The organism is Pseudomonas migulae (assembly GCF_043225285.1).
Classification (GTDB): Bacteria; Pseudomonadota; Gammaproteobacteria; order Pseudomonadales; family Pseudomonadaceae; genus Aquipseudomonas; species Aquipseudomonas migulae_C.
Genome location: NZ_CP171224.1, coordinates 3,361,499 through 4,275,887 on the forward strand (window position 1 = coordinate 3,361,499; position 914,389 = coordinate 4,275,887).

Below are 914,389 nucleotides of genomic sequence, written 5' to 3' on the forward strand. Positions count from 1 at the left end.
GTGAATAACGTGGGAGTAGCTGGCTGGAGGCCTTTAACGGCGCGGCTTGCAGAGAAGTGATTGTTTTTTGATCAGGGCTTTTTGCCGAACCGCTGCCGGTCAATGTCAACCTTTTTCTCGGCGGTAAAATGGCCTGAAACCGGAGAAGGACAGCCTGTGGATAAGTCTGTGGTTAAACTCTGGAAAGACTCGGCTGAGGGCCGTAGTTACTGGCTTGGCGCCATCGTTGGTTAACCCGGTCCATCGTGCAAAATGCCCTGGGCTACACGGCCGACACTTCAGGGTCAAGCGAAAAACTTTGTAATCTCCCCGCAAAGCCTTGTGCACAGCGGCTTGCAGCTTTTTGACTTGCCCCCGGAAACTGTGGACCGGCCTGTGGATAACGTGCGCGTACATGGCTGCAACCCACGGGAGGCGCGGCCTGGCGGGGGTTGGTCGTTTTTCGTACAGTTTCTGGTGGTTGCCGCTGCCGACAAGGCCGGGCATGCTGCCAGCTGATTTTCTATTCCAATGGCTGTTCCTCAGCCGAAGCAAGGAGAACACGATGTCCAACACCCTGTTTATTACCGGCGCGACGTCCGGTTTTGGCGAAGCCTGTGCCCGCCGTTTTGCCGAGGCTGGCTGGAAACTGGTGCTGACGGGCCGTCGTGAAGAGCGCCTCAATGCCCTGTGCGCCGAATTGTCGAAGCAGACCGAGGTCCATGGGCTGGTGCTCGACGTGCGTGATCGCAAGGCCATGGAGGACGCGATTGCCAACTTGCCGCCGTCCTTTGCCAAACTGCGCGGCCTGATCAACAACGCCGGCCTGGCGCTCGGCGTGGACCCTGCACCGAAGTGCGATCTTGATGATTGGGACACCATGGTCGACACCAACATCAAGGGCCTGATGTACAGCACTCGCCTGCTGCTGCCGCGCCTGATCGCTCACGGCCGTGGCGCCGGCATCATCAACCTCGGTTCCATCGCCGGTAACTACCCGTACCCGGGCAGCCATGTGTATGGCGCGAGCAAGGCGTTCGTCAAACAGTTCTCCCTGAACCTGCGCTGCGACCTGCAGGGCACGGGCGTGCGTGTCAGCAACATTGAGCCGGGCCTGTGCGAAAGCGAGTTTTCGCTGGTGCGTTTCGCCGGGGATCAGGAGCGCTACAACGCGACCTACGCCGGTGCCGAGCCGATCCAGCCGCAGGACATCGCCGACACCATTTTCTGGGTGCTCAACGCCCCGGCGCACATCAACATCAACAGTCTTGAGTTGATGCCGGTGAGCCAGACGTGGGCTGGTTTTTCCATTGAGCGTAACAAGGCGTAAGACCGCGTAACGGCCTTTCGCGAGCAGGCTCGCTCCCACAGTGGATCTCGGTTGTTCAAAAATCTTGTGACCAAAGAAAATCTACTGTGGGAGCGAGCCTGCTCGCGATAGCGATCTGTCAGTCAGCGAGATAATCGGCCAGCCCGCGATAGCAGGTCGCCAGGTGATACGGCGTGGTCGACGGCATGTCCCGCCGGCTCACTTCGCCATGCTCATCCCGACATTCATACCAGCCACCCGCATGCAGAGCGTGCTGTTGCAAAGCCTGCAATTGGCGCAACAACGTGGCATCGCTGTCCGGACGCAAAGTCAGTGCGCGCAAGTATTCGGCCTGAGCCCAGATGCGCTGAGTGCCGTCCTTCGAATGCCCATCCAGCGTGAGCATCGCCTTCACAGCCCCCGTCGATTGATCAACACCGGACTGCTCGGTGAACGCAAACGCGCGCTCCAGCGAAGCGTGCAAAGGCGTGCGGCGCAACAGCGGCGAGGATTCCAGCAGGAAATACCATTCGAACTGATGGCCCGGTTCAAACCAGTTATCCACAGCACCCAGCGGTTTCTCCATCAGCACGCCGTGCTGTAGATCGATAAAGCGTTTCTGCATGCCTGTGCATAACTCGGCCAGTAAATCCTGCACGGCCACGTCTTCACGCACCGACAGCGTGGCGAGGAACGCTTCCGCCAGGTGCATCAGCGGGTTTTGCAGTGGCCCGCTGTTGCGCGACGACCAGTCACGTTCGAGGGTGGCTTCGTACAGGCCGTCGCCCGTAGCGAAACGCTGCGTGACCACTTCCAGCACGGCATTGAGCACCGAGGCCACCAGCGGCTCGCGAACCTTGTCCCAATAATGGGCGCAGGCGAAGAGGATGAAGGCGTGGGTGTAGAGATCTTTGCTCTGGTCCAGCGGAGCGCCCTGCGGATCGATGCTGTAGAACCAGCCACCGTGCTCGGCGTCATGGAAATGTTGCTGCAGCGAGCGGAACAAAGCAGCCGCGCGGGTTTCGGCGCCGGGCACCTGGCCGATCAGGCTGGAAAACAGATACAGCTGACGCGCGCAGGCCATGGCCCGATAACGCTGGGCAGGCAACGGTTGATGGCCGGCGTCCAGTGCCTCGTAAGGCAAGGCCAGTTCGGCATTCCAGCCGGGTCCCTGCCAGAGCGGCACGATCACGTCCTGGAAATGCTGCTGCACCGAGGCAAACAGAGCGGTCAATTCAGGCTGGGAAGTGGAGCGGGGAGCATGCGGCATTGGCTGGCGTCGTCACGGCAGGGTTGATTGCGCGACATGTTATCAGGCCTTGGAGATGTGGTGTCCTTCAGGCCGTCATCGCGAGCAGGCTCGCTCCCACATTGGTACGGCGTGCACAGATCCATTGTGGGAGCGAGCCTGCTCGCGAAGAGGTCATCAAAAGCTCTGCAAAATCAACCCGCCAACAACCAGACCCCAGTCGCCGCCGATGCGGCACCCGCCAGACGCACCAACGGCGCCGCCGCCTGCGGCAACACTCTCACCACCGCATAACCCGCCGCATGCAACGCTGCCGTCGCCGCCACAAACCCGGCGGCATACGCCCAAGGGCTCGACATGTCCGGCAACTCCAGTCCGTGCGCCACGCCGTGGAACAGTGCAAACAAGGCGGTCGCGCCCACTGCCATGCTCAACGGTGGACGCACGGCCAGGGCCACCGCCAGGCCCAGCGCCAGCACCGATGCCGCAATGCCGCTTTCCAGCGCCGGCAGGTTCAGCCCTTCAAAACCGAGCAGGCCACCGATCAGCATGGTGCCCACGAAGGTGCACGGCAGTGCCCAGCGCGCGGCACCTTTTTGCTGAGCGGCCCACAAACCGACGGCAACCATTGCCAGCAAATGATCGAGTCCGCCAATGGGGTGGCTGACGCCGGCAAGCAGGCCGTTATCGCCGTGGCCGGGGTGGGCGAAGGCGATGGCCGGGGTCAGCAGCAGGGCCAGGGCGCCCAGGATGCGTTTCAATGTCATGGATAAGCTTCCTTGTTGATAAAGGTTGTTCAGTTTCAGGCCGCGGTCAGCAGGCCCTGGCGTTCGATGAACGCGATAATGTCTTCCAGCCCCAACCCGGTTTTCTGGTTGCTGAAAACGAATGGCTTGCCGTTGCGCATGCGCTGGGTGTCGCTGTCCATCATCGACAGCGATGCGCCCACCAGCGGCGCGAGATCGACCTTGTTGATCACCAGCAGATCGGATTTGCAGATTCCCGGCCCGCCCTTGCGCGGCAGCTTGTCGCCGGCCGACACATCGATCACGTAGATCGTCAGGTCCGACAGTTCCGGGCTGAATGTGGCCGAGAGGTTATCGCCACCGGATTCCACCAGGATCAGGTCCAGCCCCGGAAAGCGTCGATTCAGCTGGTCGACGGCCTCGAGGTTGATCGACGCGTCTTCGCGGATCGCCGTGTGCGGGCAGCCGCCGGTTTCCACGCCGATGATCCGCTCCGGGGCTAGGGCTTCGTTGCGCACCAGGAAATCGGCGTCTTCGCGGGTGTAGATGTCGTTGGTGACCACGGCCAGGTTGTAGCGGTCGCGCAGGGCCAGGCACAAAGCCAGGGTCAAGGCGGTTTTGCCGGAACCGACCGGGCCGCCGATGCCGACGCGCAGAGGTTGTGTGTTCATATGATTCTCCAAAATAAGCTGTCCTAGGAACGGAACAGGCGGCTGTACTGGCGCTCATGGGCCATGCACGCCAGGGACAGGCCGAACGCGGCGCTGCCGTAGTGTTCGGGGTTGATTCGGGTGGCGTTCTGCTGGGCTTCTTGCAGCAGCGGCAGCAGTTCACTGGTCAGGCGCTGCGCAGCCTGTTGGCCGAGCGGCAGGGTTTTCATCAGCACGGCCAGTTGGTTTTCCAGCCAGCTCCACAACCACGCGGCCAGGGCGTCCTGCGGGCTGATGCGCCAGGCGCGCGCGGCCAGCGACCAGCCGAGGGCCAGGTGCGGTTCGGGGCGTTGTTCGAGAAAGGCGCGGGCCGCGGCATCGAGTTCCGGCAAACCGTTGAGCAGTTGCTGCAAGGAGTAACCCATTTGCCGGCTCTCCTGATGCAACTCGCGGGTCTCGCGGCTGGCGCGGTGTTCTTCGCAGCGCTGCAACAGCTCATCCCAGCGTTCGTCGGCGGCGGCCACGCAGTGGGCCAGTAGCAGCGGCGCTTCGAAGCGCGCGAGGTTCAGCAGCAGTTGATCGCTGATCCAGCGGCGCGCGCTATCGGCGTCATTCACCCGGCCGTTATCCACCGCCATCTCCAGCCCTTGGGAATAGCTGTAGCCGCCAATCGGCAACTGCGGACTGGCCAGGCGCAGCAGCGCCCAGGCCGGGTTCACAGGCGCACGCCGAACTGGTGCAGTTTCGGCGGGTAGTTGAAGTCCTCGTCGCCGTGGCGTGAATGGTGATGGCCGCCACCGTACGCGCCGTGTTCCGGCTGGAACGGCGCTTCGATATGTTCGACCTTCGCCTCCAGCTGTTCGAGCATCGCCTTGAGCACGTAGTCGTCGAGCAGGCGCAGCCAGCCATCACCCACTTGCAGGGCGACGTGGCGGTTGCCCAGGTGATAAGCCGCGCGGGTCAGCTCGAAAGCGTTGGCGCAGGTGACGTGCAGCAATTGTTCGGGGCGGGCGCAGACGCGCACGACACGACCGTCTTCGGCTTGCAGGCACTCGCCGTCATACAGCGGCGGCTGGCCGCGCTCCAAAAACAACCCGACGTCTTCACCCTCGGCACTGAAACAGCGCAAACGGCTTTTGCTCCGGGCTTCGAAGGTCAGGAGCAACTCGGCGGCCCAGACGGGTTGAGGGTCGATTCTGCGATGAATCACCAGCATCGGAAAGCTTCCAGCAATGGACATTGCTGAGGCTAGAGCAAGGGGCTTGCCAATCGGGGGAAGTGTAGGAAATGCCTGTCAGAACAGGGATGGTGTTTCAGAATGCTGCGGCAATTTGGTGCGAGTCCGGGAAGGGCGCACCAAATGACGGCGCGAGGTGTGCTCCAGATTGTTAGCGATCCCGCATTCACCGCAGATCCGTGTAGGAGCCGGCTTGCCGGCGATCGCGGTGGGTCAGACGACATCTTTGTTGGCTGACGGGCGCCATCGCCGGCAAGCCGGCTCCTACAGGGCGGTGGTGGGTCAGCTGCACCGTGTCGTTTGAATCGCCAGCAAGCCGGCTCCTACACAGGAGATCGGCGTTTACGGGGGATCGGTGTTGCGTGCGCAGCTGAGGTTATTCCGTACTGCCCAGGCCTTGCCAGTGTTTGAGGCCGATAAAAATAAACCGCAGCTGCTGGGTGATTTTCGCCTGTGGCGTCAGATGCTCGGGCAGCGCCTCGGCCGGTGGGTCGATGATGTCGGGCAAGGTCGCAAATACGCTTTTGACGATCAGGTCGGCCATGACGCTCAGGCCGGCGATGTCCAGGTGTTGCAGCTTTGGCATCAGCGACAGGTCGGCCGCGAGGTCCGAGCTGATGTCTTCGCGCAAGCGGCCGATGGCCAGGCGCACCGGCAATGAACCGCCGTACTGCTCACGGGCGAGGAACAGGAACTGCGAGCGATTGGCCGACACCACGTCAAGAAAGATCCGCACCGAGGCGTCGATGATGCCGCCCATGACGAATTCGTTATGGCGCACCAGGCGGATGGTTTCGCGGAAGGTCTGGCCGACTTCGCTCACCAGCACCAGGCCGAGTTCATCCATATCGGCGAAATGCCGGTAGAAACCGGTGGGGACGATGCCGGCGGTTTTCGCCACTTCGCGCAGGCTCAGGCTGCCGAATCCTCGGCCGCATTCCATCAGGTGACGGGCAGCGTCCATCAGGGCGTTGCGGGTTTGTTGTTTCTGTTCGGCGCGGGGCAGCATCGCAAGGGTGTTTTTCTGGACAGGACAGCGGCGCACTCTAGCAAATCGGCTTTGCCGGCGTCGAACGTGTATCGGGAGATCGAGCGGGGAAATGCTGCTTCTATAAAGTCAAAAGCCCAATCCGTGGATTGGGCTTTTTTTCAGGGCCGCCATGGGCTTAGCTCAGAGCGCTGTTGCGTTCGATCACGCGGTCACCACCACCTTCAGCCAGGGTTTGGCCTTGTGGGGTGCGATCGGAACCGTCAGCAGCCAGGGTTTGGCCTTGTGGAGTGCGATCGGAACCGTCGGCAGCCAGGGTTTGGCCTTGTGGAGTGCGATCGGAACCGTCGGCAGCCAGGGTTTGGCCTTGTGGAGTGCGATCGGAACCGTCAGCTGCCAGGGTTTGGCCTTGTGGGGTGCGGTCGGAACCGTCAGCAGCCAGGGTTTGGCCTTGTGGAGTGCGATCGGAACCGTCGGCAGCCAGGGTTTGACCTTGTGGAGTGCGATCGGAACCGTCAGCAGCCAGGGTCTGACCTTGTGGAGTGCGATCCGAACCATCCTGAGTGATCAGGCCTTTTTCTTTCAGGCGATCGTTACCGCCTTCAGCCAGGGTCTGGCCTTGTGGAGTACGGTCGGAACCATCGGCAGCAACGGTCTGGCTGAACACCGAGTGGCTGGTTTTGACTTGTGGGGTTGCCTGGTCAGCGGCTGGCAGAGCGAAAGCGGTGCTGGCCAGCAGTGAGAGGGAAAGGCTAAGCAGTAATTGGCGTTTCATGATCGGGTGCTCCATGGGAGGGCTTTAAAGTGGGTACGAGTGCAATGCTACTCTCGATAAGTCGATATAAAAGTTCATAAACGCAATGGTAATAATCAACGGAATTGATTGTTCCGCTGGAGGGCTCTAGACCGGGCGTTTCCGGGGAGCTGTTTTGCACCGCGGTGGGTATTTTCGACTCACTCGCGCCGCACAAAAGTGCGGGGTCGGTAACGTTGGGTCTGGGGGTAGAGTGATCGCGGCCGATTATTTGAGCGTTAAGCCGCATTTCGGTTAAACCTGCGCGCCGTTTCCCAGTCCCACGTTTAGTAGCAGGCCGGTTCTGGCCTAACGTTTCACACAGGCGTCGCTGTCAGGGCGCTCAGTCGTATTCAGGAGCCCTGTGCAATGACGCGCACCCCGAAAATTTTTGCATGGACCTTCGCCAGCCTGGTTGTGCTGCTGGCGATACTGGTTCTGATCATCGTGTTCTTCGATTGGAACCGGATCAAACCGACGATCAACACCAAAGTCTCCGAAGAGCTGCACCGGACCTTCGCTATTAATGGCGACCTGTCCGTGGTCTGGCGGCGCGAGCTCGACGAAGGTGGCTGGCGCGCCTGGGTCCCGTGGCCGCATGTGGTGGCGCAGGATTTGAGCCTCGGTAACCCGGACTGGTCGAAGCAGCCGCAGATGGTCACGCTCAAGCGTGTCGAGCTGCGCATTTCACCGCTGGCCCTGCTGGCGCAACGTGTGACGATCCCGCGCATCGATTTGACCGAACCGAATGCCGACCTCCAGCGCCTGGCCGATGGCCGCGCTAACTGGACGTTCAAATTCGACCCCAAAGACCCGAACGCTGAACCCTCCAGCTGGGTGGTCGACATCGGCGCTATCGGCTTCGACAAGGGCCATGTCACCCTCGACGACCAGAACCTGAAAACCCAGCTCGACCTGATTATCGACCCGCTGGGCAAACCGATCCCGTTCAGCGATATCGTCGGCGACAAAGCCGCGAAAAGCGCGCAGGAGAAGGGCGCTGCACCTCAGGACTACGCATTTGCGTTGAAGGTCAAAGGCCAGTACCACGGCCAGAAACTCACGGGCGACGGCAAGATCGGCGGCCTGCTGGCCCTGCAGGATTCGGCCCGGCCGTTCCCGCTGCAGGCCCAGGTCAAGATCGCCGACACCAGTGTCGAGCTCGCAGGCACACTGACCGATCCGCTCAACCTCGGAGCGCTGGACCTGCGCCTGAAACTGGCCGGCAGCAGCCTCGGCAACCTCTATCCTCTCACCGGCGTGACCCTGCCGGACACGCCGCCTTACGCCACCGACGGTCACTTGATCGCCAAGCTGCATGAGCCGGGCGGCGCGGTGTTCCGCTATGAAGAGTTCAACGGCAAGATCGGCCAGAGCGACATCCATGGCAGCCTGGCCTACGTCGCCAGTCAGCCACGGCCGAAGCTCAGTGGTTCGCTGCTGTCCAATCAACTGTTGTTCGCCGACCTGGCGCCGCTGATCGGTGCCGACTCCAACGCCAAGCAAAAGGCCCGCGGCGGTGAAAGCAAACAACCCGCGGACAAGGTGTTGCCGGTCGAGGAGTTCAAGACTGAGCGCTGGCGCGACATGGACGCCGATGTCGAATTCACCGGCAAGCGCATCGTCCACAGTGAAAAACTGCCGTTCAACGACCTCTATACCCACCTGGTGTTGACCGATGGCGTGCTCAGCCTCGAACCCCTGCGTTTCGGCGTCGCCGGCGGCAAGCTGGATGCGCAGATTCGCCTCAACGGCCGCACCGAGCCGCTGGAAGGCAACGCCAAGCTCACGGCGCGTGGCTTCAAGCTCAAGCAACTGTTCCCGACCTTCGAACCGATGAAGACCAGTTTCGGCGAGCTCAATGGCGATGCCGACATCACTGGCCGGGGCAACTCGGTGGCGAAACTGCTGGGCTCGGCCAATGGCAACCTGAAGATGCTGATCAACGATGGCGCCATCAGCCGTGAGTTGATGGAGCTGGCCGGGCTTAACGTCGGCAACTATGTAGTGGGCAAGATCTTTGGCGACAAGGAAGTGAAGATCAACTGCGCGGCGGCCGACTTCGATATCAAGACCGGCCTGACGACCACACGACTGTTCGTCTTCGATACCGAGAACGCGATTATCTACATCGATGGCACGGCGAACATGGCGACTGAACAGCTGGACTTGACCATCACGCCGGAATCCAAGGGCTGGCGCCTGATTTCGTTGCGTTCGCCGCTCTATGTGCGGGGCAAGTTCATCAAGCCCGATGCCGGTGTGAAGGCCGTACCGCTCTTACTGCGCGGGGCCGGCATGGTCGCGCTGGGTGTGATTGCTGCGCCGGCGGCAGGGTTGCTGGCACTGGTTGCGCCGAGCGGTGGCGAGCCGAACCAGTGCGCGCCATTGCTGGAGCAGATGAAGGCGGGCAAGGCGCCGAAGACCGTTAAAGGCTGATTGACGTGACGCTTGAGCACGCTATCGGCGGATGGTGACCCGATAGCGCGCAGTCAAATGGTCAGGCATCGAGGAGGGCTGTCTTCTCGTAAGGCGGGATGTGATGCAGGTGGGTAGTGATCTTGCTTCCCAGTTTCTCGATGATTTTATTGCGGACCGACACGTATTTTTCCTCTGCCAGATACGTTACCCATAGGGTGATCTGCGGCCCGCTGAGTACTTCTTTTTGAGAGAGCTCTTCGTCAAGAATGGCGATGTTCACCGGGTGGATTGTGTCGAAGACCGGGCGAAGTGAAATGATGGTCTTGTTGGCAGCGATCACCGTCAGTAACGGACAGACCGTGTTGGCGTTGTCGCTGCCATGTTGAATTTTGTTCAACAGCGCAATTAGCGCGTCAGAGTCTTCTGGCAAATTCTTTATGGTGCCAAAGGCGTCGGACAGTTGCTTGAGTTCGGTCGCTGATAAAAGACTGGATAAGGTGGGCGTGGCAAATTTTATGATGCTTGCCGGCTGTTTTTTAAGCAGTTGATTGCCAGAACTTTTAGTTATCCAGAATAAATTGCCCAAGGCTTTTTTATAGGCGCTCAGCCAGTTCTCGGAAGCAATGCTTTGGGAGTTGGAAACCAAATTCGCGAGCAGGCTTGAATGCAGAATGTCCTGTTTGAATGTCTCCGAATGCGAACCAAGAAAGAGGGTGATGTTTCCATCGACAATATAAATATCCGCTGTGCTGTAAGGCATCGTTGTTCTCGTTTGTTTTTGTTTTGTCGTTAAAAGAGCTCGCGAAGTATCACGAGCTCTCCCTGTTACAATGGTTTTTGATTACTGAAAACCTGGAATACCTTCAAGGTAGTCTTCGGCAGCCTGGCCGAGTTTGTCCAGAACCGAGTAACGAATTCGGTCGTAGACTGCCAGATTCAAGTAAGAAGCCTGTGCAGCTGTTCTGATAGCCGTCGACTGGGTGGTCGACTTCCAGAAAAGAATCCCGCGAGTGCTCTCGCGGACATTCAACGTATTGCAATTGAGGACCATCATCGGAGAGCCCTGCGGTGTCTGCCATACCGGCGACATGTCAAACTTGGCGTCGGACCCGACGTTGGCCTTGTGGTTGTAGATATTGATCAGGCCTTGATCGCTTTTGACGCCCTCTACTGCCTTGGCGGCCAACTGGGACAGTTTGGGAGCGTTGGACCCCACTAACCCTTGCAACACGTAAGCGGCCAGTATGTCCATGGTCAGCCCACTGTTCCTGATGGTCTGGCTTTTAACCTGGAAGGCTTGAGTCACCCACCCGAGCTTGGCCAGGCTGTTGATGTAATAGGTGTACCACTGATGAAGCTCTTTGATCGGGTCGTAAAGTTGGCTGGCGGCGTTCTGTACCAATAACTTGCAATTGTCGACATCTTCCCGGTTCTGCTCCGAAACACCCGGCATGTAAATGTTCACCATTTCCGGGCCGACAGTGCCACTTTCTTTGTTTGGGTCAATAGGTGTGATTACATTGTTTGCGGAAAATGCCCGGGGTTTTAATGCTGCCGGAAGGGCGGGGAGCGAGTCTACGAATTCAAGGCGTTCTTCAATGTGCATACTATAGTCCTTTATTTGTGTGGTCAGACTTGTTGTCTGGCTTTTAAATATTAAAGAACTTATGTTTTGAGTCCAGTTGGCGATTGTAACTATATGCGCAGAAGTTGACTTGTTTTGGGGTGGATAGTTGTCGTTGTTAGTTGCCGTGGTTCATGGCGGCGTCCTCGATATATCATTGGGTATGCACTTCTCCCAGCGTCAGGATGCTTACGCGCGCAGGCTGAGATCTTGGCAGTAACCCCGACAACGCGGCCTCTTCCTGCAACCAGGCAAAAAACGCCCGGACCGGCGGATGGCGTTCCCGGCCCGGAACGCACAGCGCGCTGTAACCCGCACCGTTTACCTGGACTTCACCTCGGTAAGCCACCAGCAAACCGCTCGCCACGCTCTCTGACACCAGAATATTGCTCGCCAGCACCAGGCCTTGTCCGGCAATGGCGGCTTGCAATGCGTAGTGCTCCTCGTCGTATTCCCGGACCGCCGGTTGCCCTGTCAGCCAGGTTTCAGCGGATTGCGCGCACCAGGCTTCCCAGCCATGGGCGTACAGCTTCGAGTTATGCCAACGCACGCTGATCAACGTCGGCGCCCGTCGGGCTGCCAGCGCCACTTGCTCGGGTGAGCCGTACACGCCGAACGACTCATCGAACAGGCACAGGCCGTACAGGTTTGGATAGTCATCGAGGCTGTAGCGCACTGCCAGATCGACGCTGGCGTCCTGATGCAGGTCGATCACTTCGCAATGAGTGTCGAGCCGCAGACTGATGTTCGGATGCCGCGCATAAAAGCGTCCGAGACGCGGCACCAGCCACAGGGCGGCAAACGCGGCGGTAGTGGAGATCGTCAGGCTGCTGCCGCTGCGTTGCGGGCGCAGGGTGTCGACGCTCTGCGCCACTTCCAGCAACGCGCCATGCACGCTGTGGAACAGTCGCTCGCCGCACTCGGTCAGGCGCACTTGCCGTGGCAGCCGCTCGAACAACGGCACGCCGAGCCAGCTCTCCAGCAAGCGAATCTGGTGCGACACCGCGGTCGGTGTCACCGCCAGTTCTTCGGCGGCCGCCTTGAAGCTCAACAGCCTGGAGGCAGATTCAAACGCGCGCAGGGCGGTCAGCGGCAGCGAGGCAAACATGAGGTTCTCCATGGGTGAAATGAATTCACCCTGACTGATTTTTGCTCATTTGAGATGCGGCGTTCGCAAGCTCAATCTCCACGCCACACGCCGTTCGAGTGTAGTCCTCAGGAGATTCAGATGAACAGAGTTCTTGCCATTCATGCCAGCCCACGGGGAGAGCGTTCCCATTCCCGGCGCCTGGCTGAAGTGTTTCTGGGCGCCTGGCAGGCGCGTCATCCCCAATCCCAATTGACCCGTCGCGAAGTCGGACGGGCGCTGATTCCGCCGGTCAACGAAGCGTTTGTCGCGGCCGCCTTCTATCCCGAACCCGAGGCACGGCCGCTGACGATGCAGGCCGATCTCGCGTTCAGTGATGAGCTGGTGGGCGAATTGCTTGGCCACGATTTGCTGGTGATTTCCACGCCCATGCACAACTTCAGCGTGCCCAGCGGACTCAAGGCCTGGATCGATCAGATCGTGCGGCTCGGGCTGACCTTCAATCACACGCTGGACAATGGCGTCGCGCAGTACGAACCGCTGGTGCAGGGCAAGAAAGCCCTGATCGTCACCAGTCGCGGCGGGTTCGGTTTCGGTCCCGGCGGTGAGCTGGAAGCGTTGAACCATGCCGACACGCTGTTGCGCACGGCGCTGGGGTTCATCGGCGTCACTGACGTCACCGTGGTCGCCGCCGAAGGCGAAGAGTCCGCCGCACGCACCTTCGAGGTCTCCGCCGCCGAGGCCGAACAGCGGCTGCTGGCGCTGGCCAGGGAGCTCTAGATGGCCTGGGTGTTTTTGCTGATTGCCGCCGGGTTCGAAGTCACCTTCGCCATGGGCATGAAATACGCCGAAGGCTTCACCCGGCCCTGGCCGTCGCTGATTACGGTCGTGGCCGCGGTGGGCGGGATTTACTTCCTGACCCTGGCCATGCGCGAGCTGCCCGTCAGCATCGCCTACCCGATCTGGACCGCCATCGGTTCACTGGGCACGGTGTTCCTCGGCTTTGCCCTGCTCGGCGAAAGCCTGACGGCGGTCAAGCTGGTGTCGGTCGGCTTGATCGTGGCGGGGGTGGCGGGGTTGAAATAGGGTGGTTGTCATAGACTGGTCGTCGAGTTGTCATTTTTGATGCCGATGCTTGGCTGATGTCTTGCATCCAGCCTTGCGTCACCTCACCGATCACAAGGATGTCCACCCATGTCGCAAGGTTCCGCCACGCGTTATCCGTTGGTGCTGGTCCCGGGAATGCTCGGGTTTATCCGTCTGGTGCTCTATCCGTACTGGTATGGGATTGTGGAGGCGTTGCGCCAGGGAGGGGCGACGGTGATTGCGGTGCAGGTTTCGCCGCTGCACTCGACTGAAGTGCGCGGTGAACAACTGCTGGCGCGGATCGACGAGATCCTGCGCGAGACCGGTGCCGAGAAGGTCAACCTGATCGGCCACAGCCAGGGTTCGTTGACGGCGCGTTACGCTGCGGCGAAACGCCCGGATCGGGTGGCGTCGGTGACCTCGGTGGCGGGTCCCAATCATGGTTCGGAACTGGCCGATTACCTGCACAAGCACTACCCGGCGGACAGCGTGAAAGGGCGGTTGCTGGCGTTTCTTCTGCGCATCGTCGGTGCGTTGATGAGCCTGCTGGAAACCGGCTATCGCGGGCCGAAGCTTCCGGTGGATATCCACGCGTCCCATGAATCGCTGACGACGGCGGGCGTGGCGCTGTTCAATCAGCGTTATCCACAGGGACTGCCGGAAACTTGGGGCGGGCACGGGCCGGAAGAGGTCAATGGCGTGCGCTATTACTCGTGGTCCGGCACGTTGCAGCCTGGCAAGACCGATCGCGGGCGCAATCTGTTCGACGGGACGAATCGAAGTTGTCGGTTGTTTGCCCGCCTCTTCGTGCGCGAAGCCGGGCATTGCGACGGGATGGTCGGACGCTATAGCTCGCATCTGGGGACGGTGATCGGCGATGAGTATCCGCTGGATCATTTCGACATCGTCAACCAGTCGCTGGGGCTGGTGGGGAAGGGCGCGGAGCCGATCCGTCTGTTTGTCGAGCATGCGGCGCGGTTGAAGGCTGCCGGGGTTTAGACAGCGTTATCGTTCATCGCGAGCAGGCTCGCTCCCACAGGTTTTGCGTCGAACGCAGCTAATGAGTTCGACGCAAAACCTGTGGGAGCGAGCCTGCTCGCGATGGCGTCAGGTCAGGCGACGCGAACCTTACGGCCTAAAACCATGGTCCAGCGTTCGGAAACAATTACCCCACCCAACGTCAACATCCCGCCCACCAAGTGATACATCGCCAGCTGCTCACGCAGGACCACCGCTGCAATCAGCGCGGTGATCACCGGCAGCAAATTGAAAAACAGCGTCGTCCGGCTCGGCCCCAGGCGCACCACGGCCTGCATCCACGCCAGTGGCGCAATCATCGAAGCCAGCAGGCAGGCGTACAGCACCAGCGGGATGTTCTGCGCGGTCAGCCCGGTTTTCGCCGACACGGCAAACAGTGGAAACAACACCACCACCGCCACCCACACCTGCAAATACAGCAACACCAGCGGCGGCAAACGCAGCTGCCACTTTTTCAGCAACGTGCTGTAGATCGCATAGGCCAGGGTGGCGATCAGCATCATTGCGTCGCCCAGGTTCACCCCATGTTCGATCAGTGTGCCGAGGCTGCCGGACGACACCACCACCAACACCCCGGCGAACGACAACACCGCACCGGCCAATGCCCCCGCCGTCAGGCGCTGACCGAGACTGACAATCGCCATGGCCAGCGACATCAACGGCATCAGCGACAGGATGATGCCCATGTTGGTGGCCGACGTCAGGGTCGCGGCGAAATACGCCAGGCTTTGATAAACCGCCATGCCCAGCACGCCGAGGACGAAAATCTTGCCCAGGTTCGGACGAATGGCCGACCAATGGGCGATCACCGGTTTGAGCATGAACGGCGTGAACAGCAAGCCGGCCAGCAGCCAGCGGTAAAAACCGATCTCGGCCGGGAAGATCGCGCCGGCCGACATCTTGGTGATTACGGTGTTGCCGGCCCAAATGAAGATGGCCAGCAGGGGATAAGCGTATTGCATCGGAAAAAACCAGAACGTTAATGAGGGCTGATTATCGCCTGTCTGGATGAAAGCCTATACTTCGAACCAGACAACCCGCCCCTGATGACGGACAGCATGAACAGCAAACACATCGATCTGCTGGACTTCACCGAACTGCCTTCGCCGGTGTACTTCCGCTACGCCGATTTCAACAGCCACGAATACGCCTCGGCTCACCGTCACCCGTGGGGCACGCTGGAGTATTCGGCCAACGGTGTCCTGCACATGGAAATCGGCGCCAGCCGCTTCATGTCGCCGCCGCAATACGCCGTGTGGGTGCCGCCGCAGATCGAGCACAGTTTCTACAGCAACCAGCCGATCAACTACCGCGCGGTCTGCCTTTCGCCAGCGCTGTGCCAGGCCTTGCCGCAACAGGCCTGTACGCTGGCGATCAGCGACATTCTCAAGGCGATCCTCAAGGATTTCGCCGCCCGCGACGTGAAGATTCCCGAGCACGAGGCCGACCAGCGCCTGGCGCAAGTGCTGGTGGATCAGCTGCAGCAGGCGCCCGTCCACGAATGCTATTTGCCCTACGCCAGCAGTCCCGGCCTGCTCGGCATTCTGGAAGCCTTGCAGGCGGAGCCCGGAGATAACCGGCCGCTGTCGGCGTGGGCTGATCAGATCCATGTCAGCGAGCGCACGCTGGCGCGGCAGTTCGTGCGTGAGCTGGGGATGAGTTTCGGCGAGTGGCGACAGCGCTTGCGTTTTCTGGCGGCGATCGAGGCGCTGGACAGCCGGCGCAGCATTCAGGAGATCGCGTTCGACATGGGGTACAGCACCGGCTCGGCGTTTATCGCGATGTTCCAGCGTCAGGCCGGTTGCACGCCGGAACAGTATCGCCGCAGCCACCTTGAGAGCAGGAATGTGTAACAGGCGTTGTCTACACTCCAGAACGAGGCCGCGCCCCTCGGTGCGGCAACAAGGAGAAAACTCCATGAAGATGTTGCGTGTCCCTTTGTTGATGATCGGTTTGCTGCTCTGCTCCCAGGGTTTCGCCGCCACGGCCCAACAGAACAAGATGACCACCTGCAATGCTGACGCTACCGCCAAAAGCCTCAAGGGCGATGAGCGCAAGGCCTTCATGAGTACCTGCCTCAAAGCCGCGCCGGCGGCCAACGACGCGAAAGCGATGACCCCGCAGCAGGAGAAGATGAAGAACTGCAACGCCGATGCCGCGACCAAGGCGCTCAAGGGTGACGAGCGCAAGGCGTTCATGAGTGATTGCCTGAAGAAAAAATAAGCACTGAGCCCTGGATTTGTGGGGGGCTATGAGTGCCTCATCGCGAGCAGGCTCGCTCCCACATGGAACTGTGTACGCCAGACAAATGTGGGAGCGAGCCTGCTCGCGATAGGGCCGGTGAGGTCGCTGCAAAAAGACGGACTGCCCCCGACCAAGGTCACCCCACACAATCCCTAGTGCTGACACCCGAACGCTGGCAGACTGCCAATCCTTTTACGCCGTTCGTTTTGAGGCTGTATGCCAACGTTTTCTCAACGCCAAGTCCTGCTGGTCATCAGCTGGGTCATCATCTTTGGTGGTTTGTTGCTGGTGCTTCCGCTGCGCTTGCTGCCAAGCCTGCTGGCCGGGTTGCTGGTGTTCGAACTGGTCAACATGCTCACCCCGCAATTGCAGCGCTTGATCGAAGGCCGGCGCGCGCGCTGGCTGGCGGTGGCGTTGCTGGGCACGCTGGTGGTGAGCGTGCTGGCGCTGATCTTTGCCGGCGCCATCAGCTTCCTGCTGCACGAAGCGGAAAACCCCGGCGCCTCCCTCGATAAATTCATGCACGTGGTCGATCGCGCACGCGGGCAATTGCCGCCGTTCATCGATGCTTATCTGCCGGCCAGTGCCGCGGAGTTCCGCGTCGCCATCGGCGAGTGGATGAGCAAGCACCTCAGCGACCTGCAGCTCGTCGGCAAGGACGCGGCGCACATGTTCGTGACGCTGCTGATCGGCATGGTGCTCGGTGCGATCATCGCCTTGCAGCGCATACCCGACCTGACCAAGCGCAAACCCTTGGCCGCCGCGCTGTTCGATCGTTTGCACCTGCTGGTCCAGGCGTTCCGCAACATCGTGTTTGCGCAGATCAAGATTTCCCTGCTCAACACCTTCTTCACCGGGATTTTCCTCGCGGTGGTCCTGCCGATGTTCGGGATCAAGCTGCCGCTGACCAAAACCCTGATTGTGCTGACCTTCCTGCTCGGGCTGTTGCCGGTGATCGGCAACCTGATGTCGAACACCCTGATCACCATCGTCGGCCTGTCGCTATCGATCTGGGTCGCGGTGGCGGCGCTGGGTTACCTGATTGTTATCCACAAGCTCGAATACTTCCTCAACGCGCGCATTGTCGGCGGGCAGATCAGTGCCAAGTCGTGGGAGTTGCTGTTGGCGATGCTGGTGTTCGAGGCCGCGTTCGGCCTGCCGGGGGTGGTGGCGGGGCCGATTTATTACGCGTATCTGAAGAGTGAGTTGAAGCAGGTGGGGATGGTTTGATCCCGGGGATGTGTTGCCTGTGCTGACGCTATCGCGAGCAGGCTCGCTCCCACATTGGAATGTGATCTCCTGTGGGAGCGAGCCTGCTCGCGATGGACGCGACTCGGTGCTGGATCAGTCCATCGGCCCGTAACGCTTGGCCGCTTCAATCGCCAGACCGCTGCCGATACTGCCAAAGATGTTCCCTTCCACATGCCGCGCCTTCGGCAGCATCGCCGACACACTGTTGCGCAGCGCCGGAATGCCGCTCGAACCACCGGTGAAGAACACGGTATCGACCTGATCAACCGCCACGTTGGCGTCATTCAGCAGCTGGGTCACGCTGTTGCGCACACGCTCCAGCAGGTTGTCGATGGCCGATTCGAACAACGCACGGCTCAACTCCACGCTCAGCCCCGGCTCGATACGGTCCAGCGGCACATGGCGGCTGTCGGCGTGGGTCAGCTGGATCTTGGTTTCTTCCACTTCCATCGCCAGCCAGTGGCCGGCACGTTGCTCGATCAGCTTGAACAGACGGTCGATGCCGCCGGTGTCCTCGATGTCGTAGCGCATGCTGCCCAGGGCCAGGGTCGACTTTTGCGAGTACACCGAGTTGATGGTGTGCCAGGTCGCCAGGTTCATGTGGTGGCTGGTCGGCATGTAGGCACCGCTCTTCATGCGGCTGCCGTAACCGAACAGCGGCATCAGGCCTTGCAGGCTCAACTGCTTGTCGAAATCGGTCCCGCCGATGTGCACGCCGCCGGTGGCGAGGATGTCATCGTGGCGGTTGTCGTGGGTGCGACGCTCTGGGGACAGGCGCACCAGCGAGAAGTCGGAAGTACCACCGCCGATGTCGACGATCAGGACCAGCTCTTCCTTTTCGATGGTCGACTCGTAGTCGAACGCCGCCGCAATCGGTTCGTACTGGAACGATACGTCCTTGAAGCCGATGGCGCGGGCCACGTCCACCAGGGTGTTTTCCGCTTCCTGGTCGGCCATTTCATCGTCGTCGACGAAGAACACCGGGCGCCCCAGCACCACTTCATCAAACTCGCGACCGGCAGCGGTTTCGGCGCGCTTCTTCAACTGGCCGATGAACAGCCCGAGCAGGTCCTTGAACGGCATCGCCGTGCCGAGCACGCTGGTGTCGTGCTTGATCAGCTTGGAACCCAGCAGACTCTTGAGCGAGCGCATCAGGCGGCCTTCGTAGCCTTCCAGGTACTCGTGCAGCGCCAGACGGCCGTAGACCGGGCGGCGTTCTTCCATGTTGAAGAACACCACCGACGGCAGGGTGATCTTGTCGTCCTCCAGCGCGATCAGCGTTTCCATGCCGGGGCGCAGCCAGCCGACGGTGGAGTTGGACGTGCCGAAGTCGATACCACAGGCACGGGCTGGAGATGCGTTTTTCATGTCTTTCAGGTTCCGGTCAAAAAACGGCCGCGCAGTGTATGTCACTGCGGCGCAGATTCGAAGGCCGACTATCCGCTAAATCTCGGCCAATAGCGCCTTGATAAGCTGGCCGGATGCCCCAAACTTGTCTGCATCGAGCCTGGTAGCCATCGGACGGTCACAAGAACCGCCCACCGCTGCCGATAAACTTCTGATGCGCGCCCCGGTCACAAACTTGAGATCGGTCAACCCTGTAGCTGCCAATGAGCGCATGCTGCCGGTAGTGGCGCGATTTTGATAACGGATGGTGATCCTCAGATGGACTTCAAAGACTATTACAAGATTCTCGGTGTGGAACCGACCGCGGACGATAAGACGATCAAGGCCGCTTATCGCAAACTCGCGCGCAAATACCACCCCGACGTCAGCAAGGAAAAGGACGCCGAGGCCAAGTTCAAGGATGCCTCGGAAGCCTATGAAGCGCTGAAAAGTGCGGACAAGCGCGCCGAATACGACGACTTGCGCAAATACGGCCAGCACGGCCAACCGTTCCAGGGTCCGCCGGGCTGGCAGGGTCGTAGCGGCGGTGGCTTCGGTGGCGGTCAGGACGCGGGCGATTTTTCGGACTTCTTCAGTTCGATCTTCGGCAACCGTGGCGGTGGTTTTGGTGGTGGACAGTCGGGCCGCAGCGCCGGACGCCGAGGGCAAGACGTGGAAATGGAATTAGCGATTTTTCTGGAAGAAACCCTCTCGAACGAGTCGAAGAAGGTCACCTTCCAGGTGCCGCAGTACAACGCTGCCGGCCAGCACGTCAGCAACACCAGCAAAAGCCTGAACGTGAAGATCCCTGCCGGCGTGACCGACGGCGAGCGCATCCGCCTCAAGGGCCAGGGCGCACCGGGGATCGGCGGCGGGGCCAATGGCGACCTGTTCCTGATCATCCGCTTCGCACCGCACCCCAAGTTCGATGTCGAAGGCGAAAACCTGATCATCACGCTGCCATTGGCGCCGTGGGAATTGGCGCTGGGCACCGAAGTGGCCGTGCCGACCCTCACCGGCAAGATCAACCTCAAGGTCCCGGCCGGCAGCCAGAATGGCCAGCGCATGCGCGCCAAGGGCCACGGTCTGTTGAACAAGGCGGGTGAGCGTGGCTATCTGTTCGTGCAGTTGAAGGCGGTCATGCCCAAGACATCGAGCGACGAGGTCAAGGCGCTGTGGCAGGAACTGGCGAAAAAAGCCGCGTTCGACCCAAGAGAAAACTTCTGATCCAAGAGACGGAGTAGCCCATCATGAGCAAGCCCCTGATCGTTCAACTGGACCTGGCCGAATTCTGTGAGGCGACCGACTTGTCGGACGTCTACGTGATCGAAATCGTCGAGCACGGCATCCTCGAACCTCAGGGCCGGCAGCCCAAGGATTGGCGTTTCAACGATTACGAACTGGCCCTGGCCAAGCGTGCCGCCAAGTTGCGGCACGACCTGGAGCTGGAATGGGAAGGCGTCGCCCTGGCGCTGGACCTGCTGGAAGAGGTGCAGCAACTGCGGGCCGAGAACCGGATGCTCAAGCAGCGGTTGGGGCGGCTGGTTGTCGAATAGCTGAAGCGAACCCGATTCCTGTAGGAGCCAGCTTGCTGGCGATGGCGTCCGAAAGATCGCCATCGCCAGCAAGCTGGCTCCTACAGATGTTGGTCTATCTGGGCAACATAACGGTAAACAGCGTCCCGTCAGCCTCGTTCGAGCTGACCTCGATCGTCCCGCCATGGGCGTCGACCACTTCCTTCACGATAAACAACCCCAGGCCCAGGCTGGTGGACGGCTGGCCGAGTTCTTCGTCGGCGCTGCGTACCAGCGGGTCGAAGATGGTGCCGATCGCTTCCTCGGGAATCGGCGCGCCGAAGTTATGCACCGTCAGACGAACGGCGTCGGCCTCGCCCGTGAGAGTCACCGTCACATCGCGTTTGTTAGAGCCATGCTGCAGCGCATTGCCGATCAGGTTTTGCAGCAACTGACCCAGCCGTCCGGCATCCCAGACACCGCGCGTATCGCCCTGCACCTGCACCGTTGGATCGCACTCGGGATTGCCCGCGCACGCTTCGGCAATCGCCGCGTGTGCGGCATCGGCGAGGTCCATCGGCGCCGGTTCGATTGGCAGGCTCTTGCCCAGGCGGCTGCGCACCAGTTCCAGCAGATCGCCGACCATCACCGCCATGTGCCGCGCACCGCGCTTGATGTTGTTCGCGCACGCCAGGGCATCGCCTTCGAGCGTGGTTTTGCGCATCAGCATTTCGGTGGACAGGCTCACGGCCTGCAACGGTGCACGCAGGTCATGGCCGAGAATCGCCAGGAAGATATCCCGTGAGCGATTGACCTGTTCGGCATAGGCCGCCGTCGATTCGGCGAGGGCTTCGTCGATGGCTTCGTTGAAACGGATCATGTCCTGGAAGTAGGCGAGGTCCGGCGAATCCAGGCTGTTGACCCACAACCGGATCACACACGCCCGCAGGTGGCGGAATTCGCTGGTCATCTGCACCAGGTCGAAACCCACGGTATGACGCAGCTCACCGTGGCTGGCGCCGGCTTCATCCAGGCTTGGGGTTTTTTCCGGGCCTTCGCCCTTGGCCTTGGCGCGTTGCTCGCTGGCGGTTTGCGCCGTGGTCATGTCCCGGGCCGTGGCCAGGAGGATTTCCTTGGCGTGATCACGCAGGGCCACGCGATCCATAGTCTCCGCCGCAGGGGTGATCGTTTTGGCGAACTGCTCCCATTCATCGACGATTCGGTCTACCTGTTGCCTGATGAATTCGGGGAGGCGCATGACCGGGTTCCTGAGGATTTCGGAGGCTGAACGTGACGCATAGTAGCGCCTTTAGGCTGGAAAAAAACCTCCGGCGGCACGGCGGCATACTGCGCATTTTTCAGGGTGGTACATAGATGTACTCGAGACGCTGTTTTTCGAACGATGAACGCATTCCTCCCCTGATAACCAACAGTTATTCAGGCTTTTGTTTTGTCGGCGGCTCAATAGTCTAGGGGCTCGACTCATCATTTGAAGGTTTGACCCCATGTCTGATTTGCAAGGACGCAATCCGACGGCAACCCAGGTTGCCAAAAGCGTTCACGAACAACGCGTGACCAAGGCTATTCCCGCCGCGATAAAAAATGCTTCGCCGGCCACGCTGCAATCCCTGTTGAAACTCAACGGGAAAATGCCGGACTGGTACATGAAGGTCTCGCGGTCTGACCGACAGCATCTGAAAGCGCTGATGGATGAGCGCTGGCGTTTGCAAGGCGAACTGGATGAATTGCTGGTTGATCTTCAGAGCGATATCGAAGCGTTCGGCAAACAGCTGCTCACGACATCGCTGCAAGCCAATTTCAACACCACCGAAGACCCCGAAACCCTGTCACTGCACCTGTACGTGCCGGACAACCTCATTTTCGGCATTGATACCGAAGTCAGCCGCCTGCGCCGCAGCTCATTGCTCGCCGCGGCGCTGCACAACTTCGAAGAGGCGGAAACCCGGGAGCATGCGTTCAGAAGCGGGTCCGGTGTGTACCGCACCAGTCCTCAGGGAACCCCGCATCGAATCAATGCCATGACCCCGGCGAGGTTCGCCAGCCTGTGCCGCCGGCTGGACATCGGCGGGCAGTATCAAACCCATATCAAGGCGCGGCTGGAGCCGGCGGCGCCCGATGCAAAACAGCGGTTGCAGGACCGTTCTACGGCCAGTGAAAAAGCCGCTTTCAGGTTGTCGGCGTTTATCGCGCGCCTGAAAGGCGACATCAGTGCGCAAGCCTTTGACCGGCTGCAAGAGGTCGTCGAAGGAAAGGCAGACATCCGGTTTCATGGTTCGCCCCTGCACAGCCATCGGTTGTCTTTGATGGGTTTTCGCATGACGTCGGTGGTGTTGTTCAGTGCGGAGAGTGAAGCATCGGCGGTGAAAAAGGCTGTGAATGCCTTGACGCCCGACAGCGTGAAATTCTGGACTGGCTGGTCTCGCCTCATTCCGTTTTTACCCGGCCAGGAGTACGAGAAATTCAAGCTGGTCCAGGCCTTCTTCGCCAACGGCCCGAGCGGTGTCCGGGATGAAATGCTGCGCAATGACGATATTTACCAACAGAGCCGGCTGGCCGGACCGCTGATCGCCTATGTGCCGGATGATCCCGACCATCCGCTCAAGGAGTACGCCTCGCTCACCGAGTTCATGAAGGCCTTGATCAGCCAGTTGCGTGAGCCGGCTTACCAGGCGTTTTTCAGCCGGTTCGTCGCGCAGAAGGACAAGGGGCATTTTTTTGCCCGGGTCAACGAGCGCCTCAAGACCTTCAAGTGGCAGCAGCGTGAGCCGCTCGACATGGGGCCCTGGTGGCGAGAAACCGCAATCGAAAACCCGGAGGCCGAGCCGATCACCAACCGAATGGCCGATGACCTGTGGGTCACCCTGTTCCGCGAACGGCGTGACAAGGCGATCAGCGATGCACGCTGCATTGCCGTGCCGACCGACGATGAAGATGCGACCAGTCGCTGGAAGCGTGTGACCAGCTACCTCGACATCGGCTGGAACGTGTTCAGCTTCGCCGCCCTGTTGGTGCCCGGACTGGGTGAGGCGGTGCTGGGTATCATGGTGGCGCAAATGCTCGCGGAGCTTGCCGAAGGCATCGAGGACTGGAGCAAGGGTGACAAGGAAGAAGCGGCGACCTACATCAATGGTGTGCTGATCAACTTTGCGCAATTTACGCTGATGGGCGCCGGACATGTGTTGCCCCGAACGCCCGTCACTCTTTCGCCCTTCGTCGAAAACCTCAAGCCGATAGAGTTCGGAGGCGAAGAGCGGCTCTGGAATCCCGACCTGACGGCCTATGAACATCCGTTTGTCCTGCCACCAGCGGCGAAGCCAGGCGAGCTCGGCCTTTATCGGCATCAGAACAAGGACGTGCTGCGGCTCGACGACAAGCACTACGCGGTGGCGACCGACCCGCAGACCGGGCTGCATCGCCTCATCCACCCGGAACGGCCAGACGCGTATCAACCCGTGGTCGAGCACAACGGTGCGGGTAGCTGGAAAACTGAAATCGATCGTCCGCTTGAGTGGGACAAGACGCGCTTGCTCAGGCGATTGGGCAGCGTGACGGAGGAAGTGTCCGATGAATCCCTCGAACAGATCCTGACCGTCAGTGGCGTCGAGGAAAACGCGCTGCGCCGAATGCACGCCGAGCACGAAACACCGCCGGCGATGCTGGTCGATACTCTGGATCGTTTCAAGGCGTATGCGCAGGCCGGAGAGCTTGGCGAACACATCCTCGCGGACAGGGTTCCCGAAACGCTGGAAAACCTGATCCCTGCCTTCATGACCGAACTCCCGCGCTGGCCGGAGTCGCGAGGCATTGCGCTGTTCGATGGGCCCGCGCTGGAAGGTGTTTCTGTCGACTTTGGCTCGGCCGAACGTCAGATCAAACTGTCTCGCGCCGACCTTCGGGCAGGCCGATTACCGACGCGGGTCATCGAGCATTTCAGCGAGAAGGAAATCCACGAGTTACTCGGCCAGGGCATTTCCAGCGACAGGCAATTGCGCATCAACGAACTGCGCAAACGTCTGGCCGGACACGCCGGCCAACAGCGCCAGCGCACGTTCGAGACTCTCTACAAACAATGGAAAGTCTCTGACAGTGCCGACGTGATGTTGTTGTGCGACGCGTATCCGACATTGCCGGTGATCGTCGCTGAGGAATTACTGCGCGACGCCGCGCCGGAGGAACTGTTCCACCTGAAACAAAAGCGCCGGATTCCCCTGAGCCTTCGCGAAAAGGCGCGGGCTGCGCAGGACCAGGTACGCATCAGTCGTGCGTACGAAGGCCTCTATCTGGAAGCACTGGAAGACGCTGATACTCGTCGCCTGGCGCTGGCTTCGCTGGCCGTCATGCCCGGTTGGTCGGCCGACGTTCGCATTGAGATTCGTGCGTTCTCGTACACCGGCGAATTGCAGGCCAGCGTCGGCCCCATAACGGCGCCGATCCGCAAAGTCCTGTTTGTCGATGAGCAAGGCCTGTACCACGCACGCGACGAGCTTGCGCAGCATCTGCACGGTGCCGATGACTTCTATGCGGCGGTGTTACATGCGCTGCCGGATAGGCAGCGCGAAGCGCTCGGATTCGAGATTTTCCAGGGGGGCCAACTCAAGCAGGCCATCCAGCGCTCGCCGCTCAGCCAGGAACATTTCGCCTCGGTTGTGGAGCAGCACCCGATTCGCAAACCGGCCTACGATCCGAACGTCATGCGTCTGCGGGGCGGAATGCCGTTGTTCTCGCGGAAAATGAGCGTAAAGACGATTCGCCAACGCATGGGCTGGTTGTACCCGGGTTTTTCCGAAGCGCAAGTCGAGGAAATGCTGAGCGGGTTCGGCGACGCCACACAAACGCGTTTGCAAGCCCTGGAGGATGAGTTCGTCGAGTTGCAGATGGCGCTCAATCGCTGGTTCAGGTCGCCAATGACGACGACGGACACCGCAGCGGAAATGGCCTCCAGGAAGCAGGTTTACACCGCCATCAAACAATGCTGGCAGCGGACCGGCCCGGCGGGTGAGGAGGTACCGGGCATCGTCCGTGCGCAGATGCTCAATCTGGACGGGCAACTCATGGGGCAGCACCTGGCGACGATGCCGAGGCTGACCGCCAACTTCGATCACGTCACCGAGTTGAACATGCGCCGGGCCGGCCTGCTCAGCAGCCAGGCGTCATTTCTGGAACCCTTTCACCAAGTTCGTTATCTGGACCTCGGCGGGAATCTGTTGAACCGTTTGCCCCCGGCAATCGGCGAGATGCCTCACCTCGCTCACCTGGTTCTGAGTGACAACCAGATCGAACTGACCAGCCTCGCCGTTACCCGTTTGCGAGGCCTGACTCGTCTCAGGTACATCGGGCTCAGAGGCAACCCCTTGCGGCTGCTGCCCGATGTCAGTCAGATGCCGGAGTTGCATACGATGATCCTGGAGAATACCGGCATCGACAGCTGGCCGACGGGGCTGCTGATGCAGTCTCGACCGCGCAACCTCTACCTTAATCTGCGGCGCAACCCGATCAGCAGCATCCCCGACGTTGCCCCGGGCTCATTTCGTGCGGAGATCCTGGCCCGCACGCTGCTCAGCCGTGAACCGCGATGGATCTCCCCGGAGAACCTGGACATCCTGCGCAGGTATACCGAGTCGGTCGGCCTCGACCCCGACCGCCCGTACCCACCCCGAGGAACGCTGGACAGTGCCCAGTGGGGCGCGGGGTTGTCCGATGAAAAATGGCAGGACAGGCAGGCCATCTGGGATGCGGTCGAGGATGAGTTCAACTCCGAGGCTTTTTTCAACGAGATCCGGCGGCTGACCCAGTCCGCCGATTTCACTGACAGGAATGGTATCTATCGGCGAGAGCTGACAGCCAAGGTCTGGCGCATGCTGCAGGCAATGTCTGAAGACAGCGAGTTGCGCACCGCCCTTTTTGCCGAGGCGGTGGCGCGCACACAGTGTGTCGACGGGGCGACGCAACTGTTCAATGTTCTGGGCCTGAAGGTGCTCGTTCACGAAGCCTATGCACTGGCGAACCGGGGGTTGGTCGAAGCCGAACTGGTCAGCCTGGCTAAAGGCGCATCGCGTCTGGACGAGATCGAGCGCATTGCCGAACGCCTCATCGCCCAACGCCTGGCCAGCGGGGAGCAGATTCGAAGGGTAGGCGCCGACGGCAACGTGACGGGAAGCGTCGATGTCGTCGAAGTTCACTTGGCGTTGACCACCGAACTGGCGAAGCCAGAGGCGGACGGCGGCCTCGACTTGCCCTGGCAGGCTCGCACCATGCAGTTTCGCAGTATGGCGGGCGTAACCCGGGAGATGATTGAAGACGCTCGACTACGAGTGCTGGGGCTGGAGGAGGGCAATGGATTGCGTGATTCGATTGCCGAACTGCCGTTCTGGAAATCCTGGATCGAGCGAAGCAACCGGGCGCGCTTCAGACTGTTGGATCGACGAATGAACGCACTGTATGAGTTCAAGACCGTCTTGCAGGAAAGAGCAGACGGAGGGGATCTGTTGCCAGCGCAAAAAGACCGGTTGAAAACTCGTATCAGAGTCCTGGCCTTCGAGCTTGGCAAGCCGGAAAGCGAGTTTGCACCTGGCAAGGTGATGGCGGATGAAGAGTTCGCGGAGCAATACAGCGCGATCAAAGACGACAGGGACTCCTTGCTTAAACAGTTGACGCAACAAGCCATGGACCGCGCGAAACTGCAGCGGGTCGAGGTGCCGTTGAACGCGTAACTCACCCGATGGAACGTGATTTTTCGACGCGATGGCTACCCCGTCATCGCGTCGCTTTCGCTGCGGTTTTCGTGCTGCGTGCGGTACATATTTGAGCTTTTTTCCGTAAGCCACTCGTTAGGCTCTGACGACTTTCAATCAGTCATGGATGACCTGACATGTCCGAATCAACTAAACCCTCTGCTGCTCTCGAAGGCACTTTCAATGTAGACCTTAGGGGTGTCCATTACGACTTCCTCAAGGACCGCATACCTGCCTGGTTCAGCGAGTCCTCTGTGCAGCGCAAAGTGGAAGCCGGCAGCCACGAACTGCAACTTCCCGCCTGGTACAAGACCGCCACGTCCACGCAGAAAAAAGCCCTGGCGGACAGCCACACACGCTTTCGCGAGACCTTGAATCAGGTCGATACAACACTCGGGCGCATCAAGGATGTCTACGCGTTCGCCGAGCAACCGCTCAAGGATGCGATCAAGGCGAGGTTCAATCTCGACCTCGACGTCAGAAACGTTTTTTTCGCCCGTAAATACGCCTTCAAAGGACGGGATGATTTGTTCGGGGCTTTCGTTTTTGATCAGCAGATCGATTCGAGCCTGAACCACGAATATCGAGGCGTCTCTTTGCTGGATGCCGCCCTGGCCAACTTCGAGCCCAATGAAGCCAGGCCTTCTCGCTGCCGCGATTGCCAGCTCATCACCGACTGGAGCAACTACGACGGCGAGATCATTCCGAGCTTCGAAGCGGTCAACTCTCAGGCCCGCTCCATCGCGCCCCATGAGTTTGCCAGTCTCTGTCGCACACTCGATCTTGGCACGCTTTACCAACAACATATCAAGGACATTCTGGAACCGGAGGGGCAGCGCGAAACGCTGGCGTCGCACCTGGAGGAGCACTTGCGGCAACAGCTGGCCGTGACCACCGAAATCGCCCGGCATCAATATGCAATTCGGGCGGGCAGTCGGCAGGTCCAGTCGGGTATCAGCGACGACGTTTACCGGATGCTCCAGCAAGCCCTCGCCAACGACGGCAGCGCTACTCTCGACGACAGGCCTGTGTCCTTTGCGACGTTGAAAGTGTTCGGTATCGAACTGGCGGGACCTTTGTTGATCGGCCCGAATCGCAAGGACTCTGATCGGGTCGAGCGCCTGGCCGTTTACCTGCCCAACGACCCGCACCACCCGCTGAAGGAATATGCCTCCAACGCCGACTTCATGGTCGACCTGAGGACTCGCCTGCACAACGGCGCCTATCGACGCTTTTTCAGTCAGTTCATCCCCGTGCGCCAACAGGGTGTGTTCTTCCGCGAGTTCAACAAGCTGTACAAGCCCGCCGGTGTGGGTGTTCAGGCTGACTACCCGGTGCAGTCCAGGCCGGCGAAGCTGCCCATGGATGAGGCTTCTATTGCCGGGAGTATGTGGCCACGGCTGCGACAGAACCTGCTCAGCAAAATCTACGACGACGCGCGCGCGGTCGCGGTAAGCACTGGCGCCGAAGACCGTAAGGCCCGGGCGAACCGGCTGGAAAGTTACTTCGATGCGGTGGTGAACGTGTTCAACCTCGCCGCGTTTGTGGTGCCGGGGCTGGGGCCGATCATGCTGACGGTGGGCGCCGTGCAGATGTGCAATGAGGTTTTCGAGGGCATTGAAGCTTACGAGCAAGGCGAGCCCAAAGAAATGTGGGCGCACTTTGCCAGCGTGGCGCTGAATGTGGCGTTTGTCGGCACCGGGGCGGCCGTTCTGCCCAAGGTCCAACTGTCTGGCGCGGTGGATTCTCTAAAGCCAGTCACGCTTGCCAGTGGCGAGAAAAAATTGTGGAACCCGGATCTTTCGCCGTACAAGTCCGACATCACGCTACCTCCTGAGTCCAGCCCCGATGCGCAGGGGCTGTACACGCACAATGGACAAAAGATCCTGGCTCTGGAAGGCGACCACTACCAGGTACGGCAAGATCCGGAGAGCGAACAATTCTGCATCCAGCATCCGTCTCGCCCCGAGGCCTACAGTCCCGAACTTCTGCACAACGGCGAAGGGGCCTGGCATCACGAACTGGAACGCCCTCAGACCTGGGACGCGACGCTCATGCGGCGGCTCGGACCTGTGGCACAAGGTTTCAATGATGTCGAGCTGGAGCAGATCCGCCAGATCAGTGGTGTCGACAAAGATGTCCTTCGCCGGTTGCATGTAGAAGGCGAACCGGTGCCGGCCATTCTGCTTGAGACCTTCAAAAAGTTTCACGCTTATGGTGATGCCGCGAAAGTTGCTGAGGGTATTCGCGAGGGGGCGCTATCCAGTGAGTTGTGCGGTTACGCCGCCTCGCTGGCGGTCGAGTTGCCGGGGTGGCCGGCGAGCAAAGCGATCGAGGCTGTTTCCGATACCGTTTCGAGCGAACCGTCGGTCAAGTACGGCAAGCTCGATGCCCTGCCGCAAGACATCCTTCAAGTCAGCCGCGCGGACCTGATGAACGGTCAGTTGCCGGCTCGCATCATCACCTTCCTGGGCGAGGGGGAAATAAAATCACTTTTGCCAAACTACACCCCCAGAACGCCAGAAGAGCGGATCAGTGCCCTGCAACAAAAACTGCAGGCACAGGCGATCAGTGCCAGGGCACGCCTGACACGCAGCCTCTATGCCGAGCCAGAAACGTCGGCCGATGCAGCGGTCGCGGTGGTGCAACGGGATTTCACCCGCTTGCCGACGAAGATGATCCAGGAGCTGCTGGCCGACGCCACGCCCGTCGAGCTAACAACTCTGGAGACCGACGGCCGCGTTCCCCTGCGCCTGGCTGAAGGCGCTCGCCGGTTACAGCAGCAGATGCGCATCACCCACGCTTTCGAGGGGTTGTACCTGGATGCGCTGATCGACAAGGACACCGAGACGCTGGTGTTCAACACGTTGCCGAAATTGCCGGGCTGGGTGAACGGTATTCGTCTCGAAGTGCGCGAGGGTTGGCTTGAGGGTGAACTGCGTGCCAGTGTCGGGCCGCAGGACGCCAGTGAGCGCAAGGTGCTCCTGCGAATGGAGGACGGCCGCTATGAAGCGCGCAATGATCGTGATGAGCATTTGCACGGAGCCGATGATCTCTACGCCTCGCTTCAACACGCCTTGCCCGACCGCCAGCGCCAGGCCATCGGTGTGCCGGGTGTCGAGCAGGGGGCGCAGTTGAAGGCGAAAATCCTTGAGCATCAACTGAGCCCCGATCTACTTCGCCCGCTGCTGAAAATGTCGCCGCGTCGACAACCGTTCTTCAACCCGCCGATGCGCTTGTCCGGTGAACGTATCGGTTACCCGCTCAGTGATCATCCCATCGTCAGTCGCTGGATTCGGGTCACCCGGGCACGTGTTCTCGCGCTGTATCCCACGATGACAGAGGAGCAAGTCATTTCATTTGTGGAGGATATGGACGAGACGCTGGAAATGGACTTGTTGAACCGGGAAAACGAGTACGAAGAGTTTAAAAACACGTTGGAAGACTGGCACCGGACATGGGTGAGGAGCGTGCCGGAGGAAGAGCGTTCGGCCACTGATTATCGCGAGCGTCGTGACGCACGGCTGGCGATCATGAAAGCCCTCAAGCAGGCCTGGCAGCGCACGGGCGAGGTGGACGTGGACAACACCGGTTATCCGCAGGGCCAACGCATTGATTTATCTGACCAGGACATCTGGGAGGAGCTCGCTGAATTCCCGTCGCTCACGGCCAACTTCGACCATGTCACTTACCTGGATTTATCGGGTACGGGTATTGAAAACACCGCCGACCGGTTTCTAGGCAATTTCAGGCGATTGCACACACTGGTGCTGGGTAATAACGAGTTGGCTGCACTGCCCGACAATCTGGGAAGTATGACCCACCTGTCATCACTGGATCTGTCCGACAACCTGATCGAACTTGACGCAGCGGCCGTCGCGCAACTGCGCAACCTCACTCGCCTGCGGTACCTGGGGCTTGAAGGCAACCCGTTGGGTGCGCCGCCGGACATCGGACAGATGCCGGCCCTGCAGATTCTGTCGCTGGCGGATACCGGTCTCAATACCTGGCCGGTGGGCCTGTTCGATCATGTGCGGCCGCGCACCTTCTATCTGGATATGAAGGCCAACGTACTTGAGATCGTTCCTGACGTGATACCCGGGTCGGTGCAGGCCGAGCTTGTCGCGCGCACGCTCATCAATTACGAACCTGCCAATATTTCCGCGGAGAATCTGCAACGGATCAGGAACTATGGGCACTCAGTGGGGTTTGAGCCGAATCGACCGACGCCTGCCCTTGGTGTGGCCGACAGTGGACTGTGGTCTGCGGGAATGACCGAGGAACAATGGAAGAGTAAACAGGATGTGTGGGCCGACCTCGAAAACGAGCCGGGGTCCGAGCCGTTTTTCAATGAGCTGAGAAAGCTGTCCGAGTCTGCGGACGCGGTGACCGCCGAGCCGGCGGCCAAGGTCGATCTGTGTCGTAAGGTCTGGTCAATGGTTGAGGCCATGGTCGACAACACGGCCCTGCGGGAGAAACTGTTTCACATGGCCACGGCCCCGACTACCTGCGTGGATGCGGGCGCGCAATTGTTCAATGCCATGGGTCTGGAAGTGCTGATTGTCCAGGCGTATGGATTGGGTGCACGGGACCTGGTCGAGACTGCATTGGTCAAGCTGGCGCGGGGTAAGTCGCGGCTGGACCGGTTGGGCAAGATTGCACGGGAACGGATAGATGAGCTGATCCACGAGGGGCGCCAGTTCATCGAGTTCGACGAAGACGAGAACCTGGTTCCACACTTTGATGCCCAGGGACAGCGGCTCGCGGATATCGACGAAGTGGAAATCCATATGGTCTACCCCACTCAATTGGCGGCGGAGGAGTATCTGGACTTACCTTGGCAATCCCGGGAGATGAGATTCGCGGCGCCCGATGTGTCGGTCGAACTGATCCAGAATGCGTATGAACGAATTTTGGCTGAAGAGGAGGGACCCAAGCTGCAAGCCTTGCTGCTCGAACAGGAATTCTGGGTGGATTTCCTCAAGCGATCCCATGCAGAGCGGATCTCCACACTGCGAGCCAGGGACGAACGCCTGCTGGACTTGCAAGCCGCGCAACGAGCCTGGCTCGGCAGCGATTCGTCGGTGCAACGGATTCACTGGCGTGCGCAAGTGCGTCGTCTGGCAAAGCTGCTGGGCAAGCCGGAAAGTGAAATCAGGCCTGGCATGGTGTTGAGCAATGACGAGTATTACGCCGAGATGGCCGCGATCGCGACGCAGGAAAAAGCGCTGATCAGCCAGTTGACCGAAGCAGCCTTGCAGCGCGGGTAAGCTAACGCTCCCCCCTGTAGGAGCGAGCTTGCTCGCGATGGCCTTGGGAACAACGCGTTTGCCTGGGAAGTACGCGTTATCGTTAACGTCCATCGCGAGCAGGCTCGCTCCTACAGGGTACGGGGTTGTCAGAACAGGAAATAACGCTGCGCCATCGGTAGCGTTTCCGCCGGTTCGCACCACAGCAACACGCCGTCGGCCTTGACCTGGTAGGTCTGCGGGTCGACGTCGATGTTCGGCAGGTAATCGTTGTGGATCAGGTCGGTTTTCTGCACGTCGCGACAGCCTTTGACCACCGCGATTTTCTTCTTCAGCCCCAGCGATTCCGGCAACCCTGCTGCCTGCGCCGCCTGGCTGATAAAGGTGAGGCTGGTGGCATGCAGCGAGCCGCCGTAGCTGGCGAACATCGGGCGGTAGTGCACCGGTTGGGGCGTCGGGATCGAGGCGTTGGCATCCCCCATCAGGCTGGCCGCAATGGCACCGCCCTTGAGAATCAACGTCGGCTTGACCCCGAAAAACGCCGGGCGCCACAGCACCAGATCAGCCCATTTCCCCACTTCCACCGAACCCACTTCATGGCTGATGCCATGGGTGATCGCCGGGTTGATCGTGTACTTGGCGATGTAGCGTTTGGCGCGGAAGTTGTCGTTGCCCTCGCCATCGCCGGGCAGTGGGCCGCGCTGTTTCTTCATTTTGTCGGCGGTTTGCCAGGTGCGCGTGATGACTTCGCCGACCCGGCCCATGGCCTGGCTGTCGGAGCTGATCATCGAGAACGCGCCGAGGTCGTGCAGGATGTCTTCGGCGGCAATCGTCTCGCGGCGGATGCGGCTTTCGGCGAAGGCCACGTCTTCGGCAATGCTCGGGTCCAGGTGGTGGCAGACCATCAGCATGTCGAGGTGTTCGTCGATGGTGTTGCGGGTGAACGGCCGGGTCGGGTTGGTCGAGCTCGGCAGCACGTTGGCGAAACCGCAGGCCTTGATGATGTCCGGCGCATGCCCGCCACCCGCACCCTCGGTGTGATAGGTGTGGATGGTGCGACCCTTGAACGCAGCGAGGGTGGTTTCGACGAAACCGGACTCGTTGAGGGTGTCGGTGTGGATCGCCACCTGCACGTCGTACTGGTCAGCGACGCTCAGGCAGTTGTCGATGCTCGCCGGGGTGGTGCCCCAGTCTTCGTGCAACTTCAGGCCGATGGCGCCGGCCTTGACCTGCTCGATCAACGGCTCTGGCAGGCTGGCGTTGCCTTTACCGGTGAGGCCGATGTTCATCGGGAAGGCGTCCGCCGCCTGGAGCATCCGCGCCAGGTGCCATGGCCCCGAGGTGCACGTGGTGGCGTTGGTGCCGGTAGCCGGGCCGGTGCCGCCGCCGATCATGGTGGTGACGCCGCTCATCAGCGCTTCTTCGATCTGCTGCGGGCAGATGAAGTGGATGTGGGTGTCGATGCCGCCAGCGGTGAGGATCATGCCTTCACCGGCGATGACTTCAGTGCCGGCGCCGATGGCGATGGTTACGTTCGGTTGCACGTCCGGGTTGCCCGCCTTGCCGATGCCGGCGACACGCCCGTCCTTGAGGCCCACGTCGGCTTTGACGATGCCCCAGTGGTCGATGATCAGGGCGTTGGTGATCACCGTGTCGACCACTTCAGCGGCCAACAGCTGGCTCTGGCCCTGGCCGTCGCGAATGACTTTGCCGCCGCCGAACTTCACTTCTTCGCCGTAGGTGGTGAAGTCCTTTTCCACTTCGATCCACAGCTCGGTATCGGCCAGACGGACCTTGTCACCTACCGTGGGACCGAACATGTCGGCGTAGGCTTGTCTTGAGATTTTCATGGGCATGCCTTGAGATTCAATTGGATTCGAGATCGCTCGCGGTGCTCGCTATCGCCGGCAAGCCGGCTCCTACAGTGGATTGCATTCCAACGCCGATATGGTTTTGAAATGCGATTCCTTGTAGGAGCCGGCTTGCCGGCGATAGGGCCGGTACTGACGCTGAATGACTTACAGATCACCCATGATCCGCCCGGCAAACCCGAACACCCGGCGATGCCCGGCCAGGTCCACCAGCTCGACCTCGCGGCTCTGCCCCGGCTCGAAGCGCACGGCGGTGCCGGCGGGGATGTTCAGGCGCATGCCGCGACTGGCGGCGCGGTCGAAGGTGAGGGCGTCATTGGTTTCGAAAAAATGGTAATGCGAGCCGACCTGGATCGGCCGGTCGCCGCTGTTGGCCACGGTCAGGCTGACGGTACGGCGGCCGACGTTGAGTTCGATGTCGCCGGGCTGGATCTGGTACTCACCGGGAATCATCAATGGGCTCCTTGGAGGACTTTGTAATAGAGGGCGGTCGGTTTGTAGCGACCGCTCGGGTCGCAGGCGTAGTCGGGGATTTCGCCAGCGCGGGTGTAACCCAGGGCCTTGTAGAAATCCTCGGCCGGGGAACCGGCTTCGGTGTCGAGGTAAAGCATGCCGCGTTTGTGCTGGAGCGCAGCCTGTTCCAGCGCGCTCATCAACTGTTGGCCCAACCCACGGCGACGCGCCTGCTCCCGCACCAGCAGTTTCTGCACTTCGGCACGGTTCAGGCCGTTGGCTTTCTGGCACAGCGTCAGTTGCACGCTGGCCTGCACCTGTTCGTCCTTGACCACCACCCACAGCAGCACATTGCCTTTGTTCAGATTGTCCTGCACTTCATCGAAATAGGCCCGTGCCTGGGTAGCATCCAGGTCCGCCATGAAGCCGACGCTGGCGCCGTAACCGACGGCGTCGAGCAGCAGATCAATCAAACCCTGGCGATAGTGCGCAAAGCTTTCAACGTTGACGCGGCGCAGTTGGGCGGCGTTCATCGGGCGTTACTCCTTGCTGGCGGGCGGCGGTTCGGCGCCAGGATTGAGGGTCAGTTGCATGAACGTCAGGTCCAGCCAGCGGCCGAACTTGGTGCCCACCTGCGGCATCTGCCCGGTGGTCACGAAGCCGGCCCGTTCATGCAGGCGGATGGAGGCGGCGTTGCCGCTTTCGATGGCGGCGACCATCACATGTTTGTCGCAGCCTTTGGCGCGTTCGATCAGCACGTCCATCAATTTCGGACCCAGGCCATTGCCACGCTGATCGCTGCGCACGTAAACCGAATGCTCGACGGTGTGGCGGAACCCGTCGAACGGGCGCCAGTCACCGAATGAAGCGTAGCCGAGTACGCTGTTATCACCGTCGACGATCACCAGGATCGGATAGCCCTGGGATTGCCGGGCGCTGAACCAGGCCTGGCGGTTGCCGAGGTCTACCGCCTGTTCGTTCCAGATCGCCGTGGTGTTGAGTACGGCGTCGTTGTAGATGTCGCGGATCGCCGGCAGGTCGGCATGCACCGCATCGCGGATGTGGTAAGTCATGGCGCGGCCTCAGACGATGGGTTGGTGGACGGTGACCAGTTTGGTGCCGTCGGGGAAGGTGGCTTCGACCTGGATTTCCGGGATCATTTCCGGAATGCCTTCCATCACTTGTTCACGGCTGAGCAGGGTGGTGCCGAAATGCATCAGCTCGGCCACGGTCTGGCCGTCACGGGCACCTTCGAGCAGCGCGGCGGAGATGTACGCCATCGCTTCCGGGTAATTGAGTTTCACGCCGCGCGCCAAACGCCGCTCGGCGACGAGGCCGGCGGTGAAGATCAGCAGCTTGTCTTTTTCGCGTGGAGTCAGGTCCATCGTTTGCAATCCATCTGGGCAGATAAAATTTCGGAACTGTAAACACATAACCCTGTAGGAGCCGGCTTGCCGGCGATGGCGTCCTTTGAGCCGACAAATGTGTCGACTGATCCACCGCTATCGCCGGCAAGCCGGCTCCTACAGGTTGTGGTGTTCAGGTGCTCCATATTCTGGGTGACAGGGCTTCCCGGCCAAGCAACGCCGGCCTGAGCAATCGCCATAATTCGATCAGCCAGCCTCGCGCCAACAGCGCCTCGCTGGCCAGGCACCGAGCCACCAAGAGACCCGGCAACTGTGTCAAATCCCCGCGCACGTCATTGGGCAGCGAGCGACAGGTTTCCAGCAGTTCACTGTCAATCTCCCCCGTCACCAACAACGTCGCAAACACCGGTTGCCCGTCCAGCCCGATCGGCGAATCAAGCAAACCGTCATCCCCGACAATGCGCTGGCGTTCATGCCAGAGCAACTGGCCGTCGCGGCGGATGTCCAGCTGCGCCTGAAAATGCCCGAGGTCAAAACGCTCGCCGCTGGCCGGACGGCCCAGGGCGACGACGTCCCAGTAAAACAACCGTGCATCGCCTTCAAGGTCAATGCAGGTGCTGATCTCCGCCTGGGCGGCGCTGAAAATGATCGTCTCTTGCGGCAGCCATTCCAGTGTCGCACCGGCCGCCACCTTCAAATTCAACTGCTGATAGGCGGGGCCGGCCGCGCGATACCACTTGGCCGCGCCGGGGCTGGTGATTTGCGCCCATGCCTCGGAGCCAACGCTGGCACTGATGTCCAGCCGGTCACCCCCGGCAATCCCGCCCGGCGGGTGGACGATGATGTGCTGGCAAACTTCGGGCCCTTCGGCGTACAGATGCTTTTGCACCCGCAACGGCCCTTTGTGCCGGCGCAGCACAGGGCGCGTGCTGTCGCCGAAACGGGCGTAGCCCAGCTCCAGCTCGGCGTGCCAGCTCGGGGTAAACAGGACAGTGGGAAGCGGTACATTCATGATTTTTAATTATCGTTAGGACGCTACAGATTAGATCGTAACCTTAAATAGTAACCAAGCCGCGTACACCCTCGGCTTCCATATTTTCTCCGCGACCCTGCTGCACGATCTCGCCGCGAGACATCACCAGGTACTGATCGGCCAGTTCGGCGGCGAAATCGTAGAACTGCTCCACCAGCAGAATCGCCATGTCACCGCGGGCCGCAAGCTTCTTGATCACGGCGCCGATCTCCTTGATCACCGACGGTTGAATGCCCTCGGTGGGCTCGTCGAGGATCAGCAGTCGTGGACGACTGGCCAGGGCACGGCCGATCGCCAACTGCTGTTGCTGACCGCCGGACAGGTCACCGCCACGGCGCTGTTTCATTTGCAGCAACACCGGGAACAGCTCGTAGATGAACGCCGGGACTTCTTTCGCTTCGCTGCCGGGAAACCGCGACAGGCCCATCAGCAGGTTTTCTTCCACGGTCAGCCGGCCGAAAATCTCCCGGCCCTGAGGCACGTAGGCGATCCCGGCGTGCACCCGCTGGTGCGGCTTGAACGTAGTGATCGGCTTGCCTTCCCAATTCACCGCGCCTTCTTTGGCGGGGAGCAAACCCATCAGGCATTTGAGCAGGGTGGTCTTGCCCACACCGTTGCGCCCGAGCAGGCAGGTGACTTCACCGACCTTCACGTCGAACGTCAGGCCGCGTAGGATGTGGCTACCGCCGTAGTACTGGTGCAGCTTGTCGACTTGCAGCATGTCTGAAATCTCCTCAATCCCTTGTAGGAGCCGGCTTGCCGGCGATGGCGTCCTTGCAGTCGATAGATATGTCGACTGATCCACCGCTATCGCCGGCAAGCCGGCTCCTACAGGGTTTGTGTTTGCAGGTTTAGCGACCGAGGTACACCTCGATCACCCGCTCATTGTCCTGCACCTGTTCCAGCGACCCTTCGGCCAGCACGCTGCCCTGGTGCAGCACGGTGACGTGGTCGGCAATCGAGCCGACGAAGCCCATGTCGTGCTCCACCACCATCAGCGAATGCTTGCCCGCCAGACTCTTGAACAGCTCGGCGGTGAATTCGGTTTCGGCGTCGGTCATGCCCGCCACCGGCTCGTCGAGCAGCAGCAATTGCGGGTCTTGCATCAACAGCATGCCGATCTCCAGAAACTGCTTCTGACCGTGGGACAACAAGCCGGCCGGGCGATTGACCGAGGTGGTCAGGCGGATGGTTTCCAGCACCTCGCTGATGCGGTCCTTTTGTTCACCGCTCAGGCGCGCACGCAAACTGGCCCACACCGATTTGTCGGTTTTCTGCGCCAGCTCCAGGTTTTCAAAAACGCTCAGGGCTTCGAATACCGTCGGCTTCTGGAACTTGCGGCCAATACCGGCCTGGGCGATCTGCACTTCGCTCATCTGCGTCAGGTCCAGGGTTTCGCCAAACCAGGCCTTGCCGTGACTCGGCCGGGTCTTGCCGGTGATCACGTCCATCAAGGTGGTTTTGCCCGCGCCGTTGGGGCCGATGATGCAGCGCAGTTCGCCGACGCCGATGTACAGGTTCAGCGCGTTCAACGCCTTGAAGCCATCGAAGCTGACGCTGATGTCTTCCAGGGTCAGGATGGTGCCATGGCGCGTGTTCAGGCCGGGGCCGACGCGCTGGCCGAGGCCGATGGCGTCGCGACTGGTGCCGGCGTCCTTGTTCGGCTGCGGTGGATAGAACGCCGGTTCGAGCATGAATTCAGCCGTCGCAGTCACTCTCATTGGTCACCCCTTTTCTTCAACAGGCCGATCACGCCTTTGGGCAGGTACAAGGTCACGACGATGAACAGCGCGCCGAGGAAGAACAGCCAGTATTCCGGGAAGGCCACGGTGAACCAGCTCTTCATGCCGTTGACCACGCCAGCGCCCAGCAATGGGCCGATCAGCGTGCCGCGCCCACCGAGCGCGACCCAGACGGCGGCTTCGATCGAGTTGGTCGGCGACATTTCGCTCGGGTTGATGATGCCGACTTGCGGCACGTACAGCGCGCCGGCGAGGCCGCACAACACCGCGCTCAAGACCCAGACAAACAGCTTGAAGCCTCGCGGGTCGTAGCCGCAGAACATCAGGCGGTTTTCCGCGTCGCGCAGGGCGGTCAGCACCCGGCCGAATTTGCTTTGCGCCAGCCGCCAGCCGATGAACAGGCTCGCCACCAGCAACACCACCGTGGCGAAAAACAGCACCGCACGCGTCCCCGGTTCCGTGATGCCAAACCCGAGGATGCTGCGGAAGTTGGTGAAGCCATTATTGCCCCCGAACCCGGTTTCGTTGCGGAAGAACAGCAGCATTCCGGCGAAGGTCAGGGCCTGGGTCATGATCGAGAAATACACACCCTTGATTCGCGAGCGGAAGGCGAAGAAACCGAACACCAGCGCCAGCAATCCCGGCGCCAGTACCACCAGGCACATCGACCAGAGGAAGCTGCTGGTGCCGGTCCAGTACCACGGCAATTCGGTCCACGACAGGAACGTCATGAACGCCGGCAAGCCATCGCCCGAGGCCTGGCGCATCAGGTACATGCCCATTGCATAACCACCGAGGGCGAAGAACAGGCCGTGGCCGAGGGACAGCAAACCGGCGTAGCCCCAGACCAGGTCCAGCGCCAGGGCGACGATGGCGTAGCAAAGAATCTTGCCCACCAATGTCAGGGTGTAGGCCGAGACGTGCAACGTGCTGTCCGGCGACAACAGCGACAGCAACGGCAGCGCCAGCAACAGAACGAGGATCACCGCACCGACGGCAATCGTGACTTTGGGACCGGCCTTTTGCGTGGCCGTGAGCATCAGGGGCTGGTTCATCAGTCGATCACCCGTCCTTTCAGTGCGAAGAGGCCTTGCGGACGTTTCTGGATGAACAGAATGATCAGCGCGAGGATCAGGATCTTGCCGAGCACCGCACCGATCTGCGGTTCGAGAATCTTGTTGGCGATGCCCAGGCCGAACGCGGCCAGCACGCTACCGGCCAACTGACCGACACCGCCGAGCACCACCACCAGGAACGAGTCGATGATGTAGCTCTGACCGAGGTCCGGGCCGACGTTGCCGATCTGGCTCAGCGCCACGCCGCCGAGGCCGGCAATGCCCGAGCCGAGGCCGAAGGCGAGCATGTCGACACGCCCGGTGGGCACGCCGCAGCAGGCCGCCATGTTGCGATTCTGTGTGACGGCGCGGACGTTCAGACCCAGGCGCGTCTTGTTCAACAGCAGCCAGGTCAGCACCACCACGAACAGCGCAAACGCGATGATCACGATGCGGTTGTACGGCAGCACCAGGTTCGGCAGCACCTGAATCCCGCCCGACAGCCAGGTCGGGTTGGCCACTTCAACGTTCTGCGCACCGAACACCAGGCGCACCAGTTGAATCAGCATCAGGCTGATGCCCCACGTCGCGAGCAAAGTTTCCAGCGGCCGGCCGTAGAGGTGGCGAATCACCGTACGTTCCAGCGCCATGCCGATCGCGGCGGTGACGAAGAACGCCACCGGCAAGGCGATCAGTGGATAAAACTCGATGGCTTGCGGGGCGAAGCGCTGGAACATCAGCTGCACCACGTACGTCGAGTACGCGCCGAGCATCAGCATCTCGCCGTGGGCCATGTTGATCACCCCGAGCAGGCCGAAGGTGATCGCCAGACCGAGCGCCGCGAGCAGCAGGATCGAGCCCAGCGACATGCCGCTGAAAGCCTGGCCGAGCATCTCGCCGACCAGCAGTTTGCGTTTGACTTGGGCGAGGCTGGTTTCGGCGGCGGTACGCACGTTGGCGTCAGCTTCGACACCCGGTTGCAGCAGGCTTTCGAGGCGGGTGCGGGCCAGTGGGTCGCCGGTTTCGCCGAGCAGGCGCACGGCGGCGAGACGTACGGCCGGGTCGGCGTCCACCAGTTGCAGATTGGCCAGTGCCAGGCTCAGCGCGGCGTGTACGCTTTCGTCCTGTTCGCCGGCGAGTTGCTGGTCGAGGAATTTCAGCTGCGCCGGCTTGGCGCTTTTCTGCAGTTGCTGCGCGGCGGCCAGACGGATTTTGGCGTCGGCGGCGAGCAATTGATGGCTGGCCAGTGCGGTGTCGATCAGACCCCGCAGGCGGTTGTTCAGGCGCAGGGTTTTCGGTTGGCCGTCGACGGTCAATTCGCCTTGTTGCAGGGCGTTGATCAGTTCGATACGGGCCGGGTCGGGCTGCGCGGCCCAGGATTCCAGGAGCTTGGCTTGCTGCACGGGATTGGCGGCGACGAAGTCATCGGCGTCGCTGGCATGGGCGGCCATTGGCAACAGCAGCAGACAGGCGAGGATCAAACGGTAGAGGGCGGTGGGCATATCAAATGTCCTGGTCGTACGCGGACCCTGTAGGAGCCGGCTTGCCGGCGATGGCGGTGCATCAGACAAACCGTGTGATGCTGATCGCCGGCAAGCCGGCTCCTACAGGGGATTTTGTCGGGCACGAACGATGTATTCGGCCCGACATCCAGGTGGCTTAGTTGCTCTTCACCGCGTAATCCGGCTTCTTGTCGTTGCCCGAGATGAACGGGCTCCACGGCTGGGCACGGATCGGGCCTTCGGTCTGCCAGACCACGTTGAACTGACCGTCCGCCTGGATCTCGCCGATCATGACCGGCTTGTGCAGGTGGTGGTTGGTCTTGTCCATGGTCAGGGTGTAGCCGGACGGCGCGGCGAAGGTCTGGCCGGCGAGGGCTTCGCGGACTTTGTCGACGTCGGTGGACTTGGCTTTCTCGGCCGCTTGCGCCCACATGTGGATGCCGACATAGGTGGCTTCCATCGGGTCGTTGGTCACCGCTTTGTCGGCGCCCGGCAGGTTGTGTTTCTTCGCGTAGGCTTTCCAGTCGGCGACGAATTTCTTGTTCGCCGGGTTCTCAACCGACTCGAAGTAGTTCCAGGCCGCGAGGTTGCCCACCAGCGGTTTGGTGTCGATGCCGCGCAGTTCTTCTTCGCCGACCGAGAACGCCACGACCGGAACGTCGGTGGCTTTCAGGCCCTGGTTGGCCAGCTCTTTATAGAACGGCACGTTGGAGTCGCCGTTGACCGTGGAGATCACAGCTGTCTTGCCGCCGGCCGAGAACTTCTTGATGTTGGCGACGATGGTTTGATAGTCGCTGTGACCGAACGGGGTGTAGACCTCTTCGATGTCCTTGTCCGCCACACCCTTGGAGTGCAGGAACGAGCGCAGGATCTTGTTGGTGGTGCGCGGGTAGACGTAGTCGGTGCCGAGCAGGAAGTAACGCTTGGCGCTGCCGCCTTCTTCGCTCATCAGGTATTCCACCGCTGGGATCGCCTGCTGGTTTGGCGCGGCGCCGGTGTAGAACACGTTCGGCGACATCTCTTCGCCTTCGTATTGCACCGGGTAGAACAGCAGGCCATTGAGTTCTTCGAACACCGGCAATACCGATTTACGCGACACCGATGTCCAGCAACCGAACACCACGGCGACCTTGTCCTGGGTCAGCAACTGACGACCCTTTTCCGCGAACAGTGGCCAGTTCGACGCCGGGTCGACCACCACCGGTTCCAGCATCTTGCCGTTCACGCCGCCCTTGGCGTTGATCTCGTCGATGGTCATCAACGCCATGTCTTTGAGTGACGTTTCGGAGATCGCCATGGTTCCGGACAACGAATGCAGAATCCCGACCTTGATGGTCTCGGCGGCCTGGACAGTCCAGGTCATGCCCATCGCGGCAATGCTTGCCGTGAGTGTAAAAGCCTTGATCAAGCTGCGACGCTTCATTGTGCGATCTCCATGAACTTATGAATTTTCTTGGTTGGCAGATGCGGACTACTGAAGGCTGTTTTGCAAGGGCTGTGCCCAGTCGGAAAAAGGCAGGGAAATGTCGTATTAGAGCGGTTGCGCGTTTGGCGTGGCGCACCATGAAGGACCGCGGCTGGCGTGTTGGTGCGAAGAGGTGCGCCACATTGGGGCGGCCGACGTTGATCACCTGTGGGAGCGAGCCTGCTCGCGATAGCGGTGTATCAAGCACATGAGTTGCGACTGACACACCGCAATCGTGAGCAGGCTCGCTCCCACAGTTTTTTGATCTATGTGTCAGCGGCGGCGCATGAGGCCGATGAAGAACAGACCGCCGATGGCCGCCGTGGCCACGCCGATGGGCAGGTCTTCGGGAGCGATCAGGGTTCGCGCGGCGACATCGACCCACACCAGGAAAATGCTCCCCAGCAACACGCAAACCGGCAGCAAACGACGATGCTCGGCCCCGACCAACCGCCGGGCAATGTGCGGCACCATCAGCCCGACAAAACCGATGGAGCCACTGATCGACACCAGCACCCCGGTCATCAGCGATGCAATCAGAAACACCCGCAACCGCACGGTGCGGGCATTGAGCCCGAGGGTCACCGCCGTCTGTTCACCGGCCATCAACGCGTTCAACGGACGCGCCATGCCCAATAGCAAAACCAGCCCGAGCAACACGCTGACGGCCGGCACCGCCAGCAACTCCCAGCGCGCCAGCCCGAGCCCGCCGAGCATCCAGAACATCACCGCCGAACTTGCGCGGTGATCGCCGAGAAACAACAGCAGGTTGGCAATCGCCATCATCACGAAGGACACCGCCACGCCGCACAGCAACAGCCGATCACTGTCGAGCCGGCCATGACGGTTGGCGATCATCAGCACGATCAGCATGCTCAGCAACGCACCAAGAAAAGCGGCGATGGGCAGGGTCAGCAGGCCGACGATCTCACCGACATGCAGCACCACGATCACGGCGCCGAGGGTGGCGCCGGAGGTCACGCCGAGCAAGTGCGGATCGGCGAGGGGGTTGCGCGTCACCGCTTGCAACACCGCACCGATCAGCGCCAGGCCGGCACCGACCAATGCGCCGAGCAACATGCGCGGTACGCGGATCAACCAGACGATGTGTTCCTGGCCGGCCGTCCAGTTCACCTCGCCGAGGCCGAACGTCTTGTGCAGCAAAATCCGCCACACCACGTCCACCGGCACCCGCGCCGGACCAAAGCCCAGCGACACCACGCACGACACCAGCAACAACGCGCCGAGGGCAATCAGCAGCAAGGCGTAGCGACGATTGATCATTCGCCGTGGAAACCCTTGGCCAGGGTTTCGACGGCCAGCACGTTATCGATACCCGGCGTGGCCTGGACGTACGGGATCACAAGGAAACGCTGGTTCTTGATCGCGTCCACCGATTGCAGCGCCTTGTTGTTCAGCAGGAATTGTTCTTTCTGCTCGGCGGTGACTTCGCCGTAGTCGACGATCACGATCACCTGCGGGTTGCGCTCGACCACGTTTTCCCAGTTCACCCGGGTCCAGCTCGTTTCGACGTCATCCAGCACGTTGCGTCCACCGGCGGCCTCGATCAGCGCCTGCGGCATGCCGAGACGGCCCGAGGTCATGGCGCGGTCTTCGCCACTGTCATAGAGGAATACCCGCGGTTTGTCGGCGGGCAGGTCCTTGCGCACCTCGGCGACTTGCGCCTGCATGTCGGCGATCAGGGCATTGGCGCGATCCTGCACGTCGAAGATTTTGCCGAGGTTGCGCAGGTCGTTGTAGGTGTCTTCCAGCGTGGCCGCCGGGCGCTTCATCACAAAGGCGCAGGACTCGGTCAGCTCGTAGACGTTGATGCCCAGGGGCTGCAACGTCTGTGGCGTGAGATCGCCGCCGACGCGCATGCCGTAGTCCCAACCGGCGAAGAAGAAATCGACGTTGGCATTGAGCAGGGTTTCCACCGACGGGTATTTGGCTGCCAGCTCCGGCAGGCCGTCGAGGATGGTCTGCATGTCGGGCGTCACGGATTTCCAACCGCTGACACCGCTGTAGCCGGCCATGTTCGGCTTGAGGCCGAGGGCGAGCATCATCTGGGTCATGTTGATGTCGTGGCTGACCGCGTGTTGCGGCGCTTGCGCGAAGGTCACTTCGCGGTTGCAGCTCTGGATCGTCAACGGGTAACGGGTGGCTTCGGCCAGTGCCTGGGCACTGCCCAGCAACAGCGTGACGCACAGCAGGGAACGCAAAGTCATGGTTGGGTTATCCAGGTGATTCGTGGGTAGCCGTGCAAGGGGTGTTCATCGATCAGCGCTTCGACGCCGAACACCTCGCGCAGCAGCGGAGCGGTCAGGACGTCCTTGGGAGTGCCGCTGGTGACGATGCGGCCGTGGTTGATCACGTACAACCGGTCGCAGAACGCGGCGGCGAGGTTGAGGTCGTGAATGCTCGCCAGGGTGCCGATGTTCAGGCGTTTGACCAGCTGCAACAGCTCAAGCTGATAGCGTGGGTCGAGGTGATTGGTCGGTTCGTCGAGGACCAGCAGTTGCGGCTGCTGGGCCAGGGCGCGGGCGAGGATCACCCGCTGCTTCTCGCCGCCGGACAGGGTGGCGAAAGCGTGGTCTTCGAAGCCCTTGAGGCCGACGGATTCCAGGGCTTGAGTCGCCAGGTTGCGGTCTTCAAGGGTGTCGCCATCGAACAGGCCTTTGTGCGGTGTGCGGCCCATGGCGACCACTTCGTCGACGGTCAGGCCGAAGGCGTCGGGGAATTCCTGCAGCACCACGGCGATGCGTTGTGCACACCAGCGCGAGGATTGTTGCCAGACGTTGTGCCGATCGAGCCGGACCTCGCCGCTCTCGGGTTTGCTGAAGCGGTAGGCGCAGCGCAACAGGCTGGTCTTGCCGCTGCCGTTGGGGCCGATCAACCCGACGAACTCACCGGCGGCCACGTGCAGCGAAGCATCACGCAGCTGGAACTGGTGATGACAGTGGCCGTGGCCCAGGGGTGTCCAGGCGAGGTGGGTGAGGTTCAGCGAGGTCATGCATTTACTCTGAGATGTCGGGTGTTGCTGATGGCCTCATCGCGAGCAGGCTCGCTCCCACATTTGATCGCATTCCAATGTGGGAGCGAGCCTGCTCGCGAAGGCCGTGACACGGTCTAAAACTGATAATCAGCGGTAACGAAGAACGAACGCGGCTCGCCCAGAATCCACTGCTGCCCCTCATTGTATTGGCTTTGCGCATACTGCCGGTCAAACAGATTGTTCAACTGCAATCCCAGCGTCGTGTTGCGCAGTGCCTGCCAGGACAACGTGGCATCGACCACGGTGTAGCTCGGCAGCTCATTGCGGTTGGCCATGTCGGCATAACGCGCATCGACATAGCGCACGCCGGCCCCGGCTTTCAGGTCGTCGCCGAGCGCTTTGTTCAGCCACAGATTCGCCGTACGTCGTGGCACGTCGACCGGGCGATTGCCGTTGCGCGACACCGGCACACCGCCGACCACTTCGGCAAAATCGTCGTACTTCGCTTTGACGATGGCGGCGTTGGCCTGCAGTTGCCAGGCGTGCGGCAGTTGCAGGTCGAGGCTGGCTTCGAGCCCGTTCGACGATTGCTGGCCGACCTGTTGCTTGAGCGTCGGATTGCCCGGGTCGTCGGTCAGCAGTTTCTTTTTGACGATGCGATAGGCCGCCAGCGTCCACTCGCCGCGCTGATCCCAGAACACCTGCTTCACGCCGATTTCCGTCTGCTTCGCGGTCGCCAGGTCGTATTGCTGTTGGCTCGGGCTCAGGGAAATCAGGCCGCCGACGCCATCGGTGCTGGTGGCGTACTGGCCGTAGAACGAAGTGTCCGGCGAGAGCGCAAACACCAGCCCGGCCTTCCAGTTGTTGCCGGTCAGGGTCTTGTCGCTTTGGCTGCCGTCCACCAGGTTGTCGCGGTCGACGTGCACGTAATCGCGGCGCACGCCGGTCACCAGCGACCATCGCTCGCTGAGCTGCGTGCGGTTTTCGGCGAAGGCGGACATTTGTCTGGTGGTGCTCTGAAACTGATCGCGATACGAATCGGCGCTTTCGAATCGGGCCGATTGCGGGTGATACCGATCAATCGGCTGGCCGTCGGGCAATACATCATTGAACGGTGCGTTGCTGTCGAGCTGGAAGCGGATGCGGTTGTAATCGACGCCGGTCACGGTCTGGCTGTCGAGGCCGAACAGCGAGTGCTTGAAGGTGAAGGTCTGACGGTCGCCGACCTGTTCCTGACGGTGGCCGATGCCGAAATAACCGCTGCGGCTGAGCTGTTGGCTGTCGCGGTTGAAGTTGTAGTTCTCGGCGTTCTGCCAGCGGCGCTGGGCCTTGAGGTAATACAGTTCGTTGCTGGCGCTGACGCTGTCGGACACCTGCCAATCGCTGGTCAGGCGCGTCCATTGATCGTTGTAGTGCTGCTTGTCGTTGCTGATGTTGTAGTTCTTGTCCCGCAGGCTCTCGTGGAAGCGGCCGTTGATCAGCGGTGTGCCGAAGTAGTTCATCGGCTTCTGGTCGCCGTAATCGTGGGCGAGGGTGAACGCCAGATCGTCCGTGGCCTGCCAGCGCAGGGCGGCGCTGACGAAATCGCTGGATGCATCGCCGCGATCGACCCAGCCGTTGCTGCGCAGGCGATTGAGGTTCAGACGATAGCTCAGGGTGTCGCTCAACGAACCGCCGCTGTCGAACGCCTGTTGCTGGCTGTCGTAGGAGCCGTAGCCAACGCGCAGGTGATTTTCGATCTCGCCTTCGAAGGGTTTTTTCGGGATCACGTTGACCACGGCGCCGGTCGCGCCTTCGCCGTACAACACCGACGCCGGGCCGCGCAGCACATCGACGCGCTCCACCGACCAGGTGTCCACCGGGAACGTCACCGTGCCCATGCCGGTGTACATCCGGTTGCCGTCATACAGCTGCATCACCGAACTCTGCCCGGTAAATCCCCGGGCCGACAGCGACGTGCCGCCATCGCCCGGCGTGCCGGTGCGGCTGATCCCGGTGCTGCGCGACACCGCGTCCTGTACGCTGCGATCACCCCGCGCGCGGATCTGCTTGCCGGTCAGGCTTTCCACGCTGGCAGGGGTTTCCAGTGCCGTGAGGTTCAGGCGTGAGCCGGCGGTGGTCGGAGTGTTCAGGCTGACGGTTTGGTCGTCGCTGGCTTCGGCGGTGATCGTGCCGGTGGGCAGCGTCAACGGCTGCGCGTAGGCGCTGGCGTTCAGGGCGAGCAGGCAGAGGCCGGACAAAAGGGGCGTGTTCATCGGGGCGGCGAATCACTTCTTCAAAAGAAAACCCGCAACCAATGGCGGCGGGTCAGGCGGTGCATTTGCGTTATACAGTAACACTAAAAATGACCGTGCGATAAGCGCCCGAAGTCTACAGATCCCTCTAAATGGCGCATCTCGCCTGTTTCATGATGAAGGTGAGGTCGATTCAGTTTGTCGGTTGAATCGCGACAGCAGTACACGATCCAGCAGCCAGACCACCACCAGCGACGCCCCCACCAGCGGGAACAGCACCGCCAATGCCAGCATGATCGCCACACCGGTTTTCCAGGTCGGCAGGTCGTGGCGCAGCGGCGGCACGCCGAACTTGCCTTGTGGCCGACGCTTCCACCAGATCACTACGCCGCTGACGGCGCTGAGCAGGATCATCAGGCAGATCAGCAACACGATGATCTGGTTCAACGGGCCGAACATCTTGCCTTCGTGGAGCATCACGCCGATTTCCGTGGCGCGGGCGACGGTGCCGTACTGCTCGAAGCGCACATCGGCGAGGACGTTACCGGTGTACTGATCGACATGCAGGGTGGCGTCGTTGCGCGGGTCGTCGGCGAATATGGCAATGGTGAATACGCCGGTCGCAGTGGTCGGAAGGGTGATGCTGTAACCCGGCTCGACCTGGCGCTGTTGGGCGATGTTCTGCACGTCCTGCAGGCTGATGGTCGGGGCGGCGGGGCCGGCCTGGGCGCTGCCGTGGGCCATGTGTTCGGCGTGGTCGCCGGACATCGGCATCGGCGTGTTCTCCATCGCCCATGGCACTGTCTGGCGCGTGGCGCTGTTGAGGCTGCGGGCCTCGACGTCGGAGGTCGGTACGTTGTCCCACATCGCGGCCGGGAACACGTTCCAGACCTGGGCGTATTGCTTGCCCCAGAAACCGGTCCAGGTCATGCCGCTGAGCAGCATCACCAGCAACAGTGCAGCGCCCCAGAAACCGGTGACTGCATGCAGGTCACGCCACAACGCGCGCCCTCGATAGCTCAGGCGCGGCCAGAGAATCCCCGCCGCCTGACCCCGTGGCCACCAGAGGAAAACGCCGGAGACCACCAGCACCACCCCCCAACCCGCGGCCAGTTCGACCAGGCGGTCGCCGACTGTGCCGATCATCAGCTCGCCATGAATCGCGCGGGCAACGGCTTGCAGGTTCTTCTTGGCGTCTTGCTCGCCGAGGATGTCGCCGTGGTAAGGGTCGACGAAAACGTTCAGCTCATGGCCGCCGTCGAGCACGACGAATTGCGCGCTGCGCTCGGTGTTTATCGGCGGCAGGTACTGCTTGATCGTGCCGTGGGGGTATGCGTCCTTGACCCGCTTGAGCAGGTCGTCGGCCGGGACGTTGTGATGGCCGGCCGGGACGTTCATCAGGCTGCCGTACATCAACGGATCGAGTTGCGGCTTGAACAGGTAAATGACGCCGGTCAGGGCCAGCATCACCATGAATGGCGCGACGAACAGACCGGCATAGAAATGCCAGCGCCAGGCCAGGTTGTAGAAATTCGGTTTGGGCTGTTTCATCGGTTGTGCTCCGCTTGGCTTGTACTTTTGTTGTTGTCCGGTGACTGCTGCGCAGTCATTCGCGAGCAGGCTCGCTCCCACAGGTTCAACGCTGTCCATGTGGGAGCGAGCCTGCTCGCGAAGTGTTTAAAAGCTCATGTCCACCTTGGTCCAGAGCGTTCGCCCCGGTTCTTTGATGGCCTGCGGGTCATTGGCCGGATAGCCAAAACCGGCGTTCCCGGCCAGGTTCAAATGCTCGGCGTAGGCCTTGCCGAACAGGTTGTCGACGCCACTGCTGACCTTCCAGTGCTTGTCGATCCGATAGGCGCCGTTGAGCGAGAACACACCAAACCCGGAGGTCTTGTCGAAGTCCTTGCCCACCACGTTGCCTTTGTTCCGGTCGATACGGTTCTGCGCGGCGACCACTCTCCACAGTGCGCCGGCGCTCCAGTTGTCTTCGCTATAGGTCAGGCCGAAACGTGCATCCAGCGGCGGCATTTGCGGTAACGCCTTGCCGTCGCTGCTGTTCTTGCCCCAGGCGTAGGCGAGTGTCGTGTCGGCTTTCCAGTTCGACGTCAGCTTGTAGGCCGCCCCGAGTTCACCGCCCATGATTCGCGCGTCGATGTTCTCGGCTTGCGAAGTCATGCCCATCATTCCGGGTGTGTAGTTGAACAGGATGTAATCGCGCACCTGGCCGACGTAACCCGAGGCCCAGGCTTCGAGGTCTTCGGTCTTGTATTGCAGGCCGACGTCGAGCTGGGTGGTCTTCTCGGGTTTGATCGAGTCGAATGCATTCACCGAACCGCTCGGGCCCGAGTTGGGTGAAAACAGCTCCCAGTAATCCGGGAAACGCTGGGTGTGACCGAGGCCGGCGTACAGCGTGGCCGGGCTGTCGGCCAGATCGTGCTCGTAACGGATGAAGCCGCTCGGCAGGGTGTCGGCGCGGGTGTCGTCGGCGGTCGGGTTGGTGCGGGTCATCATCCCGGAGCCCGTGGTCTGGCGAAAATCTTTTGCCGAAGCGCGGTCCAGGCGTGCACCGCTGATCAGTCGGTCACGGTCGGCGGCGTACCAGGTCAGTTCGCTGAACACGCCGTAGTTATGGAAGTCGGCATCCTTGGTGTACGGCAGCGTCTTGTAGGTGTCGATGCCCATGCTGCTGCGCTGGCGATGCTCATTGGTCTGCGCATCGATGCCGCTGATCAACTGCACATCGGCCCAGCGCCAGGTGCCCTTGATCCGCGCGCCGAGGGTCCGGCGGTCCACGTTGGAGGCCATCGGACCGGCCATCATCCCGGTGCCGGACGGGGTGCGCAGGGTGTAGTTGTCCATCACGTGGTCGGCGTAGTTGTAGTAGATCTGCGCTTCGACCTTGTCCAGGATTTCGCCGATGCCGGACTTTTCGAAGCGCAGGCCGAGGCTCTCGCGCTGGAACTGCGAACCGTCCATGCCGCGTCCGGCGTAACGCGCCTCGCCATCGCCCTTGCCGGCGGTGAGTTCGAGCAGCGTGTCGGCGTCCGGGGTCCAACCGACGGCGACATCACCGTTCCACTTGTCGTAGCGCGATGCCACGGTGTCGTTGTTGCCGTCGCGATAATCGTCGGAGTGCGCGGTGTTGCCGATCACTCGAACGTAACCCAATGGCCCGCCGGCAGCGGCGTCCACGACTTTGTCGAAGCGACCGTTGGAGCCGGCCAGTACGCTGGCATTCACGCGTGTACCGAGCTCACCGAAACGTTCCGGCTCACGATCGAACAGGATGGTGCCGGCCGATGCGCCCGGTCCCCAGAGTACGGTTTGCGGACCCTTGATCACGGTGAGTGTGTCGTAGGTTTCCGGGGAAATGTAGGAGGTCGGTGCATCCATCCGGCCCGGGCAGGCGCCGAGCATCTGGCCACCGTTGGTGAGGATGTTCAACCGCGAGCCGAACATGCCGCGCAGTACTGGATCACCGTTGGTGCCGCCATTGCGCACGAGGGCGAAGCCCGGAATGGTCTTCAGGTAATCGCCGCCGTCACTGGCCGGTACCGGCTGGCGCGGGTCCTTGGGGTTGGTGACGATGGTCAGCGGCGAACTCGGCGCGATGGCGGTGATCACCGTCGGGCTCAGTTCCTCATTGTGGCCGGCGTGCTCGTCGGCATGCGCCATCGGGGTCAGCAGTGCGCCGCAGATAACGGCGGTCGCGTGCCTGAAACGAACGCGTGTTTCGCTAAGGGCAAAAGTAGCCTGGGCAGCACCCAAGCATGTGTCAGCAGAAAGCCTGGACATGACAATTTCCATCGAACAGTCGTAAACGACACGGCCGGCAGCCTGCGCATTCCCTGTGGGAACGGGCTTGTTCGCGAATGCGGGTTGCCATTCAACATTGAAGTCGACTGACACTCCCCTTCGCGAGCAGGCTCGCTCCCACAAGGTGCTTTGGTTGTCTGGCAGACCGTGTGAGATCGGGTGGTGTTTACGCGACGATGGGTGGCGCGCGGGTGCGAGCGCCGGGGAAGTAGGTTGGCCGGGCGTGGCCCAGGCGAATGGCGGGTGTGGCGAAGGTGCCGGTGATCGGTGTATCGAATGCTATGAATGACTGGCCGCCGGTCAGCGCCGGGCAATTGAACAGCAGGCTGCAATAACCGCACTTTTCCCACATCGCGTGGTGGGATGTTTGAGGTGGGCAGTGTTCGGCGGCGGGTTGCGCGTCATGGGCGCCGTGAACCATGCCTGGCATGTCCATGCTCATGTCCATCGACATGCTCATGGATTCTTGCATCAGGGCGGAGGCGCGCTGATCCATCGGCATCGACTGGGAAATCAGCGGGCCGATAAAAATCATCAACATGGCGAACAGGCTGATCCAGCTACCGCGGGTCAGGCTCAAGGGCTGACGACGGTGGGTGGATGACCTGGCGCTAAGCGGGCGCATGGGCGAGTTCAGCTTTGTCGATTACGGATTGTGCGCGTGCGCTTGCAGACCGTCCGGTGCCTTTTTCTGCACCGCGACTTCGACGGTGACGTCACCGGACTTCTCGAAGTGCATCGTCAGCGGGAAACGCTTGCCGTCGCTCAGCAGGCTGCGGTCTTTCAGTTCCAGCAGCATCACGTGGTAGGCCATCGGGGCAAATGTAACGACGCCATCTACCGGGATGTCGACGGTCGGCACCTGTTGCATTTTCATCAGGTCGCCCTGCATCACGTGCTCGTGCAGTTGAGCGATGCCCGCGATCGGCGAGTCGACGCTGAGCAGTTTGTCAGCCGTTTTGCCGTTGTTTTGAATCACGAAGTAAGCCGCAACGGTCGGTGCATTCGGTGGCAATTCCTGCGACCACGGATGAGCGATTTCCAGCTCGCCCGCCTTGTATTCATGGGCATTGGCAAAGCAGGCAGGCAGCAGCAGCGCAGCCACAACGATAAGTTTGTTCAACATGGCAGTTCTCCGGAACGATTCAATACGCAGGTCAATTGCGAGAGGGAATCACACCAGAGGGGATGCGCGGGGGTTGAGGCTCGGCCATTGCTGGCGCGGCGTGGGTGTGTCGAGAGAGGCGGCAGGCAGGCTTCGATTGCTCTCGAAACGTGCGAAGTACAGCTGTGGCACATGCCCGGGTAACGCTACCAGAGGCGCCGAGCCGGAGCAGCACCAGCAATGCTGCATGTTGGAATGATCGTCGTTTTGCGGCGCTTTCTGTTCAAGCGTACCCAGAGAAATCGCCACCATCTTCGTGCCGCTGGAAGAGCAGAAACTGCCCCACAAAATCTGTTCGGCCGGCGATTTCGCCGCCTGCGCCATCGCTCCGGTCATCGGCATGGCGAGCATGTTGAACAGCACTGCGAAGCAGGCGATCCAGGCAATTGCGAGCCGTTGTCGGGACATGGGACAGATCCGTTAGGGTGGGCGATCAGGCGCGGCTATTTAGCCTGATCAGTGCCGATAAGTAAAAACGCGGTGTGCGGTTTGGTGTCGCAGCACATTTCAAATGAGTGTAGCGGCTCCGATTTGAAATGCCGGGCGCTGAACCAGGAAAAATTTACTGACCGGCCTGCGTTTGTTGAGTCAATGCCGCCAACACTTGCACCACCGACCCAAACTCCCGATCCACCCCCACCAACACCGGCCTCTTCAACACCAACACCGGCACCCCACGCTCCCGCGCCACTTCCAGTTTCGGCTCGGTGGCGGTGCTGCCGCTGTTCTTGCTGATCAGCACATCGATCTGCCGGCGTTCGAACAGCTCGCGCTCATCGTCGATCAGAAACGGCCCGCGTGCGCCGATCACTTCGCAGCGTTCGTTGCCCGGATAAACATCCAGTGCGCGCAACGTCCAGAACTGCTCCGGCGGAATTTCATTCAGGTGTTGCAAGGGTTCGCGGCCGAGTGTGAACAGCGGTCGGTGGAACGGTTTCAGGGTTTCGGTCAATTCGGCCCAGTCGCTGACTTCGCGCCAGTCATCCCCGGCTTGCGGTTGCCAGGCCGGCCGGCGCAGGGCCCAGCAGGGAATGCCGGTCAGCTGCGCGGCGGTGGCGGCGTTCTGGCTGATTTGCGCGGCGTAGGGGTGAGTGGCGTCCAGCAGCAGGTCGATGGATTCATCGCGGATGAACTGCGCGAGCCCCTCGGCGCCGCCGTAGCCGCCGACGCGAATTTGGCAGTTCAGGTCGGTCGGCACGCGACCGACGCCGGCCAGGCTGTAGATGTGCTGCGGCCCGAGCGTACGGGCGATCGCCAGGGCTTCGGTCACGCCGCCGAGCAGCAAGATGCGCTTCATTGAAAAGCTCCCGCATGGCCAACGATCCCGCCCTGGCGATCGATGGCAAACACTTCGACCTGAACCTGCGCCGGCACCACGCTTTGTGCGAACGCCAGCGCGTGCTGGCACACCGCATCGCCGAGTGCGATGCCGGCCGCGCTGGCCATCGCCAGGGCTTGCTGGCTGGTGTTGGCTTCGCGAATCGCCTGCTGCAACGCGTGGTCAGCGCCGACCGCTGCGGCCCATTCGGCCAGTTGCGGCAGGTCGATGCTCGAATGCCGACTGTGCAGGTCCATGTGCCCGGCCGCCAGTTTGCTGATCTTGCCGAAGCCGCCGCACAGGCTGAGTTTAGCCACCGGCACTTTGCGCACGTGCTTGAGGACCGCGCCGACGAAGTCGCCCATTTCGATCAGGGCGATTTCCGGCAGGTTGTAGACGCGGCGCATGGTGTCTTCGCTGGCGTTGCCGGTGCACGCGGCGATGTGCAGGTAACCGTTGGTTTTCGCCACATCGATGCCCTGATGGATCGACGCGATGTAGGCCGCGCAGGAAAACGGCCGGACGATGCCGCTGGTGCCCAGTATCGACAAACCGCCGAGAATGCCCAGCCGTGGATTCATTGTTTTCAAGGCGAGCGCCTCGCCGCCCTCGACGTTGACCGTGACCTCGAAACCGCCGTGATAGCCCAGCTCCTGCGCGAGCAACGTCAAGTGGTCGGTGATCATCTTGCGCGGCACCGGGTTGATCGCCGGTTCGCCGACCGCCAGCACCAGTCCTGGCCGGGTCACCGTGCCGACGCCATGGCCGGCGTGGAAACGGATGCCCGGTTCAGCGTTCAAGCGCACCTGGGAAAAGAGCAGCGCGCCGTGGGTCACGTCCGGGTCGTCGCCAGCATCCTTGATCGTGCCGGCCTCGGCGCCGTCATCGACAAGCCGGCAGAACTCCAGGCGCATCTGCACCTGTTTGCCTTTGGGCAATACGATCTCCACGGCGTCCGCGCTCTGGCCACCGAGCAACAGGCGAGCGGCCGCCAGGCTGGTGGCCGTGGCGCAACTGCCTGTTGTCAGGCCGCTGCGCAGGGGGGCGGGTTGTTCGGCGGTTTCGTCACGCATCGACTGGTTTGACCACGTCCAGCAGGGTTATCGGCAGCGCCTGGCGCCAGGTGTCGAAATCACCCAGCGGTTGCGCCTGGGCGATATGGATGCGGGTCAGCTCACCGCCGTGTTGTTCGCGCCAGGCCATCAGGGTCATTTCACTTTGCAGCGTGACGGCGTTGGCGATCAGTCGACCGCCGGGTTTCAGCTGCGCCCAGCAGGTGTCCAGCACGCCCTCGCGCGTGACGCCGCCGCCAATGAAAATCGCGTCCGGGGGCTCAAGTCCCGCGAGGGCCTGCGGCGCCTTGCCGCGAATCAGTTGCAGGCCAGGTACGCCGAGCGCATCGCGGTTGTGTTCGATCAACAACTGCCGTCCTTCATCAGCCTCGATGGCCAGTGCCCGGCAACTCGGGTGGGCGCGCATCCATTCGATGCCGATCGAGCCGCAACCCGCGCCGACGTCCCACAACAATTCGCCGGGAACCGGGGCCAGTCGGGCGAGGGTGATTGCGCGCACATCGCGCTTGGTCAGTTGACCGTCGTGCTTGAACGCCGAGTCCGGCAGGCCGGCCAGTCGCGACAGGCGCGGGGCATCGGGTTCGGCGATGCATTCGATGGCGACCAGGTTCAGATCGGCGATCAGCGGATCGGCCCAGTCCCTGGCAACACCGTCGATGCGTCGCTCGGCCGCGCCGCCGAGATGTTCCAGGACGGTCAGACGGCTCGGCCCGAACCCGCGCTCGCGCAACAGCGCAGCAATCGCCGCCGGGCTTTGGCCATCGTTGCTGAGCACCAACAGACGAACACCGCTGAACAGCTGCGCGTTGAGCGCCGCAAGCGGGCGAGCGACGACCGACAGCATGACCACCTCCTGCAACGGCCAACCCATGCGCGCGGCGGCCAACGAGCAGGAGGAGGGCGCCGGCAGGATCAGCATCTCTTCACCGGGCAGTTGACGGGCGAGGCTGGCGCCGACGCCGAAGAACATCGGATCGCCGCTGGCCAGCACGCAGACCGGCTCACCGCGCAAGGCCAACAGGGCATCCAGGGAAAACGGCGACGGCCACAGCTGTCGCTCGCCACGGATGCACGCCGGCAACAGGTCCAGTTGCCGCTGGCTGCCGAAAATCTTCGACGCGGCCAGGAGCGCGTGCCGGGCATTCTTGCCCAGCCCCTTGAAACCGTCCTCACCAATGCCTGTCACGGTCAGCCAGCGTGCCATGTGCGATCTCTGTTCAGTTGCATAAAGCGACGCATGATAACGCGCCGGCAACCAGGACGAGTAACAGATTGTTTTAAGTTGGCGGTGCTGATCAATGGTCGGTGTTTTCGAAGTTATGTAGTCTGGTTTTTCTTATTTGAACTTAAAAGGATTTTAATCATGCTTACTTCGCAAGTAAGGGCTGTGGATTTATCCGCTTTTTCTGCAGCCTTTGAAAAGGACTTCATACCCGGCAAGACAACGACCGCCCGAAGCAGTGTTTTGCAGGACCTCCCAAGGGCGACCGGTTCGTTGTTGGGCGGCAACCTGATCAGCACGGCCAGGGGCGTGTCACGTCAGGACAAACGCGACGTCAACGCCAGCGTGCGCTATGCGCAGTGGTTCGCGAGCCAGGAGCGTGACCGTGAAACCGATCCTCAAGGCTGGTTTTCATTGTTCGCCGTTACGCTGTGGAGCATGGGCTGGGAGTATGAAGACGAAAAAGTTATTGAAGAAAACTACAGCCATTTCTCCGGTCAGTTAAGTCAGGCTTATTTGAACAGGATTGGCGATGTTAATAGTCAGATGGCGAAAGTTACAAAGGATATGTTTGATGCGCTTCTGGCTAATCAATCAGCCCTTTGGTCGTTGTCGGCAGAAAGTCGGCGTGGCAGGGAGTTTGCGATTGCCCCCGCTGAATATGACCGGCAGGGGCGGTTGTCGGTGGATTTGAATGATTACTCGTTAAGGGCGCGAGCGCAGCGCGAGGAGTTTCTGTTCTGGGACTGGAAGGAGGGCAATGTAACGCTTGCCCATCGTGCCGTGCCGCTCACCCTGAACAGAGCCAGGTTTGCAGAGGTCCGGACGGAATTGAATGACCGGCTCGAGCTGATCGCAGACGCCATCTTCGAGTTCTACACAGAGCGTCCGTAAGGGCGAGCGCATGATTGATCGGCGGAGGAAGCGTTTACGACACGCGGTCTTAGGATGCCGCACGGCAAAGCAGGCATAATACCGCTCGCTTCCATCCGGAGGCGCTTCCACTTTTGATCCGGTCGTCCCTTTGAGCAAACTCTCTGCATCCAGTACGTTGCGCCCCTCGGCTTGCCCGGGGTTGCTGCGTATCGTGCAGGCGAGGGACGGCGGTATCTGCCGGATAAAGCTCGCCGGCGGCGCCATTAGTGCGGCGCAGGCGAACGCCATTGCCGATGGCGCGCAACGTTACGCCGGTTCGGTCATCGAAGCGACCAACCGGGCGAACCTGCAGATTCGCGGCATCGCCAATGAACAGAATGCGTTGATCGAAAGCCTGCTCGCCGCAGGCCTCGGGCCTTCGAATTCCGCGGGCGACGATGTGCGCAACCTGATGCTGAGCCCGAGCGCAGGCATCGATCGGCAGATGCTGTTCGATACCCGCGACCTGGCGCGGCAGATCCTCACCACCCTGCAAGAGCAGGAACGTTTTCACGACCTCAGCGCCAAGTTCGCCGTGCAACTGGACGGCGGCGAAGGCCTGGCCATGCTCGAACACCCCCATGACCTGTGGCTGTCTGCGGTCGAACACGCGGGTGAGCAGCGGTTGGCGTTTGGTCTGTCCGGATGCCCCACTGACCTGCCGGCGGGTTCCGTTCCTCTGGAGCAGGGTCACGCGTTGGTGGTCGCGGTGCTTGAGCTGTTTCTGGAATTGGCGGGCCCCGAGCAAACGCGCATGCGCCATTTGCTGGCCGAGGTTTCGACCGACGAGCTTCTCGGTCGCCTGGCCGGGCGCGTGCCCTTCCAGCCAGTCGCAGGCTGGCAGCGTTCATCGGGTTCCGGCCTTCTGCACATCGGCGCGCATCCGCAGGCGAATGCCGGTCATGTCTATGTGGGCGCGGTTCCGCCTCTGGGACGACTCGACAGCACCATGCTCCGGGGCGTCGCCGCGTTGGCGCAGCAATACGGCGACGCAACATTGCGCTTCACACCCTGGCAAAGCCTGCTGTTGCCGAACGTGCGTGAGGCAGACGCCGATGAAGTCCTTGGTCGTCTGCGTGCGTTGGGCCTGGTGTGCGACGCCGATCAGGCCTTGTCACGCTTGATTGCCTGCACCGGTTCGGTCGGTTGCGGCAAGGGCCTGGCCGACACAAAGGGCGATGCGCTGCAACTGGCCGCGCTGTTGCAGCGCCATGGCCAAGTGCTGAACGTGCATCTGTCCGGGTGCTTGCGTTCCTGCGCCGCTGCGCACATTGCGCCGGTGACTTTGCTGGCCGTCACCCCCGGCCATTACGACCTCTATTTTCGCGAAGCGGGGCAGCCGGGTTTCGGCGCCCTGCACGCACGCAACCTTACTATTGACGCGGTCGGCGCCTTGCTCGACGCCCGCTCACGGAGCCCTTTTTGATGCTTGATTACATCCGCGACGGTCAGGAGATCTATCGCAATTCCTTCGCGATCATTCGCGCCGAGGCCAACCTCGAGCGAATCCCGGCTGATCTGGAAAAACTCGCGGTGCGGGTAATTCACGCCTGCGGCATGGTCGATGCGATTGAGGGGCTGCAATTCTCCGAGGGTGCGGGCAAGGCCGGGCGCGATGCGCTGGCCGCCGGTGCGCCGATCCTGTGCGATGCGCGGATGGTCTCCGAAGGCGTGACCCGCACACGACTGCCCGCGAACAACGAAGTCATCTGCACCCTGCGCGATGAAAGCGTTCCCGACCTCGCCCGCGAACTGGGCAACACCCGTTCCGCCGCCGCGCTGGAACTGTGGCGCCCGCACCTGGAAGGCAGCGTGGTGGTGATCGGCAATGCGCCGACCGCGTTGTTTTATCTGCTGGAAATGCTCGACGCCGGCGCGCCGAAACCGGCACTGATCCTCGGTTTCCCGGTGGGGTTTGTCGGGGCCGCCGAATCCAAGGCAGCGCTCGCGGCGGACAGCCGTGGCGTGCCGTTTGTCATCATGCAAGGCCGGCTGGGCGGTAGCGCCATGGCCGCCGCCGCCGTCAATGCCCTCGCCACGGAGATCGAATGATGCAGCAACCTGGACGCTTGATCGGTCTTGGCGTGGGCCCCGGTGATCCGGAGCTGATTACGGTCAAGGCGCTACGCTTGTTACGCGAGTCGCCGGTGGTGGCTTACTTCGTTGCCAAAGGCAAAAAGGGCAATGCCTTCGGCATCATCGAGGCGCATTTGCAGGATGCCCAGACCTTGTTGCCGCTGGTGTACCCGGTGACCACCGAAGCATTGCCGGCGCCGCTGTCCTATGAGCAGGTGATCAGCGATTTCTACGATGCGGCCGGCGAAGAACTCGCCGCGCACCTCGATGCCGGTCGTGACGTGGCAGTGATCTGCGAAGGTGATCCGTTCTTCTACGGTTCCTATATGTACCTGCACGATCGCCTCGCTGAGCGTTATGAGGCTGAAGTCGTACCGGGTGTCTGCTCGATGCTCGGTGGCGCTTCGGTCCTCGGCGCGCCCTTGGTCTATCGCAATCAGAGCCTGTCGGTGCTGTCCGGCGTGCTGCCGCACGACGACCTCAAGCGTCGCCTCGCGGACGCCGATGCGGCGGTGATCATGAAGTTGGGACGCAATTTCCCCAAGGTTCGCCAGGTACTGGAAGAACTCGGGCTCGCCGAGCGCGCGCTGTACGTTGAGCGCGCAACCATGGCCAATCAGAAGATCGTGCCGCTGGATCAGGTCGAGCCGATGTCGTCGCCGTACTTCTCGCTGATCATCGTTCCGGGTGAAAGGTGGCAAGGCTGATGACTCGACCAGCTCCGGCGATTGTCATTCTCGGCAATGGTAGCCTCGCCACTGCGCGCAAGATTCAGCAGCTGTACCCCGCCGCCCTGATCCACGGCCTGGCCGAACGGGTTGAAGGCGCGGATCGTGTCTATCACGAATTCGGCGCCACTCTGCGTGAGCTCTATCAGCAGGACACGCCGATCATCGCGTTGTGCGCGGCCGGTATCGTGATCCGCACTTTGGCGCCCCTGCTGCTGGAAAAAGGTGCCGAGCCGCCGGTGCTGGCCGTTGCCGAAGACGGCAGCGCGGTGGTGCCGCTGTTGGGCGGACTGGGTGGCGTGAACGTGCTCGCGCGTGAGATTGCTGCTGCGCTGGATGTGGCGGCGGCGATCACCACCAGTGGTGAGCTGCGCTTCGGCACCTGTCTGCTCAATCCGCCAAGTGGCTATGCGCTCGGCGACCTGGAATTGGGCAAGCGCTTCGTCTCCGATTTGCTGGCCGGTGAAACCGTGCGCATCGAGGGTTCGGCGCCGTGGCTGGCACAGGCGCAGTTGCCGGAAAACCCCCAGGCGCACCTGGCCGTTCACGTAGGGCATGCGGAACGTGCGCCCGCGCCCAATGAGCTGCTGATCTACCCGCGCAACGTATTGGTCGCGGTGAGTACCGGCGTGACCAACGTGTCGGCGTCGATTCGCGACGCGTTGCACCAGGCAAAAATCGCTGTGCAATCCGTAGCGGTTCTGCTGGCTGCCGACAGCGACATGGCTGATTTGACCTTGCGTGAAGCCGCCGTCGAACTGGGCGTGCCATTGCGTTTTGTCAGCCATGTCGGCGCGGTCGGCGAGCTCGCGCGCAACGCTGTCGGCCAGCCGGTTTCGATCTTCGGCAATGACGCCATCGCCATCGCGGTTGCCGAGCAACCGTTGGACCCACTGTCCATCGGCCGTCCTCGCGGGCGTCTGGCAGTCATCGGCCTGGGGCCAGGTGCCACAGAGTTGATGGTGCCTGCGGTCAAGGCTGAACTGGCGCGCGCCAACGATGTGCTGGGTTACGAAACCTATGTGCGCATGGCCGGGCCTTTCCGTGCAGATCAAGTCATGCATTGCACCGACAACCGCGAAGAAATGCAGCGCGCGCGTCATGCGTTCGAACTGGCGGCGCAGGGGCGTTCGGTGGTGGTTGTGTCTTCCGGCGACCCAGGCGTTTTCGCCATGGCCGCCGCGGTGCTGGAAGCACTCCACGAATCCAGCGATGCCGCGTGGCACAACGTCGACCTGGAAATCCTGCCGGGTGTCTCGGCATCGCTGGCGACGGCTGCGCAAGCGGGCGCACCGCTGGGTCATGACTTCTGCGTGCTGTCGCTGTCCGACAACCTCAAGCCGTGGGACATCATCGAAAAACGCCTCGACCTGGCGTCGCAGGCCGATCTGGCGCTGGCGTTCTACAACCCGATCTCTCGTTCGCGCCCCTGGCAGCTTGGTCGCGCGCTGGAAATCGTCGCTCGGCATCGTACGCCGCAGACCCCCGTCGTCCTGGGGCGTGACATCGGCCGTCCAGGGCAGACGTTGCGCGTGACCACCCTCGGCCAATTGACGCCTGAGCAGGTGGATATGCGCACCATGGTTCTGGTGGGATCCTCTACGACGTGCGTGTTCGAACGTGCAGGGGGTGGCGATTGGGTTTATACCCCGCGCTGGTACGGCGAGAAACCCGCCTCTTAAGTTTTGCCCTTCGATAAAAAAGCCACAGCAGCCGAGTGTTTACTCAAGTTGCCGTGGCTTTTTTGTTTTGGAGTTGTGAAACAATTCGCTAGTAGACGTAAGTTTGGTCGTTTATAAATTGAGAAATCGTACTTTGCAAAGTTTTTGGTGAGTCGGACTTTTTACCTTTTTGTATAGGTTTTGTCTTGTGTTTGAAAGACGTGGGTGGAAAAAGTGCGTGTCCATTAAGTTGTATGGCTTCTGTTTTGGATTGTGTCGTTTTTAAGTTTTGTTGTTGATGGTGTTTGCATGTTACAGCGGGTGTAGGTGTGTTTGTTTATGTGTTTTTGGTGATGTTGAATGTGCCTGTAGGGTGCGGTAGGTTTTAAAGGGAGCTAATTCAGGCTCTCTATCTATCAAGTTCAAGGTGTTTAAATGAGTAATGTTAATAAAGAAGAGTTGAGCGCTTATTTTGATCAGTGTCTTGGCGAGTGCCGTAACAAACTGAAATTGGCAGCTGCGCAGATTCAACCGCGTTCAGCAAAAGCGCTGCCGATCGATAGGGATGAATTGAATGCCGCAATCATGGCCAGTGCGGTGGTGGGGTTTCTGGACGGGATGTCGAGGCGCAACAAACGCATTGTGAAAAACACTTATGCCTACTGCGACATTGCTTCCAGGGTCCTGTTCCCAGCGAAAGCACAAAAAGTCTCTCGCTATGAGTGTTTCAAAAAATTGATGTTTGCCACTGGCTGGACCGAGTATCACGGTGCGTTTACACGATACAAATCCACCACGGCCAAGTTGACGATGGATAATGTAGCGCTGGATATTGTTCATTCGGTGGCGGGGGGGATCGCTGGCTCGGCTGCAAATGCGTTGAAAATCGTCGCCGACAAAACTATTGAAGCCCTAAAAAAACAACCGGAAGCCATCAAGTTACTTGAGCATCACGCCGCTGAAGCTTATGGCGCAAACTTCGGTGTGTCAGTTTGCAAACAAGATGAGGAGGGAGAAGTTACGATGGCTGTGGGAGCAGTGCATTACGACGCCTCGGTCAATAATACAAAAGTCCTCTTTGTGGAATGGGACAGTTCCAGCGTTGATATTTATCAAGGCAAAGCGCATTTTGCTTTGCACGAGGAAGATTTGCGTAAAGAGGCTGAGTGCATCAAGTACCTCGACGATCTCAGAGAGACAATTTTCATGGAGTATTCGCCGGTTTAAATGGACCGGATTGCCAGAGGCATCAAGCCTCTGGCGTTCCGTTGTGCTACGGCACCAGATACCCTTTAACACCCGTGAAAATAATCTGCGCTGCCAGTGCGCACACAAACAGCCCCATCAACCGGCTGACAATCTGCAGACCTTGATCGCCGAGAATGCGTTCGATGCGGTTTGACAGATAAAGCACCACACCCACCGTGAAGCTGGCCAGAGCGATGCTGAGGATGGCCGTGAGTTTGTCATCCCAGTGTGGCTGGCTCACGCCCATCACCAGCAAGGCGCCGATAGTGCCCGGGCCGACCGTCAGCGGGATGGTCAGCGGGACGATGGTGACGTCCTGCTGCACGTTGTCGGTCTGAACCGCTGACTTGCCTTGGGCCATGCCTAGCGCCGAGATGAACAATACGCTGCCGGCACCGATGCGGAAGGCATCCACGGTAATGCCGAAGACGCTGAAAATGACGCGCCCGAACAAATACAACAAGACACTGGACACCAGCGTGGCCGTCGCCACTTTCCACGCCAGCCGGCGCTGTTCCTTGCGCGAATAGCCGCGGGTCAGGCTGATGAAGCAGGACAACACGAAGAACGGGCTGTAGAGCACCAGCATCTTCAGGTAAACGCTGAACAACACGTGGAGCATGGTGCAAGCTCACTGGCGAGGGAAGTCGTGGGGAGTCTATCAGGCGTTGCCGGGTCTGTCGGCTCAGGACGTTTGAGCCGTCGCCCGATTCTGCTGGTCGCGCTGAGCGACCCAGTGCTCGATCAGTTCGCGCAACTGCGACAACTCGACCGGTTTGGCCATGTGCCCGTCCATGCCGGCCTGGCGCGCACGTTCTTTATGCTCGGCGAGGATGTGTGCGGTCAACGCGACCACCGGGGTGCGAACCCGTTGATTGCTGACTTCCCAGGCGCGCAGTTGCTGGGTCGCCGAGAAGCCGTCGAGGATCGGCATTTCACAATCCATCAGCACCAGGTCGTAACGCTGGGCCTTCATCGCCTGCAAGGCTTCCTCGCCATTGCTGGCGGTGTCCGGTTGCAGGTTGAGTTTGCCCAGCATGCCGCGAATCACTTTGGTCGAGATGCTGTTGTCCTCGGCCACCAGAATGCGGAAGTCGCTGGGGACCTTGACCGGCAGGGTAGGGCCGGCAGGCTGTTGCGGTGAAACGGCAAGGCCCTTGTTGCGCTGGTTCAGTTCGTCCGCCAGCGTGGTCTTGAGGGTGTAGCCGGCCACCGGTTTGGCGAGGATGCGCTTGATCCCGGAGTTGCGCGCAATGATCTTGCTCGGCGCGTTGCTGATGCCGGTGAGCATGATCAGCAGGATGTCGTGGTTGAGGCTCGGGTCTTCCTTGATCTTGGCGGCCAGTTGCATGCCGGTCATGCCGGGCATGTTTTGGTCCAGCAGGACCACGTCGAAGTAGTCACGCAAATGCGCCTTGGTGCGCAACAGGGCCAGCGCTTCCTTGCCGGACGGAACGGCACTGACATTCAGGCCCCAGGCGCTGCACTGTTGCACCAGCACCTTGCGGCAAGTGTCGTTGTCGTCCACCACCAGCACCCGGGCACCCTGCAGCGGGCCGTCGAGATCGGAGGTCGGGTGTTCGAGGCGGTCAGGGTCCAGGGGCAGGGTCAGCCACAAGGTGCTGCCCTGATTGGCGCCGCTCTTGACGCCGAACTCGCCGTGCATCAAACGAATCAACTGGCGGGCAATGACCAGGCCCAGATTGCCTCCCAGGCGGGTGGCGGAGAGGAAGTTCTTGCTGTGCAATTCGGCGTGCATCAGCGCGTCGCGTTCTTCGGCGTCCATTGGCTCGCCGCTGTCCTGCACGGCAATGCGCAGGCGCGGTTTGGCGCTGCGCTCGTCGAGGGCGACGACGATCAGGATCTCGCCTTCATCGGTTTTCTTCAGGGCGTTTTCCAGCAGGCTCAGCAGCGTCTGACGCAGGCGTGTCGGGTCGCCGCTGATGACGCGTGGCACTTGTGGCTGGATGAAGCTGATCAGTTCGACGTTCTGCTGTTCGGCCTTGGCGCGGAAGATACTCAGGCAATCTTCGATCAATGCATTGAGATCGAACTGCACATCGTCCAGTTCGATCTGCCCGGATTCGAGCTTGGAGATGTCAAGAATCTCGTTGATCAGGGTCAGCAGTTCGTTGCCGGCACTGTGAATGGTCTGCACGTAGTCGCGCTGTTTGACCGAGAGCGGTGTGCCCAGCAACAGTTCGGTCATGCCGAGCACGCCATTCATCGGGGTGCGGATTTCGTGGCTGATTTTCGCCAGGAATTCGGCCTTGGCATTGATTTCGGCGTTGCTGGCGGCGAGATCGCGACTGATGCTGAAACGGTCTTCCGTGATACTGCGCTGGCGTTCACTCAGGGCAATGCTCATCAGCAGGCCGCTGATGCAGATGAAGATCAGCAGGGCGATGATCAGGCCTTGCGGTTCGATCAACGTCAACCCGAGCAGGGCCGGGAGGATGATCAGGGTGCCGACGTTGAACACCACCATGGCCGCCACGAACAGCCGTGCCGGGCGATAGCCCTTTTGCCAGTGCCAGGCGCTGACGAACAACATCGTCAGGCCCGCGAGGGCGACCAGCGTGTAGGTGATGATGTTCAGCGGCAGGGTATTGACGAACAACAGCAATAACGCGCAAACGGTGATGAGCACGATTTCGCCGAGCAGCAGTCTGTTCAGCGGGTGCGGCCCGAGTGGCGCGAAGAAGCGGTAGGCAAGCATCAATCCGCATGGCGCGGTCAGCAGCAAGGCGAGGTAGGCGCCCGGCGTTTGCACCGCATGCCAGTCCGGCAGCCACGGGCCGGCGAGGTTCAGCAGCAGCGCCAGGCTGAGCATCAGCAACGCTTCGCAGCCGGACAGCCACAGGCTGCTGCGCGACCGGGTGTAGGCGTATCGAATCAGGTTGTGCAGGATCAACATGCCGAGGCAGCCGAAGAGCAGGCCGTAGATCAGCGTCTGGCTCTGATTGGCCGCGGTCATGATCGCGGATTGCAGGGTGATGTAAGGCCGCATCTGGTGTTCGGAAACCAGGCGCAGGTAAACGTCGAGGGGTTTGTCGCTTTGCGGCAACGGCAACATGAAGTCGCTGTTGGGTAACGGCCGTTCAATCTGGGGTTGTTCAGTGCCGGTGTTCGACTGGTCGATCAGCTTGTCGCCGTCCAGCACATAAAGATTGAGATGGGAAAGGTCGGGAGCGAACACCCGCAGCAACTGTTCGTGCTTGCCGGGTGCCAGCCTGAAGCGCAGCCAAAGCGCACCGCCGGGCTCGGCCGCCGTCAGGCGTTCGAGTTCGATGGGGCTGAATTGATTGGTGTAGCGCGCGGAGCGGATGTCGCTCAGTTGCAGGTCGCCCTGTTCGTCGAGCAATACCGCCCAACCACTGCCTTGCGCGGCCTGGGCCGGGAGCATGCAGAGCAAAGTCAGCAACGTGACAGTGAGACCTATGGCAATCCTGAGCCAGCGCACGGCGAAATCCCTTCGTAGGTTAATGCCAGAATATAACTATGCGCGGCGCCGGAATAGTCCGGCAAGGGCTTGAAACCCTTGCCTGACCGAATGAATCGCTTATTCCTGATTTTCGCCACGCTCGCGGGCAATGGCACGATAGCCAATGTCCTTGCGATAGAACGAACCTTCCCAGTCAATCTTCGCCGCCAGCTGGTAAGCCTGCTGCTGGGCTGCATCGACGCTGGCGCCCATGGCGGTGGCGCAAAGCACACGACCGCCGGCCGTCACCACTTGACCGTCCTTCAGCGCAGTACCGGCGTGGAAGACTTTGCCTTCCAGCGCGGCCGCTGCATCCAGGCCGTTGATGGCGACGCCTTTAGCGTAGTCGCCAGGATAGCCGCCTGCCGCCAAAACAATACCGACGCTCGGACGTGGATCCCATTGGGCTTCGACCTTGTCCAGCGCTTGCGCCAGGGCTGCTTCGACCAGCAACACCAGGCTCGACTGCAGGCGCAGCATAACCGGTTGGGTCTCAGGGTCGCCGAAACGGCAGTTGAATTCGATGACTTTTGGGTTACCAGCCTTGTCAATCATCAGGCCGGCATACAGGAAACCAGTGTAGACATTGCCTTCGTCGGCCATGCCGCGCACGGTCGGCCAGATCACCAAGTCCATCACGCGCTGGTGCACTTCGCTGGTAACCACAGGGGCCGGGGAGTAAGCACCCATGCCGCCGGTGTTCGGGCCGGTGTCGCCGTCGCCGACGCGTTTGTGGTCCTGGCTGGTGGCCATCGGCAGTACGTTCTTGCCGTCGACCATGACGATGAAGCTGGCTTCTTCGCCGTCGAGGAATTCTTCGATGACCACTCGCGAACCGGCGTCGCCGAAGGCATTGCCGGCGAGCATGTCGCGCACCGCGTCTTCGGCTTCGGCCAGGGTCATGGCCACGATCACGCCTTTACCGGCGGCCAGGCCGTCGGCCTTGATCACGATCGGAGCGCCTTTTTCACGCAGATAAGCCAGGGCCGGCTCGATCTCGGTGAAGTTCTGGTAGTCGGCAGTCGGGATCTTGTGGCGTGCCAGGAAGTCCTTAGTGAACGCTTTCGAACCTTCCAGCTGCGCCGCGCCGGCGGTCGGGCCGAAGCAGTCGAGGCCACGGGCGCGGAACAGGTCGACGACGCCGGCCACCAGCGGCACTTCCGGGCCGACGATGGTCAGGGAGACGTTCTTCTCGGCGAAGTCGGCGAGTTGCTCGAGGGCGAGCACATCGATGGCGACGTTTTCACACTTGGCTTCAATGGCGGTACCGGCATTGCCCGGGGCCACGAACACCTTCTGCACGCGCGGATCCTGAGCCACTTTCCAGGCCAGGGCGTGTTCACGGCCACCGCTGCCAATGATCAAAACATTCATTTCAAAAACCTCGGATGACGCTAATTCTGGATAGCATCGCTGGGATGCTTTTTTGTGGGAGCGAGCCTGCTCGCGATGGCGGCGGCACATCCAACATCAATGTGTCCGTTAGAACGCTATCGCGAGCAGGCTCGCTCCCACAGGAGTTCGCCCACACAGAGAGCAATAATCAGTGACGGAAGTGGCGCATGCCGGTGAATACCATCGCGATGCCGGCTTCGTCGGCAGCAGCAATCACTTCAGCATCACGCATCGAGCCACCCGGCTGGATCACCGCGGTGATGCCGACCTTGGCCGCATTGTCCAGGCCGTCGCGGAACGGGAAGAACGCATCGGATGCCATGACCGAACCGGCCACCTGCAAACCGGCATGTTCAGCCTTGATTGCAGCGATGCGCGCAGAGTTCACACGGCTCATCTGGCCGGCGCCGACACCGATGGTCTGACGGTTCTTGGCGTAGACGATGGCGTTGGATTTAACGTACTTGGCCACTTTCCAGGCGAAGATCAGGTCGTGGATTTCCTGTTCGGTCGGTGCGCGCTTGGTCACGACTTTCAGGTCATCGGCGCTGATCATGCCGATGTCGCGGCTCTGCACCAGCAGGCCACCGTTGACGCGTTTGTAGTCCCATGCAGCGGCGCGGTCGGCCGACCACTCGCCGCAGGCCAGCAGACGCACGTTGGCTTTTGCCGCCACGATGGCGCGGGCTTCTTCGCTGACGCTCGGGGCGATGATCACTTCGACGAACTGACGCTCGACGATCGCCTTGGCGGTCTCGGCATCCAGTTCGCGGTTGAACGCGATGATGCCGCCGAACGCGGATTCGGTGTCGGTGGCGTAGGCCAGTTCATAGGCCTGGCGGATACCGCCTTCAGCGTCCGGGCTCACGGCCACGCCGCATGGGTTGGCGTGCTTGACGATCACGCAGGCTGGCTTGACGAAGCTCTTCACGCACTCCAGCGCGGCGTCGGTGTCGGCCACGTTGTTGTACGACAGTTCCTTGCCTTGCAGTTGGGTCGCGGTGGCGATGCCGACTTCGGCAGGCTTGGCTTCCACGTAAAACGCCGCGCTCTGGTGCGGGTTCTCGCCGTAGCGCATTTCCTGAGCCTTGATGAACTGGCTGTTGAAGGTGCGCGGGAATTCGCTGCGACCTTCGGTGCTGAGGGTGTCAGCGGCCTGGTTCACAGTGCCCATGTAGTTGGCGATCATGCCGTCGTAGGCAGCGGTGTGTTCGAACGCCTTGAGCATCAGGTCGAAACGCTGAGCGTAGGTCAGGCCGCCGGCCTTCAGGCCTTCGAGCACGCTGGCGTAGTCGCTGGCATTCACCACGATGGCCACGTCTTTGTGGTTCTTGGCCGCCGAGCGGACCATGGTCGGGCCGCCGATGTCGATGTTCTCGATCGCGGTCGGCAGGTCGCAGCCTGGCTTGTTGATGGTGGCTTCGAACGGGTACAGGTTGACCGCTACCAGGTCGATCGGCTTGATGCCGTGCTCGTTCATGATGGCGTCGTCGATACCGCGACGACCGAGGATCCCGCCGTGGATTTTCGGGTGCAGGGTTTTCACCCGACCGTCCATCATTTCTGCGAAACCGGTGTAATCCGCGACTTCCACTGCGGCGACACCGTTGTCGCGCAGTAGCTTGAACGTTCCGCCGGTGGAGAGGATCTCGACGCCCAGGGCTTCAAGCTCTTTGGCGAATTCGAGGATCCCGGTCTTGTCGGATACGCTGATCAAGGCGCGGCGGATCGGCAGGCGGGTAGTCTGGTCGGTCATTTCAATTTCCATCAAAAGCAAAGGAGTCAGCAAAAAAGGCGACCGTTTTTACGCGGGCGCCTTTCTGGTTTGATTGAATGCTTACAGCAAATCGTACTGCTTGAGTTTCTTGCGCAGGGTGCCTCGGTTCAGTCCGAGCAGCTCGCTGGCCTTGGTCTGGTTGCCCTTGACGTAGTTCATCACGCACTCGAGCAGGGGCGCCTCGACTTCGGAGAGCACCAGGTTGTACACATCCGTGACGGCAGCGCCCTCAAGGTGGGCGAAATAATTGTGCAGCGCTTTCTCGACACTGCCGCGAAGGGTCTGACCTTCTTCGCTCGGCGTGTTGAGGTGCTGTTTCAAATTTACGTTGTCGCTCACGGGTGTTGTTCCACTCACTAAAGTCTCGGTCATCATCGTCATGCGGCCACCCCCTCTCCGTCCCCTGTCAGGCTCTTGTAACGTTCGGCGAAGAAGCCCTGAACGTTGGCGCATTGTGCTTCCGTATCTTCCAAACGATTGAAGTGGGCGCGAAACTCCCTGGCGCCCGGCAAGGTTGCGAGATACCAGCCCACATGCTTCCGAGCGATCCGGACACCCATGACGTCTCCATAGAAGACGTGCAGTGCAGCCAGATGCTCTAGCAGAATGCGTTCCACCTCGATCAATTCCAGCGCCGGGAGTTTTTCGCCGGTACGCAGGAAATGGTCGATCTCACGAAAAATCCACGGACGCCCCTGGGCGGCCCGTCCTATCAGCAGTCCATCGGCACCGGTCGCGTCGAGCACGTAGCGGGCCTTCTCTGGTGAATCGATGTCGCCATTGGCGAAGACCGGCATCGACACTGCCTGCTTGATCGCGGCAATCGTGTCGTACTCGGCTTCGCCGGTGTACAGGTCGGCACGGGTGCGGCCATGCACCGCCAGCGCCGTAATGCCTGCCTGCTCGGCGATCTTTGCCACCGTCAGGCCGTTCTTGTTGTCCCGGTCCCAGCCGGTACGGATCTTCAACGTGACCGGCACATCGACTGCTGCCACCACGGCCTGCAGGATCTCGGTCACCAATGCTTCATCCTTCAACAGCGCGGACCCGGCGGCCTTGTTGCAGACCTTTTTCGCCGGACAGCCCATGTTGATGTCAATAATCTGTGCGCCCAGTTCGACGTTGGCCCGGGCCGCATCCGCCAGCATCTGTGCATCGCCACCGGCGATCTGTACCGAGCGTGGCTCGGGATCACCTTCGTGGATCATGCGCATGCGCGATTTGCGGGTGTTCCACAAACTCATGTCGCTGGTGACCATTTCCGAGACTACAAGTCCTGCGCCCAGTCGCTTGCACAGCTGACGAAAGGGTTGGTCGGTGACACCCGCCATGGGGGCGAGAATCAAGCCGTTGTGCAATGTGTATGGACCGATGCGTACCGCCGACATAGGACTTCCCTGTTGTGGGGCCGGATCATGAGAGTTCGAAAAAGGGTTGGCATGATACCCGCTCTCGATGACTGGATAAAGGCTGAATTGAACAAAATCTGAACAGTTATTCTGTTATCGCCAGCAGTTTGGTATGAGCGGTCTCTGCCAGAAATGTGCCGTCAAACCCGTAACACTGAACCGTTTCACTCGGGAGAGTGGAAGCTCAGGCTGTAGTTCACGGCTTTGGCGCCCGGGTCGAGGATGTCCAGGGCAATGTGGATCGGCGTTTGCGGCGGCATTTCCGCCATGCCTTCGAGATCGCCGCTGAGGTACTCACCGGGCTTGAAGCGACGGCTGGCGATCAGGTGACCGTTGAGGTCGGCGAAACGCAGTTCCAGCAGCGGGAACGGTTGGGAGAACGGCGCGCGGTTGTAGATGATGGCATCGACCACCAGCGCGCCATTGAAGTCCGGATGGCTGCGCACCACCAGGTTGCTGCTTTTGATTTTCGCGATATCGACCTTGGAGGGCACCGTGCAACCGATTTGCGGGCACAGTTGCTGAAACCAAGGGCGGTACTGGTCCTGGCGCGCCAGTTCATCGAAGTGATAAGCGACGTACTGGCCAACGAGCGCGCCGGCACCGAGCAGGATTAACAGCAGCCAGAGAAACCGGCGACCCCAGGGCGAGCGGCGTCGCTGCCAGTCGAGTTGCAGCGGGTCGTCGGTCAGGTCTTGCAGGGCCTCGACTCGTTCGGTCGATTCGCTGCGCTCATGACGCTTGCGCAGGGGCGCGATTGAAGGCAGGTCGCCGTCGAAATCGTCGGTGGCTGCGGACGCCGACAAGCGTTCGTGATGAAGCGGGGCATCGAGCGGATCATTGAGGCGCAGCTGCGGCGGATGAGGCTCGTCGTCCAGGTCCACGGGTTCAAGCGACAGCGACAGGGACGGTTCGGTGCGCGAGGGTTTGCTCAGATCGAGGGTCGGCTCTGGCGTGACCACCTGTTCGGCGGCTTCGGCGCGATCGGCGGCCGATTCGCTGAACAGGCTGTCGGACCACGGCTCTTCGTCGTGTTCGGTGGTGTCGCGACGGGCGCTCAGGCTGTCTTCGCGGTGACGACCGAACTCGGTGGTCGGCTGGATTTCCCGTTGTTCGAGCCGGGCGAGTTCTTCGTCCAGGTCCAGGCTGTCCAGATCCAGTTCGGCGGCGCTCCATTGCTTCTGGCTGATGGCCCGCGGTTCCGGCTCCGATACTTCGACTATCGCGGGAGCCACCGGCGTAACTGCGTCCTTGCCCGCCTGCTCAAGCAGCTGCTTCGCGGCGTTGAACACCTGCAGGCATGAGCCGCAACGAACCACTCCGCGGGCCACGCTCAATTGAGCATGGCTGACGCGAAAGCTGGTTTGGCAATGCGGGCACTGGGTGACGAAGCTGTCGGTCATGCGGCGATCCGGATTATGCAGGCGTTCATTCTAGCGCCGACGGCCAGTGATGCGCACCCAGCCATCGCGATTGGCGATCGGGTCCAGATCGAAGTCCTGGGCATAGGCCTTGGCAACCTCTTCGCCCTGTTCGGCCAGAATGCCCGACAGCGCCAGACGACCACCCGGCTTGACCAGACTGGACAGTTGCGGAGCCAGCGACACCAGCGGGCCGGCGAGGATGTTGGCCACCAGCACATCGGCCTGAACCTGCGGCAGATCTTCCGGCAGGTACAGCGGGAAGAGCGCTTCGGCGATGTTGTTGCGCCCGGCGTTGTCGCGGGACGCTTCCAGTGCCTGCACATCGATGTCAGTACCGACCGCTTCCTTGGCGCCCAGCAGCAGGGCGGCAATGGCCAGGATCCCAGAGCCGCAGCCGAAGTCCAGCACGTTGCAGTCTTTCAGGTCCTGACCGTCGAGCCATTCCAGGCACAGCGCGGTGGTCGGGTGGGTGCCGGTGCCGAACGCGAGGCCCGGGTCCAGCAGAATGTTCACGGCGTCTGGTTCAGGGGCCGCGTGCCAGCTCGGTACGATCCACAGGCGCTGACCGAAGCGCATTGGCTGGAAATCGTCCATCCAGGTGCGTTCCCAGTCCTGGTCTTCGATGACTTCGCTGTGGTGCTCGGGCAACGGGCTGCCGGTCAGAAGCTCCAGATGTGCCAGGACAGAAGCGGCTTCGGTGCCGCCTTCGAACAGCGCCAGCAGGTGCGTGTGCGACCACAGCGGGGTGGTGTTGAGTTCCGGTTCGAAGATCGGCTGGTCTTCGGCGTCCATGAAGGTCACCGACACGGCGCCCACTTCGAGGAAAGCGTCTTCGTAGGTTTCGGCTTGTTCTGGGCTGATGGCGAGACGGACTTGCAGCCAAGGCATGGCGGGTACCTTTGAAAAATATTGATTGCAGCCTAGCGGGCTGCGAGAAGCGCGCAAGTTTACGCGAGCGCGAGGGGTTTGTGGGAGCCGCTTGAAGTGCATTCACCACGCAGTTCCTGAATGACACCGGACCCTGTGGGAGCGAGCCTGCTCGCGTAGAGGGCGGGACATTCAGTATCGATGTTGGCTTATCCACCGCCTTCGCGAGCAGGCTCGCTCCGACAAAGAGGCCGGGACCAGACTTGATGAAGCCTCCAGAAACAACAAAGCCGCTCGAAAGCGGCTTTGTTGGTGCGGATCACAGACTAGTGCTTGTCGCCAGCCAGTTTGTGTTCCAGGTAGTGGATGTTGATTCCACCTTTGCAGAAGCCTTCATCGCGGACCAGGTCGCGGTGCAGCGGGATGTTGGTCTTGATCCCGTCGACAACGATTTCGTCCAGCGCATTGCGCATGCGCGCCAGGGCTTCGTCACGGGTTGCGCCGTAGGTGATCAGCTTGCCGATCAACGAATCGTAGTTCGGCGGAACGGCATAACCGCTGTACAGGTGCGAATCGACGCGAACGCCGTTGCCGCCTGGAGCGTGGAAATGCTTGACCGTGCCAGGGCTTGGCATGAAGGTTTTCGGGTCTTCGGCGTTGATCCGGCATTCCAGCGCGTGACCGCGGATGACCACGTCATCCTGGGTGTACGACAGCTTGTTGCCGGCGGCGATGCTGAGCATCTCCTTGACGATGTCGATGCCGGTGACCATTTCCGAAACCGGGTGCTCAACCTGAACGCGGGTGTTCATTTCGATGAAATAGAACGCGCCGTTCTCGTACAGGAACTCGAAAGTGCCCGCGCCACGGTAGTTGATGTCGATGCAGGCCTTGACGCAGCGAGCGAGGACTTCAGCCCGTGCCTTCTCGTCGATGCCCGGTGCCGGCGCTTCTTCGAGAACCTTCTGGTGACGACGTTGCAGCGAGCAGTCGCGGTCGCCCAGATGGATGGCGTTGCCCTGGCCGTCGGAAAGTACCTGGACTTCCACGTGGCGTGGGTTGGTCAGGAATTTCTCCAGGTAGACCATCGGGTTACCGAACGCCGCGCCTGCTTCGGTGCGGGTCAGTTTGGCGAAGGAGATCAGGTCTTCTTCTTTATGCACAACGCGCATGCCGCGACCACCACCGCCGCCAGCGGCCTTGATGATCACCGGGTAACCGACTTCGCGACCGATGCGCAATGCGGTTTCTTCGTCTTCCGGCAGCGGGCCGTCAGAGCCCGGAACGGTTGGAACACCGGCCGCGATCATCGCGTGCTTGGCCGAAACCTTGTCGCCCATCAGGCGAATGGTGTCGGCTTTCGGACCGATGAAGGCGAAGCCGGAGTTCTCGACCTGCTCAGCGAAATCAGCGTTTTCCGCAAGGAAACCGTAGCCTGGGTGAATGGCGGTAGCGCCGGTCACTTCAGCCGCGGCGATGATGGCCGGGATGTGCAGGTAAGAGTGGGCGGCCGAGGCCGGACCGATGCAGACGGATTCGTCTGCCAGGCCCAGGTGCATCAGCTCTTTGTCAGCCTTGGAGTAAACGGCGACGGTCTTGATGCCCATCTCTTTGCAGGCACGCAGGATCCGCAGTGCGATCTCACCGCGGTTGGCGATCAGAACTTTTTCCAACTTCGCAGTCATCAAAGTTTCTCCGCGGTTCAAACGATGGTGAACAGCGGTTGGTCGTACTCAACCGGCTGGCCGTCTTCGACGAGGATGGATTCGATCACACCGCTGGTTTCAGCTTCGATGTGGTTCATCATCTTCATCGCTTCGACGATGCACAGGGTGTCGCCTTTCTTCACGGTCTGGCCGACTTCAACGAAGGACGGCGAGCTTGGCGAAGATTTGCGATAGAAGGTGCCGACCATTGGCGAACGGGCAACGGTGCCGTTCAGAACAGGGGCGGCCGGAGCAGCAGGGGCGGCGGCGGCAGCAACCGGGGCAGCAGCGGCTGGCGCTGGAGCCGGAGCGTGCATTGGTGCCGGAGCGTAATACTGCTGAGCCGGGGTCTTGCTGTGGCGGCTGATACGTACGGACTCTTCGCCTTCCTTGATCTCGAGCTCGTCGATGCCGGACTCTTCCAGCAATTCGATCAGTTTCTTAACTTTACGGATATCCATGAATCATCAACTCCCAAGGGTCGGTCAGGGGCGTATAGCTTGTTGTTCAAGCTGCTCTAGTGCAGCCTCCAGGGCCAGTCGATAACCGCTGGCGCCAAGGCCGCAGATCACTCCCACCGCTACGTCGGAGAAGTAAGAGTGATGGCGGAAAGGTTCGCGTTTGTGCACGTTAGACAAATGCACTTCGATGAATGGGATGCTCACCGCCAGCAGCGCGTCACGTAATGCGACACTTGTGTGCGTAAAAGCTGCTGGGTTGATCAGAATGAAGTCCACACCTTCGCTGCGGGCAGCGTGGATGCGGTCGATCAATTCGTACTCGGCGTTGCTTTGCAGGTGCAGCAAATGGTGGCCGGCTTCACGGGCACGACGTTCCAGGTCCTGGTTGATCTGCGCCAGCGTCGTAGCGCCATAGGTGCCCGGTTCGCGGGTGCCGAGCATGTTCAGGTTGGGGCCGTGCAGAATCAATAGGGTCGCCATCTGCTGTTCCTTGTTATCCGTGTGCAATTGTCAGAACCCGGCGACTATGCCGCAAAGCCTTTGTGACTGTCCAGTTCTATGCAATAGCCAGCACGATGGCCGATGTTTGCGCGAAATTTGTGACCGGGTGATTAAATCCGGTCATTTGCTTTTGTCTCGCGCTTGCGCAACACGTTCGGCGAAGTCCGCCGCATTGATCTCGCCAATCACCCGGACATCGGAGCGTTCGACGCCGTCCTTGCCGAAAAACATCAGTGCGGGAGGGCCAAACAATTTGTAGCGGTCGAGCAGGGCTCGTTGCTCGGCATTGCTGGCGGTGATGTCGAAGCGGATCAGTCGATAGCCTTTGAGGCGTTCGACGACGTTGCTGTCGTTCAGCACTTCGTGTTCGATGACTTTGCAGCTGATGCACCAGTCGGCGTACCAGTCGAGCAGCAGCGGGGTGCCGGAAGATTTGGCTTCGGCGAGGACGCGATCCAGTTCAGCGGGCGTGGTGACGGTTTGCCAGTTGTCGCTGCTCTGCGGCTGCTCGCTGCTGCTGACGATTCGCGGTTGGCCAATCGGGTTGAGCGGATCAGTCTGGCCACTGAACGCGCCGAACCAGCACGCCAGCGCATAAAACAGCAGGAACATGCCGAGCAACTGGCCGACGCGCTTGCGCGGTGGCTTGTAGACGAACTCCAGCGCACCCATGAACAAACCGACACCACCGGCCAGCAGGCCGATCAGCAGCAGCGTGATCTGTCCCGGCAGCACGCGACTGAGCAAACCGATCGCCAGGCCCAGCAACAGCACGCCAATCGCGTTTTTCACGTAGACCAGCCATGGCCCGCTTTTCGGCAGCCAGGCAGCGCCACCGGTAGCGACCAGCAACAGCGGGGCGCCCATGCCGAGGCCGAGCATGAACAGCTTCAACCCGCCGCCGAGCGCGTCGCCGCTGGCGCTGATGTACAGCAGCGCACCAGCCAGCGGCGCCGAGACACAAGGCGAAACCAGCAGGCTGGACACCACGCCCAGTACCGCCGCGCCCCACAACGAGCCGCCTTCGGTGCGACCGGCGATGCGGTCCAGCCGACTGCTGATCGCCTGGGGCAACTTGAGCTCGAAGACACCGAACATCGCCAAGGCAAACAGCGCAAAAAACATCGCGAACGGCACAAGCACCCAGGCCGATTGCAGGCGTGCCTGAAGGTTGAGCTGAGCGCCGAACATTCCCATCAACGCCCCCAGCAGGGCAAAGCAGGCGGCCATCGGCAGCACGTAAGCGAGCGACAGATTGAAACCGCGCAGCCCGCCGACCTGCCCGCGCAACACCACGCCGGACAGGATCGGCAGCATCGGCAGTACGCAAGGGGTGAAGGTCAGGCCCAGGCCCGCGAGGAAGAACAGGGCGAGCTCGCGCCATCCCCAACTGGTGGACGCAGTGCCAGTGCCCTCGATACTCAGGCGTTCGGTCTCGGGCGGGTAGCACAGGCCTTTGTCGGCGCAGCCCTGATAGGTCACGGCCAGCGTGAAGGCGCGTTGATCGCTGCGTGGCAGTTCTACATCGAGAATCCCGTGGTAGACCTCGACGTCGCCAAAGTACTCATCGTGCTTTTGTTCGCCCTTGGGCAGTTGCGCGGTGCCGAGCGCGACATTGGCCGGGTCGGCACGAAACTGGAAGCGATGGCGGTAGAGGTAGTAGCCCTCGGTGGCGACGAAACGCAGTTTGATCGACAGTGGCGTGGTTTCTACCAGGCTGAGCTGAAAGGCTTCGCGCACCGGCAGGAAGTCGGCGCTGTTGTTGATCGAACCCAGGGTGGCGCTGGGTCGGCTCTCCAGCAAGCCGGTGGCGGAGGCCGGCAGGGCGAGTACTAAAAGCAGCAGGCAGAGCAAACGGCGCATGACGATCTCGCGTATCGGAATTGGGGGCATGATAGCGGACAGTGGCGGGGTGTGCTGGGCGGGATTTTGGGGTGATTGTGCTGACGCCATCGCGAGCAGGCTCGCTCCTACATTGGGTCGGTGTACGCCATCCAAATGTGGGAGCGAGACCGGCTTGCCGGCGATGGCGATCTGTCAGACGCGGAAAGCCTGAACGGCGGTATGCAACCGCCCACCCAACACCAGCAAATGCTCCCCTTGCTCGCGCCCTTCACCAATGCGCAGCAGGTTATCCCCGCCCAATTGGTGAATCCGCTCGCTGTGATCCCGGATCTCGCTGACCGCGCCACTCTGCTGGGCCGTGACATCGGCGATGCGCACCGCGGTGTCGGAAATGGTCTGGATCGCCCCGACGATTTTATCCAGCGCGCCATCCGCCGCCTGCGCCTGATTGGCCGTGGCTTCGGCGTGTTCGACCTGCGCGCGCATGCCTTCCACCGATTGTCGCGCCGCCGTCTGCAACCCGGCGATCAAGGTCTGGATCTCGGCGGTAGCGCCTGCCGTGCGTTGTGCCAGTGAGCGAACTTCTTCGGCCACGACGGCAAAACCACGGCCCATTTCCCCGGCGCGGGCGGCTTCGATGGCGGCGTTCAGGGCCAGGAGGTTGGTCTGGTCGGCAATCGAACGGATCACCGTCAGCACGCCGCCGATGGTCGCGGACTCTTCGGCCAGGTGTTCGATCATTTGCGCGTTGCCTTGCACTTCATCGACCAGTGCGTGCAGCCCGGTGAGGCTCAGGCCGATGACTTTCTGCCCATGTTCTACCGCCAGTCCGGCATGGCGGCTGGCATCGGCGGCCTGGCTGGCATCACCCGCCACTTGTTGAATGGTCGCTTCCAGTTCGCCAAGAGAATCGCGGATCAGCGCGGTGTCGCCAGCCTGATGCTCGGCGCCGCTGTGCAGGTCGTTGCTCAATTCGGCGAGCGTGCGGCTGCTGCCAGCGACCTGTTCGGCGTTGAGGCGGATGGTCCCGACCAGATCGACGAGGTAGGCGCGCAAGCGGTTGAGCGAGGCCTGAATATCGTGGAGCTCGCGATTGGTCTTGCCCAGTTCGATGTCCCGGCTGAAGTCGCCCTCGGCCCAGGTCGACAGGGCCGGCGCGAGGTTGGTCAGTGTTCGGGCGAGGCGGCGTTGCAGGGTATCGATGAGCAGTGCGATCAGCAGGATCAGGCCGATCATTACGCCCTGCATCAGCCGCACTTCGCCCTGGATCTGACCGTGCTGGGCGCGGACCACCGGCTCCAACCCGGCGATGGCCTGTTGTACTGCAGTGATCTTCAGGTGCGTCGCGGCGCTGAGGTCGGCGCGTTTCTGGATCTGCTCGCGGGTGCGTGCAAGCTCGGCGGGGTAGCGAGTCAGCAGGCTGTTGAGTTCGCGTTTGAGCCCGACTCCGGCATCTTCGGCCACGGTTTTTTCGGTGTTCTCCAGGCCCATCATGGCGGCGAAGTCGTCGGTGCTCGATTCAGCCTTGCTGGTGACACCCAGTAGCGGTAGGGCATTCAACAGTTCAGCTTGAGCGCGGATATTGGTGACTTCACGCTCAACATCGGCAGCCAGTTCGCTGCGGCCGCTGCTGACCAGTTTGTCCCGGGCCAATGACAGTTTTCCCAAGTGCTGGGAAGCCGTCAGCAAAGGCGCGAGATACGTTGCATTGCTACTGGCGTACTGGCTGAGCTGATCAAGGCTGGCGCCGAGTTCGCGTTCAGCTTGTAACAGCAGCGCTTGCGGATCACCGGCGAGTTTGCCGGCGGCGAGCAGATCGGTTTTGCTGAATTCGTCGAGGTTCGACAGGCTGGGGCGCAAGGTGTCGGCCAAGGCGGGCGGCAACTCCCCGAGCTCCTTTTGCAGCGTGTCGATGGCCTGGCTGGCGCTACTCAGGCGCAAGGCGTCACCGCTGGCAAGGTAGTCCTCGACGTTGCGTGCCACTTCATTCTGAAATTGCTGCGACAGCCCGAGGTAGCGCTCCATCAATAAATACGGGCGTTCCAGGGCTTTTTGCGACCACCAGAGCGTGGCGCCGAGGGCCACGCACACGGCGACTAAAAGGAGGGTGTTGAGATTGGTCAGCAGCTTCAGGCGCATCGCGGTACTACCAACGGCAGAATGGTAAGTGCCTGAAGTTATTGCGTTTCTGTTACAGGGTTATGACTGAATGGGGTGATTCCGATGAAAAGGTGGCACTTTGCTGTGATGTCCGTGCCGCTTGTACGCGGTTACGCCCGGCGTGCTTGGCGCGATACAGCGCTTCATCCGCCTGGCTGGCCATCATCAGGCCGTCAGACGTTTCGCACAGCTCAACCACCCCGGCGCTGAAGGTGCACCAGAGATCCTGCGGCTGGGCGGGGTAATGAATTTCCGCAAAGCGTTGACGGATCTCGTCGAGGACGTTGTAGGCCGCTTCGATATCGGTATCCGGCATGACGATGGCGAATTCTTCGCCGCCGTAACGGCCGATGAAATCGGTCTTGCGCAGGCGCTGCTTGAGAAACAGCGCCAGGCTCTTGATCACGCGGTCGCCCATCGGGTGGCCGTGGCTGTCGTTGACCCGTTTGAAGTGGTCGATGTCGAGCATCGCAAAGCTCAGCGGCTTGTTCTCGCGGCGGGCGCGGAAGCTGCAGTCTTCGAGCAATTGCAGGATGTGCGTGTGGTTGTACAGCCCGGTGAGGCTGTCGCGGACCATCCGCGCCTTGAGATTGCGCGCCCGCGCCGCGCGATTGCGCACAGTGGTGATCAGGTGCCGCGGCTTGATCGGTTTGGTCAGGAAGTCATCGCCGCCTTCGCTCATGGCGTCGAGCTGCTTGTCCAGGTCGTCTTCGGCGGACAGGTAAATGATCGGCACGCTGACATAACGGTCGTTGTGGCGAATCACCTTGGCCAGTTCGGTGCCGGTGCAGGTCGGCATGTACATGTCGAGGATGATCAGGTCGGGCTGGAAGTCCGCCAGCTCGGCCATCGCCTGGATCGGTTCGATCAAGGTGCGCGTGACGATCCCGGCGCTGTTGAGCAGGCGCTCGGTGTGCAAGGCCTGGGCGCGGGAGTCGTCGATGATCAACACTTTATAAGGTTCGTACTGCGCGACGCAGGTCAGGACTTCGATCTTCTCCAGCAGGCTCGACGCTTCGAGGGTGCCTGTGAGGAATTCCTGGCCACCGGCACGCACGGCGGCGAGGCGGGTCGGGGTGTCGGTTTCGAGCAGGCTGAAAAACAGCAGCGGCAGCGGCTCGTCCAGGCCGACCTGGGCTTCGGCGGCCAGTTGCAGGCCGATGCCGGGGCCGCTGAAGTCCACGTCCATGACGATCGCGGCAGGCAGGCGTTCAACCATCGACGAGCGGAACGCGGCCACGCTGTCGAGGGATTGGGCGCTGAGGCCGAAGAATTCAAGCTGCTTGGCCAGGCGCTCGGCACGTTCGTGATCCTGGAGCATCACGTAGATCGGCTTGCGCAACGGCGGCAGGAAAGTTTGTTCGAGTTGGTCGCCATGGCGCAGGCCGGTGCGCGACAGGCGCTGCATCAAGCGATTGAGGTCGGTGATCAGCCCGCTGCTCAGGCGTCCGCGATTGGCGTCGACAGCCTCCAGCGACTGGCCGATGTGACGGGCCAACTGGGTGTGTTCGGGTTGTTCGAAGCGCTCGGCGAAACGCAGCAGGCGCAGGTTGGCTTCGCTCAGTTCCGATAAATCGGTGAGCGACCACTCACTGCGTTGCAGGCGCTGCCAGATCTCAAGAATTTGACGTGCCTGATGAATTACCCGCTGGGCAAAGTGGTGCTTGAGGCGCTCACGGCTGGGGTCTTCTGGCTCGGTCATATCCTGACTACTAGTTAGGGTGCATGCTGAGATCGACTGGTGGCTCTATGCTAGCACCTCTTTTCGATTGGATGAGTGTCGTACGTCAATAATCTGCAAAGCGGCATCATTCAGTTTCTGACCGGCCGGTCTTGATTGGTGAGTATTTGATCGCTGGAAGCCTCTAGACAGGGTGTTTCAGAATTGCCCTGATGCTTTTTCAGGAAGCTTCCCAGGGGCTGGCGAGCCTTGCCTGTCAGGGATTTCTGATTTTTCCAGCGCCGGATCCGGAGCGGATTTTTGCCTGATAGGGTTCAGGGATTCCCCTATACGCCAACGGCCCCTCATGACCCAGTGCTTCAAAGAACAGCCCAGCGATCAGCAGCGCCTCAACCAGAACACCACGCCCGTTGCTGACTGTGAATGCAAAGAAGAGCGGCTGTACGGCAGCAAGACGCTGGTTACCGATGTGCCGATTCTCACGTGCGCCTGCCTGTGGCGGATTTACCAGCGCGAGGCGGAAGAAATCGTCGCCCCCGGCGGGGTACTGATCGCTGATCCGGTTGAGCGCAATCGCGCGATCAATGCGGCTTACGCCCGTTTGTGGCTGCACGACTCAAGATTTCAGTGGGCCGGATTGGCGGCATTCGCGTCGAAGCAGGTCGGTTGCGGGTTGTTGCATGCGGCGGACAGTGTCGAGCTCATTCGTGCGGAGCATGAGGCGCGGGAGCGTGTGCGTGATGGCCGCCGCAAGTTCGGTTTGTTGACGCCGGACAGGATGGTCTGGCAGGCGCAAGCGTTGCGTGACTATAAGGAAGCGGATGCGCGCAATCCGGTGCCCTCTGTGGATTTGCGTTTTGCGGGTGAGGAGTTGTCGTTGGTTCAGCAGCAGTTCCGGCATGTGCACGAGATGATGGCGTTGGGGAATACCACGCTGTTTCTGGATGTTTTTCCGTTGCATGAGTTTTTTGCGAAGCGTGGGTTCAGAGAGTTGAAAAAGTGTTTGGAAGCCCGGGCGGGAATAGTTGGGCATCCGAAGTTTCCAGTGCTGTGGCCAGTGGGGAAGGAGACGCTGGAATTCGGGCAGGTTTATAACGAAATTTTGCTGGGTTTTGAGGCGATAGAGGATGGAGACATCGCCGGAAGTGTTGAGCATCTGGCGCGGCATGAGCAGAACAATATCCTCCAGCCGACGATTTACCAGGACCGTCAATTGGTGGCTTTGCTGCGTGCCAACCACGCCTCCTACGTCACGGGGTTTCCTTCCGGCGTTGCCCAGGCGATTGAGTTGACGCTTACCAGCCAATGTCAACGCGTTGAGGATGGCCGCACCATCGATTTTGGCGACAACCCACTGGCGGACTTGTCTGACATCAAGCAGCGAATGGCATTCGTGCTTCAGGCCGCAGCGCGGTTTGATCAGATGCTCGGTGACCACAACCGTAATGCATTAGAACAGTCGATCAGTGAGATCGCATCGAGCGGTAGCAGCCTATGACTCTGCGATCACGTTTGTTCGGCTGGCGCTGCGGTGCCTATCTTCTCGTCCTGGCTTTGCTGACGTGGGTCGCCTTTCACCAGCTGACACAGCCTCTCTGGGATGAACCTGAAATCGTCCTTGAAATGGGCGGGACGTATGAATATCTGCACAGAAATTCTTCCGCCCCCTTTAGTCCGCAGATACGCGGACATATCTGGTCCGGTATCCCTATGACCGATGCGAGATTGCGATTCGTCGACCCGCAATTTGGATTCACCACTCCCGCCGCGCGCTTCTTCAGTGTCGGATTTGACGACAACGTCATTTACAGCATCCGCATGTCCCCGCAGATAGAGCCACTATTGATCGATGATGCTCTCAAGGTAGTTCTCGACCTGCAAAACCAATGGCGTGAAAAAGGCTGGGTGGCAAAGGGGTTACGAAACAATCCCACGATCGCCGATACCCCTGAGTGGCGAGCCTACTTGAGAAAAGGAATTCTCTCCGGGCGATCCTTTTGGCAGGCAAGCGATAAGTATCAAGCCATGCTGATATTGGGGCGCTTCAAGGATTACCGAAACCCCACCGAAGAACGCTACCTCATCACCCTGGCGCTCGCCAAACCCTGGGTCCCCTTCGACGAAATCGAAGACATGTACGACGAACCCTCGCACTTCCCCGCCCCACAACCCAAATAAAAAGGAGCCTCACCATGCCAACCCCCGCCTTCATGACCCTCCACGGCGAACGGCAAGGCCTGATCAGCGCGGGTGCGTTCACCGAGGCATCCGTGGGTAACGTCTACCAGCTGGGTCGCGAGGACCAGATCATGATCCAGGCCCTGAGCCACGGCATCTTCGTGCCAAAAGGCTCAGGCGCGGGCCGTCGGATGCACAAGCCCTTGATCATCACCAAGGCCATCGACAAGGCATCACCGCTGATCAACAACGCTCTGTGTTCGGGCGAGTTGCTCACCCAGTGCCGCGTCGAGTGGTACCGCACATCGGCTCAGGGGATCCAGGAGCACTTCTACACGATGGAGCTGGAAGATGCGGTGATCGTCGGTTCGGAAGTGCTGATGCCCCATTGCCAGGATCCCGACACGGCCCACGTCACTCAACTGGAGAAGGTTCACTTCAGTTACCGGCGAATCAATTGGCGGCACGAAATCAGCCGAACCATGGGTTGCGATGAGTGGAGCACCGGGGAACACGCATGAGGCTGGTCAATGAGCGTGAGCTGTCCGAATCGGAGCGGCACAATGCCTGGCCCAGTGAGCAAGCGTTGGCGCTCGTGCGCGAGGCGCTGCTGGATGGGCGACCCATCGAAGGCCTCGCCGAGTTGCGTGCCGGCCTGTCGATCAATCTCGACAGCGAGGTGCTTGAGCAGGTTGAGCGAGGAGAGTGGTGGCTGGTCAAGGCCGAAGCCGACTACGTTGACTGGGCGATGCCGGAGCGGGCCTTTGATCCAAAGGTGATCGAGCTGATGCAAAATCCGCCCGTCCAGCCTTCAAGAACGCCAAGCGTCTTTCGGCTGAGAGAAAGCGTAACGGGTGAGCCGCTGGCACAGCGTCACTACCTCGCGACGGTGGATGGGGACACTTCTCCACGCAGAACCGACCCCGAGGGAATTGCGCATCTTTTTGTTTCGAACGAGGTTCAGCACATCTCGATGAAGGTCGTTGGCGTTTAAGTCGGGCAGGGCGGCTAGCGTTCATTGGCACGCGGTTGTCACATCACCTGACGGAAATTTATCCGGATCACCCGACGACGGGTGCCGGGCAAAGGCACGTTGTTGTATGGTTGTGGTCGAACCGATGAACTCAAGTGATTGAAAGGATATCGCCATGCTGGACTGGAAGAACCGCGCGGGCAGCGCGCCTGAACGTGCCGCTGAACCGAAGTCGGCTACCCGCAGTTACATCGGTGGCCTGCTGTTCAGCCGGGCGCTGGCCACGTTGATCGCCATCTACCTGATCGTGACCATTGCGCTTGGCTGGTACTGGAGCCAGGAACCGGCACTGTTTCCGGTTCAACAGAATGCCCAGGTGGCGGCCGAGAAAGAAGGCAAGCAGATGGTCATCGGCTACACCACGGTGGAAACCCTCAAGACCGTCGCCGATACCTTGCTGACCAAACCGGGCGGCTACATTTCCAATGACCGTTTCCCGCCGGGCCTGTGGATGGATAACACGCCGAGCTGGGAATATGGCGTGCTGGTCCAGGTCCGCGACCTGACGCGTGCGCTGCGTAAAGACTTTGCCCGTTCGCAATCGCAGTCGGCCGAAGACTCCGATCTGGCGAAAGCCGAGCCGCGTTTCAACTTCGACAATAAAAGCTGGGTGCTGCCGTCCAGTGAGTCCGAGTATCAGGAAGGCATCAATTCCCTGAGCCGTTACCAGGCTCGCCTGTCCGACCCTTCGCAGAAAAACGCGCTGTTCTATGCCCGCGCCGACAACCTGAACAACTGGCTGGGCGATGTCGGCACCCGTTTGGGCTCGCTGTCGCAACGCCTGTCGGCCAGCGTGGGCCGGGTCAAGCTGAACACCGCGCTGAAAACCGAAGTGGTCGCGCCGGGTCAGGTGCCACAGGTTGACGAAGAAATCGTCGAAACCCCGTGGATGCAGATCGACAACGTGTTCTACGAGGCTCGCGGCCAGGCCTGGGCGCTGTCCCACTTGCTGCGCGCCATTGAAGTCGACTTCGCCGATGTCTTGGCGAAGAAGAACGCGACCGTCAGCGTGCGCCAGATCATTCGTGAGCTGGAAGCTTCGCAAGAGCCGGTCTGGAGCCCGATGATCCTCAATGGCAGCGGCTTCGGCGTGCTGGCCAACCACTCGCTGGTCATGGCCAACTACATCTCCCGGGCCAACGCGGCGGTGATCGATTTGCGTCAACTGCTCAATCAGGGCTGAGTCATGGTCGATAACGCCAGAGAAGCCGCGCACCGCGTGGCCTCGGATGCCGAACAGATCGCCTGGGTCGACGAGCAGGACAACCTGCTCGGCGCCCTGGTCCGTTCCGACCTGCGCGAGCGCGGGCTGATCGGGCGCGGCACCTACATCATGCTGTTCAATTCCGCCGGTGAACTCTGTGTACACCGGCGTACCTTGAGCAAGGCGATCTATCCCGGTTACTGGGACGTGGCGGCGGGAGGCATGGTGCTCGCGACCGAAACCTACGCCGAATCGGCTGCCCGTGAGCTGGAAGAAGAGTTGGGCGTGAGCGGCGTGGAACTGACCGCCCATGACCATTTTTTCTTCGAAGACACCGGCAATCGCCTCTGGTGCTCGGCGTTTTCGGCGGTGTGGGACGGCCCGTTGATCCTGCAACCGGAAGAAGTGCTCGAAGCGCGCTTTATTCCCATCGATCAGGTCATGCTGGAAATCGAGCAGAAGCCTTACTGCCCGGACTCTTTGGCCGCGTTGAAGCGCTATCTCAAGGCTCGTGGCGAAGACGTCGCAAAAGAGGCATAAATTGGCGCCGATTGGCTCTTAGCAATCGGCGTTTTTGCCGTTACACTGCGCGACCTTTTCAAACTGAACCGGATTGCTGTTTCTGTAGGAGCGAGCTTGCTCGCGAAAAACGATAGGACGACACGTATTGCCAGATGCCGCGCGTTATCGTTGACGTCCATCGCGAGCAGGCTCGCTCCTACAAGGGTTTTTCCGTTTCAGTAGCGCTGCCCCTGCCTGAGTGGGGCTTCGCGGTCGATGGCACTTGCCCCAAGTGCCGCGACCAGTCTTTGTCCTCCCAAGAGGATTGCCGGTGGCCAAAAAAGCCGCATCCTTCGCCGCCCTTGGTGGCCTGGTATTTTCCACCGACGCAGGTCGTCATTGCCCGGATTGCAGTAAGCCGGTGGACGCCTGTATCTGCAAACAGACCGTTATCCCGGCCGGCGACGGCATCGCTCGCGTGCGTCGCGAAAGCAAGGGCCGTGGCGGCAAGACGGTGACGACCATCACCGGCGTGCCGCTGGCCGAAGACGCGCTCAAGGAACTGGCGACCACGTTGAAGAAGCGTTGTGGCACCGGTGGGGCGTTGAAAGACGGAATCATTGAAATCCAGGGCGATCATGTCGAGCTGTTGTTGGGCGAACTGATCAAGCTCGGTTTCAAGGCAAAGAAGTCCGGCGGCTAGCAGCCTCTGTGAAAACCACCCCGGCTTGATCCGGTCCTGATTGACCCGGGACCTGGCGTCGTCTACATGGTTTTCACAGAGCCTGTTCTGACCGGTTTCTAAACTCACTGCGGTCAGCGAGGTCTATCCCCTCGTTGACGAACCGTCATTTTCATCCTTTAGACTGCGCCGGCCTGAACCCAGGCGACGCTCTATGACTTCTTTATAGGGGACTTCAATGTCCGTACGACGCACACGCAAAGACGATGGCAGCCAATGGACAGTTGCGGACAGCCGCAGTGTTTACGGGATTCGCCATTGGGGGGCCGGATATTTCGCGATCAATGACGCCGGTCGCGTCGAGGTTCGTCCGAACGGTCCGGCCAGTTCGCCTATCGACCTGTTCGAGCAAGTCGACCAGCTGCGCAAAAGCGGCCTGTCCTTGCCGTTGCTGGTGCGTTTCCCCGACATTCTGCAAGACCGCGTGCGTCAGCTGACCGGTGCCTTCGATGCCAACATCGAGCGCCTGGAATACCAGAGCAAATACACCGCGCTGTACCCGATCAAGGTCAACCAGCAGGAAGCGGTGATCGAAAACATCATCGCCACGCAGAACGTGTCGATCGGTCTGGAAGCCGGCTCCAAGCCTGAGCTGCTGGCGGTACTGGCGCTGGCGCCGAAAGGCGGCACCATCGTCTGCAACGGTTACAAGGACCGCGAGTTCATCCGTCTGGCGCTGATGGGCCAGAAACTCGGTCACAACGTATTCATCGTGATCGAGAAAGAATCCGAAGTCGGTCTGGTGATCGAAGAAGCCGCTTCGCTGAAGGTCAAGCCGCAGGTTGGCCTGCGCGTGCGTCTGTCGTCCCTGGCCTCGAGCAAGTGGGCGGACACCGGTGGCGAGAAATCCAAGTTCGGTCTGTCGGCGGCGCAACTGTTGTCGGTGGTCGAGCGTTTCCGCGCGGCGGGCCTGGATCAAGGCATTCGTCTGCTGCACTTCCACATGGGTTCGCAGATCGCCAACCTGGCGGACTACCAGCACGGCTTCAAGGAAGCGATTCGTTACTACGGCGAACTGCGTAACCTCGGTTTGCCGGTGGATCACATCGACGTCGGTGGCGGTCTGGGCGTCGACTACGACGGTACGCACTCGCGCAACGCCAGTTCGATCAACTACGACATGGACGATTACGCCGGTGTTGTGGTCGGGATGCTCAAGGAGTTCTGCGACGCGCAGAGCCTGCCGCACCCGAACATCTTCTCCGAAAGCGGCCGTTCCCTGACCGCGCACCACGCCATGCTGGTGGTGCAAGTCACCGACGTCGAGAAACACAACGACGACGTGCCGCAGATCGACAACAAGGAAGCGCTGCCGGAAACCGTGCAGTGGCTGGTTGACCTGCTCGGCCCGACCGACATCGAGATGGTCACCGAAACCTACTGGCGCGCCACGCACTACATGAGCGATGTCGCCACCCAGTACGCCGACGGCAAGCTGACCCTGGCCGAGAAAGCCCTGGCCGAGCAATGCTATTTCGCCGTGTGCCGTCGCCTGCACAACTCGCTGAAGGCGCGTCAGCGTTCCCACCGTCAGGTGCTCGACGAACTCAACGACAAGCTGGCCGACAAGTACATCTGCAACTTCTCGGTGTTCCAGAGCCTGCCGGACACCTGGGCCATCGGCCAGGTCCTGCCGATTCTGCCGCTGCACCGTCTCGACGAAGAGCCGCTGCGTCGCGCCGTGCTGCAAGACCTGACCTGCGACTCCGACGGCAAGATCAAGCAATACGTCGACGAGCAGAGCATCGAGACCAGCCTGCCGGTACACGCGCTGAACGAAGGTGAAGACTACCTGCTGGGTATCTTCCTGGTCGGTGCCTACCAGGAAATTCTCGGCGACATGCACAACCTGTTCGGTGACACCGACTCGGTGAACATTTACCAGAATGCCGACGGCAGCGTGTACCACGCGGGTATCGAAACCCACGACACCATCGAAGACATGTTGCGTTACGTGCACCTGTCGCCGGAAGAGCTGATGACCCACTACCGTGACAAGTGCGCCAGCGCACGCATCACGGCCGCCGAACGCACCCAGTTCCTCGACGCCTTGCGCCTGGGTCTGACCCGTTCGTCTTACCTGTCGTCTTGAGGTAACTCGCCGCTCCCATCAGGTTGTCCGAAAATGTTCCGCGCGCTGCGGAAATTTCGGATGACTTGGTGCGGCGGTTCTCTATTTTTCCGCGAAACCCTCCTCACTCCCGGCTATCAAAGCGATTTGGTCCTCTTTTCGCGTAGGCCATTTCCTAAGTTGTACTTCGGCACTCTACTCGGCCATGTCTCTCGGCGAGAATCCCCGGCCGCCCCTCCTGTAGAGAATCGCCGATGTTCGATCCAGTCAACGAACCGTCATTTCGTCTGGATGTAGCCGGTCTGCCCGAGCCTTTCGAAGTCCTGGCCTTTACCGGTAGAGAAGCGATCAGCGAGCCCTTTGTGTTCGACGTGGATCTGCTGATCGATGACCCGACGCTCGACCTTGCCAGCTTGCTCTACCGTCCGGCCGTGTTGCATTTCGGGCCCGAGGGCAACGCTTTGCAGGGTCAATTGCATGAACTCGTCCAGCGTGACCATGGCCCGGCCGTGAGGCTTTGCCAGGTACGACTGGGGCCCAGGCTGGCGTGCCTTTCCCAGCGTGTCAGCCAGCGGATTTTCAATGCGCTGTCGGTGCCCGAGATCCTCAGCCAGGTGCTCCGGGAGCATGGCATTGCCGGCAAGGATCTGCGCTTCGAGTTGAGCGGCGATTACCCGCCCCGTGATTTCTGTACGCAGTATCGGGAATCCGACTTGCAATTTCTCCAGCGCCTTTGCGCCCAGGAGCGATTGCATTACCACTTCGAGCACCACGCCGACGGGCACTGCATGGTGTTTGGTGACGGCCGCGGGCATTTCAATCTCGTTGCGAACGCGCCGTTCCAGACCGATGGCCGGCAACCGGCGGTGCGTCAGTTCCAGCTTCAGGCCGGGCAACGCAACGCGCCCAGTGTCGAAGCTCGCAGCGACCTGCCGATGTTGCGCAGCGGGTGCCTGATGCCGTTGTCCGGGCATCCGGTCGCCGACTGGAATCATCTGTGGTTGCTGACCCATGTCGAACATCAGGGCAGCCAGGACCCACAGGTGCCTTACAGCAATCAGATCCGCGCGATCCATTGGGAAGCCTCCTTCGAACCGCCTCATCGTGCGGTGAAACCCCGGATGCACAGCCTGCAACGCGCCTGGGTGGTCGATGTCGACGAGCCCCGGCCGGATCCGTCGAGGCCGGTGGCGGTGCAGTTTGACTGGCTTTATCAGGGGGAGGGCGCGAGCCCCAGCTATTGTTGGTTGCCGCTGGCGGCCGGGCTGGACGATCCGGGTGTCTCGCCGCTGAGCGTAGGCACCGAGGTGGTGGTGAGCTTCATCGAGGGCGATCCCGATCAGCCGTTGATTTGCGGGTTTCTTCCCCCATCGTCGACGGTCGAGGAGGCGGAGCTTGCCACCCCGCCAGAAGCAGTACCCAAGGATGGAATGCTGGAACTGCTGCGCTCGGGCGAGCCGTTGGTGCTGTTGTGTCTGATGCCCGGCGGCGGCAGTTTCAGCCATTGCGCACAGGGGCTGTGTGCCTGTCGGGCGGTGACCGGGTTTGGTCAGAGCGGTGCGGCATGATCGGCGCCACTCCGCAATGGCTGTTGCTGGATGTGCCGAGTGCTCCTCAGGCGGGAGCGCTGCTGCAACAGACGTTCGCCCGGGCTCGCCGATTCTGGTTGTTCGAGGGCACGGAATGGCATGCATTGCGCGCACAGGGACCGGCCCTGATCGACCTTCGAACCTGCCCGGCGCTGGCCGAATCCTGCTACGACCAAATGCAGGTCTGGCGCGGTTTGCTGGTGGTCAGCGAGGCTTCGTCATCGCAGTTGCTGGCGCACTTGCGGCGCATGCTCACCGTCACGCTGGGCCTGCATCACCGGGCCTTGTTGAGCTATTACAACCCCAACACCGCCAGTTATTTTTTCGATGCCTGCGATGCCCGGGATTTGAGTCGCTGGCTCGGCCCCATCAGCCGCTTGCACTGGTTCGGCGGGACCTGGGCCGACCGGGCAATCGGCAGCCAGGGCTGGCAGCAATTGCTCAATCCGCAGCTCGCCGTCAGCCCCTTGGCAGTCGAAGAAAGCCTCAGCCCGCGTCAACGGGAAAAACTGCAGACCTGCCTGCTGGAGCAACATGCCTGGCACTGGAGCCAATCCACCGGAACCGATTACCAGCGTTTGTGGGCGCACGTGCAGGAAGGGCTGGCGCTGGGTTTCAGCGAACGACCGGTGCTCGATGGCTGGTTATGGCTACGCTTGCAGTACCCCCGCGCGCTGCTGGTACCGCCGCTGTCGGGGCTGACGCAGCAGGAACGTCTCGACGGTTTACGTCAACGCTGGCAAAACGATCAACCCTGAACACGAGGTTCGACCTACATGGCGGGCACTTTCCAGCGACTGTTCAACCTGGCAATCGGCGGATTGTTGCTCCTTGCGATAACGGCATGCTCACCGTTGAAAATGCTCAATGCACTGACACCCGGCGGCAGTTTCGACAAGACCGAAGGCATTGCCTACGGCGATGATCCACGGCAGAAACTGGACGTGTACGTGCCACGCCATTCTGTGGAAAACGCTCCGGTGGTGGTGTTTTTCTATGGCGGAAGCTGGAACAGCGGCTCACGTGAAGATTATGCTTTTGTCGGCGAGGCGCTGGCTTCGCGGGGGATCGTGGCGGTGCTGGCGGACTATCGGTTGTATCCACAGGTGCGTTATCCACTGTTCCTCGAGGACGGGGCGAAAGCCGTGGCCTGGACCCACGCGCACATTCGGCAGTTTTCCGGAAACCCGCAACGTTTGTTCCTGATGGGCCACAGCTCGGGGGCGTACAACGCGGCGATGCTGGCGCTGGACCCTGGCTTGCTGGGCGCCGTGGGCCTGTCGCCGCACAACATCAGTGGCTGGATCGGCCTGGCGGGACCTTACGATTTTTTGCCGATCAAGAATCCGGACGTGCGCCCGGTGTTTTTCTGGCCGGATTCGCCGCCGCAGTCGCAGCCGATCAATCATGTCAGTCGTGGTGCACCGCCCGCCTTGTTGATGGCCGCGACGGACGATGATCTGGTGAACCCGACGCGCAACACGGGCGGCCTGGCGCGCAAGTTACGGGAGGCGGGCGTGCCGGTGCAGGACCTTTATTTCTCGCGTCCCGGTCACGCCACGCTGGTGGCGACGCTGTCACGCCCGATGCGCGGCCTGGCGCCCGTGCTGGACCAGGTCGCGGCGTTTGTGAAGGCCACGCCCGGTCAGTGAGCCTTGCCGCTGAACCAGCCGTCGTTGTTGCGCAACGACCAGGCGATCGCGCCGAGTGTCAGGCTACGCACCACCATGAACAGCAAGAAAGTTATCCACAGCCCGTGGTTGCCCAGGCCTTGCAGCGCCCATCCGAATGGCAACGTCAGGAGCACCGTCAGCAGCATGCCGTTGCGCATTTCCCGGGCGCGGGTCGCGCCGATGAACAGGCCGTCGAGCAGGTAGCTCCCGACCGCGATCAACGGCAGGGCGGCGAGGTAGGGCAGGTAAATGAACGCGGTGTCGCGGACACTCTGGATGTCGGTCTGCATCTCGATGAACAAGTGCCCGGCGAACAGAAACAGCACTGCAAACCCCAGGCTCGCCAGCAACGACCAGCCGCAGGCGACCACTAACGAACGGCGCAGGGCGTCACGGTCTCGCGCTCCAATCGCATGCCCGCACAAAGCCTCCACGGCGTGGGCCAGTCCGTCGAGAGCGTGAGCGGTCAGCAGCAGACCGTTGAGCAACAAAGCGTTGGCCGCGACGGTCGCATCACCCAACCGCGCGCCTTGCACGGTGATCAGAAAAAATACCGATTGCAGCAGCAGGCTGCGGATGAAGATGTCGCGGTTGACCGCCAGCAGTGGTCGCCAGCTCTGCCACAACGCCAGCGCGGTCCAGGCGATGTGGCCGGGGTAGGCGCGCAAGGCCTTGCGGGTCATCAACAGGCCGATCAGCGCGCCGGTCCATTCGGCGATCACCGAGGCCCGGGCGGCACCGACCACCCCCCATTCCAGGCCGAGGACGAACCACAGGTTCAGCGCAATGTTGACCAGGTTGGTGCTCAGCAGAATCGCCAGCGGTGCCCGGGCGTTCTGGGTCCCGAGAAACCAGCCGACCAGTGCGTAACTGGCCAGCGCGGCGGGCAGGCCGAACAGGCGGGTGTGGAAAAATTCGCGGGTCAGTTGATCCAGTTCTGCCGAGGGTTGCATGAAGTGCAAGGCAACGCCGCTCAGCGGGATACCCACGGCGCCCAGAACAATGGCGAGCCCCATGGCCAGCAACAGGCCCTGTAAAAGAATCTGCCGCAGCGCCGCGCCATCTCCACGGCCGGCGGCCTGGGCGGCAAACCCGGTGGAGCCCATGCGCAGAAAGCCCATGGCCCAGGCCAGAAAGGTATACAGGCTGGCCCCGACCGCGACGGCGCCCAGTTGATGGGCGTGGGGCAAGTGGCCGATCACCGTGCTGTCGACCAGTGCCACCAGCGGTACGGAAATGTTCGAGAGGATCATGGGGGCGGCGAGCGCCCAGACCCGGTGATGGGTTGGGCGGTCGCGCCAGTCGGCGATCAGGTTGGACATGCGGGCTCCTTGGAGAGCCGGCATTGTAGCGACACATTTGAATCCGCCGCGATTCATTGTAGGAGCGAGCCCGCTCGCGATGGTGTGTCAGCTACGTAGGTGTCGGCTGACACACCATCGCGAGCGGGCTCGCTCCTACAGGGGGGTGGTGTTAATGAATAATCCAGCTCAGCAACCACAACCCCAGCACCAGCCAGATGATTCCCATGATGATCGACGCATTCATGAACGCGCGGATCGCCGACCACAACAGCATCAGCCCGAGGATCAAAGCGATGATGCTGATGATCGACGTGTCCATGCCCAGCGCACGGGACAACCCTTCGACGAAATTCCCGCCGGCGTGGCTCAGCAGGTTGAACAGGCCGCTGAGGGCGTCAACGATAAAGCGGATGACTGAACCCAGCGCCTGGCCGAGCCATTCAAAAAAACCTTCTACCTGCATGTTGTTGACGTCCTGATGTATGGGGTTGAGCCTTGGGCCATTGATTACAAAGGGGAGTTCCCTGCAAGCATAGAAGGTTGCGCTCCTGTGGGAGCGAGCCTGCTCGCGAAGCGGCCTGCCAGTCAACGCCGATCTTGACGTTAATGACGCATTCGCCGGCAAGCCGGTCTCGCTCCCACAAAAACAAGACCCACTTGCCATCCCCGAGCATCCCCCCGAAGCTATACGCCTTCAGGAGAGCCCGATGAACCTTGTTGAACTGACCGAACGCCTGCACGCCATCCGTGACCGCAATGACTGGCGGCAATTTCACAGCCCGAAAAACCTGGCCATGGCCGCGAGCGTGGAAATGTCCGAGCTGGTAGAGATCTTCCAGTGGCTGAGCGAAGACCAGTCGCGCCAGCTGCCAGCAGACAAACTGGCCCACGCCGGGCAGGAAGTCGGCGACATTGTGCTCTACCTACTGTTGCTGTGCAGCGAACTGGGACTGGACATGAATGAAGTGGTGCGCAGCAAACTCGCGGACAGTGAACGGAGGTTCAGCTGATGAGCGACCGTCATTTCGATCAACTGGCGACCCGTTTTGCCGAAAAGATCTACGGCGGAGCCAAGGGCGCCATCCGCCTGGCGGTGCTTCAGGCTGACCTCGCCGAAACCCTGCCGGACCGTCCGTTGCGGGTCCTCGACATCGGCGCGGGTCTGGGGCACATGTCGTTGTGGCTGGCCCAGCGCGGTCATGAGGTGACACTGGCCGAACCTGCCGAGCCGATGCTTGAAGGCGCTCGTCAGCGGTTCGCCGAGGCGGGGCAGACCGCAACGTTCATTCAGGCTCCGTGGCAAGACCTGCTCGGTCAGCTCACCGAACCCTACGATCTGGTGCTGTGCCACGCGGTGCTGGAGTGGCTGGCCGAACCCCACGCGATCCTGCCGGTTTTGCATCAGCTGACCAAAAAAGACGGCTGGTTGTCCCTGGCCTTCTACAACCGCGATGCGTTGATCTACCGCAACCTGCTCAAGGGTCATTTTCGCAAGATGCGCAAGAATGACATGGCCGGCGAAAAGCAAAGCCTGACCCCGCAACAGCCGCTTGATCCGCGGGAACTGGCGGCGCAACTTGAAGGCTTGTGGCAGGTCGAAACACAGAGCGGGGTGCGTGTTTTTCACGACTACATGCCGGTGGAATTCCAGGCCCGCGCGGAGCTGGTGGACTTGCTGGAAATGGAACTGGCCCACCGGCGTCACCCAAGTTTTGCCGGACTTGGGCGCTACCTGCACTGGATCTGTCGGCCGGTCTGATCGGAGCACGAAATGAAAAGTCGTTCAGGGTTACTGGTGATCTGCCTGGGGCTGGCGGCCTGTCAGGGCAGCAATCCCTACGTGGCCAGTTCCAAGCCTTTGCCACCGGCGCCGCCCGAGGCGGCCACCACCTTCGATCGCAGCGCCTACCCGGCCGCGCCACGGGACTACGGCCGCTACCGCAGCTGGGCCTGGCTCAACGGGAACCTGCCTGCTGGTTCGGCGTGGGCGGATTCGGCGCAAGTCGCCGAGGCCGTGAGCAATGCCCTTGACCAGCGCGGCTTGCGGCCGCTGCACGACAATCGCCCGGCGGACCTGTTCGTCAGCGCCAATCTGCATCTGGAAACCCGCCTGCGTCAGGTGCAGGATGACTACGGTTATTACGGCGGCGGCTATGGCGGCTACAATCGCTACGGCAGTGGTTATGGCGTATACAACACGGTGCCGATCGTGCGGACCTATTCGGAACAAGTCGTGGTGGTGCAGGTGGACCTGTTCGATGCCCAGAGCGGTCAGCCAGTCTGGAGTTCGAGCGCCGAAACCAGCAACAAAGGCAGCCAGAGTGCACGCGCCGATGCCATTCGGGAGGCTGTGGAAAAGGCGATGTCGGCGTATCCTCCCAGTTAGCTTCTTGTAGATAAGAAGCGTTCCGCAGGTTCATGTCTTCAACCGGAGAATCATCATGTTCCGCCGTCTCGCTTTACTGGCAGTGGCCGCGCTCCTCAATGCCTGCGCCGGCAACCAGGTCAATCATGACTTCGACGCCAGCCGTGATTTCGCCGCCTATCGCAGCTGGAGCTGGAAAGAACCCGCTCTGCAATATCGCCCCGATGACCCGCGGATCAAGAGCGACCTGACTGAACAGCGCGTCCGCCAATCGGTGGCCGATCAGCTGGATCAGCGCGGACTGCGCCCGGCCGCTGCGGGCAGCAAGGGGGATGTGAGTGTGCAGACTTACCTGATCGTCGAGGACCGTCAGCAACAAGTGACCACCAACTATGGCGGCGGTTGGGGTGGCCCGTGGAATGGTTACTGGGGCGGGCCGATGTATAACGAAACCCGCAACGTCAGCTACAAGGTGGCGATCATCCAGATCGACCTGCTCGACGGCAAGGACGGCAAACTGGTGTGGCGTGGCAGTGATGAGCAGATCCTCAGCCGCACGCCGAATCCGTCGGACCGTAGTACGGCGATACGTGAGACGGTGGGACGGATTCTGGCTAATTATCCACCTAGGTAAGGCGCTGTACCTGTAGGAGCCGGCTTGCTGGCGATGGCGTCCGCATCGTGGGAGCGTACATATCCATTCCTGCGGTAACGGCGGCTATTGGTTTCGCCCTTACGGCGAGTCACTTGGAGAAGCGCCAAGTAACAAAGCGCTCTTGCCCCTTTCGTTCGGTGCCTCGCTAATGCTCGGCATGCCCTCGTTCCGGTCCTGCTCCGTGGGCCCGCCGCCATCGGCCATCCATGGCCGGGGGCGGCTACCGCGGCATCCTTGCCGCGGTGCCCACTGCGCAGAACCTCCACTCGGCCTCACGAGGGGGCGTACACCGCAAGATCAAAAGCGAAAGGCGAGCTAACGCTCGGCCTGATGAGTGGTGAAGATCAAAAGCACACGAGATTCCCTGTAGGAGCCAGCTTGCTGGCGAAAAACGCCCAGACACCGCGTTCATCCAGACAACCCGCGTCATCGTTAACGTCCATCGCCAGCAAGCCGGCTCCTACAATTTTGACCGTGTGAACCCGATCCCCTGTGGGAGCGAGCCTGCTCGCGAAAAACGTCCAGACACCGCGCTCATCCAGATCGCCCGCGTCATCGTTAACGTCCATCGCCAGCAAGCTGGCTCCTACAATTTTGACCGTGTGAACTCGATCCCCTGTAGGAGCGAGCCTGCTCGCGAAAAACGTCCAGACACCGCGCTCATCCAGATAGCCCGCGTCATCGTTAACGTCCATCGCCAGCAAGCCGGCTCCTACAATTTTGACCGTGTGAACCCGATCCCTGTAGGAGCCGGCTTGCTGGCGAAAAACGCCCAGACACCGCGCTCATCCAGACCGCCCGCGCCATCGTTGACGTCCATCGCCAGCAAGCTGGCTCCTACAATTTCGACCGTGTGAACCCTATCCCCTGTAGGAGCGAGCCTGCTCGCGAAAAACGCCCAGACACCGCGCTCATCCAGACCGCCCGCGCCATCGTTGACGTCCATCGCCAGCAAGCCGGCTCCTACAATTTTGACCGTGTGAACCCGATCCCCTGTAGGAGCGAGCCTGCTCGCGAAAAACGCCCGGGCACCGCGTTCATCCAGACAGCCCGCGTCATCGTTAACGTCCATCGCTGGCAAGCCAGCTCCCACAGTGGAATGCGCTCGATCAGAAAACCCGATGCCCTGTAGGAGCGAGCTTGCTCGCGAAAAACGTCCAGACACCGCTCTCATTCAGACAACTCGCGTCATCGTTGACGACCATCGCGAGCAGGCTCGCTCCCACAGGGGGAATGCGGTCGAACCGAGAGCCAGGTCGGCTACCAGGCCGCCTCGGCGGCTGTGGCGGTGGTCGCCCCCTCGAGAGGCCGAGTGGAGGTTCTGCGCAGTGGGCAACCCGGCATGGATGCCGGGTTAGCAGCCCCCGGCCATGGATGGCCGATGGCGGCGGGCCCACGGAGCAGGACCGGAAGGAGGGAATGCCGAGCCTGGGCGAGGCACCGAACGAAAGGGGCAAAGGCGCTTGGTTACTTGCCGCTTTTGCAAGTGACTCGCCGTAAGGGCGAAACCAATAGCCGCCGTTACCTAAATAACGGATATGTCCCCAATCCCAATCCCAACCCCAACCCCAACCCCAATCCCAGTTTTTTACGATTTGGGATGGCGCGTTGCCAGCAGCCTTCCCAACCTTGTCTACACTCACCCACACCAATGGAGGTAGCGCTCGGCAACGCGCCGGCAAAGGAGTGCGCGATGTTTCCCCGCTGGCAATTCCACGGCCCGGCCCGGCAACAAGGGGCGATCGGCCTGATGGCCGCACTGACCCTCGCCCTGGCCCTGGGCTTCACAGTGCTGGTCGTCGACAGCGGCCGGCTCTATCTGGAACAACGCAAACTGCAGAGGGTGGCCGATACCGCCGCCCTCGAAGCCGTGACCCGCAACGGCAATTGCCTGGCCGGAATGAGCGCCGCCAGCTACGCCACGCAAAGTGCAACGCGCAACGGCTTCACCGTCAACGCCACCGGCACACTGACCGTCAATTGCGGCACCCTGCAGACCGGCGCCGACAACCTCCGCGCGTTCACCGTCGACGCCACCAAATCCACTGCCGTGCGCGTCATCGCCACCCACACCGTACCCACCAGCGTGGCCGCCGGCATTGGCGCCTTGCTGTCCGGCGGCCCCGCCAGCCTGACCACCCGACTCAGCGCCACCGCCGTCGCGGCAAGCCCCTTGCCGCCAGTGGCGCAGCTCGGTATTCGCAGCACCGTGGCCGACGTCAACTTGCTGAGCCCGCTGTTCAGCTCGCTACTGGGCGGCCCGGTCAATGTGAGCGTGGCGAGCTGGAATGCGCTGCTCGGGGCGAACATCAACCTGCTGAACTACATGGATCAACTGGCGATCGACCTGCACGTTACGGCGGGTGACTACGATCGTTTGTTGCAGACGGATGCGACGGTAGGACAGCTGATCAAAGCCGCTGCCACCGTTGCCCGGGCCAATGGTGCGACGGCCCAGGCGGTGGCCGGTCTCGACGCATTGATCACCGCCGCCGTCAGCCCGGTGAAGCTGCACCTGGGCGACCTGTTGAAGCTACAGACCGGGGGACCGGCATCCGGCCTCGATGCCGATCTGAACGCGTTGCAGCTGATTCAGGCGTTCGTCCAGTTGGGCAACAGCAAGAATGCCCTGGCGGCGACGTTGCCGCTCAATCTCCTGGGCTTGGGCCTAGGGGCGACGGCCTCGATCAAAGTCATCGAGCCGCCACAGTTTTCGGTGGTGGGCAATCCGGCATTGGCAAAACTGGCGCCTCTGGGCGCGAACCAGATCTATGTACGCACGGCGCAGGTCCGGGTTTTGGTCACCTTGGACCTTTCGTTAGCCACCAACATCATTGGCCTCACAACCAGTATTTTGTCGGTGGTCACGGGGTTACTGGGCCTTGATCTCCAGGTCTTGCCCAGCCCCAATCTGGACGTGAGCCTCGAAGCGGGTGGTGGCAACAGCTACGTCACCGACTACACCTGCGTCAGCGACACCAACAAGAGCCTGGTGGTGAATGCGACCACGGCGGTCGCCACCTTGCGGGTCGGCAAGGTGAATTCCAACTGGGCGTCTTCGGCCGCACCGCTGACGGTCACACCGATTACCCTGCTCGACATCGGGCATAAACCCTGCGGCAGCTGCGCACGTATTCCTTACGCCGGCGGCGGCGCCGACCTGATGATCAACAGCCCTGCCTTGCAGACCTCGGCCAGCCACACCTTCATCAACCCATCGAATGTCGGGGTGCCGCCTGTTTCGCCTTACACCCTGACCGCCACCAACGCGATTGCCGGGCTTTCCCAGGCGGTCAACGGAGTCCAGCTGACGGTCCATGCGCCGACGTTCAATCCGGGCGCATTGCTGCAGCTCGTTTTCAACACACTGGTGAGTTTGGTGAATGGCGTGCTGTCGACATTGGTCACCACGTTGAGCGGCATCCTCAGTCCGCTGCTGGACGATCTGCTCAACAATATTTTGCAGACCCTCGGCATCGAGGTCGGGAAAATCCAGGTCGACGCCAACCTCACCTGCGGACAAAAAGGCAAAGCCTACCTGGTGATCTAGACCACCCCGACAATCGGCAGCTCGATACAGAACCGCGCACCCTCAGCCGAGTTGCTCACGCTGAGTTTTCCGCCCATGTTCTCGACGATGCCATAGCTCACCGACAACCCCAGCCCGGTGCCTACGCCGACCGGTTTGGTGGTGAAGAACGGTTCGAAGATCCGCTCCAGCAATCGCGGATCGATACCGCCGCCGTTGTCCTCGACCCACAGGCGAACCGAGTGTTCATCCCGCTCGGCCTGCACTGAAATCCACGGGTTGAAATCGCGATCGGCCTCGCGCTTGCTCAGCAACGCGTCACGGGCATTGACCATCAGGTTGATCAGCACCTGTTCCAGCTGATCGACATAACCGCGCACCTGCACCTCGAAACCGCTTTCCCCGACCCGCAGCTCGACGCCTTTGCCGCGCATGCCTTCGGCCAGCAACGACAGCGTGCCTTCGATGGCGTCAATCGGGTTGAACGGATGCTGCTCGATCTCCGAGCGGCGGCCGAACACGCGCATGTGATCCACCACCCGCGCCGCGCGTTGGACCTGGGCGTCGATGCGGTTGAGCTTGTCGGTGAGGTAATCGATCTGCACATCGCCGTTGCTCAGGCGTTTGAGCACGTTGACGATGGCCATGCGCATCACGTTCAGCGGTTGATTGATTTCATGGGCCAGGCCGGTAGCCATTTCGCCGAGGGTGGCCATTTTCGCGCTCTGGGCCAGTTGCTGCTGGGAGCGTCGGACCTCGGTGTTGTCGCGGCCGACGGCCTGGATTTCCAGCAAGCGGCCCTGCTCGTCGAACACCCCGCGATCCGACCACACCCACCACGCATGCTCCCGCCCCGGCAATTGCAAGTTGATCTCCGCGGTGCTGACCGGAAATTCCGGGCTCAACTGGCTGAGGCGCTGGAAGAAAGCCTCGCGCTGTTCCTGGGACATCCAGCTGCCCAGATCGACCCCCGGCAGTTGCTCGGGCTGACATTCCAGATAGGTCGCCAGCGGGCGATTGCCAAACGTCAGGATCAGGTCGGGGCGGTAGCGGCAGATCATCGCCGGGGAATCCTCGACCAGGATCCGATAGCGTTCTTCGCTCTGTTTGACCTGTTCGGCGGCCAGGGTCGCTTCGGTCACGTCCAGCCACAGGCCGACGGCTTCGACCGGCAGGCCCAGGTCATCGCGCAACAGCTTGGCTTCGTCGAGCAGCCAGTGGTAATCACCGCGATTGTCGCGCATTCGATAGCGCGCACGCACCGCGCCTTCGCGAAGCAGTTGCCGGGTGCGTTCGAAATAGCGGTCGCGGTCTTCGGGGTGAACCCGTTCCGCCAGTGCCCCGGCGTTGCAGTCGGCCGGGGTCAGGCCCAGCAGTGGCAACAGGCTGTCGCTGAAAAAAGTCGGCAGCAGCGCACCTTCGACGTAACGCTGTACGTAGATCACCGCCGGTGAACTGGCGATCAGATTGTCCAGCCGGGCATGGGCCGCCGCGGCATTTTGTTCCTGGTTCTTGATGTCGCTGATGTCGAGCATGAAGCCCACCAGCCTTCGGTGTTTGCCAAGCCCCAGCGTCTGGCCTTGCAAGCGATACCAGGTCGGCGCGTCGGGGCTGTGCAGGCGCACGCATGACAATAACGGTGCGCCTTCATCCCGCAAGGCTCGCAGGCGACTGCGCAGTTCTTCGCGGTCGGCCGGGTGGATCTGCTCAAGCCAGTCGTTCACCGGCATGCGTGTGTTGGTCAGGTTCAGGGTGTTGGCCAGCGAGGGGGCCAATTGCACTTCGGCACTGTCGCTGAAGACTTCCCACCAACCGGTGCCGAGCAAGGCTTGCAACGATTCCAGCCGCTCCAGTTGCAGGTGATGCCGGTGCTCTCGCAAGCGTTCGAGCAGAGGCCCCGCGAGCGCGGCGGCGAGTTGCAGCCAGTCACGCTCGCCCACGTCAGGCGCACGTTGCTGCACCGGATAAAAACCACAGAGCACCCACGCGGCCACGCCTTGCGCATCGTGATAAGGCACCGCGAGCCCTTCGGCATTCCCGAACAGGCTGTGCAGGCGCGGGTGTTCACCGAGGGGCAAATGTTGCGGCGCGGAGCCGTTCAGACTGTCCAGGCCGGTGCCCAGGCGCTGGCCGTTTTGCCACAACTTCGGCGCATCGAAAGCCGCGTAATGCTGATGGATCTGCCAACCGTCTTCCTGTTCATCCAGCAGCGCCACGGCAAGGCACGGGATCTGGAAACGCTGGGCCACACTCTGCAATTGCTCCAGCAGCACTTCAGGCAATCGCGTCAGGCTGCACAGGCGCAACTGATCGCTGATCTGCGTCGCGAGCAGCTGGCAGTGTTCGCGGTTACGGGATTGCCGGCGTTCGTGCAGCAGGTCGCCGATGTCCAGCAACTGCAACAGCCAGGTGTCGGCCAGCGGTTGCACCCAGCCGCGCACGTGCAGGGGCTGGCCACTGAGGTTGTAGAAATCCAGGTCCAGGGTTTGTCCCTGCCAGTCGGCCGGCCGGCCTTCGACGGCGAGGCTGCTGTGGGGCATGAGGAAATCGAGCAGGAGCGGCGCCCGCGCGTTGGACGGTTGCTGGGCCAGGCCATGGCGCAGCGGACCGGTCATATGCAGCACTCGACCTTCGGCATCGAGGTGAATCTGCAAACCGGCACGGGCCACGTTCAGGTGGCTGCTGTCCTCGGCCTGGGGCGGCTGGCGATTGAGCAGGCGCCCGAAGAGCGAATCCCCGGAACTCAAAATTGCAGGCTCGAACTGGCGGTGAGTGTCGTTGGCAGATTGGGCACCGTGCCGATTCCCGGCAAATTCAGAAACGGGATGACTTGTCGGAGTTTGCTGCTGGGGTAGTTGATGGAGACCTTCAACACCCCGCCTGTGTAAGTGGCGCTGGCGTCGGTGGCGACGTTGAAATTCAGCGCGGCGGGAATCCAGCGCAGTTGCCGGGTCAGTTCGGCCGTGGCAAGGGCTTTTAGCGCGCTGTCATACCCCGGAGTATTGGTGTCCAGCGCCACGCTGCGGCGTACGGCTTCCGCAGTGGACTGGTTGAACGATTGCAGGAGCAACAGCGGAACGCTGTACGCGACAATCCCATAGAACACGGCGAAAAAGATGACGAACACCAACGTGAATTCAATGGCGGCGGCGCCTTTTTGCTTGCGGGGGAGGTTGGTTTTCATGAGTGCGTCTACCCTGACAGTCACTGCGTAATGTCAGCATAGAATCATTCAGCCAAAACGGACGTTTTTTACCGCATGCAGAGTTTTTTCCTACTGATCTGGCTGACGCTTTGCGCAGCACAGGATGTTCGAGAGCGACACATTGCCAATGGACTGACCCTCGGCGCGGGCGTTTTGGCGCTGGGGTATCTGTGGTGGGCCGGCGCCACCTGGCTGGGCGCCGACGCCGTGCAGGGCGGCTGGGCGTGCTTGCTCGCGTTGGGTTTTACCCTTCCCGCCTATGCCATGCGACGCTTGGGCGCGGGCGATGTGAAACTAATGACAGCCTTGGGTCTCGCGACGGACGGTATGCACGTACTCGGGACGTTTATCGGTGCCGGATTCGCCAGCATTCTTTGGCTGCTGCTCGCGCCAAAACTCTGGCTTCATATGAGTCAAGGACTTAGAGATCGTCTTCGATATCTAGGGCCCGGAACGTCAAACAAGCAGCCATTTGCGCCCTTCGTGCTGGTGGGTTTTTCGCTGGCGCTGCTCTGGATCCAATGATCGGTTGTGCATGTACAGAGTCAGAAAGTCGGTCTATTTTCAGTTCAGTAGTTATACAGCCCGTGGCTGTCGGTACAGGAACAGTCAGCCTTTGGCTATGCAGGGAGTTGCATGTGAACAAGCCTACCTCCGCAGTAAAAGTTCTGGTGGTCGATGATCAGCCGCTGATCGTTGAAGAACTGTGCGAATTTCTCGAAAGCAGCGGTTATCGCTGTGTGCCTTGTGAGTCCAGCCGGCAGGCGGTGGAGCGTTTCAGCGGAGACCCGGAAATCGGCCTGGTGCTGTGTGATCTGCACATGCCTGGCCTCGACGGAATTCAGCTGGTGCAGGAGCTGCAACGGTTGTCCGGCAAGCATCGGGCGTTCGAAGCGATCATGCTCACCGGGCGCGCGGACAAGCAGGATGTGATCAAGGCCTTGCGTGCCGGGATTGCCGACTACTATCAGAAGCCGATCGATCTGGAAGAGATGCTCGAAGGCGTTCAGCGTCAGGAAGTGGCGTTGCAGGAGCGGCAGAAGAACTTGCAACTGGGCCACTTGAACCAGAAGCTGCAATTTCTTTCCGAGTCGATTGATGACCTGTATCAGGACCTGGACAAAGTTCGCCGTAACCCGCGGGTGCCGGATGCGTTTGATGGCGAGGTCAGTGATCTGGACCGGCTGGAGATCCCGGCGATTTTCAATCAGTTGTCACCCCGGCAGCTGGATGTGGCGCGGTTGGTGGGCAAGGGGCAGACCAATTACCAGATTGCCTGTGAGCTGGGGATTACCGAGAACACGGTGAAGTTGTATGTGTCGCAGGTGTTGCGCTTGACGCACATGCATAACCGCACGCAGTTGGCGTTGGCGTTGTCGCCCAGCAATTCCGGGTTGCGTCAGCGGGTGACTGCCCACTGACTTCATTCGGATTTACAGGGATAAACTTTCGGATATACACGGACAAACTGTAGGAGCCGGCTTGCCGGCGATGGCGGCCTTTTGGCCGACCATTTTCTATCGGGTGTACATATCCATTTCTGCAGTAACGGCCGCTTGCGGTTTCGCCCTTACGGCGAGTCCCTTTTGTCAAACGCCACAAAAGGAACCAAAAAGTCTTGCCCCAGCGTCCGGCCCCTCGCTTGGGCTCGGCGTTCCCTCGCTCCGGTCCTGCTCCGTGGGCCCGCCGCCATCGGCCATCCATGGCCGGGGGCGGCTAACCCGGCATCCATGCCGGGTTGCCCACTGCGCAGAACCTCCACTCGGCCTCCCGAAGGGGCAGGCAGATCAAAATCAAAATCAAGATCAAAAGCGCAAGGCGAGCTAACGCTCGGCCTCGTGGTTTGGTGGGTGTACGCCGATCCATTGTAGGAGCCGGCTTGCCGGCGATGACGGCCTTACAGCCAACTTGCCTTCGCGGATGTACCACGCCTTTGTAGGAGCCGGCTTGCCGGCGATGACGGCCTGACAGCCAACTTGCCTTCGTGGATGTACCACCACTTTGTAGGAGTCGGCTTGCTGGCGATGACGGCCTGACAGCCAACTTGCCTTCGTGGATGTACCACCACTTTGTAGGAGTCGGCTTGCTGGCGATGACGGCCTGACAGCCAACTTGCCTTCGCGGATGTACCACGCCTTTGTAGGAGCCGGCTTGCTGGCGATGGCTGCCTGACCGCCAAACTGTTTTCGCGGATGTACCCCGCACCTTGTAGGAGTCGGCTTGCCGGCGATGGCGGCCTGACAGCCACCAAAAAAACCTCCGCTACCCACCCGACCCACTGTCCACCTTCCCCCCCTCATCCTGATCGAAGAACCGCGGGATCTCATGCTCATAACTCTTCAGCCACCGCTGCATGCTCAACTCGCGTTCCGTCGCTGTTGAGGTCTGGGGTGTGGTCGAGGCTGCTTTGTTGCGGCTTTGCAGTTGCAGCCAGCCTTCGGTTTCCTGTTGCTGCGGCGAGGCAGGCCCTGCGTCGATGGCGTGGGCGAAAAGCGGTGTGGCCAACAGGGTGAAACAACACAGAACTGTGGTTTTCATCAACGCCATCTCCCTACTGAATGCTCGGTGCCACGACGGCTGCGACCTGGTTCGCTGCGGTCGGGACAGGCTTGGCCGGTGCCTTGAGTTTTTCTGCGCGGGCCTGGGCTTCAGTGACCTGGGCGGGGCTCAGGCCAAGGCGGCTGACCAGTTCGGCGGCGCGGCTCCAGTCGTCCTGGTAGATCAATAAGGTCACCAGGTTCAGTGCGGCCAGCGGGTCGCTTTGCTTGAGTTCCATGGCGGTCAGAAACTCGAACCGCGCATCCTCGACGCGCAATTGATTGAGGTACACCACGCCCAGGTCATTGCGGATTTTTTCGTCTGTCGGCGACAGTCGGGCCGCCCGTTGCAAATGCGCCTGGGCCTGGCCGTTGTCGCCCTTGGCGGCGGCGAGCTGGCCCAGGCCATGTTCGGCTTCGGCGGCCATGCAACCGCCGAGCAGGCTGCGGTACAACGGCTCGGCCTCGCTGCGGCCCAGCAGTCGATACACCTTGGCCTTGCGCAGGCGTACCTCCGCCAGGTTATCCGGCAGGCTTTGCAGGTTGGCCAGGCTGGCGTGGAGTTTGCCGTCGTTGGCCATGTCGTCCGCCAGGTTCAGCGACAGCTGTTCATCAGAGCTCAACTTGCCGCAACTGGCGGTGTTGGTCAGGGCGTTCCAGGGCGTCTGGCCGTTGCTTGCGCAACCACTCAACAGCAGCAGGCTCAAACCGGCGATCATTGCTTTCATCAGGTTCCCTCTAAGAAACAAAGGCGCGGGCCAGGGCTGTGAAACCGGGGCCGGCCAGCACGATCAACAACGCCGGGAAGAGAAACAACATCATCACGACGGACATTTTGGCGGACATTTTCGAGATGTATTCCTGCAGGCGCGTCAGGCGGCGGTCGTCCAGCAACTGCTTGAGCGCCAGCAAGGATTTCATCGCGCCGCCGCCCTGATGGAGCAACTGCTGGAGGATCACGCAGGTGTCGGTGAACTCTTCCACGGCGAGCAATCGGGAGGCCTTGTTCAACTCCTCGCCCAGCTCCAGGCCAGAGTCGACGCGGGCCAGCACCAGGCGCAATTCATGGGTCAGGGCCGGGAGGATCTGTTTGCCCTCGTGGCTCAATACGCGCAGCGATTGCTCCACGGCCATGCCCGATTCGAAGAGGATGCGCAGCAACGGGATGAAGGTGGAGATCTCGATGGCCAATTGTTTTTGCCGACGCTGGGCGGCGGCGGCCAGCAGGCGTTTGGGCAGCAGGTAGCCGATGGCGGTGGCGAAGGCCGGGCCGATCCAGGGGTTTTCCACGTTCGGGAAAAACAGGCTCTGGATCAACAGGCTCAGGGCCAGCGCGAGCACTGGCACGCCCACCTGGAAGGCCGCGAACAACGAGCGACGCCGGGCGCTGCGCCACCCCAGGCGGTTGAGCAGGATCTGCGTTTCGTTGTCCAGGTTGACCGAGCGCTGGCCGATCCGGCTGCTGCCCAGTGCTTGCAGCCAATGGCCCATGCGGTTGTCATTCAGCGGTTTGCCATCCAGCCGCTGCGCCACTTGCCGAACCCGGCGCCGCCGTTCCAGCAAGCTGCTGAGCAACAGCAGCCCGGCCCCTAGAAACAACAGGGCGCTGATCAACAGTGGGATTTTCATACGCTGCGCAACATGCGCCAAAGCGCCAGGCTGCCCACCACTTGCAGGCTGAAAGCGGTGGCAAGCATGATTTGCCCCGAGTGATCGTTCCACATGGCGAGCAGGTAGTGCGGGTTGGTCAGCAGAAAGTACCCGGCCAGGCCCACCGGCAAACTGCCCAGCACCCACGCCGTAACTCGGGTTTCACCGGTCATGGCGCTGAGCTGGCGTGAGGCCTGCTCGCGCTCGCGGATCATCTTGATCAGGTTGTCCAGCAGCTCGCTGGCGTTGCCGCCGTAGCGATGATTGACCTTCAAGCCGAGGGCGAACAAACGCAGTTCGTCTTTCTCGTACAGCTCGGCGAGGTCCGACGCGGCGTCCGGCAGGCTGACGCCCAGTTGCACGTTGCGCTGCACCCGACCCATGGCGTCTTTCAGCGGCTGTTCGGCGGTGTCGATCGCGCCCATGACCGCGTCGGCCAGGGTTCGACCGGACTTCAGGCTGCGCACGGCGTGATCGAGCAGCTGCGGCAGTTGTTCGATCATCCGCTTGAGCCGGCGTTGATAACACCAACTGACATACAGCCGCACGGCCAAGGGCGGCAGTAGCAACAGCGCCAACGCGCCGATCCAGCTGCCGAGGGCAAAACCGAACACGATGCCAAACGCCCAGAGTGCCAGCCATAAGCCGATGCGTTCGGTGGGGCGGCCGAGACCGGCGCGCAAAAATGCCCGTTCGAGACCAGCCCAGGACGATTTCTCGACCACCAGTTCCGGCTGACCTTCAGTCAGTCGCCCGAGCACACGATCAGTGCCGGACTGGCGCAAGCCGCGATAGAACAAACGCACCGACAACCCGAGCAACGCCAGGCAAACGAGGATGAGCAGCAGCGGTTTGAGCATGCTGTGGCCTTCAATAGGCAGTGGGAGAAAGCGCCGAGCCTCGGCGCAGTTTGTCGCCCGCGGGGTTGACCGCTTCGCGCATGAAACCGAAACCTGTGCGCCGGTCGAGCCGGAATAGCGTGTTGGTGACGTAGACGTCATCACGGATGCCGACGACTTCCACCACCTCGCTGACGCAACGGCGGCCATCGGGCATGCGCGTCAACTGGATCACCACGTCCAGCGCCGCGCAGATCATTTGCCGCAGGGTGCGTTCGGCGATGGTGCGGCCCGTCAGGCCCACCAGCGTCTCCAGGCGCAGCAGCGCATCCTGGGCGTTGTTGGCGTGCACCGTGCTCATCGAGCCGTCGTGACCGGTGTTCATCGCGGTGAGCACGTCGACCACTTCGACGCCACGAATCTCGCCGAGGATGATCCGGTCCGGACGCATCCGCAGGGCATTGCGGATCAGGTCGCTGGATTTCACCTCACCGTGGCCTTCGGCGTTGGGCGGGCGGGTTTCCAGGCGCACGACATGTGGATGGCCGAGTTGCAGTTCGGCAATGTCTTCGATGGTGACGAGCCGTTCGTGGGGGTTGATCAACTGGCTGAGGATGTTCAACAGGGTGGTCTTGCCGGTGCCGGTACCGCCGCTGATCAGGATATTGCAGCGCTTGCCCACAGCCTCCTCAAAGAAGTCGAAGATCGGCTGGTCGAGGGTTTGCATCGCCACCAGGTCCGCGCTTTTGAGCATGTCCTTGCGAAATTTCCGAATCGACAGGCACGGCCCATCGAGGGCGATCGGCGGAATGATCGCGTTGACCCGGCTGCCATCCGGCAGTCGCGCATCGACCATCGGCGACGACTCGTCGAGCCGCCGCCCCAGTGGCGCAAGAATGCGCTGCATGACCCGCTCGACGTGGTGCGCATCGATAAACCGCAGGTCACTCTGATGCAGCACGCCGTCCCGTTCGATGAACACCCGATGCGGCCCGTTGACCAGAATCTCGGTCACCGCCGCGTCGCGCAGCAGCACTTCCAGCGGCCCGAAACCGGTGAGCTCATCGACGATCTCTTCGGCCAGGCGCTCCATCTCGTAACGGGAAATCGCCAGGTGCAGGCGGGCGATGTATTCCGCAACTTTGTCGATGACGAACTGCGACAGCACTTGCCGCGAACCTTCCAGCAGGTTTTTCCCGGACTCTTCGATGGCGTCGATGATGTAGCGGTGCAGCACCAGCTTCAGGCCTTCGTGGTCCGAGTTGCCGGACGTGGTGCGCACCGGTGCGCCAAACAGTTTCTCGCTGTTCATTGCGTGCCTCGCAAGCGGTCGAACCAGCCGGCCTTGGGCTTGGCCAGGCCTTCGGAGCGTTTGGCCAGGCGTTCGCCGAGGGAGCGCAGACTTTGGGTGACGCCTTCGCGCGGGGCCAGTTCGAACAGGGTGACGCCCTGGTTTTTGGCGTTTAGGCGCACTTCCGGGCTGTAGACGAGGGTGGCGATGACTTCCATGCCGAAGGTTTTGCCGAGGGTGTCAGCGTCCGGGGCGACGTTGCGCAGGTAGCGGTCCACCAGCAGTTTGGCGTGATCGAGCTTCATGCCTTTTTCGCGCCAGGCATTGAGCACGGCCAGGTTGCGCCGACAATCGAGCACGTTCTGATCGGTGTACCACAGCAGCTTGTCGCAATGGCTGACGAAGGTGCGCAAGGCTTCGCTGTCGGGCTGGCCGGTGAGGTTCACGACGATGTGCTGGAAGTGCTGGCGCAGGGCGCTGAGCAGCATGTACAGCTCGGCGGCGCTGGTGTGCTCCAGCGGTTCATCGTTGTAGGCGTAGGCGAGAATCCGCAGCCCGGCGGCGCAATGGGTGAACGCACTGTCGATGAGTGTGGTGTCGAGGCGTCGCAAGTGGCGCAGGGCATCGCCGAAGTGGAACGAGCTTTCAAGCCCAAGCAACGCCAGGCTGTCGCCGCGGGGCAGGCCGAGATCGAGCAGCAGCGTTTGCTGCCCGCTCTTCTGCACCACCTGCGCCATGTGCGTGGACAGCAGCGCGCCGTCGGCATTGCTCTGTACGCCGTAGAGCACGGTCAAACCACCCAGTTGCGTATTCGGCGCCACCGGCGGCAGGCGTTTGCTCAGTCGGCGCACCAGGCCGGAGACCTCGCTGGAGCGCGAGCCGTAGGCGACGAAATCCCGGGCTCCGGCGCGCATGGCGTTGAGCACCAGCTGGTTGTCCATGCCGTCGCCCAGCGCGACGATCGCCAGCATCGGCTTGGCCTCCAGCGCGCCTTCGATCAACGCGCTTTGCGCCACCACGTGTTCACGGTCGAGGCCGACGAACACCAGGTTGGCGAAGGTCACGTCCACCAGTGCCAGCAGCTCGTCGAGGCTGCCGCCCCCGGCGCTGACCACTTGGCCCAACGGCGCGAGGGCGCCTTGCAGCCATTCGAGGTCGGTGCTGTTGCGCGTTATCGCGAGGAAGGTCTGGCTCAAACTTTGGCTCTGGCTCATTGCGATAATCCGCTGCGTTTATCGAAGTTGCCGTTTTCAAGGAAATACAGGCGATACCAGTTCGGGTCGTAGTTGCGCAGTTTTTCCCCGGGCAACGAAGGCAATTGCGCATTGGCCGCCAATGGCTGGACCAGGTGCGGCGTGACGATCATCAGCAGCTCGCGCTCTTCGCGGTTGACCTGAGAGTTGCGAAAGAACGCGCCGAGAATCGGGATATCGCCCAGCCCCGGAAACTTGCTGACTTGCGAAGCGTTGTGTGTGCTGATCAAGCCGCTGATGACGAAACTCTCGCCGTCGGCCAGGGAGATGCTGGTGTCGGTGCGGCGAATGGTGAACGCCGGCACGGTGGTGCCGCCGATGGTCACGCCGTTGTTGTAATCCAGTTCGCTGACTTCCGGCGCCACTTTCAGGGCGATGCGGTCGTGGCTGACCACGGTCGGCGTGAGGGTCAGGCGGATGCCGAATTCCTTGTACTCGATGGAGTAGCTGTTGCTGTTGGCGCTTGGTACCGGGATCGGGATTTCACCGCCGGCGAGGAAACTCGCGCTCTGCCCGCTGAGGGCCACCAGGCTCGGGCGCGCCAGGGTGTAGGCGAAACCGCTGCCCTCCAGCGCATTGATGATGCCGAGGAAATTGCCGCCGCCGAACACAATGTTGAAGCTGTCGTTGAGCAAGGGGATGCTCGGCACCGCAATGCGCGGGTCGATGTTGAACAGGGGCAGCACGCCGGGTGTGACGAAGGTGTTGGGCACCGTGCCGGGGGAGCCGAACAGGAAGTTGTTCGAGCTCTTGCCGAAAATCGAGGTGCCGGCCTGTTTCAGTTTGGTCCGGCTGACTTCGACGAAGCGAATGTCGGTCTGCACTTGCGACGGCAGCAGCGGGTCATCGGCCGACAGTGGCTTGGCCGTCATGGCTGCCGTCGCCCGCCCCTGAACGAACACCATGCTCTGACGCGGCGCACTGGCGCAGGCGGTCCAGACCATCAGGCTGGTGGCGCCGGGCGCCATGCCCGTGAGCAGGAAAGCCTGATTGCCATTGACCCGCACGTCGGCGATTTTCGGGTCGCCGACGGCAACACGGGTGATCGCCACGGGAGATTGCAGTTCCTGTTGCAGCCCTTCGCCGACCTCCAGCGCTGCCGGCAACGGACCCAGTGCGGCACAATTGCCGACGGCGGCGACGGTCGCCGTGAGTGGCGACCCGCTCAACAACGAGACCCAGAGCAGGCCTTGGAACATGGGCATGGAACGTCTGCGCATTTAGATGCGTCCTTGCTCGACTCAGGGAGTTTGTTGCGTGATTTCGTTGCCGCGGATGACTTCCACACTCGACTTGCGGGGGGCCGCAATGCCGGTGGCGACAGGTTTGGGCGGGGACGTCATGGCCAGCTGGTTGAACTGGATCAACTCGCGATTGGCACTGGCAAGGTTGGCAGGTGCCGCAGCCTCGCCAGCCCAGTAACGGGACAGGCGTTTCTCGTCGGCGCTGCGGACGGCCAGACGCAAAACCCCGGCCTGTGTCGCCAGCATCAGACGGCTCAACAGGGCTTCGGGTACGGCGAGCAATACGGTCCGGGCGCTGGTCCGCGATTGTTCCTGCTTGATCGGGTCTTCAGCGCTGCGCGCCGGGCTGGCGGGCTGACCGTCGTTGGTCAGGCCCAGTTGATCGCCCACCCCGAGAACCCGCAAGGCCGGGATCACCAACTGTGCCGAAGGCTGAGGGTTGTTGGCGTCCATGCGCAGGAACAGCAGCACATCGACGTAGTCCCCCGGCGTCAATTGGCCACCGGCATTGATCACTTCGTCGACGGCCACGGCAAGGGCACGTTCATCGGGACGAATCATTCGTGCGAGCTTGCTGCCGGCCTCGAAGCTTTCTTCGTTGAGCCAGCTGCCGGCGGTCAAGGCACGCCAGGTGGTGCGCCCCACCGCCTGATCGAGACGGGTCAGGCTGCCGGCGGGAACGATGGCGAGTTTTTCCAGGGCAACGTCGGCGGCGGTAATGTGTTCGAACGGCGCGACGTCACGCAGCAGCACCACCACCGGATGACGGGTGGGGTCTTCGACCGCGATGGTTTGTTGGGGGGCCGCAGAGGTGGCGCTTTCAGCTGGCGCGAGCGGGGCGGCAGTTGGCTGGCGGCTCAGCGTCAGCCCCCAATAGCCGGCAAAAATGGCGCCCACCAGAAACAACCCGGCGAGGCCCAGCGTGACACGACTGTTCATGACGGCTCTCCCTTTCCTGCTGCTTAAACAACCCCGTCATTTCCAACGAGACAACTTATCCATCAGGCAGCTATGAACACTGAAATCATTTCGCTATTTGACGGTAGCGCAGCTAGAGCGAAACGCCATTACTGCCCTGAAAATTAACTGAATAATTGAGAATTCGACCTGAATCAGGCGCTTTTTTGGCGTCAACGAAAGGGCTAATACTTTAGTGATAATTCGTTCTTACAGTTGTTGGCGGAACAAATGCCGACAATGCTGATGCTGGCATAGGGGAATCATGTTGCGGCCGTGCAACACCCGATGCGCCCTTCAAGGAGAAGTCGTCATGTCCTTTAGCAGCGTTGTTGAGCGGATCAAAACCGAAGTCGTTTTCTACATCAATCTGGCGAAAGACACCGAAGGTGCTTCGGGTATCGAGTATGCGATTATCGCGGGGATGGCGGCGGTTGCGCTGGCGGCTTTCATGACGCCGATCTCGGGTGCGATCACCACGATGTTCACCACCATCAAGGCTGCGCTGGTACCGACGCCTTGATCTGCAATTTGCCAACTTGCCTGAGTGGTCCTAACGTCATCGCTTAGTCCATTGCAGGAAAATCCCATGAATGCTCCCGCACTCCCTCGCCAACAGCTGCTTCTGGTCGATGATGAAGAGGACGCACTGCTTGAGCTGGCGGAGTTGCTGGAGGGCGAGGGCTTTCATTGCCTGACGGCCGTTTCGGTGAAGGCCGCGTTGCAGCACCTGACCCGTCATCCTGATATCGCCCTGGTGATCACTGATCTGCGCATGCCGGAGGAGAGTGGCATGTCGTTGATCAAACGGTTGCGCGAGCACACTTCACGTCAGCACCTGCCGGTAATCGTGACGTCGGGGCATGCGGACATGGAGGATGTCAGCGACATGTTGCGCTTGCAGGTGCTCGACCTGTTTCGCAAGCCGATCTATCACGTGCGGTTGCTGGAGACGCTGAACAATCTGTTTCCGCAGCCGAGAGTGACCCTGGTCAGTGGCTGATTGGTTGGCGGCTTAAGCCCAACCCCAGCGCCCTTCTGTAGGAGCGAGCCTGCTCGCGATGACGCCCTTCCAGACAACCATTTCCCCAAATGTACCCAATCCCCTGTAGGAGCCGGCTTGCCGGCGATGGCGGCCGCGGGATCACCGCACATTTCAAAACCGATCGCCAGCAAGCCGGCTCCTACAGTAGATCCATGTACGACGCCGACCTTGTGGGAGCTGGCTTGCCAGCGATGGCGGCCGCGGGATCACCGCACATTTCAAAACCGATCGCCAGCAAGCTGGCTCCTACAGTTGATCGACGTACACCGGCCTACAGCTGATAACTGAAACTGATGCTGTACCGCGGCTTGCGGTTGAACGTGTCGAGCGCTTCATCCGACATGGGCTTGGCCGCTTCCAGCGCGATGTTGTAGTACTTCGCATCGCCGAATCGCAATCCCACTGCAGCCGAGGACAGGTTGTTGCCCTTGACCGGCAATTCGTTGAACCAGGTCTTGGCCCGATCCAGCACCACATAGGGTTGCAGAATCCGCACCCAGTTGCCGTCGCGGTTGAAACTGTAGTTCAGCTCATACGCCACGCCCCAACCCTTGTCGCCCGACGCCTGGTCGTCGGGGTAGCCGCGACCGAAGTTCTGCCCGCCGAACACCGCGCGCTCGCTCTCGGGCAAGGTGTCGTCACTCCAGTACAGCGCGGCGGAGATCACGCCCTGCCAGTTGTCGAAAAACTTGTCGCTCTGCACGCCGGACAAACGCATCCGGAAGAAGTCCAGGTCGAGGTCGGTGTTGTTGGTTTTCGCCCCCATGCCGTCGATGCCCTGGTACAGCCCGCCGCTGAGAATCCGCAATTGTTTTTCATCAGCCTTGCGCCAGTCGCTTTCGAAGGCGAGGGCGCGGATGTCGGAGCGTTGCTCGAAGCTCAACGGGAAACCGACGACCTTGTAGCGCGTCTTGTCGTTGACCGCATACAACCGCGCGCCGGCGCTGAGCAGTTCGTTGGGAGCCGCGATTAGCGGGTGGCTGAAGCCGATGGAATAGCGATCGTTTTCACGGTGCGGCTTGAGTTCGATGCCGTTATCCAGTTGCACGTTGGTGCCCGGATCCGCGCGGTAACGCGAGGCGGACAGCGCCAGTTGCGTGCCCTCGGCATTGAGGAACTGGTTGTAGTCGAGACGGTAGTAATGCTCATCGTCGTCCCCAGGTGGAAACAGGCCGCTGAGGCTCAGTTGTTCGCCCATGGACGTTTGCGAGTTGCTGCTGACACCGAGTAGGGCCTGGGTGCCGTTGCGGTTGTCCTCGGTGGCGCTGAGGCTGCTGGTGAACGGTTTGCGGCTGGCCTGGGCGACAAGGTAAGCCGCGCCGTCGGTGGTGCCGGGTGGCGGCACTTGCGCCTGCAAGGTCACGCCCGGGATGCGGCTCATCAGCGTGGTGTAGCGTTCGAAGGTTTTGCGCGTCAGGGGCCGTTCGGTCTGAAGTTTGGCCACCAGCTTGTCGAGCAGGCCTTTGACCCGTCCGACGTCGCCCTGCAACTGATAATCCTTGATGTAACCCTCAACCAGCACCACGCGCACCGTGCCGCTGTCGAAACTTTGTTGAGGCAGGAACGCGTACGACAGCAGATAGCCGTCCTGTTGGTAGCGTCGCGTGATGCTGCGAGTGGCTTCGATCAGGTCGGCGAGGCTGCTTTCGTGGCCGAGCAGTGGCTGATAGAGCGCGGCCAGTTCGCTGAGCGGGTAGATTGTTCCGCCTTCAATCTGCACGGTGCTGATGGTGACTTTGGTGCCCATCATCAGCGGTTGGCCCTGCGTCGCACCGGGCTCCGGCACCTGCAACGGCGTGGCACTCGGGCGGTAGGCGTCGGCGGGGAGGTTGGGTACAGGGAGGTTGCGGATGGTGTCGTTGCTGTTGAGGAAACTCGGGAGGGTGTCTGCGAGGGTGCAGGTACTGACAGTGAGAAACAACAACGAAGCCACTACGCGCATATGACACTCCCTGTTCATCGCCTGGACCTTCATGTCCAAAGAAAAAGCGGAAGACTCATGTGAATCTTCCGCCTCCAACCAAGCGTAGGCGCTGTAGGTAAGGCCGTCGAATCGGCCAGGTGCAAATTAGCGTCTGTTGCCAGTCAGGCCACCGAGGAGACCGCCGAGACCACCGCTCGTGCCGGTGCCGCCGTTGACCAGCCCGCCAGCGGCGGTGACGGTGTTGCCCAGCGAGGTCACGGTGTTGCCGAGTGCGGCGGTGACCGGGTTGGCATTGCTGGCGGCAATCGCACCGCCGAGGTTGGCTACCGCGCCGCCGGCCTGACCGGTGAGGCCGGCGACCGGGCTGCCGAGGCCGGTGGCGGCGCCGAGGTTTTGGGTGAGTCCGGTCACCGCGTTCGTCACAGGATTGATCGCCGTGCCGATGTTTGCGCCGACGGTAGCCAGAGGCGCAGTCGGACTGAGATTGGCGACGCCGCTGCCGCCCAGGCCACCACCAACGGTGGCCACGAGATTACCGCCAGCGACGCCGTTTTTACCTGCTGCACCGACCACGCCATTGCTGCCGCTCAGGCCTTGGCTGAGGTTGACCACGGCGCCACCAACGGTTTCCAGCAAACCGTTGCCACCCAGGCCGTCGCCGGTGCCTGAATTCGTGCCATTGGACACCAGGCCGCCCGCCTTGCCGACTGCCGTGCCGGTGTTGCTCAAGGCGTTGCCGAGGGTGTCGGTCACCGCATTGCCATTACCGGAATCGGCCACTTGGTCACCGACGCCTTCGACGGTGTCGCCGACTTTCTTGATGATGCCTTTTAGTGGATCGCCCAAGCCTGTGGTGTCGCCCACTTTGTCGGTGGTGTTCTCCACCAGGGCAATCACCGGTACCAGTCGGCTGCCGACTTCCTTGGTCACCGAGCCCAATGGGCCGCTGGTGGTGGCGGTGCTCAGGGTGTCGCCGAGCATGGTGACTCGTTCGCCGACGCCATCCACGACCGGTGCGACTCTGGTCACCACGCCGCCCACCAGCGGAATGCTGTTGGTGGCGGTGGCGAGTTTGCCGCTGACATCGGAAACGCCGTTGCCGACATCCTGTACCACTCCGCCCACCGCCGAAGCCGTGACGCCGAGGCCATTCGGATCCGTAGCCAGTTTGCCTATGCCATTGCCCAGGCCGTCACCCAAAGTAGTGACGACATTGCCGGCGGTGTTGGCGACGCTTTGCACCACGCCACCGACCACTGGAACCGAACTCAGGGAGTCGCCGATCTGGCCCACGCCATCGCCGAGACCGCTGACGGTGGTGCCGACGTCCTGAACCAGCGTGGTGGTCACCAGCGGTGCAACGGTCGGTGGAGTGGTGCCGCCACCGCCTGTTCCGCCACCGGTGCCGCCACCGGTGCCGCCACCCGTTCCACCGCCTGTGCCGCCACCGGCACCCGCCGCGGTCGAGCTGTCAGGTGACGAACTGTCGGAGCTGCTGTGATGACCGCCACCACCGCTACTGCAACCGGCCAGGCTGAGGGAGAGGATGAGCGCCAATGCGGTTGCCGACTTGTAGATAACTTGAGTGTTCATGAGTGAGAGTCCTTGCACCTGTAACAACGTCGTTGTTTTCGATAGCTCGCCGTTTCTGTCGTCGGCGATGCCTTCGTCCGTTGTCCACATAACAATCGCAAGGGCTCTGCGGCGCCATTCTCCAGTTGGTATTAACCCCTTGTATACGGACACGCCGGTGCCGCCTAAGGACTAATACCTTGGAACAGGCGTCAAAAAATAATCTGTTGTAAATCAACGAAGCGGTTTTTGCGGGGGGAGGTGAAGGTCGCGGGAAAACTTAAGTGATATACACACAATTGACCATGTACATCCCGACTTCCCACACACGCCACATAACCCTGTAGGAGCCGGCTTGCCGGCGATGGCGTCCAGAAGACCATCGCACTGTCCGGCTTTTTTCGCCAGCAAGCTGGCTCCTACAGTTGATCGGTGTATGACGCGGATTTTGTAGGAGCTGGCTTGCCGGCGATGGCGTCCTCGAGAACACTGCACTGTCCGGCTTTTTTCGCCAGCAAGCTGGCTCCTACAGTTGATCGGTGTACGACGCGGATTTTGTAGGAGCTGGCTTGCCGGCGATGGCGTCCTGGAGGGCACCGCACTGTCTGAAATTTTTCGCCAGCAAGCCGGCTCCTACAGGTGGTGTGGTTTTCAGCGGGGAGGTCAGGCCACCGGTCGCCAATGCCCGACCATGTGCTCCAGATCCCCCGCGCCGACCAGTTGAAAATCACCACTCGAACCTGCGGCGCTGGCAAGTAACGTCACCTCGCCAGGCAACCTCACCGGCTTGCGAAACTGCACGGCGATCTCGACGTTGGCGGTCGGCAGGTGATCGCTCAGCGCCGCCAGTGTCCGTGCCTTGTTCCATAAACCATGGGCGATGGCGGTCGGGAAGCCGAACAGTTTGGCGCTCACGGCGCTGAGGTGAATCGGGTTGTAATCGCCGGACACTTTGGCGTATCGCCGACCGATATCCGCCGGCGCTTTCCAGCGGGTCACCTCAATCAGCGACATCGGCGAAGCAAGCACTTCCGCCACTGGTTCTCCTTCGAGTTTCACCCCGCGGCACAACATCCGGCTTTCCGCTTCCCACAGCGGCCCCAACTGATCGTCGAGCGTCGTCACCAGGTCGAACGTCGACCCTTTGGCGTGGGGTTGCAGGTTCTGCACGTGCACACTGATCCGCGCGCGATTCACCCCACCCATGGGCCTGAACACGCGAATGCAGTTGCTCAGGTGAATCAGCCCTAGCAGCGGGAATGGAAAGTCCTTCGCCGTGAGCAATTGCATCTGCAAGGCGAACGCGAGGATGTGCGGATACGTCGGCGGCAACAATCCGTTGTCGGCGAACCCGCAGACTTCGCGATAAGCCGCCAAGCGTTTCGGATCGACGTCGACCCAGCAGCGCAACCCCGTATCGGGCAGCGTGGTACCGGTGATCTTGCGGCGCGTCGCGGCTTGCACATACAACCCGGGCAGGCTCGGTTCGTGATTGAGTGGGTGCCAGTCAGTCGTCATCGCTAAGCCCCCAGAACACTTTGTCCGCAGACCCGCAGCGCCTGCCCGGTGAACGCGCCGGTGCCCGGTTGCGCCAGCCACGCCACCGCTTCGGCAACGTCTTGCGGCAGACCGCCCTGGCCCAGCGAACTCATGCGCCGGCCGGCTTCACGCAAGCCGAACGGAATGTGCGCGGTCATTTGCGTCTCGATGAATCCCGGTGCCACTGCGTTGATGCTGATCCCGCGCTCATTCAGCAACGGCGCCCAGGCTTCGGCCAGGCCAATCAAGCCGGCCTTGCTCGCCGCGTAATTGGTCTGCCCTCGATTGCCGGCGATGCCGCTGATGGAGGCCAACAGAATTACCCGGCCGTGGTCGCGCAACGTGCCGCTGTCGAGCAACGCCTTGGTCAGCACCTGAGGGGCGTTGAGGTTGACCGCGAGCACCGCATCCCAGAATTCCGGGGTCATGTTGGCCAGGGTTTTGTCCCGGGTGATGCCGGCGTTGTGCACCACGATATCCACTCCGTCGGGCAACTGTTCGATCAGTTGCGCGGCGGCGTCCTCGGCACAAATATCCAGGGTGATGCTGCGCCCGCCGAGGCGTGCGGCGAGGGCTTCCAGCTCGGTCTTGGCCGGTGGCACGTCGAGCAGAATCACCTCGGCGCCATCACGGGCCAGGGTTTCGGCAATCGATGCGCCGATGCCGCGCGCCGCGCCGGTGACCAGCGCCTTGCGGCCCGACAATGGACGTGTCCAGTCCGCCACCGGCGTGTCGCAGGCGTCCAGGCGAATCACCTGCCCGGACACGAAGGCGCTTTTGGGCGACAGAAAAAACCGCAGCGGGCCTTCCAGTTGATCCTCGGCGCCTTCACCGACATGGATCAGCTGCAAGACGCCGCCGCTGCGCAACTCCTTGGCCAGCGACCGACTGAACCCTTCAATCGCCCGTTGCACGCTGGCTGCAAACGGATCGCTCAATGTCTTCGGCGCCCGCCCGAGAATGACCAGGTGCGCCGAGCTGTCGAGGTTTTTCATCAGCGGCTGAAAGAACTCGCGCAGCTGCTTGAGCTGGTCGGTGTGCACCAGGTCACTGGCGTCGAACACCACGGCTTTCAACTTGGGGCCATGACCGGGAATCCATGCCGTGGCCAGCGAAGGTTCGGCGCCGTAGCTGTAGATCGCATCGGTCAGGCGATTGGCGAAGGCGCGGACTTTTTCCGTCAGCGGGCCACCGCCGATCAGCAGCGCGCCTTCGACCGGACGCAGGCGGCCGGCCTGCCAGCGCTCCAGCCGTACCGGCGACGGCAGACCCAGGGCCCCGACCAGACGATGGCCGATGGACGAATTGGCGAAGTCGATATAGCGGTCAGACATGGAACGCGCTCCAGCAGCTGGGGTTCAAAGTGTGGACCACGAATGGCAATCAGTCGTTCGATCCGCGAGATAAGGCCTACGCTTGGACAGTGCAGTTAGGCTTTATCCCGGATTTTGTGGCGATGCAATCCTTGTAGGAGCGAGCTTGCTCGCGAAGAACTTCAAAGCACCGCGTTAATCCTGGATTCACGCGTTATCGTTGACGTCCATCGCGAGCAAGCTCGCTCCTACAGGGATCGGTGTTGATATTTGGATTTTCATCAGGAGCTTTTCATGACTCAGCTGCGCCGCGTCGCGATCATCGGCGGTAACCGGATTCCCTTCGCCCGCTCCAACGGGCCGTACGCCACCGCGAGTAACCAGGCGATGCTCACCGCAGCGCTCGAAGGCCTGATCGAACGTTTCAACCTGCACGGTCTGCGCATGGGCGAAGTGGCGGCCGGCGCGGTACTCAAGCATTCCCGGGACTTCAACCTGACCCGCGAATGCGTGCTCGGCTCGCGCCTGTCGCCGACCACCCCGGCGTATGACATTCAGCAGGCGTGCGGCACCGGTCTCGAAGCGGCGTTGCTGGTGGCGAACAAAATCGCCCTGGGCCAGATCGAGTGCGGCATTGCCGGTGGCGTCGACACCACGTCCGACGCGCCGATCGGCATCAACGAAGGCCTGCGCAAAATCCTCCTGCAAGCCAACCGCGCCAAGACCACCGCCGACAAACTGAAAACCTTCCTGCAACTTCGGCCGGGTCATCTCGTCCCGGAATTTCCGCGCAACGGCGAGCCGCGCACCGGCCTGTCGATGGGCCAGCACTGCGAGCTGATGGCGCAGACCTGGAACATCCCGCGCGCCGAGCAGGATCAATTGGCGCTGGAGAGCCATCAGAAACTGGCCGCGTCTTACAGCGAAGGCTGGCACAACGACCTGATGACGCCTTTCTTTGGCCTGACCCGCGACAACAACCTGCGCCCGGACCTGACCCTGGAAAAACTCGCCTCGCTCAAACCGGCCTTCGAAAAAAGCGCCAAGGGCACACTGACCGCCGGCAACTCCACACCGCTCACCGACGGCGCCTCGCTGGTATTGCTGGGCAGTGAAGAATGGGCGAAGGAACGCGGCTTGCCGATCCTCGCCTATCTGCGCGATGGCGAAGCGGCGGCGGTGGATTTCGTCAACGGTGCCGAAGGGCTGTTGATGGCGCCGGTGTACGCCGTGCCGCGTTTGCTGGCGCGCAATGGCCTGACCTTGCAGGACTTCGATTACTACGAAATCCATGAAGCCTTTGCCGCGCAAGTGCTGTGCACCTTGAAGGCCTGGGAAGACCCGGAGTACTGCAAGACCCGACTGGGTCTCGACGCGCCACTGGGCTCCATCGACCGCAGCCGGCTCAACGTCAAAGGCAGTTCATTGGCGGCGGGGCACCCGTTTGCGGCCACCGGCGGGCGTATTGTCGCCAACCTCGCCAAGCTGCTCGATGCCGCCGGAAAGGGACGAGGGCTGATCTCGATTTGCGCGGCGGGCGGGCAGGGCGTCACCGCCATCATCGAACGCTGAACATTTTTACGGGCTGACATCTGAACCTGTGGGAGCGAGCCTGCTCGCGATAGCGGTGTGTTAGTTAACAAATTTATCGACTGATACACCGCTATCGCGAGCAGGCTCGCTCCCACAGGGTTCAGTGGTGTTGATCGGGGAGGTGACATGGCCTAACGTCGCCTCATCAGTCATCTCGCGATACAAGGCCCGCCAATGGCGACTAACGGACAACAATCTCTCGAACGGACCATCCCGGCCCTGACCGTGCTGCCGCGTCCTTTGTACGCGCGGGCAGAAAGCCTCAACGCCGGTTCATGGACGCCGTCTCATCGCCATGACTGGGTGCAGTTTTCCTACGCGATCAGTGGCGTTCTCGGGGTGCACACCGCCGAAGGCAGTTTCTTTGCGCCGCCGCAATGGGGGATCTGGATTCCGGCGGATTTCGAGCATCAGGTCGTGACCTCGATGCGCGCCGAGATGCGCAGCCTGTATGTGCGCCGCGAAGATTGCCCGTGGGCGGACGAGCGTTGCCGGGTGCTGGAAGTGACGCCGCTGGCTCGTGAGCTGATCAAGAGTTTTTGTTTGCTGCCCGTTGAATATCCACAGGGCGACAGTCCGCAGGCACGGCTGGTGAGTGTGCTGCTGGACCAATTGGCGACGCTGCCCGAGGTCGGCTTCTCCTTGCCGTTGCCACGTCATGAGCGGTTGTTGGGGTTGTGCAACGAGTTGATCGAGAGCCCGGAGCAAAACGTGACGCTACAGGAATGGGCGCAGCGATTGGGCACGTCGGAGAAGACCCTGATGCGCCTGTTCCAGCGTGAAACCGGGCTGAGTTTTCGCGGCTGGCGGCAGCGGATGCGGTTGCTGTCGTCGCTGAGCTTGCTGGAGGAGGGTGACAGCGTGACCAATACCGCGCTGGCGTGCGGGTATGACTCGACGTCGGCGTTTATTGCGGCGTTCAGAGGGTTGTTCGGGTTTACGCCGGGAGAGTTGTTTCGGCAGTGAGACCGCCATCGCTGGCAAGCCAGCTCCCACAGGGTTTTCGCGATTCCCTGTAGGAGCTGGCTTGCCAGCGATCGACCGCGAAGCGGTCGCCGTCAGGTACGGAACCGACGAACCAAGCCATCCAGCTCGTTCGACAAACCTGCCAGGCTCTGCGAGTCCAGCCGCGCCGAGTTGGCCAGTTCCGCCACCAGCTGCGCATCGCCATGGATCTGGCTGATGTGCCGGTTGATGTCTTCCGCCACCTGATGCTGCTGTTCCGCCGCCGTAGCGATCTGGGTGTTCATGTCACGGATCACGTCCACCGATTCGCGGATCTGCCCGAAGCTGCTGCGCGCTTCGCCGATACGGGTCACCGACTGCTGCGACACTTCCAGGCTCGCGTGCATTTGCTGGGTCACCTGGCTGGTGCGCTTGGCGAGGTTGCCGAGCAGGCCGTCGATTTCCGCCGTGGAGTCGGCCGTGCGTTTGGCCAGCGCCCGCACTTCGTCCGCCACCACCGCAAAACCGCGACCTTGCTCACCGGCCCGCGCTGCTTCGATCGCTGCGTTCAGTGCCAGCAGGTTGGTCTGTTCGGCAATCGAACGGATGGTCCCGAGAATCGATTGAATGTCGTTGCTGTCGCGTTCCAGTTGCTGCATCGACTGCGCCGACTGCTCGATTTCCTGGCTCAGCCGATCAACGCTGGTCACTGCCGCGTCAATCTGCTGCTGACCTTCACGTGCCTGACGCTGGCCGCTGTCGGCCGATTCGGCGGCCTGGCTGCAGGAGCGCGCGACTTCGTTGGCGGTGGCGACCATTTCGTGGAACGCGGTGGAGACCATGTCCACCGCTTCGCGCTGACGTCCGGCCGCTTCGGCCATGTCATCGGACACCTGGGTCGAGCTTTTGGAGGTGGCGAGAATCTTCGTCGCGGCACCGCCGATGCTCTGGATCAGGTTGCGAATCGCCGCCAGGAACTGGTTGAACCAGCTGGCCAGTTGTGCGGTTTCATCGCTGCCACGGATTTGCAGGTTATGGGTCAGGTCGCCTTCGCCCTGGGCGATGCCTTCCAGGCCATCGGCCACGCTGCGGATCGGCCGCACGATAAGGCTGGCGAAACTGGCGCCGACGATGGCGAAGACCACGGCCAGTACGGCGGCGATGATCGCGATCAGCCAGGTCAGCTGCGTCGCCGAACTCATCACGTCGCTCTGCTTGATCAGGCCGATAAAGGTCCAGCCCAGTTGCTCCGACGGCCAGACGTTGGCCATGTAGCGCTCACCGTTGAGCTCAACTTCGACCAGGCCTTTGCCGGCCTTGGCCAGTTGCGCATAGCCATCGCCGAGGCTGCTCAGGTTCTTGAAGTTGTGTTCCGGTTGCTTCGGATCGACCAGCACGGTGCCGGAGTTCTCCAGCAGCATCAGGTAGCCGGTTTCGCCGAGCTTGATCTGTTTCACCAGTTCGGTGAGCTGTTTGAGCGACACGTCGATACTGACTACGCCGCCGTTGGTGCCCAGCTTGTTGTCGATGGTGCGTACGGTACTGACGTAGGACGTATCATTTTCGGCCCAGTAATAGGCCTCGGTACGGAACGGCTTGCCCGGCTTGGCCTGGGCCGCCTTGTACCACGGGCGCTGGCGCGGGTCGTAGTTGGCCAGCTTGGCATCGTCCGGCCACGACACGTATCCGCCGGCTGCGGTGCCGAGGATGGCGTAGGCGTAGGAAGGATGGGCGTTGCCCAGTTCCTGCAGGAAGTTGAAGAGTTTCTTGTCCGACTCGCCTTGTGGAACGCTGGCGGCGTCGGCCTTCATGTAGGTCTTGAGGCTGTCGTCGGAGTTGGTGATCAGCGGTTGCTTGGCCAGGTACTCGACGTTTTGGCTGATGCCGTCGAAGAACAGCTGCATGGCATTGCTGACCTGCCGGATCTCGCGGCCGCTGCCGTCGACGAAATCGTCCTTGGCGTCACTGCGCAGGTTCAGCACAACGAGGGTGGCGACCAGCACCACCGGCAAGCAGGCGATGATTGCAAACGCCCACGTCAACTTCTGTTTAATGTTCATCCGCGCTCCAGATTTTCTTGTAGGCCCACGCAGTGCAGATGACTCGCGGAATTATTGGCAGCCGTAAATGGTTATTTGTTGAACCCGATCCCTTGGGTGCGCCATCGTCTTCTTTCGGAGCGATCGTCGGACAATTCACTTTGTTACAGATGACTTCGGCTGTTGGAGGCGGAAATTGAGGGCAATCGAAAAAAATCCTACGAAGGGTATGCAGCGGTATGTCGGATTCTGTCGCAAATCCCCTCGAATCCCTTCTCCAACAAGCGCTGCCGGCTCGGCTATGATCCTTGTCGGTTGATGAACCCCGGCGGGATTGCCGGGTTTTTTTCGGCACATTGTGTGCATCCGCAACGTTCATAGGTCGGCAACCCCTCCCCCGAAGGAGTGGATTGCCGTATAACGAATGACTTTCGCGTGTTTGGTAATAAAGGACCCACAATAAAAGCTGATGAAGACTCCAAAACGCATTGAACCCCTGATCGAGGACGGTCTGGTCGACGAGGTGCTGCGCCCACTCATGAGTGGTAAAGAAGCAGCTGTTTATGTGGTGCGCTGCGGCAACGAGTTACGTTGCGCGAAGGTCTACAAGGAGGCGAATAAACGCAGTTTCCGCCAGGCGTCCGAGTATCAGGAAGGTCGCAAGGTGCGCAACAGTCGGCAGGCCCGGGCCATGGCCAAGGGCTCCAAGTTCGGCAAGAAAGAAACCGAGGACGCCTGGCAGAACGCCGAAGTGGCGGCGCTGTTTCGTCTGGCCGGCGCCGGTGTCCGGGTGCCGCAGCCTTTCGACTTCCTGGAAGGCGTGCTGTTGATGGAGCTGGTGGCCGACGAGTACGGCGATGCCGCGCCACGCCTGAATGACGTGGTGCTGGAGCCGGACCAGGCGCGCGAATATCACGCGTTCCTGATTTCGCAGATCGTGCTGATGTTGTGTACCGGTCTGGTGCACGGTGACCTGTCCGAGTTCAACGTGCTGTTGACGCCGACCGGTCCGGTCATCATCGACCTGCCCCAGGCAGTCGACGCAGCGGGCAACAACCACGCGTTCAGCATGCTGGAGCGGGACGTGGGCAACATGGCGTCCTACTTCGGGCGGTTTGCCCCGGAGTTGAAAAAGACCCGTTACGCCAAGGAAATGTGGGCGCTGTACGAAGCCGGCACCTTGCACCCGGCCAGTGTCTTGACCGGCGAGTTCGACGAGCCGGAAGAGTTGGCGGATGTCGGCGGGATCATGCGTGAAATCGAGGCCGCCCGCCTCGATGAAGAGCGCAAGCAAGCGATCCGCACGGCAGATGACGCGCCACCGAGTAAAACCGAAGAACCGCCTCCACCGTGGATGCAGTGATCGGATAAAAAAACCCGGCTTCGGCCGGGTTTTTCATGAGCGCCAATCCACCTGTAGGAGCCAGCTTGCTGGCGATAAACCCCTAGAACGCCGCGGGGTGTCAGGCTGCCAGCGTTATCGTTGACGACCATCGCCAGCAAGCTGGCTCCTACATTGGATTACTAGCCACCGGTACTGCGCAGCAGCCCGACTCAAGGTTCTTGAGGATCGGACAATCAGGACGGTGATCACCGTGGCAGTGCTCGACCAGATCCTGCAACGTATCGCGCAACTGGCCCAGCTCGAGAATTTTCTGGTTCAGCTCTTCAATGTGCTGACGCGCCAGCGCCTTCACATCGGCGCTGGCCCGCTGGCGGTCTTGCCAGAGGGTCAGCAGCTTGCCGACCTCCTCCAGTGAAAACCCCAGGTCCCGCGAACGCTTGATGAACGCCAGCGTGTGCAAGTCATCGTCGCCATACACCCGGTAACCGCTGTCGGTGCGATGGGCCGCCTTGAGCAGGCCGATGGATTCGTAATAACGGATCATCTTCGCGCTCAGGCCACTGACGCGGGCCGCTTGGCCAATGTTCATCGGTTGTCCTCCAGGTCCTTGGGTTTCCAGGTTTTCAACAGTAGCGCATTGCTCACCACGCTGACGCTCGACAGCGCCATCGCCGCGCCGGCCAGCACCGGGTTGAGGAAACCGAACGCCGCCAGCGGAATGCCAATCAGGTTGTAGACGAACGCCCAGAACAGGTTCTGACGAATCTTCGCGTAGGTCTTGCGGCTGATCTCCAGCGCGGCGGGGACCAGTCGCGGATCACCGCGCATCAGGGTAATCCCTGCGGCGTGCATGGCCACATCAGTGCCGCCGCCCATGGCGATGCCGATGTCGGCGGCAGCCAGCGCCGGAGCGTCGTTGATGCCGTCGCCGACCATCGCCACCACCCCGGTTTTCTTCAGTGCGGCGACGGTGGCGGCTTTATCGGCCGGCAGCACTTCGGCGTGGACATCCTTGATGCCGAGCGCTTCGGCGACCACTCTGGCGCTGCCGCGATTGTCGCCGGTCAGCAAGTGGCTGCTGATGTGGCGCTCGCTGAGTTGCTGCACCGCGAGCAGCGCGCCGGGTTTGAGCGTGTCACCAAAGGCGAACAGGCCGAGCACTTTCGGTTGCGGACTCTGTTCGATCAGCCAGGACAGGGTCCGGCCTTCGGTTTCCCATGCGCTGGCGGAATCCGCCAAGGGGCCGAGGCCAAGACCACTTTCTTCCAGCAAGCGCCGATTACCCAGTGCCAGCCGCCGACCGTCGAGTGTGCCGGCGATGCCGCGGCCCGTCAGCGATTGACTGTCGCTGACGTCCGCCACGGCCAGGTCACGCTCGGTGCATGCATCGAGAACCGCCTTGGCCAATGGGTGTTCACTGCCGCGTTGCAGGGCGCCGGCCCATTGCAGCAGGGCGGATTCGTCGCCGTCGATGGCGCTCAGATGGGCGATGCGCGGCGCTCCGGAAGTCAGCGTGCCGGTCTTGTCGAAGACCACGGCGCTGACTTCATGGGCACGTTCCAAAGCCTCGGCGTCCTTGATCAGAATGCCGTAGCGCGCTGCCACGCCGGTGCCGGCCATGATCGCGGTGGGCGTTGCGAGCCCGAGGGCGCAAGGGCAGGCGATCACCAACACCGCGACGGCGTTGATCAGCGCCGTTTCCATCGGCGCGCCGTACAGCCACCAGCCGACCAGGGTGGCCAGTGCGATCAGCAGAACCGCTGGCACAAACACCTGGCTGACTTTATCCACCAGTTTCTGGATGGGCGCTTTGGCGGCCTGAGCGTCTTCCACCAGACGGATGATCCGCGCCAATACGGTTTCCGCGCCCAAGGCCTGGGTGCGCACCAGCAATCGGCCTTCACCGTTGATGGCGCCGCCGGTGACTTTGTCGCCAGGCTGTTTCGGCACGGGCAGGCTTTCACCGCTGATCAGCGCTTCGTCGGCGTGGCTCTGGCCTTCGAGAACCTCGCCGTCCACCGGGAAACGTTCGCCGGGTTTGACCAGCACCAGATCATTCACGCGCAAGGCACTGATGGCGACGTCCTGCTCTCGACCGTCGATCACCTGGATCGCCCGCTCGGGACGCAGCGCTTCGAGGGCGCGGATGGCGCTGGCGGTCTGGCGTTTGGCGCGGCTTTCGAGGTATTTGCCCAGCAGCACCAAGGCAATCACCACCGCCGAAGCTTCGAAGTACAGGTGCGGCATGCGCCCGGCGGCGGTGGCCCATTCGTAGAGACTCAAGCCATAACCGGCGCTGGTGCCGAGGGCGACCAGCAGGTCCATGTTGCCGGCCCTGGCGCGTACCGCTTTCCACGCCGCCACATAAAAGCGTGCGCCGAAGATGAATTGCACCGGTGTGGCCAGCGCGAATTGCACCCACGCCGGGAGCATCCAGTGCACGCCGAACGGTTGCAGCAACATCGGCAGCACCAGCGGCAAGGCGAGGGTGATCGCCAGGATCAGCGCCCAGCGTTCACGCTGCAGGCGCTGTTGTTGAAGGTCGGTGTGCGGTTGCTCGGCTTCCCAAAGGCTGGCGCTGTAGCCCGCTTTGGTCACGGCGCCGATCAGGGTTTGTGGATCAATCTGCCCGAGCAGTTCGAGGTGCGCCCGTTCGTTGGCCAGGTTGACGCTGACGCTTTTGACTCCCGGCACTTTCGCCAGTGCGCGCTCGACGCGACCAATGCAGGAGGCGCAGGTCATGCCGTCGATGCTCAATTCCAGGCTGTGCTGCGGCACGCTGTAACCGGCTTGCTGCACCGCTTCCATCAATGCGGGCAGGCTGTCGCTGGGCGCCTGGACCCGCGCCTGCTCGGTGGCCAGGTTGACGCTGACGGCAGAGGCGCCGATGACTTTGCTTAACGCTCGCTCGACACGCCCGGCGCAACTGGCGCAGGTCATGCCGGCAATCGGCAGATCGAACGTGGTGGATTCGGACATCGGTCGCGCTCCCTGTAGAAGATGCCTACAGGATCAACCTTGCCATGCTGGCAAGGTCAAGCGCCATTCAAAACGCTCCGCCGTAATCTGTGGGAGCGAGCCTGCTCGCGAATGCGGTGTGTCATTCATCGCTGATTTAACTGATAACCCGCATTCGCGAGCAGGCTCGCTCCCACAGGGGTTCAGGGTCAGTAATCGAGGGCTGTCGGCTTCAGGTACATCCCTTCCTGCGTCATCGCAATCCGGAACTTCAACACATCCCCGGCCTTGAGCGAGATGTTCTGCGAGCCCGGTGCCAGCATCCCCGGATTGCAACCCGGCGCCTGGCCCGGCAGCAATTTCAGGCGCAGTGACACGTTGCCTGGCGGCAGGTTGAACGACGTGCTTTGCTCCTGAAACAGCCGCGCCGACAGTTGATCCTGGATGTATACGCCGATTTCGCAGTTGGTCGACACTTCCAGCCGCTCGCGGGAAATGATCAGTACCCCGTAATCCTCCCCGGCAGCGTTGACCGAGGGCACGGCGGCGAAAAGGCTGAGGAAGCCAAACAGGCTGAGAGCTGACCAGCGCATGGCTGAATCTCCTGAGATCGAGTCATAGATGCACGCAGCTTGGCCGAGCGCGGCGCCGATTGCCAGCCCGGCAGTTTGTTTCAGAACTTGACCTTGCCATGGTGGCAAGCTCGAGACTGCTGGCAACCTCACGAAAAGGAGTCATTCCATGCAAGTGTTCAACGTTCAGGGCATGTCCTGCGGCCACTGCGTCAAGGCCATCACCCAGGCGCTGCAAGCCAGGGATCCCGCGGCCAGCGTGCGGGTCGATCTGGCGGCGAAGGAAGTCGGGGTCGAGAGTGCGTTGACCACCGATCAAGTGATCGCCGCGATCAGCGAAGAAGGCTATGAAGTGAAAGTCGCCTGAGACCTCTACAAAAATCCCTGTAGGAGCGAGCCTGCTCGCGATGGCGGTGTGTCATTCAGCAATGCTGTCGACTGACACCCTGTCATCGCGAGCAGGCTCGCTCCCACATTTGAATTGTTGTGCTCAGCCAGGGGTTTTTAATAGTTAGCGAGCTATCGGAATGTTCAAGGCGTCCCCGCACGGCTAGACTGTGTGGCTGCCGACCTCAGTCCCACTGGATGCCTGATGAACTTCCGTACCATTTTGATTCTTGGCGCCCTGAGCGCTTTTGGACCGCTTGCGATCGATTTCTACCTGCCGGCGTTCCCGGCCATGGCGCTGGCGTTCGGCACCGATGAACAACATGTCCAGCTGACACTCGCGGCCTACTTCCTCGGTCTGTCGATTGGCCAGCTGATGTACGGCCCGATGGCGGATCGTTTTGGTCGGCGTATCCCGCTGCTGACCGGCGTCGGCCTGTTCACCGCTGCTTCCCTGGCGTGCGCCTATGCGCCGAATCTTGAATGGCTGCTCGCTGCGCGTTTTGTCCAGGCGCTGGGCGGTTGCGCGGGGATGGTGATTTCCCGGGCGATCGTCAGTGACAAATGCGATGCGGTGGGCTCAGCGAAAGTCTTTTCACAGCTGATGCTGGTCATGGGCCTGGCGCCGATTCTCGCGCCGATGCTCGGCGGCTTGCTGGTCAACACCACGGGCTGGCAGTCGATCTTCCTCGTGCTGACCGGTTTCAGTGCCCTGGCGGGACTGGCCGTTGCGCTGGGGTTGCCGGAAAGCATGCCGGCGCATGTCCCGCGCCAACCGCTGTCGGGCGCGTTGCGCCAGTACGGTCGCCTGTTGTCGGACCCGATTTACCTCGGCCACGCCCTGACCGGCGGCATCGCCATCGCCGGGATGTTTGCCTACATCGCCGGTTCACCGTTCGTCTTCATCAAACTCTATGGCGTGCCGGCCGAGCACTTTGGCTGGCTGTTCGGCACCAACGCGGCGGGTTTCATTCTGGTCGCGCAGGTCAACGCGCGGTTGCTGGCCAAGCGTGGCCCCGCGTTCCTGCTGGCGCGTACCGTGTGGATTTACCTGGCTGCGGGCCTGACGCTGCTGGGAGTCAGTTCGCTGCACACCGAGCAACTGTGGCCGTTGTTGATTCCGCTGTTTATCTGCATCGCCAGCCTCGGTTGCATCCTGCCCAACGCCTCGGCCTGCGCCATGAACGGGCAGGGCGCCCGCGCGGGCAGTGCGTCGGCGATGCTCGGTTGCCTGCAATTCAGCGTCGCCGCCGGGGCCGCTTCGCTAGTGGGTGTCTTGTACGACGGCAGCGCCATGCCGATGGCCATGGTCATCAGCCTGTGCGGGATTCTGGTGGTGAGCGTAGCGATGCTCACCCGACGTTTGCAAAATGCCCGGGCACTGGCGCAAGCCCAGGTGTGAGGAAGGCCTCAGCCAACAGCGCGTTGTTGCTGCTGGACGGGAATCTGATGGGGAGCTTGCAATCGCGCTTCGAGGGTGCGGGTGAAGGCCCGCGCTTCGGCTTCGCTGCGGAAGGTGACGGCGTGTTGGTCCAGGCGAACTTGCCATTGGGACGTTGCCACTTCTTTTATCAGGATCTTCATTGCTGACCTCCTTAAGTAAAAGATTTGCATCACTGAGGTCACGATTGTAGACCCGAATACGATCGCAATTATGACAACGGTCAACCTTCGGACTGACGGTGTCGTCCTACAGGGACGACACTTGTATCAATGTGTTTCAGAAACCTTCGAGCACGATCTTGCCCTTGGATTTGCCGCTTTCCAGCAGCTCATGGGCGCGCCGCAGATTGGCGGCATTGATCGTTCCGAAGTGTTCGCCCACCGTGGTTTTCAGCGTTCCGGCGTCGATCAGCCCGGCCACGCGATTGAGCAGGTTGTGTTGCTCGATCATGTCCGCCGTTTCGAACAGCGAGCGGGTGTACATGAACTCCCAGTGCAGTGACAGGCTCTTGCGCTTGAGCTTGGTCACGTCCAGCGCCTTCGGATCGTCGATCAGCGCGAGTTTGCCTTGGGGCGCCAACGCCTCGACCAACTGGTCCAGGTGCTGATCGGTCTGGGTCAGGCTGGCGACGTGAGTGACCTGCGCGACGCCCGCGCGTTTCAGTTCTTCGCTCAATGGCTGGCTGTGGTCTATCACCAGGTCGGCGCCCAGTTCACGCACCCAGCTCTGGGTTTGCTCGCGTGAAGCAGTGCCGATGACTTTCAGCCCGGTGAGCTGGTGCGCCAGTTGGGTGAGGATCGAGCCGACACCACCGGCCGCCCCGACGATCAGCAGGCTCTGACCTTCATCGGTTTTGTCTTCACGCACTTGCAGGCGCTCAAAGAGCAATTCCCACGCTGTGATCGCCGTCAGCGGCAACGCGGCCGCTTCGGCGAACCCGAGGGTTTTCGGCATATGGCCGACGATCCGCTCATCCACCACGTGCAGCTCGCTGTTGCCGCCGGCACGGGCGATGGAACCGGCATAAAACACCTTGTCGCCGGCCTTGAACAACGTCACTTCGCTGCCGACCGACTTGACCACGCCGGCCACATCCCAGCCCAGCACTTTGGCTGCACCGTTTTCTGGCTGGACGTTCTGGCGGACCTTGGTGTCCACCGGGTTGACCGAGATGGCTTTGACTTCCACCAGCAGGTCGCGCGGGCCGGCGACCGGTTCCGGCAGTTCGATGTCTTGCAGGGATTGCTCGTCGCTGATCGGCAGCGAGGCGTAGTAGGCAATGGCTTTCATAAGGGATTCCTGAACGGTAATAGAAGAAGGGTCAGGCCACGGAACGCAGGCGTTTGAGGTCGAAGTGGTCGATCAGGTCGCCGGCGCGGGCGCGAAAGTTCTGGATGTGCGCGCTGGCGTCATGGGCTTGCAGGGCTTCGTCGCTGCTCCATTGTTCAATCATGTAGAAGGCCAGCGGATTGGCGAGGTCCTGATGCAGATCGTATTGACCGCAACCAGCCTCGGCGCGAGTCGGCTCCAGCAGCGCACGCAGATGCTGTTCGAGTGCGTCTTGCTGGCCAGGTTTGGCGATCAGGGTGGCAATGGCGGTGAAAGGCTGTGACATGTTCGACTCCGGGAACGGTTGATTTCGATGAGGCAGATGATTGGCTATTTCTCTGCAAGATAAAACCCGCTAAAAGAGCAGTCTCTTTCAATATTATTTTGATAATCGAGGCTGAAATGCTGCGTTTTGATGACTTGCAGTTGTTCGTCCGGGCGGCGGACCTCGGCAGCCTGTCCGCCGCCGCGCGGGGCATGGACATGTCGGCGGCGGTGGCCAGCGCCGCGTTGAAACGCATCGAGCAACAACTCGGCGCCCGCTTGCTCGCCCGGTCCACACGCAGCCTGCGCCTGACCGCCGAGGGCGAAGGATTTCTCGAGTACGCCCGGGCGGCATTGAGCAACCTCGATGAAGGCCGCCGTTTGCTGGCCAGCGGTCAGGACCAGGTCAGTGGCGTGTTGCAGTTGTCGGCGCCCTCGGATTTCGGCCGAAACCTGCTGTTGCCGTGGCTGGACGAGTTCCAGCGTGAACACCCGAAACTGACCGTGCGCCTGCTGTTGGGCGATCGCATCGCCGACCTGTTCCGCCAGCCGGTGGACATTGCCCTGCGCTATGGCGAGCCGGAAGACTCCAGCCTGGTGGCGCTGCCTATCGCCCCGCACAACCGCCGCGTGCTGTGCGCCGCGCCGAGTTACCTGGCCCGGCATGGCGAGCCTCGGCAACTGGAGCAACTGGCGCAGCACAATTGCCTGCTGTTCATGCTCGGCAGCCGGGTTCACGACCATTGGAGTTTTCACGACGGCAAGCGCGACGTCAGCCTGACCGTCAGCGGCGACCGCTTCAGCGACGATGCCGATGTGGTGCGCTTGTGGGCCGTGGCAGGTGCCGGGATCGCCTACAAGTCCTGGCTCGATGTCGCCGCCGATGTGTTGGCCGGTCGCTTGAAAGTACTGATGCCGGAGTTGATTTGTGAGCGCGCACCGCTGAATTTGCTGTGCGCCCATCGCGCACAATTGAGTAAGCCGGTGAACCTTCTGCGGGAAATGCTTGCCAGCCGATGTACTCGACTGGGCAGTCAATTTCCCGTGTTGGCGGGGGGCGATCATTAGTCGCAGGCAAATAGCGAAATTTCCCTCAGGATCAATCACCACCAATGGTTTCCGAAGGGCAGGAACCGACCGTCAACGCGCTTATACTAGCGCCCGCCTCATGTACGCACCGTCGATCTCGCCATGGCGAGTCCGCGTTCGAACCGATCTGGGTCCACGGCCAATCCCGACCTTTGAAGGGTCTTCAAAGCAGTGGCTTGTGTGGGTGGATGGCATTAGCCGGTTCAGGCGGTTTCCACGTCTTGGCCGACGACACATTACTGGTCAAGATGTCTCCGAGCAGTAGACGAAACGATTCAACAGGGAGTGAATACATGGAACATGCACCTTGCATCAGCCAGATCGCCACGTTGCTGGCTGACCCAAAGCGCAGCGCAATGATGTGGGCCTTGATGGACGGCGCTGCGCGACAGGCCGAAGAGCTGGCATTGCTGGCCAGGCTGTCACCGTCTTCGGCCAGTGCACACCTGGGGCGTCTGTCCGCCGGAGGTCTGTTGAAAGTCGAAACCCGCGGCCGCAAGCGGTTCTTCCGGCTGGCCGCGCCCGAAGTCGGGGCCGCGATCGAAGCGCTGGCCAGTGCGACGATCGCCAGTACGCCTCGGGACATTCCCGATATTTTCAAACGCACCCCTCCCATCCCCAAACGTCAGGCCGCGCCTTCATCCTTGTTGCGCGCGCGGCTCTGCGACGATCATTTGGGCGGCACGCTGGCGGCTGATCTTTATCAACGCTTGCTGGATGCGGGCTGGATCGAGCAGTTCGATCATCGGGTGTCGATCACGCACAAGGGCGCCACGCAACTGGCAACCCGCGGGGTGTTCGTCCAGGCGCTGGCGCACAGCACCAGCCGTGCGGCCTGCGCTTGTCCCGACTGGAGCGAAAGACGTCCGCACATGGGCGGCTCACTGGGGGCGGCGCTGCTGCAATTGTTCATGCAAACCGGCTGGCTGACACTGCCGAATGATTCGCGAGCCTTGCACATCACGGCGACGGGGCAGCGTGAAATCCAGCGGTTCGCCCAGGAAACCGAGCTGGAGATGGCGCTTTAGAAAACACACCGACCTGTAGGAGCCGGCTTGCCGGCGAAGAGGCCTTCACATTTAACGCTGAATGTGAGTCCGCTATCGCCGGCAAGCCGGCTCCTACTAGGGTGGGTGTTTTGGCTCAGGGTTTGACCAACCGCGCATCCAGGCTGTTTTGCGCCAGGCGCTTCGCCTGGTCCTGGGTCATGCCCAGATCGGTGTACAGCGCGTGGAAGTTCTCGGTCACGTAACCGCCGAAGTACGCCGGGTCATCCGAGTTGACGGTGACTTTCACGCCACGCTCCAGCATGTCGAGAATGTTGTGCTGGGACATGTGATCGAACACGCAGAGCTTGGTGTTCGACAGCGGGCACACGGTCAACGGGATCTGCTCGTCGATGATCCGCTGCATCAGGCGTTCGTCTTCGATGGCACGGACGCCATGGTCGATCCGCTGGATTTTCAGCAGGTCGAGGGCTTCCCAGATGTACTCCGGCGGACCTTCCTCACCGGCGTGGGCGACGGTCAGGAAGCCTTCGTGACGGGCACGGTCAAACACGCGCTGGAACTTGCTCGGCGGGTGACCCATCTCCGAACTGTCGAGGCCGACGGCCACAAACGCATCGCGGAACGGCAGCGCCTGGTCGAGGGTTTTCTCGGCTTCTTCTTCGCTCAAGTGGCGCAGGAAGCTCAGGATCAAACCGCTGGTGATGCCCAGTTGCTGCTCGCCATCCTTCAGTGCGGCGGCGATGCCGTTGAGCACCACTTCGAACGGGATGCCACGGTCGGTGTGGGTCTGCGGGTCGAAGAACGGTTCGGTGTGAATCACGTTCTGCGCCTTGCAACGCAACAGGTACGCCCAGGTCAGGTCGTAGAAATCCTGGGAGGTGCGCAGCACGTCGGCGCCCTGGTAGTACAGGTCGAGAAACTCTTGCAGGTTGTTGAAGGCGTACGCCTTGCGCAGGGTGTCGACATCGCTCCATGGCAGGGCGATCTTGTTGCGTTCGGCCAGGGCGAACAGCAGCTCGGGCTCCAGCGAACCCTCCAGGTGCAAGTGCAGTTCTGCCTTGGGCAGGGCGTTCAGCCAATCGTACATTGTGGAAATCTCATCAGGTGCAATGGCGGCATTCTACAGATGCTCGCCGCAACAATTGGTAAAACCTGACCAAGAGGTTCATTAGCCGGCCTCTTGCTCTCGCCGATAAGCATAGGTGTCGGCGAAGCGCGAGAGCAGGAATTCGGCGCAAGTGGTGACCGGATACTTCGCCGGGTGCGATTCATCCTGACAACCGGGCAGGCATTCGATACGCGTGTCGGGATGCGGCTCGGCGAAGAACGGCATCGAGTAACGATCGACCCCCAGCGGGCTGATCACCCGGTGCGGCGTCGACAGGTAACGGTCGTTGCTCCAGCGCGCCATCATGTCGCCGAGGTTGACCACGAACGTGCCTTCGATCGGCGGCGCATCGATCCATTCGCCTTTGACGTTGCGCACTTGCAGGCCACCGGCGTTGTCCTGGTAGAGCAGGGTTATGCAGCCGTAATCGGTGTGGGCACCGGCGCCTTGCTGCTCGGCGGAGCTGGCGGTATGGCGTGGCGGGTAATGGATCATCCGCAGCACGCTGACCGGCTCATGGAACCGTGTGTCGAAGAAGTCGCGCTCGATGCCGAGAGCCATCGTCATCGCGCGCAGCAGGGTTTGGGCGAGGGCCTGCATGTCGACGTAGTGCTGTTCCATCAACGCTTCCCAACCGGGTATCGATGGATGACGGTTGGGACCGCGCAGCGGTTTTTCCGCGAGCACTTCCGGGTGATCGGCCGGCAGGTGCAGGCCCATGTCGAAGGTTTCCTTCAGGTCGCTGGGAGTGTTCGGGTCGAGCTGCTCGGTGGCGATGGCGCCGTAGCCGCGATGGTGTCGGGTCTGGGTGATGTCGATGCTGAGCTTTTCGGCATCGGGCCGGGCGAAGAAACGCCGGGTGTGATCGAGCACGGCCTCGATGCGCTCGGCCGAAACCGGATGGCCCTTGATGTAGAAAAAGCCCCACTCGCGGCAGGCGCGGTCGATGTGCGTGGCGACGGCTTGCCAGGCGGATTGGTCGTCGCTGTAGAGCGGGCTGATGTCGATGATGGGCAGGCTGTTCATGCTGCTTTCCTGAGATGGAATGAGCTTTTGTAGGAGCTGGCTTGCCAGCGATGGCGGCCTCCTGTTCACCATTGATGTTGAACCTGATGGCCTCATCGCCGGCAAGCCGGCTCCTACAGGGGTGTGTGTTGGGCTGAGGGTTACTTCGGTATCTCGGCCTTCATGCCTTCAACGTAGTAATTCATCGAGGCCAATTCCGCGTTGGTGGCGGTCGCACCCACCGGGATTTTCTCGGAGCCCGCCTGATCCTTGATCGGCCCGGTGAACGGATGCAGCGCACCGCTCTTGATGTCCGCGATGATCTGTTCGGCTTCGGCTTTCACCGGCGCGGGCACCAGGTCGCTGATCGGCAGTTCAACCGTGCCTTCCTTCAATCCGCCCCAGTAGTCCTGGGATTTCCACGCGTGGTCAATCACGCTTTGGGTCGCCTGGATGTAGTGCGGCGCCCAGTCGTTGACGATCGATGTCAGCACCGCTTTCGGCCCGAAGTGCGCCATGTCCGAAGCGTAGCCCACGGCATACACGCCGCGACGTTCGGCAGCCTGGATCGGCGCCGGGCTGTCGGTGTGCTGGAACACTACGTCCACGCCCTGATCGATCAGGGCGTTGGCGGCGTCGGCTTCCTTGCCCGGGTCGAACCAGGAATTGACCCACACCACCTTGATCTCGGTGCCGGGGTTGTATTTGTTCAGGGCCAGTTGAATGGCGTTGATGTCGCGGATCACTTCCGGAATCGGGAACGAGGCGACATAGCCGATCTTCTTGGTCTTGGTCATTTTCGCCGCGAGGAAACCACCGACGTAGCGACCTTCATAGGTGCGTGCCAGGTAGGTGCCGAGGTTCTTGTCCTGCTTGTAGCCGGTGGCGTGTTCGAAAGTCACCTTGGGAAATTGCTTGGCCACCTTCAGGGTCGGGTTCATGTAGCCGAAGGACGTGGTGAAGATCAGGTCGTAATTGTCCTTGGCCATGTTGCGGATCACCCGCTCGGCGTCGGCGCCTTCGGCGACGTTCTCCACGTAGTTGGTGGTGATCTGGCTGCCGAATTTCTCGGCCAGCGCCTTGCGTCCCTGTTCATGCTGATACGTCCAGCCGTGATCGCCGATCGGGCCGATGTAGACGAAGCCGACTTTCAACGGGTCGGCGGCATTGGCGCCGAGGGTGGCGCTCAGACCGACAGCCGCGGCAACGGCGCACAGCAGCTTCTTCAACGGACGTTTCTGCATGAATTCCCACTCCATTTTGTTTTGAGGTTGGAGGGGGCAATGCAAATTACTGACCAACAGGACAACAAAGTTTGAGGTTTCAGGTTTTGTGGTGATTGGGAGGGCGCCATCGCCGGCAAGCCGGCTCCTACAAGTGCTTGACCACCGCGGTCATGTAGGAGCCGGCTTGCCGGCGATGGCGCACGCCGGTGCGCCGCCGAATCTTCTTGCCTGCCTGTGGTGCGCTAAGGTGTAACGAAACGTTAGCGCCGCCCCGCAGTCAGTAGCTCATCGCACCGATTCCGCTTCACTCGGCATATAGGCCCGCAATGCTCACATTCCTCAAGCAAGAAAAATTTCTGCTGCTGGCCCTGATCGCCGCATTCATCGCATACCCGCTGGAACACTGGATGCTGCACAACGGCCAGCCGACCGCGCTGATCGCCGGCCTGGTGCTGATCGCCTTCATCGTCGCCGCGTCCATGCGCGTCGCGCATCACGCCGAACTGCTGGCGGAAAAAGTCGGCGACCCCTACGGCACGATGATCCTGACGCTGGCGGCGGTGCTGGTGGAAGTGGTGATCCTGGCGATCATGATGAGCAACGAAGCATCGCCCACGCTGGTGCGCGACACGATCTATTCGGCGGTGATGCTCGACATCAACGGCATCCTTGGTCTTGCCGCGTTGATGGGCGGTATCAAGCACGGTGAGCAGTCCTACAACGATGATTCTGCGCGCAGCTACAGCGTGATGATCCTCACGGCCATGGGCGTTTCCATGGTGGTGCCGGAGTTTATTCCGGAGGCGGACTGGAAGATTTATTCCGCGTTCACCATTGGTGCGATGGTCGTGCTCTACACCCTGTTCCTGCGCATGCAGGTCGGGCCCCACAGTTATTTCTTCAGCTACAGCTACCCGGAGAAACGGCGCAAGAAAATCCCGGAAGACGCGCCCGAGTCGATCAACCTGGGGTTGAGTATCGGCACGCTGGTGTTTGGTGTGGTGGTGATCGGCGCGCTGGCGGAGGTGATGTCCAAGACCCTCGACCTGGGCCTGGAAGGAACGGGTGCGCCGCCGGTGATCACGGCGATTCTGGTGGCGGCGATTTCCGCGGCGCCGGAGATTCTGACCGCGTTGCGCGCGGCGTTGGCCAACCGCATGCAGTCGGTGGTCAACATCGCCATGGGCGCTTCATTGTCGACGGTGATCCTGACGGTGCCGGTGATGGAAGCGATGGCGCTCTACACCGGCCAGCCGTTTCAGATGGCGATGACGCCGGTGCAGACGGTGATGGTCTTCCTCACGCTGATCGTCAGTGCGATCAACCTCAACGACGGGGAAACCAATGCCATCGAAGGCATGACCCACTTTGTGCTGTTTGCGACGTTCATCATGTTGTCGGTGCTCGGCCTTTAAAAAGCATCGCCGGCAAGCCTGCTCCTACAGGAACTGCACATAACCTGTAGGAGCCGGCTTGCCGGCGATAGCGTCGGGTCAGACGCCGCTGATCAACTGCCGGGCCGCCTGGCTGTGATCGGCGATCAGTCCCTTGAGATCCAACCCCTCAACCTGCCCGTCAATCACTCGCCACTTCCCACCGACCATCACCCGGTCCGCCCGGTCCGCGCCGCACAGCAGCAACGCCGACACCGGGTCATGGCTACCGGAGAAGCGAAGCTCATCCAGCTTGAACAACGCCAGGTCCGCCTGTTTGCCCACGGCCAGTTCACCAATGTCAGTCCGCCCGAGCAAACTTGCCGAGCCCTTGGTCGCCCAGCCCAGCACCAGTTCCGGGGTGATCTTCGCGGCGCCGTAACGCAGGCGTTGGATGTACAGCGCCTGACGGGTTTCGAGCATCATGTTCGACGCATCGTTGGACGCCGAGCCGTCCACGCCCAGGCCCAGCAGGGCGCCCGCGTCGGTCAGGTCCAGCGTCGGGCAGATGCCGGAGGCCAGGCGCATGTTCGAGCTTGGGCAATGGCAAATCCCGGTGCCCGCCGCGCCGAGGCGGGCGATTTCATCCGGGTTGAAATGGATGCCGTGGGCCAGCCAGGTGCGCGGGCCGAGCCAGCCGACGCTGTCCAAGTAATCCACGGTACGCAGGCCGAAGCGCTGCAGGCAGAAGTCTTCTTCGTCGAGGGTTTCCGCCAGGTGAGTGTGCAGGCGCACGTCGAGTTTGTTGGCCAGTTCGGCGCTGGCGGACATGATTTCCGGGGTCACCGAAAATGGCGAGCACGGCGCCAGGGCGATCTGGATTTGCGCACCCTCGCCGCGCTCGTGGTAGGCGGCGATCAGGCGCTGGCTGTCGTCGAGAATCACCTCGCCTTCCTGCACGGTCTGCTGCGGCGGCAGGCCGCCATCCTTCTCGCCGAGGCTCATGGAGCCGCGGGTCAGCATGGCGCGCATGCCCAGTTCGCGGACGCTTTCGACTTGCACGTCGATCGCGTTTTCCAGACCTTCGGGAAATAGGTAATGGTGATCGGCCGCCGTGGTGCAGCCCGACAACAGCAGTTCGGCCAGCGCGACTTTGGTGGCGAGGGCGAGTTTTTCAGGGGTGAGTCGCGCCCAGACCGGGTACAGGGTTTTCAGCCACGGAAACAGCGGCTGATTGACCACCGGCGCCCAGGCGCGGGTCAGGGTTTGGTAGAAATGGTGATGGGTGTTGATCAGCCCCGGCAGGATCACATGCTCGCGGGCATCGAACACCTCGCAAGGTGCGGACGGTTGCTGGCCGGCGGCGAGCACTTCGACGATCAGGCCGTCTTGCACAACCAGGCCGCCACGGGCATCGAGGCCATTGGCAGTGAAGATCGCGAGGGGATTTTTTAACCAGGTACGGGTCGCAGGCATGTTGGCCGGCTCCTCTGAAAGTGGGTTCAGGTTAGCCAGCTCAGTGATTACCCTGTCTGCTGATCCAGGGTCGCCGCGGGGACGAGGTGCGCAGTGTCGAACAAAACCCCGTTGCGGGCAACCCCGGCCCGACCAGACGACCGAGCCTCACGTGGAACGCGTACCTGTGGGAGCGAGCCTGCTCGCGATGGTGGGTCAGCTGCATTGGTGTCGACTGACACTCCATCGCGAGCAGGCTCGCTCCCACATTGGATTTTCGGCGTTTACCAGGGAATGGTTTCACCCTTGTAGTTGACGAAGTGATGTCCGCCTTTGCCGATGTACGCATTCACCTGATCCACCAACCCCCGCACGCTGGTGTCCACATCGATATCGGCGCCTTCACCGCCCATGTCGGTTTTCACCCAGCCCGGATGCAGTGATAACACGGTCAATTTCTGATCGCCCAATTGCGTCACGAAGCTGTTGGTCATCGAGTTCAACGCTGCCTTGCTCGCCTTGTACAACGCCAGTTCCGGCGCGTCCGGCATGGTCACGCTGCCGAGCACCGAACTCATGAAGGCGAGCACGCCAGTCTCTGGGCGAATCTGCCCGACAAACCGCTGGGCCAGGTTGATCGGCGCCACCGCATTGGTGAAAAACAGCTGGCCGACTTCTGCCAGCGTCGCACCGCCCGGTGTTTGCACGTCAGGGCCTTTGACCCCGGCGTTCACGAACAGCAGGTCAAACACTTCGCCCTTGAGCTGTTGGCTCAACGCGATGACGGCCTGCTGATCATCCATGTCGAGTTTTTCGATCCGCACCTTGCCCAACGCCTGTAAGGCGTCGGCATTCTGCGGGTTGCGCACGGTGGCGGTGACTTGCCAGCCGTCGGCCAGCAGGGTTTTCACCAGGCCGAGGCCCAGGCCCCGGGAGGCGCCGATGATGAGTGCGGTTTTTGCCGTGGACATGAGTGGCTTCCTTGAAAAAAGAGAATCAGGGATTTAAAGGACAACGCTGACCGAGCCGTTGTTGCAACTCGTTGCGCAACGCGCCGAGTTCATCCATTCGGGTCTCGATCAGTTTGAGTTTGTCTTGCAGCAATTGCGTGACGGCGCTGTCCGGGTCGGGCGACTGCCACAACGCGGCGACGCTGTTGCCGATCTCGCCGAGGGTAAAGCCCAGGCGTTGAGCGGTCTTGATGTACAGCACCAGTTGCACCATGTCGGCCGGGTAGTCGCGATAACCGTTGGCGGTGCGTTGCGCGGCGATCAGGCCGCGCTGCTCGTAGAAGCGCAGCGTGTCGCGGCTGACGGCGCTGGCCTGGGCTAATTCACCAATGCGCATCCTGACATCTCGAGAGGGGCTTGACCCTGGAGCATACTCCAGGCTTTAGGCTTGTTGCTCCCTGAATTTATGGAGCAGTGCCGATGTGGACTTCAACGCAATATCGCCGCGTGGTGCGGGGCAGCGCCTGGTATGACTTGCTGGTGACGGCGGCGTTTGTCACGCCGTGGAGTTTTGCCGCGTTGCATGGGCTATTGATCAGTGTGAGCCAGGCATTCGACCTGCCTGGCGAGCTGCCGGCGTTTGAACCGATGCACATGTTGATGGCGAATCTGTTGGGGTCGATCGTGTGCGTGTGGGCGGTGCTGCGGATTCGTGACCCGCAGCAGGTTTATGGCCGATATGACGCGGTGGGCAGGTTTCTGTTTTCTGCCTGGCAGCTCTATGCCTTGCTGCATGGCGCCAGTTCGCTGCTGGTGATTTTCCTGTTCTTTGAATTGGCGTGGGGCGTTGCTCAGGTGTTGCCCGTTAGGCCGTCATCGCGAGCAGGCTCGCTCCCACAGGGGAACGCGGTCTGAATGTGGGACCGAGCCTGCTCGGGAAGGGGCCGCCCTAATGCCCGCTCTGCCAAGGCTGCCCCAGCGACACCGGCGCATACAATCGCGTGCGCAACGCATCCCGCGACAACAGCACCAACACCACAATCGTCGCGACATACGGCAGCATCGCCAGCAGGCTCGACGGAATCGCCAGCCCCAACCCCTGCGCCACCAGATGCAGGATGCTGGCGAGTCCGAACAGGTACGCCCCCAGCAGCAGCCGCCATACCCGCCAACTGGCGAACACCACCAGCGCCAGGGCAATCCAGCCACGCCCGGCGCTCATGTTCTCGGCCCACATCGGCGTGTAGGCCAGGGACAAATAAGCCCCGGCCAACCCGGCCATTGCCCCGCCGAACAACACCGCCAGCGTGCGCACGCCCAACACCGGCAACCCCATCGCACTGGCCGCGTCCGGGTTTTCCCCGACCGCCTGAATGATCAGGCCGACACGGCTTTTGACGATCACCCACGCCACCAGCGCAAACAACGCGAACGACAGGTACACCAGCAGATCCTGGGCAAACAGCATCCGCCCGATCAGCGGAATCTCGCTCAAGTAAGGAATCGCCACCGGCTCGAATCCCGCCAGCGGCTTGCCGACCCATGCCGCGCCGACAAACGTCGACAGCCCGACCCCGAAGATCGTCAGCGCCAAACCGGTCGCCACCTGATTGGCGTTGAACACCAGGGCCACCAGCGCAAACAGCGACGACAACAGCATCCCGGCGAGCATCGCCAGCAACACGCCGAGCCACAGGTTGCCGCTGTTCAGCGCGACGATAAAACCGATCACCGCGCCAAACAGCATCATCCCTTCCTGACCGAGGTTGAGGACGCCGCTCTTCTCGCAGATCAGTTCACCCAGCGCCACCAACAGCAGCGGTGTGCCGCAACGAACCATGGCGTAGAAAATATTGCTCAGCAGATCGATATCCATCACAGCGCTCCTGCGTGTACGACGGTGGCTGGTGCGCGGCGGGCCCAGCGCAGGTTCAACCGCGGCCGGTAGAGAATCAGCACGTCACTGGCGAGCAGGAAAAACAGCATCATCCCCTGGAACAGTTGCGTGATCGCCTGTGGCAGATTCAGGCTCATCTGCGCGCTCTCGCCGCCGATGTACAACAGCGCCATCAACAGGCTGGAAAACAGAATGCCGACAGGATTGAGCCGCCCGAGAAATGCCACGGTGATCGCGGCATAGCCGTAGCCGGGCGAGACTTGCGGCACCAGTTGGCCGATCGGCCCGGTGACTTCGCAGACGCCGGCCAGCCCGGCCAATCCGCCGCTGATCAGCAGCGCCAGCCAGATCAGACGCTTCTCGCGAAAGCCGACGAAACCCGCCGCACGTTTGTCCAGCCCGAGCACTTTGATCTGAAAACCGATGAAGCTTTTTTGCAGCAACACCCACACCGCCACCAAGGCCAGCAGCGCGAAATACACGCCGGCGTGAACCCGACCGTCTTCCATCAACAGCGGCAAGCGGCTGGCATCGCCGAACATCGCCGACTCCGGAAAGTTGAACCCGGCCGGGTCTTTCAACGGCCCATGCACACAGAACAACAACAGGTTCAGGGCGATGTAGTTGAGCATGATGCTGGTGAGGATTTCGTTGGCGTTGAAGCGCGTGCGCAACCACGCCGTCAGCCCGGCCCACGCCGCGCCGGCCAGGGTGCCGACGAGCAGGATCATCACCAGCGCCCATCGGCTTTGCAGGTCGATGATGTTCACCGCCAGCGCACTGCCGGCCAAGGCACCGAGCAGCAACTGGCCTTCGGCGCCAATGTTCCAGATGCGCGCCTGATACGCCACGGCCAGGCCGAGCGCGCAGAGCAGAATCGGCAACGCCTTGACCAGCAATTCGGAGACGCCATACCAATCGCTGACCGGGGCGATCAGCAACGTATGCAACGTCAACAATGGGTCATGACCCAACGCGATGAACAGCAGCGAGCCGCAGCCCAGCGTGAGGACCGCCGCCAGCAACGGCGAGCACCACAACATCAGGCGCGATTGCTGGCCACGGGGTTCGAGAGAAAGCAGCATGTGAAGCTCCGTTAAACCGTTGCGGGTGCGAGTGAGAGGGGGGCGTCGAACTGGCCGGCCATCCAGCCGCCGACATCGCTCAGGCGTGTATCGACTGTGGCCCGCAGCGGCGACAATCGACCGCTGCACAAGGCGCCGAGCCGGTCGCTGATCTGGAACAGTTCATCGAGGTCTTCGGAGATCACCAGGATCGCCGCGCCGGCATCGCGCAACGCAATCAACGCACTGTGAATGGTCGCGGCGGCGCCGACGTCGACGCCCCAGGTCGGGTGTGCGGCGACCAGCAGTTTCGGTTGCTGGAGGATTTCCCGGCCGAGGATGAATTTCTGCAGGTTGCCACCGGACAGGCTGCGGGCCGGGGTTTGCGCGTCGGGTGTCTTGACGCCGAAGCGGCGGATGATTTCATCGGCCAGCGCGGCGACCTTGCCGCGCTGGATCAGCCCGTTGCTGACCAGCCCTTGCTGAAAGGCCGTGAGCAGAGCGTTGTCCGCCAGACTCAATTCCGGCACCGCGCCGTGACCCAGGCGTTCGGCGGGGACAAATGCCAGGCCGAGGCTGCGGCGGGCATCGGGGCGTAAATGGGCGATGGGGTGTTCGCCAAATCGGATGGTCGTGGAGTCATTGCGATGCAGGCGTTCTTCGCCGCTGAGCAACGCCAGCAACTCGTCCTGCCCATTGCCCGCCACGCCGGCGATGCCAACGATTTCACCGCGGCGCACCTCGAGATCGATGCCCTCCAGTGAGCACCCGAACGGGTCCGGGTTGTGCCACGACAATCGGCTCACACTCAGGAAGGCATCCGCGCCGGTGACCTTCGGGTAATCAGTGATCAACCCGGCCGCTTCCCCGACCATCAACTTCGCCAATTGTTGATACGAACACTCGGCCGGCACGCAATGCCCGGCGACTCGCCCGCCGCGCAGCACCGTGGCGCTGTGGCACAAGGCGCGAACCTCGCCGAGCTTGTGGCTGATAAACAAAATGCTGCAGCCCTCGGCTGCGAGTCGGCGCAAGGTCACGAACAATTCGTCAGCCTCCTGCGGCGTGAGCACCGAGGTGGGTTCGTCGAGAATCAGCAGACGGATGTCCTGCATCAGGCAACGAATGATTTCCACCCGTTGCCGCTCGCCAATCGACAGGCTGTGGACAAGTCGCTCCGGTTCCAGCGCCATGCCGTAGCGCCGTGACACTTCGCGGATTTTCGGCTCAAGCTGCTTTGGCGTCCCGGCTGCCGCGCCCATCGCCAGTGCGATGTTTTGCGCCACGCTGAGGGTTTCGAACAGCGAGAAATGCTGGAACACCATGCCGATCCCGAGACTGCGGGCCTGGGCCGGATTGCGCAGTGCGATGCGCTGGCCTTGCCAGATGATCTCGCCGGAGTCGGCATGGGTCACGCCGTAGATGATCTTCATCAGGGTGCTTTTGCCCGCGCCGTTTTCGCCGAGCAGCGCGTGGATTTCCCCGGGCGCAATGCTCAGGTCGATGGCATCGTTGGCCAGGCAACCTGGGTAACGTTTGCTGATCTGGCGCAGCTGCAAGCGAGGAGATGAATCGTGGATCGGCACGGGGTTGGGCATGACAGGCTCGGGTCGATTGACGTTATGCCTGTGGATAAAGCAATTTCCTGGCCATTGAGTCAGGAAAACTCAAAAGCCCTGTTGGCCAAGGCGTTAAGGACGCTGGTTGGCGATGTGTCGATGCCGATTTCGGCACCACTGGAGGGCAAAGCCGTTGATCTGGCTCTGTTTTTGCGCATCCAGTGTTGGTCAAAAAACGATCAGTTCGGTGCGAGCCATGCCGGGCATGGGGTCGCGACAGCCATGAACGGGTTATCCACAGGTTGCTCCACAGTATTTGTGCGCAAGCGCAAAGCTCGGGCATAAGCACTGGGCGGCTTTCTTCTAAAGGTGATAAACCGCGCTAACTAATTGTTTTTACGTGGATTTAGCAGGAATGGTAGCCGGTTGGACGAAAAATGAGCAATGCCCGCAAAGCCGCATGACAGAAGGGTTACAGGGGTATGTGCTCAGGTTATCCACAGCCGGGTGCACAGTAGATGTGGGCAACTGCGCGAGTGCTTCAGCGCTGCAACAAAATGCGCCCACGGCTTAAATCTGCCAGCTGGGTTTGCAGCGTATCGAGCTGTGCTTCGCCCATCGCCAATTGCAGCTCTACACCGTTGGCCGTGAAGGTTTCTTCGACAACCAGTCCGCCAAGCTCCGCGACCCGGAGCTTCACCAGCGTCAGCTCCGCAAACCCGCAGGCGCAACTCACCGGCACGCGGCTGATCAGTTCGATCTTCGGCGCCGCTTGCAGGCACTTGTTGGCGCCACCGCCATAGGCCCGGGCGAGGCCGCCGGTGCCGAGCTGGATGCCGCCATACCAACGGATCACCAGCACCACGACCTGATCGCAATCCTGCGCGTCGATCGCCGCGAGGATGGGGCGTCCGGCCGTGCCGCCCGGTTCTCCGTCATCGGTGCTGCGATATTGGGCGCCGAGTTTCCAGGCCCAGCAGTTGTGCGTGGCGTTCAGATCGCTGTGCTGTTCGATGAACGCCTGGGCTTCGGCAGGGCTGCTGATCGGTGCGGCGAACGTAATGAAACGGCTTTTGCGAATTTCTTCGCGGAATTCGCAAAAGCCGCTGAGGGTAAAAGGCATAAGTGTCTTATAGGGTTGGAGTGAGGCCGCAGCCTTTGAGAATGATGCGGATCAGGTTGTTGCCGGCGTCTTCCATGTCTTGCTTGGTCAATTTGGTACGGCCGCTGACCCGGCAGATTTGCGTCGCAAAATCCGCGTAGTGCTGGGTGCTGCCCCACAACAGGAAGATCAGGTTCACCGGATCGACCTGATCCATTTTGCCGGCGTCGATCCACGCCTGGAAGACCGCCGCACGCCCCTGGAACCAGGCGCGGTAGTCCTGGTTGAAATACTCGGTCAGGCACTCGCCGCCGCTGATGACTTCCATCGCGAAGATCCGCGAGGCCTGCGGCTGGCGCCGGGAGAACTCCATCTTGGCGCGGATGTAGCGGGTCAGCGCTTCGGCCGGATCGTCCTCGGCGGTGAGGGTATTGAAGGTGCTGTCCCACAACTGCAGGATGTTGCTCAGCACCGCCACGTACAACCCCAGTTTATTGGTGAAGTAGTAATGCAGGTTGGCCTTGGGCAACCCGGCATTCAGGGCGATGGTGTTCATGCTCGTGCCTTTGAACCCGTGACGGGCGAACTCGTCTTCGGCGGCTTTGATGATGGTCTCTTCGTTCTTCTGACGAATGCGGCTGGCAGGTTTGCCGCCGTGAGCAGGGACTTCAAAGGTCATAGGCACTTCCGGACAGGTGGGTGGGTGCAACCAGTGCGTTGATAGCGCACCCACCGGCTCCAGACAAGTCCCGATACGATAAAACCTGGTCACCACACGGTTTCAGCGAGTTGCGGCCAGGCTCTCAAGGAAGCTTTCCAGCACCAGATGCGGACGACGTCCCTTGCGAGTTACCGATGCAAGACTCAAATCATAAAACCGCGCTTTCGGTTTCAGCGCACGCAACCGACCTTGTTGTACCCATAGGCTCGCGTAGTGGTCCGGCAAATAGCCGATGTAACGACCGGTCAGAATGAGGAACGCCATGCCTTCACGGTCCGACGCGCTGGCGGTGCAATTGAGTGCCTGGTAGTGCGCCTGGATTTCCGCCGGCAAGCGGAAGGTCGGGGCGATAGCGTCCTGACTGTTGAGACGCCCTTCGTCCAGTTGCTTGTCATCGACATAAAACAAGGGATGCCCAACCGCGCAATACAGCAGTGAGCGCTCGCTATACAGCGGCTGATATTCCAGCCCCGACAGCGCACTGGCCTGGGGCACCACGCCGACATGCAGGCGACCGTCGAGCACGCCTTGTTCGACTTCGTTGGGCGCGATCATGCGGATCTGGATCTGCACGTCCGGCCCGCGTTCCTTCAATTGCGCGAGGGCGTGGGTGATGCGCATGTGGGGCAGGGTGACGAGGTTGTCGGTCAGGCCGATGGTCAACTCGCCCCGCAAATGCTGATGCAGGCCATTGACCTCGGTGCGGAAACTTTCCAGCGCACTTAATAGCTGCAATGCCGACTGGTACACCTCGCGGCCTTCCTCGGTCAGGGAAAATCCGGCGCGACCGCGTTGGCACAGGCGTAGACCGAGGCGTTGTTCCAGGTCGCTCATCTGCTGGCTGATCGCCGAGCGCCCGATGCCAAGCACCGATTCGGCAGCGGAGAAGCCACCGCACTCCACCACGCTGCGAAAAATCCGCAACAGGCGGATATCAAAGTCACTGACTTGTGCCAGCGGATCGGGGCGGCGGCTGCTCATGCTCTAATTACTCAAAGTTTAGTAACGGCCTGACTGAACGTTACAAAAGTTGGATTTCACCGACTTTATCCCCGTGGCAATTTAGCTGCAAGAACGCTTTTCATCTCCACGCCGCTTATTGCCCTGCGAGGTTTTGCCCATGAACTTGCCTGAAAACGCCCCGACTTCCCTGGCCAGCCAGCTCAAGCTCGATGCTCACTGGATGCCCTACACCGCCAACCGGAATTTCCAGCGCGATCCGCGCTTGATCGTGGCGGCTGAAGGCAGCTGGCTGACGGACGACAAGGGCCGCAAGGTTTATGACTCGCTGTCCGGTCTGTGGACCTGCGGCGCCGGGCACACCCGCAAGGAAATCCAGGACGCGGTCGCCAAGCAGTTGGGCACTCTCGATTACTCGCCGGGCTTCCAGTACGGTCACCCGCTGTCGTTCCAGCTGGCGGAGAAAATCACTGACCTGACGCCGGGCAACCTGAATCACGTGTTCTTCACTGACTCGGGTTCCGAGTGCGCCGATACCGCGGTGAAGATGGTCCGCGCTTACTGGCGTCTGAAAGGCCAGGCGACCAAGACCAAGATGATCGGTCGTGCCCGTGGCTACCACGGTGTGAACATCGCCGGCACCAGCCTGGGTGGCGTGAACGGGAACCGCAAAATTTTCGGTCAGGCGATGATGGACGTCGATCACCTGCCGCACACCCTGCTGGCGAGCAATGCCTACTCCCGTGGTATGCCGAAAGAGGGCGGCATCGCCCTGGCAGACGAGCTGCTCAAGCTGATCGAACTGCATGACGCGTCGAACATCGCCGCCGTGTTCGTCGAACCAATGGCCGGTTCCGCTGGCGTGCTGGTTCCGCCTGAGGGTTACCTCAAGCGTCTGCGCGAAATCTGCGATCAGCACAACATCCTGCTGGTGTTCGACGAAGTGATCACCGGTTTTGGCCGCACCGGTTCGATGTTCGGCGCTGACAGCTTCGGCGTGACCCCGGACCTGATGTGCATCGCCAAGCAAGTCACCAACGGCGCGATCCCGATGGGCGCGGTGATTGCCAGCTCCGAGATCTACCAGACCTTCATGAACCAGGCGACGCCGGAATACGCGGTGGAATTCCCGCACGGCTACACCTACTCCGCGCACCCGGTGGCGTGCGCCGCTGGCCTGGCCGCACTCGACCTGCTGCAAAAGGAAAACCTGGTGCAGAGCGTGGCCGACGTCGCGCCGCATTTCGAAAATGCGCTGCACGGCCTGAAGGGCTCGAAGAACATCATCGACATTCGTAACTACGGCCTGGCCGGTGCGATCCAGATCGCGCCTCGCGACGGCGATGCCATCGTGCGTCCGTTCGAAGCGGGCATGGCGCTGTGGAAAGCCGGGTTCTACGTTCGCTTCGGCGGCGATACCCTGCAGTTCGGGCCTACCTTCAACAGCAAGCCGCAAGACCTTGATCGCCTGTTCGACGCGGTCGGCGAAGTGCTGAACAAAATCGACTGATTTTCCCTTCTATATAGAGGCGCCCTTCGACGGGGCGCCTGTGGACAACTTTTCAGGAGCCCCGCATGAGCCTTATCCCGCATTTGATCAATGGCGAACTGGTGACCGAAGACGGTCGCACGGCCGACGTGTTCAACCCGTCTACCGGCCAGGTGATCCACAAGCTGCCATTGGCCAGCCGCGAAACCATCCAGAAAGCCATCGATTCGGCCAAGGCTGCGTTCCCGGCCTGGCGTAACACCCCGCCGGCCAAGCGTGCGCAGGTGATGTTCCGCTTCAAGCAACTGCTGGAGCAGAACGAAGGGCGTATCGCCCAACTGATCAGCGAAGAACACGGCAAGACCCTGGAAGACGCGGCGGGTGAACTGAAGCGCGGCATCGAGAACGTCGAGTTCGCGTGCGCGGCACCGGAAATCCTCAAAGGCGAATACAGCCGCAACGTCGGCCCGAACATCGACGCCTGGTCGGACTTCCAGCCACTGGGTGTGGTCGCCGGCATTACGCCGTTCAACTTCCCGGCGATGGTGCCGCTGTGGATGTACCCGCTGGCCATCGTCTGCGGCAACTGCTTCATCCTCAAGCCATCCGAGCGTGATCCAAGCTCGACGCTGCTGATCGCTCAACTGTTGCTGGAAGCCGGTCTGCCGAAAGGCGTGCTGAGCGTTGTCCATGGTGACAAGGCTGCAGTGGACGCGCTGATCGAAGCGCCGGAAGTCAAAGCCCTGAGTTTTGTTGGCTCGACCCCGATTGCCGAATACATCTATTCCGAAGGCACCAAGCGCGGCAAACGCGTTCAGGCACTGGGCGGCGCGAAGAACCATGCGGTGCTGATGCCGGATGCGGATCTGGATAACGCCGTCAGCGCACTGATGGGCGCGGCTTACGGTTCTTGCGGCGAGCGTTGCATGGCGATCTCGGTGGCCGTGTGTGTGGGTGACCAGGTGGCCGATGCGTTGGTGGCCAAACTGACGCCGCAGATCAAGGCTCTGAAAATTGGTGCCGGTACCACCTGCGGTCTGGACATGGGGCCGTTGGTCACCGGTCAGGCTCGTGACAAAGTCAGTGGCTATGTTGAAGACGGCGTTGCATCCGGTGCCACCCTGGTGGTCGACGGTCGTGGTCTGAGCGTGGCCGGTCATGAGGAAGGGTTCTTCCTGGGTGGCTGCCTGTTCGATAACGTCACCCCGGAAATGCGCATCTATAAAGAAGAGATCTTCGGGCCGGTGCTGTGCGTCGTTCGGGTGAACAGCCTGGAAGAGGCGATGCAGCTGATCAACGATCACGAGTACGGCAACGGCACGTGCATCTTCACCCGTGACGGTGAAGCGGCGCGGTTGTTCTGCGACGAGATCGAAGTCGGCATGGTTGGTGTCAACGTGCCGCTGCCGGTGCCGGTCGCTTATCACAGCTTTGGTGGCTGGAAGCGTTCGCTGTTCGGCGATCTGCATGCCTATGGTCCGGATGGCGTGCGTTTCTACACCCGTCGCAAGGCAATTACCCAGCGCTGGCCGCAGCGTGCCAGCCATGAAGCGTCGCAATTCGCATTCCCTAGCTTGTAAGTAGAAAGGAAGAAGGCCGAGCCCCTTGGGGCTCGGCCTTCTTGTTTCTGGGCGTTTTTGACCTATGTGACAGAAATATGAAAATAGGTGTTGACGGCAGATTCTGGAAGTCTATAATTCGCCCCACTTCCGGCGCAGTCGAAACGGAAAACTCCTTGGTAAACAACGAGTTACGCAGTTTTCGGCGGCGAGTTGCTTCAGGTCATCGAAGCCCAGAAGGAGTCGGTCAAGCGGTGTTGTAAGGCTTGATGGACGGTTCGATCTTCTCGGTCGAAAGCGGAGAAAAAGAGGTGTTGACAGCAGCGAGTAACGCTGTAGAATTCGCCTCCCGCTAACGAGAGATCGGAAGCGCAAGTGGTTGAAGTTGCAAAGGAAACTTTGAAAACTTCTGAAAATAACCGCTTGACAGCAACAGAGGCTGCTGTAGAATGCGCGCCTCGGTTGAGACGAAAGATCTTAACCAACCGCTCTTTAACAACTGAATCAAGCAATTCGTGTGGGTGCTTGTGGAGTCAGACTGATAGTCAACAAGATTATCAGCATCACAAGTTACTCCGCGAGAAATCAAAGATGTAACCAACGATTGCTGAGCCAAGTTTAGGGTTTCTTAAAAACCCAAAGATGTTTGAACTGAAGAGTTTGATCATGGCTCAGATTGAACGCTGGCGGCAGGCCTAACACATGCAAGTCGAGCGGTAGAGAGAAGCTTGCTTCTCTTGAGAGCGGCGGACGGGTGAGTAATGCCTAGGAATCTGCCTGGTAGTGGGGGATAACGTTCGGAAACGGACGCTAATACCGCATACGTCCTACGGGAGAAAGCAGGGGACCTTCGGGCCTTGCGCTATCAGATGAGCCTAGGTCGGATTAGCTAGTTGGTGAGGTAATGGCTCACCAAGGCGACGATCCGTAACTGGTCTGAGAGGATGATCAGTCACACTGGAACTGAGACACGGTCCAGACTCCTACGGGAGGCAGCAGTGGGGAATATTGGACAATGGGCGAAAGCCTGATCCAGCCATGCCGCGTGTGTGAAGAAGGTCTTCGGATTGTAAAGCACTTTAAGTTGGGAGGAAGGGCAGTAAATTAATACTTTGCTGTTTTGACGTTACCGACAGAATAAGCACCGGCTAACTCTGTGCCAGCAGCCGCGGTAATACAGAGGGTGCAAGCGTTAATCGGAATTACTGGGCGTAAAGCGCGCGTAGGTGGTTTGTTAAGTTGGATGTGAAAGCCCCGGGCTCAACCTGGGAACTGCATTCAAAACTGACAAGCTAGAGTATGGTAGAGGGTGGTGGAATTTCCTGTGTAGCGGTGAAATGCGTAGATATAGGAAGGAACACCAGTGGCGAAGGCGACCACCTGGACTGATACTGACACTGAGGTGCGAAAGCGTGGGGAGCAAACAGGATTAGATACCCTGGTAGTCCACGCCGTAAACGATGTCAACTAGCCGTTGGGAGCCTTGAGCTCTTAGTGGCGCAGCTAACGCATTAAGTTGACCGCCTGGGGAGTACGGCCGCAAGGTTAAAACTCAAATGAATTGACGGGGGCCCGCACAAGCGGTGGAGCATGTGGTTTAATTCGAAGCAACGCGAAGAACCTTACCAGGCCTTGACATCCAATGAACTTTCCAGAGATGGATTGGTGCCTTCGGGAACATTGAGACAGGTGCTGCATGGCTGTCGTCAGCTCGTGTCGTGAGATGTTGGGTTAAGTCCCGTAACGAGCGCAACCCTTGTCCTTAGTTACCAGCACGTAATGGTGGGCACTCTAAGGAGACTGCCGGTGACAAACCGGAGGAAGGTGGGGATGACGTCAAGTCATCATGGCCCTTACGGCCTGGGCTACACACGTGCTACAATGGTCGGTACAGAGGGTTGCCAAGCCGCGAGGTGGAGCTAATCCCATAAAACCGATCGTAGTCCGGATCGCAGTCTGCAACTCGACTGCGTGAAGTCGGAATCGCTAGTAATCGCGAATCAGAATGTCGCGGTGAATACGTTCCCGGGCCTTGTACACACCGCCCGTCACACCATGGGAGTGGGTTGCACCAGAAGTAGCTAGTCTAACCTTCGGGAGGACGGTTACCACGGTGTGATTCATGACTGGGGTGAAGTCGTAACAAGGTAGCCGTAGGGGAACCTGCGGCTGGATCACCTCCTTAATCGACGACATCAGCTGCTCCATAAGTTCCCACACGAATTGCTTGATTCATTGAAGAAGACGATAAGAAGCAGCCCGAAATTGGGTCTGTAGCTCAGTTGGTTAGAGCGCACCCCTGATAAGGGTGAGGTCGGCAGTTCGAATCTGCCCAGACCCACCAATTTTTGTGTGGGATCCTGTAGCAATACGGGGCCATAGCTCAGCTGGGAGAGCGCCTGCCTTGCACGCAGGAGGTCAACGGTTCGATCCCGTTTGGCTCCACCACTACTGCTTCTGTTTGTTGAAAGCTTAGAAATGAGCATTCCATGGTGACATGGTGAATGTTGATTTCTAGTCTTTGGCTAGATCGTTCTTTAAAAATTTGGGTATGTGATAGAAAGATAGACTGAACGTTACTTTCACTGGTAACGGATCAGGCTAAGGTAAAATTTGTGAGTTTAATCGCGAATTTTCGGCGAATGTCGTCTTCACAGTATAACCAGATTGCTTGGGGTTATATGGTCAAGTGAAGAAGCGCATACGGTGGATGCCTTGGCAGTCAGAGGCGATGAAAGACGTGGTAGCCTGCGAAAAGCTTCGGGGAGTCGGCAAACAGACTTTGATCCGGAGATGTCTGAATGGGGGAACCCACCTAACATAAGTTAGGTATCTTAAGCTGAATACATAGGCTTAAGAAGCGAACCAGGGGAACTGAAACATCTAAGTACCCTGAGGAAAAGAAATCAACCGAGATTCCCTTAGTAGTGGCGAGCGAACGGGGACTAGCCCTTAAGTGGCTTTGAGATTAGCGGAACGCTCTGGAAAGTGCGGCCATAGTGGGTGATAGCCCTGTACGCGAAAATCTCTTAGTCATGAAATCGAGTAGGACGGAGCACGAGAAACTTTGTCTGAATATGGGGGGACCATCCTCCAAGGCTAAATACTACTGACTGACCGATAGTGAACTAGTACCGTGAGGGAAAGGCGAAAAGAACCCCGGAGAGGGGAGTGAAATAGATCCTGAAACCGTATGCGTACAAGCAGTGGGAGCCCACTTTGTTGGGTGACTGCGTACCTTTTGTATAATGGGTCAGCGACTTATTTTCAGTGGCGAGCTTAACCGAATAGGGGAGGCGTAGCGAAAGCGAGTCTTAATAGGGCGTCTAGTCGCTGGGAATAGACCCGAAACCGGGCGATCTATCCATGGGCAGGTTGAAGGTTGGGTAACACTAACTGGAGGACCGAACCGACTACCGTTGAAAAGTTAGCGGATGACCTGTGGATCGGAGTGAAAGGCTAATCAAGCTCGGAGATAGCTGGTTCTCCTCGAAAGCTATTTAGGTAGCGCCTCATGTATCACTGTAGGGGGTAGAGCACTGTTTCGGCTAGGGGGTCATCCCGACTTACCAAACCGATGCAAACTCCGAATACCTACAAGTGCCGAGCATGGGAGACACACGGCGGGTGCTAACGTCCGTCGTGAAAAGGGAAACAACCCAGACCGTCAGCTAAGGTCCCAAAGTTATGGTTAAGTGGGAAACGATGTGGGAAGGCTTAGACAGCTAGGAGGTTGGCTTAGAAGCAGCCACCCTTTAAAGAAAGCGTAATAGCTCACTAGTCGAGTCGGCCTGCGCGGAAGATGTAACGGGGCTCAAACCATACACCGAAGCTACGGGTATCACTTAGGTGATGCGGTAGAGGAGCGTTCTGTAAGCCTGTGAAGGTGAGTTGAGAAGCTTGCTGGAGGTATCAGAAGTGCGAATGCTGACATGAGTAACGACAATGGGTGTGAAAAACACCCACGCCGAAAGACCAAGGTTTCCTGCGCAACGTTAATCGACGCAGGGTTAGTCGGTCCCTAAGGCGAGGCTGAAAAGCGTAGTCGATGGAAAACAGGTTAATATTCCTGTACTTCTGGTTATTGCGATGGAGGGACGGAGAAGGCTAGGCCAGCTTGGCGTTGGTTGTCCAAGTTTAAGGTGGTAGGCTGGAATCTTAGGTAAATCCGGGATTCTAAGGCCGAGAGCTGATGACGAGTGTTCTTTTAGAACACGAAGTGGTTGATGCCATGCTTCCAAGAAAAGCTTCTAAGCTTCAGGTAACCAGGAACCGTACCCCAAACCGACACAGGTGGTTGGGTAGAGAATACCAAGGCGCTTGAGAGAACTCGGGTGAAGGAACTAGGCAAAATGGCACCGTAACTTCGGGAGAAGGTGCGCCGGTGAGGGTGAAGGACTTGCTCCGTAAGCTCATGCCGGTCGAAGATACCAGGCCGCTGCGACTGTTTATTAAAAACACAGCACTCTGCAAACACGAAAGTGGACGTATAGGGTGTGACGCCTGCCCGGTGCCGGAAGGTTAATTGATGGGGTTAGCTAACGCGAAGCTCTTGATCGAAGCCCCGGTAAACGGCGGCCGTAACTATAACGGTCCTAAGGTAGCGAAATTCCTTGTCGGGTAAGTTCCGACCTGCACGAATGGCGTAACGATGGCGGCGCTGTCTCCACCCGAGACTCAGTGAAATTGAAATCGCTGTGAAGATGCAGTGTATCCGCGGCTAGACGGAAAGACCCCGTGAACCTTTACTATAGCTTTGCACTGGACTTTGAATTTGCTTGTGTAGGATAGGTGGGAGGCTTTGAAGCGTGGACGCCAGTTCGCGTGGAGCCATCCTTGAAATACCACCCTGGCAACTTTGAGGTTCTAACTCAGGTCCGTTATCCGGATCGAGGACAGTGTATGGTGGGTAGTTTGACTGGGGCGGTCTCCTCCTAAAGAGTAACGGAGGAGTACGAAGGTGCGCTCAGACCGGTCGGAAATCGGTCGTAGAGTATAAAGGCAAAAGCGCGCTTGACTGCGAGACAGACACGTCGAGCAGGTACGAAAGTAGGTCTTAGTGATCCGGTGGTTCTGTATGGAAGGGCCATCGCTCAACGGATAAAAGGTACTCCGGGGATAACAGGCTGATACCGCCCAAGAGTTCATATCGACGGCGGTGTTTGGCACCTCGATGTCGGCTCATCACATCCTGGGGCTGAAGCCGGTCCCAAGGGTATGGCTGTTCGCCATTTAAAGTGGTACGCGAGCTGGGTTTAGAACGTCGTGAGACAGTTCGGTCCCTATCTGCCGTGGACGTTTGAGATTTGAGAGGGGCTGCTCCTAGTACGAGAGGACCGGAGTGGACGAACCTCTGGTGTTCCGGTTGTCACGCCAGTGGCATTGCCGGGTAGCTATGTTCGGAATAGATAACCGCTGAAAGCATCTAAGCGGGAAACTAGCCTCAAGATGAGATCTCACTGGGACCTTGAGTCCCCTGAAGGGCCGTCGAAGACTACGACGTTGATAGGTTGGGTGTGTAAGCGCTGTGAGGCGTTGAGCTAACCAATACTAATTGCCCGTGAGGCTTGACCATATAACACCCAAGCAATTTGCAAGCTTTGAGCTGAAAAGCGAAAGAGCACCAGATTGCGGTGTGTGAAGACGAAACGAACCGAAAGTTCGAGAAACAAACACACAAACTATCGCATACCCAATTCGCTGGAACGTCGCAAGACGCGTCAGCTCAAGAATTTCTTGACGACCATAGAGCATTGGAACCACCTGATCCCATCCCGAACTCAGCAGTGAAACGATGCATCGCCGATGGTAGTGTGGGGTTTCCCCATGTGAGAGTAGGTCATCGTCAAGATTAAATTTCGAAACCCCAATTGCGAAAGCAGTTGGGGTTTTGTTTTGCCCGCAGGAAAGTTCGTACAGCAAACCCGGACGGCTCCCGGCTGTCACAGTCTCCCGACAATGCTAAGGTTCGGCCCTAGCTTTTGTATTTTTCCAAGGAAGCCTTTATGCCGGACGCGACGTCCCTCAGTGCTGGTTTTATGGTGGTTCACGGCAACCGCCTGGACGAGTTGCGCAGCCTGGTGGTCAGCTGGATGCGGCGGTACCCGCTGGCTCCCCTGGAAAATGAAATCGCACTGGTACAAAGCAACGGCATCGCCCAGTGGCTGAAGCTCGCGTTGGCTGAAGACCCGGAAGAGGATGACATGGGCGGCTGCGGCATCGCCGCAGCGATCGACGTGCAGTTGCCGGGCAGCTTCATGTGGCAGCTCTATCGCATGGTCCTTGGACGAGATGAAATCCCGGCGAAATCCCTGCTCGATAAAGCCCCGTTGACCTGGCGCCTCATGCGCCTGCTTCCGCAGCTGATCGACCAGCGGCACTTCGAGCCTCTGCAACGTTTCCTGAGCCATGACTCTGACTTACGCAAACGCTATCAACTGGCCGAGCGTCTGGCTGACCTGTTTGACCAATATCAGGTGTACCGCGCCGACTGGCTCGAAGACTGGGCAGAGGGTCGTCATCAATTACGCAGCGGTCGGGGCGAAGCAAAACCGCTGACTCCTGCCAACTGCTGGCAAGCGGAACTATGGCGCGCACTGTTACTGGATGTCGGTGAACAAGGCATGGCGCAAAGCCGTGCCGGCGTTCATCAACGGTTTATCGAGCGTATCAACAGCCTCGACGTTGCGCCTGCCGGACTCCCTTCACGAGTCATCGTTTTCGGGATTTCCTCACTTCCCGCCCAGGCGCTGGAAGCCCTTGCCGGGCTGGCTCGCTTCAGTCAGGTCCTGCTTTGTGTACATAACCCATGTCGCCACCATTGGGCGGACATCGTCGCCGATAAAGACCTGCTGCGGCATCAGTACAAACGCCAGGCTCGCAAGAGTGGCATGCCGGTCGTGCTGGATCCGCAAACCCTGCACCAGCACGCCCATCCACTGTTGGCCGCGTGGGGCAAACAGGGCCGGGACTACATAAATCTGCTCGACAGTTATGACGATCCCAATAGCTATCGATCGGCATTCCGTGACGGCAGAATCGACCTGTTCAGTGACAGCCAACCACTGAACATGCTCAATCAATTACAGGACGACATTCTCGAACTGCGTCCGTTGAATGAAACCCGAGAGCGCTGGCCAGCAGTCGATATAAAAGCCGATCAGTCCATCCGCTTTCACATTGCCCACAGCGCCCAGCGCGAAGTGGAAATCCTTCACGATCAATTGCTCTCCCGCTTTAGCGCTGACCCTGATCTGAGACCTCGCGACATCATCGTGATGGTCCCGGACATCGACAGTTACGCGCCGCATATTCGTGCTGTTTTTGGTCAGCTTGAACGCCATGACCCGCGCTTCATCCCCTTTACCCTTGCTGACCAGGGGCAACGTGGCCGTGATCCACTGCTGATCGCCGTCGAACACTTGCTCAAGCTGCCTGACAGCCGTTTCCCCGTCAGCGAAATCCTCGATTTGCTGGACGTTCCCGCCCTGCGCGCGCGCTTCGGTGTGGAAGAGCGTGACTTGCCGACTCTGCATCGCTGGATCGAAGGCGCCGGCATTCGTTGGGGCATGAATGCCGAGCAACGGGCGGGCCTGGGGTTGCCGCAGGAGCTGGAGCAAAACAGCTGGCGATTCGGCCTGCGAAGGATGCTGCTCGGCTACGCCGTAGGAAGCGGCATCGCCTGCGAAGGCATCGAGCCTTATGACGAAATCGGCGGTCTGGACGCTGCGCTCATCGGCCCGCTGGTTGCACTGCTGGATGCGCTGGAAATTGCCCATCAGGAACTCTCTGAACCGGCACCGCCCAAGCAATGGGGCGCGCGCTTGCAAGCGCTGGTGCAGCTGTTTTTCCAGGCCAGTAACGAACATGACGACTACCTGTTGGCCCAATTGGAAGAGCTACGCGAAACCTGGCTGGAGACCTGTGAGTCTGTCGGTTTGCATGACGAGTTGCCGCTGACGGTCGTCCGTGAAGCCTGGCTCGCCGGTCTTGATCAGGGGCGCCTGTCCCAACGCTTTCTCGCTGGTGCGGTTAACTTCTGCACCTTGATGCCCATGCGTGCGATCCCGTTCAAACTGGTCTGCCTGCTTGGCATGAATGACGGGGATTACCCGCGCGCGCAACCGCCGCTGGATTTCGACCTCATGGGCAGCGACTACCGACCGGGTGATCGTTCGCGTCGTGAAGATGATCGCTATCTGTTATTGGAAGCGTTGCTGTCCGCACGTGACCAGCTCTATATCAGCTGGGTTGGACGCAGCATTCGCGACAACAGCGAGCGACCCGCCTCGGTATTGATTGGCCAGTTGCGTGACCATCTGGCCAGTGGCTGGCGATTGCACAATGCCGATGAGGATCTGCTCGAGGCCATGACTCAGGAGCATCCACTGCAACCCTTCAGCGCCCGTTACTTCCATGAAGGCGATGAGCTGTTCAGCTTCGCCAACGAATGGCAGGTGCTTCATCATCCTGTTGAGTCAGCACCCGATCACAACATCCTCGCCCCTTACGTTCAGGAAGAGCCGTTAAGCCTCGGCCAGTTGCAGGATTTCCTGCGCAACCCTGTGCGACATTTTTTCAGCCAGCGGCTGAAGGTATTCTTCGAAGCCGCTGAAGTACCACTGGCCGATGAAGAACCCTTTGTCCTCGACGCATTGCAACGCTATAGCCTCAGCGACAGTTTGCTCGGCGCGGCGCTGGGGCAACTTGAGCACGCGGAAGAGGTACTGGAGGCGCAGGCCAAACGCCTGCAAAACAGTGGACTGCTGCCCATGGCCGGTTTCGGCGAATGTCTGCAACGCGAGTTGATCGAGCCGTTGCCGGATCTGTTGCAACGCTATCAACAGCTTCTGGCGTTATGGCCGACGCCACTGGCGAGCGCGCTGCCGGTCAATCTTGAGCTTCAAGGTCTGCGCCTGGAAGGTTGGCTCAGTGGCCTGCACCAACGCGCGGACGGTAGCTTGCTGTCGGTCACCACGATCCCGAACAGCATCGGTTCGATCAAGTCTCGCAAATGGCATCGCCTGACACGCCCGTGGGTCAATCACCTGGTTGCCTGCGCCAGCGACATGGCGATGACCACTGCGCTTGTGGCCAGTGACGACAGCTTGTTACTGGGCCCCATTGAAAAAGAGAGCGCATCCCGGATGCTGAGCGACCTGTTGGTGGCCTGGCAAGCGGGCATGCGTCAGCCGCTGCCCATTGCGGTGAAAACCGCGTTTGCCTGGCTCGCCCAGACCGATCCCGCCAAGGCCGATGCCGCTGCTCGCAAAGCCTACGAAGGCGATGGCCAGACCACGGACGGCGAACGCCGGGAAAGTCCCGCGCTCGCCCGGCAGTTTGCAGACTATGACGAACTGGTCGCCGACGAGACCTTCGCCGATTGGTGCAATGCCTTGTACAAACCGATGCTCGAAGCCCCCTGGCGTTCATTGACCAGCGAGGAGGCGCGCTCATGACCGCGAAGACACCGCTGGCCCTGGCATTCCCGTTGCGCGGCAGCCAGTTGATCGAAGCCAGTGCCGGGACCGGGAAGACCTTTACCATCTCCGCGCTGTACCTGCGCCTCGTCCTCGGTCACGGCGGGGAGTCGAGCGGCTTTGGCCGTGAGTTGTTGCCGCCACAGATCCTCGTCGTGACCTTCACGGACGCCGCGACCAAGGAGTTGCGCGAACGGATCCGGACCCGCCTTGCAGAAGCCGCGCGGTTTTTCCGCGATGAAACTCCGCCACCGGATGCTCTCATCGCCGAGCTGCGTGAACAGTACCTACCCGAACAGTGGCCTGGCTGCGCGAACCGTCTGGACATCGCGGCACAGTGGATGGACGAAGCGGCCGTCTCGACCATCCACAGTTGGTGTCAGCGCATGTTGCGCGAGCACGCCTTCGACAGCGGCAGCCTGTTTACCCAGACGCTGGAAACCGATCACAGTGATCTGCTTGGTGAGGTTCTTCGCGACTACTGGCGTCTGTTCTGCTACCCCATGCAAGGCGATGCGCTGAATTGGGTGCGCAGCAATTGGGGCGGCCCGGCAGCCCTGTTGCCACGAGTGCGAGGCTTGTTCGCCAGCGAACGCAACAACGTCGAAGGCAAAGAGCCTGCGGAGCTGATCACCGAGTGCCTGCAGGAGCGGAGGGCAGCCTTGATCGAACTCAAGATGCCGTGGCGTCAGTGGGCGGACGAGTTGCTTGCGATCTGTCACGAGGGTGTTGCGAGCAAGAATGTCGATGGGCGCAAGATGCAACCACGCTACTTCGAACCCTGGTTTGAAAAGCTGAAAGCCTGGGCCGAGGACGAAACACTCGAGCAGCTGGATATCGGTACCGGCTTCACTCGCCTGACTCCCGATGGCATGGCTGAAGCCTGGAAAAAAGGCGAAGTCCCCCGTCATCCGGGACTGGATGCCATGCCCGGCCTCAAGGTTCGTCTCGATGGATTGCCGACCCCCGATGCCGCGGTTCTGCAACACGCCGCCCAATGGGTGGGCGCACGGTTCGAGGAAGAAAAGCGCCGTCGTGCAGAAATGGGTTTCGACGACATGCTGCTGCGCCTCGACGCGGCGTTGCAATCCGAGGGCGGTGAACGCCTGGCGACCTTGATCCGCGAACAGTTCCCGGTGGCGTTGATCGACGAATTCCAGGACACCGACCCGGTGCAGTACCGGATCTTCGAAAGCATTTATCGCATTGAAGACAACAACCCTGAATGCGGGCTGTTCCTGATCGGCGATCCCAAGCAGGCGATCTATGCCTTCCGCGGTGCCGACATCTACACCTACCTTCGCGCACGCCAGGCCACCGCTGGCCGACTGCATACGCTGGGCACCAACTTCCGTTCCAGCCACGGCATGGTCGGTGCGGTCAACCATGTGTTCGAGCGCGCCGAATTGCGCGAGAGCGGTCGGGGCGCGTTTCTGTTTCGGGAAAAGAATGGCGAGAACCCGGTGCCGTTCCTGCCGGTCGCCTCCCAAGGTCGCAAAGAAGTTCTGAATATCGAAGGGCAGGTCGTCCCCGCGCTGAACATCTGGCATCTGTCCGCCGAGCAACCGCTGTCCGGTGCGGTATACCGACAGCAACTGGCCGCCGCGTGTGCCAGTGAAATCACGGCGTTGCTTAACGGCGGGCAACAAGGTCGGGCGGGTTTCATTCAGGATGGCAAGGACTTCAGGGGCCTGTTGCCGGCGGATATCGCGATCCTGGTGCGCGACGGCAAGGAAGCGCAGGCGGTTCGCGCCGAACTTTCCAGCCGAGGGGTGCGCAGTGTTTATCTGTCGGACAAGGACTCGGTGTTCGCCGCCCAGGAAGCGCACGACCTGCTGACCTGGCTCAAGGCCTGCGCCGAGCCGGACGTCGAACGTCCGTTGCGGGCCGCCTTGGCGAGCATCACGTTGAACCTGTCGCTGGCCGAGCTAGAGCAGTTGAATCAGGACGAACTGGCCTGGGAATCCCGGGTCATGCAGTTCCGTGGTTACCGTGAGCTTTGGCGCAAACAAGGCGTGCTGCCGATGCTGCGACGCTTGCTGCATGACTTCGAATTGCCCCAGGCATTGATTTCGCGCAACGACGGCGAGCGGGTGCTGACCAACCTGCTGCACCTGTCCGAGTTGCTGCAACAGGCAGCCGCCGAACTCGATGGCGAGCAAGCGCTGATCCGGCATTTGTCCGAGCACCTGGCGTTGTCCGGCCAGGCGGGTGAAGAGCAGATTTTGCGCCTGGAAAGTGATGAGCAACTGGTCAAGGTAGTGACCATTCACAAGTCCAAGGGGCTTGAGTACCCGCTGGTATTTTTGCCGTTTATTTGCTCGGCTAAACCAGTGGACGGCAGCCGTTTGCCGCTGCATTACCACGACGAAAGCGGCAACGCTCAGGTGACCCTGAAACCCACACCTGAGTTGATCGCGCTGGCCGATGACGAGCGGCTGGCCGAGGATCTGCGTCTGCTGTATGTGGCGCTGACCCGGGCGCAACATGCTTGCTGGCTCGGCGTCACCGACCTCAAACGCGGCAATAACAACAGCTCGGTGCTGCACCTCTCGGCGCTGGGTTATCTGTTGGGCGGCGGGGCACCATTGGCCGAGTCGCAGGGCTTGAAGCGTTGGCTGGAAGATTTGCAGCAAGACTGTCCGGCGCTGCACTACAGCGAAATGCCGGAAAAGACCGACGAGCATTACCATCCGCCGCAAAACGACGCGACCTTGCTCGCCCCGCTGATTCCGAAGCGCAAGGCCAGTGAAAACTGGTGGATTGCCTCCTACAGTGCCCTGCGCATTGGTGACATTCTCAGCGTGGGCAGTGATGAAGCGCCGGAAAATCCGCAAGCGCAAAAGCTGTTCGACGATGAGCGCCTCGATCCCGAAGCACCACGGGAAATGGTCGCGGGCGGCGCGGATATCCATCGATTCCCGCGCGGCCCGAATCCGGGCACCTTTCTCCATGGCTTGCTTGAGTGGGCCGGTGACGAAGGGTTCGCTGCTACCCCGCAAACCGTGGAAGACGCGATCGCCCGTCGCTGCAATCGGCGAGGCTGGGAAGGCTGGATCACCACGCTGAGCGACTGGTTGCAGCACCTGCTGAAATCCCCGCTGCACATCGGTGCCGGTCAGTCGCCGGTGATTTTTGAGCAGTTGAAACAGTACCGGGTCGAGATGGAGTTCTGGTTCGCCAGCCACAAGGTCGATGTGCTCAAGCTTGATGAACTGGTCCGCCAGCACACCCACAACGGTGTGGCCCGGGTCGCGGCTGAGCCGGTCCTGCTCAACGGCATGTTCAAAGGCTTCATCGACCTGACGTTCGAGCACGATGGTCGCTACTACGTCGCCGATTACAAATCCAATTGGCTGGGTGTCGATGACATGGCCTATACCGAGCAGGCCATGGAGCAGTCGATCCTGGACAATCGCTACGATCTGCAATACGTGCTGTACCTGTTGGCCCTGCATCGTCAGCTCAAGGCGCGGCTTGCCGATTACGATTACGACCGGCATGTCGGTGGCGCGTTGTACCTGTTCCTGCGCGGTACCCGTGCGGCCAGCCAGGGCGTGTATTTCGCCCGTCCGCCGAGGGAACTGATCGAGCGTCTTGACCGGCTGTTCCAGGGCAAGGCGGAACCCAAGGCTGAACCGGCCTGGGAACAGGGAGTACTGCTATGAGCCGCACCTTCGCCGAGTTGTTGCCTACTCCGTTGGCAGCGGAAAGCCTGGCCAGGCTGATGCCGTTGAGTCGTGCCGACGATTTGTTGGTTTTGCTCACGCGCTGGGTCGAGCGCGGCTGGTTGCGAGCGCTGGACAAGGCCTTCGTGGCCTTCCTGCACGAACTGGCGCCCGACGATGATCCATTGGTGCTGCTGGCAGCGGCATTGACCAGCCATCAATTGGGTCACGGTCACGTCTGTCTGGATCTGTTCGAGACCCTCAAGGAACCGGACTTCGCCTTGTCGCTGCCGCCGGAAGGCGATCTGCAAAGTGGCGCGATGCTGCTGCCTTCACAGCTGCTGGAATCACTGGACGGCCCTCATTGGTGCAAGGTCCTGGCCGCCAGCAGGCTGGTGGCATTGGCGGCCGATGGCAGCGAATCGGCGCAACAAAGGCCGCTGGTGTTGTCGGGGAAGCGTCTGTACCTGCGCCGCTATTGGGCTTACGAGCGCCGTATCGATGATGCGTTGCGCCTGCGTCTGGCGGAACACGAATCCACGCCGAATGATTTGCTCCAGCGTCTCACGGGCCTGTTCGGCCCGGCCCGACCAGGCGAAGTGATCGACTGGCAGAAACTCGCCTGTGCCCTGGCCACCCGTAGCGCGTTCAGCATCGTCACCGGCGGTCCCGGGACCGGCAAGACCACCACGGTCGTGCGCTTGCTGGCATTGCTCCAGGCGCCAGCGGTGGAAGCTGGCAAACCGTTGCGCATCCGTCTTGCGGCGCCCACCGGTAAAGCCGCAGCGCGGCTGACGGAGTCCATCAGCCAGCAGGTCCGGACGCTGGAAGTCGCCGAGATCGTGCGAGAAAAAATTCCGTCTGACGTCACCACGGTGCACCGTCTGCTTGGTAGTCGTCCCGGTACCCGCCACTTCCGCCATCACGCCGACAATCGCTTGCCGCTGGATGTGCTGATCGTGGACGAAGCGTCGATGATCGACCTGGAGATGATGGCCAATCTTCTCGATGCGATGCCGGCTCATGCTCGCCTGGTGCTGCTGGGTGACAAGGATCAACTGGCGTCGGTGGAAGCCGGCGCCGTGCTGGGCGATTTGTGCCGTGACGCCGAAGCGGGTTGGTACAGCCCACAGACGCGTGAGTGGCTGGAAGCGGTCAGCGGTGAAAACCTCGGCACCAGCGGCCTGCACGAAGACACTCACGGAACTCATCCCCTGGCTCAGCAGGTCGTGATGCTGCGTCATTCGCGGCGGTTCGGCGAGGGCAGCGGGATTGGCCTGCTGGCGCGCTGGGTCAACCAGCAACAGCCTGAAGAAGCGCGCAAATTGTTGGCGGCTCGAAGCCACGACGATGTGTTTGGCCTGTCCCTCAAGGGCGAACAGGACCGGGCACTGGAACGCCTATTACTCGAAGGCCATGGCGATGGGCCGCAAGGTTATCGGCATTATCTGAGCCTGCTGAAAAACCGGCGGCCGCCCCTCGGCAGCGCTCTCGATGATGCGTGTTGGAGCGATTGGGCGCGTGAAGTGTTGCAAGCCTTCGACGCCTTTCAGCTGCTGTGCGCCGTACGCAAGGGACCATGGGGCGTGGAAGGGCTCAATCAGCGCGTGACCGAGGCGTTGCTCAAGGCCCGGCTGATCGACAGCAACCAGCAATGGTACGAAGGTCGGCCGGTGTTGATGACTCGCAACGACTATGGCCTGGGCTTGATGAACGGTGACATCGGCATCGCGCTCAAACTGCCGGAGCGCGAGGGGCCCGAGGCAGGGCGTCAGGTGCTGCGTGTGGCGTTCCCGCGCAACGACGGTCAGGGCGGCGTGCGTTTTGTCCTGCCGAGCCGACTCAATGATGTCGAAACCGTGTACGCCATGACCGTGCACAAATCCCAGGGCTCCGAGTTCGCCCACACGGCGTTGATTTTGCCGGATGCGCTGAATCCGGTGCTGACCAAGGAACTGATCTACACCGGCATTACCCGCGCCAAGCATTGGTTCACCTTGATCGAGCCTCGCAGCGGCGTGTTTGAAGAGGCCGTGCGACGCAAGGTCAAGCGCTTGAGCGGGTTGATGCTGGAACTGGACGAGGTGGCGCCCTCCGTGGATTGAGGGTCGCCGTTCCGGCGCCAGAAAAATGGCTGCAAGGCCCGGCTGGTGCGGCCTCGCGGGTGTTTCGGTGCTGTGCTATCGTTGCGGCATTATTCCGTTGCGATCGAAGAGAATCCCTGCATGAAGGTGGCTGTCAGGACGGCAGGGCGCATTGTTGGCTACAAGCAAATCGTGCTGGCAGGCTTTCTCTGTTTGCTCAGTGGATACGTTTCAGCGCAAGTGCAGATCTCGCCAAGCATGGCCGATCAGCGTGCCCAATCGGTTACGCAGGTGGTTCTCGGAATCCTCAGTTATGCCCGTTGGCCGGTTGAGCCAGAACAACTGCGGTTGTGCATCGTCGGTCCCACCGAATACACCGACGATCTGGTCAAGGGCACGACCCAGGCCACTGGCCGCCCCGTCACCGTGCGCCGCTTGCTGGCCGACAACCCATCGATCGTCAGCGAGTGCGACGCGGTCTACATCGGTAAGTTGACCAGCGAGGAACGCAGCCAGCTGTTCACATCGCTGGTGGGGCGCCCCGTGCTGAGCATCAGCGAAAGCGATGACCAATGCACCGTCGGCAGCCTCTTCTGCCTGCGGGTCGGCGATGAGCAAGTGTCCTTTGAGGTCAACCTCGATTCTGTAGCACGCAGCGGCGTACGGATTCACCCCAGCGTACTTCAGCTGTCTCGCCGCAAGCCGGCGGCACCATGAAGTTATTCAAACCGGACAGTCGCCCGACCTTGCGCTCGGTCATCGGTCGCGGTCATTTGATCGTGGCATTGGTGGGCGTGGCCATGGCCAGTGTCTCACTGACATTGCTGGGCGTGCTGGCCTTGCGGGTCTATGCCGACCACAACCTGCACTTGATCGCACGCTCCATCAACTACACCGTCGAAGCCGCGGTGGTGTTCAACGACAAGGCAGCCGCCACCGAAGCGCTGGCGTTGATCGCTTCCACCGAAGAAGTGGCCGATGCCCAAGTGCTGGATCAGCATGGCAAGCTCTTGGCCCGCTGGCAGCGGCCGGAAACCGGATTGTTCTCGGACCTTGAAATGCAGTTGGCCAAGGCCTTTCTGGAAAAACCGATCAACATGCCGATCGTCCACCAGAACCGCGAAGTCGGCAGCATCCAGCTCACCGGCCATGGTGGCAGCCTGATGCGCTTCCTGCTCAGCGGTCTGGTGGGGATCATTTTGTGTACGGCCATCAGCGCCTGGGTGGCGCTGTATCTGGCACGCCGCCAGTTGCGCGGGATTACCGGCCCGTTGCGCAGCCTGGCTTCCGTGGCTCACGCCGCGCGCAGCGAAAGGGCCTTCGACCGCCGCGTTCCCCCCGCCGAGATCGCCGAACTCGATAACCTCGGCAACGACTTCAATGCCCTGCTCGATGAGCTCGAATCCTGGCAGACCCACCTGCAAAGCGAAAACGAAACCCTGGCTCACCAGGCCAGCCATGACAGCCTCACCGGCCTGCCGAACCGGGCGTTTTTCGAAGGCCGGTTGATGCGTTCACTGCGCAACGCCAGCAAGCTCAACGAACGAGTGGCGGTGCTGTTCCTCGACAGCGACCGGTTCAAGGAGATCAACGACAATTTCGGTCACGCCGCCGGCGATGCGGTGCTGGTGGCGGTGGCCGATCGCGTTCGTTCGCAGTTGCGTGAGGAAGATCTGGTGGCGCGCCTCGGCGGTGACGAATTCGCCGTACTGCTGACCCCGTTGCACAAGACCGAAGACGCCGAGCGGATTGCCGACAAAATCCTCGCGAGCATGGAAGTGCCTATCCCGCTGCCAGGGACCAGCCAGGTGTTGACCTCTCTCAGTATCGGCATCGCCGTTTACCCCGATCATGGCGCGACACCGGGCGCGCTGCTCAATGCCGCCGATGCCGCCATGTACCAAGCCAAACGCCTCGCCAGAGGGGCGCAACACACTTCAGGGTCGGAGCACCCTGTCGCCGATGTTCAAACCAGGAGCTAATGCCCGTGTTCTCACTTCCCCTGCGATTTTTCACCATCACCCTGTTCATGGCGGTGCTGGCATTGACCGGTTGCCAGACGGCGCCGCAAAAAGGCCTGACCCCGGCCCAGGTCGCCGTGCTCAAGCAGCAAGGTTTCGAATTGACCGACGAAGGCTGGGCCTTCGGCCTGTCCGGCAAAGTGTTGTTTGGCAGCGACGTCGAAAGCCTCAATCCGCAGAGCACCGAGATCGTCGAGCGCATTGGCAAGGCATTGCTGGGTGTCGGGATCGAGCGGGTACGGGTCGACGGTCATACCGACGCGTCGGGCAAAGAGTCTTACAACGAAACGCTGTCCCTGCGCCGCGCGAAAAGCGTCGGCAAAGTATTGGCCGCAGTGGGTATGAAAGAAGAGAACATCCAGCTTCGCGGCCTCGGCAGCAGTCAGCCTGTTGCGTCCAACGACAGCGCGGCCGGTCGGACCGAAAACCGCCGCGTGTCGATTGTGGTGAGTGCGGATTAGTTGGCGAACAGCGTGTCCTGGCGTTCGCTATCCCCGACCCACACGATTTACGATTGCGGCATCGTGGAACAGTGCCCTACCCTGAGCGTCTCCTCACGCAGGGAATCGTCATGTCCATCCGCCCATTCCAGCTGGCTGTTTCCACCGAGCAGCTAGACGACCTCCATCGACGCCTGCGCGCTTTACGCCTGCCAGACACGTTGGCCGCCGATAGCTGGGATGACGGCACCGATGCCGTTTTTCTTCAGCGTCTACTGGAACATTGGAGTAACCGCTTTGATTGGCGAAGCCAGGAGCGGCGAATCAATCGAATGCCACAATTCCTGGCGGAAATTGACGGCCAGACAATTCACTTCGTGCATCAGCGGGGTGTCGGGCCCAAGCCTTTGCCGCTGATCATCACTCACGGCTGGCCGGGCTCCTTTCTAGAGATGGAACGGTTGCTTCCCCTTCTCACGGATCCGGCGAAATACGGCGGGGACGCCGCCGATGCCTTTGATGTAGTGGTGCCCTCTCTACCCGGCTACGGATGCTCTCCCGCTCCGACCAGAGCCGGCATCAGTTCGAAGCAGGTCGCAGGCCTGTGGGCATCGCTGATGGGTGAACTGGGCTACGACCGATTTGGGGCTCAGGGAGGCGATATTGGCGCCGGCGTCTCGATGTGGCTCGCACGCAACCACGGTCCCCATTTGATCGGCGCCCATCTCAACTACATTCCGGGAAGCTTCAGGCCATCTCTGGAGGGAGAACAAAGTGCCTTGAGCGAGGACGAGCAGGGTTTCCTGGCTCGCAGCGCTCAGTTCGCAGCAATCGAAGGTGCCTATGCGACATTGCACAGTACGAAACCCCAAACCCTGGCTTTCGCATTGGCGGATTCGCCAGCGGGGCTCGCGGCATGGATCGTCGAGAAATTCCACGCGTGGGTGGATCATTCCGGGGATCTTGAACACGTGGTGCCGTTTGACACCCTGCTTAGCGACATAGCCCTGTACTGGTTCAGCGGAAGCATTCAAGCAACCTTGAGGCTATACAAAGAAAACCGACAAAATCCGCTCATTTTCGAAGCCGGCGAGCGTGTGGAAACGCCGTTGGGCGTGGCGGTCTTTCCGAAAGAAATTCCCATGCCTCCACGCAGCTGGGTTGAGCGTGTCTTCAACGTCCAACGTTGGGAGCACATGCCGCGGGGCGGCCATTTCGCAGCATTGGAGCAGCCCGACATTCTGGCTGAGGAGATCCGTGAATTCTTCAGGCCTTTAAGGCGCTAGGTGCATGGGGATGTCCGCAATCAATTTGTTCAAACAGTTTCGTCAGTCGAGTGACCAAAGATTCATGCAGCACTGGCGGCATTAGATCAGGTCGAAGCTCCATATGATCTCTCACAGTCCAGTGATTATTCTTTGAATCCCGGTAAGCCTTGAGCGGCACGCCATTCTTTTACAATCTGCGTCACGCCTTCAGGGGAGCTATCTGCTCCCGGCTCTGGGTAGTAGATCAAGTCTGACCCTGCCGGGTGCTCGCTTACCTTCTCGAAGTGCAACAAAAGCAAGTCTGCACGGTCATCGTTTTCGGCTTGTTCGTCTTCCTTGGCGAGCTCTTGCAGCAGCTTGATGAACTCCGCTTCTGTGTACTCAGAGAAGCAGTTTTTCATTAGTGTGTCCGTCATGTTGGGCCTATTCGTTCCGGTGAAGATCGATGTGGTTTTTCGGTGTGTTAACTCGCAGGTTATCCACGTCGTACACACCACCGCCCTCTGATACTTTTTCGAGGTGGTGCAGCTCGTAAGACAATCTGCCTCCGACTCTATCGGCTTTTCGAACACGCGGAGCCCGACCTGTAAGCATACGGCCAACACTTTGTTTGACGAACTGATCCGCTGTTGCTGATCCTGAGACAGCTTTCCAAAGTGCGGCTCTGAATGTGTCGAAGCTTTTGAATTCACGTCCCCTCAATGCGTCCGCCACGTCCGCAGGTATCGGAACTCCTACTCCCGAACTCGCCCCAACAAGCCAGATACCAACCACATCCTCGCCTTGACCGGTTACGGTTCCGGAGCTCCTGCGAACATTCATCACGATGTACAACGGCGGCACACCAGAATCAGCCGGGAATACCAGAATGGCGTCTTTGTACGCGTCAGGGTAAATCGGACTGACGATGATGTTATCAGCCTGTTCGGTGGGCGGATAAATCCAGATCTGCGGCGCCTGTGGTGCGCCTTCTAACGCTGGAATTCCTAAAGTGCTGGACGGGTCAGCGGCTGGTGTCCAAATCAAGGTTACACCGTCACCAAAGTCAGCCACTTGCTGGGAGCCTTGAGCAACGAACTGGACTACCGGAATCATTTCCCAGTCACGGCGCTTCTGGGTGTTGTACCCGTAACCCTTCAGGGTGCCATCGGCTTGCGGCTCAACGTGCAGGCGAACACGTGTTCGGGCGTGCTTGAGTGACTGGAGCTGTTCTTCTGTATATAAGCTGCTGTCGCCCAAGCTGGATGGCCACAGCAATGCAACCACTCCCGTTAGTGCTCCAGCAGCAACACCGGTAGTAACCCCGGAAGCCACAGCACCAGCTGTGCAAAGACCGCCACAAGACATACCGCTAAAGGTAGCAGCGGCGCCGCCCAATAAAAGTGTTCCCAGTGATGCGGATAGTGCACCACTGATTTTTTTGAGAGGTGTGTTTCCTTGTGCATCCGTTTCACGGCCACCCAGCAAGGCAAACTCGCCATATTGGCTAATCGGATCGGTGGGGATGGCTCCGCTGGGGCTGGTGTAGTTAATGGTCCCATCTGGCAACGTGCAACTCTTGGCGAAAACGCATTCGCGTGGGGCCATTTCATTCCGCTTCTTGATCGTATTCCTGCGTGCGTCAGCTTCCCGCTCGTTCCTTTCGTTCGCCGCCACTGTTCTGGCCCACGCGGCCTTTGCTTCCTCTGCTGCCTCGGCATGTAGCCTGTTGCCGTCTATTCCAGAGCATCCCAGATAATTCGGGAAGAGGTTTTCAACCGCCATGACACCTCCCTTCAGGAACCGGCTCGATCCCTGTTTCGCCATTTGGTAAGTGCGACGGGACGCTATCCCATGCTAGTTCGGCGTGTCTGTAGGACGGTCTGAGGGACAGTTCTCAAATGCCATGCTGAATGTTCATTTGTTGGGGGCTAGCATTGGCCATTCAGTGGCGGCGAGGGTCTGAAAGCAGTTGTTACGAATTGGGTGTCAAGCGCTGGTACAAACTATCGGTAAAGGGTCTGCTGACCTCCTCAGGATTCCTCTATCTGATTCCTTGAAGAACTGTCAGTCAGCGAACAGCATGTCCCGGCGTTCGCCCATCAATAATCCCTGATTCTGCTCTGTCACTTCCCTGATGTAATCCCACAACAGGGTAATCCGCTTGAGCTTCCTCAGGTCCTCCCGGCAGTACATCCAGAACTGCCGGGTGATGTTGATCTCTTCCGGCAACACCGGCAGCAAGCGCGGATCCTGCGCCGCGAGGAAGCACGGCAGAATCGCCAGTGACCTGCCTTGCTGCGCCGCCACGAACTGTGCGATCACGCTGGTGCTGCGCAGGTTGGCGCTGGCGCCGGGCAGTACGTTGGCGAGGTACAGCAGCTCCGAGCTGAAGGCCAGGTCGTCGACATAACTGATGAATGAATGCTTGCCCAAGTCTGCCGGGCGGCGGATCGGTGGGTGCTTGTCCAGATAGTCCTGGGTCGCGTACAGCTGCAACTTGTAGTCGCAGAGTTTGCAGCAGACGTACGGGCCATGCTCCGGGCGCTCCAGGGCGATGACGATGTCCGCCTCGCGCTTGGACAGGCTGATGAAGTGCGGCAGCGGCAGGATGTCCACCGAGATCGCCGGGTAGGCATCGACGAAATGGCTCAATTGCGGGGTGATGAAAAAGCTGCCGAAACCTTCGGTGCAGCCCATCCGTACGTGCCCGGAGAGCGCCACGCCGGAACCGGAAACCTGTTCACAAGCCATGTGCAGCGTGCTTTCGATCGACTCGGCGTAACCGAGCAAACGCTGGCCTTCGGCGGTCAGGACGAAACCGCTGGTCCGGGATTTCTCGAACAGCAAAGTCCCCAGCGCCGCCTCCAGCGAGCTGATGCGCCGCGACACGGTGGTGTAGTCGACTGCCAGGCGCTTGGCCGCGGTGCTGGCCTTGCGGGTGCGGGCGACTTCGAGGAAAAACTTGAGGTCATCCCAGTTCAGCGAGCCTAAGGACGTGATGTTTTTTTGCATGATGGACCGGCTTTTATGTGCGTTCTTATTAGAAGTTTGCACATCTATACTCCAAAAACAGTCCGACAACCAAATCGCGACGCCCGTCTCATCCCCAGGCGAGTTTCTCCCCTGAAAGCTCTCTGAATAAGAACAATGTCCAGGAGACCAGCATGAACGCATCGCTCACGCCCAATGAAACCACTGTGCAAAAGGTCAAGCTGTTGATCGACGGCGAGTGGGTCGAATCCCAGACCACCGAGTGGCACGACATCGTCAACCCGGCCACCCAGCAAGTGCTGGCCAAGGTTCCGTTTGCCACCGCGCAGGAAGTCGACGCCGCGATCAGTGCCGCCCACCGCGCTTTCCAGACCTGGAAACTGACGCCGATCGGCGCGCGCATGCGCATCATGCTCAAGCTCCAGGCGTTGATTCGCGAGCACTCCAAACGCATTGCCGTGGTGCTCAGCAGCGAACAGGGCAAGACCATCGCCGATGCTGAAGGCGATATTTTCCGCGGCCTGGAAGTGGTCGAACATGCTTGCTCCATCGGCTCGCTGCAGATGGGCGAGTTCGCCGAAAACGTCGCCGGCGGTGTCGATACCTACACCCTGCGCCAGCCAATCGGCGTGTGCGCCGGCATCACCCCATTCAACTTCCCGGCGATGATTCCGCTGTGGATGTTCCCGATGGCCATCGCCTGCGGCAACACCTTCGTGCTCAAGCCGTCGGAACAGGACCCTCTGTCGACCATGCTGCTGGTGGAGCTGGCGCTTGAAGCCGGCGTTCCGGCCGGCGTGCTCAACGTGGTTCATGGCGGCAAGGATGTGGTGGATGCGCTGTGCACCCACAAGGACATCAAGGCGGTTTCCTTCGTCGGTTCGACCGCGGTCGGTACCCACGTCTACGACCTGGCCGGCAAACACGGCAAGCGCGTGCAGTCGATGATGGGCGCGAAGAACCACGCCGTGGTGCTGCCGGATGCCAACCGCGAACAAGCGCTGAATGCGCTGGTCGGCGCCGGTTTCGGCGCGGCCGGTCAACGCTGCATGGCCACATCCGTGGTGGTGTTGGTGGGCGCGGCCAAACAATGGCTGCCCGACCTGAAAGCGCTGGCGCAGAAACTGAAAGTGAATGCCGGCAGTGAGCCGGGCACCGACGTAGGCCCGGTGATTTCCAAGCGCGCCAAGGCGCGGATTCTCGACCTGATCGAAAGCGGCATCAAGGAAGGCGCCAAGCTGGAACTGGACGGACGCGACATCAGCGTTCCCGGCTACGAGCAGGGCAACTTCGTTGGCCCGACCCTGTTCTCCGGTGTGACCACCGAGATGCAGATCTACACCCAGGAAATCTTCGGCCCGGTGCTGGTGGTGCTCGAAGTGAATACCCTCGACGAGGCCATCGCACTGGTCAACGCCAACCCGTTCGGCAACGGCACGGGCCTGTTCACCCAGAGTGGTGCGGCGGCGCGCAAATTCCAGACCGAAATCGACGTCGGCCAGGTCGGCATCAACATCCCGATTCCGGTGCCGGTGCCGTTCTTCAGCTTCACCGGTTCGCGCGGTTCGAAGCTCGGCGACCTCGGTCCGTATGGCAAGCAAGTGGTGCAGTTCTACACTCAGACCAAGACCGTCACCAGCCGCTGGTTCGATGACGACAGCGTCAACGACGGTGTGAACACCACCATCAACTTGCGTTAAGGAGCCGGACATGAAAATCGCTTTTATCGGTCTCGGCAACATGGGCGCGCCGATGGCGCGCAACCTGATCAAGGCCGGTCACGCGTTGCGGTTGGTCGATCTGAACAAAACCGTTCTGGCCGAGCTGGAGCAACTGGGAGGCACCATCAGCGCCACCGCCCGTGAAGCGGCGCAAGGCGCAGAACTGGTGATCACCATGCTGCCCGCCGCGGTGCATGTACGCAGCGTGTGGCTGGGTGAAGACGGCGTGCTGGCGGGGATTGCCAAAGGCGTGCCGGCGGTGGATTGCAGCACCATCGATCCGCAAACGGCGCGTGATGTCGCGGCAGCCGCGGCCAAGCAGGGCGTGGCCATGGCCGATGCGCCGGTCTCTGGCGGTACTGGTGGTGCGGCGGCGGGGACGCTGACCTTCATGGTCGGCGCCACGCCGGAGCTGTTCGCTACCCTGCAACCGGTGCTGGCACAGATGGGCCGCAACATCGTCCACTGTGGCGAAGTCGGCACCGGGCAAATCGCCAAGATCTGCAACAACCTGCTGCTGGCGATCTCCATGGTTGGCGTCAGTGAAGCCATGGCACTGGGTGATGCGCTGGGGATCGACACCTCGGTGCTGGCCGGGATCATCAACAGTTCGACGGGGCGTTGCTGGAGTTCGGAGATGTACAACCCGTGGCCGGGCATCGTCGAAACGGCGCCGGCCTCGCGCGGTTATACCGGTGGGTTCGGTGCTGAATTGATGCTCAAGGATCTGGGGCTGGCCACGGAAGCGGCACGTCAGGCGCACCAACCGGTGGTGCTCGGCGCAGTGGCCCAGCAGTTGTATCAGGCGATGAGCCAGCGCGGGGAGGGTGGCAAGGACTTCTCGGCGATCATCAACAGCTACCGCAAACCGCAATAAAACCTGTAGGAGCGAGCTTGCTCGCGAAAAACTCGTGAGCAACGCGGGGTGTCAGACTCCCCGCATCATCGTTAACGACCATCGCGAGCAGGCTCGCTCCTACAGGGGACAGTGTTCGCATCGACATTTACCGGGAAATCACGTCGGGTGATTCCCCGGTTTTTTTGCATCAGGCAAACACGAAATACTTGCGCACGGTTTCAACCACTTCCCAGGTGCCTTTCATCCCCGGCTCGATGACGAAGATATCGCCCGCGCGCAGGTGGATCGGCTCTTTGCCTTCCGGGGTGATGATGCAATAGCCCTCGCGGAAGTCGCAGTATTCCCACTTCACGTATTCCACGTACCACTTGCCCGGCGTGCAGATCCAGGTGCCCATGATCTTGCTGCCGTCTTCGCTGGTGTAGGCGTTGAGGTTGACGGTGTGCGGGTCGCCTTCGAGCTTTTCCCATTTGCAGGCGTCGAGCACTGGCAGTGGATGGGTATCGCGAAGAACGGTAATCGGTGAGGACATGATGACTCCGGGCGTGAGGGAGAACTGAAGTCGCACCCTATAGGGCTTGGTGCGGCGTCAGTTGTCTGTGCTCGACATCGGGGTGTCCAGAAGCGCGCGGTCACTGACACAAACCATAAAAAAAGCCCCGGAATTCATTGAATGCCGGGGCGTTTTTTTATGCAGTGTTTATTGAGTTACTGGCAGGTTTCGCTTTCTGGCAATGCGCAGCCGGTAGCAAACGTAGATCAGCAACACCCACACCGGCATGGCGTAAACCGACGCACGCACCGGCGGAATCATCCAGATGACGACGATGATCACGGCCATGAACGCCAGGCACAGGTAGTTGGTGTACGGCGACCAGAACGCCTTGAAGCCCGGCACGACGCCGCGCTGGGTCATGGCCTTGCGGAACTTCAAATGCGTCAGGCTGATCAGCGCCCAGTTGATCATCAGGGACGCGACCACCAGGGCAAACAGCAACTCCAACGCTTCATGGGGCGCAACGTAGTTGACCAGCACGGCGAGCATCGTGATCAGCGCCGACACGCCCAGCGCGAGCAGCGGCACGCCTTGCTTGTTCAGCTTCATCAACGCCTTCGGCGCATCGCCTTGTTCGGCCAGGCCGTAGAGCATGCGGCTGTTGCAGTAGACGCCGCTGTTGTAGACCGAGAGCGCGGCGGTGAGCACCACGAAGTTGAGGATCTGCGCGGCGGTGTCGCTGCCGATCAAGGCGAAAATCTGCACGAACGGGCTGCCGCTGTACGCATCGCCCGAGGCGCCCAGGGTTTGCAGCAATTGGTCCCACGGGTACAGCGACAGCAGCACGGTGAGTGCGCCGACGTAGAAGATCAGCACCCGATAAACCACCTGGTTGATGGCCTTGGGAATGACCTTTCTCGGTTCGCTGGCTTCGGCGGCGGTGATGCCGACCAGTTCCAGGCCGCCGAAGGAGAACATGATGAACGCCATCGCCATCAGCAAACCGTTGGTGCCGTTGGGGAAGAAACCGCCGTGGCTCCACAGGTTGCTCACCGACGCTTGCGGGCCGCCGGTGCCGCTGAACAGCATGTAGCAGCCCAGCAGGATCATGCCGATGATCGCCACGACCTTGATGATCGCGAACCAGAATTCCATTTCGCCGAAGACTTTGACGTTCAACGTATTGATCAGGTTGACCAGCACGAAGAACACCGCCGCGCTGACCCAGGTGGGCACTTCCGGCCACCAGAACTGCACGTACTTGCCGACGGCCGTCAGCTCGGCCATGCCCACCAGCACATACAGCACCCAGTAGTTCCAGCCGGACAGGAAACCGGCAAAACCGCCCCAGTAATTGTGGGCGAAGTGGCTGAACGAGCCGGCCACCGGCTCCTCGACAATCATTTCGCCCAGTTGGCGCATGATCAGGAACGCGATGAACCCGGCAATCGCGTAGCCGAGGATCATCGACGGTCCGGCGGACTTGAGCACCCCGGCGGAGCCCAGGAACAGCCCCGTACCAATGGCTCCGCCCAGCGCGATCAGTTGAATGTGTCGATTCTTCAACCCCCGCTTGAGCGTTGCCTGTTGCAAGATTTCATCCGCCATCGGATTCCCTTTTGGTTGTTATGGCCAAGCCTGATTTCAAAGCGCAGATATTACTCTGCGCGGCCTTCGCCATACAGGTGCCTGTTGGGCCAAACACTGGTTTTCAAAGGCTCTCGGTCCGGTTTTGCGCGCGCAACGTGTCAAGCAAGGCCTTGGCGTAACCGGGCAGGCCGCTGAACGAGCGCGCGCACAACAGCAGTTTTCGCTGCGCCCAGTCTTCTTTCAGGGCGAAGCTTTTGAACGCTTGATCGCCGGTTCGGCGCTGGATCGCCACCCGCGGCACAATCGCCAGTCCGGCACCGCGCGCGACCATGCGCATCACCCCGTCGAAACCTTCCGCACGGATGCGGATTTGCAGGCGTGCGCCCGCGTGCAATGCCTGTTCCTCGAGGTACACCGCCAGCGCGCTGTTGGCGTTCAGGCCGACGTAATCGTGAGGCAGGGTGTCGTTGAAGGTGAGTGTCGCCTTGTTCGCCAGGGGATGGTCGGGCGGCATGATCAGCACCAGCGGATCGTCGCGAAAGGGCAGGGTGTCGAGGGCGTGGGTGTCCACGGCATCGGAGACGATGCCAAGGTCCGCCGCACCCTGGCGCAACGCATGGACGATGCGCAGGCTCGGCATCTCCTGCAGGTCGATGTCGAGGTTGGGGTGACGGCACAGGAAATCCGCCAGCACTTCCGGCAGGTGCTCGGTGATTGCCGTGGTGTTGCACAACAGGCGCACCTGGCCTTTGACGCCGTTGGCGTATTCGGCCAGGTCCTGTTGCATGCGTTCGGCATGTTGCAGCAACAGCCGGGCGTGTTGCGCCAGGGCTTTGCCCGCCGGCGTGGGCGTGACGCCGCGCCGCCCGCGCTCGAGAAAGTCGATGCCGAGCGAAGACTCCATGGCGCGGATCCGCGCGCTCGCCGCCGCCAGGGACAAATGGCTGCGCGCGGCACCGGCGGTGATGTTGCCGGTGTCGAGGATGTTCAGGTAGAGGCGCAGGTCGGTCAGGTCGAAGTGCATCGGTACAGCCTCGGGAGGTGTGGTGTCTGGGCGGGCGTCTTCGCGAGCAGGCTCGCTCCCACAAGGTTTGTGTTGTTCACAAAATGGGCGAACGACTCAAAAACCTGTAGGAGCTGGCTTGCCGGCGATGGCGTCAGTCAGCCAAACAAATTCATAAGCCTCTGCCAAAACAAGAGGCACCCTCAGTATATGGCAGATTTTCACCCGACCATTCCGGGCTCAGGATAAGCCCATGAATACACTCGCCGCGTTCTACCAAAACCTCGGCCTGACCCTTTCCCTGATGGTCATCGCCACCTTTCTGCTCGCGGGCATGATCAAAGGCGTGATTGGCCTCGGCCTGCCCACCATCGCCATGGGCCTGCTTGGTCTGGCTATGGCGCCGTCGCAGGCTGCGGCGCTGCTGATCATTCCCGCGACCCTGACCAACGTCTGGCAACTGGCATTCGGCGGGCATCTGCGCGGGCTGGTCAAACGGTTGTGGCCGATGCTGCTGGCGATCTTCATCGGCACCGGCGCCGGAACATTGTGGATCGGCATGGCCGGCGGTCACTGGGTGGTGCGGGGCTTGGGCGCGGCACTGTTGCTCTATGCGCTGAGCGGCTTGTTCCTGCCGGCCCTGCGCGTTGGCAGTCACAGCGAACGCTGGCTCGCTCCGCTGTGCGGCGTGCTGACCGGCGTGATCACCTCGGCCACCGGCGTGTTCGTGATTCCGGCGGTGCCGTACCTGCAAGCGTTGGGCTTGAGCAAGGATGAGCTGGTGCAGGCGCTGGGCCTGTCGTTCACCGTCTCGACCCTCGCCCTCGCCGGCGGCCTGTTGTGGCGTGGAGCGCTGGGCGGGGGCGAGTTGAGCGCGTCATTGCTGGCGCTGATCCCGGCGGTGCTCGGCATGTTGCTCGGCCAGTGGCTGCGTCAGCGCATCAGCGCCGTGCTGTTCAAGCGCGTGTTCTTCATCGGCCTCGGTGTGCTCGGCGGCCATCTGTTGATCAGCGGGTAGCGGACGACGGGCTGAGCATGTCGATGGCGCGGATGTCGAAGTCCCGCTCCAGGTAGTCGTCGCGCTGTGCGAGGAACTGCTTCATGTGCGGCAGGTTCGAGTGCACGTCGAGGTGCGCCTGGGATTGCCAGATCTCGAAGAAGATAAACAGGCTTGGGTCCTGTTTGTCGCGCAGCATGTGGTACTCGATGCAGCCGGGCTCGGCGCGACTCGCTTCTACATAGCCACGGAAGAACGCTTCGAAGGCGTCGGATTTTTCCGGGCGGGTCTTGGCTTGCAGGATGAAGCCTTGGATTTCACTCATTCAGAAACCTCCTCACGTTAAGAATCGGCGCCAGTTTAGGGCAACAATCGCCTGTCGATTCGTGCGTATGGGTCAAATGAATTTTGCGGATTCGGGGCTTATTCCACGCGAGGGTGGTGGTTAACCTGCCGCCATCCACTTTCTGACCCTTCCGAGATTTCCCATGAAAAAAGTCCTGCTGCTCAATGGCGGCAAAAAATTCGCGCATTCCGATGGCCGCTACAACACCACCCTGCATGAAGCCGCGTTGAGCGTGCTGGATCGTGGCGGTGTCGACGTGAAAACCACCTTTATCGACGAGGGGTACGACGTCGCTGAAGAAGTCGCCAAATTCCTCTGGGCCGACGTGATCATTTATCAGATGCCCGGCTGGTGGATGGGCGCGCCGTGGACCGTGAAGAAGTACATCGACGAAGTCTTCACCGAAGGCCACGGCAGCCTCTACGCCAGCGACGGTCGCACCCGTTCCGACGCCTCGCAAAAGTACGGCAGCGGTGGCCTGGTGCACGGCAAGCAATACATGTTGTCGCTGACCTGGAACGCACCGCAGCAAGCGTTTGACGACCCGACCGATTTCTTCGAAGGCAAGGGCGTGGACGCGGTGTACTTCCCGTTCCACAAGGCCAACGAGTTCCTCGGCATGACCGGCCTGCCGACGTTCCTGGCGGTTGACGTGATGAAGCGTCCGAACATCGAAGGTGATGTGGCGCGCTATGAGCAGCACCTGAATGAGGTGTTCGGCCTGAAGGCGTAAGGTTCGGCTACTATCGACATCTGTAGGAGCCGGCTTGCCGGCGATGGCGTCTTCAAATGCGCCATCGCCGGCAAGCCGGCTCCTACAAAAACAATCGGCGGTGACTATCGATAAGGAATACGCGTGAAAGCCAGATCCGATGAGTTGCAGATTTTCGTCTGCGTGATTGAGTGCGGATCGATCTCCGCTGCCGCCGAACAGGTCGGGCAAACGCCTTCGGCGGTCAGCCGCACGTTGTCGCGGCTGGAAGCCAAGCTCGATACCACGCTGATCAACCGCACCACGCGCCGCATGGACCTGACCGAGGAGGGCAAGTACTTCTTCGAACATGCCAAGCTGATTCTCGACCAGATGGACGAGCTCGAAGAGCGCCTGTCCTCGCGTCAGCAAACCCCGTCCGGGCGTTTGCGGATCAACGCCGCTTCGCCGTTCATGCTGCACGCCATCGTGCCGTACATCGACGAGTTCCGCCGGCTCTATCCGGACATTCAACTGGAGCTCAACAGCAACGACCTGATCATCGACCTGCTGGAACAGAGCACCGACATCGCCATCCGTATCGGCACACTGGCCGACTCGACCCTGCACGCCCGTTCGCTGGGTTGCAGCCCGCTGCACATCGTCGCCAGCCCGGCGTACCTTGAGCAGCACGGCACGCCGGTGGTGGTCGAGGATCTGAACGCGCACGCGTTGCTCGGCTTTACCCATAACGAAGGCCTCAACCAATGGCCGTTGCGCTATGTGCATGGCGATCGCTGGCCGATCCAGGCGGCAATCAGCGCGTCCAGCGGCGAAACCATCAGGCACCTGGCGCTCGAAGGCCAGGGCATTGCCAGCCTCTCGCATTTCATGACCATCGACGACATCCGCGCCGGGCGCCTGAAAGTGCTGCTGGCGGACTTCAACAGTGGCTATCGCCAGCCGATCAACGCGGTGTACTACCGTAACTCGCAACTGGCCTTGCGGATTCAATGCTTCCTGGACTTTATCCAGGGCAAGTTGGCGGTCTACGCAAACTCGGATTTCAAGGGCTGATTCGTGATCCCTGCGCAAGAGTGAATTGGGTCAACGGGGATTTTTCGTCAGTAAAGACTCCTTGATACTCGTTGCATCACTTATTAACGCAGGGAGTTTCTCCATGAACGTATTCGTTACCGGCGCCGCCGGTTTTATCGGCGGCTCCATCGCTACCGGCCTGGTCCGCGCTGGCCACACGGTCACCGGCCTGGTGCGCAGCCCGGAACAAGCCAACGAATTGAGTGCGCTGGGCATCACCCCGGTCATCGGCACTCTTGACGACAGCGCACTATTGGCCAAACAAGCCCGCGCGGCCGATGCCGTGATCAACGCGGCCAGCAGCGACCATCGCGGCGCGGTGGAGGCTTTGCTCGATGCCTTGCGCGGTTCCAGTAAAGTGTTCCTGCACACCAGTGGCTCGAGCATCGTCGGCGATGCCTCAGGCGGTAAATCCAGCGACGTCATCTACCACGAAGACAGCCTGCCGGAACCGACCGTCGACAAGGCCGCCCGCGTGGCCATCGACAACCTGATCCTCGCCGCGGCGAAGGACGGCGTGAACTCGGCCGTGATCTGCAACACTCTGATCTACGGCCACAGCCTGGGCGTCAAACGCGACAGCGTGCAGTTGCCGCGCCTGCTGAAACAGGCGCGCAAAAGCGGCGTTGTGCGCCATGTCGGCAGCGGCCAGAACATCTGGTCCAACGTGCACATCGAAGACGTGGTGTCCCTGTACCTGCTGGCCCTGACGAAAAATGTACCGGGCACGTTCTACTTTGTTGAAAGCAGTGAAGCGTCGTTCATCGAGATGACCACGGCGATTGCCCAGGCGCTGAATCTGGGCGAGCCGCAGGACTGGCCGTTGAAAGACGCCGAGGCCGAGTGGGGCTATGAAATGGCCAACTACGGTTTGGGCTCCAACAGCCGGGTGCGCGGCAAGCATGCGTGGGAATTGCTGGGCTGGGCGCCGAAGCGCACGTCGGTGGTGGAGTGGATTCTTAACGAGATGGTGTGAGTTCGCTCCAGACCGCGTCGCTTCCATCGCGAGCAGGCTCGCTCCCACAGGGAACCTTCGTCGTACGGAGATCCATTGTGGGAGCGAGACCGGCTTACCGGCGATGACTTTTTTTGCCTCCCTGCAACTGGCCGGGTCGCCCTCAATTCCGTACCATCCGCCCCCTCTTTCCCAGTTGTGTCCAGTCCTCACCATGAAAGCCAACCGTCTGCGCGCCGATGTCCTGGCCGGGCTCACCACGTCGTTCGCCTTGCTGCCCGAATGCATCGCCTTCGCGCTCGTAGCCCACCTCAATCCGTTGATGGGGCTTTACGGCGCTTTCATCATTTGTACCCTTACCGCGCTGTTCGGCGGGCGACCGGGGATGGTCTCCGGCGCGGCCGGTTCCATGGCGGTGGTGATCGTCGCGCTGGTGGTGCAACACGGTGTGCAGTATTTGCTCGCGACGGTGTTGCTGGGCGGGTTGATCATGCTGGCGTTCGGCTTGCTGAAGCTGGGCAAGCTGGTGCGAATGGTGCCGCACCCGGTGATGCTGGGTTTCGTCAACGGCCTGGCGATCATCATCGCGTTGGCGCAACTCGAACATTTCAAGAGCGGTGAGGCCTGGCTCAGCGGCACGCCGTTGTACCTGATGACGGGGCTGGTGGCGCTGACGATGGCGATCGTCTATCTGCTGCCGCGCCTGACCCGCGCTGTGCCGCCGGCGCTGGTGGCTATTCTCGGCGTCGGCGTGGCGGTGTATCTGCTCGGCCTGCCGACCCGCACCCTGGGCGACATGGCACACATTGCCGGTGGCTTGCCGACATTTGCCCTGCCGGACATTCCGTGGACGCTGGACACCCTGCGCATCATCGCGCCCTACGCGATTCTGATGGCGCTGGTCGGCCTGCTGGAAACCCTGCTGACCCTCAACCTGACCGACGAAATCACCGAGAGCCGCGGCTTCCCGGATCGCGAGTGCGTGGCGCTGGGGGCGGCCAACATGGTCTCCGGTGTGTTTGGCGGCATGGGCGGTTGCGCAATGATCGGCCAGACCGTGATCAACCTCAGCTCCGGTGGCCGTGGCCGGCTGTCCGGCGTGGTGGCGGGCGTGCTGATTCTGTTGTTCATCCTGTTCCTGTCACCGCTAATCGAGCGCATCCCGCTGGCCGCCCTGGTCGGGGTGATGTTCGTGGTCTCGCAACAGACGTTTGCCTGGGCATCGTTGCGCGTGGTCAACAAGGTGCCGCTGAACGACGTGCTGGTGATCGTCGCCGTGACGGTCATCACCGTGTTCACCGACCTGGCCACCGCCGTGCTCTGCGGGATCATCATCGCCGCGCTCAATTTCGCCTGGCAGCAGGCCCGCGAGCTGTATGCCGACAGCCACCTCGAAGCCGACGGCAGCAAGCTGTACCTGCTGCACGGCACGCTGTTCTTCGCCTCGACCACGCCGTTTCTCAATCAGTTCGATCCGGCCAACGACCCGTCGGTGGTGACGATCGATTGCCGCCACCTGAACTTCGTCGACTACTCGGCCATCGCCGCGCTGAAAACCCTGCGCGAGCGCTACGCCAAGGCGGGGAAACATCTGCGGGTGCTGCATTTGTCCGAGCGCTGCAAGAAGCTGCTCAAGCGGGCGCGGGTCAGTCACGACTGATCTATCAATCCTCTGGGCTGCGACCATTCCCTGTAGGAGCGAGCCTGCTCGCGAAAAACGTTCAGACAACGCGTTCATTCAGACAGCGCGCGTTATCGTTGACGTCCATCGCGAGCAGGCTCGCTCCTACAAGGGAGCGGATGTAAATCCGCCTGCCTGATTTTCATATTCATCGACCTCGCATACCTCTGCGCGACATCCCTTACCCTTGCACGAAAATTACTTTCACCTCGTTTGAATATCACGCCTCGAAATGTTTTAAGAGTTTCACAACCCATTCGACGTGACCCTTTCGAGGAGTACCGCATGACCCTGTCCTTCGGCTATTGGCTGCTGGTGTATGCCGCCATCGCCATCATTGCGCTGATCGTGCTGATCGCCCGTTACCGGCTCAATCCCTTCATCGTCATCACCCTGGTGTCCATCGGCCTGGCGCTGCTGGCCGGAATGCCGCCGTCCGGTGTGGTCGGCGCCTATGAGGCGGGGGTTGGCAAGACCCTGGGGCACATTGCGCTGGTGGTGGCGCTGGGCACCATGCTCGGCAAGATGATGGCCGAGTCCGGCGGTGCCGAGCAGGTGGCGCGGACCTTGATCGACCGTTTTGGCGAGAAGAACGCGCACTGGGCGATGGTCTGTATCGCGTTCCTGGTCGGGCTGCCGCTGTTCTTCGAGGTCGGTTTTGTCTTGCTGGTGCCGATCGCGTTTACCGTGGCGCGCCGCGTCGGCGTGTCGATCCTGATGGTCGGCCTGCCGATGGTCGCCGGGCTGTCGGTGGTGCATGCGCTGGTGCCGCCGCACCCGGCGGCGATGCTGGCGGTGCAGGTGTATGGGGCGTCGGTGGGGCAGACGCTGATGTACGCGATTTTGATCGGCATTCCGACGGCGATCATCGCCGGGCCGCTGTACGCCAAGTTCATCGTGCCGCGCATTCAACTGCCGGCGGAAAACCCGCTGGAACGCCAGTTCCTCGACCGTGAACCACGCGACAGCCTGCCGGGCTTTGGCATCACCATGGCGACCATCCTGTTGCCGGTGGTGCTGATGCTGATCGGCGGCTGGGCCAACCTGATTTCCACACCGGGCAGCGGCTTCAACCAGTTTTTGCTGTTCATCGGCAACTCGGTGATCGCGCTGTTGCTGGCAACCTTGCTGAGCTTCTGGACCCTCGGCATCGCCCAGGGCTTCAACCGTGAATCGATCCTCAAGTTCACCAACGAATGCCTGGCGCCGACCGCCAGCATCACCTTGCTGGTGGGCGCCGGCGGCGGTTTGAACCGGATCCTGGTGGACGCCGGCGTGACCGACCAGATCGTCAGCCTGGCCCACGAATTCCACCTGTCGCCGCTGATCATGGGCTGGCTGTTCGCGGCACTGATGCGCATCGCCACGGGTTCGGCCACGGTGGCCATGACCACGGCGTCGGGCATCGTCGCGCCGGTGGCGATTGGCCTGGGCTACCCGCATCCGGAATTGCTGGTGCTGGCCACCGGCGCCGGCTCGGTGATTTTTTCCCACGTCAACGACGGCGGCTTCTGGTTGATCAAGGAATACTTCAACATGAGCGTCGCCCAGACCTTCAAGACCTGGACCGTGCTGGAGACCATTATTTCGGTGGTGGCTTTTGCGCTGACTGTGGGTCTTTCTTACCTGATTTAACCGGAGTCGCCTGCCATGGACATCCTCTACCAGATTCGCGCCCGTCAGGATTCCTTCAGCGCCGGCGAAGGACGCATCGCGCGGCTGATGCTCGACGACGTCGGATTCGCCTCTGCCGCCAGCCTCGATGAGCTGGCCCTGCGGGCGGAAGTCAGCACCGCCACGCTGTCGCGTTTCGCCCGCACGGTGGGGTGTCGTGACCTGCGTGATCTGCGCCTGCAACTGGCGCAGGCCAGCGGCGTCGGCAGCCGCTTTCTCGACCCGGCGGGCACGCCCGATCAGTCGGCGTTCTATGGGCAGATCGTCGGCGATATCGAGTCGACCTTGCGCCAGCATCTGTCAGCCTTCGACGAGTCGCGCTTCGCCGATGCGGTGAAATTGCTGGGCAAGGCGCGGATGATTCATGCGTTCGGCATGGGCGGTTGCTCGACCTTGTGCAGCGACGAACTGCAGGTGCGCCTGGTGCGGCTCGGTTACCCGATTGCGGTCTGCCACGACGCGGTGATGATGCGTATTACCGCCGCCAGCCTCAGCGCCGAGCACGTGGTGATTGTCTGCTCGCTGACCGGCATCACTCCCGAGTTGTTAGAAACCGTGGAACTGGCGCGCAACTACGGCGCACCGATTCTCGCCATCACCCGCGCCGACTCGCCGCTGGCGCAACTGGCCGACATCGTGCTGCCGCTGCAAAGCGCCGAAACCTCGTTCATCTACAAACCCACGGCGGCGCGCTACGGCATGCTGCTGGCCATCGATGTGCTTGCCACCGAGCTGGCGCTGGCCAATCCTGAAGACAATCAAGAACGTCTGCGGCGGATCAAGCTCGCCCTCGACGATTACCGCGGCGGCGACGATCACTTGCCGCTGGGAGACTGACATGATGTACGACACGCTGATTCGCAACGCCCTGATCATCGACGGCAGCAACGCCCCCGGTTATCCCGCCGACGTGGCGATCCGCAACGGCCGCATCGAGCGCATCGGCGACTTGCACGACGCAACGGCGACCGAAGAAATCGACGCCGCTGGCCGGGTCCTGGCGCCGGGTTTCATCGATGTGCACACCCATGACGACACGGTGGTGATCCGCCAGCCGCAGATGCTGCCCAAGCTCAGCCAAGGCGTGACCACGGTGATCGTCGGCAACTGCGGTATCAGCGCGTCGCCGGTGAGCCTGAAAGGCGATCCACCGGACCCGATGAACCTGCTCGGCACTTCGGCGGCCTTCGTTTATCCGACCTTCAGCGATTACCGCGCGGCGGTCGAAGCGGCGAACACCACGCTGAACGTCGCCGCCCTGGTCGGTCACACCGCGTTGCGCAGCAATCACCTCGACGACCTGTTTCGTACCGCCACGCCGGATGAAATCAGTGCCATGCGTGAACAACTGCGTGAAAGCCTCGAAGCCGGTGCCTTGGGTTTATCCACAGGCCTGGCGTATGCCAGCGCGTTCTCGGCGTCGACCGATGAAGTGATGCAACTGACCGAAGAACTGACCGCGTTCGGCGCGGTGTACACCACCCATTTGCGCAGCGAATTCGAGCCGGTGCTGGAGGCCATGGACGAGGCGTTCCAGATCGGCCGTCATGCCCGATCCCCGGTGATCATTTCCCACCTCAAATGCGCCGGCGCCGGTAACTGGGGGCGCAGTCCACAGCTGCTGGCCTCGCTCGAAGAAGCGGCGAAAACCCACCCGGTCGGTTGCGATTGTTATCCCTACGCGGCCAGCTCTTCGACCCTGGACCTCAAGCAGGTCACCGACGCGCACCGCATCACCATCACCTGGTCGACGCCGCACCCGGAACTGGGTGGCCGCGACCTGATGGACATCGCCGCCGAATGGGACGTATCGCTGCTGGACGCCGCCCGCCGTCTGCAACCGGCGGGCGCGGTGTACTACGGAATGGACGAGGCGGACGTACGCAGCATCCTCGCGCATCCGCTGTCGATGGTCGGTTCCGACGGCTTGCCGGAAGACCCGTTTCCGCACCCGCGTTTGTGGGGCGCTTTCCCACGGGTGCTTGGGCATTTCAGTCGCGACATCGGGCTGTTTCCGTTGCACACGGCGGTGCACAAGATGACCGGTCTGTCGGCGGCGCGATTTGGCTTGAAGGAACGAGGCGAAATCCGTGAAGGGCATTGGGCGGACCTGGTGTTGTTCAACCCGGCCACCATCCGCGATGTCGCCGATTTCAATGACCCGCAACGGGCGGCCGAAGGCATCGACGGTGTGTGGGTCAACGGTGTGTTGAGTTACAGCGACGGCCAGGCGAACGGCAAAAGGGAAGGGCGGTTTCTGGCGCGGGAAGGGGATTTGCGGGACGGTTTTCAATGACCGTTTCGAGTGCTGCGTCACAGTGATGGCACATTGCAATTAAAGAAAGCCCCGGCCAAGCCGAAGCGTTAAGACTGGCCTTGATACACTCCGGGCCTCAATAGTCTGGGAGCAACGAGATGAGCTTCGGCAAAACCACCCCGATCCTGCGGATTTTCGATGAGACCAAGGCCGTGGAATTCTACGTCGACTTCCTGGGTTTCAAGATCGACTGGCAGCATCGTTTCGAGCCGAATTTCCCGCTGTACCTGCAAGTCTCCCGGGGCGAATGCGTGCTGCACCTGTCCGAACATCACGGCGACAGCACGCCGGGCTCGGCATTGCGCATCGAGACCGATGAGCTGGAAGCCTTCCAGCAGCAACTGTTGGCCAAGGAATACAAGTTCTCGCACCCGCAGATCCAGGCCATGCCCTGGGGTAGCCAGGACATGACCATCAGCGATCCGTTTGGTAATCGCTTGGTGTTTACCAATGCGATCAGTGTTTGATTGACAGAGGCTACCCAGGCGCTTCAGTCATGCCCGGCAGTCATTGCCGCGTGCCATTTATTTGCTGTATGTGAGCATTGTACCCGGCGTAATCTTTGCGATTACGCCGGGTCCAGATCTGGGTCGTTTCGGGAATGATTCCGCTGCAATTGAAGCAGGCAATAAATGGTTTAACGGCGTCGTCACCAAATAGTTTGCTAGTGGATACAGTTGCTTCCGATAGCATTCTCTCCGCTTTGTCCGGGTAAAGAGCAACGATGGTGTTCAGTAGCCGGACCTCACCATGAGCCCCCGGTCCCCCGGCTCGTTTGGGAATGATCCCGTTACTTTCTTCGATATGCTTTTCAATTGAGTCTCGGGTCCACTGCTGAAGCTCATGCACGTTGGCGGCTGTTCTGTTTATCGTTGGGGATTGCTCCCGCAAACTCAGACTTACATTGATCCTGTGGACCGGATCGTCTTTTGCGGCGCTGTATCGGTTGGCTAAATCTGTCATGTACTCAGCTGTATTGCCGATTTTGTAGCTTCCGAAGTTCAAGTAGAAGTCAGGGCTTTGGGCGGTGCCTGCATAGTCGTGATCTACTCCTTGATAGCCTGTTGGGCCAGACCTGGGGCCGTTGAGGTTGTAGAACCCGGAGGCCCTCCCGATGACCTTGTCCTCTTCCCAAAAGTTGGCGTAAGAGTGAACAACCAGTTCCTTTAGCCTGTTTTTGCTGAGCCCATTTGCGGGATTGTCTCCATAGGCCCCTGCGGCGAGTCTGTTCCGGTTCCTTGATATGCTGGCCGCGGCCGAGGTTTGTACGATTTCCAGCGCCCATGGATCCGGTTCCAACACATGATCGAAAGTGACCGCCTCAACTTTCCCCAACCCTTGGTGATCGAAAAAACTCACCGGGTTGTTCCCCACCATGGCATACAGATTCAATCCATCCACCGGCCCCGCCGGATCCGGGCTGACCCAGCGTTGCAACCACGGCGCGTAATACCGTTGCCCGTAGCAATACAGCCCGCTGGTATCACGCTCCTTGCCGGAGTACCGGACAGTTCGATAGTCGGCTTCTACCTCCGAGCGTGAGGCCGACCAGGCCGTTCCTCCGTAGGGCAGATAACTTTCCTGACTGATCAGCCACGCCTGATCGTCCAGTTCCAGTGAGCTGGAACCCAGGTGGTCGTCCAGGCTGTAGCGCAATTGATTACCCGCGATACCGGCGGGCCGACCTTCGGTCCAGTGCAGGTAACGCACGCTGCAGCGACCGGCCTGCAGGGTAATGACTTCCAGGCGTTCGTTATGGCGGGTGCGGATTTCGAGTCCGGGCAAGTAGCGCGTTTCCCGGGTATGGGTCACGGAGGCGGCATAGGTCGTTTGCACCTTGCGCACACGTTGGCCGCTGCTGTCGTAGCTGTAGCGCTCGACGTCATTACGCCCGTCGTCACGGGGGATCAACAGGACACTGGCCAGTTGATTGCGGGCATTCCATTCCAGCGTCTGCCCGGGGTTCAAGGCTTGTTGGTTACCGTTGGCATCGAACGTTGCAGTTGAAGGGCGCGAGGAATCTCCCTTGTTCCACGACTGCAGACGATTGCTGGCGTTGGCCACGCTGAAGGTCCGGGTATAGTTGTTGCGGTCGCGAACATGGCGCAGTTCGGTCAGGTTGCCGCCGAGGTCGTACGCGTAGTGCTCGGTAAAGTTGAAGAGTTGACGGGCGTCAATCGGTGTCCTGCTGGAGAGTGGCTGGCTAATCCGTGTCTGCGCCTCTCGCCCGGTCGCGCGGGTCAGTTGGTAGAGGCTGTCGTAGGTAAACGTGCTGACCGCGTCGACCCGCTGGTTACTCCCGAATTGCACGGGCTGGGCCTTGTCCTCGATGCGCGTCACATTGCCCACGGCGTCATAGGTGTAGAGCAAATCCTGCAGGGCGCTGCCCGACACGGACGCCTGGAGTGAGGTCAATCGACCACGGGCGGGATCGTACCCGGCACGGCTGACCACACCGTTGCCGGCCGTCTGAGATTCGATCTGGCCAAACGCGTTGTAGTGAAGGTCCTTGAGGATCACCTGTTCAGTGGCCGAGCCCTTGACGAGCAGGCCGATGGTCTTGAGTTGGCCGGCACGATCAAACGAGAAACGCCGTTGGTGCTGACCGGCATCGACTTGTCGGATTGTTGCGCCCAGTGCGTCGTAGTCCCAGTTCGTTTCGTGGCCATCCCCCGTTTCAAGCAGCGCATCGCGATCCTTTTTATCGTCCGGCCAGTCTGGCTGTTGCGTATCGTTGAGGTAGTGCCGGGTCTGGCGAGCGGGCTTGCCGCAGAGTGCGTATTCAGGGGTGAGCAAAGTGCCGGCGGCGTCATCGTGGCGGGTCAACGCGCCGCACAGGTTGTGTCTGGCAGACTCGCTGGAACTGTCGCCATAGCCGAGGCGTTCAATCACCCGCAGCGTTTCATCGCCCGTTTGTTCCCGGATGACGGTCGGCCGCAGTTGGTCGTCGTAGGTGGTTTGCCAGTGGCTGCCACGCTGATCCCAACTGCGCAGTCTCTGTCCGGCGTCGCCATGCAGGTCCAGGCGCCAGCCGGCGTCGACACTGTCGACCCGCAGCGCTTTGCCGGACAGGCTATGGATCGTCCTCAGGTTGGCATCCTGCACGCTGGCAAACAGACGAGGATCCCACTGCGCCACCTGGCGTCCGGCAACGTCATGCTGCTGACGGGTGATTCGCAACTGTGGATTGTCCTCGGCGTTGTCGCGCCAGTATGCGATCTGCCGCACGGGCAGACCGCGGCTGTCGAAGGCCTGGATGGCCGGGGTCTTGCGGTGAAGACGGGCGCTCATGCCTCACCTCCCGTCGTCGAGGACGATTCGGACATCACTTCTTCGAGCGTATCGTTCTCGTCCTCCTCCACCGTGTACCAGGGGTGACGGGTTTGCCGGCGCAGATAGGAATGCCCATCGTGTTTGGCGAGGCGGGTGCGCACAGGACGACCCAGCGCATCGTAGAACTGCAGGTCGCAATGGCCGTGCGTGCGCAAGGACGCGTCGTTGATGTAGCGATGCTGATCGGCGAAGTAAGGGCGGTACAGGCGTATCGCCAGACCCTTGTTGTTGTATTCAACCCGTTCGCTGATACGCCAGCGAATGGCTGCGATCTGCTCCCGTGGTTTTGCGTCCTTGAGCTCCAGTTCTCCCTGGGTGTTGACGATGCAGGCGGTCCCTGGCTCAACCCGTTGCTTGCTTTGCAGGGTCCTTCCAAAGCCATCGAAACAGGTTATGGCGATGTGGATCTGTTGCTGGTCATCTTCGGGGTAACGATCGGCGACGAGGATGGCGGTGTGCACTGGCTCACGCCGTGACGTGTCGATTTCGGTTTTCAATCTGGCTTCGTCGGCGGGCAGCGACTCAAGATCCGCCAGCCGCTTTCGGCCCTGGGCGCGAATGAATCCTCCGGGCAACAAGTCCCCCTTGGTGACACACCTTGCCAGCCATTCAGTGTCCTTCAACGCCGTTTGCGAAAGGCTCCCCATCCAGCTGAACGGCGCACTGAATGTAGCGCTGGCGGCGCTCTGGAGTGCTTTTTTAGTGTCGTCAATGGCGTCGCCCGGGCTGGTGAGCAGTGAGCGTTTGTACTCGTCTATCGGCTTGAAACCCTGGGGCTTATCACCTTCACGGCCATGAAAACTGCTGGCGATCAACTGGCCGAAAGGGTCGTAGAGGCCTTCTTCGATGTTCCCGTTCGGATCGGTAATGCGCAGGGGGACAAGTGAGTGATAGTCGTGGGTGGCGTGTGTGGTGCAGCCATCGGGAAGTTTGAAGCCGGTGATGTGGCAGTGGTATTTGTCGTGGCTGATTTCGATCACACCCTGGCTTTTGCTCGGCTGCAGGGTTTGTGTTCTGTAGAAGCCGCTCAAGTTCGCGTAGGTCGCGAAGCCGCTTTTGATCGACCAGAGCCTGCGCGCAGGCATGGGCTCGGGCAGAAACCCGGTCATGCGGTGATAGCCGATTCGCTCCAGCAGTTTTCCTTTGGGACGGGCTTCTTGTCCCAACACGTCGAAGGCTTTCAATGCGGTGTCGTCCAGCTCGGCGGTTTCCAGATGGTCGGCCAGGGCTTCAAAGTGAGCGACGCCGTCCGCCAGAGTCTCAGTGGTTGATGTGTGCTTGTAGCGTTGCACGGACATAGCGGTCAGGACGCTCCCGGTTGCCCATTGCGGCTCCTTGACGAGCGCGATGAGCTTTTCGAACGAGAGTTCCTTGCTCTTCAGTCCTCCGATTTCGGGTGCCTTGGGCCTTTTGAACGCATTGCTGCGCAGCCGATAGGGCAGCCCCAGTCGCCAGGCCTGAGGCGTGTCCAGGTGAATGAATTCGGCGCGGGTTTCGTTGAGGTAATGGAACTGTTGCGCGGGATCATGCGCATCGCGCCACCATTGTTGCTCGTCGGGATCGCTGAACGGTGGGATGTCGCTGGTGGTTGTGCGGCGGGCGTAATGGGCCGTGACGCTGTGGGTCAATGCGCCGAACCTGTCGTGCTGCAGGTTGAAGGTGTGCAGGCATTGCGGATCATCGGCGATGCCTTCGTATTGATAATCGAGAGTCTCCAGGCGCATCGGCAACAACCGGGCGTAACCCCGCTTGCCCTCAGGCGTCCGGAGTAAACGGACCTGGTAACGGTGTTCCTGAACCGAATACAGCGTTCTTTTTTTCAGACGCCTGTCGATGCCGAAAACTTCGCTGCGCAACAGATGACCGCTCAAGGCGCGGGCCATTTCGAGGAGGGTCGCGGCATTCGCAGAGGTGACGGGAATGTCGTCAGCAGTCTCGGGTTGATAGCGAGCCAGCAGCGCTTTGCCCAGCGGCACGGCGGCTGTATCTGCGCGACTGTAACCGGTGCGGGGCAGGTCCACGTATTGACCGGTGTGGAACCAGCTTTTTTTCAGGCACGGTGTCGTAAAACCCTGCGAGTCGGCACTGTCGGGATGGGCTTCGCTGTCGGTCTGCTGCAACAGGCCGAAGCCGCGAAACTCCCGCTCGATGCCGTCGTAGAAGCCTTGGCGCCAGGAAAATCCCTGGGTCAGGCGATTGCCGGTAATTTCGTCCTGCTGCGTTAGTTTCGAGACCAGATGCAGGGCGAGTGGCACATGGCAAGTCACGGGCCTGCCGGACTTGATCCGTTCCGCTTTTTCATCCAGCCATTCCTGCGCCGAACTGCGGTAATGCAGGCTGCTGGCGGCGCCCAAGTTGTTGTTGGTTGCGGTGAGCAAATACGGTTTTGCGCTGACAAAGTCGTAGCGCCAATGTCGGGCAGTCATGTGAGGCACGCTCAGCACCAGGCTGGAACATCCGAGGCCTTGCAGGTCGGCGATAGTCACCTGACATAACCGGTCGTAGCGAACGCCTTTCGGCCACGGCAGGGAAACGGCAGAAGCGAATCCGCTGCCGCTGAGGTTCATGAAAATCAGCGCCTGATCCGCTTGCAAATAGATCAAATCGGCAGCGCCGGAGCCGTCCAGATCCGCCAGGCGAATACGCGCGGCATCGAACGTTCCATACGCAAGCCCCGGTGATCCCAGCACGATCCCTTTGCCAAAACGTCCACGACCGAGGTTTGGCCAGCACTTCACTTCATCGTGACGAATGCGCACCAAGTGCTGTTGACCGGTGCCGAGGATGTCGCTGAAAGCCACCAGCTCGCTGGAAGATGAGGTGAGTTGAGGCAGGGCGTCTTCATCCTCTTTGCGAGCCACTTCACGGGCGGCCGAGAAACCCTGCTCCCGTTGATTGGCGTACAGACGAACACTGCGCGGACCGATCAAGGCGAGGTCGCCGAGGCCTTCGCCCATCAAGTCCGCCAGCGTCCCATGAGGGTGAAAAAACTCCGAAGGGGCGGCGCTGAAGGTGGCGAAGGTCGACCAGTCGCGGTTCGGTCCCAACGAGAAAAAGCCACTCAACCCCGGCTGCGCGATGACCCAGTCCAGGCGGCCATCGCCCGTGAGGTCGCTCAGGGTTTGACGCATGGGTTTTGCCTCATCGGCAATGGGGATTTCCGGCAGTGCTTGCCACGGGCCGTAAGTCACTTCATCGCTGTTGCTTCTGGCGCGCAGGGGTTCACGGTAATGCCAGCCGGCGTCGTCCTGATAAAGCACCCCCGGCAGGCCTTCTCCATACAGGTCTACCAGTTGATAACCGCGGCCATCGTTGAGACCGGGCATGTCCTGAAGGGGTTGCCAGGAACCGGCATCAGGCGAGAGCTTGAATTCGCTGTAACTGAACTCGACGGGAGGACGATTTTCGGCGGCGCCTGCCCTGCCGAAGGCCTGCTCATGGGCCGCATTCAAATGCTGATAGCCCAGAGAAGTCTGACGGTATTCGAGCAGCAGGCGACGGACCAGAACGGGGTCGGCACCCAACTCGTCGGGAAAACGGTGGAACATCAGTACCTGATGGCACAGGCGTTCGGTGCGTAATTCGAAACCGTAGGCCAAGCTGGAAAACCCGTCGCTCCGTGTCTGCCACTGTTGCCCGTCGTAGGCTGGTTTCTGGTCGTACCCGGTACTGCGTTCGCCGTAGTCGAACACCAGTTCGAAATGCCATTGCACCGTCTTCAGTCGGTCGGCTGACCATGAATAAAGCAGGGCATCGGCCTTGAAGTTGCCGTAACTCACACGGCTCGGATAACGCTGGGCTGCGTCTGCCTTGTACTGGTAAAGAATGTGTTCGCCGTGGGCATTCAGACTCTCCTCCAGCAGCCATTCACCGACATGATTCGCCTCAAGCGAATCGGCACGGCGCGACGCCGGACTCTTTCCATACAGGTGCAGGCTGCCGTCGGCCCCGTGCACCAGCCAGAAGCCCGGTTTGTCACTTTCGCAAGACCAGTGTTCAATTCGGTCGAAGCTGCGTTCCACTCGCGGGAAGTAACGGACGACGGTGAAAGTCGTTTCAAGCGCCAGGTCGTTGTAGTGCGTGATAGTGGTCGCGGCGAAAGCCCCTTTCGCGTCGCGCTCGGGCAGCCACACAACGCCCCCGGGTCCGACAATTTCGTCATCCTCGTCATAGGCCGGGACACCTTTGCTGGTACGTCTCGCAACGACGGGCAACGACAGTCCCCAGCCAATCCCGAACACACTGTTGCCGACCGAGCTGCCATAACCCAGCGACAGCGAGGGTGCAAAGCCGCGCCCCGGTGAAATCGGCAACGCCAGCTCATAGGACGCCACACCGTGGGCGCCGATGGCTCCCCAGCCTTTGCCAATGCTTTGAATGGCCCCGCCCCCTTTGGGCAATGACGGCGCGTTGACGGGCAATGCGTTTTGTTCACTCATTGCGCACCTCCCACCCTGGCCGTGTAGCTCACGTGCACGATAATGTCGGTCAGTGATTCGAGCATCACTTTCTGCGCTTCGGGGTTCGGGAAGGTCAGGCGCCATGCGGAGACGGCGCCGGTATATTCGAAAGGCAGGTAACGCTCATCGTTGAAGTTGAGGGTGAACAGGCCGTTGTCATCGATACCTGTGGAAAGGGCAACCTGCTGGCTGGCGCGTTTGCTCTCCATGGTTGGCGCCTTGTCGCCGGGAGCCATGAACACTCTGCTGGCGGTCTGGGTCAGTGTTGCGCGAATGTTTTCGTAGGGGCCGAGCAAGGCCGGCAAGGACACACTGATGGTCTTGATGCGCCGCAGGTAATGGTTCTGGTCCTTGTAATCGTCCTCGAACATGGCGTGGGTCAGTTCGAAATCGCAGGTGCCTTTTGTCAGGCCCGCTTGAATATCCGTCCATGTCTTGTTGACCGAGCTGTCCTTTTCCTTGAGCTGACGCAGCGACACTGTCTTGCGAATTTCCAGCTCTCGCTCGTTGCGCTGCAGATACTCGGACTGCATTTTCAGCAGGCTCAATTTCAACTGTTCTCCAGCACCCAGGCCCCGATACGTTGTGCTCCAGGCGCCGGGTCGAATAAAGCGCGTGGTGAAATCGGCGCGCTCGTATTGCCAGCAGGCTTCGGCGGCCAGGCACAGGGCCAATACAGCGTCATAAGCCTGGTAGTAGAGGGTGGAAAACTGGCTGTTGAGCCATTGGTACAACTGCGCTTTGGTAAACCTTTTACTGAGGAAATCGTAGGTGGCCCGGGTCTGGCTCAGGGTTGTTTCGGCCAGGCGTAACTGCAGGCGAGTGGCGGTTTCCTGCTCGGTGAAATGGGCGAGTTGCGCCTCGATCTGTGCCAGTTCCAGTTGTGCCTGATCACGACTCAGGGTCCATTCCTCCCGACGCCGGGCGAATAGCGCCGTACGGTCAATGTTGGCCGCCGCGGTGCGATCCGAAATGGCGCTGCATTGCGCGAGTGCCGTGGCCGAATGCATGGCGCCTTCCCAGCGACTGCCGCCATTGCTGAAACCGAAGATGCTCGGAATCATCATCATGCCGCCCGCCACTACCTGAGCGGCCGATGCCTTGAGTTCCGCGGAGCCGCTGCTCAAATACAGCTGGCTGGCCTGCGCCTCGGCTTCGCTGACGTCTTTTTCCAGCAATTGCCGGTAGTGATTGCCCCGTCCTTGGGCGATGGCCTTGCTGGCCAGCAGCGCCTGACGATTTTGATGGTCAATCCGCAGTGCCTGGGTTTGCAGGTCGACGGACATTTTCGCCAGTTGCCAAACCTGCTGTTGTTGCAGTTCCTGCAGTTGCGCCTGCTCTTTGCGCTCAATCAGCGACAGCAGCGTGGCGCCAAACTGGCAGAGACTTTCCACGGCATTCAGGGCCTGGCTGTAGATGGCCGTAAAGCGGTAAGGCGGGATTTGTGCGCTCGGCAAGCCTGACGCCACATCTCCCGGGTCGCTCTGTGAATGGGTACCGAGCAACGCGCGGGGATCCAGCGGCGCCGCGAACTGCGGCATGTGCAATGGCTTGCCGGTGATGTCGAGGTTTTGCCGCAAGTTGTACAACCGGCCCTCGGCAATGTCCCAGCGTTTGAGCAGCGCCGGGTTGAACGGCAGATGCAGGTGCGGAGTATCGATGGCCGGCACATATTGGCGTGATCCGCCTTTTCGGCCCTGCAATGTGAGGGAGGAACCGGCCAGTGATTTCTCGAATGTGCGCAAGCCTTCACTGGTGGTTTCGCTCAGCGTCTGCAGGCTGACGTCTGACCATTGATCGACCCGTTGAACGACCGGACGTGGCCCTAACAGGTCCAGCGCCCGCGCATACCAGAGCTTGGCCTCGCCTAGGCTGTCGGGCGTCAGCTCGCGGTAAGCGGCATCGCCGCGGTTGATCAGGATGTCGAGGTACAGAAAGTACAGCGCCTTGCGAAAGTGCACCGGATGGCTGAGCGCGATCTGGTGGGGATCCTGAGGCGCCTGTTCGGAGTAGGAGGGAACGTCGGGGCCGGTCAAGGGCTCGGCGCCCCAGTATTCGGACTGGTTGCCGGGGTCGAATACGTACCGGATCCAGCGTTCGGCCTCGTCGTATTGATGCTCCGTGTTCAATCGATGGGCGATCAGCCATGGCAGATAGAGAAACAGCTCGGTGAAGTAACGCCCGTAGGGTCCGTGGAAATCCATCTTGCTGGAGACTTCGCCTGAGAGGGCAGGCTCAGGCAGATGCTGTGTTTCCCGGCTGAATAATTCATCCAGGCTGTTCTCGGTGCGCCGGATCAACTCGGCGGTGAAGGCTGTGTTCAAGCGAATTGACTGGCGAGGCTGTTGGCTGCCGTCGCTGCGCCGGATTTCAGAAGATGAGAAATCAATTGTTTGAACCGTGCCCAGAGGGGTGGTCACGTTGCTAGTGATTTCTGGTGGTTGGCGGGATGTCGCGGAGAGAGGTGATTTCAGCGTTATAGCTTTGAGGGCAGAGAAAACCACGTTCTGTCCTTCGTCAGGACGACTCCACGCCACTCCGTAATAAAAGGTCTCACCCTCTTTACTGATCTCGTCGTTCTGCCAGGTATGCGAAAAATTGTCTTTCAAATGTATTGCACCAAGAGACTGTGCAACAACGGTCAAATTTGAATAGTCAGCGTTGATTTTTTCGTGAGTGTTGCTTTTGCGATAAATGATATGTCGGGCATAGAGGTGGGTACTGTAGAAAACTTTAACTTGGTCGAATGTCCAGCTGTCAAGCCTGTTTCTTATTGAAATGCTGAACGGTTGAGATTTGTCGAGATTGATCAGGTGTCGCAAGGCGGCAGTGGAAATGAACTTGCCGCTTATATCTGCTCCTCTGTTTAGTGTGAAACTCGCAGAAGTGCTTTCGTCTCTGAGCACGTTGATGATGTTCAAATTGCCGCCGAGAGACAGGGCGTTGTTCTGGTCGTAGTTGACACCGGCAGTCAAGGTCAACGTTGAGCCTGGACCAATCTCCACATAGGCCGTTGTTGAGAAATCCAGATCGGGAAGTATTAGAAACAACTCCAGTGCAGGGTTTGATTCTGGAGGCGTATTGAGTATTAAAAGTACGGTGCCTTTGTGTTGGGTCGTCAATTCAAGCGTGAATGATGAGTTGACTTTGTCGTAATTTGATTCGGAACTTATCTGGCTCTGGTGTCCATTGAAATTCCATAGGGTTGTGTCTGTGGAATAAGGTGTGGCGTGTGCCCAATGTATAGATTGGACATGGGTTTTGAATTGAAGCCGGCTTTTTAGTTGGGCGGAGTCTTGGCGTCCGCGGTGAAGGACCTGGATGAGGTTTTTGTGGAACGCGCTTTGGTCGTTTGCAGCTGCATCCTTTGCAGGTTCTGAAATGCCCGGTTTGATGTCGAGGTTTTTATCGATGACTGCCGTTTTTAAAAAGGTGTAGTCGTTTTCGGTAGCGCCTGTCGATCCAGTATTGTCCTTGTGAACACGCAGGGCCACGAACAGTAGGTCGTTTGACTCTTTCTGGTGATGTATGGCGAGGGAATCAATCAATGGCCTGATCGAATTCAGGTCTTTGTCACGAAGTGCTTTATCGTCGCTATAACCTTGCAGGCATGTACGTGGCGTGCTCCAGCTACCGTCCGGTTTTTTGTAACTGAGGTTCAAACGCAGCAAAGGATTGCGCTGGTGCGCTGTGCTATCGCCATGCAGGGAGGACGTGGAGTTGACCGCAGCTGGGTCCTGGCCAATGCACTCTGCCCAGATAATGAATAGACGATTGTTGAACCACACCGGGCGAATCGAGTGCTCGACTGCATCGTTCGGAATGGGGATGTCGGCTTTTTCCCAGTCTGACCAGGCGTACGGTTCGGGTTGATCCCTTTTGGGCGAGGTGGCTTGCGTAGCAGTGTCGTTGAACGGTCGTTGCGCCATGTTCAGCGAACGCCAGAAGTAAGTGTGCTCACTGCGAGATTTGGCGATGAAGTAATAGGTACTGTTGGCAAAGTCATCGCCGTCGATATAGCCATTGAGGATGTTCAGGTTGGCGATTTCTTCGAAGCGGGTCAGGTAGGCCAGCACGGCTGCCTGAACGGCGTCGGGTTGAATCCGGTTCTGGTTGAGGTCGTTTTCCAGTTGCTGGAAGTTGTCGCTTTTGTTCTCTTTCAGGCTGGGGTCCAGATACATCGAGGGAAAGTACATGAGTTTTTGATGGGCGGCCCAGAGGCGGTACTGGTGCATCTCGTTGCGCCATAGCTGCACCTGATCGGGCGTTATGCTTTCGGGGCCATAACCGGGCTCCATGCGCAACAGGATGCGATTGATGTATTGCTGCAGGCTGGCAATGGCACACGCCACTGGTGTGGTGGGCACATCCTGGCTGACCAGCACATCGAGCAGCCAGTATTCATAGAGATCCTCGGCACTCTTGAACTTCGGGTTTTTTGTGGGCGCGACCTTGGCAAGGTAATACGCCAACAGGGCATCGCGCAGGCTTTCATCTAGCTGCTTTTTTATGGCAACGGTCATATTCGATCCTTGAATAATGGAGTGGAGTTGGGGTCAATGACGGACAGTGATCAGGGCTTCTCCAACGGCTTTCCAGTCGGCTGTAGGACTTTTGGTGGTCAGGCTGGTGGCCTTGAGCAGCAGGCTTGCCGACAGCCCCGTGCTTTTGCAGCAGGCTTGGCAGCGCATGATCCAATCCACTTCTTCCATGGTCGCGGCGCTTTTTTGCCCTAGTACCGCGGTCAGGCTGCTGACCTCTTCGGTGTTCCATTTCAGGAGGCTGGCCAGCAGGCCGTTGACCTCTGAAAATGCCGTTGAGTCCTGATTGGCAAGACGCAAGTAATGCAGAAGGTTGTCTTCCGATTGCGTGTGATGGCGCACGCAGTGACTGAAGCGCTCAAGCAAGTAAAGCGTTTGAGGCGTCAGGGTTTCCGGGCTGTTCGAGGCCAGCCATGCCGGATGAGTGATCAGTTGCTCAAGCGTGTTGCTGCTCAACTGCAGTCCGCTGCACGCTTCGATCGCGCGCAGGACTGACGCCAGCGAATGCGGCATTTGTCCGGGAGTGCTGCGCTCGATATCCGAGAACACGGCTGCCGAGGAGGTGCCCCCCATCGCCATCACGGCGGGAACGTAGTCGGCGGACACGTCGGCGATGTCATGCAGAAGTACTTCCACCCGACGCTGTTGCTGTTCGGCAGAAGGGCCGGTCTCACCCTGTAGCGCTTCCAGATGACTCTGCAGCTTCGGGGTGAGCGGTAAGGCGTCCTTGGTCGAATTGAACAAACGACACCATTGCAGCACATCGCGATTGTTTTGCCTGAGCCACTCAACGGCCCATTCCATGGCCATCAAGACGTCGAGTATGTCGGTTGTCGGTGCGTTCGGATCGCTGACTTTGCCTGTCACCAGCAGCTTGCCGAACGCTTCTCCGCCCAGTGTCCGGGCCAGTTCGTTGCATTCGACCGGTGATAAACCGAACATCCGTGCGACGCGGGCCTGGCGATAAAGTGAGGACGTCGTAGGCAAGTCGTGTTTAAGCGAAGAAAGATGTTTCCTGGTCTGTGCCGCGAGCAGCAACAATGAATCCTGGGTGACGGTCAGCCCCAACCCGGCGGCGAGATAGTTGAGGCTGGGCTGCGAGTCGGAGGCTTCGATATCAATGTCTTTTCCTGCGTTTTGCACAAAGGGGCTCGTGAGCAATCCGGTTCGATTGAATACTTGATCGAACAAAGGAGCACGATCACCGCAGGCGGAAGTCGGCATATCGTGCAGTAACGTGGCGAACTCTTCCGGTGTGATGGCGTGACGTTGGTTCAAGTATCGGAACACCCCCAGGACGCGAACAGTATTGCCGTTAAGCAAAAGGGATTCGGTGCCGTCCGAGCGCATGGCGTTGACGATCAGCGTGTCGAGTTCGGCAACGGGAATGCCGGTCCAGCGCTGTAATCGGACCATCCGCAACAGAGCGTCGAAACATTTCACCGGGAAGAATTTGAAGGTCGCGGGGTTGGCCGGTTCCACGATGGTCTTGTTGTAAGCCGGCGCTGCATTGACGTATTCGCAGCCATAAAAACGACGATGAGAACCCGGGCTGTGGATTGAGTTCTTCGGGCGGTGTTTGCCTTGAGCCAGCACCTGATCAATCTGCTCCATTGTCAGCCCGGTGCATTCCTTGAAGCGCTCAACGCTCATTCTTGGATCGTCGGTTTTTGTACCGTAGACCTTTTCCTCTACATCCGGATCAAGCGGCTCTATCAGTATTTTCTGCTGCTCCGGGCTCAGGCCGGATAACAGTTTCTGTGCCTCGATAGCGGTTTGCGAAAGGCTTCCGTATTTCGTCTGTCCGGGCGAGAACGGCATTGTCTGACTGGTCCGGTAATTCAACTCACCCAGCGCAGGTTTGCCTGCTCCCAGTCCAAGCACACATTGCTGGTGATGAAGGTCGTAGGGCAACGAGAGTGGGAAACGCTCGCTGGCCAGTGTTTCATGAACGCTTCCGGTCATTTTCAGGTGCTCCTGAATGTGACTGCTCAAGGTGTCATTGACGATGCTCAACATCGGGCGCGCGGCAAAGATGCTCTGATGATCCAGCATCAGTGTCTTGAGGTCTGGTCGCCGTTTGTCCAGGGTGATTCTGCCCGTTTGCGTGGACGACTTTTCCAGTTGACCGGCAAACATATACAGCGCCCGCAAGTACGCCACCGGGGAGTCGATGGCAGCGATATCACCCTCTGCGCAAAACTGGTCCCAGTTCTCGTTGAACAAGGTTTGGTAGGTAGCGGGTTTTGACGTTGAGTCAGAGTCGGCGCTACGCCGAACGCGTCGATGGGCGTTGTCGGACGATAGCTGATGCTCCTGATACAGACGGCTGATCTGGCGGGCGAAACTCAATGCGTTGTCATGGGCCTGTCCAGCGTCTGCGTCGGTATGTTCAGCGAGTGCGAGGGTGAACTGTGCCTTGGTCATGCGCACGATATCGAGCACGGATTCGACACCCATATGTTGCAGGGCGGCCTTGAAGTCGGTCGCTGCCCCGTGTTCGTTGTCTTGAGAGTTAACGAGCCTGTGCAACAGTGATTCGTTGCTTACGTCCATGTGTGGTCATTCTCCTGTCCGAACGGAATGTTCCTGGTCAGGAAAAACGTACAGGAGTCGGGCAGGGATGGCGGTAGGGCGATGGGGGATCGGGTTGTATGAAAAAGCAATCCGTTACCCGGATTTGTGGTCGTGTGAAGGGAGCGGATGGCTAGAGGCGCTATCGCCAGCAAGCTGGCTCCTACAGGTGTTACGTAATCCTGTAGGAGCGAGACCGGCTTACCGGCGAACGGCTCTGTGACTTGCTTCAGACTCGGAAGTGGCTGACCATTTCCTGCAACTGATTACCCAGTCGCGCCAGCTCAACGCTGGACTTGGCGGTTTCATCGCTGGCGGCAGCGGTCTGTTCGGACACGTCGCGCACGTTGATGATGCTGCGGCTGATCTCTTCGGCCACGGCGCTTTGCTGCTCGGCCGCGGCGGCGATCTGCTGGTTCATCGACTGGATGTTGGACACCGTGCGGGTGATGTTCTCCAGCGATTCGCCGGCCTTGCGGGTCAGGGCCACGCTGCTGTCGGTGAGGACGCGGCTGTTGTTCATCACCGTCGACACTTGTTGCGTGCCGTTCTGCAGACCGGCCACCAGGCCTTCGATTTCCTCGGTGGATTTCTGCGTGCGCTGGGCCAGGCCACGGACTTCGTCGGCTACGACGGCAAAACCACGACCGGCTTCACCGGCACGGGCCGCTTCGATGGCCGCGTTGAGCGCCAGCAGGTTGGTCTGTTCGGCCACGGCCTTGATCACGTCCATGACGCTGCCGATCTTGTCGCTTTCCTGTTGCAGCACGCTCATGGCTTCGGTGGAACGCACCACTTCGCTGGCCAGGCGTTCGATCTGGGCGATGGCTTCGTTGACCACCTTGTCGCCTTCACGGGCTTCACCGTCAGCCGCGGCGGCAGCTTGCGAGGCTTGTTCGGCGTTGCGCGCGACTTCCTGCACGGTAGCGGTCATCTCGTGCATGGCGGTGGCCACCTGATCGGTCTCGATCTTCTGGTTGTTGACACCGGCGCTGGTCTGCTCGGTGACGGCCGACAACTCTTCGGCAGCGCTGGCGATCTGGGTGACGCCGTCGCGAATGCCGCTGATCAAGTCACGCAGGGTCACGCCCATGCGCGCGATGCCTTGTTGCAACACGCCGAGTTCATCGCGGCGGGTCACCTTGACGTCCTGGGACAGGTCGCCGCTGGCAATGCGCTCGACCACGGCCAGGGTATCGCGCAGCGGGCCGGTGATCTGGCGGGTGATAACCACGGCGGCAATCACACCGACGAGCAGCGCCAGCAAGGTGCTGATCAGTTGCAGGGTGCGGGCCTGGGCGCTTTCGGCGTCACGGCGGTCTAGCTGGATCTGATATAGCTGATCGCTGAGGGTCACGATGGCCGCGCCCTGATCAGTCATTTCCTTGCGCGCCTGCACCGCGTCGTTGCTCGCGACCTTGTAGGCCTGCAAGGCGCTGCGGTAGTTGCTCAGCGCTGTTTCCAGCTGACGCAGGGCGTCGAGCTCAGTGTCGGCGAAATGCGCATTGAGTTGCTTCAGGCTGGCGATGGCCGCATCGAGTTGGCCGACAGCTTTCTGTTCGGTCTCGGCGTTAGTAGTCGCGGTGTAGCCGCGCACTTCGTAGCGCGCCAGCAGGAACGCTTCCCGGGCGGCGGTGATGGCCTGGAACTGCTCGAAACGCTGGTCGCTCAATGGCATTTCTTGAACGTGGGTTTTGATGGAATTGATCAGCGTATTGGCGGTTTCCGCGTTGGCGCCCATGGCATCACGCGCGCCATTACCGGTGCGGTAGGCGCCGCGCATTTTGTTCAGGGACGTCTTGTAAGCGTCGATGTACGAGCCTTGCTCCTTGAGCAGCGCGAGGTTTTCCGGGCTCTTGAATTTCACCAGCAGCGCTTGCTGCTGAGCGGCAAACGCATCCAGGGTGGTCTGTACGTTCTGCGCGGCCGTTTCATCGCCGTTGGTCAGCATGTATTGCAGGCGCACCACGCGCAGCTTGGTCAGGCCGGCATTGAGCTGGGTGATGTCGCTCATCCAGTTGCTGCGGTCGATCAGGCTGCCAAGACTGGTCCAGCCGGTCAGGGCGAGGACGCAGGTCAGTGCCAGGACCAGGCCAAATCCCAGGCCCAGTTTCATGTTCACGCTGATGTTGCCAAACCAGCTATTCATCAAATTCCTCCAGGAACGTTGCGCTTTTTGGTCGTCGGTTGGCTGGAAGATTGTTGTTTTTGGTAGCCAAGGGTGTGTAGCAGGACTGTATCGGCAGCAATCGCGAGAGCTGAAAGGTTTTTGTCGGACGACTTTTCCTGTAGGAGCGAGCTTGCTCACGATGGGCGTCAACGATGACGCGTGTTTTCTGAATGAACGCGGTGTTCTTGAGTCCATCGCGAGCAGGCTCGCTCCTCAGGGGCCTTCGTGCGGCTTAAGCTTTTTTTCACATGCGTTTCACCGACCACCAACGCAAGCCTCTCTACCCTCGCGGCATCGAATGTAAGTGATGCATGCCGGTGAGGCGGCCTGATGTGGAATTGAGACTGAGTCTGTTCGGGGTAAAGCGCTCGATTGATCTGAGCCGTTTTGCCCGCTACCGAAATGCCGGGGTGGTCCTCGCGTCGGTACTGTTGGTGATCCCGTTGACCGTGTGGCTGTTGCGGCCTGGCGCCGTGCCGGACCTGGCCCACGGTAACGTCGCTGGCGCCCGGGCCTTGTTATCCGGCTGGGCCAGGGGCGACATGATTGTGCTGGTGCGGCACGTCGAGCGCTGCGATCACTCCAAAGCCGCGTGCCTGAGTGGCAACGACGGCATCACCGATCGCTCCCGCAGCGTTGCCGTGAGTATCGGCGCGCAGTTCGAGCGACTGGGCCTGGAAAAGGCCGATATTTACAACAGCCCGATGATTCGCACAGCGCAGACCGCCAGCTACATGTTCAACAAGGTGGGCGTCGATGAAAACTGGCTGATCAGCTGCAAAGGCACGATGCTGCGCGATGCGTTGGCGCACAAAGTCGCGGGGCGCAATCTGATTCTCGTCACCCACAGCGAATGCATGTCGCAAATCGAGAAAGACCTCAAGGTACCGACTTCAAATCTCGGTTATGGCGCCTCGTTGTTTGTGTCCGCCGAGCCCGCGCAACCCCCGCGCATGCTCGGTTTTATCGAAGCCTCCGACTGGCGCACGGTGACCTCCCATGAATAGATCCATGCGCTTCTACGGCATCAATTTCGGCATTCCGCTTGTCTGCGCGGCCGTGGTCTTTCTGATGTTCGACATGACCAGCATCGACATCGCATTCAGCAATCTTTTTTTTGATCCCGTCACCCAGACCTTTCCGCTCGACCAGGTGCACTTCTTTGAAAAGCTCACCCACAAATGGGCCCGGATCATTCCGAACTGGACGGCCGAAATCGCCTTGATCGGCGCGATGCTGTCGTTTGTCTGGCCGCTGGTCAACTCGCAGAAACGGCCTCGCCTTGGTCGGTTTCTGGAACGAAGCAAAGCCGCTCCGCTGCTGCGATTTGCTCACGGGCATCGTCGAGACTTTCTGTTCGTGGTGTTCGCGTTTGCGATTTGCACCGGGGTGATTCATTTCCTCAAGGCGCACACCAGCGTGTATTGCCCGATTGAAACGACGCTCTACGGCGGAAAAATTGCCCACATCGAATGGTATGAAAACTTCCAGCTGTTCAAGGAGGCCGGCGATGGTCGCTGCTGGCCGGGCGGACATGCGTCGGGCGGTTTCACCATGCTGGCGTTGTACTTCGTGGCCCGTCGTTATCGCTGGCGCTTTTCGAAAGCGCTGATGTACGGCTCGCTGCTGCTGGGTTTCGTCTACGGCACAACTCGGGTCCTGCAGGGCTGGCACTACATGTCCCACACCTTCTGGGCCGGGATCTTTGTATGGCTGACGTGCTTGCTGACAGCGCTGGCGTTTTACGGACGTGCGCGGCTGGACTTGCCGGTGCATCGAGTGGCGTCTTCGCGAACAGGGTCACTCCCACAGGAGATAACCGTCGCACGCGTAATTCCTGAATAGCGCGGAACCCTGTAGGAGCCGGCTTGCTGGCGATTGCGGTGTGTCAGGCGACATCCTTGCCGAGGGTGCGGCCGTCATCGCGAGCAAGCTTGCTCCTACAGTTTGGTGTGGACACGTAATTCGCGAGCAACCCTGAACCCTGTAGGAGTCGGCTTGCCGACGATGAACGATGACGGGGTCTCACTGCCCGACAAAGTAGTAATTCTGGCGCCCGACCCGCATCACCTTCAGAACTTTCAAGGGCGGAGCCGGTTCATCCGCGACAGCCATGACCGCGATATTCGACGGTGATGCGGCGAGGTAAGCATGAAGCTGCGTCTCGTCATCGAGTCCCTTGAGCAGGCGTTGGGTGTAGAACACGCTGGCACCGCCCACCCGCTCATTGGCCTGGAACAGCGCAACGTCATGCCCGCTGTCCTGCATCGCCTGAATCTGCTTCGTCAGTGGCACGAAGGACAACGAGCGATCCGCGTGGGGCAGTGCCCATTGCGCGGCGGCGAGGTAGCCGGCGATCACCATGACCAGCACGCCAACGGCCAGCCCCTGACGATGGCGAGCCATGCGTCCCACCAGATTCGATGCGCCTTCGTACCGCTTCAATCGCTCGAACAGAACCCCCGCATACTCCGCCGCAATCACTGCCGCCGCGGGAGTCATCGACATCAGGTAAACGGTGCGCTTGCTCGACGCCAGCGTCAGCATGACGAACTGCGCCAACACCCACAGCGTAAAGAACAACAGGTAACGATTGGCCGCCAGGCTTTTGCGAAAGTGCCACAGCCCCAGGTACACCAGAATGTTCCAGGGCAAAAAAGCCTGCGGCAGTTTGGCGAGGTAGTAATAGAACGGTTCGTAATGTCCCGCTTCGACAAAGGAGCCGCTGAAGCGCCCGACACTGTTGGTCAACAGCACTTCCGTCACGGCCTGCATACCGCCGCGCTGATACAGCACCGCGAGCCAGACAATCAGCGGCACCAGCCCCAGCAATGTCAGCAGTCCGGGGCGCAACCAGTGTGAAACCTTCAGGCGTTGGTCGAGCAATGATTCGGCCAGCAGGTAGGCGAAGATCACCACGCCTGGCATCGCAAGCCCCAATACGCCTTTGCTCAGCGTCGCGATGGCGATGCCCACAGCAAACAAAGCGCAGTTGCCGACGCTCGCCTGCCGGTGCCCTTGAAAAAACGCCAGCAATGCCATGCTCGCACCGAGGGCGAGCAGCGCATCTTCGCCGACGCCTCGCACGTTGCTCCAGTAACTGGCCATGGTTGCCAGCAGCAGGCCTGCCATCCAGGCAATCGCGGTGGGCCGGCCAAACCGGCGCAGCATTGTGAACAGCAGCATCACGCTGAACAACCCGGCAAACGCCGAGGCCAGCCGCACTGCCCACGGCGTCGCGCCGAACACGCGGATCGCCCCGGCATCCAGCCACAGGCTCAGGGGCGGTTTCTCCAGAAACGCTTCGCCAAACAAACGCGGTGTTACCCAGTCGTTATCCAGGTGCATTTCCATCGCGATCCCGGCAACTCGCGTCTCGGCAGAACCTTGCAACTGGTGATTGCCGAGGGCGAAGAAAAACAGCAACGCTGTCAGCAGAAACAATGAGCAAGCGGGACGCGACATGGCGGCTGTCTATGGAGAGTGGTGTCTCCCAGCATACGGCGTGAATACTTAACGAATCGTGAACGCGGTGGGGATTCGGCAAACACAGAACCTGTAGGAGCCGGCTTGCTGCGGGCGGCGTTCCGTCGATGGATTCAAGTGAACCGCGGTGAACCAGTCCGCACGCGTTACCGTTAAAGACCATCGCCAGCAGGCTGGCTCCTACAGTTGAACTGTGCACACGTTGAAAACGAAGTGCTCTTCACATCAAAAAAAATCCAAAAAAAAGCCCGCGGGAGGGCGGGCAAACCGTAGTTTCTTGAATGAGCGAGCGCACTGTAGCGAGTGTCGGGCCAGGGCGGGGTGAAGAAAAATTCATCTACGTCGACCGCCAGTCGGGTGCATGGAGTGGAAGGAGTTCTAGCTCATTTTTTATGAAACAGGTGTGCTAGCCTCAATCAATGATCTCATTGATTGCAAAGGGGGCGTCATGGCCAGCATCACGATCAGAAACCTGGATGATCAGATCAAAGAACAGTTACGCATTGCGGCTGCCCACAATGGGCATTCCATGGAAGAAGAGGCACGCCTCATACTGGGCAGGGCCTTGGCTACAGTTGACCGTGCTGGCGGGCTCGGAAGCCGTATCCGGAACAGGTTCAGCGTTGATGGGGGGGTTGAGCTCGAACTTCCGTCGCGGCGCGAGAAAGCGACTGCGGTGGATTTCTCTGAATGATCGTGCTCGATACCAACGTTCTCTCGGAGTTCATGCGCGTGGAGCCCGATCCCCGAGTCCTGGCCTGGGTCGATGCGCAACCGGCGATGGAGCTGGCGATCAGCGCGGTCACCGTGGCGGAAATCCTCCACGGCATTGCCCGGCTGTCTTTCGGCAAACGCCAACAGAAACTTGAAGCTCATGCGATGGCAATGTTTGAAGAGGATTTTGCGGGGCGTATCTTGCCTTTTGATGCCCATGCGGCGGTGGAATACGCGACGTTGGTGGCTGGCGCTGAAGCCCATGGTCGCTCGGCATCGATGGCTGATGCGCAAATCGCCGCCATCTGCCGAAGCCATGGTGCTTCGGTCGCCACGCGCAATGTGCGTGATTTCGAGTTTCCCGGGGTTGAGGTGATCAACCCTTGGGATGAGTGAGTAACTGACCGTGGCAGGCGTAGCGCACCTTGCGCCAGGTGCGCGCGCTCATCGTTTCTGCATCAGAAATCGTACTTGAAACTGGTCATGATATTGCGCGGCGCACCGTAGTTGCCCGACAGCGCAGGCGAGCTGTAGTACTCACGATCGAAGACGTTGTTCAGGTTCACCGAAGCCGTCAGGTTGTGGCTGATGTCGTAGCGGGCCAGCAGGTTGGTAATGGCGTAGCTGCTCTGGCTGAAGGTGTGCAGATCGCCGCCGGTTTTGCTTTGCCAGTTGACGCCGCCGCCAACGGTCAGTTTGTCCAGCGGGCCATGCAGGCGATAGCTGGTGAAGGTCTTGACGCTGTGGCGCGGCAGGATGGTGTTAATGCGGGCGTCATCGGCGTCGGTGGTGACCGAGTATGCGTAACCGGCAGACGCCTGCCAGCCTTCGGCCAATTCGCCGTTGAGTTCCAGTTCGACGCCTTTGGACGTCGTGTCCTGTTCGGCGCTGTAGACGTTGTCGTGTTGCCAGATCGCCAGGTTGTCCTGCTGCAGTTTGAACAGTGCCAGGCTGGAATTCAGCTTGCCGTCGAGGTGCGTGCCCTTGAGGCCGATTTCGTAGCCCTTGCCTTCCATCGGGTCGAGCGGCTTGTTGTTTTCGTCGGTGACCCATGACGCTTGCGGGTTGAAGATGCTCGTAAAGCTGGCGTACGCGGACCAGGTTTCATTGAGGTCGTAGACCACGCCGGCGTACGGAATGAACACGCCGTTCTCTTCCCGATTGACCTCGGTTTCCGGGCCGCTGTACGGGCGGTCCGAGGTGTCGCGTTTCCAGTCGATGAGACGGCTGCCGAGGATCAGGCTCAGGTCATCCGTCACGCTGAAACGCGAGGTCAGGTACGCCGCGTATTGGGTTTCGTCGATCGACGATTTGCCGCTCTGGGTGAAGTCGGGTTTGGCGGAGTTGCCGTCCCAGGTGAACAGGTTCTCGATGCTGCCCGCTGCGGAACCGGCATAGTCGTATTGCCAGCCGCCCCAGGTCGGTACGCTCTCTTTGTACTTGGACAGGGTCATGCCGCCGATCAATTCATGCTCGCGCCCGAACAGGCTGAACGGCCCGGTGACGTACAGGTCGAGGTTGTCCTGACGCGGTGTGCCGGAGAAGCGAACCGGCAACTGCGACGTGCCGGTGCCGTCCTTGTTGAGGTCACCCATGACGTAGTTGAAGACTTCGTCGAACTTGTTTTCGGCGTGGGTGAACTCGATCTTTCCGCTCCAGCCGTTGGCGAATTGCTGCTCGATGGAGGTGAAGAAACTGGTTTGCTCATGGTCGTTGTAGGACCAATCGGGGGCACCGTTGATCGAGCGTTTGAGGTCGGTGCGTTCGCCAGTGCTGAAACGCGTTGGCAAGCCGGTGCGCAGCGGCGAATCGACGTCGGTGCGCTGGTAGCTGAAGCCCATCGTCAGCAGGGTGTCTTCGCTCAGGTCGAACTCGGTAATGCCGTAGAGCAATTGCGATTGCTGATTGAAGCGGTCGATCCAGGCGTTCTGGGTCTTGTAGTCGGCGACCAGCCGCCCACGCACATTGCCACTGTCGGTCAGCGGCCCGGACACGTCGAAACCGCTGCCATAACGGTCCCAGTTGCCTGCCTCACCGGTGATGCTGGCTTGGCCTTCGGCAGTGGGGCGTTTGCGGATCAGGTTGATCGTCGCAGAGGGGTTGCCCAGGCCACTGATCAGGCCGGTGGCGCCTCGGACGATTTCGATGCGGTCGTACATCGCCATGCTTTGGGAGTAGTTGTCCAGGCGCGGATTGGTCGGAACGCCGTCGATCTCGTAGTTCTGGATGGTGAAGCCGCGAGAGTAGTAACTGTCGGTCTCTGCACCAACGCCGTCGCGAACGACCGTGATGCCGGGCGTGGCTTCCAGTGCGTCGGTCAGCGTGGTCAGGCGCTGGTCGTCGAGACGCTGGCGGGTCATGACCGTCAGCGATTGCGGGGTTTCTCGCGGGGTGAGGTTCAGGCGAGTCGAGCTGCTGGACGAGTAGGTGGTGTAGAGCCCGGTGCCTTCCGTAGTCGATCCCGGCGCCTTGCCGGAAATCGACACGGCGCCCAATTGCAACGCCTCGCCTGAACTCGCGACCAGCGAATAATTACCGTTGGCGCCGCGATTGGCTTCAAGGCCGGTGCCCGCGAGCAGCATCGCCAAGCCTTGATCCACGTCGTAACGGCCTTTGAGCCCAGACGTTGTCTGGCCTTCGGTCAGCGGGGTGGCGTACGACAGCAGAATATGTGCGCTCTCACCGAAGCGGGTCAGGGCGGGCGCCAATGGTCCCGCGGGAATGTCGAATTCCTGCTGAGCCTGCTCGGCGGCCTGAGCCCAGTTGGGCAACAACATCAGCGGCGCGCTCGCCGTCATGCAGGCGATGCCCTGAACCACGGCGACCGCCAGGTTTTGCTTGAGAGAGAAATGCCAGGCCCGGCCGTTGCGTGCGGTGAAATCCACGAGTTGTTCCCCATTGAATTGAATGTCTGGGGGTTAAGTCTCGTGAGATTCGAAAACGGACCACCCTGTGGCAAAAAAACTTTCGTGCTAGGCGAGGCGTGGTTTCAGCGTGACCCAGTAACGGGTGAATTGCCGGACATCGAGCTGCAGCGTGTCGGCGACGGCGAAGATGATTCGCTCGGTGTTGGCCAGGGGAAATGTGCCCGAAACGCGCAGGTCTGCCAGCGCCGGATCGCACGCCAGATGACCACGGCGATAGCGACCCAGCTCTACGAGGAACTCGTCGAGCGGCTGACCTTGGGCCACCAGCATGCCTTGCGTCCAGGCGGGGGCCGTGAGTGCGATGCCTTGCCGGGACGTTACGCCATGAGCGTCAAACAGAACCTGGTCGCCAGCCCTCAAGGGAATCGAGGTACGGGGCTGCGCCAATGGATTAATCGTCAGGGCGCCGTCATAGACATTGACCTGCGTGATGCCCGCACGCTGGCGGACACTGAATCGCGCCAAGGCTGCGTCGAGAGTGCCTTCGGCGGTTTCCACTGACAGAGAGCGGCCATCGGCGAGCGGGTCGCGGGTGATCAGGATTTCGCCGCGCAACAGTTTGATGCGGCGTGCCTCTCGCTCGAACACCACGTTGACGGCGCTGTCGGTGTTGAGTTGCACCTGTGTGGTGTCGGCGAGCACGAAACGTCGTTGTTCTCCGACCTGGCTGTGGTAGTCGGCGCTGAGGTCTTGCAGGAGTGCCGCATCTTTCAGGCTCCAGGCACCGGCGCCTGCGGCCAGTAGCACACTCAATTGTTTGAGTGCCGCGCGTCGCGACAGCGTCGGCCTGAGTGCGGCATTTGCCAGGGGGCGCTGATTGGGCGAGCGGATGTCGCTCATGCGCCGGGCAAACGTTTCGGCCCGTTGCCATGCGCGTTCATGCAGCGGGTGTGCCTGGCGCCAGTTCATCCACGCCGTCAGTGTTTCCGGGCTGACATCGCGCTCTTGAAGTTCAAGGTGCCAGTGCATGGCCTGCTCGGCGATGTCGGCGGAAATCGGCGGGTTCACAGCGCGTCCAGACTGTCATCGAGCATGATGCACATCGCGCCGGCCTTGACGATGTAGCGCTTGACCGTGGTGATCGAAATGCCGAGCCGCTCAGCGATTTCAGCATGGCTCAGCCCATCCACCTGGGACCACAGAAACGCCTCGCGCACCGGACGTTCCAGGCATTCAAGCGCAGCATCGAGGGCAATCAGGGTTTCCAGCAGAATCGCCTGGGTTTCCAGGCTCGGTGCGGTCAGGTCAGGCATCGCCGCCAATGCTTCAAGGTAGGCGCGCTCAAGTTTCTGCCGACGGTAATGATTGGACAGGACGCTTTGTGCCACTTTCGCCAAAAAAGTACGCGGGGCATGCAGCTCCGGTAGCTGCTCCTTGGCCAGCAGGCGCATGAACGTGTCCTGCGCCAGATCGGCAGCACTCTGCGAACAATTCAGCCGGCGCCGTAGCCAGTTCTGTAGCCAGCCGTGCTGTTGGCGATACAACACGGCCACATCGCAGTAGCTGGTTTCGGTGGATGGAAGCATGAGGGGAGGGCGCCGAATGAGTAAGTGTCACAAATGATAATACTTATCATATAGATCGGCTGGGTGACGCTGCAAGAACAGAGTTCGCGCTCAAGGCAAATGATCGGCCGCGAAGTCCGCCTCCGACCGTGCCCGCAGACGCCCTTTGCGACAGGCTTGCTGGAACCGTTCGAAGTCGCGGTCATTCTGTTCGGCATAAGTTTTTGCGTACTTGAACAGGGCATCGGCCAAGGCGTCGCTCTTGCCGATGTAACCGCTGATGTGCGCGGCAAGCCCTGACGATTTGGCATGCGCACGGGCGAGGGCGCGGCCACAGATGCGGCCGTAGGCGGCAAAGGCTTCGGCGTCGAAGGTTTCCAGTTCGGCCGAGACCTTCATGTCGCGCAACTGACGCACATAAAAGTGACGACCGCTGGGGCCGGTGGTCCAGCCGAGGAACAGGTCGCTGGCGGACTGCATCAGGCGCTGGCCATCGACGACACGCTGGCCCTCATGCCGTACGCGCGATTTGGCCTTCACGTAGTCGGCGAGCACTGACCGCCGGGCTTCCTTGAATTGCAGGAACAGCGGAAATCCCTGATCGTCAGTCAACAGCGCCACCAGGCAACGGGTCCCGACACTGCCCACGCCCACCACTTTGAACGCCAGGTCCTGAACATTGAAGCGCGCCAACAACCCGCGTCGGTCGGCTTGCAGGGTCGCGCGATAGTCGGTCATGAACGTTTCGAAGAGCGGCCGCCAGTCTGCGAGGCGCAGCCAGTCATCGTCCGCATCCAGCAGCGTGGTGTTTTTGTGCAGGTGGAAAATTTCCGGCAGGTCATCGCGAATGATCAGACGACCTTGTGCGTCCCGCTCGCTGATTTTCGGCAGCAGCTCGGCATGCGTCCGGCGTTCGGCCTTGGCGATCGCGCGCTCCACATGTTCCAGCGTGGCTTTACTCGCCTGCTGACGCAGATCGTCATAGGTGATGGATTCATACCAGGTCTCCAGCGCGCTTTGCTCGGCACATTCGAGCATCGTCTGCTGATACGCGGCGACCACTTCCCGGCAGACGTTTTCTTCCACGGTCTCGCCATGGCGCAGGTCGCGGGCGGCCACCATGAAGCTCGCCACCAGACGTTTGACATCCCACTCCCAGGGGCCGGGGTGGACCTCGTCGAAGTCATTGACGCTGAACAGCAGGTTGCGTTCCGGCGTAGCGAAGCCGCCGAAATTCATCAAGTGACAGTCGCCACAAATGGTCGACACCAGACCCATGTTCGAGGTACCGGCCAGGTCGTGGGCCTGCAGCAACGCATTGCCGCGATAAAAGGTGAACGGCGACACCAGCATGCGCCCGTAGCGCAACTCCACCAGCGAATTGACCCGCCCCTCGCTGGAGCGCTTGATCAGCGGCAGTGGATCGCGATTGATCTTCCCGGCGGCGGCCTGAGAACTGCGGGGGCAGTTCTTGCGCGCGTCCTTGCCTTGCTTCAAGCGGTCTTTGAGAGTGGTCATTGGGGCTCGGCGTTTGAGGGCTATGCGGGTTGAGTGTAGAAGGCAGGCCTGACTTTATTGGGTGGGAAACGGTATTTTTGCAATCGCACAAATGTTATGTATGCGTTACATTGAAATACAAATGTTACGGTAAGCGAACATGGACCACTCTTTTCTGATATCGCGCCTTGGTAAACAAATACGTGAAAAGCGTTTGAACCGAGGTTTTACACAAGCAAAGCTTGCTGAGCTCGCGGGGCTAACACGGCAGAAAGTCATTGGTGTGGAAAAGGGCGACCTGTCTGTAAGCATGATGGCTTATGCGCGAGTGGCGGGTGCTCTGGATTGCGAGTTTGCGATAATTCCGGCGGCCATGCCGACCCTTGAGGAACTTGAGGATCTCTTCTGAATGAAAATGATCTCGCTCATCGTCAGCACCCCTGAGGGACATAGCGGCCGGGTCCTCACAACCGCGGAGGACTTCATCTTCCGCTACGAGGAAGATGCGCTGCCGAATAAGGCGATCAGCCTGTCGATGCCGGTCCGACTTGATGAATTCCGTCGGCGAGACCTGCACCCGATCTTTCAAATGAATCTGCCGGAAGGGTATGTGCTGGAGCAGCTGCGCAACCGCTTGGCCAAGACCGTGAACGTCGATCCCATGTTATTACTCGCGCTTTCCGGTAGCAGTTCTCCCATTGGCAGGGTTCAGGTGCGTTCGGAAGCGGTTGATGCGTTGCTTGGAGAGCGAACGTTTCCAGGAGAAAAGCTTGAAGAGATTTTGACGTGGGACGGCGCAGAAGACATCTTTTCAGACCTACTGGATCGTTACATTCTGCGTGCGGGCATATCAGGCGTTCAGCCCAAGGTGCTGGTACCTGAGCGACGGGGAAATAACTTGCCCCGAGTCACATCAAAAACCTCGGATTTGATCATCAAAAGTGGCCGCGATGAGTTTCCCGGTCTGGCGATTAACGAATTTCTTTGTATGTCGGTGGCCAAGGAAGCGGGGATTCCTGTGCCGGAGTTTTATCTTTCCGATAATGCCAAGCTGTTTGTCATGCGCCGTTTTGATCGAGACGCTCAACTCAATCCTGTCGGCTTCGAGGATATGGCAGCGCTCATGGGGTTATCGGCCGATCAGAAGTACAGTAAAAGCTACGCGGCCATCGCTAAGGCCATTCGTCTGTTTTGCCCCGCACAGCATGTGCAATCGTCCCTTGATCAACTCTTCGACAGTGTTGCGTTGAGTTGCATCGTTGGGAATGGTGATGCCCACTTGAAAAACTACGGTTTGCTCTACTCGGAGCCAACACAGCGGGATGCGCGTTTGGCTCCGGCGTATGACATTGTCAATACGACCGCGTATATCCCGGAGGATGTTCTGGCGCTGGATTTGGCGGGCAACAAGTCAATGTTCGCTTCACGCCAAGGCTTGCTGGAGTTTGCGCAGACATGTGAGATTGAAAAGTCGGAGCTTCGTATCCAGAAAATTCTCGCAGCGCTTGAAGCAGTGCTTGAGCGTTATCCCCAGCATCGGGAGAGTGCGCCTCATGTAGTGAGTGCGATTCAAAAAGCCGCGTTACCTTTTATGCTTACTTTTGGATAGCGTTGATCAAGCGGCGCTCGCTGTACCCTAACCCCGCCCCAACTCCCCCACGGTCACCGTCTGCCCGAAATGATGCTCCCACAACCGCACCCCCAATCCCCCCGACCGATCCAGCGATGAACCCACCGTCAGGTCCGTGATCAGCGTCGGCTGCAACCCCGCATCAAACAACGCAAACCCCGCCGCGAGGCAGCAGGTCTCGGTTTGCAGGCCGCACACCAGCACGCGCTCCACTTGCAAACTGGCCAGGTAATCTATGGTTTCAGCCGTTGGCGCGTAGCCATGCTTGATGAAAATGCGATCGGCGTGGATCAGGCTTTCGTCATCCGCCGCGGGGTGCCAGCCGAGTTGTTTCTGGAAGGGCGTCCTGGATTCGTCGTGGCGTTCCACGGTAGCAGCGCTGGGCATGGAGCCAATGAGTGACTGGATACCGTCGATCAGCCACTGCGGCGGTGCGAAGCTGGGTTGAACATCAACGATAAGGAGGGCTTGTTTCATGGTGCGGAGGCTCCTGAGCGGCGGCTGCGTATGAACCATAGTATGTCGACGTGTAGCTATTAAATGTCGTCAATTAAATGGCGAAATTTCAATGTCGAAGGCCATTTTGCGATGGAATAGACAAACTATTGACAGTGCGCCGTTGATCTCACATTATCTGCGCCGCTCTAATGGCCCTGCGCCATAAATTCGGCGTTGATCCGACAGATTTCCCAATGATTTTGAACCTTCGAGATTTGGGTGATGTCGCAGTTTCAGGCGTGATTGGCTAAAGGCCATCAGTCTGAATTATTGATTTAGAGCGTCACCGTTTACGGACTTTACATACGAGTGTCCGTTTGAATCTTCAGGAAGAAACTTCATGCTTGATGGGCGAATACTGGTTACCGGCGGTGCAGGATTTATTGGTTCACACCTTGTAGAGGCTTTGCTTGGCAAGGGCTACAAAGTTCGCGTACTGGATAACTTGTCGACCGGCAAGGTCGGTAACCTGCCAGTCGGTAATGCCAATCTCAACCTCGTCGTCGGCGATGTTGCGGACAGTGCCGCCGTCGAGCAAGCCATGCGAGATTGCACCGCCGTCGTGCACCTGGCAGCAGTGGCTTCGGTGCAAGCGTCGGTCGATGATCCGGTCAGCACCCATCAAAGCAACTTCGTCGGCACATTGAACGTGTGCGAACACATGTTGAAGGCCGGCATCAAGCGTGTGGTTTTCGCGTCTAGCGCGGCCATCTACGGCAACAACGGCGAAGGCTCGGCGATTGATGAGGACACCCCCAAGTCCCCGCTGACGCCTTATGCCAGCGACAAACTGGCCAGCGAGTACTACCTGGACTTCTATCGCCGCGAACATGGCCTGGAGCCGGTGATCCTGCGCTTCTTCAATATCTTCGGGCCGCGACAGGACCCGTCTTCGCCGTACTCCGGCGTGATCAGCATCTTCACCGAACGGGCCATGGCCCAGAAGCCGGTGGCGATTTTTGGCGACGGTGAACAGACCCGCGACTTCGTTTACGTCCAGGACCTGGTGAGCATCCTCGTCCAGGCCGTGGAAGCGCACGAGCCGGCGCCCGGTGCCGTCAATGTGGGGCTCAGTCGTTCCACCAGCCTCAACGACCTGATCACTGAACTGGGAAACGCCACCGGCCATCCTCTGACGGTGACGTATCAGGCTCCGCGTCAAGGCGACATACGCCATTCGCGAGCCAACAACGCGCGTCTGCTCGAGCGTTTTACGCTCCCGGCCCCGACGTCCATCGGCAACGGCCTGGCGCAGCTTCTGCGCAGCTTATAATCCGCCCGGCATTTGTGTCCGACGTTCGAGCAGTCTCGGATCAGTCATTTCAAGAGTGATTTATGGAAATCGTTTTTAGCAGGCCGCGTGTCCGCGTGGTTGCCAAGCGGCTGTTCGCTGCCTTGGCACTCTTCGTCAGCGGACCGTCCGTCCAGGCTTCAGCATTGCCGCAACCTTCCAGCGTGGCGTTCTGGTACGCCGACCAACCGCCGCTGTCCGAGTTGGCTCAGTTCGACTGGGCGGTGGTCGAGCCCGGTCACTTGACCGCTGGTGACGTCAAAACCTTGCGCAAGCTAGGCAGCCATCCGTTCGCATACGTGTCGGTGGGCGAGTTCGATGGCAACAAGGCGGCCATCGACAAGGCGGGCCTGCGTAACGCGGTCAGCCCGGTGCGAAACGACTCCTGGAACAGTCAGGTCATGGACCTCACCGCGCCGGCCTGGCGCGAGCATTTGCTCGGCCGCGCCAAGGCATTGCAGGCGGAAGGTTATGACGGTCTGTTTCTCGACACCCTCGACAGTTTCCAGCTGTTGCCGGAAGGTTCGCGAGAGGCGCAACGTACGGCCCTCGCCAGTCTGCTGCGGGAAATGCACAAGCGTCAGCCGACGCTGAAACTGTTTTTCAACCGTGGGTTTGAAGTGTTGCCGGAGCTGGACGGCGTCGCCGCAGCGGTTGCGTTCGAGTCCATGTACGCCGGCTGGGATGCCGCCGCCAAGCGTTATCGCCCCGTGCCGGAGGCTGACCGCGAGTGGCTGCAGACACAGCTGCAACCGTTGCGTGCCAAAGGCATTCCGCTGGTGGCGATCGACTACTTGCCGCCGGAGCGTCGCGAGGAAGCACGCAAGCTGGCCAAGCGTCTGCGTGACGAAGGCTTCATCCCCTTCATCAGCACGCCTGAACTGGACTCGATGGGCATCAGCAGCGTCGAAGTTCAACCGCGTCGAATCGCGATGGTGTATGACCCGCGTGAAGGTGACCTGATCCGCAACGCCGGGCACACGCTGCTCGGCGGTTTGCTTGAGTACCTCGGTTACCGGGTCGACTACCTCGCCGCCGACGCGCTGCCGGATCATCGTTTCAGTGGCTTGTACGCCGGCATCATTACCTGGATGACCAGCGGCCCGCCGCAGGACAGCCCGGCCTTCAACCGATGGCTCGGTAAACGTCTGGACGAGAAGGTCCCGCTGGTGTTTTTCGCCGGCCTGCCTGTTGAAGACAAAGTCCTGCTCAAACGTCTGGGCTTGAACCGCGGGGCCCCTCCGGGCACTCAATCGTTGACCGTCACCTATCAGGACAAGTCGCTGCTCGGAGCGTTCGAAGCACCGGTGCAGCCCCGATCCCGTGACCTGACGGCTGTTTCAGTGTTGCCAAAAGGCCCGAAAGCGGCGTTGCTGCTGACCGGTGAAGGTGGCCAGACATTCACGCCCGTGGCCGTGGCGGAGTGGGGCGGTCTGGCCCTTGCGCCCTATATCCTTGAAGTGAACAACGAGCGCAGTCGCTGGATCCTCGACCCGTTCGCGTTCCTTCAGGCCAGCCTGCGTTTGCCGGTACAACCGCGCCCCGACACCACCACTGAAAATGGCCGGCGCATCGCTACCGTGCACATCGATGGCGACGGTTTCCCGTCCCGTGCCGAGGTTCGTGGAACGCCCTACGCCGGCAAGCAGGTGCTTGATGACTTCATCAAGCCCAACCCGTTCCTGACCTCGGTGTCGATCATCGAGGGTGAAATTTCACCGCGCGGAATGTTTCCGTTCCTGGCTCGGGAGCTGGAGCCGATCGCCCGTGAGCTGTTTGCCAACCCGAAAGTCGAGGTGGCGACCCACACCTTCAGCCACCCCTTTTTCATGCAGCCGGAACAGGCAAAGAAGCGTGAGAATTTCAACCCGGAATACGGCCTGAAGATGGCGATACCGGGGTACGACAAAATCGATTTCCGTCGTGAAATATTTGGCTCGCGCGACTACATCAATCAGCAGCTCACCACCCCGGAAAAACCGGTGAAGATGGTCTTCTGGCCAGGCGATGCCTTGCCGTCGGCGGCCACCATCAAGCTGGCTTACGACGCGGGTCTGAAAAACGTCAACGGCGCCGAGACCAAACTGACCAAGTCCAACCCGTCGCTGACCGGTTTGAATCCGTTGCTGCGTCCCACCGAAGGTGGCTTGCAGTATTACGCGCCGATCATCAACGAGAACCTCTACACCAATCTGTGGAAAGGTCCGTATTACGGTTTCCGCGATGTGATCGACACCTTTGAGTTGACTGACGGCCCGCGCCGCTTGCGCGGTCTGCACCTGTATTACCACTTCTATTCGAGCACCAAGCAGGCCTCGATCAAGGCGATGAACGAGATCTACGGGTACATGCGCGAGCAGCACCCTATATCGCTGTGGATGAGTGACTACCTTGATCGTTTGCACGGACTGTACCAGGCCAGTCTGGCGCAAACAGTCGACGGTGCCTGGCAGATTCGCGGGATGGACGGGTTGCGTACCTTGCGCCTGGACCCGCAAATGGGCTGGCCGGATCTGCTGCGCTCGCAAGGCATTGCCGGTGTCCGGGATTTGCCGCAAGGGCGATATGTCGCTCTGAGCAGCGACCACGCGTTGCTGGTGTTGCGCCCTGATCGAGACAACAGACCGGCGCTGGAGGAGGCCAATCTGCCGTTGGTGGACTGGAGATACCTGGATGATCGTCGGGTGAGTTTTGCGTTTGCCGGGCAAGTCGATCTGACCTTCTCGGTACGTTCGACAAGTGCCTGTCGGGTTGAAGTGGATGGACAGCGTTTCACGGGCAAGGCATCGGCCGGTCTGTGGACTTTTCAATTACCAATGAAGCAGGTGAGTAATGGTCAGCTCCTCTGCGACTAAAACCAAAAGCAGTCGATTGCTCAATCCTTGGGCATTGGCGGTGGTGGCGACTGCTGTCGGCGGTCTGCTGTGGGCGACCTTCCAGCGGGAAGAAGTGTTCCAGCCTGATGGCCGCGAGCCGGATGCCGTTTCGGCCAACTACGCCGAATTGTTGCTGACTGCGCACCCGGATGACGATCACCTGCGCCTGCAGTTGGTCGATCTTTTGATTCGCCTCGGCGACTACGTGAAGGCGCGTCAGCACCTGGAGGCCTGGCCTAAACCGATTCCGGATGTGCAGGCGTATTACCGGCTTGAACTGGATGCGCTGGAGGCTGCGCAAGGCAGTGATCCTGCGGTGCAAAAAGCGTTGGTGGAGCGGCTGCAAAGCTTTGATCACCGCCAATTGCCGGTGCCGCAATTGCAGAACCTGGCCAAACTGGCGCTGGCACTGCAAGCCCCGGCTTTTGCCGCCAGCGTTTATGACGAAATCGCCAGCCGTGATCCCGGGCAACGTACCGAGTCGCTCAAATCGGCTGCCCAGTGGTATCTGGCAGGCGAACAACCGGGGCGTGCTGCAGAAATTTATCTGGAGCTGAAAAAAGACAGCCAGCAACCCGCCGAGCGTCTGGCGTACTCGCGACTGGCGTTTAACAGTTTGCTGGCCTCCGGGCAGGGTGATCAGGCGGTGCAAGTGCTCGCCGATGAACTTGATCAGCTCAAGGATCCGCAGACGGATGCGGCCTGGCTGGAGCAGGGCGTTGATGTTGCCGTTGCCAGCAAGCGCTTCGATCTGGCACAGCAGTTCCTCCAGCAGTGGCGCGTATTACAACCGGATAACCCGAAAATCCTGCAGAAGGATTTCAACATGCGCCTGGCCCTCGGCGATCTGCCGGGTGCCTGGGAAAGCGGTCAGCAACTGTTGCTGGAGCATCCGGATGATCCGGCACTGCTGGAGCAAATGGCCCATCTTGGCGAATGGCGCGGTGACAGTGAAGCCGCCCTGGATTATTGGATTCGTCTGCTGGAACTGCGCGAAGACCCGCAAATCCGTGAGCACGCCTGGCGCCTGGCGAGTCAGCAATTCGATTTTGATCGCTCGATCCCGTTGCTGGCCGACATCATGAAGCAGCGCGCGCTGACCGACGTTGAACTCGATGCGCTGATCTATGGCCACGAATCACGAGGCACCCCGGATCAGGCCGAAGCCTGGCTGCACGCTTACTTGCGCAAGTACCCGAAGCATCGACTGGCGTGGACGCGATTGCTGCAAAACCTTGAAAACACCGGGCAGTACGCGGTCAAGGCCAAGGTCTACAAGGACTACTCGAAACGCTTTGCGCTGACCACTACGGAGCGGGTCGATTGGGTCGACACCTACCTCAAGCTGTTTGATAACCAGGCCGCGTGGCAGGTGTTGCAGGTCGATAACCGCACGATCACCGATCAGAATTACTGGCGTTCCCGGGCCGCGCTGGCCTGGGACCTGGAGCTCGACGATGAGCTGCGGATGTCCCTGGAGAAAATGCTGGCACTCAAAGGCTCGCTGAATAGCGGCGACGAGAGCCAGTTGATCACGCTTTATCGCACCAGTGATCCACAGCGTGCCTTGGCATTGATGGTCGACAGCTGGAAGCGTACGAAGGATCCGCAGCGTCTGGTCGAGGCCTTGCAGCAAGCCCAGGAATTGCAGGATTGGCCGCAAGTGACCGCGCTGCTCAAGGATGCCGAGCAATACCCCGACGCTTATGAACAGGCGCAGGTTCTGGCGGTTCGCGGTGCATTGGCGGTGCAACAGGGGCAAGTCGAGGAGGCGCAGCGTTTGTACTTGCTGGGCTTGTCGCGCTACCCCGACGACAATCTGTTTCGTGAGCGCCTGATGTGGCTTTACGTCGATCAGGGCAACACCGCTGCGTTGAAACCACTGCTGACTGAGTGGAAGGCGCAGGCCCGGGAAGACCGGATCCTGTGGCTGCCGTTCGCCAGTGCCAGCCAAATGCTCGGCCGCGACAGCGAGGCGTTGGCCTGGTACCGCATGTACCTCAAGAGCAGTCCGAATGACTGGCTGGTGCGGGCGGCCTATGCCGATGCGCTCGACAGCGCGGGATATCAGGACGCGGCTCAGCGTCTGCGCTTGAAGTTGTTGCGCAGCCCCGAAGCTGAAGACATTCGACCGACGTCCCAGCGCTATGCGATCTGGTTGCGTCTGATGTCCAGCAGCTATTCGCCAGCCAAGGCGCAGCAGGAAGTGTTGAAGTGGAAAGACGGCTCACCGGCGATGCTGCAACTGTGGTTCGAGCGTTTGCTGGCGCGTCTTGACGCAACCAACCAGGAGTCGCAGAAAGACCAGTGGCTGGATTGGGCTCGCAGCCAGGGCCTGAAGGTCGAGCGTTACGAGCAAATTCAGCAAGCGCTGCGCAGCCGCAACAAAGAGCAGGTTGAAACGCTGTTGGCCAGTAGCGATCTGAATCCGGCACAGCGTGCTCAGGCACTCAGCCGTCTGGGACGCCTGGGCGAGGCGCTCGACACCAACCTGTCTGCGCTCGGTGACGAGCAGCCGATGGCAGTGCGCGAACAGCTGCGCCGTCAGGCTGTGGAGATCCACGAAGCGACGCCGCAAGGCGCGCAGCTGTCCTGGCATGAGCAGGATTTCGGCGGCCTGGAGTTCAATGCGCCTCGCCTGGAAATCGCCCACAACCTGGGTGACAACTGGTATGCCGATCTTGAGCTGGAGCAGGGCAAATACCACGGCGACGACATCATTTCATCGAGAATTGGCGAGGAGCGCAACGCCGCTCTGACCTTGCAGCGTGCGGTGGAAGACGGCAGCTACAAATTGTTCGTCGACACCAGCCAGCGCAGTGACGATGACCGTAATGGCCTGGGCCTTTCGCGGACCTGGCAGTTGAGCGTCAGCGATGAGCTCGAGACCGGTCTGGGCTGGCATCGCAAAAGCGAAGACAGCGGCTTGATGCGTGCCTTCGGTCAGCAAGACAGCGTGTGGGTCGGCGGTCGTCATGGGCTTTCCGCTCGCGATCAGATCAGTTGGGAAGTGGCGCAAAAGTCGTTCTCCACCCGTGCCGGCGACAACCTGGGAAATGGTCAGGCGCTGAAAATGGAATACAACCACACCCTGGAGTTCGCCGGGCCTAACTGGACCGTGCGCAGTGGTGTCGATTATCAGCACAACAATGTGAATGATCGCCGGTTGGATTACCTTTCGAGCCGCAACAAAGACGGCCCGGTCATCGTGCCGCCACAGGGACTTAACGACGAAGGTGGGCTCGACGAAAACGATACGGAAACCGTCATGGGCAGCGATCTTCTACAAAGCCGCTACGGCCAACTGTACGTCGGCACGTCCTGGCGTCGCGGCATTCCGGGCGCACTGGTGCGCACCAAGCCGCAATACACCTGGCTGGTGGACGTGACCGCGGGCTGGCAATGGCTGGATCAAACTTTCAACTACGGCATCAACACCGGGATCGGTTTTGAAGTGCTGGGTAATGACGAACTGGCCCTGACTTTCGGCTACCAATCCGCGCCACAAGGCGGGGATGGTCAGTCCGGCGGAACACTGGGTGTGAGCTACGGCGTGCGGTTTGGACGCTGATCATGGAATGTCTACGGAGTAAAATCATGCAAGCAATTCGTAATCTGGGCCTGGCCCTCGCCGTTCTGTTCGTCGCCGGTTGCGCCAGCTTCACCGATGAAACCAGCCCGAACCTGCCGCGCAATGCGCAGTGGGGCATCGTGCCGATGATCAACTACTCGCAGACCCCACAGGCCGGTGAACGCAGCGAGCAGATCCTGCTCAGCGTACTCAGCAGCCACGGTTTGCAACCACGGGTTTACCCGGTCAGCACCCAGGGCGAACAAGCGCTGATGGATGACAACGAACGTCTGGCCGGTGCCCTGGATTGGGCCCGTGAGCAGAAGCTCGACTACGTGATCGCCGGCAGCGTTGAAGAGTGGCAATACAAGAACGGCCTGGACGGCGAGCCTGCGGTCGGCATCAGCCTGCGCGTTCTCGAAGCCAGCAGCGGTCGGGTGCTCTGGAGCAAGAGCGGCGCCCGTGCCGGCTGGTCCCGTGAAAGCCTCGCCGGTACCGCTCAAACGGTGCTAGACAAACTTGTTGGCGCCCTTCGGTTCGAGTGATCGCAATGAATTCTCCCCACATGGATTACAGCCTCGCGCCTCAAGCCAGCGGCCCGGTGTCTTGGCTGGAAACGCTTCTGGTGACCGGCCTGGCCATCGGCCTGGGCTTGTGGCTGACCCCGGAAGACCCGTTGCAGATACACGGCGGCTTCCCCTGGCCGATTCTCGCGCCATTGCTGTTGGGCGTGCGCTACGGTTTTGTGCGCGGCCTGTTCAGCGCCAGCCTGCTGGTGCTGGCGATGTTTGCCCTGCGCTACCGCGGTCTTGAAGGTTACGCACAGATCGATCCGTCATTCATTGTCGGCGTGCTGGTGTCCGGGATGCTGGTGGGTGAGGTTCGCGATTTGTGGATGCGCCGCCTGGAGCGGCTGCAAATGGCTAACGAATACCGTCAGTATCGTCTCGACGAATTCACCCGGGCGCATCAGATCCTGCGGGTCTCCCACGACCTGCTGGAACAGCGTGTCGCCGGTAGCGACCAGAGTTTGCGCAGCTCACTGCTGGGCCTGCGTGAAAAACTGCGGGTGATGCCGGACGCCGGTGATGCCTTGAAGGCGCTGGCGGAACCGATCGTGTCGATGCTCGGACAGTACGGTGCGCTGCGCGTGGCCGGTCTGTATCGCGTTGACGAGCGTGAAGAAAATGTCCTGCCGGAAGCGCTGGCAACCATCGGCGTCATGGGGCCGTTGGGCACCGAGGACGGTCTGGTCAAGCTGTGCCTGGAGCGCGGCGAACTGGTGAGCGTGCGCCAGGAGCTGATCGATTCCGGCCACTCCACGCAGTTCTCATCCTTGCAGGCCTGCATTCCGTTGATCGATGCCGAGGGTCGTCTGCTGGCGATCCTGGCGGTGCGGCAGATGCCGTTCTTCGCGTTCCAGGATCGCACCCTGAGCCTGTTGGCGCTGCTTGCCGGGCACATCGCCGACCTGTTGCGCCGAGACCCGCAAGTGCTGCAACTGCCCGACGCCGATGCACAGCAATTCACTCTGCAGCTCAAGCGCTCGCTGGTGGATGTGGAGAAACACAAATTGCCGGCCGGCCTGTTTGCCTTCGAAATGACGCGTCCCAACGAAGAGCTGACACGGTTGATGGAGCGCAGCCAGCGCGGTCTCGATTTGCATTTGCCGGTGCGCAACAATCGCGATCACAAGCTGTTGCTGGTGCTGTTGCCGTTGACCAGCCCGCAGGGCACCGAAGGTTATCTGGCGCGGATCAGCCTGCTGTTGCATGAGCACTTTGGGATTGAAAGTGACATGGACAGCCTGGGCGTGCGGGTCATGCCTTTCAACCTGGAGCCTGGCGTCGACCGCAACGGGCTGCGTAATTTCCTGTTCAACGAGTGTGGCCTGAATGATCAGCAAGTGGCTGTTTAGCGGAGCCTTGTTGTTAGAGGCGGGCAGTTGGGCCAGTCTTTGGCTCGCGGTGCCCGAGTTGCAACAATTGCTGGTGTTCACCCTCAGCCATGGCCTGGCCTGCGCGATGCTTTGCGCGGCGGTGTGGCTGCTGCTGCCGGCCCGCTATCGCGCACCGTTGCCGTGGAGTCCGCTGTTCATTTTCAGCCTGGCGTTCTTCGTGCCGGTGATCGGCGCGATCGGCGTGGTCGCGGCGATCTTCCCGGCGCTGTACCTGCCACGCAAGCGTCACCAGCAAGCCTGGCAAGCCGTCGGCATTCCGAGCCTGCCGTTTCGTGCGCAAACGCAACATCATTCGCCGATCTTCGCCGATGGAGGTTTGCAGGATGTATTGCGCCATGCGCCGGATCCGGACCAGCGTCTGGCCGCGTTGCTGGCCACACGGCGCATGCCGGGAAAGGAAGCGGTGCCGATCCTCAAGCTGGCGCTGGGCGATCCAAGCGACGACGTGCGCCTGCTGGCGTATTCGATGCTCGACAAGCAGGAAAGCGACATCAACCTGCGCATCCAGATTGCGCTCGGGCAACTGAACGGCGCCAACGCGAAAACCGCCGGCGCACTGCACGGCACGCTGGCGCGCTGGTATTGGGAGCTGGCGTACCTCGGCCTGGCGCAAGGCAGCGTGCTCGAGCACGTACTCAACCAGGCCAGCGAACATGCCGAACAAGGGCTTGAGGCGGGCGAGGGCGGTGAGCTGTTCTTGCTGGCCGGACGCATTGCGCTGGAGCGCGGTGATGTCGATCGCGCCGAAGTGCTTTTGCATCAAGCTCAGGACAACGGCATGGGCGCCGCTCAGGTGCTGCCGTTCCACGCCGAGCTGGCGTTCGAAGCCGGGCGTTATCACGAAATCCCCGGGTTGCTGCAGAAGCTTCCCGAGAAAACCCGTCAGCGACCCCCGTTCGCTGAGCTGGTGAGGAGCTGGACATGAATCACAAGGAAGAGGCGCCGATGGCGGACATCTGTCTGCTGCTCGAAGGCACCTGGCCTTACGTGCGCGGCGGCGTGTCGAGCTGGATTCACCAGATGATCCTCGGCCTGCCGGAACTGACCTTCTCGGTGATGTTCATCGGCGGCCAGCGCTCGGCCTATCCGACCCGGCGCTATGAAATCCCGTCGAACGTGCTGCACATCGAAGAAGTGTTTCTCGAAGACGCAACGCATCCGACCAACGTCCATGGCACGCCGCGCGAGGCCGATCATCAGCAGTTGGCGGATTTGTATCGCTTCCTGCATCACCCGGACGCGCCGGAGCCGGAACTGGGCGAACGTTTGCTCGACTGCATCGCCCAGGGCCGCATGACCCTCGACGACGTGTTGCGCAGCCGCGCCAGTTGGGAAGCGTTGAGCGAGGGCTATCGCCTGCACTGCGCCGATCCGTCCTTCGTCAACTATTTCTGGACCCTGCGCTCGATGCAGTCGCCGTTGCTGATGCTCGCCGAAGCGTCGCGCAAGATGCCGCGCGCGCGGGTGCTGCATTCGATTTCCACCGGTTACGCCGGGCTGTTGGGGTGCATCCTCAAGCAGCGCTGGAACTGCACGTATCTGCTTAGCGAACACGGGATCTACACCAAGGAACGCAAGATCGACCTAGCCCAGGCCAGCTGGATCGCCGAAAGCTCCGGCCAGGCACTGAACCGCAGCCTCGACGCTGGCTCCGGTTACATCCGTACGTTGTGGGTCCGCTTTTTCGAACGCATTGGTCAGCTGACCTATAACAGCGCCGACAACATCATCGCGTTGTATGACGGCAACCGTCAGCGGCAGATCAAGGACGGCGCCGACCCGGCGCGCACCCAGGTGATTCCGAACGGCATCGACCTGCCGCAATGGACCTCCGCCCTGCAATCCCGTGCGCCGGGCATTGCGCCGGTGGTGGGCCTGATCGGGCGTGTGGTGCCGATCAAGGACGTGAAGACGTTCCTGCGGGCCATGCGCGGCGTGATCAGCGCCATGCCTGAGGCCGAAGGCTGGATCGTCGGACCGGAAGAGGAAGATCCGGAGTACGTCAGTGAATGCCGCAGCCTCATGGCCAGCCTCGGGCTGGAGGGCAAGGTGCATTTCCTTGGTTTCCAGCGTATCCAGGACCTGCTGCCGAAACTCGGCCTGATGGTGCTGACCTCGATCAGCGAAGCGCAACCGCTGGTGATTCTCGAAGCCTGGGCTGCCGGCACGCCGGTGGTCAGCAGCGATGTGGGCTCGTGTCGCGAGTTGATCGAAGGCGGCACCGCCGAAGACCGTGACCTCGGCCTGGCCGGCAAAGTGGTGGCGATTGCCGATCCACAGGCCACCTGCGCCGCGATCCTCGAACTGCTGCGCAACCCGCAACGCTGGCAGGCCGCCCAGGCCAGCGGCTTGTTGCGGGTCAATCGTTACTACACCGAAGCCTTGATGCTGCAGCGTTATCGCGACTTGTATCAAGCAGCCATGGAGAACAGTTAAATGGCCGGCATTGGCTTCGAACTGCGCAAGATCCTTTCGCGCGATTCCTACACCGCAACGTTGCACGCCTACGTGTACGCCGGCCTGATCAGCTCCGGGCCCTGGGTGTTGTCGATCATCAGCGTGATGCTGGTGGGCATCATCAGCCTTGGGCTGGTGATCCCGAACACGCTGGTGGGGCAGTTCCTGGTGACGGTGACCTACCTGATGGCCACCTCGCTGATTCTCACGGGGGGCCTGCAGCTGTTCTTCACCCGGTTCGTGTCCGACCGGTTGTTCGAGCACAAGTACGAACAGATCCTGCCCAACTTGCTCGGCATCCTGCTGCTGGTCACGCTCGGCGCCGGCGTGCTGGGCATCATCGTGCTGACCGTACTGTTCGATCAGCCGCTGATCTACCGGGTGCTGGTGCTGTCGAATTTCGTGGTGCTGTGCAACCTGTGGCTGGTGATCATCTTCCTGTCGGGGATGAAGGCCTATAACCGCATCCTGCTGGTGATGCTGGTGGGTTACACGTTGATGGTGGGCAGCGCGTATTTGCTGGCCTTCCTGCAGATTCCCGGTTTGCTGCTGGCGCTGTTGATCGGGCACAGCACGCTGCTGTTCCTGTTCCTCTACGACATCCTGCGCGAGTACCGGGCGGAAAAGCTGATCGCCTTCGACTTCCTCGATCGGCGCCAGGTATTCCTCAGCCTGCTCGCCACCGGTTTCTTCTACAACTTCGGCATCTGGATCGACAAGTTCCTGTTCTGGTTCAACCCCGGCACCTCGAACAACGTCATCGGCCCGCTGCGCGCCTCCATTCTGTATGACCTGCCGATCTTCATCGCCTACCTGGCGATCATCCCGGGGATGGCGGTGTTTCTGGTGCGCATCGAAACCGATTTCGCCGAATGGTATGACCGTCTGTTCCGGGCGATCCGCGAGGGCGAAACGCTGCAGCACATCGGTTCGCTGAAAACCGAGATGACCCTGTCGATCCGTCAGGGGTTGCTGGAAATCTGCAAGGTCCAGGGGCTGACGGTGGTGCTGTTGTTCCTGTTCGCACCGCGTTTGCTGGACTGGCTGGGCATCTCCAGTTACTACCTGCCGCTGTTCTACATCGACCTGATCGGCGTGAGCATCCAGGTGGTGTTCATGGCGTTGCTCAACGTGTTTTTCTACCTGGACAAGCGCACCGTGGTGCTGGAACTGTGCGTGCTGTTCGCGGTGTTGAACGGGGCGCTGACGCTGTTCAGCATGATGCTCGGCCCAAGCTTCTTCGGTTACGGGTTTACGCTGTCGCTGCTGGTGTGTGTATTGCTCGGTCTGCACCGACTGTCCACGGCGCTGGAAGACCTGGAGTACGACACCTTCATGTTGTCGACGCGATAACGGTTATCGGGTACGAAAAAAGGCACTGGCGATCATCGTCCAGTGCCTTTTTTTTCGCCTGATGGCTTCCGACTGGCGTCACTTGTCAGGCCGCGATGTGCTGCTAACCTTGATCACTCGGAGCTGCCGACGAAAGACGATTCGTTCCGGGCCACCACTTGACTCGAGTGCCTCTCGATCGCTCAAGCCGTCTCCCGCCCCCACAGCCAGTCGACTCCTGGCGATATCTCCGACACCTGTCTTTCGATATCGCTCTGGAGATTCTCATGAAACTACAGTTGCTGAGTGCTGCCCTGATGATCGCCGGGATGGCGACCGCCAGTCTAGCATCCGCCGGTGAGGCCTCGTCCACCACCGCCAAACCCACCAGCCAAACGACCAAGCAGGAGATCAAAATCACCCGCGTCACGCCCGAATACTGGCGTGTCACCTTCCACAACCCGCCGTACAACATCTACGGCCCGGAAACCATGCCGCAACTGAATGAAGTCGTCACCGCGCTCGAAACCGATCCGAAGGTGAAGGTCGTGGTGTTCGACAGCGACGTTCCGGATTTTTTCTTGACCCACTATGACTTCGTGCCGCCGTTGACGGACACGACAAGCCTGCCCAACGGCCCCACCGGGCTGCCGCCGCTGCCCGACATGCTGGTGCGACTGAGCAAGGCGCCGGTGGTTTCGATCGTGTCGATCCGCGGTCGCGCCACCGGTGTCGGCAGCGAGCTTTCACTGGCCAGCGACATGCGCTTCGCCAGTCGTGAAAAAGCCATTCTCTCGCAATGGGAAATCGGTGCCGCACTCGTACCGGGTGGCGGCCCCATGGCCCGACTGCCGCGGCTGATGGGGCGTGGGCGCGCGCTGGAAGTGCTGCTGACCGGCAACGACATCGATGGCGAACTCGCCGAGCGGTATGGCTACGTCAACCGTGCGTTGCCGGACGCTGAACTCGATGCCTTTGTCGACACCATGGCCCGCCGCATTGCCCGGTTCGACAAACAATCAATCGCTGAAATCAAGCGCCTGGTAGATGCCTCCAGCCTGCCGCCCAATGAAGCTATCGCCGCCGAATGGGACGGGTTCATCGGCTCGGTAAAACGTCCGGCCGCGCAGCAACGGATCAAGCAGTTGATGGAGCTTGGCTTGCAGAAGAATGCGGATGTGGAAAAGCGCCTGGCGCATTACACCGGCACCCTCGGCGACTGATCAACAACCCACCGTCAATCAGGAGTTACCCTCATGAGCACTGCATTGGAAACCGTTCTGTACACCGCAAAAACCCACACCGTCGGCGGCCGCACGGGCACCGGCAAGTCCAGCGATGGCGAGCTGGATGTGAAATTCAGCTCCCCGGGTTCAGGCAAGCCGGGCACCAATCCGGAACAGTTGTTCGCGCTTGGCTATTCGGCCTGTTTTATCGGTGCGATCCAGGTGGCTGCCGGGCAACTGAAAATCAAGTTGCCAGAGGACACGTCGGTGGATGCCGAGGTGGATCTGGGCAAAACCAAGGCTGGGGAGTTTCAATTGGCGGTTCGTTTGAACGTTAACATTCCTGGTCTGGAGGACCGGGTGAAACGAGAGTTGGCCGATGCTGCGCATGAAATCTGCCCGTATTCGCGGATGACGCGGGGGCATGTGGCGGTGGAGTTGAAGGTCGTTTGATCGCCGGGTAAAAATCCAGGCAACAAAAAAGCCGTGAAGCTTCGATGGCTCGATGCTTTACGGCTTGGTTGCGATCCTCCTGCGAGGACGGATTGGTGCTGGATTACTGCGGCTTTGCGTTCTTGATGTCGCTGATGATTTGCTGCGCGATGGCCTGAACCTGTTTTTTGGTCATGGCCGACATGGCGCCTTCCCACGCCGATGAAGACGTGTCATAGGTGCGGGTTCCTATCAGGCTCCCCGATTTCAAGTCTGAAAAGTCTGCGCTTGAATTGACCCAGGCGTTGCCCACCATGATGCCGGCGCCATAGCGTGCGCCTGGCGTGAGGTATCGAAAGTTGCTTACATTGATGGTGATGCCGACACCCTCCTTGTTACCCGAACTCAAGGACTGAACCTCTGTAAGGCCGTAGCCTGCACGGGTGGCCTCTGCTTGCAGGGCCTCATTCCAGTCCCGCTGTAAAAGGGGCCAGTCCTCATTCTGCTGAACCTTGCTGTTCCCTTTGAAATTGACCACCAGGTTTTGCTTTGCCGATTCCTGGATGGCCAGTGTTCCATTGCCGCCGCTTTTGACGGACGCTGCGCAACCGCTCAGAAGCGATACGGCCGCGAAGCATGAAAGGGAGATCAACAGTTTTGTGATTTTCATTGAATGTCCATATCCGGAAAGAATGGGGTGTCTTGGCCCGCTCAAGCCTTTCACGCTGTGCCTGATCGGGATTCGAGGGTGAGTGAGCTGCGAGCGAGCAATGCTAATGGGAAAATGACGCGGCACCAAACTTATCGGTTGGCTCGCAGGGCGTCAGGCTTGACGCGGAATTGCATTTCGACACGACCCCAAAACGTTGCGGCCTTGATCGGTTTTGAGCAGCTTGAACACGGTTTCCTGGCGTCAATATATAAAACCCGACCTGGCGTTTTACACACTCAGCCGATGGATCATTTTTTTCCTGATGACGTGCTTTATCCGGACACCTGGCGCGCTTTCTTCGGCTAAGATCAAGAGAATTTAGAGTGTAACCAAATCTAACAGAGTACTATGCTACGTTTGGTTTCGCTTTTTTACTGAAAAAAACGGTCGCCTGGCAAAAGTTAGAAAATCAAAAAGAGAGGGGCGGTATGATAGTTGAGCCATATATCCTGTTTATCAGGATACCTATCATCAAACATGATAATGGTCAGGTGTTTACTGACCCTCTGTGGGCAAAAGATTTAAAGTTGCATTTAAACTATATCGAGAATTTCGGAATCTGCTGCCCGGTTGAAAAAAACAACGACTCAGAAGGCTTGGTCAATATTACCGACATCGGGATAAAGTGGATTTTTGAATTAAAAGTGGATCATGGGCTTGGTTCCATTTTAAAAAATCTGATACCCAATTTCAGCGTGGTTAGAAAAGCCTGTCAGAAAGCAAAAGTTGTTCATTCTGACGGGGGCGGATGGGCCTTTCCCTTGTCTTTCTATTTGTTGGCACTTAAGCCGTTCATGTCTTTTCGCTGGGTTATCGTTATTGAGTCATCTTTCTGGATGCTGGGGCAAGGTGAAAAGCGGACATTTAGAAAAGTTATTGAGCATTACGTTAACAAGGTACTGTTGACGCGCTGTGTAAAACTGGCGGATGTAAGAATATTTACTCAGTCCTTTTACCGAAAGTATTTTTTGGGGGATGAAAGGAGTCGAACCTTCATAAACCCTGCAACTTGGGTCGATAAAGGTAATGCGGCAACCCGTGAAATGGTCGAACGCAGATTTGAAAGCAAGACTGATCGCGTGGTCAAAATACTGTTCCCGTCGCGGCTCATAGCGGATAAGGGCGTATTGGTCGTGCTTGCCGCCATCAAAGAACTGCAAGCCGCCGATATAAACGTGAGCATTACCATCATGGGCTCCGGTGAGTTGAAAGAGGAGTGCGAGCAGTTCGCAAAGCATAGTTACGGAGGCGTCCGTGTCGAATTTCAACAGCCTGTTGATTATGGCGACAAGTTCTTTGAGATGGTTGCTCAATATGACTGGCTGTTAATTCCGACGTTAAAGCAGGAGCAGCCCAGGGTTATTTTTGATGCTTTTAGCCAAGGGGTTCCTGTTATTGGTTCAGACACGTCCGGTATCAAGGACATCACGAACAAAGACAATGCGTTTACCTTTGAAACAGGCAATTCATCCAGCCTGGCAGAGGTCATTAGTCATGTGGCGCGGAATCCGCGGCTTTCCCTTGAGATGGGGCTGGCTGGCCTTGAGTATGCGGCTGGAAAAACTCATTTGCAGATGCATCAGGACAGGGAACTGTTCCTTAAAGAAGGGCTGAAGTACGTCAACACTCCATGAACTTGACTCTGGGGTGTTTGCTGGCGGTTCCAAAGTTTTGCACGTAGCCCACAAAAGACATCTACCTAGCAGGGAGCTGGTGAGTCAGGGGGCGAAAGTCCAGATCGTTACCTGAACCGTGATAGGTGGATAACTTTCCAACTAACAGTGCTCATTCGCTTATAAACGAAAATCCCGCTTCAAATAAAGCCCTTGCGCGGTCGAGGTAGACGTACAGGAAGTACGGTCATGCCTTTCCTCATTCCGCCAGATTTCACTCCACGCCAAGCCTCGGGCGGCGGGTTCATGCTCACCCCCCCCCCATCCTCGATCATTTCCATGGTTTTTGTCATCAGATGGCGCCGCAGTTGCCGGCTTCGCTTTTCACTGCTTTGGGGAGGCATCCGCAGGACAGAATGCTGTGCGGTTTCATTTATGGATGCCCAGACACAAGAAAGCCCGCGCGGGGCGGGCTTCTTGGGTATTTGGTGGAGCCGGGGGGATTTGAACCCCCGTCCGCCAGTACTCCGCTGTCGGTACTACATGCGTAGCCGTGTCTATTAAGTTAACCCTCAGCGACCCGACGGGCAGGGTGCTTTGGGCGAGTTGTGTAAGTTTTAGCCGCTTCGTCCACAACGTACTGCACGGCGATTCTGTTCTATATGACAATCACTTTGGGTTTACAGACATCCCCTGATGATTGCTGGACCCGAAGGTACCAGAAGGGAAGGGCTAAGGCTGCTTACGCAGCGAGAGCGTATTCCCCGTAGGTTTCGTCATTGGCAACTATAAGAAGTTGCAACAGTGGATTTACGAGTTCTGTTACCAACTCGGCATGCACCTAAAGTTTCGCAACCGGCGTCGAATCCTAAACGGCCCCGAGCTTGTTGCTCTGTGAATCCAAGTGAGCAACAAGCCTGCGCAGTGTACGCCAACGCGCGTCAGAAGGCCAACCCGAAGCTTGGCCGGGGGAGATCTTCGCTCAATGCGCCAGTGACAATCCTTGGGTGGCCTCGGTGACGCATTTTTTGTCATCCCCGGCGGCTTTTGATGCTTCGGCGCTGGCCAGCAGTCTCTTGATCTCCATCGTCGTGTTGTCGGGAGTTGCCGGCAGTGCATTCACTTTGGCCTTGAGCTCTTGCAGCTTGCTCGTACACAGGTCGTTGTCCGCTGCAAATACAGGAGAGGCCAACATTGCAGCAGACATGAACAAACCAGCGATCGCGGTACGTTTCATGGATATTTCCTTGTAAGGGGGCTCGGTATTTCCATAGGGTCGGGCGGCTCGGCCAAGGTCGAAAAAGCGCCGATTGATCGGCCCTACTTAAAAGACCGCAGGAATTCGCTTTTTACCCAAAGGAGATGGAAAAAAGGTTCATGCAGGAGCAAACCTCAGAGGCAACAAAACCCGCACTTGGCGGGTTTTGTTTGCTTTGTATCGGGGCGAGTAATCCTGAGCGCCTCCGAAGGCTGGCTTACTTCCCGCCTTTATTCGCGTCCTTGATTTGCTTGATGGTTTGTTCTGTTTCGGCGATGCAGTCGTCAGTCCCTTCCTTGGTGCCTTTTGCCTGATCGGCTTTGGCTTTCTGGACGCTGTCCATTACCTGATCAGACATCTCCGGAGGAGTCTGTGCCTTGGCATTTTCGATGGTTTTAATGTTGACCGCACAGAGGTCTTCAGCGGCAAACGAGGTGGACGCCATCAGTGAGACAGTAACGAACAGACCTAACAGTACAGAACGTTTCATGTGTATCTCCTTGAACTGAGGGTCCAGGCATTCGCTGGCCATCAGGACGGGCTGCCGAGGTTGGGTAAGGCCCGGCAATGTCCGGGCTTAATCTGTGGACTACGTCGGCGCGTCAGGGTTCTATTTTTCTTCAGATCGCCCTCGACCGTGTCACCCGGTCCACCAGATAGACCAGCCCGTGGTAGTCAATTCCGCCGTGTTGCGTCAGACCGATCTCACAGGTGCGACTGGTAGAAATCCCCTCGCTGCACTGTTGCACCGCATCCTTGAGCGTGCGCAGCGAATGGGCGTTCAACTCCGGTGTGGTAAAGCCTTTGTCGCCGGCAAAGCCGCAGCAATGAATGCCTTCGGGAATGACCACGTTCTTGCTGCATTTTCGGGCCAGATCGATCAGCGCCTGACTTTCCCCGAGGTGCTGGGTGCTGCACGTGACATGCACGGCAATGGGGGCTTCCTGCTGCGTGAATTCAAGCCGATCCATCAAGTGCGTACGAATGAAACGCACCGGGTCGTACAGGTCCAGGCGAACATCACCCAGGTCCTGAACCAGGCGCAAGGTGCAGGGACTGGTGTCGCAATAAATCGGATCGAGCCCGCCACGACTGGCATGCAGCAACGCGCCGATCAGTTCCTGGCGCTTGTGTTCAGCCTGCTCGGCGTAGCCTTTGGATGCGAAGGGCTGACCGCAGCAGAGGCTGTCCTGATTGTCCGGAAAGACCACTTGGTAACCGGCTTTTTCCAGCAGCCCACGGGTTTTGTCATAGAGCGACATCTGCTCTTTATCACCGGCCGCCGGCCCCATCACCCGCGAGACGCAGGCCGCCAGATAGACCACGCGCGGACGCGCGTCCGTCACGGTCGGGCTGAAGCGTATCGCTTTTTCCGGCTGCGGCATGGCGTTGGTCCATTGCGGGACCTGGCCTTTGGATAGCTTGGTCAGCGTCGCCGACAGTTTCGCCAGGCGTGGCGCGCCGAGCAGCATCCGCGCACCGTTGGCCACGTGCAGGGTGAAGCGTGCACCTTGCAGTGCGGTGGCGAAATTTCCTTCAAGCCAGTTGGCTGTTTTCGTGTGCGTCGCCTTACGGCCGCGGAGCTTTTTCACCAGCTCGCCGGTGTTGATTCCTACAGGACAACGCTGGGCGCACAATCCTGTGGCTGCGCAGGTGTCGATGCCCTGGTAATCGTAAGCGGCTTCCAGTTCGGCGGTGTCCACGCCTGCGCGTTTCTTCGCCTGAATGTCACGCCAGATCACGATGCGCTGGCGCGGGCTCAAGGTCAGGCCTTTCGACGGGCAGACCGGCTCGCAGAAGCCGCACTCGATGCACTTGTCCACAATCTCGTCGGCGGCCGGCAAGGGCTTCAGATGCTTGAGATGGATCTGTGGATCGTCGCTGAGCACCACGTCCGGATTGAGAATGCCATTGGGGTCGAGCAGGCGCTTGAGCTGCCACATCAACTGATAGGCGTCGCTGCCCCATTCCAGTTCGACGAAGGGCGCCATGTTGCGCCCCGTGCCGTGTTCAGCCTTCAGCGAGCCACCGAACTCCACCGCGACCAACTGCGCCACGTCGTCCATGAACGCCTGGTAGCGTGCGACTTCTTCCGGGTTGTTGAAGCCTTGGGTGAAGACGAAGTGCAGATTGCCTTCCAGGGCGTGTCCGAAAAGTATCGCTTCGTCGTAGTGATGTTTGTCGAACAGCTCGATCAGGCGGTTCACGCCAATCGCCAGTTGTTCCACCGGGAACGTCACGTCCTCGATGATCACCGTGGTGCCGGTTTTGCGCACCGCGCCGACGGCGGGGAAGGTGTCCTTGCGGATGGCCCAGAGGCGCGCGTTTTCCAACGGGTCCTCGGTGAAGTCGACTTGCTTCTCCACAGGGAAACCGCTGAGCGAAGCCATGATTTGCGCCAGTTGTTCGTGCAGCAAAGTGGACGTTGCGGCGCGGGATTCGATCAACAGTGCACAGGCATTGTTCGACAGATGTTGTACGAAACCCGGCATGCCCGGTTTGTCCTGCACCGAGCGCAGACTGCGCCGGTCCAGCAGTTCCACGGCTGACACCGGCTGGCTTTTCAGCACGGTGACGGCGTTGCAGCAGGTCTCCACGTCCGGGAACACGATCAGCGCCGACGCCTTGTTCGGGTGGTCGATCACGGTGTCGTAAGTCACGGCACTGATGAACCCGAGCGTGCCTTCGGAGCCCACCAGCAAGTGGCTCAAGATATCCACAGGCTCGTCGAAATCCACCAGCGCATTGAGCGACAGGCCAGTGGTATTTTTCAGACGATATTTGTGGCGGATTCTTGCAGCCAGTTCGGCATTAGCGCGGGTCTCGCGGCCCAATGTCGCCAGGCGTTCAAGCAGTGCTGCGTGGCTTTCGCGAAACGCCGCGACACTGGCGGCATCTTCAGTGTCCAGACGACTGCCGTCGGCCAGTACCAGGCGAATGCCGGCCAGTGTGTGATAGGTGTTCTGGGCCGTACCGCAGCACATGCCGCTGGCATTGTTGGCGACGATACCGCCGATTTTGCAGGCGTTGATCGACGCCGGGTCCGGACCGATCTTGCGCCCGAACGGTGCCAGCCAGGCGTTCGCCTGGGCGCCGATCACCCCTGGTTGCAAGCGGATCTGCGTGCCTTGGCCGCGGATCTCGCGCCCGTTCCAGTTATCCCCCAGCACGATCAGCACCGAATCACTGATCGCCTGGCCGGACAGGCTGGTGCCGGCGGCGCGGAAGGTCACCGGGACTCGGTCCCGTTGCGCCAGGCCGAGTAGCGCCACCACTTCATCTTCGGACTCAACGCGGATCACCAGTTTCGGAATCAGCCGGTAGAAACTGGCATCGGTGCCGAAGGCCAGGGTCGACAGCGGATCGTCGAAGCGCCGCTCTTGAGGGATCAGTTGTTGCGCATCTCGCAGGAAAGCCGCCGGTAGACTCATTGGTCCTCCAGGATCAAAACCACCAGGTCTTTCGGACCGTGAGCGCCGTAGGCCAGAACTTGCTCGATGTCCGCGGTTTTCGACGGACCGGACACCAATAGCGCGTTGGTCGGCATGCCCTGTGCCCAATTGAATTCCTGCTGCACCTGATAGAAGTTGTCGCGGATTTCACTGGCCTTGAGCAAGGCGAAATGCACCGGCGGCACCAGGCTCATCAAGCGCGGTTCTTCCCGCGTTGGCCAGAGAATCAGACTTCCTGTCGCGGCGATTGCGCCGAGGGTGGTGGTCAGGCTGGCGGGGGTGTCGTTGAACAACTCGGCTTTCCACTCCTCAACCGGACGGTCGTAGGATTTGAGCGCTGGCAGCCCTGGATTTTTCTCCCAGTGCTGAGTGACGCGTTGACCGTGAGGTGTTGAAGGAGCGATCAGCAGGCTCGGCAGTTGGCGATCCCGCAGCAACTGGGCAAGTAAGGAAGGCCAGCCTTCGCCGGATGTCAGATGAATTTCGGTGTGCACCGCTTCCATCAGTTTGCGCAGTTGCTGAATGCGTTGCTCGGGGGCGTAGGTGTAAGGCGCTGTCACCAGTTCGACGTCGAACTCGTCGGGCACCGGCGTGGTGCCGGTCAGACTTTTCCGTAACTTGGCGAGGATGTTTTGCTTGGCGCTCATCAACGGTCTCCCTGTTTGGCCAGATGCTCGCGGGCCATGTCGTGCAGTGAGCGGGCGGCGGGTTTCGGGGCGCTGTGGTTTTGCGTCCATGGGCCGACGTTGCTCGGTGCGAGGGCGCGCAACCGCGTTGCGAAGAAGCCAAACAGACGATACAGCGTCGGTGAGCTGTTGAGCCGGGCCCAGGCATTCCAGATAAATCGCTCCTTGCGCGAATACTTGCTGCCCTGGCCGCGCATCACCTGATGTGGACTATCTGGTGCTTTGACGTTCTCTTCCCGTAGGCGACGCAGCAATGCCGGGATAGGAATTTTTACCGGGCAGACTTCACCGCACGCGCCGCACAACGACGATGCGCTCGGGTGATCCGGAACATTTGCCAGACCGACCATATGCGGGGTGATGATTTTTCCGATAGGCCCTGGGTAAACCTCCCCATAGGCGTGGCCGCCGATTCGAGTGTAGACCGGGCAATGATTCATACAGGCGCCGCAGCGAATGCAGTTCAGGGTCTGGCGCAATTCGCTGTCGGCAAAAGCCTGGCTGCGACCATTGTCCAGCAGCACCAGGTGCACTTCCTGAGGGCCGTCGAGTTCGTGATCCTTGCGTGGGCCGGAGATCATGTTGACGTAGGTGGTGATCGGCTGGCCCAGGGCAGAGCGGGTCAGCAGCGACAACAGCGGCACCACGTCACGCAGGTTTTCCACGACTTTTTCGATGCCGGTGACGGCGATGTGCACTGGCGGGACCGTGGTGGTCATGCGCCCGTTGCCTTCGTTTTCCACCAGCAGCAGGGTGCCGGTTTCGGCCACGGCGAAGTTGACGCCGGAGACGCCGATGTCCGCTTCGAAGAATTTCTGCCGCAAGACCTTGCGACCGATCTGAATGAGTTGGTCAACGTCCTTGGTGTATTCCACGCCAAGTTTGTCGTGGAACAAGGACGCGACCTGACCGGCATTCTTGTGGATCGCCGGCATAATAATGTGTGAAGGCTTCTCGTGGTCGAGCTGGACGATGTACTCGCCCATGTCCGATTCCAGGCATTCAATGCCCCGATCAGCGAGGAAATGATTCATCTCCATTTCTTCGCTGACCATCGATTTGCCCTTGATCACTTGCCGCCCCTCGTGAGCGCGGATGATCGAGAGGACGATGCCATTGGCCTCGTCCACCGTTTCCGCCCAGTGCACTGTCACACCGTTGCGGGTCAGGTTCTGTTCAAGTTGCTCGAGCAGGTCGGGCAACTTCGATAAAGCACGGGCGCGGACGGCATTGCCCAGCGCGCGCAGATGTTCTCTTTCATGGGCATCGCTAAAGGACGTTGCCCGTTTTGTCATCAGTGAATCCATCGCAGTGCGAAAGTTGTTTCGCAGTTGCTTGTCATCCAGCGCCTTGTGAGCGCGGCTGCGGAAATCTTCGTCTACGGCAACCGTAGGAATAATCGCGGAAGCGTTCATTGAACACCTCCGGTTCGCTGCCAGAGGAAACTCGCGAGGTGTTGGCCACGCAGCGCTTCCTTCTGTTTTTCCAGCGAGCCGTTGATGTTCATCAGGCAACCGCAGTCGGCACTGAGTACCTGATGCGCACCGGATTCCTTCAACGAGCGGGTCTTGTCAGCCACCATCGCGCCGGAAATGTCTGGCATACGGACGCTGAAAGTCCCACCGAAGCCACAGCACTCGCTTTCGTGGCTGTGATCGACTCGTTCCACGTTGCCCAGCTGCGCCAACAACTCACGGCCGTGCAGGTGGGTGTTCATTTCACGACGTGCCGAACACGACGTGTGCAACGCCACTTTGACCGGTTCGCCACTGTCCTTGAGCTGCACTTTGCAGACGAACAGCAGGAACTCGGCCAACTCGTAGGTCCGGGCCGCCAGGGCCTGAACCTGTTTCAACGTTTCTGGCTCGTCCTTGAACAAGTCGGCGTAGTGTTCGCGCAACATGCCGGCACAGGATCCCGATGGCACCACCACCGGATAGTCTCCGGCGAATAGCGCCAACTGCGAGCGCGCTACGGTCCGGGCCTGATCGGTGTAGCCGGAGGTGTAGGCCGGTTGTCCGCAGCAGCTTTGCCCTTGCGGATACTCGACACGGATACCTTCTCGTTCCAGCAAGTGAATCGCGTCCATCCCCGCTTCCGGGTAGAACAAATCCACCACACAGGTCCCGAACAGATACACCCGGGCCGGTTTTTCGCTGGGGTATTGCCGAGGCTTGGGCAGTGGCGGGGCAACGCGGGTCGCGTTCGGCACGGCGTTGTAAAAAAGCTCGCTCATCAGGCGTGTCTCCGGGTGGGCCCGGTTATCCGTCCGCTGAGGCCGCTGAATATAGAGAGGGAATCTTTCAGCAGCCTTACAGACCGGGTTGTGAATAGCTGACGCCGGAATCGTGGTCCGGCGTCGGTTTTTGCGATCAGTCCTGTAGTACTCAGTGCACCAACATGCCGGTGAACCAGTAGGCCTGGGCCAGCGTGATCAAGCCGACAATCGTTGCGAAGAACAGGCTGTGCTTGAGGGTGAAGCGGAACAGGTCCGATTCCTTGCCCACCAGGCCTGTCGCGGCGCAGGCCACGGCGATCGATTGCGGCGAGATCATCTTGCCGGTCACGCCACCGCTGGTATTCGCCGCCACCAGCAAGGTGTCGTTTACGCCGATCTGGTGTGCGGTTGTCGCCTGCAGCGAACTGAACAGCGCGTTGGACGAAGTGTCGGAACCGGTCAGGAACACGCCCAGCCAGCCGAGGAACGGCGAGAAGAACGGGAAGGCCGCGCCGGTGCCGGCCAGTACCAACGCCATGGTCGACGACATGCCCGAGTAGTTGGTGACGAAGGCAAACGCCAGCACCATGCCGATGGACAGAATCGGCCAGCGCAGCTCGTAGAAGGTCTCTTTCAAAGTGGTCAGACCAGTTTTGACATTGATCTTCAGTACCAGCATCGAGATCAGCGCCGAGAAGAAAATCGCCGTACCGGTCGCGGAAATCGGGTCGAGCTTGAACACCGCCGGAATGGCGGTCGGAGCGGTCACGATCGGCGCGACCTTGATCACCATTTGATCCAGGTGCGGGATCGCGAAGTTGAATACCCAGCTGTACATCGAACCGCCGGCGGCGAACATCGCCTTGAACGGTTTCAGGGTCCAGATGGTGACCAGGACGGTCAGGATCAGGAACGGGGACCAGGCTTTGAAAATTTCACCGAGGCTGTAAGGCGACGCCACCGTGGTGCGCGGCTGACCGAAGCCACCGGCGCTGGCGGTCACCACGGATGCCGAGACAGCACCGGCGATGTGTTGGCCTGCGGCACGTTTCGGCTGCCAGACTTTCAGGAACAGCGTCAGGGAAATCAGGCTGGCCAAGGCCGAGGTGATGTCCGGCAGTTCCGGGCCGATGAAGTTCGACGTGAAGTATTGGGTAACGGCAAAGCTCAAGCCGGCCACCAGTGCTGCCGGCCAGGTTTCCCGAACGCCGCGCAGGCCGTCCATCATGAACACCAGCCAGAACGGCACGAACAGCGACAGCAGCGGCAGTTGGCGGCCGGTCATTGCGCCAATCTTGAAGGCGTCGATGCCGGTCACTTGCCCGGCGACGATGATCGGAATGCCCAAGGCGCCGAACGCCACCGGTGCGGTGTTGGCGATCAGGCACAGGCCTGCGGCGTACAGCGGGTTGAAGCCCAGTCCTACAAGCAGTGCGGCGGTGATCGCAACCGGTGCGCCGAAACCGGCGGCACCTTCAAGGAATGCGCCGAAGCAGAAACCGATCAACAGCACCTGCAAACGCTGGTCGTCGGTGATCGACAGGACGGAGCTGCGGATGACCTCGAACTGACCACTCTTGACCGTCAGTTTGTAGAGGAAAACCGCGGCCACGATGATCCACGCGATCGGCCACAGGCCGTAGGCGAAGCCATACCCGGCGGCGGCGAAGGCCATGTCGACCGGCATCTGGAAAGCGAAAATTGCGACCGCAATCGACAAGGCCAGCGTGATGCTGCCGGCTACGTGCCCCTTGAGTCGGAACACGGCCAACGCGAGAAAGAAAAACACGATGGGAATGACGGCGGCGAGCGCAGATAGGCCGAGGCTGCCGAGCGGGGTATAGAGCTGTTGCCAGGTTTGCATATGGGGTGGCCCCTAATTGTTGTTGGTCAGGCACTGATCAGCGTTCTTGGATAATTGGTAATACCAATTTACAATCGCTGTTCGCTAGGGTAAAAGCCTTGTAGGCGGTGTGTCAATTTGCCGCCCTAAAACTTTTGTCGAATAAGCGTTCTGGCGAGCGCTTGATCCGCTCGAACAAATGCCGCCCGGTAGGTGCTGGCACTGCACCGATAGGCCAGAATAGAGAGCCCGGCGAGCCGTCGGGATCGTGGAGAATTGAGTTATGGGGTTTGATCAAATTCGTCAGCGCCGTTTGTCTGACGATATTGTCGAGCAGCTTGAGGGGATGATCCTTGAGGGCACGCTGAAGGCGGGTGAGCGTTTGCCGGCCGAGCGCGCATTGGCCGAGCAGTTCGGTGTGTCACGCCCTTCGTTGCGCGAAGCGATTCAGAAACTGGCGGCCAAGGGCTTGCTGGTCAGTCGCCAGGGGGGTGGCAACTATGTGGTGGAATCACTGGGCACGACCTTCAGTGATCCGCTGCTTCATCTGCTGGAAAGCAACCCCGAAGCCCAGCGCGACCTGCTGGAGTTTCGTCATACCCTGGAAGCGTCCTGTGCCTATTACGCGGCGTTGCGCGCCACGGACGTCGATCGCGAGCGGCTGACGATAGCTTTCAACGAGTTGCAGGACTGCTACACGCGGCACGATGAAGTGAGCCGCGCGGAAGAGGGCGCGGCGGACGCGAAATTCCACCTGGCCATCGCTGAAGCCAGTCACAATGCGGTGTTGCTGCACACCATTCGCGGACTGTTCGATTTGCTCAAGCGTAACGTGGTGACCAACATCGGTGGCATGTACAAGCAGCGTACCGAAACCCGCGACATGCTGATCACGCAGCATCGGGAGTTATACATGGCGATTATTGAAGGAAGGGCGGAACAGGCGCGGGAAATATCCAGCAGACATATTCTGTATGTGCAGGAGGTTCTGGAAGAGGTGCGTCAGGAAGTGCAGCGCATGGCTCGGGCGGAGCGGCGCAAGGGGATGTAGTCAGTTGGTTTTGGGTGATTTTGCGATCGCCATCGCGAGCAGGCTCGCTCCTACACTGGATTTGTGAACGACACAAAACAAATGTAGGAGCGAGCCTGCTCGCGAAAGCGGTCTGAAGCAGAAAGAGAATTACTCTTCCTTGCCCTTGTTGCGCACCGCACGCTGCAATTCGCGACCGGCGTCGCGCTCGCGTTCGGTATCACGCTTGTCGTATTCCTTCTTGCCCTTGCCCAGCGCGATTTCACACTTGACCATGTGCTTGCTCCAGTACCAGGACAGGCACACGCAGGCGTAACCCTTTTGCTGCACGGCGGCGGCCAGCTTTTCCAGCTCGCGGCGGTTGAGCAGCAATTTGCGGGTCCGGGTCGGATCGGCAATCACGTGAGTGCTGGCGGTCGTCAGGGGCGTGATGTGGCTGCCCAGCAGCCAGGCCTCGCCATCCTTGAGCAGCACGTAACTGTCGACCAGTTGCAGCTTGCTTGCCCGCAGACTTTTTACTTCCCAGCCGGCCAGGACCAGACCAGCCTCGAACCGATGTTCGATGAAGTAATCGTGTCGCGCCTTTTTATTCTGCGCGATGGTCCCTGTTGGGTGTTTCTTCTGTTTAGCCATAGGGGCGGCATTATAGGGAGTTGCAAGCAAGTCGGCTACGGTGATGCTGCGTGCTTGAGCAGGTTGATTGAATCCCGGACAATGCGCGCTCTTTTTGCAATGCTTGGACGTGGTAACGATGTCGACAGACAAGGTTTCTGTCCACGGCAGTTGGGCCAGCCGCTGGGTCTTCATCCTCGCCGCGACCGGTTCGGCCGTGGGCCTGGGAAGCATCTGGAAGTTTCCGTACATGGTTGGCGTCTATGGTGGCGGCGCCTTCGTGTTGATGTTCCTGGCCTGTATCGCGCTGATCGGTGTGCCGGTCATGCTGGCTGAGACCCTGATCGGCCGGCGCGCCCGGCAAAGTCCGGCGAACGCCTTGAAGGTGCTGGCGCTGGAGGCGGGGCATTCGGGCAAGTGGTCCTGGGGCGCCTTCGCCGGGATGATCACGGCGCTGTTGATTCTGTCTTTCTATAGCGTTGTCGGTGGCTGGTCGCTGGACTACATCATTGATATGGGGCGTGGCGACTTCCAGGGGGTAACACCCGATCAGGTCGGTGCGTACTTCGGCAAGGTGATCGCAGATCCATGGCGCCTGACACTTTGGCATACGATTTTCATGCTGCTGTCCGCCCTTGTGATCGCCAAGGGCGTCGTCGCCGGGCTTGAACGCAGCTTACGCATCATGATGCCGTTGCTGTTTGTCATGATTCTGGTGCTGCTGGGCTACAGCATGACCACCGGGCATTTCATGGCGGGCGTCCATTTCATGTTCGACTTCCATCCGGAAAAGGTCCTCGACGGCCTGCTGCCGGCCATGGGGCACGCGTTCTTTTCGTTGAGCGTGGGTGTGGGCTCGATCATGATCTACGGCGCTTACATGCCGAAGGAGTCGTCGATTTCAGGCACCGTGGTCGGTGTCGCGTTGCTCGACACCTTTGTTTCCCTCGTGGCCGGCCTGGCGTTGTTCCCCATCGTTTTCGCTGCTGGCTTGAACCCGAGCGAAGGCCCCGGCTTGATGTTCGTCAGCCTGCCATTTGCCTTTGGTAACGTGGCGTTCGGTCAGTTGATGGGCGTAGTGTTCTTCGTGCTGGTGGCCATTGCGGCGTGGAGTTCGGCGATTTCGTTGCTGGAGCCGATGGTGGCTTATCTGGTTGAGCGCACTAAAGTCAGTCGCGCCTGGGTGACGTTCTGGTTGGCGTTCATTTGCTGGTTTGTCGGGCTGGGTACGGTGTTTTCCTTCAATATCTGGAAGGACGCCAGATTTTTCGTGAACGAAGGCGGCATGTTCCACCTCTATCAATGGGGTGCGAGCGGCGGCCTGGATTTCTTTGGTGTAATCGATTTCTTCACCTCGCGGATCATGTTGCCACTCGGTGGTTTGTGTTTCGTGGTGTTTGCGGGCTGGGTGATGGGGCGTGAAGCGGTGCGCGACGAATTGTCGATCCGCAGCCCTGTGCTGTTCACTCTGACCCTGTTTTTGATGCGCTATGTGGCGCCCATCGGCATTCTTGTAGTGTTTGCCGCCCAGCTGTGGAAGTGACGCTGACATGACGACACACATTCAACGTTCGGCTCTGTTGCCGTATCCGGCGCAAGCGCTGTATGACCTGGTCAATGACGTAGCGCGTTACCCGGAGTTTTTACCGTGGTGCTCGTCGGCCGAGGTTCTGGAAAGCTCTCCCGAGCACATGCGCGCCAGCGTTGGCGTGGCGAAGGGCGGCCTCAGTCAGCATTTCGTGACGCGCAACACATTGGTGCCCGGGCAATCAATCGAGATGAACCTCGAGGAAGGACCATTCACTCAGTTGCACGGCATCTGGGTGTTCAAGGCGCTGACCGATAAAGCCTGCAAGATCAGCCTGGACCTTTCGTTCGATTACGCCGGGCCGATCGTTCGCGCGACCCTGGGGCCTTTGTTCAATCAGGCGGCCAATACGCTGGTCGATGCGTTCTGCCAGCGCGCCAAGCAGATGCATGGTTGAGTCAGTGATTGAAATCGAAGTGGTGTATGCCGCTGTTGATCGGCAGATTCTTCGTCGTGCAACGGTGCCCGTCGGTACGACCGTGCGCGCAGCATTGTTGAAATCGGGGATTGCTGGGGAATTTCCCGAGCTGGATCTCGATCACTGTCCGGTAGGGATCTTCGGCAAGGTGGTCGCCGATGCGGATACTCGCCAGATTCTGGCGGGGGATCGCCTCGAGATTTACCGGCCCTTGTTGGCGGATCCGAAGGAAGTTCGCCGGCTGCGCGCGGCCAAGGCGGCGGAGGCGAAAGCCCGAAATCAGTGATCTGATCAAACGCCAGACAATAAAAAACCCGGACATGCCGGGTTTTTTATTGCGTCGCAAATTATTGCGGCGAGGTTTCCAGCGGTTCTGGAGTCGGGACCGGCACGGTTTCTACACCGTCCACATCCTTCTGGATCTGATCCAGCAACGAACCCGGCTTGACCGGTTTTTCCGGTTTCGGCTTCTCTGCATTTTCAGCAGGTGCGGTCACGTTAGTGCCACTGTCCTTGCCGAGAATGGCTTCGTCACGACTGACGCCCGGCATAAAATCACCGGAAAGGCTGACAAGTTGGTCATTCGGGTTGAAGATAACGCTAATGCGTTCCTGTTGGCGTTCACCGCCACCCGGCTGCAGGCTGTACAGATAATCCCAGCGATCGGCATGGAACGTGTCGGTCAGCAGAGGGTTGCCCATGATAAACCGTACTTGCTTACGGGTCATTCCCGGGCGTAACTGGTTTATCATGTCCTGCGTGACGACATTGCCCTGCTGGATGTCGATTTTGTAAACCCCGGGGAATGAACAACCGGCGAGTGCGAGCAGTCCCACAAAGGTGAAACTGGTTAGCAAGAGCTTGGTGTTTTGCATCGGTGGGCGACTTCCACTATCTTGGCTGGGACAACGTAAACGCCGATCATACCCGCATTAAGAGAAGCTGCGAAGCAGCATCGCGAGAAAGCTGACCATGGTTGAAAATAGCGAACTACGCAAAGCCGGTCTCAAAGTGACCCTTCCACGGGTCAAAATTCTGCAAATGCTCGATTCCGCCGAGCAGCGCCACATGAGTGCCGAAGATGTTTACAAGGCACTGATGGAGGCTGGTGAGGACGTCGGTCTGGCCACGGTTTACCGTGTACTGACCCAGTTCGAAGCAGCTGGCCTTGTTGTGCGGCACAACTTCGACGGAGGCCATGCGGTCTTCGAGCTGGATGACGGCAAGCATCACGACCATATGGTCAACGTCGAAACCAGCGAAGTGATCGAATTCTTCGACGAAGAAATCGAGCGCCTGCAGAAAGCCATCGTCGATAAGTACGGCTTCGAGATGGTCGATCACAATCTGGTGCTGTACGTACGCAAGAAAAAGTAAGCATTTCGCGCGAATTTCACATTCGCGAAACGAGCGAAGGCGACCCCAGGGTCGCCTTCGTGCTGTCTGCCGTTCCTAGATTTTTGCGGTAACGACCATTTTTTTCGCGTGAGCCAGGGATTCCTTGGTCAGGTCGATGCCTCCCAGCATCCGCGCGACTTCTTCGACGCGATCATTCTTGCTCAGCTTGGAAACGGCTGTGTGGGTTGCATCCTCGCCACGAACCTTGTGCACAAATAGATGTTGATGACCCTGTGCAGCCACTTGCGGCAAGTGAGTCACCGTCAGCACCTGTCCGCGTTCGCCGAGGCGACGCAGCAGTTGGCCGACAATCTCGGCGGTCGGTCCGCCGATGCCCACGTCCACTTCGTCGAATACCAGGGTAGGTACGCGCGACGTCTGTGCGGTGATCACCTGAATCGCGAGGCTGATCCGCGACAACTCACCGCCCGAGGCCACTTTCGCCAGGGCTTTCAAGGGTTGGCCGGGGTTGGCGCTAACAAGCAGTTCGACCTGTTCCAGCCCGTTGGGCAACAGTTCATCGCTGCTGTTGGGGCGTAACTCGATGGTGAAACGACCGCCGGGCATGCCCAGGCGCTGGATTTCCTGTTCCACGGCGCTCGCCAGGCTGCTGGAGGCTTGATGGCGCAAGTCGCTCAACTCGCGGGCCTTCTCCTGATAGTGACGGGCATAGGACGCCAGTTCATCGCTCAGGCGCTCGATCGATTCATCGTTGGCATTGAGGGTTTCGATTTCATCCAGCAGTCGCTGCTGCATCTCGGCCACCTCGGTGGGCTGGATGCGGTGTTTGCGCGCCATGGTGTAGATCGCGTCGAGGCGTTCTTCCAGGTATTGCAGGCGTGCCGGATCGGCATCGAAGTTGTCGAGGAAGCGGTTCAGCTCGCCCACGGCCTCTTCAACCTGGATCTGCGCGCTGGTCAGCAAGCTGCTGGCTTCGCCTAGCGCGCCAATCGAATTGTTCACGCTCGACAGGCGGTTGAGGCTGGCGGTCAGGGCATTCAGGACATTTCCGGAATCACTCTCGCTGCATTGCTCGACCACTTGTCGGCAGATGCCCAGCAAGGTTTCGGCGTTGGTCAGGTTCTTGTGTTCCTGCTCCAGCTGCTCCAGTTCGTTTTCCCCGAGTCCGAGATTTTCCAGCTCTTCGAGTTGATAGCTGAGCAATTGGTGGCGGGCGCGCTGCTCGTCGCCGGAGTTGGACAGGCGTTCCAGCTCCTGGCGTGTCTGGCGCCAACGTTGGGCGGCCAGTTGCACCTGGCGGGCAAGGTCGGTGGCACCGGCGTATTCGTCGAGCAGGCGACGGTGAGTGTCGGTCTTGAGCAGGGATTGATGCTCGTGCTGGCTGTGGATATCAATCAGCAATTCGCCCAGGGACTTGAGATCACCCAGCGGGCAGGGCGTGCCGTTGATATAGCCACGCGAGCGCCCTTCGGACGTAATCACCCGGCGCAGGATGCAGGGGCCGTCGGTTTCGAGATCGCGCTCGGCCAGCCAGGCGCTGGCTTCGGGAATGTCGACTAGGTCGAAGGTGGCCAGAATGTCGGCCTTGTCGGCGCCGGGGCGGACCACGCCGCTGTCGGCGCGATCACCGAGGGTCAGGCCCAGGGCGTCGAGCATGATCGACTTGCCGGCGCCGGTTTCCCCTGTGATCACGCTCATCCCGCGATCGAGTTCGAGATCGAGATGTTCAACGATGGCGTAGTTGTGTACGGACAGGTGCACCAGCATAAAGGCCGCTCCCAGGCTTTAGGTCTGGTTATTTATACAGTGTTTTATTTGCAGCTGACAATGCCCTCCCTTAGCTCGATTTGCTTGATCCGACGAAATCGTTAGCGCGTCAGGGAATGACAATGCAGCTGTTTTTTGTAGGGTTAATCACAACAAGGCCCTTGAAGCTGATTTTTGCGGCCCCATATACCGGGACAGAAGCGCGAGTTGAGCTCGCGGACGATATTGAAAGGAGAAATCTATGGCTGACGAACAGACAGTGGATACGCAAAATCAAGAAGCCAACCAGGGCTCCGCGGCTTCGGGTGAAGACCTGGCGGCTCGTGTACAAGTGCTCGAAGAGCAACTGGCAGGTGCGCAGGATCAGGCTTTGCGTGTTGCCGCCGATCTGCAGAACGTCCGCCGTCGCGCCGAGCAGGATGTAGAAAAAGCGCACAAATTCGCCCTGGAGAAATTTGCAGGCGATTTGCTGCCGATCATCGACAGCCTGGAGCGTGGTCTGGAGTTGTCCAACCCGGACGACGAAAGCATCCGTCCAATGCGCGAAGGCATCGAGCTGACCCTGAAAATGTTCCAGGACACCCTGAAGCGTTATCAGCTGGAAGCGATCGATCCGCATGGCGAACCGTTCAACGCCGTTCTTCATCAGGCAATGGCCATGCAGGAAAGCGCTGACGTAGAACCGAACAGCGTGCTCAAGGTGTTCCAGAAGGGCTATCAGCTCAATGGTCGCCTGCTGCGCCCGGCCATGGTCGTGGTCAGCAAGGCCCCTGCGCCAGTTTCGCCTTCGATTGACGAGCAGGCTTGAAATTGGCCGCAAGGCCCCCATTTATAAGTCAAGCGTTTAAGTGCTACCGCAGTTAGCCACCACTGCTGCGGCAACCAAATCCAAAGTTTCGGGAGAGTGAACATGGGCAAAATTATCGGTATCGACCTGGGGACTACCAACTCCTGCGTCTCCGTACTTGAAAACGGCGTAGCCAAAGTTATCGAAAACGCCGAAGGCGCGCGTACCACGCCGTCGATCATCGCTTACGCCAACGACGGTGAAATCCTCGTTGGTCAGTCGGCCAAGCGTCAGGCTGTGACCAATCCGCACAACACTCTGTATGCAGTGAAGCGTTTGATCGGTCGTAAGTTCGACGAAGAAGTCGTACAGAAAGACATCAAGATGGTCCCTTACAAAATCGCCAAGGCTGACAACGGCGACGCATGGGTTGAAGTGAACGGCCAGAAAATGTCGCCGCCACAGATCTCGGCTGAAATTCTGAAGAAAATGAAGAAGACCGCCGAAGACTACCTCGGCGAGCCAGTGACCGAAGCGGTGATCACCGTTCCGGCCTACTTCAACGACAGCCAGCGTCAGGCGACCAAAGACGCTGGCCGCATCGCGGGCCTGGACGTTAAACGTATCATCAACGAACCAACCGCGGCCGCTCTGGCTTACGGTATGGACAAGGCGAAAGGCGATCACACCGTGATCGTTTACGACCTGGGCGGCGGTACTTTCGACGTTTCCGTGATCGAAATCGCTGAAGTCGATGGCGAGCACCAGTTCGAAGTACTGGCCACCAACGGTGACACGTTCCTGGGCGGTGAAGACTTTGACATTCGTCTGATCGACTACCTCGTTGACGAATTCAAGAAAGAAAGCGGCATGAACCTCAAAGGTGACCCGCTGGCCATGCAGCGCCTGAAAGAAGCCGCTGAGAAAGCCAAGATCGAACTGTCTTCGAGCATGTCGACCGACGTGAACCTGCCGTACATCACTGCAGACGCGACCGGTCCTAAGCACTTGAACGTGAAAATTTCCCGCGCCAAGCTGGAAGCACTGGTTGAAGACCTGGTTCAGCGCACCATCGAACCTTGCCGCATCGCTCTGAAAGACTCCGGTATCGACGTTGGCGCTATCAACGACGTGATCCTGGTCGGCGGTCAGACCCGTATGCCACTGGTTCAGAAGCTGGTGACCGAGTTCTTCGGCAAAGAAGCTCGTAAAGACGTGAACCCGGACGAAGCCGTTGCCATGGGTGCTGCTATTCAGGGCGCCGTACTGGCTGGTGACGTTAAAGACGTTCTGCTGCTCGACGTCAGCCCGCTGACCCTGGGTATCGAAACCATGGGTGGCGTGATGACCGCGCTGATCGAGAAAAACACCACGATTCCTACCAAGAAATCGCAAGTGTTCTCGACCGCCGACGACAACCAGGGCGCCGTGACTATCCACGTGCTGCAGGGCGAGCGTAAGCAAGCTGCCCAGAACAAGTCCCTGGGCAAGTTCGACCTGGCCGAGATTCCACCAGCACCGCGTGGCGTGCCACAAATCGAAGTGACCTTCGACATCGACGCCAACGGCATTCTGCACGTCGGCGCGAAAGACAAGGCTACCGGCAAGGCTCAGTCGATCGTGATCAAGGCAAACTCCGGTTTGTCCGATGAAGAGATCGAAAAAATGATTCGCGATGCCGAAGCGAATTCCGAGGAAGACCGCAAGTTCGAAGAGCTGGCCACTGCCCGTAACCAGGGTGATGCACTGGTTCACTCGACTCGCAAAATGGTCACCGAAGCCGGCGATAAAGTGACTGCTGAAGAGAAGACTGCAATCGAAGCTGCAGTGGTTGCCCTGGAAGCCGCCGTCAAAGGCGACGACAAGGCTGCCATCGAAGCCAAGGTTGAAGAGCTGTCGAAAGTCTCCGCTCCAGTAGCGCAGAAGATGTACGCCGAACAGGCTCAGCCTGCTGAAGGCGCGGCGCCGCACGACGAAAAAGCCGAGAAGGCTGACGACGTTGTCGACGCCGAGTTCGAAGAAGTCAAAGACCACAAGTAAGTTGTTGGTCGCCCGGTTGACTGCCTTTAGGCGGTGACTGGTAGGATGTCGCCGCGCGGGAGCCTGCTCCCGCGTTGGCGTGTCTGGAGTACACGAATTTTTACAGCATGCGACAACGCTCGCGTGTTGCTGGTATGGCCGAAGATGCTCCTGCTTTTCGCGCCGCAAGTACCGCGATGAATCAAAGACCAGGATCGTTGAATTGACGTGAGTTGGGTCCGGGCCTGTATTGGGGCTCAACGAGTTTGGCGAGGCTCAGGAGAGGTTTGTCGAACGTCCTTAAGAGTGCAAAGACTTATGGCAAAGCGTGACTATTACGAAGTATTGGGTGTTGAGCGCGGCTCAAGCGAAGCAGACCTGAAAAAGGCCTACCGTCGCCTGGCGATGAAGCACCACCCGGACCGTAATCCCGATGACAAAGCGTCGGAAGAGATGTTCAAGGAGGCCAACGAGGCCTACGAAGTACTGTCCGATTCCAGCAAGCGCGCGGCGTACGACCAATACGGTCACGCCGGTGTCGACCCAAGCATGGGTGGCGGCGGTGCCGGCTTCGGCGGTCAGAACTTCTCCGATATCTTCGGCGATGTCTTCAGTGACTTCTTCGGTGGTGGTCGCGGCGGTTCCCGTGGCGGCGCGCAGCGCGGCAGCGACCTGCGTTATACGCTGGAGCTGAATCTGGAAGAAGCGGTGCGCGGCACCACCGTGAATATCCGCGTTCCGACACTGGTCAACTGCAAGCCGTGCGATGGTTCGGGCGCCAAGAAAGGTTCCTCGCCGATCACTTGCCCAACCTGCGGCGGCATCGGTCAGGTCCGCATGCAGCAAGGCTTCTTCTCGGTGCAGCAGACCTGCCCGCGTTGCCATGGCCAAGGCAAGATCATTTCCGACCCGTGCAGCTCCTGCAATGGCGACGGTCGCGTCGAAGAGTACAAAACCCTTTCCGTCAAAGTACCGGCCGGTGTCGACACCGGTGACCGCATTCGCCTGTCCGGCGAAGGCGAGGCGGGCGCCCAGGGTGGGCCGACTGGCGACCTCTACGTGGTGATCAATGTGCGCGAGCACGCGATCTTCCAGCGCGACGGCAAGCATCTGTTCTGCGAAGTGCCGATCAGCTTTGTCGATGCGGCGCTGGGTGGTGAGTTGGAGATTCCGACCCTTGATGGTCGAGTCAAACTGAAGATCCCTGAAGGTACGCAGACCGGCAAGCAGTTCCGTGTTCGCGGCAAGGGCGTTGCGCCCGTGCGCGGCGGCGGTGCCGGCGACCTGATGTGCCGCGTGGCGGTGGAAACCCCGGTCAACCTGGGTCGTCGTCAGCGCGAATTGCTGGAAGAGTTCCGCAGCTCCCTGGCGGATGACAACAGTCATTCACCGAAAACCACCGGTTGGTTCGAAGGCGTGAAGCGCTTCTTCGGCGATCTGTAAGGAGTGAGCATGCGACGTATAGCTGTGATGGGTGCCGCTGGCCGCATGGGCAAGATTCTGGTCGAAGCGGTGCAGCAACGCGCGCCGCTGACCGGTTTGACCGCCGCTATCGTACGTCCCGGCAGTACGCTGATTGGCGTGGATGCCGGTGAGCTGGCCTCGCTGGGGCGAATCGGCGTGCCGCTGTCCGGTAATCTGGATGCGGTCGCGGACGAGTTCGATGTGTTGATCGACTTCACGTTGCCGGAAGTCATGCTGAAAAACCTGGCCTTCTGCCGCAAGGCGGGCAAGGCCATGGTCATCGGTACGACCGGGCTGGATGCTGCGCAGAAGCAGTTGCTGGTCGAGGCGGGCAAGGACATTCCAATCGTGTTCGCGGCGAATTTCAGTGTCGGTGTGAACCTGTCGCTGAAGCTGCTCGACATGGCTGCGCGTGTGCTGGGCGATGACGCCGATATCGAGATCATCGAGGCGCATCATCGGAACAAGATCGATGCGCCATCGGGCACGGCCCTGCGCATGGGTGAGGTGATTGCCAGTGCGCTGGATCGTGATCTGCAGAAGGTCGCGGTGTACGGTCGTGAAGGTCATACCGGTGTGCGCGAGCGTGAAACGATCGGTTTTGCCACTGTGCGCGGTGGTGATGTGGTCGGTGATCACACGGTGCTGTTCGCCTGTGAGGGCGAGCGTCTCGAAATCACGCACAAGGCGTCGAGTCGCATGACTTTCGCCAAGGGTGCGGTGCGTGCGGCCTTGTGGCTGGACAGTCGCGAACCCGGCCTCTACGACATGCAAGACGTGCTCGACCTGCGTTAAGATGCAGCCGAAACCGGGTTCCAATACCGTATTGGGCCCCGGTTTTATTACGCCAAGCGACGTCCTGTCGCATTCTCCGGCCTTTAAGGCTCATTGGCGGTAGACCAAAAATGCCTTTTTCTGTAAGCTACAGCTTTAGTGTGTCCACTAAAAGCGCGCAGAATAATTCAGTGAAGAAGCGGGGTGACGTGTCCATACGTCACTCCGCTTTTTTACAACCTGCGATCGCCCTTTCAGGCTTTATTTACGGGAGGTCTTCTTGACTAAGCCAGCCATACTCGCCCTTGCTGATGGCAGCATTTTTCGCGGCGAAGCCATTGGAGCCGACGGTCAAACCGTTGGAGAGGTGGTGTTCAACACCGCCATGACCGGCTATCAGGAAATCCTTACCGATCCTTCCTACGCCCAACAGATCGTTACCCTGACTTACCCGCACATCGGCAACACCGGTACTACACCGGAAGACGCCGAGTCCGACCGCGTATGGTCCGCTGGCCTGGTTATCCGTGACCTGCCACTGGTTGCGAGCAACTGGCGTAACACGATGTCCCTGTCCGACTACCTGAAAGCCAACAACGTTGTGGCAATCGCCGGTATCGACACCCGCCGCCTGACGCGCATCCTGCGTGAGAAAGGCGCTCAAAACGGCTGCATCATGGCCGGTGACAACATTTCCGAAGAAGCCGCCATCGCGGCCGCCCAGGGTTTCCCTGGCCTCAAGGGTATGGACCTGGCGAAAGTCGTCAGCACCAAGGAAACCTACGAGTGGCGCTCGACTGTCTGGGACTTGAAGACCGACAGCCACGCGACTATCGAAGCCTCCGACCTGCCGTACCACGTGGTGGCCTACGACTACGGCGTCAAGCTGAACATCCTGCGCATGCTCGTCGAGCGCGGCTGCCGCGTCACGGTGGTGCCGGCGCAAACGCCTGCCGCCGACGTGCTGGCGTTGAAGCCGGACGGCGTGTTCCTGTCCAACGGTCCTGGTGATCCTGAGCCTTGCGACTACGCGATCCAGGCGATCAAGGACGTGCTGGAAACCGAGATCCCGGTGTTCGGCATCTGCCTCGGTCACCAGCTGCTGGCCCTGGCCTCCGGCGCCAAGACCCTGAAAATGGGTCACGGCCACCACGGTGCCAACCACCCGGTCCAGGATCTGGACAGCGGTGTGGTGATGATCACCAGCCAGAACCACGGTTTTGCCGTAGACGAAGCGACCCTGCCGGCCAACGTTCGCGCGATTCACAAATCGCTGTTCGACGGCACCCTGCAAGGCATCGAGCGTACCGACAAGAGCGCCTTCAGCTTCCAGGGTCACCCGGAAGCCAGCCCTGGCCCGAACGACGTAGCGCCATTGTTCGATCGCTTCATCAATGAGATGGCCAAGCGACGCTGATCGCTCGCCTTGATGTAGCACGGCTTGAGGGCGGTCCCGACACCGGCGGCCCCCTCAAGGCTTCATAGATTGAACAAGACGGCTTGCCGACTGACCTGCGGATTTGAGTGACAAACCCATGCCAAAACGTACAGACATTAAAAGCATCCTGATTCTCGGCGCTGGCCCGATCGTTATCGGCCAGGCCTGCGAATTCGACTACTCCGGCGCCCAGGCCTGCAAAGCCCTGCGCGAAGAGGGTTACCGCGTCATCCTGGTGAACTCCAACCCAGCGACCATCATGACCGATCCGGACATGGCCGACGCCACCTACATCGAGCCGATCAAGTGGCAGACCGTTGCCAAGATCATCGAGAAAGAGCGTCCGGACGCGCTGCTGCCAACCATGGGCGGCCAGACCGCTCTGAACTGCGCCCTGGACCTGGAGCGCGAAGGCGTTCTGGAGAAGTTCGGCGTAGAAATGATCGGTGCCAACGCCGACACCATCGACAAGGCTGAAGACCGTTCGCGCTTCGACAAGGCAATGAAGTCCATCGGTCTGGATTGCCCGCGTTCGGGCATCGCCCACAGCATGGAAGAAGCCAACGCGGTGCTCGAGAAGCTGGGCTTCCCGTGCATCATCCGTCCGTCCTTCACCATGGGCGGCACCGGTGGCGGCATCGCTTACAACCGTGAAGAGTTCGAAGAAATCTGCGCCCGTGGTCTGGATCTTTCGCCGACCAAAGAGCTGCTGATCGACGAATCCCTGATCGGCTGGAAAGAGTACGAGATGGAGGTTGTCCGCGATAAAAAGGACAACTGCATCATCGTCTGCTCCATTGAAAACTTTGACCCGATGGGCGTGCACACCGGTGACTCGATCACTGTTGCGCCGGCACAGACCCTGACGGACAAGGAATACCAGATCATGCGTAACGCCTCTCTGGCGGTACTGCGCGAGATCGGCGTGGAAACCGGTGGTTCCAACGTCCAGTTCGGCATCTGCCCGGACACTGGTCGCATGGTCGTCATCGAGATGAACCCACGGGTATCCCGTTCCTCGGCCCTGGCCTCGAAAGCCACCGGTTTCCCGATTGCGCGTATCGCTGCAAAGTTGGCGATCGGCTATACCCTGGACGAGCTGCAGAACGAAATCACCGGGGGCGCTACTCCGGCGTCGTTCGAACCGTCGATCGACTACGTCGTCACCAAGCTGCCACGTTTCGCCTTCGAGAAATTCCCGAAAGCCGACGCACGCCTGACCACTCAAATGAAGTCGGTCGGTGAAGTCATGGCCATCGGCCGGACTTTCCAGGAATCCCTGCAGAAAGCCCTGCGCGGCCTGGAAGTGGGCGTTTGCGGTCTGGACGAGAAGCTCGACCTGGGCAATCCGGAAAGCATGAGCATCCTCAAGCGCGAACTGACCGTGCCGGGCGCCGAGCGCATCTGGTACGTGGCTGATGCGTTCCGCGCCGGCCTGTCGGTCGAAGACATCTTCGGCATGAACATGATCGACCCGTGGTTCCTGGTGCAGATCGAAGATCTGATCAAGGAAGAAGAGAAGGTCAAGACCCTGGGTCTGGCCAGCATCGACCGCGACCTGATGTTCAAGCTCAAGCGCAAAGGCTTCTCGGACATGCGTCTGGCCAAGCTGCTGGGCGTGACCGAAAAAGCTTTGCGTCGCCACCGTCACAAGCTGGAGATCTTCCCGGTCTACAAGCGCGTTGACACTTGCGCGGCTGAGTTCGCCACCGACACCGCCTACATGTACTCGACTTACGAGGAAGAGTGCGAAGCAGCGCCGTCGGGCCGCGACAAGATCATTATCCTCGGCGGCGGTCCGAACCGTATCGGCCAAGGCATCGAGTTCGACTACTGCTGCGTACACGCGGCACTGGCCCTGCGCGAAGACGGTTACGAGACCATCATGGTCAACTGCAACCCGGAAACCGTTTCCACCGACTACGACACCTCCGATCGCCTGTACTTCGAGCCAGTGACCCTGGAAGACGTGCTGGAAATCTGCCGGGTCGAGAAGCCGAAAGGCGTGATCGTCCAGTACGGCGGCCAGACCCCGCTGAAACTGGCTCGCGCCCTGGAAGAAGCCGGCGTGCCGATCATCGGCACCAGCCCTGACGCCATCGACCGTGCCGAAGACCGTGAGCGCTTCCAGCAAATGGTTGAGCGCCTGAACCTGCGTCAGCCGCCAAACGCCACCGTGCGCAGCGAAGACGAAGCGATTCGTGCCGCGGCCAAGATCGGTTACCCGCTGGTGGTTCGTCCGTCCTACGTACTGGGCGGTCGTGCGATGGAAATCGTCTACGAAGAAGAAGAACTCAAGCGCTACCTGCGTGACGCGGTGAAAGTGTCGAACGACAGCCCGGTGCTGCTCGACCACTTCCTCAACTGCGCCATCGAGATGGACGTGGATGCAGTTTGCGACGGCACCGACGTGGTGATCGGCGCGATCATGCAGCACATCGAGCAGGCCGGTGTTCACTCCGGTGACTCCGCATGCTCCCTGCCGCCTTACTCGCTGCCTGCGCACATCCAGGACGAGATGCGCGAACAGGTCAAGAAAATGGCCCTGGAACTGGGCGTTGTCGGCTTGATGAACGTTCAGTTGGCGCTGCAAGGCGAAGACATCTACGTCATCGAAGTCAACCCGCGCGCTTCCCGTACCGTACCGTTCGTGTCGAAGTGCATCGGTGTTTCCCTGGCAATGATCGCAGCACGCGTCATGGCGGGTAAAACCCTGAAGGAAATCGGCTTCACCAAAGAAATCATCCCGAACTTTTACAGCGTGAAAGAGGCGGTCTTCCCGTTCGCCAAATTCCCTGGCGTGGACCCGATCCTGGGCCCAGAGATGAAGTCCACCGGTGAAGTGATGGGCGTGGGCGACACCTTCGGCGAAGCGTTTGCCAAGGCTCAGATGGGCGCCAGCGAAGTGCTGCCGACCGGCGGCACCGCGTTCATCAGCGTGCGTGACGACGACAAGCCACTGGTTGCAGGCGTGGCCCGTGATCTGATCAACTTGGGCTTCGAAGTGGTTGCCACTGCCGGTACTGCCAAGCTGATCGAAGCCGCAGGCCTGAAAGTGCGTCGTGTGAACAAGGTGACCGAGGGTCGTCCGCACGTGGTCGACATGATCAAGAATGACGAAGTCACCCTGATCATCAACACCACCGAAGGTCGTCAGTCGATCGCTGACTCGTACTCCATTCGTCGTAATGCCTTGCAGCACAAGATCTACTGCACCACCACCATTGCTGCTGGCGAAGCTATCTGCGAAGCGCTGAAGTTCGGTCCCGAGAAGACCGTGCGCCGCTTGCAGGATCTACACGCAGGATTGAAGGCATGATCAAGTACCCAATGACCGTCCAGGGCGCAAAAGCCCTGGAAGAAGAACACGCTCACCTGACCAAGGTCGTCCGTCCGAAGCTCAGCCAGGACATCGGTACGGCCCGCGAGCTGGGTGACCTGAAGGAAAACGCCGAATACCACGCTGCTCGTGAGCAGCAGGGTATGGTCGAGGCGCGGATCCGTGACATCGAAGGCCGGATTCAGAATCAGGTCATCATCGACGTCACGACCATTCCTCATACTGGCAAAGTGATTTTCGGCACCACCGTTGAAATCGCCAACGTCGAGACGGATGAGCGCGTCACTTACCACATCGTGGGTGAGGATGAGGCTGACTTCAAACTCGGCAAGATTTCGGTAGGTTCGCCATTGGCCCGCGCCTTGATTGCCAAGGAAGAGGGTGATGTGGTTGCCGTGAAAACGCCGGGTGGCGTTATCGAGTACGAGATTGTCGAAGTCCGCCACATCTGAACGCAGGCGCCCGCTTCGTGCGGGCGCGATGCTTTGGCAGCTGACCCAGATGTTGTGGGTCGGTGGCCTGTGGCTGTTACATATCGGTCTGCTACCGGTGTTGGGCCAAATTGGCCTGGCACCGCTGCTGATTGAAGAAATTGCAGGCATGCTGAATGCGCTGATGGTGGGATTCGCCACTGCGTGTGTGGTTTTTCAGGCTTTGGTGCTGGTTCAGGCCGAGGGCCTTGCCAGTCTATGGCGCGATATTCGCGGGCAACTGCTGCTGATGGCGCTGTATGCGTGCGGGATGTTTTTCGTAGCGCGCGTCGGTTGGCCGGATGCCGCGCGTTGGCAGGTGTTCAGTTATCTTGTTCTGGGTTTTTCCGGGTTGGTGCTGGTTTTGCAACCGGTGCCGGGATGGAGTGGCAGGGTGCGCGAAGCACACCCTTGACCCTTGCCATCACTTGAAGCGATGAACGTTCGACAGCTGCTTGTTGACGCTGAAGTTCTTGCGGTAAATCAGTGCCATCTTGCCGATGACCTGAACCAGATCCGCTTTGCCGACCTTGCAGAGCTCTGCAATGGACGCCAGGCGCGATTCGCGATCGAGGATGTTGAGCTTGATTTTGATCAGCTCGTGATCCGCCAAGGCGCGTTCAAGTTCGGCTAGCACACCTTCAGTCAAACCGTTATCAGCCACAATCAGTACTGGTTTCAGATGGTGGCCAATGGATTTGTACTGTTTCTTCTGCTCTTGAGTGAGCGGCATAATCTGACCCTTTCGTCTGGATTCTGTAAAATGGCGGCCATTTTACCCGAGGGTTCGTGGATCCGCCCAACTAATCACGACCCTTATCATCGAGGTGCCCAATGGCGCGTTCCAAGACAAGCCTTGGTTGGCTGAAAAGACATGTCAACGATCCCTATGTGAAGCAGGCGCAGAAGGATGGCTATCGCTCGCGTGCGAGTTACAAGCTTCTGGAGGTCCAGGAGAAATACAAGCTGATCCGTCCCGGTATGAGCGTTGTCGACCTGGGCGCGGCGCCCGGCGGCTGGTCGCAGGTCACCAGTCGGTTGATCGGTGGTCAGGGGCGTCTGATCGCCTCGGATATTCTGGAAATGGACAGCATTCCGGACGTGACTTTCATCCAGGGTGACTTTACCGAGGACGAAGTGCTCGCCCGGATCCTTGAAGCCGTGGGTAATTCGCAGGTGGACCTTGTGATTTCCGATATGGCCCCCAATATGAGTGGTACGCCTGAAGTAGACATGCCAAAAGCCATGTTTCTATGTGAACTGGCGCTTGATCTGGCGGGCCGGATACTCAAGCCGGGTGGTAATTTCGTGATCAAGGTGTTTCAGGGTGAAGGGTTTGATGCTTACGTGAAGGATGCTCGTCAGAAATTCGACAAGGTCCAGATGATCAAGCCGGACTCTTCTCGGGGCAGCTCCCGCGAGCAGTACATGCTGGCTTGGGGTTACCGCGGGCGTAGTGAGTAAAACGAGGTTTTTTGGCGGGGCGATAGGTTTTTCGTATTTCGCCTCGTGAGCATTAGCGAATATTGTGTAGAAAGTGTTTCACAAAGGGTTACAGACGGCGCCTGCCAGAGCCGTAGGTAATGTAGTAAGTTAGGCCGGTGAATATCATGCGAAGCGCGCGCCATTAGCGGAGCTTGCTTCAGAGGGTAGTTAATTGAACGATATGGCAAAGAATCTGATCCTGTGGTTGATCATCGCGGCTGTCCTGGTGACGGTGATGAACAACTTCTCCAGTCCTAACGAGCCGCAGACCCTCAACTATTCCGACTTCATCCAGCAGGTCAAGGATGGCAAGGTCGAGCGCGTAGCCGTTGATGGCTATGTGATTACCGGTAAGCGCAACGATGGCGACAGCTTCAAGACCATCCGTCCTGCGATCCAGGACAATGGTCTGATCGGCGACCTCGTGGACAACCACGTCGTGGTCGAAGGCAAGCAGCCTGAGCAGCAAAGCATCTGGACTCAGCTCCTGGTGGCAAGCTTCCCGATCCTGGTGATCATCGCCGTGTTCATGTTCTTCATGCGCCAGATGCAGGGTGGTGCCGGAGGCAAGGGCGGGCCAATGAGCTTCGGCAAGAGCAAGGCACGCCTGCTTTCCGAAGATCAGGTGAAAACCACCCTGGCTGACGTTGCCGGTTGCGACGAAGCCAAGGAAGAAGTGGGCGAACTGGTCGAATTCCTCCGTGATCCTGGCAAGTTCCAGCGCCTGGGTGGCCGCATTCCTCGCGGCGTTCTGATGGTCGGTCCTCCGGGTACTGGTAAAACCTTGCTGGCCAAGGCGATTGCCGGTGAAGCGAAAGTGCCGTTCTTCACTATTTCCGGTTCCGACTTCGTCGAGATGTTCGTCGGCGTGGGTGCCAGCCGTGTTCGTGACATGTTCGAGCAGGCCAAGAAGCACGCGCCTTGCATCATCTTCATCGATGAAATCGACGCCGTCGGTCGCCATCGTGGCGCCGGCATGGGTGGTGGTCACGACGAGCGCGAGCAGACTCTCAACCAACTGCTGGTAGAGATGGACGGCTTCGAAATGAATGACGGCATCATCGTCATTGCGGCAACCAACCGTCCAGACGTACTGGACCCTGCGCTGCTGCGTCCGGGCCGTTTCGACCGTCAGGTGGTGGTTGGCCTGCCGGATATTCGTGGTCGTGAACAGATTCTCAAGGTCCACATGCGCAAAGTGCCGATGGGTGACGACGTTGCTCCGGCCGTAATCGCTCGTGGTACACCTGGTTTCTCCGGTGCCGATCTGGCCAACCTGGTGAACGAGGCGTCTTTGTTTGCCGCTCGTACCGGCAAGCGCATCGTCGAAATGAAAGAGTTCGAGTTGGCAAAAGACAAGATCATGATGGGCGCCGAGCGCAAATCCATGGTCATGTCCGAGAAAGAGAAGCAGAACACCGCTTATCACGAAGCAGGCCATGCCATTGTCGGTCGCGTCGTGCCTGAGCATGATCCGGTCTACAAAGTGTCGATCATCCCGCGTGGTCGTGCGCTGGGTGTGACCATGTTCTTGCCGGAAGAAGATCGCTACAGCCTGTCCAAGCGTGCCTTGATCAGCCAGATCTGCTCGCTGTACGGTGGCCGTATCGCTGAAGAAATGACCCTGGGCTTCGACGGTGTAACGACCGGCGCGTCCAACGACATCATGCGTGCGAGCCAGATTGCGCGGAACATGGTGACCAAGTGGGGCCTGTCGGAAAAACTCGGTCCGTTGATGTACGCCGAAGAAGAGGGTGAAGTGTTCCTCGGTCGCGGTGGTGGTGGTCAGAGCGCAAGCTTCTCCGGAGAGACCGCCAAGCTGATCGACTCGGAAGTTCGCAGCATCATTGACCAGTGCTACGGCACGGCCAAGCAGATCCTTACGGATAACCGTGACAAGCTCGACGCCATGGCTGATGCCCTGATGAAATACGAGACGATCGATGCCGATCAGATCGATGACATCATGGCAGGTCGTACGCCTCGCGAACCTCGCGACTGGTCGGGCGGCACCGGCACCTCCGGAACACCTCCGGTTGTGCAGGATCCGCGTCCGGAAACACCGATTGGCGGCCCTGCTGCTGACGTCTAAGGTTTGAAATGACTTCTGTTCAGTCCTCAACCCGGTTGCCTTGCGGCAACCGGGTTCTTGATTTGGCCCAGACGCATGTCATGGGCATTCTCAATGTCACTCCCGATTCTTTTTCCGACGGTGGCCAATACAACCAGCTCGATGCGGCCTTGCGCCATGCCGAAGCCATGGTGCTGGCCGGCGCGACACTGATTGATGTCGGCGGCGAATCGACCCGGCCTGGCGCCAGGGCGATTTCACCGCTCGAAGAGATGGAGCGCGTTGCGCCGATCGTCGAGCTCATCAATCGCGAGCTGGATGTGATTATCTCGGTCGACACATCAACGCCGGCCGTCATGCGTGAAACCGCGCGGCTGGGAGCTGGCCTGATCAATGATGTCCGCTCATTGCGCCGAGAAGGTGCCCTGGATGCGGCGGCGGATACCGGTTTGCCGGTCTGCCTGATGCATATGCTCGGGGAGCCGGGCGACATGCAGGACAATCCGCATTATCAGGACGTGACCAGAGAGGTCGGCGAGTTTCTCGCCGAGCGCATGGCTCAGTGTGCGTTGGCCGGAATTCCCGCCGAGCGGATCATCCTGGATCCGGGTTTTGGCTTCGCAAAAAACTTGCAGCACAATCTAAGCTTGTTCAAACATATGGAAGCCCTGCACATCTTCGGGCGGCCCCTGCTGGTTGGGGTTTCGCGCAAGAGCATGATTGGCCAGGCGTTGAATCGACCGGTCGGAGAACGACTGTTTGGTGGTCTGGCGCTCGCGGCACTGGCTTCATCGAAGGGCGCGCGTATATTGCGCGTCCACGATGTGGCCGAAACCGTCGATGTGGTGCGAATGATCGCAGCAGTGGAATCTGCCGAATAAGAATGATGGAGTACTTATGACTAAGAAATACTTTGGCACCGACGGTATCCGTGGTCGGGTCGGCGAATATCCGATTACTCCTGAGTTCATGCTCAAGCTCGGTTGGGCTGCGGGCATGGCGTTCCGCAAAATGGGTGCCTGCAAGGTTTTGGTAGGCAAGGACACCCGGATTTCCGGGTACATGTTCGAATCGGCGCTCGAGGCCGGGCTGACTTCGGCGGGTGCCGACGTAATGCTCCTGGGGCCGATGCCGACGCCTGCCATTGCCTACCTGACGCGTACGTTTCACGCCGAAGCCGGCATCGTGATCAGTGCCTCGCACAATCCTCACGATGACAATGGCATCAAGTTTTTCTCCGGGAAGGGCACCAAGCTGCCGGATGAAGTCGAGCACATGATCGAAGAGTTGCTCGATACCCCGATGACCGTGGTTGAATCGAGCAAGATCGGCAAGGTCTCGCGAATCAACGACGCCTCCGGACGCTATATCGAATTCTGCAAGAGCAGTGTGCCGACCGGTACCAGCTTCTCGGGCCTGAAGATCGTGATCGATTGCGCTCACGGTGCAACCTACAAGGTTGCGCCGAGCGTGTTCCGCGAACTGGGTGCTGACGTTGTCGTGCTTTCTGCGTCGCCGAACGGCCTGAACATCAACGAAAACTGTGGTTCGACCCATATGGGTCCGCTGCAGGCCGCTGTGCTGGCTGAGCACGCTGATCTTGGCATCGCGTTCGACGGCGACGGCGACCGGGTTCTGATGGTTGATCACACTGGTGCCGTCGTTGATGGTGACGAACTGCTGTTCATCATTGCTCGCGACCTGCATGAGCGTAATCAGCTGAAAGGTGGTGTGGTCGGAACGTTGATGAGTAACCTGGGCCTGGAGCTGGCGCTTGCGGATCTGTCGATTCCGTTTGTGCGTGCCAACGTCGGTGACCGTTATGTGATTGCCGATCTGCTGGAACGTAACTGGCTGGTAGGTGGTGAAAACTCGGGCCATATCGTTTGCTTCAATCACACGACTACCGGTGACGCCATCATTGCTGCGTTGCAGGTGCTGATGGCGCTGAAGACTCGCTCCGAGAGCCTGGCTCAATCCCGCCAGTCGCTGCGCAAGTGCCCTCAGGTGCTAATCAACGTGCGTTTCGGTGGTGGTGCAAGCCCACTTGATCATCCGTCGGTCAAGGAGGCCAGCGAGCGCGTTACCAAGGCTATGGCGGGTCGCGGTCGTGTGCTGTTGCGCAAGTCCGGCACCGAGCCGCTGGTGCGTGTCATGGTCGAAGGCGAGGACGAAACACAGGTTCGCGGCTATGCCGAAGAGCTGGCAAAACTGGTTACTGAAGTTTCTGCCTGAATTCGGCTTGCCAGCCATGATTGTGTTGGGTAACATCTGCGCCCACTTTGACCGACGAGGTACAGCATGCGTCGCCCTATGGTAGCTGGTAACTGGAAGATGCACGGTACCCGCGCCAGCGTCGCTGAGCTGATCAACGGCCTGAGTCATTTGGTCTTGCCGAGCGGTGTTGATGTCGCAGTATTCCCGCCTTGCTTGCATATCAATCAAGTGATTGATGGCCTGGAAGGCAAGTCGATTTCGGTCGGCGCGCAGAACTCTGCGGTGGAATCCATGCAAGGTGCCATGACCGGCGAAGTTGCACCGAGTCAGTTGGTGGATGCAGGTTGTACCTTTGTACTTGTCGGGCATTCCGAGCGCCGCCAGATTATGGGTGAGCAGGACGGAATGCTGATTCGCAAGTTCGCAGCGGCGCAGGCATGTGGCTTGATTCCAGTGTTGTGCATAGGGGAAACCCTGGAGCAGCGCGAAGCTGGAAAAACTCTTGAGGTTGTCGGGCGTCAGCTTGGCAGTATCATTGAGGAGCTGGGTGTAGGTGCTTTTGCAAATGCAGTCATTGCTTACGAGCCGGTCTGGGCCATTGGTACCGGGCTGACTGCAACGCCGCAACAGGCGCAGGATGTGCACGCAGCCATCCGCGCTCAGTTGGCGGCAGAGAATTCTGAGGTCGCACAAGGTGTGCGGCTTCTATACGGCGGCAGCGTGAAGGCGGCCAATGCGGTCGAACTGTTCGGCATGCCGGATATCGATGGGGGGCTCATTGGTGGGGCTTCCCTGAATGCAGATGAGTTCGGTGCGATTATTCGCGCCGCGGGAAACTGAAAAAATGCTGGAAACAGTCGTAGTCGTTTTTCATCTGCTGGGTGCATTGGGCGTAGTTGCTCTGGTATTGCTGCAGCAGGGTAAAGGTGCGGATGCTGGCGCGTCTTTCGGTGCAGGTGCTTCAAATACTGTGTTCGGAAGCCAAGGTTCCTCTACCTTTCTTAGTAAGTTTACTGCTATACTTGCCGCCGGTTTCTTCATAACCAGCTTGGGGTTAGGTTACTTTGCTAAAGAGAAGGCTCACCAGCTGACTCAAGTAGGTTTGCCAAACCCGGCAGTGTTGGAAGTTCCAAAGCAACAACCGGCTTCTGATGATGTCCCGGTGCTTCAAGAGCAAAAGTCGGCTACTCCAGCGACTGACGTGCCTCCAGCTCAAGAGCAGAAGTAAGAAGGGTTTCAAACGTAGTATTGCCGAGGTGGTGGAATTGGTAGACACGCAACCTTGAGGTGGTTGTGCCCATAGGGTGTAGGGGTTCGAGTCCCCTTCTCGGTACCAATTAGTCAGGAGAGCCCGCTGTTGCGGGCTTTCTTGCAGGTGGAAGGTTACATTGACCCTGTCAGGGATCGGTCGTATACTTCCGCCCCAGCTTTGTCGCGGGGTGGAGCAGTCTGGTAGCTCGTCGGGCTCATAACCCGAAGGTCGTCGGTTCAAATCCGGCCCCCGCAACCAGTTTAAGGAGCCCCTTTTAAGGGGCTTTTTGTTAGCTGGACACTTTCTACGCCGCTGTTCGACGGCGTTTCAAGGATGGGCGTTTCGCCCATTTTTTTATTTTGCATAGCATGCACATACATGCACGAGGGGGTTCAGGTGTCGAGCAAGCTAGAAGAGTTGCAGGCCTTGCTGGCCCCGGTGGTCGTGGCCCTAGGCTATGAATGCTGGGGTATTGAGTTTTCGGCTCAAGGTCGCCACTCAATGTTGCGCGTTTATATTGATAAGGAAGGCGGCGTGCTGGTGGACGATTGTGCCATCGTCAGCCGTCAGATCAGCGGTGTCCTGGATGTTGAAGATCCAATCGCCGTTGAGTACACCCTTGAAGTTTCCTCGCCAGGCATGGAACGCCCGCTGTTCACTATTGAGCAGTTTGCAAAATTTGCCGGTGAACAAGTGAAGATCAGGCTGCGCTCGCCTTTTGAAGGACGACGCAACTTTCAGGGCCTTCTGCGCGGTGTAGAAGAGCAGGACGTCGTGGTGCAGGTAGAAGATCACGAGTTCCTGTTGCCGATCGATATGATCGACAAGGCCAACATTATTCCCAGTTTTGACTGAGACGCGGATCCCGCGGATCCAATGGCTTGCGAAAGGCGAGGCGTACGATGAGCAAAGAAGTACTGCTGGTTGTTGAGTCGGTATCCAATGAAAAGGGCGTACCGGCAAACGTAATTTTTGAAGCGCTGGAGCTGGCTCTGGCCACCGCTACCAAAAAGCGGTTTGAGGACGAAGTCGATCTGCGTGTGGAAATCAATCGCCACACCGGTGCTTACGAGACATTCCGTCGCTGGACGGTTGTCGAGGAAGAAAACCTGGACGATCCGGCCATCGAAACCTGGCCGAGCAAGGTTGCCGAAACGCATCCTGGCGCCAAGGTTGGCGATGTAGTCGAAGAAAAAATCGAATCCATCGAGTTCGGTCGTATCGCGGCACAGACTGCCAAGCAAGTCATTGTGCAGAAAGTTCGCGAAGCCGAGCGTGCTCAAGTCGTAGACGCCTACCGCGAGCGCCTGGGGGAAATCATCTCCGGCACCGTGAAGAAAGTGACCCGCGACAACGTGATCGTCGATCTGGGCAACAACGCTGAAGCGTTGCTGGCTCGTGAAGACATCATCTCTCGCGAAACCTTCCGGGTTGGCGTGCGTCTGCGTGCGCTGCTCAAGGAAATCCGCACCGAGAACCGCGGCCCGCAGCTGATCCTGTCGCGTACTGCGCCGGAAATGCTGATCGAGTTGTTCCGCATCGAAGTGCCGGAAATCGCTGAAGGCCTGATCGAAGTAATGGCTGCCTCCCGTGACCCGGGTTCGCGCGCCAAGATCGCGGTCCGCTCCAAGGACAAACGCATCGACCCGCAGGGCGCTTGCATCGGTATGCGCGGTTCGCGCGTCCAGGCAGTGTCGGGTGAGTTGGGCGGTGAGCGTGTGGACATCGTCCTGTGGGACGACAACCCGGCTCAGTTCGTGATCAACGCCATGTCCCCGGCTGAGGTTGCGGCAATTATCGTTGACGAAGATGCCCATGCAATGGACATCGCCGTTGGCGCAGACAATCTGGCTCAGGCCATCGGTCGCGGTGGTCAGAACGTGCGTCTGGCGAGCCAGTTGACTGGCTGGACCCTGAACGTGATGACCGAATCGGACATCCAGGCTAAGCAGCAAGCAGAAACCGGCGACATCCTGCGCAACTTCATCGACGAGCTGGAAGTCGACGAAGACCTGGCACAGGTGCTGGTAGATGAAGGCTTCACCAGCCTGGAAGAGATTGCCTACGTACCGTTGGAAGAAATGCTCAACATCGACGGCTTTGACGAGGAAACCGTCAACGAGCTTCGCGCTCGTGCCAAGGATCGTTTGTTGACCAAAGCCATCGCTACTGAGGAAAAGCTGGCAGACGCCCATCCGGCCGAAGACCTGCTCTCGCTTGAGGGTATGGACAAGGATTTGGCGATGGAACTGGCGGTGCGCGGCGTAATTACCCGCGAAGACCTGGCCGAGCAGTCTATTGACGACCTGCTCGACATCGACGGCATTGACGATGATCGTGCCGGCAAGTTGATCATGGCCGCCCGAGCCCACTGGTTCGAGTAATTAGGCGCGGCCTGAGGAGAGAAGTGCATGACGCAAGTCACGGTGAAACAACTGGCCGATGAGGTCAAAACACCGGTAGAGCGCCTGTTGCAGCAGATGCGTGAGGCAGGTCTGCCGCACACCGCCGCCGAAGAACATGTGACTGACAGTGAGAAGCAATCTTTGCTGACTCACTTGAAAAGCAGCCACAAGGCGAAAGTGGAAGAACCACGCAAGATCACACTGCAGCGTAAAACCACCAGCACCCTGCGTGTTGCTGGCAGCAAAAGCATCAGTGTTGAAGTCCGTAAAAAGAAAGTTTTCGTACAGCGCAGCCCGGAAGAAATCGAAGCCGAGCGCAAACGCGAACTGGAAGAACGTCGCGCAGTAGAAAATGCTGCCCGTCAGAAGGCTGAAGAAGAAGCCAAGCGCCGCGCCGAAGAAGAAGCGCGTCGCCAGCCTGCTGCTGCGCAAACCGCTTCCAACGACGCTGTCGCAGCGCCGGTTGCAGTTGCCGAGCCAGTGCGTGAAAGCGCTCCGGTCGTTGCCGCTGCACCTGCTCCGTCTGCTGAAGTTCGTAACAAGCAGAACGAACAGCGCCGTCCGGACAAACCACGTGCCGACGATAACAATCGTCGCGGCAGTGGCGATGGCGAGCGCAAAAACGCTCCGCATCGTGCTTCGGTCAAAGAAAAAGCGTCTGCTCCACGTGTTGCGCCTCGTACTACCGACGAAGAAAGCGATGGCTTCCGTCGTGGTGGTCGTGGCAAGGCCAAGCTGAAGAAACGCAACGCCCACGGTTTCCAGAGCCCAACCGGCCCTGTCGTGCGCGAAGTGAAGATCGGCGAGACCATCACTGTTGGCGATCTCGCCCAGCAGATGTCGGTCAAGGCTGCTGAAATCATCAAGTTCATGTTCAAACTGGGTACTCCAGCGACCATCAACCAGGTACTGGATCAGGAAACTGCCCAGCTGGTTGCTGAGGAACTGGGCCACAAAGTGACCCTGGTCAGCGACACCGCCCTGGAAGATTCCCTGGCCGAGTCCCTGAAGTTTGAAGGTGAAGCGTTCTCCCGTGCTCCGGTCGTGACCGTAATGGGCCACGTTGACCACGGTAAGACCTCGCTGCTCGACTACATCCGTCGTGCCAAGGTTGCTGCTGGCGAAGCCGGCGGTATCACTCAGCACATCGGCGCATACCACGTTGAAACCGAACGCGGCATGGTGACCTTCCTCGACACCCCTGGTCACGCCGCGTTTACCGCCATGCGTGCTCGTGGTGCCAAGGCGACCGACATCGTGATCCTGGTGGTTGCAGCGGACGACGGCGTGATGCCGCAGACCGTTGAAGCTGTTCAGCACGCCAAGGCTGCCGGCGTTCCGCTGGTTGTTGCAGTGAACAAAATTGACAAGCCGGGCGCCGATCTCGATCGCATCCGTAGCGAACTGTCGGTTCACGGCGTGACTTCGGAAGAGTGGGGCGGCGACACCCCGTTCGTATCGGTTTCGGCGAAAGTCGGTACTGGTGTGGACGAGTTGCTCGAAGCAGTTCTGCTGCAAGCCGAAGTTCTGGAACTGAAGGCAACTCCATCGGCTCCAGGCCGTGGCGTTGTAGTTGAATCGCGTCTCGACAAAGGTCGCGGCCCGGTTGCAACCGTTCTGGTTCAAGACGGTACCCTGCGCCAAGGCGACATGGTCTTGGTCGGTTCGAACTATGGCCGTGTACGTGCCATGCTCGACGAGAACGGCAAGCCAATCAAGGAAGCCGGTCCTTCCATCCCTGTCGAGATCCTCGGCCTGGACGGTACCCCGGACGCTGGCGACGAGATGAGCGTGGTTGCCGACGAGAAGAAAGCCCGTGAAGTGGCTCTGTTCCGTCAAGGCAAGTTCCGCGAAGTCAAACTGGCCCGTGCTCACGCCGGCAAGCTTGAAAACATCTTCGAGAACATGGGTCAGGAAGAGAAGAAGACGCTCAACATCGTCCTCAAATCCGACGTCCGTGGTTCGCTGGAAGCGTTGAACGGTGCCTTGAATGGCCTGGGTAACGACGAAGTGCAAGTGCGTGTTGTCGGTGGCGGTGTCGGTGGTATCACCGAGTCCGACGCCAACCTGGCACTGGCCTCCAACGCTGTACTGTTCGGCTTCAACGTGCGTGCCGATGCCGGCGCTCGCAAGATCGTCGAGCAGGAAGGTCTGGATATGCGTTACTACAACGTAATCTACGACATCATCGAAGACGTCAAGAAAGCCCTGACCGGTATGCTCGGCAGCGATGTTCGCGAGAACATCCTGGGTGTGGCCGAAGTGCGCGACGTGTTCCGTTCGCCGAAGTTTGGCGCGATCGCCGGTTGCATGGTTATCGAAGGTACTGTTCACCGTAACCGTCCAATCCGTGTACTGCGTGAAGACATCGTTATCTTCGAAGGCGAGCTGGAATCCCTGCGTCGCTTCAAGGATGACGCTTCCGAAGTACGTGCCGGCATGGAATGCGGTATCGGCGTTAAGAGCTACAACGACGTCAAAGTCGGTGACAAGATCGAAGTCTTCGAGAAGGTTCAGGTTGCTCGCAGCCTCTAACTCGCGCACTTCAAGGGCCACGCCAAGCCGCCGCATGCAAATGCGCGGCACCGCGTCAGGACTCTAAACGCAACGCCCGGTCTGGCTTTTGTCAGGCCGGGCGTTTGCCGCTTTCAGACCCTTCGGGTTTCACCGTGGGGCAGTAACAGGTAACAAGACATGGCAAAAGAATACAGCCGTACCCAACGTATCGGCGATCAGATGCAGCGTGAGCTGGCACAGCTGATCCGTCGTGAAGTCAAAGACCCGCGCGTCGGCCTGGTCACCATTACCGCTGTTGAAGTCAGCCGTGACGTCGGTCACGCCAAGATTTTCATCACCGTGATGGGCCAGGACAACGCCGAAGACATCGCGCAAAGCATCAAGGTGCTCAACTCCGCCGCCGGTTTCCTGCGCATGCAGCTGGCTCGCGAAATGAAGTTGCGCAGCGTTCCGCAGTTGCATTTCCACTACGACGAAAGCGTCGTACGTGGCGCGCACCTGTCGGCCCTGATCGAGCGTGCGGTGGCTGAAGACAATCTGCACCCGGTTGCGGCAGAAGCCGAAGACACCAAGGAGTAATCGGTGGCTCAGGTCAAACGTATCCGTCGTAACGTCAGCGGCATCATCCTGCTCGACAAGCCGCTGGGGTTCACCTCAAACGCAGCGCTGCAGAAGGTTCGCTGGTTGCTGAACGCCGAGAAGGCCGGGCACACCGGCAGTCTCGATCCGCTGGCCACCGGCGTGTTGCCGTTGTGCTTCGGTGAGGCCACCAAGTTTTCGCAATACCTGCTCGATTCCGACAAGGGTTACGAAACCCTGGCGCAACTGGGCAAAACCACCACCACGGCGGATGCCGAAGGTGAAGTTTTGCAGGAGCGTCCGGTGACCGTTGGTCGCGCCGATGTCGAAGCGGCACTGCCGAAATTTCGTGGGCAAATCAGTCAGATACCGCCGATGTACTCGGCGCTCAAGCGTGATGGCCAACCGCTGTACAAGCTGGCCCGTGCAGGCGAAGTAGTGGAGCGCGAACCGCGTTCTGTTACTATTGCGCGCTTGGAATTGCTGGCCTTCGAAGGTGATACTGCGCGGCTGGCGGTGGATTGCAGCAAAGGCACCTATATCCGCACTCTGGTGGAAGATATCGGTGAGCAACTCGGTTGTGGCGCTTACGTTGCAGAATTGCGACGTACCCAGGCCGGGCCTTTCACCCTGGCGCAGACTGTAACGCTTGAAGAGCTGGAAGCCGTACACGCCGAAGGCGGCAACGAAGCGGTTGATCGCTTCCTGATGCCATCGGACAGCGGTTTGCTGGATTGGCCATTGCTGCACTTCTCGGAAGCGAGCGCGTTCTACTGGCTCAACGGCCAGCCGGTACGTGCCCCGGATGCTCCGAAGTTCGGCATGGTGCGAGTACAGGATCATAACGGTCGCTTCATCGGTATCGGTGAAGTGAGCGAAGACGGGCGCATCGCGCCGCGTCGACTGATTCGGTCAGAATGACCGGACGAGGGTGGCTGTCAACAGGCACGGTCACTTCTCATTTTTAGATACAGGGATTTGTCCCTGGCCTGTTGAAGCTGTTTCTTTGAAACAGTTTCCTGATAAAAGGATTGCCTCATGGCTCTCGACGTTCAAGAAAAAGCTCAAATCGTAGCTGACTACCAGCAAGCTGTTGGTGACACTGGTTCGCCAGAAGTGCAAGTTGCACTGCTGACCCACAACATCAACAAGCTGCAAGGTCACTTCAAGGCCAACGGTAAAGATCACCACTCCCGTCGTGGTCTGATCCGCATGGTAAACCAGCGTCGTAAGCTGCTGGACTACCTGAAAGGCAAGGATCTGGGTCGTTATCAGACTCTGATCGGTCGCCTGGGTCTGCGTCGCTAATAAGCGATTGCGCTAGAGGTTGGTTGTCTGCCGTGCATCAGTGGGTTTCCCGCGGATGCATGGCAGGCTCCCAGCCTCAAGTTTTATCTGGATACACCGTTTTACCCTGGACAGGCGTTGGGCCGATTCCCGACATTGCCCAAGAATTTCGCAAGAAGACAAGTTCCCCAAGAGCCACAAAAGAAGGTAGGACACCGTGAACCCGGTAATCAAAAAATTCCAGTTCGGTCAGTCGACCGTTACCCTCGAGACTGGCCGTATCGCCCGTCAGGCCTCCGGCGCAGTACTGGTCACCGTTGACGACGACGTCAGCGTATTGGTGACCGTAGTCGGTGCCAAGCAAGCCGATCCAGGCAAGGGCTTCTTCCCTCTGTCCGTTCACTACCAGGAAAAGACTTACGCTGCCGGTAAGATCCCTGGCGGTTTCTTCAAGCGTGAAGGCCGTCCTTCCGAGAAAGAAACCCTGACTTCCCGACTGATCGACCGTCCGATCCGCCCGCTGTTCCCTGAAGGTTTCATGAACGAAGTGCAGGTTGTCTGCACCGTCGTTTCCACCAGCAAGAAGACCGATCCGGACATCGCTGCGATGATCGGTACCTCGGCTGCGCTGGCCATCTCCGGCATTCCTTTCGATGGCCCGATCGGCGCTGCCCGCGTTGCCTTCCACGAAAGCACCGGCTACCTGCTGAACCCGACTTACGAACAACAGAAAGCCTCGAGCCTGGACATGGTCGTTGCCGGTACTTCGGAAGCCGTTCTGATGGTTGAATCGGAAGCCAAAGAGCTGACCGAAGACCAGATGCTGGGCGCGGTACTGTTTGCTCACGACGAGTTCCAGGTTGTGATCAACGCTGTAAAGGAACTGGCTGCCGAAGCTGCCAAGCCAACCTGGACCTGGGCTCCACAGCCAGAAGCCACTGCTCTGCTGGGCGCTATCCGTGCCGAGTTCGGCGACGCGATCTCCCAGGCTTACACCATCACCATCAAGGCCGACCGTTACGCTCGCCTGGGTGAGTTGAAGGATCAGGTTGTTGCCAAGCTGTCCGGCGAAGAAGGCCAGCCTTCTTCCAGCGAAGTCAAAGCGGCTTTCGGCGAAATCGAATACCGCACCGTTCGCGAAAACATCGTAAACGGCAAGCCACGTATCGACGGTCGCGACACCAAGACCGTACGTCCTCTGAACATCGAAGTCGGTGTTCTGCCAAAGACCCACGGTTCGGCTCTGTTCACCCGTGGCGAAACCCAGGCGCTGGTCGTTGCAACACTGGGCACCGCCCGTGACGCACAACTGCTGGACACCCTGGAAGGCGAGAAAAAAGACCCGTTCATGCTGCACTACAACTTCCCTCCGTTCTCGGTAGGCGAGTGTGGCCGCATGGGTGGCGCTGGTCGTCGCGAAATCGGTCACGGCCGTCTGGCCCGTCGTTCGATCTCCGCCATGCTGCCTGCTGCCGACGTGTTCCCGTACACCATCCGCGTTGTATCGGAAATCACCGAATCCAACGGTTCGAGCTCCATGGCTTCGGTCTGCGGCGCTTCCCTGGCCCTGATGGACGCCGGTGTTCCGATGAAGGCACCAGTTGCCGGTATCGCGATGGGTCTGGTTAAAGAAGGCGAGAAGTTCGCCATCCTGACCGACATCCTGGGTGACGAAGACCACCTGGGCGACATGGACTTCAAAGTAGCCGGTACCGCCAAAGGTGTGACCGCGCTGCAGATGGACATCAAGATCAAAGGCATCACCGAAGAGATCATGGAAATCGCTCTGGGCCAAGCCCTGGAAGCGCGCCTGAACATCCTCGGCCAGATGAACCAGATCATTGGCCAGTCGCGTACCGAGCTGTCGGAAAATGCTCCGACCATGATCGCGATGAAAATCGACACCGACAAAATCCGTGATGTCATCGGTAAAGGCGGCGCCACCATTCGTGCGATCTGTGAAGAGACCAAGGCTTCGATCGACATCGAAGACGACGGCTCGATCAAGATCTTCGGCGAAACCAAGGAAGCGGCTGAAGCAGCACGTCAGCGCGTTCTGGGCATCACCGCAGAAGCTGAAATCGGCAAGATCTACGTTGGTAAGGTTGAGCGCATCGTCGACTTCGGCGCATTCGTTAACATCCTGCCAGGCAAGGACGGTCTGGTTCACATCTCGATGCTGAGCGACGCTCGCGTTGAGAAAGTGACTGACATCCTGAAAGAAGGCCAGGAAGTGGAAGTACTGGTACTGGACGTGGACAACCGCGGCCGTATCAAGCTGTCCATCAAGGACGTCGCAGCAGCCAAGGCTTCGGGCGTTTAATCACTCCCCACGCCTAACCGCTTCAACGTTATGAAAAATGCCCCGCAGTGAAAACTGCGGGGCATTTTTTTGTCTGCAGAACCGGGCTTGAAGTTGCCGCCTTTCAAGCCCGATGCTAGGTTTAGCCCACCGCCCGTGTAGCTCAGTCGGTAGAGCAGCGCACTCGTAACGCGAAGGTCGCAGGTTCGATTCCTGTCTCGGGCACCATCCCCTGTTATTTCACCTTGCTTCTCAGATCATCCACGGCGCGTTTCAGCTGATCCAGTTCGCTGTCCTGACTGCTGACATCCCGCTTCAGGCTGGACAGGTCGCTGGCGCTCGCACTGGAGTTCGACCCGGCGCTGCGCTTCAAGTCTTCCACCTGGCTGGCAAGCCTTTTCAAGTCGCTGTCCTGTGCGCTGACGGTGCGCTTGAGGTCGCTGACTTCACTGGAGCTGGAACTCGAGCTGGAATTCGAGGCGCTGCTGCGCTTGAGATCGTCCATCTGACTGGTGAGCTTTTTAAGGCCGTTATCCTGCTCGGCGACGGTACGCTTGAGATCGCTCACTTCACTGGAACTGGCGCTTGAGCCCGAGTTCGAGCTGCTGCTGCGTTTGAGATCGTCCACGGCTTTGGCGAGGTTCTTCAGGCCGGTTTCCTGTTCACCGACGGTGCGCTTGAGGCTGGCCACTTCGCTGGAGCTGGAACTGGAGCTCGAACCACTGTTGCGCTTGAGCTCTTCCAATTGCTTGGTGAGTTCTTTCAGGTCCTTTTCCTGTTCGGTGGTGGTCCGTTTAAGGTTGGCTATTTCACTGGCGCTGGATGTGGAGCTCGTTCCGCTGTTGCGCTTGAGTTCTTCAATGAGGCGCGCCTGCGCTTGAAGGTTTTCCTTCAGTTCCTTGATGTCATTCGTGTTGGTTTTTGCGGAGCTCTCCAGTGTTTCCGCGCTTAGAACACTGAAATTGCTCCTGACCATGACGTCCTTGCCGTACAGGCTGTGGATGACGAGGAATTTGTCGGAGGAAGACGGGTTGTCGGAAGTGAACTCCGGACTGGCTTGGGCCGTAGTGGCCAATGCCATGTTGCCAAGAAAAAGGGCGGCCATGCCGGTTGCCAACAGGGTAGACGGAAGCTTCTTGAAAATGCGCATCACCTGAATTCCTTGTGAAGTGCCTAGATGGCACATCGCTATGACTTTGCCTTTTGAAGGTTGTTCCTGAGGCGCGAGGGAATATTTTCAGAAAAGCCGATCAACATTTTTTTTGTGGAATTGATGTAAAAGTCCATATAAATCGTCTTCCAAACATCCTATATTCGGACATTGCACGAGCACCACCCTGCAGTTTTCAAATGATCCACGAATGGTTCTGAAGGCCAGACAAACCGGGCTTTACGCGGTTTTTTGCGTCAGAGAGATCCTTGATGATCCAGATCCATCTTCCATTCCCCCGATCAGTGAGAACGACATGACCGTTAAAGAATTGACCCAGGAAGCCAGGCACGAAGAAGCCCTGAAGAAGTACTTGCTCGATTCGCCCCAGCTTGCCGAAGAGATCAAGGACCTGCCCGCCGACGATCAGAAAGACCAGATCCAGTGGGCGTTCGAGGATGAGGCCGAGTCTCAGGGCTTGCAGCCGTGGGAATTGACGCTCAAGTACACGTCGAGCCCGGAAGAGTTCGAGGCCGCGCGACTGGTGCTGCACAAGGAGGCGGCCGAGGTACTGGGCGTCGAGTGGGAAGAGTACTGCGAGATGAACAATCTGGTGGTTTGACCAAACATGTAGGAGCGAGCTTGTTCGCGATGGACTCAAGAGCGCCGCGTTTAGCCAGTAAAAACGCGTTATCGTTAACGACCATCGCGAGCAAGCTCGCTCCTACAGTTTTTCATTTCGTGTGATCAGAGGCTGAGGCGCATCGAAAGGTCGACAGCCTTCACGTCTTTGGTCATCGCCCCGATCGAGATGTAATCCACCCCGGTTTCCGCAATTGGCAGCAACGTGCTTTCGTTGATGCCGCCGCTGGCCTCCAGTTTTGCCTTGCCGCCGTTCAGGCGCACGGCTTCGCGCATGTCATCCAGGCTCAACTCGTCGAGCATGATGATGTCGGCGCCGGCCGCCAGGGCTTCTTTCAGCTCTTCCAGGCTTTCCACTTCAATCTCCACCGGTTTGCCCGGGGCGATCTTGTGCGCGGCATTGATCGCCTCGGGGATGCCACCGCTGGCGGCGATGTGGTTTTCCTTGATCAGGAAGGCGTCGTACAGGCCGATGCGGTGGTTGTGGCAGCCGCCGCAGGTCACGGCGTATTTTTGCGCCAGACGCAGGCCCGGCAGGGTTTTGCGGGTGTCGAGCAACTTCACCTGGGTTTGGGCCACGAAGTCCGCCAGGTATTGAGCGCGAGTGGCCACACCGGACAGCATTTGCAGAAAATTCAGGGCGCTGCGTTCACCGGTCAGCAGCGACCGCGCAGGGCCTTCGAGGTGGAACAGGGCTTGATTGGGTTTCACCCGCTCGCCGTCGCGCACTTGCCAATGCACCGCCACACGCGGGTCCAGTTGCCGGAACACCGCATCCACCCAGGCCGTGCCGGCGATGACCGCGGCGTCGCGCGTGATGATGGTGGCTTTGGCCAGGCGCTCGGCCGGGATCAGCTGTGCGGTGATGTCGCCGCTGCCGATGTCTTCACGCAACGCACGGCGCACGTTGGCTTCGATTTCGGCGGTCAGATCGGCGAGACGTAGATTCGGCATAACGGACTCCACAAACAAAGTGGACCGATTATAGGGCCATGGCACAGGGCAACCCAAGGCGTGAAAAACCTCTCGGTCGCTCTGAAACCTGCATTTGGTCGATTTGCCTGAGTAATTGCCGTTAAGCAACGGTCGATCAGGAACGTCTATTTCAATGAGAGGCGCAGAGTCCGCTGGTATGCGGGACATCTTTTGCAAGATAATGCGCCTTGCATTTGACGTCATGACTTTGACGAGGCTTGAGTTCCCGATTATTGAATGACAGCGGTTGAGCAGTGTTCACCGTTGAGTGTGGGTGTGGGAATGACGCCCCCTCTATCGAACCGACGAATTACCCTTTCAGGAGGCCAGGATGCACAACGACGGGAATGTAGTGCCTTTGCACAAGGCGGCTACCGAGCAGGCGACGCGTTCGCCGCTCGCCCGTGTGCCTGTGATTCTGCTTCAGGTTCGGGACAAGGCGGCTCTGCACCTCAGGCATGGTTTGCAGGAGTTGTTCGATAACGCCGACGACACGCTGTTCGAAATGGCCGACCGCGCCAGGGACAATGTCGAGCAGAACATCTTCTTCGAAGCGATGCGCGACTTGCGCCTCAAGCGCAAAAGCATCGAGCGGGTATTTCTCGAACAATTCCTCGAGGCGTTCGTCGGCCTGAACCGATATGGCACCACGCCGACTGCCTTGCCTCTCGATCGGCCGGTAGCGCAGTCCGGCGATGACCTGGAACGCAGTGTGGCGGTGGACGCCATGGTCAATAAAGCGCTGAACCGCGACGGTTTCGCACTCGACCAACTGACCGCCCGACTCAGCACCCTGATGGGCAAGAAACTGGTGACCCAACACAATCCGCTGGGCCCGGCGATGCTCTGTGAATACTTCATGCAGGCCGGGCGTAATCTCGGGGTGGAGATCAAGGTCAAGCTGATCATCCTCAAGCTCTTCGAACGTTATGTGCTCAGCAGTGCTGACCAACTCTACGCCGAAGCCAATCAACTGCTGATCGCCACCGGCATCTTGCCCGACCTCAAGCCCGCCCCGGCCCGGCGCGCCACCGATCTTGCGCAGGCCAGCGTCCATGCCGAACCTGCCGAAGACGCCAGCCGCGCCGGCACACAGGTCGACGAGGGTGTGCAGGAAGTGTTCGTCGCGCTGCAGAAACTCTTGTTCCACGTGCGCGGCAGTGTCGCGCCGACGCTGGAAGTCAGCGCCCCCGCGCAGCCGATTTCTACCCGCGACCTGCTTCGCCTGCTCTCGCACTTGCAGCAATACGTCCCTCCGTCCGCCGCTCCGGACGACTTCGACCTGCGCAACCAGCTTGAACAGCTGCTGACCCGGGTCAGCGTCAAAAGCGGCAAGTCGCGCGTAGTCGACGTGGCCGATGAAGACGTGATCAACCTGATCGCCATGCTGTTCGAATGCATCCTCGATGACCGCAACCTTCCGGATTCTCTCAAGGCGCTGATCGGGCGCCTGCAGATCCCGATGCTCAAAGTGGCCGTGCTCGACAAAAGCTTCTTCAGTCGCGGCAATCATCCGGCCCGGCGTCTGCTCAACGAAATTGCCGCTGCCGCAATGGGCTGGGGCGATTGCGATGACCATCAGCGCGACACGCTGTACCTGCGTATCGAGCAGGTGGTGCAGCGGTTGTTGAACGACTTTGTCGACGACCCGGCGATCTTCTCCGAACTGCTGGCGGACTTTCTCGCGTTCACCAGCGATGAACGCCGACGCAGCGAGCTGCTGGAGCAACGCACCCGTGATGCCGAAGAAGGCCGCGCAAAAACCGAACTGGCCCGCCAACGCGTCGAGCAGGCATTGAATCAGGCACTTTTGGGCAAAGTCTTGCCGCAACGGGTAGTCGCCTTTATTCAGGAGGCCTGGAGCCAGGTCCTGCTGCTGACGTGCCTTAAACACGGCGATCAATCGGCGGAATGGCATGCCGATGTGCAGACCATGGAGCAACTGGTCTGGAGTGTGCAGCGCCATGACGAGCCGGATGCGAGCTTGCGTCTGTTGGCGCTGGTGCCGGGCTTGCTCAAGGCATTGCGCGACGGGTTGAGCAGCTCGGTGTTCGACCCGTTCGCCACGGGCGAATTTTTCAGTGAGCTGGAGAGCCTGCACGTCCAGCTGTTCGAGCGCCCGCAGCCACAGATCGTCGCTCACGAAACGGAGGCGCCGATGATGGTGCAAGTGCAGGCGGCAATCGTTCTGCGCACCGCCGATGAAGGGCCGGTCGATACCACATCGATGCGTTTACCTGCGGATGATGCAGGCTTGCTTCTGGTCGATCAGTTGCACGTGGGTGGCTGGGTTGAGTTCAAGGAAGACGAAGACAACACCCTGCGCTGCAAACTGGCCGCGATCATCGACGCCACGGGCAAATACATTTTTGTCGACCGCACCGGGATGAAAGTGCTGGAGCGTGACCGCACCGGCCTGGCGCTGGATTTCCGCCGAGGCGCGGTGCGAATCCTGGACGACACCTTGCTGTTCGACCGGGCTCTGGAATCGGTGATTGGCAACTTGCAGCGTCTCAATCGCGGCAAGTGATCGCGCGCCGGTGCTCTATCGCGGCATACTGGGCACTCACACAGTCGACGTTGAAGGAACCTGTATGCAGTTGGACCCCGCGAGCGGTTGGTGTCAGGGCGTGAATATCTGCCCGTCGCCCAACTTCAATGCGCGCCCCACGGGCGAAATCTCCCTGCTGGTGATCCACAACATCAGTCTGCCGCCGGCGCAGTTCGCCACCGGCAAGGTGCAGGAGTTTTTCCAGAACCGGCTGGATGTCACAGAGCATCCCTACTTTGAAGGGATCGCTGACCTACGGGTGTCCGCGCATTTTCTGATCGAGCGTGACGGCACCGTCACTCAGTTTGTCTCCTGTCTTGAACGCGCCTGGCATGCCGGTGTGTCGTGCTTCGACGGTCGGGAAACCTGTAATGATTTTTCCCTGGGCATCGAGCTCGAAGGCACCGACGACCTGCCGTTCACCGATGCCCAGTACGACGCGCTGACAGCCCTGACCTTGCAGCTGCAAAGCGCGTTCACAGCCATTACCCCGCAGCGTATCTGCGGACACAGCGACATCGCGCCGGGGCGCAAGACCGATCCGGGCCCCGCATTCGACTGGGCTCGTTATCGTGCCGCCGTGGTTAATGAGGAACAACGATGAGTTTTCTGGTGTTGCTGTTGGCGGTGTGGATCGAGAAGTTCTCGGGCCTGCGCCATCGGATTCAACGAGATGGCGGCTGGGTGCGCGAACTGCACAAGCTTGAAGCCAGCTCGCGACTGGTCGGTCGCCCGTGGTTGATCCTGGTGATTCTGGTGCTGCTGCCGTTAGCGCTGCTGGGTTTGCTGCTGGTGGTGCTGGAGCCGGTGGCCTACGGGCTGATCGCGTTGCCCGTGCATTTGCTGGTGGTGATTTACAGCCTGGGGCGCGGTGATCTGCTGGCCGGGCTCGGGCCGTTTCGCGACGCCTGGCGCCGGGAAGACCTGCAAGCCGCCGCGCACGTGGCAAAACGCGACCTGGACATCTGCGCCGACAGTGGTGAGCAATTGTTGGAACGGGTCGAGGGGCATCTGCTCTGGGAGGCTTACCAGAGCTTTTTTGCGGTGATTTTCTGGTACTTCCTGTTGGGCCCGGTGGTGGCGCTGGGTTATCGACTGCTCGCACTCACCGAAGAACATTCGCAGAACCCTGCCGTCGTTGAGCGCGCGGCACAGCTGCGGCATGCGCTCGACTGGGTGCCGGTGCGCTTGCTGGCGGCGAGCTTCGCGCTGGTCGGCAACTTTGTCGCGGTCAGTCGGGTGATGTTGCATGAACTGCTGAACTGGAACATCAGTGCCGCCCAACTGATCGAGAAGGTCGGGCTGGTGGCGGGTGAGATTCCCGCGCCGGTCGTCGGGCCGGACGGCATCAACAGCCTCGACCGGATCTGGGAATTGCTGTTGCGCGCCGCAGTCCTCTGGTACGCCGGTTTCGCGCTGTGGACCGTGCTCCCCTAAACCCCGCACCTTGTAGGAGCCGGCTTGCCGGCGATGGCCGCGCCTCGGTGTCTCAGAAACACCGCGTCGATGCCATCGTCGGAACGCCGCCCGCAGCAAGCCGGCTCCTACACGCAAGACTTTTCGTCGTTAACCTTAAGTTACAAAACCTCCCGCCGATTTGAGCTATACAGAGTCAGCACTCAATAGTGGCTATCTGCTGCTTGTCTGTGCCTGCCAATAAAAATAAGAAATCCAAGGGAGACTTCCAGTGAAGAGCTTGCTCTATCCCGCCGTCGCGTTGATGAATCGCATGAGCTTCGGCATGAAGTTCAGCCTGATCAGCGTTCTGTTCCTGGTGCCCATGCTGGTGACCAACTTCTATCTGGTGCGCGATTCCTATCGTGAATTCCAGGGCACTCAAGTGGAACTGCAAAGCCTCGACCTGCTAGGCAACAGCCTGACGCTGCGACGGGATCTGGAAACCCTGAACAACCTGGTGCAGATCAACGTCTTCCTTGGCCAGGCCGGCAAGGCCGGCAATCTCGAATCCCAGATCACCGCCCTGGAACAAAGCGTTCTGTCCCGCCTGCAAGGGCTGACGGCGATGAGCACCGATCCGGAACACATCGCGGTGTTTGATGGCAAACGCGACGAAATGATCAGCGCGTTCAAGGCCCAGCAAACGGAAAACTCCCTGCAAAGCAAGAGCGCGCTGATCGGCAAACTGCTCGGCAGCGCGCAGATTTTCAACCAGATCATCGCCAGCCAGGCCGGTTTGAGCCGCGACAGCCAGAGCGACATGCGTCAGCTCACGGAACTCATCAGCACCGTCACTCCGTCCGTCACCCAGATCCTGGGCGATGGCCGCGCCATGGGTTCCTACTCGCTGGGGCAGGGCTTCCTCAATTCGTCGTCGAGCACCCGTTTCGATGAGCTGTTGGCGCAGATCGAAAAACTGCAAGCCGAGTACGGCCTGAAGCTGCAGGATGCGCTGGGCTCGAGCAAGGCTGCACGTGAAACCCTGGCGGCCCAGGCCGAAAGCAGCAAGGCGTCGCTGAAAAAGGCCAGTGAACTGTTCGAAGAACAGGTGGTGATGGCCGACACCCTCGATGCGCCGTGGCAGGTTTTTTACGATCAGGTCACCGGCCTGATGGACCAGACGTACCAGCTCAACGAAGCCACCCTGAAATTCCTCGACACCCAGTTGCAACAGCGCCTGACGCAGAACCGCACGCACATGGTCTTGCAGGCCGTCGCGTTGTCGGTGGTGTTCGTGCTGATTTTTTATCTTTACGGCGGCTTCTACGCCTCGACCCGCACCACCCTCAAGCGCCTTGGCGCGATGATGGACAAGGTGGCGGCCGGCGACATGACCGTGACCTTCAACGCCAATAGTCGCGATGAACTGGGCGAGTTGGGCGAGGTGTTCAACGGCACGGTGAAGAAGATCCATGACCTGATCGAGCGTGTCGGCCACACCGTCGAGGAAGTCGAGCGTCAGGCCGGTCAGGTCGAGGACGTGTCGGCCCAGAGCAACCAGGCGGTTGCGGGGCAGCGCACGCAGATCGAACAGGTTGCGACGGCGATGAACCAGATGTCGGCCACGTCACTGGAGGTGGCCCGCAGTGCCGCCGCAGCGGTCAGCAGTGCCCACAGCGTCAATGACGAGACCATCAGCGGTCGGGGGCTGGTGGAGTCGCAACAGGGCAGCATTGCCGCACTGGCCAGCGAGATCGATCAATCGGTGTTGGTGATCAACCAGTTGGCCAGCGACAGCCAGTCCATCAGCCGCGTGCTGGAAGTGATCAAAAGCATCGCCGAGCAGACCAACCTGCTGGCGCTCAACGCGGCCATCGAGGCGGCGAGGGCGGGGGAGCAGGGGCGTGGTTTTGCGGTGGTGGCGGACGAGGTCCGGACCTTGGCCAAGCGCACCCAGCAATCGACCGAAGAAATCGAGCAGATGATCGCCAAACTGCACAGCGGTGTGGGTGCCGCAGTGAAAGCCATGGGCACCAGCCATGAAATGGCCAACGGCACGGTCGGGCAGTCGGAAAAGGTCCAGCAGGCGCTGGAAAACATCCTCGGCGCGGTGGGCATGATCGTCGACCAGAACCAGCAGATCGCCGCCGCCGTGGAGCAGCAGACCGCCGTGGCGCACGACATCGACCAGAATATTGTCGAGATCAACCGCGCCGGCGAACGCACCGCCGAAGGCGCGCACCAGACCGAGGACGCCAGTCGGGCGTTGTCGGCGCAGGTGGTGGAGCTCAAACAACTGATCAGCGCGTTTCGGGTCTAGCTGAAGAAACCGGATCACTTGTAGGAGCGAGCTTGCTCGCGATGGACGTGAACGATAACGCTTGCTGTCTGGAGGAGCGCGTTGCCCTGACGTTCATCGCGAGCAGGCTCGCTCCTACAGGTTTGTGAGTTGTTTGTAGTATTTGTTACCTGCTCATGTCGGCAATTTCCGGTTTTCCCACAGGCTCTGGCTTTTGGTCTTCAATGAAGGAAGATCCACAACCCTGACCATAGGAGGCTCGGTTATGTCCGTCGTTACTACTGGAATCCAGGGCCATTGTGCCCATTGCGGATGCACGCTCCTGCTCGAACCCTGGCAACTCAACGCCATTGCCATCCATGAAGCCTTCGCCTGTTCCCACTGCCACAAGGCCTTGCAACTGAGCGACCCGAAACAGCTCAAGCGCATCAAGTCTCTCGACTCGCTCGCCATGTTGCGTGCGAGCACGTTGGTGATGGTCTGCACCGCAGTGTTGGTGGCGTTGGTGATGGAATGGGTCGGGATGCTCAGCGTGGTGGAACAGGTGAATTTCTCGATGGTTGCGATTCTGGTCTACTTCATCGTTGTCCAGTACGCGAGACAACGGCAACACATCACGCTGATTCTGGATGCCGCCAAGGCGCACGCCGACTGACTACCAGTTGAACAACTCATAGCAATTGGCCGTGCTCGCGGCGGCCAACTGCTCAGGGCTGATCGCCATGATGTCAGCCAGTGCCGCGCAGATCGCCGGCAGGTGCGCCGGGCTGTTGCGTTGGCCGGGAAACATGGCGGGCGCCATGTCCGGCGAATCGGTTTCCAGCACCACCGATTCCAGCGGCAACTGAGCGAGAACGCGGTGCATGCGCAAGGCCTGCGGCCAGGTCGCCGCGCCGCCCAGGCCCAGTTTGAAACCGAGCCTGATGTACTCGCGAGCTTCTTCCTGGCTGCCGGCGAACGCGTGAATGATCCCCGCGCGTTTCAACTTGAAGCGCTTGAGCGTGGCAATCACCGCCGCGTGGCTGCGCCGAACGTGAATCAGCGCCGGCAGATCGAAGTCCACGGCCAATTGCAGTTGTGCCTCGAACAACGCCTGCTGGCGTTCGCGGTCGAGGGTTTCGATGAAGTAATCCAGGCCGATCTCGCCCACGGCGCACAGCTGGCGATGACCGGCCAGGCGGGTCAGCCAGTCGCCGAGTTCGCGCAGATCTACAGGCTGGTGCTGATCCAGATACACCGGGTGCAGACCGAACGCCGCGTGCAGATCGGGATCGCTCTGCACCAGATCCCACACCCGCTGCCAATTGGCCTGATAAACCCCCAGCACGACCATCCGCCGCACCCCGAGGGCGCGGCTCTCGGCGAGCAGCGCCTGACGATCCGCGTCGAAGTCCGGAAAATCCAGATGGGTGTGGCTGTCGATCAGCTCCACGGTTCAGTCCTGGTGAATACGCTGCTTGAAGGTCCGCGCAATGGCTTGCACGCCGGGCTGGTAATCGGACTGCTCGATGGCGGCGAGGGCCAGTTGCAGGGCTTTGTCGGCGATCAGCTGATGCTGCTGGGCCATGGCGTTGACCGGCAGCGGCAGGAAGTCCAGCAGCTGCGTGTCACCGAAAGTGCCGAGGCGCAGCGGGCGGGTTTTCAACGGGAAGTCGTGCAAGGCGTCGAACACGCCCTGGAGCAGCACATAGGAGGTGGTCACCAGCGCATCGGGCAAATGCCCCAGGCGCTGAAGCATCTCTTCCATCAACTGCTTGCCACACTCACGGCTGAACGATTCGCCGTGTTCGATCAGGATCTCGCCGGTGAACCCGGCCAGCGCATCTTTGAAACCGCCGGCCCGTTCCTGGCTGATGCTCAGTTCCGGCCGCGCGCCGATCAGGGCGATCTGCTTGGGCAGCGGATCGAGCAGGCTGCGGGTCAGGTGCAGGCTGGCTTCGCGATCATCGCTGATCACCGAGCAGAAATGCTCGGGTTCCATGACCCGGTCGATGGCGATGATCGGGATGCCCTTGGCTTGCAGCTGACGATAACTGTCGTCACCCGCCGGCAGGCAGCTGGCGACGATCAGTGCGTCGCAACGACGGGCGCGGAACAGCTGCAGCAATTGCCGCTCGCTGTCCGGCGCATCGTCCGAGCTGGCGATCAGCAACTGATAGCCGCGAGCCCGGGCGCCTTGCTCGAGCAATTTGGCGATACGCGCGTAACTGGGGTTTTCCAGATCCGGCAGAATGAAACCCAGGGTGCGGGTGTGCCGACTGCGCAGCCCGGCCGCTTGCGGGTTTGGGGTAAAGCCATGTTGTTCAACGACTGCGCGCACGCGCTCGACGGTGGCGCTACTGATGCGTTGCTGTTCGGCCTTGCCATTGATGACATAACTGGCGGTGGTCACGGACACACCGGCCAGTTGGGCGATATCACTGAGTTTCAACGCGGGTTTTCCTTGTTTGTCGGCCGACGTTTTCGCCAATCCTACCCGATTCAGACGGGCGACTATTGTCGCAACCAATCCGACAAGTTGGACTTCAAGGATGGGACATTATCGAGTAACGTGCCAATCATTCTAGATTAAACGTTTCAGCAGGCGTATTTTCTACGTTTCAGGCGTTTTTGGCCGGTTCTGCCGTGAAACCGCCAAAAGTGATGATCAAGCGCCTAAGCTGACTCATTCAAAACAATACCTGGCACCTCAAGGCGCCAAAAAGGAGAAAGCATGCTCGAGCTCACTCTAGAGCAGATATCCATGGGCCAGTCGGCTGTGGATAAATCCGCAGCGTTGCAACTGCTGGCACAGCATCTGGTCGCCGATGGCCTGGTGGCCGACGGGTATCTTGCCGGCCTGCAAGCACGCGAAGCCCAGGGCTCGACCTTTCTCGGTCAAGGTATTGCCATCCCCCACGGTACGCCGGAAACCCGCGAACTGGTGTTTTCCACCGGCGTGCGGCTGATGCAATTCCCCGACGGCGTGGATTGGGGCGACGGTCAGATCGTCTACCTGGCGATTGGCATCGCGGCCAAATCCGACGAACACCTGCGACTCCTGCAACTGCTGACTCGCGCCCTCGGCGAGACCGATCTGGGCCAGGCCCTGCGTCGCGCCGGTTCCGCCGAAGCCTTGTTGAAACTGCTGCAAGGCGCACCGCAGGAGCTGGCGCTGGATGCCCAGATGATCGGCCTCGGTGTGTCGGCCGATGACTTTGAAGAACTAGTCTGGCGCGGCGCGCGGTTGCTGCGCCAGGCCGATTGCGTGAGCAACGGTTTTTCCGCGGTCTTGCAGCAGGTCGAAGCGCTGCCGCTGGGTGATGGTTTGTGGTGGTTGCACAGCGAGCAGACGGTCAAGCGTCCAGGCCTGGCCTTCGTCACACCGGATAAACCGATGCGTTACCTCGGCCAGCCGCTCAGCGGTCTGTTCTGCCTGGCCAGCCTCGGCGAAGCGCATCAGGCGTTGCTCGAACGCCTTTGCGCGTTGCTGATCGAAGGTCGCGGTCATGAACTGGGGCGCGCCACCAGCAGCCGCAAAGTCCTTGAAGTGCTCGGCGGTGAACTGCCGGCGGACTGGCCGAGCGCACGTATTGCACTGGCCAACGCCCACGGCTTGCACGCGCGTCCGGCGAAGATCCTTGCGCAACTGGCGAAAAGTTTTGAAGGCGAGATTCGTGTGCGCATCGTCGATGGCCAGGACAGCGCGGTGTCGGTGAAGAGCCTGAGCAAGCTGCTCAGCCTCGGTGCCCGTCGGGGTCAGGTGATGGAGTTCATCGCCGAACCGAGTATCGCCGCCGATGCCTTGCCAGCCTTGTTGGCCGCCATCGAAGAGGGGCTCGGTGAAGAGGTCGAGCCATTGCCGGTGGTGAGCCAACAGCGTGAAGTGATCACGGAAGTGGCCGAAGTGCTGCTCGCCCCGGCGTCCGGCAGTCTGGTCCAGGCCATCCCCGCCGCGCCGGGGATTGCCATCGGCCCGGCGCATATTCAGGTGCTGCAAGCCATCGACTATCCGCTGCGTGGCGAGTCCGCTGCCATTGAGCGCGAACGTCTCCAGCAAGCGCTGGCGCAGGTGCGTCGCGACATCGAAGGCTTGATCGAACGCAGCAAATCCAAAGCCATTCGCGAAATCTTCATCACCCACCAGGAAATGCTCGACGACCCGGAATTGACCGATGAAGTCGAGACCCGCCTCAAGCAAGGCGAAAGCGCCGAAGCGGCGTGGATGGCGGTGATCGAAGCGGCGGCGAAACAACAGGAATCGTTGCAGGACGCTTTGCTCGCCGAACGTGCCGCCGACTTGCGCGATATCGGTCGGCGAGTGCTGGCGCAACTCTGCGGCATCGAGACCCCAAGCGAACCCGATCAGCCGTACATTCTGGTGATGGATGAAGTCGGTCCGTCCGATGTGGCGCGCCTCGATCCAGCGCGTGTCGCCGGCATTCTCACCGCCCGTGGTGGTGCCACCGCGCACAGCGCCATCGTCGCCCGTGCCCTCGGGATTCCGGCTTTGGTTGGCGCGGGTGCGGCGGTGTTGCTGCTGGCGCCGGGCACGCCGTTGCTGCTCGATGGCCAGCGCGGCCGCCTGCATGTGGATGCCGATGCGGCGACCTTGCAGCGCGCCACCGAAGAACGCGACACCCGCGAGCAACGCTTGAAGGCGGCGGCCGAACAACGTCATCAGCCGGCGCTGACCACCGATGGCCATGCGGTCGAAGTGTTCGCCAACATCGGCGAAAGTGCCGGTGTCACCAGCGCGGTCGAGCAGGGCGCCGAAGGCATCGGCCTGCTGCGCACCGAACTGATTTTCATGGCGCATTCGCAAGCGCCGGACGAGGCGACCCAGGAAGTCGAATACCGCCGCGTGCTCGATGGCCTCGCCGGTCGGCCGCTGGTGGTGCGGACCCTCGACGTCGGCGGCGACAAACCGTTGCCTTATTGGCCGATCGCCAAAGAGGAAAACCCGTTCCTCGGCGTGCGCGGCATTCGCCTGACCTTGCAGCGTCCGCAGATCATGGAAGCGCAATTACGCGCGTTGCTGCGTGCCGCTGACAACCGTCCGCTGCGCATCATGTTCCCGATGGTCGGCAGCGTGGATGAGTGGCGCCAGGCACGGGACATGACCGAACGCTTGCGCCTGGAAATCCCGGTCGCGGACCTGCAGCTGGGGATCATGATCGAAGTGCCGTCGGCGGCCTTGCTCGCACCGGTGCTGGCCAAGGAAGTGGATTTCTTCAGCGTCGGCACCAATGACCTCACGCAATACACCCTGGCGATCGACCGTGGCCACCCGACCCTGTCGGCCCAGGCTGACGGCTTGCACCCGGCGGTGCTGCAACTGATCGACATCACCGTGCGCGCGGCCCATGCCCATGGCAAATGGGTTGGCGTGTGCGGCGAACTGGCGGCGGATCCGCTGGCGGTGCCGGTGCTGGTCGGGCTCGGCGTGGATGAGTTGAGCGTGTCCGGTCGCAGCATCGCCGAGGTCAAGGCGCGCATCCGTGAACTCAGCCTGACCCAGACTCAAACCCTTGCCCGACAGGCGCTGGCCGTGGGCAGCGCGAATGAAGTGCGCGCTTTAGTGGAGGCCCTGTAATGGCCCGGATTCTCACCCTGACCCTCAACCCGGCGCTGGACCTGACGGTGCAGTTGCCGCGCCTGGAACCGGGGCAGGTCAATCGCAGCGACGAAATGCACACCCATGCCGCCGGTAAAGGCGTGAACGTGGCGCAGGTACTGGCGGACCTCGGGCATCAGCTCACGGTCAGCGGTTTCCTCGGCGAGGACAACCTGCAAGCGTTCGAAACCCTGTTCGCCAAGCGCGGTTTTGTCGACGCATTCATCCGCGTTCCCGGCGAAACCCGCAGCAACCTGAAACTCGCGGAAAGCGACGGACGCATCACCGACATCAACGGCCCGGGGCCGAAGGTCAGCGAGGCGGCGCAGCAGGCGTTGCTCGATCGGCTGGACCGGATTGCGCCGGGGCATGACGCGGTGGTCGTGGCCGGCAGCCTGCCCCAGGGCGTCAGTCCTGAATGGTTGCAGGCATTGATCTTGCGGTTGAAAAACCTGGGCCTGAATGTCGCGCTGGACAGCAGTGGCGAGGCCTTGCGCGCGGCGCTCAAGGCCGGTCCGTGGTTGATCAAACCCAACACCGAAGAACTGGCTGAAGTGCTCGGTTGCGAAGTGGTTTCTATCGCGGCTCAAGCTGAAGCGGCGAGCCGTTTGCACGCACAAGGCATTGAGCACGTGGTGATTTCCCACGGCGCCGATGGCGTGAACTGGTTCAGTGTCGGCTCGGCACTGCATGCCACGCCGCCGAAGGTCAGCGTCGCCAGTACGGTGGGCGCGGGCGACTCGTTGCTGGCCGGCATGCTCCACGGTTTGCTGAAGCCCGACACCCCGGAACAGACCCTGCGCACCGCCACCGCCATTGCAGCGATGGCGGTGACCCAGATCGGTTTCGGGATGGGCGATGCGGCTCAATTGGCGCGGCTTGAACAGGGTGTGCGCGTGCGTCCCCTGACAGAACAATAAGAGGGTTTGTCATGAAATTAGCCATCGTTACGGCCTGTCCGAACGGCATGGTCACCAGTGTCCTGTGCGCCCGCTTGCTCGATGCGGCGGCGCAGCGCCAGGGCTGGAGCACCAGCGTCGAAGTGGTGGATGCGGCGCACCCGGAACGCCAGTTGTCCGCGGCCACGATCGAGGCTGCCGAGTGGGTGTTGCTGGTGACCAGCGCGCCGGTGGAGATGTCGCGGTTTGTCGGCAAACGCGTGTTCCAGAGCACCCCGGCGCAGGCCCTGCAAGATGTCGAAGCAGTGCTGCGGCGTGGCGCTGAAGAGGCGCAGGTTTATGTCGCATCCCAAGCCGCTGTCGAGCCTGTCGCCGTGGCTGAAAATGCCCCGCGCCTGGTCGCGATCACGGCGTGCCCGACGGGTGTTGCCCATACCTTCATGGCCGCCGAAGCCTTGCAGCAGGCGGCCAAGCGCTTGGGTTATGAGCTGCAGATCGAAACCCAAGGTTCGGTCGGCGCGCGCAACCCGTTGAGTGCCTCCGCCATTGCCGATGCCGACGTGGTGTTGCTGGCCTGCGATATCGAAGTCGCCACCGAGCGCTTTGCCGGCAAGAAAATCTACCGGTGCGGCACCGGCATTGCGTTGAAGCAAGCCGAAGCGACCCTTAAAAAAGCACTGGCCGAAGGCAAGCAGGAAAGCGCGGCGACGGGCGCGAAAACTCCGGCCAAGCAAGAGAAGACCGGGGTCTACAAACACCTGCTGACCGGCGTGTCGTTCATGCTGCCGATGGTTGTGGCGGGCGGTCTGATGATCGCGCTGTCGTTCGTCTTCGGCATCACTGCGTTCAAGGAGGAGGGCACGCTGGCCGCCGCGCTGATGCAGATCGGCGGCGAGACCGCCTTCAAGCTGATGGTGCCGCTGCTGGCGGGCTATATCGCCTACTCGATCGCCGACCGCCCGGGCCTCGCGCCGGGGATGATCGGCGGCTTGCTGGCGAGCACCCTGGGCGCCGGTTTCATCGGCGGGATCATTGCCGGTTTCATCGCCGGCTACGCGGCCCAGGCGATCAATCGCTACGCGCGTTTGCCGCAGAGCCTCGAAGCGCTGAAACCGATCCTGATCATCCCGCTGCTGGCGAGCCTGTTCACCGGTCTGGTGATGATTTACGTGGTTGGCAAACCGGTGGCCGGGATGCTCACCGGGCTGACGCACTTCCTCGACAGCATGGGCACCACCAACGCAATTCTGCTCGGTGTGTTGCTGGGCAGCATGATGTGCGTCGACCTCGGCGGGCCGATCAACAAAGCGGCGTATGCGTTCTCGGTGGGGCTGCTGGCGTCCCAGAGTTATGCGCCGATGGCCGCGACCATGGCGGCGGGGATGGTGCCGCCGATTGGCCTGGGCATCGCCACGTTCATTGCCCGGCGCAAGTTCGCCCAGACCGAACGCGAGGCCGGGAAAGCGGCGTTGGTGCTGGGGTTGTGCTTCATCTCCGAAGGCGCGATTCCGTTTGCCGCCAAGGACCCGTTGCGGGTGATCCCGGCGAGCATCGCCGGTGGCGCGCTGACCGGTGCGATGTCGATGTATTTTGGCTGCAAGCTGATGGCGCCGCACGGTGGTTTGTTTGTTTTGGCGATCCCGAATGCGATCAACCATGCGTTGCTGTATTTGCTGGCGATTGTGGCCGGGAGTTTGTTGACGGCGGTGGTGTATGCGGTGGTCAAGCGGCCTGAGGTGGTTGAGTTGGCGGTGGAGCCGGTCAGCGCATAATCGGCCTTTTTGGTGATGGCGGTTTTGAGATCGCCATCGCCGGCAAGCCGGCTCCTACAAGGTTGTGGTGATCACAAAAGGTGTGAACGACACAGATCTTGTGGGAGCGAGCCTGCTCGCGATTGCGTCAGTCGCCATGCTGCTAAATCGGAGTTTTGTACTCATGCTCCCGCTGCAATGCTCGTGCTTGAACCACATCCATCACGGCACAGCCTTCACGCATCAGCAGATGCACCGCACGGGTGATGCACATCAGGTCACGGCCGGATGTGTTCTTCAGATTCACGCTGGAGAATGTGTCGGCAAGATCGCGAACCACGGTGAAGCGGTGCAGGGCGCAGGCGGTGAGTTCGCTGAGTTCTTTGTGGGTGTTGACGAAGAGCACCGGTGTTTCGGCGTCGTAGGTGTCGATGGGGAGGTAACGCGGCATGACTTGGGACATGGGATCAACTCCAAGCGTTGCCACCCTTCGCGGCCAAGCGAAAAAGGTGGCAGCTGTGTGCGGGTTGGCCGACCGGCACCCATCAATCCGGCACACCCGAAGGTGTCCCGCGCACAGCCGCCATAACACGATGTTCAGACGTGGAAATGCCTGAACGATGACGCTGATGCGTTTCGGGTGACCGACCGGCCAAGGTCGTTCGCGATGTTTTTCGCGAGTCCGAACTATGGAGTCGATACCGAAACGCGGCAACAAGATACGTTGTAGGAAACGTCTTGAAAAGTTGTGCGGCTCGCGGTGATGGGGTTGGTGTACATATCCGTTTCTGCGGTAACGACTGCTAATGGTTTCGCCCTTACGGCGAGTCACTTGGAAAAGCCCCAAGTAACCAAGGGCTCTTGCCCCTTTCGTTCGGTGCCTCGCTAAGGCTCGGCATTCCCTCGCTCCGGTCCTGCTCCGTGGGCCCGCCGCCATCGGCCATCCATGGCCGGGGGCGGCTAACCCGGCATCCATGCCGGGTTGCCCACTGCGCAGAACCTGCGCTCGGCCTCTCGAGGTGGCAAGAAAATCAAAAACCAAAGCCAGATCAAAAGCCTGCGAGGCGGCCTGGTGGCCGACCTGTTTCATTTGTCGTACGCGATTTTTCTGTAGGAGCCGGCTTGCTGGCGATAGCGGTGGGTCAGGCACATATTTATTGGCTGGACGGACGCTATCGCCAGCAAGCCGGCTCCTACAGGGGGAATGTGCACATGTTTGGAAGGTGGGACGCGACACCGGTGCCATGCCCAACAACAATCCTCTGTAGGAGCCAGCTTGCTGGCGAAAAACACCCAGGCAACGCGTTTATCCAGATACCCCGCGTTATCGTTGACGACCATCGCCAGCAAGCTGGCTCCTACAGGGAATTGCGGTGCGTGATCAAATGCGCGAAGCGCGCCGGCTTGAAACCCAGGTCGGCCCGGAGGCCGCCTCGATTTTGATTTTGATCGCAGGCGCCCCGTTAAACCACGCTGGCCGAACGCAGGCATTGCGCAGCGGGGAAACCGGCAAGGATGCCGGTTTAGCCGCGCTGGGCCAGGGATGGCCCATCGCGGCGACCCGCGGAGCAATGCCGGAGTGAGGGCACACCGAGCCCAAGCGAGGTGCCGAGTGGTGGGGCAAGAGCCCTTTGGTTACTTTGGGGCTTTTCCAAAGTGACTCGCCGTAAGGGCGAAATCGTTAGCCGCCGTTACCGCAGCAACGGATATACACCCAGCCCCAAAAAATCGTCAGTAAACATCCCGCCGATAACGCCCCTGCTCAATCAACCGATCAACCTCAGAAATCCCGAGCACTTCATTGAGCACGTGATCCACCCCCGAAGCCATCCCCTGCAAACTCCCGCAGATGTAAATGACGGCCCCCTCAGCCAGCCACTGCTTCAGCAAATCCGCCGACTCCCGCAGCCGATCCTGTACGTAAATCTTTTCCACCTGGTCCCGAGAAAACGCCAGGTCCAGTCGCTCGATATCACCTGAAATCAGCCACTCTTCCAGCTCGGCACGACACAGGAAGTCCTGCTCACGATTACGCTCGCCAAACAACAGCCAGTGACGCGTCTGCCCATCGGCAATCCGCGCCTTGAGCAAACTGCGCAACCCGGCCAGCCCGGTACCGTTGCCCAGAAGAATCATCGGCACAGGCTCCACCGGCAAGTGGAAACCGCTATTACGCCGCACCCGCAAACTGATGGTGCTGCCCACCGGCGCATGTTCGGTCAACCAACCGGAACCGATGCCCAGGCTGCCATCGGGATGCATCTCTTGGCGCACGATCAATTCCAGCACGCCGTCGGCAGCAATCGAAGCGATGGAGTATTCGCGCATGGCCAATGGCACCAGCGCGTCCACCAGCGCTTGCGCATGCAAGCCCACCAGATGAGCGCGGTTCTCGGGCAATTGTCGACTGGCGAGCGCTTGTTCCAGCGATTGCGCAAGCCCGTCGTGGCTCACCGAAGCGCGACCGTCAATGCCCAGGCCATCGAGGAAATGCTCGATCGCCCACGGGCAATTGCGCGGCAAGACTTCCACCAGGTCGCCGGCCAGCCAGCTGCTGGTGGTCGGCGCGTTCAGGCCCAGCAGGTACACCGGCGAACCACTGCTGTCCGGGTTCATCAGCTCGCGACGGGTGAGTGTCCAGTTGTCGTAGCTCGGCGCTTGCCACGCATCCACGGGCGCCTGTCCGGTCAGCAGGCCAAGTTGCTGTTGCCAGTGGCGCAAGGCGTACGGATCGCCGCTGTCGACTTCCACCGGGGCGAACAGGGTCTTGCCACCGTGCTCGCCCAACCAGCTATGCAAGCGACGGGCGAAACCGCAGAAGTGCTGATACTGACGATCGCCGAGACCGAGTACCGCGTAATTCAGGCTCTCCAGGCTCAACGCCCGGCCCAGCACTTTGCGTTCGAAACCGCGGGCGCTGTCCGGCGCTTCGCCGTCGCCGAAGGTACTGACCACGAACAGCGCGTTGCTCGAATCACGCAAGTCCTGTTCGCTGACACTGGCCAACGGCTGAACCTTCACCGGCAGCCCGGCCGCCTGCAATTGTCCGGCGGTCTGCCAGGCCAGTTGCTCGGCAAACCCGCTCTGGCTGGCGAAACCGATCAGCCACGCCGGAGCGTCACTGCCCGGTTGCGCAAGCCCTTTGCGCGCATCCTTGATCTGCTTTTTCTTGCGGCGACGGTCGAGGTACAGCAACCAGCCCGTGACGAAAAACAGCGGCATGGTCAGGGCGCTGAGGGTCAGGATGATGCGGCCGACAATCCCGAAATAACTGCCGACGTGCAGCGCGTAGAGACTCGTCAGCAACTGCGCCTTGAAGCTCTTGTCTCTGTAGCGGTCATGGCGCTTGACGATGCCGGTGGCCGGATCGAGGGTGACCTGGTTCAGCGCGCGATCGTGTGGCGAGGTATTCAACAGGTAAAACACGGTCGCCGGTTGACCAGCCACGGGCGGCATACGAATGTTGTAGGCGCTGAGCGCAGGGCCGGCCGCGCTGTAGATGCTGCTCCACATCGCGGCGTAATCGGCGGTCGGTGCCGGGCCATCCGGCGCCGGGCCACGATTGCGGACGCGCTCGTTTTGCGGCGCATCGGAAAGCAGTTGGGTCAGGCCCTTGTTGTACCACTCGTAGGACCAGGACAAACCGGTCAACGCGGCCAGGAGGTAAAACACCAGGCACCAGGTGCCGGCTACGGAGTGCAAATCCCAGTTGAAGCTGCGGCCCTTTTTCTTCCAGTCGAGGGTCAGCCAGGCGCGCCAGCTTTTCCACTGGCGCGGCCAGCGCAGATAAAGGCCGGACAGGCAGAAGAACACCAGGATCAGCGTGCAGGCGCCGGTGATCTGCCGACCGGTTTCGCCCATGGCGAGGAAGCGGTGCAGCTTCAGCATCAGGTCGAAGAAATCCTGGCCGGTGGCGTCGCCCATGAACTCGGCGGTGTACGGATCGAAGTAGCGCATCTCGCCGCGACGCTCGCCCGGTGGCGGGGTGAAGCTCACCCGCGCGGCGTTGCCGCTGTCGGTCTCGACCCAGATCATCGCGACCTTCTTGCCTGACGCACCTTCGATTTTTTCCACCAGTTCGGCGGGCGGAAGCACGCCGGCGACCTGCTTCTCGACCTGCAACACCGACGGGTTCAGTGCGCGCAGGATTTCATCCTCAAACGACACCGTCGCCCCGGTGATGCCCATCAGGGCCAGGACCAGCCCGGCACTGATACCGAAAAACCAGTGCAACTGGAACAGGGTTTTCTTCAACACGTCACTCGCCTTGTTCGTTCGAAATTTGTCATCACGGCGCGCATTATGCCGTGGGTTGTCGAGAAGCATTCTTTTTTACGCACAAAAGCCCCGTTCATGGAGATGAACGGGGCCTGCACCGCCCTTGTGGGAGCGAGCCTGCTCGCGAAGGCGATGTCAGCCGCAAGCGATACAGTGCGGCTGAAACCCTAATCGCGAGCAGGCTCGCTCCCACAGGAGTCGAGTTTCACACCTCTATCAGAAGTGGAAGTTGGTGCTCAGCAACGCGGTACGACCGGCCGCCTGGTTGGCGAAGTGGGTCGAGAACGCTTTGTCGTAGTAGGTTTCGTCGGTCAGGTTCTGCACGTTCAGCTGCAGGTCGACGTTCTTGGTCAGCTTGTAGGCCGCCATCGCGTCGTAACGAACGTAGGAATCAACCATGGTGGTGTTGGCCGCACTGCCGAACACATCGTCCACGTAGAATGCACCGCCACCGATGGTCAGCTTCGGCGTGACCTGGTAAGTGGTCCACAGGCTGGCGCTGTTTTTCGGGGTGTTGGGCAGTTGGTTGCCGTTGTTGGCCTTGTTGGCGGGCAGATCACCACCGTCGACTTGTTCGCTGTCCATGTAGGCGTAACCGGCGAAGACTTGCCATTTCTCGGTGATTTTACCGGAGGCCGACAGTTCGAAACCTTGAACGCGCGTTTTGCCGACGTTTTCGTAGGTCGTGGTGTTGGACTGTACGCGGGCGTTTTCTTTCTCGGTGCGGAAGATATCGGCAGTCAGGGACAGGCGATCGTTAAGCAGATCCCATTTGGTGCCGATTTCGTAGTTCTTGGTGGTTTCCGGCTCCATGTCGCTGCTCAACAAGTTGCCGCTGCGATCTGGCGTGCCGCTCAACGGGTTACCGTCCTGGCCTTCGCCGAGGGTGGCGCCCGGTGGCGTCGCGGAGGTGGCGTAAGACGCGTAGATGCTGCCGTTTTCCGCCGGTTTGTAGACCACGCCGAACTGACCGGTGACGAACTCACTGGTGTCGTCGCCTTTGAAGGTGGTCGCGCCGGCTGCGGTGTAGGACTTGTATTCGGTATCGAAATGGTCGTAGCGCAGGCCCATGTTCACCAGCCACTGCTCGGACAATTCCAGGGTGTCGAACACATACAGCGCGTAGGTGTTGGCCTTGGTGTCTGTGCCGGCGTAGTTGCGGGAGATCGCGCCGTTCCAAGGATCGTTGGGGTTCGGGTTCGACAGCGAGGTGCAGTTGTAACCGCTCGGCAAGCCGATGTTTGCCGGTGAACAGGTGGTGCTTGAATTGCCCGGGGACAGTGGTGTGCTATCGACGTTGACGTTGTACGAAGACTTCTGACTTTCTTCACGGCTCAGTTCGATGCCGGTGGAGAAGCTGTTCTTGAACCCGGCGATGTACACATCACCAAACAGGTCGGTCTGGTTGGTGGTGGTTTCGGTGTTGCTGACGCGGGTGTTGGCCCGACGCCAGACGCTGCCATTGTTGACGTTGCCTTTGCTGTCGTCCGGCTGGGTCAGGATGTAGTCCTGCATGCTAGTGCCGTGGCGCAGGGTGTTCTTGACGGTCAGCGCGTCGCTCAGGTCGTGCTCGATGGCGAAGGTCGCCGTATCGACGCGCGTCTTGCGGAAATCGCGGTCGTTCAGGCCATAGAAATTGCTGCTGTCGCCACCGTCGTTTGGCTTGTCGGGATTGGCTTTTGTGCGAGGCGAAGACAGCGAATACGGAATGCCCGAATCCGGCGTGTCGTTACTTTCCAGATGGTAGTAATCGAGATTCACGCGGGTGTCGGTGCCCAGGCCGAAGGCCAGGGACGGTGCAATGCCCCAGCGATCGTAGTCGACGCTGTCACGGCCGGCGACGTTGCTCTCGTGGCTCATCAAATTCAAACGGCCAGCGGCGGTGTCGCTGAACTGGTAGTTGCCGTCCAGGGTGTAGCGCTGGGTCTGGTCGGAACCCCAGGTGAAACCACCGTCGAACGAGTTGCCCAGGTGCGCCTTTTTGCTCACCAGGTTGATGGTGCCGCCGGCAGCGCCACGCCCGCCGATGGCGGAGTTCGGGCCTTTGCTGACTTCGATCGATTCAACGGCGAAGATCTCGCGGCTCTGCGAACCGGTGTCGCGCACGCCATCGAGGTAGGTGTCGCCCTGGGCATCGAAACCACGAATGAATGGACGGTCACCCTGCGGGTTGCCGCCTTCACCGGCGCCGAAGGTAATGCCCGGAACGGTGCGCAGCGCGTCCTGCATGTTCAGGGCGCCGGTGTCCTTGAGAACTTGTTGCGGGATCACGGTCACCGAGCGTGGCGTGTCGACCAGCGGCGCGGTGTACTTGGGCGAGGAGGCTTTTTCGACGTTGTAGCTCGTCTGGTCCTGGGCTTCACCGGTGATGGCCGTGGCATCGAGGGAAATCGCCCCGTTCGGCGCTTTGTCTTCAGTCTTCTCGGCGGCGAACACCATGTGGCCCGCAGAGCCGGCGGTGATGGCCACGCCAATCGCAGAAGCGAGCAAACGCGGTGAACTGACAGGTAATTGTGGTTGTTGGCGTGACATGTGAATTCCCCTCCCCAAGGATTTGAGGTCGCGGAATATAGGGTAGACGCGTCTATGTATCAATTGCGAAACGTTACTATTCGCACTGAATTTACAATCTTTACAATTTATCCTTACGGTTTTTGCTGTTTGGTTCGTCTTGGGGGTTTTACAGTGCCAATAAGAATCAATACCATTGCCACCCCTTTGCCTTCAGGTGTTCGTCATGCTGCTGCACATTCCCGGCTTGTTCGCTAAAGAAGAAGTGCAGCGCATCCGCGAGGCTCTGGAACAGGCAGATTGGGCCGACGGCAAAATCACCGCCGGCTACCAGTCGGCCAAGGCCAAACACAACCTGCAACTACCGGAAGGTCATCCGCTGGCCAAGGAGGTCGGCGCGGCGATGCTTGAGCGTTTGTGGAAAAATCCGCTGTTCATGTCGGCGGCGTTACCGCACAAGGTCTTTCCTCCGTTACTGAACTGTTACACGGCGGGCGGCAGTTTCGATTTTCATATCGACAACGCCGTGCGCCAGCCAAAAGGCAGCATCGAACGTGTGCGCACGGATTTGTCGGCGACTCTGTTCTTCAGTGAACCGGAGGACTACGACGGTGGCGAACTGGAAATCCAGGACACCTTCGGCACCCAGCGCGTGAAGTTGCCCGCCGGCGACATGGTCCTGTACCCCGGCACCAGCCTGCACAAGGTCAATGCCGTCACCCGCGGCACCCGGTTCGCCTCATTCTTCTGGACTCAAAGCCTGGTCCGCGAGGACAGCCAGCGAGCCTTGCTGTTCGAGATGGACGGGGCGATCCAGCAACTGACCCAGGACATGCCGGATCATCCGTCGCTGATCCGCCTGACCGGCACTTATCACAACCTGCTGCGCCGCTGGGTCGAGGTATGAGTTTTCAATTACGCCGCGAGGAAGTGCTCGACGGTGATCAACTCAAGGCCATGCTCGACGAAAGCCCCGCCCGTGCCGCTCAGGCGATTCTGCTGGCTGCTCGCGAAGGTGTTCTTGATGCCCAGGCCCTGCTCGGACAGATCCTGCTGGACGGGCAGGGTATCGAACTGGATCAGGCACTGGCGCTGCGCTGGTTCGAGATCGCGGCACGCCGCGGCCACCTGATGGCGCGCAACATGCTCGGTCGTTGCCATGAGCATGGCTGGGGTTGTGCTGCCAATGCTTCGGTCGCTGCGCAGCATTACCGGATCGCGGCAGACGCCGGCCTGGACTGGGCGATGTACAACTACGCCAACCTGCTGGCAACCGGGCGGGGTGTGATCGAAGATCAAATTCAAGCACTGCACCTTTACCGTCGAGCGGCTGAAATGGGCCACGCGAAGTCGATGAATCTGCTCGGGCGTTATCTGGAAGAAGGCAGGGCCTGTCCGGAGGATACGGCTGCCGCTCGCGACTGGTATCGACGGTCTGCGGTGGGCGGGGATTTCCGCGGGCAGTTCAGTTATGCCGCTGTCCTTGCCGGTGACGGAAAAACAGAGGACGCGCTGGACTGGCTGCGCAAGGCACTGGCCGGCGGCAACCTGAATTTCCTGCGAGTAGCGAGCAAGGCGCTACTGAACGCTACCGATCCGCAGATTCGAGCCTTGGCCCCCGAGTATGCCAATCGATACGCCGAACTCGAACAAGCACTCGCCCCTCTGTAGGAGCCAGCTTGCTGGCGATGGACCAGAGAGCGCCGCGTTAATCCAGGCGCCCCGCGTCATCGTTGACGACCATCGCCAGCAAGCTGGCTCCTACAAGGGATCGGTGTTTTTTGGATGTAAAAAAGCCCATGACGCGTCATGGGCTTTTTTGATTCTGCGTGCAGCGCTTACACGTAGAACGATTTCAGCGGCGGGAAGCCATTGAATTCAACGGCGCTGTAGCTGGTGGTGTAGGCACCGGTCGACAACCAGTACAAACGATCACCAATCGCCAGGTTCAGCGGCAAGCCGTACTTGTAGTTCTCGTACATGATGTCGGCGCTGTCGCAGGTCGGGCCGGCGATGACCACTTCTTCCACTTCGCCTTTCTTCTCGGTCCAGATCGGGAACTTGATGGCTTCGTCCATGGTTTCGATCAGGCCGGAGAACTTGCCCACATCCGTGTACACCCAACGCTCGACGGCGGTACGGGATTTACGCGCAACCAACACCACTTCGCTGACCAGGATGCCGGCGTTGGCGATCAGCGAACGGCCCGGCTCCAGGATGATTTCCGGCAGGTCGTCACCGAAGTCTTCCTTGAGGAAACGGATGATTTCTTCAGCGTAGGTTTCCAGGCTGTTGGTGCGGGTGATGTAGTTGGCCGGGAAGCCGCCGCCCATGTTGATCAGCTTCAGGTGGATGCCGTCTTCTTCTTTCAGGCGCTCGAAGATCACTTTGACCTTGGCGATCGCCGCGTCCCAGACACTGATGTCACGCTGTTGCGAGCCGACGTGGAACGAGATGCCGTAAGGCACCAGGCCCAGGTCGCGGGCGAGGATCAGCAGGTCCATGGCCATGTCGGTCTGGCAGCCGAATTTGCGCGACAAAGGCCAGTCGGCAGTGGTCGAGCCTTCGGTCAGGATACGCACATAGACTTTCGAGCCCGGTGCAGCCTTGGCGATGTTGCGCAGGTCGGCTTCGGAGTCGGTGGCATACAGACGCACGCCCTTCTCGTAGAAGTAGCGGATGTCCTTGGATTTCTTGATGGTGTTGCCGTAGCTGATGCGATCCGGGCCGACGCCCTGGTTCATCACTTTGTCCAGCTCGTAGATCGAGGCGATGTCGAAGTTCGAGCCTTTCTCTTTGAGCAGGTCGATGATTTCGACGGCCGGGTTGGCCTTGACCGCGTAGTAGACCTTGGCGAATTCGAAACCGGCGCGCAGGTCGTCATAGGCCTGGCTGATCATCGCGGTGTCGATCACCACGAACGGGGTTTCTTGTTTGTCGGCGAACGCCTTCATTTTCTGAAAGGTATCGCGCGCAAAATAGTCTTCGACATTGATCGACATGCTGGGAACTCCTACTGGCAAACTGAAATTATCAATGGGTGCAAATGAACGTCCTCCGTATCCCCACTTTGGTTCGCCTACTTCCCAAGGCATGTCGCCGAAAGCAAAAAGGCCATGGGATGTGCAGCTTTCCCTTGGCCTTGCTGTCTCGTCGTCAGTACTTGAGCCGGATGGATCGTTTCCAGCATGGACGTTCGGCGCGAACTTTAGGGCGTGAGGGGCTCGAGATCAACAAAAAATGTCGCGTTTTTGCACTTGTCTGACGCACGTTGCGACCTGTTCACTTTGTACTCGACACAGATGACAGGCCGATGTTCCCGAAGAATTCTGTAGTGTTAAAAATACCTGCACGTTCGACGCTTATGCCGGCCAACTCAAAGAAAACTGCGTTGGCGTCAACATCGGCGACGATAGCCGCGAAAAGGTCCGCTGAGGGCAATTTTGACTGTTTCGGCGGACCTTTTTGGAGGCCGCTTGCCGAGGCAGGTGTTGATATTTTTTTCCGGCCACCAGGCTGCTGGTTTTTGTAGGAGTGAGCCTGCTCGCGATGGCTATTTCAGCTTCAACTTTGTCGTTGGCTGACAATGCGCTATCGCGAGCAGGCTCGCTCCTACAGGTTTTGCGTTTTTACCCGGCTATATAGGTGTCAGGCGACAGCCTCGGCTGGCGAAACAATGCTGGTCTTGCCGCCACGGGACTTACCGGAGCTCAAGTACTCGGCAATCGATTCCTGCGTGACTTCACCCAGGAACACCCGCTCCGCATCCATCACCGGCAGCCACGAACGGTTGAACTCGTACATCCGCGACAGCAGGATGCGCAGATGTTCGTCGTACGCCGCGGTGGCGTTGAACTCCCGCAGGTACTGCGCGCACGCGCCGGTCTGACGGTGCAGGTCGCGACGTCGTACATAACCGAGCGCCTTGTTCTCACCGTCCGTGACCACGACATAACGGCGGTCATGCTCATCCATCAATTCCAGCGCCTCGGTGACCGGGGTTTCCGGGCTGACGGACGGTGCGTTGTCCGCCGCGTCTTCGGCCTTCACCAGCAACAGACGCTTGAGGGTGCTGTCCTGGCCGACGAAGTTGCTGACGAAGTCATCCGCCGGGTGCGCCAGCAGGGTGTCCGGGTGATCGATCTGCAACAGTTTGCCGGCGCGGAAGATCGCGATCTTGTCGCCAAGCTTGATCGCTTCGTCGATGTCGTGGCTGACCATGATCACGGTCTTGTTCAGCGCGCGCTGCATCTCGAAGAATTCGTTCTGGATCATCTCGCGATTGATCGGGTCGACCGCGCCGAACGGTTCGTCCATCAGCAACAGCGGTGCATCCGCCGCCAGTGCGCGAATCACGCCGATCCGTTGCTGCTGACCACCGGACAATTCCCGGGGATAACGATTCAGGTACTGCTTGGGTTCCAGCTTGATCATGCTCATCAACTCGCGGGCGCGGTCGTGGCATTTCTGTTTGTCCCAGCCGAGCAGGCGCGGAACGATGGTGATGTTTTCCTCGATGGTCATGTTCGGGAACAGGCCGATCTGCTGGATCACGTAGCCGATGTTGCGGCGCAGGGTCACTTCGTCGAGGTCGGTGGTGTCTTCGCCGTTGATCAGGATCTTGCCCGAGGTCGGCTTGATCAGGCGGTTGATCATTTTCAGCGTGGTGCTTTTGCCGCAGCCCGATGGCCCGAGGAACACGCAGATTTCGCCTTCGTTGACGGTCAGGCTGACCGAGTCCACGGCTTTCACGTCTTTGCCGTTGCTTTGGAAGGTCTTGCTGAGGTTTTGAAGTTCGATCATTTCAGGAGTCCTTTTGGAGTCAGCGTGCGTTGCAGCCATTGCAGAAGCAGGTCGGCGAAGATGGCCAGGAGACTGACCAGCACGGCGCCGACGATCAGCATCGACATGTCGCTGCGGCTGATGGAAGCGAGAATGAGTACACCGAGGCCACCGGCGCCGATGGTCGCGGCGATGGTCATGACTCCGATGTTCATGACCACGGCGGTGCGGACACCGGCGAGGATCACCGGTACCGCGATGGGCAACTCGACCATGCGCAGGCGCTGGCCGAAGGTCATGCCGATGCCGCGCGCGGCTTCGCGGATGCCCGGTTCGACGCCGGTCAGGGCGAGGTAGGTGTTGCGCATGATCGGCAGCAGTGAATAAAGGAACACCGCCGTGATCGCCGGCATCGGACCGAGGCCCTGGCCGAATTTCGAGTAGAACGGCAGCAGCAGGCCGAACAGTGCAATCGACGGCACGGTCAGCAGCACCGTGGCGCTGGCTTGCAGCGGACCGGCGAGCGTCGGGAAACGCGTCATCAGCACGCCCAGCGGTACGCCGGCCACGATCGCCAGGGTCACGGCGATGCCGACCAGGGTGATGTGTTGCCAGGTCAGGTGAATGACCTGCTGCCAGTCGAGATGGGAAAAGGCGTTGAGAAATTCCATGGCTTTTCCTCGTTAGTTCAGCGGGTGTTGGCGCAGGAAATCGGCGGCAACGGCGGAAGGGCTTTCGTGATCGACATCGACCCTTGCGTTCAACGCGCGCATGGTTTCGTCATCGAACAGCTCGGCCAGCGGTTTGATCTCTTCCGCGAGTTTCGGGTGGGCATCGAGGTAAACCTGACGCACCACCGGCGCGGCGGTGTAGTCCGGGAAGTAGTGCTTGTCGTCTTCGAGCAGTTTCAGCTTGAAGGCGTTCAGGCGACCGTCGGTGGTGTAGACCAGGCCGGCGAACACCTGGCCATTACGCAGGGCGGTGTAGACCAGGCCCGCGTCCATCTGGCGGATGTTCTTGCGGGTCAGGTTCATGCCGTAAAGGTCGACCATGCCGTCCAGACCGTCGGAACGGTTGGCGAACTCGGTGTCAAGCGCCACCAGGTGAGTGTCCTTCTGCTCAGCCTGCAGCACTGTGTTCAGCTCGCTGATGGTGTTGATCTGCGGGTAGGCCTTCGCGGTTTTTTCCGGCAGGGCCAGGGCGTAGGTGTTGCTGAATTTCGACGGAGTCAGCCAGACCAGGCCTTTTTTCGCGTCGAGTTCTTTCACCTTGGCGTAGGACTGGGCGCTGTTGAGTTTTTCGGTGACATGGTTATAAGCCACCAGCGACACGCCGGTGTATTCCCACATCAGGTCCAGTTGGCCACTTTCGTGGGCGCTGCGAGCGAGGTTGCTGCCCAGGCCACCGGTCACCTGGGTGTCGTAACCCTTGGTGCGCAGGTACTGGGAGGTGATTTCCGCGAGCAGGGTCTGTTCGGTGAACACCCGGGCGCCGATGCGGATCACCGGTTTTTCAGCGGCTTGGGCCCATCCTGCGAACAGCAGGGCGCAGCCTAAGAATAAGCATGTTCTTTTCATGAGATTTCCTTTGCCGAGGCTTAAGACGGGCGCAAACCGCGTTCGAGCCAGAGGCGGCTGGCGAGTGTCACCAGACCGTCGAGCAGCAACGCCAGCAGGGCGGTGCACGCCGCGCCGAGCAGCAATTGCGGCTGATTGTTCAGGGCGATGCCGGGGAATATCAGGCTGCCCAGGCTGTTGGCGCCGATCAGGAACGCCAGCGGTGCGGTACCGACGTTGATCGCCAGGGCGACGCGCACGCCACCGATGATGATCGGCACCGCGTTCGGCAGTTCGACCCGCCACAGCACTTGCGCCGGTGTCATGCCGATGCCGACGGCTGCTTCCTTGAGGGGCCCCTGGACGTTTTTCAGGCCTTCATAGGTGTTGCGCACGATCGGCAACAGCGAGGCGAGGAACAGGGCGAAGATCGCCGGACCGCTGCCGATGCCCAGAATCCCCAGGGCGATGGCCAGTACGGCGAGTGGCGGCACGGTGTTGCCGATGTTGAAGATCTGCATGAAGCGTTCAGCACGGCCGACCATGCCCGGACGGCTGAGGAAGATACCGGCGGGTATGCCCACGACGAGGGCGGCCAGCATGGAGACAAGGACGAGAATCAAATGAGCTTGCAGGTAAAACAACAAATCGTCGCGGTACTGTTCGATCGTGTTGATGCCGATCCAGTGGACCAGCAGGGCCAGAAGGGCGACGACAACCGCACCTCCTATCAGCCCTTTGCCATAGCGAATAGCCACAGGCGGACTCCTTTTTTCTTTGTCGGCGAACGCAGTCCCGAGTGGCAAGGCCATTCCTGGCTGCCGGGCAATCAACGTTCGCGAGAAGCAGCTCATGCCGAGCGCGTCTCCCTGTAGGAGCGAGCCCGCTCGCGAAAAATGTCCAGACAACGCGTTGATTCAGACAGCCAGCGTTATCGTTGACGTTCATCGCGAGCAAGCTCGCTCCTACAGGGGAAATGCGTACGGCTTTCGAGCCATAAGCGCAGCCTCGTCAGGCTAACTTGCTGATTTTTCAGCCCCTGGGACGAGTGCCGTAACAGGGGAGTGGACGTCTGCACCTTTTAAAAGGTTCCATAATTAGCAGCAGATAGCCACCCTTGATGACCGAGCACACCCCCGTTCGATGCCATAACGCAACCCTGTAGGAGCGGCCGGGCGGCGTTCCGTTTGCCGGCGATGAGGGCCGAGAGATCGCCGCAAGGCGTCAGCCTCCATCGCCGGCAAGCCGGCTCCTACAAAAGTCCGTGTGTCCGGGCGGGCGGTGGTCCGCGGCGGTCGCTTTGCGCTATACTCGCCGCCCTTTTTTGAATCACCGCCAGGCGATTTCCCATGACCAAACAGGCCGCCGAAGTCGCGAAACGCCGCACTTTCGCCATTATTTCCCACCCCGATGCCGGTAAAACCACCATCACCGAGAAGCTCCTGCTGATGGGCAAGGCGATTGCGGTGGCCGGCACGGTGAAGTCTCGCAAGTCCGACCGCCATGCCACCTCCGACTGGATGGAAATGGAAAAGCAGCGGGGTATCTCGATTACCACGTCGGTCATGCAGTTCCCGTATCGCGATCACATGATCAACCTGCTCGACACCCCGGGCCACGAAGACTTCTCCGAAGATACCTACCGCACCCTGACGGCAGTGGACTCGGCCTTGATGGTCCTCGACGGCGGTAAGGGCGTAGAGCCACGGACCATCGCGCTGATGGACGTTTGCCGTCTGCGTGACACGCCGATTGTCAGCTTCATCAACAAACTCGACCGTGACATCCGCGACCCGATCGAATTGCTCGACGAAATCGAAGCGGTCCTGAAGATCAAGGCTGCGCCGATCACCTGGCCGATCGGTTGCTACCGCGACTTCAAAGGCGTTTACCACCTCGCCGACGACTACATCATCGTGTACACCGCCGGTCACGGCCACGAGCGCACCGATGTGAAAATCATCGAGAAACTCGACTCCGATGAAGCCCGCGCGCACTTGGGCGACGAGTACGATCGCTTCGTTGACCAACTGGAACTGGTGCAAGGCGCCTGCCACGAATTCAACCAGCAGGAGTTCCTCGACGGCCAACTGACCCCGGTGTTCTTCGGTACCGCACTGGGCAACTTCGGTGTCGATCACGTGCTCGACGCCGTGGTCAACTGGGCGCCGAAACCACTGGCCCGGGTTGCCAACGAGCGCACCGTGGAACCGGTCGAAGAGAAATTCAGCGGCTTCGTGTTCAAGATCCAGGCGAACATGGACCCGAAACACCGCGACCGTATCGCCTTCATGCGTATCTGCTCCGGCAAGTACGAGAAGGGCATGAAGATGCGCCACGTGCGCACCGGCAAGGACGTGCGCATCGGCGACGCCCTGACGTTCTTCTCCTCCGAGCGTGAGCAACTGGAAGAAGCGTTCGCCGGCGACATCATCGGTCTGCACAACCACGGCACGATCCAGATCGGCGACACCTTCACCGAAGGCGAAGTCCTGGGCTTCACCGGCATCCCGCACTTCGCCCCGGAACTGTTCCGTCGCGTGCGCCTGCGCGATCCGCTGAAATCCAAGCAGCTGCGTCAGGGCTTGCAGCAATTGGCGGAAGAGGGCGCGACCCAGGTGTTCTTCCCCGAGCGCAGCAACGACATCATCCTCGGCGCTGTCGGTGTGCTGCAGTTCGATGTGGTCGCCAGCCGCTTGAAAGAGGAATACAAGGTCGAGTGCTCCTACGAGCCGATCACCGTGTACTCCGCGCGCTGGATCGATTGCGACGATAAGAAGAAGTTCGAGGAGTTCCGGGTCAAGGCCGTGGAAAACCTCGCGGTCGACGGCGGCGGTCACCTGACCTACCTGGCCCCGACCCGCGTCAACCTGGCGCTGATGGAAGAGCGCTGGCCGGACGTGAAATTCCGTGCGACGCGCGAGCATCACTAAGCGCTGAGTTGCAACACCAAGACCCCGGTCGCGAAAGCGCCGGGGTTTTTTAATGCCCGACACAAATCCCCTGTAGGAGCCAGCTTGCTGGCGATGGACGTTAACGATGACGCGTGCATTCTGGATAAACGCGGCGCATCTGAAAACATCGCGAGCAAGCTCGCTCCTACAGTGAGCGATGACGATTCGAAATAGTGTTTATTCCAAAGCAATCTCCCCGTTCGCGGCATTTCCCGTCCTTCGTTAGGGTCCTATTCAGGTGAACCCGGCCAATCGGAACTAAATTTCAATGAGGGCCGTCAGGCTCCCACGGATTACCCGCGAAGGATGGAATCGGCTATGAGCATTTTTCAACGTGTTGTGTTGTTGCTGAAGGTTTTGGTGATGCTGTCGGTGGGCATGTCGGCGGCGTGGGCGGAGTGCCCCGAGCATGGTGAGCACGCGTCGAGCGGGCAGGTGACGCACACCGGCATGATGGTCGCCAAGTCCGAGTCCGAGCCCGGTGATCAAGGCCAGGGCGGCAGTGCGGGCGATGATGACTCGACCACTGATGAGCCGGACAGCGATGAAGATGACGACACTTCGTCGACGTAAACGGCAGACAAAATAAAACCCCTTCGATCCGATTGACGCGCAATCGAAGCCGAAGAGGTTCTTGAACAACTCGCAGATCCGTGTAGGAGCGAGCCTGCTCGCGATGGAGTATCAGTAACAGCCGTGTTGGCTGACACTCCATCGCGAGCAGGCTCGCTCCTACAGGTTTTTCAGGGCGCCTTTATGCCGCGCCGTCGAGGAACTGCTCGGCGTAGTGGCAAGCCACCTGGCGGCTGTCGAGCAGGCGCAGGGCCGGCTCTTCCGTGCTGCAACGCTCGGTCGCGTACGGGCAGCGCTTGTGGAAAGCACAGCCAGGCGGCGGGTTCAACGGGTTGGGCAACTCGCCGACGATCTTGATTTTCGGCTTGTTCGGGTCCGGGTGAATGGTCGGGGTCGCCGACAGCAGCGCCTGGGTGTACGGGTGCAGCGGACGCTCGTAGATGTCGTTCTTCGGGCCCATTTCCACCGGGCGACCGAGGTACATCACCATCACGTCATCGGCAACGTGTTGCACCACCGCGAGGTTGTGCGAGATGAACACGTAGGCGGTGTTGAACTCTTGCTGCAGGTCCATGAACAGGTTCAGTACCTGCGCCTGGATCGACACGTCCAGCGCCGAGGTCGGTTCGTCCGCGACCAGCACTTTCGGTTGCAGCATCATCGCGCGAGCCAGGGCGATCCGCTGGCGCTGACCGCCGGAGAACATGTGCGGATAGCGCTGATAATGCTCGGGACGCAAGCCCACCTGCTTCATCATCGCCTGCACTTTCTCGCGACGTTCCGAGGCGCTCAGGCTGGTGTTGATCAGCAGTGGTTCGGCGAGCTGATCACCGACTTTCTGCCGAGGGTTCAGCGAGGCGTACGGGCTCTGGAACACCATCTGCACGTCTTTGCGCAGTTGCTTGCGCTGGGCCTTGTCGGCACCGGCGACTTCCTGGCCGGCGATTTTCAACGAACCGGAAGACGGTTCTTCAATCAGCGTCAGGGCGCGGGCCAGGGTGGATTTGCCGCAACCGGATTCGCCCACGACCGCGAGGGTCTTGCCGGCTTCCAGTTCGAACGACACGCCGTTCAGGGCGCGTACGGTCGCATGGCCCTTGAACAGGCCGCGGGACACTTCGTAGTGACGGGTGAGGTCGCGGGCGGTAAGTACGACGGCCATTACGCCACCTCCTGGTTCAGCGGGTAGAAGCAGCGGGCGAGGCTGTTGCTTTTCGGGTCAAGGGCCGGACGCTGCGCGCGGCAGCTGTCTTGCACATACGGGCAGCGCGGCGACAGCAGGCAGCCTTGCGGACGGTCATAACGACCGGGAACGATGCCCGGCAGCGTCGACAGGCGTGAGGCGCCGAGGCTGTGTTCAGGAATCGCCTTGAGCAGCGCTTCGCTGTACGGGTGCGCCGGAATGTCGAACAGCTGTGGAACGTGACCGACTTCGACCGCCTGGCCGGCGTACATCACGCACACGCGCTGGGCGGTTTCGGCCACGACCGCGAGGTCGTGGGTGATCAGCACCAGGCCCATGTTCTGCTCTTTCTGCAATGCCAGCAGCAGGTCCATGATCTGTGCCTGAATCGTCACGTCGAGGGCGGTGGTCGGTTCGTCGGCGATCAGCAGTTTTGGCTCGCCGGCAATCGCCATGGCGATCGCAACACGCTGGCTCATGCCGCCGGAGAGTTGATGCGGGTAGGCGTCCATACGGCTGGCCGCGCCCGGGATTTCAACTTTTTCCAGCAGTTCGATGGCCCGCTTGCGCGCTTGCTTGCCGGACATTTTCAGGTGCAGGCGCAGCACTTCTTCGATCTGGAAACCGACGGTGTAGCTCGGGTTCAGCGCGGTCATCGGGTCCTGGAAGACCATGGCCAGGTCTTTGCCGACGATCTGCCGACGCTGACGGTTGCTGAGCTTGAGCATGTCCTTGCCGTCGAAATTCAGGGCGTCGGCGGTGACGATCCCCGGATGCTCGATCAGGCCCATCAGCGCCATCATGGTCACGGATTTACCGGAACCCGACTCGCCAACGATGGCCAGGACTTCGCCCTTGTCCACGGAAATGTCGAGCCCGTCGACCACCGGAACGGCGTTCTTGTCGCCGAAGCGAACGTTGAGATTCTTGATTTCTAACAGTGACATTTGAATCTCCTCAGGCGGCGTTCTTGAGTTTCGGGTCCAGCGCATCGCGCAGGCCGTCGCCCATCAAGTTGATTGCCAGCACGCTGAGCAAAATGGTCAAACCAGGCAGACTGACTACCCACCAGGCGCGTTCGATGTAGTCGCGGGCCGAGGCCAGCATGGTGCCCCACTCAGGGGTTGGCGGTTGAACGCCAAGGCCGAGGAAGCCAAGGGCTGCGGCATCGAGAATCGCCGAGGAGAAACTCAGGGTGGCCTGAACGATCAGCGGCGCCATGCAGTTGGGCAGCACGGTGATGAACATCAGGCGCGGCAGCGTTGCACCGGCCAGGCGCGCGGCAGTCACGTAGTCGCGGTTCAGCTCGCCCATCACCGCGGCGCGGGTCAGACGAACATAGGACGGCAGGGACACCACGGCGATGGCGATCACGGTGTTGATCAGGCCAGGGCCGAGGATGGCGACGATCGCCACGGCCAGCAGCAGCGACGGCAGGGCCAGCATGATGTCCATCAGACGCATGATGGTCGGGCCAAGGATGCGCGGGAAGAAGCCGGCGAACAGACCGAGCAGGATGCCCGGGATCAGCGACATCACCACCGACGACAAGCCGATCAGCAACGACAGGCGCGAACCCTGGATCAGGCGCGACAGCAGGTCGCGACCCAGTTCATCGGTGCCGAGCAGGAACTGGATCTGCCCACCTTCCAGCCAGGCTGGCGGGGTCAGCAGGAAGTCACGGTATTGCTCGCTCGGATTATGCGGGGCAACCCACGGCGCGAAGATCGCGCAGAAAATCACCAGCAACATGAACATCAGGCCGGCGACGGCGCCCTTGTTCTTGGAGAACGCTTGCCAGAATTCTTTGTACGGGGACGGGTACAGCAAGCTTTGATCGACTGCTGCCGTTGGAATTGGAGTGGTCATGGTCATGATCTCAGCGCTGGTGACGGATGCGTGGGTTGGCGAAGCCGTAGAGGATGTCCACGATGAAGTTCACCAGAATCACCAGGCAGGCGATTAACAGGATGCCGTTTTGCACCACGGGATAGTCCCGCGCGCCAATGGCTTCGATCAGCCATTTGCCGATACCGGGCCAGGAGAAGATGGTTTCGGTCAGGACCGCACCGGCCAGCAACGTGCCGACTTGCAGGCCGACCACGGTCAGTACCGGGATCAGCGCGTTGCGCAGGCCGTGCACGAACACCACGCGGGACGGCGACAGGCCTTTGGCGCGGGCGGTACGGATGTAGTCTTCACGCAGCACTTCGAGCATCGAAGAACGGGTCATCCGCGCGATCACCGCCAGCGGGATGGTGCCGAGCACGATGGCCGGCAGGATCAGGTGATGCAGGGCATCGAGGAACGCGCCGACGTCATCGGCCAGCAGCGTGTCGATCAGCATGAAGCCGGTGCGCGGCTCGATGTCATAGAGCAGGTCGATCCGCCCGGACACCGGAGTCCAGCCCAGGGACACCGAGAAGAACATGATCAGGATCAGGCCCCACCAGAAGATCGGCATCGAATATCCCGCCAGGGAGATGCCCATCACCCCATGGTCGAACAGGGATCCTCGCTTGAGTGCCGCGATCACCCCGGCCAGGAGGCCCAGGATACCGGCGAACAATAGGGCGGCCATGGACAGTTCCAGGGTCGCGGGGAACAGAGAAGTGAATTCGCTCCAGACGCTTTCCCGCGTACGCAGGGATTCGCCGAGATCGCCGTGGGCCAGTTTGCCAATGTAATCCACGTATTGGGCATACAGCGGTTTGTTGAGACCTAGGCGTTCCATTGCCTGAGCATGCATTTCGGGGTCGACTCGTCGTTCGCCCATCATTACTTCCACGGGGTCGCCAGGAATCATGCGAATCAACGCGAAAGTCAGCAAGGTGATGCCGAAGAACGTGGGGATCAATAACCCCAATCGGCGGGCAATAAAACTAAACATCGTGTGGTGTACCTCATCAGCCGGTTAGGCGTGCCTGGTGTCCCTGGAGTCAGGGACACCGGGAGTTTTCTTATCTACTTCACCTGGGTGGTGGCGAAGTTATTAGTGGTGAGAGGGCTAATGTGATAACCCTCTACATTGTTGCGCATTGCGGTGAACATTCTAGTGTGTGCGATGCTGATCCACGGTTGATCCTGGTTAAAAATCACCTGGGCCTGCTCATACAGCGCCGCGCGTTCTGCCGGATCGACCTTTTCGCGAGCCTGGTCGAGCAGGGTCTGGAACTTGTCATTGCACCAGCGTGCGTAGTTTTCGCCGTTCTTCGCGGCTTCGCAACTGAGCATAGGCGTCAGGAAGTTATCCGGGTCGCCGTTATCGCCCGCCCATCCGGCAGACACCATATCGTGCTCGCCGTTCTTCGCACGTTTGAGCATTTCACCCCATTCCATGACGCGAATGTCGATTTTGATCCCGACTTTGGCGAGATCGGCCTGCATCATCTGTGCGCCGAGCATCGGGTTCGGGTTGGTCGCGCCGCCGCCGTTGCGGGTGAACAGGGTGAACACGGTGCCTTCCGGAACACCTGCTTCCTTCAACAGGGCGCGGGCCTTGTCGAGGTCGCGAGCCGGGTTTTTCAGGCTGTGGTTGTAGCCCAGCAGCGTGTCAGGGTACGGGTTGACCGCCACGGTTGCATTGCCTTTGCCAAACAGCGCGTTGACGGCCGCTTCCTTGTCGAAGGCGATGTCGATGGCTTTGCGCACGCGCACATCGCTCAAATATTTGTGCGTCGTGTTGATGGCGATGTACGCAACGGTCATGGCGTTCATTTCATCGACTTTCAGCTTGTCGTCTTTCTTGATGCTCGGAATGTCATCCGGTTTCGGGTACAGCGCGACCTGACACTCGTTGGCCTTGAGTTTCTGCAGGCGCACGTTGTTGTCGGTGGCGATCGCCAGGATCAGCGCCTCGGCCGGTGGCTTGCCACGGAAGTACTCCGGGTTGGCCTTGAAGCGAACCTGGGCATCCTTGTTGTAGCGCTGGAAGATGAACGGGCCGGTGCCGACTGGTTTGTTGTTCAGGTCGGCGGTCTTGTTGGCCTTGAGCAGCTGGTCGGCGTACTCGGCGGAGTAGATCGACGAGAAGGCCATGGCGATGTCGGCCAGGAACGGCGCTTCGCGGCGGGTCAGGGTGAACTTGACCGTGTTGTCGTCGACTTTCTCGACGCTTTTCAGCAGCTCCTTGAAGCCCATGCTTTCAAAGTACGGGAAGCCCACGCTCGACAGTTTGTGCCACGGGTGATTCGGGTCCAGCTGACGCTGGAAGCTCCAGACCACGTCGTCGGCGTTCATGTCGCGGGTCGGCTTGAAGTAATCGGTGGTGTGAAACTTGACGCCTTTGCGCAGGTGGAACGTGTAGGTCAGGCCGTCCTCGCTGATGTCCCAGGAATCGGCCAGCGCCGGAATCACTTCCGTGGTGCCGGGCTTGAAGTCCGCCAGACGATTGAAGATGGTTTCGGCCACCGCATCGGCTGTGACTGCAGTCGTGTACTGAACCATGTCGAAGCCTTCCGGACTGGCTTCGGTGCAAACCACCAGGGGTTTGGCCGAGACGCCAACGGCAACACTCAGCAACGCAGCCGCGATGGCTGCACGTAGGGGAAGCATTTTCATCAAGAACCCTCTGCAATCGGTTAAAGGACTAAAGCCGAACGGCCGATTCGTCACTGAATCAGCCGTTCGGCAGGTGCATTACAGAATGTTGAACGGGATGGTGGTCACGAGACGGAACTCGTTCAGGCTGCCATCCGCCTGGTTTTCACTGGCGCGGTGAGTGGTGTAGGTCGCGCGAACCGTGGTGGCCTTGAGCGGGCCGGTCTGCACGGCGTACGAAGTGCCGATGCCGTATTCGTAATGGTGCTCGCCGTCCATCGACTTCACGTCGTAACCGGTGCTGTTGTAGTGAGTACCGTCGATGCCCCAGCCACGGGCCTGGTAGATGTTGAACTTCAGGCCTGGGATGCCGTATTCAGCCATGTTCAGGCCGTAGGCGATCTGGAAGGATTTCTCGTTCGGGCCGTTGAAGTCCGACAGCAGGGAGTTGGCCAGGTAGATGCCGTTGGTTTCGTGCAGGTAGTCGAAGTACTCGTTGCCGTTCACTTCCTGATACGAGAACGTCAGGGTGTGCGCGGTGTGAGTCAGGCCGAACGACAGGGAATAAGTGTCGTTGTCGATCTGACCCAGCTTGGCTTTGCCTTCATCGACGGTTTTGTAGTAGTTCAGGCCGGTGGTCAGGCTCAGGATCGAGCTGTCGCCCAACACGTGGCTGGCGCCGAAGTAGTACTGGTTCCACAGGTCTTCAGCCTGGGTGCCCCACAGGCTGGTGGTCAGGCTGGCGAACGGCTGGTAGGTGATACCGGCGGTGTTGACGTGATCGGCTTCGGCGCTGCTGTCGCCGTATTCGGAGCGGAACTTGCGCTGGCTCTGTTCGGTACGCGGCGAGTTGCGATCGAAGGTGCCGAGGTCGAAGGACAGGTTTTCCAGCTCTTCGCTGTGCAGGGTCACGCCTTCGAAGCTCGACGGCAGAGGACGGTTACCGATCACGTCCACTTGCGGGCTGCTGAAGTTCTGGCGGCCGGCAGTCAATGTAGTGTTGGAGAAGCGAGCCTTGACGTTGGCCAGGCCCAGTTTGCTCCACTGATCAACCGCGTCGCCGCCGTCTTCGGTCAGGGTACGGTTGTTGCCGGGGCGCACGCGACCAGGCTCAGGTGCGCCGCCATTGCCGGATGCCAGATCCTTGCGGTCACGATCCAGGGCGATAGCGTTGTAGGCTGCAATTTCAGTGCTGAAGCCTACGGTGCCTTCGGTGAAGCCCGAGTTGTACTTGATGATGGTGCCTTGCACCCAGTTGATACGACGATCCGTTTCTTTCAATACGCCGTTGTCCTTGTAGCGCAAGGTTGCGCCACGACGGAACGATTCATTGGCATACCAGTTACGCGTGGAGCCTGTCACCGATTGGCCTTCGACGAAGCCGGTGGCCTCGCTTTGGGCGCTCTTTTCTTTCACGGTTACCGGGGTGAAAGCCTGGCTCTGGGATTCTGCGTAAGCCGTGGCGGTAACGCTGCTGATGGCCAAAGCCAGTAACGCAGTGCTGCTCAGTTTCATGGGTGAAGCTCCTTACTTTCTTTTTTTTTAATGCCGATCTTTTTTGGTGATACGGCTATCGGTTTACAACTCACTCAGGCATCGCAAACGTTTGCTGTAATCCTTTTTGGCGAATTACGGCAATACGTCTGCATGAGGGCGGAATTCCGCCCCCAGACGTTTCTTTAGCTTTTCGGTTATTTTTCCAGGCTGACACCCGAGAACACGTTGCGGCCGAACGGACTCACCTTGAATCCTTCGACTTTGGCGCTCAACGGCTGGTTGACCGTTGAATGGGCGACAGGCGTGATCGGCACTTGCTGCTTGAGCAACTGCTGGGCCTGTTTGTAAAGCACGGTGCGCTGGTCACGGTCGGTGACGACCTTGGCCTGTTTGATCAGCTTGTCGTAAGCCGGATCACACCATTGGGAGTAGTTGTTGCCGCCAATGGCGTCGCAGCTGTACAGGGTGCCGAGCCAGTTGTCCGGGTCCCCGTTGTCACCGGTCCAGCCAATCAGGCTGATGTCGTGCTCGCCATTCTTGGTGCGCTTGATGTACTCGCCCCATTCGTAGCTGACGATCTTCACTTTGAGGCCGATCTTCGCCCAGTCAGCCTGGAGCATTTCGGCCATCAATTTGGCGTTCGGGTTGTAGGGACGCTGAACCGGCATCGCCCACAAGGTGATTTCGGTGCCTTCCTTCACGCCGGCAGCCTTGAGCAGTTCCTTGGCTTTTTCCGGGTTGTAGGCGGCGTCCTTGATAGTTTCGTCGTAGGACCACTGGGTCGGCGGCATTGCGTTCTGCGCCAGTTGACCGGCGCCCTGGTAGACGGCGTTGAGAATGCCCTGCTTGTTCACCGCCATGTCCAGCGCCTGGCGCACTTCGAGCTGGTCGAACGGTTTGTGGCGCACGTTGTAGGCGATGTAGCCGAGGTTGAAACCGGGCTTCTCGATGAGTTTGAGCTTGGTGTCGTTCTTCAGGGCGTCAACATCGGCAGGGCGAGGGTGCAGGGTGATCTGGCACTCGTTGGCCTTGAGCTTCTGCACGCGCACCGACGCATCGGTGTTGATGGCGAAGATCAGGTTGTCGAGCTTGACCCGGCTCGGGTCCCAGTACTGCTTGTTGCCGGTGTAACGGATGTTGGAGTCTTTCTGGTAGCTCTTGAAGGCGAACGGCCCGGTGCCGATCGGCTTCTGGTTGATGTCGCTTGGTTTGCCTTCGGCGAGCAGCTTGTCGGCGTATTCGGCGGACAGGATGGCGGCGAAGCTCATGGCGATGTTCTGGATGAACGCGGCGTCCACGCTGTTGAGCGTCATGACCACGGTCAGCGGCCCGGTCTTTTCGACCTTGGCGATGTTCTTGTTCAGGCTCATCCCGTTGAAATACGGGAATTCGGTCGGGTAAGCCTTACGGAAAGGTTGCTGCGGATCGAGCATGCGATTGAAGGTGAACAGCACGTCGTCGGCGTTGAAATCGCGGGTCGGCGTGAAGTACTTCGTTGTGTGAAATTTCACCCCTTCGCGTAGGTGAAAGGTGTACTTGAGGCCATCTTCGGAAATATCCCAGCTGGTTGCGAGGCCAGGGACGACGTTGGTGGCGCCTTTTTCGAACTCTGCCAGGCGGTTGTACAGCGGCTCGGCGGCGTCGTTATCGGTCGCGGTCGTGTACTGCGCGGTGTCGAAGCCAGCGGGGCTGCCCTCGGAGCAGAACACCAGGCTGTTATTGGCGGCCTGGCTGATGGAAGTGGCGGCCAGCAGGCCGGTGCCCAGCAATGCGGATAAAACCAAGGTATGGCGCATGACGCTCCCTTTTCTCTTTCTCGATGTGTTTTTCAATGCGCCGCCGCCCCGTCCGGAGACGTGGAGGCCTCATTGATCGCAAGCCATGACATGCAGCAATAACCGATAGCCCACACATGAACTGGTCAGATCCCGACGGTAAGAGCCGTGGGTCCGGCAGTAAATGCGTAGAGTCCTAAAGACTCGTAGGAAAGTTCAACGCGCCCGACACCGCTGTTGTAGTACTCAGCGGCAATGGATGTAGGTTGTTTCCCACTTTATCGGTAGATAAAACAACGGCGACGTCAAAAACGTCGCCGTTGCCAGATCTTATTTGCTGACGCTAACGCCGTAGAAGGAGTTCAAGCCGAATGGGCTGATCTTGAAATCCTGTACTTCGTTGCGCATAGGCTGGAACACCGTCGAGTGAGCGATAGGTGTCATTGGAACAGCGTCCTTGAGGACGTGTTGTGCCTGCTTGTAGAGTTCGGTGCGCTTGCCCTGATCGGTCGTGCGCTTGGCTTCTTTTACGATGCCGTCGAACTTCTTGTCGCACCATTTGGAGAAGTTGTTGCCTTCCAGCGAGTCGCAGCCGAACAGCACGTTCAGCCAGTTGTCCGGATCACCATTGTCGCCGCTCCAGCCAATCAGCATCGCCTGGTTCTCGCCGCCTTTGGAGCGCTTGATGTACTCGCCCCATTCGTAGCTGGTGATCTTGACGTTCAGACCGATCTGCTTCCAGTCAGACTGCAGCATTTCAGCCATCAGTTTGGCGTTCGGGTTGTACGGACGCTGAACCGGCATCGCCCACAGAACGATTTCGGTGCCTTCCTTGACGCCGGCTTCCTTCAGCAGCTCTTTGGCTTTTGCAGGATCGTACTTGGCATCTTTGATGGTGGTGTCGTAAGACCACTGGGTCGGCGGCATGGCGTTGACGGCCAGTTGACCTGCGCCCTGGTAAACAGAGTCGATGATCTGCTGCTTGTTGACGGCCATGTCCAGTGCCTGACGCACTTTCAGTTGGGCCAACGGGTTAGGCTCATTGCTGCCCTTGATCTTGTCCATCACGTTGTAGGCGATGTAACCCAGGTTGAAACCAGCCTGGTCAGGCACTTTCAGGGTCTTGTCTTCTTTCAGTGCCTTCAGGTCGGCTGGACGCGGGAACAGAGTGATCTGGCACTCGCCCTTTTTCAGCTTCTGGATACGCACCGACGGGTCGGTGGTGATGGCGAAGATCAGGTTGTCGATCTTGACGTCTTCAGGCTTCCAGTAGTCCTTGTTCCCGGTATAGCGGATGTTGGAGTCTTTCTGGTAGCTCTTGAACACGAACGGACCAGTGCCGACCGGCTTCTGGTTGATGTCGGCGGCTTTGCCGTCCTTGAGCAGCTGGGCAGCGTACTCGGCAGACTGCACCGACGCGAAGCTCATCGCCATGTTCTGGATGAACGCGGCATCGACTTCTTTCAGGGTGAACTTGACGGTGTGATCGTCGACTTTATCGATCTTGGTGATGTTGGTATCCATCCCCATGTCGGTGAAGTACGGGAATTCGGTCGGGTACGCCTTACGGAACGGATCATCCTTGTTAATCATGCGATTAAAGGTGAACAGCACGTCGTCGGCGTTGAAGTTACGCGTCGGCTTGAAATACGAAGTGGTGTGGAACTTGACACCATCACGCAGGTGGAAGGTGTAAGTCAGGCCGTCCGGGGAAATGTCCCAGCTGGTTGCCAGGCCAGGAATCACGGCGGTGCCGCCGCGCTCGAACTGGGTCAGGCGGTTGAACATGGTTTCTGCAGAGGCGTCGAAGTCGGTTCCGGTGGTGTACTGGCCCGGATCAAAACCGGCCGGGCTCCCTTCGGAGCAGAACACCAGGTTACTCGCAGCTTGAGCGAACGGCGCGGCAGCCAACAAGCTGGCGCCGACTAAAAACGGAATGACCGCGTGTTTAAGCATGGTGGCCTCATGATTTGTTGTCATTTTTGAATTTGAGGACGACCTCGTGAGTCGTGCCTGCGGATACTTATGCAGGGGCCATACCCAATGCAAGATGTTGAATGGCCACAAGCCTTAAACAGTGGCACGAACGTACCTTAATGTCGCATATGTATAAATTGACGCGCATTTGACCGTTTGCGTGTAATTTTTTCGGTGCAAACCACGCACCGGCGGAGGGCAACCGGGGTGTCGGTTGCCCCCGGTTGGAGCGCGGTGTTACTTATTTATACCCACACCGTAGAAGGGTGTGAGGCCGAACGGGCTGATCTTGAAGTCGGTGACTTCCTTGCGCAAGGGCTGGAACACGGTCGAGTTGGCGATCGGCGTGATAGGTACTTGTTGCTTAAGGATTTGTTGGGCCTGCTGGTACAGCTTCACCCGCTGCTGCTTGTCCGTGGAGACCTTGGCTTCCTGCACCAGCTTGTCGTACGCCGGGTCGCACCATTTGGCGTAGTTGCTGCCCTTCACGGCGGCGCAGCTGTAGAGCACGCCGAGCCAGTTATCGGGGTCACCGTTGTCGCCGGTCCAGCCATAGATCATCGCGTCGTGCTCGCCGTTCTTGGCGCGCTTGATGTACTCGCCCCACTCGTAGCTGACGATGTTGGCCTTGATGCCGACCTTCTCCCAATCCTGCTGGATCATCTGCGCCGACATCCGCGCATTGGGGTTCGACGCACGCTGCACGGTCATGGCCCACAAATTAATGGTGGTACCGGGTGCAACCCCTGCTTCTTTCAGTAGCGCCTTGGCTTTTACCGGGTCGTGGGGCGCGTCTTTTATGTTCGGGTCGTAAGACCATTGCGCTGGCGGAAGGGCGTTTTGCGCCAATTGCCCGGCACTTTGGTAAACCGCCTTGATGATTGCGGGCTTGTCGATGGCCATGTCCAGCGCCTGACGCACCTTGAGCTGGTCCAGCGGCGGATGGGTCACGTTGTAGGCCAGGAAACCGAGGTTGAAACCGGCTTGCTTGAGCACGCGCAGGTTCGGGTCCTTTTCCATCACTTCGATGTCGGCCGGGCGCGGGTAGCCGCTGACCTGGCATTCGCCGGCCTTGAGTTTCTGCAAGCGTACGGCGGCGTCCGGGGTGATCGAAAACACCAGGTTGTCGATTTTCACGTCCTCGGGTTTCCAGTAGGCCTTGTTGGCGGCGTAGCGGATCTGCGAGTCCTTCTGGTAGCGCTTGAACACGAACGGGCCGGTGCCGACGGGTTTCTGGTTGATGTCGGCCGCCTTGCCTTCCTTCAACAACTTCGCGCCGTATTCGGCGGATTGCACCGAAGCGAAACTCATCGCCAGATTCTGGATGAAGGCGGCATCGATGTTGTTCAGGCTGAAACGCACGGTGTGTTCGTCGACCTTGTCGACGCTCTTGATCGTTTTGTTCAGGTCCATGTCGGTGAAGTACGGCGACTCGGCGGGGTAGGCCTTGCGGAACGCATTTTCCGGGTCGAGCAGGCGCTGGAAGGTGAACAGCACGTCGTCGGCGTTGAAGTCGCGGGTCGGGGTGAAGTAGTCGGTGGTGTGGAATTTCACGCCGTCGCGCAGGTGGAAGGTGTAGGTGAGGCCGTCGTTTGAGACGTCCCAGTTTGTCGCCAGGCCGGCTTCGACTTCGGTGCCGCCGCGTTTGAATTGGGTGAGGCGGTTGAAGACGGTTTCGGCCGAGGCGTCGAAGTCGGTGCCGCTGGTGTATTGGCTGGGGTCGAACCCGGCGGGGCTGGCTTCGGAGCAGTAGACCAGGGTGGTGGCGGCTTGGGCCAGTGGGGCTGTGGTGGCTAGCGCTAGGGCGAGTAACAGTGGTTTGACGGTGGTTCGTTGCATGGAGTCCCCGGGGGATTTGGGCGTCGATATTTTCCTCAGAGTAGCGGTGTAGACGTGTTGGGCGGAAATATCCGTTTGTGAGGGGGACCCCTCTATCTCGGTATATTCGGGCTGTTTTCCGGGTATGTACATTCCGGAGTGTAGGAGCCGGCTTGCTGGCGATGGCGGCCTGTTAGCCGACCATTTTCATTCAGGTATACATATCCATTCCTGCGGTAACGGCCGCCTATGGTTTCGCCCTTACGGCGAGTCCCTTTTGGCAAACGCCCCAAAAGGAACCAAAAGGTCTCGCCCCGGCGTCCGGCCCCTCGCCAAGGCTCGGCGTTCCCTCGCTCCGGTCCTGCTCCGTGGGCCCGCCGCCATCGGCCATCCATGGCCGGGGGCGGCTAACCCGGCATCCATGCCGGGTTGCCCACTGCGCAGAACCTCCACTCGGCCTCCCGAAGGGGCGGGCAGATCAAAATCAAAAGCTGCAGGCGAGCTAACGCTCGACCTGATGAGTGGTGAAAAGCGGGTGTACGCCGACCTGCTTTTGTAGGAGCCGGCTTGCCGGCGATGGCGGCCTGTCAGCCGACCTGATTTCGCGTATGTACCCGAACCTTTGTAGGAGCCGGCTTGCCGGCGATGGCGGCCTGCCAGACGACCTGATTTCGCGGATGTACCCGAACCTTTGTAGGAGCCGGCTTGCCGGCGATGGCGGCCTGCCAGACGACCTGATTTCGCGGATGTACCCGAACTTTTGTAGGAGCCGGCTTGCTGGCGATGGTGGCCTGCCAGACGACCTGATTTCGCGGATGTAATACGCCCTTTGTAGGAGCCGGCTTGCTGGCGAAAGATTCCGGATTTTACGGTGCTGCTACGGCCGCCATCGTCGGAACGCCGCCCGCAGCAAGCCGGCTCCTACAGGATCGGGATGCGTCGATTTTCCGGGGGCATAAAAAAAACGGCGATCACTTCGGTGGTCGCCGTTTTTGTGTACGGGCTATCGAATCAAGGCATCAACACTTCAATCGACCCATCTGCCGTCATGCTGACCTGGCTGGTGCCGGCTTCAACTTCTGGCGTCACTGGCGCGGAGTCCATGCCTGCGGCTTTCATCATCATCGGCCCGCGCATGTACGGTTGTGGATAACCGTTGCTGTTCAGGTTCAGGTTGACGATTTTGTAGCCTTTGCCGCCCAGTGCGTCGGTCGCCAGTTGGGCGCGGGCCTTGAAGGCGGTCACGGCGTCTTTGAGCAGGGCGTCTTCGCTGGCCTTGCGGGTTGGGGTGGCGATGGCGAAGTCCATGCCGCCCATTTTCAGGTCGGTCAGCAGTTCACCGGTCAGTTTCGACAGGGCGGCGAAGTCGGAACTTTCCAGGCGCAGTTCAGCGCGTTCACGCCAGCCGGTGATTTTCTGGCCCTTGGTGTCGTAGATCGGGTAGCTGTTGCGGCTACCCTGGCGCAGGGTGATGTCTTTGACTTGTTTGGCCTGGGCCAGTGCCTTGTTCATGGTGGTGCTGACGTCGGCGGCGAGTTTGGCCGGGTCGGTGTTTTGTTCTTCGGTGTAGAGGGTCACGATCATCAGGTCGCGGGCGACTTCCTGACTGACTTCGGCGCGCAGGGCGATCTGGTTGTAATGCAGCTCGTCGGCGGCCAGGGCCGGGAGGCTGGCGACGGTGCCAGCGCTGAGGGCGAGGAAGGCGGCGCTGCGGCGGAAAGTGTGCATGAAAACTCCTTGGACGATGCGCAGGGGTTGGGTCCGAGCCTGCGTGAAACCATCAGACTCTAGCTTTTATGATCCGGTTCGCACAGTTACAACTTCTATACAGATGCGCATGTCCTGCATGTGGCCGTTTGCCGCACTTTTGCCTGTCGGCCCCGCTGCTTGGTTATACTCCGTGCGATCCGCCTGGAGCGCTCATCAGGAGAGCTCATGCTCGCCGCCGTTCAAATCACTTCCGCGACTCGCCAGAACCTCTGGCGGCTGACGTTCATCCGCACTTTGGTGCTGGCCGCCCAGGCCGGTTCCGTGGGCCTGGCCTACTGGCTCGACTTGCTGCCGCTGCCCTGGTTCCAGCTGGCTGCGACCCTTGGTTGTTCAATGCTGCTGTGTGCGTTCACGGCGATTCGCCTGCGCACCTCATGGCCGGTCACCGAACTTGAATATGCCGTGCAACTGGCCTGCGACCTGTTTATCCACAGCGCCTTGCTGTATTTCTCCGGTGGCTCGACCAACCCCTTCGTCTCTTATTACCTGGTGCCGCTGACCATCGCCGCCGTGACGCTGCCATGGCGCTACTCGGTGATCCTGTCGGGCATCGCGTTGGCGATGTACACCTTGCTGCTGGCGGGTTTCTATCCGCTGCAAACGTTCCCGATCGCCCGGGAAAACCTGCAGGTCTACGGAATGTGGCTGAGCTTCGCGCTGGCCGCCGCCGTGATCACTTTCTTCGCCGCGCGCATGGCCGAAGAGCTGCGCCGCCAGGAAGAGTTGCGCGCCATCCGTCGCGAAGAAGGTTTGCGCGATCAGCAGTTGCTGGCCGTCGCGACCGAGGCCGCCGGTGCCGCCCATGAGCTGGGCACGCCGCTGGCGACCATGAGCGTGCTGCTCAAGGAAATGCGTCAGGACCATCACGACCCGATGTTGCAGGACGACCTGAGCGTGCTGCAGGATCAGGTCAAACTCTGCAAGGAAACCCTGCAGCAGCTGGTGCGGGCGGCGGAAGCCAATCGCCGTCTGGCGGTGGAGATGCAGGACGTCACCGACTGGCTCGACGAAGCGCTGAACCGCTGGCACCTGATGCGTCCGGAAGCCAGCTACCGCTTCCAGCGTCTGGGCCAGGGCACCGTGCCGCGCATGGCGCCGCCGCCGGACCTGACCCAGGCGCTGCTGAATTTGCTGAACAACGCCGCCGATGCCTGCCCCGAAGGGCTGCAAGTGACGCTGGACTGGAATGCCGAGGACTTGACCATCAGCATTCGCGACCACGGCGCCGGTGTGCCGCTGGCCATTGCCGAACAGATCGGCAAGCCGTTTTTTACCACCAAGGGCAAAGGTTTCGGCCTGGGCCTGTTTTTGAGCAAGGCCAGCGTGACACGCGCCGGCGGCTCAGTGAAACTCTACAGTCATGAGGAAGGCGGCACGCTCACCGAGCTGCGCCTGCCCCGTGTCGCCCGAGGAGACGAACATGAGTGACGAGATCCAAGTCGAAGGCGAAGAACTGCCGCATTTGCTGCTGGTAGATGACGACGCCACGTTCACCCGCGTGATGGCCCGAGCCATGGCCCGCCGTGGTTTTCGCGTCAGCACCGCCGGTTCTGCCGAAGAGGGCCTGACCATCGCCCAGGCCGACATCCCGGATTACGCCGCGCTGGACCTGAAAATGGACGGCGATTCCGGCCTGGTGTTGCTGCCGAAACTGCTGGAACTCGACCCGGACATGCGCGTGGTGATCCTCACCGGTTATTCGAGCATTGCCACCGCGGTCGAAGCGATCAAGCGCGGCGCCTGCAACTACCTGTGCAAACCGGCGGATGCCGACGACGTATTGGCCGCGCTGCTTTCCGAGCACGCCGACCTCGACACCCTGGTGCCGGAAAACCCGATGTCGGTGGACCGCCTGCAGTGGGAACACATCCAGCGCGTGTTGACCGAGCACGAAGGCAACATCTCCGCCACAGCCCGCGCCCTGGGCATGCACCGCCGCACGCTGCAGCGCAAACTGCAGAAGCGCCCCGTCCGTCGCTGAACCTGCGCTGAACGAATGCCGGCCGCGCCTCGCGACAAACCGAGCCGATCATCTATGATCGGTTCGTGCCTGTACTTTTCTTTATCGAGCCTTATCCATGAATCAGAACGCTGAATATTCCGCGGTCAACGATGCTGTGCGCGGGCAGTTTTTCCGCAAAGTCTGGGCAATGACCACGCCTTACTGGCGCAGTGAGGAAAAGGGCAGGGCCTGGATTTTGCTGATCGCGGTGATTGCGCTGTCGCTGGTCAGCGTAGGGCTCTCGGTGTGGTTCAACACCTGGTACAAGGATTTTTACAACGCCCTGCAACAAAAGGATGAAGCGGCATTCTGGCGGCTGATCATCTATTTCTGCGGGATCGCAGCCGTCGCCATTGTCGGCGCGGTATACCGGCTCTACTTGACGCAGATGCTGACGATCCGCTGGCGTGCGTGGCTCACCGAGAAGTATTTTGCCCGCTGGCTCGCCGACAAGAATTACTACCAGCTGGAGCAGGGCGGTTACACCGATAACCCGGACCAGCGGATTTCCGAAGACCTCAACAACTTCACCTCGAACACCCTGGAACTCGGCATCGGCTTGCTGCGCAACATCGTCAGCCTGGTGTCGTTCTCGATCATTCTGTGGGGCGTATCGGGCAGCATCGAAGTGTGGGGCTTTACCATCCCCGGCTACATGTTCTGGTGCGTACTGGTTTATGCCGTGGTGGGCAGTTGGCTGACGCATTTGATTGGCCGTCGCCTGATCGGCCTGAACAATCAACAACAACGCTTCGAAGCCGACCTGCGTTTCTCCATGGTGCGGATTCGCGAGAATGCCGAAAGCATTGCCCTGTACAACGGCGAACCGAACGAACATCGTCGGTTGAGCACGCGCTTCGGCATGGTCTGGCATAACTTCTGGGACATCATGAAAGTGTCCAAGCGCCTGACCTTCTTCACGGCCGGTTACAGTCAGGCCGCGGTTATCTTCCCGTTCATTGTCGCTTCGCCGCGTTACTTGTCCGGCAAGATCGAACTCGGTGAGTTGATGCAAATCAGCTCGGCGTTCGGCAACGTGCAGGAAAGTTTCAGCTGGTTCATCAATGCTTACCAGAGCCTTGCTTCATGGCGCGCGACTTGTGATCGTCTGCTGAGTTTCCGCGAGGCCATGAGCGATAACGAAGATCGTGCGCCAGCCATCGACGTGCAGAACTCCGGTTCAACCTTGAAAGTGCACAACCTCGGCCTGGATCTGGCGGATGGTCGTCACCTGTTGACCAGTGCCGACATGACCGTGGAGGAGGGCGAGCGCGTGATGCTCAGTGGCCGTTCCGGCAGCGGCAAGTCGACGTTGCTGCGGGCAATGGGGCATCTGTGGCCGGCGGGCCATGGCAGCATTCGTCTGCCGGCGGCGCGTTATCTGTTCCTGCCGCAAAAGCCTTACCTGCCGATTGGCACCCTTCGCGATGCGCTGAGTTATCCACAGCCGGGCGAAACCTATCCGCAGGAGCGCTACGTTCACGTGCTGGAAACCTGTCGTTTGCCGCACCTGGTGTCGCGACTGGATGAAGCCAATCACTGGCAGCGCATGCTCTCTCCGGGTGAACAACAACGCCTGGCCTTCGCCCGCGCGCTGCTTTATGCGCCGCAATGGCTGTACATGGATGAAGCGACCTCGGCGATGGATGAAGAGGACGAAGCGTCGCTGTATCAGGCGTTGATCGATGAAATTCCGGGGTTGAGCATTGTCAGCGTCGGGCATCGCAGCAGCCTGAAACGCTTCCACCCTCGCCACGTTCGAATCGACAACGGCCATTTGGTGGACCAGACCGTGACCGCCTGACCACCACAGCCCCTGTAGGAGCGAGCCTGCTCGCGATGGACCTGAGAACGCCGCGGAGTGTCAGACTTTCAGCGTTTTCGTTGAAGACCATCGCGAGCAGGCTCGCTCCTACAGAGGGCGGGGTGATCGTACAACCGCGTTGCGTTATGATGCGGTTTCAGCCGAATTTTTCGAGACAGACGTCCACCATGGAAAACCCGATCGACGTACCACGCCTCCCTCGCAAGCGCCGCAGCCTCGCACAGGAACTGGTGACGGTGCTGTCCGAGCAGATCCGCGACGGTCACCTCAAGCGGGGCGACAAGTTGCCCACCGAGTCGGCGATCATGGATGCCCATGGCGTCAGCCGCACCGTGGTGCGCGAGGCGATTTCCCGGTTGCAGGCCGCCGGCCAGGTGGAAACCCGCCACGGCATCGGCACCTTCGTGCTCGACACCCCGAGCCCGAGCGGTTTCCGTATCGACCCGGCTACCGTGGTGACGCTGCGTGATGTACTGGCGATCCTGGAACTGCGCATCAGCCTCGAAGTGGAATCCGCCGGCCTCGCCGCGCAACGTCGCAGTACCGAGCAGCTGGCCCTGATGCGCGCCGCGCTGGATGCCTTGAACGAAAGCGCGGCCCACGCCAGTGATGCCGTGGCTTCGGACTTCCAGTTCCACCTGCAGATCGCTTTGTCGACCGGCAACCGCTACTTCACCGACATCATGACCCACCTCGGCACCAGCATCATTCCGCGCACCCGCCTCAACTCGGCACGCCTGGCCCACGATGACCAGCAGCACTACATGGGCCGGCTGAGCCGCGAGCACGAAGAAATCTACGACGCGATTGCGCGCCAGGACTCCGATGCCGCGCGGGCAGCAATGCGCTTGCACCTGACCAACAGCCGTGAACGCTTGCGTCATGCCCATGAAGAAGCCGAAGCGCAGCGCGGTTAAGCACCTGTCCGGATCGTTCCCATGCGGTGGGAACGATCGCATGGCCGGCATCAAGGCTCGATAAGGATCAACAACGGTTCCGAGCAGGGCTCCAGGCTCGACTCATCCGCAAACTTGTAACGCAATTCGACCGTCGTCCCTCCGTACTTTTCCAGCTCTGCTTTCGGGATCTTCAGTTCGATCCCTGTCCGGTTCACCACGTCCTCCAAGGCGTCGTCCCAAAAACCGGTCGGTTCTTCGATACCTCGCCAGTCCGGCTCTTCCGGATCACGTCCCAGAATCGGATACACGTCCCAGTTCGGCGGGAAATCCTCAGGCTCCGGCAATTTGACGATCAAACAATCCCTCAGCTGCGAAAGCGTAACGACGGCTGTTTGATGGGATTCCGAGCGTGGAAACTGGGGAAGAATCGGTAAGGGGAAATTCATTTTTGGGCGCTCCGTGCCAGGTCCGCCACGATCCATTCGCGGCAGTCACAGAACTCTAGGTGATGAGCTCAGGTCATGCCGGTGGCGATTTTTTCCGGGTATTTCCGCACGTGTTCAGACAGGTTGAAAAGGTCTGCGATGCGCGGGATTGCTTGATTGGACGTCGTTTGACTCGATGCCTGAAAGACAATTTTTGGCACCCAATTCAAGCCATGGCGATGAAATGCAGTTGACGGTTGTTTTTTAAGTTGTACGATGACCTACAACTTCAGCGCAGGCTGAACGATTTCCTCACACACAAACGTGCTACCCAGGGTGTTCGAATAATGAATCCACAAGAACTGAAGTCCATCCTTTCTTCCGGTCTGCTGTCTTTCCCGGTTACCGATTTCAATGCTCAGGGCGATTTCCATCGCGCGGGCTACATCAAGCGTCTCGAATGGCTGGCCCCATACGGCGCCACGGCGTTGTTCGCCGCGGGCGGCACCGGTGAGTTCTTCTCTCTGGCGGCCAGCGAATATTCGGAAATCATCAAGACCGCCGTCGACACCTGCGAAACCAGCGTGCCGATTCTGGCCGGCGTTGGCGGTTCGACCCGTCAAGCCATCGAATACGCACAAGAAGCCGAGCGTCTGGGCGCCAAAGGCCTGTTGCTGCTGCCGCACTACCTGACCGAAGCCAGCCAGGACGGCGTTGCTGCCCACGTTGAAGCCGTGTGCAAATCGGTGAAGATCGGCGTAGTGGTTTACAACCGTAACGTCTGCCGCCTGACCGCACCGCTGCTGGAACGTCTGGCCGAGCGTTGCCCGAACCTGATCGGCTACAAGGATGGCCTGGGCGATATCGAGTTGATGGTGTCGATCCGTCGCCGCCTCGGCGATCGCTTCAGCTACCTGGGTGGTTTGCCGACCGCTGAAGTGTACGCCGCTGCTTACAAGGCGCTGGGCGTACCGGTCTACTCCTCGGCGGTGTTCAACTTCATCCCGAAAACCGCGATGGATTTCTACCACGCCATTGCCCGCGAAGATCACGCCACTGTCGGCAAGATCATCGACGACTTCTTCCTGCCGTACCTGGACATCCGTAACCGCAAAGCCGGCTACGCAGTCAGCATCGTCAAGGCCGGGGCAAAAATTGCCGGCTATGACGCAGGTCCGGTGCGTGCACCGCTGACCGATCTGACCCGCGAAGAGTATGAACTGCTCGCCGCGCTGATCGACAAGCAAGGTGCGCAGTAACACACCCGATTAAACAAGGCCGCTGAGTGATCAGCGGCCTTTTGCGTGAGGAGTTCTCCCAGTGGCAAATGCAAAGCGTTTTGATAACTACATCAACGGTGAATGGGTTACCGGCAGCGAATACTGCGCCAACATCAACCCGTCCGAGCTGACCGACACCATCGGCGAATACGCCAAGGCTGACCTGGCTCAAGTCCACGCTGCCATCGACGCTGCTCGCGCGGCGTTCCCGGCCTGGTCCACTTCGGGCATCCAGGCGCGTCACGATTCGCTGGATAAAGTCGGTACCGAAATCCTGGCCCGCCGCGAAGAGCTCGGCACCTTGCTCGCCCGTGAAGAAGGCAAGACCTTGCCTGAAGCCATCGGTGAAGTGACCCGCGCCGGTAACATCTTCAAGTTCTTCGCCGGTGAAACCCTGCGTCTGTCCGGCGACTACCTGCCGTCGGTACGCCCGGGCGTCAACGTCGAAGTCACTCGCGAAGCCCTGGGCGTGGTCGGTCTGATCACCCCGTGGAACTTCCCGATCGCCATCCCTGCGTGGAAAATCGCCCCGGCCCTGGCCTACGGCAACTGCGTCGTGCTGAAACCGGCGGATCTGGTACCGGGCTGCGCCTGGGCCCTGGCGGAAATCATCTCCCGCGCAGGTTTCCCGGCTGGCGTGTTCAACCTGGTGATGGGCAGCGGTCGCGTGGTTGGCGATGCGCTGGTACAAAGCCGCAAAGTCGATGGCATCAGCTTCACCGGCTCCGTCGGTGTCGGTCGTCAGATCGCGGTCAGCTGCGTTTCGCGCCAGGCCAAGGTTCAGCTGGAAATGGGTGGCAAGAACCCGCAGATCATTCTCGACGACGCCGACCTCAAGCAAGCGGTCGAGCTGTCGGTACAGAGCGCGTTCTACTCCACCGGTCAGCGTTGCACTGCGTCGAGCCGCTTCATCGTCACCGCCGGCATCCACGACAAGTTCGTTGAAGCCATGGCCGAGCGCATGAAGTCGATCAAGGTTGGCCACGCCCTGAAAACCGGTACCGACATTGGTCCGGTCGTTTCCCAGGCGCAGCTTGAACAGGATATGAAGTACATCGACATCGGTCAGTCCGAAGGTGCGCGCCTGGTCAGTGGCGGCGGTCTGGTGACGTGCGACACCGAAGGCTACTACCTCGCGCCAACGCTGTTTGCCGACAGCGAAGCCGAGATGCGCATCAGCCGCGAAGAGATCTTCGGCCCGGTGGCCAACATCGTTCGCGTCGCGGATTACGACGCCGCGCTGGCCATGGCCAACGACACCGAATTCGGTCTGTCGGCGGGTATCGCCACCACGTCGCTGAAGTACGCCAACCACTTCAAACGCCACTCCCAGGCCGGGATGGTGATGGTCAACCTGCCGACGGCGGGCGTGGATTACCACGTGCCGTTCGGTGGGCGTAAAGGCTCTTCCTATGGATCGCGCGAGCAGGGTCGCTATGCGCAAGAGTTCTACACGGTCGTGAAGACCAGCTACATCGGTTCGTAAACGCAATACCCCTGTAGGAGCGAGCTTGCTCGCGATGGTCTTGAGGACGCGGCGTTCAGCCTGATACCCCGCGTCATCGTTGACGACCATCGCGAGCAGGCTCGCTCCCACAGAAAATCAACATCGTTATTACCCGCATAAAAATAATCAGTGGGAGTACATCTACATGCAATCGACCCAAAAGCCGACTCACGTCCGCTATTTGATCCTGCTCATGCTGTTTCTGGTGACCACGATCAACTACGCCGACCGGGCTACCATCGCCATCGCCGGCTCCAGCCTGCAAAAAGACCTCGGCATCGACGCGGTCACCCTCGGCTACATCTTCTCTGCATTCGGTTGGGCCTACGTGGCCGGGCAAATTCCCGGTGGCTGGTTGCTGGACCGTTTCGGTTCGAAAAAAATCTATGCGTTGAGCATCTTCACCTGGTCGCTGTTCACCGTGCTGCAGGGTTATGTCGGCGAGTTCGGCATGTCCACGGCGGTGGTTGCGCTGTTCATGCTGCGCTTCCTGGTGGGCCTGGCCGAAGCGCCATCCTTCCCCGGTAACGCACGCATTGTCGCGGCCTGGTTCCCGACCGCTGAACGCGGCACTGCCTCGGCGATCTTCAACTCGGCGCAATACTTTGCCACCGTGTTGTTTGCCCCGCTGATGGGCTGGATCGTCTACAGCTTCGGCTGGCAACACGTGTTCATCGTCATGGGCGTGATCGGCATCATCTTCTCGGGCATCTGGCTGAAGGTTATCTACAGCCCGCGCCAGCACCCGATGATCAACGACGCCGAGTTCAAACACATCGCCGACAACGGCGGCATGGTCGACATGGACCAGGACAAAGGCAAAGGCAAGAAAGTCGATGGTCCGAAGTGGGACTACATCCGCCAGTTGCTGACCAACCGCATGATGCTCGGCGTGTACCTCGGCCAATACTGCATCAACGGCATCACTTACTTCTTCCTGACCTGGTTCCCGGTGTACCTGGTGCAGGAGCGCGGCATGACCATCCTCAAGGCCGGTTTCATCGCGTCCTTGCCGGCGATCTGCGGCTTTATCGGTGGTGTGCTTGGTGGCGTGATTTCCGACTACCTGCTGCGCAAGGGCCACTCGCTGACCTTCGCCCGCAAGGCGCCGATCATTGCCGGTCTGTTGGTCTCCAGCAGCATCGTGGCTTGCAACTATGTCGATGTTGAATGGATGGTCGTCGGCTTCATGGCCCTGGCGTTCTTCGGCAAAGGCGTGGGTGCGCTGGGTTGGGCCGTGGTGTCCGACACCTCGCCGAAACAGATCGCCGGTCTCAGCGGTGGCCTGTTCAATACCTTCGGCAACATCGCGTCGATCACCACCCCGATCGTCATCGGCTACATCATCAGCTCCACCGGTTCGTTCAAATGGGCCCTGGTGTTTGTCGGTTGCAACGCACTGGTCGCAGTGTTCAGCTACCTGGTGATCGTGGGTCCGATCAAGCGTGTGGTACTCAAAGAGCCGCCTGTGAGCGGCCCTGAAACCAACAACAAATTGTCACAAGCGCATTCCTGAGGAGCGGCGTCATGCAGTTGATTGAACATTCCGACTCGCCGCGCTACATCCGCCTGCACGAGCGGGACAACGTCGTGATCGTGGTCAATGACCAGGGCGTGCCGGCCGGCACCGAATTTGCGGATGGCCTGGTGACCGTGGACTTCGTGCCACAGAGCCACAAAGTCACCCTCGAAGACATTCCCGAGGGTGGCCAGGTGATTCGTTACGGCCAGACCATCGGCTACGCGTTGCAGCCGATTCCGCGCGGCAGCTGGGTCAAGGAAGATCAACTGCGCATGCCCACCGCGCCACCGCTGGACAGCCTGCCGCTGTCCACCGAAGTGCCGGCGGCGCAGGCACCGCTGGAAGGCTTCACGTTCGAGGGTTACCGCAACGCCGACGGCACCGTCGGCACGCGCAACATTCTCGGGATCACCACCACGGTGCAGTGCGTCACGGGCGTTCTGGATCATGCGGTCAAGCGCATCAAGGACGAGTTGCTGCCCAAGTACCCGCACGTCGATGACGTGGTCGCGCTGACCCACAGCTACGGCTGTGGCGTGGCGATTACCGCCACCGACGCGTACATCCCGATCCGCACCGTGCGCAACCTGGCGCGCAACCCGAACCTGGGTGGCGAAGCCTTGGTGATCAGCCTGGGCTGCGAGAAATTGCAGGCCGGGCAGGTGATGCACGAGAACGACAGCTCGGTGGACCTGAGCGATCCGTGGCTGTATCGCCTGCAGGATTCGAGTCACGGTTTTACCGAGATGATCGAACAGATCATGGAGCTGGCCGAGACCCGCTTGAAGAAGCTCGATCAGCGTCGCCGGGAAACCGTGCCGGCGTCCGAGCTGATCCTCGGCATGCAGTGCGGCGGCAGCGATGCGTTCTCCGGCATCACCGCCAACCCGGCTCTGGGTTACGCCTCTGACCTGTTGTTGCGGGCGGGCGCGACGGTGATGTTTTCCGAAGTCACCGAAGTGCGTGACGCGATTTACCTGCTGACGTCCCGTGCGGAAACCGAGGAAGTCGCCCAGGAACTGGTGCGGGAAATGGACTGGTACGACCGTTACCTGGCCAAGGGCGAAGCGGACCGCAGCGCCAATACCACGCCGGGCAACAAGAAGGGCGGGTTGTCGAACATTGTCGAGAAGTCCCTCGGGTCGATCGTCAAGTCCGGCAGCAGCGCAATCAATGGCGTGCTGGGCCCTGGCGAACGCTTCAAGCGCAAAGGCCTGATTTTCTGCGCGACCCCGGCCAGTGACTTTGTCTGCGGGACGTTGCAGTTGGCGGCGGGGATGAACCTGCATGTGTTCACCACCGGGCGCGGGACGCCGTATGGTCTGGCGATGGCGCCGGTGGTGAAGGTGTCGACCCGGACCGAACTGGCGCAACGCTGGCCGGACCTGATCGACATCGATGCCGGGCGGATCGCCACCGGGCGGGCGTCGATCGAGGACCTCGGCTGGGAGTTGTTCCATTACTACCTGGACGTGGCGAGCGGGAAGCAGCAGACGTGGTCGGAGCGGCACAAGCTGCATAACGACATTACCCTGTTCAACCCGGCGCCGATTACCTGATACCGAGGCGGCTGCATCGCGAGCAGGCTCGCTCCCACAGTGGGTTTTGGTCGTACACAGATTTTGTGTTCGACACCGGACAAATGTGGGAGCGAGACCGGCTTGCCGGCGATAGCGGTCTACCAGACGCCAACGCCCTGGGTGGCTTATCATTAGCCCCCTAACGACGCCCACCCAAGGTGACCCCCGGCATGCTGGCTATCTTCCTCGAAACCCTGAACATCACCGCGCCGGTGTTTGCCATGCTGTTTCTGGGTGTGCTGCTCAAGCGCATCAACTGGATCAACGACAACTTCATCCACACCGCGTCGGCCCTGGTGTTCAACGTCACTATGCCGGCGTTGCTGTTTCTGGGCATCCTGCATGCCGACCTGCACGCGGCGCTGCAACCGTCGCTGCTGATCTATTTCTCGATTGCCACGCTGGTCAGCTTTGCCATCGCCTGGGGCTGGGCGATCTTCAAGTGTCCGCGTGAAGACCGCGGGATCTACACCCAGGGCGCCTTTCGCGGCAACAACGGCGTGATCGGCCTCGCACTGGCGGCGAGTATGTACGGCGATTACGGGATTTCCCTCGGGGCGATTCTCGCGGCGCTGGTGATCCTGTTCTACAACACGCTGTCGACCATCGTGCTGGCGGTCTACAGTCCGGTGATCAAGTCCGATCCGTGGAGCATCTGCAAGAGCGTGATGATCAACCCGCTGATCATCAGCGTGTTCGCGGCGGCGCCGTTCGCGTATTTCAAGATCGGTTTGCCGGGGTGGCTGGAGACGTCCGGGCAGTACCTGGCGCAAACCACGCTGCCGCTGGCGTTGATCTGTATCGGCGGCACGCTGTCGCTGGCGGCGATGCGCAAAAGCGGCTCGATGGCGTTGAGTTCAAGCCTGGTGAAGATGATCGGCCTGCCGGTCCTGGCGACGCTGGGCGCGTGGCTCTGGGGCTTTCGCGGGGCGGAGCTGGGGATTCTGTTCCTGTACTTCGGCAGCCCGACCGCCGCGGCCAGTTTTGTCATGGCCCGGGCGGCCAATGGCAATCATGAACTGGCGGCAGCGATCATTGTGATCACCACGCTGATGGCGGCGGTGACCACCAATGTCGGGATCTTCCTGTTGCAGTGGGGTGGGTGGATCTAGTTCGGAATTTGCAGTGTTTTGCAGGGCCTCATCGCGAGCAGGCTCGCTCCCACAGGGGAATGCATTCCAAATGTGGGAGCGAGCCTGCTCGCGATAGCTATGTTACTGACGCTAAAAAATCCGGGTATTTACTCGGGCTTCTGATAGGTATCGATCACTTCCTGCGCCGCCCGAAACGCATCGATCGCCGCCGGCACACCGGCATACACCGCGCAGTGCAGCAGCGCCTCGCGAATCTCTTCCACGGTGCAACCGTTGTTCAGCGCACCGCGCACGTGACCTTTCAGTTCTTGCGGGCACTTCAGCGCGGTCAGTGCGGCCAGGGTGATCAGGCTGCGGGTTTTCAGCGGCAGGCCTTCACGATTCCACACGCTGCCCCACGCATGTTCATTGACGAAATCCTGCAGCGGCTGGGTGAATTCGGTGGCGTTGCCCAAGGCGCGGTCGACGAATGCGTCGCCCATCACTTGGCGGCGCACTTCAACGCCGGGTTTCTTATGCTCGGTCATGGCAATTCCCTCTTGTGGTGTTGGCGACGCCAGGCGCGCAACGACGTGAACAGCAGAAACGCCATCAGCGCCGGCAGGACAAAAAACAGCATCAGGTGTTCGAGCTTGCCGGCCAGGGGCATGCCGGTGGTGAACGACACCACGTGCAGCCCATAGGCCAGGTACAAACCCAGAAACAGCAAACCTTCGGCACGGGTCACCCGGTAGCCGGAATAAAACATCGGCAGGCACAGCACCGCGACGCCGAGCATCACCGGCAAATCGAAATCCAGCGCATTGGGCGAGACCGACAACGGCGACGGCGCCACCAGCGCGGTAACGCCCAGCACGCCCAGCAGGTTGAACAGGTTGCTGCCGATCACGTTGCCCACGGCAATGTCCCGTTGCCCGCGCAACGCTGCGATCAACGAGGTGGCGAGTTCCGGCAGGGAAGTGCTGACCGCGACGATGGTCAGGCCGATGATCCGTTCCGACAGCCCAAGGTCGGTGGCCACCGACACCGCGGCGCCCAACAGCAAGTGCCCGGCATACACCAGCATTGCGAGGCCGGCGACGATCATCAGCAGGCTGCTGAGCCACGGCACTTCAGGGCCTTGGTGAGGGATCGATTGCGGGCGGGCCGAGTGCCGCGACTGTCGCAGCAACAGCCCCAAATAGAGTGCCAGCGCGGTCAGCAACATCACGCCATCGACGCGGGTCAGTTCTTCATTCCAGGCGAGGACGAACACCAGCAGGCTGGCGCCGATCATCAATGGAATGTCCAGGCGCACCAGCTGCCGCGAAACCCGCAACGGGACGATCAGCGCCGAGAGACCGAGGGTGACGAGGATGTTGAAGATGCTGCTGCCGATCACGCTGCCGACGGCGATGTCGGCGTTCTGCGCGAGCGTCGCCTGTAGGCTGACTGCCATTTGCGGGGCGCTGCTGCCGAGGGCGACGATGGTCAGGCCGATGATCAGTGGCCGCACATGCAGTCGCGCGGCGACGCGCACGGCGGCGCGCACCATCAACTCGGCGCCGGCGATCAGTAGCACCAGCCCGCTGAGCAATTCAATCACGCTGAGCAGGGGTAAGTCGGCAAGTCCGAAAATGGTCGGGGCTCCGTGAGTCAGTCGAGGGCTTGCACGCGAACCCGTGCGGTGCCGCTTTTGATCATGCCCAGTTGCTCGGCGGCTTCGTGAGACAAGTCGATCAGACGCCCGCGAGTATGCGGCCCGCGATCGTTGATACGGACCACACAGGATTTGTCGTTTTTCAGGTTGGTGACCTTCACCCGCGTACCGAAAGGTAACTGGCGGTGGGCGGCGGTCATGGAATTCTTGTCGAAACGTTCACCGCTGGCGGTGCGTTTGCCTTGGTGTTTGGCGCCGTAGTAGGACGCCACGCCCGTCTGGTCGTAGCCGTGAGGGTCGACAACATCGGTGCTGGCGCAACCGGCCAGCAGCGAGAGCAGGGCGCAGGCCCCCAGTAGACGCTTCATTCAATGGTTTCCAGAAACAAATGTGGGAGCGAGCCTGCTCGCGATGGTGTGTCAGCCGGCATCAATGCAGCTGACACACCATCGCGAGCAGGCTCGCTCCCACAGGGGGTAGAGCCAGGCTTGAATACTGGCTCCATGCTCATCAGCCTTCGAGCTTGCTTTTCAGCAGTTCGTTGACCTGTTGCGGGTTGGCCTTGCCTTTGGAGGCTTTCATGGCCTGGCCGACGAAGAAGCCGAACATCTTGCCGCGTTTGGCTTCGTCTGCCGCGCGGTATTGCTCGACCTGCTCGGCGTTGGCCGCGAGCATTTCGTCCAGCACCGCCGAGATCGCGCCGCTGTCGGTCACTTGCTTGAGGCCGCGTTTGTCGATGATCTCGTCAGCGCTGCCTTCGCCATTGGCCATGGCTTCAAACACCACTTTGGCGATCTTGCCGGAGATAGTGTTGTCCTTGATGCGCAGCAGCATGCCGCCCAGTTGCTCGGCCGAGACCGGCGACTGTTCGATGTCCAGGCCCTGCTTGTTCAACAGGCTGCCCAGTTCAACCATCACCCAGTTGGCCGCCAGCTTCGCGTCGCCGCTGATGCTCACGACTTTCTCGAAGTAATCGGCTTGCTCGCGGCTGGTGGCCAGGACGCTGGCGTCGTAGACCGACAGACCGAACTGCTCCTGGAAGCGCTCGCGTTTCTGCGGTGGCAGTTCCGGCAAGGTCGCCCGCACGTCGTCGAGGAACGAGTTCTCGATGACCACCGGCAACAGGTCCGGGTCCGGGAAGTAACGGTAATCGTTGGCTTCCTCTTTGCTGCGCATCGGACGGGTTTCGTCCTTGTTCGGGTCGTACAGGCGAGTCTGCTGGATCACCTTGCCACCGTCTTCGATCAGTTCGATCTGACGTTGCACTTCGGTGTTGATCGCCTTCTCGATGAAGCGGAACGAGTTGACGTTCTTGATCTCGCAGCGCGTGCCGAACTCGGCCTGGCCTTTCGGACGGATCGACACGTTGCAGTCGCAGCGCAGCGAGCCTTCGGCCATGTTGCCGTCGCAGATGCCGAGGTAACGCACCAGCGCGTGGATCGCCTTGACGTAAGCCACCGCTTCCTTGGCGCTGCGCATATCCGGCTCGGAGACGATTTCCAGCAGCGGCGTGCCGGCACGGTTCAGGTCGATGCCGGTGGCGCCGTTGAACTCTTCGTGCAGGCTTTTACCGGCGTCTTCTTCCAGGTGCGCACGGGTGATGCCGACGCGCTTGACCGTGCCGTCTTCAAGAGCGATGTCCAGGTGGCCCTTGCCGACGATCGGCAATTCCATCTGGCTGATCTGGTAGCCCTTGGGCAGGTCCGGGTAGAAATAGTTTTTACGGGCGAACACGTTGTGCTGGCCGATTTCGGCGTCAATCGCCAGGCCGAACATCACCGCCATGCGCACCGCTTCCTGGTTCAGCACCGGCAGAACGCCAGGCATGCCGAGGTCAACCAGGCTGGCCTGGGTGTTCGGCTCGGAACCGAAAGTGGTGGAGCTACCGGAAAAGATTTTCGACCGGGTGGTGAGCTGGGTGTGAATCTCCAGCCCGATCACGACTTCCCATTGCATGTGTTTCTCCTCAGAAGCCGGTTGGGGTGCGGGTGTGCCAGTCAGTGTTTTGCTGATACTGATGGGCAACGTTCAACAGGCGACCTTCCTGGAAATACGGGGCGAGCAGCTGCACGCCGACCGGCAGACCGTCGACAAAACCGGCGGGCATGGACAAGCCCGGCAGGCCGGCGAGGTTGGCGGTGATGGTGTAGACGTCTTCCAGGTACGCAGCAACCGGATCGCTGTTCTTGGCACCGAGCTTCCAGGCCGGGTTCGGCGTGGTCGGGCCGAGGATGATGTCGACCTCGTTGAAGGCAGTCATGAAGTCGTTCTTGATCAAGCGACGAATCTTCTGCGCCTTCAGGTAGTAGGCGTCGTAGTAACCGGCCGACAGGGCGTAGGCACCGACCATGATCCGGCGCTGCACTTCCGGGCCGAACCCTTCGCCACGGGAACGCTTGTACAGGTCGATCAGGTTTTTCGGGTCTTCGCAGCGATAGCCGAAACGCACGCCGTCGAAACGCGACAGGTTGGAAGACGCTTCCGCCGGGGCGATAACGTAGTACGCAGGGATTGCGTGCTGCATGTTCGGCAGGCTGATTTCCTTGATCACGGCGCCGAGCTTTTTCAGCTCTTCCACGCTGGCCATGATCAGGTCAGCGATGCGCGGGTCGAGACCAGCGCTGAAATATTCCTTCGGCACGCCGATGCGCAGGCCTTGCAGCGAGCCGTTGAGGCTGGCGCTGTAGTCCGGAACAGATTCGTCGATGCTGGTGGAGTCCTGCGGGTCGAAACCGGCCATGCCTTGCAGCAGGATCGCGCAGTCTTCGGCGGTGCGCGCCAGAGGGCCGCCCTGATCGAGGCTGGAGGCGTAGGCGATCATGCCCCAGCGCGAAACGCGACCGTACGTCGGTTTCAGGCCGGTGAGGTTGGTCAGTGCGGCAGGCTGGCGGATCGAGCCGCCGGTGTCGGTACCGGTCGCGGCCGGTAGCAGGCGTGCGGCAACTGCGGCGGCGGAACCACCGGACGAACCGCCCGGAACGTGTTCCAGGTTCCACGGGTTTTTCACCGCGCCGTAGTAGCTCGACTCGTTGGCCGAACCCATGGCGAATTCGTCCATGTTGGTCTTGCCCAGCGTCACTGCGCCGGCAGCCGCCAGCTTGGCGACGACGGTGGCGTCGTACGGTGCTTTAAAGTTGTCGAGCATCTTCGAACCGCAGCTGGTGCGGATGCCCTGGGTGCAGAACAGGTCTTTGTGGGCGATCGGCGCGCCGAGCAGGGCACCGCTCTCACCATTGGCCCGGCGTGCGTCAGCGGCTTTGGCCTGCTGGAGCGCGAGGTCTTCGGTGAGGCTGATGAAGCTGTTGAGCTGAGGATCGAGCTGGGCGATACGCGCCAGCAGGGTTTTGGTCAGCTCTTCGGAAGAAAACTTTTTATCGGCGAGTCCGCGGGCGATCTCGGCCAGAGTCAATTGATGCATTGCAGGCTCTTTCCCTTTAGTCGATGACTTTCGGAACCAGGTACAGGCCGTTTTCGACCGCTGGTGCGATGGACTGATAGGCCTCGCGATGATTGGTCTCGGTCACGACGTCTGCGCGCAGGCGCTGGCTGGCTTCCAGTGGGTGGGCGAGCGGCTCGATACCGTCGGTATTGACCGCCTGCATTTCGTCGACCAGTCCCAGAATGCTGTTCAGGGCCGAAGTGATGTGTGGAAGATCGCCATCATTGAGGCCCAGACAGGCCAGATGAGCGATTTTTTCCACGTCGGAGCGTTCAAGCGTCATGGGATTCTCCAGTGGAAGGAATACAGAACGGATGCTATCCGTGTGTTAGATTGTCGGAACACTACCGCATTTCTACGGTCATAAGGCCGCGATTGTGGGGGTTGGTGCACAGAAAAGCGGCCAATTTAACATATTGGCGCCTTGCCCAAAATCCCTGTCGTTGTTAGAGTTTGCCGCACTTTTTTACCCACGCGTTGCCTAGGGTCCCTTTCCCATGTTCAAGAAACTGCGTGGCATGTTTTCCAGCGATCTTTCCATTGACCTGGGCACTGCCAACACCCTTATTTACGTGCGCGAGCGCGGAATCGTCCTGAATGAGCCATCGGTTGTGGCTATTCGGACACACGGTAACCAGAAAAGTGTCGTTGCTGTCGGCACCGAGGCCAAGCGCATGCTCGGCCGTACGCCGGGCAATATCGCGGCCATTCGTCCGATGAAGGATGGCGTTATCGCCGACTTCAGCGTCTGCGAAAAGATGCTGCAGTACTTTATCAACAAGGTTCACGAAAACAGCTTCCTGCAGCCTAGCCCTCGTGTGCTGATCTGCGTTCCGTGCAAATCCACCCAGGTTGAGCGTCGAGCCATCCGTGAATCGGCCCTTGGCGCCGGCGCACGTGAAGTGTTCCTGATCGAAGAGCCAATGGCCGCTGCGATCGGTGCCGGCCTGCCGGTTGAAGAAGCTCGCGGTTCGATGGTCGTCGATATCGGTGGTGGTACCACTGAAATCGCGCTGATCTCCCTGAACGGTGTGGTTTACGCCGAATCCGTACGGGTTGGCGGCGACCGCTTCGACGAAGCGATCATCACCTACGTGCGTCGCAATTACGGCAGCCTGATCGGCGAATCCACCGCCGAGCGCATCAAGCAGGAAATCGGTACGGCCTACCCGGGCGGCGAAGTCCGTGAAGTCGACGTTCGTGGCCGTAACCTGGCCGAAGGCGTTCCGCGCGCATTCACCCTGAACTCCAACGAAGTGCTGGAAGCTCTGCAAGAGTCCCTGGCCACCATCGTTCAGGCTGTGAAAAGTGCACTGGAACAATCGCCTCCGGAGCTGGCTTCCGACATCGCCGAGCGTGGCCTGGTACTGACCGGTGGTGGCGCCTTGCTGCGCGACCTCGACAAGTTGCTGGCCCAGGAAACCGGTCTGCCGGTGATCGTTGCCGAAGATCCGCTGACCTGCGTTGCTCGCGGCGGTGGCCGTGCATTGGAAATGATGGATAAACACACCATGGACCTGCTCTCCAGCGAATAAGTCGTTGGGTTGCTTCTATGCTGTTGAGCGCGCAGGCGGCACTTTGCAGTGCTGCCTGTTTGCGTTTACCTTCTGTCAGTCTGTATCCAGGCCGGTCTGCCTTATGAATAAACAAAACATTTGCCTGGGAGGAGCGGCTTATTAAACCGCTTTTCACCAAAGGGCCTTCACTGGGCGTGCGCTTGTTGGTGCTGGTCGTGCTATCGGTCGCGCTGATGGTGGTCGATGCCCGCTTCACACTGCTCAAGCCAGTGCGTAGCCAGATGTCGCTGGTGCTGATGCAGTCTTACTGGATCACCGACCTGCCGCAGCGGCTATGGCAAGGTGTGGCCAGCCAGTTTGGCAGCCGTACCGAGCTGGTGGCCGAAAACGAAAAACTCAAGACCGAAAACCTGCTGCTGCAGGGTCGCATGCAAAAGCTTGCCGCCCTCACCGAGCAGAACGTTCGGCTGCGCGAGTTGCTCAATTCTTCCGCGCTGGTCAACGAAAAGGTCGAAGTGGCCGAGTTGATCGGCATGGACCCCAACCCTTTCACCCACCGCATCATCATCAACAAGGGTGAGCGCGACGGTGTGGTCCTCGGTCAGCCGGTGCTCGATGCCCGCGGCCTGATGGGCCAGGTGGTCGAGTTGATGCCGTACACCTCCCGTGTGTTGCTGCTGACCGACACCACCCACAGCATCCCGGTGCAGGTGAACCGCAACGGTCTGCGGGCGATTGCGAGTGGCACCGGCAACCCGGAACGCCTGGAACTGCGTCACGTGGCGGACACGGCGGACATCAAGGAAGGCGACCTGCTGGTCAGCTCCGGCCTTGGCCAGCGTTTCCCGGCCGGTTACCCGGTGGCGACGGTCAAGGAAGTGATCCACGATTCTGGCCAGCCATTTGCCATCGTTCGTGCGGTGCCGACCGCTGCCTTGAACCGCAGCCGCTATCTGCTGCTGGTGTTCAGCGACACCCGTACGCCGGAAGAGCGTGCCAACGACGCCGCTCAAGCGCAGGAAAATCTCGATGCACAGGGTGGCGGGCCGATCATTCCTGCCACCGTGCCGAAACCGGCTGCCGTGATCGCACCCGCGGCTGCTGCCCCGGCTGTTCCGGCTGCGGCACCGGCCGCTGCAACACCGGCCAAGCCAGCTACCGCACATCCCGCCGCCGCCAAGCCGCCTGCCACTGCGCCTGCCACTGCGCCGGCCGTCAAACCGCCCGCGACCGCACCGGCCACCAAACCACCGGCGACGCAACCTGCTGCCGTGAAACCGGCGGCCAAACCGCCTGTCTCCGCGCCGGCTACCACTGGGGGACGTGAATAATGGTCGGTGTAAAAGCCTCCCGAAACGGTTGGATGATCTGGCTGACGTTTGCCGTCGGCTTGCTGCTCAGCGTTTCTCCGCTGCCGCAATTCATGGAAATCCTCCGCCCGCTTTGGCTCGCCTTGCTGCTGGCGTTCTGGGCCCTGGCCCTGCCGCAGAAAGTCGGGATGGTCACCGCGTGGTGTCTGGGCCTGACTGAAGACGTGCTGTACGGCACGCTCCTTGGCCAGAACGCGTTGATCCTGACGCTCATCACCTACCTGGTGCTGGCCCTGCAACAACGCCTGCGAATGTTCCCGATGTGGCAGCAGAGCCTGGTGATCCTGGTGATCTTCGGCCTCGCGCAGCTCGTTCAACTCTGGCTCAGCGCCCTGACCGGCAACCGTCAGCCGACCCTGGCGCTGGTCTTGCCGGCACTGGTCAGCGCGTTGCTCTGGCCATGGATCAGCTTCGGTTTGCGTGGTCTGCGTCGGCGCTACAAAATCAACTGATTCGGTCAGGCATTTGCCCACACCACGACAAGGGAGATGTCTTGATGAAACCGCTTTATCTTGCCTCAGGCTCGCCGCGTCGGCGTGAACTGCTCACGCAGATCGGCGTGCCGTTCACCGCCGTCAGCGCGGACATCGACGAAACCCCTTTGAATCATGAATCGCCGTCGGCCTATGTCGAGCGCCTCGCGCGCGGCAAGGCTGAAGCCGGGCGCGGCGCGATTGTGTCCGACAGCGAATTCTGTGTGCTGGGCGCCGATACCGCCGTCGTGCTGAACGGGAAAATTCTCGGCAAACCAGTGGACGAAGCCGATGCCTGCGCCATGCTTATGATGTTGGCAGGGCAGGAACATGAAGTGCTGACTGCCATTGCCGTACTGGATGGTGAGCGTTGCGAGTCCCGCGTGGTGCGCAGCCTGGTGCGTTTTCGCCCCATCGGCCGCGACGAAGCGGCGGCCTACTGGGCCAGCGGCGAACCGCGGGACAAGGCCGGCGGCTATGGCATTCAAGGACTGGGCGCGGTGTTTGTCGCCGGCCTCGATGGCAGCTACTCGGCGGTGGTCGGCCTGCCGCTGTGCGAAACCGCTGAGCTGCTCGGCCATTTCGGCATACCCTGTTGGCAAACCCTTAACGCGCGTTGAGCGTCGTACTGACAAGATGCGGCCATTATCGTGAACATGCCTGAACGAGACCCTGCCATGAGTGAAGAGATCCTGATCAACATCACGCCGATGGAATCGCGCGTGGCGGTGGTTGAAAACGGTGTCCTGCAAGAGGTCCACGTCGAGCGCACGCAAAAACGCGGGATCGTCGGCAACATCTACAAAGGCAAGGTTGTCCGGGTATTGCCAGGCATGCAGGCGGCGTTCGTCGACATCGGCCTGGACCGCGCCGCGTTCATTCATGCATCGGAAATTTCCCTGCGCGAAGGTCCGGCGGTCGAGAGCATCAGCGCGCTGGTTCACGAAGGCCAGAGCCTGGTAGTGCAAGTCACCAAGGACCCGATCGGTTCCAAGGGCGCACGGCTGACCACGCAACTGTCGATCCCGTCGCGGTATCTGGTGTACATGCCGCGCACCGCGCATGTCGGCATTTCCCTGAAGATCGAAGACGAAGCCGAGCGCGAGCGTCTCAAGCAAGTGGTCACCGATTGCGTGGCCAAAGAAGGCATCAAGGAAGCCGGTGGGTTCATCCTGCGGACCGCTGCCGAAGGCGCGGGCGCCGATGAAATCCTCATGGACATCCGCTACCTGCGCCGGCTCTGGGACCAGATCAGCGAGCAGATCAAAACCATCAGCGCGCCGAGCGTGATCTACGAAGACCTCGGCCTGGCGCTGCGCACCTTGCGCGATCTGGTGAGCCCGAAAATCGAGAAGATCCGCATCGATTCCCGGGAAACCTTCCAGAAAACCACGCAGTTCGTCGCCGAACTGATGCCGGAAATCGCCGATCGCCTGGAGCATTACCCGGGCGAGCGGCCGATTTTCGACCTGTATGGCGTCGAAGACGAAATCCAGAAAGCCCTCGAACGCAAAGTGCCGCTGAAGTCCGGCGGTTACCTGGTGGTGGACCCGGCGGAAGCCATGAGCACCATCGACGTCAACACCGGGGCCTTCGTCGGTCATCGCAACCTTGAAGAAACCATCTTCAAGACCAACCTCGAAGCCGCGACCGCCATCGCTCGCCAGCTGCGCCTGCGCAACCTGGGCGGGATCATCATCATCGACTTCATCGACATGGAAGACGAAGAGCATCAGCGCCAGGTCCTGCGCACGCTGGAGAAACAACTGGAGCGCGATCACGCCAAGACCAACATCATCGGCATCACCGAGTTGGGCCTGGTGCAGATGACCCGCAAGCGCACCCGCGAAAGCCTTGAACAAGTGCTGTGCGAACCGTGCAGCAGCTGCCAGGGGCGCGGCAAGCTCAAGACGCCGGAAACCGTTTGCTACGAAATCTTCCGCGAAATTCTCCGTGAGGCTCGCGCCTATCAGGCGGAAGGCTATCGTGTATTGGCGAACCAGAAAGTCGTCGACCGTCTGCTGGATGAAGAGTCGGGCAACGTTGCCGAACTGGAAGGTTTTATCGGTCGCACCATTCGGTTCCAGGTGGAAACCATGTATTCCCAGGAACAATACGACGTGGTGCTGCTCTGAATCGCTGTGTTTCAACCTCACTAGAACGGCTGGCCTCAGCTTTTTGCAGCATTTTTGCCATGGGAGCCAACTGACATGGAGCGTCTGACACGCATTTTGGCCGCACTGACCCGCTGGGGTCTGGGCCTGTGCGCGTTGGCTTTGGTACTGATGGCGCTTTACGTCAGTCTCGGTCGTGAGCTGACGCCGCTGGTGGCCGAGTATCGGGCCGAGGTCGAAACCAAAGCCGGCGCAGCCTTGGGCATGCCGCTGCACATTGGTGAGCTGGAGGGCAACTGGCGCGGTTTCGCGCCGATTCTGCTGGCGCACGACGTGATGGTCGGCGAAGGCGCCAACGCCTTGCGCCTGGATCAGGTGCGCGCGGTGCCGGATCTCTGGGCCAGCCTGCTGGCGCGCGAAGTGCGCATCGCTCACCTGGAACTCAACGGCCTGAAAATCAGCCTCAAGGAAGGCGCGGACGGTCAGTGGGCGCTGGAAGGTTTGCCGGTACAGCAGGATCAGCCGCTGGACCCGGAGCAATTGCTCAATCGCATGCAAATGGTCCAGCAACTGTCGGTACTCGACAGCCAGGTAACGCTGCAACCGCTGGACCAGGCGCCGCTGACCTTCACCTACGTTGGCCTGAACCTGAAAACCGGCGCCTTCCGTCAACGCCTCGACGCGCGGCTGACCCTGCCCGATGGCCAGCCGGTTGCCATGAGCCTGCGCACACGCATTCGCGCCAGCGAGTGGAAGGACGGCGAGGCCGATGCCTACCTGAGCCTGCCGCAAAGCGACTGGTCGAAATGGCTGCCCGAGCGCCTGACCCGGCAATGGAACTTCTCCGAGATCAAGGCCGGCGGCGAACTTTGGTTCAACTGGAACAAAGGTGCGCTGCAAAGCGCCGCCGTGCGCTTGAACGCACCGCAGCTCAAGGGTGCCTACGCCGAGCGCAAGCCGATCCGGATCAACAACCTGGCGCTCAACAGCTATTTCCAGCGCAGTGCCGAGGGTATGACAGTCACTGTCGACTCCCTGTCGATGAACCTCGGCGAAACTCGCTGGGAATCGCGCCTGCAACTCAAGCAAAGCCTGGCCACCGAGAAGACCGAAGAGCTCTGGCATTTGCAAGCCGACCGGCTCGACCTCACCCCGCTCACGCCGCTGCTGAACGCGCTGGGCCCGTTGCCTGAAGGCGTCGCCACCGCCGTTGAGCGACTCAAGGTGACCGGTGGTTTGCGCAACGTGCTTGTCGACTTCCGGCCCAACGCCACCGATGACACCAAGGTCAGCTTCGCCGCCAACCTCGATCAGGTCGGCTTTGATGCCTATCACGGCGCCCCGGCCGCGCGAAATGTCAGCGGCAGCATCAGCGGTGACCTCGGTCACGGCGAACTGCGCATGGACAGCAAGGACTTTGTCCTGCACCTGGACCCGATTTTCGCCAAGCCATGGCAATACATTCAGGCCAACGCCCGACTGACCTGGAAACTCGACAAAGAAGGTTTCACCCTGATCGCGCCGTACCTCAAGGTGCTGGGCGAGGAGGGCAAGATTGCCGGCGACTTCCTGATTCGCCTGCACTTCGACCACACCCAGGAAGACTACATGGACCTGCGGGTCGGCATGGTCGAGGGCGACGGCAAATACACCGCCAAGTACCTGCCGGCGGTTCTCAGTCCGGCGCTGGACGAGTGGCTGCGCACGGCGATCCTCAAGGGCGCGGTGGATGAAGGTTTCTTCCAGTATCAGGGCTCGCTGAACCACGGTGCCGCCGACACTGATCGCAGCATCAGCCTGTTCTTCAAGGTTCACGATGCCGAACTGGCTTTCCAGCCGGGCTGGCCGCATGTCAGCAAGGTTTCGGGGGATGTGTTTGTCGAGGACAGCGGTGTACGGATTCTGGCCAGCAAAGGCCAGTTGCTCGACACCCAGGTGCGTGACATTTACGTCAACATTCCCCACGTTCCGGCTGGCCAAAGCAGTCACCTGCTCCTCGATGGCGGGTTTGCCGGCGGACTGGGCGATGGCCTGAAAATTCTCCAGGAAGCGCCGATTGGTACTGCTGCCACCTTCGCCGGATGGGAAGGCGAGGGGGATCTGCAGGGCAAGCTGAAACTGGATATTCCGCTGGCCAAAGGCGAACAGCCGAAAATCCTCGTTGACTTCAAGACCGCCAAGGCGCGCTTGAAACTCGCCGACCCGGTGCTTGAGCTGACTCAGCTCAAGGGCGATTTCCGCTTCGACAGCGCCAAGGGTTTGAGCGGGCAGAACATCAGCGCCCGGGCCTTCGACAAGCCTGTCACCGCACAGATTTTCGCCGATGGCAGCCCGGGTAATATCAAGACGCGCGTCGCCGCCTCAGGCCAGGTCGAGGTCAAGAAACTCACCGACTGGCTGAGCGTGACCCAGCCGCTGCCAGTGTCCGGCCTGATCCCGTATCAGTTGCAACTGACCCTGGACGGTGCGGACAGCCAGTTGATGGTCAATTCCGATCTCAAAGGCGTTGCCGTCGATTTGCCCGCGCCGTTCGGCATGGCTGCCGATGTCGGGCGCGATACGATGTTCCGCATGACCCTGCAAGGGCAGGAGCGGCGCTACTGGGTCAAATATGGCGACCTGGCGAGCTTCACGTTCGCGGCGCCACCTGGCAATTTCGCCGACGGTCGCGGCGAACTGTTCCTCGGCGGCGGCGATGCCGTGTTGCCGGGCGCCAAAGGCCTGCGGGTGCGGGGCGTACTGTCGGAACTGGACGTCGGCCCATGGAAGGACCTGGTGGACAAGTATGCCGGCCAGGATCCGGGCGGCAGCGCCAAGCAATTGCTCAGCAGCGCCGACTTCAAGGTCGGCAAGCTCAGCGGCGTCGGTACCACGCTGGATCAGGCGTCGGTGCAATTGAACCGTAAGCCGAGTGCGTGGGCCTTGCAGCTCGACAGCCAGCAGGTCAAGGGCACCGTTGGCATCCCGGATGCGAAAGCCACGCCGATCGTGGTCAATCTGCAATACGTGCGTCTGCCGGCGCCGGACCCGACGGTCCTGGCCGATGAAAACTCGCCGGATCCGCTGGCTTCCGTGGACCCGACCAAGATCCCGGCGCTGGATATCACCATCAATCAATTGTTCCAGGGGCAGGATCTGGTGGGTGGCTGGTCGCTGAAAGTGCGTCCGACCGCCAAGGGCATTGCGCTCAATTCGCTGGATCTGGGCCTCAAGGGCATTCTGTTGCAGGGCAGCGGCGGCTGGGAAGGCGCGCCCGGTGCGTCCACCAGTTGGTACAAGGGGCGGATCAGCGGCAAGAACCTCGCGGATGTGCTCAAAGGCTGGGGTTTTGCGCCGAGTGTCACCAGTGAAGAGTTTCATATGGACGTCGATGGCAACTGGCCTGGCTCACCGGCCTGGCTGGCCACCAAGCGTTTCTCCGGGACCCTCGACGCCTCGCTGAATAAAGGCCAGTTCGTTGAGGTGGAAGGCGGCGCGCAGGCGTTGCGGGTGTTTGGCCTGCTGAACTTCAACTCCATTGGCCGTCGCTTGCGCCTGGACTTCTCCGATCTGTTCGGCAAAGGTCTGAGTTACGACCGGGTCAAGGGGCTGCTGGTCGCGAATCGCGGGGTTTACGACACACGTGAGCCGATCGTGCTGACCGGCCCGTCGAGCAATCTGGAACTCAATGGCAAGCTGGATCTGGTCAACGATCAGGTCGATGCGAAACTGCTGGTGACCTTGCCGGTGACAAACAACTTGCCGATTGCCGCGCTGATCGTCGGCGCTCCGGCGATCGGCGGCGCGTTGTTCCTGATCGACAAGCTGATCGGCGACCGTGTGGCGCGCTTCGCCAGCGTGAAATACACCGTCAAAGGTCCATGGAAAGAGCCGAAAATCACCTTCGACAAACCTTTTTGAAGCGTGCCGATGGAGTAGCATGGCCCTAACGACGTTCCCCTCTGTAGGAGCGAGCTTGCTCGCGAAAAACGCATGGGCAACGCGTTTAACCTGGCACCCCGCGTTATCGTTCACGTCCATCGCGAGCGAGCTCGCTCCTACAAGGTTGATGTCGATATGTATTTTGCGGTGATTCAAATGGTCAGCCAGAGCGATGTCCTGGCCAATCTGGCCCAGGCCCGTCGGCTGCTCGAACAGGCGGCCGCCGAGGGCGCAAAGCTGGCCGTGCTGCCGGAAAACTTCGCCGCCATGGGTCGTCGCGACATTGCCGAGATCGGCCGCGCCGAGGCGTTGGGTGAGGGGCCGATCCTGCCGTGGTTGAAACAGACCGCCCGCGACCTCAAGTTATGGATAGTGGCCGGCACCTTGCCGTTGCCGCCGGCGGATCAGCCGGCGGCGAAAGTGCATGCCTGCTCGCTGCTGGTCGACGACCGGGGCGAGACGGTGGCGCGCTACGACAAGCTGCACCTGTTCGATGTGGATGTGGCGGACAACCGCGGGCGTTATCGCGAATCCGATGACTATGCTTATGGCAGTGGGGTGGTGGTGGCGGACACGCCCGTCGGTCGAGTCGGCCTGACGGTCTGTTATGACCTGCGCTTCCCGGAGCTGTACAGCGAATTGCGCGCTGCCGGCGCGGAGTTGATTACCGCGCCGTCGGCCTTTACCGCAGTGACTGGCGCGGCACATTGGGAGGTGCTGATTCGCGCGCGGGCCATCGAGACTCAGTGTTATGTACTCGCGGCCGCCCAGGGTGGAACGCATCCGGGGCCGCGGGAAACTTACGGGCATGCCGCGATTATCGACCCGTGGGGCCGTGTGCTGGCGCAACAGGATCAAGGCGAGGCCGTGCTGCTGGCCGAACGCGATAGCAGCGAACAGGCGTCCATCCGGGCGCGGATGCCGGTGTCCAGTCACCGGCGCTTTTTCTCGCAGGGCGCCCAGCGACCTGCCTCAGAACGATGAATTTAAGGCGTAAAGCATATGAGCGAGTTGTTGTCCTCAGTCAGTGACCACCTGTTAGCGCCTGGCGGCGTGACCATCGAGAGCCTGCAAGGTGTGCTCGGCGATCTGGCCGGCCCGGGCATCGATGCCGCCGACCTGTATTTCCAGGGGCAGATTTCCGAGTCCTGGGCGCTGGAAGACGGCATCGTCAAGGAAGGCAGCTTCAACCTTGACCAGGGCGTTGGCGTGCGCGCGCAATCGGGTGAGAAAACCGGTTTTGCCTACAGCAACGCCATCACCCTCGAAGCCCTCGGCGCGGCGGCTCGCGCGGCGCGGTCGATCTCCCGCGCCGGGCAGAACGGCACGGTGCAGGCGTTCACCTCTCAGGATGTCGCCCAGTTGTACGGGCCCGACAACCCGCTGGAAGTGATGACCCGCGCCGAGAAAGTCGAACTGCTCAAGCGCATCGACGTCGCCACCCGCGCCCTCGACCCGCGTATCCAGCAAGTGACCGTGAGCATGGCTGGCGTGTGGGAACGCATTCTGGTGGCGTCCACCGACGGCAGCCTGGCGGCGGATGTACGGCCGTTGGTGCGCTTCAACGTCAGCGTGATCGTTGAGCAGAACGGTCGTCGCGAGCGCGGTGGCCATGGCGGCGGCGGGCGTACCGATTACCGTTATTTCCTCAGCGACGACCGCGCCATGGGCTACGCCCGTGAAGCGTTGCGTCAGGCGCTGGTCAACCTTGAAGCCATCCCGGCGCCTGCCGGTACGTTGCCGGTGGTGCTGGGGTCGGGCTGGTCCGGCGTGCTGTTGCACGAAGCGGTCGGCCATGGCCTGGAAGGCGATTTCAACCGCAAGGGCAGCTCTGCCTACAGCGGGCGCATGGGCGAAATGGTTGCGTCGAAACTCTGCACCATCGTCGATGACGGCACGCTGGCCGGCCGTCGCGGTTCGCTGAGTGTCGACGACGAAGGCACGCCGACCGAGTGCACCACGCTGATCGAAAACGGCGTACTCAAGGGCTACATGCAGGACAAGCTCAACGCACGCCTGATGGGCGTGGCCCGCACGGGCAACGGTCGTCGCGAATCCTACGCGCACCTGCCGATGCCGCGCATGACCAACACCTACATGCTGGCGGGCGAGAGCGATCCGGCGGAAATCATTGCTTCGGTGAAGCGCGGCATCTACTGCGCCAACCTCGGCGGTGGCCAGGTGGACATCACCAGCGGCAAGTTCGTGTTCTCCACCAGCGAGGCGTACCTGATCGAAGACGGCAAGATTACCGCGCCGGTCAAAGGTGCGACGTTGATCGGCAATGGGCCGGAGGCGATGAGCAAGGTGTCGATGGTCGGCAACGATCTGTCGCTGGACAGTGGCGTGGGCACGTGCGGCAAGGACGGGCAGTCGGTGCCGGTGGGTGTCGGCCAGCCAACGTTGAAAATCGATGCGATCACTGTGGGTGGCACAGGATCGTAAAGGGATGGAGCTCCGGGTGGGCCGCGTCGCGACTCACCCGGGAAGAGATTTAACGCAGACCGCGTTGAGTCTCGTCCAGCTCACGGATGTACTTGAAGATTTTACGGCTCGACGCCGGCGGCTTGTTGGTCGCCAGTTCGTGCTGGGCCTGACGGATCAGGGAGCGCAACTGCTGACGATCAGCCTCCGGGTAGTCGAACACGAACTTCTCCAGGACCGCATCGTCGCCCGCGATCAAGCGATCGCGCCAGCGTTCCAGGCCATGGAAACGTTCGTTGTACTGCCGGGTGGAGGCATCGAGTTGATCGAGCAACGTGAGAATGGCGTCAGTGTCCTGATCGCGCATCAGTTTGCCGATGAACATGAGGTGCCGTTTACGCGCGATATTCGCGGTGTGCTTGGGCGCATCGCCCAGAGCCCGGCGCAGAGCGTCGGTCAATGGCAGTTTTGCCAGCAAGTCAGGCTTGAGCGTTGTAAGGCGTTCGCCGAGGTCAACCAGAGCATGCAGCTCGCGTTTAACCTGGGATTTGCTTTTTTCTCCCGTATCGAGGGAGTCGTCGTAAGAATCAACCATGGTGGCCGTCCGCAAAGAAACGCCGCCATGATAACCAGTCGGGGGCCGCTTGTCCGGCCCGGTCGCTCGAAGGCCTATACCGAAAGCAGAATTTGAGTGGAGAACAGCATGAGTGCAGTTGAAAGCGTCGGCCCACAAGCGTTGCCGGCACTGCAGGAACAGGTCGAGCAGATCATCGCTGAAGCCAGGCGCCAGGGCGCCAGTGCCTGTGAAGTGGCGGTGTCCCTGGAGCAGGGCCTGTCGACTTCGGTGCGCCAGCGTGAAGTCGAAACCGTCGAATTCAACCGCGACCAGGGCTTTGGCATCACCTTGTACGTCGGTCAGCGCAAAGGTTCGGCCAGCACGTCGGCCAGCGGTCCGGAGGCCATTCGCGAAACCGTGGCGGCGGCGCTGGCCATTGCCAAGCACACCTCCGAAGACGAGGCCTCGGGCCTGGCGGATGCCGCGCTGATGGCGCGTGATCTGCAGGATTTCGATCTGTTCCACCAGTGGGACATCACCCCGGAACAGGCCATCGAAAAAGCGTTGCTCTGCGAGGCCGCGGCATTCGATGCCGACGCGCGGATCAAGAACGCTGATGGCACCACGCTTAGCACCCATCAAGGCTGCCGTGTTTACGGCAACAGCCACGGTTTCATCGGCGGTTACGCCTCGACGCGTCACAGCCTGAGCTGCGTGATGATCGCCGAGGCTGACGGCCAGATGCAGCGCGATTACTGGTACGACGTGAACCGTCAGGGCAATCTGCTGGCCGACCCGGTAAGCATCGGCCAGCGTGCCGCGCAGCGTGCGGCGAGCCGTCTGGGCGCGCGCCCGGTGCCGACCTGTGAAGTGCCGGTGCTGTTTTCCGCGGAGCTGGCCGGTGGTTTGTTCGGTAGTTTCCTCTCTGCGATTTCCGGCGGCAGCCTTTATCGCAAGTCATCGTTCCTTGAGGGCACCCTCGGGCAGAAGCTGTTCCCGGAATGGTTGACCATCGATGAGCGTCCGCATCTGATGCGCGCGATGGGCAGCTCGGCATTTGATGGCGATGGTCTGGCGACCTACGCCAAACCGTTCGTCGAAAAAGGCGAGTTGGTGTCCTACATCCTCGGCACCTATTCCGGTCGCAAGCTCGGCATGCCGAGCACGGCCAACGCCGGCGGCGTGCACAACCTGTTCGTCACCCACGGCGACGAAGACCAGGCAGCGTTGCTGCGCCGCATGGGCCGTGGTCTGCTGGTCACCGAGCTGATGGGGCAGGGCCTGAACATGGTCACTGGCGATTACTCTCGCGGTGCGGCGGGGTACTGGGTCGAGAATGGCGAAATCCAGTTCGCGGTGCAGGAAGTGACCATCGCCGGCAACATGCGCGACATGTTCAAGCAGATCGTCGCGGTGGGTAATGACCTCGAACTGCGCAGCAACATTCGCACGGGATCGGTGCTGATCGAGCGGATGACTGTCGCGGGCAGCTAACCCGCAACCGCTACACAGAAGGCGCGCCACCCAATGGGTGGCGCGCCTTTTTTATTGGGCTGGCATCGTCCCTTGTAGGAGCGAGCCTGCTCGCGATGGTGTGTCAGCAAAATTGATGTCGACTGACACACCATCGCGAGCAAGCTCGCTCCTACTTTATCGGGGTTGTTTTGGTTCTCATTATCATCTAATAATAAATCTCATTACCGAATGAGCCCCGGATCATGAGTTCTGCCTTGCACGAGCAGCCTTACCTCGAAAGCTGGCGCTGGATGAGTCGCCAGATCCGTTGCGCGATGGATCCCGACGAGCCTCGCCTGATCGAGCATTACCTGGCTGAAGGCCGTTATCTGGCGTGTTGTACGGCCACTTCCCCCTGGACCATCGCCGAAACCTCTTTCCGTTTGCTGCTCGACACGGCCGCCGATGTCGCGCTGCCGTGGCACTGGCGCACCTACTGCCTGGATCAGGCATGGCGCCCGCTCCGTGAACTCGAAAACCTCTCGCTGTGCAAATGCCGCCTCAAGCGCTGGCAACGCTACACCTGGCAACTGGCGACCTGCGAGTTGCAACCCTCGATTCCTCTCATAGAACTGGTGCAAGGATTTTCTGATGAACAAGACTCGTATTGAGCGCGACAGCATGGGCGAGCTTCAGGTCCCGGTAGACGCCCTCTACGGCGCACAGACCCAGCGTGCGGTGGATAACTTCCCGATCAGCGGCAAACCGATGCCGGTGCAGTTCATCCGCGCGTTGATCCTGGCCAAGGCCGCCGCCGCCCGGGCCAACATCGAACTCGAGCAGATCAGTGAATCCCAGGGCAATGCCATCGTCGAAGCGGCGCTGGGTTTGCTCAAGGACGATTTCATGCAGCACTTCCCGGTGGATATCTTCCAGACCGGGTCCGGCACCAGCTCCAACATGAACGCCAACGAAGTGATCGCCACCCTGGCCAGCCGTTTGCTCGGTGAGCCGGTGAACCCGAACGACCACGTCAATTGCGGCCAGAGCAGCAACGACATCATCCCGACCACCATCCATGTCAGCGCGGCGCTGGCGTTGCATGAGCAACTGTTGCCGGGGCTGGTGCGTCTGGTGGAAGTAATCGAGCGCAAGGCTGAAGAGGTTCACCACCACGTCAAGACCGGGCGTACGCACTTGATGGACGCGATGCCGGTGCGCATGAGCCAGGTGCTCAACGGCTGGGCGCAACAGTTGAAGGCCAATGTCGGCCATTTGCAGGATCTGCTGCCGAGTCTGCAATCCCTGGCTCAAGGCGGTACGGCGGTGGGCACCGGTATCAACGCGCACCCACGATTCGCCGAGCTTTTCAGCCAGCAGTTGACCAAGCTGACTCAGGTGCAGTTCACGCCGGGCACTGATCTGTTCGCACTGATCGGCTCTCAGGACACCGCCGTTGCGGTCTCCGGGCAACTGAAAGCCACCGCTGTGTCGTTGATGAAAATCGCCAACGACTTGCGCTGGATGAACTCCGGTCCACTGGCAGGCCTTGGTGAAATCGAGCTCGAAGCCTTGCAGCCAGGCTCGTCGATCATGCCCGGCAAGGTCAATCCGGTGATCCCGGAAGCCACCGCCATGGTCGCCGCGCAAGTGATCGGCAATGACACGGTGATCACCATCGCCGGCCAGTCGGGCAATTTCGAACTGAACGTGATGTTGCCGATCATCGCCCAGAACCTGCTGAGCAGCATCGAGTTGCTGGCCAATTCCAGCCACTTGCTCGGTGAAAAGGCGATCGCCAGCTTCAAGGTCAACGAGGCCCGGCTCAAGGAAGCACTGTCGCGCAACCCGATACTAGTCACTGCACTCAACCCGATCATTGGTTACCAGAAAGCTGCTGAAATCGCCAAGAAGGCTTATCAGCAGGGCCGTCCGGTCATCGATGTCGCGCTGGAACACACCGAGCTGACCCGTGGCCAACTGGAAGACTTGCTCAATCCGGAAAAGCTCACGGCTGGCGGCGTGTAATCACCGTAACCGCTTTGGAGGCTCATCATGGAGCACTGGAAACGCACGATCGAAAGGGCAAACCGCTGTTTCATGCTGGGCGAACTGGTGGATGCCCGTGAGGCTTACCTGCAGGCATTGGCCCTGGCCCAGGTGTTGTTCGAGCGCTGGGCGGATGCCGACGAAGCGGTGGCGGCCTGCGTGATTTCCCACCACAACCTGGCGGACTTGCATTTGCGCCTGAACCAGCCGGAGGAGAGCGTCGAGTACCTGTGCGCTATCCATCAGCGGCTGTTGAAGACCATGCAGGACCCGCGACTGTCACCGGCGTTGCGCGAAGCGGCGCTGCGCCAGAGCAGCAAAACCTACGTCGAATTGCTGAATTTCATCAGCGAACACGGCGAATACCCACGCACTCATCGTTTGCTGCACATCGATGCCGCCTCGCCCCCTGCGCCTCTACACCATGGAGTCCACTGAAATGGCTTTTAGCTTGCCTGCCTTGCCGTACGCCTACGATGCCCTGGAACCGCACATCGATGCGCAGACCATGGAAATCCACTACACCAAGCACCACCAGACCTACATCAACAACCTCAACGCGGCTGTCGAAGGCACCGAATTCGCCGAGTGGCCGGTGGAAAAACTGGTAGCCGCCGTCCAGCAGTTGCCGGAAAAGCTTCGCGCGGCGGTGATCAACCAGGGTGGCGGTCATGCCAACCACTCATTGTTCTGGGAAGTCATGGTGCCCAACGGCGGCGGACAACCGGATGGCGAACTGGCTGCCGCGATCGACGCACAATTGGGTGGCCTCGACAGTTTCAAGGAGGCGTTCACCAAAGCCGCCCTGACCCGTTTCGGCAGTGGCTGGGCCTGGTTGAGTGTGACCCCGCAAAAGACCCTGGTGGTGGAAAGCAGCGGTAACCAGGACAGCCCGTTGATGAACGGCAATACGCCGATCCTCGGTCTGGATGTCTGGGAGCACGCCTATTACCTGCAATACCAAAACCGCCGTCCGGAATACATCAACGCCTTTTACAACGTGATCAATTGGCCCGAAGTCGCTGCGCGCTATCAGGCTGCACTGGTTTAAGTCTTCTATAAAAACAATCCAGGTCTGACTATGGGCACTGAAACACTGGCGATCGGAAGTGGACGAATGTTTCGTTACGCGTTTGGATCGTTGTTACTGCTGGCGGGAATAAGCTTGTTGGTCGCCCAGGGCCTGGCGTGGCTGGACCTTGAACCGAAACTGCTGCGTGCGTTACAGGGCGGTGCGATCTGCGCTTTGGGTACGGCATTGGGCGCGGTGCCCGTGTTGGTGATTCGGCGCATGCCTCAGGCAGTCAGCGATACGCTGCTCGGCTTCGGTGCCGGGGTGATGCTCGCAGCGACAGCGTTTTCGCTGATCGTTCCGGGCATCTCTGCGGCCGAAAACCTGGGGCTGACGCCTTGGGCGGCCAGTGGCCTGATCAGCTTCGGCATCATGCTCGGGGCGTTCGGGTTGTTTCTGGTCGATCGAAAGGTGTCTGGCGCTTCGCCGGAAATGCTCGTAGGTACACCGGAGCGTCCGGTCATACCGCCACGGATCTGGTTGTTCGTTTTCGCCATCATTGCCCACAACATTCCCGAAGGCATGGCGGTCGGGGTCTCGGCGGGTGGCGGCATGCCTGATGCCGACAGCCTGGCCATGGGCATCGCCTTGCAGGATGTGCCGGAAGGACTGGTGATTGCGTTGGTATTGGCCGGGGCAGGGATGTCGCGGGTCAAGGCCTTCCTGATCGGTGCGGCGTCAGGGTTGGTCGAACCGGTCTTTGCACTGTTGTGTGCCTGGCTGGTGAGCCTGGCCGAGTTGCTCTTGCCATTGGGCCTGGCGCTGGCGGCGGGGGCAATGCTGCTGGTGGTGACCCATGAAGTGATCCCCGAGTCGCGACGCCATGGTCACGACAAGCTGGCCAGCCTTGGGTTGCTGATCGGGTTTTGCTTGATGATGGTGATGGATACCGCGCTCGCCTAGGCGAGCGTTATTCGCCTTCGTCGAAGTAACGGTTAATCAAGTCCGTCAGTGCATCCAGCGCTTTTTGCTCGTCTTCGCCTTCGGTGCTGATATAGATTTTGGTGCCTTTGCCCGCAGCGAGCATCATCATTGCCATGATGCTTTTGCCGTCGACCGTGGATTCCGGCGTTCGTCCGACTCTGATTGTGCAGTCTTTGAACTCGCCGGCGACACCCACGAATTTGGCGGAAGCCCGGGCATGCAAGCCCAGCTTGTTGATGATTTCGATTTCCAGAGCAGGCATCGCGATGTGGATCCTTTAGCTGAGGTCGCGGTGGCGAACCTGGACGTTCTTCAGGGTTTTTTGCAGGGCCTGACCCAGACGTTCGGTCAGGTAGACGGAGCGGTGATGCCCGCCGGTGCAGCCAATGGCAATCGTGACATAGGCACGGTTGCTGGCGGCAAAGCGCGGTAGCCATTTGAGCAGGTAGGAGGAAATGTCCTGGAACATCTCTTCGACATCAGGCTGGGCTGCCAGGTACTCGGCAACGGGTAGATCCAGTCCGGACTGCTCGCGCAGCTCGGGTTTCCAATAAGGGTTCGGCAGGCAACGCACGTCGAACACCAGGTCCGCGTCCACCGGCATGCCGCGCTTGAATCCGAAAGACTCCACCAAGAACGCTGTGCCGGGTTCCGGCTGGTTCAGCAGGCGCAGCTTGATGGTATCGCGCAACTGGTACAGGTTCAGATTGGTGGTGTTGACCTTGAGATCGGCAAGGTCAGCAATCGGCCCGAGCAGGTTGGTTTCATCGTTGATCGCTTCGGCCAGCGAGCGATTGGCGCTACTCAACGGATGGCGGCGACGGGTTTCCGAAAAACGCTTTAGCAAAGTTTCTTCGTCGGCGTCCAGGTACAACACATCACACTGGATATGCCGGCTGCGGACTTCTTCGAGCAATTCCGGAAAGCGGCTCAGATGGCTCGGCAAGTTGCGCGCGTCGATGGAGACGGCCACCAGCGGTTGCGCCAGTTCGGTGTGAATCAGTGCACGTTCGGCCAGTTCCGGCAGCAACCCGGCGGGCAGGTTGTCAATGCAGTAATAGCCGTTGTCCTCGAGCACGTCGAGCGCGGTACTTTTACCTGAGCCGGAACGGCCACTGACGATGATCAAGCGCATGATTAGTGCCCGTTTTGCTCGTCCAGGACGACCTGATACAAGGCTTCATTGCTCGGGGCGCTACGCAGGCGATCACGGACGTCCTTGCGATCAAGCATGCTGGCGATCTGGCGGAGCAATTCAAGATGCGCATCGGTAGCAGCTTCCGGGACCAGCAGTACGAACAGCAGGTCAACCGGGGCGCCGTCGATGGCGTCGAAATCGATGGGAGCATCCAGGTGCATCAATGCACTGATGGGCGAGGTGCAACCTTTAAGCCGACAGTGGGGGATGGCAATGCCGTTACCAAAACCGGTCGAGCCGAGTTTTTCACGGGCAATCAAAGCCTCGAAGACATCTTGCATCTCCAGAGCCGGCACTTCGCGGGCGATCAGATTGGCAATTTGCTCGAGGGCTTTCTTTTTGCTGCCGCCCGGCACGTTCACGAGGGAACGGCCGGGGGTCAGGATGCTTTCAAGTCGGATCATGGGTTGGGAGTGTTAACGACCGGTCGCGCCCTGGAGGAGCCTCTGGGTCTTTTCCTTATGCTTTTTGAGTTGTTTATCCAGCTTGTCGGTCAATGCATCGATCGCCGCGTACATATCGGTATGTTCCGCGTTGGCGACGACTTCATTGCCGGGAATATGCAGCGTGGCTTCGATTTTCTGCTTGAGCTTTTCGACCGTCATCGTGACCTGCACGTTGGTGATCTTGTCGAAATGCCTCTCTAACCGTTCGAGTTTTTCGCCGATGTAGGTGCGAAGAGGTTCGGTCACTTCCAGTTGGTGTCCACTGATGTTGACTTGCATACAGCTTCTCCTTCGTTGCCAGTGCATAAAGCGGCAGACCAGATGATCTGCCACTGGAACGCTGTGGCGTGGCTCTACATCAACCGCTTGCGTTCGCTCGAAGGCGCGATCCCGAGGGATTCGCGGTACTTGGCGACGGTGCGGCGAGCCACCTGAATGCCTTGTGCCTCCAGTAAACCAGCGATCTTGCTGTCACTCAACGGCTTTTTCTGATTTTCCGCGGCAACCAGTTTTTTGATGATCGCGCGGATGGCCGTGGACGAGCATTCACCGCCTTCGGAGGTGCTGACGTGGCTGGAGAAAAAGTATTTCAGCTCATATATGCCCCGAGGGGTATGCATGAATTTTTGCGTGGTCACCCGGGAAATCGTCGATTCGTGCATGCCTACCGCTTCTGCGATGTCATGCAGTACCAACGGCTTCATCGCTTCGTCGCCATATTCCAGAAAACCGCGCTGATGCTCGACGATCTGGGTGGCTACTTTCATCAGGGTTTCGTTGCGGCTTTGCAGGCTCTTGATGAACCAGCGGGCTTCCTGCAACTGATTGCGCATGAAGGTGTTGTCGGCGCTGGTGTCGGCGCGGCGTACGAAACCGGCGTACTGGGCGTTGACCCGCAAGCGTGGCACCGACTCCTGGTTAAGCTCTACCAGCCAGCGTTCGTTGTCCTTGCGCACGATCACGTCGGGAACCACGTATTCGGCTTCGCTGGACTCGATCTGCGAGCCCGGGCGCGGGTTGAGGCTCTGGACCAGTTCGATGACCTGGCGCAGTTCATCTTCCTTGAGTTTCATGCGACGCATCAGCTGGCTGTAGTCGCGGCTGCCGAGCAGGTCGATGTAGTCGCTGACCAGGCGCTTGGCCTCGGCCAGCCAAGGCGTCTTGGCGGACAGCTGGCGCAGTTGCAGCAACAGGCATTCACCCAGGTTGCGAGCGCCGATGCCGGCCGGTTCGAATTGCTGGATGCGGTGCAGGACGGCTTCGATTTCGTCCAGTTCGATGTCCAGTTCCGGATCGAAGGCTTCGAGGATCTCCTCGAGGGTTTCGTCCAGGTAGCCCTGATTGTTGATGCAGTCGATCAGGGTCACGGCGATCAGGCGATCGGTGTCGGACATCGGCGCCAGGTTCAACTGCCACAGCAGGTGGCTTTGCAGGCTTTCACCGGCGGATGTGCGGGTGGTGAAATCCCACTCGTCGTCATCGTTGCTCGGCAGGCTGCTGGCGCTGGTCTGGTAGACGTCTTCCCAGGCGGTGTCGACGGGCAGTTCGTTGGGAATGCGCTCGTTCCAGTCGCCTTCCTCGAGGTTGTCCACCGTCGGGGCGGTTTCCTGGTAGGAGGGTTCCGAAACATCGGCATTGGGTTGCTGTTCGGCTTTGTCGGCCAGGGGGTCGGCGTTATCGAAGTCGTCGCCTTCTTCCTGGCGTTCGAGCATCGGATTGGACTCCAGGGCCTCCTGGATTTCCTGTTGCAGGTCCAGGGTCGACAATTGGAGCAGGCGGATGGCCTGTTGCAGCTGCGGTGTCATCGTCAGCTGCTGGCCCATTCTCAAGACTAGCGATGGTTTCATGGCAGGGGCTTAACACCTTATTCGCCGGCGCACATGCGCCATCCACTACAGGGCGCCGGAGCGCCAAACATAAGCAAATTATATGCCCGAAACCGTAGCGTTTGCCTAGAGCGCTGTAACAATAAAAAACCATTGATTTTTTATCGAGACAAGCGCTTGAGCGACTCGCCAGACACCTCAGTGCTTACAGGCGGAACTCGTGGCCCAGATACACTTCCTTGACCAGGTCGTTGGCCAGGATGGTGGCAGAGTCACCTTCGGCGATCAGCTGGCCATCGTTGACGATGTAGGCGGTTTCGCAGATATCCAGGGTTTCACGGACGTTGTGGTCAGTGATCAGCACACCAATGCCCTTGGCCTTGAGGTGGTAGATGATCTGTTTGATGTCGCCGACCGAGATCGGGTCCACACCGGCGAAGGGTTCGTCGAGGAGGATGAATTTCGGGTTGGTCGCCAGTGCCCGGGCGATTTCCACGCGGCGGCGCTCACCACCGGACAGGCTCATGCCGAGGTTGTCGCGGATGTGGCTGATGTGGAATTCCTGCAGCAGGCTTTCCAGCTCCTTGCGACGACCGGCCTTGTCGAGTTCCTTGCGCGTCTCGAGGATCGCCATGATGTTGTCGGCGACCGAGAGTTTGCGGAAGATCGACGCTTCCTGCGGAAGATAGCCGATACCGGCCTTTGCACGACCGTGCATCGGCTGGTGGCTGACATCCAGATCATCGATCAGGACGCGGCCCTGATCGGCCTGGACCAGGCCGACGATCATGTAGAAGCACGTGGTTTTACCGGCACCGTTAGGGCCAAGCAGGCCGACGATCTGACCGCTGTCGATGGACAGGCTGACGTCGCGCACGACCTGGCGGCTCTTGTAGCTCTTGGCCAGATGCTGAGCTTTCAGAGTTGCCATTACTGGGCCTTTTGCTCGTCGGTTTTCTTTTTCGGCTGGATCACCATGTCGATGCGCGGACGCGATTCGGTCACGTTGGTGCCCGTGGCGCGGCCAGCGGTGGCGAGCTTTTTGTTGGTGTCGTAGACGATTTTCTCGCCCTGGGTGACGTTACCGTCCTTGTCGACAACCTTGGCGCGATCGATCAGCACGACGCGGTCTTGAGCAGCGTGATACTGGATGGTGACGCCCCAGCCCTGGACCGGCTTGGTGTCGCCCGCTGTCTGCAGTTGCTCGAAGTAGGCGAGGTTGCCCACCGAAGTCACCACGTCGATGTCGCCCGCAGGGGTGCGGGTCATGGTCACAGTGTTGCCGGTGACCTTCATCGAGCCTTGGGTAATGATCACGTCGCCTTTATAAGTGGCGATGCCATTCTTGTCGTCCAGTTGGGCGTCGTCGGCCTGGATACGGATCGGCTGCTGCTGATCGTTCGGCAGAGCCCAGGCGCTCACGCTTCCCAGTGCTGCGCCCAGACCGAGCAAAATAGGGAGAGTTTTAACGAGCCTCATACTGTCCTCTTACGTTCGATAGCAGGTGTATCCTGCTTTCTTTCAAATACGCTTTCATTCCCTTGCCAGTCGAGACACCACCAGCGCCGTCGATTCTAACGGGTTGGTCGGTCTGCGCATATTGCTGCTGCGGGAACACTGTCATGCGAGTGCTGGTAATCAGGGTCTTGCGGTTCTTTTCGTCAAAACGCGTGATGCGTACCGAATCGATCAGTTCGACCTGGGTGCCGTCCGGGTTGACTTCGCCGCGCTCGCTCTGGACATGCCAGGGGAATTCGGTGCCACGGAACAGGTTCACGTCGGGATTGGTCAGCAGCGTCACCTCGGTCGCTTTCAGGTGTTCGACCTTGTCGGACGTCATTTCATACTGCAACTTGCCGTCCGGCAGGAACTGCACGCTGTGGGCGTTGGTGGCGTAATAGTCGATCGCGCTTTCATCCACCTTTGCCACTGGTTTGTCGAGGAAGCGTTCCGGGCTGATGTTCCAGTAGCCCACCGCAGCAAAAATAGCCGCGATGCAACCAAACACCAGGATGTTGCGAAATTTCTTGCTCAGCATAGTCGGCTCACAGGTACGCGGCGTTGGCCGCATCGAGGCGGCCCTGGGCGCGCAGGATCAATTCGCAGAATTCGCGGGCGGCACCTTCGCCACCACGGGCCTGGGTGATGCCGTGGGCATGTTCGCGTACGAAGCTGGCGGCATTGGCCACCGCCATGCCCAGGCCGACGCGGCGTATCACCGGCAGGTCTGGCAGGTCGTCACCGAGGTAGGCGACTTGCTCATAGCTCAGGTTGAGTTGGGCCAGTAGCTCGTCGAGTACCACCAGTTTATCTTCGCGCCCCTGATAAAGGTGCGGAATACCGAGGTTCTTCGCCCGTCGTTCGACCACCGGGGTCTTGCGACCGCTGATGATAGCGGTCTGTACGCCGGCTGCCATCAGCATCTTGATGCCCTGGCCGTCGAGCGTATTGAAGGTCTTGAATTCGCTGCCGTCCTCAAGGAAGTACAGGCGCCCGTCGGTCAGGACGCCGTCGACGTCGAAGACCGCCAGTTTGATCTGTTTGCCACGTTGCAACAGGTCCGAGCTCATTACATTACTCCTGCGCGAAGCAGATCGGACAGGTTGAAGGCGCCGATCGGACGGTCCTCCTTGTCCACCACTACCAAGGCGTTGATTCGATGATCTTCCATGATTTTCAGTGCTTCGGCTGCCAGCATATCGGCGCGGGCGGTTTTTCCGTGAGCGGTCATGACCTCGTCGATGGTCGTGTGATGAATATCGATCGTGCGGTCCAGGGTGCGACGCAAGTCACCGTCCGTGAAGATCCCGGCGAGTTTGCCGTCGGCTTCCACGATTGCGGTCATGCCCAGGCCCTTGCGGGTCATTTCCATCAGTGCGTCTTTGAGCAGCGTGCCACGTTTGACTTGCGGCAACTCGTCGCCCGCATGCATCACGGTTTCCACTTTGAGCAGCAAACGCCGGCCCAGCGCACCGCCCGGATGAGAGAATGCGAAGTCTTCCGCGGTAAAACCGCGTGCTTCCAGCAACGCAACGGCCAGGGCATCACCCATGACGAGAGCTGCGGTGGTCGACGACGTCGGTGCCAGGTTCAGCGGACAGGCTTCGTGTTCAACGTGCACGTTGAGGTTGACCTCGGCGGCCTTGGCCAGCGGCGAGTCAGGGTTACCGGTCACGCTGATCAACTGGATGCCCAGGCGCTTGATCAGTGGCAGCAGGGTGACGATTTCATTGGTGGAACCTGAGTTCGACAGGGCGAGAATGATGTCGTCGCGGGTGATCATGCCCATGTCGCCGTGGCTGGCTTCGGCCGGGTGCACGAAAAAAGCCGTGGTGCCGGTGCTGGCCAGGGTCGCGGCGATCTTGTTGCCGATGTGCCCCGATTTGCCCATGCCGACCACGACCACGCGGCCTTTACTGGCCAGAATCATCTCGCAAGCGCGTACGAAATCAGCGTCGATATGGGGCAGCAAGCCTTGTACGGCTTCCAGTTCGAGGCGGATGGTGCGTTGTGCTGATTGAATCAGGTCGCTGGATTGGCTCATGTCTGAAATCGTATAGCCTGATGAAAAGGCGGCGATTATAGCGGTAATGATCAAAACCCTCACGCAAGTTCGTCGCGCTTTGACATTCCCTGTTACCTAATCCCTCTAAATGAAGCTTTTTGCCAGTCGCTTTGCCGAACATGCACTGGCTTGGCCCTTGGGCGCTTGGCCTTTGCAGTGATATAGTTCGCCGCCAGTTCGGCCTGCCCGGGAGGTATGTGCTTTCGTCAGAAAGACAGGCGTCCGAGTGAGAGGCTGCATCGCAAGGAGTTTAGATGAGTGCCGATAACGCCTACGCGGTCGAGCTGAAGGGACTGTCCTTCAAGCGCGGTGCGCGCAGCATTTTCAATAACGTCGATATCCGTATTCCGCGCGGCAAGGTCACCGGCATCATGGGGCCTTCCGGGTGTGGCAAGACCACACTGTTGCGTTTGATGGGCGCCCAGTTGCGTCCGACCAAGGGCGAAGTCTGGGTCAACGGTCAGAACCTGCCGAAACTCTCGCGCAGCGATCTGTTCGATGCGCGCAAGCACATGGGTGTGCTGTTCCAGAGTGGCGCACTGTTTACCGATCTCGACGTGTTCGAGAACGTCGCCTTCCCGCTACGCGTTCATACCGAGCTTCCGGAAGAAATGATCCGGGACATCGTGCTGCTCAAATTACAGGCCGTCGGCCTGCGTGGCGCCATCGACCTGATGCCCGAAGAGCTGTCCGGCGGTATGAAGCGCCGGGTCGCGCTGGCCCGGGCGATTGCCCTCGATCCGCAAATCCTCATGTACGACGAGCCCTTCGTCGGCCAGGACCCGATCGCCATGGGCGTATTGGTACGCCTGATCCGCCTGCTCAACGACGCCCTGGGCATCACCAGCATCGTGGTTTCCCACGACCTGGCCGAGACCGCGAGCATCGCCGACTACATCTATGTGGTCGGTGAAGGCCAGGTGTTGGGGCAGGGCACGCCTGAGGAACTGATGAACTCGCAAGAGCCACGGATTCGCCAATTCATGACCGGCGAACCCGACGGCCCGGTCGCATACCACTTTCCAGCGACGGATTACCGCGCAGATCTACTGGGGAAGCGTTGATGCGCAAGATTCCACTCTTAGAACGCGTGCGCCGGTTCGGTCACGCCGGCATCGACGTGCTGGCGGTGTTCGGCCGTTCGACGATATTCCTGTTCCACGCTTTGCTGGGCCGTGGCGGCATCGGCGGCGGTTTCGGCCTGCTGGTCAAGCAATTGCACTCCGTCGGCGTGATGTCCCTGGTGATCATTGTGGTCTCCGGGGTGTTCATCGGTATGGTGCTGGCGCTGCAAGGGTTCAACATTCTCTCCAGCTACGGTTCGGAGCAAGCGGTCGGGCAGATGGTTGCCCTGACCTTGCTGCGCGAACTGGGCCCCGTGGTCACGGCATTGCTGTTCGCCGGACGCGCCGGTTCGGCGCTGACGGCGGAAATCGGCAACATGAAGTCCACCGAGCAGCTGTCCAGTCTGGAAATGATTGGTGTCGACCCGCTCAAGTACATCATTGCCCCGCGCCTGTGGGCCGGCTTCATTTCCCTGCCGGTGCTGGCGATGATTTTCAGCGTGGTGGGTATCTGGGGCGGTTCGTGGGTGGCCGTCGACTGGCTGGGTGTGTATGAAGGTTCCTACTGGTCCAACATGCAAAACAGCGTGACGTTTACCGACGATGTGCTGAACGGCATCATCAAAAGTATCGTCTTTGCCTTCGTCGTGACCTGGATCGCCGTATTCCAAGGCTATGACTGCGAGCCCACCTCCGAGGGGATCAGTCGTGCCACTACCAAGACCGTGGTGTATGCCTCTTTGGCTGTGCTCGGCCTGGACTTTATTCTGACCGCCTTGATGTTTGGAGATTTCTGATGCAAAACCGCACCCTGGAAATCGGTGTCGGCCTTTTCTTGCTGGCTGGCATCCTGGCTTTGCTGTTGCTGGCGTTGCGGGTAAGTGGCCTGTCACCGAGCCCAACCACTGACTCCTATAAACTTTATGCGTATTTTGACAATATCGCCGGTTTGACGGTCAGAGCTAAAGTGACCATGGCCGGTGTGACCATCGGCAAGGTGACAGCGATCGATCTGGACCGCGACAGCTTCACCGGTCGGGTGACGATGCAACTGGAAAAGCGTGTAGATAACCTGCCGACCGACTCCACTGCATCTATTCTGACTGCTGGTCTGTTGGGCGAGAAATACATCGGTATCAGCGTGGGCGGCGAAGAAGGCCTGCTCAAGGATGGTGGGACCATCCACGACACGCAGTCGTCGCTGGTGCTCGAGGACCTGATCGGTAAATTCCTGCTCAATACCGTTAGCAAAGACGCCAAATGAGGAGCTTTTGAATGATCTCTACCTTGCGACGTGGCCTGTTGATATTACTCGCGGCCCTGCCGTTGATGGCTAACGCCGTGGCGGCGCCTTCCGCGCACGATCTGGTACAGGACACCACGACACGGATGCTCGCCGATCTGTCGGCCAACAAAGAAAAGTACAAGCAGGACCCGCAGGATTTCTACACGGCGCTGAATACCATCGTCGGGCCTGTGGTGGATGCCGAGGGCATTTCCAAGAGCATCATGACGGTCAAGTACTCGCGCAAGGCCACGCCTGCGCAAATGAAGACCTTTGAAGAGAACTTCAAGAAAGGCCTGTTCCAGTTCTATGGCAATGCGCTGCTTGAGTACAACAACCAGGGCATCACCGTTGATCCGGCCAAGGATGAGTCGGGAGACCGCACCAGCGTTGGCATGACGGTCAAGGGCAGCAACGGCGCGATCTATCCGGTGTCCTACACCCTGGAAAAGATCAACGGCGAGTGGAAGCTGCGTAACGTGATCATCAATGGCATCAACATCGGTAAGCTGTTCCGCGATCAGTTCGCGGATGCGATGCAGCGCAATGGCAATGACCTGGACAAGACCATCAATGGTTGGGCCGGTGAAGTCGCCAAAGCCAAGGAAGCCACCGAGAAACAGTCCCAATGAGTGTGTCGGCCATTCGCATGAGCGAATCCGGTGAGTTGATGCTCAGCGGCATGCTGGATTACCTCACCGGCCCGGGCCTGCGCAAGCAGGGCCAGGCGCTGATCAAGGCCAGCAAGGCGACTGCGCTGGTGGTGGATTGCTCGGCGGTGCTGAAATCCAGCAGTGTCGGCTTGTCGTTGCTGCTGTGTTTCATCCGTGATGCGCAGGAGGCCGGCAAGACGCTGAGCATCCGTGCGATGCCTGAAGACATGCGCGAAATCGCTCAGGTCAGCGAACTGACCGAGCTGTTGGCGCATCCCTAACCGCATCGTCAAGGAAGCCCCCCGTCAGAGTCCTGCTTCGCGGGGTTCGCAGGCGCGGGGCTTTTTTGTATGATGTCCGACCCGCGCGCACAGGGCGCCGATTGAGGTTGAGCATGCAGGCCGTAGAAGTGAAGAGCTTCCTTGAAGGAAAGCTGCCAAACACGAAGGTGGAAGTTGAAGGCGAAGGCTGCAATTTCCAGCTGAACGTGATTAGCGATGAACTGGCGGCGTTGAGCCCGGTGAAGCGTCAGCAGCAGGTCTATGCCCATTTGAACCCATGGATCACCGATGGCAGCATCCATGCGGTCACTATGAAATTTTTCAGCAGCGCGGCCTGGGCCGAGCGCACCTGAGCCCAAGGGCGTCGAGATTCTTATGGATAAATTGATTATTACCGGTGGCGCTCGTCTTGATGGCGAGATCCGCATTTCCGGGGCAAAGAACTCTGCCCTGCCGATTCTGGCGGCTACCTTGCTGTGCGATGGCCCGGTCACGGTTGCCAACCTGCCGCACCTGCACGACATCACCACCATGATCGAGCTGTTCGGCCGCATGGGCATCGAGCCGGTGATCGACGAGAAGCTCAGCGTCGAAATCGACCCGCGCACCATCAAGACCCTGATCGCTCCGTACGAACTGGTTAAAACCATGCGTGCGTCGATCCTGGTACTGGGCCCGATGGTTGCCCGCTTCGGTGAAGCCGAAGTGGCACTGCCTGGCGGTTGCGCCATCGGTTCGCGTCCGGTGGACCTGCACATCCGTGGTCTTGAAGCCATGGGTGCGGTCATCGACGTCGAAGGCGGCTACATCAAGGCCAAGGCGCCTGAAGGCGGCCTGCGCGGTGCGCACTTCTTCTTCGACACCGTCAGCGTGACCGGTACCGAAAACATCATGATGGCCGCCGCTCTGGCCAAGGGTCGCAGCGTCCTGGCCAACGCCGCGCGCGAACCTGAAGTCGTCGACCTGGCGAACTTCCTGATCGCCATGGGCGCCAAGATCTCTGGCGCCGGCACCGACACCATCACCATCGATGGCGTCGAGCGTCTGCACACCACCACTTACAAAGTGATGCCTGACCGTATCGAAACCGGCACCTACCTGGTTGCCGCTGCCGTAACCGGCGGTCGCGTCAAGGTCAAGGACACGGATCCGACCATCCTCGAAGCCGTCCTGGAAAAACTCCGCGAGTCGGGTGCCGAAATCACCTGCGGTGAAGACTGGATCGAGCTGAACATGCACGGCAAGCGGCCGAAAGCCGTCAACGTGCGGACCGCTCCGTACCCGGCGTTCCCGACCGACATGCAGGCGCAGTTCATCTCCCTCAACGCCATTGCCGAAGGCACCGGCGCAGTGATCGAGACGATCTTCGAAAACCGCTTCATGCACGTTTACGAGCTGCACCGCATGGGCGCCAAGATCCAGGTCGAAGGCAACACCGCCATCGTCACCGGTACCGAGAAGCTGAAAGGCGCGCCAGTCATGGCCACCGACCTGCGTGCTTCGGCCAGCCTGGTGATCTCGGCGCTGATCGCCGAAGGCGACACCCTGATCGACCGCATCTACCACATTGACCGTGGTTACGAGTGCATCGAAGAAAAACTGCAGATGCTCGGCGCCAAGATCCGCCGCGTACCGGGCTAGTTTTTTGCTGCATGGGCATAAGGATGTGCCCGTTGAATTCGTTTCAAGTCGAGGGCTTCTTTTTTATTATCGAGAGAGCCCTCGATGTGTGTCCGGCGCCATTTGCGACCGGGCATCAGTAGCCTGATAAGGACTGACGTTTCCCATGTTGACCATCGCACTGTCCAAGGGCCGCATCCTTGACGACACCCTGCCGCTTCTGGCTGAAGCGGGCATCGTGCCGACCGAGAATCCGGACAAGAGCCGCAAGCTGATCATCCCCACGACCCAGGAAGATGTACGCCTGCTGATCGTGCGTGCCACCGATGTGCCTACCTATGTCGAGCATGGCGCCGCTGACCTGGGCGTCGCCGGTAAAGATGTGCTGATGGAATATGGCGGCCAGGGCCTGTACGAGCCTCTGGACCTGCGCATTGCCCTGTGCAAGCTGATGACCGCTGGCCGTGTCGGCGACGTCGAGCCCAAGGGCCGCCTGCGTGTGGCGACCAAGTTCGTCAACGTTGCCAAGCGCTATTACGCCGAACAGGGTCGTCAGGTCGACATCATCAAGCTGTACGGCTCGATGGAGCTGGCGCCGCTGATCGGTCTGGCCGACAAGATCATCGACGTCGTCGACACCGGCAACACCCTGCGCGCCAATGGCCTGGAACCCCAGGATTTCATTGCCGACATCAGCTCCCGGCTGATCGTCAACAAAGCTTCGATGAAAATGCAGCACGCCCGTATCCAGGCGTTGATCGACACCCTGCGCAAGGCAGTGGAGTCTCGACACCGCGGCTGATTCACCTGCGCGGCCTTGAGCCGCGCCCGTCTATCCGCCTCATAGCCAGAATTCTCAGGTGCCCAAGCGGAAACGACTGCTAAGTTAGGGCGCCTGAGTTTTTGCCAATCCTATGAGGCTCTCGCTATGACCGCACCGACTGCAATTCGCCGACTCAACGCTGCTGACCCGGATTTCGCACATCATCTGGATCATCTGCTGAGCTGGGAAAGTGTGTCTGACGACTCGGTCAATCAGCGGGTGCTGGACATCATCAAGGCCGTGCGCGAGCGTGGCGACGCGGCGCTGGTGGAATTCACCCAGAAGTTCGACGGCCTGGAAGTCGCCTCGATGGCCGACCTGATCCTGCCGCGCGAACGCCTGGAACTGGCCCTGACCCGGATCACCGTGCCGCAGCGTGAAGCGCTCGAAAAAGCCGCGGCCCGCGTGCGCAGCTACCACGAAAAACAGAAACAGGATTCCTGGAGCTACACCGAAGCCGACGGCACCGTGCTCGGCCAGAAGGTTACGCCACTGGATCGTGCGGGCCTGTACGTGCCGGGCGGCAAGGCGTCGTACCCGTCGTCCGTACTGATGAATGCGATCCCGGCCAAAGTGGCGGGCGTGACCGAGGTGGTCATGGTGGTGCCGACACCGCGCGGTGAAATCAACGAGCTGGTGCTGGCCGCTGCGTGTATCGCTGGCGTTGACCGCGTGTTTACCATCGGTGGCGCCCAAGCGGTTGCCGCGCTGGCGTACGGCACCGAAAGCGTGCCGAAGGTCGACAAGGTGGTCGGTCCGGGCAACATTTATGTCGCCACCGCCAAGCGCCACGTGTTTGGCCAGGTCGGTATCGACATGATCGCCGGCCCGTCGGAAATCCTTGTGGTGTGCGACGGCAAGACCGATCCGGACTGGATCGCCATGGACCTGTTCTCCCAGGCCGAGCACGACGAAGACGCCCAGGCGATTCTGGTCAGCCCGGACGCGGCGTTCCTCGACCAGGTCGCCGCCAGCATCGCCAAGCTGATGCCGACCATGGAGCGTGCCGCCATCATCGAAACCTCGATCAATGGACGTGGCGCGCTGATTCAGGTGCGTGACATGGAGCAGGCGATCGAAGTGGCCAACCGCATTGCGCCGGAGCACCTGGAGTTGTCGGTCGCTGACCCGCAGGCCTGGTTGCCGCAGATCCGCCACGCGGGTGCGATCTTTATGGGCCGTCACACCTCCGAAGCCCTGGGCGATTACTGCGCCGGCCCGAACCACGTGCTGCCGACCTCCGGCACCGCACGGTTTTCGTCGCCGCTGGGTGTGTACGACTTCCAGAAACGCTCGTCGATCATCTTCTGCTCCGAGCAGGGTGCGTCCGACCTGGGCAAGACTGCTTCCGTGCTGGCCCGTGGCGAGTCGCTGACCGCCCACGCCCGCAGCGCTGAATACCGCATCGTCGACGAACAAAAGGGGAACTGAACATGAGTAAATTCTGGAGCCCGTTCGTCAAGAACCTGGTGCCTTACGTGCCGGGTGAGCAGCCGAAGCTGGCGAAGCTGGTGAAGCTCAACACCAACGAGAATCCGTACGGCCCATCGCCAAAAGCGCTCGCGGCGATGCAGACTGAGCTCAACGACAATCTGCGTCTGTACCCGGATCCGAACAGCGATCTGCTGAAGAATGCTGTCGCCAAGTACTACGGCGTGCAAAGCAACCAGGTGTTCCTCGGCAACGGTTCCGATGAAGTCCTGGCGCACATCTTTCACGGTTTGCTGCAACACGACCAACCGCTGCTTTTCCCGGACATCAGCTACAGCTTCTACCCGGTTTACTGCGGGTTGTACGGCATCACGTTCGACGCGGTGCCGCTGGACGAGCAGTTCCAGATCAACCCGGCGGACTACGCCAAGCCGAACGGCGGGATCATTTTCCCCAACCCGAACGCGCCGACCGGCTGCCTGCTGGCGCTGGATGCGGTGGAGCAGATCCTCAAGGCCAGCCCGGATTCAGTGGTCGTGGTGGATGAGGCTTACATCGACTTCGGTGGCGAAACCGCAATCACCCTGGTGGACCGTTACCCGAACCTGCTGGTAACCCAGACGCTATCCAAGTCCCGTTCTCTCGCCGGCCTGCGGGTCGGTCTTGCGGTGGGGCATCCGGACCTGATCGAGGCGCTGGAGCGGATCAAGAACAGCTTCAACTCTTATCCGCTGGATCGTCTGGCGAATGTCGGTGCGGCAGCGGCGTTCGAAGATCGCGAGTACTTCGACAAGACCTGCGGGTTGGTCATCGAGAATCGCGAGAAGGTCGTTGCGCAACTGCAAGCCAAGGGCTTTGAAGTGCTGCCGTCAGCGGCGAACTTCATCTTCGCCCGGCATCCGCAGCACGATGCGGCGGGGCTGGCGGCGAAGTTGCGTGAGCAGGGCGTGATTGTCCGGCACTTCAAGCAGGAGCGCATTGCGCAGTTCCTGCGGATTTCGATCGGCACGCCGGAGCAGAACCAGGCGCTGATCGACGGCCTCGGCGACCTCTAAAACACCCGACAATCCCTGTGGGAGCGAGCCTGCTCGCGATAGCGGTTAAACAGTCAACGATGATGTTGAATGTTATGACCTCATCGCGAGCAGGCTCGCTCCCACAGTGGTTTTGTGTAGACGGTTTACTGCTCTTCTTTCTCTTTGCTCGGCGCCGGTGGCGGACGCAAACCGATCTCTGCGGTGAGCTTCAGCTCCTTGCCATTGCGCATCACCTGAATCGTGACCTTGTCGGTCGGCTTGATCCGCGCGACCTGGTTCATCGAGCGACGGCCATCACCGGCCGGTTCGCCGTCGATGGCGAGAATCACGTCACCCAATTGCAGGCCGGCCTTCTGCGCCGGACCGTCACGGAAAATCCCCGCGACCACGATGCCCGGACGTCCCGACAGACCAAATGACTCCGCCAGCTCCTGGGTCAACGGCTGCACTTCAATGCCGAGCCAGCCACGGATCACCTGACCGTGTTCGATGATCGACTTCATCACTTCCATCGCCAGCTTCACCGGGATCGCGAAACCGATGCCTTGAGAACCGCCGGATTTGGAGAAGATCGCCGTGTTGATGCCGGTCAGGTTGCCATTGGCGTCCACCAGCGCACCGCCGGAGTTGCCCGGGTTGATCGCCGCGTCGGTCTGGATGAAATCTTCGTAGTTGTTCAGACCCAGCTGGTTGCGGCCAGTGGCGCTGATGATGCCCATGGTCACGGTCTGGCCGACGCCGAACGGGTTACCGATGGCCAGGGCCACGTCACCGATGCGGATGTTGTCGGAACGGCCGACGGTGATCGCGGGCAGGTTCTTCAGGTCTATCTTCAGGACCGCGAGGTCGGTTTCCGGGTCGCTGCCGATCACTCGGGCGAGGGTTTCACGACCGTCCTTCAACGCCACCACGATCTGGTCGGCGCCGCTGGTCACGTGGTTGTTGGTCAGCAGGTAGCCTTCCGGGCTCATGATCACGCCGGAGCCGAGGCTCGATTCCATGCGCTTCTGCTTCGGCGAGTTGTCGCCGAAGAAGCGGCGGAACTGCGGATCTTCGAACAGCGGGTGATTCGGTTTGTTGATGACTTTGGTGGTGTACAGGTTCACCACCGACGGTGCGGCGGTGGTGACCGCGTCGGCGTACGACACCGGACCTTGCTGCATCATGGTGGTTTGCGGGGCTTGCTGCAGGTTGACGTCGAGGCTCGGAAGCCCGACCCACTGCGGGTAACGCTGGATGATCAACAGAGCGATAAGCACGCCGGCCAACAGCGGCCAGCCGGAAAAACGCAGCGCCTTGAGCATTAAGCACGTCCTGGAAGGTTGCAGGCGGTTAGAGACCGCCCATAATGTCGCGCATTATACGAGGCCGCGCGTGCCTCTGAACGGGATATTTAGGAGTCTTTTATGGCCGTCGCCCTGAGCACCCTGGTCGAAGAAGCCGACCGTTATCTGAGCAGTGCCAAGATCGCCGATTATTGCCCCAACGGATTACAGGTCGAAGGCCGTCCGCAGGTGATGCGCATCGTCAGTGGCGTCACCGCCAGCCAGGCGTTGCTGGACGCCGCGGTCGAAGCGCAGGCCGATCTGGTGCTGGTGCATCACGGGTATTTCTGGAAAGGCGAGAACCCGTGCATCACCGGCATGAAGCAGCGGCGCTTGAAAACCCTGCTCAAGCACGACATCAGTCTTCTGTCCTATCACCTGCCGCTGGACTTGCATCCGGAGGTCGGCAACAACGTGCAGCTCGCGCGTCAGTTGGACATCACCGTCGAAGGGCCCTTGGATCCGGATAACCTGAAAGTGGTCGGTCTGGTCGGCTCGCTAAGTGAGCCGATGACACCACGGGATTTCGCCCGTCGCGTGCAGGAGGTCATGGGGCGCGAACCGTTGCTGATTGAAGGCAGCGAGATGATTCGCCGGGTCGGCTGGTGCACCGGTGGCGGCCAGGGTTACATCGATCAGGCGGTTCTGGCCGGTGTCGATCTGTACCTCAGCGGCGAAGCGTCCGAGCAGACCTTCCACAGTGCCCGGGAAAACGACATCAGCTTCATCGCCGCCGGTCACCACGCCACCGAGCGCTATGGCGTGCAGGCGCTGGGGGATTACCTGGCGCGACGGTTTGCGCTGGAGCACATCTTCATCGATTGCCCGAATCCAATCTGAATCCCCCCTATCCACTGTAGGAGCGAGCCTGCTCGCGAAAAACCCGAGAACGCCGCGGGGTGCCAGTTTTCCCGCGTCATCGTTGGCGACCATCGCCGGCAAGCCGGTCTCGCTCCCACATGGGTATATTCATATACCCTTTCGATCTAGCTGGCGTCCTGATTAGAAGAGGTCGCTGTGCTAGGATTCCCCGCTCGAACACGGCCCGCTGGCCGTCCATAAGATCGTTTTCGTGAGTAGCCATGGTCGACAAACTGACGCATCTGAAACAGCTGGAGGCCGAAAGCATCCACATCATCCGCGAGGTCGCCGCCGAGTTCGATAACCCGGTGATGCTGTACTCCGTCGGTAAAGACTCCGCCGTGATGCTGCACCTTGCACGCAAGGCATTCTTCCCGGGCAAGCTGCCGTTCCCGGTGATGCACGTCGACACCCGGTGGAAGTTCAAGGAAATGTACGCGTTCCGCGACCGCATGGTCGAAGAACTCGGCCTGGACCTGATCGTGCACGTGAACCCCGATGGCGTCGCGCAGGGTATCAACCCGCTGACCCACGGCAGCGCCAAGCACACGGACATCATGAAGACCGAAGGCCTCAAGCAGGCCCTCGACAAACACGGCTTCGACGCCGCGTTCGGTGGTGCCCGCCGCGACGAAGAGAAATCCCGCGCCAAGGAGCGCGTGTATTCCTTCCGCGACACCAAGCACCGCTGGGATCCGAAAAACCAGCGTCCAGAGCTGTGGAACGTCTACAACGGCAACGTCAACAAGGGCGAGTCGATCCGGGTTTTCCCGTTGTCGAACTGGACCGAGCTGGACATCTGGCAGTACATCTACCTCGAAGGCATCCCGATCGTGCCGCTGTATTTCGCCGCCGAGCGCGACGTCATCGAGCTGAATGGCACCTGGATCATGATCGACGACGAACGCCTGCTCAATCACCTGAGCGACGAAGACAAGGCGCGCATCGTCAAGAAGAAGGTCCGTTTCCGCACACTGGGTGACTACCCGTTGACCGGTGCGGTCGAGTCCGAGGCGACCAGCCTGACCGACATCATTCAGGAAATGCTCCTGACGCGAACTTCCGAACGCCAGGGCCGGGTCATCGACCACGATGGCGCAGGCTCGATGGAAGAAAAGAAACGTCAGGGTTATTTCTAAGGGGTTGTCATGTCGCACGTATCTGATTTGATCAGCGAGGACATCCTCGCCTACTTGGGCCAGCACGAACGCAAGGAAATGCTGCGCTTTCTGACCTGTGGCAACGTCGACGACGGCAAGAGCACCCTGATCGGGCGCCTGCTGCACGACTCCAAGATGATCTACGAAGATCACCTGGAAGCCATCACCCGCGACTCGAAAAAAGTCGGCACCACCGGTGAAGACATCGACCTGGCGTTGCTGGTCGACGGCCTGCAGGCCGAGCGCGAGCAGGGCATCACCATCGATGTCGCCTACCGCTATTTCTCCACCGCCAAGCGCAAATTCATCATCGCCGACACCCCCGGCCATGAGCAGTACACCCGCAACATGGCCACCGGTGCATCCACCTGTGACCTGGCGATCATCCTGGTCGACGCCCGCTACGGCGTGCAGACCCAGACCCGTCGCCACAGCTTCATCGCCTCGCTGCTCGGCATCAAGCACATCGTGGTCGCCATCAACAAGATGGACCTCAATGGCTTCGACGAAAACGTCTTCGAGTCGATCAAGGCCGATTACCTGAAGTTTGCCGAAGGCATCGCCTTCAAGCCGACCACCATGGCCTTCGTGCCGATGTCGGCGCTCAAGGGCGACAACGTGGTGAACAAGTCCGAGCGCTCGCCGTGGTACACCGGCCAGTCGCTGATGGAAATCCTGGAAACCGTCGAGATCGCCAGCGACCGCAACTACACCGACCTGCGTTTCCCGGTGCAGTACGTGAATCGCCCGAACCTGAACTTCCGTGGTTTCGCCGGCACCCTGGCCAGCGGCGTCGTGCACAAGGGCGACGAAGTCGTTGTGCTGCCGTCGGGCAAGAGCAGCCGCGTGAAATCCATCGTCACCTTCGAAGGTGAGCTGGAGCATGCCGGCCCTGGTCAAGCGGTGACGCTGACCATGGAAGACGAGATCGACATCTCCCGTGGCGACCTGCTGGTGCACGCCGACAACCAGCCACAAGTAACCGACGCCTTCGACGCTATGCTGGTGTGGATGGCCGAAGAGCCGATGCTGCCGGGCAAGAAGTACGACATCAAGCGCGCGACGTCCTACGTGCCGGGTTCGATCACCAGCATCGTCAACCGCGTTGACGTGAACACCCTGGAAGAAGGTCCGGCCAGTGCGTTGCAGCTGAACGAGATCGGCCGGGTCAAGGTCAGCCTCGACGCCGCCATCGCCCTGGACGGTTACGCGAGCAACCGCACCACCGGTTCGTTCATCGTCATCGACCGTTTGACCAACGGCACCGTCGCCGCCGGCATGATCATCGCGCAGCCACTGGCGCATGGCAGCAGCACGCACCACGGCAAACTGGCGCACGTCGCCACTGAAGAACGCGCCCAGCGTTTCGGCCAGCAACCGGCCACCGTGTTGTTCAGCGGTTTGTCGGGCGCCGGCAAAAGCACCCTGGCGTATGCGGTTGAGCGCAAGTTGTTCGACCTCGGTCGTGCGGTGTTTGTGCTCGATGGCCAGAACCTGCGTCACGACCTGAATAAAGGTCTGCCACAGGATCGCGCCGGGCGTACCGAGAACTGGCGTCGTGCCGCGCACGTGGCGCGTCAGTTCAACGAAGCTGGTCTGCTGACACTGGCCGCCTTCGTCGCGCCGAGTGCTGAAGGGCGCGAGCAAGCCCGGGACCTGATCGGCAAGGAGCGTCTGCTGACGGTCTACGTCCAGGCCTCGCCGACCGTCTGCGCCGAGCGTGATCCGCAAGGCCTGTACGCGGCGGCCGGGGACAACATCCCGGGCGAGTCCTTCCCGTATGACGTGCCGCTGGATGCCGATCTGGTGATCGATACCCAGGCCGTGTCGCTGGAAGAGGGCGTCAAGCAAGTGCTGGATCTGCTGCGCAAGCGTGGCGCGATCTAAGCGTTAGCCGCTAACGAAAAACCCGCCGATGAGTGATCATCCGGCGGGTTTTTTTGTGTCCCTGAAATGGTCATCGCGAGCAGGCTCGCTCCCACAAGGGCGGTGTTCACGGAAGATCAACTGTGGGAGCGAGCCTGCTCGCGATGAGGCCAGTGCAGGCGACGGATTACTTCCCGGGATACTCGCGATGCATCTGCGCCAACAGCGCATCCTTGTCTTCCCACAACTGATTGATCCACCCCTGGAACTGCAGCCGATACTCGCCATCCTGGTCGTAGTTCTTGCCGATGAACTGCGGCGGAATCTTCAGTTCCTGAAAATGCACCACCACGTCGGCAACGTTCCCGCAGAGCAAATCCCAATACCCTGGACGTCCGCCCGGATAGTGAATGGTCACGTTGACGATCGATTCCAGCTGCTCACCCATCGCGTCCAGCACAAACGCAATGCCGCCGGCCTTGGGTTTGAGCAGGTACTTGAATGGGGATTTCTGTTGGGCGTGCTTGCCTTCAGTGAAGCGCGTGCCCTCGACGAAATTGAAAATGCCCACCGGGTTGTCGCGAAACTTCGCGCAGGTCTTGCGCGTGGTTTCCAGGTCTTTGCCTTTCTTCTCCGGGTGCTTCTCCAGGTAGGCCTTGGAGTAGCGCTTCATGAACGGAAAGCCCAGCGTCCACCAGGCCAGGCCAATCACCGGCACCCAGATCAACTCTTGCTTGAGAAAGAACTTCAGTGGCTGGATGCGCCGGTTGAGCACGTACTGCAGCACCATGATGTCGACCCAGCTCTGGTGGTTGCTGGTGATCAGGTACGAGTGCTGATAGTCCAGTCCTTGAAGGCCGCTGAGGTGCCAGCGGGTGCGGCAGACCAGGTTCATCCAGGCTTTGTTGTTGCTGATCCAGGCTTCATGGGTATGGCTCATCAGCCAGCGCGTGAAGCGCTGGGTGAGGGCGAAGGGCAATACCTTGAAAATCGCCACGCAGAACAGGAACGAGCACAGCAGAATCGTGTTCAGGGCTAGCAACAACGATGCAATCACGCCGCGCACGGCGGCAGGCAGGAAACCCAGCATTTAAACATCCAGAGGTCGGTTGGCGGCTTGGATCGCGGTCAACGCGATGGTGTACACAATGTCGTCGACTTGCGCACCGCGCGGCAGGTCGTTCACCGGTTTGCGCAGGCCTTGCAGCATCGGCCCGAGGCTGACGCAATCGGCGCTGCGCTGCACGGCCTTGTGCGTGGTGTTGCCGGTGTTCAGGTCGGGGAACACGAACACCGTGGCGCGACCGGCGACCTGACTGTTCGGCGCCAGTTGCCGGGCCACGGTTTCGTTGGCGGCGGCGTCGTACTGCAACGGGCCGTCGATCAGCAGCGAGTGCTGTTGCTCGTGAGCGAGCAACGTCGCTTCGCGCACCTTCTCGACTTCTTCGCCGCTGGCCGACTCACCGCTGGAGTAGCTGATCATCGCCACACGCGGCGTAATGCCGAACGCCGCTGCCGAGTCCGCGCTCTGCAGGGCGATCTCGGCCAGTTCGGTGGCGCTCGGGTGCGGGTTCATCACGCAGTCGCCGTAGACCAGCACTTCTTCTGGAAACAACATGAAGAACACCGACGACACCAGGGTGCAGCCCGGTGCCGTCTTGATCAATTGCAGGGCCGGGCGAATGGTGTTGGCGGTGGAGTGAATGACGCCGGACACGAGGCCGTCCACTTCATCCAGCGCCAGCATCATGGTGCCGATCACCACGGTGTCCTCCAGTTGCTGCTCGGCCATCGGCGCGTTGAGGCTTTTGCTTTTGCGCAGGGCAACCATCGGCTCGACATAACGTTCGCGGATCAGGTCCGGGTCGAGAATTTCCAGCCCCGGCGGCAGCTCGATATCGTGCGCGCGAGCCACGGCTTCAACGTCTTCCGGTTTCGCCAGCAACACGCAACGGGCAATGCCGCGTGCCTGACAGATCGCCGCGGCCTGCACGGTCAGTGGTTCGCTGCCTTCCGGCAAGACGATGCGTTTGTTGGCGGCTTGGGCGCGCTGGATCAGTTGATAGCGGAATACCGCCGGTGACAGGCGCATTTCCCGCGGCGTGCCGCAACGCTGGTGCAGCCAGTTGGCGTCGAGATGGCTGGCGACGAAGTCGGTGATGATCTCCGCACGCTCGCGGTCGTCGATCGGGATTTCCTTGTTCAGGCCGTTCAGCTGGTTGGCGGTGTCGTAGGAACCGGTACTCACCGACAACACCGGCAAACCGGCCTGCAAGGCGCCGCGACACAGGTCCATGATGCGCGGGTCGGGCAGGGTGTCGCTGGTCAGCAACAGGCCGGCCAGCGGCACGCCGTTCATGGCGGCAAGGCTGACGGCGAGGATGATGTCGTCGCGGTCGCCGGGCGTCACCACCAGCACGCCGGGCTTGAGCAGCTCCACGGTGTTGCGCATGGTGCGGGCGCAGATGATGATTTTGTTCATGCGCCGGGTTTCGTAATCGCCGGCATTGAGAATCTGCGCGCCCATCAGGTCCGCCACGTCGCGGGTGCGCGGCGCGTTCAGTTCCGGCTGGTACGGGATGCAACCGAGCAGGCGGAAATCACCGCTGCGCAACAGCGGCGAATGTTCCTTCAGGCGCGAAGCGAAGGCGTCCATGCTTTCGTCGGTCTTGACCTTGTTGAGGATCACGCCGAGCACTTTCGGGTCCTTCGGGCCGCCGAACAATTGCGCCTGCAATTCCACGCGGCCGGAAAGTTCGGTCAGCGCTTCGTTTTCCGGTGCCGAGACCAGGATCACGTCGGCGTCGAGGCTCTTGGCCAGGTGCAGATTGACCCGTGCGGCGTAGCTGGCGGTGCGGGTCGGCACCATGCCTTCGACGATCAGCACGTCTTTGCCGATGGCCGCCTGCTGATAAAGCGTGATGATTTCTTCGAGCAACTCGTCGAGCTGACCGTCACCGAGCATGCGCTCGACGTGGGCCAGGCCCAGCGGTTGCGGCGGTTTCAGGCCGTGGGTGCGTGCCACCAGTTCGGTGGAGCGCTCCGGCCCGGTATCGCCCGGATGGGGCTGGGCGATCGGTTTGAAAAAGCCGACCTTGAGGCCGGCGCGCTCGAGGGTACGGACCAGCCCGAGGCTGATGGAGGTCAGACCCACGCCAAAATCGGTGGGTGCGATAAAAAAAGTTTGCATGCGGATTCTCTAAGGGAGCATGACAAAGGTGATCATCTATAGCTGACGATCTACCGAAATTCAGTCGCCAAGGTTATCGCTAACCGAGCCTTGTGCGCACCAACCGCATTCAAAGGGCTGGCCTATTTTTTCAATACGTTGCGCGGGGTCCAGAACCCAGGCGCGCGATTGCCACGGCGGCTGGTGGCGCAGGTGCTGGGTATGACCGCACGACAGCTCGACCACCCAATGGCCGTCCTCGTCCAGATGGAACCCGGTGACCGTCGAGCCTTGCGCGGCAATCCGTCTGTCCGGGTTGTGTTCGCTTTCGGACGATTGCTTCGCTAAACTTGGCCTTTCTAAATTCTTATGCAAAAGGTCTCGCCCCATGCTGATCGCCGCCAATAAGGCTGTCTCCATCGACTATACCCTGACCAACGACGCTGGTGAGGTCATCGACAGCTCCGCCGGCGGCGCGCCGCTGGTCTACCTGCAAGGTGCTGGCAACATCATCCCGGGCCTGGAAAAGGCTCTGGAAGGCAAGGCAGTCGGCGATGAGCTGACTGTAGCCGTTGAACCTGAGGATGCTTACGGCGAATACGCGGCCGAACTGGTCAGCACCCTGAGCCGCAGCATGTTCGAAGGCGTCGACGAGCTGGAAGTGGGCATGCAGTTCCACGCTTCCGCTCCGGACGGCCAGATGCAGATCGTCACCATTCGCGATCTGGACGGCGACGATGTCACCGTCGACGGCAACCACCCGCTGGCCGGTCAGCGCCTGAACTTTCAGGTCAAGATCATCGCCATCCGTGATGCCAGCCAGGAAGAAGTCGCTCATGGCCACGTCCATGGCGAAGGTGGCCATCACCACTGATTTTCTGCGCTAAGCTCAGAGAACTGGAGAGGCGCCCGAGGGCGCCTTTTTAGTCCGCGGCTGTCCTTGGTGGCCTCACCAAGAGGCTGTTTCGAGAAGAACACGGGAATCTGGAGTTCGTCATGAGTGCTTTTCACGACCTTAAATTGACAGCCCTGGATGGTCAGGAGCTTCCGCTGGCGCCCTTCAAGGGGAATGTCGTGCTGGTGGTCAACGTTGCCTCCAAATGTGGCTTGACTCCGCAGTACGCGGCGCTGGAAAACCTCTATCAGCAGTACAAAGGCAAGGGCTTCAGCGTGCTGGGTCTGCCGTGCAACCAGTTTGCCGGACAGGAACCGGGCACCGAACAAGAGATCCAGGAGTTCTGCAGCCTCAACTATGGCGTGACCTTCCCGTTGTCCAGCAAGCTGGAAGTCAACGGCCATGATCGTCATCAGCTCTATCGCCTGCTGGCCGGCGAGGGCGCTGAATTCCCGGGCGACATCACCTGGAACTTCGAAAAATTCCTGCTGGGCAAGGACGGTCGCGTATTGGCGCGGTTCTCGCCACGCACGGCACCGGATGATCCGACGATCATTCATGCCATCGAAAAAGCCCTGAGCTGAAATCCCCTGTGTAGGAGCGAGCTTGCTCGCGATGGACGTCAACGATAACGCCGGAAGCCAGACAGAACGCGGCGTTCTCAAGTTCTTCGCGAGCAAGCTCGCTCCTACAGTTCCGTATGACTTTTAGACCTTAATCACCGCAATCAATAGTGCTGTTCAATCCGTCGCACTCTCCATATTATCGCCGTCATAAAGTCTATTCCCGTGGAGCGTCCCATGCCTGTTAAAGCCTTGTTCAAACCGTTCCACCTCGGCACCCTCGAGCTGCCGACCCGCGTCGTCATGGCGCCGATGACCCGCTCGTTCTCCCCGGGCGGCGTACCCAATTCCAAAGTGATCGAGTACTACCGTCGCCGCGCCGCTGCGGGCGTTGGCCTGATCATCACCGAAGGCACCACCGTCGGCCACAAGGCCTCGAACGGCTACCCGAACGTGCCGCACTTCTACGGTGATGCCGCGCTGGCCGGCTGGAAGAAAGTCGTCGACGCGGTGCACGCCGAAGGCGGCAAGATCGTTCCGCAGTTGTGGCATGTCGGCAGCGTGCGACGCATCGGCACTGAACCGGACGCCAGCGTGCCGGGTTACGGTCCGTCGGAAAAACTGAAGGACGGCCAGGTCGTGGTTCACGGCATGACCCAGCAGGACATCCAGGACGTGATCGCCGCGTTCGCCCAGGCCGCCAAGGATGCTCAGTCCATCGGCATGGACGGTGTGGAAATCCACGGTGCCCACGGCTACCTCGTGGACCAGTTCTTCTGGGAAGGCACCAACCAGCGTACTGACGAATACGGCGGCAGCCTGGCCAACCGTTCGCGTTTCGCCATCGAGCTGATCCAGGCAGTGCGTGCAGCGGTCGGCGAAGGCTTCCCGATCATCTTCCGTTTTTCCCAGTGGAAGCAGCAGGATTACACCGCGCGTCTGGTGCAAACCCCGGAAGCGCTGGGCGAATTCCTCAAGCCGTTGTCCGATGCCGGCGTGGATATTTTCCACTGCTCGACGCGCCGTTTCTGGGAGCCGGAGTTCGACGGTTCCGAACTGAACCTGGCGGGCTGGACGCGCAAGCTGACCGGCAAGCCGACCATCACCGTGGGCAGCGTCGGCCTGGATGGCGAGTTCCTGCAGTTCATGGTCAACACCGACAAGATCGCGCAGCCGGCCAGCCTGGAAAAACTGCTGGAGCGTTTGAACAACGACGAGTTCGATCTGGTGGCGGTGGGTCGTGCGCTGCTGGTGGACCCGGACTGGGCGCAGAAAGTGCGTGACGGTCGTGAGGAAGACATCCTGCCGTTCAGCCGTGAGGCGTTGATGACGCTGGTTTAAGCGGCGACTTTATCGACCCCTTCGCGAGCAGGCTCGCTCCCCACAGGATGTGTGTACGACACATCACCATTGTGGGAGCGAGCCTGCTCGCGATAGCGGTCTGAAGTTCAGCAAGGATTCAAAGGACGGTCGGTGCATTCGGCACCACCAACTCTCCGACACAAGCCCCGCGCAACTGCCCCTCGAACTGCTCGATGATCGCCGCCCACCCCTGGCGACTCGCATGCTGACGCGCATTGAGCCTCACGCAACGCAAGGTTTCGCGCTCTTCCAGCAGCCACGCCGCCGCATCGCAGAACGCTTCTTCATCCCCCGGCATCGCCAGCACGCCGTTGTAGCCATGACGAATATGCTGGGCCGCCGCCGCCTGATCGTAAGCCACCACCCCCAGCCCCGAAGCCAACGCCTCAAGCACCACATTGCCGAACGTCTCGGTCATGCTTGGAAACAGAAACACATCCCCTGACGCATAGTGACTGGCCAACGCTTCGCCGCGTTGCGAGCCGCAGAAAATCGCCTCGGGCAGATCCTTCTCCAGCGCCGCCCGTTGCGGGCCGTCGCCGACGATGATCAGTTTTATTTTTCGCTGTGGATAAGTCGCTTTCAGCGTGTCGAAACAGCGCTTGAGCAGCCCCAGGTTTTTCTCCTGCGCCAGCCGTCCTACATGGATCAGGGCAATGTCCTTGTCACCGACTCCCCATTGCTCGCGCAGCGATGGCAAGCGTTTGGTCGGGTGGAACAACTGGCTGTCGACCCCGCGGGACAGCAGCGCCAGGCGCTCGAAATTTCGGCGCTCCAGCTCCAGGCGCTGGCTGACGCTCGGCACCAGGGTCAGGTTCGAGCGGTTGTGAAACCAGCGCAGGTAGTGAGTCAGCAGGCGGGTGAGCAAGCCGAGTCCGTACTGGTTGGAGTACTGCTGGAAATTGGTATGAAAGCCGCTGACCACCGAAATCCCCAGGCGCCGTGCGGCGCGCAGCGCCGACAAACCCAGCGGCCCTTCCGTGGCGATGTACAGCACATCCGGGCGCTGGCGCGTCCAGCGCCGCAGCAGTTTGTGCATTGACGACTGACCCCATTGCAACCCCGGATACCCCGGCAGCGGCCAGCCGCGGCACAGCAGCAATTCGTCGTCGCTGCCCAGTTGTTGATCGCAGCTCTGTCGTGGCCGTACCAGTTCCACCTGATGCCCGCGCGCGCGCAAACCGTCGCACAAGCGGCCAAGGGTATTGGCCACGCCGTTGATTTCGGGAGGGAAGGTTTCGGTGATCAGGGTGATATGCAGAGCTGTCGTCATGACCTCAGTGTCAGCTGAGGCCATGTCGTCGTTATGGCGATTTGATGATGGATTTATGACCGGCTCAGCGTTGGGTGACCAGGTTCTCCGCACCGCGCTCACGGACCCAGAACAAGGTCGCGCCGGCCACAGCCGCTGGCATCATCAGGATGTTGACCACCGGAATCAGCAGCGCCAGATAAACGCTGCCGCCGAAGCTCATGCTCTGCCAGCGCTTTGCGCGCAGCCAGGCGAGCATCTCGTTCCAGCCCAGCTTGTGGTTATCCGCCGGGTAGTCGATGTACTGGATCGCCATCATCCACACGCCAAACAACAGCCACAACGGTGCGGCGATGATGTTGACCACGGGGATGAACGAGAGGATGAACAACCCGATCGCGCGGGGCAGAAAGTAGCCAAGCTTGCGCATTTCCCGGGCCAGGGTGCGCGGGATCATGGCGATCAGTTCACCCCAGCTGAAGGCCGGGAAATCATCGGTGCCGCGCACCACCACTTCGACTTTCTCCGCGAGAAAACCGTTGAACGGCGCAGCGATGATATTGGCGAGCATGGTGAAGGTGAAGAACACCATCAGCACCACCAGCACCACGAAAATCGGCCAGAGGATGTAACTGAGGAAACTCAGCCAGTCGGGCAGGGACGGCATCAGCGTATCGACCCACAGGCTGAATTGGTGGCCGGCCAGATAAATCAATCCGACGAACAGCACCAGGTTGATTACAAGTGGAAGCAATACAAAAAGGCGCAGGCTGGGGCTGAGAACCAGCTTCAGGCCTTCGCGCAGGTATTGCGGGCCGGACAGAACAGGGGCGGGCATATCGTGCTCCGAGCAGAGGGGAAACGCGCCGACCTTACCGGCTTTGCCTCGCGGACGAAAGCGCGGTTGCAGCATCGACATCAACGGTAACAAAGGCGTCTCTATATTCGTTGTTACGGAATAGAGGTCGCCTATGAGCTGGATTGTTAAACCGTATTTCCTTAATCTTCGCCCCCTCGATACGCTGCACCCAATCTTTTACAGGACTGTCGAGTTCGAGCCTTCCCCAAGTGCTTTCAACGGTCCTTTTTTATTCCCGCCGGTACGCCGGCGTTCCGCGCCAGATGTTTCGGGCCGGTCAACAGGAGCAGGTCATGTCTGAAGTCCGTCATTCGCGAGTGATTATTCTCGGTTCCGGCCCTGCCGGTTACAGCGCCGCGGTCTATGCCGCCCGTGCCAACCTCAAGCCACTGCTGATCACCGGCATGCAGGCCGGCGGTCAACTGACCACCACCACCGAAGTCGACAACTGGCCGGGCGACGTCCACGGCCTGACCGGCCCGGCGCTGATGGAGCGGATGCGTGAGCACGCCGAGCGCTTTGAAACCGAGATCGTTTTCGATCACATCAATGCCGTGGACTTCGCTGCCAAGCCTTACACCCTGACCGGCGACAGCGCGACCTACACCTGCGACGCCCTGATCATCGCCACCGGCGCCAGCGCTCGTTACCTGGGCCTGCCGTCGGAAGAAGCGTTCATGGGCAAAGGCGTTTCGGCCTGCGCGACCTGCGACGGTTTCTTCTATCGCAACAAGCCAGTGGCCGTGGTCGGTGGCGGCAACACCGCTGTCGAAGAGGCGCTGTACCTGGCCAACATCGCCAGCACCGTGACCCTGATCCACCGTCGCGAAACTTTCCGCGCCGAGAAGATCCTGATCGACAAGCTCAATGCCCGCGTGGCCGAAGGCAAGATCATCCTGAAGCTGAATTCGAACCTGGACGAAGTCCTGGGCGACAACATGGGTGTGACCGGTGCTCGCCTGAAGAACAACGACGGCAGCTTCGACGAGCTGAAAGTCGACGGCGTGTTCATCGCCATCGGCCACACCCCGAACACTTCGTTGTTCGAAGGTCAGTTGACGTTGAAAGACGGTTACCTGGTGGTGCACGGCGGCCGTGAAGGCAATGCGACCGCGACCAACGTTGAAGGTATCTTTGCTGCCGGTGACGTGGCTGACCACGTTTACCGTCAAGCGATCACCTCGGCCGGCGCCGGTTGCATGGCGGCACTGGACACCGAGCGTTACCTCGACGGTCTGCAGAACGCTTCGTTCTGATTCCGTTGCAATGAAAAAACCGGCCTCGGCCGGTTTTTTTTGTGCCCATGATTCCAGGCCTGATCACATTTCTTTGTGGGAGCGAGACCGGCTTGCCGGCGAAAGACGCCAACGAAAACGCGGGCAACCTGAGGCCACGCGGTGCCCTGTCTTCCATCGCGAGCAGGCTCGCTCCCACATGGGGTCAGTGTTCAGCTCAGTTTTTTCAGGCACGCCTCGAGGATGTCGAGGCCTTCTTCCAGCACTGCCGCCTCAGTGGTCAGCGGCGCCAGCAGCCGGATGATGTGCCGCGACTTGCCGCTCGGCATCAGCAGCAACCCCGCTTCACGGGCCAGCGCCAGCAGTTGCGTCAGTTGCGCCGGAGCCGGTGAGCCATCGGCGTTGGCCAGTTCGATGCCACGCATGGCGCCGACACCGGTCAGGCGTCCGAGATAAGGTGAAACCTTGTTGGCGCGCCAGGCCTGGTAGCGGCTGACGATCGCTTCTTCCTGCTGCGAACCCCAGGCGTGCAGGTTGGCATCGGTCATTTCGTCCAGCGTCGCCAACGCCGCCGCGCAGGCGATGGGATTGCCCGAATACGTGCCGCCAAGTCCGCCCTTGGGCAAGGTGTCGAGCAGCGGTTTACGCCCGACCACCGCACCCAGTGGCACACCGCCGGCGATGCTTTTACCCAGCAGGATCAGGTCCGGCTCGATGCCCAGCCGCGAAAACGCAAAGCGCTGTCCGGTGCGGCCGAACCCGGACTGGATTTCATCGGCGATCAACAGAATGTTCTTTTCATCGCAGAAGCGGCGCAGCGCTTGGGCGAACTCGATGTCCATCGCGAGGAAACCGGCTTCGCCCTGCACCGGTTCGACGATGAAGCACGCCACGTCTTCGACATCGATTTCGACGCTGAACAGCCGATCCATCGCCTTCAGCGCGTCGGCGCAGGTTACGCCGTTGTCCTGGCTGGGATAGGGCAGGTGATACACAGGGCCGGGCAGCACGCCGACTTTCTGTTTGTAGGGCGCGACCTTGCCGTTGAGGTTGAGGGTGGCGAGCGTGCGGCCGTGGAAGGCGCCGTCGAAGGCGATCACGGCGGTGCGGCCGGTCGCGCCACGGACGATTTTCAGGGCGTTTTCCGCCGCTTCCGCGCCGCTGTTGGTGAGCATGCCGCTGACCGGGTAATCCACCGGGATGAACGCGGCGAGGCGATCCATGACGTCGAGGTAGGGCACGTGCGGCGCGGCGTTGAACGCGTAGTGCGTGAGCCGGGTGGCCTGTTCGCGAATCGCCTCGACGATGCGCGGGTGGCAATGGCCGAGGTTCAGCACGCCGATGCCGCCGACGAAGTCGATGTAGCGTTTGCCATCGGTGTCCCAGACCTCGGCGTTCTTGCCGTGGCTGAGGGTGACGGGGTGCACGATGTTGATCGACCGGCTGATGGATTCGCTGCTCATGGATGACCGACTCTGAAGAAGGGAGGCTCTTCTTTTATCTAAGCCGCGAGCAGTGGTGCCGGGCAAACGAAATAAAGTTGCCGGGTCAATCTTAAAAGTCGGGATGTGGTTTCAGCGTTATACAAAATCAGCCAGGCAACACAAAACCCTGTAGGAGCCGGCTTGCCGGCGATGGCGTCTTCGAAGGCGATGCACGACTCGAGGGACCCATCGCCGGCAAGCCGGCTCCTACAGGGGCGGTGTCAGTCAGAAATCAGCGACGGGTCAGAGGTTGCTCGGTGAATTTCACACCGGCCAGGCCATGGGCGATCAACGCGCGGATGTTGCCGTGATCGCTGCCTTCAGGCGTGGCCACGACGGAGCGGTAGTGCTCGCCGAATGCCAGCAGCGCTTCTTCGTCGCTCAGGCCTTCCAGCAAGGCCAGGCCCAGGGTCTTGCACGAGCCTTCGTTCTGCCCGGCAGCATTTTCCACGCCGCCGTTGGTGAAGGCCTGGGGCTGGTAGTCGTAGCCGGCGGCGATGAACGCCAGGGTGTCGGCAAAAACGTGCTCGCCGCTTTTGAGGCTGGTGCGCAGGGTGTTCAAATCACTCATTGGGTTTTCCTTTGGCAAACGCCGCTTGTTGTTCGGCGCTGGCTTCTTGCTGATATTGGGCTTTCCACTCGGCGTACGGCATGCCGTAGACGACTTCACGGGCGTCATCGAGGCTGACCTCGATCTGGCGTTCGTCAGCGGCGGCCTTGTACCACTTGGACAGGCAGTTGCGGCAGAAACCCGAGAGGTTCATCAGGTCGATGTTCTGCACATCCTTGCGGCTGTCCAGGTGCGCGACCAGTCGGCGGAAGGCGGCGGCTTCAAGTTCGAGGCGTTGTTGCTCGGTCATGATGGGCTCTGTGAATTCAATGCGTGGCGCGGGATGATAAAAGCCTGGCGCGCGATGCGCCAGACGCACTCAGCGGCTCGCGGCCAGGGTGATCGACACCGACTCGGCGAAACGCAGGGCATGGGGTTTGTCGACTTCCACTTCTGCGTAGAGTACCGACGTGTTGGCCATTACCAGATCAAGAATTTCCTGGGTCAGGCGTTCGAGCAGGGCAAAGCGGTTGCCTTCCACGTGAGCGATGATCGCCTTGGTGATGGTGCGATAGTTCAGCGCGTGATCGATGTCGTTGTCACGCACCGCTTCCTGGGCCGCATACAGAATGGTCAGGTTGATCAGCACGTCCTGCTTGTTGAGGATTTCATCCTCGTTGATCCCGATGAACGTGCGCAGGCACAGGTCCTTGACCCGGATGCGCGCCATTCCTGGTTGAAGTTGTGGCATTGCTACTTGCTCCGTCCAATCAATTGCAGGAACTCCTGGCGGGTGTTGCTCGACTCGCGGAAGGCGCCGAGCATCACCGAGGTGTTCATGGTCGAATTCTGTTTCTCGACGCCGCGCATCATCATGCACATGTGCTGTGCCTCGATGACCACCGCGACACCAGCCGCACCGGTCACCTGCTGCACTGCGTCAGCGATCTGCCGGGTGAGGTTTTCCTGGATTTGCAGGCGCCGGGCGAACATGTCCACCAGTCGCGCAATCTTCGACAGGCCCAGCACTTTACCCGTTGGAATATAAGCCACATGTGCCTTGCCGATGAAGGGCAGCAGGTGATGTTCGCACAGCGAATACAACTCGATGTTGTCGACGATGACCATTTCATCGTTGTCGGAGGCGAACAACGCGCCGTTGACGATTGCTTCGACACTCTGCTCGTAGCCGTGACACAGGTACTGCATGGCTTTGGCCGCGCGCAACGGTGTGTCGAGCAGGCCTTCGCGATCGGGATTTTCACCAAGGCCGATGAGGATCTCGCGATAGTTCTGGGACAGCGCATTCTGGGGCAGGGAAAACGTCATGGATGATCCTCGCGGGGCAATCTACTTGAGGTGCCTTCCGCCGTTGACGGTCAGGGTCGTGCCGGTGACATAAGGGTTGTCGAGCAAATAACGCAGGCTCTGGTAGATCACTTCGCTGCCGGGTTCGATGCCCAGGGCAGACTTGGCCAGGGCCTTGGCGCGATACGCCGCGTCGTCGTCGGGGTTAAACAGTAGCAGGGCGGGCGAGATGCCGTTGACCTTGATGTCGGGCGCGTACTTCGCAGCGAAAGACAGTGTCAGGCTGTCGAGCCCGGCTTTGCTGGCGCAGTAGCCGATATGCTGGCTGCTGCCCTTGCGGGTCACGTCATCGCTGATGTGCACGATGTCGGCCGGGCTCGAGCGGTGCAGCAAGTCGGCGCAGTGCAGGTTGATCAGGTAGGGCGCCAGCATGTGCACACTGAACAGGCGGGTGAAGGCGGCGGCATCGGTGTCCGGTGTTTCGGCCAGCCATTCGGAGGCGTTGTGGACGATAGCGCGCAGGCGGTCGGTGTGGGTCTTCAGTTCACTGATGAAGGTGAAAATCCCGGCCTCGGTGGAAAAGTCGGCGAAGAGCGCCGTCGCGCCCAGATCACGCAATGCCTGTACGCCAGGGCGTTCAGTGCGATAGCTGAAGATCACGGCATGGCCGTCTTCGAGCAGACGCTGCGCACAATGCAGGCCGACGCGCTGGCCGGCACCGGTGATAAGGATCGGGGCGGATGAAGAAGTCATGAACGGCTCGCGTCACGGTGAGAGCAAAACTATACCAGCGACGGGAGCTGTCCACCTATTGGCGCGGCAACCTCTGTGGGAGCGAGCCTGCTCGCGAAGGCGGTGTGTCAGTTTGCGCAAATATTGACTGACACATAGCCATCGCGAGCAGGCTCGCTCCCACAAAGGGTCATCAGTGATTCTGGGAGGCGGGTTTGGTGGGCAATTGCCGCGTTTGAGTGCTGTTCAACCAGCTCGCCAACAAACGTGTCGACAGCGGAATGAAGAAGTAGACCATCAGCGGCGTCAGGCACAGCGTGCTGATCATCACCCGGGGCAGCAGGCTCATTTCGCCGAGCAACGGCCCGAGCACGAAGTTGAACAGCAACGACACCGGAAAGAACGCCAGCCAGATCGCCACGGCCTGTTTCCAGCGTGGCGGACGTGCGCCGACAGCACCGAACCAGCCTTCGATGCCGCTTACGCGATGCTCCGTTTTGTGCGCAAACAAGTCGCTGCCGCGCGCCAGCCAGGTGGTACGCGAGGCGGAATGCTCCCAGGCGTGCATGGTCTGCTCATTGGCGAAGCGGAAAATGATCTGGAACTCGTCATCGCCGGGCGGCGGCGCAAGTACACCGGAACCGAGATAGCCCTGGAAGTCAGTGGCCAGTTGTTCGCCTTCGCGCAACCAGGCCATCAGGTCCTGATAACGCCCATTGGCGACGCGGCGCGCAACCATCAATGTGACGGGGGAGGTAGACATCGTGTATCTCCGTTTAACAATTGCGTCACTCCGGATAGGAGTTTCGCCAGGCACAGCGCCGGGGTGGTGGGCTGCGTCTCGGTATAAGCAAGGATTATTCCGGATTCTACAGGTTATGCCTGTGACAATCGTCGTTCATCTATGCCTTGAATGGTGACGGGGCAGGCGAGGTAGAATAGGATCCAATGAACACACGGAAGTTGACTGCCCAATGCCTGTCTTGACTGACGATGTCACTGCTGCCCAGACCGTAGTTCCCCTCGAACAGGAGGACTTGTTTCCGATTCGCGAGGTGGCGCGGCTGACCGGCGTCAACCCGGTCACGCTCCGGGCATGGGAGCGTCGTTATGGTCTGATCCAGCCCACGCGCACCGAGAGCGGGCATCGGTTGTACGCAATGGCTGATATCGAGCGCGTGCACAGCATCCTCGGCTGGATCGACCGTGGCGTCGCTGTCAGCAAGGTCGGCAAGATCCTGGCCAAGACCGCGCCGCTTCAGGCGCTCTCGCACATTATCCCCAATGAACTGGTACACGCCGACTACGCGCAATGGCAGCAGCAGGTCCATGCCGCCGTCAGCGCGTTCGACGATGTTCAGATGGATCAGGTCTACGGGCAGATTTTTTCCAGTTACCCCCAGACCGTGGTTTTCCAGGGCATTCTGATGCCGCTGTGGAAGCAGTTGCTACAGCGCCAGGATCAATTCGGCCAGACCAGCGAATGGCTGTTTTTCGATGGCTATTTGCGCACGCGCGTTCTGCAGCGCTTGCTGCTGATGCGTGCCAACCAGCCGCGGCGGGTGATCGTCAGCGCATTGGCCGGTCAGTGCCGTGAACTCGAATTGTTGGTCGCGGCGTTGTTCCTGAGCAGCAATGAAATGGGCGTGCGACTGCTGACCATCGGCCAACCGCTCGATGAACTCACCCTGGTGTGCGAAAAAATCAGGCCGCAGGCGCTGGTGCTTTTTTCCAATCACGCACCCGCTCCTGAACTGCCGCGCCGACTCAATCGACTGGCCATGAGCCTGGATTGTCAGTTGATGCTGGCTGGGGATGCGTCCGATCTGGCGCAGGAAAGCCTCGCCGGAACGTCGATTGGCTGCCTGGGTAACGAAGGGACGTTGATGCGCCAGCGCTTGAAGCAGTTCCTGGCGGGTAACCTGGATACCTGAGTCAGAGGTGCAGGGCTGGATGGGTCAACCGATGTTGCTGAAGGATGTACTGACGCAAGCGCTCGGTTTCGTCGGTGTCGCTCTGACTCAACTGATAAGCATAGAAACCGTTCTCGGTTTCCTTCTCGAAAGTGCCACGCATCGCGATCCGCTCATAGCCTGACGGGCTGAACCACAGCGCGAAATGTTTGGGCGGCTTGGTTTTGTTGCGGACTTCCAGCAACACACCCTTGAACGACACTTCATGGACCCACATCGTACCGGGCTGGCCGCTGGCATTCTCCAGGGCTACTGGCTCTTCGAGTACCAGGCGCCATGGCCGGACCAATGGCCCGTCTTCGTAAATGCTGGGGACACCAAGGCGTAAATGCAGCGCATGAAATTCGTCTTCCACCAGGTGCAGCGGAAAGGTCATTTGCTGGTTTTCGAAATTCGCCTGGATGGTGACTTGCTCATGGGCGGCAAGGCGCGTGAGCAAGTCACGGATCTGTGAACCACCGTTTACGAGCAGGCTCGACGTCGCATCCCGCACGTTGAGTTGCGGGTTGTGTTGCATGGTCTGGATGAAATCCAGCTCATCCTGGGTCAGGAGTGCGTCACGCTGCATGATCTGCTCGAAAGAAATAGTTACAAAGCCAACGGTGATTGTAGTTAATGACAATCAATTCATGATTTTGTTTTGACCGTTCGTCGCTTTTAGTTCGGCGAGCTCTTTTTGAAGCTCCGCCACCTGCTGCTCAAGCTGGGCCACTCGCTGCTGCGCCTTGACTTGAACGGTCACATCTTTTTGCACGCCGACAAAATAAGTCTGGCCGTCGCTCGGGTTTTTTACCGTCGAAAGGGACAGTTCGTTCCAGAACGGAGTGCCGTCCTTGCGATAATTGCGCAGGATTTCCCGGCAGGAACCGCCGCTGTCCAGCGTCTCGCGAATCAACGCAAGCGGTGCCTGATCGCGGTCGCCGGACTGCAGGAAGCGGCAATCCTGGTAGAGGATTTCTTCGCTGTTGTAGCCGGTCAGGCGTTCGAACGCCGGGTTGACGTAAATCAGGATATTGTCGTGTTCGCCTTCTTTTTCGGCGATCACGATGCCGTCGTTGGACGCGTTAATCACCATTTGCAGCAGTTGGGCGTTGATCATGGATAGAGTCCCTTCCTGTTGATAGAGATTTTCATTCTAAAAGAACAATGCGAGCGCTGCTGTTAATATCCCGACCTTTTATTGAGCTTCAGGATCAGATTGATGAAAGTCGCCATTCTTTCCGGCTCGGTGTACGGCACGGCTGAAGAAGTCGCCCGACACGCCGCGAGCCTTTTGAAAACCGCGGGATTTGAAACTTTCCACAACCCGCGCGCGAGCCTTGCCGATCTTCAGGCCTTTGGCCCCGAAGCCTTCCTGGCCGTGACCTCGACCACCGGCATGGGTGAATTGCCGGACAACCTGCAACCCTTGTATTTCGCCATTCGCGATCAGTTGCCGGCTGCCTGGCGCGGTTTGCCAGGCGCGGTGCTAGGCCTGGGCGATACCAGCTACGGCGATACGTTCTGCGGTGGCGGCGAGTTGATGCGCGAGTTATTCGGCGAACTGGGCGTGCGCGAAGTGCTGCCGATGCTGCGCCTGGACTCCAGTGAAACCGTTACCCCGGAAACCGATGCCGAGCCCTGGCTGGCAGAGCTGGTCACGGCGCTGCGAGCCTGCTGAATCCGGGCCTTGCGTCGTTACTGGCGTCGGTACTTTGACTTGGATCCAGGCTAGTTTGCGCAGTGACTCGCTAGGCCATCAAGCTGGCTGCCAATGCAACTACAGGAACCCCGGGGGCTGACTAGACTGGCTTACGTGAGCAAAACAATAAGAACAGGAGTTCCTTGTCGTGAGCGTAGCCCCCCTCCAATCGTCCTACAGCGTCAAAGACCAGGTCAGCGCCGCCGAGTGGCAGACCCGCGTCGACCTGGCGGCTTGTTATCGCCTGGTCGCCCTGCACGGCTGGGATGACCTGATCTTCACCCACATTTCCGCCAAGGTGCCAGGCACCGAAGACTTCCTGATCAACCCGTTCGGGCTGATGTTTCACGAGATCACGGCGTCGAGTCTGGTGAAGGTCGATCAGGCCGGCAACAAGTTGATGGACAGTCCTTACGAGATCAACCCGGCGGGCTACACCATCCACAGCGCCGTGCATGAAGTGCGTCACGACGTGGTCTGCGTGCTGCATACCCACACGGCGTCGGGCGTGGCGGTGTCGGCGCAGAAGCAAGGCGTTCTGCCCATCAGCCAGCAATCGCTGTTCGTCCTGTCCAGCCTGGCTTACCACGCCTACGAAGGTGTGGCGCTCAATCACGAAGAGAAGGCGCGGCTGCAAGCCGACCTCGGTGAAAACAATTTCCTGATGCTGCACAACCACGGCCTGCTGACCTGTGGCGGCACCATCGCCGATACGTTCCTGATGATGTTCACCTTCCAGCGCGCCTGCGACATCCAGGTGATGGCGCAGGGCGGCGGTGCGGAACTGATCGCCATCGAACCGCAGATTCTGGCGGGCGCCAAGGCGATGATCGCCGGCGTGACCAAAAGTGCTCAAGGGATGGGCGGCGCACTGGCCTGGCCAGCGTTGCTGCGCAAACTCGATCAACAAGACGCGGGATATAAATTCTGATGCCTCTCGCCGAGATCCCTCTGTGTGTCTGGCGCAAACGCGGCCAGACGTTCGTATTCCGTGGCCAGACCATTCGCTACTGGACGGCGGGGCAGGGTGAGCCGCTGCTGCTGATCCATGGCTTCCCGACGGCGAGTTGGGACTGGCATTACCTTTGGCAACCGCTGGCCCAGCGTTATCGGGTGATTGCCTGCGACATGCTCGGGTTCGGTGATTCCGCCAAACCGGTGGACCACGAATACAGCCTGCTGGAGCAAGCGGACCTGCAACAGGCGTTGCTGGAACACTTAAGTATCGAACAACCGGTGCACGTGCTGGCCCATGATTATGGCGACAGCGTGGCCCAGGAACTGCTGGCCCGGCATTACGAAGCGCGCATTCATCTGGCCAGTTGCGTGTTCCTCAATGGCGGCCTGTTCCCGGAAACCCATCGTCCGATACTGACGCAGAAACTGTTGCTCAGCCCATTGGGCTGGATGATCGGCCGGGCCTTTTCCCGTGATGCGCTGGTGAAGAGTTTCCGGCAGATCTTCGGTCCGCAGAGCCGTCCGACCGAGAGTGAAATGGATGATTTCTGGAGCCTGGTGGACACCAACCACGGGCCGCGGATCCTGCACAAGCTGATTGCCTACATTCCCGAACGCCGCGCCCAGCGCGATCGTTGGGTGAGTGCGATGCAACGCGGTGACGTGCCCATGCGGTTGATCAATGGCGAAGTCGATCCGATCTCCGGCGCACACATGGTCGAGCGCTATCGGGAGTTGATCCCGAACCCGGATACGGTGCTGTTGCCGGGCATTGGCCACTACCCGCAGACAGAAGCGCCGGCGCTTGTGCTGAAACACTACCTTGCGTTCCGCGATCACCTGATGTCGACCTCGCTCAAAGTGGCCTGCTCGTAGCGAGCATTAAAACACCACCGCATCCCTGTAGGAGCCGGCTTGCTGGCGATAGCGATTTCGAGGTTTGCGGTGTCTATGAGGACGCCATCGCCGGCAAGCCGGCTCCTACAATGTTTTGCGTTGCCAAAAAATCGAGGTTAACCCTGTTCCTGTAGGAGCCAGCTTGCTGGCGATCGGGCCGCGACTCGGTCCGTACGCTCATCATCCCCCAGCCTTATCGAGCACTATTCAGCCCCCCTTGTGTTCATTGTGACCCGCAGCGCCTTGCCGGAGACTCGGACTCAATGTCCCCTGGCCTGCTGGAGTCCCCCTAATGAATGAGCCTGTGCGCTTCGAAGATAAAGTCGTGATCATCACCGGAGCGGGTGGTGGCCTGGGGCGCGCTCATGCGCTGTTGTTCGCAAAACAGGGCGCTCGGGTGCTGGTCAACGATCTCGGTGGCTCGACCCAGGGCGAAGGCGCAAATGCCTCGGCAGCAGATCGCGTCGTGGCTGAAATCCGCGAGGCCGGTGGCATCGCCGAGGCCAACCATGACTCCGTCACCGACGGCGACAAAATCGTCCAGAACGCCCTCGACGTTTTTGGCCGTGTCGACGTAGTGGTCAACAACGCCGGCATCCTGCGGGACAAAACCTTCCACAAGATGGACGACGCCGATTGGGACCTGGTTTACCGCGTTCACGTCGAAGGCGCCTATAAAGTGACCCGCGCCGCGTGGCCGCACCTGCGTGAACAAAACTACGGCCGGGTGATCTTCACCGCGTCCACCTCGGGCATCTACGGCAACTTCGGCCAGTCCAACTACGGCATGGCCAAGCTCGGCCTCTACGGGCTGACCCGCACGCTGGCCATCGAAGGCCGCAAGAACAACATCCTGGTCAACGCCATCGCGCCCACCGGCGGAACGCGCATGACCGAAGGCCTGATCCCGCCGCAAGTCTTCGAGCAACTCAAGCCGGAACTGGTCAGCCCGCTGGTGGTGTACCTCTCCAGTGAAAACTGCCAGGAAACCTCCGGGTTGTTCGAAGTCGGTGGCGGCTGGATGGGCAAGGTGCGCTGGGAACGCAGCCTTGGCGCCGGCTTCGATCCTCGGGTCGGGTTTTCACCGGAAGATGTGGCGGCGCACTGGCAGCAGATCTGCGACTTCGAAGGTGCCGCGCATCCGAAAGACAACATTGAGGCGCTGAAGGAGATGATGGGTAACCTGCAAAAGTACGCCCTCTGATCCCCGCGCTGTCGGCAGGGCCCGCCCGGGACCTGCCATCCTCCTCGAAAAACCATCGCCCATAAAAAAGGCCGCTGCAAACGCAGCGGCCAAAGTAAGACGTTGGATCAAGGAGCTACAAATCAACGTCAGTGAACACGGGGCGACGGGTCGAAAATCTTCGAATCATCCAAATCTGGCGACGATGGAATGGGCAACTCACATCCCGTCGTTTTGTGCTTTCCGGTCGTTCACCTTGAAAGCCCGGGCAGAATAACTGCTTGAGCCGGAAGGAAAAATAGCGATTCGTGACATGATCTGTTGCAGCATGAGTAACAGTGCCAGAGGGCGGCGCAGCGGGTGATCCGTGTGGATGATGGTGTCTTATCCAGCCCATCCATACCCCGCGCAAACCCAGACTCCGCAACGCCTTTCATCCTTTAGAGGTACACAACGAATACCTCCTTCGTGCGCTTATCGCCCCCGACCTGCGGCAGTAGGGTGTGGCCTTCTGTCACTCACCGGGGAAGACGCATGACAAAAACAACAATGCGCGCCATCTTCACACCGCAGGCGCTGGCCGTTGCGGTGGCCTTGGGCAGTTGTGCCCAGGCGCAGGCCGTTTCATTCAACATTGGCGAAATCGAAGGGACTTTCGATTCCTCGCTGTCCGTTGGTGCGAGCTGGGGCATGCGCGATGCCGAACAATCGCTGGTGGGCACCGTCAATGGTGGCAGCGGCCAGGCGTCGACCGGTGACGATGGGCGACTGAACTTCAAGAAGGGCGAGACCTACTCCAAGATCTTCAAGGGCATCCACGACCTGGAACTGAAGTACGGCGACACCGGGGTGTTCGTCCGTGGCAAATATTGGTACGACTTCGAACTGAAGGACGAAGACCGCGAGTTCAAGCCGATCAGCGATCACAATCGCAAAGAGGGTTCGAAGTCTGCCGGCGCGCAGATCCTCGATGCCTTCGTCTATCACAACTACTCCATCGCCGACCTGCCAGGCACCGTGCGTGCCGGTAAACAGGTGGTCAGCTGGGGCGAAAGTACCTTCATCGGCAACTCGATCAACAGCATCAACCCGGTCGACGTTTCAGCGTTCCGCCGCCCTGGTGCCGAGATCAAGGAAGGCCTGATCCCGGTGAACATGCTGTTCGCCTCCCAGGGCCTGACCGACAAGCTCACCGTGGAAGGTTTCTACCAGCTGGAGTGGGACCAGACCGTTCTCGACAACTGCGGCACCTTCTTCGGCGGTGACGTGGCGGCGGACGGTTGCACCACGGGGTACACCGTCGCCAGCCCGGCGATCGCGCCGCTGCAACCGATTGCTGCTGCTTTCGGCCAGGGTTTCCAGGTCAGCAAGGAAGGGGTGATCGTGCCCCGGGGCGGCGACCGCGACGCCCGCGACTCCGGGCAGTGGGGCACCGCGCTGCGCTGGCTGGGTGATGACACCGAGTACGGCTTGTACTTCATGAACTACCACAGTCGTACGCCGAACGTCGGCACCACCACCGCCGGATTGGGCACGCTGGCACGGATCCCCGGCATCGTGGCGACCGCGAACGCCATCGCCCCCGGCACTGGTTCCGCGCTGGCCCAGAGCGTGATGCTCGGTCGCGGCCAGTACTACCTCGAATACCCGGAAGACATCCGCCTCTACGGCGCGAGTTTCTCCACCACCTTGCCGACCGGCACCGCGTGGACCGGCGAGATCAGCTATCGCCCGAATGCCCCGGTGCAGGTCAACAGCACCGACCTGACCCTCGCCTTGCTCAACCCGATTGCCGGCGGCGCGGCGTCACCCATTGCCACCCGGCCAGGCGCTGACAACAAGGGCTATCGCCGCAAGGAAATTACCCAGGTCCAGAGCACCCTGACGCACTTCATCGATCAGGTGGCCGGCGCGGACCGTTTGACCCTGGTGGGTGAGGCGGCGGTTGTCCGCGTCGGTGGTCTGGAATCGCGCAGCAAACTGCGTTACGGCCGTGACTCGGTGTATGGCGCTTACGGTTTCGGCGGTGACAGGGACGGTTTTGTCACGTCGACGTCCTGGGGTTATCGCGCCCGCGCCATCCTCGATTACAACAACGTCATCGCCGGGATCAATTTCAAACCCAACCTGTCGTGGTCCCACGACGTCGCCGGCTACGGCCCCAACGGTCTGTTCAACGAAGGCGCCAAGGCCATCAGCGTCGGCGTCGATGCGGACTATCGCAACACCTACACCGCGAGCTTGAGTTACACCGACTTTTTCGGTGGTGACTACAACACCCTGGAAGACCGTGACTTCCTGGCGTTGAGCTTTGGCGTGAACTTCTGATCTGGCTGAGAAGGATGATTTCCATGCGCAAGATGATTCTGCAATGCGGTGTTCTGGCCCTGAGCCTGCTGGCTGCCAATGTGATGGCCGCGGTCTCGCCGGAAGAAGCGAACAAGCTCGGCACCAGCCTGACGCCGCTGGGCGCCGAGAAGGCCGGCAACGCCGATGGTTCGATTCCGGCCTGGACCGGTGGCATCCCGAAAAACGCCGGGGCGGTGGACAGCAAAGGTTTCCTGGCCGACCCGTTCGCCAATGAAAAACCGCTGTTCACCATCACCGCGGCCAACGTCGATAAATACAAGGACAAGCTGTCCGACGGTCAGATCGCGATGTTCAAGCGCTATCCCGAAACCTACAAGATCCCGGTCTACCCGACCCATCGTACGGTGGCCTTGCCGCCCGAGATTTACGAGTCGGCCAAGCGCAGTGCGCTGAACGTGACACCGATCAACGACGGAAACGGCCTGGCCAATTTCACCGGCAATCGCTACTACGCTTTCCCGATTCCGAAGAACGGCGTCGAAGTGATCTGGAACCACGTGACCCGTTATCACGGCGGCAACCTGCGTCGCACCATCACCCAGGCAACGCCGCAGTCCAATGGTGATTTCACCGTGATCCGCTTCAAGGACGAAGTCGCTGTGCCTTCGCTGCTGGGTGACCTGAAGCCGGGCAGCGACGAAAACGTCCTCAGCTATTTCAAGCAGGAAGTGACGGCCCCGGCACGGCTGGCGGGCAACGTGCTGCTGGTGCACGAAACCCTCGATCAGGTCCAGGAACCGCGCAAGGCCTGGATTTACAACGCCGGCCAGCGTCGCGTACGACGTGCGCCGCAAGTGGCCTATGACGGCGTCGGCACCTCGTCCGACGGCCTGCGCACCACGGACAACTTCGATATGTTCTCCGGCGCGCCGGATCGCTATGACTGGAAGCTGATCGGCAAGAAAGAAATGTACATCCCTTACAACAGCTACAAGCTCGACTCGCCGAACCTCAAGTACACCGATGTGATCAAGGCCGGGCACATCAATCAGGACCTGACCCGCTACGAGTTGCACCGGGTCTGGGAGGTGGTCGCCACGGTCAAGCCCAACGAGCGGCACGTGTACGCCAAGCGTCACATGTACATCGACGAAGACAGCTGGCAGGTGGCGCTGGCGGACCATTACGACGGTCGCGGCCAGCTCTGGCGAGTGGCCGAGGGGCACGCGCAGTTTTACTACGATCACCAGGTGCCGGCCTACACGGTCGAGGCGCTGTATGACCTGATTGCCGGTCGCTACATTGCCTTGGGGATGAAGAACGAAGAGAAGCGCAGCTTCGAATTCAACATCGATGCCAAAGCGGGGGACTACACGCCGGCAGCGTTGCGGAGTACGGGGGTTAGGTAATTTTCCTACAGGCTCCTACACACAAAGGTGACCCTTCGGTCACCTTTTTTATAGGTGCAAATCAGCACGCTGAATACTTCTTCAACAAGCCGTGTAGAGAGGACTAGGGTGGCGCCACAATTATAAAAAGGCGCACCACTATGACCGCCATGACTCCGTGTCTGGATCGTCCTGGACTCCTGCCCCGTTTGTCATCTCATCACCTCTCTCGCGAGCGGTTGATCGAACCGCTGATGGCCTCGACCGCGCGGGTGAAGTTGCTCTGCGCGCCGGCCGGCAGTGGCAAGAGTGCGCTGCTGGTCGAGAGCCTGTCGCGGGCACACTGCCAGGTCTGCTGGCTGTCGCTGGCGGGGGCCTCGATGACGGCGGACGAATTGCGCCGGCGACTGGCTCACGCGCTGGGGACGGACACCTCGGACGAGCCCGGATTGCTGGCGCATCTGGCGCGCTGGCCGACACCGGTCTGGATCGGTCTGGATGATTATTGCCGCACGCCCAACCCGGAACTGGACCTGTTGCTCGACCGCTTGTTGGCCATCAGTAGCCCGATGGTCACCTGGTGGCTGAGCGGTCGGCGCCGACCGCCGTGCAATTGGCCGCGCCTGTTACTGGCGGATGAACTGTACGACTGCGAGCGCGCCACGCTGGCCTTCACCCAAAGCGAAATCGCCCGACTGCTGCATAACCTGGAACCCGAGCAGGCCGCCAGGCGTGCCAGCCGAATCATCGAGCTGAGCGGTGGCTGGTGCGCCGGCGTGCGGATTGCGCTGCTGCAAAAATGCGACTGGTCGCGCAACGAACAACTGCATGGCCGCCCCGACACTCTGCACGACTACCTCGAACATGAGCTGTTCAGCATTCTGACCCCGGAGCTCACGGAAGCCTGGCGGGTGCTGGCGCACTTGCCGCGCTTCAATGCCCGGCTGTGTGATCACTTGTTCGGTGCGGGTGAGGGTGCTCAGTGCCTGGGTACCTTGCAAGCGTTGGGCTGCTTCATCGAACCGTGGCAGGAGTCGAACGACTGGCTGCAGATTTTCGCGCCCCTCACACAATTGGTCCGTGAAGAACAATGGCCGGAGGGGCGTTCCTGGCATCGACGTGCCTGTCAGTGGTTCGCCGCCGAGCTCGACTGGAAAGCCGCATTTGAACAGGCCTTGCTGGCGGAAGAATTCGAAGTCGCGGTCAGCCTGTTGCAGCACTTCAGTTTCGAGCACCTGTTCGAGGAGCAGACCGTGGTGCTGTTGTTGCGCCTGCACGAACGGCAAGGCGAGGAGTTGATGTTGGGGTCGCCGCAACTGGTCGGGCTGATCACCGCAGCGTTGTTGTTCGCCGGGCGATTTGAGCAAGCGGACGAATGCATCGGGCATCTATCGCGCTTCATGCCTCAGCCGTCAGCGTTGCAACAACAGCAGCTGATCGCGCGCTGGCAAGCCATGCAAGGTTGGCTTTTGCATTTGCAGGGGCGCATGGAGCGCTCGCAGGAACATTTGCAGGAAGCCCTCGGCGAACTCGGCCCGGAGCTCTGGAATGCCCGGTTGATGTGCCTGTCCGGCCTGACCCAGCAGGCCCTGCTGCGAGGCGAGCTCGACGTGGCGCAGGCGTTCAACCGTGAGGCGTTGTGCCTGGCGCGCGCGCAAGGTTCGCTGGTCTTCGAGGGGCTGCTGGAACTCGATCACGCGCAGTTGCTCGAGCAGCGCGGGGCGAGCGTCAGGGCAGAAAGCCTGCTGGCCAACATGCACGACTTGCTCCTGCAGCAGCAACCGCTGGCTCAGCCGTTGCTGGGTCGGATTGCCTTGCATCGCGGACGCCTGAGTCTGTGTCAGGGGCGAGAAACCCAGGCCGCCGAATATTTCGAGAACGGTCTGCAGATTTGTCTGCACAGTCAGGACAAACGCGTGCTGTATGGTTACCTCGGTCTGGCGCAGTTGGCCGCCAATCGTCAGGACTACGCCCACGCTTTTTGCCTGCTGCGTGACGCTGAACGATTGATGCAACAGCGGCGGATTCCGGACACGGTCTATCGCGGCGTCCTGCTGCAAGTCAGCAGTCATTTCTGGCTGCAGCAGGGGCGTCCCGAACTGGCCCGTGGAGCGCTTATCCGGGTATTGCGTCACTATCGCGGGCCCCACGCGAGGCAGGCCCCGCCGGCCACGCAGTCATTGATTGCAAGAATCGAATACCAGTTGATCCTGGCTGAAACCTATCTGCATCAGGCGCAAAGACCTCTGGATCGACTGAGGCACTTGCTTGATCACGCACAACGACACGCGATGCTGGCGCTGGAAACGGAGTTGCAGTTGGCGATCAGCGAGGTCGCGGACCTTAGCGCCGAGCCCGGGATGGCCGGGGCGGCACTAACCGCAGGGCTTGCATTGGTCGACCGTTGCAACGCGCAACAAGCGTTGCGCGATTTGAGTCTGCGTCAGCCGAACCTGCTTTTCCGCTTGCGAGGGGAGGAATCGGTGACCACCACGGTGACTGATACCAGCCGCTTGAGCAGTCGGGAGCTGGAAGTCGTTACCCTGATCGCCCAAGGCAATTCCAACCAGCAAATCGCCGAACAACTGTTCATATCCTTGCATACGGTAAAAACCCACGTCCGGCGAATTTATAGCAAGTTGGGTGTGGAGCGTCGAACCCAAGCGGTTGCCAAGGTCAAGGAAATGGGTGTTGTTAGTTAGAAGGAAACTGTTCTGTCTGAACTTACGAATTCATACATGTTGTTGGTTGGGTTTTTCAAGTTGTTCGCTGTATATTTTGAAACTTCGCGGTTTGGAATGGGTGTGGTCATGTGTCACATCAATATTCTGTTTGTAAGATGATTATCAATCCATTGGCGGGCTCGACAGGAAGTTTGAGCCTGATAACGTGACAGGAAGTTGTTATGAGTGACAGTTTTTATACGTTCAGCAAAATTTCACAGCTGAAGAAAATCCGTGCGGATTTCGCGGTTAAGGTGTTATTGACCGAACGTTTGCAGGCGCTGGGTGTGAGCCCTTTCAGAACCTACCTCAATACGGTGGTTGATCGCATCGATGACAAGGTGCATTCATCGCGCACGCTATACGAGGAAACGCTGGAGTATGTCGAGAAAGAAGCCCTGCCTGACTATGCTCAAGGCACCAGCAATGTGTTCAGTCGACAATATTCCTTTGATCCGAAAGATCGAATTGAAGGGTTGGGTTTGATTGAATTTGAAAACATCATCATTGATATCGTCAGGTGGCTGACAACAGCGCCTTCGATCAATCTTTCCAATCGGAGGCTCCGTTCATTGAGTGTCGAAGATGTTCACGCAGCATTGAAATACACAGTGCCCGACATCAATATCGATGAAGTGTATGTGACCAGTGTTGTGACAGTAGGAGAGGAGCGAAAAATGTTCAACTCCAGACGCCTGGTTGAAGATGTCCATGCCTCACTTCAGCATGATGATATTCCGTACTACCACGGTGATGATGTCGGTGTTTACTCGGTCGCCTACAGCCTGCAGGAACATCACCTGCATCCGCACCTGACCCCACGAGATATCAGCAATTTAGTGATCGACGTCGTTCCGGGTTTCCTGGCCTGAGCCTTAACGAGCCTCGTAACCCATCCGCCAACTCACGGCTCGCGTCGCCGCCAGCAACCGCTGTGCCGCCGGGCCGTTTTCGTCGGCGTGGAACAGCGATGTCGGGCCGACAATGGTCATGACCGCTGCCACCTGCCCGACGGCATTGAAGACCGGGGCCGATAACGCGTCGACCCCTGGCATCAGCAAACCATGCACATGGTGCAGACCGCGCGCGCGGATCTGTTCGCACAGCGCGGCATAAGCCTGGTCGTCTGCCAGCGAATGGGTGTCAGCGTTGTGCAGTTCCTGCTCGCGCAAATCCACGGTTTCGCGTTTCGGCAGATAGGCGCCAAACACCAGGCCGGTCGACGAACTGAGCAGCGGCAACACCGAGCCCAATTGCGTGACCACCGTCACCGCGCGCACGGCCGGTTCGATGTGCACCACGGTCGCGCCCTGATTGCCCCACACCGCCAGAAAACAGGTTTCGTTCAGCTCATCGCGCAGCTCGGCCAGGGGCAGGGCGGCGACTTTCAGCACGTCCATACTGTTAAGTGCGGCCAGCCCCACGCGCAAGGCTTCGCGACCTAGGCCGTAATGGTTGGTGGCGGTGTTCTGCTCGGCGAACCCGCTGGCGATCAAGGCCTGCAAATAGCGGTGGACCTTGCTCGCCGGCATTTGCACGTGTTCGGCCAGCCGCGACAGCGACGTTGACGGCGACAACTCGGCCAGCGCCTTGAGGATGTCGGTACCGACCTCGGCCGAGCGGACTTTCTGTTTGTCGTTGTTGCGCGGCGTTTCCATGGCGGCAGTCTGATCCCGGGACGAATGGGCGTCTTTATAGCTTGACGGTCAATACCAATCAAATTACGTTATGCGTAATTGAATTACGATAAAAATAACCCAGGCGTGCCGAGACCTCTGCAACAGAGTGACAGGCCATTGCCTACTCCCTGTTCAGGAGGCTCCATGAACCTCGATTCAACGGTGCCCGAGTTGGCTTATCAGTCCGGCTTCGGTAACGAATTCAGCAGCGAGGCGTTGCCCGGCGCACTGCCCGTGGGCCAGAACTCCCCGCAAAAAGCCCCTTACGGTCTCTACACCGAACTCTTCTCCGGCACCGCGTTCACCATGGCGCGCAGTGAAGCGCGGCGCACCTGGATGTACCGCATTCAGCCGTCGGCCAATCACCCGGCGTTCGTCAAGCTGGACCGGCAACTGGCCGGTGGCCCGTTGGGTGAAGTCACCCCCAACCGCCTGCGCTGGAACCCGCTGGATATTCCGAGCGAGCCGACCGATTTCATTGACGGGCTGGTGAGCATGGCCGCCAACTCAGGCGCGGACAAACCCGCCGGCATCAGCATCCACAGCTACCGCGCCAACCGTTCCATGGAACGCGTGTTCTTCAACGCTGACGGTGAACTGTTGCTGGTGCCGGAACAGGGACGGCTGCGCATCGCCACCGAACTGGGCGTGCTGGAACTGGAGCCGCTGGAAATCGCCGTGCTGCCGCGCGGTCTGAAATTCCGCATCGAACTGCTCGACCCGCAGGCACGCGGCTATGTCGCCGAGAACCATGGCGCGCCGTTGCGCTTGCCGGACCTGGGGCCGATCGGCAGCAACGGCCTGGCCAACCCGCGGGACTTCCTGACCCCGGTCGCCCATTACGAAAACCTCAAGCAACCGACCACCCTGGTGCAGAAATTCCTCGGCCAGCTGTGGGGTTGCGAGCTCGATCATTCACCGCTGAACGTAGTCGCCTGGCACGGCAATAACGTGCCGTACAAATATGACCTGCGCCGTTTCAACACCCTGGGCTCGGTCAGTTTCGACCATCCGGACCCGTCGATTTTTACCGTCCTGACCTCGCCGACCAGCGTTCACGGTCTGGCCAACCTCGACTTCGTGATCTTCCCGCCGCGCTGGATGGTGGCCGAGAAAACCTTCCGTCCACCGTGGTTCCACCGCAACCTGATGAACGAATTCATGGGCCTGATCAAAGGCGAATACGACGCCAAGGCCGCAGGTTTCCTGCCCGGCGGCGCGTCGCTGCACAGCTGCATGAGCGCCCATGGCCCGGACGGTGAAACCTGCACCAAAGCGATCAACGCCGAACTGGCGCCCGCGAAAATCGACAACACCATGGCCTTCATGTTCGAGACCAGCCAGGTGCTGCGCCCGAGCCGGTTCGCCCTCGACTGCCCGCAACTGCAACCCGATTACGATGCCTGCTGGGCCACGCTGCCCGCCACTTTCGACCCGACCCGGAGATAACCCATGACTCAGACTTCCATCACTCGTAGCTGGGTTGCCTCCGCCAACGGCCACGCCGATTTCCCCCTGCAAAACCTGCCGCTGGGCGTGTTCAGCGTAAAGGGTTCCGCCCCGCGCAGCGGCGTGGCGATCGGCGAGCACATCTTTGATCTGGAAGCGGCGCTCGAGGCCGGTCTGTTCGACGGCGCCGCACGCACCGCCGTGGAAGCCACCCGGGGCGGTCAACTCAATGCCTTTTTCGAACTGGGCCGTGGCGCGCGTGTTGCCCTGCGTGAACGCTTGATCGAACTGCTCCAGGAAGGCAGCACCCTGCACGGCAAGATCGAAGCCCAAGGCGCAAAACTGCTGCCACTCGCGGCCAACTGCGAGATGCACCTGCCGGCGAAAATCAACGATTACACCGACTTCTACGTCGGCATCGAGCACGCGCAAAACGTTGGCAAACTGTTCCGTCCCGACAACCCTTTGCTGCCGAACTACAAGTACGTGCCAATCGGTTACCACGGCCGCGCCTCGACCATTCGCCCATCCGGCACCGACGTTCGCCGCCCGAAAGGCCAGACCCTGCCGGCCGGTCAGGCCGAGCCGACTTTCGGCCCGTGCGCACGTCTGGATTACGAACTGGAACTGGGCATCTGGATCGGCCAGGGCAACGCCATGGGCGACTCGATCGCCATCGGCGATGCGGCGGATCACATCGCCGGTTTCTGCCTGCTCAACGACTGGTCGGCGCGGGATATCCAGGCCTGGGAGTACCAGCCGCTGGGGCCGTTCCTGTCGAAGAGTTTTATCACCAGCATCTCGCCGTGGGTGGTGACGGCTGAAGCGCTGGAGCCGTTCCGTCGTGCGCAACCAGCCCGTCCGGAAGGCGATCCGCAGCCGCTGCCTTACCTGTTCGACAAACGCGATCAAGCCGCGGGCGCCTTCGACATCGAACTGGAAGTGCTGCTGCTGACCGAAGCCATGCGCGAACAGAACTTGCCGGCCCATCGCCTGACGCTGAGCAACACCCGGCATATGTACTGGACCGTGGCGCAAATGGTTGCGCATCACAGCGTCAACGGCTGCCAGTTGCAGGCCGGTGACCTGTTCGGTTCGGGCACCTTGTCGGGGCCGGAAAACGGTCAGTTCGGCAGCTTGCTGGAGATCACCGAAGGCGGCAAAAAGCCGATCGAACTGGCTTCCGGCGAGGTACGTAAATTCCTGGAGGACGGCGACGAAATCATCTTGCGCGCCCGTTGCAGCCGCGACGGTTTTGCCTCCATCGGTTTCGGCGAGTGCCGCGGCAAAGTACTGCCGGCGCGTTAAGAGGATCGAGTCATGGAACTTTATACCTACTACCGTTCGACCTCGTCTTACCGGGTGCGTATCGCCTTGGCGTTGAAGGGCCTGGATTACCAGGCGCTGCCGGTCAATCTGATCGCACCGCCCGGTGGCGAGCATCGCCAGCCACCGTACCTGGCGATCAATCCGCAAGGCCGGGTTCCGGCCTTGCGCACCGATGAGGGCGAGTTGCTGATCCAGTCGCCGGCGATTATCGAGTACCTGGAAGAACGTTATCCACAGGTGCCGCTGCTGTCCCGGGACCTCGCCGCTCGCGCCCGTGAGCGCGGGGTGGCGGCGGTGATCGGCTGCGATGTTCATCCGCTGCACAACGTCAGTGTGCTCAACCGTCTGCGTCAGTTGGGTCACGACGAGACCCAGGTGGTCGAGTGGATCGGACACTGGATCAGTCAGGGGCTGGCGACGGTGGAGCAGTTGATTGGCGACGACGGTTACTGCTTCGGCGATGAGCCGGGGTTGGCGGATGTGTACCTGATTCCGCAGGTGTATGCGGCGCAGCGATTCAACATTTCGCTGGAGGCGTATCCACGGATCCGTCGGGTGGCCGCGCTCGCCGAAACACACCCCGCGTTCATCAAGGCACACCCGGCCAATCAGCCCGACACCCCTTGATCACCGACCCCTATCCCCTGTGGGAGCGAGCCTGCTCGCGATAGCGGTGTGTCAGCTGACATGTATGTAGCTGACACACCGCTATCGCGAGCAGGCTCGCTCCCACAGGGGGCTTCTCACTAAAAAAATAAAATCAGGTACCTTGCGATGCACAACCAGATTGCCAGTTTCCGTGCGGCACTCGACGCCCGTCCGGTGTCCCGTTATCAGTGGTTGATCCTGTTGCTGCTGGCCTTGCTGCTTGTCACCGACGGCTATGACGCTCAGGTGCTGGGCTACGTGGTGCCTGCGCTGGCTCAGGACTGGGGACTGGAAAAAGCCGCGTTCGGGCCGGTGTTCAGCGCCAATCTGCTGGGCCTGACGCTGGGCTCGCTGGCGGTGACGCCCCTGGCGGACCGATTTGGTGTACGACGGATTCTGCTCTGCTGCGTGCTGATCTACGCCTGCCTGACCGTGTTGATGGTCTTCGCCGATTCGTTGAACACCTTGATGGCTGCACGTTTTATCTGCGGCATCGGCATGGGCGGCGCCATGCCCAGTGCCATGGCGCTGATGTCGGAATACTCGCCGCCGCGCCTGCGTACCTTGATGGTGACGTTGGCAGCCTGTGGCTTTTCGTTTGGCGGCGCGGCGGGCGGGTTTGTCGCTGCCGGGTTCATCGACAGTTTCGGCTGGCAGGCGGTGTTCCTCGCGGGTGGCGTCACGCCTTTGCTGCTGTTCCCGTTCCTCGCGTGGTTTTTGCCGGAGTCGTTGCCGCGTTTGCTGCGCGACGCACCGCCCTACGCACGGCTGCGTAAAGTCTCCGCGCGCATGCTGCCGGACTGGCAGCCACCGATGGCTTCGGTTGCGCAAAACGAGCTTGAGCAGGGCAGCAAGCTGACGGTGGTGGAGCTGTTCCGCAACGGCTATGCACGACCGACGCTGCTGATCTGGGCTACGTTTTTCGTCAGCCTGATTCTGTTGTATTTCATGATCAGCTGGCTGCCGTCGCTGCTGCTGGAAAGCGGCCTGAAACTCAAAGAAGCGAACCTGGTGACTTCGATGTTCCTGTTCGCCGGCACGCTCGGGGCGATCGGCATGGCCTGGTATGCCGACCGGCTCAAAAGCAAGGTCCGCCTGCTGTCGGGGATTCTCGCTGGCGCGGCGGTGTGCACGATTCTGCTCGGGCTGAATCACGACAACCCGCGTTATCTGGTGGCCTGTGTGTTTGCCGCCGGGTTCTGCATCATTGGCGGGCAACTGACCCTCAATGCCTTCGCCAGCAACTTCTACCCGGCCCACGTCCGCGCCACCGGTACGGGGTGGGCGCTCGGTGTAGGGCGCTTCGGTTCCATTCTCGGGCCGTTGTTCGGCAGCATGCTGCTGGCGATGCACATTCCGGTGCAGCAGATTTTCTTCTTCTGCGCGATACCGGCGGTGGTCGCAGCGCTGCTGATCATCCAGGTGCGTTCGCCTTCGCAAGCGTCACACGAACCTGTAGGCGCCCGGCTTGCCGGCGATGAACGATAACGCGGTGAGCCGGATGGACCGAGGCGTCTGGATCGCCGGCAAGCCGGCTCCTACAGGCGTTAGTGGACGATTGAGTTGGGGGGGAGGTGGCCCAGGCGTTCCGTGAGGCGAATTCGCTGAATCGGGTCGTCGCTGAGCAACAGCGCATGTTCCAGGTCGAAGCGCTCGGCGTTCGGGCAGTCCAGCCGTTGGTAGAGGCTGGCCCGGGCCAGGTAATCGGAGGCATTGGCGTTGCCTAGTTCGAGCACGCGCTCGGCGTCGATCAGCGCGCCAATGTAATCATCGTGGGACAAGTGCAACTGGCGCAGATTGCGCGACAGCCGTTGCAGCATGTTCACCGGTTCGGCCGTCAGCAAATGTTCGGCGCTGAGCTTCATGTTCGGGCCGTACTGGCGCTGCAGCAGTTCCCGGCAATCGTTGGGGTACAACCGGCGACCGCCGCAAGGGTCGAGCAAATGGTCGGCCCCCGGAACCCGCAGCAGGAAATGCCCGGGGAAGTTGACCCCGACCAGGGGAATCTCCAGGCCTCTGGCCAGCTCCAGGGCGATCAGCCCCAAGGCCAGGGGTTGCCCGCGCCGACGCGTCAGCACCTTATCGAGCAGGGCCGCTTGCGGGCGTAAAGGGGTGAAATCGTCCTGGGCAAACCCGAGGTCATTCAAGCGCCGCAACAGTGGCTGGGCCAGTTCGCTCACCGGCAACATCGGCAAGCCATAGCTGACACGCAATTGCAGGTCCTTGAAGCTGGCCAGGACCGCTGCCGGATTCACTTCCTTGTCGTGCTCGACGGCAATCCACAGCGCCGCCTCGAACAGCGCGGGCGGTGATCGTTGCAGGCAGTCGAAGAAACGTTGGCGCGGCGTCATCAAAATCTCCGGGCAATGCCTCGTTTTAGCCTCGTCTGCGGCGTTCGTCCAGTGGCACACCCGGTTATGTCCGAAACCCTGAATGCCGGCTACGCTTATTCCGGTGCGCTTCAGCAATTTTTGGGCGCAAGCCTATACTGGCGACTACAAGAAGTGATTCGGGAGCCCCTACGATGTTCGCTCTCATGCAAAGCACTCGCCTTGAATCGCTGCATCTGAGCGTTGACCCGGTCACCGGGTTGAAGGCGGTCATTGCCATCCATAACAGCCGTCTCGGGCCTGCCCTGGGAGGTTGTCGTTACCTTGCCTATCCCGATGACGAATCCGCCGTCGAGGATGCCATTCGCCTCGCCCAAGGCATGAGCTACAAAGCGGCGCTCGCCGGCCTGGCGCAGGGCGGCGGTGTGGCGGTGATTGTCCGGCCGGCCCACGTGGAAAATCGTGCCGCGTTGTTCGAAGCATTTGGCCGCTGCATCAATCAGCTCGATGGTCGCTACATCACCGCCATCGACAGCGGCACCTCGGTGGCGGACATGGATTGCATTGCGCAACAGACCCAGCATGTCACCAGCACCACCTCGGCCGGCGACCCGGCGCCGCACGCGGCGATGGGCGTATTCACCGGCATCCGCGCTACCGCCATGGCGCGCCTGGGCAGCGATAACCTCGAAGGCTTGCGCGTGGCCATCCAGGGCCTGGGCAACGTCGGTTATGCCTTGGCCGAACAGCTGCACGCCGCCGGCGCCGAACTGCTGGTCAGCGACATCGATCACGGCAAGGTACAACTGGCGATGGAGCAACTGGGCGCGCACCCGATCGCCAACGATTCGCTGCTCAGCACCCCTTGCGACATCCTTGCACCCTGCGGCCTCGGTGGCGTACTCAACAGCCACAGCGTGACGCAACTGCGCTGCTCGGCAGTGGCCGGCTCTGCGAACAATCAGCTGACGCATCTGGATGTCGCCGACCAACTGGAACGGCGCGGCATCCTGTATGCGCCGGACTACGTGATCAATTCTGGCGGGTTGATTTACGTGTCGCTCAAACACCGTGGTGAAGAACTGGCGACCATCACCGCGCACCTGTCGAAAATCAGTTCGCGGCTGACCGAAGTCTTTGCCCATGCCCAGGCGGAAAAACGTTCGCCGGCGAGGGTGGCGGATGAGTTGGCGGAGAAAGTGCTGTATCGCTGAGAAACCGCTTTTATTGCGGACATGAAAAAGGCCCTGAGCCATTCGACTCAGGGCCTATTCAATTCGGGCGTTTATTGCTTGGGGGCCTTGGCAGCTTTGGCTGGCTTGGCAGGCTCAGCGGCCTCGACTTCTTCCACAACGGGTTCAACGACTTCAACCGGTGCGCTCAGCAATTCGGCCAAGGCGTCCGGCTGGCTCTTGAACGCCTTGGCGAACACATCGCGATTCTTCGCCATGTAGATCCCGGCTTCTTCCACTTGCTGCTCGGTCAGGGACGGAACGGCTTTGTGCAACACTTCCGCCAGCAATTCGGCGAGTTCGAGCATTTTGTCATGACGGTCAGCTTCGGCTTTATCCATGAACAAGCGCTCCAGATCTCGGCTGCTGCGGTATACCACTTCGACGGCCATTCACCACCTCACATGCCTTCACGATAGTTGTCTGATTCGACCACTGTGTATTTATACAGCGAAAAGGATAAGCGAATCCCTGCGCTTTGGGTAGTGGCTTTTTAATGTAGACCGAATTTGGTGTTTGTCAGGGGAACAGTGGCGCGTCCATCGCGAGCAATCTTGCTCCTACAGGTTCGGCGGAGGCCCGCGAGGGTGCGACCAAACGCCACGGAGCGCGATTTAGAGCACCTCGCCATGATGTCGCAGGCGCCTCTGGCCTTTTTTCTGCATGCAGAACAACCGTCACGTCCAACCCGCATCATCCGCTCGAACCGAGCTAAGGAAGAATCATCGTGAAAATCAACTGGGCCGAGAACCTGCGGCAGAACGTGCACCAACTGGCCGAATCCCTGGGCAATCTGTTCGTCGAGACCTTCCACTACCTGGCGCTGTTCGCCATTGGTGCGGTGACCGCGTGGGCGGCGGTGATGGAGTTTCTGGGGATGATCGAAGAGGGGCACATCAAGATCGATGACATCTTGCTGCTGTTCATCTACCTCGAACTGGGCGCGATGGTCGGGATTTACTTCAAGACCAACCACATGCCGGTGCGTTTCCTGATCTACGTGGCGATCACCGCGCTGACGCGGTTGCTGATCTCCAACGTCTCGCACCACAACCCGCCGGATCTCGGGATCATCTACCTGTGCGGCGGGATTCTGCTGCTGGCGTTCGCGATCCTGGTGGTGCGTTATGCCTCGTCTCAATTTCCTTCGGTGAAGATCGAACACCCGCAACGCAAGATCGGTGCGGGTTCCGGTGAGCATCCCGAAGTGGAGAAGGGCGAGATTTAAAGCCGCGCGGCAGGTCGTTGCCGTTGATTGGCGGGAGGCGGCGGCAGGTTGAGATTGTCGCCGTCGGTCATGGCTTCGAGGATCGACATGGCGCTGTGGCCCTGTTCGATGGCGATGCCGAACTGAATGCTCTGCACCAGGCGCTTCAGGCGCTTGGGATCATTGCGTTGTTCGGCGCTGATGATCCGTTTGGCCACGATGTGGCCGCTGTTGGACAGGGTCAGCATGATGCTGCCGTCCAGCCCCTGAATGCTCAGGTTGATCTGGTAATCCGGTGCGAAGGCATCGGTAATGAGCTGAAAAGGGTTGTCCATGATGCGTCACCGCCTGATTGAACGTGCAGTTGTTGACCGGCCGTGATCGGGTTGGTTCGCAACACCGGACCATTGGCAGGTCGCTCGCAGTCTCAAAGGGGGATGTAGCAAGGGGCATGCCGGAAAGATTGTCGGACAATCACTCTCCCTGTAGGAGCGCGCTTGCTCGCGATGGTCGTCAACGATTACGCGTGTTTCCTACGTTCACGCGGTGCTCCGGAGTTCATCGCGAGCAGGCTCGCTCCTACAGGGGAGGTTGCCCGTTTCGGGGCATGTGTTCGCAGACGGTGCAATCAGCACTCCACCCAGCTGACCGCCAGCCCGCCCCGTGACGTCTCTTTGTATTTGTCGTGCATGTCGGCGCCGGTATCGCGCATGGTGCGGATCACCCGGTCCAGGGAAATGAAGTGCTTGCCGTCACCGCGCAGGGCCATTTGCGTGGCGTTGATCGCTTTGACGGCAGCGATGGCATTGCGCTCGATGCACGGCACTTGCACCAGGCCTCCGACCGGGTCGCAGGTCAGGCCGAGGTTGTGCTCCAGGCCGATCTCGGCGGCGTTTTCCAGTTGCTCGGGCGTGGCGCCAAGCACATCGGCCAGGCCGGCCGCCGCCATGGCGCAGGCGGACCCGACTTCGCCCTGACAGCCGACTTCCGCACCAGAGATCGAAGCGTTTTTCTTGCACAGGATGCCGACGGCTGCCGCGCCCAGAAAGAAGGCGACGACATCATCGTCCGACGCGTCCGGGTTGAATTTCATGTAGTAGTGCAGCACGGCGGGGATGATCCCTGCCGCGCCGTTGGTGGGCGCGGTGACCATCCGTCCGCCCGCGGCGTTTTCTTCGTTCACGGCGAGGGCGAACAGGTTGACCCATTCCATCGCCGACAAGGTTGAGGTGATGACATTCGGCTTGCCGATTTCCAACAGGCTGCGGTGCAATTTCGCCGCGCGACGCGGAACATTCAGACCGCCGGGCAAAATCCCTTCGTGACGCAGACCTTGCTCAACGCACTCACGCATCACCGACCAGATGTGCAGCAGACCGTGGCGGATCTCGGCTTCGCTGCGCCAGGCCAGTTCGTTGGCCATCATCAATTCGGAAACCCTCAAGCCATGTTGATGGCAGAGACTGAGCAATTCGGCGGCGCTGGAAAAGTCGTAGGGCAGCACCACGTCGCTGGTCGGCGCAACGCCGGATTCGGCTTCCGCCGCTTCGACGATGAAACCGCCGCCGATCGAGTAATACGTTTGCTCCGCCAGTTCGCCGGTTTCGCCGAAGGCAGTCAGGGACATGGCGTTGGGGTGGTAGGGCAGGCTCTCGTCGAGCAGCAGGAGATCGCGTTGCCAGTTGAAGGCGATGGTGGTTTTTCCCGCCAGATTCAGTTCGCCGGTCTCAAGCAGGGTTTTGATGCGACTCTCGATGCTGGTCGGATCAATGCTGTCTGGCCATTCGCCCATCAGGCCCATGACACAGGCGCGGTCGGTGGCATGGCCGACGCCGGTGGCCGACAGGGAACCGTACAGGCGGATTTCCACCCGACGGACGGCAGACAACAAATCCTGCTCGATCAGTGCCTGGGCGAATGTTGCGGCAGCGCGCATCGGACCGACGGTGTGGGAGCTGGACGGGCCGATGCCGACTTTGAAAAGATCAAAAACACTGATAGCCATGCTAAAGCCTATACAAGCAATGGAAGAGAAATCGCTGCCATTTTTGTAGGACAAGCGCAATGTCAGCGATACTGCCCCTCTCGGTCCTACGTGACCAACGAAACTTCCTAAGACAGCCTTTAGCAGGACTAAACAATGAGTCGCCAATTGCACGCCCAGACTTATGTCTGGCTGCACGTGTTTTCCTGTGCCGCGCGACACCTGTCGTTTACCCGCTGCGCCGAAGAACTGCACATCACGCCGGGCGCGGTCAGTCAGCAAATCCGCCAGCTGGAAGAACGGCTCGGTTTTCGATTGTTCCACCGGCGCGCGCGTGGCGTGGAGTTGAGTGCCGAAGGCCAGCGACTGGCCATCACGGTCAACGAGGCCTACGGCAGCATCGACGCAGAATTGCGCCGACTGGACGCGGGCATGATCAGCGGCACGCTGCGGGTGCGCTCGATTCCGTCCTTCCTGAGCAAGTGGCTGACCCCGCGTCTGCCGCGCCTGCAGCAGCGTTTTCCGGACATTCAATTGCGCCTGGTGGCGGAGGACAGCAGCGTGCCGTTGCACGAGGGCGACTTCGACCTGGCCATCGATCTGAACGACGGCAGCTACCCCGGCCTGTTATCCACCACCTTGCTCGACGAGCAGATCTTCCCGGTCTGCGCCCCGAGCCTGTTGCGCGGGCGGCCGCCGCTGCACGGCCCGGCGGACCTGGCGCACTTCGCGTTGCTGCACGACATCACGGCCTGGCGCGGCAGTTATGAATACGCGGAATGGGAGTTCTACCTCAACGCCATCGGCTTCGAAGGCGCGGACGTGCGACGCGGGCACACCTTCAATCGCAACCACCTGACCATCGAAGCGGCGATTGCCGGGATGGGCGTGGCGATTGCGCGGCGCACGCTGCTGAACGATGAGCTGGAACGCGGGGCGTTGATCGTGCCGTTCGGACTGGCAGTGCCCAATCACAAGCGCTACATGCTGCTGTATGCGCCGGGGGCGTTGAGCCATCCGGGCGTGCGTGCCGTGCATGACTGGTTGGTGGAGGAGGCGGGGGTTTTTCGAAGCCTGCATCCGCTGGCGGAGCAGCAGATGTGAGCAATTGTGACAAAGAAGTGAAGCGACCCAACTCCCGACCTTAACAGCGCTTTTGCTCCTTGTCCGGCTTTTTTTGCCAATGAAAATTTATCTTTTTTCAGGGGTTGAATTGTTCGGCGCACAGACCGATTGTGTAAGTAAGAGGTCACGGTGACGACGCCCAAGGGCCAGCCGAAGGGCCTCTCGCGAGCTAGCTGAAATAAGGGATGAACTATGCAAATCCAAGTCAACAGCGATAACCATATTCAAAGCAGCATCCGACTGGAGGAGTGGGTACGTACTACCATTGAGAGCACGCTCGAACGTTATGAAGAAGACCTGACTCGTGTCGAGGTCCATCTGCGGGACGAGAACGGCGACAAGCCAGGTCCGCATGATTTGCGCTGCCAGCTGGAAGCGCGGCCAAAAGGCCACCAACCGATTTCTGTCACCCATAAAGCCGAGAACCTGGAACTGGCGATCGACGGTGCGGCTGAAAAACTCGAACATGCACTGGAACACCTGTTCGGCAAACTGCGAGGCAAACCACGCGCCGCCGTGGTGCCATTCGAGAGACGTGCAGCCGATGCGCTGCTGGAAGACGAGTTTCTTGAAAACGAACAGGCTGCGCAGAATGGCTGACGCCTGATTCAATTTTTATCTTTCCACCACTGAAACGGGCCTGCTTATGCAGGCCCGTTGTTGTTTGGGCGATCGCTAAACCCCCTGTAGGAGCGAGCCTGCTCGCGATGGTCGTTAACGATAACGCGAGCTGTCTGGATGTCCGCGTTGTCTTGCAGTCCATCGCGAGCAGGCTCGCTCCTACAGGGGGAGTGAATCCGTCAGGAAAGTGTTCAGTTTCAGTTCAGAACGCCACCGACGTCTGCACATAAACCGTCCGCGGTTCCCCGACGTACTTGCCCTTGTTGTTGTCATCGAACGAGCGCGTGAAGTACTGGGTGTTGAAGATGTTCTTCACCCCCACCGCCACATTCAAATCCGACAGTTTCGGCCCGAAGTCGTACCCGGCGCGGCTGCTGAACAGCATGTAGCCCGGGATCTTGCCGTTGCTGCCATTCGCCGATTCGGCCGAGGTGTTGGCGTTGTCGGCAAACTGGTCGCTCTGGTAGCTGCTGTCCAGGTTCAGTTTCCACGCGCCTTCGGTGTAGCCGACTCCGACCGTGCGCTTGTGCTTCGAGGAGAACGGCACACGATTGCCTTTGTTCGGCCCGTCTTCGCGGATAGTTGCGTCCACATAGGCATAGGTGGCGTACACATCGAAACCGGCCAGCGCCGGGCTCAAGTCGTCGAGTGCGTAGTTGACGCTGGTCTCGATGCCCTGATGACGGGTCTCGCCACGGGCGATCACCGAGTCGTTGGTCTGGTTGCTTTCGTACTGATTGTCGAAGTTGATCAGGAACGCGCCTATTTCCGCTCTCAATGCACCGTTGTCGTAACGGGTGCCCAATTCCCAGGTCCGGGCCTTTTCCGGTTTCACTTCGCCGCTGGTCACGCGGTTGGGCATCTGGCTGTATTGCACGCTGCCGAACGAACCTTCGGTGTTGGCGTACAGATTCCAGCTGTCAGTCAGGTGATAGAGCACGTTCAGCGCAGGCAGGGCGGTGTTGTAGTCGCCCTTGAATTTCTCTTTGGTCAGGTTGTTGCTCTGCTGCGATTCGATCATTTCGTAGCGGATGCCCGGCGTGATCGTCCATTTGCCGATGTCGATCCGGTCATCGACGAAGAATGCGTTGGCCTCGGTGCCGCCACGGGTGTCGCGGTCGTTGGGGCTGTTGGTGGTCGGGTATTGGTTGCTGGTCATCGGCGTGTAGTAGCGCAGTTCGTGGCCGGCCTCGTTGATGTAGCGATAGCCGACGCCGACTTCGTGGCTGGTCGGGCCAAGATCGAAGCCTTGGGCAAAACGGGTTTCAAGACCGCGCACCCAGTATTCGCGGGGTGACAGGGTCAGGAACTTGCCTTGATCCAGATAACCGCTGCGCAGGGTTTTGGTGAAGAAAGTGTTGGCGGTGAATTCGCGGCGGTCTTCCTGATAGCGGTAGCCGACATTGAACATTGTCCGCCGGCCCCAGAACTGGTCTTTCAGGCGAGTCGACTGGTACGGATCGGCGTCATAGTTGGCGACGTTCAAGCCTCCGGGCATGTCGGCCTTGCCTTCGTAATACTGGGCCATGGCGTTGAAGCTGTTCGCGTCGTCGAGCTGGTATTTGCCCTTGAGAATCAGGTCGTCGATCTCGGTGTCGCTGTGTTTGCGCCAGTCGCCGCCGCGGGTGCCGGAGTACAACAGCGCGCCGCCGAGCCCATTGTCGGCCGTGCCGCCGGCCAGCAGATTGCCGGTGGTCTTGAAACCGTCGTGGCTGGAAGACGGGCTGGTTTCGGTCTGGAATCCGCCTTTCACCGTCGGTTCATCGGGAATCGCGCGGGTCACGAAGTTGACCACGCCGCCGACGTTCTGCGGCCCGTAGCGCACAGCACCGCCACCGCGCACTACGTCGACCGCGTCCATGTTGCCCATGCTGATCGGCGCGAACGACAACTGCGGCTGACCGTAGGGCGCGAAGGGCACCGGGATCCCGTCCATCAGCACCGTCGAGCGCGAAGCGAGGCGCGGGTTGAGGCCGCGAATGCCGAAGTTCAGCGCCATGTCGTGGCTGCCGGTGCCGTTGTTGTCCGGCGCGTTGACGCCGGGGATGCGATTGAGCACGTCCTTGGCCTGGGTGGCGCCCTGGCGTTCGAACTCTTCGCGACGGATCACGTCACGGGCGCCGGGATGTTCGAAGACGTTGACCTGCTGCGCATCGCCGAGCCAGTCACCGACCACTTTCGAGGTGTCCAGCTCCAGTGCGGTATCGCCCACCGGCTGAAGACTAAATGCATTGTTGCCTTCGGCGCGGGCTTGCAGGCCGGAGCCTTCGAGCAAAGTGTTCAGACCCTGCTCGGCGGTGTAGTTGCCTTCCAGGCCGCGACTCTGCACGCCGCGGGTGACTTGCGAACCAAACGAAATCAACACGCCGGCTTCACGGCCGAACTGGTTGAGGGCGTTCTCCAGGGACGATGGCGCGATGTGGTACGGCTTGGCCTCGTCGGCGTGGGCCAGTGGCAGCGCGCCGAAGCTCAGGCTGGCGCCCAGCAAGAGTTGGCGCAGGGTGCGGGCCAGCGGGGTGAGGCGGGTGGGGTGCATGGAGGACGGTCCTGAGAAGGTGGAATCAAGGTGGCTTTCCTTCTCTGTCACGCCAGATCTGAAAAACGGCTCACGTTTAGCGAATATTTTTTATGGCCCTGTAGGAGCGAGCCTGCTCGCGATAACGGTGAATCAGTCAATTTAAGTGTCGACTGATCCACCGCTATCGCGAGCAGGCTCGCTCCTACAGGGAATGTGTTTCAGGCGCGGGCCTCGACGGTTACCCAGTATCGAGTGAAGCGTTTTACTTTCACCGGCAAGCTGATTTCCAGCAGGTCGAGAATCCGCTCGCTGTCGTCCAGTGGGTAAGTCCCGGAGATCAGCAGGTCCGCCACTTTCGCGTCGCAATTGAGCTGGCCGCGACGGTAGCGGCCGAGCTCATCGAGGAAATCGCCAAGACGCATGTGCGCCGCCACCAGCATGCCGTCGGCCCAGGCACCGCTGTTGGCGTCCAGAGGCGCGGGGTTGCTGATGCCGCGAGCACCAAAACTCAACTGCCGGGCGTTTTGCAGCACCAAGGGTGAGCCGCCGTCCGGTGTCAATTCGACACGACCTTCAAACACCGCGACCTGGGTGCGATCCGCGAATTGCCGAACGTTCAGACGTGCTCCCTGAGTGTTCAGCAGACCTTGCGCCGTGCGCACTTCAAACCCGTTGGACGCAGTCAGCAGCATCTCGCCCTCAAGCAAACGGATCAGTCGTTGCTGACCCTCGACCCGCACATCCGCCGAGCTCGCCGTGTTGAGTTGCAATTGGTTGCCCTCGCCGAGCGCGATCTTGCGCCGCTGGCCGATTGGGCTGCGGTAGTCGGCCAGCAACGGTGGCAGCAGGTTGTGCTCGCGCATGCCCCAGGTCACGGCGGAGCCCGCGCCAAGAATCAGCAGCAACTTCAGCGCATGACGCCGACTGCTGGACGTCGGTGCGTTCAGGGCGGCATGGGCCAGGGGCGAAGACAGGCCGCGCAATCGCTGGTTGACCCGCTGAATATGCTCCCACGCCCGTTGATGCTCGCTGTGCGCCTCGAACCATTGCTGCCAGGCGTGTTGCTGGCGCGGGCTCAGCGGTGCTTGCTGCATTTTCAGCAGCCACTGCACTGCCTGTTCGGCGACGTGCGGTGAGAAATCCGGTGTGCCGTTCACAGGGCGAAGTAGCAGCGCATCGCCGCTTTGTTCAGGTGCCGCTTGACCGTGGCGATGGAGATGCCCAGTTCGGCGGCGATTTGTGGATAAGTCAGGCCATCGACCTGCGCCAGCAGAAACGCGCGCTTGACCAGGCGCGGCAGACCGTCGAGCAACTGGTCCAGCTCCATCAGGGTTTGCAGGATGATCGCCCGTTCTTCCTCGGACGGCGCCACCATTTCCGGCATCTGCGCCAACGCGTCGAGGTAGGCGCGCTCCAGATCCTGGCGGCGGTAATGATTGAACAGCACGCGCTTGGCCAGGGTGGTGAGGAACGCGCGCGGTTCGATGATCGTCGGTGCTTCCCGCGCAGTCAGCAGACGCATGAAGGTGTCCTGCGCCAGATCCGCCGCGCTGTCAGGGCAGCCGAGCTTGCGCCGCAACCAGCCGGTGAGCCAGTTGTGATGGGCGTTATAGAGAACTTCGACGGTATTGGCTGGCGACAACGGGTAACTCCGAGCGCATCCGGATACGTTAGAGAACAAGAATTGTTCGCATTGTAGAGGTGGAAACCTGCTGACGGCAATCGGCGCTGATCGGATCTCTTTTGCGTATGAGAATATTTATCATTAATATCGCGCCCTGGCCTCGTGATTGTCCCCTGGCCTCACCGGTTCCAAGGTCGAAACATGAAAGCAATTCCCGTGTCCTACCGATTGGCCGTCACTTCCCGGGTGCTGGCCGCCGTGCTGGGTGGCTATATCGTCGCGGCATTGGCCAGTGTCAGCCTGAGCCTGTGGGTGCCGATGGTTCGCGCCGACGCCGTGGTGACCGGGATGATGACCTCGTTTCTGGCTTACCTCGGCGTGGTGATCTGGTGTTTTGCCTGCCGTACGGCCTGGCGGGCCTGGCTCGGAGTGATTGTGCCGGGGTTGGTGCTGGCGGCGCTGTCGGGCCTGGCGTACTGGATGGGCCGCTCATGAAAGAGGGTTTTCGCCAGGCGATGGCCTGGCTGCACACCTGGGCCGGGTTGATCTTCGGCTGGTTGCTGTTCGCGATTTTCCTGACCGGAACGCTGGCTTATTTCAAGGACGAGATCAGCCACTGGATGCAGCCGGAAATCCCTGCGCGCTCGGTGACCACCGAAGCCAGCCTGACCGTGGCGCAGAACTACCTTCAACAACACGCCGCCGGCGCCTCGCGCTGGCTCATCGACCTGCCCGATGCCCGCGAACCCGGACTGTCGGTGCGCTGGCAGCAAACCCCGGCCAAACGTGGCGAGCGCGGGCAGTTCACGGAAAAACTCCTCGATCCGCAAACCGGCGCCGAAGTGCAGGGCCGGGAAACCACCGGTGGCGAGTTTTTCTATCGCTTCCACTTTCAACTGCAGATGCCTTATCCATGGGGACGCTGGCTCTCGACCATCGCCGCCATGGTGATGTTCGTCGCGCTGATCAGCGGGATCATCACCCACAAGAAAATCTTCAAGGACTTCTTCACCTTCCGCCCGCGCAAGGGCCAGCGCTCCTGGCTCGACGGGCATAACGCGGTGGGCGTGCTGGTGCTGCCATTTCACCTGATGATCACTTACAGCAGCCTGGTGATTTTCATGTCGATGGTGATGCCGGCGAGCATCCTGGCCTCCTACAACGGTGATGTCCGGGCGTTTTTCGATGACGTGTTTCCGCAGTCCGCGACACCGCCGCTGGCAGGCAAACCGGCGGCGCTGGCATCCCTGGCGCCGCTGCTGGAACAGGCGCGCGAGCAATGGTCGGGCGGGCATGTCGGGCGGCTGACGGTGAACAACCCGGGCGACGCGAACGCCTCGGTGGTGCTGGTGCGTGACAGCGCCGACCGCGTGGTCCACGACTTCGGCAGTGCCGTGACCTTCAACGGTGTGACCGGGGAACTGCTCGGCACGACCCCGGAGCAATCGCTGCCGAGGGCAATTGCCGGCAGTTTCTACGGTTTGCACATGGGCCGTTTCGCCGACCCGGTGTTGCGCTGGTTGTACTTCATTTGCGGGTTGGCCGGCACGGCGATGATCGGCACCGGGTTGGTGATCTGGCTCGGCAAGCGTCAGCTCAAGCACGTTAAAAGCGGCGTCATGCCGTTCGAGTTGCGGCTGGTGGAAGTGCTGAACATCGCCAGCATGTCGGGGCTGATGGTCGCGGTGGCGGCGTTCTTCTGGGCCAATCGCGTGTTGCCGATGGCGATGGCGGGGCGCGCGGATTGGGAAGTGAACAGCTTCTTCATCGTCTGGGCTTTGAGCGTACTGCATGCCGTGGTCCGTCGGGGGCGCGCGGCATGGGTCGAGCAATTGGCGCTGGCGGCGCTGCTGTTCGGCGCGGTGCCGTTGCTGAACGCGCTGACCACGCCGTATCACCTGGGCGTGACGCTGGCGCAGGGCGATTGGGCGATGGCCGGTTTCGATTTGACCTGCCTTGTCAGTGGTGTGTTTTTCGCCTGGGCTGCGTGGAAAATGCAGCGCGCAGGACAGGTTGAAACTGTCGCCCGCCAGCGCGTTCAACCGATCACCCTTGAGCAGGAGGCGAACTGAATGTTGCTGGCCCTGTTGCTCTGCTACGGCGGTTTTACCGCGCTGTGTTTATCGATGGATCGGCACCACGCCGAACTGCTGGGGCGCAAACCGTCGACCCGTCGTCGGCAACTGATGACGCTCGCTGGCTGGTTGTTGCTGGCCCTGTCGCTGTGGGCGGCGGTGGCTGCGACCGGTTGGGGGCTGGGCCTCGTGGAATGGTGTGCGGTGTTGATGCTCAGCGCGTTGTTGCTGGTGCTGTTGCTGCCCTATCGCCCGCGCCTGGCGTTGTCGCTGGCCGGTGTGAGCCTGCTGGTCAGCCCCGTTGCCTTGTTTGCGCAGTATTGAGCCGATGATCAGCAGCCCACCGGATTCCCACGACGAAGAACCTCGCGGGGCGCGTGCGCATTTCCTCCAGGTGTTCTTGTCCCAGCGTTCGCAAATGGAGGCGCTGGTGAACCGTCGCGTAGGGTGCCGGGCGACGGCGGCGGATCTGGTGCAGGATTTGTTTCTGCGTTTCTGGCGTCGGCCGCTGGTGCAGGTCGAAGAGCTCAGCACCTACCTGTTGCGCTGCGCCGGCAACATCGCCATCGACCATTTGCGCAGCGAAGGCACGCGGGTGCGGGTCACCGAAGGCTGGCAACCGGATCAGCCGGACAGCCACGGCAGCGAACCGCAAGCGGCATTGGAAGCCGGCAACGATTTGCGCCACGTCGAAGCGGCACTGCGCGCGTTGCCCGAGCGCACGCGGCAGATCTTTCTGCTCAACCGCATTCATGGTCGCAAGTACGCCGAGATCGCCAAGGCGATGGGCTTGTCCCAAAGTGCCGTGGAAAAACATATGATGCGCGCCCTCGAAGCCTGCAAGGCTAGCCTGCGGGAAACCGAACCGCGCACGCCAAGGAAAGCACCGTGAAGCCGCTTGATCGCCTTACCCCGACGCCAGACCAGGAACAGGCCGCTTTCGCCTGGCTGAGTCTGTTGCATGACCAGCCGAGCAGCGGCGATCAGGCTACGTTCAGCCGTTGGCTAAAGGCCGATCCCGCGCATGCCGAGGCGTACGCCCAGGCGCAAGTAGTGTGGGAACTGACCGAAGCGCCGGCGCGAACCCTGGCCAGCGAAGACGCATTCGCCTTGCAGGGCTACCTCAACGCGATGAATCACCCGCGCCGCCGCCCTGTCCGGCGTTGGTCCGGTGCGCTGGCAATGGCGGCGTGCCTGCTGTTGATGATCAGCCTCGGCGCGGGCTGGCAGCCGCTGCGCTGGGCCGATGATCTGGGCGCTGATTATGTCTCGGCGCCGGGAGAAATCCGCACGGTGACGCTGGCGGATCAATCGCAAGTGACCCTGGATGCCGACAGCGCCATCGCGGTGGATTTCAGTCGTGGCGAGCGTCACGTGCAACTGCGTCGCGGCGCTGGTTTTTTCAGCGTGACCCATACGGGCGAGCCGTTTGTGGTGGACGCTGAAAAAGGCCAGGCGCGGGTGTTGGGCACCCAGTTCGAAGTGCGTCTGCAACCCCATGGCGCGCAAGTGACCGTGTTGTCCGGCCGGGTGGGCGTGACGGCGGAGCGGCATGCCGAACAGCAAATCCTGACCGCCGGCCAACAAGTGGCTTACGGCGAGGGCAGGGCGGAAAAACTGCAGGCCGTGGACAGTGAAGCGCAATTGGCCTGGCGCCAGGGCTGGCTCAATTACTACAAGGCCAGCCTGGCCGACGTGGTGCAGGATTTGCGCCGTTACTACCCGGGGCGGATTGTGCTGCTCAATGATGAATTGGCGGCGCGGCGGATCAGCGGCAGCTTTCCGAGCAAGGATCCGCAGGCGGTGTTGAGTTCGTTGCAGGGGGTGATGGGGTTTGAGCAGCATGCTGTGGGAAGTCTGATTATTTTGCGGTGAGGCGTCTGGCCTCATCGCCGGCAAGCCGGCTCCTACAGGGAAACGCATTCCAATTGTAGGAGCCGGCTTGCCGGCGATGGCGGCCTCCCAAACAACACATCAACGCCCAAATAAAAAATATTTTCAAAATGCAGGTGAGGTAAACCCGAGCCCCATCCGTGTAGTGACTGAAACTGCGAGTCATTCGCATCCGTAGTGGTTCTACACAGGTCATGAGCAATGAAGTCCAGGGCAAAATCGGGTTCGGTCAAACAGTGGTTGGGCGCTTCGGCGCTGAGCATTTCGGCATTGGCATTGTTGCCCTTGAGCGTGGCGCAGGCCGCCGAGGCCGGCACGTCGCAGCAGCGTGCGCAGTTCAATTTTGCGATCGCCGCCAAACCGCTGCCCCAGGCCTTGAGCGACTTCAGCCGGCTCACCGGTATCAGCGTGGTCTACACCGATGAAGCGCCCTATGGCCTGAACGCGCCAGCCGTCAGCGGGCAGATGAGCGCCGAACAGGCGATCCAGCGTTTGCTCGGCGGTTCGGGCCTGACCTTCCGCCGTACCGATGCGCACACCATGGCCCTGGAACCGCAGCCCACCGAAGGCGCCCTGAACCTGGGTGCGACCACCATCACCTCGGTGATGGATCAAAGCATGAGCTACCAGCCGCCACCGACCAGTTCGGTGATGCGCTCGTCGGCCCTGCTCCAGGAAATTCCCCAGACCGTCAACGTGATCCCGGCCCAGGTCATTCGCGACCAGGCGCCGCGCAACCTCGATGACGCGCTGGCCAACGTCAGTGGCATCACCCAGGGCAACACGCTTGGGAGCACCCAGGATTCGGTGATGACCCGCGGCTTCGGTGACAACCGTAACGGTTCGATCATGCGCGACGGCATGCCGGTGGTGCAGGGCCGTGGCCTCAACGCCACCGTCGACCGGATCGAAGTGCTCAAGGGCCCGGCCTCGTTGCTCTACGGCATTCAGGACCCGGGCGGCGTGGTCAACATGGTCAGCAAGAAGCCGGAACTGGAGCAGTACAACGCCTTGACCCTGCGCGGCTCGACCTACGGCGACGGCAAGAACGGCAGCGGCGGCGGTCTCGACAGCACCGGCGCGCTGGGTGATTCGGGGTTGGCGTACCGCATGGTGCTGGACCACGAAGACGAAGATTACTGGCGCAACTTCGGCACCCACCGCGAGACGCTGGTGGCGCCGTCGCTGGCCTGGTTCGGTGAAAGCACCAAGCTGCTGTTCGCCTACGAGCACCGTGAATTCCTGACCCCGTTCGACCGTGGCACGCTGATCGACCCGCGCGACAACCACCCGCTGGACATCTCCCGCGAGCGCCGTCTCGACGAGCCGTTCAACAACATGGAAGGGCGTTCGGACCTGTACCACTTCGAGGCCGACCACGAGCTCAACGACAACTGGAAAGCGCACTTCGGCTACAGCTGGAACCGCGAGACCTACGACGCCAGCCAGGTGCGTGTCACGGCGATCAACACCGCCAAAGGCACGCTGACCCGCAGCATGGACGGCACGCAAAACGCGATCAGCACCGACCGCTTCGCCACTGCCAGCCTCGAAGGCAAGGTCAATGCGCTGGGCATGCAACATGACCTGGTGTTCGGCATCGATGACGAGTACCGCAAGATCTACCGTGAAGACCTGATCCGCCAGAAAAGCCAGACCACCTTCAGCTACCTCAACCCGGTCTATGGCCGTGAAGTCGCCGGCACCACGGTCAGCCCGGCCGACAGTGCGCAGACCGATCTGCTGCGCAGCGATTCGGTGTTCCTGCAGGACTCGATCCATCTCACCGACCAGTGGATTCTGGTAGCAGGCGGACGGTTCCAGGAGTACGACCAGTACGCCGGCAAAGGCGTGCCGTTCAAGGCCAATACCGACAGCAACGGCCAGAAATGGGTGCCGCGCGCCGGTCTTGTGTACAAGTACACCGACGCGTTGTCGTTCTACGGCAGCTACACCGAGTCGTTCAAACCCAACTCGACCATCGCCCCGTTGAGCGGCAGCACCACGGTGCTCGACGGCAGCATCGCGCCGGAAGAAGCCAAGTCCTGGGAAGTCGGCGCCAAGCTGGATATGCCGGGGCGTTTGACGGGTAACGTCGCGCTGTTCGACATCAAGAAACGCAATGTGCTGGTGGCCAACGCCGAAGGTCCGGTGACGCTCTACAGCGCGGCGGGTGAAGTGCGTTCCCGTGGTCTGGAAATGGATTTGACCGGCCAGCTCAGCGACCGCTGGAGCATGATCGGCAGCTACGCCTACACCGATGCCGAAGTCACCGAAGACCCGACCTACAAAGGTAAAAAACTGCAGAACGTGGCGAAAAACAGCGGCTCGCTGTCGGCGGTCTACGACTTCGGCACCATCGTCGGTGGCGATCAGTTGCGGGTCGGCGCAGGGGCGCGGTATGTCGGGGAGCGGGCGGGTAACGCGGTGAATGATTTCGACCTGCCGAGCTACACCGTGGCGGACGCCTTCGCCACCTACGACACCAAGGTTGAAGGGCAGAAGGTCAAGTTTCAGTTGAACGTGAAGAACCTGTTTGACCGCACTTACTACACGTCGGCGGCGAGCCGGTTCTTTGTGTCGATGGGGGATTCGCGGCAGGTTTCGCTCTCAAGCACTTTGGAGTTCTGATCACAGACCGCGTCATCGTTCATCGCGAGCGGGCTCGCTCCCACAATTGGAATGCATTCCCCTGTGGGAGCGAGACCGGCTTGCCGGCGATGGCGTACTTTGGGTTATCGCAAAAACGCCTGCCGATACTCGCCAGGCGTCCCACCGAGCACCTGGCGAAACCGATTGGTGAAATGACTCGCACTGGCAAACCCGCACGCCAATGCAATCTCCCCCAACGGCTGCGATGTCGTGCGCAACAACTCTCGCGCCCGGCTCATGCGCCGCGCCAGCACATATTGATGGGGCGGCAAGCCGAAACTCTCGCGGAACATCCGCGCAAAGTGATACTCCGACAGCGCACACAACCCCGCCAACTGCCCCAGGCTGATCGCCTCGTCCAATTGACTGTCGATGAACTCCACCAGTTGCCGCCGCTGGTGCGCCGCCAACCCGCCCTTGAGTCGCAAGCCGTCGCGCATGCCCACCTGGCCGAGCAACACGTGGCTGAGCATTTCGTGAGCCAGGCTGCTGGTCAGCAGGCGTTCGCCGGGCTCGTCCCAATTGAGCGTGAGCATGTGGCGAAAACGCCGGGCTTGCTCCGGGTCATCGAGAAAGGTGCCTTCGCGCAATTGCAGTTCGCGCGGTTCGCGGTCCAGCAACGTGACGCAGCCGAGGGCGAATTGTTCGGGGCTGAAATACAGGTGGGCCAGGCGAATGTCGCCGTTGATCACCCAGCCTGACTGATGGTCGGCGGGCAGGATGCACAGTTTGTCCGGGCCGCCCTTGGTGCCGGGCTGATCGCGGCGAAAGGTGCCGGTGCCGCCGGCGATGTAGCAGGACAAGGTGTGGTGGCTCGGCGCCTCGTAATCCTGGGCGTCGTGATGGTTGCTCCACAAGGCTGCAGCCATGCCGTCACCGAGCTCGGCACTGTGCTCGAGGCGAGCATTGGGCGAGCGGTTGAGGGCTTGAAAGACTTGTAAAGATTCCAGTGCGGGCATGATCGCTTCTCTCCAACGCTTTGCATCCTACTCCGTAGACGTTGGCCTGCCAGCCCGCCGGCCGACAAAAGCGCAAGTTTATGCAAGTGCAGCAGGCTTCGGCGCAGGACACTGATGACCTATTGAGGAGTGTTTGCCATGAACCTGTCGTTGTATTTGCTGACCGTGCTGATCTGGGGCACCACCTGGATTGCCCTGAAATGGCAACTGGGCGTGGTGGCGATTCCGGTGTCGATCGTCTATCGCTTCGGCCTCGCGGCGCTGGTGCTGTTCGTCATGCTGTTGCTCAGCCGCAAGCTGCAAGTGATGAACCGTCGCGGGCACCTGATTTGTCTGGCGCAGGGCTTGTGCCTGTTTTGCATCAACTTCATGTGCTTCCTGACCGCCAGTCAGTGGATACCGAGTGGCCTGGTGGCCGTGGTGTTTTCCACCGCCACGCTGTGGAATGCCCTGAATGCGCGGGTGTTCTTCGGTCAGAAAATTGCGCGCAATGTGCTGTTGGGCGGCGCGCTCGGTTTGTTCGGGCTGGGCTTGCTGTTCTGGCCGGAACTGGCCGGCCACACCGCCAGCCCGGAAACCTTGCTCGGCCTGGGTCTGGCCTTGCTCGGCACGCTGTGCTTTTCGGCGGGCAACATGCTGTCGAGCCTGCAACAGAAGGCCGGTCTCAAACCGCTGACCACCAACGCCTGGGGCATGGCGTATGGCGCGGCGATGCTGTCGGTGTGGTGCCTGGTCAAAGGCATTCCGTTCGATATGGAATGGAACGCGCGCTACATCGGCTCGTTGTTGTACCTGGTGATCCCGGGCTCGGTGATCGGTTTCACCGCCTACCTGACGCTGGTCGGCCGCATGGGCCCCGAGCGCGCGGCCTATTGCACGGTGTTGTTCCCGGTGGTGGCGCTCAATGTCTCGGCGTTTGTCGAAGGCTACCAATGGACCCCACCGGCGCTGGTCGGGCTGGTGCTGGTGATGCTGGGCAACGTGCTGGTGTTCCGTAAACCCAAGGCGCCGGTGGTGCAGGGGAATGGCAAGCTGGCTTGAACCTGCTCCGGGCCGGGCGCGGTGTGTTTAGCGTTCGGTCCGGATCGATATATAGATTAATACGGGCAAGATAAAGTCGATCACATATTGGGCCCAGTCTTTGTAATTCCAGTGTGGCGACTTGTCCATGTTGAACCATTCGATGCCAATGACCTGGAAGCAGACATAGTAAATAAAAATACTGATCATCAGTCCGATGATCGCGAACTTCTTTGCCTCGTGAAATTTCTTTGCACTGTCGTTCAGGGTTTTGAATAAATGATAAGTTCCAATCATGCAGTACGAAGTGAATAAAACTTCGAGGGTAATGAGCAGCCAGTAAATCCGGTGGTGGGCTATCGGGGAGGTAATAGCTCGGAATGCGTATTTCGGGTTCGCGGGGGTGGTGTCCATACTCAGGATGTGAGCGAGGAACTCATAGTTTGTCGAGTAATCGGCAAAGTTGTTGTAGTTGATCAGCAAGCCGAAAAAAGTCATGAATAACATGAGGGTGGCTTTGCTGATTCTGATGGTTTGATCGATTGATAAGTCATTCAAGGTTATTGTTCTCCGAGTCTTGTTCCCGTTTCGGGTTTAAGTAAGGAGAGTCTATAACTTAGTTGGTTTTTTGAGTGTTGGACTGAATTGCAAAGTGTGTATTGCCAGCGTGCTTTATTGTAGGAGCGAGCTTGCTCGCGATGGACTTGAATTCGCCGCGTCTTTTCAGACAGTTCGCGTTTTCGTTAACGACCATCGCGAGCAGGCTCGCTCCTACAAGGTTGAATCAGCCTTTCCAGACCTGCGGGTTCACCAGATCCTGCGGCCGCTCACCCAGCAATGCGCTGCGCAGGTTGGCCAGGGCACGGTTGGCCATCGCTTCGCGGGTTTCATGGGTCGCCGAACCAATGTGCGGTAGGGTCACTGCGTTTTTCAGCTGGAACAGGGGCGATTCGGCCAGCGGTTCTTTCTCGTAGACATCCAGCCCGGCGCCACGGATCCGGTTGTTTTGCAGCGCCTCGATCAGCGCCGGTTCGTCCACCACGGGACCGCGGGCGATGTTGATCAGGATGGCGCCCGGTTTCATCAGCGCCAGTTCCCGGCGGCTGATCAGGTGCCGGGTCTTTTCACTGAGCGGCACCACCAGGCAGACGAAGTCAGCCTCGGCCAGCAGCTCGTCCAGGCTGCGGAATTGCGCACCGAGCTCTTGTTCCAGCGCGGTTTTACGGCTGTTGCCGCTGTAGAGAATCGGCATGTTGAAACCGAGCCGACCGCGACGGGCAATGGCCGCGCCGATGTTGCCCATGCCGACGATGCCCAGGGTCTTGCCGTAAACATCCGTGCCGAACAGCGGCGCGCCAACGGTGGCCTGCCATTGGCCGGCCTTGGTCCAGGCGTCCAGCTCGGCAACGCGTCGCGCGCTGCTCATGATCAGGGAGAAGGCCAGGTCCGCGGTGCTCTCGGTGAGGACATCCGGCGTGTTGGTCAGCATGATCCCGCGTTCGTTGAAATAGGCGACGTCGTAGTTGTCGTAGCCGACCGATACGCTGGAGACCACTTCCAGTTGGCTCGCGTTTTCCAGTTGCTCCCGGCCGAGTTTGCGACCCACGCCGATCAGGCCATGGGCCTGCGGCAACGCTTCGTTGAACTGGGCGTTGATGTCGCCGTTCTTGGGGTTCGGGACGATGACGTCGAAGTCCTGCTGGAGGCGTTCGATCATTTCGGGAGTGACGCGACTGAAGGCGAGGACGGTCTTTTTCATGGGAGGAGGGCTCGTCGGGCGTGGAGAATGCCAAGCACGCTAACATTCTTCCCTGGCGTTGCGCGAGTCTTCGGATGTACAGATATCCCTGTAGGAGCGAGCTTGCTCGCGATAAACCCGAGAGCACCGTTGCGTATCAGGTTTACCTCGTCATCGTTAACGACCATCGCGAGCAGGCTCGCTCCCACAGGGGTGATGTTTGGGTGTCAGTTCGCCAACCGTGCGCCAGCCAGGCTGCCGCTCAACTCATATGCCGCCAGCTCCGCCTGATGCGCCGACAGAATTTCCGGCAACGACCCGCGCAGGTACTCGACCCACGTCTTGATCTTCGCATCCAGGTACTGTCGCGACGGGTAGATCGCATACAGGTTCAGTTCCTGCGAGCGGTAGTTCGGCATCACCCGCACCAGCGAGCCGTTGCGCAGCCCTTCAATCGCCGCATACACCGGCAGCACGCCAACGCCCATGCCGCTGGTGATCGCGGTTTTCATCGCGTCGGCGGAGTTCACCAGGAAGGGTGAGCTGTTAATGGTGACCATTTCCTGGCCCTCAGGCCCATCGAAGGTCCACTTCTCCAGCGGAATCACCGGGCTCACCAGGCGCAGGCAGGCATGGTTCAGCAGATCGCTGGGTTTTTGCGCGCAGCCGTTGGCTTTTACATAGGCTGGCGACGCACACACGATGCTGTAGGTGATGCCCAGACGCTGGGAAACAAAACCCGAGTCCGGCAGTTCGCTGGCGAGGACGATGGACACGTCGTAACCCTCGTCGAGCAGGTCCGGCACGCGGTTGGCCATGGTCAGGTCGAAGGTCACGTCGGGGTGGGTCTTGCGATAGCGGGCGATCGCATCGATCACGAAATGCTGACCGATGCCGGTCATGGTGTGCACTTTCAGCTGCCCGGCCGGGCGCGCGTGGGCATCGCTGGCTTCGGCCTCGGCTTCTTCGACGTAGGCCAGGATCTGTTCGCAACGCAACAGATAGCGCTTGCCGGCCTCGGTCAGGGCGATGCGGCGGGTGGTGCGATTGAGCAGGCGGGTTTGCAGATGGGCTTCCAGGTTGGAGACCGCGCGCGAGACGTTGGCCGTCGTGGTGTCGAGTTGCACGGCGGCGGCGGTGAAGCTGCCGGCCTCGGCCACGTAACTGAAGGCGCGCATGTTTTGCAAAGTGTCCATGGGGTGCTCTCGGGTTCGATGGCAAATTGTGACACGAAGTTTCAGAGTCTGAGACCCCGACAAAGGGATTATCGCGTGAACGGTAACAAAGATTCACAGGATTCCCAGCTTATCGCCATCTAACCCGCTCTCTAGAATTACGCCACCGCTGAAACATCAAACCTTGTGGGAGCGAGCCTGCTCGCGAAGGGGCCGTCATGGTCAACATTGACGTTGCCTGATCCAACGCCATCGCGAGCAGGCTCGCTCCCACAAGGGGCGCGGTGACCGTTCCCCAAAAATTTTGTGCTTCCCCTATTTCAGGAAATCGCAGCAGTGCCGCGTCGCATCAACAGAGCGCTTCAGACGCTCAGTGTTTTGGCTTTAACCCTGGCAATCAGCGGCTGCATCGGAACCGCCGGCATTGCCCCGCAAGGCAAGGCACTGGAGGCCGATTCACTGGCCACCGACGACGCCATCCAGAGCGCCGCGCAGGACGCCCATTGGCCCACCGCGCAATGGTGGCAAGCCTACGGCGACCCGCAACTGAACCGCTGGATCGACCTCGCGCTGCAAGGCAGCCCGACTATGGCGATGGCGGCCGCGCGGGTGCGTCAGGCCAAATCCATGGCCGGCATTGCCGAGTCCGCGGAGTCGCTGCAGATCAACGGCGAATCCACCCTCAAACGGCACAACTGGCCTACCGACCAATTCTACGGGCCGGGCGATCTGGCCAACGCGACGACCTGGGACAACAACGCCGCGCTGGGCTTCAGCTACGCCCTCGACCTCTGGGGCCGCGAAAGCAACGCCACCGAGCGCGCCGTGGACATGGCGCACATGAGCGCCGCTGAAGCACGCCTGGCCCAGCTCGAATTGCAGAACAACATCGTGCGCGCCTACATCGAACTCTCGCTGCACTACGCGCAGCGGGACATCGTCGCCGCGACCCTGAAACAGCAGCAGCAGATTCTCGACCTGGCGCAAAAGCGTCTCGACCACGGCATCGGCACCCATTTCGAAGTCAGCCAGGCCGAAACGCCACTGCCGGAAACTCACCGCCAGCTCGACGCCCTCGATGAAGAAATCGCCCTGAGCCGCAACCAACTCGCGGCTCTCGCAGGCAAAGGCCCGGGCGATGGCGCGCAGTTGCAACGGCCGACACTGGTGCTGGGCGCTCCGCTGAAACTGCCGTCGTCGTTGCCGGCGCAACTGCTCGGCCAGCGTCCGGACGTGGTTGCCAGTCGCTGGCAAGTGGCGGCGCAGGCGCGGGGCATCGATGTGGCCCACGCCGGTTTCTATCCCAACGTCGACCTGGTCGGCAGCCTCGGCTACATGGCCACCGGCGGCGGGGCACTGGAATTCCTGACCGGCAAAAAGCTCAACTACAACGTCGGTCCGGCGATCTCCTTGCCGATCTTCGACGGTGGACGCCTGCGTGCCGAGCTGGGTGAAGCCTCCGCCGGTTATGACATCGCCGTGGCCAGGTACAACCAGACGCTGGTCAATGCGTTGAAGAACATCTCCGACCAGTTGATCCGCCGCGAGTCCATGGACAAGCAGCAAACCTTCGCCGCCGAGTCCGTCGCCACGGCGCAGAAGACCTACGACATCGCGATGATCGCCTACCAGCGCGGGCTCACCGACTACCTGAACGTGCTTAACGCACAGACCTTGTTGTTCAAGCAGCAGCAGGTGCAGCAGCAGGTTCAGGCCGCGCGCCTCAGTGCCCACGCCGAACTGGTGACGGCCCTCGGTGGCGGGCTCGGGGCGGGTGACGATGTGCCAAAAGACAGCCAGACCGCCGCCCCGAAAACCCCGGCGCTTCTGCAGAGCCTCTCGAATTGAACACAAACCCTGTAGGAGCGAGCCTGCTCGCGATAGCGGTGTGTCAGCTGACATCAATGTTGAATGTGAAGTCGCCATCGCGAGCAGGCTCGCTCCTACAGGTTCTGTGTGTTAACCGAACTTCCATGAGCAGGATTCCATGACTCCCTTGCCCGCACCGTTGCGCTGGCTGTATTCCCTTGAATGGCGCCGTGGGTTCTTCGACTGGGCACGCAGCGATGGCGTGACCTGGGTCTACATCTTCAAGGTGCTGTTCGCCGCGTTCCTGACCCTGTGGCTGGCCATGCGCCTGGAACTGCCGCAACCGCGCACGGCGATGATCACCGTGTTCATCGTCATGCAGCCGCAAAGCGGCCAGGTGTTCGCCAAGAGTTTCTACCGCTTCCTGGGCACGCTGACCGGCTCGGCGGTGATGGTCGCGCTGATAGCCCTGTTCGCGCAAAACACTGAACTGTTCCTCGGTGCGCTGGCGATCTGGGTCGGCATCTGCTCGGCCGGTGCCGCGCGTTATCGCAACTTCCGCGCCTATGGTTTTGTGCTGGCCGGCTACACCGCGGCGATGGTCGGCTTGCCGGCCCTGGCGCATCCGGACGGCGCGTTCATGGCGGCAGTGTGGCGGGTACTGGAAATCTCCCTGGGGATTCTCTGCTCCACGCTGGTCAGCGCCGCGATCCTGCCGCAAACCGCCAGCGCGGCGATGCGCAACGCCTTGTACCAGCGCTTCGGTGTGTTCGCGCTGTTCGTCACCGATGGCTTGCGCGGTCGTAGCAAGCGGGATGCGTTCGAGGCAAGCAACGTGCGCTTCATCGCCGAAGCCGTGGGCCTGGAAGGGCTGCGCAGCGTCACCGTGTTCGAAGACCCGCACATGCGTCGGCGCAACGGCCGGTTGAGCCGCCTGAACAGCGAATTCATGGGCGTCACCACGCGTTTCAACGCCTTGCATCAGTTGCTCGAACGCTTGCGCAGCAGCGGCGCCGATCACGTGGTGGCGGCGATCAAGCCGGGCCTGCAAGACCTCGCCGAAGTGCTCGACGGTTTCAGTGGCCGCGCGTTGACCAGCCCTGACGCGGCTCGTCTGGCCAGCGCGCTGAGCGCCTACAAAGAAGGGCTGCCCGCAAGGGTTCGCCGCTTGCGGGCGACCTTTCAGGAGAGCGACCCGAGCGACGCCGAGCAGCTCGATTTCCATACCGCTTACGAATTGCTCTACCGCTTCGTCGACGACCTGCACGGCTACGCGCAGACCCACGCGTCCCTGGCCGATCACAGCCATGAGCGCGAGCAATGGGACGAGCCGTTCACCCCGCAAACCAACTGGATGGCATCGGCGGCTTCCGGGATTCGCGCGGCCTTCATTCTCGTGGTGCTGGGCAGTTACTGGGTCGCCACCGCATGGCCGAGCGGGGCGATGATGACGTTGATTGCCGCCGCCACCGTAGGCCTTTCAGCCGCGACACCGAACCCGAAACGCATGGCCTTTCAGATGGCCTGCGGCACGTTCCTCGGGGCGCTGATCGGCTTCGTCGAGATGTTTTTCATCTTCCCCTGGATCGACGGCTTCCCGTTGCTGTGCGTGATGCTTGCGCCGGTGATCGTGCTCGGCTCGTTCCTGACCTCGCGCCCGCAATACGCCGGTGTGGGTCTCGGCTTGCTGATCTTCTTCAGCACGGGCTCGGTGCCGGACAACCTCACCGTCTACAACCCGTACGGCTTCATCAACGACTACATCGCCATGGTGCTCGGCATGCTGGTGTGCGCCGCGGCGGGCGCAATCATCCTGCCGCCGAACAGCCGTTGGTTGTGGCGTCGGCTGGAGCAGGACCTGCGCGGGCAAGTGGTGTACGCGATCAGCGGCAAACTCAAGGGCCTGGCCTCGAGTTTCGAAAGCCGTACGCGGGACTTGCTGCATCAGGCCTACGGCCTCGCCGCCGGTCAGCCGCAAGTGCAACGGGACTTGTTGCGCTGGATGTTCGTGGTGCTGGAAGTCGGCCACGCGATCATCGAGTTGCGCAAGGAACAAGCGACCTTGCCGGTGCATCCGGCTTATGCCGAATCGCAGCCGTGGCGCCAGGCCATCCGCGTGATGGGCCGCTCGCTGGTGCGCCTGTTCCTGCAACCGAGCCAGAGCAATCTGGAGCGCGCGCTGATCGCGGTGGACCATGCGATCAGCCGCGTGCAAGCCACCGACGAACCCTTCGCCCCACACTTCGACACCTCGGCATTGCGTCGGGTGAAGAGCTACCTGCACTTCATCCGCACCTCGCTGCTCGACCCGCAATCACCGCTCGCCGCCTACATGAACACGGCGCCTCAAGGACTTGCACATGCCTCGTGAAATCGCCTTCCACGGCGTGTACATGCCCACCATGACGCTGATGTTTTTCATCGCCGCGGCGCTGGCCTGGGCGCTGGACCGGTTCCTGTCCGGGTTCGACCTGTACCGTTTTTTCTGGCACCCGGCGCTGCTGCGCCTGAGCCTGTTTACCTGTCTGTTCGGCGCGCTGGCGCTGACTGTCTACCGTTGAGAATGTCCTGATGAAAAAGCTTTTCAGCCTGCTCGCGACCCTGCTGGTGCTGGCGCTGGCGATATGGATCGGCCGGACCCTGTGGGTGCATTACATGGACACCCCGTGGACCCGCGACGGCCGGGTGCGCGCCGACATCATCAACGTCGCCGCCGACGTCACCGGTGAAGTCATCAACGTGCCGGTGCGCGACAACCAACAGGTGAAGAAGGGCGATTTGCTGATGCAGATCGACCCCGAGCACTACCGCATCGCGGTCAAGCAGGCGCAAGCGCTGGTCGCCTCACGCAAGTCGACGTGGGAGATGCGCAAGGTCAACGCCCATCGTCGCGCCGACATGGATGCCCTGGTGATCTCCAAGGAAAACCGCGACGACGCCAGCAACATCGCCGACTCGGCCCTCGCCGATTACCAGCACGCCCAGGCGCAACTCGAAGCCGCCGAGCTAAACCTCAAACGCACCGAAGTGCGCGCGGCGGTGGACGGTTACGTGACCAACCTCAACGTGCATCGCGGTGACTACGCGCGCATCGGCGAAGCGAAAATGGCCGTGGTCGACATGAACTCATTCTGGGTCTACGGCTTCTTCGAAGAAACCAAACTGCCGCACGTGCGGGTGGGCGATAAGGCCGACATGCAGTTGATGAGCGGGGAGGTGCTGAAGGGCCACGTGGAGAGTATTTCTCGCGGGATCTACGACCGCGACAATCCGGAGAGCCGCGAGCTGATCGCTGATGTGAACCCGACCTTCAACTGGGTGCGCCTGGCCCAGCGGGTGCCGGTGCGGATTCACATTGATGAAGTGCCCGAGGGCGTGCTGTTGGCGGCGGGAATTACCTGCACCGTTGTGGTCAGGCAGCCCACCCTGTAGGAGCGAGCCTGCTCGCGAAAAACGTCCGGGCAACGCGTCCATTCAGGTTACACGCGTTATTGTTGACGACCATCGCGAGCAGGCTCGCTCCCACACTTGACCGAGTTTCCTCAGGGAGAAATGCAATCGAATGTGGGAGTGAGCCTGCTCGCGATGGGGGCGACGCGGTTTAGAGCTGCCCCCGCAACCCGAACCGCTTCATCAACCCCGACTCCAGCAGGCCTTTAGGCAGCAACCCCGCCAGCAACGGCAACGCCCGGCTGCCATTGCCCAGACGAATCAGCCGCGGCGTTTTACTGTGTTGCGCAGCCTTGAGCAAACCAGCGGCAAATTCACTGGCCGGGGTCGGGTTGTCCTGGGACGCCTTGGCCCGCGCCCGAATGCCTTCACGCAACGGAAACCACGGCGACTGCTCGCTGATCAACTGCTCGGCTTCCGCCCCGGCATTCTTGGCAAAACTGCTCGCGATGGCGCCCGGTTGCACTTCCATGACCCGCACGCCAAACGGCGCCAGTTCCATACGCAACGCATCACTCAGGGCGTGCACCGCCGCTTTGGAGGCGCAATACGCACCGGCGAACGGCGTGACCAGCACCCCGGACACACTGCCGATATTCACCACCAGACCTTTGGCCCGGCGCAACACCGGGAACAGCGCGCGCGTCACGCCGACAATGGCAAACACATTGGTCTCGAACTGCCGCTGCATGGCCGGCACCCCGCCGTCGAGCAACGGTCCCATCGCACCGTAACCGGCGTTATTGATCAGCACGTCGAGGCCGCCGTGCTGCTGATTGATCTGCTCGCTCAACTGTTCGAGGGCTGCGCCGTCGTTGACGTCCAGCTGCACCGCGGTGAAACCCGCCGCCTTTAGAACCGCCACGTCTTCAGCCTTGCGGGCGCTGGCCCAGACCGTGTAACCGGCCGTTTTGAAGGCATCGGCCAGGGCGCGGCCAATGCCGCTGGAACATCCGGTAATCAAAGCAACGGGCATGGCGCGGTCCTTGTGCAGAAGAGAGAAAAGGGATCAGTCGGAGAAACTACCCTGCAAACGCTCGGCGCGAAACTCCAGGGTTTGCGGGCGATAACCGGGACGCAGCGGCGGCAGTGGCAAGCAATCTTCCCAATTGGCGCCCGCCTGCAATTCGCCGGGGCCGCGATAACGCGGGGCGGTGTACTGATTGTCGGCGAGGTTGACCGTATCGCCCGGCGCGTAGGCGGCAATGCGCCAACGCAGTTCGGTCAGCGGCACGTCGTTGCCGTTGTTCATTTTCAATTGCAGCGGGCGATCCGCCGGGCAGTGCTCCGGGGCGTAGGTGATGCGCAGCTCCAGGCGCGCCAGTTGCTTGACCTCGCGGTTGTCCATCCAGATCACCCAGGTGGCCACCAGGCCCAGGCCGATGGCGGCTGCGACCGAAACAGGCAGGGCCTTGGCCGGGTAACGCAGCAACAGGATCAGCCAGGTGATGACCAGCAGGACGCCGATGAACATGTCGCATAACCTCGGGATGGGATGCGAGCATCCTACCTAAGCGCAGAGGGATTTGGCGATGGGCGGCTTTGGGGATGCGCTCGCGGGGGTTATAGCAGGCAGAGAGAGAAACGCCCCTTCTCTAACGAGAAAGGGCGTTAAGTGCGTGGGGAAGCGTCACGATGGTTCGACAATGCTTCCATCGTAAGCGTTGACGATGGACATTTTTACAGGGCCCTCGCGGTATTGGACAAGTAACCAGCCGTTGTAATCCGTACGTTGAATGGATTCTTTACCGGCAATTACAACTTTCACGGGTACGCCAACTGCTGGCTGCTTCGTGAACGAGGAGATTGCTTTAATTCCATACGTCCAGTAACCCCACTCCGACTGGGTAGGCCCCGAGGTTTCAGCTATTTCTACCTTGTTATGTGCCAGATACATTGGCAAATCCAGGGAACTCATGTCCCACCCCATTACCTCCAACCGTACGCCAAAGTTGCCTGTTTGACTGCTGTTGACACAGTTGATAGTCCACGGCTGTCTTAAGTCAGTCAGCACTCTAGGGGACCCCGGGCTGATGGTGACTCCGAGGTCTGCAGCTTCCGGGCTCAGTTTCAGTTGCACCTGTTTGTTAAGTAAACGGCTGTGGGGCGTGGGCTGTAAGGTCAAAACGTGCTCCTTACCGAGGCAGGGATACGCAGGACCGCCTCCGAACGTCTTCGTGAAGTTATCAAAATCAACATACAGGTCGTTAGCTAGGCTCCCCGATTCCGCCCGGCACGGCAAATACCGGACATGCAGTGCAGGGCTAGTTAGTTTCAATCCAAAAATGCTGTCTTTCGCTTCCTTGAAAGAAATGGACCAACGCAGTGTTTTCCCTTCTTCTACCCTCTGCGGCGCTCCCAGGTCCGGGGTAGATTCCAGACCCGCTTCCACCGCTCCACTCAGGTCTTGTAACGTGACGTCGGAACCAATCAACACACTGTTACTCTTGATCCTGAGTTCCAGTTCATTGGTTTTGTCTGCCATTAAAATGAGATCGCCTTCGACCAGATCAACCTGTTTATTATTTAGATAAAGCTCAGCCGCCGGTTCCCAGTCGTCTTGCGCCAAGACGGTCACCTTGAAGGTTTCTCTCATGACGACACCCTGGTTTTCGAGTGTGATATCGGCCTGCACTTCAATTGTTCCGGGAGTGTCTGAGGTATAGAGAAGATGGGCCCAACCCTCTGGGTCGGACTTGGTCCTTGCGATGTAGTTCGGCTCGCCTTTGATACGCCACTCAACCTCCACCTCCTCGGCCGGATTGTTGGTGTCACCGTAAACCACCTGAAGGAGCAACCGCACACTCTGCCCGGTGCCCGCCACTGGCTGGCTGAGCACAGGGCCGGCGTCACCGATCCCGTAGCGGGAATCGATCACTTCAAACGTGCGGGGCTCTGTCCATGCAGAACTGTCGCCTTCGTCTGTCTGCTGCGCCTGAATGGTGTATGTGCCAAGGTCCCAGCACTCCTTGGCAATCCAACGCCATTTCAATTCGCCATCGATGGTGTCAATCAGATTCTCTGGGTCATTCTCATGGCGCAGAAGAATCTGACCACGGGTTTCACCTATGCCTCTGATCATGGGGTTGCGAGGGGTAGAACTGCCATTCCGAGGTGCTACGATCTCGGGTGTTTGCGGCGCTTCTTCTACCGTGAATTGATGAAGCTCACTCCAGTCAGATTCTGGCCCGTCACCCTTCTGTTTTACTTCAAGGGCAATGGTGCCAGGCGTCAGGGGTTTTTCGACCTTGAACTCCAGGACGCCATCGGCGTCTGCGGCATCCGAGTGCAAGGTCTCTGCGTCCTTAAGCCGCACAGTTATCTGCGCAAGAGAAAGGCCGTTGACCCTGATGAGTGGACGACTGGAGGTTCTGGAACCTTCCATTGGCGATTCGAATTGCGGTGCCTCAGGCTTTTCGGCTCCCACGAAGAAGGTGCAATCATCGCTTGGGTCGGAGTCGACGTCGTTCACGGTTACCACGACGTAGACCGTGTTGGAGCCCGGCGGCCAGTCTGCCGCCGGTGTGAAGGTGCAGGTCTGGTCGCTGCTGGTGAAGGTTCCCGGGATTTTGTTGCCCAATTGATCGAACATTTCCAGGGTGACGGTGCCGACCGATACATTGGTAATGGTCAGCGGCTCTCTCGGCTGGGCTGGATTGAGCGGTGGGGTGATGGCCGGCGTCGTTGGTTTCACCGTTAACTCTTTGGGAACTGCCCAGTCGGATTCCTTTCCGGTGATCTTTCCGATCTGTTTTGCAGTGATGGTGTGCTTCTTGATCGGCCACGCTGCTGTAGCGGCTACTGACCAGCTCCCATCCGAGATAACGGTCGTTTGCAACTGGACGCCACCGTCTCCACCCTGCAACCAGATTTCAACTCTGGCGTCCTTAAGCCCACCTGTCCCGCTGATGGTAGGTTTCCCGTCGGCAGAAACGGTGATCTCGGTTATCTCCGGCTTGAACAAGACCGCAAAGGTGACGTTATTCGCCGAGCCGGATTCAACGTCATCTAACCTTTGTGAGCCTGATAGAGTGAATTGCTCAGTCATCGGCAAAGGTCTTGTAAGTGTAGCGCTCCATGATCGTTTGCTATTTACATAAGCAGTACCGTAAATAAGAAACGTCGGGGGCGACTTTAGGGTGACTATTGCCCTAGGCTCACCTGTTCCTGCTATTACTGGTAGTGGTGTCCGTATGACCCCTGGGTTTGTAATTACCGGTTTTGGCGGTTTCGCTTGCTCGATGTGAAACAGTCGCGTAATGCTGGCGGCAGACGTCTGCCCGTTGACCGTTTGCACCGCTTTGATGTGCTTGGTGCCGGGAGTCCAAGGGTAATCGAAATACCATTCTGTTCGGTATACGCTGACGGTCACATTCGGAAGCGGCGAACCGTCCCAATTCTGGATGGCAACCGTCGCCTCCGACATGCAGGTCCCTTTGACCCGGACATTGGCCGGATGAGTGGCATTCTCCTCCGGTTCGGTGATCTCGGGGCTAGAAGGCTCGATGTAAAACAGTCGCACAGCACTGGCATCCGACGTCTGCCCGTTGACCGTCTGCACCGCTTTGATGTGCTTGGTGCCGGGAGTCCAAGGGTAATCGAAATGCCAAGTGGCCCCGTTAACGCTGACGGTTACATTCGGAAGCGGGGAGCCATCCGAATTCTGGATGGCAACCGTCGCCCTCTCCATGCAGGTTCCTGTGACCCGGACATTGGCCGGATGAGTGGTTTTCTCCGCAGGTTCGGTAATCTCGGGGGCAGGGGGCTTGATGTAAAACTGTCGCAAAGCACTGGCGGCTGACGTCTGCCCGTTGACCGTCTGCACCGCTTTGATGTGCTTGGTGCCGGCAGTCCAAGGGTAATCGAAATGCCAAGTGGCCCCGTTAACGCTGACGGTTACATTCGGAAGCGGGGAGCCATCCGAATTCTGGATGGCAACCGTCGCCCTTTCCATGCAGGTTCCTGTGACCCGGACATTGGCCGGATGAGTGGTCTTCTCCTCCGGTTCGGTGATCTCGGGTTCGCGCGGTTTGACCGTGAACTCTTTGTGTTCCGCCCAATCGGATTCCTGCTTGGTGACGTTGCCGATCTGTTTTGCAGTGATGATGTACTTGTCGACCGGCCACGCTTCCGGGTCGGTGACTGACCAACTTCCATCCGATAGGACGGTTGTGTGCAACCGGACGCCGCCGTGTCCACCCTGCAACCAGATTTCAACTCTGGCGTCCTTAAGCCCACCTGCCCCGCTGATGGTGGGTTTCCCATCGGCAGAAACGGTGATGGTGGAAATTAACGGCTTGAACAGGACCGCAAAGCTAACGTGGTCTGCCCAGTCGGATGTCACATCGTTCAATGTCTGCGAAGCCGTCATGTTGAAGGGGTCGGCCATCCACAAAGATGCTGTCAGCGGGACTGACCACGTGTCTTTGGTCGTCACGGTTGTCGTTGCGAAAAGTAGAGTGCCGACACCGTGTTCGTACAGTTTGACAGTGGCGTCAGCAACACCTGTCCCGCTTATTACTGGTTGTTGTGTCCTTACGACTCCGGGGTTTGTAATTTCCGGTTTCGCTAGATTGATGTAAAACGCTCGCACAGCACTGGCATCCGACGTCTGCCCGGCGACTTCCTGCACCACTTTGATGTGCTTGGGGCCGGGCAACCAAGGGTAGAAGAAATGCCATGCGGTCCCATTCACGTGCACTGTAACGGGTGGAAACGGGGTACCGTCCGAGTTCTGCACTGCAATCGACGCCCCCGCCTCGCAGGTCCCGTGGACCCGCAAATTGGCCAGATGATAGGAGTTCGTCTGAGGATCAAGAATTACGGGCGGTGGAGGTTTGGGCCCGACCACTTTCAAATTGGTTACTTCGCTCCAGCCGCTCCAGATTTCTAATTTTTTATAGCGAAGCCTGAGGTTGATAGTATCCCCTGGGTTGAGTTGCGCAGGCGGTACTTTGTAAATGTATACAGGGTTAATGCTGTCGATCTGGTAATGAGGATTGTAACTCCCCCCATAAAATTCAAGCTGCCACTTTGATGTAGCCCCTGGCAGCGTCGCAAAAGCCCGCACAGTAAAATTCCCGGTGGGTATATAATCTCCGTTTTTTGGATTCTCGATAATTGGGTCTAACCAAAGGGGGCTTGAGGGGTCGTCCGCTTCATCAGTCATGGGTCAGCGCTCCTGAGCTGGCTTTACAGCCTGTTGTCGTAGCGCTCCTTCTAACCCTCTCCCAACCTCACAATCACCTGTCAGATCTGACAGGTTGGACGAATGGTAGTCCCGTTGAGTCTGCCTCCCACCGTAGCGGTCAGTGGATTTTAGCGGGCACTTTCAGAAGTCTCCTTCCTTGAAGTTTCGCAATAAAAACGGCGTACTCAGAACGAATTTGTTCTAGAGGAACTCTGCTTACCTGTCAGATCTGACAGGTTACACCGTGCCCGAATATCGCTAGCTTGATCCTGCCGGGCACCCCATCAATGCCCGCCCTAATTGGCAGGAGAAGCATTGATATGGCCGACGAAAACAACTCCCTGATGAATGCGCTCGTGCAGGCGGATGGACCGCGGAAAAAAGGCCGGGTCGGTTTCGAGAAGGCTATGCAGAAAATGGGGTTTACCTCGGTCTTTGACATCATTCGCTTGCCCAAACCCGCCTTCGCTCGGCAACTTGCAAGGCACAGTGATGCCGATGCCGAACTGGCTTACGACAATGCCATGGCGTATGCGGCGCTGATTGCGCGGTTGTACCGTGAGCACAAGACGTCTTCCGGCACCTTCCAGCAATTGGCTCAACGCAGCGGTGTTCGCTCCCTCGTGTCCGGGGGCCCCACTTTTACCCATTTGTTCGAGGAAAACTGGGACGAGTTCTGCAAGGTCGGGGCTATTGCGGCCATCGACTCACCGGTGGCTTATCTGAGCGCGCTCCACGTGTTTATCCAGCAACTGGAAGCAACGAGCACCGACCCGAAACGCATCCTGCTGGATAAGCGCCGCCCCGACTTGAAGGACCTGCTGATTACTCGTGAAAGCACCTTCACCCCCAGGCCGATGCTGGACATTGTCAATGATGTGCTGAGCAGTCATTTGCGCACTTACCTGGATGGCATCCCGGCAGACAAGCCAAAGTCCACTCACCAGGTACTTGCGGAGCGTCGCTATCCTTTCGAATTGCCCTATAACTTCTACCACCATCAATGCCAGCTGGGTTTATCCGCGAAAAAACCAGGTCTGGGGGAGTTGAATTACCGCGCCAGCCTGTTGCTGCCGATTGAGCAGGCTGCCACTAACCACTACGGCGCAGTGCAAAAACCGGTGCTGCAAGCGCAGCGGCTGTTGTCAGGGCTAAGCCCGCAGCAACAGGCGTTACTGATCGAGCCGCCGGTGTTCAGCAATTTTTACCTGACACGCAGTGATTTGACCGACGGCTGGATGAGTGCCGGAAGCACTTACCTTTGCCCGCACATCCCCTTGGGAACCTGTTTTTTGCTGCCATTGGGGCAGGCGGACGTCGGTGCTGTGGTCCCCGCGGCGGACAAACCCGTTGCTGCACAAGCACAAGCACGAGCACGAGCACGAGCAGGGGCAAACCTTGCCCCGATCACTTTTCGCAAGGGAGAGCAAACCGAAGTCGCAACGCTGGCCTTGAATTCCGCCACGCCTGGCAACACCAGCAAATGGGCGCTCAATGCTTTGCACAGCCCGTCAGCGGCAACCACCACCTCATACATCAAGGCCAATGCAGCGCTCCCGGAGCCCGCCGAGGCCGGTTATGCCGCCACGCTCGACTTGATCACCGCCACTGGTACCGTTGCAGTCCCGGTAAGTCTGGTCACGCAGCGCTTCACGCTCACGCTCGACGAGCACTACAGCTTGACGGCATCGGAGCAAGCCTTTTTTAAACAGTCTTACGGCATTGAAGTAACAGACGATTCATCACTCGGGCCTATGACCAGCCTGACCGAGTTTATGCAGCTTACTGGCCTGAACGCTGAACAGGTCGAAATGCTCCTTTCCCGACGCACGTACGCGGTGCGATTGTCACCCAACTGCCCAAGCAAAAACCTGCAGCATGCTGGCGTGGTAGTCCCTGGTACTTCCGGCAAGGTGCTGCCGTTTCCCCATGCCTCTCACTACGGTGCCTGCTACGTCAACGGCACCGGCACTGGCGCGGACCTGAACGATAGCGTAAGCGAACCCGATCCGGCGTCCGTTATCCGCGATCTGTTCGATAACGCCATGGGATTGGAGGAGGTCGGTCAGGAAGGGGCGAAGTACTGGCGCCTGACCAAGACATCGCTCGATCGCCTTGATCGTTTGCAACGAATGATCCGCCTGCAGCGTTGGACCGGCATCCCATTTCCGAAGCTGGACACTGTGCTTATCTGCGCGATTCGGGCTGAGGGCGACGCGAACCTGAGGCTGGAGCTCAACGAAAACACGCTGCGCGCACTGGGGGTCTATCGTCACCTGAACCAGCGCCATGGCATTGATCCGCTGGAGTTCGCCGCGCTGATGGGAGACCTCACGCCTTATGCCAGCGGTAAGGATACGGTGCCGTTGTTCGACCAGGTGTTCAACCGGGTGCAACTGTTCGACACGCCGTTGATCCTTGATCAAACGTCAATCAGCCTGAACGCCACCGATGCCGCTACGCAGAAAACCCTGTTGCAGCTGTGCGCCGGGCTGGGTTTGCAACCCACGGAAGACTCCTTGCTGTTGATTGCCAGGCAGACCGAAAAACACTTGAAAGCACTCAAGCGTGACCTGGCTACCGTCTCGTCGATCTACCGCCAGGCCCGGATCGCGCAGCTCTTCGGACTGACGGTCGCCGAGCTCCTGACACTGGCAAACCTGTTGGGTGGTCTGCGCTACAAGACGGCGCTGGCCAGCGGCCGGCTAAGTCCGCGAACAGCGGCTGCCACCCCGGACATCCTCGATGTGCTGATGCAACTGGACTGGGCTGTCGACTGGCTCAAGGACAGTCAACAGACCGTGAAACAATTGCAGCAGCGGCTGGGGCCGAATGTCCCCTTGGCAGGGCGTTCACCTGCTCGTGGGGGGAAGGGCCAGCAAAAAACAAAAGTGCTTGCACCCGAAGAACCCTTGCCCGATGAACTGCTCAATCGCCTGGCCAGGTTACATGAAGACGTCATGCGTAACGTGGTCACGGAGCTTCAGGTTGCTGCGTTGGGTCTACCGGACAAGGACGATGATGCGCCCGTCAAACCGATCAAATGGTTCGAGTTGCTGATCAGTCGCGACCTGCTCGATAAGGACGGCCTGCTGCCAGGACTTGATAAGCCCTTGAGTCTGGTGGACGAGCCGACTACCTGGCTCGGTACCGAGCTTGACGAGCTGCTCGAATTTCTCGAGCTGGCAGACTCGGTCAAACTGACCTGCAAGGAAAAACTTCTCGAGCTGCTACTGGATGCGCACAACCGACAAACTCAGTTGCTCGAAGGGCTGTTCCAGGAAACCGCCAAGCTACCGCCGGAGCGCTGTGTTGCGGTCATCCACTGGGCTCATTCAACGGTCTATGGCGTCGTCAAGGAAGCGCTTGGGGTACTAACAACCCCTGAGCTGATCGAACATTTCCAGCGTATATCGCGGCATGCAGAAAGCGCCCAGAGTTTGCGTTTGAGTAATAAAGCGTTACGGGTATTCCTGGTGAACCCCGACTGGCTGGGTGCCAGACAATACACTGGAAGCGACAGCGAACCCTCGCTTTCCGATCTCTATCTGTTTGAACGCTTCAGCCATTGGTTCCACTCCCAGCGCCAATCGGAAGACAGCCTGTTGAGCTACTTCAGTCTCGCCAATCCGAGCAAAGCCAAGCTGAAGAACAAGACCCTGCGCAAGATCGTCAGCGAAACGGCTAACGGCGCGCTGGCCAGGCTGCTCGAGTGGAAAGAAGAAGAGGTCGCAATCCTCGCAGACACTTTGACCGAAAAGCGCGCCTGTTCGATGGCGCAGGTGGACTGGATACGCCGTTGCCAGGCGACCTGTTACGCCAGCGGGCTGTCCGCAAGGTCGCTGCTGCAAGCTACCGAATTGCATGACTCAAGCCCACTGGATGCCTGGAAAACCGTTGGCGATGCAGTCATGGCCACCAGCCCGGCCTCTGATTCATCAATTGCGAATGTTTAAGGAACGATCATGACGACTGCCTTCGATGCTCCGCTGAATGAGTCATTGCGTGATGCGATGCTCGCACTGTTTTTGCACGAAGCCGTACCCAACGATCCGTACCTGATCGAACAGGATCTGGCCGACCGGATCAAGACCGCCGACGACCTCTATGAATTCTGGTTACTGGATGTACTGGTCACCCAGAACGTTCCGACCAGCCCGGTGGCCTGCGCCATTGCCAGCCTGCAGCAGTTGGTCAACGGCATGATGCTGAACATGGAACCCGGTTACCACGACGATAGCCTCACGCCCGGGCAAACCAACGCCTGGCTCGACGGCCTGAACCGCTACCCGATCTGGGCGGCCAGGCAGCAGTTGCATCATTTTCCGGACATCTACCTCGACCCGACCCTGCGCCTGACCAAGACAGACAGTTTCGAGCAGCTGGAAAACGACATCAATCAGGCGCGAATCCAGCCCGATACCGTGCAGGCTGCGGTGCTGGCGTACCTCGCCCGCTTCGAAGAAATCGCTAACCTCAGTCCTTGCAACGGCTACATCGACGGTGATGAGTTCGCTAACAGCACCTATTACTTCATCGGCAAATCTCCCGCCGAAAATGCCTATTACTGGCGTTCACTGGACATGCGCCAACGCCCGGTAAAATCTCCTGCGAAGACCTCCGACGCTTATCCGGACAAGTTCGACAAGCCCCTGCCCAATGCCTGGTCGGACTGGAAGAGGGCCAACGTGTCGATTTCGGAAAAAGCCCTGGAGCACACGATTCGCCTGTGCTGGTTCAATAATCGTCTGTTCGTGACCTGGGCCGAGGTGGAATACGAGGACCCGAGTGCAATTGCGCCAGAGGTATCGGGGGGTAAAGCTCAGAACACTGTAAAGGCGCATCCGCGGTTTCGTTTGTATGCCAGCTACAAGAAATACGATGACAGCTGGAGCACGCCTCGGGTCTACATCGAAAGCTACTGCCAGACACCTGGCCTGATCGCAAAGACGCCGGAAGAGATCGAACGGGAAACCCAGACCATCGCAGTGTATGACCACTCGACGTCGCCCGAGTCGATGATCCTCATGCTGTATTCCAACTACCAGCCCGGTGAGTCGGATCCTACGGGTGACAAGGACCATTACGACTTTCTGAGAACCGTGCGCATCGACAAGAACTTCCTTGTGACGTCGCTGTTCCCTTCATTCGGTGTCGTACCCAATATCGAACCGGCAACCACCACGGCAATGGATGACGAGTCGAGCAGAGCACATGTGTTGTTGATCGGCTATCTGTTTGCCAATGCCAACAAAAACGCCGGCCGTCTTCAATACTGGCTGCCCACGGGTACTCCTGAGTTCGGTGCTGTGTCTCACCACGCCCCTAAAGACGAAAAGAACACCTGGGACTTCGGCGGTTGGCAGTCGCGGATCAAGACGAGTCAAAAAGATACCGATCTCGTTTACGACCGAGTCAGCTCCAATATCGAACTGACAGTGAGACTGGAGGAGGGATTCGATAAGCAGTCGGTTCGCGGTTATCGGCTCTTTGTTGCTCACCCCGTAGATGTTCAAACCGATTTGCAGCCATCAACATTCGGGGGTATGCGCACGCTCCAGGTGTCCGAGATCGTCGGTAATTTACCCAAGGATTCGACGCTGAAACTCTCGCTCTCGATTGACCAGACCACCCATCAGGCCGATGGCTGGCCAGTGGATTGGCCTGAGGAAATGGAGAAGGTCAAAATACCGCTAATTTATGGCGTGTTGATCTATGACATGCAAATTGCGTCTTTTCCTCCACGCTGGGAGCTCAAGGGCGGAGCTCTCAAGGCTCTGACCGTCAGTTGGGGAGAGGTACTCGACGCGGAGCCACAAATTGCTCCGAGCATCAATAGTCTGGCAGATCCGAACCTGGGGGAAAGCCCGTCCTTGGGCAGAGCCCACTTCATCGATTTTACGGGGTCAAGCATCCATTGGACCGATGGTCCGCAACCGGTGAAAGCGGACAGTTTGCCCCGGGCACCCATCCGCATGAACACCGTCTTCGCCAGGGAGCTGATCCAGCTCGCCGAGAGTGGCATGGAACCCCTGCTGAGATGGGAAACCCAGACGCGGCGGACAGAGCCGCCCATCCCCAACGGTCTCGGTGCGGAGGCGATGGATTTTTCGGGCGCGTACTACCTGTATTTCCTCGAGCTGTTCCTGTACCTGCCATGGTTGGTGGCTCATCGTTTGAAAGAAGAACAACAGTACGATGAGGCGAAAAAGTGGCTGGCCTTTTTGTTCGATCCTGCACGCCAAAGCAGTGACCCCGGTCATCCCGGCTATTGGCAGGCGGTGCCGTTGGAGTCACCCGTGTGGCCTGGTTCCGTGGACCCGAGCCAGGCTGTTTTGTACCCGGATGATCCGCATCAGATTGCGCTTGGTTTTACGGTGCATTTTCGCAAAGCCTTGTATGGCCTCTATATCGACATCGAGGGTGATCAGGCCGACCGGGCCTATGGGGAACAGACACCGGACGGCTTGGCAGAGGCCAAGCTCCGTTATGTGCATATCCTCGATTTGCTGGGTCGGCGTCCGGATGTCCGGCAAGTGGACGACTGGACGTCGACCCGTCTGAAAGATCTGAGCTCTGCCAAAAATGAAGAGCTGCGCGAGTTTGAGCAGGCCTTGATCGCGGCTCAGCAGCACGAGCGGGATCACCCGTCATTGCGTATTGGCAAAGCCCCTGACTCTGAGGTGGCACCGCTGTTGTGCTTGCGGCCTTACAGCGAAGACCCCTTCTTGCCGAGCGTTGACAACCCTTATTTACGCCGCCCCTTCAACTCCGAATTGATCCAGCGTTGGGACAGGGCTGAAAGCCGCCTTTACAACCTTCGGCATAACCTCGACATCGCCGGCAATGCGATGAACCTGCCATTGTTCGCCACGCCATTGGACCCGCGCGCGCTGCTTGCTGCCTGGGGGCAGGGTGTATCCGGCGCTGCGCTGAGCCGTCTGTTGAGTCCGCAGATTCCTCATTACCGCTTCAGCTTCATGTTCGCACTTGCGCAGAATGCGGTGGAAAGCGTGATCCAGTTCGGCTCGACCCTGTTGTCATTGATCGAGCGCAAAGAGCAGGCGCAATACCTGGAGTTGCAACAGCAGCAAGCCTGGAACTTGGCGAAAGTGGCGGTGGATATACAAGTACAAGTCGGGATGATCGACGAAAAAAACAGAGAAGCGCTGCAGGCCAGTCAGGCCCTGATCTCAGGCCGGGTCAGTTACTACGAGAAGTTGGTGAACGATGGAGTAAGTCCCGGAGAAAAAGCCGCGGGCGCTTTGCATTTGAATGGCCGCCTGATGGAAATCGGAATGGGCGCACTGGGATTCGCCGGCGAAGTCGCCAAGGTCCCACCGAACATGTACGGAATGGTGACCGGTGGTTATCGCCTCGAAGGTACGTTCAACGCCCCCATACATCTTTTGCAAGCAGGGGCCGCGGCTTCCCATGGTGCAGGCGAAGTCATCGGACTCTATGAACAATACCGTCGCCGCACTCAGGAGTGGACCCAGGCTCGTGATCAGGCAAAACTCGAAGCCGAACAAATCAAGGCACAACTGGCCGTCTTTGAAGCACAACATACCGCCACTCAATTGCAACTGCGCCAGGCGAAAACTGCGCTGAACCAGGCCAAGGCTACCCATGATTTTCTGCTGAGCAGCAACCGCTTCAGCAAGTCCCAGACCTATGACTGGCTTAACAGCAAGTTTGCCAGTTTCTATTCCACCGCCTACACCACTGCGTTATCGCTGTGCCAGGCTGCCGAAGCCTGTTGGCAATTTGAAAGGGGTAATTTCAGCCGGACCTTTATCCGTCCCGGGGCGTGGAACAGCACCTATCGCGGTCTCGGCGCTGGAGAGGAGCTGAAAACGAGCCTGCAGCAGATGCACTTCGAGTACCTGAAAGCCAACGCTCGGGACGTGGAAATCCGCAAAACCGTATCGCTGAAGGCGTTGAAAGCCAAGGACCCAGCCTCGACGATCAACAAGCCCTGGGAGGGCGAGGAAGGAATGAAAGCAGCTCTGACGACTAAGGGCTCCTGTGACTTCGAGCTGACGCAAACAATGTTCGATGACGACTACGCGGCCCAGAATCACTACATGCGACGGATCAAAACCATCAGCGTTTCCCTGCCTGCCTTGGTTGGGCCCTATCAAGACATCTGCGCCGTCCTGATCCAGCGCTCCAGTAAGATCGAGATGTCGGCCACCATGGGTAATACCAAGCAAAACCTGCGGCCCCTTCAACAGATCGCCCTCTCTTCTGGCATCGATGATACCGGCCAGTTCCAGCTCAACTTTCAGGATGAACGTTACCTGCCGTTCGAATATACCGGAGCCGTTTCGACCTGGACCCTGACCTTCCCCAATCCTGAGGCCCAGAAGGCCATGCTCGAATCCCTCAACGACGTCATTGTGCATATGAGTTACACGGCCCAGCGTGAGGGAGGTTCGTTATGAACGAGCAGCGCCAACCACCGAGGCCGATCAGTCAGCCCTCGCTCCCCAAGGGCCACGGTGCCAGGACACGCCATTGAATCCTGGCATTCATGCACATACGCCGCGGTTGACCGTTATCGAGCCGCGCAACCTGGCGGTGTGCTCAATCGGCTATTACCGCAGTGCAATCACGGAGCTCGTGGAGGCGCGAATCAACCACACCACCTATGATCCCGTCGGACGCATGATCGCCCAGCGGGATCCGCGGTTGTTTCTGGACGCATCAGCACCCGCCAATCTGAGCACGGTCTACAGTCTGAGCGGCAACGTGTTGTGCGCGATCAGCGCGGATTCGGGGACGCGTTTGAGTCTGTTTGGTGAAGCCGGTCAACCCGTTCACAGTTGGGATGGCCGCGGTTCGCAACGCTGGATGCATTACGACCCGCAGCTGCGATTGACCGAGTTGTTCGAGCACGCCGCGCAAGGCGTAGCGATTCGCGCCGAGTGTCTGAGTTACGCGGCCAGTGAGGCGGCGTTCGCCGATCACAATCAATGCGGCCGGCTGATTTGTCACGAGGATCTGCCGGGATCGTTGTTGTTCAATGAGTATGCATTCACCGGCGCAGTACTTGAGCAGCAACGACGCTTTGCAGATGAGCCATCGCCCGGTTTCACCACCCGCTCACGCTTTAATGCGCTTGGCGATCTGCTGTCCCGGACTGATGCCCAAGGCAACCAACAACGCTTCAGCCAAACCCTCGACGGCCAGTTGCGTGCCGTGGATTTGCGCCTGAGCGACACGCCTGACTGGCTGCCGATGGTCAATGCCATCCGCTACACCCCCCACGGTCAGGTACAGCAGGAAGTCGCCGGCAACGGCGTGACCACCAGCCTCGAATACACGGAAGAAGACGGACGCCTGAAAAGGTTGGTGTCCCGACTGGGCCAGAATGATCCGTTGCAGGATCTGCGTTATGCCTACGACCCGGTCGGCAATGTGTCGGGCATCGAAGACGCGGCGTTGCCGGTTCGCTACTTTGCCAATCAGCGGGTCGCGCCGGTCAGTCATTATTGGTACGACACGCTCTACCGGCTGATCGAGGCTACGGGTTGGGAGGCCGGTTCAGTCAACTACGGCCCGGCTTCATTGATGACGACGGATCCCGAGATGCCCGGCAACTACCGCCAGACCTACCGCTATGACGCTGGCAACAACCTGCTGGAACTGACCCACGTTGGCCCGCAAAACCACGGCCATCGGCTGGTCGCCGCTACGCACAGCAATCGATGCCTGCCGGTGCGCGAGGGCATCGAGCCGACAGAAGAAGATTTTCGTAACAACTTCGACGCCAACGGCAATCTGCTCAGGCTGCAGCCGGGACAAACGCTGGATTGGGATGTGCGCAACCAGTTGAAAGAGGTTCGCCCCGTTCAACGCGACTCGGGCCCTGATGACTTCGAACGCTACGAGTACGGCGCCGACGGCATGCGGGTGCGCAAAGTCCGCGCGCTGCAAACCAACGCGCAAACCAACATCATCGAAACCCTGTATTTGCCCGCCCTGGAAATCCGCACCCACAGCGGCACGGGCGAGGTACTGCATGTGATCGACGTGGCGACCGGACGCGGTAGTGTGCGGGTGTTGCATTGGGTCGCCTGCAAGCCGGAAGGGATAGCCAACAACCAACAGCGTTTCAGCCTGACGGATCACTTGGGCTCAAGCACGCTGGAGTTGGATCAGCACGCGAAGATCATTAGTCAGGAGCGGTATTACCCCTTCGGCGGCACCGCGTGGTCGAGCGGCGAAGCGGTGCAGGTCAGCTACAAAACGGTACGCTATTCGGGCAAAGAGCAGGATGCAACGGGGTTCTATTACTATGGACTCAGGTATTACTTGGCGGGTTGGCAGCGCTGGTTGAATCCAGATCCGGCGGGAATGCAGGATGGGCCGAATGTCTTTGCGTTCGTGAAAGGGAATCCGGTGTCGTTCAAGGATGTTCAAGGGTTGGGGCGAATTGATATTGGTGATTTAAGTGACTCTCAGGCAAACATTCTGGGTATAGAAGGCGAATGGTCCAGGCCGAGCAGAAATCCAGCCAGGTATCCTGATCCAAGAAAGGAAGCCTCTAAGCTTGTGGAAGTTTCGGATGAGATTTTTATAAGTCTTGGTGATGCCCATCTTTCTAACTTGATTACGAAGGCAATAATATATAAAGGTGCTGAAAATCAAAGGCTCGACTTGTGGCGTGCTGGTGAGGACCTGAATTCTATATTGGGGGTGGTTCGGTCTGGTCCTGTTGTTTCTATACCTGAGATACAAAAAAACGCTGTAGGCAATTGTGGTGAGCACGCCTCTGTCAATTTTCATTTGCTGGCAAGCACTGAGACAAAAGGGCCCGTTTTTCGGGTCGGCACCACTTATGACGTAGATCATACATTTGTCGTCATTGGCGATCCTCGTGGTACACCAAGAAGTGAACTGGTTATCGCGGACGCTTGGCCTTTTTTTCCTTTGGCTCATACAGCAAATCATGGGCAGTTTGGAATAGGCCCGATATATGAATATGCAGGTGCAAACGCGGATCCAAAATACGCCATCGACGGCGCTTCCCTGGTGCAAAACGCTGAAATGCGTTTCCCTGTTTTGGATAAGTCAAACGACGAGGATCGTCAGTTTTTTGAGTGGATACAAAAAAAACCTAAAACGTATGTCCAAATGTACTCGAGAGAAAACAGTTATTTAGGGGTGGATTATGTGAATAGCAAAGGGCACCAGAGAGGAAGTCATCTTCTCCCTGATACCTACCTCGGTGAGCGTATGGCGCACTACAGAAGTTATCTGGCGTGAGTAAGCTAAATAATAAATTTCCCAGTGCAGAAAAAAGCCCCCACCCAACCCGCTGCGGATAGGGAACGCAGCGAACTGGACGGGGGCTTCTTTTATCGTGCTGAACGCTTACTGCGCGATGGTTTTCACCGACACGCCACGCTCGATCGGCGTAGACCGACCATAGATATCTTCAAACCGCTCGATATCGTCTTCACCCAGATAGCTGCCCGATTGCACCTCGATGATCTCGAGTGGAATCTTGCCCGGGTTGCGCAAGCGGTGGACCGACGCGATCGGAATGTAGGTCGACTGGTTTTCACACAGCAGGAACACGTTCTCGTCGCAAGTCACTTCGGCGGTGCCGCTGACCACGATCCAGTGTTCGGCGCGGTGGTGGTGCATTTGCAGCGACAGGCACGCGCCCGGTTTGACCGAGATGTGCTTGACCTGGAAGCGACCGCCCATGTCCACCGAGTCGTAGGAGCCCCACGGACGATAGACTTCGCAGTGGTTCTGGGTTTCGCTGCGGCCCTGCTCGTTCAGGGTGTTGACCATCTGTTTCACGCCTTGGACCTTGTCCTTGTGCGCGATCATCATGGCGTCCTTGGTTTCGACGACCACGATGTTTTCCAGGCCGATCACCGACACCAGTTTGCCGTTGCCGTGGATCATGCAGTTCTTGCTGTCCTGAATGACCACGTCGCCTTTGGTGACGTTACCGTTGGCGTCTTTCTCGTTCACTTCCCACAGCGACGACCAGCAACCGACATCGCTCCAGCCGGCGGTCAGCGGTACGACGCAGGCGCGCTGGGTTTTTTCCATGACGGAGTAGTCGATAGAGTTGTCCGGGCAGCAGGCGAAGGTGGCTTCGTCGATGGTGACGGTGTCGGCGTCCTGTTCGCTGCGCTCGAGGGTCAGCAGGCAGGTGTCGTAGATGTCCGGATCGTGCTTTTTCAGCTCTTCGAGGAAGCGGCTGGCACGGAACAGGAACATGCCGCTGTTCCAGAAGTAACCGCCGGACTGGACGTATTCGGTGGCGCGTTTCACGTCCGGTTTTTCGACGAAGTGCGAGACGCGGCTGACGCCTTCCGGCAGCAGCGAGTCATTGGCCGACTTGATGTAGCCGTAGCCGGTTTCCGGTTTGGTCGCCGGTACGCCGAACAGCACCATTTCGCCGTTTTCGGCGGCGACGGTGGCCAGGGCCAGGGCGCGTTGCAGGGCTTTCTGGTCTTCCAGCACGTGGTCGGCCGGCAGCACCAGCATCAGCTCGTCACGGCCTTCGTTGACCAGCATCATCGCGGTCAGGGCCACAGCCGGTGCGGTGTTGCGACCGAACGGCTCCATCAGGATGCGCTGGGTGTCCAGCTTGCGGCTGGTCAGTTGCTCGTTGACGATGAACCGGTGGTCTTTGTTGCAGACCACGATCGGGGTGTCCATGCCTTCGAACACCAGGCGCTCCAGGGTTTGCTGGAACAGCGTGTGTTCGCCGGTCAGGGCGAGGAATTGTTTAGGGAACTGCTTACGGGAAAGCGGCCAAAGACGTGAGCCGCTACCACCTGACAAGATCACCGGAATCATGTTGTTACTCCTTGAAAATCGTTTGGTTAGAGCTACGAACGCTGTGTCGTTTCACTCTTGTTTTTGTTCCGTGTCCGGACTGCCCTTGCTCTCTGTAGGAGCCAGCTTGCTGGCGATGGGGCCCTTGAGGACGCCATCGCCGGCAAGCCAGCTCCTACAGGGGATCGCGTTTTTTCAGCGAGTCCGTGGGCTATCAGCAGTCCGGAAAATTGATTAGCGCGTCGATACCGGGCGTTTGACCCAGACTGGCGACAGGCTGCTGCCGTTGCCGGTGACGTACAGCACCGCTGCTTCGCCGCGTTCCAGGGCAACCGGCTTCACATCGCCGACTTTCGTTGCACCATCGTATAGCGCCAGGCTGACTTTTACCGGGTTGATTTCGCGCTCGCCGCGGCCCTTGGCGGCGACGGACGGTACGACTTCGGTCTTGCCGTCAGCGGTTTTCAGGGTCAATGCCTTGTCGCTCAGGTTCTGTACGCGAACCAGGGACTTCTGCTTGTTCTTGAACGGCGGCTCTTCGATCAGTTGCGGCGCGCCGCTGGCGTTGTTGACCAGGGTGTAATAGTGATCACCGGCCAGTTTCACCGGCAGGGACTGGCTGCCGACCTTGGCGCTGTAGTCGCCGCCCGGCATAAAGCTGAAGTCGGTGCTGGACAGCGGCGCGACGTCGCTCAGGTTGGTGCTGCCGACGGTGGCGCTGACTTCGGCATTGCCGGCGTTGTAGACCCGTACGAAAGTCGAGCCTTTAGGCGCAGTCGGACCGTACAGGGCCGAATCACCGGCGGCGAAGGCGTTCATGGAAAGGACGCTGAAGGTCGCGGCCAAAGCAAAGGTCTTGGCGAGACGACGAGGAGTAGTAGTGAAAGTCATGGTAGTACCTCTCTCTTTCAGTTTTGCGCCCGGTCGGGCGTCTCGGATTTAGTGTTTACAGCTACGTTTTGTTGGCGGGCGCCGGCTTCTTTGAGCTCTGCGACCCACTGCGGGTCGGCGTCGCCAATTTCGTTGTTCACAGGCAGATAACGTTCAGGAAACTCCCAGATCAGCACCTGTGGCGGGCTGTTCTTGAAGGCATCGCTTTTCAGGTAGCTGAGCATCGGCAGGATCGGGCCGTGGCCGTCTTCGGCGTAATTGACCACGTCGCTGTGCAGCGCTTCTTTCAGCGCGCCGACGAAGTTCCAGTTCGGGTTGGCGCTGTAGCTGGTGCCGATCAGGGCCACCGGTACTTCGGTGTTGGCGAACAAGGCGTCATCGCCGCCCGCCTGATCGTCGGCCGCCACGGTGTTGCGCTTCTGCAATGGCTCGGTCGCCGGCATCAGGTTTTCGAACAGCGGATCCAGCGGCAGGAACAGGCGCAGGTCACCCTTGTGGGTCACTTTCTCTGCCGGCTCGGTGACGAAGCGCTGAGGTTCGCCGCTGAGCGGGGTTTTCTCGGCGATGGTGCTGGCCAGGGTCTGGGCGGCGATTTGTGCGCCTTCCGGGGTCCAGTGGGTGTCGGTGCGCAGGAACACTTGTTGACCGTCGAGCTTGGCCTTCAACAGCGGGCCGTACAGGTCGGGGGCGAGGATCTTGTTGGCCGCCACGCGAGCGTGGAAGTCTTCATACAGATTCGCGTGAATGCTCGAAGGCTTCACGTCACCCAGGTGTTCCGGATACAGGCGGGTCTTGGCCGGCACGATCGCCATCACCAGTTTCACGCCTTTGTTTTTCAGTTCCTGGCGCACGCCTTCGACCAGCGCGTAGTTGCCTTGCAGGTTCAACTCTTCGTTGACGATCGGGTTGAATTCTTCATCGCTGTACAGCCACTGGTCGCGACCGAGCACGACGCCCGGACGACCTTCGTTGAACAGTTTGAAATCCAGCGCGGCCCAGAGGTTGGTGCCCAGGCGCTTGATCGGGAACTCGTCGTCGTAGTGGGTTTCGACAGCCTTGGTCCAGCGGCCGTTGAGCACCGTCGCATCGGCATTGGTGCTGAAACCGAAGAAGCTGCGCGTCGACCACAGGCCCAGGACCAGCAGGGTCACCAGGAACAGGGCGATGTAGAAGATGCGTAATGAGCGGGTCATGGTCAGATCCCTCAGAACTGGAAGTAAAGGAACGGCGAGAAGCTTTGCGCCGAGAGTTTGAAAATCGATGCGATGAACAGCAGCAGAATCAGTGCGCGCATCACGTAGCGGGACCAGTCCGTCGTCCAGTAGGCCGGTTGCACGGTGGCTTCAACGCCGACGGTGTAGCCCGGTTGATGGATGCTGGCCGGGTTGTCGCCCGGGACGGCCTTGATCATGCCCGGTGTCGCAGCGGCAGGGCCGTCGGCCTCGACGTTGACGACCGGTTTGGTCTTGACCGGCGGCTGGTTGCTGTAGAAATCACGGATGCCGAAGAACGCCAGGGTTGCGTACGCCACCACCAGAGTCGCCACTTGCAGGCCGGTGAGGCTGGCCTGGTTGAGTTCCGACAGGGACCACTCGCCGAAGCTGAACATCGCGCCGTACATACGGCCGGCGACGTGCAGGTTTTCGGCGCGGAAGATCACCCAGCCCATGACGACGAGCAGGAAGGTCAGCGCCCAGCGGATCGGGTTGATGCTGCGTGGCGACGTGTTCAAGCCCAGGGCTTTTTCGATCGCCAGCCACATGCCGTGCCACGCGCCCCACACGATGTAAGTGATGTTCGCGCCGTGCCACAGACCACCGAGCAGCATGGTCAGGAACAGGTTGCGATAGGTCATCAGCGTGCCTTTGCGGTTACCGCCCAGCGTGATGTACAGGTAGTCACGCAGCCAGGTGGACAGGCTGATGTGCCAGCGACGCCAGAACTCGGTGATCGACTGGCTGATGTACGGCTGCTTGAAGTTTTCCATGAAGCGGAAACCCATCATCAGGCCCAGGCCGATGGCCATGTCGCTGTAGCCGGAGAAGTCGAAATACAGCTGCGCGGTGTACGCCAGCGCGCCGAGCCAGGCATCGCCCGTGGTCGGGTTTTGCAGGGCGAAGCAATGGTCAGCCACCACCGCGAGGGTGTCGGCGATGAAGACCTTCTTGATGAAACCCTGCATGAACCGCGTGCAGCCCTCGGAGAATTTGTCGAGGGTGTGGGTGCGGTTGTTGAACTGGTCGGCGAGGTCGCGGAAACGCAATACCGGCCCGGCGATCAGGTGCGGGAAGATCGCCACGAAAGCAGCAAAGTCGATCAGGTTGCGGGTTGCCGGGGTGTCGCCACGGTAGACGTCGATGATGTAGCTGATGGACTCGAAGATGTAGAACGAGATACCGATCGGCAACAACACGTGGGTCAGGATGAACGGCGACAGACCGACCGACGTCATCATCGCGTTGATGCTGTCGACGCCGAAGTTGGCGTACTTGAAGTAGCCGAGGATGCACAGGTCGACAGCCACGCCGAGCAGCAGCCAGCGCTGGGCCGGTTTGGTCCGCACGCCGGCGGCGCCGACTTTGAGGCCGATCCAGTAGTTCCACAGCGTGACCGCTGCGAACAGCGCGAGGAAGTCCACGCGCCACCAGGCATAGAACACGTAGCTGGCGATCAGCAGCAGCAGGTTGCGATAGCGTATTCCGCTCAAGTAGTACATGCCGAGAAAGATCGGCAGGAACAAAAACAGGAACACGTTGGATGAAAATACCATCCCGGTCTCTCCATGTTTAACCAACAGTCAAGGGCCGCAGCCCCCCCAAACCCCCCACCAAAAACCGGGGGGACAACTCACAAAACTCAAACTCGACACCGACCTCTGTGGGAGCGAGCCTGCTCGCGATGGCGGTGTGTCAGTCGACATCTTTGTTGGATGTCAGATTGCAATCGCGAGCAGGCTCGCTCCCACAGGATTTGTGTCTGTTCTCAGGAGCCTTTGTTGCCTTTCTCGTTCGCCGGGTCGTAGACCTTGGTCAGGTCACCCCCGAGGCGGAAGGTCTTGAACGGCTGCATTCCGTGCTTTTTCTCAAGCACATCCGGCGAGCAGGTGTAGAGCGAGCAGAACGGTTCGAGCCAGGCGAATTTCGAATCGACCTTGAGGTCGGTCATGTCCTGGTCCTTGCCGTTTTTCTTCTCGAATTCGTCCGGGTCTTTAACCCCGGCGAGCACTCGATCACCCAGGCGTTTCAGCGCGCCGTTGTTTTCCTGGCGCAGGTCCACACCGTTGACCTGAGCAAAACTGGCGATCATCGCCAGCGGCGGCAACGCGTAGTTGTGGTAGGCGAGGGCGCGTTGCTGGCGCTTCAGTTCGTTCGGCAGGTAGCCGTCGGCGTCGACCTGATTGGCGCCGACCTTGTATTCCTTCACGGCCCAGTCGAACAGGTCGCGGCGGTTGGTCGCGACGGACGTTGCCATCACCGACCAGGCGGCCCAGTACGAGTGGTTGTTGGTTTTTTCCAGCGGCAGGTTGTCCCAGTCGCTGACCACCTGGTCGGCCATTTTGCTGAACCAGGCTTCGATCAACTGCGACTCTTGCTGATGGTTGGCCAGCGGATGCGAGTCGGAGAACTTCAGGCGAATGTACGAAGACGCCATGCTGCCCAGTGCCCATTTGCGCATGGACTTGCCGGTGTGGTTGAAGTCCTTGGACATCAGCGCGTCGGCCTTGGCCCAGGCGGTCAACCAGTTCAGGGTGCATTCGAGCTGTTCCGGACGACCGTCACGCATGAACTGCATCACGCGTTTGCTGGTGCCGCGCTCGAGTTTGGTGATGTCGGCGGTGCTGTCGCGGAAGGCTTTTTCCGACTGCACGTTCAGGGTCGAACGGGCCTTGTCGGAGCCTTCGTACTTGCTGCGAAATTGCAGCGAGCCGGTGTACGGCGTCGGCATCGCGTCGCAGCTGTCAGCCTTGTCGCCGGTCTTGAGTTTTTCGATCGGCGCGAAGTAACCCTGGGGCGGACGCAGTGGCGCGGCGGCCTGCGTGGCGCCGGCGAACATCGCCAGGGTCAGCAGGGAAGGCGCGAGAAATCTTTTCAAAGTTCGGGTTTGCATATGAACCTCATTGCCCGGCTTGGGCGGTCTTTAGCCCAGCGCCCGGGAATACGTTACGTTTGCAGATTTTCGCTTCGACCTTCTGTGGCGCGGCACCTGCTTCAGGGCCCTGAACTTCGACGGCCAGCAGATTCTGCGAGGCCCAGTCTTCGTCCGTGCGCAACTCGAAGGCGAAACGCCCGTCGGTGTCGGAGGTTTCCGGTTTTTCGATCTTGATGTCCTCGTGGCGACCGTTCATGTACCAGAGGGTGGCTTGCAGGGTTTTCACCGACGGATCGGCGAAGCGGATGTCGACCTGGTGACTGCTGTTCTGCAGGTTCAGGTTGTTGCTGTTGACCATCAGTTCGTTTTTGCCCGGCTTCAATGTTTTGCTGCCGGTCATTTGTGCATCCTTGCCTTCGCAACCGTTGTCCAGCAGCGCCATCATCTGGCGGTAGATGGTTTCCTGGTCGAGGCGGTAGAGCGGCGAGAATTCCCAGATCAGGATCTTCGGCGGCTTGGTCTGGAACTCTTCGCTGCCCAGGTACTGCAGCATCGAACCTTCCAGGCCACCGCCGGGGAACGCCACGTTGAGGATGTCGGCGCCGATGGCCTCTTCGAGGAAACCGGCGAAGTTGTAGTTCTTGCCACTGTGGCTGGTGCCGACCAGGGTGATTTCCGGGTTGCCGGAGTCGCCGAACAGATCGCCATCCGCCGCTTCGCCCTTCGGCTCGGTGGTGAATTGATCCATGTACTGGATCGCGTAGCTGGTGCCACAGAGTTGACCGGCCATGTTGTGCAATGTTCCGGTCTTGCCCATGCGACCCGACTTGTGGCTCTCGAATTCGCGCTTCGGAATCCCGGCAAATTCAGGCAGTTGCTTGATTTTCTCGCCGACGATTTTCGCCGTGCGCTGGGCGCCATACGGCGTCCAGTGCTGGTCGCCGCGGAAGTAGAAGTCGTGGGCGGGCAGGGTGTCGGGCAGCGATTCGTTGGTCAGCGGCGACAGGTCCGGCACCACATAACCCATGGCGGCGAAACGGCCGAGCATGGTTTTGTAGTTCTTCAGTGCCTTGTCGAAATCGAATTTGGCCTTGTCTTCCGGATTGAGCTTGTTGCGGTTCACCAGGCCACGGGTCGGCTGATAGACAACAACGAGTTCCACGCCTTTGCTCTTGAACGCATCGTGCAGTTCTTTCATGCGTTTGTAGCCGGCCGGCGTGGTGTCGAATTCGGTGCGCAAATCTTCCTGGGTACGGAACAGCCAGTCGCCCTGAGCCTGCACCAGCGTGGTGAAGTTCTGCTGATAACGCGTGGTGTAGTTCTTCGCGTCGTGGGCTTCGGGGCACAGGTTGCAGCACGGTTCGGCGTTGAAGCTCGGTGCCTGGACTTCGTCGGCGCGAGCGCCGGTGCTGGCCGCGAGAATGCCGGCGGTCAGGGCCGACAGGCTGAGTAATTTGATCAAGTGTGGGTGCATAAAATTATCCTCAGTCCCGCATTTCGGTCTGGCGTTCGACAGGGTCGATCAGCACGGCTTTCTGCTGGCGCACCAGCAGGTCGAGAATTTCATCCTGACGCTCGCCCAGGATCCCGTTGAAGCTGATGCCGCTGGATTTGGTCGGGGCGAGCATGGACACGCGATACAGCTCGACGCTCAGCGGCGAGTCGATGGACAGCGGGCCGCTGCCATTGCCGGCCAGTTCGCCGCCGACGATGATCAGCGACACCTGTGCGTCGAACGGGTCGAGCTTGATGTCACGGTCGGTGTCGCTCAGGTCCTTGATGTGGCCGTACACGCCGGTCAGGCCGTTGGCCATGGCGAGGTTTTCGTAGAGGCGGATGTTCACGCTGTTACGAATACGAATGCCGTGGCGACGGTTGCTGATCACCTTGTTGGCCCACAACAGGTTGTCGGCACTCTCGTAGAGGGTGATGCCGTCGGTGTGGTTCTTGTAGATCTCGTTGTAGGCAATGATGTTGTTGACGCTGTTCCGGTCGATCACCAGGCCCGACAACTTGTTGTCGTAGCTGCGGTTGTTGAAGATGAAACTGTCGTTGACCTCACGGGAAATAATGATCCCGTGCTTCTTCTTGGTCCCGTGGACGGTGTTGTCGGCGATGATCAGACCGTGCGAACGGTCATGGGGGTCGATGCCGTAGACGATGTTGTCTTTGTAGGTGTTGCCCTTGACCACGAAGTCGCGGGTTTCGTAGCAGTAGAAGCCGTACCACATGTCCGAGAACTCGGAACCGATGATCCAGCCGCTCGGCTCGGGACGCTTGAGCACCTTGGCCATGTTCGGCGTGTACTGGGAAATACTCACGCCGTAGGACTTACTGTTGGCGTAGCCGAAACTGGCCATCTTGCTGTTGGCGATGTAGGTCTGGGTGCCGCCCCAGGCCAGCAGGAACGGGCGGAATTCCTTCGGCGACTTGAAGGTCGCCGGGCCGTTGTCCTTCTCGCGCCAGCCGGTGATCTTGGTGTCACGCACAAACAGCTGGCCGTCGTTCACCAGGAACGAACCGGCTTCCTGGGACAGACGCAATTCCTGGGTCTGCTTGTCGATTTCGAGGATGCCTTTCTCGCCGACCACGATCGGCAACTTCGCCAGGAACACGCCCGGCGAGGTTTCGCTGAAGTACTGCTTGGGCAGTTTCTTCGCCAGGTCCTTGAGGTTCATGTAGCCGTCGTCGATGAAGATCGCCTGCGGGATACCGTGCTGACGCACCACCCACTCGGCCATCTTGTTGTCGCCGCCGATGAAGTCCTTCAGCGCGTTCTCCTGCATCATCCGGCGCACGCTGATTTTGCCGGCCTTGGTGCGCACGATTTTCGCGGCGACGGCTTCGGCGGTGTAGCCGGAGGTGTCCGGCAGTTCGGGTTTCGGTATGTCCAGCGGCGCGGTCGGCGCGCTGCTGACGGTGTAGGTCTTGGCCTGTTGCAGTTCCTTGGCCACGGTGACCGGCTTGGCCGGTTCCACGTTGGCGAAGGCGGCCGAGCTGGCCAGCAGCATCGCGCCGGCCAGCACGCTCAATGAGCCTCTCTTCGGACTGTTCATGTCAGGAACTCCCTTAGCGGTTTGCATCAGAAGCGCCAGATCACGTCGATGAACGCGCGGTGCATGTACGAGTCGACTTCTTTGCCGTAGGCATCGCCTGGCTTGAATACACCGCCACGCAAGCGCACCAGGGCCGACGGTTCGTCGATCGACTGGCTCAGCGCAGCAGGCAACAGGCCTTGCTTGAAGTACTTGGTGACCACAAGGTCCATTTCCTGGCCGAGGTCTTTGTTGCCATCTTCCAGCGGCAGGGAGGTGCTGGAGAGAATCGCGCCGGTCGGATCGGTGTCGTTCTCGACGGCGTTGATGCCGTTGCTGCCGACCGGCTTGTTGCCGTCGACACGCCAGAATTTGTGGTAGATCAGGCTGGCGTCGTATTCGTCGTTGAGCATCCACGAACCGAACAACGTCGCGGTTTGCATGTTGTTCATTTCGCCACGGAAGGCTTCGCCGAAACGGTGCACTCGCGAACGCGTACCGGTGTAGTTCGAGCGGTTGCTTTCCAGGCCGTTCTGTTCGTAATCACCGCTGGCGCGGGCATAGGCCGCACCGACTTGCCATTGCGGATCGAGGCGCAGGCGCACGCCGACATCCGTGGCCCAGCCGTTGAGGTCTTCACCGCGCTTGGCTTCGGTCGGACGCGTACCGTCGGCGTTGAGCTGATTCACCGTGTCGGTGTCGCCGCTCATGCCGGTGATGCTGCCCCAGTAATTGACGGTGTTGGTGTTGCGATAGTTGTAGGCGTCGCTGTCGGCGGTGAGGCCGAGCCAGCTGATGTCGCCGTTCTGTTTCTTGTCCAGCGAGTCGCCGGCCACGCCCGGTTCCGGGTAGTCGAGCTTGCCGTCATCGTGGGTGTGGTGACCGCGAATGCCGACCCAGTTGCCCGGCGTCCACTGATACGCCGCGTCGGCGTAGACGTGCAGGCGATCCTTGTCTTTCGGGGCGAGTTCTTTCAGGTCGGTGCGGTATTCGCTGAAGCGTTCGGCGACGCCGACGTTGGCGCGCAACAGGGTGGTGTCGAAGGTCCAGTTCAGGGCTTCGATGTTGGTGTCGCGCCATTGGCCATCGTCGTTGCGCAGGCGTTGGCGACCCAGCTTCAACTGCTCGCCCGGGTATGGCGTGAGGCCGCTGTACCCGACCCAGAATTCGCGCATCGCCAGGTAGTTTTTCTTGGTCTTGCGATCACCGTTGTCGGTGGTCTGGGTGCCGTCGCTGTCGGACTGCTGCAAGGTGTCGGTTTCGATGATGTCGGTGGACGTCACCGCCTGACCCATGGCGTAGGCGCTCCACGCGCCGCTTTCGCCATAGACCCAAGGACGCAGGTCGAGGCCTACGCCGTTGACGTCGCCACCGCTGGCGGTGCCGAGGTCACGATCGTCTTCGGACTGGCCGGTAACTTTCACTTCGAGGCCGAAATTCTTGGCGTCGGTCAATGCCGCGAGGGTCGGGCACGACCACAGCAAGGCGCAGGTCAGGCCAATACCGGCCTTCACGAATGGATTCAACTTCATAGGGATTCCTCGCCGTCTTCTTCTTGCAGGGCATGCAGTTCCAGCGTGTTCTGGCTCAAGGCTCCGCGAACGGCCTGTTCTTGTTTCAACAGGCGTTGGGCCTCGGCGAGCTGGGCAGGCGGCAGTTGGGCTTCGAGTGTTTGCGCAAGCTCGGTGGCTTGCGGGGTGTTCTGGGCCTTGGCCAATTGGCTGAAGACATAAGCGTTCAGCGGATTGGGCTTGGTGCCCTTGCCTTGGGAAAACAGCTGGGCGATGGCGAAGTCGGCACTGTTCTGGCCGTTGCGCGCAGCGGTCAGCAGGTGATCAAGGGCTTTTTGCGAATAGACCTTGCCCAGGTAACCGCGGCGGTAGATCTGGCCGAGGTAGTAATCGGCGGCGACTTCCTTGCCGACGGCTTTCTGGAAATGCGCTTCGGCAACTTTGGCGTCGGCCGGCACCCATTTGCCTTCGTAGTAGAGCTTGCCGAGCAACAGTTCAGCGCGCGGCTGGTCTGCAGCGCGACCGTTCTCCAGGTACTTCATCATCGTGTCGACGTCGCCGAGTTCCGGGAAGTCGTAGAGCAATTGCGCGAGGCTGACCCAGGAAGCGGGGTAGCCGGGGGCGATGTCTTCGAGCAGCGACTGAGCGGTTTTTTCGTCGGTCTTGCCCAGGCTCGCATCGCCCAATACACGGGCAACGCTGTCAACGCGCTGGGCGGACACGGTGCCGCGGGTATGCGCGGCCTGCATCTGCTTGATCAGCTCGGCTTGTTGCTCTGGTTTGGCCTGTTTCTGGTAAACCGTGGCCAGTTCGACGTAGCAAATGTCGGTGGTGTTCAGCGCGGCTTTGCAGATGGTCGCGACTTCGTCCAGGTGCTGGTCGTAAGTGCCCTGGGTGCGATACAGCAGCACCTGGGCCAGGCCGGCTTCCGGTTTGCCTTCGGCGCGCCATTGGCTGATCTGCTGTTGCGCGTTGACGTTCGGGAAACTGTGCGGGTATTGCAGGTACAGCATGGCCAGCGGGATCAGTGTGTTGCCTTCGCCATTGGCCGCGGCTTTTTTCAACAGTGTTTCGGCTTCGTGCTGTTCGGCTTCGGTGGAGCCGGGTTTGGCCACCAACAGGCGACCCAGGCGAGCCTGGGCCCGTGGCGAAACGTCGGCCGCGGCGCGGTAAGTCGCCTCGGCCTGCTTGATCTGCGCCGGGTCGCGACTGTCGACCTGGATATCGGCCAGACCCACTTGGGCCTCGCTGTAACCGAGGTCGGCGAGTTGCTTGTAGTTCTGCTGCGCCAGCGCGGTGTCGCCGCGTTTCAGGGCTTCATTCGCCAGGCGCTGGTCGGGCAGGCCGGCGCAACCGGCGAGGCTGACTGCCAAAGCAACAGCACACACCGCGCCCATGTAGGAGTGAGCCTGCTCGCGATGCTGGCAACTCGGTACATCAGACAGACCGCGCTGATCCCATCGCGAGCAGGCTCGCTCCCACAGGGTCTGCGGAGTGTTGAGGATTTTTATGATGGTCACAGGCATGTCCTCCGCTTACAGGCCAGAAGCCATGGCTTTATCGATCAGCCAGTTCAGGTTCGGGCCACGGTCGCTGTTCACTTCAACCGGGCGACCGGCGAACTTGCTGTCCAGCGGCTCGTCCGGCTGGATCAGCACGCGGATGTCGGACGACAGGTCGGCGCTTTTCAGGCTGGTGCTGCTGACGATCTTGCCGGTGCGGGATTTGTCTTCGCCGGCAATCTGGAAGTTGACGCTGGTGCCTGGACGCACGTCGCCGAACTGGCGATAGGAGAAGCGCGCTTCGACGTTGGCTTCGCTGTTGCGCGGCACCAGCTGGAAGATCACATCGCCCTTGCTGGCGTACTGGCCGTCGGCGACCAGTTGCTGCGCCACGGTGCAATCGCACGGCGAGGTCAGGGTGCCGGTCATTTGCTTGCCGAACAGTTCTTCAACCTTGGCCGGTTGCAGTTGATTGTCGTCAAGATGGCCCTTGAGCACGTCGAGCATGCTGGTGCTGAAGGTCGCCAGCGGCGCGCCTTTGGCGGCGACGCCGTCTGCCTTGATCAGGCTCTGCACGGTGCCGTCGCGCGGCATGGTGATGTTCATCCCCGGCACGCTGACCAGACCGGCCTGGGCGTGGCTGACGAAGTACATGCCGTACACCGATTTGAAAATGAAACCGAATGCCGCGAGGCCGACGAGGAAAATCGCCAGGCTGAAGGTCACGGCGCGCAGACGACCGAACGCGCTCATTCCGCTGCCGCCGTCCTTTTGCTTGCGCGCCTTGGTGAAGTTGTCGCGCTGCAGGGTCGCCAGCACTTCACCCATGCTGACGATGTCGCCGGCCAGGTGCGAAGTGATCAGGTGACGCAGGGTCGAGATGTCTTGCTGTTCCAGGTTCTGGAACTGGCAACCGACGCGGCCGGTCTGGCGATCGTAGGAACGCACTTGCAGTTCGACGTCCATGGCCAGGCCGAGGTTGTCGATGACGAACTGCAGGCGAGCCTTGTACACGTCGCCGTTCTTCAGGGGCAGTTGGCCGGCGTTGAACGCCAGGCCACCGGCGGAGAGGTCGATCACTCGCGCTTCGACCGGGGTACGGTCCGGACCGAAGAAGCGCAGCTTGGCCGGAATTTTCACTCGGGCGTGTTGGCGCTGGGCTTCGGATTCATGCACTACGTTGGCGTTGACGGCGGTATTCATAGGGGCGATTTCCTGGTTAATTCAATAAGGGGGCGGTCAGACCATCATCAGCAGCACGGCGACAAAGATGCTGCCGGCGGAGAAGGTCATGGTCCGAGACGACCAGGTGTTGAACCAACGTTGAAAGCTGGCGAGATCACGGGTCAGGGAAGTGGGCTGGCGAGTCCAGGACTGTTGGTCGAGGCGGAAGAACACGTAGATCTTCACCAGCGCGCCGACGATCTGGTTGTAATAGAGAATCGCCGGGTAAGCCGGGCCGATCCGGTGACCGGAGCAGGACAGCAGCAGGGTCAGGATCAGGCGGGTGATGCCAATCCACAGCAGGTAAACGAGGATGAACGCGGTGCCGTACTTGAACGACGCGATGAGCGCGACGGTCAGGCCCAGCAAGGACGTCCACATCGACACGCGCTGATCGAACAGCACCACCGAAGTGAACAGGCCGAGGCGTTTCATCCCCAGGCCCAGGGCGCGGGAGTTCTGGCGCAGGTTGTTGCCGTACCAGCGGAACATCAGTTTGCGGCTGGCCTTGATGAAGCTCTTTTCCGGCGGGTGTTCCACGGTGTGGATCGCCGCGTCCGGCACGTAGAACGTGTCGTAGCCCAGGCGCATCAGGCTGAACCAGCTCGACTTGTCGTCACCGGTGAGGAACTTGAAGCGGCCCAGGCGCCAGTGTTGCAGCGAGTCGCTTTCCACGTCGGCGATGAAGTCCGGGTTGGTGACCACGGTGGCGCGGAACACCGACATGCGGCCGGTCATGGTCAGGACGCGCTTGGACAAGGCCATCGAGCACATGTTGATGTGGCGCTGGGCGAAACGCAGCTTGTGCCATTCGCTCATGATGTAGCCGCCGCGCACTTCGCAGAACTCGTTGGTGGTCAGGCCGCCGACGTTGCCGAACAGCTGGAACCACGGCACGGTCTTGAGCACGACGCCTTCGGCGAGCACGGTGTCGCCATCGATCACCGCGACAACGGCACGGTCGTCCGGCAGGTGACGGGAGATGGCGCGGAAACCGTAGGCCAGGCCGTCACGCTTGCCGGTGCCGGGAATGCGCACGAAGTCGAGCTTGACGCGCTCCGGTGGATTCATCTTGGTCCAGAGGCTTTTCACCAGCTTCTCATCGGACATTTCCACGATGGAGCAGACCATGGTGGTCGGCAGGCCGCAGTCGATCGCTTCGCGGATCACCGAGGCGTAGACCTGGGCGGTGGTCAGCGCGTCGATACGGAAACTGGTGACCATCAGGAACACGTGGGACGGGTCTGCCGCTTTACCGAGCTTGCGCACTTTGCGCCGCAGGTGCGGGTAGACCACGTACAGAAACAGCATGCCGCGCAGGAAGTGCGTGGCACCCATCGAGTAGCGCCAGATACCGACGATACCGATCAGGAAAATGAAGTCCTTCGACTCGGAGTCGAACGTGGACACAGGCAACGCCATGGCGATGCCCATCAAAATACTTAAGTAAAACAGCCAACCGGCGGCCTGGAGTAGGCCGTGCTTTAGCCTGTGCATAATCTGCATCCGTCTCGATCTCGGGCGAGCCTGTTGGGTGGCCCGATGGGGTTAAGGCAGGCGTAAATGCCGAAGGTTGCGGCGTCCTTGCGGGCGCCTTCGCCGGTAAGCCGGCTCCAGTTTTTGTAGGAGCCGGCTTGCTGGCGATCAGCGCGAAGCGCTTACAACCCGCCGGTTACCAGCAGATGCCTTCAGTCCGGCCACTCACGCTGGTGGCTTTGGACATGAAGCCGACCAGGTCGATCACTTGCTTGCCGTGCGGAGCGTTCTGCGCCAGGGCGCGGAATTTCTCGTCACGGTTGCCGAGGATGATCACGTCGGAGTTGTTGATCACTTCGTCGAAGTCGGAGTTGAGCAAGGACGAGACGTGAGGAATCTTCGATTCGATGTAGTCCTTGTTCGCGCCGTGAACACGGGCGTATTCGACGTTGGCGTCGTAGATGCTCAGGTCGTAGCCTTTGCCGATCAGCATTTCTGCCAGATCAACCAGCGGGCTTTCGCGCAGGTCATCGGTGCCGGCCTTGAAGCTCAGGCCCAGCAGGGCGACTTTTCGTTTGTCGTGGCTGGAAACGATGTCGAAGGCGTTCTGCACCTGGGACTCGTTACTGCGCATCAGCGAGCTCAGCAGCGGCGATTCCACGTCCAGGGAACCGGCGCGGTAGGTCAGGGCGCGCACGTCTTTCGGCAGGCACGAACCGCCGAAGGCGAAACCTGGGCGCATGTAGTACTGGGACAGGTTCAGCGTCTTGTCCTGGCAGACCACTTCCATCACTTCACGACCATCGACGCCGCACGCCTTGGCGATGTTGCCGATCTCGTTGGCGAAGGTCACCTTGGTGGCGTGCCACACGTTGCAGGTGTACTTGATCATCTCGGCAACGGCGATGTCCTTGCGGATGATCGGCGCGTCGAGCTCTTCGTACAGCGATTGCAGAACGTCGCCGGACGCCTTGTCGAACTCACCGATAACGGTCATCGGTGGCAGGTCGTAGTCGGCGATCGCGGTGCTTTCACGCAGGAACTCAGGGTTAACGGCGACGCCGAAATCAACACCGGCTTTCTTGCCGGAGCAGTCTTCGAGAATCGGGATGACAACGTTTGCGACGGTGCCCGGCAAAACGGTGCTGCGCACCACGATGGTGTGGCGGGTGGTCTTGTCACGCAGGACAAAACCGATCTCGCGGCATACCGCTTCGATGTAGTTCAGTTCCAGATCGCCGTTCTTCTTGCTCGGCGTACCGACGCAGATCATCGACAGGTCGGTGTCACGAATCGCCTCGGCGAAGTTGGTCGTGCCGCGCAGTTTGCCAGTCTCGATGCCCTTGGCCAGCAGTTCGCCCAGACCCGGTTCAACGATCGGCGATTTGCCGGAATTGATCATGTCGATCTTATCCTTGGCAACATCGACGCCAACCACGTCATGGCCCCGTGCAGACAGGCAACCGGCACACACTGCACCGACGTAACCCAAACCAAATATGCTGATGCGCATCGCATTTACCTCTCGTTAACTAGACTGTTTTCACAAGCCATTAGATGGCCGGAGTTAATGGTGTTCAGCGGTCATAGTGCACTCGGAAGTGCGGCGATCAGGCGCCACAATGCCGTGTACAGGCATACTAAGTTCCGAGTGTCTAAATAAGTGCACTCAAGGTGTGCGCAACTAGGCCTTATTATTATGACTTGCCCTGTTATGCAGCCGAGTCCTCGGGTAGAGGTGCTTCGTGCAAAAGTCTTGCGCGCTCAATGCCAGGCCGGAAGCCCGTAAATCAAGCGGTTGGGTGCTCAGGTGAGCACGTTTATAGGGGCGCAGCCTTGGCCGTGTAGGGGATAGTAATGATGCGTTATCTCCTGTCCTTCATATGTTGCCCAAATCAGGGATTATGTAGCCGGAGTTAATGTGACAACTTCGCTACGTGATCTCTTCTCTGCGTAAGTTATCTCGTACATGTTCAGAGATAATCGTTACCGGTGGTATGAGCTACGCATTTGGACATAGTTCCGGTCCGCCCATCGCGATTTTTGAAATTTCTTGAAATATTGAGAAAGATGGCACTACTTTCAAATTGATGGCACTTGCTGTTTCACCCTTGTTACACGGGGTGATAACCGCAGGCGATAGTTTTGTGCCACTACCGATAAAAATTTTCAGTGCCACTACTGAAAAAAATGCAGCAAGTCGAGTGAAACTAAAGTTAGAAAAATGACTGCTGTTATTTTGGCGCCGGAATATTGGCGATTGGGGCGGGGAATTGTTGGACGATCAGGCTGTGGCGCACGACGGGGATTTTGCTGTCGTGCGCCGATCCGGTGCGTTATTCGGGTGCGTGATCGCGAAGAAACACCAGGTTGTCCGGTTTCGACTGTTCCGCGCTGTACCGATAGCCTTGAACGTCGAATTGCTTGAGGGCGGCCGGGTCGTTGATGCGTTCTTCGATGACGAAGCGGCTCATCATGCCCCGGGCCTTTTTCGCGTAGAAACTGATGATCTTGTACTGGCCGTTTTTCAGGTCCTTGAAATCGGTGTTGATGATGCGAGCGTTCAGGGCACTGCGTTTCACCGCCGAGAAATACTCGTTGGACGCCAGGTTCAGCAGCACGTCATCGCCTTGATCGGCCAGCGCTTCGTTCAACCATTCGCTGATCCGCGTGCCCCAGAAGGCATACAGGTCCTTGCCGCGGGCGTTGGGCAATTTGGTGCCCATTTCCAGGCGGTATGGCTGCATCAGGTCCAGCGGACGCAGCAGCCCATACAGGCCGGAGAGCATGCGCAGGTGCTGTTGCGCGTAATCGAAATCGGCTTCGCTGAAGGTCTGGGCGTTGAGGCCGGTATAAACGTCGCCCTTGAAGGCCAGCAGGGCCTGCTTGGCGTTTTCCGGGGTGAACGCCGGGGTCCAACTGCCGAAACGCGCGGCGTTGAGCCCGCCGATCTTGTCGGAGACGTGCATCAGCTCGCTGATCTGCGCCGGCGTCAGGTCGCGCAACTGCAGGATCAGCTCCTGGGAATGGTCGAGGTACTGCGGCTGGGTAAAGCGCTGGGTCGCCGGCGGTGTTTCGTAGTCGAGGGTCTTGGCGGGGGAAATCACCATCAGCATGAAGTCGTCTCCTTTAATCGTGGGGCGATTCTAGGGGGTTGGCCTCAATGACTCCAGCTATCAAGTCCATAGGTGATGATCGGTGACCACGATCCCCCTGTAGGAGCGGGCCTGCTCGCGAAAGCGGTATATCAGTCGGCATCACCGGTAACAGACATACCGTTTTCGCGAGCAGGCTCGCTCCTACAGGTATTCGGCGGTGCTGCGGGAATAGGGGCGGGATCAGCTATAGTGCCGCGCGGGTTTTGTTATGGAGACATCCCATTGCGTATCGTTCTTCTATTATCGGTCTGGCTGTTGAGTTTCGGTGCCCTGGCGGCGCCGGGCGATGTGGCGACGCTCGACCGCACCACTTGGCCTGAGCAGCTGAGCAACCCGACGCTGTTCGATGTCGCGTCCCGGGCAGAGATCCTGATGTTCGCGCGCGTGCTGCTGGCCAGCGAATCGCTGGACGAAGCCAGCCTGGCCCAGCGCCTGGGCTTGCGCACCATCAACCTGGACTCGGTCAACCACCTGCGGCAGCGCATGTGGCAACAGTTGCTGGCCAACTACAACTTCGCCCAGCAGAGCTGTGATCAGGATGCTTCCTGGTGTTATCTGGTGGAGGACATGGCCACCTTGCGCGAGCAAGCCGCCAAGTTCCAGGTCAGTGCCGACAGCTACTACATCAAGTGGGCCGAGCCGAGCCGGCTGTTCCATGCGCAGTACCTTGACGAGCAATTGCGCAAGGCCGCGCTGTTTCCGCAAACCAGCAGCGAGATCGATCGCTTTGGCGACTATGAGCGCAACGGCGAGCAGATGCATGACCGGCTGTTCCTGCTGACCTTCGACAGCGCAGCCAATGCCGCGCCGGACAACACGGCGTGGGTTGCCGAGTACCTGCGCAAGGCCAACATGACCGGCACGTTCTTCGTCCTCGGCAAAGACATCCAGGCGCGTCTGGCTGACCGTTCCGTGGCCAGCCTGCAAGCCACTTACTCGACGCAATGCATCGGCGTGCAAGGCTGGGAATTCCGTTCCCACAGCCACTGGCAGGACTGGCAGGATTCGGTGCGACGCAGCGCCGAACTGGTCAAAAGCAAACTGCCGGAGAACTATGTGCCGCTGTTCCGTCCGCCCGATGGCCAGCGCCGTTCGGACGCGGAAGGCTTTTTCAGATCCCAGGGCCTGCAAGTGGCGCTGTGGGACATCGATGCCCAGGACGGCGCCGGCAAACTCAAGGGCAATCAGAGCGCACAGCGCGTCCTGACCCTGATGCTGCTGTGGCGGCACGGGGTGATCAATTTCAACGTCAAGCAGGACGGGGTGAAAACGGCGCTTCCCTGGCTTGTCACGCAAACGGCGCCCGCCGGGATCGGTTGGGAAGACTGTCAGGACGCGTTTCGCTGAAAAGGGCGAAAGCCCGTATTCATTGGGGTTGGGGCGAATCAGGAAGGAATTTCGGTGCAGGCGGACTTCCGACTTTAACGGGGTGATGGCAGTCCGCCAAGTGTTATTGGTCACTCTGAAAAATAAACTTCAAAAAAGCGTCAAAGTACTTTTTTCTGTCACGGGTTTTGGAGTATTACGAAGACAGACCGCCGAAACCTGCAACACAGGTGGCGTCTCCCAAGACCCATTTTGTGTGCAGTTCACTTGATCCCTCGCAGGTGAATTCGGCAGTCACTTCGAGGCGCAGCACTGTCATGGTATTGCGTCGAATGGCTCCCACAAAGGTGACCGAGTATGGATGATCACGGACGTAGTTCTTCCTCCAACCAGCCAATCCTTTATGTACTCGATACCAACGTATTGATTCACGATCCAAACGCGCTGCTTAACTTCGAAGAACACCACGTCGCGATCCCGATGACCGTGCTTGAAGAGCTGGACAAGCTCAAGAGCGGGCATCACAGCGTGGCTGCGGAATGCCGTCAGGCGATTCGCCTGATCGACAAGACCCTGGGCGAAGCCAGCCCTGAAGACGTTGAACTGGGAGTGCCGATCCAGCGTGGCAAGAGCGGGCCGAAGGGTTTGCTGTCGATTCTGATGAGCAAGCGTGCCGAGCCGAACCTCATTCTTCCCGAACACCTGAACGACAACATCATCATCAACCAGTTGATCGACCTGCATGCGCGCTATCCAAAGCTGCCCGTGGTGCTGGTCACCAAAGACATCAACATGCGCCTCAAGGCCCGGGCGTGCGGGATCGCGGCCGAGGATTACAGCACTGACCAACTGGTTGACGACGTTTCGCTGCTGCCCAACGGTTATCACAACATGACCGGCTCTTTCTGGGACCTGGTCAAGAATGTCGATACCCGTCAGGACCACGGCCGCACCTGGCACCAGGTGAAGATGATCGACAACCTGCCGGCGGTGCACATCAACGAATTCATCATCGACGAACAGGGCTTTGTCGGCTGGATCAAGGAAATCGACGAAGACAAGCTGCTGATTCTCGACCTGCATCAGGAGCCCCTGTTGCACCAGGAAGCCTGGGGCCTGAAGCCGCGTGACATCTACCAGAGCCTGGCGCTGTATGCCTTGCTCGATCCGGATATCCATCTGGTCAACCTGTCGGGTGCGGCCGGTTCCGGTAAAACCATCCTCGCCCTGGCCGCGGCGATCGAACAGACCATGGTCAGCAAGCGTTATCGCCGGATCATCGCCACCCGCAGCGTGCAGGGCCTGGACCAGGAAATCGGTTTCCTGCCCGGCACCGAAGCGGAAAAAATGGAGCCTTGGCTGGGCGCCATCACCGACAACCTCGAAGCCTTGCACATGGATGACGAAAACACCCATGGCAGCGTCGATTACATCCTCAGCAAAGTGCCGTTGCAGTTCAAATCCCTCAACTACATCCGGGGCCGCAGCTTCCAGCAGAGCCTGATCCTGATCGATGAATGCCAGAACCTCACGCCGCACCAGATGAAAACCATCATCACTCGTGCCGGCGCCGGTTCCAAAGTGGTGTGCCTGGGCAACCTGGCGCAGATCGACACCCCTTACCTGTCCGCGACCAGCTCCGGGCTGACGTACTTGACTGAGCGCTTCAAGGATTTCCCGAACGGTGTTCACATCACCCTGCAAGGGGTGCCACGTTCGATTCTGGCCGAATACGCCGAATCGCATTTGTAACCCTCACCAAAAACCGGGCGGCCCTTGCGGGTCGCCCGGTTTTTTTGTGCCCAACACAAATCCCCCCCCTGTAGGAGCGAGCTTGCTCGCGATGGTGTGTCAGTCAACACCGAGCTGACTGATACACCATCGCGAGCAAGCTCGCTCCTACAAGGGGATTGTGGTGAACAAATAATCAGGCGTGCGGAAAATTGACCCACAGGTTTACAATCGGGGCTCTTGATCAGGAGTAACCCTGTGCTGACTCATCTCGATTCCCAAGGTCGCGCCAACATGGTCGACGTCACCGAAAAAGCCGTGACGTTCCGCGAGGCGACGGCCCAGGCGCTGGTGCGCATGCTGCCCGACACCCTGCAGATGATCGTCAGCGGCGGCCATCCCAAAGGTGATGTGTTCGCCGTGGCGCGCATTGCCGGCATTCAGGCGGCGAAGAAAACCAGCGATCTGATTCCCCTGTGCCATCCGCTGATGCTCACCGGCGTCAAGGTTGAACTGAGTGCCGAAGGCGACGACACCGTGCGCATCGTCGCGCGTTGCAAGCTGTCCGGGCAGACCGGTGTCGAGATGGAAGCGCTGACCGCCGCCAGTGTCGCGGCGCTGACCATTTACGACATGTGCAAGGCCGTGGATCGCGGCATGACCATCGAAAGCGTGCGCCTGCTGGAGAAACTCGGTGGCAAGAGCGGGCATTACCAGGCGGATCAGCCATGAACCTCACCGTGAAGTTTTTCGCGCGTTATAGAGAAGCACTGGGCGTGGACTCGGTGAAGGTCGAAGGTGACTTCGCCACCGTCGATGACGTTCGCGCGCTGCTGGCCAAGCGCGATGGCGCCGATGTGCTGAGCGAGCAGAACCTGATGTGCGCCCGCAACGAAGACCTTTGCCAGCTCGACGAGCCGGTGAGCGACGGCGATGAAGTAGCGTTCTTTCCGACCGTGACCGGAGGCTGAGGCATGGCCATCCGCGTGCAGTCCACGCCGTTCGACCCGGGTGCTGAAGTCAACGCCATGCACGCCGCCCATGTCGGCGTCGGGGCGGTGGTCAGTTTTGTCGGTTATGTGCGCGACTTCAATGACGGGCTCGACGTGGCCGGGATGTTCCTCGAACACTATCCGGGCATGACCGAAAAAGCCCTCGGCAAGATCGCCGCCGAGGCTGAGCAGCGCTGGCCGTTGCTCAAACTCGAAGTGCTGCACCGCATCGGCGCCCTGGAACCGGGCGAGCCGATCGTCTTCGTCGGCGCCGCCAGCGCCCACCGCCAGGCGGCATTCGACGCCTGCGCTTTTGTCATGGATTACCTGAAAACCCGTGCGCCGTTCTGGAAGAAGGAAAACACCAGCGAGGGTGCGCGTTGGGTTGAGGGGCGTGACAGCGATCATGCAGCGGCGGATCGCTGGAAGCAGTAGGTTCCGCGTCGCATTCAAGTACGCCATCGCGAGCAGGCTCGCTCCTACAGTTGATCTTCGTCGTACACAGAATGTGTGCTCATGGAGATCCACTGTAGGAGTGAGCCTGCTCGCGATGAGGCCATCAGCAACCCTAAAAATCCCTATGACCGCCCACCCGACCACCGGCCCGCACATCTCCATTCGCCCCGATTGACGACTTATACATAAAAGTCCAGTATGGAATTATAAGTACAAAAAAGGCTCCCCTGTTTCAGCTCTTCATCTGTCTTGCCAAACCAACAACAACCCGCGAGAGAACGAACATGAAGAAATTCCCCCTCATCACCGGTCTGGCCCTGAGCTTGTTGGCGTGCAGCACGTTGTTCGCCGCCGAGAAAACCCTGCGCATCGGCATCGAAGCGGCTTACCCGCCGTTCGCATCGAAAACCGACAAGGGCGAAATCGTCGGCTTCGACTACGACATCGGCAATGCCTTGTGCGCGCAGATGCAGGTCAAGTGCGTGTGGGTCGAAGGTGAGTTCGACGGTCTGATTCCTTCCCTGAAAGTGAAGAAAATCGACATGGCGCTGTCGTCCATGACCATCAACGAAGACCGCAAGAAGTCAGTGGATTTCACCCACAAGTACTACTTCACTTCTTCGCGCCTGGTGATGAAGGAAGGCGCAACCGTGGATGACCAGTACGCCAGCCTCAAGGGCAAGACTGTCGGTGTACAGCGTGCAACCACCACCGACCGTTACGCCACCGAGGTGTTTGAGCCGAAGGGCATCAACGTCAAGCGTTACGGCAACAACGAAGAAATCTACATGGACCTGGCGGCCGGCCGCCTCGATGCCATTTTTGCCGACACGATCCCGCTGAACGACTTCCTGTCGATGCCGCGCGGCAAGGGTTATGCCTTTGTCGGTCCTGAGCTCAAGGACCCGAAATACGTGGGTGAGGGCGCCGGTATTGCAGTGCGCAAGGGCAACACCGAGCTGGTCAGTCAGTTGAACACCGCGATCGACGGCATCCGTGCCAGTGGCGAGTACCAGAAGATTTCCGACAAGTACTTCAAGTCGGACATCTACGGCGACTGATCAACCACGCCTCTACCTTGGATTCCGTTCAACGGTAGGAGCGAGCCTGCTCGCGATGGACGTCAACGATCACGCGGGCCGTCTGAATGAACGTGTCGTTCAGACGTTTTTCGCGAGCAGGCTCGCTCCTACAATGGAATTCGTTCAACCGTAGGAGCGAGCTTGCTCGCGATGGACGCCAACGATTACGCGGGCCGTCTGAATGAACGTGTCGTTCAGACGTTTTTCGCGAGCAGGCTCGCTCCTACAATGGGCCTGCGTGGAGCATTACCCGTTAATCCCTTCTTAACCGCCTTGTCGTTTATTTCCCGACATCTATTCAGTGCGCCCCGGGCTCTCCAACGCCCGGGCCAGCGTGTAGACTTCCGGTCAATCGATATCTAGAAGGGAAACGCAATGAGCGAGGAAACGATGCGGTTGGGCCGTGAGCGGCGCTACCTGGTGTTGCTGGGCATCATCTGCCTGGCGCTGATCGGTGGCGCGCTGTACATGCAGATTGTGTTGGGCGAGGCGCCATGCCCGCTGTGCATCCTGCAACGCTATGCCTTGCTGCTGATCGCGATCTTCGCGTTCATCGGCGCAGCGATGCGCACCCGCCGCAGCATTACCGTGTTTGAAACCCTGGTGGTGATCTGCGCGCTGGCAGGCGCCGGGGTGGCGGGGCATCATGTCTTTACCCAGTTCTATCCGGCGGTCAGCTGCGGCATCGATGTGCTGCAACCGATTGTCGACGGGCTGCCGCTGGCGAAGATCTTCCCACTGGGCTTCCAGGTCGACGGATTCTGCTCCACGCCTTACCCGCCGATCCTCGGTCTGTCCCTGGCGCAATGGGCGCTGATCGCCTTTGTGCTGGTGGTCGTGCTGGTGCCGTTGCTCACCTCGCGCAACCGCAAAGCGCTGCGCTGAGCGCATTTGCCGCATCGCTGAATGACTGATGAAAACGCCCCGGTCCTCGTTGAGAGGGCCGGGGCGTTTTGCATTTCAGAGGCCAGGTAAAAAGATCGTGATGTGCGGCAAGGAGGGGTGTGGCGCATGTGCGACATGTTGTCACAGCGAGAGTGTCGCAGGGCATTTCAGTGCCCCGGATTGGTGTGTGTCGGCGTAAGGAAATTGGTCTTTTGGCACGGCTTCCACGTCCCGACAACCCAATCCGTAACAGGCAGTTTTAACAGGGGCTGGCGAATTGCCAGAGGCCTTGTCGCATGGGGGCTTGGGCAGGATGGAGGCGGGGGCAGACGCCTCGGATACTGTCTGAACTGCGGGTGGTAGCCCTACTATTTTTGGTGTTTTTGTTGAGAATCGATTTCGATAACATGGCGCACTTTTGCAAAACGCGTCAAGGATTGTTGCTGGAATGGATAAAATTTATTTCGGGATGAGACATGGTTTATGAATCGTTACATATCTACAATCGCCCGCACTGAATTCCCGGCACTGCTCACCCTGATTCAGGTGCATGAGCAGCAATAGGATGTCGAGAGGCCAGATGGCTTCATGCGGATCCTCTGGTGTCGGTGCCTTCCAACTATCCGCACCAAATGGAATTGGTCTGTAACAAGGCCTTTGACCACGAATTCGAATAAGAACTCAACGCTAGCCCAGGATTTGTCGAACAGCGTCTGACGCGCGACGGGCAGCCCTTATTCAATCCAAGAAATGCCAACCCTTGGCAGGGTGAAGTGTTGGCGATCAAAACCCAACTGCATTGCGCAAGCTGCTTTAGAGGTCGTGAGATGAGTAAAAACAGGTACCCCAGACTACTAGGCTTATTGCCGCTGATCGGCACGTTGTTGCTGTCAGGCTGCAACATGACCTTGCTCGATCCCAAGGGCCAGGTTGGCCTGGACGAGCGAAACCTGATCATCACCGCAACGCTGCTGATGCTGTTGGTAGTAGTTCCGGTCATCATCATGACCTTCCTGTTCGCCTGGAAATACCGCGCGTCCAACACTGACGCCGTCTACACGCCGAAGTGGTCGCACTCCACCAAGATCGAAATCGCGGTGTGGGCTGTTCCAGTGCTGATCATCATCGCCCTGGGTTACGTCACCTACAAATCCACCCACGCCCTGGACCCTTACAAGCCGCTGGAATCGGACGTCAAGCCGATCACCATCGAAGTGGTCGCGCTGGACTGGAAATGGCTGTTCATCTACCCGGAACAAGGCATTGCCACGGTCAACAAGATCGTGTTCCCGGCGCACACGCCAATCAACTTCAAGATTACCTCTGACGCCGTGATGAACTCGTTCTTCATCCCTGCGCTGGGCGGCCAGATCTACGCGATGGCGGGCATGCAGACCAAACTGCACCTGATCGCCAACCAGAACGCTGAAATGGACGGTATCTCGGCCAACTACAGCGGCGCCGGCTTCACCGGTATGAAATTCAAAGCGACCGCAACCACCCAGGAAGAATTCGACGCCTGGGTAAGTGAAGTCAAAAAGGCACCTAAAAAGCTTGAACAGGCTGAATACGCTGCTCTTGCCAAGCAGAGCCAGAACAACCCGGTCGAGCTCTACTCCTCGGTTACGCCGAACCTGTTCCAGATCATCGTCGACAAGTACGAAGGTATGAAACCGGGCAAGCCGGTGCACCACGAGAAGAAAGAGAAAGAAGTGGCCGCTACGGACATGAACTCGCATTCAGCTGCCGGGGCAGAGGAGTAAACGATGTTTGGTAAATTAAGTTGGGAAGCGGTCCCGTTCCACGAGCCGATCGTGATGGTGACCATCGCCATGATCGCCCTCGGTGGTCTGGGCCTGTTCGCTGCAATCACCTATTTCAAAAAGTGGACCTACCTGTGGTCCGAGTGGCTGACGTCGGTCGACCACAAGAAAATCGGCGTGATGTACATCATCGTCGCCATGGTCATGCTGCTGCGCGGTTTTGCCGACGCCATCATGATGCGTACCCAGTTGGCCATGGCCACCGAGGGTTCGCCTGGCTACCTGCCTCCTGAACACTATGACCAGATCTTCACCGCTCACGGTGTGATCATGATCATCTTCATGGCGATGCCATTCTTCACCGGCCTGATGAACCTTGCAGTGCCGCTGCAGATCGGCGCGCGTGACGTTGCCTACCCGTTCCTGAACTCCCTGAGCTTCTGGCTGCTGGTATCCGGCGTGGTCCTGATCAACCTGTCCCTGGGCGTCGGCGAATTCGCCAAGACCGGCTGGGTTGCCTATCCACCGCTGTCGGGCCTGCAATACAGCCCTGGCGTGGGGATGGACTACTACATCTGGGCGCTACAGCTATCCGGGTTAGGTACGACGCTGACGGGGGTCAACTTCCTCGCTACCGTGCTGAAAATGCGTACCCCTGGCATGAAGCTGATGGACATGCCGATCTTCACCTGGACCTGCACCTGGGCCAACGTCCTGATCGTGGCTTCGTTCCCGATCCTGACCGCTACCCTGGCACTGCTGACGCTTGACCGTTACATGGATTTCCACATTTTCACCAATGAACTTGGTGGCAATCCAATGATGTACGTCAACCTGTTCTGGGCTTGGGGTCACCCCGAGGTTTACATCCTGATTCTGCCGGCGTTCGGGATCTTCTCCGAAGTCATCTCGACCTTCTCCGGCAAGCGTCTGTTCGGCCACCACTCGATGATCTACGCCTCGGGCGCGATCTCGATCCTGGGCTTCATGGTCTGGCTGCACCACTTCTTCACCATGGGTTCGGGTGCCAGCGTCAACGCCTTCTTCGGTCTGGCGACGATGCTGATTTCGATCCCGACGGGGGTGAAGCTATTCAACTGGCTGTTCACCATCTACCAGGGTCGTCTGCGTTTCACCAGCCAGGTTCTGTGGACCCTGGGTTTCATGGTGACCTTCGCCATCGGTGGCATGACCGGCGTACTGCTGGCCATCCCGGGTGCCGACTTCGTTCTGCACAACAGCCTGTTCGTGATCGCTCACTTCCACAACGTGATCATCGGCGGCGCGGTATTCGGCTACATCGCAGGCTTCGGCTTCTACTTCCCTAAAGCGTTCGGCTTCAAGCTGCACGAAGGCTGGGGCAAGGCTGCGTTCTGGTTCTGGATCACCGGCTTCTTCGTCGCGTTCATGCCGCTCTATGTACTGGGCTTCATGGGCATGACCCGTCGTCTGAACGCCACCACCAACCCTGAGTGGGTGCCGTACCTGTACGTCGCCATGTTCGGTGCGGTGATGATTGCTGTCGGTATCGCCTGCCAGCTGATCCAGCTGTACGTCAGCGTGCGTGATCGCAACAAGCCGGAAAACATGTGCGAACACGGTGACCCGTGGAATGCACACACCCTGGAATGGTCGACCTCGTCGCCACCTCCGTTCTACAACTTCGCCGTGCTGCCAAAAGCAGACACCATCGACCCGTTCACCGAAGCCAAGGAAGACGGCACCGCGTACCAGGCTCCGGCCAAGTACCAGCCGATCCACATGCCAAACAACACCGCGACCGGCCTGGTCATGGGTGCTCTGTTGACCGTGTTCGGTTTCGCGATGATCTGGCACATCTGGTGGCTGGCTGCATTCGGCCTGATCGGCACCGTGGTGTACTTCGTGATCCACGCTGCACGTGATGACCAGGGCTATATGGTGCCGGTCGACGTGATCGAGCGCATCGAAGCCGAGCAGCACAAGCGTCTGGTCGCGGCCGGGAAAATCCCTGCTACTGCCACCCGTGTTGAAACCTCGTTGGAACAGGCTTAAACCATGTCGAACTTAGTGACCAATGCTGGACACACCCATGTCGATGAACATGGGCACGATGACCATCACCACGACTCGGGCGAGATGACCGTCTTCGGTTTCTGGCTCTACCTGATGACCGACTGCATTCTGTTTGCGTCGATCTTCGCAGCGTACGCGGTACTGGTTAACAACGTAGCGGGTGGCCCGTCGGGCCACGACATCTTCGAACTGCCATACGTACTGGGCGAAACCGCTCTGCTGCTGTTCAGTTCGATCACCTACGGCTTCGCCATGCTGGCGTTCTTCCGTGGCAACAAGAAGCAGGTCCTGGGCTGGTTGGCCATGACCTTCCTGTTCGGCGCCGGCTTCATCGGCATGGAAATCAACGAGTTCCACATGTTGATCTCCGAGGGCTACGGCCCTAGCCGCAGCGGCTTCCTGTCCGGGTTCTTCACCCTGGTCGGCACCCACGGTCTGCACGTGACCAGCGGTCTGATCTGGATGGCGATCATGATGTACCAGGTGCAGAAAAACGGCCTGACGGCGACCAACAAGACCCGTCTGAGCTGCCTGAGCCTGTTCTGGCACTTCCTGGACGTGGTGTGGATCTGCGTATTCACCGTTGTTTATCTGATGGGGACTATGTAAATGGCTAACGTTCACTCCCATGACAGCCACGACGCCAGCCACGGCAGCGTCAAGTCCTATGTGATCGGCTTTGTCCTGTCGGTCATCCTGACCCTGATCCCGTTCGGTCTGGTGATGTACCCGTCGCTGCCGAAGTCGCTGACGCTGTGGATCGTGCTGGCTTTCGCCGTCATCCAGGTGCTGGTGCACCTGGTGTATTTCCTCCACCTGGACCGTTCGGCCGCGCAGCGTAACAACGTGATTGCGTTTGTGTTCGCCGCGATCGTGATCGTCCTGCTGGTTGGCCTGTCGTTGTGGATCATGTTCAGCATCCACACCAACATGATGGCGAAGTGAGGTAGTTCCGCATGTCCTTGAAGCACTTTATCCAAATCACCAAACCGGGGATCATTTTCGGTAACGTGCTTTCAGTGGCAGGCGGATTTTTCCTGGCCTCGAAAGGGCATGTCGATCTGGCCATTTTCCTGGCCGCCATGATCGGTACATCCCTGGTCGTGGCTTCCGGTTGCGTGTTCAACAACTGCATCGACCGCGACATCGACATCAAGATGGAACGCACCAAGAACCGGGCGCTGGTCCAGGGCTTTGTCTCCCTGAAACTGGCCCTGATCTTCGCGACCCTCCTCGGTGTCGCCGGCGTTGCATTGCTGTACAAGGTGGCCAACCCGTTGGCAGCCTTGTTCGCCGTGATCGGCTTCGTGATCTACGTCGGCTTCTACAGCCTGTACCTCAAGCGCAAGTCGGTTCACGGCACGCTGGTGGGCAGCCTGTCGGGCGCGATGCCGCCGGTGATCGGCTATGTCGCGGTGAGCAACACCTTCGACATGGCTGCACTGACGCTGCTGGTGATGTTCAGCCTGTGGCAGATGCCGCATTCCTACGCCATCGCGATCTTCCGCTTCAACGATTACCTGGCCGCATCGATTCCGGTGCTGCCCGTGAAGCGCGGGATTCAAGTGGCCAAGAAGCACATCCTGATCTACATCCTGGCCTTCCTCGTGGCGACCTTGATGCTGACCTTCAGCGGCTACGCCGGCATGAGCTACCTCGCCGTCGCCGCCGCCATGGGCATGTACTGGCTGTACATGGCCTGGACCGGCTACAAGGCAGTGGATGACACGGTCTGGGCACGCAAGCTGTTCGTGTTCTCGATCTTCACCATTACCGCGTTGAGCGTGATGATGTCCCTGGACTTCAAAGTGCCGACCGAGCTGTTGCTGACGTACGCGCCTTAAGCGTCGGATGCTGTAACGAAAAACCCCGCCCTTCGAGAGAAGGGCGGGGTTTTTTATTGGTGGTGTTCTGGTGGATTGTGTTGCCTGCATCGCGAGCAGGCTCGCTCCTACAGTAGATCGGGATGTCATACATTTTGCGCCCTGCGCTGCCCCTTTGTGGGAGCGAGCCTGCTCGCGATGACGGTCTGACAGGCAACGGTGATTAATCGGTAAAACCGTAAAAACCTCCCACAAAACTTTCAGGTTGTTGGTCAGAAGTCGTCTCTCTAACCTCGGGATGTGAGCTCTAATCCACATTTTTCAAGACTACCTGGAGAGTGCTGATGGCGAAGTCTGTTAATGACAACGTCTTTTCATCAGCTTTGGACACACTGGTCAAAAGCCCATTAAATCAAGCCGATGACGCCGCGCTTGTGAGTGCAGCCAAGGCTGTTTGGTATTCTGATTCGAACCTTGAAAACGAAATTACCGCTTTTCTGAATGGCCATACTGACGCAGTGGAGGTCAGGCGGGCAGGCTATTTGCTCGAACGATTCACTCGCTTTGCCTGTGTATCTGATATGCGCGTATCGGAAACCCTCAATGTACTTGAGCTGTTTGCCCATTCGACCTCCAACCAAGTGGCTACGCCCGAGGTGGTCGCACCGCTTCGCCGACGTCGGGATGAGCTAGCCGTCTCCTGGGGGCTAAGCGAAGGACTGGGATTAAAGGCTCAAACACTCATGCCTTTTCAGACTCGACACTATGAGGCTGAGCAACGTGCGACTGTGAGTTGAGCCATGAGCGCGCGTGACTTGTTTGCAGAGTTGATGCAGGGAGTTGAGGACATGGCGGGTCAACGGGAAGGCGCAATCATGTTGTGCGATGCGACCTTTGGCGACATCCCTGTGCCTGGGACGCAGGAGGAGGACATAGCGGGCATTGAGATTGAGCAAGTCAGTGAGCGATTTACTTCCTGAGCTCAAAAAGGCCGGTAGTACATCAAAAGCTATTGGTATCCCTGCAGCCCCGAGCATCAAGAGATGCACGGGGCTTTTCGTTTTAAGTGACGTTGTTGCAAGGCGCATCAAGCACCTTCGCCACATCATCGATGATCGCTTTGCTCATATCCTGCAAAAAATGCGACGCCCAGGCGTGTCGATCAGAGTCGCGAACCATGGCGGCGTCCGAGGCTAGAACCTTGGCGATATGGAGCAGATCCGAAGCGTGGTGGAGCGCCTGGATAATCGGAACACCCCGGTTGATGCGGAACAGCGCTTGGTTGTCGTGGTAGCAGAAGGCGGTGAAACCGATGGTTTTCAGGTCTCTGAGGTTAGTCATTGGACACCTCCGCTTTCTGGACGGTGGTGGGTGGTTACTAAGCAGGCGAGAGCAATAATCTTGAATGAATTTCCGGTGTGCATAACGAGAACCCCGATGGTTCCTGCATCGAATGCGAGTTCTCAGGCCCGGGCGCTGAATTGGCAGCCACCGGCTCAAGCTATCGGGCATTTTCAGAGGTCGCAATCATAGCGATCTGCTGGCCGGGTAGGTTGATGGTAGACGTTTGGGCACTGCGATCACTGTGGGAGCGGGCTTGCCCGCGAAAGCGGTGGGTCAGACAATAATGATGCTGGATGTGACGGCTCTTTCGCGGGCAAGCCCGCTCCCACGAAGGATTGATTTTACTGTCTCCCGCGTGACGCTGAACCCTTGTAGGAGCGAGCCTGCTCGCGATGGCGGTATGTCAGGCAAGATGGATGCTGGCTGATAGGGCCTCTTCGCGAGCAGGCTCACTCCTACAGGGATGGGGTCAGTTATTTACTCGGTGTGTCGAGCAACCGGAAGAACCGTTCCCGCACTTGGCTGTTGTCGCTGTGTCCCACATTGAAACGCAGAAACTGACTGGCATCCGGCGCCTTGCTCAGCAACGTACCGGGTGCCAGCACCAGGTCGATATCCAGGCCTTTCCTCGCCAGCGTTTCGGCATGAAACCCTTCCGGCAATCGCGTCCAGAGGAACAAGCCTTCATGGGGCAGCGATGACAACGAGCAACCCGCCTCCAGCAGCCAGTTGGTCACCCGGCTGCTGGATTCGTACAGCCTATCCACAGTGCGCCGCGTGTGTTTGGCGTAACTGCCGTCACTGAGCATCGTGCAGATAATCTGCTCCGCCAGCTCCGACGTCATGCCGCCGCAGGCCATTTTCAGTGTGACCATGCGGGCCGCCAGTTGCGGCGAAAGCACGGCATAACTGACCCGGCTGTTGGCCGTCAGGGTCTTGGAAAAACCGGAGACGTAACTGACATTGTCCAGACCGCCGGCTGCCAGGCGTGGTGTGCTTCGCTGTTGCAGGTCGCAATACAAATCGTCTTCGACGATGTGGACACCATAGCGATGGCTCAGCTCCAGCAAGCGATAAACCTGCGCCGGGGAAAACGAGTGCCCGGTCGGGTTGTGCAGGGTGTTGTTGGTCATGTAGAGCACGGGGCGGTGGGCGATCAGCAATCGCTCGAAAGCCTCCAGGTCCAGGCCTTCGGCTGCGCGCGGGATGGTGATGACCCGGGCGCCATGCAGGGCCAGGTTGGTGTGCATGGTGAAGTAGCAGGGATCGTCGAGCAGCACCGTGTCGCCGGGTTTGACCAGCAGGCGCATCAGCATGTCGATGGCCTGCACGGTGTTGGCGGTGGTGACGATCTGGTCCACTGGCACTTCGATGCCGATGGCCGCGAGTTTGACTCGCAACGCCTCGCGCAGCGGCAGGTAACCGGCGGCAACGCCGTATTCACCCATGCGCAAGGAGCTGGCGCGCAGCGTGCCGCGCAAGGCTTTGAGCAATTCTTCAGCCGGCAACCAGGAAGAAGGCAGGAACCCGGCACCTGGACGCAGCGCGCCGCTGTCCTGCAGCACCGCGCGGCGAACAACGCTCAGGGTGTCCTGGGGTTGTAAATCCGGACCGGCGTCGACTTTTAACGTCGCGGTGGAACGATGAACGTAATGCCCCGAACCCTGGCGTGAAACCACCAGGCCCTTGGCCCGCAAGCGATCCAGCGCATCCACCACCGTGGATTTCCCCACGCTCATCAACTCGGAGAGTTCGCGAATCGGCGGCAATCGCGAGCCGTGAGGCAGCCCGCCCTGAGTAATTGCCACCGACAATTGATCGACGATCTGCTGGACCAGCGGCACACCTGGCTGGAACTCGAAAGCAGCGATCACTGCGCGCTGAACCTGCATTTTACTGGTCTCTCTGGCAGTAAACTTCGTTGGATTCCGGACGAACTTGCTCTGATGAAAACAAGCGGCCCTCTCTACCATCACCTTACAGACTTTCTCGATTGTTGGCGCTGGACGCCTGAACAATTGCTGGTTCCAGAGGTGTTGCATGAGTGTTCAAACCACGGTAGCCGTCGCCAAACCGGTGATCAACATTCGCCTGTTCACGATCCGGATCATCACCGCCGTGTCGCTGTTTGCGGTACTGGGCAAGGCCAACGTCTGGCTCGACACCGCCACCAACAGCATTCTCGCCCTCGGTTATCGGGCCTTGTTGTTACTGCTCCCGCTGACCTTGCTGGTGCTGGGGCGCCGGTCCCTGAGCGTGACGCTGATGTGTGCCGCCCTCGGGCTGGTGCTGCTGGCGGTCACCAGCAATCAGGGCATGGTGATGTTCGCCGCCGCACTGTTCGCCTACGGCATCGCGATTGCCGGTTACCTGATCAAAAGCGAAGCCGCCCAGACCAAGGAGGGCGCCGCCTATAACCGCGTCGCCATGAACATGGGCAGCCTGGTGGCGGGGTTGATCCTGCTGTCACCGCTGCTGACCCCCACTCTGTTTTTCCTCGGTGCCGCGGGTTTTGTCCTGCTGTGCCTGCCCATCGCCATGGGTGCGACGTTCACCACCCAGCCGGTGGTGGCCAGCCCGGTCACTCACGACGGCAGCGGCTGGCGCAACAAACTGCCGTGGGTGATCGCCGGCGTGATCATGGGCATCAAGCTGTTCGGTGTGTTCTCGATCCTGCCGCAAGCGATCCTGCTCAAGACCGGTGAGCTGCCCGCCTGGTATGGCTTGATGCTGATCCTCAACAGCACCGTGGTGGTTTTCGCCCAAGTCCCAGTGATGAAGCTGATCGAACGCACCGGGCGCTTCAAGGTGGTCGCGGTCATCGCCATCATCGTCGGCGGTTTCGCGGTGCTCTCGTCACCGGCCGCCTTCCACGTCGAAACCCTCGCCGGCGCGCTGATCTGGGTGGCACTGCTGTCCATCGCCGAATGCGCCTTCAGCTACCTCGATTACTTCTCGGTCAAGCAGAACAACATGTTCGTCAAGGAAGTGTCCCTGGGCGTCGGGGCCGGGCTGACGGTGTTGATCATGCGGGTGATGCCTCCGCCCTACAACGCCCTGGTGCTGGCCGCCATCGGTGCCGGTGGGATCCTGGCCTGGTACTGGTTCAACCGTAAAACCAGCGCGTCATTGCACGACTGATTCACCGCTTTTGCGTTTTTTACTCCATCGTTCGGAGGCTTCATGAACACGACGTCATGCGTAGTAGTGGTCGGGTACAACGGCAATCGGGTTCACGATATCCGCAAGCTACGCGACCTCTGCAAGACGCTCTATAACGCCCGGCTGATCCTGGTGGTCGAGCAGATTCAAGCCGAAGACGATCAGGTGGCCGATCACGTCTGCACTGCGTCGATGGCCCCGCAGGACATCGCCGACTCCGTCGATCTGGTGGCCGGTTGCCTCAGTGTCGATCAATGGAAACTGATCGGCGTCCTGCCTTTTTCCGACCGCGGCGTATTGCTTGGTGCCGCATTGGCCACACATTTCGACCTGCCCGGCATTACCCCCGGCGAAGCGCGGGCGGGGCTGGATAAACAGATTTTCCGCAAGCTTGAAGCCGCTGCCGATAGCGCGCCCGTGGATTACCGACCGGTGTTCTCCGCACGCATCGAAAGCCTGGGCGAGTTGCGCGAGCGAGTGGTCGAACTCGGCGGCAAAGCCTTCATCAAGCCCGCCTGCGAAGGCGCGAGCCGGGGTTGCCGGGTCATCCATCATCCGTCCGAGTGCGACGAGGCCTGGCAGGCGCTCAAGTCGTATCGCGAAGGCGGCATCGTCCTCGAAGAGCTAATTCAGAACGCCCGGGAGTACAGCTGGGATTACGTCGCGGGCAGCACCTGGGTCACCGAGAAAACCACCACCGAAGGCGCCTATCGCGCGGAAATCCAGCAAGTCGTGCCGGCGCCTCTAGCAGCCGACGTTCAGGCTCGCCTGGCAGCTGCTGGCCGACACATGTCCGGGTTGGCGTCGCTGGATAACGGCGCCTACCACAACGAGATTTTCCTGCGCCGCGACGGCCTGACATCGGCGGTGGAAACCAACATGCGCCCCGGTGGCATGCACATCTGGGACCTGGCGCGTTTGGCGTTCATCGATTTCGATCCGTGGGAACGCTGGGTCCGCTGGGCGGTGGAAGGCACGGTCGACCATCGCGATCCGGTTGCCCGTGGCTATTGCGGCATTCGCCTGCTGCGGGCGCCGGCGGGCGGGCTGTTGCGCCATGTTCCGGACATCGAGGCGCTGGCCCGGCAAATGAACATCGAGCTGATCGAGGCGGTTTACTCCAAACGCCTCAGTGATTCCGTCACCGCACTGGTGAAGGACAACACCTCGTTTATCGGCCACATCGTGTTGTTCAGCGAGGACTACGCAGCGCTCAGCGAAAACCTGCTGCGTCTGGCAGAGGCGATCGAGTCGCGCGTCGAAGTGACCTGTCTGGCTGCGCCGGCGAGAGCCGCGGGTTGAGCCTTCGGGGTTTCAAGCATTATTGGTTAAGAGGGTTGGGTAAATGATTGAGTTAAAAACGTCGTGTGATGAGCGCTTTATCGCCCTGGCGAGAGAGCTGGGTTATGACATCTACGGCGAGAACACCGTGGGCGGGCACTACTCGCCCCTGGTGCGGCATCACGATGAAATCTACGTCAGCGGCCTGGTGCCGCGCATGAGCGGTAAAATTCAGTACCCCGGCAGAGTGGGGCGCGAACTCAACCTGACGGACGCTCAAGCCGCCGCCAGTATCAGCGCCATGCGCGGGCTGGCCTTGATCGTCGATGCCATCGGTTCGCTGGATAAAATCAAGTCGCTGATTCGGGTCACGGTGTACGTGCGGTGCACGGAGGATTTCGTTGACCTCAGTGACGTCGCCAACGGTGCCTCGGACGTCTTCAGTCATGTCTTGGGTGATGCAGGGAAACATACCCGAACAACAGTCGGTGTTTATCAATTGCCCAAAAACGCCGCCGTGGAAATTGACATGATTGTGGCGCTGCGACCTTCAGTGTTGTGAGTGTTAGTTGCTCGCCTTTACAGTGGGCTGATGTTCGCCTAGTGTCTGCTCACTTGAGTCGATAACAAGTCGGTGTTTGCGGATGAATAATATTCAAGGTGGGTTTTTTCCATACAAAGACTTTCGCCAGAGTTTGAATCGCCCTTCGGTTAATGCACGGGTGTGGAAGGGTGGCGAACTTGCCGACATGCGCCAGAGCCTGGAGGCCAGCGAGATCGATATCGTCGCGCTGGCGCACGACAACAGCATCGAAGGTTGCAAGTTGACGCCAGGGATGGCGGTGTCCATGCAATGGTTGAAACCGGGTACCGAACTCAATGGCCATGCGCATTCATGGTGGCACCTGTTCATCATTCAATCCGGTAGTGGCGCGCTGACCCTGGGCGATGCCGATGCGGTGAACGTCAGTCCCGGCGACGTTTTGCTGGTGCCGGCCTGGACCCGGCACGGCTTCGTCAACACTAGCGCCACCGAGTCGCTGGCCATGTTGAACATGAGCAACATGCCGCAGATGGCGCTGCTCTCCAACGCCGCGGACGCCATGGTCTGATCAGCCATCGGGTCTGATTTTCCTTACGCTGCCATTCAGGGAGTCTGCGACCGCAGGCTCCCTTTTTATTTTCCGTCACCGCCGCCCGTGCCTCCCGGGCAACCTGTGTTTGTTTAATTTCTGTATCCGTAGAAACAGATAATTTCTGTATCTGTTCAGCGCTTATTCAACTTACTACGATCGTTTCCAATGCAACGGATTATTATGGTTAGTGCAAGGGAACGTTCTATGGAAAGTACGAAGCTGAAACTTTATGTTGGCGCAGATTATGTCAGTGCTTTTGCCATGTCGGCATATGTGGCGTTGAAGGAAAAGCAAATTTCATTTGAACTTGTTACGTTGGATTTGAAGGCGCGTGAGAACTATCAGGCGAATTATCGTGACGTCTCGCTGACCTGCAAGATCCCCACGCTGGTGCACGATGGTTTTGCACTGTCGGAGTCTTCGGCGATCGCCGAATACCTGGAAGAAATAGCCCCGGGGCACCCGAAACTGTTCCCGCTGGACATCAAGCAGCGCGCCCGCGCCCGCCAGCTCCAGGCCTGGTTGCGCAGTGATCTGCTGGTCATTCGCAAAGAGCGACCTGCGGACCTCATCTACTTCGGCAAAAAAGACAACTCGCTGTCCGAGGAGGCGTTGGCCGCTGTCGACCGGTTGTTCTTCGTCGCTGACCGATTGCTGGAGGAGGGCGCCGATCACCTGTTCGGTGACTGGAGCATTGCCGACACCGACCTGGCAATCATGCTCAATCGACTGGTGGCCAATGGTGATCAGGTCCCTGCGCGACTGGCGGCGTATGTCCGTCGGCAATGGGACCGCGACAGCGTTCGGGCCTGGGTGGACATAGAGCGCGCAGCGCCGTCCATCCAGCTCTCGAATCATTAAGGCCAATGCCAAGGGATCACCAGGAGCGCTGCCATGCAGGGACTGTCGGAGCAGGAAAGATACAAACCCTACAACTCGCGGACCATTCGCGACACGCCGTACTGGCAAAAACTGACACCCGCGCTGCAGGAAGCCATGAACGTCGTGGCGCGAGTCATGCCGTTTCGTACCAATGAATACGTGCTGGGCACGCTGATCGACTGGGACAACATTCCGGACGATCCGATTTTTCGCATGACCTTTCCCCACAAGGACATGCTGCTGCCGGACGAGTACGCGTCGCTCAAGCAACTGATCGAGCAGGATGACGCAGTGGCCATCAAGCGTCGGATCGAAGCCATCTGGCTGCGTATGAATCCGCACCCGGCCGGGCAACTGACGCACAACGGCGCGACCCTCGACGGAAAAGTCCTGCCGGGGATTCAGCACAAGTACCGCGAGACCGTGCTGTTTTTTCCCGGCGCAGGTCAGACGTGTCACGCGTACTGCACGTTCTGTTTCCGCTGGGCGCAGTTCATCGGCGAGGAAGAACTCAAGTTCAACGCCCGAGAATCCCAGGAGCTGGTGAGTTACCTGCGGGTGCACACCGAAGTCACCGACGTGCTGATCACCGGGGGCGACCCAATGATCATGAACACCCGTTCGCTGGCGGGGTACATCGAGCCGCTACTGGAGCTGCCACACCTCAAAAGCATCCGTATCGGCACCAAATCCGTGGCGTATTGGCCACAGCGGTTTGTCAGCGACAAGGATGCGCCAGAGCTGCTGGAGCTGTTTAAACGGATCGTCGCGGCAGGGAAACATCTGTCGGTGATGGGCCACTACAACCACCCGGTGGAAATCCGTCAGGACATCGCCCGTCAGGCGGTCGAACGCATCCGTTCCACCGGGGCGACGTTGCGCATGCAGGCGCCGGTGATCCGCCACATCAACGAAAACCCGGCCGACTGGGCCGCGCTCTGGACCGAAGGCGTGCGCTTGGGGGCCGTGCCTTATTACCTGTTTGTCGAGCGCGATACCGGGCCGAGCCACTACTTCGCGATGCCGCTGGCGCGGGCGTTCGAGATCTTCCAGGCGGCTTACCGCACGGTGTCCGGGCTGGCGCGCACGGTGCGCGGGCCGTCCATGAGCACCTTCTACGGCAAGGTGTTGATCAACGGAATTGAAGTGGTCGCCGGGGAAAAAGTCTTCGTGTTGCAGTTCCTTCAGGCACGCGATCCGCAATGGGTGTTGCGCACGTTCTATGCGCGATTCGATCCCCACGCGACCTGGTTCGACGAGTTGCGGCCAGCGTTTGGTGAGCGCGCGTTTTTCTTTCAGCCGGAGCCTGTTGCAGCGCCCGAATTGATACCGGTCCTGCTCGAAACGGCGTAGGAAAATTCATCAGGAGATAGGGATATGAGCGGCATACCGTTTGATCAGCGTGAAGGTTTTATCTGGCTCGACGGCGAGTTCGTCGAGTGGTCCGAAGCGCGCTTGCATGTGCTGACCCATGGTCTGCATTACGCGAGCACCGTGTATGAAGGGGAGCGTGTCTACAACGGCAGGATCTTCAAACTGCGTGAACACAGCGAGCGGCTGTATCGCTCGGCGCAACTGATGGATTTCGCGATTCCCTATGAGCTGGCCGAGCTGGAAGCGGCGAGCCATGAACTGCTGCAACGCAACAATGTGGTCGACGGTTACCTGCGACCGGTGGCGTGGCGCGGCAGTGAAATGATCTCCACCTCGGCCCGTTTCAACCGCGTGCACGTGGCGATCGCCTGCTGGCAATGGCCGAGTTACTTCGACCCGGCGGGGCACATGGGCGGCATTCGCTTGAAGACCGCCGAATGGCGCCGGCCGCCGCCCAGCAGCAGTCCGTTCGAAGCCAAGGCTTCGGGGCATTACCAGATCGCCACGCTCAGCAAGCACGATGCGGAAAACAACGGTTATCACGATGCGTTGATGCTCGACTGGCGTGGTCATGTGGCCGAGGCCACCAGTGCCAACGTGTTCTTCGTCAAAGGCCGGACGCTGCACACGCCGCTGCCCGATTGCTTCCTCAACGGCATCACCCGGCAGACCGTTATCGAATTGGCCGGGGCGCTGGATTACCAGGTGGTCGAGCGCACGATTCTTCCCACAGAGCTTGGCGACTTCGATGAGTGTTTTCTGACGGGGACCGCTGCCGAAATCACCCCCGTGCAGAGCATCGATGAGCAGCGCTACCGACCGGGCAGCGCCTGCCGTGACTTCATTGCCGCTTACACCTCAACCGTTAACGCCTGATAAACCGCCAGGAACACCACCATGTCAGATCAAGGGATTGTTGCGTCTAAACCTTACGTTTCGCTGGGCCACCGCCATGACGAATTGTCGTCCCGTGGCTGGACCGTGCTGACCCCGGGCGAATTTGCCTACGATGTCGTCGGCACTTTGCAGGCGTTCGGTCAGATCGTTCCGCAGTTCAACGGACAGACTGCGTTTGCCATCACCCGCAAGCCGGGGTACGAAGACTTGCCGTATTCCCAGAGCATGAACGGCATCGGCCCGCACACGGAAGCGCCTGTCTATGGACCGCCGCCGCGTTACCTGGCCTTGCATTGTCATCAACAGGCGACCTGCGGCGGCGGGCACACCGGGTTGGTGGATGGTTATGAATTTCTCGCGTTTCTCGAACGCGCCGAACCCGAGTTGCGCGAATGGATCGACGAGACCCCGGTGGAATTCGTTGCCACCGCGAAACCCGGTGAAGCCGCGCAGCGCCGGGTCAAGGAGTACATCCTGACGCCTACAGAGGACGGGGATATTTTCCGCTTCAGCTACAACCAGTTTCACTACGGCGATGTGAATCCTTCCAAAGAGGCCCTGCAGCAATCGAACGTGGCCAACAATCCTTCGCCCCTGGCGAGGTTTGCGGTATTGGGTGAGGACTACTTCATCCAGCACAACACGCCGGTGCTGATTCCCGACGGCTGCCTGCTGATTTGGGACAACTGGCGAATGATCCATGCCCGCAGCCGATACACTGACCCCGCGCGAAACCTGACCCGCTACTGGCTGGCCTGATTCATCCGTCGCTTCTCATTCAACAAGCGTACCCCCGGCGGGTACGCGTCCTACAGGTATCGCGTCATGCAAACTGCAATCGAGATCGCCAAGGTCGATCATCAACTGGTCGTGCGGCTCAATCAAGCCTGGACCAAACGGGCCACGGTGTGTGCGCCGGACAAGGCCTCGGTCAGCGAAGCGTTCGATCCGGCGCGCCCGGATTATCCGGAGTGCATGGTGCCGTTTTTCCATCACCCGAAATTCCAGGCCCTGAGCGAGGAGCTGAAAAGTACCGTCGTGACCTGGGGCTGGATCGGCTACAACTTGCGCACGGTCACGGCTGAAGAGCACGTGGTCAACCCGGCGCTGAGCGTCATCGCCAATCAATACCTGGGCAAGAACGACTGGCATTTTCGCGAGGCGATGCAGCAGACGCTGATCGACGAGCACTACCACACGCTCATGCACCTGCGGGCCATCGAGCGGACCAAAGAGGACCGCGCGCTCGATCAGGATCTGGACTTGCCACCGTCGGTGACTTACCTGCGCCTCGCCGCGTTGCGAGAAGAATTGCCCGAGCAATGGCAGCGCGATCTGGCGGCGATCACCTTCGCGGTGGTGGCCGAGATCAGCGTCAACGCCTACCTGGACCTGCTCGCTGACGATCAGAGCATTCAGCCGCAAAACCGCCGAGTGGCGGAGCTGCACAACCGTGACGAATACGCCCACAGCAAGATTCTCGCGGAAGTGGCGAAGGTCATGTACGCCAACATGCAGCCGACTCAACGGGCATTTTTCGCACAGACTTTGTCCGTGGCGCTGAGTGCCTTTGTCGCCCAGGACTACTCGATGTGGGAGGCGATTCTGACGCAGCTCGGTGTCGAGGACGCGGCGCAGATCATTGCCGATACCCGGGAGAGCAACAAGAACGCCACGATCATGCGGGACTACAGCGGTTTGCATCGTCTGGCGCAGGACCTGGGGATCACCGACGAGATCGATTTCGACTTCCGTCCAACCCTCAAAACCGCGGCAGTGGCCTGAATCGGGAGGTGAACATGTCGGTTCCTGTGTACGAAGTATTCGCCATTCGTGTCGGCGCCAATGCCCAGCGCACTGCGCGCGAGAACTTTCTTTACGACGCCTGCTGCGGTGATCCCGATGCGTCGATGCCGCTGGACTACTACTTCTGGGTCATTCGCAACGAGCAACACGTGATCGTGGTCGACACCTGTTTTCAACCGGCCACCGCAGGTCGGCGTAACCGTCAGATGTATCGCCTGCCGGAAGAATCCCTACGGCAACTGGACATCGATCCTGCGCAAGTAGAGAACCTGATCCTCACCCATTTGCACTGGGATCACGCCGGCAATCTGGGGCTGTTTCCGAAAGCCACGGTGCATTTGCAGGAAGCGGAACTGCGCTTTTGTACCGGTCCGAAAATGGCGCATCGCACGGTGAACAAAACCTACGAGGTCGAGGACGTGATGTCGGCGCTGCCGCCCTTGTTCGAAGGCCGGTTGCGCTTGCATACCGGCACGGTCGAGGTGGTTCCGGGGGTGACGTTGCATCCGGTGGGCGGCCATACGCCGGGCAGCCAGGTGGTGCGGGTGAACACCGGGCGTGGGTGGATTGTGCTGGCGTCGGACGCGGCGCATTTGTGGGCGAACATTCGTCAGCGCAGTCCGTTTCCGATCATTGATGATCTGGCGCAGACGTTGGAGGCGTTTATCGAAATCGACCGGCTGGCTGACAGCGAAGACCACGTCATTCCCGGGCACGATCCGCTGATCGCCGAGCGCTTTCCCCACTGGAACGATGACCCGCACATCATCTGCCTCCACCAAAACCCCGCCTGACACTTCCCCCTGTAGGAGCGAGCCTGCTCGCGATGGACGTGAACGATAACGCGTGCTACCTGGAAAAACGCGTTGCCTTTGCGTCCATCGCGAGCAGGCTCGCTCCTACAGGTCATGTGTCAGCCTTGGGTTTTGAGGAGTTGGCCGAGGGTCGTGAGGGCGTCATCGATCTTTGGTGAATACGGCGTCCCGCAGCCAATCCGCACGAAGTGCTCGAAGCGCCGGGTATTGGAAAAGATATCCCCAGGTGAAATCTGAATACCCACCTTCAACGCTTCATGGAACAACACCATGGCCGAATAGCGGGGCGGCAGTTCTACCCACAACAACGTACCGCCCCGAGGATCGGTGACGCCGGTGCCGGGTGGAAAGTAGCGAGTCACCGCCGCACTCATCTGCTGGCGTTGTAGCGTCAGAATTTTCCTCAAACGTCGCAGGTAACGTTCGTAGGACGGCGTTTTCATGAACGCGCAGACCGCCAGTTGTGACAACGCTTCACATCCTCTGGATTGCGTGTGCTTGAGCATCTCCACGCGATCGTGCCATTTCCCCGCGCTGATCCAGCCCAGGCGCACGCCCGGCGCCAGGGTTTTGTTCAGCGAGGCGCAATAAATCACGTTGTCAGTGCGGTCCCAGTGTTTAAGCGTCGACAGCGGTAGCTCGGTGTCGACAAGGTCACCGTAGGTGTCGTCTTCGATCAGCACCGTGCCGTGGTCGGCGCACAGTTGCACCAGCCGCGCCTTGTTGGCGTCGGGCATGATGCTGCCCAGCGGGTTTTGCAGGTTGGGAATGACGATCAGCGCCTGGATCCGTTCAGGGCCGCGCAACAGTTGTTCCAGCGCGAACAGATTGATGCCTGCATGGGCCGTTGCCGGGACTTCCAGCACGCGCAGGTTCAGGCTTTCGAGAATTTGCAGCAGGCCGTAGAAGGTCGGCGATTCCACGGCCACTGTGTCGCCGGGTCGGGTGACTGCGCGTAAGGCGAGGTTGATCGCTTCCGTAGCGCCGTTGGTGATCACTATTTTTTCGGCCGTCAGATGGGCCCTGGTGGTCAACGCCCGCCGGGCGAGGATGTTGCGCAAGGCAAGGTTACCGGCGGTCGAGCCTTGCGTGCCGAGCAAATGCTGGTCCTGACGCAGTGCCTTGATCATGTGGTCATGCAGGGTCTTCAGCGGATAGAGCGGCGGCGCGCAATAGGCACTGGCGAAATTGACCTTGATCGTCGCGCGCTGGCTGGCCTTGAGCACCGATGACACCTGTTCGTGAATGCCAACGTAGACGCCGGTATCAACGGGCGCCGGTGCAGCTGTCGTGACCGGTTTGGGCAGGGTGTCCGGCTGGCGAATGTAGTTGCCGGAACGCGGCCGGGCTTCCAGCACGCCATAGTCTTCCAGCTCCCGGCACACCTGCACGGCGGTCGACAGGCTGACCGCGTGTTTTTCCATCATCAGCCTAATGGAGGGGAAGCGTTCACCGGTTTTCAAGGTGCCGCTGCGGATCGCGTCGAGGTAGTGATTGGCTAACTGACGGTACAAGGGCGTCGTGTGCATGAGGACCTCAGCAATCGCACCACTGAGGTCTTGGGCTGGAAAGTGAGTTGACGTTCCCCGCAGGCGGACCCGTGGTGCTCAAGGGTTAAGGGAAGTGTTTTCTGGCGTCGATACTGAGAGAGTAATCGGGCTTTTGCAGGAATCGCGGGCAATAAAAAGCCCCGCTCTAGGGCGGGGCTTTCAGGTCAGTGGCGGCTGAGGCGCGGCTGATCGGGAAGGGTTACTGCGCGGCGATGCTGTAGCCATCGAACGCGGTTTGCTGCTGAAGCGCGGTGATGATGTTTTTGCGGTTGACCGCCTGTTCCGTGCCGCTGCTGTCGAGGAATGTTTCGCTTTCCAGCTCGGCTTCCTCACCTTCACCGACGAAGGTAAAACCGAGGAATTCCAGCGCTTCGCGGTCAACGTTCAGGCGCGAACGCGGCGTGCGCAACGGCAGGGTGACGCTCACGCCATCCTTGCTGATGGTGAACACTTCGACTTCTTTCTTGGCGCGGGCAGTTTTGCTCTTGCCGCTGCTAGGGTTGCTGATGACCTGGTGCGTCTGGTTCAGTACTTTCAGCGCCAGACCGTAGACGATCTCCTGAAACGCCGGGTCGTCCTTGAAACTGGACAGGATGCGGCTGATCGAAAATTTGCTGCTCAGGTCTTCGAGGGCTGCGATGTCCGCCGCTTCGGCGTCCTTGAGTTGCTTGAGTTCGCCCATCAGCTCATAGGCTTTGTCGTCGTCGAAGCGGTCATGAGCCTGGCGAATCGCCGCACGCAGTTCGCGGATCTGGTCGCTTTCCCGAGTGGACTGGAAAGCATCCAGAACCATCTCGCTGATGATTTTGGCCTGCGGCACATGCTGTGAAAGATTGATGGAGTTTTCGTATTCCGCTTTGGACGACAAGGTGACTACGGATTCAGCGGTATTGGAATCGGACATTGAAATTTCACTACTTCTTTGAACTTGGATTGAGGCGAGAAAGCGCTGGGCCTTTTCTGGCCGCCTAATCTATTGGACCGGGGCGGCGTTGTCACGGGGGACGGACAAAAGGGCCGGATATCACCACTCTGGGGGGGCGGGCACAACACTCGAATATCACCACCCTGTAGGAGCCGGCTTGCTGCGGGCGGCGTTCCGACGATAGCGGCGGATCAGTCGATACATGTGTAACTGACCCGCCGCTATCGTCGGAACGCCGCCCGCAGCAAGCCGGCTCCTACAAGGTGGCGGTCTTCAGAGATCGGAACATCTGATAAAACTTGATTGAACGCCCGCAGAATAAACCGCTCGCAAAGCCTGATGCAGAGGCCTTGAACAACACCATCGGCAGCGTGGCCGAGTACTGCGGATCAACCTCGGCTTGATAGCCAAAGTAATAATTCACCGTGAAAAACAGCAGGTAGAGCGTCAGGGTTTTCGCTGTGCCCGGTACGATCAACGCGGTTTGCGATTGCTCCAGCTCGAGGCCTTTGCGCGAAAAAATCAGCAGTGCAACGACGCTGCCAACGAAGATGGCCGCCAGCCAGCAACCGATCGATAGCAGAGGATTGAGCGCCATGTTCAGCGAAGACAGCGACCAGCCCAGCAAAATCGGTGGGGTGATCAACAGTGATAGCTTGCTTTCACGGGTTGGGTAGAGGGCTTTGATGCCGTAATAACAGAGCAGCAAAAATATCGCGTAAACCCACACCGGGGTGTTTTGCAGGGTGTTGAACATCGAACAGCGTCCTTGCCGAAAAAATGATGCCGGATCATAGCGGCTGCTGAGGCTATTTCCCTAGCGAGTTTAGATTCATCGAGTGCACCGCCCATTGCTCGGCGGTTTGCTGATCCACCGGCAATGTGAAGCGAAAGGTCGCGCCACGGCCGGGCACGTCGATCAGTTGAATGTCGCGACCGTGCAATTGCAGGATCCGATGGACGATGCGCAGCCCCAACCCACCATCACGCCGCGCCCCGCCAATGTTGAACGGACGCAGGAACAACCCTTCGCGCAGTTCCGGTGCGATGCCGGGGCCGGTATCACTGACAGTCACCTCAATGAACGGACCTTGCGGGCGCAGGCTCAATTCGATGTCGCCACCCTGTGGGGTATGGCGCAGCGCGTTATCGAACAGGTTGGTGAGCACCCGCTCGATCAACCCCAGGTCGGCGCAGGCGGCGGCCACATTGGGGGCAAAACTGGCTTTCAGTTCAACCTGACGCGCCTCGGCGGTGAGTTCGAACTTTTGGAAAATATCCTGCACCAGATCGGTCAGGGAGAAACGCTCGAGCACCGGTTGCACGAAGCCGTGTTCGAGGCGCACCAGCTCCAGCAACGATTGCGCCAGACCGCCCACCTTGCGGCTTTGATCCAGCGCGATGCCGAGGTAGCGGCGACGGTCGGCGGGGGACAGTGTGGCGTCCTTGAGCGACAGGGTTTCCAGATAACCGTGCAGCGAGGCCAACGGCGTGCGCAGGTCGTGGGAAATGTTCGCCACCAGTTCGCGGCGCTCTTGATCCTGACGGGTCAGCGAACGCCATTGTTCGCTGAGACGTGCCTGCATTTGCCGGAAAGTGGCATCGAGGATGGCGATTTCGTCGTGGCTGGCCGTCTGTTCCGACGGGGCCGGCGGCGGTGCCACCGGGACACCGTCGATGTCGAATTGGCTGACGGTTTCGGTCAGTCGGCGCAGAGGCCGGGTGATCAGGGCAAATGCGCTGAGACCGGCAATCAGGCAGAGCAACGCGACCAAGCCGATGGACAGCAACGCGGTATTGAGCGCTGCGCTGGTGGCACCCCGTTCCGCCAGGCGATCGTGGTCTTCGCCGAGCAACACCACGTAGAGATAACCGGCGGGCTTGCCGTCGACCTTGAGCGGCGCGGCACTGAACACCTTGCGCGCATCGAGGCTTCGCGGGTCGTCGCCGAGCACCGGCAGGGGATCACCTCGGAGCAGACGCTGGATCGGCGCAAGGTCGACCCGCTCACGGTGAATCCGGCCTTCGGGCGCCGCGCTGCCGACAATCTTGCCCTCGGTGTCGAGCAGATAGACCTCGACACTGGGGTTGACCTGCATCAGCTTGCTGAACAGGTCACGCACGGCATTGGGCATCAGGCCCTGGGTGTCCATCAGCACGGTGTCGCGGGCGATGTGCTGGGCCAGATCCCGCGACAGCCCTTGCACCACTTCCTGTTCATGCATCTGGTTGGAGCGCACCTGCATCCACGCCGACGTGCCGCAGCACACCAGCAGCAGCACGGCGAACACCAGTGACAATCGTTGCGTCAGGGTCAGCCTCATGGCTATTCCTCACTGGCCGCGAATTTGTAGCCGCGACCCCACAACGTCAGGATGCGCACCGGTTGCGCCGGGTCGGCCTCGATCTTGGCGCGCAGGCGGTTGATGTGGGTATTGACCGTGTGCTCGTAGCCTTCATGGCTGTAACCCCACACGGCGTTGAGCAGGTCCATGCGCGAGAACACCTTGCCGGGCTGGCGGGCGAAGAAATACAACAGGTCGAACTCCCGTGGCGTGAGGTCGAGGCGTTTGCCATCCAGGGACACCTCGCGAGTGATTGGGTCGATGGACAGCCCGTTGATGATCAGGCTGCCGGCATCCATTTTCAGGTTGCGCGCCATGGCGTCGACCCGGCGCAACAGCGCCTTGACCCGTGCCACCAGTTCGAGCATCGAAAAAGGCTTGGCCAGGTAGTCGTCGGCACCGAGCTCCAACCCCAGGATCCGGTGGACTTCGCTGGAGCGCGCACTGGTGATGATGATCGGCGTATAGCGGGCCATGGCGCGGGCGCGGCGGCAGATTTCCAGGCCGTCGACACCCGGCAGCATCAGGTCGAGGATCAGCGCGTCCCAGCTTCCCTGCTGCAGCAAACGCATGCCTTCGTCGCCATCGGCGCAGTGCACCACCTCGAACTGCTCATCACGCAGATGCAGGCAGATAAGGTCGGCAATGTGCAGGTCGTCCTCGACCACGAGGACCCGTTTGTTCTGTTCCATCCAGTTCAATCCTTCGACGCAATGAGCGCATTGTGCGGGTTTTCCGGGGCCAGAGTTATCACGAATTGTTTAACTTCCCGTGAGGATTTGGCGATCTACCAAAGCCTAGGCTGTGTTCCATGAAAGGCACTTTGGATTTTGGGAGACGGCCATGTTTTCACGGCGACAATTTCTGCTGGCAAGCGGCGGGCTGGGGGCTGCAGCCCTGGCGATCGGAGTATTGCCAAAATTTGCCGGCAGTTCCGCACTGATCAGTGAGGCCCGTGCCGAAGAGGTTTTCGAGGTCACCCACAGTGACAGCGAATGGCATGCCCTGCTGAGCGACGAGCAGTACGACATCCTGCGCGAGGAGGGCACCGAGCGAGCCTACAGCAGCGCGCTGAACAATGAGCACCGGGACGGTACCTTTGCCTGTGCCGGCTGTGATCTGCCGCTGTTCTCATCCGCCACCAAGTTCGACAGCCGCACCGGTTGGCCGAGTTTCTGGGCACCGCTGGACAAGGCCGTGGCGACCCGTCAGGACAGGTCCTTCGGCGTGCTGCGCGAAGAAGTGCACTGCCGGCGTTGCGGCGGTCATCTGGGGCATGTCTTCGATGACGGGCCCAAACCCACCGGTCTGCGTTACTGCATGAACGGTCTGGCGATGACCTTCAAGCCACAGGCGGCTTGATCCTTTTTTTCACTTCATGCAGGTCGACACCATGTGGCTTTTGGTCCTCGCTTATCTCGGTGGTGTGCTGACGATTGTCAGCCCGTGCATTTTGCCGGTATTGCCGTTTGTCTTCGCCCGCACCGGGCAGCCGTTCATGAAAAGCGGCCTGCCGCTGCTGGCCGGGATGGCGCTGACGTTTGCGTTGGTCGCTTCCCTGGCGGCGGTGGGCGGCGGTTGGGTGGTGCAGCTCAATCAGTACGGGCGCTGGCTCGCGCTGGTATTCGTGGCCCTGTTCGGCTTGACGCTGTTGCTGCCGCAACTGGCTGAGCGCCTGACGCGTCCGCTGGTTGCCGCGGGCAGTCGCTTGTCGGAGGAGGCCGGTTCCGATTCGCGGCCGCGTCCGGGGGCGTCGTTCATGATCGGCGTCGCTACGGGCTTGCTCTGGGCGCCCTGTGCCGGGCCGATTCTGGGCCTGGTCCTCACCGGTGCCGCGCTGCAAGGGGCGAGTATCGCCACCACCCTGTTGCTGCTGGCGTACGCCGCCGGTGCCGCTACTTCCCTCGCGGCGGCGCTGCTGCTGGGTGGAAAAGTGTTCGCCGCCATGAAGCGTTCCATCGGTGCCGGCGAGTGGGTCCGTCGTGGTCTGGGTGCTGCGATGCTGGCGGGTGTGGTGGCGATTGCCCTGGGCCTGGACACCGGGATTCTGGCGCGGTTTTCGACGGCCTCCACAGGCGGCATCGAACAGGCGCTGGTGGGCCGATTGGCCGGGAAGTCGTCCAATGACGGCGGTGCGATGATGGCGCGGGATCCTGCTGGCGCCATGAAAGTGGCCGACAAAACCCCGGGCGCGCTACCGGTCGAAGGCAGCCTCCCGCCGCTGGACGGTGCGGTGCAATGGCTCAACTCACCCCCGCTTACAGCTCAGGCGTTGAAGGGCAAAGTGGTGCTGGTGGATTTCTGGACCTACTCCTGCATCAACTGCCTGCGCACCTTGCCGTATGTGAAGGCGTGGGCCGAAAAGTATCGTGATCAGGGGCTGGTAGTCATCGGTGTTCACGCGCCGGAATTCGCCTTCGAGCGGGATGTAGGCAACGTCACCAAAGCCATGAAGGACCTGGGCATCAATTACCCGGTGGCCATCGATAACGACTACAAGATCTGGCGTGCTTTCAACAACGAATACTGGCCCGCTCACTATTTCGCCGACGCCCAGGGGCGCATTCGTTATCACCACTTCGGCGAAGGCGATTACGCCGAGTCGGAGCGGGTTATCCAGCAACTGCTGCGCGAGGCGGGCGCCGCCAAAGTGGCCGATGGCCTGATCAGTGCCAGCGCCGAGGGCGTTCAACTCGCCCCGGACATGAACGAAGTGCAGTCGCCGGAAACCTATGTCGGCTATCAGCGCTCGGAGCATTTCGTCCCGGAAACCGGTCTGGTTCCCGACAAACTGAAGTCCTACAGCCCACCGTCACAACTGGCCCTGAATGACTGGAGCCTGGGCGGTCAGTGGACGGTTGGTTCGGAGCGGGCCACTTCAAGTGCGCCGTCCAGTCGCATTGTCTACCGCTTCCACGCTCGCGATTTGCACCTGGTGCTGGGCCCTGGCGCCGACGGTAAACCGGTGCGCTTCAAAGTGCTGATTGACGGAAAAGCCCCCGGCGACGCCCACGGTACCGACGTGGCGCCCGATGGCAGCGGCAGCGTGACCGAGCAACGTTTGTATCAACTGGTGCGCCAGTCTGACGGCGTTACGGATCGAACCTTCAGCATCGAGTTTCTCGATCCGGGCGTGTCCGCGTATGCCTTTACCTTTGGTTGATAGCCATCCCGATTGCCGAGGAGTCACCCTATGAAAATTCCACTCACCTGGCGCCGTAACCTGATGGGCCTGGCGGCTGCCGGCATCATCGGCCAATGCTCGGCGTTCTCGTTCGGTGCCGAGGACGCGGTCGTCATCCCGCCTCCAACCCTCGACGAAATCACCCAGGCCCACAGCGAAACGGCAGTCTTTGCCGGTGGCTGTTTCTGGGGCGTTCAAGGGGTGTTCCAGCATGTCAAAGGCGTGAAGAAAGCCGTTTCCGGGTATGCCGGTGGTGCGGCCGATACCGCTCGATATGAGCGGGTCAGCGACGGCAATACCGGGCACGCCGAATCGGTTGAAGTCACTTTCGACCCGACTCAGGTCAGCTATGGCACCTTGCTGCAGATCTACTTTTCAGTCGCGCACAATCCGACCGAACTCAATCGTCAGGGGCCGGACCGTGGCACCCAGTATCGATCGGCGATCTTTCCTGAAAACAGCGAGCAGCAGCGCGTGGCCCAGGCTTACATCGCCCAGCTAGATGCCGCGAAATCATTCAATAAACCGATCGTCACCAAACTCGAAACCTACAACGGTTTCTACCCGGCGGAGGAGGAGCATCAGGACTTTCTCACGGAGCACCCGACCTATCCGTACATCGTGATCAACGATCTGCCGAAGGTGGCGCAGTTGAAGCAGTTGTATCCGGAGCGGTATCAGGAGAAACCGGTGTTGGTGAAGGCGGGGATGTAATCCACTGTAGGAGCGAGCCTGCTCGCGAAAAACCTGAGGACGCCGCGGTGTGCCAGCAAGTACGCGTCATCGTTAGCGACCATCGCGAGCAGGCTCGCTCCTACAGTAGGAATTCGGGTATGGGCTCACCCCGAAATCACATTCTTGCCCGCAAACTTCGACCGATACAACGCCTGATCCGCCCGCGCCAGCAGACCGGTTTGCTGTTCTTCGTCGAAGCGCTGGACCACGCCGAAGCTGAGGGTGAGCTGAAAATCTCCCACCGGCGGCAAGTCTGCAAGGCTATGGCGGATAGTGTCGGCAAGGGTTCTGGCCTCCGCCAGCGAGGTATCGGGCAGGATCATGATGAACTCGTCACCGCCCCAACGCGCGAGCAAGTCGCCTTCGCGGACGCAGCGCTTGACACTCTCCACCACCTGCACCAGGGCAGCATCACCCAGGGCGTGGCCGTAGTGATCGTTGATGTTCTTGAAGTCGTCGATGTCCATGGCGATCAGCGACAACGGTTGTCGAAACCGTTGGGCGCGCTCACAGGCCTGGGGAAGGGCTTTGCTCAAGCGATGGCGGTTGGCGATCGAGGTGAGGGCGTCGGTTTCCGCCAGTTTGCGGTTTTCTTCCAGTTGAACCTGCAGCTGCTGATTGACTCGGGAGAGTTCGCGAGTGCGCTCGTCGACGACGGCCTCGAGGGATTGATTCCTGCGTTCCAGTGCTTCGAGCAGGCGCTTCTTGTCTTCGATGCAGCGGTGCGCGCCGACCATCCGCGCGACCGAACCGTCGGCATTGCGTGCAAGCACGTAACCACGGTCTTCGATCCAGATGTAACTGCCGTCCTGTGCGCGGCAACGGTATTCGGCCTGGTAGCCGGGCGCGCGTTGGCTCAGGTAGTCGTCGAACAGGGCCATGACCCGTGGGTAGTCCTCGGGATGCATCACCGATTCCCAGGTGAATACCGTGTTGTCGAGGGAATGAGGCGTGTAGCCGAGCATTTCGTACCAGCCGGGGTTGCGGTAAACGAACCCGGTGTTGGCGTTCCAGTCCCAGATGCCGTCGCTGACCAGTTCCATGATGGTGTGCAGCATGTCTTCGTTCAAATCCGACAGATTGAACTTCACCGCTTCAATATCCGAGGCCCCGTCCATCACCGCTCTCCCTGATCAAAGTGACCCGCCAGTCGAGGAGATTAGTCGATGGCGCATTCAGCCCGCTAGTGTTTGCCCCACATCCCCATGGCGAAGTCGACGAAACTGCGCAATTTCGGCAAACGGTAGCGATCCTGAGCGTATGTCAGGCTCATGGGGCGGCTCAACGGCAGGTAGTCGGGCATCAGGGCCACCAGTGTTCCGTTCCTGAGGTCTTGTTCCACCAAGGCATCGGGCAGCAGCACGATGCCCATGCCGGTGCGTGCGGCCTGATGCAATGCTGCGGAGCTGTTGACCAGCAGTGGTCCGCTGATCGCCACCGCGACCTCGCCTTCGGGGCCGCCGAGGCGCCATTCCTTTTCCACCGATTGCCAGTCATCCCCGGCCGGGTAGGCGAAGGACAGGCAGTCGTGAAGGCGCAAATCATCCGGTTTTTCCGGGTGACCGCGGCGCTTCAGGTAGCTCGGCGATGCGCACATGGTCAGGGTGTAATCCACGAGCGGGCGGGCGATCAGGTTGGTCTGCTCCATGTTGCCGAGGCGGAAAGCCACGTCGAAGCCGCTTTCCAGCAGGTCCGGGCGCCGGTTGGTGAGGACCACATCCAGCTTGACGCGGGGGCACAGCAGGGCGAATTCGCTGAGCGCCGGCGCCAGTTTTTCCGTGCCGAAGGTCAACGGCGCAGTGATTCGCAGGGTGCCGCTCGGTTCGTCGAGGGCCTGTTCGGCGAGACGTTCGGATTCGGCCACCAGTCCCAGCACCTCCAGGCAACGTTGATAGTACGCGGTGCCGAATTCCGTCAGCCGCTGGCGCCGCGTCGTACGGTTGAGCAAGCGCACTCCCAGACGTTGCTCCAGGGCGCGCAGGTGATTGCCCACCATGGTGGTGGACATTTCGCACTGAAACGCGGCGGCGGTCATGCTGCCGGATTCCACCACCCTGACGTAAACGGTCATTGCCTGGAACAAATCCATTATCAAGCCCGACTTTAAAATGATTGAAGTTTTACAGCGTTTATCCAGCTCAGGTGGCTAACCATACTGCAAAAACACCGACCCTTGCTGGAGCTTGATGTCATGACCGCCGCCTGCCTGATGAGCACTTACCAACCACTGGCCCTGAGTTTCAGCAAGGGCCTGGGCACACGCCTGTGGGATCAGGCCGGCCGAGAATACCTGGACGCGGTGGCGGGCGTGGCGGTGACCAACGTCGGGCATTCGCATCCGAAAATCGTCTCGGCGATCAGCGAACAGGCTGGCCTGTTGTTGCACACCTCCAACCTCTACAGCATCGACTGGCAACAGCAACTGGCGCAGAAACTGACGCGGTTGGCGGGCATGGAGCGGGCGTTCTTCAACAACTCCGGCGCCGAAGCCAACGAGACCGCGCTGAAACTGGCGCGGTTGCATGGCTGGCACAAAGGCATCGAACAGCCTTTGGTGATCGTCATGGAAAACGCGTTCCATGGCCGCACGCTCGGCACCCTGTCCGCCAGCGATGGCCCGGCCGTGCGCCTGGGTTTCAATGAACTGCCGGGTGATTTCGTCAAAGTGCCGTTCGGCGACCTCAAGGCGCTGGACAAGGTGCAGCAGGCTTACGGCGCAAGAATCGTGGCGATCCTGATGGAGCCGATCCAGGGCGAAAGCGGTGTGCAACTGGCCCCGCCCGGTTACCTCAAGGCCGTTCGCGACCTGTGCAGCCGGCGTGGCTGGCTTTTGATGCTCGACGAAATCCAGACCGGCATCGGCCGCACCGGCCAGTGGTTTGCATTCCAGCACGAAGGCATCGTGCCGGACGTCATGACCCTGGCCAAAGGCCTCGGCAACGGCGTCCCCATCGGCGCTTGCCTGGCCCGGGGCAAAGCCGCCGACCTGTTCACGCCCGGCAGCCACGGCAGCACCTTCGGCGGCAATCCGCTGGCCTGCCGCGTCGGTTGCACCGTGCTGGACATCATCGAGGAACAAGGATTACTGGAAAACGCCAAACAACAAGGCGAACGCCTGCTCGCCAGACTGCGCATCGAACTGGCCGATGACCCGAACGTACTGGCGATTCGCGGCCAGGGCCTGATGATCGGCATCGAACTCAAGCAACCGATCCGCGACTTGACCCTGATCGCCGCCCGGGATCATGCCCTGCTGATCAACGTGACACGGGGCAAGACCATTCGTTTGCTGCCGCCGCTGACGATTGATGAGCGGGAGGTGGAGATGATTGTCAGAGGGGTTTGTCGGGCGTTGAAAATGGCCTGAGTTACTGCGTCCCGATTTAATGCTGACCGCTTTTTGCAGGAGCTCGGCGGCTGAACCGATCTTAAAAACGTGAGACAGGTGGGCGGGAATCAGCGAACTCGGTGATGTCCGTGCGGTTCATGAGTCGCAGTTTTGATCCATTGAACCCATTGAACAGCCGCCGATGCGCAGCCAACCCACTGCAATCTTCACGAGCACGATAACTGCCGGCCCATTCCAGCAAGGCGAGCACGTCCTGCTCATCCCGATTCGCCTCACGCCTACGAATATTGGCGACGCATTCCTCATCCTCAATACACAGCCAGATCAACGCCGTGGCCCTGTGGATAAGTTCGCTGACGATCCAGCCGTAGACACCTTCGATCACCCAGCGCTCTTCATCGGCTGCGATCCGCGCCATGCCCAGGGCTTCGGCGCGGGGATGGGGGATGCTGTGTTCGTCGGACAGCCAGTGGAGGGAGTCGAGATCGATCCGGGGTGTTTGCAGTTGCGCGGCCAAACGCTCGGCCAGCCAGCTTTTGCCGGAGCCGGAGTTGCCGATGATCAGGGTTCGAGTGAGGTCCATACCCAGTGGCCTGCATTAACCCCCTGTAGGAGCGAGCCTGCTCGCGATGCGGTGTGTCAGCCAATACAGATGGCGACTGACCCACCGCAATCGCGAGCAGGCTCGCTCCTACAGGGTTGGGGTTCTACCCTCAATTTTCGGTCTCAGGCGCCACCATCCGCGTCTTCGGCGAGCCATCCGAGTTGTGCTGATAAATCGCCTGCGGCTGTCCTTTTTCATTAAAGAACACCTGCCCGATCCCCGCCGAATTCCACAACCGTTCACCCGTCTCGGCGTGTTCCGGCACATGCGGCACGATGCGCATGCGTCGGCGTTTGGTCAGCCAGTTCAGGGGCGAACGCGGCGAGTAGAGCCAGCGGTTGAGCCGGTCGAACCACTCCAGCAGCGTCGGCGGAAATTCGTTCTTGATCCCGCTGCTGGTGATCTGCCAGATCCTCGGCCCAGCCTTGCGGTGTCGGATCAGCACCTCGTAGACGAAGGAATAATGCACATCACCTGACAGCACCACGTAGTTACCCGGTGTCCGCGAGTGTCGGAAAATGTTCAGGATCACCTGGGCCGCGCCGCGGTGGGCCATCCAGTTTTCCGCGTCCACCAACAGCGGATAACCGAACCAGCTGAACACCCGTTGCACGGTTTCGATCAGCTTCACGCCGAACACCGGCGCCGGCGAAACGATGATCGCCGACGGGTGATCGAGCAGTTCCTGTTGCAGCTCGGAGAGGGCTTCCCAGTCCAGCAGCCCCGAGGGTTGCTTGAGCGCCAGCTCACTGCGCCAGCGCCGGGTGCGGGTGTCGAGCACCACCATCGCCGGGCGGGTGGGCAGCACGTAATGCCATCGCTGAAATTTCAACAGTTCGTCAATCAGGTTGTCTTGCACCGGGCTATCGAGATACTGATCGTCCCCGGTCGAAATCAAACCGGTGGTTTTCTCCAGCAAAGCAACGAACGCATCCGGGTTGTTGCCCCAACCCTGGCACAACATATAAGCGATCAGCGCGTTGCCGATGATGCGCTTGGAGAACGGATGGCCGTAGGCCGTTTCCTCCCATTGCGCGGAAAGATTCCAGTCATCGGTAATATCGTGGTCGTCGAAGATCATCAGGCACGGCAAATGCGCGAAGGCCCGTGCGACACCGCCCAGGCCGGCCTTGAAACCATCGATGCGCGTCTGCTCCAGCGCATAACGCTCGCGCCGTTCGGGAATCAGTTTCGGCGGTTTAGGCGCGATCAGCGTCCAGGGCGTTGGCGACCACACCAGCAGGTACATGGCCATGACTTCAGCGAAGGTCACCAGGTGATTGTCGGCACTGCTGCTGGTGAAAATCGGCTTGCGCGCACCACCGAAAAACCGTTCGCGCAGGGTTTCGTTGCTTTGCAGCGCCGGCAGCAAGTCCGCGCGATGGTAATAACTGGCCGCGTGCTCGTAGAGTTTGGCGCTGTCGCTGACCACCGCGCCTTCGAGGTATTCGCCGAACAGCCCGAGGCGCTCGATCAAGGCATGGATGGCGCGCAGCATCGGCCCGGCGACATCGTCGGCGTACACCTGATCGCCGCTCATCATCAACAACGCCGGACGCTCAGTGGCTTCATGTTCCGAGGCCAGCAAGCGATCGACACAGAGCAAGCCGTCGGCGGCAGGGTGGTGCGGTTTGCGGCAGGAGCCATGCAGCAACTGGTCAATGCGCGAGCGCAACACGAAATTCGGGCAGCGTGCTTCGCCGTACAACAGGTGCGGCGCCCAGTCGGCGATGCCGGTCATTGCGTCATCAATCAACAGGTCGTATTCGATCAGCGTGTCGCAGGGCAGGGCGGTCTCCAGCGGCACATCGATCAAGTGAACGAAGGCATGGGTTCCGACGGGAATGATCGTGCATTGCCCAGTGTCGAGGCGGATGTCGCCGACATTTTGCAGACGCAACGTCAGCGACAACGGCCGCGTGCCCACGAGCCACAGCACCAGCCGTGAAGGCTCCAGCCGCCGCAACAGCGGCCCGACCAGAACCGGTGGCAGTGGGGAGCGATCGTCAGGCAATGGCAGTGATTCGGACATCCGGGTTCGAGACTCTTGGCGCGTAGGTCGGCGATGATAACGCAGGCCGGTCAACCCCGGCGAAGCACGGGTGAACTAAGCGTTGGTGCGCTGAAACTGCTCGATCCTGGCCCGATACTGCGCGGCGATGACATTCAACTCCGAGCCCGGCAGCTTGTTGGCCCGATACAGCAGAAACGGCTCGCTCCAGGCCCACTGGCAGCGATGCGCCGTCGCGCGCAACGGTTGCAGCAATTGCTCAAGGGGAAACAGGTTGGCGCCGGTTTCGCTGTAGGCCTCGGGCGTGTTGCCCGCCGTCGCCGCCAGCATCACCGGCAACCCCTCAAGCCTGGAACCCTGCGTTTCATAAGCCAGGTAATACATCTGCGTCAGCACACGGTCCTGCCAGTTTTTCAGCAGTGCGGGCGTCGAATACCACTGCACCGGAAATTGCAGCACCAAGCGTTTGGCCGACAGCAAGCGCTGCACCTCCACGGCGGTGTCGACTTCATCGGTCGGGTAAAGCCCATACAGATCGACGATGGTCACGCCCTCCACATCCCTGACGGCATCGAGCAAGGCGCGGTTGGCGTGGGAACTGCCCAGGTCCGGGTGAAAACTCAGGATCAGCGTGGTGTCGTTCATGGGATTACCCGGTTCAAGTGAAGGGAGCCACAGCGTGCCAGCCTGCGGTACATTGCTCCAATGGATGGTTTGTCTAATGAGGTATTGATTCAATGAATCTACGTTCGGTGGACCTCAACCTGTTGACCGTGCTCGATGCGTTGCTCGACGAGGCCCATGTTTCCCGCGCCGCCGAGCGCATCGGCCTGTCGCAACCGGCGGCGTCCAATGCGCTGGAGCGTTGCCGGCATCTGTTTCAGGATCGCCTGCTCGAACGCTTGCCGGGCGGCATGCAACTGACCCCCAAGGCCCAGGCCTTGCGTGGTCCGTTGAAGCAAATCCTCGGTTCAGTCAGCACCTTGGTTGGCGCCGCCAGCGCCGAGCTGAGCACCCTGCGCCAGACCGTGCGCATCGTTATGGCCGACTTCCCGGCGATCATCATTGCCCAGCCTTTGCACCAGCGCCTGGCGGAACTGGCGCCGGGCATCGACCTGGTGATCCAGCCCTGGCAGGGCGGTGAGGCGGCACAGGAAAGCCTCAGTCGCGGTCAAAGCGATCTGGCGATGTCGGTGTTCCCGTCCCTCGGGCCGGATTTCACCCGGCGCCTGCTGTTGCACGAACATTTCGTGGTGGCGATGCGCGCCGGGCATCCAGCCATCGCGGGGTTCGATCTCGCGCGCTGGCTGAGTTATCCACACGTGCTGGTGTCCGGTCGCGGCGCCACCTGGGGCCCACTCGACGAGCATTTGAAGGGCCAGGGGCTGGCGCGGCGGATCGGCATCGTCGTGCCGAGTTTTGTCATGGTCCCGGATCTGCTGCTGGGTTCGGACCTGATTGCGATGCTGCCCAGTCGGTGCCTGTCGATGCCGGTGGCCAAGGCGCTGCACACCGTGGCACCGCCGATTGAAGTGGAAGGGTTTGCGTTGCATCTGGCCTGGCATAAACGCCGCGACGAGGACGCGGCGGTGCAGTGCGTGGCGCGGGTGCTGGAGGAAGTGATCGCTGCTCAGTGACCTCCGTCTCGCCGTTGGCGACCAGCCAGCGAAACAGCTCGCTCACCGACACCGTGTGACTGCGCTCGATCCAGCGCACCAGCGCCGGGCCGTAGTGTTCGGTGTAGCGGCTGAGCACCAGTTGGCGACAGTCGGGCGACAGGCGCAGGGTGATTTCCCGGCAGTGCAGATTCGCCTCGCCGTCGAGGGTCACCCGCTGTTGCAGAATCAGGCTGTCAGAAACCATCGGCGGGTGCTCCCGTGCATTGCGCTTGAGTGGTGTTCGGCGAACCTTGCTTGCCCTCGATCACGAAACCGGCGCGATGCTCGGCCACCACGTTGCGCAGCGCGCTGTAGTAGTCCGGCAGTTTTTGCAGGCTGTCGGTCAGTGGCAGGAGTTCGGCACGGCCATCGACGACGCCGCCCACGGTGTTGATCGTTGAGAGGGTGTCCACGGTGTCGCTGTTATCGCCGAACGGATCGACCACGAAACTCAGCACCCGCCCGGCCGCATCACGACTGTTGGAGGTGCCGAGCAACGGCAGTTCAACAATCGGCCCGTTACCGATGCCCCACACGCCGAAGGTCTGGCCGAAGTCGGCTTTGTGCCGCGGAATGCCGGCCATGCCGGAAACATCGATCAACCCCGCCACGCCCACCGTGGTGTTCAGCACGAACCGGCCCAGTGTATTGGCCGAGCGCATCGGGTTGCCTTGCAGCAGGTCATTGATGAACACCTTGGGCTCGCCGAAGTTCGCCACGAAGTTATGCACACCCGTCTGGAAAAAATCCGGCGTGTGGCGATAGCCGCGGGCGACTGGCGCCAGGGCGTAGTCATCCACCACCCGGTTAAACGCGAAGACCCCGCGGTTGAACGGTTCCGCCGGGTCGTACACCGAATAGCTGATGTCGGCGCAGCTCACTTCGGCACTGGACGACGGCTGGCTGCTGCAGCCCGCCAACCCGGCGGCCAGCACGGCAATCGACGTATTGCGGGCCAGCCAGGGAGCACATTTGAAAGGCAACATGGACGCGAGTCTCGGGAGGAATTCGCGCTGATGCTGGGCCCCGGGCCTTGCGCAAAGATGTCCGGTTTATTGCGCCGCTGTCGTTTTATTGCAGGATTGAAATATATGACGCGCTGCCGTGAATGGTTTTAGATGACGGTTCCATTCGCCCCGTAAGTGACCTTCGGTGAACAGCCTTTTAATTGTCGACGACGACCTCGAAGTCCTCGACCTGTTGAAAAAATTCTTCGTCCAGCACGGCTACAACGTCGAGGTCGCCACCGACGGCGCGTCGCTGTGGGCGGCCATCGAGCGCCAGGCGCCGGACCTGATCATTCTCGACGTGATGCTGCCCGGCGACAGCGGGCTGATCCTGTGCCAGCAACTGCGCATCCGCCACGCGATCCCGGTGATCATGCTCACCGCCATGGGCGAGCTGAGTGATCGGGTGGTCGGCCTCGAACTCGGCGCCGACGATTACCTGACCAAACCCTTCGACGCCCGCGAACTGCTGGCCCGAGTGCGTGCCGTGTTGCGTCGGGTGGACGAGCGTCGGCCGCTGACGGAGGAACGCCCACGGCCGCTGATCGACTTCGCCGACTGGCACCTCGACGTCACCCGCCGGGAACTGCGTTCGCCCGACAACGTGATGATTCCGCTGTCCGCCGGTGAGTTCGATTTGCTGCTGGTCTTCGTCGAACACCCGCAGCGCATCCTCACCCGCGAGCAACTGCTGGACCTGGCGCGCGGGCATTGCCACGACGCGTTCGATCGCAGCATCGACGTGCAAGTCAGCCGCCTGCGACGCAAGCTCGAATCCGACACCAAGCGCCCGGCGATGATTCGCACCGTGCGCAACGGCGGCTACCTGTTCACCCCCAGCGTGACGCGGCGATGAGCTGGCTGAAGCGGATTCGCCGGGACACAGTGGCGCGCTGGATCGCGTTGACCATCATCCTCGCCATGCTGATTTCCCTGGCGCTCAACGGGTTGTTCATTCAACTCGCCGGCGTCTGGGCGCGGCCGCCGCTGACCGAAATCGGCCTGCTGGAAAAGGCCGCCGCCATCACCCGCGTCATCGAAGCCGCGCCGGCAACCTTGCGCAACCCGCTGGCGCAAGCGGCCAGCGAGAACGGCTTCACCGTCACTTGGCACCCGGACCGGCGCGACCTCACCCTGCCGGAAGCGGAAGACGCGAAGTCCGACATCGGCTCGCAGATCCTCCAGCCGATGCTCAAGGCCCCTGACCGGCGCATCGAAGCGTACGAGCCGGCCGACTGGATCGAGCACACCGAGGACGCGCATTACGCGCTGCTGATCGAGCTGGCGGATTCAACCTGGCTGATGTTCTCCGCGCCGTCGCGCAGTTGGGGCCTCGACGAAACGCCGCGCTACCTGATCGTCGTCCTGCTGGTGCTGATCTCCACCGCACTGGTCGCCCTGATCGCCACCCGCCGCCTCGCCACACCTTTGCAGCGTTTCGCCGAAGGTGCCCGACGTTTCGGCATCGATTTCCGCGCGCCGCCCATCGAACCCCTTGGCCCGCAGGAAATCCGTCAGGCGATCCTCGCTTTCAACGCCATGCAGGCCCAGTTGCAACACTTCATCCGCGACCGCACGCAAATGCTCGCCGCCATCTCCCACGACCTGCGCGCGCCGCTGACGCGAATGCGCTTGCGCGGCGAATTCATCGAAGACGCCGAGCAACAGCAGCGGTTGTTTCGGGATGTGGATGAAATGCAGGCGATGATCAATTCGGCGCTGGAATTCTTCCGGGATGACGCGCGGCTGGAACCGGCGACCCAGTTCGATCTGGCGGAACTGCTGCAAACCTTGCGGGACGATTACCGGGATCAGGGCGTCGAGATCGCCTTCAGCGGGCCGCAGCGGCTGGTGTATTGCGGGCGGCCGTTGGGGTTGAAGCGGGTGATGACCAATCTGCTGGATAACGCGATCAAGTACGGCAGCGAACCGGCGATTGAACTGATGCCTGAGGCGGGGGAAGTGCGGATCAAGGTGCTGGATCGCGGGCCGGGGATTGCGCAGGCCAGTCTTGAGCAAGTGTTTGTGCCGTTCTTTCGTCTGGAAGGCTCGCGCAACAAAAGCACCGGCGGCGTGGGGTTGGGGTTGTCGGCGGCGCGGGCGATTGTGTTGGAGCATGGCGGGGAGCTGAAACTGCGCAATCGGTCGCAAGGCGGGTTGGAAGCGTTGGTCGTTTTGCCAGTGCATCCGGGTTTCGGACTACAGTGAATGATCCATGCAGTTCGCGGGCGCCGGGAAGGCGCTGATCAGAGGAGAGGACCTATGAAGCGGATCATCCTGCCGGCACTGGCCACCATGATGTTGGTGCAATTCCCGGCTTATGCCATCAACGACAAGTACCGCAAACAGCTTGAACAGTCCGGTTGCACCCAGGTGAGCGAGACTCAGGGCTGTGATATCCACAAGAGCAAAGCGGAAAACGCCAAGGCCGGGTTCACCAACCCTGCAGCGGACAGCGCCGACACACAAACGCCTTACGCCGGGCAGTGGGTGGCCAAGAGCGATGCCGGCGCGACCGTTGCCACGATTCGTATCGATGCGAAGGAGCAAGTCTGGGTGGATGGCAAACGGGTCGACGCGAAGCGCACCGACGGCACGCTGCAGTTTCGCCAAGGCAAGCTCACCTTCACCATTCAGGGCGATCGGCGGTTGCAGAATGAGGATTACTGGACCGACAGCGATGCCGGGACCAAGGGGCCGATTCAGATCGAGTAGCCATTACATCCCGGGGGCGCGGCATCGATTTCCAATACTTGTGCCAAGCTGATGAGTGTCAATTCGCCTGCCGCCCTCAGGAAACCCACGACATGAAGCCTGCCAATACGTCGAACATCCGTCGAGAGTTCTACAAAGCTGTCGGCTACTACCTTCGAGTTGTCTGGCCCATCCTTTCCACCATGCTGATCGTCATCATCACGTGCGGCCTGATCATCAGCTACCTGGAAGGTTGGGATCCTTTCGACGGCATCTATTTCGGCTTCGTGACTGGCTTGACCATCGGCTATGGCGAACTGGTGCCGAAGTTGCCGCTGTCGCGGATATTGGCAATATTGCTCGGGTTCAACGGCGTGCTGCTCACGGCGATCTTCGCGGCGATCAGCGTGCGGGCGATTGAGATCGCGGTGCGGGTGAACGATGGGGATAAATAAGGCGGAACACTGCACACAACCCCTGTAGGAGCGAGCCTGCTCGCGATGCGGTGTGTCAGCCAATGATGATGGCGACCGACATACTGCAATCGCGAGCAGGCTCGCTCCCACAGGTTTTTTAGACCGCTTTCAGATCGGGTGAACTCACGCCTCCCAACCCGCGCCGCTGACCGCCTCTTGCGCCAACGGATGCAGATCCGCCCCGTGATGCTCCGTCTGCCACGTCAGCAATTCCTTGCGCATCCCCGGCGTCCAGTACATCTGCAGGTGATTACGCACACCGAGCACGGCTTGCTTCTGGTCCGGCTCGGTAGCGAAATACTGCGCGATCTGGTTGGCCATCTTGATCAGGTTGTCGGTGCTCATCGGCGCACCTCCGCTTTATCGCCACGGGCCTGACGGCGTTCCTTGAGCAGGCGGTGCTGTTCTTCGGTGAACTCCTGGAAGCGTTTTTGCCATTCCGAAGGGTGGTAGACACGGCTGACTTCCACGGCCGTGACCTTGTATTCCGGACAGTTGGTGGCCCAGTCGGAGTTGTCGGTGGTGATCACGTTGGCCCCGGATTCAGGGAAGTGGAACGTGGTGTACACCACGCCCGGCGCGACCCGTTCGGTCACCCGTGCACGCAGCACCGTCTGCCCGGCGCGGCTGCCGATACCGACCCAGTCACCTTCATTGATGCCACGGCTCTCGGCGTCGGTCGGGTGGATTTCCAGCCGGTCCTCGTCGTGCCACGCGACGTTCTCGGTGCGCCGGGTTTGCGCGCCGACGTTGTACTGGCTGAGGATGCGCCCGGTGGTCAGCAGCAGCGGATAACGGTTGTTGACCTTCTCCTCGGTGGGCACGTAGCCGGTGAGCATGAAGCGCCCTTTGCCGCGCACGAATTGCTCGATGTGCATGGTCGGCGTGCCGTCCGGCGCGGCGGCGTTGCACGGCCATTGCAGGCTGCCGTGGCGCTCCAGTTCGGCGTAGCTGACGTTGGTGAAGGTCGGCGTCAGGCTGGCGATTTCATCCATGATTTCCGATGGGTGTTTGTAGTTCATCGGGTAACCCAGCGCGTTGGCCAGGGCCACCGTGCCTTCCCAGTCGGCCTTGCCGCCCAACGGGTCCATCACTTTGCGAACTCGCGAAATACGGCGCTCGGCGTTGGTGAACGTGCCGTCCTTCTCCAGGAACGAAGCACCCGGCAGGAACACATGGGCGAACTTGGCGGTTTCGTTGAGGAAGATGTCCTGCACCACCACGCATTCCATGGCCGACAGGGCTGCGGTGACGTGCTGGGTATTCGGGTCGCTCTGGGCAATGTCCTCGCCCTGGCAATACAGGCCCTTGAAACTGCCGGCCAGCGCCGACTCGAACATGTTCGGAATGCGCAGGCCCGGATCGGGTTGCAGGGTGACATTCCACGCCTGTTCGAACTGCGTGCGCACCACTTCGTTGGAGATGTGCCGGTAGCCGGGCAACTCGTGGGGGAAGGAACCCATGTCGCAGGAACCCTGCACGTTGTTCTGCCCCCGCAGCGGGTTCACGCCCACGCCTTCGCGGCCGATGTTGCCGGTGGCCATGGCGAGGTTGGCGATGCCCATCACTGCCGTACTGCCTTGGCTGTGCTCGGTAACGCCCAGACCGTAATAGATCGCGGCGTTGCCACCCTTGGCAAACAACCGCGCGGCGGCGCGGATGTCGGCAGGGGCTACGCCGCAGACCGATCCAAGGGCTTCCGGCGAGTTTTCGGCGCGGCTGACGAACTCGCTCCAACGGGCGAAATCGCTGCCCTCGCAACGGGCGTCGATAAAGGCCTGGTCTTGTAGGCCTTCGGTGATGATCACGTGGGCCAGCGCGTTGAGCATGGCGACGTTGGTGCCGGGGCGCAGGGCCAAGTGATACTCGGCGCGGGCGTGCACCGAATCCACCAGATCGATACGTCGTGGGTCGATAACGATCAGCCGCGCGCCTTCACGCAAACGACGTTTGAGCTGCGAAGCGAACACCGGGTGCGCATCGCTGGGGTTGGCGCCCATCACCAGAATCACGTCGGCCTTCATCACCGAATCGAAACTCTGGGTACCGGCGGACTCGCCCAGGGTTTGTTTCAAACCATACCCGGTCGGCGAGTGGCAAACCCGCGCGCAGGTGTCGACGTTGTTGTTGCCGAACGCCGCGCGCACCAGTTTCTGGACGAGGTAGGTTTCTTCGTTGGTGCAGCGGCTGGAGGTGATGCCGCCGATGGAGTCGCGGCCATATTTCTGCTGCAAGCGACGGAATTCGCTGGCGGCGTAAGTCACCGCTTCATCCCAGCTGACTTCCTGCCACGGGTCGCTGATGTGCTTGCGGATCATCGGTTTGGTGATGCGATCCGGGTGCGTCGCGTAACCCCAGGCAAAGCGCCCTTTGACGCAGGAATGGCCGTGGTTGGCCTGACCGTTCTTGTCCGGAACCATGCGTACCAGTTGGTCGCCTTTCATCTCGGCGCGGAACGAGCAACCGACGCCGCAATAGGCGCACGTGGTGATCACGCTGCGCTCTGGCTGACCCAATTCGACCACACTTTTTTCCATCAGCGTCGCGGTCGGGCAGGCCTGCACACAGGCGCCGCAGGACACGCATTCCGAGTCGAGGAAGTTCTCGCCACCGGCCGCCGAAACCCGGGATTCAAAGCCGCGCCCGGTGATGGTCAGGGCAAACGTCCCCTGGGTTTCTTCGCAGGCCCGCACGCAGCGGTTGCAGACGATGCACTTGCTCGGGTCGTAATCGAAATAAGGGTTGGAGGTGTCTTTCACATCCTCCAGATGGTTCTCGCCTTCATAGCCGTAACGCACTTCGCGCAGGCCAACCTGGCCAGCAACGGTTTGCAGTTCGCAGTTGCCGTTGGCCGAGCAGGTCAGGCAGTCCAGCGGGTGATCGGAAATGTACAGCTCCATGACATTGCGGCGCAGCGTGGCCAGCTTCGGTGTCTGCGTGTGCACAGTCATGCCTTCCGTGACCGGCGTGGTGCACGACGCCGGATAGCCGCGCATGCCGTCGATCTCCACCAGGCACATGCGGCAGGAGCCGAAGGCTTCCAGGCTGTCGGTGGCGCAGAGTTTCGGAATGGTGGTGCCCATCAGCGCAGCAGCGCGCATCACCGAAGTGCCTTCCGGCACGCTGATGCTGCGGCCGTCGATGTTCAGGGTGACTTGCACCTGGCTTTCCCGGGCCGGGGTGCCCAGGTCGATATCGGTTTTCGGGTCGAAGAGAGTAATCATTGCTCGGCCTCCGAAGGCTGCAGACCGAAGTCGGCGGGGAAATACTTGAGGGCGCTGGTGACCGGGAAGGGCGCCATGCCGCCCAAGGCGCACAGCGAGCCAAATTGCATGGTGTCGCACAGGTCTTTGAGGATGATCGCTTGCGCATCGCGATCGCCTTGGCCCGGTGCGGCCAGCATCCGGTCGATGACCTCCACGCCCCGGGTCGAGCCGATGCGGCAAGGCGTGCATTTGCCACAGGATTCCTCGGCGCAGAACTGCATGGCGAAACGGGCCATTTGCGCCATGTCCAACGTGTCGTCAGCCACCACCACACCGCCGTGACCGACCATCGCGCCGATGCCAGCGAACGCCTCGTAATCCAGCGGTGTATCGAATTGCGACGGCGGCACCCAGGTGCCGAGCGGGCCGCCGACCTGCGCGGCTTTCAACGGCCGACCACTGGCAGTGCCGCCGCCGTAGCCTTCCACCAGTTCCCGCAACGTCAGGCCAAACGCCCGTTCCACCAGACCACCGTGACGAACATTGCCCGCCAACTGGAAAGGCATGGTGCCCATTGAACGGCCAACCCCGTAGTCACGATAAAACTGCGCACCTTTCGCCAGGATCAGCGGCACCGAAGCCAAGGTCACCACGTTATGCACCAGCGTCGGCAGGCCGAACAGCCCCTGCAACGCGGGGATCGGCGGCTTGGCGCGGACGATCCCGCGCTTGCCTTCGAGCGAGTCCAGCAGCGCCGTTTCCTCACCGCAGATATAGGCGCCGGCACCGACCCGCACTTCCATATCGAACGCCAGGCCACTGCCGCCGACATCGTCGCCCAGGTAACCGGCGGACCGCGCGATGTTCAGCGCCTGACGCAGCTTGGCCACGGCGTCCGGGTATTCCGAACGCACATAGATGTAGCCGTAAGTGGCGCCGACGCAAAGGCCGGCAATCACCATGCCTTCGATCAGCAGGAAAGGGTCGCCTTCCATCAACATACGGTCGGCGAAGGTGCCGGAATCGCCTTCGTCGGCGTTGCACACAATGTACTTCTGCGCCGCCTGAGTACCGCGCACCGTGCGCCATTTGATCCCGGCGGGGAACGCCGCGCCGCCACGGCCACGCAGGCCTGAATCGAACACCGCTGTTGCGGTTTCTTCACCGCCAATGGCGATAGAGCGGGTCAAACCTTCAAAACCGCCATGCGCCCGGTAATCGTCCAGCGACAACGGCCGGGTAATGCCGGCGCGGGCAAACAGCAGGCGTTGCTGCGTTTTCAAATAGGGGATTTCTTCCACAAGCCCCAAGGCCAGTGGATGACTGGCAGGGTCACCTTGCAAGGCATCAAGCACCGACGGCACATCGTCCGCCGTCAACGGGCCAAAACCGATCCGGCCTTGCGGGCTGTCCACTTCCAGCAGCGGTTCCAGCCAGTACAGACCGCGCGAACTGGTGCGCTGCAACTCCAGCGGCACATCGCGTTCCTGAGCCACCGAAATCAGCGCCACCGCCACTTCATCGGCACCCACGGCACGGGCCAGGGAATCACTGGGCAAATAGAGCGCCGGCATCATGCGTCCTCCCGGCAAGCGTCGAGCAAGGCATCGAGACGCTCGGCACTGAGCCGCGCATGCACCCGACCGTCCAGCTCCAGGGCCGGCGAACAAGCGCAGGCGCCAAGGCAATAAACGGGGCGCAAACTGATGCTGCCATCGGCGCTGCTGCCGTGATCGTCCAGTTGCAGACGCTCGCGCAACTGCGCAGCCAAGTCCTCGGCACCACGGCTCTTGCACGACTCGGCGCGGCACAAACGCAGAATGTGGCGGGCCGGCGGCGCGGTACGGAAGTCATGGTAAAAACTGATCACCCCACGAATCTCGGCCTGACTCTGATTGAGGGCGTGGGCAATCTCGGGGACGGCCACATCGGGGATGTAACCGATGCGTTCCTGAATATCATGAAGAATGGGCAACAGCGCACCGGCGGAGCCCTTGTGGCGCTCCAGCAGACTGTTGACCAAAGGCAGGTGCAACATCTCATCAGGCATACAGCAATCCTCACGGTCACGGACAAACCAGGCGGTCGTCGTTCGTCCGAAAGTGTCGGCTGCGGCACTCACACCACGTCACGGTATCGTGGCATTTTCAGGCCGGTGGCCAGGGCACCCTGAATGGGCATCTTGTTGTGCCCGGCACGGTCTTCGCCGCACCTCAATAAGGGCATAAAAGGCAGATTGCCACGCGGCTGTTGAATTGACTGCACCAATGCGACGTGTTCGGTTCTATCCACGACCTCTTATTGAGTCTAGAAGAATGTGGCCAGCGTGGAGGTTTCAGGATGCATGCACAGCGGATCGCCGCAGGAAATATCGGCTTTCCCCTTCGCCGCCAGTGGACGGCAGGGCGGCAAAACAGTAGCGTTGCGCCACTTTCATCAACTTTGTAACGGACTACACATGGCCACTGTCGCTCGAGTCTCGCGCGTGTTCTGCGCAATCACTTTCGCCGTCGTGATGACCCCGGCGCTCGCCGGCCTGTCGAGTGAAACCCCGACATACGCCTGGGACGGCTACATTTCCGATTGCCAGAAATTTATGCAGGTGGTGGCCGAGGTGCAGGCCGGGCGCCAGACGCCCAAAGAAGCTAATCCCGCTATCAAGGCGCGTCTGAGTACCCTTGAGTTCCATCGCTACTACCTATCCCCGTCAAGCCTTGGCTCCCCCGAATACGCTCGTTGTGAGAGCGGCGTTCCCATAGCGGAAGAGATCGTGCACAAGGGCGAAATTGAACTCAGCAAAGACGTGGACGAGTATCTCGCGCAAGCCCAGATCAAACACCAGGCCTCCCCGGCATACAAGCGTGCTCGCTCTCTGGGCTTCATCGACGTCGGCGAAATCGGGGAACTCGACCAGCACGCCGAAGCGGATGGTGAAGAGAACCTGAAGAGGTTGATGATCAGAGTCGATTCGGGTTGCGGCGAAAATTTCCGCGCCTCTAAATACGTCAAACCTTACGTGATCTACACCGTGGGTCCTGCGGATGGCAACTGCGTCAAAAACCGCAACGTCGCGGTGCTGGGTGGCAAAGTCGCGCAGTGGGGTGAATACATTGATGACGAAGTGGTTTATCAGTACGTGGGATGGAAGACACTGCCTGGACAGGATGGATTCCCCGTCAACATTCGAGTCGTGAAAGTGGTGAAGTAACCCGCAGGGATTTTTCTTTGAACGGAGGATGGGCAGATGATCGACTTCAACAACAAAGGCTTCTTCAAACTCAAGCAAAACGAAGAATACGCAGAACGCGTCAGTGCACTGCTGCTGGAAGGCGAGCACGTCATCGACTCGTACAAATCCATGCGCGACGGCGTCGTCTTCACCAACAAACGCATCATCGCCGTCAACGTCCAGGGCATCACCGGCAGCAAAAAAGACTTCACTTCACTGCCGTATAAAAACATCGTCGCGTACTCGGTGGAAACCTCCGGCACGTTCGATTTGGATTCGGAACTGGAGATCTACTTCTCGTCGCTGGGCAAAGTGAAATTCGAATTCACCGGCCGGACGTCGATGGTGGAAATATCGAGGCTGATTTCCCAGCACGTGCTCTGACCCGCGCACCCAAAGGCCCCGAAACCCCGGGGACAACAAAGATCTTCAGCCACCGGAAATCTCTGTGGGAGCGGGCTTGCCCGCGAAAGCGCCAGCCCAACCACCACTAAAACCTGCACTGAATCACAATCCCTGTAGGAGCGAGCCTGCTCGCGAAAAACTCAAACGCACCACCAATCCCGCTGAATGGCCGCCATCTTCGCGAGCAAGCTCACCAGAAGCCGGCATCCAAGGATGATCCCTACCTCTATCTCGGAATGGCCTGACACCAATCCGCAGCGTCCTGTTTTACCCTGCTCATTGGCGAGCCGTCGCCTGCACTTCAATCGCGCCCGATCCTCTGGTGCTGGCTTAGTCCGGTATTACGTTCGGGCCTTCTTGTTTCTGAACGGTGGAACTGTCGACCCTAGATCCTCCAAAGCCATGCCCAGTGGTCCCCAGTTCATTTACTGGAAACCCTGCAGATCTCTCGACGCCTGGCAAATATCACGCATTACAGGTGAGAAAAAGCTCCAGATTCTTGGGCAGCTCTAGCGAACAAAGCTGCTCTATTGCGGTAACTTGCTCCAAGGTAAGCCGATAGTCGTATACGAAATCGTCGTCCTTTTCCCATCCCATAATGAGCTTAAGGTCCTCGACGGAGACCGGGATCTCCTTCTCGTATGAAGCGAAATCCTCACCTTCGGGAACGCCCATAATCACGTGTTTCATGGCTCTACCTTCCTGGTTGGGTCTGCTGGTTGGTTCCGAATTCCAGTGTCATGGTCACGCTCAGCATTCGCGCCAAGCAGAGAATCAAACACCTCCATACCGAGCCCCACTTTCCACCACCACACCAATCCCTGTGGGAGCGGGCTTGCCCGCGAAAGCGCCAGTCCAACCACCACAAAACTCAGCACCGAATCACAACTCCTGTAGGAGCGAGCCTGCTCGCGAAAAACTTAAGCCAATCACGATTACCGCTGAATGACCGCCATCTTCGCGAGCAAGTACGCTGCCAAGCCCCCTACGCGAGGCAGACGGAGGCCGTCGAACGGCTACCCCTCAGCCATCCCCTCCGCCCGCTTATTCGCCAACTCATTATCCCTATCCCGCGTCACCGCCTTCGCCACATCATCCACCACCGCCTTACTCATCGCCGTCAAATAATGCGCAGCCCAGGCGTGGTAATCCGAGTCCTTGGCATAAGCCGCATCCTTGGTCAGCGCCTTGGCGATAAACAGAAAATCAGAAGCCATGGCCAACGCATCGCCGACGGGCACGTTACGCGTGACATGGAACAGCGCTTGATCGCCACAGTAGATGGCGGGGGTGAGGCCGATGGTTGTGAGTTCGGGTTGAGTGGTCATTGGCCACCTCCGAGGATGGAGAGGCAATGGGGGAGGGCGTTACGCGATTGGGAATTGCGTTGAGGGGAAGCCCAAATTTCAAACGGATTGATACTGCGCATTATCCAACTCCTTGATATGAGGAGCTGCCACGTTCGTTTCCACACGAATGGGTGACAGCTGTGCGCAGGGTGGAAAACCGGGAATCAAGGAAACCGGCACGCCCGAAGACGTCCCACGCACAGCCGCCATAACTCACGCCGCAGGCATAAAAAAAGCGCCGGCAGACGTGATGGGGGCGCTGTTGCGCCTTGAATTACACGGGTTTCCACACCCGGTCGCTGAATTGGCAGGGACGGTGGGAGGTTATCTTGCAGACTCGGTTCCTGCAACCTTCGAAAGCTTCGGCATCAAACCAATTCGCCCGTAATTGACGGAGCTGATCGTGTGTACATAGAAGTACGATCTTCAGAAACGGCGCGGGTACGGGTATCTGGGCGGTCTCCTGAGCTGCGTGGTTAAAAGTGCGATTACCTTAAAATTTTGTCTAATGGCCACTGGCTTGTACTTGCACGTGTAACGAGTGATGATTGACTTGCCAAACACACACACACGTTCGTCAAAGGAATGCTTGATGCCCCAAGGATCGAAGTCGACAACATTCACGATGGTCTCAACGGTACTGAACGAATATTCAGATGACGAGGGGGGCTCGACTTTTGATCGGCAACAGAACTTGACAGATGCCGACACACTACTTTGTCGGGTTTTTTCTCCGACACAACCCTTGATATTAGAAGCCGAAGCAGATCTAAAACTTATGGCGATCAGCAATGCATTTTCCATGGATATCTAATCTGTTGGCAATTTTTATATGGCTCGGCAATAAAAACCTATGTGTGCCAATTGATTTTAAAGAATTGGTGAATGGATTCTGAATGTAGATCGGTTTACCTCTAAAATAATCTTATTAGTATTAAGGATATAAAAAATGCACTTAACTCCATCTGATCCTGATATTGCTACACTCTACAGAAAGATACGTGGCGATCGCTTGGATCTACAACCAAATTTTCAGCGGGGAGAAGTTTGGGGTAAAGGTAAGAAACAACGGCTCGTAGATAGTGTGCTGCGTGGTTGGCATATTCCACCTATTCACGTTATTCAGGTTCCAAGTAGCGAGAAGCAAGAGGTCTTAGATGGACAGCAAAGGTTAGCTGCAATTCGAGACTTTATAGAAGGTCATTTTCCTATAAATGGCGAACAAGAGCCTTTGGAAAAATATATACAGGCTCTTGATGGAATGTATTGGAGTGATTTGTCGGCAGAAATGCGGGGAAAGTTTGAAGATTTCACAATCAGAGTGTTGACCATATCTGACTATAAGCCTCGTGAACCAGGTGAGTTGTTCTATAGGTTGAATCAGCCGACGAATTTAACTTCTGCCGAACAGCGAAATGCCTATTTCGGAGAAGCTAGGCAGCAAGTTAAATCTCTTACTGAATATATGGAGGAGGTAGGTTTTACTCGTGAGCTTATGGGATTTTCTAACTCTCGTATGGCATACGATGATGTACTTGCGAAATTCCTTCTAACATTAGAAGGGGCGACTTTAACAAAAAAGGTTACTGCAAATACAGTGACCGGCAGATATCGAGAGTCAACTGGATTTTCAAAAGAACTGACCGACATGTCGAAGAGTTGTCTGGATGTTCTGTATGAGTGTTTGAATCGTCGGGAGTATGCGAGCAAGCTGAATAAGGCTACAATTTCCTCGTGGCTTATTTTTATTTATAAGGCCATCGATTTGGAGTTGGATCTCGAAGAGGTGTACGAGTTTTTTGATAACTTTGAGAACGTCAGGGAAGATCATGAGATTGTGATTGTTCCGAAGTTTATACCTAGTGGTATAACTCAGGCGTTTTTAGTTAAGACTTTTCAAGTGTACCAAGATCGGGCGAGTTCTAGAGTTGCGGATACGAGCTCTGTTATTTTGCGGGACTTGATTCTTTGGGGTATGTACTCCCTGTACTTTCCAGACGGCGTCGAGGAGTATGTGTCCTACGGGGATGTTAACTCGATATTCCATTATTTAAGCTCTCAAAAAAATGTTGTATACAACGAAGCTTCCTTAGCCAAGGTCAGTAGAGACCTGAACTGGGGGGATATAATATGAGCGGCTTAAAGGAAGCGAAGGTTAATGATTACTGGAGGGACTTTGTTCGTAGAAAGTATCCTGTGAAGCTTGAAAAATTGAAATTTACCTCGCATGAGGTTTTGAGCGATTTGGAGATCGCGCTGAATGATGGAGTGAATGTTTTTATAGGGAGAAATGGTGTAGGTAAAAGCAATTTAATGAGGCTCGCTTACAATTGTTTGATTGAGGAGTCAAGTAACCGGGCGCCATTCAAGACACCTATACTAGAGAAGGCTAAGCTTAAGATTAACTTGGCGATCAATGGTGTGGGCTATGAAAGATTTTTGAATTATGACGATGCGGATAAGGACCAAATTGTACCGGCCCCGGCAGCAATGGAATTGGCGTCTTTTATGTTTGATCCTTGCACGCTGATCCCGCTGTTTCAGGAGATGTTGCTGCAGCAAACAAATATCGCAGAGTTAATCGAGCAACATGGCGAGAATCTGGCGACTGAAGAAGAGCTGAGTGTAATAAATTACCTGACTGGTAATGAGTACAGTCGTGTCTGGATGACTACAGTGGAGGGGGAGTTTGATAATTATCCGGCATTTCCATTTTTCCGGGTCGAGTTAGGTGGAGTTGTTTATGATAGCTCCGGTATGGGTATGGGGGAGTTGTCATTATTTTACTTTTGGTGGTTGGTTAACTACATGGAGCACGCTGAAGGGAATAAGGTTCTTTTTATTGAAGAGCCGGAGAGTTTTTTGCCTCCAGCAAGTCAAGATAGATTGGCAAATGTTTTAGCTAAAACTGTTGCTGGTTCCGGAATTACATTGATGTTGTCTACCCATTCAGAACATATCCTAAAGAGAGTTCCATCTAGTTTTATGCATTTGATTATTAGGACGGATAATGGGATTCAGAATTTTTCTGCTGCCGGTGGCATGGCCTCCCATCTTGAGAGTTTAGGGTTGATTCCACCAAAAATAGGTATGCTGTTTTTAGAGGATGTTGGGGGGATTATCTTTGCGAAAGCGTTATTTAATAACTCCAGTGATTTTTCTATCGACAGCTTCTATTATCATAAGTCGGGTTCGGAAGGGCATGTTTCTATTGATTTGAGTAGATTGGCTTTTCCTCATAAGGGTTTTAAGTTTGCCGGGTTGTACGATGGTGATTGTCGAGAGAGTAAATCAATCTTAGGGAAGGGGGGGGATTATTTTTTTCTGCCTACTAGTCTCGCTCCAGATGAAATTATGATGGCGTATTTTAAGTCAAAGCCAGCAAGTTTTTTGGCCTCCAAGCTTATGGTTTCTGAATTGAAAGTTAGTCAGGCAAAGGCCGCTGCTGCAGGTTCGGATTTCCATGATTACTTTCATAATGTGGGCCGAGTGTTTGGGTGGGATTTTAATAGGGTGTTTTCTGTTGTATGTGAAATGTGGATTGATGAGCATCCAGAAGAACTCGATAAATTCTTGAATGGGGCTAAGGTTGCTATCTATGGTAAGTAAACGTTTTAAAGAAAAGGTGACAGGTTTATTTTTTATTGTGGTTAGGTGATCCAATCGAAGCCTATGTTGATGTCCAATCGAAGGAGTTGGCGTCAAGGCCAATTGCAACGCATCGTGTCCCGGGATGCATTCCCACGCGGAGCGTGGGAACGATCACAGTGTTGAAGCGTCGCGGGTCACGTCATCAATCACAGAATGTCTTTCAGATAATCCTTAAGCGCGATGAGCGGGGCATCAAGCTGCTCCATCGTCTGAATCCCGGCAAACTCAGTCGACAATCTCCGCAGTTCCCGCCCCAACGGCTTATCCACACCACCGATGGCTTGCAGCGCCAACCCCACACACTCATCCACCTTTAACTGAATCGTCACGACATCCTCGCGACGCACCAACAACCCAAATACCTCCCGCTCATAATCACTCATGACCGGATCATCCCGCAGAATCGGACTCGACCCCTCCGTCTCATAAGCCAGCTTGAGACAGAACAGAGCAACAGTTTCCAGCAGCAGTTCCATGGGATGAATCCTTGAGAATGTCGTGCCAACCGAGGACGAAAAAAGCCAAAAGCATCGCCAGCAAGCAGGTCGGTGGGGTGTCAGTCACTTTATCGCAGGCGAAAAAAAAGGCCTTGCAAAGCAAGACCTTTCTTAATTTTGGTGCCCCGAGGGAGACTCGAACTCCCACTCCTTTCGAAAACGGATTTTGAATCCGCCGCGTCTACCAATTCCGCCATCAGGGCTCAATGGCGGCGAAGTATAGAGATGAGATAACCGTCGGTCAATCAGGTACATGGAGAATTTTCACTATTTCCGCTAGACTTCCGGGCCCTGCTAGACGAACCCCATCATGCGCGTTGCTGACTTTACTTTCGAACTCCCTGATTCGCTGATTGCTCGCCACCCTTTGGCCGAGCGTCGCAACAGTCGCCTGTTGACCCTTGATGGGGTCAGCGGCGCCCTGGCACACCGTCAATTCACTGATTTGCTTGAGCATTTGCGCCCGGGCGATTTGATGGTGTTCAACAATACCCGGGTGATTCCGGCGCGACTGTTTGGCCAGAAGGCTTCCGGCGGCAAGCTGGAAATCCTGGTGGAGCGGGTGCTCGACAGTCATCGCGTGCTGGCCCATGTGCGGTCCAGCAAGTCGCCGAAGCCGGGTTCGAAGATCCTGATCGATGGCGGTGGCGAAGCCGAAATGCTCGCTCGTCACGATGCGTTGTTCGAGCTGGGGTTCGCCGAAGAGGTGTTGCCGCTGCTCGACCGCGTCGGGCACATGCCGTTGCCTCCTTATATAGACCGCCCGGATGAAGGCTCGGACCGCGAGCGTTATCAGACGGTGTACGCCCAGCGTCTGGGCGCGGTGGCGGCGCCGACGGCGGGGCTGCATTTCGATCAGCCGCTGATGGACGCGATTGCGGCCAAGGGCGTCGAGACGGCGTTCGTGACCTTGCACGTTGGCGCGGGTACGTTCCAGCCGGTGCGGGTCGAGAAGATCGAAGACCATCACATGCACACTGAATGGCTGGAAGTCGGCCAGGATGTGGTCGATGCCGTGGCGGCGTGCCGCGCTCGCGGCGGGCGTGTGGTGGCGGTGGGGACCACCAGCGTGCGTTCGCTGGAAAGTGCCGCGCGCGATGGCGTGCTCAAGCCGTTCAGTGGCGACACCGACATCTTTATCTACCCGGGCCGGCCGTTTCATGTGGTCGATGCCCTGGTCACCAACTTCCATTTGCCCGAATCCACGCTGTTGATGCTGGTTTCGGCGTTCGCCGGTTATCCCGAAGCGATGGCCGCTTATAAAGCCGCGGTCGAGAACGAATACCGCTTTTTCAGCTACGGTGATGCGATGTTTATCACCCGTAACCCCGCACCACGTGGCCCTGAGGACAAAGAATGAGTCGCCAAAGTCGTATGTCGTTTGAGTTGCTTGCTACTGACGGCAAGGCTCGTCGCGGTCGTTTGACCTTCCCGCGCGGTACCGTCGAGACCCCGGCCTTCATGCCGGTCGGCACTTACGGCACCGTGAAGGGCATGCTGCCGCGGGACATCACCGCGACCGGCGCGGAGATCATTCTGGGCAACACCTTCCACTTGTGGCTGCGTCCTGGCACCGAAGTGATCAAGAAGCACGGCGACCTGCACGATTTCATGCAGTGGAAAGGCCCGATTCTGACCGACTCCGGCGGTTTCCAGGTGTTCAGCCTGGGCGCGATGCGCAAGATCAAGGAGGAGGGCGTGACCTTCGCCTCGCCAGTCGATGGCGCCAAGGTGTTCATGGGGCCGGAAGAGTCGATGCAGGTCCAGCGCGACCTGGGCTCGGACATCGTGATGATTTTCGACGAATGCACGCCGTACCCGGCTGACGAAGACGTCGCGCGGGTGTCGATGGAGCTGTCGTTGCGCTGGGCCCAGCGTTCGAAGAATGCCCATGGCGACAACACGGCGGCGCTGTTCGGTATCGTTCAGGGCGGCATGCACCAGGATCTGCGCATGCGTTCGCTGGAAGGCCTCGACAAGATCGGCTTCGATGGCCTGGCCATTGGCGGTCTGTCGGTGGGCGAGCCGAAGCACGAGATGATCAAGGTGCTGGATTATCTGCCGGGCCAGATGCCGGCTGACAAACCTCGTTACCTTATGGGCGTTGGCAAACCGGAAGATCTGGTTGAGGGTGTGCGCCGCGGTGTGGACATGTTCGATTGCGTGATGCCAACCCGTAATGCCCGCAATGGGCATCTGTTCATCGATACCGGCGTGCTGAAGATCCGTAACGCGTTCCATCGCCATGATGATTCGCCGCTCGATCCGACCTGCGATTGCTATACCTGCCAGAACTTCTCCCGCGCTTATCTGCATCACCTGGACAAGTGCGGCGAAATGCTGGGAAGCATGCTCAATACCATCCATAACTTGCGTCATTATCAAGTGCTTATGGCTGGTTTGCGCGAGGCTATTCAACAGGGTACATTGGCCGCCTTTGTCGATGCCTTCTACGCCAAACGCGGGTTACCTGTTCCGCCTTTGGACTGAGTTTTCTGACCCCAAGATTCAACATTTGCAACTGGAGTGCTAAATGAGCTTTTTTATCTCTAACGCCATGGCTGACGCTGCTGCACCTGCTGCAGGCCCAATGGGCGGCGGCTTTGAGTGGATTTTCCTGGTCGGTTTCCTGGTCATCTTCTACCTGATGATCTGGCGTCCACAGGCCAAGCGCGCCAAAGAGCAGAAGAACCTGCTGAGCAGCCTGCAAAAAGGCGACGAAGTTGTGACCACCGGCGGCATCGCCGGCAAGATCACTAAAGTGGCTGACGATTTCGTGGTTCTGGAAGTTTCCGACACCGTCGAAATGAAGTTCCAGAAAGGCGCCATTGCCGCCACGCTGCCAAAAGGCACGCTGAAAGCGATCTAAGTTTCAACTTCTACTCAATCGACGGGGCGCGCAAGGCGCCCCGCGTCATAAGCGGGCGGCGTGATGCTGAACAAATACCCTCTGTGGAAATACATTCTGATCCTGGCGGTGCTGGCGATCGGTCTGATTTATTCCGCTCCCAATCTATATCCTGATGACCCGGCCATTCAGGTCAGCGGTGCAAGCACTGCGCTGCAAGTCAATCAGGCTGATCTGGACCGTGTGAGCGCTGCGCTCAAGGCGTCCGGGATCAACGTCAAGGCGGCTACGCTGGCGGCTAACGGCAAGGGCGGTCTGATTCGCCTGGTCAAGGCTGAAGATCAGCTGCCGGCCAAAGACGTCGTGCGCAAGGCATTGGGTGATGACTACGTCGTTGCACTGAACCTGGCGCAAACCACCCCGCAATGGCTGCGCAGCCTGGGCGCGCACCCGATGAAGCTGGGTCTGGACTTGTCCGGTGGTGTGCACTTCCTGCTGGAAGTGGACATGGACAAAGCCCTCGACGCACGCTTGAAAGTGTACGAAGGCGATGTGAAGAGCCTGTTGCGCAAAGAGAAACTGCGTTATCGCAGCCTGCCGCAACTGGGCGGTGCCATTCAGCTGGGCTTCTCCGATGAAGCGACCCGCGAACAGGCCCGTGCTCTGGTCCGCAAGAACTTCAACGATTTCGACATTGTTCCGGCTGACCTGAACGGCCAACCGGTACTGCGTCTGGCGATGACCCCAGCCAAGCTGGCGGAAATCCGCGAATACTCCATCAAGCAGAACTTGACCACGGTACGTAACCGCGTCAACGAGCTGGGTGTTGCCGAACCGATCGTCCAGCGTCAGGGCGCCAACCGCATCGTGGTTGAGCTGCCGGGCGTGCAGGACACCGCAGAAGCCAAGCGTATCCTCGGCAAGACGGCCAACCTCGAGTTCCGTCTGGCTGCTGAGCCGGGTGCTTCGAAAGCCACTTCCGAAACCTTCGAGTTCCGTGAAGGCAATCGTCCGCCGGCACAGATCGAACGTGGCCTGATCATCACCGGTGACCAGGTAACTGACGCCAAGGCTGGCTTCGGCGAGCACGGCACGCCAGAAGTGAACATCCGTCTGGATGGCCACGGTGGCGAGCTGATGAGCCGCGCAACCCGTTCGAACGTCGGTCGCAGCATGGCGGTGATCTTCATCGAACAGCGTCCGATCACCACCTACACCAAGCAAGTGGTCGATGGTGTCGAGAAAGACGTGGCGGTGCAGTCGTTCAAGGAAGAGAAGAAGATCATCAGCCTGGCGACCATCCAGTCGCCGCTGGGGGCTCAATTCCGTATCACTGGCCTGAACGGCCAGGGCGAATCGTCCGAGCTGGCGCTGCTGTTGCGTGCCGGTGGTCTGGCGGCGCCGATGTACTTCGCTGAAGAGCGCACCATTGGCCCGAGCCTGGGTGCGGACAACATCACCAAAGGTATCGATGCTTCGCTGTGGGGCATGCTGTTCGTCTCGCTGTTCATCATCGCCATCTACCGCTTCTTCGGCATCATCGCCACGGTCGCGCTGGGTGTGAACATGGTGCTGCTGCTGGCCCTGATGTCGCTGCTGGGTGCCACGCTGACCCTGCCGGGTATCGCCGGTATCGTGTTGACCATGGGTATGGCGGTCGACGCCAACGTTCTGATCTTCTCGCGGATTCGTGAAGAGATCGCGGCGGGCATGACCGTGCAACGGGCGATCAACGAAGGTTTCGGTCGCGCATTCACAGCGATTCTCGACGCCAACCTGACCACCTTGCTGGTGGGCGGGATCCTGTTTGCCATGGGTACAGGTCCGGTCAAAGGCTTCGCAGTGACCATGTCCCTCGGGGTTTTGACTTCGATGTTCACGGCCATCATGGTCACCCGCGCGATGGTCAACTTGATCTTCGGCGGTCGTGACTTCAAGAAGTTGTGGATTTAAGGGGCTGCCATGTTACGTACAATCAACTTCATGGGCGTTCGCAACTTCGCGTTCGGCGTCACATTGTTCCTTACCGCACTGGCCATCTTCAGTGTCTTCCACAAGGGCATGAACTGGGGCCTGGACTTCACCGGCGGTACGCTCATCGAGCTGACCTACGAGCGTCCGGCTGACGTGACCAAGGTGCGTGAGCAGCTGGTTTCGTCCGGCTACCACGAAGCCATCGTGCAGAGCTTCGGTGCTACCACAGATCTGCTGGTGCGTATGCCAGGCGAAGACCCGCAACTGGGTCACCAGGTCGCGGAAGCCCTGCTGAAAGTCGGCGGCGACAACCCGGCGACGGTCAAGCGCGTTGAGTTCGTTGGCCCGCAGGTCGGTGAAGAACTGCGCGACCAGGGCGGCCTCGGCATGCTGATGGCGCTGGGCGGCATCCTGATCTACCTGGCGTTCCGCTTTCAGTGGAAATTCGCTGTCGGTGCGATCGTTTCGCTGATCCACGACGTGATCGTGACCATCGGTATCCTGTCGTTCTTCCAGATCACCTTCGACCTGACGGTGCTGGCGGCGGTACTGGCGATCATCGGTTACTCGCTCAACGACACCATTGTGGTATTCGACCGGGTTCGTGAGAACTTCCGCGTACTGCGCAAGGCCAACCTGATCGAGAACATCAACATCTCGACCACGCAAACCCTGTTGCGGACCATCGCGACATCGGTGTCGACCTTGCTGGCCATCGCGGCGCTGCTGTTCTTCGGTGGCGACAACCTGTACGGCTTCTCCCTGGCGCTGCTGGTGGGGGTTCTGGCCGGTACCTACTCGTCGATCTACATCGCGAACGTGGTGCTGATCTGGCTGAACCTGAACAGCGAGGATTTGATTCCTCCTGCGGCCAGCGAGAAGGAAGTCGACGACCGTCCATAACGGCCATCGCTCTTCCAGCTGTCAGCCCGAAAAGGCGCGAGTTGAACTCGCGCCTTTTTTTGTGCTCCAAGGCTGGGAGAAGCGCGGGCGTGTCCCGCATGTGATGGTCAGGAGGTTCATGTGAACAAGTCGTTGCTGGTTGGTGCGGTATTGGGTGCTGTCGGTGTAACTGCCGGGGGTGCTGTTGCCACCTACAGCCTGGTTAAAAGCGGCCCTGAGTATGCGCAAGTTCTAGCCGTTGAACCGGTCAAGACACAAATCAAGACGCCACGTGAAGTGTGCAAGGATGTAGCGGTAACCCGGCAAGCGCCGGTGAAAGATCAGCACCAGATCGCCGGTACGGTGGTGGGTGCACTGGCAGGCGGTCTGCTGGGTAACCAGATCGGCGGCGGCACCGGCAAGAAAATTGCCACGGTCGCGGGCGCGGTCGGTGGCGGATACGCCGGTAACAAGGTTCAGGAAGGCATGCAGGAGCGTGACACCTACACCACGACCCAGACTCGCTGTAACACCGTGAATGACATCAGCGACAAGGTAGTGGGCTACGACGTCCGTTATTCGCTGGACGGCAAGGAAGGCAAGGTCCGGATGGATCGCGATCCGGGCAACCAGATTCCGGTGGATAAGGAAGGCAAGTTGATCCTGTCGCAGAATGAACAGGCGCATTGATGAGCTGATTGTCTGTCGCTGAAAAAGAAGCACCCTTCGGGGTGCTTTTTTTTTGCCCAGAATTTGAGCGTCGCTGCCTACCCACTGTAGGAGCGAGCTTGCTCGCGATGGTCGCCAGCGATAACGAGTGCTTGCTGGTTGAATGCGGTGCCCTCGGGTTTTTCGCGAGCAAGCTCGCTCCTACGGTGGGGCGGCGGTGATGGCAGAACGGATTTCCAGGCATAAAAAAGCACCCCGAAGGGTGCTTTTTTCTGTCGCTGGAAGCTTAGCGCTTCAGCGAGGCCGGCAGGTGCGGCTGGATCGCCGTCAGCACTGCCTTGAAGCACTTGGTGTTGCCGGCAACGATGTGGCCTTTCTCAAGGAAATCGTGACCGCCGGTGAAGTCGCTCACCAAACCGCCAGCTTCCTGGATCAGCAGGGCGCCTGCAGCCATGTCCCACTCGGACAGGCCCGACTCCCAGAACGCGTCGAAACGGCCGGCAGCCACGTAGGCCAGGTCCAGGCTCGCCGAGCCAGCGCGGCGGATGCCGGCAGTCTGGCCAACCAGGGCGCGGAACATGCCCAGGTAATTGTCGAGGTTGTCCATCTGGTCGTCACGGAACGGGAAACCGGTACCCAGCAGGGCGCCGTCCAGGCTGGTGCGGCCGCTGACGCGCAGGCGACGACCGTTCAGTTGAGCGCCGCGACCACGGCTGGCGGTGAATTCTTCCTGGCGAACCGGGTCCAGAACAACAGCGTGTTCCAGGCGACCGCGGTATTTGCAGGCAATGCTGACAGCGAAGTGAGGAATGCCGCGCAGGAAGTTGGTGGTGCCGTCCAGCGGATCGATGATCCACAGGTATTCTTCACCTTCGATCCCGGTGCCGGCGTGCATGCCGGTTTCTTCACCCATGATCGAGTGGTTCGGGTAAGCCTTGCGCAGCGCGTCGATGATTTTCTGTTCAGCGGCGCGGTCCACCTCGGATACGTAATCCTTGGCGTCTTTTTCGTCGACCTTGATGGTATCCAGGCGCTCGATGGAGCGGAAGATCAATTCACTGGCGCTGCGGGCGGCGCGCAGCGCGATATTCAGCATGGGCTGCATGGATGTGTCACCTAAGGTTGTTAAAGAAAGCCGGGCATTCTATCAGAACTTTTCTACAGGTGAAGGTCAGTGTTCGCTTTCATAGCTTAACGGTAGGTTGAGCTGTAAGATTCTGCTCCCGATTATTGTGTCCGAGAGCGCCTTCCTGTGCTGCAAAACATTCGTGTCGTCCTGGTCAATACCAGCCACCCCGGCAATATCGGCGGGGCTGCGCGTGCCATGAAGAACATGGGCCTGTCGCGGCTGGTGCTGGTCGAACCGCGGTTGTTCCCGCACCACGAGGCCGATGCCCGTGCATCCGGCGCCGGGGACATCCTTGAAAACGCGCAAGTCGTCGCCACCTTGGAAGATGCCTTGGTCGGCTGCAATCTGGTGCTCGGCACCAGCGCCCGTGACCGGCGCATCCCCTGGCCGCTGCTCGATCCCCGCGAATGCGGGACGAAAGTGGTCGAGGAAGCCGGGCAGGGCGCCGAAATCGCCCTGGTATTTGGTCGTGAAGATTCCGGCCTGACCAATGAAGAGCTGCAGCGATGTCATTATCACGTGCACATCCCATCAGACCCTGAGTTCAGTTCGCTGAACCTTGGGGCGGCGGTGCAGGTGTTGAGCTATGAAGTGCGCATGGCCTGGCTCGCGGCCCAGGGCCAGCCGAGCAAGGTCGAGAAGGAAGAAGTGGCCTCGGTCAAAAGCGCTGAGCTGGCGACCATGGATGAACTGGAGCGGTTCTATGAGCACCTGGAGCAAACCCTGGTGGCCATCGAATTCCTCGACCCGGAAAAGCCACGGCACTTGATGGCGCGCCTGCGCCGGTTGTACGGACGAAGCTCGGTCAGCCGGGCGGAAATGAATATATTGCGTGGCATCCTCACGGAAACCCAGAAAGCGGCCCGTGGTGAGCTTCTTAAGCGGAAGGATTAATGATGTTCGAGCGTTTGCGTGAAGATATCCAGAGTGTTTTCCATCGTGACCCGGCGGCGCGTAACGCTTTTGAAGTTCTGACGTGCTACCCGGGCATGCACGCCATCTGGATTCACCGGCTGTCGGCGGCCCTGTGGCGCGCCGAGCTGAAATGGCTGGCGCGGCTGGTGTCGAACTTCGGTCGCTGGTTGACCGGGATCGAGATCCATCCGGGTGCCAAGGTCGGGCGTCGGTTCTTTATTGACCATGGCATGGGCATTGTCATCGGTGAAACCGCCGAGATCGGCAACGATGTCACCCTTTATCAAGGCGTGACGCTGGGCGGTACCAGCTGGAACAAAGGCAAGCGTCACCCGACGCTGGAAGATGGCGTGGTGGTGGGCGCGGGAGCCAAGGTGCTCGGTCCGTTCACCGTGGGTGCGGGGGCCAAGGTCGGCTCCAATGCCGTGGTGACCAAGGCTGTACCGGCCGGGGCGACCGTGGTGGGCATTCCGGGGCGGATCATCGTCAAGTCCGATGAAGAGCAGGACGCCAAGCGCAAGGCCATGGCCGAGAAGATCGGTTTCGATGCTTATGGTGTGGGCGAAGACATGCCCGATCCGGTGGCGCGCGCTATTAATCAGTTGCTGGATCACTTGCAGGCAGTCGATGGGCGCCTGGAGGGGATGTGCGGGGCGTTGACGGAGCTGGGCAGCAATTACTGTGCGAAAGATCTGCCTGAGCTGCGCGAAGAAGATTTCGCCTGTGTGAAGGACAAGGATCAGAGCCAGGCCAGCTAAACCGAGTCGACCTTATCGCGAGCAGGCTCGCTCCCACAGGGATTCCGGTGTTCACATAATCTGTGTTTCACCCGAAAACTTGTGGGAGCGAGCCTGCTCGCGATGAACGATAACTCGGTACCGCTGGCTGTAACCGCCCAGCCTTTGCTATGATGCGGCCGCTCTTTTGCGGGTAAACCCGACTAATGTACTAGGTCTTATAGTTGACTTAAATACTCGGGAATTGCATACTCGCCCCAATTCCGAACTCCGTGGTAATTGTCCATGCGACTGACTACAAAAGGCCGATACGCCGTGACCGCCATGCTTGATCTGGCGTTGCACGCGCAGCACGGGCCCGTGTCCCTGGCCGATATCTCCGAGCGCCAAGGCATTTCCCTGTCCTACCTCGAACAGCTCTTCGCCAAATTGCGCCGCAGCAATCTGGTGTCCAGCGTCCGTGGCCCGGGCGGCGGCTACCAGCTGTCCCGCGACATGCAGGGCATCCAGGTCGCCCAGGTGATCGATGCGGTAAACGAATCGGTCGATGCCACCAAGTGCCAGGGCCAGGGCGATTGCCATCAAGGCGACACCTGCCTGACTCACCACTTGTGGTGCGACTTGAGCCTGCAGATCCACGAATTTCTGAGCGGTATCAGCTTGGCTGATCTTGTCACTCGCCGTGAGGTACAAGAAGTAGCCCAGCGTCAGGACCAGCGTCGTTGCAACAGCAAGACGCCACGCCTGGACAAGATTGAAGCGTCCGCCGTCGAATGACAGCCAAAGAGCTAGCGGCACGCCAGCCAGCCTGATTTAGGAGATAGTCCATGAAATTGCCGATTTACCTTGATTACTCTGCGACCACCCCGGTTGATCCGCGTGTTGCGCAAAAAATGAGTGAATGCCTGCTGGTCGACGGAAACTTCGGTAACCCGGCGTCCCGTTCCCACGTATTCGGCTGGAAAGCTGAAGAGTCCGTCGAAAACGCCCGTCGTCAGGTCGCTGACCTGGTCAACGCCGATCCGCGTGAAATCGTCTGGACCTCCGGTGCCACTGAATCCGACAACCTGGCAATCAAGGGTGCGGCGCATTTCTATGCGACCAAGGGTAAACACCTGATCACCACCAAGATTGAGCACAAGGCTGTCCTCGACACCATGCGCCAACTGGAGCGTGAAGGCTTCGAAGTCACCTACATCGAGCCTCGCACTGATGGCCTGGTGACTCCGGAAATGATCGAAGCCGAGCTGCGTGACGACACCATCCTGGTGTCGGTCATGCACGTGAACAACGAAATCGGCACCATCAACGACATCGCTGCCATCGGCGAACTGACCCGTTCCAAAGGGATCCTGTTCCACGTCGACGCCGCTCAGTCCACTGGCAAGGTCGAGATCGACCTGCAGAAGCTGAAAGTCGACATGATGTCGTTCTCCGCCCACAAAACCTACGGTCCTAAAGGCATCGGCGCGCTGTACGTCAGCCGCAAGCCGCGTGTGCGCATCGAGGCGACCATGCACGGCGGCGGTCACGAGCGCGGCATGCGTTCCGGCACCCTGGCGACCCACCAGATCGTCGGCATGGGCGAAGCCTTCCGCGTAGCCAAGGAAGACATGGCTGCCGAGAATATCCGCATCAAAGCCCTGAGCGACCGCTTCTTCAAGCAGGTCGAAGACCTCGAAGAGCTGTACGTCAACGGCAGCCTGACCGCCCGCGTTCCGCACAACCTGAACCTGAGCTTCAACTACGTTGAAGGCGAGTCGCTGATCATGGCGCTCAAGGATCTGGCGGTTTCGTCCGGTTCGGCCTGCACCTCGGCTTCGCTGGAGCCTTCGTACGTACTGCGCGCCCTGGGCCGCAACGACGAACTGGCACACAGCTCGATCCGCTTCACCTTCGGCCGTTTCACCACCGAAGAAGAAATCGACTACGCCGCGCAGAAAGTCTGCGAGGCCGTTACCAAGCTGCGCGCTCTGTCGCCGCTGTGGGACATGTACAAAGACGGTGTCGACATTTCGAAAATCGAGTGGGCGGCACACTGATTTCAAGTCGCCGCGAACCGGCCCTGTCGAACTCCGGTTCCCAGGGCTTTAAGAGCGACTCTCTGATGAGTGAGGATTAAGAATCATGGCTTACAGCGAAAAGGTCATCGACCACTACGAAAACCCGCGCAACGTCGGCAAGATGGACGCGGAAGACCCGGATGTCGGCACCGGCATGGTCGGCGCTCCGGCGTGCGGCGACGTGATGCGTCTGCAGATCAAGGTTAACGAGCAAGGCATCATCGAAGACGCCAAGTTCAAGACCTACGGCTGCGGTTCGGCTATCGCCTCCAGCTCCCTGGCGACCGAGTGGATGAAAGGCAAGACTCTGGATGAAGCAGAGACCATCAAAAACACTCAGCTGGCCGAAGAGCTGGCCCTGCCGCCAGTGAAAATTCACTGCTCCGTACTCGCAGAAGACGCTATCAAAGCGGCCGTTCGCGACTACAAGCAGAAGAAAGGCTTGATCTGATCTTCAAGATTTTGCGACGAGTAAGGAGTCACCGATGGCTATCAGCATGACAGAAGCGGCTGCTCGACACGTGCGACGCTCCCTCGATGGGCGCGGCAAAGGTGAAGGGATTCGTCTGGGTGTTCGCACCACAGGCTGTTCCGGCCTTGCCTATGTGCTGGAGTTTGTCGACGAGGTGGTCGATGAGGATCAGGTGTTCGAGAGTCACGGCGAGAAAGTGATCATCGACCCGAAAAGCCTGGCCTACCTGGACGGCACCGAGCTCGATTTCGTCAAGGAAGGGTTGAACGAAGGCTTCAAGTTCAACAACCCCAACGTACGCGGTGAATGTGGCTGCGGCGAAAGCTTCAACATCTGAGGCTTCTTGTGGGTACTCCTTGTCATTTCGCTTTATTTGAGCTGCAACCGAGTTTCAATCTGGACCTCGACCAGCTGGCTACGCGCTACCGTGAGTTGGCGCGTAGTGTTCATCCGGACCGTTTTGCGGACGCTTCCGAGCGCGAGCAACGGTTGGCGCTAGAGCAATCCGCGAGCCTTAACGAGGCCTACCAGACGCTCAAAAGTCCCCCGAAGCGCGCGCGTTACCTGCTCGCCCTGAAAGGTGGCGAGCTGCCGCTGGAGGTCACGGTGCATGATCCGGAGTTTCTCCTGCAGCAGATGGAGCTGCGCGAGGAGCTCGAAGACCTGCAGGACAGCGCTGACCTGGCCGGTGTTGCGGTATTCAAGCGTCGCCTGAAAAACGCGCAGGATGAGCTGAACCAAAGCTTCGCAGCCTGTTGGGATGATGCAGCGCAACGTGAGCGGGCCGAACGCCTGATGCGGCGCATGCAGTTCCTCGACAAGCTCACCTACGAAGTGCGCCAGTTAGAAGAGCGCCTCGACGATTAACCCAGTGCCGCTCCGGTCGCACGCCTGATATACAGATAAGTCCTGATTACGATGGCCCTACTGCAGATCGCCGAACCCGGCCAAAGTCCTCAACCGCACCAGCGTCGTCTGGCTGTGGGGATCGACTTGGGCACTACCAATTCGCTGGTCGCTGCATTGCGCAGTGGTCTTTCCGAGCCTCTGGCCGACGCTGACGGGCAGGTCATCCTGCCGTCCGCGGTGCGCTACCACGCCGATCGCGTAGAAGTCGGCGAGTCGGCGAAGCTGGCCGCCGCCACCGATCCCTTGAATACCGTGCTGTCGGTCAAGCGCTTGATGGGTCGTGGTCTGTCCGACGTCAAGCAACTGGGCGAGCAACTGCCATACCGCTTTGTCGGTGGCGAGTCGCACATGCCGTTCATCGACACCATTCAGGGGCCGAAAAGCCCGGTCGAAGTCTCCGCCGATATCCTCAAGGTGCTGCGTCAGCGCGCCGAGGCTACATTGGGCGGCGAGCTGGTGGGCGCGGTGATCACCGTTCCGGCCTATTTCGACGACGCTCAGCGTCAAGCCACCAAGGACGCGGCCAAACTGGCCGGCCTCAACGTGCTGCGTTTGCTCAATGAGCCGACCGCCGCTGCCGTGGCTTACGGTCTGGATCAACACGCTGAAGGCCTGGTCGCGATTTATGACCTGGGCGGCGGCACTTTCGATATTTCGATTCTGCGCCTGACCGGCGGTGTCTTCGAAGTGCTGGCCACCGGCGGCGACAGCGCCCTGGGCGGCGATGATTTCGATCACGCGATTGCCGGCTGGATCATCGAGAGCGCCGGTTTGTCCGCCGACCTCGATCCGGGTGCGCAACGCCATCTGCTGCAAACCGCGTGTGCGGCCAAGGAAGCGCTGACCAACAGTGCATCCGTTGAAGTGGCCTATGGCGACTGGAAAGCCGATCTGACCCGTGAAGCCTTCAACGCGCTGATCGAGCCGATGGTTGCCCGCAGCCTCAAAGCCTGCCGTCGTGCGGTGCGTGATTCCGGCGTCGAGCTGGAAGACGTTCACGCCGTGGTCATGGTTGGCGGTTCGACCCGAGTACCTCGTGTTCGCGAAGCTGTCGCTGAAGCCTTCGGTCGCCAGCCGCTGACCGAAATCGACCCGGATCAAGTGGTGGCCATCGGTGCTGCGATCCAGGCCGACACATTGGCCGGCAACAAACGCGATGGCGGCGAACTGCTGTTGCTCGACGTGATTCCGTTGTCCCTGGGGCTGGAAACCATGGGCGGCCTGATGGAGAAGGTGATTCCGCGTAACACCACCATCCCCGTCGCTCGCGCCCAGGACTTCACGACCTACAAGGATGGCCAGTCGGCCATGGCGATCCACGTGTTGCAGGGCGAGCGCGAGCTGATCAGCGACTGCCGCTCCCTGGCGCGTTTCGAATTGCGCGGCATTCCGGCGATGGTCGCCGGTGCTGCGAAGATCCGCGTGACCTTTCAGGTCGACGCCGACGGTCTGCTCAGCGTCTCGGCCCGTGAGTTGGGTTCGGGCGTTGAAGCAAGCATTCAGGTCAAGCCGTCCTACGGCCTGACCGACGGCGAAATCGCCAAGATGCTCAAGGATTCGTTCCAGCATGCCAATGACGACAAGGTTGCCCGCGTACTGCGTGAGCAGCAGGTCGATGCCCAGCGCCTGATCGAGGCGGTGCAAGGCGCCCTCGAAGTTGACGGCGAGCGTTTGCTCGACGCCGAAGAGCGCATGGTCATTGAATTGCAGATGCAGGAACTGGCTGAACTGATGAAAGGTACCGATGGTTACGCCATCGAGCAGCAGACCAAGCGTCTGTCGCAAGTGACCGACGCCTTTGCTGCCCGGCGCATGGATTTGACGGTGAAAGCCGCTCTGTCGGGGCGCAATCTGAATGAAATCGAGGATATCTGATGCCGCAGGTCATTTTTCTGCCTCACGAGAAGTTTTGCCCGGAAGGCATGGTGGTCGAGGCTGAGCCCGGTACATCGATTCTCGAACTGGCTCATGAGCACCACATCGAGATGGAAAGTGCCTGTGGCGGCGTCTGCGCCTGTACCACCTGTCACTGCATCGTGCGCGAAGGGTTTGATTCGCTGGAAGAAGCGGACGAACTGGAAGAAGATTTCCTCGATCGTGCCTGGGGTCTTGAGGCGCAGTCGCGTCTGGCCTGCCAGGCAATCGTCGGGACTGAAGACCTGACGGTCGAAATTCCGAAGTACTCGCTCAACCACGCAGCCGAAGCGCCGCACTGATTCAAGGAATTGTCATGCGTCTCAAGTGGACTGATGTGCTGGAAATCGCTATCCAGCTGGCTGAAAGCAAGCCTGAAGTTGACCCAATGTCGGTCAACTTCGTCGATCTGCGTAAATGGGTGATGGAATTGCCCGAGTTCGACGACAAGCCTGAGCATTGTGGCGAAAAGATCCTCGAGGCCATTCAGGCCCACTGGATCGAAGAACGCGACTGAGCCACGCTGCAGGTTAGGCAATACCCAAGAACCCGCGTATAATTCGCGGGTTTAATTTTTCACAAATTACCGTTTCTGGAGTTACACCATGGCTGTTCAACGTACTTTCTCCATCATCAAGCCTGACGCTGTTGCTAAAAACGTCATCGGCGAGATCACCACTCGTTTCGAAAAAGCAGGCCTGCGCGTTGTAGCTTCGAAACTGAAGCAACTGTCCAAAGCTGAAGCTGAAGGCTTCTACGCTGAGCACAGCGCTCGTGGTTTCTTCGGCGACCTGGTTGCTTTCATGATCTCCGGTCCTGTTGTTGTTCAGGTTCTGGAAGGCGAAAACGCTATCGCTCTGAACCGTGAGCTGATGGGCGCTACCAACCCTAAAGAAGCTGCTGCCGGCACCATCCGTGCTGACTTCGCTGACTCCATCGATGCCAACGCTGTACACGGTTCGGACTCCGAAGCCGCTGCTGCTCGCGAAATCTCGTACTTCTTCGCAGCTACTGAAGTAACCACTCGCTAAGCATTGGCTTAAGAGTGAAGGTGAATCCATGACTACATCGACTGTAAAAACCAACCTGCTGGGTCTGACTCAACAGGAAATGGAAAAATTCTTCGACTCAATCGGGGAGAAGCGTTTCCGTGCCGGTCAGGTAATGAAATGGATTCACCACCTTGGCGTCGATGATTTCGACGCCATGACGAACGTCAGCAAAGCCTTGCGCGACAAGCTCAAGGCGATTGCTGAAGTTCGCGGTCCTGAAGTGGTCAGCGAGGACATTTCCACCGACGGCACCCGTAAGTGGGTGGTGCGCGTGGCGTCCGGCAGCTGCGTCGAGACCGTCTACATTCCCCAGGGCAAACGCGGCACGCTGTGCGTTTCGTCCCAGGCAGGCTGTGCCCTGGATTGCAGCTTCTGCTCCACCGGCAAGCAAGGTTTCAACAGCAACCTCACCGCCGCCGAAGTCATCGGTCAGGTGTGGATTGCCAATAAATCGTTCGGCAGCATCCCGGCGACCGCCGACCGTGCCATTACCAACGTGGTGATGATGGGCATGGGCGAGCCGCTGCTGAACTTCGACAACGTCGTTGCGGCCATGCACTTGATGATGGACGACCTGGGTTACGGCATTTCCAAGCGCCGTGTGACCCTGTCTACCTCCGGCGTGGTGCCGATGATCGATGAGCTGTCCAAGCACATCGACGTCTCCCTGGCGTTGTCCCTGCACGCACCGAATGACGCATTGCGTAACCAATTGGTGCCGATCAACAAGAAATATCCGCTTAAGATGCTGCTCGAGTCGTGTCAGCGTTACATGTCGTCCCTGGGCGAAAAGCGCGTGCTGACCATCGAGTACACCTTGCTCAAGGACATCAACGACAAGGTTGAACACGCCGTCGAGATGATCGAGCTGCTCAAGAACATCCCGTGCAAGATCAACCTGATTCCGTTCAACCCGTTCCCGCATTCCGGTTACGAGCGTCCGAGCAATAACGCGATTCGCCGTTTCCAGGATCAGCTTCATCATGCCGGCTTCAATGTCACTGTGCGCACCACCCGCGGTGAAGACATCGATGCCGCGTGTGGCCAATTGGTAGGGCAGGTGCTGGATCGCACCCGTCGCAGTGAACGTTATATCGCCGTGCGCGAGTTGAGCGCCGAGAACGATATGGCTTCGAACGCTGCGAAATAATTCAAGAGAGGATCTCTATGTCCCTGCGCTTCGCGCTGCTTGTGCTGTTGGCCAGTCTTTGTGCTGGCTGCGTCCTGTCGGGCGATTACAACCCGATGAAGACCAGCAAGGGCCGCGATGAGGCGCGTGTTGCCTACGTGCAACTGGGGCTGGGCTACCTGCAGCAGGGCATGACCGAGCGCGCCAAGGTTCCGCTGAAAAAAGCGCTGGAACTGGACAGCTCGGACCCCGACGCCAACGCGGCGCTGGGGCTGGTGTTCCAGGCCGAGATGGAGCCGGAGCTGGCGGACGAACACTTTCGCAAGGCGTTGTCTTCCCGTCCCGGCGATGCGCGCATCCTGAACAATTACGGCAGTTTTCTTTTCGAGCAGAAACGTTACAAAGAGGCTTACGAGCGCTTTGAACAGGCCGCCGCCGATACCCTGTATCCTGAGCGTTCACGGGTGTTCGAGAACCTGGGCATGACCGCTTCGAAGCTTGGTGAGCGTGATCTGGCCCAGCAACAACTGGAAAAAGCCCTGCGTTTGAATCGTCAGCAACCCCGTGCATTGCTGGAAATGGCTGAGTTGTCTTACGAAGACAGGCATTATGTGCCCGCGCGTGACTATTACGACCGTTTTAGCCTGCTCACCGAGCAAAATGCACGTAGTCTATTGCTCGGCGTTCGGCTGGCAAAAGTGTTCGATGATCGCGACAAGGCCGCCAGTTTTGGCCTGCAACTAAAACGACTCTATCCCGGTACGCCGGAATATCAGCAATACCTGTCGGAGCAATGATGAAAGCGGCGCATCCCGAAGTTGTAGCAGCGAATCGCGTTAACCCCGGTGAGACTTTGCGCCAGGCCCGCGAAAGCAATGGCTGGTCGCTGGCCGAAGTGGCCCTCAAGCTCAACCTCACCGTCAATTCCCTGAGCAATCTTGAAGCCGGCGCTTTCGACAAGCTGCCTGGGCATACCTTTGCCCGCGGTTACATTCGCGCCTACGCCAAATTGCTCGGCATGGACCAGACCGTTCTGGTTCAGCAGTTCGACCAGTCCACTGGCACCGACTCCCAGGGCAGCAGCGTCCACAGCCTGGGTCGTATCGAAGAGCCGGTCCGGGTTTCCCACACCATTTTGCGAATCGTCAGCCTGTTGCTGCTGATTGCCGTGATCGGCGGTGGTTTTGTCTGGTGGCAGGATCAAACCTCGCTGCGCACCAAGGACCTGACCAGCCTGAGTCCGGAACACGTTGAAGTCGAAGGCGCCGACGGCACCACCCAGATTCATCCGCTGGACGAGCCGGAAGACCAGGCTGTCGCGGAAGGTCAGGCCGAAGGCTCGACCGCGCTCGCATTGCCGCAAGCCGAGTCGTCGACCGAAGCTCCGACCGAAGCGGAAGCCACTGCGCCAGCCGCCGCACCGACTGCCCCGGCACCTGCTGCACCGGCGCACAGCGCTGCACCGGTCGCGCCGACGCCAGCTGCCCCGGCACACAGCGCCGCGCCTGTAGTGGCGACTCCGGCGCCGACGGCTCCGGTGGTGTCGACTCCGCCTGCCACCGCATCGGTCACGCCGACCATTCCTGCTCCGGCAGCGGCTGCACCGGCGGCTGGCCAAGGCCAGGTTCAACTGCAATTCACCGCTGATTGCTGGACGCAAGTCACCGACGGCACTGGCAAAGTGCTGCTCAGTGGCCTCAAGCGTAAAGGCGAAAGCGTAAGCCTCAGCGGCAAGCCGCCGTTTGCCGTGCGCCTGGGCTTCGCCCGTGGCGCTCAGGTCAGCTACAACGGCCAGGCGGTCGATGTCGCTCCGTTCACCAGTGGCGAGACTGCTCGCCTGAAGTTGGGTCAATAAGTCATGCACGGCGAATCTCCAATCAAGCGTCGCGAATCCCGGAAAATCTGGGTCGGTAACGTGCCTGTTGGCGGCGATGCGCCCATCGCTGTGCAGAGCATGACCAACAGCGACACCAATGACGTTGCTGCCACTGTCGCCCAGATCAATCGTCTGGAAGCCGCCGGTGTCGACATCGTGCGGGTTTCCGTCCCGGACATGGACGCCGCCGAAGCCTTCGGCAAGATCAAGCAACTGGTCAAAGTGCCGTTGGTGGCCGACATCCATTTCGACTACAAGATCGCGTTGCGCGTCGCCGAACTGGGCGTGGATTGCCTGCGGATCAACCCGGGCAACATCGGTCGTGAAGACCGCGTGCGCGCGGTGGTCGATGCCGCCCGTGATCGCGGGATTCCCATCCGTATCGGCGTCAACGCCGGTTCCCTGGAAAAAGACCTGCAAAAGAAATACGGCGAGCCGACCCCGGCCGCGCTGGTCGAGTCCGCCTTGCGTCACGTCGAGCACCTTGAACGCCTGAACTTCCAGGACTTCAAGGTCAGTGTGAAAGCCTCCGACGTGTTCATGGCCGTCGCCGCTTACCGCTTGCTGGCCAAGGAAATCGTCCAGCCGCTGCACCTGGGCATCACCGAAGCCGGTGGTTTGCGTTCAGGCACGGTGAAATCCGCCGTGGGCCTCGGTATGCTGCTCGCCGAAGGGATTGGCGATACTATCCGCATTTCGTTGGCGGCCGACCCGGTCGAGGAAGTGAAAGTCGGCTACGACATTCTCAAGTCCCTGCACCTGCGTTCCCGTGGCATCAACTTCATCGCCTGCCCGAGCTGCTCGCGGCAGAACTTCGATGTGGTCAAGACCATGAACGAGCTGGAAGGGCGTCTCGAAGACCTGCTGGTGCCGCTGGATGTCGCGGTCATCGGTTGCGTGGTCAACGGGCCGGGCGAAGCCAAGGAAGCCCATATCGGCTTGACCGGCGGCACGCCCAACCTGATTTACATCGACGGCAAGCCGTCGCAGAAACTGACGAATGACAATCTGGTGGATGAGCTTGAACGCTTGATCCGCCAGAAAGCGGCCGAAAAGGTCGAAGCCGACGCTGCCGTCATCGCGCGTGGCTGATCGAACGAATTTAAGGATTTAATGTGAGCAAGTCTCTGCAAGCCATTCGTGGCATGAACGACATCCTGCCCGAGCAGACCCCGCTGTGGCGTCACTTCGAAGGCACCGTTTCGCGTCTGCTGGATAACTACGGTTACAAGCAGATCCGCATGCCGATCGTCGAGTTCACCGAGCTGTTCAAGCGCTCCATCGGTGAAGTCACCGACATCGTCGAAAAAGAGATGTACACCTTCGAAGACCGCAACGGCGATTCGCTGACCCTGCGTCCCGAAGGCACGGCTGCGTGCGTGCGTGCGGTGCTGGAACACGGCATCACCGGCGGCGGCCAGGTGCAGAAACTCTGGTACATCGGCCCGATGTTCCGCCACGAACGTCCGCAGAAAGGCCGTTATCGCCAGTTCCACCAGATTGGTGTCGAGGTGTTCAACCTCGATGGTCCGGACATCGACGCCGAGCTGATCGTGCTGACCTGGCGCCTGTGGGGCGAGCTGGGCATCCGTGATGCGGTCAAGCTCGAACTCAATAGCCTGGGCACCAGCGAGTCCCGTGGTCGTTATCGCGAAGCGCTGGTCGAGTTCCTGTCCGCTCACCTGGACAAGCTCGACGAAGACAGCCAGCGTCGCCTGAAGACCAACCCGCTGCGGGTTCTCGATACCAAGAACGCCGACACTCAGGCGATCCTGGTCGACGCGCCGAAAATGGCCGACTACCTCGACGACGAATCCCGCGCGCACTTCGAGGGCCTCAAGGCTCGCCTGGACGCTGCCGGCATTCCTTATTTGATCAACCCGAAGCTGGTGCGCGGGCTCGATTACTACAGCAAGACCGTTTTCGAATGGGTCACCGACAAGTTGGGCGCTCAAGGCACCGTGTGTGCCGGCGGTCGTTACGACGGTCTGGTGGAGCAGATGGGCGGCAAGCCGACCCCGGGCGTTGGTTTCGCCATGGGCATCGAGCGCCTGGTGCTGCTGCTGGAAACCCTGGAGCAGATCCCGGAAGAGATCTCCCGTCAGGTCGACGTCTATCTCTGCGCCTTCGGCGAGGCTGCCGAACTGGCCGCCCTGACGTTGAGCGAGAAGGTTCGCGATCAATTGCCCAACCTGCGCCTGCAGATCAATGCCGGCGCCGGCAGCTTCAAAAGCCAGTTCAAGAAGGCCGACAAGAGCGGTGCGCTGTATGCGCTGATCCTCGGTGACGACGAAATGGCCCAGCAAGTGGTAGGTTTCAAACCCCTGCGTGGCCAGGGCGAACAACAAAGCATTGCCTGGGATGCGCTTGCTGCACACCTGGCCACCTGCGTCGTGCAGGGTTGAAGCTGTCTTAAACAGCCGATTTAGCGATTAAGGAGTATTGGGGTGTCGAGTACCGAAGACGAACAGCTGGCGGATTTGAAGGACTGGTGGACACGCAACGGCAAGCCCCTGGTCACTGGCGGCCTGTTGGCGCTGGTCATCGTGTTCGGCTGGCAGGCCTTTCACAAGTATCAGAGCAATCAGTCGCAAAGCGCCTCGATTCTCTATCAGCAATTGCTCGAAACCACGCTGACGCCTGATGGCAAGCCTGATGCCGCCCGTGTTTCGGACCTGGCCGGCAAGCTCAACAGCGAGTTCGGCGGTACTGCCTACGCGCAATACGGCAGCCTGTTCGTGGCGAAAGTCGCGGTCGACAGCGGCAAGCTGGACGACGCCGCCACCGAGCTGAAAGCCATCGTTGCCAAACCGGCCAACCCGGCGCTGGGCGAAATCGCCCGTCAGCGCCTGGCACAGGTACTGGGCGCGCAGGACAAGGCCGACGAAGCCCTGAAACTGCTCGAAGGCGATGCGGATAAAGCCTTCCTCGCCACCCGCGAAGAATTGAAGGGCGACCTGCTGGTGCAGCTGGGTCGTACCGACGAAGCGAACGCTGCGTATCAAAAAGCCAAGGCGGCACTGTCGGATGAAGCGGCAGTCGGTGGCCTACAAATCAAGCTGGACGACCTGGCCAAAGGGGATGCGTGACGTGATCCGTTGGAAACATGCAGCATTGCTGGCTCTGGCCGTATTGGCCGCGGGTTGCAGCAGCAACAGCAAAAAAGAATTGCCGCCTGCCGAGCTGGTCGACTTCAAAGAAGAAGTGGTCCTGCACAAGCAGTGGAGTCGTTCGATCGGTGACGGTCAGGGCGAAACCTACAACATGCTGGTTCCGGCGATCGATGGCGATACCATTTACGCCGCCGACGTCACTGGCGTGGTGATGGCGATGGATCGCAGCAACGGCGACGTCAAATGGAAGAAAGATCTTGAGTTGCCTGTTTCCGGCGCCGTTGGCGTAGGTTATGGCCTGCTCGTGATCGGTACGACCAAGGGCGAAATCGTTGCCATGGACGCCATCAACGGTGAAGAGAAATGGCGCGCTCGCGTGTCCAGCGAAGTTCTCGCGCCGCCAGCCAACAACGGTGACGTTGTCGTGGTGCAGACCCAGGACGATCGTCTGATCGGTCTGGATGCCGCTACCGGCAGCCAGCGTTGGTTGTATGACAGCACGCCTGCGGTCCTGACCCTGCGTGGCACCAGTGCGCCGATCGTGACCAACCGCCTCGCGGTGGCTGGCCTGTCGACCGGTAAAGTGGTCGCTCTCGATATTTCCAACGGCGTGCCGGTGTGGGAACAGCGTGTTGCTATCCCGCAAGGTCGTTCGGAGCTGGAGCGCGTTGTCGACATCGACGGCGGTCTGCTGCTGTCCGGCGGTACCTTGTACGTCGCCAGCTACCAGGGGCGCGTTGCGGCACTGGACCTGGAAAGCGGTCGTCAGCTCTGGCAGCGTGATGCTTCCAGCTATGCCGGCGTTGCCCAGGGTTTCGGCACGGTTTACGTGAGCCTGGCTTCGGGCACCGTTGAAGGCGTCGACGAGCGTTCCACCACAGCCTTGTGGAGCAACGACTCGCTGGCTCGCCGTCAACTGTCGGCTCCGGAAGTGTTCTCCAGCTATGTTGCAGTCGGTGACATGGAAGGCTATGTGCACCTGCTGAGCCAGGTGGACGGTCGTTTCGTCGGCCGCGAACGCATCGACAGCGACGGCCTGCGTGCCCGTCCGCTGGTGGTGGGTGACACGATTTATCTGTATGGCAACAGCGGCAAACTGGAAGCCCTGACCATCAAGTAACGACTATGCTTGGGGTTTAACCCCCAAGCGGCTTCACTGTGGATATTAATGTGGGAGCGAGCCTGCTCGCGATGGACGTCAAAAATAACGTTGGTGTCCTGGAAAAACGCGGTGCCATTGCTTTTTTCGCGAGCAGGCTCGCTCCCACAAAAAACACGCTGTGATTGCCCCGAGCACCAGCCGCTGCCTCGCAGCGGCTTTTGTATTTTCTGAAATAACGAAGTGGAGAGCCGCATGGTTCCCGTAATCGCCCTGGTGGGCCGACCGAACGTCGGCAAGTCCACCTTGTTCAACCGCCTGACCAGGACTCGCGACGCCATCGTCGGCGACTTGTCCGGTCTGACCCGTGATCGCCAATACGGTGAGGCCAAGTGGCAAGGGCGTTCCTACATTCTGGTCGACACCGGCGGTATCTCCGGTGACGAGCACGGTATGGACGAAAAAATGGCCGAGCAGTCGCTGCTGGCCATTGAAGAAGCCGATGTCGTTCTGTTCCTGGTAGATGCCAAGGCCGGCTTCACCGCCGCCGACCAGATGATCGCCGAGCATTTGCGCAAACGTAACAAGCGTTCCTACGTGGTTGCCAACAAGGTCGACAACATCGACCCTGAAATGGCCCGCGCCGAATTCGCTCCGTTGGGCATGGGCCACGCGATCCCGATCGCCGGTGCCCACGGCCGTGGCATCACCCAGATGCTGGAAATCGCCCTGAGCGACTTCCCTAAAGACGAAGAAGAGCTGGAAGAAGGCGAGGAAGAGGACGTTGCCGAAGGCGAGGAAGCCAAGCGCATTCCTGGCCCGAGCGAAAAAGACGGGATCAAGATCGCCATCATTGGCCGTCCGAACGTCGGCAAGTCGACCCTGGTCAACCGCATGCTCGGTGAAGACCGGGTCATCGTGTACGACCAGCCCGGCACCACCCGCGACAGTATCTACATCCCGTTCGAGCGTAACGACGAGAAGTACACGCTGATCGACACCGCCGGTGTGCGCAAGCGCGGCAAGATTCACGAAGAAGTTGAAAAGTTCTCCGTGGTCAAAACCCTGCAGGCGATCAAAGACGCCAACGTGGTGATCTTTGTCATGGACGCCCGCGAAGGCGTGGTGGACCACGACCTCAACCTGCTGGGCTTCGCCATTGAGTCGGGTCGCGCGCTGGTTATCGCGATCAACAAGTGGGACGGCATGACGCCGAGCGAGCGGGACTTCGTGAAGGTCGAGCTGCAACGTCGACTGTTCTTCGTTGACTACGCCGACATCCACTTCATCTCGGCGCTGCACGGCACGGGCGTGGGCAACCTCTACGCTTCCGTACAGAACTCGTTCAAGTCTGCGGTCACCCGCTGGCCGACCAACCGCCTGACCCAGATCCTGGAAGATGCGGTTGGCGAGCACGCGCCACCGATGGTCAACAACCGCCGGATCAAGCTGCGTTACGCTCACCTGGGTGGCGCGAACCCGCCGATCATCGTGATTCACGGTAACCAGATCGAGAAGGTGCCGAAGTCTTACGTCCGTTACCTCGAGAACACTTACCGCCGTGTCCTGAAGCTGGTCGGTACGCCGATCCGCATCGAGTTCAAAGGCGGCGAGAACCCGTACGAAGGCAACAAGAACTCGCTCACCGACCGTCAGGTCAACAAGAAGCGTCGCTTGATGTCGCACCACAAGAAGGCCGACAAGAAGCGCCGCGACAAGCGCTGATTCAAGGCTTGCCCGACTCCCGTGGGAGCGAGCCTGCTCGCGAATGCAATTTGCCAGTCAACGTTTATGTCGACTGACACACCGCTTTCGCGAGCAGGCTCGCTCCCACAGGGGCGGAGTAGAGAAGAAGGGCGCCACTGGCGCCCTTTTTTTATGGGCGCCGGATGGGCTATCCTCGGGCTCTCCCGCGCCGCCGTTAGAGCCGGGTGTAGAGCAGGGAATCACCGATGATCACCAGTAAGTTGCCGAATGTCGGCATCACTATCTTCACTCAGATGTCTCAACTCGCGGCGCAGACCGGGGCGATCAACCTGTCCCAGGGTTTTCCCGATTTCAATGCCCCGCAAGCCCTGTGCGATGCGGTCGGCCGGCACATCGCCAACGGCCATAACCAGTATTCGCCAATGACCGGCCTGCCGGCGCTGCGTCAGCAAGTGGCGGCGAAAATCGCCCGCAGCTACGGCGTCAACGTCGATGCCGATCACGAAGTGACCATCACCCCCGGTGCCACCCAGGCGATCTTCTGTGCGATTCAGGCGGTTATCCACAGCGGCGACGAAGTGATCGTGTTCGATCCCTGCTACGACAGTTACGAGCCGTCCGTGGAACTGGCCGGAGGCCGCTGCGTGCATGTGCAGCTCGGGCTGAACGATTTCTCCATCGACTTCCAGAAACTGGCCGAGGCCATTACCCCGCGCACGCGGATGATCGTGCTGAACACGCCGCACAACCCGAGCGGGGCGCTGATCAGCCGCGCCGAACTCGATCAGTTGGCAGACCTGATCCGTGATCGCGATATCTACCTGGTCAGCGACGAAGTCTACGAACACCTGGTGTTCGACGGTGTGCCTCACGTCAGCGTGCTCAATCACGAAGAGCTGTATCAGCGCGCCTTCGTGGTCAGTTCCTTCGGCAAGACCTATCACGTCACCGGCTGGAAAACCGGCTACGTGGTCGCGCCACCGGCCCTCACGGCAGAGCTGCGCAAGGTTCACCAGTACGTGAGTTTCTGTGGCGTGACGCCGCTGCAATTTGCCTTGGCCGATTTCATGGCCGAGCACCCGGAACATGTGGAAGAGCTGCCGGGCTTCTATCAGGCCAAGCGCGATCTGTTCTGCGACTTGCTGGCCCCGTCGCGCTTCAGTTTCAGTCGCGTAGCTGGCACCTATTTCCAGTTGGTCGATTACTCGCAGATCCGTCCGGACCTAAACGACGTCGAGATGGCGCTGTGGATGACCCGCGAACACGGCGTGGCGAGCATTCCGATTTCGGTGTTCTACCAGACGCCGCCCGAAGGCCAGCGCCTGGTGCGCCTGTGCTTTGCCAAACGCGAGGAGACCCTGCGTGAAGCAGCGGAAAAACTATGCGTGATCTGAGTGCGTTGCCGAACCTGAACGTTGCATTGATCCAGACCACTTTGGCCTGGCATGACCGTCAGGCCAACCTGGAGCATTTCGAGCAGTTGCTGGAACAGGCTCGCGGTGCGGACCTGATCATCCTGCCGGAGATGTTCACCACCGGCTTCTCGATGGAATCAGAAACCCTCGCCGAGGCGGAAAACGGCCCCACCAGCAAATGGCTGCGTGTGCAGGCTGCGCAACTCGACGCGGTGATCACCGGCAGCATCATCGTTCAGGCGGCTGACGGCAGTCACCGCAATCGCCTGTTGTGGGCGCGTCCGGATGGCGAAGTCTGGCATTACGACAAGCGTCACCTGTTCCGCATGGCCGGCGAGCACAACCACTACACCCCCGGCGAGCGCCAGGTGCAGTTCGAGCTTAAGGGCTGGCGAGTACGCCCGCTGATTTGCTACGACTTGCGTTTCCCGGTGTGGAGCCGCGACGCCCAGGACACCGATCTGCTGCTGTACACCGCCAACTGGCCGGGGGCGCGGCGTCAGCACTGGAATCGGTTGCTGCCGGCTCGGGCGATCGAGAACCTGTGCTATGTGGCCGCCGTGAACCGCATCGGCACCGACGGTAAAGGCTTTGCCTACACCGGCGACAGTCAGGTGCTGGATTTCCAGGGCGAGACCTTGCTCAGCGCCGGCGAAGCCGACGGAGTGTTCCAGGTCGTGCTGAATGCGGCCGATCTTCAGGCGTATCGCACGCGTTTTCCGGCGAATCTGGATGCGGATACGTTCGAGTTCACCTGAGATTTTCGCTGCCTGACAGGGGCCCATCGCCAGCAAGCCGGCTCCTACAGTCGACCGAGTTGTTCTGACCGGCGCGGTCAACTGTAGGAGCCGGCTTGCTGGCGATGGGGCCGGGACAGACAACACAAAAACAGCAGGCAAAAAAAGGCCCCAAGGTTCGCACCTTGGGGCCTTTTGCATTTCAGCGACCGCTTACGCCGCTTTCGCTTCCGGCTGGCTCAGCGAGCGGTTCAACGCGCTGAACAGGGCCTTGAAGCTGGCGGTGGTGATGTTTTCATCGATACCCACGCCATGCACCGCGCGCTCACCGTTCACGCGCAGCTCGATGTAGGCCGCCGCCTTGGCGTTGGTGCCCGCGCCGATCGCGTGTTCGTTGTAGTCCATGATCTCCACCGGAATCGGCAAACCGGCCACCAGCGCTTCCAGCGCGCCGTTGCCTTTGCCGCGCCAGTGCAGGTTGGTTTCGCCCTGACCTTTGCTGGCCACTTCCACTTCGACGGCGCTGTTGCCGTTTTCTTCCTGCAGGCGATGGCTGACCAGCGCGTATGGGGTGTTGGCCTGCAAGTACTCGCTGTGCAGCAAGGCGTGGATCTGCTGGGCGGTCATTTCCAGGCCCAGGCGATCGGTTTCACGCTGCACGACCTGGCTGAACTCGATCTGCATGCGGCGCGGCAAGCTGATGCCGTACTCCTGTTCCAGCAGGTAGGCGATACCGCCTTTGCCCGACTGGCTGTTGACGCGGATCACCGCCTCGTAGCTGCGGCCGATGTCGGCCGGGTCGATCGGCAAGTACGGCACTTCCCACAGGGCGTCCGGTTTCTGCTGGGCGAAGCCCTTGCGGATGGCATCCTGGTGGGAGCCGGAGAATGCGGTGTGCACCAGGTCGCCAACGTACGGGTGACGTGGGTGAACCTGGATCTGGTTGCACTCTTCAACGACTTTGCGCACGCCGTCGATGTCGGAGAAGTCCAGCTCAGGGTGAATGCCCTGGGTGTAAAGGTTCAGTGCCACGGTCACCAGGTCGACGTTGCCGGTGCGCTCGCCATTGCCGAACAGGCAGCCTTCGACACGGTCCGCGCCAGCCATCAGGCCGAGCTCGGTGGCGGCCACGCCAGTGCCACGGTCGTTGTGGGTGTGCAGGCTGATGATCACGCTGTCACGACGGTTGATGTGACGGCCGAACCATTCGATCTGGTCGGCGTAGATGTTCGGGGTTGCGCATTCGACGGTGGCCGGCAGGTTGAGGATCACCTTGTGCTCAGGCGTCGGGTTCCAGACTTCGATGACTGCGTCGCAGACTTCCTTGGCGAATTCCAGCTCGGTGGCGCTGAAGGTTTCCGGCGAGTATTCGAAGGTCCACTCGGTGTCCGGCTGCATCGCGGCGTATTTGACGAACAGCTTGGCCGCGTTGACCGCGATGGCCTTGATCCCGTCCTTGTCCTGGTTGAAGACAATGCGGCGGAAGGAAGGGGAGGTCGCGTTGTACAGGTGAACGATGGCTTTCTTCGCCCCACGGAGGGATTCGAAGGTGCGCTCGATCAGGTCTTCACGGCCCTGGGTCAGCACCTGGATGGTGGTGTCGTCAGGGATGTGGTTGCCTTCGATCAGGGTGCGAACGAAGTCGAAGTCGGTTTGCGAAGCGGCCGGGAACGACGCTTCGATTTCCTTCACGCCGACCTGCACCAGGGTTTTCCAGAAGCGCAGTTTCTTGACCGCGTCCATCGGCTCGATCAGCGACTGGTTGCCGTCACGCAAGTCGGAGCTGCACCAGATCGGCGCGGCGGTGATGGTCTTCGACGGCCAGGTGCGGTCCGGGATGTCGATGGTCGGGAACGCGCGGTATTTCGAAGACGGGTCTTTGAGCATGCTCATCGGGAAATCCTTATTGTGTGGGCCGAAAAAAGGCGGCCTGCCGGTGGATCAACTGTTCTTGGGAAAAGCGTGGGACGAGGCGTCGCGATTCAGCCCGGCAGTCGTGCGCTGACGAGGCACAGGCTGCGGTGCTGGCGAAGCTGAATGAGGGTGTGAGAGGTTTTCATGCCTTCAACCCTAACCGCGAGGGTGAAGGATGGCAAGCAGTCGGAAAAAATTGAGAGAAGTTCTGCTTTTGGCGGGTTTTGCGAGATTTAATCGCGCTGGATGCCCGATGATCCAGAACTGATTGCGGCGATGGTTGAAGGTCGGCAATTGAAGGTTGGGGGTGATGCGACTATTGCTATCGCGAGCAGGCTCGCTCCTACAGTGGATCTGCGGTGTGTCACAGATCCCCTGTAGGAGCGAGCCTGCTCGCGAAGAGGACAGCAGCCTCAGCGACGATTCAAGGCTGAAACGCGCCAATAAAGATCGCCGGATCCACCCGCGCGTCATTCAGGCTGATGTTCCAGTGCATATGCGGCCCCGTCGCCCGTCCGGTCGAGCCCACTTTGCCCACCACGCCACCGCGAGCCAGCTGCTGCCCGACCTTCACATCGATCTTCGACATGTGGCAGAACATGCTGATAAAGCCCTGCCCGTGGTCGACGAACACCGTGTTGCCATTGAAGAAATAGTTGCCGATCAAAATCACCTTGCCCGCCGCCGGGGTCTTGATCGGCGTGCCGGCGCCCACGGCGAAATCCAGCCCCGAGTGCGGATTGCGCTCTTCACCGTTGAAGAACCGGCGCACCCCGAACTTGCTCGACAGCGGCCCGTTGACCGGTTTGTCCAGCAGCAGGTTGCTCGGCGTATTCGGGCTGAACGTGCGATAGGCGGCAATCTGCTCGGCCAGTTCGCGCTCGATGCGCTTGAGATTCTCCGGGTCCGGATTGACCTGCTGGGTGTTTTTCAAGGTGATGCGCTGTTCCGGGTACTTCTTGTTGCCGACACTGAAACTCAAGGTACGGCCACCGCTGCTGATGGACTGCGTCCCCGGCTTGACCGTGAGCGGTACCCCGACAATCGCCAGCCAGTTGTTCTGTTCCTTGACCACCAGCACTGGTTTGCCTTGATAACTGGCTTTCGGCGCCTGGGCAGCGGCGCCCAGGTCCACCACCGCCACGCCGCCCGGCACCGGTTTGTTCAACAGGCGAGTGATGTAGCTGTCGGCGTGGGCGTTGAAGGTCAGGCACAGCAACAGCAGCGGAGCTAGAAAACGCGGCATGGATCAATCCAGTAAAGAAAGGGTGACGGGCGTCAGGTGATTGTCTTCGACCCGCACTTGCAGTTCGCCTTCACCCAGTTTGGCTTTGAGGCGCTGGCCGTTGTGGGTTTGCGCGGCGTTGCGGATCGCGTTGCCGCGCTCGTCCAACAGAATGCTGTAGCCACGGGCGAGGGTCGCCAGCGGGCTGACCACCTGCAGCGTCTGCACCTGGCTTTGCAGTTGCAGGCGCCGGGATTTGAGCCCTTCGCGGATGGCCCGGGGCAGGCGTTCGGCGAGGCTGTCGAGGCGCTGGCGCAGCATCGCCAGTTGCCGTCCCGGATGTTGCCCGGCGAGGCGGGTTTCCAGGCGGATCAACCGTTCGCGACGGGTGTTGAGGCTGCGTTCGAAGGCGCGGCGCATGCGCATGTCCAGATCATCCAGACGCTGCGCTTGCTGGCGCAGGCGTTCGCCGGGATGGCGCAAGCGGCGGGAGATGCCTTCCAGGCGCAGGCGATCACGCATCAGGCGGTCGCGCATGCGCATCACCAGCCGGCGATGCAGGCTTTCGACCCGACGCACCAGGTCGCTGGAGTCCGGCGCGAGCAGTTCGGCGGCGGCGGACGGCGTCGGCGCGCGAACGTCGGCCACGAAGTCGCTGATCGATACGTCGGTTTCATGGCCGACGGCGCTGACAATCGGCGTCACGCAAGCGTCCACGGCACGGGCCACGGCTTCTTCGTTGAAGCACCAGAGGTCTTCCAGCGAGCCACCGCCACGGGCCAGGATCAATGCATCGAAACCACGGGCGTCCGCCAGTTTCAGCGCGCGGACAATCTGCGCCGTGGCTTCGCGGCCCTGGACTGCAGTGGGGATCAGCGTCAACTGCACCTGCGGCGCACGGCGGCGGAACACGCTGATGATGTCGCGGATCACCGCGCCGGTCGGCGAGCTGATGATGCCGATGCGCTGCGGATGCGCCGGCAGCGGCACTTTGCGCTCGGCGCTGAACAGGCCTTCGGCGCTCAGTTTTTCCTTCAGCGCATCGAAGGCCAGGCGCAGCGCGCCATCGCCGGCCGGCTCCACGGTATCGAGAATCAGCTGATAGTCGCCGCGCCCCTCGAACAGCGAAACCTTGCCACGCACCTTGACCGCCAGGCCGTCCTTCAGCGCCTGTCGCACCCGCGCGGCGTTCTGCCGGAACAGCGCGCAACGCACCTGGGCGCCGCTGTCCTTGAGGGTGAAATACACGTGGCCGGACGCCGGGCGGGCGAGGTTGGAGATTTCGCCTTCGACCCAGATATTGCTGAACACGTCTTCGAGCAACACCCGCGCGCGGCCGTTGAGCTGGCTGACAGTCAGGACTTCACGGTCCAGGCCGAGTCTTGCAAAGGGATCTTTAATCATGGGGCGCAGTTTAAAGGCATTCTCCAACCGAATGCACGATCCCCTGTAGGAGCGAGCCTGCTCGCGAAAAACCTGAGAACAGCTCGGAGTGCCAGGCATCCCGCGTTATCGTTAACGTCCATCGCGAGCAAGCTCGCTCCTACAGGGGTAGAGTCTGCTTCGGGAATCATGGATGACTGGGGATGAATGTGTTCGAGCTGATGAATCAATGGCCATTTGGCGGGGTGGACTGGCTGGTGATCGGGGCGGCCATCGCCCTGGCCTATATCGTGTTTGGCGTCGCCGGCTTCGGCACCGCGCTGGTGGCGGGGCCGATTCTGATCCTGTTCATGCCGCTGTCGAAGATCGTGCCGTTGCTGGTGCTGCTGGATTTCGTCGCGGCGTTCGGCAATCTGCTGCCGTCACGCCGGGACGTGGCCAAACCTGAATTGCTGCGGCTGCTGCCGTGCATGGCGGTGGGGTGCACGCTGGGGGTGATTTTCCTGCTGAACCTGCATTCTGACGTCTTGCTGCTGTTGATGGGGCTGTTCATCAGCGCCTACGCGATTTACAGCCTGTGGGTGAAAGCCCGACCAACGCAGTTGTCGGCTGCCTGGGCGGTGCCGATGGGTACGGTTGGCGGGATGTTCGGGGCGTTGTTTGGCAGCGGTGGCTTTCTGTATGCCATTTACCTGAACAGCCGGTTGTCGAAAGACGCGGCGCGGGCGACCCAGAGCGCGCTGATCAGTTGCAGCACCGTGGTGCGCCTGAGCCTGTTTGCTGTCGCGGGTGTTTATGCCGAGCTACCCTTACTGGTGTTGGCGTTGTGTCTGTTGCCGGCCATGGCGCTGGGGTTGTGGATCGGTCGGCGGCTGACCATGCGATTGTCCCGCGAGGCGTTTGTGCGGCTGGTGACCTGGCTGGTGCTGGCCAGCGGGATTGCGTTGATCGGGCGGTATTTGAGTGCTTGACCTCAGCGTGTCAGGGATTAAGCTGCCGCCCGCCAAACCTTGTGGGAGCGAGCCTGCTCGCGAATGCGTCCCGTCATCCAGCACAGATGGCGACTGATGCACCGCCTTCGCGAGCAGGCTCGCTCCCACAGGTTAATTACTCAGCATTTGCAGGCTTGCACCCATGAACTCCCAAAGCATCATCGTCCCGAAAATCTCCACGCTGCCGGTGCACGAACCCCGGGCCCGGGCGGTCGTGCGCTGGCTGGTGCGCAAGAACATCATCAAGGAAGAGCTGACCACCTGCGGCCGTACCGGCAACCGCATGGGCCACGCGATCGCCGACGGTGCCCGCGCCGTGGTGCTGCACCCGGAAGCGCTGCCGTTCGGCGAAGCGATCAACGGCCTCGAGATCGTGACCAAGCGCTGCATCTACACGCCGGCCAAGGGTTTCCTGGGGGAGGCGGGCTGCGCCGAGTGCCGCAAGGAAGTCGGTGAAGCGCTGTTCGAAAGCCTGGAAGACTGGATGCCGGGGCGCACCGATAACTTCACCTGCCCGGAATGCGGGCATGAAGACGACATCAATGGCTTTCTGTTTTTGCAGGAATGCGGGTTTTCCAACCTGGGGTTCATCTTCAACAACTGGGCTGAAGCCGGGTTCAAGCAGAGCTTTATCGATGAGTTCGCCGATTGGCTGGATCAGCCGGTGAGTTGGGTGAAAGTCGAACTCTGATTGCCCTGTAGGAGCGAGCCTGCTCGCGAAAAACCTGAGATCACCTCGGGGTGCCAGGCATCCCGCGTCATCGTTTACGACCCTCGCGAGCAAGCTCGCTCCTACAAAGGATTTGTGGGCAAATTCTTCCGTCGATCACTACGTCGATAATAGACAGAGTTTTACATTGAACAGGAGGGGGTGTCTGACTATAATGGCGCGCTTCCATTTTCCCGCTCGGGAGCCCCCGCGATGCTGCGTATCAGCCAAGAAGCTCTGACATTCGACGACATTCTCCTAGTGCCCGGTTATTCCGAGGTACTTCCTAACGAAGTCAGTCTCAAGACCCGCCTAACCCGTGGCATCGAGCTGAACATTCCTCTGGTTTCTGCTGCCATGGACACCGTCACTGAAGCCCGTCTGGCAATCGCCATGGCTCAGGAAGGTGGCATCGGCATCATCCACAAGAACATGACCATCGAGCAGCAAGCTGCCGAAGTGCGCAAGGTCAAGAAGTTCGAAGCCGGCGTGGTCAAGGACCCGATCACCATCGAGGCTGACGCCACGGTTCGTGATCTGTTCGAACTGACCCGCATGCACAACATTTCCGGCGTTCCGGTACTGCACGATGGCGACCTGGTCGGCATCGTCACTTCCCGTGACGTACGCTTCGAAACCCGTCTGGAAGCCACCGTACGTGAAGTGATGACGCCTAAAGAGCGTCTGGTCACCGTCCGCGAAGGCGCCAACAAGAACGAAGTCCGCGAGCTGCTGCACAAGCACCGCCTGGAAAAAGTCCTGATCGTCGACGACAAGTTTGCCCTCAAAGGCATGATGACCGTCAAAGACATCGAAAAAGCCAAGGCTTACCCGCTGGCCAGCAAGGACGATCAAGGTCGTCTGCGCGTAGGCGCTGCGGTCGGCACCGGTAAAGACACCGGTGACCGCGTTGCCGCCCTGGTCAATGCCGGCGTTGACGTGGTGGTGGTCGACACCGCTCACGGTCACTCCAAAGGCGTGATCGACCGCGTTCGCTGGGTCAAACAGAATTTCCCTGAAGTGCAGGTCATCGGCGGCAACATCGCCACCGGCGCTGCTGCCAAGGCCCTGGCCGAAGCTGGCGCCGACGCGGTCAAGGTCGGTATCGGCCCTGGCTCGATCTGCACCACCCGTATCGTCGCCGGTGTCGGCGTCCCGCAAATCAGTGCCATCGCCAACGTCGCCGCTGCCCTTGAAGGCACTGGCGTTCCGTTGATCGCCGACGGCGGCATCCGTTTCTCCGGTGACCTGTCCAAGGCCATCGTGGCCGGTGCTTCCTGCGTGATGATGGGCTCGATGTTCGCCGGTACCGAAGAAGCGCCGGGCGAGATCGAACTGTTCCAGGGTCGTTCGTACAAGGCTTACCGCGGCATGGGTTCGCTGGGCGCCATGTCCCAGGCTCAAGGTTCCTCCGACCGTTACTTCCAGGACTCCTCCGCGGGTGCCGAGAAGCTGGTTCCGGAAGGCATCGAAGGGCGTGTTCCGTACAAGGGCACCCTGAGCGCGATCATCCATCAACTGATGGGCGGCCTGCGTTCCTCGATGGGCTACACCGGCAGCGCCGACATCGAAGAAATGCGCACCAAGCCTGAGTTCGTGCGGATCACCGGCGCAGGCATGGCCGAGTCCCACGTCCACGACGTACAGATCACCAAAGAAGCGCCAAACTACCGCGTAGGTTGAAGCTTCAAGCAAAACGTTAAGTAACCCGGGGCTGTTCGATTCAGCCCCGAGTTGTTTCTGAATCACGACTGTTTCTGAATTACTTAGACGAGACTGAATCATGGCCCTCGACATTCACGCCCACCGCATCCTGATCCTCGACTTCGGTTCCCAGTACACCCAGCTGATCGCCCGCCGCGTGCGTGAAATCGGCGTGTACTGCGAACTGCATCCGTTCGACATGGACGACGAAGCGATTCGCGAATTCGCTCCAAAAGGCGTCATTCTCGCCGGCGGCCCGGAATCCGTGCACGAAGCCAACAGCCCTCGCTGCCCGCAAGCGGTGTTTGACCTGGGCGTGCCGGTCTTCGGCATCTGCTACGGCATGCAGACCATGGCCGAGCAACTGGGTGGCAAGGTCGAAGGTTCCGAACTGCGTGAATTCGGTTACGCCCGTGTCGACGTGGTCGGCAAGAGCCAGCTGCTGGACGGCATCGAAGACCACATCGACGCCGATGGCCTGTTCGGCCTCGACGTGTGGATGAGCCACGGTGATAAGGTCACCAAGATGCCGCAGGACTTCCACATCCTGGCCAGCACCCCGAGCTGCCCGATCGCCGGCATGTTCAACGATGACCTGCGCTACTACGGCGTGCAGTTCCACCCGGAAGTGACCCACACCAAGCAGGGCGGTCGCATCCTGTCGCGCTTCATCCTCGACATCTGCGGCTGCGAAGCCCTGTGGACGCCGTCGAAGATCGCTGAAGACGCCATCGCCCAGGTTCGCGCCCAGGTCGGCACCGACAACGTCTTGCTCGGTCTGTCCGGCGGCGTTGACTCCTCGGTGGTTGCCGCGCTGCTGCACAAGGCCATCGGCGACCAGCTGACCTGTGTCTTCGTCGACAACGGCCTGCTGCGTCTGCACGAAGGCGAGCAAGTGATGGCCATGTTCGCCGAGAACATGGGCGTCAAGGTGATCCGCGCCAACGCCGAGGACCAGTTCCTCGACAACCTGGCCGGCGAAAGCGACCCAGAGAAGAAGCGCAAAATCATTGGCCGCACCTTCATCGACGTATTCGATGCCCAGTCCAACAAACTGGACAACATCAAGTACCTCGCCCAGGGCACCATCTACCCGGATGTGATCGAGTCGGCTGGCGCGAAAAGCGGCAAGGCCCACGTGATCAAGTCGCACCACAACGTGGGCGGCCTGCCGGAAGAGATGAACCTGAAGCTGGTTGAACCGCTGCGCGAACTGTTCAAGGACGAAGTCCGTCGTCTGGGCCTGGAACTGGGCCTGCCGTACGACATGGTCTACCGTCACCCGTTCCCGGGCCCGGGCCTGGGCGTGCGGATCCTTGGTGAAGTGAAGAAGGAATACGCCGACCTGCTGCGTCGCGCCGACCACATCTTCATCGAAGAACTGCGCAAGGCCGACTGGTACCACAAGGTCAGCCAGGCGTTCGTGGTGTTCCAGCCAGTGAAATCGGTCGGCGTTGTTGGCGATGGCCGTCGTTACGCCTGGGTCGTGGCCCTGCGTGCCGTGGAAACCATCGACTTCATGACCGCGCGTTGGGCTCACCTGCCTTACGAACTGCTGGAAACCGTATCCGGCCGCATCATCAATGAAATCGAAGGCATCTCCCGCGTGACTTACGACGTGTCGAGCAAGCCGCCAGCGACCATTGAGTGGGAATGATCCAGGTCTACACCCCATTCCCACTGTAGAAGCGAGCTTGCTCGCGAAGAACTGAAGGCCTCCACGGAGAATCTGTTTTAACGCGTCTCCGTTCACGACCATCGCGAGCAAGCTCGCTCCTACAGGAATGGCAACAAAAAGCCGCGTGAAACGATGTTTCACGCGGCTTTTTCGTTTTTGGTTAAAAGGGCTTGGACCAACCGGCCAGTTTCATCCCTCGCTCATCAAGCGCCTTGAGCAGGGCTTCGATGCTGTCGAAGCGTTTTTCATGAACGGTCGGCCAGGCCGGACGTTCAATGTAAACGCGGCCGGATTCAAAATGGATATGGGTCCGTACGATCGCATTATCGCGGTTGCGATGAACCAAAAAAGTTTCGCGGAGTTCCTTTTTCAACGTGTACATTCCCGGTCGGGAGATTAACTGTTCGATCTCTGAAGTCGATCGTGCGTACCACGGCGTTTCAACTTGCAGGCGCAGGTCGCCTCTGACCTTTGCCGCATTTTTGCCCATTTCATCGGAAAGACTTTTGCCCGGATCAGGTTCTATACCTCCGGATTTGCCTTCGGCAACATCCTCGGCGCGCAGTCCGACGGCGCCTTCCAGCTCACTGACACCAGCAACACCTTCAAAGGTATTCGAGTGGGAATTGCCCACCAGAGCCACCCAGTTATGCGGCCCGCGTGCAGCCTGGTCGGCCTCGATGACGCTGTGGGCGAAGAAATTCATCATTTTCTGCCGCGCCAACGGATCGGCAGATTTCATTCCGGCCTGTCGGTAACTGGCCATGCAGTCGATGGCCTGAACCCGTATGCCGTGCCGGTTGGCCTCCTTGACCAGGTTGAGAAAGGTGTAGCGTTGCAAAGGATCGGTCATGTGCCCGCGGTCGAGTTCGCGCAGGTACAGCTCAAGATCCCGGGGCATCACCGACGTCCTGGCGAAATTGTCCAGTGCTGCCTGGTGGAAGTCCGTGAGCAGATGTTCGGAGTAGAGGGTCTTCACGCCCTTGTTGGCCAGCGTTTGCATATTGTCGATGAGCCATTGCTTGCTGCCGGTATCGGCATGACTTTCGCCGATCACCAGCCCGCGGAACTCCTCGAACAATCGTTCGATAAACGCTTGCGTTGGCAGTGCTTGTTCCAAGGGCGCAATCGACGGACGCGTCGGTAGACGCAGGTCGGCATAAAAGCGTACAGCAGCCTCAAGCAGTTGTTTTCGCAGCGCTTTGAATGTGTTGTAGGACGAGTTGACGATCACCACCCCGACGGAGTCGTCCAGAAGACTATCTTTATCACCAAATGCAGCGCCTTCCAGGTCGGCCCGCGCACTCGCCGGGATCTCATAGGGTGAAGTGATTCGAGGCGGGTCCGCCAACGCAAGGTCGGGGGGTTGCGGGGCCGCTGTGCCGGAGACGGAAGGTTCGATGCCCGGCGACGTGCCGGGGACCACCGCTGGGTCAATGCGCACCAGCCTCTGCGTCAGCCCTTCATCTGCAAGGGCCGCGGCCAACTCATGCACACTGTCGAAGTGACGACCACTGACCATGGTCCATCTCGGACGGATGATAAAAAAACCGGCCCCGTCCTGCTGGATCGGCGTGTGTACCAGGCTGCCATCACCACTGCGGTGGATCAGGGTGGACGGCTCCTGGAGCATGAACATACCGCGCTTGGGCAATGCATCCTCGAGGGAGCGGGCTGTAACGGTTGCAGGCGCTGCCTTCAATTGCAGGCGCAGGTCGCTCTTCAGTTCATCGAAGGTGAATCCCAGCACGTCCTTGACCTTTTTCCCCGGATCAACCGTCAGGCCTTGAGCCTGCCCCAGCGCGCTTTCGTCGACGCGCAACGCCACAGCACCTTCCAGTTCACTGAGTCCGGCGGCCTTCTCGAAGGTACTTGCGCGCCCCTCATCCACCAGCGCCACCCAACGATGGGCGCCTCGGGCGACCTGATCGGTGCGCAGGATCGTGTCCGAGTAGTAATTCATCATCTTGCGGCTGCTGGCCTCTGTTGTCCCTTCCATCTGCGGAAAGCGCCGGCTGGCCATGCTGTCGATGGCTTGCACACGAATGTGGTTTTTTTGCGCGGTCTTCACCAGCTCAGTGTAGGAGTAGGGGCCGGTCGGGTCAGTCTTGAACCGGATGTCCAACACCTTCAGATAGCGTTCGAGCGCGGGCGGCATCTTGCCGGTGTTGTGGAAAACATCGAGATCCGCCTGATGGAAATCCGTGAGCAGGTGGTCCATGTACAGGGTTCTGATTTTTTGCTTGTTCAGTACCTTGAGGTTGTCGATGAGCAACTGCCTGGCGCCGGTGCCGGCACTGTCCTGCCCGATCACCAGGCCAGGATTTTCCTGGAACAGGCGCTTGGTCATTTGAGCAAACGGCGTAGACGGTTTGAAGGCTGGCACGAGTGGACGTGGCGGTAACTCGGGGGTTGCATAGAAGGTGATGGCGTTGTCGTACAGGGTACGGCGCGCTGCCTTGAAGTCTTGATAGAAACGGTCGCTGCTGTCCTGCGGGTCCAGAGGGAAGGCATCGACATCTGCTTCCGCCAGCGGTTGCAGCGCCGGTCTTGAGGCGGACGGCACATCGTACGCCAGCGGCTGAATGTCCACTTCAGGCAGGGGATCGACCGTGTGTCCCCAGGGCCACTTGCCGAAAATTTTCACGCCGCCCTTTAGGCCGGTGCGGGCGACGGGCTCCCACCTCAGGGCTTCGTTCAAGCGCACCGGCACATTGCGGTAAAAAGAAAACGGGTTGGCTGGATCGATAATCACCCAGCCGCGCAATTGCTCGACATAACGCACTTGGTAATAGCCGCCGCTGCCCGCGCGGCGCATGAAAATGTAATGCTTGCCCGACGCGGTCTGGATGATTTCCTGAAGCCTGGGATCACCGGCTTCGACGCGGGTGCCTTCGGTAATTTCGGTCTTGAAGGAGGCAAGAAAATCCTCAGGCTCTGCGGGCAGAACGCGTGCCGGCGCGATGTCTTCCAGGGTGGGCAGTGGCGGGCGAGCGGTTGCTGCTTCGGCCAGTTTTTCTTCCGGCACGAAGAACGCCTGGGCTTCGGCGATTTCCGGCAAGCGACCGCTACCCTTGATGAACGTGGCGTTGAACAAGGTATCGATCGTCGCGAAAATCGCACCCGTCACAGCCGCCCTGCGATCGCTGGGTGTCTTGCCATTGATGGCCTGATCGATCTGCAATCCGACACTGGCGATACCGGAACCTACGACCGCCAGCGCCACTGGCCAGCCGACCGCAGACATCGGCCCAAACATGCGGCCGAAGGCATTGAGATACCCGAGCCATAACTTTTTGCGCAGGTCACCATTGGTGTGCATCATGAACGTGGCGTCGCTGATCATGCGGGTATGAGCGGCGCTGGCGAGAAAATTGAAGGCGTCCTCGTCGAGCGCTTCGCTCGTGTGTTCGATCAGGCTGTGATCGTCGCTGTCCCAGGTGCTGACCAGCAGGTCCAGGACATGGTTGAGCCCGACATTTTCGATATGGGGTGCGCGCCATAGTGTCGAGATCAGACCGACCGCAGGTCCGAATGCCCAGAGCCATTTTCTTTTCGCCACGGCGCGCCAGGACGTGTCTTCCATGATGTCGTGGTCGGCGACCTGGAAGTGCGCGAGGAAGCGTTTGCGATCGGCCTGTTGGCGGGTCTGCGAAAGCACCCACCAATGCAGGTCACGATAACTCTGGAAAGCGTGCAGCCCCCAGACTTCGCCGGGGGCATAGAGAATCTGGTTGTGGCCGTCGTTGATGCACAGGATGTCGGTCGCCACGTAGCCGCCGACTTTCAACAGACTGATCCGCAGCCCTTCGACGGGGGGGACTTGCGCTTCAAGCATCTGTAGCGTGACCGGCCAGCTCACGTTGCCGGCTACGGCTTTGATCACGGTGCGGAAATTATCATCCGATAACCGGCCGCCCTCGCGGTCCTCCATGGCTTTGGCCAGGAAGGTGCACTTGGCCAGGGTGCGAAATGTCTTGCTGTGCTTGTTCCAGAATGCAGCAACTTTCTGGTCGAAGAGATCCGCAAAGTTGATCGCCCAGAAATCCTTCAGTACCTCGTTGCCATGCATTCGGACTTCATTGGTTTCGTCGAAATCTTCGACCTCCGGCCCGGCGGTATAGAAGCCTCCATCGACATCCAGCATATCGGCATTGTCCTGATCGCCGACGCGGAACCGCTGGATCACCAATTGTGGCAACGTCATCGACTCAATGGGTTTTGCGCCATGGTGCTCCCAGCCCGTGAAGGCTTGCCAGCGACTGGCGGACCATTTGAATCGATGCCAGTAAACCTGCTCGGGCTCCAGGTGGGTCACGCCATGTTTGGTCAGAATATCCCTGGCGACGGAGCAGGCCAGTTCGTACATGTCGGGGCAGGCCTGGATCAACGCGGGTACCAGGCCCTTGAGCGCCAACCTGTCAGCGGCGTTGGGTAATGTCGTGTTTTCTGAGGTGTCCACAGTCTTTCCTTGATCGTGGTTGTAGAAGAACCGCGATCATTTCAGGAGGTGCAGGGCGGGTCTGTCAGGCATCGGCTGGATGGGGTGTCGTATCGATGGGCGCTGGGCATGGGAAAACGTCCCGAGGGCAGTGAGATTTGCGGTGCGGGCGAGGCGCCTGAGCCTCGCCCGCCATCTGATGGAGCTGCGGGTCAGGCCGGGACGCGGCTTTGCAGACTCATGCCCATGTGATTCAGATGCTGCGACAGTTGCTGCAGGTTGTCGAAAGGAACGCCGTTGACCGGCACCCAGGTTGGGCGATCGATTGAGTAGCGGCCGTCGGCCAGGGCCTGGATCGGTGTTTGCACAATCTGCTCAGTATGGCTGCGATGAAACAGGGTGTAAGCGCCCTCTGATTGCTCAATGCAATACATGCCAGGACGGTTCAGTAGCCTGCCTATCTGCTGCTCGTTGCGGCTTGCTTGCGGTGCTTCCATTTCAAGACGCAGATCGGCGAATAGGGTTTCGACTTTTCCGCGGGCTATCGCATTGTGAGCGGAAGGCCCCCTTTCTATATCGATGCCGGGGTCTGCCGAAATACGCGTCCCCTGACCTGGATCGACCTCTTCTATACGCAGTCCGATGCCGCCTTCCAGTTCGCTGATGCCGGCCAGGCCCCTGAAGGTGTTGGTGCTTTCGATACCCGTCAAAACAACCCACTTGCCGACGTCGTTAACGGCTTTATCCAGGGTCATGATCTCGGAGGTCAGATGGTTGGTACTCATCTGCTCTTCAGTTCGCGTGAACGCGATTTTCTTTTTATAAGTCGCTGCGCAGTCGGTGGCCTGGACGCGAATACCGTTTTGTCTCGCTGTTTTCACCAATTGCAGTTCATTGAAGTGCTCCGAGGGGTCGCTACCCAGGCGGGTCAGATAATTTTCCAGGTCTTCGGACATGACGCCGGACTTGAAGTAAGCGTTCAGGTCGCTTTGGGCAAAATCGCTGAGCAGGCGACGTACGTAAAGGGTCTTGACGCCTTGTTTCGCCATGTCGGCGAGGTTCTCGATCATGAATCGCATGCTGGTAATTCGCCCCAGGGTTTCGCTGACGACCAGTCCGGGGGCGTTCTGGAACACTTGGGCAAGCAGATCCGTGATGGTCGTAGACGCGTTGACGAGCGGTATCACCGGACGAGGTGGCAGGTTGTTCCATGGCAGGTTGTGGTAGAAGCGCACAGCTGTGGTTAGCAGCGTGCGGGCTTTTTCGGCGAAATACAGGGCATATCGATCCGGTGCGACCAACCCGCCATTGGGTCCGATCTGAACCTGAATGTGTGTTTCACGCAGTTGCATGGCCCATTTTCTCAGTTCCGCTCGACGCGCCAACGCCACGTCATAGGGCGTTTTCACTAAGGCAATGCGGGGCGATGACGAGGGCTGAGGATCAGTGATCGGTGGCTCGGCGGGTGCAGGATCACGCACATCCATTTCCAGCTCGATCGCACATTCCTTGGTCAGGCACTGACCTCCACCCTTGAGTCCCAACCGGGTCATGCGCTCCCAGTTGCCTTCGGCGTTCAAGCGCACCGGTAACGAGTGGATCATCTGGTTCGGCCGCTCGGGGTCAATGATTGCCCAGAATCCATCGTCCGCTGAGGTGGCGAAGTAACGCACGTAATAGGCCATGTCGTTCATCAGGATGGCGTAGGGGGGATCGGAATCGAGCCGGTAGATTCCCTCGAACTTTCCTGTCTCGGTGACCGGTGAATAGCTATCCAACAGCTCATTGGATTGAAATGTTTGCGGGATATCGGCCATTGGCGCCGTTTCTGGCGTTGTCGGGGGCAGTTGCTCCAGCGCCGGGACTCTCCAGCTCGATTCTTCGGCCTCCAACTCACCCGCAGGGCTCTCCAGTTCTCCTGCCAATTCAACGGTGTCGGCGGCTTGCGCCTGCGTGCCGATTTCCTCCAGCGATCCCGTGCCTTTCAAGAGCGGCAGGTTGAACAAGGTATCGATGCCATTGAGGATCGCGCCGATCACGCCTTGCTTGCGCTCGGCAGCGGTCTTGCCGTTGACGGCCTGGTCGATGTTCAGCCCCATGCTGGCGAGGCTGGCGCCAATCACCACCAGCGCCACCGGCCATCCAACAACCGCCATCGGACCGAACACCTTGAGGCCGGCGCTGAGGTAGCCGATCCATAGTTTTTTTCGCAGATCACCATTGGATGTCAACGACAGATCAGCCTCGGCGTTCATCGCCGCCCGGGTCGAATCTCGCAACCAACTGAAGGCATCGTTCGTCACGCTTTGATCGTTGCGATTGATCAAATGGTGATCGGAATGGCCCCAGGTGCTGACGAGCCGATTCATGAGGTCGGTGATGTTCTCGTTGATGGCATGGCGGTCGGCCAGAGGGAAATGGCTGAGAAACTGCTGGCGCGGGGCTTTTTTATTCATTTGCATCAACACCCACCAATGCAGATCGGCAGGTGCTTGCATCACATGAAACGGTGCGTTTTCACCCGGCGAGTAGATTATTTGCCGGCCTTGCGGATCGACGATGCGCAGGATGTTGGTCGCCACGTGCCCGTCGATATCCACAGCCGTAACACGCAGTCCGGCGTCGGTGGGGTGTTCGGATTGCAGCATGTGCAGGCTGACCGGCCAGCTCAGTGGGCCAATCACGGCGCTGACCACGGTCTGGAAGTCATCGTCAGTCAACAGGCCGCTATCTCGTCCTTCAACGGCCTTGCTGAGAAAATTGCACTTGGCCAGGGTGCGGAAGTCATCGGCGTAATCGTGCCAGAACGCTTGCAGCTTATTGCGATAAACGTCGCTGAAGTTGATGTTCCAGAACTCCTTCAACACCTCATCGCCATGCAGGCGGATTTCATTGGTGTGGTTGAATTCGTCGGCCTCCGGCCCGACGGTGTAGAAGCCCGTATCAACGTCGAGCATATCGGCGTTGTCCTGATCACCGACGCGGAAGCGGTGGATCACCAGTTGCGTCAGGGTCATGGATTCAATGGGTTGTGTGCAGCAATGTTCCCAGCCCGTGAAGGCCGTCGGGTTGGTGCTGGAGAATTTGAAACGGTGGAAGTAGACCTTGTCCGGATCGTGGCCGGTGACGCCGAATTTGGCGAGCAACTGGCTGGCGACCTCATGGGCGGTGTCCTCCAGGCTCGGGCAAGCCGTGACGACCTTGACGGCGATGGCCTTGAGGGCGGCCTTGTCAGCCGCATTGGGCAGCAGGCGGGTTTCGATAGGGTTCATGCACGTTCATTCCTTGAACAGTAGGCGTTCAAGGATCGCGGATTGATCGCCTGCACGTGCACTGCATATGTATGACCTGAGGTGGGTCGAGGTCGTGTAGGGGCAGCGCCGGCTGCGTCCATCCGCCGCGCCACCCTTACTGTTTCGCAACCGCAGGTGTATCGTATTCGCCTTTTCCAGGCCCTAGGGCCTGTCGCTGATTCGTGAGGTAGTTGAGTTCATGTCCTTTACCCGTCGCCAAATCCTCGGTGGCCTGGCCGGTCTTGTTGTCGTTGGCGTGGGCGCGGGGGGCGCGTCGCGTTATTGGCTGGGCAAGATGGCCGACGCCGACGCGGGCCACGACTACGAGCTGATTGCCGCGCCGCTGGATGTTGAACTGGTTGCGGGGCACAAGACCCAGGCCTGGGCGTTCGGCCCTTCGGCGCCGGGCACTGAACTGCGCGTGCGTCAGGGCGAATGGTTGCGGGTGCGCTTCATCAACCACCTGCCGGTGGCGACCACCATTCACTGGCACGGCATCCGCCTGCCGCTGGAAATGGACGGCGTGCCTTACGTCTCGCAATTGCCGGTGTTGCCCGGTGAATACTTCGATTACAAATTCCGCGTGCCGGACGCCGGCAGCTATTGGTATCACCCGCATGTGAACAGCAGCGAGGAGCTCGGCCGTGGTCTGGTCGGACCGCTGATTGTCGAAGAGCGCGAGCCGACCGGTTTCGTGTACGAAAAAACCCTGAGCCTCAAGAGCTGGCATGTCGACGACGTGGGTAATTTCGTCGAGTTCAGCATTCCCCGGGAAGCGGCCCGGGGCGGTACGGCGGGACGCCTGGCGACGATCAACGGCGTGCCGAAGGCGGTCATCGACTTGCCGGCCGGGCAGATCACTCGTGTGCGCCTGCTCAACCTCGATAACACCTTGACCTATCGCCTGAACATTCCCGGTGTCGAAGCGCAGATTTATGCGCTGGATGGCAACCCCATCGAACCGCGCCCGATGGGCAAGGAATACTGGCTGGGCCCCGGTATGCGTATTTGCCTGGCGATCAAGGCGCCGGCGGCCGGCGAAGAATTGTCCCTGCGCAACGGCCCGGTTCGTCTGGGTACCTTCCGCTCGGTAGCCAACACCGATGCACCGACCCAATGGCCAGCCGCGCTGCCCGCCAACCCGGTGGCCGAGCCGGACCTGGCCAAGGCCGAGAAATTCAACTTCAATTTCGAATGGGTCGGCTCAGTGTCGGTCAACGTCGACAACGGCAAGCCGCCAAGCCTGTGGCAGATCAACGGCAAGGCCTGGGACATCACCGACAAGACCTGCGCCGACCGCCCGATTGCCAAGCTCGAGAAGGGCAAGAGCTACATTTTCGAATTGAAGAACATGACTCAGTATCAGCACCCGATTCACCTGCACGGCATGAGTTTCAAGGTGATCGCCTCGAACCGGCACAAGGTGATTCCGTACTTCACCGACACCTACTTGCTGGGCAAGAACGAGCGTGCGCAAGTGGCGCTGGTGGCGGATAACCCCGGCGTGTGGATGTTCCATTGCCATGTGATCGACCACATGGAAACCGGCCTGATGGCCGCCATCGAGGTGGCGTGATGCGGCAGATTCGTCCCGCTGCGATCATCGACCGCAGTCGTGATCGCGACTTCATGCGCGAAGCGCTGGCACTGGCTGCACAAGGCGCGGCACTGGGTGAAGTGCCGGTGGGCGCGGTGCTGGTGCAGGACGGTGAGATCATCGGTCGCGGCTTCAATTGCCCGATCAGCGGCAATGACCCGAGCGCCCATGCCGAGATGGTCGCGATCCGCAACGCCGCCCAGGCGGTGAGCAATTATCGTCTGCCGGGCAGCACGCTCTACGTGACGCTGGAGCCGTGCAGCATGTGCGCCGGCCTGATCGTGCATTCGCGCATCGCGCGGGTTGTGTATGGCGCGCTGGAGCCGAAGGCGGGGATTGTGCAGAGCCAGGGGCAGTTTTTTACCCAGGGCTTTTTGAATCACCGGGTGCTGTATGAGGGCGGGGTGCTGGCGGAGGAGTGCGGGACGGTGCTCAGCGAGTTCTTCAAGGCCCGCCGCGCCAAGCCGGCAGAATAAACACCATCTTCCCTGTAGGAGCCGGCTTGCTGGCGATGGAGTGTCAGGCGACATCAACGCAGCTGACACACCATCGCCAGCAAGCCGGCTCCTACAGGGGATGTCCATTGCCAGTCGATTTACTTCTTCGCGACGATGACCGCACGCATCGGCGCCGGCAGCCCTTCGATGGTCTTGCTGTGATCCTCGGGGTCCAGGAAGTCACTGAGCGACTGATACTTCATCCACTCTGTACCGCGCTGTTCCTCGACCGTGGTCACGCTCACGTCCACGCACTTCACATCGCTGAACCCGGCACGGCGCAGCCACAGTTCCAGCGCCGGCACCGACGGCAGGAACCACACGTTGCGCATCTGCGCATAACGGTCTTCCGGCACCAGCACCTGATGCTTGTCACCTTCGACCACCAGGGTTTCGAGCACCAGTTCGCCGCCCTTGACCAGGCAATCCTTCAACGCCAGCAAATGCTCGATCGGCGAGCGGCGGTGGTAGAACACGCCCATGGAAAACACCGTGTCGAACCCTTCGAGTTCCGGCGGCAAGTCTTCGAACGGAAACGGCAGGTGCCAGGCATTCGGCTCCGACAGGTAGCGCTGAACCGCCTGGAACTGACAGAAGAACAGCCAGTTTGGGTCGACACCGATCACGCTGTCCGCCCCGGCACCGAGCATTCGCCACATGTAGTAGCCGTTGCCGCAGCCGACATCGAGGATGCGTTTGCCTTTCAAATCGAGGTGCGGAGCGACCCGCGACCATTTCCAGTCCGAGCGCCATTCGGTGTCGACGTGCACACCGAACAGGTCGAACGGGCCTTTGCGCCATGGCGACAAACCCATCAACGCCGTACGCATCTGCGCGCGGGTGGCATCGTCGCAATCGGTGTCCAGCGTCAGGCCGTTGAGCAGGTCGACTTCACTCGGCTGGATCTTCGGCAAGGCGTCCAGCGCACTCTGCCAGCGCTCGAGGTCGCCATGACCCTTTTCCATTTTCTTGTCGAGTTGCGCTTGCAGGGTGTTGGCCCATTCGGCCAGCGGTGTGCCGGCCAGACGGCGGGCGAGGGGGGACAGATCAATCATGGCAAGGCAATCAACGAGGCAAAGTTAAGACACTGGAACCATGGCACGACTTTCGAGAACCCGGCGGCCAGCAGGCGCTCGCGGTGTTCTTCGAGGCTGTCGGGCTTCATGACGTTTTCGATGGCGCTGCGCTTCTGGGCAATTTCCAGTTCGCTGTAGCCGTTTGCGCGCTTGAACGCGACGTGCAGGTCGGTGAGCAGCGCGTGTTCTTCGGAATCATTGAAGCGCAGCTTTTCCGAGAGGATCAACGCCCCGCCGGGCAACAGCGCCTGACGGATACGCGAGAGCAGCGCGGTGCGCTGGTCCGGGGCGATGAATTGCAGGGTGAAGTTCAGCGCCACCACCGAGGCCGGCTGGAAGTCGAGGGCGAGGATATCGCCTTCGATCACATCGACCGGCAGCAATTCCTGGAACATCGAATCCTGGCCATTGAGGTATTCGCGGCAGCGCTCGACCATCGCCGCCGAGTTATCCACAGCGATCACCCGGCAGCCATCGGTGCGCACGTGACGGCGCAATGCCTGGGTCACGGCGCCCAGGGACGAACCGAGGTCGTAGAGCACGCTGTTGGGCTGGGCGAATTGCGCGGCGAGCACGCCGAGGTTTTCCACAATGGTCGGATAGCCGGGCACCGAGCGCTTGATCATGTCCGGGAACACCCGCACCACGTCCTCGTTAAAGGCGAAGTCAGGCACCTGGGCCAAAGGCTGGGCGAAAAGGCGATCGGGTTCTTTGCTCACGGCGGTTCCAGCGGTGTAGGTGGAAAAGGCCGGCATTTTAGCCAAGTTGGCGCGGGGATGCGCGGGTTGTCTGATAAAGCGGTGGGCAGGCTGTGAAGTCTGTGTGTTCAGTTAGACCGCTATCGCGAGCAGGCTCGCTCCCACAGGTTTATCACCGTCCTTGTGGGAGCGGGCTTGCTCGCGAAGGATTCAGCGCGGTTTTGTGCCGAACGCCGAAGCGGTGATGCCCCACTGCCCCAGCCAATAGCTGAGGATGATCACATAAGGCGCGGCAACGAACGGCGCGACAAACCGGTTGATGCCAATCACGCTGTCCGAAAACACAAACGCCAGCGCACCGGCCGCCGCCAGCAGCGCCGAGCGCTTGGGCACGTCGGTGCCCAGACGCGCCAGTGCCCGCCAGAGCATGGCGCTGATCGCCAGACCGTAGACGATCACCGGGACCAGCAGCGGGCCCAGGCCATTGGCAATCAGAATCCCCAGCAACACCGCGCCGACGCCCAACGCAATGACCAACGGCAGCACCGCCAATCGCCGGCAATCGCTCAAGTACGCTTTCAAATAGGCGAGATGGGCGACCAGAAACGCCCCGAGGCCGAACACGAACAAATCCTGCGGCCATGCGAGCAATACGTCGCCGAGCAGGGAAAAGATCAAGCCCAGGCTGATCCAGCGCCGGTATTCGCTGGGCGGTGCATCGTGCAGCCAGCCGAGCAGCGCCAGTACCGGCATCGGTTTGACCAACAGGCAGAGCAGCGATGCGTGCACGCTCAGGCCGTACAGAAAGGTCACCGCGCCCATCAGCGCCAGGATCAGCCAGCCCATGGTCAGTTGACCGAGATCGCGCAGTCGAAGGTCTCGACCGGCAACACTTCCGGCGCCCACGGCTGTTGCGAGGTCAGGCGCAAGCGCCCGTCACCTGCTGCAAACGCCTGGAAGCGCCAGGTCGATACACCGGCTGCACCGACCACGCCGGCATCTTCCGGGTTGCGATACACCTCTGGCCCCAGCGCGCGCAACACGCCACCGGCCGAATCCTGGATCGCCCAGCGATAACCCGTGGTCGGATTGCTCGGCAGGGTCAGGATCAGGTTTTGCCCGCTGGTGAGTTTAATCGGGCATTCGCTTTGTTTTTCCACAGTCACGTTGTGCTTCGGTGGCGTGGCGCAAGCGGCCAGCAAGGACAGGGCGAGGGGGGCAAACAGGCGGGTGGGGGACATGGGGTCAGCGGCTCCGGCATTCACGACGAACGGCGAGCATAACTGAAGATGAGACAAATTGTGACGGCCTGGGGACTGATGTCGGCAGTGCAGACGCCATCGCCGGCAAGCCGGCTCCTACAGGGGATTTGTGTCGCTCACATTTTTTGTGGCTGACACCAATACTTTGTAGGAGCCGGCTTGCCGGCGATGGCGATCTTGCAAACGCTAGGTGATTATCCGAACAACACCTTCGCCACATCCGCAAAACGCTTGGCGAAGTGCACGGTAATACCTTCCTTCAGATAATCCGGCAGTTCATCGAAACTCCCGCGATTCGGCTCCGGCAGGATCAACTCGAAGATCTTCTGCCGCCGTGCCGCGATTACCTTCTCGCGCACCCCGCCAATCGGCAGCACATGCCCGGTCAGGGTCAGTTCGCCGGTCATGGCCACGCCTTTCTTCGGCGGCTGGTTGCGGGCGAGCGAGAGGAGGGCGCTGGCCATGGTCACGCCGGCGCTCGGGCCGTCTTTCGGGGTCGCGCCTTCCGGTACGTGGAGGTGGACGAAAGCTTCGTCGAAGAACTTCGGATCACCGCCGAAGGACTTCAGATTCGAGCTAACGTAGCTGTAGGCAATTTCCGCCGACTCTTTCATCACCTCGCCCAATTGCCCGGTGAGCTTGAAGCCACGGTTGAGCGTGTGAATGCGCGTGGCTTCGATCGGCAGGGTTGCGCCGCCCATGCTGGTCCAGGCCAGCCCGGTGATGACGCCGGTGCCGGACAGCACTTGTTCGTTGCGGAACACCGGATGACCGAGTGAGGCTTCCAGGTCCTTCGGCGCAATCTTGATTACTGCTTTCGGCTCGTCGATCAACTTCACCACGGCCTTGCGCACCAGTTTACCCAGTTGTTTTTCCAACTGGCGTACCCCGGCTTCACGGGCGTAACCGTCGATCAACGACTTCAACGCGCTGTCGCTGATGCTCAGGCTGCCTTTGGACACGCCGGCTTTTTCCAGTTGCTTCGGCCACAGGTGGCGCTTGGCGATGGCGATTTTTTCTTCGGTGATGTAGCCCGACAGGCGAATCACTTCCATCCGGTCCAGCAACGGGCCGGGGATCGAGTCCAGGGTGTTGGCGGTGCAGACGAACAGCACTTTCGACAGGTCCATGCGCAGATCGAGGTAGTGATCGAGGAATTCGACGTTCTGTTCCGGGTCGAGGGTTTCCAGCAGCGCCGAGGCCGGGTCGCCCTGGTAGCTCTGGCCCATCTTGTCGATCTCGTCGAGCATGATCACCGGGTTCATCACTTCGACGTCTTTCAACGCCTGCACCAGTTTGCCCGGCTGTGCGCCGATGTAGGTACGGCGGTGGCCCTTGATCTCGGCTTCGTCGCGCATGCCACCGAGGCTGAAGCGGTAGAACGGCCGGCCGAGGGATTCGGCGATGGACTTGCCGACACTGGTCTTGCCCACGCCCGGCGGGCCGACCAGCAAGACGATGGAGCCGCTGATCTCGCCTTTATAGGCGCCGACCGCGAGGAATTCGAGGATGCGGTCCTTGATGTCATCGAGGCCGGCGTGGTGTTTGTCCAGCACCTTGCGCGCGTGCTTGAGGTCGAGCTTGTCCTCGCCGTACACGCCCCACGGCACCGAAGTCGCCCAGTCGATGTAATTGCGGGTCACCGCATACTCCGGCGAGCCGGTCTCGAGGATCGACAGCTTGTTCATTTCTTCTTCGAGACGTTTTTGCACCTGCGCCGGCAGGACTTTGCCCTCCAGCCGTTGCTCGAACTGTTCGAGGTCAGCGCTGCGGTCGTCCTTGGTCAGCCCCAGCTCCTGCTGGATGACCTTGAGTTGTTCCTTGAGGAAGAACTCGCGCTGGTGCTCGCCGATCTTGCGGTTCACTTCGGCGGAGATTTCTTTTTGCAGGCGCGCGACTTCGACTTCCTTGCGCAGCATCGGCAGGACTTTTTCCATGCGCTTGAGCATCGGCACGCAGTCGAGCACTTCCTGCAGTTCACTGCCGGTCGCCGAGGTGAGGGCGGCGGCGAAGTCGGTCAACGGCGACGGGTCGTTGGGGCTGAAGCGGTTGAGGTAGTTCTTCAACTCTTCGCTGTACAGCGGGTTGAGCGGCAGCAGTTCCTTGATCGCGTTGATCAGTGCCATGCCGTAGGCCTTGACCTCGTCGGTCGGCTCGGTGGGCTGGTGCGGGTATTCGACTTCCACCAGGTACGGCGGGCGATGGTGTTTGAGCCAGGTTTTGATGCGAACGCGGGTCAGGCCCTGGGCGACGAATTGCAATTTGCCGTTTTCGCGGCTGGCGTGATGCACCTTGACCAGCGTGCCGTAGAGCGGCAGGGCCGAGGTGTCGAAATGGCGCGGGTCTTCCTGGGGCGTGTCCATGTAGAACAGGGCCAGGGAGTGATGATCGGACTTGCTCACCAGATCCAGGGTTTCGGCCCAGGGTTCTTCATTGACGATGACCGGCAGCACCTGGGCCGGGAAGAACGGGCGGTTGTGGATCGGGATGATGTAGACCTTGTCTGGCAGGTTCTGGCCGGGCAGGGCCAGTCCTTTGCCGGGGGCGTGGTGTTCGGCGTTCTCGGGATCGGCGTATTCGCTAGGGTCTTCGGGGAATTCTTGCTGGTCGCTCATGGGGCACCTGCGCAATGGGGTATGGGTCTTAGATGGGGCAGGTTGGCGGTGGTTTCAATGATGCCAAGGTGTTAATGGATCATTCGAAGGTGTGTTCAGCAGGGATTCAGGTTAGCTGGATTTCACCGCAACACAGACAACTGTAGGAGCCAGCTTGCTGGCGATGGAGTGTCAGGCGACAACTGCGCAGCTGACACACCATCGCCAGCAAGCTGGCTCCTACAAGGTTTTTGTGCGGCCACAAAAAAGGCGACGCCTGTGAGGGCGTCGCCTTTGTTTTTACTGCCGTTGAAGCTTATTCGGACAGTTTGTACGCAATCACATAGTCACCCTGCTTGGTGCCCAGCGAACCATGACCGCCGGCCACGACGAGCACGTATTGCTTGCCGTCCTTGCCGGTGTACGTCATCGGCGTAGTTTGCGCGCCGGCCGGCAGGCGGCCTTCCCACAGTTGCTTGCCGTTTTTCACGTCGTAGGCACGCAGGTACTGGTCGAGGGTGCCGCTCAGGAAACCGACGCCACCGGCGGTGGTGAAGGTGCCGCCGAGGCTAGGCACGCCCATGCTCAGCGGGATCGGAACCGGCGAGCTGTCGCGCACGGTGCCGTTCTTGTGTTTCCACAGGACTTTGGCGGTGGTCAGGTCGATTGCCGCCACATAACCCCAGGCTGGCGCCTGGCACGGCAGGCCCATCGGCGACAGCAGCGCTTCGAGGACGACGCCGTACGGCGCGCCTTTGTTCGGCTGCACGCCTTCGGTTTCGCTTTTGCGCGGGCCCTGGGCAGCGATTTCGGCGGCCGGGATCATTTTCGATTTGAACGCCATGTAGCTCGGGTTCACGAATGCGATCTGACGCACCGGGTCAACCGAGATACCGCCCCAGTCGAACACGCCGAAGTTGCCTGGATAAACGATCGAACCCTGCAGCGACGGCGGGGTGAACGGACCGTCGTAACGCATGGATTTGAAGTCGATCCGGCAGATCAGCTGGTCGAACGGCGTGACGCCCCACATGTCGCGCTCTTGCAGCGGCGGCGGCATCAGGTTTAGGTCGGATTTCGGCTGGGTCGGCGACGTGTGATCACCTTCGACAGCGCCTTGTGGCACCGGCACTTCGTTGATCGGCACGATGGCCTGGCCGGTGCTGCGGTCCAGCACGTAGATGCTGCCTTGCTTGGTGGACGCGAGTACCGCCGGCTTCACGCCGTCAGCGGTTTTCAGGTCCATCAGGGTTGGCTGGCCACCGACGTCCATGTCCCACAGGTCATGGTGGGTGAACTGGAAGTGCCAGCGCACTTTACCGGTGCCGATGTCGAGGGCGGTCAGGCCGGCGGCGTGCAGCTCCGATTCCGGGGTGCGCGCACCACCGAACTGGTCCGGAGTCTGGTTGCCCATCGGCAGGTAGAGCATGCCGAGTTTTTCATCGACGGCGAACATGGACCACATGTTCGGCGAGTTGCGGGTGTAGACCTTGCCTTCGGCAATCGGCGTGGTGTCGTCCGGGTTGCCGCTGTCCCAGTTCCACACCAGTTTGCCGGTGTGCACGTCGAACGCGCGGATCACGCCGCTCGGCTCGTCGGTGGAGACGTTGTCGGTCACATGGCCGCCAATCACCACCAGGTCCTTGGTGACCGCTGGAGGCGAGGTGGAGTAGTAACCGCCGGCATTGAAGCCGCCGATGTTGGCACTCAGGTCGACCTGGCCCTTGTTGCCGAAGTCTTCACACATCTTGCCGGTGTCGGCGTTGAGGGCGATCAGACGGGTGTCGGCGGTAGGCAGGAAGATCCGGCGCGGGCAGGCGCTGGCGACAGGCGCGCTGGCGCTGCCGGTCGGGCTTTGCTCGGAGGCGTAGGCGTTGTCATCGTGGTACGACACACCACGGCAGGTCATGTGCGCCCAACCCTTGAAGTTCGCCGCGTTCTGCGTGGAGAGCTTCGGATCGAAACGCCAGATTTCCTTGCCGGTGTCCGGGTCCAGCGCGATCACCTGGCTGTGCGGCGTGCACACATACAGCATGCCGTTGACTTTCAGCGGGGTGTTTTCGGCGGTGGTTTCACCCGGATCGTTCGGGCCAGGAAGATCGCCGGTGCGGTAGGTCCAGGCAGGAACAAGCTTGTTCACGTTCTGTGGCGTGATCTGCGCCAGTGGCGAGTAACGGTCGCCGTGGGCGCTGCGGCCGTAGGAGTTCCAGTCACCGTCGGGCATGGCCGGGGCGGTGTTGGTCATGCCCGGCACGCTGTCGCGGTCCAGTTGACCCTTGATTTCACCGGGGTTGGTGAACTGGCTGGCCAGTGCGGCCACGCCTGCGAGCACCACAGCGATGCTGAGGGCGCCGGTGCCGGCTTTCGCTTCGCCTTCGCGCAGCAACGGACGGCGAAACCACGGCAGCAACATGACGATGCCCAGCGCAAACAACAGCGCCAGACGCGGCACCAGTTGCCACCAATCGAGGCCGACTTCCCACAAGGCCCACACGGTGCTGGCGAACAGCACCAGTGCGTACAAGCCCAGCGCAGCGCGGCGAGCGGTGATCAGCAGCACGCCGGTCAGCGCCAGGCCGATACCGGCCAGCAGGTAATACAGCGAGCCGCCGAGCATGCTCAGCTTGATCCCCCCGGCCAGCATGGCCAGGCCCATTAGCAGAAGCAGAATGCCGAGCAGGGTCGGCAATAGACGGCTTCGACTCAAAGCACCATCAGTGCTCATAGTGTGGTTCTCCGTGACGTTTCAAAGTGTGTCCAACGCAAGTTCACTGTAGATGACGATCTGGCGTGGGCATGGTTCATATAGAAAAGTGAAACTGTTAACGCGGTCTTTGTAGGAGCGAGCTCGCTCGCGAAAAACCTGAGAACGCCGCGGGGTGTCAGGCTCCCCGCGTTATCGTTGACGTCCATCGCGAGCAGGCTCGCTCCTACAGGGGGTTGCGGTGTTGGTTAGAACTGTGACTGGATCTTGATCCCGCCAATCAGCGCGTCATCGACCTTGTCCACGCCACCGGGGTGGCGGATGTATTGCAGGTTCGGGCGCACGGTCAGCCAGTTGGTGACGTGCACGCCGTAATAGAGTTCGGCGCTGTATTCGGTGTCCTGCGGCGGCAGGAAGCTCGGGTCGTCGAAGTCGTAGACCGCGCGGGCCTGATTGCTCGCCTCGGCGTTCTTGCGATAAGCCGGGTTGACGTGCACACGGGCCATGGCGAAACCGATGTCGTCCTTGGCGCGTGCATCGAACAGGCCTTTGTAGACGACGCCGGCCTGGACGTAGTTGTCGATGGCGTTGGTCTTCTTGTCGTGCATCGTGCCGTTGGCAAACACGCTCAAGCCCCGCGAGTGATCGCTGGCACGGCTGGTCAGCTGCTGCTGCACACCCAGCCATACGCCGTGCTTGCTCGACGCGCTGCGGTAGGCCTCGCCACTGAGGGCGGCGGGCTGGCCATTGCTGTCCTTGTAGGCGTCGGTCGCATTGGCGTTGCTGTAGTAATAACCGGCGCGGTATTCGCCCGGCAGGCCATTGAGTTTCGGCGTCCACACCAGCTCCACCGGCAGGATCGCGCCCTCGGTGCCGCTGCCGCTGAGCTTGAAACCGTTGCCGCGATCGAGGTTCGACGGGTTCTGCTCATACGCGCCGACCTGCGCGTACAGCTCCGGCGTCAGGTGATACTTGACCCGCATCGCCCACTGGCTGACCGGCCAGTTGTACCAGATGCCGCCCACCCAGTTGCCGACTTGCGAGCCGCAGAACGCCAGGTTCTGGAAGTCGCAGGGGAAGCTGTTGAAGTCTTCGCCTTCACCGAAACGGCCGACCTTGATGTCGAGTTTTTGGTCGAAGAATTTCTGCTGGTACCACATCTGCGTCAGGCGCCAGGTTTGCCCACGGCCCCAGACTTCCTGGGCCGAGGTGAAACCGCCGACCCGTGGATCGTTGATCCGGTCATTGCTGATGTTGTTGCCGCTGCGCTCGGTGATGGTCAGCTGAAATTCAGCGTCGTCCCAGCCCAGAATTTTCTGCAGGTCCAGATGAGTGCCAAGGCCAAACTGATCGCTGTAGCGCGCGGTGCGATCGTGGTCGTAGCCGCCGTGCAGATTGCTGCCCATTTCGCCGGTGTAATCGACTTTGAAGTCGTAGCCTTTTTCCGAAAGCTCGGTGCGCGTGCCGTTCCAGTCGCCAAGCATCCACGGCGATTGGCTATCGAAAGCCGGTGCGGCCTGAACGCAGGTGGCGAGTCCCAAGGCGCTGAATCCGCCGATCAGGTTGAGCACTTTTCGCTGGGAAACAGGCGTGCAGACAGCGCTGTCTCGCAAAAATTGAACATAAGGCATAGAGGAGAAATTCTTGATCTTTTTCTGGGGAGTGAGGGGCGAAGCGGCTAGCGTAAGCGTTTCAGCAGATTCGGGCGTAAGGATAATGTTCTGTTACAAATAGAGAAAGACCTTTTGCCGAGATGAATTTTTGTTGATTCGGTAATAGTCAGCACTTACACCGACGTCCCTGTAGGAGCGAGCCTGCTCGCGATGGACGACAGCAGAACGCTTTCATCCAGACAGCCCGCGTAATCGTTTTCGTCCATCGCGAGCAAGCTCGCTCCTACAGGGGATGTGTGCAGGTTCGCGGATTCGCCTACATTCAACAGATAGCGCACAGACGCCTTTCCCCCAAGCCAACCCTCGGCTAAGGTGCGCGGCTTCCAAACCACACATCGCTCGAAGGCCCGGCATGACCGAACAGAACAACAACCCGCTGCACGGCGTGACGCTGGAGCAAATCCTCAACGCGCTGGTGGAACATTACGAATGGTCGGGGCTGGCCGAACGCATCGACATCCGCTGCTTCAAGAGCGACCCGAGCATCAAGTCGAGCCTGACTTTCCTGCGCAAAACCCCGTGGGCACGGGAGAAGGTCGAACGCCTGTACGTGAAGTTGATGCGTACCAAGCGACCGCTCTGAACATGGTCATGCGCCGTCGTCTTGTGACCGTGGCGGCTGTCCTTGGGTGGGCCGGATTGAGCATTCAGCTGTACCTGATTTTCCACGCGCGCTGGATGCTGGGCGCCAGTCTGCTGGGCGGGCTGGTGAGTTTTTTCAGCTACTTCACCGTGCTCAGCAACACGCTGGTGGCGACGGTGCTGACGTGCGAACTGACGTCCCGAGAGTCGGCGGCGCGGCGCTGGTTTTTACAGCCGTGGGTGAGCAGCGGGATCGCCGTGAGCATCGCCGTGGTCGGCCTCGCCTACAACGTGCTGTTGCGCCATCTGTGGCATCCCGAAGGCTGGCAATGGCTGGCCGATGAGCTGCTGCATGACGTCATGCCGCTGCTGTTCCTGGCCTGGTGGTGGTTGTGTGTGCCCAAGGGCACGCTGCGATTGCGGCACATTGCGCTGTGGGTGATTTATCCGCTGGTGTACTTCGCGTACGCCCTGTTGCGAGGGCATCTGCTGGCGGTCTATGCCTACCCGTTCATCGATGTGGACAAGCTGGGTTATCCACAGGTGTTTTTGAATGCGGGCGGACTGTTGGCGGGGTTTGTGCTGATTTCGTTGATGGTGATCGCGCTGGATCGATGGCGACGTAACGTCTGAATCACACGGAACTGTAGGAGCCGGCTTGCCGGCGATGGCGGCGTGTCAGGCAACGTTTATATCGCCTGACACACCGCCATCGCCAGCAAGCCGGCTCCTACAGTTACTCGTCGTCAGTGTCGTCAAGGCGCCAGTAACCGACAGCTTTCAGGAACTGATCATCCAGCCCGTGCTCATCCAGCAGCACCCGGCGGATCTGCCGCGACACCTTGGTCTCGGTCGCCACCCACGCGTACAGATTGCCGGCAGGCACCTGCAGTTGTTTCACGGTGGCCAGCAGGTTGTTCTTGCCACCCTCGCGCAACACCCAGATCACATTGACTTGCGCCGGGCTTTCCAGCTTCTGCTGCTCTGCGCCGTTTTCCACTTCAATGATCACCAACGCCCGGCGATTGGCCGCCAGGCCTTCCAGACGCCGCGCAATGGCGGGCAGGGCAGTTTCGTCGCCGATCAGCAAATAACTGTCGAAGATATCCGGCACGATCATCGAACCCCGTGGCCCGCCAATGTGCAGGAACTGGCCCGGTTTTGCCTGTTCCGCCCAGGTCGAGGCAGGGCCGTCGCCGTGCAGCACGAAGTCGATGTCCAGCTCCAGCGTGTTCAGGTCATAGCGCCGAGGCGTGTAGTCGCGCATCGCCGGCATCGGGCCGTTGTCTTTGCCGGCGCCCAATACCATGGTTTCCAGCGCTGCCTGTTCCGCTGCGTTCTGCGGGAACAGCAACTTGACATGGTCGTCCGTGCCGAGGCTGATGAAGCCGGCCAGCTCCGGGCCACCGAGGGTAATGCGGCGCATGCGCGGGGTCAGGTCCACCACGCGCAGGACTTCCAGGCGACGGCGTTTGATTTCGTGCATGACGCGGTGAATGGTTGGCTGGATCACTTCAGTCATTCGCTTTTCTCCGGTGCATGGGCAACGGCGGGGCCGTCGACGATGGCTTTGGCGGTGTCATTGAGCAATGCGGCAACCCGCAGGATTTCTTCGGCGCTCCAGCGACCGTGGTGCAATTGCAGCGCATGACGCAGGTTGTGCACGGCTTCGTGGATCTCGGCCGGCCGGTCGTGGCCGCGCAACGAACGCTTGCTGACGTCGATGCGCATGCGCACGCCGTCCAGGGCAACGGCTTGCTCGCTTAAAGACAGACGTCCGGCGTCGGTCACGCTGTAACGTTTTTTTCCGCCTTCGGCATCGCCCTGGATCATTTCGCTTTCTTCCAGGAACGTCAGGGTCGGATAGATCACGCCGGGGCTGGGGCTGTAGGCGCCATCGAACATGCCTTCGATCTGGCGGATCAGGTCGTAGCCGTGGCAGGGCTGTTCGGCGATCAGCGCCAGCAGCAACAGCTTCAGGTCACCAGGGGCGAACACCCGTGGACCGCGTCCGCCACGTTCACGGCCGGGGCGTTTCTCAAAGCCGTCGCGACCTTCGCCGTGTTCGCGGTGGGGGGAATGATGGTCTCTCATTTTTCCTTCTCACTGTCGTGTTTAGATACAACTTAAGATATATCTTATCGGCGTGCAAGGCGATTTCTTTGGGCATTGAATGCGCACGACGAGCGGTGTGGAGAGCAGGTTTCTCGCTGAGGCGCACCTGATGCTGGCGGCTATTTTTCCGGTCCGGCAATAACTTTATAGTTAAAGTTATTGCTCTATTGGCTGGAGTTTATTGCTATTTGGTTATCCAGGTTGCTGTATTCATTAGCTTAAATGGTTGTAATCTTTTTCGATAAAAACTGTATGTAGTCCAAGTATTACATCTGTTCATTTCCATAAGTGTTTGTAGTGTTTTTTCTTTCTGCGTGTGCTCCTAATGACTACAGGAATCACCGAAATTTCCTACTTACATTGCAGAGTCGATAGTCGATTATGCGCCCCGTTAAAAGTTGATATCTCAGACGCTAGCTACGGATAGCCGTTAACCGATATGGACTTTTAATAAGCCGATATTTTCATTTAACCAACAGGTATTGAGTAATGTTCAAGACACTCGCAATTGCTACCCCAATGGCCATTCTGGCATTGAGTTCGTCCATGGCTTTTGCTGTAGGTGAAGCGCGCCATTCCATCAACATCGTGGCGTCGGTTCCGACCAATGTGTTCCACGTATTGCCGGTAAACCCGGATCTGATCGTCAAGGATCAACGCCTGAGCTACGACCCGATTGCCGACCAGTTGAGCACCTTGCGCGCACAGTTCGACACCAAAAATACCAATGGCTCGATTCACGCAATGCTTGAAGAAGAAGCCTATCTGTCCAACGGCGTTGTTACTGACAAAGTCCCATTGGCCGTGACCTTCAACGGCCAGGCCCTGAACCAGACTACCCCGGTAGAAGTAGTCGGTGATGCTGAATCCACACCAGGCAAGCGCGTCGAACTGGTGGTCACTCCGACCAAACCAGCCGGTGGCTATAAAGCGGGTGAGTACACCGGCGTGGTCGCCATGCGCTTCGACGCGGTACTGCCTGTTACTCCTTGATGTTAATTGATACCCGGTGAGAGCAAGTCTCACCGGTCATCAAAACCGGTCGACAGATCATCTCCTGCCGGCCGGCACTTCTACTGTTTTGATCGTTAAAACTCAGGGTATCCCGTTCATGTTCCCGATGACTCCCATCGCGGCTGCGCTTGCACTTTTTTTATGCGCAAACGCACTTGCCGCGCCCACTGAAAGTGGCACGACACCCCGAAGTCTGCTCGCTCAAGCCAAAGGTTTGCCAGCGGACTTCGAAGAGCACTTCTTCGATGTGCCACTGGCCGTTCGGGTGGAACTTGATCAACAACTTCTGGGGGAGGCGATGATCGTGTTATCCCGCGATGATCGCGTCACTCTGCTTGAGTTCGCTGATGTGGGTGACAGCAACATCACCCCCAGCGAACGTGAGATATGGGCCACTTACTTAAAGAAAGGCGTAGCGCTTGGCGCCTGTGAAGGCAGTTGCCCGGAGCAGATGCTGGCTGTGCACTACAACCTGCAAAATTCCCTGGTGTCGATCGTCACCGAAAACGCCGAACGCAACTACGAAGCCAAGCGTTATTACGAGTTGCCCGAGGGCGGCAGCAGCGGCTTGATCCTGCGCAACCAGTTGAACCTGAACGGTGGTCAGGAGCAGGATCTGGGTGGGCGTTACGGTCTGGAAGCCAGCAGCAGCCTCGGCAACTGGACCCAGAGCCTGAACATGCAACTGGCCCGTTTGGGCGGCCCGGATGACAAGCTCTATCACGCGGTGCACGAGCTCTACACCCAGCGTGAACTCGAAGGCCGCTTTCTGCGCCTGGGATATTTCACACCCAACTCCGAAGGCCTGAGCCGTCAGCCGCGTGCATTCGGTGCCAGCCCCGATACGGCGGCGGGCATCATGTATGGCAGTTCCGACAGCCTGGCCATCAATAGCCCCAAGCCCAGCGTTTACCCGATCTATGTCACCGCCAACCGCCAGGCGTCGGTGGAGATTTTCCGCAACGGCCTGTTGATCAATACCCAACCGGTCGATGCCGGCTTGCAGACCCTGGATACCCGGCCCTTGCCCGGCGGTATCTACGAGGTGGAAGTGCGCTTGATCGAAGACGGTCAGATCACTTCCACCACGCAGGAACTGGTGTACAAACCGACCAACTGGCGCAACCAGGACAGCCGTTGGCGCTACAACCTGTTCGCCGGGCAAGAAAGCAAATTGCTCAGCAACTGGGACGAGCAGGCCTACGGTGACATGACCGCCGGCGCCGCCTTCAATTTCCTCCTGCATCCACGGGTGATTCTCGGGGTTTCTGGCCGTCAGGTGCGGGACAAAATGCAGTACGGCTCTTCGGTCGACTGGACGCTGGCCAACAACACCAGCCTGTTCGCCAACGTCTATCAGACCGAAGACCACGGCACCGGTATGGACCTGCAAGCGATGTACAACTATGGGGGCGGCAGTGTGTTTGCCACGCATACCCGCAGTTGGCTGGACACCACCAACACCTACGAAACCTTGCCCGATGGCACGCGTATCCGCCAGCGCAATGTGTTCATCGGCCAGACCAGCACCTCGTCGTTGTCGGTGAATCATCGGGTCAGCAGTAGAAGCTCGATCAACGGGCGGGTGTCTCACAGCGATGGCAATGTCGAAGGCGTAGGCGTGGACCTCGGTTGGACCCAACGCGGTAACCTGTTCGGCAGCGATGCCAACTGGCGCTTCTCGGTCTTCGACCGGCCCGGCAGTTTCAGCAGCGGCGACAAACGCAATCGCGGGGTCGATCTGAGTGTCAGCCTGGCACTCGGCGGGCCGGGTGAGCAGTGGTCTGGCAGCATCGGTACTCGCACGTCCCGTGAAGGTGATCGCGACAACAACGCTTCGATCACGTATCGCAAGGACCTGCAGGACCATGTGCTGCAAAACGTATCGGCCACGGCGATTACCGACACCTACGGCATCGGGCTATCCGGCACCGCGAATTTCAGCAACGAAATCCTTAATGGCGATGCCTTCGTTCAGCGCTCTTCTTTCAATGACAACCTCACCGGCGGCTTGAACCTGGACAGCACGGTGGCCGTGGGCGGGCAGAAAATCGTCATGACCAGCCAGCATCATGGGGCCGGGGCCGGGATGATTGTTGACGTCGAGTCTGACCTCGATGACATCGCTCTGCGCGCCGATGACCTGAGCGGTGGCAGCGCCACCCTGCGGCCTGGGCGCAATTTCATCCCGATCACCGCCTACAAAAACAGTTCGGTGAGCTTCGACTTCGAGGGCAACCACCCACCGGCCGCGAGCATCCAGCCGCCACGCACCCGCTATCACCTGAACAAGGGCGGCGTGGACTACCGCAAGATTACCGTCAGCAGAACCTTGACCGTGCTGGGCCGCTTGATCGATCCCCAAGGCAAACCGCTCAAAGGTCATCACGTCATCAACCACGCCAGCCGCGGGGTCAGTGAAGTCGACGGGTTCTTCTCCATGGAAATGCAGGCCGGTTCACCGACTCTCGAAGTGCGGCATGGCAACCAGCTTTTGTGTCAGTTCCGCCTCGACACGACCAATGCGCGCAATGAAAACAATGTGCTGATGATCGGGGATTTGCGTTGCACCCCGGACACCCTGGCGGAGGCGACAAATAGTAATGAAACGGCCGGTTGAGCTATGCGTTCAATATTTAGGATTTGATATGAACATCCCGAAAGAGCTGGCTGTGCGCGTTGTAAAAAAACTGCTGGCTAACGCCATAGTGTTGTTTTTTAGCGTACCCGCATTCGCTGTAACAGTACCTATTACTGCTGAGTTCAGACCAGAGCCCGGCAATCCTGGTGTCAACAATTTCAAGAACACAACGCCTGTAACGGGGATCTGCGCTCACTCCGGGTACAGTACTTATTGTCAGTCAAAAAGCCTGTTCAGCATCAACACTCCAATTTTGTTTAATTCGACAGGAGTTATTGCGGCTGATCACACCAACCCTCGCATGGGGGCGATGATACAAACCCGATCGGGATGGAGGGACCTGCAGGTCACCCCGGTCGGAGGCGGAAAGACAGAAACATTGAGATTCCGGATATCAGGGATTTCCAGCACGTATAAAAGCCCCACGCCAATTGCCGAGTTGGTAGGCGGAGGAGTTGGCGATGCTGTAGCCCATGAAATGCTCTGGACGGGTGGTAACTGGAATATTGCCCCAACACCTTGCGTGGAAACCGGTAGCAGGGCTCATCCATGGCCTCGCCAGTTTCTGTTTTTCTGGTTGACACCGGCTGATGGCCTATGCGCAAAAACAGCCAGATTCGATATTCCCGAACTTCAGTATTACGGCCTCGATTTTGTCTATGAACTGCTCACCCCCAATCCTCTGGGAATGGCGTCCGGCGAGTACAGCGGCCGCTTGGCCGTTAGCTTGGGGCCTGGTGGGGATATTGATATGGGTGACGTCATGCTGCCAGACGACAACATTATCGATTTGGAGTTCACGTTGCTGGTGGACCATATGTTCAAGGTAGAAGTGCCACCGGGAGGCAACCGAATACAACTTGAGCCCCAAGGCGGATGGCAGGCCTGGCTGCAACATGGGCGCAAACCGACGCGGTTGTTCAGGGACCAGACCTTTCATGTCTGGACCTCTGTTCCTTTCAAGATGCAGTTGGAGTGCAGCCTCCCGCATGGTGATACCTGTGCTGTAAGAGATGGGGAGGGCAATAGCGTTCCACTGGATATCGGGGTCACCCTGCCTAATGGCATGAAGGATGCCTCCGGCGAACCGGTAAGGCATCGCCCCTTATTGCTGAGTGGCAGCGGAACAGAGAGGTTCGATCCGGCTTTTTATCTGGATCGCAAGCCCGGCGCCTTGCACTTTGAAATCAAGCGGGAAGACATGGAGCAAATGTTGAAGTTCGCTGGCCACACCTATTCGGGCGAGGTCACCGTTATTTGGGACTCGCAAATTTGATTTACAACGCCGGCGCGCCCGTTTGCAATTAATTAAATGAGGTTTTAATGCATGAAACATTTACTGCTGTTTTTATTTTTTTCTCTTGGCTCTCACGCCATCTTTGCCGGGCCGCAAATTAATGTCGGGGTGGTCTATGACTATCTGGATGGCGATAAAAGTACCTATTTGAAACGGGTCTTCAATGGCGGCGACAGCACTGCATTTGTGAAGGTCAATATCCTTGAAATAGTCTACGACGCCGATGGGACGTCCCGTGAAATCCCGCTTGCCACGCAGGCCGACGCCAGCGCCCGTGATGGTCTGATGGCCAGCCCGGCCCGGTTGATCGTTCCGGCAAACGGCATGCAGGGCACGCGCCTGTTGTACATGGGAGAGCGGGAAAAAGAGCGTTATTTCCGCGTACGGTTCGTGCCGGTGGTTCCTGAGAAAGAAGATGAATTCGCGGTGTCCGCGGAAGAACGTGAAGACTACAAAAAAGGTCTGTCCGCCGGGGTCAACGTGTTGGCCGGTTACGGCACGGTGTTTTTCGTGCGACCCAAAGAAACGCGTTTTGACAGTGTGATCAATGACGGTGCTGGCAAATATGAAATTCGCAACAACGGGAATACCGTTGTGGTGATTGACGAGTTCAAGGACTGTTCGGTGAAGAACGAAGCTGAATGCCAGCCCACCACAAAACATCACGTCATGGCGGGGCGGACTTTTCAGTTCGATAAGCAGGCCGGCCGTGAATACCGCTTCACCCTGATTGAAGGTTCAGCGACAAAGAAGCTTGAGATAAAGGGATAAAGAACATCTTTGTTTCTCTAAAGACTGGCTTTGATGTACAGGTGAAAAACATGTTTAAAGTAATAACGACGGCAGCTTCAATGGCGATGCTGACGCTGACCAGTACCAGCGTGTTTGCAATCAGGTTCAGCGAAACCTTTGATGTCTCGGTCACCATTCCCACTGCCGAGTTTCATGTTATACCGAGCGATACCGACTGGATTCACCAGGAGCAACGCCTGAACTGGAATCCTGTCACCTCTGAGCTAAGCCCTCTGCGCAAACAGTTCGATGTCAAAAACGAAAATGGCGCTATTTCTGCCCGTCTGTACTTTGAACCCTATCTGAGTAACGGCAATGACACTGACGACATTCCATTGGTCGTCACGTTCAACAACAAAAGACTCACCCTCAATCCCGACGAAGTGATTTCGGAAATGGATGGCCGGACGGGTAAGCGCGTGGGGCTGGAAATTGCCGCTGTAAAACCGGGAGATGGATATAAGTCAGGTGACTATTACGGTAGCGTCCATATGATTTTCGAAGCCATAGCGCCTTGACGGATTTTGTCAGTACAGACGCGGCGAAGAAGTTCAAGGTTTTCGATCAGACGGGTTAGAACAGATGCTGAACGGTGCCGAGAAGACCTATTCAGGTCATGTCACGGTGGTCTGGGATTCTGAAGTTTAAACAATATTGGCCCTCGAAAGAATTCGTGGGTGCCAGGAGTAGCGCCTGGGTCAAAAGGAAAGTACATGGATATCACAAAGCGCTTTACACACCGGCTTGGCCAATACTTCAGCGCCTCTTTGCTCATGTTGGCATCCGCCAGCGCAAGTGCGCTGGTACAGGAAATTACCGCGAAGTTCAGTCCGGACCCGACCAACCCACTGAAAAACGAATTCGTCAACACAACGCCGGAAAGCGGACTTTGTGCCTATCACGCCCCGGCGATACCCCTGTGCAAGGCACTGGGTATCTTTGGGATTCGCAGTAGTCTTATCGTCCGCTCTAACGGCCCTATCCTCGCTAATCACGAAAACCCCCGACAGGGCGCCATGTGGAAACTGCCTTCGGAGTGGCGGGATGTGCAAGTCACTCACAACGTGACCAGGGAAGTCGAGACGGTGCAAGTTCGCATTGCGGGTATTGGACACCGTTGGGTCCTGGACAGACCGCCGGGTGTCGGTGCATGGGAAAGACCGGGCATCATCGGTTGGGCTAATCAGTGGAAGTTGGCACCCAGCCCGTGTGTGGGTATCAACTACATCGCAGCGTCCACCAGTTTTGCTTTGTTCTTTTGGGTCGTTCCTGAAGGTGCGGGAGTCTGCAGTCGGCAACCGGGCACGGATATTCCGCGGTTCACATACGATGTACTGGAATACGCCTATGCCATAAAAACCCCTAAGCCTTTGACGATGTCCTCCGGGCAATACACCGGCAGCATCAGCTACAGCATGGGCCCAGGCCTCGATTTTGATTTCGGTGATGTCATGATTCCCGAAGACGATCAGTTCACGTTCAACTTCACGCTGGACGTGGAACACACACTCAAAGTCGAAATCCCCCCCGGCGGTAATCGGGTGGAATTGGTGCCTCAAGGCGGCTGGCAAGCCTGGCTGAACCAGGGCCGCAAACCCACGCGGTTGTTCCGCGATCAAACCTTCAACCTGTCGGCGTCGTCGCGTTTCAAGATGAACCTGGAGTGCCAGTACCCGGACGGCAACACGTGCGCACTGTCGGAGCCGACCTCGGGGGATAAAGTGCCGCTGAACATCAGCGTGACGCTGCCCAGCGGTCTGACGGACGCCAGCAACCAGCCGGTCAATCGCCTACCGTTGTTAAGTGACGGCAGCGGCACCGAGTTGTTCCAGCCCGGTCATTACGTCGATCGAAAACCCGGCGCGCTGCACTTCGAGATATCTCGGGATAATGTCGAACAGATGCTGACCGGGGAAAACAAGACCTACGCGGGCAATGTCACGGTGGTCTGGGATTCGGAAGTGTAGTTGTGCCAATCGGCGAGCGCTGACCACCCGGCCAGCGCTTCACCGCCGCGCCACTTCAACCGGCGAACACTGCGTGTGACTGCCCGGCTGCAAATACGGCGTGAGAATCGGCGCCATGCCCTTGAGCACCTGCACCGGTAACGCCGACGTGAACTTGAACGTTTCGGCGGAGGCGCCCGGCACGAAGGCGGTCAAGGTGCCGAAATGGCTGTCACCGATGTAGAACACGAAGGTCGCCGTACGGTTGATCGACTTCGAACTGAGGATCCGCCCGCCGGAGCCGATGGCTTCGATGCGGTTATCCCCGGTCCCGGTCTTGCCGCCCATGGCCAAGGGTTTGCCGTCGGCGGTCACAAAGCTGCCGGACACCCGTTTCGCTGTACCTGCATCCACCACTTGCGACAAGGCTTCACGCATGGCCGTGGCGACTTCGGATGGCATCACCCGTTTGCCGGCATCCGGGTCGTTGATCAGCTTGGTTTCGTACGGCGTGTTCGCCGCAAAATGCAGGCTGTCGATGCGCAGCGTCGGCATGCGCACGCCATCGTTGAGAATGGTGCCGATCAGCTCGGCCAACGCGGCCGGACGGTCACCGGAGCTACCGATGGCGGTGGCCAGCGATGGCACCAGGTGATCGAACGGGTAGCCGACTTTCTGCCAGCGCGCGTGAATGTCGAGGAACGCTTCGATCTCCAGCATGGTGCGGATGCGGCCGTCGCGGGCGCCTTTGTGTTTGCTTTTGAACAGCCAGCTGTAAACCTCCTGGCGTTCAAACTGGCTGGCTTTGACGATGTCGCCCCACTTGGCGTCGGGGTGATTGAGCAAATAACCCATCAGCCACATTTCCAGCGGGTGGACCTTGGCGATGAAGCCCTGGTCCGGCAAGTCGTAAATGCCCGGCGCGTAATTTTCGTAGAGACGTTGCAGACGCTCGTCCGTGAGTTTCTCGGTGAGCTTTGCGCCGCTCAAGTGTGAGCGCACGAAGGTGTTGAAACTTTCCTGGCTGGCTTGTGGCAACAGGTAACGATGCACCGCCGCCATGCGGATCGGCGTCGGTTTCATGCTGTCGAGGAAGGTTTCGAGCCGTGCCTGGGTGTCCTTGTTTTTGTAGCGCTTCCAGAACTTCAGCAGGAACGAAGTGCCTTCGCGGTCGGCGAACGACGCCAGGTATTCCTGACGCCGTGGATCGCGGTCGTCACCCATCAGCGCGGCGCTGTTGTTCGGGCCGGAATACGTGGTGTAGCGCACCAGGTCGCGCATCAGCCGGATGAACGGCAAGTTGATCGATTCACGCAGGGAATCGCGCAAGGTCGGAATGCGGTTGTTGTCTTCCTTGCGGAAGTTGTGGAAGAAGTGCAGCCCGCCACCGGTGAAAAAGGCCTCACCGGGGCTGGCGGAATACTTGCGGTCCAGCGCCGCACCGAGCATGGCCGACAGGTTGCGGTCCTTGGTCTGGATCAGGTAATCGATGGCCCACTGACTCAAGCGGTCCTGATCCGGAATTTCGACTTTCTTCAGCTCCGGAACGGTCATCCCGACGTACTTGTCGTGCAGCTCGGCGATGATTTGCAAGTAGGTGGTGAGCACGCGCATTTTCGCGGTGGAGCCCAGTTCCAGCTTGCTGCCTTCGTTGATGTCGAAGGGCTGATCGGTGCTGTCGGTCTGCACCCGCACCCGCGAACCGTCCGGAGTCAGCTCGAACAGCGTGAAGCTGTAACGCACCTGCGTGGTGCTGGTGGGCGTGAGCAGGCGTTCACCCATCAGGCCGATCTGTGCGGCGTAGGCTGGGTCTGACAGTCGCTTGAGGTATTCGGTGGCCTGGGTCTGCAAGCCGCCTTGCAGGGTGCTGGTGGCCGAAAGATCGAGGCGATCGAGGTCGTACAGCGGCCGGTTGAGCAGGCCGCCCAAACGACTGCGGGCCACGCTGATGCCTTTGTTGGTTTCGATCGGCTGAATGGTCGGCTGGGTCTGCCAGTCGCGGTACGTCACTTTGCTGGCCAGCGCGGCCGCCGCAAATTGAGCATCGATCACGTTGTTCTGTGCCAGCAGGCGGATATGGCTGTCGGTGAGGTCGGCCAGTTCGTCATGGCCCTTGGTCAGGTAGTGGGAAGGGCGGCGCTGGGCGATCATCAACGACAGCATTTCCCGCAGGGCCAGGCCTTTTGCGGCCATGGTTTTCGGATCCGTGTCGGTGCTCGCCAGCCGTTCGTTGGCCTCGTTGAAATCGGCGCCGTACCACACGCGCAACCCTTCGGCCATGCCATGCACTTCACCGTGGCCGGGTACGGCGGACAGCGGCACGCTGTTGAGGTAATCGCGCACCACATTCTGCCGCGCTTCGAGGGTGTCCGGCCCGGCCTGATAAGCGCGCACGCTCGCGGAAATCATCTGACGGATTTTTTCCCCGCCCGACACGGTCAAGCCATCGGGCGAATGTCGGTACTTCTCCAGTTGCGTTGCCAGGGTGCTGCCGCCCGCGGACTGGCCGGGCATGTGCAGCATTTTCGCGACCTGCGACCACGCGGCCATGCCGAACCGCGGCCAATCCACGGCAGGGTTGGCCCGAGGTTGGCGCGGGTCAAGCAGGAAACGGTTTTCGATGAACAGCAAACTGCTGACCACCACCGGCGGTATCGAGTCGAAGCTTGAGTAGAGTTGTTGCGGGTACTTGTACTGGTAAAGCGGCGCCGCACGGCAATCGGTAATCGACAGGCCGGCCTGGATTTTTTCCGCGTAGGGTACGAAAAAGCCCTTGTCGGTGTAGTCCATCAGCGGTTGCGAAAAACGGGTTTGTGCTGCAACGACGTAATCGCGCTTGATCAGGCGCGGCAGGAATTCACCCAGAGAGCTGTAGCCCAGGCGCAGGTCAAAAGGGCCGGCGCCCGGGTAGCGAATGGCATCGCTGGGGCCGGGTTTGAGTTCGTAATTCAGGGTCGCGGCAAATTTGCTGACTTCCCGGGATTGAAATTTCGAGGTGCGCATTTCCTTGGCGGCCGCGAGCCCCACGACGATCGCGATAATCAGCAGCAACAACCAGAACGCACTCCAGCCGTGCTTGACGCGGCTACGGCGAGGTTTTTCAGGTAAAGGCGCTTCATCCACACGTTCAGTCGGAACCACAGTTTTACTCGAATCGGTTTGCCACAAAGCGCCCATAGTCGATTGATCCATTCACGCAGATTGATCGGACTTGTCTGAAGCTTAGTCGGTGGTTGGCGATGCTGAAAAAATTGTGAATAGCCACATATCGAAAACGTATCAAAACCGTCGGGGATCGATGGTTTCGTCATGTTTCGCCTGAAATGAAAAAGCCCCGGTCGTTTTGACCGGGGCTTTGTGTGAGGCCTGAACAACGCAACCTTGTAGGAGCCGGCTTGCTGGCGATGGGCGCACCTCGGTCTGTCAGATACACCGAGGTGATTTGATCGCCAGCAAGCCGGCTCCTACACGCGAAAGAGTTCGCTTCAGGTGTACTTACGCTTCTCCGGCGCCGGCGGGAAATACTGGTACAACCACGTCTCGCTCAACGTCCGGTCATTGGTGCGAATGAACAACCGCAGCTCCACCGGTTCCACGCTGTCATTGGTCGGGAACCAGTCAAAGGTAATCCTGTAACCCTTGATGTCATCCAGCACCAACACGTTGAAGTCCTTGACCTGACCGTTGGAGCACGTGACCACCGGTTCGATGCCCGTGCCTTCGGGCAAGCGATCCAGCCCGCCGCCGGTGAAATCCACGGCAAACCGGCGTGCCCAGACTTCCGGGTAATGCTCGCCCGGCGCCCAGCCTTCAGTGAAACCGCCCATGCCCGAACGAGTCGCGTTGACCCGCGCCAGCGGTGTGCCGACCGGCGGCAGGGCGCTCCAGTAAAGCTTGTAGCCGTAGTTCAGGGAATCACCGGCCGCGACCGGTTTTTTCGGGGTCCAGAATGCGACGATGTTATCCAGGGTTTCGCCGGTGGTAGGAATTTCCAGCAGGTCGATAGAGCCTTCGCCCCACGCGGTGGTCGGTTCAACCCACAGGCTCGGACGCTTGCTGTACCAGTCGACGGTGTCCTGATAACTGGCGAACTCGTGGTCGGTCTGCACCAGACCGAAGCCTTTCGGGTCGGTGTCGGCGAACGCGTTGAATTGCAGGGTCGCCGGGTTGTTCAGCGGACGGCAGATCCATTCGCCGTTGCCGCGCCACATCGCCAGGCGATCCGAGTCGTGGATCTGCGGGTGAATGGTGTCGCACATGCGCCGCTCATGGGTGCCGCAGCTGAACATGCTGGTCATCGGTGCGATACCCAGTTGTTCGATGGCGGTACGCGCATTGATGTGGGCGTCGACCGCCATCACCACCTGACTGGCCTGGCAATCGATGTCGAAACGGTAGGCGCCGGTGGCGCTTGGCGAATCCAGCAGGGCGTAGACCACGAAACGGGTGCTGTCCTTATCCGGAGTCTCGAACCAGAACTTGGTGAAGTCGGGGAATTCCTCACGCTTCTTGGCGTAGGTATCGACCGCCAGACCGCGTGCCGACAGGCCGTATTGGCCAGTGGCATCGACCGCGCGGAAATAACTGGCACCGAGGAAAGACAACACGTCATGCCGGTCCAGCTCCGGTGCCTTGAACAGCTTGAACCCGGAGAAACCCAGATCGCCGGTGAGCTGTTTGGTATCGACCGTGGTGTTTTCGTAGTTGAACAGCGAAGGCCGGAAATGCACTTCCCGCGCCTGACGTGTCTTGGGATCGACGCTGTACATGCGCACCGGCTGCTTGAAACCCATGCCGACGTGGAAAAACTGCACGTCCAGCTGGCCTTTCAAATCCTTCCACAGCGAATGATTGGCATCGTAGCGAATCGCGTTGAAATTCTGCGGTGTCATCGTCGCCAAGGTCGGCGGCAGCACCTGCTTGGTGTCCTGATAGCGGTTGCCGGCAAGCTGCTTGGCCTGGATTTTCAGGGCTTCGAAATCGAAGGCCTGGGCCTCGCCATCCGCCGTGCCATTACCGGCCCAGGCCCGCGAGGCTAAAAGGCCGGTGGCGGACAAACCGGTGTAGGCAGCAATGGCCATGGACGCTTTGAGCAAATTCCTGCGGTGCATAAGTACAACCTGTCGTGAACAATCCCGCGCCGTTCCTGGCACGTGCTGGATCAGAAATGGAGGTTCGGACATGCCTTCGGCCAAACGCAACGGACTTTAAACAGATGCCAAATAGCTTAAACCGTTCGGTTGCAGAGCAAAAATGATTGATGGCGTGGCAGTGGCACCGCTATGAAACAAGACATTTCCGGTTCACGTTTCCCACAGCCATTTCTGATTTACAGGGCATTCCTGCTTTTTTCGACTAATTACTCTAAAAACCGCTTTTCAGCGCCAATTTACTTCCTATTCTATGGGCATGACCGGTTTCTGCCCTCAGGCCGGTGGGATTCAGTTGGTACAAGGAAGCGGCTGAAAAAAATGGAAGGGCGATGCGGTATCTGAAGTTTTCTTTGACGTAGAGAGGGACATCGTCCATGTCGAAAGTACAAGGCATCACCGAACTGTTGGGAATCTTCCCGTGCCTGGGTATAGGACGGCGAAGGCGCCGGCTCAATTCCGAGGAGTTGAAGCTGGTGGAGAGGTATCGCGAGTTGTCGGAGAGTGACCGGATTGCGATGCGCTATCTGGTGGATGCGATGCGGAGTGTTTCGCGGTTTTGACGGGGAGGGTTACCGGGAAAGCCATCGAATAGAGGTACTCCAAGTGAAAGGGGCGGACTGCGAGGTCCACCCCTTTTTTCTTAATGCTTCGACTGGTTAGAAAACCCATTAGATTCTCACCATGAGCACGGTCCCCTGTAGGAGCCAGCTTGCTGGCGATGGTCGTTAACGATAACGCGTGCTGCCTGGTTCAACTCGGCGCCTTTGCGTCCATCGCCAGCAAGCTGGCTCCTACAGGTATTGCTTCAGCTACAGGTACCCATGATCGGAAACGGCCGCTGCGCTTGAACTAAATCCGGCATGTCCCGCCACTTGATCCAGGCCGAATCTTGCCAGTGCAGCAGCGGCACCGAGAGCCCGCCCCATTGCAATGAACTCAGGCTCGGAATGTTTTCGACCGAGTTTGATTCTCGCAGTGCAGGTATCACTTCGTTACTCAACCATTGGCGCAAGTTGCGGTTTTCCGGGACGAAATGGTGGACCAGCAAAGCGTACATTCCAGATTCGCTAACCATCAGCGACTCGACTGTTCTGCCGTTCTTCAGCAGCCAGACATACCGGCGTTGATCAGGATCGAGTTTTTGGGTGAGTCGTTGGTCAAGCGGGCGGCCCATCAAACGTCCCAGGTCGTGGACGCAGAACCAGGCTTGGTTGGCTTGCATGATCGCGTGGAGGAAGCGGTTGTGGCGGGGAAAAACAGTGGGGATGAAATGAGGATGAGTTTCCGACGGATTTAGCGTGTGCATTTCTTCGACTCCATGTTGAGAAAGGAGCCGCCACTAATCCTTCGACAGATTGGGGTGGCGGACCGTGCGGCGTTCGAAGTCGGGACATTCTCGATCAACATGTAAGCCAAGAGGCCCGCGCCACACGGTCCACCATAAAGCGAAACGAAAAGGCAAAAATGTGCCCCAGTTCCTATGGTGGTGCGGATGCGCCATGTTGATGATTGACCGGCTTCGACCCCGGGCCGCTGATTTGGCAGCGACGGGACAAAGCCTATCGATCAGGCGCTCGCGGCGGCAAGTCTACTCCGGCGACGCGTGTCGTAGGAATCCAAGCCTTTGCGAGAAGGCTTGGTCTGTAGGATTTTCCTGTTTTTACACTGGCTGCTGGAACGCTGCACCTGAAGCGCAATTTTTCGGTTATTTATTCGAACATTGGAAAAGAACGATCCTCGATAAGTGGCGGTTGCAGAGGCTGCGATCAGGTATTACTTTGTTTGGATGGGTAATACTTTTAGGAGCGAGATATGTCGACTATGACCAGCAAAGGCCAGGTAACCATTCCTAAGCCGATTCGGGATGCATTGCATCTGACGCCGGGCGCGGCCATAGAATTCAGTGTCAACGAACAAGGCGAGGTGGTGCTTCACAGCGCCAAGATCAAAAAGGACAAGACGAGTGCTCCCGACCGTTTTGATGCGGTGCGAGGCAAAGCCGATATCAAATGGCGTACAGACGAACTGATGGCCTTACTGCGTGGGGAAGATTGATGGTGTTGGTCGATACAAATGTTCTGATCGACGTTCTGGAAGACGACCCGGTTTGGGCCGATTGGTCTATCCAGCAGCTTCGCGCTCAAGCCAGGGTACATGAACTGGCGATCAATCCAATTATCTACGCCGAGTTGTCTCAAACGTTCTCCACATTTGAAGCGTTGGACGAAGTAGTGAATCAACTCGGATTGGTGATGCAGGAGGTTCCACGCCCGGCGTTGTTTTTGGCTGGTAAAGCATTCATCCGATATCGGAAGGTGGGTGGTAGCAAGCACAATGTTTTGGCAGATTTTTTCATTGGCGCCCATGCAGCCGTGAAAAGGTTGCCGTTGCTGACGCGAGATGCCAGGCGATATCGCAGCTATTTCCCTTCGGTTAATTTGATTGCTCCTACCTAAGCTGAATTTACTCTCAGTGGGAAGACTTACCAATCGGCTTAAATGGCTTGGCAAAGAGAGCAGAACTCTACCCAGGCGACAGGGTTAATACCCTCTTCTGTGAAAGTAAAACCGCCTTTAGGGGCGGTTTTTTTGTACGTCGAAATATTCACCAAGCCGCACCCGCATCAACGACTTGGACCCCGCCCGCATCGCTGCGGGCAAGTCATGAATTGAAGATCGGTTTCTGTTAGTGACTCACCTTCCACGCATCCCCAGCAGGCGCCGTCCCATGGTCATACGGCTTGGCAATCCACATGTAAATCAGCCCCAACCCAATCACGATCGCCGTGCTCAGCACCATCGCATAGTTGATGTACCACGCAGCATCCGGTGTGCGCGGCCAGGCCATGTTGATAATCGCGCCGACGCCGTAGACCAGCGCGCCGATGTTCACTGCCCAGCCCCAGGTGCCGAGGGTGAATTTGCCGCTGGGTTTCCAGCCTTTCACACGGGCATACAGGGCGGCGAGGACGATCATCTGGAACGCGAGGTAGATGCCGATCGCGGCGAAGCTGACGATGGTGGCTACCGCGTCTTGCAGGAAGAAACCGAGGATGATGATCAGCGCCGGCAGGACGCCGGAGACGAACAGCGCGGCGACTGGAACTTGGGTCGTAGGAGAAATCTTCTTCAGCAGCGAGCTGCCGATGACCATTTCATCCCGAGCGTAGGAATACAGCAGGCGACTTGCCGCCGCTTGCAGGCTGATGACGCAAGAGATGAAGGAAATCATCACCACGCCCATGACCATTTTCGAACCGACCGGGCCGAAGGCATTGTTGAGGATGGTGCCGACCGGGTCTTTGTCGGTGCCGTTGATCACGGCTTGCATGTCCGGCACGGCGAGGATCAGCGCCAGGCAGGCGAACATGGCTGCGACGCCGCCGATGTAGATGGTCATGCGCATGGCCACCGGGATCTGCTTGCTCGGGTTCGGGGTTTCTTCGGCCACGTCGCCGCAGGCCTCGAAGCCGTAGTACAGGAACATCCCCGCCAGCGAGGCGGTGAGGAAGGCCGGCAGGTAGGAGCCGTTGATGCTGATGTCGAAGGTGTTGAACAGCACGCTGATCGATTGATGACGTTCGAAGATCAGCAGGTACACACCGACGATCACCGCGCCGACCAGTTCGCAGATAAAGCCGAACATGGCGATGCGCGCCAGCACTTTGGTGCCGCTGAGGTTAACCAGTGTGGCGAACAGGGTCAGCACCAGGGCGATGACGATGTTGGTGTTGTTGCTCGGTTCAAAGCCCATCATCGCGGCCAGGTACGGACCGGCGCCCACGGCAACGGCGGCGATGGTGACGCACAGGGCGATGGAGTAGATCCAGCCGACCATCCACGCCCAGCGTTTGCCCACCAAACGACGGGCCCAAGGGTAGACACCGCCGGAAATCGGGAACTGCGAGACCACTTCGCCGAAGATCAGGCAGACCAGCAACTGGCCGCAACCGACCAGCAAATACGCCCAGAACATCGGTGGTCCACCGGCGGCCAGGCACAGGCCGAAGAGGGTATAAACCCCTACGACCGGAGAGAGGTAAGTGAAGCCCAGGGCGAAGTTTTCCCACAGGCTCATGCTGCGGTTGAAGTTGGAGGTGTAACCCAGCTTGCGGAGTTGCTCGGCATCGCTGTCGGCAGCGGCTGCGGAGAGTTCGGGTAGTACGCTCATGGTGTGTAAGCTCCGGAAAATCGGCAGATTTCGGATGTCCGAAACCGTGGCAGGGCCATGACGGCGCTGCCCGGATCGGTGGTTATTGTTTTTGGGGTAAAGCCTGGTGGTGCGTGATGCCGGTTTCTGCCTTGAAACCGGGGTGACGCCATCGCCAGCAAGCTGGCTCCTACAGGTTTTGTTCCGTACGCCAATAATGTGAACGACACAAAACCCTGTAGGAGCCGGCTTGCCGGCGATGTTTTTAGTGCTTGAACATCACATGCCGCACAACGGTGTAATCCTCCAACCCATACATCGACATGTCCTTCCCGTAGCCGGACAATTTCTGACCGCCATGGGGCATTTCGCTGACCAGCATGAAGTGCGTGTTCACCCAGGTGCAGCCGTACTGCAAGCGCGACGCCAGGCGATGCGCGCGACCCACGTCGGCGGTCCAGACCGACGACGCCAGGCCGTAGTCCGAATCGTTGGCCCAGCCCAGCACCTGCGCTTCATCGCTGAACTTGGTCACTGACACCACTGGCCCGAACACTTCGCGGCGGACGATTTCGTCGTCCTGTTGCGCGTCGGCCAGCACCGTCGGCTCGAAGAAGAAGCCATTGCCTTCAACCGCCTTGCCGCCGGTGATCAGGCGGATGTGCGATTGCGCCACAGCGCGTTCGACAAACCCGGTCACGCGGTCGCGGTGTTGCGCGGTGATCAGCGGGCCGAGTTCGGTCGTCGGATCATCCTGCAAGCCGTACTTGATGCTGCTGACTGCCGCGCCGAGCTTCTCGACGAACTTCTCGTAGATACCGGCCTGCGCGTAGATGCGGCACGCGGCGGTGCAATCCTGACCGGCGTTGTAGAAACCGAAGGTGCGGATGCCTTCCACGGCAGCGTCGATGTCGGCGTCGTCGAAGATGATCACCGGGGCCTTGCCGCCCAGTTCCATGTGCATGCGTTTGACACTGTCGGCGGTGCTGGAAATGATGTTCGAACCGGTAGCGATGGAGCCGGTCAGCGACACCATGCGCACTTTCGGGTGGGTAACCAGCGGGTTGCCAACGGTAGGACCGCGACCAAATACCAGGTTGAGCACGCCGGCCGGGAAAATGTCCGACGCCAGTTGTGCCAGGCGCAACGCGGTCAGCGGGGTTTGTTCCGACGGCTTGAGCACCACGGTATTACCAGCGGCGAGGGCCGGGGCGATTTTCCAGGCGACCATCATCAGCGGGTAGTTCCACGGCGCGATGGAGGCGATCACGCCCACCGGGTCGCGGCGGATCATCGAGGTGTGCCCGGCCAGGTATTCGCCGCCCGCCGAACCGCTCATGCAACGGCTGGCGCCGGCGAAGAAACGGAACACGTCGGCAATCGCCGGGATCTCGTCGTTCAACGCGGCGCTGTAGGGTTTGCCGCAGTTGTCGGATTCGAGTTTGGCCAGCTCTTCACCGTGGGCTTCGATGGCATCGGCGAGTTTGAGCAGCAGCAGCGAGCGTTCTTTCGGCGGGGTTTGCGACCAGCTGTCGAACGCGGCATCGGCGGCGCGAACGGCGGCGTCGACCTGGGCTTCGCTGGCTTCGTTGATTTCCACCAGCACGCGGCCGAGGGCCGGGTTGAACACCGGTTGGGCGGGGCCTTCGCCGTCGAGCAGTTGGCCATTGATCAAGAGTTGGGTTTGCATGGCATTGTCCTCGTCAAACATTTCTTGTTTTGAAACCGGCCCCTGTAGGAGTGAGCCTGCTCGCGATAGCAGTCTTACAGTCGACATCGGTGTTGAATGTCAGCCCGTCATCGCGAGCAGGCTCGCTCCTACAGGGGGGTGTTGTGTCTGTTATGGGTTTATTTCCCGCCACTACCGGCCACGCTCTCACCACCACGGGTCAGGTAATAGGCGCCGAGAATCGGCAGCATGGTCACCATCATCACCAGCATCGCGACGACGTTGGTCACTGGCACATCCCGAGGGCGGCTGAGCTGGTTGAGCAGCCACAGCGGCAAGGTGCGTTCATGGCCGGCGGTGAAGGTGGTGACGATGATTTCGTCGAACGACAGCGCAAACGCCAGCATGCCGCCGGCCAGCAACGCCGAGCCGAGGTTCGGCAGGACGATGTAGCGAAAGGTCTGCCAACCGTCGGCGCCGAGGTCCATCGAGGCTTCGATCAGACTGTGCGAGGTGCGGCGCAGCCGGGCGATGACGTTGTTGTAGACGATCACCACGCAGAAGGTCGCGTGGCCGACGATGATGGTGAACATCCCCGGCTCGATCCCCAGCGTCTTGAACGTCGCCAGCAGCGCGATCCCGGTGATGATCCCCGGCAACGCGATCGGCAGAATCAGCATCAGCGAGATGCCCTGCTTGCCGAAGAAATCCCGCCGGTACAGCGCCGCCGACGCCAGCGTGCCGAGCACCAGGGCGATCAGCGTCGCCACGGAGGCGATCTGCAGCGACAGCTTGATCGCTTCCAGCACGTCCGGCCGCGAGAACGCCACGCCGATCCACTTCAGGGTGAAACCCTTGGGCGGAAAGCTGAACGCCGCATCTTCGGTGTTGAAGGCGTAGAGGAAGATGATCAGGATCGGGAAGTGCAGAAACACCAGCCCGCCCCAGGCAGCGATTTTCAAGCCTAGAGAAGCTTTCTCAGAGTGCATCGAAGGCCCCCAGTCGTTTGACGATGGTCAGGTAAATGGCGATCAACACAATCGGCACCAGCGTGAACGCCGCGGCCATCGGCATGTTGCCGATCGCACCTTGCTGGGCGTAGACCATGCTGCCGACGAAGTAGCCCGGCGGGCCCACCAGTTGCGGCACGATGAAGTCGCCCAGGGTCAGCGAAAACGTGAAGATCGAACCGGCCGCGATGCCCGGAATCGACAGCGGCAGAATCACCTGCATGAAGGTCTGGCGCGGCTTGGCGCCAAGGTCGGCCGAGGCTTGCAACAGCGACGGCGGCAAACGCTCCAGCGAGGCCTGAATCGGCAGGATCATGAACGGCAGCCAGATGTAGACGAACACCATGAAGCGCCCCAGGTGCGAGGTCGACAAGGTGCTGCCGCCCACACCCGGAATGCCCAGCACGAACTGCAAGACAGGCTCCAGCCCCAGGTGCTGAACGAACCACTGCGCCACGCCGCCCTTGGCCAGCAGCAGTGTCCAGGCGTAGGCCTTGACGATGTAGCTGGCCCACATCGGCATCATCACCGCGATGTAGAAAAACGCTTTGGTCTTGCCGGTGGTGTAGCGCGCCATGTAATAGGCAATCGGGAACGCGACGATGGCGCTGGCGATCGACACCACCACGGCCATGCTCAGGGTGCGCAGGATGATGTCGAAGTTCGATGGCTGGAACAGCGCCGTAAAGTTCGCCAGGGTCAGGTCGGGGCTGACCGACATGGTGAAGTCGTCGAAGGTGTAAAAACCTTGCCACAGCAACACCAGCAGCGAACCGAGGTAGATCGCGCCGAACCACAGCAGTGGCGGCACCAGCAGCAGCGACAGGTAGAAATTCGGCCGGCGATACAGCAGGTTGGAAAACCTGCGCAACGGCGAGCCGCTGGCCGGGGTTTGAGGGAGAGCCACGCTGGTCATCTCACACCCCGCCGGCAACGGTGTCGTGCAACGGGATCATGGCTTCCCGCGCCCAGCGTGCGCTGATGCGTTGCCCGGTCTGGTGTTGCGCGCTGACGTCCAGCCACTGGTTGTTGGCCTGGCTGATGTTGAGGGTCTGGCCGTTCTCCAGTTTCAACTCGTAGCGCGTGGCACTGCCTTGATACTGAATGTCGTGGAGCAAACCGCTGACTTCGATTTCGTGGCTGGCCAGCGGGCCCTCGGCGAATCGTACGTGTTCCGGACGAATCGAAAACGGCTGCGGATTGCCGCTGAGCTGTTGCGCCAGATCACCGCGAATCACGTTGGAGGTGCCGACGAATTCCGCGACGAAGGTGGTCGCCGGTTTCATGTACAGGTTGCGCGGCGTATCGACTTGCTCGATGCGACCCTTGTTGAACACGGCCACGCGGTCGGACATCGACAGCGCTTCGGTCTGGTCGTGGGTGACGAAAATGAAGGTGATGCCGAGCTGGCGTTGCAGCTTCTTCAGCTCGCTTTGCATCTGCTCGCGCAGCTTCAGATCGAGGGCGCCGAGGGGTTCGTCGAGCAGCAACACCCGAGGGCGATTGACCAACGCACGGGCCAGGGCCACTCGCTGGCGCTGACCACCGGAAAGCTGCACCGGCTTGCGCTCGCCGTAGCCGCCGAGGGCAACCATGTCGAGGGCTTCTTCAGCGCGTTTGCGACGTTCGGCTTTACCGACGCCTTTGACCTTCAAACCATAGGCGACGTTGTCGAGCACGTTCATGTGCGGGAACAACGCGTAATCCTGGAACACGGTGTTTACATCACGTTCATACGGCGGCAGCCCGGCGGCTTCTTCGCCATGAATACGGATCGAGCCTGCGCTCGGTTGTTCGAAACCGGCGATCAGGCGCAGACAGGTGGTCTTGCCCGAGCCGGAAGGGCCCAGCATGGAAAAGAACTCGCCGTCCTGGATGTCGATGGAAACCCGGTCTACGGCTTTCACTTCGCCGAAAAGACGGGAAACGTTGGTGAACTGGACTGCAAGCGTCATGGTGCGGTGCTCCGAAAAAGCGAGGGCCGTCGCAGCGGCCCTGCCTGGACTTCTGAAAAAACGAACAGCTTTTATCCGTGGGCCGAGCACGGTAGTGGCAACGGCACTGATCAACTGTAGGAGTGAGCCTGCTCGCGATGAGGGCAGATCAGTCAGTCTCTCTGTCGACTGACACACCGCCATCGCGAGCAGGCTCGCTCCTACAGGGTGGGGCGGGTTATCTGCCGCCCATGATCGCGATGTAATCCTGGGTCCAGCGGCTGTACGGCACGAACTTGCCGCCTTCAGCCTGCGGGGTTTTCCAGAAGGCGATCTTGTCGAACTGGTCGAAACCGTTGGTTTTGCAGCCTTCGGCGCCGAGCAGTTCGCTGCCGGTGCAGGCCGCCGGCACGGCTGGCAACGAGCCGAACCACGCGGCTACGTCACCTTGGACTTTCGGTTGCAGCGACCAGTCCATCCACTTGTAAGCACAGTTCGGGTGTTTGGCCTCGGTGTGCATCATCGTGGTGTCGGCCCAACCGGTGGCGCCTTCTTTCGGAATGGTCGAGGCGATCGGTTGTTTCTCGTTCACCAGGCCGTTGACCTGATACGGCCAGGCACCGGACGCGACCACGCCTTCGTTCTTGAAGTCGCTCATCTGCACCGTGGTGTCGTGCCAGTAGCGGTGGATCAGCGGCTGCTGGGCGCGGAGCAAATCGAGCACGGCCTTGTACTGCGCTTCGGTCAGTTCGTAGGGGTTCTGGATGCCCAGTTCCGGCTTGGCGGTTTTCAGGTACAGCGCCGCGTCGGCGATGTAGATCGGACCGTCATAAGCCTGTACGCGACCCTTGTTCGGCTTGCCGTCCGGCAGGTTTTCGGCATTGAACAACACGCCCCAGCTGTCAGGTGCGGTCTTGAACACGTTGGTGTTGTACATCAACACGTTCGGGCCCCACTGATAAGGGGTGCCGTAGGTTTGCTTGTTGACCACGTACCACGGCGCATCCTTCAGGCGCGGGTCGAGGTTCTTCCAGTTCGGGATCAACGCGGTGTTGATCGGCTGCACACGCTTGCCGACGATCAACCGCAGCGAGGCGTCGCCGGACGCGGTCACCAGGTCGTACCCGCCCTTGGCCATCAGGCTGACCATCTCATCGGAAGTCGCGGCGGTTTTCACGTTGACCTTGCAGCCGGTTTCCTTTTCGAAACCGGTCACCCAGTCGTAAGCCTTGTCGCTCTCGCCACGTTCGATGTAGCCAGGCCAGGCGACGATATCCAGCTGACCTTCGCCGGCGCCGACGGCTTTCAGCGGCTCGGCGGCCTGAATACTCGCACTGGCCAGCAGCGCGGTGGTGATTGCACTGAGCAGTGCGGTCTTGTGCACGAACATGGGAATTCCCTCTTCTTTAATTATGGTCGGGGCAGTTTTGAACGTGGTGAAGCCAATGCCTTTACGGCTAATTGTTAGCGTAGTGCGCTTTTATAAATGCTGTCCGTGGCGGGCCATGATGTGCCGCACCACGCTGTAATCCTGTAGCGAATCACTGGACAGGTCCTTGCCGTAGCCCGAGCGTTTCAGGCCGCCATGGGGCATTTCGCTGACCAGCATGAAATGGCTGTTGATCCAGGTGCAGCCGTACTGCAACCGCGCCGCGACCTGCATCGCCTTGTCCAGGTTCTGGGTCCAGACCGACGAGGCCAGGCCGTATTCCGAGTCGTTGGCCCAGTCCACCGCTTGTTCGAGTTGATCGAAACGGGTCACGGTCACCACCGGCCCGAACACTTCGCGCTGGACGATTTCATCGCTCTGTTTGCAACCGGCCAGCAGGGTCGGCTGGTAATAGAAGCCGGCGCCGGAATGCACCGCCGCGCCGGTGACCCGTTCAATGTGCGGCTGGCCGAGGGCGCGCTCGACGAAACTGGCCACGCGGTCGCGCTGGCGGGTGCTGATCAGCGGGCCGATCTCGTTGTCGGCATCGCGTTTACCGGCGAAGCGCAGGCTGCTGACCGCTGCGCCGAGTTCGGCCACCAGGCGGTCGTGAATCCCGGCTTGTGCATAAATGCGGCACGCGGCGGTGCAATCCTGGCCGGCGTTGTAGTAACCGTAGCTGCGCACGCCTTCGACCACCGCTTGAATGTCGGCGTCGTTGCAGACGATCACCGGCGCCTTGCCGCCGAGTTCGAGGTGGGTGCGCTTAAGGGTTTTCGCGGCGGCCTGGAGGATTTTCTGCCCGGTGACGATATCGCCGGTCAGCGACACCATGCGGATCTTCGGATGGCTGACCAGATGGCTGCCCACACCTTCGCCACCGCCGCAAATGATGTTGATCACCCCTCGCGGCAGGATCTCGGCCAACGCGGGCGCCAGGGCCAGGATCGACAGTGGCGTGTGCTCGGACGGTTTGAACACCAGGGTGTTGCCGGCGGCGAGGGCCGGGGCGATTTTCCACGCGGCCATCATGATCGGGTAGTTCCACGGTGCGATGGACGCCACCACCCCGATCGGATCGCGCCGGACCATGCTGGTGTAGCCCGGCAGGTATTCGCCGCTGAGCTGGCCGGTCTGGCAGCGCACGGCGCCGGCGAAGAAGCGGAACACATCGACGGTCGCGTTCAGATCGTCCTGGCGGGCGAGGTGCAAGGGTTTGCCGCAATTCAGGGATTCGAGGCGGGCAAGCAGGTCGGCCTGTTTCTCGATGGCGTTGGCGATGTCGAGCAACAGGTTCGAACGTTGTTGCGGCGTGGTCCGTGACCAACTGGCGAATGCATGGTGAGCGGCCAGGATCGCGGCTTCGACTTGCTCGGTGCTGGCTTCGGCGATGTGCGTGATTACCTCGCCGGTGGCCGGGTTGAGGATCGGCTCGACAAAACCCTGACCCGCGACCAGTTCGCCATCGATCAACAACGCGGTGAACAACGGGGTCTGCGCGCCAGCCATTTTTCGGGTTCTCTTTTCTTGTGTGGCCATGCTGCTCCCTGTGACTGGGGCCGGCCGTCTTATAGATGGATCAAGACTAGTGCTCGGACCCGAGGTCGACAAATACTAAATACTGAAGGTGGCGTTCGATTAAATAGATGGCTTGCGACCGCCGTGCGGTTGCTCGCGGGCGACGGTGAGAAACGGGTCCACCAGCGCCGGGCGCGCGGTGCCACGACGCCAGGCCAGGCCGACGTCGAGGGTCTGGCTCAGGTCGGCAATCGGGCGCGCTTCGATGATGTCGCCCTCCAGCGACCATGGGCGGTAGGTCATGTCCGGCTGGATCGAAACACCCAGGCCGGCGGCTACAAGGCTTCGCACTGCTTCGGTCGAGGCGGTTTTCAGGGTGATGCGCGGCTGCAAGGAGGCCGCCGACCACATGCGTTGGGCGTTGCGGTCCATCTCATCGACGTTCAGTTGAATCAACGGTTCGCGGGCGACGTCTGCGAGGTTGATGCTGTCGTGCTCCAGCAGCGGATGCTGGGCCGGCAGCCACAGCCGATGGGGCGAATGGGTCAGGACTTCAGTCTGCAAGGCGTGGCGATCTTCGAGGTTCGAGAGGATCAGCACGCCGACATCGATTTCGCCGCTGACCAGCAAATGCTCGATGTACGGGCGTTCGTCCTCCATCACGCGGAGTTCGACGTTGGGGTAGGCGCGTTGAAAACGGGTGAGCAAATCCGCGAGGTAGTAGCCGGCGACAAGGCTGGTCACGCCGATGATCAACTGGCCGGCGACCTGGTCGGTGCTCTGTTGCAGGCTGCGTTTGGCATTGTCCACCGTGGCCAGGATCAAGTGCGCCTGGCGCAGGAATTGATGGCCCTGGTGGGTCAGCGTCATGCCTTTGGCGTGGCGGTTGAACAGGCCGACGCCGATTTCCTGCTCCAGTTGCTGGATGGCCAGGGTCAGTGTCGACTGGGAAATGAATGCGGTTTGCGCGGCGGCGGAGATCGAGCCGGTCTCGGCCACGGCGATGAAATGGCGAATCTGACGCAGGGTCATCATGTGGGAATACCCAGTGGGCGGTTTTTATAGATTCGCCTGAGTGTATATCTTTTTAATCGATGGGCTTTTTGGCGTTATGGAAGATGAGCAACATCTGGAAGCACTCTCGCCGGGAGGGGCGGGGCACTTTCGATCTAGGCTGGTGGCCTCAAGTGTCCGGTAAACCCTTTTCAGGAGGCGGCAAAATGAATACCCGTGGATTGCTCGATCAACTGCTCAAGTCTGGCCAGGACCTGTTGCAGAACAAGGCCGGCAGCGCCCAGAACAAGGCGGCCAGCGGTGGGTTGGGTGGATTGCTCGGCGGCAGTGGCGGTTCGGGTGGCCTTGGCGGTTTGTTGTCGGGCGCGGGCGGTGGTGCATTGGCCGCCGGTGCGATGGGCCTTTTGATGGGCAGCAAAAAGGCGCGCAAGGTCGGCGGCAAAGTCGCGGTCTACGGCGGTCTCGCGGCATTGGGCGTGATTGCCTACAAGGCGTATGGCAACTGGCAGGCGCAGCAGGGCACCGCGTCGAAGACCGAACCGCAAACCGTGGACCGCTTGCCGGCGGCCCAGGTCGAGCAGCACAGTCAGGCGATTCTCAAGGCGCTGGTGGCGGCGGCCAAGGCTGACGGGCATGTCGATGAGCGCGAGCGCGCGTTGATCGAAGGTGAGTTCACCAAGCTCGACAACGACCGGGAGCTGCAACACTGGCTGCACGCCGAGCTCAACAAACCACTCGATCCGACCGACGTGGCCCGCGCCGCCAGCACCCCGGAAATGGCCGCCGAGATGTACATCGCCAGCGTGATGCTGGTGGATGAGGAAAACTTTATGGAAAAGTCCTACCTGGACGAACTGGCCCGCCAGCTGAAGCTGGAGCCAGGCCTGAAGGCCGAACTGGAAAAACAGGTGCGCCAGGCATCCCTGTAACCGTCCTCAAGGCCGCCATCGCCAGCAAGCTGGCTCCTACGAGGGGTTTTTGGTGAGCACAACATTTGTGCCTGCCACAGATCAACTGTAGGAGCCGGCTTGCTGCGGGCGGCGTTCCGACGATGGCATTTCCAGCCCCGCCGCACCTCTCAATCGTCAAGATGCGAACTGCAGCGCATCCGTCTTATAAATGAAACACCGCCCTCGGCTATACTCGGCAGCATTTGAAATGGCCCCGAGGACTGACTGTGAAGAACTGGACGTTGCGCCAACGCATTTTGGCGAGCTTTGCGGTGATTATCGCCATCATGCTGTTGATGGTCGTCGTCTCGTATTCGCGTCTGCTGAAGATCGAAGACAGCGAAGCCAGCGTGCGTGACGACGCACTTCCCGGGGTGTTTTACAGTTCGACGATTCGTGGCGCCTGGGTCGACAGTTATCTGCAGACCCTGGAAATGCTGGGGCTGAAAGAAGGGCAGGGCATTACTGCCGAAGACGTCGCCGACTTCAAAAGCTTTGAAGCGCGTGTGCTTGATGCAATGAGCAACTACCGCATGACTGTCACGACGGACGAAGACAGGGTCGAATTCGCCGCCTTCGAAAAATACCATGAGCAGTACATCAAGATCCTTGCCGCCGTGCTCGACTTGCACAAGCGCAATCAGGAAGTCGAAGCGATCAAGCTGTTCAACGAGCAACTGACCCCGGCCTGGACGGCGGGACGCATGAAGCTCAACGACATCCTGCGTGAAAACAAAGTGGTGGCCGATCAGGACATGGCGAACATCGACGACGCCGTGCTCAGCGCGAAAATCGTCATGGGCATTTCCCTGTTGGTGGCGGTATTGGCCGCGGGCCTCTGTGGTCTGTTGCTGATGCGCGCGATCATGGCGCCGATGAACCGCATCGTGAAGATTCTCGAAATCATGCGCACCGGCGACCTCAGCGGCCGCTTGAACCTGGAGCGCAAGGACGAGTTCGGCGCCGTGGAAACCGGCTTCAACGACATGATGGCCGAGCTGACGTCGCTGGTGTCCCAGGCTCAGCGCTCGTCTGTGCAGGTCACCACCTCCGTCACTGAAATCGCGGCCACCTCCAAGCAACAACAGGCCACCGCCACGGAAACCGCCGCCACCACTACCGAGATTGGCGCGACCTCCCGTGAGATCGCCGCCACTTCCCGTGATCTGGTGCGCACCATGACCGAAGTCTCCACCGCCGCCGACCAGGCTTCGGTGCTGGCCGGTTCCGGACAGCAAGGCCTGGCGCGCATGGAAGACACCATGCATTCGGTGATGGGCGCCGCCGATCTGGTGAACGCCAAACTGGCGATCCTTAATGAGAAGGCCGGCAACATCAATCAGGTGGTGGTGACCATCGTCAAAGTGGCCGACCAGACCAACCTGTTGTCACTGAACGCGGCCATCGAAGCGGAGAAGGCCGGTGAATACGGTCGCGGATTTGCCGTGGTCGCCACCGAAGTACGACGCCTGGCGGACCAGACGGCCGTGGCCACTTACGACATTGAACAGATGGTGCGCGAGATCCAGTCGGCAGTGTCGGCCGGGGTCATGGGCATGGACAAGTTCTCCGAGGAAGTGCGTCGCGGCATGTCCGAGGTGCAGCAGGTCGGCGAGCAGCTGTCGCAGATCATCCATCAGGTTCAGGCGCTGGCGCCACGGGTGTTGATGGTCAACGAAGGCATGCAGGCCCAGGCCACCGGCGCCGAGCAGATCAACCACGCGCTGGTGCAGTTGGGCGATGCCAGCAGCCAGACCGTCGAGTCCCTGCGCCAGGCCAGCTTCGCCATCGACGAACTGAGCCAGGTGGCCGTCGGGTTGCGCAGCGGCGTTTCGCGATTCAAAGTCTGATGAGCGAACTCACGGCCAAACGCACCGCCGTGAAACCGGCGATGCAGGCGTTGTTCCTGGTGTTTCGCATCGGCTCCGAGCGCTTTGCCCTGCAAGCAATCGAGGTGGCGGAGGTGCTGCCGCGCCTGCCGCTGAAGCCGATTCCACGTGCACCGGACTGGGTCGCCGGGGTGTTCGCCTATCGCGGCGCGGTAGTGCCGGTGATCGACCTCAGTGCGCTGACTTTCGGTGCGCCGGCACAGGCACGCACCAGCACACGGCTGGTATTGGTCAATTATCGTGCGGACGAAACCGCCGAGGCTCAATTGCTCGGGCTGATCCTCGAACAGGCCACCGACACGCTGCGGTGCAACCCGGCAGAGTTTCAGCCCTACGGCCTGGACAATCGCCAGACGCCTTACCTCGGGCCGGTGCGTGAAGACGCTCAGGGTTTGCTGCAATGGGTGCGCGTCGCCGATCTGCTCGACGATCAGGTTCGCGCGCTGCTGTTTCCATCGCCGCCGCTGGACGTGGCGATGCTTGAGGAGCGGTCATGAGCGGTGATCAGCGGTTTTTCGATTTCCTCAAGGAACGCATCGGCCTCGACGTGACCTCGGTTGGCCCGGCCATCATCGAGCGCGCGGTGCGCCAGCGCAGTACGGCATCCAACGCGCTGACGGCCGATGAGTATTGGCACACCTTGCAAGGCTCGCAGGACGAGCAGCAAGCGCTGATCGAAGCGGTAATCGTCCCTGAAACCTGGTTTTTCCGTTACCCGGAATCCTTCGCCACCCTGGCCAAACTGGCGGCCAAACGCCTGGCCGAGATCAACAACATGCGCGCGCTGCGGATACTCAGCCTGCCGTGTTCCACCGGCGAAGAACCCTATTCCATCGCCATGGCGTTGCTCGATGCCGGGCTCAAACCGCATCAGTTCAAAGTCGAGGGCATGGACGTCAGCCCGCTCTCGGTGGAAAAGGCGAGGCGCGCGCTGTACGGCAAAAACTCCTTTCGCGGCCAGGACATCGCCTTTCGCGACCGGCATTTCACCGCTGAAAACGACGTCTATCGCCTCAGCGAGCGGGTGCTGGAGCAAGTGCGTTTGCAGGTCGGCAATCTGCTGGATCCGGCGTTGCTCGCCAGCGAGCCGCCCTACGACTTCGTGTTCTGCCGCAACCTGCTGATCTATTTCGATCAGCCGACCCAGCGGCAAGTGTTCGAGGTGCTCAAGCGCCTGACCCATGTCGACGGCGTGCTGTTTATCGGTCCTGCGGAGGGCAGTCTGCTCGGGCGTTTGGGCATGCGCTCGATCGGCATCCCGCAGTCCTTTGCGTTCAGTCGCCAGCCTGCGCCGGTGCCTGAACCCGTGGCGGATTTTGTCCCGACACCGTTGCCGATTCGACAACCGGTGCGCAGCGTGCCGCCACCCCCCGTTCGCAGCCGGCCCTTCGCGAGCGTTTCACCGCTGCCACTGGCGAGCAAATCCGCGAACCCGGACGCCGCGACGCTGCTGGCGAACATTGCCGCCCTGGCCAACGAAGGCAAAAGCGCCGAAGCCCGGGCAGCCTGCGAAAGTTATTTGCGCAGCCACGAACCGGTGGCCCAGGTGTTTTACTGGCTGGGCTTGCTCAGCGATGTCGCCGGCAGCGCCCTCGAAGCCCAGGGGTTTTATCGCAAGGCGTTGTACCTCGAACCGCAACATCCCGACGCGTTGATGCACCTGGCGGCCTTGCTGCAATCCCAGGGCGACACGGCGGGCGCCCGACGATTGCAGGACCGCGCCGCTCGCAGCGAGCGCGCAGACAGTGAGCGCAAACGATGAACGTCGCCGACACCTTTAGCCTCACCCATGACGATGCCCAGGCCATCGACGATTGCTGGAACCGCATCGGTATTCACGGCGACAAGTCCTGCCCACTGCTGATCGAACACATTCACTGCCGTAATTGCGCGGTGTATTCGGCCGCCGCCACGCGTCTGCTGGACCGCTATGCGTTGCAACAGGAGGACCGCGGGCATGTGTCGGTCGCGGTCGAGAGCGAGGTCAAAACCCGTTCGCTGTTGATGTTCCGCCTCGGTGAAGAATGGCTCGCCCTGGCTACCCGCAGTCTGGTGGAAGTGGCGCCGCTGCAAGCCATTCATTCCCTGCCGCACCAGCGCTCCCGGGCCTTGCTCGGCGTGGCGAACGTGCGCGGCGCGCTGGTGGCGTGCCTCTCGCTGGTGGAATTGTTGGGCCTGGACGGCGCGAGCAGCGTCGCGTCTGGCGCGCGGGTGATGCCGCGGATGCTGATCATCGCCGCCAACGGCGGGCCGGTGGTGGTGCCGGTGGATGAAGTCGACGGCATTCACGCCATCGACGAGCACACCCTCGACGCGGCGTCGCGCTCGGGCACGCAAGCCAGTGCCAAATACACCCGTGGCGTGTTGCAATTCAAAGGTCGCAGCCTGCGTTGGCTGGATGAAGAACAGCTGCTGTCCGCCGTGACCCGGAGCCTCACATGACCCCCGAGCAAATGCGCGACGCCTCTTTGCTGGAGCTGTTCAGCCTCGAAGCCGAGGCCCAAACCCAAGTGCTCAGCGCGGGACTGCTGGCGCTCGAGCGCGACCCGACCCAGGCCGATCACCTCGAATCGTGCATGCGTGCCGCCCACTCGCTCAAGGGCGCGGCGCGGATCGTCGGGGTCGACGCCGGGGTCAGCGTTTCCCACGTGATGGAAGATTGCCTGGTCAGCGCCCAGGAAGGTCGCCTGTACCTGCGGCCCGAGCATATCGATGCGTTGCTGCAAGGCACCGATCTGCTGATGCGCATCGCCACGCCGAACAACGGGCCGACTGCCGCAGACATCGACGGCTATGTGGCGTTGATGGGCCGTCTGCTCGATCCGCTGGCACTGGCCGCACCGATCAGCACGCCAATCGCGCCGTTCATGAACGAGCCGGAAGTTTCTGCCGTCGAGCTGCTGGTTCCGGAAGTCGAGCCAGTCCTCGCGATGCCCGAAGCGACGGAAGTGCCAGCGGAGCCAGTCGTAGCACCGCGCAAAACCAAACGCACCACCGAAAACGGTGAGCGGGTGCTGCGGGTCACGGCCGAGCGCTTGAACAGCCTGCTCGACCTGTCGAGCAAATCCCTGGTGGAAACCCTGCGGCTCAAACCGCACCTCGCCACCATGCAACGGCTCAAGCGCATCCAGAACAACAGCCTGCGGGCGCTGGAGAACCTCAACGTCCACCTCAAGGATCAGGCCTTGAGTCTCGAAGCCCGGGAATCCCTTGAGGACGCCCGCCGGTTGCTCGCGGAGTCCCAGCAACTGCTGGTGGAAAAGAACGCCGAACTGGACGAGTTCGCCTGGCAGGCCAGCCAACGGGCGCAAGTGCTCTATGACACTGCGCTGGCCTGTCGCATGCGGCCGTTTGCCGATGTGCTGACCGGGCAGGTGCGCATGGTCCGCGACCTCGGGCGCAGCCTCGGCAAACAGGTGCGGCTGGAGATCGAGGGCGAGAAAACCCAGGTCGATCGCGACGTGCTGGAAAAACTCGAAGCGCCGTTGACGCACCTGCTGCGCAACGCCGTCGATCACGGCATCGAATCCCCGGAACAGCGGCTGCTGGCCGGCAAGCCCGAAGAAGGTTTGATCCGCTTGCGCGCGTCCCATCAGGCTGGCCTGCTGGTGCTGGAATTGAGCGATGACGGCAACGGCGTCGACCTGGAAAAGGTCCGCCGCAGTGTTATCGAGCGGCAGTTGTCCCCGGCCGACACCGCCGCGCAACTGAGCGAAGAAGAGCTGCTGACGTTCCTGTTCCTGCCGGGTTTCAGCCTGCGGGACAAGGTCACCGAAGTGTCCGGACGCGGCGTCGGCCTCGACGCGGTTCAGCACATGGTTCGCCAATTGCGCGGCGCCGTGGTGCTGGAGCAGACGGCGGGCGAGGGCAGTCGTTTTCACCTCGAAGTGCCGCTGACGCTGTCAGTGGTGCGCAGCCTGGTGGTGGAAGTCGGTGATGAGGCGTACGCGTTTCCGCTGGCCCACATCGAGCGCATGTGCGACCTGGAGCCGGCGGACATCGTGCAGGTCGAAGGCCGCCAGCACTTCTGGCACGAAGGCCGGCACGTCGGGTTGGTCGCCGCCAGCCAGTTGCTTCAGCGCCCGGCGAGCCAGAACAGCCAGCAAACCCTCAAGGTCGTGGTGATTCGCGAGCGCGAGGCGATCTACGGCGTGGCGGTCGAGCGATTCATTGGTGAACGCACGCTGGTTGTCCTGCCGCTGGATGAGCGACTGGGCAAAGTGCAGGACATTTCGGCCGGCGCGCTGCTGGATGACGGTTCGGTGGTGCTGATCGTCGATGTCGAGGATATGCTGCGCTCGGTGGACAAGTTGCTCAACACCGGGCGCCTGGAGCGGATTTCCCGTCAAGGCCATCAGGCCGTGGAAGCGGCGCGCAAGCGGGTGCTGGTGGTCGACGACTCCCTGACCGTGCGCGAGTTGCAGCGCAAGTTGTTGCTCAACCGTGGCTACGACGTGGCCGTGGCAGTGGATGGCATGGATGGCTGGAACGCCCTGCGTTCGGAGGATTTCGATCTGCTGATCACCGACATTGATATGCCGCGCATGGATGGCATCGAGCTGGTCTCGCTGTTGCGTCGGGACAATCGCCTGCAATCGCTGCCGGTGATGGTGGTGTCCTACAAGGATCGGGAAGAGGACCGTCGTCGTGGACTGGACGCCGGGGCCGACTATTATCTAGCCAAAGCCAGTTTTCATGACGACGCCCTGCTCGATGCAGTGGTTGAGCTCATCGGAGGAGCGCGAGCATGAAAATCGCAATCGTCAACGACATGCCCATGGCGGTAGAGGCGCTGCGCCGCGCGTTGGCGTTCGAGCCGGCGCACGAAGTGATCTGGGTCGCGGCCAACGGCGCCGAAGCGGTGCAGCGTTGTGCGGAAAACCTTCCGGACCTGATCCTGATGGATTTGATCATGCCGGTGATGGATGGCGTCGAGGCGACGCGGCGGATCATGGCCGAAACGCCGTGCGCCATCGTGATCGTCACGGTCGATCGCCAGCAGAACGTGCACCGGGTGTTCGAGGCCATGGGCCACGGCGCGCTGGATGTGGTGGACACCCCTGCGGTCGGCGGCTGCAATCCCCAGGAAGCGGCCGCACCGCTGCTGCGCAAGATCATGAACATCGGCTGGTTGATCGGTGACCGCAGCAATCGGGAGCGCGCGGCGCCGAGCCCGCTGCGCAATGCCCCTTCGCGCCAGCGCCTGATCGCCATCGGCTCGTCTGCCGGCGGGCCGGCGGCGCTGGAAGTCTTGCTCAAGGGTTTGCCACGGGATTTTTCCGCCGCGATCGTGCTGGTGCAACACGTGGATCAGGTGTTCGCCGCCGGCATGGCCGAGTGGCTCAGCGGCGCCAGCGGGCTGAACGTGCGACTGGCCCAGGAAGGCGAACCGCCGCAGCCCGGCACCGTGCTGCTGGCCGGGACCAATCACCATATCCGCTTGTTGAAAAACGGCACGCTGGCCTACACCGCCGAGCCGGTCAACGAGATCTATCGGCCCTCGATCGATGTGTTTTTCGAGAGCGTGGCCAGTTATTGGAACGGCGATGCCGTCGGTGTTTTGTTGACCGGCATGGGACGCGATGGCGCGCAGGGGCTTAAACTCATGCGCCAACAGGGCTACCTGACCATCGCTCAGGACCAACAAAGCAGCGCAGTGTATGGCATGCCGAAAGCAGCAGCGGCCATCGACGCGGCTGTAGAGATTCGCCCGCTGGACAAGATAGCGCCACGATTGCTGGAGATATTCGCCAAATGACTACGCTTAGCAGCAATCCTGGCCCAGGCAGCACTCAGGTGACCGCACATGAATGAATTACAGCTCGACGACTTCAAGACCGACGAAAACGCCGCCATGGTGTTGTTGGTGGACGATCAGGCCATGATCGGCGAGGCCGTGCGCCGCGGGTTGTCGAATGAAGAAAACATCGACTTCCACTTCTGCGCCGATCCGCATCAAGCCATTGCGCAGGCCATCCGTATCAAGCCCACTGTCATCCTCCAGGACCTGGTCATGCCGGGGCTCGATGGCCTGAGCCTGGTGCGCGAGTACCGCAACCACCCGGCCACCAAGGACATCCCGATCATTGTCCTGTCGACCAAGGAAGATCCGCTGATCAAAAGCGCGGCGTTCGCGGCCGGGGCCAACGATTACCTGGTCAAGCTGCCGGACAACATCGAACTGGTGGCGCGTATCCGCTACCACTCGCGTTCCTACATGACCCTGCTGCAACGTGACGCGGCGTACCGCGCCTTGCGGGTCAGCCAGCAGCAACTGCTCGACACCAACCTGGTGCTGCAACGCCTGATGAACTCGGACGGCCTGACCGGGCTGTCGAACCGTCGCCATTTCGACGAATACCTGGAGCTGGAATGGCGCCGCTCGTTGCGTGACCAGAGCCAGTTGTCGTTGCTGATGATCGACGTGGACTACTTCAAGTCCTACAACGACAGCTTCGGCCACCTCGAAGGCGATGAAGCCCTGCGCAAAGTCGCCACGGCCATCCGCGACGCCAGCGCCCGGCCTTCGGACTTGCCGGCCCGTTACGGCGGTGAGGAATTCGCCCTGGTCCTGCCCAACACCTCGCCGGGCGGTGCACGCCTGGTGGCAGAAAAACTGCGCCAGACCGTGGCCGCGCTGAAGATCCCGCACATTTCACCGACTGAAGGCTCGAACCTGACCATCAGCATCGGCCTTTCGACCATGACCCCGCAGGCGGGCAGTGATTGCCGGCAATTGATCCTGGCGGCGGACAAGGGGCTGTACCTGGCGAAGAACAACGGGCGCAATCAGGTGGGCATCGAGTAACAGACGACTTCATACCCTGTGGGTGCGAGCCCTGCTCGCGATGGACGTCAAGGATGACGCGGGCCGTCTGGATCAACGCGTTGCCTGGGCGTTTTTCGCCAGCAAGCCGGCTCCTACACGGGGATCGGGTTCACACGGTCGAAATGGTAGGAGCCAGCTTGCTGGCGATGGACGTCAACGATGACGCGGGCTGTCTGGATGAACGCGGTGTCTGGGCGTTTTTTCGCGAGCAGGGCTCGCTCCTACACGGGATCGGGTTCACACGGTCGAAATGGTAGGAGCCAGCTTGCTGGCGATGGACGTCAACGATGACGCGGGCTGTCTGGATGAAAGCGGTTGTCTGGACGTTTTTCGCGAGCAGGGCTCGCTCCTACAAGGGGATTGGGTTCACACGGTCAAAACTGTAGGAGCCGGCTTGCTGGCGATGGACGTCAACGATGACGCGGGCTGTCTGGATGAACGTGGTGCTGGACGTTTTTCGCCAGCAAGCTGGCTACTACAGGGGATCGCGTACGCTTTTGCTCTTCACCACTCATCAGGCCGAGCGTTAGCTCGCCTTTGCTTTTGATCTGGCGGTGCCCGCCCCCTCGAGGGCATGCCGAGCATTAGCGAGGCACCGAACGAAAGGGGCAAAAGCGCTTGGTTACTTGCCGCTTTTGCAAGTGACTCGCCGTAAGGGCGAAACCAAGATCAGCCATCACCCAAAAAACGGATATGCACTCCGACCAAAATAGGCGTCGGATATCAGTCAGCCATCGCCAGCAAGCTGGCTCCTACAGGGGGCGGCGTACATATCCGGAAGCGCAGGTTGGAAAACACACCGGGCCTTTTCGGCCAAGCGGGCTGCCGTTTTCGGCCTTTTGCCGTTATACTCGCCGGCTTTCAAAAGTTCGCCAACGAGTGCTGCCCGCCATGGAAATCAACCCGATCCTTAACAGCATCAAGGACCTGTCCGAGCGCTCCGAAACTATTCGGGGGTATCTTTGACTACGATCAAAAGCATGAGCGTCTGACCGAAGTCAATCGCGAGCTTGAAGATCCGTCCGTCTGGAACAACCCGTCGTACGCTCAGGAACTGGGCCGCGAGCGGTCCCTGCTGGCGCAGATCGTCGAAACCCTCGACGAAATGCACTCCGGCCTGGCCGACGCCAAAGACCTGCTGCTGATGTCCGCAGAGGAAGAAGACCAGGCCGCCGTCGACGACGTAGCCGCCGAAGTCGAGCGTCTGCGCGAGTCCCTGGAAAAACTCGAATTCCGTCGCATGTTCAGCGGTGAAATGGACGCCAACAACGCCTACCTGGACATCCAGGCCGGCTCCGGCGGCACCGAGGCCCAGGACTGGGCCAACATCCTGCTGCGCATGTACCTGCGCTGGGCTGACAAACGCGGTTTCGACGCGACCATCATGGAACTGTCGGCCGGTGAAGTCGCCGGGATCAAGGGCGCTACCGTGCACATCAAAGGCGAATACGCCTTTGGCTGGCTGCGTACCGAAATCGGCGTGCACCGTCTGGTGCGCAAGAGCCCGTTCGACTCCGGCAACCGTCGCCACACCTCGTTCTCGGCCGTGTTCGTGTCGCCGGAAATCGATGACAACATCGAAATCGACATCAACCCGTCGGACCTGCGGATCGATACCTATCGTTCCTCCGGTGCCGGTGGTCAGCACGTAAACACCACCGACTCGGCCGTACGTATCACCCACGTACCGACCAACACCGTGGTCAGCTGCCAGAACGAACGTTCCCAGCACGCGAACAAAGACACCGCGATGAAAATGTTGCGGGCGCGCTTGTACGAGCAGGAAGTGCAGAAGCGCAACGCCGCTTCGCAAGCCCTGGAAGAAACCAAGTCGGACATCGGCTGGGGTCACCAGATCCGCTCGTACGTGCTCGATGCGTCGCGAATCAAGGATTTGCGCACTAACATCGAACGCAGCGACTGCGACAAGGTGCTCGACGGCGACATCGACGAATACCTGGTAGCCAGCCTGAAACAAGGCCTGTAACACCGTATCCCCCTGTAGGAGCCGGCTTGCCGGCGATCCCCGGCCAACGGCCGGGGACAATGAACCTGATGGAATATCTAAAGACATGAGCGACCTAGAACTCGACCCGCAAGCCCTGCAACAGGAAGAAAACTCCCTGATCGCCCTGCGCAAGGAAAAGCTTGCTGCCGAGCGCGCCAAGGGCAATGCCTTCCCGAACGACTTCCGCCGCGACAACTACTGCGAAGACTTGCAGAAACAGTACGCGGACAAGACCAAGGAAGAGCTGGCAGAGGCTGCAATCCCGGTCAAGGTTGCCGGTCGCATCATGCTCAACCGTGGCTCGTTCATGGTGATCCAGGACATGTCCGGTCGCATTCAGGTTTACGTCAACCGTAAAACCCTGTCCGAAGAAACCCTGGCCGCGGTGAAAACCTGGGACCTGGGCGACATCATTGCCGCCGAAGGCACCCTGGCCCGTTCCGGCAAGGGCGACCTGTACGTTGAAATGACCAACGTGCGCCTGCTGACCAAATCCCTGCGCCCGCTGCCGGACAAGCACCACGGCCTGTCCGACACCGAACAGCGCTACCGCCAGCGTTACGTTGACCTGATCGTCAACGAAGACGTGCGCCAGACTTTCCGCGTTCGTTCGCAAGTGATTGCGCACATTCGCAGCTTCCTGATGAAGCGCGACTTCCTCGAAGTCGAAACGCCGATGCTGCAAACCATTCCCGGTGGCGCCGCGGCCAAGCCGTTCGAAACCCACCACAACGCACTGGACATGGAAATGTTCCTGCGTATCGCGCCGGAGCTCTACCTCAAGCGCCTGGTGGTTGGCGGCTTCGAGAAAGTGTTCGAGATCAACCGCAACTTCCGTAACGAAGGCGTTTCGACTCGTCACAACCCTGAATTCACCATGTTGGAGTTCTACCAGGCTTACGCCGACTACGAAGACAACATGGACCTGACCGAAGAGCTGTTCCGCGAGCTGGCGCAGCTGGTGCTGGGCAGCACCGACGTGCCGTACGGCGACAAGGTGTTCCACTTCGGCGAGCCGTTCGTGCGTCTGTCGGTGTTCGACTCGATCCTCAAGTACAACCCCGAGCTGACCGCTGACGACCTGAACGACATCGACAAGGCCCGCGCCATCGCCAAGAAGGCTGGCGCGAAAGTGCTGGGCTTCGAAGGTCTGGGCAAACTGCAGGTGATGATTTTCGAAGAGCTGGTCGAGCACAAGCTGGAGCAGCCGCACTTCATTACCCAGTACCCGTTCGAAGTGTCGCCGCTGGCCCGTCGCAACGACGACAACCCGAACGTCACCGACCGCTTCGAGCTGTTCATCGGCGGCCGTGAAATCGCCAACGCCTACTCCGAGTTGAACGACGCGGAAGACCAGGCCGAGCGCTTCATGGCACAGGTGGCCGACAAGGACGCCGGCGACGACGAAGCCATGCACTACGACGCCGACTTCGTTCGCGCGCTGGAGTACGGCATGCCGCCGACGGCGGGTGAAGGCATCGGCATCGACCGTCTGGTGATGTTGCTGACCAACTCACCGTCGATCCGCGACGTGATCCTGTTCCCGCACATGCGGCCGCAAGCGTAAATGTTTCAAACAAAAAGCCGCCTATAACAGGCGGCTTTTTATTGCCTGTCTGGTACAAACGTATCAATTGGTTACTTTTGAAGTTAGAGAGGAATACCGGTCGTGAATCGCGCAATGGCTCAAGAGGGTGCAGCGGGTGTCGCCACTGCGGTCGCTGAAAGTGTCCAGTACCAGGGCCGCAAGGCCAGCCGCCAGGGCAGCGAACAGCGTCGACAGGACATTCTCGACGCGGCCATGCGCATTGTCGTGCGCGAGGGCGTGCGGGCCGTGCGTCACCGTGCGGTCGCCGCTGAGGCCAATGTGCCGCTGTCGGCCACCACCTACTATTTCAAGGACATCGATGACTTGCTCACCGATACCTTCGCTCAATACGTGGAACGCAGCGCGGCGTTCATGGCCAAGCTGTGGGTGAACAACGAAGGGTTGCTGCGCGAGATGGTGGTCAGCGGCGACGGCAGCCCGGAGTCGCGTTCGCAACTGGCGGACGACATCGCGCGGTTGATGGCGGACTATGTTCACCGTCAGTTGATCAACCGTCGTGAACACTTGATGGCGGAGCAGGCGTTCCGTCAGGAAGCGCTGCTGAACCCGCGCCTGGCGCTGCTTGTGCGCTCGCATCAGCAGATCCTGTTGCAGGGAACGTGTCAGCTTTTCCAGGTTTTGGGTTCCCGCGAGCCACAACAGGATGCCAAAGTGTTGACGGCGATTATCGGACGGATGGAATATCAGGGCCTGCTCAACGAGGCCGAGCCTGACGCCGAGGCAGAAATGCTCGGCATCCTGACGCGGTACATGCATCTGGTGTTGGCGTCGGTGTGATCCTCAGGGCTGGATGCTCAACCCCTGTAGGAGCGAGCCTGCTCGCGATAGCGTTGTGTCAGCCAACATTGATGTTGAATGTAAGACCGTTATCGCGAGCAGGCTCGCTCCCACAGGTTCGGTGGTAAGTTGAGGTCAGTGTTTGTTCATAGGGAGTATTGAATGAAAGCCTGGCGCGTCGTTGTGATCGCCTTGTCGATCCTGCTGCTCAGTGGCTGCCTGGTGACCTTCAAGGAGCCACTGCCCGCGAGCGACCCTGCGCCAAAAGGCTTGCTCGGCCAATGGACCAGCACCAACGCCTGGGGCGAGCCGATGAACCTGGAACTGACGCGCATCGGCGATCATCGCTATCAGGCGGTCAGCTATTTCAAGGCCAAACCCAAGGAGCGCGAAGCCTATCCTTTCACCGTCTCGCGCCATGGCAACCGCTGGTACCTGTCGGCGAAAGTACCGGCGCAGTTCGGCGGGCATTTCACCATTGCCGGGTTCGAACTCACCGACAAGCATGAACTGGTGGTCTACAACCTCGACCTCGAGCAAATCAACCAGGCCATGGGGCAAAAAGTCCTCAGTGGCGAAGGATTCCAGACCGACGATGGCGACGGTGTGTTGATCAGCAGCCAAATGGACCAGGTCTTCGCCTATCTCGACGATCCGGCCAATTCCGATGTCTTCGTCGAAGCCGTGCGCTACCAGCGCCCGGCCAAAGCCAAATAAACCCAGCACATAACGGTTTTTCTACAGGAGTTTCGGGTGGACGATTACCAGCAGACGATACGCATGTTGTCCGATCGCATTGTGCTGGCGCAGACGCCGATTCGCGTCCTGGATGCGGTGAAGTGGGACGAGAACATCCGCAAGGGTTTCCTCAAGGCCAAGGGCAAGGAAATGCCGGCGGTGGACCGCGATTACTACCTGAACCGGCCGCTGTCCTTCGACTCCAGCAAGGTGAAGCTGGAGTTCCAGAACATCGAGCGTGACATCACCCGCCAGCTCGGCCAGTTCAACCCGGTCGGCCAGATCATGCGCCGCATGTGCAAGGAATACCGGATGGTGGTGCGCATGCTCGAAGCGCGCGGCACCGAGGATTTCGGCCTGATTTCCCAGGAGCTGTACGGCGCGGCGTCCGATGCGTTTCATGCCGGCGACCCGACCCTGTCCGACCTGGGCCTGATGCTCTCCGATTACCTGAACAACATCGATGGCCGTGGCGACCTGAAGGACGAGCCGAAAATCCTCACCGCCAAGGACGCCGTGAATTTGCTGCAAACCCGGCTGAGCAAAGTGTTTGGCGAGGCCGAGGAAACCATTCGGGTGTTCGAGTCCGACGGTATCGTCGCCGACGCGGCGGCGGGCGCCGACTACATCAAAATCCGCACCGACGCGATGTTCAACGAGCGTGACGTGCGCGCCCTGGAAGTCCATGAAGGGCTGGTGCACGTGGGCACCACGCTCAATGGCTTGAACCAGCCAATCTGCACCTTCCTGTCCAAAGGCCCGCCGTCGTCGACGGTGACCCAGGAAGGCCTGGCGATCCTGATGGAAATCATCACCTTCGCCTCGTACCCGAGTCGCCTGCGCAAACTGACCAACCGCACCCGCGCCATCCACATGGTGGAGGAGGGCGCGGACTTCCTGCAGATCTTCGAGTTCTTCCGCGAGCAGGGCTTCGAGATGGCGGAAAGCTACGGCAACGCCAGTCGGGTTTTCCGTGGATCGGTGCCGAACGGTCTGCCATTTACCAAAGACTTGTCCTACCTCAAGGGCTTTATCATGGTTTACAACTACATTCAGTTGGCCGTGCGTAAAGGCAAGCTTGAGCAGGTGCCTTTGCTGTTTTGCGGCAAGACCACGCTGGAAGACATGCGCACCTTGCGGCAATTGGTCGATGAGGGGTTGGTGGTGCCACCGAAGTATTTGCCGGAGCAGTTCCGTGACATGAACGCGTTGTCGGCGTGGATGTGCTTCTCGAACTTCCTGAACCACCTGAGCCTGGACCGGATCGAAGCGGATTACTCCAACATCCTTTAAGGGTGACGGGATCTATTGTGGGAGCGAGCCTGCTCGCGATAGCGCTCAGTCAGATGGTATTGATGTTGACTGACACGGCGCTATCGCGAGCAGGCTCGCTCCCACAGGGTTATGTGCTTTTGCACCTATTTTGCGAGGTTTCAACGGATGAGAATCCTCGGCATCCTCTGTCTTCTCCTGACCTTGAGCGGTTGCAGCTCGTTGCTGTTCTACCCCGAACCCGGCCAGCTGTTTACCCCGGAAAAAGCCAAGCTCGACTACCGCGACGTCACCCTCGTCACCGCCGACGGCCTCAAGCTGCACGGCTGGTGGCTGCCGGCGAAAAAAGGTGTCGAGGTCAAAGGCACGGTGCTGCACCTGCACGGCAACGGCGGCAATCTGCCGATGCACCTGGGCGGCAGTTGGTGGTTGCCCGAAGAGGGTTATCAGGTGCTGCTGATCGATTATCGCGGTTACGGTCTGTCCGAGGGCGAGCCGAGTTTGCCGGCGATCTATCAGGACATCGACGCAGCATTCAAATGGCTTGATGCCGCACCGGAGGTCAAAGGCAAGCCACTGATCCTCCTCGGCCAAAGCCTCGGCGGTTCCATGGCCGTGCACTACCTGGTTGAACACCCCGAACGCCAGAAGCAGCTCAAGGCGTTCGTCCTTGACGGTGTACCTGCCAGCTATCGCAGCGTCGGACAGTTCGCGCTGAGCCAGTCGTGGCTGTTATGGGCGTTCCAGGTGCCGTTGTCGTGGCTGGTGCCGGACGGTGACAGTGCGATCCATTCCATGGCGCAGCTCAACGGCGTGCCGAAACTGATCTACCACAGCATTGACGATCCGATCGTGCCCCTTTCCAACGGCATCCGTCTGTATCAAGCTGCGCCGCCGCCGCGGGTGCTGCAACTGACCCGTGGCGGTCATGTGCAGACGTTCGCCGACCCGGTCTGGCGCAAGGTCATGCTGCGCTACCTCGATGACCCGCAGCATTTCAACGGTCTGCGCCGCCTGGGTGAAATCCCCAATTACCCGGCCCCCCCGAATTCTGAAGATGAACCACCAGAGAGCCCGCAATGAGTGAAGAACGTAACGCCATCCCGCTGATCATAACCGGTATCTGCACCATCCTCGGCACCGTCGGGGCCCTGTGGTGGTACGGCTACCTGCACTTCGCCAAACCCGAAGATGCCTTGCTGCTCAGCGACTTCACCATGCTCAAGACCGTGCCCGGCGAAGATTACAAAGTCTCCCTCGAACCGGCCGCGCAAGTGGCGCAATGCATCGATGGCGTGCTGGTGATGTTCGACACCGAACAGAAGGGCCTGACCGGCGTACTGGTCAACAACAAGAAACAGGCTGTGCGCTGCATGGGCCAGGAAACCCCGCAGAAGCTGGAGCAATAATCCGATCCAATGTGGGAGCGAGCCTGCTCGCGATAGCGGAGTATCAGGCAACAAAAATGTTGAATGTAAGACCGCTTTCGCGAGCAGGCTCGCTCCCACAGGATTGAAGTGAACGCCAATAAAAAGCCCCGCCTGATCAGATCAGGCGGGGCTTTTACGTTAAGGCATGTCGCTTAGTTCGAGCTGACCGCCGAACGCGGAATCACCGGCTGATTGTCATTGGAAATGGTCACTTCCACCCGACGATTCATCGCCCGACCGGAAACGCTGCCATTCTCGGCCACCGGATATTCCTTGCCGTAGCCCTGGGCCACGATGCGCGCCGGATCAACGCCCATCTTCACCAGTGCGGTGCGCACGGAACCGGCGCGACGCTCGGACAGCGTCTGGTTGTGCGACGCCGTGCCGGTGCTGTCGGTGTAGCCTTCGACAATCACCTTGCGGTCCGGGTTTTCCTGAAGGAACTGCGCCAGTTTGTTGATGTTGACCAGCCCGCTGGATTTCAGGTCGGCACGGTCGGTGGCAAACAGCACATCACCAAAGGTCACCAGCGTCCCGCGATCGGTCTGCTTGGCGTTGAGGCTGTCCTGCAGCTGTTTGATCTGCGCATCTCGGGCATCCAGACGCGCCTGGGCACGTTGCGCAGAGGCATTCTTCAGGTTGGCTTCAGCGGTGCGCAGGGCGATGGTCTGCTTCGCCACTTCAACCCGCTGATTGGTCAGGTAGGCCAGTTGGTCGACCTCGTTCGAGTCGCGCTTGTCCAGATAAGCCTTGTCGGCCTTGTCCAGGTAATCGCTGGCATCCTTGGTTTCCAATGCCGCAACTTTGCTCGCCTGCGGGTTGGCCTGCAGGCCGCTGTAGTTGGTGCGGGCCTGTTCCAGGTTGGCGTTGGGCGGCGTCGAGCAGGCAGCCAAAGCAACGCTCGCAGCCAGCAGGGCAGGGATCATCAAGTTTTTCGAATTCATGGTGTCGTCCTTTTTAGTCGAGTAAGAAATACGTCGTGCCGGCCGTTACTGAACGGTGCGCTGGCTTTCCTGACGCAGTTCCTGAACCCCTTTCTGAGAGTCCTTCACCGCTTGTTCGGCTTTGACCGCCTGAGCTTTGCGCTCAGCAACGCGAGCGTCCCACTCGGCTTGTTCGGCGAGCACTTTGGCTTCGGCGTACTGCTTGTCGTGCATGGCGATTTCGGCTTGCTTGAGCTTGTCCTGGGCGGACTTCATCTCGACCGCTGCGAACTCGGTGCCGCCGGCGCTGACGGCGCTGTTCACGGCCGATTGGGTCACGGCGTATTGCTCGGTTGGCGGGTTACCGGCGCAACCGGCCAGAACGAAGCTGCTGCCGATGGCCAAGGCAGCAAGTTTCAGGCTGCGCATATGGTTGGACGAGGACTTGGCAGTGCTGATCTTCATGGTCTTCAACTCCATTGGAATAACTCCTGAACAACTGAAAATCCATCCTGGGCAAGGAGCCGCAACCATCATTTTTCGAGGCGTTTTGAAACGGCCGTCCCAGGCGTGGTTACTGGTTACGACCGGAGGCTTTTTTTAAAAGTTCAGAGAAGATGGCCTATCGCCCGAAAAAACTTTGACCGAATGGACAAGGCTCTAAATCGGGAACTTCGGGGTAGAAACACGGTACGCGCACTTGTAGGAGCGAGCTTGCTCGCGATGGTCGTCAACGAAAACGCGCGCTTCCTGAATGAACGCGGTGTATCCGAATCCATCGCGAGCAAGCTCGCTCCTACAAAGAATCCATAGGCAGGATATTCAGTGTTTCTGCTTGTCGTCGACCGACGACAAATCATGCAGATGCCGTCGCGACAAAGCGAGAAAACGCGGCGTCGGACCGATGTCCTCATACAGCGGATCACCTTCTTCGTCGGTGGCGACAATGGTCGAGCCCTTCACGTACGGGAAGCTCTTTTCCAGCTCTTCGAGCGCTGCGCCGATCAGCTCGCCGAGCAGTTCTTCAGGGTGGCGTTTGGGGTACATATCGATGATCGCCGCCAGGCGTGCGGCGGCTTCCACATCCAGATGAATCGCGTAGCCGGTATCGGTCAGGCGACCTTTGGCATTTTCTTCCCAATGATGGGCAAGCTCGCGGATTTTCATAAAAACCTCATGACGCGCCTGCGCTCGGCAGGCAGGGTAAGTGGCCGGTCATGGCCGGCGAAAGCCGTTGTACGGCTTACTCTTCAGACTAGCTTCTGCGTACAAGGTTTAAAGTCCCTTCGTCGTGTGCTTGTAAGAAGCGCCTCGCGGCGGCACTCTCTAGCTCACTACGCACACCGGATTTTTCGCTGGAGAACGGCTGATGACCGATATTGATGCACGCTTGCGCGAAGACGTTCACCTGTTGGGTGAACTGTTGGGCAACACCATTCGTGAACAGTACGGCGACGATTTCCTCGACAAGATCGAGCAGATCCGCAAGGGCGCCAAGGCTGACCGGCGCGGTTCGATGGACGCCGAATTGAGCGCCAGTCTCAACCAGTTGAGCGAAGACGAATTGCTGCCGGTCGCGCGGGCGTTCAACCAGTTCCTCAACCTGGCCAACATCGCCGAGCAATATCAGCTGATACACCGCCGCGAAGAATCACAACCGGCGCCGTTCGAATCCCGGGTGCTGCCCGAATTGCTCGCACGTCTGCAGTCCGAAGGGCATGCCGCTGAATCCCTGGCACGGCAGTTGGGGCGCCTGGACATCGAGCTTGTTCTCACGGCTCACCCGACCGAAGTCGCGCGCCGCACACTGATCCAGAAGTACGACGCCATCGCCGCACAACTCGCCGCTCAGGATCACCGCGACCTGACCAGCGCCGAGCGCGAACAGATCCAGGCCACCTTGCAGCGCCTGATCGCCGAAGCCTGGCACACCGAAGAAATCCGCCGCACACGCCCGACGCCGGTGGACGAAGCCAAATGGGGTTTCGCGGTGATCGAGCATTCGCTGTGGCACGCGATCCCGAACTATCTGCGCAAGGCCGATAAAGCCCTGCATGACGCCACCGGCCTGCATCTGCCGCTCGAAGCCGCGCCGATCCGCTTTGCTTCGTGGATGGGCGGCGACCGTGACGGCAACCCCAACGTGACCGCTGCGGTGACCCGCGAAGTGTTGCTGCTGGCGCGCTGGATGGCCGCCGACCTGTACGTGCGCGATGTCGATCACCTGGCTGCCGAGTTGTCGATGCAACAGGCCAGCGACGCGCTGAAAGCCAAGGCCGGCGACAGCGCCGAACCCTATCGCGCCGTGCTCAAGCAATTGCGCGAACGCCTGCGCGCCACGCGTAATTGGGCGCATGCCGCCTTGACGACCGCCACGCCGGCCCCCGCCGATGTGTTGCAAAACAATCGCGACCTGCTCGATCCGCTGGAGCTGTGCTACCAGTCGCTGCACGAGTGCGGCATGGGCGTGATCGCCGATGGGCCGCTGCTCGACTGCCTGCGTCGGGCGGTGACCTTCGGCCTGTTCCTGGTGCGTCTCGATGTGCGGCAGGACTCGTCGCGGCATTCGGCGGCGATGACGGAAATCACCGACTACCTCGGCCTCGGCCGCTACGAAGACTGGAGCGAAGAGGAGCGCATCGCGTTCCTGATGCGCGAGCTGAACAACCGTCGGCCGTTGCTGCCGGCGTACTTCAAACCCTCCGCCGACACCGCCGAGGTACTGGCGACGTGTCGCGAAGTCGCCGCTGCGCCCGGTGCCTCGCTCGGTTCGTACGTGATCTCCATGGCCGGCGCCGCTTCCGACGTGCTGGCCGTGCAACTGTTGCTCAAGGAAGCCGGCGTGTTGCGGCCGATGCGCGTGGTGCCGCTGTTCGAAACCCTCGCCGACCTGGACAATGCCGGCCCTGTGATCGAGAAATTGTTGCTGCTGCCGGGTTATCGCGCGCGTCTGCAAGGGCCGCAAGAAGTGATGATCGGCTACTCCGACTCAGCCAAGGATGCCGGCACCACCGCGGCGGCCTGGGCGCAGTATCGGGCGCAGGAGCGGCTGGTCGACATCTGCCGCGAGCAGCAAGTCGAACTGCTGCTGTTCCACGGTCGCGGTGGCACCGTCGGCCGTGGCGGCGGCCCGGCTCATGCGGCGATTCTGTCGCAGCCGCCGGGTTCGGTGGCGGGGCGTTTCCGCACCACCGAGCAAGGGGAAATGATTCGTTTCAAATTCGGCCTACCGGACATCGCCGAGCAAAACCTCAATCTGTACCTGGCGGCGGTGCTGGAAGCGACCTTGCTGCCTCCGCCGCCACCGGAACCCGCCTGGCGGCATTTGATGGACGAATTGGCGGCAGACGGTGTCAGCGCTTACCGCGCCGTGGTGCGGGAAAATCCGCAATTCGTCGAGTATTTCCGCCAGTCCACCCCGGAGCAGGAACTCGGACGCCTGCCACTGGGCAGCCGCCCGGCCAAGCGCCGCGCCGGCGGGATCGAAAGCCTGCGGGCGATCCCGTGGATCTTCGGCTGGACCCAGACACGCTTGATGCTGCCGGCCTGGCTCGGCTGGGAAGCGGCGCTGAGCAAGGCTTTGGAGCGCGGCGAAGGCGAGCTGCTGGGGCAGATGCGCGAGCAATGGCCGTTCTTCCGCACGCGCATCGATATGCTGGAAATGGTCCTGGCCAAGGCCGATACCGACATCGCGCGCTCCTATGACGAGCGTCTGGTCGAGCCGGATCTGTTGCCTTTGGGTGCGCATTTACGCGACCTATTGTCGCAGGCATGCTCGGTGGTCCTGGGGTTGACCGGTCAGTCGCAGCTACTGGCACATAGCCCGGACACCCTCGAATTCATCCGTCTGCGCAACACCTACCTCGACCCGCTTCATCTATTGCAGGCCGAGTTGCTGGCCCGTTCACGGCAGCAGGAAGTGGCGCAGGGCAGCCCTGTAGAACAGGCGCTGCTGGTGTCTGTAGCGGGGATTGCCGCCGGTTTGCGAAATACCGGCTAAGGTTTTCGCTGTGGGGTCAGGCACCTGGCTCGCCCGCCAGGTGCCGGTCGGCAAAGAGCGTCAGATGTCTGTCAGGCGACAGTTAATGATGGGGTTGCGACTTGGGGTACCCCGTCGAAAGGTCATGCAAGGCGCGGGTTTCTCCGACTTTCGGCGGCTTGTGTGCGTAGGATCTGCTGTGTATCTTGATCAGCCTTTGGCCGTTTGGGCGGTCACGACCCTGTTTTTGAGATTGGCCCCACGAGGCGAATCCGTTGTTATCTATATAAAAATTGAGGAGCACATCGATGCGCGTCATTCTGCTGGGAGCTCCCGGGGCCGGTAAAGGTACTCAGGCTAAGTTCATCACCGAAAAGTTCGGCATCCCGCAAATCTCCACCGGCGACATGCTGCGTGCTGCGGTCAAGGCCGGCACCGAGCTGGGCCTGATCGCCAAGAGCGTGATGGACAGCGGTGGCCTGGTGTCCGATGACCTGATCATCAATCTGGTCAAGGAACGCATCAGCCAGGCGGATTGCGCCAACGGTTTCCTGTTCGACGGCTTCCCGCGCACCATTCCCCAGGCTGAAGCCCTGGTGAAGGCCGGCGTCGAGCTGGATCATGTGGTCGAAATCGACGTCAAGGACGAAGACATCGTCCAGCGCATCGCTGGTCGTCGCGTGCATGAGACCTCGGGCCGCGTGTACCACGTTGTCTACAACCCGCCGAAAATTGCCGGTAAAGACGACATCACCGGCGAAGAGCTGGTGCAGCGCAAGGACGATACCGAAGAGACCGTGCGCCATCGTCTTTCGGTCTACCACGCTCAGACCGAGCCGTTGGTGAAGTTCTACCAGGAACTGTCCACCGCTCAGGGCAAGCCGAAGTACAGCCACATCGAAGGTGTTGGCTCGGTAGAAGCGATCACCGGCAAGGTGCTCGAAGCGCTGAACTGAAAACCGCTTGATCTTCTACGGCCCGCTTGCGGGCCGTAGTTGTTTATACTGGCGCACTTTTTTGAACTCTCTTACGGACACATCGATGAGCACCTTGCTGGCCCTGGACACCGCGACTGAAGCTTGCTCCGTTGCCTTGCTGCATGACGGCAAGGTCACGAGCCATTACGAGGTGATCCCGCGCCTGCACGCGCAGAAGCTGTTGCCGATGATCCAGCAATTGCTTGCCGATGCCGGGACCACCCTGCAAGCGGTCGATGCCATTGCATTCGGTCGCGGGCCTGGCGCATTCACCGGCGTGCGGATCGCCATCGGCGTGGTCCAGGGCCTGGCATTCGCGCTGGATCGCCCGGTGCTGCCGGTGTCGAACCTGGCCGTGTTGGCGCAGCGGGCCTATCGCGAACACGGCGTGAGCCAGGTCGCCGCCGCGATCGATGCGCGCATGGACGAAGTGTATTGGGGTTGCTACCGCGAGACGGCGGGGGAGATGCGCCTGGTGGGCAACGAAGCGGTCTTGCCGCCGGAAGTGGCGGCGTTGCCGGCCGATGCCAGCGGTGAATGGTTCGGCGCCGGCACCGGTTGGGGCTATGCCGAGCGCATCGCCGTGAACCTCAGCGGTCAGGACGCGGGCATGCTGCCTCACGCCGAAGACCTGCTGAGCCTGGCGCGGTTTGCCTGGGAGCGCGGCGAGGCGATCGTGGCGGATGAGGCGCAGCCGGTTTATCTGCGGGATAAAGTGGCGACGCCGAAAGCGCGTTGATTCTCGCCACCGAGCCGCCCCTATCGCGAGCAGGCTCGCTCCCACAAGGAACAGCGCAATTCCTGTGGGAGCGAGCCTGCTCGCGAAAGCGGTGTAAGCAACACCGCCAATCGTCGTTTTATACCCTGCGCTTTTAAACCTTTTCGCTTTTCTGTGTTCTAGTTATCACTCGGCGGTTTGCGAAGTGGCCTGCGTGCCACTAGACTGCCATCATTGATACCGAGCATGAACTTATGCGCATAGACGGCCTTTCCTCTCAGTCCTACCCCATCAAGCGCAAGCCTCGCAAAGGGCATGTGGTTGAGGACGAATCCGTCGATATCGACGGCGAGCTGGAATTTCCAACCGAAGAGCAAATGGCCGCCCGCGCTGCCAAGGCCTCGGCGCAGCGCCTGAGCAATCTGCCGGCGCGTCAGCAAGACCTGATTTACCACCGCGCCATGAGCAAGAGCGTGGCAATGGCCCTGGCCAGCTACCTCAGCACCGCCGGTTTTGTCGATTGGGATGCGGACGTGCTGGGCCTCGACCTCTACATCTGATGCGGCAGCCTTACTACCTCGGCTGCCCGTCCTGGAGTGAAAACGCCTGGCGCGATTACCTCTATCCGCAAGACGCCAAACCCTCCGATTTTCTCAATCTCTATTCCCAGGTATTCAACGCCGTGGAAGGCAACACGACCTTCTACGCGAGCCCGGCTGCCAGCACCGTGCAGCGCTGGGCGGAAACCATGCCCGAACACTTTCGCTTCACCGCCAAGTTCCCCGGCGACATCAGCCACGGCGGTGACCTGCGCGAACAACTGACCGCCACCGAGACCTTCCTGCAATTGCTCAGCCCGTTGGGCGGGCGGGTGTCGCCGCTGTGGCTGCAGTTGTCGAAAAGCTTCACGCCGCAACGCTTGCACGAGCTGGCGGCGTTTATCGACGCGGTGGACCGGCCGCTGGCCATTGAAGTGCGGCATGACGACTTCTTCGCCAAGGGCGATGCCGAGCGCTCGCTCAATCGCCTGCTGCTGGACCGTGGTGTCGAACGCATCTGCCTCGATCCGCGCGCGTTGTTCAGCTGCACCTCGACCGATGCCTCGGTGCTGCACGCCCAATCGAAGAAACCCCGGGTTCCAACCCGTCCGGCGGCTTTCACTCAATTCCCGCAAGTGCGCTTCATTGGCCATCCGCAACTGGAGGCCAACGACCCGTTCCTCGTGCCTTGGGTCGAAAAAATCGCCCAGTGGATCGAAGAGGGCCGTACGCCCTATATCTTCCTGCACACCGCCGACAACCTGTTGGCGGCGAAACTGGCGCAACGTTTTCACGCACAACTGATGCTGCGTTTGCCTGGCCTGCCGCCGCTGCCTGAGCTATACAGAGAGCCCGCCGCGGAGCAACTGGGTTTGCTCTGAGGCGGTTTCCCTGCCTTTTTCAGGAGCCTGCCAATGGATGCGCAAACCCTTCGAGCCCAGGCGTTCAAAGCTCTGCACGAACGCGCCGGGGCTTTTGTCATTCCCAACCCGTGGGACGCCGGCTCGGCGAAAATGCTCGCCAGCCTCGGCTTCGAGGCGCTGGCGACCACCAGTGCCGGTTATGCCTTTTCCCAGGGCCGCCCCGACGGTGGCCTGACGCTGGACGATACCCTGGCGAATGTCCGGGCGATTGTCGCGGCCACTGACCTGCCGGTCGCAGTCGATCTGGAAAACGGTTTTGCCGACGATCCCGCCGAATGCGCCCAAAGTATTTTGCGCGCCGCCGAAGCCGGTGCTGTCGGTGGTTCGATCGAAGATGCCACCGGGCGCGCCGACGCGCCGATCTACTGTTTCGAGCATGCCGTGGCGCGGATCGAAGCCGCCGTCGCCGCTGCCCGCAGTTTGCCGTTCCCGTTCACGCTGACGGCCCGGGCCGAGAATTTTCTGCACGGCAACCCCGATCTGGACGACACCATTCGCCGCTTGCAGGCATTTGCCGAGGCGGGCGCCGACGTGCTCTACGCGCCGGGTCTGCGCAGCGCTGAAGACGTGTTGGCGGTGGTGCGCGCCGTGGCGCCGAAACCGGTCAACGTGCTGATGTCCGGCGGCTTGAAGCTGACAGTCGAGCAACTGAGCGAGATGGGCGTCAAGCGCATCAGTGTCGGTTCGGCGCTGGCCCTGGCGGCGCTGGGCGAGTTCTATCGCGCGGCCGAGGAGATCAAGACGTCGGGCACGTTCGGCTTTACCTCGCGGTCGATGCCGTATGCGCAGGCCAATCAACTCTTCAAAGGCTGACGATGCGGTTTTCGCGGGTGCTGCTGGTCCTGGTGTTTCTCGTCAGTGCAGCGGTGGTGAGTGTCTGGCGTGGCTGGATCTCGCTGCCGCCGCAGTGGAACCCGTGGGCGCCGCTGGATGTGAAGGCCGAACCGAATCTGTTGACCCGCTACAAGCTGATGCGCCTGCGCGATGATCCGCAATTGTGCGAGCAGGCCTTGAGCAGTTCCGGTCTGCGTGTCGCCCAACAGTCCGACAGCCCCGACGCCAAGTGCCCGTTGAGCGACATCTTCCGGGTGCAGGGCGGCGACGTCGCCCTGAGCAGCAGTTTCCTCGCCAGTTGCCGTCTGGCGGTGTCGTTTGCCCTGTTCGAACGCCACGCCCTGCAACCAGCGGCACAAGCGATCTACGGGCAAGCCATCACGCGCGTCGATCATCTGGGGAGCTTCGCCTGTCGCAACGTCTATGGTCGGGAGAATGGCCGGTTGAGTCAGCATGCCACGGCGAATGCACTGGACATCGCTGGTTTTCGCCTGGCTGACGGCCGCTCGATCAGCGTCCTCAAGGATTGGCCGAAGGATAATCAGGACGCGCGTTTTCTCCGCCAGGTTCGCGATGGCGCCTGCGACGTGTTCAGTGTGGTGTTGAGCCCGGACTACAACGCTGCCCATCGCAATCACTTTCATGTGGATGTCGGGCCGTGGTGGGTGTGTCGCTGAGGGCTTGTTATTGAAGGTCAGGCGGCGATGCGCAGGTTTTGCAGGACGATCGGGCGAGCCCAGCCGATGTTGAAATCGAAGTTTTTCTGTTGTTCCGCGAGCTCTTCGGGCGGGAACGGCGGGAATGGTTTGTCCAGCAGGTCCATTTCGAACTCGGCGATCGGCAGGTGCAGCGGACGCGGTTGTGGCGCCGGGCCGGCTTCCGGCAGTGGTTGACCTGCGGTCAGCACGATCGGGCGAACCCAGCCGCTTTCGAAGTTCTGCTGCTTTTGCTGGGCGGCGATTTCTTCCGGCGGGAACGGTGGGAACGGCTTGTCGGCCAGCTCCATTTCGAACTCGGCAATCGGCAGGAACAGCGGCTCTGGTGGCTTGACCTCGGTTTCCTGCACGTTGCATTCACGCTGGGAAATGATGTGCGCCAACAGCTCGCTGCCAATCGTGGGTTCCACCGGGCTGTCGAGATCGACGGGTGGGAAATCGAGAGAAGCCGGCACGACATCGCCCGACTGATCGGCCAGGGCCTGGGCAAAGAAATCCTGCCACAGGTGACTGACGCCGCTCAGTGCTTGGGAGTTTCGCAGGCCAAAATCGCCGTGGGGCGAGATGTAACCTATCGATGTGCGTTGAATGTCTGACATTTCTCTCGGTCGACGCTCAGCTCTGGCAAAATGCTCGTTAGTTTTGTTATCGGCCGTTTCTGCCGATCATTAATTTTTTTGAGCGTGTTTTCCCATGATTGAGCAACCCGCGGCGTGCCGCATCCATGTCGAGGCTTTGAGCACGGCTTTTCAGCCACAGGCCGAGCAATGGGCCGAGCGCCTGGGCCTGCCATTGCAGGTGACTGACGGTGAGTTCGCCTTGCAGGTGGGCGAGCAGGGCTTGCAGCTGCAGCAACTGGGGCCGGACGCGCCGGGACCGGTGCGGGTGGACTTCGTCGAGGGTGGCGCCGCCCATCGTCGCTTGTTCGGCGGTGGCGCCGGACAGATGATCGCCAAGGCTGTGGGTATCGCGCAGGGCGTGCGTCCGCGGGTGCTGGACGCCACGGCGGGGCTGGGCAAGGACGCGTTCGTGCTGGCGAGCCTGGGTTGCGAGATGAGCCTGATCGAGCGTCAGCCGCTGATCGGCGCGTTGCTGGAAGACGGCCTGGAGCGGGGCGCGGAAGATTTCGAAGTCGCATCGATTGTGGCGCGCATGCGCTTGCTCAAGGGCAACTCGATCGAGGTCATGCGCAACTGGGAAGGCGAGCCGCCGCAGGTGATCTACCTCGACCCGATGTTCCCGCACCGTGAGAAAACCGCGCTGGTGAAGAAGGAAATGCGCCTGTTCCGGCCGCTGGTCGGGGATGACCCGGATGCGCCGGCGTTGCTCGAAGCGGCGTTGGCACTGGCCAGCCATCGTGTCGTGGTGAAGCGCCCGCGCAAGGCGCCGTGCATTGCGGGACCGAAGCCGAGTCATGCGCTGGACGGGAAATCCAGCCGGTATGACATCTACCCGAAGAAGGCGCTCAAGCCCTGACACCGCCGCTCCCACATTTTGCAATGCATTCCCCTGTGGGAGCGAGCCTGCTCGCGAAGAGGCCAGACCAGACAACAAGAAACCTTCAGGCTGTCTCAGGCCGGTAAGCCCGCATAAACAACCCCACCACTTCCTGTACATGTTCCTCGGCCGCATCCCCGGTCAACGGCTCGCCGCAGCCATACAACAAGCGAAAATTCCCCGCCCCCTTCAGCAAGCAAAAGAAATGCTCCGCCGCGTTGCGGGGCTTGTCGATGCTCAATGCACCGCTCTGGTCCACCTTGGTCAGCAACCGCTCCATGCCATGCAGCATGCGCTCCGGCCCGGCCTCGAAGAAGATCTGCGAGAGCTTCGGGTCCTGGCTGCCCAGGGTCATCATCAACCGGTGCAGGTTCACCGATTCATCGCTGTTGATCAGGTGATGAAAACCCCGCGCGATGTTCAACAGCACTGTTTCCACGGAAATGCCGTCAGGCAATTCGAAAAACAGCGTTGGCAGTTGTTCTTCGCACTTGGCGACCACGGCGGCGGAGAACAGCGTCTCCTTGTCGTTGAAATGGCTGTAGACGGTCAGCTTCGACACGCCGGCCTCAGCCGCGACGGCATCCATGCTGGTGCTCGCGTAGCCATTGCTCAGAAACAGGATTTTCGCCGCGTCGAGGATGGCCTGGCGCTTGGCCAGATCCTTGGGACGACCTGGACCGTTGGGTGCTGAAAGATTGTTCGGCATATGCGCTTTTATTACTGGACTGGTGAGTTTGCTATTAATAACATACCGGCCAGTATAATTATTCCAAGCACCATTAGCGAAAGGTCCGTCACCATGTTCCGCTATGCCTTGCCCCTCGCATTGCCAGTCAGCCTGGCGTTTTTATTGTCTGCGTGTGGACACGAGGAGGCGCCGCAAGTCACGGTTCGCCCGGCCATGGTGGTTCAGCCAGAGCCTTCGGCCCAGGCGATGGAAAGTTATCCGGGTGAAGTCCGCGCGCGTTACGAGCCGGACCTGGCCTTTCGCATTGGCGGCAAAGTCAGCCGACGACTGGTCGAGGAAGGGCAGCGGGTCAAGGCCGATCAACCGCTGGCGGAGCTCGATCCACAGGACGTCCGTCTGCAACTTGAGGCCACCCGCGCCCAAGTCGCGGCCGCCGAAGCCAATCTCAACCTCGTGCGTGCCGAGCGCGATCGCTACAAGACCCTGATGGACCGTCAGATGGTCAGCCGTTCGCAGTACGACAATTCCGAAAACCTCTACCGATCCGGTGAAGCGCGCCTGAAGCAGATCAAGGCCGAGTTCAACGTCTCGACCAATCAGGCCAGCTACGCAACGCTACGCGCGCCTCAGGACGGCGTGGTGGCCAAGCGTGCGGTGGAAGTCGGGCAAGTCGTCGCCGCCGGTCAAACCGTGTTCACCCTCGCCACCGATGGCGAGCGCGAAGTGCTGATCAGCTTGCCCGAGCAGAGCTTCGGTCGCTTCAAGGTCGGCCAGCCGGTGTCAGTGGAACTCTGGACCCAACCTGATCAACGTTTCGCCGGGCGCATCCGTGAACTGTCACCGGCCGCCGACCCGAAATCCCGCACCTTCGCTGCGCGCATAGCCTTCACCGCCGGCAAAGTCCCGGCCGAGCTCGGGCAGAGCGCCCGGGTGTTCATCCAGACCGCCGATGTCGTGGCACTGTCGGTGCCGCTGTCGGCGCTCACCGCAGAAAACGGTGCCACCTACGTCTGGGTGCTCGGCGCCAACAACACCCTGAAAAAAGCCGCTGTCCGGGTCGGTGCATTCGGCGAGAAAACCGTGCCGGTGCTCGAAGGCCTGAACGCCAGTGACTGGGTGGTGGCGGCCGGTGTCCATGTGCTGCATGACGGGCAGCAGGTGCGTCCGGTGGATCGCTCCAACCGCGTGGTCAATCTGGCGGACAAGGAGTAATCCCCGATGGGTTTCAATCTTTCCGAATGGGCGCTGCGCAACCGCCAGATCGTACTGTTCCTGATGCTGTTGCTGGCCATCGTCGGTGCGCTTTCCTACACCAAGCTCGGCCAGAGCGAAGACCCGCCGTTCACCTTCAAGGCCATGGTGATCCGCACCAACTGGCCGGGCGCCACCGCCGAGGAGGTGTCGCGCCAGGTCAGCGAGCGCATTGAAAAGAAGCTGATGGAAACCGGCGAGTACGAGCGCATCGTCTCGTTCTCGCGACCGGGTGAATCCCAGGTGACGTTCGTGGCTCGCGATTCCATGCACTCCGTGGAGATCCCGGAACTCTGGTATCAGGTGCGCAAGAAGATCAGCGACATTCGCCATACCTTGCCGCCGGGCATCCAGGGGCCGTTTTTCAACGATGAGTTCGGCACCACCTTCGGCAACATCTACGCCCTGACCGGCGACGGTTTTGATTACGCGGTGCTCAAGGATTACGCCGACCGTATCCAGATCCAGCTGCAACGGGTCAAGGATGTCGGCAAGGTCGACCTGCTCGGGTTGCAGGACGAGAAGATCTGGATCGAACTCTCCAACGTTAAACTCGCGACCCTCGGCTTGCCGCTGGCGGCGGTGCAGCAGGCGCTTGAAGAACAGAACGCGGTGTCGACGGCGGGATTCTTCGAAACCACCAGCGAGCGATTGCAGCTACGGGTCTCGGGGAATTTTCAGACAGTCGAAGAGATCAAGAACTTCCCGATCCGGGTCGGTGATCGTACGTTCCGGATCTCCGATGTCGCCAACGTTCGGCGCGGTTTCAACGACCCTCCGGCGCCACGCATGCGCTTCATGGCCGAAGACGCGATCGGCCTTGCCGTCGCGATGAAGGACGGCGGCGACATTCTGGTGCTGGGCAAGGCGCTGGAAATCGAGTTCGCCCGCATCCAGAAAAACCTCCCGGCGGGCATGCAGCTGCGCAAGGTTTCCGATCAGCCAGCGGCAGTGAAAACCGGCGTCGGCGAGTTTGTGCAGGTGTTGGTCGAAGCCCTGGCCATCGTTCTGTTGGTGAGTTTCTTTTCTCTTGGTGTACGCACCGGCATGGTGGTCGCCCTGGCGATTCCGTTGGTGCTGGCGATGACCTTCGCCTGCATGTATTACCTCGGCATCGGCCTGCACAAGATTTCCCTTGGTGCCTTGGTGCTGGCGCTGGGCTTGCTGGTGGACGACGCGATCATCGCCGTGGAAATGATGGCGATCAAAATGGAGCAGGGCTTCGACCGGATCAAAGCCGCGAGTTATGCCTGGACCAGCACCGCGTTCCCGATGCTCACCGGCACGCTGATCACCGCCGCCGGGTTCCTGCCGATTGCCACGGCGCAATCGGGGACCGGTGAATACACCCGTTCGATTTTCCAGGTGGTCACCATCGCGTTGCTGGCGTCGTGGGTTGCCGCGGTGGTGTTCGTGCCGTACCTGGGGGAAAAACTCCTGCCGGACCTGGCGAAAATTCACGCAGCGAAGCACGGCACTGGTCAGCCTGATCCGTACGCCACGCCTTTTTATGCGCGTGTGCGCCGCCTGGTGGAGTGGTGCGTGCGCTGGCGCAAAACGGTGATCGCGCTGACGGTGGTGTTGTTCATTGCCTCCATCGTGCTGTTCCGTTTTGTGCCGCAGCAATTCTTCCCGGCTTCGGGACGGCTGGAATTGATGGTCGATCTGAAACTGGCCGAAGGCGCTTCGCTGAGCAACACCGCCGACGAGGTCAAACGCCTTGAAGGGCTGTTGAAGGATCACGCCGGCATCGACAATTACGTGGCCTACGTCGGCACCGGTTCGCCGCGCTTTTACCTGCCGCTGGACCAGCAATTGCCGGCGGCGAGCTTCGCCCAGTTTGTTGTCCTGGCCAAGTCGATCGAGGAGCGCGAAGCCTTGCGCACCTGGCTGATCGAAACCCTCAATGAACAATTCCCGGCCCTGCGCTCGCGGGTGACTCGCCTGGAAAACGGCCCGCCGGTTGGCTATCCGGTGCAGTTCCGCGTCACCGGGGAGCACATCGAGGAAGTCCGCGCCCTGGCCCGCAAAGTGGCAGCCAAGGTTCGCGAAAATCCCCATGTGGCCAACGTCCATCTGGACTGGGAAGAGCCGAGCAAAGTGGTGTACCTGAATGTCGATCAGGACCGCGCCCGTGCGCTGGGCGTGAGCACGGCGAACCTGTCGAAGTTTCTGCAAAGCTCGCTGACCGGTTCCAGCGTCAGCCAGTACCGCGAAGACAACGAGTTGATCGAAATCCTCCTGCGCGGCACTTTGCATGAGCGTACCGAACTGTCGTTGCTGCCAAGCCTGGCGGTGTCGACCGACAACGGTAGAAGCGTGGCGCTGTCGCAGATCGCCACGCTGGAATACGGCTTCGAAGAAGGCATCATCTGGCACCGCAATCGCCTGCCTAACGTCACGGTCCGCGCCGACATCTATGGCAAGGAGCAACCGGCGACGCTGGTGCAGCAGATCATGCCGACCCTCGATCCGATCCGTGCGGAATTGCCCGATGGCTATTTGCTGGAAGTCGGCGGCACCGTGGAAGATTCGGCCCGTGGGCAGAACTCGGTGAAGGCTGGCGTGCCGTTGTTCATCGTGGTGGTGCTGACGTTGCTGATGCTGCAACTGCGCAGTTTCTCACGCACGGTGATGGTGTTTCTGACAGCGCCTTTGGGGTTGATCGGGGTGACCCTGTTCCTGATGGTGTTCCGTCAGCCGTTCGGTTTCGTCGCCATGCTCGGGACCATCGCGCTGTCCGGGATGATCATGCGTAACTCGGTGATCCTGGTGGACCAGATCGAGCAGGACATCGCCGCCGGGCTCAAGCCGTGGCAGGCGATCATCGAAGCCACGGTGCGGCGTTTCCGCCCGATCGTGCTGACCGCGCTCGCCGCGGTGCTGGCGATGATTCCGCTGTCACGCAGCGTATTCTTCGGGCCGATGGCGGTGGCGATCATGGGCGGGTTGATTGTGGCGACGGCGCTGACGTTGCTGTTTTTGCCGGCACTGTATGCAGCTTGGTTTCGCATCAAAAAGGATGCGGTTTGATGAGTAACCTTGGCGGCCTTCGGGCCGACCAGGTTCTTGTTATCTGGGTACATATCCATTTCTGCGGTAACGGCCGCTTATGGTTTCGCCCTTACGGCGAGTCCCTTTGGCAAACGCCCCAAAGGAACCAAAGGTCTCGCCCCGGCGTCCGGCCCCTCGCCAAGGCTCGGCGTTCCCTCGCTCCGGTCCTGCTCCGTGGGCCCGCCGCCATCGGCCATCCATGGCCGGGGGCGGCTAACCCGGCATCCATGCCGGGTTGCCCACTGCGCAGAACCTCCACTCGGCCTCCCGAAGGGGCGGGTGGATCAAGATCAAAAGCGCAAGGCGAGCTAACGCTCGACCTCGTGGTTTGGTGGGTGGTGTACGCCGATCCATTGTAGGAGCCGGCTTGCTGCGGGCGGCGTTCCGACGATGGCGGCCTGACAGCCGACCTGATTTCGCGGATGTACCACGCCTTTGTAGGAGCCGGCTTGCCGGCGATGGCGGCCTGACAACCAAACTGTTCTAGCAGATATACGCAGAACCATTGTGGGAGCGAGCCTGCTCGCGAAAGCGGTGAGACAGCCGACATCAAATTCGACTGATACACCGCTTTCGCGAGCAGCCTCGCTCCCACAGGGTTTTGTGTTTTGGTTTAGAGCGTGCCGAACACCTTCTTCGCCAGGCTGGTCGCGGCTGCCGCTGGGTTCTTGCGGATGGTTTCTTCCTGTTTGCCGATCATCTCGAACAAACCGTTCAGTGCCTGCTCGGTCACGTAGCTTTCGATGTTGGCGCTCTTCGCATCCACCACGCCCATGGTCGCCGCTTGGCCCGCGAACGAGTTGTATTGCTTGGCGAGGCCAACCTGATCGGTGGCTTGCTTGACGATCGGCAGGAACTTGGCGCGGATCTGTTCGCGGCTGGTTTTGTTCAGGTACTGCGTGGCGGAATCGTTGCCGCCGCTGAGGATACCCTTGGCGTCTGCAACGGACATTTTCTTCACTGCATCCACGAGGATCGGCTGGGCCTGGGTCACGGCGGTTTCAGCCGCTTTGTTCATGCTGGTTTCCAGTTGATCGACCTGGTCGCCCATGCCGAACTGTTTCATTTTGCTGGCGACCTTGCCCAGTTTGCCCGGCAATTCGATCTTCACGTCCGGGTTGTTGCTGAACCCGCCCGGTGTACCGAGCTGCTTGACCGCCAGTTGCGCGCCTTGGGTCAGGGCATCCTTGAGGCCGCCGGTGGCGTCATTCTGCGACAGGTCGCCGAGCGACAGCGCGAGGGCGCTGGCGGAGATCATCAAGCCTGCACACAGGCCGGCGAAGCGAAGGGTAGGGCGGAACATGGCGGCTTCCTTGTTCAAGTAGGAGTGTTCAAAAAGGTCAGTCTAACGGACAGCGTCGACGCGAATCTTCAGGGGCTGCGGATCGCTGCCATCCAGTTGCACGGCGTGATGTTCGGTGGTGATGAACAGCAATTTACCGTCGACCTCGATGCGAGCGCTGACGGAATAACGATGGCCCGGTTTGACCTGTGCCGGATCGTAACTCAGATGGAACGGCAGCGGCACCTGACCTTTGACCGGGCCTTTCTGCTCGTCGAGTACCACGGCGGGCGCATCGGCCAGTGACACGTCCTGCAGGCTGACGCTGAGGGTGGCGGTTGGCGGCAGGGCGATGCGTTGCAGGTAGAAGACTTCGCCGTCGAGGCTGGTCTTGGCGGCGGGTTGCATTGACTGACAGGCTCCCAGCAAAGCGGCGATGGCCAGTAGAGAGAGTTTTTTCATCGGATGTCTCCATATCAATGTGGGAGCGAGCCCGCTCGCGATTGGGGTCTACCAGACAACACAAGTATTGAATGTGAAACCGCCATCGCGAGCAGGCTCGCTCCTACAGGGGTTTTGCGTTATTGCTCGGGCTGGGTGGCGACCAGGTCCGCCGCATCTTCGCTGCGATGCAGCGCCACCTGACGGATTGACAAACGAATCTCCGCCGGCAACACCCGCTTGGCTGCGCCTTCGGCCAGTTCGCCGAGCAGTTCGTGATAGCTCAGCTTGCCGGCTTCGTCACGCTTGAGCACGTCGAGGTCTAGCAGGGTCTGGATGAAATGGCGGAACAGGCTCTTGTCGAAGAACTCCGGCGCGTTCAGGCCATGCAGGATCGACAGACGCTGGGCCATCACCGTGCACAGGTCTTCCAGTTCTTCGGCGCTGATGCTGTTCTGGCCGCTGTTGAGCAACAGGGAAACGGTCATGTAGAAGCGTTGCAGCGTCTGGGCGATGCTCTTCGACAGCAGGGTCAGCAACACGAAATGCCGCGAGCTTGGCGCTGGGCGCAGGTAAACGTCGTTCTCGAAACGCAGCAGGCCTTGCTCGACGAACGCCTCGAGCCATTGATCGATCACCCCGTCCAGTTCGTCCAGCGACCAGCGGATGAACAGCTCCGATTGCAGGTACGGATACAGCGCGCGGGTGTAGCGCAGGATCTGCTCGCGGCTCATGCGCGAGGCACTCTGGAAGAAGCTCGCGAGCAGTGCCGGCAGCGCGAAAATGTGCAGGACGTTGTTGCGGTAGTAGGTCATCAGGACGGCGTTTTGCTCGTCCAGGTACAGAATCTTGCCAAGCGCGTCGCTCTGCTCGGACAGTAGGTCCATGTCCTTCACGTGCTCGATCAGCGCGCGGCCATCACCTTCCGGCAATGTAGTGTGCGGCGAGTACGGGACCTTGCGTAGCAGCGCCAGATACAAATCCAGCACCCGCGCCATGGCGCGATCGTCCAGCGCCAGGCGGCTGGTGGACAGCAACGCCAACGCCACCAGGTTGACCGGGTTGATCGCCGCGGCCTCGTTGAGGTGCTGCGCAACTTTCTCGCCGAGGCGGTTGGTGGTTTCGTTGAGCCACGCCGGCTTGAACTGCGGGCCGAGTTCCTGTTGGCGCCAGTCCGGCTGTTCGCTGTCGAGGAATTCCGCCAGTTTGATCGGTTCGCCGAAGTTCACCGCCACCTGGCCGAAGCGTTGCTTGAGCGCACCGATGACTTTGAAGATGTCGAAGATCGATTCTTTCTTCTTGCTCGCCCCACGCAATTCTCCGAGGTAAGTCCGGCCTTCCAGCACGCGCTCGTAGCCGATGTATACCGGCACGAAAACGATCGGCATGCGCGACGAACGCAGGAAGCTGCGCAGGGTGATCGCCAGCATCCCGGTTTTCGGCTGCAGCATGCGCCCGGTGCGCGAACGGCCGCCCTCGACGAAGTATTCGACCGGGAAACCTTTGGTGAACAGGGTGTGCAGGTATTCGTTGAACACCGAGGTGTACAGCGGGTTGCCCTTGAACGTACGGCGCATGAAGAACGCACCGCCACGTCGCAACAGGCTGCCGATCACCGGCATGTTGAGGTTGATCCCAGCGGCGATGTGCGGCGGGGTCAGGCCGTTGCGGAACAGCAGGTACGAGAGCAACAGATAGTCGATGTGGCTGCGATGGCACGGCACATAGATCACTTCGTGACCCTGGGCGACCTTCTGCACGCCTTCGATGTGGTTGACCTTGATCCCGTCGTAGATCTTGTTCCAGAACCAGCTCAGCACCACTTCCAGAAAACGGATCGCGGTGTAGGTGTAGTCCGAGGCGATCTCGTTGCCGTAGCGCAGGGCCTGGGCCTTGGCTTTCTCCGGGGAGATGTTCTCGCGCTCGGCTTCGTCGAGGATGGCTTGCTTGACCAGCGGCTGGTTCAGCAGGCCTTTGACCAGGTTGCGGCGGTGGGAAATGTCCGGGCCGATCACTGCGGCTTTGAGGTTGCGGAAGTGCACCCGCAGAATCCGCTGGGCCATGCGCACGGTGCGTTCGTGGCCCTTGTTGTGGTCGATCAGTTCGCGCAGGTGAATCGGCGCGGAGAACTGCACGCGGGTCTTGCGCCCAAGCACGATGATGCTGAGCAAACGGCGCAGGCGACCGGTCACGGCCCAGCTGTCGGCGAAGAGCAGTTTCCACGGGCTCGATTCGCTGTCCGGTGACTGGCCCCAGAACACGCTGACCGGAATGATCTGCGCGTCTTCGGCGGCGTTCTGGCTCAGGGCACTGACCAGGCGAGTCAGGGTCGGCGGCGCCCCGCGTTTGTCCTGGCGACCGAGCCAGTCAGGCTCCGGCGTCAGGTAAAAGAACGCGGCAGGCTCCAGCAGGTTACCCACCGACACCGGCAGCACCGGGCGTGGCAAACCGGCCTTGCGGCATTCGGTGTCGACCACGGCGAGGTCGGTCAGCGAAGGGTTTTGCAGGACGTAGAACACCGGACGGCTGCGGTCGAGGTTGAGGGTGAACGACGACTGATTGATCGTTTCCGAGCGAACCCAGAGATAGAGCAGTCGGCGCAGGGTGCCAAACACAAGACGGCGGAACGGGGAACGGGTCATACGGCATCTGCATGAGTGAATAAAACCGAGCATGTGCTCGGGCGGTCGATAGTGTGCCGGATTCACTGAAAATCGGCAAAAAAGCACTTAAGTAAAGTGAGTTGAGAGTTTTCACGCCTGTCATATACTCGGCGAGCCAGCAGTGGCCATACAGTGGCACTTATCAGTTCCCGAGGCTTTCCTTCGAAAAGCCCGATCAATAATAAAAAAGGAGTATGAACAGATGGCAACACGTGAAACCGGCAACGTGAAGTGGTTCAACGACGCCAAGGGCTACGGCTTCATTCAGCGTGAGGACGGGGTGGATGTGTTCGTGCACTACCGCGCGATTCGCGGTGAGGGGCATCGTTCGCTGACTGAAGGCCAACAGGTCGAATATGCCGTGGTATCGGGCGAGAAGGGGTTGCAGGCTGAGGATGTGGTGGGGCTGTAAATCCAATCCTCAGGTCACCGAAAATCCACTGGAGGAGCGAGCCTGCTCGCGAAGAACTCAAGGACGCCGCGTTTACCCGGAATGGGCGCGCTATCGTTGACGGCCATCGCGAGCAGGCTCGCTCCTACAGGTTCGGTGTGCTGCTTTTAAGCGGTTTTCCAGGTGATCTCTTCTTCACCGTCGGCGCTGATGCGCATCCAGCGATCCGCTGTCTCCTCGCCTTCTTCCTCGACCCAGCTCCCCGGTGCGCAACGCACTTCCACGTTCAGCGCAGCAAACGCGGCGCGGGCGCAGGCGATGTCGTCTTCCCATGGGGTCTGGTCGCTTTCCAGGTACAGGCTGTTCCATTTGCCGACGGCTTTCGGCAGCCAGGTCACCGGCACGTTGCCGGCCTTGCATTTGAAGGTCTGGCCTTTCTGAACCCAGTCGGTGCAAGGGCCCAACGCTTCGCCGAGCCAGGTGGCGATGGCCTTGTAGTCGACGTCGGCGTCTTTCAGGTAAATCTCGATATCGGGTTGGCGCATGGATGTCCTCACTGCGGGTCTGAAAAATCCATTCGCGGATTTAGCCGGCCTCAAGCTGTTGCTCAAGGCCAAAATTAATAACTATTGAAGAATGAAGTAATCGTAGCGCATCGAAACAGTGACCTCGAACGGTTCGACCTGCTCGATGACCGCCGCCCGGCGCTCGGCACTGGCGCGCCAGCCGTGGGGCGTCATGGCCAACAGGTTGGCGCGATCCTGACCGCTTGCAAGCGTCAGTTTGAATTCCAGGGTTTCACTGTGTTGCAGCGCCATGCCGTCCGGCACCAAGGCCAGATGCTTGTCGTCGGTGTACTCGCGCACTTCGTCGTACAGGCGCTCGCGCAATTCCATCAGATGGCCGCTGGTCGGTCCGACTTTCATCAGGCCGCCGCCGGGGCTGAGCAGGCGCTTGGCCTCTTCCCAGTCCAGCGGGCTGAAGACGCTGGCGAGAAACTGGCAGCTTCCCGAGGCCAACGGCACCCGCGCCATGCTGGCGATCAACCAGGTCAGCTGCGGATTGCGCTTGCAGGCGCGTTTGACCGCTTCCCGGGAGATGTCCAGCGCGTAACCGTCAGCGTTCGGCAGGGCTTCGGCGATTTGCGCGGTGTAGTAACCCTCGCCACAACCGATGTCCAGCCAGCGTTGCGGCGCATACCCGGCCGCCAGTTCCGCCAGGCGCCTGGCTACCGGCGCGTAATGGCCGGCGTTCAGGAAGTCGCGGCGGGCTTCGACCATCGCCAGGTTATCCCCAGGGTCGCGGCTGTTCTTGTGCTGCACCGGCAACAGGTTCAGGTAACCCTGGCGCGCGCGGTCGAAACGATGCCCGGCGGGGCAGGCCACGCCGTTGTCCACCGCGTTCAGCGGTTCGCTGCAGATCGGGCAGGCCAGCATCAGGCGAGCAACTTGATCAGGGTCTGGTAGTAGATTTCGGTCAGCACGTCGAGGTCGGCGGCCAGTACGCGTTCGTTGACCTGGTGGATGGTCGCGTTGACCGGGCCCAGTTCAACCACTTGCGTACCCATGGTCGCGATGAAGCGGCCGTCGGAGGTGCCACCGCTGGTGGATGCCTTGGTCTCGCGACCGGTGATGTCCTTGATGCTCGACGCCACCGCATCCAGCAAAGCGCCCGGCTCGGTGAGGAACGGCAGGCCGGACAGTGCCCAGTCGATGTGCCAGTTCAGGCCATGCTTGTCGAGGATGTCGGCGACGCGTTTTTGCAGGCCTTCCACGGTGGACTCGGTGGAGAAGCGGAAGTTGAACACCGCCACCAGATCACCGGGAATCACGTTGGTCGCGCCCGTGCCGGAGTTGACGTTGGAAATCTGGAAACTGGTCGGCGGGAAGAAATCGTTGCCGTGGTCCCAGTGTTCGGCGGCCAGTTCGGCCAGCGCCGGGGCGGCGAGGTGGATCGGGTTCTTGGCGAGGTGCGGATAGGCGACGTGACCTTGCACACCGTGCACGGTCAGCTTGGCGCCCAGGGAACCGCGACGGCCGTTCTTGACCACGTCACCCACCAGGGTGGTGCTCGACGGTTCGCCGACGATGCACCAGTCCAGACGTTCCTTGCGCGCGGCGAGGCGCTCGACGACGGCCTTGGTGCCGTGATGCGCCGGGCCTTCTTCGTCGCTGGTGATCAGGAAGGCGACCTTGCCCTTGTGGTCCGGGTAATCGGCGACGAAGCGCTCGGCGGCCACGGTCATCGACGCCAGGCTGCCTTTCATGTCCGCCGCGCCACGGCCGCAGAGCATGCCGTGTTCGTCGATCAGCGCGTTGAACGGGTCGATCTGCCAGGCGGTCACCGGGCCGGTCGGCACCACGTCGGTGTGGCCGGCGAAGCACAGCACCGGACCGTCGTGTTTGCCGTGGGTGGCCCAGAAGTTATCCACATCTTCGATGCGCATCGGCTCCAGGGTGAAACCGGCATCGCCCAGGCGCTGCATCATCTGCTTCTGGCAATCGGCGTCGACCGGCGTCACGGACGGACGGCGGATCAGGTCGATGGCGAGTTGAAGGGTCGGCGAAAGGTCGGCGTGGGCCGTCATGGAAAACTCCGGAAAACTTGAATATGGGCATGGGCTATGTGGGAGCGAGCCTGCTCGCGATTACGGTGTGTCAGTCAACATAAATGGTGATTGTTACATTGCAATCGCGAGCAGGCTCGCTCCCACAGGGATTGGGTTCGATCGACAAACCGTGTTCCGCCAAGCCCCGCAAAATGGCGGTTATCTTAAAGCAAAACGGCGGCCATTGGCCGCCGTTTAGTGCATCTGCAAAGATTTAGACTGCCGGTGCCGTTTCGGCCTCGACCGCCGGTTTCGGCAGCGAGGACAGGAACGCCATGATCAGCGCCGCCAGGTAAGGCAACGACTGCACCAGCAGCATGATCACCCAGAAGCGCATGTCGTTGCTCGGCAGCCCGTTGACCAGAAAGATCCCCAGCGCCGCGCCCCACAACAGCAGCATGATGAACACCTCTTCACGCGCCTCCGAAATCGCCACCCAGAAGCCATGGTTGTCGGCGTTTTTCGGCGTGCGGAAGAACGGAATGCTGCTGGTGAAGAAGCCGTACAGCACCGCTTTGGCGATGGTGTGCGACAACGCCAGGCCGGCCAGCGCCGCGCAGAACGCATCCTTCAGGTTCACGCCAACGGCGCGACGGTACAGGAAGATGATCTTGCCGACCTTGAACACGAACAGCGCCAGTGGCGGGATCGCGAAAATCAGCAACGGCGGATCGACCCGCTGCGGCACGATGATCATCGCCGCCGACCACAACAGCGCGCCGACGGTGAAGAAAATGTTCATGCCGTCCGCGACCCACGGCAACCAGCCCGCGAGGAAGTGGTAACGCTGGCCACGGGTCAGCTCGGTGTCCTTGCCGCGCAGCAGGCTGGCGGTGTGACGCTTGATGATCTGGATCGCACCGTATGCCCAGCGGAAACGCTGTTTCTTGAAGTCGATAAAGGTATCGGGCATCAGGCCCTTGCCGTAGCTGGTGTGGTAATACGCCGCCGACAGACCTTTCTCGAACACCCGCAGACCCAGCTCGGCGTCTTCACAGATGCACCAGTCGGCCCAGCCGAGTTCCTCGAGCACCGAGCGCCGGGTCATGGTCATGGTGCCGTGCTGGATGATCGCGTCACGGTCGTTACGGGTGACCATGCCGATGTGGAAGAAGCCTTTGTATTCCGCGTAGCAGAGCTTCTTGAAGGTGCTTTCGTTCTGGTCGCGGTAATCCTGGGGCGACTGCACCACGGCGATTTTCGGATCGGCGAAGTGCGGCACCATGTGCTTGAGCCAGTTCGGGTCGACGCAGTAGTCCGAGTCGATCACCGCAATGACTTCGGCGTCCTTGGCGGTGTGCGGAATCAGGTAATTCAGTGCGCCACCCTTGAAGCCGGCCAGCGGGGCGACGTGGAAGAACTTGAAGCGCGGGCCGAGGGTTGCGCAGTAATCGCGCACCGGTTCCCAGACCGCCGGGTCTTTGGTGTTGTTGTCGATGATCAGGACTTCGAAGTCCGGATAGTCGAGGTTGGCCAGGGCGTTGAGGGTCTGTTTGACCATCTCCGGCGGCTCGTTGTAGCACGGCACGTGGATCGACACTTTCGGTCTGTAGTCCGAATCGCCCTCCACGGGTAGGAATTCACGCCGGCGCTTGTGGGTCCAGACCGCTTCGGCCAGTTCATGCGCTTCGGTCAGCAGGACGATGAAGACGCCGAGGGCACCGAGCGCCAGGAGGAATCCGACCGTCAGGCTGAACCAGGTGCTGTATTGCTGGCTGTAGTCGTAGCCGATCCACACCAGCACCGAACCGCAAAGGAACGCGATAAAGGTCAGGAAGGTGCGGCCGCGTTGGCGCAGCGCCGAGCCGTCGATCATCAGCAAGGTCAGGGACAGCAACGCCAGCACGGCCGAGCCGATGGCCAGCACGCGCCATTGCGGGATCGCAACCACCGGGCCTTCGAAGTTGAATTTCTGTTGGCGCGCGGCGTTGAACACGCCCCAATACGCACCCACCGAACCTTCGTCGCTGGCCTTCCACGGCTGGTCAAACGCTTCGATCACGAAGTAGTTGAAACCCTGGCGGTTGAGCTTGTTCACCAGCGTGCGCAGGTAGATCGCCTGATCCGCCGGGCTCGCATCGGTGCCGCCGCGCATGCGGCCGTTGCTCGGCCAGCCAACCTCCGACAGCAGCAGCGGTTTTTTCGGGAACATCTTTTTCAGGTCGCGGGCGCGGTCGAGGACGAACTGGCCGGCCTTGTCCACCGGAATGAACTCCCAGTAAGGCAGCACGTGCGCGGCGATCAGGTCGACGTGCTTGGCCAGCTCCGGGTGTTCTTCCCAGACGTGCCATTGCTCGGAGGTGGTCACCGGCACTTTCACGGCCGCGCGGACGCGATCGAGGATCACGCCCAGCTCGGCTGCGGTAATTTCCTTACGGAAGATCGCCTCGTTGCCTACAACCACGCGAACCACACTGCGTGAGGAGTTGGCGATTTCGATGGCGCGGGTGATTTCACGCTCGTTGCGTTCAAGGTCCGGGCTGATCCAGATCCCCAGCGTGACCCGCAGGCCGAATTCTTCGGCCAGTTTCGGAATGTCTTCCAGGGTGCCATCGACCGAGTAGGTACGGATGTTGTCCGTCAGCTTGCTCATGATCTCCAGATCGCGACGCATCTGGTCGTCGGTCGGGTACTGCGCTTTCTGCGGGTACTGGCCTTGCTGGAACGGCGAGTACGAGAAGCCGGAGATCTGTTCGGGCCAGTTGGGGGCGCTGACCGGGCGGTTGATCAACGCCCAGAAGCCGGTAAACAAGGCAGCGATGGCAAGCACCACCACCAGGTTGAGTCCAAATTTACGCGATGACATAGCTATTTCGGGTTCCAAAGGCTGTGGAACGAAGGAACGGTCGGCATGCGCCAAGGGGCGCGCATCCTACACCGGGCGTTCACTGACCGTACAGCGGACAGGGAAATGCCGGACATTGGGCAATCTGCTTTCACATAAGTTCTTACACTTGTCGCTTGTAGCTTAGATCTTTTGCCGTGTGGCCCTATAATGCGCGCCGGTTTTTGGGGTAATGGTCATGAGTACAGAAGATCCGCGGTTTGCAGGCATCGCCCGTTTGTATGGCATCGAGGGGCTGGAACGCCTGCGCGCGGCACACGTGGCGATCGTCGGCGTCGGTGGCGTCGGTTCCTGGGCGGCGGAAGCCGTGGCCCGGTGCGGTGTCGGCGAGATTTCCCTGTTCGACCTAGATGACGTCTGCGTGAGCAACGCCAACCGCCAGTTGCATGCGCTGGACAGCACTGTCGGCAAACCCAAGGTCGAGGTCATGGCCGAGCGCCTGCGCGGGATCAATCCGGATTGCACGGTGCACGCGGTGGCGGATTTCGTCACTCGCGACACCATGGCCGAGTACATCACGCCGAACATCGACTGCGTGATCGACTGCATCGACAGCGTCAACGCCAAGGCTGCGCTGATCGCCTGGTGCAAGCGCCGCAAGATCCAGATCATTACCACCGGCGGCGCGGGCGGGCAGATCGACCCGACGCTGATCCAGGTCTGCGACTTGAACCGTACGTTCAACGACCCGTTGGCCTCGAAAGTGCGATCGACCCTGCGCCGCGACTACAACTTCTCCCGCACCGTGACCCGCCATTACAGCGTGCCGTGCGTGTTTTCCACCGAGCAACTGCGTTATCCGAAACCGGACGGCAGCATTTGCCTGCAGAAAAGTTTTGTCGGCGATGGCGTGAAGCTGGACTGCGCCGGCGGGTTTGGCGCGGTGATGATGGTGACGGCGACGTTCGGGATGGTCGCGGCGACCAAGGCTGTGGACAAGATTGTGGCGGGTGTTCGGCGCCCGGCAGATCGCATCAAACCCGAGGTTTGATCGGTGTGGCTGATGGCCTCATCGCGAGCAGGCTCGCTCCCACAGGGAAACGCATTCAAATGTGGGAGCGAGACCGGCTTGCCGGCGATGGCAATTAACCCGCCAACTCATTCATCCGCTGTAACACGGCATTGAGGCCATTGCTGCGCGAAGGGGAGAGCTGTCGCGACAGTCCAAGCTGATTGAACCAGTCCGGCAAATCCACCTGTCGCAACTCGACCGCCGACAACCCGTTGACCCGCGCCAGCAACAGCGCCACCAACCCGCGGATCATCCGCGCATCGCTGCTCGCGGCGAACTGCCAGTGACCGTCCTGCAACGATCCCACCAGCCACACCTGGCTTTCACAGCCATGCACGCGGTTGGCGTCCACCTTATCCACATCGTTCAACGCCGGCAGACGTTCGCCCCACTGCATCAGCAGCCGCGCCCGTTGTTCCCAGCCGGCGGCGTTCTGAAACGTTTCCAGCGCGGAGGCGGCAGCGGCAGGCAAGTTCATCGCAGCAACTCCAGCGCCTGATCCAGCGCTTCGAAGAACCGTTCCAGGTCTTCGGAATCGTTGTACAACGCCAGCGACACCCGAATCGCCCCGGCCAGCTCGAAGCTTTTCAGCAGCGGCATGGCGCAGTGATGACCGGCGCGAACCGCGATGCCTTGTTCGGTCAGCAAATGCGCCAGGTCCGAGTTATGCACACCTTCGACGACAAAACTCGCCAAGGCCAGTTGCGGTTTGCCCAGCAGGCGAATGCCGTTACGCGCCTCAAGGCCTTTCAACAGGCAATTGTGCAGTGCCGCTTCATGGGCCGAGACCGCGTCCTGATCGAGTCCCGCCAGATAGTCCAGCGTCGCGCCCAGACCAATAACACTGGAGATCGGCGGCGTACCGGCCTCGAAACCCAGTGGCGCCGGGCGGAAGCGTGCGTGCTGGTAATCCGCGTCCAGCACCATTTCACCGCCGAACTGCCAATGGCGCAGTTGCTTGAGCGCTTCGTGGCGCCCGAACAACACGCCCAGGCCATCAGGGCCGTAGAGCTTATGGCTGGAAAACACATAGAAGTCGCAACCCAGTGCCTGCACATCGTGCCGGCCATGGACCACACCTTGGGCGCCATCGACCACGGTCAGCGCGTCGTGGGCCTTGGCCATCGCCAGAAGGGCGGGCAATGGCTGCCAGGCGCCGAGCACGTTGGACAACTGGCTGACCGCAAGCAGGCGGGTCTGCGGGCCGATCAACGCGGGGGCGGCTTCCAGGTCGATCAAGCCGTCGGCATCCAGCGGCAGGATCACCAGTTTCGCACCGCGACGGTGGGCCAGTTGCTGCCATGGCAGCAGGTTGGCGTGATGCTCCAGGGCGCTGATGACAATTTCATCGCCCGGATTGAATAGCGGTTCCAGGCCATAGGCCAGGAGGTTCAGCGCGGAAGTGGCGCCGTGGGTAAAGATGATCTGACCGCTGTCGCCGGCATTGAGCCATTGCGCGACCTTGTTGCGGCTGCCCTCGAACGCCTGGGTGGCGTGGGCGCCGGGCAGGTGTTGCGCCCGATGCACGTTGGCCGCGCCATTGGCGTAGTAATGCGCCAGGGCATCCAGCAGGGCTTGAGGTTTTTGCGTGGTGGCGGCGTTGTCCAGGTAGGTCTGGTCTTGCCGTTGCAGCGCGGCGATGGCCGGAAAGTCGGCGCGCCAGGGGGAGAGAATCATCATGCTATCGGGCCCTGTTGAACATGGGCGGACTTACGCCTGACCCAACGGGCCGGGAATACGCCAGACTCCTGTGGGAGCGAGCCTGCTCGCGATGGATTCACTGACGACGCGTACCGTCTGACACAGCGCGTTATCGTTAACGTCCATCGCGAGCAGGCTCGCTCCTACGGGAAGATCGTGTGACGCTCTTAGTTGTGAGCGTGCAGCGCTTCGTTCAGTTCGATCGCCGATTTGTGGGTCTTGCATTCCACGGCACCGGTTTCCGAATTGCGACGGAACAGCAGGTCAGGCTGACCAGCCAGTTCGCGCGCCTTGACCACTTTGACCAGCTTGTTGTGCTCGTCCAGCAGCGCCACTTTGGTGCCAGCGGTCACGTACAGGCCCGATTCAACGGTGTTGCGGTCGCCCAACGGGATACCGATACCGGCGTTGGCGCCGATCAGGCAGCCTTCGCCGACCTTGATCACGATGTTGCCGCCGCCCGACAGGGTGCCCATGGTCGAGCAACCGCCGCCCAGGTCCGAACCCTTGCCGACGAAGACGCCCGCGGAAACGCGGCCTTCGATCATGCCCGGGCCTTCGGTGCCAGCGTTGAAGTTGACGAAACCTTCGTGCATCACGGTGGTGCCTTCGCCCACGTAGGCGCCCAGGCGCAGACGTGCCGCGTCAGCGATACGCACGCCGGCCGGAACCACGTAGTCGGTCATTTTCGGGAACTTGTCCACGGAGAACACTTCCAGCAGCTCGCCGCGCAGGCGGGCTTCCAGTTGGTGCTCGGCCAGTTCGGCGAGGTCGATCGCGCCCTGGCTGGTCCACGCCACGTTCGGCAGCAGCGGGAACACGCCGGCCAGGTTCAGGCCGTGCGGCTTGACCAGACGATGGGACAGCAGGTGCAGCTTGAGGTAGGCCTCAGGCGTGGAGGTCAGCGGCGCGTCTTCAGCCAGAATGGTCGCGACCAGCGGCTTGTGGCTTTCGGCCAGACGGGTCAGCAGGGCGGCCTGTGCCGCGTCGATGCCCTTGACTGCTTCAGCCAGTTGCGAAGCCTGGGCGGTGGTGAAAGCGATCGCCTGGTTGCCTTCGGTGTAGCCCAGAACCGGGGCGATGGCGGCGATCAGGTCGGCCGACGGGTTGAGCAGTGGCTGTGCGTAAAACACTTCCAGCCAGGCGCCCTGACGGTTTTGCGTGCCGACACCGAAGGCCAGGCTGAATGGGGTAGTGGACATGTGAATACCTCTAACAAAATTGAACGGGCGGGCTTACTTGAGCGCTGCCGCGTAGATATCTGGCTTGAAGCCAATCAGGGTTCGGTCACCGAGATCGAGCACCGGGCGCTTGATCATCGAGGGTTGTGCGAGCATCAGTTCGATGGCTTTCGACTGGTCGAGATCGGCTTTGCGTTCGTCGTCGAGCTTGCGAAAGGTCGTGCCTGCACGGTTCAACACCACTTGCCAGCCGTGCTCGTCGCACCATTGGCTCAGGTGTTCACGGTCGATTCCGGCCGTTTTGTAATCATGGAAGTCGTAGCTGACAGCGTGTTCATCGAGCCAGGTGCGCGCCTTTTTCATGGTGTCGCAGGCTTTGATGCCGAAAAGGTGCAACGTTTTGCTTGAAACGGTCAAGGAATTGCCCCCTTTACAGGTGCTGGAAAAAAAAGGTGAAGGATTATGCCATGACCGGACGGTTTCGCGTCGGCCCTGATTGTTTTGTCATTCTGTAGGAGCGAGCCTGCTCGCGATGGTCGTCAACGGTAACGCTACAAGCCTGATTCTCCGCAGCGTTTTTGAGTTCATCGCGAGCAAGCTCGCTCCTACAGGTAATGTGGCGTTCTTGCGTGCGACATTGGTGCAAAGGTCAGAGACCAGTCTAAGCGGCTAATATGGCACTTCAAAGCTGCCGATAGTCCGGGAACCGCTCTTTATGCAAACCGCCTACACCGTCCTGATCCTGTTGATGCTGGTCAGCTTTTCGCGACTGGTTGGACGCGTGATCCCGCTACCGTTGCCGCTGGTGCAAATCGCCGCCGGTGCCTTGCTGGCCTGGCCGACCCTGGGTCTGCATGTGGCGCTGGACCCCGAATTGTTTCTGTTTCTGTTCCTGCCGCCGCTGCTGTTCTCCGACGGCTGGCGCATGCCCAAGCGTGAATTCTGGCGGCTGCGCGGGCCGATCCTGACGCTGGCGGTCGGGCTGGTGTTGTTCACCGTGGTCGGCGCCGGCTATTTCATTCATTGGTTGTTGCCGGGCATTCCACTGCCGGTGGCGTTCGCCCTGGCGGCCGTGTTGTCGCCGACGGACGCGGTGGCTGTGTCGGCGATTTCCCAGAACCGCTTGCCGACACCGTTGATGCACATGCTGCAGGGCGAGGCGCTGATGAATGACGCCTCGGGCCTGGTGACCTTCAAGTTTGCCCTGGCGGCCGCTGTGACGGGGGCGTTTTCGCTGGCCAACGCCAGTGTGACGTTCGTTCTGGTGGCGGTCGGCGGCCTCGCCGTCGGGGTGGCGCTGAGCTGGCTGGTCGGGCGCCTGCGCTCGTGGATGGTGGCGCGCGGCTGGGATGATCCGGCGACGCACGTGGTGTTCATGTTGTTGCTGCCGTTTGCGGCGTACGTGCTGGCGGAACGTCTCGGCGCTTCGGGCATTTTGTCGGCAGTCGCGGCCGGCATGATGCAAAGCTGGCTCGACCTGCTGCCGCGCCAGACCAGCACGAGACTGCTTAACCGCAGTGTCTGGGCATTGCTCGAGTTCGCGTTCAACGGCCTGATCTTCCTGCTGTTGGGCCTGCAACTGCCGGACATCATCAAAGCCGTGGCCAGCCATGAAACGTCCTTGTGGCCGACGCTGCTGTATCGCTGCTTTGACGTGGTGGCGATCTTCCTTGTGCTGCTGGTGTTGCGGTTCATCTGGGTGCAGAGCACCTGGCGGGTGTCGGTGCTGCTGCGTCGTTTGCGTGGCAAAGGCGAAATGACTCAGGTGCCGACCGCGCGTTCGTGCTGGTTGCTGACGGTCGGCGGCGTGCGCGGGGCGGTGACGCTGGCGGGTATCTTGTCGGTGCCGCTGCTGATGGGGGCCGATGCCTTTCCCGAGCGGGACTTGCTGATTTTCATCGCGGCGGGGGTGATTCTGCTGTCGCTGGTGTCTGCGTGTATCGCCTTGCCGCTGTTGTTGCGCGGTATTGAAAAGAGTCCTGACGACAAACGCCGCAGCGAGGTGCGCGACGCTTGGCGCAAAACCGCCGAGGCGGCGATTCATGCCCTGGAAGTCGAAGAGGTCAACCCGCAGGACGCGGCCCAGGCTGCGCTGGCGGTTGAACTGAAGGCGCGGATCATGTCCGAGTATCGGCATCAACTGGAGGTGTTCAACGATTCGGCGGAAGCCCAGGCATTGGCGTTCCAGATGGATTTGCTGGAGCGGCGTCTGCGCTTGAAGGCGCTGCGGGCGCAGCGGCTGGAGTTGTACAAGCTCAGCCGTCATCACCAGATCGGTGATGACGTGTTGCGGGAGGTGCTGGGGGAGCTGGACCTGAGCGAAGCCAACCTCGGTCAGGTGAAATAACAGCTCCCACAGGGTTAGGGTTAAATCACTTGCGGCGTTGAATGAAGGCGCGGATGCGTTCAGCGGCTTCGACACATTCAGCCAGGGGTGCAACCAGCGCCAGGCGTACACGGCCCGCGCCAGGATTGAAGCTATCGACGTCACGGGACAGGTAAGAGCCCGGTACCACCGTTACATGCTCCTCGACGAACAAGTCACGGCAGAATGCCTCGTCATCGCCGTCAACATTCGGCCACAAGTAGAAACCGCCATCCGGGCGCTGTACGTCCATCACCGGGCTGAGAATGGCCAGCACGGCATCATATTTCTCGCGGTACAGGTCACGGTTGGCCCGCACGTGCGCTTCGTCATTCCACGCGGCCACGCTGGCCAATTGGGTCTGAACCGGCATCGCGCAGCCGTGGTAGGTGCGGTACAGCAAAAAGCCTTTGAGAATGTCGGCATCACCGGCGACAAAACCCGAACGCAAACCCGGCAGGTTGGAGCGCTTGGACAGGCTGTGGAACACCACGCAACGTTTGAAGTCCTTGCGGCCCAGTTCCACGCAGGCGCTGAGCAGGCCGGCCGGCGGGGTTTGTTCGTCGAAGTACAGTTCGCTGTAGCACTCGTCGGCGGCGATCACGAAGTCGTATTCGTCGGCGAGGGCGATCAGCTTTTTCAGGGTTTCAACCGGGATCAAGGCGCCTGTCGGATTGCCCGGCGAGCACAGGAACAGGATCTGGCAGCGTTTCCAGATGTCCGGCGACACGGCATCGAAATCCGGGTTGAAGCCGTTCTCGTCCAGGCACGGCAGGTAATGCGGCTTGGCGCCGGCGAGGAACGCTGCACCTTCATAGATCTGATAGAACGGGTTCGGGCTGACCACCAGCGCATCGTCGCCACGGTTGACCACGGTCTGGGTGAACGCGAACAGCGCCTCGCGGGTGCCATTGACCGGCAGCACGTTACGCGCCGGGTCGAGCCAGCCGGTCGGCACGTTGAAACGACGCTCGCACCAGGCGGCAATGGCTTCACGCAGGGCCGGAATACCCAGGGTCGTCGGATAAACAGCCATCTTGTCCAGATTGCTGGCCAGGGCTTCGGCGACAAAGTCCGGCGAGCGGTGCTTCGGTTCACCGATGGACAAGGCGATCGGGCGCTTGTCCGGGTTTGGCATGACGCTGCCGAGCAGGGCGCGGAGCTTCTCGAACGGGTAGGGCTGCAACTGGGACAACGCGTTGTTCATCGGTCGATCTCGTTCAATGTGCAGACCTGCACTCTGTAGGAGCCGGCTTGCTGGCGATAGCATCACCTCGGTGTGTCAGGTGCGCTGGAGTGATGCCATCGCCAGCAAGCCGGCTCCTACAAAGAGCGGGTCTCCACAGGGGGAAATTTGTTGGGTCAGATACTGATTCGCGACAGTTTGATATCCGGTTCCTGGCTCACGCTCAGCTGTTCGACGATCGCATCCTGCAAGCGGCTGCACAGCAGCGGGTCGGACAACGGCTGGTTGTTGGCGTCGGTAATGAAGAACACGTCTTCCACCCGTTCGCCGAGGGTCGCAATCTTGGCGTTTTGCAGTGACAGGTCGAACTCCAGGAAAATCGTGCCGATCCGCGCCAGCAAGCCCGGGCGATCCGGGGCGCTGAGCTCCAGTACCGTGACCGGGCGCTGGGCATCGTTGTGGATCGTCACCTGTGGCGCAAACGCGAAATGCTTGAGCTGGCGCGGTACCCGCCGCTGGATGATCGTCGGGTAATCGTCCGGGTTGCGCAGGGCTTCGGTCAGGCCTTCGCGGATCTGTTTGACCCGGGCCGGGTTATCACCGATCGAATCGCCGTCGGTATCGAGCACGATATAGGTGTCGAGGGTGAACTGGCTGCTGGAGGTGATGACCCGCGCGTCGTGAATGTTCAGGTTCAACTGGTCCATCGCCGCCACCGTCACAGCGAAGAAGTCGTGCTGGTCCGGTGCATAAATGAAGATCTGCGTACCGCCCTCGAACTCGCGCTGGGTGGTTTCCTTGATCAGCACCAGCGGGCCGCCGTCGGCCGGCTGCTGCAGGATCGCGTCGGTGTGCCAGGCCACGTCGCCGGCGGTGTGACGCAGGAAATAGTCATCGCCCAATTGCGACCACAGCTGCTCGACGTCGTCGGGGTCGGTGCCGCCGCGTACCAGGATGTCGAGGGCGGCGCTCTGGGTCTGGCGGATCTGCATTTCGCGATCCACCGGGTTTTCCAGGCCACGGCGCAGTGCGCGCTTGGTCTCGGTGTAGAGCTGGCGCAACAGGCTGGCGCGCCAGGAGTTCCAAAGCGTCGGGTTGGTGGCGTTGATGTCGGCGACGGTCAGCACGTACAGGTAATCCAGGCGGGTTTCGTCACCGACGATCTGCGCGAAATCGTGGATCACCTGCGGGTCGGACAGGTCCTTGCGCTGAGCAGTGGTCGACATCACCAGGTGGTTCTGCACCAGCCACACGATCAGGCGGCTGTCCCACACGGGCAACTGGTGGCGCTGGCAGAACGCCTCGGCATCCACCGCGCCGATTTCCGAGTGGTCGCCATGCCGGCCCTTGCCGATGTCGTGGTACAGGCCTGCAAGGTAGATCAGCTCCGGCTTGGGCAACTTGCCCATGAGCTTGCTTGCGAGCGGGAATTTTTCCGACACTTGCGTGTACTGCAACTTACGCAGGTGCTTGATCAGGTTCAGCGTATGCGCATCGACCGTATAGATGTGGAACAGGTCGTGCTGCATCTGCCCGACAATGAAGCCGAACTCCGGCAGATAACGCCCGAGGATGCCGTAACGGTTCATCCGCCGCAGGTTGCGGTGGATGCCGATCTTGCATTTGAACAGTTCGATAAACAGGCTGGTATTGCGGATGTCGTTGCGGAAATCGTCGTCGATCAGATGGCGGTTTTCCCGCAGCAGACGAATGGTGTCGGCGCGCACGCCTTTGATTTCCGGCTGCTGGGCCATCAGCACGAAAATCTCGAGCATGGCGAACGGCGTGCGGCGGAACACGTTGTCGTTGCGTGCTTCGATGTAGCCGTCGTGCAGTTGGAACCGCGAGTTGATCGGTTGCGGCGGCGCCTCATCTTCCGGTGCGAGGATGACTTCCTCGAAGTGCTGGATGATCAGGTCGCTGAGCTGGGCGATGCTCATGACCACCCGGTAATACTGCTGCATGAAGTTTTCGATGGCTTGCTTGGCGTCGTCACCCTTGAAACCCAGCAGGCCGGCAATCGAGCGCTGGTGGTCGAACAGCAAGCGGTCTTCGGAGCGGCCGGCGAGCATGTGCAGTGCATAACGGACCTTCCACAGGAACTCCTGGGAGGAGGCCAGCAAGGCGTTTTCGCTCTCGACCAGGAAACCTTCCCCGGCCAGTGCCCGCAGGTTCAGAGTGCCGTATTCGCGACGCGCCACCCACAGAATGGTCTGAATATCCCGTAGTCCGCCGGGCGAGCCTTTGACGTTGGGTTCCAGGTTGTATTCGGTGTCGTTGTACTTGTGATGACGGGCCTTTTGCTCCGCGCGCTTGGCGAGGAAGAACTCCTTGCTCGGCCACATGTGCGCAGTGCTGGTGACGTCGAGCATGCGCTGGCGCAAACGCTCGGGGCCGCAGATGGTGCGGCTTTCCATCAGGTTGGTGACAACCGTCAGGTCGGCGCGGGCTTCTACGGCACATTCCTCGACCGAGCGAACGCTCTGACCGACTTCCAGGCCGATGTCCCACAGCAACGTCAGAAAACGTTCGATGGAATCACGGAAAACTTCGTGGTCGGCGCTGTCCAGCAGGATCAGCAGGTCGATATCGGAATAGGGGTGCAACTCGCCGCGACCGTAGCCGCCGACCGCGACCAGCGCGATGTCGGCATCTTCGCTCCAGTTGAACTGCTCCCAGGCCTTTTGCAGGATGTTATCGACGAACCAGGCGCGATCCTCGATCAGCCGGCGAATCTCCCGGCCGCTGCGAAAGCGCTCGTCGAGCACCTCGCGGGCCTGGCGGATTGCCTTCTTGAAAGCCGCGATCGGGCTGGCCTTCAGGGCCAGCTCAGCCTGGAACTGGCCACGGTCGAAGAGTTCTGGATCCACCTGCGGCATCGATTGGCTTTCCTTTCTATAAGGCTGGGAGCGGTGCGGTCAGGCCGAAACGCGCGGGATGGTGTCGTCGCTGCGCAAGGTGAAGATCTCGTAACCGGTTTCGGTCACCACCAGGGTGTGCTCCCACTGGGCCGACAACTTGCGGTCCTTGGTGATCGCGGTCCAGCCGTCGCCCAATACCTTGGTGTCGGCCTTGCCCTGGTTGATCATCGGCTCGATGGTGAAGGTCATGCCCGCTTTCAGTTCCATGCCAGTGCCGGCACGGCCGTAGTGCAGGATTTGCGGCTCTTCGTGGAACACTTTGCCGATGCCGTGGCCACAGAACTCGCGAACCACCGAGAAGCCGTTCTTTTCGGCGTGCTTCTGGATCACTTCACCGATATCGCCCAGGCGGCAGCCGGGTTTAACGATCTCGATGGCTTTGTACATGCATTCCTGGGTCACTTGCGACAGGCGCTCGGCCCAGACCGGCACGGTGCCGACGTGGAACATGCGGCTGGTGTCGCCGTGGTAGCCATCCTTGATTACGGTAACGTCGATGTTCAGCGTGTCGCCATCCTTCAACGGCTTCTCGTTCGGGATGCCGTGGCAGACCACGTGGTTGATCGAGGTGCAGATCGACTTCGGGTAGCCTTTGTAGTTGAGCGGGGCAGGGATGGCCTGCTGCACGTTGACGATGTAGTCGTGGCAGATGCGGTCCAGCTCTTCGGTGGTGATGCCTGGCTTGACGTGTTCAGCAATCATTTCCAGCACATCGGCGGCCAGTTTGCCGGCGACACGCATTTTTGCGATGTCCTCCGGGGTTTTGAGGGTGACGGTCATACAGGCTCTCTCTGCGCTCGATGGCGCTTGCTAACACGGAATGGGCATGTGCGATCGATGTTCGCCGCCCTGAAAAACGCGATTCTAACAGACGATCAGCGCAAATCTGAGCCTCTGTGCATCGCTTCTCTCTATAGATAGGCGCATTCTTGAGGGATTCCAAGGGCGCAGAACAAGGCGCGCGTCAGGAATCGAGAATCCGGGTTCCGTTTTTGCGAGCCCTGTGATATAAAATGCGCCGCTTTCCGGGGATACCCCGAAAGGCTTAAATCCACACACGTGTCGACACGATGACCTGGGTGCCTTCAGCTGATGCTGCTGGTTGGTCATTGGGATACGTGGAGGCCAAACCCGACTTATTAAGGAACTATCATGTCCCAAGTCAACATGCGCGATATGCTGAAGGCCGGTGTGCACTTCGGTCACCAGACCCGTTACTGGAACCCGAAAATGGGTAAATACATTTTCGGCGCGCGTAACAAGATCCACATCATCAACCTTGAAAAAACCCTGCCAATGTTCAACGAAGCTCTGACTTTCGTAGAGCGTCTGGCCCAGGGCAAAAACAAGATTCTGTTCGTCGGCACCAAGCGTTCCGCTGGCAAGATCGTTGCTGAAGAAGCAGCACGTTGCGGTTCGCCGTACGTCGATCACCGCTGGTTGGGCGGCATGCTGACCAACTTCAAAACCATCCGTGCTTCCATCAAGCGTCTGCGTGACCTTGAAGTTCAAGCCGAAGACGGTACTTTCGCCAAGCTGACCAAGAAAGAAGCGCTGATGCGCTCCCGTGACCTGGAAAAGCTGGATCGTTCCCTGGGTGGTATCAAGGACATGGGCGGTCTGCCAGACGCTCTGTTCGTTATCGACGTTGATCACGAGCGCATCGCGATCACCGAAGCCAACAAGCTGGGCATCCCGGTTATCGGCGTAGTCGATACCAACAGCAGCCCGGAAGGCGTTGACTACATCATCCCAGGCAACGATGACGCAATCCGCGCTATCCAGCTGTACATGGGTTCGATGGCTGACGCTGTAATCCGCGGTCGCAACCACGTTGCTGGTGGCACCGAGCAGTTCGTCGAAGAAGCTCCGGCAGCTGCAGCTGAGTAATTGACGCCTTGGCGTTGACTCAGTAAGCAAAAAGGGGGCTTGGCCCCCTTTTTGCCACCTCGAAAACCATTTGTCCGGTGGCGCATCTACAGCATTTGTAACTTGCAGCTGCTAACAAGGGTGGTTCGGGAAGAATTGAACGCCCGTTCGATCGGGTGGAATGGTTGAAAACCTATCCAAGAGGAATTTTGAAATGGCAGAGATTACTGCAGCGTTGGTCAAAGAACTGCGCGAGCGTACTGGCGAAGGCATGATGGACTGCAAAAAGGCCTTGACCAAGGCTGGCGGCGACATCGAAAAAGCCATTGATGACATGCGCGCTTCGGGCGCCATCAAGGCTGCCAAAAAAGCAGGCAACGTAGCTGCTGAAGGCGCCATCGCTCTGAAAGAAGACGGTAAATCCGCCGTTCTGCTGGAAGTGAACTCGCAGACCGACTTCCTGGCTCTGCAGGACGACTTCAAGGCATTTGTTGCTGCAAGCGTTGAAAAAGCGTTTGCCGACAAGCTGACTGACGTCGCTCCTCTGATCGAAGCTCAAGAAGCTGCTCGCCTGGTTCTGGTCGGCAAGGTTGGCGAAAACGTCAACATCCGTCGCCTGGTTCGCGTTGAAGGTGATGTTGTTGGTGGCTACCTGCACGGCAACAAAATCGGTGTTGCGGTTGTTCTGAAAGGCGGCGACGTTGAGCTGGCCAAAGACATCGCCATGCACGTAGCGGCGAGCAACCCGGAGTTCCTGCTGCCATCGGAAGTTTCGGCTGAAGCGATCGAGCGCGAGAAAGCTGTGTTCCTGCAGCTGAACGAAGAAAAAATCAAAGGCAAGCCAGAAAACATTGTTGAGAACATGGTCAAAGGCCGTATCAGCAAGTTCCTGGCTGAAGCAAGCCTGGTTGAGCAGGCGTTCGTCAAGAACCCTGAAATCAAGGTTGGCGAACTGGCCAAGAAAGCCGGTGCTGAAATCGTTTCCTTCACCTACTTCAAAGTAGGCGAAGGCATCGAGAAGCCGGTCGACAACTTCGCTGAAGAAGTTGCTGCCCAGCTGGCTGCCGCCAAGCAATAAGACAGTTTTTTAACTGTCGCCCTGAAGAGGCTGCCCGCTTACGCGCGCAGCCTCTTTTCAGATGGGGCACCAATTTTTAATTGGTTTCCTATTGGAACTGGCTTACAAAGCCATGTTCCGATGGCGCTGAAGCAGCGCCAAGCTAGAGTGAACGCCAGCTGTAAACAGCTCGCAAAGAATTTTTAAAATACGCCGCAGGAGAGATTCGCAATGGCTCAGCAGGGCAGTGGTTATCAGGCTCGCTATAAACGCATTCTACTCAAGCTTAGCGGCGAGGCCCTGATGGGCTCGGAAGAGTTCGGGATCGATCCGAAAGTTCTGGATCGCATGGCGCTGGAAGTCGGCCAGCTGGTCGGTATCGGTGTCCAGGTCGGTCTGGTGATCGGCGGCGGCAACCTGTTCCGCGGTGCAGCGCTGAGCGCGGCCGGCATGGATCGGGTCACAGGCGACCACATGGGCATGCTGGCCACTGTGATGAACGCCCTGGCCATGCGCGATGCGCTGGAACGTGCCAATATCTCGGCGATCGTGATGTCGGCCATTTCCATGGTTGGCGTGACTGATCACTACGACCGTCGCAAAGCCATGCGTCACCTGAACTCCAAGGAAGTCGTGATCTTCGCGGCCGGTACCGGCAATCCGTTCTTCACCACGGATTCGGCAGCCTGCCTGCGTGCGATCGAAATCGACGCCGACGTCGTGCTGAAAGCGACCAAGGTCGATGGCGTCTACACCGCCGATCCATTCAAGGACCCGCATGCCGAGAAGTTCGATCATCTGACCTACGATGAAGTACTGGATCGCAAGCTGGGTGTGATGGATCTGACGGCCATTTGCCTGTGCCGCGACCACAAGATGCCGCTGCGCGTATTTAACATGAACAAGCCCGGCGCCCTGCTGAATATCGTGCATGGCGGCGCTGAAGGAACCCTGATCGAGGAAGGCCAACAATGATCAACGAAATCAAGAAAGACGCTCAAGAGCGCATGAAGAAATCCGTCGAATCCCTGGCGCACAACTTCGGCCGTATTCGTACCGGCCAGGCGCACCCGAGCATTCTGGAAGGCGTGATGGTGCCGTACTACGGTTCCGACACCCCGATCAAGCAGGTTGCCAACATCACCGTCAAAGACGCCCGTACCCTGCAAGTGGTTGCCTTCGAGCGCAACATGCTGGGTGCCGTCGACAAGGCCATCGGCAGTGCTGGTCTGAACCTCAACCCGACCAACCTGGGTGAGTTGCTGCTGATCTCCATGCCGGCCCTGACCGAAGAAACCCGCAAGGGCTTCACCAAGCAGGCTCGCGATGTCGCGGAAGATGCCCGTGTTGCCGTGCGCAACATCCGTCGTGACGCGAACAGCCAGCTGAAGGATCTGGTCAAGGAAAAGGAAATCAGCGAAGACGAAGAGCGTCGCGCCACTGGCGAGATCGATGATCTGACCAAAAAGTACGTGGCTGAAATCGACGCGAATCTGGCGCAGAAAGAAAAAGACCTGATGGCCGTATAAGGGTCGCGTTTTCATGGAAAAGACCAAGCAGGTTGCGCCGTCCGCGGTGCCGCGCCATGTCGCGATCATCATGGATGGCAACAATCGCTGGGCGAAAAAACGCTTTATGCCGGGTGTCGCCGGGCATAAGGCGGGCGTGGATGCGGTTCGTGCAGTAATTGAGGTGTGTGCCGAGGCCAAGGTCGAGGTATTGACCTTGTTTGCCTTCTCCAGCGAGAACTGGCAGCGCCCGGCCGATGAAGTGAGTGCCTTGATGGACCTGTTCTTCAAGGCGCTGCGTCGCGAGGCCAAGCGCCTGAACGACAACAACATCAGCCTGCGCATCATTGGCGACCGTTCACGCTTTCATCCAGAACTTCAGGCCGCCATGCGCGAAGCCGAAGCCATGACGGCGGGCGCCAACCGCTTTGTCCTGCAGATCGCCGCCAACTACGGCGGTCAGTGGGATATCGCGCAAGCCGCGCAACGTCTGGCGCGGGAAGTCCAGGCCGGGCATCTGCGTCCGGAAGACATCACCCCTGAGCTGTTGCAAACCTGTCTGGCCACCGGCGACCTGCCGTTGCCGGACTTGTGCATTCGTACCGGTGGCGAACACCGCATCAGTAACTTCCTGCTGTGGCAACTGGCTTACGCCGAGTTGTACTTCTCCGACCTGTTCTGGCCGGACTTCAAACACGATGCCATGCGTAATGCGCTGGCCGATTTCGCTTCTCGCCAGCGCCGCTTCGGTAAAACGAGCGAGCAGGTCGAGGCTGGAGCCCGGGTTTAATGCTTAAACAACGAATCATCACTGCGTTGATCCTGCTGCCGATCGCCTTGTGCGGGTTTTTCCTGCTCGAAGGTTTCGGTTTCGCGCTGTTCATCGGATTGGTCGTGACCCTCGGCGCCTGGGAATGGGCGCGTCTGGCAGGTTTCGAGGCTCAACCGATTCGCGTCGCCTACGCGGCTGTGGTCGCATTGATGTTGTTTGTCATGTACATCCTGCCGGGGCTTGCGCCTTGGGTATTGGGCGCTTCGGTGCTGTGGTGGGGTGTGGCGACGTACCTGGTGCTGACTTATCCCCGTTCCAGCGAGCGCTGGTCGAGTGCCGCGACCAAACTGGTGATCGGTCTGCTGGTCCTGTTGCCGGCTTGGCAAGGTCTGGTTGAGATCAAGCATTACCCCTTGGGCAACTTGCTCATCCTGGCGGTGATGGTGCTGGTCTGGGGGGCCGACATCGGTGCCTACTTTTCCGGTCGGGCATTCGGAAAGCGCAAACTTGCACCGCAGGTCAGTCCCGGCAAGAGTTGGGAGGGCGTGTATGGCGGCCTTGCGCTCAGCCTGGTGATCACCGTGATTGTCAGCCTGGTTCGCGACTGGACGGTTGCCGAGCTTTTCAAAGGGTTGATCGGTGCGGCAATTATCGTGTTCATCTCGGTGGTCGGCGATCTCACTGAAAGCATGTTCAAGCGCCAGTCCGGGATCAAGGACAGCAGCAACCTGCTGCCCGGCCACGGTGGCGTGCTGGATCGCATCGACAGCCTGACGGCCGCGATCCCTGTATTCGCTGTGCTGCTGTGGATGGCTGCACCGTGAGCCGCCCACAACAGATCACCGTTCTGGGGGCGACCGGTTCGATCGGTCTGAGCACGCTCGACGTCATTGCCCGTCATCCCGAGCGTTATCAGGTTTTTGCCTTGAGCGGCTTCACGCGCCTGAGCGAGTTGCATGCGCTGTGCGTGCGTCATGCGCCACAGTTCGCTGTAGTGCCTGAGCCGGGCGCTGCCCGGGTCTTGCAGGACGATCTGCGTGCGGCCGGCCTGTCGACGCGCGTGCTGGTAGGGGAGGAGGGCCTGTGCCAGGTCGCTTCCGCCCCCGAAGTCGATACAGTCATGGCAGCCATCGTCGGTGCGGCGGGCTTGCGTCCTACCCTGGCGGCGGTGGAAACCGGCAAGAAAATTCTCCTGGCCAATAAAGAAGCGCTGGTGATGTCTGGCGCGCTGTTTATGCAAGCGGTGCGCAAAAGTGGTTCGGTGCTGCTGCCGATCGACAGCGAGCACAACGCGATTTTCCAGTGCATGCCGCAGGACTTCTCCCGCGGGCTCGGAGTGGTGGGGGTGCGTCGGATTTTGCTGACAGCCTCTGGCGGTCCGTTCCGACAAACGCCGTTGGCCGAACTGGCCGATGTTTCCCCCGATCAGGCCTGTGCGCATCCGACCTGGTCCATGGGGCGCAAGATCTCCGTGGATTCGGCCAGCATGATGAACAAGGGGCTCGAACTGATCGAGGCCTGCTGGCTGTTTGATGCCAAGCCATCCCAGGTGGAAGTGGTGATTCATCCGCAAAGCGTGATCCATTCGCTGGTCGACTACGTCGACGGCTCGGTATTGGCGCAGTTGGGCAATCCGGACATGCGCACGCCGATCGCCAACGCCCTGGCCTGGCCGGAGCGTATCGATTCGGGTGTCGCGCCGCTGGACCTGTTCGCCGTGGCGCGCCTGGATTTCCAGGCGCCCGATGAAGAGCGTTTCCCGTGCCTGCGCCTCGCGCGTCAGGCCGCCGAGGCGGGTAATAGCGCGCCAGCGATGCTGAACGCGGCGAATGAAGTGGCGGTCGCGGCCTTTCTCGACGGGCGGGTTCGCTATCTGGAAATCGCGAGTATTATCGAAGAAGTGTTGAGTCTCGAGCCTGTGGTTGCGGTGAATGATCTCGAGGCGGTGTTCACCGCTGACGCGAAAGCGCGAGAGCTGGCCGGGCAGTGGTTGAGTCGTCACGGGCGGTAAGTGCTGCAACACGTTGCCCCATGCAGCACTGGATAGGATTGCGGAGAAAGTAGATGAGCGCGCTCTATATGATTGTCGGCACCCTGGTAGCCCTGGGCGTGCTGGTCACCTTCCACGAATTCGGCCACTTCTGGGTCGCGCGTCGCTGTGGGGTCAAAGTGCTGCGTTTCTCCGTGGGCTTCGGCATGCCGTTGTTGCGCTGGCACGACAAGCAAGGCACCGAGTTCGTCGTCGCCGCCATTCCGCTGGGTGGCTACGTGAAGATGCTCGACGAGCGCGAGGGCGAAGTGCCTGCCGATCAGCTCGATCAGTCTTTCAATCGCAAATCCGTCCGCCAGCGCATAGCTATAGTCTCGGCGGGTCCGATTGCCAACTTTTTACTGGCGATGATTTTTTTCTGGGTGCTCGCGATGCTTGGCAGCGAGCAGGTGCGGCCGGTTATCGGAGCGGTCGAGTCCGGCAGTATCGCCGCCAAGGCCGGATTGAGCCCGGGGCAGGAAATTGTCGCCATCGATGGCGAACCGACTTCGGGCTGGGGGGCAGTGAACCTTCAACTGGTTCGTCGCCTCGGCGAAAGTGGTTCCCTTCAGGTGCTGGTGCGCGAGCAGGGTTCCACGGCGGATTCGACGCGTGAGCTGGTGCTGGATAAATGGCTGAAGGGGGCTGAAGAGCCGGACCCGATCCGCTCGCTGGGTATTCGCCCGTGGCGTCCGGCATTGCCGCCAGTTCTGGCCGAGCTTGATCCGAAAGGTCCGGCGCAGGCTGCCGGGCTGAAAACCGGTGACCGCTTGTTGGCGCTGGATGGCAAGGCACTGGATGATTGGCAACAGGTGGTCGATGTTGTCCGTATGCATCCGGATACCAAAATCATGCTGCGCGTCGAGCGCGATGGTGCTCAAATCGACGTCCCTGTGACGCTGGCCGCTCGCGGCGAGAAAAAGTCACCCAGTGGTTATCTCGGTGCCGGAGTGAAGGCGATCGATTGGCCGCCGGAGATGATTCGCGAGGTCAGTTACGGGCCATTGGCAGCGATTGGCGAGGGCGCGCGACGCACCTGGACCATGAGCGTACTGACCCTCGATTCGCTCAAGAAAATGTTGTTCGGCGAGCTCTCGGTAAAAAACTTGAGTGGACCGATAACCATTGCTAAAGTGGCGGGCGCTTCTGCCCAGTCGGGCGTCGCTGATTTCCTGAATTTCCTTGCTTATCTGAGTATTAGCTTGGGAGTTCTGAATTTGTTGCCTATTCCTGTACTGGATGGGGGGCATTTGTTGTTTTATCTGATCGAGTGGGCGCGTGGTCGTCCCTTGTCGGATCGGGTGCAGGGTTGGGGGATACAGATCGGCATCAGTTTGGTGGTCGGGGTGATGTTGCTTGCCTTGGTCAATGATTTGGGTCGTCTGTAACACTTCGCTGAATTGCGAATCTGCCGCATTTTGCGGCAGTTTGTTTATTGCCAGTTGGAATAAGAAAGGACTTCATGAAACGTCTGCTGCTAACTGCGGTTCTCACCGTATTGATGATCGCCGAAGTTCACGCCGAGTCCTTCACTATCTCTGATATTCGCGTCAATGGCCTCCAGCGGGTCTCCGCGGGTAGCGTCTTTGGTGCCTTGCCGTTGAACGTCGGTGAACAGGCGGATGATCGTCGCCTGGTGGAATCCACTCGTGCGCTGTTCAAAACCGGGTTCTTTCAAGATATCCAGCTGGGCCGCGATGGCAACGTCCTGGTCATCACGGTAGTCGAACGTCCGTCAGTCGCCAGTATCGAGATCGAAGGCAACAAGGCGATCTCCACTGAAGACCTGATGAAAGGCCTGAAGCAATCCGGTCTGGCCGAAGGCGAGATCTTCCAGCGCGCCACCCTCGAAGGTGTACGTAACGAGCTGCAGCGCCAGTACGTCGCGCAGGGCCGCTACTCGGCGACCGTCGATACCGAAGTGGTTCCGCAGCCGCGCAACCGTGTCGGCCTGAAGGTCAACATCAACGAAGGCACCGTCGCGGCTATCCAGCACATCAACGTGGTGGGTAACACGGTCTTCCCTGATGAAGACCTGATCGACCTGTTCGAACTGAAGACCACCAACTGGTTGTCGTTCTTCAAGAACGACGACAAGTACGCTCGTGAAAAGCTGTCCGGTGACCTGGAGCGCCTGCGTTCCTACTACCTGGACCGTGGCTATATCAACATGGATATCGCTTCGACCCAGGTGTCCATCACCCCGGACAAGAAACACGTCTACATCACTGTCAACGTCAACGAAGGCGAGAAATACACCGTTCGTGACGTCAAGCTCAGCGGTGACCTGAAAGTCCCTGAAGACCAGGTCAAGTCGTTGCTGCTGGTGCAGAAAGGCCAGGTGTTCTCGCGCAAGCTGATGACCACCACGTCTGAACTGATCACCCGTCGTCTGGGTAACGAGGGCTACACCTTCGCCAACGTCAACGGCGTGCCTCAGCCTCATGATGAAGACCACACCGTAGACATCACCTTCGCCGTTGATCCGGGCAAGCGTGCCTACGTCAACCGCATCAACTTCCGTGGCAACACCAAGTCCGAAGACGAAGTGCTGCGCCGTGAAATGCGTCAGATGGAAGGTGGCTGGGCTTCGACCTACCTGATCGACCAGTCCAAGACCCGTCTTGAGCGCCTGGGCTTCTTCAAGGAAGTCAACGTCGAGACCCCGGCCGTTCCGGGTGTCGATGACCAGGTAGACGTGAACTACAGCGTTGAAGAGCAAGCGTCCGGTTCGATCACCGCCAGCGTCGGCTTTGCACAGAGCGCCGGTCTGATCCTCGGTGGCTCGATCACCCAGAACAACTTCCTGGGTACCGGTAACAAGGTCAGCATTGGCTTGACCCGCAGTGAATACCAGAGCCGCTATAACTTCGGTTATGTCGACCCGTACTGGACTGCTGACGGTGTGAGCCTGGGTTACAACGCTTTCTATCGCACCACTGACTACAAAGACCTCGACGTCGACGTTGCCAGCTATGCGGTAGACAGCCTGGGTGCGGGTGTAAGCGTCGGTTACCCGATCAGCGAAACCTCACGTCTGACCTTCGGCCTGACCGCGCAACAGGACAAGATCAAGACTGGCCTGTACACCGTTGACGAGATTTTCGACTTCGTTAACAAGGAAGGCGACAACTACCTGAACTTCAAGGCTTCGGCCGGTTGGTCCGAGTCGACCCTGAACAAAGGCGTGCTGGCGACCCGTGGCCATTCCCAAAGCCTCGTGCTGGAAACCACGACGCCGGGCAGCGACCTGTCGTTCTTCAAACTCGACTACCGTGGCCAGTTGTTCCAGCCGCTGAGCGAAAACTACACCATGCGCCTGCATACCGAACTGGGTTATGGCGATGGTTACGGTTCGACCGATGGCTTGCCGTTCTATGAAAACTACTATGCTGGTGGTTTCAACTCGGTTCGTGGCTTCAAGGACAGCACTTTGGGCCCACGCAGTACGCCGAGCCGGGGTACCAACCCGGGAACGGCGCTTGACCCGGACCAGGATCCGCTGCCGTTTGGTGGTAACGTCCTGATCCAGGGTGGTGTGGAGGTTCTGTTCCCTCTGCCGTTCGTCAAGGATCAGCGCTCCCTGCGTACCTCGGTATTCTGGGATGTGGGTAACGTTTTCGACTCGCAGTGCAAGGACACCACCAACGCAAACGGCTCGTCGTCGAACACCAAGTGCAACGACATCAGCCTGAGCAACATGGCGAGTTCTGTCGGTGTAGGTGTGACATGGGTCACCGCGCTGGGTCCTCTGAGTTTCGCGTTGGCCATGCCGATCAAGAAACCGGATGAGGCTGAAACCCAAGTGTTCCAATTCTCCCTCGGCCAGACGTTCTAAGCGTCTGACCCAAGATAACGACAATGGATTTTGTAGGAGTGCATCGTGCGTAAGTTGACTCAATTGGTTCTCCTGGCGACCGTACTGGTAGCAGGCCCGGCGTTTGCCGACATGAAAATTGCCGTTCTGAACTATCAGATGGCTCTGCTGGAATCCGACGCGGCCAAGAAATACGCTGTGGATGCCGAGAAGAAGTTCGGTCCGCAACTGACCAAACTCAAGACGCTGGAAAGCAGCGCCAAGGGCATCCAGGACCGTCTGATGGCGGGCGGCGACAAGATGCAGCAAGGCGAACGTGAACGCCTGGAGCTGGAATTCAAGCAAAAGGCCCGCGATTTCCAGTTCCAGTCCAAGGAACTGAACGAAGCCAAAGCCGTTGCTGACCGTGAAATGCTGAAGCAGCTCAAGCCGAAACTGGACAGCGCTGTGGAAGAAGTCATCAAGAAAGGTGCTTTTGACCTGGTCTTCGAGCGTGGCGCAGTGATTGATGTCAAGCCTCAGTACGACATCACTCGCCAGGTTATCGAGCGCATGAATCAGCTGAAGTAATCCATGACAGCGACCATAAAACTCGGCCAGCTGGCCGAGTTCCTCGGCGCCACCCTGCGTGGCGACCCGGAGAAGGAAATTACTGGGCTAGCCACTTTGCAGGAGGCTGGCCCAGCTCAGTTGAGCTTTCTGGCAAATCCTCAATACCGTAAATACCTGGCCGACAGCCGGGCCGCAGCCCTGTTGCTCAAAGCTGCTGACGCCGAAGGTTTTTCCGGTGATGCGCTGGTCGTGCCCGATCCGTATCTGGCTTACGCACGTATTTCCCATCTGTTCGACCCCAAGCCCAAGGCGGCTGCCGGTATTCATCCGACAGCGGTGGTGGCGGAAGATGCAGTGGTCGATCCGGCGGCGAGCATCGGTGCCTTTGCCGTGATTGAAAGTGCCGCGCGGATTGCTGCCGGCGTGACCGTTGGTGCACATTGCTTCATCGGTGCCCGTAGCGAGATTGGCGAGGGCGGCTGGCTGGCCCCGAAGGTCACGCTGTATCACGATGTGCGCATCGGCAAGCGGGTAGTGATTCAATCCGGTGCAGTGCTGGGTGGCGAAGGTTTCGGTTTTGCCAACGAGAAAGGCGTCTGGCAGAAAATTGCCCAGATCGGTGGCGTGCTGGTCGGTGACGATGTGGAGATCGGCGTGAACACCGCCATCGACCGTGGTGCACTGGCCGATACCATCATTGGCAATGGCGTCAAGCTGGACAACCAGATTCAGATCGCCCACAACGTCCAGATCGGTGATCACACCGCCATGGCGGCGTGCGTGGGGATTTCCGGCAGCACCAAGATCGGCAAGCATTGCATGCTCGCTGGTGGCGTTGGGCTGGTGGGTCATATCGAAATTTGCGACAAGGTTTTCATCACCGGAATGACCATGGTGACCCACTCGATCACCGAGCCGGGTTCCTATTCTTCCGGTACGGCCATGCAACCGGCTGCCGAATGGCGCAAAAGCGCGGCACGTATCCGTCAGCTCGATGACATCGCGCGACGGCTGCGACAGCTGGAAAAGCGCGTCGGGGAAGTGACCCCTGACGGTAATGCTTCATCAGATGGCTGATACCATTTCCATATCAAGTGTGCACAGCCGCTAGACTGCCTCCTTGATTTGCTAGAGGAGCGCGCGTCAGTCGCGCGTTCCCAATCTTTACATAGGCTTCCTCCCGAAATGATGGACATCAACGAGATTCGCGAATACCTGCCTCACCGTTACCCGTTCCTGCTGGTGGACCGGGTCGTGGATCTGGATGTGGAAGGCAAGCGCATTCGCGCCTACAAGAATGTCAGCATCAACGAGCCGTTCTTCAATGGCCACTTCCCTGCGCATCCAATCATGCCGGGCGTGCTGATCATCGAAGCGATGGCCCAGGCTGCCGGGATCCTTGGTTTCAAGATGCTGGACGTCAAGCCGGCTGATGGCACCCTGTACTACTTCGTCGGCTCCGACAAACTGCGCTTCCGCCAGCCGGTCAAGCCAGGCGACCAGTTGATCCTCGAAGCCACGTTCATCAGCTGCAAACGCAAGATCTGGAAGTTTGAATGCCAGGCATCGGTGGATGGCAAGCCGGTCTGCTCGGCCGAGATCATCTGTGCGGAACAAAAAGTATGAGTTTGATTGACCCTCGCGCAATCATCGATCCGACGGCCATCCTGGCCGACGGCGTTGAGGTCGGCCCTTGGTCGATCGTCGGCGCAGGTGTGGAAATCGGCGAGGGGACAGTGATCGGGCCGCATGTGATCCTCAAAGGCCCGACCCGAATCGGTAAGCACAACCGCATCTACCAGTTTTCTTCGGTAGGCGAGGACACGCCCGATCTGAAATACAAGGGTGAAGAAACCCGTCTGGTCATCGGCGACCATAACGTCATCCGTGAAGGCGTGACGATTCATCGCGGGACCATTCAGGACCGTTCGGAAACGACCCTGGGCGATCACAACCTGATCATGGCCTATGCCCACATCGGCCACGACAGCGTCATCGGCAATCACTGCATCCTGGTCAACAACACCGCACTGGCGGGCCATGTGCATGTTGAAGACTGGGCGATCCTGTCCGGTTTTACCCTGGTCCACCAGTATTGCCACATCGGCGCCCACAGCTTTTCGGGCATGGGCACCGCGATCGGCAAGGACGTTCCGGCGTACGTCACCGTCTTCGGCAACCCGGCCGAAGCGCGCAGCATGAACTTCGAAGGCATGCGCCGTCGTGGTTTCAGCGAGGATGCGATCCACGCACTGCGTCGCGCCTACAAGGTGGTTTACCGCCAGGGCCTGACGGTTGAACAGGCACTCGCCGAACTGGCCGAACCTTCGGCGCAGTTTCCGGAAGTCGCCGTGTTCCGCGACTCCATCCAGTGTTCGACCCGCGGCATCACCCGTTAATCATGGCTAATCTGCGTATCGCGCTGGTGGCGGGTGAGGCTTCCGGTGACATTCTGGGCGCCGGTCTCATGCGTGCGCTCAAGGCTCAGCACCCGGCGGTCGAGTTCATCGGTGTCGGCGGGCCCTTGATGCAGGCTGAAGGCCTGACCTCGTATTTCCCGATGGAACGCCTCTCGGTCATGGGCCTGGTGGAAGTACTGGGCCGGCTGCGAGAGTTGCTCAAGCGCCGCAAGAAGCTGGTCGCCGACCTGATCGCCGCGAAGCCGGATGTGTTCATCGGCATCGATGCCCCGGACTTCAACCTCAATATCGAACTCAAGCTGCGTCAGGCCGGGATCAAGACCGTGCATTACGTCAGCCCGTCGGTGTGGGCGTGGCGGCAGAAGCGGGTGCTGAAGATTCGCGAAGGCTGCGACCTGATGCTGACGCTGTTCCCGTTCGAAGCGAAGTTCTATGAAGAGAAGGGCGTGCCGGTACGGTTTGTCGGGCACACCCTGGCTGATGCGATCCCCCTCGAAGCAGATCGTCACGCAGCACGCGCCGAGCTCGGTTTGCCGGACGGCCCGTTGGTCGCGCTGATGCCGGGCAGTCGCGGTGGTGAAGTCGGGCGCCTGGGCGCGCTGTTCCTCGATACCGCCGAACGTCTGCGCGCCATGCGCCCTGGCGTGCGCTTCATTATTCCTTGCGCCAGCCCTCAGCGCCGCACGCAGCTTGAAGAGCTGCTGGCCGGCCGCGATCTGCCGCTGACCCTGCTCGACGGCCAATCCCATCTGGCGTTGGCCGCCTGCGACGCGGTGTTGATCGCCTCCGGTACCGCGACCCTCGAAGCCTTGTTGTACAAGCGCCCGATGGTCGTCGCCTATCGTTTGGCGCCGCTGACGTTCTGGATTCTCAAACGCATGGTCAAGAGCCCTTACGTCTCGTTGCCGAACTTGCTGGCCCAGCGCCTCTTGGTGCCCGAGTTGCTGCAGGACGATGCGACGGTTGAAGCGCTGGCCCAGACGCTGTCGCCCCTGATCGAAGGGGGCGAGGAGCAGACCCGAGGCTTCGACGAAATTCACCGGACCTTGCGCCTGGATGCCTCCAACCAGGCTGCGGACGCGGTACTGAATCTGATCGGCGGAATACAATGACAAAAGCACAACAGATGGGGCTGGATTTCACCTTGGTCGCTGAAGTCGAAGAATTGGTCGCCGGTGTTGATGAAGTCGGTCGCGGTCCGCTCTGCGGTGCCGTGGTGACGGCTGCGGTGATCCTCGATCCGAACCGCCCGATCCTCGGCCTCAACGACTCGAAAAAACTCACAGAAGCCCGTCGCGAAAAGCTCTACGACGAAATCTGCGAAAAAGCCCTGAGCTGGTGCATCGCGCGTGCGGAAGTCGAAGAAATCGACGAGCTGAACATCCTGCATGCCACCATGCTGGCCATGCAGCGCGCGATCGAAGGCCTGCACATTCAGCCGAAACTGGCGATGATCGACGGTAACCGCTGCCCGAAACTGGCCATGCGCGCCGAAGCGGTGGTCAAGGGCGACAGCAAGGTCCCGGCCATCGCCGCCGCGTCGATTCTGGCCAAGGTCAGCCGCGACCGCGAAATGGCCGCTTTCGAACTGATTTACCCGGGTTATGGCATCGGTGGCCACAAGGGCTACCCGACACCCGTTCATCTGGAAGCGCTGGCTCGCCTTGGGCCGACGCCGATTCACCGCCGCTCGTTCGCGCCAGTGCGGCTGGCGTATGAGGCCCGCGAAAGCCTCATCGAGAGTTAGTCGCGAGGCTGATGTTTTTCCCAAGGCCCGGTACAATCCGGGCCTTGTTGTCTTCACGTTTCTAGACAGGATCACTATGCCGGCTTCATTCGTTCATCTACGCCTGCACACTGAATACTCCCTGGTCGACGGTCTGGTGCGGATCAAACCGCTGGTCAAGACCCTGGTCGGCATGAACATGCCCGCCGTGGCGGTCACTGACCAGAACAACATGTGTTCCCTGGTCAAATTCTATAAAGCCTCCATGGGCGCAGGCATCAAGCCGATCTGCGGCGCCGACCTGTGGCTGTCGAACAAGGACCCGGACAACGCCCTGAGCCGGATCAGCCTGTTGGCGATGAACGCGGTCGGCTATCGCAACCTGACCGAGCTGATCTCCCGCGGTTTCATCGACGGCCAGCGCAATGGCTCGATCATCATCGAGCGCGAGTGGGTGGCCGAGGCCAGCGAAGGCTTGATCATGCTGTCGGCGGCCAAAGAGGGCGAGATCGGCTTGGCCATGCTCAGCGGCAATCCGGCGGAAGCGGAAAAACTGGCACGTGAATGGATGGCGGTGTTCCCGGACCGGTTCTACCTGGAAATTCAGCGCACCAACCGCCCGAACGATGAAGAACAACTGCACGGCGCCGTGGCCCTGGCCGAGAAAATCGGCGCGCCGCTGGTGGCAACCAACGACGTACGCTTCATCAAGCAGGAAGATTTCGCGGCCCACGAAACCCGCGTCTGCATCGGTGAGGGCCGCGCCCTCGACGATCCGCGGCGGTCGAAGAATTACAGCGATCAGCAATACCTCAAAAGTGCCGAGGAAATGGCCGAGCTGTTCAGCGACATTCCCGAGGCGCTGGAAAACACCGTCGAGATTGCCAAGCGCTGCAACATCGAAGTGAAGCTGGGCACGCACTTCCTGCCCAACTTCCCGATTCCCGATGGCATGACCATCGACGAGTATTTCCGCAAAGTGTCCTTCGATGGCCTGGAAGAGCGCTTGACCGTTCTGCTGCCCAAGGACACCACCGAAGACTATGAGGCCAAGCGCCAGGTCTACGTCGACCGGTTGAATTTTGAGCTGGATATCATCATCCAGATGGGTTTTCCCGGTTACTTCCTGATCGTTATGGACTTTATCCAGTGGGCCAAGAGCAACGGCGTGCCGGTAGGCCCTGGTCGTGGATCGGGTGCCGGATCGCTGGTGGCCTACGTACAGAAGATCACCGACCTCGACCCGCTGGAATACGACCTGCTGTTCGAACGTTTCCTTAACCCGGAACGGGTTTCGATGCCCGACTTCGACGTCGACTTCTGCATGGACGGTCGTGACCGGGTGATCGACTACGTGGCCGAGAAATACGGCCGCAACGCGGTAAGCCAGATCATCACTTTCGGTTCCATGGCCGCCAAGGCTGTGGTCCGCGACGTGGCGCGGGTGCAGGGCAAGTCCTACGGCCTGGCGGATCGTCTGTCGAAGATGATTCCGTTCGAAGTCGGCATGACCCTGGAAAAAGCCTACGAGCAGGAAGAAATCCTACGTGACTTCATCAAGGTCGATGAAGAAGCCGCGGAAATCTGGGAAATGGCGCGCAAGCTCGAAGGCGTTGTGCGTAACGTCGGCAAGCACGCCGGTGGTGTGGTGATCGCACCGACCAAACTGACCGACTTCTCGCCGATCTATTGCGACGAGGCCGGCGATGGCCTGGTAACCCAGTTCGACAAGGACGACGTCGAAGCCGCCGGTCTGGTGAAGTTCGACTTCCTCGGTCTGCGGACCCTGACGGTCATCGACTGGGCGCTGAAAACCATCAACCGCGACCGCGCCAAGGTCAACGAGCCGCCGCTGGACATCGCGTTCATCCCGCTGGATGACAAACCGACCTACACACTGCTGCAAAAAGCGGAAACCACCGCGGTGTTCCAACTTGAGTCGCGGGGCATGAAAGAGCTGATCAAAAAGCTCAAGCCCGACTGCCTGGAAGACTTGATCGCACTGGTGGCCCTGTTCCGTCCGGGCCCACTGCAATCGGGCATGGTTGACGACTTCATCAACCGTAAGCACGGTCGTGCCGAGCTGGCCTACCCGCACTCGGATTATCAGTACGAAGGCCTCAAGCCCGTACTGGCGCCGACTTACGGCATCATCCTGTATCAGGAACAGGTGATGCAGATTGCCCAGGTCATGGCCGGCTACACCCTCGGCGGTGCGGACATGCTGCGTCGAGCGATGGGTAAGAAAAAACCTGAAGAAATGGCCAAGCAGCGTGGCGGTTTCATTGAGGGTTGCAAGACCAACAACATCGACGCCGACCTGGCCGGTAACATTTTCGACCTGGTGGAAAAATTCGCCGGTTACGGTTTCAACAAATCCCACTCCGCCGCCTATGGCCTGGTGTCGTACCAGACCGCCTGGCTGAAAACGCACTACCCGGCACCGTTCATGGCCGCGGTACTGTCGGCGGATATGCACAACACCGACAAGGTCGTGACCTTGATCGAAGAAATTCGCACCATGAAGCTGCGTCTCGACGCGCCGGATGTGAATACTTCGGAGTTCAAGTTCACGGTGAACGACGAAGGCCGCATCATTTACGGCCTCGGCGCGATCAAGGGTGTGGGCGAAGGCCCGGTCGAGGCGATTACCGAAGCGCGTCAGGACGGGCCGTTCAAGGACCTGTTCGATTTCTGCGCCCGTGTCGACCTCAAGCGCATCAACAAGCGCACCCTCGACGGTTTGATCCGCAGTGGTGCGCTGGATCGTCTGGGCCCGTATTTCCATGACGAACCGAAAGCCTATCAAGCGAGCATCGACCAGAACCGCGCGGTTTTGCTGAACGCGATGGAAGGGGCGATCAAGGCCGCCGAGCAGACCGCCCGGACCCACGACAGTGGTCATGCCGACCTGTTTGGCGGGCTGTTTGTCGAGGAAGACGCCGACGTCTATGCCAATCACCGCAAGGCGAAAGAGCTGACCCTGAAGGAGCGCCTGAAAGGGGAGAAAGACACCCTGGGCCTGTACCTGACCGGTCACCCGATCGACGAATACGAAGGCGAAATCCGTCGTTTCGCCCGTCAGCGCATCATCGACCTGAAACCGGCGCGGGATACGCAGACGGTGGCGGGCATGATCATCGCGCTGCGGGTGATGAAGAACAAAAAGGGCGACAAGATGGGGTTCATCACCCTTGACGATCGCTCGGGCCGGATCGAAGCTTCGCTGTTTGCCGATGCGTTCCACTCGGCGCAGTCGCTGTTGCAGACCGACGCGATGGTGGTGGTCGAGGGCGAGGTCAGCAACGACGACTTCTCCGGCGGCCTGCGCCTGCGGGTCAAGCGGGTGATGAGCATGGAAGACGCGCGCACCAACCTCGCCGAAAGCCTGCGCCTGAAGCTGCAAACCAAGGATTTGAAAGGCGATCAGCTACGCTGGCTGGGTGAGTTGTTCAAACGCCATCGTGGCGCGTGCCCGATCACTATGGAGTACACGAGCCCCGATGCGAAGGCCTTGCTGCAGTTCGGCGAGACCTGGCGAATCGACCCGGCGGATGCGTTGATTCAAGCCTTGCGTGACCAGTTCGGGCGAGACAACGTCTTCCTCCAATACCGTTGACGGTCAGGTGCCAACTGAACGCCCTGATCTCGACCTGAATTTTTAATCTCGACCTGAACGCGCCTGTCCCTTAAGGTAGGGCGCGAATAGACAACCGGCCGGCCCAAGCTCTCTTGGACGTCGACCCAAGACGGACGCCTATGAACCCGAATTTTCTAGATTTCGAACAGCCGATCGCCGACCTGCAAGCCAAGATCGAAGAGTTGCGCTTGGTCGGTAATGACAATTCGCTGAATATCGGCGATGAGATCTCCCGCCTGCAGGACAAAAGCAGCACGCTGACCGAAGACATCTTCGGCAAGCTGACCAGCTGGCAGATCGCGCGCCTGGCGCGTCACCCGAAACGTCCGTACACCCTGGACTACATCGAACACATCTTCACCGAGTTCGACGAGCTCCACGGCGACCGTCACTTCTCCGACGACGCTGCCATCGTGGGCGGCGTTGCCCGTCTGGATGATCAGCCGGTGATGATCATCGGTCACCAGAAAGGCCGTGAAGTGCGCGAGAAGGTTCGCCGCAACTTCGGCATGCCGCGCCCGGAGGGCTACCGCAAGGCGTGCCGCCTGATGGAAATGGCCGAACGTTTCAAGATGCCGATCCTGACCTTCATCGATACCCCGGGCGCATACCCTGGCATCGACGCCGAAGAGCGCAACCAGAGCGAAGCGATTGCCTGGAACCTGCGCGTCATGGCCCGTCTGAAAACCCCGATCATCGCCACCGTGATCGGTGAAGGTGGTTCCGGCGGTGCGCTGGCCATCGGCGTGTGCGATCAGTTGAACATGCTGCAGTACTCGACCTACGCGGTGATTTCGCCGGAAGGTTGCGCATCGATTCTGTGGAAAACCGCCGAGAAGGCGCCGGATGCCGCAGAAGCCATGGGCATCACCGCCGAGCGTCTGAAAGGCCTGGGTATCGTGGATAAAGTGATTGGCGAGCCTTTGGGCGGCGCTCATCGTGATCCAGCCGCGGCCGCTGCATCGATCCGTGCAGAGCTGAGCTCGCAACTGGCGATGCTGAAGAAGTTCGATAACGAAGCGCTGTTGAAGCGTCGTTACGAGCGTCTGATGAGCTACGGTCTCTAAGCCAGGCGCGCAATACCCCTGTGGGAGCGAGCCTGCTCGCGATGACGGTTTAACATTCAACTAATCGGTTGGCTGTTCGACCGCAATCGCGAGCAGTCTCGCTCCCACATTTGATTTGTGCGAAGGGAAAGATATGGATCGGCCCGCGCTTGATTTGCCTTCCCGGCTTCTGCTGGCTCTTGCCCCGTGGCGCAATGCTGCGAAATGGCACATCGCTTTCTCCGGCGGCCTCGACTCCACCGTCCTGCTGCACCTCCTCGCCCACCTCGCAAAAACCCAAACCCTGCCAGCCCTCAACGCCATCCACATTCATCACGGCCTTCAAGAGGCGGCTGACGCGTGGCCGGAACACTGCCAGTCCGTCTGCGATGCGCTGGGTGTACCGCTACAGGTCGTTCGCGTCCAGGTCGAGCCCGGCGCCAGTCTTGAACGTGCCGCCCGTGATGCACGGTATGGCGCGTTCAGTGACGCTACCCAGGCCAATGAAGTGCTGCTGACCGCCCAGCACCGCGACGATCAGGCGGAAACCCTGTTGTTCCGGCTGCTGCGCGGGGCAGGGGTGAGAGGGTTGTCGGCGATGCCGCGGGATCGGGCATTGGGCAGAGGGCATCTGCTGCGGCCCTTGCTCGATGTCACGCGGGCAGAACTGGAGGCTTATGCGCAGGCACATCAATTGTGCTGGATCGAAGACCCTTCGAACGAGGATCGGCAGTTCTCGCGCAATTACCTGCGTCATCAGGTGTTGCCGGTCATCACCGAGCGTTGGCCCCAAGCCGTTGCGACCATGGCCCGCAGCGCCGCACACTTGAGCGACGCGCAGGGTTTGCTCGATGAGCTGGCGCACATCGATCTGGCGCATGCCCGCACGGAGAGTGAATTCGATTGGCTGGGAGTGCCGTCCCTTGAGCTGGCGGCACTGACCGAGCTGTCTGCCGCCCGCCAGCGAAATGCGCTGAGTCACTGGCTCGCTGCGTATACGCGGCTGCCGGACAGCGACCATTGGTCGGGTTGGGAGGATTTGCGTGATGCCACCGGCGATGCCCGTCCGGTCTGGCGATTGGCGGACGGCGAGTTGCATCGGGCTGGCGGGCGGATCTGGTGGCTGTCGGGCCGTTGGTTGCGTACGCCACCGCCCGCCGGGAACTGGGCCGATCCGTCGATATCGTTTTCCTTGCCGGATAACGGCGTGCTGACACTCTGCGGCCAAACGCCCGATGGTCCGCTGCATATCCGCTATCGTGAGGGAGGTGAGGTCATGCATCTGCCTGATCGCGGTCATCGGGACTTGAAGCGTTTGCTCAATGAACGCGGGGTTCCGGGCTTCGTCCGTGGCAGATTGCCGCTGCTGTTTCGGGGCGAGCAATTGCTGGCCGTGGCGAACCTGCGGGGGTTGGACGGCAGTGTGCAGGATGGCTGGCATTTGCATTGGCAGCCACCGGGCGAAGATCAAGGTTTGAGCTGAAAGGGGCTTTCCGGTAGACTACGCTCCCTTCTTGATACAACTTCTGTGGATTCGCCTGAATTGCAGGAGTTGCCGATTACCAAGCAGTCTTTGCTGGGCGATTCCAAAAAATGTGTAGCGAGCAACGTACCGGTGTTTCATCTCCCGGTCTGTCCCAACGCGGCGGTTTTTTTGAAAGGTGCACTGTGATTAATGCAGGTGATCGGGGGCTTCGGCCTTCCTTCGCTTTCCCCGGCGGCTCGGACCGCTTTAACGCAGACTTCTAGGGTTTTTCATGACGCGCTACATATTCGTCACGGGCGGTGTTGTTTCTTCTTTGGGGAAAGGCATTGCATCGGCTTCATTGGCGGCCATCCTGGAGGCGCGGGGACTTAAGGTCACCATGCTGAAACTGGATCCGTACATCAACGTCGATCCGGGCACCATGAGCCCGTTCCAGCACGGTGAAGTGTTCGTCACCCACGACGGCGCCGAGACCGACCTGGACCTGGGTCACTACGAGCGGTTCATCCGCACGACCATGACCCAGAACAACAACTTCACCACTGGCCGCGTCTACGAACACGTGCTGCGCAAAGAGCGCCGTGGTGATTACCTGGGCGCAACCATCCAGGTCATTCCGCACATCACCGACGAAATCAAGCGCCGGATCATCAAGGGCGCCGGCGATGCCGACGTGGCGATGGTCGAGATCGGTGGCACCGTGGGTGACATCGAATCCCAACCGTTCCTCGAAGCCATCCGCCAGTTGCGTTTCGAAGTCGGCGCCAAGCGCGCAATGCTGATGCACCTGACGCTGGTGCCGTACATCGCCACTGCCGGCGAAACCAAAACCAAGCCTACCCAGCACTCGGTCAAGGAACTGCGTTCCATCGGCCTGCAACCAGACGTGCTGGTATGCCGCTCCGATCACCCGATCGACATTTCCTCCCGTCGCAAGATCGCGCAATTCACCAACGTTGAAGAACGTGCGGTGATCGCGCTGGAAGACGCCGACACCATCTACAAGATCCCGGGCATCCTGCATTCGCAAGGCCTGGACGATTTTGTGGTCGAGCGTTTCGGCCTGCAATGCGGCGGCGCCGATCTGTCCGAGTGGGAAGCCGTGGTTGACGCCAAGCTCAACCCTGAGCACGAAGTCACCATCGCCATGGTCGGCAAGTACATGGAACTGCTGGACGCCTACAAGTCGCTGATCGAAGCGATGAGTCACGCCGGCATCAGCAACCGCACCAAGGTCAACCTGCGCTACATCGATTCCGAAGACATCGAAAACCAGGGCACTGCGCTGCTGGAAGGCGTCGACGCGATCCTCGTTCCGGGCGGCTTCGGTCTGCGCGGCGTGGAAGGCAAGATCACCGCCGTCCAGTACGCTCGCGAAAACAAGGTTCCGTACCTGGGCATCTGTCTGGGCATGCAAGTGGCGGTCATCGAGTTCGCTCGTAACGTCATGGGCTGGAAAGACGCCAACTCCACCGAGTTCGATCGTGCCAGCGGTCATCCGGTCGTGGGCCTGATCACCGAGTGGGAAGACGCCACTGGCGCGGTCGAAACCCGTACCGAAACCTCCGATCTGGGCGGCACCATGCGTCTCGGCGCGCAGGATTGCCTGCTGGAACCGGGTTCCCTGGTTCACGGTTGCTACGGCAAGGACGTGATCGTCGAGCGTCACCGTCATCGCTACGAAGTGAACAACAACCTGCTGCCGCAAATCATGGAAGCCGGCCTGAAAATCTCCGGTCGTTCCGGCGATGGCGCGCTGGTTGAAGTGGTCGAAGCACCGGATCATCCATGGTTCGTCGCTTGCCAGTTCCACCCTGAGTTCACCTCGACGCCACGCGACGGTCACCCGTTGTTCAGCGGTTTCGTCAAAGCAGCTTTGGCTCAACACCAGAAGAAGGCTTGAACCTTATGGCGCAGAAGATCATCCGCGTAGGCGATATCGAGATTGCCAACGACAAGCCAATGGTGCTGTTCGGTGGCATGAACGTGCTGGAAAGCCGCGACATGGCGATGCAGGTCTGCGAAGAGTACGTCAAGGTCACCGAGAAACTCGGTATCCCTTACGTGTTCAAGGCCAGCTTCGACAAGGCCAACCGTTCTTCCGTGACCTCTTACCGGGGCCCCGGCCTGGAAGAAGGGATGCGGATTTTCCAGGACATCAAGCAAGCCTTCGGCGTGCCGATCATCACCGACGTCCACGAGCCTGAGCAGGCCGCGGTCGTCGCTGAAGTCTGCGACATCATCCAGCTGCCGGCCTTCCTGTCGCGCCAGACCGACCTCGTGGTCGCGATGGCCAAGACCGGTGCGGTGATCAACATCAAGAAAGCCCAGTTCCTCGCGCCTCAGGAAATGAAACACATCCTGAACAAGTGCGTAGAAGCCGGTAATGATCAGTTGATCCTCTGCGAACGCGGTTCGAGCTTCGGCTACAACAACCTGGTGGTCGACATGCTCGGCTTCGGCATCATGAAGCAGTTCGAATACCCGGTGTTCTTCGACGTGACCCACGCGCTGCAAATGCCTGGTGGTCGTGCCGATTCTGCCGGCGGTCGTCGTGCCCAGGTGCTCGACCTGGCGAAAGCCGGGATCAGCCAGTCGCTGGCCGGTCTGTTCCTCGAAGCCCACCCGGACCCGGACAACGCCAAATGCGACGGCCCTTGCGCCTTGCGTCTGGACAAACTGGAGCCATTCCTGGCCCAGCTCAAAGCTTTGGACGAACTGGTGAAGAGTTTTCCGACGGTAGAAACCGCGTAATCCTCATTTCTCCGGTAAAGTACCGCACGATTTGTTGCTCAGGCCCTCGGGCCTGAGCCTTGTCGCCCGCAAGTCTGCCCGCTGCACACCTCTTGCCGGCGATAAAAGATTTCCTTCAGCTGCGTCGTTTTCGTCAACTTTGGAGTGTTTACAACAATGGCAAAAATCGTCGACATCAAAGGTCGTGAAGTTCTCGACTCCCGTGGCAACCCCACCGTGGAAGCGGACGTGCTTCTCGATAACGGCATCATCGGCAGCGCTTGCGCGCCGTCCGGTGCTTCCACTGGCTCGCGTGAAGCGCTCGAGCTGCGTGATGGCGACAAGAGCCGTTACCTGGGCAAGGGCGTTCTGAAAGCCGTCGCCAACATCAACGGTCCGATCCGCGACCTGTTGAAAGGTGCAGACCCAAGCGACCAGAAAGCGCTGGATCTGGCGATGATCAAGCTCGACGGCACTGAAAACAAAGGCTCCCTGGGCGCCAACGCAATCCTCGCCGTTTCCCTGGCCGCGGCCAAGGCAGCAGCCCAGGACCAGGACCTGCCGCTGTACGCTCACATCGCCAACCTGAACGGCACCCCGGGTGTTTACTCGATGCCGGTTCCGATGATGAACATCATCAACGGTGGCGAGCACGCCGATAACAACGTCGACATCCAGGAATTCATGGTTCAGCCGGTTGGCGCCAAGTCTTTCTCGGAAGGTCTGCGCATGGGCACCGAGATTTTCCATCACCTCAAAGCTGTGCTGAAGGCCCGTGGCCTGAGCACTGCCGTCGGTGACGAAGGTGGTTTCGCACCGAACCTGGCTTCCAACGAAGACGCTTTGAAAGTGATCTCCGAAGCCGTGGCCAACGCCGGTTACAAGCTGGGCACCGACGTGACCCTGGCACTGGACTGCGCGGCCAGCGAGTTCTACGAAGACGGCAAGTACAACCTGTCCGGCGAAGGCCAGGTGTTCACCGCTGAAGGTTTCGCCGATTACCTGAAAGGCCTGACCGAGCGTTACCCGATCATCTCCATCGAAGATGGCCTGGACGAGTCCGACTGGGCTGGCTGGAAAATCCTCACCGACAAGATCGGCGAGAAGACCCAGCTGGTAGGCGACGACCTGTTCGTGACCAACACCAAGATCCTGAAAGAAGGCATCGATAAAAAGATCGCCAACTCGATCCTGATCAAGTTCAACCAGATCGGCACCCTGACCGAAACCCTGGAAGCCATCCAGATGGCCAAGGCCGCCGGTTACACCGCCGTGATCTCGCACCGCTCCGGCGAAACCGAAGATTCGACCATTGCCGACCTGGCCGTGGGCACTTCGGCTGGCCAGATCAAGACCGGCTCCCTGTGCCGTTCCGATCGCGTCTCCAAGTACAACCAACTGCTGCGTATCGAAGAGCAGTTGAACGGTAAAGCCAAATACAACGGCCGCAGCGAATTCCGCGGTTGATTGATTGCTGGTAAAAAGACAGCGGATTGTGTCGGAAAAATCGCTACGGCGACGTTTTTGCCACTAATCTGATGCCTTATAAGCACAAGCCTGGATTTTCCAGGCTTCGTGCTATCAGTCGCTTCATGTTTTGGTTTGGCTGTCTTTTTTCACTGGATACCCGATATTCGATGCGCAGTCCCAATTGGTTGTTCCTCGTCTTGCTCTTGTTGCTGGCTGGCCTGCAATACCGCCTGTGGGTGGGTAATGGCAGTCTGGCGCAAGTGGCCGAGCTGACTCAGCAGATCGCGGATCAACACGCAGAGAACGAAGGCTTGCTGGAACGCAATCGGGTCATGGACGCCGAAGTCAGTGAACTGAAAAAAGGCATGGAGACCGTTGAAGAGCGGGCTCGCCATGAGCTGGGCATGGTCAAGGACGGTGAAACCCTTTACCAGTTGGCGCAATGAATTCCCCGTTACCGGCCTTCTGGGCCGTGATTCCTGCCGCGGGCGTCGGTGCCCGTATGGCCGCGGACCGTCCCAAGCAATACTTGCAACTGGGCGGGCGCACTATTCTCGAACACAGCCTCGGCTGTTTCCTTGATCATCCTTCCCTGAAGGGGCTGGTGGTCAGTCTTGCTGTCGATGATCCTTATTGGCCCAATCTGGCGTGCGCTTGCGATTCACGTATTCAACGCGTTGACGGCGGCTCCGAGCGTTCCGGGTCGGTGCTCAATGCCTTGCTGCATTTGCATGCGCTGGGTGCTGGCGATGAGGATTGGGTGTTGGTCCACGATGCGGCGCGGCCCAATCTGAGCCGGGATGATCTGGACAAGTTGCTGAGTGAGCTTGCTGACGATCCGGTCGGCGGGCTGCTGGCGGTGCCGGCACGCGATACCCTCAAGCGCGTCGATAAAAATGGTCGTGTGGTTGAAACCGTGGACCGCAGCGTGATCTGGCAAGCCTATACGCCGCAGATGTTTCGCCTTGGCGCGTTGCATCGGGCGTTGGCGGACAGTCTGGTGGCGGATGCTTTAGTGACTGATGAAGCTTCGGCCATGGAGTGGGCAGGTTTGGCGCCGCGGCTGATTGAAGGTCGATCCGACAACCTTAAGGTCACTCGCCCTGAGGATCTTGAATGGCTGCGTCAGCGTTGGGCTAATCGCCGCTGAGTTGTTCGTTGTCTCATCAACCGCTATCGCGAGCAGGCTCACTCCTACAGTGTTTTGCATTGCTCACGTTTTCAGCGTTCGCCACAGATCAAGTGTGGGAGCGAGCCTGCTCGCGATAGCGGCCGGGCAGACCACACATAACTCAACTTCGATACTCCGGCCGCTCGGCCAACCCTTCCTTCAAATAATCCACCAGCTTGCGCACCTTCGGCGACAAATGCCGTTGCTGTGGATAAAGCGCCCACACCGCCGTGTTGGGCGGCTGATGCGCTTCAAGCAGCGAAATCAAAGCGCCGCTTTTCAGATGCTCCAGCACGTAGTAATCCGGCAGCTGACACAGCCCGACGCCCTGTACCGCAGCATCCAGCACCGCCTGCCCACTGTTGCAGCGCCAGTTTCCCTGCACCCGCTGGGAAAACTCCCGCCCGTTCTGTTCCAGTTGCCAGAGGTCCGAACTACCGATGAGGCAATTGTGGCGGCTCAATTCCGACAAGCTATGAGGGCGACCATACCGTTCGAGGTAGGACGGAGATGCGCATAAATACATACGCCGTGGGGCGAGTCGCGCGGCTACCAGCCGCGAGTCCTGAAGTCGACCGAGGCGGATCGCCAGGTCCAGGCCTTCGTGAACAAGGTCGAGTTGGCGGTTGCTCAACTCGATATCAATACGCAATTGCGGATAGAGCCCCATGAACCGCGTCACGAGCGGCACGATGAAACGCTCGCCGTAGGCCACGGCGCAGGTCATGCGCAGCATGCCTTTGGGCTCGCTGGTCAGGTCGCCCACTGCACGCAGTGCCTCTTCCCGGCCATCCTGCAGACGCTGGCAATGCTGCAAAAAAGTTTGACCGGCCTCGGTCAGCGTGACGCGGCGCGTACTGCGATAGAGCAGACGCGTCTGAAGGCGCTCTTCGAGGCGTACGATTTGCCGACTGATGTGGGAGGAAGACACCCCAAGACGTTCCGCCGCCGCCGTAAACTGGCTGCACTCAGCCACGGCGACGAACTCGTCGATTCCTTCCCAGCGGTTTTCGGACATGAACGATTATCCCTGTGTAGCAATAATGTTTTTCTTTTGTCCCGATTATTCATCGTTAGGCGCTGTATTACACTCCTTGTCTCGTTTTTATTCACTGGAGAATCCACATGATCAAGTCGCGCGCTGCCGTTGCCTTCGAGGCCAAGAAACCCCTCGAAATCGTTGAAGTCGATGTCGCCATGCCCAAGGCCGGTGAAGTTTTGTTGCGTGTGGTTGCTTCCGGTGTCTGCCATACCGATGCGTACACCCTGTCGGGTGCTGATCCGGAAGGCATCTTCCCGTCGATCCTCGGTCACGAAGGTGGCGCGGTGGTCGAAGCGATCGGCGAGGGCGTGACCTCCGTCGCGGTTGGCGATCATGTGATTCCGCTGTACACCCCGGAATGCCGTCAGTGCAAATTCTGCCTGTCGGGCAAGACCAACCTGTGTCAGGCGATTCGCGCCACTCAGGGCAAAGGCCTGATGCCGGATGGCACCACGCGTTTTTCCTACAAGGGCCAGCCGATTTTCCACTACATGGGCACCTCGACGTTCTCCGAGTACACCGTGTTGCCGGAGATCTCCGTCGCCAAGATTCCTAAAGAAGCTCCCCTGGAAAAAGTCTGCCTGCTGGGCTGCGGTGTCACCACCGGCATCGGTGCGGTGCTCAATACCGCCAAGGTGAAACCCGGTGATACCGTGGCCATTTTCGGTCTCGGTGGCATTGGCCTGTCGGCGATCATCGGCGCGGCAAAAGCCAAGGCTGGACGCATCATCGCCATCGACATCAACCCGGCCAAATTCGAAATTGCCAAGCAACTGGGTGCAACCGACTGCGTCAACCCGAAAGACTTCGACCGTCCGATCCAGGAAATCATCGTTGATATGACCGATGGTGGCGTCGACTTTTCCTTCGAGTGCATCGGCAACGTCCACTTGATGCGCGCCGCACTTGAGTGCTGCCACAAAGGCTGGGGCGAGTCGGTCATCATCGGCGTTGCCGGTGCCGGCCAGGAAATCGCTACCCGTCCGTTCCAGTTGGTCACCGGTCGCGTCTGGCGCGGTTCGGCGTTCGGTGGCGTGCGCGGTCGTACCGAGTTGCCGAGCTATGTCGAAATGGCCGAGACCGGCGAGATCCCGCTGGACACCTTCATTACCCACACCATGGGCCTGGAAGACATCAACAAGGCTTTCGACCTGATGCATGAAGGAAAAAGCATCCGTTCCGTCATCCATTTCTGAGGTCGGTCATGAGCCTGGAAAATATCTCCTGCCAGAAGAGTTTCGGTGGCTGGCACAAACGCTACCGGCACCGTTCCGAAGTGCTCGGTTGCGACATGGTGTTCGCCGTGTACCTGCCGCCGCAAGCGGAGCAGGGCGGCAAACTGCCGGTGCTGTACTGGTTGTCCGGCCTGACCTGCACCGACGAGAACTTCATGCAAAAGGCCGGTGCCATGCGCATGGCCGCCGAGCTGGGGTTGATCATCGTTGCGCCGGACACCAGCCCGCGCGGCCCCGATGTGCCGGGTGATCCGGACGGCGCCTGGGATTTCGGCCTCGGTGCCGGGTTTTATCTAAATGCCACGCAGGAACCCTGGTCGCGCCACTATCGGATGCATGACTATGTCGTGCAGGAATTGCCGGCATTGGTCGAAGCCCATTTCCCGGCGTCGGACAAGCGCGGCATCAGCGGTCACTCCATGGGCGGCCACGGTGCGCTGGTCTGCGCCTTGCGCAATCCGGGACGCTATCTGTCGGTGTCGGCGTTCTCGCCGATCAACAATCCGATGGATTGCCCGTGGGGCCAGAAAGCCTTTTCCCGTTACCTGGGCGAAGACCGTTCGAAATGGCGTGAATGGGACGCTTGCGTCCTGATCGCCGAAGCCGACGAGAAGCTGCCGTTGCTGGTCGACCAGGGGGATCGCGACGATTTCCTGGCCACCCAGCTCAAGCCTGAAGCCTTGCAACAGGCGGCCAAACTGGCCGGTCATCCGCTGACGTTGCGCATGCAACCGGGCTACGACCACAGCTATTTCTTCATCGCCAGTTTCATCGACGACCACTTGCAGCATCACGGGCGCGCTCTAGGCGCCTAATGCAGGTAGAATCACGCCCTGACAAAAATCGGGGCGTTTTTTTATGCGTATTGGCCACGGCTATGATGTGCACCGTTTCGCTGAAGGCGATTTCATTACTCTGGGCGGCGTGCGCATTGCACACGGCTTCGGGCTGCTCGCTCACTCCGACGGTGACGTCCTGCTGCACGCCTTGAGCGATGCCTTGCTCGGCGCCGCTGCGCTGGGTGATATCGGCAAACACTTCCCGGACACCGACCCGACCTTCAAGGGCGCCGACAGCCGTGTGCTGTTGCGTCACGTCGTCGCACTGGTCCACGCCAAAGGCTGGAAAGTCGGCAACGTCGATAACACCATCGTCGCCCAGGCGCCGAAAATGGCCCCGCATATCGAATCGATGCGCGCGCTGATTGCCGCGGATCTTCAAGTTGAGTTGGATCAAGTGAACGTGAAAGCTACCACCACCGAGAAGCTTGGCTTTGTCGGTCGCGAAGAAGGCATTGCCGTGCACTCCGTTGCCTTGTTGCTGCGCGCATGAACGAACTGCAATTGCTTGGCCCGCGGGCTTACGGTGATGCCCTCGGCACCGCCGTACTGAAAGCCACGGCGGAAGACTTTCAGGTCGATGAAGTCCTCAATATCCCGCTCAGCGGTGATGGCGAGCACCTGTGGATCTGGGTGGAAAAGCGTGGCTTGAACACCGAGGAAGCGGCGCGGCGAATCGCCAAGGCCGCGGGCGTGCCATTGCGTACCGTCAGTTACGCGGGGCTCAAGGATCGCCAGGCGTTGACGCGCCAGTGGTTCAGCGTGCAACTGCCGGGCAAGGCCGATCCTGATCTGGCGGCGGCGGAAAACGACACCCTGAAAATCCTCAAGACCGGTCGGCACAAGCGCAAGCTGCAACGCGGCGCGCACTCGGCCAACGGTTTCACCTTGCGCCTGACTCAGTTCACCGGCGACAAGGGCGCGATCGAAGCGCGCCTGCAATTGATCGCCAAACAAGGCATCCCCAATTATTTCGGCGCCCAGCGTTTCGGCTTTGACGGTGGCAACGTGGTCGACGCCCGTGGCTGGGCCGCGCGCAAGGCATTGCCGGAGCAGCGCAACGTGCGTTCGCGCTTGCTCTCGACCGCTCGCAGTTTTCTGTTCAACCAGGTGCTGGCGGCGCGCGTCGCCGATGGCACCTGGCAGCAAGCGCAGGTCGGCGATCTGCTGGCGTTTACCGACAGCCGCAGTTTTTTCCCGGCCGGTGAGGCCGAGTGCAGCGACCCGCGACTGGCCATTCTCGACCTGCACCCGACAGGTCCGCAGTGGGGTGAAGGTGACTCGCCGGCGGCGGGGGCTGTCCATGAACTGGAGCAGGCAATCGCTGCGCGCGAAGCGGACTTGCGCGATTGGTTGATTAACGCCGGTATGAGCCACGAACGTCGCATCCTGCGGCTGCCCATTGGTGGGTTGACGTGGCATTATCCCGAGCCTGACATTCTGCAACTGGAATTCGTCCTGCCGGCCGGATGCTTCGCCACCGTATTGGTGCGTGAACTCGTCGATCTGGTGCCGGTGGGGCAGACGGACAGCCCATGCGTATTCTGATTTCTAACGACGATGGGGTAACCGCACCCGGTCTCGCCGCGCTTTATGCTGCGCTGGCGGATTACACCGAGTGCGTGGTTATCGCCCCGGACCAGGACAAAAGCGGCGCCAGCAGTTCGCTGACGCTCGACCGTCCGTTGCACCCACAGACTTTGGCCAACGGCTTCATCAGCCTCAATGGCACACCGACGGATTGCGTGCACCTGGGCCTCAACGGCTTGCTGGAGCGCGAACCGGACATGGTGGTTTCCGGTATCAACCTGGGCGCCAACCTGGGTGACGATGTGTTGTATTCCGGCACCGTGGCCGCCGCGCTTGAAGGGCGTTTCCTGCAACGTCCTTCGTTTGCCTTTTCGTTGGTCTCACGTCAGGTCGAGAACCTTCCCACAGCCGCTTACTACGCGCGCAAACTGGTAGAAGCTCACGCCGACCTGGACCTGCCACCGCGCACGGTACTGAACGTGAACATCCCGAATTTGCCCCTGGACCACATCCGCGGCATCCAACTGACTCGCCTCGGCCATCGCGCCCGCGCGGCGGCACCGACGAAGGTGGTCGACCCGCGGGGCAAGTCCGGTTACTGGATCGCCGCCGCCGGGGATGCCGAAGACGGCGGGCCGGGTACCGATTTCCATGCGGTGATGCAAGGCTATGTATCCATCACGCCGTTGCAGCTGGATCGCACCTTCAATGATGCCTTCCGAAGCCTCGATGGCTGGCTGGAGGGACTGCGCTGATGGCCCGTGAACAAGACCCGACGCATCGCGGCATCGGCATGACCTCGCAACGAACGCGCGAGCGCCTGATCCAGCGGTTGTATGAGGAGGGCATTTCCAACGCCAAGGTGCTGGAAGTGATTCGCCGTACGCCGCGCCACCTGTTTGTCGACGAAGCGCTGGCGCACCGTGCCTACGAAGACACCGCGTTGCCGATCGGCAATAACCAGACGATCTCCCAGCCTTACATGGTCGCCCGCATGAGCGAGCTGCTGCTGGAGGCTGGCCCGCTGGACAAGGTGATGGAAATCGGCACCGGCTCCGGTTACCAGACCGCGATCCTGTCGCAGCTGGTCGAGCGGGTGTTTTCCGTCGAACGCATCAAGGTCTTGCAGGACCGGGCCAAGGAACGCCTGCTCGACCTTAACCTGCGCAACGTGGTGTTTCGCTGGGGCGATGGTTGGGAGGGCTGGCCTGCACTGGCGCCGTACAACGGTATTATCGTCACGGCGGTGGCGACCGATGTCCCCCAGGCGTTGCTCGATCAGTTGGCGCCGGGAGGGCGACTGGTCATACCGGTCGGGTCTGGCGAGGTTCAGCAATTGATGTTGATCATCCGTGAAGAACACGGCTTTTCCAGGCGTGTTCTGGGGGCGGTGCGCTTCGTTCCATTGCTCAACGGGCCACTGGCCTGAGCATTTGTTCAAGCGCGCTGAATTCTCTTCGATTGCCTCTGTCTTACAGCGGCGTCGATGAGTTAAACGGGATTCATCGTCAGACAGCAAACGTGTGCGCGAAGCCATCTCGCTTCATTAAAGGTAAAGCCTGCACGGCCCGTTATACTTGCGACACTTCATGCCGAAGCACGGCAATTCAAATCTTCAGCCACCACAAAGGGAGCGGCGGGTGAGTCTCACAGTCATTGCGCAGCGTATGGGTATAACGAGCTTTCAGCGCCTGGTGACTGGCCTTGTCTTGAGCACCTTGCTGGTCGGTTGTTCCAGCAACAAATCGAGCGACGTGCGCGTCGTCGATCGCAACAATGCCGTGGCCCAGCGTCCGGCAGTGACCACGGGTCAGTACGTGGTTCGACCGAAAGACACCCTGTTCTCGATCGCTTTTCGCTACGGCTGGGACTACAAAGCCCTCGCGGCACGCAACAACATTCCTACGCCTTACACGATACATCCGGGTCAGACAATTCGCTTTGACGGTCGCACCGGTTCAACGCCGACGGCGGTGGTCAGTCCGGCCGAAACGGCACCTTCTTCGTCGAGTAAAACCACGGTAATCCGGCGCCAGCCGAATGGCGCAACTACGACGACAACGGTGGTTGCACCGTCCGTCGCCAACAAGCCAGCACCGGCTCCAATGCCGCCCGCAGGCCCGGCCCCGACCGGCTGGGGGTGGCCTTCTAATGGCATCTTGATTGGAAAATTCTCTTCAAACGGTAGTTTGAATAAAGGAATTGATATCGCCGGAGATTTGGGACAGCCTGTTTTAGCTGCGTCTGATGGGACGGTGGTATACGCCGGGAGTGGCTTAAGGGGCTACGGCGAATTGGTCATCATCAAACACAGCGACACCTACGTCAGTGCCTACGGACATAACCGCAGGCTGTTGGTTCGGGAGGGGCAGCAGGTCAAGGTCGGACAGACAATTGCCGAAATGGGGTCAACGGGTACAGACCGGGTGAAGCTGCATTTTGAGATTCGCCGACAAGGTAAACCTGTAGATCCGCTGCAGTTCCTGCCCCGTCGTTGATTTGTTACCAGCCTGTTCCGTCACGTAGAGGGGACAGGCTCCAGCGTTGCCAAGGATAAAGGCGCCGCTTGAGCTTGAGGTCGAACTCACCAAAGGACTATAACAATGGCTCTCAGTAAAGAAGTGCCGGAGTTTGACATCGACGATGAGGTTCTCCTGATGGAGACCGGCATCGGTACGGATTCGATGTCGAATGATGAAGGGGCGGCTCCACCTTCCGTTCGTGCCAAATCCAAACACTCCGCATCGTTAAAGCAACACAAGTACATCGACTACACGCGTGCACTTGACGCCACGCAGCTGTACCTCAATGAAATCGGCTTTTCCCCTCTGCTGTCTCCCGAAGAAGAAGTTCATTTTGCGCGCCTGTCGCAAAGTGGGGATCCGGCCGGGCGCAAACGCATGATTGAAAGCAACCTGCGGCTGGTGGTGAAAATCGCCCGGCGCTACGTCAATCGTGGCTTGTCGCTACTGGACCTGATCGAAGAGGGCAACCTCGGGCTGATCCGGGCAGTGGAAAAGTTCGACCCTGAACGTGGCTTCCGCTTTTCGACCTATGCAACCTGGTGGATTCGTCAGACCATCGAGCGCGCAATCATGAATCAGACCCGGACCATCCGGTTGCCGATCCATGTGGTCAAAGAGCTCAATGTGTACCTGCGGGCTGCACGGGAGCTGACGCAAAAGCTCGATCACGAACCCTCACCCGAAGAAATCGCCAACCTGCTGGAAAAACCGGTAGGAGAGGTCAAGCGCATGCTTGGTTTGAACGAGCGGGTTTCTTCGGTCGACGTCTCGCTGGGTCCGGATTCGGATAAAACCCTGCTGGACACCCTTACTGATGACCGCCCAACCGATCCATGCGAACTGTTGCAGGACGATGACCTGTCCCAGAGCATCGATCAATGGCTCTCGGAACTGACCGACAAGCAGCGCGAGGTGGTGATACGCCGCTTCGGCCTGCGCGGCCATGAGAGCAGCACGCTGGAAGATGTGGGCCTGGAAATCGGTCTGACCCGCGAACGCGTCAGGCAGATCCAGGTGGAAGGCTTGAAGCGTCTTCGGGAGATCCTGGAGAAGAACGGCCTGTCGAGCGAGTCGCTGTTTCAATAAGAAAACTGCTTGAGCCACATCAAAAAGCCCCGACTGGTTCGGGGCTTTTTCTTGTCACAAGAAATGCGTTCACCACGGTCCTGTAGGAGCCGGCTTGCTGGCGATGAACGATTACGCGGAGTAACTGGCTAACCGCGGCGCCTGGGATCGCCAGCAAGCCGGCTCCTACACATTCAGCGCACAGTCTAGATCTCAAGTTTGTAGCATCGCGTTGTAAGTCTTCGCTTACTCTTTCGTAAGTGTTCGTTATTTTTACACTCGGTCAGTCGCCGATTGTCGCCGCGCCACCTTCTTATCTATCTGATCAATATAGATATTTTTAAAAGTTAAGAGCTTATGACCGCGCGTTTTGCCCTCTCAAGCCAATTGCGCTCGGCGGGGAACTCTCTAGTATCAGGGCTGTGTCGACGGACAGACACGCCCTTCAAGGATGAGGGGAAAGGACATTGCAGGACGCGATTCATCAGGACGATGAAAAGGAACACAGGGAATAGGGAAAAAATGTGGGCGGGTCAAACCGCCCCTTTTTTTGCCTTTTTTTTGGGTTTTGATTCCACTGCATTTTCGACTCATGCGCAGTCTCTTTGTAGGAGCCAGCTTGCTGGCGATGGTCGTTAACGAAAACGCGTGCTGTCTGGGGCCGCGCGGTGCGCTTACGTTCATCGCCAGCAAGCTGGCTCCTACAGGTTTTTAGAGCAGTGAAGATTTCGTAGGCCGCAGAAAAGCAAAAAGGCCCGCAAGGGGCCTTTTTTGGAACGCGAAGTGATCAGCGTTCGAGGTGTTCGATCTTGCCTGGCTTGCCATCCCATTCGGCGGCATCGGGCAAAGGATCTTTGCGCTCGGTAACGTTCGGCCAGACTTCAGCCAGCTCCATGTTCAGCTGAATGAAGTTCTCCATGCCTGCAGGTACTTCATCTTCGGAGAAGATGGCCACGGCAGGGCACTCTGGTTCGCACAGTGCGCAGTCGATGCACTCATCCGGGTGAATCACCAGGAAGTTCGGGCCTTCGTAAAAGCAGTCCACCGGACAGACTTCTACGCAGTCGGTGTACTTGCACTTGATGCAGTTGTCGGTGACGACGAAGGTCATTTCTAATTTTCTCCTCAGGCGGCGGCAGCGGAGCCCCTTCACGTTGGGGTCGCCAGGTTTGGGAGCGATAGTCTGCAGGCCAGGCTATTAGCCTGCAGCATCCCAAACCGCGCGAGATTCTAACAGCTTGCAGGCAAGTGCGTTAGATCCGTGTCTTAAGTGTATAGAGCATTTCGAGTGCACGACGCGGGGTCATGTCATCCAGATCCAGTTTGGTCAGTTCGTCCAGGACCGGATGCGGCAGGCTGGCGAACATATCGCTTTGCTGCGGCGCGACCGGTTTGCCCTTGGCTGGCTTCGGCGTTTCATGGGGCAGCGCCGTGGCTTCCAGGCGACCCAGATGCTCGCGGGCACGCACGATCACTTCGCTCGGCACGCCGGCCAGTTGCGCCACGGCCAGGCCATAGCTCTGGCTGGCAGGCCCCGGCAGCACGTGGTGCAGGAATACGATGCGTTCGTTGTGCTCGGTGGCATTGAGGTGCACGTTCGCGACCAGTGGCTGGGCTTCCGGCAACACCGTCAATTCGAAATAGTGCGTGGCGAACAGCGTGTACGCCCGCAGATGCGCCAGGCGTTCGGCGGCAGCCCAGGCCAGCGACAGCCCGTCGAAGGTGCTGGTGCCGCGTCCGACTTCGTCCATCAGCACCAGGCTGCGTTCGGTGGCGTTGTGCAGGATGTTGGCGGTTTCGCTCATTTCGACCATGAAGGTCGAGCGTCCGCCAGCCAGGTCATCACTGGAACCGATTCGGGTGAAGATCCGGTCCACCAGCGACAGTTCGCAACTGGCCGCCGGCACGAAGCTGCCGATGTGCGCCAGCAGGACGATCAACGCGGTCTGACGCATGTAGGTGGATTTACCGCCCATGTTCGGACCGGTGATCACCAGCATGCGCGTATTGTCGTCGAGGCTCAGGTCGTTGGCCACGAACGGTGTGGTCAGCACTTGCTCGACCACCGGGTGACGACCCTGGCTGATGCGCATGCACGGCTCTTCAACGAAACGTGGGCAATTCAGGTCGAGGTTCAACGCGCGTTCGGCAAGGTTGCTCAACACGTCCAGCTCGGCCAGTGCGGCGGCGGTGTCCTGCAGCGGTGGCAACTGGGCGATCAGGTCTTCGAGCAGCGCTTCGTAAAGCATCTTCTCGCGAGCCAGGGCACGGCTCTTGGCCGACAGCGCCTTGTCCTCGAACGCCTTCAGTTCCGGCGTGATGAAACGCTCGGCGCCTTTGAGCGTCTGGCGACGGATGTAGTCGGCCGGCGCGGACTCGGCCTGCTTGCTCGGCAACTCGATGAAGTAGCCGTGAATGCGGTTGTAGCCGACCTTCAAGTGCGACAGGCCGGTGCGGGCCTTTTCCCGCGCTTCCAGATCGATCAGGAACTGCCCGGCGTTTTCGCTCAGCGATTGCAGCTCGTCGAGCTCGCTGTCGTAACCGGTTTTCAACACGCCGCCATCGCGGATCACCGCCGGCGGGTTGTCGATGATGGCTTTTTCCAGGAGGGCCGCCAGTTCCGGGTAGGTGCTGGTGGTCCTAGCCAGTTGCAGAATGTGCGGTGCTTCCAGCTCGGTCATCGCCACTTGCAACTCAGGCAGTGCACCGAGGGCATCGCGCAGGCGCGCCAGGTCACGAGGACGGGCATTGCGCAGGCCGATTCGCGCGAGAATCCGCTCGATGTCGCCAATTTCCTTGAGCTGCGGCTGCAATTTTTCGAAACGGTAGCCGTCGAGCAGGCAGGTGATCGAGGTCTGGCGCGCCAGCAACACCTTCAGGTCGCGCAAAGGTCGGTTCAACCAACGGGTCAGCAGACGGCTGCCCATCGCGGTCTGGCAACGGTCGACCACCGATTGCAGGGTGTTGTCGCGGCCGCCGGCCAGGTTGGTGTCCAGTTCCAGGTTGCGACGGCTTGCACCGTCCAGCACCACGGTGTCGTCCAGCCGTTCATGGCGCAGGCTGCGCAAATGGGGCAGGGCGGTGCGCTGGGTTTCCTTGGCATAGCTGAGCAGGCAACCGGCGGCGCCGATGGCCAGGGTCAGGTTCTCGCAACCGAAACCCTTCAGGTCCTGGGTCGAAAACTGCTGGCACAGACTTTTCAGCGCCGAATCGCGCTCGAAATCCCACGGCGCACGGCGACGAACCCCACGACGTTTCTCCGCCGGCAGATCCTTTGGCCAGTCATCCGGGATCATCAGCTCCACCGGATTGACCCGCTCCAGTTCCGCCAGCAGGTTTTCCCAGCCCTTGATCTCCAGCACCGTGAAGTTGCCGCTGGTGATGTCCAGCACGGCCAGGCCGAACAGACGCTCGTCACCCAGCACCGCCGCGATCAGGTTGTCTCGGCGCTCATCCAGAAGCGCTTCATCACTGACCGTACCCGGCGTGATGATCCGCACCACTTGCCGATCCACTGGACCTTTGCTGGTCGCCGGATCGCCGACCTGCTCACAGATCACCACCGACTCGCCGAGCTTCACCAGTTTCGCCAGGTAACCTTCCGCGGCGTGGTAAGGAATCCCGCACATCGGAATCGCCTGCCCGGCCGACTGCCCACGAGCGGTCAGGGTGATGTCCAGCAACTTGGCGGCCTTCTTCGCGTCTTCATAGAAGATCTCGTAGAAGTCACCCATGCGGTAGAACATCAACTGGTCGGGGTGCTGGTTCTTCAGGCGCCAGTACTGCTGCATCATTGGCGTGTGAGAGGACAGATCGGAGAGTGGTTTATTCATCGGATAATCAGGCAGATTCGTTGAAAGGTGTAGGGCAAAGGAGGGACATCGGCCCGGCTTTTCCGCGATGGGCGCAAGGTTAACATGGGCGGTCCACCCGACGCAGGCATGAAAGCGGCGGGATGCCTTCCTGCGATTTATGCGTTGTCTATGCAAATCAGCATTTGTCTTCGGAAAAAAGTTCAAGCACTATGCGCGTTATGCAAAAACGCAATGTTTCTTCCGTCTTAAGAGCGCTGCTCGATCAGCACGGGATCTCCCCTACGGAGCTTCACCGTCGCACCGGCGTGCCTCAATCCACTCTCTCGCGGATCCTCAGCGGGAAGATCGTCGATCCTTCGGATAAGCACATCTCGAAGATTGCCGAGTACTTCGCCGTGAGCACCGATCAGCTGCGCGGCCGTGCGGATGTCGCGCCTGCCGCCAGCCAGGTGCGCGATGAATTGCATTCCGAACTCAAGGACATAAGCCTGTGGGACGACGATACGCCTGTCGATGATGATGAGGTGTCGGTCCCCTTTCTTCGCGAGGTTGAATTGGCTGCTGGATCAGGGAGATTCGTCATCGAAGAGAGCGAGCGCTCTAGCCTGCGCTTCGGCAAGCGCAGCTTGCGCCATAACGGCGTGCAGTTCGATCAGGCCAAATGCGTGACGGTGCGCGGCAACAGCATGTTGCCAGTGCTGCGCGATGGCGCCACCGTGGGGGTCAATGCCGGTAAATGCGGGATCGGCGACATCGTCGATGGCGACCTTTATGCGATCAACCACAACGGCCAGCTCCGGGTTAAACAGCTGTACCGCCTGCCCACGGGGATTCGCCTGCGCAGCTTCAATCGCGATGAGCATCCGGACGAGGACTACACCTTCCAGGAAATCCAGGAAGAGCAAATCGTCATCCTAGGTCACGTCTTCTGGTGGGGCATGTACGCCCGCTAACTTCACCGCTGTCAGATAACCCGCCACCGAGCGGGTTTTTTTACGCCTGCCGGAAACCGGCAACGCCTTTGTCTGTGGGGCTTTCATGCGTCAGTGCATTTAAAATGCATAAATAAATGCATTTACGCATTGACTGTATATGCATCCATGCATACTCTTTGTCTCAAGCCGCTCAACAAAGCAGCTCGAAACGAAGCTCTTTAGTTCCACCACAAAGGCAGCGATGAACCGGCCTCAACGGTTCAGAGGGTTGGCAACTGACCCGGGTGTGCAGCGTAAAGCACCAGAAGCAGTTATCCGGCGGGCAGGGACCGCGGTCGGAAAAACAATCTGAATGGACCCGTACCGCGCCAGTAGCGCCGAAAGGTCAACGCGAAGGACCGCATTACTGAAAAGCCTGGGCGACCGGGCTTTTTGGAATGCCTGCCTCGTCCGAGGCCTATCAACCTCATGCACAGAAAGGATTCGGCCAAGCCTGGGAGGCATCGTGATGTTGAAAGATTGCAGATGTGGACAGTGCAAAAAACTTCTCGCCCGAGTGGGTGAGTACACCGAGCTCCAGATCAAATGCTCCCGCTGCGGAACATTGAATCACGTGAAGGCCGCGAGCCTTGAGCGATCGCCATTGAGCGACATGAACGCGGATTTCTCCGCGAAACATCATTCGACTTAACAGGTGACAAAAATGGAACAACAAGTAATCGGTAGCACTTTCAAAAGCGTTCGCGGCCTCGGCCCAATCTTCACCCCGGCTCAGAACACCGCTGGGATGATCATCCGCACCGCTACCCTGCATTCGGGTAAAGGCTACGCAATTCTCAGCACTGGCACCGTCGCCCCCACGATTTACACCGATTTGAGTGTGCCGGTTGTGCTGACTGTTCGTGGTGATGCCGATTCAAGCGGCAGCTTTGGCGGCGCGAGCGAAACGCTGCCTTTTCCGTTGATCATTCCAGCGGGACAAGGGCTGTGGTTTGCCGGTGCAAACGGCTCCATGGATAGCGCGTATGTGTCTTACGACCCGGTGAATTGATCCATCGCAGTCCCATAGCAAGCGGGACTGCTTTTGGATTTGCTCCACGGTAAAACCCCTCGGCCCCGCATTGCGTGGGCCCTTTCACTGATGCAGTTCACCCAGGAGGCGTGACATGACAAACGAGCAACAAGCGTTGCTGGACATGCCGATCTGGCTGGTCATCGTGCTCGCCTTGATGGGCGGGGTGTCCGGCGAAATGTGGCGCGCTGACAAGGAGGGCGCTCGCGGCTGGTCATTGCTGCGGCGCCTGGCCTTGCGTTCCGGGGCCTGCATGATCTGCGGGGTGTCGGCGATCATGCTGCTGTATGCCGCCGGCCTGTCGATCTGGGTGGCCGGCGCGTTCGGTTGCCTCACCGCGATGGCCGGGGCGGACGTCGCCATCGGCCTCTATGAGCGCTGGGCAGCCAAGCGCATCGGCATTTGTGAAGTGCCGCCCCGTGACTCTCGTCCGGATCAATAACGCCAGGTTCTGGCAACCCCGAACCGTTGCATGCAACCCCGCAGCGGCCCGCATCGACATTTCAACTGGAAGCCCCTTATGTCCCCCGACATCGATAAGCCGTCGCGGCTGTTATTTGCCATTGCCGACGCGCTGCGTGCGGCAGGCCTGGGTTTGAACGTCGGAGGTCTGCAGGACTTCGACGGCACCGTCGATCAGGCGTGGGTCCTGATCGGCATCGAGGGCAACGCGGCGGCCGACCGCGCCAATGACGGGCGCATCGCCCATGCCCTGACGTTCTCGCTGCAAATCGTGGTGCCCCCAACACTGGATCACCCGGCGCTGGCGGCGTGCGATCTGACCAGCGCTCTCAAGGGCCTGGTGACGGATAACCGATGGGGGCTTTCCGCTAGTCAATGCGACTTGCCCATGAACATCGATGCCTTGCCATCGACCTTCATCAGCGGCGCGCAGGCGTATCTCGCCTGGACGTTGTCCTTCGCTCAAACGCTGTACCTCGGCGCATTGCTGCTGGACGACCCGCTGGGCATCCCGAAATTCGCCCGCACCTGGGAAGTCTCGAACATCGACGACCCGGACCAATACACCGAACTCGAGGACTGAACCATGTTCGATGCGCTGTTACGCCAGCAACTGGGCCCGATCATCGAGCGCCTGGCCGAAATGGAGACAGAGCTGGAGGATCTTTATCGGCGCACCGACAGCCTGTGTCGCATCGGCGTGTGCCAGGAAGTCGATGCGGCCAGCAACACCTGCAAGGTCCGTCACGGTGAATTACTGACCCCGGCGATCCGCTTTTTCAACCCGAGTGCCGGGGCGCAAAGCGAGTCGCGGATTCCCTCGGTCGGCGAGCAATGCCTGTTGCTCAACCACGGTGGCGGCGCAGGCAGCGCTCAATCCGTGGCGTTGTTCGGGCTCAACGGCAATCAGTTTCCACCCGCCTCGACCCAGGCTTCGCTGACGCGTCGCCTGTATCTGGACGGGACGGAAAGTGGTTACGACGACGCCCGTCACGCCTTGCACTGGAAGAACGGCCCGGCGCAGTTCAACGGCTCTCGCGAAGTGCTCGAGTTGACGCTCGGCCCGGCGAGCCTTGCGATCACGCCTGAAGCCATCGAACTGCAACTGGGCGCGGTCGGCTTGCGACTCGACGCATCCGGTGTGCACCTGAGCGGCCCGGTGGTGGATCACCAGGGACGCGTCATCAGCACTGCATAAAGAGTTTCCCATGATCGGAATCGACAGAAACACCGGGGCGGCGGTCGACGACTGGCCGCAATTCGTGCAGCGCGCCACCCGGGCGCTGACCACGCCATTGGGCACCCGGCAGAAGCGGCCGTTGTATGGCTCGCTGATCCCGGAACTGCTGGGGCGCAACCTTGGCGACGACCTGCTGCTCCTGGCCCAGAGCCATGCGGCGCAGGCGTTTTACAACGAGCAGAACGGCATCGGCGATTTCCAGCCGCAGGTCATCGTCGCCGGGCGGCAAGGCGCCGGGCTGGTGCTGCGATTCGCCGGCACCTGGAACAACCGCGCACAGACTTTCGAGGTGGTGACATGAGCATGTTGATCCCTAGGCAGAACCAGCTGGCCGAGCCGTCGATCGTCACCGTCGAAGCGTTCGAGGAACTGCTCGCCGAGTTCAAGACGTTTGTCGTCGAGTACGTCGGCGCGCGGTCTCCCGAGACGGCGGCGAAGCTCAAGGTCAGCCTGGAAAACGAAAGCGAGCTGCTGACCCTGGCGCTGGAAGCGTTTTGCGTGCGCCTGCAAATCCACGAACGCAAATACAACGCCCGCATCAAGCAGATGCTGGCCTGGTGGGCGACCGGCAGCAACCTGGATGCCCGTCTTGCTGACATGGGCCTTGAGCGTCAGTTGCTGGACCCCGGCGACCCGGCGGCCTTCCCGCCGATTCCTCCGGTCTACGAGAGCGACGATGACGCCCGGTTGCGTTATTACCTGGCGCCGCATGCTCCCGCCGCCGGTTCTCGCACGCAGTATCGCCGCGAGGTGTTCACCCTCGGCGAGCGCCCGGCGGTGAACGTGGAGACGGCGGCGCCGGGCGAGGTGACGGTCACGTACACCTTCGATCCGGATGGATACGCGGCTCAGGTCAAGGACGGCAATGGACGCCGTACCGCACCGGGTGAAGTGATGGTCACGGTGCTGGCTCGGGAGGGCGATGGCACCGCGTCCGAGGCACTGCTCGGCGGTGTGCGCAAGCACTTCGCCCGGCCTGATGTGCGACCCGAAACGGACCGGGTCACGGTGCAAGGCGCTCACATCAAAAACTATAAAATCCGGGTGATCGCGAGGATCAATGCCGGTCCGGATTCCGGGCTGACCAAGGTCGCCGCGCAACAACAATTGCAGGCGTATGCCCACAGCTGTCATCGGCTGGAAGGGCGGGTCGACCCGAGCTGGATCGACTACACGCTGCACAGCGCCGGCGCGGTGCAACTGGAGATTCTCGAACCGGTCGAGCCGATTGTGACGACGGCGTTTGAAGCGCCGTACTGCACCGCTGTCGAAGTCGAGGTGCTCACGCTATGAGTGACGAAAAACCTCGCCCGAGCCTGCTACCGGCCAACAGCTCTCCGCTGGAAAAAGCCCTCGACCTCGGGTTCGGCAGCTTGCTTGATCGCATCGCGCCGCCGTTTCCCGAGCTGATGAATCCAGCGGCGACGCCTTTGGCTTTTCTGCCGTATCTCGCCGCGGATCGTGGCGTTGGCGAATGGAGCACCGAGGCGGCCGAGGCGGAAAAACGTCTGACCGTCGAACTCGCCTGGCCCACGGCTCGACAGGCCGGCACACGACTGGCGCTGGAAAATGCCGCGAAAGGATTGCGGTTGAGGCCAGAAGTCCGGGCCTGGTACGAGCAGACGCCACCGGGCCAGCCTTACAGCTTTTCCGTGCGGGCGTTCACCGAGCAACCCTACAACGAAGAAATCGACGCACGTCTCGATCGACGCCTGGCGGACGCCAAGAGCGAGCGCGACCTGTTGTCGGTGTCCGTCGGGCTCAGCGCATTTGGCAACCACGTCATCGGCGCGGCGACCGTGTGCGGCGAACTGACCACGGTTTATCCCATTGTTATCGAGGGGCTCGAGGTGTCGGGTCAGGCCTTTATGGCCGCCGGTCTGTACACCGTCGAAACCTCCACCATTTATCCACAGGGGTCCTGAATGGCCGACTATTACACCCTGCTCACCAACGCGGGGATTGCCTACGAAACCGCCTGCAAGGCGGCGGGCGTGCCGATCAAACTGTCGCAGATTTCGGTCGGCGACGGCGGCGGCACCGTTTACAACCCGGCGGCGACCGCCACGGCGCTCAAGCGTGAAGTGTGGCGCGGGCCGCTGAACGCCCTGTTCCAGGACGAGAAGAACCCGAGCTGGCTGCTCGCCGAAGTGACCATCCCACCCGAAGACGGCGGCTGGTATGTGCGTGAGGCCGGGCTCTGGACCGACACCGGCATCCTCTACGCCATCGTCAAATACCCGGAGTCGTTCAAACCGGTGCTGGCGACGTCGGGCTCGGGGAAAGAGTTCTACATCCGCTCGATTTTCGAGACCAGCAATGCGTCGATCGTGACGTTGCTGATCGACGACACCGTGGTCAAGGCGACCCGGGCATGGGTGATGAGTTACCTCGCCGACGAACTGGCGAAGCTGGATGGCAAGCACTCGGTTCGCGTCGCCACCACGGAAAACATCGTGCTCAGTGGGGCGCAGCAAATCGATGGCGTCGCGGTGGTTTCCGGTCAGCGCGTGCTGGTGACGGCGCAGGCGCTGGCCAAAGACAACGGCATTTATGTTGTTGCGAACGGTACCTGGGTGCGGGCGGCGGATGCCAATGCCAGCGCCAAGGTCACACCGGGGCTGACCGTGATGGTCGAGGAGGGCACGGCGAATGGTGATTCGCTTTGGCACCTGGTGACGAATGGGCCGATCACGCTGGGGACGACGGCGCTGGGTTTTGAAATGCTGGCGGGTCGGACAGGGATTCAGGCGGGGACTTACAAGAGTCTGACGGTTGATAAATATGGCCGTGCGACGGCAGGTACTAATCCGGAAACGCTGGCGGGGTTTGGGATCAAGGACACGTATACGAAGCCTGAAATTGAAGCGCTGATTGCGCAGGCTTCGGCGTTGCCCGTTGGCTCGTTGGTGGCTTTTCCAAAGTCTGCCGTACCACCGGGGTTTCTTGAAATTGATGGCAGTGTGCAGAGCATCGCTATTTACCCGGATTTGTTCGCGTATCTGGGTACTGCCTTCAACACGGGCGGTGAAGGGGCTGGCAATTTTCGCTTGCCTGAGTCTCGCGGCGAATTCCTGCGCGGCTGGGACCATGGGCGCGGTATTGATGTTGGGCGTGCGATTGGCAGCGCTCAAACTCAATCTATTCAAAAGCACGACCATGCCATGTGGGTGGGTGGCACTTACGGTAGCACCAACCCTTCTGGAGGCGGTGCGGCAGCGGCATGGGTCGGTGGCGTAGCGACTGATATGCGAACGGGCAATTCCGGCACGGATGAAACTCGCCCACGCAACTTGTCCGTTATGTGGTGCATCAAAGCCTGGAGTGCGCCAATAAATCAGGGAAACATTGATATCGCTGCTCTTGACTCTCAAGTCCAGGCGTTAAGCAAGTTGGTGATTGGAGACACTTACAAAGGGCTCGTCGTTACAGCGACAGGAGCCAACTCGATTATCTCCGTCAAGGCCCGCAGTTTGATCGTTGGAAGTGGTCCAGCTGCGCATGCTTTGAGCGGGGTAGACGTGAGCATCAACCTTCAAATAGCAGGTGTGGGTGGCCTCGATGTTGGCGTAGTCGCCGCTTCCAGTTGGTACAGCACCTGGGTTGTAACTTATGGTGCTCAAGTTGCGGGCATCGCGGCACTGATGCCGGCAATTCTGTGTAGTACCACTGGTGGTTCTGCAGTAATAACCGGCATTGGCAGTACCGCGTCAATGCGCGTTGGCATGCCGTTTGGTGGGTCGAATTTTCCTCCGGGGGCGTTCATCAAGTCGGTAGATTCGACCAGCCAGATTACCGCCAGTGTTCCGGCGATCACCTCTAATGCGAGTGCCACGTTGCGCTTTGTGTATGAGCCTTTGTTGCCTGAGGGTTATATCGCCAAGCGTGTAAACGCATTCGTTACCGACGCCACGGCAAACAAATTTCCGCTGTCGTTCATGCAGTTGGGGGCGGTCGTCAAGTACAAGCTTGCTACCGTGAGCAATGTGCTGGCGTATCCGATGATCGCCTCAGGTAGCACCTCCTCGGTCACTACAGCGGCTGCTGTTGGGGCTTTTGCTCCGCCATCAGCCGTGGCGATTACGGTGTCACTCAAATCGAGTATGGCGAGTTTGGCGGTGGGTATCGGGGCCTCGCCGTTGATCGACATAGCGAACTGCGCGATTTACATGTCCCAGGCTGCTCAAAGTTATTTCAATGGGCTTGTATCTACATCGTTTCCGCTTGAGAGCGGCAACATCTATTTCTTTTCAAATGCCGCTGATTGCGCTGTCCGAGTGCAAGGCTGGGAGGACAGTCTATGACTATGGGATATGCGGTGCGCAATGATGGACAAGGCTGGCGTGCCGTTGCGGGGGCTGACGATATTGGTTCGCAGGAGTGGTTCAGTAGCGACGTTCCGCCTGAGCCGGTCCCGTTTGCACCTGACTTGCGGGATAACCTGCTGGTCATTGCCTCAAACCGCATGGGACCGCTGCAAGATGCCGTTGACGAAGGAGTTGCTACGGATGACGAGGTAGCACGCTTGAAACTCTGGAAACACTATCGCATCGACCTCAACCGGATTGAGCAGCAGACTGGTTATCCGACAGAAATCAATTGGCCCTCGTCCCCGGACGACATCGTTTTGCACGGAGTTGAGCAATGAGTTGCGCCTAGGATTTCACCGATGTTGAGAGCGACTTGCTCTTACGAGCCGGGATCTCCGAGCAAACCCGATAAACGCCCCGCACCGCCGGGGCGTTTTCTTATCCGCAACACAAACACACACAACACCCCACAGCCCCTGACCCAAGGGGCTTTTTTGTTTATGGAGAAACAGAAATGGCAGAACGCCAAACGTACACCGTGCTCCTCCCGTTCCCTACCGGGGGCGGTCATTGGTCGAGCATCGGCCAGGAACTGGATCTGCTCGATGTGGAGGCCAGTGCGTTGCGCAGCGCCGGTCGCCTGGAGCTGAAAAACAACGCGGTTGCCGAGTCGGCCGCATCCTCCACCGCGGCGAAAAAAGCCGCTGTCAAGAAGGCTGAATAACCATGGCTGAGGTTTTGAACTTCGAGCACAACGGCATTACCGTCAATGCCACCGAATCCCCTGAGGCCATGGGTGGCCTGGGTGACAACGTCATCGGTCTGATCGGCACCGCGCCGAAAGCGGACCCGCTGATTCCGCGCAACGCGCCGTTCCGCATCAACAGCTTCACCACCCAGGCGCTGCTCGATCCGACCGGCACCGAGGAAGGCACGCTGTATCACGCGGTGTTCCAGATCCTGAAAGTGGTCAAGGTGCCGGTCTACGTGGTCATCGTCGAAGAAGGCGCGACCCTGGCGGACACACTGAACAATGTGATCGGCGGCGTCGATCCGCTGACCGGTCGCAAGCTCGGCCTCGCCGCACTGGGCAGCGTACCCGAGGACCTGACCATCATCGGCGCGCCGGGCTTCACCGGCACCAAAGCCGTGGCCGGTGAGTTCGCCTCTTTCGGCAAGCGCATCAAGGCCCGTGTGGTGCTCGACGGCAAGGATGCCGCGGTCGCCGACCAAGTGACTTACAGCCAGGAACTGGGCGGCGCGGAGCTGGGTTTCGACCGCTGCCTGCTGGTGCACAACCTGCCGTCGGTGTACTCCAAGGCAGCGAAGAAAAACGTGTTCCTGTCGCCGTCGAGCCTGGCTATCGCGGCGCTGGCCAAGGTCAAGCAATGGGAGAGCCCGGGCAACCAGGTGACCTTCGCCGAGGACGTTTCGCGGGTCGTGGAATACAACATTCTCGACACCTCCACCGAGGGCGATCTGCTCAACCGCTACGGCATCAGCTACTACGCCCGCACGATTCTCGGCGGCTTCTCGCTGCTGGGTAACCGCTCGATCACCGGCAAGTTCATCAGCTACGTCGGCCTCGAAGATGCGATCAGCCGCAAGCTGGTCAAGGCCGGCCAGAAAGCCATGGCCAAGAACCTGACCAAGTCGTTCATGGACCAGGAGGTCAAGCGCATCAACGACTGGCTGCAAACCCTGGTCGCCGACGAAACCATCCCCGGCGGCAGCGTGTACCTGCACCCGGAATTGAACAGCGTCGAGAAGTACAAGAACGGCACCTGGTACGTGGTCATCGACTACGGCCGCTACGCGCCCAACGAACACATGATTTATCAACTCAATGCCCGCGATGAAATCATCGAGCAGTTCCTGGAGGACGTTCTCTAATGTTTACCAACCGCGTAAGACAGGCCATCGCGGCCACCCTGCAAGGCTTGCCGTTGTCGGCGACCGTGGAAAGTTTCGCCCCGCCGAAGATCGATTTCGTCATGGAAACGATGACGGGAGGGCGCTTTATCGCCGAGGCAATGGCCAAGAGCGCGACCATGCTGACAGCCACGTTGACGCTGCAAGGCATGGGGGCGGAAGTTATGTTGGCTCTCGGTGTGAAACTGGGCGAAGACATTCTGCTGAACGTACGCGAGGCCGGTCAGGACCAGGACGGCAACACCTGGTTCACCTATCACACCGTCGGCGGCACGCTGAAGTCCCTGACGGAAACGTTGCTCAAAATGAATGATAAACCGACCACTGCTCTGGAACTGTCCTGCCGCACCTACAATCGCCTGGAAAACGGCATCCCGGTGATCGACATCGACGTGCGCACCCAGAAATTCGTGCTCAACGGCGTCGACATTCTCGGCGACGCCCGTCGCGCGGTGTTGATCCCGTAAAAAGTCCGGTCAGCCAAAACGCATGACCTGTGGGAGCGGGCTTGCTCGCGAATGCGGAGTGTCAGTCGACCTCTCTTTTGAATGTCAGTCCGCATTCGCGAGCAAGCCCGCTCCCACATGGGGCAATGCACGACGCCTTCCCATTTTTCTCCAAGGAACTCTTTTTATGTCCTGGACGCCTCCCGTTCACGCCTTGTTGTCGCCGATCACCGCCGACGACCAGTCGGAGATCACACAGATTCAGCTCAAACCCTTGTACTACGCCGCACAGAAGGAAGCCCTGGCCCGGGCTGGCGATGATGAGGACGATCAGTTCTTCGAACTGGCGTTGCTGGCCACCGGGCTGTCGATCAAGGAACTCGATCAACTGAAACGCCCGGACTACGTCAGCATCGCGCAGTACGTGCACGAGATGTCGACCTTGCCGGCCTCGCATTTCCTTGAACAGTCGGAGGAGGGTGAACAACCCTCGACCGATCCCGATGAAATTCAGTTGCTGCAACCGCTTGCCGTGGCGGGGCGAACGCTAACCTCGCTGACCCTGGAAATGCCCGTACTGCGTGCGACCAAGTCGATGAAAAAACTAAAAACCCCCAAGGAACGCGCCGAGTTCATCACCGCCCATTGCACCGGCCTGATGCTGCCCGACCTGGCCCTGCTGACCGTGCCTGACTGGACACAGCTTCAGGTACGCATCGACGATTTTTTAAACCAACCGGCGGCCTTCTTTCGGAGCGCGACATCGAAGTAATCCTCGATGTGGTGCCGCTCATTTACCCGGTAAGTGAAGCGGACATTCTGGAGTGGGACGTCGGCAAGGCCTTGCGCCGCTACGACATCGCGATCACTCGCCTTGGCGTAAAACAGGAGTAGAGCGGGATGGCAGACAGTCAGTATTCGCTGTCCGGTGCAGCGATGAACAGCATCGGACCGCCGCGATCCGGCGGCGCGCCTGAAGGGGCCGGGGCGGGTGATCTCAAGGATCCTTTGTCCCAACTGAGTCTGGACTTGGCCACGGCCAGTCTCGACATTCGTTTGTTGGTAGCCGAGCAGGTTAGGCTCCGTGAAACACTGGCATTGTTGAACACGTCGCAGCAGTCGCTGCTCAAGCCAAGCGCATCGGTGCCCGTGTCGGGCAGTGAGGCAAAGTCAGCGCTCAAGGCTGAGATTGAACAGCGCTCGCCCCCCGACGACTTGAAGTCGGCGATGGCGTTGCAGACGGCCATGGTCGATCTCAATCTGAAATTGAAGCTGGACCCGGATCACCTTCAAGCGATGTCCGAAGACAATCAGAAGCTGGTCAGCGACAAACAAATCGCCCCCAGCGGCGCTACACCAGTGCAACTGGCGCAGGCTCAATTGGCGGCAGTCAACGCGGGGCTGGTCAAGGGCGTCAAGCCGGAGGACCTGAATCAAGCGCTGACTGATTTCGCCCGCGACAGTGGCGTCATGGCGTCGGCGTACAAGATTGACATCAAAGAGGCCGGCGCGATCATGACCGGCTGGCGCACCACGCTGGGCCTTGATCGAGAGAAAAGTCTGGGCTTGGGCAACGCCGCCAGCCGCCTTGGCGCCAGTATCAATTTGAATGCCTCCGCGACAGACATCGGCTCGGTCGTCCAGCGCGGCGGCAAGGAGGGTTTTGCGGCGGGCATGACGCCAGAGCAGGTGGCGGCAATCGGGGCGGCCCTGTTGAACGCATCTGTGGGCAAGGACGAGGCCGGCGCCTCGTTGAAAACGCTCGGCACTGCTTTTGGCAAGGGCAGCAACGCTACGGCAGAGCAGCGAACAGCCTGGGCGCAACTTGATATCGAGCCGGGCGCACTGGCCAGCAGAATGCGTACGGATGCGTCGGGGGCGATCAAAGATGTGCTGGGGGCGCTGAAGAACAAGCCTGCCGAACAACAGACCTCTTTGATCAAGACGCTGTTTGAGGGCGATGAAGGCGTCCGCAAGTTAGTGATGGCGCCGCAGGATCTGAACACGGCGTTCACGGTGGCCTCCGGCGAGGGCTCGATGGCGCAGACCGCCGAAGTCCGAGGCAACACCTCGCAAGCACGCTGGAATGCGCTGGATGCGAGTTTGACCCGTCTCGATACGGCGATTGCCAACGCGGTGTCTCCGTTTACCGACCTTGCAATGCTGAGTGCCGATAAAGTGCTCGGCGGCTTTAGCGCGGTGGTTGAAACGTTACCGAAAGTCACTGCTGCCTTGACGTTGCTCGGGGGCGCGCTCATGACTCCGTTACGCGGGGCTATCTTGAACAAACTGGTATCGGCTGCGACCTCCAGCACTGCAGAGCTTCTGAAACCGGATGCTGCCATCCAGCCGCAACTGCGTTCAGACAGCACCAGCACTTCTCGTCCAACCATGCGCGATCGACTGGTCATCTCTGCGGCCAGAGCCAAGTCCTTCACTGGCAGGCTGGGTGCTCCTCTGACGGTCGCCACCGTGAGTTACGAGGGGATCAAAGCGTTGATGGCTGGTGATTTCAAAGGGGCTGCCGGTGCTGCCGGATCGGGTGTTGGCGCACTGGCCGGTGGTTATGCCGGCGCTGCAACCGGTGCAATGATCGGCAGTTTCATCCCCGTCCCCGTTCTGGGAACTGCCGTGGGTGGCCTCATTGGCGGCCTCGTGGGCAGCTACTTAGGCAGCAACCTGGGAGAGGAGGCGGGTAAAACCCTTTACACCGCAGCCGATCGACTCCAGTCACCCGACCAGGTCAGTAAAGACCTGACCGGAACTCCGGGGGGCAACCGACAGGTCAACTACTCGCCGGTGATCCAGATCAGCGGCGCCGATCCAACGGACTCCGAGCGAATGATCGAAAAAATCATGGCGAATTTGCGCATGCATTTTAACGGGGAGTTTATGCCGTTGATGATGAACGACCCGCTCGCCGTGCGCAGTGACGCGGCCCTGACCGATGGAGGTAACTGATGCGTCAGCAAATGGCGTTGGGCAATTTTATTTTCGGCCTGTCCAGACACTTCGCTTACAGCACGCTGGCGCGCACATCGGATGGCGGCTGGAAGACCATCGACATCCTCACCAGTAAACCCAAGTCCAGCCAGACCGGCCAAGGCCTGCAAGGGCTGACGATCACAGGCAAATCGATGTACGCGATGGCCATGGATCGGCTTGATGAACTGCGTGCGTTGCAGGCGCTGCGCGTCCCCGTGCCCTTGGTTGACGGCATCGGCCGGAACTGGGGTTTGTGGCAGATCAACAAAATCTCGGAGAACCAGGAAAGCATCTTGGATGACGGCACTGCCATGCTGATTGGTTGGGTGATCGAATTGACGGAGTTTGCCAATGCGTAGAGTTCGAAGTATCGCCGGTGATTCGGTGAACCTGTTGTTGTACCGCGAGCTTTTACGTTGTGATGATTCGGCCGAAGAAGCGCTGTGGCGCCTCAACCCGCAGCTGGCCGAACAGGGGCCGGTGTTACCGGCGGGGGTAGGGATTGTCCTGCCGGAACTGGATTCCAGATCCCTCGCACCCACAACGGTTTCTGCCTGGGATTAAGGAGGCACCATGTCACTGGGTTTCACTCCCTCGGTGGAGTTTTACGGCGCGAACGCTGCGCTGCTCAACAAGCGATTGATTTCGTGGCAGCACATCGATGCGGCCGGGATCGAGTCCGATCAACTGACCCTCACGGTAGATCTGGAGGGGCTCGACGGGCTGCCCGATCTCGGCGGGAAAATCGGTTTCAGGGTCGGTTACCTGGAGTCGCCTCTGATCGATAAAGGTCAATTCGTTATCACGCGACGCACGCCGACGCTGTTTCCCCTGCGCCTGACACTGGTGGCGACGGCCGCACCGTTCAGTGCAGCGGATCAGACCGGGTTCAAGCAGCGTCGCTCGGTCAGTCATGGTCCGACGACACTGGGGGCGCTGTTTCGCCAGTTGACCTCAAGGCACGGTTTTTCGCCTCGAGTTGCGCCGGACCTGTCGCTGATCAAGATCGAACATATCGACCAGTCGAACGAAACCGACATGGGGTTTCTGACACGGCTTGCCTACCTTCATGACGCAGTCGCCAAACCGATCAACGAACTATATGTGCTGGCGCGGCGCGGTCAGGCGAAATCGTTGTCGGGCAAAGTATTGCCAGACATACAGTTGTCGGTGACGAGCAACAATCGACCTGGCGATCACGCGTTCATTTCCGCCACGCTGGATGAGACCAGTCGGGCCAAATATCAGGGATGCAAGACCAGTTGGTGGGACGCGGCGGCCGGAAAAGTGCGTGTCGAGGAGAGCGGCATTGCACCGTTCAAGACGGTCCGCCAGCGCTATCACAGCGCAGACGAAGCGCGGGCCGCCGGAGAAGGTGAGGTTCGCCGGATGATGCGTGAAGCGTTGAAGGTCAGGATCGACTGCCCTGGTCATCCAGGTTTGTCTGCCGAAGGCTTGATACTGCTGGATACCACCTGGCCAGATTTCATGCGCGGTCGTTGGTCGATCGATAAGGTCACGACCAGCGGCAGTCGCCAGAACAGCTATCGCTGTTCGCTCGAGGCAACGTGCCTGGACGTCCGGTCATAGTCTGCGGACCGGATCAATCTGAAACCCCGAGGCCCTGATGGGGCCCCCATTAGGGGATGCGATGACCATTACGCAATCACAACTTGAAAAGATCATGCCCAACGCCCGCCGCCAAGCGGGTGTTTTCATTTCCGCCCTCAATAACGCCATGGATGGCCATGGGATCAACACGCCCAAACGCATCGCTGCGTTCATTGCCGAGGTCGGTCACGAATCGGGTCAGTTGCACTACGTGCGTGAGCTCGGCGGTGATGAATATTTGAGCAAGTACGACACCGGCACTTTGGCTGCTCGCCTGGGTAATACTCCAGCGCTCGATGGCGATGGCCAAAGGTACCGAGGGCGTGGACTGATCCAGATCACTGGCCGTCATAACTACAGACAATGCAGCCTGGGTTTGTTCGGCGACGAGCGATTGCTGGCCTCGCCGGAGCTGCTCGAACAGCCGCAATGGGCCGCTGAATCCGCGGCCTGGTTCTGGGCGCAAAACGGCCTCAACGAACTGGCGGACCGCGACCAGTTCAACAGCATCACCCGCCGGATCAACGGCGGCCTGAACGGGCTGCAGAACCGTCTGCAACTGTGGGCGCGGGCGAGGGCGGTGTTATGTCAGTGATCCCCTTATCGTGGCGGGTGGCTGGCATTATTGTGTTGCTGGCTGTGTTGGCCGGTGGTTCGGCGACGCTGGCCTGGCGATTTCAGGACGGGCGTTACGGACGGCAACTGGCGGAACAGGCGAGAGCGCATACGGAGCAGTTGAACCAGCTGACCCTGGCCGCTGCCGCGCAGCTACAGGCCGAGCAGGACAAGCGGCTGGCGCTGGAGCAGCGGCTGACGCTCAGTGAACAAAACCATTACCGAGTGTTGAGCGATGCGGAACGTGATCAAGGTCGCTTGCGCGATCGTCTTGCCACTGCTGATGTGCGGCTGTCAGTCCTCCTCGACGCCAACACCGCCGCTTCAGATTGTGCAGTGTCAGCCACCGCCGGCGCCGGCGGCGTGGATCATGGCGCCCCACGCGCCCGACTTGACTCGGCGCATGCTCAACGAATTATCGCCATCACCGACAGCGGCGACCGTGCACTGATTGCCTTGCAGGCGTGTCAGGCCTATATCAGGGCCCTGGGCCGCTAACATTTTGATCGATCCTGTAACTTGCAAGCATGATTCGCTCGTGTACGGTAGTTCCCATTCCGCCCGCTCAGGAGATGACCGTGAAAGAAATCACCCAACTGGCCGCTGAACTTGGCAGGCGCCTGCAGGTTCTCAATGTTCACGTCACGGCTGCCGAGTCCTGTACCGGCGGAGGCATTTCCGAGGCGATCACCCGTATCCCGGGGAGTTCAGCGTGGTTCGAGGCCGGTTATGTGACGTACTCCAACCGGCAGAAGACCGAGCAACTGAATGTCCCGCATGAGTTGTTTGCGACGGTGGGGGCGGTCAGTTGCGAGGTGGTCGAGGCCATGGTCCGTGGCGCGCAGGAAAAGAGCCGGGCGCATTTTGCCGTGGCGGTGAGCGGGGTGGCCGGTCCGGATGGCGGTTCGCCGAACAAGCCGGTCGGCACCGTCTGGCTGGCCTGGGGCGTGGGTGACCGGGTGTTCAGCGAGGTCCAGCACTTCCCCGGTAACCGTGATGAGGTCCGCCGACAAACGGTGAAGGCCGCGCTAGAGGGGCTGCTGCACCATGCCGCGGGAGAAATCTCAAATCAGGGGTAGGCGATCCTGAATCCCTGTGGAATAATACTGGCTACTTATACAGGTGTTGGCCGTCAGGCCTTATTGATTACGTGAGGACTTTAATGGACGACAACAAGAAGAAAGCCTTGGCTGCGGCCCTGGGTCAGATCGAACGTCAATTCGGCAAGGGTGCCGTAATGCGTATGGGCGATCAGGACCGACAGGCGATTCCTTCTATCTCCACTGGCTCCCTGGGTCTGGACATCGCGCTCGGCATTGGCGGTCTGCCAAAAGGCCGTATCGTTGAAATCTACGGTCCTGAATCCTCCGGTAAAACCACGCTGACACTGTCGGTGATCGCCCAGGCTCAAAAAGCCGGCGCCACCTGCGCATTCGTCGACGCTGAACACGCCCTTGATCCTGAATACGCCGGCAAGCTCGGCGTCAACGTCGACGACCTGCTGGTTTCCCAGCCGGACACCGGCGAGCAGGCCCTGGAAATCACCGACATGCTGGTGCGTTCCAACGCGGTTGACGTGATCATCGTCGACTCCGTAGCCGCCCTGGTTCCAAAGGCTGAAATCGAAGGCGAAATGGGTGACATGCACGTGGGCCTGCAAGCCCGTCTGATGTCCCAGGCGCTGCGTAAAATCACCGGTAACATCAAGAACGCCAACTGCCTGGTGATCTTCATCAACCAGATCCGTATGAAAATCGGCGTGATGTTCGGCAGCCCGGAAACCACCACCGGTGGTAACGCGCTGAAGTTCTACGCATCGGTTCGTCTGGACATCCGTCGTACTGGCGCGGTGAAAGAAGGTGATGAAGTCGTCGGTAGCGAAACCCGCGTCAAGGTTGTGAAGAACAAGGTTGCTTCGCCGTTCCGTCAGGCCGAGTTCCAGATTCTTTACGGCAAGGGCATCTACCTCAATGGCGAGATGATCGACCTGGGTGTTCTGCACGGTTTCGTCGAGAAGTCCGGTGCCTGGTATGCCTACGAAGGCACCAAGATCGGTCAGGGCAAGGCCAACTCGGCCAAGTTCCTGGCGGATAACCCGGAAGTTGCCGCGAAACTCGAGAAGCAGCTGCGTGACAAACTGCTGACTCCAGCGCCGGACGTCAAAGCATCGCCAGTCAAACAGACTGAAGATGACCTGGCTGACGCTGATATCTGATTGATCCGATGACCGCCGTACTCGATACACTCGTCGCGGTGCGGCGAACCGCAATGGACCTGCTCGCACGACGCGAGCACGGTCGAGTCGAGCTGACGCGTAAACTGCGTCAGCGCGGCGCCCTCCCTGAAATGATCGACACCGCACTCGACCGCTTGACGGAAGAGGGCCTGCTGTCTGAAGCCCGCTACCTTGAAAGCTTCGTTTCCTACCGTGCACGTTCCGGCTATGGCCCTTTGCGTATTCGCGAAGAGTTAGGCCAGCGTGGCCTGCAACGCAGCGACATCGAACTCGCGTTACGCGAGAGCGGTATCAACTGGCAGGAACAGCTGGAAGATACGTGGCGGCGCAAGTTCTCCGGGCATTTACCGATTGACGCCCGGGAGCGTGCCAAACAGGGACGCTTTCTCGCTTATCGGGGATATTCCATGGAGATGATCAACCGCTTGTTCAGCGGTCGGGGAATGGACGATTAAACAAAAACGGCCCGCTCGGGCCGTTTTTTTTTTGCCTCACGTCACCTTGGACGGTTCTCGCGTACGTTGTTGCGCCTGAGGTTTGGGCTGTGCCCAGTTTTCCGGCAGGTTGATGAAGTCCACCAGTTCCCGCAAGCGGCCATGGTCACGGGCGTTAAAGGTGAAGGCCAGTCGTGCCAGATGGCTGAACTGCGGCTCGTCATGCTCCTCGCCGCTGTAGACATGTTGATGGAAGTGATCGCTCAGGCACAGGTCGGCGAACGCGTGCTGCATGTGTTCCAGCGCATCGTCGCTGAGTGTGTGGTTCATGCGGATCAAGAATTGATGCTTGAGCCAGCGGCTGGAGTGGAAGTTGCTGTAGAACTGATTGATCTGCTCCACCGCCTCTTCGGCGCTGTAGACCAGGCTCACCAGTTTCATGTCGGTGGGCAGGATGTAGCGGTTTTCCTCCAGTTGGCTGCGGATGAAATCCAGCGCGCCTTGCCAGAACGTGCCGCCCGGCGCGTCCAGCAATACCACCGGCACCAGCGGACTTTTACCGGTCTGGATCAGCGTCAACACTTCCAGCGCCTCGTCCAGCGTGCCGAAACCGCCTGGGCACAAGACCAGCGCATCGGCTTCCTTGACGAAAAACAGCTTGCGGGTAAAGAAGAAGTGAAACGGCAGCAGGTTGGTGGTGCCGTTCACGGTGGGATTGGCGTGCTGCTCAAAGGGCAGGGTGATGTTGAATCCCAGGCTGTGATCGAGGCCAGCGCCTTCGTGCGCCGCGGCCATGATGCCGCCGCCGGCACCCGTGATCACCATCAGGTCCGAGCGCGCCAGCGCGGCGCCGAGTTCTCGGGCAAGGCCGTACAGCGGATGTTCGATGGGTGTGCGTGCCGAACCGAAAACAGTGACTTTACGCCGCCCCCGGAACTGCTCCAGCACTCTGAAGGCGTGTTCGAGTTCACGCAGGGCTTGCAGGGTGATCTTGGCGTTCCAGCGGTTGTGGTCTTCCTGGGCCATGCGCAGCACGGTCAGGATCATGTCGCGGTAAATCGGGATGTTCGGGCTATTGGGGGAAACAAGGTTGAGTTGTTCTTCGACCTTGCTGATGAGGTCGTGGCCGCTGTCTTCAAAATGGCGGCTCAGGAGGTCATTCGGTTGGTAAGGCATCAACTTCTCCTTCCATACAGGCTCTGTTTTTCCCTTGGATGAAAAAAACATGTGCAGATCAAATCGAAAACCGGGCAGCCCCTTTCTGCGCTGAAAAAGTGAACGGGAACACTATGAATCTAGACCCTCGCGGTGAATTGCGCTGACTTGATCATTGCGCCGCAAAGTCTTTCCTGGCAACCGCTTATTGACGGTTTGCAAAGTGATTTCACCGCTCGTCTGAACGCACACCAAGTGTCTGTCACTCTGATTTACTAAATTACAGGCGTGACACGACAACTTTGCGTCAAAGGCAGGGCGCACGGTACAAGCGGTTCAAGGATTTTATCGCTCAAGCAGGGCGAGGGTGCAGGGAGGCTGGATGCTATGGCCAGAGTCATTCTGGAGATCGATACGCAACTGTATCGATTATTGAAGTCCTCAGCCGAGACCAATCATGTGAGTCTCGAAGAGGAGTGCTGCCGACGTCTTGAGGGTGCCGATCGTCGCTCACGATATCTGCAGGCACTCTTGGCAGAACTGCGCGCCGAAGATGAACAACGGCGCGCCAATTCCCATTGATTACTTTTTCTTGGCCGGCGGCGTGGCTTTCGGGCAATCCGATTCCTGGAAGCTGGCGGAACCGACCGGGCGATTGGTCTTCACCTCGGTAAAGTCGTAACGCATGACCGCGCCCTTGGCCATCAGCTTGCGGAACCCCGGGTTCCGGCAAACGGAAGCGCCCAGCTGGAAGTACACCGCTTTCGGGTCTTCGCGCATCTTGTTGGCGTGGCTGCTTTGTACGCTCAGGTGATTGATCAGCACATTGCCTTCGGCGGTGTAGCCCTGATCGAGAATATCTTCGTTGATCGCCCGTGGCGTGCCGACGCTGCTTTGTGCGGCGACGTTGCGCAGCTCTCGGTTGAGATTCTGCTCACTCAGGGACGCAGCCTGAGCGCTGAAGGACGACGCCAGCAGAATGGCAGCGGTGGGAACGATAAGGCGCAACATGAAACTCTCCTGATTCAGTGACTGGTGCTTCGACCAGCCACATGACTGTGCGTTCATTGGCGGCGAATTATAGGGGAGGTGGTCTGGACGGTACAGGCTTGCGCCGGATGCTCTGGTAAACTGCCGGTCTTTATTGCCCTGCCGAGTGCTGTTGTGTCGAGTTTTCCTGTCTGCCGGCGTTACCCACAATGAACCACGCTCCCAACGCCGTGGCCCGCCTGCGCGATCAGCGCGAAGAAGAAGGCATCAAGCCGATCCAGGCCCGTGGCTGGAGAGCGCCGCGCTGCCGTGCCTGCCGCGTGATCGAGAGCCACTGCCTGTGCGCCTGGCGTCCGCAGGTCGAGACTCGCTCGGGCGTGTGCCTGATCATGACCAACAAGGAAGTGTTCAAACCGAGCAACACCGGTTGGCTGATCGCTGACGTGGTGCGCGACAACCATGCGTTCATCTGGTCGCGCACGGAAACCGACCCGCAGCTGCTGGCCTTGCTCGCCGATCCGCAATGGCAACCCTACCTGGTCTTTCCTGGCGAGTACGTCGAACCTGAGCGAGTGACGAATACGGTCGCCGCCGATAGCACCAAGCGCCCGCTGTTCATTCTGCTGGACGCGACCTGGACCGAAGCCCGGAAGATTTTCCGCAAGAGCCCGTATTTTGATGCACTGCCGATCCTGAGCCTGCTGCCCGAGAAGCTGTCGCGCTATCGGCTGCGCCGGTCGACCCGCAGCGAGCATTTGTGCACGGCTGAAGTGGCGGCGCTGTGCCTTGATCTGGCCGGCGATGTCGAGGCCGCATCGGCGCTGGACGCCTATTTTGACGTGTTCAGCCAGCATTACCTCGATGCCAAGCACCAGCTGGACATGAATGTTGAAACACCGGCCCATGCCGAGCTGATGCCTTTCGTGCAGAAAACAGCCGCTGTCACGGGCTGATTGTCGCCCATACTGCAAAGAACTGTAGCGCCCAGGCACCTTGACCACCCCGGTTTCGCTGGGCATGCTTGGCGCCGATTGGGGCGCGGCTGTAATTTGAAACGCCGTATTTTTGCGTGATTGCCACGTCATTGGCGTTGAACGTGCCCTGTTGGTGCAGCTCCGTGGCTGCACCTAGAGCTGTTAGAAGAACAGGATCATTTGAAAAATGGCCACATACGAAATCCTGATTGCCGATGACCACCCGCTCTTTCGCAGCGCCTTGCATCAAGCGTTGACCCTGGGCCTTGGCCCGGACGTCCGTCTGGTGGAAGTGGCGAGCATCGCCGAGCTGGAAACCCGCCTCGACGAAAAGTCCGACTGGGACCTGGTGTTGCTGGACCTGAACATGCCGGGCGCCTACGGTTTTTCCGGGCTGGTGCTGCTGCGTGGCCAATATCCGCAAATTCCGGTGGTGATGGTGTCGGCCCAGGAAGAAGCCTCGATCATGGTCAAGTCCCGTGAGTTCGGCGCCAGCGGTTTCATTCCTAAATCGAGTGACCTGAGCGTGATCCAGAAAGCCGTGCGTTCGGTACTGGACGGCGATGTGTTCTGGCCACCCCAGGCGTTTGAAGCGGTCAGTGTTTCCGACGAGGCCAAAGCCGCCAGTGAAGGCCTTGCCAGCCTGACACCGCAGCAGTTCCGGGTGCTGACCATGGTCTGCGAAGGGTTGCTGAACAAACAGATTGCCTACGAACTGAGCGTGTCGGAGGCGACGATCAAGGCCCACGTCACGGCGATTTTCCGTAAGCTGAATGTGCGGACGCGAACCCAGGCGGCGCTGCTTCTGCAACAACTTGAGTCAATTTCAAGCCACTAAAGATTGGCGCCTTCACGCTTTTTTGACTTTGGTTGATCTAGCTTTCCCACTCCTTTTTGGTCAGTTGCCACTTTTATGTCCCCTTTCAAAGGCCAGACCGGCCTGAAACGCATCCTCAACGCCTCCGGTTACTCGCTGGACGGCCTTCGCGCAGCCTTCACCGGCGAAGCGGCTTTCCGGCAACTGGTGTTGCTCAATGTCATCCTGATCCCGATTTCGTTCTTTTTGAACGTCAGCCGCGTCGAGCAGGCGCTGCTGATTGCCGTCTGCCTGTTGGCGTTGATCGTCGAACTGCTCAACTCGGCGGTGGAAGCAGCCATCGACCGCATTTCCCTTGAATTGCACCCGCTGTCCAAGAACGCCAAGGACATGGGCAGCGCCGCGCAACTCGTGGCGTTGACCATGATCGCGCTGGTGTGGGCGGTGATCCTGCTTTAAGCGATGGTGGGCAGCACGATCTCGTCGCTGCGCTGGACCCCGGCGGTGAAGGCGCGGCACAGGTCGAGGAATTCGCGCATCGCCGGTGTCTGAAATTTCTGTTTGTGCCAGATGAAATAGAACTGCCGCGCCAGGTCGAGATCCGGCGTCTCCACCGGCACCAGGCTGCCGCGACGGAAAGCGTCGCGCAGTGCCAGCCGGGAAATGCAGCCAATCCCCAATCCTGATTCCACCGCGCGCTTGATCGCTTCGGTGTGTTCCAGTTCGAGGCGGATGTTCAGCGCACTGCGATGGTGACGCATGGCCTGGTCAAAGGTCAGGCGCGTGCCGGAGCCCTGTTCCCGCAGGATCCACGCCTCGTGACTCAGCTCCTCCATGCTCGCGGTACCGCGTATGGCCAGCGGGTGTTGCGGCGCGCAGAACACCACCAGTTCATCTTCGACCCAACTCTGCACTTCGATGTCCGGATGGCTGCAGTCGCCTTCGATTAGACCCAGGTCAATTTCATAGTGGGCAACTTGTTGCACGATGTTGGCAGTGTTCTGCACGTGCAGCTTCACCTGGCTTTCGGGATGGCGCTGCATGAAGCTGCCGATCAGCAAGGTGGCCAGGTAGTTGCCGATGGTCAGGGTCGCACCGACCGCCAGGGAGCCGAACCCCGACTTGCCATTGAGCAGGTCTTCGATTTCCTTGGCCTGGTCGAGCAGCGCCACCGCTTGCGGCAATAACTGTTTGCCGAGGGCGTTGAGGCTCAGCCGTTTGCCGGCACGGTCGAACAGCTGGCAGCTCGACTGGCGTTCCAGCTCGGTGATCGAGGTGCTCGCCGCCGATTGCGAGAGGTTGAGCAGGCCCGCAGCACGGGATACGCTTTCCTGCTGGGCGACGGCGACGAATACTTGAAGTTGACGGAGAGTAAATCGCATATCTATATAACCGATAACCCTTATCTTAATAATCCATTTAACAGATATTGTCGCTGCCATTAGAATGCGATGCAATTGCGCAGATAACAGGCGCAGGCAAAATCTCCAGGAGTCCCACGTACATGAGCAACATGAACCACGAGCGTGTCCTCAGTGTTCACCACTGGAACGACACTCTGTTCAGCTTCAAGTGCACCCGCGATCCGGGTCTGCGCTTCGAGAACGGTCAGTTCGTGATGATCGGCCTGCAACAGCCCAATGGCCGCCCGCTTATGCGCGCTTACTCGATTGCCAGCCCGAACTGGGAAGAGCATCTCGAGTTCTTCAGCATCAAGGTGCCTGATGGCCCGCTGACTTCCCAGTTGCAGCATCTGAAGGAAGGCGACGAGATCATCATCAGCAAGAAGCCTACGGGCACGCTGGTACTGGATGACCTGAAGCCTGGCAAACATTTGTACCTGCTCAGCACCGGTACCGGTCTGGCGCCGTTCATGAGCGTCATCCAGGACCCGGAAACCTACGAGCGTTTCGAAAAAGTGATCCTGTGCCACGGCGTACGTTACGTCAACGAAGTCGCCTACCGCGAATTCATCACCGAGCACCTGCCGCAGAACGAGTTCTTCGGCGAAGCCCTGCGTGACAAGTTGATCTACTACCCGACCGTGACCCGCGAGCCGTTCGAGAACGAAGGCCGCCTGACCGACCTGATGCGCAGCGGCAAGCTGTTCAGCGACATCGGCCTGCCTCCGATCAACCCGCAGGACGACCGCGCCATGCTGTGCGGCAGCCCGAGCATGCTCGACGAAACCAGCGAAGTGCTGAACAGCTTTGGCCTGAAAGTTTCGCCGCGGATGCGCGAGCCGGGTGATTACCTGATCGAGCGTGCGTTCGTCGAAAAGTGACCAGAGGTCACTTGTAGGAGCCAGCTTGCTGGCGATGGTCGCCAACGATGACGCGTTTCTCCCAGGATAAACGCGGTGAGATCCAGTCCATCGCCGGCAAGCCGGCTCCTACAGAGAATATGTAGCGCATGGAAAAGCCCGCATGACCTGAGAAGGTCATGCGGGCTTCTTCGTTTCTGGCGTTTAAGCCTTCGCGGGAATGACTTCAAGCACGCAGATCGAATCCGGCGCCGGATAATGCCACCGCACATCCACATCCCAGAACTGCGCGCCATATTCCCGTTCTGGTGCAGGCGTCTGGTACGCCGGCCGTGGATCCTGCGCCAGGCATTGCTCGATCAGCTCAACCAACGGCTCTTCCAGCCGCTGAGCATGCCCATGGGCCTGTTGCAGCGCCGAATCCGCCCACTGCACGGCAATCAACTGCGGCGCAGCGCTGGCGATGCTGTTGGACGCCGTGTCGATGATGTCGGCGTAAGGCACGTAGGGCTTGATGTCGAGAATCGGCGTGCCATCCAGCAGGTCGATGCCGGAGATCCAGAGGCGACCGGCCTCGACCTTGTCCAGCTTCACCACGGATTGGCCGATGCCATTGGGCCGATGCGTCGCGCGGGTGGCGAAAACGCCCATGGACTTGTTGCCGCCGAGGCGTGGCGGGCGAACTTTCAGGCGTGGTTTCTCTTCCAGGGCCTGATGGAACAGGAACAGCAGCCAGACGTGGCTGACCTGCTCCAGACCCTGCACCGCATCGCCCTGATCGAATGGCGCCACCAGTTCCAGCACGCCACGGGCGGCGGGCGCCAGTTGCGGCTGGCGCGGGATGGCGAACTTCTCCTTGAAGCAGGAGCGCACGAAGCCGATGGGGGATACGCTGTAGGTCATTGGTTTAGGGTCGAAGCGGGATGGAGGGCGGGCATGATAACCCGATCGACCATTACTTCGGTGGTGCCTGTCAGTCCGCCATCGCGAGCAGGCTCACTCCTACATTTTGGAATGCATTCCCCTGTAGGAGTGAGCCGGCTCCGGGCGGCGTTCCGACGATGGCCGCACCGCTAATCTAAAGACTGAACCCACCATCAAGAGGAATAATATTCCCGGTCATATACGCCCCGGCCGTACTCGCCAGGCTGATCGCCAGTGCCGCCATCTCTTCCTCCCGGCCCCAGCGCTTCATCGGAATCAGCGCCGTATCCTCCGCCAGCGCCTGCTCATCGTTACCGATGTGCTGCGTCATCTTGCTCGGAAAACGCCCCGGCGCGATCACGTTGACGTTGATGTGCTGGCTCACCAGTTCCCGCGCCAGAATCCGCGACAGCTGATGCAGGGCCGCCTTGCTCGGCCCGTAGGCATAGGCCTGCTCGCCGAAGGACGAAATCCCTGCCACCGAACCGATGTTGATGATCCGCGCCGGGTTCGCTTCGGACCCGGCCTTGCGTAGCAATGGCAAGAACTGCTGGATGCAGTTGAACACCGACGTCACGTTCAGCTGCATGACCTTTTCCCAGCCTTTCACCGGGTAGCTTTCCAGCGGTGCGCCCCAAGTGGTGCCGGCGTTGTTCACCAGGATGTCCAGATGAGTGATCTGCTCGCCCAAGCGAGTGGCGAGTTGCAGCACACCTTCTTCAGTGGCCAGGTTGGCGGCCACCGCACGGCAACGACCGAATGCACTCAACTCGTCAGCCGTTTGCTGGCAGGCCTCGGCATCGCGGGCGCAGACGTACACGGTGGCGCCCGCCTCGACATAGGCCTTGGCAATCATTTTGCCGATACCACGGGTGCCGCCGGTCACCAGAGCGGTGCGGCCTTGCAGGGAAAAGTACGGGTGCATGGCGAATCCTGAAGAGCTGAGGGTCTTTACACCCTAGCCGTCAGCCGCTGAAAGCGGAGCCACTATTTTTGCGCGGAATGAAGGTCTATAGAGCCTTCGGCTGATGCCACCCCTGTAGGAGCCGGCTTGCCGGCGATGGCGTCCTCAAGATCGCTATCGCCGGCAAGCCGGCTCCTACAGATGAAGGTGGTGGCCCATCGACCGTGGGGGATTACTGCGGGCGAACGCGCAGGGTCAGGCCCTTGAGGAAGTTGCGCAGCAACTGGTCGCCGCACGGACGGTAGTTGGTGTGGCCGAACTTGCGGAACAGCGCGCTCAGTTCAGGCTTGGACACCGGGAACTCGGCCGCCTTGAGGATCGCGTGCATGTCGTCTTCCTTCAATTCGAAGGCCACACGCAGTTTCTTCAGGATGATGTTGTTGGTCACCGGCACTTCGATCGGCTGCGGTGGACGGCTTTCGTCCTTGCCGCGCTTGAAGATCACCAGACCGTCGAGGAAATGCGCCATGACTTCGTCCGGGCAACGGACGAAGCCTTCCTCGTCCTCTTCTTTCTTGTCGAGGTAGGTCAACAAATCTTCCAGGGACACGTCCATGCCGCCGAGCTTGATGATCTCGATGACTTTCTTGTCGCTGATGTCGAGCATGTAGCGCACGCTGCGCAGTACGTCGTTATGAATCATGGTGTGCAATCCCGATAGTCGGCAGTGGGCGCCGCATAAGCCGCGGCGCCGGAATGTATGGCGGCGTGAAAAGTCTTAGAACTTCTCTTTGCCGGACAGGTAGCGCCATTGCCCCAACGGCACTTTGCCGATGGACACGCCGCCGATGCGGATGCGACGGATGGCGACGACCTTCAGGCCAACGGCTTGGCAGAACAGGGCGATCACGCCCGGTTGTGGGTTCTTCATCGCGAAGCGCAGGCGGTTTTCGTTCTGCCAGCTGGCTTTGACTGGCGGCAGGTCCTTGCCCTTGTAGGTAAGGCCGTGGTTCAGGCGGTTGAGGCCGTGAGCGACCATCTCGCCTTCCACCTCGACCACATACTCCTGCTCGATCTTCGCGGAGTCGGCGGTGAGTTTGCGCAGGATCTTCCAGTCCTGGGTGAACACCAGCAGGCCGCTGGCGTTGGCCTGCAGGTCGGTGCTGGCGGTCAGGCGCAGGAAATGGCCCTTGAGCGGGCGTTTGCTGAAGCGGTGTTCTTCGCTCAGGGTTTCCGCGCTGAGGGTGGCCATGGCTGTTTCAGCGTCCATGCCTGCAGGCACGTTGAGCAGGATGGTCACCGGCTCTGGCGCGGTGGCCTTGGCTTCCGGGTCGAGCTCGACTTTCTGGGTGTCGACCTTGAACTGCGGCTCGTCGATGACTTCGCCGTCCACGGTGACCCAGCCGCCCTCGATGAACAGCTCAGCCTCCCGACGGGAACAGCCGACGAGTTCGATGAGGCGTTTGGAGAGACGTATCGGGTCAGTCATGACAGGGCCGTAACAAAAAAGGGGTGGGCATTGTACCTGCTGGGCGCCGGTTAATCCCGGCTCCATTTGCGCCGTACAGCTATTTGTAGGAGCCAGCTTGCTGGCGATGGAGGTCGGAACACCGCGTTTATCCAGAAAGGACGCGTTATCGTTTACGTCCATCGCCGGCAAGCCGACTCCTACAGGTGTGTGGTGTGTCAGCCATTGCTCGACTGTTGTCGGGTCTGGCGCAGCCGCATGTGCAACAACGGATAAGGCTGCCCCATGCCGTCATGCTCGGTACGGCCGATCACTTCGAAGCCCTGTTTGAAGTAGAACCCCAGCGCCTGCGGGTTCTGCTCGTTGACGTCCAGTTCATCGGCGTTCAGGTGTTCCATGGCATAGCGCAGCAACTGCTTGCCCAGACCCTGGCCACGGTGGGCCGGGTCGATGAAGAGCATTTCGATCTTGCCCGCCGCCACGCCGGCAAACCCGGTGATGCGCTGGCGCGAATCCTTGGTGCAAATCAGCATCACTGCGTCGAGGTAGCGGGTCAGCACCAGGTTTTTCAGCAATTCGATGTAGCTGTCCGGCAGGAAGTCGTGGGTGGCGCGCACCGAGTCTTCCCAGACCCGGGTCAGTTCCTGATAGTCGCTCTGTTTCGGCGTGTGGATGACCGAATGGTGGCGCATGGCCGATTGCCCCTTTTGCAGTGGATGGCGCGAGTCCTTTCTCCCACAAAACGATAGACGTAAAAAAGCCCCGCATCTCGTCAAGAGAGCGGGGCTTTTCGTATTTTTTGCGTTTAGATCTGTTCAGCCCACAGGTCGTATTCGTCGGCGTCGGTCACTTTGCACCAGACCTTGTCGCCCGGCTTCAGGTTGCTGCCGTTGTCGATGAACACGTTACCGTCGATTTCCGGGGCGTCGAAGAAGCAGCGGCCAACGGCGCCTTGCTCGTCGACTTCATCGACCAGCACTTCGATTTCACGGCCGATGCGCATTTGCAGGCGCGCCGAGCTGATGGCCTGCTGGTGCGCCATGAAGCGGTCCCAACGGTCTTGCTTGACGTCGTCCGGAACGATGTCCAGGTCAAGGTCGTTGGCCGGTGCGCCTTCGACCGGCGAGTACTGGAAGCAGCCGACGCGGTCGAGCTGGGCTTCGGTCAGCCAGTTCAGCAGGTACTGGAAGTCTTCTTCGGTTTCGCCGGGGAAGCCGACGATGAAGGTCGAACGGATGATCAGGTCCGGGCAGATCTCGCGCCAGTTCTTGATCCGCGCCAGGGTCTTGTCTTCGAACGCCGGGCGTTTCATCGATTTGAGGACTTTCGGGCTGGCGTGCTGGAACGGGATGTCCAGGTACGGCAGGATTTTCCCGGCGGCCATCAGCGGGATCAGCTCGTCGACGTGCGGGTACGGGTAAACGTAGTGCAGGCGAACCCAGACGCCCAGGGTGCTCAGGGCTTCGCAGAGTTCGGTCATGCGGGTTTTCACCGGCGCGCCGTTCCAGAAACCGGTGCGGTACTTCACGTCGACGCCGTAGGCGCTGGTGTCTTGCGAAATCACCAGCAGCTCTTTGACGCCAGCCTTGACCAGGCGCTGGGCCTCGTCGAGCACGTCACCGACCGGACGGCTGACCAGCTTGCCGCGCATCGACGGGATGATGCAGAAGCTGCAGCTGTGGTTGCAGCCTTCGGAAATCTTCAGGTACGCGTAGTGGCGCGGGGTCAGCTTGATGCCTTGCGGCGGCACCAGGTCGATCAGCGGGTTGTGATCCTGACGCGGCGGCACGACATCGTGCACAGCGTTGACCACTTGCTCGTACTGCTGCGGACCGGTCACGGCCAGCACGCTCGGGTGCACGTTGCGGATGTTGCCTTCTTCCACACCCATGCAGCCGGTCACGATGACCTTGCCGTTTTCCTTGATGGCTTCGCCGATCACTTCCAGGGACTCAGCCTTGGCCGAGTCGATGAAGCCGCAGGTGTTGACCACCACGACATCAGCGTCCTGGTAGGTGGACACAACGTCATAACCTTCCATGCGCAGCTGGGTAAGGATGCGCTCGGAGTCGACCAGTGCTTTGGGGCAACCCAGGGATACGAAGCCAACCTTTGGATTGGCCGACGCAGGAGTGGTGGACATGTCTAACCTCGGTGTTTGTGACGCCTCCAGCCGCAAACGGGCAAGGCGTTAATCGGGCACTTGGTGTGCCTCTGATCAAAAAGTGCGCAATTCTAGCGGCGACACGCGCAGATGACCAGCTTTATGGAGGGAAATACGACGAGTGCTGCGCTATGCTTCGCGCCGTTGAGCTTTACCAATTTTTTACAGTCAACGAAACGACTGTAACAGTAAGTAAAACAGCGCATGCTGCGTGGTAAAGCATAGTGCTTCTTCAAAAGAAGCCCGGTCTGGGTAGTAGGAGTGGTGGATGGGTCAGGCAAGTAGTCAGGCTGCGGGTGCCGAGCATTCGGCGGCGAAGCCGATCGGCATGCTGGTCGCGGCGGTCGGGGTGGTTTATGGCGATATCGGCACGAGCCCGCTGTACACCCTCAAAGAGGTGTTTTCCGGTGGCTACGGCGTACCGGTCAACCATGACGGCGTGTTGGGCATCCTGGCGCTGATCTTCTGGTCGCTGATCTGGGTCGTCTCGATCAAGTACATGATGTTTGTCCTGCGCGCCGACAACCAGGGCGAAGGCGGGATCATGGCGTTGACCGCACTGGCGCGGCGGGCAGCGGCGGGGCGCAAGAAATTGCGCACGTTGCTGGTGGTCTGCGGGCTGATCGGCGCGGCGCTGTTCTACGGCGACAGCATGATCACCCCGGCTATTTCCGTGCTTTCGGCGATTGAAGGCCTCGGGCTGGCGTTCGATGGCATCGACCATTGGGTGGTGCCGCTGTCGTTGATCGTGCTGGTGGCGTTGTTCTTGATCCAGAGCCACGGCACCGCGCGCATCGGCATCCTGTTCGGGCCGATCATGGTCACCTGGTTCCTGGTCCTGGGCGCATTGGGCGTCTACGGCATCCTGCAGCACCCGGAAGTGTTGCAAGCGATGAACCCGGTCTGGGGCGTGCGCTTCTTCATCGTTCACCCGGGCATGGGCGTGGCGATCCTCGGCGCGGTGGTGCTGGCATTGACCGGCGCCGAAGCGCTGTACGCCGACATGGGCCACTTCGGCCGCAAGCCGATTGCCCGCGCCTGGTTCATTCTGGTGCTGCCGGCACTGGTGCTGAACTACTTCGGCCAGGGCGCCTTGCTGCTCGGTGACCCGGAAGCGGCGCGCAACCCGTTCTATCTGTTGGCGCCGAGCTGGGCGTTGATTCCCCTGGTCGGCCTGTCGACGCTGGCCACGGTAATTGCCTCGCAAGCGGTGATTTCCGGCGCGTTTTCCCTGACCCGTCAGGCGATCCAGCTGGGCTACATTCCGCGCATGCACATCCAGCACACCTCCAGCGCCGAACAGGGCCAGATCTACATCGGCGCGGTGAACTGGTCGCTGATGGTCGGCGTGGTCCTGCTGGTGCTGGGTTTCGAATCGTCCGGCGCCCTGGCTTCGGCCTACGGCGTGGCGGTGACCGGGACCATGCTGATGACCAGCATTCTGGTGTCGGCGGTGATCCTGCTGCTATGGAAATGGCCGCCGGTGCTGGCGGTGCCGGTGCTGATGGGGTTCATTCTGGTGGACGGCGTGTACTTCGCCGCCAACGTGCCGAAAATCGTCCAGGGCGGGGCCTTTCCGGTGATCGCCGGTATCGCGTTGTTCGTGCTGATGACCACTTGGAAACGCGGCAAACAGCTGCTGGTGGAGCGCATGGACGAGGGCGGTCTGCCGTTGCCGATCTTCATCAGCAGCATCGCCGTGCAACCGCCGCATCGCGTCCAGGGCACCGCCGTGTTCCTCACCGCGCGGCCAGACGCCGTGCCTCACGCGTTGTTGCACAACCTGCTGCATAACCAGGTGTTGCACGAGCAAGTGGTGCTGCTGACCGTCGTCTACGAAGACATCCCGCGGGTCCCACCGTCGCGGCGCTTCGAAGTGGAAGCCCACGGTGAAGGGTTCTTCCGGGTGATCCTGCACTTCGGCTTCGTCGACGAGCCGGATGTGCCGCAAGCGCTGAAGCTGTGTCACCTCGATGACCTGGATTTCAGCCCGATGCGCACCACTTACTTCCTCAGTCGCGAGACGGTGATCGCCTCCAAGCTTGAAGGGATGGCGCGGTGGCGTGAGGCGTTGTTTGCGTTCATGTTGAAGAACGCCAATGGCAATTTGCGGTTCTTTAATCTGCCGCTGAACCGGGTGATCGAGTTGGGGACGCAGGTCGAGATGTAACCCCGAGACATCAAAAAGCCCCCGTTGCCGTGAAGGCAGCGGGGGCTTTTTTGTGCCTAACGGCAATCCCCTGTAGGAGCGAGCTTGCTCGCGATGGTCGTGAACGCTAACGCGTAAAATCAGATGCCCCGCGGCGCCCTCGGGTATTTCGCGAGCAGGCTCGCTCCTACAGGTACGGGGATAACTCAGGCCATTTATTTTTGGGATTCGGCTCTTGCTGGAGGAGGCCCCTGCAACACCTTCATCGCATCATCCACCACCGCCTTGCTTATCGCCGTCAAATAATGCGCGGCCCAGATATGCCGGTCGGTATCACGATTGAAGGCAGCGTCTCGGGTCAGCTCCTTGGCGAGGAACAGGAAGTCAGAGGCCATGGCGAGTGCGTCACCGAGGGGTACGTCTCGAACGACACGGAACAAGGGCTGGTTTGAGCAGTAGATGAAGGGGGTGAAGCCGATGGTTTTTAGATCTGAAGTCGCGAACGAATCTTTTTTAGTCATGATTGAAAATCCTAGTTGAGCGGAGAAGCGGTCACATTCGTTTCCAAGCGAATGGGTGACAGCTATGCGCAGGTTGGAAAACCGGGAAACTAGGAACCGGCACGCCCGAGGGCGTCCCACGCACAGCCGCCATAAATCATGATCACAAAAAAACTGTGAAATCCTGATAGGACGCTGTTGCGACTAGTATTCGACGGGTTTCCAAGCCCGATCGCTGAATGTTCAGCGACGACCCGAGACTATCCCGCCAAAGAAAAGCGCAACAAGGCATCAAACTGCCCAAAAAACGCGATTCGGAGTTTGCCTACAAGGTCTTCGGACGTCATCCGATATCGCCCCGTCTGAAACAAACAAAAACTAAACGCCGCAAGTGATTCCACGAGCCGAGAACATGGGCGCGAAAAATTGGATAAGTGTCGAGAGCGAAATATGACGGCGTTACCAGAACTTGCTGACGAGGGAGTACCAGCGACCACGATTGCCAAGGGTTTCAGTGCCAAGCTCGCTGAAATCTCCAGTCGCGCCACCGAGAGTCTGGTTATTGTCAAAGGCGATCAACCGGCAGCGGTCATCATCAACGTTGATGCGTATCGGGAATTGCTCGACGAGTTGGATAACCTTCGGATTGAAGTAGCCACTCCGGAACGCTTGACCGGTTTTGATGAGGCAAGCGCAATCAGCCACGTGGATATGCGGGCGCGGTACGCCGGGAAAGACTGAAGTAGCAGCGTATGGCGTGTTTCTAGGGAGCATTCAACAGATATTGATTGGTATCGACGACTCGATATTCTCATTGAGACAAGTGTCCACGTTTTATGGAATGTGGACACTTGGGATTTCAAGTATCGGAGAGCGTCAAGACATTTTTTTGGGGACCTTCTTTGACTGGAGAGCACCTCATTTCAACGTTTACACCGATCGACTAGGAGCCAGCTTTTTTGCGGGCGGCGTTCCGACGATGGACTCAAGTGCGCCGGGGTGAACCAGTCCGTACGTGTCATCGTTAACGACCATCGCCAGCAAGCTGGCTCCTACAGGTTTTGTGTTTTCCGGTAATCCGTGAAGCACCATGAAAAAGCCCCCACTACCGTAAGGCAGCGGGGGCTTTTTTGTGGGCAGGGTCAGGTTATTCCTGAGCCGCCGTCTCCTTCGCCTGCCGCTTCTCGATCACGTCCACCAGGCGTTGGGCCAGTTTCGGGTAGTTCTCGTCGAAGTGGTGGCCGCCGGGCAGTTTGATGGCTTCGCCTACGGCGGTTTTGTCGGTGCAGCCGCTTTCGTCGATTTCTTCTTCACCGAAGATGCATACCACTTTCTCCGGCGGCAGCTTGGCCATTTCCGGGCCGGTGGCGGCTTCTTTGCCGGCGTTGCCGAGCCAGCCTTCGACTTCGATTTCGAAGCTGCCGGTGCGGGCGAAGGCCAGCAGGATGATTGCGTCGACGCGTTGCTGTTCCGAGGCTTCCAGGCGGTTGTAGATGGCTGGCAAGACGTCGGCGCCGAACGAGTAGCCGGTTAGGATGAAGCGCTTGGTGCCCCATTTCTGCCGGTAGTGCTGCATCAGTTCGGCGAGGTCGAGGGCGCTTTGCTCCGGGCTCTTGTGCTGCCAGTAGTAACGCAGGGTGTCGATGCCGACGACCGGGTAGCCGATCTTGGCCATTTCGCCCGCGACGTCGCGGTCGAGGTCGCGCCAGCCGCCGTCACCGGAGAGGAACAGGGTGACGGTGTCCTTGGCCTGGCCGGCCGGGACTTCAACCACGGGGATCTGCAGGCCACCGGCGGCTTTGTCGCCACCGACGAGGATTTTGCGCAGTTCGTTGTTCAGCACTTGCGGCAGGTTGATGTCGTAGTCGCTGATGCTGGTTTCGGCGTTGGGCTGGTCGCGCACGAAGCCCGCGCTGGCGTCGTCCGGGTTGTCGTTCCACGCCACCAGCCAGTGGCCGTGAGCGGCGCTTTTTGGGAACAGGTGGGTGCAGCCGGGTTTTTCCAGGGCCAGGTCGACCGAGATGGCCTGGGCCTTGTCGTCCTTCTGCTCGGACAACCAGCGCCACGCCAGCACGGCGCCAGGGCCGATGCCGCTGACCAGGGTCGCCGGGCCTTTGAGTTCTCTCAGGCCTGCTTGCAGGGCGCGGCTTTGCAGCAGGCACTCCTTGGGCAGGATCACCTGGACAATCTGCGCCGAGCCGGTGCGGCTGAGGGTCATCAATTGTTTGTCGCTGAGCTTCTGCTCTTCGGTGACCGCCACCAGCACTTGCGCGCGTGGGGTGGTGCCGGGAATGACACGGGTCATCGCGGCGCCGTCGGCCGGTGTCAGCAGTTGCAGGGTCGGTTCTGGCGCCGGGCGTTTGAGGTACCAGTAACCGCCACCGAGAATCAGGGCCAGCACAACCAGCGTGCCCAGGACGTAGCGCAAGGAGCGTTGAATCATCAGCGTTTCACCAATCCGGTCAAGCCACCCGCAATCAGGGCGGCAGTGTCGGCCAGGGCAACCAGCGGATCAAGTCCGGCGGGCACGGCCATATAACGGGGTTCCCAGTCAGGCTGGAACTTGTCTTTGAAGCGGCGCAAGCCTTGGAAGTTGTAGAGCTGCTCACCACGGCGGAAAACCATCGAGCCCAGGCGCTGGGTCAGTGGTGCGCCACGACGGGGTTGCAACCCCGACAGCGGCACCATGCCCAGGCTGAAGCGCGCGTATCCATGATTTTTATAATGTTGAATCAGGCCGACCATCATGAACTCCATGGTCAGCTTCGGGGCCTCCGGGTGCGCGCGCATCAGGTCGAGGCTGGCCAGGTCATGGCCGAACGTCTCGAGCAGATTGGCGAACGCCACCGGGCGCCCCTCGAAACGGATCACCGCGATGCGGAAATGCTTGAGGTAATCATCGCCGAAACGGCCGAGCGAGAAGCCTTTCTCGCGCACGTTCTTGCCGGTCAGCCAGGCATCGGAAATCACCTTGAGCTCATCCATCGGCGCATGGCCCGGTTCGTGGATCTCCAGCGACAGGCCGTCGCGGGTGCCGCGGTTCCAGGTGTAGCGCAGGTCTTTCATCTCTTTGCCCTTGGCTTCGAGATCAAAGCGCTGCAGATCGACCCGGGCTTCTTCGCCGAGCTTGATCGCGGTCAGGCCGATGTCCATGTAGTACGGCAGGTTCTCCGCGCGCACCTGATAGAACACGGGACGAGCGTGGTGAATGTCGCAGAGGTCGCGGAACTGCCAGATCATCTCGGCCCGTTGCTGGGTCGGCCCGATCGGGTCGTACAACGCCACCAGGCTGCGGCCACGGCGGGCGTACATCAGGAAGGCTTCGTCGTTGGGGTGAAACAGCAGCGCCTTGTCACCGGTCAGGGCGAGGCCACCGTCCGGTTGCGCCGAGGCCATCAGGATCTTTACCGCGCGGTCCAGTTCTTCCTGGGTTGGCAGATGGATGACCGGGCGTGCCGTGCGCAGCAACCAGGTCAGCGACACCACCACAAGCAGCACCGCGGCGCCAAGCAGCGAGCGCAAGCCACGTGGGGCGTCGGCGTCGAGGGTGAACTGCCACCACAGTTGATGGCTGTAGGGAACGTCTTGATAAGCAAACAGCAGCAGCCAGATCGACGCACCGAGAACGCACAGGCTCGCCACCAGGTACAGCGGCGAGAACGGCAACTCAGTCAGGCGGCTCGGGCGATAGAACGAACGCCGGAATACCCCGAGCAGGCTCGCGGTGAGGGTCATCAGGCAGGCTTCTTCCCAGTCGAAACCCTTGAGCAGCGAGAGCACGGCGCCGACCAGCAACAGAATGGTGGTCAGCATCCACGCGGCGGACAGGCGCCGACGCAGGCCCTGGGCCAGCAGCAAACACAGCACGCCGACCAGGCTGGCGCCGAAGTGCGAGGCATCGACCAGTCGATGGGGAATCAGGAAGCCGATGTGCTCCAGGCGCGTGTCGATTTCCGGGGTCACGCCGGAAAACAGCAGGACCACGCCGGACAGAAACACCAGCACCGCCAGAATCGGCGCCGCCAGACCGGACGCGGCGCGCAGCGACTGACGTGTCTGGAACAGGCGCTGGCCTTCGTTGATCAGCAGCAACACACAGGCCACCAGCAGCGGCAGCACCACGTAGATCAGGCGATACAGCAACAGCGCAGCCGCCAGTGGCGCGGCGCCGAGTTTGTCAGCGAAGGCGGCCAGCAGAATCGCCTCGAACACGCCGACGCCACCGGGAACATGGCTGAGCACGCCCGCGGCCAGGGCCAGCAGGTACACCAGCAGGAAGGCGCCGAAGGGCGGTGCTTCCGGCAGCAGCAAATAAAGCACGGTGGCGGCCGCAGCCACGTCGAGCGCGGTAATGATCAGTTGCAGGAACGTCAGGCGACGGCCGGGCAGGCGCAAGGTGCGGCGACCGGCCTTGACCAGCAGGCTGTCCGGATACGGTTGTTCCGGCAGGCGGCGGCGATAGATGCCGATGGCCAGAATGCTGAACAGCAACAGAACCGCAGCGGCAATTGCACCCAGCAACGTTTCGGAAAGACCCAGGGCGGCCGAGGCGGCTGGCAGACTGCTCAGCGTTGCGAGGGCGGCGAGCGGGGGCAGGGCGGTACCGAGCGACAGGCTGGCGAACAGCGTCATGCGCGCGACTTCCGCAGCCCCCAGCCCATGACGTGCATATAGACGGTAACGAACCGAGCCACCCGAGAGCATCGACAGGCCAATGGCATTGCCGATGGCGAAAGCGGTAAAGCCACCCAGGGCGAGGATTCGCGGTGCCAGGTTCACCCCGGCATAGCGGCTGGCCGACCATTCGTAGCCGAGCAGGATGATGAAGCCGGCGACGGTCGCCGCGAGTGCGCCCAGCAATGCCGGTTTCGGGACTTCAAGAATCGAGTCATGCAGAGCGTACAGGTCGAGTTCGCTGAGCAGGTGGCGACAGGCAATCAGCGCGATGGCGAACAACAGCAGGGTGACCGCCAGGCCGATGGGCTGGCGGTACTTGCTGACCAGATCAAGCAGGCGCAAACGCTCGGCCTTGATAGGTTGTGTCGCTGTGACGGTGTCTTGTGGATCAGACGAGTTGGCGCGCATCAATCACCTCTTGGATTGTGCGCGACAGGATGGAGGTATCCAGCCAAGTTACCAATCCCTGTAGAAAAAAATAATCACAAATATTAACGCCTCTCACCGTTTGTCGGCGATGGCGTGCCATCAGTCGTGGCGGGTTCTGTCTGCGATTCAGCATAGTCTGATCTCAGCGCTTTGTTGATCCCGAACGCTTCACTACAGAGTGACAGGTCATTGTTGCGAAAGGACTTTTTCAACAGATACAAAAAAGGCCACTCTTTCGAGTAGCCTTTTTTGATGTTTGGTTGCGGGAGCCGGATTTGAACCGACGACCTTCGGGTTATGAGCCCGACGAGCTACCAGACTGCTCCATCCCGCGTCTGTGTGGCGGCATTCTATAGAGATACGCCGGTGTGTCAACCGTTAATCCGGCGCAGGGTCAAATAAGCGTAAATAAGCGGCGAACGGTCGCAGGGGAGCGTTAAGTTTCGGAATCAGAACGATTTCTCGTTTCTGGCGTAACACGCACCTGTAGGAGCGAGCCTGCTCGCGAAAAACCCAAGGGCGACACGGGGTATCTGATTTAACGCGTTATCGTTAACGACCATTGCGAGCAAGCTCGCTCCTACAGTGGAGTGGCTGTTTTCTTTGCGCGCACAAAAAAGGCCACTCTTTCGAGTAGCCTTTTTTGATGTTTGGTTGCGGGAGCCGGATTTGAACCGACGACCTTCGGGTTATGAGCCCGACGAGCTACCAGACTGCTCCATCCCGCGTCTGTGTGTCGGCATTCTACAGAGGATCGCTGACCTGTCAACCTTCAATCCGGATAAAACCTGTTCAGGTTCAATCGCTTAGCTTGAATAGTCGGCGATGTAACCGGCTGTAAGTCAAGCGCGGCAAGGGTTGCAGCTCTATCGTAGGTCCGCTTTCGATTGAGAAAATAAATTCATCAGTAACTTTTCCTACCGCTCGGAAAGAACATACTGACTACTGGTGCTATATACAGGTGTCAGTGAGATACTGCCGGTCCGGCAGGCCCTGACTCCTTTTCTTCGCCATGAACACCGCTTTTATATGACCCAGCGAAAAATCATCCACGTCGATTGTGACTGCTTCTATGCCGCCATCGAGATGCGTGACGACCCGCGCCTGGCTGGCAAACCCCTGGCGGTGGGCGGTTCGGCGGATCGGCGCGGGGTGATTGCCACCTGCAACTATGAAGCTCGCGCCTATGGCGTTCGTTCGGCGATGTCGTCCGGGCATGCCTTGAAGCTGTGCCCGGACCTGACCATCGTCAAGCCGCGCATGGATGCCTACCGGGAAGCGTCGAAGGAAATTCATACGATCTTTCGCGATTACACCGACCTGATCGAGCCGCTTTCCCTCGACGAGGCCTACCTCGACGTGTCGGACAGTGCGCATTTCGGCGGCAGCGCCACGCGAATTGCCCAGGACATCCGTCGTCGCGTGTCCAATCAATTGCACATCACGGTTTCCGCCGGCGTGGCGCCGAACAAATTCCTGGCCAAGATCGCCAGTGACTGGAAGAAACCGAATGGCTTGTTCGTCATCACGCCGGATCAGGTCGAGGATTTTGTCAGCGGTTTGCCTGTCAGCAAGCTGCACGGCGTGGGCAAAGTTACCGCCGACAAGCTGGGCAGGCTTGGCATTGTCGATTGCTCGCATTTGCGCGAGTGGGACAAGTTGGCACTGGTGCGTGAATTCGGCAGTTTTGGCGAGCGACTATGGAGCCTGGCCCGTGGGATTGATGAGCGCTTGGTGCACAACGACAGCCGCCGGCAATCGATCAGTGTCGAAAACACCTACGACGTGGATTTGCCGGATCTGGTGAGTTGCCTGGATAAATTACCCGAGTTGCTGGAAACCCTGGCGGGCCGCATGGCGCGTATCGACAGCAGTTATCGGCCGGGCAAGCCATTCGTCAAAGTGAAATTCCATGACTTTACCCAGACTACGCTGGAGCAGGCCGGGGCAGGGCGGGATTTGGGGAGTTATCAGCTGCTGCTGACCCAGGCATTCAATCGCGGGGGCAAGCCGGTGCGGTTGTTGGGGGTCGGGGTGAGGCTGGAGGATTTGCGGGGTGGGTTTGAGCAGATGGAGTTGTTTGAGCGGTAGTCGCACCTTCTGTAGGAGCGAGCTTGCTCGCGATGGAGTATCAGACACGTCGTCGTCAACTGACACACCATCGCGAGCAAGCTCGCTCCTACAGGGGATTTAGTTCGGTCCTGGATCCGCGACGAGCCGCCCGGCATCCTTGGTCAGCGACTTGAGGAATTCGGTCTGCAACTCAGGATCGTTACGCGTCAGCTCGATCAAACTCTGCTCCAGCTCACTGGCCTCTTCTTCCAGACCCAGCTCAGACAGACGCTTGACCCGGTGCACCCACTGGCTCACTTCGTCATCTTCAAGGTCGTCGTAAATCAGCCCATGGGCCTCGAGCAGCTTGCCGCGCAGCGAACTGCTGACCGCCAGGGTCGAGTCCGTGTGCACATCGTCCTGACCATCTTCGACCCGGATCAGCAACCGGCTGAGGTGATTGATGTCGTGTTCGGCGAACGGGCTGTCCAGCAGGTTCAGGCGCAACACACCGTTTTTGTCGGTGCTCAGCTCGAAGGTTTCCTTGCCGGCCTTGACCTCCACCGGACGCTCGCTCCAGGGCAGGCTCGAGTATTCGGTGCGCTTGTCGAGCTGAACTTCGTCGATACCCGCGAGGTTCTGCTGTGCGCGACCATGGGACGGCGCGTTCATGAACGGGTTGAGCCCGGCGAAGCCGTAACTGAACCAGTCCTTGGTCACGCTATCCGGCAGGTTGCCGAGGGCGAACACGTTGACCACGTTCGCGCCGACACCCGCCACCACGGCCACCGCGCCCAGCGGTATCTCGTAGATCTCCCGCCAGGGTTGGTAAGGCGTGTAGCGATCGTAATGCCGGGTGACTTCGAACTCGGTGACCTCGAAGGTCTTCTGCTCGTGGATCTTCACCCGACGTTGCGGCAGCTCAAGCACCTTGGGCTCGCCGACATCGATCTGCAGGCTGTGATCGAGCAGTTTGCGCTCGACACGTTCCTCGTGCTCGCTGCGTTGCGACATGTGATTGGCGCAGCCGCTGACCAGCAGGGTGCCGCACAGGGCGGCACCACCGAGGCCTAAGGTGTTTCGCTTGAACATGACTTCTCTATCTGGTGTCAGCGGCGGATACGGGCCTGGAGGAAGGACAGCACGTCAGCGACCGGCAGCGCTTGCGCCTCGGGCTCGGTGCGGCTCTTGTATTCCAGATTGCCTTCGGCCAGGCCGCGGTCACTGACCACGATCCGGTGAGGAATGCCGATCAGCTCCATGTCCGCGAACTTGATGCCCGGGCTGGTTTTCTTGTCGCGATCGTCCAGCAGCACTTCGAAGCCGGCCGCAGTCAATTCGGCGTACAGCTTGTCGGTCGCTTCGCGAACCTGTTCGGTTTCGTAGCGCAGCGGCACCAGGGCAACCTGGAAGGGCGCCAGTGTGTCGCTCCAGATGATCCCGTTGGCGTCGTTGTTCTGCTCGATGGCCGCAGCCACCACGCGGGAAACGCCGATGCCGTAGCAACCCATTTCCAGAGTCACCGGCTTGCCGTTCTCGCCCAGCACTTCGCACTTCATCGCTTTGCTGTACTTGTTGCCCAGCTGGAAGATGTGCCCGACTTCGATGCCGCGCTTGATTTCCAGGGTGCCTTTGCCGTCCGGGCTCGGGTCGCCGGCCACGACGTTGCGCAGGTCCGCCACGGTCGGAACCGGCAGGTCACGCTCCCAGTTCACGCCGAAGTAGTGCTTGTCGTCGATGTTCGCACCGATACCGAAGTCGCTCATCAGCTCGACGGAACGGTCGATGATGATCGGCAGCGGCAGGTTCAGCGGGCCGAGGGAACCGGCGCCGGCGCCAATGGCGTCACGCAGTTCGCTTTCGGACGCCATGACCAGCGGGCTGGCAACGCCAGGCTGGTTGGCGGCCTTGATTTCGTTCAGCTCGTGGTCGCCACGGATGATCAGGGCAATCAGCTTGCCTTTCTCTTCGGCGTGAACCACCAGGGTCTTGATGGTCTTTTCAATCGGCAGATTGAATTTTTCCACCAGCGCGGCGATGGTCTTGGTGTCTGGGGTGTCGACCAGGCGCATCTGTTCAGCCGGCGCGGCGCGGGAGGTTTCACGCGGTACGGCTTCGGCTTTCTCGATATTCGCCGCGTAGTCGGAACCGTTGCTGAAGACGATATCGTCTTCGCCGGATTCGGCCAGGACGTGGAATTCGTGGGAGCCGGCGCCGCCGATGGAGCCGTTGTCCGCTTCAACCGGGCGGAATTTCAGGCCCAGGCGGGTGAACACGTTGCAGTACGCCTGGTGCATGCGGTCGTAGGTGATCTGCAGCGAAGGCTGGTCAGCGTGGAACGAGTAGGCGTCCTTCATGATGAATTCGCGGCCGCGCATCAAACCGAAGCGTGGGCGGATTTCGTCACGGAATTTGGTCTGGATCTGATACAGGTTGATCGGCAGCTGCTTGTAGCTGCTCAACTCGTTGCGCATCAGGTCGGTGATCACTTCTTCGTGAGTCGGGCCGGCGCAGAAGTCGCGGCCGTGGCGATCCTTGAAACGCAGCAATTCAGGGCCGTATTCTTCCCAGCGACCGGATTCCTGCCACAGCTCAGACGGTTGAGTACTCGGCATCAACACTTCGAGAGAACCCGCGGCGTTCATTTCTTCACGAACGACGGCTTCGACCTTGCGCATCACTCGCAAGCCCATCGGCAGCCAGGTATACAGGCCCGAGGCGAGTTTGCGGATCATGCCGGCGCGCAGCATCAGCTGATGGCTGATCACGACCGCGTCGGAAGGTGTTTCTTTCTGTGTGGCGAGCAAAAATTGACTGGTGCGCATGGTTGGCCGTTGTCGGTTGCTGATGACGAGAAATGACGGAGCATTGTACGGGCGAGATCTGCTGGCGTACAGGCGCGCGGTCGGTGGTGTGGCAGCAGGGCGGGAATCTCCACGCCCTTTCGGACGCTTCCTACGATTCTTCCGCGACCTGGGCTGGAACCGGCTCAGGCTTTGGGGTCGGGCCTTCGCGGCGGCTCTCCTGGAACCAGTGCAAGGCGATCAGCAACAGTGTCGGAACGCCCAGCAATGCAGTGATCAGGAAGAAGTTGTGGTAACCGAATTTTTCCACCATGACCCCTGAATAGCCGCCGATCAGACGTGGCAGCAGGAGCATGATCGAGCTGAGCAGGGCGTATTGGGTGGCGGAGAACTTGAGGTTGGTCAGGCTCGACAGGTAGGCGACGAACGCCGAAGTCGCGAGGCCCGAGCTGAAGTTGTCCAGGGAAATGGTCAGGATCAACATGTTCAGGTTGGCGCCCATGTCGGCGAGCATCAGGAACAGCAGGTTGGTGCCCGCTGACGCCACACCTCCGATGAACAGAATTGGCAGGATGCCGAAGCGCACGATCAGCAGGCCGCCCATGCCAGCGCCGACCAGGGTCATGATCAGGCCGAAGATCTTGCTGACGCTGGCGATCTGATCCTTGGTGAACCCTTGGTCGATGTAGAACACGTTGGCCATCACGCCCATCACCGTATCGGACATCCGGTACGTGGCGATCAGCCCGAGCAACAGCAGCGCTTGCCAGCGGTAACGCAGAATGAAGTCGTTGACCGGCGTCAGCACTGGCGCGAGGCCGCGTCGACCCATGGCGGACAGGCACATGGCCGTCAGCGTGGTGTAAAGGATTGCCCGCAGGAACGCGCGGTCTTCGAGCAGCAGGTCGAGCAGGCTCACGCCTTCGAACAGCACGCTGGCGAAATCGGTGTTGTAGAGCTGGGTGAACATGGCCGGCACGGACACCAGCAACACGATCAGCACGAACACCGAGGCCAGTTGATGCACAAAGCTGTAGCGTCCGGCCTGCAGTTGAGTGCGCAGCGGCACGGGCGGTTCGCGCATGAAAAATGAGGTCAGCAACGCCGGAACCATCAGTGCGCCAAACAGCAGGTAGGTGCCGGCCCATGCTGAATGCTTGTAGTTGAAACCGGTGGAGCCGAAACCTTCGGCAAAGAACAGCGCGCCGGCGGTGGCCAGCAGGGCCGCAATCCGATAGCCGGACATGTAGCTGGCGGCGAGGGCGGCCTGGCGGGTGTCGTCGGCGATTTCCAGACGATAGGCGTCGACCGCGATGTCTTGCGTCGCCGAGGCGAAAGCCACGACTACGGCAATGGCGATGAGCCAGGACAGGTGTTTTTGCGGGTCGCAGAAACCCATCCCGATCAAGCCGAGGATTACCAGTGCCTGGGAAAGCACCAGCCATGAGCGTCGACGGCCGAGTTTGCCGAGCAGCGGCAGGCGCCATTGGTCGAGCAGCGGCGACCAGACCCATTTAAAGGCGTACGCCAGGCCGATCAGGCTTGCATAGCCGATGGTTTCGCGAGCCACACCGGCTTCACGCAACCAGACTGACAGAGTCGAAAACACCAGCATGTAGGGCAGGCCGGCGGCGAAACCAAGCAACAACAGCACAAGTGTTGAAGGGCTGGCATAGGCGGCGAGCGCGGCGCGCCAGGTTTTACGGGGCATGGGCTGAAGTCTGCCTCAAGATTACGGAAACAAAGCGCGCACTCTAACCGCTGTGCTCTACCGGGCGCCAGCCATGGCGCTGAATATCAACACGATTATTCAGGACACTGATGCCTTCGGAACGCAATCGCGCGCGCTGCTCATCCCCCGAAGGGCTGCCCACCGGCAGGCTGATCCGTCCACCGGCACCGAGCACGCGGTGCCAGGGCAGCTTGGTGTCGCCAGGCAACTGGCTCAGGGTTCGACCGACCCAGCGCGCAGCACGACCCAGTCCCGCCAGCTCGGCCAACTGACCATAACTCACGACTTTGCCCTCCGGCACTTGCGCCAGGGTGAGATAGAGCGCCGTGCGTCGGATTTGCGCGGGGCTTTCTGTTTCTGCGCTGGCATTGGTCATCCGGTATCCCTGTAGGAGCGAGCCTGCTCGCGATGGTCGTTAACGATAACGCGAACTGTCCGGGAAAACGTGTCGACCTGGAGTTTATCGCGAGCAGGCTCGCTCCTACAGGTTGATGACCGTCTGTAGGGTAAATCCTCGATCAGTGAGTGAGAAATGAACTCAATAGAGATAGCCGGGTCAGTCCTTGCTAGGGCCTTATTCCTGCGGATAATGCCGACTTTTTTTCGCAAACTTGAGCCTGTCTTTGCTTATGGTGTCCAGAACCCTGCTGTGCCTCGCTGTATTGAGTGCCTCCACGCCCTTGCTTGCCGATACCGTCTGGTTGAAGAACGGTGACAAGCTGAGCGGCAAGATCACTTTGTTCGACGGCGGCAAGCTGTTGATCCAGACCGAGTACGCCGGCGCGGTGCCGATCGACTGGAAGCAGGTCAAGACCCTGGAAAGCGATCAGGAGTTGCTGGTCAAGCAGGATGCCTACACCGGCGAGAAGGCCAAATCGCTGCACGCGGCCGATGACGGCAAGGTCACGCTGGAAAACGGCGAGGCACCGAAGACGGTCGAGCTGGCGAGTATCCAGCAGATCCTCAAGCCCAAGCCGGTGGTCGAAGATCTGGTCTGGAAAGGCAATATCGACGCAGCGCTGGATTATCAGCGAGCAGAAAAAGACACCGACGACTACGACATCGATTTCAAGACCACGGCGCGTCACGGCAGATGGCGGCATATCGCGGAAGGCGAGTACAACCGCGAATTCCAGGATGATGTGGTGACCACCGATAACTGGCGCGCCGAATACTCCCTCGACCGCTTCCTGACCGAGAAATGGTTCTGGCAGGGGCGTGCGGTTTATAAACGCGACAAGGTTGAAGACCTGTCTCGCCAGCGCACCGTCGGTACCGGTCCGGGTTACCAGTTCTGGGATGACGAACTTGGCGCGTTCTCGCTGGGCTCGCTGGTCAACCGCACGGATTACCAGTTCGCCGACGGCAGCAAGGAAAACTTCTATTCCCTGGCGATGAAGTGGGACTACAACCGCTACCTGATCGGCAAGAAGGTGGAGTTCTTCACCAATGGCGAGGTGGGCAAGCCGTTGTCCGGCGTGGCGGATTACGCGCTCGATGCCGAGATGGGCTTGCGCTACAAAGTGACCGAGTGGGCGTCGCTTAACCTGAAGGCCGAGCGAGACATCATCAGCGGTACTGACGATGCGGACCTGGACAAGACCCGTTACACCGCTGGATTTGGTGTGACCTGGTAAGACGCAAAAAAAAATCGCAGCGATTGGGCTGCGATTTTTTTTGCCTGTAAAACACCCAGGCACAAAAAAGCCCCGCTTTTAAGGGCGGGGCTTTTTACTAAAGCAAGTACAAGTTAGATAACTTGAACTTCTTCAGCTTGCATGCCTTTCTGACCGCGGGTAGCGATGAAAGAAACCTGTTGGCCTTCTTTCAGGCTTTTGAAGCCGTCGGATTGGATAGCTTTGAAGTGAACGAACAGGTCGTCACCGGATTGTGGAGTGATGAAGCCGAAGCCTTTTTCATCGTTGAACCACTTAACGGTACCGGTTTGGCGATTAGACATGGTGTAACTCCTTGAACAAAGATAACTGCGACACAGGAAGAACCCTGGCCGAGACTGAGTGCAAAGAGCAGGAAAAATTCTTGTAGATGGTTGGATCGAAATTCAACATATCGTGTAGAGATTCTCAGTGACACAAGCAGCACAGTGGCGCCACCTTAACCCTTTTTCCGGAACGTGCCAATGCTTCTTGCGAAGGTTTCTCTGTTTTCATGACTGACGGTGCATCGTATTGCGCCGAAGCTGCGGAATTTGCGGGGGATCGGCGAGAATTGCACCCGGACTTTGAACCCGAAGCGCGCGCCCGGTAAGATGCCGGACAGATTTTTTCCACCTCGCTATTCAGGACACCCGCCATGAGCATCAAATCGGACAAGTGGATTCGCCGCATGGCGCAGGAACACGGCATGATCGAGCCGTTCGTCGAGCGCCAGGTGCGCGGCAACGACGATAACCGTGTGATCTCCTACGGCGTGTCGAGCTACGGCTACGACGTTCGCTGCACCAATCATTTCAAGGTGTTCACCAACATCAATTCGGCCATCGTCGACCCGAAGAACTTCGACGCCGGCAGCTTCGTCGATATCCACAGCGACGTCTGCATCATCCCGCCGAACTCCTTCGCCCTGGCCAGCACCGTCGAGTACTTCCGTATTCCGCGCAACGTGTTGACCATCTGCCTGGGCAAGAGCACCTACGCCCGCTGCGGGATCATCGTCAACGTCACCCCGCTCGAGCCTGAGTGGGAAGGTCACGTGACCCTGGAGTTCTCCAACACCACCAACCTGCCGGCGAAAATCTACGCCAACGAAGGTGTGGCGCAGATGCTGTTCCTCGAATCCGACGAAGAGTGCGAAGTGTCCTACAAGGACCGTGGCGGCAAGTATCAGGGCCAACGCGGCGTGACCCTGCCACGTACCTGAGTCAACCGTCTGACCAACCGTGGGAATTCTTGAGCGAGCGTACACTCTATGGGGTGTACTGCTCCGATCCGCGCCAGGCGGATCGGGCCATCGCTCAGGAGTGCTCTATGAAGATCGACCCGCGTATAAGTGCCGAACTGGCAAGGCTTGAGCCCAATCAGGTTGGCGTTTTAGCCTGGTCCTTGCTGGCACATCCGCCCATCAGCATGGCGGGGGGCATCCCCGGTCAGCCTGATCCCGATACCCCGAACGAACAACCGACCGAACCGGGCGAGCCGACCTTGCCGGATGAGCCGCCGCCTGCGCCGGTTGTGTGATCCGATCTCCTTTGTAGGAGCGAGACCGGCTTGCTCGCGATGGTCGTCAACGATTACGCGCGCGTTCAGATTGAACGCGGCGTTCTCGAGTCCATCGCGAGCAAGCTCGCTCCTACAGGGGGTGCGTTCAGCTGACGGGCCATATTTCGTTGTCGCCGATGACGAAAATCCTGCAGTTCTCCTCCCGTTCAACCTGATACCCACCGGTAAATGCGCCGAAGGCCGGTAGCAGGCTGATCTCATCCCCCATTCTGAAACACGGCAGCCGAAGGCTTTGCCGGCCTCGACCGTTCAGCCGATAAACCGGGTGCACATGGCCGGCAAGTACATGCCGCTCTGGATGCGGGTCAGGTTCGTGCTGCAAGGCGAACGGTCCCAGCAGAAGAGGTTCGGGCACCACTCGAATGTTCAACGACAGGGGCGGATCCCCCGCACGCTTGTCGTGATTGCCGCGAATCAGCGTCATGGGCAATTCGCTGTGTCGTGCTCGCCATTCAACCAGCGCGTTCAGCGTGGCGCTAGCGTGGGAACCCGGCCCGTGAAGGAAGTCCCCGAGGAAAATCAGTTGGCGGCAAGGGAGTGCTGCCAGCAATTCATCCAGCACGGCGATGTTTCGCGACGTTGTGCCTTGCGGCACCGGCTGACCCAGTTTGCGATAGGCGGCGGCCTTGCCGAAATGCACGTCGGCGATCAGCAGGGCTTGTTGCGCCGGCCAGTACAGGGCTTTTTCCGGGAGCAACCACAGTTCTTCGCCGGCCAGTCGAATCGGGTAGGGCGTACTCATCAGGCCTTCCCGGTTTCGGCAGTTTTCTCAAGGTCGCTGACCATACGCCTGATGCGGTCGGCAAGTTTTTCCGAGCTCATGCTTTCGCGCATGCGCTCCACCAACAGGGGAAACCCGAGGGGTGTAGGACGTTTGACGGTATGCAAGTCGAGCCTGAGCTGACGGATGTGCTCCAGCGTCTGTTCCAGGCGTTGAATATCCAGTTCGTTGCGCAGGACTTCTTCCCCGGCCTGGGCCAGCAACAGGTTGCCGGCGTCGTACTGTTTGAACACTTCGAAGAACAGACCGCTGGAAGCCTGAACCTGGCGTGTACTTTTCGGCGCGCCGGGATAACCGGCAAACACCAACCCGGCAATCCGTGCGATCTCGCGAAAACGCCGTAGTGCCAGCTCGCCAGCGTTCAGGCTGGCGAGTACGTCGTTCAATAAATGTTCGGCGCTCAGCAGGCTAGGGTTCAGGACACTGGACCAGTCCACAGGCGTGGCGCTAAGCAATTCCAGGCCATAGTCGTTGACCGCGATGGAAAAAGTCACCGCCTGTTGCTGGCTGACCCGCCATGCCAGCAGGCTCGCCAGCCCCAGATGCACCTGGCGCCCGGCGAAGGGATAGAGGAACAGGTGCCAGCCCTCGCGGGATTTCAGCGCTTCGGCCAGCAATGTCTTTGGGGTGGGCAGTGCGGACCAGCGCTGTTGTACTTCCAGCAGCGGACGCACCGCCTGCATTTCAGGGCCAACGAACTCGCCGTGCGCCGCCGCGCCAAAACGCGCAACCACCGCCTGGGCCAGCTCGCTGGAAAGCGGCATGCGCCCACCGTTCCAGCGGGGCACCGCGGCTTTCTTCACGGTGCTGCGTTTGACATAGGCGGTCATGTTTTCCACCCGCACCAATTCCAGCAGCCGCCCGGCAAACAGAAAGCCGTCACCGGGTTTGAGTCGCGCAATGAACCCTTCCTCGACGCTGCCCAACTGCTTGCCACCGCCGCCGTTGCTCCAGAATTTCAGCTGAATGCTCGCGTCGCTGACAATCGTGCCGATGCTCATGCGATGGCGCCGCGCCAATCGCGCATCCGGCACACGCCAGACCCCTTGTTCGTCCGGCTCGACCCGGCGGTAATCCGGATACGCTGTCAGGGAAAGGCCGCCGTGGCGTACGAACGCCAGCGCCCAGACCCATTCCTCCAATGTGAGATCACGATAGGCCCAGGCTCCGCGCACTTCTTCGTACAGATCATCGGGCAGAAATCCGCCGCCCAGCGCCATGCTGACCACATGCTGAACCAGCACATCCAAGGGTTTATGCGGCGATTCACGGGGTTCGATACGGCGCTGCGCCACGGCGTCTTGTGCGGCGGCGGCTTCGATCAATTCCAGACTGTGGGTCGGCACCAGCGTCACCCGCGACACGTGTCCCGGTGCATGACCGGAACGGCCGGCCCGCTGCATCAGCCGTGCGACGCCTTTGGCCGAGCCGATTTGCAGTACCCGTTCCACCGGCAGGAAGTCCACGCCGAGGTCCAGGCTTGAAGTGCAGACCACCGCTTTGAGTTGCCCGTCCTTGAGTGCGCGTTCGACCCAGTCGCGGGTATCGCGTGACAGTGAGCTGTGATGCAGCGCGATCAACCCCGCCCAGTCGGGACGGGCCTCCAATAAAGCCTGATACCAGATCTCCGATTGCGCGCGGGTGTTGGTGAACACCAGGCTGCTGGGGCTGGATTCGATTTCGGCAACGACCTGCGGCAGCATCTTCAAGCCGATATGCCCGGCCCACGGAAAACGCTCGATGGCGGGCGGTAATAAAGTGTCGACCTGCAACGCCTTTGCACTTTGTCCTTGTACGCTGATGCCACCGCCCTGTGGGATCAGGACTTCTTCGGCGTGGGCCTGATTACCCAGCGTGGCGGAAACGCCCCAGACGATCAGCTCCGGATGCCACCGGCGCAAGCGGGCCAGGGCCAGTTGCAGTTGGACGCCGCGCTTGTTGCCGAGCAGTTCGTGCCATTCGTCGACCACCACCATTCGCAAGGTCGACAACGCGGTGTGCGCGTCGGCACGGGCGAGCATCAGGGTGAGGCTCTCCGGCGTGGTGATCAGGGCCGTGGGCAGGCGCCGGCTCTGGCGCGCGCGTTCGCTGCTGCTGGTGTCGCCGGTGCGCAGGCCGACAGTCCACGGGATCTGCAGATCGGGCAACGGCGCTTGCAGTGCGCGAGCGGTGTCGGCGGCCAGGGCGCGCATGGGGGTTATCCACAGCACTGTCAGTGGTGGGGCAAGGGGTTTGCGTTTTTTCGGTGGTTCGACTGGAGCGGGTGAGGCGAAGCGATTGAGCGCCGCGAACCAGACCGCGTAGGTTTTACCGGCGCCGGTGCTGGCGTGCAGCAACCCGGATTGCCCGAGTTTGACCGCGGCCCATACCTGTTTCTGAAAGGCGAAGGGTTTCCAGCCGCGAGCGGTGAACCACTGCTTTGCGTAGTCGGGTGAGGTTCCCATGCCGGCGGTGTGCGCTCTGAAGGTGTTCCTTCAGTGACCGCAGCAGCATGCGAAAGGTTTAATGACGAAACGCGGTCCTGTAGGAGCCGGCTTGCTGGCGATGGCGTCCATGAAATCGCCATCGCCGGCAAGCCGGCTCCTACAGGGATTGCGTGTTATTTGGGATCGCGATCAGCAGCAGGGGTTGCGTGTTACTTAAGATCGCTATCGCCGGCAAGCCGGCTCCCACAGGGATCGAGTGTTACTTGAGGTTGCCGCTGAGGAACTGCTTCAACCGCTCGCTCTTCGGGTTGCCCAGCACGTCTTCCGGCGCGCCTTCTTCCTCGACCAGGCCCTGGTGCAGGAACAGCACCTGGCTCGACACCTTGCGGGCGAAGCTCATTTCGTGGGTGACCATGATCATGGTCCGGCCTTCCTCGGCCAGGCCCTGGATCACCCGCAGCACTTCACCCACCAGCTCCGGGTCGAGCGCCGACGTCGGTTCGTCGAACAGCATGACTTCCGGCTCCATCGCCAACGCACGGGCAATCGCGACCCGTTGCTGCTGGCCACCGGACAGGAACGCCGGGTACTGGTCCGCCACGCGCGCCGCCAGGCCCACCTTGTCGAGGTAGCGACGGGCGCGGTCCTCGGCTTCTTCCTTGCTGCAACCCAGCACCCGGCGCGGGGCCATGGTGATGTTTTCCAGCACGGTCATGTGGCTCCACAGGTTGAAATGCTGGAACACCATGGCCAGGCGGGTGCGGATCCGTTGCAGTTCATCGGCGTCGGCCACGTGCATGCCGTGGCGATCCTTGATCATGCGGATGTTCTGGCCGTCCAGCGTCATCGCGCCATCGTTGGGTTGTTCGAGAAAGTTGATGCAACGCAAGAACGTTGATTTGCCCGAGCCGCTGGCGCCGATCAGGCTGATGACGTCGCCGGTGTTGGCCTTGAGAGAAACGCCTTTGAGCACATGGTGATCGCCATAGCTTTTATGCAGGCCTTCGATGGTCAGTTTGTACATGGGGCATGCATCCTCAAGGCGAAAGTAGGTAGCCGCTGCGAAAGGCTTCGGTGCCCGCGACGTGGGCGATCACCATGCCGGCAGTGGCCATGCGCCGCAGCGAACGGGCGTACATCAGCCCGGCGACGGTGCAATGAACGGGGGTGACGCTATCGTTGACCGGGTCGATGATTTCGGCGATCAGTTGCCCGGCTTCCAGGTATTCCCCCGGCAGCGCGGTGAACACCAGCAAACCGCCCACGGGCGTCGCCACCGGTTCAACGGCGGCCAGCGGCGTGGCGGGATACGGCAGTTCCGGCAGTGGCGCTGGCTCGCCGGCAATCGCGCCGAAGTGAATCAGGTAGTCGAGCAATGCCTGGCAATCGAGGCTGGCCAATGGATGATTGACGTCACCCTGGCCGCGCAATTCGACCGTGACCGAGAAGCTGCCCAGGGGAATGTCGAAGTGTTCGCCGAAGCGCTCCTTCAACTGCCACCAGAGCAGGGTGAAACATTCGTCGAACGACTGACCGCCGGAATCGGTGGCCAGGAGGCTGGCTTCGGAACCGAGGTAACGGGCCAGCGGTTCGACCTGAGGCCAGGCCTCGGGCGTGGTGTAGAGGTGCGCGACCGCTTCGAAATCGCAATGCAGGTCCAGCACCATGTCGGCGTCACAGGCCAGTCGTTGCAGGACCAGGCGCTGGGATTGCAGCTGAGTGCTGGCGGTCTGCCGGGCCAGGGCGTTGCTCAGGCTGGTGCGGATCAGTTCGAGGTTGTGCTGCGGGTCGTCGCCGAGCTGGCCTTCGATCTCGTTGCCGACTTCTTCACTCAAATCGACGAACCAGCGGTTGAAGTTCTGCCCGCTTTCGAGCTCGTAGCGACCCAGCGGCACGTCCATCAGCACCTGTTCGAGGCCGACCGGGTTGGCGACGGGCACCAGCACGATTTCACTGCGCAGGCGGCCGGCGGCTTCGAGCTCCGCGAGGCGTTGCTTGAGGTGCCAGGCGACCAGCATGCCGGGCATTTCATCGGCGTGCAGGGACGCCTGGATGTAGATCTTGCCTTGGGCCGATGTCGGCCCGAAGTGAAAGCTGTGGATCTGTCGTGCGGTCCCCGGCAGCGGGGCCAGCAGGTCATGACTCTGGTGGTGCATGTCTCTTTATCCCTAAAGCGGGCCTTAGTGGGTAGGCCCGAGGAAGGCCAGCCAGCGGCGTTCGGCGAGGCGGAACAGGCCGACCAGCGCAAAGGTGACGGTCAGGTAGATCAGCGCGGCGATGCCGAACGACTGGAAGGTCAGGAAGGTGGCCGAGTTGGCGTCCCGCGCGACTTTCAGGATGTCCGGGATGGTCGCGGTGAACGCTACGGTGGTCGAGTGCAGCATCAGGATCACTTCGTTGCTGTAATAAGGCAACGAGCGACGCAGGGCTGACGGCATGATCACGTAGGCATACAGCTTCCAGCCGGTCAGGCCGTAGGCCTTGGCGGCTTCGACTTCACCGTGGTTCATGCTGCGGATCGCCCCGGCGAAAATCTCCGTGGTGTATGCGCAGGTGTTCAAGGCAAAGGCGAGGATGGTGCAGTTCATCGCGTCGCGAAAGAACGCATCCAGCACCGGTTGCGCACGGACGGCGGCCAGGCTGTAGATCCCGGTGTAGCAGATCAGCAGCTGGATATAGAGCGGCGTGCCGCGGAACAGGTAGGTGTAGAACTGCACCGGCCAGCGCACGTAGAAGTGCGGCGACACCCGGGCGATGGACAGCGGGATCGACACCAGGAAACCGATGAAGATCGACGCGCTGAGCAGCCACAGGGTCATGGCCAGGCCGGTGATGTTCTGGCCGTCGGTATAGAGGAAGGCTTTCCAGTATTCCTGCAGGAGTTCGATCATCGTACGGCCTCCCGTGAACCGGCGGCGTAGCGGCGTTCGAGCCAGCGCAGGATGAAGTTGGAGGCACTGGTGATCGCCAGGTAGATCAACGCGGCGAGTACCAGGAAGTAAAACAGCTGGTAGGTGCTCTTGCCGGCATCCTGGGCAGCCTTGACCAGGTCGGCGAGGCCGATGATCGACACCAGCGCGGTTGCCTTGAGCATCACCATCCAGTTGTTGCCGATCCCCGGCAGGGCAAAGCGCATCATTTGCGGGAAGACCACGATCCGGAAGCGCTGGCCGCGTTTGAGCCCGTAGGCGGTGGCCGCTTCAACCTGCCCGCGAGGCACGGCGAGGATGGCGCCGCGGAATGTTTCGGTGAAATACGCACCGTAGATGAAGCCCAGGGTCAGAACACCGGCGCTGAACGGGTTGATCTCGATGTATTCCCATTCCATGTAGTCGGTGAGCGACGTCAGCCAGGTTTGCAGGCTGTAGAAAATCAGCAGCATCAGCACCAGGTCCGGCACGCCGCGAATCAGCGTGGTGTAACACTGGGCAGGCAGGCGCAGCAGTTTGTGCTTGGACAGTTTGGCACTGGCGCCGAGCAGGCCGAGCAACACGGCCACCAACAGCGACATCGCCGATAATTTGATGGTCATCCAGGTGCCTTCCATCAGCAGCGGACCGAAGCCCTTGAGGCTGAAGGCGGAGAGCCCCAGATTTTGTAAGAGGTTTTCGAACATAAATCAGCAACCTGATCGGATGAAAAAAGCGCCCATCGCGAGATGGGCGCCGGGCATTATTTGCCGCTGTACAGATTCAGATCGCCAAAGTGTTTCTTCTGAATGGTGGCGTAGGTGCCATCATCGTGTAACGCTTTGATACCTTTATCCAAAAGCGCTTTCAGCTCAGTGTTACCTTTCTTAATACCGACCGCTGTTTTGGCTGGCAGCAGTTCGTTGTCGACTGGCTTGCTCACGTCGTAGTCGGCGCCTTGTGGGGACTTCAGGAAGCCCAGTTCGGCTTGCAGCATGTCCTGGATACCGGCGTCGAGACGACCGGAAGTCAGGTCGGAATACACCTGATCCTGGTTCTGATAGGCCTGGGTTTTCACGCCAGCCTTGTCCAGAACGGCCTTGGCGTAGGCTTCCTGAATGGTGCCTTGCTCGTAGCCGACGGTCTTGCCTTTCAGCGAAGCGACGTCTGCGGTGATGCCAGAACCTTTCTTCGAGACGTAAGCGGTTGGGCCGGAGAACAGCTCGCTGGAGAAGTCGATGACTTTTTCGCGGGCCGGGGTGACGGTCATCGAAGAGATCACACCGTCGAATTTATTGGCCTTCAGGCCAGGAATCATGCCGTCGAAATCGCTTTCGACCCATTTGCACTTGACCTTCAGCTCGGCGCAAATCGCGTTCCCCAGATCGACATCGAAACCTACCAGGCTGCCGTCGGCCGCTTTCGACTCGAACGGTGCGTAGGAAGGGTCAACGCCGAAACGCAGTTCCTTGTATTCCTTTGCCAGCGCAGAGCCAGCAGCTACGCACAATGCCAGTGCAGAAAGGGTCAGCAATGCTTTTTTCATTATTCAATCCCTAAGAACCAATATGAGCGCTTGTGGCGCAGAATTATTGTTACTGGTAAGCGTAAGACCTAATGAAAGTAGCAATTTCCGAACCACACTGCCGAACGAGCGTTTTAAAAGGTGATTCGAGAAATCGCTGGGCGGGATTTATGCACGAAAACGGGCGGCGGGATAGAGCTGCACCATCATTGAGCATCTACAACCGCATTTTGTAGGAGCCGGCTTGCTGGCGATCGCATCAACTCGGTCTTTCTGGAACACCGCGGTGATGCGATCGCCAGCAAGCCGGCTCCTACAGGGGATCGAGTCAACCCAGCAGATTTTGCAGGGTCGCGAGGTTGTCGGCTTCTTCGACGGTCTTGTCCCGCCGCCACCGCAACATCCGCGGAAACCGCACGGCGATCCCGCTTTTGTGGCGCTTGGACAGGGCAATCCCCTCAAAACCCAGTTCAAACACCAGGCTCGGTTTCACGCTGCTGACCGGGCCGAATTTCTCCACCGTGGTCTTGCGCACGATGCTGTCGACCTGGCGCATTTCCTCGTCGGTGAGCCCGGAATAAGCTTTGGCGAAAGGCACCAGCGTGCGGTCGCTGGCGTCGGCCGGTCCGTCCCAGACGGCAAAGGTGTAGTCGCTGTAGAGGCTGGCCCGGCGGCCATGCCCGCGTTGCGCATAGATCAGCACGGCATCGACGCTGAAAGGGTCGACTTTCCATTTCCACCAGACGCCCATGTCTTTGGTGCGGCCGACGCCGTACAGCGCATCCCGGGCCTTGAGCATCATGCCCTCGACGCCGAGGCTGCGGGAGGCTTCCCGTTGGCGAGCGAGGTCGAACCAGTCTTCGCCGGTCAGCACCGGGGAGGGCAATAACACCGGGTTGTTGCATTGAGCGATGACCTGTTCCAGTTGGGCGCGACGCTTGGCTTGAGGCTGGTTGCGCCAGTCTTCGCCGGCCCATTCCAGCAGGTCGTAGGCGAGGACCACCACCGGCACTTCATCCAGGATTTTCTTGCCCAGGGTCTTACGGCCGATGCGCTGCTGCAACAGGGCGAACGGTTGCACTGAAGGTGACATCGGCGTCAGCGGATCGAAGGCGTCTTCGGTGTCCGGCGCAGCGCTTTTCCAAGCGACGATCTCGCCGTCGATCACCGTGCCGTCGGGCAGGCAATGCGCCAGGCTGTCGAGCTCGGGGAAACGTTCGGTGACCAGCTCTTCGCCCCGCGACCAGATCCACAGTCGACCGTCGCGCTTGACCACCTGCGCGCGGATGCCGTCCCACTTCCATTCCACTTGCCACTGGCTGGCGGGACCGAGCAGCGCTTCGAACTGCTCGACCGGTTGCGACAGGGCATGGGCGAGAAAAAACGGATAGGGCTGACCGCCGCGTTGGGCATGCTCGTCGGATGATTCGGCGGCGATCAGCTTCAGGTAACTGGCCGCGTCGGGACGATTGGACAAGTCGGTGTAACCCACCAGCCGCTGGGCCACGCGCTTGCTGTCGAGGTGGGCCATGGCCGCCAGGGCACGGGTCACCAGCAGCTTGGACACGCCGACGCGGAAGCTGCCGGTAATCAGTTTGATGCACAGCATCAGGCTAGAGCGGTCCAGTTGCGACCAGAGTTCGGGCAGTCGAGCGGCCAGCACTTCCGGGGATTCACCGCGCAGGGGCAGCAGTTTCTCTTCGATCCACACGGCCAGCCCGTCGGTGGAGCTGTGGGGCGTCTCGGGCAGGACCAGCGAAATGGTTTCCGCGAGGTCGCCGACCGCTTGATAACTCTCTTCGAACAACCACGGCGACAGGCCCGAATACGCCACGGCGAGTTCACGCAGAATGCGCACCGGCACCAGTTGTCGAGGCCGTCCGCCGGAGAGGAAGTAAACCGCCCACGCCGCGTCTTCCGGCGCGGCTTGAGCGAAGTAATGTTGCATCGCCGCCAGTTTGGCGTTGCTCGAGGTGGTCGCGTCGAGTTCGGCGTACAACTCGGCGAAGGCCTTCATGGCAGCACCTCGGCGCTCTCAGGCTCGGTGGTTGCGATCTCTTCCTCATCATCGCCGTACTCGGTGGTGAAGCCTTGGGCGTCAAGGCCTTGCTCGCGCAAATGCCGCACCAGCACCGCGACCGAGCCATGGGTGACCATGACGCGCTCGGCACCGGTCTGCTCGATCGCCCAGAGCAGGCCCGGCCAGTCGGCGTGGTCGGACAGCACGAAACCACGGTCCACACCGCGCCGCCGTCGCGTGCCGCGCAGGCGCATCCAACCGCTGGCAAAAGCGTCGCTGTAGTCACCGAAACGGCGCATCCAGGTGCTGCCGCCTGCCGATGGCGGCGCCAGGACCAACGCCTTGCGCATCATCGGGTCGCTCTTTTTCACCTCGCCGGCGTAGATCGTTGGCGGCAGGTAAACCCCGCTTTCTCGATACACCCGGTTGAGCGGTTCGACGGCGCCATGCACCAGAATCGGGCCAAGGCTTTCATCAATACCGTGGAGAATCCGCTGCGCTTTACCGAACGAATAGCAAAACAGCACGCTGGCCTTGTCTTCGGCGGCGTTGGCTTGCCACCACTGGTTGATCTCGGCAAACACCTGGGCCTGGGGTTGCCAGCGATAGATCGGCAGGCCGAAGGTCGATTCGGTGATGAAGGTGTGGCAGCGCACCGGTTCGAAAGGCGCACAGGTCCCGTCGGGCTCGATCTTGTAATCCCCCGAGGCCACCCAGACTTCACCGCCGTATTCCAGGCGCACCTGCGCCGAGCCGAGCACGTGGCCAGCAGGATGAAAACTCAGGGTGACACCGTGATGCCGCAGCCGCTCGCCATAGGCCAGGGTTTGCAGGTTGATGTCCTGGCCCAGTCGCGCGCGCAAAATCCCTTCGCCGGGCGCGGCCGCCAAATAATGCTGGTTGCCGCTACGAGCATGATCGCCGTGGGCGTGGGTGATGACCGAACGCTCGACCGGCCGCCACGGGTCGATATAGAAATCGCCGGCGGGGCAGTACAAACCTTCAGGACGCGCGATAACAAGGTCCATGTTGTGACCAAAATGGAGGGACTTGTTAGCTATGAGGTTTGCGCTTGCTCAGAAGTTCTATCGAGATTTCACAGGCAAATATTGCCTCCTGTAGGAGCGAGCCTGCTCGCGATGGACGTCAACGATAACGCGTGCTGTCTGAACGAACGCGTTGAACCGACGTTTTTCGCGAGCAGGCTCGCTCCTACAGGGAGACGAGGTTACTTGCCGGGTGTGAGGGTCAATCGCTTGGTGCCGTACACCTTGTCAAAGTTCTGCGGCTGCATCGGCAGGCTCACGTATTGGCCCTTGAGCCATGGATCAACGCTGTCGAGGTAGTTCGGGCTCGCCGGGTTACCCGACTGGCCGGTGCCGTTCTGGCCCATCAGCGGTTCGGCCTGGCCGAAGTCGACGATGAAGCGCATGGCTGGCGCCAGCGTGGTGTTGAAGTCCTGACCCCAGGCGAACGCCGCCGTGTTCAAGGTGGTGTGATCGCCACCCGCCGCGAGCGGTCCGCGCACGGTCTGGCCGTTGGCATTTTTCCACTCGTAACGGTGCAACTTGCCCCACTGCCACGCGCTGTGGGCGCCGCCCAACTGGCTGTCGCCAGCGGTGATGGCCGCCGCGAGACTGCGGGCGAGGATCGCCGGTTTGTCTTCTTTCTGCGGCGTGCGCGCGTCATCCCAGAACGGGCTGTCTTCGCGGCCCAGCAGATGATCGGCCTGGGCCGCGTAGGACAACTTGCCGTTGGCGATAAAGGCTTTCCACGCCGGGCTGCTTTCCGGGCCCAGCTCGTCGAGGAAGATTTGCTTGGCGCTTTCCTGCAGGAACAACTCGTAGATCGCCGCGTCGGCAGAGGTCGGCGCGAGTTTGCCGTCAAACGCCATCAGGCGGCTGAATGCCTCGCGAGCCTTGTCGCGATCAGCCACCGGTAGCGCTTCGATCGCCTTCTTCAGCGGCTGGGCCATGCCCGGCGCTTCGAACATTTTCTTCAGTTTGGCGGCGAAGGTGGTGGTCTGGTCGTATTGCATGGCGATCACGCTGCGCGTGTCCTGTTTGCCCGCACCGGCCAGCTCGGCCAGACGCTCACCGCGCTCCGGTGCCGACCACGAATTGGACAACTGCATGCCATAGCCATGGGGAATGACACGCTGGTTGGCGGTGCCGAGCCAGCCCTGGGCCGGGTCCTGATCGTACGGGTGCAGCATCGGGTCGGCGTAACCGTCCCAATCGTAACGACCTTCCCAGCCCGGCGACGGCAACAGGCCTTCGCCTTCGCGACGGTTCGGGTAACGACCGGTGACTTGCCAGCCGATGTTACTGGCATCGGCAAACACCAGGTTCAGGGTGATCGCACGGATTTCACGGCTGGCGTCCGAGGCTTTCTCGACGTTCTGCGCCCGGGACAGGTCGAAAAACGCGTCCAGGGATTTGTCGTCGGTAAAGTTCGGTGTCTGCAAGGCCAGGCCCAGGCCGTTATCCAGCGCTGTGCCTTTGGCGCTGTTGAGCAGCGGGCCGTGGCGGGTTTCGTACACCGCTTCGCGAATCGGCTGGCGACCTTTGATGAAAAAGGTTTCGTTGCGCACGATCACCGGCTGCCATTTGCCGCCGACTTCGTAGGAAAGTCCGTTGCCCTGGCGTTTGATTTTTTCCAGGAACAGGTCCTGGTTGTCGCCCATGACCGAGGTCATGCTCCACGCCACCTTGCCGTTGAAACCGCCCAGCACCATCGGCAAACCGGCGATGGTCACGCCGGACGCCTGATACTTCGGCGCACGAATCTGCACGTAGCTGAACAACGACGGCACGCCCAGCGGGCCATGGCTGTCGCTGGCCAGCAGGCTTTTGCCGCTGCGGCTGCGTTGCGGGGCAATCGCCCAGTTGTTCGAGGAAGCGGCCGTCAGCAGATTCAGCTCGGACAGCTGAGCGGTAGCCTTGCTGATGTCGGCGAGCCCGGGAATGGCGCCGTTGAGCTTGAGGCCCTGAAGTTTTTCGGCTTCGGCCACCGGCAGTTTTTCGTCCGGTGCGGACGGCGTCAGCCAGGCGAGTTTGTCCGTGGTCACGGTCTGCGCCAGCACCAGCGAGGAAATCTCTTCGGGCAGGTTCGCCGCCTGGCTGAAGTTCAGCAGGCAGAAAATCAGCGCCGAATCTTCCGGCTGCCAGTATTCAGGCTTGTAGCCAGTGGCGGCGAGGTCGGCGGGGAGTTTGTCGCGGTAGCGGAACAGGTACGCGTTGACCCCGCGGGCATAGACCTCGAAGAAGCGTTTGAGGCGCGGCGACGATGCCTTGTACAGCTCGCCGGCGCTTTTCTTCAGGTTGACGGCGCGCATGTAGCGGTCGGCATCGAGCAGGTCCGCTCCGGACATCTCCGACAAACGGCCCTGGGCCAACAGGCGCAGGGTGACCATTTGCGTGATGCGGTCGCTCGCGTGCACGTAACCGAGGGTGAACAGCGCGTCGTGGAAGCTGCTGCTTTCGATCAACGGCATGCCCATGGCATTGCGGCGGACCGAAACGTTTTGCGCCAGGCCCTTGAGCGGCTGCACGCCGGTGGTGGGCGGGAGGGTGTCCTTGGCGTTGAAAGACTGACAACCGGTCAGGCTCAAAACACCGGCCACTGCTGCGGCAACGCCGAACCGGGGAAGAAAATGTGTGAGGGCTGGCGAGGCCATGGCAAAGCTCCTGCGGGGGTAGCGTCAGTAAAGGCGCTACGTTAGAGAGCAGGAGGTGGGCGCGCAAGCGGGGGGCAGGGTTATTTCAGGATTTGTCTGCCGAACGAACAACAATCGCTGCCATCGTCCGGTGAACACCGAACCTGTAGGAGCCAGCTTGCTGCGGGCGGCGTTCCGGCGATAGCGGTCTGACATTCAACATTCATGTCAACAGTTACACCGCCATCGCCGGCAAGCCGGCTCCTACAAAATGGGTGTGTCAGGATTTAGGTGGGTTGACCTTGGCCGCGAGGGCATACGCCTTCACCGTCGCCGGGCGGTTCTGGATGTGGGTGAACCAGCGCAGCACGTTCGGGAAGTCTTCCAGATTCTGGCTCTGCCACTTGTGGGAAACGATCCACGGGTAGATCGCCATGTCGGCAATGCTGTACTCGTCGCCGGCAACAAACTCGTGGGTCGCCAGTTGCTTGTCGAGTACGCCGTAGAGGCGCGCGGTTTCGTCGATGTAGCGCTTGATCGCGTAAGGGATTTTTTCCGGTGCGAACTGGCTGAAGTGATGATTCTGCCCGGCCATCGGCCCCAGTCCGCCCATCTGCCAGAACAACCATTGCAGCGCCAGCTGACGGCCGCGCAGGTCCTTGGGCAGGAACTTGCCGGTTTTTTCCGCGAGGTAGAGCAGGATCGCGCCGGACTCGAACACCGACAGCGGTTCGCCGCCGTCGACCGGTTCATGGTCAACGATGGCCGGGATCCGGTTGTTCGGCGAGATTTTCAGGAAGTGCGGCTGGAACTGCTCGTTCTGGCTGATGTTGATCGGGTGCACGTTGTAAGGCAGGCCGGCTTCTTCAAGGAAAACCGAGATCTTGTGGCCGTTGGGGGTGGTCCAGTAATACAGGTCGATCATGAAGTGCTCCACATCAAGTGACGTCGTAAGGATCGGACAGCAACCGTGGGCATCAGGTCGTCCTGTTTGCGATCGATGGCTTGCCTGTAGGAGGAGGTGATGCTGAAGTGCGTGAAATTCAATGACCTTGCGTGAGAAAAATCGGCATGGAGCTCAAGACCAACGCGGCACTGATCATCATCGACCAACAAAAAGGCATCCTGGAACCGCGGCTCGGCCGGCGAAACAATCCACAGGCCGAAGCGCGGATCCTCGATTTGCTGGCGCATTGGCGTCGAACCGGGCGGCCGGTGATTCACGTTCAGCACCTGTCCCGTTCACCGGATTCGGTGTTCTGGCCGGAGCAATCGGGGGTGGAGTTTCAGGAGCGGTTCCAGCCAATGGCCGGCGAGTGGCTGATTCAGAAACAGGTGCCGGATGCGTTTTGCGGGACCGGGCTGGAGGCGAGGTTGCGCGAGGCGGGGATCGGGCAGTTGGTAATTGTCGGCGTGGCGACCCACAACTCGGTGGAATCCACGGCGCGAGCGGCGGGGAATCTTGGGTTTGATGCGTGGGTGGCGGAGGACGCGTGCTTCACGTTCGACAAGGCGGATTATTTTGGCAATGCGCATTCAGCGGAAGAAGTGCACGCGATGTCGCTGGGGAATTTGCAGGGGGAATATGCGACGGTCGTAAATACCGCACAGATCTTGAATGGATGGTGGCTTTAAGGGCCTCTTCGTCGGAACGCCGCCCGGAGCCGGCTCGCTCCCACAGTTGATCGTATTTCAATGTGGGAGCGAGCCTGCTCGCGAAGGCGATCTACCGGGCGAAGTTGAACATCGCCCGAAGCATCAAGCGCCGTGGCACTTCTTGAACTTCTTGCCGTTGCCGCACGGGCAAGGGTCGTTGCGGCCAACGTCCTTCAGGGCGTTGCGCACTGGTTCCTGGTGCGCGTGACCGCAGTTCGGGCCGTGGACATGGCCATGGTCGTGATCATGGTGGTCGTGATGGTCATGATCGTGGTTGCAGTCAGGGCCATGAACGTGGGGTTGCTGGGTCATCGGGTGTGCTCCGGAATTAAATCGGCGGGGATTATCACGCCATTACGTTTCAGGTGCACGTAGTGCGCGATGAATAAACCGGTTTCCAGCTCACCTTCCAGACGATAGGGAATGGCTTGATCGGGTTTTTTCAGCAGTTTCACCAGCTCCTTCACCTGTGGCCACAGGTTGGTGCGGATCGGCACCTTGAACAGTCCGCTGCGCTTGGGGCCGACCGTGAACCAGTGCTCGTGCTCACCTTCGGTCAACAGGATGTCGCCCAGATGAACCCGGTATTCGAGGCCGCGCACCGTCAGGTCGCTGTCGTTGGGGTTGTCGACACGAAAGTGCAGCAGGAAGCGTTGCTGCATCAGCTTGGCCTGGACCACCTCGACCTTGACCAGATGCACTTCGGGATCCGGCGCATCGTCGCTGAACCAGGACGCACAGCCGCCAAGCCCGAACATCAGGAGCAGGGTGAACAGGTGTGGTGCGAACCGACGGGTGATCATGGTCGTGTTTCTCCCTTGACCCCCAGTCTAGCTCTTCAAGGATCACCTCAACTGGCGAAATACCCCGCGCAGCATTTCTTGAATTTCTGCCCGCTGGCGCACGGGCAGGCATCGTTGCGTCCGGCCTTGAGTGCCACGGTGGGGTCGATGAAGTACCAGTGGCCGGCGTTCTGCACGAACGACGAGCGCTCGCGGTGGCTGTGTTCGCCACTGCCGTCGTGCCAGCGGGCAGTGAAGGTCACGAAGGCGTGTTCCGGCTGGCCGCCGAACACTTCGGAGCTTTCCACTTCCAGCCCGAGCCAGGTGCTTTGCGCGCTCCAGTCGCTGATGGACTGCCGGTCCAGCCCCGCTTGTTGCGCGGGCAGGGTGGTCGCGACCAAGTAATCGATCAGGCCCAGCACATAGGCGCTGTAGCGCGAACGCATTAACGCCTCGGCGCACGGGGCCGGGTGGCCGGCATGGTAATGGCCGCAGCAGGCGTCGAGCAGGGTGCCGCTGCCGCAAGGGCAAATGGATGTACTCATTGCGTTACCACCAGTATTTCCCGAAGTTTTCCGGATTGGCCCAGAACCTTGAGTTGAGCCAGTCGGGGACTTGTTTGTAGTCAAGCAGATCGTAGGTGAACAGGGTCAGCACTTGATCGTCGCGCTGGAAACGTTCGCTGGCTTGCAGGGCCAGGGAGAAAAAATCGGTTTCCTGCCAGCCGCTGGCGGGCAGGTCCGCGAGCACCGCAATGCGACTGGCATTGAGGTTGCGAATCCCGCCGAGCAGGTTCAGGCCGTCACGCTTGGGCAGGTGTTCGAGGCAATCGACCACCAGCGCCAGATCGAACCGGCGGGCTGCAATTTCGGCGGGCAATGGTCCGGGCGCCGCGTGTGCAACGCAGGTGTCAGGGTGTGCGAGCTTGAACGCTTCCAGCGCCGGGAACTCGCTGGCGCCGATCAGCAACAGGCGCGGCGGGGCATAACGGTCCAGCAAAGCGGCCAGTGCTTGCTGCGGCGTGCGTGAAGAAATACCTGCAATCATCGAAGATCCTCATTCAGAGCGCCAAGACTAGCCTGCCCAAAGCCCCAGATATAGAGCGCCTCGGCGGCAAAAGTGCCGATCGCCCGTTAACACGGGATAAAACTGCAATGGCCTATTGCTGGCGGAGATTAAAACTCGGGTCTTTACTCCGTGAATCGGTTCTAAGCCGATCCCTCAGGAGAAAACTAGATGAGCATAGTTCGGACAGCATTACCCTTGGTTCTGCTAACCAGTGTGTTGACTGGTTGCGCAGGTTTGCAGAAAACCGACTGGCCGACCTGTGCGGCGGTCGGCGGTGTCGTGGGTGCGGGTCTCGGCGCGACCGAGAGCTCCGCATGGGCAGGGTACGGCGCGCTGTTGGTCGGTGGTACGGCCGCTGCCTATTGCTGGGTTCACGGTGATGGCGACGAAGACGGCGATGGCGTGCCGGACAGCCGCGACAAGTGCCCGGGAACGCCTAAAGGCGTTCAGGTCGATGCCGATGGCTGCCCACCACCAGTTCCTGCACCAGTGGTTGAAGAGGCGGTTGTGGTCAAGGAAGAAACCATTGTCATCCGCGATGTTCACTTCCAGTTCGACAAAGCCACACTCACTGCGGCTGACAAACAGGTCCTCGACAAGATTGCCACTCGTTTGAAAGCGGAAGCCCCGACGGCCCGGTTGACCGTGACTGGCCATACCGACAGCGTGGGCAGTGATGCCTACAACCAGAACCTGTCGGATAAACGCGCTCACTCGGTCGTCGAGTACCTCATCCAGGAAGGCGTGCCACGCAGCAACTTCGTGTCTGTTTCCGGTGCCGGTGAAAGCCAGCCGGTTGCGGATAACAAAACCGCCGACGGCCGTGCACAGAACCGTCGCACGGAAATCAAAATCCAACGCTAGGTCCCTCGCATCCGCGGCTTGTGCAGTCGCGGATGCGGGTCTTTACTCCTGTGTAACCGGCAACGGCCGGTAACACAGGAGCTTTCACCATGAGCCTTCTCACACGGACCGTCTTGCCGGTTCTGCTGCTTGGCAGCCTGTTGACCGGTTGCGCTACTCACAGCGATGGCACTGCCCCCCTCAATCAACGTACCTGGCCCATCTGCAGCGTTCTCGGCGGCCTGGTCGGTGGCGGCCTGGGCGCTATCGAGAGTGGCGGTTGGGCGGCCGGCGGAGCGGCGCTTGGTATCTTGACCGGTGGCCTGATCTGCTACGCCCAGGATGGCGACGAAGATGGCGACGGCGTCTTCGATCGACGCGATCGCTGCCCGGACACGCCGGCCAATACGCCCGTCGAACATCACGGTTGTCCACTGCCGCAATACCCGGCCAGCGTGAAACCGGCCGAACCTGCTGAACCCGAAGTCATCACCCTGAGCGATGCGGGCGACGTTCTGTTTGCTTTCAACAAATCCGACCTGACACCTGCGGCACAAAGTCAGCTGGATACGTACATGCCCAAACTGCAAAGCGCGGACGTGGTGAGCATCAAGGTGATCGGCCATACCGACAGTGTGGGTTCGGATGCCTATAACCAGGCACTCTCGGAACGACGCGCCAGCAGCGTGGCGGCGTACCTGTTGGGCATGGGCCTGGCGCCGAACAAACTCACCAGCGAAGGTCGCGGCGAAAGCGAGCCGGTGGCCGATAACGAAACGGACGAAGGACGCGCGAAAAACCGTCGCGTGGAATTGCACATCAATCGCTGAGCCCCGCGATAGAGCCGTCGGGCAACCCTTTCGGTTGTACCGACGGTCATTCGGCGGCCTTCATGAAGAATTTTCCGTTGCCCTCTGGCTTATCCCGCGTGGAAGCCGTTACTGTGCGCGCAAAGAATAATTCTCAACGGGGGAGCGTATGAAGGTGTTTTGGGCGCTGGGAAAGCTGTTGACCCTGCTGTTCTGGCTGGTGGTGCTGGTCAATCTGCTCATACCTTTTGTCAATCCGCTGCACCTGCTGGTCAATGCGGCTGGCGGCCTGCTGGCGTGCCTTCATCTTCTCGAGGCGCTGTTCTGTTTCCGCAGCCTCCGGGGTCGCGCCCACCCTTGGCGTGACCGCTTGAAGATTGTCTTTTTCGGTGTTTTCCACCTGCAAACCATTCCGGCTCCTGCCGTTCCGAAGGCTTCCCATGCGTAAACTCTGTCTGCTCGCTGCACTCATCAGCCCGTTCGCCTGTGCCCAGGTGGTCAGCGTCGAAACCAATTCGCTGATGCGCCTGCCCAACACCGCCAGCACTTTGCAACTGGAGCGCCTGGAAGTGGCCGATTACGGCACCTTGCTGATTCCCTCGAACGTGACCGAAGTCAGCGTGGGTGAATTGCGCCTGGGCCGTGAAGCGCGTATCGCGATTGTGCCCAGCGAAAATGCCCTGGCGTTGAAGGTCAATCGTGCCGACTTGTCCGAAGGCAGCCAGATCACCGCGCGCGGTGCACCGGGGACTTACCTCAAGGCGGCCCGTTCGGGACGCAATCTGAATCTGCAGATCAAGGCATTGAATGCCGCGCAGTTGTCGGTCGATGCACGCGGTGGTGCGGGAGCGCCGGGTTTTGTCGGTCTCGACGGCGCCAACGGTCAGGCACCGGGTTGCACCTGGGGCCAGGCCGGTCGCGGTGCCGATGGCAGCAATGGCAGCGACGGGCAACCGGGCGCGCCGGGTGCGCTGGTCAGGCTGGAAGTGCCGCAAGACTATCCGGCGGAGCAGATCAAGGTTCAGGTCGCCGGCGGTGCCGGTGGTCTGGCCGGCCCTGGCGGCAAGCCGGGCGCGGGTGGCAAGGCCAAGGGTTGTCTGGTGTACAAGGCCGACGGCGGCAAGAGCGGCAAGCCAGGCGTTGATGGCCAGCCGGGGCCCGCGGGTGCAGCGGGTTCGGTGACGGTTCAGCGGTTGTAAATGATTCCGGAAATGTTTGTCGTCTGATCGAATGCCATCGCGAGCAGGCTCGCTCCCACAGGGATCACACCAGCCACTGTGGGAGCGAGCCGGCTCCGGGCGGCGTTCCGACGAAGCTTTTAAAGCATCGGGCGAGCCGAGGCGATCGCCACCAACACCAACCCCACAATCAGATTAACCCCCACCAACTTGCGAATCCTCCCCAGCACCGCAGCACCCGCCGGCCAATCCTGCGCCGTCACCGCCGTACGCAACTCCGGCAACAGCAACGCCTGAATCCGGATAAACAGCGCGGTCATCACCAGGTACAGGCCCATCATGATCTGCACATAACGCGGCGCGGCCTCGAAACCGCTGTACTGCAAATGAATCATGCCCACTCCGCTGATCGGCAACAGCACCACCGCGACCCAGACCCAGCGGAAAAAACCTTGAAACACTTCGACCCACAGCTTCAAGCGGGCCGGGCCTTCCAGCGCCTTCATTGCGGCGGGGCGCAGGACCATCCAGGCGAAAAACATGCCGCCGACCCAGACCAGGGCCGACAGGACATGCAGGGTGTAAACGATGCCAAAAGGTGTCATTGGGGTACTCCGTTCTGCGCGGGATTAATTAGCGCGGTATGATAGCCGCCGAACCGAACCACTGAAAATTTATCCAGCGTTTTTTGCGCCCGACAATCCATGATCAGCACTGAACTCAAAACCACGATCCAGGGCGCCTACTCGCGTTTTCTCGAAGCCAAGAGCCTCAAGCCGCGCTACGGTCAACGCCTGATGATCGCCGAAATCGCCAAAGTCCTCGGTGACATCGACACCGACGACGAAGGCCGGCGCAGTGGCGACCCCGCGATTGTCGCGGTGGAAGCCGGCACCGGTACCGGTAAAACCGTGGCCTACAGCCTGGCGGCGATCCCGACCGCGAAGGCCGCTGGCAAGCGTCTGGTGATCGCCACCGCTACCGTGGCCCTGCAAGAGCAGATCGTCTACAAGGACCTGCCGGACCTGATGCGCAACAGCGGGCTGAACTTCAGCTTCGCCCTGGCCAAGGGCCGCGGGCGCTACATGTGCCTGTCCAAGCTCGACATGCTGCTGCAGGAAGGCCACGCACAAACCGCCACGGCGCAGTTGTTCGAAGAAGAAGGCTTCAAGATCGAGGTCGATGAGGCCAGCCAGAAGCTGTTCACCAGCATGATCGAGAAGCTCGCCGGCAATAAGTGGGACGGCGACCGCGACAGCTGGTCCACCGCCCTGGAAGACGCCGACTGGGCGCGCCTGACCACCGATCACAGCCAGTGCACCAACCGTCATTGCCCGAACTTCGGCCAGTGTGCCTTCTACAAGGCCCGCGAAGGCATGGGCAAGGTTGACGTGATCGTCACCAACCACGACATGGTTTTGGCTGACCTCGCCCTCGGCGGCGGTGCCGTTTTGCCCGATCCGCGCGACACCATCTACGTGTTCGACGAAGGCCATCACCTGCCGGACAAGGCCATCGGCCACTTCGCCCATTACACGCGCCTGCGTTCCACTGCCGACTGGCTGGAAACCACCGCGAAGAACCTCACCAAATTACTCGCCCAACATCCGCTGCCGGGCGACCTGGGCAAGTTGATCGAACAGGTGCCGGAACTGGCCCGCGAGATCAAGACCCAGCAGCAATTCATGTTCACCGCGTGCGAACAGGTCGCCGATTTCAAACCCGGCGAAGACGTCGAAGGCCGCGAACGGCCGCGTCATCGTTTCGTCGGCGGGGTGATTCCCGAGCACATGCGCGAAATGGGCATCGAGCTGAAAAAGGGCTTTGCCCGTCTCACCGATCTGTTCACTCGTCTCACTGAACTGCTCAAGGAAGGCATGGACGGCGAGGTCAACATCGGCATCGCCAGCAACCAGGCCGAAGAGTGGTACCCGCTGTTCGGCAGCCTGTTGTCCCGTTCTTCGGGCAACTGGGAGCTGTGGACTGCGTTCACCGTCGAAGACCCGGAAGACAACCCGCCGATGGCGCGCTGGCTGACCCTGGCCGAAAGCGGTTCGCTGTTCGACATCGAGGTCAACGCCAGCCCGATCCTCGCGGCGGAAATGCTCCGGCGCAACCTGTGGAACGTGGCTTACGGCTGCCTGGTGACCTCGGCGACCCTGACTGCGCTCGGCACCTTCGACCGCTTCCGCATGCGCGCTGGCCTGCCGAAAAAAGCCGTGACCGCCGTGGTCCCGAGCCCGTTCCATCACGCCGACGCCGGCGTGCTGCGGGTGCCGGACCTGAAGGCCGATCCCCGTGATGCAGCAGCCCACACGGCGGCGATCATTCGCGATCTGCCGCAACTGGTCGAAGGCTCGCGCGGCACGCTAGTGCTGTTCTCCTCGCGCAAACAGATGCAGGACGTGTTCGATGGCCTCGACCGCGATTGGCGCAAGCAAGTGTTCATTCAAGGCAACCTGTCGAAACAGGAAACCCTGAACAAGCACAAGGCGCGGGTCGATGGCGGTGATTCCAGCGTGCTGTTCGGCCTCGCGAGTTTTGCCGAAGGGGTGGACTTGCCCGGCGCGTACTGCGAGCACGTGGTGATCGCGAAGATTCCATTCTCCGTGCCCGATGATCCGGTCGAAGCGGCGTTGGCCGAATGGATCGAAGCGCGGGGCGGCAATCCGTTCATGGAAATCTCCGTGCCGGACGCTTCGCTGAAACTGGTCCAGGCCTGCGGTCGCTTGCTGCGTACCGAAGAAGACCGCGGCACCATCACCTTGCTTGACCGGCGCCTGGTGACCCAGCGTTACGGCAAAGCCATCCTCAATGCGTTGCCGCCCTTCCGGCGTGAAATTTCCTGATACGCCGGTGGGCAAATCTGCCCACCGCGTTGTCTATCTCTCTGCCATCGCTTTTCCATTGGCCATTGTTGGTCGCTAGGGAGAACTTCGTTCTTATGATCCGCCGTTCGTTGCCTGCCGTTTTTGCCTTGTTGTTCGCAACGCCCTTGCTCGCCGCTCCCGCAGGCCAGCAGACGCTGTTCAACTTTGTGCGCCCCGCCGACGTGGTCCAGGTGACCACTCAGGACGCCAGCCTGCCGCAATCCAACGCAGAGCAAACGGCCGAAGGCGAAGTGCTGCGCCGGGTGACGTTCAATCCGGTGGCTCAGCCAACCTTGCGCCTGACGCCGCAGACCGGCGCCTGGGACTGGTCGCAGTCGGGCGTGATGAGCCTGCGGATCCAGAGCGCCATGAACTGGGCCGTGACCCTCTACGTGAAAATCCAGAGCAACGACGGCAAGACCTTGGTCAGCCGCGTTGATCTGCCCGCCGGTCCTGCGCAAACGCTGCTGGTGCCGTTGCAGCCGAGTTCGCCGCTGAGCCTGGGCATGAAAGCCGGGCCGCCGATGCCGATGACCATCGACGGTCAACGCATCCTGCTGGCCAGCAGCGCCGGGGAACTGGATCGCAGCCAGGTGGTGTCGGTGACTCTGTCGATGGATCAACCGAAAGTTGCGCAAAGCCTCTTGCTTGAGCGCTTTGGCGTACAGGACGGAGAGTCGGTCACCCAAACGGTTTACGGCAATCTGGTCGACGCATACGGCCAATCGACCCGGACCAAATGGCCGGAGAAGATCAGCAGCGACGAGCAACTGAAAAGCGCCGCCGCCAAGGAACAGCAACAGACCAAGACCTGGCTGGCCGAGCGCGAGAAGGCCTCGCTGGACAAGTTTGGCGGCTGGACCAAAGGGCCTGCGTTCAAGGCCAGCGGCTTTTTCCGCACCGAGAAACGCGACGGTCGCTGGTATCTGGTGACCCCGGAAGGGCATCCGTTCTATTCGCTCGGGGTCAACACCGTCGCTCCGGACGTCAACCAGACTTACATCGCCGGTCGCGAGTGGATGTTCGAATCCCTGCCTAAACCCGAAGAACCTTTGGCCAGCCACTTTGGCGAAGGCGACAACCGTGGCGGCAATGGTGTCGATCAGGGCCGCGGCTACAACGCCGGCCGCTGGTACGATTTCTATGGCGCCAACTTGCAGCGTTTGTACGGCGCGCCTTGCTCAATGGCGAGCGACACCAAGGCCGGTGTGGCCGAAGCGGCCAAGGCCGAGGCGGTTGAAACGACGGTCGAGAAAGCCGCCGAACAACCGGTCGTGCCTTCCTCGGCTGAATCCGGTGTGGCCGAAGCCGCCAAGACCGGCGCAGAGGACGCCAGCGTCGCCAAAGCGGTTGAACAGCAACCCGCCGCACCTTGCACCGCCGTGATCGACGAACAACGCTGGGCCAGCCACACCCTGGACCGCCTGCAAGCCTGGGGCTTCAACACGATTGGCAACTGGAGCGCCCCGGCGTTGGCCAATGCGGACCGCGTGCCGTACACCTTGCCGCTGTCGATCGTCGGCGATTACACCAGCATCAGCACGGGTTCCGACTGGTGGGGCGGCATGCCTGACCCGTTCGACCCGCGTTTCGCCATGGCCACCGAACGTGCCGTGGCCATCGCCGCCCGGGATCATCGCGACGATCCGTGGCTGATCGGTTACTTCGCCGACAATGAACTGGCCTGGGCCGGTCCTGGCGATGATCCGAAAGCCCGATACGCACTGGCCTACGGCACCTTGAAAATGACCACCGACGTGCCGGCCAAGCGCGCGTTTCTCAAGCAACTGCGCGACAAGTACCGCAATCAAGCGGGCCTGTCCAAAGCCTGGGGCATCGACCTGCCGGCCTGGGAACTGATGGAAGACCCGGGCTTCGTGCCGCCACTGCCAAGCGCCGATCACCCGGAAATCGAAGCCGACTTCAAATACTTCCAGAAGGTCTTCGCCGACACCTATTTCAAAACCATTTCCGACTCGCTGAAGTGGCACGCGCCCAACCAGCTGTTGCTCGGCGGTCGCTTCGCCACCAGTACTCCGGAAGCCGTGGAGTCTTGCGCGCAGTACTGCGACGTGTTGAGTTTCAACCTGTACACCTTGCAACCGCAGGACGGTTACGACTTCGCCAAACTGCGCAGCCTGGATAAACCGGTGTTGATCACCGAATTCAACTTTGGCTCGGCGGATCGCGGCCCGTTTTGGGGCGGCGTGACGCAACTGGCCAAGGAAGAGGATCGCGGTCCGGCTTACGCCAATTTCCTGAAACAGGCGCTGAGCGAGCCGTCGATTGTCGGTGTGCACTGGTTCCAGTACCTCGATCAACCGGTGACCGGTCGTCTGCTGGACGGTGAGAACGGGCATTTTGGTTTGGTGGGGATTACCGACCTGCCGTTCCAGGGCTTCGTCGACAGCGTGCGCAAGAGCAACCTGGCGACCGTCGATCAGCTGGGCAAAGAGGCGGAGAAGGCCAAGGCTGAAGCGGACAAGGCTAGTCACGATGCCGAGGGCGGGCGCAAAGGTGAGGCCGGCAAAGGCGCGGGGCAGGGCGCTGGGCATGCGGGTGGGCATTCGGGGAATGGTCACTGAGTCCTGATAGACCGCGTTATCGTTCATCGCGAGCAGGCTCGCTCCCACAGGAGATCTCGGGTGTGACTGAGATCCCTTGTAGGAGCGAGCCTGCTCGCGATGGCGTCTTCAAACACACCATAAATTGCTGATCGAACAGATGGGCAATCCGACCGCCCGGCCCAACCCTGTTCCCAAAACCGTCAATGGCTGGAACAATGCCGGCCACTTTGTAGAACGATTGTCCGAGGGAGTAGCGGGTGCAGATTCAGGGTCATTACGAACTCAGGTTCGAAGCGGTGCGCGAGGCGTTCGCGGCGTTGTTCGACGATCCCCAGGAACGCGGCGCGGCGCTGTGCATTCAGGTCGGTGGCGAAACCGTCCTCGACCTCTGGTCCGGCACCGCCGACAAGGACGGGCTCGAGGCCTGGCACAGCGACACCATCGCCAACCTGTTTTCCTGCACCAAGACCTTCACGGCGGTCAACGCCCTGCAACTCGTCGCCGAAGGCAAGTTGCAGCTGGATGCCCCGGTCGCGCGCTACTGGCCCGAGTTTGCCGCCGCCGGCAAGGAATCCGTGACCCTGCGTCAGTTGCTCTGCCACCAGGCCGGCCTGCCGGCGTTGCGCGAGTTGCTGGCGCCCGAAGCACTTTACGACTGGCAGACCATGGTCGACGCACTGGCCGCCGAAGCGCCGTGGTGGACACCGGGCACCGCCCACGGTTATGCCGCGATTACTTATGGCTGGCTGGTCGGCGAGTTGCTGCGCCGTGCCGACGGTCGCGGGCCGGGCGAGTCCATCGTCGCGCGCATTGCCAAGCCGTTGGGCCTGGATTTCCATGTCGGCCTGGCGGATGAAGAATTCCATCGCGTGGCGCACATCGCCCGCGGCAAGGGCAATGTCGGCGATGCCGCCGCCCAGCGCTTGCTGCAAGTGACGATGCGCGAACCGACGGCCATGACCACGCGCGCGTTCACCAACCCGCCGTCGGTCCTGACCAGCACCAACAAGCCCGAGTGGCGGCGCATGCAGCAACCGGCGGCCAATGGCCACGGCAATGCCCGCAGCCTGGCCGGGTTCTACGCCGGACTGCTTGACGGCAGTTTGCTCGAAGGCGAAATGCTCGACGAGCTGACCCGCGAGCACAGCCTCGGCGAAGACAAGACTTTACTGACCCGGACCCGTTTCGGCCTGGGTTGCATGCTCGATCAACCGGACGTGCCCAACGCCACCTACGGCCTCGGCCCGCGGGCGTTCGGTCATCCGGGGGCGGGCGGTTCCATCGGTTTTGCTGACCCGGAGCACGATGTCGCCTTCGGGTTTGTGACAAATACACTGGGGCCTTACGTCTTGATGGATCCGCGCGCGCAAAAGCTCGCGCGGGTATTGGCCACTTGTCTGTAAAACGCGCTCAAGGGTTCCAGGGCCGGAACCCGAAGGCCTTTATGGTTTCCAACCGTCTGTTTATCCGGGTCATGCCGGCCTGTTTTTTTATGACTTCTTTTTTGTGGATTTCCAATGTCATTCAATAAAACCACCCTCGCTCTGGCCCTGTGTGTCGCAGTCACCGGTTGTGCACAAACTCCAAAAAATGATTCGGATGGCAGCAGCTGGTGGCCGTTCGGGTCTTCCGACAAGGTCGCGGCGAAGGAGCCGGCCCCGGCGCCAGCCCCTGTAAAACCTGTAGCTGCGGCCCCGGTGACCAAGGCTGAAAGCTCCAGCCATTGGTACTGGCCGTTCGGTTCCGATGAGGTGCTGGACAAGAAACCCGAAGTAAAACCTGAAGCCAAGCCGGTCGAAGTGGCCAAGGCTGAAGCCGACGCGGGTGGCAAATGGTGGTGGCCGTTCGGCGGTAAAGAGCAGAGCACGGCCAAAGTCGTGCCGATGCCTGACCCGAAAGTGACCCAGGCCTGGCTCGACGATTACGAACCGCGCCTGCGCACGGCGATCAAGGACAGCAACCTGCAACTCGAACGCCGTGAAAACGTGCTGGTAGTCACCGCGCCGGTAGAAGGCTCGTTCAACCCTGACCGTCCGGCCATGCTGCTGCCGGTAACCCTGGGCCCGTTCACCCGCGTGGCGAAAATCCTCGAAGTCGATCCCAAGACTGCCGTGCTGGTCCTGGGTCACAGTGACACTTCGGGTGCCGCGCCGGCCAACGTAAAACTGAGCCAGGAACGTGCGCAAGCCGTGGCGGCGATCTTCCGCCTCAGCGGCCTGCAACGTGACCGCCTGATGTTGCGCGGCATGGGTGGCGAAGCCCCGCGTGCGGCCAACGACAGCGCTGAAGGCCGTGCCTTGAACCGTCGTGTTGAACTGTTGGTCACCCCGCAAAACACCATGGTCGCGCTGCTGAGCAAATACAACATGCCAGCACCGGCACCGGTGAAGATGGTTGCTGCCCAGGACGTCAAACCCGCTGCCGTGCCGGTCACGCCTGCACCTGCCGCGAAGAAAGCCGCCGTGCCAGCGACGAAAAAGGCACCGGTGAAGAAAGCCGCCGCCAAGAAGGCACCGGCCAAAACCGCGACACCCGCGAAAAAGGCCACACCGGCCAAAGCCGCCGCAGCTGACAAGAAAGTCGTTGCCGCCGATGCGGTAAAAAAGTGATTCGTTAATCAAAAGGAATGCGCCATGACCCAGGGCCTGGCTGATATGCGTCGCGACTACACCCGTGACGGCCTGACCGAGGCGCAAGCCCCGGCCGAGCCGTTCGCGCTGTTCCACCAGTGGTTTGCCGACGCGGTGAAAACCGAACAGGCGCCGGTGGAAGCCAACGCCATGACCCTGGCCACCGTCGACAAGGACGGTCGGCCTCATTGCCGCATCCTGCTGCTCAAGGGCCTGGACGAACACGGCTTTACGTTTTTCACCAACTACGACAGCGCCAAGGGCCAACACCTGGCGGCGAACCCTTTCGCGGCCATGACGTTCTTTTGGCCCGCGCTGGAGCGTCAGGTACGCATCGAAGGTCGGGTGGTGAAGGTCACGCCGGAAGAGTCCGATGCCTATTTCCAGGTTCGGCCACTGGGCAGCCGTCTCGGCGCCTGGGCTTCGCCGCAGAGCCGCGTGATTGCCGACCGTGGAGAACTGGAAGCGCTGCTCAAGAACACCGAACAACGTTTCAGCGATACCGCGCCCCATTGCCCTGAGCATTGGGGCGGCTATCGCCTTCTGCCTGAGCGCATCGAATTCTGGCAGGGCCGCTCGAGCCGTCTGCACGATCGCCTCAACTACCGTTCCCAGGGCGCCGACTGGATTCTTGAACGTCTGGCACCCTAGGCAGTCTACCGACCGGGATAGCCTGTCGCAGCGGCCTCCAGCCACTGAGGCAGGTCCCGACGCTTGATTTTCTGTGCCCGGGCGTTCGCCAGTTGCTTGAGCATAAAGGCTTTCTTATGCTCGTCGTTACCAGCCAAAGCCAATGCCAGGTCGCGGTCCATCCAGCGTCTGATCCGCACGTACAGCCACCCGTGGAAGTAAAGTCCGGCGACGGTGGTGACGACAATGATGAAGTAATCCATGAAAATCCTTGGGGCAGTGGTGCCGTTTTCGTAATTTGTCGCTACTGCGCTGAGCGTTGAGGCGCCTGTACCGGGCCTGAATCGAAACAAATTTATCCGGGCTACGTCGTGACAGGCGTCATGCTGCGGAGTTTAATGGCCACCTGTCCTTTGGAGTTGATGCTATGCGTAAGTCTGTTCTGCTGGTTGCTTCCTTTTCCACGATGGCAATGTTGCTCACTGGCTGCCAATCGAGCTTGACCGGTGACTCCTATTCCCGTGACGAAGCGCGTCGTGTGCAGACCGTTCGCATGGGCACCATCGAATCCCTGCGTCCGGTGAAAATCGAAGGCACCAAGACCCCGATCGGCGGCATCGCCGGTGCTGCGGTGGGTGGTGTTGGCGGCAGCGCTATCGGTGGTGGTAAAGGCAGCATCGTTGCTGCGGTCATCGGTGCCGTGGCTGGCGGGTTGCTCGGTTCGGCCACTGAAGAAGGCCTGACTCGTACCCAGGGCGTTGAGATCACTGTTCGTGAAGACGACGGCAGCATGCGTGCCTATGTGCAGCAGGTTCAGGAAAATGAAGTGTTCCGCGTGGGTGAGCGGGTGCGGATTGCTACGGTTGATGGCACGAGCCGCGTTTCGCACTAATCGTTTTAACCGGTTCAAAGAAAACCCCGATCAGGTGACTGGTCGGGGTTTTTTTTAGGTTTGTTTTTTTGGGGGGGACATATCCGTTGCTTCGGTAACGGCTTCTATTGGTTTCGCCCTTACGGCGAGTCACTTGCAAAAGCGGCAAGTAACCAAGCGCTTTTGCCCCTTTCGTTCGGTGCCTCGCCAGGGCTCGGCATTCCCTCGCTCCGGTCCTGCTCCGTGGGCCCGCCGCCATCGGCCATCCATGGCCGGGGGCGGCTAACCCGGCATCCATGCCGGGTTGCCCACTACGCAGAACCTCCACTCGGCCTCTCGAGGGGGCGCGCACCGCAAGATCAAAAGCGAAAGGCGAGCTAACGCTCGGCCTGGTGAGTGGTGAGAAGCAAAAGCGTACGCGATTCCCTGTAGGAGCCAGCTTGCTGGCGAAAAACGCCCAGACACCGCGTTCATCCAGGCAGCCCGCGTCATCGTTGACGTCCATCGCCAGCAAGCCGGCTCCTACAAGGTTAACGTGTGGGTGATGCCACCACACCCATCCAGAATCAGCGCGCGGTTTGCTTGCGACTCGCCGCCGCCGTCACCGCATACCCGATCAACGCCGCCAGTATCGAACCGGTCAGGATCCCCATCCGGTCCATCCCGGCGTAGTCGCTCACGCCCGGTTCGAAGGCCAGGGAGCCGACGAACAGGCTCATGGTGAAGCCGATCCCGCAGAGGATCGCCACGCCCAGCACCTGGCCCCAATTGGCGCCTTGGGGCAGGGCGGCGATGCCGGTTTTCACGGCTAGCCAGGTCAGGCCGAACACGCCTAGGGTTTTGCCCAGCAGCAGGCCGATGGCGATGCCCATCGGCACATGGTGGGTGAAGCTTTCGGCGGTTACGCCGGTCAGGGACAGGCCGGCGTTGGCGAAGGCGAACAGTGGCAGGATGCCGTAGGCGACCCACGGGTGCAGGGCGTGTTCCAGTGTCAGCAGCGGCGACGGTTCGGCGTTTTTCGTGCGCAGCGGGATGCAGAAGGCGAGGGTGACGCCGGCCAGCGTCGCGTGCACTCCGCTTTTCAGTACGCACACCCACAGAATCAGGCCGATGATCATGTACGGCCCGAGCTTGACCACGCCCAGTCGGTTCATCGCCACTAATGCGGCGATGCAGGCCGCCGCCAGCGCCAGGGACAGGGTCGACAGTGCGCCGGAGTAGAAGATGGCGATGACGATGATCGCGCCGAGGTCGTCGATGATCGCGAGGGTCATCAGGAACAGCTTCAGCGATACCGGCACGCGTTTGCCCAGCAGGGCGAGGACGCCGAGGGCAAAGGCGATGTCGGTGGCCATCGGAATGGCCCAACCGCCCAGCGCTGCGGGGTTGTCGCGGTTGAAAAACCAGTAGACCAGCGCCGGGATGACCATGCCGCCAATCGCTGCGGCGCCGGGCAGGACCACTTGTGAAGGTTTCGACAACTGACCGTCGAGGACTTCGCGCTTCACTTCCAGGCCGATCAGAAGGAAGAACAGGGCCATCAGGCCGTCGTTGATCCACAGCAGGGCCGGTTTGGCGATTTGCAGCGCACCGATCTGCGCCACCACCGGGGTGTCCAGAAAGCTGCTGTAGAGCCACGAGAGCGGGGAATTGTTGATGATCAGCGCCAGGGCTGCGGCGGCGATCAATAACAGACCGCTGGCAGCTTCCAACTGAAAGAAACGCGTGAAAGTGCTACGCAGAGGCAAGGTCGCTCTCCATCGAATGTTCAAAAAGGTGGCACACCCTAACCCGTACCGTTAGTTGTTAAAACAAAAGTTATATTCTTTTTTGTTATATGCCGTTACGACGGCGAAGGCAGACTCGGACCTGAGCCTAGCAGTTGCCGGATGTATTGAACCTCAGCTGTATCTGTGCGCGATGTCGGATTTTTCCTAAGCTGCAGAGCTGAGCCTTGTGCCAAGGCCGACCCAACGAGAAAACCACCATGAGCGACAACCGACAGTGGGCCCGTGAAGCCATCCGCATCATCGAGGCCGACTTCCAGCGCAGCGCCGATACCCACCTCATCCCGTTACCCCTGCCGGGTTTTCCGGGCATCGAGCTGTATTTCAAGGATGAGTCGAGCCATCCCACCGGCAGCCTGAAACACCGTCTGGCGCGCTCATTGTTCCTGTATGCGTTGTGTAACGGCTGGCTCAAGCCCGGTGCGCCGGTGATCGAAGCGTCCAGCGGTTCGACGGCGATTTCCGAGGCGTATTTCGCCCGTTTGCTCGGCCTGCCGTTTATTGCGGTGATGCCGGCCTCCACGTCGAAAGAGAAAATCGCGCAGATCGCGTTCTACGGTGGCCAGAGTCACCTGGTCGATGACCCGACGCAGATCTACGCCGAGTCCGAGCGCTTGGCGCGGGAGCACGACGGGCATTTCATCGACCAGTTCACCTACGCCGAACGCGCCACCGACTGGCGGGCGAACAACAACATCGCCGAATCGATTTTCCACCAGATGCGTTTCGAACAGCACCCGGAGCCGAGCTGGCTGATTTCCAGTCCCGGCACCGGCGGCACCACCGCGACCCTCGGCCGCTACGTGCGTTATCGCCAGCATTGCACCCGCGTGCTTTGCGCCGATGCCGAGCGTTCGGTGTTTTTCGATTACTACCTGACCGGCGACGCCAGCCTGCGCCTGGATCACGGTTCGCGCATCGAAGGCATCGGCCGGCCACGGGTCGAAGCGTCATTCCTGCCGAAAGTGATCGATGCGATGGTCAAGGTGCCGGACGACCTGTCACTGGCAGCCATGCATTACCTGGCGCAGCATTTGGGACGGCGTGTGGGCGGGTCGAGCGGGACCAACCTGATCGGCGCGTTGATGGCGGCGCAACAGATGGCGGCGGCGGGGGAGTCGGGGTCGATCGTGGCGATTCTGTGCGATGGCGGCGAGCGTTATGAAACCAGTTATTACGATCACGCCTGGCTCAAGGCCCAGGGCTATGAGTTAACCGGGTTGATGGCGGCGGTCGCAGCGAGCGTCGAACGCGGCGAACCGCTTCCAGCGACCGTGCTGCGCGCCAACATCTGATACACCACAGACCCAATGTGGGAGCGAGCCTGCTCGCGATGGCGGTAGATCAGTCAACATCTCTGTTGAATGTGAATCCGCTATCGCGAGCAGGCTCGCTCCCACAGGGTTTTGCATTTATTCCAGGGAATGCAGATCAGGCCTCCAGGCCGAGAATGTCCCGAGCCACGGCTTCGGCAATCCGAATCCCGTCCACACCCGCCGACAGAATCCCGCCCGCATAACCCGCGCCTTCACCGGCCGGGAACAGGCCCTTCACGTTCAGGCTCTGCATCGACTCGTTACGGGTAATCCGCAGCGGCGACGAGGTGCGCGTTTCGATCCCGGTCAACACCGCGTCATGCAGCGAGTAACCGCGGATCTGCTTCTCGAACGCCGGCAAGGCTTCGCGAATGGCTTCGATGGCGAAAGCCGGCAAGGCCAACGCCAAATCACCCAGCGCAACACCGGGCTTGTAGGACGGTTCAACACTGCCCAGTTCCGTGGACGGCTTGCCCGCGATGAAATCGCCGACCAGCTGCGCCGGCGCTTCGTAGTTGCTGCCGCCCAGGACAAAAGCGTGGGATTCCAGGCGTTCCTGCAACTCGATACCTGCCAGCGGACCGCCCGGATAATCGACTTCCGGGGTGATGCCGACGACGATGCCGGAGTTGGCGTTGCGCTCGTTACGCGAGTACTGGCTCATGCCGTTGGTGACGACGCGGTTCGGCTCGGAAGTCGCCGCCACCACGGTGCCGCCCGGGCACATGCAGAAGCTGTAGACCGAACGGCCGTTCTTGGCGTGATGCACCAGTTTGTAGTCCGCCGCCCCGAGTTTCGGGTGCCCGGCGTATTTGCCCAGGCGCGCGCGGTCGATCAGCGACTGCGGGTGTTCGATGCGGAAACCCACCGAGAACGGCTTGGCTTCCATGAACACGCCACGTCCGTGGAGCATGCGGAACGTGTCCCGGGCGCTGTGGCCGAGGGCCAGAATCACGTGCTTCGAATGGATCTGCTCGCCGCCGTTGAGCTCGACACCGACCAATTGGCCGTCCTCGATCAACACATCGGTGACGCGCTGCTGGAAGCGCACTTCGCCGCCCAGTGCACGAATCTGCTCACGCATGTTTTCCACGACACCGGTCAGACGAAACGTACCGATGTGCGGTTTGCTGACGTAGAGGATTTCTTCCGGCGCGCCGGCCTTTACGAACTCGTGCAGGACTTTGCGCCCGATGAATTTCGGGTCCTTGATCTGGCTATAGAGCTTGCCGTCGGAGAACGTGCCCGCGCCGCCTTCGCCGAACTGCACGTTGGATTCCGGGTTGAGCACGCTTTTGCGCCACAGGCCCCAGGTGTCCTTGGTGCGCTGACGCACTTCGGTGCCGCGTTCGAGGATGATCGGCTTGAAGCCCATCTGCGCGAGCAACAGCCCGGCGAAAATCCCGCAAGGGCCGAAGCCGACGACGACCGGGCGTTGTTCGAGATCGGACGGCGCCTGGCCGACCACTTTGTAGCTGACATCCGGCGCCACGTTGACGTTACGGTCATCGGCGAACTTGTGCAGCAACGCCGCCTCATCCTTCGCGGTGAGGTCGATGGTGTAGATGAAGCACAGTTCGGAGGACTTTTTGCGCGCATCGTAGCTGCGCTTGAACAAGGTGAAATCGAGCAGGTCATCACTGGCGATGCCTAGGCGCTGCACGATGGCAGGGCGCAGGTCTTCTTCGGGATGGTCGATCGGCAGCTTGAGTTCGGTGATTCGTAACATGACGGGATCCGGTTCGCGGGGCGCACAACTGCGCCAGGGCGTTTGAAGGCGGCGATTATAAGCCCCAAAAGCCGAGTCCCGTGAGGCTTAAACGATCAGTCGTCGCGCGATCCGCCGAAATACCCGCAACCGCGCTGAACCTGGCCATCGATGCGCAGTTCGGCGCTCATGTGTTGAACGCTGCCGGTGCTGCTGTCGACGCAGCGTTGCGGCGCGACCCACAGTTCGATGTGCTGGTTGTTGGCTTCGGTGCTGAGATTGAAGCGGCCATCGCCCAGTTGCTCTTCAACGTAAGGAACGGCCAGGGGCGGTTGACCCGCACGCTCGATCACCATGCCTTTGCCGCTGACCTTGACGTTCCACTCCGGCCCGTGACCCGCGGCGCGCAGGATCAACAGTTTGAAATTCGGATCGTCGCACGCGACGCCCGAACGTTCGACGCGGTACAGCTGCTCCAGATCGAGGCGGCTGTCGACGATCTTTCCGCGCACATCGGCGAACAGCTTGCCTTGGGCATCGGCCAGGGACGCGGCTTCTTGCAGGACGCTGGTGCCGCCGGTGTCGTTGACCACGAAACTGCGCTGTTGATTGCACGGCTGGAACACCAGCTTGCCGTCGGCCGCGGTCAGTTGCCCCTGCATTCGGGTCTGGCCCACGTGGGACGCATTTTCTCGCGGGCCATCGAGCAACTGGCAGGCGGCGAACAGCGGAAGCAGGGCAACAAGGACTAAGGAACGGGCAACACGCATCTTTGGCTCTCCAGACAAGAGCCGCCACGTTACGCAGCCTGACCGTTCATCACAACCCCGGCGCTTCTTGATTTGCCGAGGTGCCCCCTGTGGGAGCGAGACCGGCTTGCCGGCGATGGCCGTCAACGATAACGCGGGAGGCCTGACACCCCGCTGCGCTCTCACGTCCATCGCGAGCAGGCTCGCTCCTACAGGGATTGTGTGGATCAGCCGACGTGAAAGGTCTGACCGGTTTGCAGACCTTCCACGCTTTTGGCGTAGGCCAATGCCACATCCACGGCCGGAACCGGCTTGTAGCCGCGGAAGTACGGTGCGTATTTGCCCATGGCTTCGACCAGGACGTTCGGGCTCACCGAGTTCACCCGCAGGCCGCGCGGCAGTTCAATCGCGGCGGCACGTACGAAGCTGTCGATGGCGCCGTTGACCAGTGCCGCCGAAGCGCCGCTTCGGATCGGGTCATGGCTGAGCACGCCGGTGGTGAAGGTGAACGAAGCGCCGTCATTGGCGAATTCACGGCCGATCAGCAACAGGTTGACCTGGCCCATCAATTTGTCTTTCAGGCCGAGGGCAAAACTGTCTTCGGTCATGTCGTCCAGCGGCGCGAAGGTCACGTTGCCCGCGGCGCAAACCAGGGCGTCGAACTTGCCGGTTTTTTCGAACAACTTGCGAATCGAAGCACTGTCGCTGATATCCACTTGCAGATCGCCGCTGTTGCGACCGATGCGGATGATCTCGTGACGCTCGGACAGCTCTTTGTCGATGGCCGAACCAATGGTGCCGCCTGCGCCGATCAGAAGTACTTTCATGGTGCCGATCCTCATGTGTGTTGAATGTGGCTTCAGTCTAGAGTGGTTTTTTCTGCGGATAAGCGCACTAATAGGCAACCTTTGGTTTTCTATTGGAAACAATCCATGAGCGAAATGGATGATCTGGCGGCGTTTGCGGTGTTGATCGAAGCAGGCAGTTTCACCTTGGCCGCTCAGCAACTGGGTTGCAGCAAGGGTCAATTGTCCAAGCGCATCAGCCTGCTGGAGGCGCGGTTTTCCGTGGTGTTGCTGCAACGCACGACGCGGCGCTTGAGCTTGACCGCGGCAGGGGCGGCGTTGTTGCCGCAAGCCCAGGCACTGGTCGTCCAGGTGGAAAGGGCGCGTCAGGCATTGGCGCGGTTGAAGGACGACATGGCCGGGCCGGTGCGCATGACGGTGCCGGTGTCCCTGGGGGAAACCTTCTTCGATGGCTTGTTGCTTGAGTTTTCCCAGCAGTATCCCGAGGTGCAGATCGAGCTCGATCTCGGCAACAGCTACCGCGATTTGTCCCGTGACGGCTTCGATCTGGCAGTCCGCTCCGAGGTCGGCAATGACGAGCGCCTGGTGGCGCGACCGTTGCTGGCCTGGCAAGAGCTGACCTGCGCCAGCCCGGCCTACCTTGAGCAACATGGCGAACCGCTGACCCCGCAAGCTCTCGCGGAACACCGCTGTTTGCTCAACAGCCACTACAGCGGTCGCGAAGAATGGCTTTATCACCAGCAACACGAGCTGTTGCGGGTGCGCGTATCGGGACCGTTCGCCAGCAACCATTACAGCTTGCTGAAAAAAGCCGCCCTGGCCGGCGCCGGCATTGCGCGTTTGCCGTCGTACCTGCTGCAAGCGGAATTGGCTGACGGGCGTTTGCGCTGGCTCCTGCGTGATTTTCAGACGCGTCGGATGCCGATGTACCTGGTGCATCCGTATCAGGGTGGGTTGCCCAAGCGCACGCAGGTGTTGGCGGATTATTTGATTGGCTGGTTCAAGCGCAGTGGGGAGGCGCTTGATCGGTTGTAACTGCTAGCACAACCCCTGTAGGAGCCGGCTTGCTGGCGATAGCGGTGGGTCAGTCGAAAGATCTATCGACTGAAAGTACGCGATCGCCAGCAAGCCGGCTCCTACAGGAGATTTTCGGTGTTGTCTGGGTTGGGGCAGGCACAAAAAAACGGCCCGAAGGCCGTTTTTTTGTTTAACGCTAAGGCTTAACCGCCGAGGTACGCTTCGCGCACTTTCGGGTCGGTCAGCAGCGATTCACCGGTGCCTTGCATCACCACCCGGCCGTTCTCCAGAACGTACGCGCGGTCAGCGATTTTCAGCGCCTGGTTGGCATTCTGCTCGACCAGGAACACCGTCACGCCATCCTTGCGCAGCTGTTCGATGATGTCGAAGATCTGCTGGATGATGATCGGTGCCAGACCCAGCGATGGCTCGTCGAGCAGCAGCAGCTTGGGCTTGCTCATCAGCGCACGGCCGATGGCGAGCATTTGCTGTTCGCCGCCGGACATGGTGCCGCCGCGCTGGTTGAAGCGTTCTTTCAGGCGTGGGAAAAGTTCGAGAACCTTGTCCATCTGTTCCTGGTAATCGCCTTTTTCGGTGAAGAAACCACCCATGGAGAGGTTTTCTTCCACGGTCAGGCGAGCAAACACCCGACGACCTTCCGGCACGACAGCGATGCTCTTGCGCATGATCTGCGACGAACTCTGGCCGACGAGCTCTTCGCCCATGTAGCGGATGCTGCCGCTATGGGCTTGCGGCGAACCGCAGAGGGTCATCAGCAAGGTCGACTTGCCGGCGCCGTTGGCACCGATCAGGGTCACGATCTCGCCCTGACGGACTTCGACGTTGACGCTGTGCAGGGCCTGGATCTTGCCGTAGAAGGTGGAAACGTTTTCGAATTGCAGCATTTACGCTTCCCCCAGGTAGGCTTTGATCACTTCAGGATTGTCACGGATCTGTTCCGGCGTGCCGTCGGCCAGAGGCGTGCCCTGGTTGATCACGACGATGTGGTCGGAAATGCTCATGACCAGTTTCATGTCGTGTTCGATCAGCAGCACGGTGACGTTGTGCTCTTCACGCAACATGCTGATCAGCGCCTTGAGATCCTCGGTTTCCTTCGGGTTCAGGCCGGCGGCCGGTTCGTCGAGCATGAGGATCCGCGGGCGGGTCATCATGCAGCGAGCGATTTCCAGGCGACGTTGCTGACCGTAGGCGAGGGTGCCGGCCGGACGGTTGGCAAACGCCGTGAGGTTGACCTTGTCGAGCCAGAACTCGGCGAATTCCATCGCCTCACGCTCGCTCTTGCGGAAACCCGGGGTCTTGAACAGGCCGGACAGGAAGTTGGTGTTCAGGTGACGGTGCTGCGCGATCAGAAGGTTCTCGACCGCGGTCATGTCCTTGAACAGCCGCACGTTCTGGAAGGTGCGCACCACGCCTTTGAGGGCGATCTTGTGGCCAGGCAGGCCTTCGATAGGCTCGCCGTCCAGCAGGATGCTGCCACCGCTCGGCTTGTAGAAACCGGTCAGGCAGTTGAACACGGTGGTCTTGCCGGCGCCGTTCGGGCCGATCAGCGCAACCACTTGTTTTTCCTTCACGGTCAGGGCGACGCCGTTGACCGCCAGCAAACCGCCGAAGCGCATGCTCAGATTTTCGACTTTAAGGATCTCGCGGCTCATTTGCGCAGCTCCATGTGAGGACGTTGCATGGGCAGCAGGCCTTGAGGTCGCCAGATCATCATCAGCACCATCAAGGCGCCGAACATCAACATGCGGTACTCACTGAACTCACGCATCATTTCAGGCAGCAGGATCATCACCACGGCAGCCAGGATCACGCCCAGTTGCGAGCCCATGCCACCCAACACAACGATGGCGAGGATGATCGCCGACTCGATGAAGGTGAAGGACTCCGGCGTCACCAGACCCTGACGGGCGGCGAAGAAGCTGCCGGCGAAACCGGCGAAGCTGGCGCCCAGGGTGAAGGCCGAGAGTTTGATGACCGTAGGATTGAGACCCAGCGCACGGCAGGCGATTTCGTCTTCACGCAACGCTTCCCACGCACGGCCGATCGGCATGCGCAGCAGACGGTTGATCACGAACAGCGCACCAAGGGCCAGCAACAGCGCAACCAGGTAAAGGAAAATCACCTTGTTGATCGAGTTGTATTCCAGACCGAAGTACTCGTGGAACGTCTGCATGCCTTCGGCCGCTTTGCGTTCGAAGGTCAGGCCGAAGAACGTTGGCTTCTCGATGTTGCTGATGCCGTTCGGGCCACCGGTGATATCGGTCAGGTTACGCAGGAACAGACGGATGATTTCACCGAAGCCCAGGGTCACGATCGCCAGGTAGTCGCCGCGCAGACGCAGCACCGGGAAACCAAGCAGGAAGCCGAAGGTGGCCGCCATCAGGCCGGCGATCGGCAGGCAGATCCAGAAGCTCAGGCCGTAGTAATGCGACAGCAGCGCATAGCTGTAGGCACCGACGGCGTAGAAACCGACGTAACCGAGGTCGAGCAGGCCGGCCAGGCCGACCACGATGTTCAGGCCAAGGCCGAGCATCACGTAGATCAGCACCAGTGTCGCGATGTCCACCGCGCCGCGGGAGCCGAAGAACGGCCAGACCAGCGCACCGGCGATCAACGCGATGATGATCCAGCGCTGGGTAGTCGGCAGGGTCAGGAAGTTACTGGCCTTGGCCGGGATCAACGGCATGCTCGGCGAGGAACGCCAGGCCGAGCTGATCTGCTGGTCGAACAACACCCGCAGGAACATGAGCACCGAGCACACGGCGATGGTGATCAGCGTGGCGTTACTGGTGCCGTGGACTTCGAGGTTGATGCCGACGATGGTCAGTTTCAGACCGAGTACCGGGTAGGCAACCGCCCACACCAGCAAGGCGCTGAACAACGCCTGTTTAAGATTCCTAGTCATACTTTCTCAACCTCCGGACGGCCCAGCAGGCCGGTTGGCCGGAACAACAACACCAGGACCAATAGGCCGAACGCGACGACGTCCTTGTACTGGTCGCCGAAGATATCGGCACCGAAGGCTTCCGCCACCCCAAGCACCAGCCCGCCGAGCATGGCTCCGGGGATGCTGCCGATACCGCCCAGTACCGCGGCGGTGAAGGCCTTGAGGCCGACGAGGAAACCGGCGTTCGGGTTGATCACGCCGTATTGCATGCTCAGCAGCACAGCGGCGATGGCGGCCAGTGCCGCACCGATGACGAAGGTCAGGGCGATGATGTTGTTGGTGTTGATACCCAGCAGGTTGGCCATCTTGATGTCTTCGGCGCAGGCGCGGCAGGCGCGACCCAGGCGAGAGCGGGAGATGAACAGCGTCAGGCCGAGCATGGCGACCAGGGTCACTATGAACACCACGATTTGCATGTAGGAAATCAGCACTTCGTGTGCGCCACCTGGCCCGAAGGCAATGTTGCCCGGAATCAGGTTGGGGATGGATTTGTCCTTGGAGTCTTGCGCCAGCAGAACCGTGTTCTGCAGGAAGATCGACATGCCGATGGCGGAAATCAGCGGGATCAGACGGTTGCTGCCGCGCAGGGGGCGGTAGGCGATCCGTTCGATGCTGTAGCCGTAGGCACTGGTCACGACGATGGTCGCGAGGAAAGCGGCGGTCATCAACAGCGGAACACTGTCGAGTCCCATCATGGTCAGCCCGGCGATGGCGATGAACGCCACGTAGGAACCGATCATGTACACCTCGCCGTGGGCGAAGTTGATCATTCCAATGATGCCGTAAACCATCGTATAGCCGATGGCGATCAGGGCATACGTGCTGCCAATGGTCAGGCCATTAACCAGCTGTTGGAAGAAGTGATAGATGTCAGGCATTACTGCGCTCCTAAAAACCTGATACGCATTTCACTGGTGGAGTCATTTTCCCGCTCGAGCCCCGTGGATCTGCATCCACTTCGAATTCGAGGTTTGCCAGCGAACCGCTGATGACGGTTTTGAGATTTTCAGGTGGGGAGACTGACGGATCACGCCAGCGCGGCCCAGGTACGTTCGTAAAACAAAGCCCACGGCACGCCGTGGGCTTTATTGGCAGTCAGTCAGGCAAAGCCTTACTGAGGCGAAGCTTCAGTTTTAGGTTTGCCGAAGTGCCACTCGTAAACCACAAATTTGAAGTCTTTCAGGTCGCCCTTGGCGTCGAAGCTCAGGTCGCCGGTCGGAGTCTTGAAAGTACCTGCGTGGATGGCGGCAGCCACTTTGGCAGAATCTTCGGACTTGGCAGCCTTGATACCTTCAGCGATCACTTCCACAGCCGAGTAGGCCGGGAACACGAACGGACCGCTCGGGTCTTCTTTCTTCGCTTTGAAGGCGTCAGCCAGTGCAACGTTGGCTGGATCCTGGTCGAAGGATTTCGGCAGGGTTACCAACAGGCCTTCGGAAGCGTCCTTGGCGATCTGCGAAATGGAGTCGTTACCCACGCCTTCCGGACCCATGAACTTGGCTTTCAGGCCTTTTTCCTGGGCTTGACGCAGGATCAGACCCAGCTCCGGGTGGTAGCCGCCGTAGTAGACGAAGTCGACGTTGGCTTGCTTCAGCTTGGCGATGATCGAGGAGAAGTCCTTGTCGCCGGCGTTGACGCCTTCGAATACGGCAACCTTGGTGCCTTTCTTCTCGAGGGTTTGTTTCACGGCGGTGGCGATGCCTTCACCGTATTGCTGTTTGTCGTGCAGGACAGCAACGATTTTCGGTTTTACGTGATCGGCAATGTAGTTACCGGCGGCAGGGCCCTGGGCGCTGTCCAGACCGATGGTGCGGAACACCATTTTGTAACCACGGTTGGTGATGTCCGGGCTGGTGGCAGCCGGGGTGATCATGATCACGCCTTCGTCTTCGTAGATGTCCGAAGCCGGTTGGGTGGAGCTGGAGCACAGGTGACCGACCACGAACTTGACGCCGTCGTTGACGACCTTGTTCGCTACCGCTACCGCTTGTTTCGGATCACAGGCGTCGTCGTATTCAACGGCTTCGAGTTTCTTGCCGTCTACGCCGCCCTTGGCGTTGATTTGTTCGATGGCCATTTTGGCGCCACTGAACTGCATGTCGCCGTATTGGGCTACAGGACCGGTCTTAGGGCCGGCGATGCCGATCTTGATGGTGTCAGCTGCGAACGAATGGCTGGCAACCCCTGCCAGAACCATAGCGGCAAACAGTTTGGAAATCTGCTTAGTAGCCTTAGTCATAGTGCTCCACTCTTACTGTTGTAGTTTTTATAGTCCTGGCGCCGTAGCAGCAGAACCGGGTCAGATATTTTCGAATATCCTCCGGAAAATGCCCCCGGCAACTGTACCGGTACAGTGTAGAGCGCCGATTGTCAGCCTGGGAAGCTGGCGCCGGGGGGCAAAATCAGGGGGTGTCGCTTTTTTGAAAGAAAAAGACAGAATTGCGGCGGGGGTTCCAGCTGAAATCTCAGCAATCCTTGGCGTTCCTGCAGTTTTCAATCGGTGACTCAATTGCTTCCGGGTTTTTCTGCCAGACCACCAACGTTATCATTCACGTCGATTTCTTTTCCGGACAGGACCCATGACTCAAGAACCTAGCACCCTCTATGCCAAGCTGCTTGGTGAAACCGCATCTATTACCTGGAAAGAGCTGGAACCGTTCTTCGCCAAAGGTGCCCTATTGTGGGTCGACCCGGGTCTGGATTTGATCGCGGCGGCTGAGGCCGTGGCCACTGATGATGGCGAGAAAGTCGCTGCCTGGCTGGCCGCCGATGAGGTCTCGAAGCTGTCTGAAACGCGGGCGCTGGATCTTTTCGAGCGTGATCCGGAGTTGTGGGCCGTGGTGGTTTCGCCGTGGATTCTGATCCAGGAAAGGGCGACGAAGTGAAAGCGTGCACCGAATAAGTGCGACGCTTTGCCGGGGAAAAGTGTGTAGCCGAGTAGCGTGATGGCATGTTGCCGTAGAGAAAGGCCACAGGCGGAGTTGGCATAACGGTGACGTAAACGTAACGGGCACAGTTTATTGAGCAGCCGATGGGCTGCTTAATTGTTTCTGGATGTTGGATTTGGTGGGTATTCAGGCTGGGGGTTGTGGATTTGAGTACATATCCATTGCTGCGGTAACGGCGGCTATTGGTTTCGCCCTTACGGCGAGTCACTTGGAAAAGCCCCAAGTAACCAAGGGCTCTTGCCCCTTTCGTCCGGTGCTCGCTAATGCTCGGCATACCCTCGCTCCGGTCCTGCTCCGTGGGCACGCCGCCATCGGCCATCCATGGCCGGGGGCGGCTAACCCGGCATCCATGCCGGGTTGCCCACTGCGCAGAACCTGCGCTCGGCCTCCCCATGGGGCAAGAAAATCAACAGCGCGCGAGGCGGCCTGATAGCCGATCTGGCTCTTTGGTGGTCCGCGTTGTCCTTTTTTTGTTTCGTACACTCATCCCGGACTTGTACACCAATCCCCTGTAGGAGCCGGCTTGCTGGCGATAGCGTCTGGCCCGTCGACACATTCATTGCCTGACCCACCGCCATCGTCGGAACGCCGCCCGCAGCAAGCCGGCTCCTACAGGGATTGGGTTCACACCGCCAAAATGGTTGGGTCCACACGGTTCAAAATTGTAGGAGCCAGCTTGCTGGCGATGGACGTTAACGATGACGCGGGCTGCCTGAATGTGCGCGGTGCCTGGGCGTTTTTCGCGAGCAGGCTCGCTCCTACAGGGGGGCGGCGTCAGCACGGTCAAACGCGCGAAGCGCGCCCGCTTGACGCCCCGGTCGGCCCAGAGGCCGCCGAGTTTGATCTTGATCGCAGGCGCCCCGTTAACCACGCTGGCCGAACGCAGGCATTGCGCAGCGGGGAAACCGGCAAGGATGCCGGTTTAGCCGCGCTGGGCCATGGATGGCCCATCGCGGCGACCCGCGGAGCAATGCCGGAGTGAGGGCACACCGAGCCAGAGCGAGGTGCCGAGTGGTGGGGCAAGAGCGCTTGGTTACTTGGCGCTTTTCCAAGTAACCCGCTGTAAGAGCGGAACCAATATCAGCCATCACCCCAATACCGGATATACACCCGGAAACAACGGAACGACGCCGCATCAGATCAGACGGTAAACGTCTTCCCCGTATGGTTATTAAGCGAAATAACCTTGGTCTTGCCAATCCGGTGACGGTAGATCTCGCGCAGATACTTGATCGCCTTCTTCACGCAATCGCGCGACAGGCGAATGTCGTTGATCGAGACAAATTTTTCCTTGTCGTTGATCAGCTCGCGGTACTTCTTCTCGTACATCGGCTTGATCGCATACCAGTTGGTATCGAGGATCTTCGCCGGGTTCTCGAATTCGTTCAGCAAGTCGTCTATCAACTCTTCGTTGAAGTCTTCATTGATGATGAAGTCGAGGATCGAGTTATCCAGCGTATCGTCGAAGCGGTACGGGTTTTTCGCGAAGCAGCGCTTGATGAACGCGACGATCAGCGTCAGGAAGTCGTCCGATAGGCACGGGCTCTTGGCGATCAGGGTGGTCAGCGACAAGTTGGCCGACGCGCCGATCACCAGCGCATAACGCTTGAGCGTGGTGTTCGGGAACAGGCTGTTGAGGTGGGTCTTCAACCGGTTCAGGTCCATGTAGGACAGCTTGTAGTCTTTCGGCAAGGACACGATCGACACCACCGACGAGCAATTCTTGAAGAAGTGCAGGTCGTGCAGCGCGGCGGCGTCGTAACCGGAATTCTTGTACTGCTCCAGCGATGCGCGATAGCGCTTCGATTCGATTGGCAGCAGGCTGATGCCCTCGATCGCCTGGGTCACTTTGTTGAAGTGCGGCAGGTCGATGGAGCGGAAGAACAGGTCGTCGATGTTCAGGCGCTGCGGCTCTTTCTCGAACACCTTGAATTTGTCGCTGCTCGGTGGCGGGGTTTCCGGCACCACGGACTCGGCGTAGGCAATCGCCACCGGGCCAGCCAGGCTCATGAACAGGTCGTTGGCGTCGAGGCGAATGGTTTCGCCGATGTCGATGCCGGCGCGACGGAAATAGTTCTGGTCGTAGTCGGTCGTGACCGCCTGCGCCGTCAGAATGTTGAAGATCTGCTGCGAAATGTACTGGTTCGCGTGCTTTTCCATCGCGTTGACGTCGATGTTCTGGATGTTGCCGTCATCGCTTTCTTCGGCATAACGCATGATGTCGTTGGAGATCAGCATCATGGCGTTCCATGGGCGGATACGGCCCATGACGCTGGCTTCGCTGCTGTCTTCGTTGGCGAAGTTGTAGGAGAAGTCCCACTCTTCCGACAGGTATTTGCACAGCAGGCGACCGGCGTTGATGTGCAGCGCTTCGGACATTTCGCTGCGGTGGTCGGAAATGTTCGGCAGCACGCAGATGCCGCTGGTGAAGATCGGTTCGAAGACGAAGGAGTGACCGCTCTTGCCGTCATGCTCGTCCATCGGCTTGGTGTCGAACGTCTTGTTCATGTACGAGTGTTGCTGGGCCAGGCCGAATTCCGACGCCATGCCCGAACCGGTACCGCCGCCGGCGCTGAAAATCGAGAAATACAGGCGCGACTGGTTGGCCTTGATGCCGCAGCTGTCGATCAGGTACGAGTGAATCATCTTCCAGTCCGGGCTGGAAAAACGCTGGGTGTCCTTGTTCAGGATGATCTTGGCCAGGTACTGGCCGAGGATCGGCGCGTTACCGGCGCCACCGGCGTGGACTTCCGACAAGTCCATGATTTTCATTTTGCTGTAGTCGCGCAGGAAACCGCTTTTTTCGCCCTTGCGCGAGAAACGGATGCGGCCGGCAATGTCTTTGTCCAGATCGCCGAGCATCACCAGCGGTTCGACCAGGAACACCGGTTTGGTGGCCTTGTTCGGGCCCAGGCGCAGGTTGTTGCGAATCCACTGCGCCGGGCTGTAGCCCTTTTCCGCGTAGCGTTTGTCCGGCGACGGGCGATCTTCGTTGTTGAATTCGTTGAGGTAGAACTTGCGGGCGTTGTACACCAGTTCCGCGACGTCCAGCGCGATGTTCGAGCCGCAGCGACCGAGGCCGATCAGGCACACCGACGGGAATTCCTGATCGTTGTGCTGTTCGCTATCGCCTTCCAGGTGCGGTGGGCGCGGGAACACCATGTCGCGCAGGCCGTCGAGGTTATCGAGGATGCGGTCGGTGTTGGTTTCGGTGAAATACAGGTATTGCTGAGTCGCCAGCGGGCGCGACGGCGTCAATGGCTTCGAGGGTGCGGGGCTGTTCGCCGCGGGGCTCAGCGTCAGATCGGATATCGCAGTGGCCGGAGTGTTTTTAGAAGTCATTGTGCGCCATGTACCTGGGCTGTTCGGTCGGGCGACGGGGTCGCCAGACCTTCACGGATAGTTTCTCGCGTCTTATTTCTGCGCGTACTTGGCCCAAGTGTCAGGGGGGTGGCCTGAGCATCACTCGGGGGAATCCTTTCCTTAGTCATGATGAATCGGCCAATATTTGGCGATCTTTAATGAAAAAGAAGGCCAAATGATGTCAATCCTACCTTCGTTGGGTTTTGCCGGGATCGGTCTGATGGGGTTGCCAATGTGCCGGCGCCTGTTGGCAGCGGGGTATCCGCTGACGGTGTGGAACCGTAATCCGGCCAAATGTGCGCCGCTGGTGGAGGCGGGTGCGCGGCAAGTGGCCACACCCGCCGAGCTGTGTCAGCACGTCGATATGGTGATGCTGTGCCTGGCGGATACAGCGGTGGTGCGCGAAGTGGTGTTTGGCCCGGGGGGCGTGGCCGAGGGTGGGAAAAGCGGCCAGCTGTTGGTGGATTTTTCCAGCCTGGAACCCACGGCGACGCGGGAAATGTCTGCGCAGCTGGCCAGCCAGAGCGGCATGAGCTGGCTGGATGCGCCAGTGTCCGGTGGCGTCGTCGGTGCCGAGGCCGGTAGCCTGGCCATTATGGTGGGCGGCACGGAGGCGGACCTTGAGCGTGTCCGGCCGGTTTTGCTCAATCTGGGCCAGCGAGTCACCCACATGGGCGGCGTCGGGGCGGGGCAGGTGACCAAGGCCTGCAATCAGATGATCGTCGCCTGCAATGCCCTGGTCATCGCCGAAGTGGTGGCGTTGGCCGAGCGTTCCGGTGTGCAGGCCGGCTTGATCGCCGAAGCGCTGGCGGGCGGATTTGCCGATTCGAAACCGCTGCAGATCCTCGCCCCGCAAATGGCCGAAAGCCGCTTTGAACCGGTGAAGTGGCACGTGCGGACCTTGCTCAAGGACCTCGACACCGCCGTAAAATTTTCCCGCGAACAGGGCTCGGCGACACCGATCAGCGGATTGGCCGCACAACTGATGCGCCTGCATGGAAGCCAGGGCTTTTTGCAAAAGGACCCGTCAACGTTAGTGCAGCTGTACCGCGAGCCAGACTCAGAGGGCTGAAGGTACGCGTGTGTTTGCGCTGGTTGATCTCGGTCAGCACCGGGCGCAACTCCGCCAGTGGAACCGGACGGCTGAGCAGATAGCCCTGCACGAAATCGCAGCCGTTGCGCTCCAGGAACGCGTATTGCTCAAGGGTTTCGACGCCTTCGGTGACCACCTGCAAATGCAGGGTGTGCGCCATGATGATGATCGCCTGGACGATTTCCATGTCCTGGGTGGCGTTGGGGATGTCCTGAATGAACGAGCGGTCGATCTTCAACGTATTGAGTGGCAGGCGCTTGAGGTAGGCGAGGGAGGAATAACCGGTGCCGAAGTCGTCTATCGACAGCGATACGCCGAGGGCGCGGATCTGCTGTAGCAACACCAACGTATCGGCGATGTTGTTCATCAGCGCGTTCTCGGTCACCTCCAGTTCCAGCCGTTGCGGCGCGACCCCGGCCGCTCGCAACGCCTGTTCGATTTCGCCGGCCAGGTCTTCACGCCCCAGGTTCAGGGGCGAGCAGTTCACGGCGATGTGCAAGGCTTCGCAGCCTTGATGCGACAGCTCGGCGAGATCCTGGCAGGCTTTGCGCAGGACCCAATTGTCTAGCTCGGCGATCAGGCCGTTGGCCTCGGCGATGGCAATGAAGCGGTCCGGCGCCAGCAGTCCGTGGACCGGATGTTGCCAGCGGACCAGCGCTTCGAGCTTGCTGACCTGACCGGTCTTCAGGTCATAGATCGGCTGGTAATAAAGCAGCAGGCCGGTGTTTTCGCGCAGGGCGTGGCGCAGTTCTTCCTCTAGCTGCAGTTCCAGCGTGGCGCGGGTTTTCATGTTGGAACTGAAAAAATTCAGGCCGTTGCGACCGCCACCCTTGGATTGATACAAGGCCAGGTCGGCGTGTTTCAGCAGCTCCTCGCAGGTGGTGCCATCCTCGGGAAACAGGCTGATGCCGATGCTGGTGGTCATGACCATGCGCCGCCCGGCCAGCTCGATCGGCTCCTTCATTTTCAGCATGATGCGCTGGGCCATGTGCCGCGCTTCTTCACGGTCATGCAGGCTGATCAGCAGGCAGAACTCGTCGCCACCGAAGCGCGCCACCACATCTTCGTGGCTGCGTACCGAGCCTTTGATGTGCTGCGCCAGAACCTTGAGCAGTTCGTCGCCGGCGTCATGACCGAGGCTGTCGTTGATGCGCTTGAAATGGTCGATGTCCAGGAACATCACTGCGAGCATGCCGCCCTCAGTGGTTTTCTGCATGAGCTTTTCGGCGAAGATCTGGTTGAAGCCGCGACGGTTGATCAGGTTGGTCAGGGCGTCGTAATTGGCCGCATGTTGCAGCGACACGCGTGCCTGATCCAGTTGGCTGAGCAGCGTGTTGACCCGTTGCAGGTCGCGTTCCTTGTGCTGCAGTTTCTTGTCCGCCAGTGCCGCGCTGATGCTGCTGCCGATGATCAGCAACGTAATCACCGCCACCGTCAGCCCCAATTGCAGGTGGTTGTTATCGCCGGGTAAGGTCACCAGGCTGCCTGTCGGCAGCACCAGATTGAAGGCGGCCATGCCGGTGAAATGCATGCTGATAATGCCCGCGCCGAGTACCAGGCTGGCACTGAACTTGATCAGTTGATGAAGCAGGCCTGTGCCGTCGCGCAAATGCCGCGACAGCAGCAGCGCCGCGAGGCTGGCGCCAATGGCGATCACGATCGAGAGCACGAACAGTACGGGTTGGTAATACGCCATCGCATTCGAGTGCATCGCCGTCATGCCCACGTAATGCATGGCGGCAATGCCCAGGCCGATACAGATCGAGGCCTGGACGTATTGCCAGAGACTCAGGCGAGGGTGGCTGAGGGTGTGCATCGCCAGCCATGAGGCGAGCAGAGCGATCAACAGCGAGGCGAGGGTGATGGGCAGTTCGTAATGAATCTCGACCGGTGCCTGGAACGCCAGCATGCCGATGAAGTGCATGGCCCAGATTCCGCCCGCCAGGCAGGCAGCGCCGATCCAGCGCCAGAGTCGTTGCGAAGCCGGGTTTTCCGCATGACCGACCCGCTCGGCCATGTCCAGCGTGGCAAAGCCGCCCACACAGGCGACCAGATAGGCCAGTAGCACCAGGAAAGGGTCATGTGTGCAATTGAGGACAACCTGCCCGTCCGTTGTGAGCTCGGTAAAAAAATGCAAACCAAGCCATTCCATAGCATGCCCCGTCTTGTCACCCTGGCCAACGCAATGGGCGCTGGCGAACGCTTTGGAGTATAGAGCGCCTGCAAAGAGCACAAGGCGTAGTGGCATATTGGCGCCAATGATTTTGGCATTGACGCAATTACCATTGGCGATAAGCGTTAAGCGCTCTCTTCATAAGAAATTTCAAACGCGGGTTGCAGAGCCGCCAGGCCGAACGCCGCTCTGGCTGCATCGCAATCCGCGTTCGCTTCGCCATTGGCCCAGGAGGCCTCGAATTCCCTGCAGGTGCTGGAGCGCTGGTCGTAAAGCGAGCACTGCACTGTGCTGCCTACCTCTCCGACCAGGCCGATACAGCGAGTGGGCTTGCAATCGGTGCCCAGCATCGCGACCCGGCTGGGACTGATGGGTGCGACCAGCTCGTCGGGAACCGTTCCTCCGGCCGAGGTGCATTCACCCCAGAAAAAAGACACGCGAAAATGGGAACAGCAGGCACCGCAATTCAGACACGGACTGGCTTCGGACATAAGTGGTAATCAATAGATGGACGGGAGTACGGAGGGGGCAGGAAAGGCCGCTATTCTAGGCTTCGCATCGGGCTTTGGAAGGGGGGGCGACAGGTATTTTCGAGCGTCGGGTCACTATGGGGTGGTATCAGCTTAACGAATAATTACAGACAGTTTTGGCGGGCCTGACTAGATTGCAGTTTCCGGGGAAGTGACGCCCCAAAAACAATAAAAAGAGACGGACCCATGCAGAACTCGACCCAAGCGGCGAATGCCTGGCGCATTCTGTTCCTGCTGTTCCTGGCCAATCTGTTCAACTTCTTCGACCGCACCATCCCGGCCATCATCATCGAGCCGATCCGGATGGAATGGCACCTCAGCGACTTTCAACTGGGAATCATCGGGACCGCGTTCACCATCGTTTATGCCATCGCCGGCCTGCCCTTGGGGCGCATGGCCGATACCGGCTCGCGCAGCAAACTGATGGGCTGGGGCCTGGCGGCGTGGAGCGGCCTGACGGCGGTCAACGGCATGGTCGGCAGTTTCTGGAGTTTCCTGATCGTGCGCATGGGCATCGGCATTGGCGAGGCCAGTTATGCACCGGCCGCCAATTCGCTGATCGGCGACCTGTTCCCGGCCCACCGCCGCGCAAGGGCGATGGGCATTTTCATGCTCGGTCTGCCGTTGGGCTTGCTGCTGGCGTTTTTCACCATTGGCGCGATGGTCAAGGCATTCGATAGCTGGCGCGCACCGTTCTTCATCGCCGCCGTACCGGGGCTGATCCTGGCGATCTTCATGTTCTTCATCAAGGAGCCGAAACGCGGTGCCGCCGAGAGCGTGCAGGTCTCGCAAGAACGTGTGGACCGGCCGATCCGCCGCGTGCTGGCGGTGCCGACATTCCTGTGGCTGGTAATGGCGGGGCTGTGTTTCAACTTCGCCACCTACGCCTGCAACTCGTTTCTGGTGCCGATGCTGCAGCGCTATTTCCTGATGCCGTTGCAGGAAGCCGCGGTGGCGACCGGAGTGATCGTCGGTGTGACGGGGCTGTTCGGCCTGACCCTGGGTGGCTGGGTCGCGGACAAGATTCACCAGCGGGTGGCGAACGGGCGTCTGCTGTTTGCGGCGTTCAGCCTGATCATCTCGACGGTGTGCACCGCTTGGGCGCTGCATGCCGGGCGAATCGAGATCGGCGTGTTCGTGGCGGTGTTCAGCGTCGGCTGGTTGTTCGCCTACAACTTCTATACCTGCGTTTACACGGCGATTCAGGACGTGGTCGAGCCTCGTCTGCGCGCGACGGCGATGGCGCTGTTCTTTGCCGGTCTGTATCTGCTCGGCGGAGGCTTGGGGCCGGTGGTGGTGGGCGGCCTGTCCGATCACTTCGCGCACACGGCGATGCTGGCGGCCGGCGCCGAACAAATGACCGAAGCGTTCAAGGCCGTTGGCCTGCATGATGCGATGTACCTGATCCCGGTGGCGCTGTTCTTCACGATGGTGTTTCTGTTCCTGGCGTCGCGGTGTTTTGTGCGCGATGCCAAGCGGATGAAGGAAGGGTTGGTGGCGGTGGTTGAGCCGCAGATCCCGGCGGTCACCGCGTAGGAAAACTGGAATACAGAACCTGTAGGAGCCGGCTTGCCGGCGATGGCGTCCGTTAAAGCACCGCCGAATTCAAGGACCTCATCGCCGGCAAGCCGGCTCCTACAGGGATTGTGGTTTTACCGAGGCAAAAAAAGGCCCGCATCGCTGCGGGCCTTTTTCATTGCATGGGATATCGCGGGGGAATTAACCCGCCACCAACACCCGAATCGCTTCCAGGCGCAACGCAGCCTTGTCCAGCATCGCCAAACCTTGCTCGCGCTGTTTGCGCAGGGCAATCAGCTCGCTGTCGCGCACGGTCGGGTTGACCGCTTGCAACGCGGTCAGGCGCGCCAGTTCTTCGTCGGTGTCGGCGGCCAGGCGACGTTGCGCCTCAGCCACACGTTCGGCGTGACGCGGGGCGATTTTCTCTTCGCCGGCGTTGATCCGTGGCGTCAGCTGATCGCGCTGGGCCTGGATGAACTTGTTGGCGCTGGCGCGTGGCACGCTTTCCAGCTGATCGTTCAGGGTTTCGAACGACACGCGGCCCGACAGGTCGTTGCCGTTGGTGTCGAGCAGGCAGCGCAGGGCGGCTGGCGGCAGGTAACGGCCCAGTTGCAGCGAGCGCGGCGCAACCACTTCGCTGACGTAGAGCAGTTCCAGCAACACGGTCCCCGGTTTCAGCGCCTTGTTCTTGATCAGCGCCACAGCGGTGTTGCCCATCGAGCCGGACAGCACCAGGTCCATGCCGCCCTGCACCATCGGGTGCTCCCAGGTGATGAACTGCATGTCTTCGCGAGACAGCGCCTGGTTGCGGTCGTAGGTGATGGTCACGCCTTCGTCGTCGCCCAGCGGGAAGCTGGCGTCGAGCATTTTTTCGCTCGGCTTGAGGATCAGCGCGTTTTCCGAGTGGTCCTCGCTGTCGATGCCGAACGCGTCGAACAGGGTTTCCATGTAGATCGGCAGGGCGAACTGGTCGTCTTGCTCGAGGATGTCCTCGACCAGCGCATCCCCTTCGCCGGCGCCGCCGGAATTGAGCTCCAGCAGACGGTCACGGCCGGTGTGCAGCTCGGCTTCCAGACGCTCGCGCTCGCCACGGGCTTCGTCGATCAGCGCTTGCCACTCGCCATCGTCGGCGTTTTCCAGCAGCGGCAGCAGGCGCGGGCCGAACTGATGTTGCAGGGCATTGCCGGTCGGGCAGGTGTTGAGGAATGCGTTCAGCGCTTCGTGATACCACTGGAACAGGCGCTCTTGCGGGCTGGTTTCCAGGTACGGCACGTGCAATTCGATGATGTGCTTCTGGCCGATCCGGTCGAGACGACCGATACGCTGCTCCAGCAGATCCGGGTGCGACGGCAGATCGAACAGCACCAGGTGGTGCGAGAACTGGAAGTTGCGACCTTCACTGCCGATTTCCGAACAGATCAGCACTTGCGCGCCGAACTCTTCATCAGCGAAGTACGCCGCCGCGCGGTCACGCTCAAGGATGTTCATGCCTTCGTGGAACACCGTCGCCGGGATGCCGGAACGGACGCGCAGGGCATCTTCCAGATCCATCGCGGTTTCGGCGTGGGCGCAGATCACCAGCACTTTGGTGCGCTTGAGCATCTTCAGCGTGTCGATCAGCCACTCGACGCGCGGGTCGAATTTCCACCAGCGTTCTTCTTCGTTGGCATCCGGCTGGGCCTGGAAGCTGACTTCCGGGTACAGCTCGGCGTGATCGCCCAGCGGCAGTTCGAGGTATTCGTCCGGGTTCGGCAGCGGGTACGGGTGCAGCTTGCGCTCCGGGAAACCCTGCACGGCGGCGCGGGTGTTGCGGAACAGCACGCGGCCGGTGCCGTGACGGTCCAGCAGTTCGCGGACCAGGCGGGCGCTGGCTTCGGTGTCGCCATCGTTGACCGCGGTCAGCAAGGCTTCGCCTTCGTTGCCGAGGAAACCGTGGATGGTCTTGTGCGCTTCAGGCGACAGGCGCCCTTTGTCCAGCAACTCCTGAACGGCTTCGGCCACCGGGCGATAGTTTTCGCTCTCGGCGCGGAAGGCGTGCAGGTCATGGAAACGGTTCGGGTCGAGCAGGCGCAGGCGCGCGAAGTGGCTGTCCTGGCCCAGTTGCTCCGGGGTCGCGGTCAGCAGCAGTACGCCCGGGATGACTTCGGCGAGCTGTTCAACCAGCGAGTATTCCGGGCTGGCCTTGTCTTCGTGCCACACCAGGTGGTGGGCTTCGTCGACGACCATCAGGTCCCAGCCGGCAGCGAACAGCGCGTCCTGGGCCTTCTCGTCTTCCACCAGCCACTCCAGCGCAACCAGTGCGAGCTGGGTGTCTTCGAACGGGTTGGCGGCATCGCTTTCGATGAAGCGTTCTTCGTCGAACAGCGCGACCTGCAGGTTGAAGCGGCGGCGCATCTCGACCAGCCACTGGTGCTGGAGGTTTTCCGGCACGAGGATCAGCACGCGGTTGGCGCGACCCGAGAGCAGTTGGCGATGGATCACCAGGCCGGCTTCGATGGTCTTGCCCAGGCCCACTTCGTCCGCCAGCAAAACCCGCGGCGCAATGCGGTCGGCGACTTCACGGGCAATGTGCAGCTGGTGCGCGATCGGTTGCGCACGCACACCGCCCAGGCCCCAGAGCGCGGACTGCAACTGACGGCTGGTGTGTTCCAGCGTGTGGTAACGCAGGGAGAACCAGGCCAGCGGGTCGATCTGCCCGGCGAACAGACGGTCGCTGGCCAGACGGAACTGAATGAAGTTCGACAGCTGGGTTTCCGGCAGGGTGACCACTTCGTTCTGCGCGTTGAGGCCGTGGTAGACCAGCAGGCCATCGACGTCGTCGACTTCCTGTACCGTCAGTTTCCAGCCTTCGAAGTGAGTGATCGAGTCGCCCGGCGAAAAACGCACGCGGGTGAGGGGCGCATTCCGTAGCGCGTACTGGCGAGTGTCGCCAGTGGCCGGATAGAGCACGGTCAACAAGCGGCCGTCCTGTGCCAGAACGGTGCCCAAACCCAGCTCGGCTTCGCTGTCACTGATCCAGCGTTGCCCCGGTTGATACTGCTGCGCCATGCTGCCTGACTCCCACCTTGAAAAAGCGGGCTATCTTAACGGAATGAGGGCTTCAGGGCCAAAGGACTCTCAGAAAAACTCACAGTCTTACGTTAGTTCAACGCTTGGTATGTGCGCAGGCCGGGGCACTTGTGAATGCCAATCCGGTCACAGTTTGCGACCGATGGCTCAAGTCGCCATCCCCTCAGCCGACAGCCTGCTGACAGGAGACCCACTAATCATGCTGCCACCGATGCTCCCCTTGAGTGCCGTGCCGATCACTTCACAGCACGACCCGATCCGCCAGCGCCCGGATATTCCGCCCGTTGTGCCGGTGCAGGAAAGCTCCAACGAAAGCACCATCGACCTGCAACAGCGCGACCCGGAAGAGGCGGCTTTTCAGCTGCGCGAGGAACAGCGCCGCAAGCAGGAGCAGCAAAGACGCCGTCGCGAGGCCGATGAAGACCCTGATGAACACCTGGCGATTCCCGGCACCGAGCTCAATGCCGACAACACCGTGCCGGTAGCGCCATTGATTGAAGACGAGCCGCGCCAGGGGTTGTGGGTCGACATTCAGATCTAGCCGCATTGGGCGGACAATTCGTTCAAGGCCTCCAGCAACACATCCATTTCTTCTTCGGTATTGAGGTAGCTGACAGCGATCCGCGCGATGCTGTCCAGTCTTCTGGCCTGCATGTCCAGCGGCGTATAGGCCACGCCATTGGCGCCGATGTTGATCCCACGTTGTGCCAGCCGCTGTTTCAAATCGGCACTGTCCCAGCCCTCGAGCGTGAAAGCGATCAGGCCTGATTGCTGATCGGCGGGCCCCAGGTTGTGCAGCGTCAGCCCGCTGACCTCCGTGAGGCGTTCGCGTAGTTGCCGGCACAATCCATCGATTCGCTGGCGAACGCTGGCCGCGCCCAGGTCGTTGAACTCCTCCAGTGCATTGGCCAGGCCGGCCAGCAGTGCCACCGACACTTCACTGGTTTCAAAGCGTCGCGCATCGGCGCGAACCGGGAAGCCTTCGCCATCCCAGGGCGCGGACAGCACGTCCAACTGGCCGGGCACGAGCCGTTCGAGAAACGCCGGTCGGACGTACATCAGCGCCGTACCGCGCGGTCCCCGCAGGAATTTGCGCCCGGCGCCCTTGAGCACATCGCAATGCAGCGCCTGCACGTCGCAGGGCAATTGGCCCAAGGCCTGGCCGGCGTCGATGAAATAGGCAATCCCGTGTGCTCGCGCCACCGCGCCAATGGCTTCGGCAGGATTGATCAGGCCGCCGTTGGCCGGGAGCCAGGTCAGGGCGATCAGCTTCACTTTGGCGTCGATCATCTGCTTCAGGGCGGCGACGGACACCGCGCCCGTTTCATCGCAGGGAATCACTTCCAGCCGCGCGCCCGCGCTGACGGCCCGGCTGATACACGCCAGGTTGCCGCCCCATTCATGGCGTCCGACCAGAATTCGCTCGCCTGCCTGCCATGGCCCCAACGCATTGAAGGCCATGCCCCACGCCGCCGAGCCGCTGCTGGCGAATGCGATGTTTTCAGTCTCGGCATTCAGCAGTCTGGCCGCCGCATGGCGGGCGCGGGCTTGAACGCTCTGGTCGGCGGCCTCCATCGGTCCGCTGATGGCCTCGCGTTGCAACTGTTCGATCACCGCGTCGAGGGTGGCCTGACTCGGCAACGACGCGCCGGCGTGGTTGAAGTGAATCACGCGGGCGCACCCCGGCGTGGCCGCCCGCAGACGTTTCACTTCGCCGAGGTTCATGGCCGCAGCTCGAATATCGCGTCTATTTCCACCGCCACGCCGCTGGGCAGGCTGGAGACACCGACGGCCGTGCGCACATGCCGGCCTTTCTCGCCGAGGGCGTTGACCAGCAGGTTCGACGCACCGTTGGCGACTACCCCCTGACGCTGGAATTCAGGAGCGCTGGCGATGAACACCCCAAGGCGGATGATGCGCACCAGTCTGGACAGGTCATCGCCGAGGGCGTCACTCAGTTGCGCAAGCAGGCCTAAAGCGGCGAGTTCGGCGGCGTTGGTCCCTTCTTCGTCGGAGATCGATTCTCCCAGGCGTCCGATAAACGCTGGTTTGCCCGCTTGCAAAGGGATCTGGCCAGAGATGAACAGCTGGTTCTGGCTGACGACATGATTGACGTAGTTGGCGATGGGCTGGCTGGGCGTCGGCAGGCTCAGGCCAAGTTGCTGGACGCGTTGGGCAAGTGAGTCGGTCATGGTGAATCCTCCTGAGTGAAGGCTTCAGCATGTTGGCGGACGGGGAGCGCGACAAACGGATAGATTTGATTCGACGTATCGAATCAGCTCATGCGTCAGTCGTTTCTTTCAGCCATTGGCTGAAGCATTCCACGGCAGGGTTCGCAGGTCGCTCCGGCGTGACCAGCCAATAGCCGATGTCGCTGATGAACGGCGGGGTGTCGAAGGCTTCGACCAGCACGCCTTCCCGGAGTCTGCGCCCGATCAAATGCTGGCGCCCCATGGCAATGCCCTGACCGGCCACGGCGGCTTCGACGACGATGTTGTAGTCGTGGAGCATGACGCTCGGAATGTGGCTGAGGTCGAGGCCGTTGTGGGCGCTCCAGTCGATCCACTCGAACGGTTGCTGGGATTTGGCCATGAGTAAAGGGCCTTTTTCGATGCTCCTGGTTTTGAACGCGGGGCTGCAAACCGGCGTCAGGGTTTCCACCATGAAGCGTTCGGCCCGGACTTTCGGCCAGCCGCCCTTGCCGTAACGGATCGCCAGGTCGACTTCGCCACCGCCCACATCGGCCAGTTGTACCGAGGGCAGCAATTCGACATGGATGTGTGGATAACGCGCATTGAAACTGGCCAGGCGCGGTGCCAGCCACAGCGTGGCGAACGAGGCGAGGAGGCCGATGCGCAGGGTGGTTTCATGCGGGTCGTTGCGGCGCAGTTCCCGGGTGGCGACGGCAATGGATTCAAGGGCTGGTTGAATCTTGCGGTAGTACGCTTCGCCGGCCGGCGTCAGATCGATGGCCCGGGTGCGACGGATAAACAGCGGCTGATCGAGAAACTGCTCGAGTTTCTGCACTTGATGGCTGATTGCACTTTGCGTCACCGACAATTCATCGGCGGCCTTGATGAAGCTCAGATGGCGAGCCACGGCCTCAAAGGCGCGCAAGGCCATCAGCGGCGGCAGATCCTGGTGCAATTCCACGGCGCGGGTCCTTTGGGTCCATCGCAAAAACGCGATTGTGCGGTGAAATAATCGCTCGAGCACATATTTTGTTAAGTCACGGCGACACGGGTGACTGGTCAGCGGCGGCGCCAGACCGCATTATTGGCGCATTCACCCAACGCACTGAACGCCATGAGCCAAGACGACAAGCTGATCGACCTCAATTCGGAACGCGCCAAGCGTGTTCATGACCTCAACGAAAAGCGCTTGAATGAAGTGCGCCAGGCGTTCGAGCAGGCCATGCCGTTGGGTAAACCGAAGAAGAAGCCGAAGAACAAACCGAAAAAACGTTAAATCCCCCCGCATCTGTTGATGCAGATCAGTTTTTCTCCCTCCTTTGCGCCCGGTCTCGGGCGATATTGATCCCGGTCAATTTTCTCTCCTGCCTGATTGGTTAACTTAGCCCTATCGCAACAGGGCAAGTCCAGGAGGCCAGTCATGTTTTTCGACAACGTGGTGATCGCCGGAGTGCTGACAGTCGGCCTCATGGTTATGTTTTTTGCCGGGTTTGGATTTTTTATCTGGAAAGATGCGCACAAGCGGAAAAAGCCGTAGGTCTTTTTGGATGCAATGAGCACGCAAGGCATTTTGGGCAACTTCGGTTGCCCTTTTTTTTGCCCATGAAAATTTTGCGGCGTGTATAGGCCTGGAATATTCAGGTTGGTTTGGGTTTTGGATTGTTTACATATCCGTTTCTGCGGTAACGGCGGCTATTGGTTTCGCCCTTACGGCGAGTTACTTGGAAAAACGGAACGCCGCCCGGCGCCAAGTAACCAAGCGCTTTTGCCCCCGTTCGTTCGGTGCCTCGCCTAGGCTCGACATTCCCTCGCTCCGGTACTGCTCCGTGGGCCCGCCGCGATCGGCAATCCATGGCCGTGCGCGGCTAACCCGGCATCCATGCCGGGTTGCCCACTGCGCAGAACCTCCACTCGGCCTCTCGAGGGGGCGACCACCGCCACAGCCGCCGAGGCGGCCTGGTAGCCGACCTGGCTCTCTGGTCGATCGCATTGCCCTTTTTTCTGCACTCACCCATCCCGAATCTGTACACCAATCCCGTGTAGGAGCCGGCTTGCTGCGGGCGGCGTTCCGACGATGGACGTTAACGATGACGCGGGCTGTCTGGATGAAAGCGGTTGTCTGGACGTTTTTCGCGAGCATGGCTCGCTCCTACAGGGGGGGCGGGTTGACACGTTCAAAACTGTAGGAGCCAGCTTGCTGGCGATGGACGTCAACGATGACGCGGGCTGTCTGGATGAACGCGGCGCCTGGGCGTTTTTCGCCAGCAAGCTGGCTCCTACAGGGGATCGCGTGCGCTTTTGATTCTCACCATTCATCAGACCGTGCGTTAGCTCGCCTTTCGCTTTTGATCTTGCGGTGCCCGCCCCCTCGAGAGGCGGAGCAGGACCGGAGCGAGGGAATGCCGAGCCTTAGCGAGGCACCGAACGAAGGGGCAAAAGCGCTTGGTTACTTGGCGCCGGGCGGCGTTCCGCTTTTCCAAGTAACCCGCTGTAAGAGCGGAACCATAGGCGGCCGTTACCGCAGAAACGGATATGTACGCCTGAACACGAGACTGCAGCGATAAAAAAGGCGCGAACCTCACGGAACGCGCCTTTTTCGTTGCAGCGATGTATCAGCTGCCGAGTGCCTTCGACGCCAGCCAGAACAGACCGGCAGACAGCGCCACGGTTGCCGGCAGGGTCAGGACCCAGGCCAGCAGGATGGTTTTGACGGTGCCGCCCTGCAGGCCGCTTTTGTTGGCGACCATGGTGCCGGCCACGCCCGAGGACAGGACGTGGGTGGTGGACACCGGCAGGCTGAAGATGTTGGCCATGCCGATCAGGCTCGCCGTGGTGATCTGCGCCGACATGCCCTGGGAATAAGTCATGCCTTGCTTGCCGATCTTCTCGCCGATGGTCAGTACTACGCGTTTCCAGCCAACCATGGTGCCCAGGCCCAAGGCCAGTGCGACCGCCAGAATCACCCAGAACGGGGCGTATTCGGTGGTGGTGGTCAGGTCTTTGCGTAGCTTGTCCAGGTCAGCCTTTTCACGAGGCGCGAGGCCTGGCAGCTTGCTGACTTTCTTGGCCGTGTCGTCCAGGCAGAGCAGGTAGCGACGCACTTCGATGCGGCTTTCCGCCGGCAGCGAGTGGTAGTCGGCCACGCCTTTAAGGGTGTCGAGCAGGGCGGAAATGGTCGGTTCGGTCTGTTGCGGGTTGCAACGGAATTTCTCCGGCAGATCGCCTTCTACGCTTTTGCCCAAGGCCAGGAACTCGCCCAAGGTGTCGGCATTACGCTTGTAGAACTGGCTCAGGTGCAAGGTCGCATCGCGCGTCCGTTCGATCTGGTAGGTGGTGCTGCCCAGGTCGAGAACGAACTGCGCCGGAACGATACCGATCAGCACCAGCATGATCAGGCCGATACCTTTCTGGCCGTCATTGGAACCGTGCACGAAGCTCACGGCCATGGCCGAGATCACCAGCACCAGGCGATTCCAGAACGGTGGGTGCTTCTTGTCATCGATCTTGCGGCGCTGTTCCGGGGTCTTGTGCATCTTCGACAGCGGACGCCACCATTTAAGGCCGATCAGGATCAGTGCCGCGATCAGGAACCCGGCCATCGGCGAGAACACCAGCGAGGCGGCGATATCGATCGCCTTCTGCCAGTTCACGCCATCGGCCAACGGAATGTCGTTGATCAGCGCGTTGGCCAGGCCGACACCGAGGATCGAACCGATCAGCGTGTGGGAACTGGAGGCCGGGATACCGAAGTACCAGGTGCCCAGGTTCCAGGTGATGGCGGCGGCGAGCAGCGAGAACACCATGGCCAGCCCGTGGCCGGTGTTCACATTGATCAGCAGTTCCACCGGCAGCAGGTGGACGATGGCATACGCCACGCCGACACCGCCCAGCAGTACGCCGAGAAAGTTGAACACACCGGAAAAGAACACCGCCAGATGAGGCGGCATGGCTTTGGTGTAGATCACCGTGGCGACCGCGTTAGCGGTGTCATGAAAGCCGTTGATGAACTCGAAGGCGAGGACAAAGGCGAGGGCGAGCAAGAGGCTCACAAGCACCCAAGCATCCAGTCCGCTGAATAAATCGATCATGAAGGTTTTCTGACCCGGTCATAAGGGGGCGCGATTATGCCAGAAAAGACTGTTAATCGATGCACTAGCTGCTCATCGGTAACATTCTTCAACGAATTAGTTTTCGGAAACACCCGGAGGCTAGCGGGTTTGCGGGGTTTCGCAAGTCGTTGAATTTCTTTGAGAAGCCCGCAGGCGCAAGGGTTTCTCTCGCCGGGCTGCAAGGCGTGGGGGCTTGTATGAAATATCTGAGAAGAGGGCCAGATATGTTCCATTTACCTCATCAGATGGAGGAGGTAACCGCTGCCCGCTCGTAGCGGGCGCGAATGGCAACATCAATGCATCCCGCTTTTAACGGGGGCAGACGCAGGCCCTTGAAAGGAGTCAGGCCGAGGCGGTCATGGCTCTTCGGCTTTGAGTTCCTTTTCCATCTTCTGCAGTTCCTGGGTAAAAGCCTGGTCCTGAACGGTGGCGCGCTTACGCCAGGGTTTGCGCTCCGGTTCGGGCTGGGCGGCGTAGGTGGTGACTTCCCCGCCGTAAACTTCCTTGTAACGTTGTTCCTGGCGCTCAAGTTCCGCGCGCAGTTCGTCTTTCGTCACAGTGCTACCTGTATGGGTTGAGATTAATTCTGGCAAAACGCGCTGCATCAAATGTATTGCCCGCGCTCACCGAATGGACAATGCCGGTAAATGCATCGTTTTACGGTACGGCGATCAATACTTCCATGTTGCAGGCGGCCACGACACCAGAGCAAAACAGCTGACGTAGCATCAGTTTCCTGTTTCAGCGAGCGCGCTGTCGGAGCATTTAGAATGAGCGTCAGGCGCTTGCTGGGGGCAACGACGATGGAACATCGGGTTGCCGATGACGAAACCAGGTAGAGAAACCGGGTCGCCATTGATTTGCATTATAGCGGTCGATTTGAAGAACACTATCGCCAAAGAGTTAAAAATGAATCTTCCTGTGTGATCGATTTATTACTTGCAAGTTTCTACGATCAGATCGCGATGGTGTCTTTCTGGCGCCATTAAGTCGAACAACTTAAGACATTACATGGGGCCTTTAACTCAAGGTTCAAGCAGGGGGGGAAACATCTAAGGAAATGGGTGAAGCCCTAAGCCCTGTTTTGTCCCTGGCTCTCTGCCGATTGCGATTATCGGTCCGTGGTTCGATAATCGCCCAATCTTGGCGGCCTATGGCTTGTGTGCCGGACCCGGAGCCGCTTGTAATAACCGTCGTTGATCCGTGTAGGAAATGGACCTGATATGAATGAGCAAATGCGCAATTCCTTCGCTTCGGTGGCGCCGCCGATTGTCGCGTCGCCCGCCAAGCGGATCCAGGCCCTGACCGGCGACCCGGACTTCATGACGTCCCTGGCCCGTGGGCTCGCCGTGGTGCAAGCGTTCCAGGAACGCAAACGGCACCTGACCATCGCCCAGATCAGTCACCGCACGGAAATTCCCCGCGCCGCCGTGCGACGTTGCCTGCATACGCTGATCAAACTCGGCTACGCCACCACTGACGGCCGCACCTATTCACTGTTGCCCAAAGTGCTGACCCTCGGCCATGCCTATCTGTCTTCCACGCCGCTGGCGGTGTCTGCCCAGCCTTACCTCGACCGCATGAGCGAACAACTTCACGAGGCCTGCAACATGGCCACGCTGGAGGGCGATGACATTTTGTACATCGCGCGCTCGGCAACCACTCAGCGCCTGATTTCCGTCGACCTGTCGGTGGGCGGGCGCCTGCCGGCCTATTGCACCTCGATGGGCCGGATTCTGCTCGCGGCACTGGACGACACGTCGCTACGCGAATACCTCGATCATGCCGACCTTCAAGCCAAGACCAGCCGCACCTTGCACACCCCCGAGGCGCTGCTCGAATGTTTGCAGGAAGTCCGGCAACAAGGCTGGTGCATCGTCGATCAGGAACTGGAACAAGGGCTGCGCTCGATTGCCGTTCCGGTGTACGACGCTTCCGGGCAAGTGGTGGCGGCGCTCAACGTCAGCACCCACGCCGGCCGGGTCAGCCGCAACGAGCTGGAGCAGCGTTTCCTGCCGGGTCTGCTGGCAGCCAGCCGTAATCTCAGCGCCCAGCTCTTTGCCTAAGCTGTTCGGTAATCGCACAGACTCGCGCTTGATGAATTGACGCACTTTCCCCGGGATCACTAATGTCGCGGCAGCGCCAGCCCTTGGCTGGCACCTGTCCGACTGCGTTCTTGCGTGGAATAAAAATAATGAACCAGCCTCAGTCTGTTGTAGGTAACTGCCTCGATGTGCAGTCCTTCATCAATGCTCAACCCATTTCGCGCTACCAGTGGCGACTGGTGATCCTGTGTTTCCTGATTGTCTTTCTCGATGGCCTCGACACCGCGGCCATGGGTTTCATTGCGCCTGCACTGTCCCAGGACTGGGGCATCGATCGCGCCAGCCTCGGCCCGGTGATGAGTGCGGCGTTGATCGGCATGGTCTTCGGCGCATTGGGTTCCGGCCCGTTGGCTGACCGCTTCGGGCGAAAAGTCGTACTCGTCGGCGCGGTGCTGTTGTTCGGCGCGTTCAGCCTGGCCTCGGCCTACAGCAGCAACGTCGATCAGTTGCTGGTGCTGCGTTTCCTCACCGGCCTGGGCCTTGGCGCGGGCATGCCGAACGCCACGACGCTGCTCTCGGAATACACCCCTGAGCGCAAGAAATCCCTGCTGGTGACCAGCATGTTCTGCGGTTTCAACCTCGGCATGGCCGGTGGCGGCTTCATTTCCGCCAAGCTGATTCCGGCGTTCGGCTGGCACAGCCTGCTGCTGATCGGCGGGATTCTGCCGCTGATCCTGGCGGTGGTGTTGTTGTTCTGGCTGCCGGAATCGGCGCGTTACCTGGTGGTGCGCAATCGCGGCACTGACAAAGTGCGCAAGGCCCTGGCCCCGATCGATCCTACAGTTGTCGCGCAGGCGTCCAGCTTCAGCGTGCCGGAACAGAAAACCGTGAAGGCCCGTAACGTTTTCGCGGTGATTTTCTCCGGCACCTACAGCGCCGGCACCTTGTTGCTGTGGCTGACCTATTTCATGGGCCTGGTGATTGTTTACCTGCTGACCAGCTGGCTGCCGACGCTGATGCGTGACAGCGGCGCGAGCATGGAGCAAGCGGCGTTTATCGGCGCGCTGTTCCAGTTCGGTGGCGTGTTGAGCGCCGTGGGCGTGGGCTGGGCGATGGACCGGTTCAATCCGCACAAGGTCATCGGCACTTTCTACCTGCTGGCCGGGGTGTTTGCCTACGCGGTGGGGCAGAGCCTGGGCAACATCGCGTTGCTGGCGACTTTGGTGCTGGTGGCGGGGATGTGCGTCAACGGCGCGCAATCGGCGATGCCGTCGCTGGCGGCGCGGTTTTATCCGACCCAGGGCCGGGCGACCGGGGTGTCGTGGATGCTCGGGATTGGCCGCTTTGGCGCGATCCTCGGGGCGTGGATGGGCGCGACGTTGCTGGGGCTTGGCTGGAACTTTGAACAAGTGCTGACGGCGCTGGTGATTCCGGCGGCGTTGGCGACCACGGCGGTGGTGATCAAGGGCATGGTCAGTCATGCGGATGCGACTTGAGGGCCTGATCCTGAATCTCCAGTGATTTTCAGGGCCTCTTCGCGAGCAGGCTCGCTCCCACGGCGGATCGCGTTTTCCTGTGGGAACGAGCCTGCTCGCGAATGCTTTTGGGGATCGGTAGCCAAACAACAATCTGTTCGATAAACGAACACTCAGTCGATTATCGGATTGTTTGGGGTTTTTCCGGGGCTTACTCTTTAGTCATTCCGGCGCGCGCATCGCGCCTTTTTCATCCACTGTCGGTTCATAACAAAACGGGAGCCTGCCCCATGGCTGAAATCCTTTCGCTGCACGACGCGGTGAAGCAATTCATTAACGACGGCGATACCGTCGCGCTCGAAGGCTTCACTCACCTGATCCCTACGGCGGCGGGTCACGAAATCATTCGCCAGGGCAAGAAAGATCTGACGCTGGTACGGATGACGCCTGACCTGATCTACGACCAGTTGATCGGCGCCGGTTGTGCTCGCAAGCTGATTTTCTCCTGGGGCGGCAACCCGGGCGTGGGTTCGTTGCACCGCCTGCGTGACGCGGTCGAGAAGCAATGGCCGCACCCGCTGGAAATCGAAGAACACAGCCACGCCGACCTGGCGAATGCCTACGTCGCTGGCGCCTCCGGCCTGCCGTTCGCGGTGCTGCGTGCCTACGCCGGCTCCGACTTGCCGAAGGTCAACCCGCTGATCAAATCCGTGACCTGCCCGTTCACCGGCGAAGTGCTGGCCGCCGTGCCTTCGGTGCGCCCGGACATCACCGTGATCCACGCGCAGAAAGCCGACCGTAAAGGCAACGTGTTGCTGTGGGGCATCCTCGGCGTACAGAAAGAAGCCGCGTTGGCCGCCAAGCGTTGCATCGTCACCGTCGAAGAAATCGTCGACGACCTCAATGCACCGATGAATTCCTGCGTGCTGCCGACCTGGGCGTTGAGCGCGGTCTGCCACGTTCCCGGCGGTGCGCATCCGTCCTACGCTCACGGTTACAACGAGCGTGACAACCGTTTCTACCAGGCCTGGGACCCGATTGCCCGCGACCGTGACACCTTCACCGCGTGGATCAACGAGTACATCCATGGCTGCGCTGACTTCAGCGAGTTCCAGGCCAAGCTGGCCGCTGCTTCGGAGGCGAAGTAATGACTTACACCACTAATGAAATGATGACCGTCGCCGCTGCGCGCCGCCTGAAGAACGGTTCGGTGTGCTTCGTCGGCATCGGCCTGCCGTCGAAAGCGGCCAACCTGGCGCGGCTGACGTCTTCGCCTGATGTAGTGCTTATCTACGAATCGGGTCCGATCGGTGCCAAGCCGAGTGTATTGCCGCTGTCGATCGGTGACGGTGAGCTGGCGGAAACCGCCGACACCGTCGTCCCGACCGGTGAGATTTTTCGCTACTGGTTGCAGGGCGGGCGCATCGACGTCGGTTTTCTCGGTGCCGCGCAGGTCGACCGTTTCGGCAACATCAACACCACGGTGGTCGGCGATTATCACGCGCCGAAAGTTCGCTTGCCGGGTGCCGGTGGCGCGCCGGAAATCGCCGGTTCGGCGAAAAGCGTATTGATCATCCTTAAACAGTCGGCGCGTTCCTTCGTTGACAAGCTCGACTTCATTACCTCGGTCGGCCATGGCGAGGGCGGTGATTCGCGCAAACGCCTGGGGCTGCCGGGCGCCGGGCCGGTCGGCATTATCACCGACCTGTGCATCATGGAGCCGGAAGCCGGCACCCACGAATTCGTGGTCACCGCGCTGCACCCGGGCGTGACCCGCGAGCAAGTCGTCGCAGCCACCGGTTGGGCGATTCGTTTCGCCGACAGCGTTGAAAGCACCGCCGAGCCGACCGACGTCGAGCTGAAAGCCCTCAGGGACCTGGAAGCCCGCACCGCCGCCGCCCACGGCCAAGCACCCGGAGAAGCGTGATGCGTGACGTTTATATCTGCGACGCGATTCGCACCCCCATCGGCCGTTTCGGCGGTGGCCTGTCGGCGGTGCGTGCCGACGACCTGGCCGCCGTGCCGATCAAGGCGCTGATGGCGCGCAACCCGTCGGTGGACTGGAATGCGGTGGACGAGGTGTTCCTCGGCTGCGCCAACCAGGCCGGTGAAGACAACCGCAACGTGGCGCGCATGGCGTCGTTGCTGGCGGGCCTGCCGGAGAGCATTCCCGGCGTGACCCTCAATCGCCTGTGCGCTTCCGGCATGGATGCCATCGGCACGGCGTTCCGCGCCATCGCCAGCGGCGAAATGGAGCTGGCGATTGCCGGCGGCGTCGAGTCGATGTCCCGCGCGCCGTTCGTGATGGGCAAGGCCGATGCGGCGTTCTCGCGCAACATGAAGCTCGAAGACACCACCATCGGCTGGCGTTTCATCAACCCGTTGATGAAAGCCCAGTACGGCGTCGACGCGATGCCGCAAACCGCCGACAACGTGGCGGACGATTACCGGGTGTCCCGCGAAGACCAGGACGCATTCGCCCTGCGCAGCCAGCAGCGCACAGCCGCCGCGCAGGCTGCAGGATTTTTCGCCGAAGAAATCGTTGAAGTGCGCATTGCCCACAAGAAGGGTGAAACCGTGGTCAGCCAGGACGAACACCCTCGCGCCGACACCACCCTGGAAACCCTGGCCAAGCTGAAACCGGTCAACGGTCCCGACAAAACCGTCACTGCCGGCAACGCCTCGGGTGTCAACGACGGTGCCGCGGCCCTGATCCTGGCCTCGGCCGAAGCGGTGAAAAAACACGGTTTGACCGCACGGGCCAAAGTGCTGGGCATGGCCAGCGCCGGTGTCGCACCGCGCGTGATGGGCATCGGCCCGGTGCCGGCGGTGCAGAAACTCACCGAACGCCTGGGCCTGGCGGTCAGCGATTTCGACGTGATCGAACTCAACGAAGCCTTCGCCAGCCAAGGCTTGGCGGTGCTGCGCGAACTGGGCCTGGCGGACGACGCGGCGCAGGTCAACCCGAACGGTGGCGCCATCGCCCTGGGCCATCCGTTGGGCATGAGCGGTGCGCGTCTGGTGCTGACGGCATTGCATCAGTTGGAAAAAACCGGTGGCAAGAAAGGTCTGGCGACCATGTGCGTCGGTGTCGGCCAGGGTCTGGCCTTGGCCATCGAACGCGTCTGACGTGCAGCCGTGACAACAAGAACAGAGGAAAGCGAAATGACTGACAAGCCTGGTTACCGTCGTCCGCAGGAAGGCACGCAGCCTGAGTACCTGCACCCGACTTACCAATCCACCAACCGTCGCTCGCCGTCGAAGCCGTTGGTGTTTCTGCCCCATTCGTTGTCGGAAATTACCGGCCCGACCGTCGGTGCCGAGCGCGTCAACGAGAAGGACAACGACCTGACCGCCCAGCACAAGGGCGAGCCATTGGGTGAGCGCATCATCATTCACGGCCGTGTGCTGGATGAAAACGGTCTGCCGGTGCCGGGGATTCTGGTGGAGATCTGGCAGGCCAACGCCGCCGGTCGCTACAACCACGCCCGCGATCTGCACGACGCGCCGCTGGACCCGAACTTCACCGGCACCGGCCGTACCGTGACCGATGCCGATGGCTGGTATCAATTCCAGACCATCAAGCCCGGCGCTTACCCGTGGGGCAACCACCACAATGCCTGGCGCCCGGCGCACATCCATTTCTCGCTGTTCGGGCCGAGCATCCTGACGCGGCTGGTCACCCAGATGTATTTCCCAGGCGACCCGCTGCTGGCCTACGACCCGATCTACAACTGCGTGCCAGATACCAGTGCCAAAGAGCGCCTGATCGCCAGTTTCGACCTGGAAAAAACCGTCCCTTCCTATGCCCTCGGTTATCGCTGGGACATCGTCTTGCGCGGCCGCGATGCCACGCCGATGGAGAAATAAGATGACGCTGACTGCGACCACGTCCCACACCGTCGGGCCGTACTACCACATCGGCCTGACCTGGCTGAACCGCGAAAACCTTACCGTCGAACAAACCCTGGGCGAGCGCGTGGCGATCACCGGGCAAGTCGTCGACGGCAACGGTGACATCGTCAACGACGCGATGCTCGAAGTCTGGCAGGCCAACGCCGCCGGCAAATACGACCATCCCGAAGACGATCAGGCAAAACCCCTGGACCCGAACTTCGAAGGTTTTGGGCGGATTCCGGTGGATGCCGAAGGGCGCTTCCGCTTCACCACGATCAAGCCGGGCACGGTGGAAGGGCTGAAAGGCACGACCCAGGCGCCGCACCTGGTGGTGCTGGTGTTTGCCCGCGGCCTGGTGAAGCACTTGCTGACGCGGATCTACTTTGATGGCGAGCCGGCCAACGTGTCGGACCCGTTGCTGGAATGCGTGCCGGCCGAACGTCGCGCTACGTTGCTGGCGAAGCAGGATGCGAGCGGCGTTTATCAGTGGAATGTGATTCTGCAAGGCTCTGACGCCGAGACGGTGTTCTTCGACTACTGAAAACACCACAAGTCCCTGTAGGAGCCAGCTTGCTGGCGATGGTCGTTAACGATGACGCGTGTTCATGGTTATCCGCGTCGCTCTTGCGTTCATCGCCGGCAAGCCGGCTCCTACAAGGGATCTGTATTGCTTGTGTGGAACGGGACTGTTGCAAAGTATGTCTAGACTCTCACTGTCCCCATTGAGTGAAAAAAACAATGACAACGCCAACCGCAGCACCCGCGCTATATACCGGCGAAGAGCGCAGTAAACGGATCTTCGCCATTGTCGGCGCCTCGTCCGGCAACCTCGTCGAATGGTTCGACTTCTACGTCTACGCCTTCTGCGCGATCTATTTCGCCCCGGCCTTTTTCCCTTCCGACAACCCGACCGTGCAACTGGTGAACACCGCGGGCGTATTCGCCGCCGGGTTCCTGATGCGACCGATTGGCGGCTGGATTTTCGGCCGTGTCGCGGACAAGCACGGGCGCAAGAATTCGATGCTGATTTCGATTCTGATGATGTGCTTCGGCTCGTTGCTCATCGCGTGTCTGCCGACCTACAAGGACATCGGCGTCTGGGCGCCGATCCTGTTGCTGTTCGCGCGCTTGCTCCAGGGCTTGTCCGTGGGTGGCGAGTACGGCACCACCGCGACCTACATGAGCGAAGTCGCGCTCAAGGGCCAGCGTGGTTTCTTCGCCTCGTTCCAGTACGTGACGCTGATTGGCGGGCAATTGCTGGCGGTGTCGCTGGTGGTGATCCTGCAACAGTTCCTCACCGAGGATGACCTGCGTGCCTACGGCTGGCGGATTCCGTTTGTGGTCGGTGCGGCTGCGGCACTGGTTTCGCTGTATCTGCGTCGTTCGCTGAAAGAAACCACCAGCAAGGAAATGCGCGAGAACAAGGACGCCGGCAGCATCCGCGCGTTGTTCCGCGACCATAAAGCCGCGTTCATAACCGTGCTCGGCTACACCGCCGGTGGCTCGCTGATTTTCTACACCTTCACCACGTACATGCAGAAATACCTGGTGAACACCGCCGGCATGCACGCCAAGACCGCCAGCTACATCATGACCGGCGCGCTGTTCCTTTATATGTGCATGCAGCCGTTCTTCGGCATGCTCGCCGACAAAATCGGCCGCCGTAACTCGATGCTCTGGTTCGGCGCCCTCGGTACGCTGTGCACCGTGCCGATCCTGTTGAGCCTGAAAAGCGTCAGCAGTCCGTTCCTCGCCTTTGTGCTGATCACCCTGGCGCTGGCAATCGTCAGTTTCTACACCTCGATCAGCGGCCTGGTGAAAGCCGAAATGTTCCCGCCGGAAGTGCGTGCCCTGGGCGTTGGCCTGGCGTACGCGGTGGCGAATGCGATCTTCGGCGGATCGGCGGAATATGTCGCACTGAGCCTCAAGGCCGTGGGCATGGAAAACTCCTTCTACTGGTACGTCACGGTGATGATGGCGATAGCGTTCCTGTTCAGCCTGCGCCTGCCGAAACAGGCGAAATACTTGCACCACGACCTTTGATCCATCTGCGTGGGCCTGACCGGCCCACGCCTTCAGGAACTGTTTATGAACCAGCGACCGGGCAATCAATTGTTCGATGCCTATTTCACTGCCCGCGATATGCGTGAGGTGTTCTGCGATCAGGGCCGGGTTCAGGCCATGCTCGATTTCGAAGCGGCGCTGGCCCGGGCCGAGGCGCGGGTCGGTTTGATCCCGCACGCGGCGGTGGCCTCTATCGAAGCCGCCTGCCAGGCCGGGCATTTCGATTTTGCCGCCCTCGGCGAGGCGATTGCCACGGCTGGCAACTCGGCGATTCCGCTGGTGAAGGCGTTGGGCAAACAGATCGCGGCCACCGATGCCGAAGCCGAGCGTTATGTGCATCTGGGCGCGACCAGCCAGGATGTGATGGACACCGGCCTGGTGCTGCAACTGCGCCAGGCGCTGGAACTGATCGAAAGCGATCTGGCGCAACTGGGCGAAACCCTCGCGACCCAGGCGCTGCGTTTCGTCGCCACGCCGCTGGCCGGGCGCACCTGGTTGCAACATGCGACGCCCGTCACCCTCGGCATGAAGATCGCTGGTTGGCTGGGCGCCATTACCCGCAGCCGTCAGCGCCTGCAAGAACTCAAGCCGCGCCTGCTGGTGCTGCAATTCGGCGGTGCTTCCGGAACCCTGGCAGCCCTCGGTCCGCAGGCGCTGCCGATTGCCGAAGCGCTGGCCACGGAACTGCAACTGAGCTTGCCCGACCAGCCGTGGCACACCCAGCGCGATCGCCTGGTGGAATTCGGCTCGGTGCTGGGCTTGATCGCCGGCAGCCTCGGCAAGCTTGGCCGCGACATCAGCCTGTTGATGCAAACCGAGGCAGGTGAAGTGTTCGAACCCTCGGCGCCGGGCAAGGGCGGTTCGTCGACCATGCCGCACAAGCGCAACCCGGTGGGCGCAGCGGTGCTGATCGGCGCGGCCACGCGGGTGCCAGGTCTGCTCTCGACCCTGTTCAGCGCCATGCCGCAAGAACATGAACGCAGCCTCGGGCTGTGGCATGCCGAGTGGGAAACCCTGCCGGAGATTTGCTGCCTGGTGTCCGGCAGCCTCAAACAAGCGCTGTTGGTGGCGGGCGGTCTGGAAGTGGATGCCGAGCGCATGGCCCGCAACCTCGACCTGACCCAGGGCCTGGTGCTGGCCGAGGCGGTGAGCATCGTCCTCGCGCAGCGGGTCGGCCGCGACACGGCGCACCATTTACTGGAACAGTGCTGCAAGCGCGCCGTGGCCGAGCAGCGGCATTTGCGCGCGGTGCTGAGCGACGAGCCGCACGTGACCGCCGAACTCTCGGCGGCTGAACTCGATCATCTGCTGGACCCCGCGCACTACCTCGGACAGGCCCGTACCTGGGTCGAGCGAGCGGTGGCTGAACATTCTGCGTTGACTGCCTGAAGGAGATTGCTGTGGCTTTCGTACAACTCGCCGAGGGCGAACTGCATTATCAAATCGACGGTCCGGTAGATGCGCCGGTACTGGTGCTGTCCAACTCGCTGGGCACCGACCTGCACATGTGGGACGCGCAGATTGCCGCGTTCACCGAGCATTTTCGCGTACTGCGTTTCGACACCCGTGGCCACGGCCAATCCCTGGTCACGCCGGGGCCGTACAGCATCGAGCAACTGGGGCGCGATGTGCTGGCGCTGTTGGATGCGTTGCACATTGAGAAGGCGCATTTCTGTGGCCTGTCGATGGGCGGCCTGATCGGCCAGTGGCTGGGCATCCATGCCGGTGATCGATTGAACAAACTGGTGGTGTGCAACACCGCGGCGAAAATCGGCGATCCGTCGATCTGGAACCCGCGCATCGAAACCGTGCTGCGCGACGGCGCGGCGGCCATGGTCGCGCTGCGCGATGCATCGATTGCGCGCTGGTTTACCCCGGACTTTTCCGCTGCCAACCCGGCGGCGGCGAAACGCATTACCGACATGCTGGCGGCCACTTCGCCCGAGGGTTATGCCGCCAATTGCGCCGCGGTGCGCGATGCCGATTTCCGTGATCAGCTGTCCTCGATCAAGGTGCCGCTGCTGGTGATTGCCGGCACCGACGACGCGGTGACGCCGCCCTCCGGCGGGCACTTCATCCAGGAACATGTGGTAGGCGCCGAGTACGCCGAGTTCTACGCCGCGCACCTGTCCAACGTACAGGCGGGCGATGCGTTCAGTGAGCGCGTTATTGCCTTCCTGTCGGGCCATTGAGGGGAACATCCGTGGACGAGAAACAACGTTACAACGAGGGCATGAACGTGCGCCGCGCAGTGCTCGGCGACGCCCATGTCGATCGCAGCCTGACCGCGCTGACCGAGTTCAACTCGGAGTTTCAGGAAATGATCACCCGCCACGCCTGGGGTGACATTTGGACCCGCCCAGGCCTGCCGCGTCATACCCGCAGCCTGATCACCATAGCCATGCTGATCGGCATGAACCGCGAGGGTGAGCTCAAACTGCACTTGCGTGCGGCCGCCAACAATGGCGTCAGCCGGGGAGAGATCAAGGAAGTGATCATGCAGAGCGCGATCTACTGCGGCATCCCGGCGGCGAATGCCACGTTCCACTTGGCGGAGTCGGTGTGGGATGAACTGGGTGTTGAATCCCGGGAGTAGACTTTCGCTGTCTGAACTGACGCCATCGCGAGCAGGCTCGCTCCCACAGTGGACCGGGATGAACACAGCTTTTATGTTCACTGCAGATCCTGTGGGAGCGAGCCTGCTCGCGATGGCGATGGTGGAATTTACAGCAGGCTGATCGGGTAGCTGACGATCAACCGGTTCTCGTCGAACTCGTTATTGCTGTAGTCGCGGCGCATGGTCGAGTTGCGCCATTTGAGGTTCAGGTCCTTCAGCACGCCGCTTTGCACGGTGTAGCCCAGTTCACTTTCACGTCCCCATTCCTTGCCGTCGGTGATGGTGCCGGTGTGCACGTTTTCGCCGCTGATGTAGCGGTTCATCAGGGTCAGCCCCGGAATGCCGAGCGCGACGAAGTTGTAGTCGTGGCGCACTTGCCAGGATTTTTCCCGGGCGTTGTCGTAGCTGGAGTTGTAGCTGTCGTTGGCCAGGGTGCCGCCGCTGGTGCCGTTGACGCGCATCCAGGCGCTGTCGCCGGTGAGTTTTTGCAGGCCGACGTAGAAGGTGTTGCCGCCGTACTTCGCCGAGAACATTCCCGACCAGGTCTTGTTGTCCAGGTCGCCGGCGCGGGCGCTGCCGTCTTCCTTGCCGTAGAAGAAACCGAGGTTGGCGCCCAGGGTCCAGTCGCCGATGGGCTGGCTGTGGATCAGGTTGAGGTATTGCTGGCTGTAGATGTCCTTGAGTTCGGCGTTCCACAGACCGATTTGGGTGCGCTTTTCGTTGAACTGGTACTCACCACCCTGGAAGTTGAAACGGTCGGAGGTGAACGCCGCTTTGCCGGTCATCGACATGTCGCTCATGCTGCTGTCGTCACGCGGGCTGTTCTGGCGGAACTGGCCGCCGTAGAGCGTCAGGCCGTCGATTTCCTTCGAGGTGATCTGGCCGCCGCGGAAGGTTTGCGGCAGCGAACGGCCATCGTCCGAGCGCAGGATCGGCAGCACCGGCATCCATTCACCGACTTTCACTTCGGTCTGCGACAACTTCGCCTTGAACGCCACGTTGGTGCGACCAAACTGGTCCGCCGGACGGCCATCGTGGTCCAGCGGCAGCAGTTGCGTCCCGCCGGTGCCTTTGCCGCCGTCGAGCTTCACTGAGTACAGCCCCAACACGTCCATGCCGAAACCGACGGTGCCCTGGGTGAACCCGGACTTGGCGTCGAGGATGAAACTCTGCGTCCACTCTTCAGCCTTGCCCTGGGTCTTGGTCGGGTTGGTGAAGTTGCGGTTGATGTAGAAGTTGCGCAGGTTCAGGTTGACCTTGGCCCCCTCGACAAAACCCGCCTCTTCGGCCGAAGCGGGCAGGGCAGCACCGGCCAGTGCGAGGGCGATCAGGCTGGGAACCAGATAAGGGGAAGGTGTCATGGGCTCGGTCTCTCTAATTCTTGGGGATGAAACGGGTGGATGCCGCAACCGTCGGGTTGCAGACAAAGGATTCGAATTCAAATGAAACGGGCGAGATCAGCCGGACAGGGCGGGGCGCGGGGGCATGGTGTCGAACCTGTTGTTATTGGTTTTGTAGGGCGAATGGTGCGGGGAATTAACTGGATGGTTCAATTGGTAAAAGCGGGTTTTGGGCGATTATCGAACGTTAGATGGCGCTAATTCGTGAGGTGTCTGTGAGGGCCCCATCGCGAGCAGGCTCGCTCCTACAGTGAGCCGAGTTCCTTCAGAAAGAATGCAATCCATTGTAGGAGTGAGCCTGCTCGCGATGGGGCCATCAAAGACAACACTACTTTTCCCGCAGCCAACAAAAAGCCCACCAATCGGTGGGCTTCGTGTTTACAACCGTTCGATCAGAACAACTTCAGCTTCGGCGCTTCTTCTTTCAGCGGCTCGACTTTCGCGGTCTGCTCGTTCCAGCCACCGCCCAGCGCCTTGTACAGGTTCACGGCGCTGGTCAGTTGCGCCAGGCGGTCGGTGATCAGCGCCTGTTGCGCACTGAACAGCTGACGCTGGGCATCGAGGAAGGTCAGGTTGCTGTCGACGCCAATGCGATAACGACGCTCGGCCAGACGATAGTAGTCCTGGTTGGCGGTGACGAAATCACGCTGGGCCTGCAACTGTTCGGTGTAGGTCTGGCGCGCGGCCAGGCCGTCGGCGACTTCCTGGAAGGCCGTTTGAATGGACTTCTCGTAGTTCGCCACGCCGATGTCTTTCTGGATTTTCGAATAATCCAGGCTGGCGCGCAGGCTGCCGGCGTTGAAGATCGGCAGGTTGATCTGCGGCTGGAACAACCACGTACCCGAACCGCCCTTGAACAGGCCGGACAGGTCAGGGCTCAGCGTCCCGGCATTGGCGGTCAGGCTGATGCTCGGGAAGAACGCCGCCCGTGCCGCGCCGATGTTGGCGTTGGCCGCTTTCAGGTTGTATTCGGCCTGGAGGATGTCCGGACGACGTTGCAGCAAGTCCGACGGCAAGCCGGCCGGTACGTCGCTCAGCAGGTTGTCAGACAGCGGCTTGGCTTCTTGCAGATTGGCCGGGATGCCGGTGCCGAGCAGCAGCACCAGGCTGTTTTCGTCCTGGGCCACCTGACGCGTGTAACGGGCCAGTTGCGCACGGGCGTTTTCCACCGATGTACGCGACTGCGCCAGGTCCAGCGCCGAGGCGACGCCCACTTCGTTGCTGCGCGCGGTGAGCTTGTAGCTCTCCTCGAACGCACCGAGGGTGTCTTGCGTCAGCTTGCGCAGCTCTTTGTCGGCCTGCCAGGTCAGGTAGGCATTCGCCACGCTGGCCACCAGGCTGATTTGCGTGCTGCGACGGCCTTCTTCAGTGGCGAAGTACTTCTGCAGGGCTTCTTCGTTCAGGCTGCGAACCCGACCGAACAAGTCGAGTTCATAAGCGCTGATGCCGACGGTGGCCGAGTAGGAACTGGTGATACCTGCCTGACCGGTCTGGGATGCGTCAGCCGGAACCCGCTGGCGGCTACCGGTACCGTTGGCCGAAACCGCCGGGAACAGATCCGCCCGCGAGATGCGGTACTGCGCCGCGAACGCGTCGATGTTCAGCGCCGCGACACGCAGGTCGCGGTTGTTTTCCAGGGACAGCTGGATCAGCTGTTGCAACGCCGGGTCATGGAAAAACTGCTTCCAGCCCTGTTCGGCGGCAGCCTGGCTCGGCGCCTCGGCCGGCGAGTACGCCGGGCCTTGCGGGTACTGGGCCGCGACCGGTGCGTCCGGCTGCTGATAATCGGGTATCAGCGAGCAGCCGCTCAGGACGAACGCGGCGACTGCGATGGAGAGTAGCGACTTGCTCATTGGCCAGCCTCTTTAGATGGTTCGATAGCGTCGTCCTGATCGGCGATTTTGCGCTGACCCATGGCCGACACGGTGACAAAGAACAATGGGACCCAGAAGATCGCCAATACGGTGGCGGTGATCATACCGCCAATTACCACGGTACCGATGGCGTGCTGGCTGCCCGAGCCGGCGCCGCTGGAAATGGCCAGGGGCACCACGCCGAGAATGAACGCCAGGGAGGTCATGATGATCGGGCGCAAACGCATGCGGCAAGCCTCGATCGCGGCCTCCTGCAAGCTCTTGCCCTGTTCATGCAGGTCCTTGGCGAACTCGACGATCAGAATGGCGTTTTTCGCCGCCAGACCGATGGTGGTCAACAGGCCCACGAGGAAGTACACGTCGTTGGACAGCCCCCGCAGGCTGGTGGCCATCAGCGCACCGATGATCCCCAGCGGTACCACGAGCACCACGGCAATCGGAATCGACCAGCTCTCATACAACGCTGCCAGGCACAGGAACACCATCAGGATCGACAGCGCAAACAGTGCCGGCGCCTGCGAGCCTGCCAGTCGTTCTTCATACGACAGACCAGTCCAGGAAATACCGACACCGGCCGGCAGTTTCAGGGCAAGCGCCTCGACTTCGGCCATGGCTTCACCGGTGGAATAACCCGGCGCCGGGGAGCCGAGGATTTCCATCGCTTCTACGCCGTTATAACGGGCCAGTTTTGGCGAACCGTAAATCCACTCACCCTTGGCAAACGCGGTGAAGGGCACCATGGTCCCGGCGCTGTTGCGCACGTACCACTTCTTCAGGTCTTCAGGGCTCATGCGCGCGCCGGGCTGACCTTGCACGTAAACCTTCTTCACCCGACCACGGTCGATGAAGTCGTTCACATAGCTACTGCCCAAGGCAATCGACAGGGTGTTGTTGATGTCGGCGATGGTGATGCCCAGCGCACTGGCCTTTTCGTCGTCGATTTCCAGCTGGTATTGCGGCTCGTCGTTCAGACCGTTAGGACGAACTTGCGCCAGCACTTTGCTCTGCGCCGCCATGCCGAGGAACTGGTTACGGGCCGCCATCAGTTTTTCGTGACCGATACCGGCACGGTCTTGCAGGAACACGTCGAAACCGGTGGCGTTACCCAGCTCCAGAACCGCCGGCGGCGCGAAAGCGAACACCATGGCGTCACGGAAGGTGAAGAAGTGCTGTTGGGCACGGGCCGCGACTTTGAACACGTTGTTGTCGGCGTTACGTTCGTGCCACGGCCTCATCATGATGAACGCCATACCCGAACTCTGGCCACGACCGGCGAAGTTGAAGCCGGTCACGGTAAACACCGAATTCACCGCATCGCCTTCACCGCCATCCTTGCTTGGGCGCAGCAGGAATTCACGCATCTGGTCCACGACGACCTGGGTGCGCTGTGCTGTCGAACCAGCCGGGGTCTGCACTTGGGCGAACAGTACGCCCTGGTCTTCTTCCGGGAGGAACGAGGACGGAATGCGCATGAACAGCCAGATCATGCCGACGACGATGATCACGTAGGCCAGCAGGTACGGCACCTTGTTGCGCAGAATGTTGCCGACGCCACGCTCGTAGCTTTTCACGCTACGGTCGAAGTTGCGGTTGAACCAGCCGAAGAAACCGCGTTTCGGCACGCCATGCTCGCCCTTGGGAATGGCTTTGAGCATGGTGGCGCAGAGCGCCGGGGTGAAGATCAGCGCGACCAGTACCGACAGGGCCATGGCCGAAACGATGGTGATCGAGAATTGCTTGTAGATCACACCCGTGGAGCCGCCGAAGAACGCCATCGGCAACAGTACCGCCGAAAGCACCAGGGCAATACCGACCAGCGCACCCTGGATCTGCCCCATGGATTTCTTGGTGGCCTCCTTGGGTGACAGGCCTTCTTCGCTCATGACCCGTTCGACGTTTTCCACCACGACGATGGCATCGTCCACCAGCAGGCCGATGGCCAACACCATACCGAACATGGTCAGGGTGTTGATGCTGAAACCGAACGCCGCGAGGATGCCGAACGTACCCAGCAATACCACCGGCACGGTCATCGTGGTGATGACGGTGGCGCGGAAGTTTTGCAGGAACAGGAACATCACCAGGAACACCAGCACGATCGCTTCGACCAGGGTTTCAACCACACCCTTGATCGACTCGGTCACCACTGGCGTGGTGTCGTACGGGAACACCACTTCCATCCCTTGCGGGAAGAACGGCTTGAGGCTGTCAATGGTCTTGCGCAGGGCTTTCGCGGTGTCGAGGGCGTTGGCACCGTTGGCCAGTTTCACTGCCAGGCCGGAAGCCGGGGCGCCGTTGAACTGGGCGTTGATGCTGTAGTTCTCGCCACCCAGGCCGACGTCGGCGACATCTTTCAGGCGAACCTGAGAACCGTCCTTGTTGACCTTGAGCAGGATCTTGTTGAATTGCTCAGCGGTCTGCAGGCGGGTCTTGCCGATGATCGTGGCGTTCAACTGAGTGCCGGGCAGGGCAGGCAGGCCGCCGAGCTGGCCGGACGATACCTGGACGTTTTGCGCGGCGATGGCGGTCTTGACGTCGATCGGGGTCAGGTTGAAGTTGTTCAACTTGGCCGGGTCGAGCCAGATACGCATCGCGTACTGCGAACCGAACACCTGGAAGTCGCCCACGCCGGCTGTCCGCGAAATCGGATCCTGCATGTTCGACACGATGTAGTTGGACAGGTCGTCCTTGGTCATGCTGCCGTCACGCGAGACCACGCCGATCACCAGCAGGAAGTTCTTCACCGCCTTGGTGACGCGGATACCTTGCTGCTGCACTTCTTGCGGCAGCAGCGGGGTGGCCAGGTTCAGTTTGTTCTGGACCTGAACCTGCGCGGTATCGGAATTGGTGCCTTGCTCGAAGGTCGCGGTGATGGTCATGGTGCCGTCGGAGTTACTTTCCGAGGACACATAACGCAGGTTGTCGATACCGTTGAGCTGCTGCTCGATCACCTGAACCACGGTGTCTTGCACGGTTTGCGCGGAAGCGCCCGGGTACGCCACGGAAATGGCGATCGCCGGAGGCGCAATGCTCGGGTACTGGTTGATCGGCAACTTGAGGATCGATAGAGCCCCGACCAGCATGATCACCAGGGCAATTACCCAGGCGAAAATCGGACGGTCGATAAAGAATTTCGACATGGTTTACTCCCCTTTGCCGCTGGAAGCCTTGTCAGCTGCCTGTGCGGGGGCCGGGTTCTTTGCGCCAACGTTGGTCGCCTCACTGGCCTTGACTTCAATGCCGGGTTTGACGAATTGCAGTCCTTCGGTGATCAGGCGATCGCCGGCCTTCAGGCCGTCTTCGATCAGCCACTGGCTGCCGACGGTGCGACTGGCCTTAAGCTGACGCAGCTCGACCTTGTTGTCCGCACCAACGACCAGCGCGGTCGGGGTGCCCTTGAGGTCGCGGGTCACGCCTTGTTGCGGCGCCAGGATCGCGGCGGCATTCACACCGGCCTGCAGCTGGGCGTGAACGAACATGCCCGGCAGCAGGGTGTGATCAGGGTTCGGGAACACGGCGCGCAGGGTCACGGAACCGGTGGTCTGGTCAACCGAGACTTCGGAGAATTCGAGCTTGCCGTCGAGCTTGTACTGGCTGCCGTCTTCGAGGGTCAGCTTGACCGCCGCCGAGTTGTCGCCGGCCTTTTGCAAGCGACCGCTTTCCAGTTCGCGGCGCAGTTCAAGCAGCTCCACGGACGACTGGGTGACGTCGACGTAGATCGGGTCGAGTTGCTGGATCACGGCCATGGCATCCGCCTGGCCACTGGTGACCAGGGCGCCTTCGGTCACGTTCGAACGACCGATGCGACCGGACAGCGGCGCATAGACCTTGGTGTAGCGCACATTGATCTGGGCGGTTTGCAGGGCGGCTTCCGATTGCAGGCGGTTGGCCAGGGCGGTGTCGTATTCCTGACGGCTGACGGCCTGTTCGTTGACAAGTTGCTTGTAGCGATCGGAAATCGACTTGGTCTGTTGCAGATTGGCTTCGGCGCTTTTCAGCGTAGCTTCATAGACGGCCGGATCGATCTGATACAGCTGCTGGCCGGCCTTGACGTCGCCGCCTTCCTTGAACAGACGCTTGAGGATGATGCCGTTGACCTGCGGACGGACTTCGGCGATGCGGAAGGCGCTGGTGCGACCCGGCAGCTCGGACGTCAGGGTAAAGGCTTGAGGTTGCAAGGTGACGACGCCGACCTGAGGCGGTGGAGCGGCCGGTGCCGCCTCTTCCTTTTTACATCCGCTGAGCAGCGATGCGAGGGCGACGGCAGTGACCAGAGCGGTAACAGCTGGCTTGAATTGCATGAAAATCCTCGGGTCAGGCGCGCAAATTGCGCACAAGAAATGTGTAAGGGTAAAAAATGTGCGCTGAGTGGATAAGTAGCTTGCTAAGGAATATACTTACGTTCATGGTTGTTTGTAAATACCTTGGCTGCGTACCCACACCGTTACAAAAGCCGTTACGAAGGTTCGAATTGTAGGCCGGGGACGACACCCAAGAGCGTTCGCCCCACTTTTATTCAGCGGCTGTTCAGGCATCGCTGAAGCACCCCGATTGAGGTTGTACTGCCATGGTCCGTCGTACCAAAGAGGAAGCTCAGGAAACCCGTAGCCAGATACTCGAAGCGGCAGAGAAAGCCTTTTACGAGCGGGGCGTGGCGCGCACCACACTGGCGGACATTGCCACCCTGGCCGGCGTGACGCGCGGGGCCATCTACTGGCATTTCAGCAACAAGGCCGATCTGGTACAGGCCATGCTCGATACGCTGCATGAGCCGCTGGATGAAATGGCCAAGGCCAGTGAAAGCGAAGATGAACTCGATCCGCTGGGTTGCATGCGCAAGCTGCTGATTCATTTGTTTCATCAAGTTGCACTGGACCCGAAAACCCGACGCATAAATGAGATTTTGTTTCATAAGTGCGAATTCACCGATGAAATGTGCGATCTGCGCCAGCAGCGCCGGGAGGTCAGCCTCGATTGCAACGTGCGCATCGGCCTGGCCTTGCGTAATGCGGTGAATCGCGGGCAGTTGCCGGATGATCTCGACACGGCCCGCGCGGCCATCAGCCTGCACGCCTATATCGACGGCATCCTGTACCAGTGGCTATTGGCGCCGGACAGTTTTGAACTCCACACCGAGGCTGAGCGCTGGGTCGATACCGGGTTGGACATGCTGCGCCTGAGCCCGAGCCTGCGTAAATGAAACAAAATGCGTAATTGGATCCGTGGGTGTCAACCATTCATGTCGCAGATGAACGGTTCTTCACGCGCACTGCATCAATGGGGTGCTTTTATATACGCCCGTTCGTTTGGTTGACAGGTAGCAAGCTCAGTATTTTGTAGGAATTTTGTGTCGATAGTGTGAGGCTGAGCCAGCACGCACATGCCCTGTGGGAGCGAGCCTGCTCGCGAATGGGCCATCACATTCACCATCATCGTTGACTGAGCGACCGCTTTCGCGAGCAGGCTCGCTCCCACATTGAGTGGTAATAAATCCCAGGATTTATACAGGCAACAAAAAAGCCCCGGCTCTTTCGAGTCGGGGCTTTTTGCGTTTCAGCGAGTGACGATTACAGCGTCGGGTAGTCGATGTAGCCGACCGGGCCCTTGCCGTAGAACAGCTCCGGACGCGCTTCGTTCAGCGGTGCGTCGGCTTTCAGGCGAGCCGGCAGGTCAGGGTTGGCAATGAACGGCACGCCGAAGGCGACCGCATCGGCCTTGCCGCTGGCCAGCCAGGCGTTGGCGCTGTCCTTGGTGAAGCGTTCGTTGATGATGTACGGGCCGCCGAAGGCTTCCTTGATCTGTGGGCCGAGGCTGTCGGCGCCTTCTTTCTCGCGGGAGCAGATGAACGCGATGCCACGCTTGCCCAGTTCGCGGGCGACGTAGGTGAAGGTTTCGGCCAGGTTGTCGTCGCCCATGTCGTGGGAATCGGCGCGCGGTGCCAGGTGCACACCGACACGGCCGGCGCCCCAGACTTCGATCGCCGCGTCGGTCACTTCCAGCAACAGGCGGGCACGGTTTTCCAGGGAGCCGCCGTACTGGTCGGTGCGCTGGTTGGTGCTGCTTTGCAGGAACTGATCGAGCAGGTAACCGTTGGCGCCGTGGATTTCCACGCCGTCGAAACCGGCGGCCTTGGCGTTCTCGGCACCGGTGCGGTAGGCGTCGATGATGTCGGCGATTTCAGCGGTTTCCAGCGCACGTGGCGTCGGGTAGTCGGCCAGAGGGCGAACCAGGCTGACGTGACCTTTTGGCTGGATGGCGCTCGGTGCCACCGGCGCTTCACCGTTCAGGTACGACTCATGGGACACCCGGCCCACGTGCCACAGTTGCAGGAAGATCTTGCCGCCCGCGCCGTGGATCGCTTTGGTCACGTTGGCCCAGCCACGTACCTGGTCGTTGGACCAGATGCCCGGGGTGTCCGGGTAGCCGACGCCCATCGGTGTGACCGAAGTGGCTTCGCTGAGGATCAGGCCGGCCGAGGCGCGTTGTACGTAGTATTCGGCCATCAACGCGTTGGGCACTCGGCCTTCGTCGGCGCGGCAGCGGGTCAGCGGAGCCATGATGATGCGGTTGGCCAGCTCGATGTCGCCCAGTTTGATCGGATCGAAAATAGTCGTCATTTAATAGCTCTCTTGTGGAGATCAGTTAGAGGTAGCAGGGGCCAGTTCGGGATTACCGCTCTGACGGAAAGTAATCAGCGTTACCAGCAGGGCGAGTACCGCCAGTGCGGCGGCCGCGAGGGGCACGCTGGTCAGGCCGTAGCCGTGGGCGATGACGCTGCCGCCGACCCAGGCGCCGAGGGCGTTGCCGACGTTGAACGCGCCGATGTTCAGGGTCGAGACCAGGTTCGGCGCCGCCTTGCCGTAGGTCACCACGTTGACTTGCAGGGCCGGTACGGCGGCAAAACAGGCGGTGGCCCAGAGGAACAGGGTGATTTCGGTCGGGATCAGCGCGACGCTGGTCCAGGTCAGCACGGTGGACACCACCGCCATGCTGATGAACACACCGATCAGCGTGGCTGCCAGGCCCTTGTCGGCCAGTTTGCCGCCGATGATGTTGCCGACGGTCAGGCCCAGGCCGATGAGCATCAGGGTCCAGGTCACGCCCCGTGGCGAGACGCCGGTCACTTCGCCCAGCAGCGGCGCAACGTAGGTGAACAGGGTGAAGACCGAAGCGGCGAACAGAGCGGTCATGCTCAACGACAGCCAGATGCCGGCGCCTTTGAGGGCGCGCAGCTCAGCGCGCATGTCGAGTTTTTCTTCATCGCGCTTGGCGGGCAGGAAACGGATAAGTCCGATCAGGGCGATCACACCGATCACGGTCACTGCCCAGAAAGTCGAACGCCAGCCGGCTTGTTGACCGAGGGCGGTGCCCAGCGGTACGCCGAGGACGTTGGCCAGGGTCAGGCCGGTGAACATCAGGGCCACGGCCGAGGCGCGTTTGTTGGCCGGCACCAGGCCTGCTGCTACCACCGAACCGATGCCGAAGAAGGCACCGTGGCACAGCGCTGTCACCACACGGGCAAACATCAGGACTTCATAGTCGGTGGCCAGAGCGCAGAGCAGGTTGCCGATGATGAATATGCCCATCAACGCGACCAGTGCAGCCTTGCGCGGCAGTTTGGCGGTGGCCAGTGCCATGAACGGCGCACCGATGGCCACGCCCAGGGCGTAACCGGTCACCAGCCAGCCGGCGCCGGGGATCGACACGCCGAGGTCCGCCGCCACATCGGGCAGCAGGCCCATGATGACGAACTCTGTGGTGCCGATGGCGAAGGCGCTCAAGGCCAGGATGAGGAGCGAGAGGGGCATTGTGTAATTCCTTTTGGCTGACTGACGTTAAGGGTCAGAGCTCTTTACTGAAGGTGCTGAGGAACGCCTGGATGGTTTCCTCGTTGCGTTTGAAAAAGTGCCACTGGCCGACTTTGCGGCTGCTGATCAGGCCGGCGCGTTGCAGGGTCGCGAGGTGGGCGGAGACCGTGGACTGCGACAGGCCGCAGCGTTGATCGATCTGCCCGGCGCAGACGCCGTGCTCGTTGCTGTGAGACTGGTCGGGAAATTCGACGTCCGGGTTTTTCAGCCAGTGCAGGATTTCTCGCCGTACCGGGTGTGCCAGGGCTTTTATTATTTCGTCGAGGTCGATGTTCATGGTTGGGGGCTCGTGATGAGTAAAACGCTATATCGCGATGGGGCGAATTTTAAATCGGTATTTCGCGATATACCAATATGATTTAGCTCTGAGGGCCGAGTAAATCGGTATATCGGGTTATAACGATATGGGTGGCGCAGTGCTAAGCTGCGCGGCATGAACTATCTCGCACATCTTCACTTGGGTGGCCAGCGTCCCGGTCAATTGCTCGGCAGTCTGTATGGCGACTTCGTCAAAGGACGGCTGCAGGGGCAGTTCGACCCGGAGATCGAAGCGGCCATCCAGCTGCACCGCAGCATCGACGTGTTCACCGATCGCCATCCGTTGGTGGACGTGGCGCTGTCGCGGTTTTCCCTGACCCGCCGGCGTTACGCCGGGATCGTGCTCGATGTGTTTTTCGATCATTGCCTGGCACGGGACTGGGCGCTGTATGCCGACCGGCCGCTGGCGCTGTTCACGTCTGACGTTTATCGGGTGCTGTCGTCCGAGCCGCAACTACCGGAACGGCTGGCGAAAATCGCGCCGCACATGGTGGCGAATGACTGGTTGGGTTCTTACCGGGAGTTTGAAGTGCTGGAGCAGGTGCTGCGGGGGATTTCGCGACGGCTGACCAAACCCGAGGAACTGGCGGCGGCGATGCAAGAGTTGCGGGGATTATATGAGCCGTTGAGCGAGGACTTTCGGTTGTTCTATCCACAGCTCCAGGACTTCGCCCAAAACTATCCAACCACATAAATCCGTGTAGGAGCCGGCTTGCCGGCGATGGCGGTGTATCAGTCAGCATCTCTGTTGAATGTTATGCCGTCATCGCCGGCAAGCCGGCTCCTACAGGGGAAATGTGTTCAGGCGGCGATGGCGGGGCGCATTGGCGCTTGCTGTTTTTCCGGAATCGCACCAAACAACACCTTCTGCACCGCCTGCTGCGCTTCAAACGCCAGCGCTGCACGCTCGCGGCCTTCGCAGGCAATCGGCTTGAGCAGATGAATCTCGACATCCCCGCGATCATTGGCAAACAGCCGCATCAGGTGCGAGAGCAAGTCATCATCGCCAATGAACGGCGCCAGGGAATCCACTTCGCCCTCGCGTACATAACGAATCGCCACCGGTTGCAGCATCGCTTGCGAATCGATCGCCGCTGACAGCAGGCGACCATGAAAGGTACGCAACGAACGGCCATCGGTGGTGGTGCCTTCCGGGAACATCAGCAACGGATGCGCTTGCTCCAGATGACGGGTCATCTGTTTGCGGATCAACTGGCTGTCGCCCGAACCGCGACGGATAAACAGACTGCCGGCCTTCGCCGCCAGCCAGCCGGCCACCGGCCAGGTGCGCACTTCGGCCTTGGACAGGAACGACATTGGCGTCAGCATGCCCAGCAGCGGGATGTCGGTCCAGGACACGTGGTTGCTGACCCAAAGCATCGACTCCTTGGGCAACTCCCCGTGGACCGTCACGCGAAAGGGCAGGGCATTGGCCAGTCGCGCCATGAAGAAACGCGACCAACGCTGACGGCGGACCATCGAATGGGCGATGCCCAGGCGTTCGAAGGTGCCGAACACACTGGCCATGCTCAACCCCAGCGTCACCACCATCAATACTCGCGCGATCCGCGCGTACACCCGCAGGCGGCTCATTACACCGCCGCCTTGAAGTGCTTGGCGTAACGCGGGCAGAGTTCGTCGCGCTTGAGCAGGATGAACACGTCGGCGACCTGGAAGTCTTCGTCCCAGCACGGCTCGCCGCAGATCTTCGCGCCGAGGCGCATGTAGGCCTTGAGCAGCGGTGGCATTTCGGCGATGACGTTAGAGGGGATATCCAGGGTCGGCAGCGGTTTTTTCGGTTCGGCGCGCAGGTGTTCGGTGCACAGGTAACGTTCGCGCAGGCGCTGCATGATCGCGTGGGCCTGGATGCCGCCGTCCTGCATCGGGATGCTCGCGCAACCCATCAGGTAGCTGTAGCCGCCCTGGTTCAGGACTTCGGCCAGTTCACCCCAGAGCACGGCGATGGTGCCGCCGTTGCGGTAGGCCGGGTCGACGCAGGTGCGGCCGATTTCGAGGATCGGACCCTGCAAATGCACCAGGCCGTGCAGGCTGAATTCTTCTTCGCTGTAAAACTTGCCCAGGCTGCTGGCCGCCGTGTGATCGAGCAAACGGGTGGTCGCCACCAGGCGCCCGGTGTTCAAGTCACGCACACCGATGTGGGCGCAGTGAACATCGTAGTCGTCCATGTCCAGACCCAGCTCCGCGCCTTTCAGTTTGGCGTTGAATTCGCCGCTGAACACGTTGAAGCGCAAGGCCTGGGCTTCCTGCAAAGCCTCGGCGCCTATCAGACGTTCGGCTTGCAGGCGGCGTTCGTTGCCGGTGTCGCTGATGCGGGCGATCTGAGTCATGGCGAATCTCCGTGCGGGCTGCTCACCCGTCTTTGGGTTACAGCGGATCGACTTTCTTTATCCAGCCTTGTTGTGCAAAGTCAGGCTATGTAGCCCCGGTGTCATCGCCATGAAGCTTTGGTGATGCTTATATGACAGCCCTCGAGGAGCCTCCTATGCCCTGGCAAACCCTGTTGAAACGCTGCGATCGCTTGCCCGCCAACCCGGACCTGGCGGAAGGGTTCGCGACCTTGTTGCATCAGTTGGGAACGGTGACGCCGTTCGAGCTGGCGGTGGCCGGCGGGCGTCTGATGGCGACACCGGGGCTGGCGTTTCTGGTGGGCTATCAAGCGGCGCTGCGCATGCTCTGGCCGAGCGCGCCGTTGAGCCTGGGTGCGTTGTGCGCCACCGAACAACGCAGCCTGCGGGTGGCGGACATGCAGACGCGCCTGACGGATCTGCGCTTGAGCGGGCGCAAGGATTTCGTCACCGCCGGCGACGCGGCCGACTGGCTGCTGATCGCCGCCCGCAGCGAAGAGCCCGGCGCCGATCCGCGACTGAGCCTGGCCGTGGTCTATCCCGGCGAGCCGGGCGTGCGGGTGGAAAAACTGCCGGCGATCCCGTTGATGCCGGACATCAGCCACGGTCGGTTGATGCTCGACAATGCCCTGTGCGAGCTGCTTGCCGGGGATGGCTGGAATGCCTACGTCAAACCGTTCCGCACCCTCGAAGATCTCTATGTGTTGAGCGCGATGACGGCCTGGCTGTATGGCGTCGGTCAGGACTGCGATTGGCCGCAAGCCTTGCAGTTGCGTTTGCTGGCGCTGTTGGCCGGCTGCGCGGAAGTCAGCCGGCAGGCGCCGAACAATCCGGCCGGGCATGTGTTGCTGGGCGGATTGTTCGCGCAGTTCGACGGGTTGAAGGCTGAGCTGAACCAGGCGCTGGCCGACGGGCCGCCACAGTGGGCGGCGATGTGGCAGCGGGATCAGGCGGTGATGGAGTTGGCGGCGGGGGCGAGGGGCAAGCGGTTGGCCAAGGCATTGGCCGGATCTTCGCTGGATTGAATGGCCCCATCGCGAGCAGGCTCGCTCCCACAATTTGAAATGCATTCCCCTGTGGGAGCGAGCCTGCTCGCGATGGGGCCCGATGAACGACAGATTTTTCAGAACTGTCATCATCTTCGACTAGGCTCTGCAGGTTCATCCCGCCGAGCCCTCACCATGTTCAAAGGCGTGTCCCTGTTTTTCCTGCTGCTGCTCAGCCTCCCGGCCCACGCCGAAAACTGGCCCGCCGAGCAATGGTCCACCGGCCCGACCGTCACTGGCCCCGCCCTCCAGGCCCTTGAGGCGTACGCCTTTCCACCCCGCGACGACGTCACCCGAAAAGGCCTGCGCACCGACGCCCTGCTGGTGATCCGTGACGGCCAGTTGATCTACGAACGCTACGCCGGCCCGACCACGGTCGACACGCCGCACCTGACCTGGTCGATCAGCAAAAGCCTGATGGCCGCAGTGCTCGGCGTGGCCTATGGCGAAGGCGGGTTCACGCTTCAGGACCCGCTGCTGAAGTTTTATCCGCCAATGGCGAAACACCCGGCGATCACCATGGCCGACCTGCTGCACTGGGCCTCGGGCCTGGACTGGCAGGAAGACTACGAATTCGCACCGTTGAAGTCTTCGGTGGTGGCGATGCTCTATACCCGTGGTCATCAGGACATGCCCGCGTTTACGGCCCATCACGATGAATACGCGAAACCCGGCGAGGCCTTCCGCTACTCCAGTGGCGACAGCAATCTGTTGTCTGCCGCGCTGAAAAACATCGTCGGCCCGGCGCGCTATCCGGATTACCCGTGGACCGCGCTGTTCGAACCGTTGGGCATCCGCCACGCCGTCTGGGAAACCGACGCCACCGGCACGTTCGTTGCGTCGTCCTACGCCTACCTCACGGCGCGGGACCTGGCGCGTGTCGGCCTGTTGATGGCCCGCGACGGGCGTTGGGGCGATCGGCAATTGCTGCCCAAGGACTGGGTCGCCTTCAATCGTGAACCGTTCGACCATTACAAGGCCCATCAGGACGAAGCGGTGCCGGGCGGTCATTGGTGGCTCAACCGCGATGCCGACAGTGCGGCCCGCCCCTGGCCCGATGCTCCGGCAGACACCTTCGCCGCACTCGGGCATTGGGGGCAGGCGATGTACGTGATTCCCAGCGAAAAACTGGTGATCGTGCGCTACGGCGATGATCGCGACGGCAGTTATCGGCACAACGAATTGCTCCGGCTCGCGCGCAAGGCATTTGCCGGGGCGGTGCAGCCATGATTCGTCGCCGTCCGTTCAGTATGTTGGGGTTGGTTTTGCTGGTCGCCTTGCTTGGCTGGATCTGGCAGGAACGGGTGGCGCTGTGGGCGTTCCCGGACATCATCAGCGCCTACACCGCCAAGGAATTTTGTTCGTGCCGGTACGTGATGAACAACGACGCCGAGTATTGCCGTGGTTACGTGAAGCAATGGTTGCCTGTCAGCGGGTTTACCGATGACCCAGCCAGCAAGCGCGTCACCGTCAGCGGCCTGGGCCGGAGCAACAGCGCGCAGTGGATCGGTGAGCACCAGGGTTGCCGTTTGAATCCCTGAACAGTCTTTGTTCCGACGATAGCAATCTCACAGACGCCATCGCCGGCAAGCCGGGCTCCTACATATTTTCGGCGTGAACAAAATTGAGGCCCCACCCCCTCACCTGTAGGAGCCAGCTTGCTGGCGATAGCGATTTCAAATACGCCATCGCCAGTGAGCAGGTATCTACACCGGTTTGCTTCTTGCTCAGGGACGGTTAAGGTTCGTGCAGGTTTATTTGCCCATGAGTCTTTATGTTCAAGCGGTCTTTCACCCAAACCCTCGCCTTTGTGCTGCTGGCCGGGGCCACGTTGTCGGCGCAGGCCAATTGGTACCTCGACGGCGAATCCTCGCGGTTGTCGTTCGTCAGCACCAAAAACGCCCATGTTTCCGAAGTGCAGCGCTTTCTGGTGCTGCACGGCAAAGTCAGCCCCAAAGGGTTGGCTGAGGTGGAAGTCGAGCTGGAGTCGGTGAACAGCGGCATCCCCCTGCGCGACGAACGCATGCGCAAGGAGCTGTTCGACATCCAGACCTTCCCCGAAGCGTTGATCACGGCGCAAATCGATCTGCGCCCGATCAACGACCTCGCCCCCGGCGCGCAACTCGAATTGCGTTTGCCGGTGACCGTCAACCTCCACGGGAAAACCCATGAATACAACGCCGAACTGCTGGCGACCCGTCTCGATGACCGGCGCTTTCAAGTGGTGACCCTCGAGCCGCTGGTGCTCAACGCCGAGGATTTCGACCTGGCGCCGGGGCTGGACAGCTTGCGCAAGGTCGCCGGTCTGTCGGCAATCAGCCTGTCGGTGCCGGTGGGTGCGGTACTGATTTTCACGGCGCGCTGACATGGCCGGCGCGATTTTTCCCTGGCGCGAAGGCAACAACTTCGAGCTGCTGATCGACGGTCCGCAGTTCTTCCCGCGCATGCTGGTGGCGATTGCCCGGGCCGAAGAGCAGGTTGAACTGGAACTGTACCTGGTGGAGGCGGGCGCCTGCGCCGAGGCCATGGTCCAGGCGTTGGTCCAGGCTGCCGAACGTGGCGTGCGGGTGCGCTGCCTGTTCGATGATTACGGCAGCCTCGCGTTTACCTTGACCTTGCGCCAGCGCCTGATGGCGGCGGGAGTGGAACTGCGTTTCTACAATCGCCTGAGCTGGCGGCGTTGGGTCGGCAACTTCTATCGTGATCACCGCAAGCTGTTGCTGGTCGATCAGAGCATGGCCGTGGTTGGCGGCACCGGGGTCACCGATGAATTCTGGACGCCGGGCGAAGACACCAGCGAATGGCACGAAGTCATGGTGGAAATCACCGGCCCGCTGGTGATCGACTGGCAATTGCTGTTCGACCGCCAATGGATCGCCAACCGCCACCGCCGCGCCTGGAAACCCGCCTCGCATTTCGGCCTGCCGCGACTGCCGCGCATACCGGCCACGGGCGAGGGCATGGGCCGGGTGGCCTACGCCGACGCCCGTCAACACCGGGACATCCTGCAATCGCTGGTGCGTGCGCTGAACAGCGGACAAAAGCGCATCTGGCTGGCCACGCCGTATTTCCTGCCGACCTGGAAAGTGCGTCGTTCGCTGCGCCGGGCGGCCGGTCGCGGTGTCGACGTGCGCCTGCTGTTGACCGGGCCGCGCACCGATCACCCGTCGGTGCGTTACGCCGGGCATCGCTACTACCCGCGATTGCTCAAGGCCGGGGTGAAGATCTTCGAATACCAGCCGTGTTTCCTGCACCTGAAAATGGTGCTGGTCGACGATTGGGTGAGCATCGGTTCGTGCAACTTCGATCACTGGAATCTGCGTTTCAACCTGGAAGCCAACCTTGAAGCGCTGGACCCGGGGCTGACGCGGGCAGTGGCGGCAAGTTTCGAGCGGGACTTTGCGTTGAGCCAGGAAGTCAGCCTGGAAGCCTGGCAACGCCGGCCGTTGTGGCGGCGGGTGAAGCAGAGGATCTGGGGATGGGTGGATCGGCTGGTGGTGAATCTGCTGGATCGCCGCGGATAGTCGCCACACCAAAAACCACTGTAGGAGCGAGCCTGCTCGCGATGAGGCCAAAACATTCAACATCTCAGTTGACTGTCAGGCCGCCATCGCGAGCAGGCTCGCTCCTACAGGTTTTTGTGGCGTTTGAAGGATTACAACAGTTCGAAGCTCTGCTGCGTCACGTCCTGGGAATCCAGGCCGATCTGCACGTTGAACTTGCCCGGCTCCGCCGCGTACTTGAGCTGTGCATTGAAGAACTTCAGGTCATCTTCGGTGATGGTGAAGTGCACGACTTTCTGTTCGCCGGCCTTGAGCGTGATTTTCTGGAAGTTCTTCAGTTCCTTCAGCGGCCGGATCATCGAGCCGGTCACGTCCTGGATGTACAGCTGCACCACGGTTTCGCCGTCGCGCTTGCCGGTGTTTTTCACCATGACGCTGGCGTCGAGCTTGCCGGTCTTGTTCAGCGTGGTCGACGACAGGGCCATGTCGGTCAGGCTGAAATCGGTGTAGCTCAGACCGAAGCCGAACGGGAACAGCGGGCCGGTGGTGTCATCGAAATACTGCGAGGTGTAGTTGCCCGGTTTGCCCGGCGTGAACGGCCGGCCAATGCTCAGGTGGTTGTAGTAGGTCGGAATCTGGCCCACCGAGCGCGGGAAGGTGATCGGCAGTTTGCCCGACGGATTGTAATCGCCGAACAGCACGTCGGCGATGGCGTTGCCGCCTTCGGTGCCGCTGAACCAGGTTTCCAGAATCGCGTCGGCCTGGTCTTTCTCCTCGAGAATCGACAGCGGACGGCCGTTCATCAACACCAGCACCAGCGGTTTGCCGGTGGCTTTCAAAGCCTTGAGCAATTCGCGCTGGTTGGCCGGGATGTTCAGGTCGGTACGGCTCGACGACTCGTGGGACATGCCACGGGACTCGCCGACCGCCGCGACGATCACGTCCGCGTCCTTGGCGGCTTTCACTGCTTCGTCGATCAGCACTTGGGCCGAGCGCGGGTCATCGACCACTTCCGGGGCGTCGAAGTTGAGGAAGTTCAGGTAATCCAGGACCTTCTTGTCGCTGGTGATGTTGGCGCCACGGGTGTAGACCAGCGTTGCCTTGTCGGCCACGGCCGCGTTCATGCCGTCGAACAGGGTCACCGATTGCGCAGGGCGACCGGCGGCGGCCCAGCTGCCCATCATGTCGATCGGTGCCTTGGCCAACGGGCCGGTCAGCATGATTTTCGCGGTTTTCTTCAGCGGCAGGGTTTCGCCCTGGTTTTTCAACAACACCAGGCTGCGGCGCGCAACTTCGCGGGCCTCGGCGCGGTGCAGGCGGCTGTCGGCGTAGGTGTCCGCCGGATCATCTTCGGCCTTGCCGATGCGCAGGTACGGGTCCTTGAACAGGCCCATGTCGTACTTGGCGGCGAGCACTTCACGCACGGCGTTGTCGATGTCGCTTTGCTCGATCTCGCCGGCCTTCAACAGCCCTGGCAGCTCTTTGCCGTAGAGGGTGTCGTTCATGCTCATGTCGATGCCGGCCTTGATCGCCAGCTTCGCGGCTTCGCGACCGTCAGCGGCCACGCCGTGTTTGATCAGTTCGAAAATCGCCCCGTGGTCGCTGACGGCCAGGCCCTTGAAGCCCCATTCCTTGCGCAACAGGTCGTTCATCAGCCAGGTGTTGGCCGTGGCCGGCACGCCGTTGATCGAGTTCAGCGCAACCATTACACCGCCGGCACCGGCGTCAATCGCCGCGCGGTACGGTGGCAGATAGTCCTGGTACATCTTGACCGGGCTCATGTCGACCACGTTGTAGTCGCGACCGCCCTCGACCGCGCCGTACAGGGCGAAGTGCTTGACGCTGGCCATGATGCTGTCGGCCGCGTTCGCACCGGTGCCCTGGAAGGCTCGGACCATCACGCCGGCAATCCGCGACACGAGGTAGGTGTCTTCGCCGAAGCCTTCGGAGGTGCGGCCCCAACGCGGGTCGCGGGAGATGTCGACCATCGGCGCAAAGGTGATGTCGAGGCTGTCGGCCGCGGCTTCCTTGGCGGCGATGCGCCCGGACAGGCCAATGGCGTCCATGTCCCAGCTCGAGGCCAGGGCAATCGGGATCGGGAAAATCGTGCGGTGGCCGTGGATCACGTCATAGGCGAAGAACATCGGGATTTTCAACCGGCTGCGCATGGCCGCGTCCTGCATCGGACGGTTTTCCGGGCGGGTGATCGAGTTGAACGTGCCACCGATGTTGCCCGCGGCGATTTCCTTGCGGATCAGCTCCCGAGGCATTTCCGGGCCGATGCTGATCAGGCGCAACTGGCCAATTTTTTCATCGAGGGTCATTTGCTTCATCAGGTTGCTGATGAAAGCGTCCTTGTTCTCCAGAGGTGCGGGCGTCGTGGCGGCCAATACGTGATGACTGGCCAGGCTGACGAACAGGCCCAGCAAACACAGCTTCTTCATGAATAGTTTTCTCAAGGGCCTAAACGGCAGTGAATACGCGCCGGTCAGCCAAAATTTAGGGAGCGACTATTGTTGTTCAGGTAAATGCAGCACACTTCTGCGTGTTTTTTGCGCTGGGGCATCTTTTAGCCCATTGGCTCGATGCAATCCAGTGGCGGCGGCAGATTATGCCCCAAGAGTCCGCTCAGAATGTTGCTGGTTGGTTTTTCAACGGAATGTGCAAGGGAGCATCAAAGCAGATGAATGTACGACACCCCACTCGGTCAAGCCTGCAGGTCGCAGCCTTGATGCTACTGACCACGTTGCTGGCCGGTTGCGGCATCAACAACATTCCGACCCTCGACGAACAGGCCAAGGCGGCCTGGGGCCAGGTGCAGAACCAGTACCAGCGCCGCGCCGACCTGATCCCCAACCTGGTGGAAACCGTCAAGGGCTATGCCAAGCATGAAGAGGAAACCCTGACCGCGGTGATCGAGGCCCGGGCCAAGGCAACGTCCATTCAGGTGGACGCCAGCACCCTCGATAACCCCGAGAAACTCAAGCAGTTCCAGCAGGCGCAGGATCAACTGACCGGTGCCTTGAGCCGTTTGATGGTGGTGTCCGAGCGCTACCCGGACCTGAAGGCCAACCAGAATTTCCTGGCGTTGCAATCGCAACTGGAAGGCACCGAGAATCGCATCGCCGTGGCGCGCCGTGATTTCATTCTCACGGTGCAGAAGTACAACACCGAAATCCGTACCTTCCCCGGGCGCCTGTGGCACACGGTGATGTACAGCGACTTGCCGATCCGCGAAACCTTCGAAGCGACCACCCCCGGTGCCGAAAAAGCGCCGGAAGTGAAGTTCTGACCGGCCTGACGCATCACCACGGACGAGGTTGCCAATGCGCGTGTTGAAAGTGGGCCTGGTGCTGTTGCTTTGGGTGTTTGCCCTGGCGGCCCAGGCCGAGCTGAAGTTTCCACAGCTCACCGGGCGGGTGGTCGACAACGCCCAGATGATCGAGCCTTCGGTGCGCGAGCAGCTGACGCAACAGCTCAACGCCCATGAGAAAGCCACGGGCGAGCAGCTGGTGGTGGTGACGTTGCCGGACTTGCAGGGCGCCGAGATCGCCGACTTCGGTTATCAGCTCGGGCGCTATTGGGGCATCGGCCAGAAGGACAAGAACAACGGCGCGCTGCTGATCGTGGCGCGTGACGAGCGCAAGCTGCGGATCGAAGTCGGTTATGGCCTGGAAGATCGCCTGACCGATGCGCAGAGTTCGGTGATCATCCACCAGGTGATCACCCCGGCGTTCAAGGCCGGCAATTTCAGCAAGGGCATCAGCGACGGGGTCGCGGCGATGCTGGTGGTGTTGGGCGGCAGCCCGCTGGATGAACCGTCGACGATCTATGAGTCCGGCGGTGATCAGGAAAGCGACTTCGTTTCCCGGCACCCGGGGATTTTCGTGTTCCTGGTGTTGCTGTTCATCCTGACGATTTTCGTCCTGCAGATGTTCGGGATCCTGCCGGCGGGCCGGGGCGGTTCAGGCGGCTCCAGTGGTGGTTTCGGCGGCGGTGGATTTGGTGGCGGCGGTGGAGGCGGGGGCTTCAGCGGCGGCGGGGGCAGTTTCGGGGGCGGCGGTTCGTCGGGCGGCTGGTGATGACAATAATGAACGAGCACTGTTGAACATGGCATTACTGACTGAACACGAACAACGCAAAGTCGCCGAGGCAATCGCCCGGGTCGAGCGCGACACCGACGCCGAACTGGTGACCGTGCTCGCGGCCCGTGCCGACGACTATGCGTACATCCCGCTGCTGTGGGCCAGCCTGCTGGCGCTGGTGGTGCCGGGTGTCGTGCATTATTTGACCGGCTGGCTGACCATGCACAGCCTGCTGCTGGTGCAATGGCTCACCTTCATCGTGCTGTGCCTGGTGTTCCGCATTCCGAAAGTCACCACGCACCTGATCCCGCGTTCGGTGCGGCACTGGCGCGCCTCGAACCTGGCGCGCCGGCAGTTCCTGGAGCAGAACCTGCACCACACCGTCGGCAGCACCGGCATGCTGATTTTTGTCTGCGAGGCCGAGCGTTATGTGGAAATCCTGGTGGACGAAGGGATTTCCAAACGGCTGGACAACAAGAACTGGGAGGCGATTGTCGCGGCGTTCACCCAGCAGGTGAAACAGGGGCAGACGTTGCAGGGGTTCGTCACGTGCGTCGAAGCGTGCGGCGAACTGCTCAAGGTGCATGTGCCGGTGACCCACGTGCGCAACGAGCTGCCGAACCGGTTGGTCGTTCTGGGCTGACACAGCCCCCCCCTGTAGGAGCGAGCCTGCTCGCGAAAAACGTCCAGACTGACCCAGACAACCCGCGTCATCGTTGACGACCATCGCGAGCAGGCTCGCTCCTACAGGGGAATGCGTTCACATGCTGAACCGTTCGGGAAATTAGCCGTGCCCTGAACGGCCATCCCCCCTAAAATACCCGCCATTCCCGATTCGCTCCGCCCGAGGCCGTTTTTTCCATGTCCGTCACCGCCACTCCCGCCAGCCTCGCGCCGGATCACCACGCCCAGTTCATCGACCTGCTGCAGACCAGCCTCGACGCCAATGCCTTCATCAAACTGGTGCTGGCCAAATACGTCGGCAGCGAAACCGATTTGCAGCGGCTGATCATCAAGCAGCTGACGGTCAAGGATCAGCCTTGCCTGTCCTTCGTCTACCGCTACAAGACCCGCGACATCACCAAGAACCTGCCGCTGGCCGAAGGCGTGGCGACCATTGCCGCGTTGCTGCCGGCCTCGTTCAAAAATGCGCATTTGTTGTCGTTGAGCGACGAAGCCCAGCTCGAATACAGCAAAAAGGGCAAGTCTTCGCTGTTCAAGAGCAAACCCCAGCAATTGCGTGAAGTGCCGTCCGCCGAGCACAACCGCGAGAAAAACCGCTTCCTCGACCTGAGCCGCCCGTTCCTCGCCGACCTCGGCGTGACGAACAGCAAGCACGAGCTGATCCCGGCGATGTCGCGCAAGTGGAAGCAGATCAACAAGTTCATCGAAGTCTTCAGCCATGCGCTGACCACCTCGCCGCTGGCGCTGGACAAACCGGTGCGGGTCGCGGACTTCGGTTCGGGCAAGGGCTACCTGACGTTTGCGATCCACGACTACCTGCGCAACACCCTCAACGCCGAAGGCGAGGTGACGGGTGTCGAGCTGCGTGAAGAGATGGTCAACCTGTGCAACACCGCCGCCGCGAAACTGGAACACCCGGGCCTGGTGTTCAAGTGCGGTGACGTGCGCAGCGTGGCGCCGAGCGAGCTGGATGTGATGATCGCGCTGCATGCCTGCGACATCGCCACTGACTATGCGATCCACACCGGCATCCGCTCCGGCGCGTCGATCATCATGTGCTCGCCGTGCTGCCACAAACAGATCCGCCTGCAAATCCAGAGCCCGGCGCTGCTCAAGCCGATGTTGCAATACGGTTTGCATCTGGGCCAGCAGGCTGAAATGGTCACTGACAGTTTGCGGGCGTTGTTCCTCGAAGCCTGCGGTTATGAAACCAAGGTGTTCGAGTTCATCTCGCTGGACCACACCAACAAGAACAAGATGATCCTGGCGGTCAAGCGCGCCGAGCCGGTGGACCCGGCGCAGCTGTTGGTGAAGATTCAGGAGCTGAAGGATTTCTATCAGATCACCGAGCACTGCCTCGAAACCCTGCTGCGCGCTGACAACTACCTCTGAACCTTGCTGCGCGCCGACAACTACTTCGAACCTCGATACGCACCGACCTGTAGGAGCCGGCTTGCCGGCGATGGCGATTTCACGGACGCCATCGCCGGCAAGCCGGCTCCTACAGATCGGTGCGTTTCAATGCGCTGGGTTATGCAGTGGCAATGCGGGCAGGTTTTACAGCCGTCTTGCGCCCCAGCATCACGGTAACGATCACCCCGGCAGCAAACAGCCAGGTGATCGGCTCGATGTGTTCACCGAAGAACAACGCCGAAAACGCGATGGTGAAAAAGATCTGCAGCAACTGGATCTGACTGACCCGGGCAATGCCGCCCATCGCCAGCCCGGCGTACCAGGCAAAGAAGCCGATGAACTGCGAGAACAGCGAAACGTAACCAAACGCCCACCAGGTCTTGGCCGAAATCTCGCCCTGGTGTTGCAGCGCCAGGTACGTCACCGGTCCGATCAACAGCGGCGTCGACAGCACCAGTGCCCAGCAGATCACCTGCCAGCCGCCCATCTCCTTGGCCAATCGGCCACCTTCGGCGTAACCCAGGCCACCCACGGCGATCGCGCCGAGCATCAGCAAATCACCGGCCTGAATACTGCCGGCGCCGCTGATCAGCGCGTAACCCAGCACCAGCGCACTGCCTAGCGCGGCACAGGTCCAAAAGGCTTTTGACGGGCGTTCGTGGGACAGCCACGCGGCGTACAGCGCCACGCACAAGGGTTGTAGGCCATTGACCAGCGCGCCGTGGGACGCCGGCAAGGTTTGCATCGCCCAGGCTGATAAAACCGGGAAGCCGAGGATCACGCCGGCGATCACCAGCGTCAGGCCTTTGACCTGTTTCCAGGTCGGCCACTTTTCCCGACGCCACAGCAATAGCATCGCCGCCGGAATCGCCGCGAACAGCGCCCGGCCGAGGCCGTTGAGCAGCGGGTGGATTTCCTGCACGACGATCCGCGTGAAGGGCAGGGTGAGGCTGAAAATCACAACGCCGAGCAGGCCGAGGGCCATGCCGGTGTTTTCGCGCGAGGACATGTTGGGCAACCAGGATTCAGGGTGGCGGGGAAGTGGCTTCATCTAGCCATAAAATCGGTGTGGGCCGCTGTTACAGCTAGGTGCAGAGTTATCCGTACAGTTTGAGGGCCCCATCGCGAGCAGGCTCGCTCCCACAGGGAGAGTGCATTCCAATGTGGGAGCGAGCCGGCTCCGGGCGGCGTTCCGACGATGAACGATAACGCGGTAGTAGCCGGTTGTTACCCGCCTCGCGGGATAAGGACTACCTTGAATACTCCGATGCATTTACCAGAGGAGTCCTCCCCATGGCTGCCAAGAAAATCCTGCTGCTGGCCGGCGATTACGTCGAAGACTACGAAGTGATGGTGCCGTTTCAGGCCTTGCTGATGGTCGGTCACACGGTGCACGCCGTCTGCCCGGACAAAAAAGCCGGCCAGACCGTGCGCACGGCGATCCACGACTTCGAAGGCGACCAGACCTACAGCGAAAAACCCGGCCACCTGTTTGCCCTGAACTTCGATTTCGCCAAGGTCGCTGAAGCGGACTACGACGCGCTACTGATCCCGGGCGGTCGTGCGCCGGAATACCTGCGCCTGAACGAAAAAGTCCTGGAGCTGGTGCGCGCGTTCGACAAGGCCGGCAAGCCGATCGCCGCCGTGTGTCACGGCGCGCAACTCCTGGCGGCGGCCGGGGTCCTCGAAGGTCGCGAGTGCAGCGCTTACCCGGCGTGCGCGCCGGAAGTGCGTTTGGCTGGCGGTACGTTCATCGATATCCCGGTGACGGAAGGTCACGTTCAAGGCAATCTGGCCACTGCACCGGCCTGGCCGGCCCACCCGAGATGGCTCGCCGGTTTCCTCGGTTTGCTCGGCACGAAGATCACGCTGTAACGAGGGACGTTGTCATGTGCGAGCTCTACGTCAAAGCCGATCCGATTCTCTACGAGTCGCGCTCCCGCTCGCTGCGCATCTGCGGGGTGGTGACCACGTTGCGCCTGGAGAATCAGTTCTGGGACATCCTCAGCGAAATCGCCGAGGTCGACGGCATGACCACCAACCAGTTGATCGCCAAGCTGTATGAAGAGGTGATGGATTACCGCGGGGAAGTGGTGAATTTCGCGTCGTTTTTGCGGGTGAGTTGTACGCGGTATCTGTCGCAGCGGCGGGTGCAGGCGCCGGAGTTGTCGGTGGTGCGTGCGGTGGTGAAGTAGCGTAGAGAGTGTCGACCCCATCGCGAGCAGGCTCGCTCCCACAGGGACCGCGTGTACCTTGTGGGAGCGGGCTTGCTCGCGATGGGGGCGGTTCAGGCGACAAAAATCCACGGCTGGTCTTTACTCTGAAGCGCGAAACCTCTCAATCGCCAATGGAGAACGATCATGTCTGGATGGTATGAGTTGAGCAAAACCAGCAACGGCCAGTTTCGCTTCGTGCTGAAAGCGGCGAATGCCGAAACCATTCTCGGCAGCGAGCATTACACCACCCGCAGCGCCGCGGAAAATGGCATTGCCTCGGTGCAGAAAAACAGCCCGCTGGATGAGCGCTACGAGAAAAAGACCACCAAGGACGGCCATCCGTATTTCAACCTCAAGGCCGGCAACCACGAGATCATTGGCAGCAGCGAAGCCTATTCGAGCGAGGCCGCGCGGGAGAAAGGCATCGCCAGCGTAAAGGCCAACGGCCCGACCACGGTGATCAAGGACAAGACCTTGCCAGTACTCTAAAAACACCGCAAACCCTTGTAGGAGCCGGCTTGCCGGCGATGGAGTGTCAGCTACAAATGTGTCGACTGACACACCATCGCCAGCAAGCTGGCTCCTACAGGTTTGGTGATCAGCGCAGTGCGTTCAGCAAGTCTTGAAGCTGACTACGCCCGGCCTCGCCCAGCGGGAACACCGGCAACCGCGGATCTCCCACCTCCAGCCCGGTCGCGCGCAAGCCAGCCTTGATCGTCGCCGGCAACCCGCCCTTCAAGATGAAATCCAGCAGCGGCAACTGGCGATAGAACAGCGACCGCGCCCTGCCCAGGTCATTGGCCAGCACTGCCTCGTACAGATCGAGATTGAGCTGCGCAATCAGGTTCGGCGCCGCCGTGCACCAGCCTTTCGCCCCCGCCGCAAAAGCCTCCAGCGCCAGCGGATTGCAGCCGTTGTAGAACGGCACCTGACCGTCGCCGAGCCGTTGCAGTTGGTGCATGCGCTGGATGTCGCCGGTGCTCTCCTTGACCATCGTCACGTTGTCCACGGTGTTGACGATGCGCAGGATCAGGTCCACCGACATGTCGGTGCCGCTGGTGGCCGGGTTGTTGTAGAGCATGATCGGCACGCCGATGCTGTCGCCGATGGCGCGGTAATGGGCGAGGATTTCCGCTTCGCTGAGTTTCCAGTAAGACGTTGGCAGCACCATCACCACATCAGCGCCATGAGCTTCGGCGAAACGCGCGCGACGCACGGCTTTGGCGGTGGTCAGGTCGGACACGCTGACGATGGTCGGCACGCGTTTGGCCACGTGTTTGATGCTGAACTCGCTGACCTGATCCCACTCCGCGTCGCTCAGGTAGGCGCCTTCGCCGGTACTGCCCAGCGGGGCGATGGCGTGGACGCCGTCCTCGATCAAGCGGTCGATGGAACGCCCGAGCGCGTCGAGATCGACGCCTTCGCCATTGGCGGTGAACGGGGTGATGGTGTAGCCGATGATGCCGTGAATGCTTGGGGTCGACATGGCGACGCTCCTTTTGAAAGTGTGTGGGTTCAGTTCAGGCAATCGGCGTGTTGACGCAGGTTCTGCCGGGCGTAGTAGTTGAATGCAGCGGCGTGACGTTTCGGCCGGGCGATCCAGTCGTGAGCTTCACGGCCCAGTTCCGGAAGGATCGGCTTGATGGTCCCGGCGCTCATCGCCAGCAACTGCAACTTCGCGGCACGTTCGATCAGTTGCGCGATGACACAGGCTTCCTCGATGGTCGTGCCGGTGGACAGCTGGCCGTGGTGCGACAGCAGGATCGCGCGCTTGTCGCCGAGGGCGCCGGCAATCAGTTCGCCCTCTTCGTTACCGACCGGCACACCCGGCCAGCCTTCGAGAAACGCGCAATCGTCGTAGAGCGGGCAGAGGTCCATGTGGGAAATCTGCAGCGGCACTTCGAGCATCGACAGCGCCGCGACGTGGGTCGGGTGCGTGTGGATGATGCAGTTCACGTCCGGTCGGGCGCGGTACACCCAGCTGTGGAAACGATTGGCCGGGTTGGGCATGCCGTGGCCTTCAAGCACTTCCAGGTCTTCGTTGACCAGCAGCAGGTTGCCTGCGGTGATCTCGTCGAAACCCAGGCCCAGCTGTTGAGTGTAGTAAGTACCGGGCTGCGGGCCGCGGGCGGTGATTTGCCCCGCGAGACCGGAGTCGTGACCGTTCTCGAACAGAATCCGGCAGGTCAGGGCCAGCTTTTGCCGGTCGGTCCACGTATTATCCGCCAGGGTGTTTTGCATCTGGGTCAGCGCTTGCTTGACCAGTTGCTCTTTGGGTAGTGCTAAGGTCTTGGCCATATCGTTGTCCTTGGGTGGTTTCATGCAAATGACACTAAAGAGGCTATATGACACTTTGTGTCATTGGCAAGGACAAATCATCGCCTCCTTGATGGATTAATCGGTCTACATGTCTATCCGTTTGAAATTACTAAGAAAAAAATTGGGCGTGACGCTGGAGGCTTTGGCCGAAAAATCCGGCATGACCAAGAGCTACCTGTCGAAAGTCGAGCGCGGGTTGAACACGCCGTCGATCGCGGCTGCGCTGAAACTGGCCAAGGCGCTGAACGTGAAGGTCGAGGAACTGTTTTCCGAAGACAACGTCAGCCTCGACAGCTACAGTCTGGTGCGCAGCCACGAGCGTCAATCGTTGGCGGCCAACGCCGAGAGTCCCGGTTACGCGGTGCTGGCCCATCAGGTCAGTGAGCGCAGTTTGCTGCCGTTCATCATCTACCCGCCGTTCGAGTTCGCGGACAAGACCTTCAAGGAACACTTGGGCGAAGAGTTTCTGTTCGTGCACGAAGGGCAGGTGGAAGTGGATTTCATGAACGAGCGCGTGCTGCTCGATCGCGGTGATGCGCTGCACTTCAACGCGCAGAAGCCGCATCGGATTCGCTCGGTGGGGGCGGTTCAGGCGCAGTTGCTGGTGGTGGTGCATAGCGCAGAAGAATGAGTTGAATGGACTTATGCCATCGCGAGCAGGCTCGCTCCCACAGGGGAAATGCATTCCAATGTGGGAGCGAGCCTGCTCGCGATGGCGTCAGATTGAACAACACTAGACCTCGACGGGCACGGTGAGCTTGGGACTGCCCAACGCATGCGTCTTCGAATCAAAAAACCGCAATTCCGATCCGGTCCCCTCGAACACCTTCGCGTAATGCCTCTTCTGATGCTGAATGAACGCCTTGCTGCGCGGATAAATCGAAATCGCCACCACGGCCGGCTTCGCCTGACGCAGCGCATGCACGATGTGGCTGTCCTGTTCGCCCAGCGCGTGCCCGAACACGCACAACCCCTCGCCATGCCCCAATAACTGGTCGTAGCAAAACGACAGGTAATCCGAACTGCGAATGGTCTTGAGCTTGTCCGCGCTCGGCCCTTCGTTCACGAACAGCGGCACGTCATCCAGCGTCTTGATCGTGTTGTTGATCGCAAAACTGCCCAGCAAGGTGCCCTCGGTCGACATCAGTTTGCGCGCGGTGCCGTTCTGGTTGCGCACCAGGTGCAGACCGCCGTGCAGGTACAGCAGGCGGGTTTTCTCGGTGGCCGTGGCGCTCAGGTCAAAGCCCGGCTCGTCACCCTGGAACAGATCGGTGATCGCCTCCGGCTGGTGCTGGATCGCCCAGTAGTTGAGCAAGTCGTAATTGGTGGTGAACACCGTCCGGTAGCGGCCCAGTTCCTGATTGATCGTCGCCAGTGTCGCCGGCACCACCAGCCGCCACGGGATATGCACCGCGTGCACGGTGTTGATCAGCGCTTCCTTGATCGCGTAGTAGCGATTGCGCGGCGCGGCGGAGCTGACCGCCAGGGCCTTGTTCACCCGGCTGGTGGTTTTCAGCGCGCCCAGCACCTGTTCAAAACTGCGTGTCTGCATCGCGTCGAACACGCTGAGCTCGGACTGGCTCAGGGGTTTTTCTTCGACCGTGCGGGCGTTTTCGAACAGCGAGTCGTAGCCGAAATCGTCCCACACTGCGCGGCTGGCGCCGTTGCCCACCAGCAGGCCGCTGATCGAGGTGCTGGCGCGCAAGGTGCTCCAGTCTTCAAGTTGGGCATCGACATCCTGGAAATCGGTCATTGCGGTCGTCGTCTCAAAAAGCAAAAGGTCGGATGGGCGGCGACTTTATCACGACCCGTCGTTGAGCCAGATCAAGTTAGCGCCTGGTGGATAGGTCGATCCTGTGGATACCCGCCGGATCGAGCAGCCGAACCGGCCCCGGATTTGGAGATTCGCCATGACCAGCACGTTTTTCATCCCCGCCGTGAACATCATGGGCACCGGGTGCCTCGACGAAGCGATGGACGCCATTCGCAAGTACGGTTTCCGAAAGGCGCTGATCGTCACCGACACCGGGCTGGCCAAGGCTGGCGTGGCGAGCATGATCGCCGAGAAACTGGCGATGCAGGACATCGACTCGGTGATCTTCGACGGCGCCAAACCCAATCCAAGCATCGCCAATGTCGAGAGCGGCCTGGGGCTGCTCAAGGAAACACACTGCGATTTTGTGGTGTCGCTGGGCGGTGGTTCGCCCCACGACTGCGCCAAGGGCATTGCCTTGTGCGCGACCAACGGCGGACAGATCAGTGATTACGAAGGCGTCGATCAGTCCGAAAAGCCGCAACTGCCGCTGGTCGCCATCAACACCACCGCCGGCACCGCCAGCGAGATGACCCGTTTCTGCATCATCACCGACGAATCGCGCCACGTGAAAATGGCCATCGTCGACCGCAACGTCACGCCGCTGCTGTCGGTCAACGACCCGGCGCTGATGGTCGCCATGCCCAAGGGCCTGACCGCCGCCACCGGCATGGACGCGCTGACCCACGCCATTGAAGCCTACGTGTCCACCGCCGCCAACCCGATCACCGATGCCTGCGCGCTGAAGGCGATCACCCTGATCAGCAACAACCTGCGCCTGGCCGTGCGCGATGGCAACGACCTCGGCGCGCGGGAGAACATGGCGTACGCGCAGTTCCTTGCCGGCATGGCGTTCAACAACGCTTCATTGGGTTATGTCCACGCCATGGCTCACCAGTTGGGTGGTTTCTACGACTTGCCCCACGGCGTGTGCAACGCCGTGCTGCTGCCCCATGTGCAAAGCTTCAACGCGATGGTCTGCGCCGATCGCCTGACCGACGTGGCCCACGCGATGGGCGCGGACATCCGCGGTTTCAGCCCGGAAGAGGGCGCCCAGGCAGCCATCGCGGCCATTCGTTGCTTGTCCAAGGACATCGAGATTCCCGCCGGTTTGCGCGAACTCGGCGCCCGCCTCAACGATATCCCGACCCTCGCCAGCAACGCCCTGAAAGATGCCTGTGGTGTGACCAATCCGCGGGCGGCGGATCAGCGGCAGATCGAGGAGATTTTCCGCAGCGCGTTTTAGTCGGCTTTACGGTCTGGCGCGATGATCACGCAGAGCATCGCGCCCAAGGCCAGCAAGGTGCATAACAGTGACAACGGCCATGCCTGCTGGCTGGCGATCAGACTGGCGATTCCGCCGATGGTGGCGGCCATCAGCTGGTGAATGAACCCGCTCAACGCCATCGCATAAGCACCGCCGATCGGCGAACCGTCGTTGGCCAGCGACAGGCTGATCGGGTAATTCAACGACTGGCCGAACACCGCAACGCAGTAGGGCAACCAGAACAGCAGCGCCAACGAACTGCCGGTGATGCTCCCCAGTAACATCACCAGGCTACCGCTCAACACCAACCCGACCCCTGCCGTCATCAATCGGCGTTGACCGGTGCGTAACACAAAACCGTTGACCCCCAATGCGCCGAGAAAATAGGCGGCGCTGATCGGCCAGCCCAGCAACCCATATTCCACCGCCGACCAGTTGAAGTGGCCTTGCAGAATCAGTGGTGCCGCGGTGTTGAAGGCAATGATCACCCCATAACCCAACCCGCCGGTGAGCGCCGGCAACAGAAAGGCCCGATCACGCAGAATGCGCCAATAGCTCGGCCACGCGGACGACTGAACGGTGTCTTCCGTCCGCATCGGGAACGTGACCCGTGCCACGACCATCGCCAGCAACAGACTCACACTGCCCAGCAGGTAGAAAATCGCCGGCCAGCCCAACGCGACCTGGATGACCGACCCCAGATACTGGCCGATCCCCAGCGCCACCACGAAAGAAATCGACAGCCATGACAGCGCCTTGGCCAGCAAGTCTCCGCGAAAACTGTCGCGGATCAACACCCGGGCCATGACCGAAATTCCGCTGGCCCCGATGCCCTGAACCAGTCTGAAAAACAGAAAGGACTCCAGCGTCTGGCCCAAGGGCAGCGCAAGGTTGCCCGCTCCATAAATACCAAGCGCCGCCAGCAGCACCGGTTTTCGGCCGATGCGCTGACCAAGGCTGCCCCAGAACAGCATCGGCAGCGCCATGCCGATCAGGTACACCGCCAATCCCCATGAAACCTGCGAGGCATCGGCAGACAGATATCGCGCCATCTCCGGCAGCGCCGGCAGGTAAATACTCATGCCCAACTGCGCGAGGAAAACCGTGCTGCAGGTAACGAGGAGGGTGGTGCTGCTCTTCAATCGAGTCTTCCTCAGGGGATTAATCAACGATGTTCCGGGTGTGCAGAAGATCGGTCACGTGCCCACAAAACTGTCGGATCAGTGCCGGCTCCATGTCGGCCCGCAGGGTCATTCGCAGTGCCGCCTGGCGTTGTGCAACCACCGGGAAAAACACCGCCGAGGTAAAGAAGCCGAGATTGGCCAGCTCGATGGCGATGCTGTTGGCCAGCGACGCGTCACCGCAGCGAATCAACCGAATGGCCATGTCGCTGCCGTGTTGCCCGGTTCGAACAAGGCTGTCGAAAAGCTGGATGTTAGCCTGAAGCTTCTCCTGCAATGCGCCAAATTCCGCCGTGCGATGCAACTGGATGGACGCTCTGCCAGCCCCGATTGCAGCGCTGTTCAAGCTTTGCGACCAGTTATTGGGGCCGCCGTAACGCTGAATGAGTTTTTTCTGTCGTTCGCTGCCGAGCATCACCAGCCCGCCACTGGCGCCAAACGATTTGGCCAGGGACGCAACGATCAGGCAGCGATCATCAAACACCGGGATGCGGGGGCGTACGAGGCCGGCGCCGAATGTACCGACTGCGGACAGTGCATGGGAGTCGTCCAGGTACAGAAACAGTCCATAGCGCTCCTTCAGGTACACAAGGCTGTCCATGTCCGCGACTCCGCCCATGCTGTACGCGCCGTCGGCAATGTACGCAACGCTGGTGTGCTGTTTACACAGGTCCTCGAGAAAATCCATGTCGTTATGGGGGCACGTCACCACGCGGGTTTCGTCTGCACACGCCGATTTCAAATGGTTCATCGAGTAATGGGCCAAACGGTCGAACGCCATGAGCGGGGACCGGCCCTGCGTGAACACGCCGCTGGCCAGCAGCGGCAGGATTCCAGCGCTCGCGGCGGTGCACGACAAGGTACTCAGGCAACTGGCACCGAACAAATCCGACAGTTCGGTTTCGTAGTGGTCCAGCGCCGCCAGCTTGCAGCGGTTCCTCGAGCTGGCGATACGCAGCGTACCGATTTCCCGCAAGGCGGTCATGGCGCCCTCGAGCAGGGCGGGATGATGATCCAGCCCGAGATAGGAAGTGGTACAGAAGTGGTGAAACGACCGTCCGAACTGATCACTCAACCGGTTATCGCCATTGACCTCAACGTTGAGCCCCGCAATTTTCCCGGACTCGGCAATCCTCCAGTCGTGATCGGCCAGCGAGATGAGTTTTCGATAGTTGGTGAAGGTGTTTACCGCGTGCGTTGCCTGATCCATGTGAACGTCTTTCCTTGAGTGCGAAGCGATCCATTGGTTTGACGCAAACCTTGTGCGTTCGCTGACTTTATCGGATACAGCCAGGTCCCTTGAATCAGCCGTTTCCGGTACAACTGAGTGTTACAAGAGATAAATGTGTAGGGCGATGCCTCGTAAGGTTGTGGGTCGATTGCATTGCCGAATGGCATGAAAACCGGGCTATCCTGCCGACTCAGTCGAACCGCAATCATCGAGTCCTCCATGCTGCAAAAAAGCCTGATCCGTCGCCTCGATCTCATCACCCTTCAACTGTTCGTCGCCGTCCACGAAGAGGGCACGCTGACCCGTGCCGCGACCCGTGAAGCCATCGCGGTATCCGCCGCCAGCAAGCGCTTGATGGAGCTGGAAGAGGCGCTGGGCATCAGCCTGTTCGTGCGCCAGGCCAAGGGCATGACCCTGACGCCGGCCGGTGAAACCTTGCTGCACCACGCCCGGCAGATGCTGTTCAACGTCGAGAAAATGGGCCTTGAACTGGGCGAACACAGCCACGGCATTCGCGGTTACGTGCGCATGCTCGCCAACCTGTCGGCGATCATTCAGTTCCTGCCGGAGGACTTGCGGGATTTTTCCGAGCGGCATCCCCAGGTCAAGACGGATCTTGAAGAACGTCCCAGCAGCGGGGTGATTCAAGGGGTGCTGGGTGGTGTGGCGGACCTCGGCATCTGCTCCAGCGACAGCGACGTCAAAGGGTTGCACAGCGTGTTGTATCGGCAGGACAAACTGGTGGTGCTGATGTTGCCGGATCATCCGTTGGCCGGTCGTTCCAGCCTGGCGTTCGCCGATACCCTGGACAGCGATTACGTCGGCCTGCATGCCGCCAGTTCGATCAACATGCGCACCCACGCGGCGGCGCGTCAGGCGGGCAAGGTGCTGCGCTTGCGGATTCATGTGCCGGGGTTCGATGCGATGTGTCGGATGGTCCAGGCCAACATGGGCATCGGGATTTTGCCGCAGAAGGCCTATGAGTTGTTTGGCCGGGCGCTGGGGTTGCAGGCGGTGCCGCTGACCGATGACTGGTCGGATCGGGCGTTGATCCTGGTGGTGCGCGATGAGGCGGCGTTGTCGCCGGTGAGCCGGATGTTGTTTGAGCAGTTGCGTGGGGCAGTCTGATCATTCTCGATTGGATGGGCCGGCCTCATCGCCGGCAAGCCAGCTCCTACAAGGGATTTGTGTACACCCAGATCAACTGTAGGAGCTGGCTTGCCAGCGATGGCGGACTAACGGTCGCGACAATCTCTGAGAGCGTTCGCGTTTGGCGAACGCCCGTTGCCAACTGAAGGTTGGATTCCACGCCCCTCGCTCCTCTAGCCTTGGCACCTATTCCAAGAACAAGAGGTACCCCGCGATGACTGCCCCCCTGAGTGCAATCAAGGTGATCGAGATAGGCACGCTGATTGCCGCCCCGTTCGCCGCGCGCATGCTCGCCGAGTTCGGCGCCGAGGTGATCAAGATCGAAGCCATGGGCCAGGGCGATCCCCTGCGCAAATGGCGCAAGCTGCACGAGGGCACCTCGCTGTGGTGGTACCTGCAATCGCGCAACAAGAAGTCCTTGGCGCTGAACCTGAAATCCCCCGAAGGCATCGAACTGGTCAAGCAACTGGCGACCAGCGCCGACGTGCTGATCGAAAACCTGCGCCCCTGCGCCCTGGAGAAACTCGGCCTGGGCTGGGACGTGCTACACGCGCTCAATCCCAACCTGACGCTGGTGCGAATCTCCGGTTACGGCCAGACCGGTCCGTACCGCGACCGCCCGGGTTTCGGCGCCATCGGCGAAGCGATGGGCGGCATTCGCTACACCACCGGCACCCCCGGTTCGCCGCCGGCGCGGGTCGGTGTCAGCCTCGGCGATTCGCTGGCGTCATTGCACGCGGTGATCGGTGCCCTGATGTCGCTGCTGCGGGTCAAGACCGGGCAGGGCGGTGGGCAAGTTGTCGACGTGTCGCTGGCCGAAAGCGTGTTCAACGTCATGGAAAGCCTGGTGCCGGAATACGACATGCTCGGTCATGTCCGTGAGCGCAGCGGTGGTGCCTTGCCCGGCATCGCGCCGTCCAACACCTACCTGACGGCCGATGGCGCCTACGTGGTGATCGCCGGCAACAGCGACCCGATCTACAAGCGTTTGATGGAGGTGATCGGTCGCCGCGACCTGGCCGAAGCGCCAGAGTTTGCTCACAACGATGGCCGCGCCTTGAAAAGCAATGTGCTCGACGCCGCCATCACCCACTGGACCAGCAGCCTGCCCATCGATGATGTATTGGCGGCGCTGGAAGCCGCAGAAGTGCCGGCCGGACGCATCTATTCGGTGGCCGACATCGTCGCCGATCCGCACTATCAGGCGCGGGACATGCTGCTCAGCGCCGACCTGCCCGGCGGTGCAAAAGTGAAGATGCCGGGCATCGTGCCCAAACTCTCCGAAACCCCCGGCGGCGTGAACTGGTCGGGCCCCGGTCTTGGCCAGCACACCGACGGGATTCTCGCCGGGCTGGGCCTGACCGCATCGGACATCGAGCGCCTGAAAACTGAAGGGGTGGTGCAATGATCACAGACTTTTCCGAGACCCTGATCGTTCAGGAAGTCTCCCCGCGCGACGGCCTGCAAATCGAACCGACCTGGGTCGAAACCGCTGACAAGATTGCGTTGATCGATCAACTGTCGCTGGCGGGTTTCAGCCGCATCGAAGCCGGTTCGTTCGTGTCGCCCAAAGCCATTCCCGCCCTGCGCGATGGCGAGCTGGTGTTCAAGGGCATCAGCCGTCAACCGCAGGTGATCTACGTCGCGTTGATCCCTAATCTCAAAGGCGCGCAACGGGCGTTGGCCTGTCGCGCCGATGAGCTGAACCTGGTGATGTCCGCCAGCCAGACCCACAACCTGGCGAACATGCGCATGCGTTGCGAAGCGTCATTGGCGGCGTTCGGCGAGATCGTGCAGTACGTGGGCGATACCGAGGTGCGGCTGAACGGCAGCATCGCCACCACTTTCGGTTGCCCGTTCGAAGGCAAGATCGATGAGGACCGTGTGCTGCAAATCGTCGACGCCTATCAGGAACTCGGAATTCAGGGCATCACCCTGGCCGACACCACCGGCATGGCCAACCCACGGCAGGTGGATCGGCTGGTGCGGCGGGTGTTGCAGCGGGTTTCGCCAGCGGATCTGACCCTGCATTTCCACAACACCCGCGGCCTCGGGTTGTGCAACGTGCTGGCGGCTTACGAGGCTGGCGCCCGACGCTTCGACGCAGCTCTTGGCGGCCTCGGCGGTTGCCCGTTTGCCCCGGGCGCGTCGGGCAACATCTGCACCGAAGATTTGGTGAACCTGTGCGATGAAATCGGCATTCACACCGGCATCGATCTGCCGCTGCTGCTGACGTTGTCGCGAGGATTGCCGGCGCTGCTCGGCCACGAAGTCCCCGGACAACTGGCCAAGGCCGGGCGCAATTGCGACCTGCACCCGATCCCCACCTGACCACACCGAATCCCCCTGTAGGAGCCGGCTTGCCGGCGATAGCGGTGGGTCAGGCGACATCCATGTTGAATGGGCCGCCGCCATCGCCAGCAAGCTGGCTCCTACAGAAAACGCCATTCCAACCAGACAACAAAAACAATCGGACACCCACGGGAAGTCCGCCTGGAGAAACAGCATGAGCCTTAACGTACTGGAGGCGGGCGCGAGCCCGTCCGTCAACCACGACGAAGAAAAAGCCCTGGTCAGCAAGGTCGCCTGGCGCCTGATGCCGCTGATCATGGTCTGCTACCTGTTCGCGTTTTTCGACCGCATCAACATCAGCTTCGCCAAGTTCCAGTTGCAGGCCGACCTGAGCCTGAGCGACACCGCCTACGGCCTCGGCGCGGGGCTGTTCGTGGTCGGTTACGTGATCTTCGAAGTGCCGAGCAACATGATGCTGTACAAGGTCGGCGCACGGCGCTGGATCGCCCGGATCATGATGTCCTGGGGCCTCGCCACGGCGGCGATGGTGTTCGTCAACAGCGAATGGCAGTTCTACGCGCTGCGCTTTTTGATCGGCGCGATGGAGGCCGGTTTCGCGCCTGGCGTGCTGTATTACCTGACGCTGTGGTTCCCGCAGCACTATCGCGGGCGCATCACCTCGATGCTGTTCCTGTCGTCGGCGTTTGCCGGCCTGGTCGGCGCGCCGTTCTCCGGACTGGTGCTGCAACACCTCGACGGCTTCATGGACATGCGCGGGTGGCACTGGTTGTTCCTGCTCGGCGGCGTGCCCTGCATCGGCCTCGGCTTGCTGGTGCTGACCCTGCTCAAGGACCGCATCGAAGACGCCCATTGGCTGACACCGTCGGAGAAAACCCTGCTGGCCAGCCGCATTGCCCACCATGAACCGCACAAGAGCGGCGGCTCGTTGCTCGCGGCGCTACGGATTCCCGGTTTCCTGACTCTGGGGCTGATCTACTTCCTGATTCAGGTGGCGTCCTACGGCTTGAATTTCTGGGCGCCGCAGCTGATCCGCAGTGCAGGCACCGAGAGCCCGGTGATGATCGGCCTGCTGACCGCGATCCCGTACATCTGCGGGGCGATCAGCATGGTGGTGATCGGGCGGTTGTCCGACTCGACGGGTGAGCGGCGCAAGTTTGTCGCCGGCCTGGTGGCGGTGGGCGCGCTGGGGTTTTTCTCTGCGGGGATCTTCGCCAACCACACGACCTTCCTGATCGTCGCGCTGGGCCTGCTCGGCGCCGGGATCATCGCCTCCATCCCGAGCTTCTGGACCCTGCCACCGAAACTGCTGGCCGGTGCTGGCGCCGGGGCTGCAGGTGGGATTGCGGTGATCAACACCCTCGGCCAGTTTGGCGGCATCGTCAGCCCGGTCATGGTCGGCCGGATCAAGGACCTGACCGGCAGCACCACACCGGCGCTGTACGTCATCGGCGTCTGCGCGCTGATCGCCGTCGCGCTGCTGCTGTGGGGATTGCCGCAGAAACTGCGCACGCTCGACAAGTTCTAGGCCCGCACAACCCGTAGGAGCCGGCTTGCCGGCGATGGGGCCCTCAAAATCTGCCTCAAGATTTCAGGCCGCCATCGCCAGCAAGCTGGCTCCTACAGGATCGGGGCATTCAGTTAAAAATCATTACTCCTGAAGCCTGCACAAAATTGTAGGAGCCGGCTTGCTGGCGATAGGGCCCTAAAAAACTGCACCGTAACTCCTGACCGCCATCGCTGGTAAGCGCAACGCCATCCAAGCGATCTGGTCATGCATCAGCCGTTGCACGGGTTGTATGAGCCGATTGAGCAGGAGATATTGCACCGCCTATCTTTCGACGCCCGAGGTAATCAGCTTGCTAACCGGCCTCAACCACCTGACCCTCGCCGTCACGAACCTGCCCCGCAGCGTCGAGTTCTATTACGACCTGCTGCAACTGCGGCTCGATGCCACCTGGGACACTGGCGCCTATCTCTCCTTGCCCGGCCTGTGGCTCTGCCTTTCCCTCGACCCGCTGCGCAACACCGAACCCGCCGCCGACTACACCCATTACGCCTTCTCCCTAAGCGCATCCGACTTCTCGGGCTTCGTCGAACGCCTGCGAGCGGCCAACGTCGAGGAATGGCGCGATAACCGCAGCGAAGGCGCGTCTTTCTATTTTCTTGACCCGGACGGCCATAAGCTCGAAGCCCATGTCGGCGATCTGGCGTCGCGGTTGGCCGCCTGTCGACAAAAGCCCTATTCGGGCATGAAGTTCTTCGACGATCAGTCGGTAGATGTCCCTTGACCTGATATAGACTTGCGCCCATTCACCAAATGGTACAAAAGGATTTCCCGATGACCCCATCGCTGCTATTGGCCGTGCTCGCCTCGGGCTTCATTTACGGCATCACGCCGGGGCCCGGTGTACTGGCGGTGTTCGGCATTGGCGCGGCGCGGGGGCGAAAGGCCGGGGCGGGGTTTCTGTGCGGGCATTTGCTCGGGGACGTGATCTGGTGCAGCACCGCGTTGATCGCGATTGTCGGTGCGCGGGAAATCGGCAGCACCGCGTTTGACGTGTTGGGCGTGCTCAGTGGGCTCTACCTGTTCTGGCTCGGTTTGCGTGCCGTGCGCGCCAAGCGCAGCAGTGCCGAAGCGCCGCAAGGCCCGGCGCGGCAGCCGTTCTGGCACGGCATCATGTTCGGCCTGACCAATCCGAAAGCCTATCCGGTGGCGGTGGCGACCTTTACGGCGTTGCTGTCGAGCCGCGCGGAACTGCTGAACTGGTCGATGCTGCCGTGGTTGATTGTCCTGAGCTTCGTTGGCGGTCTGCTGGCCTACGCTATCCTCATTGGCATCGTCGGCGCTCGCCAGGTGCGCAGCTTGTATCAGCGGCATGAGCTGGCGATTACCCGGTTGTGCGGGGTGATGTTTATCGGTTTCGCCATCAACGCCCTGGTGCATGCCTTGCCGGGGCTGATGCCGAACAAGACTTGAAACCGATCGCAGGGAGGCGACGGTTGAATGGATGGGGGCAGGGATGGTTTTTTTATTGCTGAATTGTCCGGACACGCTCTCTGCACCATGACCACCAGGAATTCCGCGCCGCTGGCGAGTTACATCGATCTACTGCTGGACGCCGTTTGCGCGGTCGATAAACAAGGTCGCTTTGTTTTCGTCAGTGCGGCGTGCGAGCGCATTTTCGGTTATGCGCCGGCCGAGCTGGTCGGCCAACCGATGATCGAACTGGTGCACCCCGCCGATCGCCAGCGCACCCTCGACGCCGCGCGAGACATCATGGGCGGCGAACCCAAGCTCAACTTCGAAAACCGCTACGTGCGCAAGGATGGCCGGGTGGTGCATATCCTGTGGTCCGCGCGCTGGTCGGAAGTCGATCAACTGCGCATCGCCGTGGCCCGCGACATCACCGAGCGCAAGCAGGCCGAGTCCCGTCAAGCGGCGCTGTATGCGATATCCGAAGCGGCCCACGCGGCGGAAGACTTGCTGGCGCTGTTCAAGCGCATCCACCTGATCATCGGCGAATGGCTGCCGGCGCTGAATTTTTCCGTCGCGCTGTATGACGAGCACTGCGCCCAGCTCAATTTCCCCTACCACGTCGACGACAACGAGCAGCAACCGGAACAGCCTGGAACGGTGACCGGACGCTTGTGCGCCGAGGTGATTCGCAGCGGTCAACCGATCCTGCTGACGCCGAATCAAACCAACACCCCCGCAGGGTTCGAAGCGCTGGTCACGGGCCAGCATTCACCGTGCTGGCTCGGTGTGCCGCTGAATTCGCAGAACGGCACCATCGGCGCGCTGATCGTCAAAAGCGTTGCGGGTGGCGAGCGCTATACCGAGCAGGACAAGGAACTGTTGCAGTTCGTCTGCGCCCAGGTCGCGACCGCCATCGAACGCAAGCAGTTGCATGCCCGGCTAGAGCGCATGGCCCAATACGATCAACTGACCCAATTGCCCAATCGTGAGTTGCTCCGTGACCGTCTAAAAGCCTCGCTCGCCCTGGCCAAACTGGAAAGCGGACGCATGGCGTTGCTGTACGTCGACCTCGACCGTTTCAAAGAGGTCAACGACACCCACGGCCACGCGGTCGGCGACATGCTGCTGCAAGCCGTGGCCAATCGGCTCAAGGGCTGCGTGCGGGAAACCGACACCGTGGCGCGCATCGGTGGCGATGAATTCGTGGTGTTGTTGCACAGCATTCAGGCCGCTGACGATGCTGACGGTGTAGCCGGAAAAATCCGACAGGTTTTGGCCCAGCCACTGCGGCTGGACGGCCACAGCCTGAACATTCAGCCGAGTATCGGCGTCGCGCATTTTCCCGAGCATGGCACCGAGGAAAAGCAATTGTTCCGGCATGCCGACGAGGCCATGTACAGCGCCAAACGGCAAAATCACCTGCGGGCGGAAAGCTGACTACTGGCCGCCGTTCGTCGCATCAATGCCAATTTCTCTAAACCTTTGCAGTGATCGAAATTCAGATTCTATGCGGGCCACAGCTCGCCGCGATCAATACCAAGAGGTAGAGAATCATGCCTAACTCAAGAAATTCCAACACGGAACACACAGCCACCGATCGAACGAAAGCGTCTGAAGCTGATCGTAAAGGTGGGAAAACTACCACCACGTCTGTCGATAAAGAGCCGATGAAACCTGGTATGGCCCGCAAAGGTGGCCAGAAATCCAAGTAGTGGTGGACGTGGTTTTGATTGAGAGGCGGGAGCGAAAGCTCCCGTTTGAATTTTAAATTGAGGAGGGCGCGACCATGAGCCGGATGGCCACCCGTTTACGCGATGCCAGTTTTGCCATGTTGCTGGGCCTGTGTGCCAGCAGTGCTTTTGCCCAGTCCCCCGCCGAATTCATCAACGATGCCTCGGCCAAAGGCATGGCCGACATCGAAGCCAGCCGCCTGGCGCACCAGAAGTCCGAATCCAAAGAGGTCAAGGACTACACCATCGTCGTCATCAACGACCGCACCACCGCCAACCAGCACCTGGCGAAAATCGCCAAGCAACTCGACTTGCCGGTGGCGCCACGGGAAGAAGTGGTCGACAAGGCCAAAGCCTTGATGCCGGAAGTGAAAGAGGGCGCCGCTTTCGACCAGGAATATGCCGCCAGTCAGGTGAAGACGACCCAGGAAGCCATCGAGCAATTGCAGCAGCAAGCGCAAACCACCGACGTCCCGGAAATCAAAGCTTTCGCCGAAGAAACCCTGCCCAAATTGCAAAACCACCTGCAAATGGCCAAGGCCCTGCAAGCCGGTCGCTAACGCACACTCTGTAGGAGCCGGCTTGCTGGCGATCCAGACAGCGCGGTGTGCCAGACACACCGCCGTCGCTCGCATTTAGCAGTCGTTCAAATCCTGCTTATGCTTGCCCTTAGTCACCAACCCCGCCAGACCATGCACCTCGTCTTCACCCATAGCGCGATAATGCTTACGCAGCGCCTCCAATTGCTTAAGGTCCAGCGCCTCAAGCCCAAGCATCGCGTTCTGCGCCTCCTTGTTCACCCGCAGCAACTCATCGATTTTCAAATGCAGAATGTCGGTATCGCGGTTCTGCGTATTCTGAATCAGGAACACCATCAGGAAAGTAATGATCGTGGTCGAGGTGTTGATGATCAGCTGCCAGGTATCGTTGTAATCAAAAATCGGCCCGCTCAACCCCCACAGACCAATGAGAATCAACGCCCCCATGAACGTCTTGGGACTGCCGGCCCACAAGGCGAGTTTCTGCGAGATTTTTGCGAATTTCATTGCCGTGTTCCTTATAGGGATGCGCCTGAATTTGTGACAGCGCGGGGGCATTGAAAATTCTGCTTACGTTTTTGTAGGGTGTGAGAAATCCCTTGGTCTGGAAATGTTTGAAAGAAATCACTGTGATTCGTAATTCCTGAATGGAATCTTTCTTTGTGTCGGTTTGTGTCTACTATCAAGGGCAGTCAATTTGCCAGCATGCAAAAAACACGGATCGAAAACAGCTAAGAGGCTACTCATGGAATTCTTCGAAAAGCTAACAAGTCTCGCCGCCAAAGTTCGTTTGCAGAGTGCTGCAATTCAAACGGAAGAGGCGACCAAGAACGCATTTGTCATGCCCTTTATCAGCACGGTGCTTGGTTACGATGTTTTCGATCCGACCGAGGTAACTCCCGAATTTGTTTGCGATATCGGAACGAAGAAAGGGGAAAAAATTGACTACGCGATCATGAAGGCTGGCGAAGTTCAGATCCTGATCGAGTGCAAAAAAATAGGCGAGCCGCTACACATCAATCACGCATCACAGCTGTTTCGTTACTTCCATGTCACCAGCGCTCGTATCTCAATCCTCACCAACGGCCAGGTCTACAAGTTTTTTACTGACCTGGACGCACCCAACAAAATGGACGAGAAGCCATTTCTCGAACTCGACCTTCTGGATATTGACGAATACTCCGTACCTGAACTGGTAAAACTCACCAAATCAGCGTTCGACGTAGACTCGATCATCAGCGCCGCTGGGGAATTGAAGTACGTCAGCCAAATCAAAAAAATCATCGCATCGCAGGTCAGCAAACCCGACGATGATTTTGTGAAGGTGTTCGCTTCGCGTGTCTACGACGGTGTGATTACTCAGAAAGTCCGTGAGCAGTTCCATGAGCTGACGAGAAAGGCGGTGGTGCAATTCCTCAACGACCAAATCAATGACCGGCTCAAATCGGCCATGAGCGGCGCTATTCAACCCGCGCTGGCCTCTTTGCCGGTTTCTTCCAGCGGGGGCGAACAACCGGAATTGCGGGACGAGTCGGAGGACAAAGTTCTGACAACGTTGGAGGAACTTGAGGGGTATCACATCGTCCGTGCAGTGGTCCGCTCAGTCGTTGATGCCAAGCGAATCGTTCAGCGCGATACCCAGAGTTACTTCGGTATTCTGCTCGACGACAACAACCGCAAACCGATCTGTCGTCTGCATTTCAATCGCTCACAAAAATACATCGGCATTTTTGACGAAGAGAAGAACGAAACCCGGCATGCAATAAACTCTGTCGATGACATCTACGAATATTCAGATCATTTAAAGAAGACCGTCGGATATTACGATTGAGACCTATATCTCGCGACGGAAAAAACCGGCCGATAAAGCCGGTTTTTTTTTGATGAGGCGTTAGCCCTCGTTTCTCGCCAAAGGTGGAATGGAGCAGAGCCTGTCAGTCGTTGTATCGTAGCGAATCGTTGTCAACCACAGCACGGCAACACACCGACAGGAGAGCGCAATGAGTTGGTCCGCCAAGCAATACGTCGCTTTTGAAGATGAACGCACACGCCCGGCCCGCGATCTGCTCGCGGCGATCCCGCCCGTTGACGCGCGCTCGGCCATCGATATCGGCTGCGGTCCCGGCAACTCGACCGAGCTGTTGGTGGAACGCTTCACCAGCGCCACGGTGCGTGGCGTCGACAGCTCGACCGACATGATCGAAGCCGCCCGCAAGCGCTTGCCGCACGTGCAGTTCGACACCGTCGATATTGGCACCTGGAGTGACAAGGGCCCATTCGATGTGATTTTCGCCAACGCGGTGCTGCAGTGGCTGCCCGATCACTCGACGTTACTGCCGTCGCTCGCCGCCCGACTGAACACGGGTGGCAGCCTGGCCATCCAGATGCCCGACAACCTCAACGAACCGTCCCATCGCCTGATGCGCGAAGTCGCCGCCGATGGCCCGTGGGCCAGCAAGTTGGCGGACGCCGCCGGGCAACGCACGGAAATGGCCAGCGCCAGCGATTACTACTCGATGCTGCGACCGCACTGCGCACGCGTCGATGTGTGGCGCACCACCTACCATCATCCGCTGGCGGACGGCGCGTCGGGCGTGCTCGAGTGGTTCAAGGGCAGCGGCCTGCGCCCGTTCCTCGAACCGCTGGATGACGCGGAAAACGCGCAATACCTCAAGCAATACCACGCCGCGATCGAACAGGCGTACCCGGCGCTGAGCGATGGCTCGGTGCTGCTGCCGTTCCCGCGCCTGTTCATCGTCGCGACCCGCTGAAGCCAAAAAGGGGCGGATAACGTTGCACGTTATCTGTCCCTTCGCTTGGTGCTCAAGTAGTCAAAAAGAAACGAAGCAAAGCCGAATAACCCGATCATCGAAATGATCATGAGCCCCAACTCTGAATTGTCCATGCTGATCTCTGTATGAAAGGTGAGAGGGCAGGGTAGGGAGTTTTTGGGCGGGTTTGTGGGGGCGCTACGGCTTCTTTACTGGGTGGTGGGGATCTATACGAAAACTATACGTGGGCCGGTGAAACGCGGAGAGCGCCCCGAAAGACGCCCTCAAATCACCGCACTACTGTTGCGCATCCATACGTCGTGCAATGACATCCATCACATCGCAGCCATCGCGCAACGGTATGGCGCAGAGCAGTGCGAAGTCGCTGAGAATCACCGAGTCGGTGGATATTTCGCCGCGCATCGCGAGGTTCTCCAGGACCTGTGTTACTGCGCCGATTCTGTAGCGGGCAGAGCTGAGAAGGGAATGCAGCGGTTGGGTGGTGTTGACGTAGAAGGTGGGGAGGTCGTCGGCGTTGCTGGTTAAAGCCATATATTCATTCATGAGTGATTACCTTGAAGTGAAGTTATGTCTTCCACCACTCGATGTCGCCAAACAAAGGGTGGCAGCTGTACGGGGGTTGGCGAACCGGGCAAGGCACAAACCGGCAGACCCGAAGGTCTCCCACGTACAGCCACCAAAAAACAGATAGCCGAGTGCTTTCAGAAACGTTCCGAGCAGGCTCGGAGGTTTCTGTACCTTGCTATCGAGTCGCCAAACCCGATACGCCATTTGGGCGCGTTCGGACTATAGGTCTCATGACAAAGGCACAGCAATGGACAAGTCTACGGACAATTCCCAGAGTCGTGTAGGACCTTGCCTATTCAGCTATTGGCCACTTTTTGGCCATCAGTGAACGGGCAATCGATATCTGCATTTCACTAAATCCGACCCACAAAAAACCGGTCACCTGGACCGGTTGAGTACCATTGAAACAAGGTCATTAGCCCTGCTGCAAAACCTTGAGTGCTGCCGAAGCCAGAAAACCTGAACGGCTTTTCTCTTCAGGGTGATGCAGTACGTATTCGTCGATGCGGTTGAGCAGGTAGCCCGGTAGGGTGATGTTCAGCTTCTGGGCTTTGCCCAGATACTTGGTGACATCGATGTCAACCAATGCCCATGCACAACCCGCGTACTTCGGATTGGCCGCATGCAGAGTGACTTTGTTTGCAGATGGAATCGGTGAGCCGTCCTCCGCCAGGATTTCGAAATGGCCCTCAATGGCTTCGCGAGCCATGGCCATCGCGTCATCCAGATCCTCTCCAGCGGAGAAGCATCCCGGAATATCCGGCACCTCAACGCCCCAAGCGTGTTCGTCATCGCCCATTGAAATCGCAATTGGGTAAAGCATGTTCATTGTCCTCCTGAGTCGCCGCGCATCGGGATCGTCAGAGCAGCGCCTGTTGCAAAATACTGATTGCCGTTTTTTTGAGCAGGTCCTTTTTCGGATGAGGAACTGTCACCAGCCCCGGTTTGGTCGGATGCTTGAAGTGATGATGACTGCCCCTGATGCGAACCAGATACCAGCCATCCGCAACGATTTGGCTTATCAAAAAACGGCTATTCACATCACCTCCGTGTGGTGTGCTTAGGTGGTTACTATACCTACTGATTTTTTTTGATCAACACTATAACCACTGCCGGCGTAATGCTGGGAGGTCAGGTGACCAAACGAGGATAGAAGGATCGGAGGGCGGGGGCCTTGGAATGACTCCCGATTAGGCATTTGCTTTGTTGCAGGATCTTGCATCCGCATACACGGCTGGCGAAGCCCACTCGCCAAGGGCCATTAATCCTTTACTGGTACGAGAAAAACGTTAACAAAACGCAGGTTTCACGCGAAAACGTTAATTTCGCCACTCACACACAAATCCCAGACACAAAAAAACCGGCCCTCAAGGCCGGTTTTTTATTTCCTGCATCCCCCGTCAACCAACAACGTGAGACCAAAATTCGATTGGAGCGGGTGAAGGGAATCGAACCCTCGTTATCAGCTTGGGAAGCTGGAGTAATGCCATTATACGACACCCGCTCAGAGCGGCTGACTTTGTACCAGATGTGCGCGTGGAAATGAAGTTTTTCTTTGCGCGGGATGGCTTTAGCGCAGGTGAAACAGGTCATGGACCGGGTGACGGTCGTTCGCGGGCAAGCCTCGCTCCTACAGGTAATGCTGTGGGGCGGGGCTTGCTCGCGATGACGCTGTTTCAGATGGCCAATGCATGGTGGTCCTGGACGTAGTGGTAACGCGGTCGGCTAGCCTGTTGCGCAGGTTTCAGGAAACCCAGCAGCGCATTGCGGCTGTCTCGGCAGGCGGATTTGTGTTCCATGTCGAGAAAGTGGCCGGTCGCTTCCAGCGTCGTGAACGTGGCGTGTTGCACGTGGTTGGCGAATAATCGCGCGCCATCGGCGGCGGTGTATTCGTCCCATTCGCCGTTCATGAACAGCACGGGCACGTTGATTTTTTCAGCGGCTTTGAAGAAGCACTGGCGGTCGCTGTGCAGCAGGTCGCTGATGTGGAAGTGCATCTGCCCGTATTCGTGATCGGCCAGGCTGCTGACGTGGCGGTAGTTGAAGCGCTTGAACAGGGTCGGCAGGTGTTTGCCGATGGTGCTGTTCACCAGGTTGCCGACCCGGTCGCCGTCGCGGCTGCCGAGGTAGTCGACGCCGCGCTCGAGGTAGTCGAGCATATGCGCGTTGATCTCCGGGGAGAACGAGCTGATCACGGCTTTTTCGATGCGCCGTGGCCGTTGGGCGAGGGCGACCAGGGTCGCGGCGCCACCCCAGGAAAACGACAGCACGTGTTCGGCGGCGAAGTGGTCGATCAGCTCCAGGAGGATCTGCCCTTCGACTTCCTTGGTCAGCAATTTCTCATGCAGGTTGTGGGCTTTTGACCGGCCCGCGTAGGGCTGGTCGTAGCAGACCACGTTGAACTGCGGGTGGAGGTTTTTCACGGTTTGTGCAAACGACGCAGTCGTGGCCATCGAGCCGTTGACCAAGATGATGGTCTTCTCTGCGGCGTCTGCGCGATAGAACTCCGTGTAAACCCGATACTGACCCTGTATATCCAGCACAGCGATTTCTGGCCTCATGTCATAAGACTCCTGGCAAGCGGGTATGCGCGCAATTGAGATTGCACGAGCTTTGTGACAGGTAGGCATATGCCTGGAATTTGGAGGCCCATGTCGATCCATTGCAGTCCGGTCGACGGGTGTTGTTATTGGCGGGCAGTCTGCCGGTCTGAGGCGGAACCCTAGGGTTCTCTAACCGGCAAAAAGTTTCTTAGAAGTATGTTGTGACTCGTCAGTCACATTTCGGCTGACGACCTGATTCAAGCAGGGGAGTCGGCATCGCGCAAGTGCCATTCGTAAATTGTTCGACAACTTCTGCTGAGCGGTAGGCTGCTTAGATCAATCCGATCTCTTCGTCGCTCAGGGGGCGGTATTCGCCCGGTTTCAGCGCACTGTCGAGCACCAACGGCCCCATGCGCTCGCGGTGCAGGCGCAGCACTTTGTTGTCGAAATAGCCGAACATCCGCTTCACCTGGTGATAACGACCCTCGACGATGCTCAGCCGCGCTGACTTCGGGCCGAGCAACGCCAGTTCCGCCGGCAGCGTGGTGAGGTCCTCGAACGCGAAGTACAAACCCTCAGTGAATTTCACAGCATATTCCGGGCCGATATCCTGCTCGGTCTCGACGTAGTAGACCTTGGGCAGCTTGGTCTGCGGCTGGGTCAGGCGTCGCGACCAGCTGCCGTCGTTGGTGATCAGCATCAGGCCGGTGGTGTTGAAGTCCAGGCGTCCGGCGATGTGCAGGTCGTGCTTGTCCGGTTCGTCGATCAGGTCGAGGACGGTCGGATGCTCCGGGTCGCGAGTGGCGCTGACGCAGCCAGGCGGTTTGTGCAGCATGAAATAGCGCGCAGGCTTGCCGGCTTGCAGCACGTCCCCATCGACCTCGACCCGGCTGAACTCCAGCACCTCGGCATGGGGATCGCTGACGATTTTTCCGTCGACCCGCACACGCTTTTCCACCAGCAACAGGCGAACCTGCTTACGGTTGAAGCGGGGAAGGTTGCTGAGGAAACGGTCAACGCGCATGAGTCGGGATCGGCAGGAAACGGGCCGCGCATCTTACGTGATCGGCCACAAGGATGCTTACAACTGCGCCTCGACCTGAGCGCAGCGCGGGCACAGGCAGGATTTGTCGCGCAGTTCGGGCGGCAGGGCTTCGAGCACCGCCGGATCGATGCTGACGCTGTAGCACCAGCAGGCCCGGTCGGCGGTTCGCGGGTCGGCCAATGTGCAGTCGTTGGAGGCGCCGCAGGCCGGGCAGAATTCAGGTTTGTTCATGTAGGACTATGCATAACTGGTGTGAGGCATTTCCGCGCAGGTCCGGTTTCGGCCGGATTGCTTGGCCCGATACATCGCATGATCAGCCCGGGAGAGCAGGGTGTGCAAGGTGTCTTCCGGTTGCAGCGTCGTCAGGCCAATGCTGACCGTCAGGTGCAAGGCGTGATCGTTGTAGGCATAACGCTGCTGTTCGACATGCTGACGAATTTTCTCGGCAATCATCAGACCGGTCTCACCGTCGGTGTCCTTGAGCAGCACGATGAATTCTTCACCGCCCCAACGGCAGACGATATCGGAATGGCGCAGGCAGCTTTCCAGGTCCCGGGCGAAGCCGATCAACACCTGATCGCCGGCGAGGTGACCGTAGGTGTCGTTCAACACCTTGAAGTGGTCCAGGTCCAGCAACAGCGCGGTCAGTGGTTTCGGTTCGCGCTGCGCCTCGTGCATGGCTTGCGCGGCGAGCAGGTCGAAGCCGCGACGGTTGGGCAATTCGGTGAGGCTGTCGAGGGTCGCCTGCGCCTGGATCTTGCCCTGATAGCGTTTGATCACGCGGTTGAGCAGGGCCAGCACGATCAAGGTCACGAGCAGGCAAATCAACAGGTTGAGGTACAGCGACTGGCGGATTTCGTTGAGCGCGCCGTCTTCGCGTTTGTCGACGAACAGGTACCAGTTCAACTCGGGGATGAACCGCACGTTGAGGAAATGGCCCTGGCCCTGGACGGAATATTCGTAGCTGCCGCTGTGAGGTTTTGGCAACTGCCCGACCAGCTCTTTCATGCTCTCGAGTTCGCTGAGTTTCTGGCCGATGTGCGCACCCTGCGGGCCACCTTCGGCGCCGGTGAGCACCAGCCGGCCGAAACTGTCGACGAAGTAAACGCTGCGTTGATAGCGCTGCTGGTACTTGTCGATCAGCTTGATCACCGCATCGACGGTCAGACCAACGCCCGCGGCGCCGATGAAACGGTTGTCGTAGTCGTAGACCTTGTAGTTGATGAAGAAGGTCAGGTTGTCCTTGTTGGCCAGGTCCGGGTCGACGTTGATTTCGTAGGGATCGGCCATGTCGCGAACACGGAAATACCAGGCGTCACGCGGCTCGGTGGCCTTGACCTGCTTGAGCACGCCTTTGGCGTGGTAGTAGGTGAGCGTGCCGTTGGAAACGAAAAACGCGGTGTAGGCGCCGTAGTGGGTCATGACCTCGTTGAGGTAGCGGGTCATCTGGTCGTGGTCGTTTTCGCCGTTCACTACCCAGTCGCGCATGAAGGTGTCGCGGGACATCATCGAGGAAATCAGGATCGGTCGGACGAGGTCTTTCTGGATTTCCGAGTAGACCGTGTCCGAGGTCAGCGGCAGCTCGGTGTTGACGATGTTGTCGCGGATCGAGGCGCGCGAAGCGTAGTAGCTGAGGAATGACGTGGCCAGAAAACCCGCGCCCAGCAGTGCGATCAGCGTGAGCACCAGCGAACGTTGCGAATACAGCGGCGAGTGAAGCGGCATGGCGATTCCGTTGGCAATGATCCGTTGGGGAGCATTCTAGTGGCACTGCGCGGAAATAACTGCGGGATTTGTGGGGTGAATCGGCAAGGATCAGGTGCGGTGCGGTCTTTGTGGGAGCGAGCCTGCTCGCGAAAGCGGTCTGTCAGTCGACTTGGTTGGTGTGTCGACTGACGTCTTCGCGAGCAGGCTCGCTCCCACAGGGGATCATTTGGCGAGGTACGCACGCCAGCCGCCCAGATGGCTGATATCCACCGCCCCCTCCAAACCATACGGCTCACAGATAAACCCGCTCTCCCAACGCCCATCCGCCAGCTGTACCTTGCCCAGCCCCAGCGGCGCCGGAATCCCGCTCAGAAACGAGCCCAGCTCACTGCTCGGCAACTCCCAGACTTCCACCGCAATCGCCACGCCGCCATCCTTCACCCGCACCATTCCCGGACGAAACGGCGGGCCACCGGCGAGTGCATACAGTTGATAGTCCGGCGAGCTGAACGTGGTCTCCACCAGCGTCGCCCCGCGCCGCTTAAGCTGCCAGTTCAGCGCCAGGCCATCGAGATGAGCGCCACACACCACCAACCGCGCACGGTCGTTACGCGCGACCGTTGCCGGCGCAGGAGAGCGGTCTTGAAACGCATCCGCCACGCTCAGCAGATACTGATCGGTAAACGCCCGGCCAAACAGCGTCACGCCCCACGGCAAACCATTGCCCATGAAACCGCTCGGCACGGCGACGGCGGCGTAATCGAGCAGGTTCATGAAGTTGGTGTAGTAACCCAGTTCCGAATTGCGCAGCACCGGTTCAGCGTCCAGTTCCGCCAGGGTAACGGGGCGGCCGATGGTCGGTGTGACGACGCAATCCAGTCCTGCCAGAGCCTTGTCGCACAGGGCTTTCAAGGCTTGCAGCCGATACTGCGCGCGGAACGTTTGCACGCCGCTGACCCCTGGCGCCTTGGCCAACACCGCACGAATCACCGGCAACACCGCTTCAGGGTTTTGCTCCATCAACTCGCCGGCGACGCTGTAGCGTTCCGCCACCCACGGGCCTTCATACAGCAGGCGCGCCGCTTCGAAGAACGGCGTCATATCGAGCTCGACCGCTTCGCCGCCCAACGCTTTGAGCCGGTCGATGGCATCGCCGAACAGCAGCGGACCTTCAGGGCAACCGAAGAACTCCAGGTCCTGCGCACGCGGCACACCGAAGCGGAACGGACGCGGCGTGCCGAACGCCGAGCCGTCGTTCCAAAGCGGGTTGCTGCGGCTGTACTCATCCCGTGGGTCGAGGTGCGCCGTCAGCGCCAGCAACTGGCTGGCTTCCCGAGCCGTCGCGGTAAAGGTGGTGACGCAATCGAGCGTACGACACGCCGGCACCACCCCCGCCGTGGAGATCAAACCTTTCGTAGCCTTCATCCCCACCAGATTGTTCAGCCCCGCCGGCACTCGCCCCGAGCCCGCCGTGTCGGTGCCCAGCGAAAAACTCGCCACGCCGAGTGCCACCGCCAGTGAGGAACCGGCGCTGGAACCGCCCGACGGATACTCCGGCAACACGCTGTTCGGGCACGCACCATAAGGCGAGCGGCTGCCGTTGAGGCCGGTGGCGAACTGGTCGAGGTTGGTCTTGCCCAGCGGGATCGCGCCCAGCGCCAGCAACTGCTCGACGATGGTCGCCGATTGTTGCGGCACGTAGGCAAACGCCGGGCAGGCGGCCGTGGTCGGAATGCCCGCCAGGTCGATGTTGTCCTTGATCGCGAATGGCACGCCGTACAGCGGCAGGCTGTCGATGTCGCGACCGTCGAGCGCGGCGAGGTACGGTTCCAGTTCCTCAACGCTGAGCAAATGAATGAACAGGTGATAGTCCGGGTTCAGCGCGGCGGCTTTGTCGCGCAGGGTCAGCAGCAGTTGGCGCGGCGTGGTGCTGCCGTCGCGGTAGGCGCTGCGCAGGGTGTCGAGTTGCAGATTGAGGGTCATGAAGTGAGTCCTTTGCAAAATGGGTTCAGTCGAGTTCCAGCACCACGACGCGCTGTCCGGCACGCACTGCCGAGCCGGGTTGCACGCGGATCTCGCGGACGATGCCGGCCATCGGTGCGAGCAGCGGGATTTCCATCTTCATCGACTCCAGAATCACCAGCACATCGCCAGCGGCGACGCGGCTGCCGGCCTCCACCTGGACCTGCCAGAGGTTGCCGGCGATGTGGCTGTCGACGCTCATTTCGCCACTGGCGAGCGGTGCGTCTTCGGCCGGTTCCGGGACGGCTTCTTCACTGTCGAAGTGCGCCTGTCCGCTGGCGATCCAGCGCTCGCGCTCGGCGTTGAACGCGCCTTTCTGCTGATCGCGAAACGCTGCAATGCTCGAAGCTTCTTTGCTCAGGAACGCCTGGTAATCCGCGAGGTTCAACTGGCTGTGCTCGATGTTCAGATCGAAACGCCCGAGGGGGAAATCACGGCGGATGCGCAGCAGCTCATCGGCGCTCACCGGGTAGAAACGGATCTGGTCGAAGAAGCGCAGCAGCCACGGTTTGCCATCGAACGCGGCGACTTCGCGGTAGCGGTTCCACATCTGCAACGTGCGCCCGACGAACTGATAACCGCCGGGACCTTCCATGCCGTACACGCACATGTACGCGCCGCCGATGCCCACCGAGTTTTCCGCGGTCCAGGTGCGGGCCGGGTTGTATTTGGTGGTGACCAGCCGATGCCGTGGGTCGAGCGGGGTGGCGACGGGCGCGCCGAGGTAGACGTCGCCCAGGCCCATGACCAGGTAGCTGGCGTCGAACACTGTGCGCTGCACTTCGTCGAGGTTCGGCAGGTCGTTGATGCGGCGGATGAACTCCAGGTTGCTCGGGCACCACGGCGCATCCTTGCGCACGGTGGTCATGTATTTTTCGATCGCCAACTGACAGGCCGGATCGTCCCAGGACAGCGGCAGATGAACGATGCGCGAAGGTACTTGCAGGTCCTTGGCGGCGCACACCGCGTCCCATTCACCGGCGACGATACCGAGCAGATCGGCCAGCGGCAGTTGTTCGGGTTGGTAGTGCACTTGCAGTGAGCGGATGCCCGGTGTCAGGTCGATCACGCCGTGCAGGTGTTTGCTTTCCATAGCCTGCATGAGGGCGTGGGCGCGGAAGCGCAGAACCAGGTCCAGTTCCGGTGCGCCGATCTCCAGGAGCACATGTGTATCGCCCGAAAGTCTCGCAACCAGGCGCGTATCGTCCTGACCCAAATCCAAAACAACAGGCGACTGTAGGAGCCGGCTTGCCGGCGATGGGGGCAGATCAGACACCGCGACAACTTCATCGCCAGCAAGCTGGCTCCTACGGGGGGTATTCCATTTCAAGGCGAGGGTGCGGGCGTCTTCGAGAGAGACGGGCGAGAACTGCACTTTGTCCCCGGCCTTCAATTGCCCGAGCTGCCAAAGATCCGCCTCGATCACCGTCACCGGGCACACGAACCCGCCGAGGCTTGGCCCGTCCGGCCCCAGGATCACCGGCATGTCCCCGGTGAAATCCACCGCGCCGATGGCGTACGGATTGTCGTGAATGTTCGACGGATGCAGCCCCGCCTCACCGCCATCGGCCCGCACCCATTCCGGTTTCGGCCCGATCAGGCGCACGCCGGTGCGGCTGGAGTTGAAGTGCACTTCCCACTGGGTCGAGAAGAAGGTGCCGATGTAGTTTTCGGTGAAGTATTCCGGTGCGCCATGGGGGCCGTAGATCACCCGGATCTGCCGCACGGCCGGCAACTCGGCCACGTCAGGCAGTTGCCCGCCGACGCTGTGATCGGTCAACGCCGGCACATGCAATACATCGCCAGCACGCAAGGCCCGACCGCCATGCCCACCGAACTGGCCCAGGGTGAAGGTACTTTTGCTGCCCAAGTAGTCCGGCACCTGCAGCTCGCCGCGTACACACAGATAGCTGCGGGCGCCTGCGCCGGCAATCGTGCCGAGACTCAAGGTGGCGCCCGCCGGAATCAGCAGCGCCGTGTTCATCGCCACGGTCTCGCCGTTCAACGTCAGCGGAATGACCGCACCCGTGACGGCCACTACCGCGTCGCAATTGAAGCGCAGCAACGGCCCGCTCATGGTGATTTCCAGAGCGGCGGCGCCTTCATCGTTGCCCAGCAGAAGATTGCCCAGTCGCAACGCGCGGCTGTCCATCGGCCCTGACGGCGGCACACCCACGGCCCAATAGCCGAGTCGTCCGGGATAGTCCTGAACGCTGGTTTGGGTGCCGGCGCTGAGCACTTCAAAAGTGTTGGCCCGATAGACCAGATGTTCCAGGCACCGCGTCCACGGCTGACCGCTGGCGAACGGTGCATCGAGCAAAATCTGCCGCAGGTAGTCGCGGTTGGTTTCCACGCCGTAGAGCAGGCTATCGCCCAACGCTTGATGCAGATCCGCGCGTGCTTCCTCGCGAGTCGGCGCCCAGCTGATGACCTTGGCGATCATCGGATCGAAGTAGGGCGGGATCTCACAACCGGCCTCGACCCAGGTGTCGATGCGCAGCTGTTTGCCATCTGCGACGGGGAAATTCACCGCCGTCAGCAAGCCAGGACTCGGCTGAAAATCGCGCCCCGGATCTTCAGCATAGAGCCGCGCCTGAATCGCATGGCCCTCGGCTTTCAAACCCTGGCTCAACACGCTCAGCGGCGGCAAATCACCGGCCGCCAGTTCAACCATCCAGCGCACCAGGTCCACGCCCCACACCTGTTCGGTGACGCCGTGCTCCACCTGCAACCGGGTGTTCACTTCAAGGAAGTAGAAGCGCTGGTCGGCGCTGTCGAAAACGAATTCCACCGTCCCGGCACTTCGGTAGTTCACCGCTTTGGCCAGTTTGATCGCGGCTGCGCACAGCGCTTCGGCCATGCCTTCGGGCAGGTTCGGCGCCGGGGTTTCTTCGAGGACTTTCTGGTTGCGCCGTTGCACCGAGCAGTCGCGCACGCCGAGGGCGATCACGTCACCGCGACCGTCGCCGAACACCTGGACTTCGAGGTGCCGCGCGCGCTGGATGTACTTCTCGATGAACACCCCGGCGTCGCTGAAATTGTTCTGGCCGAGGCGTTTCACCGCTTCGAAGGATTCGCTGAGTTCAGCGGCGCTGCGGCACACGCGCATGCCGATGCCGCCACCGCCGGCGGTGCTTTTGAGCATCACCGGGTAGCCGACCTGCTCACCGGCAATCAAGGCCGCGTCGAGACTGTCGAGCAGCCCGGTGCCTTCGAGCATCGGCACGCCATGTTGCTTGGCCAATGCTCGGGCGGTGTGCTTGAGGCCGAACACGCGGAGTTGCTCGGGCGTCGGGCCGACGAAGGCGATGCCGGCCGCTTCGCAGGCTTCGGCGAACGCGGCGTTTTCCGAGAGGAAACCGTAACCGGGGTGGATCGCCGTGACGCCGGTGGTTTTAGCGATGGCGAGGATTTTATCGACCGCCAGATAGGTGCCGGCCGCCGCGCCTTCGCCGAGGCTGTGGGCTTCGTCGGCTTGCAGGATGTGCAGGCTCGCGGCATCGGCTTCGGAGTAAACGGCGACACCCTTGACGTGTAGTTCACGCAAGGTGCGCAGGACGCGGCAGGCAATGGCGCCACGGTTGGCAATCAGGACTTTTTCGAACATGGCATAACCCCTGGAGGGGATGCGGGCCGTCCCGCAGTTTTTCGTTGGGCGCCGGGGTCGTCCCCGACGGAAAAATCACAAGTATTGAAAACACCGCCGAACCCTGTGGGAGCGAGCCTGCTCGCGATAGCGGTGTATCAGACACATCAATGCCCACTGGCACACCGCAATCGCGAGCAGGCTCGCTCCTACAGGGGTTAATGGTGATTTCGAGGTTTGAGGCACTGCCCGGAACGGGCCTGGCACAGGGCAAACAACCAGCGGCGCAGACGGTTCAGTGTCAGTTCCATACCAGCAGCTCCGCAGGCGTAGGGTTGTAGGCGTTGCACGGGTTGTTCAGCTGCGGGCAGTTGGAAATCAGCACGATCACGTCCATCTCCGCCCGCAGGTCCACGTACTTGCCCGGTGCCGAAATCCCGTCCTCAAACGTCAGCCCGCCATCCGCCGTGACCGGCACGTTCATGAAGAAGTTGATGTTCGGCCCGATGTCGCCCTTGCCCAGTCGCCCGTCGTGGACGCAGGCGCGCAGGTAGTTGTCGCGGCAGCTGTGCATGTAGCGTTTTTCCAGGGCGTAGCGCACGGTATTGCTCTCTTGCGCGCAGGCACCGCCGAGGGTGTCGTGGCGCCCGCAAGTGTCGGCGACGATGGTCAGCATCGGTTTGCCGAGGTTGGAATACAGCACGCTGCCGGTGCTCAGGTAGACGCTGTTCTGCCGGCGCAAGGTGCGTTGTACGTCGTAGCGCTCCTTCGGATTGGCGACGCTGTAGAACAGGGTGTCGACCGCCTGATTGCCTTCCAGGTCGAGGATGCGCAGGGTCTGGCCGGCCTTGACCTCCATCAGCCAGGGCTCGCCGGCCGGGATGGTCGCGCGGTAGACCGCTGTTTCTGGATGCTTTTGAGCGGTAGCGATTGCGAGTGACATGGCAGCGATCCTCAGGCGAACAGGCGGTCGGTGTTGATGAAGCCGCGCTCGTTTTCCGGGCGCGAGGTGCGGCAGTGTTCGGCGACGCTGGCGTCGGCGTTCATCCAGCTCAGCTTCAAGGGTTTCGGCGCGTATTCCGGCGACGGGTCCATCGGGTGTTGCAGGGCGGTAAGCACCACCAGCGTGTCCATCGGCGCGTACAGCTCGATGTAGTCACCCGCCCTGGAATTACCTTCGACAAAATGGAAACGCCCGGCTTCGTCGACGTTCACGCGGCTGAACAGGTTCAGCGTCATCAGCAGATCCGACAGGCCCAGACCCCATTTGCCCAGCTCCACCAACAGATTGTCGGTGCCGTTGCGGAAGAAGCCGTTGCGCAGTTCTTGATAGCGGCCGGCGCCGTATTTTTCCGCGACCTCTTCAGCGCAGAGCACGCCGCCGAGGCTGTCACTCCAGCCGCAGGTGTCAGCGGTAATCGCCGCCAGCACCCGGCCCATGTCCGAGTACAGGCAATGGCCGGTGGTGAGTTTGGCGGTGTGTTGGCATTTGAGGCTGTCGGGCAGGTTCAGGCGTTCGGTTTTTTCATTGGCGTTGAGCAACGTCAGGCTGACATTGGCGCCGCCGCGCAGGTCGGTCAGGCGCAGCAATTGGCCGCGTTTCAATACAAAGGAACGGTGGCCGCCGCCGGGCAACATTTCCTCGGCGAAGGGTGGAAACAGTTGGGTCGAATCAGTCATTGCGGAATCCTCTAAGCGGTACGAAGCGTGCCTGCCAGCTGAGCCGGCAAGGCATCGACGGCGGCGCGTGTGGCGCGGCGGTCGCTGTTCAAAGGGATGTCGTAGGTGATGCGCGCGCCATAGGCGCCGGGGGCGTGCGGGTCGACGCGAACCTTGTCGAATACCAGCAAACGGGTGCCGAGGCTGAAGCCTTCGGACAGGTCGTGGGTGACCATGAACACCGTCAGTTGCGTCTCGCGCCACAGCTCCAGCAGCAAGGCGTGCATGTCTTTGCGGATGCCCGGATCGAGTGCGCCGAACGGTTCGTCGAGCAGCAACACGCGAGGTTTCATGATCAGCGCCTGGGCGATGGCCAGCCGTTGCTGCATGCCGCCGGAGAGCTGCGCCGGGTACTTGTCCAGCGAGTGGCCGAGGCCGACTTTGTGCAGCAGCGCCGAAGCCTGTTCCCTGGCAACTTTTTTGGCGCTGCCGAACAGGCGCCCAAGCAGAGGCGAGCGTGGCAGTTCAAGCCCGAGGGCGACGTTGTCCAGCACGGTCAGGTGCGGGAATACCGAGTAGCGCTGGAACACCACGCCACGGCTTGCGTCCGGTTCACCGGCCAAGGGTTGGCCTTCGAGCAGAATCTCGCCACGACTGGCTTTTTCCTGGCCGAGCAACAACCGCAGGAAGGTCGATTTGCCGCAACCGGAGGCGCCGACGAGCGTGCAGAACTCACCCTCGTTGACGTTCAGGTTCAGGCCTTCCAGCACCACCTGATCGGCGTATTGCTGCCAGACGTTTTTTACCGTGATGAAGCTCATGCGCGGGCTCCTTCATACCAGGGGAACGCACGTTGGGTCAGGCGCTTGAGGCCCCAGTCCATCAACCAGGCGAGCAGGGTGATCCACACCACGTACGGCAGGATCACATCCATCGCCAGATAACGGCGCACGAGGAAAATCCGGTAGCCGAGGCCGTCGGTGGAAGCGATGGCTTCGGCGGCGATCAGGAACAACCAGGCCGAACCCAGCATCAGTCGCAGCGAGATCAGCAGGCGCGGCAGCAATTGCGGCAGCACCACCCGCAGCATCAACGTCCAGGTCGAGGCGCCTAGGGTTTGGGCCTTGATCAGCAACTCGACCGGAATTTCCCGGGCGCGCTGTTCCAGATCCCGGGCCAGGGCCGGAGTGATGCCGATGACGATCAGCATCACTTTCGACAACTCCCCAAGGCCGAAGACGATGAACAGAATCGGCAGGATCGCCAGCGGCGGCACCATCGACAACACCGTCAGCAACGGCGACAACGGCGCGCCGAACAGCGGCAAGGTGCCCGCTGCCATTCCCAGGCACAGCCCGGCCAGCGCGCTGATGCCGAGGCCGATGGCGAGGCGACGCAGGCTGGAGGCGGTGTCTTGCCACAGCACGTATTCACCGGTGCGGGTGTCGGCGGTGAACGCCAGGCGTTTCACCGCGTCGGTCATCTGCACCGCGCTGGGCAACAGCTTGTCGTTGGGGTTGTCCATCAGCCGCTCGGCCGAGCCCATGAAGTAGGCGAACAGCACCAGGGCGAACGGCAGGATCACCAACAACAGGCGACTCGGGCGATCCGGGTGGCGATTGATCAGGCGCATGGCCAGGTCCTCTTCTTACAGCTTGGCGTCGGCGGCCATCTGCACGTAGCTCGGGTCGAAGCGCAGCTTGAGGTTGGTTTTGTCGCCACTGGTCACGCCGTTGGCGAAGGCCATGCCGACCGCGCTGGTGTCCTTGGCGCCTTCACCGAGCAAGCCGTGCTGGAAGGAGAATTCGGCGACCTTACGCATGGTGTCCGGCAGTTGCTTGCTGGTGGAAAACGCCAGGGCTTCTTTCGGCGTGGCGAACAATTTGGTGGTGTCGAGTTGCGCCTGGAAACCCGCAAGGTCGGTGCCCGAGGCTTTGGCCATGTGTTCGAGCGCAGCTTTGCTGGCGGTGTTTTTCGCGTTCATCAACTCGACCACTTCGAACCAGGCGCCGGTGAGCGCTTTGCCCAGGGCCGGGTTGTCTTTGAGGGTGGCGCTGTTGACCACCATCATGTCCATGATCTCGCCGGGGATCTGGCTGGAGTTGAAGACTTCGGTCACGCCGGGCTTGGCCTTGATGTCCGAAAGCATCGGGTTCCAGGTGGTTACGGCGTTGACCTGATCGGTGTTGAACGCGGCGGAGATGTCAGCGTCGGAGGTGTTGACCACCTTCAGGTCTTTCTCGGTGAGGTCCACCGAATCCAGGGCCCGGGCCAGCAGGTAATGGGACACCGAGAGTTCGACCAGATTGACGTCCATGCCCTTCAGGTCGGTGACTTTCTTGCCGTCACCCTTGAGCACGATGCCGTCGTTGCCGTTGGAGAAATCGCTGACGATCAGCGCGGTGCTGTCGACGCCGCCGGCCGCCGGAATGGTCAGCGCGTCCATGTTGGTCATGGTGCAACCGTCGAACTGGCCGGCGGTGTACTGGTTGATGGATTCGACATAGTCGTTGAGCTGCACCACATCGATCTTGATGCCGTACTTCTTCGCCCATTTGTCGACGATGCCCTGGCTGCCGGCATATTCCCAGGGCATCCAGCCGGCGTAGATGGTCCAGCAGACGCTGAAGTGGTCTTTTTGCGCAGCCTGGGACGAAACGCTCACGAAAGCTGCGAAAGCAGCGGCGAGGAGGGCGGGTAAACGAAGTCGGGACATGGTGGTTCTCCAGTTGATCGAAGGCGGGCAGGAGTCAATGCGGCACCGCGAACGGTGGCTTGTCTCCCGGGCTTTTGTCCCGCCGTGTAACCTCAACTGGAGGTCGCCAACTCTCGGACCAGTCACTCGCCTTAGCGAGCCGGAACCCTAGTCAGCCATTGCAAATTGTGGTGCCGCGAACCTGTGATGACTCCTGCACGGGTTTGTTAAAGCGAGAGCCGTGCCAAGTCGCGCAAAGCGCTCTGGGCCGTGGGATTGCCTTCAGGTGTGAGGGTGGGAGAGGCGTTCGCTGCTTTGTGATGGTGCGTCCGTGCACTGAGATGCAGCGCGGCTGGCCGCTGATCCGAAGGTCGGCGCTGTCCGGCACTCGCGATGGGATTGCCAGTCAAAACAGGTGTCAGCCGGCGTGTATCGGCTGCGGGTCTTTCAGGAGGCCGCCATGTTTCGTCGATTGCTGCTTGGTGTTGCGCTCGGTATCGGGCTGTCCGGCTGTTACTACTACGTTGGTTCCTACGACGTGTATTCCTCGCCTTATTACTATCCCGGCTACGCGCCGTATTCCTACTATTACGGCCCGCGCTATTACTACGGTCCGCGCTTTTATGGCGGCTATCGCTACTTCTATTGGGGCGGGCATTCACCCCGTTATTACGGCGGTGGATATCGTGGCGGGCACCATTAATCAGCGCATGAATAGATGAAAAACCTTTCATCGGGCAGATGTTTCAACTTGTTGCAAGACCGCACCGGATGTCGAAATCGATGTCTGATCTTTCGACAGTCAGCGAATAATCGACTGTCGCTCGCCAGCGTCGCTGGTGTGGCTCACTCGCGGTCCAGGAGGCCGCCATGCTCTCTCGAATTCTTCTGATTGCCGTGATGGGTTTGTCCGTTGGTGCATGCGTACCCTATGCCGATGGAGGTGGCAGCTACTACAGTTCCGAGGTGTACACATCCCCAGCCCCGTATTACTCCGACAGTGGGGCGTATTACTCCAATGGCGGTTACTACACGTCGCCGCGGCGTTATTACACGCCACCGGCCCGCTATTACCAGCCAACGCCGCGGTATTACTACCAGCCGCGGGTTTATCAACCGACACCCCGTTATTACCAGCCGTCGCCACGGGGTGATTACCGGGCGCATCAGAGTCATGGCTGGGACGGCAACAATCGTGGAGGCTGGGACGGGCGTAACCGCGGCAACTGGAACAATGATAATCGCGGTGGCGGGCGTAACCACGGTGGACGAGGTGATCACAACGGTCGCGGCGATCACGATGGCCGGGGCGGCCGCCGATAACATGAGTTGAATGCAATACCTGTGGGAGCGAGCTTGCTCGCGATAGCGGACTGTCAGTCACATCATTGATAATGACACACCGATATCGCGAGCAGGCTCGCTCCCACAATTTTGTTCAGTATTCCGACAAATCCGCCAGCGGATGCCGCCCCTCCCAGACCTTGTGAAAGTGCGCCTCCACCACCGCATCCGGCACGTGGTTGATATCCGGCCAATGCCAATGCGGTTTCTGATCCTTATCAATCAACCGTGCGCGCACGCCCTCGCTGAACTCCGGATGTCGGCAGCAGTTGAGGCTCAAGGTGTATTCCATCTGGAATACCTCGGCCAGCGACATATGCCGGGCGCGAGCAATCTGTTCCCACACCAGATGAGCGGTCAGCGGCGAGCCTTCGCTCAGGGTTCGTGCCGCGCGGCTGAGCACCAGGTCGGTGCTGTCGCGCAGTTGGCTGATGGCTTTCCAGGCGCAGACCACATCGCTGACGTCCAGCAGTTCGTCGATCTGCTGGCGGCGCGGCAGCCACTGGGCTTCGGGCATTTTCGCCAGCGCTTCCTGCTGAAGGGCCTTGAGCAGGCTGTTGAGCTGCATCGGCGTCTGTTCCTGCCAGTTCAATTGCAGCAAGCCGGCGAGCAGCTCTTCCTGCTGTTCGTCGAGCAGGAAGCGGTCGGCGAGGTCCAGATCGATCGCATCACGACCATTCATATGCGCGCCGGTCAGGCCGAGGAACAAGCCAAGCTTGCCGGGCAGGCGCGACAGGAACCAGCTGGCACCGACATCCGGATACAAACCGATGGTGATCTCCGGCATCGCCAACCGGCTGCTCGGTGTGACAATCCGGATGTTCGCGCCCTGCAACAAGCCCATGCCACCGCCGAGCACGTAACCGTGCCCCCAGCAGATCAACGGTTTTGGATAGGTGTGCAGGCTGAAGTCCAGGCGATATTCCGCCGCAAAGAAGTTCGCGGCCAGCGGAGGTACGACGCCGGGGTGCGCCCGGCAGGCTTCCACCAGGCTGCGCACTTCGCCACCCGCGCAAAAGGCCTTGGCGCCGTTGCCGCGCAACACCACGCAGACGATCTGCGGATCCTTGGCCCAGGCGTCCAGCCGGTCGCGCAAGGCGTTGATCATCGGCAAGGACAGGGCATTCAGGGACTTTTCAGCATCCAGGCTGGCGACGCCGACGCGGGCGCCGTCGGTGCCGGTGAGTTCTTCGAAGTGCAGATTCATCGTGACCTCGATCGGGAATTTGAGCGTTCAGTATGATCGCTGTGTGGGAAAGTGCCGGATCTGCGTCAGATCAATTGACAAGCGTGATGGGCTTTCCTAGGGTTCGCCCCATTGTTTTTGCCGGATGTAACCATGACTGCTGACGACCGTATCAAACTCGAACCGAGCTGGAAGGAGGCACTGCGTGCCGAATTCGACCAGCCCTACATGGCAGAGTTGCGTAATTTCCTGCAACAGGAGCGGGCGGCCGGCAAGGAGATCTATCCACCGGGCCCGATGATTTTCAACGCACTCAATTCGACGCCGCTGGACAAGGTCAAGGTCGTCATCCTCGGTCAGGACCCGTATCACGGCCCGGGCCAGGCCCATGGCTTGTGCTTCTCGGTGCAGCCGGGCGTACCGGCGCCGCCGTCGCTGGTGAACATCTATAAAGAATTGAAGCGCGACCTGAACATCGACATTCCCAACCACGGCTACCTGCAGAGCTGGGCCGATCAGGGCGTGTTGATGCTCAACACCACCATGACCGTCGAACGCGCCAACGCCAATGCGCACAAGGACAAGGGTTGGCAGTTCTTTACCGACCGCATCATTGAAGTGGTCAGCCAGCAGCAACCGCATCTGGTGTTCATGCTGTGGGGCGCCCATGCCCAGAGCAAGCAGAAGCTGATCGACGCGACCAAGCACCTGGTGCTGACGTCGGTGCACCCGTCGCCGTTGTCCGCCTATCGCGGGTTTCTCGGGTGCGGGCATTTCAGCCGGACCAACAAGTTTCTTGAGCAGAATGGCGAGGCGCCAATCGAGTGGCGGTTGCCGCCGGTTTGATGGGTTAGCAGGGCGGGCCCCATCGCGAGCAGGCTCACTCCCACAATGGATCTCCAGTGAACACAAATTTTGTGATCGGCCGAGATCCATTGTGGGAGTGAGCTTGCTCGCGATGGGGGCGACTCGGTCTATCAGACTGAATCCGGATTCCGATTCCAGTACTTGAACAACGGCTCCGCCAGAAACAACACAAACAACAACCGCATCACCTGCATCGCCGTCACCAGCGGCACCGACAATTGCAGGGTCTCCGCCGTCAGGCTCATCTCGGCAATCCCGCCGGGCATCATGCCCAGGGTCAGCGAACGCAAGTCCAGATGCGTCAGCGCACTCAACCCCAAAGCGGCTGCGGTGGCGATCAACATGGTCAGCACCGTGCCTATCAACGTCCGCCCCATAAACGAGGGCGCGCGCCGGAAAAATTGCCGGTTGAAGTGACAGCCCAACCCGCTGCCGATCAGCCATTGACCGATCTGACTGCCACCGTTGGGCAAACCGATATGCAAATCCCAGCCAATGCTGACTGCCGCACTGACCAGCAACGGCCCGAACAGCCAGGGGTTGGGTTGACGAAGACGCTCCCAAAGCCAGGCCGCCAAAGCGCCCGCCGGGAAAAGCAACGCCAACCACCACCAATTGACAGCGGACGGATGAAACACCGGCGCTCCATCACCCAGCAAATACTTGAACGCCGCCGGCACGCAGAGCACCACGACCAGAACCCGCAGACTTTGCCCCGCCGCCACGCGACTGAGCACTGCGCCATTGCGTGCGCCGAGGTTGACCATCTCCCCGGAGCCGCCCGGCATGCTGGAAAAGAACGCGGTGGCGCGGTCCTCGCCGGTGCGTCGCATCAGCCAGACCCCGACCACCGCGGACAGGCTGGTGACCAATGCACCGAAGAAGATCAGACCGAAGTGGCTCAGCACCTGCTCCATCACCACCGGGGTGAAATGCAGGCCGATACCGATGCCGACCACCCATTGGCCGCATTTGCGGCCGCCGGGGATTTCCGCCAATTGCCAGGGTGTCAGGCAGCGCACGAGGATGATCGCCAGCAACGAGCCGACCATCCACGGCAGCGGCCAGCCAATCTGGCTGGCCAGGTAACCGCCCAGCGCGCCGACCAGCGGCGTACCCCACCAGGCGTTGAACGGTGTTCGATCAGACATCGGCGATAGCGCGACGAGCGACCGAACGTTTGCGCCAGATCCGCAGGATCGGCATGGACAGCATCAGCACGGTCAGCACCCAGACACCCAGGGTGATTGGGCTCGACCAGAGGATTTCCAGGGCACCGTTGGAAATCGACAGCGCGCGGCGCAGGTTCTGCTCCATCAGGCCACCGAGGATGAACCCCAGCAGGACCGGCGACAACGGGAAGTCCAGCTTGCGCAGGATGTAGCCGAAGATGCCGATGCCGACCATCAGGAACAGGTCGAACGTGGTGGCGTGCACCGCATAGACGCCGATCCCGGTGATGATCGCGATCACAGGCACCAGCGCCCAGTTCGGCACGGCCAGGATGCGGGTGAAGATGCGGATCATCGGGATGTTGAGGATCACCAGCATGATGTTGGCGATGAACAACGACGCGATCAGGCCCCAGACGATGTCCGGCTGTTGCTGGAACAGCAGCGGGCCTGGCGTGATGTTGTACAGCGACAGCGCGCCGATCATCACCGCCGTGGTGCCCGAGCCTGGAACCCCGAGGGTCAGCATTGGCACCAGCGCGCCGCAGGCCGAAGCGCCGATGGCGGTTTCCGGTGCCGCGAGCCCGCGCATGTCGCCTTGGCCGAAGGTGCCTTTGGCGCCGGCAATGCGTTTCTCAGTCATGTAGGCCACGGCGCTGGCCAGTGTCGCGCCGGCACCCGGCAGAACGCCCATGATGAAACCGAGCAGGCCGCAACGGATGTTCACCACGAACACCGCCGATGCTTCCTTGAAGTTGAACATCATCCGGCCGGTGGCTTTCACGGCTTCCTGGCCGCGATGGGTTTTTTCCAGCAGCAGGAGGATTTCACTGATGGAGAACAGACCCAGCACCAGCACCACGAATTGAATGCCGTCAGTCAGATGAATGTTGTCCCCGGTGAAACGGTACACGCCACTGTTGGCGTCGATCCCGACAGTCGAGAGAAACAGACCGATCAGCGCCGCGATAAAGGTCTTCAGCGGACGATCACCGGCCATGCCGCCGAGGCAGACAATCGCGAATACCATCAGGACGAAATATTCCGCCGGTCCGAAGGCAATCGCCCATTTCGCCAGCAACGGCGCGAACAGCACCATGCCGCAAGTGGCGATGAACGCACCGATGAACGAACTCCATGCCGACAGCGAAAGCGCCACGCCGGCCAGGCCTTTGCGGGCCATCGGGTAGCCGTCGAGGGTGGTCATTACGGTGGAGGCTTCGCCCGGGATGTTCAGCAGGATCGAGCTGATCCGGCCGCCGTATTCGCAACCCAGGTACACCGCTGCCAGCAAGATCAGCGCCGACTCGGGCGGCAGGCCGAGGGCGAAGGCGATCGGTATCAGCAGTGCCACGCCATTGATCGGGCCCAGGCCCGGCAACAGGCCGACGACGGTGCCGATCAGGGTGCCGCAGAGCGCGGTCACCAGGTTGTACGGGCTCAGCGCGACGCCGAAACCCTGGCCCAAATAGCCGAAAGTATCCATATCAGTTCTCCAGAACGTCGAGCAGGCCCAGAGGCAGCGGCACATCCATCAACTTGTCGAACAGCAGGTAGAGACCGATGCTCATCAGTGTCGTCACCACAATGCTCGGCGCCCAGCGGCCGCCATACAGGCGCGCCATCGGAATACCGATCAGGATGCTGCTGAGGATGAAGCCCAGCGGCTCGAACAGCCCGGCGAATATCAGCAACAGCACGACGCAGATGCCGATTTTGTTCAGGGTTTCGCGGTCCAGTTTCGGGTCATCGTCGCTGTGCACGATCGGCGTCGGACGGAACAGCATGTAAAACAGCGCAAGCCCCATCAGGCCGAGCATCAGCAGGGGAAAGGCCCGAGGTCCTACGGGTTCGTAGGAGAAAGCCGCTTGATACGGCCATGCCATCAGTGCCAGGCCGATACAGGCCAGTAACAGCACCGAAGCGAAAATGCGTTGTAAGAGCATGGAAAACTCCTGTGCCGCGACCCCGTCAAACGGAGTCGCAGCCGCTAGACAAAGGCGATCACTGAATCAGGCCGAACTCTTTGGCCAGCACTTTGTAGTCCGCCACCTGCTTCTTCACGTAGGTGTCCAGTTCCGGGCCGGTCATGGCGAACGGGAACAGTTCACGCTGATCGCGCAGCTTGGCGAACTCGTCGGAGGCCAGCAGTTTGTCGAAGGAGTCCTTCCACCAGGCGTAATCTTCATCGCTGACTTTTGGCCCGAGGTAGAAGCCGCGAACCACCGGCCAGACGATGTCGTAGCCTTGCTCTTTGGCGGTCGGGATGTCTTTCATTTCCGGCTCTTCGAGACGTTTCTCGGAGAACACGGCCAGCAGGCGCATGTCGCCGCTCTGGATGTGCGGCATGGAGTCGGAGATGTCGGTGCTGCCGACCTGGATGTGACCACCGAGCAGGGCGGTGGCGATTTCACCGCCGCCTTCGAGGGCGACGTAACGCAGGTCACGCGGGTTGATCCCGGCGGCCTTGGCGATCAGCGCGGTCTGCATCCAGTCCTGGCTGCCAACGGTGCCGCCGGAACCGATGACCACGGAGCTCGGATCTTTCTTCAGCGCTTTGACCAGATCGTCCAGGGTTTTGTAGGGCGAATCGCTTTTCACTGCGATGGCACCGTAGCTGGTGCCGACCGCCGCCAACCAGCGCACGGCGTTTTCATCGAAACGGCCGAATTTGCCCTGGGCCAGGTTCAGCAGCGAACCGCTGGACCACGCCACCAGCGTGCCGGCGTCGGCCGGGCGCTGAGCGACCACTGCGTTGTACGCCACCGCGCCGACACCGCCGGGCATGTAGGTCACGCGCATCGGTTTGGTCAGCAGTTTTTCGTTGACCAGCGCGCTTTGCGCCAGTTTGCAGGTCAGGTCGAAACCGCCGCCGGGCGAGGCCGGAGCGATGCATTCCGGGCGTTTCGGCTCGGCCATCAGTTGGCCGGCAAACAGCATGCAGCTGGCGGCGAGGGCGAAACGGCGCAGTGATCGATTCATTGTTGTCTCCACGGGAGTTTTTGTTTTTAAGGTGTTTCAGGTGCGACGAATTGCGCTGTTCAGCCGGTTGCGGCGCTGATGAGCGTTAGCGATGGGAAAGGCTGGGGCGGGAAAATCTGGAGCTGTGTGGACAGCATGGCGAAGTACCTCGTTATTGTTCTTATTGGCGAAAACGCATCAAGGCGTTTTTCGGGAGCTACATTTCAAAGCACGGGCGATGGCTTGCAGTCGAAACCATCCGTGGGCCGACTCTAACGGTCGAACCTTTCGCTAACCTTTCAGCAGACTTTCAAGGTTTTCGGGCTTCACAGCGGCGGAGGCGGCTGTAAACTCCGCGCCAAAGAGTGGCGTCGAACATCCCCGAATGAGGTAAAGATCCATGCGTGTTCTGCTCGTCGAAGACCATCTGCAACTCGCCGACAGTGTCGCCCAGGCGCTCAAGAGCACCGGGCTGACCGTGGATGTGCTGCATGACGGCGTGGCCGCCGACCTGGCGTTGAGCAGCGAGGAATACGCTATGGCGATCCTCGATGTCGGCTTGCCGCGCATGGATGGTTTCGAAGTGCTGGCGCGTCTGCGGGCACGGGGCAAGAACCTGCCGGTGTTGATGCTGACCGCCCGCAGCGACGTCAAGGACCGGGTGCACGGCTTGAACCTCGGCGCTGATGATTACCTGGCCAAGCCGTTCGAACTGACCGAACTCGAAGCGCGGGTCAAAGCCTTGCTGCGCCGCAGCGTGCTCGGCGGCGAGCGGCAGCAGACCTGCGGTGTGCTGGCTTACGATCTGGACACCCGGCGCTTCACCCTCGGCGACGAATTGCTCACGCTGACCTCCCGCGAGCAGGCCGTGCTCGAAGCGCTGATCGCCCGTCCCGGCCGGGTAATGAGCAAGGAGCAACTCGCCTCGCAAGTGTTCGGCCTGGACGAAGAAGCCAGCCCCGACGCCATCGAAATCTACGTCCATCGCTTGCGCAAGAAACTCGATGGCCAGCCGGTCGCCATCGTGACGTTCCGCGGTCTCGGTTATTTGCTGGAAAGCCGCGATGCATAAGCCCAGCAGCCTGCGTTGGCGGTTGCTGTGGAACCTCGCGTTGCTGCTGGTGGTGTTGATGCTGGCCAGCGGTTTGAGCGCCTACTGGAACGGTCGCGAAGCGGCCGACACCGCCTACGACCGAACCTTGCTGGCCTCGGCGCGAACCATCGCCGCGGGCGTGTCCCAGCGCGATGGCAGCCTCAGCGCCGACGTGCCCTACGTGGCCCTCGATACCTTTGCCTACGACAGCGCCGGGCGGATTTTCTATCTGGTCAACGACATCAATCAGAAGCTGATTTCCGGTTACGAAAACCTGCCACCACCACCGCCGGGCACGCCGCGCACCGATGACTACCCGGCGCTCGCGCGTTTCTACAACGCGACGTACCAGGGGCAGAACGTGCGAGTGGTCAGCCTGCTCAAACCCGTGAGCGAGCCGAACATGAACGGCATGGCAGAAATTCGCGTCGCGGAAACCGATGAGGCGCGGGTCAGCATGGCCCGCAGTCTGGCGGCGGACACCTTGCTGCGCTTGGGCATGCTGGCGATCGGTGCGCTGCTGATGGTGTGGTTTGCGGTGAGTGCGGCCTTGCGTCCGCTGGAGCGCCTGCGCACCGCGGTGGAAGAGCGGCAATCCGATGACTTGCGGCCGCTGCCGCTGGTGGAAGTGCAGCACGAGTTGTGGCCGCTGGTGCGTGCGCTCAATCACTTTACCGAACGCCTGCGCGGGCAATTCGAGCGACAGGCGCAATTTATCGCCGATGCCGCCCATGAGCTGCGCACGCCATTGGCGGCACTCAAGGCACGGCTTGAACTGGGCCTGCGCTCGACCGAGCCCGAGACATGGCGCACGACCCTGGAAACGGCGGCCCAGGGCACGGACCGCCTGACCCATCTGGCCAATCAATTGCTGTCGCTGGCGCGGGTCGAGAACGGCGCCCGGGCGATCGCCGAGGGTGGGGCGCAGTTGCTGGACCTGAGTCAGCTGGCGCGCGAACTCGGCATGGCGATGGCGCCACTGGCCCACGCTCGCGGTGTTGCACTGGCGCTAGAGGCGGATGAGCCGGTATGGCTGCGCGGTGAGCCGACGTTGTTGAACGAGCTGTTGAGCAACCTGGTGGACAACGCGCTGGCCCACACGCCGTCCGGCGGCAATGTGATCCTGCGGGTTTCGGCGCCAGCGGTGCTGGAGGTCGAGGACGATGGCCCGGGGATTCCGCTTGAGGAGCGCGATCGGGTGTTCGAGCGCTTCTATCGCCGTAACCAGCAAGTGGCCGGTTCAGGACTGGGGCTGGCGATTGTCGGCGAGATCTGCCGCGCGCACCTGGCGCAGATCAGTTTGCATGATGGTGAACGGGCGGGGTTGAAGGTGCGGGTGAGTTTTATCGCGGGAGAATGAGGTGTTTGTGCTGGCCTCTTCGTCGGAGCGCCGTCCGCAGCCGGCTCGCTCCCACAGGGATCTCCAGCTCCAGTGTGGGAGCGAGCCTGCTCGCGATGGGCGCGCTGCGGTCTGACTAGTAAAACATCGACCGCGATTCTTCCAGGTCCCTGCACATCGCTTCGTTTTCCGGATCAATCCCCAATTTCTTGAAAGCTGGCACATTAAAAGTGTCGATGCGAGCGAGCGGGTGGTCGGTGTCCTTGTGGCAATACAGGCTGGCCACCTGGATCAGATCGACGTAATCGACCCGCTCCGACTGCCGCTTGAAGTCCAGGTACAACCCCGGCACCTTCACCAGCTTTTCCGGAAACTCCCAGACCCTGAGCAGTTTATCGCCGAGTACCGGGTGAATCTGATCGATCACATGATTGAGGCTGACCGGGTCGGACAACAGCTCGTAGTGGTCTTCGGCATAGGTCAGGATGGGCAGCACGCCAATCTGGTGCACCAAGCCACCGAGGGCCGCCTGGTCGGGTTTGAGTTGCGTGTAACTGCGGCACAGCGCGTAGCTGACGCCGGCGATCTCCAGGCTTTTGCGCCAGACCTCGCGCATCTTCTTTTCCACCACTTCAGAACGCGCGTGGAAAATCTGTTCCATGACCAGGCCAATCGCCAGGTTACTGCTGTAGTTGACGCCCAGGCGCGTGATGGCGGTGTGCAAGTCCGTGACTTCCTGGGTCGCGCGCAGCAGTGGGCTATTGACCACTTTGATCAGGCGCGCCGATAGCGCGGCATCACGGCCGATCACTTTGCTCAGGTTGCTGACACTGATTTCCGGATTTTCCGCGGCCTTGCGAATCTGCAAAGCCACTTCCGGCAATGTTGGCAGAACCAGGTCATCGTTATCGATGGCCTCAACCAAATCCTGTTGGACCTTATCCGCCAGATCGCTCATTTCTTTTCTCTTGGTGTTGCAACAAGTGCAGCGTTAACGCTGGATTTCGCGATCGCGATCCAGTTCATAAGGCAGATCGAGCAGGTGCAGGGCCGGGCCTTCGAGTGCGCCCAAATGGATATCACCACCTTCTGCTGCTTCGGCTTGCAGCACGGCCAGGAGTTCAATGTTTTGCTCGGCGCGGGCGGCAATCACCACTTCACCGATGGCGCTACCGTGAGTCGGTGAAAACAGCGAGGTGCCCGGTTCCGGCAGCTCAGCGCTGTCGAGGCTCAAACGGTACAAGCGGCGCTTGAGTTTGCCCAGGTACTGCATCCGCGCGACGATTTCCTGGCCGGTGTAGCAACCCTTCTTGAAACTCACGCCGCCGACGGCTTGCAGGTTGAGCATCTGCGGGATGAACAGCTCACGGGTGCCGGGCATGACCTGGCCGATCCCTGCGCGGATCTGGCCTAGCAGCCATTGATTGAGATCACCCTCGGCCAGCAGGGCGGACAACCGGCCCTTGATGACGTCGGCCTGATCGGCGGCCACCCACAGTTCGGCGCGGTCCGGCGAAACGCGAATGGCGATCAGCCCGTCATGGCGCGTCACGCTGTCGGTGTCCGCCGGCAGTTCGAGGCCCAGGCTGATGAGCGCGGCATCGCCGTGGTCGACGCCGAAGCGGACCCACGCGGCGCTTTCATCGGTCAGCTTGGATTTGGAGAACACGGCGTACTTTTTCAGGTCCGCCAGTTGCGGTTCCAGCAGCTCGGTGGCCATGGCCATGAGCACGCCGTCGCCTTGCAGAAGGATGCGGAAACTCGATTGCATCCGGCCTTTCTGCGTGCAGCGCGCGCCGAGGCTGGCCTGGGTGTCGCTCAGGTAATTGAGGTTGCAGGTCAGTTGGCCTTGCAGGAATTTGCCGGCATCCGCGCCGCGGACCGCGAGAACGCCTTCGTGAGACAGGGTGCAGAAAAAAGCAGAATCGGCCATGGGATATCGCAGGGTAAAGAGTCTGGGGGACATCATAAGGGGGCGCCCATGAAATGGGTAGTTCACAAAAGGTCGGGGGTGCCCGACCAAAGCCGACTGTTCGACGGGGCACGGGGCTGTATACTTGCCGCCTATTTGAGGAGCGCTCCATGGTCGAAGATGTTGAACTGAATCGCCTCTACTGGCACAGCCGCCGCGGCATGCTTGAACTTGACGTGTTGCTGGTGCCGTTCGTGAAAGAGGTCTATCCGCACCTCAATGATGTCGACCGCGATTGCTACCGCAAGCTGCTCGAGTGCGAAGATCAGGACATGTTCGGCTGGTTCATGGAACGCGCCGAGTCGGAAGATCCGGAGCTTCAGCGCATGGTTCGCATGATCCTGGATCGTGTCCAGCCCAAGTAATGTGTTCGAATGCCGCTGGCATGCCTCTCGGCAGTTGCTGGCGGCTTATCTGCTGACCCAGGCGTTCGCGCTGGGTTCGTTGTTTCTGCTTGCCATACCGGTCTGGGCCAGCGTGCTTGGGGCGTTCTGCTGCCTGACACATGGCATTTGGGCACTGCCGCGACAGATCCTGTTGACGCACCCACGGGCGTTTCGCGGCCTGCGTCGCGATGCGGATGGCTGGCAGTTATGGAATCAGGCGGGCGGTTGGCAGGCGGTTCAGCTCCGGCGGGACAGCCTGGCCTTGCCGTTGGTCGTGATACTGCGTTTTCGTGTGCAGGGCGAGCGGCGCATTCGCTCGATTTGCGTGCCTCGGGATTCGCAGGCGGCGGATCTGCACCGACGCCTGCGGGTCCGGCTCACCTTCAGTCGGCGTAGGTGGGCGGCACCAGAATAGTGTCCAGCGCGACGGGCAGCATGTTCGGGTAGTCGAGGGTGTAATGCAGGCCACGACTTTCCTTGCGCGCCATCGCTGACTGGATCATCAGTTCGGCGACCTGGGCCAGGTTGCGCAGTTCGATCAAATCCCGGCTGACCTTGTAGTTACTGTAGAACTCGTCAATTTCATCCAGCAACAATTGCACGCGATGCTGCGCCCGTTGCAGACGCTTGTTGGTGCGCACGATGCCGACGTAGTCCCACATGAATCGCCGCAGTTCATCCCAGTTGTGCGCGATGATCACGTCTTCATCCGAATCGGTCACCTGGCTGGCGTCCCAGACGGGCAGGGCGGCGGGAATCGAGACCTGCGGCAACTGTTCAAGAATGTCGGCCGCCGCCGAGCGCGCGTAAACGAAGCATTCCAGCAGCGAGTTGCTGGCCATGCGGTTGGCGCCGTGTAGGCCGGTGAAACTGGTTTCGCCAATCGCGTACAGCCCGGGCACGTCGGTGCGGCCCTGCTGATCGACCATCACGCCGCCGCAGGTGTAGTGCGCCGCGGGAACGACCGGGATCGGTTGTTTGGTGATGTCGATGGAAAACTCGAGGCAGCGCTCGTACACCGTCGGGAAGTGCGTCTTGATGAACGCTTCCGGCTTGTGGCTGATGTCCAGATAGACGCAGTCGATACCGAGCCGCTTCATTTCATGGTCGATCGCTCGGGCGACGATGTCCCGTGGCGCCAGTTCGGCGCGCGGGTCGAAACGCTGCATGAAGCGCTCGCCATTCGGCAGCTTCAGGTGCGCACCTTCACCGCGCAGGGCTTCGGTGACCAGGAAACTCTTGGCCTGAGGGTGATACAGGCAAGTGGGGTGGAACTGGTTGAACTCCAGGTTCGCCACCCGGCAGCCCGAACGCCAGGCCATGGCGATGCCGTCACCGCAGGCGCCGTCGGGGTTGCTGGTATAGAGGTAGACCTTGGCGGCGCCGCCGGATGCGAGGATGACAAAACGAGCGCCGTAGGTGTCGACTTCGCCGGTGCCCCGGTTCAGGACATAAGCGCCGAGGCAGCGATCGCCTTCAAGGCCCAGGCGTTTTTCGGTGATCAGGTCGACCGCGACCCGCTGTTCCAGCAGCTCGATGTTCGGCCGTTGTTTCGCTTTGTCGAGCAGGGTCCGGAAAATCGCTGCGCCCGTGGCGTCGGCGGCGTGGATGATGCGGCGATGGCTGTGCCCGCCCTCGCGGGTCAGGTGGAACTCGAAACCACCGTCTTCGGTGCCGGACTGTTCATCGCGGGTAAAGGGCACGCCTTGGTCGATGAGCCATTGAATCGCCTCTTTGCTGTGCTCGACGGTAAAGCGCACGGCGTCTTCGTGACACAGGCCACCGCCGGCGTTGAGGGTGTCATCGACGTGGGATTCGACGGTGTCGGTGTTGTCCAGAACGGCAGCGACACCGCCCTGGGCCCAGAACGTCGAGCCATTGGCGAGGTCGCCTTTGCTCAGTACGGCAATGCGCAAATGATCGGGCAAGGTCAGCGCAAGGCTCAGACCGGCAGCGCCGCTGCCAATCACCAGAACATCGTGTTGAAACTGTTGGCTCATTTCAGGATTCCGCTCAAAGCGACCCGGGTCGGGGTTGGCGCCAGACTACAGCAAGGGCGAGTCCGGGCGGCCACACAGCCCACTAGTATATAGAGGGGGGGAGCGGCACAATAGCCGGGCTGGCATGGCATTGTGAAACTACAGTGACAGAAAAGACCTGACGCTTCGTCGGATGGTTTTTCGACCCGATCGGCGACAAGACGACTGTATCGTGGATTTAACAGTCTTTTTCCGTTCAGGGTTGCACAATGTCGGTCTGGCGCAGCTATAAATATTTGGAACTTTTGCCAAAGGCCCAAGATCAATAGACCGTTGCCTGAATCAAGGGACAGTGTCGGCTTCAGTGCGGGATTGCGGTTTGATCCTTGCCGGCGAATCCGATGACAAGATTATTCGCGCAGCCGGGTTGTCCCGAGCTGCGCTTTTCGTGCGTGCCAAATCAGAGCCCGCAGGAAACTTGCTTGGAGGGGGAGAACTTTTGCGAAAAGCCCGAGTCTATGTTTGCAAGTCTGGTCGTTTAGTTATGCAAGCTTCCTCCGAGCTTATCGAGGAGAGTTCATGCTAACCCAGGAAGAGGATCAGCAGCTCGTCGAGCGCGTTCAACGCGGCGACAAGCGAGCTTTCGATCTGCTAGTGCTGAAATACCAGCACAAAATTCTCGGGTTGATCGTGCGTTTCGTGCACGACACCCATGAAGCCCAGGATGTGGCGCAGGAAGCCTTTATCAAGGCGTACCGTGCGCTTGGAAATTTTCGCGGA

797 protein-coding genes, 9 tRNA genes, 3 rRNA genes, 1 other RNA gene, 5 pseudogenes and 1 riboswitch (1 of these 816 only partly in view) are annotated in these 914,389 nt (G+C 60.3%); of the genes and pseudogenes, 447 read left to right on the plus strand and 368 right to left on the minus strand.

The genetic code is table 11. The features are described 5' to 3' along the window. The first annotated feature begins 544 nt into the window (after positions 1-544). Complete coding sequence (locus ACF6ZU_RS15510; RefSeq protein ID WP_392885046.1) at positions 545-1,309, plus strand: SDR family oxidoreductase; 765 nt, start codon at positions 545-547, stop codon at positions 1,307-1,309. A gap of 118 nt (positions 1,310-1,427) precedes the next feature. On the opposite strand, the gene ACF6ZU_RS15515 is transcribed toward ACF6ZU_RS15510, so the two are convergent. The 7 genes from ACF6ZU_RS15515 to ACF6ZU_RS15545 all read right to left on the minus strand — a co-directional run bounded on the left by ACF6ZU_RS15515 (position 1,428) and on the right by ACF6ZU_RS15545 (position 6,933). Further along, positions 1,428-2,558, minus strand: a complete 1,131-nt coding sequence (locus ACF6ZU_RS15515) for an AGE family epimerase/isomerase (protein ID WP_392885047.1) — start codon at positions 2,556-2,558, stop codon at positions 1,428-1,430. Between the two features lie 173 nt (positions 2,559-2,731). Further along, positions 2,732-3,304, minus strand: a complete 573-nt coding sequence (locus tag ACF6ZU_RS15520) for a HupE/UreJ family protein (RefSeq protein WP_392885048.1) — start codon at positions 3,302-3,304, stop codon at positions 2,732-2,734. Between the two features lie 35 nt (positions 3,305-3,339). Beyond that, positions 3,340-3,954: an urease accessory protein UreG gene (ureG, locus tag ACF6ZU_RS15525; RefSeq protein WP_392885049.1), complete on the minus strand. Its 615-nt coding sequence runs from the start codon at positions 3,952-3,954 to the stop codon at positions 3,340-3,342. Between the two features lie 23 nt (positions 3,955-3,977). Beyond that, positions 3,978-4,652: an urease accessory protein UreF gene (locus ACF6ZU_RS15530; RefSeq protein ID WP_392885050.1), complete on the minus strand. Its 675-nt coding sequence runs from the start codon at positions 4,650-4,652 to the stop codon at positions 3,978-3,980. Then, positions 4,649-5,149 carry an urease accessory protein UreE gene (gene ureE, locus ACF6ZU_RS15535; protein ID WP_392885051.1) on the minus strand — a complete coding sequence of 167 codons (501 nt, stop codon included), beginning with the start codon at positions 5,147-5,149 and terminating at the stop codon, positions 4,649-4,651. Before ureE ends, ACF6ZU_RS15530 begins: the two co-directional genes overlap by 4 nt. A 397-nt stretch (positions 5,150-5,546) precedes the next feature. Next, positions 5,547-6,179: a TetR family transcriptional regulator gene (locus ACF6ZU_RS15540; protein WP_027921952.1), complete on the minus strand. Its 633-nt coding sequence runs from the start codon at positions 6,177-6,179 to the stop codon at positions 5,547-5,549. A gap of 157 nt (positions 6,180-6,336) precedes the next feature. Beyond that, positions 6,337-6,933 carry a hypothetical protein gene (locus tag ACF6ZU_RS15545; protein ID WP_392885052.1) on the minus strand — a complete coding sequence of 199 codons (597 nt, stop codon included), beginning with the start codon at positions 6,931-6,933 and terminating at the stop codon, positions 6,337-6,339. Positions 6,934-7,320: 387 nt separating this feature from the next. Here ACF6ZU_RS15545 and ACF6ZU_RS15550 point away from each other — a divergent pair, with 387 nt between their 5' ends. Next, positions 7,321-9,390 carry an AsmA family protein gene (locus tag ACF6ZU_RS15550; RefSeq protein WP_392885053.1) on the plus strand — a complete coding sequence of 690 codons (2,070 nt, stop codon included), beginning with the start codon at positions 7,321-7,323 and terminating at the stop codon, positions 9,388-9,390. Between the two features lie 61 nt (positions 9,391-9,451). Here the strand turns inward: ACF6ZU_RS15550 and ACF6ZU_RS15555 are convergent, their stop codons facing one another. From ACF6ZU_RS15555 to ACF6ZU_RS15565, 3 genes are all read right to left on the minus strand, one after another. Beyond that, positions 9,452-10,132, minus strand: a complete 681-nt coding sequence (locus ACF6ZU_RS15555) for a hypothetical protein (protein WP_392885054.1) — start codon at positions 10,130-10,132, stop codon at positions 9,452-9,454. A gap of 81 nt (positions 10,133-10,213) precedes the next feature. Continuing rightward, on the minus strand, positions 10,214-10,978 hold the full coding sequence (locus tag ACF6ZU_RS15560) for a hypothetical protein (protein ID WP_392885055.1): 765 nt from the start codon (positions 10,976-10,978) through the stop codon (positions 10,214-10,216). Between the two features lie 172 nt (positions 10,979-11,150). Further along, positions 11,151-12,116 (minus strand): LysR substrate-binding domain-containing protein, encoded by a 966-nt coding sequence (locus tag ACF6ZU_RS15565; protein WP_392885056.1) that lies wholly within the window; start codon positions 12,114-12,116, stop codon positions 11,151-11,153. 108 nt (positions 12,117-12,224) lie between these two features. On the opposite strand from ACF6ZU_RS15565, the gene ACF6ZU_RS15570 reads away from it, so the two are divergent. The 3 genes from ACF6ZU_RS15570 (at position 12,225) to ACF6ZU_RS15580 (ending at position 14,168) form a co-directional block, all read left to right on the plus strand. After that, positions 12,225-12,863, plus strand: coding sequence for an FMN-dependent NADH-azoreductase (locus tag ACF6ZU_RS15570; RefSeq protein WP_392885057.1), 639 nt, complete (start codon positions 12,225-12,227; stop codon positions 12,861-12,863). After that, complete coding sequence (locus ACF6ZU_RS15575) at positions 12,864-13,169, plus strand: DMT family transporter (RefSeq protein ID WP_392885058.1); 306 nt, start codon at positions 12,864-12,866, stop codon at positions 13,167-13,169. It abuts the gene before it with no gap. Between the two features lie 108 nt (positions 13,170-13,277). Beyond that, positions 13,278-14,168, plus strand: coding sequence for a lipase family alpha/beta hydrolase (locus tag ACF6ZU_RS15580; protein ID WP_392885059.1), 891 nt, complete (start codon positions 13,278-13,280; stop codon positions 14,166-14,168). A gap of 113 nt (positions 14,169-14,281) precedes the next feature. Here the strand turns inward: ACF6ZU_RS15580 and ACF6ZU_RS15585 are convergent, their stop codons facing one another. After that, positions 14,282-15,169, minus strand: a complete 888-nt coding sequence (locus ACF6ZU_RS15585; protein ID WP_392885060.1) for a DMT family transporter — start codon at positions 15,167-15,169, stop codon at positions 14,282-14,284. A gap of 96 nt (positions 15,170-15,265) precedes the next feature. Here ACF6ZU_RS15585 and ACF6ZU_RS15590 point away from each other — a divergent pair, with 96 nt between their 5' ends. The 3 genes from ACF6ZU_RS15590 (at position 15,266) to ACF6ZU_RS15600 (ending at position 17,681) form a co-directional block, all read left to right on the plus strand. Beyond that, a complete protein-coding gene (locus ACF6ZU_RS15590; protein WP_392885061.1) occupies positions 15,266-16,060 on the plus strand; it encodes an AraC family transcriptional regulator in 795 nt (264 codons plus the stop codon). 64 nt (positions 16,061-16,124) lie between these two features. After that, the gene (locus ACF6ZU_RS15595; protein WP_392885062.1) at positions 16,125-16,430 is read left to right on the plus strand and encodes a PsiF family protein; all 306 of its coding nucleotides are present in this window, start codon (positions 16,125-16,127) and stop codon (positions 16,428-16,430) included. A 237-nt stretch (positions 16,431-16,667) separates the two neighbouring features. Further along, positions 16,668-17,681 carry an AI-2E family transporter gene (locus ACF6ZU_RS15600; RefSeq protein WP_392885063.1) on the plus strand — a complete coding sequence of 338 codons (1,014 nt, stop codon included), beginning with the start codon at positions 16,668-16,670 and terminating at the stop codon, positions 17,679-17,681. Between the two features lie 114 nt (positions 17,682-17,795). Here the strand turns inward: ACF6ZU_RS15600 and ACF6ZU_RS15605 are convergent, their stop codons facing one another. After that, positions 17,796-19,070, minus strand: a complete 1,275-nt coding sequence (locus ACF6ZU_RS15605) for an Hsp70 family protein (protein ID WP_392885064.1) — start codon at positions 19,068-19,070, stop codon at positions 17,796-17,798. A 297-nt stretch (positions 19,071-19,367) separates the two neighbouring features. Between ACF6ZU_RS15605 and ACF6ZU_RS15610 the strand changes: the two genes are divergently transcribed. Together ACF6ZU_RS15610 and ACF6ZU_RS15615 are read left to right on the plus strand one after the other, a co-directional pair. Next, complete coding sequence (locus ACF6ZU_RS15610; RefSeq protein WP_392885065.1) at positions 19,368-20,315, plus strand: DnaJ C-terminal domain-containing protein; 948 nt, start codon at positions 19,368-19,370, stop codon at positions 20,313-20,315. A 23-nt stretch (positions 20,316-20,338) separates the two neighbouring features. Next, positions 20,339-20,644 (plus strand): chaperone modulator CbpM, encoded by a 306-nt coding sequence (locus ACF6ZU_RS15615; RefSeq protein WP_392885066.1) that lies wholly within the window; start codon positions 20,339-20,341, stop codon positions 20,642-20,644. 94 nt (positions 20,645-20,738) lie between these two features. Here ACF6ZU_RS15615 and ACF6ZU_RS15620 read toward each other — a convergent pair whose 3' ends face one another. Then, on the minus strand, positions 20,739-21,860 hold the full coding sequence (locus tag ACF6ZU_RS15620) for a sensor histidine kinase (protein WP_392885067.1): 1,122 nt from the start codon (positions 21,858-21,860) through the stop codon (positions 20,739-20,741). A 247-nt stretch (positions 21,861-22,107) separates the two neighbouring features. On the opposite strand from ACF6ZU_RS15620, the gene ACF6ZU_RS15625 reads away from it, so the two are divergent. Together ACF6ZU_RS15625 and ACF6ZU_RS15630 are read left to right on the plus strand one after the other, a co-directional pair. Next, positions 22,108-27,333 carry a dermonecrotic toxin domain-containing protein gene (locus ACF6ZU_RS15625; RefSeq protein ID WP_392885068.1) on the plus strand — a complete coding sequence of 1,742 codons (5,226 nt, stop codon included), beginning with the start codon at positions 22,108-22,110 and terminating at the stop codon, positions 27,331-27,333. Positions 27,334-27,491: 158 nt separating this feature from the next. Next, complete coding sequence (locus tag ACF6ZU_RS15630; RefSeq protein WP_392885069.1) at positions 27,492-32,624, plus strand: NEL-type E3 ubiquitin ligase domain-containing protein; 5,133 nt, start codon at positions 27,492-27,494, stop codon at positions 32,622-32,624. A 128-nt stretch (positions 32,625-32,752) separates the two neighbouring features. Here ACF6ZU_RS15630 and ureC read toward each other — a convergent pair whose 3' ends face one another. From ureC to cbiE, 23 genes are all read right to left on the minus strand, one after another. Next, complete coding sequence (gene ureC / locus ACF6ZU_RS15635; protein WP_392885070.1) at positions 32,753-34,453, minus strand: urease subunit alpha; 1,701 nt, start codon at positions 34,451-34,453, stop codon at positions 32,753-32,755. Positions 34,454-34,621: 168 nt separating this feature from the next. Then, on the minus strand, positions 34,622-34,927 hold the full coding sequence (locus ACF6ZU_RS15640; protein WP_019582240.1) for an urease subunit beta: 306 nt from the start codon (positions 34,925-34,927) through the stop codon (positions 34,622-34,624). Further along, complete coding sequence (locus tag ACF6ZU_RS15645) at positions 34,927-35,460, minus strand: GNAT family N-acetyltransferase (protein WP_392885071.1); 534 nt, start codon at positions 35,458-35,460, stop codon at positions 34,927-34,929. Before ACF6ZU_RS15645 ends, ACF6ZU_RS15640 begins: the two co-directional genes overlap by 1 nt. Before the next feature lie 6 nt (positions 35,461-35,466). Beyond that, positions 35,467-36,000 (minus strand): GNAT family N-acetyltransferase, encoded by a 534-nt coding sequence (locus ACF6ZU_RS15650; protein WP_392885072.1) that lies wholly within the window; start codon positions 35,998-36,000, stop codon positions 35,467-35,469. Positions 36,001-36,009: 9 nt separating this feature from the next. Then, on the minus strand, positions 36,010-36,312 hold the full coding sequence (ureA, locus tag ACF6ZU_RS15655; RefSeq protein WP_007915951.1) for an urease subunit gamma: 303 nt from the start codon (positions 36,310-36,312) through the stop codon (positions 36,010-36,012). Positions 36,313-36,466: 154 nt separating this feature from the next. Beyond that, positions 36,467-37,306, minus strand: coding sequence for an urease accessory protein UreD (locus ACF6ZU_RS15660; RefSeq protein ID WP_392885073.1), 840 nt, complete (start codon positions 37,304-37,306; stop codon positions 36,467-36,469). Between the two features lie 43 nt (positions 37,307-37,349). After that, positions 37,350-38,048 (minus strand): urea ABC transporter ATP-binding subunit UrtE, encoded by a 699-nt coding sequence (urtE, locus tag ACF6ZU_RS15665; protein ID WP_008031204.1) that lies wholly within the window; start codon positions 38,046-38,048, stop codon positions 37,350-37,352. Positions 38,049-38,178: 130 nt separating this feature from the next. Beyond that, complete coding sequence (gene urtD / locus ACF6ZU_RS15670; protein ID WP_392885074.1) at positions 38,179-39,048, minus strand: urea ABC transporter ATP-binding protein UrtD; 870 nt, start codon at positions 39,046-39,048, stop codon at positions 38,179-38,181. Next, positions 39,045-40,124, minus strand: a complete 1,080-nt coding sequence (urtC, locus tag ACF6ZU_RS15675) for an urea ABC transporter permease subunit UrtC (protein WP_392885075.1) — start codon at positions 40,122-40,124, stop codon at positions 39,045-39,047. The genes urtD and urtC overlap by 4 nt, the downstream gene beginning before the upstream one ends. Then, on the minus strand, positions 40,124-41,626 hold the full coding sequence (urtB, locus tag ACF6ZU_RS15680) for an urea ABC transporter permease subunit UrtB (protein ID WP_392885076.1): 1,503 nt from the start codon (positions 41,624-41,626) through the stop codon (positions 40,124-40,126). Before urtB ends, urtC begins: the two co-directional genes overlap by 1 nt. 157 nt (positions 41,627-41,783) lie before the next feature. After that, entirely contained in the window at positions 41,784-43,049 is a 1,266-nt protein-coding gene (gene urtA, locus ACF6ZU_RS15685; protein ID WP_010463931.1) for an urea ABC transporter substrate-binding protein, read from the minus strand. A 315-nt stretch (positions 43,050-43,364) separates the two neighbouring features. Then, positions 43,365-44,375, minus strand: coding sequence for a FecCD family ABC transporter permease (locus ACF6ZU_RS15690; protein WP_392885077.1), 1,011 nt, complete (start codon positions 44,373-44,375; stop codon positions 43,365-43,367). Next, positions 44,372-45,319, minus strand: a complete 948-nt coding sequence (locus ACF6ZU_RS15695) for an ABC transporter substrate-binding protein (protein WP_392885078.1) — start codon at positions 45,317-45,319, stop codon at positions 44,372-44,374. The genes ACF6ZU_RS15690 and ACF6ZU_RS15695 overlap by 4 nt, the downstream gene beginning before the upstream one ends. Next, positions 45,316-46,104, minus strand: a complete 789-nt coding sequence (locus tag ACF6ZU_RS15700; RefSeq protein ID WP_392885079.1) for an ABC transporter ATP-binding protein — start codon at positions 46,102-46,104, stop codon at positions 45,316-45,318. The genes ACF6ZU_RS15695 and ACF6ZU_RS15700 overlap by 4 nt, the downstream gene beginning before the upstream one ends. Positions 46,105-46,220: 116 nt before the next feature. Then, positions 46,221-48,341, minus strand: coding sequence for a TonB-dependent receptor (locus tag ACF6ZU_RS15705; protein ID WP_392885080.1), 2,121 nt, complete (start codon positions 48,339-48,341; stop codon positions 46,221-46,223). 150 nt (positions 48,342-48,491) lie between these two features. After that, positions 48,492-49,871 carry a PepSY-associated TM helix domain-containing protein gene (locus ACF6ZU_RS15710; RefSeq protein WP_392885081.1) on the minus strand — a complete coding sequence of 460 codons (1,380 nt, stop codon included), beginning with the start codon at positions 49,869-49,871 and terminating at the stop codon, positions 48,492-48,494. A 126-nt stretch (positions 49,872-49,997) separates the two neighbouring features. After that, positions 49,998-52,115 (minus strand): TonB-dependent copper receptor, encoded by a 2,118-nt coding sequence (locus tag ACF6ZU_RS15715; protein WP_392885082.1) that lies wholly within the window; start codon positions 52,113-52,115, stop codon positions 49,998-50,000. A 187-nt stretch (positions 52,116-52,302) separates the two neighbouring features. Next, positions 52,303-52,761 (minus strand): DUF2946 domain-containing protein, encoded by a 459-nt coding sequence (locus ACF6ZU_RS15720; protein ID WP_392885083.1) that lies wholly within the window; start codon positions 52,759-52,761, stop codon positions 52,303-52,305. Positions 52,762-52,782: 21 nt separating this feature from the next. Next, positions 52,783-53,262 (minus strand): copper chaperone PCu(A)C, encoded by a 480-nt coding sequence (locus ACF6ZU_RS15725; protein ID WP_392885084.1) that lies wholly within the window; start codon positions 53,260-53,262, stop codon positions 52,783-52,785. Between the two features lie 48 nt (positions 53,263-53,310). Then, positions 53,311-53,709 carry a DUF2946 domain-containing protein gene (locus ACF6ZU_RS15730; RefSeq protein ID WP_392885085.1) on the minus strand — a complete coding sequence of 133 codons (399 nt, stop codon included), beginning with the start codon at positions 53,707-53,709 and terminating at the stop codon, positions 53,311-53,313. Between the two features lie 154 nt (positions 53,710-53,863). Beyond that, entirely contained in the window at positions 53,864-54,598 is a 735-nt protein-coding gene (locus ACF6ZU_RS15735) for a cobalt-precorrin-6A reductase (RefSeq protein WP_392885086.1), read from the minus strand. Next, the gene (locus ACF6ZU_RS15740) at positions 54,595-55,692 is read right to left on the minus strand and encodes a cobalt-precorrin-5B (C(1))-methyltransferase (protein WP_392885087.1); all 1,098 of its coding nucleotides are present in this window, start codon (positions 55,690-55,692) and stop codon (positions 54,595-54,597) included. The genes ACF6ZU_RS15735 and ACF6ZU_RS15740 overlap by 4 nt, the downstream gene beginning before the upstream one ends. Then, the gene (gene cbiE, locus ACF6ZU_RS15745; protein WP_392885088.1) at positions 55,685-56,896 is read right to left on the minus strand and encodes a precorrin-6y C5,15-methyltransferase (decarboxylating) subunit CbiE; all 1,212 of its coding nucleotides are present in this window, start codon (positions 56,894-56,896) and stop codon (positions 55,685-55,687) included. The genes ACF6ZU_RS15740 and cbiE overlap by 8 nt, the downstream gene beginning before the upstream one ends. A 159-nt stretch (positions 56,897-57,055) precedes the next feature. Between cbiE and ACF6ZU_RS15750 the strand changes: the two genes are divergently transcribed. From ACF6ZU_RS15750 to ACF6ZU_RS15775, 6 genes are all read left to right on the plus strand, one after another. Continuing rightward, entirely contained in the window at positions 57,056-57,808 is a 753-nt protein-coding gene (locus ACF6ZU_RS15750) for a hypothetical protein (RefSeq protein WP_392885089.1), read from the plus strand. Positions 57,809-57,938: 130 nt separating this feature from the next. Next, complete coding sequence (gene cobG / locus ACF6ZU_RS15755) at positions 57,939-59,255, plus strand: precorrin-3B synthase (RefSeq protein ID WP_392885090.1); 1,317 nt, start codon at positions 57,939-57,941, stop codon at positions 59,253-59,255. Next, positions 59,255-59,881 (plus strand): precorrin-8X methylmutase, encoded by a 627-nt coding sequence (locus ACF6ZU_RS15760; protein ID WP_392885091.1) that lies wholly within the window; start codon positions 59,255-59,257, stop codon positions 59,879-59,881. Before cobG ends, ACF6ZU_RS15760 begins: the two co-directional genes overlap by 1 nt. Beyond that, on the plus strand, positions 59,881-60,612 hold the full coding sequence (locus tag ACF6ZU_RS15765) for a precorrin-2 C(20)-methyltransferase (protein ID WP_017336332.1): 732 nt from the start codon (positions 59,881-59,883) through the stop codon (positions 60,610-60,612). Before ACF6ZU_RS15760 ends, ACF6ZU_RS15765 begins: the two co-directional genes overlap by 1 nt. Further along, positions 60,612-62,315: a precorrin-3B C(17)-methyltransferase gene (gene cobJ / locus ACF6ZU_RS15770; protein ID WP_392885092.1), complete on the plus strand. Its 1,704-nt coding sequence runs from the start codon at positions 60,612-60,614 to the stop codon at positions 62,313-62,315. The genes ACF6ZU_RS15765 and cobJ overlap by 1 nt, the downstream gene beginning before the upstream one ends. A 414-nt stretch (positions 62,316-62,729) precedes the next feature. Next, complete coding sequence (locus ACF6ZU_RS15775; RefSeq protein WP_392885093.1) at positions 62,730-63,521, plus strand: hypothetical protein; 792 nt, start codon at positions 62,730-62,732, stop codon at positions 63,519-63,521. 46 nt (positions 63,522-63,567) lie between these two features. Here ACF6ZU_RS15775 and ACF6ZU_RS15780 read toward each other — a convergent pair whose 3' ends face one another. The 14 genes from ACF6ZU_RS15780 to gcbA all read right to left on the minus strand — a co-directional run bounded on the left by ACF6ZU_RS15780 (position 63,568) and on the right by gcbA (position 82,273). Then, entirely contained in the window at positions 63,568-64,164 is a 597-nt protein-coding gene (locus tag ACF6ZU_RS15780) for a MarC family protein (RefSeq protein WP_007937197.1), read from the minus strand. A gap of 63 nt (positions 64,165-64,227) precedes the next feature. Continuing rightward, positions 64,228-67,005 carry a response regulator gene (locus tag ACF6ZU_RS15785; RefSeq protein ID WP_392885094.1) on the minus strand — a complete coding sequence of 926 codons (2,778 nt, stop codon included), beginning with the start codon at positions 67,003-67,005 and terminating at the stop codon, positions 64,228-64,230. A gap of 99 nt (positions 67,006-67,104) precedes the next feature. Beyond that, complete coding sequence (purD, locus tag ACF6ZU_RS15790) at positions 67,105-68,400, minus strand: phosphoribosylamine--glycine ligase (RefSeq protein ID WP_392885095.1); 1,296 nt, start codon at positions 68,398-68,400, stop codon at positions 67,105-67,107. 169 nt (positions 68,401-68,569) lie between these two features. Further along, a complete protein-coding gene (purH, locus tag ACF6ZU_RS15795; RefSeq protein WP_392885096.1) occupies positions 68,570-70,177 on the minus strand; it encodes a bifunctional phosphoribosylaminoimidazolecarboxamide formyltransferase/IMP cyclohydrolase in 1,608 nt (535 codons plus the stop codon). An 81-nt stretch (positions 70,178-70,258) separates the two neighbouring features. Further along, on the minus strand, positions 70,259-70,579 hold the full coding sequence (fis, locus tag ACF6ZU_RS15800) for a DNA-binding transcriptional regulator Fis (protein ID WP_007907419.1): 321 nt from the start codon (positions 70,577-70,579) through the stop codon (positions 70,259-70,261). Then, complete coding sequence (gene dusB / locus ACF6ZU_RS15805) at positions 70,576-71,586, minus strand: tRNA dihydrouridine synthase DusB (protein WP_392885097.1); 1,011 nt, start codon at positions 71,584-71,586, stop codon at positions 70,576-70,578. Before dusB ends, fis begins: the two co-directional genes overlap by 4 nt. A gap of 185 nt (positions 71,587-71,771) precedes the next feature. Next, on the minus strand, positions 71,772-73,010 hold the full coding sequence (locus tag ACF6ZU_RS15810; protein WP_392885098.1) for a DUF3426 domain-containing protein: 1,239 nt from the start codon (positions 73,008-73,010) through the stop codon (positions 71,772-71,774). Between the two features lie 30 nt (positions 73,011-73,040). Further along, positions 73,041-73,919: a 50S ribosomal protein L11 methyltransferase gene (gene prmA / locus ACF6ZU_RS15815; protein WP_392885099.1), complete on the minus strand. Its 879-nt coding sequence runs from the start codon at positions 73,917-73,919 to the stop codon at positions 73,041-73,043. A gap of 305 nt (positions 73,920-74,224) precedes the next feature. Continuing rightward, a complete protein-coding gene (accC, locus tag ACF6ZU_RS15820) occupies positions 74,225-75,583 on the minus strand; it encodes an acetyl-CoA carboxylase biotin carboxylase subunit (RefSeq protein ID WP_392885100.1) in 1,359 nt (452 codons plus the stop codon). 17 nt (positions 75,584-75,600) lie between these two features. Further along, a complete protein-coding gene (gene accB / locus ACF6ZU_RS15825) occupies positions 75,601-76,065 on the minus strand; it encodes an acetyl-CoA carboxylase biotin carboxyl carrier protein (protein ID WP_253435803.1) in 465 nt (154 codons plus the stop codon). A 24-nt stretch (positions 76,066-76,089) separates the two neighbouring features. Continuing rightward, positions 76,090-76,545, minus strand: a complete 456-nt coding sequence (aroQ, locus tag ACF6ZU_RS15830) for a type II 3-dehydroquinate dehydratase (RefSeq protein WP_392885101.1) — start codon at positions 76,543-76,545, stop codon at positions 76,090-76,092. Between the two features lie 141 nt (positions 76,546-76,686). Next, positions 76,687-78,429, minus strand: coding sequence for a protein-disulfide reductase DsbD (locus ACF6ZU_RS15835; RefSeq protein ID WP_392885102.1), 1,743 nt, complete (start codon positions 78,427-78,429; stop codon positions 76,687-76,689). 174 nt (positions 78,430-78,603) lie between these two features. Then, a complete protein-coding gene (locus ACF6ZU_RS15840; protein ID WP_392885103.1) occupies positions 78,604-80,550 on the minus strand; it encodes a methyl-accepting chemotaxis protein in 1,947 nt (648 codons plus the stop codon). A 52-nt stretch (positions 80,551-80,602) separates the two neighbouring features. Continuing rightward, on the minus strand, positions 80,603-82,273 hold the full coding sequence (gene gcbA / locus ACF6ZU_RS15845) for a diguanylate cyclase GcbA (protein ID WP_392885104.1): 1,671 nt from the start codon (positions 82,271-82,273) through the stop codon (positions 80,603-80,605). A gap of 325 nt (positions 82,274-82,598) precedes the next feature. On the opposite strand from gcbA, the gene ACF6ZU_RS15850 reads away from it, so the two are divergent. From ACF6ZU_RS15850 to ACF6ZU_RS15900, 11 genes are all read left to right on the plus strand, one after another. Then, positions 82,599-83,750, plus strand: coding sequence for a DUF2515 family protein (locus tag ACF6ZU_RS15850; RefSeq protein WP_392885105.1), 1,152 nt, complete (start codon positions 82,599-82,601; stop codon positions 83,748-83,750). Then, entirely contained in the window at positions 83,747-84,430 is a 684-nt protein-coding gene (locus ACF6ZU_RS15855; RefSeq protein ID WP_392885106.1) for a hypothetical protein, read from the plus strand. Before ACF6ZU_RS15850 ends, ACF6ZU_RS15855 begins: the two co-directional genes overlap by 4 nt. A 14-nt stretch (positions 84,431-84,444) precedes the next feature. After that, positions 84,445-84,951, plus strand: a complete 507-nt coding sequence (locus ACF6ZU_RS15860; protein ID WP_392885107.1) for an Hcp family type VI secretion system effector — start codon at positions 84,445-84,447, stop codon at positions 84,949-84,951. Beyond that, positions 84,948-85,424, plus strand: a complete 477-nt coding sequence (locus ACF6ZU_RS15865) for a hypothetical protein (RefSeq protein ID WP_392885108.1) — start codon at positions 84,948-84,950, stop codon at positions 85,422-85,424. Before ACF6ZU_RS15860 ends, ACF6ZU_RS15865 begins: the two co-directional genes overlap by 4 nt. Before the next feature lie 154 nt (positions 85,425-85,578). Then, entirely contained in the window at positions 85,579-86,646 is a 1,068-nt protein-coding gene (locus ACF6ZU_RS15870) for a DUF2333 family protein (protein WP_392885109.1), read from the plus strand. A gap of 3 nt (positions 86,647-86,649) precedes the next feature. Then, positions 86,650-87,207, plus strand: coding sequence for an NUDIX hydrolase (locus ACF6ZU_RS15875; RefSeq protein ID WP_392885110.1), 558 nt, complete (start codon positions 86,650-86,652; stop codon positions 87,205-87,207). 292 nt (positions 87,208-87,499) lie between these two features. Then, entirely contained in the window at positions 87,500-87,871 is a 372-nt protein-coding gene (locus ACF6ZU_RS15880) for a translation initiation factor Sui1 (protein ID WP_027921891.1), read from the plus strand. 217 nt (positions 87,872-88,088) lie between these two features. Then, the gene (gene speA / locus ACF6ZU_RS15885; protein ID WP_392885111.1) at positions 88,089-90,002 is read left to right on the plus strand and encodes an arginine decarboxylase; all 1,914 of its coding nucleotides are present in this window, start codon (positions 88,089-88,091) and stop codon (positions 90,000-90,002) included. A 233-nt stretch (positions 90,003-90,235) separates the two neighbouring features. Next, positions 90,236-91,549 (plus strand): contractile injection system protein, VgrG/Pvc8 family, encoded by a 1,314-nt coding sequence (locus ACF6ZU_RS15890; protein WP_392885112.1) that lies wholly within the window; start codon positions 90,236-90,238, stop codon positions 91,547-91,549. Then, complete coding sequence (locus tag ACF6ZU_RS15895) at positions 91,546-92,328, plus strand: DUF4123 domain-containing protein (RefSeq protein WP_392885113.1); 783 nt, start codon at positions 91,546-91,548, stop codon at positions 92,326-92,328. The genes ACF6ZU_RS15890 and ACF6ZU_RS15895 overlap by 4 nt, the downstream gene beginning before the upstream one ends. 18 nt (positions 92,329-92,346) lie before the next feature. Continuing rightward, a complete protein-coding gene (locus ACF6ZU_RS15900; protein ID WP_392885114.1) occupies positions 92,347-93,222 on the plus strand; it encodes an alpha/beta hydrolase in 876 nt (291 codons plus the stop codon). Here the strand turns inward: ACF6ZU_RS15900 and ACF6ZU_RS15905 are convergent. Both ACF6ZU_RS15905 and ACF6ZU_RS15910 read right to left on the minus strand, forming a co-directional pair. Next, the gene (locus ACF6ZU_RS15905; protein ID WP_392885115.1) at positions 93,216-94,565 is read right to left on the minus strand and encodes an MATE family efflux transporter; all 1,350 of its coding nucleotides are present in this window, start codon (positions 94,563-94,565) and stop codon (positions 93,216-93,218) included. The genes ACF6ZU_RS15900 and ACF6ZU_RS15905 overlap by 7 nt on opposite strands. Positions 94,566-94,716: 151 nt before the next feature. Next, a complete protein-coding gene (locus tag ACF6ZU_RS15910; RefSeq protein ID WP_392885116.1) occupies positions 94,717-95,010 on the minus strand; it encodes a hypothetical protein in 294 nt (97 codons plus the stop codon). A gap of 244 nt (positions 95,011-95,254) precedes the next feature. Here ACF6ZU_RS15910 and ACF6ZU_RS15915 point away from each other — a divergent pair, with 244 nt between their 5' ends. Genes ACF6ZU_RS15915 through ACF6ZU_RS15930 form a run of 4 tightly spaced genes read left to right on the plus strand, consistent with a single transcriptional unit; the run spans position 95,255 to position 97,546 of the window. Continuing rightward, positions 95,255-95,557 carry a MazG-like family protein gene (locus ACF6ZU_RS15915; protein WP_017336358.1) on the plus strand — a complete coding sequence of 101 codons (303 nt, stop codon included), beginning with the start codon at positions 95,255-95,257 and terminating at the stop codon, positions 95,555-95,557. Next, positions 95,557-96,306: a methyltransferase domain-containing protein gene (locus tag ACF6ZU_RS15920; RefSeq protein ID WP_392885117.1), complete on the plus strand. Its 750-nt coding sequence runs from the start codon at positions 95,557-95,559 to the stop codon at positions 96,304-96,306. Before ACF6ZU_RS15915 ends, ACF6ZU_RS15920 begins: the two co-directional genes overlap by 1 nt. 12 nt (positions 96,307-96,318) lie before the next feature. Beyond that, positions 96,319-96,933 carry a DUF4136 domain-containing protein gene (locus ACF6ZU_RS15925; protein WP_392885118.1) on the plus strand — a complete coding sequence of 205 codons (615 nt, stop codon included), beginning with the start codon at positions 96,319-96,321 and terminating at the stop codon, positions 96,931-96,933. Positions 96,934-96,988: 55 nt separating this feature from the next. Continuing rightward, positions 96,989-97,546 (plus strand): DUF4136 domain-containing protein, encoded by a 558-nt coding sequence (locus tag ACF6ZU_RS15930; RefSeq protein WP_392885119.1) that lies wholly within the window; start codon positions 96,989-96,991, stop codon positions 97,544-97,546. 365 nt (positions 97,547-97,911) lie between these two features. Here ACF6ZU_RS15930 and ACF6ZU_RS15935 read toward each other — a convergent pair whose 3' ends face one another. Then, positions 97,912-98,262, minus strand: a complete 351-nt coding sequence (locus tag ACF6ZU_RS15935; RefSeq protein WP_392885120.1) for a hypothetical protein — start codon at positions 98,260-98,262, stop codon at positions 97,912-97,914. Positions 98,263-98,279: 17 nt separating this feature from the next. Continuing rightward, positions 98,280-98,639 carry a hypothetical protein gene (locus ACF6ZU_RS15940; protein ID WP_392885121.1) on the minus strand — a complete coding sequence of 120 codons (360 nt, stop codon included), beginning with the start codon at positions 98,637-98,639 and terminating at the stop codon, positions 98,280-98,282. A 621-nt stretch (positions 98,640-99,260) separates the two neighbouring features. Between ACF6ZU_RS15940 and ACF6ZU_RS15945 the strand changes: the two genes are divergently transcribed. Continuing rightward, a complete protein-coding gene (locus ACF6ZU_RS15945) occupies positions 99,261-101,117 on the plus strand; it encodes a pilus assembly protein TadG-related protein (protein ID WP_392885122.1) in 1,857 nt (618 codons plus the stop codon). On the opposite strand, the gene ACF6ZU_RS15950 is transcribed toward ACF6ZU_RS15945, so the two are convergent. Continuing rightward, positions 101,114-103,843: an ATP-binding protein gene (locus ACF6ZU_RS15950; protein WP_392885123.1), complete on the minus strand. Its 2,730-nt coding sequence runs from the start codon at positions 103,841-103,843 to the stop codon at positions 101,114-101,116. The two genes, ACF6ZU_RS15945 and ACF6ZU_RS15950, sit on opposite strands and share 4 nt — an antisense overlap. After that, a complete protein-coding gene (locus ACF6ZU_RS15955; protein ID WP_392885124.1) occupies positions 103,840-104,280 on the minus strand; it encodes a TadE/TadG family type IV pilus assembly protein in 441 nt (146 codons plus the stop codon). Before ACF6ZU_RS15955 ends, ACF6ZU_RS15950 begins: the two co-directional genes overlap by 4 nt. Before the next feature lie 75 nt (positions 104,281-104,355). On the opposite strand from ACF6ZU_RS15955, the gene ACF6ZU_RS15960 reads away from it, so the two are divergent. Both ACF6ZU_RS15960 and ACF6ZU_RS15965 read left to right on the plus strand, forming a co-directional pair. After that, complete coding sequence (locus ACF6ZU_RS15960; RefSeq protein ID WP_392885125.1) at positions 104,356-104,826, plus strand: prepilin peptidase; 471 nt, start codon at positions 104,356-104,358, stop codon at positions 104,824-104,826. A 113-nt stretch (positions 104,827-104,939) separates the two neighbouring features. Continuing rightward, on the plus strand, positions 104,940-105,722 hold the full coding sequence (locus tag ACF6ZU_RS15965) for a response regulator transcription factor (RefSeq protein WP_392885126.1): 783 nt from the start codon (positions 104,940-104,942) through the stop codon (positions 105,720-105,722). Between the two features lie 841 nt (positions 105,723-106,563). On the opposite strand, the gene ACF6ZU_RS15970 is transcribed toward ACF6ZU_RS15965, so the two are convergent. From ACF6ZU_RS15970 to cpaB, 8 genes are read right to left on the minus strand one after another with little or no spacing between them, the layout of a single operon-like run. Then, positions 106,564-106,839, minus strand: a complete 276-nt coding sequence (locus ACF6ZU_RS15970; protein ID WP_392885127.1) for a DUF3613 domain-containing protein — start codon at positions 106,837-106,839, stop codon at positions 106,564-106,566. A 13-nt stretch (positions 106,840-106,852) separates the two neighbouring features. Next, positions 106,853-107,566, minus strand: a complete 714-nt coding sequence (locus ACF6ZU_RS15975; RefSeq protein ID WP_392885128.1) for a tetratricopeptide repeat protein — start codon at positions 107,564-107,566, stop codon at positions 106,853-106,855. 10 nt (positions 107,567-107,576) lie between these two features. Next, the gene (locus ACF6ZU_RS15980) at positions 107,577-108,467 is read right to left on the minus strand and encodes a type II secretion system F family protein (protein WP_392885129.1); all 891 of its coding nucleotides are present in this window, start codon (positions 108,465-108,467) and stop codon (positions 107,577-107,579) included. Next, positions 108,464-109,348 (minus strand): type II secretion system F family protein, encoded by an 885-nt coding sequence (locus ACF6ZU_RS15985; protein ID WP_392885130.1) that lies wholly within the window; start codon positions 109,346-109,348, stop codon positions 108,464-108,466. Before ACF6ZU_RS15985 ends, ACF6ZU_RS15980 begins: the two co-directional genes overlap by 4 nt. A 10-nt stretch (positions 109,349-109,358) precedes the next feature. Next, a complete protein-coding gene (locus ACF6ZU_RS15990; RefSeq protein ID WP_392885131.1) occupies positions 109,359-110,639 on the minus strand; it encodes a CpaF family protein in 1,281 nt (426 codons plus the stop codon). Further along, positions 110,636-111,832 carry a CpaE family protein gene (locus ACF6ZU_RS15995; protein ID WP_392885132.1) on the minus strand — a complete coding sequence of 399 codons (1,197 nt, stop codon included), beginning with the start codon at positions 111,830-111,832 and terminating at the stop codon, positions 110,636-110,638. Before ACF6ZU_RS15995 ends, ACF6ZU_RS15990 begins: the two co-directional genes overlap by 4 nt. After that, a complete protein-coding gene (locus ACF6ZU_RS16000) occupies positions 111,829-113,091 on the minus strand; it encodes a type II and III secretion system protein family protein (RefSeq protein WP_392885133.1) in 1,263 nt (420 codons plus the stop codon). Before ACF6ZU_RS16000 ends, ACF6ZU_RS15995 begins: the two co-directional genes overlap by 4 nt. A 21-nt stretch (positions 113,092-113,112) precedes the next feature. Then, complete coding sequence (cpaB, locus tag ACF6ZU_RS16005; protein WP_392885134.1) at positions 113,113-114,054, minus strand: Flp pilus assembly protein CpaB; 942 nt, start codon at positions 114,052-114,054, stop codon at positions 113,113-113,115. Positions 114,055-114,385: 331 nt separating this feature from the next. On the opposite strand from cpaB, the gene ACF6ZU_RS16010 reads away from it, so the two are divergent. Together ACF6ZU_RS16010 and ACF6ZU_RS16015 are read left to right on the plus strand one after the other, a co-directional pair. Beyond that, positions 114,386-114,595: a Flp family type IVb pilin gene (locus tag ACF6ZU_RS16010; RefSeq protein ID WP_392885135.1), complete on the plus strand. Its 210-nt coding sequence runs from the start codon at positions 114,386-114,388 to the stop codon at positions 114,593-114,595. Between the two features lie 66 nt (positions 114,596-114,661). Then, a complete protein-coding gene (locus ACF6ZU_RS16015; protein ID WP_392885136.1) occupies positions 114,662-115,075 on the plus strand; it encodes a response regulator in 414 nt (137 codons plus the stop codon). A 313-nt stretch (positions 115,076-115,388) separates the two neighbouring features. Here the strand turns inward: ACF6ZU_RS16015 and ACF6ZU_RS16020 are convergent, their stop codons facing one another. From ACF6ZU_RS16020 to ACF6ZU_RS16035, 4 genes are all read right to left on the minus strand, one after another. Continuing rightward, the gene (locus ACF6ZU_RS16020) at positions 115,389-117,059 is read right to left on the minus strand and encodes a ShlB/FhaC/HecB family hemolysin secretion/activation protein (protein WP_392885137.1); all 1,671 of its coding nucleotides are present in this window, start codon (positions 117,057-117,059) and stop codon (positions 115,389-115,391) included. 126 nt (positions 117,060-117,185) lie between these two features. Further along, positions 117,186-118,634 (minus strand): collagen-like triple helix repeat-containing protein, encoded by a 1,449-nt coding sequence (locus tag ACF6ZU_RS16025; protein ID WP_392885138.1) that lies wholly within the window; start codon positions 118,632-118,634, stop codon positions 117,186-117,188. A gap of 642 nt (positions 118,635-119,276) precedes the next feature. Continuing rightward, the gene (locus ACF6ZU_RS16030; RefSeq protein ID WP_392885139.1) at positions 119,277-120,131 is read right to left on the minus strand and encodes a MaoC family dehydratase; all 855 of its coding nucleotides are present in this window, start codon (positions 120,129-120,131) and stop codon (positions 119,277-119,279) included. A gap of 2 nt (positions 120,132-120,133) precedes the next feature. Further along, a complete protein-coding gene (locus ACF6ZU_RS16035; protein ID WP_392885140.1) occupies positions 120,134-121,486 on the minus strand; it encodes a 3-oxoacyl-ACP reductase in 1,353 nt (450 codons plus the stop codon). A 273-nt stretch (positions 121,487-121,759) separates the two neighbouring features. On the opposite strand from ACF6ZU_RS16035, the gene ACF6ZU_RS16040 reads away from it, so the two are divergent. After that, entirely contained in the window at positions 121,760-123,037 is a 1,278-nt protein-coding gene (locus ACF6ZU_RS16040; RefSeq protein WP_392885141.1) for an acetyl-CoA C-acetyltransferase, read from the plus strand. A gap of 195 nt (positions 123,038-123,232) precedes the next feature. Then, positions 123,233-124,024 (plus strand): AraC family transcriptional regulator, encoded by a 792-nt coding sequence (locus tag ACF6ZU_RS16045; protein WP_392885142.1) that lies wholly within the window; start codon positions 123,233-123,235, stop codon positions 124,022-124,024. A 92-nt stretch (positions 124,025-124,116) separates the two neighbouring features. On the opposite strand, the gene ACF6ZU_RS16050 is transcribed toward ACF6ZU_RS16045, so the two are convergent. After that, positions 124,117-124,884 (minus strand): methyl-accepting chemotaxis protein, encoded by a 768-nt coding sequence (locus tag ACF6ZU_RS16050; protein WP_390959830.1) that lies wholly within the window; start codon positions 124,882-124,884, stop codon positions 124,117-124,119. Between the two features lie 138 nt (positions 124,885-125,022). Next, positions 125,023-126,063, minus strand: a pseudogene (locus tag ACF6ZU_RS16055) (cache domain-containing protein); the annotation flags it as partial. Positions 126,064-126,511: 448 nt separating this feature from the next. On the opposite strand from ACF6ZU_RS16055, the gene ACF6ZU_RS16060 reads away from it, so the two are divergent. Continuing rightward, positions 126,512-127,405, plus strand: a complete 894-nt coding sequence (locus ACF6ZU_RS16060) for a PA4780 family RIO1-like protein kinase (protein WP_392885143.1) — start codon at positions 126,512-126,514, stop codon at positions 127,403-127,405. Between the two features lie 148 nt (positions 127,406-127,553). On the opposite strand, the gene cueR is transcribed toward ACF6ZU_RS16060, so the two are convergent. The 3 genes from cueR to ACF6ZU_RS16075 form a co-directional block, all read right to left on the minus strand. Further along, entirely contained in the window at positions 127,554-127,976 is a 423-nt protein-coding gene (gene cueR, locus ACF6ZU_RS16065; RefSeq protein ID WP_392885144.1) for a Cu(I)-responsive transcriptional regulator, read from the minus strand. Then, the gene (locus tag ACF6ZU_RS16070; RefSeq protein WP_392885145.1) at positions 127,973-130,366 is read right to left on the minus strand and encodes a heavy metal translocating P-type ATPase; all 2,394 of its coding nucleotides are present in this window, start codon (positions 130,364-130,366) and stop codon (positions 127,973-127,975) included. The genes cueR and ACF6ZU_RS16070 overlap by 4 nt, the downstream gene beginning before the upstream one ends. 188 nt (positions 130,367-130,554) lie before the next feature. Next, positions 130,555-130,938, minus strand: coding sequence for a hypothetical protein (locus ACF6ZU_RS16075; RefSeq protein WP_008038759.1), 384 nt, complete (start codon positions 130,936-130,938; stop codon positions 130,555-130,557). Positions 130,939-131,086: 148 nt separating this feature from the next. On the opposite strand from ACF6ZU_RS16075, the gene ACF6ZU_RS16080 reads away from it, so the two are divergent. Together ACF6ZU_RS16080 and ACF6ZU_RS16085 are read left to right on the plus strand one after the other, a co-directional pair. Continuing rightward, a complete protein-coding gene (locus ACF6ZU_RS16080) occupies positions 131,087-131,284 on the plus strand; it encodes a cation transporter (RefSeq protein ID WP_392885146.1) in 198 nt (65 codons plus the stop codon). A gap of 225 nt (positions 131,285-131,509) precedes the next feature. Beyond that, positions 131,510-132,706 (plus strand): multidrug effflux MFS transporter, encoded by a 1,197-nt coding sequence (locus ACF6ZU_RS16085; RefSeq protein ID WP_392885147.1) that lies wholly within the window; start codon positions 131,510-131,512, stop codon positions 132,704-132,706. Positions 132,707-132,714: 8 nt separating this feature from the next. Here the strand turns inward: ACF6ZU_RS16085 and ACF6ZU_RS16090 are convergent, their stop codons facing one another. The 3 genes from ACF6ZU_RS16090 to ACF6ZU_RS16100 all read right to left on the minus strand — a co-directional run bounded on the left by ACF6ZU_RS16090 (position 132,715) and on the right by ACF6ZU_RS16100 (position 134,363). After that, positions 132,715-132,888 (minus strand): hypothetical protein, encoded by a 174-nt coding sequence (locus tag ACF6ZU_RS16090; RefSeq protein ID WP_392885148.1) that lies wholly within the window; start codon positions 132,886-132,888, stop codon positions 132,715-132,717. 136 nt (positions 132,889-133,024) lie between these two features. Next, positions 133,025-134,038: a zinc-binding alcohol dehydrogenase family protein gene (locus ACF6ZU_RS16095; protein WP_392885149.1), complete on the minus strand. Its 1,014-nt coding sequence runs from the start codon at positions 134,036-134,038 to the stop codon at positions 133,025-133,027. 31 nt (positions 134,039-134,069) lie between these two features. After that, the gene (locus ACF6ZU_RS16100; RefSeq protein WP_392885150.1) at positions 134,070-134,363 is read right to left on the minus strand and encodes a putative quinol monooxygenase; all 294 of its coding nucleotides are present in this window, start codon (positions 134,361-134,363) and stop codon (positions 134,070-134,072) included. 116 nt (positions 134,364-134,479) lie between these two features. Here ACF6ZU_RS16100 and ACF6ZU_RS16105 point away from each other — a divergent pair, with 116 nt between their 5' ends. Together ACF6ZU_RS16105 and ACF6ZU_RS16110 are read left to right on the plus strand one after the other, a co-directional pair. Further along, positions 134,480-135,409 (plus strand): LysR family transcriptional regulator, encoded by a 930-nt coding sequence (locus tag ACF6ZU_RS16105; RefSeq protein ID WP_392885151.1) that lies wholly within the window; start codon positions 134,480-134,482, stop codon positions 135,407-135,409. A 314-nt stretch (positions 135,410-135,723) separates the two neighbouring features. Further along, entirely contained in the window at positions 135,724-136,458 is a 735-nt protein-coding gene (locus ACF6ZU_RS16110; RefSeq protein WP_392885152.1) for an ArsR/SmtB family transcription factor, read from the plus strand. A 115-nt stretch (positions 136,459-136,573) separates the two neighbouring features. On the opposite strand, the gene ACF6ZU_RS16115 is transcribed toward ACF6ZU_RS16110, so the two are convergent. The 3 genes from ACF6ZU_RS16115 to ACF6ZU_RS16125 form a co-directional block, all read right to left on the minus strand. Then, positions 136,574-137,527 carry an adenosine deaminase gene (locus ACF6ZU_RS16115; RefSeq protein ID WP_392885153.1) on the minus strand — a complete coding sequence of 318 codons (954 nt, stop codon included), beginning with the start codon at positions 137,525-137,527 and terminating at the stop codon, positions 136,574-136,576. Positions 137,528-137,608: 81 nt separating this feature from the next. Beyond that, a complete protein-coding gene (locus ACF6ZU_RS16120) occupies positions 137,609-138,574 on the minus strand; it encodes an isopenicillin N synthase family dioxygenase (protein WP_392885154.1) in 966 nt (321 codons plus the stop codon). 140 nt (positions 138,575-138,714) lie between these two features. After that, on the minus strand, positions 138,715-139,797 hold the full coding sequence (locus ACF6ZU_RS16125; protein ID WP_392885155.1) for a BMP family ABC transporter substrate-binding protein: 1,083 nt from the start codon (positions 139,795-139,797) through the stop codon (positions 138,715-138,717). A gap of 308 nt (positions 139,798-140,105) precedes the next feature. On the opposite strand from ACF6ZU_RS16125, the gene ACF6ZU_RS16130 reads away from it, so the two are divergent. Further along, positions 140,106-141,194 carry a calcium:proton antiporter gene (locus ACF6ZU_RS16130; protein WP_392885156.1) on the plus strand — a complete coding sequence of 363 codons (1,089 nt, stop codon included), beginning with the start codon at positions 140,106-140,108 and terminating at the stop codon, positions 141,192-141,194. Between the two features lie 78 nt (positions 141,195-141,272). On the opposite strand, the gene ACF6ZU_RS16135 is transcribed toward ACF6ZU_RS16130, so the two are convergent. From ACF6ZU_RS16135 to ACF6ZU_RS16145, 3 genes are all read right to left on the minus strand, one after another. Then, positions 141,273-142,628 (minus strand): 8-oxoguanine deaminase, encoded by a 1,356-nt coding sequence (locus tag ACF6ZU_RS16135; protein ID WP_392885157.1) that lies wholly within the window; start codon positions 142,626-142,628, stop codon positions 141,273-141,275. A gap of 263 nt (positions 142,629-142,891) precedes the next feature. Then, the gene (locus tag ACF6ZU_RS16140) at positions 142,892-143,578 is read right to left on the minus strand and encodes an SDR family oxidoreductase (protein WP_392885158.1); all 687 of its coding nucleotides are present in this window, start codon (positions 143,576-143,578) and stop codon (positions 142,892-142,894) included. Positions 143,579-143,603: 25 nt separating this feature from the next. Further along, a complete protein-coding gene (locus ACF6ZU_RS16145; protein WP_392885159.1) occupies positions 143,604-143,954 on the minus strand; it encodes a MerR family transcriptional regulator in 351 nt (116 codons plus the stop codon). 83 nt (positions 143,955-144,037) lie between these two features. Between ACF6ZU_RS16145 and ACF6ZU_RS16150 the strand changes: the two genes are divergently transcribed. Further along, the gene (locus tag ACF6ZU_RS16150) at positions 144,038-144,472 is read left to right on the plus strand and encodes a hypothetical protein (protein WP_392885160.1); all 435 of its coding nucleotides are present in this window, start codon (positions 144,038-144,040) and stop codon (positions 144,470-144,472) included. A gap of 34 nt (positions 144,473-144,506) precedes the next feature. On the opposite strand, the gene ACF6ZU_RS16155 is transcribed toward ACF6ZU_RS16150, so the two are convergent. The 3 genes from ACF6ZU_RS16155 to ACF6ZU_RS16165 are packed head-to-tail and all read right to left on the minus strand — an operon-like array spanning position 144,507 to position 148,116. Beyond that, positions 144,507-145,433, minus strand: a complete 927-nt coding sequence (locus tag ACF6ZU_RS16155) for an ABC transporter permease (RefSeq protein ID WP_046054472.1) — start codon at positions 145,431-145,433, stop codon at positions 144,507-144,509. Beyond that, on the minus strand, positions 145,433-146,539 hold the full coding sequence (locus ACF6ZU_RS16160) for an ABC transporter permease (RefSeq protein WP_392885161.1): 1,107 nt from the start codon (positions 146,537-146,539) through the stop codon (positions 145,433-145,435). The genes ACF6ZU_RS16155 and ACF6ZU_RS16160 overlap by 1 nt, the downstream gene beginning before the upstream one ends. Positions 146,540-146,550: 11 nt before the next feature. Beyond that, positions 146,551-148,116, minus strand: a complete 1,566-nt coding sequence (locus ACF6ZU_RS16165; RefSeq protein WP_392885162.1) for an ABC transporter ATP-binding protein — start codon at positions 148,114-148,116, stop codon at positions 146,551-146,553. A 24-nt stretch (positions 148,117-148,140) separates the two neighbouring features. Here ACF6ZU_RS16165 and ACF6ZU_RS16170 point away from each other — a divergent pair, with 24 nt between their 5' ends. Beyond that, the gene (locus tag ACF6ZU_RS16170) at positions 148,141-148,422 is read left to right on the plus strand and encodes a hypothetical protein (RefSeq protein ID WP_392885163.1); all 282 of its coding nucleotides are present in this window, start codon (positions 148,141-148,143) and stop codon (positions 148,420-148,422) included. A 196-nt stretch (positions 148,423-148,618) separates the two neighbouring features. Here ACF6ZU_RS16170 and ACF6ZU_RS16175 read toward each other — a convergent pair whose 3' ends face one another. The 3 genes from ACF6ZU_RS16175 to ACF6ZU_RS16185 all read right to left on the minus strand — a co-directional run bounded on the left by ACF6ZU_RS16175 (position 148,619) and on the right by ACF6ZU_RS16185 (position 150,881). Continuing rightward, positions 148,619-149,200 (minus strand): IMPACT family protein, encoded by a 582-nt coding sequence (locus ACF6ZU_RS16175; protein WP_392885164.1) that lies wholly within the window; start codon positions 149,198-149,200, stop codon positions 148,619-148,621. 7 nt (positions 149,201-149,207) lie between these two features. Beyond that, the gene (locus ACF6ZU_RS16180) at positions 149,208-149,858 is read right to left on the minus strand and encodes a TetR/AcrR family transcriptional regulator (protein WP_392885165.1); all 651 of its coding nucleotides are present in this window, start codon (positions 149,856-149,858) and stop codon (positions 149,208-149,210) included. Between the two features lie 102 nt (positions 149,859-149,960). Further along, complete coding sequence (locus ACF6ZU_RS16185) at positions 149,961-150,881, minus strand: LysR family transcriptional regulator (RefSeq protein WP_392885166.1); 921 nt, start codon at positions 150,879-150,881, stop codon at positions 149,961-149,963. A 139-nt stretch (positions 150,882-151,020) separates the two neighbouring features. Between ACF6ZU_RS16185 and ACF6ZU_RS16190 the strand changes: the two genes are divergently transcribed. From ACF6ZU_RS16190 to ACF6ZU_RS16255, 14 genes are all read left to right on the plus strand, one after another. After that, complete coding sequence (locus ACF6ZU_RS16190; RefSeq protein WP_392885167.1) at positions 151,021-152,370, plus strand: aspartate aminotransferase family protein; 1,350 nt, start codon at positions 151,021-151,023, stop codon at positions 152,368-152,370. A gap of 65 nt (positions 152,371-152,435) precedes the next feature. Then, positions 152,436-153,929: a CoA-acylating methylmalonate-semialdehyde dehydrogenase gene (locus tag ACF6ZU_RS16195; protein WP_392885168.1), complete on the plus strand. Its 1,494-nt coding sequence runs from the start codon at positions 152,436-152,438 to the stop codon at positions 153,927-153,929. A gap of 627 nt (positions 153,930-154,556) precedes the next feature. Then, a 16S ribosomal RNA gene (locus ACF6ZU_RS16200) occupies positions 154,557-156,093 on the plus strand. Between the two features lie 82 nt (positions 156,094-156,175). Continuing rightward, positions 156,176-156,252 (plus strand) — tRNA-Ile (locus tag ACF6ZU_RS16205). Between the two features lie 28 nt (positions 156,253-156,280). Further along, positions 156,281-156,356 (plus strand) — tRNA-Ala (locus ACF6ZU_RS16210). A gap of 235 nt (positions 156,357-156,591) precedes the next feature. Next, positions 156,592-159,483 (plus strand): 23S ribosomal RNA (locus ACF6ZU_RS16215). Between the two features lie 160 nt (positions 159,484-159,643). Beyond that, positions 159,644-159,759, plus strand: a 5S ribosomal RNA gene (gene rrf / locus ACF6ZU_RS16220). Together the 16S, 23S and 5S rRNA genes with 2 tRNA genes alongside form the textbook arrangement of a ribosomal RNA operon. Positions 159,760-159,913: 154 nt before the next feature. Beyond that, a complete protein-coding gene (gene recC / locus ACF6ZU_RS16225; RefSeq protein ID WP_392885169.1) occupies positions 159,914-163,366 on the plus strand; it encodes an exodeoxyribonuclease V subunit gamma in 3,453 nt (1,150 codons plus the stop codon). Continuing rightward, complete coding sequence (recB, locus tag ACF6ZU_RS16230) at positions 163,363-167,055, plus strand: exodeoxyribonuclease V subunit beta (protein ID WP_392885170.1); 3,693 nt, start codon at positions 163,363-163,365, stop codon at positions 167,053-167,055. The genes recC and recB overlap by 4 nt, the downstream gene beginning before the upstream one ends. Beyond that, the gene (recD, locus tag ACF6ZU_RS16235) at positions 167,052-169,160 is read left to right on the plus strand and encodes an exodeoxyribonuclease V subunit alpha (protein ID WP_392885171.1); all 2,109 of its coding nucleotides are present in this window, start codon (positions 167,052-167,054) and stop codon (positions 169,158-169,160) included. The genes recB and recD overlap by 4 nt, the downstream gene beginning before the upstream one ends. 120 nt (positions 169,161-169,280) lie before the next feature. After that, entirely contained in the window at positions 169,281-169,856 is a 576-nt protein-coding gene (locus tag ACF6ZU_RS16240) for a YfiR family protein (protein WP_392885172.1), read from the plus strand. Further along, positions 169,853-171,121, plus strand: coding sequence for a diguanylate cyclase domain-containing protein (locus ACF6ZU_RS16245; protein ID WP_392885173.1), 1,269 nt, complete (start codon positions 169,853-169,855; stop codon positions 171,119-171,121). Before ACF6ZU_RS16240 ends, ACF6ZU_RS16245 begins: the two co-directional genes overlap by 4 nt. Continuing rightward, the gene (locus ACF6ZU_RS16250) at positions 171,121-171,621 is read left to right on the plus strand and encodes an OmpA family protein (RefSeq protein ID WP_392885174.1); all 501 of its coding nucleotides are present in this window, start codon (positions 171,121-171,123) and stop codon (positions 171,619-171,621) included. The genes ACF6ZU_RS16245 and ACF6ZU_RS16250 overlap by 1 nt, the downstream gene beginning before the upstream one ends. 110 nt (positions 171,622-171,731) lie before the next feature. Beyond that, positions 171,732-172,886 carry an epoxide hydrolase family protein gene (locus ACF6ZU_RS16255; protein WP_392885175.1) on the plus strand — a complete coding sequence of 385 codons (1,155 nt, stop codon included), beginning with the start codon at positions 171,732-171,734 and terminating at the stop codon, positions 172,884-172,886. Positions 172,887-173,011: 125 nt separating this feature from the next. On the opposite strand, the gene ACF6ZU_RS16260 is transcribed toward ACF6ZU_RS16255, so the two are convergent. The 3 genes from ACF6ZU_RS16260 to ACF6ZU_RS16270 form a co-directional block, all read right to left on the minus strand. Continuing rightward, the gene (locus ACF6ZU_RS16260) at positions 173,012-173,284 is read right to left on the minus strand and encodes a bacteriocin immunity protein (RefSeq protein ID WP_392885176.1); all 273 of its coding nucleotides are present in this window, start codon (positions 173,282-173,284) and stop codon (positions 173,012-173,014) included. 7 nt (positions 173,285-173,291) lie between these two features. After that, positions 173,292-174,632, minus strand: a complete 1,341-nt coding sequence (locus ACF6ZU_RS16265) for an S-type pyocin domain-containing protein (RefSeq protein WP_392885177.1) — start codon at positions 174,630-174,632, stop codon at positions 173,292-173,294. A gap of 282 nt (positions 174,633-174,914) precedes the next feature. Beyond that, positions 174,915-175,862: a LysR family transcriptional regulator gene (locus ACF6ZU_RS16270; RefSeq protein ID WP_214380530.1), complete on the minus strand. Its 948-nt coding sequence runs from the start codon at positions 175,860-175,862 to the stop codon at positions 174,915-174,917. Between the two features lie 152 nt (positions 175,863-176,014). Between ACF6ZU_RS16270 and ACF6ZU_RS16275 the strand changes: the two genes are divergently transcribed. After that, a complete protein-coding gene (locus ACF6ZU_RS16275; RefSeq protein ID WP_392885178.1) occupies positions 176,015-177,541 on the plus strand; it encodes a CoA-acylating methylmalonate-semialdehyde dehydrogenase in 1,527 nt (508 codons plus the stop codon). A gap of 10 nt (positions 177,542-177,551) precedes the next feature. Beyond that, entirely contained in the window at positions 177,552-178,439 is an 888-nt protein-coding gene (gene mmsB / locus ACF6ZU_RS16280; protein ID WP_392885179.1) for a 3-hydroxyisobutyrate dehydrogenase, read from the plus strand. Positions 178,440-178,608: 169 nt separating this feature from the next. On the opposite strand, the gene ACF6ZU_RS16285 is transcribed toward mmsB, so the two are convergent. The 3 genes from ACF6ZU_RS16285 to ACF6ZU_RS16295 form a co-directional block, all read right to left on the minus strand. Beyond that, positions 178,609-178,953, minus strand: a complete 345-nt coding sequence (locus tag ACF6ZU_RS16285; protein ID WP_392885180.1) for a cupin domain-containing protein — start codon at positions 178,951-178,953, stop codon at positions 178,609-178,611. A 168-nt stretch (positions 178,954-179,121) separates the two neighbouring features. Continuing rightward, complete coding sequence (locus ACF6ZU_RS16290; protein ID WP_392885181.1) at positions 179,122-180,525, minus strand: amino acid permease; 1,404 nt, start codon at positions 180,523-180,525, stop codon at positions 179,122-179,124. Positions 180,526-180,628: 103 nt separating this feature from the next. Beyond that, positions 180,629-181,531 (minus strand): LysR substrate-binding domain-containing protein, encoded by a 903-nt coding sequence (locus ACF6ZU_RS16295; protein ID WP_392885182.1) that lies wholly within the window; start codon positions 181,529-181,531, stop codon positions 180,629-180,631. A 232-nt stretch (positions 181,532-181,763) separates the two neighbouring features. Here ACF6ZU_RS16295 and ACF6ZU_RS16300 point away from each other — a divergent pair, with 232 nt between their 5' ends. Further along, positions 181,764-182,528 (plus strand): sulfite exporter TauE/SafE family protein, encoded by a 765-nt coding sequence (locus ACF6ZU_RS16300; protein ID WP_392885183.1) that lies wholly within the window; start codon positions 181,764-181,766, stop codon positions 182,526-182,528. Here the strand turns inward: ACF6ZU_RS16300 and ACF6ZU_RS16305 are convergent. Next, positions 182,518-182,832 carry a putative quinol monooxygenase gene (locus tag ACF6ZU_RS16305; RefSeq protein WP_392885184.1) on the minus strand — a complete coding sequence of 105 codons (315 nt, stop codon included), beginning with the start codon at positions 182,830-182,832 and terminating at the stop codon, positions 182,518-182,520. The genes ACF6ZU_RS16300 and ACF6ZU_RS16305 overlap by 11 nt on opposite strands. 163 nt (positions 182,833-182,995) lie before the next feature. On the opposite strand from ACF6ZU_RS16305, the gene ACF6ZU_RS16310 reads away from it, so the two are divergent. From ACF6ZU_RS16310 to ACF6ZU_RS16345, 8 genes are all read left to right on the plus strand, one after another. Next, positions 182,996-183,586, plus strand: coding sequence for an NAD(P)H-dependent oxidoreductase (locus ACF6ZU_RS16310; RefSeq protein WP_392885185.1), 591 nt, complete (start codon positions 182,996-182,998; stop codon positions 183,584-183,586). Positions 183,587-183,709: 123 nt separating this feature from the next. Then, entirely contained in the window at positions 183,710-184,621 is a 912-nt protein-coding gene (locus ACF6ZU_RS16315) for a LysR family transcriptional regulator (protein ID WP_392885186.1), read from the plus strand. Positions 184,622-184,724: 103 nt separating this feature from the next. Next, complete coding sequence (locus tag ACF6ZU_RS16320) at positions 184,725-185,618, plus strand: NAD-dependent epimerase/dehydratase family protein (RefSeq protein ID WP_392885187.1); 894 nt, start codon at positions 184,725-184,727, stop codon at positions 185,616-185,618. 193 nt (positions 185,619-185,811) lie between these two features. Continuing rightward, complete coding sequence (locus ACF6ZU_RS16325) at positions 185,812-187,257, plus strand: SulP family inorganic anion transporter (protein WP_392885188.1); 1,446 nt, start codon at positions 185,812-185,814, stop codon at positions 187,255-187,257. A 306-nt stretch (positions 187,258-187,563) separates the two neighbouring features. Continuing rightward, positions 187,564-188,913: a gluconate:H+ symporter gene (locus ACF6ZU_RS16330; RefSeq protein WP_392885189.1), complete on the plus strand. Its 1,350-nt coding sequence runs from the start codon at positions 187,564-187,566 to the stop codon at positions 188,911-188,913. Positions 188,914-188,928: 15 nt separating this feature from the next. Continuing rightward, complete coding sequence (locus ACF6ZU_RS16335) at positions 188,929-189,789, plus strand: MurR/RpiR family transcriptional regulator (protein WP_392885190.1); 861 nt, start codon at positions 188,929-188,931, stop codon at positions 189,787-189,789. Position 189,790: 1 nt separating this feature from the next. Further along, positions 189,791-191,248, plus strand: a complete 1,458-nt coding sequence (locus ACF6ZU_RS16340) for an amidohydrolase family protein (RefSeq protein ID WP_392885191.1) — start codon at positions 189,791-189,793, stop codon at positions 191,246-191,248. A gap of 119 nt (positions 191,249-191,367) precedes the next feature. After that, positions 191,368-191,736, plus strand: coding sequence for a glyoxalase superfamily protein (locus ACF6ZU_RS16345; protein ID WP_392885192.1), 369 nt, complete (start codon positions 191,368-191,370; stop codon positions 191,734-191,736). A gap of 40 nt (positions 191,737-191,776) precedes the next feature. On the opposite strand, the gene ACF6ZU_RS16350 is transcribed toward ACF6ZU_RS16345, so the two are convergent. The 6 genes and pseudogenes from ACF6ZU_RS16350 to ACF6ZU_RS16375 all read right to left on the minus strand — a co-directional run. Continuing rightward, positions 191,777-194,560 carry an RHS repeat-associated core domain-containing protein gene (locus tag ACF6ZU_RS16350; protein ID WP_392885193.1) on the minus strand — a complete coding sequence of 928 codons (2,784 nt, stop codon included), beginning with the start codon at positions 194,558-194,560 and terminating at the stop codon, positions 191,777-191,779. Beyond that, a complete protein-coding gene (locus ACF6ZU_RS16355; RefSeq protein ID WP_392885194.1) occupies positions 194,557-199,041 on the minus strand; it encodes a SpvB/TcaC N-terminal domain-containing protein in 4,485 nt (1,494 codons plus the stop codon). Before ACF6ZU_RS16355 ends, ACF6ZU_RS16350 begins: the two co-directional genes overlap by 4 nt. After that, positions 199,038-203,585, minus strand: coding sequence for a neuraminidase-like domain-containing protein (locus ACF6ZU_RS16360; RefSeq protein WP_392885195.1), 4,548 nt, complete (start codon positions 203,583-203,585; stop codon positions 199,038-199,040). Before ACF6ZU_RS16360 ends, ACF6ZU_RS16355 begins: the two co-directional genes overlap by 4 nt. Before the next feature lie 33 nt (positions 203,586-203,618). Further along, the gene (locus ACF6ZU_RS16365; protein WP_392885196.1) at positions 203,619-206,159 is read right to left on the minus strand and encodes a Tc toxin subunit A; all 2,541 of its coding nucleotides are present in this window, start codon (positions 206,157-206,159) and stop codon (positions 203,619-203,621) included. 247 nt (positions 206,160-206,406) lie between these two features. Beyond that, a complete protein-coding gene (locus tag ACF6ZU_RS16370; protein ID WP_392893835.1) occupies positions 206,407-207,270 on the minus strand; it encodes a methyl-accepting chemotaxis protein in 864 nt (287 codons plus the stop codon). Positions 207,271-207,312: 42 nt separating this feature from the next. Then, positions 207,313-208,542 (minus strand): annotated as a pseudogene (locus ACF6ZU_RS16375) (methyl-accepting chemotaxis protein); the annotation flags it as partial. A gap of 137 nt (positions 208,543-208,679) precedes the next feature. On the opposite strand from ACF6ZU_RS16375, the gene ACF6ZU_RS16380 reads away from it, so the two are divergent. Together ACF6ZU_RS16380 and ACF6ZU_RS16385 are read left to right on the plus strand one after the other, a co-directional pair. Further along, the gene (locus ACF6ZU_RS16380) at positions 208,680-209,354 is read left to right on the plus strand and encodes a histidine phosphatase family protein (protein WP_392885197.1); all 675 of its coding nucleotides are present in this window, start codon (positions 208,680-208,682) and stop codon (positions 209,352-209,354) included. Positions 209,355-209,358: 4 nt separating this feature from the next. Beyond that, positions 209,359-210,192 (plus strand): phosphatase PAP2 family protein, encoded by an 834-nt coding sequence (locus tag ACF6ZU_RS16385; RefSeq protein ID WP_392893836.1) that lies wholly within the window; start codon positions 209,359-209,361, stop codon positions 210,190-210,192. A gap of 180 nt (positions 210,193-210,372) precedes the next feature. Here ACF6ZU_RS16385 and ACF6ZU_RS16390 read toward each other — a convergent pair whose 3' ends face one another. After that, on the minus strand, positions 210,373-211,812 hold the full coding sequence (locus ACF6ZU_RS16390) for an ArnT family glycosyltransferase (protein WP_392885198.1): 1,440 nt from the start codon (positions 211,810-211,812) through the stop codon (positions 210,373-210,375). 469 nt (positions 211,813-212,281) lie between these two features. On the opposite strand from ACF6ZU_RS16390, the gene ACF6ZU_RS16395 reads away from it, so the two are divergent. Continuing rightward, positions 212,282-212,527 carry a plasmid stabilization protein gene (locus ACF6ZU_RS16395; protein WP_392885199.1) on the plus strand — a complete coding sequence of 82 codons (246 nt, stop codon included), beginning with the start codon at positions 212,282-212,284 and terminating at the stop codon, positions 212,525-212,527. Further along, complete coding sequence (locus tag ACF6ZU_RS16400; protein ID WP_392885200.1) at positions 212,524-212,943, plus strand: type II toxin-antitoxin system VapC family toxin; 420 nt, start codon at positions 212,524-212,526, stop codon at positions 212,941-212,943. Before ACF6ZU_RS16395 ends, ACF6ZU_RS16400 begins: the two co-directional genes overlap by 4 nt. Before the next feature lie 62 nt (positions 212,944-213,005). Here ACF6ZU_RS16400 and ACF6ZU_RS16405 read toward each other — a convergent pair whose 3' ends face one another. The 4 genes from ACF6ZU_RS16405 to ACF6ZU_RS16420 form a co-directional block, all read right to left on the minus strand. Continuing rightward, positions 213,006-215,345, minus strand: a complete 2,340-nt coding sequence (locus tag ACF6ZU_RS16405; protein ID WP_392893837.1) for a TonB-dependent siderophore receptor — start codon at positions 215,343-215,345, stop codon at positions 213,006-213,008. A gap of 174 nt (positions 215,346-215,519) precedes the next feature. Beyond that, positions 215,520-216,482, minus strand: a complete 963-nt coding sequence (locus ACF6ZU_RS16410; protein ID WP_392885201.1) for a FecR domain-containing protein — start codon at positions 216,480-216,482, stop codon at positions 215,520-215,522. Continuing rightward, complete coding sequence (locus tag ACF6ZU_RS16415; protein ID WP_392885202.1) at positions 216,479-217,000, minus strand: sigma-70 family RNA polymerase sigma factor; 522 nt, start codon at positions 216,998-217,000, stop codon at positions 216,479-216,481. Before ACF6ZU_RS16415 ends, ACF6ZU_RS16410 begins: the two co-directional genes overlap by 4 nt. Before the next feature lie 90 nt (positions 217,001-217,090). Next, on the minus strand, positions 217,091-218,497 hold the full coding sequence (locus tag ACF6ZU_RS16420) for a DUF2252 domain-containing protein (protein ID WP_392885203.1): 1,407 nt from the start codon (positions 218,495-218,497) through the stop codon (positions 217,091-217,093). A 139-nt stretch (positions 218,498-218,636) separates the two neighbouring features. Here ACF6ZU_RS16420 and ACF6ZU_RS16425 point away from each other — a divergent pair, with 139 nt between their 5' ends. Beyond that, positions 218,637-218,885 (plus strand): helix-turn-helix transcriptional regulator, encoded by a 249-nt coding sequence (locus ACF6ZU_RS16425; protein WP_392885204.1) that lies wholly within the window; start codon positions 218,637-218,639, stop codon positions 218,883-218,885. Continuing rightward, complete coding sequence (locus tag ACF6ZU_RS16430; protein ID WP_392885205.1) at positions 218,886-220,085, plus strand: type II toxin-antitoxin system HipA family toxin; 1,200 nt, start codon at positions 218,886-218,888, stop codon at positions 220,083-220,085. A gap of 27 nt (positions 220,086-220,112) precedes the next feature. On the opposite strand, the gene ACF6ZU_RS16435 is transcribed toward ACF6ZU_RS16430, so the two are convergent. After that, positions 220,113-220,583, minus strand: coding sequence for an isochorismatase family protein (locus tag ACF6ZU_RS16435; RefSeq protein WP_392885206.1), 471 nt, complete (start codon positions 220,581-220,583; stop codon positions 220,113-220,115). A 361-nt stretch (positions 220,584-220,944) separates the two neighbouring features. Here ACF6ZU_RS16435 and ACF6ZU_RS16440 point away from each other — a divergent pair, with 361 nt between their 5' ends. The 10 genes from ACF6ZU_RS16440 (at position 220,945) to ACF6ZU_RS16485 (ending at position 235,770) form a co-directional block, all read left to right on the plus strand. Next, entirely contained in the window at positions 220,945-221,877 is a 933-nt protein-coding gene (locus tag ACF6ZU_RS16440; protein ID WP_392885207.1) for an NAD-dependent epimerase/dehydratase family protein, read from the plus strand. Between the two features lie 62 nt (positions 221,878-221,939). Then, positions 221,940-224,750 (plus strand): bifunctional glycoside hydrolase 114/ polysaccharide deacetylase family protein, encoded by a 2,811-nt coding sequence (locus ACF6ZU_RS16445; RefSeq protein WP_392885208.1) that lies wholly within the window; start codon positions 221,940-221,942, stop codon positions 224,748-224,750. After that, complete coding sequence (locus ACF6ZU_RS16450; protein ID WP_392885209.1) at positions 224,728-228,342, plus strand: tetratricopeptide repeat protein; 3,615 nt, start codon at positions 224,728-224,730, stop codon at positions 228,340-228,342. Before ACF6ZU_RS16445 ends, ACF6ZU_RS16450 begins: the two co-directional genes overlap by 23 nt. Positions 228,343-228,368: 26 nt before the next feature. Next, positions 228,369-228,887: a penicillin-binding protein activator LpoB gene (locus tag ACF6ZU_RS16455; protein ID WP_392885210.1), complete on the plus strand. Its 519-nt coding sequence runs from the start codon at positions 228,369-228,371 to the stop codon at positions 228,885-228,887. 5 nt (positions 228,888-228,892) lie between these two features. After that, positions 228,893-230,260 (plus strand): PelD GGDEF domain-containing protein, encoded by a 1,368-nt coding sequence (locus ACF6ZU_RS16460; RefSeq protein ID WP_392885211.1) that lies wholly within the window; start codon positions 228,893-228,895, stop codon positions 230,258-230,260. After that, positions 230,238-231,227: a HEAT repeat domain-containing protein gene (locus tag ACF6ZU_RS16465; RefSeq protein WP_392885212.1), complete on the plus strand. Its 990-nt coding sequence runs from the start codon at positions 230,238-230,240 to the stop codon at positions 231,225-231,227. The genes ACF6ZU_RS16460 and ACF6ZU_RS16465 overlap by 23 nt, the downstream gene beginning before the upstream one ends. Then, on the plus strand, positions 231,224-232,738 hold the full coding sequence (gene pelF, locus ACF6ZU_RS16470) for a GT4 family glycosyltransferase PelF (protein ID WP_392885213.1): 1,515 nt from the start codon (positions 231,224-231,226) through the stop codon (positions 232,736-232,738). Before ACF6ZU_RS16465 ends, pelF begins: the two co-directional genes overlap by 4 nt. Then, on the plus strand, positions 232,739-234,112 hold the full coding sequence (pelG, locus tag ACF6ZU_RS16475) for an exopolysaccharide Pel transporter PelG (protein WP_392885214.1): 1,374 nt from the start codon (positions 232,739-232,741) through the stop codon (positions 234,110-234,112). 266 nt (positions 234,113-234,378) lie between these two features. Continuing rightward, positions 234,379-235,314 carry an enoyl-CoA hydratase/isomerase family protein gene (locus tag ACF6ZU_RS16480; RefSeq protein ID WP_392885215.1) on the plus strand — a complete coding sequence of 312 codons (936 nt, stop codon included), beginning with the start codon at positions 234,379-234,381 and terminating at the stop codon, positions 235,312-235,314. Positions 235,315-235,347: 33 nt separating this feature from the next. Further along, entirely contained in the window at positions 235,348-235,770 is a 423-nt protein-coding gene (locus ACF6ZU_RS16485; RefSeq protein WP_392885216.1) for an organic hydroperoxide resistance protein, read from the plus strand. Positions 235,771-235,873: 103 nt separating this feature from the next. Here ACF6ZU_RS16485 and ACF6ZU_RS16490 read toward each other — a convergent pair whose 3' ends face one another. After that, positions 235,874-236,419, minus strand: coding sequence for a hypothetical protein (locus tag ACF6ZU_RS16490; RefSeq protein WP_392885217.1), 546 nt, complete (start codon positions 236,417-236,419; stop codon positions 235,874-235,876). A gap of 470 nt (positions 236,420-236,889) precedes the next feature. On the opposite strand from ACF6ZU_RS16490, the gene ACF6ZU_RS16495 reads away from it, so the two are divergent. After that, entirely contained in the window at positions 236,890-238,095 is a 1,206-nt protein-coding gene (locus ACF6ZU_RS16495) for a glycosyltransferase family 4 protein (protein ID WP_392885218.1), read from the plus strand. 465 nt (positions 238,096-238,560) lie between these two features. Here the strand turns inward: ACF6ZU_RS16495 and ssrA are convergent. The 8 genes from ssrA to ACF6ZU_RS16535 form a co-directional block, all read right to left on the minus strand. Then, positions 238,561-238,954, minus strand: a transfer-messenger RNA (tmRNA) gene (ssrA, locus tag ACF6ZU_RS16500). A 102-nt stretch (positions 238,955-239,056) separates the two neighbouring features. Then, on the minus strand, positions 239,057-239,311 hold the full coding sequence (locus tag ACF6ZU_RS16505) for a hypothetical protein (protein WP_392885219.1): 255 nt from the start codon (positions 239,309-239,311) through the stop codon (positions 239,057-239,059). Between the two features lie 238 nt (positions 239,312-239,549). After that, positions 239,550-239,822 carry a hypothetical protein gene (locus ACF6ZU_RS16510; RefSeq protein WP_392885220.1) on the minus strand — a complete coding sequence of 91 codons (273 nt, stop codon included), beginning with the start codon at positions 239,820-239,822 and terminating at the stop codon, positions 239,550-239,552. 130 nt (positions 239,823-239,952) lie between these two features. Continuing rightward, on the minus strand, positions 239,953-242,763 hold the full coding sequence (locus ACF6ZU_RS16515) for an FAD-binding and (Fe-S)-binding domain-containing protein (RefSeq protein WP_392885221.1): 2,811 nt from the start codon (positions 242,761-242,763) through the stop codon (positions 239,953-239,955). Beyond that, on the minus strand, positions 242,760-243,431 hold the full coding sequence (locus ACF6ZU_RS16520; protein ID WP_392885222.1) for a lactate utilization protein C: 672 nt from the start codon (positions 243,429-243,431) through the stop codon (positions 242,760-242,762). The genes ACF6ZU_RS16515 and ACF6ZU_RS16520 overlap by 4 nt, the downstream gene beginning before the upstream one ends. Next, positions 243,431-244,885, minus strand: a complete 1,455-nt coding sequence (locus ACF6ZU_RS16525) for a LutB/LldF family L-lactate oxidation iron-sulfur protein (RefSeq protein WP_392885223.1) — start codon at positions 244,883-244,885, stop codon at positions 243,431-243,433. The genes ACF6ZU_RS16520 and ACF6ZU_RS16525 overlap by 1 nt, the downstream gene beginning before the upstream one ends. Continuing rightward, positions 244,882-245,706, minus strand: coding sequence for a (Fe-S)-binding protein (locus ACF6ZU_RS16530; RefSeq protein WP_392885224.1), 825 nt, complete (start codon positions 245,704-245,706; stop codon positions 244,882-244,884). The genes ACF6ZU_RS16525 and ACF6ZU_RS16530 overlap by 4 nt, the downstream gene beginning before the upstream one ends. A gap of 151 nt (positions 245,707-245,857) precedes the next feature. Next, positions 245,858-247,552, minus strand: a complete 1,695-nt coding sequence (locus tag ACF6ZU_RS16535) for a lactate permease LctP family transporter (protein WP_392885225.1) — start codon at positions 247,550-247,552, stop codon at positions 245,858-245,860. A gap of 262 nt (positions 247,553-247,814) precedes the next feature. Here ACF6ZU_RS16535 and ACF6ZU_RS16540 point away from each other — a divergent pair, with 262 nt between their 5' ends. Continuing rightward, positions 247,815-248,582 carry a GntR family transcriptional regulator gene (locus ACF6ZU_RS16540; RefSeq protein ID WP_392885226.1) on the plus strand — a complete coding sequence of 256 codons (768 nt, stop codon included), beginning with the start codon at positions 247,815-247,817 and terminating at the stop codon, positions 248,580-248,582. Between the two features lie 129 nt (positions 248,583-248,711). On the opposite strand, the gene smpB is transcribed toward ACF6ZU_RS16540, so the two are convergent. Further along, a complete protein-coding gene (gene smpB / locus ACF6ZU_RS16545) occupies positions 248,712-249,194 on the minus strand; it encodes an SsrA-binding protein SmpB (RefSeq protein ID WP_008029800.1) in 483 nt (160 codons plus the stop codon). A gap of 118 nt (positions 249,195-249,312) precedes the next feature. Between smpB and ACF6ZU_RS16550 the strand changes: the two genes are divergently transcribed. The 3 genes from ACF6ZU_RS16550 to ACF6ZU_RS16560 are packed head-to-tail and all read left to right on the plus strand — an operon-like array spanning position 249,313 to position 251,465. Then, complete coding sequence (locus ACF6ZU_RS16550; RefSeq protein ID WP_392885227.1) at positions 249,313-250,716, plus strand: sodium-dependent transporter; 1,404 nt, start codon at positions 249,313-249,315, stop codon at positions 250,714-250,716. Between the two features lie 7 nt (positions 250,717-250,723). Beyond that, positions 250,724-251,158, plus strand: coding sequence for a type II toxin-antitoxin system RatA family toxin (locus ACF6ZU_RS16555; RefSeq protein WP_150633550.1), 435 nt, complete (start codon positions 250,724-250,726; stop codon positions 251,156-251,158). Beyond that, the gene (locus tag ACF6ZU_RS16560; protein WP_392885228.1) at positions 251,151-251,465 is read left to right on the plus strand and encodes an RnfH family protein; all 315 of its coding nucleotides are present in this window, start codon (positions 251,151-251,153) and stop codon (positions 251,463-251,465) included. Before ACF6ZU_RS16555 ends, ACF6ZU_RS16560 begins: the two co-directional genes overlap by 8 nt. Positions 251,466-251,526: 61 nt before the next feature. On the opposite strand, the gene ACF6ZU_RS16565 is transcribed toward ACF6ZU_RS16560, so the two are convergent. Beyond that, complete coding sequence (locus ACF6ZU_RS16565; RefSeq protein WP_214380581.1) at positions 251,527-252,054, minus strand: outer membrane protein assembly factor BamE; 528 nt, start codon at positions 252,052-252,054, stop codon at positions 251,527-251,529. 97 nt (positions 252,055-252,151) lie between these two features. On the opposite strand from ACF6ZU_RS16565, the gene fur reads away from it, so the two are divergent. Continuing rightward, complete coding sequence (gene fur / locus ACF6ZU_RS16570; RefSeq protein ID WP_003197684.1) at positions 252,152-252,556, plus strand: ferric iron uptake transcriptional regulator; 405 nt, start codon at positions 252,152-252,154, stop codon at positions 252,554-252,556. Between the two features lie 75 nt (positions 252,557-252,631). Here fur and recN read toward each other — a convergent pair whose 3' ends face one another. Further along, positions 252,632-254,305: a DNA repair protein RecN gene (gene recN / locus ACF6ZU_RS16575; protein WP_392885229.1), complete on the minus strand. Its 1,674-nt coding sequence runs from the start codon at positions 254,303-254,305 to the stop codon at positions 252,632-252,634. Between the two features lie 241 nt (positions 254,306-254,546). Here recN and grpE point away from each other — a divergent pair, with 241 nt between their 5' ends. The 8 genes from grpE (at position 254,547) to ACF6ZU_RS16615 (ending at position 265,012) form a co-directional block, all read left to right on the plus strand. Next, positions 254,547-255,113 (plus strand): nucleotide exchange factor GrpE, encoded by a 567-nt coding sequence (gene grpE, locus ACF6ZU_RS16580; protein WP_008029789.1) that lies wholly within the window; start codon positions 254,547-254,549, stop codon positions 255,111-255,113. A 102-nt stretch (positions 255,114-255,215) separates the two neighbouring features. Continuing rightward, positions 255,216-257,132, plus strand: a complete 1,917-nt coding sequence (gene dnaK / locus ACF6ZU_RS16585) for a molecular chaperone DnaK (protein WP_392885230.1) — start codon at positions 255,216-255,218, stop codon at positions 257,130-257,132. Between the two features lie 297 nt (positions 257,133-257,429). Beyond that, positions 257,430-258,554, plus strand: coding sequence for a molecular chaperone DnaJ (gene dnaJ / locus ACF6ZU_RS16590; protein ID WP_392885231.1), 1,125 nt, complete (start codon positions 257,430-257,432; stop codon positions 258,552-258,554). Between the two features lie 9 nt (positions 258,555-258,563). Continuing rightward, the gene (gene dapB, locus ACF6ZU_RS16595) at positions 258,564-259,370 is read left to right on the plus strand and encodes a 4-hydroxy-tetrahydrodipicolinate reductase (RefSeq protein WP_008029781.1); all 807 of its coding nucleotides are present in this window, start codon (positions 258,564-258,566) and stop codon (positions 259,368-259,370) included. A 259-nt stretch (positions 259,371-259,629) separates the two neighbouring features. Beyond that, on the plus strand, positions 259,630-260,766 hold the full coding sequence (carA, locus tag ACF6ZU_RS16600) for a glutamine-hydrolyzing carbamoyl-phosphate synthase small subunit (RefSeq protein ID WP_392885232.1): 1,137 nt from the start codon (positions 259,630-259,632) through the stop codon (positions 260,764-260,766). A 118-nt stretch (positions 260,767-260,884) separates the two neighbouring features. Further along, positions 260,885-264,106, plus strand: a complete 3,222-nt coding sequence (gene carB / locus ACF6ZU_RS16605) for a carbamoyl-phosphate synthase large subunit (RefSeq protein ID WP_392885233.1) — start codon at positions 260,885-260,887, stop codon at positions 264,104-264,106. Then, a complete protein-coding gene (gene greA / locus ACF6ZU_RS16610) occupies positions 264,103-264,579 on the plus strand; it encodes a transcription elongation factor GreA (RefSeq protein WP_150633542.1) in 477 nt (158 codons plus the stop codon). The genes carB and greA overlap by 4 nt, the downstream gene beginning before the upstream one ends. 28 nt (positions 264,580-264,607) lie before the next feature. Further along, a complete protein-coding gene (locus tag ACF6ZU_RS16615; protein WP_392893838.1) occupies positions 264,608-265,012 on the plus strand; it encodes an MFS transporter in 405 nt (134 codons plus the stop codon). A 9-nt stretch (positions 265,013-265,021) separates the two neighbouring features. Here ACF6ZU_RS16615 and ACF6ZU_RS16620 read toward each other — a convergent pair whose 3' ends face one another. Continuing rightward, the gene (locus ACF6ZU_RS16620) at positions 265,022-265,330 is read right to left on the minus strand and encodes a YhbY family RNA-binding protein (RefSeq protein WP_007942889.1); all 309 of its coding nucleotides are present in this window, start codon (positions 265,328-265,330) and stop codon (positions 265,022-265,024) included. A 101-nt stretch (positions 265,331-265,431) separates the two neighbouring features. Between ACF6ZU_RS16620 and rlmE the strand changes: the two genes are divergently transcribed. The 16 genes from rlmE to ACF6ZU_RS16700 all read left to right on the plus strand — a co-directional run bounded on the left by rlmE (position 265,432) and on the right by ACF6ZU_RS16700 (position 280,940). After that, complete coding sequence (gene rlmE / locus ACF6ZU_RS16625; RefSeq protein WP_392885234.1) at positions 265,432-266,061, plus strand: 23S rRNA (uridine(2552)-2'-O)-methyltransferase RlmE; 630 nt, start codon at positions 265,432-265,434, stop codon at positions 266,059-266,061. A gap of 202 nt (positions 266,062-266,263) precedes the next feature. Next, positions 266,264-268,174 carry an ATP-dependent zinc metalloprotease FtsH gene (ftsH, locus tag ACF6ZU_RS16630; RefSeq protein ID WP_262169912.1) on the plus strand — a complete coding sequence of 637 codons (1,911 nt, stop codon included), beginning with the start codon at positions 266,264-266,266 and terminating at the stop codon, positions 268,172-268,174. An 8-nt stretch (positions 268,175-268,182) separates the two neighbouring features. Beyond that, positions 268,183-269,034: a dihydropteroate synthase gene (gene folP / locus ACF6ZU_RS16635; RefSeq protein ID WP_392885235.1), complete on the plus strand. Its 852-nt coding sequence runs from the start codon at positions 268,183-268,185 to the stop codon at positions 269,032-269,034. A gap of 16 nt (positions 269,035-269,050) precedes the next feature. Next, positions 269,051-270,388, plus strand: coding sequence for a phosphoglucosamine mutase (glmM, locus tag ACF6ZU_RS16640; protein WP_392885236.1), 1,338 nt, complete (start codon positions 269,051-269,053; stop codon positions 270,386-270,388). 66 nt (positions 270,389-270,454) lie between these two features. Continuing rightward, positions 270,455-271,210: a triose-phosphate isomerase gene (gene tpiA / locus ACF6ZU_RS16645; protein WP_392885237.1), complete on the plus strand. Its 756-nt coding sequence runs from the start codon at positions 270,455-270,457 to the stop codon at positions 271,208-271,210. 4 nt (positions 271,211-271,214) lie between these two features. Continuing rightward, complete coding sequence (gene secG / locus ACF6ZU_RS16650) at positions 271,215-271,598, plus strand: preprotein translocase subunit SecG (RefSeq protein ID WP_017336473.1); 384 nt, start codon at positions 271,215-271,217, stop codon at positions 271,596-271,598. Positions 271,599-271,620: 22 nt separating this feature from the next. Further along, a tRNA-Leu gene (locus ACF6ZU_RS16655) sits at positions 271,621-271,706 on the plus strand. Positions 271,707-271,803: 97 nt separating this feature from the next. After that, positions 271,804-271,880: transfer RNA gene (locus ACF6ZU_RS16660), tRNA-Met, on the plus strand. A 138-nt stretch (positions 271,881-272,018) separates the two neighbouring features. Then, positions 272,019-272,477 (plus strand): ribosome maturation factor RimP, encoded by a 459-nt coding sequence (rimP, locus tag ACF6ZU_RS16665; protein ID WP_032828556.1) that lies wholly within the window; start codon positions 272,019-272,021, stop codon positions 272,475-272,477. Between the two features lie 47 nt (positions 272,478-272,524). Next, a complete protein-coding gene (gene nusA / locus ACF6ZU_RS16670; RefSeq protein ID WP_392885238.1) occupies positions 272,525-274,006 on the plus strand; it encodes a transcription termination factor NusA in 1,482 nt (493 codons plus the stop codon). Between the two features lie 27 nt (positions 274,007-274,033). Further along, positions 274,034-276,562 (plus strand): translation initiation factor IF-2, encoded by a 2,529-nt coding sequence (infB, locus tag ACF6ZU_RS16675; protein ID WP_392885239.1) that lies wholly within the window; start codon positions 274,034-274,036, stop codon positions 276,560-276,562. 159 nt (positions 276,563-276,721) lie between these two features. Next, the gene (rbfA, locus tag ACF6ZU_RS16680; protein WP_392885240.1) at positions 276,722-277,123 is read left to right on the plus strand and encodes a 30S ribosome-binding factor RbfA; all 402 of its coding nucleotides are present in this window, start codon (positions 276,722-276,724) and stop codon (positions 277,121-277,123) included. Between the two features lie 3 nt (positions 277,124-277,126). Beyond that, positions 277,127-278,044 carry a tRNA pseudouridine(55) synthase TruB gene (gene truB / locus ACF6ZU_RS16685; protein WP_034154423.1) on the plus strand — a complete coding sequence of 306 codons (918 nt, stop codon included), beginning with the start codon at positions 277,127-277,129 and terminating at the stop codon, positions 278,042-278,044. 117 nt (positions 278,045-278,161) lie between these two features. Beyond that, positions 278,162-278,431 carry a 30S ribosomal protein S15 gene (gene rpsO / locus ACF6ZU_RS16690; protein WP_003177875.1) on the plus strand — a complete coding sequence of 90 codons (270 nt, stop codon included), beginning with the start codon at positions 278,162-278,164 and terminating at the stop codon, positions 278,429-278,431. 196 nt (positions 278,432-278,627) lie between these two features. Then, positions 278,628-280,733 carry a polyribonucleotide nucleotidyltransferase gene (gene pnp, locus ACF6ZU_RS16695; RefSeq protein WP_178129205.1) on the plus strand — a complete coding sequence of 702 codons (2,106 nt, stop codon included), beginning with the start codon at positions 278,628-278,630 and terminating at the stop codon, positions 280,731-280,733. Positions 280,734-280,864: 131 nt separating this feature from the next. Next, a tRNA-Thr gene (locus tag ACF6ZU_RS16700) sits at positions 280,865-280,940 on the plus strand. A gap of 7 nt (positions 280,941-280,947) precedes the next feature. Here ACF6ZU_RS16700 and ACF6ZU_RS16705 read toward each other — a convergent pair. Then, on the minus strand, positions 280,948-281,862 hold the full coding sequence (locus tag ACF6ZU_RS16705; protein WP_392885241.1) for a hypothetical protein: 915 nt from the start codon (positions 281,860-281,862) through the stop codon (positions 280,948-280,950). Positions 281,863-282,178: 316 nt separating this feature from the next. On the opposite strand from ACF6ZU_RS16705, the gene ACF6ZU_RS16710 reads away from it, so the two are divergent. Further along, positions 282,179-282,484, plus strand: a complete 306-nt coding sequence (locus ACF6ZU_RS16710; protein WP_150766382.1) for a DUF6388 family protein — start codon at positions 282,179-282,181, stop codon at positions 282,482-282,484. A 125-nt stretch (positions 282,485-282,609) separates the two neighbouring features. Here ACF6ZU_RS16710 and nadC read toward each other — a convergent pair whose 3' ends face one another. Continuing rightward, positions 282,610-283,458 carry a carboxylating nicotinate-nucleotide diphosphorylase gene (gene nadC, locus ACF6ZU_RS16715; RefSeq protein ID WP_392885242.1) on the minus strand — a complete coding sequence of 283 codons (849 nt, stop codon included), beginning with the start codon at positions 283,456-283,458 and terminating at the stop codon, positions 282,610-282,612. Positions 283,459-283,810: 352 nt separating this feature from the next. Between nadC and ACF6ZU_RS16720 the strand changes: the two genes are divergently transcribed. The 5 genes from ACF6ZU_RS16720 (at position 283,811) to ACF6ZU_RS16740 (ending at position 290,382) form a co-directional block, all read left to right on the plus strand. Continuing rightward, positions 283,811-286,009 carry a DUF1631 domain-containing protein gene (locus ACF6ZU_RS16720; RefSeq protein WP_392885243.1) on the plus strand — a complete coding sequence of 733 codons (2,199 nt, stop codon included), beginning with the start codon at positions 283,811-283,813 and terminating at the stop codon, positions 286,007-286,009. Between the two features lie 64 nt (positions 286,010-286,073). After that, the gene (gene ampD, locus ACF6ZU_RS16725) at positions 286,074-286,634 is read left to right on the plus strand and encodes a 1,6-anhydro-N-acetylmuramyl-L-alanine amidase AmpD (RefSeq protein WP_392885244.1); all 561 of its coding nucleotides are present in this window, start codon (positions 286,074-286,076) and stop codon (positions 286,632-286,634) included. Beyond that, the gene (gene ampE, locus ACF6ZU_RS16730) at positions 286,631-287,467 is read left to right on the plus strand and encodes a regulatory signaling modulator protein AmpE (RefSeq protein ID WP_392885245.1); all 837 of its coding nucleotides are present in this window, start codon (positions 286,631-286,633) and stop codon (positions 287,465-287,467) included. Before ampD ends, ampE begins: the two co-directional genes overlap by 4 nt. Positions 287,468-287,717: 250 nt before the next feature. After that, entirely contained in the window at positions 287,718-289,748 is a 2,031-nt protein-coding gene (locus ACF6ZU_RS16735) for a methyl-accepting chemotaxis protein (RefSeq protein ID WP_392885246.1), read from the plus strand. Positions 289,749-289,992: 244 nt separating this feature from the next. Then, on the plus strand, positions 289,993-290,382 hold the full coding sequence (locus ACF6ZU_RS16740; RefSeq protein ID WP_392885247.1) for a hypothetical protein: 390 nt from the start codon (positions 289,993-289,995) through the stop codon (positions 290,380-290,382). On the opposite strand, the gene ACF6ZU_RS16745 is transcribed toward ACF6ZU_RS16740, so the two are convergent. Both ACF6ZU_RS16745 and cra read right to left on the minus strand, forming a co-directional pair. After that, entirely contained in the window at positions 290,383-291,159 is a 777-nt protein-coding gene (locus ACF6ZU_RS16745) for a TatD family hydrolase (RefSeq protein WP_392885248.1), read from the minus strand. Between the two features lie 3 nt (positions 291,160-291,162). Continuing rightward, positions 291,163-292,158, minus strand: coding sequence for a catabolite repressor/activator (gene cra / locus ACF6ZU_RS16750; protein WP_392885249.1), 996 nt, complete (start codon positions 292,156-292,158; stop codon positions 291,163-291,165). 282 nt (positions 292,159-292,440) lie between these two features. Between cra and ptsP the strand changes: the two genes are divergently transcribed. From ptsP to ACF6ZU_RS16765, 3 genes are read left to right on the plus strand one after another with little or no spacing between them, the layout of a single operon-like run. Then, positions 292,441-295,302 (plus strand): phosphoenolpyruvate--protein phosphotransferase, encoded by a 2,862-nt coding sequence (gene ptsP / locus ACF6ZU_RS16755; RefSeq protein WP_392885250.1) that lies wholly within the window; start codon positions 292,441-292,443, stop codon positions 295,300-295,302. Next, on the plus strand, positions 295,302-296,243 hold the full coding sequence (pfkB, locus tag ACF6ZU_RS16760; protein ID WP_392885251.1) for a 1-phosphofructokinase: 942 nt from the start codon (positions 295,302-295,304) through the stop codon (positions 296,241-296,243). The genes ptsP and pfkB overlap by 1 nt, the downstream gene beginning before the upstream one ends. 11 nt (positions 296,244-296,254) lie before the next feature. Then, positions 296,255-297,994 (plus strand): PTS fructose-like transporter subunit IIB, encoded by a 1,740-nt coding sequence (locus ACF6ZU_RS16765; protein ID WP_392885252.1) that lies wholly within the window; start codon positions 296,255-296,257, stop codon positions 297,992-297,994. 142 nt (positions 297,995-298,136) lie between these two features. On the opposite strand, the gene ACF6ZU_RS16770 is transcribed toward ACF6ZU_RS16765, so the two are convergent. Continuing rightward, entirely contained in the window at positions 298,137-298,436 is a 300-nt protein-coding gene (locus ACF6ZU_RS16770; RefSeq protein WP_392885253.1) for a hypothetical protein, read from the minus strand. Between the two features lie 910 nt (positions 298,437-299,346). Here ACF6ZU_RS16770 and ACF6ZU_RS16775 point away from each other — a divergent pair. Next, a complete protein-coding gene (locus ACF6ZU_RS16775; RefSeq protein ID WP_392885254.1) occupies positions 299,347-299,556 on the plus strand; it encodes a hypothetical protein in 210 nt (69 codons plus the stop codon). A gap of 148 nt (positions 299,557-299,704) precedes the next feature. On the opposite strand, the gene ACF6ZU_RS16780 is transcribed toward ACF6ZU_RS16775, so the two are convergent. Continuing rightward, complete coding sequence (locus ACF6ZU_RS16780) at positions 299,705-302,230, minus strand: PepSY domain-containing protein (protein ID WP_392885255.1); 2,526 nt, start codon at positions 302,228-302,230, stop codon at positions 299,705-299,707. Positions 302,231-302,467: 237 nt separating this feature from the next. Next, complete coding sequence (locus ACF6ZU_RS16785; RefSeq protein WP_392885256.1) at positions 302,468-304,783, minus strand: TonB-dependent receptor; 2,316 nt, start codon at positions 304,781-304,783, stop codon at positions 302,468-302,470. 205 nt (positions 304,784-304,988) lie between these two features. On the opposite strand from ACF6ZU_RS16785, the gene ACF6ZU_RS16790 reads away from it, so the two are divergent. Together ACF6ZU_RS16790 and ACF6ZU_RS16795 are read left to right on the plus strand one after the other, a co-directional pair. After that, positions 304,989-305,669, plus strand: coding sequence for a Fe2+-dependent dioxygenase (locus tag ACF6ZU_RS16790; RefSeq protein ID WP_392885257.1), 681 nt, complete (start codon positions 304,989-304,991; stop codon positions 305,667-305,669). Then, positions 305,666-306,433 carry a tetratricopeptide repeat protein gene (locus tag ACF6ZU_RS16795; RefSeq protein ID WP_392885258.1) on the plus strand — a complete coding sequence of 256 codons (768 nt, stop codon included), beginning with the start codon at positions 305,666-305,668 and terminating at the stop codon, positions 306,431-306,433. Before ACF6ZU_RS16790 ends, ACF6ZU_RS16795 begins: the two co-directional genes overlap by 4 nt. 167 nt (positions 306,434-306,600) lie before the next feature. Here ACF6ZU_RS16795 and ACF6ZU_RS16800 read toward each other — a convergent pair whose 3' ends face one another. The 5 genes from ACF6ZU_RS16800 to ACF6ZU_RS16820 all read right to left on the minus strand — a co-directional run bounded on the left by ACF6ZU_RS16800 (position 306,601) and on the right by ACF6ZU_RS16820 (position 311,858). Continuing rightward, the gene (locus ACF6ZU_RS16800; RefSeq protein WP_008024420.1) at positions 306,601-307,764 is read right to left on the minus strand and encodes a type III PLP-dependent enzyme; all 1,164 of its coding nucleotides are present in this window, start codon (positions 307,762-307,764) and stop codon (positions 306,601-306,603) included. 646 nt (positions 307,765-308,410) lie between these two features. Next, positions 308,411-309,565, minus strand: a complete 1,155-nt coding sequence (locus ACF6ZU_RS16805) for a betaine/proline/choline family ABC transporter ATP-binding protein (protein WP_392885259.1) — start codon at positions 309,563-309,565, stop codon at positions 308,411-308,413. Next, positions 309,562-310,215 carry an ABC transporter permease gene (locus ACF6ZU_RS16810; protein ID WP_392885260.1) on the minus strand — a complete coding sequence of 218 codons (654 nt, stop codon included), beginning with the start codon at positions 310,213-310,215 and terminating at the stop codon, positions 309,562-309,564. The genes ACF6ZU_RS16805 and ACF6ZU_RS16810 overlap by 4 nt, the downstream gene beginning before the upstream one ends. A gap of 12 nt (positions 310,216-310,227) precedes the next feature. Next, the gene (locus ACF6ZU_RS16815) at positions 310,228-311,121 is read right to left on the minus strand and encodes a glycine betaine ABC transporter substrate-binding protein (protein WP_392885261.1); all 894 of its coding nucleotides are present in this window, start codon (positions 311,119-311,121) and stop codon (positions 310,228-310,230) included. A 20-nt stretch (positions 311,122-311,141) separates the two neighbouring features. After that, the gene (locus tag ACF6ZU_RS16820; RefSeq protein WP_392885262.1) at positions 311,142-311,858 is read right to left on the minus strand and encodes an ABC transporter permease; all 717 of its coding nucleotides are present in this window, start codon (positions 311,856-311,858) and stop codon (positions 311,142-311,144) included. A 591-nt stretch (positions 311,859-312,449) separates the two neighbouring features. On the opposite strand from ACF6ZU_RS16820, the gene ACF6ZU_RS16825 reads away from it, so the two are divergent. Then, a complete protein-coding gene (locus tag ACF6ZU_RS16825; RefSeq protein ID WP_008024413.1) occupies positions 312,450-314,033 on the plus strand; it encodes a peptide chain release factor 3 in 1,584 nt (527 codons plus the stop codon). 339 nt (positions 314,034-314,372) lie between these two features. Continuing rightward, positions 314,373-314,627, plus strand: coding sequence for a hypothetical protein (locus ACF6ZU_RS16830; protein ID WP_392885263.1), 255 nt, complete (start codon positions 314,373-314,375; stop codon positions 314,625-314,627). A gap of 181 nt (positions 314,628-314,808) precedes the next feature. Here the strand turns inward: ACF6ZU_RS16830 and ACF6ZU_RS16835 are convergent, their stop codons facing one another. The 9 genes from ACF6ZU_RS16835 to ACF6ZU_RS16875 form a co-directional block, all read right to left on the minus strand. Continuing rightward, positions 314,809-315,789, minus strand: coding sequence for a peptide ABC transporter ATP-binding protein (locus tag ACF6ZU_RS16835; RefSeq protein ID WP_392885264.1), 981 nt, complete (start codon positions 315,787-315,789; stop codon positions 314,809-314,811). After that, positions 315,789-316,757, minus strand: coding sequence for an ABC transporter ATP-binding protein (locus tag ACF6ZU_RS16840; RefSeq protein ID WP_392885265.1), 969 nt, complete (start codon positions 316,755-316,757; stop codon positions 315,789-315,791). The genes ACF6ZU_RS16835 and ACF6ZU_RS16840 overlap by 1 nt, the downstream gene beginning before the upstream one ends. A 10-nt stretch (positions 316,758-316,767) precedes the next feature. After that, positions 316,768-317,679: an ABC transporter permease subunit gene (locus tag ACF6ZU_RS16845; RefSeq protein ID WP_392885266.1), complete on the minus strand. Its 912-nt coding sequence runs from the start codon at positions 317,677-317,679 to the stop codon at positions 316,768-316,770. A 10-nt stretch (positions 317,680-317,689) separates the two neighbouring features. Further along, positions 317,690-318,700 carry an ABC transporter permease subunit gene (locus tag ACF6ZU_RS16850; protein WP_392885267.1) on the minus strand — a complete coding sequence of 337 codons (1,011 nt, stop codon included), beginning with the start codon at positions 318,698-318,700 and terminating at the stop codon, positions 317,690-317,692. 74 nt (positions 318,701-318,774) lie between these two features. Further along, positions 318,775-320,370, minus strand: coding sequence for an ABC transporter substrate-binding protein (locus ACF6ZU_RS16855; RefSeq protein WP_392885268.1), 1,596 nt, complete (start codon positions 320,368-320,370; stop codon positions 318,775-318,777). Between the two features lie 78 nt (positions 320,371-320,448). Then, positions 320,449-321,864 carry an OprD family porin gene (locus ACF6ZU_RS16860; protein WP_392885269.1) on the minus strand — a complete coding sequence of 472 codons (1,416 nt, stop codon included), beginning with the start codon at positions 321,862-321,864 and terminating at the stop codon, positions 320,449-320,451. A gap of 176 nt (positions 321,865-322,040) precedes the next feature. Further along, positions 322,041-323,642 (minus strand): ABC transporter substrate-binding protein, encoded by a 1,602-nt coding sequence (locus ACF6ZU_RS16865; RefSeq protein WP_392885270.1) that lies wholly within the window; start codon positions 323,640-323,642, stop codon positions 322,041-322,043. 309 nt (positions 323,643-323,951) lie between these two features. Then, entirely contained in the window at positions 323,952-325,577 is a 1,626-nt protein-coding gene (locus tag ACF6ZU_RS16870) for an ABC transporter substrate-binding protein (protein WP_392885271.1), read from the minus strand. A 258-nt stretch (positions 325,578-325,835) separates the two neighbouring features. Beyond that, positions 325,836-327,437, minus strand: a complete 1,602-nt coding sequence (locus ACF6ZU_RS16875; RefSeq protein WP_392885272.1) for an ABC transporter substrate-binding protein — start codon at positions 327,435-327,437, stop codon at positions 325,836-325,838. A gap of 503 nt (positions 327,438-327,940) precedes the next feature. On the opposite strand from ACF6ZU_RS16875, the gene ACF6ZU_RS16880 reads away from it, so the two are divergent. Continuing rightward, entirely contained in the window at positions 327,941-328,237 is a 297-nt protein-coding gene (locus ACF6ZU_RS16880; RefSeq protein WP_392885273.1) for a hypothetical protein, read from the plus strand. A gap of 190 nt (positions 328,238-328,427) precedes the next feature. Here the strand turns inward: ACF6ZU_RS16880 and ACF6ZU_RS16885 are convergent, their stop codons facing one another. Beyond that, positions 328,428-329,144, minus strand: coding sequence for an SIMPL domain-containing protein (locus ACF6ZU_RS16885; protein WP_392885274.1), 717 nt, complete (start codon positions 329,142-329,144; stop codon positions 328,428-328,430). Between the two features lie 207 nt (positions 329,145-329,351). On the opposite strand from ACF6ZU_RS16885, the gene ACF6ZU_RS16890 reads away from it, so the two are divergent. From ACF6ZU_RS16890 to ACF6ZU_RS16905, 4 genes are all read left to right on the plus strand, one after another. Next, complete coding sequence (locus tag ACF6ZU_RS16890) at positions 329,352-330,614, plus strand: ATP-binding protein (protein WP_392885275.1); 1,263 nt, start codon at positions 329,352-329,354, stop codon at positions 330,612-330,614. Continuing rightward, positions 330,607-331,167 (plus strand): response regulator transcription factor, encoded by a 561-nt coding sequence (locus ACF6ZU_RS16895; protein ID WP_017336511.1) that lies wholly within the window; start codon positions 330,607-330,609, stop codon positions 331,165-331,167. Before ACF6ZU_RS16890 ends, ACF6ZU_RS16895 begins: the two co-directional genes overlap by 8 nt. Positions 331,168-331,264: 97 nt before the next feature. Further along, positions 331,265-332,992, plus strand: a complete 1,728-nt coding sequence (locus ACF6ZU_RS16900; RefSeq protein ID WP_392885276.1) for an ABC transporter ATP-binding protein/permease — start codon at positions 331,265-331,267, stop codon at positions 332,990-332,992. Between the two features lie 188 nt (positions 332,993-333,180). After that, on the plus strand, positions 333,181-333,930 hold the full coding sequence (locus tag ACF6ZU_RS16905; RefSeq protein ID WP_392885277.1) for a FadR/GntR family transcriptional regulator: 750 nt from the start codon (positions 333,181-333,183) through the stop codon (positions 333,928-333,930). 50 nt (positions 333,931-333,980) lie between these two features. On the opposite strand, the gene ACF6ZU_RS16910 is transcribed toward ACF6ZU_RS16905, so the two are convergent. Continuing rightward, on the minus strand, positions 333,981-334,358 hold the full coding sequence (locus ACF6ZU_RS16910; RefSeq protein WP_392885278.1) for a hypothetical protein: 378 nt from the start codon (positions 334,356-334,358) through the stop codon (positions 333,981-333,983). Between the two features lie 326 nt (positions 334,359-334,684). Between ACF6ZU_RS16910 and kdgD the strand changes: the two genes are divergently transcribed. The 5 genes from kdgD (at position 334,685) to ACF6ZU_RS16935 (ending at position 341,338) form a co-directional block, all read left to right on the plus strand. Then, entirely contained in the window at positions 334,685-335,596 is a 912-nt protein-coding gene (gene kdgD, locus ACF6ZU_RS16915) for a 5-dehydro-4-deoxyglucarate dehydratase (RefSeq protein ID WP_392885279.1), read from the plus strand. Between the two features lie 61 nt (positions 335,597-335,657). Further along, entirely contained in the window at positions 335,658-337,103 is a 1,446-nt protein-coding gene (locus ACF6ZU_RS16920; protein ID WP_392885280.1) for an aldehyde dehydrogenase family protein, read from the plus strand. Between the two features lie 166 nt (positions 337,104-337,269). Then, complete coding sequence (locus ACF6ZU_RS16925; protein WP_392885281.1) at positions 337,270-338,640, plus strand: MFS transporter; 1,371 nt, start codon at positions 337,270-337,272, stop codon at positions 338,638-338,640. A gap of 11 nt (positions 338,641-338,651) precedes the next feature. Further along, complete coding sequence (gene garD / locus ACF6ZU_RS16930) at positions 338,652-340,205, plus strand: galactarate dehydratase (protein WP_392885282.1); 1,554 nt, start codon at positions 338,652-338,654, stop codon at positions 340,203-340,205. A gap of 191 nt (positions 340,206-340,396) precedes the next feature. Then, positions 340,397-341,338 carry an AEC family transporter gene (locus tag ACF6ZU_RS16935; RefSeq protein WP_392885283.1) on the plus strand — a complete coding sequence of 314 codons (942 nt, stop codon included), beginning with the start codon at positions 340,397-340,399 and terminating at the stop codon, positions 341,336-341,338. Positions 341,339-341,466: 128 nt separating this feature from the next. On the opposite strand, the gene ACF6ZU_RS16940 is transcribed toward ACF6ZU_RS16935, so the two are convergent. The 6 genes from ACF6ZU_RS16940 to gatC form a co-directional block, all read right to left on the minus strand. After that, the gene (locus tag ACF6ZU_RS16940) at positions 341,467-341,847 is read right to left on the minus strand and encodes a carboxymuconolactone decarboxylase family protein (protein ID WP_392885284.1); all 381 of its coding nucleotides are present in this window, start codon (positions 341,845-341,847) and stop codon (positions 341,467-341,469) included. After that, positions 341,844-342,905, minus strand: coding sequence for a calcium/sodium antiporter (locus ACF6ZU_RS16945; protein ID WP_392885285.1), 1,062 nt, complete (start codon positions 342,903-342,905; stop codon positions 341,844-341,846). Before ACF6ZU_RS16945 ends, ACF6ZU_RS16940 begins: the two co-directional genes overlap by 4 nt. Before the next feature lie 50 nt (positions 342,906-342,955). Then, a complete protein-coding gene (locus ACF6ZU_RS16950) occupies positions 342,956-343,327 on the minus strand; it encodes a septal ring lytic transglycosylase RlpA family protein (protein ID WP_008037420.1) in 372 nt (123 codons plus the stop codon). A 142-nt stretch (positions 343,328-343,469) separates the two neighbouring features. Further along, positions 343,470-344,915 carry an Asp-tRNA(Asn)/Glu-tRNA(Gln) amidotransferase subunit GatB gene (gene gatB, locus ACF6ZU_RS16955; RefSeq protein WP_392885286.1) on the minus strand — a complete coding sequence of 482 codons (1,446 nt, stop codon included), beginning with the start codon at positions 344,913-344,915 and terminating at the stop codon, positions 343,470-343,472. A 10-nt stretch (positions 344,916-344,925) separates the two neighbouring features. Then, the gene (gene gatA / locus ACF6ZU_RS16960; protein WP_392885287.1) at positions 344,926-346,377 is read right to left on the minus strand and encodes an Asp-tRNA(Asn)/Glu-tRNA(Gln) amidotransferase subunit GatA; all 1,452 of its coding nucleotides are present in this window, start codon (positions 346,375-346,377) and stop codon (positions 344,926-344,928) included. 16 nt (positions 346,378-346,393) lie between these two features. Beyond that, a complete protein-coding gene (gene gatC, locus ACF6ZU_RS16965) occupies positions 346,394-346,681 on the minus strand; it encodes an Asp-tRNA(Asn)/Glu-tRNA(Gln) amidotransferase subunit GatC (RefSeq protein WP_392885288.1) in 288 nt (95 codons plus the stop codon). Positions 346,682-346,895: 214 nt separating this feature from the next. Between gatC and mreB the strand changes: the two genes are divergently transcribed. The 8 genes from mreB (at position 346,896) to tldD (ending at position 358,238) form a co-directional block, all read left to right on the plus strand. Beyond that, on the plus strand, positions 346,896-347,933 hold the full coding sequence (gene mreB, locus ACF6ZU_RS16970; protein WP_002555108.1) for a rod shape-determining protein MreB: 1,038 nt from the start codon (positions 346,896-346,898) through the stop codon (positions 347,931-347,933). 188 nt (positions 347,934-348,121) lie between these two features. Beyond that, positions 348,122-349,246, plus strand: a complete 1,125-nt coding sequence (mreC, locus tag ACF6ZU_RS16975) for a rod shape-determining protein MreC (RefSeq protein ID WP_392893840.1) — start codon at positions 348,122-348,124, stop codon at positions 349,244-349,246. Beyond that, positions 349,246-349,737, plus strand: a complete 492-nt coding sequence (mreD, locus tag ACF6ZU_RS16980; RefSeq protein ID WP_392885301.1) for a rod shape-determining protein MreD — start codon at positions 349,246-349,248, stop codon at positions 349,735-349,737. The genes mreC and mreD overlap by 1 nt, the downstream gene beginning before the upstream one ends. A 44-nt stretch (positions 349,738-349,781) precedes the next feature. After that, the gene (locus tag ACF6ZU_RS16985) at positions 349,782-350,378 is read left to right on the plus strand and encodes a Maf family protein (protein ID WP_392885302.1); all 597 of its coding nucleotides are present in this window, start codon (positions 349,782-349,784) and stop codon (positions 350,376-350,378) included. 57 nt (positions 350,379-350,435) lie between these two features. Beyond that, positions 350,436-351,893, plus strand: a complete 1,458-nt coding sequence (gene rng / locus ACF6ZU_RS16990) for a ribonuclease G (protein ID WP_253436345.1) — start codon at positions 350,436-350,438, stop codon at positions 351,891-351,893. Between the two features lie 75 nt (positions 351,894-351,968). Beyond that, positions 351,969-355,772, plus strand: coding sequence for a YhdP family protein (locus ACF6ZU_RS16995; protein ID WP_392885304.1), 3,804 nt, complete (start codon positions 351,969-351,971; stop codon positions 355,770-355,772). 156 nt (positions 355,773-355,928) lie between these two features. Beyond that, positions 355,929-356,777, plus strand: a complete 849-nt coding sequence (locus ACF6ZU_RS17000) for a carbon-nitrogen hydrolase family protein (RefSeq protein WP_392893842.1) — start codon at positions 355,929-355,931, stop codon at positions 356,775-356,777. Between the two features lie 18 nt (positions 356,778-356,795). Then, positions 356,796-358,238, plus strand: coding sequence for a metalloprotease TldD (gene tldD, locus ACF6ZU_RS17005; protein ID WP_392885306.1), 1,443 nt, complete (start codon positions 356,796-356,798; stop codon positions 358,236-358,238). A 49-nt stretch (positions 358,239-358,287) separates the two neighbouring features. Here tldD and yjgA read toward each other — a convergent pair whose 3' ends face one another. Continuing rightward, positions 358,288-358,812 carry a ribosome biogenesis factor YjgA gene (yjgA, locus tag ACF6ZU_RS17010; protein WP_192227729.1) on the minus strand — a complete coding sequence of 175 codons (525 nt, stop codon included), beginning with the start codon at positions 358,810-358,812 and terminating at the stop codon, positions 358,288-358,290. Between the two features lie 108 nt (positions 358,813-358,920). Between yjgA and pmbA the strand changes: the two genes are divergently transcribed. From pmbA to ACF6ZU_RS17040, 6 genes are all read left to right on the plus strand, one after another. Continuing rightward, positions 358,921-360,267: a metalloprotease PmbA gene (gene pmbA / locus ACF6ZU_RS17015; protein WP_392885308.1), complete on the plus strand. Its 1,347-nt coding sequence runs from the start codon at positions 358,921-358,923 to the stop codon at positions 360,265-360,267. A 224-nt stretch (positions 360,268-360,491) separates the two neighbouring features. Continuing rightward, entirely contained in the window at positions 360,492-360,899 is a 408-nt protein-coding gene (locus tag ACF6ZU_RS17020) for a FagA protein (RefSeq protein ID WP_392885309.1), read from the plus strand. After that, complete coding sequence (locus tag ACF6ZU_RS17025; protein WP_392885310.1) at positions 360,880-362,256, plus strand: class II fumarate hydratase; 1,377 nt, start codon at positions 360,880-360,882, stop codon at positions 362,254-362,256. The genes ACF6ZU_RS17020 and ACF6ZU_RS17025 overlap by 20 nt, the downstream gene beginning before the upstream one ends. A gap of 27 nt (positions 362,257-362,283) precedes the next feature. Then, on the plus strand, positions 362,284-362,715 hold the full coding sequence (locus ACF6ZU_RS17030) for a hypothetical protein (protein ID WP_392885312.1): 432 nt from the start codon (positions 362,284-362,286) through the stop codon (positions 362,713-362,715). Between the two features lies 1 nt (position 362,716). Beyond that, positions 362,717-363,328, plus strand: a complete 612-nt coding sequence (locus ACF6ZU_RS17035) for a superoxide dismutase (protein WP_392885314.1) — start codon at positions 362,717-362,719, stop codon at positions 363,326-363,328. 30 nt (positions 363,329-363,358) lie between these two features. Further along, positions 363,359-364,252: a ZIP family metal transporter gene (locus tag ACF6ZU_RS17040; RefSeq protein ID WP_392885316.1), complete on the plus strand. Its 894-nt coding sequence runs from the start codon at positions 363,359-363,361 to the stop codon at positions 364,250-364,252. A 7-nt stretch (positions 364,253-364,259) separates the two neighbouring features. Here the strand turns inward: ACF6ZU_RS17040 and ACF6ZU_RS17045 are convergent, their stop codons facing one another. The 10 genes from ACF6ZU_RS17045 to ACF6ZU_RS17090 all read right to left on the minus strand — a co-directional run bounded on the left by ACF6ZU_RS17045 (position 364,260) and on the right by ACF6ZU_RS17090 (position 371,287). Continuing rightward, a complete protein-coding gene (locus ACF6ZU_RS17045; protein ID WP_392885318.1) occupies positions 364,260-364,535 on the minus strand; it encodes an HPr family phosphocarrier protein in 276 nt (91 codons plus the stop codon). A gap of 15 nt (positions 364,536-364,550) precedes the next feature. Further along, on the minus strand, positions 364,551-365,408 hold the full coding sequence (gene rapZ, locus ACF6ZU_RS17050; protein ID WP_392885319.1) for an RNase adapter RapZ: 858 nt from the start codon (positions 365,406-365,408) through the stop codon (positions 364,551-364,553). A 2-nt stretch (positions 365,409-365,410) separates the two neighbouring features. Next, the gene (gene ptsN / locus ACF6ZU_RS17055; RefSeq protein ID WP_392885321.1) at positions 365,411-365,875 is read right to left on the minus strand and encodes a PTS IIA-like nitrogen regulatory protein PtsN; all 465 of its coding nucleotides are present in this window, start codon (positions 365,873-365,875) and stop codon (positions 365,411-365,413) included. A gap of 12 nt (positions 365,876-365,887) precedes the next feature. Further along, positions 365,888-366,196, minus strand: coding sequence for a ribosome hibernation-promoting factor, HPF/YfiA family (gene hpf / locus ACF6ZU_RS17060; RefSeq protein ID WP_392885323.1), 309 nt, complete (start codon positions 366,194-366,196; stop codon positions 365,888-365,890). A 74-nt stretch (positions 366,197-366,270) separates the two neighbouring features. After that, a complete protein-coding gene (locus ACF6ZU_RS17065; protein WP_310263900.1) occupies positions 366,271-367,764 on the minus strand; it encodes an RNA polymerase factor sigma-54 in 1,494 nt (497 codons plus the stop codon). 184 nt (positions 367,765-367,948) lie between these two features. Next, positions 367,949-368,674 (minus strand): LPS export ABC transporter ATP-binding protein, encoded by a 726-nt coding sequence (gene lptB / locus ACF6ZU_RS17070; RefSeq protein ID WP_027924532.1) that lies wholly within the window; start codon positions 368,672-368,674, stop codon positions 367,949-367,951. Beyond that, on the minus strand, positions 368,674-369,222 hold the full coding sequence (lptA, locus tag ACF6ZU_RS17075; RefSeq protein ID WP_392885326.1) for a lipopolysaccharide transport periplasmic protein LptA: 549 nt from the start codon (positions 369,220-369,222) through the stop codon (positions 368,674-368,676). The genes lptB and lptA overlap by 1 nt, the downstream gene beginning before the upstream one ends. Next, positions 369,209-369,781, minus strand: coding sequence for an LPS export ABC transporter periplasmic protein LptC (lptC, locus tag ACF6ZU_RS17080; RefSeq protein WP_392885328.1), 573 nt, complete (start codon positions 369,779-369,781; stop codon positions 369,209-369,211). Before lptC ends, lptA begins: the two co-directional genes overlap by 14 nt. Positions 369,782-369,788: 7 nt before the next feature. After that, positions 369,789-370,313 carry an HAD family hydrolase gene (locus ACF6ZU_RS17085; RefSeq protein ID WP_046026817.1) on the minus strand — a complete coding sequence of 175 codons (525 nt, stop codon included), beginning with the start codon at positions 370,311-370,313 and terminating at the stop codon, positions 369,789-369,791. Next, positions 370,313-371,287, minus strand: a complete 975-nt coding sequence (locus ACF6ZU_RS17090) for a KpsF/GutQ family sugar-phosphate isomerase (RefSeq protein WP_392885330.1) — start codon at positions 371,285-371,287, stop codon at positions 370,313-370,315. Before ACF6ZU_RS17090 ends, ACF6ZU_RS17085 begins: the two co-directional genes overlap by 1 nt. A gap of 275 nt (positions 371,288-371,562) precedes the next feature. Between ACF6ZU_RS17090 and ACF6ZU_RS17095 the strand changes: the two genes are divergently transcribed. The 10 genes from ACF6ZU_RS17095 to hisC all read left to right on the plus strand — a co-directional run bounded on the left by ACF6ZU_RS17095 (position 371,563) and on the right by hisC (position 379,520). Then, positions 371,563-372,372, plus strand: coding sequence for an ATP-binding cassette domain-containing protein (locus tag ACF6ZU_RS17095; protein ID WP_392885332.1), 810 nt, complete (start codon positions 371,563-371,565; stop codon positions 372,370-372,372). Then, positions 372,372-373,169, plus strand: a complete 798-nt coding sequence (gene mlaE, locus ACF6ZU_RS17100; protein WP_392885334.1) for a lipid asymmetry maintenance ABC transporter permease subunit MlaE — start codon at positions 372,372-372,374, stop codon at positions 373,167-373,169. Before ACF6ZU_RS17095 ends, mlaE begins: the two co-directional genes overlap by 1 nt. After that, the gene (gene mlaD / locus ACF6ZU_RS17105) at positions 373,169-373,636 is read left to right on the plus strand and encodes an outer membrane lipid asymmetry maintenance protein MlaD (RefSeq protein WP_392885336.1); all 468 of its coding nucleotides are present in this window, start codon (positions 373,169-373,171) and stop codon (positions 373,634-373,636) included. The genes mlaE and mlaD overlap by 1 nt, the downstream gene beginning before the upstream one ends. An 11-nt stretch (positions 373,637-373,647) precedes the next feature. Next, positions 373,648-374,289, plus strand: coding sequence for a phospholipid-binding protein MlaC (locus ACF6ZU_RS17110; protein ID WP_392885338.1), 642 nt, complete (start codon positions 373,648-373,650; stop codon positions 374,287-374,289). Continuing rightward, on the plus strand, positions 374,286-374,591 hold the full coding sequence (locus tag ACF6ZU_RS17115) for a lipid asymmetry maintenance protein MlaB (RefSeq protein WP_392885340.1): 306 nt from the start codon (positions 374,286-374,288) through the stop codon (positions 374,589-374,591). Before ACF6ZU_RS17110 ends, ACF6ZU_RS17115 begins: the two co-directional genes overlap by 4 nt. A 113-nt stretch (positions 374,592-374,704) precedes the next feature. Further along, a complete protein-coding gene (locus ACF6ZU_RS17120) occupies positions 374,705-374,944 on the plus strand; it encodes a BolA family protein (RefSeq protein WP_007901566.1) in 240 nt (79 codons plus the stop codon). Between the two features lie 22 nt (positions 374,945-374,966). Then, the gene (murA, locus tag ACF6ZU_RS17125) at positions 374,967-376,232 is read left to right on the plus strand and encodes a UDP-N-acetylglucosamine 1-carboxyvinyltransferase (RefSeq protein ID WP_223450704.1); all 1,266 of its coding nucleotides are present in this window, start codon (positions 374,967-374,969) and stop codon (positions 376,230-376,232) included. Positions 376,233-376,377: 145 nt separating this feature from the next. Continuing rightward, a complete protein-coding gene (gene hisG / locus ACF6ZU_RS17130; RefSeq protein WP_008026940.1) occupies positions 376,378-377,013 on the plus strand; it encodes an ATP phosphoribosyltransferase in 636 nt (211 codons plus the stop codon). 126 nt (positions 377,014-377,139) lie between these two features. Next, positions 377,140-378,465, plus strand: a complete 1,326-nt coding sequence (gene hisD, locus ACF6ZU_RS17135; RefSeq protein ID WP_392885342.1) for a histidinol dehydrogenase — start codon at positions 377,140-377,142, stop codon at positions 378,463-378,465. A 2-nt stretch (positions 378,466-378,467) separates the two neighbouring features. Next, the gene (hisC, locus tag ACF6ZU_RS17140; RefSeq protein WP_392885344.1) at positions 378,468-379,520 is read left to right on the plus strand and encodes a histidinol-phosphate transaminase; all 1,053 of its coding nucleotides are present in this window, start codon (positions 378,468-378,470) and stop codon (positions 379,518-379,520) included. A 125-nt stretch (positions 379,521-379,645) separates the two neighbouring features. Here hisC and algW read toward each other — a convergent pair whose 3' ends face one another. Further along, positions 379,646-380,806 carry a Do family serine endopeptidase AlgW gene (gene algW / locus ACF6ZU_RS17145; RefSeq protein WP_392885345.1) on the minus strand — a complete coding sequence of 387 codons (1,161 nt, stop codon included), beginning with the start codon at positions 380,804-380,806 and terminating at the stop codon, positions 379,646-379,648. Between the two features lie 102 nt (positions 380,807-380,908). On the opposite strand from algW, the gene ACF6ZU_RS17150 reads away from it, so the two are divergent. The 3 genes from ACF6ZU_RS17150 to cysN all read left to right on the plus strand — a co-directional run bounded on the left by ACF6ZU_RS17150 (position 380,909) and on the right by cysN (position 384,735). Further along, positions 380,909-381,667, plus strand: coding sequence for a Nif3-like dinuclear metal center hexameric protein (locus ACF6ZU_RS17150; protein ID WP_392885348.1), 759 nt, complete (start codon positions 380,909-380,911; stop codon positions 381,665-381,667). A gap of 242 nt (positions 381,668-381,909) precedes the next feature. After that, complete coding sequence (cysD, locus tag ACF6ZU_RS17155; RefSeq protein ID WP_392885350.1) at positions 381,910-382,827, plus strand: sulfate adenylyltransferase subunit CysD; 918 nt, start codon at positions 381,910-381,912, stop codon at positions 382,825-382,827. Between the two features lie 9 nt (positions 382,828-382,836). Further along, complete coding sequence (cysN, locus tag ACF6ZU_RS17160; RefSeq protein WP_392885352.1) at positions 382,837-384,735, plus strand: sulfate adenylyltransferase subunit CysN; 1,899 nt, start codon at positions 382,837-382,839, stop codon at positions 384,733-384,735. 166 nt (positions 384,736-384,901) lie between these two features. Here cysN and ACF6ZU_RS17165 read toward each other — a convergent pair whose 3' ends face one another. The 3 genes from ACF6ZU_RS17165 to ACF6ZU_RS17175 are packed head-to-tail and all read right to left on the minus strand — an operon-like array spanning position 384,902 to position 388,303. Continuing rightward, a complete protein-coding gene (locus ACF6ZU_RS17165) occupies positions 384,902-385,804 on the minus strand; it encodes an acyltransferase (protein WP_392885353.1) in 903 nt (300 codons plus the stop codon). Beyond that, entirely contained in the window at positions 385,805-387,904 is a 2,100-nt protein-coding gene (gene pta, locus ACF6ZU_RS17170; protein ID WP_392885355.1) for a phosphate acetyltransferase, read from the minus strand. It lies immediately after the preceding gene. 60 nt (positions 387,905-387,964) lie between these two features. After that, a complete protein-coding gene (locus tag ACF6ZU_RS17175; RefSeq protein WP_392885357.1) occupies positions 387,965-388,303 on the minus strand; it encodes a DUF3565 domain-containing protein in 339 nt (112 codons plus the stop codon). On the opposite strand from ACF6ZU_RS17175, the gene ACF6ZU_RS17180 reads away from it, so the two are divergent. The 3 genes from ACF6ZU_RS17180 to ACF6ZU_RS17190 all read left to right on the plus strand — a co-directional run bounded on the left by ACF6ZU_RS17180 (position 388,272) and on the right by ACF6ZU_RS17190 (position 390,682). Then, positions 388,272-388,757, plus strand: coding sequence for a peptidylprolyl isomerase (locus ACF6ZU_RS17180; protein ID WP_010463269.1), 486 nt, complete (start codon positions 388,272-388,274; stop codon positions 388,755-388,757). The two genes, ACF6ZU_RS17175 and ACF6ZU_RS17180, sit on opposite strands and share 32 nt — an antisense overlap. A gap of 122 nt (positions 388,758-388,879) precedes the next feature. Beyond that, entirely contained in the window at positions 388,880-389,362 is a 483-nt protein-coding gene (locus tag ACF6ZU_RS17185; RefSeq protein ID WP_392885360.1) for a glutathione peroxidase, read from the plus strand. Between the two features lie 216 nt (positions 389,363-389,578). Next, the gene (locus tag ACF6ZU_RS17190) at positions 389,579-390,682 is read left to right on the plus strand and encodes an NADH:flavin oxidoreductase (protein WP_392885362.1); all 1,104 of its coding nucleotides are present in this window, start codon (positions 389,579-389,581) and stop codon (positions 390,680-390,682) included. Positions 390,683-390,800: 118 nt separating this feature from the next. Here ACF6ZU_RS17190 and ACF6ZU_RS17195 read toward each other — a convergent pair whose 3' ends face one another. Both ACF6ZU_RS17195 and cysZ read right to left on the minus strand, forming a co-directional pair. Next, the gene (locus ACF6ZU_RS17195) at positions 390,801-392,000 is read right to left on the minus strand and encodes a glycosyltransferase family 4 protein (RefSeq protein WP_392885363.1); all 1,200 of its coding nucleotides are present in this window, start codon (positions 391,998-392,000) and stop codon (positions 390,801-390,803) included. Between the two features lie 40 nt (positions 392,001-392,040). Beyond that, positions 392,041-392,793, minus strand: coding sequence for a sulfate transporter CysZ (gene cysZ / locus ACF6ZU_RS17200; RefSeq protein ID WP_392885365.1), 753 nt, complete (start codon positions 392,791-392,793; stop codon positions 392,041-392,043). A gap of 314 nt (positions 392,794-393,107) precedes the next feature. Here cysZ and trxB point away from each other — a divergent pair, with 314 nt between their 5' ends. Continuing rightward, entirely contained in the window at positions 393,108-394,070 is a 963-nt protein-coding gene (gene trxB / locus ACF6ZU_RS17205; RefSeq protein WP_008026963.1) for a thioredoxin-disulfide reductase, read from the plus strand. A gap of 191 nt (positions 394,071-394,261) precedes the next feature. Here the strand turns inward: trxB and ACF6ZU_RS17210 are convergent, their stop codons facing one another. The 7 genes from ACF6ZU_RS17210 to ACF6ZU_RS17240 form a co-directional block, all read right to left on the minus strand. After that, complete coding sequence (locus tag ACF6ZU_RS17210; protein WP_392885368.1) at positions 394,262-395,512, minus strand: aspartate aminotransferase family protein; 1,251 nt, start codon at positions 395,510-395,512, stop codon at positions 394,262-394,264. A gap of 253 nt (positions 395,513-395,765) precedes the next feature. Then, positions 395,766-396,104, minus strand: a complete 339-nt coding sequence (locus ACF6ZU_RS17215; protein ID WP_392885369.1) for a HopJ type III effector protein — start codon at positions 396,102-396,104, stop codon at positions 395,766-395,768. Then, positions 396,097-396,393: a DUF1244 domain-containing protein gene (locus tag ACF6ZU_RS17220; protein WP_085711760.1), complete on the minus strand. Its 297-nt coding sequence runs from the start codon at positions 396,391-396,393 to the stop codon at positions 396,097-396,099. The genes ACF6ZU_RS17215 and ACF6ZU_RS17220 overlap by 8 nt, the downstream gene beginning before the upstream one ends. 69 nt (positions 396,394-396,462) lie before the next feature. Continuing rightward, the gene (gene folX / locus ACF6ZU_RS17225; protein WP_008000591.1) at positions 396,463-396,834 is read right to left on the minus strand and encodes a dihydroneopterin triphosphate 2'-epimerase; all 372 of its coding nucleotides are present in this window, start codon (positions 396,832-396,834) and stop codon (positions 396,463-396,465) included. Positions 396,835-396,836: 2 nt separating this feature from the next. Continuing rightward, positions 396,837-397,412, minus strand: coding sequence for a GTP cyclohydrolase I FolE (folE, locus tag ACF6ZU_RS17230; protein ID WP_392885372.1), 576 nt, complete (start codon positions 397,410-397,412; stop codon positions 396,837-396,839). Positions 397,413-397,433: 21 nt separating this feature from the next. Beyond that, entirely contained in the window at positions 397,434-398,144 is a 711-nt protein-coding gene (folM, locus tag ACF6ZU_RS17235) for a dihydromonapterin reductase (RefSeq protein WP_392885373.1), read from the minus strand. A 172-nt stretch (positions 398,145-398,316) separates the two neighbouring features. Further along, positions 398,317-398,886 carry an antibiotic biosynthesis monooxygenase gene (locus ACF6ZU_RS17240; protein ID WP_392885375.1) on the minus strand — a complete coding sequence of 190 codons (570 nt, stop codon included), beginning with the start codon at positions 398,884-398,886 and terminating at the stop codon, positions 398,317-398,319. A 211-nt stretch (positions 398,887-399,097) separates the two neighbouring features. Between ACF6ZU_RS17240 and ACF6ZU_RS17245 the strand changes: the two genes are divergently transcribed. Continuing rightward, the gene (locus ACF6ZU_RS17245; protein ID WP_392885376.1) at positions 399,098-400,057 is read left to right on the plus strand and encodes a MerR family transcriptional regulator; all 960 of its coding nucleotides are present in this window, start codon (positions 399,098-399,100) and stop codon (positions 400,055-400,057) included. A gap of 1 nt (position 400,058) precedes the next feature. On the opposite strand, the gene ACF6ZU_RS17250 is transcribed toward ACF6ZU_RS17245, so the two are convergent. Next, the gene (locus ACF6ZU_RS17250; protein WP_392885378.1) at positions 400,059-400,664 is read right to left on the minus strand and encodes a hypothetical protein; all 606 of its coding nucleotides are present in this window, start codon (positions 400,662-400,664) and stop codon (positions 400,059-400,061) included. A gap of 54 nt (positions 400,665-400,718) precedes the next feature. Further along, positions 400,719-401,195 carry a PAS domain-containing protein gene (locus ACF6ZU_RS17255; RefSeq protein WP_392885379.1) on the minus strand — a complete coding sequence of 159 codons (477 nt, stop codon included), beginning with the start codon at positions 401,193-401,195 and terminating at the stop codon, positions 400,719-400,721. A gap of 102 nt (positions 401,196-401,297) precedes the next feature. Between ACF6ZU_RS17255 and ACF6ZU_RS17260 the strand changes: the two genes are divergently transcribed. The 8 genes from ACF6ZU_RS17260 to ACF6ZU_RS17295 all read left to right on the plus strand — a co-directional run bounded on the left by ACF6ZU_RS17260 (position 401,298) and on the right by ACF6ZU_RS17295 (position 412,107). Next, the gene (locus tag ACF6ZU_RS17260; protein ID WP_392885381.1) at positions 401,298-401,756 is read left to right on the plus strand and encodes a flavodoxin; all 459 of its coding nucleotides are present in this window, start codon (positions 401,298-401,300) and stop codon (positions 401,754-401,756) included. Positions 401,757-401,925: 169 nt separating this feature from the next. Next, entirely contained in the window at positions 401,926-402,708 is a 783-nt protein-coding gene (locus tag ACF6ZU_RS17265; protein WP_392885383.1) for a class II aldolase/adducin family protein, read from the plus strand. Further along, positions 402,708-403,610: an alpha/beta fold hydrolase gene (locus ACF6ZU_RS17270; protein ID WP_392885384.1), complete on the plus strand. Its 903-nt coding sequence runs from the start codon at positions 402,708-402,710 to the stop codon at positions 403,608-403,610. Before ACF6ZU_RS17265 ends, ACF6ZU_RS17270 begins: the two co-directional genes overlap by 1 nt. A gap of 313 nt (positions 403,611-403,923) precedes the next feature. Beyond that, positions 403,924-404,835, plus strand: a complete 912-nt coding sequence (locus ACF6ZU_RS17275; RefSeq protein ID WP_392885387.1) for an SDR family oxidoreductase — start codon at positions 403,924-403,926, stop codon at positions 404,833-404,835. 513 nt (positions 404,836-405,348) lie between these two features. Continuing rightward, the gene (locus ACF6ZU_RS17280) at positions 405,349-407,142 is read left to right on the plus strand and encodes a DUF1302 domain-containing protein (RefSeq protein ID WP_392885389.1); all 1,794 of its coding nucleotides are present in this window, start codon (positions 405,349-405,351) and stop codon (positions 407,140-407,142) included. 23 nt (positions 407,143-407,165) lie between these two features. Next, a complete protein-coding gene (locus tag ACF6ZU_RS17285) occupies positions 407,166-408,533 on the plus strand; it encodes a DUF1329 domain-containing protein (protein WP_392885391.1) in 1,368 nt (455 codons plus the stop codon). Positions 408,534-408,673: 140 nt separating this feature from the next. After that, positions 408,674-411,214, plus strand: coding sequence for a LuxR C-terminal-related transcriptional regulator (locus tag ACF6ZU_RS17290; RefSeq protein ID WP_392885393.1), 2,541 nt, complete (start codon positions 408,674-408,676; stop codon positions 411,212-411,214). Positions 411,215-411,417: 203 nt separating this feature from the next. Further along, the gene (locus ACF6ZU_RS17295; RefSeq protein ID WP_392885395.1) at positions 411,418-412,107 is read left to right on the plus strand and encodes a hypothetical protein; all 690 of its coding nucleotides are present in this window, start codon (positions 411,418-411,420) and stop codon (positions 412,105-412,107) included. A gap of 3 nt (positions 412,108-412,110) precedes the next feature. Here ACF6ZU_RS17295 and ACF6ZU_RS17300 read toward each other — a convergent pair whose 3' ends face one another. After that, positions 412,111-412,893 carry an IclR family transcriptional regulator gene (locus ACF6ZU_RS17300; RefSeq protein ID WP_392885397.1) on the minus strand — a complete coding sequence of 261 codons (783 nt, stop codon included), beginning with the start codon at positions 412,891-412,893 and terminating at the stop codon, positions 412,111-412,113. 165 nt (positions 412,894-413,058) lie between these two features. Between ACF6ZU_RS17300 and hmgA the strand changes: the two genes are divergently transcribed. The 4 genes from hmgA to ACF6ZU_RS17320 all read left to right on the plus strand — a co-directional run bounded on the left by hmgA (position 413,059) and on the right by ACF6ZU_RS17320 (position 417,828). Continuing rightward, positions 413,059-414,363: a homogentisate 1,2-dioxygenase gene (hmgA, locus tag ACF6ZU_RS17305; protein ID WP_392885398.1), complete on the plus strand. Its 1,305-nt coding sequence runs from the start codon at positions 413,059-413,061 to the stop codon at positions 414,361-414,363. Between the two features lie 3 nt (positions 414,364-414,366). Next, a complete protein-coding gene (gene fahA, locus ACF6ZU_RS17310; protein ID WP_392885400.1) occupies positions 414,367-415,671 on the plus strand; it encodes a fumarylacetoacetase in 1,305 nt (434 codons plus the stop codon). A gap of 12 nt (positions 415,672-415,683) precedes the next feature. Further along, the gene (maiA, locus tag ACF6ZU_RS17315) at positions 415,684-416,319 is read left to right on the plus strand and encodes a maleylacetoacetate isomerase (protein ID WP_392885402.1); all 636 of its coding nucleotides are present in this window, start codon (positions 415,684-415,686) and stop codon (positions 416,317-416,319) included. A gap of 147 nt (positions 416,320-416,466) precedes the next feature. Next, complete coding sequence (locus ACF6ZU_RS17320) at positions 416,467-417,828, plus strand: MFS transporter (protein WP_392885404.1); 1,362 nt, start codon at positions 416,467-416,469, stop codon at positions 417,826-417,828. Positions 417,829-417,887: 59 nt separating this feature from the next. Here ACF6ZU_RS17320 and ACF6ZU_RS17325 read toward each other — a convergent pair whose 3' ends face one another. Further along, positions 417,888-418,691 carry a SirB1 family protein gene (locus ACF6ZU_RS17325; RefSeq protein ID WP_392885406.1) on the minus strand — a complete coding sequence of 268 codons (804 nt, stop codon included), beginning with the start codon at positions 418,689-418,691 and terminating at the stop codon, positions 417,888-417,890. 173 nt (positions 418,692-418,864) lie between these two features. On the opposite strand from ACF6ZU_RS17325, the gene ACF6ZU_RS17330 reads away from it, so the two are divergent. Then, positions 418,865-419,884, plus strand: coding sequence for a Glu/Leu/Phe/Val dehydrogenase dimerization domain-containing protein (locus tag ACF6ZU_RS17330; RefSeq protein WP_392885408.1), 1,020 nt, complete (start codon positions 418,865-418,867; stop codon positions 419,882-419,884). A 170-nt stretch (positions 419,885-420,054) separates the two neighbouring features. Here the strand turns inward: ACF6ZU_RS17330 and ACF6ZU_RS17335 are convergent. Next, positions 420,055-420,294, minus strand: a pseudogene (locus ACF6ZU_RS17335) (YebG family protein); the annotation flags it as partial. A gap of 335 nt (positions 420,295-420,629) precedes the next feature. On the opposite strand from ACF6ZU_RS17335, the gene ACF6ZU_RS17340 reads away from it, so the two are divergent. Next, positions 420,630-421,130, plus strand: a complete 501-nt coding sequence (locus ACF6ZU_RS17340) for a phosphate-starvation-inducible protein PsiE (RefSeq protein WP_017336597.1) — start codon at positions 420,630-420,632, stop codon at positions 421,128-421,130. On the opposite strand, the gene ACF6ZU_RS17345 is transcribed toward ACF6ZU_RS17340, so the two are convergent. Both ACF6ZU_RS17345 and ACF6ZU_RS17350 read right to left on the minus strand, forming a co-directional pair. Then, positions 421,127-421,444, minus strand: coding sequence for a DUF3509 domain-containing protein (locus ACF6ZU_RS17345; protein ID WP_392885410.1), 318 nt, complete (start codon positions 421,442-421,444; stop codon positions 421,127-421,129). The two genes, ACF6ZU_RS17340 and ACF6ZU_RS17345, sit on opposite strands and share 4 nt — an antisense overlap. 293 nt (positions 421,445-421,737) lie before the next feature. Beyond that, the gene (locus ACF6ZU_RS17350) at positions 421,738-423,114 is read right to left on the minus strand and encodes an L-serine ammonia-lyase (protein ID WP_392885412.1); all 1,377 of its coding nucleotides are present in this window, start codon (positions 423,112-423,114) and stop codon (positions 421,738-421,740) included. 135 nt (positions 423,115-423,249) lie between these two features. Between ACF6ZU_RS17350 and ACF6ZU_RS17355 the strand changes: the two genes are divergently transcribed. Both ACF6ZU_RS17355 and ACF6ZU_RS17360 read left to right on the plus strand, forming a co-directional pair. Beyond that, the gene (locus tag ACF6ZU_RS17355; RefSeq protein WP_392885414.1) at positions 423,250-424,197 is read left to right on the plus strand and encodes a LysR substrate-binding domain-containing protein; all 948 of its coding nucleotides are present in this window, start codon (positions 423,250-423,252) and stop codon (positions 424,195-424,197) included. 213 nt (positions 424,198-424,410) lie between these two features. Further along, positions 424,411-424,818 carry an HPF/RaiA family ribosome-associated protein gene (locus ACF6ZU_RS17360; RefSeq protein WP_008025327.1) on the plus strand — a complete coding sequence of 136 codons (408 nt, stop codon included), beginning with the start codon at positions 424,411-424,413 and terminating at the stop codon, positions 424,816-424,818. Positions 424,819-425,041: 223 nt separating this feature from the next. On the opposite strand, the gene fecA is transcribed toward ACF6ZU_RS17360, so the two are convergent. The 3 genes from fecA to ACF6ZU_RS17375 form a co-directional block, all read right to left on the minus strand. Then, positions 425,042-427,375, minus strand: a complete 2,334-nt coding sequence (fecA, locus tag ACF6ZU_RS17365; RefSeq protein WP_392885416.1) for a TonB-dependent Fe(3+) dicitrate receptor FecA — start codon at positions 427,373-427,375, stop codon at positions 425,042-425,044. Positions 427,376-427,575: 200 nt separating this feature from the next. Further along, positions 427,576-428,514, minus strand: coding sequence for a FecR domain-containing protein (locus ACF6ZU_RS17370; protein ID WP_392885418.1), 939 nt, complete (start codon positions 428,512-428,514; stop codon positions 427,576-427,578). Continuing rightward, positions 428,511-428,999 carry a sigma-70 family RNA polymerase sigma factor gene (locus ACF6ZU_RS17375; protein WP_392885420.1) on the minus strand — a complete coding sequence of 163 codons (489 nt, stop codon included), beginning with the start codon at positions 428,997-428,999 and terminating at the stop codon, positions 428,511-428,513. The genes ACF6ZU_RS17370 and ACF6ZU_RS17375 overlap by 4 nt, the downstream gene beginning before the upstream one ends. A gap of 183 nt (positions 429,000-429,182) precedes the next feature. On the opposite strand from ACF6ZU_RS17375, the gene ACF6ZU_RS17380 reads away from it, so the two are divergent. From ACF6ZU_RS17380 to ACF6ZU_RS17405, 6 genes are all read left to right on the plus strand, one after another. After that, positions 429,183-429,476, plus strand: coding sequence for a DUF3649 domain-containing protein (locus tag ACF6ZU_RS17380; protein WP_392885421.1), 294 nt, complete (start codon positions 429,183-429,185; stop codon positions 429,474-429,476). Next, the gene (locus tag ACF6ZU_RS17385) at positions 429,473-431,053 is read left to right on the plus strand and encodes a PepSY-associated TM helix domain-containing protein (RefSeq protein WP_392885423.1); all 1,581 of its coding nucleotides are present in this window, start codon (positions 429,473-429,475) and stop codon (positions 431,051-431,053) included. Before ACF6ZU_RS17380 ends, ACF6ZU_RS17385 begins: the two co-directional genes overlap by 4 nt. Further along, the gene (locus tag ACF6ZU_RS17390) at positions 431,054-431,380 is read left to right on the plus strand and encodes a DUF3325 domain-containing protein (RefSeq protein WP_392885425.1); all 327 of its coding nucleotides are present in this window, start codon (positions 431,054-431,056) and stop codon (positions 431,378-431,380) included. Between the two features lie 4 nt (positions 431,381-431,384). After that, on the plus strand, positions 431,385-431,948 hold the full coding sequence (locus tag ACF6ZU_RS17395) for an RNA polymerase sigma factor (RefSeq protein ID WP_392885427.1): 564 nt from the start codon (positions 431,385-431,387) through the stop codon (positions 431,946-431,948). Then, positions 431,945-432,931 (plus strand): FecR family protein, encoded by a 987-nt coding sequence (locus ACF6ZU_RS17400; protein WP_392885429.1) that lies wholly within the window; start codon positions 431,945-431,947, stop codon positions 432,929-432,931. The genes ACF6ZU_RS17395 and ACF6ZU_RS17400 overlap by 4 nt, the downstream gene beginning before the upstream one ends. Positions 432,932-433,150: 219 nt before the next feature. Further along, positions 433,151-435,580 carry a TonB-dependent siderophore receptor gene (locus ACF6ZU_RS17405; protein ID WP_392885431.1) on the plus strand — a complete coding sequence of 810 codons (2,430 nt, stop codon included), beginning with the start codon at positions 433,151-433,153 and terminating at the stop codon, positions 435,578-435,580. Between the two features lie 104 nt (positions 435,581-435,684). Here ACF6ZU_RS17405 and ACF6ZU_RS17410 read toward each other — a convergent pair whose 3' ends face one another. Continuing rightward, complete coding sequence (locus ACF6ZU_RS17410) at positions 435,685-436,560, minus strand: helix-turn-helix transcriptional regulator (RefSeq protein ID WP_392885433.1); 876 nt, start codon at positions 436,558-436,560, stop codon at positions 435,685-435,687. Between the two features lie 138 nt (positions 436,561-436,698). Between ACF6ZU_RS17410 and ACF6ZU_RS17415 the strand changes: the two genes are divergently transcribed. Continuing rightward, positions 436,699-437,601 (plus strand): DMT family transporter, encoded by a 903-nt coding sequence (locus ACF6ZU_RS17415; RefSeq protein WP_392885435.1) that lies wholly within the window; start codon positions 436,699-436,701, stop codon positions 437,599-437,601. Between the two features lie 27 nt (positions 437,602-437,628). Here ACF6ZU_RS17415 and ACF6ZU_RS17420 read toward each other — a convergent pair whose 3' ends face one another. The 3 genes from ACF6ZU_RS17420 to ACF6ZU_RS17430 all read right to left on the minus strand — a co-directional run bounded on the left by ACF6ZU_RS17420 (position 437,629) and on the right by ACF6ZU_RS17430 (position 440,514). Beyond that, positions 437,629-438,138 carry a DUF2165 domain-containing protein gene (locus ACF6ZU_RS17420; protein WP_392885437.1) on the minus strand — a complete coding sequence of 170 codons (510 nt, stop codon included), beginning with the start codon at positions 438,136-438,138 and terminating at the stop codon, positions 437,629-437,631. Between the two features lie 226 nt (positions 438,139-438,364). Continuing rightward, positions 438,365-439,339 (minus strand): 2-hydroxyacid dehydrogenase, encoded by a 975-nt coding sequence (locus tag ACF6ZU_RS17425; RefSeq protein WP_392885439.1) that lies wholly within the window; start codon positions 439,337-439,339, stop codon positions 438,365-438,367. Positions 439,340-439,545: 206 nt separating this feature from the next. Beyond that, complete coding sequence (locus ACF6ZU_RS17430; protein ID WP_392885441.1) at positions 439,546-440,514, minus strand: LysR family transcriptional regulator; 969 nt, start codon at positions 440,512-440,514, stop codon at positions 439,546-439,548. 315 nt (positions 440,515-440,829) lie between these two features. Between ACF6ZU_RS17430 and ACF6ZU_RS17435 the strand changes: the two genes are divergently transcribed. The 4 genes from ACF6ZU_RS17435 (at position 440,830) to ACF6ZU_RS17450 (ending at position 445,734) form a co-directional block, all read left to right on the plus strand. Next, positions 440,830-442,341 carry an efflux transporter outer membrane subunit gene (locus tag ACF6ZU_RS17435; RefSeq protein WP_392885443.1) on the plus strand — a complete coding sequence of 504 codons (1,512 nt, stop codon included), beginning with the start codon at positions 440,830-440,832 and terminating at the stop codon, positions 442,339-442,341. A gap of 139 nt (positions 442,342-442,480) precedes the next feature. Beyond that, on the plus strand, positions 442,481-444,673 hold the full coding sequence (locus tag ACF6ZU_RS17440) for an FUSC family protein (protein ID WP_392885445.1): 2,193 nt from the start codon (positions 442,481-442,483) through the stop codon (positions 444,671-444,673). Further along, positions 444,663-444,863: a DUF1656 domain-containing protein gene (locus ACF6ZU_RS17445; RefSeq protein WP_007896379.1), complete on the plus strand. Its 201-nt coding sequence runs from the start codon at positions 444,663-444,665 to the stop codon at positions 444,861-444,863. Before ACF6ZU_RS17440 ends, ACF6ZU_RS17445 begins: the two co-directional genes overlap by 11 nt. A gap of 10 nt (positions 444,864-444,873) precedes the next feature. Continuing rightward, positions 444,874-445,734, plus strand: coding sequence for an efflux RND transporter periplasmic adaptor subunit (locus tag ACF6ZU_RS17450; protein WP_392885449.1), 861 nt, complete (start codon positions 444,874-444,876; stop codon positions 445,732-445,734). A 169-nt stretch (positions 445,735-445,903) separates the two neighbouring features. Here the strand turns inward: ACF6ZU_RS17450 and ACF6ZU_RS17455 are convergent, their stop codons facing one another. The 3 genes from ACF6ZU_RS17455 to ACF6ZU_RS17465 form a co-directional block, all read right to left on the minus strand. After that, positions 445,904-446,728, minus strand: coding sequence for an SDR family oxidoreductase (locus ACF6ZU_RS17455; RefSeq protein ID WP_392885451.1), 825 nt, complete (start codon positions 446,726-446,728; stop codon positions 445,904-445,906). 33 nt (positions 446,729-446,761) lie between these two features. Then, positions 446,762-447,226, minus strand: coding sequence for a multidrug transporter (locus ACF6ZU_RS17460; RefSeq protein WP_392885453.1), 465 nt, complete (start codon positions 447,224-447,226; stop codon positions 446,762-446,764). Between the two features lie 156 nt (positions 447,227-447,382). After that, positions 447,383-451,921: a hypothetical protein gene (locus tag ACF6ZU_RS17465; protein WP_392885455.1), complete on the minus strand. Its 4,539-nt coding sequence runs from the start codon at positions 451,919-451,921 to the stop codon at positions 447,383-447,385. 341 nt (positions 451,922-452,262) lie between these two features. Between ACF6ZU_RS17465 and ACF6ZU_RS17470 the strand changes: the two genes are divergently transcribed. The 3 genes from ACF6ZU_RS17470 to ACF6ZU_RS17480 all read left to right on the plus strand — a co-directional run bounded on the left by ACF6ZU_RS17470 (position 452,263) and on the right by ACF6ZU_RS17480 (position 463,216). Continuing rightward, a complete protein-coding gene (locus tag ACF6ZU_RS17470; RefSeq protein ID WP_392885456.1) occupies positions 452,263-455,898 on the plus strand; it encodes a Tc toxin subunit A in 3,636 nt (1,211 codons plus the stop codon). A 9-nt stretch (positions 455,899-455,907) separates the two neighbouring features. Further along, complete coding sequence (locus ACF6ZU_RS17475) at positions 455,908-460,389, plus strand: neuraminidase-like domain-containing protein (RefSeq protein WP_392885458.1); 4,482 nt, start codon at positions 455,908-455,910, stop codon at positions 460,387-460,389. A gap of 73 nt (positions 460,390-460,462) precedes the next feature. Beyond that, entirely contained in the window at positions 460,463-463,216 is a 2,754-nt protein-coding gene (locus ACF6ZU_RS17480; protein WP_392885460.1) for an RHS repeat domain-containing protein, read from the plus strand. A 108-nt stretch (positions 463,217-463,324) separates the two neighbouring features. Here ACF6ZU_RS17480 and ACF6ZU_RS17485 read toward each other — a convergent pair whose 3' ends face one another. The 13 genes from ACF6ZU_RS17485 to yaaA all read right to left on the minus strand — a co-directional run bounded on the left by ACF6ZU_RS17485 (position 463,325) and on the right by yaaA (position 481,599). Next, positions 463,325-464,776 (minus strand): mannose-1-phosphate guanylyltransferase/mannose-6-phosphate isomerase, encoded by a 1,452-nt coding sequence (locus ACF6ZU_RS17485; RefSeq protein WP_392885462.1) that lies wholly within the window; start codon positions 464,774-464,776, stop codon positions 463,325-463,327. Between the two features lie 213 nt (positions 464,777-464,989). Then, positions 464,990-465,646 carry an alginate O-acetyltransferase AlgF gene (locus ACF6ZU_RS17490; protein WP_392885464.1) on the minus strand — a complete coding sequence of 219 codons (657 nt, stop codon included), beginning with the start codon at positions 465,644-465,646 and terminating at the stop codon, positions 464,990-464,992. A gap of 17 nt (positions 465,647-465,663) precedes the next feature. Then, positions 465,664-466,839: an alginate O-acetyltransferase gene (locus ACF6ZU_RS17495; RefSeq protein WP_392885465.1), complete on the minus strand. Its 1,176-nt coding sequence runs from the start codon at positions 466,837-466,839 to the stop codon at positions 465,664-465,666. 11 nt (positions 466,840-466,850) lie between these two features. Next, positions 466,851-468,416, minus strand: coding sequence for an MBOAT family O-acyltransferase (locus ACF6ZU_RS17500; RefSeq protein ID WP_392885467.1), 1,566 nt, complete (start codon positions 468,414-468,416; stop codon positions 466,851-466,853). 212 nt (positions 468,417-468,628) lie between these two features. Further along, the gene (locus ACF6ZU_RS17505; RefSeq protein ID WP_392885468.1) at positions 468,629-469,753 is read right to left on the minus strand and encodes a mannuronate-specific alginate lyase; all 1,125 of its coding nucleotides are present in this window, start codon (positions 469,751-469,753) and stop codon (positions 468,629-468,631) included. A gap of 7 nt (positions 469,754-469,760) precedes the next feature. Then, complete coding sequence (locus ACF6ZU_RS17510) at positions 469,761-471,209, minus strand: alginate O-acetyltransferase (RefSeq protein WP_392885469.1); 1,449 nt, start codon at positions 471,207-471,209, stop codon at positions 469,761-469,763. 10 nt (positions 471,210-471,219) lie between these two features. After that, positions 471,220-472,791 (minus strand): mannuronan 5-epimerase AlgG, encoded by a 1,572-nt coding sequence (gene algG, locus ACF6ZU_RS17515; protein WP_392885470.1) that lies wholly within the window; start codon positions 472,789-472,791, stop codon positions 471,220-471,222. A gap of 26 nt (positions 472,792-472,817) precedes the next feature. After that, the gene (locus ACF6ZU_RS17520; RefSeq protein WP_392885472.1) at positions 472,818-474,302 is read right to left on the minus strand and encodes an alginate export family protein; all 1,485 of its coding nucleotides are present in this window, start codon (positions 474,300-474,302) and stop codon (positions 472,818-472,820) included. Then, on the minus strand, positions 474,299-475,801 hold the full coding sequence (algK, locus tag ACF6ZU_RS17525) for an alginate biosynthesis TPR repeat lipoprotein AlgK (protein WP_392885473.1): 1,503 nt from the start codon (positions 475,799-475,801) through the stop codon (positions 474,299-474,301). Before algK ends, ACF6ZU_RS17520 begins: the two co-directional genes overlap by 4 nt. Positions 475,802-475,816: 15 nt before the next feature. Beyond that, positions 475,817-476,986 (minus strand): PilZ domain-containing protein, encoded by a 1,170-nt coding sequence (locus tag ACF6ZU_RS17530; RefSeq protein ID WP_392885475.1) that lies wholly within the window; start codon positions 476,984-476,986, stop codon positions 475,817-475,819. A 36-nt stretch (positions 476,987-477,022) separates the two neighbouring features. Then, positions 477,023-478,504, minus strand: a complete 1,482-nt coding sequence (gene alg8, locus ACF6ZU_RS17535; RefSeq protein WP_392885477.1) for a mannuronan synthase — start codon at positions 478,502-478,504, stop codon at positions 477,023-477,025. A 175-nt stretch (positions 478,505-478,679) separates the two neighbouring features. Next, the gene (locus tag ACF6ZU_RS17540; protein ID WP_392885478.1) at positions 478,680-479,996 is read right to left on the minus strand and encodes a nucleotide sugar dehydrogenase; all 1,317 of its coding nucleotides are present in this window, start codon (positions 479,994-479,996) and stop codon (positions 478,680-478,682) included. Positions 479,997-480,819: 823 nt separating this feature from the next. After that, on the minus strand, positions 480,820-481,599 hold the full coding sequence (gene yaaA / locus ACF6ZU_RS17545) for a peroxide stress protein YaaA (RefSeq protein ID WP_150631903.1): 780 nt from the start codon (positions 481,597-481,599) through the stop codon (positions 480,820-480,822). Positions 481,600-481,863: 264 nt separating this feature from the next. Here yaaA and ACF6ZU_RS17550 point away from each other — a divergent pair, with 264 nt between their 5' ends. The 14 genes from ACF6ZU_RS17550 (at position 481,864) to ACF6ZU_RS17615 (ending at position 494,734) form a co-directional block, all read left to right on the plus strand. Then, the gene (locus ACF6ZU_RS17550; RefSeq protein ID WP_392885480.1) at positions 481,864-482,988 is read left to right on the plus strand and encodes a polysaccharide deacetylase family protein; all 1,125 of its coding nucleotides are present in this window, start codon (positions 481,864-481,866) and stop codon (positions 482,986-482,988) included. A 336-nt stretch (positions 482,989-483,324) separates the two neighbouring features. Next, on the plus strand, positions 483,325-484,719 hold the full coding sequence (locus ACF6ZU_RS17555) for a PhoH family protein (RefSeq protein WP_392885482.1): 1,395 nt from the start codon (positions 483,325-483,327) through the stop codon (positions 484,717-484,719). Positions 484,720-484,956: 237 nt separating this feature from the next. Further along, entirely contained in the window at positions 484,957-485,430 is a 474-nt protein-coding gene (moaC, locus tag ACF6ZU_RS17560) for a cyclic pyranopterin monophosphate synthase MoaC (protein ID WP_392885484.1), read from the plus strand. Then, a complete protein-coding gene (gene moaD / locus ACF6ZU_RS17565; RefSeq protein ID WP_008025385.1) occupies positions 485,427-485,669 on the plus strand; it encodes a molybdopterin converting factor subunit 1 in 243 nt (80 codons plus the stop codon). Before moaC ends, moaD begins: the two co-directional genes overlap by 4 nt. A 3-nt stretch (positions 485,670-485,672) precedes the next feature. After that, positions 485,673-486,125: a molybdopterin synthase catalytic subunit MoaE gene (gene moaE, locus ACF6ZU_RS17570; protein WP_392885486.1), complete on the plus strand. Its 453-nt coding sequence runs from the start codon at positions 485,673-485,675 to the stop codon at positions 486,123-486,125. Positions 486,126-486,430: 305 nt separating this feature from the next. Further along, entirely contained in the window at positions 486,431-487,207 is a 777-nt protein-coding gene (locus ACF6ZU_RS17575; protein WP_017340378.1) for an ABC transporter substrate-binding protein, read from the plus strand. 396 nt (positions 487,208-487,603) lie between these two features. Then, a complete protein-coding gene (locus tag ACF6ZU_RS17580) occupies positions 487,604-488,113 on the plus strand; it encodes a disulfide bond formation protein B (protein WP_392885488.1) in 510 nt (169 codons plus the stop codon). 827 nt (positions 488,114-488,940) lie between these two features. Next, positions 488,941-489,876, plus strand: a complete 936-nt coding sequence (gene cyoA, locus ACF6ZU_RS17585; protein WP_392885489.1) for a ubiquinol oxidase subunit II — start codon at positions 488,941-488,943, stop codon at positions 489,874-489,876. Between the two features lie 3 nt (positions 489,877-489,879). Further along, a complete protein-coding gene (gene cyoB / locus ACF6ZU_RS17590; protein ID WP_392885491.1) occupies positions 489,880-491,910 on the plus strand; it encodes a cytochrome o ubiquinol oxidase subunit I in 2,031 nt (676 codons plus the stop codon). Positions 491,911-491,913: 3 nt separating this feature from the next. Beyond that, on the plus strand, positions 491,914-492,540 hold the full coding sequence (locus ACF6ZU_RS17595; protein ID WP_392885493.1) for a cytochrome o ubiquinol oxidase subunit III: 627 nt from the start codon (positions 491,914-491,916) through the stop codon (positions 492,538-492,540). Then, positions 492,541-492,876 carry a cytochrome o ubiquinol oxidase subunit IV gene (gene cyoD / locus ACF6ZU_RS17600; protein WP_392885495.1) on the plus strand — a complete coding sequence of 112 codons (336 nt, stop codon included), beginning with the start codon at positions 492,541-492,543 and terminating at the stop codon, positions 492,874-492,876. Positions 492,877-492,887: 11 nt separating this feature from the next. Next, entirely contained in the window at positions 492,888-493,775 is an 888-nt protein-coding gene (cyoE, locus tag ACF6ZU_RS17605) for a heme o synthase (protein ID WP_392885497.1), read from the plus strand. A 323-nt stretch (positions 493,776-494,098) separates the two neighbouring features. Beyond that, on the plus strand, positions 494,099-494,551 hold the full coding sequence (locus ACF6ZU_RS17610; protein ID WP_392885499.1) for a hypothetical protein: 453 nt from the start codon (positions 494,099-494,101) through the stop codon (positions 494,549-494,551). 3 nt (positions 494,552-494,554) lie between these two features. Next, positions 494,555-494,734 (plus strand): hypothetical protein, encoded by a 180-nt coding sequence (locus ACF6ZU_RS17615; protein ID WP_392885501.1) that lies wholly within the window; start codon positions 494,555-494,557, stop codon positions 494,732-494,734. A gap of 82 nt (positions 494,735-494,816) precedes the next feature. On the opposite strand, the gene ACF6ZU_RS17620 is transcribed toward ACF6ZU_RS17615, so the two are convergent. Beyond that, positions 494,817-495,095, minus strand: coding sequence for a DUF3077 domain-containing protein (locus ACF6ZU_RS17620; RefSeq protein ID WP_392885503.1), 279 nt, complete (start codon positions 495,093-495,095; stop codon positions 494,817-494,819). Between the two features lie 476 nt (positions 495,096-495,571). After that, the gene (locus tag ACF6ZU_RS17625; protein ID WP_392885505.1) at positions 495,572-496,990 is read right to left on the minus strand and encodes a PLP-dependent aminotransferase family protein; all 1,419 of its coding nucleotides are present in this window, start codon (positions 496,988-496,990) and stop codon (positions 495,572-495,574) included. 148 nt (positions 496,991-497,138) lie between these two features. On the opposite strand from ACF6ZU_RS17625, the gene ACF6ZU_RS17630 reads away from it, so the two are divergent. From ACF6ZU_RS17630 to ACF6ZU_RS17675, 10 genes are all read left to right on the plus strand, one after another. Then, positions 497,139-498,239, plus strand: coding sequence for a hypothetical protein (locus ACF6ZU_RS17630; RefSeq protein WP_392885507.1), 1,101 nt, complete (start codon positions 497,139-497,141; stop codon positions 498,237-498,239). 42 nt (positions 498,240-498,281) lie between these two features. After that, on the plus strand, positions 498,282-499,562 hold the full coding sequence (locus ACF6ZU_RS17635) for a biotin carboxylase (protein WP_392885508.1): 1,281 nt from the start codon (positions 498,282-498,284) through the stop codon (positions 499,560-499,562). Positions 499,563-499,605: 43 nt separating this feature from the next. Next, positions 499,606-500,103: a RidA family protein gene (locus ACF6ZU_RS17640; protein ID WP_392885509.1), complete on the plus strand. Its 498-nt coding sequence runs from the start codon at positions 499,606-499,608 to the stop codon at positions 500,101-500,103. Between the two features lie 82 nt (positions 500,104-500,185). Next, positions 500,186-500,653, plus strand: a complete 468-nt coding sequence (locus ACF6ZU_RS17645) for a cupin domain-containing protein (protein WP_392885510.1) — start codon at positions 500,186-500,188, stop codon at positions 500,651-500,653. Between the two features lie 228 nt (positions 500,654-500,881). Next, the gene (gene yfcF / locus ACF6ZU_RS17650) at positions 500,882-501,538 is read left to right on the plus strand and encodes a glutathione transferase (protein ID WP_392893843.1); all 657 of its coding nucleotides are present in this window, start codon (positions 500,882-500,884) and stop codon (positions 501,536-501,538) included. A 33-nt stretch (positions 501,539-501,571) separates the two neighbouring features. Next, positions 501,572-502,912 (plus strand): KamA family radical SAM protein, encoded by a 1,341-nt coding sequence (locus ACF6ZU_RS17655; protein ID WP_392885512.1) that lies wholly within the window; start codon positions 501,572-501,574, stop codon positions 502,910-502,912. A 24-nt stretch (positions 502,913-502,936) separates the two neighbouring features. After that, positions 502,937-503,809, plus strand: coding sequence for a branched-chain amino acid aminotransferase (locus ACF6ZU_RS17660; protein WP_392885514.1), 873 nt, complete (start codon positions 502,937-502,939; stop codon positions 503,807-503,809). A gap of 21 nt (positions 503,810-503,830) precedes the next feature. Then, positions 503,831-504,589, plus strand: a complete 759-nt coding sequence (locus ACF6ZU_RS17665; protein WP_392885516.1) for a TauD/TfdA family dioxygenase — start codon at positions 503,831-503,833, stop codon at positions 504,587-504,589. Positions 504,590-504,655: 66 nt separating this feature from the next. Next, positions 504,656-505,615, plus strand: coding sequence for a diiron oxygenase (locus ACF6ZU_RS17670; RefSeq protein ID WP_392885518.1), 960 nt, complete (start codon positions 504,656-504,658; stop codon positions 505,613-505,615). Positions 505,616-505,629: 14 nt separating this feature from the next. Continuing rightward, positions 505,630-506,430 (plus strand): N-acyl homoserine lactonase family protein, encoded by an 801-nt coding sequence (locus tag ACF6ZU_RS17675; protein ID WP_392885520.1) that lies wholly within the window; start codon positions 505,630-505,632, stop codon positions 506,428-506,430. Between the two features lie 119 nt (positions 506,431-506,549). On the opposite strand, the gene ACF6ZU_RS17680 is transcribed toward ACF6ZU_RS17675, so the two are convergent. The 5 genes from ACF6ZU_RS17680 to ACF6ZU_RS17700 form a co-directional block, all read right to left on the minus strand. Beyond that, positions 506,550-507,980 carry a PLP-dependent aminotransferase family protein gene (locus tag ACF6ZU_RS17680; RefSeq protein WP_392885521.1) on the minus strand — a complete coding sequence of 477 codons (1,431 nt, stop codon included), beginning with the start codon at positions 507,978-507,980 and terminating at the stop codon, positions 506,550-506,552. A gap of 220 nt (positions 507,981-508,200) precedes the next feature. Continuing rightward, positions 508,201-508,905 carry a hypothetical protein gene (locus tag ACF6ZU_RS17685; RefSeq protein WP_392885523.1) on the minus strand — a complete coding sequence of 235 codons (705 nt, stop codon included), beginning with the start codon at positions 508,903-508,905 and terminating at the stop codon, positions 508,201-508,203. A gap of 277 nt (positions 508,906-509,182) precedes the next feature. Further along, complete coding sequence (locus ACF6ZU_RS17690; RefSeq protein ID WP_392885525.1) at positions 509,183-509,683, minus strand: hypothetical protein; 501 nt, start codon at positions 509,681-509,683, stop codon at positions 509,183-509,185. Positions 509,684-509,735: 52 nt separating this feature from the next. Then, positions 509,736-511,250: a sensor histidine kinase gene (locus tag ACF6ZU_RS17695; protein WP_392885527.1), complete on the minus strand. Its 1,515-nt coding sequence runs from the start codon at positions 511,248-511,250 to the stop codon at positions 509,736-509,738. Positions 511,251-511,252: 2 nt separating this feature from the next. Then, the gene (locus ACF6ZU_RS17700) at positions 511,253-511,963 is read right to left on the minus strand and encodes a response regulator transcription factor (RefSeq protein ID WP_392885529.1); all 711 of its coding nucleotides are present in this window, start codon (positions 511,961-511,963) and stop codon (positions 511,253-511,255) included. Between the two features lie 151 nt (positions 511,964-512,114). On the opposite strand from ACF6ZU_RS17700, the gene msrB reads away from it, so the two are divergent. Genes msrB through msrA form a run of 3 tightly spaced genes read left to right on the plus strand, consistent with a single transcriptional unit; the run spans position 512,115 to position 515,169 of the window. Then, complete coding sequence (gene msrB / locus ACF6ZU_RS17705) at positions 512,115-512,633, plus strand: peptide-methionine (R)-S-oxide reductase MsrB (RefSeq protein ID WP_392885530.1); 519 nt, start codon at positions 512,115-512,117, stop codon at positions 512,631-512,633. 31 nt (positions 512,634-512,664) lie between these two features. Next, a complete protein-coding gene (locus tag ACF6ZU_RS17710) occupies positions 512,665-514,434 on the plus strand; it encodes a cytochrome c biogenesis protein DipZ (protein ID WP_392885532.1) in 1,770 nt (589 codons plus the stop codon). A gap of 30 nt (positions 514,435-514,464) precedes the next feature. Beyond that, positions 514,465-515,169, plus strand: a complete 705-nt coding sequence (gene msrA / locus ACF6ZU_RS17715; protein WP_392885534.1) for a peptide-methionine (S)-S-oxide reductase MsrA — start codon at positions 514,465-514,467, stop codon at positions 515,167-515,169. A 2-nt stretch (positions 515,170-515,171) separates the two neighbouring features. On the opposite strand, the pseudogene ACF6ZU_RS17720 reads toward msrA, so the two are convergent. The 3 genes and pseudogenes from ACF6ZU_RS17720 to ACF6ZU_RS17730 form a co-directional block, all read right to left on the minus strand. After that, a pseudogene (locus ACF6ZU_RS17720) lies at positions 515,172-515,252 on the minus strand (outer membrane lipoprotein carrier protein LolA); the annotation flags it as partial. Positions 515,253-515,294: 42 nt separating this feature from the next. Then, positions 515,295-516,308, minus strand: coding sequence for a diguanylate cyclase domain-containing protein (locus ACF6ZU_RS17725; protein ID WP_392885535.1), 1,014 nt, complete (start codon positions 516,306-516,308; stop codon positions 515,295-515,297). A gap of 65 nt (positions 516,309-516,373) precedes the next feature. Next, positions 516,374-517,279 (minus strand): LysR family transcriptional regulator, encoded by a 906-nt coding sequence (locus ACF6ZU_RS17730; RefSeq protein ID WP_392885536.1) that lies wholly within the window; start codon positions 517,277-517,279, stop codon positions 516,374-516,376. A gap of 102 nt (positions 517,280-517,381) precedes the next feature. On the opposite strand from ACF6ZU_RS17730, the gene ACF6ZU_RS17735 reads away from it, so the two are divergent. Beyond that, entirely contained in the window at positions 517,382-518,557 is a 1,176-nt protein-coding gene (locus ACF6ZU_RS17735; protein ID WP_392885538.1) for an aspartate aminotransferase family protein, read from the plus strand. A gap of 61 nt (positions 518,558-518,618) precedes the next feature. Here ACF6ZU_RS17735 and ACF6ZU_RS17740 read toward each other — a convergent pair whose 3' ends face one another. The 3 genes from ACF6ZU_RS17740 to ACF6ZU_RS17750 form a co-directional block, all read right to left on the minus strand. Further along, the gene (locus ACF6ZU_RS17740; RefSeq protein WP_392885540.1) at positions 518,619-519,122 is read right to left on the minus strand and encodes an adenylate kinase; all 504 of its coding nucleotides are present in this window, start codon (positions 519,120-519,122) and stop codon (positions 518,619-518,621) included. A gap of 130 nt (positions 519,123-519,252) precedes the next feature. Continuing rightward, positions 519,253-521,175 carry an alkaline phosphatase D family protein gene (locus ACF6ZU_RS17745; RefSeq protein WP_392885542.1) on the minus strand — a complete coding sequence of 641 codons (1,923 nt, stop codon included), beginning with the start codon at positions 521,173-521,175 and terminating at the stop codon, positions 519,253-519,255. 75 nt (positions 521,176-521,250) lie between these two features. After that, positions 521,251-521,799: an NAD(P)H-dependent oxidoreductase gene (locus ACF6ZU_RS17750; protein WP_392885544.1), complete on the minus strand. Its 549-nt coding sequence runs from the start codon at positions 521,797-521,799 to the stop codon at positions 521,251-521,253. Positions 521,800-521,891: 92 nt separating this feature from the next. Between ACF6ZU_RS17750 and ACF6ZU_RS17755 the strand changes: the two genes are divergently transcribed. Next, positions 521,892-522,791, plus strand: coding sequence for a LysR substrate-binding domain-containing protein (locus ACF6ZU_RS17755; protein WP_392885546.1), 900 nt, complete (start codon positions 521,892-521,894; stop codon positions 522,789-522,791). Here the strand turns inward: ACF6ZU_RS17755 and ACF6ZU_RS17760 are convergent. Together ACF6ZU_RS17760 and ACF6ZU_RS17765 are read right to left on the minus strand one after the other, a co-directional pair. After that, positions 522,772-523,017: pseudogene (locus tag ACF6ZU_RS17760) on the minus strand (hypothetical protein); the annotation flags it as partial. The gene ACF6ZU_RS17755 and the pseudogene ACF6ZU_RS17760 sit on opposite strands and share 20 nt — an antisense overlap. Continuing rightward, the gene (locus tag ACF6ZU_RS17765) at positions 523,007-523,798 is read right to left on the minus strand and encodes a VacJ family lipoprotein (RefSeq protein ID WP_392885547.1); all 792 of its coding nucleotides are present in this window, start codon (positions 523,796-523,798) and stop codon (positions 523,007-523,009) included. The gene ACF6ZU_RS17765 and the pseudogene ACF6ZU_RS17760, both read right to left, overlap by 11 nt. Before the next feature lie 166 nt (positions 523,799-523,964). Between ACF6ZU_RS17765 and ACF6ZU_RS17770 the strand changes: the two genes are divergently transcribed. The 4 genes from ACF6ZU_RS17770 (at position 523,965) to ACF6ZU_RS17785 (ending at position 526,968) form a co-directional block, all read left to right on the plus strand. Then, positions 523,965-524,675, plus strand: coding sequence for a response regulator (locus ACF6ZU_RS17770; protein WP_392885549.1), 711 nt, complete (start codon positions 523,965-523,967; stop codon positions 524,673-524,675). Next, entirely contained in the window at positions 524,672-526,027 is a 1,356-nt protein-coding gene (locus tag ACF6ZU_RS17775; protein ID WP_392885550.1) for an ATP-binding protein, read from the plus strand. Before ACF6ZU_RS17770 ends, ACF6ZU_RS17775 begins: the two co-directional genes overlap by 4 nt. 54 nt (positions 526,028-526,081) lie before the next feature. Next, positions 526,082-526,534 (plus strand): hypothetical protein, encoded by a 453-nt coding sequence (locus tag ACF6ZU_RS17780; protein ID WP_392885552.1) that lies wholly within the window; start codon positions 526,082-526,084, stop codon positions 526,532-526,534. Between the two features lie 92 nt (positions 526,535-526,626). Then, positions 526,627-526,968: a potassium channel family protein gene (locus tag ACF6ZU_RS17785; protein ID WP_392885554.1), complete on the plus strand. Its 342-nt coding sequence runs from the start codon at positions 526,627-526,629 to the stop codon at positions 526,966-526,968. A gap of 144 nt (positions 526,969-527,112) precedes the next feature. Here the strand turns inward: ACF6ZU_RS17785 and ACF6ZU_RS17790 are convergent, their stop codons facing one another. From ACF6ZU_RS17790 to ACF6ZU_RS17805, 4 genes are read right to left on the minus strand one after another with little or no spacing between them, the layout of a single operon-like run. Then, on the minus strand, positions 527,113-527,334 hold the full coding sequence (locus tag ACF6ZU_RS17790; protein ID WP_392885555.1) for a formate dehydrogenase subunit delta: 222 nt from the start codon (positions 527,332-527,334) through the stop codon (positions 527,113-527,115). Continuing rightward, complete coding sequence (gene fdhF, locus ACF6ZU_RS17795) at positions 527,331-530,213, minus strand: formate dehydrogenase subunit alpha (protein ID WP_392885557.1); 2,883 nt, start codon at positions 530,211-530,213, stop codon at positions 527,331-527,333. The genes ACF6ZU_RS17790 and fdhF overlap by 4 nt, the downstream gene beginning before the upstream one ends. Further along, positions 530,210-531,772 (minus strand): formate dehydrogenase beta subunit, encoded by a 1,563-nt coding sequence (locus tag ACF6ZU_RS17800; protein WP_392885559.1) that lies wholly within the window; start codon positions 531,770-531,772, stop codon positions 530,210-530,212. Before ACF6ZU_RS17800 ends, fdhF begins: the two co-directional genes overlap by 4 nt. Then, positions 531,769-532,245, minus strand: coding sequence for a formate dehydrogenase subunit gamma (locus tag ACF6ZU_RS17805; RefSeq protein ID WP_392885561.1), 477 nt, complete (start codon positions 532,243-532,245; stop codon positions 531,769-531,771). Before ACF6ZU_RS17805 ends, ACF6ZU_RS17800 begins: the two co-directional genes overlap by 4 nt. A gap of 294 nt (positions 532,246-532,539) precedes the next feature. Here ACF6ZU_RS17805 and ACF6ZU_RS17810 point away from each other — a divergent pair, with 294 nt between their 5' ends. Continuing rightward, the gene (locus tag ACF6ZU_RS17810; RefSeq protein ID WP_392885562.1) at positions 532,540-533,403 is read left to right on the plus strand and encodes a hypothetical protein; all 864 of its coding nucleotides are present in this window, start codon (positions 532,540-532,542) and stop codon (positions 533,401-533,403) included. Between the two features lie 36 nt (positions 533,404-533,439). Further along, the gene (locus ACF6ZU_RS17815) at positions 533,440-533,808 is read left to right on the plus strand and encodes a PH domain-containing protein (protein WP_392885563.1); all 369 of its coding nucleotides are present in this window, start codon (positions 533,440-533,442) and stop codon (positions 533,806-533,808) included. Between the two features lie 486 nt (positions 533,809-534,294). Here ACF6ZU_RS17815 and ACF6ZU_RS17820 read toward each other — a convergent pair whose 3' ends face one another. Together ACF6ZU_RS17820 and ACF6ZU_RS17825 are read right to left on the minus strand one after the other, a co-directional pair. Continuing rightward, entirely contained in the window at positions 534,295-534,519 is a 225-nt protein-coding gene (locus ACF6ZU_RS17820; protein WP_392885564.1) for a hypothetical protein, read from the minus strand. Positions 534,520-534,845: 326 nt separating this feature from the next. Beyond that, a complete protein-coding gene (locus tag ACF6ZU_RS17825) occupies positions 534,846-535,157 on the minus strand; it encodes a DUF3077 domain-containing protein (protein WP_392885565.1) in 312 nt (103 codons plus the stop codon). A gap of 970 nt (positions 535,158-536,127) precedes the next feature. On the opposite strand from ACF6ZU_RS17825, the gene ACF6ZU_RS17830 reads away from it, so the two are divergent. Continuing rightward, complete coding sequence (locus tag ACF6ZU_RS17830; protein ID WP_392885567.1) at positions 536,128-537,312, plus strand: DUF262 domain-containing protein; 1,185 nt, start codon at positions 536,128-536,130, stop codon at positions 537,310-537,312. Continuing rightward, entirely contained in the window at positions 537,309-538,787 is a 1,479-nt protein-coding gene (locus ACF6ZU_RS17835; RefSeq protein ID WP_392885569.1) for an ATP-dependent endonuclease, read from the plus strand. The genes ACF6ZU_RS17830 and ACF6ZU_RS17835 overlap by 4 nt, the downstream gene beginning before the upstream one ends. A 188-nt stretch (positions 538,788-538,975) precedes the next feature. Here the strand turns inward: ACF6ZU_RS17835 and ACF6ZU_RS17840 are convergent, their stop codons facing one another. Then, on the minus strand, positions 538,976-539,305 hold the full coding sequence (locus tag ACF6ZU_RS17840) for a hypothetical protein (RefSeq protein ID WP_392885571.1): 330 nt from the start codon (positions 539,303-539,305) through the stop codon (positions 538,976-538,978). 139 nt (positions 539,306-539,444) lie between these two features. Further along, positions 539,445-539,529, minus strand: a tRNA-Leu gene (locus ACF6ZU_RS17845). 107 nt (positions 539,530-539,636) lie between these two features. Between ACF6ZU_RS17845 and queA the strand changes: the two genes are divergently transcribed. The 6 genes from queA to ACF6ZU_RS17875 all read left to right on the plus strand — a co-directional run bounded on the left by queA (position 539,637) and on the right by ACF6ZU_RS17875 (position 545,720). Next, on the plus strand, positions 539,637-540,686 hold the full coding sequence (gene queA / locus ACF6ZU_RS17850) for a tRNA preQ1(34) S-adenosylmethionine ribosyltransferase-isomerase QueA (protein ID WP_392885573.1): 1,050 nt from the start codon (positions 539,637-539,639) through the stop codon (positions 540,684-540,686). A 14-nt stretch (positions 540,687-540,700) separates the two neighbouring features. Continuing rightward, positions 540,701-541,816 (plus strand): tRNA guanosine(34) transglycosylase Tgt, encoded by a 1,116-nt coding sequence (gene tgt / locus ACF6ZU_RS17855; protein WP_162130630.1) that lies wholly within the window; start codon positions 540,701-540,703, stop codon positions 541,814-541,816. A gap of 43 nt (positions 541,817-541,859) precedes the next feature. Then, complete coding sequence (yajC, locus tag ACF6ZU_RS17860; RefSeq protein WP_007982729.1) at positions 541,860-542,195, plus strand: preprotein translocase subunit YajC; 336 nt, start codon at positions 541,860-541,862, stop codon at positions 542,193-542,195. A gap of 63 nt (positions 542,196-542,258) precedes the next feature. Beyond that, positions 542,259-544,127, plus strand: a complete 1,869-nt coding sequence (gene secD, locus ACF6ZU_RS17865) for a protein translocase subunit SecD (protein WP_392885575.1) — start codon at positions 542,259-542,261, stop codon at positions 544,125-544,127. A 9-nt stretch (positions 544,128-544,136) separates the two neighbouring features. Further along, the gene (secF, locus tag ACF6ZU_RS17870; protein ID WP_392885576.1) at positions 544,137-545,051 is read left to right on the plus strand and encodes a protein translocase subunit SecF; all 915 of its coding nucleotides are present in this window, start codon (positions 544,137-544,139) and stop codon (positions 545,049-545,051) included. 120 nt (positions 545,052-545,171) lie between these two features. After that, positions 545,172-545,720: a glycine zipper 2TM domain-containing protein gene (locus tag ACF6ZU_RS17875; protein WP_392885577.1), complete on the plus strand. Its 549-nt coding sequence runs from the start codon at positions 545,172-545,174 to the stop codon at positions 545,718-545,720. A gap of 265 nt (positions 545,721-545,985) precedes the next feature. Here ACF6ZU_RS17875 and suhB read toward each other — a convergent pair whose 3' ends face one another. Next, positions 545,986-546,804, minus strand: coding sequence for an inositol-phosphate phosphatase (suhB, locus tag ACF6ZU_RS17880; RefSeq protein ID WP_008014726.1), 819 nt, complete (start codon positions 546,802-546,804; stop codon positions 545,986-545,988). A 147-nt stretch (positions 546,805-546,951) separates the two neighbouring features. Between suhB and trmJ the strand changes: the two genes are divergently transcribed. From trmJ to ACF6ZU_RS17985, 21 genes are all read left to right on the plus strand, one after another. After that, positions 546,952-547,722, plus strand: coding sequence for a tRNA (cytosine(32)/uridine(32)-2'-O)-methyltransferase TrmJ (gene trmJ / locus ACF6ZU_RS17885; RefSeq protein WP_392885580.1), 771 nt, complete (start codon positions 546,952-546,954; stop codon positions 547,720-547,722). 2 nt (positions 547,723-547,724) lie between these two features. Next, on the plus strand, positions 547,725-548,501 hold the full coding sequence (cysE, locus tag ACF6ZU_RS17890; RefSeq protein ID WP_392885582.1) for a serine O-acetyltransferase: 777 nt from the start codon (positions 547,725-547,727) through the stop codon (positions 548,499-548,501). Positions 548,502-548,765: 264 nt separating this feature from the next. Next, positions 548,766-549,257, plus strand: coding sequence for a Fe-S cluster assembly transcriptional regulator IscR (iscR, locus tag ACF6ZU_RS17895; RefSeq protein WP_008042436.1), 492 nt, complete (start codon positions 548,766-548,768; stop codon positions 549,255-549,257). Between the two features lie 50 nt (positions 549,258-549,307). Further along, positions 549,308-550,522, plus strand: coding sequence for an IscS subfamily cysteine desulfurase (locus ACF6ZU_RS17900; RefSeq protein ID WP_392885584.1), 1,215 nt, complete (start codon positions 549,308-549,310; stop codon positions 550,520-550,522). Positions 550,523-550,607: 85 nt separating this feature from the next. After that, on the plus strand, positions 550,608-550,994 hold the full coding sequence (gene iscU, locus ACF6ZU_RS17905) for a Fe-S cluster assembly scaffold IscU (RefSeq protein WP_003443374.1): 387 nt from the start codon (positions 550,608-550,610) through the stop codon (positions 550,992-550,994). A gap of 34 nt (positions 550,995-551,028) precedes the next feature. Then, positions 551,029-551,352 (plus strand): iron-sulfur cluster assembly protein IscA, encoded by a 324-nt coding sequence (gene iscA, locus ACF6ZU_RS17910; RefSeq protein ID WP_392885589.1) that lies wholly within the window; start codon positions 551,029-551,031, stop codon positions 551,350-551,352. 8 nt (positions 551,353-551,360) lie between these two features. Then, entirely contained in the window at positions 551,361-551,882 is a 522-nt protein-coding gene (gene hscB, locus ACF6ZU_RS17915; protein WP_392893845.1) for a co-chaperone HscB, read from the plus strand. A gap of 51 nt (positions 551,883-551,933) precedes the next feature. Further along, entirely contained in the window at positions 551,934-553,799 is a 1,866-nt protein-coding gene (gene hscA / locus ACF6ZU_RS17920; protein ID WP_392885591.1) for a Fe-S protein assembly chaperone HscA, read from the plus strand. Next, on the plus strand, positions 553,799-554,140 hold the full coding sequence (gene fdx / locus ACF6ZU_RS17925; protein ID WP_192302617.1) for an ISC system 2Fe-2S type ferredoxin: 342 nt from the start codon (positions 553,799-553,801) through the stop codon (positions 554,138-554,140). The genes hscA and fdx overlap by 1 nt, the downstream gene beginning before the upstream one ends. 14 nt (positions 554,141-554,154) lie before the next feature. Continuing rightward, positions 554,155-554,355, plus strand: coding sequence for a Fe-S cluster assembly protein IscX (gene iscX, locus ACF6ZU_RS17930; protein WP_392885594.1), 201 nt, complete (start codon positions 554,155-554,157; stop codon positions 554,353-554,355). Between the two features lie 88 nt (positions 554,356-554,443). Beyond that, complete coding sequence (gene ndk, locus ACF6ZU_RS17935) at positions 554,444-554,869, plus strand: nucleoside-diphosphate kinase (protein WP_007916882.1); 426 nt, start codon at positions 554,444-554,446, stop codon at positions 554,867-554,869. 28 nt (positions 554,870-554,897) lie between these two features. Then, the gene (gene rlmN / locus ACF6ZU_RS17940; RefSeq protein WP_392885597.1) at positions 554,898-556,040 is read left to right on the plus strand and encodes a 23S rRNA (adenine(2503)-C(2))-methyltransferase RlmN; all 1,143 of its coding nucleotides are present in this window, start codon (positions 554,898-554,900) and stop codon (positions 556,038-556,040) included. A 17-nt stretch (positions 556,041-556,057) separates the two neighbouring features. Then, positions 556,058-556,816: a type IV pilus biogenesis/stability protein PilW gene (gene pilW, locus ACF6ZU_RS17945; protein ID WP_392885600.1), complete on the plus strand. Its 759-nt coding sequence runs from the start codon at positions 556,058-556,060 to the stop codon at positions 556,814-556,816. After that, on the plus strand, positions 556,816-557,874 hold the full coding sequence (locus ACF6ZU_RS17950; protein ID WP_392885602.1) for a RodZ domain-containing protein: 1,059 nt from the start codon (positions 556,816-556,818) through the stop codon (positions 557,872-557,874). The genes pilW and ACF6ZU_RS17950 overlap by 1 nt, the downstream gene beginning before the upstream one ends. 3 nt (positions 557,875-557,877) lie before the next feature. Further along, the gene (gene ispG, locus ACF6ZU_RS17955) at positions 557,878-558,987 is read left to right on the plus strand and encodes a flavodoxin-dependent (E)-4-hydroxy-3-methylbut-2-enyl-diphosphate synthase (protein ID WP_007903603.1); all 1,110 of its coding nucleotides are present in this window, start codon (positions 557,878-557,880) and stop codon (positions 558,985-558,987) included. A gap of 23 nt (positions 558,988-559,010) precedes the next feature. Next, entirely contained in the window at positions 559,011-560,300 is a 1,290-nt protein-coding gene (hisS, locus tag ACF6ZU_RS17960) for a histidine--tRNA ligase (RefSeq protein WP_392885605.1), read from the plus strand. 42 nt (positions 560,301-560,342) lie between these two features. Further along, positions 560,343-560,984, plus strand: a complete 642-nt coding sequence (locus ACF6ZU_RS17965) for a tetratricopeptide repeat protein (protein WP_392885607.1) — start codon at positions 560,343-560,345, stop codon at positions 560,982-560,984. After that, the gene (gene bamB, locus ACF6ZU_RS17970; RefSeq protein WP_392885609.1) at positions 560,977-562,128 is read left to right on the plus strand and encodes an outer membrane protein assembly factor BamB; all 1,152 of its coding nucleotides are present in this window, start codon (positions 560,977-560,979) and stop codon (positions 562,126-562,128) included. Before ACF6ZU_RS17965 ends, bamB begins: the two co-directional genes overlap by 8 nt. 234 nt (positions 562,129-562,362) lie before the next feature. Next, positions 562,363-563,832 (plus strand): ribosome biogenesis GTPase Der, encoded by a 1,470-nt coding sequence (gene der, locus ACF6ZU_RS17975; protein WP_008025521.1) that lies wholly within the window; start codon positions 562,363-562,365, stop codon positions 563,830-563,832. 227 nt (positions 563,833-564,059) lie between these two features. Further along, positions 564,060-565,208: a pyridoxal phosphate-dependent aminotransferase gene (locus ACF6ZU_RS17980; RefSeq protein WP_392885612.1), complete on the plus strand. Its 1,149-nt coding sequence runs from the start codon at positions 564,060-564,062 to the stop codon at positions 565,206-565,208. Next, positions 565,196-565,987 (plus strand): amidohydrolase, encoded by a 792-nt coding sequence (locus ACF6ZU_RS17985; RefSeq protein WP_392885614.1) that lies wholly within the window; start codon positions 565,196-565,198, stop codon positions 565,985-565,987. Before ACF6ZU_RS17980 ends, ACF6ZU_RS17985 begins: the two co-directional genes overlap by 13 nt. A gap of 192 nt (positions 565,988-566,179) precedes the next feature. Here the strand turns inward: ACF6ZU_RS17985 and leuA are convergent, their stop codons facing one another. The 3 genes from leuA to xseA form a co-directional block, all read right to left on the minus strand. Further along, complete coding sequence (gene leuA / locus ACF6ZU_RS17990; protein ID WP_392885616.1) at positions 566,180-567,859, minus strand: 2-isopropylmalate synthase; 1,680 nt, start codon at positions 567,857-567,859, stop codon at positions 566,180-566,182. A 445-nt stretch (positions 567,860-568,304) separates the two neighbouring features. Beyond that, entirely contained in the window at positions 568,305-569,126 is an 822-nt protein-coding gene (locus ACF6ZU_RS17995) for a peptidoglycan DD-metalloendopeptidase family protein (protein ID WP_392885618.1), read from the minus strand. Between the two features lie 3 nt (positions 569,127-569,129). Further along, on the minus strand, positions 569,130-570,509 hold the full coding sequence (gene xseA / locus ACF6ZU_RS18000) for an exodeoxyribonuclease VII large subunit (RefSeq protein ID WP_392885620.1): 1,380 nt from the start codon (positions 570,507-570,509) through the stop codon (positions 569,130-569,132). Between the two features lie 182 nt (positions 570,510-570,691). On the opposite strand from xseA, the gene ACF6ZU_RS18005 reads away from it, so the two are divergent. The 4 genes from ACF6ZU_RS18005 to guaA all read left to right on the plus strand — a co-directional run bounded on the left by ACF6ZU_RS18005 (position 570,692) and on the right by guaA (position 575,550). Continuing rightward, a complete protein-coding gene (locus ACF6ZU_RS18005; RefSeq protein WP_392885623.1) occupies positions 570,692-571,459 on the plus strand; it encodes a sulfite exporter TauE/SafE family protein in 768 nt (255 codons plus the stop codon). A 163-nt stretch (positions 571,460-571,622) separates the two neighbouring features. Next, entirely contained in the window at positions 571,623-572,171 is a 549-nt protein-coding gene (locus ACF6ZU_RS18010) for a sugar ABC transporter ATPase (protein WP_392885624.1), read from the plus strand. Between the two features lie 231 nt (positions 572,172-572,402). Continuing rightward, a complete protein-coding gene (guaB, locus tag ACF6ZU_RS18015) occupies positions 572,403-573,872 on the plus strand; it encodes an IMP dehydrogenase (protein WP_008042411.1) in 1,470 nt (489 codons plus the stop codon). Between the two features lie 100 nt (positions 573,873-573,972). Next, entirely contained in the window at positions 573,973-575,550 is a 1,578-nt protein-coding gene (guaA, locus tag ACF6ZU_RS18020; protein ID WP_392885625.1) for a glutamine-hydrolyzing GMP synthase, read from the plus strand. A 181-nt stretch (positions 575,551-575,731) separates the two neighbouring features. On the opposite strand, the gene ACF6ZU_RS18025 is transcribed toward guaA, so the two are convergent. Further along, positions 575,732-580,033 carry a membrane-targeted effector domain-containing toxin gene (locus tag ACF6ZU_RS18025; protein ID WP_392885626.1) on the minus strand — a complete coding sequence of 1,434 codons (4,302 nt, stop codon included), beginning with the start codon at positions 580,031-580,033 and terminating at the stop codon, positions 575,732-575,734. A 191-nt stretch (positions 580,034-580,224) separates the two neighbouring features. After that, the gene (locus tag ACF6ZU_RS18030) at positions 580,225-583,284 is read right to left on the minus strand and encodes a membrane-targeted effector domain-containing toxin (RefSeq protein WP_392885628.1); all 3,060 of its coding nucleotides are present in this window, start codon (positions 583,282-583,284) and stop codon (positions 580,225-580,227) included. Between the two features lie 220 nt (positions 583,285-583,504). On the opposite strand from ACF6ZU_RS18030, the gene ACF6ZU_RS18035 reads away from it, so the two are divergent. Then, on the plus strand, positions 583,505-584,881 hold the full coding sequence (locus tag ACF6ZU_RS18035) for a multicopper oxidase family protein (RefSeq protein WP_392885630.1): 1,377 nt from the start codon (positions 583,505-583,507) through the stop codon (positions 584,879-584,881). Beyond that, positions 584,881-585,378, plus strand: coding sequence for a tRNA adenosine(34) deaminase TadA (gene tadA, locus ACF6ZU_RS18040; protein WP_392885632.1), 498 nt, complete (start codon positions 584,881-584,883; stop codon positions 585,376-585,378). Before ACF6ZU_RS18035 ends, tadA begins: the two co-directional genes overlap by 1 nt. A gap of 119 nt (positions 585,379-585,497) precedes the next feature. On the opposite strand, the gene cmoB is transcribed toward tadA, so the two are convergent. From cmoB to ACF6ZU_RS18075, 7 genes are all read right to left on the minus strand, one after another. Further along, the gene (cmoB, locus tag ACF6ZU_RS18045; RefSeq protein ID WP_392885634.1) at positions 585,498-586,454 is read right to left on the minus strand and encodes a tRNA 5-methoxyuridine(34)/uridine 5-oxyacetic acid(34) synthase CmoB; all 957 of its coding nucleotides are present in this window, start codon (positions 586,452-586,454) and stop codon (positions 585,498-585,500) included. Further along, positions 586,451-587,230: a carboxy-S-adenosyl-L-methionine synthase CmoA gene (cmoA, locus tag ACF6ZU_RS18050; RefSeq protein ID WP_392885636.1), complete on the minus strand. Its 780-nt coding sequence runs from the start codon at positions 587,228-587,230 to the stop codon at positions 586,451-586,453. Before cmoA ends, cmoB begins: the two co-directional genes overlap by 4 nt. Positions 587,231-587,383: 153 nt before the next feature. After that, complete coding sequence (locus tag ACF6ZU_RS18055) at positions 587,384-588,019, minus strand: lysoplasmalogenase (RefSeq protein ID WP_392885638.1); 636 nt, start codon at positions 588,017-588,019, stop codon at positions 587,384-587,386. A gap of 2 nt (positions 588,020-588,021) precedes the next feature. Next, on the minus strand, positions 588,022-588,414 hold the full coding sequence (locus ACF6ZU_RS18060) for a protease inhibitor I42 family protein (protein ID WP_392885640.1): 393 nt from the start codon (positions 588,412-588,414) through the stop codon (positions 588,022-588,024). Between the two features lie 215 nt (positions 588,415-588,629). Next, positions 588,630-591,050 (minus strand): endopeptidase La, encoded by a 2,421-nt coding sequence (gene lon / locus ACF6ZU_RS18065; protein ID WP_392885642.1) that lies wholly within the window; start codon positions 591,048-591,050, stop codon positions 588,630-588,632. 295 nt (positions 591,051-591,345) lie between these two features. Then, entirely contained in the window at positions 591,346-593,754 is a 2,409-nt protein-coding gene (locus tag ACF6ZU_RS18070; RefSeq protein ID WP_392885644.1) for a glucose/quinate/shikimate family membrane-bound PQQ-dependent dehydrogenase, read from the minus strand. Between the two features lie 227 nt (positions 593,755-593,981). Next, a complete protein-coding gene (locus ACF6ZU_RS18075) occupies positions 593,982-595,364 on the minus strand; it encodes a carbohydrate porin (RefSeq protein WP_392885646.1) in 1,383 nt (460 codons plus the stop codon). Positions 595,365-595,758: 394 nt separating this feature from the next. Between ACF6ZU_RS18075 and ACF6ZU_RS18080 the strand changes: the two genes are divergently transcribed. Beyond that, positions 595,759-595,989: a VF530 family DNA-binding protein gene (locus tag ACF6ZU_RS18080; RefSeq protein ID WP_007903672.1), complete on the plus strand. Its 231-nt coding sequence runs from the start codon at positions 595,759-595,761 to the stop codon at positions 595,987-595,989. 2 nt (positions 595,990-595,991) lie between these two features. After that, a complete protein-coding gene (locus ACF6ZU_RS18085) occupies positions 595,992-596,621 on the plus strand; it encodes a Pr6Pr family membrane protein (protein ID WP_392885648.1) in 630 nt (209 codons plus the stop codon). A 103-nt stretch (positions 596,622-596,724) separates the two neighbouring features. Here the strand turns inward: ACF6ZU_RS18085 and ACF6ZU_RS18090 are convergent, their stop codons facing one another. Both ACF6ZU_RS18090 and ACF6ZU_RS18095 read right to left on the minus strand, forming a co-directional pair. Beyond that, positions 596,725-597,510, minus strand: coding sequence for a siderophore-interacting protein (locus ACF6ZU_RS18090; protein ID WP_392885650.1), 786 nt, complete (start codon positions 597,508-597,510; stop codon positions 596,725-596,727). Further along, entirely contained in the window at positions 597,507-598,082 is a 576-nt protein-coding gene (locus ACF6ZU_RS18095) for a PadR family transcriptional regulator (RefSeq protein WP_392885652.1), read from the minus strand. Before ACF6ZU_RS18095 ends, ACF6ZU_RS18090 begins: the two co-directional genes overlap by 4 nt. Positions 598,083-598,592: 510 nt before the next feature. Here ACF6ZU_RS18095 and ACF6ZU_RS18100 point away from each other — a divergent pair. The 6 genes from ACF6ZU_RS18100 (at position 598,593) to ACF6ZU_RS18125 (ending at position 605,814) form a co-directional block, all read left to right on the plus strand. Beyond that, the gene (locus tag ACF6ZU_RS18100; RefSeq protein ID WP_392885654.1) at positions 598,593-599,096 is read left to right on the plus strand and encodes a CS1 type fimbrial major subunit; all 504 of its coding nucleotides are present in this window, start codon (positions 598,593-598,595) and stop codon (positions 599,094-599,096) included. A gap of 118 nt (positions 599,097-599,214) precedes the next feature. Next, positions 599,215-601,737: a TcfC E-set like domain-containing protein gene (locus ACF6ZU_RS18105; RefSeq protein ID WP_392885656.1), complete on the plus strand. Its 2,523-nt coding sequence runs from the start codon at positions 599,215-599,217 to the stop codon at positions 601,735-601,737. Between the two features lie 28 nt (positions 601,738-601,765). After that, positions 601,766-603,034: a hypothetical protein gene (locus tag ACF6ZU_RS18110; protein WP_392885658.1), complete on the plus strand. Its 1,269-nt coding sequence runs from the start codon at positions 601,766-601,768 to the stop codon at positions 603,032-603,034. A 51-nt stretch (positions 603,035-603,085) separates the two neighbouring features. Then, the gene (locus tag ACF6ZU_RS18115) at positions 603,086-603,826 is read left to right on the plus strand and encodes a molecular chaperone (protein ID WP_392885660.1); all 741 of its coding nucleotides are present in this window, start codon (positions 603,086-603,088) and stop codon (positions 603,824-603,826) included. Between the two features lie 50 nt (positions 603,827-603,876). Further along, positions 603,877-604,365, plus strand: coding sequence for a CS1 type fimbrial major subunit (locus ACF6ZU_RS18120; protein ID WP_392885662.1), 489 nt, complete (start codon positions 603,877-603,879; stop codon positions 604,363-604,365). Between the two features lie 195 nt (positions 604,366-604,560). Beyond that, entirely contained in the window at positions 604,561-605,814 is a 1,254-nt protein-coding gene (locus tag ACF6ZU_RS18125; RefSeq protein WP_392885663.1) for a hypothetical protein, read from the plus strand. Between the two features lie 39 nt (positions 605,815-605,853). On the opposite strand, the gene ACF6ZU_RS18130 is transcribed toward ACF6ZU_RS18125, so the two are convergent. Further along, a complete protein-coding gene (locus ACF6ZU_RS18130) occupies positions 605,854-608,970 on the minus strand; it encodes a transglycosylase domain-containing protein (protein ID WP_392885665.1) in 3,117 nt (1,038 codons plus the stop codon). Positions 608,971-609,278: 308 nt separating this feature from the next. Next, positions 609,279-610,904: a glucan biosynthesis protein D gene (locus ACF6ZU_RS18135; RefSeq protein ID WP_392885667.1), complete on the minus strand. Its 1,626-nt coding sequence runs from the start codon at positions 610,902-610,904 to the stop codon at positions 609,279-609,281. Between the two features lie 416 nt (positions 610,905-611,320). Here ACF6ZU_RS18135 and ACF6ZU_RS18140 point away from each other — a divergent pair, with 416 nt between their 5' ends. After that, positions 611,321-611,506 carry a hypothetical protein gene (locus ACF6ZU_RS18140; protein ID WP_392885669.1) on the plus strand — a complete coding sequence of 62 codons (186 nt, stop codon included), beginning with the start codon at positions 611,321-611,323 and terminating at the stop codon, positions 611,504-611,506. Positions 611,507-611,751: 245 nt separating this feature from the next. Here the strand turns inward: ACF6ZU_RS18140 and ACF6ZU_RS18145 are convergent, their stop codons facing one another. Then, positions 611,752-612,252 (minus strand): Bro-N domain-containing protein, encoded by a 501-nt coding sequence (locus ACF6ZU_RS18145; RefSeq protein ID WP_392885670.1) that lies wholly within the window; start codon positions 612,250-612,252, stop codon positions 611,752-611,754. Positions 612,253-612,758: 506 nt separating this feature from the next. Here ACF6ZU_RS18145 and ACF6ZU_RS18150 point away from each other — a divergent pair. Further along, positions 612,759-613,001, plus strand: a complete 243-nt coding sequence (locus ACF6ZU_RS18150) for an AbrB/MazE/SpoVT family DNA-binding domain-containing protein (protein WP_392885672.1) — start codon at positions 612,759-612,761, stop codon at positions 612,999-613,001. Next, entirely contained in the window at positions 613,001-613,402 is a 402-nt protein-coding gene (locus ACF6ZU_RS18155) for a type II toxin-antitoxin system VapC family toxin (protein ID WP_392885674.1), read from the plus strand. Before ACF6ZU_RS18150 ends, ACF6ZU_RS18155 begins: the two co-directional genes overlap by 1 nt. 229 nt (positions 613,403-613,631) lie before the next feature. On the opposite strand, the gene ACF6ZU_RS18160 is transcribed toward ACF6ZU_RS18155, so the two are convergent. From ACF6ZU_RS18160 to ACF6ZU_RS18195, 8 genes are all read right to left on the minus strand, one after another. Beyond that, positions 613,632-615,116 carry an APC family permease gene (locus ACF6ZU_RS18160; protein ID WP_392885675.1) on the minus strand — a complete coding sequence of 495 codons (1,485 nt, stop codon included), beginning with the start codon at positions 615,114-615,116 and terminating at the stop codon, positions 613,632-613,634. A 244-nt stretch (positions 615,117-615,360) separates the two neighbouring features. Then, positions 615,361-616,785, minus strand: a complete 1,425-nt coding sequence (locus tag ACF6ZU_RS18165; protein WP_392885677.1) for a gamma-aminobutyraldehyde dehydrogenase — start codon at positions 616,783-616,785, stop codon at positions 615,361-615,363. Between the two features lie 158 nt (positions 616,786-616,943). Further along, on the minus strand, positions 616,944-617,753 hold the full coding sequence (locus tag ACF6ZU_RS18170; protein ID WP_392885678.1) for an ABC transporter permease: 810 nt from the start codon (positions 617,751-617,753) through the stop codon (positions 616,944-616,946). Continuing rightward, positions 617,743-618,690, minus strand: coding sequence for an ABC transporter permease (locus ACF6ZU_RS18175; protein ID WP_392885679.1), 948 nt, complete (start codon positions 618,688-618,690; stop codon positions 617,743-617,745). Before ACF6ZU_RS18175 ends, ACF6ZU_RS18170 begins: the two co-directional genes overlap by 11 nt. A gap of 1 nt (position 618,691) precedes the next feature. Beyond that, on the minus strand, positions 618,692-619,729 hold the full coding sequence (locus tag ACF6ZU_RS18180; RefSeq protein ID WP_392885681.1) for an ABC transporter ATP-binding protein: 1,038 nt from the start codon (positions 619,727-619,729) through the stop codon (positions 618,692-618,694). Positions 619,730-619,946: 217 nt separating this feature from the next. Beyond that, positions 619,947-621,098: a putative ABC transporter substrate-binding protein YdcS gene (gene ydcS / locus ACF6ZU_RS18185; protein WP_392885683.1), complete on the minus strand. Its 1,152-nt coding sequence runs from the start codon at positions 621,096-621,098 to the stop codon at positions 619,947-619,949. A gap of 90 nt (positions 621,099-621,188) precedes the next feature. Next, the gene (locus ACF6ZU_RS18190; RefSeq protein WP_392885685.1) at positions 621,189-622,676 is read right to left on the minus strand and encodes a gamma-aminobutyraldehyde dehydrogenase; all 1,488 of its coding nucleotides are present in this window, start codon (positions 622,674-622,676) and stop codon (positions 621,189-621,191) included. 99 nt (positions 622,677-622,775) lie between these two features. Beyond that, on the minus strand, positions 622,776-623,690 hold the full coding sequence (locus ACF6ZU_RS18195; RefSeq protein ID WP_392885686.1) for a LysR family transcriptional regulator: 915 nt from the start codon (positions 623,688-623,690) through the stop codon (positions 622,776-622,778). 185 nt (positions 623,691-623,875) lie between these two features. Here ACF6ZU_RS18195 and ACF6ZU_RS18200 point away from each other — a divergent pair, with 185 nt between their 5' ends. From ACF6ZU_RS18200 to ACF6ZU_RS18275, 16 genes are all read left to right on the plus strand, one after another. Then, a complete protein-coding gene (locus ACF6ZU_RS18200) occupies positions 623,876-624,598 on the plus strand; it encodes a tellurite resistance TerB family protein (protein ID WP_392885688.1) in 723 nt (240 codons plus the stop codon). A 248-nt stretch (positions 624,599-624,846) separates the two neighbouring features. Continuing rightward, positions 624,847-626,469 (plus strand): methyl-accepting chemotaxis protein, encoded by a 1,623-nt coding sequence (locus ACF6ZU_RS18205; RefSeq protein WP_392885690.1) that lies wholly within the window; start codon positions 624,847-624,849, stop codon positions 626,467-626,469. Beyond that, the gene (locus ACF6ZU_RS18210; RefSeq protein WP_392885692.1) at positions 626,469-627,005 is read left to right on the plus strand and encodes a chemotaxis protein CheW; all 537 of its coding nucleotides are present in this window, start codon (positions 626,469-626,471) and stop codon (positions 627,003-627,005) included. Before ACF6ZU_RS18205 ends, ACF6ZU_RS18210 begins: the two co-directional genes overlap by 1 nt. After that, the gene (locus ACF6ZU_RS18215) at positions 627,002-628,270 is read left to right on the plus strand and encodes a CheR family methyltransferase (RefSeq protein ID WP_392885694.1); all 1,269 of its coding nucleotides are present in this window, start codon (positions 627,002-627,004) and stop codon (positions 628,268-628,270) included. The genes ACF6ZU_RS18210 and ACF6ZU_RS18215 overlap by 4 nt, the downstream gene beginning before the upstream one ends. Continuing rightward, positions 628,267-628,950, plus strand: coding sequence for a chemotaxis protein CheW (locus ACF6ZU_RS18220; protein WP_392885696.1), 684 nt, complete (start codon positions 628,267-628,269; stop codon positions 628,948-628,950). Before ACF6ZU_RS18215 ends, ACF6ZU_RS18220 begins: the two co-directional genes overlap by 4 nt. Further along, positions 628,947-631,259 carry a hybrid sensor histidine kinase/response regulator gene (locus ACF6ZU_RS18225; RefSeq protein ID WP_392885698.1) on the plus strand — a complete coding sequence of 771 codons (2,313 nt, stop codon included), beginning with the start codon at positions 628,947-628,949 and terminating at the stop codon, positions 631,257-631,259. Before ACF6ZU_RS18220 ends, ACF6ZU_RS18225 begins: the two co-directional genes overlap by 4 nt. After that, positions 631,256-632,266, plus strand: coding sequence for a chemotaxis response regulator protein-glutamate methylesterase (locus ACF6ZU_RS18230; RefSeq protein ID WP_392885699.1), 1,011 nt, complete (start codon positions 631,256-631,258; stop codon positions 632,264-632,266). The genes ACF6ZU_RS18225 and ACF6ZU_RS18230 overlap by 4 nt, the downstream gene beginning before the upstream one ends. Positions 632,267-632,314: 48 nt before the next feature. Continuing rightward, positions 632,315-633,316 carry a diguanylate cyclase domain-containing protein gene (locus tag ACF6ZU_RS18235; protein ID WP_392885701.1) on the plus strand — a complete coding sequence of 334 codons (1,002 nt, stop codon included), beginning with the start codon at positions 632,315-632,317 and terminating at the stop codon, positions 633,314-633,316. 295 nt (positions 633,317-633,611) lie between these two features. Further along, positions 633,612-633,884 (plus strand): hypothetical protein, encoded by a 273-nt coding sequence (locus tag ACF6ZU_RS18240; protein ID WP_392885703.1) that lies wholly within the window; start codon positions 633,612-633,614, stop codon positions 633,882-633,884. A gap of 344 nt (positions 633,885-634,228) precedes the next feature. Beyond that, positions 634,229-635,324 (plus strand): peptide chain release factor 2 gene (prfB, locus tag ACF6ZU_RS18245; RefSeq protein WP_392885704.1). Its coding sequence is split into 2 segments (ribosomal slippage): positions 634,229-634,300 and positions 634,302-635,324, totalling 1,095 coding nucleotides; the frame shifts between segments, so codons are not numbered across the junction. 85 nt (positions 635,325-635,409) lie between these two features. After that, entirely contained in the window at positions 635,410-636,912 is a 1,503-nt protein-coding gene (lysS, locus tag ACF6ZU_RS18250) for a lysine--tRNA ligase (RefSeq protein ID WP_392885706.1), read from the plus strand. A 102-nt stretch (positions 636,913-637,014) separates the two neighbouring features. Then, complete coding sequence (locus ACF6ZU_RS18255; RefSeq protein WP_392885708.1) at positions 637,015-637,731, plus strand: TetR/AcrR family transcriptional regulator; 717 nt, start codon at positions 637,015-637,017, stop codon at positions 637,729-637,731. 162 nt (positions 637,732-637,893) lie between these two features. Next, positions 637,894-638,448: a hypothetical protein gene (locus tag ACF6ZU_RS18260; RefSeq protein ID WP_392885710.1), complete on the plus strand. Its 555-nt coding sequence runs from the start codon at positions 637,894-637,896 to the stop codon at positions 638,446-638,448. Positions 638,449-638,511: 63 nt separating this feature from the next. Next, positions 638,512-639,762, plus strand: coding sequence for a flavohemoglobin expression-modulating QEGLA motif protein (locus ACF6ZU_RS18265; protein WP_392893846.1), 1,251 nt, complete (start codon positions 638,512-638,514; stop codon positions 639,760-639,762). Positions 639,763-639,909: 147 nt separating this feature from the next. Next, positions 639,910-640,824: an alpha/beta hydrolase gene (locus tag ACF6ZU_RS18270; protein ID WP_392885712.1), complete on the plus strand. Its 915-nt coding sequence runs from the start codon at positions 639,910-639,912 to the stop codon at positions 640,822-640,824. Beyond that, a complete protein-coding gene (locus tag ACF6ZU_RS18275; protein ID WP_392885714.1) occupies positions 640,821-641,150 on the plus strand; it encodes a hypothetical protein in 330 nt (109 codons plus the stop codon). The genes ACF6ZU_RS18270 and ACF6ZU_RS18275 overlap by 4 nt, the downstream gene beginning before the upstream one ends. A 173-nt stretch (positions 641,151-641,323) precedes the next feature. On the opposite strand, the gene ACF6ZU_RS18280 is transcribed toward ACF6ZU_RS18275, so the two are convergent. From ACF6ZU_RS18280 to ACF6ZU_RS18290, 3 genes are all read right to left on the minus strand, one after another. Continuing rightward, positions 641,324-642,115: an OmpA family protein gene (locus ACF6ZU_RS18280; RefSeq protein WP_392885716.1), complete on the minus strand. Its 792-nt coding sequence runs from the start codon at positions 642,113-642,115 to the stop codon at positions 641,324-641,326. 45 nt (positions 642,116-642,160) lie between these two features. Next, positions 642,161-642,574 carry a DUF4398 domain-containing protein gene (locus ACF6ZU_RS18285; RefSeq protein ID WP_392885718.1) on the minus strand — a complete coding sequence of 138 codons (414 nt, stop codon included), beginning with the start codon at positions 642,572-642,574 and terminating at the stop codon, positions 642,161-642,163. Between the two features lie 342 nt (positions 642,575-642,916). Further along, positions 642,917-643,261, minus strand: coding sequence for a pilin assembly protein (locus tag ACF6ZU_RS18290; RefSeq protein ID WP_392885720.1), 345 nt, complete (start codon positions 643,259-643,261; stop codon positions 642,917-642,919). Between the two features lie 202 nt (positions 643,262-643,463). Here ACF6ZU_RS18290 and ppc point away from each other — a divergent pair, with 202 nt between their 5' ends. From ppc to ACF6ZU_RS18325, 7 genes are all read left to right on the plus strand, one after another. After that, positions 643,464-646,094, plus strand: a complete 2,631-nt coding sequence (gene ppc / locus ACF6ZU_RS18295; RefSeq protein WP_392885722.1) for a phosphoenolpyruvate carboxylase — start codon at positions 643,464-643,466, stop codon at positions 646,092-646,094. Between the two features lie 287 nt (positions 646,095-646,381). Then, complete coding sequence (gene adk / locus ACF6ZU_RS18300; protein WP_392885724.1) at positions 646,382-647,029, plus strand: adenylate kinase; 648 nt, start codon at positions 646,382-646,384, stop codon at positions 647,027-647,029. Between the two features lie 85 nt (positions 647,030-647,114). Further along, complete coding sequence (gene tsaB / locus ACF6ZU_RS18305) at positions 647,115-647,789, plus strand: tRNA (adenosine(37)-N6)-threonylcarbamoyltransferase complex dimerization subunit type 1 TsaB (protein ID WP_392885725.1); 675 nt, start codon at positions 647,115-647,117, stop codon at positions 647,787-647,789. 233 nt (positions 647,790-648,022) lie between these two features. Then, on the plus strand, positions 648,023-648,328 hold the full coding sequence (locus ACF6ZU_RS18310) for a hypothetical protein (RefSeq protein WP_392885727.1): 306 nt from the start codon (positions 648,023-648,025) through the stop codon (positions 648,326-648,328). Then, positions 648,328-649,188, plus strand: a complete 861-nt coding sequence (locus ACF6ZU_RS18315) for a DUF72 domain-containing protein (protein WP_392885729.1) — start codon at positions 648,328-648,330, stop codon at positions 649,186-649,188. The genes ACF6ZU_RS18310 and ACF6ZU_RS18315 overlap by 1 nt, the downstream gene beginning before the upstream one ends. Before the next feature lie 33 nt (positions 649,189-649,221). Continuing rightward, entirely contained in the window at positions 649,222-650,043 is an 822-nt protein-coding gene (locus tag ACF6ZU_RS18320; RefSeq protein WP_392885731.1) for an oxaloacetate decarboxylase, read from the plus strand. 2 nt (positions 650,044-650,045) lie between these two features. Then, the gene (locus ACF6ZU_RS18325) at positions 650,046-650,741 is read left to right on the plus strand and encodes an extensin family protein (protein ID WP_392885733.1); all 696 of its coding nucleotides are present in this window, start codon (positions 650,046-650,048) and stop codon (positions 650,739-650,741) included. Positions 650,742-650,758: 17 nt separating this feature from the next. Here the strand turns inward: ACF6ZU_RS18325 and ACF6ZU_RS18330 are convergent, their stop codons facing one another. Beyond that, positions 650,759-651,379, minus strand: a complete 621-nt coding sequence (locus tag ACF6ZU_RS18330) for an energy transducer TonB (RefSeq protein ID WP_392885735.1) — start codon at positions 651,377-651,379, stop codon at positions 650,759-650,761. 94 nt (positions 651,380-651,473) lie between these two features. On the opposite strand from ACF6ZU_RS18330, the gene ACF6ZU_RS18335 reads away from it, so the two are divergent. Then, positions 651,474-652,256: a class I SAM-dependent methyltransferase gene (locus tag ACF6ZU_RS18335; RefSeq protein WP_392885737.1), complete on the plus strand. Its 783-nt coding sequence runs from the start codon at positions 651,474-651,476 to the stop codon at positions 652,254-652,256. Positions 652,257-652,341: 85 nt separating this feature from the next. On the opposite strand, the gene ACF6ZU_RS18340 is transcribed toward ACF6ZU_RS18335, so the two are convergent. Further along, complete coding sequence (locus tag ACF6ZU_RS18340; protein ID WP_392885739.1) at positions 652,342-652,986, minus strand: TetR/AcrR family transcriptional regulator; 645 nt, start codon at positions 652,984-652,986, stop codon at positions 652,342-652,344. Positions 652,987-653,079: 93 nt separating this feature from the next. Here ACF6ZU_RS18340 and ACF6ZU_RS18345 point away from each other — a divergent pair, with 93 nt between their 5' ends. Continuing rightward, a complete protein-coding gene (locus ACF6ZU_RS18345; RefSeq protein WP_392885741.1) occupies positions 653,080-654,180 on the plus strand; it encodes an efflux RND transporter periplasmic adaptor subunit in 1,101 nt (366 codons plus the stop codon). A 6-nt stretch (positions 654,181-654,186) separates the two neighbouring features. After that, the gene (locus ACF6ZU_RS18350; RefSeq protein WP_392885743.1) at positions 654,187-657,252 is read left to right on the plus strand and encodes an efflux RND transporter permease subunit; all 3,066 of its coding nucleotides are present in this window, start codon (positions 654,187-654,189) and stop codon (positions 657,250-657,252) included. A 634-nt stretch (positions 657,253-657,886) separates the two neighbouring features. Here the strand turns inward: ACF6ZU_RS18350 and ACF6ZU_RS18355 are convergent. From ACF6ZU_RS18355 to plsB, 3 genes are all read right to left on the minus strand, one after another. After that, positions 657,887-658,576 (minus strand): DUF4197 domain-containing protein, encoded by a 690-nt coding sequence (locus ACF6ZU_RS18355; protein WP_392885745.1) that lies wholly within the window; start codon positions 658,574-658,576, stop codon positions 657,887-657,889. Positions 658,577-658,618: 42 nt separating this feature from the next. Then, on the minus strand, positions 658,619-659,017 hold the full coding sequence (locus ACF6ZU_RS18360; RefSeq protein WP_392885747.1) for a YbaY family lipoprotein: 399 nt from the start codon (positions 659,015-659,017) through the stop codon (positions 658,619-658,621). Between the two features lie 119 nt (positions 659,018-659,136). After that, entirely contained in the window at positions 659,137-661,638 is a 2,502-nt protein-coding gene (gene plsB / locus ACF6ZU_RS18365; protein WP_392885749.1) for a glycerol-3-phosphate 1-O-acyltransferase PlsB, read from the minus strand. Between the two features lie 223 nt (positions 661,639-661,861). On the opposite strand from plsB, the gene ACF6ZU_RS18370 reads away from it, so the two are divergent. Continuing rightward, positions 661,862-662,071 (plus strand): cold shock domain-containing protein, encoded by a 210-nt coding sequence (locus ACF6ZU_RS18370; protein WP_123498143.1) that lies wholly within the window; start codon positions 661,862-661,864, stop codon positions 662,069-662,071. 146 nt (positions 662,072-662,217) lie between these two features. On the opposite strand, the gene ACF6ZU_RS18375 is transcribed toward ACF6ZU_RS18370, so the two are convergent. From ACF6ZU_RS18375 to ACF6ZU_RS18390, 4 genes are all read right to left on the minus strand, one after another. Next, positions 662,218-662,595, minus strand: a complete 378-nt coding sequence (locus ACF6ZU_RS18375; protein ID WP_392885750.1) for a hypothetical protein — start codon at positions 662,593-662,595, stop codon at positions 662,218-662,220. 81 nt (positions 662,596-662,676) lie between these two features. Next, on the minus strand, positions 662,677-663,486 hold the full coding sequence (locus tag ACF6ZU_RS18380; RefSeq protein ID WP_392885752.1) for a putative RNA methyltransferase: 810 nt from the start codon (positions 663,484-663,486) through the stop codon (positions 662,677-662,679). Next, the gene (dapE, locus tag ACF6ZU_RS18385; RefSeq protein WP_392885754.1) at positions 663,486-664,637 is read right to left on the minus strand and encodes a succinyl-diaminopimelate desuccinylase; all 1,152 of its coding nucleotides are present in this window, start codon (positions 664,635-664,637) and stop codon (positions 663,486-663,488) included. The genes ACF6ZU_RS18380 and dapE overlap by 1 nt, the downstream gene beginning before the upstream one ends. A gap of 235 nt (positions 664,638-664,872) precedes the next feature. Next, positions 664,873-667,464, minus strand: coding sequence for a glycosyltransferase (locus ACF6ZU_RS18390; protein ID WP_392885756.1), 2,592 nt, complete (start codon positions 667,462-667,464; stop codon positions 664,873-664,875). Between the two features lie 217 nt (positions 667,465-667,681). On the opposite strand from ACF6ZU_RS18390, the gene tcdA reads away from it, so the two are divergent. Next, entirely contained in the window at positions 667,682-668,494 is an 813-nt protein-coding gene (gene tcdA, locus ACF6ZU_RS18395; protein ID WP_226298699.1) for a tRNA cyclic N6-threonylcarbamoyladenosine(37) synthase TcdA, read from the plus strand. Between the two features lie 94 nt (positions 668,495-668,588). Here the strand turns inward: tcdA and ACF6ZU_RS18400 are convergent, their stop codons facing one another. From ACF6ZU_RS18400 to ACF6ZU_RS18415, 4 genes are all read right to left on the minus strand, one after another. Continuing rightward, on the minus strand, positions 668,589-668,993 hold the full coding sequence (locus ACF6ZU_RS18400; protein ID WP_392885758.1) for a SufE family protein: 405 nt from the start codon (positions 668,991-668,993) through the stop codon (positions 668,589-668,591). Next, on the minus strand, positions 668,990-670,195 hold the full coding sequence (locus tag ACF6ZU_RS18405; RefSeq protein WP_392885759.1) for an aminotransferase class V-fold PLP-dependent enzyme: 1,206 nt from the start codon (positions 670,193-670,195) through the stop codon (positions 668,990-668,992). Before ACF6ZU_RS18405 ends, ACF6ZU_RS18400 begins: the two co-directional genes overlap by 4 nt. Before the next feature lie 188 nt (positions 670,196-670,383). Further along, positions 670,384-671,418 (minus strand): 2,3,4,5-tetrahydropyridine-2,6-dicarboxylate N-succinyltransferase, encoded by a 1,035-nt coding sequence (gene dapD / locus ACF6ZU_RS18410; protein ID WP_392885761.1) that lies wholly within the window; start codon positions 671,416-671,418, stop codon positions 670,384-670,386. 33 nt (positions 671,419-671,451) lie between these two features. Beyond that, complete coding sequence (locus tag ACF6ZU_RS18415; RefSeq protein ID WP_242525544.1) at positions 671,452-671,760, minus strand: arsenate reductase; 309 nt, start codon at positions 671,758-671,760, stop codon at positions 671,452-671,454. A 352-nt stretch (positions 671,761-672,112) separates the two neighbouring features. On the opposite strand from ACF6ZU_RS18415, the gene ACF6ZU_RS18420 reads away from it, so the two are divergent. After that, positions 672,113-673,744, plus strand: a complete 1,632-nt coding sequence (locus tag ACF6ZU_RS18420; protein ID WP_392885763.1) for a Na+/H+ antiporter — start codon at positions 672,113-672,115, stop codon at positions 673,742-673,744. Positions 673,745-673,769: 25 nt separating this feature from the next. On the opposite strand, the gene dapC is transcribed toward ACF6ZU_RS18420, so the two are convergent. From dapC to map, 3 genes are all read right to left on the minus strand, one after another. Continuing rightward, complete coding sequence (gene dapC, locus ACF6ZU_RS18425; RefSeq protein ID WP_392885765.1) at positions 673,770-674,969, minus strand: succinyldiaminopimelate transaminase; 1,200 nt, start codon at positions 674,967-674,969, stop codon at positions 673,770-673,772. A 155-nt stretch (positions 674,970-675,124) separates the two neighbouring features. Continuing rightward, on the minus strand, positions 675,125-677,827 hold the full coding sequence (locus tag ACF6ZU_RS18430; protein ID WP_392885766.1) for a [protein-PII] uridylyltransferase: 2,703 nt from the start codon (positions 677,825-677,827) through the stop codon (positions 675,125-675,127). Between the two features lie 39 nt (positions 677,828-677,866). Then, positions 677,867-678,649 carry a type I methionyl aminopeptidase gene (gene map / locus ACF6ZU_RS18435; RefSeq protein ID WP_253437201.1) on the minus strand — a complete coding sequence of 261 codons (783 nt, stop codon included), beginning with the start codon at positions 678,647-678,649 and terminating at the stop codon, positions 677,867-677,869. A gap of 372 nt (positions 678,650-679,021) precedes the next feature. Here map and rpsB point away from each other — a divergent pair, with 372 nt between their 5' ends. From rpsB to ispD, 23 genes are all read left to right on the plus strand, one after another. Further along, a complete protein-coding gene (gene rpsB, locus ACF6ZU_RS18440) occupies positions 679,022-679,759 on the plus strand; it encodes a 30S ribosomal protein S2 (protein WP_008028964.1) in 738 nt (245 codons plus the stop codon). A 193-nt stretch (positions 679,760-679,952) separates the two neighbouring features. Then, positions 679,953-680,816 carry a translation elongation factor Ts gene (gene tsf, locus ACF6ZU_RS18445; RefSeq protein ID WP_008028965.1) on the plus strand — a complete coding sequence of 288 codons (864 nt, stop codon included), beginning with the start codon at positions 679,953-679,955 and terminating at the stop codon, positions 680,814-680,816. A gap of 210 nt (positions 680,817-681,026) precedes the next feature. After that, complete coding sequence (pyrH, locus tag ACF6ZU_RS18450) at positions 681,027-681,770, plus strand: UMP kinase (RefSeq protein ID WP_003189161.1); 744 nt, start codon at positions 681,027-681,029, stop codon at positions 681,768-681,770. Further along, positions 681,767-682,324: a ribosome recycling factor gene (gene frr, locus ACF6ZU_RS18455; protein ID WP_007907979.1), complete on the plus strand. Its 558-nt coding sequence runs from the start codon at positions 681,767-681,769 to the stop codon at positions 682,322-682,324. The genes pyrH and frr overlap by 4 nt, the downstream gene beginning before the upstream one ends. A gap of 13 nt (positions 682,325-682,337) precedes the next feature. Then, positions 682,338-683,093, plus strand: coding sequence for a polyprenyl diphosphate synthase (gene uppS / locus ACF6ZU_RS18460; protein ID WP_046816513.1), 756 nt, complete (start codon positions 682,338-682,340; stop codon positions 683,091-683,093). Continuing rightward, on the plus strand, positions 683,093-683,899 hold the full coding sequence (locus ACF6ZU_RS18465) for a phosphatidate cytidylyltransferase (protein ID WP_392885775.1): 807 nt from the start codon (positions 683,093-683,095) through the stop codon (positions 683,897-683,899). The genes uppS and ACF6ZU_RS18465 overlap by 1 nt, the downstream gene beginning before the upstream one ends. Then, the gene (ispC, locus tag ACF6ZU_RS18470; RefSeq protein WP_392885777.1) at positions 683,896-685,086 is read left to right on the plus strand and encodes a 1-deoxy-D-xylulose-5-phosphate reductoisomerase; all 1,191 of its coding nucleotides are present in this window, start codon (positions 683,896-683,898) and stop codon (positions 685,084-685,086) included. The genes ACF6ZU_RS18465 and ispC overlap by 4 nt, the downstream gene beginning before the upstream one ends. Positions 685,087-685,139: 53 nt before the next feature. Next, complete coding sequence (gene rseP / locus ACF6ZU_RS18475; protein WP_392885779.1) at positions 685,140-686,492, plus strand: sigma E protease regulator RseP; 1,353 nt, start codon at positions 685,140-685,142, stop codon at positions 686,490-686,492. 74 nt (positions 686,493-686,566) lie between these two features. Beyond that, positions 686,567-688,942 carry an outer membrane protein assembly factor BamA gene (gene bamA / locus ACF6ZU_RS18480; RefSeq protein WP_392885781.1) on the plus strand — a complete coding sequence of 792 codons (2,376 nt, stop codon included), beginning with the start codon at positions 686,567-686,569 and terminating at the stop codon, positions 688,940-688,942. Positions 688,943-688,987: 45 nt separating this feature from the next. Beyond that, a complete protein-coding gene (locus ACF6ZU_RS18485; protein WP_008028980.1) occupies positions 688,988-689,491 on the plus strand; it encodes an OmpH family outer membrane protein in 504 nt (167 codons plus the stop codon). 3 nt (positions 689,492-689,494) lie between these two features. Then, positions 689,495-690,550 (plus strand): UDP-3-O-(3-hydroxymyristoyl)glucosamine N-acyltransferase, encoded by a 1,056-nt coding sequence (lpxD, locus tag ACF6ZU_RS18490; RefSeq protein ID WP_392885783.1) that lies wholly within the window; start codon positions 689,495-689,497, stop codon positions 690,548-690,550. Positions 690,551-690,658: 108 nt separating this feature from the next. Continuing rightward, positions 690,659-691,099, plus strand: coding sequence for a 3-hydroxyacyl-ACP dehydratase FabZ (fabZ, locus tag ACF6ZU_RS18495; protein ID WP_008028982.1), 441 nt, complete (start codon positions 690,659-690,661; stop codon positions 691,097-691,099). Further along, positions 691,096-691,872: an acyl-ACP--UDP-N-acetylglucosamine O-acyltransferase gene (gene lpxA / locus ACF6ZU_RS18500; protein WP_392885784.1), complete on the plus strand. Its 777-nt coding sequence runs from the start codon at positions 691,096-691,098 to the stop codon at positions 691,870-691,872. Before fabZ ends, lpxA begins: the two co-directional genes overlap by 4 nt. 2 nt (positions 691,873-691,874) lie before the next feature. Then, a complete protein-coding gene (lpxB, locus tag ACF6ZU_RS18505) occupies positions 691,875-693,005 on the plus strand; it encodes a lipid-A-disaccharide synthase (protein WP_392885786.1) in 1,131 nt (376 codons plus the stop codon). Next, positions 693,002-693,640, plus strand: coding sequence for a ribonuclease HII (gene rnhB / locus ACF6ZU_RS18510; protein ID WP_253401962.1), 639 nt, complete (start codon positions 693,002-693,004; stop codon positions 693,638-693,640). Before lpxB ends, rnhB begins: the two co-directional genes overlap by 4 nt. 76 nt (positions 693,641-693,716) lie before the next feature. After that, the gene (dnaE, locus tag ACF6ZU_RS18515) at positions 693,717-697,238 is read left to right on the plus strand and encodes a DNA polymerase III subunit alpha (RefSeq protein WP_392885787.1); all 3,522 of its coding nucleotides are present in this window, start codon (positions 693,717-693,719) and stop codon (positions 697,236-697,238) included. A gap of 140 nt (positions 697,239-697,378) precedes the next feature. After that, positions 697,379-698,326: an acetyl-CoA carboxylase carboxyltransferase subunit alpha gene (locus ACF6ZU_RS18520; RefSeq protein WP_392885788.1), complete on the plus strand. Its 948-nt coding sequence runs from the start codon at positions 697,379-697,381 to the stop codon at positions 698,324-698,326. 133 nt (positions 698,327-698,459) lie between these two features. Next, positions 698,460-699,788: a tRNA lysidine(34) synthetase TilS gene (gene tilS, locus ACF6ZU_RS18525; protein ID WP_392885790.1), complete on the plus strand. Its 1,329-nt coding sequence runs from the start codon at positions 698,460-698,462 to the stop codon at positions 699,786-699,788. Between the two features lie 274 nt (positions 699,789-700,062). After that, positions 700,063-701,694 (plus strand): CTP synthase, encoded by a 1,632-nt coding sequence (locus ACF6ZU_RS18530; protein ID WP_056720956.1) that lies wholly within the window; start codon positions 700,063-700,065, stop codon positions 701,692-701,694. 5 nt (positions 701,695-701,699) lie between these two features. Then, a complete protein-coding gene (gene kdsA / locus ACF6ZU_RS18535; protein ID WP_008028990.1) occupies positions 701,700-702,545 on the plus strand; it encodes a 3-deoxy-8-phosphooctulonate synthase in 846 nt (281 codons plus the stop codon). Between the two features lie 156 nt (positions 702,546-702,701). After that, a complete protein-coding gene (gene eno, locus ACF6ZU_RS18540; RefSeq protein WP_392885791.1) occupies positions 702,702-703,991 on the plus strand; it encodes a phosphopyruvate hydratase in 1,290 nt (429 codons plus the stop codon). A 170-nt stretch (positions 703,992-704,161) separates the two neighbouring features. After that, positions 704,162-704,440 (plus strand): cell division protein FtsB, encoded by a 279-nt coding sequence (ftsB, locus tag ACF6ZU_RS18545; protein WP_008028992.1) that lies wholly within the window; start codon positions 704,162-704,164, stop codon positions 704,438-704,440. Continuing rightward, the gene (gene ispD / locus ACF6ZU_RS18550) at positions 704,437-705,144 is read left to right on the plus strand and encodes a 2-C-methyl-D-erythritol 4-phosphate cytidylyltransferase (protein WP_392885792.1); all 708 of its coding nucleotides are present in this window, start codon (positions 704,437-704,439) and stop codon (positions 705,142-705,144) included. The genes ftsB and ispD overlap by 4 nt, the downstream gene beginning before the upstream one ends. A gap of 142 nt (positions 705,145-705,286) precedes the next feature. Here ispD and ACF6ZU_RS18555 read toward each other — a convergent pair whose 3' ends face one another. Continuing rightward, a complete protein-coding gene (locus ACF6ZU_RS18555; protein ID WP_392885794.1) occupies positions 705,287-706,183 on the minus strand; it encodes a LysR substrate-binding domain-containing protein in 897 nt (298 codons plus the stop codon). 107 nt (positions 706,184-706,290) lie between these two features. Between ACF6ZU_RS18555 and ACF6ZU_RS18560 the strand changes: the two genes are divergently transcribed. The 8 genes from ACF6ZU_RS18560 to rpoS all read left to right on the plus strand — a co-directional run bounded on the left by ACF6ZU_RS18560 (position 706,291) and on the right by rpoS (position 713,422). Beyond that, positions 706,291-707,403, plus strand: coding sequence for an S-(hydroxymethyl)glutathione dehydrogenase/class III alcohol dehydrogenase (locus ACF6ZU_RS18560; RefSeq protein WP_392885795.1), 1,113 nt, complete (start codon positions 706,291-706,293; stop codon positions 707,401-707,403). A gap of 8 nt (positions 707,404-707,411) precedes the next feature. Continuing rightward, the gene (gene fghA, locus ACF6ZU_RS18565) at positions 707,412-708,257 is read left to right on the plus strand and encodes an S-formylglutathione hydrolase (RefSeq protein ID WP_392885797.1); all 846 of its coding nucleotides are present in this window, start codon (positions 707,412-707,414) and stop codon (positions 708,255-708,257) included. Between the two features lie 43 nt (positions 708,258-708,300). After that, a complete protein-coding gene (ispF, locus tag ACF6ZU_RS18570; RefSeq protein ID WP_008029005.1) occupies positions 708,301-708,774 on the plus strand; it encodes a 2-C-methyl-D-erythritol 2,4-cyclodiphosphate synthase in 474 nt (157 codons plus the stop codon). After that, positions 708,771-709,829, plus strand: coding sequence for a tRNA pseudouridine(13) synthase TruD (gene truD / locus ACF6ZU_RS18575; protein WP_392885800.1), 1,059 nt, complete (start codon positions 708,771-708,773; stop codon positions 709,827-709,829). Before ispF ends, truD begins: the two co-directional genes overlap by 4 nt. Continuing rightward, positions 709,817-710,566 (plus strand): 5'/3'-nucleotidase SurE, encoded by a 750-nt coding sequence (gene surE, locus ACF6ZU_RS18580; RefSeq protein ID WP_392885802.1) that lies wholly within the window; start codon positions 709,817-709,819, stop codon positions 710,564-710,566. Before truD ends, surE begins: the two co-directional genes overlap by 13 nt. 38 nt (positions 710,567-710,604) lie before the next feature. Then, complete coding sequence (locus ACF6ZU_RS18585; RefSeq protein ID WP_371049381.1) at positions 710,605-711,240, plus strand: protein-L-isoaspartate(D-aspartate) O-methyltransferase; 636 nt, start codon at positions 710,605-710,607, stop codon at positions 711,238-711,240. Positions 711,241-711,451: 211 nt separating this feature from the next. Continuing rightward, the gene (locus tag ACF6ZU_RS18590; protein WP_392885804.1) at positions 711,452-712,309 is read left to right on the plus strand and encodes a peptidoglycan DD-metalloendopeptidase family protein; all 858 of its coding nucleotides are present in this window, start codon (positions 711,452-711,454) and stop codon (positions 712,307-712,309) included. 105 nt (positions 712,310-712,414) lie between these two features. Further along, the gene (gene rpoS / locus ACF6ZU_RS18595; protein WP_008154012.1) at positions 712,415-713,422 is read left to right on the plus strand and encodes an RNA polymerase sigma factor RpoS; all 1,008 of its coding nucleotides are present in this window, start codon (positions 712,415-712,417) and stop codon (positions 713,420-713,422) included. Between the two features lie 766 nt (positions 713,423-714,188). Here rpoS and fdxA read toward each other — a convergent pair. Together fdxA and mutS are read right to left on the minus strand one after the other, a co-directional pair. After that, complete coding sequence (fdxA, locus tag ACF6ZU_RS18600) at positions 714,189-714,512, minus strand: ferredoxin FdxA (RefSeq protein ID WP_053159546.1); 324 nt, start codon at positions 714,510-714,512, stop codon at positions 714,189-714,191. Positions 714,513-714,654: 142 nt separating this feature from the next. Further along, positions 714,655-717,234: a DNA mismatch repair protein MutS gene (gene mutS, locus ACF6ZU_RS18605; protein ID WP_392885807.1), complete on the minus strand. Its 2,580-nt coding sequence runs from the start codon at positions 717,232-717,234 to the stop codon at positions 714,655-714,657. 200 nt (positions 717,235-717,434) lie between these two features. Here mutS and ACF6ZU_RS18610 point away from each other — a divergent pair, with 200 nt between their 5' ends. From ACF6ZU_RS18610 to recX, 24 genes are all read left to right on the plus strand, one after another. Next, positions 717,435-718,169 carry an XRE family transcriptional regulator gene (locus ACF6ZU_RS18610; RefSeq protein WP_392893849.1) on the plus strand — a complete coding sequence of 245 codons (735 nt, stop codon included), beginning with the start codon at positions 717,435-717,437 and terminating at the stop codon, positions 718,167-718,169. A 490-nt stretch (positions 718,170-718,659) separates the two neighbouring features. Continuing rightward, positions 718,660-718,842 carry a Com family DNA-binding transcriptional regulator gene (locus ACF6ZU_RS18615; protein ID WP_392893850.1) on the plus strand — a complete coding sequence of 61 codons (183 nt, stop codon included), beginning with the start codon at positions 718,660-718,662 and terminating at the stop codon, positions 718,840-718,842. Between the two features lie 12 nt (positions 718,843-718,854). Continuing rightward, positions 718,855-719,202 (plus strand): hypothetical protein, encoded by a 348-nt coding sequence (locus tag ACF6ZU_RS18620; RefSeq protein ID WP_392885809.1) that lies wholly within the window; start codon positions 718,855-718,857, stop codon positions 719,200-719,202. A gap of 115 nt (positions 719,203-719,317) precedes the next feature. Then, positions 719,318-719,665 (plus strand): phage holin family protein, encoded by a 348-nt coding sequence (locus tag ACF6ZU_RS18625; RefSeq protein WP_392885811.1) that lies wholly within the window; start codon positions 719,318-719,320, stop codon positions 719,663-719,665. Positions 719,666-719,743: 78 nt separating this feature from the next. Then, positions 719,744-720,268, plus strand: a complete 525-nt coding sequence (locus ACF6ZU_RS18630; protein ID WP_392885813.1) for a hypothetical protein — start codon at positions 719,744-719,746, stop codon at positions 720,266-720,268. A 3-nt stretch (positions 720,269-720,271) separates the two neighbouring features. Next, complete coding sequence (locus ACF6ZU_RS18635) at positions 720,272-720,883, plus strand: phage baseplate assembly protein V (RefSeq protein WP_392885815.1); 612 nt, start codon at positions 720,272-720,274, stop codon at positions 720,881-720,883. A 10-nt stretch (positions 720,884-720,893) separates the two neighbouring features. Continuing rightward, a complete protein-coding gene (locus tag ACF6ZU_RS18640; RefSeq protein WP_392885817.1) occupies positions 720,894-721,226 on the plus strand; it encodes a phage baseplate protein in 333 nt (110 codons plus the stop codon). Then, entirely contained in the window at positions 721,223-722,218 is a 996-nt protein-coding gene (locus ACF6ZU_RS18645) for a baseplate J/gp47 family protein (protein ID WP_392885819.1), read from the plus strand. Before ACF6ZU_RS18640 ends, ACF6ZU_RS18645 begins: the two co-directional genes overlap by 4 nt. Beyond that, positions 722,215-722,850, plus strand: a complete 636-nt coding sequence (locus ACF6ZU_RS18650; protein WP_392885821.1) for a phage tail protein I — start codon at positions 722,215-722,217, stop codon at positions 722,848-722,850. Before ACF6ZU_RS18645 ends, ACF6ZU_RS18650 begins: the two co-directional genes overlap by 4 nt. Next, entirely contained in the window at positions 722,851-725,229 is a 2,379-nt protein-coding gene (locus ACF6ZU_RS18655; RefSeq protein WP_392885822.1) for a phage tail protein, read from the plus strand. Next, complete coding sequence (locus ACF6ZU_RS18660; protein ID WP_392885824.1) at positions 725,226-725,573, plus strand: tail fiber assembly protein; 348 nt, start codon at positions 725,226-725,228, stop codon at positions 725,571-725,573. The genes ACF6ZU_RS18655 and ACF6ZU_RS18660 overlap by 4 nt, the downstream gene beginning before the upstream one ends. Positions 725,574-725,749: 176 nt before the next feature. Then, positions 725,750-725,959: a hypothetical protein gene (locus tag ACF6ZU_RS18665; protein WP_392885825.1), complete on the plus strand. Its 210-nt coding sequence runs from the start codon at positions 725,750-725,752 to the stop codon at positions 725,957-725,959. A gap of 2 nt (positions 725,960-725,961) precedes the next feature. After that, positions 725,962-727,128, plus strand: coding sequence for a phage tail protein (locus ACF6ZU_RS18670; RefSeq protein ID WP_392885827.1), 1,167 nt, complete (start codon positions 725,962-725,964; stop codon positions 727,126-727,128). Continuing rightward, positions 727,128-727,634 (plus strand): phage major tail tube protein, encoded by a 507-nt coding sequence (locus tag ACF6ZU_RS18675; RefSeq protein ID WP_392885828.1) that lies wholly within the window; start codon positions 727,128-727,130, stop codon positions 727,632-727,634. The genes ACF6ZU_RS18670 and ACF6ZU_RS18675 overlap by 1 nt, the downstream gene beginning before the upstream one ends. 166 nt (positions 727,635-727,800) lie before the next feature. After that, positions 727,801-728,385, plus strand: a complete 585-nt coding sequence (locus tag ACF6ZU_RS18680; RefSeq protein ID WP_392885830.1) for a phage tail assembly protein — start codon at positions 727,801-727,803, stop codon at positions 728,383-728,385. Positions 728,386-728,513: 128 nt separating this feature from the next. Next, positions 728,514-730,574, plus strand: a complete 2,061-nt coding sequence (locus ACF6ZU_RS18685) for a phage tail tape measure protein (protein WP_392885831.1) — start codon at positions 728,514-728,516, stop codon at positions 730,572-730,574. After that, complete coding sequence (locus tag ACF6ZU_RS18690; protein ID WP_392885832.1) at positions 730,574-730,957, plus strand: phage tail protein; 384 nt, start codon at positions 730,574-730,576, stop codon at positions 730,955-730,957. Before ACF6ZU_RS18685 ends, ACF6ZU_RS18690 begins: the two co-directional genes overlap by 1 nt. After that, on the plus strand, positions 730,950-731,162 hold the full coding sequence (locus ACF6ZU_RS18695) for a tail protein X (protein ID WP_392885834.1): 213 nt from the start codon (positions 730,950-730,952) through the stop codon (positions 731,160-731,162). The genes ACF6ZU_RS18690 and ACF6ZU_RS18695 overlap by 8 nt, the downstream gene beginning before the upstream one ends. 9 nt (positions 731,163-731,171) lie before the next feature. Then, positions 731,172-732,188 carry a phage late control D family protein gene (locus tag ACF6ZU_RS18700; RefSeq protein ID WP_392885835.1) on the plus strand — a complete coding sequence of 339 codons (1,017 nt, stop codon included), beginning with the start codon at positions 731,172-731,174 and terminating at the stop codon, positions 732,186-732,188. Between the two features lie 61 nt (positions 732,189-732,249). Continuing rightward, entirely contained in the window at positions 732,250-732,804 is a 555-nt protein-coding gene (locus ACF6ZU_RS18705) for a glycoside hydrolase family 19 protein (RefSeq protein ID WP_392885837.1), read from the plus strand. Further along, positions 732,795-733,322, plus strand: a complete 528-nt coding sequence (locus ACF6ZU_RS18710) for a lysis protein (RefSeq protein ID WP_392885839.1) — start codon at positions 732,795-732,797, stop codon at positions 733,320-733,322. The genes ACF6ZU_RS18705 and ACF6ZU_RS18710 overlap by 10 nt, the downstream gene beginning before the upstream one ends. A gap of 80 nt (positions 733,323-733,402) precedes the next feature. After that, positions 733,403-733,903 (plus strand): CinA family protein, encoded by a 501-nt coding sequence (locus ACF6ZU_RS18715; protein ID WP_392885841.1) that lies wholly within the window; start codon positions 733,403-733,405, stop codon positions 733,901-733,903. A gap of 83 nt (positions 733,904-733,986) precedes the next feature. Then, entirely contained in the window at positions 733,987-735,039 is a 1,053-nt protein-coding gene (gene recA, locus ACF6ZU_RS18720) for a recombinase RecA (RefSeq protein WP_392885843.1), read from the plus strand. Between the two features lie 8 nt (positions 735,040-735,047). After that, positions 735,048-735,515, plus strand: a complete 468-nt coding sequence (recX, locus tag ACF6ZU_RS18725) for a recombination regulator RecX (RefSeq protein WP_392885844.1) — start codon at positions 735,048-735,050, stop codon at positions 735,513-735,515. Positions 735,516-735,551: 36 nt separating this feature from the next. On the opposite strand, the gene ACF6ZU_RS18730 is transcribed toward recX, so the two are convergent. Continuing rightward, positions 735,552-736,670, minus strand: a complete 1,119-nt coding sequence (locus ACF6ZU_RS18730) for a TIGR00730 family Rossman fold protein (protein WP_392885845.1) — start codon at positions 736,668-736,670, stop codon at positions 735,552-735,554. A 366-nt stretch (positions 736,671-737,036) separates the two neighbouring features. On the opposite strand from ACF6ZU_RS18730, the gene ACF6ZU_RS18735 reads away from it, so the two are divergent. Continuing rightward, on the plus strand, positions 737,037-737,231 hold the full coding sequence (locus ACF6ZU_RS18735; RefSeq protein ID WP_392885846.1) for a hypothetical protein: 195 nt from the start codon (positions 737,037-737,039) through the stop codon (positions 737,229-737,231). Here ACF6ZU_RS18735 and ACF6ZU_RS18740 read toward each other — a convergent pair whose 3' ends face one another. After that, on the minus strand, positions 737,232-737,660 hold the full coding sequence (locus ACF6ZU_RS18740; protein WP_392885847.1) for a PA3611 family quorum-sensing-regulated virulence factor: 429 nt from the start codon (positions 737,658-737,660) through the stop codon (positions 737,232-737,234). Positions 737,661-737,848: 188 nt separating this feature from the next. On the opposite strand from ACF6ZU_RS18740, the gene ACF6ZU_RS18745 reads away from it, so the two are divergent. The 3 genes from ACF6ZU_RS18745 to ACF6ZU_RS18755 all read left to right on the plus strand — a co-directional run bounded on the left by ACF6ZU_RS18745 (position 737,849) and on the right by ACF6ZU_RS18755 (position 739,889). Then, positions 737,849-738,592 (plus strand): tRNA-uridine aminocarboxypropyltransferase, encoded by a 744-nt coding sequence (locus ACF6ZU_RS18745; RefSeq protein ID WP_392885848.1) that lies wholly within the window; start codon positions 737,849-737,851, stop codon positions 738,590-738,592. Between the two features lie 208 nt (positions 738,593-738,800). Continuing rightward, positions 738,801-739,451, plus strand: coding sequence for a response regulator transcription factor ErdR (gene erdR, locus ACF6ZU_RS18750; protein ID WP_008039285.1), 651 nt, complete (start codon positions 738,801-738,803; stop codon positions 739,449-739,451). A gap of 75 nt (positions 739,452-739,526) precedes the next feature. Then, on the plus strand, positions 739,527-739,889 hold the full coding sequence (locus ACF6ZU_RS18755; protein WP_008030027.1) for a diacylglycerol kinase: 363 nt from the start codon (positions 739,527-739,529) through the stop codon (positions 739,887-739,889). Here ACF6ZU_RS18755 and ACF6ZU_RS18760 read toward each other — a convergent pair. After that, positions 739,886-740,812, minus strand: coding sequence for a LysR family transcriptional regulator (locus tag ACF6ZU_RS18760; protein ID WP_392885850.1), 927 nt, complete (start codon positions 740,810-740,812; stop codon positions 739,886-739,888). The genes ACF6ZU_RS18755 and ACF6ZU_RS18760 overlap by 4 nt on opposite strands. A gap of 122 nt (positions 740,813-740,934) precedes the next feature. Here ACF6ZU_RS18760 and fpr point away from each other — a divergent pair, with 122 nt between their 5' ends. Further along, on the plus strand, positions 740,935-741,714 hold the full coding sequence (fpr, locus tag ACF6ZU_RS18765; RefSeq protein WP_003443014.1) for a ferredoxin-NADP reductase: 780 nt from the start codon (positions 740,935-740,937) through the stop codon (positions 741,712-741,714). A gap of 183 nt (positions 741,715-741,897) precedes the next feature. On the opposite strand, the gene tsaA is transcribed toward fpr, so the two are convergent. From tsaA to rimO, 6 genes are all read right to left on the minus strand, one after another. Further along, positions 741,898-742,596, minus strand: coding sequence for a tRNA (N6-threonylcarbamoyladenosine(37)-N6)-methyltransferase TrmO (gene tsaA / locus ACF6ZU_RS18770; RefSeq protein WP_392885852.1), 699 nt, complete (start codon positions 742,594-742,596; stop codon positions 741,898-741,900). Between the two features lie 175 nt (positions 742,597-742,771). Beyond that, entirely contained in the window at positions 742,772-743,542 is a 771-nt protein-coding gene (locus ACF6ZU_RS18775) for an SDR family oxidoreductase (protein ID WP_392885854.1), read from the minus strand. Positions 743,543-743,753: 211 nt separating this feature from the next. Further along, on the minus strand, positions 743,754-744,224 hold the full coding sequence (locus tag ACF6ZU_RS18780) for a DUF1456 family protein (RefSeq protein ID WP_017336769.1): 471 nt from the start codon (positions 744,222-744,224) through the stop codon (positions 743,754-743,756). Positions 744,225-744,299: 75 nt separating this feature from the next. Further along, a complete protein-coding gene (locus tag ACF6ZU_RS18785; protein WP_392885856.1) occupies positions 744,300-745,010 on the minus strand; it encodes an rRNA pseudouridine synthase in 711 nt (236 codons plus the stop codon). 197 nt (positions 745,011-745,207) lie between these two features. Beyond that, positions 745,208-745,681 carry a GNAT family N-acetyltransferase gene (locus ACF6ZU_RS18790; protein ID WP_392885858.1) on the minus strand — a complete coding sequence of 158 codons (474 nt, stop codon included), beginning with the start codon at positions 745,679-745,681 and terminating at the stop codon, positions 745,208-745,210. 113 nt (positions 745,682-745,794) lie between these two features. Then, positions 745,795-747,132 (minus strand): 30S ribosomal protein S12 methylthiotransferase RimO, encoded by a 1,338-nt coding sequence (rimO, locus tag ACF6ZU_RS18795; protein ID WP_392885860.1) that lies wholly within the window; start codon positions 747,130-747,132, stop codon positions 745,795-745,797. Positions 747,133-747,421: 289 nt separating this feature from the next. Here rimO and ACF6ZU_RS18800 point away from each other — a divergent pair, with 289 nt between their 5' ends. Further along, positions 747,422-749,323, plus strand: a complete 1,902-nt coding sequence (locus tag ACF6ZU_RS18800; RefSeq protein WP_392885862.1) for a potassium transporter Kup — start codon at positions 747,422-747,424, stop codon at positions 749,321-749,323. A 194-nt stretch (positions 749,324-749,517) separates the two neighbouring features. On the opposite strand, the gene ACF6ZU_RS18805 is transcribed toward ACF6ZU_RS18800, so the two are convergent. Next, a complete protein-coding gene (locus ACF6ZU_RS18805; RefSeq protein WP_392885864.1) occupies positions 749,518-749,823 on the minus strand; it encodes a DUF3077 domain-containing protein in 306 nt (101 codons plus the stop codon). Positions 749,824-750,252: 429 nt separating this feature from the next. Here ACF6ZU_RS18805 and ACF6ZU_RS18810 point away from each other — a divergent pair, with 429 nt between their 5' ends. After that, the gene (locus ACF6ZU_RS18810) at positions 750,253-750,543 is read left to right on the plus strand and encodes a type II toxin-antitoxin system Phd/YefM family antitoxin (RefSeq protein WP_392885865.1); all 291 of its coding nucleotides are present in this window, start codon (positions 750,253-750,255) and stop codon (positions 750,541-750,543) included. Between the two features lie 406 nt (positions 750,544-750,949). Here the strand turns inward: ACF6ZU_RS18810 and ACF6ZU_RS18815 are convergent, their stop codons facing one another. The 4 genes from ACF6ZU_RS18815 to ACF6ZU_RS18830 all read right to left on the minus strand — a co-directional run bounded on the left by ACF6ZU_RS18815 (position 750,950) and on the right by ACF6ZU_RS18830 (position 755,636). Continuing rightward, positions 750,950-752,245, minus strand: a complete 1,296-nt coding sequence (locus ACF6ZU_RS18815; protein WP_392885867.1) for an AcvB/VirJ family lysyl-phosphatidylglycerol hydrolase — start codon at positions 752,243-752,245, stop codon at positions 750,950-750,952. Next, entirely contained in the window at positions 752,245-754,887 is a 2,643-nt protein-coding gene (gene mprF, locus ACF6ZU_RS18820) for a bifunctional lysylphosphatidylglycerol flippase/synthetase MprF (protein ID WP_392885869.1), read from the minus strand. Before mprF ends, ACF6ZU_RS18815 begins: the two co-directional genes overlap by 1 nt. 278 nt (positions 754,888-755,165) lie before the next feature. After that, positions 755,166-755,242: transfer RNA gene (locus ACF6ZU_RS18825), tRNA-Met, on the minus strand. A 317-nt stretch (positions 755,243-755,559) separates the two neighbouring features. Further along, positions 755,560-755,636 (minus strand) — tRNA-Met (locus tag ACF6ZU_RS18830). Between the two features lie 301 nt (positions 755,637-755,937). On the opposite strand from ACF6ZU_RS18830, the gene dinB reads away from it, so the two are divergent. Continuing rightward, positions 755,938-756,999 carry a DNA polymerase IV gene (gene dinB / locus ACF6ZU_RS18835; RefSeq protein WP_392885870.1) on the plus strand — a complete coding sequence of 354 codons (1,062 nt, stop codon included), beginning with the start codon at positions 755,938-755,940 and terminating at the stop codon, positions 756,997-756,999. A 99-nt stretch (positions 757,000-757,098) separates the two neighbouring features. On the opposite strand, the gene ACF6ZU_RS18840 is transcribed toward dinB, so the two are convergent. The 4 genes from ACF6ZU_RS18840 to ACF6ZU_RS18855 all read right to left on the minus strand — a co-directional run bounded on the left by ACF6ZU_RS18840 (position 757,099) and on the right by ACF6ZU_RS18855 (position 761,872). Further along, positions 757,099-758,052 carry a hypothetical protein gene (locus ACF6ZU_RS18840; RefSeq protein WP_392885872.1) on the minus strand — a complete coding sequence of 318 codons (954 nt, stop codon included), beginning with the start codon at positions 758,050-758,052 and terminating at the stop codon, positions 757,099-757,101. Between the two features lie 17 nt (positions 758,053-758,069). Continuing rightward, a complete protein-coding gene (locus ACF6ZU_RS18845) occupies positions 758,070-759,785 on the minus strand; it encodes a proline--tRNA ligase (RefSeq protein ID WP_392885873.1) in 1,716 nt (571 codons plus the stop codon). A gap of 130 nt (positions 759,786-759,915) precedes the next feature. Continuing rightward, positions 759,916-761,475 (minus strand): AmpG family muropeptide MFS transporter, encoded by a 1,560-nt coding sequence (locus ACF6ZU_RS18850; RefSeq protein WP_392885874.1) that lies wholly within the window; start codon positions 761,473-761,475, stop codon positions 759,916-759,918. 43 nt (positions 761,476-761,518) lie between these two features. Next, entirely contained in the window at positions 761,519-761,872 is a 354-nt protein-coding gene (locus ACF6ZU_RS18855) for an MGMT family protein (protein ID WP_392885875.1), read from the minus strand. A gap of 253 nt (positions 761,873-762,125) precedes the next feature. On the opposite strand from ACF6ZU_RS18855, the gene ACF6ZU_RS18860 reads away from it, so the two are divergent. Beyond that, positions 762,126-763,133 carry a DUF481 domain-containing protein gene (locus tag ACF6ZU_RS18860; protein WP_392885877.1) on the plus strand — a complete coding sequence of 336 codons (1,008 nt, stop codon included), beginning with the start codon at positions 762,126-762,128 and terminating at the stop codon, positions 763,131-763,133. 113 nt (positions 763,134-763,246) lie between these two features. On the opposite strand, the gene ACF6ZU_RS18865 is transcribed toward ACF6ZU_RS18860, so the two are convergent. Next, positions 763,247-763,456: a cold-shock protein gene (locus tag ACF6ZU_RS18865; protein ID WP_002554837.1), complete on the minus strand. Its 210-nt coding sequence runs from the start codon at positions 763,454-763,456 to the stop codon at positions 763,247-763,249. A 353-nt stretch (positions 763,457-763,809) separates the two neighbouring features. Between ACF6ZU_RS18865 and dcd the strand changes: the two genes are divergently transcribed. Next, complete coding sequence (gene dcd / locus ACF6ZU_RS18870) at positions 763,810-764,376, plus strand: dCTP deaminase (RefSeq protein WP_150604965.1); 567 nt, start codon at positions 763,810-763,812, stop codon at positions 764,374-764,376. Between the two features lie 107 nt (positions 764,377-764,483). Beyond that, positions 764,484-764,693 (plus strand): hypothetical protein, encoded by a 210-nt coding sequence (locus ACF6ZU_RS18875; RefSeq protein ID WP_084321795.1) that lies wholly within the window; start codon positions 764,484-764,486, stop codon positions 764,691-764,693. A 127-nt stretch (positions 764,694-764,820) separates the two neighbouring features. Here ACF6ZU_RS18875 and pdeM read toward each other — a convergent pair whose 3' ends face one another. The 11 genes from pdeM to ACF6ZU_RS18930 form a co-directional block, all read right to left on the minus strand. Beyond that, positions 764,821-765,477: a ligase-associated DNA damage response endonuclease PdeM gene (pdeM, locus tag ACF6ZU_RS18880; protein ID WP_392885923.1), complete on the minus strand. Its 657-nt coding sequence runs from the start codon at positions 765,475-765,477 to the stop codon at positions 764,821-764,823. Then, positions 765,477-767,960 (minus strand): ligase-associated DNA damage response DEXH box helicase, encoded by a 2,484-nt coding sequence (locus ACF6ZU_RS18885; RefSeq protein ID WP_392885925.1) that lies wholly within the window; start codon positions 767,958-767,960, stop codon positions 765,477-765,479. The genes pdeM and ACF6ZU_RS18885 overlap by 1 nt, the downstream gene beginning before the upstream one ends. A 241-nt stretch (positions 767,961-768,201) precedes the next feature. Beyond that, positions 768,202-768,966, minus strand: coding sequence for an ABC transporter ATP-binding protein (locus ACF6ZU_RS18890; protein WP_392885927.1), 765 nt, complete (start codon positions 768,964-768,966; stop codon positions 768,202-768,204). A gap of 13 nt (positions 768,967-768,979) precedes the next feature. After that, positions 768,980-770,098 (minus strand): succinylglutamate desuccinylase/aspartoacylase family protein, encoded by a 1,119-nt coding sequence (locus ACF6ZU_RS18895; RefSeq protein ID WP_392885929.1) that lies wholly within the window; start codon positions 770,096-770,098, stop codon positions 768,980-768,982. A 24-nt stretch (positions 770,099-770,122) separates the two neighbouring features. Then, positions 770,123-770,833, minus strand: a complete 711-nt coding sequence (locus ACF6ZU_RS18900) for an ABC transporter permease (protein WP_392885932.1) — start codon at positions 770,831-770,833, stop codon at positions 770,123-770,125. Next, complete coding sequence (locus ACF6ZU_RS18905; protein WP_392885934.1) at positions 770,830-771,558, minus strand: ABC transporter permease; 729 nt, start codon at positions 771,556-771,558, stop codon at positions 770,830-770,832. The genes ACF6ZU_RS18900 and ACF6ZU_RS18905 overlap by 4 nt, the downstream gene beginning before the upstream one ends. Positions 771,559-771,614: 56 nt before the next feature. Beyond that, positions 771,615-772,397 carry a transporter substrate-binding domain-containing protein gene (locus tag ACF6ZU_RS18910; RefSeq protein ID WP_392885936.1) on the minus strand — a complete coding sequence of 261 codons (783 nt, stop codon included), beginning with the start codon at positions 772,395-772,397 and terminating at the stop codon, positions 771,615-771,617. Positions 772,398-772,704: 307 nt separating this feature from the next. Continuing rightward, positions 772,705-774,393: an ATP-dependent DNA ligase gene (locus tag ACF6ZU_RS18915; protein ID WP_392885938.1), complete on the minus strand. Its 1,689-nt coding sequence runs from the start codon at positions 774,391-774,393 to the stop codon at positions 772,705-772,707. Further along, entirely contained in the window at positions 774,390-775,424 is a 1,035-nt protein-coding gene (locus tag ACF6ZU_RS18920; RefSeq protein ID WP_392885940.1) for a ligase-associated DNA damage response exonuclease, read from the minus strand. The genes ACF6ZU_RS18915 and ACF6ZU_RS18920 overlap by 4 nt, the downstream gene beginning before the upstream one ends. A 200-nt stretch (positions 775,425-775,624) precedes the next feature. After that, on the minus strand, positions 775,625-778,075 hold the full coding sequence (locus ACF6ZU_RS18925) for a penicillin acylase family protein (RefSeq protein ID WP_392885942.1): 2,451 nt from the start codon (positions 778,073-778,075) through the stop codon (positions 775,625-775,627). Between the two features lie 259 nt (positions 778,076-778,334). Continuing rightward, on the minus strand, positions 778,335-778,979 hold the full coding sequence (locus ACF6ZU_RS18930; protein ID WP_392885944.1) for a glutathione binding-like protein: 645 nt from the start codon (positions 778,977-778,979) through the stop codon (positions 778,335-778,337). A gap of 146 nt (positions 778,980-779,125) precedes the next feature. Here ACF6ZU_RS18930 and ACF6ZU_RS18935 point away from each other — a divergent pair, with 146 nt between their 5' ends. Further along, positions 779,126-779,689, plus strand: coding sequence for a cysteine hydrolase family protein (locus ACF6ZU_RS18935; RefSeq protein ID WP_392885946.1), 564 nt, complete (start codon positions 779,126-779,128; stop codon positions 779,687-779,689). A 123-nt stretch (positions 779,690-779,812) separates the two neighbouring features. Here ACF6ZU_RS18935 and ACF6ZU_RS18940 read toward each other — a convergent pair whose 3' ends face one another. Genes ACF6ZU_RS18940 through ACF6ZU_RS18955 form a run of 4 tightly spaced genes read right to left on the minus strand, consistent with a single transcriptional unit; the run spans position 779,813 to position 781,539 of the window. Further along, positions 779,813-780,022, minus strand: a complete 210-nt coding sequence (locus tag ACF6ZU_RS18940) for an SEC-C metal-binding domain-containing protein (RefSeq protein ID WP_007906737.1) — start codon at positions 780,020-780,022, stop codon at positions 779,813-779,815. Continuing rightward, complete coding sequence (locus tag ACF6ZU_RS18945) at positions 780,019-780,513, minus strand: LEA type 2 family protein (RefSeq protein WP_392885949.1); 495 nt, start codon at positions 780,511-780,513, stop codon at positions 780,019-780,021. The genes ACF6ZU_RS18940 and ACF6ZU_RS18945 overlap by 4 nt, the downstream gene beginning before the upstream one ends. A 47-nt stretch (positions 780,514-780,560) precedes the next feature. Beyond that, on the minus strand, positions 780,561-781,037 hold the full coding sequence (locus tag ACF6ZU_RS18950; protein WP_392885951.1) for a YchJ family protein: 477 nt from the start codon (positions 781,035-781,037) through the stop codon (positions 780,561-780,563). A gap of 4 nt (positions 781,038-781,041) precedes the next feature. Beyond that, entirely contained in the window at positions 781,042-781,539 is a 498-nt protein-coding gene (locus tag ACF6ZU_RS18955; RefSeq protein WP_392885953.1) for a DUF6231 family protein, read from the minus strand. A gap of 189 nt (positions 781,540-781,728) precedes the next feature. Between ACF6ZU_RS18955 and ACF6ZU_RS18960 the strand changes: the two genes are divergently transcribed. The 4 genes from ACF6ZU_RS18960 to ACF6ZU_RS18975 all read left to right on the plus strand — a co-directional run bounded on the left by ACF6ZU_RS18960 (position 781,729) and on the right by ACF6ZU_RS18975 (position 784,411). Continuing rightward, complete coding sequence (locus ACF6ZU_RS18960; protein ID WP_392885955.1) at positions 781,729-782,424, plus strand: OmpA family protein; 696 nt, start codon at positions 781,729-781,731, stop codon at positions 782,422-782,424. Between the two features lie 89 nt (positions 782,425-782,513). Continuing rightward, positions 782,514-783,233, plus strand: a complete 720-nt coding sequence (locus ACF6ZU_RS18965; protein WP_392885957.1) for an OmpA family protein — start codon at positions 782,514-782,516, stop codon at positions 783,231-783,233. A 148-nt stretch (positions 783,234-783,381) separates the two neighbouring features. Continuing rightward, positions 783,382-783,660, plus strand: coding sequence for a DUF1145 domain-containing protein (locus ACF6ZU_RS18970; protein ID WP_392885959.1), 279 nt, complete (start codon positions 783,382-783,384; stop codon positions 783,658-783,660). Beyond that, positions 783,653-784,411: a collagen-like protein gene (locus ACF6ZU_RS18975; RefSeq protein ID WP_392885961.1), complete on the plus strand. Its 759-nt coding sequence runs from the start codon at positions 783,653-783,655 to the stop codon at positions 784,409-784,411. The genes ACF6ZU_RS18970 and ACF6ZU_RS18975 overlap by 8 nt, the downstream gene beginning before the upstream one ends. Positions 784,412-784,530: 119 nt before the next feature. On the opposite strand, the gene ACF6ZU_RS18980 is transcribed toward ACF6ZU_RS18975, so the two are convergent. After that, entirely contained in the window at positions 784,531-784,995 is a 465-nt protein-coding gene (locus ACF6ZU_RS18980) for a CopD family protein (protein ID WP_392885963.1), read from the minus strand. A gap of 99 nt (positions 784,996-785,094) precedes the next feature. Between ACF6ZU_RS18980 and dinG the strand changes: the two genes are divergently transcribed. The 5 genes from dinG (at position 785,095) to pdxH (ending at position 793,108) form a co-directional block, all read left to right on the plus strand. Next, entirely contained in the window at positions 785,095-787,239 is a 2,145-nt protein-coding gene (gene dinG / locus ACF6ZU_RS18985; protein WP_392885965.1) for an ATP-dependent DNA helicase DinG, read from the plus strand. Positions 787,240-787,334: 95 nt separating this feature from the next. After that, positions 787,335-789,845 carry a beta-agarase gene (locus tag ACF6ZU_RS18990; protein WP_392885967.1) on the plus strand — a complete coding sequence of 837 codons (2,511 nt, stop codon included), beginning with the start codon at positions 787,335-787,337 and terminating at the stop codon, positions 789,843-789,845. Positions 789,846-790,084: 239 nt separating this feature from the next. After that, complete coding sequence (locus ACF6ZU_RS18995) at positions 790,085-791,230, plus strand: serine hydrolase domain-containing protein (RefSeq protein WP_392885969.1); 1,146 nt, start codon at positions 790,085-790,087, stop codon at positions 791,228-791,230. Between the two features lie 114 nt (positions 791,231-791,344). Then, positions 791,345-792,436 carry an OmpA family protein gene (locus ACF6ZU_RS19000; protein ID WP_392885971.1) on the plus strand — a complete coding sequence of 364 codons (1,092 nt, stop codon included), beginning with the start codon at positions 791,345-791,347 and terminating at the stop codon, positions 792,434-792,436. A gap of 24 nt (positions 792,437-792,460) precedes the next feature. Continuing rightward, the gene (gene pdxH / locus ACF6ZU_RS19005) at positions 792,461-793,108 is read left to right on the plus strand and encodes a pyridoxamine 5'-phosphate oxidase (protein WP_392885973.1); all 648 of its coding nucleotides are present in this window, start codon (positions 792,461-792,463) and stop codon (positions 793,106-793,108) included. A gap of 5 nt (positions 793,109-793,113) precedes the next feature. Here the strand turns inward: pdxH and ACF6ZU_RS19010 are convergent, their stop codons facing one another. Continuing rightward, positions 793,114-793,350, minus strand: coding sequence for a hypothetical protein (locus ACF6ZU_RS19010; protein WP_392885975.1), 237 nt, complete (start codon positions 793,348-793,350; stop codon positions 793,114-793,116). A 164-nt stretch (positions 793,351-793,514) separates the two neighbouring features. On the opposite strand from ACF6ZU_RS19010, the gene ACF6ZU_RS19015 reads away from it, so the two are divergent. Further along, the gene (locus tag ACF6ZU_RS19015) at positions 793,515-793,979 is read left to right on the plus strand and encodes a glycine zipper 2TM domain-containing protein (protein ID WP_392885977.1); all 465 of its coding nucleotides are present in this window, start codon (positions 793,515-793,517) and stop codon (positions 793,977-793,979) included. A gap of 545 nt (positions 793,980-794,524) precedes the next feature. Here ACF6ZU_RS19015 and nhaA read toward each other — a convergent pair. Then, positions 794,525-795,706, minus strand: a complete 1,182-nt coding sequence (nhaA, locus tag ACF6ZU_RS19020) for a Na+/H+ antiporter NhaA (RefSeq protein ID WP_392885979.1) — start codon at positions 795,704-795,706, stop codon at positions 794,525-794,527. Positions 795,707-795,945: 239 nt separating this feature from the next. On the opposite strand from nhaA, the gene ACF6ZU_RS19025 reads away from it, so the two are divergent. Continuing rightward, a complete protein-coding gene (locus ACF6ZU_RS19025; RefSeq protein WP_392885981.1) occupies positions 795,946-797,040 on the plus strand; it encodes a PLP-dependent cysteine synthase family protein in 1,095 nt (364 codons plus the stop codon). Positions 797,041-797,176: 136 nt separating this feature from the next. Here the strand turns inward: ACF6ZU_RS19025 and ACF6ZU_RS19030 are convergent, their stop codons facing one another. The 3 genes from ACF6ZU_RS19030 to ACF6ZU_RS19040 all read right to left on the minus strand — a co-directional run bounded on the left by ACF6ZU_RS19030 (position 797,177) and on the right by ACF6ZU_RS19040 (position 800,345). Beyond that, positions 797,177-798,790 (minus strand): NAD(P)/FAD-dependent oxidoreductase, encoded by a 1,614-nt coding sequence (locus tag ACF6ZU_RS19030; RefSeq protein WP_392885983.1) that lies wholly within the window; start codon positions 798,788-798,790, stop codon positions 797,177-797,179. Positions 798,791-798,885: 95 nt separating this feature from the next. After that, positions 798,886-799,539, minus strand: a complete 654-nt coding sequence (locus tag ACF6ZU_RS19035; protein WP_392885985.1) for a COG3650 family protein — start codon at positions 799,537-799,539, stop codon at positions 798,886-798,888. Between the two features lie 206 nt (positions 799,540-799,745). Continuing rightward, the gene (locus ACF6ZU_RS19040; protein WP_392885987.1) at positions 799,746-800,345 is read right to left on the minus strand and encodes a short chain dehydrogenase; all 600 of its coding nucleotides are present in this window, start codon (positions 800,343-800,345) and stop codon (positions 799,746-799,748) included. 105 nt (positions 800,346-800,450) lie between these two features. Between ACF6ZU_RS19040 and ACF6ZU_RS19045 the strand changes: the two genes are divergently transcribed. Further along, positions 800,451-801,359 (plus strand): LysR family transcriptional regulator, encoded by a 909-nt coding sequence (locus ACF6ZU_RS19045; RefSeq protein WP_392885989.1) that lies wholly within the window; start codon positions 800,451-800,453, stop codon positions 801,357-801,359. 185 nt (positions 801,360-801,544) lie between these two features. Here the strand turns inward: ACF6ZU_RS19045 and ACF6ZU_RS19050 are convergent, their stop codons facing one another. The 5 genes from ACF6ZU_RS19050 to ACF6ZU_RS19070 form a co-directional block, all read right to left on the minus strand. Next, positions 801,545-802,246: an ABC transporter ATP-binding protein gene (locus ACF6ZU_RS19050; protein WP_392885990.1), complete on the minus strand. Its 702-nt coding sequence runs from the start codon at positions 802,244-802,246 to the stop codon at positions 801,545-801,547. Further along, positions 802,247-803,014, minus strand: a complete 768-nt coding sequence (gene livG, locus ACF6ZU_RS19055; RefSeq protein ID WP_017336820.1) for a high-affinity branched-chain amino acid ABC transporter ATP-binding protein LivG — start codon at positions 803,012-803,014, stop codon at positions 802,247-802,249. Then, complete coding sequence (locus tag ACF6ZU_RS19060) at positions 803,011-804,267, minus strand: high-affinity branched-chain amino acid ABC transporter permease LivM (RefSeq protein ID WP_392885992.1); 1,257 nt, start codon at positions 804,265-804,267, stop codon at positions 803,011-803,013. The genes livG and ACF6ZU_RS19060 overlap by 4 nt, the downstream gene beginning before the upstream one ends. Continuing rightward, positions 804,264-805,187, minus strand: a complete 924-nt coding sequence (livH, locus tag ACF6ZU_RS19065; protein WP_392885994.1) for a high-affinity branched-chain amino acid ABC transporter permease LivH — start codon at positions 805,185-805,187, stop codon at positions 804,264-804,266. The genes ACF6ZU_RS19060 and livH overlap by 4 nt, the downstream gene beginning before the upstream one ends. Before the next feature lie 233 nt (positions 805,188-805,420). Further along, positions 805,421-806,548 carry a branched-chain amino acid ABC transporter substrate-binding protein gene (locus ACF6ZU_RS19070; RefSeq protein ID WP_392885996.1) on the minus strand — a complete coding sequence of 376 codons (1,128 nt, stop codon included), beginning with the start codon at positions 806,546-806,548 and terminating at the stop codon, positions 805,421-805,423. A 340-nt stretch (positions 806,549-806,888) separates the two neighbouring features. On the opposite strand from ACF6ZU_RS19070, the gene ACF6ZU_RS19075 reads away from it, so the two are divergent. Continuing rightward, entirely contained in the window at positions 806,889-807,194 is a 306-nt protein-coding gene (locus tag ACF6ZU_RS19075; RefSeq protein ID WP_392885998.1) for a DUF2288 domain-containing protein, read from the plus strand. A 1,203-nt stretch (positions 807,195-808,397) separates the two neighbouring features. Here ACF6ZU_RS19075 and ACF6ZU_RS19080 read toward each other — a convergent pair. Next, positions 808,398-810,599, minus strand: coding sequence for a hypothetical protein (locus ACF6ZU_RS19080; RefSeq protein WP_392886000.1), 2,202 nt, complete (start codon positions 810,597-810,599; stop codon positions 808,398-808,400). A 196-nt stretch (positions 810,600-810,795) separates the two neighbouring features. On the opposite strand from ACF6ZU_RS19080, the gene ACF6ZU_RS19085 reads away from it, so the two are divergent. Beyond that, a complete protein-coding gene (locus ACF6ZU_RS19085) occupies positions 810,796-811,692 on the plus strand; it encodes an NAD(P)-dependent oxidoreductase (RefSeq protein WP_392886002.1) in 897 nt (298 codons plus the stop codon). Here the strand turns inward: ACF6ZU_RS19085 and ACF6ZU_RS19090 are convergent. Then, positions 811,583-813,865, minus strand: coding sequence for a putative bifunctional diguanylate cyclase/phosphodiesterase (locus ACF6ZU_RS19090; RefSeq protein ID WP_392886004.1), 2,283 nt, complete (start codon positions 813,863-813,865; stop codon positions 811,583-811,585). The genes ACF6ZU_RS19085 and ACF6ZU_RS19090 overlap by 110 nt on opposite strands. Positions 813,866-814,011: 146 nt before the next feature. Then, positions 814,012-814,377: a YkgJ family cysteine cluster protein gene (locus ACF6ZU_RS19095; protein WP_392886007.1), complete on the minus strand. Its 366-nt coding sequence runs from the start codon at positions 814,375-814,377 to the stop codon at positions 814,012-814,014. A 225-nt stretch (positions 814,378-814,602) separates the two neighbouring features. Here ACF6ZU_RS19095 and ACF6ZU_RS19100 point away from each other — a divergent pair, with 225 nt between their 5' ends. After that, positions 814,603-815,952, plus strand: coding sequence for a spinster family MFS transporter (locus ACF6ZU_RS19100; protein WP_392886009.1), 1,350 nt, complete (start codon positions 814,603-814,605; stop codon positions 815,950-815,952). Between the two features lie 183 nt (positions 815,953-816,135). Here the strand turns inward: ACF6ZU_RS19100 and rapA are convergent, their stop codons facing one another. Then, positions 816,136-818,982 (minus strand): RNA polymerase-associated protein RapA, encoded by a 2,847-nt coding sequence (gene rapA, locus ACF6ZU_RS19105; protein WP_392886011.1) that lies wholly within the window; start codon positions 818,980-818,982, stop codon positions 816,136-816,138. Between the two features lie 220 nt (positions 818,983-819,202). Here rapA and ACF6ZU_RS19110 point away from each other — a divergent pair, with 220 nt between their 5' ends. Further along, the gene (locus ACF6ZU_RS19110) at positions 819,203-819,544 is read left to right on the plus strand and encodes an aspartate-semialdehyde dehydrogenase (protein WP_392886013.1); all 342 of its coding nucleotides are present in this window, start codon (positions 819,203-819,205) and stop codon (positions 819,542-819,544) included. On the opposite strand, the gene ACF6ZU_RS19115 is transcribed toward ACF6ZU_RS19110, so the two are convergent. The 3 genes from ACF6ZU_RS19115 to ACF6ZU_RS19125 all read right to left on the minus strand — a co-directional run bounded on the left by ACF6ZU_RS19115 (position 819,541) and on the right by ACF6ZU_RS19125 (position 822,156). Further along, on the minus strand, positions 819,541-820,728 hold the full coding sequence (locus ACF6ZU_RS19115; RefSeq protein ID WP_392886015.1) for an aminotransferase class V-fold PLP-dependent enzyme: 1,188 nt from the start codon (positions 820,726-820,728) through the stop codon (positions 819,541-819,543). The two genes, ACF6ZU_RS19110 and ACF6ZU_RS19115, sit on opposite strands and share 4 nt — an antisense overlap. After that, the gene (locus ACF6ZU_RS19120; RefSeq protein WP_392886017.1) at positions 820,725-821,195 is read right to left on the minus strand and encodes a RidA family protein; all 471 of its coding nucleotides are present in this window, start codon (positions 821,193-821,195) and stop codon (positions 820,725-820,727) included. Before ACF6ZU_RS19120 ends, ACF6ZU_RS19115 begins: the two co-directional genes overlap by 4 nt. An 88-nt stretch (positions 821,196-821,283) precedes the next feature. Further along, a complete protein-coding gene (locus tag ACF6ZU_RS19125) occupies positions 821,284-822,156 on the minus strand; it encodes a LysR substrate-binding domain-containing protein (RefSeq protein WP_392886019.1) in 873 nt (290 codons plus the stop codon). 153 nt (positions 822,157-822,309) lie between these two features. Here ACF6ZU_RS19125 and ACF6ZU_RS19130 point away from each other — a divergent pair, with 153 nt between their 5' ends. The 3 genes from ACF6ZU_RS19130 (at position 822,310) to ACF6ZU_RS19140 (ending at position 823,497) form a co-directional block, all read left to right on the plus strand. Further along, positions 822,310-822,471: a hypothetical protein gene (locus ACF6ZU_RS19130; protein WP_392886021.1), complete on the plus strand. Its 162-nt coding sequence runs from the start codon at positions 822,310-822,312 to the stop codon at positions 822,469-822,471. Positions 822,472-822,615: 144 nt separating this feature from the next. Beyond that, positions 822,616-822,732 carry a cytochrome c oxidase subunit CcoM gene (gene ccoM, locus ACF6ZU_RS19135; RefSeq protein ID WP_392886023.1) on the plus strand — a complete coding sequence of 39 codons (117 nt, stop codon included), beginning with the start codon at positions 822,616-822,618 and terminating at the stop codon, positions 822,730-822,732. Positions 822,733-823,269: 537 nt separating this feature from the next. Further along, positions 823,270-823,497, plus strand: a complete 228-nt coding sequence (locus tag ACF6ZU_RS19140) for a hypothetical protein (RefSeq protein ID WP_392886025.1) — start codon at positions 823,270-823,272, stop codon at positions 823,495-823,497. Between the two features lie 310 nt (positions 823,498-823,807). Here ACF6ZU_RS19140 and ACF6ZU_RS19145 read toward each other — a convergent pair whose 3' ends face one another. Next, positions 823,808-825,283 carry an inorganic phosphate transporter gene (locus tag ACF6ZU_RS19145; protein ID WP_392886027.1) on the minus strand — a complete coding sequence of 492 codons (1,476 nt, stop codon included), beginning with the start codon at positions 825,281-825,283 and terminating at the stop codon, positions 823,808-823,810. Between the two features lie 377 nt (positions 825,284-825,660). Further along, a complete protein-coding gene (locus ACF6ZU_RS19150) occupies positions 825,661-825,861 on the minus strand; it encodes a hypothetical protein (RefSeq protein ID WP_007935837.1) in 201 nt (66 codons plus the stop codon). A 666-nt stretch (positions 825,862-826,527) separates the two neighbouring features. On the opposite strand from ACF6ZU_RS19150, the gene pcaR reads away from it, so the two are divergent. The 11 genes from pcaR to pcaC all read left to right on the plus strand — a co-directional run bounded on the left by pcaR (position 826,528) and on the right by pcaC (position 837,381). Continuing rightward, positions 826,528-827,370: a pca regulon transcriptional regulator PcaR gene (gene pcaR, locus ACF6ZU_RS19155; protein ID WP_008025635.1), complete on the plus strand. Its 843-nt coding sequence runs from the start codon at positions 826,528-826,530 to the stop codon at positions 827,368-827,370. A gap of 128 nt (positions 827,371-827,498) precedes the next feature. Then, positions 827,499-828,845, plus strand: coding sequence for an MFS transporter (locus ACF6ZU_RS19160; protein WP_392886031.1), 1,347 nt, complete (start codon positions 827,499-827,501; stop codon positions 828,843-828,845). A 269-nt stretch (positions 828,846-829,114) separates the two neighbouring features. Continuing rightward, positions 829,115-829,972, plus strand: a complete 858-nt coding sequence (locus tag ACF6ZU_RS19165) for a CoA transferase subunit A (protein ID WP_392886033.1) — start codon at positions 829,115-829,117, stop codon at positions 829,970-829,972. Then, complete coding sequence (locus ACF6ZU_RS19170; RefSeq protein ID WP_392886034.1) at positions 829,972-830,751, plus strand: CoA-transferase subunit beta; 780 nt, start codon at positions 829,972-829,974, stop codon at positions 830,749-830,751. Before ACF6ZU_RS19165 ends, ACF6ZU_RS19170 begins: the two co-directional genes overlap by 1 nt. Further along, the gene (pcaF, locus tag ACF6ZU_RS19175) at positions 830,748-831,953 is read left to right on the plus strand and encodes a 3-oxoadipyl-CoA thiolase (protein WP_392886036.1); all 1,206 of its coding nucleotides are present in this window, start codon (positions 830,748-830,750) and stop codon (positions 831,951-831,953) included. Before ACF6ZU_RS19170 ends, pcaF begins: the two co-directional genes overlap by 4 nt. Before the next feature lie 36 nt (positions 831,954-831,989). Continuing rightward, positions 831,990-832,694, plus strand: a complete 705-nt coding sequence (pcaH, locus tag ACF6ZU_RS19180; protein ID WP_392886038.1) for a protocatechuate 3,4-dioxygenase subunit beta — start codon at positions 831,990-831,992, stop codon at positions 832,692-832,694. A 1-nt stretch (position 832,695) separates the two neighbouring features. After that, the gene (pcaG, locus tag ACF6ZU_RS19185) at positions 832,696-833,262 is read left to right on the plus strand and encodes a protocatechuate 3,4-dioxygenase subunit alpha (protein ID WP_392886040.1); all 567 of its coding nucleotides are present in this window, start codon (positions 832,696-832,698) and stop codon (positions 833,260-833,262) included. 197 nt (positions 833,263-833,459) lie between these two features. Next, positions 833,460-834,764, plus strand: a complete 1,305-nt coding sequence (locus ACF6ZU_RS19190; RefSeq protein WP_392886041.1) for an MFS family transporter — start codon at positions 833,460-833,462, stop codon at positions 834,762-834,764. Between the two features lie 45 nt (positions 834,765-834,809). Continuing rightward, complete coding sequence (locus tag ACF6ZU_RS19195; protein ID WP_392886042.1) at positions 834,810-836,174, plus strand: 3-carboxy-cis,cis-muconate cycloisomerase; 1,365 nt, start codon at positions 834,810-834,812, stop codon at positions 836,172-836,174. Between the two features lie 11 nt (positions 836,175-836,185). Beyond that, complete coding sequence (gene pcaD, locus ACF6ZU_RS19200; RefSeq protein WP_392886044.1) at positions 836,186-836,977, plus strand: 3-oxoadipate enol-lactonase; 792 nt, start codon at positions 836,186-836,188, stop codon at positions 836,975-836,977. 11 nt (positions 836,978-836,988) lie between these two features. After that, positions 836,989-837,381 carry a 4-carboxymuconolactone decarboxylase gene (gene pcaC, locus ACF6ZU_RS19205; protein WP_392886046.1) on the plus strand — a complete coding sequence of 131 codons (393 nt, stop codon included), beginning with the start codon at positions 836,989-836,991 and terminating at the stop codon, positions 837,379-837,381. A 128-nt stretch (positions 837,382-837,509) separates the two neighbouring features. Here pcaC and ACF6ZU_RS19210 read toward each other — a convergent pair whose 3' ends face one another. The 4 genes from ACF6ZU_RS19210 to emhA form a co-directional block, all read right to left on the minus strand. Then, positions 837,510-838,763: an OprD family porin gene (locus ACF6ZU_RS19210; protein WP_392886047.1), complete on the minus strand. Its 1,254-nt coding sequence runs from the start codon at positions 838,761-838,763 to the stop codon at positions 837,510-837,512. A 431-nt stretch (positions 838,764-839,194) separates the two neighbouring features. Beyond that, positions 839,195-840,655 carry an efflux RND transporter outer membrane subunit EmhC gene (emhC, locus tag ACF6ZU_RS19215; protein WP_392886049.1) on the minus strand — a complete coding sequence of 487 codons (1,461 nt, stop codon included), beginning with the start codon at positions 840,653-840,655 and terminating at the stop codon, positions 839,195-839,197. Continuing rightward, positions 840,652-843,816, minus strand: coding sequence for an efflux RND transporter permease subunit EmhB (gene emhB, locus ACF6ZU_RS19220; protein ID WP_392886051.1), 3,165 nt, complete (start codon positions 843,814-843,816; stop codon positions 840,652-840,654). The genes emhC and emhB overlap by 4 nt, the downstream gene beginning before the upstream one ends. 3 nt (positions 843,817-843,819) lie before the next feature. Continuing rightward, the gene (emhA, locus tag ACF6ZU_RS19225) at positions 843,820-844,977 is read right to left on the minus strand and encodes an efflux RND transporter periplasmic adaptor subunit EmhA (RefSeq protein ID WP_392886052.1); all 1,158 of its coding nucleotides are present in this window, start codon (positions 844,975-844,977) and stop codon (positions 843,820-843,822) included. A 266-nt stretch (positions 844,978-845,243) separates the two neighbouring features. On the opposite strand from emhA, the gene emhR reads away from it, so the two are divergent. Continuing rightward, complete coding sequence (gene emhR / locus ACF6ZU_RS19230) at positions 845,244-845,876, plus strand: efflux system transcriptional repressor EmhR (RefSeq protein ID WP_392886053.1); 633 nt, start codon at positions 845,244-845,246, stop codon at positions 845,874-845,876. Between the two features lie 367 nt (positions 845,877-846,243). Here the strand turns inward: emhR and ACF6ZU_RS19235 are convergent, their stop codons facing one another. From ACF6ZU_RS19235 to ACF6ZU_RS19245, 3 genes are read right to left on the minus strand one after another with little or no spacing between them, the layout of a single operon-like run. Next, the gene (locus ACF6ZU_RS19235; protein WP_392886054.1) at positions 846,244-847,293 is read right to left on the minus strand and encodes an alkene reductase; all 1,050 of its coding nucleotides are present in this window, start codon (positions 847,291-847,293) and stop codon (positions 846,244-846,246) included. Between the two features lie 21 nt (positions 847,294-847,314). Further along, a complete protein-coding gene (locus tag ACF6ZU_RS19240; protein WP_392886055.1) occupies positions 847,315-848,484 on the minus strand; it encodes an MFS transporter in 1,170 nt (389 codons plus the stop codon). Between the two features lie 34 nt (positions 848,485-848,518). Beyond that, a complete protein-coding gene (locus ACF6ZU_RS19245; protein ID WP_392886056.1) occupies positions 848,519-848,821 on the minus strand; it encodes an ArsR/SmtB family transcription factor in 303 nt (100 codons plus the stop codon). 156 nt (positions 848,822-848,977) lie between these two features. Between ACF6ZU_RS19245 and ACF6ZU_RS19250 the strand changes: the two genes are divergently transcribed. Continuing rightward, complete coding sequence (locus tag ACF6ZU_RS19250) at positions 848,978-849,556, plus strand: ACP phosphodiesterase (protein ID WP_392886057.1); 579 nt, start codon at positions 848,978-848,980, stop codon at positions 849,554-849,556. Between the two features lie 107 nt (positions 849,557-849,663). Here the strand turns inward: ACF6ZU_RS19250 and ACF6ZU_RS19255 are convergent, their stop codons facing one another. Beyond that, a complete protein-coding gene (locus ACF6ZU_RS19255; protein ID WP_392886058.1) occupies positions 849,664-850,455 on the minus strand; it encodes a lysophospholipid acyltransferase family protein in 792 nt (263 codons plus the stop codon). Further along, entirely contained in the window at positions 850,455-851,210 is a 756-nt protein-coding gene (gene olsB / locus ACF6ZU_RS19260; protein ID WP_056856082.1) for an L-ornithine N(alpha)-acyltransferase, read from the minus strand. Before olsB ends, ACF6ZU_RS19255 begins: the two co-directional genes overlap by 1 nt. A gap of 155 nt (positions 851,211-851,365) precedes the next feature. Between olsB and ACF6ZU_RS19265 the strand changes: the two genes are divergently transcribed. The 5 genes from ACF6ZU_RS19265 to ACF6ZU_RS19285 all read left to right on the plus strand — a co-directional run bounded on the left by ACF6ZU_RS19265 (position 851,366) and on the right by ACF6ZU_RS19285 (position 855,798). Beyond that, entirely contained in the window at positions 851,366-852,253 is an 888-nt protein-coding gene (locus ACF6ZU_RS19265) for an acyl-CoA dehydrogenase (protein WP_392886061.1), read from the plus strand. A gap of 156 nt (positions 852,254-852,409) precedes the next feature. Next, entirely contained in the window at positions 852,410-853,504 is a 1,095-nt protein-coding gene (locus tag ACF6ZU_RS19270; protein WP_392886063.1) for a serine hydrolase domain-containing protein, read from the plus strand. Then, positions 853,501-853,815 (plus strand): amidase, encoded by a 315-nt coding sequence (locus ACF6ZU_RS19275; RefSeq protein ID WP_392886065.1) that lies wholly within the window; start codon positions 853,501-853,503, stop codon positions 853,813-853,815. The genes ACF6ZU_RS19270 and ACF6ZU_RS19275 overlap by 4 nt, the downstream gene beginning before the upstream one ends. A 233-nt stretch (positions 853,816-854,048) precedes the next feature. Continuing rightward, on the plus strand, positions 854,049-854,639 hold the full coding sequence (locus ACF6ZU_RS19280; protein WP_392886067.1) for a YceI family protein: 591 nt from the start codon (positions 854,049-854,051) through the stop codon (positions 854,637-854,639). Between the two features lies 1 nt (position 854,640). Then, positions 854,641-855,798 carry a phosphatidylserine/phosphatidylglycerophosphate/cardiolipin synthase family protein gene (locus ACF6ZU_RS19285; RefSeq protein WP_392886069.1) on the plus strand — a complete coding sequence of 386 codons (1,158 nt, stop codon included), beginning with the start codon at positions 854,641-854,643 and terminating at the stop codon, positions 855,796-855,798. A gap of 131 nt (positions 855,799-855,929) precedes the next feature. Here the strand turns inward: ACF6ZU_RS19285 and bglX are convergent, their stop codons facing one another. After that, positions 855,930-858,221 (minus strand): beta-glucosidase BglX, encoded by a 2,292-nt coding sequence (gene bglX / locus ACF6ZU_RS19290; protein ID WP_392886071.1) that lies wholly within the window; start codon positions 858,219-858,221, stop codon positions 855,930-855,932. 239 nt (positions 858,222-858,460) lie between these two features. On the opposite strand from bglX, the gene ACF6ZU_RS19295 reads away from it, so the two are divergent. The 4 genes from ACF6ZU_RS19295 to ACF6ZU_RS19310 all read left to right on the plus strand — a co-directional run bounded on the left by ACF6ZU_RS19295 (position 858,461) and on the right by ACF6ZU_RS19310 (position 861,938). After that, complete coding sequence (locus ACF6ZU_RS19295; protein ID WP_392886073.1) at positions 858,461-859,069, plus strand: LemA family protein; 609 nt, start codon at positions 858,461-858,463, stop codon at positions 859,067-859,069. A gap of 34 nt (positions 859,070-859,103) precedes the next feature. After that, positions 859,104-859,859 (plus strand): TPM domain-containing protein, encoded by a 756-nt coding sequence (locus ACF6ZU_RS19300; protein WP_392886075.1) that lies wholly within the window; start codon positions 859,104-859,106, stop codon positions 859,857-859,859. A gap of 28 nt (positions 859,860-859,887) precedes the next feature. After that, positions 859,888-860,505 (plus strand): TPM domain-containing protein, encoded by a 618-nt coding sequence (locus ACF6ZU_RS19305; protein WP_392886077.1) that lies wholly within the window; start codon positions 859,888-859,890, stop codon positions 860,503-860,505. Positions 860,506-860,723: 218 nt separating this feature from the next. After that, a complete protein-coding gene (locus tag ACF6ZU_RS19310; RefSeq protein WP_392886079.1) occupies positions 860,724-861,938 on the plus strand; it encodes a class I SAM-dependent methyltransferase in 1,215 nt (404 codons plus the stop codon). Between the two features lie 139 nt (positions 861,939-862,077). On the opposite strand, the gene ACF6ZU_RS19315 is transcribed toward ACF6ZU_RS19310, so the two are convergent. Further along, positions 862,078-862,968 carry a DMT family transporter gene (locus tag ACF6ZU_RS19315; protein WP_392886081.1) on the minus strand — a complete coding sequence of 297 codons (891 nt, stop codon included), beginning with the start codon at positions 862,966-862,968 and terminating at the stop codon, positions 862,078-862,080. A gap of 284 nt (positions 862,969-863,252) precedes the next feature. Here ACF6ZU_RS19315 and ACF6ZU_RS19320 point away from each other — a divergent pair, with 284 nt between their 5' ends. The 3 genes from ACF6ZU_RS19320 to ACF6ZU_RS19330 all read left to right on the plus strand — a co-directional run bounded on the left by ACF6ZU_RS19320 (position 863,253) and on the right by ACF6ZU_RS19330 (position 864,664). After that, positions 863,253-863,834: a DJ-1/PfpI family protein gene (locus tag ACF6ZU_RS19320; RefSeq protein ID WP_392886083.1), complete on the plus strand. Its 582-nt coding sequence runs from the start codon at positions 863,253-863,255 to the stop codon at positions 863,832-863,834. Positions 863,835-863,848: 14 nt separating this feature from the next. Further along, on the plus strand, positions 863,849-864,154 hold the full coding sequence (locus tag ACF6ZU_RS19325; protein WP_008025707.1) for a ribbon-helix-helix domain-containing protein: 306 nt from the start codon (positions 863,849-863,851) through the stop codon (positions 864,152-864,154). 165 nt (positions 864,155-864,319) lie between these two features. Beyond that, a complete protein-coding gene (locus tag ACF6ZU_RS19330; RefSeq protein WP_392886085.1) occupies positions 864,320-864,664 on the plus strand; it encodes a YegP family protein in 345 nt (114 codons plus the stop codon). A 109-nt stretch (positions 864,665-864,773) separates the two neighbouring features. On the opposite strand, the gene ACF6ZU_RS19335 is transcribed toward ACF6ZU_RS19330, so the two are convergent. Both ACF6ZU_RS19335 and ACF6ZU_RS19340 read right to left on the minus strand, forming a co-directional pair. After that, complete coding sequence (locus tag ACF6ZU_RS19335) at positions 864,774-865,661, minus strand: dihydrodipicolinate synthase family protein (RefSeq protein ID WP_392886087.1); 888 nt, start codon at positions 865,659-865,661, stop codon at positions 864,774-864,776. A gap of 29 nt (positions 865,662-865,690) precedes the next feature. Further along, positions 865,691-866,473: an aldolase gene (locus ACF6ZU_RS19340; protein WP_392886089.1), complete on the minus strand. Its 783-nt coding sequence runs from the start codon at positions 866,471-866,473 to the stop codon at positions 865,691-865,693. Positions 866,474-866,582: 109 nt separating this feature from the next. Between ACF6ZU_RS19340 and ACF6ZU_RS19345 the strand changes: the two genes are divergently transcribed. Beyond that, positions 866,583-867,125 (plus strand): helix-turn-helix domain-containing protein, encoded by a 543-nt coding sequence (locus ACF6ZU_RS19345; protein WP_392886090.1) that lies wholly within the window; start codon positions 866,583-866,585, stop codon positions 867,123-867,125. 102 nt (positions 867,126-867,227) lie between these two features. Here ACF6ZU_RS19345 and ACF6ZU_RS19350 read toward each other — a convergent pair whose 3' ends face one another. Continuing rightward, positions 867,228-868,247 (minus strand): DUF4917 family protein, encoded by a 1,020-nt coding sequence (locus ACF6ZU_RS19350; RefSeq protein ID WP_392886092.1) that lies wholly within the window; start codon positions 868,245-868,247, stop codon positions 867,228-867,230. A 157-nt stretch (positions 868,248-868,404) separates the two neighbouring features. On the opposite strand from ACF6ZU_RS19350, the gene yiaY reads away from it, so the two are divergent. Further along, positions 868,405-869,553: an L-threonine dehydrogenase gene (gene yiaY / locus ACF6ZU_RS19355; RefSeq protein WP_392886094.1), complete on the plus strand. Its 1,149-nt coding sequence runs from the start codon at positions 868,405-868,407 to the stop codon at positions 869,551-869,553. On the opposite strand, the gene ACF6ZU_RS19360 is transcribed toward yiaY, so the two are convergent. Both ACF6ZU_RS19360 and ACF6ZU_RS19365 read right to left on the minus strand, forming a co-directional pair. Beyond that, positions 869,550-870,716: an MFS transporter gene (locus ACF6ZU_RS19360; RefSeq protein WP_392886096.1), complete on the minus strand. Its 1,167-nt coding sequence runs from the start codon at positions 870,714-870,716 to the stop codon at positions 869,550-869,552. The two genes, yiaY and ACF6ZU_RS19360, sit on opposite strands and share 4 nt — an antisense overlap. Before the next feature lie 19 nt (positions 870,717-870,735). Then, the gene (locus tag ACF6ZU_RS19365) at positions 870,736-871,965 is read right to left on the minus strand and encodes an aminotransferase class I/II-fold pyridoxal phosphate-dependent enzyme (protein WP_392886098.1); all 1,230 of its coding nucleotides are present in this window, start codon (positions 871,963-871,965) and stop codon (positions 870,736-870,738) included. A 240-nt stretch (positions 871,966-872,205) separates the two neighbouring features. On the opposite strand from ACF6ZU_RS19365, the gene ACF6ZU_RS19370 reads away from it, so the two are divergent. From ACF6ZU_RS19370 to ACF6ZU_RS19410, 9 genes are all read left to right on the plus strand, one after another. Then, positions 872,206-873,114 (plus strand): LysR family transcriptional regulator, encoded by a 909-nt coding sequence (locus tag ACF6ZU_RS19370; RefSeq protein ID WP_392886100.1) that lies wholly within the window; start codon positions 872,206-872,208, stop codon positions 873,112-873,114. A gap of 235 nt (positions 873,115-873,349) precedes the next feature. Beyond that, entirely contained in the window at positions 873,350-874,543 is a 1,194-nt protein-coding gene (locus ACF6ZU_RS19375; protein ID WP_392886102.1) for a CaiB/BaiF CoA transferase family protein, read from the plus strand. Beyond that, positions 874,540-875,466 carry a hydroxymethylglutaryl-CoA lyase gene (locus ACF6ZU_RS19380; protein WP_392886104.1) on the plus strand — a complete coding sequence of 309 codons (927 nt, stop codon included), beginning with the start codon at positions 874,540-874,542 and terminating at the stop codon, positions 875,464-875,466. Before ACF6ZU_RS19375 ends, ACF6ZU_RS19380 begins: the two co-directional genes overlap by 4 nt. Positions 875,467-875,641: 175 nt before the next feature. After that, positions 875,642-876,973: an MFS transporter gene (locus tag ACF6ZU_RS19385; protein ID WP_392886106.1), complete on the plus strand. Its 1,332-nt coding sequence runs from the start codon at positions 875,642-875,644 to the stop codon at positions 876,971-876,973. A 331-nt stretch (positions 876,974-877,304) separates the two neighbouring features. Continuing rightward, on the plus strand, positions 877,305-877,736 hold the full coding sequence (gene fos / locus ACF6ZU_RS19390; RefSeq protein WP_392886108.1) for a fosfomycin resistance glutathione transferase: 432 nt from the start codon (positions 877,305-877,307) through the stop codon (positions 877,734-877,736). Positions 877,737-877,786: 50 nt separating this feature from the next. Then, a complete protein-coding gene (locus ACF6ZU_RS19395; protein WP_392886110.1) occupies positions 877,787-878,425 on the plus strand; it encodes a LysE family translocator in 639 nt (212 codons plus the stop codon). Positions 878,426-878,512: 87 nt separating this feature from the next. Continuing rightward, positions 878,513-879,862, plus strand: coding sequence for a diguanylate cyclase domain-containing protein (locus ACF6ZU_RS19400; RefSeq protein ID WP_392886112.1), 1,350 nt, complete (start codon positions 878,513-878,515; stop codon positions 879,860-879,862). 116 nt (positions 879,863-879,978) lie between these two features. Then, positions 879,979-880,137 (plus strand): stress protein, encoded by a 159-nt coding sequence (locus ACF6ZU_RS19405; protein WP_392886114.1) that lies wholly within the window; start codon positions 879,979-879,981, stop codon positions 880,135-880,137. Positions 880,138-880,211: 74 nt separating this feature from the next. After that, on the plus strand, positions 880,212-880,715 hold the full coding sequence (locus tag ACF6ZU_RS19410; RefSeq protein WP_392886115.1) for a DUF4142 domain-containing protein: 504 nt from the start codon (positions 880,212-880,214) through the stop codon (positions 880,713-880,715). 75 nt (positions 880,716-880,790) lie between these two features. On the opposite strand, the gene ACF6ZU_RS19415 is transcribed toward ACF6ZU_RS19410, so the two are convergent. Beyond that, entirely contained in the window at positions 880,791-881,201 is a 411-nt protein-coding gene (locus tag ACF6ZU_RS19415; RefSeq protein WP_392886116.1) for a low affinity iron permease family protein, read from the minus strand. 238 nt (positions 881,202-881,439) lie between these two features. On the opposite strand from ACF6ZU_RS19415, the gene ACF6ZU_RS19420 reads away from it, so the two are divergent. Both ACF6ZU_RS19420 and tam read left to right on the plus strand, forming a co-directional pair. After that, positions 881,440-882,525: a type I restriction endonuclease gene (locus ACF6ZU_RS19420; protein WP_392886117.1), complete on the plus strand. Its 1,086-nt coding sequence runs from the start codon at positions 881,440-881,442 to the stop codon at positions 882,523-882,525. A gap of 169 nt (positions 882,526-882,694) precedes the next feature. After that, on the plus strand, positions 882,695-883,465 hold the full coding sequence (tam, locus tag ACF6ZU_RS19425) for a trans-aconitate 2-methyltransferase (protein ID WP_392886118.1): 771 nt from the start codon (positions 882,695-882,697) through the stop codon (positions 883,463-883,465). Positions 883,466-883,762: 297 nt separating this feature from the next. Here tam and ACF6ZU_RS19430 read toward each other — a convergent pair whose 3' ends face one another. The 15 genes from ACF6ZU_RS19430 to ACF6ZU_RS19500 all read right to left on the minus strand — a co-directional run bounded on the left by ACF6ZU_RS19430 (position 883,763) and on the right by ACF6ZU_RS19500 (position 899,331). After that, positions 883,763-884,029 carry a short-chain dehydrogenase gene (locus tag ACF6ZU_RS19430; protein WP_392886120.1) on the minus strand — a complete coding sequence of 89 codons (267 nt, stop codon included), beginning with the start codon at positions 884,027-884,029 and terminating at the stop codon, positions 883,763-883,765. A gap of 439 nt (positions 884,030-884,468) precedes the next feature. Continuing rightward, positions 884,469-884,876 carry a type II toxin-antitoxin system HicB family antitoxin gene (locus ACF6ZU_RS19435; RefSeq protein WP_392886121.1) on the minus strand — a complete coding sequence of 136 codons (408 nt, stop codon included), beginning with the start codon at positions 884,874-884,876 and terminating at the stop codon, positions 884,469-884,471. A gap of 37 nt (positions 884,877-884,913) precedes the next feature. Beyond that, entirely contained in the window at positions 884,914-885,093 is a 180-nt protein-coding gene (locus tag ACF6ZU_RS19440) for a type II toxin-antitoxin system HicA family toxin (RefSeq protein WP_007984690.1), read from the minus strand. A 390-nt stretch (positions 885,094-885,483) separates the two neighbouring features. Beyond that, positions 885,484-885,557: transfer RNA gene (locus tag ACF6ZU_RS19445), tRNA-Gly, on the minus strand. A 172-nt stretch (positions 885,558-885,729) separates the two neighbouring features. After that, complete coding sequence (locus ACF6ZU_RS19450; RefSeq protein WP_392886122.1) at positions 885,730-886,614, minus strand: alpha/beta fold hydrolase; 885 nt, start codon at positions 886,612-886,614, stop codon at positions 885,730-885,732. A 313-nt stretch (positions 886,615-886,927) separates the two neighbouring features. Beyond that, the gene (locus tag ACF6ZU_RS19455; RefSeq protein ID WP_392886124.1) at positions 886,928-887,620 is read right to left on the minus strand and encodes a pseudouridine synthase; all 693 of its coding nucleotides are present in this window, start codon (positions 887,618-887,620) and stop codon (positions 886,928-886,930) included. 57 nt (positions 887,621-887,677) lie between these two features. Further along, positions 887,678-887,872, minus strand: coding sequence for a cysteine-rich CWC family protein (locus tag ACF6ZU_RS19460; protein WP_392886126.1), 195 nt, complete (start codon positions 887,870-887,872; stop codon positions 887,678-887,680). A gap of 6 nt (positions 887,873-887,878) precedes the next feature. After that, a complete protein-coding gene (locus ACF6ZU_RS19465; RefSeq protein ID WP_392886127.1) occupies positions 887,879-889,366 on the minus strand; it encodes a diguanylate cyclase in 1,488 nt (495 codons plus the stop codon). Between the two features lie 204 nt (positions 889,367-889,570). Then, positions 889,571-891,331, minus strand: a complete 1,761-nt coding sequence (atzF, locus tag ACF6ZU_RS19470) for an allophanate hydrolase (protein WP_392886129.1) — start codon at positions 891,329-891,331, stop codon at positions 889,571-889,573. Positions 891,332-891,356: 25 nt separating this feature from the next. Further along, on the minus strand, positions 891,357-894,977 hold the full coding sequence (uca, locus tag ACF6ZU_RS19475; RefSeq protein ID WP_392886130.1) for an urea carboxylase: 3,621 nt from the start codon (positions 894,975-894,977) through the stop codon (positions 891,357-891,359). A gap of 280 nt (positions 894,978-895,257) precedes the next feature. Then, complete coding sequence (locus ACF6ZU_RS19480; RefSeq protein ID WP_017336948.1) at positions 895,258-895,899, minus strand: urea amidolyase associated protein UAAP2; 642 nt, start codon at positions 895,897-895,899, stop codon at positions 895,258-895,260. An 11-nt stretch (positions 895,900-895,910) separates the two neighbouring features. After that, complete coding sequence (locus tag ACF6ZU_RS19485; RefSeq protein WP_008025773.1) at positions 895,911-896,636, minus strand: urea amidolyase associated protein UAAP1; 726 nt, start codon at positions 896,634-896,636, stop codon at positions 895,911-895,913. Between the two features lie 11 nt (positions 896,637-896,647). After that, positions 896,648-897,436 carry an ABC transporter ATP-binding protein gene (locus tag ACF6ZU_RS19490; protein WP_392886132.1) on the minus strand — a complete coding sequence of 263 codons (789 nt, stop codon included), beginning with the start codon at positions 897,434-897,436 and terminating at the stop codon, positions 896,648-896,650. Next, a complete protein-coding gene (locus tag ACF6ZU_RS19495) occupies positions 897,433-898,248 on the minus strand; it encodes an ABC transporter permease (RefSeq protein WP_392886134.1) in 816 nt (271 codons plus the stop codon). Before ACF6ZU_RS19495 ends, ACF6ZU_RS19490 begins: the two co-directional genes overlap by 4 nt. A 15-nt stretch (positions 898,249-898,263) precedes the next feature. Next, a complete protein-coding gene (locus ACF6ZU_RS19500; protein ID WP_392886136.1) occupies positions 898,264-899,331 on the minus strand; it encodes a putative urea ABC transporter substrate-binding protein in 1,068 nt (355 codons plus the stop codon). 61 nt (positions 899,332-899,392) lie between these two features. Then, positions 899,393-899,493: riboswitch (guanidine-I (ykkC/yxkD leader) on the minus strand. A gap of 277 nt (positions 899,494-899,770) precedes the next feature. On the opposite strand from ACF6ZU_RS19500, the gene ACF6ZU_RS19505 reads away from it, so the two are divergent. Beyond that, the gene (locus ACF6ZU_RS19505) at positions 899,771-900,013 is read left to right on the plus strand and encodes a hypothetical protein (RefSeq protein ID WP_392886138.1); all 243 of its coding nucleotides are present in this window, start codon (positions 899,771-899,773) and stop codon (positions 900,011-900,013) included. 167 nt (positions 900,014-900,180) lie between these two features. Continuing rightward, on the plus strand, positions 900,181-900,633 hold the full coding sequence (locus tag ACF6ZU_RS19510; protein WP_392886140.1) for a hypothetical protein: 453 nt from the start codon (positions 900,181-900,183) through the stop codon (positions 900,631-900,633). 115 nt (positions 900,634-900,748) lie between these two features. Here the strand turns inward: ACF6ZU_RS19510 and ACF6ZU_RS19515 are convergent, their stop codons facing one another. Next, positions 900,749-901,861 carry an enoyl-CoA hydratase/isomerase family protein gene (locus ACF6ZU_RS19515; RefSeq protein ID WP_392886141.1) on the minus strand — a complete coding sequence of 371 codons (1,113 nt, stop codon included), beginning with the start codon at positions 901,859-901,861 and terminating at the stop codon, positions 900,749-900,751. A 132-nt stretch (positions 901,862-901,993) separates the two neighbouring features. Here ACF6ZU_RS19515 and ung point away from each other — a divergent pair, with 132 nt between their 5' ends. Continuing rightward, the gene (gene ung / locus ACF6ZU_RS19520) at positions 901,994-902,686 is read left to right on the plus strand and encodes a uracil-DNA glycosylase (protein WP_392886143.1); all 693 of its coding nucleotides are present in this window, start codon (positions 901,994-901,996) and stop codon (positions 902,684-902,686) included. Between the two features lie 131 nt (positions 902,687-902,817). Here the strand turns inward: ung and ACF6ZU_RS19525 are convergent, their stop codons facing one another. Genes ACF6ZU_RS19525 through ACF6ZU_RS19540 form a run of 4 tightly spaced genes read right to left on the minus strand, consistent with a single transcriptional unit; the run spans position 902,818 to position 906,861 of the window. After that, positions 902,818-903,858, minus strand: coding sequence for an AbrB family transcriptional regulator (locus tag ACF6ZU_RS19525; RefSeq protein WP_392886145.1), 1,041 nt, complete (start codon positions 903,856-903,858; stop codon positions 902,818-902,820). Next, positions 903,851-905,365 carry a tripartite tricarboxylate transporter permease gene (locus tag ACF6ZU_RS19530; protein ID WP_392886147.1) on the minus strand — a complete coding sequence of 505 codons (1,515 nt, stop codon included), beginning with the start codon at positions 905,363-905,365 and terminating at the stop codon, positions 903,851-903,853. The genes ACF6ZU_RS19525 and ACF6ZU_RS19530 overlap by 8 nt, the downstream gene beginning before the upstream one ends. Position 905,366: 1 nt before the next feature. Continuing rightward, the gene (locus tag ACF6ZU_RS19535) at positions 905,367-905,825 is read right to left on the minus strand and encodes a tripartite tricarboxylate transporter TctB family protein (protein WP_392886149.1); all 459 of its coding nucleotides are present in this window, start codon (positions 905,823-905,825) and stop codon (positions 905,367-905,369) included. A gap of 58 nt (positions 905,826-905,883) precedes the next feature. Then, positions 905,884-906,861, minus strand: coding sequence for a Bug family tripartite tricarboxylate transporter substrate binding protein (locus ACF6ZU_RS19540; protein WP_392886151.1), 978 nt, complete (start codon positions 906,859-906,861; stop codon positions 905,884-905,886). A gap of 379 nt (positions 906,862-907,240) precedes the next feature. Between ACF6ZU_RS19540 and ACF6ZU_RS19545 the strand changes: the two genes are divergently transcribed. Both ACF6ZU_RS19545 and ACF6ZU_RS19550 read left to right on the plus strand, forming a co-directional pair. Then, positions 907,241-907,912, plus strand: coding sequence for a response regulator (locus tag ACF6ZU_RS19545; RefSeq protein ID WP_157712128.1), 672 nt, complete (start codon positions 907,241-907,243; stop codon positions 907,910-907,912). Further along, positions 907,905-909,293 (plus strand): sensor histidine kinase, encoded by a 1,389-nt coding sequence (locus tag ACF6ZU_RS19550; RefSeq protein WP_392886152.1) that lies wholly within the window; start codon positions 907,905-907,907, stop codon positions 909,291-909,293. Before ACF6ZU_RS19545 ends, ACF6ZU_RS19550 begins: the two co-directional genes overlap by 8 nt. A 115-nt stretch (positions 909,294-909,408) precedes the next feature. Here the strand turns inward: ACF6ZU_RS19550 and ACF6ZU_RS19555 are convergent, their stop codons facing one another. Both ACF6ZU_RS19555 and ACF6ZU_RS19560 read right to left on the minus strand, forming a co-directional pair. Further along, positions 909,409-910,230 (minus strand): HDOD domain-containing protein, encoded by an 822-nt coding sequence (locus tag ACF6ZU_RS19555; RefSeq protein WP_392886153.1) that lies wholly within the window; start codon positions 910,228-910,230, stop codon positions 909,409-909,411. 33 nt (positions 910,231-910,263) lie between these two features. Then, positions 910,264-911,205, minus strand: coding sequence for a YgfZ/GcvT domain-containing protein (locus ACF6ZU_RS19560; RefSeq protein ID WP_392886154.1), 942 nt, complete (start codon positions 911,203-911,205; stop codon positions 910,264-910,266). 149 nt (positions 911,206-911,354) lie between these two features. Here ACF6ZU_RS19560 and ACF6ZU_RS19565 point away from each other — a divergent pair, with 149 nt between their 5' ends. Together ACF6ZU_RS19565 and ACF6ZU_RS19570 are read left to right on the plus strand one after the other, a co-directional pair. Next, positions 911,355-911,609 (plus strand): succinate dehydrogenase assembly factor 2, encoded by a 255-nt coding sequence (locus tag ACF6ZU_RS19565; RefSeq protein WP_007944081.1) that lies wholly within the window; start codon positions 911,355-911,357, stop codon positions 911,607-911,609. Continuing rightward, the gene (locus ACF6ZU_RS19570) at positions 911,593-912,045 is read left to right on the plus strand and encodes a protein YgfX (RefSeq protein WP_392886156.1); all 453 of its coding nucleotides are present in this window, start codon (positions 911,593-911,595) and stop codon (positions 912,043-912,045) included. The genes ACF6ZU_RS19565 and ACF6ZU_RS19570 overlap by 17 nt, the downstream gene beginning before the upstream one ends. Here ACF6ZU_RS19570 and nadB read toward each other — a convergent pair. Beyond that, the gene (gene nadB, locus ACF6ZU_RS19575) at positions 912,014-913,630 is read right to left on the minus strand and encodes an L-aspartate oxidase (protein WP_392886157.1); all 1,617 of its coding nucleotides are present in this window, start codon (positions 913,628-913,630) and stop codon (positions 912,014-912,016) included. The genes ACF6ZU_RS19570 and nadB overlap by 32 nt on opposite strands. Positions 913,631-914,188: 558 nt before the next feature. Between nadB and rpoE the strand changes: the two genes are divergently transcribed. Beyond that, positions 914,189-914,389, plus strand: partial view of an RNA polymerase sigma factor RpoE gene (rpoE, locus tag ACF6ZU_RS19580; protein ID WP_003172477.1) — the beginning only. The gene runs 381 nt beyond the window's last position; only the first 201 of its 582 coding nucleotides appear in the window; it begins with the start codon at positions 914,189-914,191; its stop codon lies off the right edge, out of view.

Excerpts from the sequence above, each read along its gene's own strand:
- ACF6ZU_RS15510 (WP_392885046.1), top strand. The coding sequence starts at position 545 with ATGTCCAACACCCTGTTTATTACCGGCGCGACGTCCGGTTTTGGCGAA.
- ACF6ZU_RS15515 (WP_392885047.1), bottom strand. The coding sequence starts at position 2,558 with ATGCCGCATGCTCCCCGCTCCACTTCCCAGCCTGAATTGACCGCTCTG.
- ACF6ZU_RS15520 (WP_392885048.1), bottom strand. The coding sequence starts at position 3,304 with ATGACATTGAAACGCATCCTGGGCGCCCTGGCCCTGCTGCTGACCCCG.
- ureG (WP_392885049.1), bottom strand. The coding sequence starts at position 3,954 with ATGAACACACAACCTCTGCGCGTCGGCATCGGCGGCCCGGTCGGTTCC.
- ureE (WP_392885051.1), bottom strand. The coding sequence starts at position 5,149 with ATGCTGGTGATTCATCGCAGAATCGACCCTCAACCCGTCTGGGCCGCC.
- ACF6ZU_RS15540 (WP_027921952.1), bottom strand. The coding sequence starts at position 6,179 with ATGCTGCCCCGCGCCGAACAGAAACAACAAACCCGCAACGCCCTGATG.
- ACF6ZU_RS15545 (WP_392885052.1), bottom strand. The coding sequence starts at position 6,933 with ATGAAACGCCAATTACTGCTTAGCCTTTCCCTCTCACTGCTGGCCAGC.
- ACF6ZU_RS15550 (WP_392885053.1), top strand. The coding sequence starts at position 7,321 with ATGACGCGCACCCCGAAAATTTTTGCATGGACCTTCGCCAGCCTGGTT.
- ACF6ZU_RS15555 (WP_392885054.1), bottom strand. The coding sequence starts at position 10,132 with ATGCCTTACAGCACAGCGGATATTTATATTGTCGATGGAAACATCACC.
- ACF6ZU_RS15560 (WP_392885055.1), bottom strand. The coding sequence starts at position 10,978 with ATGCACATTGAAGAACGCCTTGAATTCGTAGACTCGCTCCCCGCCCTT.
- ACF6ZU_RS15565 (WP_392885056.1), bottom strand. The coding sequence starts at position 12,116 with ATGGAGAACCTCATGTTTGCCTCGCTGCCGCTGACCGCCCTGCGCGCG.
- ACF6ZU_RS15570 (WP_392885057.1), top strand. The coding sequence starts at position 12,225 with ATGAACAGAGTTCTTGCCATTCATGCCAGCCCACGGGGAGAGCGTTCC.
- ACF6ZU_RS15575 (WP_392885058.1), top strand. The coding sequence starts at position 12,864 with ATGGCCTGGGTGTTTTTGCTGATTGCCGCCGGGTTCGAAGTCACCTTC.
- ACF6ZU_RS15580 (WP_392885059.1), top strand. The coding sequence starts at position 13,278 with ATGTCGCAAGGTTCCGCCACGCGTTATCCGTTGGTGCTGGTCCCGGGA.
- ACF6ZU_RS15585 (WP_392885060.1), bottom strand. The coding sequence starts at position 15,169 with ATGCAATACGCTTATCCCCTGCTGGCCATCTTCATTTGGGCCGGCAAC.
- ACF6ZU_RS15590 (WP_392885061.1), top strand. The coding sequence starts at position 15,266 with ATGAACAGCAAACACATCGATCTGCTGGACTTCACCGAACTGCCTTCG.
- ACF6ZU_RS15595 (WP_392885062.1), top strand. The coding sequence starts at position 16,125 with ATGAAGATGTTGCGTGTCCCTTTGTTGATGATCGGTTTGCTGCTCTGC.
- ACF6ZU_RS15600 (WP_392885063.1), top strand. The coding sequence starts at position 16,668 with ATGCCAACGTTTTCTCAACGCCAAGTCCTGCTGGTCATCAGCTGGGTC.
- ACF6ZU_RS15605 (WP_392885064.1), bottom strand. The coding sequence starts at position 19,070 with ATGAAAAACGCATCTCCAGCCCGTGCCTGTGGTATCGACTTCGGCACG.
- ACF6ZU_RS15610 (WP_392885065.1), top strand. The coding sequence starts at position 19,368 with ATGGACTTCAAAGACTATTACAAGATTCTCGGTGTGGAACCGACCGCG.
- ACF6ZU_RS15615 (WP_392885066.1), top strand. The coding sequence starts at position 20,339 with ATGAGCAAGCCCCTGATCGTTCAACTGGACCTGGCCGAATTCTGTGAG.
- ACF6ZU_RS15620 (WP_392885067.1), bottom strand. The coding sequence starts at position 21,860 with ATGCGCCTCCCCGAATTCATCAGGCAACAGGTAGACCGAATCGTCGAT.
- ACF6ZU_RS15625 (WP_392885068.1), top strand. The coding sequence starts at position 22,108 with ATGTCTGATTTGCAAGGACGCAATCCGACGGCAACCCAGGTTGCCAAA.
- ACF6ZU_RS15630 (WP_392885069.1), top strand. The coding sequence starts at position 27,492 with ATGTCCGAATCAACTAAACCCTCTGCTGCTCTCGAAGGCACTTTCAAT.
- ureC (WP_392885070.1), bottom strand. The coding sequence starts at position 34,453 with ATGAAAATCTCAAGACAAGCCTACGCCGACATGTTCGGTCCCACGGTA.
- ACF6ZU_RS15640 (WP_019582240.1), bottom strand. The coding sequence starts at position 34,927 with ATGATTCCCGGTGAGTACCAGATCCAGCCCGGCGACATCGAACTCAAC.
- ACF6ZU_RS15645 (WP_392885071.1), bottom strand. The coding sequence starts at position 35,460 with ATGAACGCCGCCCAACTGCGCCGCGTCAACGTTGAAAGCTTTGCGCAC.
- ACF6ZU_RS15650 (WP_392885072.1), bottom strand. The coding sequence starts at position 36,000 with ATGACTTACCACATCCGCGATGCGGTGCATGCCGACCTGCCGGCGATC.
- ureA (WP_007915951.1), bottom strand. The coding sequence starts at position 36,312 with ATGGACCTGACTCCACGCGAAAAAGACAAGCTGCTGATCTTCACCGCC.
- ACF6ZU_RS15660 (WP_392885073.1), bottom strand. The coding sequence starts at position 37,306 with ATGAATGTACCGCTTCCCACTGTCCTGTTTACCCCGAGCTGGCACGCC.
- urtE (WP_008031204.1), bottom strand. The coding sequence starts at position 38,048 with ATGCTGCAAGTCGACAAGCTGCACCAGTACTACGGCGGTAGCCACATC.
- urtD (WP_392885074.1), bottom strand. The coding sequence starts at position 39,048 with ATGAGAGTGACTGCGACGGCTGAATTCATGCTCGAACCGGCGTTCTAT.
- urtC (WP_392885075.1), bottom strand. The coding sequence starts at position 40,124 with ATGAACCAGCCCCTGATGCTCACGGCCACGCAAAAGGCCGGTCCCAAA.
- urtB (WP_392885076.1), bottom strand. The coding sequence starts at position 41,626 with ATGCCCACCGCCCTCTACCGTTTGATCCTCGCCTGTCTGCTGCTGTTG.
- urtA (WP_010463931.1), bottom strand. The coding sequence starts at position 43,049 with ATGAAGCGTCGCAGCTTGATCAAGGCTTTTACACTCACGGCAAGCATT.
- ACF6ZU_RS15690 (WP_392885077.1), bottom strand. The coding sequence starts at position 44,375 with ATGATCAATCGTCGCTACGCCTTGCTGCTGATTGCCCTCGGCGCGTTG.
- ACF6ZU_RS15695 (WP_392885078.1), bottom strand. The coding sequence starts at position 45,319 with ATGACTTTGCGTTCCCTGCTGTGCGTCACGCTGTTGCTGGGCAGTGCC.
- ACF6ZU_RS15700 (WP_392885079.1), bottom strand. The coding sequence starts at position 46,104 with ATGACCTCGCTGAACCTCACCCACCTCGCCTGGACACCCCTGGGCCAC.
- ACF6ZU_RS15705 (WP_392885080.1), bottom strand. The coding sequence starts at position 48,341 with ATGAACACGCCCCTTTTGTCCGGCCTCTGCCTGCTCGCCCTGAACGCC.
- ACF6ZU_RS15710 (WP_392885081.1), bottom strand. The coding sequence starts at position 49,871 with ATGAAACAGCCCAAACCGAATTTCTACAACCTGGCCTGGCGCTGGCAT.
- ACF6ZU_RS15715 (WP_392885082.1), bottom strand. The coding sequence starts at position 52,115 with ATGTCCAGGCTTTCTGCTGACACATGCTTGGGTGCTGCCCAGGCTACT.
- ACF6ZU_RS15720 (WP_392885083.1), bottom strand. The coding sequence starts at position 52,761 with ATGCGCCCGCTTAGCGCCAGGTCATCCACCCACCGTCGTCAGCCCTTG.
- ACF6ZU_RS15725 (WP_392885084.1), bottom strand. The coding sequence starts at position 53,262 with ATGTTGAACAAACTTATCGTTGTGGCTGCGCTGCTGCTGCCTGCCTGC.
- ACF6ZU_RS15730 (WP_392885085.1), bottom strand. The coding sequence starts at position 53,709 with ATGTCCCGACAACGGCTCGCAATTGCCTGGATCGCCTGCTTCGCAGTG.
- ACF6ZU_RS15735 (WP_392885086.1), bottom strand. The coding sequence starts at position 54,598 with ATGAAGCGCATCTTGCTGCTCGGCGGCGTGACCGAAGCCCTGGCGATC.
- ACF6ZU_RS15740 (WP_392885087.1), bottom strand. The coding sequence starts at position 55,692 with ATGCGTGACGAAACCGCCGAACAACCCGCCCCCCTGCGCAGCGGCCTG.
- cbiE (WP_392885088.1), bottom strand. The coding sequence starts at position 56,896 with ATGGCACGCTGGCTGACCGTGACAGGCATTGGTGAGGACGGTTTCAAG.
- ACF6ZU_RS15750 (WP_392885089.1), top strand. The coding sequence starts at position 57,056 with ATGCTTACTTCGCAAGTAAGGGCTGTGGATTTATCCGCTTTTTCTGCA.
- ACF6ZU_RS15760 (WP_392885091.1), top strand. The coding sequence starts at position 59,255 with ATGCTTGATTACATCCGCGACGGTCAGGAGATCTATCGCAATTCCTTC.
- ACF6ZU_RS15765 (WP_017336332.1), top strand. The coding sequence starts at position 59,881 with ATGCAGCAACCTGGACGCTTGATCGGTCTTGGCGTGGGCCCCGGTGAT.
- cobJ (WP_392885092.1), top strand. The coding sequence starts at position 60,612 with ATGACTCGACCAGCTCCGGCGATTGTCATTCTCGGCAATGGTAGCCTC.
- ACF6ZU_RS15775 (WP_392885093.1), top strand. The coding sequence starts at position 62,730 with ATGAGTAATGTTAATAAAGAAGAGTTGAGCGCTTATTTTGATCAGTGT.
- ACF6ZU_RS15780 (WP_007937197.1), bottom strand. The coding sequence starts at position 64,164 with ATGCTCCACGTGTTGTTCAGCGTTTACCTGAAGATGCTGGTGCTCTAC.
- purD (WP_392885095.1), bottom strand. The coding sequence starts at position 68,400 with ATGAATGTTTTGATCATTGGCAGCGGTGGCCGTGAACACGCCCTGGCC.
- purH (WP_392885096.1), bottom strand. The coding sequence starts at position 70,177 with ATGACCGACCAGACTACCCGCCTGCCGATCCGCCGCGCCTTGATCAGC.
- fis (WP_007907419.1), bottom strand. The coding sequence starts at position 70,579 with ATGACGATGATGACCGAGACTTTAGTGAGTGGAACAACACCCGTGAGC.
- dusB (WP_392885097.1), bottom strand. The coding sequence starts at position 71,586 with ATGTCGGCGGTACGCATCGGTCCATACACATTGCACAACGGCTTGATT.
- ACF6ZU_RS15810 (WP_392885098.1), bottom strand. The coding sequence starts at position 73,010 with ATGACCGACAGCTTCGTCACCCAGTGCCCGCATTGCCAAACCAGCTTT.
- prmA (WP_392885099.1), bottom strand. The coding sequence starts at position 73,919 with ATGCCTTGGCTGCAAGTCCGTCTCGCCATCAGCCCAGAACAAGCCGAA.
- accC (WP_392885100.1), bottom strand. The coding sequence starts at position 75,583 with ATGACTGCGAAGTTGGAAAAAGTTCTGATCGCCAACCGCGGTGAGATC.
- accB (WP_253435803.1), bottom strand. The coding sequence starts at position 76,065 with ATGGATATCCGTAAAGTTAAGAAACTGATCGAATTGCTGGAAGAGTCC.
- aroQ (WP_392885101.1), bottom strand. The coding sequence starts at position 76,545 with ATGGCGACCCTATTGATTCTGCACGGCCCCAACCTGAACATGCTCGGC.
- ACF6ZU_RS15835 (WP_392885102.1), bottom strand. The coding sequence starts at position 78,429 with ATGCGCCGTTTGCTCTGCCTGCTGCTTTTAGTACTCGCCCTGCCGGCC.
- ACF6ZU_RS15840 (WP_392885103.1), bottom strand. The coding sequence starts at position 80,550 with ATGCGCCTGAAGCTGCTGACCAATCTCAACACCCTCCTTTTAGTCGCC.
- gcbA (WP_392885104.1), bottom strand. The coding sequence starts at position 82,273 with ATGACCGAGCCAGAAGACCCCAGCCGTGAGCGCCTCAAGCACCACTTT.
- ACF6ZU_RS15850 (WP_392885105.1), top strand. The coding sequence starts at position 82,599 with ATGACCCAGTGCTTCAAAGAACAGCCCAGCGATCAGCAGCGCCTCAAC.
- ACF6ZU_RS15855 (WP_392885106.1), top strand. The coding sequence starts at position 83,747 with ATGACTCTGCGATCACGTTTGTTCGGCTGGCGCTGCGGTGCCTATCTT.
- ACF6ZU_RS15860 (WP_392885107.1), top strand. The coding sequence starts at position 84,445 with ATGCCAACCCCCGCCTTCATGACCCTCCACGGCGAACGGCAAGGCCTG.
- ACF6ZU_RS15865 (WP_392885108.1), top strand. The coding sequence starts at position 84,948 with ATGAGGCTGGTCAATGAGCGTGAGCTGTCCGAATCGGAGCGGCACAAT.
- ACF6ZU_RS15870 (WP_392885109.1), top strand. The coding sequence starts at position 85,579 with ATGCTGGACTGGAAGAACCGCGCGGGCAGCGCGCCTGAACGTGCCGCT.
- ACF6ZU_RS15875 (WP_392885110.1), top strand. The coding sequence starts at position 86,650 with ATGGTCGATAACGCCAGAGAAGCCGCGCACCGCGTGGCCTCGGATGCC.
- speA (WP_392885111.1), top strand. The coding sequence starts at position 88,089 with ATGTCCGTACGACGCACACGCAAAGACGATGGCAGCCAATGGACAGTT.
- ACF6ZU_RS15890 (WP_392885112.1), top strand. The coding sequence starts at position 90,236 with ATGTTCGATCCAGTCAACGAACCGTCATTTCGTCTGGATGTAGCCGGT.
- ACF6ZU_RS15895 (WP_392885113.1), top strand. The coding sequence starts at position 91,546 with ATGATCGGCGCCACTCCGCAATGGCTGTTGCTGGATGTGCCGAGTGCT.
- ACF6ZU_RS15900 (WP_392885114.1), top strand. The coding sequence starts at position 92,347 with ATGGCGGGCACTTTCCAGCGACTGTTCAACCTGGCAATCGGCGGATTG.
- ACF6ZU_RS15905 (WP_392885115.1), bottom strand. The coding sequence starts at position 94,565 with ATGTCCAACCTGATCGCCGACTGGCGCGACCGCCCAACCCATCACCGG.
- ACF6ZU_RS15910 (WP_392885116.1), bottom strand. The coding sequence starts at position 95,010 with ATGCAGGTAGAAGGTTTTTTTGAATGGCTCGGCCAGGCGCTGGGTTCA.
- ACF6ZU_RS15915 (WP_017336358.1), top strand. The coding sequence starts at position 95,255 with ATGAACCTTGTTGAACTGACCGAACGCCTGCACGCCATCCGTGACCGC.
- ACF6ZU_RS15920 (WP_392885117.1), top strand. The coding sequence starts at position 95,557 with ATGAGCGACCGTCATTTCGATCAACTGGCGACCCGTTTTGCCGAAAAG.
- ACF6ZU_RS15925 (WP_392885118.1), top strand. The coding sequence starts at position 96,319 with ATGAAAAGTCGTTCAGGGTTACTGGTGATCTGCCTGGGGCTGGCGGCC.
- ACF6ZU_RS15930 (WP_392885119.1), top strand. The coding sequence starts at position 96,989 with ATGTTCCGCCGTCTCGCTTTACTGGCAGTGGCCGCGCTCCTCAATGCC.
- ACF6ZU_RS15935 (WP_392885120.1), bottom strand. The coding sequence starts at position 98,262 with ATGGACGTTAACGATGACGCGGGCTATCTGGATGAGCGCGGTGTCTGG.
- ACF6ZU_RS15940 (WP_392885121.1), bottom strand. The coding sequence starts at position 98,639 with ATGGACGTTAACGATGACGCGGGCTGTCTGGATGAACGCGGTGCCCGG.
- ACF6ZU_RS15945 (WP_392885122.1), top strand. The coding sequence starts at position 99,261 with ATGTTTCCCCGCTGGCAATTCCACGGCCCGGCCCGGCAACAAGGGGCG.
- ACF6ZU_RS15955 (WP_392885124.1), bottom strand. The coding sequence starts at position 104,280 with ATGAAAACCAACCTCCCCCGCAAGCAAAAAGGCGCCGCCGCCATTGAA.
- ACF6ZU_RS15960 (WP_392885125.1), top strand. The coding sequence starts at position 104,356 with ATGCAGAGTTTTTTCCTACTGATCTGGCTGACGCTTTGCGCAGCACAG.
- ACF6ZU_RS15970 (WP_392885127.1), bottom strand. The coding sequence starts at position 106,839 with ATGAAAACCACAGTTCTGTGTTGTTTCACCCTGTTGGCCACACCGCTT.
- ACF6ZU_RS15975 (WP_392885128.1), bottom strand. The coding sequence starts at position 107,566 with ATGAAAGCAATGATCGCCGGTTTGAGCCTGCTGCTGTTGAGTGGTTGC.
- ACF6ZU_RS15980 (WP_392885129.1), bottom strand. The coding sequence starts at position 108,467 with ATGAAAATCCCACTGTTGATCAGCGCCCTGTTGTTTCTAGGGGCCGGG.
- ACF6ZU_RS15985 (WP_392885130.1), bottom strand. The coding sequence starts at position 109,348 with ATGCTCAAACCGCTGCTGCTCATCCTCGTTTGCCTGGCGTTGCTCGGG.
- ACF6ZU_RS15990 (WP_392885131.1), bottom strand. The coding sequence starts at position 110,639 with ATGAACAGCGAGAAACTGTTTGGCGCACCGGTGCGCACCACGTCCGGC.
- ACF6ZU_RS15995 (WP_392885132.1), bottom strand. The coding sequence starts at position 111,832 with ATGAGCCAGAGCCAAAGTTTGAGCCAGACCTTCCTCGCGATAACGCGC.
- ACF6ZU_RS16000 (WP_392885133.1), bottom strand. The coding sequence starts at position 113,091 with ATGCGCAGACGTTCCATGCCCATGTTCCAAGGCCTGCTCTGGGTCTCG.
- cpaB (WP_392885134.1), bottom strand. The coding sequence starts at position 114,054 with ATGAACAGTCGTGTCACGCTGGGCCTCGCCGGGTTGTTTCTGGTGGGC.
- ACF6ZU_RS16010 (WP_392885135.1), top strand. The coding sequence starts at position 114,386 with ATGTCCTTTAGCAGCGTTGTTGAGCGGATCAAAACCGAAGTCGTTTTC.
- ACF6ZU_RS16015 (WP_392885136.1), top strand. The coding sequence starts at position 114,662 with ATGAATGCTCCCGCACTCCCTCGCCAACAGCTGCTTCTGGTCGATGAT.
- ACF6ZU_RS16020 (WP_392885137.1), bottom strand. The coding sequence starts at position 117,059 with ATGCGCGTAGTGGCTTCGTTGTTGTTTCTCACTGTCAGTACCTGCACC.
- ACF6ZU_RS16025 (WP_392885138.1), bottom strand. The coding sequence starts at position 118,634 with ATGAACACTCAAGTTATCTACAAGTCGGCAACCGCATTGGCGCTCATC.
- ACF6ZU_RS16030 (WP_392885139.1), bottom strand. The coding sequence starts at position 120,131 with ATGACGACTGACTGGCACCCACTCAATCACGAACCGAGCCTGCCCGGG.
- ACF6ZU_RS16035 (WP_392885140.1), bottom strand. The coding sequence starts at position 121,486 with ATGTCTGACCGCTATATCGACTTCGCCAATTCGTCCATCGGCCATCGT.
- ACF6ZU_RS16040 (WP_392885141.1), top strand. The coding sequence starts at position 121,760 with ATGACTCAGCTGCGCCGCGTCGCGATCATCGGCGGTAACCGGATTCCC.
- ACF6ZU_RS16045 (WP_392885142.1), top strand. The coding sequence starts at position 123,233 with ATGGCGACTAACGGACAACAATCTCTCGAACGGACCATCCCGGCCCTG.
- ACF6ZU_RS16050 (WP_390959830.1), bottom strand. The coding sequence starts at position 124,884 with ATGGCCGAAGCGGCCGGACGTCAGCGCGAAGCGGTGGACATGGTCTCC.
- ACF6ZU_RS16060 (WP_392885143.1), top strand. The coding sequence starts at position 126,512 with ATGAAGACTCCAAAACGCATTGAACCCCTGATCGAGGACGGTCTGGTC.
- cueR (WP_392885144.1), bottom strand. The coding sequence starts at position 127,976 with ATGAACATTGGCCAAGCGGCCCGCGTCAGTGGCCTGAGCGCGAAGATG.
- ACF6ZU_RS16070 (WP_392885145.1), bottom strand. The coding sequence starts at position 130,366 with ATGTCCGAATCCACCACGTTCGATCTGCCGATTGCCGGCATGACCTGC.
- ACF6ZU_RS16075 (WP_008038759.1), bottom strand. The coding sequence starts at position 130,938 with ATGCGCTGGTCAGCTCTCAGCCTGTTTGGCTTCCTCAGCCTTTTCGCC.
- ACF6ZU_RS16080 (WP_392885146.1), top strand. The coding sequence starts at position 131,087 with ATGCAAGTGTTCAACGTTCAGGGCATGTCCTGCGGCCACTGCGTCAAG.
- ACF6ZU_RS16085 (WP_392885147.1), top strand. The coding sequence starts at position 131,510 with ATGAACTTCCGTACCATTTTGATTCTTGGCGCCCTGAGCGCTTTTGGA.
- ACF6ZU_RS16090 (WP_392885148.1), bottom strand. The coding sequence starts at position 132,888 with ATGAAGATCCTGATAAAAGAAGTGGCAACGTCCCAATGGCAAGTTCGC.
- ACF6ZU_RS16095 (WP_392885149.1), bottom strand. The coding sequence starts at position 134,038 with ATGAAAGCCATTGCCTACTACGCCTCGCTGCCGATCAGCGACGAGCAA.
- ACF6ZU_RS16100 (WP_392885150.1), bottom strand. The coding sequence starts at position 134,363 with ATGTCACAGCCTTTCACCGCCATTGCCACCCTGATCGCCAAACCTGGC.
- ACF6ZU_RS16105 (WP_392885151.1), top strand. The coding sequence starts at position 134,480 with ATGCTGCGTTTTGATGACTTGCAGTTGTTCGTCCGGGCGGCGGACCTC.
- ACF6ZU_RS16110 (WP_392885152.1), top strand. The coding sequence starts at position 135,724 with ATGGAACATGCACCTTGCATCAGCCAGATCGCCACGTTGCTGGCTGAC.
- ACF6ZU_RS16115 (WP_392885153.1), bottom strand. The coding sequence starts at position 137,527 with ATGTACGATTGGCTGAACGCCCTGCCCAAGGCAGAACTGCACTTGCAC.
- ACF6ZU_RS16120 (WP_392885154.1), bottom strand. The coding sequence starts at position 138,574 with ATGAACAGCCTGCCCATCATCGACATCAGCCCGCTCTACAGCGACGAC.
- ACF6ZU_RS16125 (WP_392885155.1), bottom strand. The coding sequence starts at position 139,797 with ATGCAGAAACGTCCGTTGAAGAAGCTGCTGTGCGCCGTTGCCGCGGCT.
- ACF6ZU_RS16130 (WP_392885156.1), top strand. The coding sequence starts at position 140,106 with ATGCTCACATTCCTCAAGCAAGAAAAATTTCTGCTGCTGGCCCTGATC.
- ACF6ZU_RS16135 (WP_392885157.1), bottom strand. The coding sequence starts at position 142,628 with ATGCCTGCGACCCGTACCTGGTTAAAAAATCCCCTCGCGATCTTCACT.
- ACF6ZU_RS16140 (WP_392885158.1), bottom strand. The coding sequence starts at position 143,578 with ATGTCCACGGCAAAAACCGCACTCATCATCGGCGCCTCCCGGGGCCTG.
- ACF6ZU_RS16145 (WP_392885159.1), bottom strand. The coding sequence starts at position 143,954 with ATGCGCATTGGTGAATTAGCCCAGGCCAGCGCCGTCAGCCGCGACACG.
- ACF6ZU_RS16150 (WP_392885160.1), top strand. The coding sequence starts at position 144,038 with ATGTGGACTTCAACGCAATATCGCCGCGTGGTGCGGGGCAGCGCCTGG.
- ACF6ZU_RS16155 (WP_046054472.1), bottom strand. The coding sequence starts at position 145,433 with ATGGATATCGATCTGCTGAGCAATATTTTCTACGCCATGGTTCGTTGC.
- ACF6ZU_RS16160 (WP_392885161.1), bottom strand. The coding sequence starts at position 146,539 with ATGCTGCTTTCTCTCGAACCCCGTGGCCAGCAATCGCGCCTGATGTTG.
- ACF6ZU_RS16165 (WP_392885162.1), bottom strand. The coding sequence starts at position 148,116 with ATGCCCAACCCCGTGCCGATCCACGATTCATCTCCTCGCTTGCAGCTG.
- ACF6ZU_RS16170 (WP_392885163.1), top strand. The coding sequence starts at position 148,141 with ATGCCTGTGGATAAAGCAATTTCCTGGCCATTGAGTCAGGAAAACTCA.
- ACF6ZU_RS16175 (WP_392885164.1), bottom strand. The coding sequence starts at position 149,200 with ATGCCTTTTACCCTCAGCGGCTTTTGCGAATTCCGCGAAGAAATTCGC.
- ACF6ZU_RS16180 (WP_392885165.1), bottom strand. The coding sequence starts at position 149,858 with ATGACCTTTGAAGTCCCTGCTCACGGCGGCAAACCTGCCAGCCGCATT.
- ACF6ZU_RS16185 (WP_392885166.1), bottom strand. The coding sequence starts at position 150,881 with ATGAGCAGCCGCCGCCCCGATCCGCTGGCACAAGTCAGTGACTTTGAT.
- ACF6ZU_RS16190 (WP_392885167.1), top strand. The coding sequence starts at position 151,021 with ATGAACTTGCCTGAAAACGCCCCGACTTCCCTGGCCAGCCAGCTCAAG.
- ACF6ZU_RS16195 (WP_392885168.1), top strand. The coding sequence starts at position 152,436 with ATGAGCCTTATCCCGCATTTGATCAATGGCGAACTGGTGACCGAAGAC.
- recC (WP_392885169.1), top strand. The coding sequence starts at position 159,914 with ATGCCGGACGCGACGTCCCTCAGTGCTGGTTTTATGGTGGTTCACGGC.
- recB (WP_392885170.1), top strand. The coding sequence starts at position 163,363 with ATGACCGCGAAGACACCGCTGGCCCTGGCATTCCCGTTGCGCGGCAGC.
- recD (WP_392885171.1), top strand. The coding sequence starts at position 167,052 with ATGAGCCGCACCTTCGCCGAGTTGTTGCCTACTCCGTTGGCAGCGGAA.
- ACF6ZU_RS16240 (WP_392885172.1), top strand. The coding sequence starts at position 169,281 with ATGAAGGTGGCTGTCAGGACGGCAGGGCGCATTGTTGGCTACAAGCAA.
- ACF6ZU_RS16245 (WP_392885173.1), top strand. The coding sequence starts at position 169,853 with ATGAAGTTATTCAAACCGGACAGTCGCCCGACCTTGCGCTCGGTCATC.
- ACF6ZU_RS16250 (WP_392885174.1), top strand. The coding sequence starts at position 171,121 with ATGCCCGTGTTCTCACTTCCCCTGCGATTTTTCACCATCACCCTGTTC.
- ACF6ZU_RS16255 (WP_392885175.1), top strand. The coding sequence starts at position 171,732 with ATGTCCATCCGCCCATTCCAGCTGGCTGTTTCCACCGAGCAGCTAGAC.
- ACF6ZU_RS16260 (WP_392885176.1), bottom strand. The coding sequence starts at position 173,284 with ATGACGGACACACTAATGAAAAACTGCTTCTCTGAGTACACAGAAGCG.
- ACF6ZU_RS16265 (WP_392885177.1), bottom strand. The coding sequence starts at position 174,632 with ATGGCGGTTGAAAACCTCTTCCCGAATTATCTGGGATGCTCTGGAATA.
- ACF6ZU_RS16270 (WP_214380530.1), bottom strand. The coding sequence starts at position 175,862 with ATGCAAAAAAACATCACGTCCTTAGGCTCGCTGAACTGGGATGACCTC.
- ACF6ZU_RS16275 (WP_392885178.1), top strand. The coding sequence starts at position 176,015 with ATGAACGCATCGCTCACGCCCAATGAAACCACTGTGCAAAAGGTCAAG.
- mmsB (WP_392885179.1), top strand. The coding sequence starts at position 177,552 with ATGAAAATCGCTTTTATCGGTCTCGGCAACATGGGCGCGCCGATGGCG.
- ACF6ZU_RS16285 (WP_392885180.1), bottom strand. The coding sequence starts at position 178,953 with ATGTCCTCACCGATTACCGTTCTTCGCGATACCCATCCACTGCCAGTG.
- ACF6ZU_RS16290 (WP_392885181.1), bottom strand. The coding sequence starts at position 180,525 with ATGGCGGATGAAATCTTGCAACAGGCAACGCTCAAGCGGGGGTTGAAG.
- ACF6ZU_RS16295 (WP_392885182.1), bottom strand. The coding sequence starts at position 181,531 with ATGCACTTCGACCTGACCGACCTGCGCCTCTACCTGAACATCCTCGAC.
- ACF6ZU_RS16300 (WP_392885183.1), top strand. The coding sequence starts at position 181,764 with ATGAATACACTCGCCGCGTTCTACCAAAACCTCGGCCTGACCCTTTCC.
- ACF6ZU_RS16305 (WP_392885184.1), bottom strand. The coding sequence starts at position 182,832 with ATGAGTGAAATCCAAGGCTTCATCCTGCAAGCCAAGACCCGCCCGGAA.
- ACF6ZU_RS16310 (WP_392885185.1), top strand. The coding sequence starts at position 182,996 with ATGAAAAAAGTCCTGCTGCTCAATGGCGGCAAAAAATTCGCGCATTCC.
- ACF6ZU_RS16320 (WP_392885187.1), top strand. The coding sequence starts at position 184,725 with ATGAACGTATTCGTTACCGGCGCCGCCGGTTTTATCGGCGGCTCCATC.
- ACF6ZU_RS16325 (WP_392885188.1), top strand. The coding sequence starts at position 185,812 with ATGAAAGCCAACCGTCTGCGCGCCGATGTCCTGGCCGGGCTCACCACG.
- ACF6ZU_RS16330 (WP_392885189.1), top strand. The coding sequence starts at position 187,564 with ATGACCCTGTCCTTCGGCTATTGGCTGCTGGTGTATGCCGCCATCGCC.
- ACF6ZU_RS16335 (WP_392885190.1), top strand. The coding sequence starts at position 188,929 with ATGGACATCCTCTACCAGATTCGCGCCCGTCAGGATTCCTTCAGCGCC.
- ACF6ZU_RS16340 (WP_392885191.1), top strand. The coding sequence starts at position 189,791 with ATGATGTACGACACGCTGATTCGCAACGCCCTGATCATCGACGGCAGC.
- ACF6ZU_RS16345 (WP_392885192.1), top strand. The coding sequence starts at position 191,368 with ATGAGCTTCGGCAAAACCACCCCGATCCTGCGGATTTTCGATGAGACC.
- ACF6ZU_RS16350 (WP_392885193.1), bottom strand. The coding sequence starts at position 194,560 with ATGAGCGCCCGTCTTCACCGCAAGACCCCGGCCATCCAGGCCTTCGAC.
- ACF6ZU_RS16355 (WP_392885194.1), bottom strand. The coding sequence starts at position 199,041 with ATGAGTGAACAAAACGCATTGCCCGTCAACGCGCCGTCATTGCCCAAA.
- ACF6ZU_RS16360 (WP_392885195.1), bottom strand. The coding sequence starts at position 203,585 with ATGACCGTTGCCATAAAAAAGCAGCTAGATGAAAGCCTGCGCGATGCC.
- ACF6ZU_RS16365 (WP_392885196.1), bottom strand. The coding sequence starts at position 206,159 with ATGGACGTAAGCAACGAATCACTGTTGCACAGGCTCGTTAACTCTCAA.
- ACF6ZU_RS16370 (WP_392893835.1), bottom strand. The coding sequence starts at position 207,270 with ATGGGCGTGACCCTGCGTGACTTGATCAGCGGCATTCGCGACGGCGTC.
- ACF6ZU_RS16385 (WP_392893836.1), top strand. The coding sequence starts at position 209,359 with ATGCGCTTCTACGGCATCAATTTCGGCATTCCGCTTGTCTGCGCGGCC.
- ACF6ZU_RS16390 (WP_392885198.1), bottom strand. The coding sequence starts at position 211,812 with ATGTCGCGTCCCGCTTGCTCATTGTTTCTGCTGACAGCGTTGCTGTTT.
- ACF6ZU_RS16395 (WP_392885199.1), top strand. The coding sequence starts at position 212,282 with ATGGCCAGCATCACGATCAGAAACCTGGATGATCAGATCAAAGAACAG.
- ACF6ZU_RS16400 (WP_392885200.1), top strand. The coding sequence starts at position 212,524 with ATGATCGTGCTCGATACCAACGTTCTCTCGGAGTTCATGCGCGTGGAG.
- ACF6ZU_RS16405 (WP_392893837.1), bottom strand. The coding sequence starts at position 215,345 with ATGACGGCGAGCGCGCCGCTGATGTTGTTGCCCAACTGGGCTCAGGCC.
- ACF6ZU_RS16415 (WP_392885202.1), bottom strand. The coding sequence starts at position 217,000 with ATGCTTCCATCCACCGAAACCAGCTACTGCGATGTGGCCGTGTTGTAT.
- ACF6ZU_RS16420 (WP_392885203.1), bottom strand. The coding sequence starts at position 218,497 with ATGACCACTCTCAAAGACCGCTTGAAGCAAGGCAAGGACGCGCGCAAG.
- ACF6ZU_RS16425 (WP_392885204.1), top strand. The coding sequence starts at position 218,637 with ATGGACCACTCTTTTCTGATATCGCGCCTTGGTAAACAAATACGTGAA.
- ACF6ZU_RS16430 (WP_392885205.1), top strand. The coding sequence starts at position 218,886 with ATGAAAATGATCTCGCTCATCGTCAGCACCCCTGAGGGACATAGCGGC.
- ACF6ZU_RS16435 (WP_392885206.1), bottom strand. The coding sequence starts at position 220,583 with ATGAAACAAGCCCTCCTTATCGTTGATGTTCAACCCAGCTTCGCACCG.
- ACF6ZU_RS16440 (WP_392885207.1), top strand. The coding sequence starts at position 220,945 with ATGCTTGATGGGCGAATACTGGTTACCGGCGGTGCAGGATTTATTGGT.
- ACF6ZU_RS16445 (WP_392885208.1), top strand. The coding sequence starts at position 221,940 with ATGGAAATCGTTTTTAGCAGGCCGCGTGTCCGCGTGGTTGCCAAGCGG.
- ACF6ZU_RS16450 (WP_392885209.1), top strand. The coding sequence starts at position 224,728 with ATGGTCAGCTCCTCTGCGACTAAAACCAAAAGCAGTCGATTGCTCAAT.
- ACF6ZU_RS16455 (WP_392885210.1), top strand. The coding sequence starts at position 228,369 with ATGCAAGCAATTCGTAATCTGGGCCTGGCCCTCGCCGTTCTGTTCGTC.
- ACF6ZU_RS16460 (WP_392885211.1), top strand. The coding sequence starts at position 228,893 with ATGAATTCTCCCCACATGGATTACAGCCTCGCGCCTCAAGCCAGCGGC.
- ACF6ZU_RS16465 (WP_392885212.1), top strand. The coding sequence starts at position 230,238 with ATGATCAGCAAGTGGCTGTTTAGCGGAGCCTTGTTGTTAGAGGCGGGC.
- pelF (WP_392885213.1), top strand. The coding sequence starts at position 231,224 with ATGAATCACAAGGAAGAGGCGCCGATGGCGGACATCTGTCTGCTGCTC.
- pelG (WP_392885214.1), top strand. The coding sequence starts at position 232,739 with ATGGCCGGCATTGGCTTCGAACTGCGCAAGATCCTTTCGCGCGATTCC.
- ACF6ZU_RS16480 (WP_392885215.1), top strand. The coding sequence starts at position 234,379 with ATGAAACTACAGTTGCTGAGTGCTGCCCTGATGATCGCCGGGATGGCG.
- ACF6ZU_RS16485 (WP_392885216.1), top strand. The coding sequence starts at position 235,348 with ATGAGCACTGCATTGGAAACCGTTCTGTACACCGCAAAAACCCACACC.
- ACF6ZU_RS16490 (WP_392885217.1), bottom strand. The coding sequence starts at position 236,419 with ATGAAAATCACAAAACTGTTGATCTCCCTTTCATGCTTCGCGGCCGTA.
- ACF6ZU_RS16495 (WP_392885218.1), top strand. The coding sequence starts at position 236,890 with ATGATAGTTGAGCCATATATCCTGTTTATCAGGATACCTATCATCAAA.
- ACF6ZU_RS16505 (WP_392885219.1), bottom strand. The coding sequence starts at position 239,311 with ATGAAACGTACCGCGATCGCTGGTTTGTTCATGTCTGCTGCAATGTTG.
- ACF6ZU_RS16510 (WP_392885220.1), bottom strand. The coding sequence starts at position 239,822 with ATGAAACGTTCTGTACTGTTAGGTCTGTTCGTTACTGTCTCACTGATG.
- ACF6ZU_RS16515 (WP_392885221.1), bottom strand. The coding sequence starts at position 242,763 with ATGAGTCTACCGGCGGCTTTCCTGCGAGATGCGCAACAACTGATCCCT.
- ACF6ZU_RS16520 (WP_392885222.1), bottom strand. The coding sequence starts at position 243,431 with ATGAGCGCCAAGCAAAACATCCTCGCCAAGTTACGGAAAAGTCTGACC.
- ACF6ZU_RS16525 (WP_392885223.1), bottom strand. The coding sequence starts at position 244,885 with ATGAACGCTTCCGCGATTATTCCTACGGTTGCCGTAGACGAAGATTTC.
- ACF6ZU_RS16530 (WP_392885224.1), bottom strand. The coding sequence starts at position 245,706 with ATGAGCGAGCTTTTTTACAACGCCGTGCCGAACGCGACCCGCGTTGCC.
- ACF6ZU_RS16535 (WP_392885225.1), bottom strand. The coding sequence starts at position 247,552 with ATGCAAACCTGGCAACAGCTCTATACCCCGCTCGGCAGCCTCGGCCTA.
- ACF6ZU_RS16540 (WP_392885226.1), top strand. The coding sequence starts at position 247,815 with ATGGGGTTTGATCAAATTCGTCAGCGCCGTTTGTCTGACGATATTGTC.
- smpB (WP_008029800.1), bottom strand. The coding sequence starts at position 249,194 with ATGGCTAAACAGAAGAAACACCCAACAGGGACCATCGCGCAGAATAAA.
- ACF6ZU_RS16550 (WP_392885227.1), top strand. The coding sequence starts at position 249,313 with ATGTCGACAGACAAGGTTTCTGTCCACGGCAGTTGGGCCAGCCGCTGG.
- ACF6ZU_RS16555 (WP_150633550.1), top strand. The coding sequence starts at position 250,724 with ATGACGACACACATTCAACGTTCGGCTCTGTTGCCGTATCCGGCGCAA.
- ACF6ZU_RS16560 (WP_392885228.1), top strand. The coding sequence starts at position 251,151 with ATGGTTGAGTCAGTGATTGAAATCGAAGTGGTGTATGCCGCTGTTGAT.
- ACF6ZU_RS16565 (WP_214380581.1), bottom strand. The coding sequence starts at position 252,054 with ATGCAAAACACCAAGCTCTTGCTAACCAGTTTCACCTTTGTGGGACTG.
- fur (WP_003197684.1), top strand. The coding sequence starts at position 252,152 with ATGGTTGAAAATAGCGAACTACGCAAAGCCGGTCTCAAAGTGACCCTT.
- recN (WP_392885229.1), bottom strand. The coding sequence starts at position 254,305 with ATGCTGGTGCACCTGTCCGTACACAACTACGCCATCGTTGAACATCTC.
- grpE (WP_008029789.1), top strand. The coding sequence starts at position 254,547 with ATGGCTGACGAACAGACAGTGGATACGCAAAATCAAGAAGCCAACCAG.
- dnaK (WP_392885230.1), top strand. The coding sequence starts at position 255,216 with ATGGGCAAAATTATCGGTATCGACCTGGGGACTACCAACTCCTGCGTC.
- dnaJ (WP_392885231.1), top strand. The coding sequence starts at position 257,430 with ATGGCAAAGCGTGACTATTACGAAGTATTGGGTGTTGAGCGCGGCTCA.
- dapB (WP_008029781.1), top strand. The coding sequence starts at position 258,564 with ATGCGACGTATAGCTGTGATGGGTGCCGCTGGCCGCATGGGCAAGATT.
- carB (WP_392885233.1), top strand. The coding sequence starts at position 260,885 with ATGCCAAAACGTACAGACATTAAAAGCATCCTGATTCTCGGCGCTGGC.
- greA (WP_150633542.1), top strand. The coding sequence starts at position 264,103 with ATGATCAAGTACCCAATGACCGTCCAGGGCGCAAAAGCCCTGGAAGAA.
- ACF6ZU_RS16615 (WP_392893838.1), top strand. The coding sequence starts at position 264,608 with ATGCTTTGGCAGCTGACCCAGATGTTGTGGGTCGGTGGCCTGTGGCTG.
- ACF6ZU_RS16620 (WP_007942889.1), bottom strand. The coding sequence starts at position 265,330 with ATGCCGCTCACTCAAGAGCAGAAGAAACAGTACAAATCCATTGGCCAC.
- rlmE (WP_392885234.1), top strand. The coding sequence starts at position 265,432 with ATGGCGCGTTCCAAGACAAGCCTTGGTTGGCTGAAAAGACATGTCAAC.
- ftsH (WP_262169912.1), top strand. The coding sequence starts at position 266,264 with ATGGCAAAGAATCTGATCCTGTGGTTGATCATCGCGGCTGTCCTGGTG.
- folP (WP_392885235.1), top strand. The coding sequence starts at position 268,183 with ATGACTTCTGTTCAGTCCTCAACCCGGTTGCCTTGCGGCAACCGGGTT.
- glmM (WP_392885236.1), top strand. The coding sequence starts at position 269,051 with ATGACTAAGAAATACTTTGGCACCGACGGTATCCGTGGTCGGGTCGGC.
- tpiA (WP_392885237.1), top strand. The coding sequence starts at position 270,455 with ATGCGTCGCCCTATGGTAGCTGGTAACTGGAAGATGCACGGTACCCGC.
- secG (WP_017336473.1), top strand. The coding sequence starts at position 271,215 with ATGCTGGAAACAGTCGTAGTCGTTTTTCATCTGCTGGGTGCATTGGGC.
- nusA (WP_392885238.1), top strand. The coding sequence starts at position 272,525 with ATGAGCAAAGAAGTACTGCTGGTTGTTGAGTCGGTATCCAATGAAAAG.
- infB (WP_392885239.1), top strand. The coding sequence starts at position 274,034 with ATGACGCAAGTCACGGTGAAACAACTGGCCGATGAGGTCAAAACACCG.
- rbfA (WP_392885240.1), top strand. The coding sequence starts at position 276,722 with ATGGCAAAAGAATACAGCCGTACCCAACGTATCGGCGATCAGATGCAG.
- rpsO (WP_003177875.1), top strand. The coding sequence starts at position 278,162 with ATGGCTCTCGACGTTCAAGAAAAAGCTCAAATCGTAGCTGACTACCAG.
- ACF6ZU_RS16705 (WP_392885241.1), bottom strand. The coding sequence starts at position 281,862 with ATGCGCATTTTCAAGAAGCTTCCGTCTACCCTGTTGGCAACCGGCATG.
- ACF6ZU_RS16710 (WP_150766382.1), top strand. The coding sequence starts at position 282,179 with ATGACCGTTAAAGAATTGACCCAGGAAGCCAGGCACGAAGAAGCCCTG.
- nadC (WP_392885242.1), bottom strand. The coding sequence starts at position 283,458 with ATGCCGAATCTACGTCTCGCCGATCTGACCGCCGAAATCGAAGCCAAC.
- ACF6ZU_RS16720 (WP_392885243.1), top strand. The coding sequence starts at position 283,811 with ATGCACAACGACGGGAATGTAGTGCCTTTGCACAAGGCGGCTACCGAG.
- ampD (WP_392885244.1), top strand. The coding sequence starts at position 286,074 with ATGCAGTTGGACCCCGCGAGCGGTTGGTGTCAGGGCGTGAATATCTGC.
- ampE (WP_392885245.1), top strand. The coding sequence starts at position 286,631 with ATGAGTTTTCTGGTGTTGCTGTTGGCGGTGTGGATCGAGAAGTTCTCG.
- ACF6ZU_RS16740 (WP_392885247.1), top strand. The coding sequence starts at position 289,993 with ATGTCCGTCGTTACTACTGGAATCCAGGGCCATTGTGCCCATTGCGGA.
- ptsP (WP_392885250.1), top strand. The coding sequence starts at position 292,441 with ATGCTCGAGCTCACTCTAGAGCAGATATCCATGGGCCAGTCGGCTGTG.
- pfkB (WP_392885251.1), top strand. The coding sequence starts at position 295,302 with ATGGCCCGGATTCTCACCCTGACCCTCAACCCGGCGCTGGACCTGACG.
- ACF6ZU_RS16765 (WP_392885252.1), top strand. The coding sequence starts at position 296,255 with ATGAAATTAGCCATCGTTACGGCCTGTCCGAACGGCATGGTCACCAGT.
- ACF6ZU_RS16770 (WP_392885253.1), bottom strand. The coding sequence starts at position 298,436 with ATGTCCCAAGTCATGCCGCGTTACCTCCCCATCGACACCTACGACGCC.
- ACF6ZU_RS16785 (WP_392885256.1), bottom strand. The coding sequence starts at position 304,783 with ATGTCACGCCAACAACCACAATTACCTGTCAGTTCACCGCGTTTGCTC.
- ACF6ZU_RS16790 (WP_392885257.1), top strand. The coding sequence starts at position 304,989 with ATGCTGCTGCACATTCCCGGCTTGTTCGCTAAAGAAGAAGTGCAGCGC.
- ACF6ZU_RS16795 (WP_392885258.1), top strand. The coding sequence starts at position 305,666 with ATGAGTTTTCAATTACGCCGCGAGGAAGTGCTCGACGGTGATCAACTC.
- ACF6ZU_RS16800 (WP_008024420.1), bottom strand. The coding sequence starts at position 307,764 with ATGTCGATCAATGTCGAAGACTATTTTGCGCGCGATACCTTTCAGAAA.
- ACF6ZU_RS16805 (WP_392885259.1), bottom strand. The coding sequence starts at position 309,565 with ATGATCGAACTTCAAAACCTCAGCAAGACCTTCCAAAGCAACGGCAAA.
- ACF6ZU_RS16810 (WP_392885260.1), bottom strand. The coding sequence starts at position 310,215 with ATGGAATTTCTCAACGCCTTTTCCCATCTCGACTGGCAGCAGGTCATT.
- ACF6ZU_RS16815 (WP_392885261.1), bottom strand. The coding sequence starts at position 311,121 with ATGAAAAGAACATGCTTATTCTTAGGCTGCGCCCTGCTGTTCGCAGGA.
- ACF6ZU_RS16825 (WP_008024413.1), top strand. The coding sequence starts at position 312,450 with ATGACCAAACAGGCCGCCGAAGTCGCGAAACGCCGCACTTTCGCCATT.
- ACF6ZU_RS16830 (WP_392885263.1), top strand. The coding sequence starts at position 314,373 with ATGAGCATTTTTCAACGTGTTGTGTTGTTGCTGAAGGTTTTGGTGATG.
- ACF6ZU_RS16835 (WP_392885264.1), bottom strand. The coding sequence starts at position 315,789 with ATGGCCGTCGTACTTACCGCCCGCGACCTCACCCGTCACTACGAAGTG.
- ACF6ZU_RS16840 (WP_392885265.1), bottom strand. The coding sequence starts at position 316,757 with ATGTCACTGTTAGAAATCAAGAATCTCAACGTTCGCTTCGGCGACAAG.
- ACF6ZU_RS16845 (WP_392885266.1), bottom strand. The coding sequence starts at position 317,679 with ATGACCACTCCAATTCCAACGGCAGCAGTCGATCAAAGCTTGCTGTAC.
- ACF6ZU_RS16850 (WP_392885267.1), bottom strand. The coding sequence starts at position 318,700 with ATGTTTAGTTTTATTGCCCGCCGATTGGGGTTATTGATCCCCACGTTC.
- ACF6ZU_RS16855 (WP_392885268.1), bottom strand. The coding sequence starts at position 320,370 with ATGAAAATGCTTCCCCTACGTGCAGCCATCGCGGCTGCGTTGCTGAGT.
- ACF6ZU_RS16860 (WP_392885269.1), bottom strand. The coding sequence starts at position 321,864 with ATGAAACTGAGCAGCACTGCGTTACTGGCTTTGGCCATCAGCAGCGTT.
- ACF6ZU_RS16865 (WP_392885270.1), bottom strand. The coding sequence starts at position 323,642 with ATGCGCCATACCTTGGTTTTATCCGCATTGCTGGGCACCGGCCTGCTG.
- ACF6ZU_RS16870 (WP_392885271.1), bottom strand. The coding sequence starts at position 325,577 with ATGCTTAAACACGCGGTCATTCCGTTTTTAGTCGGCGCCAGCTTGTTG.
- ACF6ZU_RS16875 (WP_392885272.1), bottom strand. The coding sequence starts at position 327,437 with ATGCAACGAACCACCGTCAAACCACTGTTACTCGCCCTAGCGCTAGCC.
- ACF6ZU_RS16885 (WP_392885274.1), bottom strand. The coding sequence starts at position 329,144 with ATGCACACTTTCCGCCGCAGCGCCGCCTTCCTCGCCCTCAGCGCTGGC.
- ACF6ZU_RS16890 (WP_392885275.1), top strand. The coding sequence starts at position 329,352 with ATGCTCGCCGCCGTTCAAATCACTTCCGCGACTCGCCAGAACCTCTGG.
- ACF6ZU_RS16895 (WP_017336511.1), top strand. The coding sequence starts at position 330,607 with ATGAGTGACGAGATCCAAGTCGAAGGCGAAGAACTGCCGCATTTGCTG.
- ACF6ZU_RS16900 (WP_392885276.1), top strand. The coding sequence starts at position 331,265 with ATGAATCAGAACGCTGAATATTCCGCGGTCAACGATGCTGTGCGCGGG.
- ACF6ZU_RS16905 (WP_392885277.1), top strand. The coding sequence starts at position 333,181 with ATGGAAAACCCGATCGACGTACCACGCCTCCCTCGCAAGCGCCGCAGC.
- ACF6ZU_RS16910 (WP_392885278.1), bottom strand. The coding sequence starts at position 334,358 with ATGAATTTCCCCTTACCGATTCTTCCCCAGTTTCCACGCTCGGAATCC.
- kdgD (WP_392885279.1), top strand. The coding sequence starts at position 334,685 with ATGAATCCACAAGAACTGAAGTCCATCCTTTCTTCCGGTCTGCTGTCT.
- ACF6ZU_RS16925 (WP_392885281.1), top strand. The coding sequence starts at position 337,270 with ATGCAATCGACCCAAAAGCCGACTCACGTCCGCTATTTGATCCTGCTC.
- garD (WP_392885282.1), top strand. The coding sequence starts at position 338,652 with ATGCAGTTGATTGAACATTCCGACTCGCCGCGCTACATCCGCCTGCAC.
- ACF6ZU_RS16935 (WP_392885283.1), top strand. The coding sequence starts at position 340,397 with ATGCTGGCTATCTTCCTCGAAACCCTGAACATCACCGCGCCGGTGTTT.
- ACF6ZU_RS16940 (WP_392885284.1), bottom strand. The coding sequence starts at position 341,847 with ATGACCGAGCATAAGAAACCCGGCGTTGAAGTGCGCCGCCAAGTGATG.
- ACF6ZU_RS16950 (WP_008037420.1), bottom strand. The coding sequence starts at position 343,327 with ATGAAGCGTCTACTGGGGGCCTGCGCCCTGCTCTCGCTGCTGGCCGGT.
- gatB (WP_392885286.1), bottom strand. The coding sequence starts at position 344,915 with ATGCAATGGGAAGTCGTGATCGGGCTGGAGATTCACACCCAGCTCACC.
- gatA (WP_392885287.1), bottom strand. The coding sequence starts at position 346,377 with ATGCATCAATTGACTCTGGCCGAGATCGCCCGCGGACTCGCCGATAAA.
- gatC (WP_392885288.1), bottom strand. The coding sequence starts at position 346,681 with ATGACGCTTGAACGCTCCGACGTGGAAAAAATCGCTCATCTGGCCTGT.
- mreB (WP_002555108.1), top strand. The coding sequence starts at position 346,896 with ATGTTCAAGAAACTGCGTGGCATGTTTTCCAGCGATCTTTCCATTGAC.
- mreD (WP_392885301.1), top strand. The coding sequence starts at position 349,246 with ATGGTCGGTGTAAAAGCCTCCCGAAACGGTTGGATGATCTGGCTGACG.
- ACF6ZU_RS16985 (WP_392885302.1), top strand. The coding sequence starts at position 349,782 with ATGAAACCGCTTTATCTTGCCTCAGGCTCGCCGCGTCGGCGTGAACTG.
- rng (WP_253436345.1), top strand. The coding sequence starts at position 350,436 with ATGAGTGAAGAGATCCTGATCAACATCACGCCGATGGAATCGCGCGTG.
- ACF6ZU_RS16995 (WP_392885304.1), top strand. The coding sequence starts at position 351,969 with ATGGAGCGTCTGACACGCATTTTGGCCGCACTGACCCGCTGGGGTCTG.
- ACF6ZU_RS17000 (WP_392893842.1), top strand. The coding sequence starts at position 355,929 with ATGTATTTTGCGGTGATTCAAATGGTCAGCCAGAGCGATGTCCTGGCC.
- tldD (WP_392885306.1), top strand. The coding sequence starts at position 356,796 with ATGAGCGAGTTGTTGTCCTCAGTCAGTGACCACCTGTTAGCGCCTGGC.
- yjgA (WP_192227729.1), bottom strand. The coding sequence starts at position 358,812 with ATGGTTGATTCTTACGACGACTCCCTCGATACGGGAGAAAAAAGCAAA.
- pmbA (WP_392885308.1), top strand. The coding sequence starts at position 358,921 with ATGAGTGCAGTTGAAAGCGTCGGCCCACAAGCGTTGCCGGCACTGCAG.
- ACF6ZU_RS17020 (WP_392885309.1), top strand. The coding sequence starts at position 360,492 with ATGAGTTCTGCCTTGCACGAGCAGCCTTACCTCGAAAGCTGGCGCTGG.
- ACF6ZU_RS17025 (WP_392885310.1), top strand. The coding sequence starts at position 360,880 with ATGAACAAGACTCGTATTGAGCGCGACAGCATGGGCGAGCTTCAGGTC.
- ACF6ZU_RS17030 (WP_392885312.1), top strand. The coding sequence starts at position 362,284 with ATGGAGCACTGGAAACGCACGATCGAAAGGGCAAACCGCTGTTTCATG.
- ACF6ZU_RS17035 (WP_392885314.1), top strand. The coding sequence starts at position 362,717 with ATGGCTTTTAGCTTGCCTGCCTTGCCGTACGCCTACGATGCCCTGGAA.
- ACF6ZU_RS17040 (WP_392885316.1), top strand. The coding sequence starts at position 363,359 with ATGGGCACTGAAACACTGGCGATCGGAAGTGGACGAATGTTTCGTTAC.
- ACF6ZU_RS17045 (WP_392885318.1), bottom strand. The coding sequence starts at position 364,535 with ATGCCTGCTCTGGAAATCGAAATCATCAACAAGCTGGGCTTGCATGCC.
- rapZ (WP_392885319.1), bottom strand. The coding sequence starts at position 365,408 with ATGCGCTTGATCATCGTCAGTGGCCGTTCCGGCTCAGGTAAAAGTACC.
- ptsN (WP_392885321.1), bottom strand. The coding sequence starts at position 365,875 with ATGATCCGACTTGAAAGCATCCTGACCCCCGGCCGTTCCCTCGTGAAC.
- hpf (WP_392885323.1), bottom strand. The coding sequence starts at position 366,196 with ATGCAAGTCAACATCAGTGGACACCAACTGGAAGTGACCGAACCTCTT.
- ACF6ZU_RS17065 (WP_310263900.1), bottom strand. The coding sequence starts at position 367,764 with ATGAAACCATCGCTAGTCTTGAGAATGGGCCAGCAGCTGACGATGACA.
- lptB (WP_027924532.1), bottom strand. The coding sequence starts at position 368,674 with ATGGCAACTCTGAAAGCTCAGCATCTGGCCAAGAGCTACAAGAGCCGC.
- lptA (WP_392885326.1), bottom strand. The coding sequence starts at position 369,222 with ATGAGGCTCGTTAAAACTCTCCCTATTTTGCTCGGTCTGGGCGCAGCA.
- lptC (WP_392885328.1), bottom strand. The coding sequence starts at position 369,781 with ATGCTGAGCAAGAAATTTCGCAACATCCTGGTGTTTGGTTGCATCGCG.
- ACF6ZU_RS17085 (WP_046026817.1), bottom strand. The coding sequence starts at position 370,313 with ATGAGCTCGGACCTGTTGCAACGTGGCAAACAGATCAAACTGGCGGTC.
- ACF6ZU_RS17090 (WP_392885330.1), bottom strand. The coding sequence starts at position 371,287 with ATGAGCCAATCCAGCGACCTGATTCAATCAGCACAACGCACCATCCGC.
- ACF6ZU_RS17095 (WP_392885332.1), top strand. The coding sequence starts at position 371,563 with ATGAGTGCCGATAACGCCTACGCGGTCGAGCTGAAGGGACTGTCCTTC.
- mlaE (WP_392885334.1), top strand. The coding sequence starts at position 372,372 with ATGCGCAAGATTCCACTCTTAGAACGCGTGCGCCGGTTCGGTCACGCC.
- mlaD (WP_392885336.1), top strand. The coding sequence starts at position 373,169 with ATGCAAAACCGCACCCTGGAAATCGGTGTCGGCCTTTTCTTGCTGGCT.
- ACF6ZU_RS17110 (WP_392885338.1), top strand. The coding sequence starts at position 373,648 with ATGATCTCTACCTTGCGACGTGGCCTGTTGATATTACTCGCGGCCCTG.
- ACF6ZU_RS17115 (WP_392885340.1), top strand. The coding sequence starts at position 374,286 with ATGAGTGTGTCGGCCATTCGCATGAGCGAATCCGGTGAGTTGATGCTC.
- ACF6ZU_RS17120 (WP_007901566.1), top strand. The coding sequence starts at position 374,705 with ATGCAGGCCGTAGAAGTGAAGAGCTTCCTTGAAGGAAAGCTGCCAAAC.
- murA (WP_223450704.1), top strand. The coding sequence starts at position 374,967 with ATGGATAAATTGATTATTACCGGTGGCGCTCGTCTTGATGGCGAGATC.
- hisG (WP_008026940.1), top strand. The coding sequence starts at position 376,378 with ATGTTGACCATCGCACTGTCCAAGGGCCGCATCCTTGACGACACCCTG.
- hisD (WP_392885342.1), top strand. The coding sequence starts at position 377,140 with ATGACCGCACCGACTGCAATTCGCCGACTCAACGCTGCTGACCCGGAT.
- hisC (WP_392885344.1), top strand. The coding sequence starts at position 378,468 with ATGAGTAAATTCTGGAGCCCGTTCGTCAAGAACCTGGTGCCTTACGTG.
- algW (WP_392885345.1), bottom strand. The coding sequence starts at position 380,806 with ATGCTCAAGGCGCTGCGTTTTTCCGGCTGGCCGCTGTTGGCCGGCGTG.
- ACF6ZU_RS17150 (WP_392885348.1), top strand. The coding sequence starts at position 380,909 with ATGGCCGTCGCCCTGAGCACCCTGGTCGAAGAAGCCGACCGTTATCTG.
- cysD (WP_392885350.1), top strand. The coding sequence starts at position 381,910 with ATGGTCGACAAACTGACGCATCTGAAACAGCTGGAGGCCGAAAGCATC.
- cysN (WP_392885352.1), top strand. The coding sequence starts at position 382,837 with ATGTCGCACGTATCTGATTTGATCAGCGAGGACATCCTCGCCTACTTG.
- ACF6ZU_RS17165 (WP_392885353.1), bottom strand. The coding sequence starts at position 385,804 with ATGCTGGGTTTCCTGCCTGCCGCCGTGCGCGGCGTGATTGCATCGTTG.
- pta (WP_392885355.1), bottom strand. The coding sequence starts at position 387,904 with ATGCAAACTTTTTTTATCGCACCCACCGATTTTGGCGTGGGTCTGACC.
- ACF6ZU_RS17180 (WP_010463269.1), top strand. The coding sequence starts at position 388,272 with ATGCTGATCGCCGCCAATAAGGCTGTCTCCATCGACTATACCCTGACC.
- ACF6ZU_RS17175 (WP_392885357.1), bottom strand. The coding sequence starts at position 388,303 with ATGGAGACAGCCTTATTGGCGGCGATCAGCATGGGGCGAGACCTTTTG.
- ACF6ZU_RS17185 (WP_392885360.1), top strand. The coding sequence starts at position 388,880 with ATGAGTGCTTTTCACGACCTTAAATTGACAGCCCTGGATGGTCAGGAG.
- ACF6ZU_RS17190 (WP_392885362.1), top strand. The coding sequence starts at position 389,579 with ATGCCTGTTAAAGCCTTGTTCAAACCGTTCCACCTCGGCACCCTCGAG.
- ACF6ZU_RS17195 (WP_392885363.1), bottom strand. The coding sequence starts at position 392,000 with ATGGCCTCAGCTGACACTGAGGTCATGACGACAGCTCTGCATATCACC.
- cysZ (WP_392885365.1), bottom strand. The coding sequence starts at position 392,793 with ATGCCCGCCCCTGTTCTGTCCGGCCCGCAATACCTGCGCGAAGGCCTG.
- trxB (WP_008026963.1), top strand. The coding sequence starts at position 393,108 with ATGTCTGAAGTCCGTCATTCGCGAGTGATTATTCTCGGTTCCGGCCCT.
- ACF6ZU_RS17210 (WP_392885368.1), bottom strand. The coding sequence starts at position 395,512 with ATGAGCAGCGAATCCATCAGCCGGTCGATCAACATCGTGCACCCCGTC.
- ACF6ZU_RS17215 (WP_392885369.1), bottom strand. The coding sequence starts at position 396,104 with ATGAGTGATTTGAACACCCTGCGCACCAGCCTCAAAAGCGGCGAGCAC.
- ACF6ZU_RS17220 (WP_085711760.1), bottom strand. The coding sequence starts at position 396,393 with ATGACCGAGCAACAACGCCTCGAACTTGAAGCCGCCGCCTTCCGCCGA.
- folX (WP_008000591.1), bottom strand. The coding sequence starts at position 396,834 with ATGCCACAACTTCAACCAGGAATGGCGCGCATCCGGGTCAAGGACCTG.
- folE (WP_392885372.1), bottom strand. The coding sequence starts at position 397,412 with ATGACGTTTTCCCTGCCCCAGAATGCGCTGTCCCAGAACTATCGCGAG.
- folM (WP_392885373.1), bottom strand. The coding sequence starts at position 398,144 with ATGACTTCTTCATCCGCCCCGATCCTTATCACCGGTGCCGGCCAGCGC.
- ACF6ZU_RS17240 (WP_392885375.1), bottom strand. The coding sequence starts at position 398,886 with ATGTCTACCTCCCCCGTCACATTGATGGTTGCGCGCCGCGTCGCCAAT.
- ACF6ZU_RS17245 (WP_392885376.1), top strand. The coding sequence starts at position 399,098 with ATGCCTGTCTTGACTGACGATGTCACTGCTGCCCAGACCGTAGTTCCC.
- ACF6ZU_RS17250 (WP_392885378.1), bottom strand. The coding sequence starts at position 400,664 with ATGCAGCGTGACGCACTCCTGACCCAGGATGAGCTGGATTTCATCCAG.
- ACF6ZU_RS17255 (WP_392885379.1), bottom strand. The coding sequence starts at position 401,195 with ATGATCAACGCCCAACTGCTGCAAATGGTGATTAACGCGTCCAACGAC.
- ACF6ZU_RS17260 (WP_392885381.1), top strand. The coding sequence starts at position 401,298 with ATGAAAGTCGCCATTCTTTCCGGCTCGGTGTACGGCACGGCTGAAGAA.
- ACF6ZU_RS17270 (WP_392885384.1), top strand. The coding sequence starts at position 402,708 with ATGCCTCTCGCCGAGATCCCTCTGTGTGTCTGGCGCAAACGCGGCCAG.
- ACF6ZU_RS17275 (WP_392885387.1), top strand. The coding sequence starts at position 403,924 with ATGAATGAGCCTGTGCGCTTCGAAGATAAAGTCGTGATCATCACCGGA.
- ACF6ZU_RS17280 (WP_392885389.1), top strand. The coding sequence starts at position 405,349 with ATGACAAAAACAACAATGCGCGCCATCTTCACACCGCAGGCGCTGGCC.
- ACF6ZU_RS17285 (WP_392885391.1), top strand. The coding sequence starts at position 407,166 with ATGCGCAAGATGATTCTGCAATGCGGTGTTCTGGCCCTGAGCCTGCTG.
- ACF6ZU_RS17290 (WP_392885393.1), top strand. The coding sequence starts at position 408,674 with ATGACCGCCATGACTCCGTGTCTGGATCGTCCTGGACTCCTGCCCCGT.
- ACF6ZU_RS17295 (WP_392885395.1), top strand. The coding sequence starts at position 411,418 with ATGAGTGACAGTTTTTATACGTTCAGCAAAATTTCACAGCTGAAGAAA.
- ACF6ZU_RS17300 (WP_392885397.1), bottom strand. The coding sequence starts at position 412,893 with ATGGAAACGCCGCGCAACAACGACAAACAGAAAGTCCGCTCGGCCGAG.
- hmgA (WP_392885398.1), top strand. The coding sequence starts at position 413,059 with ATGAACCTCGATTCAACGGTGCCCGAGTTGGCTTATCAGTCCGGCTTC.
- fahA (WP_392885400.1), top strand. The coding sequence starts at position 414,367 with ATGACTCAGACTTCCATCACTCGTAGCTGGGTTGCCTCCGCCAACGGC.
- maiA (WP_392885402.1), top strand. The coding sequence starts at position 415,684 with ATGGAACTTTATACCTACTACCGTTCGACCTCGTCTTACCGGGTGCGT.
- ACF6ZU_RS17320 (WP_392885404.1), top strand. The coding sequence starts at position 416,467 with ATGCACAACCAGATTGCCAGTTTCCGTGCGGCACTCGACGCCCGTCCG.
- ACF6ZU_RS17325 (WP_392885406.1), bottom strand. The coding sequence starts at position 418,691 with ATGACGCCGCGCCAACGTTTCTTCGACTGCCTGCAACGATCACCGCCC.
- ACF6ZU_RS17330 (WP_392885408.1), top strand. The coding sequence starts at position 418,865 with ATGTTCGCTCTCATGCAAAGCACTCGCCTTGAATCGCTGCATCTGAGC.
- ACF6ZU_RS17345 (WP_392885410.1), bottom strand. The coding sequence starts at position 421,444 with ATGGACAACCCTTTTCAGCTCATTACCGATGCCTTCGCACCGGATTAC.
- ACF6ZU_RS17350 (WP_392885412.1), bottom strand. The coding sequence starts at position 423,114 with ATGGCTATCAGTGTTTTTGATCTTTTCAAAGTCGGCATCGGCCCGTCC.
- ACF6ZU_RS17355 (WP_392885414.1), top strand. The coding sequence starts at position 423,250 with ATGAGTCGCCAATTGCACGCCCAGACTTATGTCTGGCTGCACGTGTTT.
- ACF6ZU_RS17360 (WP_008025327.1), top strand. The coding sequence starts at position 424,411 with ATGCAAATCCAAGTCAACAGCGATAACCATATTCAAAGCAGCATCCGA.
- fecA (WP_392885416.1), bottom strand. The coding sequence starts at position 427,375 with ATGCACCCCACCCGCCTCACCCCGCTGGCCCGCACCCTGCGCCAACTC.
- ACF6ZU_RS17380 (WP_392885421.1), top strand. The coding sequence starts at position 429,183 with ATGAAAGCAATTCCCGTGTCCTACCGATTGGCCGTCACTTCCCGGGTG.
- ACF6ZU_RS17385 (WP_392885423.1), top strand. The coding sequence starts at position 429,473 with ATGAAAGAGGGTTTTCGCCAGGCGATGGCCTGGCTGCACACCTGGGCC.
- ACF6ZU_RS17390 (WP_392885425.1), top strand. The coding sequence starts at position 431,054 with ATGTTGCTGGCCCTGTTGCTCTGCTACGGCGGTTTTACCGCGCTGTGT.
- ACF6ZU_RS17395 (WP_392885427.1), top strand. The coding sequence starts at position 431,385 with ATGATCAGCAGCCCACCGGATTCCCACGACGAAGAACCTCGCGGGGCG.
- ACF6ZU_RS17405 (WP_392885431.1), top strand. The coding sequence starts at position 433,151 with ATGAAGTCCAGGGCAAAATCGGGTTCGGTCAAACAGTGGTTGGGCGCT.
- ACF6ZU_RS17410 (WP_392885433.1), bottom strand. The coding sequence starts at position 436,560 with ATGCCCGCACTGGAATCTTTACAAGTCTTTCAAGCCCTCAACCGCTCG.
- ACF6ZU_RS17415 (WP_392885435.1), top strand. The coding sequence starts at position 436,699 with ATGAACCTGTCGTTGTATTTGCTGACCGTGCTGATCTGGGGCACCACC.
- ACF6ZU_RS17425 (WP_392885439.1), bottom strand. The coding sequence starts at position 439,339 with ATGAAAAAGACCGTCCTCGCCTTCAGTCGCGTCACTCCCGAAATGATC.
- ACF6ZU_RS17430 (WP_392885441.1), bottom strand. The coding sequence starts at position 440,514 with ATGGACACTTTGCAAAACATGCGCGCCTTCAGTTACGTGGCCGAGGCC.
- ACF6ZU_RS17440 (WP_392885445.1), top strand. The coding sequence starts at position 442,481 with ATGACTCCCTTGCCCGCACCGTTGCGCTGGCTGTATTCCCTTGAATGG.
- ACF6ZU_RS17445 (WP_007896379.1), top strand. The coding sequence starts at position 444,663 with ATGCCTCGTGAAATCGCCTTCCACGGCGTGTACATGCCCACCATGACG.
- ACF6ZU_RS17450 (WP_392885449.1), top strand. The coding sequence starts at position 444,874 with ATGAAAAAGCTTTTCAGCCTGCTCGCGACCCTGCTGGTGCTGGCGCTG.
- ACF6ZU_RS17455 (WP_392885451.1), bottom strand. The coding sequence starts at position 446,728 with ATGCCCGTTGCTTTGATTACCGGATGTTCCAGCGGCATTGGCCGCGCC.
- ACF6ZU_RS17460 (WP_392885453.1), bottom strand. The coding sequence starts at position 447,226 with ATGTTCATCGGCGTCCTGCTGGTCATCACCTGGCTGATCCTGTTGCTG.
- ACF6ZU_RS17465 (WP_392885455.1), bottom strand. The coding sequence starts at position 451,921 with ATGACTGATGAAGCGGACGACCCCTCAAGCCCCCTTTGGTTAGACCCA.
- ACF6ZU_RS17470 (WP_392885456.1), top strand. The coding sequence starts at position 452,263 with ATGGCCGACGAAAACAACTCCCTGATGAATGCGCTCGTGCAGGCGGAT.
- ACF6ZU_RS17475 (WP_392885458.1), top strand. The coding sequence starts at position 455,908 with ATGACGACTGCCTTCGATGCTCCGCTGAATGAGTCATTGCGTGATGCG.
- ACF6ZU_RS17485 (WP_392885462.1), bottom strand. The coding sequence starts at position 464,776 with ATGATTCCGGTGATCTTGTCAGGTGGTAGCGGCTCACGTCTTTGGCCG.
- ACF6ZU_RS17490 (WP_392885464.1), bottom strand. The coding sequence starts at position 465,646 with ATGACTTTCACTACTACTCCTCGTCGTCTCGCCAAGACCTTTGCTTTG.
- ACF6ZU_RS17495 (WP_392885465.1), bottom strand. The coding sequence starts at position 466,839 with ATGACCCGCTCATTACGCATCTTCTACATCGCCCTGTTCCTGGTGACC.
- ACF6ZU_RS17500 (WP_392885467.1), bottom strand. The coding sequence starts at position 468,416 with ATGGTATTTTCATCCAACGTGTTCCTGTTTTTGTTCCTGCCGATCTTT.
- ACF6ZU_RS17505 (WP_392885468.1), bottom strand. The coding sequence starts at position 469,753 with ATGCAAACCCGAACTTTGAAAAGATTTCTCGCGCCTTCCCTGCTGACC.
- ACF6ZU_RS17510 (WP_392885469.1), bottom strand. The coding sequence starts at position 471,209 with ATGCACCCACACTTGATCAAATTACTCAGCCTGTCGGCCCTGACCGCC.
- algG (WP_392885470.1), bottom strand. The coding sequence starts at position 472,791 with ATGAACAGTCCGAAGAGAGGCTCATTGAGCGTGCTGGCCGGCGCGATG.
- ACF6ZU_RS17520 (WP_392885472.1), bottom strand. The coding sequence starts at position 474,302 with ATGAAGTTGAATCCATTCGTGAAGGCCGGTATTGGCCTGACCTGCGCC.
- ACF6ZU_RS17530 (WP_392885475.1), bottom strand. The coding sequence starts at position 476,986 with ATGAATACCGCCGTCAACGCCAACGTAGTGCATGAATCCGAAGCCCAG.
- alg8 (WP_392885477.1), bottom strand. The coding sequence starts at position 478,504 with ATGCACAGGCTAAAGCACGGCCTACTCCAGGCCGCCGGTTGGCTGTTT.
- ACF6ZU_RS17540 (WP_392885478.1), bottom strand. The coding sequence starts at position 479,996 with ATGCGCATCAGCATATTTGGTTTGGGTTACGTCGGTGCAGTGTGTGCC.
- yaaA (WP_150631903.1), bottom strand. The coding sequence starts at position 481,599 with ATGCTGATGGTGATTTCCCCCGCCAAGACCCTCGACTACGAAACACCG.
- ACF6ZU_RS17555 (WP_392885482.1), top strand. The coding sequence starts at position 483,325 with ATGGATGATCACGGACGTAGTTCTTCCTCCAACCAGCCAATCCTTTAT.
- moaD (WP_008025385.1), top strand. The coding sequence starts at position 485,427 with ATGAACCTCACCGTGAAGTTTTTCGCGCGTTATAGAGAAGCACTGGGC.
- moaE (WP_392885486.1), top strand. The coding sequence starts at position 485,673 with ATGGCCATCCGCGTGCAGTCCACGCCGTTCGACCCGGGTGCTGAAGTC.
- ACF6ZU_RS17575 (WP_017340378.1), top strand. The coding sequence starts at position 486,431 with ATGAAGAAATTCCCCCTCATCACCGGTCTGGCCCTGAGCTTGTTGGCG.
- ACF6ZU_RS17580 (WP_392885488.1), top strand. The coding sequence starts at position 487,604 with ATGAGCGAGGAAACGATGCGGTTGGGCCGTGAGCGGCGCTACCTGGTG.
- cyoA (WP_392885489.1), top strand. The coding sequence starts at position 488,941 with ATGAGTAAAAACAGGTACCCCAGACTACTAGGCTTATTGCCGCTGATC.
- cyoB (WP_392885491.1), top strand. The coding sequence starts at position 489,880 with ATGTTTGGTAAATTAAGTTGGGAAGCGGTCCCGTTCCACGAGCCGATC.
- ACF6ZU_RS17595 (WP_392885493.1), top strand. The coding sequence starts at position 491,914 with ATGTCGAACTTAGTGACCAATGCTGGACACACCCATGTCGATGAACAT.
- cyoD (WP_392885495.1), top strand. The coding sequence starts at position 492,541 with ATGGCTAACGTTCACTCCCATGACAGCCACGACGCCAGCCACGGCAGC.
- cyoE (WP_392885497.1), top strand. The coding sequence starts at position 492,888 with ATGTCCTTGAAGCACTTTATCCAAATCACCAAACCGGGGATCATTTTC.
- ACF6ZU_RS17610 (WP_392885499.1), top strand. The coding sequence starts at position 494,099 with ATGGCGAAGTCTGTTAATGACAACGTCTTTTCATCAGCTTTGGACACA.
- ACF6ZU_RS17615 (WP_392885501.1), top strand. The coding sequence starts at position 494,555 with ATGAGCGCGCGTGACTTGTTTGCAGAGTTGATGCAGGGAGTTGAGGAC.
- ACF6ZU_RS17620 (WP_392885503.1), bottom strand. The coding sequence starts at position 495,095 with ATGACTAACCTCAGAGACCTGAAAACCATCGGTTTCACCGCCTTCTGC.
- ACF6ZU_RS17625 (WP_392885505.1), bottom strand. The coding sequence starts at position 496,990 with ATGCAGGTTCAGCGCGCAGTGATCGCTGCTTTCGAGTTCCAGCCAGGT.
- ACF6ZU_RS17630 (WP_392885507.1), top strand. The coding sequence starts at position 497,139 with ATGAGTGTTCAAACCACGGTAGCCGTCGCCAAACCGGTGATCAACATT.
- ACF6ZU_RS17635 (WP_392885508.1), top strand. The coding sequence starts at position 498,282 with ATGAACACGACGTCATGCGTAGTAGTGGTCGGGTACAACGGCAATCGG.
- ACF6ZU_RS17640 (WP_392885509.1), top strand. The coding sequence starts at position 499,606 with ATGATTGAGTTAAAAACGTCGTGTGATGAGCGCTTTATCGCCCTGGCG.
- ACF6ZU_RS17645 (WP_392885510.1), top strand. The coding sequence starts at position 500,186 with ATGAATAATATTCAAGGTGGGTTTTTTCCATACAAAGACTTTCGCCAG.
- yfcF (WP_392893843.1), top strand. The coding sequence starts at position 500,882 with ATGGAAAGTACGAAGCTGAAACTTTATGTTGGCGCAGATTATGTCAGT.
- ACF6ZU_RS17655 (WP_392885512.1), top strand. The coding sequence starts at position 501,572 with ATGCAGGGACTGTCGGAGCAGGAAAGATACAAACCCTACAACTCGCGG.
- ACF6ZU_RS17660 (WP_392885514.1), top strand. The coding sequence starts at position 502,937 with ATGAGCGGCATACCGTTTGATCAGCGTGAAGGTTTTATCTGGCTCGAC.
- ACF6ZU_RS17665 (WP_392885516.1), top strand. The coding sequence starts at position 503,831 with ATGTCAGATCAAGGGATTGTTGCGTCTAAACCTTACGTTTCGCTGGGC.
- ACF6ZU_RS17670 (WP_392885518.1), top strand. The coding sequence starts at position 504,656 with ATGCAAACTGCAATCGAGATCGCCAAGGTCGATCATCAACTGGTCGTG.
- ACF6ZU_RS17675 (WP_392885520.1), top strand. The coding sequence starts at position 505,630 with ATGTCGGTTCCTGTGTACGAAGTATTCGCCATTCGTGTCGGCGCCAAT.
- ACF6ZU_RS17680 (WP_392885521.1), bottom strand. The coding sequence starts at position 507,980 with ATGCACACGACGCCCTTGTACCGTCAGTTAGCCAATCACTACCTCGAC.
- ACF6ZU_RS17685 (WP_392885523.1), bottom strand. The coding sequence starts at position 508,905 with ATGTCCGATTCCAATACCGCTGAATCCGTAGTCACCTTGTCGTCCAAA.
- ACF6ZU_RS17690 (WP_392885525.1), bottom strand. The coding sequence starts at position 509,683 with ATGTTCAACACCCTGCAAAACACCCCGGTGTGGGTTTACGCGATATTT.
- ACF6ZU_RS17695 (WP_392885527.1), bottom strand. The coding sequence starts at position 511,250 with ATGAGGCTGACCCTGACGCAACGATTGTCACTGGTGTTCGCCGTGCTG.
- ACF6ZU_RS17700 (WP_392885529.1), bottom strand. The coding sequence starts at position 511,963 with ATGGAACAGAACAAACGGGTCCTCGTGGTCGAGGACGACCTGCACATT.
- msrB (WP_392885530.1), top strand. The coding sequence starts at position 512,115 with ATGTTTTCACGGCGACAATTTCTGCTGGCAAGCGGCGGGCTGGGGGCT.
- ACF6ZU_RS17710 (WP_392885532.1), top strand. The coding sequence starts at position 512,665 with ATGTGGCTTTTGGTCCTCGCTTATCTCGGTGGTGTGCTGACGATTGTC.
- msrA (WP_392885534.1), top strand. The coding sequence starts at position 514,465 with ATGAAAATTCCACTCACCTGGCGCCGTAACCTGATGGGCCTGGCGGCT.
- ACF6ZU_RS17725 (WP_392885535.1), bottom strand. The coding sequence starts at position 516,308 with ATGGACGGGGCCTCGGATATTGAAGCGGTGAAGTTCAATCTGTCGGAT.
- ACF6ZU_RS17730 (WP_392885536.1), bottom strand. The coding sequence starts at position 517,279 with ATGGATTTGTTCCAGGCAATGACCGTTTACGTCAGGGTGGTGGAATCC.
- ACF6ZU_RS17735 (WP_392885538.1), top strand. The coding sequence starts at position 517,382 with ATGACCGCCGCCTGCCTGATGAGCACTTACCAACCACTGGCCCTGAGT.
- ACF6ZU_RS17740 (WP_392885540.1), bottom strand. The coding sequence starts at position 519,122 with ATGGACCTCACTCGAACCCTGATCATCGGCAACTCCGGCTCCGGCAAA.
- ACF6ZU_RS17745 (WP_392885542.1), bottom strand. The coding sequence starts at position 521,175 with ATGTCCGAATCACTGCCATTGCCTGACGATCGCTCCCCACTGCCACCG.
- ACF6ZU_RS17750 (WP_392885544.1), bottom strand. The coding sequence starts at position 521,799 with ATGAACGACACCACGCTGATCCTGAGTTTTCACCCGGACCTGGGCAGT.
- ACF6ZU_RS17755 (WP_392885546.1), top strand. The coding sequence starts at position 521,892 with ATGAATCTACGTTCGGTGGACCTCAACCTGTTGACCGTGCTCGATGCG.
- ACF6ZU_RS17765 (WP_392885547.1), bottom strand. The coding sequence starts at position 523,798 with ATGTTGCCTTTCAAATGTGCTCCCTGGCTGGCCCGCAATACGTCGATT.
- ACF6ZU_RS17775 (WP_392885550.1), top strand. The coding sequence starts at position 524,672 with ATGAGCTGGCTGAAGCGGATTCGCCGGGACACAGTGGCGCGCTGGATC.
- ACF6ZU_RS17780 (WP_392885552.1), top strand. The coding sequence starts at position 526,082 with ATGAAGCGGATCATCCTGCCGGCACTGGCCACCATGATGTTGGTGCAA.
- ACF6ZU_RS17785 (WP_392885554.1), top strand. The coding sequence starts at position 526,627 with ATGAAGCCTGCCAATACGTCGAACATCCGTCGAGAGTTCTACAAAGCT.
- ACF6ZU_RS17790 (WP_392885555.1), bottom strand. The coding sequence starts at position 527,334 with ATGAGCACCGACAACCTGATCAAGATGGCCAACCAGATCGCGCAGTAT.
- fdhF (WP_392885557.1), bottom strand. The coding sequence starts at position 530,213 with ATGATTACTCTCTTCGACCCGAAAACCGATATCGACCTGGGCACCCCG.
- ACF6ZU_RS17800 (WP_392885559.1), bottom strand. The coding sequence starts at position 531,772 with ATGATGCCGGCGCTCTATTTGCCCAGTGATTCCCTGGCCCGTGCCGTG.
- ACF6ZU_RS17805 (WP_392885561.1), bottom strand. The coding sequence starts at position 532,245 with ATGCCTGATGAGATGTTGCACCTGCCTTTGGTCAACAGTCTGCTGGAG.
- ACF6ZU_RS17810 (WP_392885562.1), top strand. The coding sequence starts at position 532,540 with ATGCACAGCGGATCGCCGCAGGAAATATCGGCTTTCCCCTTCGCCGCC.
- ACF6ZU_RS17815 (WP_392885563.1), top strand. The coding sequence starts at position 533,440 with ATGATCGACTTCAACAACAAAGGCTTCTTCAAACTCAAGCAAAACGAA.
- ACF6ZU_RS17820 (WP_392885564.1), bottom strand. The coding sequence starts at position 534,519 with ATGAAACACGTGATTATGGGCGTTCCCGAAGGTGAGGATTTCGCTTCA.
- ACF6ZU_RS17825 (WP_392885565.1), bottom strand. The coding sequence starts at position 535,157 with ATGACCACTCAACCCGAACTCACAACCATCGGCCTCACCCCCGCCATC.
- ACF6ZU_RS17830 (WP_392885567.1), top strand. The coding sequence starts at position 536,128 with ATGCACTTAACTCCATCTGATCCTGATATTGCTACACTCTACAGAAAG.
- ACF6ZU_RS17835 (WP_392885569.1), top strand. The coding sequence starts at position 537,309 with ATGAGCGGCTTAAAGGAAGCGAAGGTTAATGATTACTGGAGGGACTTT.
- ACF6ZU_RS17840 (WP_392885571.1), bottom strand. The coding sequence starts at position 539,305 with ATGGAACTGCTGCTGGAAACTGTTGCTCTGTTCTGTCTCAAGCTGGCT.
- queA (WP_392885573.1), top strand. The coding sequence starts at position 539,637 with ATGCGCGTTGCTGACTTTACTTTCGAACTCCCTGATTCGCTGATTGCT.
- tgt (WP_162130630.1), top strand. The coding sequence starts at position 540,701 with ATGTCGTTTGAGTTGCTTGCTACTGACGGCAAGGCTCGTCGCGGTCGT.
- yajC (WP_007982729.1), top strand. The coding sequence starts at position 541,860 with ATGAGCTTTTTTATCTCTAACGCCATGGCTGACGCTGCTGCACCTGCT.
- secD (WP_392885575.1), top strand. The coding sequence starts at position 542,259 with ATGCTGAACAAATACCCTCTGTGGAAATACATTCTGATCCTGGCGGTG.
- secF (WP_392885576.1), top strand. The coding sequence starts at position 544,137 with ATGTTACGTACAATCAACTTCATGGGCGTTCGCAACTTCGCGTTCGGC.
- suhB (WP_008014726.1), bottom strand. The coding sequence starts at position 546,804 with ATGCAGCCCATGCTGAATATCGCGCTGCGCGCCGCCCGCAGCGCCAGT.
- cysE (WP_392885582.1), top strand. The coding sequence starts at position 547,725 with ATGTTCGAGCGTTTGCGTGAAGATATCCAGAGTGTTTTCCATCGTGAC.
- iscR (WP_008042436.1), top strand. The coding sequence starts at position 548,766 with ATGCGACTGACTACAAAAGGCCGATACGCCGTGACCGCCATGCTTGAT.
- ACF6ZU_RS17900 (WP_392885584.1), top strand. The coding sequence starts at position 549,308 with ATGAAATTGCCGATTTACCTTGATTACTCTGCGACCACCCCGGTTGAT.
- iscU (WP_003443374.1), top strand. The coding sequence starts at position 550,608 with ATGGCTTACAGCGAAAAGGTCATCGACCACTACGAAAACCCGCGCAAC.
- iscA (WP_392885589.1), top strand. The coding sequence starts at position 551,029 with ATGGCTATCAGCATGACAGAAGCGGCTGCTCGACACGTGCGACGCTCC.
- hscA (WP_392885591.1), top strand. The coding sequence starts at position 551,934 with ATGGCCCTACTGCAGATCGCCGAACCCGGCCAAAGTCCTCAACCGCAC.
- fdx (WP_192302617.1), top strand. The coding sequence starts at position 553,799 with ATGCCGCAGGTCATTTTTCTGCCTCACGAGAAGTTTTGCCCGGAAGGC.
- iscX (WP_392885594.1), top strand. The coding sequence starts at position 554,155 with ATGCGTCTCAAGTGGACTGATGTGCTGGAAATCGCTATCCAGCTGGCT.
- ndk (WP_007916882.1), top strand. The coding sequence starts at position 554,444 with ATGGCTGTTCAACGTACTTTCTCCATCATCAAGCCTGACGCTGTTGCT.
- rlmN (WP_392885597.1), top strand. The coding sequence starts at position 554,898 with ATGACTACATCGACTGTAAAAACCAACCTGCTGGGTCTGACTCAACAG.
- pilW (WP_392885600.1), top strand. The coding sequence starts at position 556,058 with ATGTCCCTGCGCTTCGCGCTGCTTGTGCTGTTGGCCAGTCTTTGTGCT.
- ACF6ZU_RS17950 (WP_392885602.1), top strand. The coding sequence starts at position 556,816 with ATGAAAGCGGCGCATCCCGAAGTTGTAGCAGCGAATCGCGTTAACCCC.
- ispG (WP_007903603.1), top strand. The coding sequence starts at position 557,878 with ATGCACGGCGAATCTCCAATCAAGCGTCGCGAATCCCGGAAAATCTGG.
- bamB (WP_392885609.1), top strand. The coding sequence starts at position 560,977 with ATGCGTGACGTGATCCGTTGGAAACATGCAGCATTGCTGGCTCTGGCC.
- der (WP_008025521.1), top strand. The coding sequence starts at position 562,363 with ATGGTTCCCGTAATCGCCCTGGTGGGCCGACCGAACGTCGGCAAGTCC.
- ACF6ZU_RS17980 (WP_392885612.1), top strand. The coding sequence starts at position 564,060 with ATGATCACCAGTAAGTTGCCGAATGTCGGCATCACTATCTTCACTCAG.
- ACF6ZU_RS17985 (WP_392885614.1), top strand. The coding sequence starts at position 565,196 with ATGCGTGATCTGAGTGCGTTGCCGAACCTGAACGTTGCATTGATCCAG.
- leuA (WP_392885616.1), bottom strand. The coding sequence starts at position 567,859 with ATGAGCATGCTCAAAGACCCGTCTTCGAAATACCGCGCGTTCCCGACC.
- ACF6ZU_RS17995 (WP_392885618.1), bottom strand. The coding sequence starts at position 569,126 with ATGCCGCGTTTTCTAGCTCCGCTGCTGTTGCTGTGCCTGACCTTCAAC.
- xseA (WP_392885620.1), bottom strand. The coding sequence starts at position 570,509 with ATGATTAAAGATCCCTTTGCAAGACTCGGCCTGGACCGTGAAGTCCTG.
- ACF6ZU_RS18005 (WP_392885623.1), top strand. The coding sequence starts at position 570,692 with ATGAATGTGTTCGAGCTGATGAATCAATGGCCATTTGGCGGGGTGGAC.
- ACF6ZU_RS18010 (WP_392885624.1), top strand. The coding sequence starts at position 571,623 with ATGAACTCCCAAAGCATCATCGTCCCGAAAATCTCCACGCTGCCGGTG.
- guaB (WP_008042411.1), top strand. The coding sequence starts at position 572,403 with ATGCTGCGTATCAGCCAAGAAGCTCTGACATTCGACGACATTCTCCTA.
- guaA (WP_392885625.1), top strand. The coding sequence starts at position 573,973 with ATGGCCCTCGACATTCACGCCCACCGCATCCTGATCCTCGACTTCGGT.
- ACF6ZU_RS18030 (WP_392885628.1), bottom strand. The coding sequence starts at position 583,284 with ATGAACCCTATCGAAACCCGCCTGCTGCCCAATGCGGCTGACAAGGCC.
- ACF6ZU_RS18035 (WP_392885630.1), top strand. The coding sequence starts at position 583,505 with ATGTCCTTTACCCGTCGCCAAATCCTCGGTGGCCTGGCCGGTCTTGTT.
- tadA (WP_392885632.1), top strand. The coding sequence starts at position 584,881 with ATGCGGCAGATTCGTCCCGCTGCGATCATCGACCGCAGTCGTGATCGC.
- cmoB (WP_392885634.1), bottom strand. The coding sequence starts at position 586,454 with ATGATTGATCTGTCCCCCCTCGCCCGCCGTCTGGCCGGCACACCGCTG.
- cmoA (WP_392885636.1), bottom strand. The coding sequence starts at position 587,230 with ATGCCGGCCTTTTCCACCTACACCGCTGGAACCGCCGTGAGCAAAGAA.
- ACF6ZU_RS18055 (WP_392885638.1), bottom strand. The coding sequence starts at position 588,019 with ATGGGCTGGCTGATCCTGGCGCTGATGGGCGCGGTGACCTTTCTGTAC.
- ACF6ZU_RS18060 (WP_392885640.1), bottom strand. The coding sequence starts at position 588,414 with ATGTCCCCCACCCGCCTGTTTGCCCCCCTCGCCCTGTCCTTGCTGGCC.
- lon (WP_392885642.1), bottom strand. The coding sequence starts at position 591,050 with ATGAGCGACCAGCAAGAATTCCCCGAAGACCCTAGCGAATACGCCGAT.
- ACF6ZU_RS18070 (WP_392885644.1), bottom strand. The coding sequence starts at position 593,754 with ATGAGCACTGATGGTGCTTTGAGTCGAAGCCGTCTATTGCCGACCCTG.
- ACF6ZU_RS18075 (WP_392885646.1), bottom strand. The coding sequence starts at position 595,364 with ATGCCTTATGTTCAATTTTTGCGAGACAGCGCTGTCTGCACGCCTGTT.
- ACF6ZU_RS18080 (WP_007903672.1), top strand. The coding sequence starts at position 595,759 with ATGACCGAACAGAACAACAACCCGCTGCACGGCGTGACGCTGGAGCAA.
- ACF6ZU_RS18085 (WP_392885648.1), top strand. The coding sequence starts at position 595,992 with ATGGTCATGCGCCGTCGTCTTGTGACCGTGGCGGCTGTCCTTGGGTGG.
- ACF6ZU_RS18090 (WP_392885650.1), bottom strand. The coding sequence starts at position 597,510 with ATGACTGAAGTGATCCAGCCAACCATTCACCGCGTCATGCACGAAATC.
- ACF6ZU_RS18095 (WP_392885652.1), bottom strand. The coding sequence starts at position 598,082 with ATGAGAGACCATCATTCCCCCCACCGCGAACACGGCGAAGGTCGCGAC.
- ACF6ZU_RS18100 (WP_392885654.1), top strand. The coding sequence starts at position 598,593 with ATGTTCAAGACACTCGCAATTGCTACCCCAATGGCCATTCTGGCATTG.
- ACF6ZU_RS18105 (WP_392885656.1), top strand. The coding sequence starts at position 599,215 with ATGTTCCCGATGACTCCCATCGCGGCTGCGCTTGCACTTTTTTTATGC.
- ACF6ZU_RS18110 (WP_392885658.1), top strand. The coding sequence starts at position 601,766 with ATGAACATCCCGAAAGAGCTGGCTGTGCGCGTTGTAAAAAAACTGCTG.
- ACF6ZU_RS18115 (WP_392885660.1), top strand. The coding sequence starts at position 603,086 with ATGAAACATTTACTGCTGTTTTTATTTTTTTCTCTTGGCTCTCACGCC.
- ACF6ZU_RS18120 (WP_392885662.1), top strand. The coding sequence starts at position 603,877 with ATGTTTAAAGTAATAACGACGGCAGCTTCAATGGCGATGCTGACGCTG.
- ACF6ZU_RS18125 (WP_392885663.1), top strand. The coding sequence starts at position 604,561 with ATGGATATCACAAAGCGCTTTACACACCGGCTTGGCCAATACTTCAGC.
- ACF6ZU_RS18130 (WP_392885665.1), bottom strand. The coding sequence starts at position 608,970 with ATGGGCGCTTTGTGGCAAACCGATTCGAGTAAAACTGTGGTTCCGACT.
- ACF6ZU_RS18135 (WP_392885667.1), bottom strand. The coding sequence starts at position 610,904 with ATGCACCGCAGGAATTTGCTCAAAGCGTCCATGGCCATTGCTGCCTAC.
- ACF6ZU_RS18140 (WP_392885669.1), top strand. The coding sequence starts at position 611,321 with ATGTCGAAAGTACAAGGCATCACCGAACTGTTGGGAATCTTCCCGTGC.
- ACF6ZU_RS18145 (WP_392885670.1), bottom strand. The coding sequence starts at position 612,252 with ATGCACACGCTAAATCCGTCGGAAACTCATCCTCATTTCATCCCCACT.
- ACF6ZU_RS18150 (WP_392885672.1), top strand. The coding sequence starts at position 612,759 with ATGTCGACTATGACCAGCAAAGGCCAGGTAACCATTCCTAAGCCGATT.
- ACF6ZU_RS18155 (WP_392885674.1), top strand. The coding sequence starts at position 613,001 with ATGGTGTTGGTCGATACAAATGTTCTGATCGACGTTCTGGAAGACGAC.
- ACF6ZU_RS18160 (WP_392885675.1), bottom strand. The coding sequence starts at position 615,116 with ATGAGCGTACTACCCGAACTCTCCGCAGCCGCTGCCGACAGCGATGCC.
- ACF6ZU_RS18165 (WP_392885677.1), bottom strand. The coding sequence starts at position 616,785 with ATGCAAACCCAACTCTTGATCAATGGCCAACTGCTCGACGGCGAAGGC.
- ACF6ZU_RS18170 (WP_392885678.1), bottom strand. The coding sequence starts at position 617,753 with ATGCACTCTGAGAAAGCTTCTCTAGGCTTGAAAATCGCTGCCTGGGGC.
- ACF6ZU_RS18175 (WP_392885679.1), bottom strand. The coding sequence starts at position 618,690 with ATGACCAGCGTGGCTCTCCCTCAAACCCCGGCCAGCGGCTCGCCGTTG.
- ACF6ZU_RS18180 (WP_392885681.1), bottom strand. The coding sequence starts at position 619,729 with ATGACGCTTGCAGTCCAGTTCACCAACGTTTCCCGTCTTTTCGGCGAA.
- ydcS (WP_392885683.1), bottom strand. The coding sequence starts at position 621,098 with ATGTTCGTGCACAAGACCGCACTGCTCAGTGCAATCACCACCGCGCTG.
- ACF6ZU_RS18190 (WP_392885685.1), bottom strand. The coding sequence starts at position 622,676 with ATGGCCACACAAGAAAAGAGAACCCGAAAAATGGCTGGCGCGCAGACC.
- ACF6ZU_RS18195 (WP_392885686.1), bottom strand. The coding sequence starts at position 623,690 with ATGATGACCCTGCGTCAGATTCGCCATTTCATCGCCGTGGCCGAGACC.
- ACF6ZU_RS18200 (WP_392885688.1), top strand. The coding sequence starts at position 623,876 with ATGAATACCCGTGGATTGCTCGATCAACTGCTCAAGTCTGGCCAGGAC.
- ACF6ZU_RS18210 (WP_392885692.1), top strand. The coding sequence starts at position 626,469 with ATGAGCGAACTCACGGCCAAACGCACCGCCGTGAAACCGGCGATGCAG.
- ACF6ZU_RS18215 (WP_392885694.1), top strand. The coding sequence starts at position 627,002 with ATGAGCGGTGATCAGCGGTTTTTCGATTTCCTCAAGGAACGCATCGGC.
- ACF6ZU_RS18220 (WP_392885696.1), top strand. The coding sequence starts at position 628,267 with ATGAACGTCGCCGACACCTTTAGCCTCACCCATGACGATGCCCAGGCC.
- ACF6ZU_RS18225 (WP_392885698.1), top strand. The coding sequence starts at position 628,947 with ATGACCCCCGAGCAAATGCGCGACGCCTCTTTGCTGGAGCTGTTCAGC.
- ACF6ZU_RS18230 (WP_392885699.1), top strand. The coding sequence starts at position 631,256 with ATGAAAATCGCAATCGTCAACGACATGCCCATGGCGGTAGAGGCGCTG.
- ACF6ZU_RS18235 (WP_392885701.1), top strand. The coding sequence starts at position 632,315 with ATGAATGAATTACAGCTCGACGACTTCAAGACCGACGAAAACGCCGCC.
- ACF6ZU_RS18240 (WP_392885703.1), top strand. The coding sequence starts at position 633,612 with ATGGACGTCAACGATGACGCGGGCTGTCTGGATGAAAGCGGTTGTCTG.
- lysS (WP_392885706.1), top strand. The coding sequence starts at position 635,410 with ATGAGCGACCTAGAACTCGACCCGCAAGCCCTGCAACAGGAAGAAAAC.
- ACF6ZU_RS18260 (WP_392885710.1), top strand. The coding sequence starts at position 637,894 with ATGAAAGCCTGGCGCGTCGTTGTGATCGCCTTGTCGATCCTGCTGCTC.
- ACF6ZU_RS18265 (WP_392893846.1), top strand. The coding sequence starts at position 638,512 with ATGTTGTCCGATCGCATTGTGCTGGCGCAGACGCCGATTCGCGTCCTG.
- ACF6ZU_RS18270 (WP_392885712.1), top strand. The coding sequence starts at position 639,910 with ATGAGAATCCTCGGCATCCTCTGTCTTCTCCTGACCTTGAGCGGTTGC.
- ACF6ZU_RS18275 (WP_392885714.1), top strand. The coding sequence starts at position 640,821 with ATGAGTGAAGAACGTAACGCCATCCCGCTGATCATAACCGGTATCTGC.
- ACF6ZU_RS18280 (WP_392885716.1), bottom strand. The coding sequence starts at position 642,115 with ATGAATTCGAAAAACTTGATGATCCCTGCCCTGCTGGCTGCGAGCGTT.
- ACF6ZU_RS18285 (WP_392885718.1), bottom strand. The coding sequence starts at position 642,574 with ATGGAGTTGAAGACCATGAAGATCAGCACTGCCAAGTCCTCGTCCAAC.
- ACF6ZU_RS18290 (WP_392885720.1), bottom strand. The coding sequence starts at position 643,261 with ATGAAAATCCGCGAGCTTGCCCATCATTGGGAAGAAAATGCCAAAGGT.
- ppc (WP_392885722.1), top strand. The coding sequence starts at position 643,464 with ATGACCGATATTGATGCACGCTTGCGCGAAGACGTTCACCTGTTGGGT.
- adk (WP_392885724.1), top strand. The coding sequence starts at position 646,382 with ATGCGCGTCATTCTGCTGGGAGCTCCCGGGGCCGGTAAAGGTACTCAG.
- tsaB (WP_392885725.1), top strand. The coding sequence starts at position 647,115 with ATGAGCACCTTGCTGGCCCTGGACACCGCGACTGAAGCTTGCTCCGTT.
- ACF6ZU_RS18310 (WP_392885727.1), top strand. The coding sequence starts at position 648,023 with ATGCGCATAGACGGCCTTTCCTCTCAGTCCTACCCCATCAAGCGCAAG.
- ACF6ZU_RS18315 (WP_392885729.1), top strand. The coding sequence starts at position 648,328 with ATGCGGCAGCCTTACTACCTCGGCTGCCCGTCCTGGAGTGAAAACGCC.
- ACF6ZU_RS18320 (WP_392885731.1), top strand. The coding sequence starts at position 649,222 with ATGGATGCGCAAACCCTTCGAGCCCAGGCGTTCAAAGCTCTGCACGAA.
- ACF6ZU_RS18325 (WP_392885733.1), top strand. The coding sequence starts at position 650,046 with ATGCGGTTTTCGCGGGTGCTGCTGGTCCTGGTGTTTCTCGTCAGTGCA.
- ACF6ZU_RS18330 (WP_392885735.1), bottom strand. The coding sequence starts at position 651,379 with ATGTCAGACATTCAACGCACATCGATAGGTTACATCTCGCCCCACGGC.
- ACF6ZU_RS18335 (WP_392885737.1), top strand. The coding sequence starts at position 651,474 with ATGATTGAGCAACCCGCGGCGTGCCGCATCCATGTCGAGGCTTTGAGC.
- ACF6ZU_RS18340 (WP_392885739.1), bottom strand. The coding sequence starts at position 652,986 with ATGCCGAACAATCTTTCAGCACCCAACGGTCCAGGTCGTCCCAAGGAT.
- ACF6ZU_RS18345 (WP_392885741.1), top strand. The coding sequence starts at position 653,080 with ATGTTCCGCTATGCCTTGCCCCTCGCATTGCCAGTCAGCCTGGCGTTT.
- ACF6ZU_RS18350 (WP_392885743.1), top strand. The coding sequence starts at position 654,187 with ATGGGTTTCAATCTTTCCGAATGGGCGCTGCGCAACCGCCAGATCGTA.
- ACF6ZU_RS18355 (WP_392885745.1), bottom strand. The coding sequence starts at position 658,576 with ATGTTCCGCCCTACCCTTCGCTTCGCCGGCCTGTGTGCAGGCTTGATG.
- ACF6ZU_RS18360 (WP_392885747.1), bottom strand. The coding sequence starts at position 659,017 with ATGAAAAAACTCTCTCTACTGGCCATCGCCGCTTTGCTGGGAGCCTGT.
- plsB (WP_392885749.1), bottom strand. The coding sequence starts at position 661,638 with ATGACCCGTTCCCCGTTCCGCCGTCTTGTGTTTGGCACCCTGCGCCGA.
- ACF6ZU_RS18370 (WP_123498143.1), top strand. The coding sequence starts at position 661,862 with ATGGCAACACGTGAAACCGGCAACGTGAAGTGGTTCAACGACGCCAAG.
- ACF6ZU_RS18375 (WP_392885750.1), bottom strand. The coding sequence starts at position 662,595 with ATGCGCCAACCCGATATCGAGATTTACCTGAAAGACGCCGACGTCGAC.
- ACF6ZU_RS18380 (WP_392885752.1), bottom strand. The coding sequence starts at position 663,486 with ATGCTGGCCTGCCCGATCTGCAGCGAACCGCTGAACGCGGTGGACAAC.
- dapE (WP_392885754.1), bottom strand. The coding sequence starts at position 664,637 with ATGACGGCCCACGCCGACCTTTCGCCGACCCTTCAACTCGCCATCGAC.
- ACF6ZU_RS18390 (WP_392885756.1), bottom strand. The coding sequence starts at position 667,464 with ATGTCATCGCGTAAATTTGGACTCAACCTGGTGGTGGTGCTTGCCATC.
- tcdA (WP_226298699.1), top strand. The coding sequence starts at position 667,682 with ATGAGTACAGAAGATCCGCGGTTTGCAGGCATCGCCCGTTTGTATGGC.
- ACF6ZU_RS18400 (WP_392885758.1), bottom strand. The coding sequence starts at position 668,993 with ATGAACTTGCCTGCCGCTGCCGCCTCCGCGCTGGAAACGTTTCAGAAC.
- ACF6ZU_RS18405 (WP_392885759.1), bottom strand. The coding sequence starts at position 670,195 with ATGATGATTCTCTCCCCCTGGCGCGCCGACTTTCCGGCCATCGCCGCG.
- dapD (WP_392885761.1), bottom strand. The coding sequence starts at position 671,418 with ATGTCCACTACCCCATTCAGCCTGGCCTTCGGTGTCGGCACGCAAAAC.
- ACF6ZU_RS18415 (WP_242525544.1), bottom strand. The coding sequence starts at position 671,760 with ATGAAAAAGGCGCGCACCTGGCTCGATGAACACGCTGTCAGCTACGAC.
- ACF6ZU_RS18420 (WP_392885763.1), top strand. The coding sequence starts at position 672,113 with ATGCAAACCGCCTACACCGTCCTGATCCTGTTGATGCTGGTCAGCTTT.
- dapC (WP_392885765.1), bottom strand. The coding sequence starts at position 674,969 with ATGAACAACGCGTTGTCCCAGTTGCAGCCCTACCCGTTCGAGAAGCTC.
- ACF6ZU_RS18430 (WP_392885766.1), bottom strand. The coding sequence starts at position 677,827 with ATGCCGCAGGTGGATCCAGAACTCTTCGACCGTGGCCAGTTCCAGGCT.
- map (WP_253437201.1), bottom strand. The coding sequence starts at position 678,649 with ATGACCGTCACCCTCAAAACCCCGGAGGACATCGCAAAAATGCGTGTC.
- rpsB (WP_008028964.1), top strand. The coding sequence starts at position 679,022 with ATGTCCCAAGTCAACATGCGCGATATGCTGAAGGCCGGTGTGCACTTC.
- tsf (WP_008028965.1), top strand. The coding sequence starts at position 679,953 with ATGGCAGAGATTACTGCAGCGTTGGTCAAAGAACTGCGCGAGCGTACT.
- pyrH (WP_003189161.1), top strand. The coding sequence starts at position 681,027 with ATGGCTCAGCAGGGCAGTGGTTATCAGGCTCGCTATAAACGCATTCTA.
- frr (WP_007907979.1), top strand. The coding sequence starts at position 681,767 with ATGATCAACGAAATCAAGAAAGACGCTCAAGAGCGCATGAAGAAATCC.
- uppS (WP_046816513.1), top strand. The coding sequence starts at position 682,338 with ATGGAAAAGACCAAGCAGGTTGCGCCGTCCGCGGTGCCGCGCCATGTC.
- ACF6ZU_RS18465 (WP_392885775.1), top strand. The coding sequence starts at position 683,093 with ATGCTTAAACAACGAATCATCACTGCGTTGATCCTGCTGCCGATCGCC.
- rseP (WP_392885779.1), top strand. The coding sequence starts at position 685,140 with ATGAGCGCGCTCTATATGATTGTCGGCACCCTGGTAGCCCTGGGCGTG.
- bamA (WP_392885781.1), top strand. The coding sequence starts at position 686,567 with ATGAAACGTCTGCTGCTAACTGCGGTTCTCACCGTATTGATGATCGCC.
- lpxD (WP_392885783.1), top strand. The coding sequence starts at position 689,495 with ATGACAGCGACCATAAAACTCGGCCAGCTGGCCGAGTTCCTCGGCGCC.
- fabZ (WP_008028982.1), top strand. The coding sequence starts at position 690,659 with ATGATGGACATCAACGAGATTCGCGAATACCTGCCTCACCGTTACCCG.
- lpxA (WP_392885784.1), top strand. The coding sequence starts at position 691,096 with ATGAGTTTGATTGACCCTCGCGCAATCATCGATCCGACGGCCATCCTG.
- lpxB (WP_392885786.1), top strand. The coding sequence starts at position 691,875 with ATGGCTAATCTGCGTATCGCGCTGGTGGCGGGTGAGGCTTCCGGTGAC.
- rnhB (WP_253401962.1), top strand. The coding sequence starts at position 693,002 with ATGACAAAAGCACAACAGATGGGGCTGGATTTCACCTTGGTCGCTGAA.
- dnaE (WP_392885787.1), top strand. The coding sequence starts at position 693,717 with ATGCCGGCTTCATTCGTTCATCTACGCCTGCACACTGAATACTCCCTG.
- ACF6ZU_RS18520 (WP_392885788.1), top strand. The coding sequence starts at position 697,379 with ATGAACCCGAATTTTCTAGATTTCGAACAGCCGATCGCCGACCTGCAA.
- tilS (WP_392885790.1), top strand. The coding sequence starts at position 698,460 with ATGGATCGGCCCGCGCTTGATTTGCCTTCCCGGCTTCTGCTGGCTCTT.
- ACF6ZU_RS18530 (WP_056720956.1), top strand. The coding sequence starts at position 700,063 with ATGACGCGCTACATATTCGTCACGGGCGGTGTTGTTTCTTCTTTGGGG.
- kdsA (WP_008028990.1), top strand. The coding sequence starts at position 701,700 with ATGGCGCAGAAGATCATCCGCGTAGGCGATATCGAGATTGCCAACGAC.
- eno (WP_392885791.1), top strand. The coding sequence starts at position 702,702 with ATGGCAAAAATCGTCGACATCAAAGGTCGTGAAGTTCTCGACTCCCGT.
- ftsB (WP_008028992.1), top strand. The coding sequence starts at position 704,162 with ATGCGCAGTCCCAATTGGTTGTTCCTCGTCTTGCTCTTGTTGCTGGCT.
- ispD (WP_392885792.1), top strand. The coding sequence starts at position 704,437 with ATGAATTCCCCGTTACCGGCCTTCTGGGCCGTGATTCCTGCCGCGGGC.
- ACF6ZU_RS18555 (WP_392885794.1), bottom strand. The coding sequence starts at position 706,183 with ATGTCCGAAAACCGCTGGGAAGGAATCGACGAGTTCGTCGCCGTGGCT.
- ACF6ZU_RS18560 (WP_392885795.1), top strand. The coding sequence starts at position 706,291 with ATGATCAAGTCGCGCGCTGCCGTTGCCTTCGAGGCCAAGAAACCCCTC.
- fghA (WP_392885797.1), top strand. The coding sequence starts at position 707,412 with ATGAGCCTGGAAAATATCTCCTGCCAGAAGAGTTTCGGTGGCTGGCAC.
- ispF (WP_008029005.1), top strand. The coding sequence starts at position 708,301 with ATGCGTATTGGCCACGGCTATGATGTGCACCGTTTCGCTGAAGGCGAT.
- truD (WP_392885800.1), top strand. The coding sequence starts at position 708,771 with ATGAACGAACTGCAATTGCTTGGCCCGCGGGCTTACGGTGATGCCCTC.
- surE (WP_392885802.1), top strand. The coding sequence starts at position 709,817 with ATGCGTATTCTGATTTCTAACGACGATGGGGTAACCGCACCCGGTCTC.
- ACF6ZU_RS18585 (WP_371049381.1), top strand. The coding sequence starts at position 710,605 with ATGACCTCGCAACGAACGCGCGAGCGCCTGATCCAGCGGTTGTATGAG.
- rpoS (WP_008154012.1), top strand. The coding sequence starts at position 712,415 with ATGGCTCTCAGTAAAGAAGTGCCGGAGTTTGACATCGACGATGAGGTT.
- fdxA (WP_053159546.1), bottom strand. The coding sequence starts at position 714,512 with ATGACCTTCGTCGTCACCGACAACTGCATCAAGTGCAAGTACACCGAC.
- mutS (WP_392885807.1), bottom strand. The coding sequence starts at position 717,234 with ATGAATAAACCACTCTCCGATCTGTCCTCTCACACGCCAATGATGCAG.
- ACF6ZU_RS18610 (WP_392893849.1), top strand. The coding sequence starts at position 717,435 with ATGCAAAAACGCAATGTTTCTTCCGTCTTAAGAGCGCTGCTCGATCAG.
- ACF6ZU_RS18615 (WP_392893850.1), top strand. The coding sequence starts at position 718,660 with ATGTTGAAAGATTGCAGATGTGGACAGTGCAAAAAACTTCTCGCCCGA.
- ACF6ZU_RS18620 (WP_392885809.1), top strand. The coding sequence starts at position 718,855 with ATGGAACAACAAGTAATCGGTAGCACTTTCAAAAGCGTTCGCGGCCTC.
- ACF6ZU_RS18625 (WP_392885811.1), top strand. The coding sequence starts at position 719,318 with ATGACAAACGAGCAACAAGCGTTGCTGGACATGCCGATCTGGCTGGTC.
- ACF6ZU_RS18630 (WP_392885813.1), top strand. The coding sequence starts at position 719,744 with ATGTCCCCCGACATCGATAAGCCGTCGCGGCTGTTATTTGCCATTGCC.
- ACF6ZU_RS18635 (WP_392885815.1), top strand. The coding sequence starts at position 720,272 with ATGTTCGATGCGCTGTTACGCCAGCAACTGGGCCCGATCATCGAGCGC.
- ACF6ZU_RS18640 (WP_392885817.1), top strand. The coding sequence starts at position 720,894 with ATGATCGGAATCGACAGAAACACCGGGGCGGCGGTCGACGACTGGCCG.
- ACF6ZU_RS18645 (WP_392885819.1), top strand. The coding sequence starts at position 721,223 with ATGAGCATGTTGATCCCTAGGCAGAACCAGCTGGCCGAGCCGTCGATC.
- ACF6ZU_RS18650 (WP_392885821.1), top strand. The coding sequence starts at position 722,215 with ATGAGTGACGAAAAACCTCGCCCGAGCCTGCTACCGGCCAACAGCTCT.
- ACF6ZU_RS18655 (WP_392885822.1), top strand. The coding sequence starts at position 722,851 with ATGGCCGACTATTACACCCTGCTCACCAACGCGGGGATTGCCTACGAA.
- ACF6ZU_RS18660 (WP_392885824.1), top strand. The coding sequence starts at position 725,226 with ATGACTATGGGATATGCGGTGCGCAATGATGGACAAGGCTGGCGTGCC.
- ACF6ZU_RS18665 (WP_392885825.1), top strand. The coding sequence starts at position 725,750 with ATGGCAGAACGCCAAACGTACACCGTGCTCCTCCCGTTCCCTACCGGG.
- ACF6ZU_RS18670 (WP_392885827.1), top strand. The coding sequence starts at position 725,962 with ATGGCTGAGGTTTTGAACTTCGAGCACAACGGCATTACCGTCAATGCC.
- ACF6ZU_RS18675 (WP_392885828.1), top strand. The coding sequence starts at position 727,128 with ATGTTTACCAACCGCGTAAGACAGGCCATCGCGGCCACCCTGCAAGGC.
- ACF6ZU_RS18680 (WP_392885830.1), top strand. The coding sequence starts at position 727,801 with ATGTCCTGGACGCCTCCCGTTCACGCCTTGTTGTCGCCGATCACCGCC.
- ACF6ZU_RS18685 (WP_392885831.1), top strand. The coding sequence starts at position 728,514 with ATGGCAGACAGTCAGTATTCGCTGTCCGGTGCAGCGATGAACAGCATC.
- ACF6ZU_RS18690 (WP_392885832.1), top strand. The coding sequence starts at position 730,574 with ATGCGTCAGCAAATGGCGTTGGGCAATTTTATTTTCGGCCTGTCCAGA.
- ACF6ZU_RS18695 (WP_392885834.1), top strand. The coding sequence starts at position 730,950 with ATGCGTAGAGTTCGAAGTATCGCCGGTGATTCGGTGAACCTGTTGTTG.
- ACF6ZU_RS18700 (WP_392885835.1), top strand. The coding sequence starts at position 731,172 with ATGTCACTGGGTTTCACTCCCTCGGTGGAGTTTTACGGCGCGAACGCT.
- ACF6ZU_RS18705 (WP_392885837.1), top strand. The coding sequence starts at position 732,250 with ATGACCATTACGCAATCACAACTTGAAAAGATCATGCCCAACGCCCGC.
- ACF6ZU_RS18710 (WP_392885839.1), top strand. The coding sequence starts at position 732,795 with ATGTCAGTGATCCCCTTATCGTGGCGGGTGGCTGGCATTATTGTGTTG.
- recA (WP_392885843.1), top strand. The coding sequence starts at position 733,987 with ATGGACGACAACAAGAAGAAAGCCTTGGCTGCGGCCCTGGGTCAGATC.
- recX (WP_392885844.1), top strand. The coding sequence starts at position 735,048 with ATGACCGCCGTACTCGATACACTCGTCGCGGTGCGGCGAACCGCAATG.
- ACF6ZU_RS18730 (WP_392885845.1), bottom strand. The coding sequence starts at position 736,670 with ATGCCTTACCAACCGAATGACCTCCTGAGCCGCCATTTTGAAGACAGC.
- ACF6ZU_RS18735 (WP_392885846.1), top strand. The coding sequence starts at position 737,037 with ATGGCCAGAGTCATTCTGGAGATCGATACGCAACTGTATCGATTATTG.
- ACF6ZU_RS18740 (WP_392885847.1), bottom strand. The coding sequence starts at position 737,660 with ATGTTGCGCCTTATCGTTCCCACCGCTGCCATTCTGCTGGCGTCGTCC.
- ACF6ZU_RS18745 (WP_392885848.1), top strand. The coding sequence starts at position 737,849 with ATGAACCACGCTCCCAACGCCGTGGCCCGCCTGCGCGATCAGCGCGAA.
- erdR (WP_008039285.1), top strand. The coding sequence starts at position 738,801 with ATGGCCACATACGAAATCCTGATTGCCGATGACCACCCGCTCTTTCGC.
- ACF6ZU_RS18755 (WP_008030027.1), top strand. The coding sequence starts at position 739,527 with ATGTCCCCTTTCAAAGGCCAGACCGGCCTGAAACGCATCCTCAACGCC.
- ACF6ZU_RS18760 (WP_392885850.1), bottom strand. The coding sequence starts at position 740,812 with ATGCGATTTACTCTCCGTCAACTTCAAGTATTCGTCGCCGTCGCCCAG.
- fpr (WP_003443014.1), top strand. The coding sequence starts at position 740,935 with ATGAGCAACATGAACCACGAGCGTGTCCTCAGTGTTCACCACTGGAAC.
- tsaA (WP_392885852.1), bottom strand. The coding sequence starts at position 742,596 with ATGACCTACAGCGTATCCCCCATCGGCTTCGTGCGCTCCTGCTTCAAG.
- ACF6ZU_RS18775 (WP_392885854.1), bottom strand. The coding sequence starts at position 743,542 with ATGCACCCGTACTTTTCCCTGCAAGGCCGCACCGCTCTGGTGACCGGC.
- ACF6ZU_RS18780 (WP_017336769.1), bottom strand. The coding sequence starts at position 744,224 with ATGATTCATAACGACGTACTGCGCAGCGTGCGCTACATGCTCGACATC.
- ACF6ZU_RS18785 (WP_392885856.1), bottom strand. The coding sequence starts at position 745,010 with ATGACTGACCCGATACGTCTCTCCAAACGCCTCATCGAACTCGTCGGC.
- ACF6ZU_RS18790 (WP_392885858.1), bottom strand. The coding sequence starts at position 745,681 with ATGCGCCACCATTCGGTCATCCACACGCCGAAACAGAGCGACTATCAG.
- rimO (WP_392885860.1), bottom strand. The coding sequence starts at position 747,132 with ATGTCCACCACTCCTGCGTCGGCCAATCCAAAGGTTGGCTTCGTATCC.
- ACF6ZU_RS18800 (WP_392885862.1), top strand. The coding sequence starts at position 747,422 with ATGGGTCAGGCAAGTAGTCAGGCTGCGGGTGCCGAGCATTCGGCGGCG.
- ACF6ZU_RS18805 (WP_392885864.1), bottom strand. The coding sequence starts at position 749,823 with ATGACTAAAAAAGATTCGTTCGCGACTTCAGATCTAAAAACCATCGGC.
- ACF6ZU_RS18810 (WP_392885865.1), top strand. The coding sequence starts at position 750,253 with ATGACGGCGTTACCAGAACTTGCTGACGAGGGAGTACCAGCGACCACG.
- ACF6ZU_RS18815 (WP_392885867.1), bottom strand. The coding sequence starts at position 752,245 with ATGATTCAACGCTCCTTGCGCTACGTCCTGGGCACGCTGGTTGTGCTG.
- mprF (WP_392885869.1), bottom strand. The coding sequence starts at position 754,887 with ATGCGCGCCAACTCGTCTGATCCACAAGACACCGTCACAGCGACACAA.
- dinB (WP_392885870.1), top strand. The coding sequence starts at position 755,938 with ATGACCCAGCGAAAAATCATCCACGTCGATTGTGACTGCTTCTATGCC.
- ACF6ZU_RS18840 (WP_392885872.1), bottom strand. The coding sequence starts at position 758,052 with ATGTTCAAGCGAAACACCTTAGGCCTCGGTGGTGCCGCCCTGTGCGGC.
- ACF6ZU_RS18845 (WP_392885873.1), bottom strand. The coding sequence starts at position 759,785 with ATGCGCACCAGTCAATTTTTGCTCGCCACACAGAAAGAAACACCTTCC.
- ACF6ZU_RS18850 (WP_392885874.1), bottom strand. The coding sequence starts at position 761,475 with ATGCCCCGTAAAACCTGGCGCGCCGCGCTCGCCGCCTATGCCAGCCCT.
- ACF6ZU_RS18855 (WP_392885875.1), bottom strand. The coding sequence starts at position 761,872 with ATGACCAATGCCAGCGCAGAAACAGAAAGCCCCGCGCAAATCCGACGC.
- ACF6ZU_RS18860 (WP_392885877.1), top strand. The coding sequence starts at position 762,126 with ATGGTGTCCAGAACCCTGCTGTGCCTCGCTGTATTGAGTGCCTCCACG.
- ACF6ZU_RS18865 (WP_002554837.1), bottom strand. The coding sequence starts at position 763,456 with ATGTCTAATCGCCAAACCGGTACCGTTAAGTGGTTCAACGATGAAAAA.
- dcd (WP_150604965.1), top strand. The coding sequence starts at position 763,810 with ATGAGCATCAAATCGGACAAGTGGATTCGCCGCATGGCGCAGGAACAC.
- ACF6ZU_RS18875 (WP_084321795.1), top strand. The coding sequence starts at position 764,484 with ATGAAGATCGACCCGCGTATAAGTGCCGAACTGGCAAGGCTTGAGCCC.
- pdeM (WP_392885923.1), bottom strand. The coding sequence starts at position 765,477 with ATGAGTACGCCCTACCCGATTCGACTGGCCGGCGAAGAACTGTGGTTG.
- ACF6ZU_RS18885 (WP_392885925.1), bottom strand. The coding sequence starts at position 767,960 with ATGGGAACCTCACCCGACTACGCAAAGCAGTGGTTCACCGCTCGCGGC.
- ACF6ZU_RS18890 (WP_392885927.1), bottom strand. The coding sequence starts at position 768,966 with ATGTACAAACTGACCATCGAAGGCCTGCATAAAAGCTATGGCGATCAC.
- ACF6ZU_RS18895 (WP_392885929.1), bottom strand. The coding sequence starts at position 770,098 with ATGCACCACCAGAGTCATGACCTGCTGGCCCCGCTGCCGGGGACCGCA.
- ACF6ZU_RS18900 (WP_392885932.1), bottom strand. The coding sequence starts at position 770,833 with ATGATCGAACTCCTGCAGGAATACTGGAAAGCCTTCCTCTATACCGAC.
- ACF6ZU_RS18905 (WP_392885934.1), bottom strand. The coding sequence starts at position 771,558 with ATGTTCGAAAACCTCTTACAAAATCTGGGGCTCTCCGCCTTCAGCCTC.
- ACF6ZU_RS18910 (WP_392885936.1), bottom strand. The coding sequence starts at position 772,397 with ATGAAAAAAGCATTGCTGACCCTTTCTGCACTGGCATTGTGCGTAGCT.
- ACF6ZU_RS18915 (WP_392885938.1), bottom strand. The coding sequence starts at position 774,393 with ATGAAGGCCTTCGCCGAGTTGTACGCCGAACTCGACGCGACCACCTCG.
- ACF6ZU_RS18920 (WP_392885940.1), bottom strand. The coding sequence starts at position 775,424 with ATGGACCTTGTTATCGCGCGTCCTGAAGGTTTGTACTGCCCCGCCGGC.
- ACF6ZU_RS18925 (WP_392885942.1), bottom strand. The coding sequence starts at position 778,075 with ATGGCCTCGCCAGCCCTCACACATTTTCTTCCCCGGTTCGGCGTTGCC.
- ACF6ZU_RS18930 (WP_392885944.1), bottom strand. The coding sequence starts at position 778,979 with ATGATCGACCTGTATTACTGGACCACCCCCAACGGCCACAAGATCTCG.
- ACF6ZU_RS18935 (WP_392885946.1), top strand. The coding sequence starts at position 779,126 with ATGGAGCTCAAGACCAACGCGGCACTGATCATCATCGACCAACAAAAA.
- ACF6ZU_RS18940 (WP_007906737.1), bottom strand. The coding sequence starts at position 780,022 with ATGACCCAGCAACCCCACGTTCATGGCCCTGACTGCAACCACGATCAT.
- ACF6ZU_RS18945 (WP_392885949.1), bottom strand. The coding sequence starts at position 780,513 with ATGATCACCCGTCGGTTCGCACCACACCTGTTCACCCTGCTCCTGATG.
- ACF6ZU_RS18950 (WP_392885951.1), bottom strand. The coding sequence starts at position 781,037 with ATGAGTACATCCATTTGCCCTTGCGGCAGCGGCACCCTGCTCGACGCC.
- ACF6ZU_RS18955 (WP_392885953.1), bottom strand. The coding sequence starts at position 781,539 with ATGATTGCAGGTATTTCTTCACGCACGCCGCAGCAAGCACTGGCCGCT.
- ACF6ZU_RS18960 (WP_392885955.1), top strand. The coding sequence starts at position 781,729 with ATGAGCATAGTTCGGACAGCATTACCCTTGGTTCTGCTAACCAGTGTG.
- ACF6ZU_RS18965 (WP_392885957.1), top strand. The coding sequence starts at position 782,514 with ATGAGCCTTCTCACACGGACCGTCTTGCCGGTTCTGCTGCTTGGCAGC.
- ACF6ZU_RS18970 (WP_392885959.1), top strand. The coding sequence starts at position 783,382 with ATGAAGGTGTTTTGGGCGCTGGGAAAGCTGTTGACCCTGCTGTTCTGG.
- ACF6ZU_RS18975 (WP_392885961.1), top strand. The coding sequence starts at position 783,653 with ATGCGTAAACTCTGTCTGCTCGCTGCACTCATCAGCCCGTTCGCCTGT.
- ACF6ZU_RS18980 (WP_392885963.1), bottom strand. The coding sequence starts at position 784,995 with ATGACACCTTTTGGCATCGTTTACACCCTGCATGTCCTGTCGGCCCTG.
- dinG (WP_392885965.1), top strand. The coding sequence starts at position 785,095 with ATGATCAGCACTGAACTCAAAACCACGATCCAGGGCGCCTACTCGCGT.
- ACF6ZU_RS18990 (WP_392885967.1), top strand. The coding sequence starts at position 787,335 with ATGATCCGCCGTTCGTTGCCTGCCGTTTTTGCCTTGTTGTTCGCAACG.
- ACF6ZU_RS19000 (WP_392885971.1), top strand. The coding sequence starts at position 791,345 with ATGTCATTCAATAAAACCACCCTCGCTCTGGCCCTGTGTGTCGCAGTC.
- pdxH (WP_392885973.1), top strand. The coding sequence starts at position 792,461 with ATGACCCAGGGCCTGGCTGATATGCGTCGCGACTACACCCGTGACGGC.
- ACF6ZU_RS19010 (WP_392885975.1), bottom strand. The coding sequence starts at position 793,350 with ATGGATTACTTCATCATTGTCGTCACCACCGTCGCCGGACTTTACTTC.
- ACF6ZU_RS19015 (WP_392885977.1), top strand. The coding sequence starts at position 793,515 with ATGCGTAAGTCTGTTCTGCTGGTTGCTTCCTTTTCCACGATGGCAATG.
- ACF6ZU_RS19025 (WP_392885981.1), top strand. The coding sequence starts at position 795,946 with ATGAGCGACAACCGACAGTGGGCCCGTGAAGCCATCCGCATCATCGAG.
- ACF6ZU_RS19030 (WP_392885983.1), bottom strand. The coding sequence starts at position 798,790 with ATGTTACGAATCACCGAACTCAAGCTGCCGATCGACCATCCCGAAGAA.
- ACF6ZU_RS19035 (WP_392885985.1), bottom strand. The coding sequence starts at position 799,539 with ATGCGTGTTGCCCGTTCCTTAGTCCTTGTTGCCCTGCTTCCGCTGTTC.
- ACF6ZU_RS19040 (WP_392885987.1), bottom strand. The coding sequence starts at position 800,345 with ATGAAAGTACTTCTGATCGGCGCAGGCGGCACCATTGGTTCGGCCATC.
- ACF6ZU_RS19045 (WP_392885989.1), top strand. The coding sequence starts at position 800,451 with ATGAGCGAAATGGATGATCTGGCGGCGTTTGCGGTGTTGATCGAAGCA.
- ACF6ZU_RS19050 (WP_392885990.1), bottom strand. The coding sequence starts at position 802,246 with ATGCTGCAATTCGAAAACGTTTCCACCTTCTACGGCAAGATCCAGGCC.
- livG (WP_017336820.1), bottom strand. The coding sequence starts at position 803,014 with ATGAGCCGCGAGATCCTTAAAGTCGAAAATCTGAGCATGCGCTTCGGC.
- ACF6ZU_RS19060 (WP_392885992.1), bottom strand. The coding sequence starts at position 804,267 with ATGACTAGGAATCTTAAACAGGCGTTGTTCAGCGCCTTGCTGGTGTGG.
- livH (WP_392885994.1), bottom strand. The coding sequence starts at position 805,187 with ATGCCTGACATCTATCACTTCTTCCAACAGCTGGTTAATGGCCTGACC.
- ACF6ZU_RS19070 (WP_392885996.1), bottom strand. The coding sequence starts at position 806,548 with ATGACTAAGGCTACTAAGCAGATTTCCAAACTGTTTGCCGCTATGGTT.
- ACF6ZU_RS19075 (WP_392885998.1), top strand. The coding sequence starts at position 806,889 with ATGACTCAAGAACCTAGCACCCTCTATGCCAAGCTGCTTGGTGAAACC.
- ACF6ZU_RS19080 (WP_392886000.1), bottom strand. The coding sequence starts at position 810,599 with ATGACTTCTAAAAACACTCCGGCCACTGCGATATCCGATCTGACGCTG.
- ACF6ZU_RS19085 (WP_392886002.1), top strand. The coding sequence starts at position 810,796 with ATGATGTCAATCCTACCTTCGTTGGGTTTTGCCGGGATCGGTCTGATG.
- ACF6ZU_RS19090 (WP_392886004.1), bottom strand. The coding sequence starts at position 813,865 with ATGGAATGGCTTGGTTTGCATTTTTTTACCGAGCTCACAACGGACGGG.
- ACF6ZU_RS19095 (WP_392886007.1), bottom strand. The coding sequence starts at position 814,377 with ATGTCCGAAGCCAGTCCGTGTCTGAATTGCGGTGCCTGCTGTTCCCAT.
- ACF6ZU_RS19100 (WP_392886009.1), top strand. The coding sequence starts at position 814,603 with ATGCAGAACTCGACCCAAGCGGCGAATGCCTGGCGCATTCTGTTCCTG.
- rapA (WP_392886011.1), bottom strand. The coding sequence starts at position 818,982 with ATGGCGCAGCAGTATCAACCGGGGCAACGCTGGATCAGTGACAGCGAA.
- ACF6ZU_RS19110 (WP_392886013.1), top strand. The coding sequence starts at position 819,203 with ATGCTGCCACCGATGCTCCCCTTGAGTGCCGTGCCGATCACTTCACAG.
- ACF6ZU_RS19115 (WP_392886015.1), bottom strand. The coding sequence starts at position 820,728 with ATGAACCTCGGCGAAGTGAAACGTCTGCGGGCGGCCACGCCGGGGTGC.
- ACF6ZU_RS19120 (WP_392886017.1), bottom strand. The coding sequence starts at position 821,195 with ATGACCGACTCACTTGCCCAACGCGTCCAGCAACTTGGCCTGAGCCTG.
- ACF6ZU_RS19130 (WP_392886021.1), top strand. The coding sequence starts at position 822,310 with ATGAGCCAAGACGACAAGCTGATCGACCTCAATTCGGAACGCGCCAAG.
- ccoM (WP_392886023.1), top strand. The coding sequence starts at position 822,616 with ATGTTTTTCGACAACGTGGTGATCGCCGGAGTGCTGACAGTCGGCCTC.
- ACF6ZU_RS19140 (WP_392886025.1), top strand. The coding sequence starts at position 823,270 with ATGGACGTTAACGATGACGCGGGCTGTCTGGATGAAAGCGGTTGTCTG.
- ACF6ZU_RS19145 (WP_392886027.1), bottom strand. The coding sequence starts at position 825,283 with ATGATCGATTTATTCAGCGGACTGGATGCTTGGGTGCTTGTGAGCCTC.
- pcaR (WP_008025635.1), top strand. The coding sequence starts at position 826,528 with ATGAATGAGCAAATGCGCAATTCCTTCGCTTCGGTGGCGCCGCCGATT.
- ACF6ZU_RS19160 (WP_392886031.1), top strand. The coding sequence starts at position 827,499 with ATGAACCAGCCTCAGTCTGTTGTAGGTAACTGCCTCGATGTGCAGTCC.
- ACF6ZU_RS19165 (WP_392886033.1), top strand. The coding sequence starts at position 829,115 with ATGGCTGAAATCCTTTCGCTGCACGACGCGGTGAAGCAATTCATTAAC.
- ACF6ZU_RS19170 (WP_392886034.1), top strand. The coding sequence starts at position 829,972 with ATGACTTACACCACTAATGAAATGATGACCGTCGCCGCTGCGCGCCGC.
- pcaH (WP_392886038.1), top strand. The coding sequence starts at position 831,990 with ATGACTGACAAGCCTGGTTACCGTCGTCCGCAGGAAGGCACGCAGCCT.
- pcaG (WP_392886040.1), top strand. The coding sequence starts at position 832,696 with ATGACGCTGACTGCGACCACGTCCCACACCGTCGGGCCGTACTACCAC.
- ACF6ZU_RS19190 (WP_392886041.1), top strand. The coding sequence starts at position 833,460 with ATGACAACGCCAACCGCAGCACCCGCGCTATATACCGGCGAAGAGCGC.
- ACF6ZU_RS19195 (WP_392886042.1), top strand. The coding sequence starts at position 834,810 with ATGAACCAGCGACCGGGCAATCAATTGTTCGATGCCTATTTCACTGCC.
- ACF6ZU_RS19210 (WP_392886047.1), bottom strand. The coding sequence starts at position 838,763 with ATGACACCTTCCCCTTATCTGGTTCCCAGCCTGATCGCCCTCGCACTG.
- emhC (WP_392886049.1), bottom strand. The coding sequence starts at position 840,655 with ATGAGCAAGTCGCTACTCTCCATCGCAGTCGCCGCGTTCGTCCTGAGC.
- emhB (WP_392886051.1), bottom strand. The coding sequence starts at position 843,816 with ATGTCGAAATTCTTTATCGACCGTCCGATTTTCGCCTGGGTAATTGCC.
- emhA (WP_392886052.1), bottom strand. The coding sequence starts at position 844,977 with ATGCAATTCAAGCCAGCTGTTACCGCTCTGGTCACTGCCGTCGCCCTC.
- emhR (WP_392886053.1), top strand. The coding sequence starts at position 845,244 with ATGGTCCGTCGTACCAAAGAGGAAGCTCAGGAAACCCGTAGCCAGATA.
- ACF6ZU_RS19235 (WP_392886054.1), bottom strand. The coding sequence starts at position 847,293 with ATGACGACTATTTTCGATCCGATCAAACTGGGCGACATCGAGCTGGCC.
- ACF6ZU_RS19240 (WP_392886055.1), bottom strand. The coding sequence starts at position 848,484 with ATGCCCCTCTCGCTCCTCATCCTGGCCTTGAGCGCCTTCGCCATCGGC.
- ACF6ZU_RS19245 (WP_392886056.1), bottom strand. The coding sequence starts at position 848,821 with ATGAACATCGACCTCGACGAAATAATAAAAGCCCTGGCACACCCGGTA.
- ACF6ZU_RS19250 (WP_392886057.1), top strand. The coding sequence starts at position 848,978 with ATGAACTATCTCGCACATCTTCACTTGGGTGGCCAGCGTCCCGGTCAA.
- ACF6ZU_RS19255 (WP_392886058.1), bottom strand. The coding sequence starts at position 850,455 with ATGAGCCGCCTGCGGGTGTACGCGCGGATCGCGCGAGTATTGATGGTG.
- olsB (WP_056856082.1), bottom strand. The coding sequence starts at position 851,210 with ATGACTCAGATCGCCCGCATCAGCGACACCGGCAACGAACGCCGCCTG.
- ACF6ZU_RS19265 (WP_392886061.1), top strand. The coding sequence starts at position 851,366 with ATGCCCTGGCAAACCCTGTTGAAACGCTGCGATCGCTTGCCCGCCAAC.
- ACF6ZU_RS19270 (WP_392886063.1), top strand. The coding sequence starts at position 852,410 with ATGTTCAAAGGCGTGTCCCTGTTTTTCCTGCTGCTGCTCAGCCTCCCG.
- ACF6ZU_RS19275 (WP_392886065.1), top strand. The coding sequence starts at position 853,501 with ATGATTCGTCGCCGTCCGTTCAGTATGTTGGGGTTGGTTTTGCTGGTC.
- ACF6ZU_RS19280 (WP_392886067.1), top strand. The coding sequence starts at position 854,049 with ATGTTCAAGCGGTCTTTCACCCAAACCCTCGCCTTTGTGCTGCTGGCC.
- ACF6ZU_RS19285 (WP_392886069.1), top strand. The coding sequence starts at position 854,641 with ATGGCCGGCGCGATTTTTCCCTGGCGCGAAGGCAACAACTTCGAGCTG.
- bglX (WP_392886071.1), bottom strand. The coding sequence starts at position 858,221 with ATGAAGAAGCTGTGTTTGCTGGGCCTGTTCGTCAGCCTGGCCAGTCAT.
- ACF6ZU_RS19295 (WP_392886073.1), top strand. The coding sequence starts at position 858,461 with ATGAATGTACGACACCCCACTCGGTCAAGCCTGCAGGTCGCAGCCTTG.
- ACF6ZU_RS19300 (WP_392886075.1), top strand. The coding sequence starts at position 859,104 with ATGCGCGTGTTGAAAGTGGGCCTGGTGCTGTTGCTTTGGGTGTTTGCC.
- ACF6ZU_RS19305 (WP_392886077.1), top strand. The coding sequence starts at position 859,888 with ATGGCATTACTGACTGAACACGAACAACGCAAAGTCGCCGAGGCAATC.
- ACF6ZU_RS19310 (WP_392886079.1), top strand. The coding sequence starts at position 860,724 with ATGTCCGTCACCGCCACTCCCGCCAGCCTCGCGCCGGATCACCACGCC.
- ACF6ZU_RS19315 (WP_392886081.1), bottom strand. The coding sequence starts at position 862,968 with ATGTCCTCGCGCGAAAACACCGGCATGGCCCTCGGCCTGCTCGGCGTT.
- ACF6ZU_RS19320 (WP_392886083.1), top strand. The coding sequence starts at position 863,253 with ATGGCTGCCAAGAAAATCCTGCTGCTGGCCGGCGATTACGTCGAAGAC.
- ACF6ZU_RS19325 (WP_008025707.1), top strand. The coding sequence starts at position 863,849 with ATGTGCGAGCTCTACGTCAAAGCCGATCCGATTCTCTACGAGTCGCGC.
- ACF6ZU_RS19330 (WP_392886085.1), top strand. The coding sequence starts at position 864,320 with ATGTCTGGATGGTATGAGTTGAGCAAAACCAGCAACGGCCAGTTTCGC.
- ACF6ZU_RS19335 (WP_392886087.1), bottom strand. The coding sequence starts at position 865,661 with ATGTCGACCCCAAGCATTCACGGCATCATCGGCTACACCATCACCCCG.
- ACF6ZU_RS19340 (WP_392886089.1), bottom strand. The coding sequence starts at position 866,473 with ATGGCCAAGACCTTAGCACTACCCAAAGAGCAACTGGTCAAGCAAGCG.
- ACF6ZU_RS19345 (WP_392886090.1), top strand. The coding sequence starts at position 866,583 with ATGTCTATCCGTTTGAAATTACTAAGAAAAAAATTGGGCGTGACGCTG.
- ACF6ZU_RS19350 (WP_392886092.1), bottom strand. The coding sequence starts at position 868,247 with ATGACCGATTTCCAGGATGTCGATGCCCAACTTGAAGACTGGAGCACC.
- yiaY (WP_392886094.1), top strand. The coding sequence starts at position 868,405 with ATGACCAGCACGTTTTTCATCCCCGCCGTGAACATCATGGGCACCGGG.
- ACF6ZU_RS19365 (WP_392886098.1), bottom strand. The coding sequence starts at position 871,965 with ATGGATCAGGCAACGCACGCGGTAAACACCTTCACCAACTATCGAAAA.
- ACF6ZU_RS19370 (WP_392886100.1), top strand. The coding sequence starts at position 872,206 with ATGCTGCAAAAAAGCCTGATCCGTCGCCTCGATCTCATCACCCTTCAA.
- ACF6ZU_RS19375 (WP_392886102.1), top strand. The coding sequence starts at position 873,350 with ATGACTGCCCCCCTGAGTGCAATCAAGGTGATCGAGATAGGCACGCTG.
- ACF6ZU_RS19380 (WP_392886104.1), top strand. The coding sequence starts at position 874,540 with ATGATCACAGACTTTTCCGAGACCCTGATCGTTCAGGAAGTCTCCCCG.
- ACF6ZU_RS19385 (WP_392886106.1), top strand. The coding sequence starts at position 875,642 with ATGAGCCTTAACGTACTGGAGGCGGGCGCGAGCCCGTCCGTCAACCAC.
- ACF6ZU_RS19395 (WP_392886110.1), top strand. The coding sequence starts at position 877,787 with ATGACCCCATCGCTGCTATTGGCCGTGCTCGCCTCGGGCTTCATTTAC.
- ACF6ZU_RS19400 (WP_392886112.1), top strand. The coding sequence starts at position 878,513 with ATGACCACCAGGAATTCCGCGCCGCTGGCGAGTTACATCGATCTACTG.
- ACF6ZU_RS19405 (WP_392886114.1), top strand. The coding sequence starts at position 879,979 with ATGCCTAACTCAAGAAATTCCAACACGGAACACACAGCCACCGATCGA.
- ACF6ZU_RS19410 (WP_392886115.1), top strand. The coding sequence starts at position 880,212 with ATGAGCCGGATGGCCACCCGTTTACGCGATGCCAGTTTTGCCATGTTG.
- ACF6ZU_RS19415 (WP_392886116.1), bottom strand. The coding sequence starts at position 881,201 with ATGAAATTCGCAAAAATCTCGCAGAAACTCGCCTTGTGGGCCGGCAGT.
- ACF6ZU_RS19420 (WP_392886117.1), top strand. The coding sequence starts at position 881,440 with ATGGAATTCTTCGAAAAGCTAACAAGTCTCGCCGCCAAAGTTCGTTTG.
- tam (WP_392886118.1), top strand. The coding sequence starts at position 882,695 with ATGAGTTGGTCCGCCAAGCAATACGTCGCTTTTGAAGATGAACGCACA.
- ACF6ZU_RS19430 (WP_392886120.1), bottom strand. The coding sequence starts at position 884,029 with ATGAATGAATATATGGCTTTAACCAGCAACGCCGACGACCTCCCCACC.
- ACF6ZU_RS19435 (WP_392886121.1), bottom strand. The coding sequence starts at position 884,876 with ATGCTTTACCCAATTGCGATTTCAATGGGCGATGACGAACACGCTTGG.
- ACF6ZU_RS19450 (WP_392886122.1), bottom strand. The coding sequence starts at position 886,614 with ATGAGGCCAGAAATCGCTGTGCTGGATATACAGGGTCAGTATCGGGTT.
- ACF6ZU_RS19455 (WP_392886124.1), bottom strand. The coding sequence starts at position 887,620 with ATGCGCGTTGACCGTTTCCTCAGCAACCTTCCCCGCTTCAACCGTAAG.
- ACF6ZU_RS19460 (WP_392886126.1), bottom strand. The coding sequence starts at position 887,872 with ATGAACAAACCTGAATTCTGCCCGGCCTGCGGCGCCTCCAACGACTGC.
- ACF6ZU_RS19465 (WP_392886127.1), bottom strand. The coding sequence starts at position 889,366 with ATGCCGCTTCACTCGCCGCTGTATTCGCAACGTTCGCTGGTGCTCACG.
- atzF (WP_392886129.1), bottom strand. The coding sequence starts at position 891,331 with ATGACCCTCAATCTGCAACTCGACACCCTGCGCAGCGCCTACCGCGAC.
- uca (WP_392886130.1), bottom strand. The coding sequence starts at position 894,977 with ATGTTCGAAAAAGTCCTGATTGCCAACCGTGGCGCCATTGCCTGCCGC.
- ACF6ZU_RS19480 (WP_017336948.1), bottom strand. The coding sequence starts at position 895,899 with ATGTCACTCGCAATCGCTACCGCTCAAAAGCATCCAGAAACAGCGGTC.
- ACF6ZU_RS19485 (WP_008025773.1), bottom strand. The coding sequence starts at position 896,636 with ATGACTGATTCGACCCAACTGTTTCCACCCTTCGCCGAGGAAATGTTG.
- ACF6ZU_RS19490 (WP_392886132.1), bottom strand. The coding sequence starts at position 897,436 with ATGAGCTTCATCACGGTAAAAAACGTCTGGCAGCAATACGCCGATCAG.
- ACF6ZU_RS19495 (WP_392886134.1), bottom strand. The coding sequence starts at position 898,248 with ATGCGCCTGATCAATCGCCACCCGGATCGCCCGAGTCGCCTGTTGTTG.
- ACF6ZU_RS19500 (WP_392886136.1), bottom strand. The coding sequence starts at position 899,331 with ATGTCCCGACTTCGTTTACCCGCCCTCCTCGCCGCTGCTTTCGCAGCT.
- ACF6ZU_RS19505 (WP_392886138.1), top strand. The coding sequence starts at position 899,771 with ATGTTTCGTCGATTGCTGCTTGGTGTTGCGCTCGGTATCGGGCTGTCC.
- ACF6ZU_RS19510 (WP_392886140.1), top strand. The coding sequence starts at position 900,181 with ATGCTCTCTCGAATTCTTCTGATTGCCGTGATGGGTTTGTCCGTTGGT.
- ACF6ZU_RS19515 (WP_392886141.1), bottom strand. The coding sequence starts at position 901,861 with ATGAATCTGCACTTCGAAGAACTCACCGGCACCGACGGCGCCCGCGTC.
- ung (WP_392886143.1), top strand. The coding sequence starts at position 901,994 with ATGACTGCTGACGACCGTATCAAACTCGAACCGAGCTGGAAGGAGGCA.
- ACF6ZU_RS19525 (WP_392886145.1), bottom strand. The coding sequence starts at position 903,858 with ATGTCTGATCGAACACCGTTCAACGCCTGGTGGGGTACGCCGCTGGTC.
- ACF6ZU_RS19530 (WP_392886147.1), bottom strand. The coding sequence starts at position 905,365 with ATGGATACTTTCGGCTATTTGGGCCAGGGTTTCGGCGTCGCGCTGAGC.
- ACF6ZU_RS19535 (WP_392886149.1), bottom strand. The coding sequence starts at position 905,825 with ATGCTCTTACAACGCATTTTCGCTTCGGTGCTGTTACTGGCCTGTATC.
- ACF6ZU_RS19540 (WP_392886151.1), bottom strand. The coding sequence starts at position 906,861 with ATGAATCGATCACTGCGCCGTTTCGCCCTCGCCGCCAGCTGCATGCTG.
- ACF6ZU_RS19545 (WP_157712128.1), top strand. The coding sequence starts at position 907,241 with ATGCGTGTTCTGCTCGTCGAAGACCATCTGCAACTCGCCGACAGTGTC.
- ACF6ZU_RS19550 (WP_392886152.1), top strand. The coding sequence starts at position 907,905 with ATGCATAAGCCCAGCAGCCTGCGTTGGCGGTTGCTGTGGAACCTCGCG.
- ACF6ZU_RS19555 (WP_392886153.1), bottom strand. The coding sequence starts at position 910,230 with ATGAGCGATCTGGCGGATAAGGTCCAACAGGATTTGGTTGAGGCCATC.
- ACF6ZU_RS19560 (WP_392886154.1), bottom strand. The coding sequence starts at position 911,205 with ATGGCCGATTCTGCTTTTTTCTGCACCCTGTCTCACGAAGGCGTTCTC.
- ACF6ZU_RS19565 (WP_007944081.1), top strand. The coding sequence starts at position 911,355 with ATGGTCGAAGATGTTGAACTGAATCGCCTCTACTGGCACAGCCGCCGC.
- nadB (WP_392886157.1), bottom strand. The coding sequence starts at position 913,630 with ATGAGCCAACAGTTTCAACACGATGTTCTGGTGATTGGCAGCGGCGCT.